The 922,746-nt window shown below is 62.5% G+C and carries 817 protein-coding genes, 5 tRNA genes, 3 rRNA genes, 2 other RNA genes, 2 pseudogenes and 1 riboswitch (2 of these 830 running past the window's edge); of the genes and pseudogenes, 345 read left to right on the top strand and 484 right to left on the bottom strand.

Features of this window, described 5'->3' with window-relative positions; translation table 11 throughout:
• From R5R73_RS08755 to R5R73_RS08735, 5 genes are all read right to left on the bottom strand, one after another.
• Positions 1-440, bottom strand: partial view of a GntP family permease gene (locus R5R73_RS08755; protein ID WP_071230422.1) — the beginning only. The gene continues 961 nt to the left of window position 1, outside the view; the window shows 440 of its 1,401 coding nt (coding positions 1-440); the start codon lies at positions 438-440; the stop codon falls past the left edge of the window.
• Positions 441-659: 219 nt separating this feature from the next.
• Positions 660-1,661 (bottom strand): L-arabinose ABC transporter permease AraH, encoded by a 1,002-nt coding sequence (araH, locus tag R5R73_RS08750; protein WP_322529446.1) that lies wholly within the window; start codon positions 1,659-1,661, stop codon positions 660-662.
• A gap of 140 nt (positions 1,662-1,801) precedes the next feature.
• Positions 1,802-3,295, bottom strand: coding sequence for an L-arabinose ABC transporter ATP-binding protein AraG (gene araG / locus R5R73_RS08745; protein WP_322529445.1), 1,494 nt, complete (start codon positions 3,293-3,295; stop codon positions 1,802-1,804).
• Positions 3,296-3,340: 45 nt separating this feature from the next.
• Positions 3,341-4,333 (bottom strand): arabinose ABC transporter substrate-binding protein, encoded by a 993-nt coding sequence (locus R5R73_RS08740; RefSeq protein ID WP_110633170.1) that lies wholly within the window; start codon positions 4,331-4,333, stop codon positions 3,341-3,343.
• 297 nt (positions 4,334-4,630) lie between these two features.
• Entirely contained in the window at positions 4,631-5,872 is a 1,242-nt protein-coding gene (locus tag R5R73_RS08735) for an aldose epimerase family protein (RefSeq protein ID WP_110633173.1), read from the bottom strand.
• 173 nt (positions 5,873-6,045) lie between these two features.
• Here R5R73_RS08735 and R5R73_RS08730 point away from each other — a divergent pair, with 173 nt between their 5' ends.
• On the top strand, positions 6,046-7,047 hold the full coding sequence (locus R5R73_RS08730) for a LysR substrate-binding domain-containing protein (protein ID WP_110633176.1): 1,002 nt from the start codon (positions 6,046-6,048) through the stop codon (positions 7,045-7,047).
• Positions 7,048-7,072: 25 nt separating this feature from the next.
• Here R5R73_RS08730 and hda read toward each other — a convergent pair whose 3' ends face one another.
• Both hda and R5R73_RS08720 read right to left on the bottom strand, forming a co-directional pair.
• Positions 7,073-7,774 carry a DnaA regulatory inactivator Hda gene (hda, locus tag R5R73_RS08725; protein WP_110633180.1) on the bottom strand — a complete coding sequence of 234 codons (702 nt, stop codon included), beginning with the start codon at positions 7,772-7,774 and terminating at the stop codon, positions 7,073-7,075.
• The gene (locus R5R73_RS08720) at positions 7,771-8,868 is read right to left on the bottom strand and encodes an AI-2E family transporter (protein WP_071230415.1); all 1,098 of its coding nucleotides are present in this window, start codon (positions 8,866-8,868) and stop codon (positions 7,771-7,773) included. The genes hda and R5R73_RS08720 overlap by 4 nt, the downstream gene beginning before the upstream one ends.
• 104 nt (positions 8,869-8,972) lie before the next feature.
• Between R5R73_RS08720 and purM the strand changes: the two genes are divergently transcribed.
• From purM to R5R73_RS08705, 3 genes are all read left to right on the top strand, one after another.
• A complete protein-coding gene (purM, locus tag R5R73_RS08715; RefSeq protein WP_110633183.1) occupies positions 8,973-10,067 on the top strand; it encodes a phosphoribosylformylglycinamidine cyclo-ligase in 1,095 nt (364 codons plus the stop codon).
• Positions 10,064-10,816, top strand: coding sequence for a phosphoribosylglycinamide formyltransferase (purN, locus tag R5R73_RS08710; RefSeq protein ID WP_110633185.1), 753 nt, complete (start codon positions 10,064-10,066; stop codon positions 10,814-10,816). The genes purM and purN overlap by 4 nt, the downstream gene beginning before the upstream one ends.
• Positions 10,817-11,003: 187 nt before the next feature.
• Complete coding sequence (locus R5R73_RS08705; RefSeq protein WP_110633188.1) at positions 11,004-12,089, top strand: aldo/keto reductase; 1,086 nt, start codon at positions 11,004-11,006, stop codon at positions 12,087-12,089.
• A 282-nt stretch (positions 12,090-12,371) separates the two neighbouring features.
• Here R5R73_RS08705 and dcd read toward each other — a convergent pair whose 3' ends face one another.
• The 6 genes from dcd to R5R73_RS08675 form a co-directional block, all read right to left on the bottom strand.
• The gene (gene dcd / locus R5R73_RS08700; RefSeq protein WP_087718745.1) at positions 12,372-12,938 is read right to left on the bottom strand and encodes a dCTP deaminase; all 567 of its coding nucleotides are present in this window, start codon (positions 12,936-12,938) and stop codon (positions 12,372-12,374) included.
• Positions 12,939-13,210: 272 nt separating this feature from the next.
• Positions 13,211-14,011, bottom strand: a complete 801-nt coding sequence (gene apbC, locus R5R73_RS08695) for an iron-sulfur cluster carrier protein ApbC (protein ID WP_167400657.1) — start codon at positions 14,009-14,011, stop codon at positions 13,211-13,213.
• 188 nt (positions 14,012-14,199) lie between these two features.
• The gene (locus R5R73_RS08690; RefSeq protein ID WP_110633194.1) at positions 14,200-14,661 is read right to left on the bottom strand and encodes a TerB family tellurite resistance protein; all 462 of its coding nucleotides are present in this window, start codon (positions 14,659-14,661) and stop codon (positions 14,200-14,202) included.
• A gap of 223 nt (positions 14,662-14,884) precedes the next feature.
• Positions 14,885-15,400, bottom strand: coding sequence for an S-ribosylhomocysteine lyase (luxS, locus tag R5R73_RS08685; protein ID WP_110633196.1), 516 nt, complete (start codon positions 15,398-15,400; stop codon positions 14,885-14,887).
• A 61-nt stretch (positions 15,401-15,461) separates the two neighbouring features.
• On the bottom strand, positions 15,462-16,190 hold the full coding sequence (locus tag R5R73_RS08680; RefSeq protein WP_322529444.1) for a glutathione S-transferase: 729 nt from the start codon (positions 16,188-16,190) through the stop codon (positions 15,462-15,464).
• Positions 16,191-16,433: 243 nt separating this feature from the next.
• Positions 16,434-16,703 (bottom strand): hypothetical protein, encoded by a 270-nt coding sequence (locus R5R73_RS08675; protein WP_071230435.1) that lies wholly within the window; start codon positions 16,701-16,703, stop codon positions 16,434-16,436.
• 179 nt (positions 16,704-16,882) lie between these two features.
• Between R5R73_RS08675 and thiI the strand changes: the two genes are divergently transcribed.
• Complete coding sequence (thiI, locus tag R5R73_RS08670) at positions 16,883-18,391, top strand: tRNA uracil 4-sulfurtransferase ThiI (RefSeq protein WP_322529443.1); 1,509 nt, start codon at positions 16,883-16,885, stop codon at positions 18,389-18,391.
• Positions 18,392-18,422: 31 nt separating this feature from the next.
• On the opposite strand, the gene R5R73_RS08665 is transcribed toward thiI, so the two are convergent.
• The 3 genes from R5R73_RS08665 to R5R73_RS08655 all read right to left on the bottom strand — a co-directional run bounded on the left by R5R73_RS08665 (position 18,423) and on the right by R5R73_RS08655 (position 22,201).
• Complete coding sequence (locus R5R73_RS08665) at positions 18,423-20,807, bottom strand: DNA polymerase II (RefSeq protein WP_322529442.1); 2,385 nt, start codon at positions 20,805-20,807, stop codon at positions 18,423-18,425.
• Positions 20,808-20,847: 40 nt separating this feature from the next.
• Positions 20,848-21,777, bottom strand: coding sequence for an AEC family transporter (locus tag R5R73_RS08660; RefSeq protein WP_322529441.1), 930 nt, complete (start codon positions 21,775-21,777; stop codon positions 20,848-20,850).
• 109 nt (positions 21,778-21,886) lie between these two features.
• Positions 21,887-22,201: a DUF2845 domain-containing protein gene (locus R5R73_RS08655; protein ID WP_110633210.1), complete on the bottom strand. Its 315-nt coding sequence runs from the start codon at positions 22,199-22,201 to the stop codon at positions 21,887-21,889.
• A 211-nt stretch (positions 22,202-22,412) separates the two neighbouring features.
• On the opposite strand from R5R73_RS08655, the gene metG reads away from it, so the two are divergent.
• From metG to nth, 4 genes are all read left to right on the top strand, one after another.
• Positions 22,413-24,482, top strand: a complete 2,070-nt coding sequence (metG, locus tag R5R73_RS08650) for a methionine--tRNA ligase (RefSeq protein WP_322529440.1) — start codon at positions 22,413-22,415, stop codon at positions 24,480-24,482.
• Between the two features lie 239 nt (positions 24,483-24,721).
• Positions 24,722-26,326 (top strand): diguanylate cyclase domain-containing protein, encoded by a 1,605-nt coding sequence (locus R5R73_RS08645; RefSeq protein ID WP_110633217.1) that lies wholly within the window; start codon positions 24,722-24,724, stop codon positions 26,324-26,326.
• Between the two features lie 54 nt (positions 26,327-26,380).
• The gene (locus tag R5R73_RS08640; RefSeq protein ID WP_322529439.1) at positions 26,381-27,388 is read left to right on the top strand and encodes an RnfABCDGE type electron transport complex subunit B; all 1,008 of its coding nucleotides are present in this window, start codon (positions 26,381-26,383) and stop codon (positions 27,386-27,388) included.
• Positions 27,385-28,023 carry an endonuclease III gene (nth, locus tag R5R73_RS08635; protein ID WP_322529438.1) on the top strand — a complete coding sequence of 213 codons (639 nt, stop codon included), beginning with the start codon at positions 27,385-27,387 and terminating at the stop codon, positions 28,021-28,023. Before R5R73_RS08640 ends, nth begins: the two co-directional genes overlap by 4 nt.
• A 59-nt stretch (positions 28,024-28,082) precedes the next feature.
• On the opposite strand, the gene R5R73_RS08630 is transcribed toward nth, so the two are convergent.
• The 4 genes from R5R73_RS08630 to R5R73_RS08615 form a co-directional block, all read right to left on the bottom strand.
• Entirely contained in the window at positions 28,083-28,607 is a 525-nt protein-coding gene (locus tag R5R73_RS08630; protein WP_322529437.1) for a DUF1161 domain-containing protein, read from the bottom strand.
• 112 nt (positions 28,608-28,719) lie between these two features.
• Positions 28,720-29,382 carry a glutathione S-transferase gene (locus tag R5R73_RS08625; RefSeq protein WP_322529436.1) on the bottom strand — a complete coding sequence of 221 codons (663 nt, stop codon included), beginning with the start codon at positions 29,380-29,382 and terminating at the stop codon, positions 28,720-28,722.
• 151 nt (positions 29,383-29,533) lie between these two features.
• Positions 29,534-29,839, bottom strand: a complete 306-nt coding sequence (locus R5R73_RS08620) for an HlyU family transcriptional regulator (RefSeq protein WP_110633236.1) — start codon at positions 29,837-29,839, stop codon at positions 29,534-29,536.
• A gap of 120 nt (positions 29,840-29,959) precedes the next feature.
• Positions 29,960-31,180 (bottom strand): argininosuccinate synthase, encoded by a 1,221-nt coding sequence (locus R5R73_RS08615; protein WP_087718731.1) that lies wholly within the window; start codon positions 31,178-31,180, stop codon positions 29,960-29,962.
• 291 nt (positions 31,181-31,471) lie between these two features.
• Between R5R73_RS08615 and rnt the strand changes: the two genes are divergently transcribed.
• On the top strand, positions 31,472-32,137 hold the full coding sequence (gene rnt / locus R5R73_RS08610; RefSeq protein WP_322529435.1) for a ribonuclease T: 666 nt from the start codon (positions 31,472-31,474) through the stop codon (positions 32,135-32,137).
• 63 nt (positions 32,138-32,200) lie between these two features.
• On the opposite strand, the gene grxD is transcribed toward rnt, so the two are convergent.
• On the bottom strand, positions 32,201-32,545 hold the full coding sequence (gene grxD, locus R5R73_RS08605; protein ID WP_087718729.1) for a Grx4 family monothiol glutaredoxin: 345 nt from the start codon (positions 32,543-32,545) through the stop codon (positions 32,201-32,203).
• A gap of 411 nt (positions 32,546-32,956) precedes the next feature.
• Between grxD and argF the strand changes: the two genes are divergently transcribed.
• On the top strand, positions 32,957-33,874 hold the full coding sequence (gene argF / locus R5R73_RS08600) for an ornithine carbamoyltransferase (protein WP_087718728.1): 918 nt from the start codon (positions 32,957-32,959) through the stop codon (positions 33,872-33,874).
• Between the two features lie 65 nt (positions 33,875-33,939).
• Here argF and R5R73_RS08595 read toward each other — a convergent pair whose 3' ends face one another.
• The 3 genes from R5R73_RS08595 to R5R73_RS08585 all read right to left on the bottom strand — a co-directional run bounded on the left by R5R73_RS08595 (position 33,940) and on the right by R5R73_RS08585 (position 37,095).
• Positions 33,940-34,566 carry a TVP38/TMEM64 family protein gene (locus tag R5R73_RS08595; protein ID WP_322529434.1) on the bottom strand — a complete coding sequence of 209 codons (627 nt, stop codon included), beginning with the start codon at positions 34,564-34,566 and terminating at the stop codon, positions 33,940-33,942.
• Between the two features lie 139 nt (positions 34,567-34,705).
• On the bottom strand, positions 34,706-36,202 hold the full coding sequence (gene trpE, locus R5R73_RS08590) for an anthranilate synthase component I (protein ID WP_110633432.1): 1,497 nt from the start codon (positions 36,200-36,202) through the stop codon (positions 34,706-34,708).
• Between the two features lie 227 nt (positions 36,203-36,429).
• Complete coding sequence (locus R5R73_RS08585) at positions 36,430-37,095, bottom strand: phosphoglycolate phosphatase (protein WP_322529433.1); 666 nt, start codon at positions 37,093-37,095, stop codon at positions 36,430-36,432.
• A 349-nt stretch (positions 37,096-37,444) separates the two neighbouring features.
• Here R5R73_RS08585 and R5R73_RS08580 point away from each other — a divergent pair, with 349 nt between their 5' ends.
• Positions 37,445-38,743: an NAD(P)/FAD-dependent oxidoreductase gene (locus tag R5R73_RS08580; protein WP_071230391.1), complete on the top strand. Its 1,299-nt coding sequence runs from the start codon at positions 37,445-37,447 to the stop codon at positions 38,741-38,743.
• A gap of 101 nt (positions 38,744-38,844) precedes the next feature.
• Positions 38,845-40,500: a dihydroxyacetone kinase subunit DhaK gene (locus R5R73_RS08575; protein WP_322529432.1), complete on the top strand. Its 1,656-nt coding sequence runs from the start codon at positions 38,845-38,847 to the stop codon at positions 40,498-40,500.
• A 375-nt stretch (positions 40,501-40,875) separates the two neighbouring features.
• Here the strand turns inward: R5R73_RS08575 and R5R73_RS08570 are convergent, their stop codons facing one another.
• From R5R73_RS08570 to rpe, 5 genes are all read right to left on the bottom strand, one after another.
• Positions 40,876-43,284 (bottom strand): ATP-dependent DNA helicase, encoded by a 2,409-nt coding sequence (locus R5R73_RS08570; RefSeq protein WP_322529431.1) that lies wholly within the window; start codon positions 43,282-43,284, stop codon positions 40,876-40,878.
• Positions 43,281-45,020 carry a VRR-NUC domain-containing protein gene (locus R5R73_RS08565; RefSeq protein WP_322529430.1) on the bottom strand — a complete coding sequence of 580 codons (1,740 nt, stop codon included), beginning with the start codon at positions 45,018-45,020 and terminating at the stop codon, positions 43,281-43,283. The genes R5R73_RS08570 and R5R73_RS08565 overlap by 4 nt, the downstream gene beginning before the upstream one ends.
• Before the next feature lie 85 nt (positions 45,021-45,105).
• Complete coding sequence (locus R5R73_RS08560) at positions 45,106-45,852, bottom strand: ParA family protein (protein ID WP_303854315.1); 747 nt, start codon at positions 45,850-45,852, stop codon at positions 45,106-45,108.
• Positions 45,853-45,894: 42 nt separating this feature from the next.
• Complete coding sequence (locus R5R73_RS08555) at positions 45,895-46,236, bottom strand: GIY-YIG nuclease family protein (protein ID WP_303854313.1); 342 nt, start codon at positions 46,234-46,236, stop codon at positions 45,895-45,897.
• Positions 46,237-46,242: 6 nt separating this feature from the next.
• On the bottom strand, positions 46,243-46,929 hold the full coding sequence (gene rpe, locus R5R73_RS08550; protein ID WP_087718720.1) for a ribulose-phosphate 3-epimerase: 687 nt from the start codon (positions 46,927-46,929) through the stop codon (positions 46,243-46,245).
• A gap of 233 nt (positions 46,930-47,162) precedes the next feature.
• Here rpe and ggt point away from each other — a divergent pair, with 233 nt between their 5' ends.
• The 7 genes from ggt (at position 47,163) to R5R73_RS08515 (ending at position 54,876) form a co-directional block, all read left to right on the top strand.
• A complete protein-coding gene (gene ggt, locus R5R73_RS08545) occupies positions 47,163-48,902 on the top strand; it encodes a gamma-glutamyltransferase (protein ID WP_416221235.1) in 1,740 nt (579 codons plus the stop codon).
• A gap of 80 nt (positions 48,903-48,982) precedes the next feature.
• The gene (locus R5R73_RS08540) at positions 48,983-50,194 is read left to right on the top strand and encodes an MFS transporter (protein WP_322529428.1); all 1,212 of its coding nucleotides are present in this window, start codon (positions 48,983-48,985) and stop codon (positions 50,192-50,194) included.
• A gap of 163 nt (positions 50,195-50,357) precedes the next feature.
• The gene (cysP, locus tag R5R73_RS08535) at positions 50,358-51,386 is read left to right on the top strand and encodes a thiosulfate ABC transporter substrate-binding protein CysP (RefSeq protein WP_322529427.1); all 1,029 of its coding nucleotides are present in this window, start codon (positions 50,358-50,360) and stop codon (positions 51,384-51,386) included.
• On the top strand, positions 51,383-52,237 hold the full coding sequence (gene cysT / locus R5R73_RS08530) for a sulfate/thiosulfate ABC transporter permease CysT (protein ID WP_071230382.1): 855 nt from the start codon (positions 51,383-51,385) through the stop codon (positions 52,235-52,237). The genes cysP and cysT overlap by 4 nt, the downstream gene beginning before the upstream one ends.
• Positions 52,237-53,064 (top strand): sulfate ABC transporter permease subunit CysW, encoded by an 828-nt coding sequence (cysW, locus tag R5R73_RS08525; protein WP_035411899.1) that lies wholly within the window; start codon positions 52,237-52,239, stop codon positions 53,062-53,064. Before cysT ends, cysW begins: the two co-directional genes overlap by 1 nt.
• On the top strand, positions 53,061-54,176 hold the full coding sequence (locus R5R73_RS08520; protein WP_322529426.1) for a sulfate/molybdate ABC transporter ATP-binding protein: 1,116 nt from the start codon (positions 53,061-53,063) through the stop codon (positions 54,174-54,176). The genes cysW and R5R73_RS08520 overlap by 4 nt, the downstream gene beginning before the upstream one ends.
• Before the next feature lie 106 nt (positions 54,177-54,282).
• Complete coding sequence (locus tag R5R73_RS08515; RefSeq protein WP_071230379.1) at positions 54,283-54,876, top strand: YajG family lipoprotein; 594 nt, start codon at positions 54,283-54,285, stop codon at positions 54,874-54,876.
• A gap of 150 nt (positions 54,877-55,026) precedes the next feature.
• Here the strand turns inward: R5R73_RS08515 and R5R73_RS08510 are convergent, their stop codons facing one another.
• The 4 genes from R5R73_RS08510 to R5R73_RS08495 are packed head-to-tail and all read right to left on the bottom strand — an operon-like array spanning position 55,027 to position 56,910.
• On the bottom strand, positions 55,027-55,659 hold the full coding sequence (locus R5R73_RS08510) for a thiopurine S-methyltransferase (RefSeq protein WP_071230378.1): 633 nt from the start codon (positions 55,657-55,659) through the stop codon (positions 55,027-55,029).
• A gap of 19 nt (positions 55,660-55,678) precedes the next feature.
• Positions 55,679-56,296 (bottom strand): TIGR04211 family SH3 domain-containing protein, encoded by a 618-nt coding sequence (locus tag R5R73_RS08505; RefSeq protein ID WP_071230377.1) that lies wholly within the window; start codon positions 56,294-56,296, stop codon positions 55,679-55,681.
• Between the two features lie 49 nt (positions 56,297-56,345).
• Positions 56,346-56,522: a hypothetical protein gene (locus R5R73_RS08500; protein ID WP_157957044.1), complete on the bottom strand. Its 177-nt coding sequence runs from the start codon at positions 56,520-56,522 to the stop codon at positions 56,346-56,348.
• A gap of 58 nt (positions 56,523-56,580) precedes the next feature.
• Positions 56,581-56,910, bottom strand: a complete 330-nt coding sequence (locus R5R73_RS08495) for a DUF1820 family protein (protein ID WP_071230376.1) — start codon at positions 56,908-56,910, stop codon at positions 56,581-56,583.
• 276 nt (positions 56,911-57,186) lie between these two features.
• Between R5R73_RS08495 and miaB the strand changes: the two genes are divergently transcribed.
• The 8 genes from miaB to R5R73_RS08455 all read left to right on the top strand — a co-directional run bounded on the left by miaB (position 57,187) and on the right by R5R73_RS08455 (position 67,083).
• Positions 57,187-58,536: a tRNA (N6-isopentenyl adenosine(37)-C2)-methylthiotransferase MiaB gene (miaB, locus tag R5R73_RS08490; protein ID WP_071230375.1), complete on the top strand. Its 1,350-nt coding sequence runs from the start codon at positions 57,187-57,189 to the stop codon at positions 58,534-58,536.
• A gap of 291 nt (positions 58,537-58,827) precedes the next feature.
• Positions 58,828-59,832, top strand: a complete 1,005-nt coding sequence (locus tag R5R73_RS08485) for a PhoH family protein (protein ID WP_083387181.1) — start codon at positions 58,828-58,830, stop codon at positions 59,830-59,832.
• Complete coding sequence (gene ybeY / locus R5R73_RS08480) at positions 59,829-60,314, top strand: rRNA maturation RNase YbeY (RefSeq protein ID WP_087718711.1); 486 nt, start codon at positions 59,829-59,831, stop codon at positions 60,312-60,314. Before R5R73_RS08485 ends, ybeY begins: the two co-directional genes overlap by 4 nt.
• Positions 60,315-60,617: 303 nt before the next feature.
• Entirely contained in the window at positions 60,618-61,511 is an 894-nt protein-coding gene (locus R5R73_RS08475; protein WP_071230372.1) for an HlyC/CorC family transporter, read from the top strand.
• An 89-nt stretch (positions 61,512-61,600) separates the two neighbouring features.
• Positions 61,601-63,088, top strand: a complete 1,488-nt coding sequence (gene lnt, locus R5R73_RS08470) for an apolipoprotein N-acyltransferase (RefSeq protein WP_071230371.1) — start codon at positions 61,601-61,603, stop codon at positions 63,086-63,088.
• Between the two features lie 291 nt (positions 63,089-63,379).
• Entirely contained in the window at positions 63,380-64,747 is a 1,368-nt protein-coding gene (locus R5R73_RS08465; RefSeq protein ID WP_322529425.1) for a VOC family protein, read from the top strand.
• Between the two features lie 37 nt (positions 64,748-64,784).
• Positions 64,785-65,594: an SDR family oxidoreductase gene (locus R5R73_RS08460; protein ID WP_322529424.1), complete on the top strand. Its 810-nt coding sequence runs from the start codon at positions 64,785-64,787 to the stop codon at positions 65,592-65,594.
• 115 nt (positions 65,595-65,709) lie between these two features.
• A complete protein-coding gene (locus tag R5R73_RS08455; RefSeq protein WP_322529423.1) occupies positions 65,710-67,083 on the top strand; it encodes an MFS transporter in 1,374 nt (457 codons plus the stop codon).
• 46 nt (positions 67,084-67,129) lie between these two features.
• Here the strand turns inward: R5R73_RS08455 and R5R73_RS08450 are convergent, their stop codons facing one another.
• A complete protein-coding gene (locus R5R73_RS08450; protein ID WP_139284232.1) occupies positions 67,130-68,494 on the bottom strand; it encodes an alpha/beta hydrolase family protein in 1,365 nt (454 codons plus the stop codon).
• A gap of 82 nt (positions 68,495-68,576) precedes the next feature.
• The gene (locus R5R73_RS08445; RefSeq protein ID WP_071230367.1) at positions 68,577-69,119 is read right to left on the bottom strand and encodes a zinc ribbon-containing protein; all 543 of its coding nucleotides are present in this window, start codon (positions 69,117-69,119) and stop codon (positions 68,577-68,579) included.
• 321 nt (positions 69,120-69,440) lie between these two features.
• On the opposite strand from R5R73_RS08445, the gene leuS reads away from it, so the two are divergent.
• From leuS to R5R73_RS08425, 4 genes are all read left to right on the top strand, one after another.
• Positions 69,441-72,011, top strand: a complete 2,571-nt coding sequence (gene leuS / locus R5R73_RS08440) for a leucine--tRNA ligase (protein WP_322529422.1) — start codon at positions 69,441-69,443, stop codon at positions 72,009-72,011.
• 111 nt (positions 72,012-72,122) lie between these two features.
• Positions 72,123-72,611 (top strand): LPS assembly lipoprotein LptE, encoded by a 489-nt coding sequence (gene lptE, locus R5R73_RS08435; RefSeq protein WP_071230365.1) that lies wholly within the window; start codon positions 72,123-72,125, stop codon positions 72,609-72,611.
• On the top strand, positions 72,608-73,666 hold the full coding sequence (gene holA / locus R5R73_RS08430; RefSeq protein WP_071230364.1) for a DNA polymerase III subunit delta: 1,059 nt from the start codon (positions 72,608-72,610) through the stop codon (positions 73,664-73,666). The genes lptE and holA overlap by 4 nt, the downstream gene beginning before the upstream one ends.
• 164 nt (positions 73,667-73,830) lie before the next feature.
• Positions 73,831-75,012: a multidrug effflux MFS transporter gene (locus R5R73_RS08425; RefSeq protein ID WP_071230363.1), complete on the top strand. Its 1,182-nt coding sequence runs from the start codon at positions 73,831-73,833 to the stop codon at positions 75,010-75,012.
• A 111-nt stretch (positions 75,013-75,123) separates the two neighbouring features.
• On the opposite strand, the gene R5R73_RS08420 is transcribed toward R5R73_RS08425, so the two are convergent.
• Positions 75,124-82,590 carry a carbohydrate-binding protein gene (locus R5R73_RS08420; protein WP_322529421.1) on the bottom strand — a complete coding sequence of 2,489 codons (7,467 nt, stop codon included), beginning with the start codon at positions 82,588-82,590 and terminating at the stop codon, positions 75,124-75,126.
• Positions 82,591-83,268: 678 nt separating this feature from the next.
• Between R5R73_RS08420 and R5R73_RS08415 the strand changes: the two genes are divergently transcribed.
• The 6 genes from R5R73_RS08415 (at position 83,269) to R5R73_RS08390 (ending at position 91,708) form a co-directional block, all read left to right on the top strand.
• A complete protein-coding gene (locus tag R5R73_RS08415) occupies positions 83,269-85,053 on the top strand; it encodes a type I secretion system permease/ATPase (protein ID WP_322529420.1) in 1,785 nt (594 codons plus the stop codon).
• A complete protein-coding gene (locus R5R73_RS08410; protein ID WP_139284231.1) occupies positions 85,050-86,387 on the top strand; it encodes an HlyD family type I secretion periplasmic adaptor subunit in 1,338 nt (445 codons plus the stop codon). Before R5R73_RS08415 ends, R5R73_RS08410 begins: the two co-directional genes overlap by 4 nt.
• On the top strand, positions 86,387-87,787 hold the full coding sequence (locus tag R5R73_RS08405) for a TolC family protein (RefSeq protein WP_071230359.1): 1,401 nt from the start codon (positions 86,387-86,389) through the stop codon (positions 87,785-87,787). Before R5R73_RS08410 ends, R5R73_RS08405 begins: the two co-directional genes overlap by 1 nt.
• A 191-nt stretch (positions 87,788-87,978) precedes the next feature.
• On the top strand, positions 87,979-88,365 hold the full coding sequence (locus R5R73_RS08400; RefSeq protein ID WP_110633311.1) for an MAPEG family protein: 387 nt from the start codon (positions 87,979-87,981) through the stop codon (positions 88,363-88,365).
• Positions 88,366-88,522: 157 nt separating this feature from the next.
• Entirely contained in the window at positions 88,523-90,682 is a 2,160-nt protein-coding gene (locus R5R73_RS08395) for a putative bifunctional diguanylate cyclase/phosphodiesterase (protein ID WP_322529419.1), read from the top strand.
• Between the two features lie 141 nt (positions 90,683-90,823).
• Positions 90,824-91,708 (top strand): LD-carboxypeptidase, encoded by an 885-nt coding sequence (locus tag R5R73_RS08390; RefSeq protein WP_322529418.1) that lies wholly within the window; start codon positions 90,824-90,826, stop codon positions 91,706-91,708.
• A gap of 139 nt (positions 91,709-91,847) precedes the next feature.
• Here R5R73_RS08390 and fadA read toward each other — a convergent pair whose 3' ends face one another.
• Both fadA and fadB read right to left on the bottom strand, forming a co-directional pair.
• A complete protein-coding gene (gene fadA / locus R5R73_RS08385; RefSeq protein WP_322529417.1) occupies positions 91,848-93,023 on the bottom strand; it encodes an acetyl-CoA C-acyltransferase FadA in 1,176 nt (391 codons plus the stop codon).
• Between the two features lie 26 nt (positions 93,024-93,049).
• Entirely contained in the window at positions 93,050-95,215 is a 2,166-nt protein-coding gene (gene fadB / locus R5R73_RS08380; RefSeq protein ID WP_322529416.1) for a fatty acid oxidation complex subunit alpha FadB, read from the bottom strand.
• A gap of 313 nt (positions 95,216-95,528) precedes the next feature.
• Between fadB and R5R73_RS08375 the strand changes: the two genes are divergently transcribed.
• Together R5R73_RS08375 and slyA are read left to right on the top strand one after the other, a co-directional pair.
• Positions 95,529-96,659, top strand: coding sequence for a DUF5924 family protein (locus tag R5R73_RS08375; RefSeq protein WP_322529415.1), 1,131 nt, complete (start codon positions 95,529-95,531; stop codon positions 96,657-96,659).
• Positions 96,660-96,736: 77 nt separating this feature from the next.
• Positions 96,737-97,189 carry a transcriptional regulator SlyA gene (slyA, locus tag R5R73_RS08370; RefSeq protein ID WP_322529414.1) on the top strand — a complete coding sequence of 151 codons (453 nt, stop codon included), beginning with the start codon at positions 96,737-96,739 and terminating at the stop codon, positions 97,187-97,189.
• A gap of 106 nt (positions 97,190-97,295) precedes the next feature.
• On the opposite strand, the gene R5R73_RS08365 is transcribed toward slyA, so the two are convergent.
• Positions 97,296-97,817, bottom strand: a complete 522-nt coding sequence (locus R5R73_RS08365) for a hypothetical protein (protein ID WP_322529413.1) — start codon at positions 97,815-97,817, stop codon at positions 97,296-97,298.
• A 236-nt stretch (positions 97,818-98,053) separates the two neighbouring features.
• Here R5R73_RS08365 and R5R73_RS08360 point away from each other — a divergent pair, with 236 nt between their 5' ends.
• Complete coding sequence (locus R5R73_RS08360) at positions 98,054-98,509, top strand: universal stress protein (RefSeq protein ID WP_071230430.1); 456 nt, start codon at positions 98,054-98,056, stop codon at positions 98,507-98,509.
• Positions 98,510-98,589: 80 nt separating this feature from the next.
• Here R5R73_RS08360 and R5R73_RS08355 read toward each other — a convergent pair whose 3' ends face one another.
• Positions 98,590-100,515 carry an ATP-binding cassette domain-containing protein gene (locus R5R73_RS08355; RefSeq protein ID WP_322529412.1) on the bottom strand — a complete coding sequence of 642 codons (1,926 nt, stop codon included), beginning with the start codon at positions 100,513-100,515 and terminating at the stop codon, positions 98,590-98,592.
• Between the two features lie 243 nt (positions 100,516-100,758).
• On the opposite strand from R5R73_RS08355, the gene R5R73_RS08350 reads away from it, so the two are divergent.
• Together R5R73_RS08350 and R5R73_RS08345 are read left to right on the top strand one after the other, a co-directional pair.
• Positions 100,759-101,634, top strand: coding sequence for a TatD family hydrolase (locus R5R73_RS08350; RefSeq protein ID WP_322529411.1), 876 nt, complete (start codon positions 100,759-100,761; stop codon positions 101,632-101,634).
• Entirely contained in the window at positions 101,631-102,113 is a 483-nt protein-coding gene (locus tag R5R73_RS08345; protein ID WP_071230348.1) for a hypothetical protein, read from the top strand. Before R5R73_RS08350 ends, R5R73_RS08345 begins: the two co-directional genes overlap by 4 nt.
• Here R5R73_RS08345 and R5R73_RS08340 read toward each other — a convergent pair.
• Positions 102,070-102,663, bottom strand: coding sequence for an elongation factor P hydroxylase (locus R5R73_RS08340; protein ID WP_322529410.1), 594 nt, complete (start codon positions 102,661-102,663; stop codon positions 102,070-102,072). The genes R5R73_RS08345 and R5R73_RS08340 overlap by 44 nt on opposite strands.
• Before the next feature lie 112 nt (positions 102,664-102,775).
• Here R5R73_RS08340 and R5R73_RS08335 point away from each other — a divergent pair, with 112 nt between their 5' ends.
• Positions 102,776-104,200, top strand: coding sequence for an MATE family efflux transporter (locus R5R73_RS08335; protein ID WP_322529409.1), 1,425 nt, complete (start codon positions 102,776-102,778; stop codon positions 104,198-104,200).
• Between the two features lie 105 nt (positions 104,201-104,305).
• Complete coding sequence (locus tag R5R73_RS08330) at positions 104,306-105,001, top strand: hypothetical protein (RefSeq protein ID WP_110633326.1); 696 nt, start codon at positions 104,306-104,308, stop codon at positions 104,999-105,001.
• Between the two features lie 41 nt (positions 105,002-105,042).
• On the opposite strand, the gene tusA is transcribed toward R5R73_RS08330, so the two are convergent.
• The 11 genes from tusA to R5R73_RS08275 all read right to left on the bottom strand — a co-directional run bounded on the left by tusA (position 105,043) and on the right by R5R73_RS08275 (position 116,733).
• Positions 105,043-105,285: a sulfurtransferase TusA gene (tusA, locus tag R5R73_RS08325; protein WP_110633329.1), complete on the bottom strand. Its 243-nt coding sequence runs from the start codon at positions 105,283-105,285 to the stop codon at positions 105,043-105,045.
• 18 nt (positions 105,286-105,303) lie between these two features.
• Positions 105,304-106,386, bottom strand: coding sequence for a 23S rRNA (cytidine(2498)-2'-O)-methyltransferase RlmM (gene rlmM / locus R5R73_RS08320; protein ID WP_322529575.1), 1,083 nt, complete (start codon positions 106,384-106,386; stop codon positions 105,304-105,306).
• 102 nt (positions 106,387-106,488) lie between these two features.
• Positions 106,489-106,603 (bottom strand): 5S ribosomal RNA (rrf, locus tag R5R73_RS08315).
• Between the two features lie 186 nt (positions 106,604-106,789).
• Positions 106,790-109,681: ribosomal RNA gene (locus R5R73_RS08310) — 23S ribosomal RNA — on the bottom strand.
• Between the two features lie 255 nt (positions 109,682-109,936).
• A tRNA-Ala gene (locus R5R73_RS08305) sits at positions 109,937-110,012 on the bottom strand.
• Between the two features lie 138 nt (positions 110,013-110,150).
• Positions 110,151-110,227: transfer RNA gene (locus tag R5R73_RS08300), tRNA-Ile, on the bottom strand.
• A gap of 67 nt (positions 110,228-110,294) precedes the next feature.
• Positions 110,295-111,835 (bottom strand): 16S ribosomal RNA (locus R5R73_RS08295).
• Together the 16S, 23S and 5S rRNA genes with 2 tRNA genes alongside form the textbook arrangement of a ribosomal RNA operon.
• Positions 111,836-112,400: 565 nt before the next feature.
• On the bottom strand, positions 112,401-113,885 hold the full coding sequence (prpD, locus tag R5R73_RS08290) for a 2-methylcitrate dehydratase (RefSeq protein ID WP_322529408.1): 1,485 nt from the start codon (positions 113,883-113,885) through the stop codon (positions 112,401-112,403).
• Between the two features lie 50 nt (positions 113,886-113,935).
• On the bottom strand, positions 113,936-115,060 hold the full coding sequence (prpC, locus tag R5R73_RS08285) for a 2-methylcitrate synthase (protein ID WP_322529407.1): 1,125 nt from the start codon (positions 115,058-115,060) through the stop codon (positions 113,936-113,938).
• 36 nt (positions 115,061-115,096) lie between these two features.
• Positions 115,097-115,981 (bottom strand): methylisocitrate lyase, encoded by an 885-nt coding sequence (gene prpB / locus R5R73_RS08280; protein WP_322529406.1) that lies wholly within the window; start codon positions 115,979-115,981, stop codon positions 115,097-115,099.
• Entirely contained in the window at positions 115,978-116,733 is a 756-nt protein-coding gene (locus tag R5R73_RS08275) for a GntR family transcriptional regulator (RefSeq protein WP_322529405.1), read from the bottom strand. The genes prpB and R5R73_RS08275 overlap by 4 nt, the downstream gene beginning before the upstream one ends.
• Before the next feature lie 321 nt (positions 116,734-117,054).
• On the opposite strand from R5R73_RS08275, the gene pabB reads away from it, so the two are divergent.
• The 4 genes from pabB (at position 117,055) to R5R73_RS08255 (ending at position 121,179) form a co-directional block, all read left to right on the top strand.
• Positions 117,055-118,455, top strand: a complete 1,401-nt coding sequence (gene pabB, locus R5R73_RS08270) for an aminodeoxychorismate synthase component I (protein ID WP_322529404.1) — start codon at positions 117,055-117,057, stop codon at positions 118,453-118,455.
• Between the two features lie 79 nt (positions 118,456-118,534).
• Positions 118,535-119,614 (top strand): iron ABC transporter permease, encoded by a 1,080-nt coding sequence (locus R5R73_RS08265; RefSeq protein WP_322529403.1) that lies wholly within the window; start codon positions 118,535-118,537, stop codon positions 119,612-119,614.
• Entirely contained in the window at positions 119,611-120,393 is a 783-nt protein-coding gene (locus tag R5R73_RS08260) for an ABC transporter ATP-binding protein (RefSeq protein ID WP_322529402.1), read from the top strand. Before R5R73_RS08265 ends, R5R73_RS08260 begins: the two co-directional genes overlap by 4 nt.
• Before the next feature lie 165 nt (positions 120,394-120,558).
• Positions 120,559-121,179: a phosphoadenosine phosphosulfate reductase family protein gene (locus R5R73_RS08255; RefSeq protein ID WP_071231617.1), complete on the top strand. Its 621-nt coding sequence runs from the start codon at positions 120,559-120,561 to the stop codon at positions 121,177-121,179.
• A gap of 130 nt (positions 121,180-121,309) precedes the next feature.
• Here R5R73_RS08255 and cysB read toward each other — a convergent pair whose 3' ends face one another.
• Complete coding sequence (gene cysB / locus R5R73_RS08250) at positions 121,310-122,278, bottom strand: HTH-type transcriptional regulator CysB (RefSeq protein ID WP_071231618.1); 969 nt, start codon at positions 122,276-122,278, stop codon at positions 121,310-121,312.
• A gap of 241 nt (positions 122,279-122,519) precedes the next feature.
• Here cysB and trxA point away from each other — a divergent pair, with 241 nt between their 5' ends.
• A complete protein-coding gene (gene trxA / locus R5R73_RS08245; RefSeq protein ID WP_071231619.1) occupies positions 122,520-122,843 on the top strand; it encodes a thioredoxin in 324 nt (107 codons plus the stop codon).
• 197 nt (positions 122,844-123,040) lie between these two features.
• Here trxA and R5R73_RS08240 read toward each other — a convergent pair whose 3' ends face one another.
• From R5R73_RS08240 to R5R73_RS08175, 14 genes are all read right to left on the bottom strand, one after another.
• Positions 123,041-124,147 carry an AI-2E family transporter gene (locus tag R5R73_RS08240; RefSeq protein ID WP_322529401.1) on the bottom strand — a complete coding sequence of 369 codons (1,107 nt, stop codon included), beginning with the start codon at positions 124,145-124,147 and terminating at the stop codon, positions 123,041-123,043.
• 179 nt (positions 124,148-124,326) lie between these two features.
• Positions 124,327-125,151 carry a phosphate ABC transporter ATP-binding protein PstB gene (gene pstB, locus R5R73_RS08235; RefSeq protein WP_083387314.1) on the bottom strand — a complete coding sequence of 275 codons (825 nt, stop codon included), beginning with the start codon at positions 125,149-125,151 and terminating at the stop codon, positions 124,327-124,329.
• A 20-nt stretch (positions 125,152-125,171) separates the two neighbouring features.
• Entirely contained in the window at positions 125,172-126,023 is an 852-nt protein-coding gene (gene pstA, locus R5R73_RS08230) for a phosphate ABC transporter permease PstA (protein WP_110635055.1), read from the bottom strand.
• 16 nt (positions 126,024-126,039) lie between these two features.
• A complete protein-coding gene (gene pstC, locus R5R73_RS08225) occupies positions 126,040-126,978 on the bottom strand; it encodes a phosphate ABC transporter permease subunit PstC (RefSeq protein ID WP_071231640.1) in 939 nt (312 codons plus the stop codon).
• 106 nt (positions 126,979-127,084) lie between these two features.
• Complete coding sequence (gene pstS / locus R5R73_RS08220) at positions 127,085-128,128, bottom strand: phosphate ABC transporter substrate-binding protein PstS (protein WP_322529400.1); 1,044 nt, start codon at positions 128,126-128,128, stop codon at positions 127,085-127,087.
• 319 nt (positions 128,129-128,447) lie between these two features.
• Positions 128,448-129,662, bottom strand: a complete 1,215-nt coding sequence (locus R5R73_RS08215; RefSeq protein ID WP_110635061.1) for a Bcr/CflA family multidrug efflux MFS transporter — start codon at positions 129,660-129,662, stop codon at positions 128,448-128,450.
• A 251-nt stretch (positions 129,663-129,913) separates the two neighbouring features.
• Positions 129,914-130,420 carry an STAS domain-containing protein gene (locus R5R73_RS08210; protein ID WP_071231623.1) on the bottom strand — a complete coding sequence of 169 codons (507 nt, stop codon included), beginning with the start codon at positions 130,418-130,420 and terminating at the stop codon, positions 129,914-129,916.
• On the bottom strand, positions 130,413-131,552 hold the full coding sequence (locus R5R73_RS08205) for a PP2C family protein-serine/threonine phosphatase (protein WP_416221234.1): 1,140 nt from the start codon (positions 131,550-131,552) through the stop codon (positions 130,413-130,415). The genes R5R73_RS08210 and R5R73_RS08205 overlap by 8 nt, the downstream gene beginning before the upstream one ends.
• A 16-nt stretch (positions 131,553-131,568) precedes the next feature.
• A complete protein-coding gene (locus R5R73_RS08200) occupies positions 131,569-132,315 on the bottom strand; it encodes a VacJ family lipoprotein (protein ID WP_071231624.1) in 747 nt (248 codons plus the stop codon).
• Entirely contained in the window at positions 132,315-133,445 is a 1,131-nt protein-coding gene (locus R5R73_RS08195; protein ID WP_110635064.1) for a beta-ketoacyl-ACP synthase III, read from the bottom strand. Before R5R73_RS08195 ends, R5R73_RS08200 begins: the two co-directional genes overlap by 1 nt.
• An 82-nt stretch (positions 133,446-133,527) precedes the next feature.
• On the bottom strand, positions 133,528-137,568 hold the full coding sequence (gene hrpA / locus R5R73_RS08190) for an ATP-dependent RNA helicase HrpA (protein WP_416221225.1): 4,041 nt from the start codon (positions 137,566-137,568) through the stop codon (positions 133,528-133,530).
• 88 nt (positions 137,569-137,656) lie between these two features.
• Positions 137,657-139,393 (bottom strand): AMP-binding protein, encoded by a 1,737-nt coding sequence (locus R5R73_RS08185; protein WP_322529398.1) that lies wholly within the window; start codon positions 139,391-139,393, stop codon positions 137,657-137,659.
• A 127-nt stretch (positions 139,394-139,520) separates the two neighbouring features.
• Positions 139,521-141,317: a VWA domain-containing protein gene (locus R5R73_RS08180; protein WP_322529397.1), complete on the bottom strand. Its 1,797-nt coding sequence runs from the start codon at positions 141,315-141,317 to the stop codon at positions 139,521-139,523.
• 61 nt (positions 141,318-141,378) lie between these two features.
• Positions 141,379-141,837 (bottom strand): hypothetical protein, encoded by a 459-nt coding sequence (locus R5R73_RS08175; protein WP_322529396.1) that lies wholly within the window; start codon positions 141,835-141,837, stop codon positions 141,379-141,381.
• Between the two features lie 242 nt (positions 141,838-142,079).
• Between R5R73_RS08175 and R5R73_RS08170 the strand changes: the two genes are divergently transcribed.
• Positions 142,080-144,146 (top strand): S9 family peptidase, encoded by a 2,067-nt coding sequence (locus R5R73_RS08170; RefSeq protein WP_322529395.1) that lies wholly within the window; start codon positions 142,080-142,082, stop codon positions 144,144-144,146.
• 67 nt (positions 144,147-144,213) lie between these two features.
• Here R5R73_RS08170 and R5R73_RS08165 read toward each other — a convergent pair whose 3' ends face one another.
• The 10 genes from R5R73_RS08165 to R5R73_RS08120 all read right to left on the bottom strand — a co-directional run bounded on the left by R5R73_RS08165 (position 144,214) and on the right by R5R73_RS08120 (position 153,065).
• Positions 144,214-144,669 (bottom strand): YcgN family cysteine cluster protein, encoded by a 456-nt coding sequence (locus R5R73_RS08165; RefSeq protein WP_071231642.1) that lies wholly within the window; start codon positions 144,667-144,669, stop codon positions 144,214-144,216.
• A 66-nt stretch (positions 144,670-144,735) separates the two neighbouring features.
• Entirely contained in the window at positions 144,736-145,026 is a 291-nt protein-coding gene (locus tag R5R73_RS08160) for a YcgL domain-containing protein (RefSeq protein WP_071231631.1), read from the bottom strand.
• Positions 145,026-146,150: a ribonuclease D gene (locus tag R5R73_RS08155; RefSeq protein ID WP_322529394.1), complete on the bottom strand. Its 1,125-nt coding sequence runs from the start codon at positions 146,148-146,150 to the stop codon at positions 145,026-145,028. Before R5R73_RS08155 ends, R5R73_RS08160 begins: the two co-directional genes overlap by 1 nt.
• An 80-nt stretch (positions 146,151-146,230) precedes the next feature.
• Positions 146,231-146,836: a recombination mediator RecR gene (gene recR / locus R5R73_RS08150; protein WP_322529393.1), complete on the bottom strand. Its 606-nt coding sequence runs from the start codon at positions 146,834-146,836 to the stop codon at positions 146,231-146,233.
• On the bottom strand, positions 146,836-147,162 hold the full coding sequence (locus R5R73_RS08145) for a YbaB/EbfC family nucleoid-associated protein (RefSeq protein WP_071231634.1): 327 nt from the start codon (positions 147,160-147,162) through the stop codon (positions 146,836-146,838). The genes recR and R5R73_RS08145 overlap by 1 nt, the downstream gene beginning before the upstream one ends.
• Positions 147,163-147,233: 71 nt before the next feature.
• Positions 147,234-149,540 (bottom strand): DNA polymerase III subunit gamma/tau, encoded by a 2,307-nt coding sequence (gene dnaX / locus R5R73_RS08140; protein WP_322529392.1) that lies wholly within the window; start codon positions 149,538-149,540, stop codon positions 147,234-147,236.
• A gap of 213 nt (positions 149,541-149,753) precedes the next feature.
• Positions 149,754-149,850, bottom strand: an RNA gene (ffs, locus tag R5R73_RS08135) — signal recognition particle sRNA small type.
• Positions 149,851-150,118: 268 nt separating this feature from the next.
• Entirely contained in the window at positions 150,119-151,636 is a 1,518-nt protein-coding gene (locus R5R73_RS08130; protein WP_110635088.1) for a tripartite tricarboxylate transporter permease, read from the bottom strand.
• Positions 151,636-152,082, bottom strand: a complete 447-nt coding sequence (locus R5R73_RS08125) for a tripartite tricarboxylate transporter TctB family protein (protein ID WP_110635091.1) — start codon at positions 152,080-152,082, stop codon at positions 151,636-151,638. The genes R5R73_RS08130 and R5R73_RS08125 overlap by 1 nt, the downstream gene beginning before the upstream one ends.
• Positions 152,079-153,065: a Bug family tripartite tricarboxylate transporter substrate binding protein gene (locus R5R73_RS08120; protein ID WP_110635094.1), complete on the bottom strand. Its 987-nt coding sequence runs from the start codon at positions 153,063-153,065 to the stop codon at positions 152,079-152,081. Before R5R73_RS08120 ends, R5R73_RS08125 begins: the two co-directional genes overlap by 4 nt.
• A 330-nt stretch (positions 153,066-153,395) precedes the next feature.
• Between R5R73_RS08120 and R5R73_RS08115 the strand changes: the two genes are divergently transcribed.
• Genes R5R73_RS08115 through R5R73_RS08100 form a run of 4 tightly spaced genes read left to right on the top strand, consistent with a single transcriptional unit; the run spans position 153,396 to position 157,384 of the window.
• On the top strand, positions 153,396-154,067 hold the full coding sequence (locus tag R5R73_RS08115; protein WP_322529391.1) for a response regulator transcription factor: 672 nt from the start codon (positions 153,396-153,398) through the stop codon (positions 154,065-154,067).
• A complete protein-coding gene (locus R5R73_RS08110; protein WP_322529390.1) occupies positions 154,064-155,458 on the top strand; it encodes a sensor histidine kinase in 1,395 nt (464 codons plus the stop codon). Before R5R73_RS08115 ends, R5R73_RS08110 begins: the two co-directional genes overlap by 4 nt.
• Positions 155,425-156,597, top strand: a complete 1,173-nt coding sequence (locus R5R73_RS08105; protein WP_276232382.1) for an ABC transporter substrate-binding protein — start codon at positions 155,425-155,427, stop codon at positions 156,595-156,597. Before R5R73_RS08110 ends, R5R73_RS08105 begins: the two co-directional genes overlap by 34 nt.
• Before the next feature lie 37 nt (positions 156,598-156,634).
• The gene (locus R5R73_RS08100) at positions 156,635-157,384 is read left to right on the top strand and encodes a TlyA family RNA methyltransferase (RefSeq protein ID WP_110635099.1); all 750 of its coding nucleotides are present in this window, start codon (positions 156,635-156,637) and stop codon (positions 157,382-157,384) included.
• Between the two features lie 28 nt (positions 157,385-157,412).
• Here R5R73_RS08100 and mscK read toward each other — a convergent pair whose 3' ends face one another.
• The gene (mscK, locus tag R5R73_RS08095; protein WP_322529389.1) at positions 157,413-160,967 is read right to left on the bottom strand and encodes a mechanosensitive channel MscK; all 3,555 of its coding nucleotides are present in this window, start codon (positions 160,965-160,967) and stop codon (positions 157,413-157,415) included.
• A 333-nt stretch (positions 160,968-161,300) separates the two neighbouring features.
• Between mscK and R5R73_RS08090 the strand changes: the two genes are divergently transcribed.
• The 4 genes from R5R73_RS08090 to R5R73_RS08075 are packed head-to-tail and all read left to right on the top strand — an operon-like array spanning position 161,301 to position 163,298.
• The gene (locus R5R73_RS08090) at positions 161,301-162,224 is read left to right on the top strand and encodes a phospholipase A (RefSeq protein ID WP_322529388.1); all 924 of its coding nucleotides are present in this window, start codon (positions 161,301-161,303) and stop codon (positions 162,222-162,224) included.
• A 60-nt stretch (positions 162,225-162,284) separates the two neighbouring features.
• Positions 162,285-162,626 (top strand): DUF883 family protein, encoded by a 342-nt coding sequence (locus R5R73_RS08085; protein ID WP_110635108.1) that lies wholly within the window; start codon positions 162,285-162,287, stop codon positions 162,624-162,626.
• The gene (locus R5R73_RS08080) at positions 162,626-163,006 is read left to right on the top strand and encodes a phage holin family protein (RefSeq protein WP_087717877.1); all 381 of its coding nucleotides are present in this window, start codon (positions 162,626-162,628) and stop codon (positions 163,004-163,006) included. The genes R5R73_RS08085 and R5R73_RS08080 overlap by 1 nt, the downstream gene beginning before the upstream one ends.
• Positions 162,999-163,298 (top strand): YqjK-like family protein, encoded by a 300-nt coding sequence (locus tag R5R73_RS08075; protein WP_071232829.1) that lies wholly within the window; start codon positions 162,999-163,001, stop codon positions 163,296-163,298. Before R5R73_RS08080 ends, R5R73_RS08075 begins: the two co-directional genes overlap by 8 nt.
• Before the next feature lie 69 nt (positions 163,299-163,367).
• Here the strand turns inward: R5R73_RS08075 and R5R73_RS08070 are convergent, their stop codons facing one another.
• Entirely contained in the window at positions 163,368-164,549 is a 1,182-nt protein-coding gene (locus tag R5R73_RS08070; protein ID WP_322529387.1) for an NAD(P)/FAD-dependent oxidoreductase, read from the bottom strand.
• A 168-nt stretch (positions 164,550-164,717) separates the two neighbouring features.
• Between R5R73_RS08070 and R5R73_RS08065 the strand changes: the two genes are divergently transcribed.
• From R5R73_RS08065 to R5R73_RS08050, 4 genes are all read left to right on the top strand, one after another.
• Positions 164,718-165,917: an efflux RND transporter periplasmic adaptor subunit gene (locus R5R73_RS08065; RefSeq protein ID WP_322529386.1), complete on the top strand. Its 1,200-nt coding sequence runs from the start codon at positions 164,718-164,720 to the stop codon at positions 165,915-165,917.
• The gene (locus R5R73_RS08060; RefSeq protein WP_322529385.1) at positions 165,917-169,048 is read left to right on the top strand and encodes an efflux RND transporter permease subunit; all 3,132 of its coding nucleotides are present in this window, start codon (positions 165,917-165,919) and stop codon (positions 169,046-169,048) included. The genes R5R73_RS08065 and R5R73_RS08060 overlap by 1 nt, the downstream gene beginning before the upstream one ends.
• 126 nt (positions 169,049-169,174) lie before the next feature.
• Entirely contained in the window at positions 169,175-169,525 is a 351-nt protein-coding gene (locus R5R73_RS08055) for a DUF883 family protein (RefSeq protein ID WP_139284355.1), read from the top strand.
• Between the two features lie 67 nt (positions 169,526-169,592).
• Positions 169,593-169,829 carry a DUF883 family protein gene (locus tag R5R73_RS08050; protein WP_071232833.1) on the top strand — a complete coding sequence of 79 codons (237 nt, stop codon included), beginning with the start codon at positions 169,593-169,595 and terminating at the stop codon, positions 169,827-169,829.
• Positions 169,830-169,978: 149 nt separating this feature from the next.
• Here the strand turns inward: R5R73_RS08050 and R5R73_RS08045 are convergent, their stop codons facing one another.
• The 3 genes from R5R73_RS08045 to R5R73_RS08035 are packed head-to-tail and all read right to left on the bottom strand — an operon-like array spanning position 169,979 to position 170,836.
• On the bottom strand, positions 169,979-170,164 hold the full coding sequence (locus R5R73_RS08045; protein WP_110635117.1) for a tautomerase family protein: 186 nt from the start codon (positions 170,162-170,164) through the stop codon (positions 169,979-169,981).
• Positions 170,165-170,175: 11 nt separating this feature from the next.
• A complete protein-coding gene (locus R5R73_RS08040; RefSeq protein ID WP_167400672.1) occupies positions 170,176-170,592 on the bottom strand; it encodes a hypothetical protein in 417 nt (138 codons plus the stop codon).
• Positions 170,552-170,836: a succinate dehydrogenase assembly factor 2 gene (locus tag R5R73_RS08035; RefSeq protein ID WP_071232836.1), complete on the bottom strand. Its 285-nt coding sequence runs from the start codon at positions 170,834-170,836 to the stop codon at positions 170,552-170,554. The genes R5R73_RS08040 and R5R73_RS08035 overlap by 41 nt, the downstream gene beginning before the upstream one ends.
• A gap of 193 nt (positions 170,837-171,029) precedes the next feature.
• Here R5R73_RS08035 and R5R73_RS08030 point away from each other — a divergent pair.
• The 3 genes and pseudogenes from R5R73_RS08030 to lapB form a co-directional block, all read left to right on the top strand.
• Positions 171,030-171,341 (top strand): annotated as a pseudogene (locus R5R73_RS08030) (integration host factor subunit beta); the annotation flags it as partial.
• Positions 171,342-171,437: 96 nt separating this feature from the next.
• On the top strand, positions 171,438-171,743 hold the full coding sequence (locus R5R73_RS08025; RefSeq protein WP_071232838.1) for a LapA family protein: 306 nt from the start codon (positions 171,438-171,440) through the stop codon (positions 171,741-171,743).
• Positions 171,744-172,931 carry a lipopolysaccharide assembly protein LapB gene (lapB, locus tag R5R73_RS08020; protein WP_110635126.1) on the top strand — a complete coding sequence of 396 codons (1,188 nt, stop codon included), beginning with the start codon at positions 171,744-171,746 and terminating at the stop codon, positions 172,929-172,931. It abuts the gene before it with no gap.
• A gap of 5 nt (positions 172,932-172,936) precedes the next feature.
• Here lapB and pyrF read toward each other — a convergent pair whose 3' ends face one another.
• Positions 172,937-173,641: an orotidine-5'-phosphate decarboxylase gene (gene pyrF / locus R5R73_RS08015; protein WP_322529384.1), complete on the bottom strand. Its 705-nt coding sequence runs from the start codon at positions 173,639-173,641 to the stop codon at positions 172,937-172,939.
• A gap of 230 nt (positions 173,642-173,871) precedes the next feature.
• On the opposite strand from pyrF, the gene R5R73_RS08010 reads away from it, so the two are divergent.
• The 5 genes from R5R73_RS08010 (at position 173,872) to R5R73_RS07990 (ending at position 177,824) form a co-directional block, all read left to right on the top strand.
• Positions 173,872-174,135 carry a ComEA family DNA-binding protein gene (locus tag R5R73_RS08010; RefSeq protein ID WP_322529383.1) on the top strand — a complete coding sequence of 88 codons (264 nt, stop codon included), beginning with the start codon at positions 173,872-173,874 and terminating at the stop codon, positions 174,133-174,135.
• A 99-nt stretch (positions 174,136-174,234) separates the two neighbouring features.
• The gene (locus R5R73_RS08005) at positions 174,235-174,717 is read left to right on the top strand and encodes an FxsA family protein (protein ID WP_322529382.1); all 483 of its coding nucleotides are present in this window, start codon (positions 174,235-174,237) and stop codon (positions 174,715-174,717) included.
• Positions 174,718-174,921: 204 nt separating this feature from the next.
• Positions 174,922-175,215, top strand: a complete 294-nt coding sequence (locus R5R73_RS08000; protein WP_071232843.1) for a co-chaperone GroES — start codon at positions 174,922-174,924, stop codon at positions 175,213-175,215.
• A 59-nt stretch (positions 175,216-175,274) separates the two neighbouring features.
• Positions 175,275-176,915: a chaperonin GroEL gene (gene groL / locus R5R73_RS07995; protein WP_071232844.1), complete on the top strand. Its 1,641-nt coding sequence runs from the start codon at positions 175,275-175,277 to the stop codon at positions 176,913-176,915.
• A gap of 180 nt (positions 176,916-177,095) precedes the next feature.
• Positions 177,096-177,824, top strand: a complete 729-nt coding sequence (locus R5R73_RS07990) for an RNA methyltransferase (RefSeq protein ID WP_322529381.1) — start codon at positions 177,096-177,098, stop codon at positions 177,822-177,824.
• 100 nt (positions 177,825-177,924) lie between these two features.
• Here R5R73_RS07990 and rpsA read toward each other — a convergent pair whose 3' ends face one another.
• The 7 genes from rpsA to R5R73_RS07955 form a co-directional block, all read right to left on the bottom strand.
• Positions 177,925-179,601 (bottom strand): 30S ribosomal protein S1, encoded by a 1,677-nt coding sequence (gene rpsA / locus R5R73_RS07985; protein WP_071232846.1) that lies wholly within the window; start codon positions 179,599-179,601, stop codon positions 177,925-177,927.
• Positions 179,602-179,825: 224 nt separating this feature from the next.
• Positions 179,826-180,506 carry a (d)CMP kinase gene (gene cmk, locus R5R73_RS07980; protein ID WP_322529380.1) on the bottom strand — a complete coding sequence of 227 codons (681 nt, stop codon included), beginning with the start codon at positions 180,504-180,506 and terminating at the stop codon, positions 179,826-179,828.
• On the bottom strand, positions 180,503-182,683 hold the full coding sequence (locus R5R73_RS07975) for a bifunctional prephenate dehydrogenase/3-phosphoshikimate 1-carboxyvinyltransferase (protein ID WP_416221233.1): 2,181 nt from the start codon (positions 182,681-182,683) through the stop codon (positions 180,503-180,505). The genes cmk and R5R73_RS07975 overlap by 4 nt, the downstream gene beginning before the upstream one ends.
• Before the next feature lie 58 nt (positions 182,684-182,741).
• Positions 182,742-183,842, bottom strand: a complete 1,101-nt coding sequence (gene pheA / locus R5R73_RS07970; protein WP_322529378.1) for a prephenate dehydratase — start codon at positions 183,840-183,842, stop codon at positions 182,742-182,744.
• 34 nt (positions 183,843-183,876) lie between these two features.
• The gene (gene serC, locus R5R73_RS07965) at positions 183,877-184,959 is read right to left on the bottom strand and encodes a 3-phosphoserine/phosphohydroxythreonine transaminase (RefSeq protein ID WP_071232850.1); all 1,083 of its coding nucleotides are present in this window, start codon (positions 184,957-184,959) and stop codon (positions 183,877-183,879) included.
• Positions 184,960-185,048: 89 nt separating this feature from the next.
• Positions 185,049-187,766, bottom strand: a complete 2,718-nt coding sequence (gene gyrA / locus R5R73_RS07960; RefSeq protein WP_322529377.1) for a DNA gyrase subunit A — start codon at positions 187,764-187,766, stop codon at positions 185,049-185,051.
• Positions 187,767-187,927: 161 nt separating this feature from the next.
• Positions 187,928-188,359: an acyl-CoA thioesterase gene (locus R5R73_RS07955; RefSeq protein WP_087717894.1), complete on the bottom strand. Its 432-nt coding sequence runs from the start codon at positions 188,357-188,359 to the stop codon at positions 187,928-187,930.
• Positions 188,360-188,604: 245 nt separating this feature from the next.
• On the opposite strand from R5R73_RS07955, the gene R5R73_RS07950 reads away from it, so the two are divergent.
• From R5R73_RS07950 to R5R73_RS07940, 3 genes are all read left to right on the top strand, one after another.
• Positions 188,605-189,531, top strand: a complete 927-nt coding sequence (locus tag R5R73_RS07950; RefSeq protein WP_322529376.1) for a recombination-associated protein RdgC — start codon at positions 188,605-188,607, stop codon at positions 189,529-189,531.
• Positions 189,528-190,787, top strand: coding sequence for a 1-acyl-sn-glycerol-3-phosphate acyltransferase (locus tag R5R73_RS07945; protein WP_322529375.1), 1,260 nt, complete (start codon positions 189,528-189,530; stop codon positions 190,785-190,787). The genes R5R73_RS07950 and R5R73_RS07945 overlap by 4 nt, the downstream gene beginning before the upstream one ends.
• A gap of 292 nt (positions 190,788-191,079) precedes the next feature.
• Positions 191,080-191,859 carry an RIO1 family regulatory kinase/ATPase gene (locus R5R73_RS07940; RefSeq protein ID WP_322529374.1) on the top strand — a complete coding sequence of 260 codons (780 nt, stop codon included), beginning with the start codon at positions 191,080-191,082 and terminating at the stop codon, positions 191,857-191,859.
• 61 nt (positions 191,860-191,920) lie between these two features.
• Here the strand turns inward: R5R73_RS07940 and R5R73_RS07935 are convergent, their stop codons facing one another.
• The gene (locus tag R5R73_RS07935) at positions 191,921-193,372 is read right to left on the bottom strand and encodes a TrkH family potassium uptake protein (protein ID WP_322529373.1); all 1,452 of its coding nucleotides are present in this window, start codon (positions 193,370-193,372) and stop codon (positions 191,921-191,923) included.
• A gap of 381 nt (positions 193,373-193,753) precedes the next feature.
• Between R5R73_RS07935 and R5R73_RS07930 the strand changes: the two genes are divergently transcribed.
• Entirely contained in the window at positions 193,754-194,038 is a 285-nt protein-coding gene (locus R5R73_RS07930; RefSeq protein ID WP_322529372.1) for a hypothetical protein, read from the top strand.
• A gap of 120 nt (positions 194,039-194,158) precedes the next feature.
• Here R5R73_RS07930 and R5R73_RS07925 read toward each other — a convergent pair whose 3' ends face one another.
• Positions 194,159-194,686 carry a pilin gene (locus R5R73_RS07925; protein ID WP_322529371.1) on the bottom strand — a complete coding sequence of 176 codons (528 nt, stop codon included), beginning with the start codon at positions 194,684-194,686 and terminating at the stop codon, positions 194,159-194,161.
• 454 nt (positions 194,687-195,140) lie between these two features.
• Between R5R73_RS07925 and pilB the strand changes: the two genes are divergently transcribed.
• The 5 genes from pilB (at position 195,141) to yacG (ending at position 200,304) form a co-directional block, all read left to right on the top strand.
• Positions 195,141-196,868, top strand: coding sequence for a type IV-A pilus assembly ATPase PilB (gene pilB, locus R5R73_RS07920; RefSeq protein ID WP_322529370.1), 1,728 nt, complete (start codon positions 195,141-195,143; stop codon positions 196,866-196,868).
• A 115-nt stretch (positions 196,869-196,983) separates the two neighbouring features.
• Positions 196,984-198,237, top strand: coding sequence for a type II secretion system F family protein (locus R5R73_RS07915; protein WP_071232856.1), 1,254 nt, complete (start codon positions 196,984-196,986; stop codon positions 198,235-198,237).
• Positions 198,238-198,470: 233 nt separating this feature from the next.
• Positions 198,471-199,331 (top strand): A24 family peptidase, encoded by an 861-nt coding sequence (locus tag R5R73_RS07910; protein ID WP_322529369.1) that lies wholly within the window; start codon positions 198,471-198,473, stop codon positions 199,329-199,331.
• Positions 199,328-199,981: a dephospho-CoA kinase gene (coaE, locus tag R5R73_RS07905; protein WP_322529368.1), complete on the top strand. Its 654-nt coding sequence runs from the start codon at positions 199,328-199,330 to the stop codon at positions 199,979-199,981. Before R5R73_RS07910 ends, coaE begins: the two co-directional genes overlap by 4 nt.
• A gap of 44 nt (positions 199,982-200,025) precedes the next feature.
• Positions 200,026-200,304, top strand: a complete 279-nt coding sequence (gene yacG / locus R5R73_RS07900; protein ID WP_322529367.1) for a DNA gyrase inhibitor YacG — start codon at positions 200,026-200,028, stop codon at positions 200,302-200,304.
• A gap of 235 nt (positions 200,305-200,539) precedes the next feature.
• Here yacG and R5R73_RS07895 read toward each other — a convergent pair whose 3' ends face one another.
• The 4 genes from R5R73_RS07895 to R5R73_RS07880 all read right to left on the bottom strand — a co-directional run bounded on the left by R5R73_RS07895 (position 200,540) and on the right by R5R73_RS07880 (position 206,033).
• Complete coding sequence (locus tag R5R73_RS07895; RefSeq protein WP_071232858.1) at positions 200,540-201,493, bottom strand: Nudix family hydrolase; 954 nt, start codon at positions 201,491-201,493, stop codon at positions 200,540-200,542.
• 97 nt (positions 201,494-201,590) lie between these two features.
• Positions 201,591-202,799: a bifunctional glutamate N-acetyltransferase/amino-acid acetyltransferase ArgJ gene (argJ, locus tag R5R73_RS07890; RefSeq protein ID WP_322529366.1), complete on the bottom strand. Its 1,209-nt coding sequence runs from the start codon at positions 202,797-202,799 to the stop codon at positions 201,591-201,593.
• Positions 202,800-202,847: 48 nt separating this feature from the next.
• Positions 202,848-205,589 carry a preprotein translocase subunit SecA gene (secA, locus tag R5R73_RS07885; RefSeq protein WP_322529365.1) on the bottom strand — a complete coding sequence of 914 codons (2,742 nt, stop codon included), beginning with the start codon at positions 205,587-205,589 and terminating at the stop codon, positions 202,848-202,850.
• Between the two features lie 99 nt (positions 205,590-205,688).
• Positions 205,689-206,033 (bottom strand): hypothetical protein, encoded by a 345-nt coding sequence (locus tag R5R73_RS07880; protein ID WP_322529364.1) that lies wholly within the window; start codon positions 206,031-206,033, stop codon positions 205,689-205,691.
• A gap of 62 nt (positions 206,034-206,095) precedes the next feature.
• On the opposite strand from R5R73_RS07880, the gene R5R73_RS07875 reads away from it, so the two are divergent.
• Complete coding sequence (locus R5R73_RS07875; protein ID WP_322529363.1) at positions 206,096-206,668, top strand: DUF721 domain-containing protein; 573 nt, start codon at positions 206,096-206,098, stop codon at positions 206,666-206,668.
• A 177-nt stretch (positions 206,669-206,845) separates the two neighbouring features.
• On the opposite strand, the gene lpxC is transcribed toward R5R73_RS07875, so the two are convergent.
• The 16 genes from lpxC to rsmI all read right to left on the bottom strand — a co-directional run bounded on the left by lpxC (position 206,846) and on the right by rsmI (position 225,211).
• Positions 206,846-207,757, bottom strand: coding sequence for a UDP-3-O-acyl-N-acetylglucosamine deacetylase (lpxC, locus tag R5R73_RS07870; RefSeq protein ID WP_071232863.1), 912 nt, complete (start codon positions 207,755-207,757; stop codon positions 206,846-206,848).
• 114 nt (positions 207,758-207,871) lie between these two features.
• On the bottom strand, positions 207,872-209,041 hold the full coding sequence (gene ftsZ, locus R5R73_RS07865) for a cell division protein FtsZ (protein ID WP_071232864.1): 1,170 nt from the start codon (positions 209,039-209,041) through the stop codon (positions 207,872-207,874).
• 32 nt (positions 209,042-209,073) lie between these two features.
• Complete coding sequence (ftsA, locus tag R5R73_RS07860; RefSeq protein ID WP_071232865.1) at positions 209,074-210,345, bottom strand: cell division protein FtsA; 1,272 nt, start codon at positions 210,343-210,345, stop codon at positions 209,074-209,076.
• A gap of 359 nt (positions 210,346-210,704) precedes the next feature.
• The gene (locus tag R5R73_RS07855) at positions 210,705-211,424 is read right to left on the bottom strand and encodes a cell division protein FtsQ/DivIB (protein WP_322529362.1); all 720 of its coding nucleotides are present in this window, start codon (positions 211,422-211,424) and stop codon (positions 210,705-210,707) included.
• Between the two features lie 91 nt (positions 211,425-211,515).
• A complete protein-coding gene (gene murC, locus R5R73_RS07850) occupies positions 211,516-212,925 on the bottom strand; it encodes a UDP-N-acetylmuramate--L-alanine ligase (RefSeq protein ID WP_244179927.1) in 1,410 nt (469 codons plus the stop codon).
• A gap of 34 nt (positions 212,926-212,959) precedes the next feature.
• Positions 212,960-214,045, bottom strand: a complete 1,086-nt coding sequence (murG, locus tag R5R73_RS07845) for an undecaprenyldiphospho-muramoylpentapeptide beta-N-acetylglucosaminyltransferase (protein WP_322529361.1) — start codon at positions 214,043-214,045, stop codon at positions 212,960-212,962.
• Entirely contained in the window at positions 214,042-215,256 is a 1,215-nt protein-coding gene (gene ftsW / locus R5R73_RS07840; RefSeq protein WP_256961044.1) for a putative lipid II flippase FtsW, read from the bottom strand. Before ftsW ends, murG begins: the two co-directional genes overlap by 4 nt.
• Complete coding sequence (gene murD, locus R5R73_RS07835; protein ID WP_322529573.1) at positions 215,250-216,632, bottom strand: UDP-N-acetylmuramoyl-L-alanine--D-glutamate ligase; 1,383 nt, start codon at positions 216,630-216,632, stop codon at positions 215,250-215,252. Before murD ends, ftsW begins: the two co-directional genes overlap by 7 nt.
• Positions 216,633-216,666: 34 nt before the next feature.
• On the bottom strand, positions 216,667-217,749 hold the full coding sequence (gene mraY / locus R5R73_RS07830; protein WP_322529360.1) for a phospho-N-acetylmuramoyl-pentapeptide-transferase: 1,083 nt from the start codon (positions 217,747-217,749) through the stop codon (positions 216,667-216,669).
• 9 nt (positions 217,750-217,758) lie between these two features.
• Entirely contained in the window at positions 217,759-219,174 is a 1,416-nt protein-coding gene (locus R5R73_RS07825) for a UDP-N-acetylmuramoyl-tripeptide--D-alanyl-D-alanine ligase (RefSeq protein ID WP_322529359.1), read from the bottom strand.
• Positions 219,171-220,703, bottom strand: a complete 1,533-nt coding sequence (locus R5R73_RS07820) for a UDP-N-acetylmuramoyl-L-alanyl-D-glutamate--2,6-diaminopimelate ligase (protein WP_322529358.1) — start codon at positions 220,701-220,703, stop codon at positions 219,171-219,173. The genes R5R73_RS07825 and R5R73_RS07820 overlap by 4 nt, the downstream gene beginning before the upstream one ends.
• Positions 220,700-222,430, bottom strand: a complete 1,731-nt coding sequence (locus tag R5R73_RS07815; RefSeq protein WP_322529357.1) for a penicillin-binding protein 2 — start codon at positions 222,428-222,430, stop codon at positions 220,700-220,702. The genes R5R73_RS07820 and R5R73_RS07815 overlap by 4 nt, the downstream gene beginning before the upstream one ends.
• Positions 222,427-222,759, bottom strand: coding sequence for a cell division protein FtsL (gene ftsL / locus R5R73_RS07810; RefSeq protein ID WP_322529356.1), 333 nt, complete (start codon positions 222,757-222,759; stop codon positions 222,427-222,429). Before ftsL ends, R5R73_RS07815 begins: the two co-directional genes overlap by 4 nt.
• Before the next feature lie 8 nt (positions 222,760-222,767).
• On the bottom strand, positions 222,768-223,769 hold the full coding sequence (rsmH, locus tag R5R73_RS07805) for a 16S rRNA (cytosine(1402)-N(4))-methyltransferase RsmH (protein WP_276232411.1): 1,002 nt from the start codon (positions 223,767-223,769) through the stop codon (positions 222,768-222,770).
• 31 nt (positions 223,770-223,800) lie between these two features.
• Positions 223,801-224,151: RNase P RNA component class A (gene rnpB, locus R5R73_RS07800), an RNA gene on the bottom strand.
• Positions 224,152-224,356: 205 nt separating this feature from the next.
• Positions 224,357-225,211, bottom strand: coding sequence for a 16S rRNA (cytidine(1402)-2'-O)-methyltransferase (rsmI, locus tag R5R73_RS07795; protein ID WP_322529355.1), 855 nt, complete (start codon positions 225,209-225,211; stop codon positions 224,357-224,359).
• A gap of 241 nt (positions 225,212-225,452) precedes the next feature.
• Here rsmI and R5R73_RS07790 point away from each other — a divergent pair, with 241 nt between their 5' ends.
• Genes R5R73_RS07790 through R5R73_RS07775 form a run of 4 tightly spaced genes read left to right on the top strand, consistent with a single transcriptional unit; the run spans position 225,453 to position 228,897 of the window.
• Positions 225,453-227,333, top strand: a complete 1,881-nt coding sequence (locus R5R73_RS07790; protein WP_322529354.1) for a penicillin-binding protein activator — start codon at positions 225,453-225,455, stop codon at positions 227,331-227,333.
• A complete protein-coding gene (locus tag R5R73_RS07785; protein ID WP_322529353.1) occupies positions 227,317-227,721 on the top strand; it encodes a YraN family protein in 405 nt (134 codons plus the stop codon). The genes R5R73_RS07790 and R5R73_RS07785 overlap by 17 nt, the downstream gene beginning before the upstream one ends.
• A gap of 22 nt (positions 227,722-227,743) precedes the next feature.
• On the top strand, positions 227,744-228,337 hold the full coding sequence (locus R5R73_RS07780; protein ID WP_071232878.1) for a phosphoheptose isomerase: 594 nt from the start codon (positions 227,744-227,746) through the stop codon (positions 228,335-228,337).
• A 5-nt stretch (positions 228,338-228,342) separates the two neighbouring features.
• Positions 228,343-228,897: a BON domain-containing protein gene (locus R5R73_RS07775; protein WP_071232879.1), complete on the top strand. Its 555-nt coding sequence runs from the start codon at positions 228,343-228,345 to the stop codon at positions 228,895-228,897.
• 124 nt (positions 228,898-229,021) lie between these two features.
• On the opposite strand, the gene R5R73_RS07770 is transcribed toward R5R73_RS07775, so the two are convergent.
• The 5 genes from R5R73_RS07770 to zapE form a co-directional block, all read right to left on the bottom strand.
• Positions 229,022-229,522, bottom strand: coding sequence for a ClpXP protease specificity-enhancing factor (locus R5R73_RS07770; protein WP_071232880.1), 501 nt, complete (start codon positions 229,520-229,522; stop codon positions 229,022-229,024).
• 35 nt (positions 229,523-229,557) lie between these two features.
• Positions 229,558-230,184 carry a glutathione S-transferase N-terminal domain-containing protein gene (locus tag R5R73_RS07765; RefSeq protein WP_071232881.1) on the bottom strand — a complete coding sequence of 209 codons (627 nt, stop codon included), beginning with the start codon at positions 230,182-230,184 and terminating at the stop codon, positions 229,558-229,560.
• 191 nt (positions 230,185-230,375) lie between these two features.
• Positions 230,376-230,765: a 30S ribosomal protein S9 gene (rpsI, locus tag R5R73_RS07760; protein ID WP_071232882.1), complete on the bottom strand. Its 390-nt coding sequence runs from the start codon at positions 230,763-230,765 to the stop codon at positions 230,376-230,378.
• An 11-nt stretch (positions 230,766-230,776) separates the two neighbouring features.
• On the bottom strand, positions 230,777-231,205 hold the full coding sequence (gene rplM, locus R5R73_RS07755; RefSeq protein WP_071232883.1) for a 50S ribosomal protein L13: 429 nt from the start codon (positions 231,203-231,205) through the stop codon (positions 230,777-230,779).
• Between the two features lie 353 nt (positions 231,206-231,558).
• Complete coding sequence (gene zapE / locus R5R73_RS07750; RefSeq protein WP_322529352.1) at positions 231,559-232,740, bottom strand: cell division protein ZapE; 1,182 nt, start codon at positions 232,738-232,740, stop codon at positions 231,559-231,561.
• Positions 232,741-232,926: 186 nt separating this feature from the next.
• Here zapE and R5R73_RS07745 point away from each other — a divergent pair, with 186 nt between their 5' ends.
• Positions 232,927-233,379 carry a YhcB family protein gene (locus tag R5R73_RS07745; protein WP_322529351.1) on the top strand — a complete coding sequence of 151 codons (453 nt, stop codon included), beginning with the start codon at positions 232,927-232,929 and terminating at the stop codon, positions 233,377-233,379.
• A 112-nt stretch (positions 233,380-233,491) separates the two neighbouring features.
• Here R5R73_RS07745 and R5R73_RS07740 read toward each other — a convergent pair whose 3' ends face one another.
• Entirely contained in the window at positions 233,492-234,250 is a 759-nt protein-coding gene (locus R5R73_RS07740) for a Nif3-like dinuclear metal center hexameric protein (RefSeq protein ID WP_322529350.1), read from the bottom strand.
• A gap of 283 nt (positions 234,251-234,533) precedes the next feature.
• On the opposite strand from R5R73_RS07740, the gene R5R73_RS07735 reads away from it, so the two are divergent.
• A complete protein-coding gene (locus R5R73_RS07735; RefSeq protein ID WP_322529349.1) occupies positions 234,534-235,850 on the top strand; it encodes a Do family serine endopeptidase in 1,317 nt (438 codons plus the stop codon).
• A gap of 71 nt (positions 235,851-235,921) precedes the next feature.
• On the opposite strand, the gene hisD is transcribed toward R5R73_RS07735, so the two are convergent.
• The 9 genes from hisD to R5R73_RS07690 form a co-directional block, all read right to left on the bottom strand.
• On the bottom strand, positions 235,922-237,232 hold the full coding sequence (gene hisD, locus R5R73_RS07730; protein ID WP_322529348.1) for a histidinol dehydrogenase: 1,311 nt from the start codon (positions 237,230-237,232) through the stop codon (positions 235,922-235,924).
• 75 nt (positions 237,233-237,307) lie between these two features.
• The gene (hisG, locus tag R5R73_RS07725) at positions 237,308-237,955 is read right to left on the bottom strand and encodes an ATP phosphoribosyltransferase (protein WP_087717929.1); all 648 of its coding nucleotides are present in this window, start codon (positions 237,953-237,955) and stop codon (positions 237,308-237,310) included.
• A gap of 286 nt (positions 237,956-238,241) precedes the next feature.
• Positions 238,242-239,504 carry a UDP-N-acetylglucosamine 1-carboxyvinyltransferase gene (murA, locus tag R5R73_RS07720; protein ID WP_071232889.1) on the bottom strand — a complete coding sequence of 421 codons (1,263 nt, stop codon included), beginning with the start codon at positions 239,502-239,504 and terminating at the stop codon, positions 238,242-238,244.
• A 57-nt stretch (positions 239,505-239,561) separates the two neighbouring features.
• Complete coding sequence (locus R5R73_RS07715; protein ID WP_110635225.1) at positions 239,562-239,816, bottom strand: BolA family protein; 255 nt, start codon at positions 239,814-239,816, stop codon at positions 239,562-239,564.
• Positions 239,817-239,961: 145 nt separating this feature from the next.
• On the bottom strand, positions 239,962-240,324 hold the full coding sequence (locus tag R5R73_RS07710) for an STAS domain-containing protein (RefSeq protein ID WP_071232891.1): 363 nt from the start codon (positions 240,322-240,324) through the stop codon (positions 239,962-239,964).
• A complete protein-coding gene (locus R5R73_RS07705; protein ID WP_416221232.1) occupies positions 240,321-241,013 on the bottom strand; it encodes an MlaC/ttg2D family ABC transporter substrate-binding protein in 693 nt (230 codons plus the stop codon). Before R5R73_RS07705 ends, R5R73_RS07710 begins: the two co-directional genes overlap by 4 nt.
• A 26-nt stretch (positions 241,014-241,039) precedes the next feature.
• Complete coding sequence (mlaD, locus tag R5R73_RS07700) at positions 241,040-241,501, bottom strand: outer membrane lipid asymmetry maintenance protein MlaD (RefSeq protein WP_087717932.1); 462 nt, start codon at positions 241,499-241,501, stop codon at positions 241,040-241,042.
• Positions 241,498-242,280: a lipid asymmetry maintenance ABC transporter permease subunit MlaE gene (mlaE, locus tag R5R73_RS07695; protein WP_322529347.1), complete on the bottom strand. Its 783-nt coding sequence runs from the start codon at positions 242,278-242,280 to the stop codon at positions 241,498-241,500. The genes mlaD and mlaE overlap by 4 nt, the downstream gene beginning before the upstream one ends.
• Positions 242,277-243,092, bottom strand: coding sequence for an ATP-binding cassette domain-containing protein (locus R5R73_RS07690; RefSeq protein ID WP_071232894.1), 816 nt, complete (start codon positions 243,090-243,092; stop codon positions 242,277-242,279). The genes mlaE and R5R73_RS07690 overlap by 4 nt, the downstream gene beginning before the upstream one ends.
• A 224-nt stretch (positions 243,093-243,316) precedes the next feature.
• On the opposite strand from R5R73_RS07690, the gene R5R73_RS07685 reads away from it, so the two are divergent.
• The 11 genes from R5R73_RS07685 (at position 243,317) to R5R73_RS07635 (ending at position 252,157) form a co-directional block, all read left to right on the top strand.
• Entirely contained in the window at positions 243,317-244,327 is a 1,011-nt protein-coding gene (locus tag R5R73_RS07685; RefSeq protein WP_322529346.1) for a KpsF/GutQ family sugar-phosphate isomerase, read from the top strand.
• Between the two features lie 183 nt (positions 244,328-244,510).
• On the top strand, positions 244,511-245,137 hold the full coding sequence (lptC, locus tag R5R73_RS07680) for an LPS export ABC transporter periplasmic protein LptC (protein WP_322529345.1): 627 nt from the start codon (positions 244,511-244,513) through the stop codon (positions 245,135-245,137).
• On the top strand, positions 245,134-245,676 hold the full coding sequence (lptA, locus tag R5R73_RS07675; RefSeq protein ID WP_322529344.1) for a lipopolysaccharide transport periplasmic protein LptA: 543 nt from the start codon (positions 245,134-245,136) through the stop codon (positions 245,674-245,676). Before lptC ends, lptA begins: the two co-directional genes overlap by 4 nt.
• A 100-nt stretch (positions 245,677-245,776) precedes the next feature.
• The gene (gene lptB, locus R5R73_RS07670) at positions 245,777-246,502 is read left to right on the top strand and encodes an LPS export ABC transporter ATP-binding protein (RefSeq protein ID WP_322529343.1); all 726 of its coding nucleotides are present in this window, start codon (positions 245,777-245,779) and stop codon (positions 246,500-246,502) included.
• A 149-nt stretch (positions 246,503-246,651) separates the two neighbouring features.
• Entirely contained in the window at positions 246,652-248,085 is a 1,434-nt protein-coding gene (locus tag R5R73_RS07665; protein ID WP_322529342.1) for an RNA polymerase factor sigma-54, read from the top strand.
• A 131-nt stretch (positions 248,086-248,216) separates the two neighbouring features.
• Positions 248,217-248,525: a ribosome hibernation-promoting factor, HPF/YfiA family gene (gene hpf / locus R5R73_RS07660; protein ID WP_071232900.1), complete on the top strand. Its 309-nt coding sequence runs from the start codon at positions 248,217-248,219 to the stop codon at positions 248,523-248,525.
• 9 nt (positions 248,526-248,534) lie between these two features.
• Positions 248,535-249,017, top strand: coding sequence for a PTS IIA-like nitrogen regulatory protein PtsN (ptsN, locus tag R5R73_RS07655; protein WP_322529572.1), 483 nt, complete (start codon positions 248,535-248,537; stop codon positions 249,015-249,017).
• Positions 249,018-249,019: 2 nt separating this feature from the next.
• Entirely contained in the window at positions 249,020-249,976 is a 957-nt protein-coding gene (gene rapZ, locus R5R73_RS07650; RefSeq protein WP_322529341.1) for an RNase adapter RapZ, read from the top strand.
• Positions 249,963-250,232: an HPr family phosphocarrier protein gene (locus R5R73_RS07645; RefSeq protein ID WP_322529340.1), complete on the top strand. Its 270-nt coding sequence runs from the start codon at positions 249,963-249,965 to the stop codon at positions 250,230-250,232. The genes rapZ and R5R73_RS07645 overlap by 14 nt, the downstream gene beginning before the upstream one ends.
• 109 nt (positions 250,233-250,341) lie before the next feature.
• Positions 250,342-251,697, top strand: a complete 1,356-nt coding sequence (gene mgtE / locus R5R73_RS07640; RefSeq protein WP_322529339.1) for a magnesium transporter — start codon at positions 250,342-250,344, stop codon at positions 251,695-251,697.
• A 70-nt stretch (positions 251,698-251,767) separates the two neighbouring features.
• Positions 251,768-252,157, top strand: a complete 390-nt coding sequence (locus R5R73_RS07635) for an acyl-CoA thioesterase (protein WP_322529338.1) — start codon at positions 251,768-251,770, stop codon at positions 252,155-252,157.
• A gap of 204 nt (positions 252,158-252,361) precedes the next feature.
• Here R5R73_RS07635 and pmbA read toward each other — a convergent pair whose 3' ends face one another.
• Positions 252,362-253,702, bottom strand: coding sequence for a metalloprotease PmbA (pmbA, locus tag R5R73_RS07630; RefSeq protein ID WP_322529337.1), 1,341 nt, complete (start codon positions 253,700-253,702; stop codon positions 252,362-252,364).
• A gap of 125 nt (positions 253,703-253,827) precedes the next feature.
• On the opposite strand from pmbA, the gene yjgA reads away from it, so the two are divergent.
• Complete coding sequence (yjgA, locus tag R5R73_RS07625; RefSeq protein WP_322529336.1) at positions 253,828-254,343, top strand: ribosome biogenesis factor YjgA; 516 nt, start codon at positions 253,828-253,830, stop codon at positions 254,341-254,343.
• A gap of 63 nt (positions 254,344-254,406) precedes the next feature.
• On the opposite strand, the gene tldD is transcribed toward yjgA, so the two are convergent.
• The 7 genes from tldD to R5R73_RS07590 form a co-directional block, all read right to left on the bottom strand.
• On the bottom strand, positions 254,407-255,861 hold the full coding sequence (gene tldD / locus R5R73_RS07620; protein WP_322529335.1) for a metalloprotease TldD: 1,455 nt from the start codon (positions 255,859-255,861) through the stop codon (positions 254,407-254,409).
• Between the two features lie 11 nt (positions 255,862-255,872).
• Positions 255,873-259,892 carry a YhdP family protein gene (locus tag R5R73_RS07615; protein WP_322529334.1) on the bottom strand — a complete coding sequence of 1,340 codons (4,020 nt, stop codon included), beginning with the start codon at positions 259,890-259,892 and terminating at the stop codon, positions 255,873-255,875.
• Positions 259,893-259,920: 28 nt separating this feature from the next.
• Positions 259,921-261,384: a ribonuclease G gene (gene rng, locus R5R73_RS07610; protein WP_322529333.1), complete on the bottom strand. Its 1,464-nt coding sequence runs from the start codon at positions 261,382-261,384 to the stop codon at positions 259,921-259,923.
• Between the two features lie 256 nt (positions 261,385-261,640).
• Complete coding sequence (locus R5R73_RS07605) at positions 261,641-262,243, bottom strand: Maf family protein (protein ID WP_322529332.1); 603 nt, start codon at positions 262,241-262,243, stop codon at positions 261,641-261,643.
• Positions 262,244-262,431: 188 nt separating this feature from the next.
• A complete protein-coding gene (gene mreD / locus R5R73_RS07600) occupies positions 262,432-262,911 on the bottom strand; it encodes a rod shape-determining protein MreD (RefSeq protein WP_071232910.1) in 480 nt (159 codons plus the stop codon).
• Between the two features lie 2 nt (positions 262,912-262,913).
• On the bottom strand, positions 262,914-263,834 hold the full coding sequence (gene mreC / locus R5R73_RS07595; protein ID WP_244179943.1) for a rod shape-determining protein MreC: 921 nt from the start codon (positions 263,832-263,834) through the stop codon (positions 262,914-262,916).
• A 107-nt stretch (positions 263,835-263,941) separates the two neighbouring features.
• Positions 263,942-264,979 (bottom strand): rod shape-determining protein, encoded by a 1,038-nt coding sequence (locus R5R73_RS07590; protein ID WP_071232911.1) that lies wholly within the window; start codon positions 264,977-264,979, stop codon positions 263,942-263,944.
• A gap of 270 nt (positions 264,980-265,249) precedes the next feature.
• Here R5R73_RS07590 and gatC point away from each other — a divergent pair, with 270 nt between their 5' ends.
• The 13 genes from gatC to R5R73_RS07525 all read left to right on the top strand — a co-directional run bounded on the left by gatC (position 265,250) and on the right by R5R73_RS07525 (position 282,885).
• Complete coding sequence (gene gatC / locus R5R73_RS07585; RefSeq protein ID WP_071232912.1) at positions 265,250-265,540, top strand: Asp-tRNA(Asn)/Glu-tRNA(Gln) amidotransferase subunit GatC; 291 nt, start codon at positions 265,250-265,252, stop codon at positions 265,538-265,540.
• Between the two features lie 186 nt (positions 265,541-265,726).
• The gene (gene gatA, locus R5R73_RS07580; RefSeq protein WP_322529331.1) at positions 265,727-267,184 is read left to right on the top strand and encodes an Asp-tRNA(Asn)/Glu-tRNA(Gln) amidotransferase subunit GatA; all 1,458 of its coding nucleotides are present in this window, start codon (positions 265,727-265,729) and stop codon (positions 267,182-267,184) included.
• The gene (gene gatB / locus R5R73_RS07575) at positions 267,184-268,635 is read left to right on the top strand and encodes an Asp-tRNA(Asn)/Glu-tRNA(Gln) amidotransferase subunit GatB (RefSeq protein ID WP_322529330.1); all 1,452 of its coding nucleotides are present in this window, start codon (positions 267,184-267,186) and stop codon (positions 268,633-268,635) included. The genes gatA and gatB overlap by 1 nt, the downstream gene beginning before the upstream one ends.
• Positions 268,636-269,072: 437 nt before the next feature.
• Positions 269,073-271,613 carry an EAL domain-containing protein gene (locus R5R73_RS07570; RefSeq protein WP_322529329.1) on the top strand — a complete coding sequence of 847 codons (2,541 nt, stop codon included), beginning with the start codon at positions 269,073-269,075 and terminating at the stop codon, positions 271,611-271,613.
• A gap of 131 nt (positions 271,614-271,744) precedes the next feature.
• The gene (locus R5R73_RS07565; RefSeq protein ID WP_322529328.1) at positions 271,745-273,715 is read left to right on the top strand and encodes a diguanylate cyclase; all 1,971 of its coding nucleotides are present in this window, start codon (positions 271,745-271,747) and stop codon (positions 273,713-273,715) included.
• Positions 273,716-273,890: 175 nt separating this feature from the next.
• On the top strand, positions 273,891-274,757 hold the full coding sequence (locus R5R73_RS07560; protein WP_247643312.1) for an FAS1-like dehydratase domain-containing protein: 867 nt from the start codon (positions 273,891-273,893) through the stop codon (positions 274,755-274,757).
• Positions 274,754-275,923 (top strand): acyl-CoA dehydrogenase family protein, encoded by a 1,170-nt coding sequence (locus R5R73_RS07555; protein ID WP_110635871.1) that lies wholly within the window; start codon positions 274,754-274,756, stop codon positions 275,921-275,923. The genes R5R73_RS07560 and R5R73_RS07555 overlap by 4 nt, the downstream gene beginning before the upstream one ends.
• A 24-nt stretch (positions 275,924-275,947) precedes the next feature.
• Positions 275,948-277,297, top strand: coding sequence for an MmgE/PrpD family protein (locus R5R73_RS07550; protein ID WP_322529327.1), 1,350 nt, complete (start codon positions 275,948-275,950; stop codon positions 277,295-277,297).
• Positions 277,298-277,346: 49 nt separating this feature from the next.
• The gene (locus R5R73_RS07545; protein WP_322529326.1) at positions 277,347-278,546 is read left to right on the top strand and encodes a CaiB/BaiF CoA-transferase family protein; all 1,200 of its coding nucleotides are present in this window, start codon (positions 277,347-277,349) and stop codon (positions 278,544-278,546) included.
• A 70-nt stretch (positions 278,547-278,616) separates the two neighbouring features.
• Positions 278,617-279,441, top strand: a complete 825-nt coding sequence (locus R5R73_RS07540) for a CoA ester lyase (RefSeq protein ID WP_322529325.1) — start codon at positions 278,617-278,619, stop codon at positions 279,439-279,441.
• A 478-nt stretch (positions 279,442-279,919) separates the two neighbouring features.
• Complete coding sequence (locus tag R5R73_RS07535) at positions 279,920-280,951, top strand: TRAP transporter substrate-binding protein (RefSeq protein WP_071232920.1); 1,032 nt, start codon at positions 279,920-279,922, stop codon at positions 280,949-280,951.
• Between the two features lie 12 nt (positions 280,952-280,963).
• A complete protein-coding gene (locus tag R5R73_RS07530; RefSeq protein WP_071232921.1) occupies positions 280,964-281,605 on the top strand; it encodes a TRAP transporter small permease in 642 nt (213 codons plus the stop codon).
• Positions 281,602-282,885, top strand: a complete 1,284-nt coding sequence (locus tag R5R73_RS07525; RefSeq protein ID WP_071232922.1) for a TRAP transporter large permease — start codon at positions 281,602-281,604, stop codon at positions 282,883-282,885. Before R5R73_RS07530 ends, R5R73_RS07525 begins: the two co-directional genes overlap by 4 nt.
• Positions 282,886-283,004: 119 nt before the next feature.
• Here the strand turns inward: R5R73_RS07525 and R5R73_RS07520 are convergent, their stop codons facing one another.
• On the bottom strand, positions 283,005-284,723 hold the full coding sequence (locus R5R73_RS07520) for a bifunctional protein-serine/threonine kinase/phosphatase (protein WP_110635860.1): 1,719 nt from the start codon (positions 284,721-284,723) through the stop codon (positions 283,005-283,007).
• 201 nt (positions 284,724-284,924) lie between these two features.
• Here R5R73_RS07520 and ppa point away from each other — a divergent pair, with 201 nt between their 5' ends.
• Positions 284,925-285,455, top strand: coding sequence for an inorganic diphosphatase (gene ppa, locus R5R73_RS07515; protein WP_071232924.1), 531 nt, complete (start codon positions 284,925-284,927; stop codon positions 285,453-285,455).
• Positions 285,456-285,582: 127 nt separating this feature from the next.
• Here the strand turns inward: ppa and R5R73_RS07510 are convergent, their stop codons facing one another.
• Entirely contained in the window at positions 285,583-286,623 is a 1,041-nt protein-coding gene (locus R5R73_RS07510; RefSeq protein WP_322529324.1) for a DUF2333 family protein, read from the bottom strand.
• Between the two features lie 339 nt (positions 286,624-286,962).
• On the opposite strand from R5R73_RS07510, the gene dsbD reads away from it, so the two are divergent.
• The 8 genes from dsbD (at position 286,963) to purH (ending at position 296,046) form a co-directional block, all read left to right on the top strand.
• Entirely contained in the window at positions 286,963-289,029 is a 2,067-nt protein-coding gene (gene dsbD / locus R5R73_RS07505) for a protein-disulfide reductase DsbD (protein ID WP_322529323.1), read from the top strand.
• 245 nt (positions 289,030-289,274) lie between these two features.
• Positions 289,275-289,718 (top strand): type II 3-dehydroquinate dehydratase, encoded by a 444-nt coding sequence (gene aroQ / locus R5R73_RS07500; RefSeq protein ID WP_322529322.1) that lies wholly within the window; start codon positions 289,275-289,277, stop codon positions 289,716-289,718.
• Between the two features lie 91 nt (positions 289,719-289,809).
• The gene (gene accB / locus R5R73_RS07495; RefSeq protein ID WP_071232928.1) at positions 289,810-290,277 is read left to right on the top strand and encodes an acetyl-CoA carboxylase biotin carboxyl carrier protein; all 468 of its coding nucleotides are present in this window, start codon (positions 289,810-289,812) and stop codon (positions 290,275-290,277) included.
• 35 nt (positions 290,278-290,312) lie between these two features.
• Positions 290,313-291,656, top strand: coding sequence for an acetyl-CoA carboxylase biotin carboxylase subunit (gene accC, locus R5R73_RS07490; RefSeq protein WP_071232929.1), 1,344 nt, complete (start codon positions 290,313-290,315; stop codon positions 291,654-291,656).
• Positions 291,657-291,803: 147 nt separating this feature from the next.
• Entirely contained in the window at positions 291,804-292,703 is a 900-nt protein-coding gene (gene prmA / locus R5R73_RS07485) for a 50S ribosomal protein L11 methyltransferase (RefSeq protein ID WP_322529321.1), read from the top strand.
• A 192-nt stretch (positions 292,704-292,895) separates the two neighbouring features.
• Positions 292,896-293,930 (top strand): tRNA dihydrouridine synthase DusB, encoded by a 1,035-nt coding sequence (dusB, locus tag R5R73_RS07480; protein ID WP_322529320.1) that lies wholly within the window; start codon positions 292,896-292,898, stop codon positions 293,928-293,930.
• 59 nt (positions 293,931-293,989) lie between these two features.
• Positions 293,990-294,235, top strand: a complete 246-nt coding sequence (fis, locus tag R5R73_RS07475) for a DNA-binding transcriptional regulator Fis (protein WP_071232932.1) — start codon at positions 293,990-293,992, stop codon at positions 294,233-294,235.
• A gap of 179 nt (positions 294,236-294,414) precedes the next feature.
• A complete protein-coding gene (gene purH, locus R5R73_RS07470; RefSeq protein ID WP_322529319.1) occupies positions 294,415-296,046 on the top strand; it encodes a bifunctional phosphoribosylaminoimidazolecarboxamide formyltransferase/IMP cyclohydrolase in 1,632 nt (543 codons plus the stop codon).
• Positions 296,047-296,349: 303 nt separating this feature from the next.
• Here the strand turns inward: purH and R5R73_RS07465 are convergent, their stop codons facing one another.
• The 5 genes from R5R73_RS07465 to R5R73_RS07445 form a co-directional block, all read right to left on the bottom strand.
• Positions 296,350-297,849, bottom strand: a complete 1,500-nt coding sequence (locus R5R73_RS07465) for an NAD-dependent succinate-semialdehyde dehydrogenase (protein WP_071232934.1) — start codon at positions 297,847-297,849, stop codon at positions 296,350-296,352.
• 255 nt (positions 297,850-298,104) lie between these two features.
• Complete coding sequence (locus R5R73_RS07460) at positions 298,105-298,554, bottom strand: hypothetical protein (RefSeq protein WP_071232935.1); 450 nt, start codon at positions 298,552-298,554, stop codon at positions 298,105-298,107.
• 93 nt (positions 298,555-298,647) lie between these two features.
• Positions 298,648-299,205 carry a GTP cyclohydrolase I FolE gene (folE, locus tag R5R73_RS07455; protein WP_071232936.1) on the bottom strand — a complete coding sequence of 186 codons (558 nt, stop codon included), beginning with the start codon at positions 299,203-299,205 and terminating at the stop codon, positions 298,648-298,650.
• 252 nt (positions 299,206-299,457) lie between these two features.
• Entirely contained in the window at positions 299,458-300,444 is a 987-nt protein-coding gene (locus R5R73_RS07450) for a serine/threonine protein kinase (RefSeq protein WP_322529318.1), read from the bottom strand.
• A gap of 41 nt (positions 300,445-300,485) precedes the next feature.
• Positions 300,486-301,241 carry a ComF family protein gene (locus R5R73_RS07445; RefSeq protein WP_322529317.1) on the bottom strand — a complete coding sequence of 252 codons (756 nt, stop codon included), beginning with the start codon at positions 301,239-301,241 and terminating at the stop codon, positions 300,486-300,488.
• A gap of 239 nt (positions 301,242-301,480) precedes the next feature.
• On the opposite strand from R5R73_RS07445, the gene R5R73_RS07440 reads away from it, so the two are divergent.
• Positions 301,481-302,101, top strand: coding sequence for a hypothetical protein (locus R5R73_RS07440; protein ID WP_322529316.1), 621 nt, complete (start codon positions 301,481-301,483; stop codon positions 302,099-302,101).
• A 694-nt stretch (positions 302,102-302,795) separates the two neighbouring features.
• Here R5R73_RS07440 and R5R73_RS07435 read toward each other — a convergent pair.
• The 20 genes from R5R73_RS07435 to R5R73_RS07340 all read right to left on the bottom strand — a co-directional run bounded on the left by R5R73_RS07435 (position 302,796) and on the right by R5R73_RS07340 (position 316,779).
• Positions 302,796-304,166 (bottom strand): phage terminase large subunit, encoded by a 1,371-nt coding sequence (locus tag R5R73_RS07435; protein ID WP_322529315.1) that lies wholly within the window; start codon positions 304,164-304,166, stop codon positions 302,796-302,798.
• Entirely contained in the window at positions 304,153-304,575 is a 423-nt protein-coding gene (locus tag R5R73_RS07430; RefSeq protein ID WP_322529314.1) for a hypothetical protein, read from the bottom strand. The genes R5R73_RS07435 and R5R73_RS07430 overlap by 14 nt, the downstream gene beginning before the upstream one ends.
• A gap of 39 nt (positions 304,576-304,614) precedes the next feature.
• Entirely contained in the window at positions 304,615-305,610 is a 996-nt protein-coding gene (locus tag R5R73_RS07425) for a hypothetical protein (RefSeq protein ID WP_322529313.1), read from the bottom strand.
• A gap of 172 nt (positions 305,611-305,782) precedes the next feature.
• Positions 305,783-306,337: a hypothetical protein gene (locus tag R5R73_RS07420; protein ID WP_322529312.1), complete on the bottom strand. Its 555-nt coding sequence runs from the start codon at positions 306,335-306,337 to the stop codon at positions 305,783-305,785.
• Positions 306,330-306,710 carry a hypothetical protein gene (locus tag R5R73_RS07415; RefSeq protein ID WP_322529311.1) on the bottom strand — a complete coding sequence of 127 codons (381 nt, stop codon included), beginning with the start codon at positions 306,708-306,710 and terminating at the stop codon, positions 306,330-306,332. Before R5R73_RS07415 ends, R5R73_RS07420 begins: the two co-directional genes overlap by 8 nt.
• On the bottom strand, positions 306,710-307,555 hold the full coding sequence (locus tag R5R73_RS07410; protein ID WP_322529571.1) for a DUF3987 domain-containing protein: 846 nt from the start codon (positions 307,553-307,555) through the stop codon (positions 306,710-306,712). Before R5R73_RS07410 ends, R5R73_RS07415 begins: the two co-directional genes overlap by 1 nt.
• A gap of 65 nt (positions 307,556-307,620) precedes the next feature.
• Positions 307,621-308,394: an IS21-like element helper ATPase IstB gene (istB, locus tag R5R73_RS07405; RefSeq protein ID WP_322527534.1), complete on the bottom strand. Its 774-nt coding sequence runs from the start codon at positions 308,392-308,394 to the stop codon at positions 307,621-307,623.
• Positions 308,387-309,910: an IS21 family transposase gene (gene istA, locus R5R73_RS07400; RefSeq protein ID WP_416221188.1), complete on the bottom strand. Its 1,524-nt coding sequence runs from the start codon at positions 309,908-309,910 to the stop codon at positions 308,387-308,389. The genes istB (R5R73_RS07405) and istA (R5R73_RS07400) overlap by 8 nt, the downstream gene beginning before the upstream one ends.
• Before the next feature lie 89 nt (positions 309,911-309,999).
• Positions 310,000-310,746 (bottom strand): DUF3987 domain-containing protein, encoded by a 747-nt coding sequence (locus R5R73_RS07395; protein WP_322529310.1) that lies wholly within the window; start codon positions 310,744-310,746, stop codon positions 310,000-310,002.
• On the bottom strand, positions 310,736-311,287 hold the full coding sequence (locus tag R5R73_RS07390) for a hypothetical protein (protein WP_322529309.1): 552 nt from the start codon (positions 311,285-311,287) through the stop codon (positions 310,736-310,738). Before R5R73_RS07390 ends, R5R73_RS07395 begins: the two co-directional genes overlap by 11 nt.
• The gene (locus R5R73_RS07385) at positions 311,280-311,537 is read right to left on the bottom strand and encodes a hypothetical protein (protein ID WP_322529308.1); all 258 of its coding nucleotides are present in this window, start codon (positions 311,535-311,537) and stop codon (positions 311,280-311,282) included. The genes R5R73_RS07390 and R5R73_RS07385 overlap by 8 nt, the downstream gene beginning before the upstream one ends.
• Positions 311,534-311,821 carry a hypothetical protein gene (locus R5R73_RS07380; RefSeq protein ID WP_071230968.1) on the bottom strand — a complete coding sequence of 96 codons (288 nt, stop codon included), beginning with the start codon at positions 311,819-311,821 and terminating at the stop codon, positions 311,534-311,536. Before R5R73_RS07380 ends, R5R73_RS07385 begins: the two co-directional genes overlap by 4 nt.
• Positions 311,818-312,267, bottom strand: a complete 450-nt coding sequence (locus R5R73_RS07375) for a hypothetical protein (RefSeq protein ID WP_322529307.1) — start codon at positions 312,265-312,267, stop codon at positions 311,818-311,820. Before R5R73_RS07375 ends, R5R73_RS07380 begins: the two co-directional genes overlap by 4 nt.
• Positions 312,264-312,488, bottom strand: a complete 225-nt coding sequence (locus R5R73_RS07370; protein ID WP_322529306.1) for a hypothetical protein — start codon at positions 312,486-312,488, stop codon at positions 312,264-312,266. Before R5R73_RS07370 ends, R5R73_RS07375 begins: the two co-directional genes overlap by 4 nt.
• Positions 312,489-312,584: 96 nt before the next feature.
• A complete protein-coding gene (locus R5R73_RS07365; RefSeq protein ID WP_322529305.1) occupies positions 312,585-313,133 on the bottom strand; it encodes a hypothetical protein in 549 nt (182 codons plus the stop codon).
• On the bottom strand, positions 313,130-314,422 hold the full coding sequence (locus R5R73_RS07360; protein ID WP_322529304.1) for a tyrosine-type recombinase/integrase: 1,293 nt from the start codon (positions 314,420-314,422) through the stop codon (positions 313,130-313,132). Before R5R73_RS07360 ends, R5R73_RS07365 begins: the two co-directional genes overlap by 4 nt.
• Before the next feature lie 188 nt (positions 314,423-314,610).
• Positions 314,611-314,695: transfer RNA gene (locus R5R73_RS07355), tRNA-Leu, on the bottom strand.
• Positions 314,696-314,946: 251 nt separating this feature from the next.
• Positions 314,947-315,378, bottom strand: a complete 432-nt coding sequence (locus R5R73_RS07350; RefSeq protein ID WP_071232939.1) for an OsmC family protein — start codon at positions 315,376-315,378, stop codon at positions 314,947-314,949.
• Positions 315,379-315,516: 138 nt separating this feature from the next.
• Positions 315,517-316,020, bottom strand: a complete 504-nt coding sequence (gene tpx, locus R5R73_RS07345) for a thiol peroxidase (RefSeq protein WP_322529303.1) — start codon at positions 316,018-316,020, stop codon at positions 315,517-315,519.
• 150 nt (positions 316,021-316,170) lie between these two features.
• Positions 316,171-316,779 carry a DUF1415 domain-containing protein gene (locus R5R73_RS07340; protein ID WP_322529302.1) on the bottom strand — a complete coding sequence of 203 codons (609 nt, stop codon included), beginning with the start codon at positions 316,777-316,779 and terminating at the stop codon, positions 316,171-316,173.
• A 188-nt stretch (positions 316,780-316,967) separates the two neighbouring features.
• On the opposite strand from R5R73_RS07340, the gene R5R73_RS07335 reads away from it, so the two are divergent.
• Positions 316,968-317,885 (top strand): aldo/keto reductase, encoded by a 918-nt coding sequence (locus tag R5R73_RS07335; protein WP_110635660.1) that lies wholly within the window; start codon positions 316,968-316,970, stop codon positions 317,883-317,885.
• Between the two features lie 67 nt (positions 317,886-317,952).
• The gene (locus R5R73_RS07330; RefSeq protein ID WP_322529301.1) at positions 317,953-319,041 is read left to right on the top strand and encodes an alpha/beta hydrolase; all 1,089 of its coding nucleotides are present in this window, start codon (positions 317,953-317,955) and stop codon (positions 319,039-319,041) included.
• 32 nt (positions 319,042-319,073) lie between these two features.
• Here R5R73_RS07330 and nfi read toward each other — a convergent pair whose 3' ends face one another.
• Positions 319,074-319,805: a deoxyribonuclease V gene (gene nfi, locus R5R73_RS07325; protein WP_322529300.1), complete on the bottom strand. Its 732-nt coding sequence runs from the start codon at positions 319,803-319,805 to the stop codon at positions 319,074-319,076.
• Positions 319,806-320,013: 208 nt separating this feature from the next.
• Here nfi and R5R73_RS07320 point away from each other — a divergent pair, with 208 nt between their 5' ends.
• On the top strand, positions 320,014-321,279 hold the full coding sequence (locus R5R73_RS07320; protein WP_322529299.1) for an exonuclease SbcCD subunit D C-terminal domain-containing protein: 1,266 nt from the start codon (positions 320,014-320,016) through the stop codon (positions 321,277-321,279).
• Positions 321,276-324,620, top strand: a complete 3,345-nt coding sequence (locus tag R5R73_RS07315; RefSeq protein ID WP_322529298.1) for an AAA family ATPase — start codon at positions 321,276-321,278, stop codon at positions 324,618-324,620. Before R5R73_RS07320 ends, R5R73_RS07315 begins: the two co-directional genes overlap by 4 nt.
• Before the next feature lie 27 nt (positions 324,621-324,647).
• Here the strand turns inward: R5R73_RS07315 and R5R73_RS07310 are convergent, their stop codons facing one another.
• Positions 324,648-325,838, bottom strand: coding sequence for an ROK family transcriptional regulator (locus tag R5R73_RS07310; RefSeq protein WP_322529297.1), 1,191 nt, complete (start codon positions 325,836-325,838; stop codon positions 324,648-324,650).
• A gap of 190 nt (positions 325,839-326,028) precedes the next feature.
• On the opposite strand from R5R73_RS07310, the gene R5R73_RS07305 reads away from it, so the two are divergent.
• The 4 genes from R5R73_RS07305 (at position 326,029) to R5R73_RS07290 (ending at position 331,314) form a co-directional block, all read left to right on the top strand.
• Positions 326,029-326,763 (top strand): SDR family NAD(P)-dependent oxidoreductase, encoded by a 735-nt coding sequence (locus R5R73_RS07305; protein WP_110635672.1) that lies wholly within the window; start codon positions 326,029-326,031, stop codon positions 326,761-326,763.
• A 48-nt stretch (positions 326,764-326,811) separates the two neighbouring features.
• Positions 326,812-328,218, top strand: a complete 1,407-nt coding sequence (locus R5R73_RS07300) for a sugar porter family MFS transporter (protein WP_071232947.1) — start codon at positions 326,812-326,814, stop codon at positions 328,216-328,218.
• An 85-nt stretch (positions 328,219-328,303) separates the two neighbouring features.
• A complete protein-coding gene (locus tag R5R73_RS07295) occupies positions 328,304-329,692 on the top strand; it encodes an MFS transporter (protein WP_322529296.1) in 1,389 nt (462 codons plus the stop codon).
• 23 nt (positions 329,693-329,715) lie between these two features.
• On the top strand, positions 329,716-331,314 hold the full coding sequence (locus R5R73_RS07290; RefSeq protein ID WP_322529295.1) for a glycoside hydrolase family 43 protein: 1,599 nt from the start codon (positions 329,716-329,718) through the stop codon (positions 331,312-331,314).
• Positions 331,315-331,377: 63 nt separating this feature from the next.
• Here R5R73_RS07290 and wrbA read toward each other — a convergent pair whose 3' ends face one another.
• Entirely contained in the window at positions 331,378-331,983 is a 606-nt protein-coding gene (wrbA, locus tag R5R73_RS07285; RefSeq protein WP_322529294.1) for an NAD(P)H:quinone oxidoreductase, read from the bottom strand.
• A 399-nt stretch (positions 331,984-332,382) separates the two neighbouring features.
• Between wrbA and argE the strand changes: the two genes are divergently transcribed.
• Both argE and R5R73_RS07275 read left to right on the top strand, forming a co-directional pair.
• A complete protein-coding gene (argE, locus tag R5R73_RS07280) occupies positions 332,383-333,543 on the top strand; it encodes an acetylornithine deacetylase (protein ID WP_322529293.1) in 1,161 nt (386 codons plus the stop codon).
• Positions 333,544-333,584: 41 nt separating this feature from the next.
• A complete protein-coding gene (locus R5R73_RS07275; RefSeq protein ID WP_322529292.1) occupies positions 333,585-333,977 on the top strand; it encodes a gamma-glutamylcyclotransferase family protein in 393 nt (130 codons plus the stop codon).
• Positions 333,978-333,989: 12 nt separating this feature from the next.
• Here R5R73_RS07275 and R5R73_RS07270 read toward each other — a convergent pair whose 3' ends face one another.
• Positions 333,990-334,745: a FadR/GntR family transcriptional regulator gene (locus R5R73_RS07270; protein ID WP_303854490.1), complete on the bottom strand. Its 756-nt coding sequence runs from the start codon at positions 334,743-334,745 to the stop codon at positions 333,990-333,992.
• 222 nt (positions 334,746-334,967) lie between these two features.
• On the opposite strand from R5R73_RS07270, the gene R5R73_RS07265 reads away from it, so the two are divergent.
• The 5 genes from R5R73_RS07265 (at position 334,968) to R5R73_RS07245 (ending at position 340,699) form a co-directional block, all read left to right on the top strand.
• Positions 334,968-335,708, top strand: a complete 741-nt coding sequence (locus R5R73_RS07265) for an SDR family oxidoreductase (protein WP_087718032.1) — start codon at positions 334,968-334,970, stop codon at positions 335,706-335,708.
• Between the two features lie 182 nt (positions 335,709-335,890).
• A complete protein-coding gene (locus R5R73_RS07260) occupies positions 335,891-336,733 on the top strand; it encodes a fumarylacetoacetate hydrolase family protein (protein ID WP_322529291.1) in 843 nt (280 codons plus the stop codon).
• A gap of 119 nt (positions 336,734-336,852) precedes the next feature.
• The gene (locus R5R73_RS07255; RefSeq protein ID WP_303854487.1) at positions 336,853-337,908 is read left to right on the top strand and encodes a zinc-binding alcohol dehydrogenase family protein; all 1,056 of its coding nucleotides are present in this window, start codon (positions 336,853-336,855) and stop codon (positions 337,906-337,908) included.
• Positions 337,905-339,557 (top strand): altronate dehydratase family protein, encoded by a 1,653-nt coding sequence (locus tag R5R73_RS07250; protein ID WP_322529290.1) that lies wholly within the window; start codon positions 337,905-337,907, stop codon positions 339,555-339,557. The genes R5R73_RS07255 and R5R73_RS07250 overlap by 4 nt, the downstream gene beginning before the upstream one ends.
• Positions 339,554-340,699: a mannitol dehydrogenase gene (locus R5R73_RS07245; protein WP_322529289.1), complete on the top strand. Its 1,146-nt coding sequence runs from the start codon at positions 339,554-339,556 to the stop codon at positions 340,697-340,699. Before R5R73_RS07250 ends, R5R73_RS07245 begins: the two co-directional genes overlap by 4 nt.
• An 894-nt stretch (positions 340,700-341,593) precedes the next feature.
• Here the strand turns inward: R5R73_RS07245 and R5R73_RS07240 are convergent.
• Positions 341,594-341,998: a GNAT family N-acetyltransferase gene (locus R5R73_RS07240; protein ID WP_322529288.1), complete on the bottom strand. Its 405-nt coding sequence runs from the start codon at positions 341,996-341,998 to the stop codon at positions 341,594-341,596.
• 44 nt (positions 341,999-342,042) lie between these two features.
• A complete protein-coding gene (locus R5R73_RS07235) occupies positions 342,043-342,336 on the bottom strand; it encodes a DUF1778 domain-containing protein (protein WP_322529287.1) in 294 nt (97 codons plus the stop codon).
• A 267-nt stretch (positions 342,337-342,603) separates the two neighbouring features.
• Between R5R73_RS07235 and R5R73_RS07230 the strand changes: the two genes are divergently transcribed.
• The 5 genes from R5R73_RS07230 to R5R73_RS07210 all read left to right on the top strand — a co-directional run bounded on the left by R5R73_RS07230 (position 342,604) and on the right by R5R73_RS07210 (position 347,434).
• Positions 342,604-343,599, top strand: coding sequence for a C4-dicarboxylate TRAP transporter substrate-binding protein (locus tag R5R73_RS07230; protein WP_322529286.1), 996 nt, complete (start codon positions 342,604-342,606; stop codon positions 343,597-343,599).
• A gap of 196 nt (positions 343,600-343,795) precedes the next feature.
• A complete protein-coding gene (locus R5R73_RS07225) occupies positions 343,796-344,332 on the top strand; it encodes a TRAP transporter small permease (RefSeq protein WP_110635706.1) in 537 nt (178 codons plus the stop codon).
• A gap of 5 nt (positions 344,333-344,337) precedes the next feature.
• The gene (locus R5R73_RS07220; RefSeq protein WP_322529285.1) at positions 344,338-345,621 is read left to right on the top strand and encodes a TRAP transporter large permease; all 1,284 of its coding nucleotides are present in this window, start codon (positions 344,338-344,340) and stop codon (positions 345,619-345,621) included.
• 160 nt (positions 345,622-345,781) lie between these two features.
• The gene (locus R5R73_RS07215; protein ID WP_071230334.1) at positions 345,782-346,549 is read left to right on the top strand and encodes a FadR/GntR family transcriptional regulator; all 768 of its coding nucleotides are present in this window, start codon (positions 345,782-345,784) and stop codon (positions 346,547-346,549) included.
• 96 nt (positions 346,550-346,645) lie between these two features.
• A complete protein-coding gene (locus R5R73_RS07210; protein WP_322529284.1) occupies positions 346,646-347,434 on the top strand; it encodes an SDR family oxidoreductase in 789 nt (262 codons plus the stop codon).
• A gap of 39 nt (positions 347,435-347,473) precedes the next feature.
• Here R5R73_RS07210 and R5R73_RS07205 read toward each other — a convergent pair.
• Together R5R73_RS07205 and aceE (R5R73_RS07200) are read right to left on the bottom strand one after the other, a co-directional pair.
• Positions 347,474-348,883 (bottom strand): annotated as a pseudogene (locus R5R73_RS07205) (dihydrolipoyllysine-residue acetyltransferase); the annotation flags it as partial.
• A 64-nt stretch (positions 348,884-348,947) separates the two neighbouring features.
• Complete coding sequence (gene aceE, locus R5R73_RS07200) at positions 348,948-351,638, bottom strand: pyruvate dehydrogenase (acetyl-transferring), homodimeric type (protein WP_322529283.1); 2,691 nt, start codon at positions 351,636-351,638, stop codon at positions 348,948-348,950.
• Positions 351,639-351,773: 135 nt separating this feature from the next.
• Between aceE (R5R73_RS07200) and R5R73_RS07195 the strand changes: the two genes are divergently transcribed.
• Positions 351,774-352,685, top strand: coding sequence for a LysR family transcriptional regulator (locus tag R5R73_RS07195; RefSeq protein ID WP_322529282.1), 912 nt, complete (start codon positions 351,774-351,776; stop codon positions 352,683-352,685).
• Positions 352,686-352,819: 134 nt separating this feature from the next.
• On the opposite strand, the gene R5R73_RS07190 is transcribed toward R5R73_RS07195, so the two are convergent.
• Positions 352,820-354,619 carry an IlvD/Edd family dehydratase gene (locus tag R5R73_RS07190; RefSeq protein WP_110635719.1) on the bottom strand — a complete coding sequence of 600 codons (1,800 nt, stop codon included), beginning with the start codon at positions 354,617-354,619 and terminating at the stop codon, positions 352,820-352,822.
• 108 nt (positions 354,620-354,727) lie between these two features.
• Positions 354,728-355,738 (bottom strand): AraD1 family protein, encoded by a 1,011-nt coding sequence (araD1, locus tag R5R73_RS07185; RefSeq protein ID WP_110635722.1) that lies wholly within the window; start codon positions 355,736-355,738, stop codon positions 354,728-354,730.
• A 559-nt stretch (positions 355,739-356,297) separates the two neighbouring features.
• Between araD1 and R5R73_RS07180 the strand changes: the two genes are divergently transcribed.
• From R5R73_RS07180 to R5R73_RS07160, 5 genes are read left to right on the top strand one after another with little or no spacing between them, the layout of a single operon-like run.
• Complete coding sequence (locus R5R73_RS07180; protein WP_110635725.1) at positions 356,298-357,275, top strand: tripartite tricarboxylate transporter substrate binding protein; 978 nt, start codon at positions 356,298-356,300, stop codon at positions 357,273-357,275.
• 28 nt (positions 357,276-357,303) lie between these two features.
• Entirely contained in the window at positions 357,304-357,786 is a 483-nt protein-coding gene (locus tag R5R73_RS07175; protein WP_110635727.1) for a tripartite tricarboxylate transporter TctB family protein, read from the top strand.
• A 6-nt stretch (positions 357,787-357,792) separates the two neighbouring features.
• A complete protein-coding gene (locus tag R5R73_RS07170; protein WP_071230328.1) occupies positions 357,793-359,310 on the top strand; it encodes a tripartite tricarboxylate transporter permease in 1,518 nt (505 codons plus the stop codon).
• Entirely contained in the window at positions 359,307-360,362 is a 1,056-nt protein-coding gene (locus R5R73_RS07165) for an Ldh family oxidoreductase (RefSeq protein WP_110635731.1), read from the top strand. Before R5R73_RS07170 ends, R5R73_RS07165 begins: the two co-directional genes overlap by 4 nt.
• 42 nt (positions 360,363-360,404) lie before the next feature.
• Positions 360,405-361,589, top strand: coding sequence for a fumarylacetoacetate hydrolase family protein (locus tag R5R73_RS07160; protein WP_276232494.1), 1,185 nt, complete (start codon positions 360,405-360,407; stop codon positions 361,587-361,589).
• A 76-nt stretch (positions 361,590-361,665) separates the two neighbouring features.
• Here R5R73_RS07160 and R5R73_RS07155 read toward each other — a convergent pair whose 3' ends face one another.
• Entirely contained in the window at positions 361,666-362,595 is a 930-nt protein-coding gene (locus tag R5R73_RS07155) for a LysR substrate-binding domain-containing protein (RefSeq protein WP_322529281.1), read from the bottom strand.
• Between the two features lie 271 nt (positions 362,596-362,866).
• On the opposite strand from R5R73_RS07155, the gene R5R73_RS07150 reads away from it, so the two are divergent.
• The 6 genes from R5R73_RS07150 (at position 362,867) to R5R73_RS07125 (ending at position 369,678) form a co-directional block, all read left to right on the top strand.
• On the top strand, positions 362,867-364,165 hold the full coding sequence (locus tag R5R73_RS07150; protein WP_276232495.1) for an L-fuconate dehydratase: 1,299 nt from the start codon (positions 362,867-362,869) through the stop codon (positions 364,163-364,165).
• A gap of 117 nt (positions 364,166-364,282) precedes the next feature.
• Positions 364,283-365,383: a TRAP transporter substrate-binding protein gene (locus R5R73_RS07145; protein ID WP_071230323.1), complete on the top strand. Its 1,101-nt coding sequence runs from the start codon at positions 364,283-364,285 to the stop codon at positions 365,381-365,383.
• Positions 365,384-365,447: 64 nt separating this feature from the next.
• Entirely contained in the window at positions 365,448-365,951 is a 504-nt protein-coding gene (locus R5R73_RS07140) for a TRAP transporter small permease (protein ID WP_071230322.1), read from the top strand.
• Positions 365,948-367,204 (top strand): TRAP transporter large permease, encoded by a 1,257-nt coding sequence (locus tag R5R73_RS07135; protein WP_139284229.1) that lies wholly within the window; start codon positions 365,948-365,950, stop codon positions 367,202-367,204. Before R5R73_RS07140 ends, R5R73_RS07135 begins: the two co-directional genes overlap by 4 nt.
• A 71-nt stretch (positions 367,205-367,275) precedes the next feature.
• Positions 367,276-368,703 (top strand): FAD-binding oxidoreductase, encoded by a 1,428-nt coding sequence (locus R5R73_RS07130; protein ID WP_322529280.1) that lies wholly within the window; start codon positions 367,276-367,278, stop codon positions 368,701-368,703.
• 48 nt (positions 368,704-368,751) lie between these two features.
• Positions 368,752-369,678, top strand: a complete 927-nt coding sequence (locus R5R73_RS07125; RefSeq protein WP_322529279.1) for an NAD(P)-dependent oxidoreductase — start codon at positions 368,752-368,754, stop codon at positions 369,676-369,678.
• Positions 369,679-369,713: 35 nt separating this feature from the next.
• On the opposite strand, the gene R5R73_RS07120 is transcribed toward R5R73_RS07125, so the two are convergent.
• Together R5R73_RS07120 and R5R73_RS07115 are read right to left on the bottom strand one after the other, a co-directional pair.
• Positions 369,714-370,694: a GntR family transcriptional regulator gene (locus R5R73_RS07120; RefSeq protein ID WP_322529278.1), complete on the bottom strand. Its 981-nt coding sequence runs from the start codon at positions 370,692-370,694 to the stop codon at positions 369,714-369,716.
• A gap of 277 nt (positions 370,695-370,971) precedes the next feature.
• A complete protein-coding gene (locus tag R5R73_RS07115; protein ID WP_322529277.1) occupies positions 370,972-372,687 on the bottom strand; it encodes a DEAD/DEAH box helicase in 1,716 nt (571 codons plus the stop codon).
• A gap of 485 nt (positions 372,688-373,172) precedes the next feature.
• Between R5R73_RS07115 and R5R73_RS07110 the strand changes: the two genes are divergently transcribed.
• Complete coding sequence (locus R5R73_RS07110; RefSeq protein WP_110635753.1) at positions 373,173-373,640, top strand: YaiI/YqxD family protein; 468 nt, start codon at positions 373,173-373,175, stop codon at positions 373,638-373,640.
• A 40-nt stretch (positions 373,641-373,680) separates the two neighbouring features.
• On the opposite strand, the gene R5R73_RS07105 is transcribed toward R5R73_RS07110, so the two are convergent.
• Together R5R73_RS07105 and R5R73_RS07100 are read right to left on the bottom strand one after the other, a co-directional pair.
• On the bottom strand, positions 373,681-374,685 hold the full coding sequence (locus R5R73_RS07105; RefSeq protein WP_322529276.1) for a glutathione S-transferase family protein: 1,005 nt from the start codon (positions 374,683-374,685) through the stop codon (positions 373,681-373,683).
• 111 nt (positions 374,686-374,796) lie between these two features.
• A complete protein-coding gene (locus R5R73_RS07100) occupies positions 374,797-375,735 on the bottom strand; it encodes a LysR family transcriptional regulator (RefSeq protein ID WP_322529570.1) in 939 nt (312 codons plus the stop codon).
• Between the two features lie 518 nt (positions 375,736-376,253).
• Here R5R73_RS07100 and R5R73_RS07095 point away from each other — a divergent pair.
• Together R5R73_RS07095 and R5R73_RS07090 are read left to right on the top strand one after the other, a co-directional pair.
• Entirely contained in the window at positions 376,254-377,849 is a 1,596-nt protein-coding gene (locus tag R5R73_RS07095; protein ID WP_322529275.1) for a peptidoglycan DD-metalloendopeptidase family protein, read from the top strand.
• 326 nt (positions 377,850-378,175) lie between these two features.
• Positions 378,176-379,591 (top strand): PhoH family protein, encoded by a 1,416-nt coding sequence (locus tag R5R73_RS07090; protein WP_087718064.1) that lies wholly within the window; start codon positions 378,176-378,178, stop codon positions 379,589-379,591.
• Between the two features lie 79 nt (positions 379,592-379,670).
• On the opposite strand, the gene R5R73_RS07085 is transcribed toward R5R73_RS07090, so the two are convergent.
• The 3 genes from R5R73_RS07085 to R5R73_RS07075 all read right to left on the bottom strand — a co-directional run bounded on the left by R5R73_RS07085 (position 379,671) and on the right by R5R73_RS07075 (position 381,340).
• Positions 379,671-379,910 (bottom strand): hypothetical protein, encoded by a 240-nt coding sequence (locus R5R73_RS07085; RefSeq protein WP_087718065.1) that lies wholly within the window; start codon positions 379,908-379,910, stop codon positions 379,671-379,673.
• 122 nt (positions 379,911-380,032) lie between these two features.
• Positions 380,033-380,662 (bottom strand): DUF938 domain-containing protein, encoded by a 630-nt coding sequence (locus R5R73_RS07080; RefSeq protein ID WP_322529274.1) that lies wholly within the window; start codon positions 380,660-380,662, stop codon positions 380,033-380,035.
• Between the two features lie 12 nt (positions 380,663-380,674).
• Positions 380,675-381,340 (bottom strand): alpha/beta hydrolase, encoded by a 666-nt coding sequence (locus tag R5R73_RS07075; RefSeq protein WP_322529273.1) that lies wholly within the window; start codon positions 381,338-381,340, stop codon positions 380,675-380,677.
• 207 nt (positions 381,341-381,547) lie between these two features.
• Here R5R73_RS07075 and R5R73_RS07070 point away from each other — a divergent pair, with 207 nt between their 5' ends.
• A complete protein-coding gene (locus tag R5R73_RS07070; RefSeq protein WP_322529272.1) occupies positions 381,548-383,224 on the top strand; it encodes an alkaline phosphatase in 1,677 nt (558 codons plus the stop codon).
• On the opposite strand, the gene R5R73_RS07065 is transcribed toward R5R73_RS07070, so the two are convergent.
• The 5 genes from R5R73_RS07065 to R5R73_RS07045 all read right to left on the bottom strand — a co-directional run bounded on the left by R5R73_RS07065 (position 383,181) and on the right by R5R73_RS07045 (position 388,837).
• On the bottom strand, positions 383,181-384,182 hold the full coding sequence (locus R5R73_RS07065; protein ID WP_276232506.1) for a TerC family protein: 1,002 nt from the start codon (positions 384,180-384,182) through the stop codon (positions 383,181-383,183). The genes R5R73_RS07070 and R5R73_RS07065 overlap by 44 nt on opposite strands.
• Positions 384,183-384,430: 248 nt before the next feature.
• Positions 384,431-384,739: a hypothetical protein gene (locus tag R5R73_RS07060; protein WP_322529271.1), complete on the bottom strand. Its 309-nt coding sequence runs from the start codon at positions 384,737-384,739 to the stop codon at positions 384,431-384,433.
• Between the two features lie 218 nt (positions 384,740-384,957).
• On the bottom strand, positions 384,958-386,253 hold the full coding sequence (locus tag R5R73_RS07055) for a glycerate kinase (RefSeq protein ID WP_322529270.1): 1,296 nt from the start codon (positions 386,251-386,253) through the stop codon (positions 384,958-384,960).
• A 153-nt stretch (positions 386,254-386,406) separates the two neighbouring features.
• A complete protein-coding gene (locus R5R73_RS07050) occupies positions 386,407-387,678 on the bottom strand; it encodes an SLC13 family permease (RefSeq protein ID WP_322529269.1) in 1,272 nt (423 codons plus the stop codon).
• 73 nt (positions 387,679-387,751) lie between these two features.
• A complete protein-coding gene (locus R5R73_RS07045) occupies positions 387,752-388,837 on the bottom strand; it encodes a tartrate dehydrogenase (RefSeq protein WP_322529268.1) in 1,086 nt (361 codons plus the stop codon).
• Between the two features lie 116 nt (positions 388,838-388,953).
• Between R5R73_RS07045 and R5R73_RS07040 the strand changes: the two genes are divergently transcribed.
• Positions 388,954-389,847 (top strand): LysR substrate-binding domain-containing protein, encoded by an 894-nt coding sequence (locus tag R5R73_RS07040; RefSeq protein ID WP_322529267.1) that lies wholly within the window; start codon positions 388,954-388,956, stop codon positions 389,845-389,847.
• 139 nt (positions 389,848-389,986) lie between these two features.
• Here the strand turns inward: R5R73_RS07040 and R5R73_RS07035 are convergent, their stop codons facing one another.
• The 3 genes from R5R73_RS07035 to R5R73_RS07025 all read right to left on the bottom strand — a co-directional run bounded on the left by R5R73_RS07035 (position 389,987) and on the right by R5R73_RS07025 (position 393,464).
• On the bottom strand, positions 389,987-390,577 hold the full coding sequence (locus tag R5R73_RS07035; RefSeq protein ID WP_322529266.1) for a DNA-3-methyladenine glycosylase I: 591 nt from the start codon (positions 390,575-390,577) through the stop codon (positions 389,987-389,989).
• Between the two features lie 188 nt (positions 390,578-390,765).
• Positions 390,766-391,959: a formaldehyde dehydrogenase, glutathione-independent gene (gene fdhA, locus R5R73_RS07030; protein WP_322529265.1), complete on the bottom strand. Its 1,194-nt coding sequence runs from the start codon at positions 391,957-391,959 to the stop codon at positions 390,766-390,768.
• Between the two features lie 404 nt (positions 391,960-392,363).
• Positions 392,364-393,464 (bottom strand): FAD-binding oxidoreductase, encoded by a 1,101-nt coding sequence (locus R5R73_RS07025; RefSeq protein ID WP_416221224.1) that lies wholly within the window; start codon positions 393,462-393,464, stop codon positions 392,364-392,366.
• 429 nt (positions 393,465-393,893) lie between these two features.
• Between R5R73_RS07025 and R5R73_RS07020 the strand changes: the two genes are divergently transcribed.
• Positions 393,894-395,183: an aromatic ring-hydroxylating oxygenase subunit alpha gene (locus R5R73_RS07020; protein WP_110635777.1), complete on the top strand. Its 1,290-nt coding sequence runs from the start codon at positions 393,894-393,896 to the stop codon at positions 395,181-395,183.
• Between the two features lie 126 nt (positions 395,184-395,309).
• On the opposite strand, the gene R5R73_RS07015 is transcribed toward R5R73_RS07020, so the two are convergent.
• Complete coding sequence (locus tag R5R73_RS07015) at positions 395,310-397,361, bottom strand: TonB-dependent siderophore receptor (protein ID WP_110635780.1); 2,052 nt, start codon at positions 397,359-397,361, stop codon at positions 395,310-395,312.
• Positions 397,362-397,601: 240 nt separating this feature from the next.
• On the opposite strand from R5R73_RS07015, the gene R5R73_RS07010 reads away from it, so the two are divergent.
• Together R5R73_RS07010 and fhuB are read left to right on the top strand one after the other, a co-directional pair.
• Positions 397,602-398,528, top strand: a complete 927-nt coding sequence (locus R5R73_RS07010; protein ID WP_322529264.1) for an ABC transporter substrate-binding protein — start codon at positions 397,602-397,604, stop codon at positions 398,526-398,528.
• Positions 398,525-400,522 carry a Fe(3+)-hydroxamate ABC transporter permease FhuB gene (fhuB, locus tag R5R73_RS07005; RefSeq protein ID WP_322529263.1) on the top strand — a complete coding sequence of 666 codons (1,998 nt, stop codon included), beginning with the start codon at positions 398,525-398,527 and terminating at the stop codon, positions 400,520-400,522. Before R5R73_RS07010 ends, fhuB begins: the two co-directional genes overlap by 4 nt.
• Positions 400,523-400,602: 80 nt before the next feature.
• Here fhuB and R5R73_RS07000 read toward each other — a convergent pair whose 3' ends face one another.
• From R5R73_RS07000 to R5R73_RS06965, 8 genes are all read right to left on the bottom strand, one after another.
• Complete coding sequence (locus R5R73_RS07000) at positions 400,603-401,403, bottom strand: sugar phosphate isomerase/epimerase family protein (RefSeq protein WP_322529262.1); 801 nt, start codon at positions 401,401-401,403, stop codon at positions 400,603-400,605.
• Positions 401,404-401,488: 85 nt separating this feature from the next.
• Entirely contained in the window at positions 401,489-401,734 is a 246-nt protein-coding gene (locus R5R73_RS06995; protein ID WP_071230300.1) for a hypothetical protein, read from the bottom strand.
• A 105-nt stretch (positions 401,735-401,839) separates the two neighbouring features.
• The gene (locus R5R73_RS06990; protein WP_322529261.1) at positions 401,840-402,667 is read right to left on the bottom strand and encodes an electron transfer flavoprotein subunit beta; all 828 of its coding nucleotides are present in this window, start codon (positions 402,665-402,667) and stop codon (positions 401,840-401,842) included.
• A complete protein-coding gene (locus tag R5R73_RS06985) occupies positions 402,654-403,937 on the bottom strand; it encodes an electron transfer flavoprotein subunit alpha/FixB family protein (RefSeq protein WP_322529260.1) in 1,284 nt (427 codons plus the stop codon). Before R5R73_RS06985 ends, R5R73_RS06990 begins: the two co-directional genes overlap by 14 nt.
• Entirely contained in the window at positions 403,934-405,949 is a 2,016-nt protein-coding gene (locus tag R5R73_RS06980) for a (Fe-S)-binding protein (RefSeq protein WP_322529259.1), read from the bottom strand. Before R5R73_RS06980 ends, R5R73_RS06985 begins: the two co-directional genes overlap by 4 nt.
• 206 nt (positions 405,950-406,155) lie before the next feature.
• Positions 406,156-408,213 carry a dimethylglycine demethylation protein DgcA gene (dgcA, locus tag R5R73_RS06975; RefSeq protein ID WP_322529258.1) on the bottom strand — a complete coding sequence of 686 codons (2,058 nt, stop codon included), beginning with the start codon at positions 408,211-408,213 and terminating at the stop codon, positions 406,156-406,158.
• Positions 408,214-408,321: 108 nt separating this feature from the next.
• Entirely contained in the window at positions 408,322-408,852 is a 531-nt protein-coding gene (locus R5R73_RS06970; protein ID WP_322529257.1) for a DUF5943 domain-containing protein, read from the bottom strand.
• Between the two features lie 200 nt (positions 408,853-409,052).
• Positions 409,053-410,030, bottom strand: coding sequence for a dipeptidase (locus R5R73_RS06965; RefSeq protein ID WP_071230294.1), 978 nt, complete (start codon positions 410,028-410,030; stop codon positions 409,053-409,055).
• A 271-nt stretch (positions 410,031-410,301) separates the two neighbouring features.
• Here R5R73_RS06965 and R5R73_RS06960 point away from each other — a divergent pair, with 271 nt between their 5' ends.
• The 3 genes from R5R73_RS06960 to R5R73_RS06950 are packed head-to-tail and all read left to right on the top strand — an operon-like array spanning position 410,302 to position 411,924.
• Positions 410,302-410,835 (top strand): helix-turn-helix domain-containing protein, encoded by a 534-nt coding sequence (locus R5R73_RS06960; protein ID WP_303856542.1) that lies wholly within the window; start codon positions 410,302-410,304, stop codon positions 410,833-410,835.
• Complete coding sequence (locus R5R73_RS06955; protein WP_322529256.1) at positions 410,828-411,580, top strand: AzlC family ABC transporter permease; 753 nt, start codon at positions 410,828-410,830, stop codon at positions 411,578-411,580. The genes R5R73_RS06960 and R5R73_RS06955 overlap by 8 nt, the downstream gene beginning before the upstream one ends.
• Positions 411,577-411,924 carry an AzlD domain-containing protein gene (locus tag R5R73_RS06950; RefSeq protein WP_110637026.1) on the top strand — a complete coding sequence of 116 codons (348 nt, stop codon included), beginning with the start codon at positions 411,577-411,579 and terminating at the stop codon, positions 411,922-411,924. Before R5R73_RS06955 ends, R5R73_RS06950 begins: the two co-directional genes overlap by 4 nt.
• Before the next feature lie 114 nt (positions 411,925-412,038).
• Here the strand turns inward: R5R73_RS06950 and R5R73_RS06945 are convergent, their stop codons facing one another.
• The 5 genes from R5R73_RS06945 to R5R73_RS06925 all read right to left on the bottom strand — a co-directional run bounded on the left by R5R73_RS06945 (position 412,039) and on the right by R5R73_RS06925 (position 419,408).
• Positions 412,039-414,567 carry an EAL domain-containing protein gene (locus R5R73_RS06945; RefSeq protein ID WP_322529255.1) on the bottom strand — a complete coding sequence of 843 codons (2,529 nt, stop codon included), beginning with the start codon at positions 414,565-414,567 and terminating at the stop codon, positions 412,039-412,041.
• 183 nt (positions 414,568-414,750) lie between these two features.
• Positions 414,751-415,401 (bottom strand): OmpA/MotB family protein, encoded by a 651-nt coding sequence (locus R5R73_RS06940; protein ID WP_071230290.1) that lies wholly within the window; start codon positions 415,399-415,401, stop codon positions 414,751-414,753.
• Between the two features lie 4 nt (positions 415,402-415,405).
• A complete protein-coding gene (locus R5R73_RS06935) occupies positions 415,406-416,215 on the bottom strand; it encodes a motility protein A (protein WP_110637030.1) in 810 nt (269 codons plus the stop codon).
• Between the two features lie 512 nt (positions 416,216-416,727).
• Entirely contained in the window at positions 416,728-417,849 is a 1,122-nt protein-coding gene (locus R5R73_RS06930; RefSeq protein ID WP_276232520.1) for a GlxA family transcriptional regulator, read from the bottom strand.
• 287 nt (positions 417,850-418,136) lie between these two features.
• Positions 418,137-419,408 carry a DUF2254 domain-containing protein gene (locus tag R5R73_RS06925; RefSeq protein WP_322529254.1) on the bottom strand — a complete coding sequence of 424 codons (1,272 nt, stop codon included), beginning with the start codon at positions 419,406-419,408 and terminating at the stop codon, positions 418,137-418,139.
• Between the two features lie 151 nt (positions 419,409-419,559).
• Here R5R73_RS06925 and R5R73_RS06920 point away from each other — a divergent pair, with 151 nt between their 5' ends.
• The 3 genes from R5R73_RS06920 to R5R73_RS06910 all read left to right on the top strand — a co-directional run bounded on the left by R5R73_RS06920 (position 419,560) and on the right by R5R73_RS06910 (position 424,287).
• Positions 419,560-420,570, top strand: a complete 1,011-nt coding sequence (locus R5R73_RS06920) for a DNA topoisomerase IB (RefSeq protein ID WP_322529253.1) — start codon at positions 419,560-419,562, stop codon at positions 420,568-420,570.
• Positions 420,571-420,693: 123 nt separating this feature from the next.
• Positions 420,694-421,767, top strand: coding sequence for a lactonase family protein (locus R5R73_RS06915; RefSeq protein ID WP_322529252.1), 1,074 nt, complete (start codon positions 420,694-420,696; stop codon positions 421,765-421,767).
• Between the two features lie 282 nt (positions 421,768-422,049).
• Entirely contained in the window at positions 422,050-424,287 is a 2,238-nt protein-coding gene (locus R5R73_RS06910) for an NADP-dependent isocitrate dehydrogenase (protein ID WP_322529251.1), read from the top strand.
• A 171-nt stretch (positions 424,288-424,458) separates the two neighbouring features.
• On the opposite strand, the gene R5R73_RS06905 is transcribed toward R5R73_RS06910, so the two are convergent.
• The gene (locus tag R5R73_RS06905; protein WP_322529250.1) at positions 424,459-425,931 is read right to left on the bottom strand and encodes a carbon starvation protein A; all 1,473 of its coding nucleotides are present in this window, start codon (positions 425,929-425,931) and stop codon (positions 424,459-424,461) included.
• Between the two features lie 330 nt (positions 425,932-426,261).
• Here R5R73_RS06905 and R5R73_RS06900 point away from each other — a divergent pair, with 330 nt between their 5' ends.
• The 4 genes from R5R73_RS06900 to R5R73_RS06885 all read left to right on the top strand — a co-directional run bounded on the left by R5R73_RS06900 (position 426,262) and on the right by R5R73_RS06885 (position 429,278).
• Positions 426,262-426,990 carry a murein L,D-transpeptidase catalytic domain family protein gene (locus R5R73_RS06900; protein WP_322529249.1) on the top strand — a complete coding sequence of 243 codons (729 nt, stop codon included), beginning with the start codon at positions 426,262-426,264 and terminating at the stop codon, positions 426,988-426,990.
• Between the two features lie 113 nt (positions 426,991-427,103).
• Positions 427,104-428,216 (top strand): L,D-transpeptidase, encoded by a 1,113-nt coding sequence (locus R5R73_RS06895; RefSeq protein WP_322529248.1) that lies wholly within the window; start codon positions 427,104-427,106, stop codon positions 428,214-428,216.
• A gap of 180 nt (positions 428,217-428,396) precedes the next feature.
• A complete protein-coding gene (locus R5R73_RS06890; RefSeq protein ID WP_071230280.1) occupies positions 428,397-428,900 on the top strand; it encodes a universal stress protein in 504 nt (167 codons plus the stop codon).
• Positions 428,901-429,008: 108 nt separating this feature from the next.
• Positions 429,009-429,278 (top strand): DksA/TraR family C4-type zinc finger protein, encoded by a 270-nt coding sequence (locus R5R73_RS06885; RefSeq protein ID WP_071230279.1) that lies wholly within the window; start codon positions 429,009-429,011, stop codon positions 429,276-429,278.
• Positions 429,279-429,356: 78 nt separating this feature from the next.
• Here R5R73_RS06885 and R5R73_RS06880 read toward each other — a convergent pair whose 3' ends face one another.
• On the bottom strand, positions 429,357-430,073 hold the full coding sequence (locus R5R73_RS06880) for a cation diffusion facilitator family transporter (protein ID WP_322529247.1): 717 nt from the start codon (positions 430,071-430,073) through the stop codon (positions 429,357-429,359).
• Between the two features lie 45 nt (positions 430,074-430,118).
• On the opposite strand from R5R73_RS06880, the gene R5R73_RS06875 reads away from it, so the two are divergent.
• Both R5R73_RS06875 and R5R73_RS06870 read left to right on the top strand, forming a co-directional pair.
• The gene (locus R5R73_RS06875; RefSeq protein ID WP_071230277.1) at positions 430,119-430,550 is read left to right on the top strand and encodes a MerR family transcriptional regulator; all 432 of its coding nucleotides are present in this window, start codon (positions 430,119-430,121) and stop codon (positions 430,548-430,550) included.
• A 13-nt stretch (positions 430,551-430,563) separates the two neighbouring features.
• Positions 430,564-431,505, top strand: a complete 942-nt coding sequence (locus tag R5R73_RS06870; RefSeq protein WP_071230276.1) for a LysR family transcriptional regulator — start codon at positions 430,564-430,566, stop codon at positions 431,503-431,505.
• A gap of 57 nt (positions 431,506-431,562) precedes the next feature.
• Here the strand turns inward: R5R73_RS06870 and nspC are convergent, their stop codons facing one another.
• The 4 genes from nspC to R5R73_RS06850 form a co-directional block, all read right to left on the bottom strand.
• The gene (gene nspC, locus R5R73_RS06865) at positions 431,563-432,732 is read right to left on the bottom strand and encodes a carboxynorspermidine decarboxylase (RefSeq protein ID WP_322529246.1); all 1,170 of its coding nucleotides are present in this window, start codon (positions 432,730-432,732) and stop codon (positions 431,563-431,565) included.
• Between the two features lie 7 nt (positions 432,733-432,739).
• On the bottom strand, positions 432,740-433,939 hold the full coding sequence (locus R5R73_RS06860; protein WP_322529245.1) for a saccharopine dehydrogenase family protein: 1,200 nt from the start codon (positions 433,937-433,939) through the stop codon (positions 432,740-432,742).
• 287 nt (positions 433,940-434,226) lie between these two features.
• On the bottom strand, positions 434,227-434,547 hold the full coding sequence (locus R5R73_RS06855) for a YnfA family protein (RefSeq protein WP_416221223.1): 321 nt from the start codon (positions 434,545-434,547) through the stop codon (positions 434,227-434,229).
• A 210-nt stretch (positions 434,548-434,757) separates the two neighbouring features.
• Positions 434,758-435,009 carry a CsbD family protein gene (locus R5R73_RS06850; protein WP_071230273.1) on the bottom strand — a complete coding sequence of 84 codons (252 nt, stop codon included), beginning with the start codon at positions 435,007-435,009 and terminating at the stop codon, positions 434,758-434,760.
• Between the two features lie 233 nt (positions 435,010-435,242).
• On the opposite strand from R5R73_RS06850, the gene R5R73_RS06845 reads away from it, so the two are divergent.
• Entirely contained in the window at positions 435,243-436,214 is a 972-nt protein-coding gene (locus tag R5R73_RS06845; RefSeq protein WP_083387177.1) for a DMT family transporter, read from the top strand.
• On the opposite strand, the gene R5R73_RS06840 is transcribed toward R5R73_RS06845, so the two are convergent.
• The 9 genes from R5R73_RS06840 to fabV form a co-directional block, all read right to left on the bottom strand.
• Positions 436,156-436,935: a class I SAM-dependent methyltransferase gene (locus R5R73_RS06840; protein ID WP_276232530.1), complete on the bottom strand. Its 780-nt coding sequence runs from the start codon at positions 436,933-436,935 to the stop codon at positions 436,156-436,158. The genes R5R73_RS06845 and R5R73_RS06840 overlap by 59 nt on opposite strands.
• The gene (locus R5R73_RS06835; protein ID WP_322529244.1) at positions 436,923-437,720 is read right to left on the bottom strand and encodes an undecaprenyl-diphosphate phosphatase; all 798 of its coding nucleotides are present in this window, start codon (positions 437,718-437,720) and stop codon (positions 436,923-436,925) included. The genes R5R73_RS06840 and R5R73_RS06835 overlap by 13 nt, the downstream gene beginning before the upstream one ends.
• A gap of 51 nt (positions 437,721-437,771) precedes the next feature.
• Positions 437,772-438,461 (bottom strand): tRNA (adenosine(37)-N6)-threonylcarbamoyltransferase complex dimerization subunit type 1 TsaB, encoded by a 690-nt coding sequence (gene tsaB, locus R5R73_RS06830; RefSeq protein ID WP_071230269.1) that lies wholly within the window; start codon positions 438,459-438,461, stop codon positions 437,772-437,774.
• Positions 438,462-438,577: 116 nt separating this feature from the next.
• On the bottom strand, positions 438,578-439,234 hold the full coding sequence (gene adk / locus R5R73_RS06825) for an adenylate kinase (protein WP_071230268.1): 657 nt from the start codon (positions 439,232-439,234) through the stop codon (positions 438,578-438,580).
• Positions 439,235-439,524: 290 nt separating this feature from the next.
• Positions 439,525-441,636: a dihydrolipoyllysine-residue acetyltransferase gene (aceF, locus tag R5R73_RS06820; RefSeq protein WP_322529243.1), complete on the bottom strand. Its 2,112-nt coding sequence runs from the start codon at positions 441,634-441,636 to the stop codon at positions 439,525-439,527.
• A gap of 127 nt (positions 441,637-441,763) precedes the next feature.
• A complete protein-coding gene (gene aceE / locus R5R73_RS06815) occupies positions 441,764-444,454 on the bottom strand; it encodes a pyruvate dehydrogenase (acetyl-transferring), homodimeric type (protein ID WP_322529242.1) in 2,691 nt (896 codons plus the stop codon).
• Between the two features lie 374 nt (positions 444,455-444,828).
• Complete coding sequence (locus tag R5R73_RS06810) at positions 444,829-445,479, bottom strand: N-acetylmuramoyl-L-alanine amidase (RefSeq protein WP_322529241.1); 651 nt, start codon at positions 445,477-445,479, stop codon at positions 444,829-444,831.
• Positions 445,476-446,462, bottom strand: coding sequence for a GlxA family transcriptional regulator (locus R5R73_RS06805; RefSeq protein ID WP_322529240.1), 987 nt, complete (start codon positions 446,460-446,462; stop codon positions 445,476-445,478). The genes R5R73_RS06810 and R5R73_RS06805 overlap by 4 nt, the downstream gene beginning before the upstream one ends.
• A 44-nt stretch (positions 446,463-446,506) precedes the next feature.
• Positions 446,507-447,706: an enoyl-ACP reductase FabV gene (gene fabV / locus R5R73_RS06800; protein ID WP_322529239.1), complete on the bottom strand. Its 1,200-nt coding sequence runs from the start codon at positions 447,704-447,706 to the stop codon at positions 446,507-446,509.
• Positions 447,707-447,980: 274 nt separating this feature from the next.
• Here fabV and R5R73_RS06795 point away from each other — a divergent pair, with 274 nt between their 5' ends.
• Positions 447,981-448,385 carry a hypothetical protein gene (locus tag R5R73_RS06795; RefSeq protein WP_071230261.1) on the top strand — a complete coding sequence of 135 codons (405 nt, stop codon included), beginning with the start codon at positions 447,981-447,983 and terminating at the stop codon, positions 448,383-448,385.
• 22 nt (positions 448,386-448,407) lie between these two features.
• Here R5R73_RS06795 and R5R73_RS06790 read toward each other — a convergent pair whose 3' ends face one another.
• Positions 448,408-448,902, bottom strand: coding sequence for a glutathione peroxidase (locus R5R73_RS06790; protein WP_071230260.1), 495 nt, complete (start codon positions 448,900-448,902; stop codon positions 448,408-448,410).
• Between the two features lie 173 nt (positions 448,903-449,075).
• A complete protein-coding gene (locus tag R5R73_RS06785) occupies positions 449,076-449,582 on the bottom strand; it encodes an NUDIX hydrolase (protein WP_071230337.1) in 507 nt (168 codons plus the stop codon).
• Between the two features lie 225 nt (positions 449,583-449,807).
• Here R5R73_RS06785 and R5R73_RS06780 point away from each other — a divergent pair, with 225 nt between their 5' ends.
• Positions 449,808-451,472, top strand: coding sequence for an acyl-CoA dehydrogenase family protein (locus R5R73_RS06780; protein WP_322529238.1), 1,665 nt, complete (start codon positions 449,808-449,810; stop codon positions 451,470-451,472).
• 46 nt (positions 451,473-451,518) lie between these two features.
• Here the strand turns inward: R5R73_RS06780 and R5R73_RS06775 are convergent, their stop codons facing one another.
• Positions 451,519-452,127: a LysE family translocator gene (locus R5R73_RS06775; RefSeq protein WP_071230258.1), complete on the bottom strand. Its 609-nt coding sequence runs from the start codon at positions 452,125-452,127 to the stop codon at positions 451,519-451,521.
• Positions 452,128-452,307: 180 nt separating this feature from the next.
• On the opposite strand from R5R73_RS06775, the gene R5R73_RS06770 reads away from it, so the two are divergent.
• Complete coding sequence (locus R5R73_RS06770; RefSeq protein WP_071230257.1) at positions 452,308-452,631, top strand: DUF883 family protein; 324 nt, start codon at positions 452,308-452,310, stop codon at positions 452,629-452,631.
• Positions 452,632-452,788: 157 nt separating this feature from the next.
• Positions 452,789-453,199 (top strand): carboxymuconolactone decarboxylase family protein, encoded by a 411-nt coding sequence (locus tag R5R73_RS06765; RefSeq protein ID WP_110636670.1) that lies wholly within the window; start codon positions 452,789-452,791, stop codon positions 453,197-453,199.
• A 193-nt stretch (positions 453,200-453,392) separates the two neighbouring features.
• Here the strand turns inward: R5R73_RS06765 and R5R73_RS06760 are convergent, their stop codons facing one another.
• Both R5R73_RS06760 and R5R73_RS06755 read right to left on the bottom strand, forming a co-directional pair.
• A complete protein-coding gene (locus R5R73_RS06760; protein WP_322529237.1) occupies positions 453,393-454,121 on the bottom strand; it encodes a Crp/Fnr family transcriptional regulator in 729 nt (242 codons plus the stop codon).
• Positions 454,122-454,537: 416 nt separating this feature from the next.
• Positions 454,538-455,152: a hypothetical protein gene (locus R5R73_RS06755; protein WP_276232543.1), complete on the bottom strand. Its 615-nt coding sequence runs from the start codon at positions 455,150-455,152 to the stop codon at positions 454,538-454,540.
• A 686-nt stretch (positions 455,153-455,838) separates the two neighbouring features.
• On the opposite strand from R5R73_RS06755, the gene R5R73_RS19285 reads away from it, so the two are divergent.
• From R5R73_RS19285 to R5R73_RS06700, 10 genes are all read left to right on the top strand, one after another.
• Positions 455,839-456,192 (top strand): general stress protein, encoded by a 354-nt coding sequence (locus tag R5R73_RS19285; RefSeq protein WP_110636679.1) that lies wholly within the window; start codon positions 455,839-455,841, stop codon positions 456,190-456,192.
• A 328-nt stretch (positions 456,193-456,520) separates the two neighbouring features.
• Positions 456,521-457,351, top strand: coding sequence for a Crp/Fnr family transcriptional regulator (locus tag R5R73_RS06740; RefSeq protein ID WP_276232544.1), 831 nt, complete (start codon positions 456,521-456,523; stop codon positions 457,349-457,351).
• Positions 457,352-457,484: 133 nt separating this feature from the next.
• Positions 457,485-458,753: a cytochrome P450 gene (locus R5R73_RS06735; protein WP_322529236.1), complete on the top strand. Its 1,269-nt coding sequence runs from the start codon at positions 457,485-457,487 to the stop codon at positions 458,751-458,753.
• A 157-nt stretch (positions 458,754-458,910) separates the two neighbouring features.
• Positions 458,911-459,393 (top strand): hypothetical protein, encoded by a 483-nt coding sequence (locus R5R73_RS06730; protein WP_322529235.1) that lies wholly within the window; start codon positions 458,911-458,913, stop codon positions 459,391-459,393.
• Positions 459,394-459,685: 292 nt separating this feature from the next.
• Entirely contained in the window at positions 459,686-462,652 is a 2,967-nt protein-coding gene (gene fdhF / locus R5R73_RS06725; protein ID WP_322529234.1) for a formate dehydrogenase subunit alpha, read from the top strand.
• Positions 462,652-463,143: a DUF1641 domain-containing protein gene (locus tag R5R73_RS06720; RefSeq protein WP_322529233.1), complete on the top strand. Its 492-nt coding sequence runs from the start codon at positions 462,652-462,654 to the stop codon at positions 463,141-463,143. Before fdhF ends, R5R73_RS06720 begins: the two co-directional genes overlap by 1 nt.
• Before the next feature lie 36 nt (positions 463,144-463,179).
• Positions 463,180-464,532, top strand: coding sequence for a cytochrome ubiquinol oxidase subunit I (locus R5R73_RS06715; RefSeq protein WP_110636697.1), 1,353 nt, complete (start codon positions 463,180-463,182; stop codon positions 464,530-464,532).
• Positions 464,532-465,485, top strand: coding sequence for a cytochrome d ubiquinol oxidase subunit II (locus tag R5R73_RS06710; protein ID WP_322529232.1), 954 nt, complete (start codon positions 464,532-464,534; stop codon positions 465,483-465,485). The genes R5R73_RS06715 and R5R73_RS06710 overlap by 1 nt, the downstream gene beginning before the upstream one ends.
• Before the next feature lie 299 nt (positions 465,486-465,784).
• The gene (locus R5R73_RS06705) at positions 465,785-466,099 is read left to right on the top strand and encodes a hypothetical protein (protein ID WP_110636702.1); all 315 of its coding nucleotides are present in this window, start codon (positions 465,785-465,787) and stop codon (positions 466,097-466,099) included.
• 125 nt (positions 466,100-466,224) lie between these two features.
• Positions 466,225-467,055, top strand: a complete 831-nt coding sequence (locus R5R73_RS06700) for an MBL fold metallo-hydrolase (protein ID WP_322529231.1) — start codon at positions 466,225-466,227, stop codon at positions 467,053-467,055.
• Between the two features lie 20 nt (positions 467,056-467,075).
• Here R5R73_RS06700 and R5R73_RS06695 read toward each other — a convergent pair whose 3' ends face one another.
• Complete coding sequence (locus R5R73_RS06695) at positions 467,076-467,579, bottom strand: universal stress protein (protein ID WP_322529230.1); 504 nt, start codon at positions 467,577-467,579, stop codon at positions 467,076-467,078.
• Between the two features lie 314 nt (positions 467,580-467,893).
• Between R5R73_RS06695 and greB the strand changes: the two genes are divergently transcribed.
• On the top strand, positions 467,894-468,433 hold the full coding sequence (greB, locus tag R5R73_RS06690; RefSeq protein WP_322529229.1) for a transcription elongation factor GreB: 540 nt from the start codon (positions 467,894-467,896) through the stop codon (positions 468,431-468,433).
• 123 nt (positions 468,434-468,556) lie between these two features.
• A complete protein-coding gene (locus tag R5R73_RS06685) occupies positions 468,557-469,798 on the top strand; it encodes an EAL and HDOD domain-containing protein (RefSeq protein WP_322529228.1) in 1,242 nt (413 codons plus the stop codon).
• Here the strand turns inward: R5R73_RS06685 and R5R73_RS06680 are convergent.
• Both R5R73_RS06680 and R5R73_RS06675 read right to left on the bottom strand, forming a co-directional pair.
• Positions 469,782-470,789, bottom strand: a complete 1,008-nt coding sequence (locus R5R73_RS06680) for a methyltransferase (protein ID WP_322529227.1) — start codon at positions 470,787-470,789, stop codon at positions 469,782-469,784. The genes R5R73_RS06685 and R5R73_RS06680 overlap by 17 nt on opposite strands.
• On the bottom strand, positions 470,789-471,637 hold the full coding sequence (locus R5R73_RS06675; RefSeq protein WP_322529226.1) for a methyltransferase domain-containing protein: 849 nt from the start codon (positions 471,635-471,637) through the stop codon (positions 470,789-470,791). The genes R5R73_RS06680 and R5R73_RS06675 overlap by 1 nt, the downstream gene beginning before the upstream one ends.
• A gap of 184 nt (positions 471,638-471,821) precedes the next feature.
• On the opposite strand from R5R73_RS06675, the gene R5R73_RS06670 reads away from it, so the two are divergent.
• From R5R73_RS06670 to R5R73_RS06660, 3 genes are all read left to right on the top strand, one after another.
• Positions 471,822-471,898: transfer RNA gene (locus R5R73_RS06670), tRNA-Arg, on the top strand.
• 624 nt (positions 471,899-472,522) lie between these two features.
• Positions 472,523-473,959: an IS1182 family transposase gene (locus tag R5R73_RS06665; protein WP_322529225.1), complete on the top strand. Its 1,437-nt coding sequence runs from the start codon at positions 472,523-472,525 to the stop codon at positions 473,957-473,959.
• A gap of 414 nt (positions 473,960-474,373) precedes the next feature.
• Positions 474,374-475,735, top strand: coding sequence for a KAP family P-loop NTPase fold protein (locus R5R73_RS06660; protein ID WP_322529224.1), 1,362 nt, complete (start codon positions 474,374-474,376; stop codon positions 475,733-475,735).
• A 116-nt stretch (positions 475,736-475,851) separates the two neighbouring features.
• Here the strand turns inward: R5R73_RS06660 and R5R73_RS06655 are convergent, their stop codons facing one another.
• Positions 475,852-476,304 carry a GNAT family N-acetyltransferase gene (locus tag R5R73_RS06655; protein WP_110631200.1) on the bottom strand — a complete coding sequence of 151 codons (453 nt, stop codon included), beginning with the start codon at positions 476,302-476,304 and terminating at the stop codon, positions 475,852-475,854.
• A gap of 456 nt (positions 476,305-476,760) precedes the next feature.
• Between R5R73_RS06655 and R5R73_RS06650 the strand changes: the two genes are divergently transcribed.
• The 3 genes from R5R73_RS06650 to R5R73_RS06640 all read left to right on the top strand — a co-directional run bounded on the left by R5R73_RS06650 (position 476,761) and on the right by R5R73_RS06640 (position 479,442).
• Complete coding sequence (locus R5R73_RS06650; protein WP_322529223.1) at positions 476,761-476,997, top strand: hypothetical protein; 237 nt, start codon at positions 476,761-476,763, stop codon at positions 476,995-476,997.
• A gap of 263 nt (positions 476,998-477,260) precedes the next feature.
• Positions 477,261-478,397, top strand: coding sequence for an MFS transporter (locus R5R73_RS06645; RefSeq protein ID WP_322529222.1), 1,137 nt, complete (start codon positions 477,261-477,263; stop codon positions 478,395-478,397).
• A gap of 58 nt (positions 478,398-478,455) precedes the next feature.
• Positions 478,456-479,442, top strand: a complete 987-nt coding sequence (locus R5R73_RS06640; RefSeq protein ID WP_322529221.1) for an MDR family oxidoreductase — start codon at positions 478,456-478,458, stop codon at positions 479,440-479,442.
• Between the two features lie 36 nt (positions 479,443-479,478).
• Here the strand turns inward: R5R73_RS06640 and R5R73_RS06635 are convergent, their stop codons facing one another.
• Positions 479,479-479,913, bottom strand: coding sequence for an Rrf2 family transcriptional regulator (locus R5R73_RS06635; protein WP_322529220.1), 435 nt, complete (start codon positions 479,911-479,913; stop codon positions 479,479-479,481).
• Between the two features lie 80 nt (positions 479,914-479,993).
• Between R5R73_RS06635 and hmpA the strand changes: the two genes are divergently transcribed.
• Positions 479,994-481,214: an NO-inducible flavohemoprotein gene (gene hmpA, locus R5R73_RS06630; protein WP_322529219.1), complete on the top strand. Its 1,221-nt coding sequence runs from the start codon at positions 479,994-479,996 to the stop codon at positions 481,212-481,214.
• A gap of 40 nt (positions 481,215-481,254) precedes the next feature.
• Positions 481,255-482,325: a nitronate monooxygenase gene (locus R5R73_RS06625; protein WP_322529218.1), complete on the top strand. Its 1,071-nt coding sequence runs from the start codon at positions 481,255-481,257 to the stop codon at positions 482,323-482,325.
• A gap of 37 nt (positions 482,326-482,362) precedes the next feature.
• Here the strand turns inward: R5R73_RS06625 and R5R73_RS06620 are convergent, their stop codons facing one another.
• The 12 genes from R5R73_RS06620 to R5R73_RS19280 all read right to left on the bottom strand — a co-directional run bounded on the left by R5R73_RS06620 (position 482,363) and on the right by R5R73_RS19280 (position 499,406).
• On the bottom strand, positions 482,363-483,001 hold the full coding sequence (locus R5R73_RS06620) for a hypothetical protein (RefSeq protein WP_083387395.1): 639 nt from the start codon (positions 482,999-483,001) through the stop codon (positions 482,363-482,365).
• A gap of 434 nt (positions 483,002-483,435) precedes the next feature.
• Complete coding sequence (locus tag R5R73_RS06615; protein ID WP_322529217.1) at positions 483,436-484,128, bottom strand: DUF1003 domain-containing protein; 693 nt, start codon at positions 484,126-484,128, stop codon at positions 483,436-483,438.
• 556 nt (positions 484,129-484,684) lie between these two features.
• On the bottom strand, positions 484,685-486,688 hold the full coding sequence (locus R5R73_RS06610; RefSeq protein ID WP_322529216.1) for a nuclease-related domain-containing DEAD/DEAH box helicase: 2,004 nt from the start codon (positions 486,686-486,688) through the stop codon (positions 484,685-484,687).
• 132 nt (positions 486,689-486,820) lie between these two features.
• Positions 486,821-489,727, bottom strand: coding sequence for a helicase-related protein (locus R5R73_RS06605; RefSeq protein ID WP_322529215.1), 2,907 nt, complete (start codon positions 489,725-489,727; stop codon positions 486,821-486,823).
• Positions 489,724-491,367: a hypothetical protein gene (locus tag R5R73_RS06600; protein WP_322529214.1), complete on the bottom strand. Its 1,644-nt coding sequence runs from the start codon at positions 491,365-491,367 to the stop codon at positions 489,724-489,726. The genes R5R73_RS06605 and R5R73_RS06600 overlap by 4 nt, the downstream gene beginning before the upstream one ends.
• 55 nt (positions 491,368-491,422) lie before the next feature.
• Positions 491,423-492,196, bottom strand: coding sequence for an IS21-like element helper ATPase IstB (gene istB / locus R5R73_RS06595; protein ID WP_322527534.1), 774 nt, complete (start codon positions 492,194-492,196; stop codon positions 491,423-491,425).
• Entirely contained in the window at positions 492,189-493,712 is a 1,524-nt protein-coding gene (istA, locus tag R5R73_RS06590) for an IS21 family transposase (RefSeq protein ID WP_416221188.1), read from the bottom strand. The genes istB (R5R73_RS06595) and istA (R5R73_RS06590) overlap by 8 nt, the downstream gene beginning before the upstream one ends.
• A gap of 36 nt (positions 493,713-493,748) precedes the next feature.
• On the bottom strand, positions 493,749-494,570 hold the full coding sequence (locus tag R5R73_RS06585; RefSeq protein ID WP_322529213.1) for a hypothetical protein: 822 nt from the start codon (positions 494,568-494,570) through the stop codon (positions 493,749-493,751).
• Positions 494,571-494,662: 92 nt separating this feature from the next.
• Positions 494,663-497,869 carry a type I restriction endonuclease subunit R gene (locus R5R73_RS06580; RefSeq protein WP_322529212.1) on the bottom strand — a complete coding sequence of 1,069 codons (3,207 nt, stop codon included), beginning with the start codon at positions 497,867-497,869 and terminating at the stop codon, positions 494,663-494,665.
• 586 nt (positions 497,870-498,455) lie between these two features.
• Positions 498,456-498,977, bottom strand: a complete 522-nt coding sequence (locus R5R73_RS06575; protein WP_322529211.1) for an SOS response-associated peptidase — start codon at positions 498,975-498,977, stop codon at positions 498,456-498,458.
• Positions 498,950-499,102 (bottom strand): hypothetical protein, encoded by a 153-nt coding sequence (locus R5R73_RS06570; RefSeq protein ID WP_322529210.1) that lies wholly within the window; start codon positions 499,100-499,102, stop codon positions 498,950-498,952. Before R5R73_RS06570 ends, R5R73_RS06575 begins: the two co-directional genes overlap by 28 nt.
• Before the next feature lie 55 nt (positions 499,103-499,157).
• Positions 499,158-499,406 carry an HNH endonuclease gene (locus R5R73_RS19280; RefSeq protein WP_416221222.1) on the bottom strand — a complete coding sequence of 83 codons (249 nt, stop codon included), beginning with the start codon at positions 499,404-499,406 and terminating at the stop codon, positions 499,158-499,160.
• 356 nt (positions 499,407-499,762) lie between these two features.
• On the opposite strand from R5R73_RS19280, the gene R5R73_RS06565 reads away from it, so the two are divergent.
• Positions 499,763-500,215, top strand: a complete 453-nt coding sequence (locus R5R73_RS06565) for a hypothetical protein (protein WP_045995284.1) — start codon at positions 499,763-499,765, stop codon at positions 500,213-500,215.
• Positions 500,216-500,346: 131 nt separating this feature from the next.
• On the opposite strand, the gene R5R73_RS06560 is transcribed toward R5R73_RS06565, so the two are convergent.
• The 8 genes from R5R73_RS06560 to R5R73_RS06525 all read right to left on the bottom strand — a co-directional run bounded on the left by R5R73_RS06560 (position 500,347) and on the right by R5R73_RS06525 (position 507,830).
• Positions 500,347-501,090 carry a hypothetical protein gene (locus R5R73_RS06560; RefSeq protein WP_322529209.1) on the bottom strand — a complete coding sequence of 248 codons (744 nt, stop codon included), beginning with the start codon at positions 501,088-501,090 and terminating at the stop codon, positions 500,347-500,349.
• A gap of 18 nt (positions 501,091-501,108) precedes the next feature.
• Positions 501,109-502,041: a GIY-YIG nuclease family protein gene (locus tag R5R73_RS06555; protein ID WP_322529208.1), complete on the bottom strand. Its 933-nt coding sequence runs from the start codon at positions 502,039-502,041 to the stop codon at positions 501,109-501,111.
• Complete coding sequence (locus R5R73_RS06550) at positions 502,038-503,378, bottom strand: restriction endonuclease subunit S (protein WP_322529207.1); 1,341 nt, start codon at positions 503,376-503,378, stop codon at positions 502,038-502,040. Before R5R73_RS06550 ends, R5R73_RS06555 begins: the two co-directional genes overlap by 4 nt.
• Positions 503,375-505,363, bottom strand: a complete 1,989-nt coding sequence (locus R5R73_RS06545; RefSeq protein WP_322529206.1) for a class I SAM-dependent DNA methyltransferase — start codon at positions 505,361-505,363, stop codon at positions 503,375-503,377. The genes R5R73_RS06550 and R5R73_RS06545 overlap by 4 nt, the downstream gene beginning before the upstream one ends.
• Before the next feature lie 108 nt (positions 505,364-505,471).
• Complete coding sequence (locus R5R73_RS06540; RefSeq protein ID WP_322529205.1) at positions 505,472-505,819, bottom strand: plasmid mobilization protein; 348 nt, start codon at positions 505,817-505,819, stop codon at positions 505,472-505,474.
• Positions 505,820-506,322: 503 nt separating this feature from the next.
• Positions 506,323-506,808, bottom strand: coding sequence for a hypothetical protein (locus tag R5R73_RS06535; protein WP_071232638.1), 486 nt, complete (start codon positions 506,806-506,808; stop codon positions 506,323-506,325).
• Between the two features lie 10 nt (positions 506,809-506,818).
• Positions 506,819-507,595, bottom strand: coding sequence for a helix-turn-helix domain-containing protein (locus tag R5R73_RS06530; protein WP_071232637.1), 777 nt, complete (start codon positions 507,593-507,595; stop codon positions 506,819-506,821).
• Between the two features lie 4 nt (positions 507,596-507,599).
• Positions 507,600-507,830: a plasmid-related protein gene (locus tag R5R73_RS06525; protein ID WP_071232636.1), complete on the bottom strand. Its 231-nt coding sequence runs from the start codon at positions 507,828-507,830 to the stop codon at positions 507,600-507,602.
• Positions 507,831-507,953: 123 nt separating this feature from the next.
• Here R5R73_RS06525 and R5R73_RS06520 point away from each other — a divergent pair, with 123 nt between their 5' ends.
• The gene (locus R5R73_RS06520; RefSeq protein WP_322529204.1) at positions 507,954-508,856 is read left to right on the top strand and encodes a hypothetical protein; all 903 of its coding nucleotides are present in this window, start codon (positions 507,954-507,956) and stop codon (positions 508,854-508,856) included.
• Between the two features lie 37 nt (positions 508,857-508,893).
• Here the strand turns inward: R5R73_RS06520 and R5R73_RS06515 are convergent, their stop codons facing one another.
• From R5R73_RS06515 to R5R73_RS06505, 3 genes are all read right to left on the bottom strand, one after another.
• Positions 508,894-509,223, bottom strand: coding sequence for a hypothetical protein (locus R5R73_RS06515; protein WP_071232634.1), 330 nt, complete (start codon positions 509,221-509,223; stop codon positions 508,894-508,896).
• Between the two features lie 71 nt (positions 509,224-509,294).
• Positions 509,295-510,356 (bottom strand): tyrosine-type recombinase/integrase, encoded by a 1,062-nt coding sequence (locus R5R73_RS06510; RefSeq protein ID WP_071232633.1) that lies wholly within the window; start codon positions 510,354-510,356, stop codon positions 509,295-509,297.
• A gap of 97 nt (positions 510,357-510,453) precedes the next feature.
• Positions 510,454-510,530, bottom strand: a tRNA-Ile gene (locus R5R73_RS06505).
• Positions 510,531-510,613: 83 nt separating this feature from the next.
• Between R5R73_RS06505 and R5R73_RS06500 the strand changes: the two genes are divergently transcribed.
• From R5R73_RS06500 to R5R73_RS06465, 8 genes are all read left to right on the top strand, one after another.
• The gene (locus tag R5R73_RS06500; protein ID WP_276232208.1) at positions 510,614-511,222 is read left to right on the top strand and encodes a hypothetical protein; all 609 of its coding nucleotides are present in this window, start codon (positions 510,614-510,616) and stop codon (positions 511,220-511,222) included.
• A 3-nt stretch (positions 511,223-511,225) separates the two neighbouring features.
• The gene (locus tag R5R73_RS06495) at positions 511,226-511,972 is read left to right on the top strand and encodes a 4'-phosphopantetheinyl transferase family protein (protein ID WP_276232209.1); all 747 of its coding nucleotides are present in this window, start codon (positions 511,226-511,228) and stop codon (positions 511,970-511,972) included.
• Positions 511,973-512,047: 75 nt separating this feature from the next.
• A complete protein-coding gene (gene lpxO / locus R5R73_RS06490; protein WP_208625300.1) occupies positions 512,048-512,944 on the top strand; it encodes a lipid A hydroxylase LpxO in 897 nt (298 codons plus the stop codon).
• A gap of 252 nt (positions 512,945-513,196) precedes the next feature.
• Positions 513,197-515,314, top strand: coding sequence for a TonB-dependent siderophore receptor (locus R5R73_RS06485; RefSeq protein WP_322529203.1), 2,118 nt, complete (start codon positions 513,197-513,199; stop codon positions 515,312-515,314).
• A 206-nt stretch (positions 515,315-515,520) separates the two neighbouring features.
• Positions 515,521-517,104 carry an aspartate aminotransferase family protein gene (locus tag R5R73_RS06480; RefSeq protein WP_322529202.1) on the top strand — a complete coding sequence of 528 codons (1,584 nt, stop codon included), beginning with the start codon at positions 515,521-515,523 and terminating at the stop codon, positions 517,102-517,104.
• On the top strand, positions 517,098-518,459 hold the full coding sequence (locus tag R5R73_RS06475) for a lysine N(6)-hydroxylase/L-ornithine N(5)-oxygenase family protein (protein WP_322529201.1): 1,362 nt from the start codon (positions 517,098-517,100) through the stop codon (positions 518,457-518,459). Before R5R73_RS06480 ends, R5R73_RS06475 begins: the two co-directional genes overlap by 7 nt.
• A gap of 69 nt (positions 518,460-518,528) precedes the next feature.
• On the top strand, positions 518,529-521,042 hold the full coding sequence (locus R5R73_RS06470; protein WP_322529200.1) for a GNAT family N-acetyltransferase: 2,514 nt from the start codon (positions 518,529-518,531) through the stop codon (positions 521,040-521,042).
• 126 nt (positions 521,043-521,168) lie between these two features.
• Positions 521,169-521,696 (top strand): sigma-70 family RNA polymerase sigma factor, encoded by a 528-nt coding sequence (locus tag R5R73_RS06465; protein WP_322529199.1) that lies wholly within the window; start codon positions 521,169-521,171, stop codon positions 521,694-521,696.
• Positions 521,697-521,760: 64 nt separating this feature from the next.
• On the opposite strand, the gene R5R73_RS06460 is transcribed toward R5R73_RS06465, so the two are convergent.
• A complete protein-coding gene (locus R5R73_RS06460; protein WP_322529198.1) occupies positions 521,761-523,023 on the bottom strand; it encodes a hypothetical protein in 1,263 nt (420 codons plus the stop codon).
• 170 nt (positions 523,024-523,193) lie between these two features.
• Between R5R73_RS06460 and R5R73_RS06455 the strand changes: the two genes are divergently transcribed.
• The 13 genes from R5R73_RS06455 (at position 523,194) to R5R73_RS06395 (ending at position 542,831) form a co-directional block, all read left to right on the top strand.
• Positions 523,194-523,961, top strand: coding sequence for an ATP-binding cassette domain-containing protein (locus R5R73_RS06455; protein WP_071232625.1), 768 nt, complete (start codon positions 523,194-523,196; stop codon positions 523,959-523,961).
• Between the two features lie 169 nt (positions 523,962-524,130).
• Positions 524,131-525,882, top strand: a complete 1,752-nt coding sequence (locus tag R5R73_RS06450; RefSeq protein ID WP_322529197.1) for an MFS transporter — start codon at positions 524,131-524,133, stop codon at positions 525,880-525,882.
• Positions 525,879-527,969: a RecQ family ATP-dependent DNA helicase gene (locus R5R73_RS06445; protein ID WP_322529196.1), complete on the top strand. Its 2,091-nt coding sequence runs from the start codon at positions 525,879-525,881 to the stop codon at positions 527,967-527,969. Before R5R73_RS06450 ends, R5R73_RS06445 begins: the two co-directional genes overlap by 4 nt.
• Positions 527,970-528,107: 138 nt before the next feature.
• Positions 528,108-529,178, top strand: coding sequence for a GlxA family transcriptional regulator (locus R5R73_RS06440; RefSeq protein ID WP_322529195.1), 1,071 nt, complete (start codon positions 528,108-528,110; stop codon positions 529,176-529,178).
• Positions 529,179-529,497: 319 nt separating this feature from the next.
• Positions 529,498-530,748 (top strand): sarcosine oxidase subunit beta family protein, encoded by a 1,251-nt coding sequence (locus R5R73_RS06435; RefSeq protein ID WP_110631306.1) that lies wholly within the window; start codon positions 529,498-529,500, stop codon positions 530,746-530,748.
• Positions 530,749-530,938: 190 nt separating this feature from the next.
• Positions 530,939-531,331: a sarcosine oxidase subunit delta gene (locus R5R73_RS06430; protein ID WP_071232620.1), complete on the top strand. Its 393-nt coding sequence runs from the start codon at positions 530,939-530,941 to the stop codon at positions 531,329-531,331.
• Positions 531,328-534,384, top strand: coding sequence for a sarcosine oxidase subunit alpha family protein (locus tag R5R73_RS06425; protein ID WP_322529194.1), 3,057 nt, complete (start codon positions 531,328-531,330; stop codon positions 534,382-534,384). The genes R5R73_RS06430 and R5R73_RS06425 overlap by 4 nt, the downstream gene beginning before the upstream one ends.
• Positions 534,377-535,015, top strand: coding sequence for a sarcosine oxidase subunit gamma (locus R5R73_RS06420; protein WP_322529193.1), 639 nt, complete (start codon positions 534,377-534,379; stop codon positions 535,013-535,015). Before R5R73_RS06425 ends, R5R73_RS06420 begins: the two co-directional genes overlap by 8 nt.
• Positions 535,016-535,083: 68 nt before the next feature.
• Entirely contained in the window at positions 535,084-535,959 is an 876-nt protein-coding gene (gene purU / locus R5R73_RS06415) for a formyltetrahydrofolate deformylase (protein ID WP_276232223.1), read from the top strand.
• A gap of 127 nt (positions 535,960-536,086) precedes the next feature.
• A complete protein-coding gene (locus tag R5R73_RS06410; protein ID WP_322529192.1) occupies positions 536,087-537,346 on the top strand; it encodes a putative DNA modification/repair radical SAM protein in 1,260 nt (419 codons plus the stop codon).
• Positions 537,347-537,388: 42 nt separating this feature from the next.
• The gene (locus tag R5R73_RS06405) at positions 537,389-538,333 is read left to right on the top strand and encodes a TIGR03915 family putative DNA repair protein (protein WP_322529191.1); all 945 of its coding nucleotides are present in this window, start codon (positions 537,389-537,391) and stop codon (positions 538,331-538,333) included.
• A gap of 277 nt (positions 538,334-538,610) precedes the next feature.
• Positions 538,611-541,271, top strand: coding sequence for a cellulose binding domain-containing protein (locus R5R73_RS06400; RefSeq protein ID WP_322529190.1), 2,661 nt, complete (start codon positions 538,611-538,613; stop codon positions 541,269-541,271).
• Positions 541,272-541,442: 171 nt separating this feature from the next.
• On the top strand, positions 541,443-542,831 hold the full coding sequence (locus R5R73_RS06395; protein WP_322529189.1) for an alginate biosynthesis protein: 1,389 nt from the start codon (positions 541,443-541,445) through the stop codon (positions 542,829-542,831).
• A 25-nt stretch (positions 542,832-542,856) separates the two neighbouring features.
• Here R5R73_RS06395 and R5R73_RS06390 read toward each other — a convergent pair whose 3' ends face one another.
• Together R5R73_RS06390 and R5R73_RS06385 are read right to left on the bottom strand one after the other, a co-directional pair.
• Complete coding sequence (locus tag R5R73_RS06390) at positions 542,857-544,533, bottom strand: multidrug ABC transporter permease/ATP-binding protein (RefSeq protein WP_322529188.1); 1,677 nt, start codon at positions 544,531-544,533, stop codon at positions 542,857-542,859.
• Between the two features lie 248 nt (positions 544,534-544,781).
• Complete coding sequence (locus tag R5R73_RS06385; protein ID WP_322529187.1) at positions 544,782-545,693, bottom strand: LysR family transcriptional regulator; 912 nt, start codon at positions 545,691-545,693, stop codon at positions 544,782-544,784.
• 177 nt (positions 545,694-545,870) lie between these two features.
• Here R5R73_RS06385 and R5R73_RS06380 point away from each other — a divergent pair, with 177 nt between their 5' ends.
• From R5R73_RS06380 to R5R73_RS06370, 3 genes are all read left to right on the top strand, one after another.
• Complete coding sequence (locus R5R73_RS06380; RefSeq protein ID WP_322529186.1) at positions 545,871-546,890, top strand: zinc-dependent alcohol dehydrogenase family protein; 1,020 nt, start codon at positions 545,871-545,873, stop codon at positions 546,888-546,890.
• 136 nt (positions 546,891-547,026) lie between these two features.
• Positions 547,027-547,902 carry an AEC family transporter gene (locus R5R73_RS06375; RefSeq protein ID WP_087719266.1) on the top strand — a complete coding sequence of 292 codons (876 nt, stop codon included), beginning with the start codon at positions 547,027-547,029 and terminating at the stop codon, positions 547,900-547,902.
• Positions 547,903-548,067: 165 nt separating this feature from the next.
• A complete protein-coding gene (locus R5R73_RS06370) occupies positions 548,068-548,601 on the top strand; it encodes a PRC-barrel domain containing protein (protein WP_322529185.1) in 534 nt (177 codons plus the stop codon).
• Positions 548,602-548,719: 118 nt separating this feature from the next.
• On the opposite strand, the gene R5R73_RS06365 is transcribed toward R5R73_RS06370, so the two are convergent.
• From R5R73_RS06365 to R5R73_RS06355, 3 genes are all read right to left on the bottom strand, one after another.
• Positions 548,720-549,109, bottom strand: coding sequence for a DUF4168 domain-containing protein (locus R5R73_RS06365; protein ID WP_087719264.1), 390 nt, complete (start codon positions 549,107-549,109; stop codon positions 548,720-548,722).
• Between the two features lie 141 nt (positions 549,110-549,250).
• Positions 549,251-550,546 (bottom strand): pyridoxal phosphate-dependent aminotransferase, encoded by a 1,296-nt coding sequence (locus tag R5R73_RS06360; protein ID WP_322529184.1) that lies wholly within the window; start codon positions 550,544-550,546, stop codon positions 549,251-549,253.
• Positions 550,547-550,595: 49 nt separating this feature from the next.
• Positions 550,596-551,513, bottom strand: a complete 918-nt coding sequence (locus tag R5R73_RS06355) for a MurR/RpiR family transcriptional regulator (protein WP_071232605.1) — start codon at positions 551,511-551,513, stop codon at positions 550,596-550,598.
• 204 nt (positions 551,514-551,717) lie between these two features.
• On the opposite strand from R5R73_RS06355, the gene R5R73_RS06350 reads away from it, so the two are divergent.
• Positions 551,718-552,191, top strand: coding sequence for a DUF4174 domain-containing protein (locus R5R73_RS06350; RefSeq protein ID WP_322529183.1), 474 nt, complete (start codon positions 551,718-551,720; stop codon positions 552,189-552,191).
• 33 nt (positions 552,192-552,224) lie between these two features.
• Here R5R73_RS06350 and R5R73_RS06345 read toward each other — a convergent pair whose 3' ends face one another.
• The 3 genes from R5R73_RS06345 to R5R73_RS06335 are packed head-to-tail and all read right to left on the bottom strand — an operon-like array spanning position 552,225 to position 554,721.
• Entirely contained in the window at positions 552,225-553,229 is a 1,005-nt protein-coding gene (locus tag R5R73_RS06345; protein ID WP_322529182.1) for a biotin-dependent carboxyltransferase family protein, read from the bottom strand.
• On the bottom strand, positions 553,229-553,960 hold the full coding sequence (locus tag R5R73_RS06340) for an allophanate hydrolase subunit 1 (protein WP_322529181.1): 732 nt from the start codon (positions 553,958-553,960) through the stop codon (positions 553,229-553,231). Before R5R73_RS06340 ends, R5R73_RS06345 begins: the two co-directional genes overlap by 1 nt.
• Positions 553,961-553,968: 8 nt before the next feature.
• A complete protein-coding gene (locus tag R5R73_RS06335; protein ID WP_322529180.1) occupies positions 553,969-554,721 on the bottom strand; it encodes a 5-oxoprolinase subunit PxpA in 753 nt (250 codons plus the stop codon).
• Positions 554,722-555,049: 328 nt separating this feature from the next.
• On the opposite strand from R5R73_RS06335, the gene R5R73_RS06330 reads away from it, so the two are divergent.
• The 4 genes from R5R73_RS06330 (at position 555,050) to R5R73_RS06315 (ending at position 559,130) form a co-directional block, all read left to right on the top strand.
• Positions 555,050-555,994: a LysR family transcriptional regulator gene (locus R5R73_RS06330; RefSeq protein ID WP_322529179.1), complete on the top strand. Its 945-nt coding sequence runs from the start codon at positions 555,050-555,052 to the stop codon at positions 555,992-555,994.
• 112 nt (positions 555,995-556,106) lie between these two features.
• Positions 556,107-557,105 (top strand): TRAP transporter substrate-binding protein, encoded by a 999-nt coding sequence (locus R5R73_RS06325; protein ID WP_322529178.1) that lies wholly within the window; start codon positions 556,107-556,109, stop codon positions 557,103-557,105.
• 84 nt (positions 557,106-557,189) lie between these two features.
• Entirely contained in the window at positions 557,190-557,771 is a 582-nt protein-coding gene (locus tag R5R73_RS06320) for a TRAP transporter small permease (protein ID WP_322529569.1), read from the top strand.
• Positions 557,772-557,828: 57 nt separating this feature from the next.
• Complete coding sequence (locus R5R73_RS06315; protein ID WP_322529177.1) at positions 557,829-559,130, top strand: TRAP transporter large permease subunit; 1,302 nt, start codon at positions 557,829-557,831, stop codon at positions 559,128-559,130.
• Positions 559,131-559,363: 233 nt separating this feature from the next.
• Here the strand turns inward: R5R73_RS06315 and R5R73_RS06310 are convergent, their stop codons facing one another.
• From R5R73_RS06310 to R5R73_RS06295, 4 genes are all read right to left on the bottom strand, one after another.
• Positions 559,364-560,293 carry a Gfo/Idh/MocA family oxidoreductase gene (locus R5R73_RS06310; protein WP_322529176.1) on the bottom strand — a complete coding sequence of 310 codons (930 nt, stop codon included), beginning with the start codon at positions 560,291-560,293 and terminating at the stop codon, positions 559,364-559,366.
• A 76-nt stretch (positions 560,294-560,369) separates the two neighbouring features.
• Positions 560,370-561,929 carry a sodium:solute symporter family transporter gene (locus tag R5R73_RS06305; protein ID WP_322529175.1) on the bottom strand — a complete coding sequence of 520 codons (1,560 nt, stop codon included), beginning with the start codon at positions 561,927-561,929 and terminating at the stop codon, positions 560,370-560,372.
• 265 nt (positions 561,930-562,194) lie between these two features.
• A complete protein-coding gene (locus tag R5R73_RS06300; protein WP_322529174.1) occupies positions 562,195-565,173 on the bottom strand; it encodes an FAD-binding and (Fe-S)-binding domain-containing protein in 2,979 nt (992 codons plus the stop codon).
• A 93-nt stretch (positions 565,174-565,266) separates the two neighbouring features.
• Positions 565,267-566,538, bottom strand: a complete 1,272-nt coding sequence (locus R5R73_RS06295; protein WP_322529173.1) for a pyridoxal-phosphate-dependent aminotransferase family protein — start codon at positions 566,536-566,538, stop codon at positions 565,267-565,269.
• Between the two features lie 219 nt (positions 566,539-566,757).
• On the opposite strand from R5R73_RS06295, the gene R5R73_RS06290 reads away from it, so the two are divergent.
• Positions 566,758-567,456, top strand: coding sequence for a GntR family transcriptional regulator (locus R5R73_RS06290; RefSeq protein WP_276232235.1), 699 nt, complete (start codon positions 566,758-566,760; stop codon positions 567,454-567,456).
• 10 nt (positions 567,457-567,466) lie between these two features.
• Here the strand turns inward: R5R73_RS06290 and mtgA are convergent, their stop codons facing one another.
• Positions 567,467-568,174 carry a monofunctional biosynthetic peptidoglycan transglycosylase gene (gene mtgA, locus R5R73_RS06285; RefSeq protein ID WP_276232236.1) on the bottom strand — a complete coding sequence of 236 codons (708 nt, stop codon included), beginning with the start codon at positions 568,172-568,174 and terminating at the stop codon, positions 567,467-567,469.
• Positions 568,175-568,314: 140 nt separating this feature from the next.
• Here mtgA and R5R73_RS06280 point away from each other — a divergent pair, with 140 nt between their 5' ends.
• Positions 568,315-569,139 carry an alpha/beta hydrolase fold domain-containing protein gene (locus tag R5R73_RS06280; protein WP_322529172.1) on the top strand — a complete coding sequence of 275 codons (825 nt, stop codon included), beginning with the start codon at positions 568,315-568,317 and terminating at the stop codon, positions 569,137-569,139.
• A gap of 48 nt (positions 569,140-569,187) precedes the next feature.
• Here R5R73_RS06280 and R5R73_RS06275 read toward each other — a convergent pair whose 3' ends face one another.
• From R5R73_RS06275 to R5R73_RS06265, 3 genes are all read right to left on the bottom strand, one after another.
• Positions 569,188-570,129 carry an ABC transporter substrate-binding protein gene (locus R5R73_RS06275; RefSeq protein ID WP_322529171.1) on the bottom strand — a complete coding sequence of 314 codons (942 nt, stop codon included), beginning with the start codon at positions 570,127-570,129 and terminating at the stop codon, positions 569,188-569,190.
• A gap of 226 nt (positions 570,130-570,355) precedes the next feature.
• Positions 570,356-571,213: an S-formylglutathione hydrolase gene (gene fghA, locus R5R73_RS06270; RefSeq protein WP_322529170.1), complete on the bottom strand. Its 858-nt coding sequence runs from the start codon at positions 571,211-571,213 to the stop codon at positions 570,356-570,358.
• 150 nt (positions 571,214-571,363) lie between these two features.
• The gene (locus R5R73_RS06265) at positions 571,364-572,473 is read right to left on the bottom strand and encodes an S-(hydroxymethyl)glutathione dehydrogenase/class III alcohol dehydrogenase (RefSeq protein WP_322529169.1); all 1,110 of its coding nucleotides are present in this window, start codon (positions 572,471-572,473) and stop codon (positions 571,364-571,366) included.
• A gap of 182 nt (positions 572,474-572,655) precedes the next feature.
• On the opposite strand from R5R73_RS06265, the gene R5R73_RS06260 reads away from it, so the two are divergent.
• Positions 572,656-573,639, top strand: a complete 984-nt coding sequence (locus R5R73_RS06260; protein WP_322529168.1) for a LysR family transcriptional regulator — start codon at positions 572,656-572,658, stop codon at positions 573,637-573,639.
• 45 nt (positions 573,640-573,684) lie between these two features.
• On the opposite strand, the gene R5R73_RS06255 is transcribed toward R5R73_RS06260, so the two are convergent.
• Both R5R73_RS06255 and R5R73_RS06250 read right to left on the bottom strand, forming a co-directional pair.
• Positions 573,685-574,419, bottom strand: a complete 735-nt coding sequence (locus tag R5R73_RS06255; RefSeq protein ID WP_322529167.1) for a Crp/Fnr family transcriptional regulator — start codon at positions 574,417-574,419, stop codon at positions 573,685-573,687.
• Between the two features lie 151 nt (positions 574,420-574,570).
• Positions 574,571-575,950: an L-serine ammonia-lyase gene (locus R5R73_RS06250; protein WP_322529166.1), complete on the bottom strand. Its 1,380-nt coding sequence runs from the start codon at positions 575,948-575,950 to the stop codon at positions 574,571-574,573.
• Positions 575,951-576,091: 141 nt separating this feature from the next.
• Here R5R73_RS06250 and R5R73_RS06245 point away from each other — a divergent pair, with 141 nt between their 5' ends.
• Entirely contained in the window at positions 576,092-577,039 is a 948-nt protein-coding gene (locus R5R73_RS06245; protein ID WP_322529165.1) for a LysR substrate-binding domain-containing protein, read from the top strand.
• Between the two features lie 39 nt (positions 577,040-577,078).
• Here the strand turns inward: R5R73_RS06245 and R5R73_RS06240 are convergent, their stop codons facing one another.
• From R5R73_RS06240 to R5R73_RS06215, 6 genes are all read right to left on the bottom strand, one after another.
• The gene (locus R5R73_RS06240; RefSeq protein ID WP_322529164.1) at positions 577,079-578,266 is read right to left on the bottom strand and encodes a CoA transferase; all 1,188 of its coding nucleotides are present in this window, start codon (positions 578,264-578,266) and stop codon (positions 577,079-577,081) included.
• 391 nt (positions 578,267-578,657) lie between these two features.
• The gene (locus tag R5R73_RS06235) at positions 578,658-579,446 is read right to left on the bottom strand and encodes an enoyl-CoA hydratase/isomerase family protein (protein WP_322529163.1); all 789 of its coding nucleotides are present in this window, start codon (positions 579,444-579,446) and stop codon (positions 578,658-578,660) included.
• Positions 579,447-579,488: 42 nt separating this feature from the next.
• Positions 579,489-580,775, bottom strand: a complete 1,287-nt coding sequence (locus tag R5R73_RS06230; RefSeq protein WP_322529162.1) for a TRAP transporter large permease — start codon at positions 580,773-580,775, stop codon at positions 579,489-579,491.
• A complete protein-coding gene (locus tag R5R73_RS06225; protein ID WP_322529161.1) occupies positions 580,772-581,335 on the bottom strand; it encodes a TRAP transporter small permease in 564 nt (187 codons plus the stop codon). The genes R5R73_RS06230 and R5R73_RS06225 overlap by 4 nt, the downstream gene beginning before the upstream one ends.
• A 60-nt stretch (positions 581,336-581,395) precedes the next feature.
• Positions 581,396-582,376 carry a TRAP transporter substrate-binding protein gene (locus R5R73_RS06220; RefSeq protein WP_322529160.1) on the bottom strand — a complete coding sequence of 327 codons (981 nt, stop codon included), beginning with the start codon at positions 582,374-582,376 and terminating at the stop codon, positions 581,396-581,398.
• A gap of 433 nt (positions 582,377-582,809) precedes the next feature.
• The gene (locus tag R5R73_RS06215) at positions 582,810-583,493 is read right to left on the bottom strand and encodes a GntR family transcriptional regulator (protein ID WP_322529159.1); all 684 of its coding nucleotides are present in this window, start codon (positions 583,491-583,493) and stop codon (positions 582,810-582,812) included.
• A 100-nt stretch (positions 583,494-583,593) separates the two neighbouring features.
• On the opposite strand from R5R73_RS06215, the gene R5R73_RS06210 reads away from it, so the two are divergent.
• Both R5R73_RS06210 and R5R73_RS06205 read left to right on the top strand, forming a co-directional pair.
• Positions 583,594-584,058: a GlcG/HbpS family heme-binding protein gene (locus R5R73_RS06210; RefSeq protein WP_322529158.1), complete on the top strand. Its 465-nt coding sequence runs from the start codon at positions 583,594-583,596 to the stop codon at positions 584,056-584,058.
• A 92-nt stretch (positions 584,059-584,150) separates the two neighbouring features.
• On the top strand, positions 584,151-584,789 hold the full coding sequence (locus tag R5R73_RS06205) for a hypothetical protein (protein WP_322529157.1): 639 nt from the start codon (positions 584,151-584,153) through the stop codon (positions 584,787-584,789).
• Positions 584,790-585,005: 216 nt separating this feature from the next.
• Here the strand turns inward: R5R73_RS06205 and R5R73_RS06200 are convergent, their stop codons facing one another.
• From R5R73_RS06200 to R5R73_RS06190, 3 genes are all read right to left on the bottom strand, one after another.
• Complete coding sequence (locus tag R5R73_RS06200; protein WP_322529156.1) at positions 585,006-585,671, bottom strand: response regulator transcription factor; 666 nt, start codon at positions 585,669-585,671, stop codon at positions 585,006-585,008.
• 387 nt (positions 585,672-586,058) lie between these two features.
• The gene (gene acs / locus R5R73_RS06195; protein ID WP_322529155.1) at positions 586,059-588,011 is read right to left on the bottom strand and encodes an acetate--CoA ligase; all 1,953 of its coding nucleotides are present in this window, start codon (positions 588,009-588,011) and stop codon (positions 586,059-586,061) included.
• A gap of 329 nt (positions 588,012-588,340) precedes the next feature.
• Complete coding sequence (locus tag R5R73_RS06190; RefSeq protein WP_322529154.1) at positions 588,341-588,919, bottom strand: SprT-like domain-containing protein; 579 nt, start codon at positions 588,917-588,919, stop codon at positions 588,341-588,343.
• A gap of 159 nt (positions 588,920-589,078) precedes the next feature.
• On the opposite strand from R5R73_RS06190, the gene R5R73_RS06185 reads away from it, so the two are divergent.
• The gene (locus R5R73_RS06185) at positions 589,079-589,756 is read left to right on the top strand and encodes a YecA family protein (RefSeq protein WP_322529153.1); all 678 of its coding nucleotides are present in this window, start codon (positions 589,079-589,081) and stop codon (positions 589,754-589,756) included.
• Between the two features lie 83 nt (positions 589,757-589,839).
• On the opposite strand, the gene R5R73_RS06180 is transcribed toward R5R73_RS06185, so the two are convergent.
• Positions 589,840-590,967: a phosphatidylserine/phosphatidylglycerophosphate/cardiolipin synthase family protein gene (locus R5R73_RS06180; RefSeq protein WP_322529568.1), complete on the bottom strand. Its 1,128-nt coding sequence runs from the start codon at positions 590,965-590,967 to the stop codon at positions 589,840-589,842.
• 175 nt (positions 590,968-591,142) lie between these two features.
• Here R5R73_RS06180 and plsB point away from each other — a divergent pair, with 175 nt between their 5' ends.
• On the top strand, positions 591,143-593,563 hold the full coding sequence (plsB, locus tag R5R73_RS06175; RefSeq protein ID WP_322529152.1) for a glycerol-3-phosphate 1-O-acyltransferase PlsB: 2,421 nt from the start codon (positions 591,143-591,145) through the stop codon (positions 593,561-593,563).
• A 26-nt stretch (positions 593,564-593,589) separates the two neighbouring features.
• On the opposite strand, the gene R5R73_RS06170 is transcribed toward plsB, so the two are convergent.
• The 10 genes from R5R73_RS06170 to R5R73_RS06125 all read right to left on the bottom strand — a co-directional run bounded on the left by R5R73_RS06170 (position 593,590) and on the right by R5R73_RS06125 (position 603,748).
• Positions 593,590-594,390: an ABC transporter permease gene (locus R5R73_RS06170; protein WP_322529151.1), complete on the bottom strand. Its 801-nt coding sequence runs from the start codon at positions 594,388-594,390 to the stop codon at positions 593,590-593,592.
• Positions 594,391-594,402: 12 nt separating this feature from the next.
• Positions 594,403-595,290 carry an ABC transporter permease gene (locus tag R5R73_RS06165; protein ID WP_276232251.1) on the bottom strand — a complete coding sequence of 296 codons (888 nt, stop codon included), beginning with the start codon at positions 595,288-595,290 and terminating at the stop codon, positions 594,403-594,405.
• A complete protein-coding gene (locus R5R73_RS06160; protein WP_322529150.1) occupies positions 595,271-596,407 on the bottom strand; it encodes an ABC transporter ATP-binding protein in 1,137 nt (378 codons plus the stop codon). Before R5R73_RS06160 ends, R5R73_RS06165 begins: the two co-directional genes overlap by 20 nt.
• A 95-nt stretch (positions 596,408-596,502) precedes the next feature.
• Positions 596,503-597,615, bottom strand: coding sequence for an extracellular solute-binding protein (locus R5R73_RS06155; RefSeq protein WP_322529149.1), 1,113 nt, complete (start codon positions 597,613-597,615; stop codon positions 596,503-596,505).
• A 397-nt stretch (positions 597,616-598,012) separates the two neighbouring features.
• Positions 598,013-599,191, bottom strand: coding sequence for a porin (locus R5R73_RS06150; protein ID WP_322529148.1), 1,179 nt, complete (start codon positions 599,189-599,191; stop codon positions 598,013-598,015).
• A 426-nt stretch (positions 599,192-599,617) separates the two neighbouring features.
• A complete protein-coding gene (locus R5R73_RS06145) occupies positions 599,618-600,541 on the bottom strand; it encodes a ProQ/FINO family protein (RefSeq protein WP_322529147.1) in 924 nt (307 codons plus the stop codon).
• Positions 600,542-600,663: 122 nt separating this feature from the next.
• The gene (locus R5R73_RS06140; protein WP_110631435.1) at positions 600,664-601,206 is read right to left on the bottom strand and encodes a dihydrofolate reductase; all 543 of its coding nucleotides are present in this window, start codon (positions 601,204-601,206) and stop codon (positions 600,664-600,666) included.
• A complete protein-coding gene (locus tag R5R73_RS06135) occupies positions 601,203-601,997 on the bottom strand; it encodes a thymidylate synthase (RefSeq protein ID WP_276232255.1) in 795 nt (264 codons plus the stop codon). Before R5R73_RS06135 ends, R5R73_RS06140 begins: the two co-directional genes overlap by 4 nt.
• Positions 601,998-602,110: 113 nt before the next feature.
• Positions 602,111-602,917 (bottom strand): prolipoprotein diacylglyceryl transferase, encoded by an 807-nt coding sequence (gene lgt / locus R5R73_RS06130; RefSeq protein WP_087719224.1) that lies wholly within the window; start codon positions 602,915-602,917, stop codon positions 602,111-602,113.
• Positions 602,918-602,956: 39 nt separating this feature from the next.
• On the bottom strand, positions 602,957-603,748 hold the full coding sequence (locus R5R73_RS06125) for a sulfite exporter TauE/SafE family protein (RefSeq protein ID WP_322529146.1): 792 nt from the start codon (positions 603,746-603,748) through the stop codon (positions 602,957-602,959).
• Positions 603,749-604,015: 267 nt separating this feature from the next.
• Between R5R73_RS06125 and R5R73_RS06120 the strand changes: the two genes are divergently transcribed.
• On the top strand, positions 604,016-604,789 hold the full coding sequence (locus R5R73_RS06120) for an NRDE family protein (RefSeq protein ID WP_322529145.1): 774 nt from the start codon (positions 604,016-604,018) through the stop codon (positions 604,787-604,789).
• Here R5R73_RS06120 and ptsP read toward each other — a convergent pair.
• Positions 604,780-607,041 carry a phosphoenolpyruvate--protein phosphotransferase gene (gene ptsP, locus R5R73_RS06115; protein WP_322529144.1) on the bottom strand — a complete coding sequence of 754 codons (2,262 nt, stop codon included), beginning with the start codon at positions 607,039-607,041 and terminating at the stop codon, positions 604,780-604,782. The two genes, R5R73_RS06120 and ptsP, sit on opposite strands and share 10 nt — an antisense overlap.
• 153 nt (positions 607,042-607,194) lie before the next feature.
• Positions 607,195-607,695 carry an RNA pyrophosphohydrolase gene (locus R5R73_RS06110; RefSeq protein ID WP_087719308.1) on the bottom strand — a complete coding sequence of 167 codons (501 nt, stop codon included), beginning with the start codon at positions 607,693-607,695 and terminating at the stop codon, positions 607,195-607,197.
• A 293-nt stretch (positions 607,696-607,988) separates the two neighbouring features.
• Between R5R73_RS06110 and R5R73_RS06105 the strand changes: the two genes are divergently transcribed.
• On the top strand, positions 607,989-608,645 hold the full coding sequence (locus tag R5R73_RS06105; protein ID WP_322529143.1) for an HAD family hydrolase: 657 nt from the start codon (positions 607,989-607,991) through the stop codon (positions 608,643-608,645).
• Between the two features lie 190 nt (positions 608,646-608,835).
• Here R5R73_RS06105 and rsd read toward each other — a convergent pair whose 3' ends face one another.
• From rsd to R5R73_RS06065, 8 genes are all read right to left on the bottom strand, one after another.
• Positions 608,836-609,348, bottom strand: a complete 513-nt coding sequence (gene rsd, locus R5R73_RS06100) for a sigma D regulator (protein ID WP_322529142.1) — start codon at positions 609,346-609,348, stop codon at positions 608,836-608,838.
• Positions 609,349-609,414: 66 nt separating this feature from the next.
• The gene (locus R5R73_RS06095; protein ID WP_303854585.1) at positions 609,415-609,969 is read right to left on the bottom strand and encodes a disulfide bond formation protein B; all 555 of its coding nucleotides are present in this window, start codon (positions 609,967-609,969) and stop codon (positions 609,415-609,417) included.
• Positions 609,970-610,087: 118 nt separating this feature from the next.
• Positions 610,088-611,656: a glutamate--cysteine ligase gene (gene gshA / locus R5R73_RS06090; protein ID WP_322529567.1), complete on the bottom strand. Its 1,569-nt coding sequence runs from the start codon at positions 611,654-611,656 to the stop codon at positions 610,088-610,090.
• 213 nt (positions 611,657-611,869) lie between these two features.
• Positions 611,870-614,254, bottom strand: a complete 2,385-nt coding sequence (locus R5R73_RS06085) for a Tex family protein (protein ID WP_322529141.1) — start codon at positions 614,252-614,254, stop codon at positions 611,870-611,872.
• Positions 614,255-614,466: 212 nt separating this feature from the next.
• Entirely contained in the window at positions 614,467-616,050 is a 1,584-nt protein-coding gene (locus R5R73_RS06080; protein ID WP_322529140.1) for a phosphoenolpyruvate carboxykinase, read from the bottom strand.
• 186 nt (positions 616,051-616,236) lie between these two features.
• The gene (hslO, locus tag R5R73_RS06075) at positions 616,237-617,109 is read right to left on the bottom strand and encodes an Hsp33 family molecular chaperone HslO (RefSeq protein WP_276232261.1); all 873 of its coding nucleotides are present in this window, start codon (positions 617,107-617,109) and stop codon (positions 616,237-616,239) included.
• Positions 617,110-617,209: 100 nt separating this feature from the next.
• A complete protein-coding gene (locus R5R73_RS06070) occupies positions 617,210-617,602 on the bottom strand; it encodes an RNA-binding S4 domain-containing protein (protein WP_087719216.1) in 393 nt (130 codons plus the stop codon).
• A gap of 209 nt (positions 617,603-617,811) precedes the next feature.
• A complete protein-coding gene (locus tag R5R73_RS06065) occupies positions 617,812-618,471 on the bottom strand; it encodes an HAD-IA family hydrolase (RefSeq protein ID WP_322529139.1) in 660 nt (219 codons plus the stop codon).
• 141 nt (positions 618,472-618,612) lie between these two features.
• Here R5R73_RS06065 and nudE point away from each other — a divergent pair, with 141 nt between their 5' ends.
• Entirely contained in the window at positions 618,613-619,206 is a 594-nt protein-coding gene (gene nudE, locus R5R73_RS06060) for an ADP compounds hydrolase NudE (RefSeq protein WP_322529138.1), read from the top strand.
• Between the two features lie 141 nt (positions 619,207-619,347).
• Here nudE and R5R73_RS06055 read toward each other — a convergent pair whose 3' ends face one another.
• Complete coding sequence (locus R5R73_RS06055; protein WP_322529137.1) at positions 619,348-619,713, bottom strand: hypothetical protein; 366 nt, start codon at positions 619,711-619,713, stop codon at positions 619,348-619,350.
• A gap of 108 nt (positions 619,714-619,821) precedes the next feature.
• Positions 619,822-620,772 carry a LysR family transcriptional regulator gene (locus R5R73_RS06050; RefSeq protein ID WP_322529136.1) on the bottom strand — a complete coding sequence of 317 codons (951 nt, stop codon included), beginning with the start codon at positions 620,770-620,772 and terminating at the stop codon, positions 619,822-619,824.
• Between the two features lie 210 nt (positions 620,773-620,982).
• Here R5R73_RS06050 and R5R73_RS06045 point away from each other — a divergent pair, with 210 nt between their 5' ends.
• Positions 620,983-622,596, top strand: a complete 1,614-nt coding sequence (locus R5R73_RS06045) for an altronate dehydratase family protein (RefSeq protein WP_322529135.1) — start codon at positions 620,983-620,985, stop codon at positions 622,594-622,596.
• A 93-nt stretch (positions 622,597-622,689) separates the two neighbouring features.
• On the opposite strand, the gene R5R73_RS06040 is transcribed toward R5R73_RS06045, so the two are convergent.
• Together R5R73_RS06040 and R5R73_RS06035 are read right to left on the bottom strand one after the other, a co-directional pair.
• A complete protein-coding gene (locus R5R73_RS06040) occupies positions 622,690-623,739 on the bottom strand; it encodes an oxidoreductase (protein ID WP_322529134.1) in 1,050 nt (349 codons plus the stop codon).
• Between the two features lie 182 nt (positions 623,740-623,921).
• On the bottom strand, positions 623,922-625,181 hold the full coding sequence (locus R5R73_RS06035) for an acyltransferase family protein (RefSeq protein WP_110631472.1): 1,260 nt from the start codon (positions 625,179-625,181) through the stop codon (positions 623,922-623,924).
• Positions 625,182-625,637: 456 nt separating this feature from the next.
• Here R5R73_RS06035 and R5R73_RS06030 point away from each other — a divergent pair, with 456 nt between their 5' ends.
• Both R5R73_RS06030 and R5R73_RS06025 read left to right on the top strand, forming a co-directional pair.
• Positions 625,638-626,405 carry an SDR family NAD(P)-dependent oxidoreductase gene (locus R5R73_RS06030; RefSeq protein WP_322529133.1) on the top strand — a complete coding sequence of 256 codons (768 nt, stop codon included), beginning with the start codon at positions 625,638-625,640 and terminating at the stop codon, positions 626,403-626,405.
• A 180-nt stretch (positions 626,406-626,585) separates the two neighbouring features.
• Complete coding sequence (locus tag R5R73_RS06025) at positions 626,586-627,509, top strand: DMT family transporter (protein WP_322529132.1); 924 nt, start codon at positions 626,586-626,588, stop codon at positions 627,507-627,509.
• A 47-nt stretch (positions 627,510-627,556) separates the two neighbouring features.
• Here R5R73_RS06025 and R5R73_RS06020 read toward each other — a convergent pair whose 3' ends face one another.
• From R5R73_RS06020 to nrdR, 11 genes are all read right to left on the bottom strand, one after another.
• Positions 627,557-628,174, bottom strand: a complete 618-nt coding sequence (locus tag R5R73_RS06020; protein WP_322529131.1) for a LysE family translocator — start codon at positions 628,172-628,174, stop codon at positions 627,557-627,559.
• Between the two features lie 103 nt (positions 628,175-628,277).
• Positions 628,278-628,487, bottom strand: a complete 210-nt coding sequence (locus R5R73_RS06015) for a hypothetical protein (RefSeq protein WP_322529130.1) — start codon at positions 628,485-628,487, stop codon at positions 628,278-628,280.
• Between the two features lie 237 nt (positions 628,488-628,724).
• Entirely contained in the window at positions 628,725-631,196 is a 2,472-nt protein-coding gene (gene lon / locus R5R73_RS06010) for an endopeptidase La (protein WP_322529129.1), read from the bottom strand.
• 142 nt (positions 631,197-631,338) lie between these two features.
• Complete coding sequence (locus tag R5R73_RS06005; protein WP_322529128.1) at positions 631,339-632,664, bottom strand: DUF945 family protein; 1,326 nt, start codon at positions 632,662-632,664, stop codon at positions 631,339-631,341.
• A 264-nt stretch (positions 632,665-632,928) separates the two neighbouring features.
• Positions 632,929-633,402, bottom strand: coding sequence for a phosphatidylglycerophosphatase A (locus R5R73_RS06000; protein ID WP_322529127.1), 474 nt, complete (start codon positions 633,400-633,402; stop codon positions 632,929-632,931).
• Complete coding sequence (gene thiL / locus R5R73_RS05995) at positions 633,399-634,370, bottom strand: thiamine-phosphate kinase (RefSeq protein WP_322529126.1); 972 nt, start codon at positions 634,368-634,370, stop codon at positions 633,399-633,401. Before thiL ends, R5R73_RS06000 begins: the two co-directional genes overlap by 4 nt.
• Position 634,371: 1 nt before the next feature.
• A complete protein-coding gene (gene nusB / locus R5R73_RS05990) occupies positions 634,372-634,872 on the bottom strand; it encodes a transcription antitermination factor NusB (protein ID WP_071232542.1) in 501 nt (166 codons plus the stop codon).
• Positions 634,869-635,351 (bottom strand): 6,7-dimethyl-8-ribityllumazine synthase, encoded by a 483-nt coding sequence (gene ribE, locus R5R73_RS05985; protein ID WP_071232541.1) that lies wholly within the window; start codon positions 635,349-635,351, stop codon positions 634,869-634,871. The genes nusB and ribE overlap by 4 nt, the downstream gene beginning before the upstream one ends.
• Positions 635,352-635,538: 187 nt before the next feature.
• On the bottom strand, positions 635,539-636,672 hold the full coding sequence (ribBA, locus tag R5R73_RS05980; protein ID WP_087719201.1) for a bifunctional 3,4-dihydroxy-2-butanone-4-phosphate synthase/GTP cyclohydrolase II: 1,134 nt from the start codon (positions 636,670-636,672) through the stop codon (positions 635,539-635,541).
• Between the two features lie 157 nt (positions 636,673-636,829).
• A complete protein-coding gene (gene ribD / locus R5R73_RS05975; protein WP_256961237.1) occupies positions 636,830-637,954 on the bottom strand; it encodes a bifunctional diaminohydroxyphosphoribosylaminopyrimidine deaminase/5-amino-6-(5-phosphoribosylamino)uracil reductase RibD in 1,125 nt (374 codons plus the stop codon).
• Positions 637,955-638,121: 167 nt separating this feature from the next.
• A complete protein-coding gene (gene nrdR / locus R5R73_RS05970; protein WP_087719199.1) occupies positions 638,122-638,610 on the bottom strand; it encodes a transcriptional regulator NrdR in 489 nt (162 codons plus the stop codon).
• Positions 638,611-638,852: 242 nt separating this feature from the next.
• Between nrdR and R5R73_RS05965 the strand changes: the two genes are divergently transcribed.
• A complete protein-coding gene (locus R5R73_RS05965) occupies positions 638,853-640,718 on the top strand; it encodes a sugar phosphorylase (RefSeq protein ID WP_322529125.1) in 1,866 nt (621 codons plus the stop codon).
• 111 nt (positions 640,719-640,829) lie between these two features.
• Here the strand turns inward: R5R73_RS05965 and R5R73_RS05960 are convergent, their stop codons facing one another.
• From R5R73_RS05960 to R5R73_RS05765, 40 genes are all read right to left on the bottom strand, one after another.
• Positions 640,830-642,050 carry a glycosyl transferase gene (locus R5R73_RS05960; protein ID WP_322529124.1) on the bottom strand — a complete coding sequence of 407 codons (1,221 nt, stop codon included), beginning with the start codon at positions 642,048-642,050 and terminating at the stop codon, positions 640,830-640,832.
• Between the two features lie 63 nt (positions 642,051-642,113).
• Entirely contained in the window at positions 642,114-642,983 is an 870-nt protein-coding gene (locus tag R5R73_RS05955) for an HAD-IIB family hydrolase (RefSeq protein ID WP_087719197.1), read from the bottom strand.
• Between the two features lie 204 nt (positions 642,984-643,187).
• Complete coding sequence (locus R5R73_RS05950; RefSeq protein ID WP_322529123.1) at positions 643,188-644,168, bottom strand: 2-dehydro-3-deoxygalactonokinase; 981 nt, start codon at positions 644,166-644,168, stop codon at positions 643,188-643,190.
• Positions 644,165-644,851 carry a 2-dehydro-3-deoxy-6-phosphogalactonate aldolase gene (locus R5R73_RS05945; RefSeq protein ID WP_322529122.1) on the bottom strand — a complete coding sequence of 229 codons (687 nt, stop codon included), beginning with the start codon at positions 644,849-644,851 and terminating at the stop codon, positions 644,165-644,167. Before R5R73_RS05945 ends, R5R73_RS05950 begins: the two co-directional genes overlap by 4 nt.
• Positions 644,852-645,128: 277 nt before the next feature.
• Positions 645,129-646,277 (bottom strand): galactonate dehydratase, encoded by a 1,149-nt coding sequence (gene dgoD, locus R5R73_RS05940; protein ID WP_087719194.1) that lies wholly within the window; start codon positions 646,275-646,277, stop codon positions 645,129-645,131.
• A 166-nt stretch (positions 646,278-646,443) separates the two neighbouring features.
• Positions 646,444-647,748, bottom strand: a complete 1,305-nt coding sequence (locus R5R73_RS05935) for a TRAP transporter large permease subunit (protein WP_322529121.1) — start codon at positions 647,746-647,748, stop codon at positions 646,444-646,446.
• Complete coding sequence (locus tag R5R73_RS05930; protein WP_071232534.1) at positions 647,748-648,383, bottom strand: TRAP transporter small permease subunit; 636 nt, start codon at positions 648,381-648,383, stop codon at positions 647,748-647,750. The genes R5R73_RS05935 and R5R73_RS05930 overlap by 1 nt, the downstream gene beginning before the upstream one ends.
• A gap of 78 nt (positions 648,384-648,461) precedes the next feature.
• Positions 648,462-649,481 carry a TRAP transporter substrate-binding protein gene (locus R5R73_RS05925; protein WP_322529120.1) on the bottom strand — a complete coding sequence of 340 codons (1,020 nt, stop codon included), beginning with the start codon at positions 649,479-649,481 and terminating at the stop codon, positions 648,462-648,464.
• A 22-nt stretch (positions 649,482-649,503) separates the two neighbouring features.
• Positions 649,504-650,283 (bottom strand): FadR/GntR family transcriptional regulator, encoded by a 780-nt coding sequence (locus tag R5R73_RS05920; protein WP_322529119.1) that lies wholly within the window; start codon positions 650,281-650,283, stop codon positions 649,504-649,506.
• 185 nt (positions 650,284-650,468) lie between these two features.
• Positions 650,469-651,137 carry an RES family NAD+ phosphorylase gene (locus tag R5R73_RS05915; protein WP_303855754.1) on the bottom strand — a complete coding sequence of 223 codons (669 nt, stop codon included), beginning with the start codon at positions 651,135-651,137 and terminating at the stop codon, positions 650,469-650,471.
• Positions 651,130-651,801: a hypothetical protein gene (locus R5R73_RS05910; RefSeq protein WP_087720971.1), complete on the bottom strand. Its 672-nt coding sequence runs from the start codon at positions 651,799-651,801 to the stop codon at positions 651,130-651,132. The genes R5R73_RS05915 and R5R73_RS05910 overlap by 8 nt, the downstream gene beginning before the upstream one ends.
• A 192-nt stretch (positions 651,802-651,993) precedes the next feature.
• The gene (locus R5R73_RS05905) at positions 651,994-653,271 is read right to left on the bottom strand and encodes an O-antigen ligase (protein ID WP_322529118.1); all 1,278 of its coding nucleotides are present in this window, start codon (positions 653,269-653,271) and stop codon (positions 651,994-651,996) included.
• A 267-nt stretch (positions 653,272-653,538) separates the two neighbouring features.
• Positions 653,539-654,927 (bottom strand): undecaprenyl-phosphate glucose phosphotransferase, encoded by a 1,389-nt coding sequence (locus tag R5R73_RS05900; protein WP_322529117.1) that lies wholly within the window; start codon positions 654,925-654,927, stop codon positions 653,539-653,541.
• A gap of 459 nt (positions 654,928-655,386) precedes the next feature.
• Positions 655,387-656,286, bottom strand: a complete 900-nt coding sequence (gene rfbD, locus R5R73_RS05895) for a dTDP-4-dehydrorhamnose reductase (RefSeq protein WP_322529116.1) — start codon at positions 656,284-656,286, stop codon at positions 655,387-655,389.
• Between the two features lie 13 nt (positions 656,287-656,299).
• Positions 656,300-656,845: a dTDP-4-dehydrorhamnose 3,5-epimerase gene (gene rfbC, locus R5R73_RS05890; RefSeq protein ID WP_322529115.1), complete on the bottom strand. Its 546-nt coding sequence runs from the start codon at positions 656,843-656,845 to the stop codon at positions 656,300-656,302.
• Positions 656,842-657,729, bottom strand: a complete 888-nt coding sequence (gene rfbA / locus R5R73_RS05885) for a glucose-1-phosphate thymidylyltransferase RfbA (protein WP_322529114.1) — start codon at positions 657,727-657,729, stop codon at positions 656,842-656,844. The genes rfbC and rfbA overlap by 4 nt, the downstream gene beginning before the upstream one ends.
• Positions 657,730-657,746: 17 nt before the next feature.
• The gene (rfbB, locus tag R5R73_RS05880) at positions 657,747-658,820 is read right to left on the bottom strand and encodes a dTDP-glucose 4,6-dehydratase (protein ID WP_322529113.1); all 1,074 of its coding nucleotides are present in this window, start codon (positions 658,818-658,820) and stop codon (positions 657,747-657,749) included.
• Between the two features lie 303 nt (positions 658,821-659,123).
• The gene (locus R5R73_RS05875) at positions 659,124-661,073 is read right to left on the bottom strand and encodes a hypothetical protein (protein WP_322529112.1); all 1,950 of its coding nucleotides are present in this window, start codon (positions 661,071-661,073) and stop codon (positions 659,124-659,126) included.
• Between the two features lie 207 nt (positions 661,074-661,280).
• Complete coding sequence (locus R5R73_RS05870) at positions 661,281-662,069, bottom strand: SapC family protein (protein ID WP_322529111.1); 789 nt, start codon at positions 662,067-662,069, stop codon at positions 661,281-661,283.
• A 174-nt stretch (positions 662,070-662,243) separates the two neighbouring features.
• Complete coding sequence (locus tag R5R73_RS05865; RefSeq protein ID WP_322529110.1) at positions 662,244-663,278, bottom strand: hypothetical protein; 1,035 nt, start codon at positions 663,276-663,278, stop codon at positions 662,244-662,246.
• A 295-nt stretch (positions 663,279-663,573) separates the two neighbouring features.
• A complete protein-coding gene (locus tag R5R73_RS05860) occupies positions 663,574-666,297 on the bottom strand; it encodes an Ig-like domain-containing protein (RefSeq protein ID WP_322529109.1) in 2,724 nt (907 codons plus the stop codon).
• Complete coding sequence (locus tag R5R73_RS05855; RefSeq protein ID WP_322529108.1) at positions 666,267-667,856, bottom strand: class I SAM-dependent methyltransferase; 1,590 nt, start codon at positions 667,854-667,856, stop codon at positions 666,267-666,269. The genes R5R73_RS05860 and R5R73_RS05855 overlap by 31 nt, the downstream gene beginning before the upstream one ends.
• A 29-nt stretch (positions 667,857-667,885) precedes the next feature.
• Positions 667,886-668,830 (bottom strand): hypothetical protein, encoded by a 945-nt coding sequence (locus R5R73_RS05850; protein ID WP_322529107.1) that lies wholly within the window; start codon positions 668,828-668,830, stop codon positions 667,886-667,888.
• A gap of 256 nt (positions 668,831-669,086) precedes the next feature.
• On the bottom strand, positions 669,087-669,305 hold the full coding sequence (locus tag R5R73_RS05845; RefSeq protein WP_322529106.1) for a DUF6447 family protein: 219 nt from the start codon (positions 669,303-669,305) through the stop codon (positions 669,087-669,089).
• An 82-nt stretch (positions 669,306-669,387) separates the two neighbouring features.
• Positions 669,388-669,969: a hypothetical protein gene (locus R5R73_RS05840; RefSeq protein ID WP_322529105.1), complete on the bottom strand. Its 582-nt coding sequence runs from the start codon at positions 669,967-669,969 to the stop codon at positions 669,388-669,390.
• A gap of 163 nt (positions 669,970-670,132) precedes the next feature.
• On the bottom strand, positions 670,133-670,645 hold the full coding sequence (locus R5R73_RS05835; protein WP_322529104.1) for an opioid growth factor receptor-related protein: 513 nt from the start codon (positions 670,643-670,645) through the stop codon (positions 670,133-670,135).
• A gap of 50 nt (positions 670,646-670,695) precedes the next feature.
• Positions 670,696-670,914, bottom strand: coding sequence for a DUF6447 family protein (locus R5R73_RS05830; RefSeq protein ID WP_322529103.1), 219 nt, complete (start codon positions 670,912-670,914; stop codon positions 670,696-670,698).
• A gap of 48 nt (positions 670,915-670,962) precedes the next feature.
• Positions 670,963-671,754, bottom strand: coding sequence for a SapC family protein (locus R5R73_RS05825; RefSeq protein ID WP_322529102.1), 792 nt, complete (start codon positions 671,752-671,754; stop codon positions 670,963-670,965).
• A gap of 90 nt (positions 671,755-671,844) precedes the next feature.
• A complete protein-coding gene (locus tag R5R73_RS05820; protein WP_322529101.1) occupies positions 671,845-672,876 on the bottom strand; it encodes a phospholipase D family protein in 1,032 nt (343 codons plus the stop codon).
• Between the two features lie 268 nt (positions 672,877-673,144).
• The gene (locus R5R73_RS05815) at positions 673,145-673,657 is read right to left on the bottom strand and encodes a hypothetical protein (protein ID WP_322529100.1); all 513 of its coding nucleotides are present in this window, start codon (positions 673,655-673,657) and stop codon (positions 673,145-673,147) included.
• A 386-nt stretch (positions 673,658-674,043) separates the two neighbouring features.
• Positions 674,044-674,259, bottom strand: a complete 216-nt coding sequence (locus R5R73_RS05810; RefSeq protein ID WP_322529099.1) for a hypothetical protein — start codon at positions 674,257-674,259, stop codon at positions 674,044-674,046.
• 141 nt (positions 674,260-674,400) lie between these two features.
• Entirely contained in the window at positions 674,401-674,637 is a 237-nt protein-coding gene (locus tag R5R73_RS05805) for a DUF6447 family protein (RefSeq protein ID WP_322529098.1), read from the bottom strand.
• A 165-nt stretch (positions 674,638-674,802) separates the two neighbouring features.
• Positions 674,803-675,591, bottom strand: coding sequence for a SapC family protein (locus R5R73_RS05800; RefSeq protein WP_322529097.1), 789 nt, complete (start codon positions 675,589-675,591; stop codon positions 674,803-674,805).
• 135 nt (positions 675,592-675,726) lie between these two features.
• Complete coding sequence (locus R5R73_RS05795; protein WP_087720924.1) at positions 675,727-675,927, bottom strand: hypothetical protein; 201 nt, start codon at positions 675,925-675,927, stop codon at positions 675,727-675,729.
• Positions 675,928-675,972: 45 nt separating this feature from the next.
• Positions 675,973-676,860, bottom strand: a complete 888-nt coding sequence (locus R5R73_RS05790; RefSeq protein ID WP_322529096.1) for an Rpn family recombination-promoting nuclease/putative transposase — start codon at positions 676,858-676,860, stop codon at positions 675,973-675,975.
• A 36-nt stretch (positions 676,861-676,896) separates the two neighbouring features.
• Entirely contained in the window at positions 676,897-677,190 is a 294-nt protein-coding gene (locus R5R73_RS05785; RefSeq protein ID WP_087720926.1) for a type II toxin-antitoxin system PemK/MazF family toxin, read from the bottom strand.
• The gene (locus R5R73_RS05780; protein WP_087720928.1) at positions 677,187-677,420 is read right to left on the bottom strand and encodes a DUF2281 domain-containing protein; all 234 of its coding nucleotides are present in this window, start codon (positions 677,418-677,420) and stop codon (positions 677,187-677,189) included. The genes R5R73_RS05785 and R5R73_RS05780 overlap by 4 nt, the downstream gene beginning before the upstream one ends.
• Positions 677,421-677,569: 149 nt before the next feature.
• Positions 677,570-678,655 (bottom strand): transposase, encoded by a 1,086-nt coding sequence (locus tag R5R73_RS05775; RefSeq protein WP_322529095.1) that lies wholly within the window; start codon positions 678,653-678,655, stop codon positions 677,570-677,572.
• 251 nt (positions 678,656-678,906) lie between these two features.
• Entirely contained in the window at positions 678,907-679,479 is a 573-nt protein-coding gene (locus tag R5R73_RS05770) for a PIN domain-containing protein (protein WP_416221221.1), read from the bottom strand.
• Positions 679,479-679,934 carry an excisionase family DNA-binding protein gene (locus tag R5R73_RS05765; protein WP_087721080.1) on the bottom strand — a complete coding sequence of 152 codons (456 nt, stop codon included), beginning with the start codon at positions 679,932-679,934 and terminating at the stop codon, positions 679,479-679,481. The genes R5R73_RS05770 and R5R73_RS05765 overlap by 1 nt, the downstream gene beginning before the upstream one ends.
• A 229-nt stretch (positions 679,935-680,163) precedes the next feature.
• On the opposite strand from R5R73_RS05765, the gene R5R73_RS05760 reads away from it, so the two are divergent.
• Positions 680,164-680,760: a hypothetical protein gene (locus R5R73_RS05760; RefSeq protein WP_087721079.1), complete on the top strand. Its 597-nt coding sequence runs from the start codon at positions 680,164-680,166 to the stop codon at positions 680,758-680,760.
• A 34-nt stretch (positions 680,761-680,794) separates the two neighbouring features.
• Here R5R73_RS05760 and R5R73_RS05755 read toward each other — a convergent pair whose 3' ends face one another.
• From R5R73_RS05755 to R5R73_RS05660, 20 genes are all read right to left on the bottom strand, one after another.
• Entirely contained in the window at positions 680,795-681,532 is a 738-nt protein-coding gene (locus R5R73_RS05755; protein WP_087721078.1) for a hypothetical protein, read from the bottom strand.
• An 832-nt stretch (positions 681,533-682,364) separates the two neighbouring features.
• The gene (locus R5R73_RS05750; protein ID WP_322529094.1) at positions 682,365-686,828 is read right to left on the bottom strand and encodes a hypothetical protein; all 4,464 of its coding nucleotides are present in this window, start codon (positions 686,826-686,828) and stop codon (positions 682,365-682,367) included.
• Between the two features lie 395 nt (positions 686,829-687,223).
• A complete protein-coding gene (locus R5R73_RS05745; RefSeq protein ID WP_322529093.1) occupies positions 687,224-690,112 on the bottom strand; it encodes a bluetail domain-containing putative surface protein in 2,889 nt (962 codons plus the stop codon).
• Between the two features lie 767 nt (positions 690,113-690,879).
• Positions 690,880-691,896: a UDP-glucose 4-epimerase GalE gene (gene galE, locus R5R73_RS05740; RefSeq protein WP_322529092.1), complete on the bottom strand. Its 1,017-nt coding sequence runs from the start codon at positions 691,894-691,896 to the stop codon at positions 690,880-690,882.
• A gap of 31 nt (positions 691,897-691,927) precedes the next feature.
• Positions 691,928-693,319, bottom strand: a complete 1,392-nt coding sequence (locus R5R73_RS05735; RefSeq protein WP_322529091.1) for an undecaprenyl-phosphate glucose phosphotransferase — start codon at positions 693,317-693,319, stop codon at positions 691,928-691,930.
• A gap of 49 nt (positions 693,320-693,368) precedes the next feature.
• On the bottom strand, positions 693,369-694,295 hold the full coding sequence (locus R5R73_RS05730) for a glycosyltransferase (protein WP_322529090.1): 927 nt from the start codon (positions 694,293-694,295) through the stop codon (positions 693,369-693,371).
• On the bottom strand, positions 694,292-695,158 hold the full coding sequence (locus tag R5R73_RS05725) for a glycosyltransferase family 2 protein (protein ID WP_322529089.1): 867 nt from the start codon (positions 695,156-695,158) through the stop codon (positions 694,292-694,294). The genes R5R73_RS05730 and R5R73_RS05725 overlap by 4 nt, the downstream gene beginning before the upstream one ends.
• 133 nt (positions 695,159-695,291) lie before the next feature.
• On the bottom strand, positions 695,292-696,461 hold the full coding sequence (locus tag R5R73_RS05720; RefSeq protein WP_322529088.1) for an O-antigen ligase family protein: 1,170 nt from the start codon (positions 696,459-696,461) through the stop codon (positions 695,292-695,294).
• A 153-nt stretch (positions 696,462-696,614) separates the two neighbouring features.
• Complete coding sequence (locus tag R5R73_RS05715; RefSeq protein ID WP_322529087.1) at positions 696,615-697,928, bottom strand: lipopolysaccharide biosynthesis protein; 1,314 nt, start codon at positions 697,926-697,928, stop codon at positions 696,615-696,617.
• 140 nt (positions 697,929-698,068) lie between these two features.
• Entirely contained in the window at positions 698,069-698,878 is an 810-nt protein-coding gene (locus R5R73_RS05710) for a Wzz/FepE/Etk N-terminal domain-containing protein (RefSeq protein ID WP_322529086.1), read from the bottom strand.
• Positions 698,879-699,052: 174 nt separating this feature from the next.
• On the bottom strand, positions 699,053-700,573 hold the full coding sequence (locus R5R73_RS05705) for a TolC family outer membrane protein (protein ID WP_322529085.1): 1,521 nt from the start codon (positions 700,571-700,573) through the stop codon (positions 699,053-699,055).
• A 2-nt stretch (positions 700,574-700,575) separates the two neighbouring features.
• Positions 700,576-701,943: an HlyD family type I secretion periplasmic adaptor subunit gene (locus R5R73_RS05700; protein ID WP_322529084.1), complete on the bottom strand. Its 1,368-nt coding sequence runs from the start codon at positions 701,941-701,943 to the stop codon at positions 700,576-700,578.
• 1 nt (position 701,944) lies between these two features.
• On the bottom strand, positions 701,945-703,765 hold the full coding sequence (locus tag R5R73_RS05695) for a type I secretion system permease/ATPase (RefSeq protein ID WP_322529083.1): 1,821 nt from the start codon (positions 703,763-703,765) through the stop codon (positions 701,945-701,947).
• Between the two features lie 286 nt (positions 703,766-704,051).
• Complete coding sequence (locus R5R73_RS05690) at positions 704,052-704,528, bottom strand: hypothetical protein (RefSeq protein ID WP_087717798.1); 477 nt, start codon at positions 704,526-704,528, stop codon at positions 704,052-704,054.
• A complete protein-coding gene (locus tag R5R73_RS05685) occupies positions 704,525-704,824 on the bottom strand; it encodes a nucleotidyltransferase domain-containing protein (protein ID WP_087717797.1) in 300 nt (99 codons plus the stop codon). The genes R5R73_RS05690 and R5R73_RS05685 overlap by 4 nt, the downstream gene beginning before the upstream one ends.
• Before the next feature lie 110 nt (positions 704,825-704,934).
• On the bottom strand, positions 704,935-705,252 hold the full coding sequence (locus R5R73_RS05680; protein ID WP_256961026.1) for a nucleotidyltransferase family protein: 318 nt from the start codon (positions 705,250-705,252) through the stop codon (positions 704,935-704,937).
• A complete protein-coding gene (locus R5R73_RS05675; protein WP_303856240.1) occupies positions 705,252-705,650 on the bottom strand; it encodes a nucleotidyltransferase substrate binding protein in 399 nt (132 codons plus the stop codon). Before R5R73_RS05675 ends, R5R73_RS05680 begins: the two co-directional genes overlap by 1 nt.
• A 106-nt stretch (positions 705,651-705,756) precedes the next feature.
• Complete coding sequence (gene glyA / locus R5R73_RS05670; RefSeq protein ID WP_322529082.1) at positions 705,757-707,019, bottom strand: serine hydroxymethyltransferase; 1,263 nt, start codon at positions 707,017-707,019, stop codon at positions 705,757-705,759.
• 273 nt (positions 707,020-707,292) lie between these two features.
• Complete coding sequence (locus R5R73_RS05665) at positions 707,293-709,830, bottom strand: ABC transporter permease (protein WP_322529081.1); 2,538 nt, start codon at positions 709,828-709,830, stop codon at positions 707,293-707,295.
• Positions 709,827-710,549, bottom strand: coding sequence for an ABC transporter ATP-binding protein (locus R5R73_RS05660; RefSeq protein WP_322529080.1), 723 nt, complete (start codon positions 710,547-710,549; stop codon positions 709,827-709,829). Before R5R73_RS05660 ends, R5R73_RS05665 begins: the two co-directional genes overlap by 4 nt.
• Positions 710,550-710,580: 31 nt before the next feature.
• On the opposite strand from R5R73_RS05660, the gene R5R73_RS05655 reads away from it, so the two are divergent.
• Both R5R73_RS05655 and R5R73_RS05650 read left to right on the top strand, forming a co-directional pair.
• Positions 710,581-711,240, top strand: a complete 660-nt coding sequence (locus R5R73_RS05655; RefSeq protein WP_416221220.1) for an arylesterase — start codon at positions 710,581-710,583, stop codon at positions 711,238-711,240.
• A 145-nt stretch (positions 711,241-711,385) separates the two neighbouring features.
• Positions 711,386-712,357 (top strand): zinc transporter ZntB, encoded by a 972-nt coding sequence (locus R5R73_RS05650; RefSeq protein ID WP_322529079.1) that lies wholly within the window; start codon positions 711,386-711,388, stop codon positions 712,355-712,357.
• Positions 712,358-712,634: 277 nt separating this feature from the next.
• Here the strand turns inward: R5R73_RS05650 and R5R73_RS05645 are convergent, their stop codons facing one another.
• Positions 712,635-712,907, bottom strand: a complete 273-nt coding sequence (locus R5R73_RS05645) for a SelT/SelW/SelH family protein (RefSeq protein ID WP_071231590.1) — start codon at positions 712,905-712,907, stop codon at positions 712,635-712,637.
• Between the two features lie 212 nt (positions 712,908-713,119).
• Between R5R73_RS05645 and R5R73_RS05640 the strand changes: the two genes are divergently transcribed.
• The 4 genes from R5R73_RS05640 to ettA all read left to right on the top strand — a co-directional run bounded on the left by R5R73_RS05640 (position 713,120) and on the right by ettA (position 717,161).
• Entirely contained in the window at positions 713,120-714,448 is a 1,329-nt protein-coding gene (locus R5R73_RS05640; RefSeq protein ID WP_322529078.1) for an MFS transporter, read from the top strand.
• A gap of 84 nt (positions 714,449-714,532) precedes the next feature.
• Positions 714,533-714,979: a PAS domain-containing protein gene (locus R5R73_RS05635; RefSeq protein WP_244179798.1), complete on the top strand. Its 447-nt coding sequence runs from the start codon at positions 714,533-714,535 to the stop codon at positions 714,977-714,979.
• 140 nt (positions 714,980-715,119) lie between these two features.
• On the top strand, positions 715,120-715,314 hold the full coding sequence (locus R5R73_RS05630) for a PA3496 family putative envelope integrity protein (protein WP_071231588.1): 195 nt from the start codon (positions 715,120-715,122) through the stop codon (positions 715,312-715,314).
• Positions 715,315-715,499: 185 nt separating this feature from the next.
• On the top strand, positions 715,500-717,161 hold the full coding sequence (gene ettA / locus R5R73_RS05625) for an energy-dependent translational throttle protein EttA (RefSeq protein WP_110631561.1): 1,662 nt from the start codon (positions 715,500-715,502) through the stop codon (positions 717,159-717,161).
• A 192-nt stretch (positions 717,162-717,353) separates the two neighbouring features.
• Here the strand turns inward: ettA and R5R73_RS05620 are convergent, their stop codons facing one another.
• From R5R73_RS05620 to ftsB, 13 genes are all read right to left on the bottom strand, one after another.
• Complete coding sequence (locus R5R73_RS05620) at positions 717,354-717,512, bottom strand: DUF1328 domain-containing protein (RefSeq protein WP_071231586.1); 159 nt, start codon at positions 717,510-717,512, stop codon at positions 717,354-717,356.
• Positions 717,513-717,655: 143 nt separating this feature from the next.
• Complete coding sequence (lpxL, locus tag R5R73_RS05615; protein WP_322529077.1) at positions 717,656-718,570, bottom strand: LpxL/LpxP family Kdo(2)-lipid IV(A) lauroyl/palmitoleoyl acyltransferase; 915 nt, start codon at positions 718,568-718,570, stop codon at positions 717,656-717,658.
• A gap of 71 nt (positions 718,571-718,641) precedes the next feature.
• Complete coding sequence (alr, locus tag R5R73_RS05610; protein WP_322529076.1) at positions 718,642-719,730, bottom strand: alanine racemase; 1,089 nt, start codon at positions 719,728-719,730, stop codon at positions 718,642-718,644.
• A gap of 183 nt (positions 719,731-719,913) precedes the next feature.
• Entirely contained in the window at positions 719,914-721,389 is a 1,476-nt protein-coding gene (locus tag R5R73_RS05605) for a TolC family outer membrane protein (protein ID WP_071231583.1), read from the bottom strand.
• A 313-nt stretch (positions 721,390-721,702) separates the two neighbouring features.
• Complete coding sequence (gene rpoS / locus R5R73_RS05600) at positions 721,703-722,677, bottom strand: RNA polymerase sigma factor RpoS (RefSeq protein ID WP_087717785.1); 975 nt, start codon at positions 722,675-722,677, stop codon at positions 721,703-721,705.
• A 251-nt stretch (positions 722,678-722,928) separates the two neighbouring features.
• The gene (locus tag R5R73_RS05595) at positions 722,929-724,089 is read right to left on the bottom strand and encodes a peptidoglycan DD-metalloendopeptidase family protein (RefSeq protein ID WP_322529075.1); all 1,161 of its coding nucleotides are present in this window, start codon (positions 724,087-724,089) and stop codon (positions 722,929-722,931) included.
• 56 nt (positions 724,090-724,145) lie between these two features.
• Entirely contained in the window at positions 724,146-725,066 is a 921-nt protein-coding gene (locus R5R73_RS05590) for a DUF368 domain-containing protein (protein WP_247643221.1), read from the bottom strand.
• Positions 725,063-725,698 carry a protein-L-isoaspartate(D-aspartate) O-methyltransferase gene (locus tag R5R73_RS05585; protein ID WP_244179800.1) on the bottom strand — a complete coding sequence of 212 codons (636 nt, stop codon included), beginning with the start codon at positions 725,696-725,698 and terminating at the stop codon, positions 725,063-725,065. The genes R5R73_RS05590 and R5R73_RS05585 overlap by 4 nt, the downstream gene beginning before the upstream one ends.
• Before the next feature lie 19 nt (positions 725,699-725,717).
• Positions 725,718-726,470, bottom strand: coding sequence for a 5'/3'-nucleotidase SurE (gene surE, locus R5R73_RS05580; protein WP_071230602.1), 753 nt, complete (start codon positions 726,468-726,470; stop codon positions 725,718-725,720).
• A 37-nt stretch (positions 726,471-726,507) separates the two neighbouring features.
• Entirely contained in the window at positions 726,508-727,569 is a 1,062-nt protein-coding gene (truD, locus tag R5R73_RS05575; protein ID WP_322529074.1) for a tRNA pseudouridine(13) synthase TruD, read from the bottom strand.
• Positions 727,566-728,051 (bottom strand): 2-C-methyl-D-erythritol 2,4-cyclodiphosphate synthase, encoded by a 486-nt coding sequence (gene ispF / locus R5R73_RS05570; RefSeq protein ID WP_071230600.1) that lies wholly within the window; start codon positions 728,049-728,051, stop codon positions 727,566-727,568. Before ispF ends, truD begins: the two co-directional genes overlap by 4 nt.
• On the bottom strand, positions 728,048-728,842 hold the full coding sequence (gene ispD / locus R5R73_RS05565) for a 2-C-methyl-D-erythritol 4-phosphate cytidylyltransferase (RefSeq protein WP_322529073.1): 795 nt from the start codon (positions 728,840-728,842) through the stop codon (positions 728,048-728,050). The genes ispF and ispD overlap by 4 nt, the downstream gene beginning before the upstream one ends.
• Complete coding sequence (ftsB, locus tag R5R73_RS05560) at positions 728,839-729,162, bottom strand: cell division protein FtsB (protein ID WP_071230598.1); 324 nt, start codon at positions 729,160-729,162, stop codon at positions 728,839-728,841. Before ftsB ends, ispD begins: the two co-directional genes overlap by 4 nt.
• 163 nt (positions 729,163-729,325) lie before the next feature.
• Here ftsB and R5R73_RS05555 point away from each other — a divergent pair, with 163 nt between their 5' ends.
• The gene (locus tag R5R73_RS05555) at positions 729,326-729,649 is read left to right on the top strand and encodes a YqfO family protein (protein WP_322529072.1); all 324 of its coding nucleotides are present in this window, start codon (positions 729,326-729,328) and stop codon (positions 729,647-729,649) included.
• Positions 729,650-729,778: 129 nt separating this feature from the next.
• Here R5R73_RS05555 and R5R73_RS05550 read toward each other — a convergent pair whose 3' ends face one another.
• The gene (locus tag R5R73_RS05550; RefSeq protein WP_071230597.1) at positions 729,779-730,336 is read right to left on the bottom strand and encodes an NUDIX hydrolase; all 558 of its coding nucleotides are present in this window, start codon (positions 730,334-730,336) and stop codon (positions 729,779-729,781) included.
• A gap of 112 nt (positions 730,337-730,448) precedes the next feature.
• On the opposite strand from R5R73_RS05550, the gene R5R73_RS05545 reads away from it, so the two are divergent.
• Both R5R73_RS05545 and R5R73_RS05540 read left to right on the top strand, forming a co-directional pair.
• Positions 730,449-731,105 (top strand): CoA pyrophosphatase, encoded by a 657-nt coding sequence (locus tag R5R73_RS05545; protein WP_322529071.1) that lies wholly within the window; start codon positions 730,449-730,451, stop codon positions 731,103-731,105.
• A gap of 7 nt (positions 731,106-731,112) precedes the next feature.
• On the top strand, positions 731,113-731,778 hold the full coding sequence (locus tag R5R73_RS05540) for a 2OG-Fe(II) oxygenase (protein WP_110631589.1): 666 nt from the start codon (positions 731,113-731,115) through the stop codon (positions 731,776-731,778).
• Positions 731,779-731,793: 15 nt separating this feature from the next.
• On the opposite strand, the gene R5R73_RS05535 is transcribed toward R5R73_RS05540, so the two are convergent.
• Positions 731,794-733,179, bottom strand: a complete 1,386-nt coding sequence (locus R5R73_RS05535) for an MFS transporter (RefSeq protein ID WP_071230594.1) — start codon at positions 733,177-733,179, stop codon at positions 731,794-731,796.
• A gap of 487 nt (positions 733,180-733,666) precedes the next feature.
• Here R5R73_RS05535 and R5R73_RS05530 point away from each other — a divergent pair, with 487 nt between their 5' ends.
• On the top strand, positions 733,667-734,950 hold the full coding sequence (locus R5R73_RS05530; protein WP_322529070.1) for an MFS transporter: 1,284 nt from the start codon (positions 733,667-733,669) through the stop codon (positions 734,948-734,950).
• Between the two features lie 12 nt (positions 734,951-734,962).
• On the opposite strand, the gene R5R73_RS05525 is transcribed toward R5R73_RS05530, so the two are convergent.
• Positions 734,963-735,865 (bottom strand): LysR family transcriptional regulator, encoded by a 903-nt coding sequence (locus tag R5R73_RS05525; protein ID WP_322529069.1) that lies wholly within the window; start codon positions 735,863-735,865, stop codon positions 734,963-734,965.
• 229 nt (positions 735,866-736,094) lie between these two features.
• On the opposite strand from R5R73_RS05525, the gene R5R73_RS05520 reads away from it, so the two are divergent.
• From R5R73_RS05520 to R5R73_RS05495, 6 genes are all read left to right on the top strand, one after another.
• Positions 736,095-737,630, top strand: coding sequence for an AbgT family transporter (locus tag R5R73_RS05520; protein WP_322529068.1), 1,536 nt, complete (start codon positions 736,095-736,097; stop codon positions 737,628-737,630).
• 57 nt (positions 737,631-737,687) lie between these two features.
• A complete protein-coding gene (locus tag R5R73_RS05515; RefSeq protein WP_322529067.1) occupies positions 737,688-739,034 on the top strand; it encodes an amidohydrolase in 1,347 nt (448 codons plus the stop codon).
• A gap of 14 nt (positions 739,035-739,048) precedes the next feature.
• The gene (locus tag R5R73_RS05510) at positions 739,049-740,524 is read left to right on the top strand and encodes a M20 family metallopeptidase (protein ID WP_322529066.1); all 1,476 of its coding nucleotides are present in this window, start codon (positions 739,049-739,051) and stop codon (positions 740,522-740,524) included.
• 303 nt (positions 740,525-740,827) lie between these two features.
• Positions 740,828-742,120, top strand: a complete 1,293-nt coding sequence (locus R5R73_RS05505; protein WP_322529065.1) for a 3-dehydroquinate synthase — start codon at positions 740,828-740,830, stop codon at positions 742,118-742,120.
• On the top strand, positions 742,107-743,291 hold the full coding sequence (eboE, locus tag R5R73_RS05500; protein ID WP_322529064.1) for a metabolite traffic protein EboE: 1,185 nt from the start codon (positions 742,107-742,109) through the stop codon (positions 743,289-743,291). The genes R5R73_RS05505 and eboE overlap by 14 nt, the downstream gene beginning before the upstream one ends.
• Positions 743,201-744,205 carry a UbiA family prenyltransferase gene (locus R5R73_RS05495; protein WP_322529063.1) on the top strand — a complete coding sequence of 335 codons (1,005 nt, stop codon included), beginning with the start codon at positions 743,201-743,203 and terminating at the stop codon, positions 744,203-744,205. The genes eboE and R5R73_RS05495 overlap by 91 nt, the downstream gene beginning before the upstream one ends.
• 125 nt (positions 744,206-744,330) lie before the next feature.
• On the opposite strand, the gene R5R73_RS05490 is transcribed toward R5R73_RS05495, so the two are convergent.
• Positions 744,331-745,767 carry an alkaline phosphatase family protein gene (locus R5R73_RS05490; protein WP_322529062.1) on the bottom strand — a complete coding sequence of 479 codons (1,437 nt, stop codon included), beginning with the start codon at positions 745,765-745,767 and terminating at the stop codon, positions 744,331-744,333.
• A gap of 324 nt (positions 745,768-746,091) precedes the next feature.
• On the opposite strand from R5R73_RS05490, the gene R5R73_RS05485 reads away from it, so the two are divergent.
• The 4 genes from R5R73_RS05485 to R5R73_RS05470 all read left to right on the top strand — a co-directional run bounded on the left by R5R73_RS05485 (position 746,092) and on the right by R5R73_RS05470 (position 749,370).
• Positions 746,092-746,958, top strand: coding sequence for an EboA domain-containing protein (locus tag R5R73_RS05485; protein WP_322529061.1), 867 nt, complete (start codon positions 746,092-746,094; stop codon positions 746,956-746,958).
• A gap of 1 nt (position 746,959) precedes the next feature.
• A complete protein-coding gene (locus tag R5R73_RS05480; protein WP_071230585.1) occupies positions 746,960-747,895 on the top strand; it encodes a TatD family hydrolase in 936 nt (311 codons plus the stop codon).
• Between the two features lie 105 nt (positions 747,896-748,000).
• On the top strand, positions 748,001-748,378 hold the full coding sequence (locus R5R73_RS05475; protein ID WP_071230584.1) for a DUF4870 family protein: 378 nt from the start codon (positions 748,001-748,003) through the stop codon (positions 748,376-748,378).
• A 68-nt stretch (positions 748,379-748,446) separates the two neighbouring features.
• Positions 748,447-749,370 (top strand): lipid A biosynthesis acyltransferase, encoded by a 924-nt coding sequence (locus R5R73_RS05470; RefSeq protein ID WP_322529060.1) that lies wholly within the window; start codon positions 748,447-748,449, stop codon positions 749,368-749,370.
• 53 nt (positions 749,371-749,423) lie between these two features.
• Here the strand turns inward: R5R73_RS05470 and R5R73_RS05465 are convergent, their stop codons facing one another.
• Together R5R73_RS05465 and R5R73_RS05460 are read right to left on the bottom strand one after the other, a co-directional pair.
• Positions 749,424-750,296, bottom strand: coding sequence for a pirin family protein (locus R5R73_RS05465; protein WP_322529059.1), 873 nt, complete (start codon positions 750,294-750,296; stop codon positions 749,424-749,426).
• A 94-nt stretch (positions 750,297-750,390) separates the two neighbouring features.
• On the bottom strand, positions 750,391-751,119 hold the full coding sequence (locus tag R5R73_RS05460) for an SDR family NAD(P)-dependent oxidoreductase (protein WP_110631613.1): 729 nt from the start codon (positions 751,117-751,119) through the stop codon (positions 750,391-750,393).
• Between the two features lie 135 nt (positions 751,120-751,254).
• Here R5R73_RS05460 and R5R73_RS05455 point away from each other — a divergent pair, with 135 nt between their 5' ends.
• The gene (locus R5R73_RS05455; protein WP_110631616.1) at positions 751,255-752,175 is read left to right on the top strand and encodes a LysR family transcriptional regulator; all 921 of its coding nucleotides are present in this window, start codon (positions 751,255-751,257) and stop codon (positions 752,173-752,175) included.
• A gap of 14 nt (positions 752,176-752,189) precedes the next feature.
• Here R5R73_RS05455 and R5R73_RS05450 read toward each other — a convergent pair whose 3' ends face one another.
• Positions 752,190-753,068 carry a LysR family transcriptional regulator gene (locus R5R73_RS05450; protein WP_276232313.1) on the bottom strand — a complete coding sequence of 293 codons (879 nt, stop codon included), beginning with the start codon at positions 753,066-753,068 and terminating at the stop codon, positions 752,190-752,192.
• A gap of 140 nt (positions 753,069-753,208) precedes the next feature.
• On the opposite strand from R5R73_RS05450, the gene R5R73_RS05445 reads away from it, so the two are divergent.
• Positions 753,209-753,634 carry a VOC family protein gene (locus R5R73_RS05445; protein WP_071230580.1) on the top strand — a complete coding sequence of 142 codons (426 nt, stop codon included), beginning with the start codon at positions 753,209-753,211 and terminating at the stop codon, positions 753,632-753,634.
• Positions 753,635-753,772: 138 nt separating this feature from the next.
• Here R5R73_RS05445 and R5R73_RS05440 read toward each other — a convergent pair whose 3' ends face one another.
• Entirely contained in the window at positions 753,773-755,044 is a 1,272-nt protein-coding gene (locus tag R5R73_RS05440) for an MFS transporter (RefSeq protein WP_322529058.1), read from the bottom strand.
• 145 nt (positions 755,045-755,189) lie between these two features.
• Between R5R73_RS05440 and R5R73_RS05435 the strand changes: the two genes are divergently transcribed.
• The 3 genes from R5R73_RS05435 to R5R73_RS05425 all read left to right on the top strand — a co-directional run bounded on the left by R5R73_RS05435 (position 755,190) and on the right by R5R73_RS05425 (position 759,776).
• A complete protein-coding gene (locus tag R5R73_RS05435) occupies positions 755,190-756,080 on the top strand; it encodes a LysR family transcriptional regulator (RefSeq protein WP_322529057.1) in 891 nt (296 codons plus the stop codon).
• Positions 756,081-756,183: 103 nt separating this feature from the next.
• A riboswitch (TPP riboswitch) is annotated at positions 756,184-756,314 on the top strand.
• A gap of 113 nt (positions 756,315-756,427) precedes the next feature.
• Positions 756,428-758,308, top strand: a complete 1,881-nt coding sequence (gene thiC, locus R5R73_RS05430) for a phosphomethylpyrimidine synthase ThiC (protein WP_322529056.1) — start codon at positions 756,428-756,430, stop codon at positions 758,306-758,308.
• 202 nt (positions 758,309-758,510) lie between these two features.
• The gene (locus tag R5R73_RS05425) at positions 758,511-759,776 is read left to right on the top strand and encodes a dicarboxylate/amino acid:cation symporter (RefSeq protein WP_071230571.1); all 1,266 of its coding nucleotides are present in this window, start codon (positions 758,511-758,513) and stop codon (positions 759,774-759,776) included.
• Positions 759,777-759,913: 137 nt separating this feature from the next.
• Here R5R73_RS05425 and R5R73_RS05420 read toward each other — a convergent pair whose 3' ends face one another.
• From R5R73_RS05420 to R5R73_RS05410, 3 genes are all read right to left on the bottom strand, one after another.
• Positions 759,914-760,102 (bottom strand): CsbD family protein, encoded by a 189-nt coding sequence (locus tag R5R73_RS05420; protein WP_071230570.1) that lies wholly within the window; start codon positions 760,100-760,102, stop codon positions 759,914-759,916.
• A 271-nt stretch (positions 760,103-760,373) separates the two neighbouring features.
• Positions 760,374-760,652, bottom strand: coding sequence for a peptidylprolyl isomerase (locus R5R73_RS05415; RefSeq protein ID WP_276232317.1), 279 nt, complete (start codon positions 760,650-760,652; stop codon positions 760,374-760,376).
• Between the two features lie 163 nt (positions 760,653-760,815).
• Entirely contained in the window at positions 760,816-761,127 is a 312-nt protein-coding gene (locus tag R5R73_RS05410) for a glutaredoxin family protein (protein ID WP_083387209.1), read from the bottom strand.
• Positions 761,128-761,298: 171 nt separating this feature from the next.
• Between R5R73_RS05410 and R5R73_RS05405 the strand changes: the two genes are divergently transcribed.
• On the top strand, positions 761,299-762,534 hold the full coding sequence (locus R5R73_RS05405; protein ID WP_322529055.1) for a pyridoxal phosphate-dependent aminotransferase: 1,236 nt from the start codon (positions 761,299-761,301) through the stop codon (positions 762,532-762,534).
• Positions 762,535-762,607: 73 nt separating this feature from the next.
• Here the strand turns inward: R5R73_RS05405 and R5R73_RS05400 are convergent, their stop codons facing one another.
• The 3 genes from R5R73_RS05400 to R5R73_RS05390 form a co-directional block, all read right to left on the bottom strand.
• On the bottom strand, positions 762,608-763,600 hold the full coding sequence (locus R5R73_RS05400) for an adenosine deaminase (protein WP_322529054.1): 993 nt from the start codon (positions 763,598-763,600) through the stop codon (positions 762,608-762,610).
• Positions 763,601-763,700: 100 nt separating this feature from the next.
• The gene (locus R5R73_RS05395) at positions 763,701-764,333 is read right to left on the bottom strand and encodes a LysE family translocator (protein ID WP_322529053.1); all 633 of its coding nucleotides are present in this window, start codon (positions 764,331-764,333) and stop codon (positions 763,701-763,703) included.
• A gap of 170 nt (positions 764,334-764,503) precedes the next feature.
• Entirely contained in the window at positions 764,504-765,394 is an 891-nt protein-coding gene (locus tag R5R73_RS05390; protein WP_322529052.1) for a LysR substrate-binding domain-containing protein, read from the bottom strand.
• Between the two features lie 136 nt (positions 765,395-765,530).
• Between R5R73_RS05390 and putP the strand changes: the two genes are divergently transcribed.
• Genes putP through R5R73_RS05375 form a run of 3 tightly spaced genes read left to right on the top strand, consistent with a single transcriptional unit; the run spans position 765,531 to position 768,556 of the window.
• Complete coding sequence (gene putP, locus R5R73_RS05385; RefSeq protein ID WP_322529051.1) at positions 765,531-767,060, top strand: sodium/proline symporter PutP; 1,530 nt, start codon at positions 765,531-765,533, stop codon at positions 767,058-767,060.
• Positions 767,053-767,922: an urea carboxylase-associated family protein gene (locus R5R73_RS05380; RefSeq protein WP_322529050.1), complete on the top strand. Its 870-nt coding sequence runs from the start codon at positions 767,053-767,055 to the stop codon at positions 767,920-767,922. The genes putP and R5R73_RS05380 overlap by 8 nt, the downstream gene beginning before the upstream one ends.
• 28 nt (positions 767,923-767,950) lie before the next feature.
• Positions 767,951-768,556 carry a SagB/ThcOx family dehydrogenase gene (locus R5R73_RS05375; RefSeq protein WP_322529564.1) on the top strand — a complete coding sequence of 202 codons (606 nt, stop codon included), beginning with the start codon at positions 767,951-767,953 and terminating at the stop codon, positions 768,554-768,556.
• A gap of 4 nt (positions 768,557-768,560) precedes the next feature.
• On the opposite strand, the gene R5R73_RS05370 is transcribed toward R5R73_RS05375, so the two are convergent.
• From R5R73_RS05370 to R5R73_RS05350, 5 genes are all read right to left on the bottom strand, one after another.
• Positions 768,561-769,280: a haloacid dehalogenase type II gene (locus tag R5R73_RS05370; protein ID WP_322529049.1), complete on the bottom strand. Its 720-nt coding sequence runs from the start codon at positions 769,278-769,280 to the stop codon at positions 768,561-768,563.
• Between the two features lie 60 nt (positions 769,281-769,340).
• Positions 769,341-770,927, bottom strand: a complete 1,587-nt coding sequence (locus R5R73_RS05365; RefSeq protein WP_322529048.1) for a PucR family transcriptional regulator — start codon at positions 770,925-770,927, stop codon at positions 769,341-769,343.
• The gene (locus R5R73_RS05360; RefSeq protein ID WP_322529047.1) at positions 770,927-772,450 is read right to left on the bottom strand and encodes an NAD-dependent succinate-semialdehyde dehydrogenase; all 1,524 of its coding nucleotides are present in this window, start codon (positions 772,448-772,450) and stop codon (positions 770,927-770,929) included. The genes R5R73_RS05365 and R5R73_RS05360 overlap by 1 nt, the downstream gene beginning before the upstream one ends.
• Before the next feature lie 120 nt (positions 772,451-772,570).
• On the bottom strand, positions 772,571-773,347 hold the full coding sequence (locus tag R5R73_RS05355; protein ID WP_322529046.1) for a DeoR/GlpR family DNA-binding transcription regulator: 777 nt from the start codon (positions 773,345-773,347) through the stop codon (positions 772,571-772,573).
• 115 nt (positions 773,348-773,462) lie between these two features.
• Positions 773,463-774,371: a nucleoside-specific channel-forming protein Tsx gene (locus R5R73_RS05350; RefSeq protein WP_322529045.1), complete on the bottom strand. Its 909-nt coding sequence runs from the start codon at positions 774,369-774,371 to the stop codon at positions 773,463-773,465.
• 459 nt (positions 774,372-774,830) lie between these two features.
• On the opposite strand from R5R73_RS05350, the gene R5R73_RS05345 reads away from it, so the two are divergent.
• The 8 genes from R5R73_RS05345 (at position 774,831) to R5R73_RS05310 (ending at position 782,733) form a co-directional block, all read left to right on the top strand.
• Complete coding sequence (locus tag R5R73_RS05345; RefSeq protein ID WP_071230611.1) at positions 774,831-776,102, top strand: NupC/NupG family nucleoside CNT transporter; 1,272 nt, start codon at positions 774,831-774,833, stop codon at positions 776,100-776,102.
• A gap of 163 nt (positions 776,103-776,265) precedes the next feature.
• Positions 776,266-777,042, top strand: a complete 777-nt coding sequence (gene deoC, locus R5R73_RS05340; protein ID WP_071230562.1) for a deoxyribose-phosphate aldolase — start codon at positions 776,266-776,268, stop codon at positions 777,040-777,042.
• Between the two features lie 64 nt (positions 777,043-777,106).
• Positions 777,107-778,489, top strand: coding sequence for a thymidine phosphorylase (locus R5R73_RS05335; RefSeq protein WP_322529044.1), 1,383 nt, complete (start codon positions 777,107-777,109; stop codon positions 778,487-778,489).
• Between the two features lie 47 nt (positions 778,490-778,536).
• Positions 778,537-779,793 (top strand): phosphopentomutase, encoded by a 1,257-nt coding sequence (locus tag R5R73_RS05330; protein ID WP_071230560.1) that lies wholly within the window; start codon positions 778,537-778,539, stop codon positions 779,791-779,793.
• Between the two features lies 1 nt (position 779,794).
• The gene (deoD, locus tag R5R73_RS05325; protein WP_322529043.1) at positions 779,795-780,523 is read left to right on the top strand and encodes a purine-nucleoside phosphorylase; all 729 of its coding nucleotides are present in this window, start codon (positions 779,795-779,797) and stop codon (positions 780,521-780,523) included.
• A complete protein-coding gene (locus R5R73_RS05320) occupies positions 780,520-780,966 on the top strand; it encodes a cytidine deaminase (protein WP_071230558.1) in 447 nt (148 codons plus the stop codon). The genes deoD and R5R73_RS05320 overlap by 4 nt, the downstream gene beginning before the upstream one ends.
• Positions 780,967-781,129: 163 nt before the next feature.
• Complete coding sequence (locus tag R5R73_RS05315) at positions 781,130-782,227, top strand: J domain-containing protein (protein ID WP_322529042.1); 1,098 nt, start codon at positions 781,130-781,132, stop codon at positions 782,225-782,227.
• Positions 782,228-782,325: 98 nt separating this feature from the next.
• On the top strand, positions 782,326-782,733 hold the full coding sequence (locus R5R73_RS05310; protein WP_276232333.1) for a hypothetical protein: 408 nt from the start codon (positions 782,326-782,328) through the stop codon (positions 782,731-782,733).
• A 52-nt stretch (positions 782,734-782,785) separates the two neighbouring features.
• Here R5R73_RS05310 and R5R73_RS05305 read toward each other — a convergent pair whose 3' ends face one another.
• Positions 782,786-782,992, bottom strand: coding sequence for a DUF3820 family protein (locus R5R73_RS05305; protein WP_087717737.1), 207 nt, complete (start codon positions 782,990-782,992; stop codon positions 782,786-782,788).
• A gap of 207 nt (positions 782,993-783,199) precedes the next feature.
• On the opposite strand from R5R73_RS05305, the gene R5R73_RS05300 reads away from it, so the two are divergent.
• The 3 genes from R5R73_RS05300 to R5R73_RS05290 all read left to right on the top strand — a co-directional run bounded on the left by R5R73_RS05300 (position 783,200) and on the right by R5R73_RS05290 (position 787,790).
• Positions 783,200-784,768 (top strand): BCCT family transporter, encoded by a 1,569-nt coding sequence (locus tag R5R73_RS05300; RefSeq protein WP_322529041.1) that lies wholly within the window; start codon positions 783,200-783,202, stop codon positions 784,766-784,768.
• Positions 784,765-786,801, top strand: a complete 2,037-nt coding sequence (locus R5R73_RS05295; RefSeq protein WP_322529040.1) for a CocE/NonD family hydrolase — start codon at positions 784,765-784,767, stop codon at positions 786,799-786,801. Before R5R73_RS05300 ends, R5R73_RS05295 begins: the two co-directional genes overlap by 4 nt.
• Before the next feature lie 83 nt (positions 786,802-786,884).
• On the top strand, positions 786,885-787,790 hold the full coding sequence (locus R5R73_RS05290; protein ID WP_071230610.1) for a LysR substrate-binding domain-containing protein: 906 nt from the start codon (positions 786,885-786,887) through the stop codon (positions 787,788-787,790).
• An 81-nt stretch (positions 787,791-787,871) separates the two neighbouring features.
• On the opposite strand, the gene R5R73_RS05285 is transcribed toward R5R73_RS05290, so the two are convergent.
• A complete protein-coding gene (locus tag R5R73_RS05285) occupies positions 787,872-790,100 on the bottom strand; it encodes a mechanosensitive ion channel domain-containing protein (RefSeq protein ID WP_322529039.1) in 2,229 nt (742 codons plus the stop codon).
• A gap of 224 nt (positions 790,101-790,324) precedes the next feature.
• On the opposite strand from R5R73_RS05285, the gene R5R73_RS05280 reads away from it, so the two are divergent.
• Entirely contained in the window at positions 790,325-791,089 is a 765-nt protein-coding gene (locus R5R73_RS05280) for a 3-oxoacyl-ACP reductase family protein (RefSeq protein ID WP_322529038.1), read from the top strand.
• Between the two features lie 174 nt (positions 791,090-791,263).
• Positions 791,264-792,820, top strand: coding sequence for an alpha,alpha-trehalase TreF (gene treF, locus R5R73_RS05275; RefSeq protein WP_071230550.1), 1,557 nt, complete (start codon positions 791,264-791,266; stop codon positions 792,818-792,820).
• On the opposite strand, the gene glgB is transcribed toward treF, so the two are convergent.
• The 12 genes from glgB to R5R73_RS05215 form a co-directional block, all read right to left on the bottom strand.
• Positions 792,791-795,028 (bottom strand): 1,4-alpha-glucan branching protein GlgB, encoded by a 2,238-nt coding sequence (glgB, locus tag R5R73_RS05270; protein ID WP_322529037.1) that lies wholly within the window; start codon positions 795,026-795,028, stop codon positions 792,791-792,793. The genes treF and glgB overlap by 30 nt on opposite strands.
• Positions 795,025-798,393, bottom strand: a complete 3,369-nt coding sequence (gene treS, locus R5R73_RS05265) for a maltose alpha-D-glucosyltransferase (RefSeq protein ID WP_322529036.1) — start codon at positions 798,391-798,393, stop codon at positions 795,025-795,027. Before treS ends, glgB begins: the two co-directional genes overlap by 4 nt.
• Positions 798,394-798,414: 21 nt before the next feature.
• Entirely contained in the window at positions 798,415-800,442 is a 2,028-nt protein-coding gene (locus tag R5R73_RS05260) for an alpha-1,4-glucan--maltose-1-phosphate maltosyltransferase (protein ID WP_322529035.1), read from the bottom strand.
• Between the two features lie 229 nt (positions 800,443-800,671).
• Complete coding sequence (glgX, locus tag R5R73_RS05255; protein ID WP_208625305.1) at positions 800,672-802,858, bottom strand: glycogen debranching protein GlgX; 2,187 nt, start codon at positions 802,856-802,858, stop codon at positions 800,672-800,674.
• A gap of 56 nt (positions 802,859-802,914) precedes the next feature.
• Positions 802,915-803,379 carry a DUF2934 domain-containing protein gene (locus tag R5R73_RS05250; protein WP_276232344.1) on the bottom strand — a complete coding sequence of 155 codons (465 nt, stop codon included), beginning with the start codon at positions 803,377-803,379 and terminating at the stop codon, positions 802,915-802,917.
• A gap of 108 nt (positions 803,380-803,487) precedes the next feature.
• Positions 803,488-806,223, bottom strand: coding sequence for a malto-oligosyltrehalose synthase (treY, locus tag R5R73_RS05245; protein WP_322529034.1), 2,736 nt, complete (start codon positions 806,221-806,223; stop codon positions 803,488-803,490).
• On the bottom strand, positions 806,220-808,355 hold the full coding sequence (gene malQ, locus R5R73_RS05240) for a 4-alpha-glucanotransferase (RefSeq protein ID WP_322529033.1): 2,136 nt from the start codon (positions 808,353-808,355) through the stop codon (positions 806,220-806,222). The genes treY and malQ overlap by 4 nt, the downstream gene beginning before the upstream one ends.
• Positions 808,352-810,262, bottom strand: a complete 1,911-nt coding sequence (gene treZ, locus R5R73_RS05235; RefSeq protein ID WP_322529032.1) for a malto-oligosyltrehalose trehalohydrolase — start codon at positions 810,260-810,262, stop codon at positions 808,352-808,354. Before treZ ends, malQ begins: the two co-directional genes overlap by 4 nt.
• The gene (locus tag R5R73_RS05230; protein WP_322529031.1) at positions 810,259-811,608 is read right to left on the bottom strand and encodes an alpha amylase C-terminal domain-containing protein; all 1,350 of its coding nucleotides are present in this window, start codon (positions 811,606-811,608) and stop codon (positions 810,259-810,261) included. The genes treZ and R5R73_RS05230 overlap by 4 nt, the downstream gene beginning before the upstream one ends.
• Positions 811,605-813,227, bottom strand: a complete 1,623-nt coding sequence (glgA, locus tag R5R73_RS05225) for a glycogen synthase GlgA (RefSeq protein WP_416221219.1) — start codon at positions 813,225-813,227, stop codon at positions 811,605-811,607. Before glgA ends, R5R73_RS05230 begins: the two co-directional genes overlap by 4 nt.
• Positions 813,228-813,585: 358 nt before the next feature.
• A complete protein-coding gene (locus tag R5R73_RS05220; RefSeq protein ID WP_322529030.1) occupies positions 813,586-816,774 on the bottom strand; it encodes a multidrug efflux RND transporter permease subunit in 3,189 nt (1,062 codons plus the stop codon).
• Entirely contained in the window at positions 816,774-818,063 is a 1,290-nt protein-coding gene (locus R5R73_RS05215; protein WP_244179807.1) for an efflux RND transporter periplasmic adaptor subunit, read from the bottom strand. Before R5R73_RS05215 ends, R5R73_RS05220 begins: the two co-directional genes overlap by 1 nt.
• A 175-nt stretch (positions 818,064-818,238) precedes the next feature.
• Here R5R73_RS05215 and R5R73_RS05210 point away from each other — a divergent pair, with 175 nt between their 5' ends.
• Positions 818,239-818,898 carry a TetR family transcriptional regulator gene (locus R5R73_RS05210; protein ID WP_276232350.1) on the top strand — a complete coding sequence of 220 codons (660 nt, stop codon included), beginning with the start codon at positions 818,239-818,241 and terminating at the stop codon, positions 818,896-818,898.
• 208 nt (positions 818,899-819,106) lie between these two features.
• On the top strand, positions 819,107-820,063 hold the full coding sequence (locus R5R73_RS05205; RefSeq protein ID WP_322529029.1) for an SMP-30/gluconolactonase/LRE family protein: 957 nt from the start codon (positions 819,107-819,109) through the stop codon (positions 820,061-820,063).
• Between the two features lie 13 nt (positions 820,064-820,076).
• On the opposite strand, the gene R5R73_RS05200 is transcribed toward R5R73_RS05205, so the two are convergent.
• The 3 genes from R5R73_RS05200 to R5R73_RS05190 all read right to left on the bottom strand — a co-directional run bounded on the left by R5R73_RS05200 (position 820,077) and on the right by R5R73_RS05190 (position 824,009).
• Positions 820,077-820,862 (bottom strand): fructosamine kinase family protein, encoded by a 786-nt coding sequence (locus R5R73_RS05200; protein ID WP_276232378.1) that lies wholly within the window; start codon positions 820,860-820,862, stop codon positions 820,077-820,079.
• Between the two features lie 37 nt (positions 820,863-820,899).
• On the bottom strand, positions 820,900-822,762 hold the full coding sequence (locus tag R5R73_RS05195; RefSeq protein ID WP_322529028.1) for a monovalent cation:proton antiporter-2 (CPA2) family protein: 1,863 nt from the start codon (positions 822,760-822,762) through the stop codon (positions 820,900-820,902).
• Positions 822,763-822,866: 104 nt separating this feature from the next.
• Complete coding sequence (locus tag R5R73_RS05190; protein WP_322529027.1) at positions 822,867-824,009, bottom strand: GNAT family N-acetyltransferase; 1,143 nt, start codon at positions 824,007-824,009, stop codon at positions 822,867-822,869.
• A 224-nt stretch (positions 824,010-824,233) separates the two neighbouring features.
• Between R5R73_RS05190 and R5R73_RS05185 the strand changes: the two genes are divergently transcribed.
• Together R5R73_RS05185 and pncB are read left to right on the top strand one after the other, a co-directional pair.
• On the top strand, positions 824,234-824,527 hold the full coding sequence (locus tag R5R73_RS05185; protein WP_322529026.1) for a DUF4190 domain-containing protein: 294 nt from the start codon (positions 824,234-824,236) through the stop codon (positions 824,525-824,527).
• A gap of 71 nt (positions 824,528-824,598) precedes the next feature.
• Positions 824,599-825,774 carry a nicotinate phosphoribosyltransferase gene (gene pncB / locus R5R73_RS05180; protein WP_322529025.1) on the top strand — a complete coding sequence of 392 codons (1,176 nt, stop codon included), beginning with the start codon at positions 824,599-824,601 and terminating at the stop codon, positions 825,772-825,774.
• A gap of 163 nt (positions 825,775-825,937) precedes the next feature.
• Here the strand turns inward: pncB and R5R73_RS05175 are convergent, their stop codons facing one another.
• The 4 genes from R5R73_RS05175 to gap all read right to left on the bottom strand — a co-directional run bounded on the left by R5R73_RS05175 (position 825,938) and on the right by gap (position 829,922).
• A complete protein-coding gene (locus R5R73_RS05175) occupies positions 825,938-826,744 on the bottom strand; it encodes a dienelactone hydrolase family protein (RefSeq protein WP_322529024.1) in 807 nt (268 codons plus the stop codon).
• A 65-nt stretch (positions 826,745-826,809) separates the two neighbouring features.
• Positions 826,810-828,135, bottom strand: a complete 1,326-nt coding sequence (locus tag R5R73_RS05170; protein ID WP_322529023.1) for a diguanylate cyclase — start codon at positions 828,133-828,135, stop codon at positions 826,810-826,812.
• Positions 828,136-828,199: 64 nt separating this feature from the next.
• On the bottom strand, positions 828,200-828,517 hold the full coding sequence (locus R5R73_RS05165; protein WP_110631691.1) for a hypothetical protein: 318 nt from the start codon (positions 828,515-828,517) through the stop codon (positions 828,200-828,202).
• Between the two features lie 403 nt (positions 828,518-828,920).
• Positions 828,921-829,922, bottom strand: coding sequence for a type I glyceraldehyde-3-phosphate dehydrogenase (gene gap, locus R5R73_RS05160; RefSeq protein ID WP_322529022.1), 1,002 nt, complete (start codon positions 829,920-829,922; stop codon positions 828,921-828,923).
• 262 nt (positions 829,923-830,184) lie between these two features.
• Between gap and edd the strand changes: the two genes are divergently transcribed.
• The 9 genes from edd (at position 830,185) to R5R73_RS05115 (ending at position 839,112) form a co-directional block, all read left to right on the top strand.
• Entirely contained in the window at positions 830,185-832,035 is a 1,851-nt protein-coding gene (gene edd / locus R5R73_RS05155) for a phosphogluconate dehydratase (protein WP_110631697.1), read from the top strand.
• A complete protein-coding gene (gene glk / locus R5R73_RS05150; RefSeq protein WP_322529021.1) occupies positions 832,032-832,991 on the top strand; it encodes a glucokinase in 960 nt (319 codons plus the stop codon). The genes edd and glk overlap by 4 nt, the downstream gene beginning before the upstream one ends.
• Positions 832,988-833,899: a D-hexose-6-phosphate mutarotase gene (locus R5R73_RS05145; protein WP_276232357.1), complete on the top strand. Its 912-nt coding sequence runs from the start codon at positions 832,988-832,990 to the stop codon at positions 833,897-833,899. The genes glk and R5R73_RS05145 overlap by 4 nt, the downstream gene beginning before the upstream one ends.
• Positions 833,896-834,771, top strand: a complete 876-nt coding sequence (locus R5R73_RS05140) for an aldo/keto reductase (protein WP_276232358.1) — start codon at positions 833,896-833,898, stop codon at positions 834,769-834,771. The genes R5R73_RS05145 and R5R73_RS05140 overlap by 4 nt, the downstream gene beginning before the upstream one ends.
• 110 nt (positions 834,772-834,881) lie before the next feature.
• A complete protein-coding gene (locus R5R73_RS05135) occupies positions 834,882-835,850 on the top strand; it encodes a carbohydrate kinase (protein ID WP_322529020.1) in 969 nt (322 codons plus the stop codon).
• Between the two features lie 243 nt (positions 835,851-836,093).
• The gene (locus R5R73_RS05130) at positions 836,094-836,795 is read left to right on the top strand and encodes a CoA transferase subunit A (protein ID WP_322529019.1); all 702 of its coding nucleotides are present in this window, start codon (positions 836,094-836,096) and stop codon (positions 836,793-836,795) included.
• Between the two features lies 1 nt (position 836,796).
• Positions 836,797-837,444 (top strand): CoA transferase subunit B, encoded by a 648-nt coding sequence (locus R5R73_RS05125; RefSeq protein ID WP_322529018.1) that lies wholly within the window; start codon positions 836,797-836,799, stop codon positions 837,442-837,444.
• A gap of 22 nt (positions 837,445-837,466) precedes the next feature.
• Positions 837,467-838,639: an acetyl-CoA C-acetyltransferase gene (locus R5R73_RS05120; RefSeq protein ID WP_322529562.1), complete on the top strand. Its 1,173-nt coding sequence runs from the start codon at positions 837,467-837,469 to the stop codon at positions 838,637-838,639.
• Positions 838,640-838,824: 185 nt separating this feature from the next.
• Complete coding sequence (locus tag R5R73_RS05115) at positions 838,825-839,112, top strand: DUF4235 domain-containing protein (RefSeq protein ID WP_322529017.1); 288 nt, start codon at positions 838,825-838,827, stop codon at positions 839,110-839,112.
• 91 nt (positions 839,113-839,203) lie between these two features.
• On the opposite strand, the gene R5R73_RS05110 is transcribed toward R5R73_RS05115, so the two are convergent.
• From R5R73_RS05110 to zwf, 3 genes are all read right to left on the bottom strand, one after another.
• Positions 839,204-839,866: a bifunctional 4-hydroxy-2-oxoglutarate aldolase/2-dehydro-3-deoxy-phosphogluconate aldolase gene (locus R5R73_RS05110; protein WP_322529561.1), complete on the bottom strand. Its 663-nt coding sequence runs from the start codon at positions 839,864-839,866 to the stop codon at positions 839,204-839,206.
• Positions 839,867-839,948: 82 nt separating this feature from the next.
• Complete coding sequence (gene pgl / locus R5R73_RS05105) at positions 839,949-840,623, bottom strand: 6-phosphogluconolactonase (protein WP_322529016.1); 675 nt, start codon at positions 840,621-840,623, stop codon at positions 839,949-839,951.
• Positions 840,610-842,094, bottom strand: coding sequence for a glucose-6-phosphate dehydrogenase (gene zwf, locus R5R73_RS05100; protein WP_322529015.1), 1,485 nt, complete (start codon positions 842,092-842,094; stop codon positions 840,610-840,612). Before zwf ends, pgl begins: the two co-directional genes overlap by 14 nt.
• Positions 842,095-842,332: 238 nt before the next feature.
• Here zwf and hexR point away from each other — a divergent pair, with 238 nt between their 5' ends.
• The 17 genes from hexR to fabG all read left to right on the top strand — a co-directional run bounded on the left by hexR (position 842,333) and on the right by fabG (position 859,223).
• The gene (gene hexR / locus R5R73_RS05095; protein ID WP_071231885.1) at positions 842,333-843,193 is read left to right on the top strand and encodes a transcriptional regulator HexR; all 861 of its coding nucleotides are present in this window, start codon (positions 842,333-842,335) and stop codon (positions 843,191-843,193) included.
• Positions 843,194-843,325: 132 nt separating this feature from the next.
• Positions 843,326-844,180: a putative selenate ABC transporter substrate-binding protein gene (locus R5R73_RS05090; protein ID WP_071231884.1), complete on the top strand. Its 855-nt coding sequence runs from the start codon at positions 843,326-843,328 to the stop codon at positions 844,178-844,180.
• Between the two features lie 5 nt (positions 844,181-844,185).
• Positions 844,186-844,884, top strand: coding sequence for an ATP-binding cassette domain-containing protein (locus R5R73_RS05085; protein ID WP_322529014.1), 699 nt, complete (start codon positions 844,186-844,188; stop codon positions 844,882-844,884).
• Positions 844,881-846,377, top strand: a complete 1,497-nt coding sequence (locus R5R73_RS05080; protein ID WP_322529013.1) for an ABC transporter permease — start codon at positions 844,881-844,883, stop codon at positions 846,375-846,377. Before R5R73_RS05085 ends, R5R73_RS05080 begins: the two co-directional genes overlap by 4 nt.
• A 249-nt stretch (positions 846,378-846,626) precedes the next feature.
• Positions 846,627-847,316, top strand: a complete 690-nt coding sequence (locus R5R73_RS05075; RefSeq protein ID WP_322529012.1) for a beta-ketoacyl synthase chain length factor — start codon at positions 846,627-846,629, stop codon at positions 847,314-847,316.
• 149 nt (positions 847,317-847,465) lie between these two features.
• Positions 847,466-847,732 (top strand): phosphopantetheine-binding protein, encoded by a 267-nt coding sequence (locus R5R73_RS05070; protein WP_071231880.1) that lies wholly within the window; start codon positions 847,466-847,468, stop codon positions 847,730-847,732.
• 16 nt (positions 847,733-847,748) lie between these two features.
• The gene (locus tag R5R73_RS05065) at positions 847,749-848,375 is read left to right on the top strand and encodes a hypothetical protein (RefSeq protein WP_322529011.1); all 627 of its coding nucleotides are present in this window, start codon (positions 847,749-847,751) and stop codon (positions 848,373-848,375) included.
• A complete protein-coding gene (locus tag R5R73_RS05060) occupies positions 848,362-850,110 on the top strand; it encodes an AMP-binding protein (RefSeq protein WP_322529010.1) in 1,749 nt (582 codons plus the stop codon). The genes R5R73_RS05065 and R5R73_RS05060 overlap by 14 nt, the downstream gene beginning before the upstream one ends.
• A 3-nt stretch (positions 850,111-850,113) precedes the next feature.
• Entirely contained in the window at positions 850,114-850,869 is a 756-nt protein-coding gene (locus R5R73_RS05055; protein ID WP_322529009.1) for a glycosyltransferase family 2 protein, read from the top strand.
• On the top strand, positions 850,866-851,855 hold the full coding sequence (locus R5R73_RS05050; RefSeq protein ID WP_071231877.1) for a glycosyl transferase: 990 nt from the start codon (positions 850,866-850,868) through the stop codon (positions 851,853-851,855). Before R5R73_RS05055 ends, R5R73_RS05050 begins: the two co-directional genes overlap by 4 nt.
• 41 nt (positions 851,856-851,896) lie before the next feature.
• Positions 851,897-852,451 carry an outer membrane lipoprotein carrier protein LolA gene (locus R5R73_RS05045; protein ID WP_071231876.1) on the top strand — a complete coding sequence of 185 codons (555 nt, stop codon included), beginning with the start codon at positions 851,897-851,899 and terminating at the stop codon, positions 852,449-852,451.
• Positions 852,448-854,778: a hypothetical protein gene (locus R5R73_RS05040; RefSeq protein ID WP_322529008.1), complete on the top strand. Its 2,331-nt coding sequence runs from the start codon at positions 852,448-852,450 to the stop codon at positions 854,776-854,778. The genes R5R73_RS05045 and R5R73_RS05040 overlap by 4 nt, the downstream gene beginning before the upstream one ends.
• Positions 854,771-856,069, top strand: coding sequence for an NAD(P)/FAD-dependent oxidoreductase (locus tag R5R73_RS05035; protein WP_322529007.1), 1,299 nt, complete (start codon positions 854,771-854,773; stop codon positions 856,067-856,069). The genes R5R73_RS05040 and R5R73_RS05035 overlap by 8 nt, the downstream gene beginning before the upstream one ends.
• Positions 856,066-856,653, top strand: a complete 588-nt coding sequence (locus R5R73_RS05030) for a DUF3261 domain-containing protein (RefSeq protein WP_322529005.1) — start codon at positions 856,066-856,068, stop codon at positions 856,651-856,653. Before R5R73_RS05035 ends, R5R73_RS05030 begins: the two co-directional genes overlap by 4 nt.
• 19 nt (positions 856,654-856,672) lie before the next feature.
• Positions 856,673-857,854, top strand: coding sequence for a beta-ketoacyl-ACP synthase (locus R5R73_RS05025; RefSeq protein ID WP_322529004.1), 1,182 nt, complete (start codon positions 856,673-856,675; stop codon positions 857,852-857,854).
• A 50-nt stretch (positions 857,855-857,904) separates the two neighbouring features.
• On the top strand, positions 857,905-858,444 hold the full coding sequence (locus tag R5R73_RS05020) for a hypothetical protein (RefSeq protein ID WP_322529003.1): 540 nt from the start codon (positions 857,905-857,907) through the stop codon (positions 858,442-858,444).
• Positions 858,445-858,485: 41 nt separating this feature from the next.
• Positions 858,486-859,223 carry a 3-oxoacyl-ACP reductase FabG gene (gene fabG, locus R5R73_RS05015; RefSeq protein WP_322529002.1) on the top strand — a complete coding sequence of 246 codons (738 nt, stop codon included), beginning with the start codon at positions 858,486-858,488 and terminating at the stop codon, positions 859,221-859,223.
• 133 nt (positions 859,224-859,356) lie between these two features.
• Here the strand turns inward: fabG and R5R73_RS05010 are convergent, their stop codons facing one another.
• Both R5R73_RS05010 and R5R73_RS05005 read right to left on the bottom strand, forming a co-directional pair.
• Positions 859,357-859,545 (bottom strand): hypothetical protein, encoded by a 189-nt coding sequence (locus R5R73_RS05010; RefSeq protein WP_071231869.1) that lies wholly within the window; start codon positions 859,543-859,545, stop codon positions 859,357-859,359.
• Positions 859,546-859,992: 447 nt separating this feature from the next.
• Complete coding sequence (locus R5R73_RS05005) at positions 859,993-861,132, bottom strand: helix-hairpin-helix domain-containing protein (protein ID WP_322529001.1); 1,140 nt, start codon at positions 861,130-861,132, stop codon at positions 859,993-859,995.
• 142 nt (positions 861,133-861,274) lie between these two features.
• Here R5R73_RS05005 and R5R73_RS05000 point away from each other — a divergent pair, with 142 nt between their 5' ends.
• The 3 genes from R5R73_RS05000 to R5R73_RS04990 are packed head-to-tail and all read left to right on the top strand — an operon-like array spanning position 861,275 to position 863,237.
• On the top strand, positions 861,275-861,523 hold the full coding sequence (locus tag R5R73_RS05000; protein WP_322529000.1) for a DUF1654 domain-containing protein: 249 nt from the start codon (positions 861,275-861,277) through the stop codon (positions 861,521-861,523).
• Entirely contained in the window at positions 861,520-861,966 is a 447-nt protein-coding gene (locus R5R73_RS04995) for a translesion error-prone DNA polymerase V autoproteolytic subunit (RefSeq protein WP_322528999.1), read from the top strand. The genes R5R73_RS05000 and R5R73_RS04995 overlap by 4 nt, the downstream gene beginning before the upstream one ends.
• Complete coding sequence (locus tag R5R73_RS04990) at positions 861,963-863,237, top strand: Y-family DNA polymerase (RefSeq protein ID WP_322528998.1); 1,275 nt, start codon at positions 861,963-861,965, stop codon at positions 863,235-863,237. Before R5R73_RS04995 ends, R5R73_RS04990 begins: the two co-directional genes overlap by 4 nt.
• 139 nt (positions 863,238-863,376) lie before the next feature.
• Here the strand turns inward: R5R73_RS04990 and R5R73_RS04985 are convergent, their stop codons facing one another.
• Entirely contained in the window at positions 863,377-864,039 is a 663-nt protein-coding gene (locus R5R73_RS04985; protein ID WP_322528997.1) for an SOS response-associated peptidase, read from the bottom strand.
• Between the two features lie 92 nt (positions 864,040-864,131).
• Between R5R73_RS04985 and R5R73_RS04980 the strand changes: the two genes are divergently transcribed.
• The gene (locus tag R5R73_RS04980; RefSeq protein ID WP_322528996.1) at positions 864,132-864,617 is read left to right on the top strand and encodes a hypothetical protein; all 486 of its coding nucleotides are present in this window, start codon (positions 864,132-864,134) and stop codon (positions 864,615-864,617) included.
• A gap of 484 nt (positions 864,618-865,101) precedes the next feature.
• Here the strand turns inward: R5R73_RS04980 and R5R73_RS04975 are convergent, their stop codons facing one another.
• The 29 genes from R5R73_RS04975 to R5R73_RS04835 form a co-directional block, all read right to left on the bottom strand.
• A complete protein-coding gene (locus R5R73_RS04975; RefSeq protein ID WP_322528995.1) occupies positions 865,102-865,695 on the bottom strand; it encodes a hypothetical protein in 594 nt (197 codons plus the stop codon).
• The gene (locus R5R73_RS04970) at positions 865,692-867,980 is read right to left on the bottom strand and encodes a hypothetical protein (protein WP_322528994.1); all 2,289 of its coding nucleotides are present in this window, start codon (positions 867,978-867,980) and stop codon (positions 865,692-865,694) included. Before R5R73_RS04970 ends, R5R73_RS04975 begins: the two co-directional genes overlap by 4 nt.
• A 3-nt stretch (positions 867,981-867,983) precedes the next feature.
• Positions 867,984-868,787, bottom strand: a complete 804-nt coding sequence (locus R5R73_RS04965; protein WP_322528993.1) for a hypothetical protein — start codon at positions 868,785-868,787, stop codon at positions 867,984-867,986.
• Positions 868,788-868,795: 8 nt separating this feature from the next.
• Complete coding sequence (locus tag R5R73_RS04960; protein WP_322528992.1) at positions 868,796-870,163, bottom strand: hypothetical protein; 1,368 nt, start codon at positions 870,161-870,163, stop codon at positions 868,796-868,798.
• Positions 870,160-874,881, bottom strand: coding sequence for a hypothetical protein (locus tag R5R73_RS04955; protein ID WP_322528991.1), 4,722 nt, complete (start codon positions 874,879-874,881; stop codon positions 870,160-870,162). The genes R5R73_RS04960 and R5R73_RS04955 overlap by 4 nt, the downstream gene beginning before the upstream one ends.
• A gap of 437 nt (positions 874,882-875,318) precedes the next feature.
• Positions 875,319-875,720, bottom strand: coding sequence for a hypothetical protein (locus tag R5R73_RS04950; RefSeq protein WP_322528990.1), 402 nt, complete (start codon positions 875,718-875,720; stop codon positions 875,319-875,321).
• Positions 875,721-875,793: 73 nt separating this feature from the next.
• Positions 875,794-876,099, bottom strand: coding sequence for a DUF1799 domain-containing protein (locus R5R73_RS04945; RefSeq protein WP_322529560.1), 306 nt, complete (start codon positions 876,097-876,099; stop codon positions 875,794-875,796).
• A 32-nt stretch (positions 876,100-876,131) separates the two neighbouring features.
• On the bottom strand, positions 876,132-876,479 hold the full coding sequence (locus tag R5R73_RS04940; RefSeq protein ID WP_322528989.1) for a hypothetical protein: 348 nt from the start codon (positions 876,477-876,479) through the stop codon (positions 876,132-876,134).
• 79 nt (positions 876,480-876,558) lie between these two features.
• Positions 876,559-877,512, bottom strand: a complete 954-nt coding sequence (locus R5R73_RS04935) for a phage tail tube protein (protein ID WP_322528988.1) — start codon at positions 877,510-877,512, stop codon at positions 876,559-876,561.
• Positions 877,502-877,681, bottom strand: a complete 180-nt coding sequence (locus R5R73_RS04930) for a hypothetical protein (protein ID WP_322528987.1) — start codon at positions 877,679-877,681, stop codon at positions 877,502-877,504. Before R5R73_RS04930 ends, R5R73_RS04935 begins: the two co-directional genes overlap by 11 nt.
• A 9-nt stretch (positions 877,682-877,690) precedes the next feature.
• Positions 877,691-878,422 carry a hypothetical protein gene (locus R5R73_RS04925; protein ID WP_322528986.1) on the bottom strand — a complete coding sequence of 244 codons (732 nt, stop codon included), beginning with the start codon at positions 878,420-878,422 and terminating at the stop codon, positions 877,691-877,693.
• Positions 878,419-878,967 carry a hypothetical protein gene (locus tag R5R73_RS04920; RefSeq protein WP_322528985.1) on the bottom strand — a complete coding sequence of 183 codons (549 nt, stop codon included), beginning with the start codon at positions 878,965-878,967 and terminating at the stop codon, positions 878,419-878,421. The genes R5R73_RS04925 and R5R73_RS04920 overlap by 4 nt, the downstream gene beginning before the upstream one ends.
• Positions 878,954-879,292, bottom strand: coding sequence for a phage head closure protein (locus R5R73_RS04915; RefSeq protein ID WP_322528984.1), 339 nt, complete (start codon positions 879,290-879,292; stop codon positions 878,954-878,956). The genes R5R73_RS04920 and R5R73_RS04915 overlap by 14 nt, the downstream gene beginning before the upstream one ends.
• A gap of 3 nt (positions 879,293-879,295) precedes the next feature.
• Positions 879,296-879,838 carry a head-tail connector protein gene (locus R5R73_RS04910; RefSeq protein WP_322528983.1) on the bottom strand — a complete coding sequence of 181 codons (543 nt, stop codon included), beginning with the start codon at positions 879,836-879,838 and terminating at the stop codon, positions 879,296-879,298.
• A 54-nt stretch (positions 879,839-879,892) separates the two neighbouring features.
• The gene (locus R5R73_RS04905; protein WP_322528982.1) at positions 879,893-880,189 is read right to left on the bottom strand and encodes a hypothetical protein; all 297 of its coding nucleotides are present in this window, start codon (positions 880,187-880,189) and stop codon (positions 879,893-879,895) included.
• Between the two features lie 75 nt (positions 880,190-880,264).
• On the bottom strand, positions 880,265-881,560 hold the full coding sequence (locus R5R73_RS04900) for a phage major capsid protein (protein WP_322528981.1): 1,296 nt from the start codon (positions 881,558-881,560) through the stop codon (positions 880,265-880,267).
• A gap of 74 nt (positions 881,561-881,634) precedes the next feature.
• The gene (locus R5R73_RS04895; RefSeq protein ID WP_322528980.1) at positions 881,635-882,561 is read right to left on the bottom strand and encodes a S49 family peptidase; all 927 of its coding nucleotides are present in this window, start codon (positions 882,559-882,561) and stop codon (positions 881,635-881,637) included.
• On the bottom strand, positions 882,549-883,820 hold the full coding sequence (locus tag R5R73_RS04890) for a phage portal protein (protein ID WP_322528979.1): 1,272 nt from the start codon (positions 883,818-883,820) through the stop codon (positions 882,549-882,551). Before R5R73_RS04890 ends, R5R73_RS04895 begins: the two co-directional genes overlap by 13 nt.
• Positions 883,820-884,005, bottom strand: coding sequence for a hypothetical protein (locus R5R73_RS04885; protein WP_322528978.1), 186 nt, complete (start codon positions 884,003-884,005; stop codon positions 883,820-883,822). The genes R5R73_RS04890 and R5R73_RS04885 overlap by 1 nt, the downstream gene beginning before the upstream one ends.
• Positions 883,999-885,714: a terminase large subunit gene (locus tag R5R73_RS04880; RefSeq protein WP_322528977.1), complete on the bottom strand. Its 1,716-nt coding sequence runs from the start codon at positions 885,712-885,714 to the stop codon at positions 883,999-884,001. The genes R5R73_RS04885 and R5R73_RS04880 overlap by 7 nt, the downstream gene beginning before the upstream one ends.
• Before the next feature lie 6 nt (positions 885,715-885,720).
• Positions 885,721-886,194, bottom strand: coding sequence for a phage terminase small subunit P27 family (locus tag R5R73_RS04875; protein WP_322528976.1), 474 nt, complete (start codon positions 886,192-886,194; stop codon positions 885,721-885,723).
• Between the two features lie 147 nt (positions 886,195-886,341).
• Positions 886,342-886,707 carry an HNH endonuclease signature motif containing protein gene (locus R5R73_RS04870; protein ID WP_322528975.1) on the bottom strand — a complete coding sequence of 122 codons (366 nt, stop codon included), beginning with the start codon at positions 886,705-886,707 and terminating at the stop codon, positions 886,342-886,344.
• Positions 886,708-887,047: 340 nt separating this feature from the next.
• The gene (locus R5R73_RS04865; RefSeq protein ID WP_322528974.1) at positions 887,048-887,206 is read right to left on the bottom strand and encodes a hypothetical protein; all 159 of its coding nucleotides are present in this window, start codon (positions 887,204-887,206) and stop codon (positions 887,048-887,050) included.
• Positions 887,207-887,213: 7 nt separating this feature from the next.
• Positions 887,214-887,525, bottom strand: coding sequence for a hypothetical protein (locus R5R73_RS04860; protein ID WP_322528973.1), 312 nt, complete (start codon positions 887,523-887,525; stop codon positions 887,214-887,216).
• A complete protein-coding gene (locus R5R73_RS04855) occupies positions 887,522-887,749 on the bottom strand; it encodes a hypothetical protein (protein ID WP_322528972.1) in 228 nt (75 codons plus the stop codon). The genes R5R73_RS04860 and R5R73_RS04855 overlap by 4 nt, the downstream gene beginning before the upstream one ends.
• Entirely contained in the window at positions 887,749-888,111 is a 363-nt protein-coding gene (locus R5R73_RS04850) for a hypothetical protein (RefSeq protein WP_322528971.1), read from the bottom strand. The genes R5R73_RS04855 and R5R73_RS04850 overlap by 1 nt, the downstream gene beginning before the upstream one ends.
• Positions 888,108-888,440, bottom strand: a complete 333-nt coding sequence (locus R5R73_RS04845; protein ID WP_322528970.1) for a phage holin family protein — start codon at positions 888,438-888,440, stop codon at positions 888,108-888,110. Before R5R73_RS04845 ends, R5R73_RS04850 begins: the two co-directional genes overlap by 4 nt.
• 25 nt (positions 888,441-888,465) lie before the next feature.
• Positions 888,466-888,741, bottom strand: a complete 276-nt coding sequence (locus R5R73_RS04840; protein ID WP_322528969.1) for a hypothetical protein — start codon at positions 888,739-888,741, stop codon at positions 888,466-888,468.
• The gene (locus R5R73_RS04835) at positions 888,738-889,334 is read right to left on the bottom strand and encodes a hypothetical protein (RefSeq protein ID WP_322528968.1); all 597 of its coding nucleotides are present in this window, start codon (positions 889,332-889,334) and stop codon (positions 888,738-888,740) included. The genes R5R73_RS04840 and R5R73_RS04835 overlap by 4 nt, the downstream gene beginning before the upstream one ends.
• Before the next feature lie 81 nt (positions 889,335-889,415).
• On the opposite strand from R5R73_RS04835, the gene R5R73_RS04830 reads away from it, so the two are divergent.
• Complete coding sequence (locus R5R73_RS04830; RefSeq protein ID WP_322528967.1) at positions 889,416-889,619, top strand: hypothetical protein; 204 nt, start codon at positions 889,416-889,418, stop codon at positions 889,617-889,619.
• A gap of 172 nt (positions 889,620-889,791) precedes the next feature.
• On the opposite strand, the gene R5R73_RS04825 is transcribed toward R5R73_RS04830, so the two are convergent.
• From R5R73_RS04825 to R5R73_RS04775, 11 genes are read right to left on the bottom strand one after another with little or no spacing between them, the layout of a single operon-like run.
• On the bottom strand, positions 889,792-890,499 hold the full coding sequence (locus R5R73_RS04825) for a hypothetical protein (RefSeq protein WP_322528966.1): 708 nt from the start codon (positions 890,497-890,499) through the stop codon (positions 889,792-889,794).
• Positions 890,500-890,517: 18 nt separating this feature from the next.
• Entirely contained in the window at positions 890,518-890,721 is a 204-nt protein-coding gene (locus R5R73_RS04820; RefSeq protein WP_322528965.1) for a hypothetical protein, read from the bottom strand.
• 29 nt (positions 890,722-890,750) lie between these two features.
• The gene (locus tag R5R73_RS04815) at positions 890,751-891,248 is read right to left on the bottom strand and encodes a VRR-NUC domain-containing protein (protein ID WP_322528964.1); all 498 of its coding nucleotides are present in this window, start codon (positions 891,246-891,248) and stop codon (positions 890,751-890,753) included.
• The gene (locus R5R73_RS04810; RefSeq protein WP_322528963.1) at positions 891,248-891,532 is read right to left on the bottom strand and encodes a hypothetical protein; all 285 of its coding nucleotides are present in this window, start codon (positions 891,530-891,532) and stop codon (positions 891,248-891,250) included. Before R5R73_RS04810 ends, R5R73_RS04815 begins: the two co-directional genes overlap by 1 nt.
• Positions 891,529-891,681 carry a hypothetical protein gene (locus R5R73_RS04805; RefSeq protein WP_322528962.1) on the bottom strand — a complete coding sequence of 51 codons (153 nt, stop codon included), beginning with the start codon at positions 891,679-891,681 and terminating at the stop codon, positions 891,529-891,531. Before R5R73_RS04805 ends, R5R73_RS04810 begins: the two co-directional genes overlap by 4 nt.
• On the bottom strand, positions 891,678-892,025 hold the full coding sequence (locus R5R73_RS04800) for a chromosome partitioning protein ParB (RefSeq protein WP_322528961.1): 348 nt from the start codon (positions 892,023-892,025) through the stop codon (positions 891,678-891,680). Before R5R73_RS04800 ends, R5R73_RS04805 begins: the two co-directional genes overlap by 4 nt.
• A complete protein-coding gene (locus R5R73_RS04795; RefSeq protein ID WP_322528960.1) occupies positions 892,022-892,261 on the bottom strand; it encodes a hypothetical protein in 240 nt (79 codons plus the stop codon). Before R5R73_RS04795 ends, R5R73_RS04800 begins: the two co-directional genes overlap by 4 nt.
• Complete coding sequence (locus R5R73_RS04790) at positions 892,258-893,058, bottom strand: Rha family transcriptional regulator (RefSeq protein WP_322528959.1); 801 nt, start codon at positions 893,056-893,058, stop codon at positions 892,258-892,260. The genes R5R73_RS04795 and R5R73_RS04790 overlap by 4 nt, the downstream gene beginning before the upstream one ends.
• A complete protein-coding gene (locus tag R5R73_RS04785; RefSeq protein WP_322528958.1) occupies positions 893,058-893,687 on the bottom strand; it encodes a replication protein P in 630 nt (209 codons plus the stop codon). The genes R5R73_RS04790 and R5R73_RS04785 overlap by 1 nt, the downstream gene beginning before the upstream one ends.
• 7 nt (positions 893,688-893,694) lie before the next feature.
• On the bottom strand, positions 893,695-894,576 hold the full coding sequence (locus tag R5R73_RS04780) for a DnaT-like ssDNA-binding domain-containing protein (RefSeq protein WP_322528957.1): 882 nt from the start codon (positions 894,574-894,576) through the stop codon (positions 893,695-893,697).
• Positions 894,573-894,905: a hypothetical protein gene (locus tag R5R73_RS04775; RefSeq protein WP_322528956.1), complete on the bottom strand. Its 333-nt coding sequence runs from the start codon at positions 894,903-894,905 to the stop codon at positions 894,573-894,575. The genes R5R73_RS04780 and R5R73_RS04775 overlap by 4 nt, the downstream gene beginning before the upstream one ends.
• A 119-nt stretch (positions 894,906-895,024) precedes the next feature.
• Here R5R73_RS04775 and R5R73_RS04770 point away from each other — a divergent pair, with 119 nt between their 5' ends.
• Positions 895,025-895,312 carry a hypothetical protein gene (locus R5R73_RS04770; RefSeq protein ID WP_322528955.1) on the top strand — a complete coding sequence of 96 codons (288 nt, stop codon included), beginning with the start codon at positions 895,025-895,027 and terminating at the stop codon, positions 895,310-895,312.
• Positions 895,313-895,446: 134 nt separating this feature from the next.
• On the opposite strand, the gene R5R73_RS04765 is transcribed toward R5R73_RS04770, so the two are convergent.
• Complete coding sequence (locus R5R73_RS04765) at positions 895,447-895,740, bottom strand: hypothetical protein (RefSeq protein ID WP_322528954.1); 294 nt, start codon at positions 895,738-895,740, stop codon at positions 895,447-895,449.
• Between R5R73_RS04765 and R5R73_RS04760 the strand changes: the two genes are divergently transcribed.
• The 3 genes from R5R73_RS04760 to R5R73_RS04750 are packed head-to-tail and all read left to right on the top strand — an operon-like array spanning position 895,739 to position 898,106.
• Positions 895,739-896,335 (top strand): hypothetical protein, encoded by a 597-nt coding sequence (locus R5R73_RS04760; protein WP_322528953.1) that lies wholly within the window; start codon positions 895,739-895,741, stop codon positions 896,333-896,335. The two genes, R5R73_RS04765 and R5R73_RS04760, sit on opposite strands and share 2 nt — an antisense overlap.
• Positions 896,336-896,352: 17 nt before the next feature.
• A complete protein-coding gene (locus tag R5R73_RS04755) occupies positions 896,353-897,231 on the top strand; it encodes a hypothetical protein (protein WP_322528952.1) in 879 nt (292 codons plus the stop codon).
• On the top strand, positions 897,228-898,106 hold the full coding sequence (locus tag R5R73_RS04750) for a hypothetical protein (RefSeq protein WP_322528951.1): 879 nt from the start codon (positions 897,228-897,230) through the stop codon (positions 898,104-898,106). Before R5R73_RS04755 ends, R5R73_RS04750 begins: the two co-directional genes overlap by 4 nt.
• A 54-nt stretch (positions 898,107-898,160) precedes the next feature.
• Here the strand turns inward: R5R73_RS04750 and R5R73_RS19275 are convergent, their stop codons facing one another.
• Together R5R73_RS19275 and R5R73_RS04745 are read right to left on the bottom strand one after the other, a co-directional pair.
• Positions 898,161-898,445 (bottom strand): type II toxin-antitoxin system HicA family toxin, encoded by a 285-nt coding sequence (locus R5R73_RS19275; protein WP_416221218.1) that lies wholly within the window; start codon positions 898,443-898,445, stop codon positions 898,161-898,163.
• A gap of 12 nt (positions 898,446-898,457) precedes the next feature.
• Positions 898,458-898,808, bottom strand: a complete 351-nt coding sequence (locus tag R5R73_RS04745) for a hypothetical protein (RefSeq protein WP_322528950.1) — start codon at positions 898,806-898,808, stop codon at positions 898,458-898,460.
• Positions 898,809-899,161: 353 nt separating this feature from the next.
• Here R5R73_RS04745 and R5R73_RS04740 point away from each other — a divergent pair, with 353 nt between their 5' ends.
• From R5R73_RS04740 to fdxA, 17 genes are all read left to right on the top strand, one after another.
• Positions 899,162-899,581 carry a helix-turn-helix transcriptional regulator gene (locus R5R73_RS04740; protein ID WP_322528949.1) on the top strand — a complete coding sequence of 140 codons (420 nt, stop codon included), beginning with the start codon at positions 899,162-899,164 and terminating at the stop codon, positions 899,579-899,581.
• Entirely contained in the window at positions 899,578-899,880 is a 303-nt protein-coding gene (locus R5R73_RS04735; RefSeq protein ID WP_322528948.1) for a hypothetical protein, read from the top strand. Before R5R73_RS04740 ends, R5R73_RS04735 begins: the two co-directional genes overlap by 4 nt.
• Positions 899,868-900,152 (top strand): hypothetical protein, encoded by a 285-nt coding sequence (locus R5R73_RS04730; protein WP_322528947.1) that lies wholly within the window; start codon positions 899,868-899,870, stop codon positions 900,150-900,152. The genes R5R73_RS04735 and R5R73_RS04730 overlap by 13 nt, the downstream gene beginning before the upstream one ends.
• Before the next feature lie 16 nt (positions 900,153-900,168).
• Entirely contained in the window at positions 900,169-900,354 is a 186-nt protein-coding gene (locus R5R73_RS04725) for a hypothetical protein (RefSeq protein ID WP_322528946.1), read from the top strand.
• A gap of 346 nt (positions 900,355-900,700) precedes the next feature.
• Positions 900,701-901,138: a hypothetical protein gene (locus R5R73_RS04720; RefSeq protein WP_322528945.1), complete on the top strand. Its 438-nt coding sequence runs from the start codon at positions 900,701-900,703 to the stop codon at positions 901,136-901,138.
• Between the two features lie 459 nt (positions 901,139-901,597).
• Positions 901,598-901,909 carry a hypothetical protein gene (locus R5R73_RS04715; protein ID WP_322528944.1) on the top strand — a complete coding sequence of 104 codons (312 nt, stop codon included), beginning with the start codon at positions 901,598-901,600 and terminating at the stop codon, positions 901,907-901,909.
• A 375-nt stretch (positions 901,910-902,284) separates the two neighbouring features.
• Positions 902,285-903,283: a recombination-associated protein RdgC gene (rdgC, locus tag R5R73_RS04710; protein ID WP_322528943.1), complete on the top strand. Its 999-nt coding sequence runs from the start codon at positions 902,285-902,287 to the stop codon at positions 903,281-903,283.
• Positions 903,280-903,519 carry a glutaredoxin domain-containing protein gene (locus R5R73_RS04705; RefSeq protein ID WP_322528942.1) on the top strand — a complete coding sequence of 80 codons (240 nt, stop codon included), beginning with the start codon at positions 903,280-903,282 and terminating at the stop codon, positions 903,517-903,519. The genes rdgC and R5R73_RS04705 overlap by 4 nt, the downstream gene beginning before the upstream one ends.
• A complete protein-coding gene (locus R5R73_RS04700) occupies positions 903,516-903,812 on the top strand; it encodes a hypothetical protein (protein ID WP_322528941.1) in 297 nt (98 codons plus the stop codon). Before R5R73_RS04705 ends, R5R73_RS04700 begins: the two co-directional genes overlap by 4 nt.
• Positions 903,809-904,345 carry a hypothetical protein gene (locus R5R73_RS04695; RefSeq protein ID WP_322528940.1) on the top strand — a complete coding sequence of 179 codons (537 nt, stop codon included), beginning with the start codon at positions 903,809-903,811 and terminating at the stop codon, positions 904,343-904,345. The genes R5R73_RS04700 and R5R73_RS04695 overlap by 4 nt, the downstream gene beginning before the upstream one ends.
• Before the next feature lie 44 nt (positions 904,346-904,389).
• Positions 904,390-905,508: a DNA cytosine methyltransferase gene (locus R5R73_RS19270; protein WP_416221217.1), complete on the top strand. Its 1,119-nt coding sequence runs from the start codon at positions 904,390-904,392 to the stop codon at positions 905,506-905,508.
• Positions 905,509-905,757: 249 nt separating this feature from the next.
• Positions 905,758-905,931, top strand: coding sequence for a hypothetical protein (locus R5R73_RS04690; protein WP_322528939.1), 174 nt, complete (start codon positions 905,758-905,760; stop codon positions 905,929-905,931).
• Positions 905,924-906,274 carry a hypothetical protein gene (locus tag R5R73_RS04685; RefSeq protein ID WP_322528938.1) on the top strand — a complete coding sequence of 117 codons (351 nt, stop codon included), beginning with the start codon at positions 905,924-905,926 and terminating at the stop codon, positions 906,272-906,274. The genes R5R73_RS04690 and R5R73_RS04685 overlap by 8 nt, the downstream gene beginning before the upstream one ends.
• Position 906,275: 1 nt before the next feature.
• A complete protein-coding gene (gene xisR, locus R5R73_RS04680; protein WP_035475634.1) occupies positions 906,276-906,470 on the top strand; it encodes an excisionase family protein in 195 nt (64 codons plus the stop codon).
• The gene (locus R5R73_RS04675; protein ID WP_322528937.1) at positions 906,440-907,735 is read left to right on the top strand and encodes a site-specific integrase; all 1,296 of its coding nucleotides are present in this window, start codon (positions 906,440-906,442) and stop codon (positions 907,733-907,735) included. Before xisR ends, R5R73_RS04675 begins: the two co-directional genes overlap by 31 nt.
• Before the next feature lie 11 nt (positions 907,736-907,746).
• A complete protein-coding gene (gene mutS / locus R5R73_RS04670; RefSeq protein WP_322528936.1) occupies positions 907,747-910,329 on the top strand; it encodes a DNA mismatch repair protein MutS in 2,583 nt (860 codons plus the stop codon).
• A 253-nt stretch (positions 910,330-910,582) separates the two neighbouring features.
• Positions 910,583-910,906, top strand: coding sequence for a ferredoxin FdxA (fdxA, locus tag R5R73_RS04665; RefSeq protein WP_322528935.1), 324 nt, complete (start codon positions 910,583-910,585; stop codon positions 910,904-910,906).
• A gap of 395 nt (positions 910,907-911,301) precedes the next feature.
• Here fdxA and eno read toward each other — a convergent pair whose 3' ends face one another.
• From eno to R5R73_RS04645, 4 genes are all read right to left on the bottom strand, one after another.
• Positions 911,302-912,594, bottom strand: a complete 1,293-nt coding sequence (eno, locus tag R5R73_RS04660; RefSeq protein ID WP_110631715.1) for a phosphopyruvate hydratase — start codon at positions 912,592-912,594, stop codon at positions 911,302-911,304.
• Positions 912,595-912,780: 186 nt separating this feature from the next.
• Entirely contained in the window at positions 912,781-914,439 is a 1,659-nt protein-coding gene (locus R5R73_RS04655; protein WP_071231865.1) for a CTP synthase, read from the bottom strand.
• Positions 914,440-914,578: 139 nt separating this feature from the next.
• Positions 914,579-915,304: a gamma-glutamylcyclotransferase gene (locus R5R73_RS04650; protein ID WP_157957020.1), complete on the bottom strand. Its 726-nt coding sequence runs from the start codon at positions 915,302-915,304 to the stop codon at positions 914,579-914,581.
• 134 nt (positions 915,305-915,438) lie between these two features.
• A complete protein-coding gene (locus tag R5R73_RS04645) occupies positions 915,439-916,746 on the bottom strand; it encodes a solute carrier family 23 protein (RefSeq protein WP_071231863.1) in 1,308 nt (435 codons plus the stop codon).
• A gap of 277 nt (positions 916,747-917,023) precedes the next feature.
• Here R5R73_RS04645 and R5R73_RS04640 point away from each other — a divergent pair, with 277 nt between their 5' ends.
• Positions 917,024-918,220 (top strand): NAD(P)/FAD-dependent oxidoreductase, encoded by a 1,197-nt coding sequence (locus R5R73_RS04640; RefSeq protein ID WP_322528934.1) that lies wholly within the window; start codon positions 917,024-917,026, stop codon positions 918,218-918,220.
• A gap of 110 nt (positions 918,221-918,330) precedes the next feature.
• On the opposite strand, the gene R5R73_RS04635 is transcribed toward R5R73_RS04640, so the two are convergent.
• The 3 genes from R5R73_RS04635 to gltB form a co-directional block, all read right to left on the bottom strand.
• On the bottom strand, positions 918,331-918,570 hold the full coding sequence (locus R5R73_RS04635) for a hypothetical protein (RefSeq protein WP_322528933.1): 240 nt from the start codon (positions 918,568-918,570) through the stop codon (positions 918,331-918,333).
• A gap of 137 nt (positions 918,571-918,707) precedes the next feature.
• Entirely contained in the window at positions 918,708-920,138 is a 1,431-nt protein-coding gene (locus tag R5R73_RS04630; protein ID WP_071231860.1) for an FAD-dependent oxidoreductase, read from the bottom strand.
• Positions 920,139-920,236: 98 nt separating this feature from the next.
• Positions 920,237-922,746, bottom strand: partial view of a glutamate synthase large subunit gene (gene gltB / locus R5R73_RS04625; RefSeq protein ID WP_322528932.1) — the 3' portion only. It continues 1,942 nt past the right edge of the window; only the last 2,510 of its 4,452 coding nucleotides appear in the window; its start codon lies beyond the right edge, outside the window; it ends in the stop codon at positions 920,237-920,239.

The raw sequence follows: 922,746 nt of genomic DNA, 5'->3' as shown, positions 1-922,746 counted from the left end.
TTGAGCTCACGAGCGACCGAATAGATGACCGGCAGCATGACCACGAAGGCCGCATCCAGAAAGATCGGAAAGCCGAACAGCAGGCAGGCGATCGACAGACCCAACGGCGCCCGCTTGCTGCCGAACAGACTAATCAGCGTGTCGGCCAGCACTCGCGCCCCGCCGGAAACCGCAACCAGCCGCCCCAGTACCGCCCCGAAACCGATCAGCAGCGCCACATTGCCCAGCGTCTTGCCGAAGCCGCCCAGCAATGTGGGAAGCAAATCGGCCACCGTAATGCCGGTCGCCAGTGCCGTACCGATACTGACGATGACCAGCGCAAAAAAGGGATGCAGACGCACCCGAATGATCAAAACCAACAGAATGGCGATAGCTGCGACGGCGACCCCCATCAGCCCTAATGTGGATAGGCCGGCGGCCGCTTGTGTCGTGTCTTGCATGGCGTTCTCCTGACGACTGTCACGGCTTCGATTGGACATGTCCGCCGTGGGTACGGCCACAGTAGTGCCAAGCATCAATAACCATGAAATGCCAAAAATCGGCAAAACCAATATCAATATGGTTATTAGATGGGCCGCATCATGCGTAAGAACACGTGATCGTCATACAAGCTCGTGGTTTCGACGCGACCAAAGTTGCAGGTTGCGTGCCGGGACTCATCAGCCAACGGCGCGGCGGGTCTGTTTCCAGCGGTCGAACATGACCGCGAGCAGCAGGATCGCGCCGCGTACCAGGTACTGATAGAACGTCGGTACGTTGAGCAGCCCCATCGCATTCTGTACGCACCCCATGATGAGTACACCGACCAGCACGCCGGTGATCGAGGCCACGCCGCCGGAAAGCGAGACACCACCCAATACGCAGGCCGAGATGACGGCGAGCTCGAGCCCTTGAGACGTGTTGGGATCGCCCAGCCCCATACGAGAAGTCAGCAGCACCCCGGCGATGCCGGCAACCAGACCCTGGAGCGCGAATACCATGATCTTCAAGCGGCGAACATTGACCCCGGCCAGACTGGCGGCCTCGGAATTGCCCCCCGTCGCCAGCGTATTACGGCCAAAGGCGGTCATGTTGAGTACGACACCGAACACCAGGAAGCAGACGATCATCGTCCATACCGGCAATGTCAGACCGAGGAACGAGGCGCTGCCAAGATCGAAGAAGCCGGGTACGGTGATCATGACGGCATCGCCGCCGGACGTGATATAGGCCAGGCCTCGTACGAACTCCATCGCGGCCAACGTCGCGATCAGCGAGTTGATGCCGAAGCGGGCGACCACGAAACCGTTGAAAGCCCCGACCGCTGCGCCGGCTGCGATTCCCACCAGCACGCCGATCACCGCGCTGCCAGTAGTCGAAGTCACCATCGCCGCGACCACACCGGAAAAGGCCACGATCGATGCCACCGACAGATCCACCTCGCCCAGCGCCAGCACCATCATCATGGTGGTGGCGATCGTGCCGATCAGGGTCACCGACAGCAGCAGCCCGACGATGTTACGGCCGGTCAGGAAATCCGGCACCAGCACGGAGAGGCCGATGAAGAGCAGGATGAAAACCGCAATCAGACCGGACGTGTCGAGTAGCGTCCGTAGCGGCTTGGGCAGCCCACGGCGTGTCTCGCGTGGTAGTGCCGCCGATGTGGCAACTTTGTCATTCATGTTCCTGAACCCTCTTGAGATTCATTTGCTTCTATAAAACGGAGCTTCTATAAAACGGATGCAACCTCAAAACGATGACGACCATAAACCGATGCCAACCGGCGCGGGATCGATTCATCGAGTAGCGATGAGGACCGATCTCAGGCCGGCAGCGCCAATCCCAGCAGTCGCTCGGGCGTCGCCTCGTCTCGTTCGACGACATCGGTCAGTAACCCTTCCCGCATGACGCCGATGCGGTCGCAGATCGAACTGACTTCCGCCAGATCGCTGGAAATGACCAGGATCCCCTTGCCCTGCTCGGCGAGGTCGTACAGCAGCGAATAGATGTCCCGACGCGCCCCGACATCGATGCCGCGAGTGGGCTCGTCCATCACGAAAAGATCGATCTCTTCGGCCAGCCAGCGCGCCAGAATCACCTTCTGCTGGTTGCCGCCGGAAAGATTGGCGATGGGCGTCTTGGGCCCAGGCGTCCGGATACGCAGTTGGCGAATGTAGTCCTGGGTGTTTCGGGTCTCGCGTTGCGGGTTGCGAAAGCCGCCCCAGCGCTTGAAGAAACGGCGACAGCTGATGTTGAGATTGTCCGATACGCTCGCCACCGGGAAGATACCCTGCGACTTGCGATCCTCCGGACACATGGCGATACCGGCACGGATTGCGGCCTGCGGCGAACCGAATCGCTGCAACTTGCCATCGAAGAAAACCCGGCCGGCGGTGGCACGCTCCACGCCGCAGACCAGCCGCATCAATTCGCTCCGTCCTGCCCCGACCAGCCCGAACAGCCCGAGCACTTCGCCGCGCCGAATCTCGAGGCTGACCGGCGCCCGGACGCCACGGCCCTCGATACCCTCGAGACGCATCAGCACATCGCCCGATTGGCGTGGCCGGTAGCCGTAGACATCCTCGATCTCGCGCCCCACCATCTCGCTGACCAGCGTATCGTGATCGAGTCCTTCCAGCGTGTCGTGAGTACGAATGTGGCGGCCATCGCGGAACACGGTCACCGCATCGCATATTTCGAACACCTCTTCCATGCGATGGGTCACGTAAAGCACCACGCGGCCTTCGTCGCGCAGTCGCGAGACGATTCGCTTCAGATGGCGAATTTCCTGCACCGAGAGCGAGCTGGTCGGCTCGTCGAAGGCAATGATGCGCGCGTCCCGCAGCAGTGCTCGCCCGATTTCGATCATCTGCTGCTGACCGATCGAGAGATCCCGAACCTTGGTCGAGGGGTGGATGTCCCCCTCCCCTAGTTCTTCCAGAATCGTCATCGCCCGCTCGCGCAGCCGACGCCGGTCGAGAAAGCCGTGCTTGACCGGCAATTGCCCCAACAGAAGGTTCTCGGCAACCGAGAGATTGGGCGACAGGGTCAGTTCCTGATAGATGATCGCGATGCCACGCCGTAGCGCTTCACGCGCATTAGCGAAAACGATCGGCTCGCCTCCGATCCAGAGCTGACCACCGGTGACGCGGTTGACGCCGCTCAGTACCTTGAGCAGCGTGGATTTGCCTGCACCGTTCTCGCCCATCAACGCGTGGACTTCGCCGCCGCGCGCCGAGAAACTGACGCCGTCCAGCGCGCGAACCCCGGGAAACTCGACGGTGATGCCATCGACACGCAGGTAAGCATCCGCCATACCGTTCTCCTCAGCGGTATATGATTCGACTATCGACGCACCGGCTTACAGTCCCAGATCGTCGCGAACCTGCTCCCAATTGTCGCGCGTCATCAGCGTTCCGGTGGTTTCGGTATTGGCCGGCGGCTGCTTGTCCTCGGCGATCCAGGTATAGAGATTGTCTGCGCTCTGGCGCCCATGCATGGTCGAACTCACGGCAATGGTGCCGTAGAAACCGGTCGGCTTCTCGCGCGAGAATTCGGCGAACGCCGCACCCGAGCCATTGATGCCGACGCCGATGACCTGATCCGGCGACAGGCCGTACTGCTCACTCGCGCGAACGCCGCCCAGCACGCTCTCTTCGTTGAGCGCGTAGATCACCCAATGCTCGAAATTGCCATTTTTCGACAGCACGGGAGACGCCGCGGCGAAGGCGCTGCTGGTATCGGTATTCTGCTGCGGCGCGTCGAAGATGTTGTCCTCGACGAAACCGGCGTCCAGCAACGCGTCCGTCGCGCCATCGGTGCGCTCCTTGGCGGTCGGCAGTTCATTGTTGCTGATGCGCAATGCCGCGACATCCTGCGGATCCCAGCCCCGCGCCTTCATCTCCTTGGCAATCGTCTCGCCGACCTGCTGACCGATCTTGTAGCCCGACATGCCCAGATGCGGCACGGACGCCATCGGCTTGCCGTCCGGACCCAGGAACTGATCATCGACGGTCACCACCTTCATGCCGTACTGCTCGGCGCGGTTGGCGATCGCCGGCCCCAGCCGAACGTCCGGCGGACAGATCACGAAACCCTGGGCGCCCTGTGAATTGAGGTTATCGATGGCGCTGAGCACCTGCTGGCCGTCTTCGCCCGACAGCCGGACGACTTCGAATCCCTTTTGCTCGCCCAGGGCGGTGGCCGCATCCTGCTCATTGATGAACCAGGCCTGCTCGGGTTTCTTGACGATGAAACCGATCTTGACGTCATCCTGGGCATAGAGCGGTGCAGCGCCAATGCCAAGGGCAGAGACACTCAGCACGAGCAGTGACGACTTCACAAAGCGAATCATTGACGACCTCCAGGCCTCGTGGACCATTAGGTTTATTATTGGCAAGCACATGCCATGACACGGCTGAAACGACATTAAACAGTCGTCCAATAACCGGCTAATAACGAGCCTCGCTCAAAGCGATACTTAATTTGCTATCAGCAAATCATGAGAGCTACCGGGATGCGGGGTCGACGACCTCACAGTGGCTTTTCGTGCCGACTAAAGTCGTTTTACGACTTTGGTGACGAGAAGCCCCCATCCTCCACGAAAAAGCCGCCATGACGGCGGCTTCGAAGAGTCGGGCCTTGACGGCAATCAGCCTGAGGTAACGCCCGGCATCTGCTGAATCGTCGAGAAACGATAGACGGTCTGGGAATGGTACGTTTCACCGGGCTTGAGAATCGTCGAAGGGAAATTCGGCTGATTGGGGGAATTGGGGAAATGCTGCGTCTCCAGTGCCAGACCGGAACGATGGGTGTACGGGCGACCGCTTTTGCCGACGAGACTGCCATCGAGGAAATTCCCCGAATAGAACTGCAGTCCCGGCTCCGTGGTGGCGACCTCGAGCACTCTGCCGCTGTGCGGCTCGATGACCTTCGCCGCCAGCGTCGGTCGATCGGCCTGTCCCGGATTCCTGCTCAGCACGAAGTTGTGATCGTAGCCCTTGGCATAGGCCAGTTGAGTGTTCTTCTGCCCCATGCGTGCGCCGATGGCGGTCGGCTGGCGGAAATCGAACGGCGTACCGCTGACGTCGGCGATCTCTCCCGTCGGAATCAGGGTCTCGCCGACGGGCGTGTAGGCGCTCGCGTTGATCATCAGTTGGTGATCGAGGACGCTGCCGCTCCCCTCGCCCTGGAGATTGAAGTAGCTGTGCTGGGTCAGATTGACCGGCGTCGCACGCGTCGTTTCCGCACGGTAGTCGATGGCCAGTTCATTGTCATGGGTCAGCGTATAGCTGACTCGCGTCGACAGACGGCCGGGGAATCCCTGTTCGCCATCCGGGCTGGTATAGGTCAGGACCAGGCCTCGCCCCTGGGAAGATGAAAAGGGTTCGGCATGCCACAAGCGCTGATTGAACCCGACATCGCCGCCATGCAGGGTATTGGGACCGTCGTTGGTGGGCAGACGATAGGTTTCGCCATCCAGCGTAAAGCGGCCATTGGCAATACGATTGCCATAGCGACCAATCAAGGCACCAAAGTAGGGGTTGGCCTGACGATAGGTCTCGGAGAGATAATCATCGAGCGAATCGAAGCCCAGCACGATATCGTCCATCCGCCCGGTCATATCGGGCGTCTTCAACGATACGATGATGCCGCCGTAGTTGATGACCCGCATCTCGATGCCGTTGTCGTTGGTGATTCGATAGCAGTCGACCTCGCGGCCATCCGGCAACCGACCGAAGGCCGATCTCTCGATGCCCGGTGGCAAGGCGCTGGAGGATGGCGAATTCGCCGGCATCGTCTGCGCCTGGGCTTGCAAGAAGGCCTGCCCGATCATCAATCCGAACAGACCGACGCCGAGACACCGAGAAAGAGAAAGGACATGGCGTGTCATCACAAGCTCCTGGTTTCATTTTCAGTTTTCTGGTTATCGTTCTTGCTGCTCGGACCGGCCTGCCGCCGCCGATGACGATCGTTTAAACCCTAGACCCACGATCCCTATCTGACTATGCGAGAACGCCACAACGTGACTTATAAAAACGTCGAATATACGTCCGAGACCGTTTCATGAAAGCACATTCCACCGACCCGTTGCCGCCGGACTGGTTCCTTCGTGTCAGGCTCAAGTTCCGCCATTTGCAGCTGTTCGTGGCACTAGACGACCACCGCAACCTGCATCGTGCGGCGGCAAGGCTGGGAATGAGCCAACCGGCGGCTTCCAAGCTGCTGGGGGATCTCGAGCATCTGCTTGGCGTCTCGCTTTTCGAGCGGCACTCCCGTGGCGTGACGCCCAACTGGTACGGGGAAAGCCTGATCCGCCATGCCCGCGGCATGTTGACATCGTTGACGCAAGCGAGCGATGAAATCAATGCACTCAAGGAAGGTAACGCGGGAACGGTATCGATCGGTACGGTGCTCGCGCCTGCCGTCACGTTGCTGGCCAGCGCGGTCGAGCGCGTGCACCGTGACAGTCCCCATCTCGAGGTCAACATCGATGTCGGTGTCAGTCGCAATCTGGTGCCGAGACTGCGCGACGGTGAGTTCGATTTCGCCATTGCCCGCATTCCCAGCGGAATGCCGGCCGGCGATTTCGTATTCGAGGAAATCGGCGAAGAAGCGCTGTGCTTCGTCTGCCGTGCCGGGCATCCGCTCGCGAAAGACGCTTTCGACCTGATCCCGATGCTGGACTATCCGTGGGTATTGCAGCCACCGGGGGCGCTGATGCGCCAGCGCGTCGAGCACCTTTTCCTGCATCACAAGGTGGCGCCACCCCAGCGCATCATCAATACGCCGGATATTTACATGGCGCTGGCCATGGTCGATAAATCGGACTCGATCACGGTCACGACACGCGAGGTCGCGGATCTGCTCTGCACCCAGCCACGCTTCGCGATTCTGCCGTCTACCGATGCGCTCAGCGTGCAGCCTTTCGGCCTGATCAGCCTGCGCGAACGGCGCATGTCGCCCGGCGCCGCCAAGTTGATGAGCACGCTGCATCAGATGATCCGCGAACGTCGGGCGCACGAACCGAGCACGACGCTGGCTCACTACAGTGATGTCACGCTCTGAGCCGGTGTCGGCTATCTAAGCTGGCTCACCACTCCAGCGCCTGCTTGACGAAGGGGATGGTCAACTTGCGCTTGGCCGACAGCGAGGCGCGATCGAGCCGCGACAGGATCTCGAACAGCGGGTCCAGCTGGCGCGGGCCGCGATGGAGGATATAACGCCCCACTTCTGCCGGCAGCTCCATCCCACGCACCTGCGCACGCAGTTGCAGGGCCGCCAGCCGCTGGGTGTCGTTCAGCGGCTGGGCGTGAAACACCATGCCCCAGTTCAGGCGGGAAGCGAGATCCGGCAGCTTGACCTCAAGCTGGCGCGGCGAGCGGTCGGCGGCGATCACCAGCCGCTTGCCGGCATCGCGAAGGCGGTTGAAGCCATGGAACAGCGCCTCCTCCCAACGTCTTCGCCCGACCACCAGCTGCAGGTCGTCGATCGCCAGCAGATCGAGGCGTTCCGGCTCCTCGAGAATATCCGGCGGAAAATGCCCCAGCGCATCCAGAGGCAGATAGAGTGCCCGCTTGCCTCGGGCATCGGCGTTATGGCACGCCGCCTGCAATAGATGGCTACAGCCCACGCCCTCGCCACCCCAGAGATAGAGGAAAGATTCCCCGCTATCGTCGAGCTGCTTCATGAGATGCGCCACCAGTGATGCGTTGTCGCCCGGCAGATAGTTGGCGAAAGTGGCATCATCGCGTAGCCCGACGCCGAGCGGCAGTTGGGACGGCCCCGGACTCATGTCGATCCATCTCCTTGGCTCTGGTCTTGGGAAAGCGCGCCGCTGCGCGAACGATTGTAGAGCTGGCTGCCACGATAGCGATGGTAGGCGTAGCGGAGCAATACCATGACGACGGCGGCCACCGGCAGCGCCAGCAGAATGCCGGTGAACCCGAACAGTTGGCCGCCGGCGAGTACCGCGAAGATCACGGCCACCGGATGCAGCCCGATCTTGTCACCCAGCAAAAGAGGCTGGAGGACGGTGCTTTCGGCGATCTGGCCAATACCGAACACGACCAGCACGCCGACCAGCGGCAGCCAGGTATCGAACTGGAAGAAGGCCACTACCGCGGCCGTCACGATGCCTACGATCACGCCGAGATACGGCACGATGCTGGCGAGCCCCGCCATCACCCCGATCAGCAGCCCGAAGTGCAGCCCGATCACGCTCAGGCCGACCGCGTAGATCACGCCCAGGCTCAGCATCACCAGCAGTTGCCCTCGCAGGAACGCCGACAGCACCTCGTCGCACTCGGTGGTCAACGAGGTCACGCGGGGCTCGATGTGCCGGGGCAGCATGTCGCGGATATATCCCTTGATTCGGTCCCAGTCGAGCAGCAGGTAGAACGTCACCACCGGGATCAGCGCGATGTTGCCGATCCACACCGCAAAGGCGAGGCCGGAGCGAGACGCCTGGGCGAGAAACGCCGCCGCGAAGGTGCCGGTCTCGCGCCAGTTGGCCATCAGCGCATCGCGCAGCTGATCGAAGTCGGCAGTAAAGTCGATTCCCGTCAACGACTGGATCTCCGGCAGAACCGTTGCCTGCACCCAATTGAAGATGCTGGGCAGCGCCTCGATCAGTTGCGCGATCTGACGTCCCAGCACGGGAACCAGCACCAGGACGCCGCCGACGATGATGACGCCCAGCAGCAGGAACACCACGCTGACGGCAAGGCGCCGCGACAATCCGCGCGCTTCGAGCCAGTCGGTCACCGGGTCGCCCAGGTAGGCGAGGATCATGCTGACGAAGAACGGCATCAGGATCGGTTCCAGCAGGATCAGCAGCCAGACCGCCAGCGCTGCCCCGATCGCGCCCCAGATTTGCAGTTTTGTCATCGCGCTCTCGTCGTCCTTCGACTGCCCCCTCAATGAAGGCAATGCTACAATGCGCCCCGCTGAACATCATCCTTATTCCTTGGCTCCGCGAGAAAGGTCCTCCTATGACGCGCTCCTCTTCCGATACCCCGAACGCGCCCCGTTCGCCCGGCTCCCAGTCTCTGACCTACCGAGACGCCGGTGTCGACATCGACGCGGGCAACGCGCTGGTCGAGAGAATCAAGGGCGTCGCCAAGCGCACCTCGCGACCGGAAGTCATGGGCGGGCTCGGCGGTTTCGGCGCGCTGTGTGAAATTCCCAGCGGCTACCGCCAGCCGGTGCTGGTCTCCGGCACCGACGGCGTCGGCACCAAGCTGCGCCTGGCCATGGACCTGGGGCGTCACGACACCATCGGCATCGATCTCGTCGCGATGTGCGTCAATGACCTGGTCGTTGCCGGCGCCGAGCCGCTGCAGTTTCTCGACTACTACGCTACCGGCAAGCTGGATGTCGATATCGCCGCCGACGTGGTCACCGGCATCGGCGAAGGCTGCAGCCAGGCGGGTTGCGCGCTGGTCGGCGGCGAAACCGCGGAAATGCCCGGCATGTACGAGGGCAGCGACTACGACCTGGCCGGCTTCTGCGTCGGCGTGGTCGAAAAATCCGAGATCCTCGACGGCAGCAAGGTCGGTGAAGGCGACGTGCTGCTGGGCCTCGCCTCTTCCGGCCCGCACTCCAACGGCTACTCGCTGATCCGCAAGATCCTGGAAGTCGGCGGCGGCAAGCTCGACGACACGCTGGAAGGCAAGCCGCTGGCCGACCTGCTGATGGCACCGACCCGTATCTACGTCAAGTCGCTGCTGTCGCTGATTCGCTCCAGCAGCGTCGACGTTCACGCGCTGTCCCACATCACTGGCGGCGGCCTGCTCGAGAACGTGCCGCGAGTGCTGCCGGAACATCTGGCCGCGCGGATCGACGTCAGCCGCTGGCAGCGTCCCGCCGTGTTCGACTGGCTCAAGCAGCAGGGCAACGTGGAAGAGCGTGAAATGTATCGTGTGCTCAATTGCGGCATCGGCATGGTCGTGGTGGTTCCCGCGGATCAGTCCGACCAGGCCATCGCCCATCTCGAGACCGCCGGCGAAACCGTCCATCGTCTGGGCGAGATCGTCGGCCGTGATGCCGATGCAGAAGCCGTGCAACTGGAGAACCTGCCGGCATGAGCGGTGACTATCCTTCACAGCAGCACGACACGCTGAACGACTTCGAAGTGGCCGCGGCCGAAAAGCCGCGGGTCGTGGTACTGATCTCCGGCAATGGCAGCAACCTGCAGGCCCTGCTGGATGCCCAGGAGCACGACGAACTGGGCGGCGGCGAGATTGTCGCCGTGGTCTCCAACAAGGCCGATGCCTATGGACTCAAGCGCGCCCGGGACGCCGGCGTCGATGCCGTCGCCCTGCCCCACCGCGAGTATGATTCCCGCGAAGCCTTCGACGCCGCGCTGATCAAGGTCATCGACCGCCACGAGCCCCACCTGGTGGTGCTCGCCGGCTTCATGCGCATTCTGACGCCCGCTTTCGTCGACCGCTATCGCGGTCGCATGCTCAACATTCATCCGTCACTGCTGCCCGCCTATCAGGGGCTGGACACGCACCGGCGCGCACTGGCCGACGGTGTCTCCGAGCACGGCGTCAGCGTGCATTTCGTCACCGAGGAGCTCGATGGCGGGCCGGTGGTGATCCAGGCCGTGGTCAACGTCGAACCGGATCAGGATGTCGACGCGTTGATTGAAAAGGTCCATGCCCGCGAGCACCTGATCTATCCCATCGCGGTGCGCTGGTTCCTCGAAGGCCGCGTCAAATTGTCGCCCGATGGCAAGGTGACACTGGACAACGTGCCGCTGCCCCCGACGGGTCTGCGCATGTCCCATGCCGACGCCGCCGAAGAGCTGGACGACGACCTCGACGACTGATTACCGACACGCCCGCTCTCCCCTCGTCGGTGCTCCCAGCGCCGACGATCTTCCTGCCGCGGACACTACCCGCGCTTGCCCAACCGCCAATCTTTGCCAGACTGACTTCATGCTTTCGTTCGGCACCTCGTGCCGGATGAATCGTTTCAGTCGATGAACGTTTCAGCACGCAAGGAGGAAAAGCGATATGGATTATCGTCCGCTAGGCAATTCAGGATTGATGGTATCGACGCTGACGCTGGGCACGGTGCCCTTCGGTGGCGCCAACGGTTTCGAGAAGGCCGCGAGCGTCGATGTCAAGGGTGCCAAGAAGCTGCTCGATATCGCCTTCGATGCCGGCGTCAACCTGGTCGATACCGCCGATCTCTACTCGCTCGGGCTGGCCGAGGAAATTACCGGCAAGGCGCTGGGCAGCAAGCGCGACGACATCATCCTCGCCACCAAGGGCCGAAGCCCGCTGGGCGACGACCCCAACGCTACCGGCGCCTCGCGCTACCACCTGATTCGCGCCGTCGAGGCCAGTCTCAAGCGGCTTGGCACCGATCACATCGACCTCTACCAGTTGCACAACTGGGATGGCGTCACCCCCATCGAGGAGACGCTCGAGGCGATGCATCATCTGGTCGCCAGCGGCAAGGTGCGCTACTGGGGGACGTCCAACTACACCGGCTGGCAGATGATGAAGACGCTCGGCAAGGCCGAGACGCACGGCATGGTCAAGCCGATCAGCCAGCAGATCTACTACACGCCGGAGTCCCGCGAGGCGGAGTACGAGCTGATGCCGCTGGCGCTCGATCAGAACGTCGGCTCGCTGATCTGGGGGCCGCTGGGCGAAGGCTTCCTGACCGGCAAGGTCCGCCGGGGCCAGAAGACGCCGCCGGATACCCGTCAGGGCAACGGATGGCCGGAGCCCTATATCCACGACATGGAACGGGCCTACGACATCATCGAGGCGCTGGCCGCCATCGGCGAAGCCCATGGCTGCTCCATACCCCGTGTCTGCCTGGCATGGCTGAAGGATCGCCCCGGGGTCACGTCACTGATCGTCGGCGCCCGCACCGAAGAACACCTGCGCGACAACCTCGCCGCCGCCGATCTGACGCTATCCCCGGAAGAGCATCGCCGCCTGGAGAAACTGACTCGCCCGGCACCGCTCTACCCGTACTGGCATCGCGTGGTTTCCGGCATGGATCGCCTGGACCCGGCAGAAAAGCCGTTTCTGGATGGCTTCAGCGACACGATCAAGAACCGCAACGACGACCGCTCGGCCTGAGCGTCGAAGCGTAACGCAAGACGGGGCGCCATCAGGCGCCCCGTCTTGTATCAACCGCGTCGCTATCAGAATCTGTTTACGATCTCGCGAGCTAGAGCCACGATTTTTGATAATTCGGGGCGAAAAACGCTTTAGGGCGCGGAGTTCACATGGGGCTAAATGAGCATTCCGAAAGTGTTTGACTCGCTTTGCTCGCCCTATGGGCCAGCCTCCGGCTGTTATCTCCGCTGCGCTCCGGCGCAACAATGTTTGGCCGACGCGCAGCAGATCGTAGACGGGTTCTCAGGTGCGCGGCAGCGTGACCCCACGTTGCCCCATATACTTGCCGCCCCGGTCCTTGTAGGAAACGTCGCAGACCTCGTCGGATTCCAGGAACAGCATCTGCGCCACGCCTTCGTTGGCGTAGATACGCGCCGGCAGGTTGGTGGTGTTGGAAAATTCCAGCGTCACGTGACCTTCCCACTCCGGCTCCAGCGGCGTCACGTTGACGATGATGCCGCACCGCGCGTAGGTCGACTTGCCCAGGCAGATCGTCAGCACGCTGCGGGGGATCCGGAAATACTCCACCGTGCGCGCCAGGGCAAACGAGTTGGGCGGGATCACGCAGGCATCGCCCTTGACGTCGACGAAGCTCTTTTCGTCGAACGCCTTGGGATCGACCACCGCCGAGTGAATATTGGTGAACACCTTGAACTCGTCGGCGCAACGCACATCGTAGCCGTAGCTGGACGTCCCGTAGGAAATGACGCGCTGGTTGTTCACGTGACGGACCTGATCGGCCTCGAAGGGCTCGATCATGCCTTCCTGCTCCGCCATACGGCGAATCCACTTGTCGGATTTAATGCTCATGCAGGCGTCCTTGAGACTGAGACTGACGTCGTCGCGACGTCATCTATTCGTTGGGCCGAGGAAAAACGGGAGCGATCTGATCGGGGCGACATGATAGCGGCCCGATTTCATTAAGGAAAAGAAAAAAGGAAAAGGAGACGACGCACCAGAAGCAACCCGCGCAGGAAGGCCGCTCGCCCTAGCCCTGCGCGGTTGTGTACGAAAGCCCTTGCTAATCGAAAACCCTTGCTAATCGCAAGCCCTTGCCAATTGAAAACCCTTGCCGATCGAGATCAGTCGCTGAACGAGATCGTCGGGCCACCGGTATCCTGCCCAGCGACGCCACTGGCGACATCACGCGCCATCTGGCGGAACGTGGCAGCCACCTCGCCCTCCGGATCGGCAACCACGCTCGGCTTGCCGCCATCGGCCTGCTCGCGGATCGACAGTTGCAACGGCAGCTGACCCAGCAACCGCGTCTCGTACTGCTCGGCGATACGCTCGCCGCCGCCGGCACCGAAGATCGGTTCGCTATGGCCACAGTTGGAGCAGATGTGCAGGCTCATGTTTTCCACCACGCCCAGCACCGGCACGTTCACCTTGCGAAACATCTCGATGCCCTTGCGCGCATCCAGCAGCGCGATGTCCTGCGGCGTGGTGACGATCACCGCACCGTCGACCGGCACCTTCTGCGCCAGCGTCAACTGGATGTCGCCGGTGCCCGGCGGCATGTCGATGAACAGGAAATCGAGATCATTCCACAGCGTCTGGTTGAGCAGCTGCTGGAAGGCGCCGGAGACCATCGGGCCTCGCCATACCATTGGCTGGTTGATATCGACCATGAATGCCATCGACATCGCCTGGATGCCGTGCGCCATCACCGGCTTCATGTTCTTTTCGTCGACTACCTCGGGGCGGGTGCTCTCCGGCAACCCCAGCATCCGCGCCTGGCTCGGGCCATAGATATCGGCGTCGAGCAGGCCGACACGATACCCTTCCGCCGCCATCGCCAACGCCAGATTGGCAGTGACGGTGGACTTGCCGACGCCGCCCTTGCCGGAGGCGACCGCCACGATATGTTTGATGCCCTCGATCACGAACTACTCCTTGCAACGTTCAAAGCATGACTTCCGCCAGTATAACGAGCCCGGCGCCCTATACCCTAGCGTTGTGGTGGGAAATAGCGGCCGAACCCGACCAAACGAGACGAGACGGGACAACATTACCAGCGGAAAACGCTCATCACGGTTCGAATCGATACAGGGGACGACGGCCAGGCCGGTCAATCGCGCTCGAACTCGTTCTGCACCGTCAGCTTGGTGCGAATGAAGTCGCTATGGGTCACGTAGAGCAGGTCCGCCAGCCGCCGGATACGATGCTCCTCGAGGGCGGCGAGTTCATGGTCAGCGTAGGCCAGACGCCACATCGCCGCGATCAGCTCGACACGCTGATCGTAGCTGTAGCGTTCGTTGAGCAGGGAAACGTACTGGAAATGATCCACGGCCTGTTCGACCTGCGTCTGCGCCTGCTGGATCAACTCATCGGCGGCGGCCTCGTCCATCGAGAACCGGGCCATCAAGATCCGGCGCAACGTGGCCAATTCCTGAGGATCGACCTCATAATCGGCACGCAGCACCTCGCTGAACAGCGCCGCGACCGCCAGTTGTGGTGTCACGGCATCACGACCGTCGGATTCCGGCACGGCCAGAACGCGCTGAAAGAATTGTTGAACAGTATCGAGCATGGCTCACTCCCCTGCGTTGAACGGCGATAAACGGTGATGAAACAAGGCGTTTCGCGCGGCTTCGGGCGCGTGTTGACCGACATTTTGACACCGAGAGCCCGAAAGGTTCGAAAGCCCACCGGATTCGATCGACGCGCCTCGCCGAACGAAAAAACCCGCAACCGAAGTTGCGGGTCTGGCGCATTAAAGAACGCGCTGCGTGGCATCACGATGATGCCGGTCGTCATGCACCGTGGGCGGCGAGGAACTCTTCGGTCAGCTTGAGCTCGCTGTTGGAGTTGACGCCGATCCCGCGGGTGGTGACGTTGCGGGCGATCTGCTGCGCTTCGTCGAGCGAGTGCATTTCCGCCGTTCCGCACTGGTAGATGTTGAGTTCGGGAATCGACTTCTGATCCGTCAGCGCCAGTACGTCTTCCATCGCCGCTTTCCAGGCGGTCCCCACGGTCTGCTCGTCGACATGGCCGATCAGGCTCATGTAGAAGCCTGTGCGGCAACCCATCGGCGAGATATCGATGATCTCGACGCCGTCGCCGTTGAGGTGCTGACGCATGAAGCCGGCGAACAGGTGCTCGAGCGTGTGAATACCGCGCTCGGACAGGATCTCTTCGTTGGGAACGCAGAAGCGCAGATCGTAGACGGTGATGTTGTCGCCGCCCGGTGTCTTCATCTGCTTGGCGACACGCACCGCCGGTGCATTCATCTTGGTGTGGTCGACCATGAAACTATCGAGTAATGGCATGCTTGCCTCCTTGGTTGGCGTGTCCGGTCAGATGCCTACTTTAGCACGCTAACCGGCGCTGTCAGGTGTCCAGTTCCGGATAGTGGCGGAATATGCCGCTCTCGTTGAAATCGAGCCGCCGATCCGAGGTCAGATAAGCCGCCAGTTTCGGCCGTTGACTCACGCGGTCGGCCAGCGCCGTCACCTCCGGCACTTCCGGCTCCAGCCGCTCCATCGAGCGGGGAAAGGCGTAGCGCAGCCCGGTGACGACCTGAAATAGCGACAGGTCCACGTAGCTGTGTGCCGTACCGACCAGATAGGGCTCGTTGCCGGCGTTGGCCGACAGTACTCGCTCGAAGTAGTAGAGAAACTTGGGCAATCGCTCCTGGACGAAAACGACACTGCGTCGCTTGGCTTCCTCCTGCTGATCCTCGTAGTAGAGCGACGCGCCGATCGGGTGATGGGTATCATGAATCTCGGCGACGAAGTCCGTCAGCGTCAGCTGCAAGCCATTGGCCCAGTGGCGGCTGGCCTCGCCCTCCGGCACCAACCCCAGCCGAGGGCCGAGGAACTGCAGGATATTGGCGACATGGGACACCACGATTTCGCCCGCTTTCAATACCGGCGGCGCGAAATGCGGGCGCCCCAGCTCCCCGCCGTGAATGAACTCGCTGACGGCACCCGCGCCACCGCCATCAGCGGCGGACTGCTTGCCCACGTCGACATAATCCGCGCCGGCGTCTTCCAGCGCCAGCCGCACGAATTCGCCGCGACCGGGAATCCCGGGCCAATAGTAGAGCTCGTAGGTCATCCTTTTCCCTCCCGTTCAGGCGCTGTTGGCTGACAGCCTTCCAAAGCGCTGCGGAATTCCTGTTCAAGACATGGAGCCGGATCGCCGTGAGACAACCCCGAGACAGCGGCAACTGGATCGACCCGACGATCGAATGCGCTCCTCAGCATAGGACAAAAAACGGGCCCGAACCTTGTCTCGGTTCGGGCCCGCCGGGTGGATCACGATGCTTCGCCGGTCAGCGACAGAGCATCGACGAAAAATCTAGCGACACGCCACGGCCTGGCGCAGCGTGCTTTTCACCCACAGACGCTGGCCGTCGGGGGTTTTGCCCTGATCGTTCCACTGCTGCGTGGTCTGGACGCAGAACGAGCCGAGATCCTCGATCGCCGGCGCGGCAGCATCCGGCCGCTCGCCGCCGATTCTCAGGATATCGGTATTGTTCGACTGGTAATTGGGCGCAAAGGTATTGGAAGCGCAGCCGGCCATCGCCACGACCAATCCGGACGCCATCAACATACGGCGCAATGCCATCTTGAGTGATTCCTCGAAGAGCGCCTGACGCCGCTCACGGACGTGGTCGGGCCTCGGCGCGAACACCGGCACGATTGCCGGCAGCGGCTTAATAGCACCCCCGAATCCGGCCTGTCAATTGGCGGGCGCTCGCCAGTGTTGTTACCCTACGCCGCCCTCGAGCCGACCGACTCTCTATCATGCGTTATCGCGTCAAGCTGTTCCCGGAAATCACCGTCAAATCCCGCCCGGTGCGCCGGGAAATGGTGAGATATCTGCGTACCAACATTCGCAATACGCTCGCTTCCATCGCCCCGGGCGTGCGGGTACGAGACGAGTGGGATGCGTTGGAAATCCGCCCGCGCCAACCTCTCGACGACACCGCGCGGGAGACCTTCGAAGCCCGCCTTCGAGGCGTGGCCGGCATCCACGAGATCCAGGTCGTCGAAACCCACGACTGGTCTTCCTTCGAGGATACTGCCGCCAGACTGGTCCCGCTGTGGCGAGAGACGCTGGCGAATCGCCGCTTTCGCGTCAGCGTCAAGCGCCGGGGGCAACATGATTTCCGCTCGGAGACCCTCGAACGCTTCCTTGGCGCCGCGCTGCTCGAGGCGGTGCCCACAGCGCGGGTCGATCTCAAGCAGCCGGAACACGACGTGCGCCTCGAGCTTCACGACGCGCGTCTGACGCTGGTCACGCGACGATTATCCGGCCTGGGCGGATACCCGATGGGCACTCAGGGCCAGGCGCTGGCCTTGACCTCGGGCGGCTACGACTCGCCAGTCGCGGCCTGGCAGATGATGCGAAGAGGATTGAAGACTCACTTTCTGTACTTCGATCTCGGCGGACCGGATCAGGAGCGTGTGGTACGTCAGGTCGTGGATCGCTTGTGGCGGGGTTACGGTGCCTCTCACCGCGTCGACTTCATCAGCATGCCGTTCGTCGAAGTGATGAACGCCATCCAGCGCACTGCGCCGGCCGCTCTGGCCGGCGTGGTCCTCAAGCGGATGATGGTCCGCGCTGCCAACCGGATCGCCCAACGCCACCGTCTACCGGCCCTGATTACCGGGGACGCGCTGGCCCAGGTCTCCAGCCAGAGCCTGACCAATCTCGGCCTGATCGACGCTGCCAGCGAGCGACCGATCCTGCGACCGCTGATCGCCAGCGACAAGCAGACGATCATCGAACAGGCGCGCCACATCGGCACCGCCGAACTGGCCGAGGGCCTCCCGGAAGTGTGCGGGACGATCTCACGCAAGCCCAACACGCAGCCCAAGCCGGAGCGAATACTCGACGCCGAGGCCGGGTTCGATCAAAGCGTACTGGACGATGCCATTGCTAGATCGAGCGTCGTGCGCAGTGACCAATTGCTGAACGAAGACGTGCCAGGCAGAGAGGACGCGGTGGCGACCGCTTCGCCGTCGGCCACGGCCAGCCGTGACCTGAGACATGACCCGAGCCGTGACAGGGTCAGGGTGATCGACATCCGCCACCCTGACGAGCGCGACCTCGACCCGCTGATTCTGCCCGAGGGCCAACCGCTGGCCATCCCCTACTTCGAGCTGGGCGGACGCGTCGCGACACTGCCGGACGACTGCCACTATCTGCTCTACTGTGCCCAGGGCACCATGAGCCGGATGCAGGCCGCTCACCTGACCGATCGGGGCTACGACAACGTCGGCGTCTATTTCCCCGACCTCCCCGACTGAGGCGAGATGCCAAAAGAGATCGTTGGGTCGTTCAGAACAGCCCCAACTGCTGATCGGTGAGTCTGGCGAAGTCATCCCCCACGAACGGCAGTATGCCGTCGGCGACCGGCGCCAGCTGACGGCTGACATAGTGGTGATAGTCTATCGCCGAGCGACGGGCTTCGAGTGGCTCCGGCCCGGAGACGGTGATCACGTAGCGGATCCAGCCGCCGTTCTGGTACTGCTGCGGCCGGCCCAGTTGGCGATTGAGCTCGTCGGCCATACGCGCGGCACGCACATGCGGCGGCACGTTGCGCTGGTAATCGTCGAGCTTGCGCCGCAGACGCTTGCGGTAAATCAGCGCGTCGTCGTGTTCGCCGGCCATCGTCTGGTGGACGATCCCGCGCACATAGTCACGGTACGGCTCCCCCGTGAAGATGCGCCGGTAGAGCTCGCGCTGGAACTGCTGCGCCAATGGCGACCAGTCGGCCCGTACGGACTCCAACCCCTTGAATACCAGCCGTTCGCTGCCGTCCTCGCCTCGCACCAGCCCCGCATAGCGCTTCTTGCTGCCCTCCTCCGCGCCGCGAATGGTCGGCATCAGGAAGCGGGCGAAGTGCGTTTCGAACTGCAGTTCCAGCGCGCTTTCCAGATCGAACGTCTCGCGCAGATGCCGACGCCACCAGTCATTGACGAGTGTCACCAGCCGCTGCCCGATCTCATTCGCTGCCTCGGCCTCGTGCGCCCCGCCCAACCACACGAACGTCGAATCGGTATCACCATAGATAACGGTATAACTTTCAGCTTCGATCAATTCTCGGGTACGACGCATGATCTCGTGCCCGCGCATGGTGATCGACGAGGCCAGGCGAGGATCGAAAAAGCGACAACCTCGCGAGCCGAGCACGCCGTAGAAGGCGTTCATGATGATCTTCAGCGCTTGGGCCAGTGGCGCGTTGCCTTCCCGCTTGGCGGCTTCGCGGCCCTCCCAGACCTGCCCGACGACCGCCGGCAATGCATGAGCCGTGCGAGAGAACCTCGCTCCCAGGAAACCCGGCACGGCGTGCGCGTCATCCGGCTGACGCAACCCTTCTATCAGACCCACCGGATCGATCAGGAACGAACGGATGATCGACGGATACAGGCTCTTGAAATCGAGTACCAGCACCGAATCATAGAGCCCCGGGCGGGAATCCATCACATAGCCGCCGGGGCTGTCCCCGCCGTCGCGACTGCCCAGCGTCGGGGCGACGAACCCGAGCCGATGCATGCGCGGCAGATAGAGATGGGAGAAGGCCGCCACCGAGCCGCCGCTGCGATCCGCGGCCAGGCCCGTCACGCTCGCCCGCTCGAGCAGGAAATCCATGATCCGGGCATGTTCGAAGATCCGCGTGACCAGCTCGCAATCCTTCAGGTTGTAGCGCGCCAGCGCCGGCTTGTCTTCGGCAAACATGCGGTTGATGTCCGCCATGCGCTGGTAGGGGTTGTCGATCGCCTTGCCCTCGCCGAGCAGCGTCTGCGCCACGTTTTCCAGACTGAACGACGAGAAGCTCCAGGTCGCGGAGCGCAGCGCCTCGATGCCATCGATGGCCAGTCGCCCGGGAATGGTGACGAAATGGTGGTTGGACGATGTGCCGGAACCGCGGCCCTGGGCACGCCACTCTATCGCCGCACCGCCTCGGCCCAGCGTCAGCGGTACGTTCAAGCGCTCGGCGTGACGCTGCAACTGACGCAGATCGAACTGGATCACGCTCCAGCCGATGATCGCATCCGGGTCGAAACGAGCGAACCAGGCGTTGAGCGCCTGCAGCAGCTCGGCGCGGGAGTCACAGTAGACGAGTTCGAAGTCTCGCTCGCGATCCGCCTTGCCGCCCTCTCCCGCCGGCGGCCCCAGCATGTAGACGATCCGCTGACCGCAGCCGTGCAGACCGATCGAATAGAGATCGCCCCGTTCGCTGGTCTCGATATCCAGCGAGCAGAGCTTCAGCGTCGGGCGGTAGTCGGGCGCCGGCTTCAGCTGAGCGTCCAGGATCGTGCCATCGTCTCCCTCGCGACCGCTGGCAGTGACCGGCGCGGTAATGAAACGCTCCATCAGATAGCGCTCCGGTGGCCGGACATCGGCCTCGAACACATCGATACCCGCCTCGCCCAGCCGTCGCTCCAGGTTCATCAGTTGCCTGTGAGACTGGCAATAGAGCCCGAGAACCGGGCGCTGATCGAAGTCTTTCAGCTCCAGCTCGCGCAGTTCGACGTCACGCTCCTGGCGCAACGCCCGTTCGGCCGCCGCGCGCTGTTCGACGGGAATGAAAGCGACCGATGTCTGCGGCGGCAGACGCACCAGCCGTGGCCCGGCATCGGTAGCCAGCCACAGCGATATTTCGGTACCGGCCGGCGTATCCCGCCAGTGCCGCGTCAGAATGAAGCCCTGCTGTTCCACGACATTCCCTTGCACAGTCGTCGTCACCGATAGCCCGCGTTCAGAAAGAGAGCACCCAGGGCAGCACCACACCAAGATAGAGGGGTATCAGCACCGGGGCGGCCAGCGTAGTGATCAGCACCGCAATGGCACCTTTCTCCGGCCGAATGTCCAGCTCCATGGCGATGACCACCACGTTGGCGGCCATGGGTACCGCACCGATGAGCAGAAACGCGAGCGCCAGCGAGTCGGAAATCCCCACGCTCGCGCGCAGCCCCACCACCATCAGCAGCGTGGCCAACGGCCAGACGAGAAAGCGCACCAGTACGCAGGCGGCCACGAAACGGCCATCGAAGGCCCTCCACGTGACGCGCCCCAGCGTCATGCCGATGATCATCATCCCCAGCACCGTGAAGCAGTACTTGAAGTAATCGAGCCCGTCCACGGCCACATCCGGAATATGCAAGCCGAGAGCGCTGACCAGCATGCCGGCCAGAAAGGCGTAGATCAGCGGCAGCTTCGCCAGCCTGACGAGACTTTCCTTGACCGAGAAACGGCCACGGGCACTGACATAGAAGCCGACCGTGAACTCGTAGAGCGAGACTCCCAGCATGCAGAAGAGATAGAGGGTGACGCCTTCCGGCGGCAGCAGCACCAGGGCGATCGGAAAGCCGAAATAGCCGGTGTTGCCCGTGCCTGCCGAGAATGCAAGCAGCGCCCGCTCCTGGTCCCCGAAGAAGCGTGCAGCCAGGGCATTGACGGCCAGGCAGAGCAGCGCCGCCAGCAGCACCACGCTCCCCGTCAACACGAGTTTGTCGGGGGTCGGATGCCCTTGGGTGAGACCGTTGAAGAAGGTCAGCGGGGAAATGATGTAGACGAGCAATGTCGCGATCGGCCGTGGATCGACCTTGAGATGCCGCGATGCGACCCAGCCCAGAGCCACGAAGAACAGCAGCATCCACAGTGACTGCGAAAGATCGACATCGGCCATCTCGGGCTCCTAAAGCGACAGGCTGTAGTGATTCGGCCGCTAACTGTAACACCCGATTACGGTTCTAGCCGGTATTCTACGAACGCCGACAATTTGACTTCCGTACCTATCAGGGAAATATCTCGGTATCTTCGTCGACCAGCTTTCCTGCCACGAAACGCAGACGATAGCGAGCCCCATGGACACTCTTGTAAATCCAACGCTCGACCGTGACGGCGCCCTCGATGAGATGACCACCGCGCCGCTGCGGTAGTTCGACCACTCGAGAGTCGGGTGGGCCGCATTTTCTTAGCACCTGCTCAGGTGAATCGCCATTGGCGGTGAGCCCATTTTCGCAACGCATTGCATTGACGGGGTTTGCGACACTCACAAGAAGCAGCGCCCCTATCAATACTCTATGGCTTCTTCGAGCCAACATGCGCATTTCAGGACCTCCCCTAGATAAAATACCCGTACCGATGATGCGCTTATCCTGGCTTACGCCGACGCATCAGCGCGAATCCAGCCCAGCGATGCTACAATCGTCGACCAAGTTTCATCGTCGACCCAGTGTCGAACGTTTTCAGCCTATCCATCCCGTGGGGCCATCGATACCAGGCCGCCTCGGGTTCCGTTACGGGAATGTTCCAGTCGCCATGTCGAACAACGCCTCGCTCTCGCGCCAGATCCTCGTCACCAGCGCTCTGCCTTATGCCAACGGCTCGATCCACCTGGGCCATCTGCTGGAGTATATCCAGACCGATATCTGGGTGCGCTTCCAGAAAAGTCGCGGCCACGAATGTCATTACGTCTGCGCGGACGACGCTCACGGCACCGCGATCATGCTGCGCGCCGAGCAGGAAGGTATTACGTCCGAGCAGTTGATCAGCAAGGTCAGCGAAGAGCATCAGGCGGATTTCGCCCGTTTCGGCGTCGCGTTCGACAATTACCACTCGACCCATTCGGAAGAGAACCGAATCCACAGCGAGCGCATCTACACCGCGCTGCGCAATGCCGGCCACATCAGCACCCGCGACATCGAGCAGATGTACGATCCGGTCAAAGGGCTGTTCCTGGCCGACCGCTTCATCAAGGGTACCTGCCCCAAGTGCGGCAGCGAGGATCAGTACGGCGACAATTGCGAAGCGTGTGGCGCGACCTACACGCCGGCGGAACTGATCAACCCGGTCTCGGCGATCAGCGGCGCCACGCCGGAAGTGCGGACCTCGACCCACTACTTCTTCAAACTGCCCGATTTCGAAGACTTCCTGAAACAGTGGACACGCTCGGGCCGCGTGCAGCCGCAGATCGCCAACAAGCTGCAGGAGTGGTTCGAGGCCGGTCTCAACGAGTGGGACATCTCCCGCGATGCGCCCTACTTCGGCTTCGAGATTCCCGACGCGCCGGGCAAGTACTTCTATGTCTGGCTGGACGCGCCGATCGGCTATCTGGCGAGCTTCCAGAACCTCTGCGACCGCGAAGGCCTCGATTTCGACAGCTACTGGAAAGCCGACTCCACCGCCGAGGTCTACCACTTCATCGGCAAGGACATCGTCTACTTCCACGCGCTGTTCTGGCCGGCGATGCTCGAAGGCGCCAACATGCGCACGCCGACCGGCGTCAACTGCCACGGCTTCGTCACTGTCAACGGCGCCAAGATGTCCAAGTCCCGCGGCACCTTCATCAAGGCGCAGACCTACGCCGAGTATCTCAATCCGGAGTATCTGCGCTACTACTTCGCCGCCAAGCTGACCTCGCGCGTCGACGATCTCGATCTCAACCTCGAGGACTTCGCCGCCCGCGTGAATTCGGACCTGGTCGGCAAGGTGGTCAACATCGCCAGCCGCTGCGCCGGCTTCATCAAGAAGCTCGCCGATGGACAGCTCTCCGCTACCTGCGCCGAGCCGGAGCTGATTGCGAAATTCATCTACGCCGGTGACGAGATCGCGGCCGACTTCGAGGCTCGCGAGTTCGGCCGCGCCATGCGCAAGGTGATGGAACTCGCCGACGAGGCCAACACCTACATCGCCGACAAGGCGCCGTGGGTGCTGGCGAAGGAAGGCGGTCGCGAGCAGGAAGTGATCGACATCTGCTCGGTGGGCATCAACCTGTTCCGCACTCTGATGATCTATCTGCAGCCGGTGGTGCCGGCCATGGCCGAGCAGGCGCGTGTCTTCCTGCAGGTCGACAGCCTCGACTGGGAGAGCCGCCAGCACGTGCTGGAAGGCCATGTCATCGGCAAGTTCAAGCCGCTGATGACCCGTGTCGAGAGCGACCGGATCGAGTCGATGATCGAGGCCTCGAAGGAAGTGCTCGAGGAAGAGAAGAAACTGACCGGCAAGGCGTCCTCCAACGCCGCCGATGACGACCGGAACACGCCACTGGTCGATGATCCCATCAGTGACGAGATCAACTTCGACGATTTCATCAAGGTCGATCTGCGGATCGCCCGGATCGACCAGGCCGAGTACGTCGAGGGTTCCAACAAGCTGCTCAAGCTGACGCTCGATCTCGGCGGCGAGACGCGCACTGTCTTTTCCGGTATCCGCAAGGCCTACGCCCCCGAGGCACTCGAGGGCCGTCTCACCGTCATGGTTGCCAATCTCGCACCGCGCAAGATGCGTTTCGGCGTATCGGAAGGCATGGTGCTGGCTGCCGGCGACGAAGACGGTATTTATCTGCTCTCTCCCGACAGCGGCGCCAAGCCGGGCCAGCGTGTGACCTGACCCCGAAAATCGGGACTCTTACCAACGCGCGGCCAGGCCGCGCGTTTTTTGTTTGGACAGATAAATCGCCCCGAAATACTGCCGGGGTATTTATTCAGGCGAGGAGCAAGTCAAAACTCACAGGAACTTTTATTTATCTGTTCAAGACAATACAAGGAGAAGCCGATATTAAGAAAGATTAGCTTTCCCATCCTTGGCGCCAGTTCCATAACCGGCGTGCTGAACAGGTCATCTACATTATGAGATCAGCCTTCTTCTCGCTGCGCGGTCGCTTTCTGATCAGCCTCATGGCTCTGCTGATCGCCGCGGTGCTGGCACTCGTCGTCATCGGCAGTCTCATCGTGTATCCCAGCATGATTCGGGAAGAACGCGAGCAGTCGATCAACGAGCTCGACAGGCTCGAACATACAATCGGACGGGAAATACAGACCTTGCTGTTGAGTGCCAAGGATTGGGCAACGTGGGACGACACTTATGCCTTCATCCAGGGAAACGACAACGGTTACGCGGCCTCCAACTTCAGCCGCAACATGTTCGAGGATCTCGATTATCAATTCATGCTGTTCTTCGACCGGCAAGCCAATCTTCACTGGGTCGCCGGCATCGACCCGGCCAGCGATCGATACGGCTCCTGTCCCGGCCAAAGCGGCGACTGCGCCTGGGCAAAACCCTATGCCGACAAGCTGAGGCCACTGCTCGGACCGACAAATCAGCCCGCCAGCACGCATCTGGAGCGCCAGGGGAAACGGCTGTATTACGCGGCCATTCATCCTATTTTCCGCACGGACGAGAGTGGCCCGATGCAGGGCTGGCTCGTCCAGATCCAGTTTCTCGATGACAAATGGCAGGCGCAAATGGCGGCGCAAACGGGTCGGGAAGTCGATGTCCAGCCCCTATCGCCCTCCGAGGTGCCAACCGAACTGCAAATCACCCCAACCGGGGATGGGCGCATCCACGTCGCGAAAACGCTATCGCTCAACCCTCGAGACGCGCCCACCCTGCTGAGCACCTATTTGCCGCGAGATGCCTTTCTGGAGCGCATGGCTACCGTGCGTTACGCGCAGTGGTGGACGGCCGGCCTGTTACTGACGGTGATCGTCCTGGTGCTGTTGCTGCTCGAGGTGGTGGTACTGCACCCGCTCCGCCAGCTCGCGACCTTTACCCAACGGGCCAAGCAGGATTCCATACAGGCCGAACTGCCGGAACGGCTTCTGCATCGCCAGGATGAAATCGGCGCGCTGTCGCGTGAATTCCTGCACCTGATCCAGCATCAGCGGCATCGGACGACCCAACTGCTCAACCTGTCACAGACGGACCATTTGACAGGGCTGGCCAATCGACGATTGTTCGATGAACGACTGAATGACCTGATGGACGCGTCGCAGCCGCCCGTGCCGGTCGCCGGCATCCTGCTCGATATCGACTACTTCAAGAACTACAACGATTTCTACGGTCATCCGGCAGGCGACCTTTGCCTGACCCGCCTGGCCAAGTGTCTCCAGCAAACCGTGCAGCAGTTGGCGATCGATCGGTCGCTTCTTGCCCGCGTCGGCGGCGAAGAGTTCGCCGTCATTCTGCCGGGCACCTCGGCCAGCCGCGTCGAGCAGCTTGCTGGCGCCCTGTGCAGAGCGGTCGCGCAGATGAAACTGCCGAACCACAAGGCCCGTCTGGGCATTGTCACGGTCAGCGTGGGCGCGGCGATCTGCGCCATCGACGAGCTCTCTCCGACGACACTGATGGCACGATGCGATGCCGCGCTCTACCGCGCCAAACAGCGAGGCCGCAACCGGATCGAATGCGATCTCGGAAAGGCTTCTCGAAGCCATGCGGAGGAGCGTTTATAATGCCGGCCTCTTTGAACCGGGAGCCACCGCTTGTCCCGACGTTTCGGAAACAACATGGCCACCACGATTACCGCCGAACGCATCGATGCCGAATTGCCGCAGACCCAGTGCGGCAAGTGTGGCCATGATGGCTGCCGCCCCTACGCAGAAGCAATCGTCGAGGGCGAGGCGATCAATCGCTGCCCGCCCGGCGGCGAGACCACCCGCGATCGGCTGGCGAAGCTGACCGGCCAACCACCCCTCGAACTGATCGAGCCCGCGCAGACCCCGCTACTCGCCGTCATCCGCGAAGCCGAATGCATCGGCTGCACCAAGTGCATCCAGGTCTGTCCCGTCGACGCCATACTCGGCGCCGCCAAACAGATGCACACGGTGATCGAATCCGAGTGCACCGGCTGCGAGCTCTGCGTTGCGCCCTGTCCGGTCGACTGTATCGATCTCGTCGAGCACCCGCAGTGGGCCGGGGCCGAAAGCGAGATCGAGCAGCAGCGTTATCTCGACTGGCGCGCCGAGAACGGCCGCCAACGCTTCGAGACGCGCAAGCGCCGGCTGGCAGTCAAGGCCGAAGAGAAGCGCCGCAAGCGGGAGCGCCGTGCCGCCGCGGCGCGCGCACCGGCCGAAGCCCCGACCGAAGCGCAATCGCAGCCCGCGGCGATCGACGTCACGGCACTGAAAGCACAGAGAGCGACGCTCACGGCTCGCCGGAAGCGCCTGCAGCGGCAGTCGGACAAGGCCGACGAAGCCCAGCGCCCGGCCCTCCTCGAGCGTCTGGCCGGATTCGACGACCAGCTCGCTGCCATCGATCGCCAGCTCGAGCCGACGTCATCGTCTCGCGAGAGCACCGTTCCCGCTCATCGGCATATTGCAGTGGCAGCGGCAGAACAGGCGATGCGCAAGGCGCGCCAGGAACTCGCCCATTTCCAGCGTCAAAATGATCAGGCCGGCGTCGCGCAGGCGCAGGACAAGATTCATGAGGCGGAGCGGCTTCTTTCCCTTGCCAACCAATCCCCGGCCACTTCGCCTGCCGACAGCGCTGGCGACGATCACGGAACGACGTCATGAACGCCACCAAGCGAGAACAGATTTTTGCCCGCCTCAAGGCCAACAATCCGAATCCGACCACCGAACTGAACTGGTCGACGCCTTTCGAGCTGCTGGCAGCGGTATTACTGTCGGCGCAGGCGACGGATGTGGGCGTCAACAAGGCGACGGCGAAGTTGTTTCCGGTGGCGAATACGCCGCAGGCGATCATCGATCTCGGTATCGACGGGCTGAAAGATCACATCAAGACCATCGGCCTCTACAACACCAAGGCCGAGAACCTGATGAAGACCTGCCATATCCTGGTCGAGCAGTACGACGGGGATATTCCACGCACGCGGGTAGGGCTGGAAGCCCTCCCCGGCGTCGGCCGCAAGACCGCCAACGTCATTCTAAACACGGCGTTCGGCGAGCTGACCATGGCGGTCGATACGCATATCTTTCGCGTCGCCAACCGGACGCGGATCGCCAAGGGCAAGAACGTGCTGGAAGTCGAACAGAAGCTGATGCGCTTCGTGCCTCGCGACTATCTGAAGGACGCCCATCACTGGCTGATTCTGCACGGGCGCTACACCTGCCTGGCACGCAAGCCGCGTTGCGGAAGCTGCGTGATCGAGGATCTCTGTGAATACCCTGACAAGATCGATATCGCCTGACAGGGATTCGATCAGACGATAACGATCGGGCACTCAGGAAGCAGGAAGTCAGCAGGCGATCAGGGGCTGGATTCGGGCTCTTGCGCGGTCTCTTCATCCACCCGTTCCCGCGTCGGCACCGCCTCTTCACCGCTGGATTCCGGCGCGGCGGGCGCGGTTGCCGGCAAATGACTGCCGTCGCTCCCGTCAGCGCTGTTTGATGCATTGGCATGGCCGGATGCCGATGTCTTCTCTTGCGGTGTCTCGGCATGCATTTCCGTCGCGCCGTCGCGGCTGTAGACGACTTTACGTGTGCCACCGTCACAGCTTCCCACGACTTCGGCACCGGCAAAGCGTTCGCCTTCCTTGACGATATCGTTTTCCACCTGGGCGTTATCGACGATCTCGAGCAGAAAATGCCGTGCACCATTATCCCGGATCGTCTGATCGATCTGCGCCTTCAGACGCTCGCAGGCCAGGCGAGTCTCCGGCTGCTCATCGAACCGAGAATCCCCCGGCTGAGTCTGCGCCCAGGCCAGAGACGATGCCAGACCGACACTACCCAAACCCGCCACCACAGCCATTTTCCAGCGACAGACATGCATAGAAACTCCTCAACCCATTGCGTCGCGAGATTGGCGAGCCATCTTGCCAATTCTCGCGCGAGCGATACCAAGCCACGCGTGACCCGCCTCGATAAACCGCTACCGAGACACCTCACAACCGGAACTCCCCTCCCTTCTCGATCGCGCGCCGATAGGCCGGGCGATCGCGCATATTCTGTAGCACTTTCCGAATGTTGGGATAATGCGACAAATCGGCACGGCTTTCCGCGGCCAGTAGCGGAAAGCTCATCTGAATGTCCGCCGCGCTGAAGTCGTTCCCCGCGAACCAGGCAGTCTGTCGCAGTTCACTTTCCCAGTAATCGAGATGCAGACGAAGCTGCGGATCGAGAAATTTTCGATGAACCCCATCGGCTAGCAACTTGCCGACCGGACGAAGGATGGCGGGCACCGGCGGCTTCCCGAGTCTCGAGAACACCAGCCTCATCACCAGCAGCGGCATTGCCGAGCCTTCGGCATAGTGAAGCCAATGGATATAGCGCAGATGCTCTGGTGTCCCCGCATCCGGGACCAGGGCTTCGCCATCGTAGCGAGCGACGAGATATTCGATGATCGCGCCGGACTCCGCCACCGTATGGGCATCGTCGGTGATCACCGGCGACTTGCCCAACGGATGGACCTCCTTCAGCGCAGCGGGCGCCAACAGAGTCTCGGGATCCCGGCGATACGTTCGAATTTCATACTCGATTCCCAGCTCTTCGAGCAACCAGAGAATTCGCTGCGAGCGGGAGTTTTCGAGATGATGCACGGTGATCATGAACGGACTTCCTTGCCGACGATTCGAGCGCTTCCAATCCTCCCCCGCCTTTTGATCCGGGGTCCACTAACCATAGGAAGTTATCGTTGACATCGCCATGCGCAAAAGCGGCGCCGTGATGGCGCCGCCGTCGAGAACGTTTCGATCGCTCTCAATGCTGCTGGTCGAACATTTCGTCGCCGACATCGTCGATGTAGCGCTGACTCTTGGCGATCGTCAGTTCGACACAGGCGTCCTCGCCGGGCACCACATCGGAACGCTCGAAGCGACGCTCCCGTGTTTCCCCGCCATCGACAGGCTTACGAATCCAGCCGCTGACCCGATGCTGCCCCCCGGCATCCTGAGGATCGGGGACGATCAGGAACCCCTTGTACTCGACCGGTTCCCGCTCTTTCTTCGGCGCAGCGGGCTTGGCATCACCGCCGCCCAGCAATCCGGAAAACAACTTCTTCAGCATGCGTTCCTCCTGCGGCCGCGCTCTTACAGAGGATGGCTCTTGTAGAGTATGACTCTTATAGAGATAACTCATAAAGAACAGCTATAGAGATAACTCATAAAGAACAGCGGCCGCTGATGCTCAGTTGGCGGAGCGACCCTTGCCCGCCGCAATGCGCAGGCGCAGTGCGTTGAGCTTGATGAAGCCTTCGGCATCTTTCTGGTCGTAGGCGCCGGCGTCATCTTCGAACGTGGCGATCGACTCGTCGAACAGCGACTGCTCGGATTGACGACCCACGACTACGGCGCTGCCCTTGTAGAGCTTCATGCGCACGACACCGTTGACGAACGTCTGCGTCTCGTCGATCGCGGCCTGCAGCATGCGACGCTCCGGGCTCCACCAGTAGCCGTTGTAGATGGTCTTGGCGTACTTCGGCATCAGCTCGTCTTTCAGGTGTGCCGCTTCGCGATCCAGCGTGATCGACTCGATTGCCCGATGAGCGCGCAGCATGATGGTGCCTCCCGGCGTCTCGTAGCAGCCGCGGGACTTCATGCCCACGTAGCGGTTCTCGACGATGTCGAGGCGGCCGATGCCGTTGTCGCCGCCCAGCTTGTTGAGCTTGGCCAAGACTTCGTGAGGCTTGAGGGATTCGCCATCGATCGCGACGATATCGCCCTTCTCGTAGGTGAGCTCGATGTAGGTCGGCTCGTCCGGCGCGGCCTCCGGAGACACGCTCCAGCGCCACATGTCCTCTTCGGCTTCGGCCCACGGATCCTCGAGAATGCCGCCCTCGTAGGAGATGTGCAGCAGGTTGGCATCCATCGAGTACGGCGACTTCTTCTTGCTCTTGGAGAAGTCGACCGGAATGTCGTTCTCCTCGCAGTAGGCCATCAGCTTCTCGCGGGAGTTGAGATCCCACTCCCGCCAAGGGGCGATGACCTTGACGCCCGGCTTCAGCGCGTAGGCGCCCAGTTCGAAGCGAACCTGATCGTTGCCCTTGCCGGTGGCACCGTGGGAAATGGCGTCGGCGCCGGTTTCGTTGGCGATCTCGATCAGGCGCTTGGCGATCAACGGCCGGGCAATGGACGTACCCAGCAGATACTCGCCCTCGTAGATCGTGTTGGCGCGAAACATCGGGTAGACGTAGTCACGCACGAACTCTTCTCGCAGGTCCTCGATGTAGATCTCCTTGACCCCGAGTGCCTGCGCCTTGGCTCGCGCCGGTTCGACCTCTTCGCCCTGGCCGATATCGGCGGTGAAGGTAACCACTTCGCAAGCATAGGTTTCCTGCAGCCACTTCACGATCACGGAAGTGTCAAGGCCGCCGGAATAGGCGAGGACGACCTTCTTGACATCGGACATGCGACAGCTCCTTAGCAAAATTGCCTTGATGGACAAGGTTTCGTTGGCATACGGCGGTCTTCGACCGGGCACAGTCTATGACCAAACATAAAGTGGATTATAACGCCCCGGGCCGGCGGGTAACACCGAGCGGCGGGACGCCAATGGCCGAAACTGCTAGACTCTACGCGGTTGCCAGCCCAGAGCGATACACGATCACGATGCGGTGCGCCGCGCGTATCCGCTCCTGTCGAGCCGGCGACATTCATCACGAGTTCATCATCCTTGCATCAAGGGAACGGGAGTCATTGCATGTCGGACGCCAGCACGAGGGAGCTGATGGCGCAGCGTTTTCGCGGGTATCTCCCGGTGGTGGTAGATATCGAGACCGGCGGATTCAATTCGGCCACGGACGCCCTACTGGAAATCGCCGCCGTGCCGCTGACGATGGACGAACAGGGTAATCTGCTGCCGCTCGATACGATCGCCTTCCACGTCGAGCCCTTCGAAGGCGCCAACATCGAACAGTCGGCCCTGGACTTTACCGGCATCGACCCATCCAGCGCCTTCCGCAAGCAGATCGCGGTGAGCGAGCGCGAAGCCCTGGATGGCATCTTCAAGCCGATTCGCAAGACCATCAAGTCCCATGACTGCACGCGCGCGATCCTGGTCGGTCACAATGCCTCCTTCGACCAGGGCTTCCTCAACGCCGCCATCAATCGCTGCAACATCAAGCGCAACCCCTTCCACCCGTTTTCCAGTTTCGACACCGCCACGCTCTCAGCACTGGCGTATGGGCAGACCGTGCTGGCGCGGGCTTGCCAGGCCGCCGGGATCGACTTCGACAACTCCTCGGCGCACTCGGCGAGCTACGACACCGAACGCACGGCCGAGCTCTTCTGCGCCATTATCAACCGCTTCAAGGATCTCGGTGGCTGGAACCTCGCCATGAAGGAGCAGGGACTCGACGACCTCTGAACGCCGGAACGAAAAACGCCCCGTCTATGACGAGGCGTTTCATTGACGATGCTGCAATCCGGCTCAGCTGTCGCTGGAAGTCTCGGCCGCCTTGGCTGCAGCCGCCTTGACCATGGGCTCCAGCTCACCATTCTGATACATCTCGACGATGATATCGCAGCCGCCGACCAGCTCGCCTTCGATCCATAGCTGGGGGAAGGTCGGCCAGCTGGCGTACTTCGGCAGCTCGGCGCGAATGTCCGGGTTATCCAGAATATTGACGAATGCAAACTTCTCGCCGCAGGCCATCAGCGCCTGAACCGCTTGCGCCGAGAAACCGCACTGCGGCAACTGGGGCGATCCTTTCATGTAGAGCAGAATGGCGTTGTCACTGATCTGCTGCTTGATCGCTTCGATGGTATCGCTCATGAGACGTCCTATAGCGGGAAGAGAAGACCGATGTCGACTCTTCGCGTGTACGCGAGTGTGAATGACCGTGCCTCCATTCTACTGATGACACCGGCTGAAAACACCCCCGTTGCCTTGTGAAGCTGCTCTCATGCCGTTGCGCCGCCCGCGGGGGCTGGTTAGGATGATTGGCTTTCGCACGGATCGGCCACGACGGTAGCAAACGCATAACGGGCCGATCACGGCGCCGTCTCGCCAGACGCCTTCGCAGGCGTTTGGGACGCGGCGCTTTTTTCGTTGTTTTCCGAGTCGACCGCGTGGATAGCTTGCGATTGCGGCCGACGATCTCGATTTCGCCGTGCGGCGCGCCTGGATATTGCCGCATGCCTTGAAGCCCACGTCTCAACGTCAAGCCACGACAGGAACTCGCTCATGAGCGCACGCCATTTTCTGACCCTGCTGGATCTCTCCGCCGACGAGCTCGACTACCTGATCCAGCGCGGTATCACGATCAAGAACCGTCTGAAGACGAACGGCCCGACCTATACGCCGTTCAGCAATCGCACGCTGGCGATGATCTTCGAGAAATCTTCGACGCGAACACGTGTATCGTTCGAGACCGCGATGGCGCAGTTCGGCGGCCATGCGCTGTTTCTGTCATCGCGAGATACCCAGCTCGGGCGCGGCGAGCCGATCGGCGACACGGCCCGGGTGCTGTCGGAAATGGTCGATGCAGTAATGATCCGGACCTTCTCCCACGCCGGCCTCGAGGAGTTCGCCGCTGCCAGCTCGGTACCGGTGATCAACGCCCTGACCGACGACTACCACCCCTGCCAGCTGCTGGCCGACGTGATGACCTGGACCGAGTGCCGCGGGCCGGTCAAGGGCAAGACCGCCGTGTGGGTGGGTGACGGCAACAACATGTGCCATTCGTGGATCAACGCCGCGCGCCAGTTCGATTTCCAGCTGCGCATCTGCTGCCCCGCGGGTTACGAGCCGCGTCAGGACATTCTCGACGCCGCTGGCGAGCACGCCGTCATCGTACGCGACCCGGCCGAGGCGGTCCGCGGTGCCGATCTGGTGACCACGGACGTCTGGGCTTCGATGGGGCAGGAGGAAGAGCAGGCCAAGCGGGAACGGGATTTCGCCGGCTTCCAGGTCACCGAAGCGCTGCTGGATCAGGCCTCGGACGAGGCGATCTTCCTGCATTGCCTGCCGGCGCATCGTGGCGAGGAGATCAGCACGACGCTGCTCGACGATCCCCGCGCCGTGGTCTGGCAGGAAGCCGGCAACCGGCTCCACGCTCAGAAGGCACTGATCGAATTCCTGCTGCTGGGCCAGGTCGACTGACGATTGCCGGGCGAAGCGCAATGGGCCGCGATCCGAGACAGGTTCGCGGCCTTTTTCGTTCCGTCCTACTCGAACCGCCTTTCGAGACACGGCTTCCCATGTGACCGACGCCGCGCCCGGCGGCCTAGCCCGATGTTCACTGCCGTGACGATGAGCGCCAGTAGCCCGGCCGCGACCATTGCCTGACCGATATCCCCCGTCAGCGCGGACTGCCCCAGCACCACGAAGGCCACGCCGTAAGGGCCGGTGGTCAACAAGGCGACGCCCAGGTAGATCGACAGCGGGACGCCGGCAATCCCCAGTGCGTAATGCTTGAGAAACATCGGCACGCCGGGAACGAGCTTGATCAGAAACGTGACGCGCCAGGCATCCTGGCGCGCATCGTCCAGCCCTGCCAGCGCCGGAAAACGTCGTTCGATGGAGGCGCGGAGAACCGGCCGCAGTTGGCCGCTGGCGATCGCGTAGCAGAGCAGCAGGTTGAGCAGCGTTGCCACCGCCGAGAACAACAGCCCGCCCGGCACGCCGAAGCGCAACCCGGCAAGAATGTAGAAAGGCGTCATCGGGATTCCCAGCGCCGGCAAGCCCGCCATGGCGATCAACAGCGCCAGTGGATGCAGCGTCTCGAGCGCTTCCCGCGGAACGCCGCCCCAGCCAACCAGACCCGCAACGAGCAACGCCAGGGTGAGGAACACGACCCACCGCCGTCGCAGGCGAGCGCGCCTTGGCAGTGGGATAGGGTCGGCATGAAATCGATCGGGGGCAGCGTGTCGCATGCCCCCGATCTAAACCGATCATCGTGACCGGGTGATGACAGCCCGGCCGAACCGATGCCTACTCCAGGTTATCGAGCCCTTTTTCGGCCATGGCGACGGCGCGGAACAGTGCCCGGCGCTTGTTGAGCGTCTCGTGCCATTCGTCGTCGGGGTCCGAATCGGCGACGATGCCGCCGCCGGCCTGCACGTGGAGCTCGCCATCCTTCAGCACCGCCGTGCGAATCGCGATCGCCATGTCCATGTTGCCGTGCCAGGAGAGATACCCGACCGCACCGGAATAGACGCCGCGCTTGACCGGTTCGAGTTCGTCGATGATCTCCAGCGCCCGGATCTTGGGTGCCCCGGAGAGCGTCCCCGCCGGGAAAGTAGCGCGCAGCACATCCATCGCCGACATGCCCTCGCGCAGCTTGCCGGTCACATTGGAGACGATATGCATGACGTGGGAATAGCGCTCGATCGCCATCTTGTCGGTGAGCTCGACGGTACCGACCTGGCTGATGCGACCGATGTCGTTGCGCCCCAGGTCGATGAGCATCAGATGCTCGGCGATCTCCTTGGGATCGGCCAGCAGCTCGTCCTCCAGCGCCTTGTCCTGCTCCGGCGTCGCGCCACGCGGTCGCGTGCCAGCGATCGGCCGCACGGTCACCTCGCCGCCCTCCAGCCGGGTCAGAATCTCCGGAGAGGAGCCGATCACGTGATGGTCCTCGAGATTGAGGAAGAACATGTAGGGAGACGGGTTGAGACTTCGCAGCGCACGATAGAGATCCAGCGGCGGCGCCTGATACGGGATCGACATGCGCTGGGAAGGCACGCACTGCATGACATCCCCCGATAGCACGTACTCCTTGATCTTGGCGACCGCGTCCTTGTAGCCCTGCTCACTGAAGCTGGCATGAAAGTCGTCTTCGGCGACATCCGCCCGCCCGGTTCCCGGACTCAGCGTATTGAAAGTCGCGCTGCGCAGCTTCAGTTCCAGCGTCTCGAGCCGCTCGACGGCGTTATCGTAGGCGTGCGGCGTTTCCGGATCGGCGTGGGTCCACAGCTGCAGGCGGCCGGAGAGGTTGTCGAAGACGACCAGATCGTCGCACACCATCAGCAGGATGTCCGGCACGCCGATGGGATCGGGTTTCTCGGCGGCCAGCGCGGTACGCAGCTTGGGCTCGATATAGCGGATGGTGTCGTAGCCGAAGTAGCCTACGAGACCGCCATCGAAGCGCGGCTGGTCGTCGAGATCCGGCACCTTGAATCGAGACTGGAACCGCTCGATCCACGCCAGCGGGTCTTCGACTTCGCTGGCGCCCTGCTGCTCCCCATCGACAATATGGCGCACGGTGAAGCCGCGCACTTCGATGCGTTCCCGGCTTGGCAGGCCAATGATCGAATAGCGGCCCCACTTCTCTCCGCCTTGTACCGACTCGAGCAAAAAGGTCCAGGGCGCGTCAGCGAGCTTGAGGTAGGTGGAAAGCGGCGTATCCAGATCGGCCAGCACCTCGCGGGTGACCGGAATACGGTTGTAGCCGGCTTGCGCCAGCTCGGCAAAGCGATCGGGGGTCATCATGGGACCGGGCTCCAGCAGTGAAAATCAGCAATCGTGAGAGCGGCTGCGTCGGTAACGACTGATAATCACCATCGCCATCGCTTGACCGGGCGCATCGAGACGCAGGGGCTGAAAAGGCGTTGGGTATCCGGTCGCATGTCAAAGCTCGGTCGAAAGGGGTAACGGGAAACGGGGAAGCTGCCTGAAACCGGCGCCATAACCGCCCTGGCGCCGTCCCGGAAACCCTAAACGAGTTCCCCCAGCGATTCAACCACGCCATCCGGTTCGCTCGAGGCCACCGGCTCGCCGTGATTGTATCCGTAGGGAACGGCCAGCGTGCGGAAGCCGGCGCGCTTTCCGGCTTCCACGTCATGCCGCGAATCCCCCACCATCAGGCACCGCGAGGGATCGATGTCGTAACGCGCCGCCAGATGCAGCAGCGGCGCCGGATGAGGCTTCTTCTCCGACAGCGAGTCGCCACCCAGCGTCGCGCGGAAATAGTGGCGCAGTTCCAGCGCTTCGAGAATCGGATCGATGAATGCCGCCGGCTTGTTGGTGATCAGTGTCAGAATGATCGAGCGGCTTTCCAGCGCGTCGAGCGCCTCCCGGACGCCGGGATACACGCGGGTCCGCTCGCAGGGTGCGGCATGGTAATGACGCAGGAAGTTTTCGTGAGCCGCTTCCAGCAGCGCCGCTTCGGGCATTCGCTCGAGGACGCTCTCCAGCGCCCGCTCGACCAGCTTGCGGGAACCGTTCCCGACCCAGTCGCGAACCTTCGCTTCGCCCACCGCCACCATGCCCAGCTCGATGAGCATGGCGTCCACCGCTGCCGCGAGGTCGGGGACGGAGTCGATCAATGTGCCATCGAGATCGAAAGCCACCAGACGAATGTCCTGGAGCAAAGCGTGCATGTGTGCGTCCTTGTCTGTAGCGCCGGAGCGTCGGGATGACGGTCTTTAGCTTACCCAAAAGCCGGTAAGTTTACGCAACCCGCGGATGCCAAGCGCCAGTGATCGGCGTATCCTTGACCCCATCTTTCGTCGAATCGACGGGTACCGACTTCCGTGAATGCGCAGTTCCACAGCCCGATATCGTCACCGCTCGGCTATTGCTGCGTCTGTTTCATGTCGTTCATGTCGGCCACTGGCCAGGCGATCGTTCAGGACCCTGCCTTGCCGTACCGTGACTCGCTTCGACGCCCCCGATTTTCCCCGCTTCCTTTTCACCATTTCCCTTCTGATTCTCACATTGGAGTTTCCCATGACCACACCACGCATCGTCGTGGTCGGTGGCGGCGCGGGCGGACTCGAGCTGGCAACCCGACTGGGTCGCAAGCTCGGCAAGCGTCAGCGTGCCGACATCGTCCTCGTGGACCGCAACCCGACCCACATCTGGAAACCGCTGCTGCACGAGATCGCCACCGGCACCCTCGACTCCGGGCTCGATGAGGTCTCCTATCAGGGGCACTCGAAGAGCCACGGCTACCGATTTCAGCGCGGCACCCTGAGCGCCATCGACCGCGACAACCGGACCATTACCCTCGAGCCGATCCACGACCAGGACGATGCGGTCGTGCTGCCCGCGCGCCAGATCGAGTACGACTACCTGGTGCTTTCCGTCGGCAGCGTCTCCAACGACTTCGGCACCCCCGGCGTCGCCAGACACTGCCACTTCATCGACAGCCCGCAGCAGGCGGAGAGCTTCCGGCGCAACATGCTCAATACCTTCCTGCGCTATAGCGACCCGGAGCGCCGAACGCATCCCAAGCTGACCGTCGGCCTGGTCGGGGCGGGCGCAACCGGCGTCGAACTGGCCGCCGAACTCTTCGGCGCGTCACGCATGCTGCACAGCTACGGCTTCACGGCCATGGACAGCGGCAAGCTCGAGGTGCACCTGATCGAGGCCGCGCCGCGCATTCTGCCAGCCCTGCCCGAGCGCATCAGCCGCGCCGTGCACGGCGAGCTCGAACGGCTCGGCGTCAAGATCCATGTCGATACGCGCGTGACAGAAGCCAACGCCAACGGCTTCATCACCGCGGACGGCGAACCGCTGGAGACGGATCTGAGCGTCTGGGCGGCGGGCATCCGGGCGCCCGAATTCCTGTCGGAACTGGGACTGGCCACCGAGCGCAACCATCAGGTCAAGGTCAACCAGACACTGCAGAGCCTGGACGATGAGCGCATCTTCGCGTTCGGCGACTGCGCTTCCTGTCCCCAGCCCGACGACAAGCGTGTTCCCCCCCGCGCTCAGGCCGCGCATCAGCAGGCGACGCACTGCTACCACAACCTGCGTGCAGCCATGGATGGCAAACCGCTGAAGCCTTTCGTCTATCACGATCGAGGCTCGCTGATCTCGCTGGCGCACTTCGAGGCGGTCGGCAGCCTCATGCGCGGCGCGTCGGCGCGAAGCCTGTTCATCGAGGGCAGGCTGGCCAAGCTGTTCTACGCTTCTCTCTACCGTATGCATCAGATGGCCATTCACGGCATTTTCAAGACCGGCATGACCGTCGTCGTCGACGGCCTCAACCGCTACCTGCGGCCGAAGATGAAGCTGCACTGAGCAACAGCTGCACTGAACGCTGTGACCGCGAAGTTCCAGCAAGCGTGAAGCGCCATCAAATACGATAGCCAGCGAATTCGAAACGTCAGCGGAGAGATCACATGGAACGTTTCTACAATGCCCCCGGCGATGTCGTCGACGAGATTCTGCGGACGACGGCGGCGACCGCCCCGCTGCGCATCGCCGAACCGGACAGCGGCCTGCGCATCCTGATCCGCCGGGACTGGGACAGAACGGAACAGGGACGCCGCCAGGTCGCGGTGCTCTCCGGCGGCGGCGCCGGCCATGAACCGGCCCACGCCGGTTATATCGGCGAAGGCATGTTGACCGGCGCCATCTCCGGCAGCCTGTTCGCGTCGCCCAGCGTCGAAGCGGTGCTGGCGGCAATCCGTGAAGTCTGCGGCGACGCCGGCTGCCTGCTGGTGGTCAAGAACTACACCGGCGACCGCCTCAATTTCGGCCTTGCCGCCGAGCGTGCCCGCAGCGAGGGCCTGAATGTCGCCATGGTGATCGTCGCCGACGATATCGCCATCGAGAACGCGCCGCAGCCGCGCGGCATCGCCGGCACCGTGCTGGTCCACAAGCTGGCCGGCTACCTGGCGAGCCAGGAGACACCCCTCGATGCCATCCGCGAACGTGCCGAGGCGCTGTGTCGGCGCATGGGATCACTGGGCATGGCGCTGAGCGCAGCGGCACAGCCGGGCCAGCCCGCCGCCAACCGCTCGCCGGAACTGGGCCTGGGCATTCATAACGAGACCGGCACGAGGCAGGTCGACCCGAAGAGTGCCGACGAGGCGATGAGCCTGGTTCTGGATCCCCTGCGCAACGCGCTGTCCGACCGCAAGCTCACCGGCCCCTGGATCGCGATGCTCAACGATCTGGGCAGCTGCTCCACCCAGGAAATGGGTGTGCTGGCCGCCAGCCTGCTGCGCCAGTTGGGCGTCGAGCAGGTCGCGCACCTGATTGGCCCGGCGCCGCTGATGACCTCACTGGACATGCACGGCTTTTCGCTCACTCTGCTGCCGGCGGATGACGACACCGTCACAGCGTTGTCGGCACCGACGACGGCACCAGGCTGGCCCGGACTGCGCGCCACGCAGAGGCCTCCGCACTTCTCGCCGGACACCCGCCAGGATCACGAAGCGCTGGCCGACGACGCGCCGCAGGACGCCGACACCGTCGCGACGCTCGAGCGGATCATCGATACCCTGCGCCAGGCACGTGAAGAACTCGATGCTCTGGATGCCAGGAGCGGCGATGGCGACGCCGGCGCCAGCATGCAAAGCGGCGCTGATTCGATCGCCAGAGCGCTCGAAGCCAAACGCCTGAACACCGCCGCCCTACCGCTACTGTTCGCGGGCATCGGCCAGTTGCTCTCAAGGGACATGGGCGGCTCCAGCGGCGTGCTGCTGTCTATCCTGTTCACCGCAGCCGCCGGCTCGCTGGATCGCCGCGGCAAACTCGACGAGGCGCTGGCCGCCGGCGTGGAGAAAATGCAGGCCTACGGCGGTGCCAGGCCCGGCGACCGCACCATGCTCGATGCACTGATCCCGGCCATCGAATCGTTGCAGCGCGGCGAGTCGCTCACCCAGGCCGCGCAGGCCGCTCGCGACGGCGCCCAGGCCACCGCCAGCCTGACCCGAGCCAACGCCGGCCGCTCCGCCTATGTGCCGGAAAGCGCACTCAAGGGTGTCGTCGACCCCGGTGCCGAGGCCGTGGCAAGAGTGTTCGAGGCACTAAGCCATTCGGCCTCGTAGATCGCAGGACGGCGCTACTGAAAAAGCCTACGCCATGTCCACTTGAATCGACCACCTCGACGCCTCCGGGGCCGCGCTGAAAGACGAGGGGCAAGCCGGGTCTTGTGACATGGATGTCACAAGAGGCGCGCCCGGACAGGGATGTCCTTGCGCGCCGACCCGAAGCGCAGGCCATCGTCTTTCAGGGTTTCGCGGACCAGCGGCGTCAATCAAGAGGGGGAGCGCGAGGGGGCGAGCGTTAAGCCCCCTCGCAACCAGGAGCGGAACGGTCGTCGGTGCTCGAACAGTCGTAAGCTGAAAAAGCCGGAATGTGGCACTTTGCCAAATAGGGCCAAATAGGGAGGCAGCCCTTCGGCTCCTCTCCACTTTTCAGACCTAGTCTTTGATCGGCTTGGGCCACCAATCCGGCAGCAATGCCTGCGATTCGCGCCGCGCGAATCGATCGTCCAGCAGGTGGATGACGCCTTCATCGGTGCCGGATCGGATCACCCGGCCCGCTGCCTGCACTACCTTCTGCATGCCGGGAAAGAAGTAGGCGTAATCGTAGCCGTGGCCGTAAAGCGCCTGCAGCCGCGCTCGCATCTGCTCGTTGACCGGGTTGACCTGGGGCAATCCCAGTGTTGCGACGAAGGCGCCGATCAGGCGATCGCCGGGTAGATCGATACCCTCGCCGAAAATGCCGCCCAGCACGGCAAACCCCACCCCCTCCCCGTTCGCCTCGAACCGGCGCAGGAACGTCTCGCGGGCGTCATCGTCCATGCGCGATGCCTGACGCCAGATCGGAATCTCGGGGTGACGCTCGGCCAGCCGGTCGGCGACCTGCTCCAGATAGGCGAAGCTGGAAAAGAACGCCAGGTAGTTACCGCGGCATGCTCGGAACTGAGCGGCGATGCGATCCGCCAACGGTGTCAGCGATGCCTCGCGATCGGCATACCGCGTCGACAGCCGCGCAGCGATGCGAACCTCGAGCTGTGAGTCCCGAAACGGCGAGGCCAGCGACATCCAGGGCGCATCGTCGGGCACGCCCAGCAGATCACGGTAGTAGGCTTCCGGCGCCAGCGTGGCGGAAAACAGCGTACCGCCCTGCGCGGCGACAAAGCGCGGCGTCAAGAACGGCGCGGGCACCACGTTGCGCAGCGTCACCCGGGCGCCAGCCTGGCGCTGCCGCCCCCGCGGCGCCTGCGGCGACACATCGCAGATCGAGTGATCGCCGAAGACATCGGCGACCCGACAGAAGTGCTGGGCATCAAAAGCAAAGCGCTGCAGCTCGCTATCGAGCGCGATCGGCTGTTCGCTCTGATACTCGACCACCTGTGAAACGGCCTGCTGTAGCGCGCCGATCAGCTTGCCCGGCAGTGTCTCCAGAACCCGGTAGTCCGATTCGCTGTCGTCCGCCAGCGCGCGCCACGCGGACGCCACCCGCGAGAATGGCCGCTTGAGCGGAGCAGGCAGGGTTGGCTTCAGGCGCCGGAACGCCGCATGATCGAGCGTCGCGCTGTACATGCCGCGCCCGCGTTCGACCAGGTTGTGGGCCTCGTCGACGAGCAGACCGACCCGCCATTGCTGCTGCTGGCTCAGCGCGTAAAGCATGGCGTGGAAATCGAACCAGTAGTTGACGTCGCCGATGACGACATCGGCCCAGCGCGCCATTTCCTGGCCCAGATAGTAAGGGCAGATTTCGTGGGCAAGCGCGGTCTCCCGCAGGGCGGCGCGATCGAGCCAGCCGCGTTCGACCGCCGCCTTGCGCGCGGCGGGCAGGCGATCGTAGAAACCCGCCGCCAGCGGGCAGGATTCGCCGTGACACGCCTTGTCGGGATGCTCGCAACTCTTGTCACGGGACGTGAGCGTCAGCACGCGCAGCGGGACGGCCTGGACTTCACTCAATCGGCTATCGCCCGACCTGGAATCGTTCGGCTCGGCATCGCCCGACCCGATATCGCCCGACCCGATATCGCCCGACCCGATATCGTCCGGCTCGAGGTGTTCCGGCTCCGGGATCTCGCGGTGCCGCTGCCCGGCGCCCAGGGTGCGCAGCGCGTCGAGGGCCAGCCGCTGGCCGGTATTACGCGCCGTCAGGAAGAAGATCTTGTCCAGCGGCTCGCCCGGCATTGCCTTGAGCATCGGAAACAGCGTGCCTAGCGTCTTGCCGATGCCGGTAGGCGCCTGCAGCATCAGCCAGCGCCGGGTATGAATCGCCTTGTAGACGGATTCCGCCAGCGGCCGCTGACCCTCGCGAAACCCGGCATAAGGAAACCGCAGCGCCTGCAATGCGCGATCGCGCCGCCGCCGATGGGCCAGCTCCTGCTGCGCCCAGGCCAGAAACGCCTGGCAATGAGCGTCGAACTCGGCGCGCAGCGCCTCGGCCGAACAGCGCTCGCTCAATGGCGTTTCGCGCTGGCTGACGATATCGAAATAGACGAGCGTCACCGTCAACTGATCCAGCCCGCGTTCGGCGCACAGCAGGTGGCCGTACACCTTGGCCTGCGCCCAGTGCAGCGCCCGCTGGTTGGCCGGCTGGCGGGAAAGATCGCCGCGATGGGTCTTTATCTCTTCCAGCCGATTGGCGTCTGGATCGTAGCCATCGGCGCGGCCGCGCACCTCGAGGTGGCGATAGGCGCCATTCAAGGCGATCTCGCGTTCGTAGCGCTCGCCCCGCCGCTCTCCGACGAGTTGATGGCCGGCGATACCCTCCTGTGCCGAAGGCGATGGCGTGAAGCGCAGATCGAGATCGCCGCGTTTGGCCGCGAATTCACACAGCGCACGGACAGCGATCCGATAGCTCAAGAAAGCGCTCCTGCCGTGGTGTCAGCGTCGCCCGTGTCTACCGTTTCGTCGTCGCAGGACTCCCAGGTGACGTAGCAGACACTGATCGGCATGTCGTGACGGGCGCAGAACTGAAGCCAGCGTTTCTGGTTGTCCTGCAGGCGGTCGCCAGGCCCCTTTACTTCGATCATGCGATAAGCCGGCTCGGTGGAGCCTCGCGGCCCTTGCAAAGCATCATCGCCTTCCGGCCAGAACTGGATCAGATCCGGCATCCCGGCCCGATTGGCGCGAACATCGTCGAGCAGACGCTCGAACCAGAGCCGGAGATGGCGCGCCGGAATGCAGTGCAGCGCCAGTTCCAGCGCCCGCTCATCCAGCGCTTCCCAGAACACGAACGGTGACTGGATGCCCCACTTGTCGCGGTAGCGACGACGGATGATCTCGCCATGGTCACCTCGCTCGAGCGCAGCCAGGCATGCCTCGATGAGGTCGCGTCGACGGGTCCAAAAATCCGCCTCGAACAGATCCACCGGCCCGCTATGGAACGGATGGAAGAACGCGCCGGGCAGCGGCGCGAAGATCGCATCCCAGCACAGCAGGCCGAACAGCCCGTTGACGAGCACGTTCTCGACATAGCAGACCGGCGCCTCGGCGCGGGAGAGGTGCCGGGCCACCGCCAGTTCGACGCTGGCCGAACGCGGCAGCACCAGATCGACACGCGGTGGTTCCGGTGCCTTCGTCCGCCTGCCTGAAGCCAGTCCCAGTTTGCGCCGCAGCCGCGGTATCACCCGCTCCAGCGCCTGGCTCTCCGCGGCATTGGTGGGCGCGGCTTCCGCCCGTTCGGCCAGCGCCAGCGCATCCGCTGTCGCCTGCTGCGCCTCGAGCACGCGAATCCGTCGCAGCCGCGCTTCCGGTGCCGAGCAATCCCGATAGAGCTCCAGCGCCCGGCCGAGTTCGCCCTGGCGTTCGAGACGGTAGGCGAGCTTGTAGATCAACCGGCCTCTGCGACGCTCCAGCCAGTCGTTGTCGAACGCCACGCGAGGCACGTCGGGCAACAGCGATTCCAGCGACTCGTCGGCCTCGAAGCGCTCCCGGCAGCGGTGCAGATGATGGTAGGCCTCCAGCTCCTCGCGGCGCGAGAAGGCACGGGAAGCCGCGTCCAGTTCGACGCGCTCGAAGCGATAGACACCGAGTTCCGAGAGCACGAATTCGGACCAGTGCTGACGCAGGTTGCCGAAGAACATCAGCCGGAAGCGTTCGCACATCGCGTCGACGGTCAGCCGATAGTGACGATCCCCGAGCGTCGGCAACCACTCGGCCAGCGGGCGGGGCTCGGGCGACGCCGCCTGCAACGCTGACAGCCAGACACCCTTGCCCGCGCTCCTGCCGACGCCGAGTGCCAACAGCCCGCCGCCCATGTCGACGCCGATCTCCGCTCGGGTCGCCAGCGAAAACAGCGCTTCCAGCGACAGCGGTACATCTTCCTCGACCCAGCCGCACTCGATCAGCGATCCGGCAGCTTCGACGCTATCGCCGATCTCGGCGTAGACCAGGCGGCTGGCACGGAAATCGACGCCCTTGCGCATGACCATCCGCACCAGCAACGCCTGGGAAGGCTCCGGCACGCGCTCGAAGTCGGCGATGAAGGCGCTTTCGTCGGGACTCAGCAGGTCCGCGTAGCGGGACGTCAGCCAGTCGAGCACTCGGCGGAAGTTGGCGAGGTAGTAGAGCGGGTCTTCGAGCGTCGGCAGCGCCATGGCGTCCCCAGCGTAGGACTCAAAAATACTGGGTAAGTATACAGATGACGCAACGGCGTTCGAAGCCCCGTAACGGGTCGAGGCACTACTCGCCCAGTTCGGCCTTGAGCTCCTGCCACAGACGGCGGTAGGCGTGGGTCGCCCGGCTGCGGGGCGCCAGGTCCGCCAGCGGTTGATTTTCGAGACTCATTCGCTCGACGTCGCTGGAATAGGGAATCCAGCTGTGCAGCGTGCGTCCCATCGCTTCCGGGGGTGATTCGATCCACTCCCGGTGCAGACGACGCCGTCGATCCACCAGATTGAAAAAGGGGCAGATACGCTCTCTCTGGCGCTTCTTGAGATCGAGATGCGCCAGCATGCGCGAGAATGCCTGTATCGACAGCGGGCTGGGAATGGTCGGCACCAGGATGCGATCGGCGGCGCGGATCAGCTGTTCGGCCAGCGTGGAAAGCCCCGGCGGGCAGTCCAGAATCATCAGCGCGTACTCTTCGCTGAACGGCGCGATCAGACGCTTGAGATGCTTGTCGCCCTCCGCCTTGTCTTCCAGGATGCGATCGAGTTCGCGCAGGCGCATGTCCGCCGGCAGCAGATCGAAACGCTCCCACGGCGTGTGCTGAACCTGCTCTCCCAGCGGCGACTTGCCCGACAGCAGCTTGCCGACCTTGCGGCTCAAGCCGTTCTCCCCTCCCAGTATCCAGGTCGAGGCGCCCTGCGCATCGAGATCCCACAGCAGCACCGGCAAACCATCGCGATTGGCTTCGCGGGCCAGGTTGACGGCCGCCGAGCTCTTGCCGACGCCGCCTTTGAGATTGTGCAGTGCCACCACTTTCATGATCGAAGTGTTCCCGTTCGATATCGAATGATGCCCGAGATTCTACGGTCCCGCGGGCTCCCGAGAGATGACAATCTGGTGACAAAACGATGACGGCCGCTGCCGTTCGATCCAGCGCCGCTTGGCGTCGGCGCTCAGCCGCTTGATCGCCGCTTCGAGCTTGAGCGCGTCGCCGTGACTACCGACCGCCTGGGCGTGCCGCAAGGTCAACGGCCCCTTGCCACGCAGCGCCCGCGCACCTCGGCCGCGGGAGTGTTGCTCGAATCGCCGGGCCACATCGGTGGTAATGCCGGTGTAGAGCGCGCCTCTGGCGGTCTCGATGAGATAGAGATACCACTGGCGCGGCTCGCTATCGTCCGCTACCGCCTCGTTTTTCGACGACACGCCGGCTCAGTTTCCGGCAAGCGCCGAGCGCATTTTGCCGATCACGCTGTCGTAGCGATGGGGGTCGTCGAGGCTGCGCGCCTTGAAGATGGCCGAGCCGGCGACGAAGGTATCCGCCCCCGCTTCGGCGATCTCGGCGATGTTGTCCGGGCCGACGCCGCCGTCGACCTCCAGCCGAATCGGTAACCCGCTGGCGTCGATGCGCCGGCGCGCCTCGCGGAGCTTGTCCAGCGCCGCCGGAATGAAGGACTGGCCGCCAAAGCCGGGGTTGACGCTCATGATCAGGATCATGTCGACCTTGTCCATGACGTAGTCCAGGTAGGAAAGCGGCGTCGCCGGATTGAAGACGAGCCCGGCCTTGCAGCCATGGCTGCGAATGAGCTGCAGCGAGCGGTCGACATGCTCCGAAGCTTCCGGATGGAACGTCACGTAGCTGGCGCCGGCATCGATGAAATCGCCGATCAGGCGATCCACCGGCTTGACCATCAGGTGGCAGTCGATCGGCGCGGTGATGCCGTGCTTGCGCAGCGCCTCGCACACCATCGGCCCCATCGTCAGGTTGGGCACGTAATGGTTGTCCATGACATCGAAATGGATGATGTCGGCCCCCGACGCCAGCACGTCCTCGACCTCCTGTCCCAGACAGGCGAAGTTGGCGGAGAGAATGGAAGGTGCGATCTTGAAGTCATGCATGAAAGGATCCTTATGCAGGCTGGCCGTTGGCGCTCATTCTAGCGCACGCATCGCCACCTTTGGCCGATCCGGACGCAAAACCGCCTCGCCGGCATGGCCGGCGAGGCACTGAGCATCGACTGTTTCTATACTGCTCTAGGTCTTGGCTGAATCGACCTTGGTCACATGGCATGATTCGGCCGTATCACAACAACACTCATTGGGGACACGTCATGCCTCGCTTCCACCCTTTCATGCTGCCTGCTCGCCGAGCAGTGGCCTTGTCTCTCGTCTGCCTGACAACTGTGTTATCAACTCTCGTCCCGACACCGACGCATGCCCAGTCGGCGATCCTCGAAGGGGAGCGATTCCACCCCCAGCTCGGCGAGCACGGCATGGTGGCAACCAGCCATTACCTGGCCTCGCAAATCGCCCACGATGTCCTGGCCGATGGCGGCAATGCCGTCGATGCCGCCGTGACCGCCGGCTTCGCGCTGGCAGTGACCCAGCCCCGCTCGGGCAACATCGGCGGTGGCGGCTTCATGCTGATTTCGGACGAGAAGAGCAATGAGGTCATCGCCATCGACTACCGCGAAAAGGCCCCGGCGGCAGCCTACGAGACCATGTTCCAGAACGAACAGGGTGAGGCCGTCTCCGAGCTTTCCCGCTACACCCACAACGCGTCCGGCGTGCCCGGCACCGTGGCCGGCCTGGCATTGGCGCTGGATAAGTACGGCACCATGAGTCTCGCCGAGGCGCTGGCGCCCGCGATCAAGCTGGCGGATGAAGGCTTCATCATTCCGCCGCGATTCGCCGAAGGTCTCGAACAGTCCCAGCAGCGGCTCAAGCAGTGGGATTCGACGCGCAAGGTGTTCTACAAACCGGACGGCTCCCTGTATCGCGCCGGCGAGCGATTCCGCCAACCCGACCTGGCCGCGACGCTCGAGCGCATCGCCAAGAACGGCCCGCGGGAGTTCTACGAAGGCAAGACGGCGCGACTGATCACGGCCGAGATGCAGAACCATGGTGGCCTGATGACGACAGAGGATCTGGCTGGCTACCAGCCGACGATTCGCGAGCCGGTACATGGCACCTACCGCGGCTACGACGTCTACGCCATGAGTCCGCCCTCTTCCGGCGGCGCGCATATCGTGCAGATGCTCAACATTCTCGAGGGCTACGACATTCATGCCATGGGCTTCAATTCGGCACGCACGATCCACGTCATGAGCGAAGCGATGAAACGCGCCTACGCCGATCGCGCCGAGTATCTCGGTGACACCGACTTCGTCGACGTGCCGCTCGCCGGCATCACCTCGAAGGCCTATGCCGAGGAACTACGAGCGCAGATCGATCTCGACCGCGCCACGCCCAGCAGCGAGATCGCCGCCGGCAACCCGCTGCCGTACGAGTCCAACGAGACCACTCACTTCTCGATCGCCGACGACAGCGGCCTGGCGGTCTCCAATACCTATACCATCAACTTCAGCTACGGCTCGGGCATCGTCGTCGACGGCGCCGGCTTTTTGCTCAACAACGAGATGGATGACTTCTCGGCCAAGCCGGGCACGCCCAATGCCTACGGCCTGATCGGCGGTGAAGCCAACAGGATCGAACCCGAGAAGCGCATGCTCTCCTCGATGACCCCGACCATCGTCAAGAAGGATGGCAGGAACTTCCTCGTGACCGGGAGCCCCGGCGGCTCGCGCATCATCACCACCACGCTGCAGGTGGTGATGGACGTTATCGATCACGGCATGAACATCCAGAGTGCCGTCAGCGCGCCGCGCATTCACGATCAGTGGCTGCCGGACGAGATCCGCATCGAGGATGGCATCAGCCCGGACACGATCGCCCTCCTCGAGGCGATGGGACACACCGTCAGCCAGCAGGAGGCGATGGGCGCGGCGCAGTCGATCCTGATCGAGGACGATGGCACCTTCACCGGCGGCGCCGATCCGCGGCGTTCGACCTCCTCGGCGATGGGTCTATGAGCCGGTATCTGCGATCCGAAGGCGACCGACATGCCGTCGCCCACCGACGGTGACCCAGGCTGATTCGTGCGGGGAGACCGATGCCGATTGTCATCATTGCCATCGCCGAGTGGTTCGGCACCGCGCTGTGGTTCACGCCCAACGCCGTCATCGGCGATCTCCAGCGGACGTGGGGACTCGCCACCGGCGATCTGGGCTGGCTCACCGGTGCGGTGCAGTTCGGATTCCTGCTGGGAACGCTCGGCCTTGGTCTCAGCGGCCTTGCCGATCGCACTCGAGCCAGCCGACTGTTCGCCCTGGCATGCCTGGTCGGTGCGCTTTCCAACGCCCTGCTGCCTTATGCCGGTGGCCTTTGGCCAGCGATCGGGTTGCGCCTGGTCACCGGGCTGTCGCTGGCCGGTATCTACCCCATCGGCATGAAACTGATGGTGGGCTGGGCGCCTGGGCGCGCCGGACTGGGGCTGGCATGGCTCGTCGGGATGCTGGTGCTGGGCACCGCGATGCCCCACCTGCTGGCCGGCCTCGGCTGGAGTGGGGGCGGACTCATAGGTCAGAGCGGCGGCGGCTCGGCGAGAGAAAGCGGCGACTGGCGGCTGACGCTATGGATCGCATCACTGCTCGCCCTGCTGGCCGGCGTCTCCATATGGCGGCTGGGCGACGCCCCTTCCCTTGCTCGGGCTTCCACTCCGACGCCATCACGTCTGGCCGGGCTGGCGGCCTTTCGCATCGCCGATTTTCGCCGTGCTGCCGGCGCCTACTTCGGCCATATGTGGGAGCTCTATACGCTCTGGACACTGATCCCGTTGCTGCTGATCGGGGATAACCCCTCGCTCTCTCCCCAGGCGCTATCGATGCTGTCGTTCGCCCTGATCGCGGTCGGCGCTCCCGGCTGCTGGCTCGGCGGCTGGCTGAGTCAGCATCTGGGCAGTCGCCGGGTCGCGATCCTGGGGCTGGCCGGCTCGGCGATAGGCTGCCTGCTCTATCCTTGGCTCGCTCCGCACCTCGGTTTCGCTGCGCTGGTGGCGTATCTGGCAGCGTGGAGCCTGCTCGCGGTGATCGATTCACCGCAGTTTTCCGCGCTCTCCGCCAGCGCTTGCCCCGCCGCGCTGGTCGGCAGTGCCCTGACGCTGCAGAACGCGATCGGGTTCGCGATCTCCGCGGTCTCGATCGGTCTGCTGGTGCCATGGCTACCCGCCCTCGAGGCAACGATCGCCTGGTGGCTACTCCCCGGCCCGCTGCTGGGGCTGCTTGCTCTCCGCCGACTCGGCAGGCCTGCTCGCGTCGAACCGTAGGCACAGCGTCTGCCGCGCCTGAGCACCCTGAGCTCAAGAACATCTGGGCTTATAGAGTTACCGAGCAAATTAATAATTAAACGTTCTATAGAAACGAATTGTCATTCCATTCTGATTTATTTAGCCTTGCCGCCATTACCAATAAATCCTAGGGGACTGACTCATGACCTGGTTTTCCAAGCCTCGCTCGCTGTTCACCGCATCCGCCGTCGGGTTGGCGTTGACTTTCGGCGCCCTGTCGCCCGCGCAGGCTCAGGAAGAACCGCGTGAGCTGCTCAACTCCTCCTATGACATCGCTCGCGAACTGTTCGCCGCGGTGAATCCGAAGTTCATCGACTGGTGGCAGGCCCAGCACGACGAAACCGTCAGCGTGAAGCAGTCCCATGGCGGCTCCTCGACGCAGGCTCGTTCGATCATGCAGGGGCTGCGTGCCGACGTGGTGACCTTCAACCAAGTGACCGACGTCAACGTGCTGGCAGACGCCGGCCTGGTCGCCGAGGATTGGCAGGATCGCTACCCGAACCAGGCGTCGCCCTACTACTCCACGACCGCCTTCCTGGTGCGCAAGGGCAACCCCAAGCAGATCGAGAACTGGGATGACCTGGCGCGGGACGATGTCTCTCTCGTCTTCCCCAATCCCAAGACTTCGGGTAACGGCCGCTACACCTATCTCGCCGCCTGGGCCTATGCCGACCAGGCCTTCGATGGCGATCAGGACAAGATCGAAGATTACATGAGCACGTTCCTCGGCAACGTCGAGGTGTTCGACACCGGCGGCCGCGGCGCGACGACGACATTCGTCGAGCGCGGTATCGGCGACGTGCTGATCACCTTCGAGTCCGAGGTCAACAACATCCGTAACGAATACGGCAAGGACGACTACGAAGTGGTAGTACCACCGGTCAGCATCCTGGCCGAGTTCCCGGTGGCCGTGGTCGACGAATACGCCGAGCGCAACGGCAACGAAGACCTGGCCAAGGGCTACCTGGACTACCTCTACACCGAGGAAGCGCAGCGCCTGCTGGCCGGGTTCAACTACCGCGTCAACGACGAGAAGGTGGCCGAGGAGTTCAGCGACCAGTTCCCGAAAACCGAACTGCTGCGCGTCGAAGACGTCTTTGGCGGCTGGCCCGAGGCGATGGAAACGCATTTCTCGAGCGGCGGTGAACTGGATCAGCTTCAGCGCCGATGATCGCACACGCTCTGACCTGGCGCCGCGAACGCCGAGTGCTGCCCGGCTTCGGCCTCTCGCTCGGCATCTCGCTGACCTTCGTCTCGCTGATTCTGCTGCTGCCCCTGACCAGTCTGGTGGGGCAGCTCTCGCAGTTGAGCTGGTCGCAGTACTGGTTTTTGATCACGGATCCGCGCCTGCTGGCGAGCTACGGCGTGACGCTCTTCGGCGCCGCGGTGGCGGCTATCTTCAACGCCGCGTTCGGGCTGCTGATGGCGTGGGTGCTGGTGCGCTACGAGTTCCCCGGCAAGCGCCTGGTCGATGCGCTGATGGACCTGCCGTTCGCGCTGCCGACGGCGGTGGCGGGGATCACGCTGGCGACGCTCTACTCCAGTAACGGCTGGATCGGACGACTGCTGGAGCCGCTGGGCATTTCGATCTCCTACACCTGGATCGGGATCGCCCTGGCGATGGCCTTTACCAGCATCCCGTTCGTGGTTCGCACCGTGCAGCCGGTACTGGAAGATCTCCCCGCCGAAGTGGACGAAGCCGCGATGACGCTCGGCGCCAGCGATAGCCTCGCGTTCCGCCGGGTGATCCTGCCCTACCTGTGGCCGGCGCTGGTCACCGGTACCGGGCTCGCCTTCGTGCGTTCGCTCGGCGAGTTCGGCGCCGTGATCTTCATTGCCGGCGGCAAGCCCTACGAAACCGAGATCACCTCGCTGATGATCTTCGTCAAGCTGCAGGAGTACGACTACGCCGGTGCCTCGGCGGTCGCTTCGATCGTTCTCGCCACCTCGCTTGCCCTGCTGCTGGCGATCAATCTGTGGCAAGGCCGCTTCATCAAACGACTGCACGGAGGGCGCGGCTGATGATACGGATCGGTGACGCACCGCGTGTCCGCCGTCTGCTGATCGGGGCCGCCCTGGTGCTGACGGCGCTGTTCCTGCTGCTGCCGCTGGTGGCGATCTTCGCCCAGGCGTTAATGAGCGGCATCGATGTCTACTGGCAGAACCTGAGCGACGACTACACGCTTGCCGCCATCGGCCTGACGCTGCTGGTCGCCGTGATAACCGTGCCGGTCAATCTGGTCTTCGGGGTGTTTCTGGCCTGGCTGGTGACGCGCTTCGATTTCCCCGGCCGGCGCCTGCTGCAGACGCTGATCGATATTCCGTTTGCCGTCTCGCCGGTGGTCGCCGGCCTGGTCTACCTGCTGCTCTACGGGCGAAACGGCTGGCTCGGCGGCTGGCTCGATGCTCACGATATCCAGATCATGTTCGCCTGGCCGGGCATCGTGCTGGTCACGCTGTTCGTCACCTGCCCGTTCGTCGCCCGCGAGCTGATTCCGCTGATGCAGGCGCAAGGCTCCCGCGAGGAAGAAGCAGCCGTGACGCTGGGCGCTTCCGGCTGGACGATTTTCCGGCGCGTGACGCTGCCGAACATTCGTCATGCCCTGCTCTACGGCGTGATCCTGACCAACGCCCGCGCGGTCGGCGAGTTCGGCGCGGTCTCGGTGGTCGCCGGGGCGATTCGCGGCGAAACCAATACCCTGCCGCTGCAGGTCGAACAGCTCTATCAGGACTACAACACCGTGGGTGCCTTCACCAGTGCATCGCTGCTGGCACTGCTGGCGCTGCTGACGCTGGCCGCCAAGGCCGCACTCGAATGGCGCGCTGCGCGCCGGGAGACCGCGACATGAGTATCCGCATCTCGCAGATCGAAAAGACCTATGGTTACCAGGGACATGGTTCCAAGGGCCATGGCCGGACCCGCGCCCTCGAACCCATCGATCTCGATATCCACGATGGCGAACTGATCGGCCTGCTCGGCCCCTCCGGCTCCGGCAAGACCACGCTGTTGCGTATCGTGGCCGGGCTGGAACAGGCCGACAGCGGCTCGATCCACTTCGGCGATCGTGACGTGACTCGGGTTCACGTGCGCGACCGGCGCATCGGGTTCGTGTTCCAGCACTACGCGCTGTTTCGCCACATGAGCGTGTTCGACAACGTCGCTTTCGGGCTGACTGCCATGCCGCGCTCGCAGCGGCCGTCGAGCGGCGAGATTCGTTCGCGGGTGATGCAGTTGCTCGAAATGGTCCGGCTGCAGGATTTCGCCGAGCGTTTCCCGGCCCAGCTCTCCGGCGGGCAACAGCAGCGCGTATCGCTGGCGCGGGCGCTGGCGTTGAAGCCCGACGTGCTGCTGCTCGACGAGCCGTTCGGCGCGCTGGATGCCAAGGTACGCCAGGAGCTGCGCCGCTGGCTGCGCCATCTCCACGAGGAGCTTCACTTCACCAGCCTGTTCGTGACCCACGACCAGGAAGAGGCGCTGGAACTGTCGGATCGGGTGGTGGTGATGAGCAACGGCCGGATCGAACAGATCGCAACGCCGGATACGCTCTATCGCCAACCCGCCAATCGCTTCGTGTTCGAGTTCCTCGGTGACGTCAACCGGATCGAGGGCGATATCGAGAAGGAAGTCCTCACCTGCGGCAACGCGCGGGTGGCGGTGCCCGGCATCGAGAATGGTCGCCAGGAACTGCTGCTGCGACCCCATGAGGTCCGCCTGGACGAGCAGCCCAGCACCCGCGCGCACTTGCCGGTCAGCGTCACGGCCGTCGTGCCGGTAGGCGCCGAAGTTCGCCTCGAGCTGGAAGCGGACTGGCTGGGCGAACCGTGGCTGGCCACGATCAGCCATGCGGATTTCGAACGCCTGGCGATCACCCGTGGCAAACGGCTCTTCGCCCAGCCCAGCCGTCTGCATCGCTTCGATACCTCACGACCACAGACACTAGCACCGCTGTCGGCCTCATGAGGCGGCAGCCGGGTCAAGGCCTTAGGGGTCTTCGTCGCATTCCGGAAACTCGCGACCGACGTCTATAATGGTCGCGCCGTTTCCACGACTCGAGAGGTTCACTGTTATGCGTCAATGGTTTGCGTTCAAAGGCCTGGCCGTACTGCTATTGCTCGGCCTGCTGGCGGCCTGTGCCCAGAGCCCCCAGATTCTGTCCGTGAGTCCCAAGGTCAGCGGCGGTTTTCCGCATACCGGCAACGGCCAGTCGGTCTCGCTGGAAGTGGTCGACGGACGCGACAGCAGCGTCATCGGCACGCGCTCGGGCAGCCCGTCGGCAACGTCGACGATTACCGTCGAGGCCAACGATGTCATTCCCAAGATCCGTGTCCAGGCGGAAAACGCCCTGCGCAGCATGGGGTTCAACCCGACCAGCAGCAACGCCGGCGGCCCTTCGCTGACCCTGACACTGACCGATCTGGCCTACGCCCGCGGTACCGCTGAGCAGCCGCTGCTGGACGCCTCCCAGCTCCAGGCGATCATCCAGGCGGAAGTGGTCAATGGCGGCAACACCTATACCGGTCGCTACACCGCCAAGCGCTCCCAGAGCTACGCCGTGAAGCCGGACTGGGATACCAACAACCGCATGGTGAGCGAACTGTTGGGTAACGCCCTGGACCGCACCTTCCGCGATCAGCAACTGGCCAACCTGCTGGCCCGCTGATCTCTCCCGGAAGTCTCCACCGAACGCGAAGAACCGCCTGCCACGTCACCGTGGCAGGCGGTTCTCTCGTTCCGGGCTTCAGGATAGCGGTTTTGGGTAGCTTGGGGCGACGCCGCACGGGCCCACGACCGGACGACACCTCGGTAGCCACTAGAGCGGCGGGCCCCGCCTCACCAACTGCCACACGCTTTCGGTCAGGCCATCTCTGGCCTCCGATACCTCGCACAGCGTCAGCTCGAAATTGGGGGCCATCAGCGCCCTGACTTCCTCGTGCGGAACGCTGAACGGCGGGCCGCGCTCCGGGTCGTCATGGGTCAGGGTGACCAGCAGGCCGCGCTTGCCCGGCAACAGCAGTTGCGCCAGATGGTGAGCGTAGCGCTGGCGCGTCGCCGGTGGCAGCGCAATGAGGGCGGCACGATCGTAGAAGCCCGCCAGCTCGGCCGCTTCATCCACCTGAAAGTGGAAGAAGTCGCCACACCACAGCTCGACGCTCCCCTGCCGCGTGCACTCGAACCCGGATCGGCGGTAGCGAAGCGCGGGCTGATCGCCTTCCGCCACGAACTGCTCGATCGCCAGGGGCGACAGCTCGACTCCCAGTACCGGATTACCGCGCTGGACCAGCCAGCGCATGTCCCGACTCTTGCCGCACAACGGCACCAGGATCTTGGCGCCGGCGTCCAGCCCGAGTCGCGGCCAGTGCCTTTCCAGCGCCGGGTGCGGCATCTCGCGATGAAACCCGATGCGTCCTTCCTGCCAGCGCTGCAACCAATCCGCGGCGGTCATCACGACTCCTCAGGCAGGCTCAGAACCAGCGGTCGCGCTTGCGCCGGCGGCGCGGCAGATGCGGCACGATCAGGCCGACGATCAGCCCCGCGCCGGCCACCCCGCCGCCATACATGAAGTAGCGCATCAGCAGATCTTCTTCCTGGGTATCCAGACGCGCCTGCATCTCGCGCATCTTGCTCTCCGCCTGAGAATAGGCCTGATTGAGCTGATTATTGGTGGCCTGCAGCTCGTCGACCTGCGCCTGACGGCCTTCCAGTTCGTTACGCATGTCGGCCACCCGCTGATTCCACTCGTCATCGATGCCATCGAGCCGCGTGGTCAGTTCGTCCACCTTCTTCTGGAGCGCCGGCAGTTGCTGCTGGGCGCTGGGTTGGTCCTGGATGAACTGGGACTGGACCCATACCTCGTCGCCGTCGGGGCCGCGCACCTGCGTATAGTCGCCCTGGGTCTGCAGCACGGTAACGGGATCACCACTGGTGAGCGTTCCCACGATGCGGTAGCCGTCGGTGGGGCCACTGCGCACGAACGTAGTCAATGAATCACTGACCCAGTGGCCATCCTGAGCCACGGCGGAGGCGGAAAACAGGGCCGCGCCCAAGGCGCAACCCATGACTGCATTTCGAATTTTCAACATATCGTCGTGATCTTAAATGGCTAGTCGGTAACGGTTGGGCATTTCGTGCTCATGTGACGATGAACTGGGCGACGATGAGACCGCGCATCGCTTCCTGCGAGGGCGGTGATTCAATCATCCACACTTTCTGTGGATAACCATTTGGACAACCTGCGCAGCGATCATGCCATTCACCGGCTGCTTCGGCATTGACGACAAATTGGTGAAAATCTGACCAATCCGTCATTTTCTAACCTCGTTCCACCCATCGGCCGGTCGGTATCGGCCACTCTAACCGGCTCGTTTCAGCCATCGTCCCGCGGTGGCCAGGCCATCGGCCGCGGGAACTCGGTGACATTGCCCTCGGCCTTCACGGCCTTGGCTACGCCGCCGCGCTCGACTTCGTCGATCCGCACGATGGCGCTGTAGGGAATATAACTGCGATTGACCCCATCGAACGTGCGCCGAAGCTTCTCCGCACCGGGGTCGACGACCACCTTGGTCTGATCCTCGAACACAAAGGCCTCGACTTCGATGAACCCCCACAGGTCGCTTTGAAAGATCTCTCTGGCGTAGAGTTCCCAAACTTCACCTTGGTTGTGGAACACGACCCGATAGATCGGCTTGCTGGGCATAAATGAACGGCTCTCTCGATATCATTGCCACGCAGCCGGTTCGTCCTGTCCGCGAACGCGGCATCATGGCGTCTCAAATAGGCGCAAGGGTACCACAGCCATGGCGCCGTGCGAGCGGCACGGGTTGGCTGTATGGCCTCATCCCCCGTATAATGCCGCGTTCTCGAGAAGGCCTGAACGGCGCGCACACTGGCTGGGCGCCGTCTTTCCTGTCTCTCCTCTTCAGTTTTTCCACGGGGCATCGGTGACGCGCGCATGGCCGCAGCAACGCAACCTATGACGAAGAAGCTCTTCATCAAGACTCACGGCTGTCAGATGAACGAGTACGACTCCGCCCGTATCGCGGATCTGCTCGGCGAATCTCATCGTCTGGAAATGACCGATGACGAAAGTGAAGCCGACGTCATTCTGCTCAACACCTGTTCGATTCGCGAAAAGGCGCAGGAAAAGGTCTTCCACCAGCTCGGTCGCTGGAAGAAGCTGAAAGCCGCGAACCCGGATCTGGTCATCGGTGTCGGCGGCTGCGTCGCCAGCCAGGAAGGCGAGAACATTCGCAAGCGCGCGCCTCATGTCGACATGGTATTCGGCCCGCAGACGCTGCATCGGCTTCCCACCATGCTGGATGCCCGCAGCAAGAGCGCGACACCGATCCAGACCGTGGACGTGACCTTTCCCGAGATCGAGAAGTTCGATCATCTGCCCAAGCCGAAATCCGACGGCGCGACCGCGTTCGTCTCGGTGATGGAAGGCTGCTCCAAGTACTGCACCTTCTGTGTCGTGCCCTACACTCGCGGCGAAGAGGTATCGCGCCCCTTCGAGTCGGTAATGGAAGAAGTCGTTCACCTGGCCGAACAGGGCGTGCGCGAAATCAACCTGCTGGGCCAGAACGTCAACGCGTATCGCGGCCTGGACGAGAGCGGCGACGAAATCGATCTGGCGGAACTGATCGCCTGCGTGGCGGCGGTGGACGGCGTCGATCGCATTCGCTTCACCACTTCGCACCCGGTCGAGTTCACCGACAGCCTGATCGAGGCCTACGGCGAGATTCCGGAGCTGGTCAGCCACCTGCACCTGCCGGTGCAGTCGGGCTCGGATCGCATTCTTGCTGCCATGAAGCGCGGCCACGGCCGGGACATGTACATCGACAAGCTCGAGCGCATCCGGGCGCTGCGTCCGGACATCAGTTTCTCCTCGGACTTCATCATCGGCTTCCCCGGCGAGACCGACGAGGACTTCGAAGACACCATGGACCTGATCCATCGCATCGGCTTCGATGCCTCGTTCAGCTTCATCTATTCCAAGCGTCCCGGCACGCCGGCATCCAGCCTGCCGGACGACACTCCCGTGGAGACGAAAAAGCAGCGCCTGGCGATCCTGCAGGATCGGCTCAACCAGCAGACGCAGCAGATCAGTCGCCGCATGGTGGGGAACCGGGAGCGGATTCTGGTCACCGGCTTCTCGCCCAAGGATCCGGGGCAGCTTTCCGGGCGTACCGAAAACAACCGTGTCGTCAATTTCCGGGCCGAAGATCCGACGTCGCTGATCGGCTATTTCGTCGACGTCACCATCACCGAAGCCCTGCCCAATTCACTGCGTGGCGAGCTGGTATCCGCCGACCGCTATTGAGTTAGCGCCAATCGCCCTCATCTAGCCTGACGCAAGGCGAGGCGCTCCGTGCCTCGCCTTGCTCCGCCAGACTGATTCGCGTTCGATACGCGGGAGAGCCTGTCGGAACCAGGTGCAGGTTAATCCCGGTCATTGCCTCGACAGGAAGCGGCGCAGTAAGCTGGCGATAAGTTTTCAAGTTGCACCTTTTTCCAAGCCAACTTTTTCAAACCAACGGATCTCTTTGCGTTGACCCAAGACCAACAGTCTGACAGCCGCGTCGTGTCACTGACACTCGAACCCAACGATCCCATGCGCCTGGCCAATCTCTGCGGCCAGCGCGACGAACACCTGAAGCTGGTCGAGGCCCGCCTCGGCGTGACGCTGCGCAATCGCGGCAACGTCTTCCAGCTTGCGGGCCCGGATGCCAGCGTCAAGGCAGCGGCCAACGTGCTCGAACACCTCTACCGCGAGACCGAAGCCGACGAGCTGACGCCGGATACAGTGCATCTCTATCTTCAGGAGTCCGGCGTCGAGGCGCTGGAAGAGGAAACCGGCGACATCGAAGCCGGCGGCCTGCTCATCCGGACGCCGCGAACGCTGATCAAGCCCCGCGGCTTCAACCAGCAGGGTTATGTCGCCAGCATCCGCCGCCACGACATCAATTTCGGTATCGGCCCGGCGGGCACCGGCAAGACCTATCTGGCGGTCGCGGCGGCGGTCGAGGCGCTCAATCGTCAGGAAGTCAGACGCATCCTGCTGGTACGTCCGGCCGTCGAGGCCGGCGAGAAGCTCGGCTTCCTGCCGGGCGATCTGGCGCAGAAGATCGATCCTTACCTGCGCCCACTCTACGACGCGCTCTACGAGATGCTGGGCTTCGAGCACGTCAACAAGCTGATCGAACGCCAGATCATCGAGATCGCCCCGCTGGCCTACATGCGCGGGCGGACGCTCAACAATGCCTTCATCATTCTCGACGAGAGCCAGAACACCACGCGCGAGCAGATGAAGATGTTCCTGACCCGTATCGGCTTCGGCTCGACGGCGGTGATCACCGGCGATGCGACCCAGGTCGACCTGCCCCGTGGCTCGAGCTCCGGCCTGATTCACGTGCTCGAAGTGCTGCGCGACACGGCCGGCATCGGGATTACCCAGTTCGCCCCCAAGGACGTCGTTCGCCATCCGCTGGTGCAGCGCATCATCGAAGCCTACGACATCCACGAGGCAACCGAGGAAGCGGCCCAGCGCCAGCGCCGGGAAGACCGTCGTCAGGCACGCCTCGACGCGGAATCCCAGCGGGATCAAGGCGAATCATGAGTCCCGAGATCGACCGTCAGATTGCCGTCGGCACCGAGGCCGAAGCCGCCCTTCCGACACAGGCGGAGCTGGAAGCCTGGGTCGGTGCCGTGCTCGACCAGGAAGGCGATGGCCGCCACGAGTTGACGATCCGCTTCGTCGAACGGGACGAGAGCCAGCAGCTCAATCGCGACTATCGCGGCAAGGACAAGCCGACCAACGTGCTCTCCTTTCCCTTCGAGACGCCACCCGGAATCGAGCTTCCCTTGCTTGGCGATCTGGTGATCTGCCACGACATCGTGGTGCGCGAAGCGCAGGAACAGCACAAGTCGACCCAGGCGCACTACGCCCATCTGGTAATACACGGTTGCTTGCATTTGCTCGGCCATGACCATATAGATGATCAGGAAGCCGAGCAGATGGAAGCGCTGGAAAGAACGCTGCTCACCCAGTTTGGCATCACGGACCCCTATCGTGTCATCGATCCGGAACCCGATGTCTAGACGCCGACCCACGACGCTAACATTCATCGCCATGCCGACACCGACGAGACCTTCCTGCCCTGCCTGGAACGAGGGCCGGGAAGGATCAAGCGAGACCCCGAGCTTGACGGCCGAACAGCCTGACGAGCCTCCGCCTAGCCGCTCCCGGATTGCGGACGGCCCCCTTCGGACATCGACCATCGATTCAACACACGCTGTTATCGAGCCCCCGTCTAGTGCGGTGCGGCCACGCGCGCGGGCGTCATGCCGGCGCGCCATCGTTTTCCCCTTCCGTGCGTCATCCGAGGACAAGAGACCACAGTCATGAGCGAAGACCGATCGAGTAGCCAGAACAGTCGATCCTGGCTGGATAAACTCATCAGTACCTTCTCTAGCGATTTCGATGAACCCAGCTCCCGCGAAGAGCTGCTCACCTTTCTGCGCGAGGCCGGCCCTAGGCTGAACCTCGATCAGGATGCGCTGACCATCATCGAAGGTGCCTTCCAGATCAGCGACCAGCAGGTGCGCGAGGTAATGATTCCGCGCTCTCAGGTCACCGCGATCAACGTGACGCAGCGCCCGGAAGATTGCCTGCCGATCATCCTGGAAACCGCACACTCCCGTTACCCGGTCATCGACGACAACCTCGATGACGTCATCGGCATTCTGCTGGTCAAGGATCTGCTGCCGCTGCTGAAGGGCAATCCCCAGGAGCGCGAGGCGTTCGAGCTGCGCGATGTGCTGCGCCCGGCGATGTTCGTTCCCGAGTCCAAACGCCTCAACAGCCTGCTCAAGGAGTTCCGCGACACCCACAATCACATGGCGATCGTGGTCGACGAGTACGGCGGCACAGCCGGTATCGTCACCATCGAGGACATCCTCGAGCAGATCGTCGGCGATATCGAGGACGAGCATGACACCGACGAGGAAGAGGACATTCGCGACATGGGCGACGGCACCTATGCCGTCCGCGCGCTGACGCCGATCGAGGACTTCAACGAGCATTTCGACACGGCCTTCTCCGACGACGAGTTCGATACCGTCGGCGGCTTGATCATGCAGCGCTTTGGCCACCTGCCCGGTCGCAACGAACATACCGATCTCGGCGAGTGGCGATTCACCGTCCTCAATGCCGATAATCGACGCATCCGCCTGCTGCAGGCCAGGCCGGTGCCGGCCGAGGTCGAAAGCGACTCCCCGCGCCGTATCGAAAGCTGATCGATTCCGCCCTTCGGCTTGCAGGCACTTGACGCATTCGATCGGCAACTTTGATATAAGGGGCACTTTTCGCAAGGAGTGCCCCCGACATGCCGCAAGCCAAGCCGTTGATTTCCGCCCGTCGACCCTGGCCGGGCTATCTCGCTGCGCTGGTCGCCGGCGGGTTCTCCACGCTCACCTTCGCCCCCTTCCACCTCTGGTGGCTGGGTCCGGTCGCCGTGGCCCTGATGTATCTCGATCACCACCGCCTGAGCGTGGGTCAGGCCGCCCTGCGCGGCTGGCTGTTCGGCGTCGGGCTGTTCGGGACCGGCACCTCCTGGGTCTACGTCTCGATCCACGACTACGGCTATACCGGCGTGCCGCTGGCGCTGTTTCTGACCGCGCTGTTCGTCGCCACGCTGGCGCTGTTCCACGCGTTCATCTTCGGTCTCTACCGGCGGTTCACCTCGCCCCGGCTGGCCTTCCTCAGCTTTGCCGGGGTCTGGGTACTGGGCGAAGCCTTTCGTAGCTGGGCGTTCACCGGCTTCCCGTGGCTGTTGCTGGGCAGCGCCCATGTCGATTCGCCGCTGGCGCCCTGGGCGCCGATCGGTGGCGTCTATCTGCTGTCGCTGATCGTCGCACTCAGCGGCACGCTACTGGTCGAGTTCTGCCGTCGGCGCTGGTGGGCGGTCGCGCCCGTCGCCCTGCTGTGGCTGGTGCCGCTGGCCCTGCCCACCCACTGGACGTCGCAGGCCGCCGATCCGCTGCGGGTCGCGCTGCTGCAGGGCAACCTGCCCCAGCTTTCCAAGTGGAGCGCCGAGGGCCAGCGCAACGCCGTCAACACCTACACCCGCATGACGCGCCAGCAACCCGACGATGTCGACATCATCGTGTGGCCGGAAACGGCACTGCCCATGTTCGAGCAGCAGGCGCGCCCGTTCATGGCTCGACTGCAGTCGACACTTCCCCCGGAGACGTCGCTGCTGACCGGCATCGTTCAGCGCGACGAGGCCGGGCGTTACTACAACGCCATCACGGGGGTGGGAGATGTCCGCGGCGAGTACCGCAAGAGCCATCTGGTGCCGTTCGGCGAATTCCTGCCGCTGGATTTCCTGCTGCGCGGCATCATCGACTTCTTCAATCTGCCGATGTCCGACTTCGCTGCCGGCGCCGATTCCCAGCCGCCGATCCTCACTCATCGCGTCGCCATCGGCAGCGCCATCTGCTACGAGATCGTCTATCCCGACCTGGTCGCGGAGCGCGCGCGCGATGCCAACGTGCTGCTGACGGTCTCCAACGATACCTGGTTCGGTCGCTCGATCGGCCCCCTTCAGCATTTGCAGATGGCCCAACTGCGCGCGCTGGAGAACGGCCGCTACGTCATCCGGGCCACCAGCAACGGGGTGACCGCGATCATCGACGACCAGGGCCAGTTGCGGGAGCAGGCGCCGCAGTTCGAAACTGCCAGCGTGGTCGGCGATGTCGTCCCGATGACCGGGCTGACACCGTTCACGCGCACCGGTAGTTGGCCGACCTGGATATTGTCGTTGCTGTTGCTGGCCCCGGCACTGGTGTGGAAAGCCCGCCAGCCGACGTAGGAAGATAGAACGCAGAAAGATACATCGACGGCACCGCCACTCTGTCAGGATTCGCCTTCGAATCCAGCGAGGATGACGGCGCCGTTTCCGGAACGATCCCGTCCTCCAACACATCTCGATCCACCCTCTTCTCTCTTCTCTCTTCTCTCTTCTCTCTTCTCTCTTCCCACCTCCGCTTTTTCAATATGCGACGCCGGTTTATCGATTGGTTCCCGCTCGCAGGAAGACACTTGCCTCGCGAGTGACGATAGCGTTGGATGGAAGTCTTCATTTCCAGTCATCGAGTTCGCCATGACACTGTCCCTGGTCTCTCCCGACGATATCCGCAGCGCCTTCTCGCAAGCCATGTCCGACATGTACCGCCAGGAAGTGCCGCAATACGGCGATCTACTGGAACTGGTCGCCAACATCAACCGCGAGACGCTGACAGCGGACCCGGCACTGGCCGCCCGGCTCGATGCTCAGAACGAAACGTCGCGCCTGGATGTCGAACGCCACGGGGCGATTCGCGTCGGCACCGCCGAGGAGCTGTCGACGCTGAGGCGGGTCTTCGCGTTGATGGGCATGTTCCCGGTGAGCTATTACGACCTGTCGGAAGCGGGCGTGCCGGTTCACTCCACCGCCTTCCGCCCCATCGACGAGGATTCGCTCCGGCGCAATCCTTTCCGCGTCTTCACGTCGCTGTTGCGCCTGGAGCTGATCGAGAACGACGACCTGCGCCGCCAGGCCGCCTCGATCCTTGCCGAACGCGACATCTTCACGCCGGCGGCCCGCGAGCTGATCGAACTCGGCGAGCGCCAGGGCGGCTTCGACCGCGACCAGGCCGAGCGCTTCGTGACCGAGATCCTCGAAACCTTCCGCTGGCACCGCGACGCGACCGTCGATCACGAGACTTACCAGGCGCTGCACGACGCCCATCGCCTGATCGCCGACGTGGTCTGCTTTCGCGGCCCGCATATCAATCATCTCACCCCGCGCACGCTGGATATCGATGCCGCCCAGGCTGCCATGCCCGACTACGGAATCACGCCCAAGGCCGTCATCGAAGGCCCACCCAAGCGCGAGTGGCCCATTCTGCTACGCCAGACCAGCTTCAAGGCACTGGAAGAGCCGGTGCGCTTCGCCGGCAGCGATGGCGGCACCCATACCGCTCGCTTTGGCGAAATCGAGCAGCGCGGCATGGCGCTGACGCCCAAGGGGCGCGCACTGTACGATGAATTGCTGGCCAAGTCCCGCCAGGCGCCGCCCGCCGCCGACAATCTCGCCCACCAGCGCCAATTGCGCGAGTACTTCACGGCATTCCCGGATGACCTGGACGCGCTGCAGCGTGACGCGCTGGCCTACTTCCATTACGCGATCAGCGAGAGCGGCCGCCAACGCCTGGCCGACGGCGAGCCAGCCCCGGCCTCGCTGGACGAGGCCCTGGCAGCAGACTGGATCGACGCCACGCCGATCACCTACGAGGATTTTCTGCCGGTCAGCGCCGCCGGCATCTTCCAGTCGAATCTCGGCGATGCCCGACACCAGGCGTATGCCAATGAATCCAATCAGGGCGCCTTCGAGCTCGCCCTCGGCCGGCCGGTTCACGACGAGTTCGAACTCTACGGCCGGTTGCAGGAGGACTCTCTGGCTCGCGTGCGGCAGCAGTTGGGTATCTAGACACGGAGTTCGAGCCCCAATCGCGCCGCAAGCAGATATGCCCGGGCGCCAGAGTATTTCAGAGAGGGGAAGTGGAATGCCGCAAACGGAGCGACAAGACAACGACAAGACGACCCCCATCGTCATTGTTACCGGCGGTTCTCGCGGCATCGGCGCCAGCCTGGTCGAGCGCCTGCATCGCGAGGGCTTTGGCGTGCTCTTCACCCACGCCCAATCCCCACAGGAAGCGGAAACCCTGGAGCAAACTTTCTCTGATGACGGCCCGGTGGTTCGCGGCTTGCAGTGCGACGTTGCGAACCCCGACGCATCAACGTGTATCTTCGATGCGGCCGAAGCGCTCGGCGATCCCGTGGCACTGGTCAACAACGCGGGAATCACGGGCGGCCTGGGACCTCTGGCCGAACTCGGAGACAACGAACTGGACCGGGTCATCGCGGTCAATCTCGCGGCGCCAGCCAGGCTATGCCGTGAGGCAGCGCGACGCTGGCAGAATCACGCCAGCCGCAAATCCATCGTCAACATATCGTCGGTCGCCGCCCGGACAGGATCGCCCAACGAGTATGTCGTCTACGCGGCAACCAAGGCGGGTCTGGAAGCACTCACACGGGGCCTGGCCAAAGAGCTGGCGGGAGCGAACATTCTCGTCAATGCGGTTTCGCCCGGTACGACCGATACCACGCTTCATGCCCGCTCGGGTGAGCCAGGCCGGGCCAAGCGCATCGCCGAGAAGATACCGCTCGGCCGCGCCGGTCAACCCGACGAAATCGCCAACGCCATCGCATGGCTGCTTTCGACGGAGACGAGCTATATCACGGGCTCGGTGATCGAGGTAACCGGCGGGCTCTAGAATCGGACAGGCATGAAGGTCGTATGGACACATGCTCTTGTCGTGGAGAGTGAATCGCGTTTCGGTCAGTCAGCCTAGGCTGAAGTTCCTTCTTCAGCCGTGTGAGGCTCGGACAGTGCATTCATCCAATAACAATGATCATGACATCTCATCCGCTTCGACCGACGTCGATCTCTCCACGCTACGCAAGGTAATCGCGGCTTCGGCAATCGGCAATTTCGTCGAGTGGTTCGATTTTGCCGTCTACGGCTTTCTGGCCGTGGTCATATCGCAGCATTTCTTCCCGCCGGGGGACGATTCCCTGGCGCTACTGCAGACATTCGCCGTATTCGCGGTCTCGTTCGCCCTGCGCCCGCTGGGCGGCATCTTCTTCGGCATGCTCGGTGACAGGATCGGACGCAAGCGCATTCTGGCGGTGACCGTACTGCTGATGGCCGGAGCCACGACGCTGATCGGCATCCTGCCGACCTATGCAAGCGTTGGCCTGTTCGCCCCGCTGGCACTGGCGCTGGCTCGCTGCGTTCAAGGCTTCTCCGCCGGCGGTGAGTATGCCGGTGCCTGCGCCTTCGTGATGGAACACGCGCCCACCCATCGCAAGGCGCGCTACGGCAGTTTCGTCCCGGTTTCGACCTTTCTGGCCTTCGCTACGGCCGCGGCATTGACCTTCGTCATCAGTGCCCTGCTGTCAGAGGAAGCTCTGAATGCCTGGGGCTGGCGCGTACCGTTTCTGATCGCCGCACCACTGGGACTGGTCGGGCTCTACATGCGTTTGCGTCTGGACGAATCTCCCGCCTTCCAGGCCCTGAAAGCGCAACACGCCGTTCCGCAGGCACCATTGAAGGAAACCGTGCGCACGCATGGCGCGACCATCGTCAGCCTGAGCGCGTTCATCTCGGTCACGGCGCTATCGTTCTACATGTTCACCACCTACTTCACGACCTACATGCAGGTTGTCGGGAGCGCCTCGCGGACCACCGCCCTTCTGGCCAGCCTCGGCGCGCTGATCTTCGCGGCGGCGTTGTGTCCGTTCGTCGGCCGTTATGCCGACCGTGTCGGACGGCGCCGAACGATACTGACGGCGGGGATCTGTCTGATCGCTGCCGTATTTCCCGCCTATACGCTGGCCGGCAGCGGAGAATGGTGGGCATCGCTGATCGGCGCGATGCTGATGGCGATGGGCGCGGTGATCTGCGGCGTAGTCACGGCGGTCCTGCTGTCGGAGCAGTTCCCGACACGCGTGCGCTACACCGCCTCGGCGCTCTGCTACAACGTCTCCTACACGATCTTCGGCGGCACGGCACCGCTGGTCGCGACGTGGTTGATCGAGCGTACCGGCAACAACCTGTCGCCGGCGATCTACCTGATCGCGATCACGCTGCTGGCGATGTGGGGTGGTCTGCGCCTGCCGGAATCCGCCCATCGTGCCTTGAACGCCGACGAATCCGAATGGCAGCGCGCGCCGAAATCCGCCGCCCAGCCGGCTCTCTGATACATCGGCAAGCCGCTCATGGCTGGCTGATCCATCGACAAGCCGCTCATGGCTGGCGGGCATAGACTCTGGCCCGCCAGTCGGCGACTTCGTAATCCGTGTCGAAATGGCAACCGCCATCGTAGACAGCGGCTTCCCGCGTTTCGCAGTACTGGGCAACCGCCTCCGGTGTAGGCTTGTGACCGCGCTCGACCCAGCGGTCGAGGGATTCCAGCGCAGCGGCATATTGCGGCGTGGAAAGCTTGCTGTGTCGAGCTTCGTCGGTATAGATCTGGACCAGCGAGTCGGCCGTGCCGCTATCCTGGCGTGCGCGCCGGTATAGCCATTCGTTCTCGACGAAGATGATCGGGTCGTCGATGGCGTGCATGGTCACGGTGGGGATGTCGGTATTCCCGCTCAGCCCCGCATCCGCGCCAAGCTTCTCGACCGCCCGGGCATCCTCGTCGAAGCGGGAGATCCCCTTGTTGAGCGCCTCGTCGTTGCTCGAGCCCCGGTAGCGTACGTTGCGGTTGGAGAACGGACTCGCGCCGCCGAGACGCTGCTCGACCATGTCCTGAAACAGAAACGTCGACCAGCGCATGTGCGCCTTCAGCGTGCCGGGAGGAATCCGCACGACATCGACGATATTGTTCAGCGTCTGTTGCTGGATGAGCGTGCGCTGTTCCGCCGGCAGGCCGGCGCCGGTACAGGCGTCGACCCGGGCATTGAGTTCCTCCGGCGTCATCTCGGCGCCTTTGGGCAACCCTTCCCAGAGCGGGTACTGCGTTTCGTCAGGATACGGGTGGTTGGCGCAGTAGTACTGGTAGACGGCGCGGAGATCGGCGCGAAACTGATAGGCCTGTGTACCGCCCCCGAGCACGCCGCTGGTGAGCAGCGCCCCATCGTAGCGATGGTGGCCATTGTCGTCCGTTCCGTAGAGCTCCATCGCCTTGGCGGCCACGTTACCGCCCCAGGACTGCCCGTGCAGGTAGATGCGTTCGGGCTGGCCGAAGCGCTCGACGAACAGCCGTCGCAGATAGTCGGTGTCTTCGGCCGCCATGCGTACACCATATCCGCCACGCCGATAACTGGAGCCTGCCCAGGCGTAACCCTCGCGAACCATGACGTCATACTGACGCAGGTCGATATCGAGAGGATCGTCGGGTTGCGGGGCATTGGGGCGCGGCCCGCCATGACTGTGCAGAACCAGTTTGTGATTCCAGTCGTCGGGAATCGCGATCCAGTAGTAGGCGCCGTGAGTATCCTGGCCGGTGAAACATCCGGTGGCGGTCGGCAGCCAGTCGGGACAATCGGCCTGGGTCATTGAATCGGCATCCAGGGAAAGCTCGTCGGCCTGTAGCGGATGGCAATATCCCGCCAGCAGGCCGATGACCAGCAATCCTTGCCGCCAGGTGGGAGTTGGCTTCGGCACGCTTGGGCCCTCGTCGGTTTTGGCACGGAATGCCGTTACGACTGACCTCGCTGCCAAATGTTCCTCAGGCGGCGATGCCCGCTTACGCTTGGGAATCGGAGGACGGCACGCCGGAATCGCGCTGGAAGTAGCGATGCCCGCAAGCGTGACAGGCGTCCAGACGGGCCACCTGATCGAGCATCACGCCAGCCCCGCAGTGAACACAGCTCATGCGCCCGGGCAGGGCCACTTCCCCGGCGGTATAGTCGGCCCGGGCCGCTTCGAGATCGTCATCGAAGCGTTCGCGGTCGATGGTGGTGCGATCGGCGATCGAGAACAGCGCTTCGCTGACTCGTCGCGAGAGCACGTCGAGATCGATCCCCAGCCAGGTCGCGACGCCTTCGCCGCCCTTGGCCAGAAACTGACGAAAATCGCGCATGTCCCGCTCGACCCAGGCTCGCAGCAGCGCCACCTCGTCCTTGGTGAACTCCTCGAATTCGGCCTCGAATGCCACCGCCTCGTCGAGTTCCTGCTGAAAACTCTCCCAGGAGAGCTCCCCGCCGCCGTCCTTCAATCGGGTCAGAATGCGCTCGTACGCTTCGCTGAGACGGGAACGCGCCTCGGGTCGTGACTGTTGCTCATCCATGGCTATTCCCCTTGTCGTTACTGATCGAGTCGTTACTGATCGAGTCGTTGCCGATCGAGTTGCTGCTGGTCGATTTGCCAGGCTTTCATTGCCCGGCCCTTCCCGACGAACCCTGCGCACCGTGCCTTGTCTGTCAGGCGCCCTATTCGCCCAAAATCCACCCCGCCAGCGCCAGGCTCTTACTTGCGACGATGGGTCTGGGGTATGCTTGTGGGCCTGAAAAATCAAGCCGGCCCCGCGCTTTTCGTCTGTGATGAGTATAGCTTTTTGCGGGGACTCTGGCGCTCCCATACGCTGAACGCAAGGTGCCTGACCAAACCGATGGACGCACAGTACAACCCGCAAGCGATTGAAAACGCCGCCCAGCAATACTGGAACCAGCACCAGAGCTTCAAGGCCGTCGAGGATGCGACGCGCGAGAAGTTCTACTGCCTGTCGATGTTCCCCTATCCCAGCGGCAAGCTGCATATGGGCCATGTGCGCAACTACACCATCGGTGACGTGGTCACGCGTTTCCAGCGCATGCAGGGCAAGAACGTGCTGCAGCCGATGGGCTGGGACGCCTTCGGGATGCCGGCCGAGAACGCCGCCATCAAGAATCGGGTGGCGCCCGGCAAGTGGACCTACGAGAACATCGACTACATGCGCGGCCAGCTCAAGGCGCTAGGGTTCGCCTACGACTGGAATCGTGAATTCGCCACCTGCGATGTCGATTACTACCGCTGGGAGCAGTGGTTCTTCGCCAAGCTGGTCGAGAAAGGCGTCGTCTACAAGAAGATGTCGACTGTCAACTGGGACCCTGTCGACCAGACCGTGCTCGCCAACGAACAGGTCATCGATGGCCGCGGCTGGCGTTCCGGCGCGCGGGTCGAGCGCAAGGAGATCCCGCTGTGGTTCCTCAAGATCACCGACTACGCCGATGAGCTGCTGGCCGATCTCGACAAGGTCGAGTGGCCCGAGCAGGTCAAGACCATGCAGCGCAACTGGATCGGCAAATCCCGCGGCGTCGAGCTGAGTTTCGACGTCAAGGATCATGCCGAGCGCCTCGACGTCTACACCACGCGCCCGGATACCCTGTTCGGGGTCACCTACGTCGCGGTAGCAGCCGGTCATCCGCTGGCCAAGCAGGCCGCCGATCAGGATCCGGCCATGGCCGAATTTCTGATCGAATGCCAGCAAGGCGGCAACTCCGAAGCCGAGCTGGCGACCATGGAGAAACGCGGCCGCGACACTGGCTATCGCGCCATTCATCCGCTGACCGGGCGGGAAGTGCCGATCTTCGTCGCCAACTTCGTGCTGATGGAGTACGGCACCGGCGCCGTGATGGCCGTACCTGCCCACGATCAGCGCGACTGGGAGTTCGCCACCAAGTACGAACTGCCGATCCAGCCCGTGATCGCCGATGCCGAAGGCAACGCGCCGGATCTCTCCGGCGGCGCCTACGTCGAGCACGGCAAGCTGATTCACCCCGGCGAATTCAATGGCCTCGAGTTCGAAGCCGCGTTCGATGCGATCGCCGCCAGGCTCGAATCCCAGGGTCGCGGCAAGATCAAGATCAACTATCGTCTGCGCGACTGGGGTGTCGCTCGTCAGCGCTACTGGGGCGCGCCGATCCCGATCAAGTATGGCCCGGAAGGCCAGACCGTTCCGCTCACCGACGATGAACTGCCGGTCGCCCTGCCGCAGGAAGTCGAGGTCGACGCCTCGGGTTCACCGCTCAAGAAGATGCCGGCGTTCTATGACCTGGGCGACGGCTGGACCCGTGAAACCGATACCTTCGACACCTTCATGGAGTCCTCCTGGTATTACGCCCGGTTCTGCTGTGCCGACAACCCGGAGGCGATGCTCGACGATCGCGCCAACTACTGGCTGCCGGTCGATCTCTATATCGGCGGTATCGAGCACGCCATTCTGCACCTGCTCTACGCCCGCTTCTTCCACAAGCTGATGCGTGACGAAGGCCTGGTGAACGGCGACGAACCGTTCCAGCGCCTGCTCACCCAGGGCATGGTCATCGCCGAGACCTTCTATCGCGAAACGGAAAACGGCGGCAAGGAGTGGTTTAACCCGGCCGACGTGGAAGTCGAGCGCGACGACAAGGGGCGCCCGACCAGTGCCAAACTGATCAGCGACGGGCAGCCGGTCGAGATGGGCGGCATCGAGAAAATGTCCAAGTCGAAGAACAACGGCGTCGACCCGCAGGCGATGATCGACCGCTTCGGTGCGGATACCGTGCGTCTGTTCATGATGTTCGCCGCGCCGCCGGAACAATCCCTGGAATGGTCGGACTCCGGTGTCGAGGGCTCGCATCGCTTCCTCAAGCGGTTGTGGAAGCTGGTCGCCGATCATGTTGCGGCGGGAACGCCGGCGTCGCTCGACGTGAACGCGCTCGACGATACGCAAAAGGATCTGCGCCGCAAGACACACGAGACCATTGCCAAGGCCGGAGACGATATCGGGCGTCGTACCACCTTCAATACCGCTATCGCCGCGGTGATGGAGCTGACCAACGCGCTGGGCCGTTTCGACGATACCTCGCCGCAGGGTCTCGCCGTCAGTCGCGAAGCCATCGAAGCCTGCGTCCTGCTGCTGGCGCCGATCACCCCGCACGCCTGCCATGCGCTGTGGCAGGCACTGGGCCATCAGGAGCCGGTCATCGACGCGGCCTGGCCGACGGTGGACAAAGACGCACTGGTCAAGGCCAGCATCGAGATGGTGGTGCAGGTCAACGGCAAGCTGCGTGCCCGCCTGGACGTGCCCGCAGAGGCCGACAAGGCCGCGGTAGAGTCCCTCGCCCTGGCGGAGGAGAACGTGCAGCGCCATATCGAAGGCAAGAGCGTGCGCAAGGTCATCGTCGTTCCCGGCAAGCTGGTCAATATCGTCGCCAACTGAGCCGTTGCCATCTGAAACGTTGCCACCTGGAACCTTGCCAAGCGGCAACGTTCGATATCGGACCCATCCGGCACTGCGAAAGCGGTGCCGTCATGTAAAAAGGAGCTTTTCATGATGCGTCGCACCGTTCTGGCCGGCCTGATGGCCGTGTCATTGACTGCCTTGGCCGGCTGCGGCTTCCAGCTCCGTGGCCTGAATCAGCCGACCCTGGCTATCCCGGAGCTGAATCTCAACGCCAACGTCTCGCCGTTCAGCGAGGAGGTTCGTCGCGCGCTGGAGAATGCCGGCACCCGTATCAGCGAAACGGCGGACATCCGCGTCAATCTCGGCGACGAGCGGATCAGCGAGAATCGGCTGACGCGTTCCGATTCCGGCAGCCGCGAAACCGAAGTCACGCTGACGGCCCCGTTCTCCGTGCAGCGCGACTCGGACGATGCCTATCTGCTGAATCAGCAACAGCTGGAAGCGTCGACGACGGTACTGCTGTCGACGGACGACATCTATTCCGGTGAAGAAGTGCGCACGGAGGCCATCCGGCAGTTGCGTCGAGACGCGGCGACCCAACTGATCGATCGACTGGATGCGCTCGAGACGCCATGAAGGTATTTCCCGACAAGCTGGAAGACGCGCTCAAGAAACGTCTGCCGCCGGTGGTGATGGTGGCAGGCGACGAGCCGCTGATTCATCTCGAGGCTTGCGATGCCGTGCGTCGGGTTGCCCGCGAGCGTGGCATCGAGGAGCGCGAGGTCATGCATGTGGAGTCCGGCTTTCAGTGGACTCAACTGCTGGAATCGGCGTCCAGCCTGTCGCTGTTCGCGTCGAGCAAGCTGATCGAAGTCCGGCTGGGCGGGCAATCGCCCGGCCAGGATGGCGGCAAGGCTCTCGAGGCTTATGCCGAACAGGCCGGCGACAGCGACAACGTGCTGCTGCTGTCCAGCCAGCGCCTGGACCGCAAGGCGCAGTCGAGCAAATGGTTCAAGACGCTGGACAAGCTGGGCGTGTTCGTCCCGGTGTGGCCAGTGGATCACCAGCGCCTGGGCTTCTGGATGCGTGACCGGGCCAATCGCTATGGCTTCACCATGGACATGGACGCGGCCCGACTTCTCGGCGAGCGCACCGAGGGCAACCTGCTGGCAGCCGACCAGGAGCTGCAGAAACTGGCGCTGCTGATGCCGCCCAACGCCCGCCTCGATGTCAGCGCCATCGCCAACGGGGTCGAAAGTAGTGCGCGTTACGATGTCTTCACGCTCACGGATGCCTGCCTGAAAGGCGACCGTGATCGAGTCGCGCGGATCGTGCGCGGCTTGCGTCAGGAAGGTGTCGAAGCGCCGGTCATTCTGTGGGCACTGACCCGCGAGCTGCGTACGCTGCTGTCGATCTTCCAGCATCTCGACCAGGGTCAGAGTCTGGAACACGCCTGCAAGGCGCAGCGGCCGATGATTCCGGAAAAGCGCCGTCCCGGTTATCAGCAGGCACTCAAGCGACTCCCCCAGCGTCGTCTGCACAAGCTGCTGCTGTTCGCACAGCGCATCGATCTGGCCATCAAGGGTGCCGTCGCCCTGCCGGTGTGGGATTGCCTGCAGGATCTCGCCCTCACGCTGGCCGGCGGTCGCGGTTTGCTGGCGGAAATGCCTTACGCCTACCGTACCGCTTGACGTCTTTTACCGGACGTCTTTTACCGGACGTCTTTGCCGGCGTCTCTGCCGGCGTCTCTGCCGGCCTTCTCAGCCAGCGTGAAACGAAGCCGAATTTGACCTCCCCACGGCACATCCATATAGTTGACTATCTCAACTATCCGGCAATGTACGTCACAGGCTCCATGTCCCGCCCTTACTCCTTTGCCTTGCCGCTCGTGTTAGCCATCACCATGGCGCTCGGGCCGTTGTCGATCGATGCCTACCTCCCCGCTTTCCCGGCCATGGCCGATGCGATGGGGGTCGGCATTGGTGACGTGTCGAGGAGCCTCTCGGTCTATATCTTCGGTCTCGCCATCGGGCAACTGGTCGGTGGTCCGCTATCGGATCGCGTGGGGCGATCCCGCGTCATGTATGCGGGGCTGGCTATTTTCATCGCGGCCGCCCTGGGCATCACCCAGGTCGATGACCTGAACCTGCTGCTGATGCTGCGTGGCCTGCAGGCCTTCGGTGCTGGCTGGATCATGGTGCTGGTGCCGGCGCTGGTGCGAGACCAGGTCAGGGGGCGCGAAGCGGCCAAACTGTTCAGCATGATCGGGCTGATCATGGTGGTAGCTCCCGGTGTCGCGCCCAGCATCGGCAGCGCCCTACTGGCGCTTGGCGACTGGCACGCGATTTTCTGGTTCCTCGCCATCTACGCGCTCGGCGTGATTCCGTTGCAGGCTCGCGTGGTGCTGCGCCACGCCAGGCCCACCGCCAAGGCCCATCATGAAGACTCGCTGCTGACCCGTTACCGTTTCGTTCTGGCGACCCGGGCCGCGCTTCCTTTCATTGCCCTGCAGGCCTTTGCCTTCTCGGTCATGATGCTGTTCATCACTCACGCATCCTTCATCTATCAGGCCCATTTCGGTCAGTCGGAGAGCGCCTTCTCGCTGATGTTCGGCGCCAATATCCTGGTCATGCTGCTGGTCAACCTGACCAACCGCGCCGTTCTCCACCGGTTCACGTCGCGACAGATTCTGATTACCTGCCTATGCGTGCAGTTCACCGGTGTCCTGCTGCTATCACTGATGACCTGGCTGGAGGTTTCCGTCTGGCTGTTCCTGCCGGCCATGATGTTGACCATTGGCGCCCAGGGCGCCGTCGTGCCCAACAACCAGGCCTGCTTCATGGAATACTTCGAGCGCCATGGCGGCACTGCGGCCTCTCTGCTCGGTGCCTGCCAGTTCGGGGTTGCCGGCACGCTGAGTGCGCTATCGACCCTGCTGCCGGAAACGTTGGGCTGGGTCATCGCCTCGATGTTTCTCTGCTCGCTCGTCTGCATGGGTGTCATCGTCGGCGCACTGCGTCCACACCGGGCCCGCTGAACCGACCTGAACAGTCGTGAGCGTCACGCCTGCGGCAGACGTAAAAAAGCCGGGCGACGCCGCCCGGCTTAACGATGGACAAGCTGAAGGGATGTTTAGGCGGAAGGAAACCTAGGCGACGCTGGCGGTGTCCGGGTTATCGTCGACCCCGGCCACGGCAACCTCGTCACTGTCCACGAAGAGATCCTCGAAGGCTTGCATCAGGCTGGTGCTCTCGTCGCTCGAGGCGATCATCGAGAACATCGATGCCATGGGCGTCGCCGTCGCACTGGCTTCCGGTGTCAGCGTAAAGGACTGCAGGTTCATCGCCCCGCCGTTGAACGTCAGCCGCAGCGTCTGCTCGCCCGCCGCCAGATCGAGTTCGATACCCTCGTTGACCTGGTAGTTGTTCCAGCCACCGGTATTGGTGACGGATTGCGGTGCAGCGCTGGTGTAGGTGGCACCATCCTGCTCGACGCTGGCCGTGACGGTGCGACCGTTGGACATCGTGGCAGCGGCGAACGACAGCTGATAGGTGCCTGCCTGGGCGACGTCGATGGTGTATTCCACCCATTCGCCGTTGGCGATCGAGCCGATCGAGTTGCCGTTGTCGCGCAGATCGACGCCTTCGTTCCTCGTGTTGACGCCCAGCTGTTCCTCGCTACTGTCATGGTAGGCGACTTCCGCCCCACCCTCGTCATAGAGCCCGGCATTCAGCGTCAGGCCATCGTCCACCGCCCAGGGCGTGCTGGAAGCGTTGAATGCCGATTGAGCGGCAGGTGCCAGACTGAAGGACTCCAGATTCTGCGAGCCGCCGTTGAAGGTCAGCCGAAGGGTCTGCGTCCCCGCCTCCAGTGCTACGTGCTGGCTGTCGGTTGCCTCGAAGGTGTTCCAGCCGCCGGTGTAATCGACGCCGATGGTCACGACTTCGTAGACCCCGGCGCCGTTGTCGAACGTGGCCGTGATCGAGCGGGCGCTACCCGTCTGCGCACCTAGCGCGGACAGGAATGAGAGATCGTAGACGCCGGCCTGATCGACCTCCAGCGTATATTCGACCCACTCCCCGTTCTCGATCCAGCCGATGGCGTCGCCATTGCCGCGAATGTCCACTCCGCCCTCGCGGAAGTTGGTACCTAGCTGGGTTTCGCTGGAGTCCTCGTAGGTCAGATAGGGCGCACCCTCGTCGAACAGCGCCGCATCCAGCGTCAGGCCGCTCTGATCGACCTCCCAGGGCGTCGCGGTCTCGTTGAAAGGCGTTCGTGCCGCGGGTTGAATCCCTTCGATCAGATAAACGTTGTCGTTGTAGTCGGAATTGCCGCCGTTATAGTCCATCAGCGCAAAATAGGTGTTCGCGATCGCGTTTCCGTCGGCGTCAAAAGCCTGGACCATGCGGAAATAGTAACCGGTCTCGATTCCCGGGTCGGCGTTGGAGGACTGGTTATTGAGAGACGGGTCGGTCGACACGCTTGCCGCCGAAAAACCGAAGATATCGTCGCCCAGCCAGGCATCCGGTACCTGCGCGCGACTGATGGTCGTGGTCGCGAAACCGCCGTTGGCGAGGAGCGGCAGGAAAGACTGATTATAGGGCGAGTCATGATGAACCAGACTTCTGGCATCGTTCTTGTCGCCGGGCTCGTGCATGGCAAGTAACGCGCCTCCCGGACCGTGCAAGCCCGCCAGCTGCGTGACCTTGGCCGTTTCGGCGCCGTCGGCAACCTGCCAGTAACGCGAGAGAACTTCGCCCTCCAGCGCGGCTTCGTAGCGTCCGCCAGTATCCACCTCCGACAGGCCGCCGCCCTCCAGCGTGGAGAGCCCGTCGACATGATTACCGAAGCCAAAGACCTGCCAGATTTCGTTGAGATTGGGCTCCCAGCCGCCCTCGTCGCGCGCCTGCCAGAAGCCGGCCAGCTGAATTTCGGTGACGGGGTGATCCACGTCGTCGGATTGAATCGTCAACGTGCCCTCGAACACCCCGTCATCGGCGTTACCGGCCGGGGGGGTATAGGCATCCCGGTTGAACAGGACGCCGACCTCGATGGAGGCGCCGGAGGCCAATCTCAAATCGTCCAGCAAGTGGGCGTCGGCCAACATGAATGGACCGCTGACCGCCACGCTACCTACCGCCAATTCCCCGGTGCCGTTGTTGGTGATGACGACCGAACCGCTGTCCTTGTACTCCCGAGGTCCGTTCTCAGGATGGGTGGCTTCATTGTTTTCCAGATAATTGAAAGCGATGCGGTCGCTGAAGTAGGCCGGATCGGTACTGACAACGCTGATGTTGCCGTCGGAGACGACCGTGACGGGCTCGTCCGACACTTCCAGCGAGTCGATATCGGGCCCGACACCATTGGGCGCGGTGACCGTGACGGTGTTACTGCCCGCCGCCAGCGTCACTTCCACCGTCTGGTAGACCCAGTCGCTCACCGTCTGGCTCTGGGCAGGGAAGTTGACCGTCGGATAACTGACCCCGTTGATCGTCAGCGCCATGGGGCGGTCGGCCTTGCCACTGGTCAACGAGTAGCGGAATGCGATTTCATAGACACCGCTCTGATCGACGTCCACATCCCAGGTAAGGCTCTGGTCGCCGCTGCCGACGAAATCGACGAAGCCTTCGCCCGAGGCGTCACGATCGGTCTGAGAGGAAGGAATGACGACGGCGCCACCCTCGATGACCGCAGCCTCTGCTTCGTAGACGGCATAACCCGGCGTCGTGTCCTCGACCAGTACCTGCAACTGATCGATATTCGGCCCCGTGTTGCTGGTCGACTGCAGTCGGATCGTATTGGCGCCGGCGATCAGCTCGGCCGGAATATCCAGTGTCTGCCACGTATTCCATGCGGCATTGCCACTGACACCGACCGGCGGCGCGAAACCATAGACGCCGATGCTGACATCGTTGACGAAGACTTCCAGCGGCCGGTTGGCCGTGCCCCCGTTGGCGTAGCGAATCCGAAGTACGGCATCGCCAGCGTCGGTCGCACTCATGTCGACGTTGAAAGTGATGAAATCCGCTGTGGTCGCGCCAAAGTCGGCGTAGCCGCCGATCACACCATCGCTGTCGTTGGTGTTGCCGTCGAGCCCGTAGGCGCCGGGACGCACGCCGTACTCCGATCCGACATCGGTGGGCTCGGGGTTGTCGCCGTCTCGGATCACGATCTGAGCGCCGGCCCCGGAAGCGATGATCGCCTGGGACTCGTCTTCGGCCTGGATAGTGGCAATAGTAGTCAAGTCGGCATCTCCTTCTCCGGGGTCAATGATATCGCCAGGCACCGGATCCAGCCGGACGACCTGGCTCTCGCCCGTGCTGCGATTGAGCGTTATCAGATAGAGCTGGCCGGTCAGCGGATTCTCGATGATATCCAGGGGATCGACATAGGAGATGACATTACCGTCGACGTCACGCAGCACGTTATCGTTCGAGACGTTGCCCTCCTCGTCCAGCGTGATCCAACGGATATCGTCACCGCCGGAGTACTCGACGAACAGCAGGCTGCCGTCCAGCGTCGCGCCGAAAACGTTGCTGGTATATTCGATGGCGCCGTTGGGTGAACGGTTGGTACCCAGGGAATACACATCGTCGATCGCGTAATTGCTGTCGGGGTTGGTACCTACCGCGTACTCGTCGGTCTCGTTGGTATCCTCGCCGGCGGTCGGATTCCCGCCGTTGAGGATATATTCGTCGTGCATCGGGTTGGGGTGGCCGTAGTAGCCCCCTTCCTCGACCTTGAATAGCCAGTCGTCCTCGATGCCCACGTTGATCAGCCCTTCGTTGTAGGCCGTCGAAGGATCGTCCGGCGTGACACCTCCGGCAGCCGAGCCGTTGGTGGGCGCGTACAGGCTGCCGTTGGAGTGCCATACCAGATCATAGGCGTTGCGAATGCCGGTGGCGTAGACCTTGAGGACGGCATCGGCCGCAAATGGATCGTAGTATTCGATCAATACGTTGCCGTCGGCATCCTGCATCGTCGCGGTGCCATCTTCCGCGAAGACCAGGTACTGGCCGCCACCCATGTCGATGGGGCCGTTCTTGAGGTCGCCGTCATCGTCTTCGTAGCGAGTGTTGGAACCATCGGTCGGCAACGGTTCGGTCGAGACATCGAAGCCCCCCGCCGGCGCATCCCGATACGGATCGATTTCGAGTACCGCGGCGTTCAGCAGTCGCTCGGGACGGTTACCCCAGGCACTGTCGTCTCCACCCATCGCGGTGTTGGCCCCCTGCGAGACATACAGCAGATAAGGCGGCACGTCAGGGTTGGTCTCGGCGTCGTATTCGGGGTTGGCGTGGAACACCAGGCTGTTGGTGACATGGTCGCCGTTGGAACGCGGCAGCCCCGTGATATAGGTTTCCGCCAACCCGGAGAACGTGGCGTCGCTATCGTCGATCGTGACCTTGCTGACGCGTCCGCTGAATTCGGGTACGCCGTTGTCACGCCCGGTCAGCGGAACCGGATAGTTGTCGGTCACCCATAGCACGTGGGGGTCGGTCGGATCGAAAGCGAGCCCCATGATGCCCCGAGCGCCCTCCTCGCTCTGGAAGTAGTCCAGCGCCAGCGTCTGCTCGTTGGACAGCGCCCCGGTGACCGGATCGACATCGAAGCGCTTGATCTCGCCGTTCATGGTCGAGACGTAGATCTTGCTGTAGTCCGGCGACATGGTGATGGAAGTAAACAGGTACGCTCCATCTTCGGCACCGTTCAGCTCCACCGTCGTGTCGAAGGCCACTTCGCTGTCCTGGACTTCCGGTTCGGCGCCGGTCACGAAGGTAGTGGTGAATTTCTGAAACTCGCGGGTGGGCGCGCTGGGATCGTCGTTGTCGCCGCGGTCCTGGAAGCCGTCGATCACCAAGGTGTAGCTGGTGTACTCATCCAGCTCGCCCACCGGCGATATGGTCAGCGAATCGAACCCGCCGGTGGTATTGATGTTGAACGCGACCTCTTCACCGGTAACGGTGTTGAAGAGCTTGACCGAGCCGTCGTTGAGACTCTCCAGCAACGCACCGCCGCGGCCATCGACCACGGAGATACCGATGAAGATATCGGACGTGGGATCGATACCCACCGGTAGCGTACCGTCGTCCGACTGGAGATGGACCTCCACCTGCTGCTCGCCGACGCCGGCCACGGCCCGCGGATCGGTGAAATAGGCGTAATCTGCAGGCGCCTCGCGGTCATCGTTGGGCGTCAGGTCCGGCAGCGACTGGATCTCGATGTACTGGATTTCGGTGTTGGCGCTGTCGACACCGATCGAGTCGAGCGTCAGTCGGCCGTCGGTCACCTGGACGATTCGCGTCACCAGTGTCGAACGGTAGCCATCGCTGTCATCGGCCGGATTGCCGTCCGCCGGGAAGTCGTCCGGTCGCGCCGAGACAAACGGCGTATTGAAAGCCTCCCCTTCAGCATTGATGACGTTGACACTGTCATACGCGCCGCCGCTGTCGCCGATGGAGATCGTGACTTCGTAATAGCCATCCTCCAGCTCGATTTCCCAGCCGGCGCTTTGACTATAGCCCGGCTTGTCGAAGCCGGCATAGGTCGCCTGCAACGGATCGACATCGGGCAACGCACTGCTGCGGTCACCGAGCGCGTTGGCATCCTGGCCGGCGATCGCCATCGGCGTCGTGCCGTTGGCGGTGCCGTCGGCGATCGAACCCTCCGTCACCCATCCATACTGGTAAGTCTGGCCATCCACCTGCAGCGACTGCTGCCCGAACGCCAGTCCGGTATCGGCAACATAGCCATCCGGCGTGGTCGCGCCGTTCGGCTGGAAGTTGATCTTGACCTCGAAGCGATCACCGGGCTCGACGACGGGATCGCCGCCGTCGTCAGGCAGCGTGTGGATCGACAGGCTGTCAATGTTGGGGCCGATATTGCCGATGTTGGCGAGCCGAACCACGTTGTCGCCGGCACCGAGCTCGATCTCGACGGTGGTTTCCGTCCAGTTCTCCCAGCCCGCGCTGCTCACCCCTGTTGATGGGAAATCGATCGTGCCCTGCGTATCACCGTCTACCGAAAGCGCCATCGGGCGATCGTTCGTGCCGCTGGCGGCGTAGCGAATCGTCAGCAGGTAGGTTCCCGCTTCCGCGACATTGACCGTGAAAGCTCCCGCATCCCCGGTCTGGGATCCCATATCCAGATATCCCGTACCGCTGAAATCGCCCCACAAACCATCAGCGCCGCCACCGCTCGGCTCCGGGTTGCTGGCATCGCGAACCACGGTATCGGCGGCGGAGGAGCCGTCGTCGATCGCCAGCGCTTCCCCCTCGATCGAGAATACCAGCGTGGGATCCGCCGGCAATGCCTCGACATAATCGAAGGTGATCTGGTCGATATTGGGACCGTTGGGTACGCCGCCCTGCGCCGTCGACGGCAGAGTCAACGTCAAGCTGTTGTCGTTTTCGGAGAGCGGTACCGAAACGCTGATCTCGCTCCAGTTGGTCCAGGATCCGGTCGGCGGAAACGAAACCAGGGTGGGCTCCGCGCCGTTGACGGAGAGCAGCAGCGGGCGATCGCCGGTCCCGCCATTGACGTAGCGAATCGTCGCGGTATAGACCCCGGTCTCCTCGGGAGAGACCTGGAAGGTGACCGCATCGCCGGCATCCGTGCCGAAATCGACGTAGCCACCGTCGATCGCGCCCGCGCGGACGACGCCCTGCGCGTCGGGATGTTCGCTGTCGACGACTCGCGTCAGGCCAGCGCTGCTCGTCGCCCCGCTGTCGGCGATGGAAACCAGCGCTGAGTCTTCGGCCTGAATGACCAGCGGCGCCGGCACGTCATCCACAGCGATCGCGGTCAGCGTCAGGCTGTCGATGTTCGGGCCGCCTCCCACGATATTCTCCAGCCGGATGACATTGGTGCCGCTGTCGAGCGTCAGGGTCAGTGTCGCGTGCTGCCAGGTCTCCCACCCCGCCGTCCCGGTACCGGTCGAGGGAAATGTCAGGGTGCCCTGATCGTTGCCATCGACCAGTACGGCCATCGGGCGGGAGGCGCCACTCGCGCTGCTGCCGGCATATCGCACATCGAGCTGATAGGTGCCGGCGGCTGCGACATCCACCTCGAAATAGGCCGCGTCCCCGATCTGCCCCCCCATGTCCACGTACCCGGTACCGCTCGATCCGTTCCACAAGCCATCGCTACCCGCGGCGGCGCTGGTCTCCGGGTTATCGGCATCGCGAACGACCGTATCGGCAGCCGAGCTACCGTCATCGGTCGTCAGTGATTCTCCCTGGAGAGTGAAGACATCGCCCGACCAGCCTTCGACGTTGACGACTTCGATATCGACCGACTGCTCGCTACCCGTCAACAGCTGACCGTTTGCATTCAGCGCATCCAGCATCAGATTGGTCAGACCTCGATCCAGATCCGCGGACAAGGTGAACCGATAAGGGCTTTCCGAAGCCACCTGCTCGCTCGGGTTGCCCGCGGAGTCGGTTACCGTCAGGGTGACAGCGGCAACGTCGCTGGCGGAAAAGCCGCTGCTGTCGATGGGCGCGACTTCCAGCCAGTAGTCCTCACCAAGAAAGTCACGAGTGATGGCAGCGCCCTGCGTCAATGTCTCGACGGTGTCCCCGGTCTGAGCATCGATGATGGATAGCGTGAACATGAATAGAGCCCCTACGCGTTATATGGTGGTTATGAAACGAGCGAGAATGACCGTCGCCCGTTCGGCGCTAACCGACACGATGCCGAGCTCCCGAGCATTGACTGACGGAAGTTCCCTATCGCTGATCGTTTATGGGCCGAAAGACTCGGACTGACTCATGACTAAAGTCTTATCGATGGAGTCTTACCGATGGCAACCTAGCGCTTCTCACTGCCAGCGCAAAGTTGAAACTTCTAAAACCATCAAAACGAGTTTAACGAGAAGCGCATGGAATGTAGCACTCGAACGCCTCACTTCCAACGCATAATCATTGATTTAGCTTCTTTCTCGCCCCCTTATAAAAAGCGCGTTTACATAAAATTTCAAGGATGATAAATATCAAACTCAAGTACCAAAAATCGGTCTGGCATTTCAGTACAAATTCGTAACCTTATCACCATGAAATCCTTTGTTTTTATTCGCACGACTTTTGCCACATATCGAATCAATCGCGACAAAAACACAACAAATCATTGATTTAAAAAGGTTAAAACAACAACCCAAGAACCATACTCCTCTCTCGACCAGGAATCCGCCCTTAAAACCCCGCTTGTAAACTTGTTCACAATTTACGCATCCTGATGGGAACAGCGATGCATCAACGCCACTTTCCACAACAACCTCAGAAGAGAAAATGCTGTGGCAAACCCCCAGGACAAAACCGACCTGCAACAGGCTATATCGGCCAGTCGTCAGGCTTTCCTGTTTATCTTGTTGTTCAGCCTGTTCATCAACTTGCTCATGCTGGCGCCGTCGATTTACATGTTGCAGGTATACGACCGTGTAATCACCACCCGTAGCCCTGAAACCTTGCTCATGCTGACGCTGGTAGTGGTGTTCCTGTTTGTCGTGATGGGCGCCCTGGATCTGGTGCGTTCGCGCATTCTGGTTCGCGTCGGCAACCGACTCGACATGCAGATCAACGAACGGCTCTACCAGGCCACGTTCAAGCGTGCGCTGCTGGTGCCAGGCAGGCCGTCGGCCCAGCCATTCAATGATCTGACCACGCTACGTCAGTTTCTCAGCGGCAATGGGTTGTTCGCCTTCTTCGATGCGCCCTGGATTCCGGTCTACATCGCCATATTGACGCTGTTCCATCCCTGGTTCGGGATCTTCGCCGCCGTCGCCGCCAGCGTGCTGCTGGCGCTGGCATGGATCAACGAAAAGAGCACCCAGTCGCTGCTGAGCGAAGCCAACCGGGAGCACATCCAGTCCCAGGACCTGGCCCAGAGCAACCTGCGCAATGCCGAAGTGCTCCAGGCCATGGGGATGCTGCCGAATCTGCTCGCCCGCTGGCGAGGAAAGCATCACGACTATTTGCTGCATCAATCCCATGCCAGCGATCGGGCCGGTACCCTCAGCAACGTGTCGAAAACCCTGCGAATCCTGTTCCAGTCGTTGATCCTGGGGCTGGGTGCCTTTCTGGTCATCGAAGGTAGCCTGACCGGCGGCATGATGATCGCCGGCTCCATCCTGATGGGCCGCGCACTGGCGCCGATCGACCAGATGATCGGCGGCTGGAAGGGTTTCATCGCCGCACGTACCGCGCACGGACGGCTCAACGCCCTGCTGTCGGCGGTACCTGCCGAGCCTCAGCGCATGCCTCTGCCGCCGCCGACCGGGCGCCTGGCACTCGAATCGGTGACCGCGGGCCCTCCCGGCGAAAGCCGGCCGACCCTGTGGGAACTCGACCTGCTGTGCAATCCCGGCGAGCACATCGCTATCGTCGGCCCCAGTGCCGCGGGCAAATCGACGCTCGCTCGCGTCATGCTGGGCGTCTGGCCGGTGCAAAGTGGCTGTGTCCGGATAGGGGGCACCGATATCGGCCAGTGGCCGCGGGAACGGCTGGGGCCTTTCATCGGCTATCTGCCTCAGGATGTCGAGTTGTTCGACGGCAGCATCAGCGAAAATATCGCCCGTTTCGGTGATCTGGACCCGGCGCGGGTCATCGAGGCCGCCCAGAAGGCGGGCGTGCACGACATCATTCTGCGGCAACCCTCGGGTTACGACACCCAGATCAGCGGGGCCGGCGGCATCCTTTCCGGCGGGCAGCGCCAGCGACTCGGCCTGGCCCGGGCGCTTTACGGCAACCCGGTCCTGGTGGTGCTCGACGAGCCGGACGCCAATCTCGATGCCAGCGGCGAACGCGCGCTGCTGCACTGCCTGCGCCAGCTCAAGACTCAAGGCACCACGGTGTTCATCATCAGCCATTCATCGACCATCCTCGAGCATGTCGACCGTGTCCTGACACTGCAGGAAGGACGTATGGTGTCCTGCGCTCCCGCCCGCCAGCCTGCGCCGAAGATGGCGCAATCCTCGCGGGAGAGCGGCACACCCGTTCACTCCATCCGGATGCGTGCCCGCGGCAAGCCGGACGACTCGCGATCATCTCTTCCTCTCCCCCCGGAACCGCCGACGTCATGACGATTTCATCTGCCGCGCCGATAGCGCTCGGGGCTCCTGCCCCTCAGTTGCCCACCAGCGATCGCACCAGCCGACGCTGGGGTCTGGCCATTCTGGTATTCGCCCTGGGCGGTTTCGTGCTCTGGTCGGTCACGGCCGATCTCGCGGTCGCGGTGGTGGCGCCGGGATCGGTGGCCGTCGAGACCTCGACCAAGAAGGTTCAACACTTCGAGGGCGGCATCGTCAAACGCATCCTGGTCGAGGATGGCGATCAGGTCAGTGCCGGAGATTCGCTGATCGTGCTCGACGACACCCAGCCGCTGGCCAAGCTCTCGATTGCCGAGTCGGAATACCGTATTGCCCTGGCGAGCGAGGTCCGCCTGCTGGCCGAGCAGAGCGACCGCGACACGCTGACGTTTCCCGATATCCTGCTCGATGACGTGTCGGCGCGGGTGCAGGCCGTGGTCGACGTGCAGCAGCGTCTGTTCCAGGTCCGCCGGCAGTCGTTGAAGGACGCGCTGTCCGCACTGGACGAGAAGGCTCGCCAGATGCAGGAGCAGATCGCCGGTCTCGAGCGGTTGCAGCAGGTCAATCGGTCCAAGATCAACTCGCTTTCCGGAGAAGCCGGCGACTATCGCACGCTGTTCAAGGAGGGGCTTGGAGACAACCAGCGCCTGCGCGAGCTCGAACGCCAGGTGCTCGAGTATCAGGGGGAAAACGCCCAGCATAGCGCGGAAGTGGCGCAGCTACGTTCGCAGATCAGCGAGAACGGGTTCCAGAAGGAAATTCGTCGACAGGAGTATCACCAGGAAGTCGGCGAACATCTCAAGGATGTCCAGTCCCAGGTGACGGACGCCGAGGAGCGGGTCACCGCGCTGCGCGATCAGGTTCAGCGTACCGCTATCGTCGCGCCGGTCTCGGGAACCGTCGTCGGCCTCCAGGTCCACACCCAGGGCGCCGTCATTCGCTCCGGCGATACGGTGATGGAAATCGTCCCGGCCAACGAAGCCTTTATCGTCGAAGCGCGAATCCCGGATCGCGACATCGACAATGTCCACATCGGACAACCTGCCGAGATCCGCTTCAGTGCCTTCAACCAGCGGCTATCCAATGTGATCGAAGGTGAAGTCGCCCACGTTTCAGCAGACAGTTTCGAAGACGAGGCAACACGCAACCATTACTACAAGGCCCGCATCCGCGTCACCGACGTGGGTCATTCCGAAATGACTTCGTCGATGCAGCTGCTGGCCGGCATGCCTGCCGAAGTCATGCTGAAGACCGGCGACCGCACCTTTGCCAGCTACATGTTCAAACCGTTCAGCGACATGCTGGCACGCGCGATGCGAGAAGAGTGATGCCATCCATTCGTCAATGGGCGTTGACCGGTTGTCTGGCGACGCTGATCGCCACGGCGCATGCCCAGCCACTCAAGATCGAAGCACCGCTACCGTCCCTTCCACAACTGGTCGCCCTGGCGCTGACCTACGACAGCGGCTTGCAGAGCCAGCGCCTGGATAGCCAATCGATGGCGCAGGAAGTGCCGATGGCGCAGGCAGGGTTGCGCCCCCGGCTCGATGCCACCGCTGCCTATCGCTACACGGACGCCGACAATATCTACACCGACAATCCCGATGACTATCCGGACGAGGTCTATGACGATCGCGTTTCCGGCAGGACGCGGGACACCAGTTGGGAACTGCGGCTGACACAGCCGCTGTTCAGCCTCGAGCGCTGGCGCCGGGTCGGCAAGGCTCGTGCGCAGATGGATGCGGCGGCGCTGCAGGTGGCCGTCGCCGAGCGTGACCTCGCGGTCAAGGTGGTGGAAACCTATCTCGATGCCTACCAGGCCTCGCGCAAGCTGGGCTTGCTGATCGCGCAGCGCGAGTCGCTGGTCTTGCAGCAGCGCCAGGCCCAGCGCGCCTACGACCTGGGTATCGGCGATCGTATCAACCTGCTGGAGTCCCAGTCGCGGCTGGATCAGGCGGTCGCCGACCAGACATCGGCGGAAAACGACCTGACCAACGCTCTGAGCGACCTCGAAAGGCTGACCGGCGTTGCGCTTCCCTTTGATCCGGTACTGGTCGATACGCCGGAGAATCTGAACATCTCACCGGAATCTCGCCCGCTGGAGAGCTGGCTGGCATTGAGCCGAAATAATGTGCAGGTGCGCCTGGCCGCCGAGCGCCAGCGCGTCGCCGACAGGGATACCGACGTGCGACGCGCGTCACGCTATCCCGAACTCAACCTGGTGGTCGGCTACAGCGATGTCGACAGTAGCGATGCCTTGAGAACCAGCAACGATCTTTCGGCCAGCGTGGAAATGAACCTGCCGATCTACCAGGGTGGCTATACCACCGCCAGTATCCGCCAGGGAGAGCTGACGGCACGAGCCAGCGCGGCCAGCACGGAGAACGAACGCCGACTGGCCCAGCAGGAGGTTCGCAAGCGCCTGCTCAGCATGCAGGGCGACCTGCGCCAGCTGGAGGCCCTGCAGCGCTCGGTGGAATCCGGCAGTCTGTTCCTGCAGGCGGCGATTCGCGGCGAATCTCTCGGCCTGAGAGACTTGGTAGATGTCCTCGACGCCCGCTCCTCGCTCTATGATCTGCGCATTCGCTTCATCGAAACGCTCTGCCTCTATCTCGAGGATCGCACCTATTTGCAGGCCACTACCGATCAACTCGACACATCGACACTGGCGGAGGTGGCAAGCATTCTGGAGCGTGTAGAACGGGCAGCGCCGAGCGACGATGTCTGAACCGGACCAGGTTGGGAAAAGAAATATCGGACAATGCTCCGATGACTAGGCGGTCGAAGCGCCAATATTTTCAGGTCCCGATCGACCGTATTCGACAACCGTACGATCGACGAACGATCTGCTATCTTGACTAAAAATCGCCGGATAAGGCGTTCGGCGGGATCGACCGAGAGAGCGCAAGAGGGAATGCAATGAGCCTGCCACTATGGTGCCTGCTGATAACCGCGCTATTGCCCTTCTGGCTGGCATTCTGGGGCAGCAGCGTCAGGCGCCGGGAATTCGGTCACCTGGATAATCATCATCCACGCCAGCAATATGCGCAGATGACAGGTAAAGGCGCGCGTCTCTGGGCAGCGCAGAGCAACGCCTGGGAGGCGCTGGCGCTGTTCACCGCGGGTATCGTTGCCATGCAGACCTCGGGTGGCGGCAGGCTTGCGGATATCGCCTGCGTCGTCTTCGTGCTGGCTCGGATCGGCCATGGTCTCTGTTACGCCCTGGATCTGGCGACACTGAGGTCTTCTCTTTTCGTCGTCAGCTTTCTGGCCGTACTGTCACTCTTCATGACGGCTCTGCTATAGGCTACATGGCATCAAGGTGCGATCTTTCGAAAAGAGCGCCACGGCAAGGACCCATAGCGTTCAGGACCATCAAGTTTTAGCGAAATGAGCCGATAGAGTTCGAATCACCTTCCATGATTCGCTTTTTGCCATTCGAGTGCGATCGAGATCCCGTCCCATGTCCACCGACAATGAATTCCAACGCGGTTCGCCACAAGACACCGACGATAGCCTCGGAGAAGATAGTCTCGGAGAAGACAGCCTCGGAGAATCAGTGCTGCCTGCCCTGCCTTTCGAAAACGCGATGGCCGGTGATCTCGACACACACCAGCAATGGGCGCTGGAAGCCATGGCCGCAGCCCGGACCTCCTACTGGCGATGGTCTGCCCCCGAACACAGCTTTCTCTGCGGCACGATAGCCGAACGAAGCGATAGCGACCTTCTGCGTCTTGACTGGTGGACGCTATTGAAGACGATGCCGTCGGCCGAGCGTCGGCGTCTGATCACCCTATGGCGGCGAATGAACGACGGTCAGCAGGACCGCGTCGACGTGCTGATACAACCCGACGCCACCAAGCCATCGATCTGGTGGCGCATCCGCGGCGCGATCACCTCGCGCGACGATGACGCCTCCCCTCTCGCGGCAACCGGCACCTGGGAAGTCCTCGACGATCCGCGTGACCAGCGACCTCATGGCAGCGTCCGGGCGCATGCGTTCGCCGCCTCGCGCGATTCGATGCTGGTCGTCGACAATCGCTGGCGCATTCTGGAAATCAACGACGCGTTCACCGCGCTCGGGGGGTTACCACCGAGCGCGATACTCGGCCGCGCACTGCAGCAGTACATAGATGCCGATGTGCTGCGCTCCGACCCGGCGACGGTCGCGCGTAACGATCGCATCCAGCACTACGAAGGACTCTTCCATGTCGAAGGGGCAGCACCCGTTCCCGTGGAATTGACCCTCAGCCACTTTACGCTGGACGAAACTGGCGAGACTCACTATATCGCCGCGCTACGGGACATCTCGGCACGCAAGCGCTCCGAGCGGGAGCTGGAGCATCTCGCCAGGATCGACACGCTGACTCAACTGCCCAATCGTGCGACGCTGCAGCAGACGCTGAACGGGCGGCTGCTCAGGCTCCTGCCTGGACACGGGCTCGCGGTCCTCTTCATCGATCTGGATGGTTTCAAGCACATCAACGACTCGCTGGGGCACCAGTCGGGCGACATCCTGCTGAAAATCATCGTCAAGCGGCTACGCGCCACGGTGCGTAGCAAGGATCTGGTCGCGCGCTGGGGCGGCGACGAATTCGTCGTGGTCATCGAGGTGGGCAGCGACACGGAACTCGCCGACAGGATCGCCCAACGCCTGCTCGAAGCGCTGTCCCACCCCATGGTGATCGGCGGGCATCAGATCAGCGTCACCGCCAGTATCGGCATCGTTCACGCACCGCAGAACGGGCGCGACGGAGAGACTCTGCTCAAGCATGCCGATGTCGCCATGTATGCGGCGAAGAACCGGGGCAAGAACGCCATCGTCGTCTATCACGAGCAGCTGAAGCATCACAGCCTGGAACAGATGTCGATGCTCGCCCACCTGCGGGAAGCCATCGCCAAGGACGCTCTCGACTTCGTGGTCCAGCCCAAGTTCGACGGCAACAATCGAATGATCGGCGCCGAACTGCTCGCGCGCTGGATGACCGAAGAACATGGCGAAGTCCCCCCTGCCGTCTTCGTACCACTTACCGAAAACAACGGAATGGCGTCGGCACTGGGCAACCTGGCCATCGACCGCGCCGCCCAATATGCCGCCCGCCTGGCCGCCACGGGTAATCCGTTACCGGTATCGGTGAACATCTCCGCACTGCATGTCATGGACGATAAGCTGGCGAATACGCTGCGCAGTGCCTGCCATCGTCATCACATCACGGCCGACCAGATCGAACTGGAAGTGACGGAGTCCGTGTTCATGGAAGACACGCGGATACCGGAAGCTCGGATCGAACATCTCAGAAGTCAGGGCTTCCGTGTCGCGATGGATGACTTTGGCGCCGGCTACTCATCGCTGGGCTATCTCAAGCGACTGCCCTTCGACACCATCAAGATCGATCGCTGTTTCATGCACGGCCTGGAGGCGGACCGGCGTTCACGCGACCTGCTGGCAGGCATCGTCGAACTGTGCAACCTGCTCGGCATGGAAACCGTTGCCGAAGGCGTCGAGACCGAAGAACAGTGGCAACTGCTGCAGACGTTGGGCGTCAAGCAGTACCAGGGATTCTACTTGGGCCGCCCCATGGCGATGGAACAATTGTTGGAGCGGCTGAAGAGAGATACCTGATGGCGTCTTCAAATAAAGCATTTCTAACAGTCACATGGCGTCAGACCGGGGAAAGAAATCAGCTGGTAGCATCGGGCGCCGTGCTGGCGTAACGTGCAAAACGTCATCATTCACTCGCCCGACTTCGTGAAGCCGTTACCCATGTCTCCGACTTTCAGCCTGATCGCTCCTGCCTCCTTCACCCGACCCGATGTGCTGGAACAAGCCGCCCGGGCCTTGCAGCCGTTCGGTATCGCCGTTCGCTTTCCCGATCGGCTACAGGATCAACGGCGCTATCTGGCCGGGAGCGTCGAGCATCGCCTTCAGACGCTCTACGATGCCTACGCCGATCCCGACACCGATGCCGTCTGGGCCGTTCGCGGCGGCTATGGCTGCGCCCACCTGGCGACCGAAATCGACTGGAACCGGCTCTCTCGCAAGCCGTTGATCGGTTATTCCGATCTCAGCGTGCTGCTGGATCAGTGCCATCGCCACGGCTTGCCGGCCATCCATGGCCCGGTGATGAAAGAGGGCGTAAAACTCGCCAGCGATGACGCCGACCTTCGCGCCGCGAGCCATCGCGATTTCGGTGCCCTGCTCGGGCTGCTCGAGGGCCGGTCGCCGGAGAGCGTGGCGTTGACGCCTGTTTCGGCCGCTTCGGCGGCGGCGATCGAAGGGCCGCTCGTCGGCGGCAATCTCGCGACCCTGGCCAGCGTTGCCGGCACCTCGCTGGCGTTTCGCGCGCCACCCGGGGCGATTGTGATTCTGGAAGACGTTGGCGAGCCCTACTACCGGCTCGAGCGCGATCTGTGGCAACTGGTCCATTCCGGTGCGCTGGACGCCGCCGCCGCCGTCTGCATCGGCACTTTCGAGAATTGCGCCCCCTACGGGGATCTCGAGATCGAGACGCTGTTCGAGACCTGGCTGGCGCCCCGTGGCCTGCCGCTCTACGCAGGGCTTCCTGTCGGCCACGGGCGCGACAACCTGCCTTGGCGCTACGGGTCGAAGGCGCGTATCGCCAGCGATCGGCTGCATTTCCTCGACTGAGCTTGTCACCAGGACCCGGTTACGTTCACTCGAATCCACGAAAAACGCCGCCTCGCATGGACGAGGCGGCGATCGTCGATTGGCTACCGGTTTCGATTGGCTACCGGCTACGACTGGCATCCTGCACGTGGATTCGCACCTACACGCGCTCGAACACTGTAGCGATGCCCTGCCCCATGCCGATACACATCGTCGCCAGGCCCATCGCGGTGTCCTGTTGACGCATGACGTTGAGCAAGGTGGTGCAGATACGCGCCCCGGAACAGCCCAGCGGATGGCCGAGCGCGATGGCGCCACCATGCAGGTTGACCGCCTCGTCCAGCCGATCGAGCAGTTCGAGATCCTTCAGCACCGGGATCGACTGTGCCGCGAAGGCTTCGTTGAGCTCGACTGTCTGGATGTCCCCGATCTTGAGACCGGCGGTTGCCAGCGCCTTCTGCGTCGCCGGAACCGGGCCATACCCCATGATCGAGGCATCACAGCCGGCCACGCCGGTCGAGACGACTTTCGCCAGAGGCTCCAGTCCCAGAGATTTCGCCCGCTCGTAGCTCATCACCATCAGCGCCGAAGCGCCAACGGAGAGCGCCGACGAGGTCGCCGCGGTCACCGTGCCGTTCTTGGGATCGAACACCGGCTTGAGCGATGCCATCTGTTCGAGACTGGCGTCTTCGCGTACCACCTCGTCGTGCTTGATCAGACTGCGGTAGCCCTGCTGATCGTGTCCCTCGATCGGCACGATCTCGTTGTCGAAATAGCCTTGACGGTTGGCCTCGCTGGCGCGTCGATGAGAACGCAGCCCGAACTGGTCCTGCTGTTCGCGAGTCACCCCGTGCATCTTGCCCAGCAGTTCCGCCGTCAAGCCCATCATCATCGCCGCCTTGGCAGTGCTCTTGCTGACCGCCGGATTGACATCGATGCCGTGATCCATCGGCACGTGCTCCATGTGCTCGACCCCGCCGATGAGGTAGCAGTCGCCCATGTCGGCGCGAATGTTGGCCACCGCGATATGCAGCGCGCTCATCGACGATCCGCACAGGCGATTGATAGTCTGCGCCGGCACCGAACGCGGGATGCCGGTCAAAATGGCGGCATTGCGCGCGATGTTCATCGACTGTTCCAGGGTCTGGTTGACGCAACCCCAGAGGATGTCGTCGACGCAGGCAGGGTCGAGCTTCGTGTTGCGAGTGAACAGCGCCTGCATCACGGCAGCGGAGAGATTCTCGGCGCGGACGTGACGAAAGGCGCCGTTCTTGACCTTGGCCATGGGTGAGCGTACGGCATCGACCACCACGGCATCTCTTGCTTTCAAACTCATGACTGTGACTCCGGTTGGTGGTGGGCTCAGCGGTCGCTGGCGTCAGGGTAAAAGCGCTCGCCGTTGGCGGCCATTTCCTCGAGTCGCGCCGTCGGCGCATACAGCGCGCCCAGTTCGCCGGCGAGCCGTTTCGCTACCGCCACGAACTCGGCCACGCCCATGGCATCGATGTAACGCAGCGCACCACCGCGGAACGGCGGGAAGCCGATGCCGTAGATCAGCGCCATGTCGGCCTCGGCCGGCGACCCGACGATGCCGTCCTCGAGACAGCGCACCGTCTCCATGCACAGCGGCACCATCATTCGCGCAATGATCTCGTCGTCGGACAGTTCCCGCGTTTCACGAACGACCCCGGCGACCAGCCGGTGAGCCTCGTCGTCATGGGTTTTCTTCGGCTTGCCCTTCTTGTCTTCCTCGTAGACGTAGAAGCCCTTGCCGTTCTTCTGGCCGAGCCGCTGATTGTCCAGCATCACTTGAATCGCGGACTTGCCATTGTGGGCCATACGATCGGGGAAGCCTTCGGCCATTACCTCGCTGGCATGCACGGCGGTATCGATGCCGACGACATCGAGCAGATAGGCGGGCCCCATCGGCCAACCGAAGCGCTCCATCACCTTGTCTGCACGCTCGAAGTCGACGCCATGCTCGACCAGGCCGCTGAAGCCACCGAAGTAGGGAAACAGGACGCGATTGACCAGGAATCCCGGGCAGTCGTTGACGACGATCGGCGTCTTGCCCATCTGGCGGGCGTAGGCCACTGTCGCGGCGACCGCGGCGTCGGAGGTCTTGGCACCACGAATGACTTCGACCAGCGGCATCCGGTGCACCGGGTTGAAGAAGTGCATGCCGCAGAAGTTCTCGGGCCGCTTGAGATTGGCCGCCAGCCGGTCGATGGAGATGGTCGAGGTGTTGGATGCCAGGATGGTGTCGTCCGCGATCTGGGCCTCTACTTCGGCAAGTACCGCTTCCTTGATCCGGGGATTCTCGACCACGGCTTCGACCACGAGATCGACCGCACCGAAATCGCCGTAGGAGAGCGTCGGACGAATGTTGCTCAGCACTTCGGCCATTCGCGTCTGGCTGAGCTTGCCGCGCTCGAGCTGCTTGGTCAGCAGTTTGCGGGCTTCCTTCAGGCCGAGTTCGATCGCCTCGGTCTTGATGTCCTTCATCAGGATCGGCGTGCCCTTGTAGGCGCTCTGGTAGGCGATGCCGCCGCCCATGATGCCCGCCCCGAGCACCGCAGTCTGCTCGACCGCCTTGGCATCCTTCTCGTACTGCTTGGCCTTTTTCTTGACGGCCTGGTCGTTCATGAACAGACCGACCAGGTTGTAGCAGACATCGGTCTTGGCCAGCTTGGCGAAGGCTTGCGCTTCGATCGCCTGGGCACGTTCGCGCTCTTCGCCTGCGCCCTTCTGTATGACACGAATCGCCTCGATCGGCGCCGGGTAATGCGGACCGGCCTTCCCGGCCACGTAACCCTTTGCGGTCTCGAACGCCATCATCTGCTCGACCGCATTGAGCTTCAGCGGCGAGCTCTTTTCGGTCCGGCGGGCACGATAATCGAAATCCCCGGCATTGGCCTTGTCGATCATGTCCCGGGCCGCCGCCAGCAACTGGGACTGCGGTACAACGGCGTCGACGGCGCCCACCTTGAAAGCCGTGGCGGCATCGTTCTGCGAGCCGCCGGCAATCCACTCGATGGCATTGTCGGCACCGATCAGTCGCGGCAACCGGACACAACCGCCCCACCCCGGCACGATGCCCAGTTTGGTTTCGGGCAGCCCGATCTGTGCCGTTTCCGCCATGACGCGGAAATCGGTGGTCAATCCGAGTTCGCAGCCACCGCCCAGCGCCAGACCGTTGAGCGCGGTGACGGTCGGGAACGGCAGATCCTCGATGCGATTGAACAGCGCATGAATCCGCGTGTTCATGTCGACCAGGAACGCTTCGTCCTTGGCGAACATGGCATGAAATTCGGTGATATCGGCACCGACGATAAACACGTCCTTGGCGCTGGCAATGACGAGCCCCATGAGCCCGGCCTCACTTTCCAGCGCCTCGACGGCTTGCGACAACTCACCGATGACCGAAGATGAAAGCTTGTTGATCGCCTCATCCTTGAGATCGAACGTCAGGAGCGCGAGATCGCCGTCCTGACGCTCGACCCGGATGGCATCGCCTTGATAGAGCATGAGAAATCTCCGTGCCATGGCTGCGAAAGCGCCCCGTGCTGGCATCTACGAGGCGAATCATACGACTGTTTGAATACCGGGAGCTTGAGGCGCGCGAGTGGGCTCGTCAAGCTCAACCAAAGTCTCGGCCTGCCGCACCGGCTCTCATCCCAGCGTAGACTACCGGCGGCCCGGCTCTGTCTGCTGGCATCTTCGCGCAAAGTGATGCCTCACCCGCTAGAATGTCCCCCGCCTGCCTGTCGGCCTCTCCTCGTTTCGGGAAACAGACAGGTTGGCGCCTTGACAATCACTCGCAGGAGCCTGGCCCGTGGCCATGAAAGACCCCACGATACCTTCGACAGCGGCTCGTCTGGAACCGCTTGTCGCTCGTTTACGCCGCTATCACTGGGTCTGGCCACCTATCGCTTTCGTACTGGGTTTGCTGGGGTTTTTCCTGGTCGATCGGCAACAGTGGCTGGGGGCCGTGCTTGCCCTGGGGCTGGTGCTGACCTGGGCCCTGTTGATCGTCGAAGGTATTGCCAGCAAATGGCTGTCGCGACGAGGACGCAATGCCGCACTGCCCCGCGCGGCGGCGACGTTCATCGCACAGATGGTGCATCAGGAGACACTGTTCTTCTGTCTACCGTTCTTTCTCGCCACGACGATCTGGACCAGCGGCCAGGCCGTATTCACCGGACTCCTGATCGTCTGCTCGATTCTCGCCATTCTGGACCCTCTGTATTTCGGCTTGTCCAACCGTCATCGCTGGCTCTACTTCCTGCTCCATGCGCTGTGCGTGTTCGTGGTGATGCTGGTCACGCTGCCCATCATGCTGAGCCTGACCACGGGAGAGAGCCTGATACTGTCGATTCTGGCGATGATGTTCTTCAGCCTGCCTAGCGTCATGGGCCTGCTCAAACCCGGCGGCGTCGTCCGCTGGCTCGCCATGGCGGGGCTGCTGATCGTTCTGGGTGGCATTGCCTGGACAGGACGGACCTGGATACCGCCAGCGACGCTGTGGCTGTCCGGCAGCGCCCTCTCTCCCGGATTCGACACGGCAGCCCGCGAGCCCAGCGGCAGCATGACGCTGACGCCGCAGGCACTGCGCTCGCGCGGCCTCTATGTCTACACGGCGATACGAGCCCCCCGCGGGCTGCGCGAGAAGGTCTATCACGTCTGGCGTCATGAGGGCGATGTCGTCGAACGCATCGCGCTGGTCATTCACGGCGGGCGCGACCAGGGCTATCGAGCCTGGACCCACAAGCAGAATTTCTCCGCTGACCTGAAAGGCCGCTGGCAAGTGGACGTGGTCACGCAGACCGGCCAGCGCATCGGTAGCGTACGGTTCACGGTGGCCGAAGGTGACGAAGCCTCGACGGCCGATGGTAACATCCAGCGCCCGTTGGGCATCCCCGGCTGGAACATCCGCCATGCCTTGGGAAGCCACGATGAGCAAGCCGACTAATCGCCAATCATTGTGGCTTGCATTATCCTGTGGCGCTTTGGAGAATGTTAGGACGTTCACGATTCAGGTAATCCGCTATGGCACAGCATATCGGCTTTAAACTGGCACGCCTGCCACGACTCTGGCGCGCCGTCATCGATGAACGCTTGGCGCCACTGGGCTTGACCCAGACACGCTGGGTGACGCTTTGGAATCTGCGCAACATGGGTGGAGGTCAGGCCCAATGCGATCTGGCGCGAGCCATCGGCGTGGAAGCGCCCTCGCTGGTGCGCACGCTGGACCAGCTGGCCGAGCAGAATCTGATCGAGCGCCGCCCTTGCGCCGAAGATCGCCGTACCAAGCGCCTTCATCTGACGGAAGAGGCAACACCGCTACTGGAAAAGATCGAGGAGATCGTCACCGAGGTACGCGATGAAATGCTCGGCGGGTTCACGCCGGAAGAGATCGATGCTTTCGAAAGCATGCTGGATCGCATCGAGAAAAACGGGTTGGAACTACAGCGCCAGTCCGAGCAGGCCAAGTCCAACTGAGGCGGGAGCAGGCACCGGCCTGAACACTCCGCCACGATCACGACCAAACGCACCGCGCCGCAAGCGGTGCGCCACTCAAGCAATGCATCACTCAAGCGATGAACCACTACCGAGGCTTGTTCGGCACCTCGACGTTTCTGCCGCTGCCAGCCAGGGTATCCCGCATTGCCAGCCAGCTCGTCCACTCCTGCGGAAACCGTTCGAAGTTCATCGCCTCCTGCCACCAGATGCACATCGTATGCTGGCCGGATTCGACGATCAGGGCGTCCGTCGGCAATCCGTCCAGCCACTGCTTGAGCGCCCGCAGACGCTCGGCATCCAGCGATGGCAGCGGCGCCTGGCGCCAGCGCCACTGATCCGTTGCCGCTTCCAGTGCTTCGCTGGCGACATCGTTACGAATCAGTGTGAAATCGCTGCCCGGCTTCGTTCCCGGGTATCGCAGCCGATAACCGGTCAGCGCCACGTTCGGCATCGCCAGTGGCGCCTTGGTAAAGTTCAACTCCCCGCCGTTGGCCTTGACGTGCCGACGCATTTGCCCGCGGTTGGACTCGCCTCGGCTCGGCCGCAGCCACACCATCGGTGACAGAATCAGCAGCACGGCAACCAACAGAAACCCCAGCACCGCCATGACGTTTTCACTCCTGTTTCGACCGACACTTTCGCGACCCCGTTCCGCCTGATTACGACCAAGGGATGAGGCGCCACCGTGCACTCTACCGGTTACATCACGTTGCGTCGCGAAAGCGCATGGTTGATGATCGCCTGCGGCGCCTGACCGCAGGCCATTATCGAAAATTGCGTTGTGCCGCTCATGAGGCGCGCTTACAGTTATCCATGTTCATTCGCCGAACGGGGGGTTACCCGATGAGCAACGAATACCATCACGTGCTGGTTGCCGTGGATCTGACCAAGGATTCGCATAAAGTCCTGGAACGCGCGATTCCCATCGCACGCCGGAACCAAGCCAAGCTCTCGATCATCCACACGCTGGAACCCCTGGGATTCGCCTACGGCGGCGATATCCCGATGGATCTGACGAGCATCCAGGATCAGCTCGACGAACACGCCACGCAGCGACTGGCCGATATCTCCGATCCTTACGACATTCCTCGTGAAGACCAGCATATCGTGGTCGGCATGCCGGATACCGAAATTCAGCGCTTTGCCAAGGAGCACGATGTGGACCTGATCGTCGTGGGCTCCCATGGTCGCCACGGCTTCGCGCTGTTGCTGGGGTCGACATCGACCGGCGTTCTGCATGGCGCAGAGTGTGACGTTTTGGCGGTTCGCGTCGGCAAGGATGGCGAAACGGAAGAGTAATGGCGACCGGTCTCGTCTCCCGCTGAATCATGCGCCTTGCCCGCGATGGGCAAGGCGCATCCTGCCGCCGCGAGCGGCGACTAGTCCTCTCCTTCCGCCATCGCCTCCAGCTCCATCCAGCGCTCCATTGCCCGATCCAGCTCGGCCTGGGTTGCCGAAAGCGCCTCGATGGCCGCAGTGACGGTCTCGCTGTCCTGCTGGTAGAAGTCCGGCTCGCCCATCTGGGCCTCGAACGTCGCGATCTTGCCCTCCAGCGATTCGATCGTTGCCGGTAACGAGTCCAGCTCCCGCTGCAGCTTGTAGGAGAGCTTCTGGCGCCGCTTGTCGCTTTCGCTCTTCGTCGATTGCGTGGATGCCGCCTGCCGCTCGGCCAGCTTTTCCTGCGCCTTGCGTGCCTCGGCCAACTCCCACGGTGCCGGCGGTAGCCGCCCGCCCTGTCGGACCCAGTCGGTATACCCGCCCACGTAGCTGCGCACGATGCCATCGCCCTCGAACGCCAGCACGTCGGTGACCACGTTGTCCATGAACGCGCGGTCATGCGAGACCAGCAGCAGCGTGCCTTCGAAGTCGAGCAAAAGCTCTTCCAGCAGCTCCAGGGTTTCCACGTCAAGATCGTTGGTCGGCTCGTCCAGCACCAACACGTTGGCAGGCTGGGTGAAGAGCTTGGCCAGCAGCAGACGGTTGGACTCGCCGCCGGACAGCGCCTTGACCGGTTGTCGTGCGCGCTCCGGTGTGAACAGGAAGTCCTGCAGGTAGCTGATGACGTGCTTGTCCTTGCCCGCGACCGTCACCTTGTCGCTGCCCTGAGCAACGTTGTCGTAGACGCTCTTGTCCAGCTCGAGCCCCGCGCGCAGCTGGTCGAAATAGGCGACCGACAGGTTGGTGCCCATGCGCACGCTGCCTTCGCTGGGCTCGAGCTCGCCCAGCAGAATCTTGAGCAGCGTGGTCTTGCCGGCGCCGTTGCGCCCGATCAGACCAATGCGATCGCCGCGCTGAATCTCCAGCGACAGGTCGCGAATGATGCAGGCCTCCGCGTAGTAGTGCGTCACCCCCTGCAGCTCGACGACGCGCTTGCCGCTGCGTTCGCCGCTATCCACCTGGAACGATGCCTTGCCCTGGCGCTCGCGCCGCTGGGAGCGTTCGTTGCGCATCTTTTCCAGCGCCCGGACCCGGCCTTCGTTGCGGGTTCGGCGCGCCTTGATGCCCTGGCGAATCCAGGTTTCTTCCTGCGCCAGTTTCTTGTCGAACTCGGCACGTTCGCGCGCCTCGACTTCCAGCTCGTGCGTCTTTTGTGCCTGGTAGGTGGCGTAATCGCCGGGATAACGACCCAGGCGACCACGATCGAGCTCCAGAATCGTGGTCGCCAGCTTCGAAAGAAAGGCGCGGTCGTGGGTAATGAACAGGACGGCGCCGTCGAATGCCAGAAGCTGCTCTTCGAGCCAGGTAATGGTATCGATGTCGAGATGGTTGGTCGGCTCGTCGAGCAGCAGCAGATCGGGCCCGGCCACCATGGCGCGCGCCAGTGCCACCCGCCGGCGCCAGCCACCCGAGAGGCCGCTCATCATGGCGTCGGCCGGCAGCCCCAGTCGGGTCAGCACGGTGTCGATACGCTGATGGAAAGACCAGCCGTCCTGGGCTTCCAGACGCGTCTGCAGCGTCTCCAGCCGTCGCATGTCCGGCTCGGCCATCGCCACGAGACGGTGATACTCGGCCAGCAAGTCTCCGGTTTCGGGCAGCCCCTGGGCGACGACTTCGAAGATCGTCGCCTCGTCGGCGTCCGGCAGCGCCTGTTCGAGAACGCCGATCTTGAGACCCGGCGCGCGCCAGATATGGCCATCGTCGGCCTGATTATCGCCCGCGATCAGTTTCAGCAGCGTCGACTTGCCGGTGCCGTTACGCCCGACCAGCGCGATGCGCTCTCCCTTCTCGATGACCAGGTCGGCGCCATCGAGCAGCGTATGGTGCCCGTAGGCGAGTTGCAGTTGTTCAAGGCGTAGCAGAGCCACGTAGGACCTCGCGATCGTGAAACTTCGAAATGGTGACGGTCATGTCTTGCCGAGCGTGTCTTGCCGAACGTGCTTCTGAAGAAACGTGTCGTCTGGCTGGCATTGTACCTTGCTCGACCAAACTCGCCGAAATGGATTGGCCCACGCTTCGCCGTTGGCGTCCGGCGCTTTACAATGCCCGTCGATACCTGCATCGACTGACATTTCATCGACTCATCATTCACTGACCAAGAGGAGTGCCGCGTGAGCGACACGTCCCCGCATGAATCCGCGAACGGCGGTTCTCCGCTGCCGGAAGCGTTACGCATCACTTCCCCGGTGCCACTGGTCGATATCGGGGCCAACCTGACGCACGAAAGCTTCGACCGAGATCTCGAGGCCACGCTGACTCGGGCGACCGAGGCCAATGTCACGACGCTCGTGATCACTGGCGCCGATCTCGAGGGCGCTACCCAGGCAGCAAAGCTGGCAACCCGTTTCGCGGGTCTCCATGCCACGGCGGGGCTGCATCCTCATCATGCTGCCGATTGGACCTCCGAGCTGGAACAGGCGATGCGCGAGCTCCATCGCCAGAAAACCGTGGTCGCCGTGGGCGAATGCGGTCTCGATTTCCATCGCAATTTTTCATCGCATACGGATCAGGAACGCGCACTGGAAGCGCAACTGGCCCTGGCGGCGGAGACGGGGTTACCCGTGTTTCTCCATGAACGTGACGCCGGCCGCCGGATGCTGGAAATGCTGCGGGAATGGCGAGACCGGCTCAGCGACGCCATCGTCCACTGCTTCACCGGCGACAGGGAGACACTCCACGGCTATCTCGATCTCGATCTGCACATCGGGCAGACCGGCTGGCTGAGCGACGAGCGTCGGGGCCATCATCTTCGCGAATTCGTCGCCGATATTCCCGACGACCGCCTGATGGTGGAAACCGATTGCCCTTACCTGCTGCCCCGCAATCTGCCGGCAAAGATAAAAGGACGCCGCCACGAGCCGGCTCTGCTACCTTGGATAGTGAGAGAGCTGGCTCACTGGCGCGGCACGACCGAGGCCGAGCTGGCACGACAGACCACGCTGACGGCCAAGCGTTTCTTTCGGATCGAGGAGGTCGCTGGCGAATGACGAACTATCCCGGATTCATCGCTGTCGAGACAGGTGGCGACAACTCGCTGCCACTGGCCATCGCCTGGGCACTGCCCAACGGCCAGGTCAAGAATACCCTGATCCAGCCTGACGACGAATGGCTGGAAGACGAACTACTGTCGCTCGGCGGCTATGATCTCGACGAACTCCGCCACCTGGGCATCAGTCCTCTCGACGTCCTCAGGGAGCTGGAGAACGATCATTTCAGCGAGACGCTCTATACCGCTGGCGTTCAGGATGACGAAGCGGCGCTATCGATGATGTTCGATGACTTCGGCGTCGATCCCTTCGTCGAGCTGGCGCCCGCCTCGATGCTCTACCCCGACCTCGAGCCCGGCGAATGGGCCCGCGCCCGCAACGAGCTCTTCGGGGAAATGGGTCTTGAGCCGTTGCGTCCGGAGCACGAGGTACAGGTCATGCTCTACCTGCATCAGCGGCTGATCCAGCGGGACGAGTAGTATCGTTCGCGTCGAGCCGTCGCCGCCCGGCGGCGACGGCTTCCGGGATCCCGCCCGTTCCTGCATAAAAGATACCGAGCGTGTCGATCAAGGCCTGGGCGCGTAGCGGCATGCCTTCACTAAGATAACGGGCTGCTCGCGCAGAGACTTTCCTGCTGAAAGCCTGTCGATCGACCTCGACGCCATCGAGATTGTCGACGCTGACCTGGAATGGTTTTCCGCACGCTTCGCTGAACAGCAACTCCAATGCCTGGGGCGCGACCTCCACCCGCTCGAAATCTTTCTGCTGGCGGGCGTCGCGTCCATCCGGTTCATACCAGTAGCCATAGTCCTCGAGCTGGCGACGCTTCTCGCCGGCGATACACCAGTGGCTGATTTCATGCAGCGCGCTGGCAAAGAAACCATGAGCGAACACGATCCGATGATGATCGTGCCGGGCATCCGCAGGCAGGTAAATGGGTTCATCCTCTCCGCGAACCAGCCGCGTGCGATAGCGGTCGGCGAATACGCCGTCGAACAGATGAATCAGATCGTCGATGTCATGAATCATGAACGCCTCCAGAACTGCGCCGGAGTATACGTAAGTTCACCTCGGTCGCCGAGCGCTGGCGATCGACTCCTGCTAGAATCGCCGCCCTGCCCGTTCGGTCAAGGAGCGCTTCGTGTCGTCGACCGCCCATCGTTTTTATCGCTGTCGAAAAGAGACTGCGAGCCTGGTACGCCTGGGCCTGCCGATCTGTGGCGCGCAGCTGGCACAGGCCGGCATGAGTGCATCGGATGTGATCATGTCGGGGCGGGCCAGTGCCACCGACCTGGCAGCCGTCTCGGTGGGCGCGAGTCTGTGGGTGCCCTTGATGCTGTTGATGACCGGGACGTTAATGGGCGTCACTCCGATCGTCGCCCATCGCGCAGGCGCGGAACGTTTCGACCAGGTGCGCGGGAAGGTTCACCAGGCGCTTTGGGTAGCCTTGGTACTCGGATGTTTCAGCGCGCTGATCATGACCTTCGGCGGCAAAGCCATCTTCCAATTGATGGAAATACCCACCGATGTCGCCAGCCTGGCGATCGAATACCTGAAAGCGGTGGCTTTCGGTATCCCGGCCGTGGCGCTCTATCAGGCGCTGCGCGCCTTCTCCGACGGCATGCACCATACTCGTCCGGCATTGTGGATGAGCCTTCTCGGGCTGGCCGTGAATATTCCCGGCAACTTCGTGTTGATCTACGGCGGCCCCGGCCTGACCGAGCTGCTGGGCGACGACATTCCGCTCTTTCTACAGCAACTGCCTGCTCTGGGCGCGTTCGGCTGCGGTATCGCGACAGCCATCTCCATGTGGGCCATGTGCCTGGGCATGATCTGGTATACGGCACGAAGCCGTGCCTACGCACCAGTGACGCTCTGGGTATCTCCGACTCTGCCATGCTGGAGAGACATCGCCGAACTCCTGTATATCGGCCTGCCGATTGGTCTGGCGATTTTTTTCGAGGTCACCCTGTTCACCGTGATCACGCTACTGGTCGCCTATCTCGGCGAGATCACGGTAGCCGCGCACCAGATCGCCCTCAATGTGACGTCGATTCTGTTCATGCTGCCGCTGTCGCTGAGCATGGCGTTGACCGTCAGGGTCAGTAACCGACTGGGCGCCGGCAACAATGCAGAAGCCCGCTTCGTTGCCTGGAACGGTATTGGTGTCGGCTTTGCTCTGGCGCTGTTCAACAGTCTGCTGATCTGGTTGCTGGCGGCGCCTGTGGTATCGCTCTATACCGCCAATCCCGAAGTGCGGACCTTGGCCATGTCGCTGATCCTGCTGGCCATGATGTTCCAGATTTCGGATTCGCTTCAGGTCAATCTGGCTGGCGCCTTGCGCGGGTACAAGGATACTCGGGTGGTCATGGGCATCACGCTGTTTTCCTACTGGTTCGTCGGCCTGGGTTGCGGCCACCTACTGGGTCGAGGGCTGGAGGGTGCGTTCGATTCGCTGGGGGTCTATGGTTACTGGATCGGCCTCAATGCCGGGCTGACCTCGGCAGCGCTGCTGCTGGCCTGGCGACTATGGCGCGTCAGCCGACGTCAACGGATGGAAACCTGAAATAATCCCCATCGTGTTTAACCCGGGGCTTAACAGGCCCTTCATGGCTATGCTAATACTGGCACCATGCCTCAAGCCGAGACATTGCCGACCAGGAGGGTAGCCATGGGTGTCCCACTTTCCCCTCGATCTGCGCAGATCATTGATCTGGAAACCATGAGGCATCGGCTGAGAGCCAGGAAGCGGTTGGTCCGGTTGTCGCCCGAGCTCGATGGTCTGGAAATGCTTTACTACCTCGCCTCAGACCCCGATACGCTGTACGGGATGCCGCTGCTGGCATGGGGCCTGCGTGAAGACGACGAAGTCGTCGGCCTGATACCTTGGATGGAGTCGTTGGCGTCGTGCCATGAACTGGATGATCCCGAGTATGGTCACTTCGTTGGCTACCGGGATCCCGAGACTCACGAGATATTTCACGACGCGCCCGAACACAAGATCGTCGAGTTGGCGCACGCGGCAGCCTACTTCGATTACGAAGAGACACCGGAAGTCTCTCTGACTCAGCAACTTCCGGAAACCCAGGGTACCCATGCGCTATGCATGGACGAAGACGGCAAACCTTGGCAGCTCAAGCAGATTTTTGGATGGCATCTCTACAGCGATGGAACCGTCGATGCGATGCTGGTCGATGAGGGCCAGGCGACATCGCTTCCCGTGCTGATGGGTGATGAGTGTCTCTACCCGGGCAAGAGCCGTCATCAGACGCTCTATTTTTTTCAGCGCAATATCGCCAATCGCATTCGAAACGAAGATCCGGACACGCTGGAAGCGTTGGCCTTGATGGTCATGCCGGACAACTGATCGGCCCGGCTTGAAGTGTATCGATCGAACGAACCGCTATTTCATCCCAGCAGAATGCGATAGCGGTACTCTCCTTCGACCTCGGATTGCTCGATAAGCTCGTGCCCCAGAAAGCTGCAGAATTTGGGGATATCGCGGGTCGTGGCGGGGTCGGTAGCGATGACATCGAGAATGTCGCCCGCCGACATGTCACGTACCTTGTTATGCATCAGCATGATCGGCTCCGGACAGTAGAGCCCGCTCGTATCCAGCGTTTCACTTCGCATCGATTCAGCGTTACTCATGGCTCCCTCGCGCAATCATCATCGCTCTCCTTTCAGCCGAACGTGAACGGTGACCTCTTCACGATCATGATACAGATGGCGACAGGCGATATCAGCTTCTATGCCCTCCGTCTTCAGCTTTACCTCAAGCCGTGTCAGGCAGCGCTGAACCTCTTCCCAGCGCTTTTTCATCGGCAGTTTCAGGTTGAATATCGCCTCGCGACACCAACGCTTGATCAGCCATCGTTCGACCATGTCGATGACGCGCATCGGCTTGTCGACGATATCGCAGACCAGCCAATCGAGCCGGTACGGGGGCTCCCACACGAATCCGTCTTCACGCAGATGCTCGACCTGCCCCGTGGCCATCAGACCAGGCGCCATGGGCCCGTTATCGATGGCATAGACGAACATGCCTCGACGAACCAGCTGGTACGTCCAGCCACCCGGCGCCGCGCCGAGATCCACGGCCTGCATGCCTTCATGCAGGCGTGACTCCCAGGCCTCTTTCGGCACGAAGGTATGCCAGGCCTCCTCGAGCTTCAGCGTCGAACGACTCGGGGCATCCGCCGGATGACGAAGACGCAGGACGCCCCCCGGATGTTCACTGCGATTGCCGGGGAAGCTCATCCCTATCTGCACGGCGTCGCCTGCCAGCCAGAACAGATGCAGTCGACGCCCACCAGCTTTCCGCCGCAAACCGCCACCTCGCTTCATAGCGCTTTCCAGAGGGCGACTCAAGGATTTGGCCAAACGTGACAGGCTCTTGCCTTCATTGGTATCAGGCGTCTCGTGCCAGATGGACTCGAAATTCCAGCCGCTTTCCTTGATCAGCTCCACGACGGGCGAGATCCGGTCATCGCGGGAGAGTGACAACGGCTCGAAAGCAACCAGTGACTGCCTGGCGAATACCAAAGACATCAACGGCAACTCACGATGGATACCGTTGGCTGGCCGGGAATCGTGACTCTGCCAACGAACGAAACCGCTGTTGCTTTCGACCGCCACGACCTGCCCCGGCTCATCGAGTTCGTGTGCACGGGCTGTGATTTCAGCCGCCAGGTCGGGCTCGAAACCGGCCCGACAATACAGCAGCCATTCGTTGGGCACTCGATTCACAATCGCCTCGCTAAGCTGGTACTCGTTTCAAAAATCTGGTGATCGTTTCAAAAAAGTCTGGCATAAAAAAACCCCAGCCTTGTTGGGCTGGGGTTTGGGATAGATGCCTGACGATGACCTACTCTCACATGGGGAGACCCCACACTACCATCGGCGCTGAGCGGTTTCACTACTGAGTTCGGCATGGATCAGGTGGTTCCCACTCGCTATGGTCGTCAGGCAAAACTGACGTCGGGATGCGTGGCGTGACTGCAATTTGCCCTCATCCCGACCGATTCGGATCATGCTGACCAAGACACGTCTCGCCTGTCTGCTCTTCAAGACAGGGCGTATCCAGTCTGTCGGTGATCATCACCGATCGCACGCGGTACGCATCGTACCGGTGCCGTAAACCCCTTGGGGTTATATGGTCAAGCCTCACGGGGCATTAGTACACGTTAGCTCAACGCCTTGCAGCGCTTCCACACCGTGCCTATCAACCAGCTAGTCTTGCTGGACCCTTTAGGAGACTCTAGGTCTCGGGGAGATCTCATCTTGAAGAAGGCTTCCCGCTTAGATGCTTTCAGCGGTTATCCCGTCCGCACATAGCTACCCGGCGATGCCACTGGCGTGACAACCGGAACACCAGAGGTGCGTCCACTCCGGTCCTCTCGTACTAGGAGCAGCACTTCTCAAATCTCCAACGCCCACGGCAGATAGGGACCGAACTGTCTCACGACGTTCTAAACCCAGCTCGCGTACCACTTTAAATGGCGAACAGCCATACCCTTGGGACCGACTTCAGCCCCAGGATGTGATGAGCCGACATCGAGGTGCCAAACACCGCCGTCGATGTGAACTCTTGGGCGGTATCAGCCTGTTATCCCCGGAGTACCTTTTATCCGTTGAGCGATGGCCCTTCCATACAGAACCACCGGATCACTAGAACCTACTTTCGTACCTGCTCGACGTGTCTGTCTCGCAGTTAAGCACCCTTATGCTCTTGCACTCAATGCACGATTTCCAACCGTGCTGAGGGTACCTTCGTGCTCCTCCGTTACGCTTTCGGAGGAGACCGCCCCAGTCAAACTACCCACCACACACTGTCCTCACACCGGATCACGGTGCCAAGTTAGAACGCCAATGATGCCAGGCTGGTATTTCAAGGTTGGCTCCACCCGAACTGGCGTCCGGGTTTCCAAGCCTCCCAGCTATCCTACACAAGCAACATCAGCGTCCAGTGTGAAGCTATAGTAAAGGTTCACGGGGTCTTTCCGTCTAGCCGCGGGTACACAGCATCTTCACTGCGATTTCAATTTCACTGAGTCTCGGGTGGAGACAGCGTGGCCATCATTACGCCATTCGTGCAGGTCGGAACTTACCCGACAAGGAATTTCGCTACCTTAGGACCGTTATAGTTACGGCCGCCGTTTACCGGGGCTTCGATCAAGAGCTTCGCCCGAGGGCTAACACCATCAATTAACCTTCCGGCACCGGGCAGGCGTCACACCCTATACGTCCGCTTACGCGTTAGCAGAGTGCTGTGTTTTTAATAAACAGTTGCAGCCACCTGGTATCTTCGACCGGTTCGAGCTCGGGACGCGAGGTCCTTCACCCTAAGCCGGCGCACCTTCTCCCGAAGTTACGGTGCCATTTTGCCTAGTTCCTTCACCCGAGTTCTCTCAAGCGCCTTGGGATTCTCACCCTGACCACCTGTGTCGGTTTGGGGTACGGTCGCATGTGATCTGAAGCTTAGAGGCTTTTCCTGGAAGCGTGGCATCGATGACTTCCGGACCGTAGTCCGTTCGTCTCGTCTCTCGGCCTTGAGGACCCGGATTTGCCTAAGTCCTCAGCCTACTGACTTTCACCAGGACAACCAACGCCTGGCTCACCTAGCCTTCTTCGTCCCCCCATCGCAATCACATCCGGTACGGGAATATTAACCCGTTTCCCATCGACTACGCCTTTCGGCCTCGCCTTAGGGGCCGACTCACTCTGCTCTGATTAGCATAGAACAGAAAACCTTGGTCTTCCGGCGGGGGAGTTTTTCACTCCCCTTGTCGTTACTCATGTCAGCATTCGCACTCGTGATATCTCCAGCATGCTTCTCAACACACCTTCACAGACTTACACGACGCTCCTCTACCGCTCATCCAGAGGATGAACCCGTAGCTTCGGCATCTGGTTTGAGCCCCGTTACATCTTCCGCGCAGGCCGACTCGACTAGTGAGCTATTACGCTTTCTTTAAAGGATGGCTGCTTCTAAGCCAACCTCCTAGCTGTCTATGCCTTCCCACATCGTTTCCCACTTAACCAGAATTTGGGGGCCTTAGCTGACGGTCTGGGTTGTTTCCCTTTTCACGACGGACGTTAGCACCCGCCGTGTGTCTCCCACGCTCTACTCACCGGTATTCGGAGTTTGCCTCGGGTTGGTAACCCGGGATGGGCCCCTAGCCGAAACAGTGCTCTACCCCCGGCGGTAATACGTGAGGCGCTACCTAAATAGCTTTCGAGGAGAACCAGCTATCTCCGAGCTTGATTAGCCTTTCACTCCGATCCACAGCTCATCCCAGCATTTTTCAACATACTTGGGTTCGGGCCTCCAGTTGATGTTACTCAACCTTCACCCTGGCCATGGATAGATCGCCCGGTTTCGGGTCTATATCCAGCGACTGGTCGCCCAGTTAAGACTCGATTTCTCTACGCCTCCCCTATACGGTTAAGCTCGCCACTGAATATAAGTCGCTGACCCATTATACAAAAGGTACGCGGTCACAGAACGAGTCTGCTCCCACTGCTTGTACGCACACGGTTTCAGGATCTATTTCACTCCCCTCTCCGGGGTTCTTTTCGCCTTTCCCTCACGGTACTGGTTCACTATCGGTCAGCCAGGAGTATTTAGCCTTGGAGGATGGTCCCCCCATGTTCAGTCAGGGTTTCACGTGCCCCGACCTACTCGATTTCACACATTCAGGTTTTCGACTACGGGGCTATCACCCACTATGGCCGGCCTTTCCAGGCGCGTTCGTCTAACCAGTCACATGCTTAAGGGCTACTCCCCGTTCGCTCGCCGCTACTGGGGGAATCTCGGTTGATTTCTTTTCCTCGGGGTACTTAGATGTTTCAGTTCTCCCGGTTCGCTTCCCAACACCTATGGATTCAGTGTGGGATATCCAGCTTGTGCTGGATGGGTTTCCCCATTCGGAAATGTCCGGGTCGCAGGTTGTTTGCCACCTCACCGAACCTTATCGCAGGCTACAACGTCCTTCATCGCCTCTGGCTGCCAAGGCATCCACCGTGTGCGCTTAATCGCTTGACCATATAACCCGAAGGAGTCTGGTCAGTGATTAATCATTCGACAATTGCCGGATACGCTTGAGACGTATCTCGTTTCGCTCTTCTCTAGAGAGAAGAACTGTCAGCATGATCCAAATTGTTAAAGAGCGTTTAGAGCGATAAGCTCTAAGCTGTAAGCTTGCTGTCACGAGTGTTTCATCGTCACGTCAAGCGTATAGCTTAAAACTTATGGTCAGACTGTCGGGTTGTGCTTGTCTCTCGAGTTGCCGCGAGAGAATGGTGGAGCCTAGCGGGATCGAACCGCTGACCTCCTGCGTGCAAGGCAGGCGCTCTCCCAGCTGAGCTAAGGCCCCGGATAGACAGATCGTAAAAAGAACCAAGAAGACTTTCTCTTTTATTTGATCTGTTTAATTTTATTCAGATCGAGGCATTTCGGGGCGACGCATAGCCTGCTATGCGAGTCACGAAATAACGTGGAACTGGATAAAATTTGGTGGGTCTGGGCAGACTCGAACTGCCGACCTCACCCTTATCAGGGGTGCGCTCTAACCAACTGAGCTACAGACCCAAACAGTCTTGCTCTGGCCGATCAGGTAATTGATTGTGAGCGCTTGAACCACGCTAAGCTAATCGTTTAAGGAGGTGATCCAGCCGCAGGTTCCCCTACGGCTACCTTGTTACGACTTCACCCCAGTCATGAACCACACCGTGGTGATCGCTCTCCCGAAGGTTAAGCTAACCACTTCTGGTGCAGTCCACTCCCATGGTGTGACGGGCGGTGTGTACAAGGCCCGGGAACGTATTCACCGTGACATTCTGATTCACGATTACTAGCGATTCCGACTTCACGGAGTCGAGTTGCAGACTCCGATCCGGACTGAGGCCGGCTTTCTGGGATTCGCTCCACCTCGCGGTCTCGCAACCCTTTGTACCGGCCATTGTAGCACGTGTGTAGCCCTACCCGTAAGGGCCATGATGACTTGACGTCGTCCCCACCTTCCTCCGGTTTGTCACCGGCAGTCTCCTTAGAGTTCCCGACTTTACTCGCTGGCAAATAAGGACAAGGGTTGCGCTCGTTACGGGACTTAACCCAACATTTCACAACACGAGCTGACGACAGCCATGCAGCACCTGTCTCAGAGTTCCCGAAGGCACGAAGGCATCTCTGCCAACTTCTCTGGATGTCAAGGGTAGGTAAGGTTCTTCGCGTTGCATCGAATTAAACCACATGCTCCACCGCTTGTGCGGGCCCCCGTCAATTCATTTGAGTTTTAACCTTGCGGCCGTACTCCCCAGGCGGTCGACTTATCGCGTTAACTGCGCCACTAAGTCCTTAAAGGTCCCAACGGCTAGTCGACATCGTTTACGGCGTGGACTACCAGGGTATCTAATCCTGTTTGCTACCCACGCTTTCGCACCTCAGTGTCAGTGTCAGGCCAGAAGGCCGCCTTCGCCACTGGTATTCCTCCCGATCTCTACGCATTTCACCGCTACACCGGGAATTCTACCTTCCTCTCCTGCACTCTAGCCTGGCCGTTCCGGATGCCGTTCCCAGGTTGAGCCCGGGGCTTTCACAACCGGCGTGCCAAGCCACCTACGCGCGCTTTACGCCCAGTAATTCCGATTAACGCTCGCACCCTCCGTATTACCGCGGCTGCTGGCACGGAGTTAGCCGGTGCTTCTTCTGCGAGTGATGTCCTTCCTCTGGGGTATTAACCCAGAGGCTTTCTTCCTCGCTGAAAGTGCTTTACAACCCGAAAGCCTTCTTCACACACGCGGCATGGCTGGATCAGGCTTTCGCCCATTGTCCAATATTCCCCACTGCTGCCTCCCGTAGGAGTCTGGGCCGTGTCTCAGTCCCAGTGTGGCTGATCATCCTCTCAGACCAGCTACGGATCGTCGCCTTGGTAAGCCGTTACCTTACCAACTAGCTAATCCGACATAGGCTCATCCGATAGCGCGAAGTCCGAAGATCCTCCGCTTTCTCCCGTAGGACGTATGCGGTATTAGCGTGGGTTTCCCCACGTTATCCCCCACTACCGGGCAGATTCCTATGCATTACTCACCCGTCCGCCGCTCGCCACCAGGGAGCAAGCTCCCCGTGCTGCCGCTCGACTTGCATGTGTTAGGCCTGCCGCCAGCGTTCAATCTGAGCCATGATCAAACTCTTCAGTTTAAAGTCTGATAGTCCTTACTTCTCTCGCTCCGAAAAACGAGTAGAAAAGCGGACCAAACTTGGTTCAAGGTCAAACGAATCTTGACGAGTCGCTTGCCTCGATATGTCGTGACTGGCTGTCACGCGAGAACAAGCGCCCACATCAATTACCTGATCGATTGTTAAAGAGCGTCCCTACTCGAAGCGCTTTGCTTCTGCCGTCGGCCCCAAGTGCTTGTCAGCGCTTGTTTTCTTGGCCGCCGTAAGGAGTGGCGTATTTTAAGGATCTTGGCGGCGATGTCAACATCTTTTTTCGTTGAATCCCGCTGGCTCCGGTCAAGCTGGGTGGAGCCGATCCTTCGAAGAACTGGGAAGCGATCTTACCGGCTTCACCGCCTTGCGTCAACCGATTTCTTCAATCAAATCAAACGCTTGGCTTTCTTCTCCGCTGCCTCCGAAACCCTGTCTCGGCGTCAGCGGATGCGTACTTTACGGACCAGCGGCCCGCTTGGCAACCCCTGAATGAAGAAAAAGTTGGCAACGTGAGCCAGCCGTCATCAAACGGTCATCTCGAGGCCTTCTTTCGTCAGATGGTCCAGTGTTCCAGGAAAGTATCGACCGGCATCGATTCGAGCCGCGCGACATCTTCATACAAGGCGAGTATCCGCTCGCAACGTTGTGCAGGAAAGCGCGTTGCCAGGTTACGGCGGAACTTCTCTTTCAACAGGGGAATCCCCTCCTCTCGTCGACGTCGATGCCCCAAGGGATATTCCACCGCCACCCGGTCAGTGTGCGTTCCGTCATTGAAGAAGACCTGAATGGCGTTAGCGATGGAGCGCTTGTCCGCCTGGTGGTATTCAAGGCTGTATCGTTCGTCTTCCACGATCTCCATCTTGTCACGCAGGAGGTCGATGACGGGGTGCGCCCGATGGAAGTCGTCCTCGTAGTGCTCGGCGGTCAAATCACCGAACGCCAGCGGCACGGCGACCATATACTGCAGGCAGTGATCCCGGTCGGCAGGGTTGGCGAGCTCCCCCACTTTGGAGATGATGCGGATGGCAGATTCATGCGTGGTCACCACGATCCGTTCGATCTCGTCCAGGCGATCGCGCACCAAGGGATGCAGCGCGACGGCTGCTTCGGCCGCGGTCTGGGCATGAAACTCCGCCGGGAAACTGATCTTGAACAGGACGTTCTCCATCACGTAAGTCCCGTAGGGCTGAGATACACGAAAAGCGCGCTCGGCCTCGGGCTTGATCGCCTGATCCTTGTTGGTCTTGCTGAACAGGACATCGTAGAACCCCCACTGCGGCGCGGAAAGCACGCCCGGGATGCCCATTTCGCCCCGCATCGCCATATCGGCCAGCCTGACCGCCCGGGACGTTGCATCCCCTGCCGCCCAGCTCTTGCGAGATCCGGCGTTAGGTGCGTGACGGTAAGTGCGCAGACTCTGCCCGTCGACGAAAGCGTGCGATAGCGCCGAGAGCAGCTGCTCGCGGTTGGCGCCCATCAGCTTGGCGACCACAGCCGTCGATGCCACCTTGACCAGCACGACGTGATCCAGACCTACACGATTGAACGAGTTCTCCAGCGCCAGCACGCCTTGTATCTCGTGGGCCATGACCATGGCATCGAGTACATCGCGAAGGGTCAGCGGTTGTTCGCCCTTTGCCAGGCGCTGCTGGGAAAGATGATCGGCCACTGCCAGAATGCCGCCGAGATTATCGGAGGGATGCCCCCACTCCGCCGCCAGCCAGGTATCGTTATAATCCAGCCAGCGGATGATGCAGCCGATATCCCAGGCCGCCTTCACGGGATCGAGTCGAAACTGCGTGCCGGGTACCCGAGCCCCATGGGGAACGATCGTACCGTCTACCAGCGGGCCCAAATGTTTGGTGCATTCCGGAAAACGCAGTGCCAACAGCCCGCATCCCAGCGTATCCATCAGGCAGTGCCGCGCGGTATCCAGCGCTTCCCGACTTTCGATGCGATAGTCGAGCACGTAATCCGCAATCGCCTGAAGCTCCGGATCGTAATCGGGGCGCTGGTTGAAATCGACGTTGGCACTCATGGCATTTCCTTTGATTTGTGACTTGTCCGGCTCGATGTTCGAAGCCGATATTATTGACGCTGCTCGATCGGCACCCAGTCGCGTTTTTCCGGTCCGACATAATCGGCACTGGGGCGGATGATACGGTTGTTGGCGCGCTGCTCGAAGACGTGTGCGCACCATCCCGTCAAACGGGAGCAAACGAAGATCGGCGTGAACAACTTGGTGGGAATGCCCATGAAGTGATAGGCGCTGGCGTGATAGAAATCGGCATTGGGGAAGAGCTTCTTCTCTCTCCACATGACTTCATCGACACGCTGCGACACCGCATAGAGGTGATTGTCGCCCACGTCATCCGCCAGTTGTCTGGCCCATCCCTTGATGATCGCGTTACGAGGATCGGACTCGCGATAGATCGCATGGCCGAAGCCCATGATCTTGTCCTTGCGCTCGAGCATTTCGAGAATATGGCGCTCCGCCTCGTCCGGCGTCGACCAGCGGCTGATCATTTCCATCGCCGCTTCATTGGCACCGCCATGCAATGGTCCGCGTAGCGAGCCGATCGCCCCGGTAACGCAGCTGTGCAGATCCGACAGTGTCGACGCACACACCCGCGCCGTGAAGGTCGAGGCGTTAAACTCGTGCTCGGCATAGAGAATCAGCGAGACGTTCATCACCTTGGCGTGCAACTCGGAGGCCGGCTTGCCGTGAAGCAGATGCAGGAAGTGACCACCCACGGAGTCGTCGTCGGTTTCGGTCTCGATGCGCTCGCCGTAATGTGAATATCGATACCAGTAATTGAGAATCGACGGCATGACCGCCAGCAGCCGGTCCGCGTGGCGCTGTTGATCTTCCATGCGCTGCTCGGTTTCCAGATTGCCCAGCATGGAAGTCCCCGTGCGCAGTACATCCATCGGATGCGCATCGGACGGGACCTGCTCCAATACCTTCTTCAGCGCCTCCGGCAGCGAACGGGAACGCTGGAGCAGCGCAACGTAGTCATCCAATTGACGCTGACTGGGCAGCTCCCCCTTGAGCAGAAGATAGGCAACCTCTTCGAAACGCGCCTTCTCCGCCAATGTCTGGATGTCGTAGCCGCGATAGGTGAGTCCCGAGCCGCTCTTGCCCACCGTGCAGAGTTCGGTCGAGCCGGCACTCTGCCCGCGCAGGCCGGTGCTCTGGAGTTTTTCCACCATGATGATCTCCTCCAATAATCTTTTCCTGGCTGCGACTCAGTCGCCCCCTTTCTCGAAGAGCATATCGAGCTTGCGTTCGAAGGCGTGATAGTCGAGAAAGTCGTAGAGTTCTTCTCGTGTCTGCATCAGATCGACCACATCCCGCTGATGCCCTTTGGCGTGAATATCCCGATACACCTTGAGTGCCGCGGCATTCATCGCACGGAAAGCCGAGAGCGGATAAAGCACCATGCGACAGCCGACCTCGGCGAGTTCCTGCTGGGTAAATAGCGGCGTAGCCCCGAATTCGGTGATGTTGGCGAGAATGGGTGCCTCGACGCCCTCGCAGAACGCCCGATAGTCATCCAGGGTATGCACCGCCTCGGCAAAGATCGCATCGGCGCCCGCCTCGATACAGGCGTTGGCCCGCTCGATCGCCGCAGCCAAGCCCTCCTTCTGGAAGGCATCGGTGCGCGCGATGAGATAGAAATCCGCATCGCGGCGGGCATCGGATGCCGCCTTGATACGATCGACCATCTCCGACTGGGAAACGATCTCCTTGTTGGGCCGATGGCCGCAGCGTTTCTGAGCCACCTGATCCTCGAGGTGAACCGCGGCAACACCGGCGCGTTCCATCTCCTTGATCGTGCGGGCGATATTGAAAGCTCCGCCCCAGCCGGTATCGATATCCACCAGCAACGGCAGATCGCAGGCTCCGGTAATACGGCGGGCGTCTTCCACCACATCGTTGAGCGTGGTCATGCCCAGATCCGGCAGCCCGTAGGAGGCGTTGGCCACCCCGCCACCGGACAGATAAAGGGCATGATGCCCGACTGCCTTTGCCATCATCGCGCTATAGGCATTGATGGCGCCGACGATGGGTAACGGACGGTGGCTATCGAGCGCGTCACGAAAGCGGGCGCCGGGGCTTGGTTGAGTCATGATTCGATCCTCGGGATTGCGGGAGAGCCGGAAGAGTCGGACGCCTCCTCTCCCAGCGTACGGGCATAATGTGCAGCGACATTCTCGCGAGAGGCGCTGACATGGCGGCGCATCAGCAGCTCGGCCAGCTCGGCATCGCCCGCTTCGATCGCATCGACGATACGATGATGCTCGACGAACGCTCGCTGCGGCCGGGAACCCTTGGCGCTGAATTGGGTACGATAGAGCCGCACCAGGTAATAGAGGTCGTCGCACAGCAAGGTCATCAGCATGCGATTGTGGCTGCCCTGCACGATGCGATAATGAAAGTCGAGATCGCCCTCGCGCTGGTAATAAGCCTCTCCGCTGGACAAGTCTTCCTGACGTTCGTGAAAAGCCAGCAACTCTCGCAGCCCGGCAATTTCCTCGGCGGTCATCGACTTCGCGGCCAGTCGCGCCGCCATGCTTTCCAGCGCCTCGCGAACATCGAACAGTTCCAGCAGCTCGTCCATCGACAGCTTGACGACCCGGGCGCCGACATGAGGCACGCGCTCGATCAGGCGATAGGTTTCCAATCGGCGCATGGCTTCCCGCAACGGCCCCCGGGAGATACCGTAATGCGACGAGAGGTCCGGCTCCGTGATGCGCGTGCCGGGCGGCAGCTCGCCACGAACGATGGCACGCTGAAGCTGGTGGAAAACGCGCTCGGCCAGGGTACGAACTACTGGGAGTTCGGTGTCGGCATCGTGCGCATCGGAAGTTGGTTGAAACATTAAGTTGTTAACAATCCAAGGGCGAAGACCCTATCATAGGCGCCCCGTTTTCCCGGGGCAATGAAAAAAACATCGCAGATATCGCACTTTAGTCGAAAATCACAAACTTCTTTTTGCATCATTGTCGACAATAAGTTCCCGAGAGCGACCAGACACCGGCAGATACGCCTCCACTCCCGGCGCCGTTCACGTTCGCCTACGAGAGCGCAAAGACCTCGCTCATCATCACGACTCCCGATAAACTTGCGCCAGGCAATCGTTGCCTGCATGACAAGGCTTTCGATGCCGTGTCGTTGTTTCATTCGTCAGGAAAAGGTGTTCATGGCTGACGCGCGACCGTGGCTCGAGATAGCCGACCTTCCCTATACCTCCGATCCCACGTCGCTCTTCGAACGATTGCAGCAGCGCCCCGGTGCCGTATTACTGGACAGCGGCCGTCCGAGCGCCCCGGGTGGACGCTTCGACATTCTCAGCAGCGATCCGCTGGCGATGCTGACCATCGAAGACGGCCACCCTCGCTGCGAGCCGTCGATACCACTGCCCGCCGCCCCCTTTGCAGCGCAACAGGCCTTGCTGGAGCACGCCGAGACCGAACTGCTGCCGAGACTGTCGAATTCTGTCGCAGCGCGGGCCAGCGCCCTTCCGTTTCTCGGCGGTCTGCTCGGCTACTGGGGCTATTCGCTGGTCAAGCCTCACGATGCGACGGACGACGCTGCCCGCCGAGACGCCCGGCGACCGGAGCCCGGGCTGCCCGAGGCCAGGCTCGGGCTCTACGACTGGGCGCTGGTTCAGGATCACCATGCCCGGCGCACGTTTGTTGTAGCCACGGCCGAACGTCGCCAGCAGGTCATGGCCTGGCTGGACGAGCCTGCAACCTCGACGCGGCCCGACTTCACCCTGACCAGCCCCTTCGTGGCCGACCTGGATCGCGCCGGCTATGCACAGCGCTTTCAACGGGTCATGGACTACCTTCACGCGGGAGACTGCTACCAGATCAATCTGGCCCAGCGCTTTACCGCCCATTTTCAGGGGAGCACCTGGCAGGCGTACCAACGTCTTCGTCAGGCCACCCCGACGCCCTACGGCGCTTATCTCGCGTGGGAGGACCAGGCCATCCTGTCGCTGTCGCCGGAACGCTTCATCGGTATCGCCGATGGACGGGTCGAAACCCGCCCGATCAAAGGGACTCGCCCCCGCGGCTCGACGCCCGAGGACGACCAGCGCCTGGCGGCAGAGCTACGACAGAGCGCCAAGGATCGCGCAGAGAACGTCATGATCGTCGATCTGCTCCGCAACGACCTCGGTCGTGTCTGCCGGCCCGGCAGCGTCACGGTTCCCCAGCTCTGCGGACTGGAGAGCTATGCCAATGTCCATCATCTGGTCAGTATCGTGCATGGGGAACTCGCAGTCGGCGCGAAGCCGCTGGATCTGCTGGCTTCCGCTTTTCCCGGCGGCTCGATCACCGGCGCCCCCAAGCATCGCGCCATGCAGATCATCGACGAGCTGGAGCCCTCCCAACGTAGCGTCTACTGTGGGAGCCTCGGCTATCTCGATCGTCGCGGCCGTCTCGACACCTCGATCGCGATCCGTACCGTCATCGCCGATGGCGACACGCTGCATATCTGGGGCGGCGGTGGGCTGGTCGCGGATTCCGACGAAGAGGCCGAGTATCAGGAAACGCTGGCCAAGATCGCACGATTGATGCAGGCGTTAGCGGGTTGAAGCCGTCGCGAGCCCGATTTCTGATAGCCTCTCCTTGGCTGACGCTGCCCGACCCCACCTCCAGACATCGATTCTTGCCTTGAAAGCCACCACTCGCTTGTCTCACACCGCGAAGCCGGAATCCACGGCAGTCCGCTACCTGGCCCGCCAGCGGCGTCAGCGGAGGTTGATCGCCCTGGCCGCCCTGGCGGTCCTGATTTCGCTCCTGGTCGATGTCGCTACTGGCCCCGGGGCCTATGCCCTTCCCGACGTGCTGAAAGCGTTGGTGGCACCGTCGGAGGTGTCCCGCATTCTCGAGATCGTGGTGTGGGAGATTCGGCTACCGGTCGCCTTGATGGCTATCATCGTCGGCGCCAGTCTCGCCGTCGCTGGTGCGGAGATGCAGACTCTGCTCGACAATCCGCTCGCCGACCCGTTCACGCTCGGCATCTCTTCGGCGGCCAGCTTCGGCGCCGCGCTGGCCATCGTGCTCGACTTCGGCCTCCTGCCGGTGGCCGGCACGCTGCTGCTGACCGGTAACGCCTTCCTGCTGGCCATGTTCGCCTCCCTGGCGATATGGGCCTTGAGTCGACTACGCGGCGTCAGCATCCAGACGATGGTGCTGATGGGCATCGCGATCATGTTCTTCTTCAACGCGCTGCTGGGAATCCTGCAGTACGTCGCTTCCGCCGAGTCGCTGCAGCAGCTGATGTTCTGGTCGCTGGGCAGCCTGGACAAGGCCAGCTGGGGAAAGCTCGGGCTCGCCGGCCTGGCATTGCTGGTCACGATACCCATCTTCGTCAGGGCACGGTCGCGACTGACCGCCCTGCGACTGGGAGACGTTCAGGCCAAAGCGATGGGTATCGATGTCGGCAGACTTCGGCTGCGCATGCTGCTGTGCTGCGCACTGCTGTCGGCGACGGCCGTCGCCTTCGTGGGAACCATCGGCTTCATCGGCCTGGTCGGTCCGCACATCGCGCGCCTCCTGGTAGGCGAGGACCAGCGCGTGTTCCTGCCGATGTCCGCGCTGACCGGCGCCCTGATTCTGTCGTTGACCTCGATCCTGTCGAAGACCCTGATTCCCGGCATCCTGCTGCCGATCGGCATCCTGACGGCCCTGATCGGCCTGCCGTTCTTCGTCTCGCTGATCCTGCGTTCGCGCCGGGAGCCATGGCGATGACTCTCACCATCGATCATCTCGACTGTTCGCTGGGGAAGCGTCGAATACTGCACGATCTCTCCGGCCTGAGCGCAAGACCGGGCGAGATCACGGCATTGATCGGCCCCAACGGCTCGGGCAAATCGACGCTGCTCAAGGCGATCGCCGGCATCGAAGCGGCCAGCGGTCGCATCCGGCTGGGCGAACGGCAACTCGATGCGCTATCTCTCGAGCAGCGCAGCCAATGCCTCTACTATCTTCTCCAAGATACCAGCACCCAGGCGGCGCTGAGTGTCTTCGAAGCCGTCCTGCTCGCTCGTCGCACGCAGGTTGCCGAGCCCGCCGCCACCGCGCTGTCGGCGGTCGAACGAGCCCTGACATCGCTGGAACTCGACCCCTTGGCCGAACGCGAGCTGGTCACGCTTTCCGGCGGCCAGCGCCAGCGAGTCGCTATCGCGCAAGCGATCGTGCGGAGGCCGAGGCTGCTGATGCTCGATGAACCGACCAGCGCGCTGGACCTGCACCATCAACTGCAGGTGCTCGACTATCTCAGGCGTCTGGCGCGCCGCGAAGAGATCGTCATCGTTCTCGCGATTCACGACCTCAACCTGGCCGCCCGCTTCGCCGATCATCTGTGGGTCGTGAAGGAAGGTCGACACATTGTCAGCGGCATGCCAGAGCAAGTGCTGACCCCCGAGCGCCTGCGAGACATCTATGCTATCGAAGCCCATGTGGAATGGCCGATCGAGGCCCCGCCTCGTGTCATCCCGCTATCGGCCCTGCACCGGCTGGGTGACTAATAATCAGAAAATTGGTTTCTAATGCCAACTAGATAATCTGGTTATATATCCATCTAACCAAACGGTATTGGTCGATGCCTGGCCGCCCTTGCTAGAGTGACAGCTATTCCACGCCCCGTCGGATTTTGCCCACCTTGCGGCGTGACCACCCTGAAGGAGTCAGCCATGGCGTTCGACCTCGATGCCCTGAACCGTGAAATCGGCCACGATCCGCTGGCCATTACCGAATTCGCACTAAGCCTGGATCAGAAGGCGATCTGCACCACCAACTTCCGTCCGTTCGAGGCCGTGATACTGCACCTGGTCACTCGTGTGCGCCCCGATATTCCCGTCGTGTGGATGGATAGCGGCTACAACACGCCGGAGACCTATCGCTTCGCCGAGGAACTGACCAGGCAACTCGACCTCAACCTGACCATCTACCACCCGCTTCGCTCACGGGCCCATCGCGAGGCAGTGGAAGGCCCGACACCGCAGATCGACGACCCGCGTCACGCGGCGTTCACCGAAGAGGTCAAGCTCGAACCGTTCCGCCGCGCCCTGGCCGAGACGGCGCCGGATGTCTGGTTCACGGCACTGCGGGCAGAAGACACCGCGGAGCGCTCGCGCATGCAGCCCCTGTCCCGCAATGCCGATGGGCTGTTGAAAGTGGCTCCGGTACTGCACTGGACCGCCAAGCAGATGTATCAATACCTGCAGCAGCACGACCTGCCCAACAACTTCGACTACTTCGATCCGACCAAGGTGGAAGAAAAGCGCGAGTGCGGTCTGCATTTGCAACATTGACCGGCAACGCGTCTCGCTCGGTCCGCACCCTATAACGCATGAGCCCCGCCAGTGGCGGGGCTCATGCGTTGAGAAAAAGATCGTCTGCTGGAAACGATCCCGACAGGAACCGGCCTCTACGACACGGTTTCTACAGCACCGGCAGCTGAATTCCCTCGAACAGCTCGGCCTCGTGCCGCGGCCCCGCCGCCAGCGCCGCCTCGACGGTTTCTCGATCGAGGTGTGGTGCCATGCGCTTGACGAAGTCATACATGTAGGTACGCATGAAGGTGCCGCGACGTATGCCGATCTTGGTGGTGGAACTCTCGAACAGATGCGACGCATCCACGGCGATCAGGTCGCTGTCGGCAACGGGGTCGACGGCCATGTGCGCAACGATGCCAATCCCCAGTCCCAGGCGCACGTAGGTCTTGATCACATCGGAGTCGGCCGCCGTAAGCACGACATTGGGCGTCAGGTCCCGGGACTTGAACGCATCATCGAGCTGCGAACGACCGGTAAAGCCAAAAACGTAGGTGACCAGAGGATGTTCGGCGACGCGTTCGAGCGTCAGCTCGCCGGTGGCCAGCGGGTGCCCCTTGGGTACGAGCACGCAACGATTCCAGCGGTAGCACGGTAGCAGTACCAGATCGTTGAACAGCTCCAGCGACTCGGTGCAGATCGCGAAATCCGCGGACCCTTCACTGACCATCTGCGCGATCTGCTTCGGCGTCCCCTGCTGCATGTGAAGAGCGACATCCGGATACTTCTGGCGAAACTCGCTGATTACGCCAGGCAGCACGTACCGTGCCTGGGTGTGCGTGGTGGCAATCGCCAGGTTACCGCGGCGTTCGTCGCTATGTTCCTGCGCGACGTGCTTGATATCCTCGACCGTTCGCAGCACCTTGCCGGCCAATTCGACGATCGCCTCCCCGGCGGGTGTCACGCGAGTCAGATGCTTGCCGCTGCGCGCGAAAATCTCCACCCCGAGTTCGTCTTCCAGCAGCCGAATCTGCTTGGAGATACCGGGTTGCGACGTGAACAGGCTTTGGGCCGTCGCCGATACATTGAGCTGATGCCGTGTCACTTCCCATACATAGCGCAACTGCTGAAGCTTCATAAGCGACCTCGTGGCTTCCCGACTCACCAAAAATGGCATAAGAAACGATTTAAAGATTACTTTACGCAATAAGTGGCAGCACGTGAAGGCCAAAACACGCTATTCCGGATATGAAAAAATGACCTTTAATAACTTGGCGCTATCGTTTCGATAAGCCAGGATATTTGCCAGCATCCCATGCAAGGGCTAACATCGACGCCATAAGCTCGGTAAGAGCCCAATGTCTACAGGAGTTAACGTCATGTCCAACAACGTCGATGTCACCACGGCCAATTTCGAACAGGAAGTGCTGAATTCGGACAAGCCCGTTCTGCTCAAGTTCTGGGCGCCCTGGTGCGGTCCCTGCAAGATGATGGCGCCCGTCGTCGACGAAGTCGCCGATGAAAAGGCCGAGGATATCAAGGTCGTCAGCGTCAACGTCGATGACGCCCCGGAGATCGCCTCCGAGCACGGGGTGCGCGGGGTTCCCACGGTGATGCTGTTCAAATCCGGCGCCAAGGTCGCTTCGCTGGTCGGCGCGCAGTCCAAGTCCCAGCTGACGCAGTTCCTCGAACAGAACGGCTGATACCGGCAGACCGCCGACAGATAGTCTCGGTTTCGCCATATTCTCAAGGCCGCACTCTCGTGAGTGCGGCTTTTTCATGGCCGCCATTCCGGTCGCCGGGTAACCGAACGGCAGTTGGAACCTCGAGAGGCCAAGCCAGCCTGCTCTCGAACTGGGTCCGGCCGGTCGAATCTTCGGTGTCTGACACTACCTGATCGCTACTCGATTTCTTCCTCCAGCTCATCCAGCGCTTCCTGAGCCTTGCGCTGACGCCGCCGTCTACGCTCCGAGGGGCTCAACATCTTGGCGATCCAGCGCGTCTCGGGATGGCTGTCCAGCGCGATCTTGAGCGTCATCGTCAGCGGTACCGACAGCAGCATGCCGACCGGCCCCAGAACCCACCCCCAGACCACCAGGGAAAGAAACGCGACCAGCGTCGATAGTCCCATCGTTCGGCCCATGACGCGGGGTTCGACGATGTTGCCAAGAATGAAGTTGATGGTGAGATAGGTACCCGACAGGATCAGCGCCTTCACTACCCCGCCGTCCGGCATCGCGAGTGTCAGCAGGACCGGCGGCACCGCGGCCAGCACCGAGCCGATATTGGGAATGTAATTGAGAATGAAAGCCAGTGCCCCCCAGAGCAGCGCGAACTTCACCCCGACGAGCCACGCCGAAATCGTGACCAGCACCCCCGTGATTAGGCTGATCACGGTCTTTACCGCCATGTAGCGCTTGAGGTTGTAGCTGAACTCGGTGAACCGCTCCAGACTCGGCCCCGGATTGGTCAGTGCCCTGGCCACCTTCTGGCGAAAATCCAGCGTCTCGAACAGCATGAAGTTGACCATCAGCAGAATGACCAGGCTCTGGGACAAGACCAGGCCCAGACCGCTGAGGAAGCCGGAAACCCAGCTCTGGTCGTCGGAGTCGTCGACCATGTTGGAGAGTTGCTGCGGCGAGACGGAAAGCCCCTGGTTGGCCAGCCACTCCAGCAGGGTCAAATAGTGCCCCTGGAGCTGCTTCTGCGTTTCCGGCCAGCTCTCCATGAACATCGCGAAGCTGTTGGCCAGCAAGGTGCCGAACAGCGCCAGCAAACCGCCCAATATCAGTAGCGTGATCAATACGGCCGCAAAGGAATTGACCCCTCGTCGATAGAGCCAGTGGACCGGCGAGGCGCAGATCACGGCGACGAACAGCGACAGCAGTATCGGGATGATGAGACTTTCCGCGGCGCGTATCCCGGCGATGATGATCGTCAGCGACGCCAGCGTCAGCATCAGATTGAAGGGAACGTTCCGAAACGTGGGTTCCTGCCCGGACGACATAGTGATAATCCTAGTGACACATCCTGTGAATCGAGACAGTAGCACGATCCTCGCGCGGGTTCGTTGCCACGATGCAAAGTGTCGGAAATATCCTCTTTATCCTGACGCTGAATGCAGACACGCCCGAGCCAGAGCCCGGGCGTGTCTGCCAACCTTGATCGATAGGTGATCCTCGGCGATCAGCCATAACGGCCGGTGATGTAGTCCTCCGTCCGCGATTCCTTCGGCTGGGTGAAGATCTTGGTCGTGTCGTCACACTCGATCAAACTGCCCAGATACATGAAGGCGGTGATATCCGAGATGCGGGCTGCCTGTTGCATGTTGTGCGTCACGATGACGATCGTGTAGTCCTTCTTGAGCTCGTTGATCAGGTCTTCGATATATCCGGTCGAGATAGGGTCCAGCGCCGACGTCGGCTCGTCCAGCAGGATCACCTCCGGCTTCACCGCGATGGTGCGGGCAATGCAAAGTCGCTGCTGCTGCCCGCCGGAAAGCGCCTGACCGCTCTGCTTGAGCTTGTCCTTGACCTCGTTCCAGAGCGCCGCCTTGCGCAGCGCCCACTCTACCCGTTCTTCGAGCTCGCGGGCCGAGAGCTTCTCGTAGAGACGAATCCCGAAGGCGACGTTGTCGAAGACCGACATCGGGAACGGCGTCGGTTTCTGAAAGACCATCCCGACCCGCGAGCGCAGCAGGTTGAGATCGACGCCCGAATCGTAGATGTCGTGATCGTCGAGCAGGATCTGGCCCTCGGTCCGGATCCCCTCGTAAAGATCATGGATGCGGTTGAAACAGCGAATCAACGTCGACTTGCCGCACCCCGAGGGGCCGATGAAGGCCGTGACCTGGCGCTCGGGAATTTCCATGGAGACGTTCTTGAGCGCCTGGAACTTGCCGTAATAGAGGCTCAGATCGTCCACCCGCAGCTTGGTAGCAACCTGGGGAGCAGGCGTCGCATCGACGGGATCGGCGTCGCGTTTCTGCTTGAGAGAAATATCGGCTGTCATGGCAGTCTCGCAGCTGGAAATCAGGAACGCTGGCGCGAGAAATAGCGCGCCGCAATGTTCAGAATCAGGATGGCAGCGGTCAGGATCAATGCGCCGCCCCAGGCCAGTGCAACCAGATCGGGAATGAAGGCATTGATCGTCATGTTCTGGTAGATGGTCATCGGCAGGTTAGCCATCTCGCTACCCAGGTCGAAGAAATTCCATTGATTGGAATTCAGCGATGTAAACAGCAGCGGTGCCGTCTCGCCACTGATACGGGCGAAGCCCAACAGGATACCGGTCAGGATGCCTGCGCGAGCGCCGCTGTAGCAGACACGGACGATGATCCACCAGCGATGGGCGCCCAGCGCAGCGGCGGCTTCCCGCAGCGAATTGGGGATCAGACGCAGCATGTCCTCGGTGGAGCGAATCACTACCGGCACGATGATGACGGTCAATGCCAGCACCCCTGCCCAGGCGGAGAAGTTACCCATCGGCACGACGACCACCGCGTAGATGAACAGGCCGATGATGATCGACGGTGCCGACAGGAGGATATCGTTGATGAAGCGAATCACCTTCGCCATCACCCCCTTGCCGCTGTACTCCGCCAGCCAGGTACCCGCCGCGACGCCGATGACAGTACCGATCAGGGTCGCGGCGCAGGTCATGATGAACGTGCCCCAGATCGCATTGCCCAGGCCGCCGCCGGTCATCCGCGTACGCTCGACGAAGGTCGACGGCGAGATCGCACCGATGCCCTTGGTCACCAGCGTGAAGAGGATCGCGAACAGAAAGACGAACCCGATCACGGTGGCCAGCTGACAGAGCAGCATCACCAGCTGGTTGAGCCGCTTGCGGCGGCGGTAAAGCGGCGTTTGACTGATATTCATGGCTCTCTCCTGCCGCTTACGCGTGGCGACCGGTACTGTTGCGCAGCAGATAGCGCGCGAAAGCCAGTACCGCAAAGGTGATCAGGAACAGAATCAGGCCGAGCGCCAGCAGCGCCGAGCGCTGAGTGCCGTCCGACTCGGAGAACTGGTTGGCGATCAATGCCGCGATCGACGTGCCCTGCCCGGTCAAGGTGGTATTCAGGAACAGGTTGTTGCCGATCACGAAGGTCACCGCCATGGTCTCGCCCAGCGCACGCCCCAGACCGAGAACGACACCGCCGACCAGACCGCCTTTCACCGACGGCAGAATCACGCGCCGCGTCACTTCCCAGGTCGTGCAGCCCAGCCCGTAGGCGGACTCGCGCATGACCGCGGGCACGGTGTTGATCACGTCTCGGCTTACCGCCGTGATGAAGGGAATGATCATCACCGCCAGAATGATGCCCGCCGTCGTCAGGCCGGTACCGGCGGGAAAGACAGAGGGGAACCAGGTGCGCAGCAACGGTGCCAGCACCTCCATGCCCCACATGCCGTAAATGATCGAAGGGATACCGGCCAGCAGCTCGATCAATGTACTTAGCGGCTGACGCAGGAACCCGGGGCATCGCTCGGTCAGAAAGATAGCGATGCCGAAAGAAACCGGCACGGCAATGACGATCGCGATGAACGACGTCAACAGCGTCCCGTAGATTGCCGGCAGCGCGCCAAAGACCTCGACGTTGGCCGCCCAGCGGTTTTCCGTAAAAAAGTCCAGACCGTAACGCTGGATCGCCGGCCAACTGGACAACATCAACGACGCGATGATCGCACCAAGCAGCAGCAGCACGGCAAAAGCGAACGCGAACAGCGTGCGCTCGAACCATACATCGATGCGCGCCTTGCGTCGTAGCCGCTTGCGGGCAGCATCGCTGAGATGTCCCAGGCCGCTGGCTTGAATCGCGTTGGAGGTGGCCATCTTCATTCCTCATCGACTTGCCAACATGCCGCCAACCGGCGGCATTCGATACAGCGCCGCGACGGAGGCGGTATCCCGCTCACCGTCGCGGCATGTCATGCAGGGATCACTGGTTCCAGACAGCGCCGCCATCCGGACCCTGGATTTCGCTCCATCTGTCGCGAACCATCTCGGCGACGTTCTCCGGCATCGGCACGTAGTCCAGTTCCTGAGCCATCTCGCTGCCGTTGCTGTAGGCCCAGTCGAAGAATTCCAGTGCTTGACGCGCAGCGTCGGCGTCCTGGACTTCCTTGTGCATCAGGATGAAAGACGCACCGGTGATCGGCCAGCTTTCGTCACCCGGCTGGTTGGTCAGCACCAGATACATGCCCGGCGCGGCCTTCCAGTCGGCGTTGGCGGCAGCAGCCATGAACGACTCCATGCTCGGCGCAACGACTTTGCCGGCCTGGTTCTTCAGGTGTACCAGACTCAGGTCGTTCTGGGCCGCGTAAGCGAACTCGACATAACCGATCGCGCCATTGGTGTTGGCGATCTGGCTGGCGACACCAGCGTTCGCCTTGGCGCCGACACCAGCCGGCCACGCGACGGACTTGCCCTCACCCACGGTGTTGGCGAAATCTTCGCTGACCTGGGACAGGTAATGCGTGAACAGGAAGTTGGTGCCCGAGCCTTCCGCACGGTAGACCGGCGTGATCTGAGTATCCGGCAGATCCATGTTCGGGTTCAGCTTGGCGATCGCCTCGTCGTCCCAGCTGGTGATCTTGCCCTGGTAGATGTCGGCCAGCGTCGGGCCGTCCAGGTTGAGCGAACCCCCTTCGATACCTTCGACGTGGAATGCCGCGACTACGCCGCCCATGACCATAGGCCACTGCATCAGACCGTTCTTGTCGAGCTCTTCCTTGGTCATCGGTGCATCGCTGGCGCCGAAGGTGACCGTCTTGGCGACGATCTGCTGAATGCCGCCGCCGGAACCGATCGCCTGATAGTTGAGGCCGATGCCGGATTCATCCTGGTAGGCGTCCGCCCACTGCGAATAGACCGGGTACGGGAAGGTTGCGCCAGCGCCGGTAATGGCTTCCTGGGCCTGAACACCAGCGGCACCCAGAACCAGCGATCCGGAAATGAGCGTTGCGAAGACGTGTTTAAGCATAGCGATATCCTGTTTCCACCTTGAATGCGTGAGCGATAACGACGTTGCGAAGGTTGCCAACACTCTCAGCACACACCGTACTTCAGTGTCGTGACAGTTTTATGACACCGATGTAGCAACTATCGCGAAGGTTTCGAGGTCGTGCCCGCCCTTTTATGAAAAAACCATCGAACGATTGCCTGAAGTCTTCAGGATCGTCGATGGTTCTTTGACGGAGCATTACCGTGACAACCTTCGCGCCACCACAGTGGCAAGGTTTGATGACAACAGGATGACAAACGTCAAATCGAGTAACGATCTCGCCGTTTAGGGTAACGGCTCAGGATGTCATCTCGTCAGACACGACACGGCGCTTGAGCGCGCGGCCAGCCAGCACGCGAACGGCGATGTTGCCCAGTAGCGTGGCGCCCAGCATCGTCAGTACCGTCGGCCAGGCGCTGGCCAGTTCGAAGGCCCCCACCAGCGCCCCCGAGACGGCGCCGCAAGTAAACTGCAGACAGCCCTGTAACGCGGTCGCCGTCGCGCTCATGCGCGGGAAATGATCCAGCATCGACGACATCGCGTTGGGACTGATCAGCCCCTGCATGCCCACGAACACCACCATCAGCGGCGCCACGGTGAAGATGGAGTCCAGTCCTGTCGCCACCATGGCGACCAGCAGTAACCCCGCCGTGAGCTGGACCCCCAGCCCCAGGAGCAGGTTCTGCTGCGGCGTGCGCGTCTTCAGCAGCCGGATATTGAGCCGGCTGGACGACGCCATGATCAAAATGTTGGCGCCGAAGACGAAAGGATAGAGCGTGGTCGAAAGCCCGTAGTGCTCCATGTAGAGATAAGGAGAACCCGTGATGAACGCGAACATGCCGGCAAACGACATCGACACCGCACCGATATACCCCATCGCCTCGCGATGCCGAAGCACGCTGACGTAATTGCCGAGGATCTGGCGTGCCGAAGGCGCCTGCGGATCGCGTCCATGGGTCTCGGGAAGATAACGACCCAAAAGCCACAACACGAACGCGGCATAGACGGCGAGAAACAGGAAAATCAGCCACCAGTCCGCCAGGTGCAACAGCGCGCTACCGATGGCGGGTGCCACCAGCGGTGCCATCATCAGGATCATCACCATGGTGGACATCACCTTGGCTGCCTCGCGGCCACTGAACCGGTCGCGCACGATCGCCGCAGAGTTCACCACGCATGCTCCGCCGCCCAGCGCCTGCACGAACCGCCACCCCCACAGCGTCGCCAGCGAGCCCACCTGGGTCAGCGCCAGGCTGGCGATGAAGAAGACGCCCAGACCCAGCATCAACACCGGCTTGCGGCCAAATCGATCCGAGAGCGGCCCACAAATCAGCTGGCCCAGGGCAAAGCCGAGCAGAAAGACGCTGAGAGATAGTTCCGTGTGATGCACGCTGGCACCAATCGAAGCGGCCAGTGACGGCATCGCCGGCAGGTAGGCATCGATCGCCAGCGGCGCCAGTGCGGTATTGGCCGCGACCAAAAACGCCAGACGGCGTGCGCTCAAAGTCGTCACACTCTCTCCTTAATATTCCGGTGCCTCACTCCGATTTTCCTGCCGGAGACAAACTGGAAGGAACCCATGGAAAATCACGCAAAAAACGCCTTGCCAAAGCGGCAAGGCGCGAAGGTTCGAAACCCGATAGTCACAACATAACACTCGAAACAAGATCCTGAAGCGACCGCCGAAGGCTGTCCGGATCCGACTCGTGGCTAGTGCTTCTGCTACCGGCGTGGCAACTCGTCACGCTAGGAGCCCGATCGCGATCAGCCGCGCGATGGCGCGTTGGTGCGCTGTGACTCGAGCAGCTCGACGAACGGTTGAAACTCGTGCCGATTGTGCTCGCTCATGCGCATGAGAATGCGGTGGGCCTCGAGGATTCGCCGCTGGATGTCGTTTTCATCCGCCTCGACATGGGGCAGCTCGTCCAGTTCCGATGGCTCGGTCAGCGGAGCTTCCAGCAGCGTGAAATAACGCGCGAACCCCATCACGTCCAGCATGCGTCGCACGTCCGGATGTTCGGCGATGATCGTGGGTGGATCATCCAGCCGCCCCTGTACGGCCATTGCCACCTTGGCCAGAAAACCCAGCGCGGTCGAATCGACGTTGGTCGCCTCGCGCAGGTCGACCATCACCGCACGCAGCCCCGGCAGTTCCGCCAGGCGCTGGGCCTCGGCATCCAGGGTGGCACACAGCGTCAGCCGCACGTCACCGCACAGCTTGAGCACAAATACGCCCGACTCGAAGGCCGCCTTGATTCGCCCTTCAATCATGGTCGAAACCACTCAGTGTCATCATGCTGAGATCATCCGGCAGAGGATCCCCCAACGCCAACCCTTCCCTCAGATCGTCGACGCTGGTGCAGTGTGTCGTGCGGCGTTCGAGTTCCTTGAGCCGCGCGTCCAGTGAACCCGCCGGCAAACACTCGAGAATGCCGTCGGAGCAGAACCAGAGTCGAAACGACTCCGGCAAAGGACAACCATAGATGGGGTACTCGACATCGGGAAACAACCCCACGGGTGGCCCCTCGCCTCCCAGATAAGCGCTACGCCCCTCGGCCTGGAGGATCGGCATCGGCAACTGGGCGCCGAGCGCATAGTGCAGAAAACGACGCTCGTGGTCCAGTACCCCGGCAAAGACCGTCGCATGCTTGCCGATTCCGGTCTCGAGCAACTCGCGATTGAGCTCGCCCAACCATCGGGACGGAAACGCCTCCGGCAACAATGTGCGCCATTGGGCCAGCCAGCGGTTGCAAAGATACCGCAGAAGCACGGTAACGAACGCCGACGAGGAGCCGTGCCCGGCGACGTCGGCAAAGTAGAAGAAGCTGTAGCGGTCGTCGCAGCGCTGAAAGTCCAGAAAATCGCCCGACAGGTACAACGACGGCGCGAACCAGTAGTCACAGCGCACGCCGAGATGCGTAACGCCCTGGGGCGGCAGCAACTTGCGCTGCACATGGCCTCCCGCACGCTGATCGTCCCTCAGCATGGCGAGATGCTTCTCGAGACGTTCGTTGAGCGCCTCGAGCTCTGCCCGACTCTGGTTATGATCGCGCGACAGCCGATCCAGTTCCAGGGCTCGCTCGACCAGACGCCGCAGAATATCGGCATGCTTCAGCGGCTCGACCAGATAGTCGATCAGGCCTGCATCGAGCGCCTTGTGCAGATCACCATCGCGACGACTCTCGCTGATCACGATGGTCGGACGCCCGACGGCAAGCTGTTCCCAGCCCTCGTGGGAGACGGCCCGCACATGCGCGACCACCAGATCGCAGTGCGCCGGCAAGGTCGAGACCGAGACGGCCACTCGCACCTCGACGTCGAGGCGAGAAAGCTCCTCGGCCAGCCGCCCGCGATCCGGCCCGGGCAGATCGATCAGCCCGATCACGGGCAACTCGTCCGACAGCGTATTGGACACGGGTCTACTCGGCGAAGTCGTCTTCACTATATTCGAAATCGTCACCGAAACCGCCGCTGGCGAACGGATCCTCCCCCGCCGCGCCGTTGGTGACCTCGAACTGCCGACGCTGGAGATAAGCGTCGCGAATGAAGCTGTAGCGGTCCCCCTGAATCAACGCCTCCTGGTCGAGCAGGCTGGCACGCAGATCCACGTAGCGCAGGAAGGTCAGGCCGTAACGCCATTTATCCTCTTCCACATAGGTGACCGGATAGGTGTACATATCGACCGGCAGGCCGCTGGTATCGCGAACGGTGCTCGGCCCCAGGATCGGCAGTACCAGGTAGGGGCCGGAATCGACACCCCAGACACCCAGCGTCTGGCCAAAGTCTTCCTCGTTCTCGTCCAGGCCCATTCGCGTGGCCGGGTCGAGAACGCCGCCGACGCCCAGAATGGTATTGACCAGGAAACGGCCGGACGCCACGCCAGCATTGCTCCATTGCCACTGGAGAATACTGTTGAAGACGGTACGGATCTCGCCCAGGTTGGAGAAGAAGTTACCGACACCATCCTGAACCGGATCCGGCGTGACGGTGTCGTAACCCTGGGCGATCGGTTTCAGCGCATAGCGGTCGAGCGTGTCGTTGAACTGATAGACGCCCCGGTTGAAGCCTTCCCAAGGGTCCTGAGGATTGGAATCCTGCCCCGTCGAGGCGCAGCCGCTCAACGCTGCAGCGACACAGACGCCGCCCAGCCAATGGATCGATTTCATTAACACGCATTCCCTTTACGCAGTATCACACTGCCCGCACTGTAGCCCGCACCGAAGGAACACACCACCCCCACGTCGCCCTCCTGCAGATCGTCTCGATGCAGGTGGAAAGCGATGATCGATCCTGCCGAGCTGGTATTGGCGTAGCGGTCGAGAATCACCGGCGCTTCCGTCTCCGAGGCTTCCCGCCCCAGCACTCGCTGCGCGATCAGGTCATTCATATGACGATTGGCCTGATGAAGCCACAGTTTCTTGACCGAATCTCCCGTCAGCGACTGACTCTCCAGATGATCGAGAATCAGCGAGGCGACCATCGGGCAGACCTCCTTGAACACTTTGCGCCCTTCCTGGACGAAAAGCTTGTCCAATGTCTGCGCAGATTCATCGGCGAGACGATTGAGAAACCCGAAATTATTGCGGATGGCATTGGAGAACTGGGTCACCAGACGCGTGCCGAGTACCGTGAAATGCTCGCGATCCTGAGCGAGATGGTCCGCCTCCAGCACGATGGCGGTACAGGCATCGCCGAAGATGAAGTGACTGTCGCGGTCGCGGAAGTTGAGATGCGCCGAACAGATCTCGGGATTGACCACCAGCACCCGCTCCAGGCTGCCCGCACGAATCGCATTGGTCGCCATATCGATGGCGAACGTCGCGCTGGAGCACGCCACGTTCATGTCGAACGCATAGCCTCCGGCGCCCAGCGCGGCCTGAAGCTCGACCGCAACCGCCGGATAGGGTCGCTGGAGGTTGGAACAGGCGACGATGACCAGATCGAGCTGCTCGGCGCGGATACCGGCCGTGTCCAGCGCCTGGCGCGCGGCAGCCACTCCCATCTCGGCCTGGACCGAAAGCGTGTCGTTGGGCCGCTCGGGAATCCGCGGCCGCATCCGTTCAGGGTCCAGGATACCGCTGGCTTCCATCACGTAGCGGCTCTCGATACCCGACGCCTTGAGGATGAATGCCTCATTCGAGTGTGCCAGCGGCTCGCGTTCGCCGCGGGCAATCGCCTCCGCCTGTCGTGCATTCTCCGAGTCGACCCAGGCATTGAAGCTGGCGACCAGTTCGGCGTTATCGATCGAATCCGGCGGCGTGAACAGGCCCGTCGCGGTAATCACGGCTTGCGTCATCGGCTACTACCTCCCGCGGCTCAGGCCGCTTCAGATCATTACGCGCATCCATGTGTAGCAGATGCAATAAGGCGACCGTCGGTCACACGGTCTGCCCGGTCATTTCCTGCCAGCGCCGCGTCAGGCGCTTCTCCGATACGCTTTCCAGCGTGCCCAACTGCTGGGCAAATAGCGAGACTCGCCACTCCTGAAGCCACCAGCCGAACTCGACCAGATCGGCGTCGACGATGCCGTCGCGATGGGTCTGCTGCTTTCGCGCGTCGACCCGCGCCTCCCAGGCCTGTACCTGCTGCATCGACAGCTGGTCCCGGCGCAGGTCCCGAGGTGCCTTCTCGAGCCGGATTTCCGCTGCCTGCATGTAGCGCGGGTAATGCTTCAGCCAGGCACCGGCGTCGCGCACGAAGCCGGGATAGACGAGCCGCTGCATCTGGGCCTTGAGATCACTGTAGGTCAGAGCCAGCGCCAGCGTGACATTGCCCTTGAGCGCCTTGGTCACTGCCAGGTGCCCCTGCAACGCCTTGTGCAGGTCTTCCAGCAGCGACTCGGCATACGCGACCAGCTCGCCACGCCAGCTTTCGAGACGGGCATCGAACGCCTCGCGGGACCGCGGCAGCGGATCGGCGGCCACGGTCTGCGCCAGGCAGGCGTCGATCACATCGCGCGCCAGCTGCTCCTGACTGCCGACCTTGGCGAACAGCAGCGCGCACTGCTTGAGCTTCGGCAGCTCCCGCTGGATATAGCGCACCGTATCGGGAAGCCGACGGCGGGCCAGTTGCACCAGTCCGTCGCGATGCGCCGTCGCCGCCCGCTCGGCATGATCGAACCAGGCGACAGTCAGGTCGTCACCGTCAGCCACCAGCGCCGGATAGACTTCCACCTGAATGCCGGCCTGACGGGTCGTGCGAGAATCCGGCAGGGCCGCTTCCGGAAGATCGTCGAGACGTTCGACGCTTTCCCGTGGCGTTTCCGCCAGCGCCCTGGCACCCGCCGCTGCCGCCTCGCCGAAGCGCTTCTGCAGGGCGTACAGGTCGCGCCCTTCTCCCAGCACCTTGCCGTGGTGATCGACCACGCGAAGATTCATGAGCAGATGCGGATCGAGCTGATCGAGACGCCAGGCAGACGCCTCCAGGCGCGTGCCGGTCTTGATTCGCAGGAACTCTCCCAGCGCCTCCTCGACCGGGCGCTCGTCCGGCGTCAAGGTCGCCAGCGCAGCGTCGACCCAGTCCGGAATCGGCACGACCTGTCGGCGCATCGCCTTGGGCAGCGCCTTGAGCAGCGCGATGCACTTCTCGCGCAGCAGACCCGGCACCAGCCAGCTCAAGCGACCTTGCGGCAACTGGGCGAGCATCACGGCGGGCACGGTCAGGGTGACACCGTCATCGCTGGCACCCGGGGCGAAGTGATAGCTCAGCGGGTAGCGAACGCCGTTGAACACGAGTTCGTCCGGGTACTGCTCGACGCTGACGTCGTCGGCCTCCCGCGCCATCAACGATGCCTTGTCCAGCTTGAGAATATCCGGCGCGTCCCGCTCGGCCTGCTTGCGCCAGTTCTCGAAGCTGCGCCCACCGGCGACGTCCGCCGGGACCCGCTCGTCATAGAAGGCGAACAGCGTCTCTTCGTCGATCAGGATGTCCCGCTTGCGTGCCCGATCCTCGAGCTCCTCGACCTCGGCGACCATCGCCCGGTTGTGCGCGAAGAACGCGGCCCTGGTCTGATAATCTCCCTCCACCAGCGCGCGCCGCAGAAAGATCTCGCGCGCTTCTTCCGGCGCCACCTTGGCGTAATCCACGCGGCGACCGGTCACGATCGGCAAGCCGAAGAGCGTGACCTGCTCCAGCGCCACCACCTGGGCCCGCTTGCGCTCCCAGTGCGGTTCGCTATAGCTGCGCTTGATCAGATGGGCCGCCTGCGGTTCGATCCACTCCGGCTTGATTCTGGCCACGTCACGGGCATAGAGGCGGCTGGTCTCCACCATTTCGCCGGCCATGACCCACTTGGGCGGCTTGCGCGAAAGTCCCGATGCCGGATGAATCAGGAAGCGCCGGTTCCTGGCGCCAAGGAATTCGCGGCTTTCCGGCTGCAACTGCCCCAGGTTGGAGAGCAACCCGGACAGCAGAGCCTGATGCAGACGTTGCGTATCGATCCGGGGCAGCTTGGCGGCCTCCGCCGATACCGAGTCGCCGGAGCCGCTGTCGGCCGGCCGTGACGGCTCGTCGTCATCGGGTTGCACGGCGCTTGTCAGCTCGAGCTTCATCTCGCGGGTCAACTGACGCAACTGGCGATAGGTATCGTGCCATTCGCGCAGCCGCAGATAATTCAGATACTGTTCGCGGCACCAGCGTCGCAGCTGGTTGCTCGACAGCGTCTCGCGCATGACATCGAAGCCATGCCACAGGTTGAGCCAGGCGACGAAGTCGGAGTTGGGGTCTTCCCACTGCTTGTGGCGCTGATCGGCGGCCTGGCGCTTTTCCGCCGGCCGCTCGCGGGGGTCCTGCGTCGCCAGCGCACTGACCACGATCAGCACTTCGCGCAGGCACTGGAAACGTTCCCCCGCCAGCACCATCCGCGCCAGCCGCGGATCGATCGGCAACCGCGACAGCTGCCGCCCCAGGCCGGTGATTCGCTCGGCGTCATCCACCGCTCCCAGTTCGAACAGCAGCCGATAGCCATCCTTGACGAAACGGGCATCCGGCGCATCGACGAACGGGAAGTCGAACACGTCGCCCAGCTTGAGCGACAACATCGACAGGATCACCGAGGCCAGGTTGGTGCGCTGAATCTCGGGCTCGGTGAACTCGGGGCGGGAAAGGAAATCCTCTTCGCTGTAGAGCCGAATGCAGACCCCTTCGGCGACACGCCCGCAGCGCCCCTTGCGCTGATTGGCGCTGGCCTGGCTGACCGGTTCGATCGGCAGGCGCTGGACCTTGGCCCGCGCGCTGTAGCGGCTCATGCGGACCAGGCCGGGATCGATCACGTAGCGTATCCCGGGCACGGTCAGCGAAGTCTCGGCGACGTTGGTGGAAAGCACGATCCGCCGGCCGGCGTGCGACTGGAACACCCGGTTCTGTTCGGCGTTGGAGAGTCGCGCATACAGCGGCAGGATCTCGGTGCTCTTGAGATCGGCGCGCCGCAGCACGTCGGCAGTTTCACGAATGTCCCGTTCGCCGGGCAGAAAGATGAGGATATCGCGCGGGCCGCTGTACCAGCGCTTTTCGCGTTCGATGCGCTCAACTTCTTCGACCGCGGCCAGGATCCCCTCCTGCAGCGTCAGGTCCTCTTCCTCCCGGGATTCGCGTACCAACGGCCGATAATGCACCTCCACCGGATACGCCCGCCCGGACACTTCCACCACCGGTGCCGGCTGGGTCTTGCCGTCGCGCTCGATGGCGAAATGCCGCGACAGACGCTCGACGTCGATGGTCGCCGACGTGATGATCACCTTGAGATCGGGCCGGCGGGCCGTCAGCCGCTTGAGATAGCCCAGCAGGAAGTCGATGTTGAGGCTGCGCTCGTGAGCTTCATCGATGATGATCGCCTCGTAGCGCATGAGATCGGGGTCATGCTGTGTCTCGGCCAGCAGAATGCCGTCGGTCATCAGCTTGACCAGGGTGTCGTCGCTGCTCTGATCGGTGAAGCGCACCTGATAGCCGACCTGCTGGCCCAGCGGCACCTCGAGTTCCTCGGCCAGGCGCGAAGCCACCGAGCGCGCCGCCAGCCGGCGTGGCTGGGTATGACCGATCATGCCCCGACGCCCCAGGCCCAGTTCCAGGCAGAGCTTGGGTAACTGCGTAGTCTTGCCGGAGCCGGTCTCGCCGGCCACGACCACGACCTGATGCTCGCGCAGCGCTTCGAGAATCGTCTCGCGCCTGGCAGCCACCGGCAGCGATTCCGGGTAGTCCAGCGTCACCGGCTGGCTCCGGCGACGCGCGAGCACCTCGCTGGAGGCGGCCAGCCGCGACTCGATCTCCTTCAGCGACCGGTCGATCGGCTTGCCGTCACGGGCACGCCGAGCCAGACGCCGGAGCCGCTGGCGCTGCTCGTGGGCGTCACGCAGCAGACAGCCATCCAGGCGAGTTTCCAGATCATTCAGGGCTTGCAGCGAGGGGGAAGCGATAGCGCTCAAAGAGATCCTCTACGTCGGCGAGATAACGACAGAAACGGGCCGCCACCAAAGGCGATGGCGAACCCGTCATTATAGCGCCGTCGGCGGATCAACTCACGTCCGAGGAGGATCGGCGTTCCGTCGGTGGCGTATCGCCGGCCTGCCGGGACGGCGCGGATTCGCTGCCCGCCGACTCGTCGCGCAGCTCCCGACGCAGCACCTTGCCCACGTTGCTCTTGGGCAGCTCGTCACGCAGCTCCACGAACTTGGGCACCTTGTAGCCGGTCAGTTCCTGTTTGCACCACTGGCGTAATGCCTGCGGGTCGAGACTGTCGTTGCGCGCCACCACGAACAGCTTGATGGCTTCTCCGGTCTCCTCGTCGGGGACCCCCACCGCCGCGGCCTCGACGACATCGGGATGGCCCGCGACGACCTCCTCGATCTCGTTGGGATAGACGTTGAATCCGGAGACCAGAATCATGTCCTTCTTGCGATCGACGATCTTGACGTAGCCGTCGTCGAGTATCACCGCCATGTCGCCCGTACGCAGCCAGCCGTCGGCATCCAGCGTTCTGGCCGTGTCTTCCGGGCGGTTCCAGTAGCCCTTCATGACCTGCGGACCCTTGACGCAAAGCTCGCCGCGCTCGCCAAGCGGCAATGCCCGCCCATCATCATCGATGACCTTGATCGAGGTGCCGGGTACCGGCTTGCCGATGGTGCCGATCTGCGTCGCCTCGGGCGGATTGACCAGCGCGATGGGCGAGGTTTCGGTCAGGCCATAACCTTCGACGATGCCATTACCGGTGGTCTGCTCCCAGCGCTGTGCCACCGTATGGGTCAACGCCATACCGCCGGAAATCGTCATCTTGAGGCCGGAAAAATCGAGCGCCTTGAAGTCGTCGCGCTGACAGAGCGCATTGAACAAGGTATTGAGCCCCACGAATACCGTGAAAGGCGTCCTGGACAGCGTCTTGACGAATCCGGGGAGATCACGAGGATTGGGGATCAGGACGTTGTGCTGCCCGGTGACCATGGCGAACAGGCAATTCACCGTGAAGGTGTAGATGTGATAGCAAGGCAGCGGCGCGATGATCGTCTCCTCCCCCTCGACCAGCGCCTTGCCGACCACCTGCTTGGTCTGCAGCATGTTGGCGATCAGGTTGCGGTGGGTCAGCATCGCGCCCTTGGCGACACCGGTGGTGCCGCCGGTGTACTGCAACGCGGCCACGTCGTCGCCGCGGCTGGCGACCACCTTCACCTGATGGCCGCTGCCAACGGAGAGCGTATGCCGGAAACCGATCGAACCCGGAAGCGAATAGGCAGGCACCAGCTTTTTGACGTACCGCACCACGCCATTGATCAGCGACCTCTTCGGCCAGGGATGGAGATCCGCCATCTCGGTCACGTAGACATGGCGGATATCGGTCTGATCGACCACCTTCTCCAGCTTGTGGGCCATGTTGGCCAGCACCACCACTGCCTTGACACCGGCATCACGAAACTGATGACGCATCTCGCGCTCGGTGTAGAGGGGGTTGGTATTGACGACCACCAGCCCGGCACGTAGCGCACCGAACACCGCCACCGGGAACTGCAGCACGTTGGGCAGCTGGATCGCGATCCGGTCGCCGGGCTCCAGGTCGGTTTCCTGCTGCAGCCAGGCGGCGAAGTCGCCGGAAAGCCGATCGACGTCACGGTAGCTCAAGGTGTGACCCAGGCAACTGAAGGCCGGATGGTCGACGAATCGGCGGCACGCCTCGGCGATGATGTCGTTGATCGACTCGAACGCCTCCATGCCCTCCAGCGGCGCTCCCGTTTCGATGCACGGGCTGACGCTGTCGCTCATAGGATCTCCTTGATTCGTGTCGGTTACTCGACCTTATAACAGGATCGGACCAGCGAGGCGCTGCCACCAAGGTTGTAAGGGAACCGCAAACCGTCGTCCGGGCAATATCACCGCACGCTGGCTCGGTCTAGACCGAGGGTTCCTCGCGCCGCGCCAGGCGTCGCCGTTTCGCCGCTCGCCGCCAGCGTAGCAGCATCCACAGCAGCAAAAGCGCCGCAACGACGATCCACGTCACCGGGCGCTGAGCGTAGGTTTCCACGTACGGCCTGGCCAGCCGCCACCCCTGCTGGGCTTTGTCGACGGCGATATCGGCCATCTGCGAAGGGGTCAATCCATCGCCGAAGTCGTTACCGTCATCGGCATCTGCACTATCTTCCTGCTGGCGCGACTCGCTGACGATGCCCTGCTCGAGTTCGGCACCGCTCAAGCCCACCGCGGCGTCGGGATTGAGACGCACCACCGGGAGATCGAGATGCAACGTGCGGCCATCCAGCTGCGCCTCGGCGGTGATCCTGACCGGCAACGACTCGTTGGGATCCGTCTGCGGCACGGCGATCGTCCATTCCCGATCGCCGGTCTGGCGTATGTCGAGCGAACGACCGGTGAGGCTTGCGCTCAGCCGGGTATTATCGACGTTGAGATCCGGGTGATTGGCACGCACCACGATCCGGGAGCCATCCTCGCTCAGCACCGCGCTCAGGGCAGCGACCACGTTCACCGGCTGCACCTGCTGGCGGATCATGCGCTCGCTGCGCGCCGTGATGGTCAGGCGTGCGTTGCCCAACTGATCGGCGCCCGGCAGCTCGCCACGGAAGTGATCCTCGGACGAGGCCAGCGCCGTCTCGGCGAGCGTCGCGCCGTCGAGATCGCGCAATTCGGCGCGCACGCTCAGCCCCGCCGGGCGCTCGTCGGCGGTCAGCGTCCGGCCTTCCGAAGCCAGCCAGACATCCAGCGGTGTCGAAAATCCCTGATAGAGCGTCGCCGGCAGCGGCTCGCTGCGCAGCACCGTATCGGCGTGGATACCGATACGACTGTCAGCACCGATATTGCCTTCGATCTGCCACTCGCCCGGGGCGGGGTCGGGCACGGTGATCAGGTCGTAGCGGTCGCTGCTCAGCCACTCCACGGAACCCGGGTGGTCATCGCGGGAATAACGCTGCCCGTCGGGGCCGATCAGAACCGGCGAGTCGACGCCCGGCGCGTGGAACAGCAAGGCATTGAACTCGTCGATATCGTCATCGACGCGAAAGCGCTGTCGATCGTCGATGGGCACCTGATCGCCCGGCAGGATGCGGTCGAGAACATCCAGGAAGGCCCGTAGCAGCTCTTCAGGCGTCTCGGCCACGGCCGCCAGCCCACCGGTGGTCTGCGCGACCTGCTCGAGCAGCGGCAGGTCGACATTGTTGGAGAGCGCGATGGGATGCACGACGACCCCGCGCGCGGCGAGGTCCGGCGCCAGTTCATCGATGATGCGCTGGCGTGAAGCGCTGTCACGCTGCGCCTTGTCGCTGCCGGAAGCCGGCAGATCGACCATGCCGTCGGTCAACAGGATCAGATGCCGATTGCCGCTGTCCGGCGTCGCACTCGCCGTCTGCCGCAGCGCGCGCTCGATGTCCGTGAACTGCTGATAGTCGGTCAACTGCGAAGCCATGCTTCCGGCCTGCTCCCGCCAGGCATCGACGACTTCGCCACTCGGCAGCGGGTTGGCGACGGTGGTCCCGAAGGTCCAGATCGATCCTCGTGCACTGGGAGGCAGCAAGGTCGCGGCGAAACTCAGTGCATTGGCGCGCAGGTTGCCGGGGTCGTTCTGTTTCATGCTGCCGGACACGTCGATGACCATCCGCACGTCCGGCGCTGTCTGCGCCAGCGCCCAGCCAGGAGAGATCCCCGCCGCCAATATCAGAATCAACAACAACGCACGCATTTTTCGCTTCCTTTCGAAATACACGTCAGAACGAGATCACTTCACCCGAAAAAACTTCGGATCAGTTGACTACCGGCTCGCGACGGGTCCGCTCTTTCGCTCGCGGCGCCGGCCCCGCCTGCGGCGTATTCCGCTTTCCTCCTCGCGGCCCGTCGTCAGCATCGTCTCCGCCGCGGCGGCGAGCCAACAATCGCCACGCTACCAGACCCAACGCCGCCCCTATCGCGATACCTGCAAGCAATAGCGGCATTGCGCCGGCGACCTGGCCGCCATCGTGCTGGAGTACGCCCACCGCCATGACCACGATGGCCGGTGCCAGGCCGGAATAGGTCTCTCCCGGTTCCAGCAACGGCAGCGAGAATGGCGCCACCATCCACAGCCCACCGGCGACGACGCCCACCAATACGAGACGCGGCAGTAGCGGCAGCAGTCGCACGCCCAGATAGCCAGTGATCAGAACGACCAGAGACAGCACGCCATAACTCAGCCAGAGTTGCGGCAGGGAATCGGAAAACAGCATGGTAATGACTCTCGATTCATACGATTTGGGACATGGTACACTTCAAGTCGGTAAAGCACAGCCGCACCGCTATCCGACGTGACATGCGGCTCCCCCGCCGCACGGCCTTCCTGGCGTGACAGACGGCAATCGGCCCACTGCATTGTCGAAGCGCGATTGTCGGAAGTATCCTTTTTCGACGTTGACGCACCCTTTTTCGATGTCATTGAAACAGCCTGCCCGAAAGGACCTTTCCTCGACCCATGCCCCGCTCGCAGACGACACAAACACCGCCCGTCGCTCACTTTCGCCGTAGCGACGATCCCGACTGGCACTGGCTGGAATCCCGCGATGATCCGCAGGTCAAGGCATTCCTGCGCGCGGCCAATCGTGAAAGCGATGCTTTCTTTGCTCCGCTGAAAGCGCTGGAAGATGCCCTCTACGACGGGCACCTGGCGCGCCGGGAACTCAAGGTCACCGGTTTGCCGACGACGCTCGAACGATTCCGCTACTGGAGCGAAACGGCCGCCGATGCCGACTATCCTTTGTGGTGGCGCCAGGCCAGGGACGGCGATACCGCGCCCGAGCTGCTGCTGGACCTGGAAGCTCGTTCCCAGGCCCACGACTTTCTCGAACTGGGCGACATGGCGATCTCGTCGGACGAACAGTGGCTGGCCTGGACCGAAGACGCCAGTGGCAACGAGTATTTCGATCTCTACCTGAAGCGGCTGCCGGACGGCGAACCGCAACGGCTACGCAGGCGCATCGGGCCGGATCTGGTGTGGGCGGAGGATAACCGGACGTTGCTGTTCACGCGTTACGATGCCACGCAGCGCCCCGCCAGCGTGTGGCTTCTGCGGCCAGAGGACGATCACTGCCAGAAGATTTTCGAGGAAGCGGATGTCGAGTTCTGGGTGGGGCTGGGCAAGACACGCTCCCGCCAGTGGCTGGTACTGGAGACCGCCTCGAAAGACACCTCGGAGTGCCATCTGATCCCGGCGACAGCGCCCCGGACCGCGCCGGCATGCGTCCGGCCGCGGGAGACCGGCGTCGAGTACACGCTGGAACATCGCGACGACGTCTTTTACGTGCTGCACAACCGCGACGGCTCGCATTTCCGCCTGGATACGGCCCCCGTCTCGCAACCCGATTCATGGACACCGCTGGTCCCGCACCGTGAGGACGTCACACTCGAGGGCGTCGATGCCTTTTCCTGGGGTGTGGTCGTCACCGAGCGGGATCATCACGAAGCCCAGGTCTACCTGCGCGTCATCGAGCGAAGCGAAGCCGATCCGGCCAGGAGCGCTGCCGGAGCCGGCGAGCTACCGGGTAGCCGGCTTCCCCTTCCCGAAGCCCCCTGCAGCCTGGCGCTCGGCGACACGCCGGATTTCCATACCCGCAAGCTGCTTCTGCGCGAAGAGTCGTTCACCCTGCCGGTGCGCTGGGTCGAGCACGACCTCGACAGCGGGGAACAGCGTGTACTCAAGACACAGCCGCTGTATGGCGACCTGCAGCCCGACGACCTGGTCTGTCGACGACTGTGGGCCGAAGGCCACGACGGCGAGCGCATTCCCGTTTCCGTCGTGGCCCGAGCCGACAGGCTCGGCCAGGTCCCGATGCCGACACTGCTCTACGGCTACGGCGCGTACGGCGAAGTGCTCGACCCCTGGTTCTCGATTGCTCGCCTGGAACTGCTCTCTCGTGGCGTCGCATTCGCCGTCGCCCACGTGCGCGGCGGCGGCGATCGGGGCGAACCCTGGTATCTGGCGGGCAAGCTGGAGCACAAGGAAAACAGTTTCAGGGACTTTCTCGCGGCGCGTCAGGCACTGGTCGCCGAAGGAATTGCCGACCCCGAACGCATCGCGGCCTATGGCGCCAGCGCTGGCGGCCTGCTGGTCGGCGCCAGCCTCAACCTTGAGCCGGAGGCGTTTTGCGCGGCGGTACTGGACGTGCCTTTCGTCGACGTGCTGCGGACCATGGAAAATCCGGACCTGCCCCTCACCACGGCGGAGTACACGGAGTGGGGGAATCCGGACGAACCGGCCGTACGGCGACGCATCCGCGATTATTCGCCGCTGGACAACCTGACCGCACAGCCCTACCCCAGCGTCCTGCTGCAGGGCAGCTGGCACGATTCGCGGGTGCCCTACTGGGAGCCGGCCAAGCTCTACGCACGCATGACGGAACTCGGCAGCGCACGTGGCCCGGTCCTTCTGCGTACCGACATGGCCGCCGGTCACGGTGGCGCGTCAGGGCGATTCAAGGCATGGCGAGACAACGCTCGCCAGGACGCCTTCATCCTGTGGGCACTGGGACGAGACGCCGTCTGACGCGTGCGGAGGGCACACCGGAGGACGCCGGCGGGAGGAGTGACATCCTCCCGATCCGGCTGAGGGTTCAACGTTGCTCGTCGAGAGGGATGATGTCGATGATGTGCTCTTCATAGTCGGCATCATCGACCTCGGTTTCGCTGACGGCGAAATGGCGAACGCTCATCTTGCGCTCGTGCATGCGGCGGTCGCTGCCGCTGCGTAACGGATGCCAGCTGGCCAGTTTGCGCCCCTCGGCGAGACGCCGGTAGGCACAGCTGTGCGGCAGCCAGTGAAACTGGTCCAGGTTCTCCAGACTCAACTGGGTACACTCGGGGACCCGCTCGAAACGATGCGCATAGTCGCTGCAGCGGCAACTGCCGATGTCCAGCAGCCGGCAGGCCACGTTGAGAGTGGCGACGTCTCCCGTATCGGCGTCTTCCATCTTGACCAGACAGCACTTGCCACAGCCGTCGCACAACGCCTCCCACTCCTGCTGGGTCAGCTCCTCCAGGGGGAACCGCTCCCAGAATCGCTCACGCATACGACTCTCCTCGCCATGGCTGGCTCACGGCTACTTCGGAAGAATGGGGTTCACGGTCGACCAGGATCATTCATCCCGCCGGGTGAACAGATCCAGCATCTCGGGATCCTTGGGCGGCGGCATCTGCAGATAGAACCCCTGCTCCCGAATCGCCGCCATGACCTTGACCACATCGACCCGCGCCAGCGGCCGCTCGGGCCGCAGCAACAGCGTCATCACCGGAATCGGTCGACCGAATTGCTCGTGCAGCGCCTGGGGCACCGGCGCCATGCCGCGCGCCTTGTCGAGATAGAGATACATTTCATCCCGTCGCGAGCTTTTGACGATCTCGCAGATGAGCCTGGCGGTATCGTTCATCACGCGGCTTCCTGCTCGGCAAGCGCCTGCTGCCAGCCGGCCGATAGCTGCTGTCCGCGCCATCCGGTCGGCAACGGCAAATCCATCTGTCTGAGATGCGCGGTGACCACCGCCTCCATTTCCGCCCGGTTGGAGAGCCGTTCGGGTGCCAGCCCCAATGCTTCGGCACGGGTCTGCACGACCTGCTTCAGCGCCTTGAAGCGGCACTTGAAGGCAGGAGACGTCGGCACCGGCAGCGGCTCGCAGAGTTCGGACGCCTCCCGGTGCCGTGCCGTCTTGACCAGCCCCAGCATCGCGTCCCCTTCCCGCTTGACGAGACTCGGTGTCACGCCATCGACGGCGGCCAGTTCATACCGGTTGCTTGGCATGGCCTCGGCGATCGCGTAGAGCACGCTATCCTTGGCCAGCCAGCCCCGCGGCACATCCCGACGCCGCACTTCGGTTTCGCGCCAGGCGGTCAGTTCCCGATACGCTTCGACCTGCCGGGGCTGCAGGCGCCACAGCTGGCGATGGCGGGTGTACCACTGCTCGCCGGCGGCAGCATTGCGGCCCTGGCTCAACGCCTCGCATTCTTCCTCGAACCAGCGCTCGCGTCCCAGCGTCACCAACGCCTGGCGCTGCTGCTCCCAGATCACCGGAAGATAGACGACATCGAGAGCGGCATAATCGAGCTGCGCCGATGTGAGCGGGCGCTCGAGCCAGTTGGAACGCGTCTCCTCCTTGGGCAGATCGACGCCGCAACGCTGCGCGACCAGGCGTCGATAGCCCATGGCCGGGTCAGCGCCAAGGAAGGATTCGGCGATCTGCGTATCGACCAGCGGAGCCACCGTCACTCCTGCCCATAGTGCCAGCACGTCGAGATCCTCGCTGCAGGCGTGGATCAGTTTCGGCGGGCCGGCGCTCAGCAGCTGCCGCAAATCGTCGCTTGCCGTGATCGCCTGAGGATCGATCAGATAGACGATTTCCCCGGCCGTCAGCTGGATCAGCGCCGGCACGGGAAAAAAGCTCGACTCCCGGAAGAACTCGGTATCCAGGGCGACGAGATCCGCCGTGGTCAACGCCTCGCAAGCGGCCTGCAATCCTTCCGGGGTGTCGACCCAACACAGCGAATAGTCAAAACTCATTCAGTTCCCTCTCGGCCAGTCACATGGCCGGCGTTACGAAAAATCGGAGCGAAGACTCGGCGGGCAAGCCACCGATGCCCTTACTCGTAGGAAAACGGCTGGCGCCCCTGGAACGCCCGGCTGAGCGTGCCGCCATCGACATACTCCAGCTCGCCGCCCATCGGAACGCCATAGGCCAGCCGGGAGAGCTTGGCCTCCCGCCCGACCAGGTGCTCGGCGATGTAATGCGCGGTGGCCTCCCCCTCCACGGTCGGGTTGGTCGCCAGGATGATCTCGCTGACCGTCTCTCGGGAGAGCCGAGACTCCAGCTGGTCCAGGCCGATATCGTCGGGGCCGATGCCGTCGAGCGGCGACAGATGACCATGCAGCACGAAATACTGGCCGCGAAATCCGCCCGCCTGCTCGATCGCCAGCATGTCGGCCGGCGACTCGACCACGCACAGCAGGGCCGAGTCGCGCCGGGGGTCCTGGCAGACGCCGCACAGCGCCTCTTCAGTCAGCGTACGGCATCGCTCGCAGTACCCGACCTGCTCGATCGCCTGGACCAGCGCTTCCGAGAGCCGCCGTCCGCCCTCGCGATCACGCTCCAGCAGATGAAGCGCCATCCGCTGTGCGGTCTTCGGCCCGACCCCCGGCAGCACGCGCAGGCTGTCCAGTAACTGCTCGACAAGCGGTGAAAAGCTCATCAGAACGGCATCTTCATCCCGGGCGGCAGATTGAGTCCGGAAGAGACTTCTTCCATGCGCGCCTTCGACTGGGTCTCGACCTTGCGTGACGCGTCGTTGACGGCAGCCGCCAGCAGGTCTTCCAGCAGTTCCTTGTCTTCCTGCATCACGGAAGGATCGATCTCGACGCGGCTGACGTCATGGCGGCCATTCATGGTCACCTTGATCATGCCGGCGCCAGCTTCGCCCAACACTTCCATCTGGGCGATCTCTTCCTGAGCCTGCTGCATCTTTTCCTGCATTTCCTGGGCCTGCTTCATCAGATTGCCCATGCCACCCTTGAACATGACGAACTCCTTCGAGATTGGGAATACTTTGCGAAATCAAGAATTTGCGAAACCATGATGCCCGGTCGGGATCACACGCGATCGGCGGTTACGCTCCCTTCCATCAGCCGAGCGCCGAAACGCGCTTCCAGCTCCTGGATATGCGGGTCGACACGCAAGGCTTCAACGGCGCGTGCGTGACGCTCGCGTGCCTCGCGGTCACGCTTGGCCTTGGCCGTCTCGCGGCTGCCGTCCAGTTCGGCAACGCTGATCTCGAGCCGACGCGTGTAACCGAGGCCAGCCAACGCCTTGGTGATGCGCTCGATATGCAGATCGGAGAGCATGGCCGACTGTCCAGGGTCCAGCGTCACCCTCAGCGCGCTGCCATCGTCATGCTCGATGACGCAGTGAGCCGCGAGATTGCGCGTGAGACCGCCAATATCGAGCTGATCGAAGCGCTCCAGCCATAGCGCGTGCGTGAGCTGACCGGCATCCGCCGGCGAGTCCTGTGTCGCCGCCGGGTTGTCGGTCTCGGCCATCGGCGCCTCGGCCATCGCCGGCACCGCATCCGCTTCGACGGCGGCTGCCGATCCGTCAGCCGGCGCATGATCCGTGTCGGCTGGAGCAATGTCACCTTGAACACCGACACCTTGAACACCGTCATCCTGAACAACGTCGCTTTGAACACCGTCACTTTGAAAGTCTGGCCGGGCCGGTTGCGATGCCCGCTCGGCCGGAGCGGAGGTCGGCGCCGTATCGGCCGCGAAGCCGGCGGTCGGCGAGTCGCCGAGTTCGGGTGCCGAGGCCCCTTCTGCTTCGACCGCCCAGGCGTAGGCCTCGTCGCTGAAACCGGCCTGATCGTCGAAACGGCTGGCGTCCTCGAAACCGCTGGCATCACCGGTAGCCGCGCTACCCGACTCGGCCGCGACGGCGACTCTCTCGTCCGGCCTCGCGCTCGGCTCCGGCGACGCCGCTTCCGGGACGATATCAACCGCGGGAGCTTTAGCTTGGGATGCCTCGGTCTCGGTAGCCCAAGGCGGGCGGTCCTCTTCGAAATCGGAGGGCGCGGGCGGCTCGGCCGGGGAAGACGAAGGGGGATCGGCAGGTTCCGCGAACTGAGCCTGATGCTCGACCGGCGCCGACGATGCCGCAGCGGTTGTCTCCGGCGCGGTCACCGGCGCAGGAGCGATGCTGGCAGCCTGCGGCGCCTCCGCCGTCGATGTGGCCGGCGTCCGATGCACGTCGCTCGGCGACCCGCCGCCTTGCTGGGCACCTTTGCGCAAGGGCAGGTCAGTCTGCGGTGGCGTCGGTACACCCTGGGGCCGGAAAGCCAGCATGCGCAGCAGCGTCATCTCGACCGCCGCGCGGGTATCCGGTGCGTTATCGATATCGCCTCGGCCCTGCAGCGCGATCTGGTAGTAGAGCTGCACGTCTTCCGCGGTGAAGCGTCCGGCCAGCGCCAGCAGCTCGTCACGATCGCCATGGCCGTTGTCCAGTGCGCCGGGAACCATCTGGGCGATCGCCAGGCGATGCATCAGCCCGGATAGCTCGTCGAGCACGCCGGCGAAATCCGGCCCCTGCTCCGCCAGGGCAGCCACTTCGGCCAGCAGCCGCTCGGCATCGACGTCCGCCAGTGCCTCGGCCAGCGCAATCAGATGCGCATGATCCAGCGTGCCAAGCATGGCGGCCACGTCTTCCCGGCGCACTTCGCCCTGTCCGAAAGCGATGGCCTGGTCGGTCAGACTCATGGCATCCCGCATCGAGCCGTCGGCGGCCTTGCCGAGCAGCCATAGCGCCTGCGGATCGAAGGCCACCTGCTCGGCTTCGAGAACCCGGGTCAGATGCTCGACCACCCGCTCCGGCGGCATGTTCTTGAGCGTGAACTGCAGGCAGCGCGACAGCACCGTCACCGGCAGCTTCTGCGGATCGGTGGTCGCCAGCAGAAACTTGACGTGCGGCGGCGGCTCTTCCAGCGTCTTGAGCAGCGCGTTGAAACTGTGCGTCGACAGCATGTGCACCTCGTCGATGAGGTACACCTTGTAGCGCCCCTGGGTCGGCGCGTACTGGACGTTGTCCAGCAGTTCGCGAGTGTCTTCCACCTTGGTGCGTGAGGCCGCATCGACCTCGATCAGATCGACGAAGCGGCCGCTATCGATATCGCGGCAGGTCTCGCACTGGCCACAAGGCTGGGAGCCCACGCCCTGCTCGCAATTGAGGCACTTGGCGAGAATTCGCGCCAGCGTCGTCTTGCCGACACCGCGAGTCCCGGTAAACAGATAGGCGTGGTGTAGTCGCCCCTGGTCGAGCGCGTTGACCAGCGCACGGCTGACATGCTCCTGGCCGACCAGTTCGTGGAAGGTACGCGGGCGCCATTTACGGGCCAGAACCTGGTAACTCATGCGGCGCGATACTCCTCGCAGATAGGCTCGCGGCTGGACGTGATCGTCAGCAATCGGCACGCCACGATCGAAACATCGTAGCCAGCGTCGATAATCCTGAAATGATCGGGCTATTCTAGCAGGGTCGAGAGAAAACTGACGAGGCGGGAGGCAGCGACTTAGTCGCCGAATTCAGGGCGGGCCAAATTGAGCAGGACCAGAAATGGAGGCGGCCCCTACCAGCCACATCCCGGCACACGCGGCCACCACTACCGTTGCTCCCTTCCGGGCCTGGCGGGGTTTGCGGTTTAGCGTTGCGGGAGGACCGGTAAGGGCCACCATAGCTCGATTCATCGATGACACGATGAAATCTAAGTCCGACAAAGCCTGTACCATCAAGACGTTGCCGAGCGAGCGGCACTATAACAGCGTCATCGCTTTGCGGCAACCGGGAAGGCTTCTAGAGTGCTTCGAAAAGAAAGCACTTCGACATGAGAGCACCTCGAAAAGAATGGCGGCGAACCTCTGCGCCATTCGCCGAGAACGAAAAAGCCCCGCCGTTTCCAACGAGCGGGGCATGGAACAGGTCAACTTTCGGCTCAGCCGACCTTTTCCTTGGCCGCCTGCATGCGGCGACGCAGAATCGGCCCCACGACCACCGGCAGCAGCAGACCGATGATGGCCACCAGCCACAGCCCGATCGACAGGCCGCTGCTCCACAGGATCGACCAGTCGCCGTCGGAGATCTGCATCGCGTGACGCAGGTTCTTCTCCATTTCCGGCCCCAGCAGCAGGCCGAGAATGACCGGCACCAGCGGTATCTCCAGCTTGCGCAGAATGTAGCCGGCAACGCCGAAGGCGATCATGAAGTAGAGATCGAAGGTCGAGTGGCTGATCGAGTAGATGCCGACCACCGCGACCATGGTCACGATCGGCAGCAGATACATCGGCGGCACCGACAGGATCTTCACGAACACGCCGACCAGCGGAATGTTGAGCAACAGCAGCATGAAGTTGCCTACCAGCAGTGCGGCGATGACGCCCCATACCAGGTCGGCATTCTGCGTGAACATCAGTGGCCCCGGCGTGATGTTGAGCGACACCAGCATCGCCAACAGTACTGCCGTGGTCCCGCTGCCCGGTACGCCAAGCGTCAACATCGGCACCAGCGCGCCGCTGGAGGCGCCGTTGTTGCCGGACTCGGGCGCGGCCACGCCGCGCGGGTCGCCTTCACCGAAGTAACCCTTCTTGCCGAGAATCTTTTTCTCCAGGGTGTAGGAGATGAAGCTGCCCAGCGATGCGCCCGCCCCCGGCAGCACGCCCGCGATGAAACCGAGCACACCGCCTCTCAACGTCGTCGGAAAGATCGACGTGATGTCCCGCCATTTCAACTTGAGCGGGTTGACCTTGATCATCTCGCGGCCGGCGCCGGCCTTCTCTTCGATGAAGAACAGAAGCTCGGATACCGCGAACAGACCGACGATGGCGATGATGAAGTCGACGCCTTCGTAGAGTTCCAGCACCCCGAAGGTGTAGCGCTGGGTGCCGGTGGAGAGATCGATCCCGACCGTGGCGATGATCAGCCCGATCGCCGCGGCCATCAGCGTCTTCATCGGATTCTTGCCGGTGATGCCGCCCAGGGTGGCGAAGGCGAGCACGAACAGCGCGAAATACTCGGCCGGGCCGAAGGTCAGGGCGAACCGGGCCAGCAACGGCGCCAGCAGGATCAGGCCGATGGTGGCGATCAGGCTGCCCATGAAGGAGGCGATCGCCGAGATCGCCAGCGCTTCGGCGGCCTTGCCCTGGCGGGCCATCGGGTAGCCGTCGAGACAGGTCATCATCGCCGGCTCGTCACCGGGGATGTTGAGCAGGATCGACGAGATACGCCCGCCGTACATCGCCCCGGCGTAGACCGCCGTGAGCATGATCAGCGCGGTTTCCGGCTTGAGGCCGAGGGTGAAGGCCAGCGGGATCAGGATCGCCACGCCGTTGGCCGGGCCCAGACCGGGCAGCGCGCCGATCAGCGTGCCGATGAAACACCCCATCAGGGCGAACAACAGGTTCTCGGGCTGCAGCGCCACGCCGAAGCCGAGGGAAAGATAGTGCAACGTTTCCATCAGTTCATCTCCAGCAGGCCAAGCGGCAGCGGTAATTCCAGTCCATAGGTGAACAGTACGAACACCACCACACCGCTAATCAGCCCGGTGAGATACGCCTTGATCGGACGCGCGCCCATGCGCCAGCACAGCGTGCCGACCGCCAGCGTGGTCGAAACGATGAAACCCAGCGGCTCGAGCAGCAGCGCGTAGACGATCAGTGTCACCACGGCGATACCGAGTTCGACGAAGGTGCGCGAGGCGGGCCAGTGATTGTCGGGGTCGGGTTTGACGATCATGTAGAGACTGCAGATCGCCAGAATGACGGCCAGCAGCTTGGGAAAGGTCTCCGGACCCACGGCTTCCGATCCCCCGAAGGGGACCGGAAACTGGGTGGCGCCGTAGTAGTAGGCCACGGCGATCACCAGCATGACCAGGCCGAAGACGCGGTCGTTGAACTTGCTCATTGAATCAGCCCGATTTCCTTGGACAGCGACTGGATATCGTTGATCTGCTGCTTGACGAAGGCTTCGAATTCACTGGAATCCGGGTGGAACGGCATCAGACCGTTGCTTTTCATGACCTTCTTCCACTGATCGCTGGCATAGAGCTTGTCGACGGCATCGACCCAGTACTGCTTGGCGTCTTCGTCGATGTCGGCCGGCATGTAGAAACCACGCCAGTTGGGGCCGACCGCATCGATGCCCTGCTCTTTCGCGGTAGGAATATTGGACAGATCGCCCGGGAGACGCTCGTCGGAGAGCACCGCCAGCACACGAAGGTCGCCGGACTCGAGGAAGCCCTGGGTTTCGGTGATGTCGCCGGTAAATGCATCGACGTGGCCGCCGATGACTTGAGTCATCGCTTCGCCGCCATTGTTGTAGGAGAGATACGGAATGCGTGGCAGATTCTCGACACCGGCGGCCTTGGCGGCGATCAGCACCTTGAGGTGATCCCAGCCGCCATTGGCGCTACCCCCGGCGAACTTGACCGAACGCGGATCTTCCTTCATCGCGTCCATCAGCGAGTTGAGGTCGTGATACGGCGAATCCTTGGATACCGCGATCACGCCATAATCCGCTCCTACGGCACCGATCCAGTTGACCATGTCGACATTCATGCCCGGAAACTGGCCTTGTGCCAGACGGGTCGTGGTCGCCGTCGAGGCCGCCACCAGCAGCTGGTCGTCACCCTTGCGCTTGCTGACGGTGTGGGCGAACGCGACACCGCCACCGGCGCCTGCCATATTGATGGTCTGAACGCTGGCCGGTACGAGCTCCAGCTCCTCGAGCACGTTACCCACGCTGCGGCAGGTGAAATCCCAGCCGCCACCCGGATCTGACGGTGCGATACATTCGACCTTGCCAGCAGGCTCGAAGGCCATGGCGCCACTGGCGGTCAGGGCCAGCGCTGCAGCGGCCACCCAACGGATCGTCTTGCTTGCAAACATGATTATTCTCCTCGCTGATAGAGCGGAGTTATCCCTAACGCTGACGCCAACCTTACAGTTTCGTAAGGTAGAACTTTGTTTCCATGGGCGGAAATTAGGGTGAAGTCATGTAACGGTCAACGGCGCGAACGCAAAAGCCGACTAAAGTTCAATGCCCCGATATTCAATTCGTTTACAATCGCCCGCCAACGCGCGATGGACGATGCCATCGCTGGTTCATCGCACGAAGAACGGTGAAGGAAAGTGGATTCCTCGAGCGCCGGCGTATCCGATAAACGCGCATAGACGCTCACCGGGGTATTCTGTCTCTTTCACCTGCAGGAGTTTTCCATGCCCCTGAAGTTGCTGCTGATAGAGGACGATCCTCTGCTCGCCAGCACCCTGACCGAAACATTGACCGTCGAGAATCAGCGCGTCGAACAGATTGCCGATGGCGGCGAAGCTCTGGACCGCCTTTCCTTCGAGCATGACTACGACCTGATCCTGCTCGATCTCAACCTGCCGAATCGCAGCGGCCTCGAGGTACTGGAGGCGCTACGCTCACGTGATCGACAAACGCCGGTCCTGATCCTCACTGCCAGGGCAGCGATCGAGGATCGGGTCAAGGGACTCGATCTCGGCGCCGACGACTACCTCGCCAAACCTTTTGCGCTCGACGAGCTGGAAGCCCGGGTTCGCGCGCTGCTGCGCCGTCGTCAGAATGATCCGAGCGAACCGCTGATGCTCGGCTCGCTGAGCTTCGACCGCCAGCGCCAGCATTTCACGTTGAACGACACCGCCTTGTCGCTGCCACCGCGGGAGCACCGCCTGCTGGCGTGCCTGATCCACTACGCCGGCGAGCCGGTGGACAAGGCACGTCTGCTCGACGAGGCCTTTGCCGGCGAAGCGGTCGGCGACAATGCCATCGAAGTCTATGTACATCGGCTGCGTCGCCGGCTCGCGGCGGCCGACGTCAGACTGCGCACGGTACGGGGTATCGGCTATCTGCTGGAGGTCGAGTGACGCCGTTGCGACGCTGGCGCCTGTCACATCTGAGTCTTTACCGACGCCTGATGGTCTGGCTGCTCTGCCCGCTGGCGCTGCTGGTCGCCGTCATGCTGCTGCAGGCCTGGCTGGCCTCCCGCGAGGCGGCCGATCGCGCCTTCGACCGGCTGCTGGACGCGGCATCGCTCTCCATTGCCGAGCAGGTTCGCTGGCAGCAGAGTCGGCTGTGGATGGACCTGCCCCCCTCGGCGCTGGAGATGCTTGCCACCGATGCCGAAGAGCGAGTGTTCTATGCGCTCTACGACGCCCATGGGCACTTCGTCACCGGTAACCGATCGCTCCCCACGCTGCCCGCCGAGAACGGCAGCCAGATGAGCTACGGAGACGTGACGTCCCGGGGCATGCCGCTGCGGCTCGGGGTGCTGCGCGCTCGCCTCGAGGGCTGGGATCGAAGCGATCGCTTCGAGGTCAGGGTGGCGCAGACACGCGAAGGCCGGCGGGCGCTGGCCAACCAGCTGTTTCTGGCGAGCCTCGTCAATATCGTGATCATCGCCGGCCTGGCCGTGGTGGTCGTCCTGCTCTCGGCCCGCTTCGCGCTGGAACCGCTGACCCGCCTGCGCCGTGCCATCCGCCAGCGCAATCCTCGAACACTCGCACCGCTCGAACTGCCGCTGCCCCGCGAACTGGCCGAGCTGCGCCAGACACTGAACGAACTGCTGGCACGCATGCGCCGCGTTCGCGCCAACCAGGAGCGCTTCATCGGTGACGCCTCCCATCAGTTGAAAACGCCGCTGGCCGGTCTCTCGACCCGCGCGGAGCTGGCCCTGCGACAATCGGATCCGGCAACCTGGCGCGAGGCGCTTGCCACCATGCACGGCACCGCCACCAAGACCGCGCGACTGGCCGGCCAGCTGCTGTCGCTGACCCGGCTCAACAACCCTGAAGCGACGCCGGCCAAGCAAGCCGTCGACCTCACCGCGTTGGCCCGGCGCTGCGTGCGGGAGGCGTTTTCCCGCCACCATCGCCGCGGGGTCGACCTCGGCGTGGAGGCGCCGGAGCATGCGGTGATGGCCTCCGCCAACGACTGGCAACTGGAAGAGGCGCTGAACAACCTGATCGAAAACGCCTCGCTCTATGGCGCCAGCCAGGTCACCGTGCAGGTCACCGATACACCGCCACGGCTGGCGGTCATCGATGACGGCCCGGGCATTCCCGAGTCCCAGCGCCTGCTGATGCTGCGCCCTTTCCACCGCGGCCAGGAAACCGGCGACGGTAGCGGCCTCGGGCTGGCCATCGTCGACAGCATTGCGCGCGCCCACGACATCCGCCTGAGTCTGCAAGCCGTCCATCCCGACCACCCCGAGCGTCCCGGCCTATGTATCGCCCTGACCTTTTCATCCGACGCCTGACGACGGCGCCACACCGTATCCGGTATCTCGCCGGCGTCTTGCTGACGCTCACGCTACTGGTGGCGGCCTCTGCGCAGGCAAGGACACTACATTTCACCGCTGATGCCGAGTCGTCCCAGCCACTGACCATTTATGGCGTCGTCGATCCGCCGCAAGTGTATCCGCTACTCGCGGACTTTCATCGACGGAACCCGGATATCGCGATCACCTATCACAACCTGGAGACACTGGCGCTACATGCGCGGGTACTTCAGGAACGTGACGCGCCACGCGCCGACGTGATCATGTCGCCCGCCATGCCCTGGCAATACCAGCTCGCCAACGAAGGGCTCTCGACCCCCGTCGACTCTCCCGCCGCTGAGGCCTGGCCGAGCTGGGCACGCTGGCGTCAGGAGCTGTTCGGCTTCACGTTCGAACCCATCGTCATGGTCTATCGGCGCGATCTCGCCACCCGCATGCCCCCGCCGGAAAGCCACGCCGAACTCCTGAGCCTGCTGCGCCAGCGATCCGCTGAACTGAGTCACCGCGTAGTCACCTACGATCCGCGCTTCAGCGGCGCCGGCTATACCTACGCCATCGAGGATGCCAGGATTTCTGCCCGCTACTGGGATCTGGTCGAGGCACTCGGGCAAGCGCACAGCGAGCTGGAGACCACGACGGCAGCGATGCTCGAGGGGCTCAGCGAGGGGCGCTACTGGATCGGCTACAATCTGATCGGCTCCTACGTCCAGGATTACGTGGCCGAACATCCCGAGCTGGCCATGGTCGTGCCCAAGGATTACGCGCTGGTGCTGCAACGTCTGGTCATGATGTCTCGCAACGCGCCGCATCCCGTCGCCGCGCAGCGCTTCATCGATTATCTCCTGAGCGCACCGGCCCAGCGCCTTCTCGCCACGCAGACGACGCTGGGCGCCGTGCACCCGGCGATCGACGGACTCGGCACCGCAGCGGACCTGCGCAAGCGACTGGGAGAGGCGATCCGCCCCGTGCAGATCGGCCCCGGACTGCTGGCGACGCTGGATACGCTCAAGCGTCAGACGCTGCTGGAACAATGGCAACAGGCCTTCAAGAACCACTCGACCCACGCCGACGGGCCGCTGGCCGACCCCTCTCCGCTCCCCCGAGCACCGCAAAAATGAGCACCGCAAAAATGAGCACCGCCGAAATGAGCACGCCATGAAACGACTCGATCAACTCGTCACCGCCCACGTGCGTTCGCGCACCCGGGCGCAACGCCTGATTCGCCAAGGCTTCGTCAGCATCAACGCCGGGGGGAAATGGCAGGTCGCGACCAAGCCCGGCGAGAAACTCCCGGAGACGACGGCACTGCGTATCGCCGAAGCGCCGGAAGAGCGCTACGTCTCGCGAGCCGGCCTCAAGCTGGAAGCGCTGCTGGAGACGCTGGACCGGCGCCTCGACGGCCTCACCGTGCTCGACATTGGCCAGTCCACCGGCGGTTTCACCGACTGCGCGTTACGCTACGGCGCGACAAAGGTCATCGGCATCGAGGTGGGACACGATCAACTCGATGCCTCCCTGCGTGACGACGACAGCGTCATCTGCCTAGAAGGCACCAACGCCCGCCAGTTGCCCACGACGCAGTTGGAGGCCCTGGCGCCCGACGGCATCGACGCCGTGGTGATGGACGTCTCGTTCATTTCGCAGACGCTGATATTGCCGGAGGTTGCCCGCGTCCTGCGCCCGGGTGGCGAGCTCTACTCGCTGGTCAAGCCGCAGTTCGAGGTCGGCCCCGGCAAGGTCGACTCGCGGGGTATCGTCCGCGATGCCAGCCTCTACGCGGCGGTCGCCGACACGCTGCACCGGGCCTGCGATTCCCACGGCCTGGCAATCGACCATTGGCAGGAAAGCCCGATCCAGGGTGGCGACGGCAACCGCGAGTTTCTGCTCCACGCACTGCGCCGTTGAACGGCGCGCTATTTCCGAGGCGGTGCGATCAACGGCCGCCGTCCCCTCCTCCATCGCCGCCGCCATCGTGTCCGGCGCCACCGACTTCTCCATCGCCCAGGTGACCATCGTCACCACTGCGAGACTGGCGTGAACTCCGGGGTGCCGCTGGCGGCCGGGGGGGCGAATCAGGCTCCGAACCCAGCGCCGCCTCGTTTCCGCTGGCGCTCTGGACCTTCGCCACCTGGCCGTTGTCGCCATGCAGCCAGACGTCCATCTGGTTGAAAGCCACGCGAATGCCATGTTCCTTGAACAACTGATCCAGCCGGCGGTTGATCTCGTCACTGGCGTAGAGCCGATCCAGCAGATCGTTGACGAAGATCCGCAGCTCGAAGTTGAACGATGTCGGCCCGTAGCTGAGACAGAACACCTGCGGCTCGGGATCCCGCAATACCCGGCGGTTCTCGTCCGCGGCCTGTCGCATCAGCCGGTGCACCTCGTCGAGATCCGAGCCGTGGGCCACACCGTAGGTCAGTACCACTCGAGTCACGTTGTCCGATAGCGACCAGTTGATCAGTTGATCGGTGACGAAGGTCTTGTTGGGAATGATGATCTCCTTGCGGTCGAAATCGGTCACCGTGGTCGCCCGGATGCGGATACGGCTGACCGAACCGTGGAGCTGGCCGAGCGTGATGGTGTCGCCGATTCGCATCGGGCGCTCGAACAGAATGATCAGGCCCGAGATGAAATTGGCGAAGATCTCCTGCAGGCCGAAGCCCAGCCCCACGCCCAGCGCCGCCACCAGCCATTGCAGTTTGTCCCAGGAGACCCCGAGCGTGCCGAGCGAGACCACCACGCCGGTGCCGATGATGGTGTAGGAGAGCAGCGAGGAGATCGCGTAGGCACTGCCCTGTTTGAGCGTCAGACGCGACAGGACCATGACCTCCAGCAGGCCGGGCAGGTTGCGCGCCAGCATCATGGTCAGCGCCACCATGACCAGCGCCACGATGACATCCGCCACCGTGATCGGATCCAAAGTCATCGCCTCGCCCTGCCCCCGCTCGATTTCCCACACGCTGACATGATCGAGATAGGAGAAGACCTCGAGCAGATCCGACCAGATCAGGTAGAAGGCGAAGGTAAAACCGATGAACAGGATCAGCTTGGAGAGTCGCAGCGACTGCTGGTTGACCTGCTCCATGTCCAGCGGCGGCTCCTCGACCACCTCGAGCCCGCCCTCGGCCCCTTCCTGGATCTGGGCCCGCCGACGTGCCACCGCCCGGCGATAGGCCAGGCGGCGCTGTGCCACCGCCAGTCCGCGGACCACCGTGGCCTCGACCAGGATCCACAATCCGAAGAGATAGAGCGAATTGATGAACCGACCGATCAACCGCAGCGCCGCGTACTCGTAGCCCAGTACGACCAGCCCGGCCAGCACCAGCGGCACCAGCGCCAATGCCAGCCCCAGCAGCAATCGGAACAGCTTGAGACCGAAATAGGGCACATGCGCGAGGATCAGCCGCACCAGGATGACGCTCATCGCCAGCAGGCCGGCCAGCAGCAACAGCAGGAACAGCGGCCGACTGGATAGCTCGGCCTGGCTGCCGGGCGAGGTGACGCTGATGAGAATGACGGGAATGAGCGAAATTCCCAGCCAGAACAGCAGCCGGCGCAGCCGGGCCACGTAGCCGGCCGACCAGTGAAAATGGCGCGTCGCCACCCCGTCCGACACCAGCAGTCGACGAGTCCAGCCAATGACGCCCCATGCCAGGGCGAGCTGCAATAGCGACTCACCCACACGCTCGGCGAACGCATCGCTGCCCAGTCTCAGCAGCCCGCCGATCACGGCCAGCAGCATCGGGCCATGGGCGGCCAGCAACGCGTTGTAGAGAATCGCGCGCGGGGTATGCATCTGGGTGTCGCGCTTGAGACGACCGATCTGCTCATGAAGATTGAGCAGCCGGACCTTGATTCGACGCCTCGACATCAGCAGCACGCCGGCCAGAATCAGCACCGGCACGACCGCCAGCGCATGGATATCCGGCACCTGCCAGAAACTCGCCAGTGCCTCTGGCCAGGCGTCTCCGCCCACCTGGGTGGCGAGAAGACCGGGCGCATCCTGCCACCAGCTCAGTGTCAGCGGGCGCGAACTGGCGACCCAGAACAGCTGCTCCTCGATGACGCCACGAAGAGACGTGGTGAGCTCGGCCAGTTGCTCCTGATTGAGCTGCAGATCGATCGCCACCGTCAACAAATTGCCGTATTCACGATCGAGCTGTTCGAGAATGTCGCTTCGCGACTGGAACAGCTTCACCAGCGAATCAATCAACGCTGGCGTCACATCGATGTCGGTATCGGCCAGACTCTTCTCGGCCAACGCCCTCGGTTGACGAAGGGCATCGCGCTGCTCGACCAGATCGAACTGGCTCAGCCGCGTTTCGGCGATCTCCTCCTGCAGGCCGCCCAATTCGTCGACGTCCGGAAGGGCTCGGCGCTGCTCGTTGAGGATGCGCGACAGCAGCGGGCTGCCGCGGATGGCGTCGATCTGTTCGTTGAGCGTGCGCTTGATCTGGCGCACACGATCGAGCTGCGAGCGAGTATCGATGGCCCGTCGGATCAGGTCGTTGGTGCGGTCGGTGACCTCGAGCAGTTGGTCGCTGAGCTCGCGATTGGTCGCCTGGATATCACGCAGCACCGGGTGCGCAGCGATCGCTGCCCGATCTTCCTCGCCGATATCGGCGACGGCTTTCTCCGATTCGGCACGCCGCTGCCGGTCGAGCGCCGCCCGCAATGCATTCAGGCGGGCTTCTTCGATGGCAACCTGGCGCTGGAGCAAGTCGCGGCGCTGGGCATCGAGCTCGCGAAGCTGCGTGTTGTTGGCCAGTTCCCGGCGATGATACTCGGCTTGCAGCTCGGCCAGCGCGAGTTCCAGTCGATAGCGTGCCTGGGCCGGATCGAAGGTCTGGGTTTCGTCACTATCAGGCGTCTGAAGCTGTGTTCGTGCCTGTTCGGCATCTGCCATCGCCTTGGCGATGGCAGATTGCGCTCGTTCCGGCCGCGTCTCCGCGCTGATCAGCCGCGCGTTGACCGACGCCAATTGACCTTGCAAGGTTTCGAGCCGATCCAGGGCATCGGACGTTCTCTGGCTCAACGTTTCCACCGTGAGCCCATCGAGGGTATCGGCTGCCGGGGCCTCGCTATCGCTCAGTGCGGAAAGCTGGCGCTCGAGTTCGCGAATTCGCCGGGGTGCCTGCTGCGCCGAGCTCTCGAGCGTCTTCAGCTCCTTGCGCAGTGCTTCCAGCGAATCCAGCGTCTGCACCGCGACTCGCAGATCCTCCATCGCCGCCTGCTGCTGTTCATCAGGCGCCTCGATCTGCTCGAGCTTCTGCTGTTCGGCAGCGAGCGTGTCGCGCGTCGGCAGGCTTTCCTGCTGTTGCGCCAGGGCGACAGCGCTTGTCATCAGTATGCACAATGCCAGCGCGAGGAACGTGATACGCTGAGCCACTTTTTTTACGATCGAAACGGCTTTGACGACCGAAACGGCTTTGACGACCGAAACGGCTTTGACGACAGAGACAGCAGGCGCAGGCGCTCGGGCGGTCATTATCAGAGCGTTGGCCCTCGTGGGGTTTAACGATCTCCGAGCAAGAGGCTCTGGTTGACTGACATACTCGCTCCCGGCCGGATAATCCGACATGCCCTCTCCTCGCCAACTCCGTTCATGCGGCCACCGTCGCTCTCGCGCGGTACGATTCGTATCGAAGTCGGAGTTTAACGCCAGGACGAGCGGATTCCGAGGCGTCCGTTAAGCGTGCCTGCCGAGTTTGACTTAGGCCGGCGACATGCTAGAAATCGTCACTACTCGACTACACGAAGCCTGATCGTCATCGACCTGATCGCGCTTCTATCCACTGGATTATCTTGACAGGACAGTCTTATGACGCCCATTCGTTCGCTGCGCCATACCAGTCTTCTACTAGCGGGGGTGCTGGTCACCCCGTTGGCGACTGCGCAGGCACCGGACAGCGATGGCGACCCGGTTCAACAAGCGAACGAGCAAGCGGAAGTGCGCCGTAACCTCGAAGCGGAAACCGCCGAGAACCCGCTCGCGATCACGACCTATCGCCGCAACTACTTCCTGCCGTGGACTTACAACACCAACCCGGACGAGGCCGATTTCCGTCAGATCACCTCCGAGGGCGAGGTCGACAATTCGGAAATCAAGTTCCAGTTGAGCTTCAAGATCAAGCTGCTCGACGACATGTTCGGAGACAACGGCGACCTCTATTTCGCCTATACCCAGCGCAGCTGGTGGCAAGCCTACAACTCCGAGGCATCGGCCCCCTTTCGCGAGACCAATTATGAACCCGAGGGTTTCGTGAGCTTCGATAACCGATGGACCGTGCTGGGCTGGACCAACACCATCAACCGGGTCGGCTTCGCGCATCAGTCCAATGGTCGTTCGGATCCGCTGTCACGCAGCTGGAATCGAATCTATGCCGAATCGATATTTCAGCGTGGCAACTGGGCGTTCAGTGTCGCCCCTCACTGGCGCATTCCTGAAAACGACGAGGATGACGACAACCCCGATCTGGAAAACTATATCGGCTATGGTGACCTGACCTTGGTCCGCGCCTTCGGCGACCAGGAAGTTTCGTTGATGGTTCGCGGCAACCCCGGCAAGGCCCACTATGGCGGTCAGCTCGACTACTCCTTTCCGCTGTTCGGCAAGGTTCGCGGCTTCCTGCAGTACTATCAGGGCTACGGCGAAAGCTTGATCGACTACGACCACGACGTGCAGCGTTTCGGCCTCGGCTTCAGCATCAATACCTTTTTGGCCGGCATCCCTGGCACTCGTTGATCCCTGCAGATAGCCTGTCTATGCTGATCCACGTTAATTGACTGTCAAAGGAAGACGACCATGACCATGCAATCCATCGGCGGCAACGGCCCCGAGCGCGAACGCGAAGCTTCTACCGAGCAACTCAAGGAAGATCTGCGCAACCTGTCGCAAACCGTCGAAGAGCTGATCCATGCCACGGCGGACGACTCGCGCAGCAACATCTCCGAAATGCGTGAACGCGCCCAGCAGCGCCTGCAGGAGACGCGCGGACGTCTCGAAGCCCGTGGCGAGAAGCTTTATGCCAGCGCCAAGGGCCAGATGGACGCCACCGATCAGTACGTGCACGAGAATCCCTGGACGAGCATCGGCATCGGCGCCGCCGCTGGTGTCGTTCTGGGGCTGCTGCTGGGGCGTCGTTGATGGCGGGTCCGGCTGAAAACGTCATCACCGCCGCTCGGCGGCTGATCGCCAACCTCATCGCCAGTGGCGAGACGCGCCTGCGTCTCGCCGTTGTCGAATGGGAAGCCGAACGCGACCGAATGTTGACCCTGCTGCTGCTGGCGGGCGCTGGCCTGATCATGCTCTCCTTCGCCATCGGCATGCTGCTTCTGCTGGTCGTGGTGGTGTACTGGGAGGATAACCGCTTGCAGGCCATCGGGATCTGCTCGGCGGTGCTTTTCGTCATCGCGGGCGCGCTGATTCTCTCGGCCAAGCGAGTGGCCAAACAACGTAAGTTGATGGCCGCGACCTTGCATCATCTCGAACGCGATCGAGAGGCACTGGGGCCTTCCCATGACTGAACGGACTCGGCAGCAGCAGATCGACGACCTCGAGGACGAGATTCTCCAGCAACGCCTCGACATGACGTCCGCCATGCGTGAATGGCGCGACGCCACGGCGCCGATCGACCATGCCTGGGAAAAGATCGTGAGCTGGAAGGTGCCGCTGATGGCGATCGGCAGTCTGGTGGCCATGCGCAGCGCGCGCAAGCCACGTTCGACGGGTCGACTGTTCCGTCGCGCCCTGACCGGACTGCTGATGTACAACCGCGGCAAGGCACTCTACCGAGCGTCTCGCGGGCGCAACCGCTAAGCGACGCCATACTCGCTCTTCAGCCTCAGAAGCGGCCACTATGACCTAGTGGCCGCTTTTTCGTTCAGCCTAGAGCGACTGACCACAGGCGACGCCGGACGCCCAGGCCCACTGGAAGTTGAAGCCGCCCAACTGGCCCGTCACGTCCAGCACCTCGCCAATGAAGTAGAGTTGAGGCAACGCATTGACCGCGAATGTCTTCGACGAAATCGCATCGGTATCGACGCCGCCCATGGTGACTTCCGCCGTCCGCCATCCCTCCGTGCCTGCCGGCTTGAACTGCCATGCCCCGAGCCCCTGCGCAATCGTCTGAATATCGCAATTGGAGAGCTCGGCCATCGGCCGATCCTTCCATCCCTGCCACTGGAGCAAGGCCTGCGATAGCCGCTTGGGCAATACCTCTCCCAGCCAGGTTCCCAGATGCCGGCGAGGCGCTTCCTGGCGCAGCTTGCGCAGGGTCTCCTCGACAGGAATCGATGGCAGCCAGTCGATCTCGACCGCTATTCCCGGCCGCCAGTGGCTCGACGCCTGAAGCATCGCCGGCCCCGACAGGCCACGATGGGTAAAGAGCAGCGGCTCCTGGTACTGACCATCTCCACATCTGGCCGCCACCGGACAGGAAAGGCCGGCTAGCGCCGCCAGCGATGTCTTCCACTGCGACGTCACGGTGAAGGGTACCAGTGCCGCTCGCGTCTCGGTCACCTCGAGCCCGAACTGACGAGCCAGATCGTAGCCCAGACCGCTGGCTCCCAGCGTCGGGATCGACAGGCCGCCAGTGGCAACGACCACGGCCCCCGCCTCTACCCTGGCGCCATCGATCTCCAGTTGCATACCGTCGCCGAGACGCTCGATGTGTTTCACGGCAGTGGAAAGAGAAACCTCCACGTCCGCCCACTCGCACTCGGTCAACAGCATGGCGACGACATCCTTGGCCGAATGGGCACAGAACAGTTGCCCGGGCGCCTTCTCGACATACTCGATACCATGCCGCTCGATCAGCTCGACGAAATGGTGTGGCGTGTAGCGCTTCAGGGCCGAGATCGGAAAGTGCGGATTGCCCGAGAAGAAATTCGCCGGCGTGGTCGCGAGGTTGGTGAAATTGCAGCGTCCGCCACCCGACATCAGGATCTTCTTGCCGGCCTTATTGGCATGATCGACGACGCGCACCCGAAGGCCGCGATAGCCCGCCGTGAGCGCGCACATCAAGCCGGCCGCGCCAGCGCCGATAATGACGACGTCGTAGGTTTTCATGTCCACCGACCTTGCCTTGCTGGTTGGGCGGGCATTCTAACAGAGCCATTTTGCGGCACGCCCTTTTCATTCGGCAGGGGTTAAGGTACTAACGGGTAACAGGACTTCACGACGCATCGATCCTTCCGTCATTTACACATCGTAACGCAGCGCAGACATCAGCCCACTATGACAATGATATCGGTGACCCGCTCGACGCCCGCTCTTTTCCGCAGACGCCTTCCGTCACCGTCGACACTGTCGAGCCTGGCAACCGCTGCCGCGCTACTGTTCGGCTCGATCCATACCGGCTCGGTATTCGCTCAGACGCAGAGTGATGCACCAATCGCAGTGATCGGCGCCACCGTCGACACCTCGATCTGGCAAGACCCGGTCGAAGCTCTGGGCACCTTGAAGGCGGACGAGAGCGTTACCCTTTCCTCGACGCTCACCGGCACCGTCAGTGCCATCAACTTCGAGGACGGCGACAGCGTCGAGGCCCGTCAGTGGCTGGTCCAGCTCGACGACGAACAGGCCCAGGCCGAACTTCGGGCCGCCCAGGCGCTGCTCGATCAGCGCCGGAGCGCCCTCGACCGCGCCCAACAGCTTCAGGATCGCAATTTGGGCGTACGTGCCACGCTCGAGGACAATGCCGCGCTGGTCAGGCAGAGCGAAGCGGAAATCGATGCCATTCGCGCCCGGCTTGCCGATCATCGGTTACGCGCGCCCTTCGCAGGCACCGTCGGGCTGCGCGACGTCAGCGTCGGTGCGCTGGTGACCCCCGGCGCCGAGCTGGTCACGCTGGACAAGCTCGATACCATGAAGCTCGATTTCACCGTACCGGCAACGCTGCTCTCGGTGCTGCATCCTGGGCTCACGCTCAGCGCCACGACACCGAGCTATCCCGACGCCACGTTCCGTGCCGAGGTCGCCACCCTCGGCACCCGAATCGACCCCGTCTCCCGAAGCCTGGTGGTGCGCGCCAATCTGGACAATCCCGACGGGCGCCTGCTGCCGGGCATGCTGATGGAAGTGCGATTGAACCAGCCCGCCCGCGAGGCGCTGACGATCCCGGAGAGCGCGCTGGTGCCCGATGGGGAACGCCAGACCGTCTGGTTGATCGAACCCGGCCAGCCCGCCAGCGTCACGCGTCGGGAAGTCGCCATCGGCGAACGCCGCCAGGGTGAGGTCGAGATCATCGATGGTCTCGAGAGCGGCCAGCGTATCGTGACGCATGGCACCCTCAAGGTACGCGAAGGCGACCCCGTCGAACTGATCGCCGAGGACGTCAGCGACGGTGACATCAAAGAAGTCCTCGAGCGTCAGCGCCGCGCCACCGAATCGCAGATCAACGAATCGCAGGTCAACGAATCGCGAGCCAGGAACTGATGCGGATTTCCGACCTATCGATCCGTCGTCCGGTCTTCGCGACCGTCGTTTCGCTGCTGCTGATCGCCTTCGGCCTGCTGGCCATGGAGCGCCTGCCCCTGCAGGAGTATCCGGCCATCGACCCGCCCATCGTCAGCATCGAGACCAACTACCCCGGCGCCTCCGCCAACGTCGTCGAGACGCGCATCACCCAACTGCTCGAAGACCGCATCGCCGGTATCGAAGGTATCGTCTCGATCGAATCCAGTAGTGCCGACGGCGAATCGGAGATCGACGTCGAGTTCTCGCTGGATCGTGATATCGACGGCGCCGCCAACGACATTCGCGACCGGATCTCGTCGGTAGCCGACAACCTGCCCGACCAGGCCGAGCCACCGGAAATCGAGAAGAGCGACAGCAGCGACGACGTCATCATCTGGCTGTCGCTTTCCGGAGAGGGCTACACCATCCCGGAGCTGACCGACTACGCCAACCGCTATCTCGTCGACCGCTTCTCGACCCAGAACGGGGTGGCCCGGGTGCGGCTCAGCGGCGGCAAGGAGTACGCGATGCGCGTCTGGCTGGATCGCAACGCCTTGGCCGCGCGCCAGCTGACCGTCGACGATGTGGCCGATGCGCTGGAGAGCGAGAACGTCGAACTGCCCGCCGGCTTCCTCGAATCCCGCGATCGACAGTTCACCCTGAGAATCCCGCGCAGCTTCACCACCGCCGCCGACTTCCAGAATCTGGTCGTCGCCCGCGGCAACGACGGTTATCTGGTACGACTGGCTGACGTGGCGCGCGTCGAGGTCGGTTCGGTAGAGGAGCGTTCGCTGTACCGAGGCAACGAGGTCCCGATGGTGGGCCTCGGCATGATCAAGCAGTCGACCGCCAGCGTGCTGGAAGTGGCCAACGGTGCCAAGGCGGAGATGGCCCGGCTGCAACCCACGCTACCCGACGGCATGCAGCTGTCGCTCAATTTCGACTCGTCGGTGTTCGTTTCCGGCGCGCTGCATGAGGTCGTATCGACGCTGTTCATCGCCATGGGGCTGGTCGTGGTGGTGATCTTCGTCTTTCTCGGCAACATACGCACGACCCTGGTGCCCGCAGTAACGGTACCGATCTCGCTGATCGGTACTTTCATCTTTCTGGCGCTGTTCGGGTTCACCCTGAACTTGCTCACGCTGCTGGCGCTGGTGCTGGCGATCGGGCTCGTGGTCGATGATGCGATCGTGGTCATCGAGAACGTTCACCGGCGCATGGTGATCCACGGCGAGACGCCTCTGGTCGCTGCTTTCCGGGGCACCCGCCAGATCGGCTTCGCCGTCATCGCCACCACCCTGGTGTTGATCACCGTCTTCATCCCGTTGAGCCTGCTCCAGGGCGATATCGGCCGCCTGTTTTCGGAGTTCGCCCTGACGCTTGCCGCGTCGGTCGGCCTCTCCTGTCTGGTGGCGCTGTCGCTGGCACCGATGCTGTGCTCGAAACTGCTCAGCCCGCGCATGCACGAGAGTCGTATCAGCCATGGCGTGCACTGGCTGCTGGACCGTTCGCAGACGATCTACCGACAGGCACTGCTATGGGCGCTGCGTTGGCGCTGGATCGTGGTCGGACTGTTCGCCCTGGTGCTGGCACTCACCGCCTGGCTGTTTCAACAGCTGCCCAACGAATATACGCCCCAGGAAGATCGCGGCGCCTTTTTCGTGCTGATCGAAGGGCCGCCCGGCGCGACCTTTCACTACATGCAGGATTACTACGACGAGATCGAGGCCCGCCTGATGACGCTGGTCGACGCCGGCGACATCAATCAGGTGTCGGTTCGCGGTCCCCGCGGCTTCGGCAATGTCGAGAACTTCAACGATGGCATGGCCGTCGTTACGCTCAATGATTGGGGCGATCGACGATCGGCCTGGGATATCCTCGCCGACGTCCGCAGCCGGCTGTCGGATCTGCCCGGCGTCACTGCCACGCCGGTGATGCGCCAGGGCTTTGGCGGCCGGGTCGAGAAGCCGATCCAGTTCGTCATCGGTGGCAGCACCTACGAACAGCTGGCCGACTGGCGCGATCGGCTGCTGACCCGCATTCGAAGCGACGACAGCAGCGGCCTCGAGGCGGTGGACAGCGACTACAAGGAAACCCAGCCACAGCTGCGCATCCAGATCGACTACAACCGTGCCGCCGCGCTGGGCGTTACCGTGAGCACCATCGGCAATACCCTGGAGACACTGTTCGGAGGCCGTAACGTCACCACCTATGTCGACGGCGGCGAAGAGTACGACGTCATCCTCGAAGGCGAACGTGACAATCAGCGCGCCCCAAGCTCGCTGGACAACGTGCAGGTACGTTCGGCGGTCAGTGACGAGCTGATTCCGCTGGCAAGCCTGGTGTCGGTGTCGGAATTTGCCGGTGCCAGCGAGCTCAACCGCTTCAACCGAATGCGCGCGATCACGCTCGAGGCCAATCTCCAGGAAGGGGTCGCGATCGGCGACGCGCTGGCCTACCTGCAGGATATCGCGGAAGAAGAGCTGCCCAGCGAAGCGGTCATCGACTACAAGGGGCCCTCCCGGGATTACCAGGAAGCCAGCGGTGCGACGACCTTCCTGCTCATCCTGGGCATCGTCGTGGTCTTCCTGGTGCTGGCTGCCCAGTTCGAAAGCTTCGTGCACCCGCTGGTCATCATGCTCACGGTACCGATGGCCATCAGCGGCGCCTTGCTGGGCCTATGGGCCAGCGGGCAGTCTCTCAATATCTACAGTCAGGTGGGGCTGGTCATGCTGGTCGGTCTGGCCGCCAAGAACGGCATCCTGATCGTCGAATTCGCCAACCAGTTGCGCGACGAAGGTCAGGCTTTCTCCGACGCGCTGGTCGAGGCTTCCGTGACTCGTCTCAGGCCGATCCTGATGACGACCGTCACCACCATGGCCGGCGCCGTTCCCCTGATTCTGGCCTTCGGGCCTGGCGCCGAATCGCGCATCGTCATTGGTACCGTCATCTTCTGTGGCGTTGCCGCCGCGACCCTGCTGACGCTATTCATCGTACCGGTGGCCTACGACATGCTAGCGCGGCGTACCGGTTCACCCGGCGACGTCAGCCGGCGTCTCGAACGCGAAATACACGGCCACGAGACACGAGACCAAGAAATCAGTCGATGAGGTTTGGCTACCACACGAGCCTAGCAAGGAACGGAATTGCAACTACACTAAGGCAACCATGCTGCTGCAATGGTGCCATTGCGTGAGCCAGTCGGAAGGCTATTCCATCGAACCGGAGGGATGAACATGAGCCTGTTCCATCGTGACGACAAGGACACCGGGACTAGCCGAATCGATGAAGACATGGCAGTCGCCGCCGAGCGCGCACCGCATTTGGGAGATGATCCGATCCGGGAGGAACCTGCATTGGCATCCGAAGAAGAACCGCTTGAAGAAAGCATCGACGAACCGTCACCCTACGCCACGGCTTATCTGACACGTGACAGCTGGGCAAGCCGCTCACGTCGTCGACTGAACGATCAGATCAGCGATACTTGCGAGAGTTGCGACGAATTCGTACAACATAAGCCTTGGCAGAGTGTCGGTATCGCCGCGCTGGGCGGCGTGCTGATGACCCTGCTGTTGAGTCGGCGCTGACAGCCGTTTTCCACCTGATCGGTCACGTGCACCGATCCACACATTGACGAATGGTTAAGGACGATCCATGAGCCGTAATTACCGTGAAGACACGCGCCATTACTACCGGGATGCCAAGCGCCGCGGCCGCAAGAGCCTCGATCGGGCCCGGCATCGCGCCGACGATATCAGCCATGAGCTGGTAGAAAACGCAGAAGAGGCGTGGCGCGAAACTGACGATTACGTTCATCGCAACGCTTGGAGCAGCATGGGTGTTGCCGCCCTTGCCGGGTTCGCCATCGGCTTCCTGGCCGGTCGCCGCTAGGCGTTCCCATCGCCGGCCCCACAGCGATTGGAAGCCGAGTGCCGGCTGAATGAAACGGCCCCGCGATGCAGTTCATGCATCACGGGGCCGTTTCTGATTCGGTAGTCGATACCGCATGCCTGGTAGTCGCAGGATCGCGATCCTCAGGCTCAGGCTTGATCCACACCCAGACGACCGCCTCTCGCCCAATCTTCCTGCTCGGTTTCCTGAAAAAATATCTGCACCGACTCGGGCGCTTGTCCGTATGCCTGCACGAACGCATCGGTGATGCGCTCGGCAAGCTCGCGCTTCTGCTCGACGCTACGGGGAAATTGCTGGATCGTCACAATGGGCATGAAAGATACCTTCAGGATGAGAAATCGGCACGTTCGACCTGTTCGGCCAAGGTTTCGCGCAAATGACGTAACGAATCCACGTCGCTGCTGTCAGGCCAGAGCCACACTCGTCGCCCGGAAAGATCGATAGCGGAGAGCAGCGGACCCAGCCGAATCAGGCGACACGTCTTCGTTTGCCAGGTACGGGCGTCGATCGAGCTTTCCCAGACCGGTCGTTCCCGTTCGTATGTACAGCGCAGGTACAGCCTTTCTGGCGTCTCGAGATAGTGCCGATACCCCGCTGCAATGGCCACCACCGCGATGATGGCAGCCACCCGCCAATCGATCCACCAGCTCGCATAGAGCGCCACTCCTCCTGCCAGCAGGAGTTGAAAACCCAGTGATAGCCTAGAGCGCCTGATGACGACTGCGGTCAGTGGTTTCGGCATGTTCGACGATCATCTGGACGAGGCGACGCATCTCCGGGTCCTGCGGCCATTCGCGACGCATCAGCCAGACAAAGAGATCCTGGTCCTCCTGGGCCAGCAGCTCACGATAGAGCTCCTTGTCCCCAGGGGGCAGTTCGTCATAGCAGGCCTCGAGAAACGGCATCAGAAGCAGGTCCAGCTCCCACATGCCGCGTCGGGAATGCCAGTAAAGCCGTCGACGCGTGACATCTTCGTTGTCTGACATGGACTATCCTCGATCCCGTGTACTGAATGAATGTGTCGCGCTGCATTATACCCAAGGGAATCCCCCACCACTATTCGGGAACGCGCGGTGACCGGCTAATGCGTTGTTTTCTCGAAAGTTGCGAAGTATGCTGAGACGACAATAACAGACGTCGGACGCCCATTGTGCGGTCTCCCACCGCCAGGCCGAGGCCTTACGGAGAATGTCGATGACCAAGTCTGAATTGATCGAGCAGATTGCCGCCCGCCGGTCGGAACTGTCGGCGAAGGAGGTCGAAGCCGCGGTGCGTGTCATCCTTGACGACATCACCAACGCCCTGGCAGAGGGCGGGCGCGTCGAAATTCGCGGATTCGGCAGTTTTTCCCTGCATTTTCGCGAGCCCCGCACCGGACGCAACCCAAAGACCGGCGACCCCGTCGATCTCGACGGAAAGTACGTCCCGCATTTCAAACCGGGAAAGGAACTACGCGAACAGGTCAATGCCAGCCGCGCGCTCGGCTATTGATCTTCCCAGTCACTGCAGCCGGCGCAGAGTCGGCGGCTGCCACCGCAATATGTAACGACGGCATGAGCCGTCGGCGGTGCGTCACCAGGAAAACCTATGCGCTGGCTCAAAGGCGTCATTCTCGCCATCATCTTGATCGTCGTGTTGCTGCTGGGCATTCTTTTTGCCGTCAATAACCAGCAGCCGCTGCCTCTGGATCTGATCTGGGTACAGCTGCCCCCGGCTTCGCTGTCGTTGTGGCTTCTGGTCGCTCTCGCCTGCGGCGTCATCCTCGGCATGCTCGCCATGACCGGCATGTATCTGCGGCTGCGAACCCTACTGACCCGGGCGCAACGTCATAATCAGCAACAACGCAAGGAACTCGATCGTCTCCGGACGCAGGAGTTCAAGGAAAGCCCCTGAATGAGCGATGTTCTGCTACTGGCGTTGCTGGTGGCAGCCATCGCCATCGGCTGGTTTCTGGGGCGATGGGAGTCCGGCCGGTTCCGGTCTCGTCCACAGCCGCCGCGCGGTTCGTTGCCGAGGGACTACTTCGTCGGCCTGAACTACCTGCTCAACGAGCAGCCCGATCGCGCGATAGAGACTTTTACGCAGGCCCTGGAAGTCAATAGCGACACGGTCGAAACGCACATCGCGCTAGGCAACCTCTACCGCTCACGGGGAGAAGCCGATCGGGCGGTGCGCATCCATCAGAATCTTCTCGCCCGCCCTGCCCTGACGCCCTCTCAGAGCGGGCAGGTACAGCTCGAACTCTCCCGCGACTTTCTCAATCTCGGCCTGCTGGACAGGGCGGAACGGCTGTTGCTGGCCCTGCAGAAAAGCCATGTCGACGACTCGCAGAAGCTCGCCGCCAAACGCCTGCTGGTCGATCTGTTCGAGCGAGAAAAGGAGTGGGCACAAGCTCTGGAGACCGCCCAGCCACAGCTGGTGCGCCAGGATGCCGATATCCGTCGAGCCGCCGCGCACTGGCATTGCGAACTGGCGAGCCAGCATCGCAACAACAGCAGCCCATCCTTGGCACGCAAGGCGTTGAAGCAGGCTCTGGGTATCGATGACCGCTGCGTTCGGGCCAACTGGATGCTGGGCCAGCTCGAATGGGACATCGGCCAGTATCGTGATGCAGCGCGGTTCTGGCAGCGCGTCCCCGAACAGGACGCCAGCTTCACCGCCATCGTGCTTGAGCCGTTGCGAGATGCGTATCGCCTGCTCGACGACGACAACGGCTGGTGGCAGTTTCTGGAAAGGCAATTGCAGCACAATCCGCAGACCACGGTAGTCATGATGGCGGCGGACACACTGAGACAACGACAAGGCGCCGATATCGCCTGCGCCTTCGTCAGCGATCAATTGCGCGAGCATCCCAGCCTGCGCGGGATCGACTATCTGATGGATCTCTATCTCGACGACAGCGATCCTGCAGAGCGCGATCGCCTGGAGCTGCTCAAGCAACACACCCGCCAGTTGCTGAGCATCCGGCCTCGCCACCGCTGCCAACGCTGTGGTTTCGGTACCGAACAATTGCATTGGCAGTGCCCTCGCTGCCGCAGTTGGGGCACCACCAAGCCGGTCGCCGGTCTGGAAGGCGAATGATCACGCTACTGCCAAGAGAGTGAACGCTCGATCTCCGTCAGCGCCGACATCGGGTCTGCTGCCTGAGTGATCGCCCGACCAATGACCAGATGCGTACTGCCGGCAGCCATCGCGGCCTCCGGCGTCATTACGCGTCGCTGATCCCCCTGCTCGGCCGTCGCGGGACGGATCCCCGGCGTCACCTTGAAAAAGGCCTCGCCACAGAGTTCCGTCAGCCTCGCGCTTTCACGTGCCGAGCAGACGACGCCATCCAGCCCGCTCTCCTGTGTCAGTCTGGCCAGCCGTTCGACCTGGGCCAGCGCGTCGCCCGATACGCCTATCTCCTGCAGCTCGTCGTCCGACATGCTGGTCAGCACGGTGACCGCGATGAGATGAGTTTTCAGCCCTCGCTGCGCCAGCCGCTCGGCACTCGCCTCCATCATTCTACGGCCACCGGAGGCATGGACATTGACCATCCATACCCCCAGATCCGCCGCCGCCTCGACGGCACCGGCCACAGTATTGGGAATATCGTGAAACTTGAGATCGAGAAAGACCTCGAATCCCCGTTGATGCATGGCCTCGACGGCCGCCGGCCCCGCTCGAGTAAATAGCTCCTTGCCGATCTTGACGCGGCAACGGGCCGGGTCGAGCGCATCGACCAAGGGCAACGCCTGCGACAGGTCGGAATAGTCGAGCGCAATGATGAGCGGCGAGTTCGGGGAAGGCATGAATCGTCTCCGGCATTCGAGTTCGAGCGGAGTATACCGAATGGAAGGCATCTGCGGGGGCAGAAGCGAACCGAAGCGCCGCCTGGCGCCGGCATGTAGCCATTGTCTTACGACAATCTGCGATATTTACCCATTAATTCCTTGGAACAGCCGTCGATACACAGAATGAAGACCGGCCAGGAGCATGACCGGCCTTCATCCACCTTCCTGTTCCGATCAAGGAAATCGATATGAAGACTTTGATTCACGCAGCACTCTTCTCGCTTCTCAGCTTCAGCGCCCTCCCCGCACTGGCGCAGGACACCCCGATCAATATCAACGAAGCGTCGGCAGAAGAACTGGCTACCCTCCCCGGCATCGGCGAAGTCAAGGCACAAGCCATCGTCGATGACCGGGAGGCCAACGGCGATTACAAGAGCCTCGAGGACCTGACTCGCGTCGACGGCATCGGTGAGGCAACCGTCAGCAACCTGGCCGAAGAAGCGACGCTGTAATCGTCTCCGGGGTCGCCGACGGCCCCGGAACGTCAATACTTGTAATCCTGTCGATCGTCTCCATCTTGGCTGAACAGGCAGCGTCACGACGGAGACACCATGCCCCTGCTATTCCTACTGGCGCTTTTCGCTATTGCGGATTTCGCCTTGCTGTTCACCCTTGGCGCCAAGATCGGTCTGCTGGCAAGTCTGGCGTGGATCATCGTGAGTGCCGCCTTCGGTATTCATCTCATTCGCCGCGAGAGCCTGCTTACGCTTCAGAGAGCTCGTGAGCGCATGGCCGCGGGCCAGATTCCCTCTGACGAACTGATGGCCGGCGCCTCGTTCCTGCTCGCCGGCATCCTGTTGATAGCGCCCGGTTTTCTTTCGGACATCGTGGGCCTACTATGCCTGCTCCCCGGCAGCAGCCAGTTGATGCGCCGGTGGTCCGGGCGCGGCACGCGACATGCTGGCGGGAGCGGACGGGACACTCCCGGCGACTGGGACGTCGGTCGGCGCAGATCCGAGAGCGCTTCCCACGATGACCAAGCTCGACACGGGAACACGCCGATCGAAGGGGAGTATCTGGGCAAGGATCGCTGATCCGATCGTCTGCCACACAGACGACACCAGGCGAGAAAATTTTTGGCTCGCCCCTTGAAACCGACCGGCAAGGCCCAATCAAGGCAACAGCGATAGCTTTAGGCCATCAGGCCCATTAACCGGAAGGCTAAGCCTTCACCCCTTGAGCCTCGCTCATGTGGGAACGTGCATTTGCAACATGCAACCATCAGGAGAACGTGAGCAATGAAAATCCGTCCCTTGCACGATCGCGTCATCGTACGTCGCAAAGAAGAAGAGCAGAAAACTGCTGGCGGCATCGTGCTTCCGGGCAGTGCCCAGGAAAAGCCGACCCGCGGTGAGGTCCTGGCCGTGGGTAACGGTCGCATCCTCGAAAGCGGCGAAGTCCGCGCACTGGACGTCAAGGTTGGCGATACCGTGATTTTCAAGGAAGGTTTCGGCGTCGAGAAGCAGAAGGTCGACGGTGAAGAAGTCCTGATCATGAGCGAAAGCGACATTCTGGCCGTCGTCGAAGGCTAATCGTCGCATCGCTCGACGCTTCATTACGATTTCACGTATTACATTAGGAAGATCGAACAATGGCAGCTAAACAAGTCAAGTTCTCTGATGATGCTCGCAAGCGCATGGCGCGTGGCGTCAACGTTCTCGCTGATGCCGTCAAGGCCACGCTGGGCCCGAAAGGCCGCAATGTCGTCCTGGAAAAATCCTTCGGCTCACCGACCGTGACCAAGGACGGCGTTTCTGTCGCCAAGGAAATCGAACTGAAGGACAAGTTCGAAAACATGGGCGCACAGATGGTCAAGGAAGTCGCTTCCAAGACCTCCGACGCTGCCGGTGATGGCACCACCACCGCAACCGTCCTGGCACAGGCCATCGTCAACGAAGGCCTGAAGGGCGTTGCTGCCGGCATGAACCCGATGGATCTGAAGCGCGGCATCGACAAGGCTGTCGTCGAGGCCGTCAAGCACATCCAGTCGCTCTCCGTACCGTGCACCGACTCCAAGGCTATCGCTCAGGTCGGCACGATCTCCGCCAACGGTGATGCTCGCATCGGCGAGATCATCGCGGAAGCAATGGAAAAAGTCGGCAAGGAAGGCGTCATCACCGTCGACGAAGGTCGCGGCTTCGAAGACGAGCTGGAAGTCGTCGAAGGCATGCAGTTCGATCGCGGCTACCTGTCTCCCTACTTCGTGACCAACCAGGACACGATGGCGGTCGAGCTCGAAGATCCGTACCTGCTGCTGGTCGACAAGAAGGTTTCCAACATTCGCGAGCTGCTGCCGGTTCTGGAAGCCGTCGCGAAGGCAGGCAAGCCGCTGGCCATCATCGCTGAAGATATCGAAGGCGAAGCGCTGGCAACACTGGTCGTCAACAACATGCGCGGCATCGTCAAGGTCGCTGCGGCCAAGGCGCCCGGCTTCGGCGATCGTCGCAAGGCCATGCTGCAGGACATCGCCATCCTGACCGGTGGCACCGTGATTTCCGAAGAAGTCGGTCTGAGCCTCGAGCAGGCCAACCTCGACCACCTGGGCAGCGCCAAGCGCATCACCATGTCCAAGGAAAACACCACCATCATCGATGGTGCTGGCGTCGAGTCCGACATCGAAGCCCGTGTCGCCCAGATTCGTGCCCAGATCGAAGAAACCTCTTCCGATTACGATCGCGAAAAGCTGCAAGAGCGTGTTGCCAAGCTGGCAGGCGGCGTTGCGGTCATCCGCGTGGGTGCGGCGACCGAATTCGAGATGAAAGAGAAGAAGGCTCGCGTCGAAGACGCGCTGCACTCGACTCGCGCCGCTGTCGAAGAAGGTGTCGTGCCTGGTGGCGGTACCGCCATGGTTCGCGTCCTGACGCTGATCCAGGGCCTGACCGGCGACAACGAAGACCAGACTCATGGTATCGCCATTGCACTGCGCGCCATGGAAGCGCCGCTGCGCCAGATCGTGACCAACGCTGGCGAAGAAGCTTCTGTCGTCGTCAACCGCGTCAAGGATGGCGAAGGCAACTTCGGCTATAACGCGCAGACTGGCGAATACGGCGACCTGTTCGAAATGGGCGTTCTCGATCCGGCCAAGGTCACGCGTACCGCACTGCAGTCCGCAGCTTCCGTTGCCGGCCTGATGATCACCACCGAAGCCATGGTGGCCGAAGATCCGGAAGATGCACCGGCAGGCGGCGCACCGGACATGGGCGGTATGGGTGGCATGGGCGGTATGATGTAAATCATCGCCCCGCCATCACCTGATTTTTCAGACTATCGAAAGGTTCAGGTATCATGGAAAGCCCCGCCATTGGCGGGGCTTTTTTGTTTTCGAGCCAAGCGTCAAGCGTTCGGGGTTATGTCGTTACGCCTTGGTCATCGCGCCTTGCCTTATTCTTTTGCCTGCAGGAGTTTTTCGCGCATGCTGAATCGCATTCGCATCGTTCTCGTCCAGACTTATCATCCTGGCAATATCGGTGCCAGCGCGCGCGCCATGAAGACCATGGGTTTGAGCGATCTGGTACTGGTCGCACCACGCCAGTTTCCCGATGAGGAGGCCACTCGCCTCGCTGCTGGCGCCACCGACCTCCTCGACGACTGTCGTGTCGTCGATTCTCTCTCCGAGGCCATCGGCGATTGCGTTCAGGTAATCGGCGCCAGCGCCCGCCTACGCAGCCTGCCACTGCCTTGCTATCACGCCCCGGATCGAATGGCCGCCGAACTCTGGCAGCGACTGCCGGAAGGGCCGGTTGCCATCGTTTTCGGCCGGGAGCGCTACGGACTGACCAACGAGGAAATCAGCCACTGCACCCACCAGTTGAACATTCCTGCCAACCCGGACTATGGCGTGCTCAATCTCTCCCAGGCTGTGCAGATCGTCGCCTACGAAACGTTCCGACAGTCTCGAACCGAGGAAGCAGCCCAGCAACCCCCCAGAGCCAATGGCCCCTACCCGACGGTGGAACAGCTGGAATACTTCTACGATCACCTTCATCGCGCCCTGGATAGCGCCGGATTTCTGACGCAGCCTCACGCCAAGACCGAAGCGCATCTACGCGCCCTGTTCGCTCGCGCCGAACCCAGCCGCAAGGAGCTATCGATTCTCCGCGGGGTACTCAATGCCCTGGAGAGCCGCAACCCATCCGAATGAAGCCCGGCGACAAAGGTCCTCGGCTCGCGCACAAAAAGCGCCCATAAAAAAACAGCGCCCGGAGGCGCTGTTTTTCATGGGAGAGAACGGATTCGGAGAATCAATCCTGACCCATCTGCTGCTTGATCAGATCACCGATGGTAGTCGGGCCGTTCGGCTCGGCTTCCTGATCCCGCTTGCCGCCAGTGCTGCGACGCGGCTCGACCTGATCCTTCGCCTTGATGGACAGGTTGATGACGCGGCTCTTGCGATCGACATTGACGATCTTGGCTTCGACGCTGTCGCCTTCGTTCAGCACGTTGCGAGCGTCTTCGACGCGGTCAGCGCTGATCTCGGAAGCCTTGAGCACGGCCACGACGTCAGTCGCCAGCTCGACATGAGCTTCCTTGGCGTCGACTTCGACGATACGGCCCGTGACGATGGAGCCCTTGTCGTTGACGGCCAAGAACTCGGAGACCGGATCGGACTCGAGCTGCTTGATGCCCAGCGAGATGCGCTCGCGCTCCGGATCGATCGAGAGGATGACTGCTTCCGCTTCGTCGCCCTTCTTGAACTGGCGAACGGCTTCTTCGCCGGTCTCGCTCCAGGAGATGTCGGAGAGGTGAACCAGGCCGTCGATGCCGCCTTCCAGACCGATGAAGATACCGAAGTCGGTGATCGACTTGATGGTACCGGCAACGCGGTCGCCCTTGTTGTAACGAGCGCTGAAGTCTTCCCACGGGTTGGTGGTGCACTGCTTGATACCCAGGGAAATACGGCGACGCTCTTCGTCGATGTCCAGAACCATGACTTCGACTTCGTCACCGACCTGAACCACCTTGGACGGATGGATGTTCTTGTTGGTCCAGTCCATTTCGGAAACGTGAACCAGACCTTCGACACCCTCTTCCAGCTCGGCAAAGCAGCCGTAGTCGGTCAGATTGGTGACGCGGGCGTTGACTTTCATGCCTTCCGGATAGCGGTCGACGATATTGACCCACGGATCTTCGCCCAGCTGCTTCAGACCCAGCGATACGCGGTTGCGCTCGCGGTCGAACTTCAGCACCTTGACATTGATCTCGTCGCCAACGGCCACGATTTCGCTCGGATGCTTGATACGCTTCCAGGCCATGTCGGTGATGTGCAACAGGCCGTCAACGCCACCGAGATCCACGAACGCGCCGTAGTCGGTCAGGTTCTTGACGATACCGTTGATCTGCTGGCCTTCCTGCAGGGTGGCGAGCAGCGCTTCACGCTCGGCACTGTTCTCGGCTTCGAGAACGGCACGGCGGGAAACGACGACGTTGTTGCGCTTCGGATCGAGCTTGATGACCTTGAAGTCCAGCTCTTTGTGCTCCAGGTGCGCGGTATCGCGGACCGGACGCACATCGACCAGCGAGCCCGGCAGGAAGGCACGGATGGAGGCGACATCGACGGTGAAACCGCCTTTGACCTTACCGTTGATCACGCCCTTGACGATCTCGTCCTTCTCGAAGGCCGCTTCCAGTTCCTTCCACGCTTCGGCACGCTTGGCCTTCTCGCGTGACAGGCGGGTCTCGCCGAAGCCATCTTCCACGGCTTCCAGCGCGACCTTGACTTCATCACCGATCGCGATGGTCATCTCGCCATTGTCGTCGCGGAACTGCGCGACGGGGATCTGTCCTTCGGACTTCAACCCGGCGTTGACGGTGATCCAGTCGCCTTCGATGTCAACCACGGTTGCCATGACGATGGCACCGGGTTCCATGTTGATGTCCTGGAGAGACTGTTCAAACAACTCAGCAAAGCTTTCGCTCATGTGATTCCTACGTGATCAACGTTGATGACGGTCATACCGTCTTCCTCCGTACCACCAGCGAGCACGGGCCTTATCGACATATCCCTGGGGATGTTGGCGCTGGTTCGACCTGCAACGACTTGTCAGTCGGATCATTGCACGTCATGACATCTTGCCAGGGTCCCCGGTAGCGGAAGTGCGTCGTCGGCTTTTGCCACGAACCGGCAGTCAGACCAGGAAAGGCGCTAGACCAGGTTTCGTTCGGCGAGCAGCGTCTCGATACGCTCCACGACTTCCGGTATATCCAGCTGCGTCGTGTCCAGCTCTACCGCATCTGCGGCGGGCTTGAGCGGGGCCACGGCGCGCTGCATATCACGCGCATCGCGCGCTTTGATTTCTTCCAAAAGGGTCGAGAGTCTAGCATCTTCACCCGCCTGCTGCAATTGCAGCAGGCGCCGCCTGGCACGCTCTTCGGCGGAGGCAGTGAGATAGATCTTGAGCGGCGCATCGGGAAAGACCACCGTCCCCATATCGCGGCCATCGGCCACCAGGCCCGGTGCCTGATGAAAATCGCGCTGACGCTGCAGCAACGCATCACGCACCGGTGGTAGCGCCGCGACCTGGGAAGCGGCGTTGCCGACTCCCTCGCTGCGAATCGCCGTGGTCACGTCGTCGCCTTCCAGCAGGATCTGCATCGCGCCATTCTCGACCGCGAACACTACATCGAGATTCTGGGCCTGCTCGGAGAGCGCCTGCGCATCATCGACAGCGATCCCATGGCGCAATGCCGACAGCGCCGTCAAACGATAGAGCGCCCCGCTGTCCAGTAGATGCCATCCCATGTGCTCGGCGATCATCCGGCTGATCGTGCCCTTCCCGGCACCCCCCGGACCGTCGATGGTCAGAACCGGTGCCAGATGGGTCATGTCGATGCCTCCGTCAGTTCCAGCCCCACCTTGTTGGCCAGCGCGACGAAACCCGGGAAGGATGTCGCTACGTTGGCACAGTCGTCGATCACTACCGGCTCGCTGGCGCGCAAGGCGGCGACGGTGAAAGCCATGGCAATACGGTGATCGCCCAGGCTATCCACCTGTCCGCCACCGTAGCTGGCACCATCGCCAGCCCGGCCGACGACATCGATGCCGTCTTCGTAGACCGTCGTCTCGACGCCGAGAATGGTAAGTCCATCGGCCATCGCCTGGATCCGGTCGGACTCCTTGACGCGAAGCTCTTCGGCGCCGCGCAGCCGCGTCGTGCCCTCGGCATTGGCTGCGGCGACGAACAGCGCCGGAAATTCGTCGATCGCCAGCGGCACCTGATCGACGGGAATATCGATACCCTTCAGCGGTGCATAGCGGATATGCAGGTCGGCGACCGGCTCGCCACCGACCTCGCGCGGATTCTCCAGCCGCAGATCGGCACCCATCGCCTTGAGAATGTTGATGACGCCGATACGCGTCGGATTGACCCCGACATGCTCGAGCACGAGATCCGACCCTGGCGTGATGGCCGCCGCCACCAGGAAGAAAGTGGCGGAAGAGATGTCCGACGGCACATCGATGGGCGCACTGGTCAGTTCGCCTCCACCCTGCAGCGTCGCCAGATCGCCGTCGCGGACGACCTTGTAGCCGAAGCCGTTGAGCATGCGTTCGGTATGGTCACGCGTCGGCGCCGGCTCGCGCACGCGCGTTTCACCTTCGGCATAGAGACCCGCCAGCAGCAGGCAGGATTTGACCTGGGCGCTGGCCATCGGCATGTCGTAGTGAATGCCTTTCAATGGCTGACCGCCATGGATCTTCAACGGCGGGCGGCCACCTTCGGCGGTATCGATCTTCGCGCCCATCAAGCGCAGCGGATCGGCCACCCGCGCCATCGGCCGCTTGGTCAACGAGGCATCGCCGGTCAGCTCGGTATCGAAGGTCTGGCCCGCCAGCAGACCGGCAAACAGACGCATGGCAGTGCCCGAATTGCCCACGTAGATCGGCCCCGCCGGCTTTTTCAGTCCGTGCAGGCCCACGCCATGGATCGTCACTCTGCCCTGGTGCGGGCCCTCGATGGCGACCCCCATGTCACGGAAGGCTTGCAGCGTTGCCAGGCTATCCTCGCCCTCGAGAAAGCCCTTGACCTCGGTGACACCACTGGCCAGTGCGCCGAGCATGATCGAGCGGTGAGAGATAGACTTGTCGCCGGGAACGCGAATCCGGCCACTGACCGAACCGCCGGGCGACACCCGGTACTGAACCTGTCGTGCTTCCATGGTCTGATAACTCGTCTGATTCAACAGCGTTTCAAAATAGTGTCTGGCGTGACTGGCACGGTCGAACGTACCCAGCATGGCGTCGCTGTCGCCCTGCTCTATCGCCGTTCGCAGCCGGGCGAGACCGGCTTCGAAATCATCCAGCGCCGCCAGCAACGCGCCGCGATTGGCAGTGAAGATATCGCGCCACATGACCGGGTCACTGCCGGCGATTCGGGTAAAGTCGCGAAACCCGCCGGCGGCATAGCGAAAGATCTCCAGACGTTCGTCCTGCCGTGCCAGCGTATCGACCAGCGAAAACGCCAGCAGGTGCGGCAGGTGGCTGGTCCTCGCCAGAACCTGATCGTGGCGATCCACCGGCATTTCCAGCACGTCGGCTCCGCAGCGTTGCCATAGCGCACGCACCGCAGCGACAGCGGCCGGTGCCGTGTCAGCCTCCGGGGTCAGGATGACCTTGTGATGACGATAGAGCGCCGGATTGGCCGCAGCCACGCCACTTTTCTCGGAGCCGGCGATGGGATGGCCAGGAACGAAATTGGTCGGCAGATGGCCGAAGGCTTCCCGTGCGGCATCGCAGACGCGACGCTTGGTACTGCCGACATCGGTCAGGATCTGCTCGTCGATCAACGGCGACAGCTGCGCGAAGACCTGTTTCATGGCCAGCACCGGCACCGCCAGCACGATGATGTCGCTCCGAGCGACCAGCGGCGCCAGTTCGCCACCGCCCTCGTCGATCACGCCCAGCTCGAGTCCGGTCGCGATCTCGTCCCGATCCCGGTCACAAGCCAGGATGCGCCCGGCATAGCCGTTGGCCTTGAGCGCCGCGGCCAGCGAACCGCCGATCATGCCCAGCCCCACGATCAGCAGCGTCGCTTCTCCTGCTGGCGTATCTCCGGCCCGCACCTTACAGCACACCTACCGGGTAGGAGCCCAGCACTTTCATGTCCTGGGCACAGTTGCGCACTTCATCCAGCACACGGGCGATCTCGGGCTGGTCGACATGTCCCTTGAAGTCGATGAAGAACACGTAGTTCCAGGCCCCGGTACGGGACGGACGCGTTTCCAGCCGCGTCATGTCGACACGGTGGCGATGGAACGGCTCGAGCAGATCGTGCAGCGCGCCCGGCTCGTTGCGCATGGCGACCACGATGGAAGTCTTGTCGGTGCCGGACGGCGGGACCGACTCATTGCCGATGATCAAAAACCGCGTGGAGTTGTCCGGCCGATCCTCGATCTTCTCGGCGACGTGGTCGAGCCCGTAGAGCTGGGCGGCCATATCGCTCGCGATGGCGGCGCTGTGCCATTCGGTCTTGACCAGCCGCGCGGCCTCCGCGTTGGAGGATACCGCCACACGCTCGGCGTGCGGATAGTGCGCGTCCAGCCACTTGCGGCACTGGGCGAAGGATTGCGGATGCGAGTAGATCCGGGAGATCTTGTCCTGGCGCGTGACGCTCGACATCAGCAGGTGATGATGGATACGCAGCACCACCTCGCCGCTGATATGCAGGCCGGAGTCCATGAACGAATCCAGCGTGTTGTTGACCACGCCCTCGGTGGAGTTCTCCACCGGCACCACGCCGTAGTTGACCGCGCCCGCCTCGACCTCGCGGAACACTTCGTCGATCGCGGCCATCGGCAGGCTGATCGCACTGTGCCCGAAATGCTTGAGCGCTGCCTGCTGGGTAAAGGTCCCCTCCGGGCCGAGATAAGCCACCTTGATCGGCTTTTCCAGCGCCAGACAGGCCGACATGATCTCGCGGAACAGGCGCGCCATTTCCTCGCTGTGCAGCGGCCCGGGGTTGTTTTCCATCACCCGGCGCAGAACCTGGGCCTCGCGTTCCGGGCGATAGAACACGGCGTTCGGATCATCCGCCGTCTTGACGTGGGCGACCTGCTGGGCGCAATCGGCGCGCTCGCTGATCAGCCGCAGCAGTTCGCTGTCGATGGTGTCGATACGTTGCCGCAGGGCTGCAAGGTCCAGCGGCGAATTCGAGGAGTCACTCATGACCATATCCTGAAGGAGGTGGGTGACGCCCCGCTTAACCGCGGCGGCGCTCGAAATCCCGCATGAACGTGGTCAGCGCCTGCACGTCGGCTTCGCTGACCGCATTGTAGAGGCTCGCACGCATGCCGCCGACGCTGCGGTGCCCCTTGAGGTTCAGCAACCCTTCCGACTCGGCCTCGCTGAGAAAGACCGAATTCAGCGACTCGTCCGCCAGCGTGAACGGCACGTTCATGATCGAGCGGTTGGTCGGGTCGATCGGGTTGGCATAGAAGTCGCTGTCATCGATCGTCGAATAGAGCGCCTCGCATTTGCGACGGTTGATCGCCTCCATCTCGGCCAGGCCACCGATATCCTGCTTGAGCCACTGAAATACCAGGCCGGCCAGATACCAGGCGTAGGTGGGCGGCGTATTGATCATCGAGTCGTTGTCGGCGTAAACCTTCCACCCCAGCAGCGACGGCGTCTGCGGCAGAGCGCGCTCGAGCAGGTCGTCGCGAACGATGACCACGGTGATACCGGCAGGGCCGATGTTCTTCTGCGCCCCGGCATAGATGACGCCATAGCGACTCACGTCCAGCGGCGCCGACAGGATCGACGACGACATGTCGCACACCAGCGGTACGGAGACTTCCGGCGTGTAATCGTACGCCAGTCCGCCGATGGTCTCGTTATGGCAGTAGTGCAGATAGGCGGCATCGTTCGAGAGCGCAATCTCGTCGGGGCGCGGCACATGCACATAGCCGTTGCCGCGTGTCGACCCGGCGATATGGGAGGCGGCGAGATGATCCGCTTCCTTGATCGCCTTGGTCGACCAGATGCCGGTATCCAGATAGTTGGGCGTACCGCCCTGCCCCAGCAGATTGAGCGGCACGCAGGCGAACTGCATGGTGGCGCCGCCCTGCATGAACAGCACGCGGTAGTTGTCAGGAATCGCCAGCAGATCGCGCAGGTCCTGCTCGGCCTGAGCGGCGATTGCTTCGAACGTCGGGCTGCGATGGCTCATTTCCATCACCGACAGCCCCTGGCCCCGGTAGTCGAGCAACTCTTCGCGAGCGCGTTCCAGAACGGCGGTCGGCATCGCCGCCGGGCCAGCACAGAAATTATGCAGACGTGTCATCGTCAAGGTTTCCCGATTCAAAGCCTAAAAGCCACTTACAAGAGCCACGGCTCACAAACACGCCCCGGCTGTTGCCGGGGCGCCACTGCCTACTCGCGTCCTTCGCCGGACTCGGCATCATCCTCGCCAGTGTCGACGGGCGGCGTCTCTTCCGCCAGATCGACAGCGGCCCCGCCTTCCGCCATCTCTTCCTCGCTCGGCTCGTCCACACGAACCGTCTTGACCAGACGCTCGTCGTCGCCGGTGCGAATCAGGGTGACGCCCTGGGTGTTACGCGAACTGACCGAGACTTCGGCCACGCGAGTACGCACCAGCGTGCCACGATCGGTGATCAGCATCATTTCATCGCTACTGCGAACCTGCATCGCCGCGACCAGCGAGCCATTGCGCGCGGTGGTCTGCATCGCGATCACGCCCTGGCCGCCACGCCCGCGAATCGGGAACTCCTCGAGTCGGGTGCGCTTGCCGTAGCCATTTTCCGACGCCGTCAGAATATAGATCTGCTCGTCGCCGCCTTTGCTGGCGCCATCATTCCCGGCATCGGCCTCGCTGTCGGCGTCGGCATCCGCATCGATGGTCTGACTCTGCGGAATGATCAGACTGATCACCTCGGCACCATCCAGCAGACGCATGCCGCGCACGCCGCGGGCCGTTCGGCCCATCGCGCGGACGTTACCTTCCTCGAAGCGGATCGCCTTGCCGTTGGACGACAACAGCATGACGTGATCCGAGCCGGAAGTGATGGCGGCGCCAATCAGGCGATCGCCTTCATCGATATCGATGGCAATCAGACCCACACTGCGCGGCCGCGAGAACTGGTCCAGCGACGTGCGCTTGACCGTGCCGCTGGCGGTGGCAAAGAAGATATAGCTGTCCGGATTGTATTCACGCACCGGCAGGATCGCGCTGATCGACTCGCCGGCATCCAGCGGCAGCAGGTTGACCAGCGGCTTGCCACGCGATCCGCGGCTGGCATTGGGCATTTCGTAGGTCTTGAGCCAGTACACCTTGCCGCGACTGGAGAACAGCAGCATGGTGTCGTGCGTCGAGGCCACCACCAGATGCTCGATGACGTCTTCGTCCTTCATGCTGGTGGCCGACTTGCCGCGTCCGCCGCGCTTCTGTGCCTGATAATCGGAGATCGGCTGCGTCTTGGCATAACCGCCGCGGGACAGCGTGACCACCATGTCTTCCTCGGCGATCAGATCTTCCATGGACAGGTCGAGACGGCTGGTCTGAATCTCGGTCCGGCGCGCGTCACCGTACTGGTCGCGGATCGCCTCCAGCTCCTCGCGGATCACCTCGAGCAGGCGATCCGGCGACGCCAGGATGTGATTGAGTTCAGCGATGCGCTCGAGAATGCTCAGGTACTCGTCGAGCAGCTTCTCCGTTTCCAGACCGGTGAGGCGATGCAGACGCAGTTCGAGGATCGCCTGGGCCTGTGCCGGAGAGAGCCGATACATGGCACTGTCGTCACTCAGGCCATAGCCCTCTTCGAGATCTTCCGGCTTGCAGGAAGTCGCGCCGGCGCGCTCGAGCATGCCGGTGACCTGCCCCGGCTGCCAGTCGCGGGCAAGCAGTTTTTCCTTCGCTTCGGCGGCGTTCGGCGAGGCCTTGATCAGTTCGATCACCTCGTCGATATTGGAGATCGCGACCGTCAGGCCTTCGAGCAGATGCCCGCGCTCACGAGCCTTGCGGAGTTCGAACAGCGTGCGGCGAGTAACGACTTCGCGCCGGTGCCGGACAAAGGCCTCGAGCAGTTGCTTGAGGTTCAGTGTCTTGGGCTGGCCGTCGTCGAGGGCGACGATATTGATCCCGAACACGTTCTCGAGCTGCGTGTGCGCGAACAGGTTGTTGACGACGACATCGCCGGATTCGCCACGCTTGATCTCGATCACCACGCGCAGCCCTTCCTTGTCGGACTCGTCGCGCAGCTCGGCGATACCCTCGATCCGCTTCTCCTTGACCAGCTCGGCGATCTTCTCGATCAGCCGCGCCTTGTTGACCTGGTAGGGAAGCTCGGTGATGACGATGTGGTCACGACCGCTCTTCTTGTCGAACTCGACGGTATGCTTGGCGCGCACGTAGATGCGCCCGCGGCCGGTACGGTAGGCTTCGAGAATGCCGGCGCGACCGTTGATGATGCCGGCAGTGGGGAAGTCGGGCCCGGGGATGTACTCCATCAGGTCATCGACCGTCAGCGTGTAATCCTCGATCAGCGCCAGGCAACCGTTGATCACCTCCACCATGTTGTGCGGCGGAATGTTGGTCGCCATGCCCACGGCGATACCGGAGGCACCGTTGATCAGCAGGTTCGGCACCTTGGTCGGCAGCACTTCGGGGATTCGCTCGGTGCCGTCGTAGTTGTCGACCCAGTCGACGGTATCCTTCTCGAGATCGGCGAGCAGTTCATGCGACAGGCGTGCCATGCGAACTTCGGTGTAACGCATTGCCGCCGCGTTATCGCCGTCGATGGACCCGAAGTTGCCCTGACCATCGATCAATACATGGCGCATCGAGAAGTGCTGCGCCATGCGCACGATGGTGTCGTAGACCGCGCTGTCGCCGTGGGGATGATATTTACCGATGACATCGCCGACCACGCGCGCCGACTTCTTGTATGGCTTGTTCCAGTCATTGCCGAGTTCGTGCATCGCGTAGAGCACGCGACGGTGGACCGGCTTCAAGCCATCGCGGACATCGGGTAGCGCGCGCCCGATGATGACGCTCATCGCATAGTCCAGATAGGACTGCTTGAGTTCGTCCTCGATGTTGACTGGCAGAATCTCTCTGGCGATATCACCCATGGGTCGTCAAATCCTTTGCACCGCTGCCACGCCCGGAGTCCGGCCGTGGCAGCGTTAATAAAGCCCTGGCTAGGCGGCCAAGTGGCTCAGCCACACAATCACGGGATCATACCATTTCAGGGACTTCAAAGGCAGGCGTTGACGCGCTTTGACCCGGTTTTCTACTTCGTTTCAGCCACATCGACGACCAAGGGTCCCAATCGCTCCGCCCATTCCCCTTCCATCGGGATCACCTGACCGCTTTGCTGGTCCAGCAACACGAAGGTCAGCTTAGCCGATGCGACCAGCTCACCGCTGCCGACATGGGTAATGCGATGACCGACCACCCCGCTGCGCCCGCCAAGCCGGGTCAGGCAGGTCTCGACCTCGAGGTCGTCGTTCATGACGGCCGCGCGCCGGTAATCGATATTGAGATTGACCGCGACCAGCGCCACGCCTCTTGCCAAGCCTTCGGCAAACTCCGGGTGCGCGTCGACATAGGCCCAGCGCCCTTCTTCCAGAAACTCCAGATAGCGGGCGTGATTGACGTGGCCGTAGCCATCGAGATGAAAGCCGCGAACGCGCACGGCAGTCACGGTAGTGCGTGAATCCATGGAATCTCTCCTGTTGGTGCAAAGTCTCGTCGTAGCTCGTAGCTCGTAGCTCGTAGCTCGTAGCTCGTAGCTCGTAGCTCGTAGCTCGTAGCTCGTAGCTCGTAGCTCGTAGCTCGTAGCTCGTAGCTCGTAGCTCGAAAACATACGCCCGTTTGAAACAGACGCGCAAATATCGACGCGCAACCTTGGTGGTAACACCTGGGCCGTTTCGCCATAATATGCCTCCTTTCAAACGGATCGGGCGCATGTGGTTCAAGCATTGTCATCTGTATCGCTGCCATGACACCGAGGTTCTCTCCGTCGAGGATCTGGAAACCGCGCTGGCAGAATTTGCGTTTCGCCCCGTCTCCCCGCGTGAAGCACGCCGGGTTGGCTGGAGCGCACCGGCCGGCCGCCGCAGTGAACAACGCGTACACGAAGTTCAGGGGCATCGACTGCTGTCGATGCTGCGCCAGGAGCGTCTGCTGCCGGCCGCGGTCGTCAATGACGAAGTCAACGAGCGTAGCGAGGCACGCGAGCAGGCCGAAGGGCAGCCACTCTCGCGCCGGGAGCGCCAACTGCTCAAGGAGCAGGTGATGGAGGAACTGCTGCCGCAGGCCTTCACCCGGACGCAGCGCGTCGAACTGTGGTGGGACACCCGCAAGCAGCTGATCGGCATCAACGCCTCCAGCCGCAAGCGTGCCGAAGAGGTCCTGGATCTGCTGCGTCAGACGCTCGGCTCGTTGAAGGTGACACCGCTGGCGACGAAAACGCCGCCCTCTCGCGGCATGACCCAGTGGTTGAGCGACCCCGCCAGCCGCCCCGCCAGCCTGCTGCTCGGCGATCAGGTCGAGCTGCGTGCCGCCGAGGACGACGGCGTGCTGCGCGCGCGCCAGGTCGACCTCGACAGCGAAGAGATCCAGTCGCTGCTCGAAAACGGGCGCCAGGCGAGCCAGCTCAGCCTGGGCAGCGAAGGTCAGCTCCGCGTGATGCTGCATGACGACCTGGCGCTCAAGTCGCTGCAGTTCGACGACGCCCTGCTGGACGAAGCCAGCCAGAGCGACGACGGCGACGACCCGATCGTCAGCCTCGAGACCGATTTCGCCCTGATGTCCCAGACCTTGGCCACCTTCGTCACCCAACTGATCGAATGGCTGGGTGGCGAAGCCGACCCGGCAGCCCCGACACCATGACGCTCCGTTTCGATATCGACAAAGGCGCAGCCCCCTCCCAGGGCACCGCGACCGGCAATTCGCATGGCAATCCGCACAGCGCCGAAGCGGCGATCGATCTCGATCGCTTTGCCGACATTCGCCCCTATCACGATGAAGAGGTAGCGGCGGTACTGGCCCGGCTGGCACATGACAGCGAACTGCTGGATGCGATCACCCGCTACCGCCTGCCGCGGCTGTCGCGCTTCGCCCCGCCGCTGGCACGCAAGCTGGCCAGCTTCCGGATCCAGCGCGAGGTCCGCAACGTCTCGACGGTACGCGACTTCCAGTTGCGCATTGCCGACTACATGGCGCACATGATCGGCAGCACCACCCGAGGGTTCGAAGTCGAAGGTCTGGATCGGCTGTCACCGGACCAGGCCTATCTGTTCATCGGCAACCACCGCGATATCGCCCTCGACCCGGCCTTCGTCAACTACGCGCTCTATACGGCAGGGCATGACACCGTTCGTATCGCCATTGGCGACAACCTGCTGCAGAAGCCGTTCGTGACCGACCTGATGCGGCTCAACAAGAGCTTCATCGTGCCGCGCTCGGTCAAGGGCAAAAGGGCGATGCTGGCAGCGTATCAGTCGCTCTCCGGTTATATCCGTCACTCGATCACCGACGACAATCACTCGGTCTGGCTGGCCCAGCGGGAAGGCCGGGCCAAGGATGGCGTCGACCGCACCGACAGCGCCATCGTCAAGATGCTGTCCATGGCACGGCGTCTGGAAGAGGGCGACAGCGATATCGGCGCCGCCGTGCGCGAGCTCAAGATCGTGCCGGTCTCGATCAGCTACGAGTACGACCCCTGCGCCATCAACAAGGCCCGCGAGCTGCATGCCAAGGAGACCGACGGCGCCTACAAGAAGGTGGAGTTCGAGGATATCCTCTCCATCGTCGCCGGGATTACGGGCGACAAGGGGCGCGTCAAGCTGGTATTCGGCACGCCGCTCTCGGCGGATTTCGACAACGCCGATGACGTTGCCGCAGAGATCGACCGCCAGGTGCTGGAAAACTACCCGATCTTCCCCAGCCATCGGCTCGCGCTGGCCGAAACCGGCCTGGCACCGGATCTGGTCGACCTTTCCGGCGTGACAGCGGGCGATCGCGAGCGGTTCCAGGCGCAGCTATCCCAGGTGCCGGACGAACTCCGTCACTGGTGGCTGATGCAGTACGCCAATCCCATTCTGAACCGCGCCGGCCGAGCCCACGGTCGGGAAGCCCAGTCCTGATCCCCGCATACCGTTGACCCAACCGCCATCGCTCCTTGCAATGGCGGTTTTCCTGATGCCTCGCCCCTTCTCCGCACCCGCTACCCAGCCTTCCTTTTCTATCGAATCGAATCGAATCGAACCAAATCGAACCGAACCAAACCAAACCGAGCCGAACCCGACTCGGCCAAAAATAGCTTCCCTACCCTGACTTTATCGCTGTCCGTCGATCCCGTACTGGCGTGATCGCAGCAAGTTTCTTAAAATGAGCTTAAACTTAGTCAGCTAATTAGTATCTTTATCGTTTCCAGCCATGAATTCTCCTCTCGATTCCGCCACCACTTCCCCGGCCGAGGCCAGAACGCTCGATGCCGATGCCGTTCTCTCAGGCACCCAAACGCCATATCCAGCACCGGAAACGCCAACACCGTCAGCAGACCCATTTCCAACGATCCTGACGCCACCGCTGATCACGCCAAGGACACTGCAACGTGGCGAAGGTCTGCTCAAGGCCGATGTCGTCCTCAAGACCCATGCGGGCCAGCCCGTGATCTGCAAGGACTACGGCCGCTACGCCGGCAGCTGGCTGGCAGTTCCCGCACGCCTGCTGCTGGGCCACGAGGCACGCATTCTGGAACGCCTGCACCACTGGCCTCATGCGCCCAAGGTGGTCGGTCAGGTCGGCAAGCTCGCGTTATTGCTGGAGTACGTGCCCGGCGAGATGCTGAGCGAAGCGGCAGATCCCACGAGCCCGATCTACTTCGCCCAGTTGATGACCGTGCTGACCTCCCTGCACCGCAGCTCGATCGTGCATAACGACATACGAGGTTCCAACATCATCGTGAGCCGGGGTCGCGTGGTGCTGATCGATTTTGCCTCGGCGATCTATCTGCCCGGCGGGCGACTGCTGCGCTTTCTGCTCCGCCCTCTGCGACGCAGCGATCTCGCCAGCGGGCTCAAGCTCAAGGTCCGCCTGACCGGTGAAGCCCTCACGCCGGCGGAGGCTCGCCTGCGTCGCAAACCGGCCTGGATAAGAGGCCTCCAGCACGCCTGGAAGCGCCACCTGCTACCCCGGCTCAAGCGCCATTCGTAAAGCCAGCGCCGCGATGAAGCCCGGTGAACTCACGCTGCGTTGATACTCGACGCTCTCCTGCCTACTTGCGCCAGAAGAACGGCATCAGCAGCACCAGCACGGTGAGGATTTCCAGACGCCCCATCAGCATGCCCAGGCAAAGCAACCATTTGGCGGCAGCCGGCAGGCTGGCGAAATTGCCGGCCGGGCCAATGGTATTGCCCAATCCCGGGCCGACGTTGTTAAGCGCCGTGGCCGCGCCGGTGATCGCCGTGACCATGTCCAGCCCCAGCGCCGCCAGTGCCAGGGAAAGCACCGCTACGGTGAGAAAGAAGAAGAACGAAAAGGCGATGACCGCGCGCACCACCTCGTCGTTGAGCCGTCGGCCGTTGTAGCGCTGGGCGAACACGCCGCTCGGATGGACCAGATAGCGCAGCTGATTGACCAGCAGCAGGCCGCCGATCTGGAAGCGGAAGATCTTCATGCCACCGCTGGTCGAACCGCTACAACCGCCAATGAAAGTGATGAAGAAGAACGTGGTGACCGCCAGCGGCCCCCATAGCGAATAGTCCTCGCTGGCGTAGCCGGTGGTGGTCACCACCGAAATCACATTGAAAGCGACTGCCGTCAGCGCCTCGAAGGGCGCTTCGGAAAACGCCAGGACCCGATAGGTCGTCAGCGCCACGATCACGACGACCAGCAACCCGACCAGCCCTCGCACCTGCTGGTCCTGCCACAGCGCGCCACGACTATCGCGCAGCAGCCGGATGTAGAGCACGAACGGCAATGCTCCGGCCAGCATGAACGCACAGCCCAGCCACAGGATCAGCGGCTGGTCACGATAGATACCGAACGAGGCGTCATAGTTGGCAAAGCCGCCAGTGGAGACCGAACTCATCGCATGGACGATGGCATCCAGCGTGCCCATGCCCGCCAGCCGGTAGCTCAGGATCGCTGCCAGCGTGAAGCCGAGATAGATGAACGTCGAGGCCTTGGCGATACCCCCAGCCCGAGGCAGCACCTTGTCCGACCAGTCCGAAGACTCGGTCTGGAACAGCCGCATGCCGCCGACCTTCAGAAACGGCAGGATCGCGATCGCCATCACGATGATGCCGATACCGCCCAGCCACTGCATCAGCCCGCGCCACAGCTTGAGCCCGTCGGACAGATTCTCGATGCCGACGAGCACGGTGGAACCCGTCGTGGTGATCGCCGACACCGACTCGAACACCGCATCGGTGAACGACAGCTGCGGCGCTCCCAGCACCAGCGGCAGGCTGGCGAAGGCGCTGATCACCGCCCAGCTCGACGTGGTCAGGATGAACATGTGACGCGTCTTCAGCTCCACCGGCGTGCGCCAGGTCCACATCAGCAGCGATAGCGACACCACCAGCGCGAGCGCCATCGACTCGAGAAACGCCCACAGGTCCGGATCGCTCTCGAGCCCCAGCAGCACCACCGGTGGCACCATGAACAGCGACAGCACGATCAACAGCAGCGCCAGAATCTTGAAAATTGGCTTGGCGTCTTGCAAGACTTCCTCCCGGTCTCCGTCACGCGAGTTCGACTGACGCTATCCGTCCGCACCGCAGCCGAGTCCAACCCTATTGCATCCCCTATTGTCATTCGGCCGACGACATCCCCCGCCGAACGAATCGGAGCGATGATAGGCCATCCCGCCGTGCAAGACACGACTCGGCCTGCATTTCGCATCCGCGGTTCCCGCCCGGCCCATGAACCATGGTTCATCGACCGCACCGACTCTGGCCGCGCAGCGAGATATGCTATGGTGGCGCCATCGCAACGCAGGCGCGCCGGCCCGTCGTTGAATGCCATTGACGAACGTTCAGCTCGACGACGAGCCGGCGCCGAGACAGGCCGAATATTACAAGCTAGTCACTGGAGGAAAGCCCCCATGAGTTCCGCCTCGGAAATGCAGAAGACCCGCGTCATTCAGGAGCTTCGCGCCTTTATCAAGAAACTGCTGCAGGAGCCCGGCATTCTCGAGAGCTCGCTGGCCATCGCCAAGCGCCACTCCGACGGCAGCAACGACGCCCAGGCCTGGGCGACCATCGCCAACGAGATTTCGGATACCACCAGCGTGCATATTCCGGAAGACCCAGCCGAGCATTCGGATGCGGATCGGCTGTTTCTGGAGGTGTTGCGGGAGGTCGTGGGGGAAGAGAAGGCGTTGTACTGAAGCCGTAAGCTTTAAGCAGGAAGCTGTAAGACGGAAGAGAGAAGAAGACAGAGGGAAGAAGGAAGAAACGAAAGGGCCGGCGAATGCCGGCCCATACAAAGGTATCGATTTAAGCGTGAGTTATGGTGTATCCGCCGTCTTTTCACAGCTTGAGGGCAGATATTCTGCCGCAACTCCCGTACCAGCTGGAGACACACATTTCCAGGCACTGATTGGTGTACCGTCTGTAAAGCCTGTGCTGGTCATTTCAGTTTCAGCAGCACCATCGGTGTAGGGAACGAAGGTAATTTGGTCTTCGCCATCTGCTAGCTGGCCAATGTTCTGGGCTGTAATAGTGATCATACCGTTTTCATCGGTAGCGACCGACTGGACGTACTGAGATACAGGTTCATCTTCGGAGCCTTGCTCGCAACGAAAATCGCCACCACTGGGCTCCGTGCTCCTCCCTACCATTGCGGCTTCGCTGATCGCAGTCTTACAACTTGTAGCAGCCAGAATGACTTCGGACATCTTGGCTCTGGCGGTGTAGTTCTGATACTGCGGAATCGCTACTGCGGCGAGGATGCCGATGATCGCGACGACGATCATGAGTTCGATCAGGGTGAAGCCGCCCTGCCGGTGTGAAACGGGTTTGTGTTGCTGTTGCATCGTGGTTCCCTGCCTTGCCGATATTGAAGCCGTTGTTGAGCCGGTTGGCGTGATGGTTTCCATCGTGCCGCCGGTCGTTTCTCTCTTTATGCTCATGCTATCGTTACGCTCACGCTATCTTACGTTCACGCTATCGTTACGTTCGTTCTATCTTGCATTTCTTTCGCTTGCTTTTCGCTTGCTCCTGAGCGCTACGTCGGGTGGTCGGGCGGTGTCGAAGCCTGTCGAACCCTGCCGAACCGCTCGCAAGCTCGCGCCTGCGAGGATACACAAATTTACCATAGACGACATTCGACTGCGTTATCGGCAGATTGCCAAGAATACTTAAAGAAAAAAAGGCGTCAGCCGATAACGGATTCGTCGATCGAACCATTCGTGCCGGTGAACGCGGGGCTCCACGGGGCCGCTCCCCCGCCATCCGTTCGCCAGCCAGCTAGCCGGGGCTCTCATCTCCATGTCGGACGTCACCACATCGCGTACGCAAAGCAGTCTTGCCCAGCGCTTCATCGAACACGGCCTGATCAGTGCGGAGGCGTGCGAGCAGGCGATCCGCGACGCGGCGGACAGGCAGCTGACGCTGCTGGAGCTGGTGGTCCGGGAAGGCAGGGTCGATGCCCGCGAAGCCGGCGAGCTGGCAGCGCGCGAGTACGGCCTGCCGTTCATGGATCTGGAGCACGTCGACTGGGACAAGCTGCCGATCATCGAGCCGGTGGCGGACAAGGTCATCCGCCGCTTTCAGGTGCTGCCGCTGGCCCGCGACGATCGCCGCCTCACCGTGGCGATCGCCTTCCCGGTCACGCTGGCACAGCTGGACGAGCTGCAGTTCACCACCGGGCTTGCGATCGAGGGCGTTCTGGTGCCGTTCGATCAACTGGAGCAGGCGCTGGCCAAGCGTTACCAGCGCCACGAAACCTCCGGCATGCTGGAAGCGCTGGGGGAAGCCAGCGAGGCGCTGACGCTGGATACCAGCGCGGCCGACCTGGCCAGCGAAGCGGCCGCGCTCGACCAGATCGGGGAAGACGACGAGCCCGTGGTGCGCTTCGTCAACAAGATCCTGCACGACGCGATCCAGCGCGGCGCCTCCGATATCCACTTCGAGCCCTACGAGTCGAGCTACCGGATTCGCTTTCGCATCGACGGGTTGCTGCTCGAGATCGCGCGACCGCCGCTGAGCTTGCGCACCCGCCTCGCCGCCCGGCTCAAGGTCATGGCGCGACTGGATATTTCGGAGCGCCGCCTGCCCCAGGACGGCTCGATGAAGATTCGGCTCGATAGTGAGCGTGCCATCGATTTCCGCGTCAACACGCTGCCCACCGTGTTCGGCGAGAAAATCGTCCTGCGACTGCTGGATGCCCGAACGGCCAGCTTCGGCATCGATGCGCTGGGCTTCACCCCGGAGCAGCGTCAACTGTTCGAGGCCGCGCTGGCCGAGCCCCAGGGAATGATTCTGGCCACCGGCCCCACCGGTAGCGGCAAGACGGTAACGCTCTATACCGGCATCAATCTGCTCAATACCGAGGAGCGCAATATCTCGACCGCGGAAGATCCGGTGGAACTCAAGGTGCCCGGCGTCAACCAGGTCAACGTGCAGCCACGCATCGGCCTCGACTTCGCCAGCGCGCTGCGCGCCTTTCTGCGCCAGGATCCGGACGTGGTGATGGTCGGCGAAATCCGGGATCTGGAAACGGCCGAAATCGCGGTCAAGGCAGCCCAGACCGGCCACCTGGTGCTATCGACGCTGCATACCAACTCCGCCGCCGAAACCCTGACGCGCCTGCGCAACATGGGCGTTGCCAGCTTCAATATCGCCAGTTCGGTATCGCTGATCATTGCCCAGCGGCTGGCGCGTATGCTCTGCCCGCGCTGCAAGGCGCCGGCGGAGATTCCCGAGGACGTGTTGCGCCACGAAGGCGTCTCGCCGGAGAGACTGGCAAGCGCCACTCTCTACCGCGCCGTGGGCTGCGATCGGTGCACGCTGGGCTACAAGGGGCGCATCGGGATCTACGAGGTGGTGCCGGTGGACGATGCCATGAGCCGGCTGATCATGGCCGACAGTCACGCGCTGGAGCTGGCCCGCGCGGCACGCGATGCCGGCTTCCCGGGGCTGCGCCAGAGCGGTATCGACAAGGTACTTCAAGGCGTGACCAGCCTCGAGGAGATCAACCGCGTGACGATCGACTGACGGCGACCCACTCGTTTCGCCCGGACTCTGGCACAATCCGTGGTTCGCGGTTCGGGCCAATCTTCGATCTCACTCACGCTCGGCGCCTCGTCGAGTCATTGTCAGGAAAGCGATCATGGCGACCAGCCGGAAGTCAGCCAAGTCACTGAAGTCATCCAAGCCGCCTCGTCGGGTAGTCATGCACCGCTGGCAGTGGCGCGGCAAGAACCTGCGTGGCGAAGTCGTCTCCGGGGAACTCGTCGCCAGCGAGATCGACGAGGTGCGCAAGGAGCTGACCCGCCAGAAGATCATCGTCAAGCGCATCACGCGCAAGACCGGCATCTTCGGCCTGGGCCGGGTCAAGTCTCGGGACATCACCCTGTTCTCGCGTCAGCTGGCCACCATGCTCCGGGCCGGCGTTCCGCTGCTGCAGGGCTGCAAGGTCGTCGCCGAGACGCTCAAGAACCCTGCCATGCGCAACCTGGTCGAGACACTGGCCAATGACATCAGCGCTGGCTCCAGCTTCTCGGAAGCGCTGGCCAGGCACCCAGCGCGGTTCGACCGCATGTTCGTCAACATGGTCGCGGCCGGCGAACAGGCCGGTGCGCTGGACAAGATGCTCGAGCGCGTCGCCAGCTACCGCGAGAAGGTCGACACCCTGAAGGGGCGCGTCAAGAAAGCGCTCTACTATCCCACAGCGGTGGTTCTGGTCGGGATCGGCGTCACCGCCCTGCTGCTGGTCAAGGTCGTGCCCCAGTTCGAGAGCCTGTTTCAGGGATTCGGCGCGGAATTGCCGGTCTTCACCCAGTTCACCGTGAATCTGTCCCAGTTGACCCAAGCCTACTGGTGGCAGGCCGTGCTGGCGCTCGTGGTGATGATCCTCGGCGTGCGCCAGGCCATGAAGCGCTCGCCGGCATTTGCCTATCGTGCCCATCAGCTGGCGCTCAAGCTGCCGGTGATCGGCAATATCATCGACAAGGGCTCGATCGCCCGCTTCTCGCGCACGCTCGCGACCACGTTCAACGCCGGCATTCCGCTGGTCGAGGCGCTCGATACCGCCGCCGGCGCCACCGGCAACCAGGTTCATCAGCGCGCCATTGCCGAGATTCGCGAAGACGTCGCCACGGGGCAGCAGCTCAACTTCGCCATGCGTCGCACCAAGGTCTTCCCGATAATGGCCGTGCAGATGGTCAGCATCGGCGAGGAAGCCGGCGAACTGGACACAATGCTGGACAAGGTGGCGGAGTTCTACGAGGAAGAAGTCGATAATCAGGTCGACACGCTGACCTCTCTGCTGGAGCCGTTCATTCTGGTGGTGCTCGGCACCATGGTCGGTGGATTGGTGGTGTCGATGTATCTACCAATCTTCCAGATGGGTTCCGCTATATAGGTATGAACGGGCTGCGCTCGGCCAGGCGTTGTTGAAAGCGCGCTCGCGATCCTCATTGATACCCGGTCAACTCCGGTCGCCCGCGCGCTTTCGCCTAGCCTGACCTTCGCTCGCCACGTTCCTAAGCGTTTGCCTAACTTATCGAACGAAATGTGACGCCCAAGGGCGGCCCTGTATGTTTGGGTGCGTTACCCTTGGCGCTATCCGTCTATCTAGTTTTCGTGGAGCTTCCGTTGTCCGATCTTCTCCCTTTGCTTGTCTGGCCGCTGGCGTTCCTGTTCGGCGCGGCCCTGGGCAGTTTCTTGAACGTCGTTATCGTGCGGCTGCCGGTAATGCTGATGCAGCGCTGGCGGGCCGAGGCGCTGGAAGCGCTGGAGCAGCCGGTGGAAGCCGGCCCTGCCTACAATCTGGCGACGCCACGTTCGCACTGCCCCGGCTGCGGGCACTTCATCGCCTGGCATGACAATCTGCCGCTGGTCGGCTGGCTCAAGCGTCGCGGCCGCTGTGCCGCATGCGGTACGGCGATCAGTGTCCAGTATCCGCTGATCGAGCTGGTTTCGGCATTGCTGACGGTGGCGATCATGGCGCTGCATGGCGTGAGCTGGCAAAGCCTGTGGCTGGTCGGCGCCTGCCTCTGCCTGCTGGCACTGGCAGTGATCGACTGGCGAACCCAGCTGCTGCCGGATGCGCTGACCCTGCCGCTACTCTGGGCCGGCCTGCTCTATCAGTGGCTGTTCGCGCCATTGATGCTGGAAAGCGCCGTGCTGGGCGCCGTCGCCGGGTATCTGTCACTGTGGTCGGTCTACTGGCTCTTCAAGCTGGCGACCGGCAAGGAAGGCATGGGCTACGGGGATTTCAAGCTGATGGCGGCACTCGGCGCCTGGCTCGGCTGGCAGAGCCTGCCGCTGCTGCTGTTGCTCTCGGCGGGCGTGGGCGCCGTGGCCGGCCTGATACTGATCGCCCTGCGCCAGCAGGATCGCAACCAGGCAATGCCCTTCGGCCCCTATATCGCCCTGGCCGGATGGATCGCCCTGCTGATCGGCGCCCCGCTGTTGGCCGGCTATCAGGCGCTGTTACTGGGAGGCTGGGGATGAACAAGAGCGGCACACGCACCGAGAACAGAAACGAAAGCGAGCGCGGCACCCTGGTCGTGGGTGTCACCGGAGGGATCGGCTCGGGCAAGAGCGCAGTGGCGGATGCATTCGGTGCCCTGGGTATCGGCTGGGTCGATGCCGATCACGTGGCGCGGGAAGTCGTGATGCCCGGCGAGCCGGCGCTGGCGGCCATTGTCGGGCGCTACGGCCCGGCGATACTCGACGGCAACGGGGCACTCGACCGACGCGCGCTCCGGGCGCGGATCTTCGACGATGAAACCGAACGCCGGTGGCTGGAACGAGAGACGCACCCGCGTATTCGCCAACGGCTGCTGATGCACTTGGCGCGACTGCGCAACGCCGACGCCCCCTACTGTCTGCTGGTCTCACCGCTGTTGATCGAGTCGGGGCAGCTCGAGCTGGTCGATCGCGTTCTGGTGGTCGATGTTCCGCCGGAGATCCAGATTCAGCGCACCCTCGCGCGGGACGGGGTCGATCGGCGTCAGGTGGAATCGATACTGGCGGCCCAGCTTCCCCGGGAACGTCGCCTTGCAGCCGCCGACGACGTCATCGACAATAGTCGCGACCGACAACACCTACTCGACCAGGTTGCCCGGCTGGACGCCCGGTATCGCCAACGGGTCTTCTGACCCTCGCGCCTGATGCAACGATCACCGACACGATACCCCTCGCCATGACTCGACGTAACGACCCGAACCGTTCTCCGGACGCCAGTGCCGACAGCGGTGCCGGCCAGGATGCGAACAAACCCGGCTTGACCGTGCCCTGCCCCCAGTGCCGAAAATCCGTTGCCTGGACACCCGAGAACCCCTACCGCCCCTTCTGCTCGAAGCGCTGCAAGCTGCTGGACCTGGGTGCCTGGGCCGACGGCTCCCACCGTATTGCCGGCGAGCCCCACATGGACGAAACCGAACTCGATGAACTGATCGACCGGCTCGAGCGCGGCGAATAGCGCCTGCGAGCCGCGAGCCGCGAGCCGCGAGCCGCGAGCCGCGAGCCGCGAAAGTCAGCATGTGCTTGTAGCGAAGAAAAGGGCCAGCGACGTCAGTCGCTGGCCCTTTCCGTAGCTCGTAGCTCGTAGCTCGTAGCTCGTAGCTCGTAGCTCGTAGCTCGTAGCTCGTAGCTCGTAGCTCGTAGCTCGTAGCCCGTAGCCCGTAGCCCGTAGCCCGTAGCCCGTAGCCCGTAGCTCAGGAATCGTCGCGCCAGAAATCCCGGATCGAGGCGATGCCCTGCGCGCCGACACCACGCGCCTGATTGGCGTGATGGCGGGTCATGCCACCCAGCGCGAAGACCGGCATCGCGGCCGTTTCCACCATCTGCTGGAAATCGTGCCAGCCGATGGTCACCGCGTCCGGATGCGACGGGGTCGGCGCCAGCGGCGACAGCGTGACGAAATCACAATCGATCTGGCCGGCCTGAGCAAGCTGCTCATCACCGTGAGTCGACGCTCCCAGCCACTTGTCGGCGGGAATCGGCCGGTGCTTGAGCGCCATGAGCCGCGCGCTGGTCAGATGGATGCCGTCGGCATCGACGCGCTGCAGCCACTCGGGGTCCGCATTGAGCAGCAGCTTGGCGCCATAGCGTCGGCACAGCGCCAGGGTCTTCTCCGCCCGCGCCTGGTAGGCGGCGTCATCCAGCTCCTTGGCACGCAACTGTACCAGGCGGACGCCGTCCTCCTTCAACGCCCGCTCGAGCCGCGCCAGGAAAACGTCGTCGTCCGCGGCCTCGGCAGTGATCAGATACTCCTGGGGCAGCGCTACCGCACGCAGAATCGGCATATTGGCTGCCGGGAACGGGTAATTGGGCAGATCGTCGACCTCGACCCAACGTACCGGCTGGCCTTCCCGACCGTACGGATCGCCGTCGTATTCCCGCACCTGCCAGACGTCCAGCAGAATGTGCTTGTCGGCATATTCGTGATGAACGCGGATCAGCGGCTGAGCGCGCACGATCTGGATACCGAGCTCCTCGTTCAGCTCCCGCTTGAGCGCCTCGAGCCCGGTTTCGTAGGGCGCCAGCTTGCCCCCCGGGAATTCCCACAGACCGCCCTGGTCGACCGTCGCCGGGCGTCTGGCGATCAGCACTCGTCCGTCGCCGCGAATGACGGCGGCTGCCGCTACGTGGACCCGTCTTTTGATCATCTTGCTAAGTCTCTCGTACCACTGCAGTGTTTACCCTTGACGCGCGAGGTCGAGATAGCACGCGACGTCTGGATAGCGTTCAACATGTGAATGTCGCTCAACTACGGTAATCCGCGTTGATCGATACATAATCGTGGGACAGATCCGATGTCCAGACCGTGGCGTTGGCGTCGCCACGATCAAGCTGAATGCGGATGACGATCTCTTCCTGCGCCATCACCCGGGCGCCAGCCTCTTCCGTGTAGCTCTCGGCGCGCCCGCCGTGCTCGACCAGGCGCACGTTGCCAAGATCGATGACGATGCGCTCGACATCGAGCTCGTCGACCGGTGCGCGACCCACGGCGGCCAGAATGCGGCCCCAGTTGGCATCGCTGGCGTAGAGCGCCGTCTTGACCAGCGGCGAATGGGCCACCGTGAACGCCACCGCCCGCGCTTCGTCGACACTCATCGCCTGTTCGACCTGCAGCGTGACGAACTTGGTCGCGCCCTCGCCATCGCGAATGATCGCCTGGGCCAGGTCGGTCAGCACCGTCGTCAGCGCCGCGCGAAACCGCTGCTCGTCCTCGGCCGACTCGACCTTCGGCCCGCGTCCGGTGGCGATCAGGGTGCAGGCGTCGTTGGTGGATGTGTCGGAATCGACGGTGATGGCATTGAACGACACCCGCACGGCGTCGCGTAGCCACTGCTGAAGCCGGGTGGCGTCGATCGCCGCATCACAGGCGACGAAGCCGAGCATGGTCGCCATGTTGGGCTGGATCATGCCCGAGCCCTTGCTGATGCCGTTGATAGTGACGGTTCCGCCGCTCAGTTCGACCTGCGTCGAGGCGCCCTTGATTCGGGTATCGGTGGTCAGGATGCCCTCGGCGGCGAGCGCCCAGCCGGCTTCGCTCAGCGACTCCAGCGCTGCCGGCAGGCCGGCGGCAATGCGCTCTACCGGCAATGGCTCGCCGATCACGCCGGTCGAGAACGGCAGCACCTGATGCGCATCGACGCCGGCGAGATCCGCCAGCGAGTTGCAGCAGCTCTCGGCATCCTGACGGCCACGAGCGCCGGTACCGGCATTGGCGTTACCGGTATTGATCAACAGATACCGGGGCGCCGTGTGCTGCAGATGATCCCGAGCGACATGCACCGGGGCGGCGCAGAAGGCGTTGCGGGTGAACGTCGCCGCGACCGTGGCGCCTTCCGGCACTTCGATCACCACCAGATCACGCCGATCGGGCTTCTTGATCCCAGCCATCGCCGTGCCGAGACGCACGCCGTCAATGGCCGGCATCTCCGGAAATACTGACTTACCTACCGCCATCTCGATTCTCCTTGGCGGACTCGAGCCCGGCCCGAGTCCGACGCCAACTCAACTCAGCGTGCCGTGGCACTGCTTGTATTTCTTGCCGGAACCGCAGGGGCACGGGTCGTTGCGCCCGACCTTGGGCCCTTCACGCCGTACCGGCTGAGTCTGGTCTTCACCGGACTCCGGGGCGGGCTCCTCTCCTTCGGCGGTCTGCTGCGCGGCGGCCACGGCATCTTCATGGACCGATTGACTGGCAGCCTTCTCGCGCTCCAGCGCCTCGCGACGCTGGCGCTCCAGGTCTTCGATCTCTTCCTGGCGACGCACCTGAACGTGGCTCAGGATACGCGTGACGTCGTGCTTGATGTTGTAAAGCAGCGACTGGAACAGCTCGAAGGCTTCGCGCTTGTACTCCTGCTTCGGGTTCTTCTGCGCATAACCCCGCAGGTGAATGCCGCGACGCAGATGATCCATCGACTGCAGATGTTCCTTCCAGCGAGTATCCAGCACCTGGAGCATCACCTGCTTCTCGAAACGACGCATCATGTCGGCGCCGATCGCCTCGACCTTGGCCACATACTGCCCACGATGCTGGTCCAGCAGACGCTGACGCAGCACTTCCTCATTGAAGTTGTCGTCTTCTTCCGCCCACTGCACGAGCGGCAGATCGAGATTGAACTCCTGCTTGAGCTGATCCTGAAGCCCGGCCAGTTCCCACTGTTCCGGCAGGCTCTGCGGCGGCACGTAGTCGGAAATCGTCTGCTCTAGAACCTCGTCGCGAATGCTGGCGATATTATCGGAGATCTCGTCTGCCGCGAGAATATCGTCGCGCTGTTCGTAGATGACCCGACGTTGGTCGTTGGAGACGTCGTCGTACTCCAGCAACTGCTTGCGAATGTCGAAGTTGCGCCCTTCGACCTTCTTCTGCGCCCGCTCGACTGCATTCGAGACCATCTTGTGCTCGATCGCTTCACCCTCTTCGAGGCCCAGCGCGCCCATCAGACGCTGGACGCGATCCGAACCGAACAGCCGCATCAGGCTGTCTTCCAGCGACAGAAAGAAGCGCGTCGAGCCGGGATCGCCCTGACGCCCCGCGCGACCACGCAGCTGGTTGTCGATACGGCGAGACTCGTGACGCTCGGAGCCGATCACGTGCAGACCGCCGGACTCGAGCACCGCGTCATGGCGCTGTTGCCATTCGGCCTTGATGGCCGCGATCTGCTCCTCGCTCGCACTCTCGAGCTTGGCGGCCTCGGCCTCCCAGTTGCCGCCGAGCACGATGTCGGTACCACGGCCAGCCATATTGGTCGCGAGCGTCACGGCACCGGGGCGGCCAGCCTGAGCGATGATCTCGGCCTCGCTGTCGTGCTGCTTGGCGTTGAGCACGTTATGCGGAATGTTCTTCGCCTGCATCAGCCTGGAGAGATATTCCGAAGTCTCGATCGATGCGGTACCGACCAGCACCGGGCGGTTGGCCTCGCGCTGGGTGTTGACGTCCTCGATGATCGCGTTGAATTTCTCCTCGGCGCTGAGGTAGACCAGGTCGTTCAGGTCCTGCCGCGCCAGTGGCCGATTGGTCGGAATGACCAGCACGTCGAGTCCGTAGATGTGGTTGAACTCGAAGGCCTCGGTGTCGGCGGTACCGGTCATCCCCGCCAGCTTCTCGTAGAGACGGAAGTAGTTCTGGAAGGTAGTGGAAGCCAGCGTCTGGCTCTCGCGCTGGATTGGCACGCCTTCCTTGGCCTCGACTGCCTGGTGCAGGCCCTCCGACCAGCGCCGCCCCGGCATGGTACGGCCGGTGTGTTCGTCGACGATGACGACATTGCCGTCGGAGACGATGTAATCGACGTCACGGTGATAAAGACAGCGGGCACGCAGTGCGGAATGGATATGCTGCAACAGGCCCAGGTTCTGGACCGCGTAGAGCGAATCTTCCGACTTCAGCAGCCCGGCTTCACGCATCAGCTGCTCGACCTGCTGGTGCCCTTCTTCCGTCAGTTCGACCTGCTTCTGCTTCTCGTCGATCAGGAAGTCGCCGGTGGACGGATCTTCTTCGTCGGTGCACTGAGTGAGCTGCTTCGAGAGCGTGTGAATCGTCCGATAGAGCTCGACGTTCTCTTCGACGGGACCGGAAATGATCAGCGGTGTACGCGCCTCATCGATCAGGATCGAATCGACCTCATCGATGATCGCGTAGTGCAGCGGCCGCTGGACCTTGTCCTGCAGCGAGAACGCCATGTTGTCGCGCAGATAGTCGAAGCCGTACTCGTTGTTGGTGCCGTAGGTGATGTCGCAGGCGTACGCCTGGCGCTTCGCTTCGTTGGGCTGCCCGGAAGCGATGACACCGACACTCAGACCGAGAAATTCATAGAGCGGGCGCATCCAGTTGGCGTCGCGGCTGGCCAGATAGTCGTTGACCGTGACGACATGCACCCCCTTGCCGGGTAACGCATTGAAGTACACCGCGAGGGTGCCGACCAGGGTCTTGCCCTCGCCGGTCTTCATCTCCGCGATCCGGCCGTCGTGCAGCGCCATGCCGCCGACCATCTGGACGTCGAAGTGACGCATGCCCAGGACGCGCTTGCTCGCCTCGCGAACCGTGGCGAAAGCCTCCGGCAGCAGCGCATCGAGCTTCTCGCCATCGGCCAGACGCTGACGAAACTCGACCGTCTTGGCCTGGAGCGCTGCATCGTCCAGCGCCTCGAAACTGGCTTCCAGGTCGTTGATCGCCGCCACCTGCTTGCGCATGCGCTTGACGTCGCGGTCGTTCTTGGAGCCGACCAATTTGTGTAGCAATCCGTTCAACATGATCCGTTTCCTGCCTGACTCTGTTCCTGCGTAGTACCAAGGCGAAGATGCGACAAAAAGCCGGCATCGACCACCGATAAACTGAGCTTCTGACGATGATCAGGCAGGAACGGGAGGACCACGACGGGAAATGACATCCAGCGCGGCACTGGCGGCGATAAGAGGCGGGGAATAACCCGGCGACTGGATAAAGGCAGCTGCCCTTTGCGGGTATACGGGACGCTTGGCAGCGACTCGAGCGACGCGTCGGGACTCGGCACGAATGGCCTCCGGGGCCATCAGGTAGACCTGGGTGAGCCGCTCGGCCAGCCGCATGGCTTCGGCATGTATCAGGCCCGCAGGCAGCAGGCAACCGACCAGCACACTGGCCAGCCACCAATGGGCTCGCTGCCGGGGGCGCCATACGGCACCGCGCGGACCGGACTGCGCTTTGGCCGAAGTCATGCTGTCGACGAACTCCGCGTCGTGTTAGGTTTAGCGGGTCTATCCCCACTGCGTGCAAGCCGATGAGTATAAAGGCTAAGCGTTTGCGAGCCCAGCCCGTTTCCCGACTCCTGGAACAACCCGGCGGATTGGGTGACGTCATGCGCATGGCAACGCTGATCGAACGTGCCCAGAATCACCTGAGACGCCAGCTGCCGCCGGACGTTGCCGAGCATCTCTATGTCGGCGGCTATCGCAACGGCGTGTTGACGCTGATCACCGACCGTGCCGCCTGGTTGACCTGGCTGCGCTACGAACAGCCGCGCCTGCTCGAATTGCTGCATCAATTGCCGGGATTCGAGGCAGTCATGAAATTCTCGTTGAAGGTACGCCCGATCCGGCCGGTCAAGGCGATTCCGCGGCAGACACGGCACCTGTCACCGGCAGGCGCCGAGGCGCTCGCCCATTGTGCGGAAGGTCTGGAGGACTCACCGCTCAAGCGTTCGCTGAATCGGCTGGCTTCCCATGCCAATGCCGCCGTGGAGCCCGGCAACGATTTCTCTAACGGCAGCTCCTCCAACGACAATTCCTCTAAGGACGATTCCTCTAGCGACGCCCCCTTCAGCGACGCCTCTTCCAGCGACGATCCCGCCTGACGGCAACGCCAATCCAGCCTCGACGACGCGAGCATTGCCCGACTGGCTAATGCGGCTACCGGCGTCGATCAGACACAAAAACGCCGATCCTGGGATCGGCGTTTTCTCTATTTGGGCTCTGGCAATATCAGGTCGACATCATCAGATCGTCACGACGGCACTCGGTGCCGGTTCGCGTCAGGCCATTGCGGGCGCTGCATAGGAGATCGGTGCAGCCTGGGTCGCTTTTTCGAAGGTCACGATTTCGTATGCCTCCGGATGAGCGAGCAGCTCGCGGCAAAGCTGGTTGTTGAGGCCATGACCAGATTTGTAGCCTTTGAACTCGCCGATCAAGCTGTGACCCAACTGATACAGGTCGCCGATGGCGTCCAGCATCTTGTGCTTGACGAACTCATCGTCGTAGCGCAAGCCGTCCTGATTCACGATGCGATAATCGTCGACGACGATGGCGTTATCGAGGCTGCCGCCCAGTGCCAGGTTCTGCGACCGCAGAAACTCCAGATCGCGCATGAAACCGAAGGTGCGAGCACGCGACACTTCCTTGACGAAGGAAGTGGTCGAGAAATCGACGCTGGCTGTCTGCTTCTGCTGCTCGAAGACGGGGTGATCGAAATCGATCGCGAAGCTGACCTTGAAGCCGTCGTGCGGCAGAAACGTCGCCTGCTTGCCGTCATCGTTGACGGTGACTTCGCGCTTGATGCGAATGAACTGCTTCGGCGCGGCCTGCTCGGCGATACCAGCAGACTGGATCAGAAACACGAACGGGCCTGCGCTGCCATCCATGATCGGCACTTCGGCCGCACTCAGCTCGACGTAGGCGTTATCGATTCCCAAACCGGCAAATGCCGACATCAGATGCTCGACCGTGGCGACCTTGACGCCATCCTTGGACAGCGCCGTACACAGATTGGTATCGGTCACGCTTTCTGCGTGCGCCGGAATATGTACCGCCGGATCGAGATCAGTACGCACGAACACGATACCCGTGTTGGGCATTGCGGGTCGCAGCGTCAGATACACTTTCTCCCCGGAGTGGAGGCCCACGCCTGTCGCGCGGATCGTGTTCTGCAACGTTCGTTGTTTGATCATGGGCATCGACCTGACAGTCAAATGGTTTGGAAACGGTGTTCACTATAACACCAAACCACCGCTTCACCAACCTTATCGACGTTACAGAATGATGACGGGCAGTTTAGATCGCTATCAATCCGCCTGACGACGCAGGAACGCCGGAATGTCCAGATAGTCATCCATGTCGGACGTCTTGCGCTTTTCCTGCTGCGACTTCTTGGCCGCCGCTTCCTGCTCGGCGCGTGCCGCCTGCTGGCGCATGACCGCCGGCTGCTGAAGCTTGCGATAATCTGTCGTTTCCGGGCGGGAAGCCACCGATTCACGCGGGATCGCCTTCTCTTTCTGCGCATCCAGCCCTGCGGCAACCACTGTCACCCTCAACTCGTCGGACATTTCCATGTCGATGGAAGTGCCGACCACGATGGTCGCATCCTGGGAGGCGAACTCCTGAACCGTGGCGCCGACATCGTTGAACTCGCCGATGGACAGATCCGGCCCCGCCGTGATGTTGACCAGGATACCGCGTGCACCGTGCAGGTCGATGTCTTCGAGCAACGGGCTGCGAATGGCCTTCTCGGCGGCTTCGCGGGCACGGTTTTCGCCAGTCGCGGCGCCGGTGCCCATCATCGCCATGCCCATTTCCGACATCACCGTGCGCACGTCGGCAAAGTCGACGTTGATGATGCCCGGGCTGGTGATCAGCTCGGCGATACCCTGAACGGCACCCAACAGGACGTCATTGGCGGCACTGAACGCCGTCAGCAGGCTGGCATTCTTGCCCAGTACGGACAGCAGTTTCTCGTTGGGGATGGTGATCAGGGAGTCGACGTACTCGGACAGCTCCTTCATGCCCTCTTCCGCCGCGCGCATGCGCTTCGGCCCCTCGAACGGGAAAGGACGTGTCACGACAGCAACGGTCAGAATACCCAGTTCCTTGGCGACCTGAGCGACGACAGGCGCCCCGCCCGTGCCGGTGCCGCCGCCCATGCCGGCGGTGATGAAAACCATGTCCGCACCTTGGAGCATGTCCGCGATGCGATCGCGATCTTCCATCGCCGCCTGACGTCCGACATCCGGATTCGCCCCCGCCCCCAATCCCTTGGTGATCTCGCCACCCAGTTGAAGAACGGTCTTGGCCGCTACACGCTTGAGCGCCTGGGCATCGGTGTTGGCGCAGATGAACTCGACGCCTTCGATGTTACTCTCGACCATGTGGTTGACGGCATTACCGCCGCCGCCGCCGACACCGATGACCTTGATGACTGCACTACTAGAAGGTGCATTATCTACTAGTTCGAACATTGCCCCGTCTCCAAGACCGCGCTTGCGGCCTGTCAGAAATTTCCTTTAAACCAGCCTTTGAGTCGCTCCAGCGCCGAAACCTCTTCCCTGGTCCCGCGCCGGGGAAGTGAGTCTTCCCGTTGAGGCTGGGCTGATACTGCGCGAGAGTGCTTGGCGTCTTTCATACCGTAGAGTAGCAAACCTACCCCGGTCGAATAAATCGGGTTGCGTACTACGTCCGCCAAGCCGCGGACATTGTACGGACAAGCGATACGGACCGGCATGTGAAATATTTCCTCTGCCAGTTCGACGACCCCCTCCATCCGGGACGTGCCCCCCGTCAACACGATCCCTGCTGCCACCAGGTCCTCATAGCCGCTGCGACGCAATTCTTCGCGCACCAGCGTGAAGAGCTCCTCGTAGCGGGGCTCGACGACTTCCGCCAGCGCCTGGCGGGAGAGATCCCGTGCCGGTCGGTCTCCGACGCTGGGAACCTTGATCATCTCGTCGCTGCTCGCCAGCTGGGTCAGCGCGCAGGCATACTTGACCTTGATCTCTTCGGCGTACTGAGTCGGGGTGCGCAGCGCCATGGCGATATCATTGGTCACCTGATCGCCGGCAATGGGGATCACCGCAGTATGGCGAATGGCGCCTTCGGTGAAGACCGCGATGTCCGTCGTACCGCCGCCGATGTCGACCATGCAGACACCAAGTTCACGCTCGTCTTCGGTCAGCACCGCGTGGCTGGAGGCCAGTTGCTCGAGGATGATGTCGTCGACTTCCAGGCCACAGCGTCGCACGCACTTTTCGATGTTCTGAACGGCATTCATCGCCGCCGTCACCAGATGCACGCGGGCCTCGAGACGCACCCCGGACATGCCCAGAGGCTCGCGGATGCCCTCCTGGGTGTCGATCGCGAACTCCTGGGGAATGACGTGAAGCACCCGCTGGCCTTCGGAAATGGCCCGGGCACGGGCAGAGTCGATGACGCGGTCAATGTCTGCAGGCGCGACTTCGCGCTCCTTGATCGCCACGACACCATCGGAATTCATGGAGCTGATATGGCTACCGGCGATACCGACGTACACAGAGTGGATATCGCAGCCTGCCATCAGTTCGGCTTCTTCAACGGCGCGCTGAATCGACTGAACGGTTGATTCGATATTGATCACGACACCCTTCTTCATGCCACGAGAAGGATGCGAACCAATCCCGGCAATTTCCAACCCGCCATCATCAGTGGGCTGCCCCACGATGGCGACCACCTTGGATGTTCCGATATCCAGCCCGACCACCATATTGGAAGCGTTGGATTGTCCTGCCATAGGTCGGGGTCGCTCCTCAAACTTCACCGATAAACCGGATAGAAATGGGCCAATAAAGAGTCGGGCTTATTATAGGAACAAGACGACCTTTTTCACCAGCCCATCGCGAAAACAAAAGCCACAGTAAGCCCTTTTTCATTAAAAAGGAAATAAGGAAGAAGCCTTACCGCTATTTAAGTCGCGCCGACATGGCGGAATACATAGGCTGACATGGCGGAACACATAGATAGCCGAGGCCAAGAATGGCGTCCGGCGTATAAATGCCGGTCGCCGCCGGGCCTGCTTCCTTGCCGATGAGGAAAGCCGAGAGGCCGTCAACTGCGGGGCTCGATTGAGATTAGCTGCCAATGATTTCCAGGCTAATCACTGGGGACCGTAGCCGTTTCACCATGCCTTGCCACCGAAACGCCATTGGGATAACGAAGATCTATGTAGCGAATCTGCGACGCCTCTCTACCCAACTGTCGCTTCCATGCGGCAATAAAACGAGCCAATCTCGCATCCAGATCTGCACGCCCGAGAATGATCCAAACGCCATCATTGATTTGAAAGCGCCAGGCACCGCGTGGTTCCAGTCTCAATTGCGTGATGGAAACCCCCAGGCCCGATAGCGCGCGACGCAGTGAGTCATAGTAACCGAGCACTTCCCGCCCCGACCCGGCGGGACCGCCAAGATCGGGCAGGCGACGACCGAAATCGCTCACCGGCCCAGGCGAAAAAGGCTGTCCCCGCGTATTGAGCAGGAGTTCATCGTTCCAGCGCGCAACCGGATCCTGTTCGTAAAGCACGAACCGCAAGGTATTGGGCCATTCCCGTGAAACGGTGACCTCGCGCAGCCATCCGATCTCGCGCGCTTCGTCACGCAGCTCGGACAACGACAGGGAAAGCCAGGTATGACCGCGCACCAGCGGCGCCAACTCCTTCTGCAGGTAGCTCGCACTCACATAATTCAAGTCGCCACTGATCGACACGCGAGCGATGGGCTTGTCCAGCCACAACCACAGCGCTCTGCCGCCGGCGCCGATGAGCACCACGATCATGAGCACGCCGAGCAGCGTTCCCCGCGCACTGGAATTCATGACGCCCGCCCCACCCTCGAGCTGCCATGAAGCCGCTCGACGGCTCCGAACCTCTTCGCCAGACGCGTACCTTTGGACAGGATCGCCACACTCAAAGGACCACCTCGTCGAGTCTCAGCGCACTGTGTGCCAGCGCCTGCGCAATGCCGCCGATATCGCCGGCGCCCTGAGTGATCAGGATGTCCCCGGGGCGCAGCACCCGCGCGAGAATATCCGGCAGGGCCGATTTTTTCTCGATGAACAGCGGGTCGACCTGGCCGCGCTGGCGAATCGACCCTGCCAGCATCTTGCCTTCGGCACCCGGAATCGGCGCTTCCCCAGCGCTATACACGTCGAGCAGCAATAGCGTATCGACCCCGGAAAGCACCCGGACGAAATCTTCATAAAGGTCGCGAGTGCGGGTATAGCGGTGCGGCTGATAGACCATCACCAGACGTCGTTGCGGCCAGCCGGCACGCACCGCACGGATGACCATCTCCACCTCCCGCGGATGATGGCCGTAGTCGTCGACCAGCATCACCTCGCCACCCTGCGGAAGCGGGTAGTGGCCATGGACCTGGAACCGTCGGCCAACCCCTCCGAACGATGCCAGCCCCTTGACGATATCGTCGTCGCTGACACCGGCATCGGTAGCGACGGCAATCGCGGCGAGAGCGTTCAAGGCGTTATGGGTGCCGGGCATGGCCAGCGTGATGGCTAGCGGCTCGAATCCCTCGGGTCGTTCGGCGACGAACCGGATGACGCCGGCCGTCTGCTGGAAATCCCGCACACGAAAATCGGCCTCTTCACTGAAGCCGTAGGTCACGAACTGGCGCTGAACCTGGGGCAGCAATTCACGCACGTGATCGTCGTCGAGGCACAGCACGGCGCGACCGTAGAACGGCAGATTGTGCAGGAACTCGATGAAGGTCGTCTTCAATCGCGTGAAGTCGCCATCGTAGGTCGCCATGTGGTCGGCGTCGATATTGGTGACGATCGCCGTCATCGGCTGCAGGTGCAGAAAGGACGCATCCGATTCATCGGCCTCGGCAACCAGAAAGTCGCCGGATCCCAACCGCGCATTGGTACCTGCGCTGGTCAGCTTGCCGCCGATCACGAAGGTGGGATCGAGTCCCGCCTCGGCGAACAGCGTCGACAGCAGGCTCGTGGTCGTGGTCTTGCCGTGGGTGCCGGCGACCGCGATGCCGTGACGAAAGCGCATCAACTCGGCCAGCATTTCGGCGCGCCGCACCACCGGCACGCGACGCTCGCGCGCCCACTGGATTTCCGGATTGGTCGGATCCACCGCCGTCGATACCACGATGACATCGGCCCCTTCGGCATTGACCGCCGCATGGCCGATGGCCACCCGAATGCCGCACTCGCGCAGATGATGAGTAACGGTCGACTCGCGCAGGTCACTGCCGCTGACCTCGTAGCCTTCGTTGACCAGGACCTCGGCGATGCCGCACATGCCAGCGCCGCCGATCCCGACGAAATGAATGCCTCGAATACGTCGCATGCCGAGATGCGAGCGCACGGGACGCGTCTGAATGCTATCGCTCAAAACCGATCTCCATGCAGCCGTCGACAAGACGTTCGACGGCATCGAGGTGAGCCACCCGGCGTGCCTGGCTCGCCATACGCGCCAGCACGTCCGGCTGCAAAAGTGACTCGAGCGCCGCCTGCAAACGTTCAGGGGTGAGCTCGGCCTGCTGTATCAATTGCGCGCCGCCGGCCTCGACCAGATGACGCGCATTATGTGTCTGATGGTCATCCACCGCGTGGGGGAAAGGCACCAGCAAGGAAGGCTTGGCTGCCGCCGAGAGCTCGGCAATGGTGAGCGCGCCGGCCCGGCACACGATGATATCTGCCCAGTCGTAGGCGGCAGCCATGTCATCGATGAAAGCGCTGACCTCCGCCTCGACACCCGCCGAGCGATAGCCTTCCCGCGTGACCTCGTCCTTGTCGCGGCCGGCCTGATGGCGAACCTGCGGACGGCTCGAGGCGTCCAGCGCCGACAGCGCGACCGGCAGCTTCTGATTGAGCGACTGCGCGCCCAGCGACCCCCCGAGCACCAGCAAGCGCAGGGCGCGATCGTTCATCTGCTCCGCCGTTCTAGGATGCTCGCCCAGTGCGGCGATATCCGCACGCACCGGATTGCCGACCACCTCGGCCTTTCCGTCGGGGAAAGCACCGGGGAACGCGGCGTAGACTCTGGTCGCCAGACGCGCCAGCGACCGATTGGTCAAACCGGCAATGGCGTTCTGCTCATGAACGATTAGCGGCTTGCCGGCCAGGCGTGCCGCCAGCCCGCCGGGACCGCTGGCAAACCCGCCCAGACCGACCACCAGTTGTGGGTCGAAGCGCCGGATCACCTGACTCGACTGCCGGATGGCTCGCGTCAGTCGCCACGGGATCGACAGCCAGCCAGCCAGCCCATTGCCCCGCAGGCCGGACACGTCGATTCGGTTCAGCGCGATGCCGGCCTCGGGAACGAGGCGGTTTTCGATTCCCCTCGGACTCCCCAGCCACTCCACCGCCACGCCGCGCTCGATCAGCGCCTTGGCCAGCGATAGCGCCGGGACGACATGCCCGCCCGTACCGCCAGCCATGATCAGTACACGTTTCAGTTCGCTCATAAAGTCGGTTCCACCGCTTCGCTCGTGGGCTTGGCCTCGCCGCTTTCCTTCGCGGGCTTCGGCCGCCGCTGCAGTCGCCTGATCTCCACATCGACGCGGAACAGAATCGCCATCATGATCCCGCTGATGATGAGACTCGAGCCGCCGTAACTCAGAAGGGGTAGCGTCAACCCCTTGGTCGGCAGCATGCCGGAACTGACCGAGATGTTGATGAATGCCTGCGCACCAATGACGAGCGCGATGCCGTAGCAGAGGTAGGCCGCGAACGGAATGCCGGCAAGCTCCGCCTTGCGCCCGATGCGAAAGGCACGGAACACCAGCAGCGCGAACAGCAGGATCACGCCCACAGCACCGAACAGCCCCAGCTCCTCGGCCAGCACGGCGAACACGAAGTCGGTATGCGCCTCGGGCAGATAGAACAGCTTCTGGACACTGTTACCCAGCCCCAGGCCGAACCAGTGGCCGCGACCGAAGGCGATCAGCGCCTGGGTCAGCTGGTAACCGGTGTTGTACTGGTCCGCCCAGGGGTTGGCGAAACTGGTGATACGCTGCAGGCGATAGGGTTCCGCCACCGCCAGCATGACCGCGCCCGACCCGACGACGACCAGGATCAGCAGGAACCGCCACAGCGGCGCCCCCGACAGCAGCAGCATCCCCATGACGCAGCCGGTCAACACCACGACGGCACCGTAGTCGGGTTCGAGGATCAGCAGAAAGCCGATCAGCGCCATCACCGCCAGCGGGCGCATGAAGGCGCCCCAGCTTCGGCGCACCTCGGGCAGGTAACGCTCCAGATAGCCTGCGATGTAGACGATCAGGCACAGCTTGGCGACTTCCGAGGCCTGGATATTGATGATGCCGAGCGGAATCCAGCGCCGGCTACCGTTGATCTCGCGACCGACGACCAGGACCACGAACAGTAGCAGCAACGCCACGATCAACATCATCGGACCTTTCTGACGCCACCAGTCCAATGGCAAACGCACGGCAAACAGCCCCACCCCGATCGATGCGAGCACGAAAATGCCATGTCGGATGCTGAAGTAGTAAGGGTTGCCGGTCAGGCTTGCAGCGATTTCGGTGGAAGCGGAAGTCACCATCACCCAGCCGATCAACATCAACGAAAGCGTCGCCAGCAGCAGCCAGCCATCGAACGCCTGATGCCGCGTGGTCAGTCGCTCCTGCGAGGTCTTCAACATCGCCTTCAGCATGCGGCTTCCTGCCCTGGTTCGAGCGGTCCTTGATCAAGAAAGGCGCGGAACGCCTCGCCACGCGCCAGATAATTGGGAAATTGATCGAGACTGGCGCAGGCCGGCGACAGCAGCACGCAGTCTCCTGCCTCGGCAATCGAGGCCGCCCGCTGCATGGCTTCGACCAGGGTATCGACGCGATGGGTCGCCACCTGTGGCGTCAATGCCGCCACCAGCTGCGGTGCATCCTGGCCGAAGACGATCGCCTCTCGGGCGTGTCGAGCCAGCGGCGCGGCCAGCGGCGTGAAATCCGCCCCCTTGCCGACGCCGCCCCCCAGCCAGATCAGCTTTCCGGCCAAGGTCTCGCCCAGACCGGCGATGGCCGCCAGCGTCGCGCCCACGTTAGTGCCTTTGGAATCGTTGATCCAGCGAACGCCGCCGCGCTCGGCAACTATCTCGCCGCGATGCGGCAGCCCGGCAAAGTACCCCAGTACCTGACGCATGACCGCCAGCGGCAGCCCGATAACATGCCCGATCGCCATCGCGGCCAGTGCATTGGCCTGATTGTGACGCCCCGCCAGCCGCAGCTCGCTGACCGGCATCAACGGCCGCTCGCCGTGGCACAACCACTCGCCCGACTCGAGAGGCGATATGCCCCACATCCCGTCCGCGGGGGCCTTCGTCGTGAAGCGCTCGCAGGGTATCGACGCATCCTCCGGCCAGGTCGCCTCGTCTTCGGCATTGACCAAGACGTGCCTGGCCTTGTCGAAGATTCGCGACTTGGCTTGCCGGTAGCCGGCCATGTCGCCATGCCGATCAAGGTGATCGACGGACAGGTTGAGAAAGGCGGCGCACACCGCGCCCAGCCCCTCGAGCGTCTCCAGCTGGAAACTCGACAGCTCCAGCACGAACAGTTCGGCATCGGGTTGATCGATCAGCAGATCGAGCGCAGCGTCGCCCAAGTTGCCTCCCACGGCGACCCGCCTGCCAGCCTGCCGCGCCATGTCGCCGACCAGCGTAGTCACCGTGGACTTGGCGTTCGACCCGGTAATGGCGACTATCGGCGCCTTGCAGTGGCGTGCGAACAGCGCGATCTCGCCGATGACGCGATCCCTCACCGCGGCCAGCCCGGACTTCTGCAGATCCACGCCGGGACTGACGACGATCTCGGCGAACGCCTGCAGATCCAGCGCCTCGAGACCGCCCAGATGGATCTCGACCGTCGGGAACGCCTTGCGGAAGGCCTCGATCCCCGGCGGAGCGGTGCGGGTATCGGCCACCACGAAGCGCTCCCCCCGGTGCTGCAGAAAGCGGGCGATCGCGCGGCCGGAAATCCCCAGCCCGACGACCAGCCACGGAGCCCCGTCTCGACGATGAGGCTCCTGTGGACGATGCATTGAAGGGGTGGAATGCACGGAATCGCTCATGGCATCAACGCAGCTTCAAGGTCGCCAGGCCCAGCAGGACCAGCATGACGGTAACGATCCAGAAGCGCACGATCACTCTCGGCTCCGGCCAGCCCTTGAGCTCGAAGTGGTGATGCAGGGGCGCCATGCGGAAGATGCGACGCCCGGTCAGCTTGTAGGAGCCGACCTGGAGAATGACGGACACCGTTTCCATGACGAAGACGCCGCCCATGATGAACAGCACAATCTCCTGGCGAACGATGACCGCGACGATACCCAGCGCCGCGCCGAGCGCTAGTGCCCCCACGTCCCCCATGAAGACCTGAGCGGGATAGGTATTGAACCAGAGGAATCCGAGCCCCGCGCCGGCGATGGTGCCGCAGAATACCGCCAGTTCGCCGGCGCCCGGCACCTCGGGAATATGCAGGTACTCGGCGAAAACGGCGTTGCCGCTGGCATAGGCGAAGACCGCCAGCCCCATGGCGACGAGCACAGTCGGCATGATCGCCAGGCCATCGAGGCCGTCCGTAAGATTGACCGCGTTGGAGCTGCCGACGATGACCAGATAGCTCAGCACGATGTAGAACAGGCCCAGCGGAATCACCACGTCCTTGAACAGCGGCACGATCAGGCTGGTCTCGACCGGGCTCGCCGCGGTGAAATAGAGAACCAGCGAGGCACCGAGGCCGATCACCGACTGCCAGAAATATTTCCAGCGCGCCGGCAGCCCGCGAGGATTCTTTTCCACTACCTTGCGGAAGTCGTCGACCCAGCCGATGGCGCCGAACCCCAGCGTGACGGCCAGCACCACCCAGACGTAGTGATTGGTCAGGTCGCCCCAGAGCAGCGTGCTGACGGCGATGGAGATCAGGATCATGGCACCGCCCATGGTCGGCGTACCCGCCTTGGACAGGTGCGACTGGGGGCCGTCGTCGCGCACGGCCTGGCCGATCTGGCGCTCAACCAGACGACGAATCATCTGCGGCCCCATCCACAGGCTCAGAAACAGCGCGGTCAGCGTTCCCAGGATCATGCGCAGGGTCAGATACCCGAATACGTTGAAAGCACTTTGGAAATGGGTCAACAGTTCAGCCAGAAAAAGCAGCATGAGTCGGATTCACCTTGAGGCATCATCACGCAGTGCGGCGACGAGTCGTTCCATGCCGGCGCTGCGCGATCCCTTGACCAGCACGCTGGCCCGGGAAGGAAGCTGATCCTGGGCAAAGCGCTCGAGCGCTGCCCAGTCATCGAAATGATGGCCTTCGTCACCGAAGGCCTCGGATGCGGCACGCGCGGGTTCACCATACGTGCCCAGAAAATCGAGTCCGAGGTCGCGGGCCGAACGGCCGACCTCGGCGTGCAGGCGCTCGCTATCTTCGCCCAGTTCCCCCATCGCGCCGAGGAAACACCAGCGCGGCGACGGCAGCGACGACAACGCCTCCAGCGCCGCTCGCATCGCGCCGGGGTTGGCATTGTAGGTATCGTCGATCACGCAACTGCCGCGAATGCCGTCGACCACCTGCATTCGACCCGCCATGCTGCGGCAGGCTTCGAGCCCGGCCGCGATCTCCGCCGCGCCGAAACCCAGCGCATGCGTGGCCGACGCCGCCGCCAGCGCATTGCGTACGTTGTGCCGGCCCATCAGCGACAGCCCGACGCGTACCGACGCCTCGCCCGGCAGGCAAAGCGTGAAAGCATAACGCCCGGCCGGGTCGCAGACCAGATCACGAGCCGTGACACTGGCGCCAGCCTCGATACCGTAGTCCTTGATACCGTAGTCCCTGATACCGTAGTCCTCGAGACCGTAGTCGACGACCCGGGCGCGCCCGGCCAGCGCCCGCCACACGGGAAAATAGGCTTCGTCCCGATCGAGAACGGCGCAACCGTCGCTGGAGAGACCCGCCAGGATTTCCCCCTTGGCCTGGGCAATCTGTCCCATGCCGCCGAACTCGCCGACATGCGCGCCCGTGACGTTGGTGATGATCGCCACCTGCGGCTTGGCCAGCGCCGTGGTCCAGGCGATTTCCCCCAGATGGTTGGCGCCCAGTTCGATCGCCGCATAGCGATGCTCGGCGGCAAGCTCGAGCAGCGTCAACGGTGCGCCGATGTCATTGTTCAGATTGCCGCGCGTGGCCAGCGTCAGCGCCCGCCGGCCCAGTATCGAGGCCAGCATCTCCTTGACCGTGGTCTTGCCGCTGTTGCCGGTGACCGCGATCAGCTGTCCGTCCCAGTCGAGCCGATGCGCGCGAGCCAGCAGACCCAGCGCCAGACGCGTGTCGGGCACGACGATCTGTGCCAGCGAATCGGATACCGGATGGTCGACGACGGCGCCGACCGCCCCTTTTTCCCGCGCCTGAGCCAGAAACTCATGGGCATCGAACCGCTCCCCCCGCAGCGCGACCAGCAGATCGCCGGGGCGGAGCGCTCGCGTATCGGTGACGATTCGCGAGACCGCAGCATCTGCTCCTTCGCAAGGCGCATCGACGAAAGGCGCACCGAGCCGCACGGCGATGGTGCTCAACACCTCGCTCATGCGGTTTTCCCCTTTACCTGGCATAGCGCCGTCGCGATGTCGATATCGCTGAACGGGTGGCGCACGCCGTCGATCTCCTGATAATCCTCGTGACCCTTGCCGGCAATCAGCACGATGTCGTCGGCGCCGGCAGCGTCGATGACCCGCTCGATCGCCTGCCGCCGCCCATCGATAGACCAGGCCGCCGCTTGCGCCGAAGGTGACAGGCCGGCCACGATCTGGTTACGAATGCGGCTCGGATCTTCGCTGCGCGGGTTGTCGTCGGTGACGACGATTCGATCGGCGAGCGTTTCGGCCACGGCGGCCATCAACGGACGCTTGCCGCTGTCGCGATCGCCGCCACAGCCGAACACACACCAGAGCTTGCCGCCTTCCCGGCTCGGCAGATGTGCGCGCAGTGCCGAGAGCGCATTCTCCAGTGCATCGGGGGTATGGGCGTAATCGACCACCACGACAGGCCCGCCGGCATCGGCCACTCTCGGCAGCCGCTGCATGCGCCCTGGCACCGGCTGGAGCCGGGACGCGGCTTGCCACAGCGAATCCAGCGAGTAGCCCAACCCGTAGAGCGTGGCGATCGCCGACAGCGCATTGTCGAGGTTGAAACGTCCCATCAGCGGCAATTCGAGAACGCCCTCGTTCTCCGGTGTCGCGACGATGGCGCGCAATCCGCCGGGCAGCGCCTCGCAATCGACGACCCGCAAGGTCGTCGCCTCGTTGCTACCGGTGGCCAATACCCGGACGCCTTCCGGCAACCCCGCCAGCATCAGTCGTGCGAGCGGGTCGTCGCCATTGACGACCGCCAGCTTCAGCCCGTCGCGCTTGAACAGCCTGGCTTTCGCCGCCGCGTAAGCCGCCATGCTGCCGTGATAATCGAGATGATCGCGGCTCAGGTTGGTGAAGACCGCGGTATCGATTCGGGTATCGCCCAGCCGCTCCTGCGCCAGTGCATGCGACGACACCTCCATCGCCACGATTTCGATGCCCTCGCTCGCCAGTTCGCCGAGCATCTGTTGCAGCGCCAGCGGCCCCGGCGTGGTCTGCAGTGCGGAACGTACCGCGCCGGGCCGGCCATAACCCAGCGTACCGATGACCCCGGCCGGCGTACCGAGCGCCTCCAGCAACGCGGCGATATAGTGAGTCACCGAACTCTTGCCGTTGGTCCCGGTAACGCCAATCACCGTCAACGATGCCGGTACGTCGAACAGTCGGCGGCCCAGCGCCGCCAGCTGCCGCGTCAAACCCGGCAGTGCAAGGACTCGTTCGTCGTCCGACCATTGCGGATCGAGCCCATCGGCCTCGCACAGCACGCCCGCGACACCGGCTCCAAGCACATCGGCGATGAATTGTCGCCCGTCCGCGCTGACGCCCGGCACCGCCAGGAACAGATCGCCCCCCTGCAGTTGCCGACTGTCCAGGCACAGCGTCGAATCGACCGAGGCGGGAAGCCAGGAAGTCAACCGCTCGGGGCGAGCGATCTCGGGCCAGAGCGAGGCCAGCGCGTCGGCGAGTCTTGCGGTATCGATCTTCATGGGTTGGACTCCTGTTCCGTCGCGCTGGATGGCGCATCGGGAGGCACGTCGAGCAGCCGCAAGGCGTTACCGACGACACGACTGAACACAGGGGCAGCGACCAGGCCACCGTAGTAGTCACCCTTCTTGGGATTGTCGATCATCACCACCGTGACGATACGCGGATTGGAAGCCGGGGCAATACCGGCAAAAAGCCCGCGATACTCGACTTCCTGATAGCCCGTGCTGGTTACCTTGCGCACCGTGCCGGTCTTGCCGGCAATCTGGTAGCCCGGCACCATCGCCAGATGTCCACCCGCGTTGGGCTGGACGATCTTTTCCATCATCGCCAGCAACTCATGGGCGATACGCGGCGACATCACCTGCTCGCTATCCGGGTCGCCATTGAGTTTGAGCAGCGACGGAGACAACCGCTTGCCATCGTTGGCGATGGCCGTATACGCGCTCGCCAGTTGCAGCGGAGTCACGGCGACGCCGTAGCCGTAAGCCATGGCCGCCTGGGCGCTACGCGGCAGATTGATCATGGAGGGCAGGCTGCCGCTGTTTTCACCGGGGAAGCCGGTCCCGGGCGACTGCCCCAGGCCCAGTTCGCGATAGCGATTCCAGATGGCATCCTGGGGCAGCGACAACGCGATGTGAGACATGCCGATATTCGATGAGTGCAGCAGGATTCCCGCCGGCGTCAGCTTGCCGTAGTTGCGGAAGTCCCGGATAGTGTAGCCATCCACCACCATCCAGCCCGGCGAGGTGTCGATGATGCTCTCCGGCGAAAATTGATCGGAAGCCAGGGCTGCCGACATGGCCAGCGGCTTCATCACCGAACCGGGCTCGATGGCGTCGGTAATCGCCTGGTTGCGCAATCCGCGCACATCGACATCACTGCGGTTGTTGGGGTTGTAGGATGGCAAGTTCGCCATCGCCAGCACTTCACCGGTCCGCGCATCCAGCATGACCAGCGAACCACCGTCGGCGTCGTTCTTGCGAACCCCCGCTGCCAGTTCGCGATAAGCCATGTACTGCAGGCGCAGATCGATCGACAGCGAGAGATCACCGCCCGGCTTGGCTTCCTCGATCAGATGCAGATCCCGAACCAGCCGCCCTTTGCGGTCCTTGAGCACACGTCGCTTGCCGGGCTGGCCGGTGAGATAGCGGTTGTAGGCGAGCTCGAGCCCTTCCTGCCCCTTGTCGTCGACATTGGTCACGCCGACGAGCTGTGCCGCCACTTCTCCCGCCGGATAGTAGCGCTTGTATTCGTCGCGGGCGTAGACGCCGGGCATCTGCAGATCGAGAACCGGCTTGGCCGCGGCCGGCGTGAGCTGGCGCCGCAGATACATGAATTCATGATCCGAGTAACGCGAGATGCGATCGGCCAGTTGGCCGGGATCCACCTTGAGCGCCTTCGCCAGCAGCGTCTGCTGGATAGGATCCTGGGGCAGTTCCTGCGGATTGGCCCAGAGCGTGATGACCGGCGTCGAAATCGCCAAGGGGTCGCCGTTGCGATCGCTGATCATTCCGCGATGCGCCCCGATGGACTCGACGCGCAGCGTGCGGGCATCGCCCTGGTTCTGGAGGAAACTGCGGTCGATTACCTGGAGATAGACGACGCGGCCCACGAGGGCGGATAGCGCCACCAGGATGATGAACAACATGAACCAGTAGCGCCCCGCCCCCAGCGGGGCGTCCGCTCGGCGTCGCCTGTCCGTGGCAGCGCGTCTTGTCGCACTCATGGATGAATCACCTTCACTTCATCGACACTCGGTACGCGCATGTTCAAACGCTTGCTGGCCAGCGACTCGATACGTGCCGGTGACGACCAGGTACTCTCCTCGAGCAGCAGGCGCCCCCACTCCGTCTGCAGGGAATCCCGCTGATTCTCCAGCTTTTGCAGCCGTGCATACTGCACCCGGGTCAAATGAGACGTGCTGATGATGGCCAGCGCCGTTACCAGCACCGCGATGGTCACGATGCCGAGCAGTATGCCGCGGAACCCCGGACGGCGGGCGAACGGCCAGTCACCGGTCTCCAACAGGCTGCGTCGTCGTCCTTGAACGGCCATGTTGCTCCTTATCTCGACTTCTCGACGGCAGGCCCCAGCTTCTCGGCGATGCGCATGACCGCACTGCGCGCACGGGGGTTCGCATCGACCTCGCTGTCGCTGGCACGCATTGCCTTGCCTACCGGCTTGAGCCGCTTGTCGAGTTGATCCTCGCGAATGGGCATGCCACGGGGCAAATGCGTATCCCCGCGAGACTGATCGCGAATGAAACGCTTGACCAGCCGATCTTCCAGCGAATGAAAACTGATCACCACCAGCCGACCTCCAGGCGCCAGCGCATCCAGCGCGACGGCCAGGGCGCGTTCCAGCTGGCCCAGTTCGTCATTGAGATGGATGCGAATGGCCTGGAAGACGCGAGTTGCAGGGTGCTTGCCCTTTTCCCAGGCAGGATGCGCCGCCTTGACGATCTCGGCGAGCTGATGGGTCCGTTCGATCGGGGCCTCGCGACGCGCCGCGACGATGGCCCGCGCGATTCGCTTGGCGAAGCGCTCTTCCCCGTAGGTCTTGAAGACACGCGCCATCTCCTGATCGTCGGTGCGCGCGATCCATTCGGCAGCGCCAATGCCCGAGGTCGGGTCCATGCGCATGTCCAGCGGGCCATCCCGCAGGAAGCTGAAGCCGCGCTCGGGGTCGTCCAACTGGGGAGAAGAAACACCGACATCGAGAAGAATGCCGCTCAAACGGCCATGGACACCGCACGCCTCGGCATGACGGTCCAGTTCGCCAAACACGCCGCGACATACCGTCAGCCGCGGGTCGTCGATCTCGGCGGCAACCGCCAGCGCGGCAGGATCGCGGTCGATCGCGATCAGGCGCCCACTCTCGTCGAGACGGGAGAGAATCGCTCGAGAGTGGCCACCACGGCCGAAAGTGCCATCGAGATAGACACCGGTGGGGGACTGCACCAACGCATCCACGGCTCCGTCGAGCAGCACGCTGGTATGGCGAAAATCGGCGCGATTCGCCGCACCGCCTTGGGGTGCTTCTGGAGCGTTGTCGCGGTGCTGCATGAAGATCTCGGTATCGAACGGCGGAAATCGAAGAGGGAGCCGGCCGATAAGCCGGGTTCTGTCTAAGACAGTCATTCATCTAGGAAACGCGTCGCCACGTTTCTCAAGCAACCTACCCGGATCCAGCGCGGGCCGCGCCAAAGGATCCCTATTTGGTCTTGCTCCAGGTGGGGTTTACCGTGCCACGCACTGTTACCAGGCGCGCGGTGCGCTCTTACCGCACCCTTTCACCCTTACCGGCAGCGAATCGCTGCTTAGGCGGTCTACTCTCTGCTGCACTAGCCGTCGGCTTGCGCCGCCCAGGCGTTACCTGGCACCTTGCCCTATGGAGCCCGGACTTTCCTCCCCCGGCAATGCCGGCGGCGACTGTCTGGCCGACTCCCAAGCGCGCAAGAATAGCAGCCCCCCGTGACCCTCTCAAGACAGCATTGCCGCGTTGAGCGAAAGCCGTTGCCATCGGCACGAAAACGTCGCGTAATGCCGACACTTGCAGCCCATGACAAGGGCTAAAGACATCTTTACAAGAGATCTTTACAAGAGATCTTCAAAAGAGACCTTCACAACATCCAGGAATCCCGGGTATCGACCTAGACGTCAGACTTCAATTCTAGTGCCATCTGATACCAGTGCTTGCGACGCCCGCCCAGAAGGCGCACGACGACCGCCGCCGCGTTCTTGACCGCTACCCCTTCGGCCAGCATCGCGCGGAGCAGCGCTTCGCCCTCGGCATCATCGGCAGCTTCCTCCCGGGGCGGCGCGCCGGCCAGCATGACCACGAACTCTCCCCTCGCCTGATCGGGATCTTCGTCCATGATGCTCAGCAGTTCGGCCGCGGAACCGTCGAGCAGTGTCTCGAAGGTCTTGGTCAGCTCCCGTGCCAGCACCACCTGGCGCTCGCCGACCACGGCGGCGAGATCCGCCAGCAGATCGCGAATCCGGTGCGGCGATTCGTAGAACACCCGCGTTTCTTCCCGCGATGCGCCCGCCTCCAGTTGCTTCCGCCGCGGACCGGACTTGGCCGGCAGAAATCCCTCGAAGGTGAAGCGATCCGTCGGCAATCCGGCGGCGCTCAGCGCCGCGATCAGTGCGCAAGGGCCCGGGATCGGTACCACACGGCACCCGGCCCGACGCAGCTCTCGCACCAAGACGAATCCCGGATCGGAGATCAATGGCGTTCCGGCATCGCTGACCAGCGCCAGTTGCGCCCCATCGGCCAGCCGTCGACGAAGCTGCTCGACCCGTGCCGCCTCATTGTGTTCGTGCAACGAGACCAGCGGCCGCTCGATACCCAGATGCCGAAGCAGACGCTGCGTATGCCGCGTATCCTCGGCCGCGATCGCATCGACCTCCGAGAGAACCCGGCCCGCCCGGGCGCTCAGGTCCTCAAGATTCCCAATCGGCGTAGCGACCACGTACAATACGCCTTCCTTTGTCTCGCTCATTCGGTACCATCCGGATTGACATGCATTCACATCGACGACCGCCACTGGCAGACTCGATGCTCAGTTTCGGCAAGGAAGCCTCCGCAAGGCCGCGATGGACGACCACAGGCCATCGATCGATAGACGCCTTCAGCGGAACGGGTAAGGGTCAATGCTTCGGGCTACGATTTATCGATAGTGGCTTCATCGATGACGGGTGTCCCGGGCGCAAGACCTCTCAACAAGTAAAGGGAAAGACACTATGCATAACGCGCTGCGGCGACTCCTCCTGCCACTGGTGGCAACTCTGACGCTGGCAGGCTGTGCAGGCCAGAGCATGATGCAGGACATCAGCGGCCCGAGCGCCCAGGAGCTACTCCAGCAGGCCAATGCCCAGAGCGGACAACAGGCTGCCGCTTCCCGCCTCGAGGCGGCGGATATCCTAGCACGCCAGGGCGACACGGCGCAGGCACTCCAGATCGCCAGCCAGATCGACAGCACCCAGCTCGACAGCACCCAGCGAATCCGCTGGGCCATGGTGCTGTCCGACAGCGCGCTAGCCGAGGAAGATGGTCAGAGCGTGATTCGCGCCACCGATATTCTCGATAGCACGAGCGAGCTCTCGACCGGTGATCGGCAGACGTTGCGCTATCGCCGCGGTCTTGCCCTGAGCATGATCGGCGAACCGGAGGCGGCGGCCCGCCTGCTGATCGGCCTGCAGCGCGACAACGCTCCTTACGAGCTGAACGACGACATCTGGAAGCCGCTGTCGGGTCTCAGCCCCACCGCGCTGGATGCCCTGGCTGCGACGGATAGCGACCCGGTCACTCAGGGCTGGGTGGATCTTGCCCGCCTTTACCGTACCAGCAGCGGTGATATCTCCAACCTGTTCGATCGTCTGGATCAGTGGCGTAGCCGCTATCCGAACCACCCGGCCAATCGACGACTGCCGCAGGATCTGTCGGCGTTACGCCAGCTCGAAGGCAATGAAGTCGACCAGATCGCCGTATTCCTGCCCGACAGCGGCCCGCTGGCCAATATCGCTTCGGCCATCCGCCAGGGCCTCGAAGCCCGCGCCAGCGATGCCGAAAGTCAGGGAGAACGCACCCCTCGACTGACCTTCATCGACTCCAGCCAGCAGAATCTCGATGCCCTCTATGCCCAGGCGACGATGAGCGGCGCCCAGGCGGTGATCGGCCCGCTCGACAAGGACAAGGTCAGCGAGCTGGAAACCCACGGTAGCGTGCCTCTGCCCACGCTCGCGCTGAACTATGGACAGCATGCGCACAACCAGGCGACCAACCTGTTCCAGTACGGCCTGTCAGCGGAAGACGAGGCACGCCAGGTCGCCCATCGCGCGTATCTCGACGGCCACCGCCGGGCCGGCATCATGGTGCCGGATAACGAGTGGGGCTCGCGCATTCTGGCCGCGTTCCGCAACGCGTGGGAGACCGAAGGGGGCAACGTCGATTCGGTGGTCAGTTACGATCCGTCGGGATCCGTTGCCACGGCGGTGCGCAATCTGCTCGACAGCGACCCCTCGAGCATGGACATGCTGTTCCTGCTCGCACTGCCCAGCTACGCCCGCCAGGTACCACCGACACTGGAGTTCTATTACGCTGGCGATCTACCTGTCTACGCCACCTCTCACCTCTATGAGGGCACGCCACAGCCGCGCGCCGATCATGACCTGAACGGCGTGCAGTTCCTGGACATTCCGTGGATGATTCCGGACGCGGCCGTCGGCGGTGTCGACGCCCTGCCTTTCGTTTCCACCTTCCGCCGACTATCGCAGCAAGACAGCGACCCCGGCTTGCTCAAGCTCAACGCCATGGGTGTCGACGCCTATGAGCTCGCCCGCCGCCTGCCGCTGATCCAGGCATTACCGAACACGCAGATCTTCGGCGCCACCGGTACGTTGCAGGCGCGCGACGACGGCCGCATCCAGCGCACCCTGCCCTGGGCGCTGTTCCAGTCCGGCACGCCACAACCGCTATTGATGGCACCGGTAGCCGCACCAGCCAGCTCACCCTCGGATCCCGGCGGCGACGCTGGCAGCGTATCGCAGCAAGCGCCACGAAACGCATCCGGCAGCGATCTCAACGGATTCACACTGGACACCGACGATGCCAGCGCCAACTGATCGGCCGACGCCCGCGAACCGGGCGGCGCCCGTCAGCCGGCGTCAACTCGGGCAGCAGATCGAGCAGGCTGCTGCCCGCTGGCTCGCGACACAGGGTTTGACGCTGGTTGCCAGCAACCAGCACGCCAAGGGTGGCGAAATCGATCTGGTGATGCGCGACGGCGAGCATCTCGTGTTCGTGGAGGTACGTCACCGCCAGCGCAGCGACTACGGCAGCCCGCTCGAGACGATCACGCCAGCCAAGCAGCGGCGCATCATCAAGGCCGCGCGTTTTTATCTTCATGCGCAACAGCTATCATGCCCCTGCCGCTTCGACGTCGTGGGCGTGACCGGAAGCCCTCCCCTGCTCGAATTCGACTGGATTCGCTCCGCCTTCGACGCATATTGACCCAGGCCCTAATAGGCAGCCCATGGATTTTCAGACACGCATACTCGACCTGTTCAACGCCAGCATCGACACCAAGACCTACGCCAGTGAAGTCTTGCCGCCTTTCATCGAAGTCGCCAGCCAGATGATGGTTCAGTGTCTGGTCAGCGAAGGCAAGATTCTGGCCTGCGGAAATGGGGGAAGCGCTGGCGACAGCCAGCACTTCTCCTCCGAGCTGCTCAACCGCTTCGAGCGTGAGCGCCCGAGCCTGCCGGCACTGGCCCTGACGACCGACACCTCGACCCTGACCTCGATCGCCAACGATTACAGCTATAATGATGTTTTCTCGAAGCAGATCCGGGCGCTGGGCCAGCCAGGTGACATCCTGCTGGCGATTTCGACCAGTGGCAATTCGGCCAACGTGGTCCAGGCCATCCAGGCAGCGCACGATCGGGAAATGAGCGTCGTTGCCCTGACGGGGCGCGACGGTGGAGACATGGCCTCGCTACTGGGCCAGGAAGATTGCGAAATTCGCGTCCCGGCAACCTCCACCGCACGAATCCAGGAAGTTCATCTCTTGGTCATTCACTGCTTGTGTGATCTGATCGACCAACAGCTATTTGGCAGCAACGAGTGAGACCCATGAAGAAGACACTGATCGCTTCCTCCTGTCTGATCGGCCTGCTGACGCTTGGCGGATGCGCCACCGGAAGCCAGCCAGAGAACTATGCCGAGCGTACGCCTGGCGCCAAGGTCGAAGACAGCAGCATCCAGAGCAAGATCTTCGACGCCCTCAATGCCGCGGACGCTCGTTACGGCGACGCCCACGTCAATGTCGATAGCTACAACAGCAATGTTCTGCTGACCGGGCAGGTGCCCAGCGACGAGCTCAAGCAGCGCGCCACGGAAATCGCCCGTAACGTGCGCAGCGTTCGGCAGGTCCATAACGAGCTGATGGTATCGGCCAACACACCGGTCAGTCAGCGCATGACCGACACCTGGATCACCGGGCGCATCAAGGCCAACCTGGTCGCCAACGAGGACCTGGACGCCAACCTGATTCGCGTCATTACCGAAAATGGCACGGTCTACCTGATGGGGCTCGTCACGCAACAGCAAGCCAGCCAGGCAACCGCCGCCGCCTCCGGCGTGGGCGGCGTCCAGCGCATCGTCAAGGTATTCGAATACCTCAACTAATCATTCGGCGGGTCTCGACCCGTGACAAAAAAGCCGCTGCCGAATTCGATTCGGCAGCGGCTTTTTGTGATCCCGGTCCGTCACTGGCATGAAAACAGGCACAGCGACAACCGCAAACGGCAGCTTACTTGACGATACGCAACGACGGCTTGCCCTTCTCCGGCCGGCTTGGCGCTTCGCCACCGCTCTCCTCGTCGGCAGATTCGGATGGCTTCGAAGAGGTGCTGTCCGAACGGTTCTCGACGCTTTCCAGCGACGGACGCCCCTCGTCTTCCCTCTCCGCTTCCTCTTCTCCATCCGAGAAGCTCGGCATGACCGGCTCCTGGCCGAAGACCATACCCACACCATTTTCGCGAGCGTAGATAGCGATCAAGGCATCCATCGGCACGACGACCTGCATCGGCTGACCGCTGAAGCGCGCCCCGAAAGTGACCGCCGCATTGTCGATCATCAAATCGCGCACGGCCGCCGGTGCGATGTTCAGCACGATCTGACCATTCTGCACGAATTGTTGCGGCACCTTGACGTTGGGCTTCCCGGCATCGACCACGATATACGGTGTTTGCTCGTTATCCAGCAACCACTCATAAAGAGCTCTTGCCAGATAGGGACGGCTAGTCAGCATGTCATCTCCTTCAGGCAGCTTACGACAGGCGCCGTTCAGCTACGCATCTCACGTTCGGATTCGGATAGCGCCACCTTGAAAGCATCACGCGCGAAGACCCGCTCCATGTAGCTCATCAACGGAGCGACCTGCTTTTCCGGCAACTCGACGCCCAGTGCCGGCAGACGCCACAGGATCGGTGCGATGCAGCAATCCACCAGGGTGAACTCTTCGCTCATGAAAAACGGCATGTCTTCGAAGATGGGCGAGATCCCGGTCAGGCTTTCACGCAATTCCTTGCGCGCCTTTTCGGCGTCCTTCTTGGAACCTTGCTGGATCTGCTCTACCAGCGGACACCATTCACGCTCGATGCGATGCATCCACAGACGGCTCTGCGCACGCGCCACCGGGTAGACCGGCAACAGCGGCGGATGCGGGAAACGCTCATCGAGATATTCCATCATGACCTTGGACTCGTAGAGCACCAGATCACGATCCAGCAGCGTAGGCACGCTGTTGTAGGGATTCAGATCCGCCAGTTCAGCGTTATGCTCGTCGGCCGAGACGTCCAGGATATCGACAGCCACGCCCTTTTCCGCCAGCACGATTCTGACGCGATGGCTGAAATGATCCTCACTACCGGAGTAAAAGATCATCGACGATCGCTTGGCCACTACACCCATGAGACTTTCCTCGCATTAATTCAACGACCATGATACCACGACGGGCAACCCGGCCGGGCGCCTCGCCGACCACAGGAAGCTCGAATGCATACGTGTCACGTGCCAATAGCCACGCACCAATAACCACGTACCAACAGCAAAACGCCCGACTGAATAAGTCGGGCGTTGAGCGCAGAGGCGATCCTGCAGGATCAGCGCTTGGAGAACTGCGGACGACGACGTGCCTTGCGCAGACCCACTTTCTTACGCTCGACTTCACGAGCATCGCGGGTCACGTAGCCAGCCGCACGCAGCGGACGACGCAGCTCTTCGTTGTATTCCATCAGCGCACGCGTGATGCCGTGACGAATCGCGCCGGCCTGAGCGGAACCACCACCACCCTTGACCGTGACGTAGACGTCAAACTGGCCGGTAGTCTCGGTCAGCTCCAGCGGCTGACGCACGACCATCTGCGCGGTGACGCGGCCGAAGAACTCGCCCAGCTCGCGATCATTGATGGTGATCTTGCCGGTGCCCGGCTTGAGAAACACACGAGCGGTAGAAGTCTTGCGACGCCCGGTGCCGTAATACTGTTGTGCCATGACGGTTACCCTCAGATGTTCAGTTCTTGCGGCTGCTGCGCGGCGTGCGGATGCTCGGTACCGGCATACACCTTGAGCTTGGCGTGCATGGCACGACCCAGCGGACCTTTGGGCAGCATGCCCTTGACGGCGCCTTCGATGATTCGCTCCGGCGCATGGTCGATCAGCTTCTCGAACGACATGGTACGCAGACCGCCCGGGTAACCAGTGTGACGGTAGTAGTTCTTGGCTTGCGCCTTGTTACCGGTCACATGCACCTTCTCGGCGTTGATGACGACAATGTAATCGCCGGTATCGACGTGCGGGGTGTATTCCGGCTTGTGTTTGCCACGCAGGCGGCGAGCGATTTCTGTCGCCAGACGACCGAGCGTCTTGCCCGATGCATCAACGACATACCAATCGCGCTGCACGGTATGCGGCTTGGCACTGAACGTCTTCATGAGTGTTTCACCAAATAAGCGTATTTGGGCGTCGAAGCGGATGCTTCTCGGCCATCCCTATTTTTCTTGGGTTGCTCGTCCACCGAAGGCTGCAGAGCAGCTTCCATTCGGACGGCAACGGATCGAAGAGCGCGCATTGTACACGAGCCCTCTGGGCGGCGAAAGAGGTAGACGAGCCTGTCTCGCGCCACCCCGTCATGCCCTGCCTTCAGAGGGTGTTTACAAATTCGGCGAGCGAAGACAAGACAAGGCGAAATCGGCCGAAAAAGCGGAGTTTACAAGGGCTAAATGAGTATTTTGAGACCGATTTCAACGCCGTATTGTCGAGCGCAGGCATTTTGTAAACATCTCTCTCAGGGCTTGTGCGCCAGCGCCAGATAGTCCCGCGACTGCATTTCCTGAAGGCGCGACAGCGTACGCTCGAATTCGAAACTGAGGTTGCCCCCCGTGTAGAGCGACTCGACCTCGGTCTCCGCGGAGAGCAGCAGCTTGACCGCGCGATCGTAGAATTCATCGACCATGCTGATGAAGCGCCGCGCCTGATCGTCGTTGCTCCCGCCCATGCACGGCACATCCGACACCAGCACGGTATGAAACTCCCGCGACAGCTCGATGTAATCGTTCTGGCTGCGCGGTCCGTCGCAGAGCATCTTGAAATCGAACCAGATGACGCCCTCATGGCGACGGCGCGCTTTCAGCTCGCGATGGTTGACCGTCAGCGTCTCATCGCGCTGCCCCTCGCTGCCGGCCACCGAGCGGAAGCTCTTCGCCAGCTGCTTTTCGGCATCGGCATCGAGCGGGGAATGGAATATCTCGACCTGCTCGAGCGCCCGCAGGCGATAGTCCACGCCGGAATCGACATTGACCACCTCGCAGTGGCGCTTGAGCAGATCGATTGCCGGAAGAAACCGGCTCCGCTGCAGGCCGTCCTTGTAGAGATCGTCAGGCACGATGTTCGAAGTCGCCACCAGCACGACGCCCTGCGCGAACAGCGCCTCCATGAGATTGCCCAGGATCATCGCATCGGTGATGTCCTTGACGTAGAACTCGTCGAAGCAGATCACGCGCGCCTCTCCGGCGAACTTGGCCGCGATCCGGGTCAGCGGGTTCTTTTCACCCTTGTGCACCTCGAGCTCGCGATGCACGCGCTGCATGAACCGGTTGAAGTGCGTGCGCATCTTGCGATCGAACGGCAACGATTCATAGAACACATCGACCAGGTAGGTCTTGCCGCGGCCGACACCACCCCAGAAGTAGAGCCCCATCACCTGCGGCTTCTCGGGTGCCTGGGGCTCCGATGCCTTGCGCTTGCCGAACAGCCCCGCCACCTTCGAAAGCTTCGACTCCCCGGAGACAGCGGCGGACGGCCTGGGAGCCGGGGCCCGCTGGAGATCGTCATACAGACGCTGCAGATGTTCGACGGCATTCTCCTGCGCGGCGTCGTAGCTGAAGTCATCACGCTCCAGATCGGCGCGGTAGCGTGACATCGGCGTCATGGCGTTCGAATTTGACGTCGCAGACTGGGGAGAACTCATGGCGGTATCGTGGCCTCGGTCGAAACAGGTGGCGGCATTATAACCTCCGACGAAAGTCTTGACAGTGGCAGTCAGACAAGGAAGGTTTGACCCGGTAGCCGAGCGAGTCGATATAATGACCCCGCACCGACCTTAAGAACGGTCTATGAGAAAGGTCGTGCCCGGCACGACGACGAGGAGCGCATTGTGAACGAAAGCAATATCGACTGGATTCTGGCAATCGCCTGCTTCCTGGCGGGCATCGGTATCGGCGCCCTTTGTTACCATCTGCTGAACGCCAACGTGGCCCGCAATCAGAAAGTGCGCCAACGCTTGGCCGAGACCGAACTGGAACTCAATCAGGTCAAGGATGCCTTGAACGATCATTTTGCCAAGGTGGCCGATCTGGCTTCCAGCATTCAGCGCCAGAGCCACGATCTCGAGCAGCATCTGATCCATGGCGCGGACAAACTGGTCGATGACCTCAAGCTGAAACGCCGGCTGCACGGCGCTCAGGAAGAAAGCGAAGACGTCGATGCGCCGCAGGTTCCGCGCGACTATGCCGACGGCAAGGGCGGTACGCTAGCCGAGGATTATGGCGTTCGTCAGCGCAAGACGGCCGAGCAGCAGGACAGCGCTCCCCAACCGCCTCGCTATTGACCTCCTTCACCCCGTCGGCAGTCGAAACCGACTCCCGACGGGCCGCCCCATCTATCCTTCATTTTATATTCTTCCCCTCCTATCCTTCCCCCTTCACGCCGGCCTTCTCCCTTCACGCGGGATTGTCGATATCCACGAAACGGTGCTCGATATCGAAGCGGCCTTTCAACCACTCGCCCAAAGCCTGGATTCCGTCTCGTTCGGTGGCATGATGCCCCGCCGCAAGGTAGGTAATACCCATTTCGCGCGCCATGTGCGTGGTACGTTCGGAAACCTCGCCGGAAATGAAAACGTCCGCTCCCGCCTCGGCCGCCAGTGGCAGCATGTCCTGCGCACCGCCGGTACACCAGGCCACGTTTCGGATGGTACCGGAATGCCCTTCGATCAATAGAGGCGTGCGGCCCAGCGCCTGTTCGATGCGAGCCGCAAGCGCCCGGCTATCCAGTTCGGTGTCGGGCTTACCCATCCACAGCAGCCCCTGCCCGAGCTCGCCATCGAGACAGCGTTCCACCTCGAAGCCCAACCGCCGCCCCAGGCAGGCGTTATTGCCCAGCGTGAGGTGTGCATCCAGCGGTAGATGATAAGCCAGCAGGTTGAGATCGTTGCTCAATAAGGTGGCGAAACGGCGGCGCTTCATCCCCGTCACGCTGACCGACTCGTTCTTCCAGAAATACCCGTGGTGCACCAGTACGGCATCGGCTCCCCACGCGACGGCCTCGTCCAACAGCGCCTGGCAGGCCGTCACTCCGGTCAGAACCCGACCGATCGACTCCCGTCCCTCTACCTGCAACCCATTGACCGTGTAATCCTTGAACGCGTCGGTACGCAGCTCCGTATCGATAGCCGCCTGTAGCGTCTGCCGCGAAATCATACTGTCTCCCAGCGGAAAGCCTTGGTGAATGTTACACTTATGTCACTTGTCGCCATGGCCTCGTCCACGTTGCGAGATGTCATGACGGACGTCGTTTCTCTCTCGTCTCCTCTCGATCGACGAGCCTGATGTGATTGCGTATCCGATCGCTTGCCGCAGTCGACGAGGCTTCGATAAACCGCCTTGCGGCATCATCAAGTCACGAGGATGACATACCGACTCGATGACGCGGCAATACGGATTTAACGAGACCACCCGGGTTTTCAGTCTAAGGACTCAGCACATGCGCCGCCACCTAGCCGCCTATCTGTGGCCCGCCCTTTGCGGCATTCTGCTTGCCGTCGTCTTGCTCTACGCGTTTCCATCACTGCTGGGACGAGACACACCCGACGAGACCTCCCGGCCAACTGGCATCGCCACCACGACCGGCTCGCAGAACGCCGACCGGCCGCCACCCGATGTCGTCGACGCGCCGGCACTGGATCGTCACGAAGGCCCGGTCAGCTACGCCAGGGCCGTCAATCGCGCCGCCCCCGCGGTCGTCAACGTCTACTCGTCGCGCGTCGTCGACACCAACCAACACCCATTGATGTCGGACCCCTTCTTCCGCCAGTTCTATGGCAAGAACATGCCGCAGCGCCAGCGCATGCTGTCGAGCCTCGGCTCCGGCGTGGTAGTCAGCGAAGAAGGCTACATCCTGACCAACAACCACGTCATCAACGACGCCGACCAGATCCAGGTCGCGCTGCGAGACGGGCGCGAAGCCATTGCTCGGGTCATCGGGACCGATCCGGACAGCGACCTGGCCGTACTCAAGATCGACATGGAAAACCTGCCGGTCATTCAACTGAGCAACTCTGAAGACATCGCCATCGGTGACGTCACGCTGGCCATCGGCAATCCTTTTGGCGTCGGCCAGACCGTGACCATGGGCATCATCAGCGCCACCGGGCGCGATCACCTCGGCCTGAGCCGTTATGAAGATTTCATCCAGACCGACGCCGCCATCAACCCGGGCAATTCCGGCGGCGCGCTGGTGGATGCCAACGGCTCCCTGATCGGTATCAACACGGCGATCTTTTCCCGCTCCGGCGGCTCGCAGGGCATCGGCTTCGCGATTCCGGCCAATCTGGCGCGCAGCATCCTCGACGACATCGTGACCCACGGTCGCGTCATCCGCGGCTGGCTGGGCATCGACGCACAGCAGATGACCCCGGACCTCGCCGCCTCGTTCGGCCTCAAGACGCTGAGCGGCGTCATCATCGCCAATGTGGTGCCCGGCGGCCCCGGGGACGAGGCGGGACTACGCCCCGGCGACATCCTGCTGGCGATCGATGGCAAACCGATTCTCGACCCGAGGGAGACCCAGGTCGATATCGCCGAAATCCCGCCTGGCACTCAGCTCCCGCTGACCATCGTCCGGGGCGGCGAAAAGCGAGAGGTCACCCTGACCGTCGGCGAGCGTCCGCAACCCGTCGAACCCGGCAGCAACGCCGCCCAAAAAGCCAGCGCGCCCGCGGACGCCGACGACTCGGCTTCTGATGCGCCCGGTGCAAACACGGAAGGGCACGACGCCGACACGGAAAGCACCTCTCCATAGCGTCATAGGCCAGAAACGACATCGCCGCCCCGGCAAGGGGCGGCGATCGAACAGATCCGAACGGTGACTGCTCAGCGCTTCAGGCGATTCTCCGCCGAGCGCGCATGAGCCGTCAGCGACTCCCCTCGCGCCAGCACGGAGGCGGTCCGGCCCAGCGTATCGGCCCCGTCCGGGGAGCACTGAATCAGTGAAGATCGCTTCTGGAAATCGTAGACACCCAGTGGCGACGAGAAGCGTGCCGTGCCGGAGGTCGGCAGTACGTGATTGGGGCCGGCGCAGTAGTCGCCGAGCACTTCCGCGGTGTAGCGCCCCATGAAGATGGCGCCGGCATGGCGCACCTTCGCTGCCATCTCCTGCGGCGCCTCCACGGAAAGCTCCAGGTGCTCGGGAGCGATCCGGTTGATCAGCTCGACCGCCTGTTCGGGGCCGTCGCATAGCACCAGCGCACCGCGCCGCGCCAGCGATTCACGGATGATCGCCTCGCGCTCCATGGTCGGCAGCAGCCGCTCTATGGACGCCTGAACTGCTTCGAGATGTTCGGCATCCCAGGTGACGAGAATCACCTGCGCGTCTTCATCATGTTCGGCCTGGGAAAACAGGTCCATAGCCAGCCAGTCGGGATCGGTCCCGCCATCGGAAACGACCAGGATCTCGGAGGGACCGGCGATCATGTCGATGCCTACCTGCCCGAATACCGCGCGCTTGGCCGTCGCCACATAGATATTGCCCGGCCCGACGATCTTGTCGACCCGAGGAACGCTCCGAGTGCCATGAGCCAGCGCCGCCACGGCCTGGGCACCGCCCAGCGTGAATACCCGGTCGACCCCGGCAAGATGCGCCGCAGCCAGCACCAGTTCGTTGACGATGCCATCCGGCGTCGGCACGACCATGATGATTTCGCGCACACCGGCCACGTGCGCCGGCACGGCATTCATCAGTACCGACGAGGGATAGGCGGCCTTGCCGCCGGGTACGTAGATACCGACCCGATCGAGCGGCGTCACCTTCTGGCCCAGCACGGTGCCATCCGGCTCGCTGTACTGCCAGGATTCCGGCTTCTGGCGCTCGTGATAGAGCCGGATGCGCTCGGCGGCATGCCGCAGCGCCTCGCGCTGTTCCGCCGGCACGCCCTCGAATGCCGCCTCGAGACGTGCCGGGCCGATCACCAGCTCGGCCATGTCGGTAGCGGACAGACGGTCGAAGCGGTTGGTGTACTCGATCACGGCGTCGTCACCGCGCTGGCGAACGGCGGCGATGATCTCGGCGACCCGCTCCCCGACCTCATGGTCGGAGACACCTTCCCAGGCCAGCAGTGAATCGAGACGCGTATCGAAATCGGTATCCCGCGTGGTGAGGCGGGCAATGGTAGTCGTTTGGCTCATCTTTGCATTCTCTCTACGTTCGGCCGATCGCCGTCCACCGACCGGCACGCCATTCACGCTTGACGGATCGGTGTCTCAGGCGGCTGGAAGACGCGTTGCCACGGCTTGACGCAGGCGCTCGATCAGCGGCCTCAGCCGCTCGTGCTTCATCGTCATCGACGCCTTGTTGACCACCAGTCGCGTGCTGATGTTCTCGATCAGCTCACGCGGTTCCATGCCGTTGGCCCGCAGGGTATTGCCGGTATCCACGATATCGACGATTTCGTCCGCCAGGTTCATCAGCGGCGCCAGTTCCATCGCCCCGTAGAGCTTGATCACCTCGGCCTGGATGCCCTGCTCCGCGTAATAGCGGCGCGCCACATTGACGAACTTGGTCGCGACTCGCCGCTTGGCATGCGCCGGTTGCGCACCCACGATGCCCGCCGTCATCAAGCGGCAGCGTGAAATCCCCAAATCGAGCGGCTCGTAGAGCCCCTCGGCACCATGCTCCAGCAGAACGTCCTTGCCGGCGACGCCAAGATCGGCCGCGCCCAGCTGCACGTAGGTCGGCACATCCACCGCGCGGATAACCACCAGCTTGACGTCCGGCAGATTGGTATCGAACAGCAGCTTGCGGCTCTTGCCGAAATCGTCCGCCGGCGTGATGCCCGCATCCGCCAGCAGCGGCAGGGTCTCTTCGAGGATACGGCCCTTGGACAGGGCCAGAATCAGTTGGTTGCTCATGTTCTCTCTTGCCGTCGCCTAGGGTCTGTTGTCATTTCAGCGCGAACCGCGTTGCTGCGCCAAATGGTGCCAGGCCAGGCGCGGGATGCAGAGAAGGGTGGTTCCCTTTTCCAATCCCGCAAACGCCGCATGGCACCATTAGCCGCACAACCCGAAGGGCCGGGCCAGTTTTTGCACGGCGCTGCGTTATTCGTCGCTCATTGGGAACGACCAAATCACACTCCTCACGCCTTGCCCCGAACAAAAGCTGGCTCCGGCACGGCCGTGCATGAAACGGCAACAGACCCTAACCCGGCACGCGACGAATGCGCGCGCCCAGTAGCTGCAATTTCTCTTCGATGCACTCGTAGCCGCGGTCGATGTGATAGATCCGGTCTACCATCGTCTCACCCTGAGCCACCATCGCCGCGATGACCAGGCTTGCCGAAGCCCGCAGATCGGTCGCCATCACCGGCGCGCCGGACAGCTTTTCGACACCGGTCACGACCGCCGTGTTGCCCTCGAGAGCGATATGCGCCCCCATGCGATTGAGCTCCTGCACGTGCATGAAGCGGTTTTCGAAGATCGTCTCGACCACCGTGCCGGTCCCTTCGGCCACCGCATTCAGCGCCACGAACTGCGCCTGCATGTCGGTGGGGAAAGCCGGATAGGGCGCGGTACGAAGGTTGACGGCCTTGGGCCGGCGCCCGCCCATGTCGAGCTCGATCCAGTCCTCGCCGGTGGTGATGGTCGCCCCGGCTTCCTCGAGCTTGGCTAGCACCGCCTCCATGATGTCCGCGCGGGTCTTGCGCACGCGAACCCGCCCACCGGTCGCGGCGGCGGCGACGAGAAACGTCCCCGTCTCGATACGGTCCGGCATCACATCATAGTGGCAGCCGTGGAGGCGCTCGACACCTTCGATGGTGATGGTATCGGTGCCCTGCCCACGGATATTGGCGCCCATGGCGATCAGGCACTCGGCCAGATCGACCACTTCCGGCTCGCGCGCGGCATTTTCGAGGATCGTCGTGCCCTCGGCCAGCGTGGCCGCCATCAGCAGATTCTCGGTGCCGGTTACGGTCACGGTATCGAAGAAGATCGTGGCACCCTTGAGCCGGCCATCGACGCGGGCGCGGATGTAGCCCCCCTCGACGGTAATGTCGGCCCCCATCGCCTCGAGCCCCCGGATATGCAGGTCGACCGGCCGCGAGCCGATGGCGCAGCCCCCCGGCAGCGACACGTCGGCGGTACCGAAATGCGCCAGCAGCGGACCGAGCACCAGAATCGAAGCGCGCATCTTCTTGACCAATTCATAGGGTGCGTGGCAATCGCGCACCTGCGAACCGTCGATCTGGATGCTCATTTTCTCGCCCATGACCGGCTCGATGCCCATTCGGCCGAGCAGTTCGAGCGTCGTGGTGATGTCCTGAAGGTGCGGCAGGTTGCCGATGGTAACGGGCTCGTCGGCAAGTAGCGTCGAGGCCAGAATCGGCAGCGCGGAATTCTTCGCTCCGCTGGCCCAGACCTCGCCATCGAGCGGCCCATTACCGGTGATGATCAGCTTGTCCATGAAGGTTCGCTATAGAATCGAATAGAGATGACCGGCCCGAGAGGCCCAGAAGGAAGATCAGACGCCGGGATTCTCGGGCGCCGTTTCCCACTGGGCAGGCGTATACGTCTTGATGCTGATGGCATGCAGCGCGCCGGAGGCGATCTCGTCGGCCAGGGCACCGTAGATCAGTTGCTGGCGCTTGACCGGGCTCATGCCCTCGAAAACCTCGCCCACGGCGATGACCTGAAAGTTGCAGCCTTCGCCCTGGATATGAAATTCACAGCCATCGATCTGACTTTCGAGACGGCTTTTGACATCGCTGGGTTGCATGACGATCGGGCTCCCTTGTGGCTGCTGCGCCGGATGCGCAGGGAAAGCGCCACATGGTAGCGGAAAGCGCCCCGTCTTGGCGATCTTGGCGGCGTGCAAAAACGCCGCAAGCCACCGTTTCACTCAAGGACTGCGGATCGTGTATCTAACGCGGAGTCTGCATCGGTTCGACGCAGGTCGTCTCGACGGCCGGCAGCAGCGGCGCCAGTTCCGTGATATCCATCAGCCGTTTCAAGGCCGATGACAGCGCCACCCGCTGCAGGCTCAGCGAGTGACGCTGCACGCTACGCACCCACACCAGCAGCACGCTGAGTACCGCGCTGCTGGGGATCTGCACGCCGGTCAGGTCGAAGGAGACCTTGGCGTTTTCCGGCTGATCCGCCAGCCAGTGGCGCCCCGCCTGGGCCAGCGGGCCAGCGCTGTCGAAGTCCGCCTCGCCGCGAATCGTCAGCACGTTGCCGTCGACGACTTCCAGCGTGGCGTCCTCGCGTTCGAGCAGCAGACTCACGCGTCGCCGCCCTTTTCAAGCTCGTCGGTACCGACTTCCGGCGCCCAGTTGTTGATCACGGTCTCGATGTCACGATTGTTGTCACGCATCGACTGATCGAACTGGTTACGGAACGTCAGGCCGAGGTTGATGCCATTGACGATCACGTTGATCACCTTCCACTGGCCATCGTTCTGGCGCAGCGTGAAATTGACCGGGAAGGTTTCACCACTGGTGGAAACCACCTCCATGGGGACCGATGCCTGATCCTCGTAGCGTCCGGCGTTCTCGCTCTCCTTCACCCGGAGCGTCTGGTAGTCGAACGTCACCAGCCCCTTGGCATAGGTGTCGATCAATGTCTTGCGGAAGACGTTGACGAACCGAGACCGCTGCTCCGGCGTGGCACCACGGAAATAGCGCCCCATGACGCTGGCGCCGATGTAACGGAAATCGGCCACTTCCGCCATGTTGGTATCGACGAGCTTGGCGAGCTCACCATCGTGCTGAGCATAGTAGTCCTTCTTGCCCTCCAGCTCGGACATCAGCGAATCGACACTCTGCTGAATCACCTGGGTCGGTGATTGCTGGGCCTGGGCCACCGGCGCGACGCTCGCCAGACACATCGCAACGAGGGCAACACCCGCCATCCAGGCCCTGCTCAGGCCTGAGACGCGCTTCGGCGCCGCCGAGTCATACCGCGCAAAACTCATTTTCATCATCGACTCCTCGTCTGAAATCAATTGGCCATGTTCGACACGAACTGCTGGATGAGTTCCTCCAGCACCAGCGCCTGCTGGGTGTCGTGGATGACATCACCGTCATGCAGCATCTCCGGCGCCCCGCCCACGGTCAGGCCGATGTACTGCTCGCCCAGCAGGCCGGAGGTCAGAATGGCCGCAGTGGTGTCATTGGAAAGCTTGCCTTCGTATTCCGAATCCAGCTCCATGGTGACCTTGGCATCGAACCACTTGGGGTCGAGCTGGATATTGGTCACCTTGCCGACGCGCACACCGGACATGGTGACCTTGGATTGCGGCCGCAACCCGCCAATGTTGGCGAAATTGGCCGTCAGCGTGAAGGTGTCGTTGGGCACGCCAACGCCCAGACCGCTGACCCTGAGCCCGAGGAACACCAGCCCCAGAATGCCTGCCAGCATGAAAATGCCGACGCCCAGTTCCAACAAGTTGTTGCGCTTCATCCGAGGTCTCCAAACATCAGCGCGGTGAGCACGAAATCGAGGCCCAATACCGCCAGCGAGGCGTATACCACCGTGCGGGTGGTCGCGCGCGAAATACCTTCCGAGGTGGGAATCAGGTCATAGCCCTGGAAGACCGCGATCCAGGTCACGACCAGCCCGAACACCAAGCTCTTGATCATGCCGTTGAGCACATCGTCGACGAAGTCGACGCTGTCCTGCATGTTGCTCCAGTAGGAGCCCTCGTAGACGCCGAGCCAGTCGACGCCGACCAGATACCCGCCCCAGATGCCGACCACGGCGAACATCACCGTCAGAATGGGCAACGAGACGAAACCGGCCCAGAGTCGAGGCGCCACGATGCGACGCAGCGGATCGACGCCGATCATCTCCATGCTGGTGAGCTGCTCGGTGGCTTTCATCAGGCCGATTTCGGCGGTAAGCGCCGATCCCGCACGGCCGGCGAACAGCAGCGCGGCGACCACGGGAGCCAGCTCACGAACCAACGACAACGCCACCATCTGCCCCAGCGCCTCGTCGGCGCCAAAGCCGACCAGGATGGTAAAGCCCTGTAGCGCCAGCACCATGCCGATGAACAGCCCCGACACCAGCACGATCGCCCCCGACATCACGCCGACGAAGTGCATCTGGCGGACCCACAGATGAAAGCCCTCGCGAGACGGCAGACAGACGATCGACTGGACCAGGAACAGCCCGGCCCGGCCGATCGAACTCACGACATCGAGCGTCGCCCGTCCGAGCGCATGGATACGTCGCATCATGAGAACTGCCCCGCCGGCGCCAGGATGTCGTCGAAGAAATCCGGTGCCGGGTAATGGAACGGCACCGGGCCGTCGGGTTCGCCGTGCACGAACTGTTTCACATGGGCGTCATCATTGACGTCCAGCGTCTGCGGAGTGCCGTGCGCCATGACCTTGCCATCGGCGATGATGTAGACGTAGTCCGCGATCGACAGCGTCTCCTTGATGTCATGGGAGACCATCACGGCGGTCAGCCCAAGCGCCTGGTTGACCTTCTTGATCAACTGCACCAATACCCCCATCGAAATCGGATCCTGGCCGACGAAAGGTTCGTCGTAGAGCACCAGATCCGGATCCAGCGCCACCGCACGAGCCAGCGCCACCCGTCGAGCCATGCCGCCGGAAAGTTCGGATGGCATCAGATGGCGTGCGCCACGCAACCCGACCGCCTGAAGCTTCATCAGCACGATGTCACGCACCATGGCGTTCGGCAGTTCGGTATGTACACGCAGCGGAAACGCGACGTTCTCGAACACGTCAAGGTCCGAAAACAGTGCGCCGCTCTGAAACAGCATGCCCATGCGACGGCGCAGCTTGAAAAGCGAACGCCGCGATAGCTGGTGTACGTCCTGGCCGTCGATCAGAACCTGCCCCCGGTCCGGCACCAGCTGACCGCCGATCAACTTCAGCAACGTCGTCTTGCCGGTTCCGCTGGGCCCCATGATGGCGGTTATCTTGCCGAGCGGAATCTGCAAGTCGACACCACGGAAGATATCCGTGTTACCGCGGGAAAAATGCAGATCCTTGACCTCGACCATAATCGGATCATCCATGCAGCATCCACCAATCCAATGAGATCAATTATCGAACATTGTATCCTAACCTTGACGGTAGCGACCAGCCATCACTGAGCAGTCGTTACACCTGCTATCCTGCAAAGGGACGAATCGCCGGACGATCGAAGGTATACTCTTGCGTATCGCGCCGCGCCGAAATCGCCCTGCGCCCACTATATATATCCATGACCGATATTCATTCCACGACCGATATTCATGCCATGACCGATCCCCGAGTCGCTTCCGCCGTGTCCCAGAGTGAACCCGCCATGCTGGATTTCCGCGCCAGCGCCAGACGCACGCTGACACTGGAACAGCAGGCCATTGGTGAACTCGTCGAGAAACTCGACGACTGTTTCGACGCTGCCTGCAGGCTGCTGCTCGACTGCCGCGGCCGCCTCATCGTGACCGGCATGGGGAAGTCCGGCCATGTCGCCCGCAAGATGGCAGCCACCCTGGCCAGCACCGGCTCGCCGGCGTTTTACGTACACCCCGGCGAGGCCAGCCACGGCGACCTCGGCATGATCACCGGCGATGACGTGGTCATCGCCCTGTCCAATTCGGGCGAAACTCAGGAAATCACCGGCCTGCTCCCGCTGTTCAAGCGCCTCGGCGCGCCGCTGGTCAGCCTGACCGGCCGGCCGGCATCCACTCTGGCGCGGTACAGCAATGTACACATCGATGTCGGCGTCTCCCGCGAAGCCTGTCCGCACGACCTCGCGCCGACCTCTTCCACCACCGCCGCACTGGCGATGAGCGACGCGCTGGCGCTGGCGCTGCTCGAGGCGCGCGGTTTCAGCGCCGACGACTTCGCACTGTCGCATCCGGGCGGCACGCTCGGCAAACGCCTGCTGCTTCGCGTCGCCGACCTCATGCACGAAGGCAGCCGGCTCCCCAGCGTCCCCATCGGCAGCCCGTTGCGAGAGGCGCTGCTGGAGATGACGCTCAAGGGCATGGGGTTCACCTGCGTCGTCGATGAACACGGTCTGCTGGTCGGTGTCTATACCGACGGCGATCTGCGCCGAACGCTCGATCAGCGCGGCGATTTCACCCTGCTTCGTGTCGATGACGTCATGACTCGGGGTGGCAAGACGGCAACGCCCGATATGCTGGCCGCGGAAGCGGTACGGATCATGGAGGACAACCGAATCACCGCACTGGCCGTGATCGAAGATGGCGTTCCCGTGGGGGCGCTGCACATGCACGACCTGCTGAGAAGCGGAGTCATCTGATTCGTCGTCGAACATCCGATTCATCGTCGAAGTTGTACCCTGATGGCATCGTCTCAATGAAATGGCCATGTCGTTTCCAACACCGGAATCCAGCACCGGAATAACGATGCGGCTCGAGCCGCCAGAGCCCATATTCATCAACGCCAGTTCGATCAAGGCTTTCGTTCAAGACAAGGAGCAACCGTGGCCAAGACAGCCGGATTTCAGTCACCCTGGTGGAGACGCCTCGGCCTGTTGGCACTACTGCTGATTCTGGGTGGCGGGCTGACCTATCTGGATCAGCGTGGAGAAAACCAGCAGGAGTCCGCAACCAGCAACATGACTGGCGAGCCCGACTACTACCTCGAAGAGGCCAGCATGACGCGCTTCGATGCTCAGGGGCGCGCCTATCAACGCCTGGATACGCCGCGGCTGGCACACACGCCCGCCGACGATGTCATTCGTACCGAGACACCCCACGGCTACCTCATCGACGACGAGCAGCGCCAGTGGCAGGTGACCAGCGACACGGGGGTAATGGATCGCAGCGGCGAGCAGTTGACCCTGGAGGGCAATGCGCGCCTGATACAACCGGAGCAGGCGTGGAGCCTGGAAACGCAGACACTGCATTACGATAATCGCGAAGCCCATGCCTGGAGTGACACGCCCGCCGTGTTGCGTCAGCATGACCAGCGCATGCGTGGTGATCGCTTCGATGCCTGGATCAACGAAGACCGTATGCGCCTGACCGACAACGTGCGGGGGCACCTGCCACAGCAACCCCAATCACAGCAATCCCAGTCACAGCAATCTGAGGATCAAGGATCATGAGGCGAGAACTCGGCCAACTCCTGGTGCTTACCGCGCTGGGCTTCACCAGCCTTCCGACCATGGCACTGGAAAGCGATGCCAGCGCGCCGATCGAGATCGCCGCCGATCAGTTCGAGCTCGACGACCGCCAGGGCACTGCCGTCTACACCGGCAATGTCGACATGCAACAAGGCAGCATGAAACTGAAGGCCGCACGCGTGGACATCCAGCGAGCCGACGACGGCCAGGTCAGCCAGGTCACAGCCAAGGGCGGCGGTGGCGAGCGCGCCTATCTCGAACAGCGGCCGGCCCCCGACGAAGCGATCGTCAAGGGCTGGGGCGATACCGTCATCTATCATGCCGCCGAGCGCCGCGTGGAACTGGTCGGCAACGCCGAACTGCATCAGGCCGGCGACACCTTCGATGGCGCCTACGTCGAATACTATCTCGACTCGCGCCGCGTCCAGGCTCGTTCCAGCCAGGACGGCGACGGCAGTGGCGACGGTCGCGTTCGCATGACACTTACGCCGCGCAACGCTTCCGAACAGTCGTCCCAATAGTCATTCCAGTCATGATTCCAGAGAAGATTCGGGCTCTGCTCCCGACCACGCTCACCGGGCCTGAATCGCTCTGCGCCGCGTCGCCACAAGGATCGCATCCATGAAAACGCTAACGGCCGCCAATCTGGCCAAGAGCTACAAGGGACGTCGCGTCGTCCACGATTTCAGTCTGACCCTGCGCCAGGGCAGCATCGTCGGCCTGCTCGGCCCCAACGGCGCAGGCAAGACCACCTCCTTCTACATGATCGTCGGCCTGGTCAAGTCCGATGCCGGCAGCGTTCATATCGATGACCACGACCTCAGCCGTGCACCGATGCATGACCGGGCGCGAGCCGGGATCGGTTATCTGCCGCAGGAAGCCTCGATCTTTCGCAAACTGAGTGTCGCCGACAACATCATGGCCATTCTCGAGACGCGCAAGGATCTGGACCGAGCCGGACGACGCGAACAGCTCGAGCGGCTGCTCGCCGATTTTCACGTCGACCATATTCGCGACAACCTCGGCATGAGCCTGTCCGGCGGCGAACGCCGGCGCGTCGAGATCGCACGCGCGCTGGCCACGGAGCCGGCCTTCGTCCTGCTCGACGAACCCTTCGCCGGCGTCGACCCGATCTCGGTCGGCGATATCAAGAGCATCATCCGCCAGCTCCGCGATCGGGAGATCGGCGTTCTCATCACCGATCACAACGTGCGCGAAACGCTGGACATCTGCGACAACGCCTACATCGTCGGCGACGGACAGATCATCGCCGAGGGCCGCCCGGATGCCATCCTCGACAACCAGCGAGTTCGCGACGTCTATCTTGGTCACGAATTCCGGTTATAATCCGACTTCCCGCCCTATCCTGTTTCTTTCCGGCGGCCAGCCTTGCCTGAGCCGCCTTGGATGGCATGTTTCTTGCATAAATCGTTGCATGTCGTCAGATCAATCAGTAACGTGGCTATTCCCTCGTTGATTATGACGTCCGTTTCGCCATGTCCATGAAGCCTTCGCTGCAACTCAGAGTCGGCACGCAGTTGACCATGACGCCTCAGCTTCAGCAGGCGATTCAACTGCTGCAGCTGTCGACGCTCGACCTGTGCCAGGAGATTCAACAAGCGCTCGAATCCAACCCGATGCTGGAGCTGGAAGAGCAGTACTCGGAGCAGGAGACCTCGGAAGCGCCGGAAGACGACTGGCCCAGCGACATTCCCGAAGAGCTGGCGCTCGACAGCGACTGGAGCGACACCTACCAGGACGCCACCGCTGGATCGCTGGGCAGCAGCAGTGGCAGCGAAGAGGCGCCGGATTTCGACCGCAACGCCGCTGCCACCAGCCTGCACGACCATCTTTTGTGGCAGATGGCGATGGGCGATTTCGACGACCGCGAGCGCGAGCTGGGCGAATGTCTGATCGACGCGATCAATGACGATGGCTACTTCACCGGCTCTCTCGACGAACTGGCCCTCAGCCTCCGCACCCAGCGCGACGATCGCGTGACCACGGCGGACCTCGAACACATGCTGATGCGCCTGCAGCAGTTCGACCCCACCGGCGTCGGCGCCCGCGACCTGCGCGAATGCCTGCTGCTCCAGCTCGGTACGCTGGACACGGAAACCCCGCTGCTGCCACAAGCCAAACGCCTGGTGCGCCAGTTTCTCGAGGCCCTGGCCGGCAACGATCGGCGACTGCTCAAACGCCGACTGCGGCTCGAGGACGACGAACTCGACAGCGTCATCGCGATGATCCGCACGCTCGAACCACGCCCTGGGCAACGCTTCGATACCAGCCGCGACGACTACGTGATTCCCGACCTCGTCGCCACGCCCTCCCCCGACGGCTGGCGCATCGAGCTCAACGCCGAGGCGCTGCCACGTCTGCGCATCCAGCCTGACTACGCGGCCCTGATCAAGCGCGCCGACAAGAGTGACGACAACACCTTCCTGCGCCAGCATCTGCAAGAGGCCCGCTGGCTGCTCAAGAGCCTTTCGAGCCGCAACGACACGCTGCTGCGTGTTGGCCGGGAGATCATGTCGCGCCAGGTCGATTTCCTCGAGCGCGGCGAAGAGGCCATGAAGCCGCTGATACTGGCCGACATCGCCGGCAGCGTCGACATGCACGAGTCGACGATTTCCCGTGTCACGACCCAGAAGTACATCCACACGCCTCGCGGCGTGTTCGAGCTCAAGTACTTCTTCTCGAGCCAGGTCGGCGGTCATCGCGGGGAAGGCGACAGCTATTCGAGCACGGCGATTCGCGCCCGGATCAAGAAGTTCATTGGCGAAGAGCCCCCCAGAAAGCCGCTCTCGGACAGCAAATTGGTCGAATTGCTCGCCCAGTCCGATATCTGCGTTGCCAGACGCACCGTGGCCAAATATCGGGAGGCCATGGGCATTCCCTCGTCCAGTGAACGCAAGCGCCTTTCCTGACGTCCCGACTGTACGGCGAGGCAAAATCGATCCAGGGCTCGCCAAACCGGACGATATCGATCACGATGCCTTTGCAGTGACCTGAAAAGGGTTACAATCAAAAGTGCCATCTGCCGCAACAGGAGTGTGTCATGCAAGTGAACGTTACCGGCCATCATGTCGAGCTGACCGATGCCCTCCGGGACTATGTCGGAGAAAAACTCGTTCGTTTGGAGCGTCACTACGACAATATCACCAATGTTCAGGTCACCCTGAGTGTCGAGAAGGAGCGCCAACAGGCAGCCTGTACCCTGCATGCCGCAGGCGGCGATCTGCACGCCGAAGCCAGCGATACCGACATGTATGCCGCCATCGATTCACTGGCCGACAAACTCGACCGTCAACTGGTCAAACACAAAGAGAAGGCACAAGCCCGCGCCCAAGGCGCCGGCGCCCGTTAACGCCTGATGATGACACTGGAAAGCATTCTGCCCCCCGAACGTACCCTTTACGGGGTCACGGGGGGCAGCAAAAAACGTCTGCTGGAATTCTTCAGCACCTTCATTGCCCAAAACACACCCAGCCTGGACAGCCAGGAAGTCTTCAGCCGCCTGATCGGCCGTGAGCGTCTCGGCAGCACGGGGATCGGCAACGGCGTTGCCATCCCCCATGCACGCAGCCCTCACTGCAAGGGGCCGATCGCGGGGTTCATGCGCCTGAAGGACGCCATCGACTTCGACGCGATCGATGGCGAGCCGGTGGATCTGGTATTCGTGCTGCTGGTACCGGAGGAAGCGGATGACACCCATCTTTCGCTACTGGCCGAGGTCGCCAGCATCATGAATCAGAGCAGCGTCAGGCAACAGCTGCGCCAGGCAAGCACGCAGCAGGCGCTGCACGACGCTCTGATCGATGCCATTCGTCATTACCGTCCCAGCGATAACGGCTACTAGAGATGCAACTCGTCATCATCAGTGGTCGCTCCGGTTCGGGAAAATCGATCGCCCTGCAGGCGCTGGAAGATCTGGGCTACTATGCCATCGACAACCTCCCGGCCAACCTGCTGGCGCCACTGATCGACGAACTGCGCAGCGCCCCGCCCACGCGCCCCAACGTGGCGGTCAGTATCGATGCGCGCAATCTGCCGGAAGCGCTCGAGCGGTTCCCGGTGCTGTTGAACGCAGTCCGTGAACGCGGGATCGACACGCAGGTCGTCTATCTCACCGCCGACGCCAAGATTCTGCTGGAACGCTACTCGGCGACCCGTCGGCGCCACCCGTTGACCCGCGGCAACGACATGACCCTAGCCGAGGCGATCGATCATGAGCAGGACTATCTTGCACCGATTCGCCGCATGTCCGATCTGGTGATCGATACCCAGGGGCTCTCGGTCCACGAGCTGCGTGCACGGATCGGAGAACAGGTTGCCAGGCACACCGGCGGCCGTTTGACGTTGACCTTCGAATCCTTCGGCTTCAAACGCGGCGTGCCGCTGGACGCCGACATGGTATTCGACGCGCGCTGCCTGCCCAATCCGTTCTGGGACCCTGGATTGCGCGCCTATGACGGCCGCGACACACAGATCGTCGAGTTTCTGGAATCCTATCCCGACGTCCACGCCATGGCCGGCGACATCCATGCCTGGCTGGATCGCTGGCTGCCGGCCTACCTGGCCAGTCACCGCAGCTATCTGACGGTGGCGATCGGTTGCACCGGCGGCCAGCACCGTTCGGTCTACCTGATCGAGCGCCTGGCGCGTCACTTCCACCATGAATCCGCCGACATCCGACTTCGCCATCGCGAACTCGGTATCCATACCGCCCTCTCGCAGGATGCCACACCACGAGAGCCGGCGCCGCAGGATGCACCATCAAAAGACGCAGGATCATTCAAGCGCGATGCCGACACGTGAACTTCGCCTGACCAATCGTCGCGGGCTGCATGCCCGTGCCGCCACCAAACTGGTCCAATGCTGCCAACCCTTCGCCGTCCGTGTGGCGATTCACCACCGTGAGCGTCAGGCCGATGCCGCCAATATCATGTCTCTACTCATGCTTGCCGCGCCTTGCGGCACCGAGTTGATCGTGACCACCGAAGGCGACGATGCCGACGCCGCCATGGACGCCATCGTCGAGCTTTTCGAGGCGCGTTTCCACGAAGACGAGTAGCGCCCGCTCCTTCCACAGCGTTCGTGAACAGCGTTTTCCATCCTCGTCATTTTGCTCGACGATGGTAGAATGCTCATCCCCGCCAGTCGTTCAAGGATGACCGTTCAGGATGAGCAACAATCCCGAAAAGCTGCAGCCACGGCTGGCCAAGCTCAACGAAGCTCTCGAAAGCGGTGCGCTGGATCAGGCACGGCGCATGCTCAATCGCGGCCTGGCGCCGGTGGATGTCGCCCATCTGCTCGAGTCCAGCCCGCCCAAGGAGCGCGAGATTCTCTGGGGCCTGCTGGACCCCGAGCTGCATGGTGACGTGCTGCAGTATCTGGGCGATGACGTCCAGATCGAATTCCTCAACCGCATGGATGCCGAGCAACTGCTGACGGCGACCGAGGGTCTCGATGTCGACGACCTCGCCGACCTGCTGCAGCAGCTACCCAATACCGTCATCCAGGAAGTCCTCCAGTCGATGGAGGCGCAGGAACGCCAGCGGGTCGAAGCGGTCCTCTCCTACCCGGAGGACACCGCCGGCGGCCTGATGAACCCGGACGCGATCACCATTCGTCCGGATATCACGCTGGATGTGGTCCTGCGCTACCTGCGCCGCCACGAGCGCCTGCCCGATGCCACCGACACCCTGCTGGTCGTCACGCGTCGTGACGAGCTGATCGGTATCCTGTCACTCAACCGCCTGCTGGTCTCGGATGTCTCGGTGCTGGTGCGCGAAGTCATGGAAACCGACTTCCACGCCATTCAGGCGACTGCCTCGGACAGTGACGTGGCGACGCTGTTCCAGAAACATGATCTGATTTCGGCGCCAGTCATCGGCATTGATGGCAAACTGCTCGGCCGTATCACCATCGACGACGTGGTCGACGTCATCCGCGAGGATGCCGAGCACCAGGTCATGAGCATGGCCGGTCTCGACGAGGACGAAGACACCTTCGCCCCGGCGCTGCGAACGAGCCGTCGCCGGGCGTTCTGGCTCGGTATCAATCTGATCGCGGCAACGATCGTCTCCATCGCCATCGGGTTCTTCGAGGACACCATTCAGCAGATCGCGGCCCTCGCGGTGCTGATGCCGATCGTCTCCAGCATGGGCGGCATCGCCGGCTCGCAGACGCTGACCGTGTTGATTCGCGGCATCGCGCTGGGTCACGTCTCCGGCGCCAACGTGCGCTGGCTATTGATCCGCGAACTGCTCGTCGGCATGACCAACGGCCTGATCTGGGCCGTGGTCGTCGGCACCATGTCAGTCTTCCGCTTCGACGACATCCGGCTGGGGCAGATCATCGCCATGGCGATGGTCATCAATCTGACCGTCGCCACGATGGCCGGCACCCTGATCCCGGTACTGCTCAAGAAGTTCAAGATCGACCCGGCGCTGTCCGGCGGCGTGCTGCTGACGACCATTACCGACGTGGTCGGCTTCGTCGCCTTCCTGGGTCTGGCGACCGCCTTTTACCTGTAACGACCCGGCAGGCCCGACCATCGAACCCAGGCGGGCCACGACGCCGGATGATGCCAACGAGGAGCAGCGGATGAACTTTCATACCCGTAAATGGATCAAGCCCGAGGACCTCAATCCCAACGGTTCACTGTTCGGTGGAAGCCTGCTGCGCTGGATCGACGAAGAAGCCGCGATCTACGCCATCATCCAGTTGGGGAACGCCCAGGTCGTGACGAAGTACATCTCCGAGATCAACTTCGTCTCCAGTGCCCGCCAGGGCGACATCATCGAGCTCGGCATCACGGCCACGCACTTCGGCACGACCTCGATCACGCTGGAATGCCACGTGCGCAACAAGATCACCCGCAAGAGCATCCTGACGATCGACAGAATGGTCTTCGTGAATCTCGGCGAAGATGGCATCCCCGCGCCGCACGGCCGCACCGAGATCACCTATATCAAGGACCGCTTCGAGGGCTGAAGCCGCGAGCCGCGAGCCGCGAGCCGCAAGCCGCGAGCCGCGAGCCGCGAGCCGCGAGCCGCGAGCCGCGAGCCGCGAAACCAGAATGCGGTTCCTGTCAGGAAAAACAAAACGTCAGCGACACCGTCGCTGACGTTTCTCGTAGCTCGTAGCTGCTGTTTAGCGCCCCGAAGCCGGCGCAGTCGTAGCCCGTAGCTCCAGCGTCTACTGCCCCGCGATGGTCATCGAGTCGAGCAGCCAACTACCGGTCTGGATGCTGCCGCGGCGGTCGATGTCGTCACCCACGCCCTGCAGGCCGGCGAACATATCGCGCAGGTTGCCCGCCACCGTGAACTCCTCCACCGGATGAGAAATTTTGCCATTCTCGATCCAGAAGCCCGCCGCGCCTCGCGAGTAGTCCCCGGTCACCGGGTTGAGCCCCTGGCCCATCATTTCGGTCACCATGATGCCCGTTCCCATCTGCTGCATCAGGTCCTCCAGCGAGGTCGTCGGCGCCTGGATGCGCACGTTACGCGCGCCGCCGGCGTTGCCGGTGGTCTCCAGCCCCAGCCGGCGAGCGCTGTAGGCGGCCAGCATGTAGCTCGCCAGCCTGCCGCGATCGATGAAGATATTGTCGCGCGTGGCCACGCCGTCGCCATCGAACGCGGCACTCGACATGCCACCGATCTCGCGCGGATGTTCGCCCAGCGAGAACCACTCGGGAAACAGCGTCTCGCCCAACTGGTCGCAGAGGAACGAGGACTCGCGATAGAGCGCGCCGCCGGCAATGCTGTTGAGCAGATTGCCGACCAATCCGCGAGCCATGTCCGGCGCCAGCAGCACCGGCAAACGGCCGGTCTTCGGACGCTGGCCGCCCAGCCGGCGCAGCGTGCGCTCGGCGGCGCTGATGCCCACCGACTCCGGGCTCGCCAGATCGCTGGCCCGGCGCGCCGTGGTGAAATCATGATCGCGCTGCATGCCGTCGCCACTGCCCCCGATCAGCAAACACGAGAGCGAGTGCCGCGTGCCGCGCTTGCTGCCCAGAAAGCCGTGACTGTTGGCATAGACCGTGACCACCTCGGAAGAGGACAGGCTCGCTCCCTCCGAGTTGGTGATACCCGGCTGCTCGCGGCCGGCCGTTTCGCAGCGCAACGCCAGCTCGATCGCTTCGTCCGTGCTCAACGCCCAGGGATGATGCAGATCCAGATCCGGCAGATTGGTCGCCATCAGTTCGGCGTCCGCCAGCCCCGAGGCCGGGTCCTCGCCGGTGTATCGCGCGATCGAAATGGCCTTCTCGACCGCGGCACGAATGGAGGCATCACCCGCATCCGACGAGGAGGCGTTGCCCTTGCGGTTGCCCACGTACACCGTGACCGCAATTCCTTGATCGCGGGAGAGCTCCACGGTCTCGGTCTCGCCGAGCCGCACGCTCACGCCCAGCCCCTGGTCGACGCTGGCACCCACCTCGCAGGCGTCCGCTCCCAGACGTTTGGCGAGCTCCAGCGCCATGCCGGCGCGCTCCTCGAGACGCGACTGCTGCGCCTCGGCATTGAAAGCTTGACTCATCTCGGACTCCTGATTCATGAAACTCGGATCATGGACATTCGGGCCTGCGCATGATGCACCCATGCGTTGGCGCGGGGGTTCACGCTGATATACTGCAGCCTTCATTCGTCGCTTGGGGTAACAACATGGGCAAGGGTTCGGACAACGACATCGCTTTCGAGGACGACGCGCCTCCCAGCAAGAGCCAGCTCAAACGCGAAATGCAGGAGCTGCAGGCCCTGGGCGAGCGCATCATCGCGCTGGACCCGGCCGTGCGCGCTCGACTGCCGCTCTCCGACGACATGCGTGACGCTGTCGAGGAAACCGGGCGCATCCGTTCCCACGAAGGCCGCCGTCGCCACATGCAGTACGTCGGCAAGGTCATGCGCAAGGAAGATCGCGAAGCGATCCGGGCCGCCTTCGAGGAGATCGACCAGGAGCATACCCAGCGCAACGCGGCTTTCCACCGGCTCGAGCAGCTCCGCGATCGCCTGATCGACGATGACGCCGCACTGGAGCCGTTCATCGAAGCGCACCCCCAGGTCGACCGCCAGGCACTGCGCCAGCTGATTCGCAACGCTCGTAGCGAGAAGCAGCGCGGCAAACCGCCCGCCAGCTCGCGCAAGCTGTTCCAGCTGATTCGCGATACCGTCGGGCTCTGAGCGCCAGCCGCGACGCCCCGGCCTCGGCAAACAGTCGAGTTACGCATCCTCTGCACTCGTGGCCTAGGATGCCGTACCACCGACCGTGATCTCGTCCAGCTTCAGCGTCGGCTGACCGACGCCGACCGGCACCCCCTGCCCCTCTTTTCCGCAGACCCCGATGCCGCTATCCAGCGCCATGTCGTTGCCGATCATCGAGACACGCGACATGGCCTCGGGACCATTGCCGATCAGGGTGGCGCCCTTGACCGGCGCCGTGATCCTGCCGTCCTCGATCAGATACGCCTCGGAGGCGGAAAACACGAACTTGCCGGACGTGATATCGACCTGGCCGCCGCCGAAGCTGACCGCATAGATGCCGCGCTTGACGCTCTTGACGATCTCTTCCGGATCGTCCTGGCCCGCCAGCATGTAGGTGTTGGTCATGCGCGGCATGGTGACGTGGGCGTAGGATTCCCGACGCGCGTTGCCGGTCGGCTTCATGCCCATCAGCCGGGCGTTGAGCTTGTCCTGCATGTAGCCGGTGAGAATGCCATCCTCGATCAGCGGCGTGTACTGGCCCGGCGTGCCCTCGTCGTCGATGCTGAGCGACCCGCGACAGTCGGTGAGCGTGGCATCGTCCACCACCGTGACACCCTTGGCGGCGACTCGTTCGCCCAGGCGACCGGAAAAGGAGGAGCTGCCCTTGCGGTTGAAGTCGCCCTCGAGCCCGTGACCCACCGCTTCATGCAGCAGGATACCGGGCCAGCCATTGGCCAGCACCACCGGCATCTGGCCCGCCGGCGCAGCCACCGCATCCAGATTGACCAGTGCCTGGCGGACCGCTTCGCGAGCGTACTTGTCGGCCACGTTCTCGTCGCGCAATCGCTCCATGGAATAACGGCCGCCACCGCCGGCACTGCCCCGTTCACGCTTGCCGTCCTTCGCCACGATCACGTTGACATTGAAGCGCACCAGCGGACGGATATCGGCCGCCAGCGTGCCGTCGCTGGCGCATACCAGCACTACCTCGTGAACACCGGTCAACGATGCGCTGACCTGCGTCACGCTGGGGTCCGCCGCCCGCGCCACGCGATCCGCCTGCTTGAGCATGGCGATCTTGTCCTCGGCGCTCAACCCGCTCAACGGGTCGATGCCCTGATAGCGAGAGGCCGCCGCGGCGACCTGAATCGACTTCGGGGCGTGCCGCTGGCCGCTGCGGGCGATACCGGAAGCCGTGCGTCCGGTATCCAGCAGGGCGTCCTGGCTGATCTGGCTGGAGTAGGCGAATCCGGTCTTCTCGCCGGAGAGCGAACGCACGCCGACGCCGCCATCGATGCTGTAGCTGGCGTCCTTGACCTCCCCATCCTCCAGCACCCACATCTCGTGCCAGGTGCGCTGGAAAAAGAGATCGGCGTAATCGATGCCGACGCCCATAGCGTGGCCGAGGCCGACATTCAACGATTCCACGTCCAGCCCACCCGGGGTCAACAACAGCGTCGACGCCTGCTTCAGGGCATCATCACTCGTTTGTCTCATCGGACTCAGTGTCATTGGGCACTTTCCAGGTTGATGTTCGGCGAGGACCAGGGGCCCTCGATGCGATAGTAAATCTGCGTTGCCCGATCCAGCCAGCGGCCGAACAGCTGGTCGAACACGAACAGGCCGACGCCGACCTGCGGCGCACCGGCCATGACCGCGACGAGCGGCAGATTCTGGCTCACGGGAACAGTGATCCCGAGGCGCTGATCCAGCGTCTGGCGATTGAGATCGACGCTGCCGGCCAGCGTGAACCGGGTCGCGGTGCCATCGATCACGATCGGCCCTTCGGTTTGCAGACGACCGTTGTACAGGGTAGCGCTGCCATTGAGGCTATTGAAAGAGGTCCCGCCGCTGGTGACGTCGGAGAAATCCAGCTGCAGACGCCGCAGGATATTGTCGAGATTGAAAAGCCCCACCAGCTTGGCCCCGGACGAATGGATCTGACGCAGCCGCCCGTTGCTCATCGTGGCCTGAACCCGTCCCGTCGATAACGGCAGGGCAAATTGCCAGGGCGCACCCGGCCAGGATAGCTGGAGATCGACCTTGGCGCTTTCACTGGTGATCGGCACCTGCTGATTCAGCACACGGAACACGCTCCCGACATCGCCACCGCTGGCCTGTAGCCGGGCCCGGCTCAGGCTCGCGCTCCCGGCGGCTTCCCAGTCGAGCGACCCCGACAGATCCAGTTCGCCCAGAGAAAGCGTCAATGGATCGACGGTCAGCCGTTGCTCGTCGGCCTGCCAGGTCGCTTCCAACGGCCCGAATCGCTGCCCCTGGCGCTCGAACTCCGCGACGCGCACGTGGCCCGCTGGCGCCTTGGCAAGCTCCGCAGGCAGCGCAATCGGATGAGGCGCGACTTCGATCTCGCCCATCAGGTTCGATGCCTGGCCTTGATTTTCCGTTTTCCTGGGCGTCAGCGCATCGAGATTGAGCCGCTGCAGATCGACGTCGATCGGCATTGCCGCCTCCGGCTGCCAGCTTGCCTCTCCAGCGGCAATGCCGCCATCGAGCGACAGCCGCCAGCCATCGGAAAGCGGCGCGGCGTCGACCTGCAAGCCCCCGAGACAGCGGCCTTTTACCAGAATGCATGGCGTCGACAACGCCACCCGCTTGAGCCCGCCGCCATCGTTCACAGGCTGGGCGTCCGGGTTTTCGACGTCGTCTTCGAGCGTGGTCTCGAGGCGGTTTTCCGGCGCCGAATCCGCATCGGTAGCCCCCAGTTGGGTCAACGCCTGAATCCACCGCTGCGTATCCACGCGATCCGGTCGCCACAGCACATACCAGCCCGGCTCACTGGGCCAGGCCGCCTGTTTGCCCGGCCATCCTTCCAGCCATACCTGCCCCTGGGCCTGATCCCCGATCGTGCGCCAGCGCGCACGCCCCCAACTCCCCAGCGTCACGCTGCCGGTACCTGCGGAAATATCGGCATCGATCGCCAACGGCTCCCTGGCCTTGGACACCTTGCCGAATGGCGGCGGCAAGGTTATTGCCAGCCCCTGCAGCTCGCTACGCAGCGTCAGGCTGACACCGTCCCTGGAATCGCCCTGGTTCTTGGAATCACTTTGATCCGTGGAACCGCCCTGGTCCTCGAAGTCCACACTGGCCTGATAAGGGAAGGAACCGCTCAGCAGGCCATCGACCCGGGACAGACCGGCCCAGTCGAGCAGCCCGCTCCCCCGCACCTGCCCCTCGAACGCGATACCGCTGGGGCCATTCTGATAGCCACCGATGTTGAAGTGAGCCTGGGTCGGCCCATCGAAAGCACGGGCGCTCAGATCCCCCGTGACGTAGTCTTCGCCTTTTTCACGACGATAACGCAAGGCGCCGCCGATATCGGCCAGCGTCAGTTGCAGTTCGGGAAAGGTCAGCCTCTTTGCGTCGACCTGCCCCTGGATGTCGACCGTCATGTCGGTCTCGGCATCGCTCTCGTCGGACATCGGCATGGCCACATGAAGCCTGGCATCGACCGCGCCCTCGCTCTGCCAGAGCCCGAAAGTGTCGCTCATCGTTTCCAGCGGTGCGTGAGCCAGAAAATCCAGCACGCCGCCGGTACTGCCACTGACATCGCCGTCGACCGTCAGTTGCCTGTCGATCAGTTTGACCGCGGCGTCACGAGTCGTCAGACCATGGCTGGTGGCATGTTCGATATCGGCATCGAGATTCATGTCCTCCATCTGCAGGTGGCCGTAGACCCGCTCCAGCGCCGGCCAATCCGGCGCGTACTGTAGCCGCCCGTCGGCGACGTCCAGCGACAGGGTGAAGTAGTCGTCCGGGTTGACGAACATCTTCCCTTCCGGCGCCTCCTTGTCGCTCAAGGTGACCGATAGCCCCAGCTTCCCCTGCTTGACGATGCCGCCGATATCGCCGCCGAACCACTCGTGAAGCTGTTCGTCGTCGATCACCCGCGTCGGCAGCCACGACAGCACTCGCGAGTTTCGCGCATCGGCATTGGCAAAGGCGAGATCGAGGAGGAAGGTGCCGGGCTTGTCCTGGGCATCGTAGAGCGTCAGGCCGAATCGCCCCTCGGCACTGGCACCACGCCACCCCGCCTCGAGATTCTGGCCGCTGATGACGGCGCCCTGCCGGGTCAATTCGAAGTCGACCTGACCGCTGGCGTAGGAAAGGTCCAACGGATCGGCATAGACGATGGGGATCGAGAATTTCGTCGATTCGTCTCCGGTAAAGGAGACCGTGCCGCCACGCCCGCGATAGGTGACCCACGCATCGATGGGGCCGCCACCGGGGATTTCGTTCCAGGCCGTTACCGAAGCCCCTTCGAGGGCACTCTGCGCGTACCATTCTCCGTGATCCTGCCCCACTTCGAGGCCGGCGACGTGACCGCGCGGGTCGAGCTGGATCAAGGTCTGGGAAAGCTCGAACGGCAGCGGCAGATAGCGCAGGTAATCCGTCACGCCCGCCAGCTCGAAGGGCGCGCTGCGCAGCCGCCAGCCGGTATCGGTGGATCGCGCCTGCAGCTGCTGCGGCCAGTCGATCGCCGCCAGCCCAGCGTGAGATAGCCGCAGGCCATCCAGCCAGGCCTGCCAGTGGCCGTTTGCCCCTCTCTGCAGCCCGGCATCGAAGCCTAGCCGTGTCAGCGTCTCGGAGATTTCATTGCTGGTATCGACCACTCGGAGGGATGGAATATCCACGGATAGACGACCGTCGTGCAATCCGCCGTCACGCCATGCGCCCGTCACGAATGCCTGCCCGTCGATCTCGCCCAGCGCCCTGGGCCGGCCCGCACTCGACACCGCCAGCGCCGGCGATAGCGCAGCCAGATCGAGCGTTCCGACAAAGCGCGCCTCGGGATGACTGGCGCCGCCGGGCTTATCCGCGCCAGCGCCCTTGGCCTGGTCGCCGTTCTCGATCGTCAGATGTAGCTGTCCGGCGTCTGCGTCGTTGGCGGTCAGCGTGGCCTGAATCGACGCCTGACTGCCTCGACTGGCCAGCGTCAGTCGCGACACCGTCACCCGCGCTTGCTTGCGCTCTCCATCCTGCTCGCGCTGTCCATGCAGCACCAGCGTGACATCCTCGAAGGTCGCCTGCTGGCGCATCAGCGTGCGCAACCAGCCATCGACGCCGAGTGAAGACGAAGATTTCGAATCGTCGGAACCACCGAACCAGCGACTGCCTGCGCCATCCGGCCACGCCCACTGGCCATCGGCGGTCTGGTAGAGATGCAGCGTCATGCCATCGATCTCGCCATCCCGAATCACCGGCGCGCCCAGCTGCCAGCTCGCCAGTGTCTCGAGACGACCTGCCGCATGGTCGATACTGAACAGTGGCCGGCCGCTTTCGCTCGTCAGGCGGAAATCGTCGACTGCCAGGCGGGGATTCCAGTGGTGAACTGCCAGCGACAGTCGGCCGAGTTTGGCCTGGGCATCGAGCTGATGTTCCAGCGTCGAGGCCAGCCAGGGGCTCAGCCTGTCGATCTGCCACGCCGCCAGTCGAACGCCGGTCGAGAGCACGGCGACGACGATGGCAACGAGGGCGGCCAGCGTCAGCAGCCAGCGCCACGTCAGTCGCAAACGAGTGATCCACGGAGGGCTCATCGGCTCACATCAGTACGATGTCGTACTGTTCCTGGGAGTAGTGTGCCTCGACCTGAAAACGGATGGTCTTGCCGATGAAGGACTCGAGATCGGCCACGGCGGCGGACTCCTCGTCCAGCAGGCGGTCGACCACCGACTGCGACGCCAGCACCATGTAGGTTTCCGGCGAATAGGCACGCTCTTCGCGCAGAATCTCGCGGAAGATTTCGTAACAGACCGTCTCCGGTGTCTTCAGCGAGCCACGCCCCAGACAGGTCGGGCACGGCTCGCACAGCGTCTGTTCGAGGCTCTCTCGGGTGCGCTTGCGGGTCAGTTGCACCAGGCCCAGCTCGGTGACGCCGGTCAGCTTGTTCTTGGCGTGATCCCGCTCCAGCGACTTCTCGAGCACGCGCAGCACCTGGCGCTGATGCTCGAGCTCTTCCATGTCGATGAAATCGATGATGATGATGCCGCCGAGATTGCGCAGTCGCAGCTGGCGGGCAATCGCGGTGGCCGCTTCGAGGTTGGTCTTGAAGATGGTCTCTTCGAGATTGCGATGGCCGACATAGCCGCCGGTGTTGACGTCGATGGTGGTCATCGCCTCGGTCTGGTCGATGACCAGATAGCCGCCGGACTTGAGCTGCACCTTGCGCCCCAGCGCCTTCTGGATCTCGTCCTCGACGCTGTAGAGATCGAAGATCGGCCGCTCGCCGGGATAGTACTCGATGCGCGACTCCATCGTCGGCATGAACTCCCGGGCGAACTCCTTGAGCTTGAAGTAGTTCTCGCGGGAGTCGATGCGCACTTTCTCGATCTGGTCCCGCATCACGTCGCGCAGGGTGCGAATGAACAGCGGCAGGTCGTCGTAGATCGGCGTTGCGACCGGCGCCGAGGTGCGGCGCTCGGCGATCTTCTGCCACAGGCGCTGCAGAAAGACCATGTCGGCGAACAGCTCCTCCTGGCCGACGCCTTCGGCGGCGGTGCGAATGATGAAGCCGCCGCAGCCTTCGTCCGGCAGCTCGGCCTTGCCGCTCTCGACCAGCGCCTTCAATCGCTCGCGCTCGGTATCGTCCTCGATGCGTTGCGACACGCCGACATGAGGCGAATCCGGCATGTAGACGAGATAGCGGGAAGGAATGGAGAGATGGGTCGTCAGCCGCGCGCCCTTGGAACCGATGGGGTCCTTGGTGACCTGGACCACCAGCGGCTGCCCCGCGTAAAGCAGATGACTGATCGAGGCCGGTTCTTCATGGGGCGCATCGGGCGGCAGCACTTCGTTGACGTGGATGAACGCCGCGCGCTCGAGCCCGATATCGATGAAGGCGGCCTGCATGCCCGGCAACACGCGCACGACCTTGCCCTTGTAGATGTTGCCGACGATACCGCGGCGCCGGCTGCGTTCGATGAAGGCTTCCTGCAGCACGCCGTTTTCCACCACGGCAACCCGCGTCTCCATCGGAGTCAGATTGATCAGTACTTCACCGCTCATGCGGACATCCTTGTCAGAACCTGCCTACGATCTGCTGCGCGTCGGCCAGACATTGTTGAGTCGGAGCTTCGCGGAGACAACAGCCGGAGGCTGGCCCGTAGGGCGAGCGAAGCGAGTCAGACACTTTCGGAATGCTCATTTAACCCCATGTAAACTCCGCCTCCTAAAGTGTTTTCGCCCGAATTATCCAAAATCGAGACTCTAGCTCGCGAGATCGTCAACGGATTCTCGCGAGTTGTTGGGGCCGTGCTCGGGATTATGACACAGCCCCGACACCATCCCACAAGGCGATGCCCTGAGCGCGCAGGAGTCCCGCCGTCTCGTAAAGCGGCAGCCCGACGACCGCCGAATAGCTTCCTTCCAGACGCTCGACGAAGATTGCGGCGCGGCCCTGTATCGCGTAACCGCCGGCCTTGTCCGCCGGCTCTCCCGTCGCCCAGTAGGCGGCCATTTCCGCCTCGTCGATGCGGCGCATGGACACCCGAGTGGCAACGAGACAGTCACGCATACCGTGGGCGCCGATCACTGCCACGGCCGAGAGCACGCGATGGGTCCGCCCGGACAGCGCCGCCAGCATCTCGCGGGCGTGCGTCTCGTCGTTCGGCTTGCCGAAGATGGCGTTGTCGCAGACCACCACAGTGTCCGCGCCCAGCGTCGGCAACGAACTGCCGACGTGGCCCGCCTCGGCCTTCTCGCGGGCCAGCCGGGAAACGAAATCCTCGGGCGACTCGCCCTCGCGGCGCGACTCGTCGATATCCGTGGGCGCCACCTCCACCGCCACACCGATCGATGAGAGCAGCTCGCGCCGGCGCGGCGAGGCCGATGCCAGGCGCAGCATGGGAATAGCGGTAGAAAGCATCCGAAGGCTCCAGGTGAAGACAGACCGAGGAAACGCTGTATCAATCGTCGAGCAGGATGAAGTGGACGGCACTCCATCGCAAAACGCCCGGAGCGCAGCAACCGGAGCCTAGGGGATATAGGTGAGAATTCCGGTCGGGCTGGCGCTCCAGCATCGCTTCGCCTGCGCAGACATTTAGGCAGTGTTTTCTAACCGATCCCCAGCCGGCGCCGCACCACCTGCATCATGGTGAAGAGCCACGGCCACAGCAGCCCGCCGATCAGTGCCGGCAGCAGGAATTCCAGGCTGACGGAGATCGGCCCGAAGATCGTGCGCAGCCACTGCTCCACCAGCTGCGCGATACCCAGGAGGATGAACACCAGCACCGCCTGCTGCCAGATCGAGTAGACCCGGAAGCGCTGATAGAGCAGCAAGAAGAGATAGGCCAACAGCGAGAGCACCAGCGCATTCTGCCCCAGCGGCGCGCCCTCGATCAGGTCGAGCATCAGGCCCAGCACGAACCCATGCAGCACGCCGACCCGCTGCGGCGTGGCGACACACCAGTAGGCCAGCAACACGCCCAGCCAGTCCGGACGCCATACCAGCCAGGCATCCGGCAGCGGCATCACCTGCAGGCAAAGCGCCAGCAGCAGCGTGAACCAGACGAAGAGATAACCGAACGGGCCCATGTTCACTCCTGCTCCGTCGACTGCAGCATCAGCGCTGCGGTCAACGCCTCTTCACTGATACGGTTGGCGTCGGGATGCGCCGGATCCCCCGGCCAGACCACCTGCCGCGCCATACGCTCCGGTCCGTCCAGCTTCACCTCGGGTCGCTCGGGGGGAAACAGCAGCAGGAAATAGCGCGATCGCTCCGGCTGGGCAATCGGCTCGGCCGACACCTCCATGAATGCCTGGCTCGACTCGCGCTTGACTTCATCCACCCGGGCCACCGGATATCCCTGCGGGAAACGCCCTCCCAGGCCGGAGGTCACCAGCAGGTCGCCTTCGCGGATGTCCGCCGTGGCCGGCACGCTGGGGATATTGAGCGTATCGAGTTGACCGGTGCCCTGGGCGATGAAGCGCAGACCGTTACGATTGATCTCCACCGGCACGGCGTGGTTGGCGTCGGCCACCATCAGCACGCGGCTGGTATAGGCGGATACCGACACTACCTGACCGATCAGCCCCGAGGCATCCATCACCGGCTGGCCGATGTAGACACTGTCGCGGCGACCGCGATTGATCACCATCTGCTGGGTGAACGGATCGGAGTCCAGCGACAAAAGCTCGGCGGTGATATAGGGCACGTCGGCAGGATTGGGCGCGTTCAGCAGCTCGCGCAGATGGATGTTCTCGGCGGTCAGGCTCGCCATGCGCTGCACGCGGTTGGAGAGCGTCAGCAACTGCTCGCGCAGCCGCCCGTTCTCGTCGATCAGCGCCTGCTGATCGGAGATCGCCATGGCGCTCCAGCGCACACCCTCGCTCGGCAGCGCCACCAGCCACTGAATGGGCGCCACGACCGTGGTCAAATGAGAACGTGCCGTCTCCACCGCACTGAAGCGATGTTCGGCAAACATCAGCCCGAATGCCAGTACCGCACACAACAGCATGCGGTACGTCGGTATCGGGCCGTAGGAAAACAGCGGTTTGATAGGCCTCACCCCCATCTACCGAGGACGGATGGCGCCACCGGTGGCGTCATCCGTCGCGGCTGGCCTCAATCGCTGGAGAGCAGTTCGAAGGTATGCTGATCGATCATCTCGAGCGCCTTGCCGCCACCGCGTGCCACGCAGGTCAGCGGATCCTCGGCGATGATGACCGGCAGGCCGGTTTCCTCGGCGATCAGCTTGTCGATGTCCCGCAACAGGGCCCCGCCACCGGTCAGCACCAGGCCACGTTCGGCGATATCCGAGGCAAGCTCCGGCGGCGACTGCTCCAGCGCACTCTTGACCGCGGTCACGATGGACGCCAGCGGCTCCTGCAGCGCATCGAGAATCTCGTGGGAGTTGAGCGTGAAGCTGCGCGGAATGCCCTCGGCCAAATTGCGGCCGCGCACATCGATCTCGCGCAGCTCGCCACCGGGATAGGCACACCCGACCTCTTCCTTGATCCGCTCCGCCGTGGCTTCACCGATCAGGCTGCCGTAGTGACGGCGCACGTAGGAAGTAATTGCCTCGTCGAAGCGGTCGCCACCCACACGCACGGATTCGGAATAGACCACCCCGTTGAGCGAAATGATCGCGATCTCGGTCGTGCCACCACCGATATCGACGACCATCGATCCCTGGGCTTCCTCGACTGGCAGACCGGCACCGATCGCGGCAGCCATCGGCTCCTCGATCAGATAGACATCGCGCGCCCCGGCGCCCTCGGCGGACTCCTTGATCGCGCGGCGCTCGACCTGCGTCGACATGCAGGGAACGCACACCAGCACGCGCGGGCTGGGAGTCAGGAAGGTGCTCTGGTGAACCTTGCGTATGAAGTGCTGCAGCATCTGCTCGGTAACGGTGAAGTCAGCAATCACGCCATCCTTCATCGGACGGATGGCGGTAATGTTACCGGGCGTGCGCCCCAGCATCCGCTTGGCGTCGAGACCGACGGCCGCAACACTGCGCATGTTGCCGGATTGGCGAATCGCCACAACGGAGGGTTCGTCCAGGACGATACCGCGACCGCGGACGTAAATCAGCGTGTTGGCGGTTCCCAGATCGATCGACAGATCGCTCGAGAACAGCCCCCGTAAACGTTTAAACATGGAAACTTTTACCTAGTCCAGACCGGAACCCTGTGCGGACGCAAACGGTATCACCGTGGGGGTAAAGCAGCAAGCGCGAGCCTGCCAGAGGGGGCGCGAATATGATAATGTCTCCTCCATTTCTTGACGTGGCGAACAGGAAGTCGCGAACCTTCGCGACCTTTTTTGCGACGAACGCTCAGAGACGAATCGTTCCGGAGACGCAACCGCCGCCGATGCGGCGTCTCCGACACCAACGACGCGATGTCCCAACGAGAGGACCTTCACTACATGGCAATCGAACACGCAGACGTGTTGCGCGCAGCGCACCTGGCACGCCTGGGCCTCAACAGCGACGCCGAAGCTGCCGGCTATGTCGACGATCTGACCCGGATCCTGGAAATGGTCGACCGCCTGCAGGCCGTGGACACCGACGGCGTAGCCCCTTTGTCTCACCCGCTCGACGCCACTCAGCGTCTGCGACCGGACGAAGTCACCGAGACCAACCAGCGCGAAGCCTTCCAGGCCTGTGCGCCGGAAACGGCCGATGGCCTCTATCTGGTACCGCGCGTCGTCGAATAAGTTCGACGCTGTGAACAGCCGAATAAGTTCGACGCCGTGAATAGCCGAATGCGTTCGACGTCATGAACCGACAAACGAGCTCGACGCCGATGGCGAGACGACCAGGTTCGGCGCCACTTCTTCGATGGGCCGGCACCGTTTGTCACCCATTCTGCGTAGCGATTTGATTCAGGGAACTGCGACCCCATGCACCATATGACGCTCACGGAGCTCGCCAAAGGGCTCAAGGCCGGCGACTTTTCCAGTCGAGAGCTGACCACCAGCCTGCTCGACCGCATCGAGCGGCTGGATGGCGACATCAACAGCTTCATCACCGTCACTCGTGACCAGGCGCTGAGCGCCGCCGATGCCGCCGACCAGGCCCGCGCCAAGGGCGATTCACGGCCGCTCGCCGGTCTGCCCCTGGCGATCAAGGACATCTTCTGCACCCAGGGCATCCGCACCAGTTGCGGTTCGAAGATGCTCGACAACTTCCAGGCGCCCTACAACGCCACCGTCGTCGAGAAGCTCGAGGCCGCCGGCATGATCAGCCTCGGCAAGACCAACATGGACGAGTTCGCCATGGGCTCGTCGAACGAATCGAGCTTCTACGGCCCGGTGAAGAACCCGTGGGACCGTACCGCCGTGCCGGGCGGCTCGTCCGGTGGCAGCGCCGCCGCCATCGCCGCCGGATTCGCCCCCGCCGCGCTGGGCACCGACACCGGCGGTTCGATTCGCCAGCCCGCCGCTTTCTGCGGCATTACCGGCCTCAAGCCGACCTACGGCCGTGTCTCCCGCTACGGCATGATCGCGTTCGCCTCGAGCCTCGACCAGGGCGGCCCGATGGCCCGGAGCGCGGAGGACTGTGCCCTCCTGCTGGGTGCCATCGCCGGGCATGACCTGCGCGACTCCACCAGCGTCGCCCGCGTGGTGCCGGACTATCTCGCCGAACTGGACGCCCCGCTGGACGGCCTCAAGATCGGCCTGCCCAAGGAGTATTTCGGCAACGGGCTCGATACCGAGGTCGAAAGCGCCATCCGCGAGGCGATTCGCGTCTACGAATCCCTGGGCGCCAAGGTGTGCGAGGTGAGCCTGCCGCACACGCATCTGGCCGTTCCGGCCTACTACGTCATCGCCCCGGCGGAAGCCTCCTCCAACCTCTCGCGCTACGACGGCGTGCGCTTCGGCCATCGCTGCGAGAACCCGGCCGACCTCGAGGATCTCTACAAGCGTACCCGCGCCGAAGGCTTCGGTGACGAGGTCAAGCGCCGCATCCTGATCGGCACCCACACCCTGTCCGAGGGCTTCTTCGACGCGTACTACCGCAAGGCGCAGCAGGTTCGCCGCCTGATCCGGCAGGACTTCCTCGATGCTTTCGAAGAGGTCGACGTCCTGATGGGGCCGGCCGCACCGACGACGGCGTTCGACCTGGGCGCCAAGAAAGACCCGGTCTCGATGTACCTGCAGGACATCTATACCATCGCCATCAACCTGGCCGGCATTCCGGGCATCAGCGTGCCGGCCGGGTTCGCTGGCAAACGCCCAATCGGCCTGCAGATCCTCGGCCAGCATTTCGCCGAAAGCCAACTGCTCAACGTGGCGCACCAGTTCCAGCAGGCGACGGACTGGCACCGTCGGCACCCGACCGATCAGGAGACAACCTAATGCAGTGGGAAACCGTCATCGGGTTGGAAGTCCACGTCCAGCTCGCCACCCAATCCAAGATCTTCTCCGGCGCCTCGACCGCCTTTGGCGCCGAGCCCAACACCCAGGCCTGCGCCATCGATCTGGGCCTGCCGGGCGTGCTGCCGGTATTGAATGAAGGCGCCGTGGCGATGGCCGTCCAGTTCGGCCTGGCGATCAATGCCGAGATCCCCGAGACCTCGCTGTTCGAGCGCAAGAACTACTTCTACCCCGACCTGCCCAAGGGCTACCAGACCAGCCAGATGGCCCAACCCATCGTCGGCAAGGGCGAAGTGGAAATCGTGCTGGATGACGATGTCCGCAAGCGCATTCGCATCCATCACGCCCATCTGGAGGAGGACGCCGGCAAATCTCTGCATGAAGACTTTCATGGCATGAGTGGCATCGACTTGAACCGCGCCGGCACGCCGCTTCTCGAGATCGTCTCCGAGCCGGACATGCGCTCGGCCAAAGAAGCGGTGGCCTACATCCGTGCGATTCATGCCATCGTCACCTATCTCGGCATTTCCGACGGCAACATGGCCGAAGGCTCGATGCGCTGCGACGTCAACGTCTCGGTCCGACCCAAGGGTCAGGAGACCCTCGGCACCCGCGCCGAGATCAAGAACGTCAACTCCTTCCGCTTCGTCGAGCGCGCGATCGAATTCGAGGTCGAGCGCCAGATCGAGCTGATCGAGGACGGCGGCAAGGTCGTTCAGGAAACCCGGCTCTACGACCCTGACCAGGACGAAACCCGCAGCATGCGGACCAAGGAGGAAGCCAATGACTACCGTTACTTCCCCTGCCCCGACCTGCTGCCGGTGATGCTCGACGAAGCCTACATCGAGCACCAGCGCTCGACGCTGCCGGAGCTGCCCACCGAGAAACGCAACCGTTTCGAAACCAGCCTGGGGCTTTCCACCTACGATGCCGACGTACTGTCATCGACGCGCCCGATGGCCGAATACTTCGAAGCCGTACTGGCCGTCTGCGGCGATGCCAAGCAGGCCGCCAACTGGGTCCAGGGCGAACTTTCCGGGCATCTCAACCGCGAAAATATCGACATCAGCAACAGCCCGGTGACGCCGGAACAGCTCGGCGGCCTGATCAGCCGCGTGCTCGACGACACCATCAACGGCAAGGCTGCCAAGCAGGTCTTCGCGGCATTGTGGAACAACGAAGGCGCGAGCGCCGACGAGATCATCGACGCCCGCGGCCTCAAGCAGGTCACGGATACCGGGGCCATCGAAGCGATGATCGATCAGGTGATCGCCGACAGCCCGGTCCAGGTCGCCCAGTACCGCGAAGCCGACCCGGAAAAGCGCGGCAAGATGATCGGCTACTTCGTCGGTCAGGTGATGAAAGCCTCTCGCGGTACCGCCAATCCGCAACAGGTCAATGGCCTGCTCAAGCAGAAACTCGACGACGCCTGAGCACTTCGATTGAACGACCCGAAGAAGCAAAGCCCATGGCACAAGCGCCATGGGCTTTTGCCGCCGACTTCGACTCACACCCAACCTCTCCTTTGGCCTTATCTCCAAGCTTCGCTATTGAAACTTTACGATACCAAATGTTGACTTATGTTACAGTCATGAGAGTGTTCCCGAAAAAGTATGAGAGGAAGAAGCCAGATAGATGAGCAAAGGCATGCACAATGTCCGCTTTTCCTTGAACATGCCCCGCTCCTCTACTGGTATTGTTTCCGACTAGTATCTTTTCCCCGCCTGGTATCGTTCCCGGCGAGATCCATATGCTTCTCAGCCTCGGCAAGTGCCGGCGCAAACCTCCTTGCCAGCCAACAATGACCAGACCATGCGAGGGAGGCAGTTTGAACCGTGTAAACAAAATAATGAACGCCAGCTTCACGCTCATGGAAACACAGCAGAATATCCACGACATGATCGCCAATCAGGCACCTTTGGAAAGCGTGTTGGAAACCCTTGCCAACTGGGTAGGCGATCTACTGCCGGGGTCAGTGGTCGCTTTCATGAGCTTTGATTCCGAACAACAAACGCTCAGCCTACTGCCGAATTCCCGATTTTCCAGTCGCTATTCAGAACGATTGCAAAACGTTCCCGTCGGTCTCGATCAGGCCTCCTTCGGCGCGGCAGCTGCTCGTCGTCAGGTCGTGATCACGGCGGATATTCAGGCCGACCCTTGCTGGCGGGCCTGGTCCGAAGAAGCGACCACTGAGGGCCTCAAGGCCTGCTGGTCGAGTCCGCTGATCACGTCACAAGGCGAGTTACTGGGGACTTTCGAGACGTACTATCGTGGCTACATGCCCGCCAACGAGACCTCGCAGAAACGCTTGCGGCAAGCGGCAGCACTGGTCACGCTGGCGTTCCTCCGCGACCGTGATACTCATCAGCATCGCACCCTGGCCGAGTGGCATCGCTCCTTGTTCGACAACCATCCGGATGGTGTCTACGAATTCGATCTGAAGGGGCGCTTCCAGCAGGGGAACGCCGCGCTGGAGCAGATCACCGGCTACCCGGTGGACGAGATGATCGGCCGCCACTTCGATGACTTCATCGCCACGGATTACCGAGAGCTGACCCAAGCGGCCTTCGATGCCGCCCGGAGTGGCGAATCCCGCCAGTATGAGACGATCGGCATCCACGCCAGTGGACGCACCTATCCTTTGGAGGTCATCAACTTTCCGGTCACCGTCGATGGGGAGATCGTGGGCGTCTACGGGATTTGCCACGACATCACCCGTCGCAAACGCCGGGAAGCCGACCTCAGACTCCTGCAACGCGGCATCGAGGCCAGCCCCGTCGGCATGGTGATGGTCGATGCGATCCAGACGGAAAGACCCATCGTTTATGCCAATGACGCCTTCTGTCATCTGACGGGTTACTCGCACGATCAGGTTCTCGGCAGGAACTGCCGCTTCCTGCAAGGGGAGCGAACCGATCCGGCGGCTGTCGAGACCATCCGCAAGGCTTTGCAGGCAAACACCGAAGTACAGGTCACCCTGCTCAACTATCGACAGGACGGTTCGACGTTCTGGAACCGCCTCACCGTTAGCCCCGTCACCGACGAACGGGGGCAGTGCACCCATTTCATCGGCACTCAGGAAGACATTACCCAGCATCGGGATCAGGAAGCGCAAATTGCCTATCAGGCGACCCACGATTTGCTCACCGGCTTGCCCAACAGAGCCTCATTGGACGCGCGCCTGGAACGGGAATACCGCAAAAGCCTCAAGCGCCAGAGCCCGTTGACCGTGATGTATCTCGATCTGGATGGTTTCAAGACCGTCAACGACGGCCTGGGGCATCCCGTCGGCAATCGCATGCTCGTCGCCGTCGCGGAACGGCTCCGCCAGTATGTGGCCGCCGGCGACATGCTGGCCCGTGTCGGTGGTGACGAATTCATTTTTCTGCTGCCGCACCTGCCTCACCATGACGCTGCGGCCGAGGCTGCGAAGAACATTCTCGAAGCTTTCGAGTCTCCCTTCGATATCGATGGAAAGATGCTGCATATCAGTACCAGCATCGGGCTCGCCTGTCGTGGCGCAGACACTCGGCGCGCGCAGGAACTGTTGCAATATGCCGACCTGGCCATGGAGGGCGCGAAACGCCAGGGGCGCAATACCTGGCAGTGGTATCAAGGTGGTGGCAACGAGAGCACGGGCGAGTATGTATTGATGCGCCACGATATCCAGATGGCGCTGCGTGAAGGTCAGTTCGAGCTTTTCTATCAGCCGGTCGTCGAGGCGACTACTGGCAGAATTCGCAGCGTCGAAGCCTTGATCCGCTGGCACCACCCGCTGCATGGGATGATATCTCCCGGCGTCTTCATTCCGGTGGCCGAACAGACCGGACAGATCATCGATATCGGTCGCTGGGTATTGCGTGAGGCCTGCCAGACGCTAGCCGACAGTCAAGCGCGAGGAGACCGAGTCGTTCCGGTTGCGGTCAACATATCGTCACTGCAGTTTCACCGCGACGGCTTTCTCGACGAGGTCAAACGCGTGCTCGACGAAACCGGATTGCCACCGAATCTGCTCGAGCTGGAAATGACCGAAAGTATTCTGCTGCAGAATGCCGAGAAGGTCATTGACCTGGTCACAGCGTTGCGCGCGATGGGCATCTCCATTGCCATCGACGATTTCGGTACTGGCTTTTCCAGCCTGAGCTACCTCCGTGATCTACCGATCCACAAGATCAAACTGGATCGCGCCTTCATCGAAGACATCCTGACATCCTCCCATAATGCCGCCATCGTCGAGGGCACCATCACCATGGCGCACCACATGGCATTGACGGTAGTAGCTGAAGGCATCGAGCAATCCACGCAGCAGAAAGACCTTTGCCAGCGTCGCTGCGATTATCTTCAGGGCTTCTTTTTCGCCAGGCCCATGCCCTGGAAGGAGTTACAGAGACTGCCCGATACGCTCCCCTGAACGGAAGAAACGACAAGACAACGATTGTCGATCGGGCGGCCGGACGGCCCTCGATCTGACTCGCGCCGGGTGCAGTGGCGTCATCGACTGCCGAGGCCAATAGCCCTCGTGGCATTTCGAGAGATCCATCCGTGAAAGTGAATGCGCTTTGCTCACGACTCATGCTAGCTATCGTCGTCCCCGTGATGTTGATCACGGCGTTTCTTTATCCGCTATCCTACGCCTATCTGGAGGCACGTATCGACGGAAGTCGAGTCGGTGCCCAGGCCATGCTGGAGAGCGGGCGAGAGGCTCTGCAAAGGCGGCTGAACGAATGTTTCGACGACATCGTGGCAACTTCCAGGATGCCATTGCTCAAATATTATCTCGATAGCGTCCAGACCAGGCAGTCGCCTTTCCCCTCCACGGCCCAGCAACTGACTGCCGAGCGGCTCGCATTGCTGTTCGACACCCTGCTTACGCATTCGGGGCGATACACCACGCTGATGCTGCTGAATACGCGCGGGCAGGAACTTCTTCATGTCAAGTATGGGAAGCGTCAGGACAAGCTTTCGACCGGCCGTTCTTACGCCGATTCGGTCTATTTCCAAGAAGCCATGCAACTGGCGCCTGGCGAGCTCTACATCTCCCCTCCCACCCGCCAGCCCAGCTATGAAAACGCGAATGACAGCGTGGTTCCGATCATCAGTATCGCCACGCCCGTCTTCGATAACGAGGGCCGACGCAAAGGGGTTTTGCTGTCTAGCGTCGACTGGCAATCCTTGACCACCGACATGCGACACGCGATGTCCATCGACAGCACGGCGCAGCCCATTCTCATCGATGGTCAAGGCAATTGGCTTCTTGCCAAAGCTTTTGGAACGACGACATTCGGCAGGAACTTCAAAGTAAAGTTTCCTGAACAATGGGAGTCGCTTTCGCAACAAGATCACGGCCAGGTAGAGATGGACGACCGTCTCCTGCTTTTCCAGACCATCGATATTCGGACTCGACAATACCGCAGTCTGGCCAGCGGGATTTACAGCACCCCATCCTACTATCCCTGGCAGCTAGGTATCCTGGTTTCCAAGCCTCGCCTGACCACCCTGTTCGATCAGGACGTACCCGTTCTGCTCATTTTCATGCTCTACGCCCTGGCCATTCTGCCAGGCATCGTCTGGGCCATCAGCAGCCATCGGCAGCAATTACTGAAGCGAGAAGCCCAGCAGTATGCCAAGGAAGTTCGCAATCTCTATGACTATGCGCCTTGCGGGTATCATTCGTTGAATGCGGAGGGGCGTGTCGTCCAGATGAACCGTACGGAACTCGAATGGCTGGGATACCGGGCCGAGGAAGTGATCGATCGGCTCGACTATAGCCATTTCATTACGCCTGAAACACGAGAGGCCTTCGAGGAAGCCTTTCAAGGCGTTCTGGGTCCCGACCAGGAAGGCTCGGCGGAATGTGCGCTGCGGACCCGAGCAGGTACCACCATTCCAGTGATCATTCAGGCCACGGCCTACAGAACCTCACGCGGCTTTGTGCATTCACGCGCCACGGTATTCGATCTCACCGAACGCAAGCAACTGGAGGAAACTCTGGCCCGCCAGGCCATGACCGATCCCCTCACCGGTCTCGGCAACCGTCGCTATCTGCAGGATCAAGCCGTCCAGGAGATTGCCCGGGCAGAGCGAAGCGGTGAACCGCTCGCGCTGATCGCGATAGATCTGGATCATTTCAAGCATATCAACGACACCTACGGCCACGATGTGGGTGACCGGGTGCTGCAAGCCTTTGCCGAGACGGGCCGTCAACTGCTGCGCGATGGCGACGTACTCTGCCGGATGGGCGGCGAAGAGTTTGCCGTACTGCTGGTCGATACCTCCCAGTCACAAGCGATACATATTGCCGAAAGGTTACGTCTGACCCTGGAAAACTCACCAGTGGAAGTCGATCCAGAGGTAACTGGAAATGGTTGGCTGCACTATACGGCGTCGCTGGGAGTGACGGCCATCCTGGTCGGCGAAACCTCTCTGAAGCCAGCCATCAAGCGTGCCGACCTGGGGCTTTATGCGGCTAAAGAGCAGGGACGCAACCGCGTACACTGGCAACCGGCTCAGTAACTCCCGGCAGAAGCCGGATCACGGACTCGACGATGCCTCTCGGCGGCGCACGGGCATGGAATACATCGAAAGTCGTATTCAGCAAAACCAAAGCCCCCTGCCACGAAAGACAGATATCCCGAGGAATCGAGTCCGGCCATGCTAGCGACACCTTACGAGACTGGTGGATCGCCTTATGCCCGACAGCATGACCGACAACACGCTCGAACGCTGGATCGGCAACCGGGAACAGAGCACGGATCATCTCGACAGTGCGCTGGTCGCCCGCGTCGCCGCCACCTTCGGCAAGCCCTGCCCGGCCCCGGGCGAACCCTTGCCGCCGCTGTGGCACTGGGCCTTCTTCCAGAACCCGCTCCCTGGCGATCAGTTGGGCGGCGACGGCCATCCGACCCGCGGCGGCTTTCTGCCCCCGGCAGACGACCGCAACCGCATGTGGGCCGGCGGACGCCTCGAGTTCCTGACGCCGCTGAAAGCGGGCATCGAAGCCGAGCGTGTCTCCACGGTGACCGATATCCAGGAAAAACATGGCCGCACCGGCTCGCTGCTGTTCGTGACCGTGCAGCACGATTATCGTCAGGCCGGCGAGCTCGCCATCCGCGAAGAACAGGACATCGTCTACCGTCAGCCGGCCCCGCCCAAGCTGTCGCTCGACGAGCCGATGCCGGACGCGGACTGGTCTCAGACCATCGAGCCCGATCCGGTTCTGCTGTTCCGCTACTCGGCGGTCACCTTCAACGGCCACCGGATTCATTACGACTGGCCCTACGTCACCGAAACCGAGGGGTATCCGGGCCTCGTGGTGCATGGGCCGCTGATCGCCACGCTCCAGTTGCAAGCCTTCTGCGAGGCCAACCCCCAAGCTCGCCCTAAGCGCATGCAGTATCGCGGACTGCGCCCGCTGATCGCCAACAAGCCGTTTCAGACCACCGGACGGATAACCGGTGTCGGCCGTGCCGAGTTGACGGCCGGCAACGAAGACGGACCGGCCCATCGCGCCACGGTTGAATTCAATAACACTGAAGATCAGGAGTCTCGATCATGAGTCTCGACCTTATCGACCACGAGGCGCTGGAAGCGATCCGCGACGGCGTGCGCAGCCTGTGCCAGCAGTACGATGGCGAATACTGGCGTCAGATCGACGAAGTCCAGGGCTTCCCCGAGAAGTTCGTGACCGAACTGACCGAAGCCGGCTGGCTCGGTGCGATGATCCCCGAGGCGTTCGGCGGCTCCGGCCTGGGGCTGACCGAGGCCAGCGTGATCCTCGAAGAGGTCAACCGCTGCGGCGGCAACGCCGGCTTCGTGCACGGCCAGATGTACAACATGGCGACGCTGCTCAAGCACGGCAGCGAGGCCCAGAAGAGTGCGATACTGCCCAAACTCGCCAGCGGCGAGCTCCGCCTGCAGTCGATGGGCGTTACCGAGCCCACCACCGGCACCGACACCACCAAGATCAAGACCACGGCGGTGAAGCGCGGCGACAAGTACGTGATCAACGGCCAGAAGGTGTGGATCTCGCGCATCCAGCATTCGGACCTGATGATTCTGCTCGCCCGCACCACGCCGCTGGCCGAGGTCAAGCGCAAGTCGGAAGGGATGTCGATCTTCCTGGTCGACCTGCACCAGGCGATCGGCAACGGCATGACGGTCCAGCCGATCGCCAACATGGTCGGCCACGAGACCAACGAGCTGTTCTTCGACAATCTCGAGCTGCCGGCAGATAGCCTGATCGGCGAGGAAGGCAAGGGCTTCCGCTACATCCTCGATGGTCTCAACGCCGAGCGAACCTTGATCGCCGCCGAGTGCATCGGCGATGGCCGCTGGTTCATCGACAAGGCCAGCCGCTACGCCAACGAGCGCATCGTCTTCGACCGGCCGATCGGCAAGAACCAGGGCGTGCAGTTCCCCATCGCCGAGGCGCATATCGAGGTGGAAGCCGCCGACCTGATGCGCTGGCGCGCCTGCCAGGAGTTCGATGCCGGTCTGCCGGCCGGGGCCAGCGCCAACATGGCCAAGTACCTGGCAGCCAAGGCGTCCTGGGAAGCCGCCAACGTCTGCCTGCAGACCCACGGCGGGTTCGGCTTCGCCACCGAGTACGACGTCGAGCGCAAGTTCCGCGAGACCCGGCTCTATCAGGTCGCGCCGATCTCCACCAACCTGATTCTCTCCTACGTGGCCGAGCATCTGCTCGATCTGCCACGTTCGTTCTGACGCCGTAACCGCGAGGGAATGACCATGGATGCTACCCGAACCCTGGCCGCGTTTCTGGCCGAACTCCGCTACGAGCAACTGCCCGGCCATGTCGTCGAACGCTGCCAGGCGCTCTACCTCGACTGGCTGGGCTCGGCCCTGGCGGGCAAGGATCACGCGCCGATCCCGCTGTTCGAGCGCTACAGCCAGATCATGGGCCCGAGCGACGGCGGCAGCCAGCAGCTGACCGACCGCCGCATGACGTCGCCCCACTTTGCTGCCTTCGTCAATGCCGCCGCCTCGCATGTGGTCGAGCAGGACGACCTGCACAATAGCTCTGTACTCCACCCCGCCACCGTGGTGTTCCCCGCCGCGCTGGCGACTGCCCAGGATCTGGGCTGTAGTGGCCAGGACCTGATCACTGCCGCCGTCGCCGGTTACGAAGCGGGGATTCGGGTCGGCGAGTTTCTCGGCCGCTCCCACTACCGCATCTTCCATACCACCGGCACCGCCGGCACCCTGGCAGCCGCCGTGGCCGCGGGCAAGCTGATGGAACTCGATACCGACGGCTTCGTGAACCTGCTTGGCAGCGCCGGCACCCAGGCCGCCGGGCTGTGGGAATTCCTGCGCGACGCCGCCGACTCCAAGCAGCTCCACACTGCCAAGGCCGCGTCCGACGGCCTGCTCGCCGCCTACATGACCCACAGCGGCCTGACGGGCGCCCGGCATGTTCTCGAAGGCCCCCAAGGCATGGCTGCCGGCATGTCCACCGATGCCGATCTCGACCGGCTGACGGATCGGCTCGGCGAACGCTGGGCGCTGGTCGAGACCTCGTTCAAGTTTCATGCCTCCTGCCGACACACCCACCCGGCAGCGGACGCCTTGCTGGCCCTGATGCAGCGAGAAGCCCTGGCTCATGACGATATCGAAACCGTCACGGCCAGAGTGCATCAGGCCGCGATCGACGTACTCGGCCCCGTGACCGACCCTCGCACCATTCACCAGGCCAAGTTCTCGATGGGTAGCGTGCTGGGGCTGATCGCCGTCCACGGCGATGCCAGCCTGGCCAGCTTCCGCGACCATGCGCTGCAGGACGAGGCCGTAGCCGACTTCCGCCGGCGGGTGTCGATGGTGCTGAACCCTGAGGTGGATGCGGCCTACCCGCGCCGCTGGCTGGGCCGGATCGACGTCACGACCCGCGACGGCCGCCAGTTGAGCGCAGCGATCGACGAACCCAAGGGCGACCCGGGCAACACCCTGAGCCGGGACGAACTGGAGGCCAAGTTCCGCCGTCTCGTGACGTTCTCGGGCGCGGCCAGTGACGATGAAACCGCCAAACTGATCGCCCATGCCTGGAACCTGCCGGCGCTCGACCGTCTCGAGCCGCTGCTGTGACCCGGCTCCTTACCCCTATCGAATTTCCGCTTTCCGGACAGGATCTGCCATGACTGCTCATCCCCCTCGTCCATTGGACGGCATCACCGTGGTCAGCCTCGAGCACGCCATAGCCGCGCCTTTCTGCACACGGCAACTCGCCGATCAGGGCGCTAGAGTCATCAAGATCGAGCGCCCCGGCGTCGGCGACTTCGCCCGCGGCTACGACGAGCGCGTCCACGGTCTCTCCTCGCACTTCGTCTGGACCAACCGGTCGAAGGAGAGCCTGACGCTCAACCTCAAGCACGACGCTGCCGAACCGATTCTCTCCGATTTGCTCGCGGAAGCCGACGTGCTGGTGCAGAACCTGGCGCCGGGCGCCGCCGCCCGCATGGGGCTCGACTTCGACACGCTGCATGCGCAGTTTCCGCGCCTGATCGTGTGCGATATCTCCGGTTACGGCGAGGGCGGCCCCTACGAGACGAAGAAAGCCTACGACCTGCTGATCCAGAGCGAAGCGGGCTTTCTCTCCGTCACTGGCGGCCCGGGGCCGGACGAAATGGCCAAGGCGGGCTGTTCGGTCGCCGACATCGCCGCCGGCATGTACGCCTACAGCAACATCCTCTCGGCATTGCTGCTGCGCGGGCGTACCGGAGAAGGCTCTCACATCGACGTCTCGATGCTGGAGAGCCTGGTCGAATGGATGGGCTACCCAATGTACTACGCCTTCGACGGCGCAACCCCGCCGCCTCGTGCCGGCGCGTCCCACTCGACGATCTATCCCTACGGCCCCTTCCCCACCGGCGACGGCGGCACGGTCATGCTCGGTCTGCAGAACGAGCGCGAATGGCAGCTGTTCTGCGAGAAGGTACTGGAGCAACCGGCGCTGGCCCGGGACGAGCGCTTCGATGCCAACTTCAAGCGCTCCGAGAATCGTGCCGCGCTGCGCGCGCTGATCGACGAAGTCTTTGCCGAACTCAGCGCAGAGCAGGTGATCGAGCGTCTCGAAAGCGCTCAGATCGCCAACGCCCACGTCAACGACATGGCGGGCGTGTGGCAGCATCCGCAGCTGGCGGCGCGGGATCGCTGGCGTAGCGTGATGACGCCCGGCGGAGAGGTGCCGGCAGCGCTGCCGCCCGGACGCAACGCGGCATACGAGCCGCGCATGGATGCCGTCCCCGCGCTCGGCCAGCATAGCGAGGCCATTCTCAAGCAACTGGGCTATGCCGACGAGGACGTGGACAAGCTGCGCCAGGCCGGTACGATCTGAGCGGACCGACGGGTTATCCCTCTATAGCCTTCGCCTTCGTCCTCATCCGCTCACACAAGGAAATGCGCCCATGACCTCGACCACCCTGCCCCGCTCGGCACTGTTCGTGCCGGCCAATCGTCCCGAACGCATCCCCAAGGCGCTCGACAGCGGCGCCGACATCGTCATCGTCGACCTGGAAGATGCCGTCGCCCCCGAAGCCAAGCCGGAAGCGCGACGCGCGCTGGAAGCCTTCCTCGACCAGGCGCCGGAAAAGGCCGTCTGGGTGCGCATCAATGCCGCCGATACCGCCGATTTCGACGCGGATCTGGCGCTGTGCCGGGATCGGCCCGGCATCGCCGGCCTCGTCGTGCCCAAGGCGGAGACGACCGAGGCACTCGCCCAGGCTGGCACCCTGGGATTGGCGCTGATGCCACTGATCGAAAGCGCCAGGGGCTTGCAGGCACTGCCCGAGCTCGCCCGCTCTCCCGGCGTCGTGCAGTTGAGCTTCGGCGCGCTGGACCTCGGCCTGGATCTGGGGATCGAGCCGGGTAGCGAAGGCGGCGACTGGATCTTGAATCAGGCCCGCTATCAACTGTTGTTGCAATCGCGCCTGGCCGGGCTCGCGGCACCGATCGAAACCGTACACCCCGAATTTCGCGACATGGCCGTCGTCGAACGCGCTGCCGGGCTGGCCGTCGAGATGGGTTTCAGCGGCATGCTCTGCATTCATCCGCGTCAGGTCGCGATGGTCAACGATGCTTTCCAGCCCACCGTCGACCAGTTGGCCTGGGCGACACGCGTGCTCGAAGCTGCCGAACGCGACGCTGGCGCAGGCCAGATCGACGGCCAGATGATCGATGCGCCGGTCATGGCCCGTGCCCGCCGGCTCATCGCCACCGCGAAACGGGACTGAACCCGGATTTTGCCGGAAGTCGGGAGGAGTATTTCCGTTCGACTTCCGGCTCTTCGAACGTCCGGCTCTCCACGCAACGGGGACGACGGTCAATTTCCGTCACGAGACGTTTTTCCACCAGCGCAACCTGCCGGAATATTTTCGATTCCCCTCGGCTCATCAACCCCGCATTTAGATCGACGACAATACCGGCGACGCCGCCTTTTCGATATTCCATAATCAATGTTAGTAATTGAATTTAATGGATTTTTAATTCTCAACGCGACGCAAAAATGATCACATCACCCTATCTTATATCGACTTTTTAAACTTTTTAAACCAGAAAACGATGTCATCTCCCCTGATTTTCAGCGCCTCGACTCCCGCCAAAGGTTGAATATACGAATCCATGTAATTCTCCGCATACTCCGCATGGCATCGCCAATAAGGTGTCTTCAAAGACGCCAAGACGACAGAACAAACTCAGGAGTGAAATGCCATGTCTCTCATCAATCCAAAAACCGTGGCTGGCGCGATCGGGGTTGCCATCCTGATGGGTGGCGTTGCTAGCGCTCAGGCGCAGGATCCCATCGTCATCAAGTTCTCCCACGTCGTGGCCGAGAACACGCCCAAGGGCCAGGGCGCGAAGATGTTCGCCGAGGAAGTGAAAGAGAAGCTCGGCGACCGCGTGAAGGTCGAGGTCTATCCCAACTCGTCGCTCTACGGCGATGGCAAGGAGATGGAAGCCCTGCTGCTCGGCGACGTGCAGATGCTGGCGCCTTCACTCGCCAAGTTCGAGCAGTACAGCCCCAGCCTGCAGCTCTATGATCTGCCGTTTTTGTTCGACGACATCAATGCCGTCGACCGTTTCCAGCAGTCCGACGAGGGCCAGGGCCTGCTCGATTCGATGCAGGACCGCAACATTCAGGGCCTGGCCTATTGGCACAACGGCATGAAGCAGCTTTCCGCCAACAAGCCGTTGCGTGAACCCGGTGACGCCCGCGGTCTCAAGTTCCGCGTGCAGGCCTCCGACGTGCTCGACGAACAGTTCAAGGAACTCCGTGCCGTCCCCCGCAAGATGAGCTTCGGCGAGGTCTATCAGGCGTTGCAGACCGGCGTGGTCAATGGTCAGGAGAATACCTGGTCGAACATCTACAGCCAGAAGATGCACGAAGTGCAGCCTTACATCACCGAGTCGAACCACGGGATCATCGACTACATGGTGATCACCAACGCCGACTTCTGGAACGGGCTGCCGGACGACGTTCGCACCCAGTTGGAAGAGATCCTGGCCGATGTCTCGCAGAAGGTGAACCAGCAGGCTTACGATCTCAACCAGGACGCCAAGCAGTCCATCGTCGATGCCGGCACCAGTGAGATCATCCAGCTGACCCCCGAACAGCGTAAAGAGTGGCGCGACGCGGTTCGTCCGGTGTGGGAGAAGTTTCAGGATGATATCGGCGAAGACCTGATCAAGGCTGCCGATAGCGCCAACCAGTCCGACGCCACCTCGTCTGAAAACAGCCAGTAATCGAGCCGAACCATGACACGTTTCCTGCGTGCCTGGGCGCATCTGGAGGAGGGCCTGGTGGCCTTCCTCCTCGCCCTCATGACCCTGGTGACCTTCAGCTACGTGATGGTCAACAACCTCTATACCGTCTTCTACGATGCGGCGGACCTGTTCCCGTTCGCGGAAACGCCGCTCTTCGCGATCGGTGATTTCATCATCGATCTGGCCCAGGAGATGACCTGGAGCATCGCCCTGACCAAGGCCTGCTTCGCCTGGCTGATCTTCCTGGGCATTGCCTATATCGTGCGCATCGGTGCCAACATCGGGGTCGACCTGCTCGTCCGGCTGCTGCCGGAGCGTCTGCGACGCGCCGTGGGCATCCTGACATGCCTGATCTGCATCGCCTACACCGCCCTGTTCGCCGTCTCCAGCTACACCTGGGTACAGGCACTGATGCGCGCGCGGATCGGGGCCGAGGATCTCGACCAGTACGGCGTGCTGCAATGGCATATCACGATCATCGTGCCGATCGGCTTCACGCTGGTTCTTATCCGCCTGATCGAGGTGCTGGTGCGCATGCTGCGCGGCAAGCAGATCACCATGGAATTGAGCAACGAGTCCACGGACGCCCTGAAGCTCAAGGAAGAAGCCAGCACTGAGGAGAAGTCGGCATGACCATCGCCTTTCTGTTCGTGGTGCTTTTCGGCCTACTCTTCCTCAACGTGCCGATCGCATTCTCGCTGGGCATTGCCAGTTCGTTGACGATCCTGCTGTTCAGCCAGGATTCCCTGAGCTCGCTGGCGATCAAGCTGTTCGAGACCTCCGAGCACTATACGCTGCTGGCGATTCCGTTCTTCATTCTCGCCGGCGCCTTCATGACCAGCGGTGGCGTGGCAAGAAGGCTCATCAATTTCGCCAACGCCTGCGTCGGGCATATTCGCGGCGGCCTGGCGATCGCTTCGGTACTCTCCTGCGTCATGTTCGCGGCGCTCTCCGGCTCCTCCCCGGCGACGGTCGCGGCAGTGGGCTCGGTGGTCATCGCCGGGATGGCGCGGTCCGGCTACACCAAGGATTTCGCCACCGGCATCGTCTGCAACGCGGGGACGCTGGGCATCCTGATCCCGCCGTCGATCGTGATGGTGGTCTATGCCACGGTCACCGAAAGCTCCGTCGGCAAGATCTTCGTCGCGGGTATCGTGCCCGGGCTGCTGCTGGGCCTGATTCTGATGGTGGCGATCTATATCGTCGCCCGCGTCAAGAAGATGCCGGCCCTGCCCCGCCCCTCGATCGGTGAATTTCTCTCCACGGCCCGCAAGGCCAGTTGGGGGCTGTTGACCATCGTGATCGTGCTCGGCGGTATCTACGGCGGCTTCTTCACGCCCACCGAGGCTGCGGCGGTAGCCGCCGTCTACGCCGGCTTCGTGGCCCTGTTCGTCTATCGGGACATCACCTTCAAGCAGTGCCCGGGCGTGCTGCTCGACGCCGCCAAGTTGTCGGTGGTGCTGATGTTCATCATCGCCAACGCGATGCTGTTCGCCCATGTGCTGACCACGGAGCAGATCCCACAGACGATCACGGCATGGGTCGTGGATCAGGGCTTCTCGCCGATCACCTTCCTGCTGGTAGTCAATATCGTGCTGCTGGTAGCAGGATCGTTCATGGAGCCGTCGGCGATCATTCTGATCCTGGCGCCGATCCTGTTCCCGGTGGCGGCACAACTGGGCATCGATCCGATCCATTTCGGCATCATCATGGTGGTCAACATGGAGATCGGCCTGGTGACGCCGCCGGTGGGTCTGAACCTGTTCGTGGCTTCCGCCGTTACCGGCATGCCGCTGACGCGCACGATCCGGGCGGCTTCTCCCTGGCTGTTCCTGCTGCTCGGCTTCCTGCTGCTGGTCACCTACGTGCCATTCCTGTCGCTGGGCCTGCCCAACTGGCTGGGCATGCCGTAGGGCGAACCGGTCTGAAGCCACACGCAACCCGGCAAAAACGCGGAGGGCGCCATCACGGCGCCCTCTTCGTTGGTGATGCCATCACCCGGCCCGGTCAGCCGAGCGCACGGGTTACATCGCTACTTGAACCACCAGGAAAGAATCAGCAACAGCAGCAGTACGGTGGCGATCGCCTGCCACACGTTCGCTGGTTCCCGCCATGGCGGGCGCCGGCTTTCGTCGTCGCCCTTGGGGGTCGCCCGCAGATGATAGGCGAGCTCCGTGAGCCGCCGGAATCGCAGCGCGCGCAGCGGATCGAGCGAGCGCCGCAGCGCGTCGTCGAGATTGGTGCTGATCGCCGGATTGCTCAATTGGGCGCGACGGTAGGTCATCTGCTCCAGATCGGTATGACTGCGCAGATGGTTAGGCAGCAGGGTGTACGGCAGATGCCCGGTGAGCATCCAGTAGACGGTGGATGCCAGCGAATACTGGTCGCTACGACGACCGACCTCGGTATCCAGCGCGTACTCCGGCGCACTGTGCTCGGTCAGGCCGACCTGACGTGCAAGCTGGCGTGCCTCGCCCTGGGCGTCGCCCTCGCGCTTGTGGCAGGCGCCGAAATCGGTCAGCACCAGATTGCCGTGTCGGTCGATGAGAATGTTGTTCGGGTGGATATGCTGATGCAGCACATCGTGACGATGCAGCGCCTGTACCGCCTTGACCAGCTGCCGCGCGATGTCGAGCCGCTGGTCGAGACTGGCCTGCGGGTGCCTTCTCAGCCATTCCGTCAGCGTTTCGCCGTCGACGTAGCTCATCAGATAGTAGAGATAGCGGCGCGTTCTCGCCGGCTCCATCACCTTGACCACGAACGGCGAGTTGACGCGCTCGACGACCCACTGCTGCAGACCGAAGTGTTCAAGATAGACGTTACGGGTCGAAAGCTCCGGACTCGGCGCCTTCATCACCATGTCGCGTCCGCTGCGCACATCCCGCACATGATAGAGACGCGCCTTGGCGGTGCGCGACAGGACCTCGACGACTTCCAGGCCATCGAGACGCTCCCCCTTGGCCAGTTCCGGCGGCACCGGCAGGTGATGAAAGACGCGGGGCTGCTCGTTCGGCTCGTCGTCGGAGAGGCGATCGACCCTCACCAACTGGAAGCAGAACTGGTTGGCGTTGTAGCCCCGCTCGATGGCGCGCTGGTTGGCGGCTTTGGCCAGCCGCTCGCAGGCGGCGTCGAGATCGCTGACATCGCCGCGGATCAGCTGCACGTACTCCGAGGGCACCAGCGTGCCGCGGACGGCCTGGGTCATGAACAGGAACAGATCCCCCTGCTTGAGGGGAAAGGTGGAATAGTCGATATCGACATGACCATCCATCCCCAGCGCCCGCGAGGGGTAGCGATAGCCGCCTAGATCGGTGACGTGGTCGCGGGTCAGTTGTTCGAACTCCGCCCCGCGGATTCGATAGACCAGGGTATCGCCCATGTGGAAGAGATGCGCATCGTGCTGATGAAAGATCATCGCCGACAGCGAGCAGATGTAGCTGCCGCCTTCGATATAGCCGCTCTGGCTGTGGCACCAGCTGTTCAGTGCCCGCAGCACGCGAGTGGCCGAGGTCTTGATGTCCCAGTGATCCGGCGTCGAGTAGTAGTCGGCCAGAAAGCCCCTCACGCTGAGATCGCCGGCCTGCTTGGCGATCGAGTTGCGCCAGGTGGAATCACTGATCAGCGCGCACCCCCCCTTGGAGAACAACTGCTCGCCCTGAGGGATCTGCACCGACATCGAGCTGCGATGACGGTGCAGGTCCGGCGCGACGAAGGCCTGGCCGTAGGTCAGTGACAGCGAACTCTTGGACAACGGCTTTCTCCCAATGGATCGACGAACGGCGAGTGATCGGGCAACCTCGAATCGACGACCGAAGCGGCACGACACCTCGGCATCGGCTAACCTGCATGGACGGAGGTCAATGCCCAGGTTGGTAATCGGCCTAGCCAGTTCGTATAATTCCCCCGATTTTCGCCCGCTGGTGTTCAACCTGCAAACCGCAAGGACTCAACGATGAGTTTCGACAAGATTCCCGCCGGAAAGGATCTCCCCAACGACGTGTACGTGGCGATCGAGATTCCCGCCAACCACGCGCCGATCAAATATGAAATCGACAAGGACATGGACGCGCTGGTGGTCGACCGCTTCATGGCCACGCCGATGTTCTACCCGGCCAACTACGGCTTCATTCCGAACACCCTGGCCGATGATGGCGACCCGCTCGACGCGCTTGTCGTCACCCCCTATCCGGTCCAGCCCGGCAGCGTGATCCGCGCCCGTCCGGTCGGCGTGCTGAACATGTCCGACGAGGCCGGCGAAGATGCCAAGCTGGTCTGCGTGCCCCACGAGAAGCTGAGCGCGCTCTACAACGATGTCCACGAAGTCACCGATTTGCCCGAGCTGCTGCGCCAGCAGATCGCTCACTTCTTCGAGAACTACAAGGATCTCGAGAAAGGCAAGTGGGTCAAGATCGACTCTTGGGACGGCGCCGACGCCGCCCGCAAGGCCATCGAAAAGGCCGTCGCCGCCTACGAGAACGAGTAAGCGCCGCGACCGTTCGTCGAGCCTCGGCTTTTGCTCGAGGCTCTGATGAAACGATGAAAAACGCCGCCCCGGCATCGAAACCGGGGCGGCGTTTTGCGTTACGGCTCATAGGCCGTTCAGGTCAGGCTCAAAGTTGATTGCGGATCTTCTCGGCCAACTGAGACGCCCGCACCGTGTAGTTGGCCATCATCAGCGAGTGGTTGGCGAACAGCCCGAATCCGGAGCCGTTGAGAATGACCGGGCTCCAGACCCGCGCCTGGGAGCTTTCCAGCTCCGCCACCAGTTGATCGAAATCGGCGCCGACGCCGCTGCTCTCGATGACATCGGCGTAATCGATCCTGGCAGCCTGCATCAGCTGCGCCAGCGCCCAGGTGGTGCCGCGAGCCTCGAAGAACACATTGTCGATTCGCAGCCACGGCGTGCTGTCGTCCTGCTCATCGCCATTCGGCGACTGGCCGACGTTGGCAGCCAGTTGCCGGGTCTGGGTTTCCAGGCGCTGCTGAACCTGTGCCAGCCAGTCGGAGAGCGCCGAAGCATCGAGCGAAGCAGGTGCGTCAGTCGAAGCGGCAGCGTCCTGATTGGGCGCCCCAGGGCCGGCAGCGTTCTCCACGGCGGTGAAGGCTTCGCCGAGGTTGTTGCGCGCCGCGCGCAATACGGTTTCGGAGGCCGGCCAGCGCCAGCTTTCCAGATCGCCGGAGAGCGATTCGTTGGCCTGCGTCAGCGGCGCATCGCCCACGCTCAGCGATTCGCCCAGCAGGGCCACCGCATCGCGAACCTGCCGGGTCACACCGGCTTCCCAGTTGGGCATGTTGTCGAGCCACAACCCGGGCGGCATCACATCGTTGCGCAGGTAGCCGCCGGGCTTGTCGAGCAGCGTATCGAGAATCGAGATGTTGCTGGCAAGAAGCGCCTCGCCTGGCGCGGTGGCCGGCGGCGATTGGGCGTCATTGCCGCCGGTATCCACGCTCTGCGGGAAGCCGCGCTGCATCTGGACCGCCTGCCTGGGATCTGTCGGTGACGGGGTCCAGCTCCACCAGATGCCGAGGACGATGCAGACCAGCAGATAGATGACGACCAGTGCCACCAGCGGCTTCCAGATCCAGCCGTACTGGGGCGTTTCGAGAACCTCGGTGCGCGATAGCGGCGCCTTCTTGCGAAACAGGGCCATGGACGATCCTTGTGATTGCTGAGAGTGAAAACCGGTTGTGACGATCAGTTGTAAAAACCGGCGCAGAGAGCCAGCGTCAACGGAAACAGGGTTGGGATAGGATTGACTCTATCCTATCATGCTCCCCGTCACACGCAGCCCGTCTTTCGCTGCATATCGGCCTACTGCGCTGTCGCCGCGGCACTTTTCTCGCCCCATGCGATCAAAGCGTCATTCGCCTTTCGCGACTACGAACGTGACAGGTACGCACGAACGAGCAACAAGGCGGGCGGCATGCTCGGATTCACCATGAGCGGGCACGCCAGGTCTGCGCTTTCATCGCTGTCAGGAATTCATGTTTTGACGTCACGCTTTTACGGATGCCTCCTGGTGCTCGGCTACTGCCTGTTGGCAGCCCTTGCCCAGGCACAGGACTCTCCCGCTTCCTCGAATCAGGCCGCCTTTTCCGCTCGCGGCGGCAACGAGTTCCTGCCGGTCGATCAGGCCTTTCATGCCTACGCCTGGCATGACGACGAACGGGTCTACGTCGGCATCCGCAACCAGCCCGGCTACTATCTCTATCGTCATCGCTTCGGCCTGGAAAGTCGCCAACCCGGAATCGCGCTGGGATCGTTCAGGATCCCGCCCGGCCAGTTCAAGCACGATCAATATCTGGGCGATGTCCATGTCTTCTACGATCAGGTCGAGATCAGCGCGCCGCTGGCCGGCGGTGACGACCTCGCCTCCCAGGCTCCGATACCGATCACGCTCTCCTTCCAGGGGTGTGCCGATGCGGGGCTCTGTTATCCCCCCGAGCACTGGTCGCTGACCGCCAAGGCCGGGCCGCCGCCCGCCGCCTATCGCGATGCCAGCCGTGACGCCAAGGCCTCGCCGATCCTATCGCCGGCATCCGGTCCCGAGGCCACCCGCGATCCTTTCTCCGCATCGCCCGGGGACGAACCGCTCTCGAATTCGGCCATCGCTCCCGAAGTGTCTATCCCCGACAGGTCTATCTCCGGCACGTCTATCCCCGACACGTCCAGACCAACGGCGGCTCTGTCTCCCGCTTCAGCCAGCGAGAGCAACGCGCTGCCGGTCGCCACCGCCGATGGCCAATTTCAATCCCTGCTCCGCGAAGGCCTCGGGGCGAGCACGCTGGGGCTTTTCTTCCTCGCGGGGCTAGGGCTGACCTTCACCCCCTGCGTGCTGCCCATGCTGCCGATCCTGACCTCCATCATCGTGGGCCAGAACGCGCGTCGCGGGCGGGCGCTGCTACTATCGGCGAGCTATGTGATCGGCATGGTCTCGACGTTCACGCTGCTCGGCACGCTGATGGGCGTCTTCGGCGCCTCGCTCAATCTCCAGGCGCGGCTGCAATCCGGCTGGATACTGGTCCCCTTCGCGCTGCTTTTCGTGCTCTTCGCGATGGCGATGTTCGGCGCGTTCGACCTGCGGCTTCCCAACGGGATCAGCCAGCGGGTCGATACCTGGCAAGGCCGAATGCAGCGCAGCGGCCCGCTCGGCCTGGCCGCGGCCGGCGCCCTGTCGGTGCTGGTGGTGTCACCCTGCGTTTCCGCACCGCTGGCCGGCGCGCTGGTCTTCATCTCCTCCACCGGCGACGCCCTGGGCGGCGCACTGGCGCTGCTCGCGCTGGGTGCCGGCATGGGGGTGCCGCTGATTCTCGTCGGGACTTTCGGCGGGCAGTGGCTGCCCCGCGCCGGCGCCTGGATGAAAGGCATCAAGGCGTTGTTCGGCGTGATGCTGCTGGGCGTCGCGATCTGGCTGGTCGAGCGCCTGCTGCCGGCACCGGCGGTCTTGCTGCTGTGGGGAGCGCTGACGCTGGGTTGCGCGCTGGCCCTGGGCGCGCTGGATAGACAGATCGGCGGTGGCTGGCCGCGGGTGCGCCAGGCGGCCGGCTGGGTACTGCTGGTGTGGGGCGTGGCGATGGTCTGGGGCGCGGCCCAGGGTAGTGGCGATCCACTGCGCCCCTTGCCGGGATCGAACGCCGAGGCGTCTTCGGAAACGTCGAACCTGGCCTTCCGGACCGTCAATCGCCTCGACCAGCTCGAGTCGGCACTGGCCTCGGCGCGTGCCAGCGGGCGGCCGATCATGGTCGATGTCAGCGCCGAATGGTGCATCTCGTGCAAAGTGATGGAGCAGACGGTCTTCCCCGCGCCGGCCGTGGCCGAACGCCTGGCGGATTTCACATTGATCCGCGCCGACGTGACCCAGGACACCACCGCAAGCCGTGAGCTGCTCGATCACTACCAGCTGTTCGGGCCACCGGCGCTGCTGTTTTTCGCCGACGGCACGGAGCTTCGACGGGCCCGCATCCAGGGAGAAGTCGACGCCGAAGCGCTGACTCGCCATCTGGATGCGGTGAAGCGGCTGGCACATGACCGCTCTTCAGTGGCGTCCGGTTGCTAGTTCTTGGCTTTCAATTCTTAGTTTTCAGTTCTTAGTTCGCGGCTCCTGGTTCATGGTTCCGCGCCGTTAACCCTCGGCAATGGAAACCAGGTATTAACGAACATCGTTCGATGGTGAGGGTGGACACTCTCAGCATTTTTCGGCAAACTTCGACACCAACGAAAACGGTGCGCCGAGACGGCATCTTGCAGCAAAGTGACGCGATCTCGACAATCCATGAAAGGGTTAACAGCGCAAGGACAGTCATGGCTAGACTCCTGGTTCTCAACGGTCCCAACCTGAATCTGCTCGGCACACGCGAGCCGGCGGTCTACGGCACGACCACCCTGGAGGACATCCGGATTCGCTTGACCGAGCGCGCACTGAGCGCCAGCCATCAACTGGATTGGCTACAGTCCAACGCCGAGCACGAACTGGTCGAGCGGGTGCACCGCGCGAAGCAGGAGAACATCGATTTCATCCTGCTCAACCCGGCCGCCTTCACCCATACCAGCGTGGCCCTGCGCGACGCACTGACCGGCGTCGCCATTCCGTTCATCGAACTGCACCTTTCCAACGTGCACGCGCGCGAACCGTTTCGTTCACACTCCTATTTCTCCGACGTCGCCCGTGGCGTCATCGCGGGCTTCGGCGCCGACAGCTACGTGCTGGCGCTGGACGCCGCGCTTGCACAGCTGGATCGAGACTGATCCTTTTTCGCCAGCAGACGTTTAGCGACACTTCGCGTCGCACGCTACTGTCATATCCAACTATCGCATTCAACCAAACCGAGACATCGCCATGGATATACGCAAGGTCAAGAAGCTCATCGAACTCCTGGAAGAGTCCAACATCAGCGAAATCGAGATCCAGGAAGGCGAAGAGTCCGTGCGCATCAGCCGCCACCCTAACGGTTTCGGCGCCATGCAGCAGCCAATGGTCATGCAACAGCAGCAGCCGATGGCACCTTCCGCACCAGCGGCACCGAGCGCGCCGGTTGCCGAAGCCGGCGACGCGGCACCGGCCCAGCCTGCCGGTCACGCAGTGACCTCGCCCATGGTCGGCACCTTCTACCGCTCCCCGGCGCCCGGCGCCAAGGCGTTCGTCGAAGTCGGCCAGAGCGTCAAGAAAGGCGATACCGTGTGTATCGTCGAAGCGATGAAGATGATGAACCAGATCGAAGCCGACAAGGATGGCGTGATCGAAGCAATCCTGGTCGAGGATGGCGAGCCGGTCGAATTCGACCAGCCGATGATCATCATCAACTGATCATCTTCAACTAGGGCCACACGAGCGAAACCATCATGTTGGACAAGGTACTCATCGCCAACCGCGGCGAGATCGCCCTTCGCATCCTGCGCGCCTGCAAGGAGCTGGGGATCAAGACCGTGGCGGTTCATTCCAAGGCCGACCGGGAGCTGATGCACGTGCGCCTGGCAGACGAAGCCGTCTGTATCGGCCCCGCTTCCTCGGCGCAATCCTACTTGAACATCCCGGCCCTGATCAGCGCGGCCGAGGTGACGGACTCCAGCGCCATCCACCCCGGCTACGGCTTTCTCGCCGAGAATGCCAACTTCGCCGAACAGGTGGAGCGCTCCGGATTCACCTTCGTCGGACCACGCGCCGAGACCATCCGGCTGATGGGCGACAAGGTCAGTGCGATCAACGCCATGAAGGCGGCGGGCGTGCCGACGGTGCCGGGTTCCGACGGTCCGCTGCCGGACGACGATGCCGAGATCCGTCGTATCGCCGGCCGTATCGGCTATCCGGTGATCATCAAGGCGGCAGCCGGTGGCGGCGGCCGCGGCATGCGCGTGGTGCGCAACGACGATGAAGTCGCCAAGGCGGCCAGCGTGACGCGCTCCGAAGCCGCAGCGGCTTTCGGCGACGGCACCGTCTACATGGAGAAGTTCCTCGAGAACCCGCGCCACGTGGAAGTCCAGGTGCTGGCCGACGGTCAGGGCAACGCGATCCACCTCTACGATCGCGACTGCTCGCTGCAGCGCCGCCACCAGAAGGTGCTCGAGGAAGCCCCGGCGCCACATCTCGACCCGGAAGCGCGCGCCAAGGTGCTGAAGGCCTGTACCGACGCCTGCATCGAGATCAACTACCGTGGCGCCGGGACCTTCGAATTCCTGTACGAAGACGGCGAATTCTTCTTCATCGAGATGAACACGCGCGTCCAGGTCGAACACCCCGTGACCGAAATGGTCACCGGCGTCGATATCGTCAAGGAACAGCTGCGTATCGCCTGCGGTCAGCCGTTGTCGATCCGCCAGGAAGATGTCGAGCTGCGCGGCCACGCCTTCGAATGTCGCATCAACGCCGAAGATTCCCGCACCTTCATGCCCTCTCCCGGCAAGATCAACCTCTACCACCCGCCGGGCGGTCTCGGGGTGCGCATGGATTCCCACATCTACACTGGCTACAGCGTGCCGCCGCATTACGACTCCCTGATCGGCAAGCTGATCACCTGGGGGGCGGATCGCGAGATAGCCCTGGTGCGGATGCGCAATGCGCTGGACGAGCTGCTGGTCGAGGGCATCAAGACCAATATCGATCTGCAGAAGGATCTGGTACGTGACAGCGCCTTCCAGCGTGGCGGCGTCAATATCCACTATCTTGAAAAGAAGCTCGGGCTGAGTTGATTTCCGGGCATTGACGACGGGGCGGCCTATCCTTCGAAGGCCGCCCCGTTTTCGTCCTGATCTTCACTCGAGTCTCAGGCTCTGCCTGAAACCGGCGAGCCCGGCTCATGCAGACAGAGCACAAACTTCATTCCGGGAGAGCTGTCCATGGCGTGGCTACAACTCAAGGCATCCATCGCCCCCGAGCAGGCCGAATGGCTGGAAGAGCTGCTGCTTGCCGAGGGCGCCAGCGCGATCACCCTGCAGGATGCCCACGACGAGCCGGTATTCGAACCCGACCGTGGCACGACCCCGCTGTGGTCGGAAACCGTCCTCACGGGGCTTTACGACGATCTCAACGAGGTCGAGGCGATGATCGAACGCGTTCGGCGCGCCTGGGCCGAGCAGTTGCCCGACGACCCGGCGCCGCAGATCGAGTACGAGCTGCTGGCCGATCGCGACTGGGAGCGCGAATGGATGGACGGCTTCGAACCGCTGCGCATGGGTCAGCGCCTGTGGATCGTGCCGAGCTGGCACGAGGCGCCCGATCCCGACGCGGTCAACCTGCTGCTCGATCCCGGCCTCGCCTTCGGCACTGGCACCCACCCCACAACCGCACTCTGCCTCGGCTGGCTGGATGCACAGGATCTCGCCGGACGGCAGGTGCTCGACTACGGCTGCGGCTCCGGCATTCTCGCCATCGCCGCGCTCAAGCTGGGAGCCGATACCGCCGTCGGGGTCGATATCGACCCGCAGGCATTGCAGGCGAGCCGCGACAACGCCGAGCGCAACCAGATCGACGAGGCGAGCCTGATCCTCGACTACCCGGAAAAGATCGGCCGGGGCGAGTTCGAGGTCGTCGTCGCCAACATCCTGGCGGGGCCGCTGATCGAGATGGCTCCGACGATCGCCGCCCGGGTCCGCCCCGCCGGCCAGCTGGCGCTGTCGGGCATCCTCGCCGCCCAGGCAGAATCGGTGCTGGACGCCTATCGCGCCCAAGGCATCCTCATGGACGAGCCGCAGGAAAAAGAGGGCTGGGTTCTGCTGATCGGGCGTCGGCCGGGCTGAGGTTTTGTAACGGCGCTCCTCGTCCCGGCCTTTCGCTGCGAAGGCATTCATGCTGCGCTGCCCATGCCTGAAAGTGCTTCATGCGCCACGCCTGCGCGCTACGGCTTAGGTCTCGAGTCGACAAACAGCGCTTCAACAACGTCAGGGTGATCGGTATCATAGCCTCCCCGTTTTGCCTGAGCCTCTGTAACGATGCGTGATTTGGTGTCACCGCAGACCGATCGCCCGTTACCCCGCATCGGCCATCACACGCTACCCAACCGCGTGATTCTGGCCCCCATGGCCGGGGTAACCGATCGTCCTTTCCGACAGCTTTGCCGCGAGCTGGGCGCTGGCCTGGTGGTGTCGGAGATGGTGACGTCCGATAGTCGGCTGTGGCATACCCGCAAGTCGCGCCAGCGCATGATCCATCGCGGCGAGCCGGGGCCGCGTTCGGTACAGATCGCCGGCGGCGACCCGCAGATGCTCGCCGAAGCCGCACGGCTCAACGCCGAGGCCGGCGCCGAGATCGTGGACATCAACATGGGCTGCCCGGCCAAGAAGGTCTGCAACAAGGCGGCGGGCTCTGCCCTGCTGCGGGACGAGAAGCTGGTCGCGGACATTCTCGAGGCCGTGGTAGCGGCAGTCGACATTCCGGTCACGCTGAAGATTCGCACCGGCTGGTGCGCCGAGAGCCGCAACGGGAAACGTGTCGCCAGGCTTGCCGAGGACGCCGGCATCGCCGCGCTGGCCGTGCATGGCCGGACCCGCGAGCAGCGTTACACCGGGACGGCCGAATACGACACCATCGCGGCGATCAAGCAGCAGGTGTCGATACCGGTCTTTGCTAACGGGGACATCACGACGCCGCAACGCGCCGCCGAAGTACTGGCCTACACCGGCGCCGATGCGGTGATGATCGGTCGCGGTGCCCAGGGCAACCCGTGGCTGTTCAGAGAGATCGAGCATTACCTGCGTACCGGCCGCGAACATGCGCCGCCCAGCGCGGAAGAGATCGCCACTACCATGCAACGTCACCTGCGCGCGCTGCACGAGCATTACGGCGACTATCTCGGCGTCAGAGTCGCCCGCAAGCATGTCGGCTGGTATCTCGCCGCGCGTGACCCCGGCCGCGAACACCGTGCCCGTTTCAATCGTCTCGAGCAGGCAACGCAACAATTCGAGTTTCTCCATGAACTCTTTCGCGGTGACGCCGCCGCGATCGGTAACGGAACCCACGCAGCATGAATAGCCGGCAGCCTTTAGCCCTCGATGGTGAATCCCCATCCGAGGTCGACCCTCTTCAGATGCCCGATGCGCTGTCTCACACGACGTTGAGAGAGTGCGTCGAGCGCGTCATGGAGCGCTACTTTTCGCACCTCGAGGGAGAATCCGTCTCGAATCTCTACACCATGGTACTGGCGGAAGTCGAAGCGCCCCTGCTCGAGGTCGTGATGCGCAACGTGGAAGGCAACCAGACCCGCGCTGCCGAACTGCTCGGTCTCAACCGTGGCACGCTGCGCAAGAAGCTCAAGCAGTACGATTTGATCTAACGGTGCGGTTCGATCCACCATTGTGACCCAGCCGGCACGATCCGAAACAACGACACGACCGTACGACCTGACCCGAATCTCCTTCGCTTCGCTCCAGCGGAGCCTATCTGGACGGGCGATGCCCTGGGCGCCAGCCGTCTCATCGTCAACCGTCTCGCCGTAAAAAAGAGTGGACTGGCATGTCTCAAAATTCTGCTTCTACTGCCCCCCGGGCCATCCGTCGCGCACTGCTCAGCGTGTCCGACAAGACCGGCGTCGTCGACTTCGCCCGTGAGCTGGCGGCTCGCGGCGTCGAGCTGCTCTCGACCGGCGGCACCTACCGCCTGCTCCAGGAAAACGACATCGCCGTGACCGAGGTCTCGGCCCACACCGGTTTCCCGGAGATCATGGATGGCCGGGTCAAGACGCTGCACCCGAAGATTCACGGCGGGATCCTCGGCCGGCGCGGGCAGGACGACGCCGTCATGGCGGAACACGGCATCGATCCCATCGACATGGTCGTGGTCAATCTCTACCCGTTCGAGCAGACCGTCGCCAAGCCGGACTGCACGCTGGAGGACGCGGTCGAGAATATCGATATCGGCGGCCCGACGATGGTTCGCGCCTGCGCCAAGAACCACGAGCACACCACGATCGTGGTCAGCACCGACGACTATTCCCGCGTCCTGAAGGACATGGCCAGCCATGAGGGCGGCGTCAGCCACAAGACCCGCTTCGACCTGGCAATCAAGGCGTTCGAGCATACCGCCGCCTACGATGCCGCCATCGCCAACTACTTCGGCCAGCGCGTGGGTAACGGCGAGCCCGATTTCCCGCGCACCCTGTCGCTGCAGTTCACCAAGAAGCAAGGCATGCGCTACGGCGAGAACCCGCACCAGAAAGCCGCGTTTTACATTGAATCGGGCACGGTCGAGTCAGGCACGGTCGAACCCGGCCAGCAGGAAGCCAGCATTGCCACCGCCGAACAGCTTCAGGGCAAGGCGCTCTCCTTCAACAACGTCGCCGATACCGATGCGGCGCTGGAGTGCGTCAAGTCCTTCACCAAGCCGGCCTGCGTGATCGTCAAGCATGCCAACCCCTGCGGCGTCGCCGTGGTGCCGGAAGCCGACGGCGGCATCCGCAAGGCCTACGATCTCGCCTTCGCGACCGACAGCGAATCCGCCTTCGGTGGCATCATCGCCTTCAACCGTGAGCTGGACGGCGATACCGCCAGCGCGATCGTCGCGCGCCAGTTCGTCGAGGTCATCATCGCACCGCGCATCTCGGCGGAAGCCCGCGAAGCCGTCGCCAGCAAGACCAACGTGCGCCTGCTGGAGTGCGGTGAGCTGCCCGCGAAGAGCGCCGAAGGCTGGGACTACAAGCGCGTCAACGGCGGCCTGCTGGTACAGAGCCGCGATACCGGCATGATCGCCGCCGAGGATCTCAAGGTGGTCACCCAGCGGGCGCCGACCGAGCAGGAGCTGCACGACCTCGTCTTCGCCTGGAAGGTCGCCAAGTTCGTGAAGTCCAACGCTATCGTCTACGCCAGGAACCGCCAGACCGTCGGCGTCGGCGCCGGCCAGATGAGCCGCGTCAACTCCGCCCGCATCGCCGGTATCAAGGCCGAACATGCCGGCCTGCAGGTCGAAGGCTCCGTCATGGCATCGGACGCCTTCTTCCCCTTCCGCGATGGCCTGGACAACGCCGCCGCCGCCGGCATCACCGCCGTGATCCAGCCGGGCGGCTCGATGCGCGACGAGGAAGTGATCGCCGCCGCCAACGAAGCGGGCATCGCAATGGTATTTACCGGCATGCGCCACTTCCGACACTGAGCCGCGAGCCGCGAGCCGCGAGCCGCGAGCCGCGAGCCGCGAAGAACAGTGTGACTGTTGAACGAAGAACGCCAGCGACATTGTCGCTGGCGTTCTTCATTCGAAGCTCGAAGCTCGAAGCTCGAAGCTCGAAGCTCGAAGCTCGAAGCTCGAAGCTCGAAGCTCGAAGCTCGAAGCTCGAAGCTCGAAGCTCGAAGCTCGAAGCTCGAAGCTCGAAGCTCGAAGCTCGAAGCTCGAAGCTCGAAGCTCGAAGCTCGAAGCTCGAAGCTCGAAGCTCGAAGCTCGAAGCTCGAAGCTCGAAGCTCAGTCTGGCTCTTTCCCCAGATCGATGCAGAGGTATTTGGTCTCGAGATACTCATCGAGGCCGTACTTGGAGCCTTCGCGGCCGAGGCCGGAGGCCTTGACGCCGCCGAACGGGGCGCTGGCGTTGGAGATCAGGCCGGTGTTGATGCCGACCATGCCGTACTCGAGCGCTTCGGCGACGCGCCAGACACGCCCCAGATCCTTCGAGTAGAAGTAGGAGGCCAGCCCGAACTGGGTGTCGTTGGCCATGCGCACGGCTTCCTCTTCCGTCTCGAAAGGGAATACCGCGGCCAGGGGACCGAAGGTCTCTTCGCTGGCGACCTTCATCTCCGGCGTGGCGTGGCTGACCAGCGTCGGAGAGAAGAAACGCCCGCCCAGAGAATGCTCGTGGCCGCCGAGCAGCAGCTGCGCGCCCTTGTCGGTGGCGTCCTTGATATGATCTGTCACCTTGGCCACGGCGTCGTCATCGATCAGCGGGCCGATGTTGACGCCCTCCTCGAATCCTTCCCCGACCTTGAGCTCGCTGTTCATCGCGGCCGCCAGCTTCTCGCTGAACGCATTGATCACGCTCGACTGGACCAGGAAGCGGTTGGTGCAGACGCAGGTCTGTCCGGCATTGCGGAACTTGGAGGCGATCGCCCCTTCGACCGCGGCGTCCAGGTCGGCATCCTCGAACACCAGGAACGGCGCGTTGCCGCCCAGTTCTAGCGAAATCTTCTGGATATGCTGCGCAGCGCCGGCCATCAACGAACTGCCGACTTCGGTCGAGCCAGTGAAGGTGACCTTGCGTACCACCGGGGAGTCCGTCATCGCCTTGGCGATCTCGCTGGCCTTGCCCGGCACCACGTTGAACACGCCACGCGGGACACCGGCCTGCTCTGCCAGTGCGGCCAGCGCGGTCGCGGAGAACGGCGTCTGGCTGGCCGGCTTGATCACGATGGTGCAGCCCGCCGCCAGCGCAGCCGCGGCCTTGCGCGTGATCATCGACGAGGGGAAATTCCACGGCGTGATGGCGCCGACGACGCCCACCGGCTGCTTGGTGACCACGATGCGCTGCTGGTTGCTGGCCGCGGGGATGGTGTCGCCATAGATGCGCCGCGCTTCCTCGGCAAACCAGCGCATGAAACTGGCGGCATAGACGATCTCGCCCGCCGCTTCCTTGACCGGCTTGCCCTGCTCGGCGGTCATGATCGCCGCCAGCTCATCCTTGTTCTCGAGCATCAGCTCGTACCACTTCATCAGGATGTCGGCCCGCTCCAGCGCGGTGTGGTTGCGCCACGCCGGCAATGCGGCCTCGGCAGCGTCGATGGCACGCTCGGTCTCGGCGCGACCCAGTCGCGGCATGTGCCCCAGGATCTCGCCCGTGGCGGGGTTATCGACATCGATCTGCTCGCCGCTGTCGGCGGCAACCCAGTTACCGTCGATATAGGCAAAAGGTCTGAACAGCGCGCTCTCTTTGACAGACTCGGCTTTGACGGACTGTGCTTTGTCGGATTGCATGACTCACTCCTTCCTTGATGTGCTTGCCGATCGCGGGCATTCGGCCCACGCAGGCCGGCCGTTGCCGTGGTGCGACGAGCAATGAAATCGTTCATGACGACGGCGTGTGACAGTGATGCCAGTGTCACGACTCCTGCGTCAAGGATGGCGCGTTAGCGTCACCTGTGCCAGTCACGATCGGTCACGCCGAGAGTCATTCATAACCGGACCGATTCCATGGCAGCACCACCGCGATGCCATTCGAGGCCAGGGCGATTACAGCTGTGACCAGAGCGTCACGCCGACGGCAATCGCGATCGCTGCGCCGCTCAGCCAGTAGCCTTTGAATTGCTGGGGCTGGCGATGCACGTGACGCAATCCCAGCCAGGCCAGCACGATCGCCACGACTTCCACCACCGGCGCGTAACGCCCGGCGCTCAGCCCAACGACCGACACCACGAACGCCGCCAGCGCCCAGTGGGAAAGTCGTTTGCGCCGCGTCTTGCCGTCGATGCCGCGAGTGCTGCTGGCGCGGCGCTGCGCCTCGGGGCGATTGAAGACCTGGATCGCCTGTCCGTCACGAAGTTCGAAGCGAACCGGGGTGCCGGCGCTGGGCAGGCCGCGGCCACGCCACTGTGCGAAATCGAACGGATAGCGCTTGCCGTCGCTCCCCTCCACCTCGCCGGTCTGGGCTTCGTCGTCGAAATGAAAAAGGCGACCATCCATGCAGCTATCCTTGTGGCTCTCTTTAACGGCTGACTTTACCGACTGGCTTTACCGACTGGCTTTTGACGAATGCGACGATTGACGGCGCTTCTATCAGCGACCGTTGACCAGCATCAGGAACTCCTGACGCGTCGTCTGGTTCTTGCGGAAACTTCCCAGCATCACCGACGTGGTCATGCTGGAATTCTGCTTTTCGACACCGCGCATCATCATGCACATATGCTGCGCCTCGATCACCACGCCAACGCCGAGGGCTCCCGTGACCTGCATGATCGCCTCGGCGATTTCACGGGTCAGGTTTTCCTGGATCTGCAGCCGGCGGGCATACATATCGACGATCCGTGCGAACTTTGATAGCCCCAGCACCTTGCCCTGGGGCAGATAGGCAATGTGGCACTTGCCGATGAACGGCAGCACGTGGTGCTCGCACATCGAGTACATCTCGATGTCCTTGATCAGCACCATTTCATCGGTATCGGAAGCGAAGACCGCGCCGTTGACCAGCGTCTCCAGCGACTGGCTGTAGCCTTGGGTCAGGAACTGCATGGCCTTGGCGGCACGCATCGGGGTATCGCGCAGGCCCTCGCGCTGGGGATCTTCCCCCAGCTTCTCGAGAATCCCGTGGAAGTGGCCTGCCAGTTGCTCTGTCATGTTGCTGCCTTGTCTATCGGTATCGTCATCGAATGCTCGCGGCCGCGATCACATTCGGCCCCAATCGTGTCAGCCGATTCTAGCGAAACTCCGGCGGCACCACTATCTCGTCGACCCAGGCAATTTCGCCGGTACAGACAATCTCGCCGGTACAGACAATCTCGCCGACACAGGCAATCTCGTCGATATGGACAATTCGCGTTGCGACTCGTCACGGGGTCGAGTCGCACGCTTCGACAGGACGCCAGCCGATCAGGCCAGCCAGCGCGGCGAGTCGAGGGCCACGCGCTGCTGCTCGAGATGGCGGATATGCTGGTCCCAGTAGCCGCTCTCGGCGACGTAGGGGAAGGCTCGGGGAAACGCCGGATCTTCCCAGCGCGCCGTCACCCAGGCACTGTGACGAATCAGCCGCAAGGTTCGCAGGGCCTCGATCCATTCGAGCTGGCGACGGTCGAATTCGCGGGTCATCTCGTAGCCTTCGATGATTTCGGACAGCTGCATCTGCCACTCTTCGGGAGATTGCGCGGTCAGCAGCATCCACAGATCCTGTACCGCAGGCGCCATCAGGCAGTCATCGAAGTCGACCAGAGAGAACTGCTCGTCACGCCCCAGCATGTTGCCGAGATGACAGTCGCCGTGAACGCGTTGCATCGCGCTGTCCGGCCAGGCGTGATCCGCCAGCAGCGGCAAGAGCGAATCGATCACGCGGTCGTAGGTCTTGCGCTGGCGAGCATCGAGCCAGCTCGCCGCGAGGACTCGACTGCGACTCTCCTCGATCATGGTATTCGGATCGAGCCGCAGCCGATAACGAAAAGGCTGGCGAGCCCCAACCTCATGGACCCGGCCGATCAGTTCGCCGAGAGCAAAGAGGTGCGCCGGGTCTTCGAGCTCCGGGGCCTGACCGACGACATGCGCGAACAGGGCAAAGCGGAAACCCTCGAAGTGATGCAGCGTCCGGCCCGTATCGTCTGCCCAGGGCGCCCCCACCGAAATCGACTCCGCCGCGAGCGCCTGTAGAAATTCGTGCTCTTCGAGAATCTGCTCGTCGCTCCAGCGCTCCGGGCGATAGAACTTCACGACCCAGCGACGGCGGTCGTCGTCGGTCAACGAATAGACTCGATTCTCGTAGCTGTTGAGCGCGAACGGCTCGCCGGGCAACCAGAAGCCGAGAGACTCGACGGCCTCGACGACCCGCTGCGGCGTCAATGTCTCGAACGGATGCAGGGAAACGGCGCTCATACGGACCTCGACTGACGGCGGAGTTGCATGCGCGCATGCTATCAGATTCGTGCCGAGGGCGTACGCGCGAAGGCCAGCACCGTGACCCGCCGCGCCCCGGCTTCCCGGCAGGCGATTGCCAGCGACTCCAGCGTCGCGCCGGTAGTCATCACGTCATCGACGACCATGACCGCCGGCGGTAACGGCTGGGCCACGGTGAACGCATGCTTCACATTGCGCTGCCGAGAGAGGCGGTCCAGGCCGCGCTGGGATGGCGTCTCGCGCCGTCGTTCGGCCTCGATCACCGGCATTTTCAACCGCGCGGCCAGACGCTTCGCCAGCCACGCCGTGTGGTCGAATCCCCGCTCCCGAGTCCGCTCGTGCTGCCCGGGCACGCCGATCACCGCCTCGCCGACATCAGGCGATCGGCTCAGGGTGGCAAGCATGAGCTGGACCAGCACCTCGCCCGCCCTCGCATCCGCCGAGAACTTGTAGCGCTGTATCAGACGGGCCACCCGCGACTCGTAGCGCAGCGGCACCCACGCGGCCTGCTGCGCGGGCGGATGCTTCAAGCATCGTCCACACCGGCGCGGCACTGAAGACGGAGAGGAGAGCATCGGCAGCGGTTCGGCACAGAGAGCGCAAGCGCTCCGATTCCAGGGCATATCCGCGAAGCACTCGGCGCACCAGGGCGAACCGCCAGCGACAGCCGTATGGCAAAAGGCACAGTAGCCCGGCAGCGCCCGCTTCAACTGGGCGTTGATCCAGTCCACCAACCTGCGAGCCATTGGCCGCACCACTTCCAGACGCCGCATCATCGATTGCTCTCTCGACCGCTTCGCTGTTGATCCTTTCAATGATGATGTCGACCGCGGCGGCGAAAACTGAAGCGCCGGCGCTTGGCCTCGTCCGTGTCCTGTTACACAAACTGAGTTATATCGCCCGCCATCGTTCTCGCCTACATTGTCGTCTTTTCGAGTCGAACAGGCAGGAGCCGATCACGACCATGGAGTGGTTGTCAGAACACAGTAAAGCGATTAGCGCCATCACGAGCATATTGACGCTCTTCGTATGGTTTTTCTACGCCCAGATTCTCTACCGGAACTTCGCCCGAACACGGCGCCCCCGCATCATCATCAACCGGGGTCACGGCAACGACCTGACCTCGCTTTGCCTGATCAGCAACATGAGCTCCGAGCCGATCTTTCTGGAACATATCATCGTGACCTTGCACACCAGCAAGGGATCGTTGACCAATGACATGATCGACTGCGAGGCCGACCATCAGCAGGACGGGCCCGATACCGAGGGCTCGTCGGAAGCGGAACACGAAGAGCGTAGGCAGGGCATGCAGTCCAGCCAGGGTCCCATGCTCTCCGGGAGCTACAGTCACGTCGGGACTTTCGAGGCCATTCTGAAGCGGTTGTGCAGCGTCCACGGTGTGGCGCTCGAGCGCAACCGCCCGACGGATGATACCGTCTTTCATTTTCTCGATATCCGCGTCGTCGCCATCTACGGCAGTGAAGATCATCCGATCGGTGCGGAGCGCCGCTTCCGCCTGCACATGAAAGAGGGCGATGCCTGCACTCTGGTTCCGGTATCGCTGGCTACCAAACGCTACGCCAATCGGCTGCAGCGATGGCGCGTCCGCCAATGGATACGCCATCTCGACGAGTGATCGCTCGTTGAGCAAGAAAAGTATATTGGGCAAGAAGGTACAGTGAGCAAGAAAGTATGGCGAGGCAGACCGCCGCTGGATTCACGAGCGCTCATGGCGTCCTGCGACGCAGGATTATATACCGAACTTTCGATATACATATCGATGTACAGCGCGAGAGCGTATGAAGTAGGTTGATCGGGTTAAATCAAGGAGAGAAAGCCGCATGGGTACTGGCTTTTCGGGAACGGTGTGACTTCAGGGGAGCATCAGAAAACTTGCTTGGTGCGATGGGGAGACACGCACCGTTTAGTTAAATCAAACACTTACGACCAATATCAGCGGTCGGCATACAAATAGGCATACAAGCTGCCTTCTGCTAGCAGGCTAACGGCTACTTTTCGACCACTTTTTTAGCTCAGGGCAAACGCACGAAAGCGCCTATCAGAACTCCATTCCTAATAGCCTTTTCCTAACGGTGTGCGCCGTTGGCGTAGCCCCCGTCGCGACGATCTTCGCATCGGTAATCAGCGCAATTTTGCGCCCGTTGGCGTCATGCAGATTTGCACAGCGGTAAAGGTGGGAATTCCCATATTAAGGCGTGGTCAGAACGGCCACACCTTGGAGTGCCTGCCACCGCCACAATGTCGAAGTGACGCGCAGGCTGTCGGGGTTTTCTTGAAGTGGGGCACTCGCCGACTAATCCCCATCGCTGCTATCGGAAGCCAGCGACCACTACACTTCCTGCTTTGATCGGCTCACGTCTCAGACAGCCATATCGCACCGCGTCGGCAGCGTGGTCCGGGCCGGTACTCTCCAGGTCTTCGACGCGCTTCTGGTCACGGGCGAGATAAGGCACGGTGTCCCAGAAATACTTGCAGTGCCGGGCGATATACAGCCCAGGGCGATCAGGTTTCCCCGCTTCGGCGAGTAGGCGGCGCATGATGTTCCAGCCGGTCAGGCGATCCGCCTTGCGTGCTGGCTCGAAGGTCACTCCCTCCTTTCGGAACTCGTCGGCAATGCTGCCAGCCCCGGAGCCGGTACGGGCGAAGATGGCATCATCAGCCACACCCTTTGGCTTCACGTCCCATTCAAGGCACCACTTCCTGATCTCGTCAGCCAGAACGGGAACGGTCCAGCCTAGCCCCGCGTTCAGGTTCTCCCGCCGGTTGGTCGCCAGCTCATCCACCAGGACAATCGAATCTCTCGCGTAGTGCTGACCATCCGGCCCGATGCCACCAGGTGACACGGCACAGATGTAGGTCACTGACGGGGCGCTGGAGCCGAAGTCGTGGCAGAGATAGACGATCCAGTCTTCGGGGATGTGATCCCACGGGGCAGTGGCGTTGCGGTTCTCGTCGATGACGTTGGCGAAGTACGCGCCACGGTTTACCGCCCAATCGCCATCAACCCACGCTCGCAATAGCTCGGGATCGTCCGGGCACGCGCTCTGGAGTTGGTCACGATACTGCGCGGTGTCGATGAATTGATTGCCGATGAAGGTCGAGGGCGCGTAGATCCACTGGCGTTTCGACTTGCCTTCATAAAACGGCTTCCACGGCTTCTCCTGAAAGACGTAGCGCTTCGCCAGCCAATGATGCCCAGGGCCGCCGGGGTTGGCTGCCACCACGACTCTGACCGGCATATCGGCGGGGCCGCGTAGGTTGGATCGCATGATGTCCAGCAGGTCGGGCAACGGATACTGTCCGGCTTCATCCACCATCAGCAGGGTGAAGGATCGGCCCTGATACTTCGTGTAATCGGCGTGACTCTCAAGCTGGCCCAGCTCCATATAGCCGTTGTTGGGGAAGCGCCAAACGTGCTCCCCGGCGTTGTAGCGTGCGCCCGTGCCGTAGACCATGCCGAACAGCTCGCGGGTAATCAGCTCGAAGTCGGCCAGCCCCTTGTACGTTCGGCGAAGATAGAGAATCCGGGCGCGGTCGCCGTACATTTCAACGTGACGCATCGCCAGCAGGGCCAGCGTGTAGGACTTGCCGCCACCACGGCCACCACCCAGGAACACGTCATATTCCTCGGGCAGCGCCAGCACCTTTTGTTGGAAGCCGTTTAACTCAATCGTCTCCACGATCCACCTCCCCGTTAACCACCTTGGTGAAGTCCTCGACGGACTGCGGCCCCGGTAGGTTGAAGGTCACTGACACACGGTTAGCCAGGTCGCCTTGATCGCCTTCGCGATAGCCGTGGCGGCATTTCAGCAGGAAGATTGACGCGGTGACGTTACCGGCCCTTGCCTGCTCCATCAGTGCGCCGTGCAGCTCGCCATGCTCACGCTCGCGGCCTTCATCCAGTGCCTTTTGAATCTCGGGGTAGTTCTCACGCCAGGCGCGGAACAGATCGGCGGAAATGTTCAGCCCGTGGGCGATGCCCTTGATCGAGACGCCGTTCTTCGACATCTCCAGAACCTTATCGGCAGTGTGCTTCGGGGGTTTCTTCTGTGAAGCGGTACACTTCACGCGGTCGGGTTTACCAGCCATGACAGTCTCCAAATGGCCCCCGAAGGGGCCTTATCCGATTCAAGCGATCTTGGCTTTCAGGAACGCCAGATTGACGGCCTTACGCTCGGCGGTGCGCAGCCAGTGCGACGGATCGGCCAGTTCGGCCAGGGTCGGAGACTCGTCGGCGATGTCGCCTTCGGCCCAGCTAAAGCCAGCCGGATGAATCGCGACGTTCAGGCGGGAATGCAGGATTTGTTGACCGCCACCACGACCGGCGGACGGGATGTCCTCGGTTTGCGTGCCTTCGGCGATAACCGGTTCGGCCAGGCCATAGCCCACGGCACCAGCACCGAACAGAACGGACGTAAACTCCCCGGCTTCGGTGTCAGCGGGTAGGCCATCATCCACGATGGTCGCCAGTCCCCGGAAGGTGGCGATGGTGCCGCCTTGAGAATCGGGGATGAACTCGATCAAGTCATTCTTGAGTGCTTGGCGGTAGATGGCGGAGTGCATTGCGATCCCGGTCAGGTTGCTCAGCGAGTCGCCAAGCGTGCCGGTGGCGTCGATGACAGCCTCGGCACCAAACACGGCAGCCGCGCCCGTCGCGCCGGTAATGTCCAGCACCATGTCCCCATCGTTGTTGGCGGTATTTCCCGCCATAACGCCATTGAGAGACGCGATAAGGCGTCGCTGCATCTGACGGTTCCAGTACGCGCTAACGCGGCTCTGAATGCGCTGTAGGGCGTTATCCCCGGCAATCTCGGAAGCCAGATTCATCGCAGACCATGACTTGTGCAGGAACGACTTGCGGACAATCTGCTTGCCGCTACCGATCTTGCTTGGCGTGGAATGAATTTCGGGATCGTCGTTAACGATGTCCGCTTCATCGTCGCCCAGGTCGAGCCAGAACGGGACGTTGAAAGCGTGAGCGCCAGCACGAAGCTGTCGGGCAATCTCGGGGTTATTCACCGCGACACCGGATTGGAACAGTGCCGTCTTCTGCATCGTCTCTTGCAGAATGTAATCGGTGAAAATTTGCGGTTCGATAATGTCGGTTAGGCGTGTAACGGCCATGATGAATCACCTTGATAATAAGGATTGAGTGATTCTCACGGACCACAGGTCTCGGGAGGGTTCGCCACAGGCGATCAAGTCCCAGCTTGTGCGGCTGGTGCGCATCTCCCACAGGGAGGAAGGGTAACGAAAGGCAGCCCCACAAGGGCCGCCAGTCGATACAGAAATTATATCACCGCATGCCTAATTGTGGGCGATTGAGCGTCTTTTCTTGCGGCTTATTGTCATTGTCCGGTGGGCGCGGTGCGCTTCGATAAGTGCTGCCCGTTGCACCGCTTCCCGTGGGCTTCGGCATGAAGTAACGAATATCTTCCAAGCCCCTTTCATGAATCAGGTCATGCAGGTTATCGAAAGTCAGTTCTCGCGGGTGATGTTCTTCGCCATGCTGGCCCACCTTGACGGCTTTCAGCGTGGGATTGCCGTCCTTGTCGTTGATGTAGAACTTCCCATCCTCGCCACGGGCAATATCGAAGTGCTCCGAAAATGTCTGGCGTAGGGCGCTGGCAGCCGGGCAGACGCTCTTGAAGAACTCGTTTACCGGCTTCTCGAACGTCAGTTGATGGATTTGGTCGGCAAGCTCGCCTTTCTCGGCCTCCAGTTTTTCGACCTGCTCCTTTAATCCCTCAGATTCACGGGATTTCTTGGCGCGTTTCAGCTCGTCCAGCAGCTCGGCGTTCTTGGCTTTCAGGGCGTCGATTTCGGTTTGCAGTGCTTCGATGTCAGACATGTTCGTCACCTTTGAGTAGTTTGGTAATGATGATATTGGCCGCTCGGCGACCGGCGTTTTCCTGCTTCACCGCACTTTGCTCAGCATCGTGGCCCCGTCTCCAGGTTTCGGCGTAACGCTCTGCCAGCCGTTGCTGTAGACGCGGATGGAGTCGGAACAGCCCACGGGAGACGTGGGCCTTGTCTTCGGGCAGCAGCGGGCAGCGTTCGGTGATCCACTCGACCCAATCGGTTGTCGTAACGGGAGCGCCGTCTTCGTTTTTTTCGGAGAAAGCGTCCCCTGCCACCCCCTCTAAACCCCCTAAAGGGCTTTTGGGTGGTTTACGGGGGGTGTCTACCTCGGCATTTCTGACTTTTTCGAGCCAACGCCCCATTACGCTTCCTCCTTCGCCGGGACGTAATCGGGATGCCACCAATAGTCGATCCTTGGTCGTCCAGTCGTTGGACGTTCCACTTCTGTCAGGTAGCCGTGCTCCACCAGCACGTCGATGGAGTCTTGAACCGCCGGAGTGGTATCCAATCCTTGCCAGCCGCGCTGCTGTACCTGCTTGGTCTTGAACGGGCTGGGTAGCTTGGCTCGACGCTTGAGAATCAGCTTCGCGCCTTCGATGCCGCTATTGGTCGCAGCGCTGTACAAGCGTTCGGCATGGCCTCGAAGATAGTCGGCCCATTCCAGCGCTCTCGCCGTCGAACCAACACTAACGCTGCCCTGCTCACCGTCGATAACCGCGAACAGTAGCGCCAGGCTGCCGACCGTTTTCGGCATCTTGAGCAAGTGTTCAGCCATCAGTGGTGAAAGTGTGCCGGAGCGGCATTCGAGGTTGATTTCTGTCATCCACTCCACGAACAGCGATTGCGCCTCGGGCGTGAAGCGCCAGGCGGGCGGATTGCCGTTCTCGTCTGTCCCGAAGTCGATACCGTGAAGGCGGTAGAACACTTGGGCGAAGCGCTCCTTGGCCTTGGGATTGGGAGCGCGGTCGATCCACTTCCAATCCCGTACCGGGTCTGGCCAGACGGCAAGCTGGAAGCGCTGGATCAGACCATCGTTAACGGCACCGCGTGCGCCTCGAATGATCGGGGACAGCTTCGTTGGCTGAATACCGCCAAGGATGTTGAGAGCGCATCGCTCGATCGACACCGTGCCGCGTCCAATGCGGTCGTAGGTGAATCGGGAGTCGCCGTTGTATGCCTCCAGGTAGAAGGCCCGGTCGCTGCTTATGCGACGTCAACTACTTTGGCCGCTTGGCGACAATTAAAATGGCCGGTTGGGTGGGGTAGTTGTCGTCAGTCCGACGACCCAGCTTTTCCTCCTTGTAATTGTCGTTGATAAGCACGCTTACGGTAGCTCTCCCCGCTCAGCTCCATCAGCGTGGCGTGGTGCACCAACCGGTCGATGGCGGCCACGGCCATCATGCTGTCGGGGAAGATACTGTCCCAGGCGCTGAACGGCTGGTTGGCGGTGATGATCAGGCTGGCCGACTCGTAGCGATGGGCGATCAGCTCGAACAGCACTGACGTCTCGGCCTCGCTGCGTTGGACGTAGCCGATATCGTCGATCACCAGCACGGCGTACTTGTCGAGCTTGATCAGGGCGTCGCTCAGGCGCAGTGCCTGCTTGGCAGCCTGGAGCTCCTGGACCAGGCTTGAGGCGGTGGCGTAGCGCACCCGGTAACCCTGGTCGACCAGCGTATGCCCGAGCCCGGCCGCCACGTGGCTCTTGCCGACGCCGGAGGGCCCAAACAGCAGCAGGTTGTGAGCCTGGTCGACCCACTGCGTGTCGCCGGCCAAGGCGCTCAGTTGCTGGCGCTGCTCGGCCGCGATGGCGTCGAACTCGAAGGACTCCAGCGTCTTGCCCACCGGCAGCCGGGCCTCCTTGAGGTGCCGGGCCAGCCGGCGTCGCTCACGCTCGGCCAGCTCGTGCTCGCATAGGGCGGCCAGTGTTTGTGGCAGGCTCCAGTTTTCGGCTCGGGCGCGGGTTTCCAGCTGGGGCCAGCAGGCGGCCATGGTGGGCAGGCGGAGCTGTCGCAGTAGCAGCGGCAGCGTCTGGGCATCAGGCATGGCAGCACACCTCTGTGGTCGGCACGCTGGGCACCAGATGGTTGTAGCTGGCGATGTCATGCTGAGTCACCTGGGGGAAAACCAGCGTGGCGCTCGGCGTGGCGGCGAAGCGGGCCTGGAGCTCGGCCAGCGTCGGGCTCTTCCCGCGCGCCAGGGCGCCCAGCCAGTAACTGGCGATCGCCTCGGCCTGGTCCTGCTCGGCGGCCAACGCCAGAGCGCCAACGATGCGCTTGCAGGCCTCGGCGACCGGCAAGGCGGCGGTCAGCCGGGCGTACAGCTCGCGCCACTCCGCACTCGGCAACAGGTCGTCGCGGAACGTCAGCCCCGCCAGCGCCCGGGGCTTGCGGACCAGCCAGCCGATCACATGGCGGTAATCGATGACCCGCAACCGGCCGCTTTCCGGCGTGGCATGCAGCCGCCTCAGCGTCAGCAATGCTTGCTGTGCGTGATGCAGCACCAAGCGATCATCGTAAAGGTGCACCCGCAGGTTCTCGCCGATCAGCCGGGACGGCACCGAGTAGAGCACCTTGCGCACCTGGATGGTGCTGGAGGTAGTGACGCGCACCGTCACCTCGCTGTAGTCGGTACCGGGCCGGCTGGGCAGTGGCTGCAGCGCGCCACGCTCGACGGTGATCCGGGCCGCGTTGCGGCGGTTGATCGCGGTGGTCACCTCATCGAGGAAGGCCTGGTAGTCATCGAGGCTAGCGAAGTCCTGGGAGCCGCGCAGCGTCAGGCGCTGTTGCAGGCGCCGCTTGAAGTGGCCATGTGGCGACTCGATGCTGGCGTTTTCATGGCCGCGCCCTGGGTTATTACGGGTGGCCGTCATGCCGTAGTGAGCGCACAGGGCAGCATAACGCTCGGTGAGGTCGGCTTCCGCCTCCCGGCCGAGGTTGCGGAAGGCCGCCGACAAGCTGTCGGTGCGGTGCTCCGCGGGGACACCGCCAAGCCGCTCCAGCGCACGGGTCAGGCCTTCAGCCAGCGCCGGGTAGCTCTCGCCACCGAGCACCACCCGGACATAACACCAGCCGCTGTAGGCCAGGCGGAAGTGGTAGAGCCGGTGATCAAGCAGCTCCCCTGCCACGGTAATGACAATCCCCTTGAGCTCGGTGAAGTCGGAGAGGCCGCGCAGCCCGGGGCCATGGGTTTGCGGGAACATTACCTCTTTCTCCGGGCCGTGCGCGGCTCGCCAGCCCTTGACCCGGCGCTGCAGGGTTCGCAGCAGGCTGTCCGGGTACTGGCCGGGGTGCTGCTCCTGCAACCACTCCAGCAGGGTCAGTGCCTGCAAGCCCGGGGCGGCGGCCAGCTGGGGGACGAGCGTGGTCTCCCACACATCGGCGAAGGGGTCGGGCCGGGTTCGCCAGTGCCGTGATGCCGGCGGCTCGGAGGACTCGGCCCGGCGTTCGAGGCGGCGAGCGGTTCTGACGGAGAGGCCGGCCTTGGCGGCGGCGACCTCCTGGGTCTGGCCTTGTTGACGTTGCGACATATAGAGCGTGACCTGTTGGCTGGTGACCGCCATACCGGCTCCCTGGTGGGTCGGGACAAGCGGTCAAGCTTAGGGCAACCGGTCACAGTAGTTGTCGTCGGCCGGCCAGAGTAATTGTCGCTCTATACGCTGCTATTGTCCTCTTGCTGTAGGCGGGCCAAGAATCCAGCCAGCTCGTCGCGCAGTACCGTAAGATGGCTCTCGCTCTGGTTCATCAGCTCGCCAGCTTTCTCGACTGTTGCATCGTTGATAACCAACCTTTCGGCGGGCTTGGGTGCCTTGGGTTCGACCGCTTCGGCCAGAGCGGCTTTCGCGCCGTCCATGTCGCCCTTGTTGGCTCGATCCTTGGCTTTCTTCTTCGACGCCGCCTTTGCTACGTCGAACAGCTCCATCTCGGCCATGTGGTCAGCCAGGGCTTTCTCATGCTCGCGTCTGGCGTCTGCCTCGATGGCGTCGATGGCAAAGCGCATTGCCTTGATGGCTGGCGTCTTCATCGCGGAAGGATCGCCCACCAGGGCAGCCCACAGCACAATGACAATCTCCCAGTCGTCATGCTGCTTGGGCCGCATTCGCACCTTGTGTCCGACCAGCCCCGACAGCAGCGTCAGGGCCGCGACCGCACAGTATTCCGGTGGGCACTGGATACGCCGTGAAACGTCCAGCACATAGTCGCGTAGCTCGTCGGGGAGCATGTCAGGCTCGAAACGCTGGACCGGCGGCAGGCTAGTGGGCAGTGGCCGTGGCTTTTCGGTGGTGATAGGGGCTTGCTGATCGTCGGCTTCCGGTTCCTCGAAAGGGTTATCAAACTGCGCCTTGATCGCCGCGCTTCCCTCGGCCTGAAATACGTCGGACCAATCCTTATGCCGCATGAGACACCTCCCCCGGCACAATCCAGCGCCGTCCGGTCGCCTTGGCGGCTCGAATGCCAGCCTCGTCGGCATCAGCCGCGACCAGCAGTTCAACGTGAGGGGCGCAGGTGAACAGGCAGTCAGCTAGCGCCTTGAGCCCAGGTTCTCCGACACCGCACGCGACCGGCCAGCCAGTGGCTTCGTTGATCCTGAAACCGTCAGCCAGGCCAGCACAGACGATCAGCGTTCCTCGAAGGCGCAGCACGTCAGGCCCCGTTCGGAAACCAAAAGGCGTGAAGGTGGCACGGACAGTCGAGCCATAGGCGGTCTTCTTGGTGCCGTCCGGCCAGATACGTTCCCAGCCGCGATGATCGCCAGCCGCGTCCAGTAGCTCCCGGAACAACACTTCACCGCGCATCTGAATGCGGGCAGACGTGGCCGCTCGTAGAGACGCCAGCGGAATCGCTTTGCGGAGCAAATAGAGCGAGATATACTCATTGGGCACAGAATTGATAGGCGCTCGCTCTCCATTGGGGACGGGCGCTTTTCTTTGTTCAGCCATTCGCCACCTCCCGCCGTTCCATTAGCAGACGATAGCGTTGCACGCCACGATTGAGGGCTAGCGTTCGCGTCCCGGCGTGCTGCCGGATAATCAGGCAGGCGTCACGATCCCAGACAACGGCATCCCAGCCAGTGCCAGCAGGCTCCAGCGCGATAGCGTCGTCACGGTCGACTAGATAAAGCGCTTCCTCAGCGCTCGGCGCTTCGACGTTGATGGCTTGGCGCTGGGCGTGGATGTGGACTTCGATCATTCATCCTCCCCGGCCTTCGGCTCGCTTGTGACGTGAGCGTGATTGCACAGCGCGGTTAGCACGGCCAGTTGTGTCTCCACGCCAGCCAGCATCGCGGACAGGACGTGATCGGATGGGCGGTCTTCGCAGGCTTCGCCCAGCAGCACCTCGACGGCAGTGATAGCGCCTTGGACGTGATTGATCGTTGCCGTCATCGCGTCGATATTGACGCCAGGCATTAGGTCAGGACGCACGGCAACGGCTTCGGCGGGAAGGTAGGCTTCGATTTTGGTTGGCGTAGTCATTGCGCCACCTCCTGAAGCTGGGCTTCGAGAGCGCGGGCACGATCCATATGGTGGGAGTAGCGCTTGAGCCGGACGGCGGCGCTGGAATCTGAGAAAAGCGCAGCCTTTGCCATCGCTCGATGGGCTAAAGCGCGGGATTTGGACGGTTTTCGGGCGGGGTACAGGCGGATTGCCATTGGTGTGACTCCTATTTGGTCGGAGTCGCCCAGCTCGCTGTCAATCGAGGGGTGGGCGACGGTACGCAGGTTGACAGACCGGCCAAATAGGAAACCGGCAGCCCGAAGGCTCCCACGCACCGCCGCCATAACTGACGGGCACAAAAACGGCGCCGTCGAGATGGTGGCGCCTATGCGCCTATTTGGTTTCAGGCTGTCAAACCCGGTCACGGATTTTGCCGCGACGGTCGAAGCATATCCCGGCACTGGTAGGCATTGCAAGGTCATCATGCGGCACCTCGCTGGCTCATCTTGGTTTCAAGCCACGACTTCACTTCGCCGACGATGTAGTAGGCGCAGCTCTGCCGGGATTCGCCGAACTTGATCGGGCGGGGAAAGCTGGGGTCGTTCTTGCGCAGTTTTTCCAGTCCAGCGCGGGACATATCGAGCGAGCGATAGAGCGACGGCTGGGAGATTAATTGCTGGTCGGTGGGGAGTGATTCTATATGCATTTAAGCGCCTCCTGTGGATGACGCTTAAACGGTAAATCTGGCTCGGCGTTGTTAGAACATCGTATGCATGCAGGGGCTGTCCTCTACGCGCACCGGCTAAGCATTGCGTAGCGCTTTTCTGGCAGTGCTAAACGACTTGAAACCAATATCCTCCCATTCTTGTTCGGCGCATATATCCTTAGATGTATATTTTCCAGTCGCCCATATTGATCGGATTTTATCCCGGAGGTCTCGACTTCCTCCTGGCTTGCTGTGTCTTATGTCAGCGGCATGTCGTCCCATTTGGCTTGCCAGCTTTTTACCGATGTCATCTATCAGTTGCTCGTCTGATTGGCTTGTAGCGCTGCGAAGAAGTGAAGCCTGTTCGCCCAACACATAGGCAGTGACAATAGTTCTCCTGATGCTGTGGGCTATTTCCTCAGACAAACCGCTCTCTTCCTTCGCCCAATCAGCCTGCATCGTTGTTGCGGCCAGGTTCAAAACTCTAAGCGCGAACTCCTGAAGCTGCTTATCATCATTGTTTTCTTTGATTATGGCTTCTGATTGCAATATTACAGAGCCGAGAAGTTCACCTGCATTCTCTTGCGGCTCTTCGCAGTATTCATCTCTTGCCCATCGATATGGATCAAATTCAGTCTTCTTCATGCCCGCCTCACCAGTTCCACGATGTTTTCGCCCAGGACGTTAACGCGGCTGTCGAACTCGGCCTGTATCTGCTTCGTCATGCCCGCCTGTAGCGCGTCGAGATAGTCGGCATACCACTGAGTCATGATCCGGCGCGGGGCGAGATATTGGGCCTTGTCGTAGGTCGCCTCCTCGCCTTTTTTGACGTGGGCCAGGTGGCGTTCCGACCAGACCGTATTCCAGCCGTGTTCGGATACCAGCGTCTTGAAGGTGTGGCGGCTGCCGTGGCCGGTCATCCGTCCCTTGTAGCCGATCAGGGCAAAGCACTTATTGATCGAGTTATCGGAGAGAACGGGATTCTTCGGGCCGTTGCTGGGGAATACCCACTTGCCGCGTCCGGTCGTGCGCTTCAATTCGCGCAGCAGGTCTACTACTTGAGTCGGCAGCGGTGCCAGGTGGGGAAGGTGCATCTTCATCTTCTCGCCGGGGATCGACCACAGGGCGTTATCAAGATCGATCTCTGACCACTCGGCTTGCCTGACCATGCCAGGACGGGAGGCGGTGTAGACGGTCATCCATGCAGCGGTGGCGACCAGGGTACGGCTGGGGGCGGTTCTGAGAGCGCGTAGGAAGTCCGGCAGCTCTGACTCGTATAGGTGGGCCAGTTGCTTCTCTTTCGGCGCTTGAGCGGCCACACGATGCATCTCAGCAGCGGGGTTGCTGAAACACCAGCCCTTGGCGACGGCCATGCCGAATATCTCACGCAGCCAGCCACGTACCTTCTCGGCAGTGTTGAAGGCTCCACGCTTCTCGATAGTTTCTTGTATGCCCACGCAATCGGGATGACTGAGCGAGCCAATCGGGCGATCCCCGATAACAGGGAGAATGTCGCGATCCAGTGCCAGGCGCATACCCTTGAGCGTCTGAGCGCGGCGGCCATTGTCTGCCTTGTGCTGATACCAGTATTCGGCGGCACGCTTGAAGGTATTGGCCTTGGCGGCGTCGGTCGCCTCCAGGTCGGCACGGCGTTTCTTCACCGGGTCGATGCCATCGCGGATCAAGTCTTGTACCCGGCTGGCCTCCTTTCTGGCTCTCGCGCCTGACAGGTCGGTGTAGCTGCCCAGGCCGTACCAGCTCCATTTGCCGGTGTCCGGTGACTTGTAGCGCAGCTCCCACGACTTCGAGCCGCTGGGCTTTACGCGGAAGTAAAGGCCGTTACCGTCCAGCTCCCGGTAAACCTTGGCCTCTGGTTCCAGGGTAGCCAGCACGGTGTCAGCCAGGGGGCGACGCTTGATCTCGGATCGCTTCATTCGTGTATGCCCAGTGTATGCCTAAGTTCGTAATCATAGGCGGCATACAAGGAGGCATACAAGGAAAAGTACGTTATACACACGCGCACCAATGCCTATGAGTGCATCGAATCAGGCTAGAAAGCGCGTGGTTATGGGCTTTGTGGGGTGATACGTAGGTACTGGGAGGGATATGAAAATATGCTTGTTGGTGCGGATGGGGAGACTCGAACTCCCACACCTTTCGGCACTAGAACCTAAATCTAGCGTGTCTACCAATTCCACCACATCCGCAATTCGATAGGCGCGCTCATTGTACTGGCGGCTTCATCGATGTCAATCGTTGCTCGATCGAACCGTGGCGGCCAAGCCCCGGAAATACGAAAGGCGGGCCTCTCGGCCCGCCTTCGAATCACCGCTTGAACCTGGACTTCCTGTCCTGTTGCTACTGCCTGCGTGTTACTGCCTGCGTTGCGTCATCCTGACGATACGCGATTCATCATGATGCCGGCCTCGCGAGCCGGCTTTTCGCTATCGCCCGATGCTCAACTTTCCAGTTTGGCATCCAGCGAAATCTTGGCCTTTAGAAGCTTGGAAATCGGGCAGCCTTCCTTGGCCTTCTGGGCGGCGCTATCAAACGTCGCCTGGTCGGCACCCGGAATCTTGGCGACGGTCTTGAGCTGGACTTCGGTAATGGTGAAGCCGCTGTCGTCCTGCTCCATGATCACGGTGGCATCGGTCTTGATGCTGTCCGGCTCGATGCCCTCTTCGCCCAGCATCATGGACAGCGCCATCGAGAAGCAGCTGGCATGAGCGGAAGCGATCAGCTCCTCCGGGTTGGTGCCGGGCTGACCCTCGAAGCGGGTATTGAAGCCGTATGGGCTCTCCTTGAGTGCGCCGCTCTCGGTGGAGACGACACCCTTGCCTTTCTTCAGGCTGCCTTTCCATTCGGCAGATCCGGATTTCTTGATCGTCATCGTCAACTCCTTCTGGTTTGCTATGACGTTTCGACGTCATCGGCCATCGCGGTGGATGGGATGGGGATCAGTGTAGACCACCTGCGCCAGACGTCATCCGCCCCGACTCACCGACTCCCGCCTGAAGCGGGGAATTCGCTACGCCTTGAGCGCCTCGAGCGCCGCGTCGTAATTCGGCTCGTTCTTGATCTCGCTGACCAGCTCGGCATGCACGACCTTGTCCTGCTCGTCGATCACGATGACGGCCCGGGCACAGAGCCCCGCCATCACGCCGCTCTGCAAGGCGACACCGTAGCGCTCCCGGAACTCCGGATGGCGGAAGCAGGAGAGCGTGATCACCCGATCCAGCCCTTCGGCGCCGCAGAAACGGCTCTGCGCGAACGGCAGATCCGCCGACACGATCAGCACCGCCGTGTTGTCGAGCCCGCTGCCATATTCGTTGAACTTGCGCGTGGACATCGCACAGGTTCTGGTGTCGACGCTGGGAATGATGTTGAGCACTTTGCGGCGGCCGGCAAAATCCGACAGCGACACGTCTTCCAGCTCGCCATTGGTCAGGGTAAAGGCAGGCGCCGTCTCGCCGACGACCGGAAAGTCGCCTCCCACCTCGACGGGTACGCCGCCTCGCGTCACGCTCTGCATGGTTGTCTCTCCGCTAAAGAACGATTCAAACCAAAGGAATGATCAAACAAAAAGAACGATCCAAACAAAAGAAACGACTCAAAGGGCGAAGCGATTGCAAGGATCGCAGCGCGACGTATCCGATGACACGTGCACCACGACCAGCATAGCCTATTCCTGTGCTGCGCCACCCGCCCGCGCCAGGACGCGTCGCGATGCCGCCAGCGCCTCGGAACCCGGCGCTCGCAGCGTTTCCATGTTGCGCTCCGGGATCGACTCGGGATCGGGATAGCTCGCCAGCGCCCGCTCGAGCTCGGCCTCCCGCAGAAGATGCAGCATCGGGTAGGGCGAACGATTGGTCGCATTGGCCGGGTCGGACGCCTCGACGCCGTCGAAGACGTAATCCGGGTGGAAGCTGGCCAACTGATAGATGCCGGTGTATTCGAGATCCTCCAGCAGCCGCTCGGCCAGCTCGAGCCAATCCAGATAGTCGTCGAAATCCTCCATGCCGGCCGGCGCGATCAGCAGCGTGGTGGCGATCCCGGGCTCGGCATCCAGGCTACGGCATTCCGCCACCAGTTCGTGGAGCAGCCCCTCGAGGTCGGTAGCGTCGGCCACCGCGTAGCGAATAGCGTCCCGCCGCGACTCGCGGCCGGCAAAGGGGCAGATGTCGTGGGCGACGACGAAGGATTCCAGCCAGGCCCGCGTGAGGCCGATAAAGGAAGGGTCGATGACGGAACTCCTGAGATTAGTGACGTGAACCGAATGAGGCGATCGCACCCGTCGAAGAACGACTCACATGAAATCAATCGACGTCTCGCGGGCACCCGGCGATATTAATCGATTGTCGGGATAGACGGTTGCCGAGATAGACGGTCTCCGAACCATAGGGTGACCGACAAAGCCATTTGCGAAACCCACGAGTGGCAGCCAGCATAACAGTAACGCCTTAACGAACAGGGGGTTCCATGCCAAGTACGCCATCGCGCCCAAGTACGCCACCGTGCATCGTGCTGCCAGAGAGCCAGGCAGCACCCTCGATATTCCTTCCGGCCATCGGCCAGGGGACCTGGTACATGGGAGAAAACCAGGTGCCGCGCCGGCAGGAAGTCGCGGCGCTGCGCCACGGGCTGGATCTGGGGCTGAAGGTCATCGATACCGCCGAGATGTACGGCGACGGCGGCGCCGAAGAGGTCGTCGGAGAAGCGATCCACGGGCGGCGCGACGACGCCTTCATCGTCTCCAAGGTCTACCCCTGGAACGCCGGCCGGGAGAGCACCATCGCGGCCTGCGAGCGCAGCCTCGAACGGCTGGGCATCGACACGATCGATCTCTATCTGCTGCACTGGCCCGGTAACATTCCCCTCGAGGAGACGTTCGAGGCGTTCGAACGGCTGCGTGACCAGGGCAAGATCCGGCGCTTCGGGGTTTCCAACTTCGATGCCGGCAACCTCAGAGCCATGGACTCGCTGCCTGCCGCCGCCGACTGCGCCACCAATCAGGTGCTCTATCACCTCGGCTCCCGCGGTATCGAGGTCGACATCATTCCGTGGATGCAGGATCACCACATTCCGGTGATGGCGTACTGCCCGTTGGCCCAGGGCGGGCGGCTGCGATCCAAGCTGCTCTCGTCGTCCGTGGTCAACGACATCGCCGACAAGCATGGCGCCAGCGCCGCCCAGATACTGCTGGCCTGGGTGATTCGCCCCACCAGCGTCAATCAGGACGGAACGCGAGGCGTCATCGCGATTCCCAAGGCATCGAGCCTGGCCCACGTCGAGGCCAATGCCGCGGCGCTGGGGATCGAGCTCGACAGCGACGACCTCACCCAGCTCGACAACGCCTTTCCCGCCCCGAAGGAGCCGGTATCGCTGGATATCGTTTGAACTATCGGCGAGACCGTCGTCTAAAAATGGTGTCTTCGCCCATTCCCCTCCCCATCAGGAGTTCTGCATGACAGCGACGTCCGCGATCTCGTTCTCACCGCACCGCCATTGGCTGCCGGCCCTGGGTCTCGCCCTGGGCGCCACGATGGTTGGCGTCCCCGCCAGCGCCGAGGCCCAGCAAGCCGAGCCCTCGAAGCAGAACAGTGAAGCCACGTCAGGTTACGGCGCCGAACTGAAGGGCTTCGATTACCCCTATCCGGTGGAGCGTTTCCGCTTCACCTCGCAACGTCAGCAGTTGCAGATGGCGTATCTGGACGTCCCGGCCAGGGAGCCCAATGGCCATACCGCCGTTCTGCTTCATGGCAAGAATTTCTGCGCCGCGACCTGGGAGGATTCCGTCGAGCGCTTAAATGATGCTGGCTACCGCGTGATTGCACCGGACCAGATCGGCTTCTGCAAGTCGAGCAAGCCCGAGTCCTATCAGTTCAGCTTTCACCAGCTCGCGACCAACACCCACGCTCTGCTCGAAAGCCTCGATCTCGACGACGTCACGGTGATGGGCCACTCCATGGGCGGCATGCTGGCAAGCCGCTACGCGCTGATGTACCCCGAGCAGACCGAAAAGCTGGTGCTGGTCAACCCGATCGGACTCGAAGACTGGAAGGCCAAGGGTGTGCCGTACCAGCCGATCGACGAAGCCTACGCCAGCGAACAGCAGAAGGATGCCGAGGCGATCCGCCAGTATCAGCAGTCGACCTACTACGTCGGCGAGTGGGAGCCGCGCTATGACCGCTGGGTCGATATGCTGGCGGGCATGTACGCTGGCGATGGCGGCGATCTCGTCGCCTGGAACCAGGCTCTCACCTCGGACATGGTCTTCACCCAGCCGGTGATTCACGAATTCGACGAGATTCAGGTGCCGACGCTGCTGCTGATCGGCGAGAAGGACAACACGGCGATCGGCAAGGGGCTTGCCTCCGATGCCGTCAAGAAGACGCTGGGCCACTACGACGTGCTGGGCGAACGCGCCGCCGAACGCATCCCCGATGCCGAACTGGTCGAATTCCCCGAACTGGGCCACTCGCCCCATATCCAGCAGCCCAAGCGGTTCCACGAGGCGCTGTTCGACGGCCTGAAGCGCCTCGACGAATCCTGAGCACGACGGGTGCCCTCATAACAAGCCGGACGCTACAGCGGTAGCTGGCCGCTGGTCGCTACCGAACCGCGCCGGGATGCCAGCCGATCCGCCAGCCGGGTCGGCTCCGGCAGCTTGGTCCTGCCCAGGCAGCGCACCACCCAGTCGACGGCGCCATCGAGGGACATACGATGCCCCGGCGACACGAACAGCGGTTTCACCCCCTCCCGCGAACGCAGCACCGCGCCGATGGTGACGCGGCCACGCTCGTCGAGGGCAACGTCGTTCGGGTCCTCTTCGCGCCGACGGTCGGTCAACGGCGTCCATGCGCCCTTCTCCAAGGGCACGTCGCCAAACTGACCGCATAGCCGGCTCTTGCCCACGCCGATGGTGGGCAGATCGAGCCAGAGCCCCAGATGCGAGGCGATGCCCAGACGGCGCGGATGCGCGATGCCCTGTCCATCGACCATGATCAGATCCGGGCGCTGTGACAACTGCTCGAACGCCCCCAGCGCCGCTGGAATCTCGCGAAACGACAACAGCCCCGGCACGTAGGGCATACGCGTCGGCTCGCGATGCACTACCTGCTCGATCAAGGTGAGCGACGGCCATTCGAGCAGCACCAGCGCCGCCCGCGTGGTCTCCCCGCCATCCTCGAAGCCGATATCCATGCCGGCGATCAGGCCGACCTCTCCCAACGCCTCCTCGCGGACGATCCGTGGTGCCAGCTGCTTCTGCAAGGCGATCGCCGCCTCGGGCGTGAGATTCCATTCATGTAGCGCCATCCTGCGCCTCCCGCCATCCAGGTTGAGGACATCAGCCTAGGGCCTGTTGCCGTTTCATGCACGGCCGCGCCGCTCTCCGACCTAGACTCATCTTTCAATCCCGATTCGCCCTTCAAGTCCGATTCGGCCTTCAACGGGCGCGACGTCGCGTTACACTTGGCGACGCTTTTGCCGCTTCACTCTCTCAGACGCAACAGGGCGCCGCGCCGTGAAACTACTCCACACCGCCGACTGGCACCTGGGCCAGTCCTTCCATGGCCAGGAACGCCATGTCGAACATCGCGCCTTTCTCGACTGGCTGCTGGCGACACTCGTCGAGCGCCAGCCCGACGCGCTGCTGATCGCCGGCGACATTTTCGATGTGGTCAATCCCTCGCTACGCGCCCAGGAACTGCTCTACGACTTCGTCGTTGCCGCCCATGCTGCGCTGCCGGCGCTGGAGATCGTGATGATCGCCGGCAACCACGACAGCGGCTCGCGCATCGAGCTGCCCGCACCGCTGATGAAGAGCCTCAGAACGCACGCCCTGGGGCGAGTGCACTGGCTCGATGACGGCCGGCTCGACAGCGACCACCTGCTGGTGCCGCTGCACGATGCCGACGGCGCGCTCAAGGCGTGGTGTCTGGCGCTGCCCTTTCTGCGCCCCGCGGAAGTGACCGGCGGCGAGATCGACGACTACCGCGAGGGCATCGCGCGGGTGCATGGCGAACTGATCGAGGCCGCCGAGGCACGCCGCCAGCCGGGCCAGGCGCTGGTGGCGATGAGCCACGCCCACCTTCAGGGCGCCGCCGTCTCCGAGGCGAGCGAGCGTCCCATCGTCATCGGCGGCGAGGAGTCGGTTTCGGCGACACTGTTCCCCGAATCGATCGCCTACGTCGCGCTGGGCCACCTGCATCGCCCCCAGCAGGTCGGTGAACCGCGCATCCGCTACAGCGGCTCGCCCCTGCCGCTCGATTTCAGCGAGAGTCACTATCCGCATCAAGTGATCGAGTTCACTCTCGACGGCGAAGCGCTGGGCGGGATCGAGACGCTGCCGATCCCGCGTCACGTCGCGCTGCAACGCGTGGGGCCGGGCAGTCTCGAGGAGGTCGAACATGCGCTGGAGGCGCTGAAGACGAACGCCGAGCTCCCCGATGCCACGATGCCCCGCGAACGCTGGCCGTGGCTGGAGATCCGGATCGATCTCGACGCGCCCCGCCCCGACCTGCGTGCGCGAATCGAAGCCGCCCTGGATGGCAAGCCGCTGCGCCTGCTGCGCATTCACAGCCGCTATCCCAATGCCAGCTCGCAGGATGATGCGGACGCCAGCGTCGATCTCGACAGCCTGACCCCGCAGGAGGTCTTCGGCCGCACCTGGCAGGCGCGCTACGGCGATGCACCGCCGGAAGACGTGATGACGGACTTTGCCAGCCTCCTGCAGCAGGTTCAGGACGCGGAAAGCCAACAGGAGAACGATGGGGAAAACAAGGCATGAAGATTCTCGCCATTCGCCTGGAAAACCTCGCCTCGCTGGCCGGACTCCACGAGATCGATTTCACCGCCTCGCCACTGGCCGATCAGGGCTTGTTCGCCATCACCGGCCCCACCGGCGCCGGCAAGAGCACCCTGCTCGACGCGCTCTGCCTGGCGCTCTACGGCAGCACGCCGCGCCTGCGTCAGGCGCCCCGCCGGGACTCCCAGATCGCCGATGTCAACGACGACACGCTGACCACCGCCGATGCACGCACCCTGCTGCGGCGGGGCTGCGCCAGCGGCTTCGCCGAGGTGGACTTCGTCGGCCGCGATGGCCGTCGCTACCGGGCGCGCTGGTCGGCGCGCCGTGCCCGCAACAAGATCGACGGCAGCCTGCAGAAGACCGAGCAGTTTCTCACCGATCTGGACGCCAACCAGTTGCTCACCGCCCAGACCCGGGAGTTCGAAAAGCTGCTGCCCGAGCGGCTAGGGCTCAAGTTCGATCAATTCACCCGGGCCGTGCTGCTGGCCCAGAGCGAATTCGCCGCCTTTCTCAAGGCCGACGACAACGAACGCAGCGAACTGCTCGAGCGCCTGACCGATACCCAGCACTATTCCGAGATCTCGAAGGCCGCGTATCAAAGGGTGCGTGAGGCCAAAGCGACCCTCGAGGCCATCGAAACCCGGCTCGCCGATGCCCTGCCGGTGGACGCCGACACCCGTACCACTTACGAGCAGCAGGCCCAGGCCGAGGAGCAGGCGCTGGCCGAGTTGCAGGCCGAGCTGTCGCGCCACCAGGCCCAAGGCATCGAGCTCGAACGCGATGCTCAACTTCTTCAGGCGTGGCAGCAGGCGGAAGCCGGCTGGCGTCAGGCCGAACACGCATGGCAGCAGAACCAGGCCGAGCGTCGCCAGCTCGCCCAGCTCGACGAGCTGGCCCCGTGGCGGGAACGGGCCCGGCGACGCCAAACGCTGGAGCGTACGTTGGTCGCCAATCGCCAGACCCTGGCGGAGCAGCGCCGCCTGTCCGAGGATGGCGATCGCGAGCGCGAAGCCCTGGAGCCCCGGCTGGCCGCGGCGCGGCAGGCCCACGAGCAAGCCCGGCAGGACGAAAGGGAAGCCCAGCCGCTGCTGGACGAAGCGCGCCGGCTGGCCGCCGATCTCGAATACCAGCGGCAGCAGCTCATCCAGCAGCAGCAGGAACACCGCCAGCTCGCCGACGCCGCACTGACCGACGACCAGCGCCACGAAGAACTGACACGGACACGCCAGCCGCTCGAGGCGCGTCTCGATGAACAGCGAGCCGTGTTGGCGCGCTTGCTGGAAGCCACCGACGAGCCCGACGAACAGGCACACGAACACTCAGGCGCAGCCCGGAGCGCAGACCGGAATGCCCACGAGCTGCGCTCGAGCCTGAACCATCGGCGCGACCTGGCCCAACATGAGCTGCAAACGCTGCAAAGCCTGCAACAGGATTGGCGCGAAGGCGAACGCCTGCATCGCGAGCAGACCGCGACACGCCAGCAGCTCGATGCCGAACGCCACCGGCTGAAGACGCTGGAAACCGAAGGCAGACAGGCCGCGGAACGGCTCAAGGCCGCCGAGTCCGAAGACGAGACGATCCGTGATCAGATCGAAGCGGCAAGAGCAGCCCGGAGCGAGAACGTCGAACAGCTGCGCCAATACCTGCGGGAAGACGAGCCCTGCCCGGTCTGTGGGGGAACGGATCATCCCTTCCGGCACGCACCGCCAGCGCACCCCGGCGTCGCCATGATCGAGGCGATCGAGCGCCAGGAGCGGCAACGGCTCGAAGGCCAGCGCCAGCAGGTCGAGCGTGCCCAGCAAACCTACCATCAGTGCAGCGCCGACTATCGTGCCTGTCGCCAGGGCATGCAGGAAAGAGAGCGCCAGCTCGAGACGCTGTCCCGACAGCTCGATCAGGCCCGCGCGGCGATCGATGCCCACGACGACGCCCCGGCGCTTCGCCGGAGCGAGTCGGCCGACGGCTGGTTCGAGACCCGGCGGGAACGGCTGAATCGGCAATGGCAGGAGGCCAGCGACCGTCTCGCCGCGCTCGACGACGCGGAGCGCCTGCTGCAGCCGCTGGAAGCCGACTGGCAACGGCTGTCGCTCGAGCTGGGCAAGCTGGAAGAGCGCCGCACCCTGAATCGCCAACGCTTGCAGGCGCTCGAGGCGTTGTTACCTTCACGTCAGCAGCAGGTGGAAGATACCGGCAGTCGGTTGGCGGCCCGGCTCGGCAGTCACGAATCCGTTCCGGCCTGGCAGGCAGCGCTGGAACGGCAGTGCCGGCAGGCGGAAGCGACCCTCGAGGAGCATCAGGCGCGCTGGCAGACGCTGGCCCAGACCCACGCGCAGCTGAGCCAAAAGCTGGTGGATCTCGAACAGCGCCAGCAAGACGCCCAGGCCGAGTTCGACGAACTCGACGGCGCCTGGCAGGCCTGGCGCCGCGAACGCCCTGCCCTCGACGACGAGACGGTCGAGGCGCTGCTGGCCGTCAGCGAAGCGGATCATCGCCGGCGGCGGGAGGCCCTGACCAGACTGGAGCGCGACCTCGCCGCCGCGACCGTCAAGCAGGAGGAGCGCCGACAGGCGCTGCACGATCAGCGTCGCCGGTTACTGCCGGCATCGGACGAGAAGGACCTGCTCGACGAGGCCAACAGCCGCGAGCTGGCGGGGCAATTGGCCCGCCAGCGCGAGACGCTGCAGGCGCTGGAACGGCAGCGCGACGAGCGTCAGGAGAGTCGCGATGCGGCCCAGCACCGGCTTCGCGAGGACGACCGCCGCCGCCAGGCCCAGCGCGAAGGCGCCCAGGCGCGCGAGGCGGCACAGCACGAGCTCAATCGCTGGCGGCTGATCGGCGACCTGATCGGCAGCGCGGACGGCAAGCAGTTCCGGCGCATCGCCCAGGCCTACAATCTCGATCACCTGTTGACCCACGCCAACCAGCACCTGCGGGCGCTGACGCCCCGCTACCGGCTAACACGCGGTGGCAGCGAGCTCGGCATTCTGGTGATCGATGGCGACATGGCCGACGAACGCCGCTCGGTGCATTCGCTCTCCGGCGGCGAAACGTTCCTGGTTTCGCTCGCGCTCGCCCTGGGTCTGGCTTCGATGGCATCGCACCAGCTGGCGATCGAATCGCTGTTCATCGACGAAGGCTTCGGCAGTCTCGATCCGGAGTCGCTGGCGCTGGCGATGGATGCCCTCGACGGCCTGCAGGCACAAGGGCGCCGGGTCGGAGTGATCTCCCACGTCCAGGAAATGCACGAGCGAATTCCGCTACAGATACGGGTCGAACCCAGCGGCAACGGCGCCAGCCGAGTGACGATCCGGCACTGCTGAGCAATCCGCCTGCCGGACCATCGACGTCTACACCTCGATCGCCGCCCGGGCCATGACCTGGGCGGCGGCGCCTCTGGCCGCAGTGAACGTGCTGTCTTCGATGATCTTGATCGGAACGGATTGGGAATTCCTGAGCAGATCGTTCTGATGGTCGTGGAAGTAGGCCAGGGCCGGCTCTATCAGACGCGCTTCCAGCCGCATCAAAGAGCCCCCCAGAATCAGCATCGAGGGATTGAGCGTGTGGTGCAGATTGAGCATCAAGAGCCCCAGCGCTTCTCCCGCACGCTGGATCAGGGTTTGAACGGCTTCCTCGTCGGCCCGGGCCTGTACCGCCGCGCTGAGGCTGGCCTCCGGCTCGACGTTCAGTGCCTCGCGCAGCGCCCACCCGCTTACCAGCGTTTCCGCACAGCCGCGATTGCCGCAATGGCAAAACGCGCCGCCAGGCTGGATCACGGTATGTCCGATCTCGCCTACCAACCCTTGATACCCCCTCGGCACCACGGGAAAATGTTCACCGCTGACCACGCCGCAGCCGATACCGATGTCGGCGCTGATGTAGGCGATCGACTCGGGCGGCACGCCGTCGAAGAAGTAGAACTCGCCGAACGCAGCAGCATTGGCCTCGTTGTCCAGCAGCCATACGCCACCCGGCAGATCCGGCTGTTCTCGCAGTAACGCCAGAAAATCGACGTCTTCCCACCCCAGGTTGGGCGCCAGTCTGAGAATGGGGGCGCTGGGAGACACAGGGCCGGGCACGGAGACGCCGAGTCCGAGGCAGGAGCGCCCTGCCAGGGCGGGATCCTGACGGAGCTGCACCAGCAGCTGTGCAAGGCGCGTTGCCGTGGCCTCGGGCGTGGTGGGAGAAACTTCCTGGTGAAGGCTCGCCAGGATCTCTCCCACCAGATTGCAGGCAACCAGCCGCAGGCCCTTGACCCCGACCTCGGCGCCCAGCATGTAGTGACGATCGCCATCCAGATAGAGCGCTCGCCCCGGGCGCCCGCCACCACGTGCATGCAGCTCACCCTCGCGCAGCCAGCCACCTTCGGACAACGCCTGTACCACGCTGCCGACGGTGGCCTTGGTCAGACCGGTCTGGAGGGCGATATCCGCCCGCGACAACCCTGGACTGCGTCTCACGGTGCTGAGAATGGTGCTGCGATTGAGACTCTTCAGGTAGTTGAGATCGCCAGCGACTTGCGGCGTGAAGGAGTTCGGCATGGGCGAGGCGGCAACGTCGAGTAATGGCTGATTGAGACGACTATACCAAAGCCCGACGAGTTCGGCCGAAAAGCGTCTGCCATGGCGGGACCTAAGTCTTAACACTAATGGTCAATGGCAGCCGTTCTCGCAAACGCGCATGCTCCTTCACAACTTAGTTAACAGTTTTTACTAATCAGCAGGAGCCATCATGCCAACAGCCATCTACCCCTGTCTCGAGACCAAGCGCGTCGTCATCACCGGCGGCGGCTCCGGGATCGGAGAGGGTCTGGTACGCGCCTTTGCCGAGCAGGGCGCAGAAGTCCATTTCCTCGACATTCTCGAAGAGGCCAAGGCCCTGGCCGAAGCGCTGGGTGACAACGTGCATTTCCACCATTGCGACCTTACCGACGCCGACGCCCTGATCGGCACGCTCAACGCCATCGGCGAGGTCGACATACTGGTCAACAATGCCGCCAACGACGATCGCCACCGCCTCGAGGACGTCACCCCCGAGTATTGGGACAACCGCATGGCGGTCAATTTGCGCCATCTGGTGCTGGCCGCCCGTGAAGTCGCCCCGGCGATGCGCCGTCGTGGCCAGGGCGTGATCGTCAATCTCGGCTCGATCAGCTGGCACCTCGGCCAACCCGGCATGGTGCTTTACGAGACCGCCAAGGCCGGCATCGAAGGCCTGACGCGCGCGCTGGCCAGCGAACTGGGCAGCGACGGGATCCGTGTCAACTGCGTGATCCCCGGCAACGTCAAGACCGCGCGTCAATCGCGCTGGTATACCCCCGAAGACGAGGCACAGATCGTCGCCGAGCAGAAGCTCAAGGTACGCATCCACCCCCACCACGTCGCTGCCACGGTGCTGTTCCTCGCCTCGGACGCGGCAGCAGCCTGTACCGCTCATAACTACTGGGTCGACGCCGGCTGGCTCTGATCGCGAGCCGCTCCAGGACCTTCATCGACACGCCACCGGAGTTCAACAATGCCAATATCAAGTGCTTCACAACACCCCATCGTGGTTCTGCTCATCTGCTGCGTGGCCGCCATCGGCGGCTTTCTGTTCGGCTTCGATAGCGGGGTCATCAACGGCACCGTCGACGGCCTCCAGCAGGCTTTCCAGTCGGAGAGCGTCGGCACCGGCTTCAACGTCGCCTCGATGTTGCTCGGCTGCGCCGTCGGCGCCTTCTTCGCCGGGCGCCTGGCGGACAAATTCGGTCGCCGCACACTGCTGCTGGTCGCCGCCGTCTTCTTCATCGTCAGTGCCTGGGGCTCCGGCATTGCCGATGGATCGCTCGAATTCGTGATCTATCGGATCCTGGGCGGCCTGGCGGTGGGTGCAGCCAGTGTCATGTCACCGGCCTATATCAGCGAGATTGCCCCTTCTCATCTGCGCGGCCGACTGGCGACGATTCAGCAGGTGGCGATCATCGGCGGCCTGTTCTTCTCGTTTCTCAACAACTACATCCTCGCCAACGTCGCGGGTGGCTCCACGGCGCCATTGTGGTTCGGCTTCGAAGCCTGGCGCTGCATGTTCTGGATGGAGCTGATCCCCGCCGGGATATTCCTCATCGCGCTGCTGTTCATCCCCGAAAGCCCGCGCTTCCTGGTCAGTGCCGGTCATGACGACAAGGCGGAACGGGTTCTGCGCCTGGTCTACGACGAAGCCGGCACCCGCAAGCGCCTGGAAGACATCCGCACGTCGCTGTCCAACCGTCACAAGCCGCGCCTGTCGGATCTGATCAACCCCGCTACCGGCAAGTTGCTGAAACTGGTCTGGATCGGCATCGGTCTGGCCGTGTTCCAGCAGTTGGTCGGGATCAACGTGGTGTTCTACTACGGCGCCGTGCTGTGGCAGGCGGTCGGTTTCTCCGAAAGCGATGCGTTGATGATCAACGTCATCAGCGGTGCCGTCAGCATCGCGGCCTGCCTGGTCACGATCGGCCTGATCGACCGCATCGGTCGCAAACCGCTGCTGTGGGCCGGTTCCGTCGGGATGACGATCACCCTGGCGATCCTGGTCTACGCGTTCTCCACCGCCGACATCGTCAATGGCAGCCTGGCGCTCTCCTCCGGTAACGGCGTTCTCGCCCTGCTCGCGGCCAACGTCTACGTCTTCTGCTTCAACGTGTCCTGGGGGCCGGTGATGTGGGTCATGCTAGGCGAGATGTTCCCCAACCAGGTACGCGGCTCGGGCCTGGCCGTCGCCGGCTTGTTCCAGTGGGTCGCCAACTTTGCCATCACCATGACCTTCCCGATCATGCTGGCATCGATCGGCCTTACTGGGGCTTACGGTTTCTACGCGATCTGCGCCCTGCTGTCGGTCATCTTCGTTGCCCGCTTCGTACGAGAAACCAACGGTCAGGAACTCGAGGAGATGGTTTACGAGTAAGGCGACAATTCACGGATAGAGGATGGTCGTCGCGGTCCCGCCGAGAGCAGCGGCCGCAGCGGCCATCGCAGCTAGCGAGGTGACAATGGCGAGCGACACAAGCGCGATAGAGATAGCCCCACGGCCGGAACGCGATCCCGCTGCCGCCGTCCCGCTGATGGAGCGGATCGGCTACGGCTGCGGGGATCTGGCCAGCAATTTCATCTGGCAGGCGATGAGCATTTTCATCGTCTACTACTACACCGACGTGATCGGCGTCGCCGCCGGGATCATCGGCTCGATCATGCTGTTTTCGCGGGTGTTCGATGGCGTCTCGGACATCGCCATGGGCTACGTGATCGACAAGACCACCTCGCGACACGGCAAGGCCCGGCCCTGGCTGCTGTGGCTGGCGGTTCCGTTCGCGGTCTCGGCGGTGCTGCTGTTTGCGGTGCCCGATGTCTCGCCGTTCTGGCAGACGGTCTACATCGCGGTGACCTACAACTTGGTATGCCTGGTCTATACCGGCCTCAACGTGCCCTACGGCACGCTCAACTCGCTAATCACCCAGGACCAGTATCAGCGCTCGCTGCTCAACGTCTTTCGCATGAGCCTGGCGCTGGTCGGCGTGCTTCTCGTCAGCAACCTGACGCTGCCGGTCGCCACGCTGTTCGGCGGCGGCCAGGGAGGATGGATCGTCACGTTCGCGATCTTCGGCGCCATCGGCACGGGGCTGTTCCTGTTCACCTTCAAAAGCACCCGCGAACGCGTCCAGCCGGCCGACGAGAAACGGCGCCAGGCGCCGGTTCCCCTGAAGCAGAGCTTGCGTACCCTCGGCAAGAATCGCTACTGGGCGCTGGCCACGCTGTTCATCCTGATCACCTACGTCTTCAACGCGCTCAATTCCGGGGCCGTCGTCTACTACGCCCAGTACCTGCTCGACGATACCTGGCTGGTAGGCGTCATCACCACCGCCTACATCGCCTTCATTCTGGCAGGAATGGCATTCGTAGCGCCGATTACCAAGCGCTACGGCAAGCGCAACGCGATCATCGTCGGCGAGCTGATCACCCTGGTCGGCTACGGCGTCATGCTGATCGACCTCGGCAACGTCTACCTGATCGTCGCCGGCACCATCATTCGCGGTCTCGGCAAGGCACCGATCAACGGCAGCATGTTCGCGCTGCTCGGCGACACCATCGAGTACGGGGAGTGGAAGACCGGGATCCGCAACGAAGGCATGGTCTATAGCGGCGGCAGCATGGGCATCAAGATCGGCAGCGGGCTGGGCACGGCACTGCTGGGATGGATACTCGCATTCGGCGGCTATGTCGGCGGTGGCGGCGAACAGAGCGACACGGCGCTGTTCGCGATCCAAGCGCTGTTCGTCTATCTGCCGATGAGCCTTTGCGTGCTGATGATCGTGCTGATGCTGTTCTACGACCTCGACAAGCGCTATCCGGCCATCGTCGCCGACCTCGCCGCCAAACAATGAAACCCGTCGCGACAGGAGATCGCATGTCCATCATTGCCAACCCTATCCTACCCGGATTTCACCCGGACCCGTCGATTCTCCGGGTCAACGACGACTACTACATCGCCACCTCGACCTTCGAATGGTTTCCTGGCGTAGCGTTCCATCACTCGCGGGACCTGATCCAGTGGCGCCAGTTGCCGTCGCCTCTCAACCGGAGCTCGCAGCTGGACATGATCGGAGACATCGATTCCGGCGGCGTGTGGGCGCCGTGCCTGAGCTACGCGCATGGCCGATTCCACCTGATCTACACCGACGTCAAGAGTCGCCGTGGGGCGTTCAAGGATACCCACAACTACCTTGTCAGCGCCGAACGGATCGAGGGTCCCTGGTCGGAACCGGTTCACCTCAACAGTAGCGGCTTCGACCCCTCGCTGTTCCACGACGATGACGGCAGCAGTTGGCTGCTCAACATGATCTGGGATTTCCGCAAGGGCCGTAACGCCTTCGCCGGTATCGCCCTGCAGCGCTACGACATCGAACGCCAGCGACTCACCGGGCCCGTGCACAACATCTTTCGGGGCACGCCCCTGGGCGTGACCGAAGCCCCACATCTCTATCGACGAAACGGCTACTATTACCTGGTCACCGCCGAGGGCGGCACCGGTTACGGTCATGCCATGACCGTGGCCCGCTCGCGCCAGTTGACGGGGCCTTACGAGGTCGATCCGACCAACCCTGTTCTCACCTCGAATCCGGATGCGGCCGATCAGCTGCAGAAGGCCGGTCACGGCAGCCTGGTGGAAACCTCCGGGGGTGAGTGGTACTGCGCCCACCTCTGTGCCCGCCCTGTCGTCGCCGGGCGCTGCATGCTGGGGCGCGAAACCGCCCTGCAACGTTGCGCCTGGACCGAGGACGACTGGCTCCGCATCGAAGGCGGTCCCTATCCCAGCCACCGGGTGGCCGGCCCGGATCTGGACTGGCAGGCCCCCCTCGCCGAGCCGGATCGCGATACGTTCGAGAGCCCTTGCCTCCACCGCTACTGGCAGAGTCTACGCAGGCCGTTCGACGACACCTGGCTGTCGCTGACCGAGCGCCCGGGCTGCCTGCGGCTCAAGGGGGGCGAGTCGATGCAGTCGACCCACCGACAGAGCCTGCTGGCCAGGCGCCTGACCCATCTCGAGGTGGAGGTGGAGACGCGGCTATCCTTCCACCCCAACCATTTCCAGCAGATGGCGGGGCTGATCCTCTACTACGACACCAAGGATTACATCTACCTGAGGGTGACCCGGGACGAGACGTTGGGCCGTTGCCTAGGCATCATCGTCTCGCGCCACGGCGTCTATGACGAGCCGCTGACCAGTGATTTCCCCTTGGTGGATGGCGACGTGCGCCTGATGGCTCGTCTGGAGCGCGAATGGCTCCGCTTCTTCTATGCGCAGGGTGTTCCGGATCGAGATGGTGATGGTATCGACTGGCAGCCGATCGGCGATCCGCTCGACATCTCCCATCTCTGCGACGACGATCCGGACTACATCCGCTTCACCGGTACCTTCGTCGGCCTCTGCGCCCAGGATCTCTCCGGGGCCGGGCTCGCGGCGGACTTTCACGAGTTCGACTATCGCCCAGAACAAAGCCGCTGACCTCCATGAGATCAGCGGCTTTTGGGTGCCGGTCCGGCCGCGAAGAGCCGTGGCCGACCGGCCTCAGCCAGCCAACTTCGACGCCAGCTCGGCCACATGCTTGCCCTGGAAGCGGGCGATCGCCAGTTCGTTCTCGCTCGGGGTACGGCTGCCATCGGCGTTGGCCAGCGTGGTCGCGCCGTAGGGCGTGCCACCGGTGATCTCGTTCATGTTGGAGAGCTCGGGGCAGCTGTAGGGCACGCCCACGATGACCATGCCGTGGTGAAGCAGCGTGGTGTGGATCGAGGTCAGCGTGGTTTCCTGCCCGCCGTGCTGTGTCGCGGTGGAGGCAAAGGCGCTGCCGATCTTGCCGATCAGCTTGCCCTGCGCCCACGGGCCACCGGTCATGTCCCAGAAGTTGCGCATCTGGGAAGCCATGTTGCCGAAACGGGTCGGCGTGCCGACGATGATCGCATCGTAGTCGGCCAGCACATCGGGACCCTCGATCAGCGGCGCCTCCTGATCGGTCTTGTAGCCGGACTTGATCGCCACCTCCTCCGGCACCAGTTCGGGCACTCGGCGAAGATCGACCTGGGTACCGTCGACGCTTTCGGCGCCTTCGGCGACCGCCTTGGCCATGGTCTCGATATGGCCGTAGCTCGAGTAATACAACACCAGCACTTTGCTCATGGGAACACTCCTTGAGGAACAGAGGTTTCGCGACGAAACGCTCTCCAGGCTAAGCCTCTGTCTGAAAAATCGGCGAGCGATGGCCAGACAAGGCGAAAATCGGCGAAAAAGCGGAGTTTACACGGGGGTAAATGAGCATTTTGAGTCGATTTTTAACGCCGTATGGGTGAGCGCAGGCATTTTTAGACAGAGCGTAGCCCGGGCGACCAGCCAACGCCATCGGAGCGACGCTGCGTTTTTTGATGCCGAAAGGCCGAAAAGATCGAACGCTTTGCGAATGCGCAATCGCCGTGCCATCCGGTCTACCCCGGGCCGGCATTTGTTGCGGTAGCGGGCTAGCCGCTATTCTGTGCGCTCACTCACCCAACCGTGGTCCACGCAGGTGGATCGGAGCAAGCCATGAAGACTTTCCGCGATCTCCTGGCCAACCTGGTCGGCTTCGATACCGTCTCCCGCCATTCGAATCTCGCGCTGATCGATTTCGTCGAGCACTATCTTGCCTCTCATCGGGTGCCGGCCCAGCGCATCACCAACGCCGATGGCAGCAAGGCCAACCTGCTCGCCCGCATCGGCCCGGCGGTCGAAGGCGGCGTGGTGCTTTCCGGTCATACCGACGTGGTGCCGGTCGACGGCCAGCCGTGGAGCAGCGATCCGTTCACGCTGACCGACAAGCAGGATGGCCGACTCTACGGCCGTGGGAGCTGCGACATGAAAGGCTTCCTCGCCTGCGCCCTGGCCCGGGTGCCCGAGTGGCAGACGCTCGACCTGAAGCGACCGATCTATCTGGCTTTCTCCTATGACGAGGAGATCGGCTGCCTCGGCGCGCCGGCGATGATCGAGCGCCTGATGGCGGATGAGCCTCTGCCCGGCGCGGTGATCATCGGTGAACCCACCTCGATGCAGCCGGTGGTCGCGCAGAAAGGCATCACCACGATGCGCACCACGGTAACCGGCCGGGAGTCGCACTCCAGCCAGATCAACCAGGGCGTATCGGCGATTCACGTCGCGGCCAAACTGGTGACGCGGATCGAGGCGATCATGGAGGAGCTGGTCGACGACGGCGCGCTGGAAAAGGTCTTCAACGTGCAGCACTCGAGCCTGCACGTGGGCCTGATCGAGGGCGGCACCGCGATCAACATCATGGCCCGCCACTGCCAGTTCGACTGGGAAATTCGTCACCTGCCCAGCGACGGATTCGAGGCGGTCTTCGCCCGCTTCGATCGCTACGCCAGGGCACTGGAAGCCGAGCTTCAGCAGCGGGTGCCGGATGTTCGTATCGTCACCGAACAGCTCGTCGACACGGTGCCGGCGCTGGCCGATCGCGACAACGCCCCCACCATCGAGCTCTGCCGCGAGCTGCTCGACGACCCGACCGTCGATACCGGCGGCGTTGCCTACGCCACCGAAGGCGGCCAGTTCCAGCGCGCCGGCCTGCCGACCATCGTCTGCGGCCCGGGCAGCATCGAACAGGCCCACCAGCCGGACGAGTACATCGACATCAGCCAGCTCGAAGCCGGCGACCGCTTCATGCAACGACTGGGCAAGCGAATGGCGCGTTGAGCACCGTCGCTACTCTATTCCTTTAGCTACCGGGACGAATCATGCATACCCCTGTTCTCGCCGTTCGCCGCACTGCCCTGGTCGCGGTCTATGGCACCTTGAAGCGCAGATTGCGCAACCATCACTGGCTCGACGGCGCCGAGTTCGTTGGCACCGATATCCTCACCAGCGTCACGCTCTATGATATCGGCCCCTATCCGGGCGCCAGGGCCGAGCCGTCGCGAGGCGTGGAGATCGAAGTCTTCCGCGTCGATGCGGCTGGTCTGAAAAGGCTGGATTGCCTGGAGGATTACCGGGTAAGACGGCCGAAGTCCGGCACTTACGATCGCGCCGTGCATGACACCGCCTTCGGCCCCGCCTGGGTCTATCTCTACAACCGGGACGTGACCGGCTGCCCGGTGATTCGCCAGGGAGGCTGGCCGGCCGTGGCGTGAGGCCACGCTTGCTCAGGCGTCGAAGAACACCCGCAGCACGTGATCCATGTGCACTTCCATCGCTCTGCGCGCCGCATCGGGGTCATGGCTTTCGATCGCCGCTAGAATGCGCTCGTGATCGTCCTGTGACTGGCGCGGCATGTCGGTTTCCATGAACAGCTCCTGAAGACGTCGGAACATCTTGCCGTACTGGTGGCCAAGCAGGTGCTTGATGGTCATGGCGTAGGCGGCGTTGCCCGAGGCCTCGGCAATACGAATGTGCAGCAGCCGGTCGCCGGCCTGGTTTCTTCCACCGTGGCGATTGTCCTCGACATTGCGCGCGTAGGCGGCACGCATCGCGGCGAGATCGTCGTCGCTGGCATTGATCGCCGCCAACGCCGCCGTTTCCGGTTCCAGGTAACGGCGTGCCTGCAGCAATGAGAACGGCGGGATCTCCTGATCCAGATCGAGCTCGATCTCGCTGGCGAACTCCGGGTCGAGCCCCCACTCCTCCTGGCGCCGGGCCGCGCTCATCACCGAGCTGCCCACCTCGTCGTCGCGCGCCAGCACCAGCACGCCATGGCCGACACGAACCTCCACCTGGCCCACCACCTCCAGCGCGATCAGCGCTTCGCGCACCGACGCCCGGCTGACTCCCAGCTGCTGCGCCAGGTCCCGTTCCGGCGGTAACAGCGAACCGGGGGGAAACTCCCCCTGACGGATCAGCACCAGCAACTGGTCGGCAATCTGGCGATAGAGCCGCTGTGCACGAATGGTCTGGATCGGCATCTATCGATCTCCCGGTTTCATGAGCAAGACGAATTAGACATTGGTCGCAATTTCCAACGTTTTTACCGGCTTGGCCGAGGCTATTAGACGTTTGGCGATTTGCGGGCCGTTTCCACAAAGGATAATACTCGGACCAAAGGTCAGGCCTTTAGACATTAGAACCAACCCTGCCCTAGGAAGCAAAAAACTCGGAATCCAAACCGCCTTCAGGAGCCATCGGCCATGCGACTCGCCAACAAGACCGCGTTGATTACCGCCGCCGGCCAGGGTATCGGCCGAGCCACCGTCGAGCGATTTCTGGCCGAAGGTGCCCAGGTCATCGCCACCGACATCGATGCGGCCAAGCTGGAGGGGCTGGCGGGGGCTCAGTGCCATGCGCTCGATGTCACCGACGCGGAAGCCGTGCGGAGTCTGATCGAGTCGCTGCCGCCGCTGGACGTACTGTTCAATTGCGCCGGCACGGTGCCGAGCGGTTCGATCCTCGAATGCGAAGATGCCCAATGGGCCTTCGCCCAGCGGCTCAATGTGGACTCGATGTTCTACACCATTCGCGCTGCGCTGCCGGCAATGCTCGACAATGGCGGCGGCAGCATCATCAACATGTCGTCGCTGGCCTCCAGCGTGAAAGGCGTGGTCAACCGCTTTGCCTACGGCACCACCAAGGCTGCCGTCGTCGGGCTGACCAAATCCGTCGCCGCCGACTACATGACCCGCGGCATCCGCTGCAACGCGATCTGCCCAGGCACGGTCGACTCCCCCTCCCTGCGCGAACGGGTCGCCGAGCAGGCGCGCCAGCAGGGCCGCACCACCGACGAGGTCTTCGCCGAATTCATCGCCCGCCAGCCCATGGGCCGCCTGGGCAAGGTGGAGGAGATCGCGGCACTGGCGACGCATCTGGCCAGCGACGAATCCTCGTTCATCACCGGTACGGTGCAGTTGATCGACGGGGGCTGGTCGAATTGATGAGGGCACCTACAAACTACTGCGCTAGCCCATGCGGCGTTGGAATCCAGCTAAAACTGCTCATTTACAGACTCGTAAACTGCGCATTTTCGCTGGATTCCGCCTTGCCTGGCCTTCGCTCGCAACGTTTGTAGATACCCTCATTACGAATCATCCCATTTTTTACGTATAAGGAACTCCGCATGAAACTGCTACGCCACGGCCCCAAGGGTCAGGAAAAGCCCGGTATCGTCGATGCCAACGGCACCGTTCGCGACCTGTCCGGCAAGATCGATGACATCGCCGGTGACGTGCTCTCCGATGCGGGTCTGGCGCAACTGGCCCAGCTCGATCTCGCCAGCCTGCCGGAAGTCGCCGCGGGTACGCGCCTCGGCCCCTGCGTCGGCCGCGTCGGCAAGTTCATCTGCATCGGGCTCAACTACTCCGACCACGCCGCGGAAACCGGCGCCGAGGTGCCCGCCGAGCCGGTGATCTTCAACAAGTGGACCAGCGCCATCTGTGGCCCCAACGACGACGTGGAGATCCCCCGCGGCTCGGAGAAGACCGACTGGGAAGTCGAGCTCGGCGTGATCATCGGCAAGGGCGGGCGCTATATCGACGAAGCGGACGCCATGAACCATGTCGCCGGCTTCTGCGTGGTCAACGACGTCTCCGAACGCGAATACCAGCTCGAACGCTGCGGCACCTGGGACAAGGGCAAGGGATGCGACACCTTCGGCCCGCTCGGCCCGTGGCTCGTCACCCGCGACGAGATCGCCGATCCGCAGAATCTTTCGATGTGGCTCGAAGTCGACGGCAAGCGCTATCAGGACGGCTCGACCCAGACCATGGTGTTCCAGGTGCCGCATCTGGTCGCCTACCTCAGCCGCTTCATGAGCCTGCAGCCGGGCGACGTGATCTCCACCGGTACACCGCCGGGCGTCGGCATGGGCCAGAACCCCAAGGTCTTCCTCAAACCGGGCCAGACCATGCGTCTGGGGATCGAAGGGCTCGGCGAGCAGCAGCAGCGCTGCGTCGAGAGCTGATGGACTAGAACTGGACGCCCCCCTCCGCCGGTCATGCCGGAGGGGGCGGTGGGCCAATATTGGCCTGACCATTGGGCCTATAGGTCAACTTTAAGATCGCCATTCTTGGGAGCGCATACATGCAAGTCGTCGTCTGTTCGAACCCGAACGAGATGGCCGTCATCGACCGGCCGGTGCCCGATTGTGCGCCTGGCGAGGCCTTGGTAGCGATCCGCCGTGTCGGCATCTGCGGTACCGACATCCACGCCTTCGGCGGCAACCAGCCCTATTTCGTCTATCCCCGCGTGCTGGGCCACGAGCTCAGTGGCGAGGTGGTTTCCGCCGCCGACGGTGTCGATTCCGGCCTCGTCGGCCAGGCGGTCTACGTCATTCCCTATCTGCACTGCGGCGAGTGTCGGGCGTGTCGCCAGGGGCGCACCAACTGCTGTCAGCGTCTCGAAGTCGTTGGTGTGCATCGCGATGGCGGCATGGCGGAATATCTGAACGTGCCCGCCTCGCACTTGATTCCGGTGCCGTCGCTGTCGCCGAAACAGCTGGCCCTGGTCGAGTGCCAGGCGATCGGCGCCCATGCCATCCGGCGTGGCCAGGTCGAGAAAGACGAACTGGTCGTGGTGGTGGGCGCCGGGCCGATCGGCATCGGCGTGCTGCAGGTCGCCAGGAGTCGCGGCGCGCGGGTGGCAATGATCGATACCAATCGCGATCGCTTGGCCTTGTGTCGCGATGAACTCGGCGCGGACGCCGTCTGGCATGCCGTCGAAGACGACGTGATCGCGGAGATCGAAGCGATGAACGACGGCGCCCTGGCCGATGTCGTGTTCGATGCCACCGGCAACCCGAAGGCGATGAATCGCGGCTTCGATTTCGCCGGGCACGGCGGGCGCTACGTGCTGGTCAGCGTGGTCAAGGCCGACATCACCTTCAACGACCCGGACTTCCACAAGAAGGAACTGACGCTGCTGGGCAGCCGCAATGCCACACGGGAAGACTTTGAAACCGTCACTCGCCTGATGGCCAGCGGCGACCTTCTCACCGAACCGTTGATCACCCATCGGGGGCGACTCGAGGACCTGCCGACGTTGATGCCGCAGTGGTGCGCGCCCGGCAGTGGCGTGATCAAGGCAATGGTGACGCTCGAAAGCGCGGGCCACGACAGCACAGCGGAGCATCAAGCATGAATGACACCATCGGCACCGACAGCCCGGCTCGTATCACCCTGCGCATTCATCCACACGACAACGTGGCGGTGGCGCTGACCGACCTGCCCGCCGGTCGTCAGGTCGTCATCGACGACCACGCCGTCACGCTCGCCGACAACATCCGCCACAAGCACAAGTTCACGCTCGCGGCGCTGTCGCCGGGCGATATCGTCACCATGTACGGCGTGACCGTGGGCAAGGCAACGCGCGACATTCCCGAGGGCGGCGTGATCACCGTGGACAACGTCGCCCACGCCACGGAAAGCGACGAGGTCCGCCCCGGCAGCAAGTCGTGGACGCCGCCGGACGTGACGCGCTTCCAGGGCATGACCTTCGACGGTTTCCATCGCCCGGATGGTGGCGTCGGCACGGCCAACGTGTGGCTGGTGATTCCGCTGGTGTTCTGCGAGAACCGCAACATCGAGGTGCTGCGCCAGTGTGTCGCCGATGCGCTGGGCGATGACCCTTATCGTGACTACAAGCGCATGGCGCGCCAAATGCTGAGCGGCCAGAGCGACACGCCGGAGAGCGCCGATTCGTTCGACGCCACCGCGCCCAGACGTTTCCCCAACGTCGACGGCGTGCGCTTTCTGACCCATACCCTGGGCTGCGGCGGCACCGACGACGATGCCGAAGCGCTGTGCCAGTTGCTGGCCGGCTATATCTGCCATCCCAACGTGGCCGGCGCGACGGTACTGAGTCTCGGCTGTCAGAAGGCGCAGATTCAGATGCTCAAGGCGGCGGTGGCCAAACGCGATCCGCAACGGTTGCGCACGGTGGACTATTTCGACCAGCAGTCCTCACCCAGCGAAGAGGCGCTGATTCGCAACGCCCTACAGTCGATCTTCGACGGTCTGGCAGCCGCCGACCGAATCCCGCGCCAACCGGCGCCGCTGGCCAAGCTCACGCTCGGCGTCGAGTGTGGCGGCTCCGACGGCTTTTCCGGCATCTCCGCCAACCCGCTGGTCGGCGCCGTGGTTGATCGCCTGGTCGCCCTCGGCGGCAGCGGCATTCTCAGCGAGTTTCCGGAACTGTGCGGGGTCGAGCACGAACTGGTCGCCCGCTGTACCGACGCCGCGGTCGCCGAACGTTTCCGCGATCTGATGCAGGCCTACCAGCGCCATGCCGCCGCGGTGGGGGCCGATTTCGCCATGAACCCGTCTCCGGGCAACATTCGCGACGGTTTGATCACCGATGCGATGAAATCCGCCGGTGCGGCCAAGAAAGGCGGCGACGGGCCGGTAGTCGACGTGCTCGATTACACCGAGCCGCACCGTCGCCCCGGTCTCAGCCTGCTCTGCTCGCCGGGCAACGACGTCGAATCGACCACCGCGCTGGCCGGCTCCGGCGCCAACCTGATCGTGTTCACCACCGGTCTCGGCACGCCCACCGGCAACCCGGTGACGCCAGTGCTCAAGATCGCCAGCAATAGCGAGCTGGCGACCCGCATGCGCGACATCATCGATTTTGACGCCGGTCCCATCGTGCGCGGCGAACGCGGCATCGACGAGCTGGCCGAGGAGCTGCTGGCGCTGTGCATCGAGGTCGCGTCGGGACGCCATCGCTCGCATGCCCAGCGTCTCTCACAGCACGACTTCATTCCCTGGAAGCGCGGGGTATCGCTATGAGCGCTTCGACACGGCTTTCGACGAGCGCATTCGATTACCGCGACGCCGGTATCGTCCAGTTCGGCACCGGACGCTTCCTGCTCGCCCATGTCGACGCGCTGGTGTCCGAATCGCTGGAGAAGGGAGACAGCGACGAGCGCATTCTGGTGGTACAGAGTTCGACCCGCGAGGAAGGCAAGCGCAAGGCGCGCCTGCTCGCCGAGCAGCGCCGCTATCCCGTGCGGATTCGTGGCCGGCGCGACGGCGAAACGATCGATCGCGAGCAGACCGTCGACAGCGTCGCCGGCTGCCTGATCGCCGCCGAACAGTGGGACGCGCTCAAGCGACACGTGGTCGAGCACGCCCGCATCATCGTCTCCAACACCGCCGACAACGGCTACGACATCGGTGACGACTCGAGTCTCGCGACAGTGCCGACGAGCTTTCCCGGCAAGCTGACCCACCTGCTGCGGGCTCGCTTCGAAGCCGGTAACGATGGCCTGACGATCCTGCCCTGCGAGCTGATCGAGCAGAACGCCCGGCAGTTGAAGTCGCTGGTGACGACAATGGCCCGCCGCGACGGCGGGGCGACGGCCGATAACGCGGCGTTTCTCGACTGGCTGGACAACCGCTGCGTATGGGCCGACACGCTGGTCGACCGCATCGTCTCGGCGCCGCTCGAACCGCTCGGTGCCATCGCCGAACCGTACGCGCTCTGGGCCATTGTCCGCCAGCCGGGCATGGCGATCCCCTGCGTGCATCCGGATGTCGAGATCGTCGACGATCTGACCCCGCAGGCGATATGCAAGCTGCACATTCTCAACCTGGCCCATACCTATCTGGTCGACCGATGGCAGCAAGCCGGTCGCCCGGTCGAGTTCGTGCGCGAGGCGATGGAGTGCGCCGCGCTGGTCGATCCGCTGCGCGCCACCCTTGAAGAGGAGGTCTTGCCGACGCTCGCCGCCGAACTGCCCATGAACCAGTTGGAGCCGTATCTGGCGGTGACGATGGAGCGGTTCGCCAACCCCTTCCTCGATCATCGCCTCGACGATATTGCCCAGCATCACGCCGCCAAACTGCAGCGACGCCTGCAGCCGGTGGTGGAGAAGGCACGCCATCAAGGGCGTGCCACACCCAGGCTCGACGAAGCGTTGAGCCGATGATCCCAGCAAGAAGTCCACAACACGACAACACTGGAGTACACCACAACGGGCCGCACCAGCGGCCCGTTTCTTTTTCGTCGGCGGAATCAATCAGGTTACTGACCTGGCTGTTATCCGAAGGGCTTCGATAACGGTATATCTGGTGGCTCACTAATAGGATAGAGCGCGCCGAAGTTCTTAATGGTCAACGTGCCCGTTTCAGGGTCCGGCGAGCTGTCGCGCCGATTCGCGAAAAACAACCAGCAATCCATGAATATTCGCTGTAACGTTGCCGAATCGAAGTCGTGACGGAAAGATGATGAAGATCGCAACGAAAAACGCCCACCATAGTGGTGGGCGTTTTGGCAACGAATCGCGGCAACGATTCATTGCGGTCTGAAGATCACTTCGAGATGCCAAATCATGATCGTTCAGACGGAGTAGGAATGTCAATTTTGAGAGATTACTAAATTGTAACGACAAAATAGGGCGGCCTCTTCCTCTCTTGACAAGACGGGAGGCCGGCTACCGTCGGGGCTCCAGCGGAGGGCAAATTTATCCACAGGATATGCGGGCAAAAATGCCACATCTATGCTTGGAAAATCAGTTGACTACCACTTATAGTGTTTTTCATTGGCCTTGCTAAGAGGGCGGCAACCCTCTACCGGCAATAGCAAGATCACTCACCATGAGTGTCTGAAGATCGCTTCGAGATGTGATCTACACCTTCACACAATGCCGGAGTGAGGGGAAGGGCGCTCCAACCACGGGAGCGAATGCTTATGACAGTCACCGACTTGTCGTTGGCCTTCGGGGTCGCTGGCTTTGCCTGCACCCTGATTTCGTATTATCTCGGCATCATGTAATAAAAACCCCGGGCTCAGGCCCGGGGTTTTCGTTTTACTCCCTCGCACTTCACAGCTTTGTCATAAGAGTCATGGGAGTGACCGTCGATTCTACAAAGCCATGCTTGCTATAGAACGCTGCCGCCACATCGTCAATCGCATGCACCAGTAATGCGCGAGCGCCGATCTCTTGCGAAGCGATGGTTGAGCGCTCCAGGGCATCCTTCAAAAGCCCCTTCCCAATTCCTAGCCCCTTGTAGCGGGAATCCACTGCCAACCTACCAAGCAGGGTCACAGGAATTGGGTCAGGCATCCCTCGGGACACATTTCCTGGGGCGTCAGCTCGTCCTACCGCACCGCTGGATAGCGTGTAATACGCCACCACGCGCAAACTATCGCGTTCGCACACTACGTAGGTGATTGAAGCCTTTGACTTCATGTTCTTCAGCGCCTTGGATCTCAGAAAATCATCCAATGACGCCTCGTCACATGAAAACCCCTCTAGCTCGTGTTCCTCGGTCAGTCTGGTTGGTCGTCCCAAGGCGACCGGCTGTTTTTTAGCTCTGTGATACATTTGTTGTCTCCGGCTGTGCTATTCACTGCCTGCTCGAAGACGTCGAAGCTTTCAGCATCGAGAAAAAACAAACGTCTATCCAGTAACACTTCCTCGGCCCTGCGAAGTGCCGCATCGATGACGAAACTTGTCCGATCCCCGCCTAGTTCCGCGACTGCCATATCGATCAGGTTTCGTTTTCTGCTCTCAACGCGCATGTTGAGAGGCAACATTTTTTCACGCGCCTGAATTTGGCTCATGATTCAGTCTGTCCACCCTGTTAATTAATTTTACGTATAGACGCTCCTTAGCTCGGTTTAACCGAAATACTCACTGTGATTATCGAAATGTTTCATATCAGACTCCTAGAGATTGAGAGCAGCCACCTGGTTTGTGTGTCTTCTTTTATGTTGCGTCGATAAGCAGTTGACGCTGCTTCCGACGACATCATCCTAGCACACTGTATAGCCAGCGTCTACACGCTGTGTAGACACTGGCTATACTGAATGCATTTTTTGGGTACGCCCATGATGACTCATCGATTCTTCCGCTTCACCGCTTCACTCACCCTGGCCGGCCTGAGCACGCTCGCGCTCACGGGCATGGCCCAGGCCGCGACCGAAATCCGCGTCGCCTACGGCAATCAGCCCGGCGAGCCGGTCGATGTCGCGGTCAAGGAATGGGCGAAAAGCGTCGAGAAAGCCAGCGACGGCGAACTGACGCTGAAGGCGTTCCCCGCCAGCCAGCTCGGCGGCGAGACCGAGGTGATGGAACAGGCGCGCTTCGGCTCGCCGCTGATCACCATCACCGCCTACTCGAACTTCATGAGCTCGGTACCGGACCTCGCCGTCCTCGACGCGCCCTACCTGGCCGACGATTTCGACAGCAAGCTCAAGGTCTTCGACTCCGAATGGTTCGCCGAACAGGAGCAGAAGGTCGAGGAATCCGGCTATCACATCGTGATTCCCAACAGCGTCTACGGGGTGCGTCATTTGCTCTCCCGGGAAGCGGTCGCGACGCCGGAAGATCTGGCCGGGGTCAAGGTGCGGGTACAGAACTCGCCGATGTACGTCGCCGCGATCGAAGCAATGGGCGCGGTGCCGACGCCGATGTCGCTGGGCGATGTCTATCCGGCGCTGGCCCAGGGTTTGGTCGACGGTGTCGAGAACCCGCTGCCAGTGCTGTATGGCGGCAAGTTCTACGAGGTAGTGAAGAACCTCAACCTCACCGCCCACATGCATACGGTCGCGCCGTTCGTCACCGGTGAAGCGTTCTGGCAACAGTTGAGCCCGGAAGATCAGAAGATCCTCACCGAGACCGGCCAGGAGATGGCCAAGAACCTGCGCAGCCTGGTCGAGAAGGAGACCGAAAAATCGCTCCAGCAGTTGAAGGATGCCGGCGTCCAGGTGCACGAGGTGGATACCGCCCCGTTCCGCGAGCGTGCCCAGCAGGAAGTCCCGGCGGCGTTCCCGCAGTGGAGCGAGGGGCTGTACCAGCAGGTCAGCGACATCATCAACGGCTGACAAAATCGCCGGGAGCGATTTTGGACGTCGCATAGCGACGGCCCGAAGGGCGACCGCCAAGGATGGCGGTCGCAATCTCGATGCCTGCGCGGACTCGGCGTCCCCAACGAATCGCGGCGTTGCGCGGGGCTATCGATATACCGCTGCTCAATGCCGCGACTTGGGCCGTCGCTCACGCTCTAGGAGTTGAATATCCATGCAAACGTTCTTCAAGGCGCTCGACCGTCTGATGCGGCTCGATGAGGTGATCGCCAGCCTGGCGCTGTTCGGGCTTTTCGTGGTCGCCATCGCCAACGTCTTCATGCGTTATCTGTTCTCGTCGCCGCTGGCCTGGAGCGAGGAGATCCTGCAGCTGTTGATGGTGTGGGCGACGTTCCTCGGCGCCAGCGCATTGGTACGGCGCAACGAGCACGTGCTGATCGGTCTGCTCAATGACAGGTTGCCGGCAGCCGTTGCGCACTGGAACACGCGCATTTTCAACATCGGCATCGTCATGCTTTGCGCGGTGGCGATGCTGTTCTGGGGGCTGGAACTGCTGCCCTTCTCGCGTTTCCGCAGCACGCCGATGCTGCAGATCCCCTACTACTGGATTCACGTATCGATCCCCATCAGCGCGGTGCTGATGCTCTATCACAGTCTGGTGCGCCTGATCACCAATGACCGATTGATTGCCGACGAACGGGAACTGGCTCCGCCGGAAGCCACCCGCGACGCCGTTACCGCCAAGGAGTGATATCGATGGCCGTTGGAATCGCGCTCGCCGCGCTCTTCATCCTGTTCTGCCTGGGCACGCCGGTAGCCTTCGCGCTGTTTGCGTCGAGCCTGACCTACTTCCTGGTCGGCGCCGACCAGCCCATGGTAATGCTGATCCAGCGTCTCGCCGGCGGGCTGGAATCGATCTCGCTGCTGGCCATTCCTTTCTTCATCATGGCCGGGGTGTTCATGAACCACTCCGGTATCACCGAACGGCTGCTGACGCTGGCCGAGCTGATGACACGCCGCCTGCATGGCGGGCTGGCCCAGGCCAACGTGCTGCTGAGTACCTTCATGGGCGGTTTGTCCGGCTCCAACATCGCTGATGCCGCCATGAACGCCAAACTGCTGGTACCGAGCATGACGGCTGCCGGCTACCCCAAGCCGTTCTCGAGCGCGATCACGGCTTCGTCGTCGCTGATCACCTCGACCATCCCGCCGGGGATCGCGCTGATCGTCTACGGCTACGTCAACAACGTCTCGATCGGTCGGCTGTTCCTCGCCGGCGTCGTTCCCGGCGTGCTGATGGCGGTCGCCATGATGGTGCTGGTGTCGATCCAGTGTCGTCGCCTCGGTTATCAGAAGCCGCGCCGCGAACGCGTATCGCGCCACGAATGGATCAGCGTGACCCGCGCCGGGATCATCGCCCTGCTGCTGCCGGTGGTCGTCATCGGCGGCATCCGTGTCGGCATCTTTACGCCCACCGAAGCGGGCGCGATGGCGGTGCTCTACGCGCTGATCGTCGGGCTGTTCGTGTATCGGCAGATGGGGCTCGGCAGCGTTGCGCTGGCGACGCGGGAGTCGCTGATGGCGTCGGTCAACGTGCTGTTCATCATTGCGATCGCCTCGGGCTTCGCGCGTGTGCTGACCTGGGAGCAGATTCCACAGCAGATCGCACTGTTGCTCTCCTCGGGCGTCGGCAGCGCGGTGGCGTTTTTGCTGATCGCCAATGCCCTGCTGCTGATCCTCGGCATGTTCCTGGAAGGCAACGCGATTCTGATCGTGCTTTCGCCATTGCTGGCTCCCGTGGCGGCCCAGTTCGGCATCGACCCGGTGCACTTCGGTATCGTCTTCATCCTCAACGCCTCGATCGGCACCATCACGCCACCCCTGGGCACGGTGATGTTCACGACCTGCAGCATCACCGGCGTCTCGATCGGCGCCTTCATCCGCGCGATCACGCCCTACTGGCTATTGCTGGTCGCCCTGTTGCTGGTGGTGACCTTCGTGCCGGCGATCTCGCTGACGTTGCCCAACTGGGTTTTCTGACCCGGGAGCGTGCCCTGAACGCAAGCCGCCGAGTACGACCATGGCCGTATGTCGGCCTTTCCCGGTCGCGCGTTCGGCGGCCGGACAGGTAAGATGAAGTCGAAATAGCCAATGTTGACCATACGGCTCAACCCACTTCGAAGGCCGGGATTCGACTGACGTGAAGGACACCTCGACAACGCGTTCCCCACGCCGGCCCAGCGTCGCTGAGGCGCTGGTCAGGGAGATCTTCGCCGGCCATTACCAGCCCGGCGAATTCGTGCCCAAGGAGATCGACCTCTGCGAGCAGTTCGCGCTCAACCGCTCGGCGGTGCGCAGCGATCTGCGCCAGCTGGTCGATGCCGGCATCATCGAGCGTATCTCCGGTTACGGCTCCCGCGTTCGGGATTATGCCGAGTGGAACATTCTCGACCCGCAGGTCACCGAATGGATGGTGCGTTTCGCCACGCCCAATCCGGGTATCCAGCGCGAGATTCTGACGTTCCGGCTCGACGTCGAGCCCTACGTGGCGATGACGGCGGCCAAGCGCGCCACGGCGAGGGATCTCGTGGCGATCGAAGAAGCCTTCGAAGGCATGGGCCGTGACTTCCACAACCCCGAATCGGCCAACCGCGGGAGGCTTCACAGCGACCACGACGTCGCCTTCCACGTAGCCATCTTCAAGGCGACCCACAACATCGTCTGGAAGCAGCTATCGCACATCCTGAAGCCCTCGATTCATCTACTGGTGGAGACCTCCAACGTCAGCGCCAGCGATCCCGAGCAGAGCCTGGAGCGCCATCGGCACCTGATGGAGTGCATTCGAACCCGGCAGCCCCGCGAGGCCTTCTTCGCCTCGGTGGCGGTTTTGCAAGGAACGGCCGACGCACTGGGGATGGAGATGCCGGAGACCTTGCTGGGCGAAGTGCCGGCAGCCGTGGAGCGCTGAGCGCCGCGCCGCGCATGCCGGCAGCGCGATACCCAAGGAGCGCGGAAACTCGCATGCCTGCGATGCCCGCCTCGATCTCGTCAGAGGAGAACCAACATGGATTTCGGTATCAACGGCCGCTGGGCCATCGTCTGCGCCGCCAGCCAGGGACTGGGCAAGGGTTGCGCCGTTGCTCTGGCCAGGGAAGGGGTCAATCTGGTCATCAACTCGCGCCGGCAGGAGACGCTGGACGCCGTCGCCGAGGGGCTGCGCGCACTCGATCCGGCGATCGAAGTGCGTACGGTTGCCGGTGACATCGGCGATCCGGCCATCCGGGAGGCGGTGCTAAGCGCGCCGCCCCAGGTCGATATCCTGGTCAACAACAACGGTGGCCCGCCTCCCGGCGATTTCCGAGACTGGGAGCGGGACGACTGGATCGCGGCGCTGGACGCCAACATGCTGGCGCCCATTGCGTTGATTCAGGCCTGCGTCGATGGCATGGCCGAGCGCGGCTTCGGCCGGATCGTCAATATCACCTCGTCGGCGGTGAAAGCCCCGATCGACGTGCTCGGGCTCTCCAACGGTGCCCGCAGCGGCCTGACCGGATTCGTCGCCGGCACCGCTCGCCAGTCGAGACTGGCCAGCCGCAACGTCACCATCAACAACCTGATGCCGGGCGCCTTCGACACCCAGCGGCTGAGGGATGGTATCGACAAGGCCGCCAGCAAGAGCGGCCGCACGCATGACGAGGTCGCCCAGGCGCGTCTGGAAGCCATACCCGCCGGCCGCTTCGGCAACCCCGAAGAGTTCGGCGAAGTCTGCGCCTTTCTCTGCAGCCGCCAGGCCGCCTACATGACCGGCCAGAACATCCTGCTCGACGGCGGCGCCTACCCAGGGACATTTTGAGAGTTCGGACCGATGTCGGGCCGAACGCTCGCGAGCGAATCAGACGAGCATGCGACGAATGTCGGTCAGCACCTGCACCAGATAGGCGGTGAAGCGCGCCGCATCAGCTCCGTTGACCGCACGGTGATCGTAGGACAACGACAACGGCATCATCAGCCGCGGCGCAAATTCGGCGCCATCCCATACCGGCTTCGTCTGCGCCTTGGAAACGCCGAGGATGGCGACTTCCGGGGCGTTGACGATGGGCGTGAAGACAGTCCCGCCGATGGAGCCCAGGCTGGAGATGGTGAAGCAGCCGCCCTGCATCTCCTCGCGCTTGAGCTTTTTCGACTGCGCCTTGCCGGCCAGTTCGACCGATTCCTTGGCCAGCTCGATCAGCGATTTCTGACCGGCGTTGCGAATCACCGGCACCATCAGGCCGTCCGGCGTATCCACGGCGATGCCGATGTGCACGTAGTGCTTCTGCACCAGCGTTTCGCCGTCGCTCTTCAGGCTGGCGTTGAACTGCGGGAATTTCTGCAAAGCGTAGGCACAGGCCTTGATCATGAACGGCAGCGGCGTGAGCTTGGCGCCCTGCTGCTGCGCCTCGTCCTTCATCGCCTTGCGGAAGGCTTCGAGCTCGGTGATGTCCGCCTCGTCGAACTGGGTGACGTGCGGCACGTTGAGCCAGCTGCGATGTAGGTTGGTCGCCCCGGTCTTCATGAGATGGCCCATCGGCTTCTCTTCGATCTCGCCGAACTGGCTGAAATCGATGTCCGGCACGGCCGGAATCCCCGCGCCGCCACTCGGCTCGGCGCTGCTTCCGGCACCGCTGGCACGCTGCTGGAGGGCGTTCTTGACGTATCCCTGCACGTCTTCTTTCAGCACGCGACGCTTGGGCCCGGTAGGCGTCACCTGGGCCAGGTCGACGCCCAATTCGCGGGCCAACATGCGCACGGCCGGACCGGCGTGCACGTGCGCCCCCGCGGTCTTTGCCTCGCCTTGCTTGTGGCGTGCCTCGGGGCTCGGCTCGCCCATGGGCGGCGCCGCGCGCTTGACATCGGCATTGGCCGGCGCCGACTGAGACACACTTACCTTTTGTGAACCGGTCTCAAACATCCTCGTGTCCGAAGAAGGTGTAGCAGGCCTCTGAGCTTCCTCGTTCCCTTCGGGGCTGCTGGCTGTATCTTCCGCTGACGTTTCGTGGGCGTCGCCACCTTCACCGCCATCCTCGTCCGCAATCTCCATCGTGCCGATCAAGTCGCCTTCGGAGACGCTATCGCCTTCCTTGACCGAGATCTCGACCACCTTGCCCTTGTAGGGGCTGGGCACGTCCATGGAGGCCTTGTCGGATTCCAGCGTGATCAGCGTGTCTTCCGCCTCGATCTCGGCGCCTTCGCTGATCGCCAATTCGATCACCGGCACGTCCTCGCTGCCGCCGATATCGGGTACCCGTATCATTTCCTTACGCACTGTAGCGCTCCTCGTCCTTTAATCCGCTTTTACTTCACGTGGGCTCATACTCGGGTGCGCTTCAGTGATCGAGCGGGTTAGGCGCGGCAGGATCGATGCCGTACTGTGTCATCGCTTCGGACACGGCGTGCGGCGCTATCTCGCCACGTTCGGACAAGGCCCAAAGCGTCATCGTCACCACATGATAGCGGTCCACTTCGAAGAAACGGCGCAGCGCCTCGCGTGTGTCGGAACGTCCAAAACCATCGGTGCCCAGCACATGAAAGTCACTTGGTACCCAGGTGCGGATCTGATCGGCATACAGACGAATGGAATCGGTGGCCGCAACGACAGGACCTTGGCGATCAGCCAACTGGCGCTTCACCCAAGGCTCCTCGTGGTCCTCACCCGGAGCCAGGAAACGCTGCCGATCATAGTCGAGCGCCTCGCGACGAAGCTCGTTGAAGCTGGTGACGCTCCACACATCGGCGATCACTCCATGTGAATCGCGCAGTATCTCGGCCGCCGCCTCGACCTCGCGGAGAATCGTGCCGCTACCCAGTAGCTGAACCCGAGGCTTGCCGTCGTCAGTCTCTCCCGGATGCAACAGGTACATGCCGCGCACGATGCCCTCCTCACAGTCTTCGGGCATGGCCGGGTGCGGGTAGTTCTCGTTCATCACCGTCAGATAGAAGAAGACATCCTTTCCTCGCTCGTACATCTCCTGCAAGCCATGGCGCACGATGACCGCGACTTCATGCGCGTAGGTAGGATCGTAAGTACGGCAGTTGGGAATGACCGAAGCGAACAAGTGACTATGGCCATCCTGATGCTGCAGTCCCTCGCCGTTGATCGTGGTCCGCCCCGCCGTACCGCCCACCATGAAGCCCCGGCACATCATGTCGCCAGCAGCCCAGGCGAGATCGCCGATGCGCTGGAAACCGAACATGGCGTAAAAGACATAGAAGGGAATCAGCATCGTGCCGTGATTGGCGTGCGAGGTCGCCGCCGCGATCCACGACGACATGGCACCGGATTCCGTGATGCCCTCCTCAAGGATCTGACCAGCCTGGTCCTCGCGGTAGAACATGATCTGTCCGGCATCGGCCGGCTCGTATTTCTGGCCTTCCGGCGCATAGATGCCAAGCTGGCGAAACATGCCCTCCATACCGAAGGTCCGCGCCTCATCGGGCACGATCGGCACAATGCGCTCGCGTAGTGGCTTGTACTTGGTCAAGCCACTCAACACACGCACGAAGGCCATGGTGGTCGAGACCTCGCGCTCTCCGGTGCCCTTCAGTTGAGCAGCGAATGGCTTGTCCTCAAGCGCGGGAATCGACAGCGTCTCGTGAGCAGTCCGGCGCGCGGGCTGAAAACCATGTAGACGCTCGCGACACCCGTGTAGATAACGCATCTCGGGCGAGTCCAACGCCGGGCGGTAATAAGGCATGCCGCCGTCCTGCAATTGCTCATCGGTAATCGGCACCTGAAAACGATCGCGAAGCTGCTTCAGTCCCTCAGCCGTCATGGTCTTGATATTGTGGGCTTCCATATCGGCCTCACCGTGTTCGCTGCCCATGCCATAACCCTTCACGGTATGCGCCAGGATCACCGTGGGTCGGCCATTGTCAGCGTCCATGGCGGCACGATAAGCGGCATGAACCTTCACCGGATCGTGTCCACCCCGGATAAGCCCTTGAATCTCTTCGTCCGATAGGGAAGCGACTTGCTCCGCTAGCGCCTCATATTTACCGAAGAAGTGCTCGCGCGTGTAAGCCCCGCCCTGCGCCTTGAAGTTCTGGTATTCGCCATCGACGGCTTCATCCATGCGCCGCTGCAAAAGACCACTATGATCTTCATTCAGCAAGCGATCCCAGGTACTCCCCCAGACCACCTTGAACACATTCCAGCCGGCCCCCCGGAAGGTCCGCTCCAGCTCGCTCATTACGCTACCGTTACCGCGCACGGGCCCATCGAGACGCTGTAAATTGCAATTGATCACGAAAATCAGGTTATCCAGCCGCTCCCGGCTCGCTACGTTGAGCGCGCCCAACGTTTCCGGCTCGTCGCATTCGCCATCGCCGAGAAATGCCCAGACCTTGCGTTGCTGAAGAGGCTGCAGCCCTCGGTTGTCCATGTACTTCATCAGGCGCGCCTGATAGATCGCCTGAATCGGACCGAGACCCATCGAAACGGTCGAAAACTGCCAGTAGTCAGGCATCAGATAAGGATGCGGATAGGACGACAGACCACCCCCACCGACTTCCTGTCGGAAACGATCCAGTTGAGCCTCGCTCAACCGTCCTTCGAGAAAGGAGCGCGCATAGATTCCCGGCGTGATGTGACCCTGAAAATAGACCAGATCACCGGCGAAGTCCTCGGACGCTGCTCGGAAGAAGTGATTGAAGCCGACCTCGTAGAGTGTGCTGCTCGACATGTAGCTAGCCAAATGCCCGCCAAGACTTTTGTCCTTGGCGTTGGCACGCACCACCATGGCCACGCTGTTCCAGCGTACCGCCGAGCGAATTTTGCGCTCGAGCAACAGATCTCCAGGATAGTCCGGCTCCTCGTCGGGAGAGAGAGTGTTTCGGTGATGCGTCGCGAAACTGCCCTCGAACGATACACCGCTTTCGCCAGCGGCTTCGAGCAGGCGATGAATCATGAAACGCGTCCGCTCTTCTCCCTCGTACTGCGTCAACGAAGAGAGGGCATCCAGCCACTCGCGTGTTTCAATGGGATCCGGATCGACGATGCTGCTGACAGCGTCGCTCATAGTGTCGAGCCTCTTCAAAGGAAACGATCAATGGTTACGTGCAAGAGGCCGGCCGCCGACTTACCAAGTACATTAATGCCGAGCGCTAGAACTGACAACGCGACAGAACTGGAAACACTTTCCCGGATTTGAGCCATGAATCTCGATTACCTCAAAGTCTTCACCGCTATCGCCAAGCAAGGTTCTATCCTGGCGGCCTCCAAGGCGATGGGCATCCCAAAGTCGACGGTCGCGCGACAATTGCGTCAGTTGGAAAAGCAGTTATCTCGCCAACTGGTTCTGAGAAACACGCGGCATCTGCGGCTGACCGACGAAGGTCAACGTCTGTACCAGAAGGTCAAGGGTCTCATCGGCGACCTGGAGGAAGTCGAGCACGACATGAAGGGGCGTCTTGGAAAGTTGAGCGGGAAGATTACCGTTGCCATTCCCTCCGAGTTCGGCGTGAAATGGCTCAATGAAAGTATCGCCACTTTTGCGGCCAATCACCCGGACATCGCCATTGACTGCATCACCAGCATGGCGCCACTCGACCCTGTCAGGAGGGACGTGGACGTCTCGATCTGTTACCACCGTGGCAAGCTGTCCGATAGCGGCATGGTGGTGCGTCCGTTGGTCAGCATGCGCAGCGCCGTGGTCGCTGCACCTTCGATCATTGCCAACTATGGCCGGCCCGCTTCGGTGCATGAACTCAGCCAGTTACCCTGTATCTCGACATTGACGGCGCTACAGGCGAATCCCTGGCATTTCATCGATGCAGAAGGTCGAACCATCGCCCTGGATGTACCGACCCGCTATCGCGTTGACAGTAGCTTGATGCTCATCGCCGGTGCGCGCGCCGGGATCGGATTCGCGATCATTCCCTATGAATTTTGCACGGAAAGTATCGAGTCAGGTGATCTCATCGAATTGGCGCTCGACCTTAATCCGGCACCATTGGAAATCGTCGCGATCCACCCGGACCGGAAAAGTATTTCACAACGCACGCGCGCTTTTCTCGACGTCGTGGAGCAGCAGCTGTCAACGCTCGGCAAGCGCTCGCTACGCTAGGCAGACGCATGTCTGCTCCCGTCAGGCTCGGAGCTTCCAACATCTTTGTCGGGCGGGCAGACGCATAAAGACACGCTTGGCCGGCGCAGCGCCGGCCAAGCTATGCAGTCTATGATCCGAAGATCAATAGCTGATCAATGATTATCCCGCGGCAGATCCCAGGCTATGGCGCGATATTTGGTCGCCGGCGCGAGTGTCATCCCACGATCGAGCTGTTCGACCATCGAGCGCTGAATCTCCTGCCACGGCGTCTGATGATCGCGATAGGGATAGCCGCCGCTGGCTTCGAGCCTGGCGCGTCGCGCTGCCAGCTCCTCGGCGTCGATCAGCAGATTGGCTTCGCCGCGGTTGAGATCGATGCGGATCCGGTCGCCGGTCTCCAGCAGCGCCAGGCCGCCGTTGGTCGCCGCTTCCGGCGAGGCGTTGAGAATCGAGGGCGAACCGGAGGTTCCCGACTGGCGTCCGTCGCCCAGGCACGGGAGCGATTCGATGCCCTGCTTGATCAGCGCTTCCGGCGGCTGCATGTTGACGACCTCGGCGCCACCGGGATGCCCCACCGGACCGGCGCCGCGCATCACCAGGATGGTGTTCTCGTCGATCCCAAGTGCCGGGTCGTCGATGCGCGCGTGGTAATCCTCCGAGCCGTCGAAGACCGCGACCTTGCCTTCGAACGCTTCCGGATCCTCCGGATTGGAGAGATAGCGGCGCCGGAAATCTTCCGAGATGACGCTGGTCTTCATCAGTGCGGAATCGAACAGATTGCCCTTGAGGTTGAGGAAACCTGCCGATTCGACCAGCGGGTTGGCGTAGCGCAGGATGACGTCTTCGTCCTGTGTTTCCTGGCCGAAGCAGTTGGCATGCAGCGTCTGGCCATTGACGGTCAGCGCGTCACCGTGAAGCCGACCGGCCGCCAGCAGTTCGTGCACCACCGCCGGCACACCGCCGGCACGGTAGAACTCCTCGCCGAGATAGGCGCCGGCCGGCATCACGTTGGCCAGCAACGGTACGTCGTGACCCAGCCGCTGCCAGTCGTCGTTGGTCAGCTCGATTCCCGCGTGACGGGCGATCGCATTGATATGGACCGGCGCGTTGCTCGAGCCGCCCAGCGCCGAACAGACGACGATGGCGTTCTCGAACGCTTCACGCGTCAGGATGTCGCTCGGACGCAGATCTTCCCACACCATCTCGACGATGCGCGCCCCGGTAGCGTAGGCGACCATCGGTCGCTCCTTGTAGGGCGCGGGAATCATCGCCGAGCCGGGCAGGCTCATGCCCAGCGCCTCGGCCATCGAATTCATGGTCGATGCCGTGCCCATGGTGTTGCAGTGACCCACCGAGGGTGCGGAATCGGCGATTCGGGCCAGAAATTCTGGGTAGTCGATCTCGCCAGTGGCGAGACGCTTGCGCAGCTCCCACACGATGGTGCCGGAACCGACACGATCCTTGCCGCGCCAGCCGTTGAGCATCGGCCCGCCGGAGAGCACGATCGCCGGGATATCCGCCGTGGCGGCGGCCATCAGACAGGCCGGCGTGGTCTTGTCGCAGCCGGTGGTCAGCAGCACGCCGTCGAGCGGATAGCCGTGAAGCACCTCGACCAGGCCGAGATAGGCGAGATTGCGATCCAGCGCGGCGGTGGGCCGGCGTACGTTCTCGTGAATCGGATGCAGCGGAAACTCGAACGGGACGCCGCCCGCCGCGCGGATGCCTGCCTTGACCCGCTCCACCAGCTGGATGTGATGGCGGTTGCACGGCGTGAGGTCGGAGCCGGACTGGGCGATACCGATGATCGGCTTGCCGGAAGAGAGCTCTTCCAGGGTGATGCCGTAGTTCATGTAACGCTCGAGACACAGCGCCGTGGTGCCGGCGTGGTCAGGGTTATCGAACCACCAGCGCGAACGGAGTTGATCGGGGGTACGGCGGGGACGTTCGGTCATGATCGAGGCTCTCACAAACTTGTCACTGACTTGGCCGACGGGCCAGCGGCGTAAACGATCGCTGGCCCGGTCGGTACTGAAGCATCGGTGCGTTGGGTTGGCGGACGCTCAGAGCGCTTTCGCGGCTGCATAGCCGAAATCTTGCTCGCTCCCGAGCGTGTTGCGCAGCGGCCGTCCCAGGGCCGGCAGGTCGATCTCGTAGCGATCGCCGGGTTCGACCACGATCTTGTCGGCGAAGCTCAGCGTCGCCGTGCCGAAGAAATGGACATGCACGTCGCCGGGACGGCGGAAGTTGCGATACTTGAAGTGATGGTGCTCGAGGTTCGCCAGACTGTGGGCCATGTTGCCCTCGCCGGTCAGAAACGGCTTTTCCCATAGCGTGCGACCGTCACGCACGATGCGGCTGGTGCCTTCCAGGTTTTCCGGCAGTTCGCCGATGAAGAGCTCCGGGCCGAAGCTGCAGGCGCGCAGCTTGGAGTGCGCCAGCCACAGGTAGTTGAAGCGCTCGGTGACATGATCCGAGAATTCGTTGCCGATGGCGTAACCGACGCGCCAGGGCGTGCCGTCCTGGCCGACGACATAAAGCCCGGCCAGCTCCGGCTCCTCGCCGGCATCCTGGGCGAACGCCGGGGATGGAATGTCGGTTTCCGGCGCCACCACGCAGTCGCCATCCCCCTTGTAGAACCATTCCGGCTGCGGCCCGACTTCTCCCGCCTTCGGCTTGCCGGCCTCGATGCCCATGCGGAACATGCGCATGGAGTCAGTGAGCTCACTTTCGTCGACCCCGCCTTCAGACGGGGACATAGCGGCAGCGTGCATCGCCGAACGGGTATCGGCGCTGCCGAGATGCGTCAGCCCCGTCCCCGTGACCAGGCAATGCGCCGGATCCGGATGCGTCAAAGGCGGCAGCAGGCGTCGCTCGGCAACGATCTGCGCGTAGTCGAGACGCTGCTCGATCAGCGCCGATTCGACTACCGAGGTCAGCGTCTTGCCCTCGTCGATGGCGCGTCTGGCCAGACCATAGACGCCCGCGTCGGCGTCGACGACCTGGACCTCCCGTTCATCGACGACCATCGCCACGGTCAGTTGATCGTCGTTCAGGCACTGTATCAGGCGCATCGTACTCTCCTCTCCATCGCTAATCGGTCATTGCCACCACGACGTCTCGACCACCCTGGCGGGACGTCTCGAGTTCATCATCCTGTCCGTCTCGATCGCAAACGTCCACGACCCTTCGCGCGCAATGCGACAAAGCGTGCCGGGTGCCTCCGCTGGGCAAACGGATGCCGCCACCCCGACCTGACCCGACGCCTCGCGACACAACGACCACCGTTTATCACCTGACGCCTATGTTGAACATATGAAAAATAAGTACAACATAGACTTTCGGAGCAAATACCTCCGAAGCGAACCGGCGTAATCTGGCGGCGAGGGTCATCGTTCGACACGAAGGCTTTCTCAACGATCTGCCTGACGACATTGATTGGCCAGAATAAAACCGCCTTCATCCGATCCGTTTTCAGCATGTCGCATCACCAGAAAGGCATGGTCAGGGTTTCGCCGTTATACCAATGTCTAGTCAATACGCATATTGCACTCAATGGTCATAAACCATAGCTTCATTGAGCGAAATGCAGGCTCATAACCGCACAAAAAATCCCCCGCCAAGGAACACGCCATGAAGACGTCAATAACCAGAAGTCATCTCGCAGGATTGCTGGGATTGTCATTGTTGCTGCCGCTGCCGGCAATGGCCGACTATCCCGAGAAGCCGATTACGTTGATCGTTCCCTGGGCGGCCGGCGGGGGCACCGACGCGACCGCTCGAACCATCGCTGCCGCGCTGGAAGAGGAGCTTGGCCAGACAGTCAACGTGGTCAATCGGACCGGCGGGAGTGGCGTGGTCGGACACACCGCCATGGCCATGGCCAAGCCGGATGGCTATACGCTCGGCCTGATTACCGGCGAGATCAACATGATGCACTGGCAGGGGCTGACGCAGCTCACCTACCAGGACTACACGCCGATCGCCCAGATCAACTACGACTACGCCGGCATCCAGGTGGCCGCCGACGGCCCGTTCGACTCGGTCGAATCGCTGGTCGAGCAGGTCAAGAGCGAGCCCGCTCGAACCTATACCGCTTCCGGTACCGGGCAGGGTGGCGTCTGGCACCTGGCCTTCGCCGGCTTCCTGCTGGATCAGGGAATGGAGGCCGATCGCGTCTCGTGGATACCCAGCCAGGGCTCGGCCCCGGCGATGACCGAGATGGCGGCCGGCAGCATCGATATCGTCCCGAGCTCGGTGCCCGAGGGGCGCTCGATGATCGAGGCCGGCAAGGCCAAAAGCCTGGCGATCATGGCGCCGGAGCGGCTCGACAGCTTCCCCGACGTCCCGACCCTGAAGGAAGCGATCGGCAGCGACTACGCCATCGGTGAATGGCGCGGTATCGCCGGTCCCAAGGGGATGGATCCGGCCGTCGTCGAGACCCTCGAGAAAGCGGTCGAAGCCGCCTACAACAGCGACACCTACCAGAACTTCATGGCCAAGCAGGGCTTCGGCACCGAATGGCGGGGCGCGGACGATTTCGGCAAGCTCATGGCCGAACAGGACGAGCGCTTCGGCAAGATCGTCGAACAGGTAGGCCTGGCCAAGTGATCCGACGACCCGAACGGGAGACGACCTCATGAGAGATTTCCTGCTCGGACTGGCGTTCATGATCGGCGGCGGCGTGGTCATTGCCGTCGCCCAGACCTATCCGACCATGCCGGCGCTGCAGTTCGGCCCGTCGCTGTTCCCCTCGCTGATCGGCGGGGGAATGGTGATCGGCGGACTGGTGCTGGCACTGACTCGGGTGGGCCAGCTCAAAAACGCGTTCGCCGGTCCCCGCTCCCAAGTGGCGAGCTACGATTACCGCGGCCTGCTGATCTCGCTGCTGCCCTGCGCGCTGGTCGTGTTCTATATCCTGGCCAGCGAATTTCTGGGCGCGGCGCTGTGCATGGCGGCGAGCATGCTGGTGCTGATGCTGATACGGGGCGCCAGGCTGTGGCTATCGCTGCTCGTGTCGATCATCGTTGCCGCGGCAATCTATGTGCTGTTCTCGCGCTACCTGTTGATCCCGCTACCGGAAGGTACGCTGTTTTCCCAAACCCTCACATTCGCCTGGTGACTGCCCATGGACGATTTCCTGCAAGGCCTGGCAATGGTATTCAACCTGCAGACGATGCTGGTCATCGTCGCGGCGGCCGTTTTCGGGCTCTTCGTCGGGGCCATTCCCGGCTTGACCGCTACCATGGCGGTGGCGCTGCTGGTGCCGATCACGTTCTACATGGATGCCACCCCGGCCATCGCCGCGATCGTGGCGACCTCGGCAATGGCGATCTTCGCCGGCGATATCCCCGGCACCTATCTCAACATTCCCGGCACGCCGGCATCGGCGGCCTACGTCGGTGAATCCTATCGACTCGCGCAGAAGGGACGCGCCCGCGAAACGCTGGGCACCAACCTGGTCTGTTCGGTCATTGGCGGGCTGTTCGGCACGATGGTGCTGGTGTTCGTGTCACCCTCGCTGGCCGAAATGGCGCTCAATTTCAGTTCCTTCGAATACTTCTGGCTGGCGCTGCTGGGCTTGAGCAGCTCGATCTTCATCGCCATCGGATCCCGGGTCAAAGCCTTCCTGTCGCTGACGGTGGGCCTGCTGCTGTCGACCGTGGGGCTGGACATGATGAGCGGTGCGCCCCGCTTCACCTTCGGCGTTCCCGACCTGATGGCCGGGATCAACTTCATCCCTGTGATGATCGGCATGTTCGCGCTGAACGAGATCATGATGTTCTACGGCTCGCGGGTCGAGGAACGCCATGTCCCGGTGACAGCGAAGGACAGCGTGTTCCTCAAGGCGCCGGGGCACATCAAGACCTACTGGCGTAACGTGCTGCGTGGCAGCTCCCTGGGTACGCTGATCGGCGCGCTCCCCGGTGCCGGAGCGGACATCGCCGCCTGGATCGCCTACGCCCTCGGCAAGAGCCGCTCCAGGGAAAAGGAGAAATACGGCACGGGCCATATTGAGGGTATCGTCGACGCCAGTTCCGCCAACAACTCCGGCATCAGCGGCGCCTGGGTCCCGGCGCTGGTATTCGGTATCCCCGGCGATACCATTACCGCCATCGTCATCGGCGTGCTCTACATGAAGGGCATGAACCCCGGCCCGACGATCTTCATGAATGGTGGCGGCCAGGTCTATGCCCTGTTCACGGTGTTCTTCGTCGCCAACCTGATCATGCTGCCGATCGGCTATCTCGCCATCCGCGCGTCGAAGGTGTTCATTTTGACACCGCGCAAGATCCTGATGCCGGTGATCCTGAGCTTCTGCATCGTCGGCGCCTTCGCCATCAACAACTCGATCACCGATATCTGGATCATGCTGATCATTGGGCTGGTGGCCTTCGTGCTCGCCCGCAACGACTTCCCGATGGCCCCCGCCATTCTCGGACTGGTGCTCGGCAGTACCCTGGAGAACAGCTTCATGAGCTCGATGCTGAAATCCAACGGCGATCTGCTGGCCTTCTTCGAGCGGCCGATCAGCGCCGCGCTGGGCGCGATGGTCATCCTGATCTGGCTGTTGCCTTCACTGATCCGCCTGTTCCGCCGCTGGCGTAGCACGCCACAACCCAGTCACAAGCCGAGGTCCTCATGACCCGATATGATGCTGCCGCCCTGCATTCGACGCTGGTTACCCTGTTCGAGGAAAATGGCGCGAGCCCGGAGGTGGCGCAAACCACCGCACGCATTCTGGTCGAGGGGGACCTGCTCGGCCACCACACCCACGGGGTGAAGCTGGCCAACGGCTATCTCAAGGATCTCAAGGCGGGCCATGCCTGCGGCGATCACGAGCGGCTCGAGATCCAGCAGAACAGTCCGGTCGCGGCGCTGTTCGACGGCCATTACCTGCTGGGGCCGTACCTCGTCCAGCGTGCGCTGGACCACTGTTGCGAGGCTGCAAAAACGTTCGGCATCGGCATGGTCAGCCTCAAGCGCTCGCATCACATCGCCTGCCTGGCGGCGTATCTGCAACCGCTGGTCGAGGCCAACCTGGTGCCGCTGATCCTGACTTCGGACCCGGCGGTCGCCTCCGTCGCCCCTTATGGCGGGCTGGATCGGGTCTACACACCCAATCCGCTGGCGATCGGCATCCCGGGGCGCGAGCAGCCGATGCTGATCGACGTCAGCATGTCGACCATCACCAACGGCACCGTAGGCAAGACGCACGCTGCCGGCGGCAAGCTCGATCATCCGGCGATTCTGACCGGCCACGGCGAGATCAGCGACGACCCGGAGGACTACTTCGCCTCGCCGGCAGGAAGCATTCTGCCGCTGGGCGAACTCGCCTTCGGTCACAAGGGCTTCGCACTGGGACTGATGGTCGAGGCGCTGACCTCCGCCCTTTCCGGCTTCGGCCGCAAGGATGCCCCCGAGGGCTGGGGCGCTTCGGTGATGGTGATGGTGATCGATCCGGCCCGCTTCGGCGGCACCGAGTCGTTTCTCGACGAGACCGACCATGTCGCCAGACGCTGCCTCGACAGCCGACCGCGCGACCCCGCCAGGCCGGTGCGTCTGCCCGGCCAGTCTGGCCTGGCCCGGCGCCGGGACTATCTCGACAACGGCATCCCGTTGCCGACGGATGTCGTCGATGCCATGCGCAACGCCGTGGCAGACTCATCCCTGGCCGGCAAGACAGCCTTCGGCTAACAAGCACACATCCCTTTCGACTCGACAGGAGCTCTGTTTTTCATGACCCAACCCAATGATCCCGGCCGCCTTCAAGACAACTGTCTTCCCGAAGATGCCGATCAGGCACTGCTGGTAGGACGCGTCTGGCTGACCAGCGATGATGGCCGCGCCGGCCCGGCGCTGGTGGCCCTGCGCGGCGACGTGCTGGTCGATCTTTCCGAGCATGTCTCGACCATGGCCGACCTGCTGGAGCGCGACGATGCCGCCTGGGTCGCTCGCGAAGCGCCGGGCAACAGCGTCGGCACGCTGACAGACGTGCTTGCCAACAGCCACGGGGACGCGCCGCGTGCGCCCTACCTGCTGGCCCCCTGTGACGTGCAGGCGATCAAGGCGTGCGGCGTGACCTTTGCGGTCAGTCTGCTGGAACGGGTGATCGAGGAGCAGGCGGGCGGCGATCTCAAGCGCGCTGCCGAACTGCGTCAGGAGATTCAATCCCTGATCGGTGGCGATCTGTCGCGGATCAAGCCGGGCTCGGAAGAGGCGATGGCGCTCAAGGCGGAACTCCAGGCGCGTGGCGGCTGGTCGCAGTACATGGAAGTGGGTATCGGCCCCGACGCCGAGGTGTTCTCCAAGGCGCAGCCGCTGTCTGCGGTCGGCCACGGCGCCCGCGTCGGGCTGCATCCCGCCTCCGAGTGGAACAACCCGGAGCCGGAGATCGTGCTGGCCGTGGACGCCCAGGGGAAAGTGCGTGGCGCCACGCTGGGCAACGACGTCAATCTGCGCGATGTCGAGGGTCGCAGCGCCCTGCTGCTGGGCAAGGCCAAGGACAACAACGCCTCCTGTTCGATCGGGCCGTTCATCCGGCTGTTCGACGACCACTTCGGCATCGATGACGTGCGCAATGCCCAGGTATCGCTGCGCATCGAGGGCGCGGACGACGACTTCCTGCTGGAAGGACAGAGCGACATGCGCGAGATCAGCCGCGATCCGCTGGATCTGGTGGCGCAGACCTACGGCGCCCATCATCAGTACCCGGATGGCTTCATGCTGTTTCTCGGGACCATGTTCTCGCCGATTCAGGACCGTGACGGCGAAGGCCAGGGCTTCACCCATCATATCGGCGACCGGGTGACCATCTCGACACCAAGGCTGGGCACGCTGAGCAACGTCGTCGATCGCAGCGACCGCCTGCCGCCCTGGACATTCGGCATCCGCGCGCTGCTGGCGCACCTCGGTCAACGCTGACGCCGGTTCGGCGTGAGTCCGAAGCCATCGCTTCTGCTTCTGCTGCCGACGCCGCCCTGGCGTCGGCAGTGGAAATTCAGGGTTCGTCGCGCATCAACAGCGTATCGATGAACTCGCCGACCACATCGGATATCTCCTCTCCCTTGCGGGTCAACACGCCGTAGTAGCCCAGCGGTTCACCGATCACCAGCGGGAGCGCGGTGAACTTGCCCGCCGAAACGGCCGTCTTGAGCACCGATGTCGGCAACAGGGCGATGGCATCCGACGAGCTGACCAGTTGCAGCGTGGTCTGCGTCGAGGTGGTTTCCACCACATTGCGCGGCGTCGCGACTCCGGCTTCGGCCAGCGCCACCTCGAACAATCCTCGCATCGGGCTGCTCATGGGATGCAGCACCCAGGGCCAGCGCACGACCTCGCCCAGGCCGGGCGGACGCTCGCACAGCGGATGCCCCGCCCTCACCACGATCGAAACCGGCTCCGCCTGTAGCGGCAGGAAGTCGAACAGGTGATGCTGGGCGTGTTCCGTCACGCGTCCGATGACGACATCCAGCTGTTTGTATTCCAGGTCCGCCAGCAACCGATCGCTGGAATTCTCGAAAAGGCTGACCGCCAGCTGCGGTCGTCGAGACTTGATCGTGGTGATTGCCTTGGGCAACAGCAGCGGTGCCGCGCCGGGTACCGAGCCAATGACCAGCTTGCCGTGCCCCCCTTCACGCAGCGATATCAGATCGTCTATCAGACGATCGGTGTCGTTGAGGATCGTCCGGGCGTAACGCACCAGTAGCCGCCCGGCATCGGTGATTTCCATGCTGCGAGGCTGGCGATAGAACAGCGTCATGCCGAAAAACGTCTCGATGTCCTTGAGCATCTTGCTGGCGGCCGGTTGGCTCATGTTCATATGGCGAGACGTGGCGTGAAGATTGCGACTTTCGTCCAGCGTGACAAGCAGCGCGAGATGCTTGATACGCAGCCAACCCTTGACGTGATTACGACTATCGTTGGACATCATTCCGATCCGGATAAGCCTTTGGTCAAAGACAATAACCCCCGGTTATCGAGGTTGCAAAAAAAAAGATTGGTCAGCGCCAGCGAGCGCCAATTAGTCTGACGATACATTCCAAAAAGACAGCCAGATTTCATGATTAACTTCCTGAAATAACCGCGCCAATCACGGGCAATCCTACGACTAAAGATATCGAATTGGCGTCCAGTATTTTTCGAAGTATTTCATGGAAACCGTGACAACCTTCATCCATAAGGCAAGGAATCTCGTCAGCATGCCCACGATTCAACGGGTCGAAGTTCAGGACATTCGCTTCCCGACCTCCCGCGAGCTGGACGGGTCGGATGCCATGAATGCCGCGCCGGATTACTCGGCCACCTATGTCATCCTGCATACCGACGCCGACGACGGCATTACCGGCCATGGCCTGACCTTCACCATTGGCCGGGGCAACGAGATCTGCGTCAAGGCAGTGGAATCTCTCGCCTCCCGCCTGGAGGGGCGCTCGCTTTCGGATATCACCGCCGACATGGGCGCCTACTGGCGCGAGCTGACCAGCGGCGACAGTCAGCTGCGCTGGCTGGGGCCGGAAAAGGGCGTCATTCATCTGGCCTGCTCGGCGATGATCAACGCGATCTGGGATCTGTGGGCGAAGCATGAAGGCAAGCCGGTGTGGAAGCTGCTCGCCGACATGACCCCGGAAGCGCTGGTGCGGTGTCTCGACTTCCGCTTCGTTACCGATGCACTGACTCCGGAAGAGGCGATCGGCCTGCTCAAGCGTAGCGAGGCCGGCAAGGCCGAACGCGAAGCCGCGCTACGCGAGCATGGCTATCCGGGCTATACCACCTCGGCTGGCTGGCTCGGCTACTCGGAAGAGAAGATGCGCCAGCTCTGCCGCGATGCCATCGCCGATGGCTGGGACCACTTCAAGCAGAAGGTCGGCGGCGACATCGAGGAGGATCGAAGACGCGCCCGCATCCTGCGCGAAGAGATCGGCGAAGCGCGTCTGATGATGATGGATGCCAACCAGATGTGGGACGTCGACGAGGCGATCGCCAACATGCGCCGGCTGGCGGAGTTTCGTCCTCACTGGATCGAGGAGCCGACCAGCCCCGACGACGTGCTGGGTCATGCCGAAATCCGCCACCGCCTGGCACCGATCGGCGTCGCCACTGGCGAGCATTGCCACAACCGGGTGATGTTCAAGCAGCTGTTCCAGGCCGATGCGATCGATTTCTGCCAGCTCGACGCTGCTCGGCTGGGAGGCCTCAACGAAGTGATCGTGGTGCTGCTGATGGCCGCGAAGTACGACATTCCCGTCTGTCCCCATGGCGGCGGCGTGGGCCTGTGCGAATACACCCAGCACATCTCGATGTTCGACTACATCGCGGTTTCCGGCTCGCTGGAAGGCCGTTTACTCGAATACGTCGATCATCTCCACGAACATTTCGTCGACCCGGTACAAATCCGCCGCGGGCATTACCTGGTGCCGGATGCCCCCGGCTACGGCGTCACCATGAAGGCGGACTCCCTCGCCGCTCATCGATATCCCGATGGCAGCGCCTGGCAATGACGGCGCCGCCGACCCGAGCATTCGGACGCCGCCGAGACCCGCGGCGCCGCACTGCACGTCACTCACGCCATGCACGCCAATTGCGCTATTCACTTCACTAACGTTCTGGAGCTGAAGATGACAACAATCACATCATCGCCTTCCGCCACGCGATCCCGTCGCGCCCGTTCTCCGTTGACCTCGCTGATGGTGGCAACCGTCCTGAGCCTGACCAGCCTGTCGGCCGTCGCCGCCACCGAAATGCCCCCGATTCCGGAGGTCAAGGGCGATGTCGTCAAAGGGGACGGCAACGACTACAGCCTCAAGTTCAATATCGGCCTGACCCAGTCCAGTGCCCAGTATCGCGGTCTGGAATACTTCAAGAAGATCGTCGAGCAGCGTAGTGACGGTCATATCGAGGTGCAGACCTTCCACAGCGCCCAGCTCGGCGACGATCTCCAGTCGGTCAGCGCGCTTCAGGCCGGCACGCTGGAAATGACGGCGCCTTCCACCTCGCCGATGGTGAGCATGTTCCCGCAGTTTGCCGTATTCGACCTGCCGTTCCTGTTCCCGACGCCGGAAATCGCCGACAAGGTGCTCGACGGCGAGATCGGCCAGCAGATGCTGGAGGACGCCTCGACCAAAGGCCTCGTGGCCATCGGCTGGGCCGAGAATGGCTATCGCCAGTTGACCAACAGCAAGCAGCCGGTGGCCTCCCCCTCGGATCTGGATGGCCTCAAGGTTCGCACCATGCAGAACCCGATCCACCTGGACATCTGGCGCACGCTGGGTGCCAATCCGACACCGATGTCTTTCGCCGAGCTGTTCACTGCACTGGAGCAGGGTGTCGTCGACGGTCAGGAAAACCCGTGGATCACCATCGAATCGTCGAAATTCAATGAGGTACAGCCGTACGCCACCGAAACGAATCACGTCTACACGCCTTTCATCACGCTGGTTTCCGAGCGTTTCTGGGACCGTCTGCCGGAGAGCTATCAGCAACTGCTGCGTGAGGCCGCCAAGCAGATGGGCGACTACGAGCGTCATGTCAGCCGCGTCATGAATGACCAGATCAAGCAGGAACTGAAAGACGAAGGCATGCAGATCACCGAGCTGACGCCGGAACAGATCGCGACCTTCCAGGAGGATCTGGCGCCGGTCTACGACGAGTGGCGGGACAAGATTGGCGGCGATCTGATCGACCGTATCCGCGCCGAGTCCCAGGCTCAGTCGAAGTAAGTGCCGATTCGCCGCAGGCGTCACGGACGCCTGCGGCTAGCCCTGCGTGATCATGGAGGTCATGATGAATGCCGACTCCCCCGCCACCCGGGGTCTCCTGGGCTGGCTCCGCCAAACGCTGGAAATCGCTGCCGGGCTGCTCGTGCTCGGTGTGGTCTTCTGCGTCACGGCCAACGTCTTTGGACGCTTCGTCCTCAACTATTCCTACACCTGGGCCGAGGAACTCTCCCGGGTGCTGTTCATCTGGCTGGTGCTGCTGGGCGCAGGCGTAGGCAGTCTCGGCAACGAGCATGTGGCGGTCACCTTCTTCCGCGACAAGGCGCCTGGCGGACTACGCAAGGCTGCCGCTCTGTTGAGCATTGCCATCGTCTACATCGTCTGCATCTGCATTCTGCTGGGGTTCAAGGAAGTGATCTCGGGCTACACCAGCGCCACGCCGATGCTGGGCATTCCCCAGACCTTCCTTTATAGCGCCATGCCAGTGATGGCGATCCTGACGATGATCGCCAACACCATTGCCTTGGTCGAATTGATCAGAGGCGCCCCGTTCCGGAGCAAGACATCATGATTCTATGGAGCATTCTGATCGGGCTGGCGATCTGCATCGTCATCGGCATGCCGATCTCGTTCGGTCTCGCGGCCATCAGCCTGTTCATCTTCTTCGAATCCGGCTATGCGCTGTCGCCGATCGTGTCGCAGGCCGTCAACGGGCTGGACTCCTTTCCTCTTCTGGCGATTCCCTTGTTCATTCTGGTCGGGGAAGTGATGAGCGCGGGCGGTATCGCCACTCGACTGGTCCGTCTCGCCAGCGCCCTGGTCGGTTTCGTCGCCGGTGGCCTCGGCCAGGTGGCAGTGCTCACGTCAATGTTCTTCGGCGGCATCAGCGGCTCCGCCGTGGCCGATGCCTCCGCCGTCGGCAGCATGATGATCGAGCCGATGAAGCAGCATCGCTACAGTGCGCCAATGGCAACGGCCATCGTGGTTGCCGCTTCGGTAGTGGGCATCATCATTCCGCCGTCGATCCCGATGATCCTGTTTGGCGTGGTCACCAACACCTCGATTTCACAGCTGTTCATGGCGGGGATCGTGCCCGGCATCCTGATCACGCTGGGGCTGGCGGCCACTACCTACGTACAATCGCGCAAGAACGGGCGCGGCCAGCCGTTCTCGGTGCCTGAGCTGTTCGCGGCATTGAAGGAGGCCCTGCTGGCGCTGCTGTTGCCGGTCATCATCGTCGGGGGCATTCTCTCCGGCGTGTTCACACCGACCGAGAGCGCGGCGATCGCCCTGGTCTACGCCTTCGTGGTGTCGTTCTTCATCTATCGCAGCCTGACATTGAAGCGCTTCTTCGAGCTTTGCATCGCCACCGGCAAGCTCACCGGCGTCGTGATGCTGCTGCTGGCGTTCGCCAGCGTGCTGGCCTGGCTGCTGACCGCCAACATGATTCCGCAGCAACTGGTGGTCAGCCTGTCGGCCATCACCGAGAACCAGTTCCTGCTGCTGCTGATTCTGACCGGATTCCTGCTGGTGGTCGGCTTCTTCATGGACCTGACCCCGGCGATGGTCATTCTGGCCCCGCTAATGACGCCGGTGGTGGTCAAGCTGGGGGTCGATCCGGTCTATTTCGGCGTGCTGATGTCGTTCGTGCTGGGGATCGGCCTGATCACGCCACCGGTGGGAACGGTGCTCTATGTCGGCTGCGGCGTGGGCAAGGTCGGCATGGAGAGCCTGGTGAAGAGCCTGCTGCCCTTCTATTTCACGCTGATCGCGCTGCTGGCGCTGTTCCTGCTCTTCCCCCAGATCGTGCTGTGGTATCGCTGAGGCCAGGTGATTTCGATGATGCTGAATGATTTCGACGATGTCCCCTTCGATGATCTCTGGAGAGGTGGTTCATGACCCCGCAGGCTGCACTGCTCGACGATCTGGCTACCCTACTGGGCAAGGGCGGGCTGCTGACCGAGGCCGACGACATGGAGCGCTATCGCGTCGACTGGCCAGGCCATCATGGCGCCGAGCCGCTGGCCGTCGCCCGCCCTTCGACGACGCGCCAGGTGGCCAATGTGGTCGGCTACTGCCATCGCCACGACATCCCGCTGGTGCCACAGGGCGGCCACAGTGGGCTGGTCGGCGGCGCACTGCCGGATGCGGATCATCCGGAGCTGGTCGTCAGCCTCGAGCGCATGGCAGCGATTCGCCATGTCGATCCCATCAACTTCACCATGAGCGTCGATGGCGGCTGCATTCTGCAATCGGTCAAGGATGCCGCCGAGGCGGCCGACTGTGACTTTCCGCTCTCGCTGGGAGCTCAGGGCAGTTGCCAGATCGGCGGCAATGTCTCGACCAACGCCGGCGGCCTCAATGTGCTGCGCTACGGCATGATGCGGCAGCTGGTGCTGGGGCTGGAGGTCGTGCTGCCGGACGGGCGTATCTACAACGGCATGAAGGCGCTGCACAAGAACAACACCGGCTACGATCTGAAGCAGCTGTTCATCGGCGCCGAGGGCACGCTCGGCATCGTTACCGGTGCAGTCCTCAAGCTGTTTCCCCGCCCTCAGGTCAGCCGCACGGCGCTACTGGCGTGTCCGAACGTGGACGCGGTGCTGGAGCTCTACGCGCTGGCGAGACGCAGTTGCTGCGATCTGCTGACCGCGTTCGAACTGGTGCCGCGCACCTGTCTCGAACTGGCGATGGAGGCAGCCCCCGATCTGCGCGATCCGCTCGATGCCCCGGCACCGGTCTATGTGCTGATGGAGGTCGCCGCCAGCGGGCCGCTGGACCTCGATGCCATGATCGAGACGCTCTTCGAACGCGGATTCGAAGCGGGCGCCCTCACCGATGGCGTGCTCGCCGCCAGTGAAACCCAGGCCCGCAATCTCTGGCACATTCGCGAGGCGATGCTGGAGGGGCAGCGCAATCGCGGCGAGCACCTGCGCACGGATGTCTCGATACCCATCTCCTCGCTGAGCGCCTTCCATCAGCGCGCTTCCGAGGAGATCCAGTCGCTATGTCCGCAGGCGACGATCATCGCCTACGGCCATATCGGCGATGGCAACCTGCATTTCAACATTCTGCCGCCGCCCGGGCTGGGGGCCGACGAGCGTTCGACGCTGCTGCACGAGCTGGAGGAGCGGCTATTCGAGATCGTCGACGACTTCGACGGCAGCATCAGCGCCGAGCACGGTATTGGCCGCTTCAAGCAGAGCGCCTTCATGGAGATGCTGTCGGAGCCGGAATACGACATCATGCGGGGACTCAAGCATCTGCTGGACCCCCGCGGCCTGATGTCGCCCGGTCGCATTCTTCCCCGCCCCGCCGAATGACGCGCCGGGTTCGGATCCGGCGCTCGATCCCGTTCAGGAAGCTTTGTCATGCCCCATTCCCACACACGTTCGGACCGTCACGCCCACCCCGTTAGCCGGAGCGTTGCCGTCATCGGCACCGGCATCATGGGCGCGCCCATGGCCAGCCGTCTGGCGGCGGCGGGCCATCGCGTACGCGCCTGGAATCGCTCGCCGGACAAACTGGTTCCGTTGCAGCGCGCCGGCGTGGAAGCGGCCGGTTCTCCGGTGGCCGCCGCCCGCGACGCCGATGTCGTCATCGTCATGCTGAGCGCCGGGCCGGTCTGTGACGAGATTCTGCTGGGCGAGGATGGCGTCATCGCCAAGATGTCGCCCGACAGCAGCCTGATCGTGATGAGCTCGATTCCCGCGGATACCGCCCGGCACCAGGCGGAGATCGCGAACCGCCACGGCGTCGGCTACCTGGACGCCCCGGTCTCCGGCGGCGAGCGCGGCGCCATCGATGGCACGCTGGCGATCATGGCCGGCGGCGAGGCGGACGTGTTCGAACGCTGCCGGGCCTTGCTGGCGAACCTCGGCCGCCCGACCCATGTCGGCCCTGCCGGGAGCGGCCAGCTTGCCAAGCTCGCCAATCAGATGATCGTCGCGAACACGATCGCCACGGTGGCGGAAGCGCTGCTGCTGGTGGAACGTGGCGGCGCCGATCCCGCACAGGTGCGTGAGGCGCTGATGGGCGGCTTCGCGGATTCGACGATCCTCAAGATGCACGGCCAGCGCATGCTCGAACGAGATTTTGCCCCCGGCGGTCCTGCCAAGTGGCAATACAAGGATACCCAGACGGCGATGGCAGAGATGACCCGCCTGGGACTGGACCTTCCGGTCAGCATCCAGGCCGATGCGCTGTTCGGCGACATGCTGGGCCACGGCGATGGCGAACTGGACCACAGCGCGCTGATCCGGGAACTCCGCCGTCGTAATGGCATGGCCGTCGACTGACATTGGCGGGCGCCCGCCCGCTTGTGGGCTTCGGCTCAGCGCTGGCTGAGCCAGCGCAGATAGCCCGGTGCCTCCAGCTCGCCGGAATGGCGGAAGTTGGCCAGGCGCTCCTGGACCAGCGACTCCGAGGCCTCGAGATGTTGATGCAATGCCGAGCCGGCCAGCGCGGGGCGGCGTGACTGCATGGCTTCGAATACCTGTCGATGCGCGGCAAAGAATGGATCGCCCGGTGGCAATTCGATCTCTCCGCCCAGCAAGTGCTTGCTGATCAGCAGGATTGGCCGCGTGCGCTGCAGCATGATCAGGATCTCGGCATTGCCGCCATGCTCCAGGGCCTCGTGATGCAGATCGTTTTCCAGCGCATCGAGCTGACTGGCCTGAACCTCGGGATATCGGGTCTGCGCCTGATCCAACCTGTCGAGATAGCGGCGGATCGCGGCGTCGGGAATCCGGTCGCAGGCGCGGGCGATCATGAACGGCTCCAGCTGTCGTCGGGCATCGTAGAGCTGATGCAGCCGTTCGTCGTCCAGCGGCACCACGTTCCAGCTGCTGTACTTGATCTTCTCGACCACTCCCAGCGACTGCAGTTGCAGCAGGATGCGATACGTCGTGGCACGGCTCACGTCCAGCGACTTGGCCAGTTGCAGCTCGTTGAGCTCGAGACGCCCTTTCATCGAGCAGAGCACGATATCGTGTTCGACCTTTTCCGCCAGAGCGCGCCAGGAGTCCGTGCGCTTGACCGAAGCCCGCCCGCCTGCCGCACGAAAATCGGCGGCGGTCAGCGAGCGGCGCACGATCGTGTGCGGATCGCGTCCCACCAGAAACCCCCGCCCCTCGAAGCGGCTGATGGTACCCTCCTGATGTAAACGCCCCAGAGTCTGGCGCACCGGGGAGCGGCTCATGCCGAAGATTTCAGCGATGTTGCCTTCGAGCAGTACCAACCCCGGCTCCAGGTGTCCGCTCGCCATGCTGCGCAGCAGCGCATCGTATAACTGGTCCTTGAGTGTCTTGGCCATCGACTCATTTCCGCGACGTAACAGGATCGAATCGGGACATGCCACGATTCAGCGATAACGAGTATTGCATACAAAGTTCGTCACTGACTGCCCGACATAGGGACTATGCCCTCGACTGGCTTGTTTACTTGGTTCGTTTACCTGGCTTGTTTTACCTGCAGGGCGACCGATCAGCGATGTGCTGACGACAGGCAAAATAAAACGCCGCCCACTTTATGTGGGCGGCGTCTCGATACTACCAGGGCTGGGCCCCGCTAACGGATCAGTCGTCGGCAGTTCAAGCGCGAGAGCGTCGAACCGGCGCATCGCCATCGCTGCGACGACGCGGTGCACGCTCGGGCGCGCCCTGATCTTCAGAGATCTCCAGCGGACGGCCGCCGACGCGGGCCCGTGACATCTTGGCCAGAATCGAGGATGGCAGACCACTCGGCAGCTCGACCACGGAGAAGGCGTTACGGATATCGATACGACCGATGCGGCCCCCTTCGATGCCACCTTCATTGGCCAGAGCACCGACCAGTTGGCCCGGCTTGACGCCATCCTTGTGGCCTACCGAGACGCGGTAGCGAGTCATGCCTTCACGCGGCGTGCTTTCGCGGCGGCGCGGCGCGCGTTCACGACCGCTATCGCGACCGCCATCACGGCCATTGTCGCGGCGCGACGGCGAGCTGGTGATACGTCCGATCGGCGCTTCACCGGCTCGCGCCAGCGTGGCCAATGCCGCCGCCAGATCGATCGGGTCATGACCCTCCTCGACCAGCTTCTCGATCAGCGCACGCTGATGATCGGCACCGGCTTCGAGCATCTCGCGCAGACGCGCACTGAAGCGGTCGTCGCGGTGGGCACGAATGGCCGCTTCGTCGGGCAGCGGCATCTCGGTCATGGCCTGACCGGTCGCCTGCTCGACCCAGCGCACCTTGCGGGTTTCACGACCGCCGGCAAAGGTGATGGCGACACCGTCACGACCGGCACGGCCGGTACGACCGATGCGGTGAATATAGGCTTCGGAGTCCTGCGGGAGGTCATAGTTGACAACGTGCGTGATACGCGGCACGTCGAGACCACGAGCCGCGACGTCGGTCGCGACCAGCACGTCGACCTTGCCACGCTTGAGACGGGTCACGGTGCGCTCACGCAGGCTCTGGTCGAGATCGCCCGAGAGACCGGCGGCGTTGACGCCACGAGCGGTGAGCTGCTCCACCAGCGTGGTACAGGCAGCACGCGTACGCACGAACACGATAGCCGCGTCGACCGTTTCGACTTCGAGGATACGCGCCAGTGCTTCCAGCTTGCTGGGGCCTTCGACACGCACCACGCGCTGTTCGATGTTCTCGCCGGTGCTGACCTTGGATTCGATGGTCACCTTGACCGGATCGACCAGGTAGCGGTTGACGATACGCTCGATCTCGCTCGGCAGCGTAGCCGAGAAGAACACCCGCTGGGCATCTTTCGGCGTGTCCGATACCACACGCTTGACGTCGTCGATGAAGCCCATGCGCAGCATTTCGTCGGCTTCGTCGAGAACCAGCGCCGAAAGGCCATCGAGCTTGAGACTGCCACGATCCAGATGATCGATGATTCGACCGGGCGTTCCCACGACGACCTGCGCCCCCCGCTTCAGCGCGGTCAACTGCTCACGATAATCCTGACCGCCACAAAGGGTGGCGATTTCCAGCCCTTTCAGGTTCTGGCCATACTTGGAGAAAGACACGGCGACCTGCTGCGCCAGTTCCCGCGTCGGAGCCAGCACCAGAACTTGCGGTTCACGCCGACCGAGGTCGAGCCGGCTCAGCAACGGCAGCGCGAACGCTGCAGTCTTGCCGGTGCCGGTTTGCGCCTGGCCCAGCATGTCGCGACCTTCCAGCAGCGCAGGGATCGTCTGCGTCTGGATCGGTGAAGGAGTTTCATAGCCCAGGGTTTCGAGGGCAGTCAGTACTTCCGGCAATAGCGCCAGATCGCCAAAGCTAGGCGAAACAGTAACAGTCGAGGTCATTTCACACCTTGGAGTGGCCGGTAGGCACCGGCGAAAATGTCATGGCATCGGTGGCGTGATCACCACGGAATGCCGGTCGCACCTGGCATTGCGCTTGTCGCCCCGCGGATGACGGGAGCGATAGCATATGTGGCGACCTTGATGCGCCCGGTTGCTTGAAACATCAACCGATCTAGGCGCTCCATCGTTGCATCCGGACGCGAAAAACGGCTTGGCCGCGCGTCATGTACGAGATACGTCCGGTGCTGGGCATCGATTCACAAGTCGATGGCGTCGATTACAGACATATCGGCAGGATGGTGGGGTCAACACATGCGAGGAAGCGCTACTATACCATCGGCGTAGGCGTTTCGCCACCCGAACGTAAAAATCCTACAGAAAGGGTCGCCAACGGAACCTCGAATGAAGCTCTGAGCCGAACGCCGTAGACTGAACGCCCTTTGATGTTTTCTATCTCCAACACGAACACGCCGAGCCTTCCCGCCATGCCGACACCCAAGCCCACCCTGTGGATCGATGCCGACGCCTGCCCCCGCGTCGCTCGCGACATCATCATTCGGGCCGCCGAACGCACCCGCACCCAGACCTGGATGGTCGCCAATCATGCGCTGCCGTTACCGCCCTCGGCCTGGGTCAAATCGCGAATGGTGGCCCACGGATTCGATGCCGCGGACAACGCGATCGTCGAGGCTGTCGCGACCGGCGACCTGGTCATCACCAGCGATCTGCCGCTGGCGCAGGAAGTGATCGAACGTGGCGCCGAGGTCATGACCACCCGCGGCGAAAGCCTGAATATCGACAACGTCAAGGCGCGAGTGCAGATGCGGGACTTCATGGAGACGCTGCGCGCCAGCGGCGAACATACCCAGGGGCCCAACGCCTATACCGATGGTGATCGCCGGGAGTTCGCCAACGCGCTGGATCGCTGGCTGCAACGCCATGCCCGTGGCTGACACGGCCACTGCCAGCGCGTAGTAGGTCGTGAACCGGCTCTCATTCGGCGCCGCGAATTCCCTGTCCGGACAGTCGCCCACGGTCATGCGGCGCATCCAGTGTCAGCGATGGCCCCAGCGGAACGATCCGGGTCGGATTGATCGTCGGGTGACTGTAATAGTAGTGGCGCTTGATGTGGTCGAAGTCCACCGTCTCCGCGATGCCCGGCCATTGATATAGCTCGCGCAGATAATTCGACAGGTTCGGAAAGTCGGCGATGCGCTGGCGATTGCACTTGAAGTGCCCATGGTAGACCGCATCGAAGCGTACCAGCGTCGTGAACAGCCGGATATCGGCCTCGGTCAACCACTCTCCCGCCAGATACCGCTGGCTCTCGAGCCGCGCTTCCAGACGGTCGAGACAGTCGAACAGCGCCACGAAATGCTTCTCGTATACCGCCTGCTCGGTTGCGAAGCCGGTCTTGTAGACGCCGTTGTTGACGTTGTCGTAGACGTCCGCATTGACCTCGTCGATGACGTCACGCAGGTCGTCGGGATAGAAATCCAGACGGTTGCCGGTCAATTCATCGAATGCCGAGTTGAGCATCCGCAGGATCTCTGCCGATTCGTTGTTGACGATGCGCCGCTGTTGCCGGTCCCACAGCGCAGGCACCGTCACCCGGCCGGTGTAGCGAGGGTCGGTCAAGGTATAGAGCTGGTGATGGTAGTCGACGTGGTTGACCTCATCGCCGCTCGATCCCTCGTCCACGCGATAGCTCCAGCCCTGGTCGAGCATCAACGGGCTGGTATGGGAGACGCCGATCTCCGCCTCCAACCCCTTGAGCTTGCGCATGATCAGCGTGCGGTGGGCCCACGGACAGGCCAGCGATACGTAGAGATGATAGCGTCCCCTTTCCGCCGCAAGCCCTGGCTGCCCTTGCGGCCCCGGCGCGCCGGCAGGCGTGATCCAGTCACGCAGCTTGGCGGACTCGCGCACGAATTCGCCGCCGTGGCTCTTGGTGTCATACCACTGGTCTCGCCATTCTCCGTCGACAAGCAATCCCATGAGTCTCTCCTGTCAATGCCAGTGCGCGCCGTTCGGTGACGCGTGCCGTTAGATGCCGAATGGCTGACAGGATAGACCTCTTCGGTCAGAGATCGAGCGTAATAACTCGGCTCATTCGTTCGGCTGCATCGATGCATTCGAGTTCTGCGGCCGGGCATCCTGTGGGCAGGTAGCGACTACGCTGGCCATCAGCGCCTCGGCCAGGGCACGCGTCGCCGGACCGGCGCCATCGATGTCACGATGCACGAGCTGCAGCGATACCCGGCGCACGCCACCTGCGCGCAACGGCAGCGCCTTCAGTCGCCCCTGGTCCAGCGCCGCGCGAATCCGCGTTTCCGGCACCCAGGCAAAGCCCAGCCCCCGCTCCAACATGTCGATCGACGTCGATAGATGCCCCAGGGTCCAGCGCTGTTCCGCCTTTAACCACCCGGCGTCGAGCCGTTGACGAATCGCCGAATCGCGCACCACCAGTTGACGATGTCGTTCCAGGTCGCGCAGATCCAGCTCCCGCTGCAATTGATGTAGCGGATGGTGCGGATGAGCAACCGCGATAAAAGGAACATCGACGATCGGCTCCCCCAGGAATCCCTGCGCGCTCACCCCGGATATGATCAGGTCCGCTCGACCCTCGTATAACATTTCGACAGCACCGTTGAGCACGGTTTCATGCAATTGAACGCGCACGTGGGGAAACGCTTCCGAAAATTGCGTCAACGCCTCGGCCAGAGCATCCCCTGGAAAGACCTGATCCACGGCCAGCGTGACTTCTGCTTCTAGCCCACCGGCCAGACGCTCCGCCACGTCCTCCAACGACGCCGCGTTTTCGATGAGTTGACGCGCTCGACGCAGCAATAGACTCCCTGCCTCGGTGAGCACGACCTGACGCCCCCTGGGCTCGAAAAGCACCACGCCCAGCTGCTCCTCGATCTTGTGGATCGCGTGATTGAGCGTCGACGGGCTTCGATGAATCACTTCGGCAGCCTTGGCAAATCCACCGTTATCGGCTACCGCCGCCAGCATTTGCCACTGCAGCAACGTCACTTTCGGCACAATACTCTCCCGTTGGCTTCGAACCTTCATGCGCAGAAGAATCCCATGAAAGCCCGGCTTTTCTTCGATTCGATATTCTGCGGTCAGGTTAAGCGTCAGCGCCATGACCATGACTGACCTGCTGTTACGATGCCGAAAAAAATACCTGACCATGGCAATCTTCTGGAACAATAAAAGTCCTACAAAACTTTTACGGGCGAAGATTCTGCTGGAAAACAGCGCTTTATTGTGCACCATAGTGGTGCGCAATCATGCACCACTGCGTTACATGTACTTACGCTCGGCCACCCTCGCCCCATACTTTCAGCTGATGCCTTTTCTTCGCCGAAGCCCCGCGAGCCGTGGCCTCGTACACTGTATTTAAATACAGACTAGGCAATTAACACCAGCTTGGGGTATGGTTCCCCGGCCTTTATTTAAATTTGTCATCCTTTTTCATCCGGACCCATACCCTCATGTTGCGAATTTTCCATTCGCTACCTCGCACGCATAAAGTGTTATTGCTTCCGGTTGCCACCATGGTCACCGTGCTGGGTACGCAAAAGATCATTGGTGTTTTCGGCGATACCGAAGACGCCCAGACACAGATTCCCGTTGCGGCGACAACCACAATTTCTCAGTCGATCGTCAATTCAGCCGTCTCGAGTGAAGCGGCTATTAGCTCGCTTACGCTGGATGATTTATCGAAAGACATCCCGCTGGCTCAGCTCAAGCCACTGGAAGTGATGCGTGTCAATTTCATCTCCGAAGCGCATGCCGATGATGACTCGCAGGCCCAGGCCTTTTCGCCTATTGCCAAATCGGTGAAATCCGACGCGAAATCACTGGCAATGCATGTGCCGACGGGAGACTCACAGCCGGCACCCAACGATGACAGCATTGGTGGCACTTCTTACGAAGACTGGACATTCGATAACTCCCAGGATTCCTCCGACGATACAGAGCTAGGTGACGAAATCGCGTCTCGTGAAACCTATGTGCCGGAGTGGCAGAGCTATACCATCCAGAGCGGCGACTCCTTCGCACTCACTGCCGAAAGAACGCTGGGTCTGGCTTATAGTGACGTGATGCAGATTCTCAACACCGTGCCGGACAAGAAAGTGCTGACGCGCTGGCGAGTCGGCCACAGCTTCGATTACAAGCTCGACGAGAACGGTCAGTTGCTGGCACTTCGGGTCATGAAAAATCCTCGAGAGGGTTATCTTCTCAAGCGCGGCGATGAAACGGCAGAGTTCGCCTACTCCCCGGTAGAGAAAGCGGGAGAAGCCACTCAGCGCATGTTCAGCGGCACCGTCAGCGGCTCGTTCGCCTTGTCGGCACAGTCGACAGGCCTATCCAACGCAGAAGTGTCCAAGCTCACCAACATTCTCTCCAAGAAGCTCGATTTCCGCCGCGATACGCGCGCCGGCGATCAATTCCGGGTGTTGGTGGAGTCCGAGATGATCGACGGTCAATCCATGGACTCCAAGATCCTGGCCGCCGAATACGAAGGCCAGCGCATGGATCTGACGGTGCTTCGCAATAGCGCCGATGACCATTTCTATACCCCGGACGGCAACAGCCTCGACCCGGCGTTCAATCGCTATCCCTTTCAAGGTGACTACCGCATCAGTTCGCCGTTCAACCTGCGACGTCTTCATCCTGTCACGGGTCGGATCAGCCCTCACAAGGGCACCGATTTTGCCATGCGCACTGGCACGCCGGTTGACGCACCCGCCGACGGCGTCGTCGAACGCGTAGTCGATCATCCGCTCGCCGGGCGTTATATCGTCATCCGCCAAGACAACGGTTATACGACTCGCTTCCTGCATCTGAGCAAACCTCTCGTCAAACCCGGCGAGCGCGTCAAGATGGGTGAAAAGATCGCCTTGTCGGGGAGCACTGGGCGCGTTACCGGACCCCACCTTCACTACGAAGTCATGGTCAACAACCGTCAGGTCGATCCCATGCGCGTGAAGCTGCCGGAATCCCAGAGCCTGCGTGGCGATGCCCTCGCCGCCTTCAAGCGCGAATCGGAAAACCTGCTGGCCAAGCTGGATCAGCGGGATGACAACGAACCGGCTATCGCGCAGGTGGAAGTCAAGAAAGGCGACGACGCCGACGACAATACCTGAGATCACGGATCGCCCGTTCATCGAGCCCTGCTTCGGCAGGGCTTTTTCGTTTCTGCCGTCTGGCTCTCCCTCGTCAGCGCAGGGATAGGTACCGGCCATCAGAAGATCACGCGACCGGTTTTTGCTGCCGATGTGAAAAAAGGGGGTAGCGCTTTCGGCGTCGTGGGGTCATTCTGGTAACGACTTCATCCGTCAGAGAGGTAAAGCCGACACAGTCTTTACGTTCCAACGATAGTGGCACTGACGGAGTGAGTCGGGCGACATCGAGCTGTCACCGCACTCTGTCAGGGTCGAGAAGCCTTGAACTCACAGGAGTGCTTTTGCCGATGGTGCGAATCGACAAGAAAGCGAACAGGCTCTACGTACTGGACACCAATGTCCTGATCCACGACCCAACAGCCCTCTACCACTTCGAAGAGCATGACGTCGTCATCCCGATGACGGTGCTCGAGGAGCTCGACAAACACAAGAACGGCATGCGCGAGATCGCGCGCACGGCCCGACAGATCAGCCGTACCCTATCCGACCTCACCGCTCACGTTACCCCACGGGAGATCCAGCAAGGCATCCCCATTCCTCGCGTGACCGGCGGCCCTGCCGGCCGCCTGCGTTTCCTCTGCTACCGAGACCTGGCGCCGCTGGAGACGCTGGAAAACTCCCCGGACAACCGCATCCTCGCCGAAACCTGCCGGCTCCGCGATGAACGGCCGGATGCCTCGGTCATCCTGGTGACCAAGGACATCAACCTGCGAGTCAAGGCCACGGCACTCAACGTGCCGGTCGAAGACTATCTCAATGACAAGGCGTTCGATGACCTCGACGCGATGATCGAAGGCGCAAAGGTCTACGCCGACGCAGGCCGCGACGGTCGCAGTCTGTGGGAGTCGCTGGACGTCGAAGTCATGGTCGAGCGCGCCGACGGCCACACCTTCTATCATCTGGAAGGCCGCATTCCCGAGGACTGGCACGTGGGAATGCTCGTTTCCGACAGCGACAACGGCGCGGAATTCGAAGCGATCGTGCGCAGCCATGGACCCAGCAAGGCGACGCTGCAACTGCTGACGAACTACCGGCATCATGGCGGCGTCTGGGGCGTGCATGCACACGACAGCCGCCAGAACTTCGCCCTCAACCTGTTGATGGATCCCTCCATCGATTTCCTCACCCTCGCTGGCAGCGCGGGCACCGGCAAGACCTTCATGACCCTGGCGGCTGCGCTGCAGCAAACGCTGGACGGCAAGCAGTTCGAACGTATCGTCTTCACGCGGGCACCCATTCCGATGGGAGAGGACATCGGCTTCCTGCCAGGCACCGAGGAAGAGAAGATGTCGCCGTGGATGGGCGCCTTCCACGACAACATGGACAACCTGCTACGTGACGAGCGTGAGGGCTCGTCCAGCTGGAACGATGGCGCGACGCGCCAGTTGATCGGCTCTCGCGTGCAGATCCGCTCACCCACCTTCATGCGTGGACGCACGCTGAACGACACTTTCCTGATCATCGACGAGGCTCAGAACTTCACGCCCAAGCAGCTCAAATCCCTGATCACGCGTGCCGGGCGCAATACCAAGATCGTCTGCCTGGGCAACGTCGGCCAGATCGATACACCCTATCTCACCGCCAACACCTGCGGAATGGCCGCAGTGGTGGAACGCTTCCGCGACTGGCCCCATGCCGGTCACATCACCCTGAAAAGCGTCGAGCGCTCGAGACTTGCCCTGGCGGCGGAAGAGCTGCTCTAGATCCATTCCCATCGAAACCCAGACGCAAACGCCCCGGCTTGGCCGGGGCGTTTGCGTTCGACACTCACCGCATCGCGCTTCAATAGTCTTCTTCGGAAGGCTTCTTGTTGTTCATGACGTCTTCGATCAACTGCTCGGATTCGCTGCGCGGTGTCTCTGCCATGATCCGCTCGGCCTCTTCCCAGGAGCAGACCTCGGCATTGCAGGAGGTGCAATAGACCTGATCATCCGCGGATTTGGCCTGGGAAACCTTCATCATGTGGTTGCCACAATTGGGGCAGCCCTTGGGCATGCGAAACTCATCGGAAAAGTCTGACATGGCGTCACTCCTTGTCGGCCACTGAATGTCTGTGTTGAGTGTAGTCGAGTTGCGGGTGCCTGCGGCGATATCTTCCTGACGCGTCAGGAAATCGAAGCGAGCTCAGCACCGCAGACGACGCATCAGCGCCGCCAGACGATACAAAGATTGTTGGCCGGCAATTCATGGGTCGCCTCGCACCTCAGCCCATTGTCGCCGGCCAAGGCCTCGACCGCTTCGAGATCACGAACGCCCCACCGTGAATCTCGCGAGCGCAGGTCTGCATCGAACGCGGCATTGCTGGGCGCAGTGTGCTCGCCGTAGCGCCGGAAAGGCCCGTAGACCACCAGCACGCCACCCGCCGGAAGTCGCCGGCCAGCCTCGGCAAACAGCGCTTCGCTCGCATCCCAGGGCGAAATGTGCAACAGATTGATGCAGACGATCGCGACAAGATCCGGCAGCACCGGCCACTGCTCGGTGACATCGAGACAGACAGGCGCCGCCAGATTGCCCAGCGCCTCGGCTTCGCGCCAGGCCGCGATCGATGCCAGCGCCGTCTCGTTGGGATCCGTCGGCTGCCAGCAGAGTGGCGCCAGATGGCGGGCAAAGTGGACCGCGTGCTCGCCGCTGCCGCTGGCGATTTCCAGCACCCGCCCCGTCTGAGGCAACGCTGATCGCAACACGGCCAGGATCGGCTCCCGGTTGCGCCGGGCCGAGGGGCTGGACAGGCGCCGATCGGCTCCCTCGCGCTCGAGGCTATCCATGCTGTTCATGGCGAACTCCGATCATCCCAGCGTCGCGGTCAACCAGGCCGCGATGTCCTGTGCCTGCTCCGGGCAGAGACTATGCCCCATTTCGTAGGTCCGGTAATTGACCGGATACCCCAGCGCCTCGACCTTTTCCGCGCCTTCCCGACCCAGCGATTCCGGGACGACCGGATCGGCCGAGCCATGATGGACTTCGATGGGAAGGCGACGATTGGCCTCTGCCAGTTCGATGCTGTCGGCCGTGGCGAAGTAAGTCGACAGCGCCAGCAGGCCCGCCAGTGGCTTCGGATAGGAGAGCGCCGCCTCGTAAGCCACCGCCCCGCCCTGGGAAAAGCCGGCGATCACGATGCGACGGCTGTCGATGCCGGCGGCGATCTGTTCGCCGATCAACCCGTGGACCCGCCTGGCCGATGCCCGCAGCTGCTCGACATCGACCCGCCGCCCCAGATTCATCTCGAGAATGTCGTACCACGCCGGCATCGTCATGCCGCCGTTGACGGTGACCGGCAGTTGCGGCGCGTGGGGCAGCACGAAGCGAACGGCCAGGGAATCGGGTAACCCCAGCGCCGGTATCAGCGGCTCGAAATCATGACCGTCCGCCCCCAACCCGTGAAGCAGAATGACGCAGGCATCGGCTTGTCGCCCGTTCGTCGGTTCAATGATCAGTTCTTGCGCAGATGCCATATTGGATCGTCCTCGTCGCCCCGGTTTGGATTCAAGATTCTCACTGCCCAGTTTAACGTGCCATCCAAAAGCTTGTCCGCTGCGTAGTTCGAGGAGTAGCTCGATGCGTAGTTCAATGAGTAGCTCGATGAACTGGCCACAGCGCCTCATCCCACCCTGACGGACCGATGCTATGCTGAATCGCCGGACCCGACTCAAGGACGAGCCATGATGTCTTTTCTCGACCGGGCGCCTCGCTGGCGCCTGGTGCTGGCCCTGCTGTTACTCAACGGCTTGCTGCTGACGCCGGAACTGCCCTGGGCCGGGTTCCCGCCAAGGCACTGGATCGCACTCGAAGCGCCGCTGGTCGTCGGGCTGTTGGCACTGTTGCCGCCAGCGCCCTGGCGGCGCTGGATCGCCGGCCTGATTGCCCTTCTGGCGCTGGTCATCGTGCTCGGTGCCGCCGGCGACGCCTTGACCCAGACCATGCAGGGCCGGTCGCTGAACCTCTATACCGACATCAAGCTGATCCCCATTCTGATCGAACTGGTCGTGACCAATCTTGGCCTGCCGCTGGCGATCGCCGGACTGCTGGTCATTGGCCTGGCTCTGCTTGCCCTTGGCCTCGTGCTGACGAAACTGCTGCAGGGCTTTCATGGCCGCAACACGTCGCGCGGATTCGCGCTGCTGCTGATCCTTCTGGGGGGTGCGGGTCTGGCCCGCATCGACGCCATGAACCGCGACGAGACGACGGGACTCACGGCCAGGATCGGCCACCCTGCCGTCAGCTTCGTGACCTTCGAATGGCAGCGTGCACAGGAAACCCGTCAGGCAATGGCAGCATTCGGACGCCAGCTATACGAAGACGACCACGCCTACGCCAGGCCCGATGGCCAACCACTGCCGGGGCTGGCCGATACCGACGTCATCCTGGGCTTCATCGAATCCTATGGCGTCGCCGCCATCGAGCGCGCACCGTTCGAGGCCGAAATCAGGCCACGCCTCAGCAAGGTCGAGAGCCAGCTTGCCGATGCAGGCCTGTCGGTCGTCACCGGGCGCGTCACCGCCGCCACGCTGGGCGGGCAGTCCTGGCTCAATCACGCCACCTTTACCAGCGGCCTGCCGGTCACGTCCCAGTTGCGCTTCGAGCTGATGATCAACAGCCCCCATTCGACCCTGATCGACGATTTCCAGGCCACCGGCCACGACGCCGTCGCCCTCATGCCGGGCATCACCCGGGAGTGGCCGGAAGGCGGTCTCTACGGTTACGACGACATCCACACCTCGGACAGCATGGGCTATCGCGGGCCTGCGATGGGCTGGGCGAGCATGCCGGACCAGTTCACCTGGCAGCGGGTCGAGGACTACGTCCTGTCACGCCACGACGGCCCGACCTTCACCGAATTGGCCACGCTCTCGAGCCACGCCCCGTGGTCGCCGGTGATCGATGTGATCGATGACTGGACGTCGATCGGCGACGGCCGGGTTTTCGATCGGTGGGAAGGTGCGGGCGAGGATTACGCCACGCTGTGGCAGGACACGGCGGCGATGCGCCGAAACTACGCCCCGGCGATCGACTATGCGCTACAGGCCGCCAGCGGCTTTGCCCGCCGCTACCTGGGCCAGGACAGCAGCGGGAACCGCACGCTGCTGATGGTGCTCGGCGATCACCAGGCTGCACCGGCGATCATTGGCGACAATCCCGGCCGGGACGTGCCGCTGCATGTCATCAGCGACGATCCGACGTTGCTCCGAGGGTTCATCGACAACGGTTTCCGGCCCGGCATGTTCCCGCCCGGGCCGGATGCCGCGATTCCCATGGAGGGGATGCGCGGCCTGCTGCACCGGCTCTACGGCAACCTTACTCCTGATGAGACGGCGCCGACTTCAGGTTACGGCTCTTGATCAGACTGGCCACGGTGGTGATGACCAGGGTGCCGAGGATGATCGTCATCGACAGCCAGATCGGGATCTCCGGCACCAGGTGCAGCGGCTGACCACCGTTGATGAACGGCAGGCTGTTGGTGTGCATCGCCTCAATGATCAGCTTGACGCCGATGAAGGCCAGAATGAACGACAGCCCCAGGCTGAGATAGACCAGACGCGTCAATAGACCGCCGAGCAGGAAGTACAGCTGAAGCAGCCCCAGCAAGGCGAACGCGTTGGTCGTGAAGACGATATAGGGCTCCTTGGTCAGCCCGTAGATCGCGGGAATCGAATCCAGCGCGAACAGCACGTCGGTCATTCCCAGTGCCACCACCACCATGAACAGTGGTGTCACCAGACGCTTGCCGTTCTTGACCGTCAGTAGGCGATCACTGTCGAACTCATCGGTGGCCGGCAGGCGCTTCTGAATCCAGCGCACGATGGCATTGGGTTCGTACTCCTCGTTCTCGTCATGGCCGCCCGTGCCCTCTCGCACCAGCTGGATCGCGGTGTAGAGCAGAAACAGTCCGAACAGATAGAACACCCAGCTGAACTGCGCGATGGCCGCAGCGCCGACGGCGATGAAGATGCCACGCAGGATCAGCGCAATCACGATGCCTATCAGCAGCGCCTTCTGCTGATAGGCGCGCGGCACCGCGAACTTGGCCATGATGATCAGGAAAACGAAGAGATTATCGACCGACAGGCTCTTCTCGGTGATGAAACCCGCGAAATACTCGGCACCGTGCTGCGCGCCCCAGACCCACCACAGACCGCCACCAAAAACCGCTGCCAAGGCGATAAAGAAGACCGACCACCAGGCCGCTTCCTTGAAGGAGGGATCGTGGGGCTTACGCACATGGGCGTAGAAATCGAAGATGAATAGTGCGGCAATGCCGGCGACAGTCGCCAGCCAGACCCAGACGGGTACGTGCATAGAGAAACCTCCGGTAGACGGTGAACGTCACCGAAAGTCTCTCCCGTCACTCTGATTGCCCCTGTCCGAGTCAGGACATGGCTGACAGAGCGACCGATAGCGCCGGGGCATGTGGCCCGTGCTGACGACGCTATCGTCAGGGAGGATCGACGATCCTGCCCGTGGGATACTCCCCTTCCGTGCTGAGCGCATTGTGTCTTGAAGCCGGCAATGGCACAAGACCTGCCGACAAGTCAGACGACGGGCGGTCAATGCTGCCCGCCAGTGCTCTCCGCTGGTGGGGTTGCTTTCTCTTCCTGCCGAGTGCCCTTCATGAGCTGTTCCCGGGCGGAGGGCGAACCGGAATCGCCAGCGTCGACATCATCGCTGGTCTGATCATCTTCGCTGCTCATTTCGTATTGCGACGTCGCTCCCTGATTCTGACCCTCGATCGTGTCCGCCTGCATGTCGGGATCTTGGCCCTCGGCGCTCTGGCTGTCCTTGTCATCCGACTGTGCCATGGCGCCGGTGGAGAGAAGCGCAATGGCAACAAGAGAAACGAACTGGGAAACGCGCATGATATGACTCCTTCCAGATGTGGTCTGCCTTCCAGGGCAACGTCGCTGCCATCGGCAGCACCGGAAAGCCCCGGCTTCCTGACACCTAGCTGGTATAGAAGCCATTACTTCGCACGGCAAACACATTGACCGGCAGGCTTTAACCTGTCAAAACGACCATGCATCCATGAGAAGCGCGGGGCTTCAGCAGCGACGCTGTCAATGGTATGGCTCCGCAACTACCGAGGCTCGATCAATATGGCACGGAAATCATTGACGTTGGTCCTCGTGGGGCCAGTAACGATCAGATCATCCAGAGCGGCAAAGAACGTGTAGGCATCATTGTTTTCCATAGCCTCTGGAATGGAAAGCCGAGATTCTCGCACGCGCTGCCAGCACTGTGGGGAGAAGACAGCCCCAGCGTTATCTTCCGACCCGTCGATCCCATCCGTGTCGATGGCCAACGCATGTATCCCTGGTGCCCCCTCCAGCGCCTCGAACAATCCCAGAAGGTACTCAACGTTGCGTCCGCCACGGCCATTACCCTTGACAGTAACACTGGTTTCGCCACCGGATAGCAACAACAAAGGTCGGGATATCGCTTTCTGGCAGTTGCGCGCCAGCAGACCTTGAGTTCTTCCCAGTTCGCGCGCCTCCCCTTCCAGATCATCACCCAAGACTTTGACTTCCATCCCGGCTTCCTCAGCTTTCCGGCGCCCAGCTTGCAGTGCATCGGCTGCTCTAGCGAGGACGAATGTCTCGTCACGGTGAAATCCGATATCACTGCCGCGAGGTGATCCAGCGGCGGCGATCAGGTGATGACGCACGGCGTAAGGAATATCGATTTTGCGTGCTTCGAGAATTGACAACGCATCAGCCGGCGTGGAGTCATCGGGTAACGTCGGGCCCGATGCGACGAGACTAGGCTCATCGCCGGGAACATCGGAAATCAGATAGGTAACCACCCGCGCCGGATGAGCCACCGCTGCCAAGCGTCCGCCTTTGATGGCCGAAAGATGTCGACGCACGGTGTTGATCTCCCGAATGGGGGCGCCGCTTCTGAGTAGCGTCTTGTTGATTTGCTGCTTCTGGCGCAACGTCAATTCGCCACCAGGCAGCGACATCAGTGACGATCCTCCACCGGAAATCAGAGCGATAACCAGATCGTTCTGATTTAAACCCTGGACCGCCTTTAGCATTTGCTTAGCCGCCCGCTCACCGAGATCATCCGGCATGGGATGTGATGCCTCAAGAACCTCGATATATCGACACGGTTCGGCGTGACCATGACGCGTCACGACCAGTCCTGAAAGCGGTGAATCCGGGTGTTGGGCTAGCCAGGCGTCTTCCAGAGATTTCGCCATCGCCGCGGCCGCCTTTCCCGCACCGACCACCAAAGTTCTTCCCGGTGGAGCCTCGGGAAGCTGGTTCGAAAACAAATGCATGGGATGAACCGCAGCAATCGCATGTTTGACAAGGCCCACGAGCCAATCGCGAGTTGCCATCTGCGTAGTGAGGCAGGAAAAGTCATTCATGATTCTTTCTCGTGAAAAGGCGATGGCCGTATCGGGTATGGGCAAATGTGGAAGTCTGCTGAGTTCTTCAGGACAGCCAGGCGGCGAGAGAAGTCATACCGACAGCGGTGACGCTTCTCTCGCCATTGTCATGCATCGTCAAGGCTTCAGCTATCAGGGGAAGAACGGCCAGATCATCGGCAGCAAAGTGACACAGACGAGGTAGCCAACCACTACCAGAGGCAGACCCGCCTTGACGTAATCGTTGAAGCGATAGCCGCCGACCCCCAACACCATCGTATTAGCAGGCATGCCCAGGGGCGTCGCGAAAGCGCAAGATCCGCCGATGCAGATGGCCATCAGTACAGCGCTAGGGTCGGCGCCGATGCCAACGGCTATGGCACCCCCTATCGGAGCGAGCAATGCTGTCGTCGCCGTGTTGGACATGAATTGCGAAAGTCCCGCCGAAATTACAAATAGAACGCTGAGCAGAAGTCTCGGAGAAGGCGCCTCGCCGAGGAAATCCATCACACCTTCCGCCAGCATGCTACCCAAGCCAGTCTTCTGCATCGCGGTCGCCATGGGCAGCATCCCGGCGAAGAGGAAGATGACACGGGAGTCGATGGCATCCAACGCTCTTCGTTCCGACATGACGCCGGTCAGTACCAGAACAATGGCACCTACGACGCCGATGATATGCATATCGAAGCCGATGGTATCTTCGAATATCATCGCCAGAATCGTCGTGACGAGTACGAACAGGGCCAGATATTGCTTCCAGGCAGGCGCTTCCTTGGGTTGCTCGTTGTAAAGATCAACGCCACCTTCCATATCGCGGTCTGGAAGCAGCTTGTAGCCGATGGTCAGGAAGTAGACCATTGCCACGAGCATCATCGGCAGCCCGATCATGGCGAATGAAAAGAAACCAAAGGAGGCATTACCCTGAGTCATGTTTTCGAGAGTGCTGTCGACGATCAAATTGCCTGGCGCACCGATCAACGAGAGGTTTCCGCCCATCGCGGATGCAAAGGCCAGCGGCATGAGCAGTTTGGACCGACGAATCCCGGAACGGCTGGCAATACCAATGACCGCGGGTATCAGCACGGCAGCTGTTCCGGTATTAGACAGAAAGCCGGACAAGATAGCCGTCACCAACATAATGGCCAAGAGAAGTTGACGTTCCGTTTTGGCAAAATGCGTGACGATACCGCCTATTCGATTGGCCATTCCCGTCTCGAAAAGCGCGCCGCCCACAACGAACATCGCGCAGAAAAGAATCACGTTGCTATTGATGAAACCAGCAAATGCTTCTGACGGGCTCAATACCTTTGTCAGTACCAGGCTGATCAAGACCATCATGGCCGTGAGAGCGAGCGGAATTCGCTCTGAGACAAAAAGAACTATCGCTATGAGCAGGATAATTAGTGTAATAATTGGCGCACTCATCTTCCTTATCCTTATGATGGTGAGAAGACGAAGACAGGATGGGCTCGAGCCCATCCTGTCCTAGCGAATCCGATCAGCTGACCGCTTTGGCTTGACTCGCTTTTTCACGAATCGAGTCGCAAACGGCATTCGTGATCTCTTGCGTCGTGGCCGTTCCACCAAGATCCGGCGCTTGCAGTCCTGAGCCAATGACCTCCTCGATGGCCGCCATCAGGCGTTCCGCAAGCGTATTCTCGCCAAGGTGCTCAAGCATCATTACCGCTGTCCAGAACGCCCCGATGGGGTTAGCAATACCTTTACCGGTGATATCGAAAGCAGAGCCGTGGATCGGTTCGAACATCGAAGGAAACTGACCCGACGGATTGAGATTGGCGGTGGGAGCAATACCGAGACTTCCGCTCAGCGCCGCGGCGAGGTCAGAAATAATGTCGGCATGCAGGTTGGTCGCGACGATGACATCGAGTTTTTCGGGCTTCAGCACCATCGTGGTGGTAATCGCGTCCACGAGCTCCCGATTGATCTCCACCTCTGGATAGTCCTTGGCGACTTCGAAGAAAATCTCATCCCAAAGCACCATGCCATGGCGCTGAGCATTAGACTTTGTGACCAGCGTCAGCTTGCGACGCGGACGAGACATCGCCATATCGAAAGCGAAGCGATGGATACGCTCTATGCCCTTGCGAGTAAATAGCGAGACCTCGGTGCCGACCTCTTCAGGCAACCCCTGGTGAACACGGCCACCATTACCGGAATACTCGCCTTCACTGTTCTCGCGAATAATCACCCAGTCGATCTTTTCCGAGTTTTGCAGACGGCTTTTAACTCCAGGAAGCACTCGGGCAGGACGCACATTGGCATACTGATCGAAGCCTTGGCAGATCTTGAGACGCAGATCCCAAAGAGAGATATGGTCAGGCACCTTTTCACTACCTACCGCGCCAAAGTAAATAGCATCAAAGGTCTTTAGCTCCTCTATTCCACCATCCGGTATATATTGACCTTTCTCCAGATAACGCTGGGAGCTCCAGTCAAAATCCTTAAACTCGAACTCGACTTCTGGATAACTTTCCACCAGAGTTTCCATGACTTTTTTGCCGGCCTCGATCACTTCCAAACCGATGCCGTCGCCAGGAATCACTGCTACACGATGCTTTTTCATGATGAGATCCAAAGTTGCTATAGAAATGGGTTAACCGACGCCTGTTACCCTATTCAGCGTGCAACGAGTGACGCAATGAACTAGGATTTCAAACACCTTGAACCATAGGGTTTAAAATGAGCACGCTAAGCGACCTGGATTTTTTCATCACTCTGTGCCGTTCAGGAAGCATATCGAACACAGCACGCGAGCTGGACATTTCACCCGCGGCAGTCAGCAAACGACTTTCGAATCTTGAAAAAAGGACTAAAATACAGTTATTTAACAGAAGCACAAGATCAATGAACCTTACGACCGAGGGACAGATCTATCGAGATTATGCCGAGCAGGCGCTATCCTATATTCGGGAAATGGAAGAGCGTCTATCACAACGAGGAGGAGAAGTCAGAGGTCTACTGAAGATCAATGCTCCACTAGGATTTGGACGAAAGTATATGACTACGGTCATTTCCGAATTCCTGCAGAATTATCCTAAAGTCGAAGCAAAATTGCATCTTTCCGATCATCCTGTGAATCTCGCTGAACAGTCATACGATATCGGCATTCGGTTCGGGGAACTTCCCGATTCGAGCCTTCACGCCAAGAAAATTGCAACGCATCGTCGGGTAGTTTGCGCCTCCCCTCAGTATGTCGAACGATATGGAGAACCGCGGGCGCCAGATGAACTAATGGCACACAACTGTATTACGCTGCAGCAAAATAACGATTCCTGGAGCGTGTGGAAATTCTATAAAAACGAGAAAAGCTACAGCGTGAGGGTATCAGGAAGACTCTCGGCAAACGATGGCGAAAGCGTAACGAGATGGGCTCTTGAGGGTCAGGGAATCACGATACGCGCTGAATGGGACGTGGGAGGCTATTTACTGGATGGTAGCCTGATTCCATTACTGACCGACTATGAACTTCCGAATGCCGACATCCATGTCGTCTACCAACATTACAATACGCTGCCATCAAGAATTCGAGCTTTCGTGGAATATCTGAATGACTTCATGGGTCGACGGTTCTAGAAATAATCATCACTGTTTTTCAGTTCTGATCTCTCATCACACATCTTGCTCACTGGCGGCGGCCGGTAAACAAGATGAGAGGCAATTCATTTTTAGTCCTGATTTATCTTGACTCAACCTCTGACCAACGCCATTCGAGCTAGCCCATCGCTGCCACAAGCTCGCGCCGATGGCACTCATCGGCGTGATCGTTGACCATGCCGACGGCCTGCATCCAGGCATAGACGATCACCGGCCCGACGAACTTGAAACCGCGCTTCTTGAGCGCCTTGGATATCTCCAGGGAAAGCGGCGTCTGGGTGGGAACGGGGCCGTCGTTTTCAAAAGAGCGCTGGATGGGCTTGCCGCCGACCATGCCCCAGAGAAATTCGGAGAAGTCTTCGCCGTTGTCGCGCATGGCGAGATAGGCACGGGCATTGCCGATGGTCGCTTCGATCTTGGCACGCGAACGAATGATGCCGGCGTTGCCCATCAGTCGCTCGACATCGTTGTCGTCGAAGCGGGCGACCCGCTCGGGGTCGAAGCCCTCGAAAGCTTCCCGGAAGGCATCGCGCTTCTTGAGAATGGTCAGCCAGGAAAGGCCGGCCTGAAAGCCGTCGAGCATCAGCTTTTCCCACAGCGCGCGGCTGTCGTACTCGGGAACGCCCCACTCCTCGTCGTGGTACTCGGCATTCAGCGGATGGGTCTGCGCCCAGGCACAGCGCGGCAGGTCAGGGATCGGTTCACTCATCATCGGCTCTCGCGGGATTGTTTTCGCAGGGTCGTAGTGGGGCCGATTCTGCAGCCTATCGCTGGCGCAGCCAAACGAAAAAGAGCCGGCGATGCCCCAAGGCATCACCGGCTCGTAGCTCGTAGCTCGTAGCTCGTGGCTCGTGGCTCGTGGCTCGTGGCTCGTGGCTCGTGGCTCGTGGCTCGGGACTAGCGAAGCGTCCCGTGCGGATCGATCACGAATTTCTTGGCCGCGCCCCCATCGAAGGCGGCATAGCCTTGCGGCGCTTCGTCCAACGAAATGGTCTGGACGTTCACGGCACGGCCGATCTGCACCTTGTCGTGAAGGATCGCCTGCATCAATTGGCGCTGGTAGCGCATTGCCGGTGTCTGCCCGGTGTGAAACGACATCGCCTTGGCCCAGCCGAGGCCGAACTTCATCGAAAGATTGCCTTGCTTCGCGTCCTCGCTCTCCGCGCCGGGATCCTCGGTCACGTAGAGCCCCGGAATCCCGACCCGGCCACCGGCCTGGGTAATCTCCATGGCGGCATTGAGCACCGTCGCCGGCTGTTCATGCGCATGGTTATGGCCGTGGCAGTTGGCCTCGAAGCCCACCGCATCCACCGCGGCGTCGACTTCGGGAACGCCCAGCACGGACTCGATCAGCTCGGACATGCTGGCGTCCTGCTTGAGATCGAGCCCGACACAACCGAAGCTTCGCGCCTGCTCGAGGCGCTTGTCGTTCATGTCACCGACGATCACGCACGCGGCACCCAGCAGTTGGGCGGAAACCGCGGCAGCCAGCCCGACCGGACCTGCACCGGCGATATAGACTGTCGATCCCGGCTGGACGCCGGCAGTGACGCAACCATGGAAACCGGTGGGAAAGATATCCGAAAGCATGGTGAGATCGAGGATCTTCTCCATCGCCTGCTCCCGGTCGGGGAAGACCAGCAGCTGGAAATCGGCATAAGGCACCATCACGTATTCGGCCTGGCCGCCGACCCAGCCGCCCATATCGACATAGCCGTAGGCGCCACCGGCGCGGTCACCGTTGACGTTGAGACAGATGTGAGTATCGCCACGCTTGCAGTTGCGGCAGCGGCCGCAAGCGACGTTGAACGGGACCGAAACGATGTCGCCGACCTTGATGAATTCGACGTCGCGACCGCATTCGATCACCTCGCCAGTGATTTCGTGACCCAGCACCATGCCCTCGGGCGCCGTGGTTCGACCACGCACCATGTGCTGGTCGCTGCCGCAGATGTTGGTCGTCACGACCTTGAGGATGACGCCGTGATGGCATTGGCGGCTACCGAGGGCCAGCTCGGGGAAGGGAATACTTTCGACGGCGACCTTGCCGGCGCCGCGAAAGACGACGCCGCGATTGGCGGGTGAAGACATGGCGTAAACTCCTGTGACTGATCTTTGGATGCCCTCTCGATGGCCGCTCGAATCATGGTCTCTCTCATCACGGTCTTTCGAGGAAGGCATGCCGTAGCCAGCGTAAGAGCGCTCGTCGCTCCGAGGCTTTCTCGTTGCGCCATCGGGTGACGCAACGACGACAGTGCCAGCATCCAATAGTCGAAATCGCGAGCGGAAAAAACCGCATTGCCCCCGCGGAAAGCTCGCAATTTCTTCTAGCCCGTAGCCCGTAGCCCGTAGCCCGTAGACCGCAGCCCGCAGCCCGTAGCCCGTAGCCCGTAGCCCGTAGCCCGCAGCCCGTAGCCCGTAGCCCGTAGCCCGTAGCCAACGATTTGCTCTTCTTTCAGCTTGGAGCTTATGGCTTACCGCGCCGGCACAACGGGTCAAAAATCGATCACGACCTTGCCTCTCGGCTTCGAGCAACAGGAGAGAATGAAACCTTCGGCTTCGTCTTCCTCGGTGATGCCGCCGTTGTGCTCCATCTCGACCTCGCCTTCCAGCTTCATCACGCGGCAGGTGCCGCAGATGCCCATGCCGCAGGCCTTGGGAATATGCAGGCCGAGCTTGGCCGCCGCCGAGTGGATCGTGTCGTTCTCGCTGACGCGGATACTCTTGCCGCTGCCGGTGAACTCCACCGGCATCAGCGTCGCCGTATCGACCTCTTCGGCGTCGGCTTCGGCCTGCTCAGCCAGTTCCAGCACGTCCTCCTGGACGCTCAGCGGCGTCGCGCCGAAGGACTCCTGGTGGTAGCGCGACATGTCGAAGCCGTCTTCCAGCAGCACCTGACGCACCGCCTTCATGAAAGGTGTCGGTCCGCAGCAGAATACCTCCCGCTCGAGATAGTCCGGCGCCATCAACGTCAGCATCTGCCGCGTCAGGTAGCCCCGGAATCCGGACCAGGCCTGGCTGAGCTCGTCGCTGCGCTCGCAGACGATATGCAGGCGGAACTCCGGCAGGCGCGAGAACATGTGCACCAGTTCACGGTGATAGATGATGTCGTTGGGCGCCTGAGCGCAATGGATGAACTCCAGGTCGACGGCGGCATTGGTATCGAAGAACCAGCGCGTCATCGACATCAACGGCGTGATCCCGACCCCTCCCGATAGCATCAACACTTTCTCCGCCGGGTGATCGATGACGTTGAAATCACCGACTGGCCCGTGAACGACCATCGGGTCGCCGACCTTGAGATTGTCATGGAGCCAGTTCGAAACCTGGCCACCCGGCAGGCGCTTGACCGTGATCGAGAAGCTGTAGGGTATCGAGGGTGAACTGGAAATCGTGTAGGAGCGCATCACCGGCTGCCCGGCGATCTCCAGTTCCAGCGTGACGAACTGCCCCGGCTTGAAGAAGAACATCACCGGCTGGTCGGCCATGAAACAGAACGTCCGCACGTTCCAGGTTTCCTGAATGACCTTGACGCACCGCACCTGATGGCGGCCGTTGGTCCAGGTTTGCGTATTGACCGGATTGAAGAATTGCATCGTCACCGCGCTCGATCGGAGGAAGATGGCGCTGGCGAGACGACATCGGCCCGCACCGCCGCTTCCGGTGAATTATCCTCATGAGCGGATTCTGCGCACGCCGAGGCCGGCCGACTTGCCCATCAGCGACACAGGCATGCCAACCAACCCCAGCCGCCACCAAAACCTCGATGCAGAAACGAAAACTTACCTATCGTGACGCCCACGCAGTGCCATCGGCACTCCGGTATCGACCGGTGATGCCGCAGTGAGCATTTGTACCTGCCGGTCGGCCTGACATCGACGAATGTCGCGGGTGGACAATCTCATGGCCGACACCTAAGCGACACTTCGCCCAAAGGATGAATCATCGCCGCCACCTGCCATTCATGTCGTTCCCGCCGCGACATACGGAAACGACCCATATCTGTCATTGATGAGGATGCGACCATGTCACCACTTCCACGCGATAGCCTGGAGGATTCTCTCGCCAGTACACGTCAGGCCGTGGCCGACATGCTGGACCAGCGTGCCCCTGCCTTCTCGCTGCCGCAGCCGTTCTACAACGACCCGCGCCTGTTCGCACTGGACATGCAGAACGTGTTCGAGAAACAGTGGCTGTTCGCCGGCATGAGCTGCGAGATTCCCGCCAAGGGCAACTTCTTCAAGGTGGAGATCGGCAGCAACTCCGTCATCGTGGTGCGCGGCGCCGAGAATCGCATCCACGCTTTTCACAATGTCTGCCGCCATCGCGGCTCGCGGCTCTGCCTGAAGGACAAGGGCAAGGTCGCCAAGCTGGTCTGCCCCTACCATCAGTGGACCTACGAACTCGACGGCCGGCTGCTGTTCGCCGGCAGCGACATGGGCACCGATTTCGACATGAGCGCCTACGGTCTCAAACCGGTGGCGGTGAAGAGCGCGGGCGGATTCGTGTTCATCAACCTGAGCGACGACCCGGAACCGATCGACGATTTTCTCGTCTCGCTGGAACACTACCTCTCGCCCTACGAGATGGATAACGTCAAGGTCGCGGTGGAGTCCAACATCGTCGAGCGCGCCAACTGGAAGCTGGTGATCGAGAACAACCGCGAGTGCTACCACTGCAACGGCGCGCACCCGGAACTGCTCAACTCATTGATCGAATTCGACGACACCGACGATCCGCGCTCCACCGGCGAATATCGCGATCTGGTCGCCCGCAAGCAGGCCGACTGGACCGCCTGCGAAGTACCTTGGCAACTGGCGCGCTTCGGCAAGCGCAACCGCCTCACCCGCACGCCATTGATCGACGGCGTCGTCTCGATGACCCTGGATGGCAAACCCGGCTGCAACAAACTGATGGGGCGTATTCCCAACGCGGACATGGGTTCGCTGCGCATCCTGCATCTGCCCAATTCGTGGAACCATTTCATGGGCGATCACGCCGTGGTCTTCCGCGTATTGCCGTTGGGCCCGCAGGAGACACTGGTCACCACCAAATGGCTGGTTCACAAGGATGCCGTCGAAGGGGTCGACTATGACCCCGAGCGCCTGCGCCAGGTCTGGGATGCCACCAACGACCAGGACCGGCGTCTTGCCGAGGAAAACCAGCTCGGCATCAATTCGCTGGCGTATCAGCCGGGACCTTATTCGAAGACCTACGAATTCGGCGTGATCGACTTCATCGACTGGTACAGCGAAACGTTAAGGGCCAATCTCGGCGTCGAGACACCGAGCCACCTGCAGGTCGCTTCGCAATAGTTCTATCTCGTCCAGTCCGGGACCCACCGACGGACTCACCAACGAAAAAGGCGCCCCGTCCGGGGCGCCTGAGATTGGCGACAAAGCCGGCGTTGGGCCGGGCTCTCGTTCGGTGCGGAAACTGTATTACCAACGATATTTCAGACTGCCGATAACGCTGCGGGACTCACCGTAGTAGCACCAGTAGTCACAGCCGCTGACATAATCTTCATCCGTCAGATTGGTCACGTTGACCTGAGCGGTCCAGTGGGAATCGATATCGTAGCTCGCCATCGCGTCATACAGCGTGTAGGCCGCCACTTTCGTGTCGCTGTATTGAGGCGAGTCCACGCTGGTGCCGACATAGCGCACCCCGGCACCCAGATCCACCCCCTTCAACGCACCCTGTGCAAAGTCGTAATCCAGCCATAGCGATGCCTGATGGCGCGGAATCAGTCCGGCACGAAGCTCTTTCTGGGTATCGCTGACATCCAACGTCACATCGGTATAAGTATAGGCCGCAGTAACCTGAAGATTGTCGGTGACGTAGCCCACGCCCTCCAGTTCGAAACCGCGCGAGTGACGTTCCCCGCCCTGGTTGCTGGAAGCCCCTCCACTGGGATAGAGCGTGTCGCTCTCCTTGAGATCGAACACGGCCGCGGTGACATAGCCGTCCAGCCAATTGGGCGCGTACTTGAGCCCTAGCTCCCACTGTTTACCCTCGCTAGGCTGGTAGGCATCACCGTTCAGGTCATTGCCGATATTGGGCGTGAATGACTCGCTGTAGCTTAGATACGGCGACAGCCCGTAGTCGCCCAGATACATGACCCCGCCGGTGTAGGACATCTGGGTATCGTCATAACTCTGGTCTTCGCCGCCGTCCTGCTTGTTGGTCACGTCGACGCTATCGTGCCGTGCCCCGGCGAGCAGAATCCAGCGATCGTAGAGGCGCAACTGATCCTGCACATAGACGCCGATCTGCTCCTTGCCCTGATCGTAGTAGGTCGGATCGCCGGGTTCACCGACACCGCTATTGTGAGGGTCGAAGATATCGATGGTGTCGTAGGCGAAGTTGTCGCGACTGAGATAGTCGGCGTCCAGATGCTGATAATCCAAGCCCACCAACAACGTGTTTTCGGTGTTATCCGTATACCAGCTACCGATCATGCGGTTGTCGATGGTAAAGGCGTCGTAGCTACCGTCGCGATAGGTCAGGCCACGCTGCGCGGTACGATCATCGAGCATATACGAGGGGTAAGCGGTTCGCAGAAACAGGTCCAGGGAAGCGAGACGTGCGTTCTGCTGGAATTCCCAGGTATCGTTGAAAGTGTGCTCGAGCTCATAGCCAACCGCGATCTGCTCATGCTCGAGACGATCGTTGTCGTTGTCACCGAGGTCCGTATCCCGATCCACCTTGCCAAAAGGCGTATCATTGACGGAGCCGTAAGGCAGATAGAATACGTTGGCGGGCGTGCCGTGATCGCGCTGATAGCTGGCCAGCAGCGTCAGCGTGGTGTCATCGGAGAGATCCACCGCCAGGCTCGGAGCAAAATAGACCCGCTCGTTATCGGTGCCATCGAGTTCACCGTCCTGATCTCGAAACAGACCGACAAAACGGTAGCGCACATCACCGCTGTCGGTGACCGGACCGGACGTATCGATGCCGACCTGGCGATGCCCTTTGTTACCGCCCTGGATCTCGAACAACCCTTGCGTCTCTTCCGTCGGCCGCTTGCTGACGGCGTTGACGATACCGCCGGGAGGCGCCTCACCATAGAGAATCGAGGCCGGCCCCTTCAGAAAATCGACCCGTTCGAGGCCGAACGGCTCGGTCTTCCACCACAGGTAGCCAGCCTCGCGGAACAGACGCAAGCCATCCTGATAGGTCGAATCCTCGCCCGAGAATCCCCGAAAAAAGAACCAGTCCGCCTTGGCGTCGTTACCATAGGGCGAAGACAGTGCGCCGGAACGATAACGCAGCACCTGGTCATATCTGTTGACCGATCGTTTCTCCAGTTCCGAGTCGCTGACGACGGAGGTCGCGCGTGGCGTTTCCAGCAGCGGCGTATCGACCTTGAGCGCTGTCCCGGTAACGACCACCGTATCGTTGTTGACTGTCGACTCCTGCGCGAGAGCATTTCCGGCGTAGATCAACAGCAACGAACCGCCGACGGCGGCAAAGGTGTTCCCTGATTTCATCGGATCGAGTGCCCGTTCATGACGTGGTGGAAGCCGGCGGCGTCCGACCGGCGATTATTCTCGCATATCATTGTAAATAACAATCATTACTATGTGTATCAGCAATTCGCTTTCGCTCACTTTCCTCGATTGATAACGATTGTCATTCGATCTACCATCACCGCCCAACGCCGCTTCCAGCGCCCTCTCGAGTTAGCGGGCGTCTGCGTCATCGTTTCCCGTTGCCAGGAACCCGTCATCTTGTCGCGTGCCCGTCCTATCCCTGCTCTCCTTGCACTCGCCATGACCGTGCTGCTGGGGTTGGCTACCGCGCTTGCGAGCACGCCAGCGAATGCCGGTTCGCCGCCATTGCGGATCGCCGCCGCCAACTGGACGGTCGCGGAAACGCTGATTGCGCTTGGCGTCGTGCCCTATGCCGTTTCCGATATCCCCAATTACAACGCCTGGGTCAAGGCACCCCCGATTCCTGATTCGACGTTGGATATCGGTCTGCGCAACGAGCCCAATCTCGAACTGCTGGCCCAGGATCCGCCCGATCTGCTGCTGACCAGCGCGCTGTTCTCCCGCGACAATGCCCGTCTCGAACGGCTGATGCCGGTCAGGATGATCGACAACTTCTATACCGACGCGCCGTTTTACGAAGCGACGCTGGCCATGACCCGCAAAATCGCGCAGCTGACCGATCGCGAGCCGCAGGCGGAGGCGTTGATCGCCGAAACCGATCAGGTGCTGGAAGAGACGGCCCGGGCATTGCAGGGCTTCAAGGCGCCGCTCTATATCGTCCAGTTCAGCGACGCGCAGCACGTGCGTGTCTTCGGCCACGGCAACATGGTGGGCACGCTCTTTTCCCGCACCGATCTGACCAACGCCTGGACGGGCCCCACCAATGCCTGGGGTTATGCCAGCATCCCGATCGACCTCCTGGCCGAGCGACCCGATGCACGGATCGTCGTCATCGAACCGTATCCACGCGGTGTCGGCGAGGCACTGAAAGACAATCGGATCTGGCAGCATCTGCCGGCGGTGCGTGAAGGTCGCGTGAGCTTCATCGAGCCCATCTGGCCCTACGGCGGGTTGATCTCTCTGCAGCGGCTCGCCCGCTCGCTGGTCGCCGTCAGCGACAGGATCCCGCCCGCGGACCCGGCAACCGAGGAAGGCGCGCCATGACGCTTCGTGCCCGCTCGCCGGCCTGGTTCGCCCTGGCCCTGTTGCTGTTGGCGGTGTGCCTGGGGGCCGCCACCTTGCAGACTCAGTTTGCCGACCTCTCGGGACACTGGTGGCAGGCGATCCTCTCTCCGGACGATGACCAGATCCGGCAGATCGTGATGCACTATACCTTCGCCCCGAGGCTACTGGTCGCGCTGCTGGGCGGTGCCGCCCTGGCGCTGGCGGGCTGCCTGATGCAGCAGGTACTGCGCAACCCGCTGGCTTCCCCGGCAACCCTGGGGGTCACCAGCGGCGCGCAGTTGGCGCTGGTCATCGCCACGCTATGGGCGCCGAGCTGGATGCTGGCCGGACGCGAATGGATCGCGCTACTGGGCGGCATCGCGGCAACGCTGCTGGTCTTCGCGCTCTCCTGGAAGCGACGGCTGGCGCCGATGGTGGTGGTGCTGTCCGGCATGGTGGTCAGCCTCTACTTCAGCGCCATCAACAGTGCGCTGCTGCTTTTCCATCAGGAGAGCCTGTCGGGGCTATTCATCTGGGGAGCGGGGGCGCTCGCTCAGGACAACTGGCACGACACGCAGTTTTTGCTTCTGCGCCTGTTTATCGTGGTGCTGCTGGCACTTCTGCTGCTGCGCCCGCTGTCGCTGCTCGATCTGGAAGAGGATGGTGCCCGGAGCCTGGGCATCTCGCTACGCAAGCTACGCTTCGCCGGCCTGGGGCTGGGCATCTTCATCACGGCCTGCGTGGTCAGCGCGATCGGGCTGATTGGCTTCATCGGTCTGGCCTCGCCGGCTATCGCGCGATTGTCCGGCGCCCGCACGCTGCCCCAGCGACTCGTCTGGTCGATGATCCTGGGCGCTCTCCTGCTTGCGGTGACGGATCTCGCCGTACAGCAGCTCGCGCCGTTCACCGCCTCCCTGCTGCCGACGGGCGCAATGACTGCGGCCCTCGGCGCTCCGCTGCTGCTCTGGCTTCTGCCACGCCTCAAAGTCGGCGGATCCCGGCCGACACCCAGCACGGGCCTGACGCTGCCGCGCCTTGCGCATCCTCGCCATCGCCTGTGGGTGCTGGGCGCAATGACACTCATCGCCTGCGCACTGGCCCTCGTCGTCGGCTTCATGCTCGACAGCCACTCGAAATATCTCAGCCTGGCCGGTATCGACGACCTGGCGCTGATCGTCGACTGGCGGTTGCCTCGTGTCGCCACCGCCGCAGCGGCCGGGCTGATGCTGGCCGTCGCCGGCACGCTGCTGCAGCGGATGACCGGCAACCCCATGGCCAGCCCGGAAGTGCTGGGCATCAGCGCCGGCGTGGCGATCGGCGTCATCGCGCTAATGCTGTTGCCTCTGGGCATCGCCCCGCTCAGCGGGTCCGTGATGGGATTCAGCGGCGCGACCGTGGCCCTGCTGGTCCTGATCGTCTGCAACCGTCGCAGTGGCTTCGCGCCGGAAAGGCTGCTGCTGACCGGGATCGCCATTTCGTCGCTGCTGGATGCCATGCGCGCCATCGTGCTGGCCAGTGAAGATCCGCGTGCGCAGCAGCTGCTCTCCTGGCTGGGCGGCTCGACCTACTACGCCAGCCTTACCTCCAGCGCCTGGATCTTGGTCATCGCGATCATGCTGTTCGCGCTGGCGCTGCCGTTGCAGCGCTGGCTCACGTTGCTGCCGCTGGGCGCCCCCACCGCCAGGGCGCTGGGCATGGACGTGGACCGGAGCCGCCTGGTGCTGCTCGCGCTGGTGGCCTTGCTGACGGTCGCGGCGACGCTGGTGATCGGCCCGCTCTCGTTCATCGGGCTCATGGCCCCGCACATGGCACGCCTGATGGGCTTCCATGGCGCCCGCCACCAACTGCTCGGTGCCGGACTACTGGGGATGCTGGTAATGGTGACCGCCGACTGGCTGGGCAGGAACCTGTTCTTCCCCTACCAATTGCCGGCGGGATTGATCGCCGCGCTGATCGGCGGCGTCTACTTCATGTGGGGTTTGCGGAGGCTCTGAGAGCTGTTCACGGGGAACGCTTTGGATTTGGAAGGGCAGCGTCGGCCGCGAGCATTTGTCGCCGACGCAAGAGGTACGGACTAGGCCGCGTAGCTGCGCCAGATCTCCAGCGAGCGGGAGAGTTCATCTTCCAGAATACGGCGATTGCCATCGCTTGCCACTGGCGAACCCGGATCATGCATCGGCGGCAAGCACTCCATGATTACCGGCCCCTCGAACCCGATCCGCTCCAGCGCCTCGAATTGCGCCGTAAAGTTCACCATCCCGCTACCGATGCCGCCGCGCGTCGAGTCCGAGACGTGATAGATCGATAACGTATCACGGCTCGATTCGATCGCGGCGACGGGATCGGACTCCTCCAGATTCATATGATAACTATCGAGAATCAGCCCCAGTTCGGGACGATCGATGGCCCGCACCAGACGATTACCCTCTTCCGCCGTATGAATCATTGGTACCTCCTGGCGGTTGGCGACTTCGTAGACGAGCTGGATCTGCCGCTCGCTAGCGTAGCCAGCCAGTTCCCGACACGCTTCGACCAGCGCATCGAAGGGCGTCGGATGCCCCTGGACCCAAAACGAGAGGATCGGCAACGTGACAATGGGCGCTCCCAGTTCGGCGGCGCGGTCGATCACCTGACGATAGGCATCGATGCCCTGCGCGACATCCGGCGCCTCGCCCGCCTGCGGCCCGATTCGCTGAGCTTCCACCGCCAACAGGGCCACTCCACGCCGATCGAGCGCTTCTCGGATCGCAGCCGGCGTATCGCGCTCCCACAGTTCGTTGATCTGGACACCGTCGAAGCCCAGTTCGACCACCTTGTCCAGCAGCAGATCCAGATCGTCGATACCTAGCGTCCAAGTGCAGATGCCAATTGCCATGCGTTCTATCCTCTATCGCGTTGCTCGATCTTTCAGCATAGGCAAGGGTCGGCGATACCGGAAATCGGCAGCTATCGCGGTGCGCTCAGGCGCCGTTGAACGCGGGCAAGAGATGGCGCTCTATCGCCTCCCGGACCGACGGCAACATCACGTCGGTGTGCTGCATCAGGTCGCGAATGGCCGGCTCCAGCCCTTCGACACCCCTGGCACGATGGCAACCCGCCGCCAGCCGGGCACAGGTCTCGGGGCATGCCTCTTCAGGGATACGCACGCCCAGCGAGGTCAGCCGCTGACGAAAATCTTCCCCATCGATAAGATCGACGATCATCATGTCTCGTCTCCCGTTCGGTCGTTGATTCACCTCTCGCGCTGGCAAAGGAGCGATCATGTCGTCCACTGGCCAGCTGCCCTCGTCGAGAATGCCGAAGCTGCTCGATTACGACATCTCATCGTTCAGTATCTTCTCTTCACGCAGATAGGCAATTAGCCTATCGGCCGCCTGTTCGGGGGTCAGATCGGTCAGCACCTGGCCACCGGCGGCCGATGACTTGGCCGCCGCGGCCCGGAAGCGATCCCGCGCATTGCCGGACTTGACGACCTTGAGCCGCTTGGGGCGGGCTCGTGCCGGCTGCCATTGCCATTCGCCGCTGGCCGAATCCTCTTCGGCGGTCAGCCCGTCGACCACATGAATGCGGCCCCGTCTTGCCGGGCCGAAAGCGCTCTGGCGCGGAGGGGGCGCCAGAGCATCGACAGTGATCAAGCAAGGCAGCGACACCTCCAGTCGGCGGCGTTGCCCCTGCGGCAGCACCTGCAGCAGAGTGACGCGATCCGCGCCGACCCTTTCGATCGTGGCGGCGCCGGATACGATCGTCCATCCCAGCCGTTCGGCGAGCAGATAGGGCAGCAACCCGGAGCCCTCGCCACATTCGGCGCGCTGCCCGGCAAGCACCAGCCGACAGCCGCTGTTCGCCAGCCATGTCGCCAGCAACGGCACGGCATCGTCGGCGGTCGTCATCGGTAGCAGCGCCAGCTCTCCCTGGGCGGCGGAATCGTCCAGTCCATGATACATACCCAGATAGTCGCGCAGCGCAGGCTCCTCGGCGTTGCCTGCGTGGACGAGTTGCAGGCGCGCCCCGGCCAGCGTCAAGCCCATCTCGACGGCTCGCGCATCCTCCCGGGCGCGTCCCGGCCGCCCGGAAACCGGATGATGTCCGCTGGAGACCAGCGCCACGACCGGGCATGCGGCAGCGTCAGGCGGCGTCATGATAGCGCTCTCCACGAGATTCGGTGGTGACATCGGCCATCGGCTTCCCCAACCGTGCGCACACTGCCGCCAGCACGGCATCGCCATCGGCGATGAGCGCCAGATCGGCACGCTTGACCATATCGCAACCCGGATCGCGGTTGATCGCGACGACCCGCTGGCATTTGGCGATGCCCTGAAGATGCTGGACCGCGCCGGAGATCCCCACCGCGATGTAGCAACTGGCGGAGACGAACGTTCCCGTCGCCCCGACCTGCCGGGTGCGGGGCATGTTGCCGTCGTCGACGGCCACCCGCGAGGCGCCCTCGCTGGCCCCCAGCACCTCGGCGGCGTGATGGAAGCCCACCCAATCGCCGATACCACGACCGGCGGAGAGAATGAACGGCGCCTGGGCCAGCGGAATCTGCTGCGGATCCACCGCGACCCGGCCGAGATCGACGACTCCGACCGCGGTCATGTCCGAGGTCATGGAGCCGGCCGCGTCGATCGATATTGGCCGCGCCTCGTGCCGTGTCTCGCTGACCGGCTCGGCGCACTCGGGCAGCGCCAGCAGAATAAGCGGGAGTTCGCGCTGGATATCCTGCCGCCCTCCCGCCCGCGACAGGCCAAGACCCTTGGAGATCTGCCACACCCGCGTCGCCGCTCGCGCGTTGGCGCCATGACTGGAAGAGCGGGAAAGCCGCGCCGCCAGACGTCGACCAAGATCGCCGCCACCGGGGAAGCTATCCGCGAACAGCCAATGCCGTGGCGTCATTGCCGTCTCCACGCTCAGCAGCGCCGCGAGACGTGATTCCGGATCGTAACAGTCACCTTCGACCCATGCCGACAGGTCGATCCAGCGGTCGGCGCCGGCCTCTTCCAGCCCCGCCACCGCGCCCTGGAATGTGACCGCCGTGACAGCGAGCGACTGCCCATCGGCCAACTGCCTGGCCAGACCCAACAGATCCCGATCATGATCGCTCAGTCGTCCTTCCGGGCACTCCGGCACCACCATGACGAAGCCGGCCGGATCGTCGATCACCACCATGCGGCGCGAAGGCCCGCTCTCGATTGGCGATGATGTCGGCGGCTGCGCCTCGACGACGGCACCGCTGCGGTCGATTCGCCTGATGCCGTTGGGGCCGACGGCGCCGATCGCATGTGGATCGATTCGTGTCACGCCATTGGGGCCGGTCCAGCGCCAGGCCGGATGCATGAACTCCTGATAGCGCGGGTGGAGCCGATTGCGCCGGATCCGTTCGGCGTGGGGGTCGATGCGTCTGACATTCATGCCGGTTCCTCCTCGCGACTCGGGCTCGAGACAGCGACACTCGCTTCGGGCTCGGCCGATGCCGGCGTCACCAGCGCATCGGCCACCAGCTCGGCCAGATCCTTGATTTGCGGCCGCGGCTCGACCACGCCTTCCAGCATCGCGGTGCATTGCGGGCAGGCGACGGCAACCGTAGTGGCCCCCGTTGCACGCGCGTCCTCCATGCGCATGTCGGGAATGCGCGCGCGACCTGGGAGATCGGCGGGCACGTCGGAAAGCGCCGCCCCGCCACCGCCGCCGCAGCAGCGCGAGCGGAACCCGGAACGTTCCATCTCGGCCACGTCGAGCCCCAGCGCCGACAATATCTGGCGCGGCGCGGCGAACTCGCCGTTGTAGCGCCCCAGATAGCAGGGATCGTGGTAAGTGATCGTTTCACGTCGTTCGGGCGTTGCGACATTCAACCGGCCGGCATCGAACAGCTCGGCGATGAACGTCGAGTGATGCAGAACCCGGTAGTCGCCGCCGAAGGCAGGATACTCGCGACCCAGGACGTGCAAACTGTGCGGGTCCGCCGTGACGATGCGCTGAAAGCGGTAGCGCGAGAGCGTGGCGATATTGCGCTCAGCGAGACGCTGGAAGGTCGCCTCGTCGCCCAGCCGTCGGGCGACGTCGCCGCTGTCGCGCTCTTCATTGCCGAGCACGGCGAAGTCGACGTCACCGGCGCGCAGAATCTTCACCAATGCACGCAGCGTGCGCTGATTGCGCATGTCGAAAGCGCCATCGCCCAGCCACAGCAGCACGTCGACGCCCTCGGGACGATCCTGAATACGCGGAATCTCCAGATCCGCCGCCCAGTCGAGACGCGAGGCGTTGTCCAGTCCGCCGGGGTTGTCGGTGGCGATCAAATTGTCGATCGCCACCGCGCCTTTTTCCGGCGTTTCGCCTCGCTCCAGGGTGAGGAAGCGGCGCATGTCGACAATGGCGTCGACATGCTCGATCAGCATCGGGCACTCCTCGACGCAGGCTCGACACGTCGTACAGGCCCACAGCGTTTCTGCCTCGACAAGCTGCGGCACGATGGCCTGTTCCGGCGCCCCCTGGTGTTTGCCCACCTCGATCCCCGGATATGGAGATCCGGCATAGTGCGCATCAGAGCCACCGGCCATGCCGACGACCATGTCCTGAATCAGCTTCTTGGGGTTGAGCGGCTGCCCCGCCGCGAATGCCGGACAGACCGCCTGACAGCGCCCGCACTGCACGCAGGCATCGAAGCCCAGCAGTTGATTCCACTGGAAATCCGCCGGCTTTTCCACGCCCAGCTTCGACGCGGTCAGGTCGAGCGGGAACAGCGCCGTCGACCGGCTGCCGCGATGGACATCGTGCGTCTTTTCCAAGGTCGCGCCGGGATGCTGATCATCGAAGCGCTCGGGGCGACGATGGAACGCCAGGTGCATCGAGCCGGCGAAGGCGTGCTTCATCGGTCCGCCCCAGCCCATGCCGACGATCATCTCGAGCATGCCCCACGCAACCAGAGCGATTAGGAGTACGGCCAACAGCCCGCCGCCTAGCATGGTCGGCGCCACGCCGACGAGCGGTAGACTGACCAGAAGCATGCCCAGCGAATAGGCCAGCAGACTTTTCGACAGCCGCTGCCACGGACCCCGAGACAGCTTCCGCGGTGGGTTCAAACGCCGCCGATTGACCGCCAGCGCACCTATGAACATGACCGCGCTCGCTGCTAGCAGCAGCCCACCGAGAATCGGATTGCGCCAGCCGAAGCCATGGACGACGATTGCCAGCACCATCGCCGCGACGAAGCCTCCGGCCGTCGCCACGTGGGTGTGCGCCATCGCCTTGTCGCGAGCGACAATGTGGTGCAGATCATTCAGGTAGCGCTTCGGCACACGCAGCATGTTCCGCCACACGACCGATGTCCGCTGGCCCTGGCGCCACAGGCGGATGCGACGCGCCGCACCGATAGCACCCACGATCAGCGCCGCGAAGATCAGAATAGGGAGTAGCGTCTGCAGCATGTTCTGCTCCTCGTTTGGACGCCTCTACAGAAGCCGTAAGCCGTAAGCCGTAAGCCGTAAGCCGTAAGCCGTAAGCCGTAAGCCGTAAGCCGTAAGCCGTAAGCCGTAAGCCAGGAACAACTGCTTTCATCTGCACAATCAAGGGTTTCGCTTTTGATTTTTCTTACAGCTTGAAGCTGATGGCTTACAGCTCTTCCGCTCGTGGCTCACAGATCCTTCAGTAATCGCAACGCATCATAGATCGCCGCGTACGTATTCCTCGGCGCCACGCAGTCCCCCAGCCGGAACAGCGCGAATTCGCCACTTTCGGAAAGCGTCGGCTGTGGCTGAATGGCGTAGAGCGCTTCGAGATCGATCTGGCCGCGATTGCGCGAACGCTCCTTGAGCGCGTAGTAGAGCGATTCGTCTGGACGCACGCCGTTTTCGACGATCACCTGGTCGACTACCCGCTCCTCGTGCTCGCCGGTGTATTCGTTCTCCAGCAGAGCCACCAGCTTGTCGCCTTCGCGGTAGACCTTTTGCAAAGCCAGGTCGCCGGTCATCACCACGGCGTTCTGGTAGAGACTGCGGTAGTAGGTCGGGAAGGTGGTGCCACCGATCGCCACGCCGGGCTTGGTGTCGTCGGTGACGATCTCCACCGTGGCGCCCTGACTGGCACAGTAATCCGCCGTCGACATGCCGCTGAATTCGCACATGGTGTCGTAGATCAGCACGTTCTTGCCCGGCTCGACCTTGCCTGAAAGGATGTCCCAGCTGCTGACCACCAGCCCTTCCTCCGCGCCCCATTCGGAGACTTGCTCCAGGAACGGGTGGCCGCCGTTGGCGAGGACCACCACGTCCGGCTGCCGATCGCGGATCATCGAATCATCGGCGCGTGTTTCCAACTGGATATCGACGCCGAGCCGTGCAAGCTCCATTTCGTACCAGCGGGTGATGCCGGCGATCTGGTCGCGCTGTGGTGCCTTCGCCGCCAGCGTGATCTGCCCGCCCAGTTGAGGCTGGGCCTCGAACAACGTGACGTCGTGACCACGTTCGGCAGCGACCCGTGCCGCTTCCATGCCGCCGGGGCCGCCACCGACGACGACGACACGGCGGAGAGGTCCGGTGGTCTTCTCGATGATGTGCGGCAGCCCCATGTACTCCCGCGAGGTCGCCGCATTCTGGATGCAGAGCACATCGAGCCCCTGGTACTGACGATCAATGCAGTAGTTGGCGCCGACGCACTGACGAATCCGGTCGACGTTGCCGGCCTTGACCTTGGCGATCAGGTGAGGGTCGGCGATATGGGCGCGGGTCATGCCGACCAGATCCACATAGCCGCCCTCGAGCACCCGTTCGGCCTGGGTCGGGTCCTTGATGTTCTGGGCGTGGATCACCGGGACCGAGACCACTTCCTTGATCCCCGCCGCCAGATGCAGGAATGGCTCCGGCGGGTAGGACATGTTGGGGATCACGTTGGCCAGCGTGTCGTGAGTGTCGCAGCCGGAACCGACGACGCCGAAGAAATCGACCATGCCGGTGGCGTCGTAGTAGGCGGCGATCTGCTTCATGTCGTCCTGGGAGAGGCCGTCCGGGTGGAACTCGTCGCCGCAGATGCGCATACCGACGCAAAAATCCTCGCCGACCTCGGCGCGCACCGCCTTGAGTACTTCCATGCCGAAGCGCATGCGGTTCTCGAAGCTGCCGCCCCACTGGTCGGTGCGCTTGTTGACGCGCGGGCTCCAGAACTGATCGATCAGATGCTGGTGGACAGCGGAGAGTTCGCAGCCGTCGAGACCGCCCTCCTTGACGCGCCGCGCGCCCTGAGCGAAATCCGAGATCACCCGCCAGATTTCCTCTTCCTCGATGGTCTTGCAGGTGGCGCGGTGAACCGGCTCGCGGATACCGGAAGGCGACATCAAGGTCGACCAGTGGTGGCCGTCCCAGCGGGAGCGGCGTCCCATATGGGTGATCTGGATCATGATCTTGCCGCCGTGCTTGTGCACCGCATCGGCGAGATTCTGAAAATGCGGAATGATGCGATCGGTCGAGACGTTGACCGAACTCCACCACTGCTGGGGGCTATCGATGGAAACCGGCGAGGAGCCGCCGCAGATGGCGAGCCCCACGCCGCCCTTCGACTTCTCTTCATAGTATTTGACGTAACGCTCGGTGGTCATGCCGCCGTCGGTGGCGTAGACCTCGGCGTGTGCGGTACTGACCACGCGATTGCGAATGGTCAGCTTGCCGATCTGTATCGGCTTGAACAATGCCTCGTATGCCATCGCAATCACCTCACATGGACCGACTCGAAAGCTGGCTTCTCACCGGCTTTCCAAGTCGATCTCGTTACTCACGAATTTACTGAACTATTTATCGCCTTCACGTCTTTTCTAGAGAGACGTGACCTCGAAATAGCCCACGTCATGGCCTTCTTCAGCCCCGCTCTGCGTCTGCTCCGCGCGGGTACGAATATCGCTGCCGCGGGCCTCGAGAATCTGGTCCATGGCGCCGGCGAACCAGCCGGTGAACATGTACTCTTCGCGCTTGCCGGTCTTGCCGAGCTGGTAGACAAAACAGGAGTGCTCCAGACGTATCTTGGCGGTGCCCGCGTCGAGATCGATCTCTTCGGTGACGAATTTTCCCCAGCCACGCTGGGACAGGCGATTCATGTAGTGCTCGAACACCGCCACGCCCTCGATACCGTGAAGCTCCGCTTCCTTCTCGCACCAGTACCAGGCCGACTTGTAGCCGGCGTCGTAGAGAATCTTCGCGTACGCCTCGACGCCCAGTGCCTGCTCGACGGCAGTGTGGTTGTTGATGAAGAAGTGCCGTGGCACGTAGAGCATCGGCAGCGCATCGGTAGTCCAGACACCGGTCTCGCTATCGACATAGATCGGCAGTTCGGGGGCCATTGCAGTCATCTCGTTTACCTCGGAAATTGTTCTTTGAGCTTCGGGCTTCGAGCTTCGAGCTTCGAGCTTCGAGCTTCGAGCTTCGAGCAAGAAATCGTCGGCTTCGGACGCTAAAACAGAAGGTGCGAGCAAGATCTTTGGGCTTTCGCGTTATCGAGCACCAAACTCAAAAACTCACTAACCTGCTCGCGGCTCGAAGCTCGTCGCTGCTACTCGCCCCAGACATCCTTCAAGACTCGAACCCAGTTCTCCCCCATGATCTTCCGCACCACCGGCTCGGAAAGGCCGTGATCCAGCAGCGCCTGGGTCAGGTTGGGGAACTCGCCGATGGTGCGGATGCCTTTGGGATTGATGATCTCGCCGAAGCGGGTCAGACGGCGGGCGTAGCCCTTGTCGTGAGTCAGCCACTCGAAGAAGGCTTCGTCCTGGCCCTGGGTGAAGTCGGTGCCGATGCCGATCGCGTCTTCGCCGACGATGTTCATGATGTAGACGATCGCTTCGACGTAGTCCTCGACCGTGGCATTGACACCAGCGCGCAGGAACGGGGTGAACATGGTGACACCGACGAAACCGCCGTGATCGGCGATGAATTTGAGTTCATCGTCGCGCTTGTTGCGCGGATGTTCCTTGAGTCCGGTAGGCAGGCAGTGGGAGTAGCAGACCGGTTTTTTCGATTCCAGTATGACCTCTTCCGAAGTCTTGGAACCGACGTGGGAGAGATCGCACATCATGCCGACCCGATTCATTTCGGCGATCACCTCGCGGCCGTAGCCGGAAAGCCCGCCGTCGCGTTCGTAGCAGCCGGTGCCGACCAGATTCTGGGTGTTGTAGCAGAGCTGGGTAATGCCGACGCCGAGCTTCTTGAATATCTCGATGTAACCCAGCTTGTCCTCGAAGGCGTAAGCATTCTGGAAGCCGAGAATGATGCCGGTCTTGCCCTCCTCCTTGGCACGCGTGATGTCACGTGTGGTCATCACCGGGCGCACCAGCTCGGCGTTGTCGCGCATCAGTTGATTCACGCTGACGATGTTATCGACGGTGGATTCGAAATCCTCCCACACCGAAACCGTGCAGTTGGCGGCGGTGAGACCGCCCTTGCGCATATCCTCGAACAGCGCTCGATCCCATTTGGCGATGATCAGACCGTCGATGATGATGGCATCGTCGTGCAGGGATGACGTCGACATGCGGTACTCCTCCTCGGTTGCGCGCCCTCGGTGTTGGCATTGTGAAGAGACTTCTCGGTGAAGCCTCAAAGGCGACTGTTCCGCGCAGCATATCCCCCCACCCAACCGCTCCGCCGACCGAAAGCGAATCCGAGTGTTCCAATAGCGTCACCGAAAAATGTCTCTGAGCGACAGCGACCATGGCGAGCGATATCGCGTAAAGGCAATTGACAGCCGGGCGTTCGATATATAGAACGTTCCATATATCGAACAATTGTAAAAGGCATGCATCGTGGATGAGATATCGCTCAAGACGCTGGGTCGCCATCTGCAGACGCTGCGTCAGTCCAACGGACTGTCGTTGACGCAGCTGGCCACCCAAGCCGGTATCGCCAAGTCGAATCTGTCACGCCTCGAACAGGGAGACGGTAACCCGACAATCGATACGCTATGGCGGTTGGCGCGGGAACTTGCCGTGCCATTCGGCACCTTGGTGGCTCCCATGGCCACCGCCATGGATGACAACGGCATCACGCTGCGCCTGATCGAGCAGAGCCAAGGCGATCCTGCCGTCGACGCCTACCTGATGCGCTGTGCGCCCGATACGTTGCGCCGCGCCGAATCGCACGCCAGGGGCACACGCGAAACCATCCAGGTGATCGGGGGCAGACTCGAGGCAGGCCCAGCGGGAGAGACAAAGCCTCTCGCCGCCGGCGATATTTTTACTTTCAGCGCCGATCAACCCCATGACTATCGCACCAGCGACATGGCCGCGACGCTGCTGGTGACCATCGTGTATGCCAGAGAGGCCGAAACGAATGCCTGAGACCGGAGCAACACGTCAATCCAGTGGCTGGCCGATAGGCGTTAGCGAGGCGATTCCGCTGCTGGGCGGTTATATCCCGGTGGCGATCTCGTTTGGCCTAATTTCCGCACAGGCCGGATTCAGCACCGCGGAAACGCTGGCGATCTCGGCGCTGATCTATGCCGGCGCCTCGCAGTTCCTGTTCGTCGGCATGATTGCCAGCGGCTCTCCGCTGTGGCTGACCGTGGCGATGACCCTGCTGATCAATGTGCGTCACGTCGTCTACGCGCCCAACATCGCACCCTGGCTACCCAAGAGCCGCTGGTGGCCGTGGCTGATGCATGGACTGACCGATCAGATCTTCGCCCTCGCCCATAGCCGGCTGCCGCAGTTGTCGGAATCCCAGCGTGTCGGCTGGTTCTTCGGTGCCGCGATGCTGGCCTGGCTCAGTTGGATCGCCGGCTCTCTGCTGGGCGCGGTCGCCGGAGAGTGGCTTACCAGCCGCTGGCCGTTGCTCGGCGAGGTCATGCCTTTCGCGCTCCCGGCACTGTTTCTGGTGTTGATCGTGCCGCGATTCACCTCGCGCCGCTGGGCTGCCGCATTGAGTGTCAGCGTCGCCGCGGCGCTCGTCTGCACGCTGGTCGGGTTGACCAATATCGGCATCCCGCTGGCCGCCGCCTGCGGTGCGCTCTGTTTCTACATGGTCCGTCTGCCGGAAACGCTCGGAACGGACAAGGGAACGACTAAAGAAAGGCGTCCATCATGAGCCTCGAACTCTGGATCGGCATGCTCATTGCCGCAGTCGGTACCTATCTGATCCGGCTGCTGCCGCTGCTCTGGATGCAACGGCGACTGACGCGCAGCGGCGAGAATGGCCCCGTCGATGCCCTACCCAAATGGCTGGTGATCCTGGGGCCGATGATGATCGCCGCGGTACTCGGCGTATCGCTGGTGCCACGTACGGCGGATGCCGCCGGTTGGCTGGCGACCCTCATCGGCTTGGGAGTGACACTGGCGATCTGGTGGCGAACCCGCTCGCTCGGCTGGCCGGTGATGGGTGGTGTACTGACTTTCGGGGTGGTGGTGATTGTGGCGCGCTCACTAATGTGAACCACCCCCTCAGGGGCTGTTGCCGTTTCATGCCTCAGGGGCTGTTGCCCGTTTCATGCAAGGACGCGCCGGTGGTCACGGCGCGCCACGATCGCCGATATCGTGATGCGACACCTATGGCGAGACATCGTCGGCAGGAAGGCGATCCAGCCATTCGCCGGCGGCAGCCACATCCAGCGGCCGCGACAGCCAGTAGCCCTGAACGATCTTGCAGCCCTGCGCGCGCAGGAAATCGGCCTGGGCATCGGTTTCCGCCCCTTCAGCGATCACGTCTAGCCCCAGCGCGTTGGCCATGGCGAGGATCGCGCCGATGAGTTCGCCGTCTTCGTAGCTGTCAGGTAGCTCCCGGACGAAGCTTGCATCGATCTTGAGTGCACTGACTGGCAATCGGCGCAGATAGGACAGTGACGAATAGCCGGTGCCGAAATCATCGATCAGCAGGCGAATGCCGCGATCCCGCAGACGCTGCAACATCCGATGTGTCGTCTCGGCATTCGGCAGCAAGGCGCTCTCGGTCAGTTCCAGCTCGATCAGTTCGGGCGACAGCGCATAACGCTCCAGACACTTTTCGACGTCATCGACGAAGCGGCGATCGCTGAGCTGCAGCGCCGAGACGTTGACCGCTACCGGCACGCGCGGCAAATGCCGCCAGGCGTGCAACTGGGCGCAGACCCGCTCCAATACCCAGCGGCCGATACGATCGATCATGCCGAGCTTCTCGGCCAGCGGAATGAACTGCTGCGGTGACACGACGCCCAGTTCAGGGTCGTTCCAGCGCAGCAGCGCTTCGAAGCCGACCAGGCGCTTGTCTTCCAGCGCCGCCTGGGGCTGATAGACCACCTCCAGCGCATCGTTGTCGAGCGCCCGGCGCAGGCTCTGTTCCAGCGTCAGTGCCTGATGGTCTTTCTGGCCCATATGCGATTGGTAGAAGCACCACTGGTTGCGGCCCGCTTCCTTGGCGCGATACATCGCGGTATCGGCGTATTTGAGCAGCATTTCGCCGTTCTGGCCGTCTTCGGGGTAGACGCTGATGCCGATACTGGTCGACACGTTGAGCAGATGGCCAAGCACTTCGAACGGACGACCGATGCTCTCGATCAACCTTGCCGACAGCGATTCGAGCCCGTCGAGACTTTCCACCTCATGGATCAATATGGTGAATTCGTCGCCGCCGAGTCGTGCCACCGACTCACCCTCGCCGACCGTGGCCTGGAGGCGCCTGGCGATGGTGGACAGCACCTGATCCCCGGCGTGATGCCCCAGGGTATCGTTGATGCGCTTGAACAGATCGAGATCGAGAAACATCACCGCCATGCGATGGCCGTGGCGATGGGCGTTGGCGCGCGCCTGCTCGAGACGATCCAGAAACAGCCGCCGATTGGCCAGACCGGTCAGGTCGTCGAAATAGGCCAGCCGGTGAATCTGCGCCTCCCGGCGCTTGCGGTCGGAAATATCGCTGAATATGGCAGCAAACTGCAGAATCTGGCCCTCATCGTCTCGAATCGCAGTGATAGTGAGCCACTCGGGATAGATGTCGCCGTTCTTGCGCCGGTTCCAGATCTCGCCCTGCCAATAGTCCTGCTCCAGCAGGGTACTCCACATGTTGCGGTAGAATTCCGGTGTCTGGCGCCCGGAACTCAGCATGCTGGGGCGATTGCCGACAGCCTCCTCGGCGCTGTAGCCGGTCAGTACGGTGAAACTGGGATTGACCGACTGGATGACACCATGGGCATCGGTCATCATGATGCCATCCATCGAGGCGTTGATGACCCGCTGAGCGAGGCGAAGATGCTCAGAGGAGGCACGCAGCGCATGATCGCGCACCTTCAGTGTCTCCTTGAGTTGCAGCACGACTTCGTATTCGAGACCGGCCATGATGTCGCCGAACGACAACAGCCCGCACAGCTCACCCTGTTCATCGAGCACACCGAGATGGCGAAAGGCCTTCTTTCGCAAAAGCTCCACGGCATGCATCAGCGCCATGCTTCGCGGTCTGGTCAGCAGGGTCGGATTCCCGGCCTCGCCCAGGCAACAGCCCAGACGTCTTTCGGCCAGCAGCGTCACCATGTCACGCTCGGTGAAAATACCCAGCGCGCCGTTACCGTAGTCGATCACCGTCGCGTCGACGTTCGCCTCGCGCATTCGCGCGATGGCGGCATCCAGAGGCAGCGACGCCGCCAGTACCAGCGGCGGATGGATGACGATCGAGCCGATGTCGCGCATCGTCAGGTAATGCTCGACGCGCTGGCCGAGCACGATATCCGACTGGGTGACGATGCCCAGCGGATGCCCCTCGTCATCTTCTACCAGCAGGCGGCGAAGGCACCGCCGCTTCATCAGCAGGGCGGCTTCGTCGAGGCCGGCACCGTGGGCGATACGTACCACCGGGCTGCTCATCGATTGCGCGATCGGCGCGTCGAGCAGGTCGGGATCGGAAAAGTCGAGACGGCGGACGTCGCCTTCGCTCCAGATGCCGCAGATATCATCGTCCTGCGTCACCAATACACAGCTCGCCCTGGCGGCATGCATGCGCTGAATGGCATCGCCAAGGGTTGCCGATACGTCACAGGTCAGCAGCCCGCCACTGGCCAGTTCCGCGATGCTGGGTTCATGGGCCATCTCTTCTGGGGAATGTCTCGTCACGCTATAACCATGCTTAATGATCAAATGAGCAATCGCTCCGGAAACCTCGCCCATCGAGGCGAGGGAAGCGCCTGTTGCTGGTCATTGCCATCGTTCTATCGATATCGTTCTATCGCCACCGTCTATCGATATTGTCCTATCGTCATTTTTCTATCGCTGCCTTGGCCGAGTCATGCCCGGAGATCATGGCGACGTCGATGCGGTCAGCAGAATATCGACCCGGCGATTGGAGGCTCGCCCCGCCGCCGTCGCGTTACTGGCCGCCGGACGCGTATCGCCGTAACCGATCGCACGCAGGCGCGAGGCATCGACGCCCTGCCCCACCAGGTAACGCACCACAGCGATCGCCCGCGCTGCCGACAGATCCCAGTTGGAAGGGAATTGCGGCGTCGCAATCGGCACGTCGTCGGTATGCCCTTCGACGGAAATCTCGCCGTCGAACGCCTTCAGCTCGCCGATCAGGCTGGCGATCGTCGTTCGGCCCTGGTCGATCAGCGTCGCCCGCCCGCTAGGAAAGAGCAGGTTGTCATCGATGCGCAGGGTAACGCCCCGCTGTCCCTGAATGACGTGAACGCCGGGAATATCGAGATTGGCAAGGCGAGGGTTCAATCCCTCGTGTTGTGGCTGAATACCGGTGCCCGCACTCGCCGCCGAGGCGGCAACCTCGGTTGCCGTAACGTCCTCTCCCTGCCCCCTGGGAATAATCGCCAGCAGCAGGACAAACAGGGTCAGCAGCAGCGTCAGCACGTCCAGATAGCTGGTCAGCCAGCCCTCTTCCTCTCCTCCGGCCGTGCTCGGTGGCGCCAGCAGCTGCTGCATTGCACGGTTCTGCATGAGGCTACTCCTCCTGTGCCGAGACGGGGCGCGGCTTCACGTTGCGATCGCTCAGCTCGTCGTGGTAGTTGGCAATGAAGGAGTTGAGAGTCTCTTCGATGAATGACGGTAGGCGGCGCTTGCTCATCAGCGAGATCCCCTCCAGCACCATGTTCATGGTGATCAACCGCTCTTCCGTGCGGCGTTCGAGCTTCACCGCGATCGGCTTGAACACCAGGTTGGCCATCAGAATGCCGTAGAAGGTCGTCAACAGGGCCACGGCCATGCGCGGGCCAATGATGTCGAGCTGCCCGGCGTCGACCACTTCCAGCATGTTCACCAGCCCGACCAGGGTCCCGATCATGCCGAACGCCGGCGCATACGTTGCCATGGTGCGAAAGATCTGCGCATCCGCCTGCTCTCGCGCCTTGAGCCGGGTGATACGCCATTGCAGCACGTCGAATATCTCATCCTCCCGGGTATTGGCGATGAGCAGTTGAATACCCGAGCGGAGGAACGGGTTGCGCACGTACTCGAGCTGGTTTTCGACCCCGCGCACGTTGCCCTGGGTCCACAGCCTGGAAAGACTGACGAGTTCATCGATATCGGCACGCACATGGGTGTCTTCACGCTTGAATACCACGCCGACCAGACGCACCACCCGCAAGACCTCCTTCAGCGGATAGCTGATGAAGGTGGCCGCGAAAGTGCCGGTGATCACCAGCGCCAGCCCCGGCAAATTGATGAAGCTTTCGGGCGATTCGGCAGTGAAGAACAGGACGCAGATCAGCAGCAAGATGCTGGCGAAAATGCCTATCAGCGTCGAGGGATTCATCAATGGCTCCTTTGCGGTCGTTGAACGTCAGTGGCAGGCTTCCCGTCACCGGGAACGACATCGGGCCGATGCGCGGACGGCAATTGGCTACCGGGCGCCTGGTTTGGCGGAATCCTGGGGCATGGGTCGACTCGATCCCTTCCTCGTGGAAACGGCCAAAACCAGGAAAATTACATTCATTAATATATCTTGACCATTTTTTTCATACTACGCTGGATCACGTTTTTTGCCCGCGTCGAATCGTCGCTGGCCAGTCTGGGACGTCCGCGCCATGACCGGCCAGGAAAGGTAGGAAAGGTTAGAAGCAGAAACGCGCGCCTGATGTCGCGGTCAAGAAAGAAGGTGTGGAAACAGGCGGAAATACGGGAGCGAGAGGATACCGGCCACACCACAGATCGAGTGACGCAAGTCAGCAGAAGGCCGGTGGGGAGAAAGCGCGGCCGCATCCGACACGGCCGGCAAGACTCTCCCGACGGATGCGCCGTTCGTGCCGCAGAGCTGCAGGAAGCCCGTCACCCCAGCGCTACGCTGGCGTAGGTTGGCTCCCCCCGGGCATGACTTAACGCAACCGTCGCGCTACTGGACTGCATCAGTGGGTCGTTATCCATCAGCGGCATCACGGCAGGTTCGAGGCGACGAATCTTCAACGTCTCGCCGCGATCCTCTCGCGGCGGCGTACCGAAGAATTCCCGGTAGCACTTCGAGAAATGCGGCGTGGAGACGAAGCCGCAGGCGGAGGCGATCTCGATGATCGGCAGCGGCGTCTGCTTGAGCAGCTGCCGGGCTCGCGTCAGCCGCAGTTTGAGATAATAGCGCGAGGGCGAGCAGTGCAGGTGGCGTTGGAACAGCCGTTCCAGCTGGCGCCGGGAGACATCGACATAGCTTGCCAGTTCGTCGAGTTCGATCGGCTCCTCGATATTGGCTTCCATCAACGCCACGATCTCGAGAAGTTTCGGCTGCGTGGTGCCCAGCACATGCTTGAGCGGCACCCGCTGCTGATCCTCCTCGCCACGAACCCGCTCGTAGATGAACATTTCGGAGATGGCCGCCGACAGCTCCCGGCCATGGTCGCGCCCGATCATGTTGAGCATCATGTCCAGCGGCGCAGTGCCGCCGGAAGCCGTGAAGCGATCGCGATCGATCGAGAACAGCCGCGTGCTCCAGGCCGTGCGCGGGTATGCTTCCTGGATCGCGGCCAGGCACTCCCAATGGATGCTGGCGTCATAACCGTTCAACAGACCGGCCTGGGCCAGGGCCCAGCTGCCGGTACACACCGAGCCGACCCGGCGCAGCTGGCGCTGGCGGCCCTGCAGCCAGGTCAGCAGCGCCGGCGTCACCGAGCGCTGCGGCGCAACACCACCGCAGACCACCAGCCAGTCGAGCCTCAGCGGTGAGTGAGCGCTGGCATCCGGCGTCACCTGCATACCGTCGCTCGCCCGCACGGGTGCCCCGTCCATGGTCATCACGTACCAGCGGTACAGTTCGCGACCAGCGAGCTGATTGGCCATGCGCAACGGCTCGATGGCCGATGCCAGCGAGATCAGGGTGAAATCTTCCAGCAGCAGGAAGCCAAGTGTCTGGGGCTCCGGCACAGCACCTTTGGGGGCGGCGCCTCGAGAGGGATGGGTTGCCATTTCACGTCTCCTCCAAGGATGTATCGGTGGTTATTGTTATTGCGGTTCCCTGGCGCCTGTCAGTCTCGGTACGTGGCGAGGCACGCGGTGGCGAGCGACCACGACGAAGACCTCGAGCGGCTTTTCTGAAGCCTTTTCGGTCTCGCTTCGACTGTAAGCCCTGTGAAGTCGGGACGCATGCGTTTTTATCTCTCCGCGACAGACACAACGCTATTAGACAGTTCGATGTCGTTTTCAGAACAGATTGACGCCTTCGCGCCCTTGAAATGCCGGACGATATATCCTGCTTACCGGTCAGGCCCGAGCGCCGATACAGCCGATGCCTCGATTTCTCTGACGCGCTGCCGATCCTCCTCGAGCACAAGCCCCTGATCGAATCGCTTGATCACCAGCGTCATGTGTTCGCGGGCAATACGCTTGATGTGGTCGTCGCCCACCGCGGCCAGGGCTTTCAGCGCCTTCTGCAGACGAATGCCGATCTCGACCGTACTGGCACCATCGCGAGCGATGGGAGTGAAAAAGTCGTCGAACAGATCCGCGCTATCGAGCGCCTCGACGTAAACATGACGCACTGGCCGAGGCTTCTCTTCGATGCTGCCGGCGGCGTGCTGCAGCCAGGGGGTGAACACTCTCACCCCGCAGCCGATGACATCGATCGCCGTGCCGGGATCGTTGATTCCCGGTGAGAGCGCGCGGGAAGCCACCTCCGACAGCACGATAAGGCCAAACCGCGGATCCTGCTCGAAGCGTCGCGCCGGCCCGACGGTGAAGGCGCTCGTGATCTTCTCGGCACGCTCGTCGCCCAGCTTTGGCGTCAAGGCCAGCACCGCCTGGGTATCGACGAAGGTGCCCGGCAGCGCCTGGACATAGATCGACTCCGCCGCATCCTCCGCCAGCGAATCGAGCAGCGGCATATCGATGTGCTGGATGTAACCCACCTTGCCCGCCCGCACCGGCACCAGATCCGGTGGCAGGGTCGCCGGCATCGCCTGGCCGCCCAGATAAGGGTTTTCCATGCGCCTCTCGAACGCGCCACGGGCAGCGTTTTCTATCTTGCCGATGGTGTCGCGGACCCGCCCCAGGCGGGTGAGATAGCCGGCCCACTTAATGAGCTGATAGACCACCAGCACGATGACCACGAGAGTGGCAGCGAACAGGAGCGTACGGCCATCTTCGTCGTAGATGCCGGCCGCCAGCGCGACGATGCCGACCAGGCTGAACAGAAAGGCGCCGATGAAGGTCGCCAGGGTGTTCTGCGTGACCCGATCCTCGATCAGCAAAAGCGTCGCCCGCGGGCTGACATTGCTGGTCGCCGAACCGTAGGAAGTGACCATGGCGCTCAACGAGAAGGTCGTCACCGCCAGCATGCTCGAGGCAATGATATTGAGGATGCTGTCCACCGCACTCGACCCGACGCTGACCACCGCAGGTACCTCCAGCCAGGGCGTGGCGATCCAGGCGATCAAAGCCGTGACGACACCCGCGAGCGAATAGAGTGATGCGCGATACCACAGCGAACGATGCATCCGCTGCCACATCCATTGAAATCGCCCTGTCATCTCGCCTCCTGTACACGAACCGAATCACGTCAAGTCTACTTCAAACGGGGCAATGGCGACCCTTTTGCCGAGGCTGGTCTATTCTGATCTCGAACCTGTTCCGCCACTGACGGCGAACGACATCGACCGGTTTCGGCAAAAGGAGCTTGCCATGACCACGACCTCCCCTCGGCGGGCGACCCGTCATCGCTGCGGCAAGGGCTTCACCTATCGCCTGCAGAACGGCAAGACGATGACCGACAAGGCCTGGCGCGACTGGATCGGCTCGCTGGCGATTCCACCGGCCTGGCGTGACGTCGAGATCGTGCTCGACAAGCGCCACCACATCCATGCCACCGGTCGCGACGCGGCCGGTCGCAAGCAGTACATCTACAATGCCGAATGGCGCGAGAAGCGCGAAGTGCTCAAGTTCGATCGGATGATCGAATTCGCGCAGCGTCTCACGCCCATGCGCCGTACGACCGGCCAGCACCTCGCGCTCGACGGCATGCCGCGGGAGAAAGTGCTCGCCTGCATGGTGCGACTGATAGATGGCGCCTATTTTCGCCCCGGCAGCGAGCGCTATCGCGAGGAGAACCACTCCTACGGCCTGACCACCATGCGCTCGAAACACCTGACCATCGACGGTGACGAGCTGATCTTCGACTATAAGGGCAAGAGCGGGCAGCAGCAGCACCGCGTGGTGGAAGACGAGCGTCTGGCGAAGATCGTCGCCGAGCTCGACGACATTCCCGGCTACGAGATCTTCAAGTACTTCGACGACGACGGGCACAAAGTCCGGGTCGACAGTCATGATCTCAACGACTACATCCATGAGGTCATGGGCGAACGCTTCAGTGCCAAGGATTTTCGTACCTGGGCCGGCACCTCGATCGCTGCGTTGGCGCTGGAGGAGGTCGGCCCGGGCGAGAACGACAAGGCCAGCCAGAAGAACGTTCGCCAAGCCGTCGAGCGGGTCGCCAGGACGCTGGGCAACACGCCGAGCATCGCCAAGGCGAGCTACATCGATCCACGTGTCGTGGAGTGCTATCTCGACGGACGCACGCTGGATCATTTCCGCAAGCTGGTGGAAACCGAACTGGAAAAGGACGACGAGCTGACCGGGCCGGACGAGCGCGCGATCCTCAATCTGCTGCAGAGCCGGCTCGAGGCGAAGCGCTGACGGCAACGGCGACGGCAACGGCAACGGCGGGCACGACTTATCGGCAATCGACGCCGGCACGTCGGCGATGCTAAAAGGAAGGTTTGTCCATCAAGCTCTGTTCATAAAGATAAGGAAAGCGCCATGAACCCAGCCGAACCTGCTATCGATACCGTCGTCTACGCCGCCAATGCAGGCGACGGCACCATCGGCAGCTATCGCCTGGATCGCCAGACCGAACGGCTGATCCCGCTGGCCACGACAGAAGCGGCCGAAAACGTCATGCCGTTGGCCATCAGCCCCGACAAGCAGACGCTCTATGCCGCCATCCGCAGCGATCCGCTGCGCGTGCTGAGCTATCGCATCGAAGCGGGCACCGGCGCATTGACCCCGCTCGGCAGCGGCGCGCTCTATGGCAGCATGGCCTATATCGCGACCGATCGCTCCGGACGTTACCTGCTGGCAGCCTCCTACGGCGGCAATCTGGTCAGCGTCAGCCCCATCGATGACAACGGTGTCGCCGGCGATGCCATGCAGACATTGGAGACCGGCAGCCGCGCCCATGCGATCCTGGCCACGCCGGACAATCGCCATGTCTTCGCCACCAACCTGGGCGACGACCGGCTGGCCCAGTTCCATTTCGCCGATGGCGCCCTCGTCCCCAATGACCCGCCCGCGGCCAGGACGGCCGATGGCACCGGCCCGCGTCATTTCGTGTTCTCGCCCAGCGGTCGGTTCGTCTATGTCCTGGGGGAATTCAGCGCTACCGTCACGACTTTCGAACTCGACGCGCAGAACGGAACCCTGACGCAGATCGCCGTCTGCGAAGGGCTCCCCGAAGGAATGAACCTGGCGCCGGGCATGCCTCAGGAAGAGATCCCCGCCGGCGACGAGACGCCTCGCATCTGGGCGGCCGACCTGCACATCACCCCGGACGGCCGTCACCTGTACCTTTCCGAGCGCACCAGCAGCACGCTGAGCACGCTGCGGGCCAACCCGGATTCCGGCGAGCTGCATTTCGTCGGCAACCAGCCCACCGTCAAGCAGCCTCGCGGCTTCGAGATCGACCCCAACGGCCGCTATCTGGTGGCTGCCGGGGAATTGAGCGATCACCTGGCGCTCTACCGCATCGAGCCGACCAGCGGCGAACTGGTTCATGTCAGCGACGCGCCGACCGGCAACAAGACCAACTGGGTGGAAATCGTCTCCTTCCCCTGAACGGAACGCGCCGCGCAGCGCCGCGTGAATGCGTTGGTCACGTGGCGCTGGTATACTCTGGCGCGACCGCAGGTTGTCGACAACTTTCGATCGTCGATGCCGCGACCGAGTTCAGATCGCGATGGCAGCCTTCACCAGGGTCTCGAAGGCCGCCATCGTGGTGCATCGCGCTCCACGGATCGAATCGTCCTACCGGTCCGCACAGGTGGCGCGACGCGCATTCGCGTTTCCGTAAGCGCTCGACACTTCGTGCCATTGCCAAAGAGAGGTTAACGAATAGACATGTCCAATACGCCGAAGATCATCTACACCCTGACTGACGAAGCGCCTGCCCTGGCCACCTACTCTCTGCTGCCGATCATCGAAGCCTTCACCGGTACTGCCGGCATCACAGTCGAGACTCGTGATATTTCCCTGGCCGCGCGGGTGCTCGCGCAGTTCCCGAACCTGCTCAGCGACGAGCAGCGCGTCAGCGACGATCTGGCCGAGCTCGGCCAGCTGGCCACCACGCCGGAAGCCAACATCATCAAGCTGCCCAACATCAGCGCCTCCGGCCCCCAGCTCAAGGCCACGATCAAGGAACTGCAGAGCCAGGGCTATCCGCTGCCGGACTACCCGGACGAGCCGAAGAACGACGAAGAGAAAGCGATCAAGGCCAGCTACGACAAGGCCAAGGGCAGCGCGGTCAACCCGGTGCTGCGTGAAGGCAACTCCGACCGTCGCGCGCCGAAATCGGTCAAGAACTATGCCCGCAAGTACCCGCACCGCATGGGCGAGTGGAGCAGCGAGTCGCAGTCTCACGTCGCCCACATGAACGAAGGCGACTTCTACGGTAGCGAGCAGTCCGCCGTGATCGCCAAGGCCGGCAAGCTCAAGATCGAGCTGCAACAGAAAGACGGCACCCATATCACGCTGAAAGAAGGCCTCGCCGTCAAGGAAAGCGAAGTCGTCGATGCTGCATGCATGAGCAGCCGCCGCCTGCGCAATTTCATCGACAGTGAAATCAAGGACGCCAAGAAGCGCAACGTGCTGTTCTCGCTGCATCTGAAGGCGACCATGATGAAGGTCTCCGATCCGATCATGTTCGGCATCGTGGTCGAAGAGTTCTACAAGGACGTGCTCGAGAAGCACGCCGACGCGCTCAAGCTCGCGGGCTTCAATCCCAACAGCGGTATCGGCGATCTCTACAGCGCCATCGAGTCGCTGCCGAGCGAGCAAAGCGATCCGATCAAGAGCGACATCGAAGCGCTTTACAAAGAGCGCCCGCCGATGGCGATGGTCAACTCCCACAAGGGCATCACCAACCTGCACGTGCCCTCTGATGTGATCATCGACGCTTCCATGCCGGCGATGATTCGCGACTCCGGCAAGATGTGGGGCGCCGACGACCAGCTGCATGACGCTAAGGCAGTGATCCCGGACCGTTGCTACGCCACGATCTACCAGACGGTGATCGAGGACTGCAGGAAGAACGGCGCCTTCGACCCGACCACCATGGGTAGCGTCCCCAACGTCGGCCTGATGGCACAGAAGGCCGAAGAGTACGGTTCCCACGACAAGACGTTCCAGATCCCGGCAGACGGCACCGTCGTCGTCATCGACGAAAACGGCCAGACGCTGTTCAGCCATGACGTCGAAGCCGGCGACATCTGGCGCATGTGCCAGACCAAGGACGCGCCGATCAAGGACTGGGTCAAGCTGGCCGTCAGCCGTGCCCGCGAAAGCGGCGCACCGGCGATCTTCTGGCTCGACGCCAACCGCGCCCATGATGCCAAGCTGATCGAGAAGGTCGAGACCTACCTCAAGGATCACGATACCAGCGGCCTGGACATCCGCATCCTGGCGCCGGTCGAGGCCATGAAGGTCTCGCTGGAGCGTATCCGCAAGGGCGAGGACACCATCTCGGTGACCGGCAACGTGCTGCGCGACTACCTGACCGACCTGTTCCCGATCATGGAACTCGGCACCAGCGCCAAGATGCTCTCCATCGTGCCGCTGATGAACGGCGGCGGCCTGTTCGAGACCGGTGCCGGCGGCTCCGCGCCCAAGCACGTCCAGCAGTTCCTGGAAGAGAACCACCTGCGCTGGGACTCGCTGGGTGAATTCCTGGCGCTGGCGGCCTCGCTCGAGCATCTCGGCAGCACCTTCGACAACGCTCGCGCCAAGATCCTGTCAGCCACGCTGGACCGCGCCAACGGCGAATTCCTCGACAGCGACAAGTCGCCCAAGCGCAAGGTCGGCGAGCTCGACAACCGCGGCAGCCACTTCTACCTGGCGCTCTACTGGGCGAAGGAACTGGCCGCGCAGACCGAGGACAGCGAGCTGAAGTCGCTGTTCGAAGAGATCGCCAGGACGCTCGGCGACAACGAGAAGACGATCGTCGACGAGCTCAATGCCGTGCAAGGCAAGCCGGTGGACATCAAGGGCTACTTCCACCCCAACGGCGAACTGGTCAGCGAAGCCATGCGTCCCAGCAAGACGCTCAACGCCGCGCTGAACAAGCTCTACCAGGCGTCGTGATCGACTGACCGGCTCGGTGTTGCCGAGCCGGTCATCGGCTCATCCTGCTTCGGCAGTACGAGACCAAGCAGTACGAGACCAAGCAGTACGAGACCAAAAAGAAACGGGCCCGTGCCAATCAATGGCACGGGCCCGTTTGCTTCAGCCAGTCTGCTGAGACGGCCTGTCGAATCAGTTGGCCGCCAGCGCTTCGGCCGGCTTGCCATCCTTGAAGGTCGGCACTTCCGGTTCGTCGATAGCGAAGAGGCCACCGCTCAGGCGGCGTACGCGCTTCATGAACAGCGCGATGCAGATCAACGTACCGATGGCAGCCACGACGTAACTCATCTGCAGCGACAGGCCGAAACCGATCGGTGCATAGGCGAGATAGGTAAAGGTCGCCATGGTCATGAACGTCGCCGGAATCGACGTGATCAGATGCGGTTTACGCGCCAGCACCAGGTACATGGTCGCAACCCACAGCGCGATGACGGCCGTGGTCTGGTTGGCCCAGGAGAAGTAGCGCCATAGCAGCGTGAAGTCCATGTGCGTCAACCCGTAGGAGACCACGAACAGCGGTGCAGCGATGAGCAGACGCTTCACCAGCGGACGCTGATCGATCTTCAGATAGTCGGCGATGATCATGCGCGCACTACGAAATGCCGTGTCGCCGGAGGTGATCGGCAGCACGATGACGCCGAGAACCGCCAGCGTACCGCCAATGGCGCCCAGCATGGTGGTGGAAACTTCGCTGACCACTGCCGCCGGGCCGCCAGCCGCCAGCACGTCCGACAGCGACTGATCGCCGTGGAACAGACTCATGGCGGCTGCCGCCCAGATCATCGCGATGACGCCTTCGGTGATCATCATGCCGTAGAAGATCTTGCGGCCATTGCCTTCGTTCTCGGTCGTCCGCGAAATGATCGGCGTCTGGGTAGCGTGGAAGCCCGACAGCGCCCCGCAGGAGATGGTCAGAAACAGCAGCGGGAAGATCGGAGCGCCCTGCGGATGCATGTTCTGGAACGACAGCTCGGGGATCGGCGCGCCAGTGAAGATCATGCCGAGACCGATGCCCAGCGCGCTGAACAGCAGCAGCGCACCGAAGTAGGGATAGATGCGCCCGATGATCTTGTCGATCGGCAGCAGCGTTGCCAGCAGATAGTAGGCGAAGATCACCATGGTGATCAGCGTGATCGACAGCGGCGTCATGTTGGCCAGCAGTGCCGCAGGAGACGTCACGAACACGGTGCCCACCAGCAGCAGCAGCAGGATGGCGAAGCCGTTGACGACGTGCTTCATGACCTTGCCCAGGAACTTGCCGGCCAATTGCGGCAGATGCGCGCCATGATTGCGGATCGAGATCATGCCCGTCAGATAGTCGTGCACCGCGCCGGCGAAGATACAGCCGATCACGATCCAGAAGAACGCCACCGGCCCGTAGAGAGCGCCGAGAATAGGACCGAAAATCGGGCCCACACCAGCAATGTTGAGCAGTTGAATCAACGAGTTGCGCGTCGTGTTCATCGGCACGTAGTCGATGTTGTCGCGCATGGTGAACGCAGGCGTGCGGCGCTTGCGGTCGGTCACGAACACGCGTTCCACGAATTTTCCATACGTGAAGTAGCCCACTATCAATAGCAGGATCGATGCAATGAATGTGATCATCTAGGGTCCCTGGAGCAGAAAGAACGCCTTGTGGGCATCCGGCAGGTGCTTTTATCGGTACGTTTGGCGGACCGATAACGGTCGCGGCTTGGTTATCCGCGCCAATTTACGAAGAAGGCTAAGTAATGACATCTAGACTTTAGTGGCATAACCCCACCTCGCAGTGCTTGCCTGGCTTCGCATCGTCCCGCATGCTGAAGACCCTCCAGCGGCGCGGTTCGTCCTGCTTCGATGATCAATCTCTCTTTTTCGCTACCCCTGCCGACCTCGGTATCCCGCTCACTGGCTTCGGTATCCCGCTCGGTTGCCTTGTCCTTCCTGGTAGGCGGCATGGCGTCGATTCTGGCCGCAACTGCCGTCGCGGCGACACCACCAGCCTCATCCGACCTTCTGGCTCGTGCCGGCACGGTGTCTCGGCTCACCGCGACATCGCTCGAGCGTCTCGCTCCGGATGCGGACCCGGATGTCATCGCCCTCGGGCTTGCGACCATGCAGTGCGCGCAGCGCCACGGCGTGGGCGAACAGGCACAGCGCCTCGCGGTCATCGATTACAGCCGTTCTTCGCTGACACCGCGTCTGTGGGTTTTCGACCTGAAGCACGACAAGCTTTTATACCGTGAAGTCGTGGCGCACGGCCAAGGCTCGGGCGGCGATATTCCGGACCGATTCTCCAATGAGGAAGGCTCGCATGCCTCGAGCCTGGGGTTGTTCGTCACTCGCCAGACCTATGAAGGCAAGAACGGCTACTCGCTGCGTCTGGACGGACTGGAACCCGGCTTCAACGATGCCGCCATGAGTCGCGCCATCGTGATACATGGCGCCGATTACGTCGATCCTGAAAGCGGCGAACGCCAGGGCCGGCTGGGGCGAAGTTGGGGCTGTCCTGCCCTGCGCCCGGATGTCGCTGGTGACGTCATCGATGTTCTCAAGGAAGGCCAGTTCGTCTTCTCCTATTACCCCGAGCGGGAGTGGCTGATGCATTCGGCACTGGCGCAGTGCGCTCAGGCCCGTATCGACGATCGCGAAAGTCCTGACGACACTTTCCTCAGCTCGCGTTGACCCGATTCGCGCCAGCGGATTGCCAGACCGGCTAGCGCGTACGACATTGATAATGCGTACGACTCGAGAACACGCACGAGATCGAGAAAGAGAAGACCGTTGGGGGAGCCAGCATGTCGCGTCTTGGAACCATACTGCTACTGACCGCCGCCCTGCTGGTCTCGTCAACGAGCTTCGCGGTGCCCTTCTGGGGCGAGAAGCAGTCCAGCCCCGTCGACATACCGGTAGACCACCTCGCGCCGGGCGCCTGGATCTGGGGCGGCGACGACAAGCGCGGCGGACCGCTGGCCGTCATCGTCAGCCTGACCGAACAGCGCGCCTATGTTTACCGCAACGGCATTCTGATCGGTGCGACCACGATCAGCAGTGGTCGCGAAGGCTACGAAACGCCGACCGGCGTCTTTACCGTGCTGCAGAAAGACAAGGACCACCGCTCCAATCTCTACGGCAACGCGCCGATGCCTTATCAGCAACGCCTGACCTGGGACGGCGTGGCGCTACATGCCGGTGGCCTGCCGGGTTATCCCGAGTCTCACGGCTGTATTCATCTGCCGAGCGAATTCGCACGCCTGCTGTTCGATGCTTCCAATATCGGCATGACCGTTGTCGTGGCACAGGAGGGCCAGGCGCCCGTCTCCGTCGTTCATCCGGGCCCGTTGAGCCCCATCGATGCCGACACCGGTGCCGATATCGATATGCCGATGCTGGCCAGTGGAAGCAGCTGGCGCTGGGTCATGGATCCGCCCACCCAAGGCCCGGTCTCCATGGTATTGAGCCGCAGCGACCGCATGATCGTGGTCTATCGCAATGGCGTCGAGATCGGACGCTCGCGCGTCGAGCTTGGCCGCCCCGACATCATGACGGGTACCCGTGCCTATATCGTCGAGGGGCATTTCCAGCCCCCGAGCCCGCAGCAGAGCCTTCAAGAGAATGAAGCATATCTGCGTAAGCTACCCCTGCCGACGTGGATTGCGATTGGCGTACCGGGCTACGAAGCTGAAGCCGGCCAGGCGGTGCCGGCCGACATCGTCAATCAGGTGATCGTGCCGGAGGGTTTCAAACGGAAGGTGCTGCCCCTGCTGGAACCGGGCACCGTGCTGGTCGCCACCGACGCTCATCTCACCGCCGAAAGCAGTGGCGAGTCACTGCGCGTCATCGACAGCGTCGGCCCTCGCAGTTGGCTGGACGATGTCGCAACGCAGCGTCATGTCGGCACGGGCCGCTAGGGGCTTCGAGGCCGGTCAAGACGCGTCATGTCGTGCGACATTTATTCACTATGACATTCCTCGTGGATGGCATATGTTGATAGTCGCAAAGCAAGTCGGCGAGCCGCCGCGCGTCGACGATAAGAGACCAGGCGGTACCCGAGCGCTTTCGCTCGACGCTTTCACGACGGTGAGGTGCCCATGTTCAAGTCGCTGCTGGTCCCTATCGATGGTTCCGAGGATTCCCACATCGCGCTCAACGTCGCCTGCCAGTTGGCGGCACCGGTACAGGGGAAGCTGTACCTGTTGAACGTTCGCGATCCCTACCCACAGCTGCACGACGCCGAATTGTTGAGTGTCGAAGCGGCGATCAAGGCTGCCTCGGTAGAGACTGCCAACCGGGAAGGCCGCGCCATTCTCGATGCCGCGCTGGATACCCTCCCCTCCTTCCCCGGCTATAACGGCGAGTTCGATCTCCTCGTCAAGCAGGGGTCGCCAGCGCGCGTTATCGTTTCCGAAGCCGAACGGCTGGGCGTCGATGCCATCGTGATGGGCAGCCGTGGCGTAGGACAGTTCAAAGGCCTGATGATCGGCAGCGTATCGCACAAGGTGACGCACGTTGCCAAGTGTCGCGTCATCTGTGTACATGAGACGCCGCACCAGCATGCCACTCGGGCGACCCATGAGTTCGTCGATGTCGACTGACCCCCGGCGCTACGCGCAGGTATCATGGCGACCTTGCGAAACATGACCCTCTGGCGCCATGGTCGATGAGACCAGAGCGTGCCGACAGGATTCAAAAGGAGAGCATTCATGGCTAGCGGCTGGGCGAAAGATGGCGCAGTGCAGGAGCAGATCGACAGCACCGTCGAAGACGGCATTCAGGAAGCCCGCCAACGACTGCAAAACCACGGCCCCAGCCTGGCGATCTGTGAAGCGTGCGAGGCGCCAATCCCGGAGGCTCGACGTCAGGCGGTACCTGGCGTTCGGCTGTGCATCGCCTGTCAGGCTGAAGCGGACCGCCACCAGACCCATCGCACCAATTACAATCGTCGCGGTAGCAAAGACAGCCAGCTACGTTGACCGCTCCCCGATGGATCGCCGCCTGCACGATTGCCGAAAAAGCTTGCCGGCTCACGCTGGGCAATAAGCCAATATCTGTCAGCGGCAGCACGATGACTGCTGACAGGTATCGCGCTTTGCGACTGATTCGCTCCCCTCACCTTCTGCCTTGACCGCACGAGGCCCGGAAGCACGCCACTCTCGTGATGCCTCGCCAAGCACCCGCCACGCGGAATGCAAAAACAGTCCGGCAATGATCAGGCCGACCACCACGTCCGACCAGCGCGTCTGGGTTGCACCGACCAGCACCGCTGCAATGATCACGCCCGTGTTGGCGATCAGATCGTTGCGCGAGCAAAGCCAGGTCGAACGCATGTTGATATAGTCGCTGCGAAAGCGATAGAGCATCAAAAAGCAGATGCTGTTCGCCATCAGTGCAATCACCCCGACGACTCCCATCGCCTCTGCCGTGGGTGCGGCGCCCGCTACGCTCTTGTAGATGGCCTCGCCGATCACGGCGACACCGAATATCAGCATGAAGCCGCCCTTCACCAGGCTGGCCGCCGCTCTCTCCCGGTCGCTGCGATGCAGCGTGTACAGCGTCAGCGCGTAGACGGTGGTATCGCCGAACATATCGAGCGAATCCCCCAGCAAGGCCGTCGAGCCGATGACCCAGCCGGCGATGAACTCGAACAGAAACATGAGCCCGTTGATCGCCAGTACGGCGTAAAGCACCTTTGCCTGACGCTCACGCAACAGGGCCAGTTCACTGGATTTGTTTTCGCAGCAGGCATCCATCATTACACTCCCATTCATCACTCTTGATAGGATCGGGGTTATAGTCGCTATAGAGTCAAGCCGATGAATCATGCCTGTGCTACCCCGCCCGAGCCCTACACGATCGGCCAGCTTGCCAGGCTGACCGGTGTGAAAGCGGTCACCATCCGTTACTACGAGAAGGCGGATCTGCTGCCCGCCGCCACGCGTACGGCGTCGGGCTATCGGCTCTATTCGTCGGTCGAACGGGACCGTTTGCGCTTCATCAGGCGCTGTCGTCACCTGGGGCTGGGTCTCGACGACGTCAAAGCGCTGCTGCGTCTCTCGGATGAACGCGAGGCTCCCTGCCACCAGGTGGATGCCATCATCCATCAGCAGCGCGAGCATGTCCGCGACCGCATTCGGGATCTCCAGGCGCTGGAGCAGGAGCTGGATCGTCTGGAAGGAGCCTGTCGGGCCGAGACCATCGGCGAGTGCAAGATCATCGAGTCGCTGTCGCGACCTACCGAGCGCTGAAGGAACCCGCCCCATGCATTTCGATCTTGCTGACCTGCGCATCTTCGTTCATGTCGCCGAAGAGAACAGCCTGACGGCAGGCGCCCAGCGCGCGCATCTCTCGACGGCGGCGGTCAGTGGCCGAATCAAGTCACTCGAGGCGCAACTGGAGAGTCGGCTGTTCTACCGCAGCAGCCAAGGGGTCGAACTGACGCCCGCCGGCGAGCGATTGCTGCAACATGCGCGCCTCATCCTGCGCCAGGTCGAGCGCGTCAAGAGCGAATTTTCCGGCTACGCCAGCGATGCCGTCGGCCATCTGCGGATATTCGCCAACACGACGGCCGTCATCGAGTTCATGCCAGAGGTGCTCGCCGATTTCCTCGCGTCACGCCCCGGTATCACCGTGGACCTGCAGGAGCGCCTGACCAACGACATCATTCGCGGCGTTCTCGACGGCACCGCCGACATGGGTATTCTCGGCATCATGGTCGGTGTCGACGTGCCCTCGCGGCTGAAGACCCTGCCGTTCAGCCGGGACAGGCTGGTACTGGCGACCCCGCTCGACCACCCCCTGGCCGAGCGAGAGGAAATCACCTACGAAGACGCCCTGGACTACCCGCATGTCACGCTGCATGAAGGCAGCACGCTCTTCCACTACCTGGAAAGCAAGGCGCTGGAGTTCGGCAAGCCGCTGCCGGTCAGGATTCAGGTGTTCGGTTTCGAATCGGCGTGCCGCATGATCGAGGCCGGCGTCGGCGTCGGGATTCTCCCGGAATCCTGTGCCTTGCGCTATCGGGACCACATGCGACTGAGCGTGCGCCACTTGAGTGACGCCTGGGCGTACCGGGAACGCAGCGTGCTGATCCGCGAAGATCATGTTCTACCCAGCTTTGGCCAGGAGCTGCTGGATATCATCACACAGTACCAGTCATCTCCGCCGCTCGCGGCGGCGCAACACGCGCCCGTCCAGCCATGAAAAAACGCCCCGCATTTCAGGTGCGAGGCGTCGGTACGGCGTGCCGTTCGTTCGAGATCAACTCAGCCGCTGCATGTAGTCCACGTAGCCGAAGGTCTTGACCGTGCGAATCTCCCGGCTCTTTTCGTCGATCCGGCAGATCGACGGTAACCGGATACCGTTGAACGTCGTGGTCTTGACCATGGTGTAGTGCGCCATGTCGGTGAAGACCAAGCGATCGCCAATCTCGAGCGGCGCATCGAACGCGTAATCGCCGATCACGTCGCCGGCCAGGCAGGTCGTGCCGCCCAGGCGATAGGTGTGGGCCTTCTCGCCAGGTTTGGCGGCACCGATGATTTCCGGCCGATACGGCATCTCCAGCACGTCGGGCATATGCGCCGTCGCCGAGGTGTCCAGAATCGCGATGGGGCCGTCGTTCTCGACGATATCCAGCACGGTGCAGACGAGATAACCCGTGTTGAGGGCGATCGCTTCACCCGGCTCGAGATAGACCTCCAGATGCGGATAGCGCGACCGGAACTCGCGAATCACCCGTACCAGCCGCTCGACATCGTAGTCGGCACGCGTGATGTGGTGGCCGCCGCCGAAGTTTACCCAGCGAAGTCCGCCCAGATACTGCCCGAACCTGGCCTCGAACGCCGCCAGCGTCTCTTCCAGCGCATCGCTGTTCTGCTCGCACAGGGCGTGAAAATGCAGCCCCTCCAGCCCGACGAGATCTTCCGGGGAGAGATCCGCCGCCCGCGTGCCCAGACGCGAGCCCGCAGCACAGGGATCGTAGAGCGCGACCTCGCCGGTGGAGTGCTCGGGATTGACGCGCAGCCCGCACGATACCTTGCGCGGCGCCGCTTGCACGGTTTCGCGGAAATGGCGCCACTGACGCGGCGAATTGAAGCTGAGATGATCGGCGTAACGCAGCACCACGTCCATTTCCGGCGCGGTAAACGCCGGAGAATAGACATGCACCTCGCCGCCGAACGTCTCGGCGCCGAGGCGGGCCTCGTCCTGCCCACTGGCGGTGGTCCCGACCAGATACTGGCTGACCAGCGGGAAGGTGTTCCACATGGCGAACCCCTTCAGCGCCAGCAGGATCCTGGCGCCACTGTCGGCCTGCACCCGGCCCAGCAGCTCCAGATTGCGGCGCAGCAAGGCGTCGTCGACCACGTAGGCCGGTGACGGGCAAGCGCTGATGTCGAAGGGATAGCCTTCGGCCTTGGAAATGTCAGTCATCTCGTGCTCAGGCCAGCGGGTCTTGGTCGGGGTCGAGCTCGACCATCTGCCACGGCAGCCCCATCTCGCCGATGCGCTCCATGAACGGGTCGGGGTCGAGCTGTTCGACGTTGAACACGCCCTCGCCTTTCCAGATGCCTTGCAGCATCAGCATCGCGCCCGTCACCGCCGGCACGCCGGTGGTGTAGGAGATCGCCTGGGATTTGACTTCCTCGTAGCACTTCTCGTGATCGCAGATATTGTAGATGTACACCTTGCGACGCTTGCCATCCTTGATGCCGTCGAGGATGACGCCGATGTTGGTCTTGCCCTTGGTGCGCGGGCCGAGCGAGGCCGGATCCGGCAGTACCTGCTTGAGGAATTGCAGCGGAGAGATCTCGACGCCATCGACCTTGATCGGTTCGATGCTGGTCATGCCGACGTTCTCGAGCACCTTCAGATGCGTGATGTACTTCTCGGAAAAGGTCATCCAGAACCGAATGCGTTCCAGTCCCTTGATGTTCTGGGACAGCGATTCGAGCTCTTCGTGATAGAGCAGATACATGTCCTTCTCGCCGATGCCGTCGAAGTCGAACTTGCGCTTCTCGGCCAGCGGCGCGGTCTCGATCCATTCGCCTTTTTCCCAGTAACGGCCATTCGCGGTGATCTCGCGAATGTTGATCTCCGGGTTGAAGTTGGTCGCGAACGGATAGCCATGATCGCCACCGTTGGCATCCAGAATGTCGATGCGATGGATCTCGTCGAACAGGTTCTTCTGACCATAGGCGCAGTAGATGTTGGTCATGCCCGGATCGAAGCCGCAGCCCAGCGTGGCCATCGCGCCCGCCTTGGCATAGCGATCCTGGAACGCCCACTGCTCCTTGTATTCGAACTTGGCCTCGTCCGGATGCTCGTAGTTGGCGGTATCCAGATACGGCACGCCAGTCTCCAGGCAGGCTTCCATGATGGTCAGGTCCTGATACGGCAGGGCCACATGGATCAGAATGTCCGGCTTGAACGACTCGATCAGCGCGACCAGGGCTTCGACGCTGTCGGCATCGACCTGGGCGGTCTGGATCGGACGCGGCAACTGCTCGGCGATCGCCTTGCACTTGGCTTCGTTGCGGCTGGCAAGACAGATCTCGCTGAACACCTCGGGATGCTGTGCACACTTATGGGTCACGACACCACCGACGCCGCCGGCACCAACAATCAGGACTTTGCTCATGAATTCCTTCCAGATCGGGAAAAGTCAACAGTGATAAGGTCTTATCGGTAGTGGTCAAGGGCTTGTCAAATAAGTGGGCAACTCTTCAGCGCACCCCGACCCGATGCCACCCCGGTCTTGGTCCCCCGCCCGATCCACGGGGGACCGTCGAGAGGCCGCAGATAATGACCTCGTCAGAGACTGGCCTCAAGACTTTTTCGCGTCAAATGTCAGCGGATTTTAGTGGCGGCTCGTGACCACCGTATTGAACGCCAACGTCGGGGCAATGCCATGCCTCCCGGCGCCTCTCAACCACGCGGCCCGAACAGTATGACACCTGCGCCGACCAGACAGATCGTCGCACCGGCCACGTCCCACCGATCGGGCATGCGCTGTTCGACAACCCATAGCCACAATAGCGACGTGAGTATATAGACGCCGCCATAGGCGGCATAAGCGCGGCCGGCGTAGTCGCTATCCACCAGGGTCAAGAGCCAGGCGAACAGCATCAGGCTCATGACGCCGGGAACCATCCACAGGGGCGATCGATCCAGCCGCCACCATGCCCAGAAAGCGAAACAGCCGGCGATTTCTGCCGCTGCCGCGGCGAGATAAATGAGTGGGGTCAACACAGCGAACGGCCTATGTGGTAACGAGCAAGACACTTTCCAGTCTCATTCACGATCCTGCAAGCTCCGTTGGCTGGTGTACCGATAGCGAAAAGCTCGCGCGTCGTTGCCCGTTTCAAGCGACGAGTGCGGCCGATGAACTCAAACGGCGACCCCGGCCTGGTGCCGGGGTCGAAAGCCATCTGTTGGCAAACCATTCGGGGGCAGGTCTCAACGTCGACCGAGAAGAATCCCCAGAAAGACGCCCACGCCGCCAGCAATCGCCAACGCGCTGATCGGGTTCTTGACGGTAGCTTCACGGACTTCGTCGAGCTTCTCGCCGTAATTGGCCTGCAACTTCCCCGCAGTCTGGCGTGCCTTGCCCTCGTGACGCAGGTCGTCATCTTCGGTGAAGCTGCCGACAGCTTCCTGAGCATGGCCCTTGAGCTCTTCGGTGCGTCCTTTCACTTGATCTTCGTACATCTCGGCTCCTTGATCACGGTTATTGCAGCGGATTCGTTCCGCTGATCCTTGAGCATAGTTGTCTTGCGGGATCTCGACAAAATTCTCCGATCGGCAATGAACCGTTCTCCGACCGCGTCGTGTCGGCAAACCCGATTACGCACCCATTGCCAGACACCAATGCCGAAAACGACCAGACAGCGACGGACGACCCGGTTACGCTAGCCGCGATCACGTTCGGAGACCCTTTCGACATGCCATTATCATCGCTTGGCCGCCTGCTGCTGCTATCCGCTCTATGGGGCGCCAGCTTTCTGTTCATGCGTATCGCAACGCCAGCACTAGGGGCGTTCCCGACCGCCTTCTTTCGGGTGTTTCTGGGGACACTGGGACTGGTGATGATCTTGGTGCTCCTGCGCACGAGCTGGCGCTTCGACGGCAAGTTCAAGGCAACGCTGGCGATCGGCATGATCAATTCCGGCATCCCGTTTGGCATGTTCTGCATTGCGGCGCAGTATCTGCCCGCCGGCTATTCAGCGATGCTCAACGCCTCGACACCGTTGATGGGTGTCGTTATCGGCGCCATCCATTTTCATGAACCACTGACACGAGATCGACTGATCGGGGTTGCGGCGGGAATGCTTGGCGTCGGTGTGCTGGTGGGCACCGGCCCGGTGGCGATCAGCGGTGGACTGGTGATCGGCGCTGGGGCCTGCCTGGTGGCGGCCGGCTGCTACGGACTCAGCGGGTTCCTGGTGAAAGGCTGGATCGCGCAGCGAGGCGGCCTCGACTCCCGCCTGATCGCCCTGGGATCGCAGCTTGGTGCCACACTGCTGCTGAGCCCTTTCATGGTCGCGCAGTTATGGCTGGACGACAGTACACGCCTCTGGTCGTCGGCCAACGTCTGGTGGGCCGTCGTGGCGCTGGGCCTTGCCTGTACCTCTTTGGCCTACCTGCTCTACTTCCGGCTCGTCGAAGCGCTGGGGCCGATCAAGCCGCTGACGGTCACCATGCTGGTGCCGATGTTCGGGGTATTGTGGGGCACGCTCTTTCTCGGCGAGCAGGTCACCTGGGCCCATGCTGTCGGCGGTCTGTTCATCGGGATCGCGCTCTGGCTGATCCTGTTCAAGCGTCATCGGAGCCAGCCGGACTCGCCCGAGCCGGGCCTCAAGATTTCAGTGAACGATGCACATAGAGGTCATAGCGACTCGTCTTCCCCTCGATGACGTGCTGCGGCGGCGGCCCCTCGATGGGAGGCGCCTTGCGGGGGCGCTTGACCACCACGCGATGCGTGGCGACATCCAGCGCCGCTTCCAGCAAGCGCGGAGCGTCGTCGTCATCCCCGGCCAGTTCGCGAAAGACGCGCATCTCTTTCTTGACCAGCGCCGACTTCTCGCGATGCGGAAACATCGGATCGAGATGCACGACCTGGGGAGCGTGCGGCCAGTCGCGCACCGCCTCCGCCAGCGCCATTGCGCTATCGGCGTGCCGTAGCGAAAGACGCCCGGCGATCTCGGCGACTTCCTCGTCAGCCTTTGCCTGCGTCAATGCGGCATCCAGCAGGGCGTGAACCGCCGCCACGCGCTCGATCATCAAAACCTCGGCTCCCAGGGATGCCAGCACGAAAGCGTCCCGCCCAAGGCCGGCGGTGGCATCGACGATCCGGGGCACCACGCCCTTGCCGAAACCACAGGCCTTGGCGACGAGCTGGCCGCGACCGCCACCGAAGCGGCGGCGATGGGCGGCTGCACCGGAGACGAAATCCGCGCGTATCGGATGGCCATAGCGCTTGGGGTCGCCAGCGATCTCCAGGCCATGCTCGGCGCGCTGCAAGGCCAGCCCGCTCTCCGGCGCCGACGGCGCCCAGGGCAGCCCATAGCGTTCGGCCAGGTCGGTCAGCGACTCGCCAACCACGACCAACGGCACGTTGCCGCTCACGTCGCCCATACGAACAGCGCGCCCCCGAGCAACAGGCGGTAGATCACGAACGGCATCATGCCGATCCTGTCCAGCGCGGCCAGGAAAAGCTTGATGCAGACCCAGGCGGCCACGAACGACAATGCCACGCCGAGCAGAATTTCATGCCATTGGGTTGGCGTACCGGACTGTACCAGTTCGAGCCCCTTGAGCGACCCGGCCGCCAGAATCAGCGGGATCGAGAGAAGGAACGAGAAACGCGCCGCGTCCTGACGTGTGAAACCGAGCATCAGCGCGGCAGTCATGGTGATGCCCGAACGCGAAGTGCCGGGAATCAGAGCGATGGCCTGAGCCAGTCCGATCAGCAGCGCGGTCTTGAGCGTCATCTTCTCGATCGGTCGTACCCGGCTGCCGCGCTTGTCGGCAATCCCCAGCAGCACGCCGAAAACGATCGTCGTCGTGGCGATGACCAGCACCGATCGCCCTGCGCTCTCGACCCAATCCTCGATCAGCAGACCGATGATCACCGCCGGAACGGTTGCGACGATGACCGCCCATCCCAGACGGCTTTCGGGCGTCTGCCCACGCTCGCCGAACTGGGTGAACCAGGCGTGGAGGATACGCCAGATCTCCTGACGAAAAGCGAACAGCACGGCGCCCAGAGAACCGATATGGACGGCGACATCGAAGGCCAGCCCCTGATCGGACCAGCCAAACAGCTGAGACGGTAAAATGAGATGAGCGGAGGAGGAAATGGGCAAAAATTCCGTCAAGCCCTGGATGATGGCAAGCACTGCCAGTTGAAAAGCATCCATTATCTTTCGATATCCTTGTACGAAGAGGCCATTCAAATGGGCCTCGAACTGTCACGCCTTACGCCACGCGACCTCATCGCGCAGATAGACGGGAATGACCTCGTGAGGCGCACTGCCTCGCGCGCCACGCTCCCATGACGTGGCAGCCAGACGAACGAGATCCTCCGCCGCCGGTAGTTCGTCGGGGAGGGTTTGCGCCAGTGCAGCCTGTACATCGACAGGGATGCCGGACAAAAGTTGCCAACCGCTGCCTATCCCCAACCACTCGATGGCATGGTCGGTCTTGGGCAGCCGCAGCTGCGAAGGCGGCATGACTCGCTCCTCGAGGGCAACGGTCAGAACGCCATCGAGGCAGTGATAAGCGCCCACATAGATCTCGTCCATGCGGGCGTCGAGTGCCGCGATCACATGACGGGCGTGCCATTTGCGATGGGCCGCCAGCGCCAGCGCCTCCAGGGTCGAGATGCCCATCAGCGGCAGGTCGGCACCGTAGGCGAGCCCCTGAGCGATGCCGGCAGCAATCCGCAGGCCAGTGAACGAGCCCGGCCCCTGCCCATACGCAATAGCGTCGAGCTGACCGAGCGACACCCCCGCTTCCGCTAGCACCTCGTCGACCATCGGCAACAACAGGCGCGTATGCTCGCGCGGGGCGATTTCGAAACGCTGAACGATGAGCTGGTCCCGAATCAGCGCACAGGAACAGGCAGTGGAAGAGGCGTCCAGCGCCAGTAACGTCGGCATCGGCTTCTCGGAGAGTGGCAGCAAAAAGAAGTCGGCGAGTATATCGCCATCAGGAGATCAAAACGATCGCTCCGCCAGAAGGCGGAGCGAAAGACAGACGATCATGCGTTCGTCTCTCAGGATTCCAGTGCGGCAAGCACCTGATCGCGAATCTCGTCGACGCTGCCGACACCCGCGATGCGATGATAGGCCGGCGCGGCTTCGGCATCCTTCGCCGCCCACTCCTGGTAATAGCCGATCAGCGGTTCGGTCTGATCGTGATAGACGGAGAGACGATGACGCACGGTCTTCTCGCTGTCGTCGTCGCGCTGGATCAGCGGTTCGCCGGTCACGTCATCCTTGCCCTCTTCCTGGGGCGGCTTGTAGTCGACGTGATAGACACGGCCGGAGTCGGGATGAACGCGACGCCCGGAGAGACGATTGACGATCTCCTCGTCGTCGACGGCGATTTCCACCACATGGTCTAGCTTGATGCCGGCATCCTTCATCGCATCCGCCTGCGGCAGGGTGCGCGGGAAGCCGTCGAACAGAAAACCGTTGGCACAGTCGGGCTGCGCAATGCGTTCCTTGACCAAGGCGATGATCAGATCGTCCGACACCAGGCCACCGCTGTTCATCGTCTCCTTGACCTTGAGCCCCAGCTCGCTGCCTTCCTTCACCGCGGCGCGCAGCATGTCGCCGGTGGAAATCTGCGGGATATGGAAATGCTCGCAGATGAACTGGGCTTGGGTACCCTTGCCAGCGCCAGGGGCGCCCAAGAGGATCAAACGCATTGATACAGCTCCTTGAAATGAAGAATGGTATCGATTTTCAGACCGGCAGCGGCGTTAAAGGCGCAACGCAGACGACACTGTCAATGGCTCAAGACGATACCTGCCGATCGGTTGGCGCACAAGACTCGCTTGGCCTAACACACTGTCGATACGGCGGTATGACAGAGTGCATCGACGACTTCCACCCTATCGATGTTCGCGCCGCAATCCACGAAAAATGCCAATGGCCCACGAAAAACGCCAACGGCCCCCGAAGGAGCCGTTGGCGTTCGATAAATCCGCTCGCTGAATCAGACCAGCATACGGCGGATATCGGACAGCACCTGCGCCAGGAAGGCGGTAAAGCGTGCCGCATCGGCACCGTTGACCGCACGGTGATCGTAGGAAAGCGACAGCGGCAGCATCAGCCGCGGCGCGAACTCGCTGCCATTCCAGACCGGCTTCATCGACGACTTGGAGACACCCAGAATCGCCACTTCAGGCGTGTTGACGATCGGCGTGAAGGCCGTGCCCCCGATCGAGCCCAGGCTCGAGATGGTGAAGCTGGCACCGCTCATCTCTTCGCGAGACAGCTTCTTGTTCTGGGCCTTCTTCGCCAGCTCGACCGACTCCTTGGCCAGTTCGATCAGCGACTTCTTGTCGGCATCGCGAATCACCGGCACCATCAGGCCATCTGGCGTGTCGACCGCTACACCGATGTGCACGTAATGCTTGACAATCAGCTTGTCGCCGTCCGGATGCAGGCTCGAGTTGAACTGCGGGAACTTGCGCAGCGCATAGGCACACGCCTTGATCATGAACGGCAGCGGCGTCAGCTTGGCACCCTGAGACTCCGCCTCGGCCTTCATCGACTTGCGGAAAGCCTCGAGCTCGGTGATGTCCGCTTCGTCGAACTGCGTGACGTGCGGCACATTGAGCCAGCTGCGATGCAGGTTGTTGGCACCTGCCTTCATCAGACGACTCATCGGCTTCTCTTCGATCTCGCCGAACTGGCTGAAATCGATCGCCGGCACCTGCGGAATGCCCGCCCCACCGGTGGCCGCTGCAGGCGCAGCACCGCCGCCGCTCTTGCGCTGCTTCATCACCTGCTTGACGAAGCCATCGACATCATCCTTCAGGATGCGGCCCTTGGGACCGGAGCCCTGGACCTCGCTGAGTTCGACACCCAGCTCGCGAGCGAGTTTGCGCACGGCTGGCCCAGCGTGAACGTGAGCGCCTTCGGTCTTGTCGTCACCATGCTTGTGACGGGCTTCCGGGCTCGGTTCACCGCTGACGTCCTTCTGCGGCTTGGCGTCGGACTGCTTGCCGGCGTCGGATTTGGCCGGGGCCGGCTTCGATTCACCGCCCTTCTTGGCACCGCTTTCGGCCGGCTTCTTCGCCGGCTTCTTGGCGCCCGCCCCCGGAGCGCCGGCCACCTCGACATAGCCGATCAGGTCGCCTTCCGAGACACTGTCGCCTTCCTTGACCGACACTTCGACGACCTTGCCCTTGTAAGGGCTCGGCACGTCCATGGAGGCCTTGTCGGACTCCAGCGTGATCAAGGTGTCTTCTTCGTTGATCTCGTCGCCTTCGCTGATCGCGACCTCGATGATCTCGACGCCTTCGCTGCCACCGATGTCAGGGACGCGAATTTCCTTGCGGCCACCTTCGTCACCGCCTTCTTCTTCGCCCTGATCTTCGGCGTCCTGTTCCGCGCTGCCCTGTTCCTCGGCACCGTCGGTGCTATCGGATTCCTCTGCCGAGGCAGTTTCGTCGGCGTCGTCTTCATCGTCGCCTTCGCCGGCGATTTCCATGGTGCCGATCAGGTCGCCCTCGGAGACGCTATCGTCTTCCTTGACCGACAGCGAAACGATCTTGCCGCTGTAGGGGCTCGGCACGTCCATGGAGGCCTTGTCGGACTCCAGCGTGATCAAGGTGTCTTCTTCGCTGATCTCGTCGCCTTCGCTGACGGCGACTTCGATGATCTCGACACCTTCGCTGCCACCGATGTCCGGCACCTTGATCTCGACGGTACGCTTGCCGCCGCCGGAAGACTTTTTCGACTTTCCGTTCGGCTTTTCCGATTTCTCGGCTTCGCCGCTGGCAGCGTCGGTTTCGGCTTCTTCGGCACTCTTGCCGGAGGACGCTTCTTCAGCGTCGTCCTGACCGGCGTCGTCACCCTCACCTTCCGCTTCGAGCTCAAGGATGTCGTCGCCCTCTGAGACGGTGTCGCCTTCCTTGACCAGAATCTTGACGACCTTGCCACCTTTCGGCGCAGGGACATCCATGCTGGCCTTGTCGGATTCCAGCGTGATCATGGTGTCTTCGGCGGAGATGACATCGCCGACGCTCACCGCAATCTCGATGATTTCGACATCGTCGCTGCCGCCGATGTCGGGAACTTTGATGATTTCGCTACTCAAGGTCGCGCTCCTTTATCATCTGTCGACCTGCCCGGGGGCAGGTCGACTCACTCAGGCAATCTGGCTACCGCCCCGCAGGGCGGCAGCGCCTTGACGTGACACTCCGGTCCAAACCAACCGCAGGGGCTCAAGACAACAGAGGGCTGGGCTTGGCGGGGTCAATGCCGTACTTCTTCATGGCATCGTTGACGACCTTGACGTCGATTTCGCCGCGTTTGGCCAGCGCACGCAGTGCCTGAATCGTCACGTAGTAGCGGTCGACTTCGAAGAAGCGACGCAGCTGCTCACGGGTATCCGACCGGCCGAAACCATCGGTTCCAAGGACATGGAAGTCGCTCGGCACCCAGGCGCGGATCTGATCGGCGTAGAGCTTCATGTAGTCGGTCGATGCGATGACCGGCCCTTCGACACCGTCGAGCTGCTGAACGACCCACGGCTTCTCGCGCTTCTCATCGTAGTCGAGGAATTGCTGGCGATCGTATTCCAGCGCTTCGCGACGCAGTTCGTTGAAGCTGGTAACGCTCCAGACATCGGCAACCACGCCGTGGTCTTCCGCCAGCAGCTCGGCCGCCGCTTCGACTTCGCGCAGGATCGTGCCGCTGCCCATGAGCTGAACCCGCGGCGCCTTCTTCTTGCCGGCGTTCTCGCCCGACTTGAGCAGATACATGCCGCGAACGATGCCCTCTTCGCTACCTTCCGGCATCTGCGGGTGCGAGTAGTTTTCGTTCATCACGGTCAGGTAGTAGAAGCAGTTTTCCTTGTCCTGGAACATCCGCTTCAGACCATCCTGCAGAATGACCGCCAGCTCGTGACCGTAGCACGGATCGTAAGCGCGGCAGGTCGGCACGGTGGACATCAGGATATGGCTGTGGCCATCCTGGTGCTGCAGACCTTCACCATTGATGGTGGTACGGCCAGCGGTACCGCCGACCATGAAGCCACGCGCCTGAAGATCACCCGCAGCCCAGACCAGGTCGCCGACGCGCTGATAACCGAACATCGAGTAGTAGACGTAGAACGGAATCAGCGGCAGATGGTGGTTGGCATAAGACGTGGCCGCCGCAACCCAGGCGGACATGGAACCGGCCTCGGTGATGCCTTCCTCGAGGATCTGACCTTTCCGGTCCTCGCGGTAGTACATGATCTGACCGGCATCCATCGGCTCGTACTTCTGCCCTTCCGCGGCATAGATACCGAGCTGACGGAACATGCCTTCCATCCCGAACGTACGCGCTTCGTCCGGAATGATCGGCACCACGCGGGAGCCAAGCTGCTTGTGCTTGACCAGGCCGTTGAGCACGCGCACGAAGGACATCGTGGTCGAGACTTCGCGGTCGCCGGTGCCCTTGAGCTGCGTCGCGAACATCTTGTCGTCGAGGCCGGGAATTTCCATCGCCTCGAAGTCGTTTCTGCGCGCCGGCAGGAAACCGCCGAGCTTCTCGCGCTGGAGATGCAGATACTTCATCTCCGGGCTGTCGTCTTCGGGCTTGTAGTAGGGAATGTCGCCGCTTTCGATCTGCTGGTCGGAAACCGGGATGCCGAAGCGATCACGGAACGCCTTCAGTGCATCGACGTCCATCGACTTGATCTGGTGGGCTTCCATGTCGGCTTCGCCGTGGCCGCCGCCCATGCCGTAACCCTTGACGGTATGCGCCAGGATGACCGTCGGCCGCCCGTTGGCGTTGTTGACCGCTTCATGGTAGGCCGCGTAGACCTTCTGCGGATCGTGACCACCGCGATTGAGACGGAAGATCTCCTCGTCGGAATAGCCCTTGACCATCTCGGCGGTCTCTTCGTACTTGCCGAAGAAGTTGTCGCGGGTGTACTTGCCGCCCTGCGCCTTGTAGTTCTGGTATTCGCCGTCGACCGCCTCGTCCATGCGCTTCTGCAGCATGCCCTTGGTGTCCTGCTCGAATAGCGGATCCCACTGGCCACCCCAGACGACCTTGATCACGTTCCAGCCGGCACCGCGGAAAACGCCCTCGAGCTCGTCGATCACGCGGGAGTTGCCGCGTACCGGGCCGTCGAGGCGCTGCAGGTTGCAGTTGATGACGAAGATCAGGTTGTCGAGCTTCTCGCGGCTTGCCAGGTGCAGCGCGCCCAGGGATTCCGGCTCGTCGCACTCGCCGTCACCCAGGAAAGCCCAGACCTTGCGGTCCTTCATGTCTTCCAGCTCACGCGAATGCAGATACTTCATCACGTGGGCCTGATAGATCGACTGGATCGGCCCCAGACCCATGGAAACGGTCGGGAACTGCCAGTAATCCGGCATCAGATAGGGGTGCGGATAGGACGGCAGCGAATTACCGTCGACTTCCTGACGGAAGTTGTCCATCTGCTCCTGAGTCAGGCGACCTTCCAGGAACGAACGCGCGTAGATGCCCGGCGTCACGTGCCCCTGGATGTAAAGGAGATCACCCTTGTGGTCGCCGTTGTCGGCACGGAAGAAGTGATTGAAACCGACTTCATAAAGCGTGGCACTGGACTGGTAGCTGGCGATGTGGCCGCCCAGCCCCTTGTGCTTCTTGTTGGCCCGCAGGACCTGCACCATGGCGTTCCAGCGAATCGCCGAGCGGATCTTGCGCTCGATGAACATATCGCCGGGAATCTTGGCTTCACGATGCACGGGAATGGTGTTGCGGTGCGGCGTGGTACCGGAAAACGGCGGTGAAGAGCCATCACGACGCAGGCGGTCCGCCAACCGACTCAGAATGTATTGAGCGCGCTCTTCGCCCTCATGCTCGACGACCGAAGCCAGGGAATCCAACCACTCCGTGGTTTCGACCGGATCGAGATCTTCTCGTGTCTCCAGACTCATAGACAACTCTCCGAATGGGAAAAGGTTTGCCATTCGCCCGGCCGGGGCGGATAGCCGCAGCGGGGCTTGGGAATATGCGCTCTTCGGTGCCGGCACGGCTCTTTTGGGGCCGTTTTCCGAGATTTATTGGCTGTAATGGAATTACAGCAGGCGTGCGTGACGCGAGAAATCAGGCGAAGAAGATACCGCAAACGCTCGCATCTGCCAATTCGCGGACACATCGATTGTGCTAGGGACGGCGCGTAAATGCCGCAACTTCAGCAACTTGAAGGTCAATCTCGCAGAAGAAAGCGAGTACCGTTCCTGTAGCCAAATTACCAACATCAGGATCGCAGGCAATCCATGCGCACGATACCCCCACAAAAGCATAGCATTCAAACGATCTCCGTCAGACAACGCCGCAGATAAGCCCAGTCGAACGCGGGGCCGGGATCGGTCTTGCGCAGCGGCGCAATGTGCGCGTGGCTGGTAATCCGCGCGCTCGAGATTGCGGGGTAGCGCTGCATCAGCGCGCCCAGAACACCTGACAACGCGCGGTACTGCGCCTCCCGATAGGGCCTCTCGTCGGTGCCTTCGAGTTCGATGCCGACAGTGAAGTCATTGAGCCCTTCGCGCAGCTGCCCCTGGTGCTGGATGAGAGGCTGACGCTGGATGAAAGGCTGTCCCTGGCGCGGCAGCCTTTCATCCAGCCAGCGCGACTTGCCGGCATGCCAGGCACGACGGTCGAACGCCACGAACTGGACACACTCGCCATCGCGCCGAATCAGTAGATGCGCCGAGACCCGCAACGAGGCGATCGCGGCGAAGGCCGGATGCGCATCCAGGTCCAGCGTATTGGTGAACAACCGTTCGATGGCGTCGCCGCCAAACTCGCCCGGCGGCAGACTGATGCCGTGCAGCACTACGGCCGATATCTCGCCCGCCGGCCGGTCATTGGCGTTGGGTGATATCACCCGGCGAGCGGAACCCAGCCAATGGCTATCAATCACGGCGTTGCCGCCGCCCCCGACACCTTGATACTTCATGATTCCCCTCCGGCCTGTCCCAGCCGCTCATCGCGCGGGCTGATGCCGAAATGATGGCGATAGGCGGTGGAAAAATGCGCCCCCGACGAGAACCCGTGAGCCAGCGCGATTTCCCCCACCGCCTGGTCGCTTTCGCGGAGCAGCCGGCGCGCCTGTTGCAGGCGCAGGTTCAGATAGTAACGGCTGGGCACGGCCTGCAGGTGCTTCTTGAACAACCGCTCCAGCTGGCGGCGGGACAGGCCCAGGTGCGCCGAAAGCTCATGCGTGGTCAGTGGCTCCTCGATATTGGCTTCCATCAGCGCCACGGCATCGAGGAGGCTCTGCGGCGCGTGCCCCAGTCGCGAGCGCAGCGGCAACTGCTGCGGCTCGTCGGCCATGCGAATCCGCTCGCAGACGAAATGCTCGGAGATCCGCTGCGCCAGACCGGCCCCCTGCTGCTGCCCGATCAGCGTCATCAGCATGTCCATCGCCGCGGTACCGCCGCCACAGGTGAGGCGGTCACGGTCGATCTCGAACAGCTGATGCGAGACATGAATCGTCGGAAACGCCCGCATGAACGCATCGGCACTGGCATAGGGGATCGAGGCCCGATAGCCATCCAGCACGCCGGCCCTGGCCAGCCAGTGCGTGCCGCCGGCAATACCGCCCAGCGTCACGCCTCGGCTCGCCAGGCGATGCAGCCAGTGGATCAGCGACTCGCCCTCCTCTTCCGCCGTTACTACGCCGCTCGGCGTGGGCGCGCAGACGAACAGCATGTCGAGATGGCGTGCATCGCTACCGGCCACGCTCTCCGGCGAGAGCGCCAGTTCTGCCACGCTCTTCACCGGCCGGCCGTCGAGCCCGAACGTGGTGGCGGTATAGAGCCGCCGCTCCGCCAGCGTGTTGGCGACGATCAGCGGCTCCATGGCGCAGGCCTGCGCCAGCAGGGAGAACCCCGGCAGCATGACGAACCCCACCTGGCGCGGGGTGCCCTGTGCATTCATGACCGACTCATGACCGATGTTTCATGCGGTGAGGTCGCGCGCGATCAAACCTGGACGACGTCGAATTTCACCAGCGGATCGACCTCGGCGTCATAATCCACGTCGTCACGCTCGAAGCCGAACAGCTTGAGGAATTCGTGCTTGTAGCCGGCGTAATCGGTCAACGCGAACAGGTTGTCGCTGGTCACCTGCGGCCACAGATCCTTGCAGGCCTGCTGGATATCGTCGCGCAGTTCCCAGTCGTCCAGGCGCAGACGCCCGGCTTCGTCCACTTCCGGCTCGCCATCGGCGTAAAGGCGCTCGGCGAACAGGCGGTTGAGCTGGTCGATGGTGCCCTCGTGAATGCCCTGCTCCTTCATCACCTTGTAGACCATCGAGATATACAGCGGCATGACCGGGATCGCGGCGCTGGCCTGCGTCACCACGGACTTGAGCACGGCCACGTTGGCACCGCCGCCGGTCGCCTTGAGGCGCTGGTCGATTTCGCCGGCGGCGCGATCGAGATCTTCCTTCGCCTTGCCCAGCGCACCGTGCCAGTAGATCGGCCAGGTGATATCGGTGCCGATATAGCTGAACGCCACGGACTTGGCACCCGGCGCCAGTACGCCCGCCTTGTCCAGCGCATCCATCCACAGCTCCCAGTCCTGGCCGCCCATGACTTCGATGGTATCGGCCACTTCCTGCTCGGTCGCCGGCTCGACGGAAGCCTCGGTGATGGTGTCCTTGTTGGTATCGATGGCGGTCGCCGTGTAGGTCTCGCCGATCGGCTTGAGACTGGAGCGCTTGACTTCGCCGCTGTCCGGCAGCTTGCGCACCGGCGATGCCAGCGAATAGACCACCAGATCGATCTGTCCCATGTCTTCACGGATCAGCTCGATCGCCTTGTCGCGGACTTCATGGGAAAACGCATCGCCATTGATCGACTTGCTGTAGAGCCCCTCGGCCTTGGCGAACTTGTCGAACGCCGCCGAGTTGTACCAGCCGGCAGTGCCGGGCTTGGTCTCGGTCGCGGGCTTTTCGAAGAATACGCCCAGCGTATCGGCGCCGTAGCCGAAAGCCGCCGTAATACGCGCCGCCAGCCCGTAGCCGCTGGATGCGCCGATGACCAGCACGTTGCGAGGGCCAGCTTTGCCATCGCTCAGGTTGGCGCGGGTGGTCTCGATCTGTTCGAGTACGTTGCGCTCGCAGCCGAGCGGATGCGTCGTGGTACAGATGAAACCGCGAACCTTGGGCTTGATGATCACGTCTAACCTCGTCTTCTACTGCGAAACGGAAAGCCCGGCGAGTCTTGCCGGGAAATGGCATGGGTCGAATTCTAGCAGGTCGAATGCTATCCGGGCGCATTCTAACAGGGTGGTAAAAAAGGGGGACGAACTCGCTTGGCCAGCTATGATCCAGTTCGCAGCGCGCCGTTATTCGACAACCAGCGCCCAAGCTTGTCTCACCGCTGCGGGTATTCGAAGATAACCACCGGCAAGCCGAGCCAGCCCAGAGAGTCCAGAAAGCAGAGAAAGCCCCATGCACCACGAGCAAGAAATCGAAGACCTGGTCCTCCGGCGCGGCGCGCTGTGGCTGGCGCTGTCGCCGCTATGGCTCGAGCGCGAGCCGCGCGAGTCCGAATACGCCCGCATGATCCGCGAGATCGAAGCCAGCGCGCTGACGCTGCAACAGCTGGAGTGGGTCTATCGGCTGGAAATGTCGCCGGTCATGGCGCGCAATCAGCTCTCCATGGCGGGCGAATGGCGCGCGTTCGACGAAACGGCGCTGCTGACGCGGCTGGTTCGCCACAACCGCAAGCTCGGCGGCTGGCGCAAGGCCCTATGGTCGCTGTTCTCGGGATTGACCACGATGATGAGCCGGCCGCGCTTCAATGAACTGGCGATCCGGGTCATGGTGGCCCGAGGCGAACGCCCGCCCGGCTAGCGATACCCAAGGGTACGCCGACTCAAGCCGAGAACGGCGTTTCCAGCGCGTCCTCGATGGCATGACGCAGCGATCGCGGTGCGGCGCGCGGCCCGAAGCGACGGATGACCTGCCCGTCACGCCCCACCAGAAACTTGGTGAAATTCCACTTGATCGGCGTACTTCCCAGCACGCCGGGGGCGTGACGTCGCAAATGCACGAACAGCGGATGTGCCTCGCGCCCGTTGACCTTGATCTTTTCCATCATCGGAAACGTGACCGCGTAGCGCTGTTCGCAGAACGTGGCGAACATGGCCGAGGATTCCGGCGACTGGCGTCCGAACTGGTTGCAGGGAAACGCCAGTACGGTGAACCCCTGGTCGCGATATTGCCGATAGAGCTTTTCCAACCCCTCCATCTGGGGCGTGAACCCGCAGCGGCTGGCAACGTTGACGACCAGCAGCACCTGGCCGCGCAGCGCGCGCAGATTGAAGGGTTCGCCGGCGTGTGTCCGGCAATCTTGCGTATATAACGACATCGATGAGTCGACCCGAGAAACGCTAGTGTCAAATCGTTGGGACCGAAGCGCGAGCGCAAGGCATCGCGCTTTCTCTGCACATCCCTCTGAACACGGTGGCTGATCAGAAAGCCGGTCCGGCCAAGGATTCAGGAAGCCGGTCCGGCCAAAAGAGTGCCACGCCAGCCGCGACTTCACCAGTGATCGAGCGAGACGGCCTTCGACAATGCCACCCGCGTGTCCGGCGTCGCCTTTTCCAGCGCCAGCGCCTCCGGGATCGGCAACCAGCGCACGGCGGCGACCTCCTCCGGCTGCAGGCGAAGCGGCCCGTCGTAATTAACCCAGTAGAGGCTGCCGTAGAGATTCAGCCCGGCCTCCTGGAACATGAATTCGCCACCGGACATCAGCTTGACGCCGCGAATGCCGAGTTCCTCGAACAGCTCCCGCCGCGCCGCCGGCCGGGACGCCTCGCCCGCCCCCACCACGCCGCCCGCGGCCAGGTCGAACCAGCCCGGATGCGTCTCCTTGATCGATGTTCGCTCCTGCACGCAGATTTCGCCTTTTCCATTGCGCACGATGATGTATGTCGCCCGATGCCAGCAGTTCAACCGCCGCATCGTGGCTCGCGAGACGCTGCCGCAGGGCCGGTTGCGCGGATCGACGAGCTGGACCTGCTCGTCCGCGATGATCCGCTTATTCATGGAAAGCGGGCTCATGGAAAACGGGCTCATTGAACACGGACTCGTTGAAAACGGGCTCATGGAAAACCTGCCTGTAGAAGAGCGGAACCGCAGCGTATCACGGGTGGCTTCGACCCGGTCCACTGGCGGTACGAGTGGCGCCGTCGGCATGCCGCATTGGTCGAAGGAAGCCCACGGCGCCGAATGTCCGGTTTATGCTCGAGTCAGCCCACTCGGAGAATTCACATGGCCGACTATGCACCCCGCACCGAACTGACCACGCACCGGGTCGAGAATCAGCCAGCCCCCGAGCCCGAACGCGACCTGTGGCGAGACGATCGCCCATTGCGCGAGGCGGTGTCGCACTTCGCACCGGACTGGGTGAGCGAGCGTCTGGCCCCGCTGGGCCAGCGCCTGGGCTCGGCAGAAGTCGAACGCTGGGGCGAGCAGGCCAACCGATTCCCGCCCCAGTTGCACGCCTTCGACCGTCATGGGCGGCGCCTGGACGAGGTCGACTACCACCCTGGCTATCACGCACTGATGGCGCTCGCGATTGGCGAGGGCTGGCACGCCGTCGCCTGGGAGCGCGAGCATGACGGCGGGCACCAGGCGCATGTCGCCGCGCTCTATCTGTTGACCCAGGCCGAACCCGGCTTCTGCTGCCCGATCACCATGACCCACGCCGCCATGCCCGTGCTGCGCCATCTGCGCGACGGCGAGGCATGGCGGACCCGGCTGCTGGGCCGAGCGTACGAACCGGCGGCCCTCCCCGCCTGGCACAAGACGACCAACACCTTCGGCATGGCCATGACCGAAAAGCAGGGTGGCAGCGACGTGCGCCGCAACAGCACGCGGGCGCGGCCGGTGTCGTCGCCCGGCCCCGGCGAATGGTATCGGCTCGAGGGGCACAAGTGGTTCTGCAGCGCGCCAATGTCGGACGCCTTCCTGACCCTGGCCCAGACCAACGATGGGCTCTCCTGCTTTCTGGCGCCGCGATTCACGCCGGAGGGCCAGCGCAACGCCATCGAGATTCAGCGGCTCAAGGACAAATGCGGCAATCGCGCCAACGCCTCGGCGGAGATCGAATACGTCGGCGCCTGGGCACAGCTCGTCGGCGAGCCCGGTCGCGGCGTGCCGGCCATCCTGGAAATGGTGCAGCAGACGCGGCTCGATGCCGCCACCGCACCGGCAGGCATGATGCGTCAGGCAGTGAGAGAAGTCTGGAACCACGTGCAGAAGCGACAGGTCTTCGATCGCCGGCTGGCCGACCAGCCCTTGATGCAGCGCGTCGTCGCCGACCTGGAGATCGAAACCGAGGCCAGCCTGCTGCTGGCGATGCGAGGCGCCCGTGCCATGGACCGCGCCGCGGGCGACGAGCATGAAGCCGCCCTGGCACGCCTGCTCCCCGCGCTGGCCAAGTTCTGGCATAACAAGCGCGGCCCCGCGTTCATGGCCGAGGCGATGGAATGTCTCGGCGGCATCGGTTACGTCGAGGAAACGCCGCTGGCGCGGCTCTATCGCGAAGCCCCGGTCAACTCGATCTGGGAAGGTTCCGGCAACGTCATCTGCCTGGACGTGCTGAGAATCCTGGAACGGCACCCGGCCAGCATCGAAGCGTTGCAACGGGAACTCAACCTGGCCCGGGGCCACCATTCCACCTTCGATGCCGCCGTCGACTCGCTCGGCGACCGACTGACGGCCAGCGCCGAACGGCTGCAGGCCGAGGCGCGCTGGCTAGCGCAAAGCATGGCGCAGACGCTGCAGGCCGCCCTGCTGATTCGTCATGCCCCTCATGCCATCGCCGACACCTTCTGCACCACGAGGCTTGCCAGCGCGTCGCCGATTTTCGGAGTACTGCCGGCCAACGCTCCCGTGCCCGCGATCCTCGAGCGTCTGAAGGAAAGTGTCTGAATGAAAAGGAAAGCGTCTGAATGAAGTGAGCCGCCCGGACGCAGACTCAGCCCAGAGCCACACGAGCCGCCAACCCCAGCAGGACGATGCCCGTCAGGCGGTGTATCCACGCCGCGTGTCGCTGCAGCCACGGCAGCACGCGGGAGTGGGATAGCAACAGCGCCACCAGCACGTACCAGCCGCCGTCCACCAGCGTGGCGGTGGCCACGATCAGCCAGCGCCCGGCCATACTCAGATCGGCGCTGACGAACTGACTCAACAGTGCGACGAAGAACACGATCAGCTTGGGATTGCCCAGCGCCACCAGCAGGCCATCGCGCATGGCGCGGCGCCAGTCGCTCGCCCGCTCGGCAACGTTGAAGCCGCCGTTACCGCTGGCCCGGAGAGCCTGAATGCCCATCCAGGCCAGATAGAGCGCGCCGCCCCAGGTCACCAGCCGATACAGCCAGGGCTGGTGAACGATGACCGCCGCCAGCCCCAGCACGGTCAACCCCGCGTAGAGACCGACCCCCAACGCATGGGTGACACCGGCGATCACGCCACACCAGCGGCCGCCACCGACCGTGTTCTGCATGACCATGGCCAGGCTGGGACCCGGCGACATGGCACCCAGAGCGCAAACCGCCAAGAGAGACAACCAGAGTTGCAACGACACGTCGACTTCCTGTTTCCGCCATTGAAATCCGCGCATCGACTATACCTGACGCTTGCCGCCCGGCCGACTCCGCGAGGCACCGACCAACGAGCGATCGCAGGATTTCCGGCGGCACGGGCACTTTACAGCGTCTACGCTGTCATACGCACTCAGGCCCATAATCCATCAGGGAGGTGAAACATGAGCCTATTCAAGCGTGAAGACCGTGAAGCCCGTACCGATCGCATTCGTGCCGATCTGGACGATATCGGCGATCAGGCCCAGGCACTGGGACGTGACCTGCGAGATGACACACAAGACGCGATCGAAGAGGCACGACTGCAGAGCGAAGCGCAATATGCTCGCATGGCGGACCAGGCCCGCCAGCGCAATCGCCGGGTCAAGCGTTCCGCCAATCAGTCGGTCAATGAGTGCGACCGTTACGTGCGTGAACATCCGTGGTCCAGTATCGGGGCAGCCACGCTGGCTGGCGCCGTGATCGGCTTGTTGATCGGCCGCCGCTAGCCTGTCCGACGCCCCGCCATGCGGGGCGTTCTGCTTCCTGGTCATGCCTAAACCATAGTTTCAATCTTTAACTGCTATTAAACATTCCAATCAAGGCTGTGGAAACTTGAGAACGATAGTCGTTTAATCGCATGACACCTGAATTCAGGAGACCGAGATGAACGCTAACAAGTGGCAAACGATCGATGTCAAAAACATCGATAAATCAGCGAGATCACTGCACGCCTGCTCACTGGATCCGTCCATTCGCTGCCTGGCGGAATTGCGCGCTTCGCAGATCAACGGTTGCTTGAGCTGCACTCATTTCCGTCGCGAGCAGGCCGAAGCGCTGGGTATCTCCCCCAGCAAGCTGCAGGCGCTGGCCGCTTGGGCAGAGTCCGACGAGTTCAATGAGCGCGAAAAAGCCGCACTGGCCTGGTGTGAGTCCTTCACCCACTTTCGTCCCGCCAATCCGGCCACGCGCAAACTGGCGCTGAATGCGTTCTCCCCGCGGGAACTGGCGGATCTGACCATGGCGATCGAAATGACCAGCGCACTGAGCCGCGCCACGCGCCGCGCAGCGGTCTAGCAGGACTCGACGCCAAGCTTCATCTCGGCTCGCTCTCGTCACCACGGGAGCGAGTTTTGGCGTTTGGTTTTTGGCATTCGCTTCCGGACGCCAATGCCGCATTTCTACCTCTCTACCTGCTTTACCTTTACCTCTGCCCCTCGCCCCCCCGCACATCGCCCTTGAAGCCGAATCCTGAGATAAAAAGGATCGATCAGGCAGTGTGAGCGATGCGATCCTGCAGACATCCCACCACACCGCCTTCGCTCGCCAACGCGGGCCTATCGAGCACCGTCACCCAGCCTCGGGCAAGCTTGATCACCCCTTCCTGTCGGAACGCCGTCAACGTCCGGCTGACATGAACCGGCGAAAGACCAAGTGCATCGGCAAGCTGCTGTTGGGACAACGGCAAGCGAAAGCTCTCGCTCGAATCGTCATCGTTATACTGCAGGCGACAGAATATCTTGAGCAGCAAATAGGCAACGCGTTGGCGAGCACTGCGACGCGAGAGATGCACCAGCCGCTCGCTCAGCACGGCCTGCCGATAGGAACAGACTGCGAAGCAGACCGACATGAGGCTCGATGATTCGCGAAACAGACTCAGCAGCTGGCGGTTGGCGACCGTGCGGATCTCGCCGTCTTCCAGCATGGCGACGCTGGAGAGCCGATACCTGAACGAGAATTCATGTAACCCGATGATGTCGCCGGGCAGGAATATCTCGAGGATGTGCCGCGTGCCATCCTCCATGTAGCGAAACGAATAAGCCCACCCTCGTCGCAATGCGCAGAAATCACGCACAAGGTCGCCCTCGTGCCAAATCACCTGTCCCTTGGTGGCATCAATCGCCGTACCTTCCAGTGCGTCGAGCTGGCGACGGTCATTTTCAGAAAGTGTTGCGTAGCGACTGAAATGGTGGGCAATACAGCCTTCCTGCTGACCCATTCACTCGTGCCTTCTTAAATTTTTCAAGCATGACAGCATGTTAGCGAAAGGAGGTATATAACACCGGTTAGATAGGCAGGGTAAATCCGGCAATGGGATTGTTCGAGGCGTCAATTGAGAGGCTTTCTTCAGCGCTGTTCGGCAATCTTTCAGTACTATCTAACAATGATTCAGTACTACCCGAAACGATTCAGCACTACCGAAAGCGCTGCGGGACTACCGAAAGCGCTACAGTACCATTCAAGAGTGAATAGTACGTGGGGGCATGTCTTTGAAGCGGGATACCTTTTGGTATATTAATCAATCAATAACAATTCAGGAATCGGGTCGCAAAAAAACGTCGCTCATCGACTGCCGCAGCCTATGTACGAAAGCCGACGAGCGGTGGTCAGGCCCACCGAGTATCGAAAAGACCGCTACCCCACCGTGCGATTCAAGGTGCCAATCAGATAGAGATCATGCAGGTAGGCGTCGAGCCGGGAAATGCCGTGCGTCATGGCGATCACGGCGTAGATGAGCGACATCAGCACCCATTCGCTGTTCATCCAGGCCAGTGACGGCACCGGAACCTGATAGGCAATCGTGTAGAGGCTGAGCCCGCCGAAGAACATCACCACCAGGCAATTGATCAGCACCAGCGACAACAGCACCGGGCGGCTATCGCTGGCGGGCGGGCTGGTCTGCCAGGAGAGCGGATGGCGCACGCGAACCCGGCCGTTGGAGACGATCCGGCGCTGGCGGCGCAGCAACGCCGCCAGGTACTGCGATGCATCGGGGCGGGAAGCCGCAGAAAGTGCGAGGCGCTTGTCGAAGCGCGCGCCGAACTGCCGGCCCACGAGATCCAGAAACCCCTCGGACTCCCCCGTTGTCGCATACTGCTCTGCCTGTCGCGACAGCTGACCAAGCGGGCTGTCGCCATGCGTACGGCGCTCGTCATCCTCGAAATTCTGAGCGTAGTAGATGTCGTAGACCTGATAGACGGAAATAGCGACCCCCAAGAAAATCAGCAGGTACATCAATGCACTCAGCATGCTCGTCTACTCTCCCCAGCCTTCCCGTCGAGATCGCCATCATAGCAAGCCGACCTCAGAACAAGCCATGCACATCAAGTGCGGCAATGGGTCACTGTGATCGTCACCTGTCAGGCAGGCATCGACGCGACACCTGCGATGCTCCTCCGAGCCTCGTTCGGCTTCAGTTGATCTCGATGAGGCCGTCGCTTGCCAGCAGATGACGATAACGTTGCATGCCCTACGCGAAAGCGCGTGTCCGTTCGTGAAGCATCCATGCGAAGACCCTGCAGCCAAGGCGGTGTCTTTCCCGCGAGTGGACGATCGAAATTCTGAACGTGGAGCCGTGCAGGTTGCGATGCCTTTGCCGATCGGATTCGACACAGGCCCCCACCTCCTTCCTTTATGCTACCTCCATGGTTTTTCTCCATGTTCATGATGGTTAAATATCGTCCTGTTTTTCACTCGCGCAACAATTAACCTGGATTATCTTTTAAATGGCCTGCGCAATCCTGTTCCTTAAACAATCACTTGCACTTAATTAAACCGAGCATGACCATCGGTAAATAAAGAAACATCGTTTCCTAATCACACTTAATAACATTTTAAAACCTGATTAGCTCGACCATTAATCAGATTCCACTATCTTGATTACTGACGGCGATACGCCATCATTTGTACCGAACCTAAGGAAAGGGAGAGTTGAAATGACTAACCGTAATCCCGGCAATTTTCAGAATGATCGCGAAAAGGCTTCGGAAGCTGGTCATAAAGGCGGCCAGAAAAGCTCAGGCAACTTCAAGAACGATCCCGACAAGGCCGCAGAAGCTGGCCATAAGGGTGGTCAGGAGAGTTCCGGCAACTTCAAGAACGATCCTGAAAGGGCCGCGGAAGCTGGTCACAAGGGCGGTCAGGAGAGTTCCGGCAACTTCAAGAACGATCCTGAAAGGGCTGCGGAAGCAGGCCACAAGGGCGGTCAGGAGAGTTCCGGCAACTTCAAGAACGATCCGAAGAAGGCCTCCGAGGCTGGCCACAAGGGTGGCAAAAGCCAAGGCCATTGAGCTTGGCCGAAGCGCAAAAAGGCAGCGCTTCAGGGCGCTGCCTTGAAACAGGATGCTTTCGATGGCCTGAAAGGCACGGCACGGTCTTCTGAACAGCCTGATGAAGAATAAGGTTATGAATTCTTTATCCTATTCTTCCCATGTGGCGGATAGTGAAGTTCTGTCGACTATATCGCCAAGATGCAAAGGCAAGCGACGATCAGCCGTGTCGTCGTTTCGCATGGGGACGCCATTGAGCAGATCAACGATGCCAAAACGATTCCCGAAGAAAGACTTAAAGCCAATCCTGCCGGATTATCTGACAGAACATTTGCCGAGGTAAATCACTATGTCTTCGCTAGCCGAAGTTACTGGCCGAACATCCAAGCTTTCCCGACGAGTCTCGGCGAACTCTCATCTGTGGCATGACTATTCACTCTATTTCGAAATTTTCTCTCATCATGCACCGCTGTCGATCAGCAATCGTGAAACATTGGCCGAGCTACAGCAGGCACCTCGCCGCTTCAAAAAGGGAAGCGTCGTCAAGAACCACAGCCTGAACGCCAAATATCTGCTGGCAATTCAAGATGGTTGGGCGTGTTCCTGCCGCGTCACAGAAGAGGGCAAACGCCAGATCATCGATCTCTATCTGCCAGGTGACATCGTTGGCCTGCGTGATTATCACACCGGCGGTCGTTTCGACGAGGTCACCATGCTGACCGACGGTCTGGTCATTCCGATGCACAAGTCCCAGCTCGATCAGGCGATGCAGAAGGATCACAGTCTGGTGAATGCGATGCTTGCCGCTACCATGCATCAGTGCAACATCATGGCAGATCGACTCAATAATCTGATCAGTCATGATGCAACGACACGACTCGCCTATTTCATTCTCGAGCTGCATGCACGTCTCAATTTTTCTCGCTCCGAAATGAGGGACCTGACCATTCCTTTGTCCCAGCAGGTCATCGGTGATCTGCTGGGTATGACCAACGTACATGTGTGCCGCTGTCTGAGCCAGCTCGAAGCCAAAGGCCTATTAACCCGGGACAAAGACTCACGCAACATTCGCCTTCTCGATTACCCGGCGCTACTGGCATTAGCCGGTTTCAATACGGCCTATCTGCATAGTTGCAGTCGCGCCAGGCAACGTGCCGCCACGGCATCCAAATCGCACTGACGCGATAGCCGATTTCGCTGATTGCCGCCTTGACGGCGTTGGATAACGAGCGTCCACGGTTCAGCAAGAGCGAACCGTGGATTGCCGTTCTTGCAACGCTCCTTAGCCAAGATATCTCGATCGGGATGCATGAATGAGCCGTTACCAGGAAGCTCCCCGGGCAAACCGGGACTGTACGCTCGCGTTGATACAGGAAGGGTACGGCTATATCGGATCGCAGTGTGATCGACTGGGCAGCGATGTATTCCGTTCCCGACTGATGTTGCAGAAAACCCTGTTCCTGCGGGGCGAGGAAGCCGCCCGGCTGTTCTACGACCAGAATCGATTGACCCGAGAGCAGGCGGCCCCCAAACGGATGCAGAAGACGCTGTTTGGCGTTGGCGGCGTTCAGGGGCTCGAAGGCGAATCCCATCGGCGGCGCAAGGCCATGTTCCTCGCCTTCATGTCCCAGGCGAGAATCGACGACCTGCTCCATCTCGTCGAACAGACCTGGCAGGCGAAAATGCCGCATTGGCAATCCGGTGCGTCTCTCGTATTGCTCGACGAGTTCCACCGGATTCTCTGTCGCGCCGCCTGCGACTGGTGCGGTATCGCGTTGAAAGAGAAGCATGTGGCGGGATTGACGCAAAGCCTCGTGCTGATGATAGAGGGAGGAGGCAGCGTCGGCCCCAGGCACTGGAAAGCCCGTCGCGCCCGCCACCAGACCGAAAATACCTTGATGTCGATGATCGACGACTATCGGCGCCGCCCCGAATCGGCGGATTCCGCCCTTCCTCTGCCTGCCTTTGCCGATTTCCGGGACGAGACCGGCGCACGTCTTCCCAGCCGGATCGTGGCCGTCGAGCTTCTCAACCTGATCCGCCCGATCGTGGCCGTCGCGCGCTACATGGTCTTCACCGTGCTGGCGATGCACGAGCATCCCGACAGTCTCGGGAAACTGAAGCAGACTTCAGGAAGCAGCCTCTATCGCCGTGGTTTCATCGAGGAGGTTCGGCGCTACTATCCCTTCTTCCCCTTCCTCATCGCGCGGGTCAGGCAGGATTTCGTCTGGCGCGACTACCGTTTCCATCGCGGCTGGCAAGTCGTGCTGGATCTCTATGGCACCAATCACGATCCCAGCCGCTGGGACGACCCCGATCGCTTCCTGCCGGAGCGCTTCGAAGAGGAAGACGAAGATTGCCATCGTTTTGCCACGATCCCGCAAGGCGGCGGCGAGCATGCGACCGGCCATCGTTGCCCCGGAGAGTGGATCACGCTGGCGCTGATCGACCTGACCATCGACAAGTTCGCGCACCAACTCAGCTATCGCATCCCGGACCAGGACCTGTCGATAGCCCTGACTCGCATGCCCGCCAGGCCAAGCAGTGGCCTCGTCATTGATCAGGTCGGTCGCCTTGACTGACGATACTCACCAACCGCTGGCGCCCTTGCGCATACACGTCGCGTCGAGCCCCCTTTAGCGCCCATTAAAAAAACTAATCCATGTTATGGGTAACGTCATAATTTGAAACTATCATTTACAGGTTGCCAATTAAATCAACCTCTTTTGATAGATTTCCATGAAATATGCCATCCAAGTATCAAAAGACAATGCTGGTTATATCGCGCTATGCCGAGAATTTCCCAAGTTCGTTGCCACCTCTAAAAATCTCGAAGACCTGTCTCAGCTCACCGTTAAAAACCTGAGCGCAATCATCAGGGATTGTCTCGCCAATGCAGAATACGTTCCGCACAGCATGGAGGCGGATGAGGCAAGGCATGTCTGGTACCCACCCATCGGCATTCGTTTCAAGGTAGCTATCTCGAACGGCCTCATCGAGAAAGGCTGGTCACGGGATGACTTCGCCGGTGCCATGGGGTTGACGCTTTCGAGCATGAACAATTTCTTCGACAGCGAAATCAGTACGCGCCTGACCACCCTCGATAAAGCCTTCCGTGTTCTCGGCCTCTATCCGCATCTGGATATCATCGAATCGCCAGGCGATCTGTTCCTGGATTATCGCGAGTCCGACGCTGCCAACCGGACCCAATCGCCGTCTTAACCCAGATCAACGTTCGGTTCGTTCGCACCCTAGCCTATCGGTGAATCCTGACTAGGCTGAGCGTAGCCAAGGAAGCACTGAATCAATGCCTGCGGGCAAGTGGCCGGGGTGTGGATGCCGGGGCGCCGGTTCGGTTGGAACCCACGCCTGCCCGCGACGGGCACCGGTTACTGCGCTCCCGTGCGTCTTGCGTTTTACCCGTACCTCTCGCGCTTTACGCCGCCCGCTCATCGATTCAGCGCCTCCTCATCCTACAAAAGTGCGTAAACGACCGTGACCGGGTGGACGAGCAATGGCGCAGTGCAAGCTATATGTCAACGACGAGCCGCTGACCGGAGAGTCGGGCGTCTCTCTCGTCGATTTTCTCGAGCAAAACGACATCGACATTCCCCATGTCTGTTACCTGAAGACGCTGGGTCCCATTCAGACTTGCGATACCTGTTGGGTGGAGATCGACGGTGAACTCAAGCGAAGTTGCGCCGTGAAAAGCGAAGCGGGCATGACGATTCACACCGACTCTTCGAAGGCAAGAGCCGCCCGAGAAGAGGGGATGGATCGCCTGCTGTCGAAGCACGAACTCTATTGCACGGTATGCGAGAACAACAACGGCGACTGCACCTTGCATAACACGGTCGCCGACATGGGAATCGACATCCAGCGCTACGACTACCAGCGCAAACCCTACCAAAAAGACACTTCCAGCCCGTTCTACACCTACGATCCCGATCAGTGCATTCTCTGCGGTCGCTGTGTCGAAGCGTGTCAGAACATCGAGGTCAACGAGACGCTGTCGATCGATTACAGCATGGAGAACCCGCGGGTGCTGTGGGATGGCGGCGAGCTGATCGACGAATCGAGCTGCGTCCACTGCGGCCACTGCGTCACCGTCTGCCCGTGTAACGCCCTGCTGGAAAACAGCATGCACGAGAACACCGGCCCGTTCACGTTCATGCCCAAGTCGCTCAAGCGCTCGATGATCGATCTGACCAAGCAGGTCGAGAAGACCACCGGTGCCCAGCTGATCACCGGCGTTTCGGTCATGGACATGGAATGGCGCCAGCCGGAGATCAAGCGCACCAAGACCGTCTGCACCTATTGCGGCGTGGGCTGCTCCTTCGAGATGTGGACACGGGATCGTCACATTCTCAAGATCCAGCCGGTGGAGGATGCCCCGGTCAACGGCATCTCGACCTGCATCAAGGGCAAGTTCGCCTGGGACTTCGTCAATTCGGACCGGCGCCTGAAGAAGCCGTTGATCCGCGAGAACGGCGCCTTCCGCGAAGCGAGCTGGGAAGAGGCGTTGAACCTGGTGGCACGCCGTCTGCTCGAGGTGCGCGATACCTACGGCTCGGACAGCATCGGCATCATCGGCTCCAGCAAGGCCAGCAACGAAGAAGCCTACCTGGCGCAAAAGCTGGCCCGGCAGATCATCGGCACCAACAACATCGACAATTCCTCGCGCTACTGTCAGAGCCCCGCCTCCACCGGCCTCAAACGCACCACGGGCTACGGCGCGGATGCCGGCCGGGTCGAGGACCTGCAGCTGGCCGATGTGGTGATCATGGTGGGCAGCAACACTGCCGAGAGTCACCCGGTCATCGCCTCGCGCCTGAAGTCGGCGCACAAGCAGGGCAATCAGAAGCATATCGTCGTCGATACCCGTAAACACGAGATGGCAGAGCGGGCCGACCGCTTCCTGCAGCCGCGCGCCGGGACCGATCTCGCCTGGGTCCTGGCGATCACCCGCTATCAGTTCGATCACGGCTACGCCGATCTCGACTTTCTGGAACGGCGCGTCTCCGGCGTGGACGAATTCCGTCGTTCGCTCGAACCCTATACGCTCGAATTCGCCGCCGAGGTCACCGGGCTCTCGCTGGAGACGCTGACCGAACTGGCGGAAACCGTCGGCCGCGCCGAACGGCTCTGCATCGTCTGGGCGATGGGTATCACCCAGCACGTCCACGGTACGGACACCAGCTCGGCCTTCGCCAACCTGCTGCTGACCACCGGCAACTATGGCCGTCCGGGCACCGGCGGCTACCCCATGCGCGGCCACAACAACGTGCAGGGCGCGAGCGACTTCGGCTGCCTGCGCAACACCTACCCCGGCTACGACTCGGTCACCGACGACGCGGTGCGCGAGCGCTGGGCCAAGGGCTGGGGCGTCGACAAGGAGACGCTCCCCGGCGAGGTGGGCGAAGGCAACTTCCTGATGGTGCAGGCGGCCGACAAGGGCGAGCTCAAGGCGATGTACGTGATGGGCGAGGAGACGGCCTTCTCGGACGCCGATACCAACAACGTCCACGAGGCCTTCAGCAAGCTCGATTTTCTCGTCGTCCAGGACATGTTCGTCAGCCGCACGGCGCAGTTCGCCGATGTGGTGCTGCCCGCCTGCCCCAGCGTCGAAAAGGAAGGCACCTTCGTCAACACCGAGCGCCGGATCCAGCGCTTCTACGAAGTGATGCCACCCCTGGGAGAGAGCCGCCCCGACTGGCAGATACTGACCGAACTGGCCAACCGGATGGGCTATGACTGGGATTACAGCCACCCTTCCGACATCATGGCCGAGTGCGCATCCATCTCGCCGCTCTTTGCCGGTGTCACCTATGAACGTCTGGCCGGCTGGAACTCCCTGCTGTGGCCGGTCGACGCCGATGGCACCGACTCTCCCTACCTTTTCCGCGACTCCTTCCCGCAGGATGACGGCAAGGCCAAGCTCTACGTGGTGGAGTGGCGGCCGCCGGCGGAATCCAACGACGACGACTACCCGTTCATGCTCGACAACGGCCGCCTGCTGGAGCACTTCCAGAGCATGAACCAGAGCGGCCAGACGGTTGGCACCCTGGAGCAGGTGCCCGAATGGTTCGTCGAGGTCGGCGAGGACACGGCCCGCGAGATGGATCTCGAAGACGGTAGCTGGGTCCGCGTCTCGTCCCGACGCGGCAGCCTGGAGGTGAAGGTCTGCGTCACCGATCGGGTAAGCGGCCATACGCTGTTCATGCCGATTCACCAGGGCAAGCCGGGCCTGAATCTGCTGACGGGCGAACATCACGACCCCGATGTCGACACGCCGGCCTACAAGGAAACCGCGGTCAGGCTGGAACCGCTGCCCCGAAAGAAAGGCGAACCGCCCCTCCCCCGCAACAACTTTCGCTACGGCCACCGCACGCCGATCGACGGCGTCCCGGTCGAGGTCAAGTGGATGCAGGAGGACTATCGTCAGCCACCGCAACACCAATCGCATCCGGAGAAGAGCTGATGGCAGAACGTATCAACTACACGCCACCGCCCAACGGCGATCTCGATCCCAGTGCCCAGCAGGAGTGGGAACGCCTGCTCGAAGGTCTTCACGAGCATGGCTTCCTGCGCTTTGCCAACGATCTCGTCCGCAGCAATACCCAGCTGGCACAGATACTCACTAACGCGCTCAGCCGCGAGGGGTCGCTGAATGCCATTCAGAACCTCTCTTCACTGCTGATCGCGCTTTCCAGCATTCCGCCCGGGCAGTTCCACAAGACGGTCTACGCCGCGCGGGATGCGTTCGTCGCCATGGAGACGGAGATTCGCTCGGAGCGCGACCACGACAAGGCGCCCGGCTTCAGTGGCGCCTTCCGCCTGCTCAAGGACGAGGAACTGTGGCAGGCGCTGACGCCATTGATCGGCGGGTTGAAGACGTTCACTGCGGGCCTTGACCGTGATGTCGAACGGCCGGTTTCCGATCGCACGGGCAAACCCAGCGACTTTCAATAGGCGACCGATGCGCCGTTCCTGAAAGGGTAACCAGCCATGTTCCCGTTGGACACGCTCGATCTCGCTCGCCTGCAGTTCGCCAGTACCCTGCTGTTTCACATCATCTTTCTGGCACTGAGCATCGGCTTGTCCACCTATCTCGCCTTTCTGCGCTGCATGGCGGCGTGGAAAGGCGATGCCATCTACATGGCGCTGTACCGCTATTGGCTGCCCCACTTCACCGCCAACTACGGCGCCGGTGTGGTATCCGGTGTGGTCATGGCCTTCGAACTGGGCCTCAACTGGCAGGGGTTCACTCGCGCCGCCGGCGGTATCAACGGGGTGCTGCTGAGCTACGAAGTGGTGACGGCGTTCTTCCTGGAAGCGACGTTCTTCGGCCTGATGATCTTCGGCGAAGGCAAGATCGGCACGCGCATGCACTGCTTCTCGGCGATCATGGTGGCGGTTGGCGCCTATCTCTCCTCGTTCTGGATTCTGGCTTCCAACAGCTGGATGCAGACACCGGCCGGCTTCCTGCACGAGGCCGGCACCTACGTGCCCGTCGACTGGCTGGCCGTCGTCTTCAACCCCTCGTCTCTCTACCGGCTCGTCCACATGTCGCTGGCCGCGATGATCGCCACGGCATTCGTCGTCGCCAGCATCGCAGCCTGGCACCTTCTCAAGGACCGCACCGACCCCGTCTCTCGCAAGATGCTGTCGATGGCGTTATGGATGCTGACCTTCGTGGTGCCGCTGCAGATCGCGGCGGGCGATCTCCACGGGCTGAACACGCTCGAGAACCAGCCGGTCAAGGTGGCAGCCATGGAAGCCTACTGGGAACACAAGCCCGAGCAAGGCGGCATGCCGATGGTGGTTGCCGCCTGGCCGGACAGCGCCAGCGAAAGCAACCGCTTCGCGCTGGAGATCCCCCGACTCAGCAGCCTCTATCTCACCCATAGCCTGACCGAAAAGATCCAGCCGCTGACGGCCTGGCCCGAGACGGAACGCCCCAACGTCCCGCTGGTCTTCTGGTCCTTCCGGCTCATGGTCTATACCGGCTTCGCCATGCTCGGCATCGTCGCGGTGTCGCTCTATCTCCGCCATCGGCGGTCGCTTTTCGATACCCGCTGGTTCCTGCGGGCGATGACCCTGACCCTGCCGATGGGTCTCATCGCCATCGAGGCCGGCTGGATCACCACCGAAGCCGGCCGCCAGCCCTGGATCATCTACGGCGAAATGACGACACGGGAAGCCGTGACCCCCTATGGCACCTGGCAGCTCATCGCCAGTCTGGCCGTGCTGTGGACGATCTACACGCTGGTCTCCGTGGCGGGGACCTACCTGTTCTTCAAGCTCACCCGGCGTTCACCGCGCGCCATGCTGGCTAAAGACGACAACGGGGTCTCCTGATGGATACGCTGGCAACGGTACTCTACATCCTGATCGCCCTGGCGCTTTCCATCTATTTCCTGCTGGATGGCTACACGCTGGGCGTGGGTCTGAACATGCCCTTTCTCCGCCACAAGCAGACGCGGGAACACGCCATCCATTCCGTCACCCCGTTCTGGGATGCCAACCAGACCTGGCTAGTCTTCGCGGTTTCGGCACTGTACGGCGCCTTTCCGGCGCTCTATTCGACGATACTGCCAGCCTTCTACATCGAGATCGTCGTGCTGCTGATGCTGCTGTTCGTGCGCGGCATCGTGTTCGAATTCTATGAAAAATTCTCCCACCCCGAACGCTTTCACGCGCTGCTGTTCGTGGCTGCCCTGACCGCCGCCTTTCTCCAGGGCGCCATCGCCACGCAGATTCTCATGGGCCAGGGGCTCTCGGACGAACCCAGCCATGGTGACATCTGGCAGTATGAAAGCGCCCTTGGCGGCGCCGTGTTCATCCTGGGCTATGCCGTGCTGGGCAGTGCCTGGCTGCGCATGACGCTCCCCCGGGCCAGCACCGACTCGCAGTCGATCTTTCGGCTGATATTGGGCATCGTGGCGTTTCTCGTGCTCGTTCTCTGGATCGTCACCTGCCTGATCGAGCAACCGCTGCTCGCCTCTCGGGTAGGCGAACGAGGCGGGGTCATCGCCGGCTTCGCCGCCACCGGCATCGTGGGCGCCGTACTCGCCAGACACCTTGTCAATACCCGTACAGCGGCCTTTCTATGGGCCGCGTGCATATTGATGATGCTGACGGCTATCGTCTATGTCTGTATCTACCCCGACCTTCTGATTGGCAGCCCGGCGGATGAAGGTGCGATCGCCCCGCATGCCAGCCTGCTGTTTCTTCTCGTCGGGCTCGCGATAGCCCTGCCGCTGATCGTGACTTATACCCTGTACAGCTACCGCTCTCTCTTGAAGCCTTGAGACATTTATCGAAGCCGTAATCCATGGCTTTTCAGGCTTTGTACGAAAAGTCGGCGAGCGATCATCAGCCAAGGCAACACTCAGCGGCATCAGTCGCGGACACTGACTCACCGACATGGGCCGATTCTTTTTATCTGGCACGCCACAGACCGGATACCCGCCAAGAAACCCGAACGACATTGATGCCGGTTAATCCCGCCTTCCGCGTTGGGATTAAACTGGAAAACAAGATGATCAGGCTTGATTCAGATGGTGATCGAGCCTGGTTCAGGAAATGCCTTCCGCTCAGGAGAAACGCGATGAGTCGTGAAACAGATAACGCCGAGGGCTCTGCCAAAGAGCGCCAGCAGGCCAAAAAGGCGATGGACAAGGATACCCCGGATGCCGCCGAAAGCCGGCAAGCGTCGGGCTCGCATCACGAGGAGCCGAAACCCTATCGTCCGGATGAAAACGTCGACAACCAGAAGTCCGCCAAGTCACGACACACGCCAGCCCACAACGACACGGTAAAGGAGACGCCCGTTCCCGGCGCCCAGCTCGCCAAGGAGAAGAAGGCCCACAAGTCCAATATCAACGACAAGGCCGACAAAGCCGACCCCAAGGCAAGCGGCTAGCGAACCGTTGGGCGCTCCTTATCCAGACAAGCCACATCGAGCCAAGCCACAACGAGCCAAGCCACAACGAGTCAAGCCACAACGAGCCGAATCGAGCCATTCCGTCGTCCAGCACGAGATAACTCATGAACGAAGAAACCCGTCAGAATCTTGCCCTGGGCCTGATCTCCGTCCGCGACAATCAAAGTTCGCCGGTAGCACCCGGTGTGACACAACTGACGCTCAAGTTCGTCAACGTCTGCTTCGTGGCGGAGCCGAGCCAGGATCGCTGGGTGCTGGTCGACGCCGCCCTCCCCAGGCAGGAGGGAAAAATCATCGCCTGGGCCAAGCGGCTCTTCGGCGATCGGCCGCCCGCGGCGATCATTCTGACGCATGGCCACTTCGACCATATCGGCTCGGCGCTGGCGCTCAGTCGCCACTGGCAGGTGCCACTGTATGCGCATCCGCTGGAGTTCCCGTATCTGACCGGCTCGCAACCTTACCCGCCGGCGGACGCCTCGGCGGGAGGCGGCGCCATCTCGCGCCTTTCCCCGCTGTTTTCGCGAGGCCCTTACCATTTCAACGAGATCCTCTCTCCGTTACCGGAAGACGGCTCGGTTCCCGGGCTGGATTCGTGGCGCTGGCTGGCGACACCGGGCCATTCGCCGGGGCATGTTTCGCTATTCAGGCAGGAAGACAGGACATTGATCGCGGGAGATGCCTTCGTGACCGTACAGCAGGAATCGCTCGGTCAGGTCATCCTGCAACGGACCAGACTGAGCGGGCCACCGCGTTACTTCACGCAGGACTGGGGGCAGGCTTTCGAGTCCATCAAGCTTCTCGCGAAGCTGACACCGGCGATGGCGACGACGGGGCATGGCCCGCCGGTCGGCGGCGCCCTTCTGACCAACGGGCTAGAGCACATTCTCGGCCATTTTCATGAAGATCACATGCCGAAGCATACCTTCATGCACTAGCCTGCCGAACCGGTACCGCGTCATGGGTTCCGGTTCCGCGAACCAGATGCGTCAGATGAGCCAGGTGAATCAGGCGAGTACTCGAGAACCACCTGCTCCTCTTCATCCACGACCATCAATCTACAGGACGTCGACTTCTTGACCTTGCCGATCATCCCTTCCCATTTCGGAGAGGATTTCGACGTTCCCATGATGATCGTATCGACTTTCAGCCGGCGGGCTTCTTCAGCGATCGTTTCGGATAGCTTCCCGTCCTTTATCAGGAAATTCACCGCCGCCATCGGCTCGTTCAAACGATTCCAGCGCTCTTCCAGAAATGCTTCGGCACGCGCGATATCTTCTTTATCCAATGCATGCGTGGCAGCGCCTGTCGCAGCGCCCAGGACGTCTCCCGTCTCTTTGGGTTCGACGACATGCAGCAGGTAAAGTCGCGTATGATCATGTTGGGCGATGCCTCTAGCCCTGCGCAAGGCCGCCATGGATGCCGACTTCTTTCCTAGGGGGATGAGGATCGAATTCTGCATTGTCGCCTCTCTTTGTCATTTCGATATTGAGTATAGCGACCGGCCTACCCGCCTCTTTAATGCGGATTAACCGCGCAAAATCCTTTCTCTCTTTTCGTTACGCTTCGATACATGCATAACGCCATCCGCGACGGCGACTACCGGTCGTCAGCGTTTTGCTACCGCCGGCTACCGTTTGCTATCGCCCGCCGTCAATTCACTGGCAACCATTGCCAACGCTCCGGCCGCATGGCGTTGGCTGCGAGTATCGTCGTGGTGATAATCGGCGGATTCGCGTTACGCTAGCCGGATCTTCAGGCATCGAGAGACGTGATATGCAAGGGCGAAACATGACCCGCTGGCGCGACCCCAAGAAAGACCCGCGTCAGGAAAAGAAAAGCAACCTGATCACCCCGCAGGGATTCGACCGGCTGCAGGGCATTCACGACCATCTGTCCCGTGTCAAACGGCCCCAGCTATCGGCGAAAGTCGGTGAAGCCGCCGCCCTGGGCGACCGTAGCGAAAACGCGGATTACACCTACAACAAGAAGGAACTCAATCGCGTCATCGCGCGGATTCGTTACCTGCGCAAGCGCCTGGACGAGCTGCAGGTCGTCGACCGCTTGCCGGCCGATACCGGCAAGGTCTACTTCGGCGCCTACGTGACGCTGGAAGACGACGAGGGCGAAGAACTGTCGGTGCGCCTGGTCGGCCACGACGAGACCGATACCGACAAGCACTGGATCAGCATCGATGCCCCTCTCGCTCGGGCATTGCTGGGCAAGGGGCTCGATGACGATATCGTGGTCGCCGCCCCGGGTGGCGAAACCCACTATATCGTCACCGACATCGCCTATTCGGATCCCGACCACTGAAAAGAGAAGACGCTGAAAACGCGCCGGTAACTCAACAAATCCGCGAAGCGGTCGATAGAGGAACAAAGGGCCGACCAACCTGGCCCGACAGATCAAGATGACCGGGATCCATCAAGGAAAGCCATGCCGAACGCCTCCGACTCTCAAGCTGCCTCGGTGTTGTTCGCACGGCAGCCGATCTTCGACACCTCGCTCGAGATCGTCGCCTTCGAACTGCTGTATCGCCCGACCGATGGCGGGCCGATGCCGATGCCATTCGACGGCAACCGGGCGACCAGCACGGTCCTGCTGAACGCCTTCACCCAGGGCGATCTGGAGACGGTCAGCCAGGGGAAGCCGTTGTTCGTCAACTTCACCGCGGCGACACTGCTCGATGACCTCCCCTTCGACCCCGCCTGTCTGGTCATCGAGCTACTCGAGGACATCCCGTTCGACGACACCATCCGTGACCGGCTGGCGCTGCTACGCCAACAAGGCTTCAGGATCGCCCTGGATGACTACGCCGAAGGGGATATCGAGCACCCCTGCCTGCCTCTGGTGGATATCGTCAAGCTCGAGTACCCGCACTACTGCGACGATGCTTTCGTGCGTATCGTGCAGCAACTGCGCCAACGCTACCCGCATCTCAAGATACTGGCCGAAAAGCTGGAGACGGCAACCGAGCTCAGCTGTTGCCAGCGCGCCGGTTGCGACCTGTTTCAAGGCTACTTTCTTGCCCGGCCCCAGCTCGTTCACGGCAAAACCGTGGTCGCCGACCGCATCGCCATACTCGAGCTCATCGCCACGCTCAGCAAGCCGGACGTGAGCGCGGACGATATCTTCGCCGCCATCGAGCGAGATCCCGTGCTTGGCGTGCGACTGCTCAGGCTGGTCAACAACACCAAGCAGCGCGAGGTCGAGATCACCTCCCTGGAACAGGCCGTTGCCCTGGTCGGCCCGCAGCGCATCCGCAGCCTGGCGACGCTGCTGGCACTCTCCGAGGTGGAAGACAAGCCGGCGTCACTGCCGCAATCGGCGCTGGCGCGCGCCTGCCTGTGCCGGGAACTCGCGGCGAGCAACCCGGCGCTGGCCGAGAAAGCCTTCATCTCGGGGCTGTTTTCCTATCTGGAAGCCTTCTTCGACCGTCCGCTGGTGGAGCTTCTCGAGTCGCTGCCGCTGCACGCCTCGATCACCACGGCGCTGCTGACCCGCGCCGGCCCGGTGGGCGCGCTGCTGGAGACCGCCATCCGGCTGGAAAGCGAATCCTGGGAGGAGATCCCCTGGCCCCGGCTGGAGCTGATCGGCATTCAGGTCGAAGACGTCCGGGCCGCCAATCGACGCGCCCGCCAGGCCGTCCGCGAGCTGCAGGCTAACGCCGCGCCTTGATGGCGCGATAGACCCGAAAGCGCCGGTTGTCGGCCAGGATCTCGAAGCTGCCGAATGCGGCCTCGAGCCAGTCCGGATACGGCAGAAACGCGTTGGCGACCAGCGTCAGGCTGCCGCCGTCGACCAGATGCGCCGGCGCCTCGCGAATCAACCGCTCGGCGGGGCCATAATCGACCGCACGCTGCTGATGGAACGGCGGGTTGCTGACGATGGCCTCGAAGGTGCCTTCCAGCTGGCGATAGACATCGCTCTGGAGGACCGTTCCGGTCAACTGATTGGCCGCCAGTGTGCGGCGCGTCGCCTCGACCGCGAACTCGTTGATGTCCACCGCCGTGACCTCGCAGCCCTGCCGTGCCAGCCACGCCGCCAGAATGCCGTCGCCACAGCCCACATCCAGCGCGCGAAGCGGTGCATTGCCGCGCGCCGGCAGCGGTGACTGCTGCAATGCCTCCATCAACAGCCGCGTGCCCTCGTCGAGCTTGCCATGGCCGAAGACGCCGGGATGGGTCTCAAGCGTCAGCCCCTCTGCCGTGAACGTCTGCCAGGCGGCATCCGGATCGCGAACGGGCTCGACCGTGCGGGTGGCAAACAGCGTGCAGCGACGCGCCGTATCCAGCTTGCGGCACGCCTGCTGAAAGCCTTCCAGTATCTTCGGCACCCGCTTGATGCCGCCCTGGTTCTCGCCGACGACCTGCAGCGGCGTGCCGACCGGCAAGGCGGCATTCAGTGCCGCCAGCCACCATTCACCCAGGGCATGGCTCTTGGGCCAGAACAGCACTGCGCCCGGCACCTCGGCCGGCGGCGCGCTCAGGGCGCCGTAGGCCGGTCGCCCGGCCTGACGCCAGGCGTCGCAGACATCCAGCTCCGCGCTCCAGACGCTGCCCTCGCCGGACTCGAGCCAGCCATCGCGGGGCGGCGCCACCCACAGCCAGCCGCGATAGTCCGCGTCCTGGCGGGCAAGCAGTTGACACGCCGGGGGTTGCGTCGACATCAGTACGTCTCCTCTGGGCCCGCGCTGTCGGCGTGCCGAATCATGTAGTGAAGGTAGCGCCCCAAGCGCCAGTGGGGCTCGACCTGGCAGTAGCGCTTCTCCAGCTCGATGATCGTCGCGAGCCGTTCTTCGCTCGGCGAGCGTTCCCGCAGATAGTCGTGAAAGATCCGGATACCGGCGACGCTTTCGATCACCAGCCCCTCTTCCCGGCACCAGCGTTCGATATCGGCATGCGTCAGCGGCGAGATCGGTGTCAACCGCTGGCGCTGGCCGGTACCCGAAAGCCGATCCTCCAGCGCCTTGTCGAGGTTGCCCTTGACCACGTTGGAAAAACGCAGCGCATCGCGGTTGAACACCATCAGCGACAGGCGACCGCCCGGCGCCAGCAGGGATTTCAGCGTGGCAACCGCCAAACGCGGCTGGGCCAGCCACTCCAGCACCGCGTGACACACGATCAGCGGCCACGGCCCCGGCGCCAGCTCCGGCAACGCCTGGATCGGCGCTTTCAGCGCCCGGATGGGCAACTTGCCGAATTCGGCACGCGCACGCGCCAGCATCTCCGCGGAAGGCTCCGCCAGCGTGACAGGATGCCCCCGCTCGGCCAGCCACACGCTCATCTGGCCGAGGCCGCCGCCCACATCCAGCGCGGGCGCACTGTCCTGCGGCAAAGAGTGCGACAGCACCTGATCGAGCACGGCCAGGCGGATCTGGCCGCGCGCCGTGGCGTAGAGACTACTGGCGAACTTGTCGGCCAGGCCGTCGAAGATCCGGTCCTGCCCCACGGGGATATCGTTGCCGTGTCGCGGGCTCGCGGCGGGCAGCTCGGAAGCGTCATCAGAACTAGGCATGAGAACACGGCATGAGATAGGAATGGCTCGAATCGGAAAGGCGGCATTGTACCAACGCCAACGCAGAGCGTCCCGACGCAATGGCTCCAGCGGGTTTATCTCGGCGAATCCGGCGCTTATACTATGCGCCGCTCGAGACACATGCTTCGCTCGACGAAACAGCGGTAGTGCTGTCCTGCCTTCCGCCCCCATAGCTCAGCTGGATAGAGCGGTCCCCTCCTAAGGGACAGGTCTCAGGTTCGAATCCTGATGGGGGCACCAAATCTTCTTCCTCGACACTCCCCGGAACGCCACCAAGCGCCTAAATCATGGCGTTACGCCCATTTCCGGCTCCCGTAATTCCCGATTCTTCCCCCTCGAATCCGGTGCGAATGGCATGCTCAGGGGAATACTCCTGTTCGATTTTCCCCTCGTATGACACCACGCCACCAGCCCTATGAAAGACCGAAACCACCAAGCCTAACCCCACAAGCAATCGCCCGCCCACCAGCCGGACGCGCCATGCGCTGTTCATGGCCGAAGCGCACGAGCATCGTTCAAGCCTGGCCTTCACATGCCGATAGGAAAAGAAAGGCTCGGGTTTCCTTGCGCCCCGCCTGCGCGCTAGAGGGGCTACTTTTATGCAGCGCTACAGAGTGCGCTGAGCCGCGTCGTTGTTGGGCTGCGGGCGGTTTCTTAGCCCCGAAAAATCATGCGAATGTTGCATTTTGCAGCCTCTCCAACGAAAAACGGGAGGCGACGGATAGAGAAATGAAACGAAGTGCGCCAGAGATTGATACAAAAGGTATTCCTAATAGAGCTTGAGAAAGCTGACGGGTTCCGACCGAGGCTGTGTGAAAACACCCCGACCGTTATACTTTGCCAAGGCCCGCTGAGGAAATGGCGATGAAGCGATTCGTGGTAGGAGAAGCCCGAGATCAAAGTACGTTGTTCCCCGCGCTTTTGGACGACTTCATCGCAGACGATAACCCGGTCCGTGCTATTGAGGCGTTCGTGGAGGGCCTCGATCTCCGAGGGCTTGGTTTCAAGGGCGTCGATCCGCATGCGACAGGAAGGCCCGCCTATCACCCCGCTGTACTCCTGAAGCTTTATATCTACGGCTACCTCAATCGTATCCAGTCGAGTCGCCGCCTGGAGCGCGAGACGCAGCGTAATGTCGAGATGATGTGGCTGACGGAGCGCCTGACACCGGATTTCAAGACGGTCGCAGACTTCCGAAAGGATAACGGCGAGGCCATCCGCCGTGTCTGTCGAGAGTTCATCGTGCTTTGCCGGCGGCTGGATCTGTTCTCACAAGCCATCGTGGCCATCGATGGCAGCAAGTTCAAAGCCGTCAACAACCGCAACCGAAATTTCACGGCGACCAAGATGAAACGTCGCCTTGAGCAGATCGAAGAAAGCTTCAACCGGTACCTTGGTCAGCTTGATGCAGCCGACCGAGATGAGCCTGCTCTGGCCGAGGCCAAGACAGCGCACCTGAAGGAAAAAATCACGAAACTCCGGGAAGAAACTGCACGATTACAAGCAGTTGAGGAAGAGAGGCTGAAGTCTCCCGATAAGCAAGTATCTTTGACGGATCCGGATGCCAGAGCGATGGCCACCAGTGGCAGAGGTACCGGAAATGTGGGTTACAACGTACAGACGGCGGTCGATAGCCAGCACCATTTGATTGTGGCACATGAGGTGACCAACGTTGGGCATGACCGGGGGCAGCTCTCTAATATGGCCAAGCAAGCGCGAGAGGCCACTGGCATCAAGGAGCTGAAGGTCGTGGCTGACAGAGGCTACTTCAAGGGCGAGGAGATTCTGGCCTGTCACAAGGAAGGGATCACTACCTATCTCCCCAAGCCGCTGACATCGCCAAGCCAGGCAAAGGGCTTTTTCCCAAGAGACGCATTTCGGTATCTCCCTGGAAGCAATGAATATTCGTGTCCCGCTGGACAGCGGCTGACATGGCGGTATGAAACGATAGATAAAGGGTTGAAGCTGCATGCTTACTGGAGTTCGGCATGTGCAACCTGCGCCATGAAGGAAAAATGCACGACTGGCAAGCAACGACGGATCAAGCGTTGGGAGCACGAAGATGTGCTTGAATCTGCGCAGTCACGTCTCGATTGGAATCCAGAGATGATGCGCCTGAGGCGACAAACAGTGGAGCATCCGTTTGGGACACTAAAGGCGTGGATGGGGGCGACACACTTCACGACGAAGCGGCTCAGAAATGTGAGCACGGAAATGAGTCTTCATGTGTTGGCGTACAACCTGAAGCGTGTCATAAAGATCTTGGGAGTCAATGGGTTGATGAAGGCTACGAGGGCCTAACAGCCCTTTTCTCATATTTTCAAGGAGCCATAAGGGCGAGATGAATGCTTTCTGATGGTTTCATGATTTCCATATCTCACAACAGCATCAGCCGGCAATCATCCAAGCAATGGCTTGTGTGGACTCAATAGGAAGCTGAGGGGGAAGGTTCTTGAGTCAGACCAGATTTTTTATGTTTTCACACGGCCAGGACCCAAAGTGGCCCCACTAGTAAAGGCAGATAGCACGTTCTTCGGTTGTTATATAGCATGTACAATGATTAGCACTTATTGACAAGTTATCGTTAGCATAAAGGTGCTTAACAAGATTAGGGTGTAGGTAAGCGTACAGGATAAGATTGTTGAACGTGCATGCGCGTTCAAAGAGAAATATCGAACAAGCAGTCTAACACCTGTTATGCGCAAAGGAGTAAAAATGAACATCGTTACACCTCCGATTATCGTAGGAGAAAATGAGGCATTCGAACAAGATGCCCTTGGGCGAAGCAATTTTGGTCAATCGCTATTGAATCTAGTTTCTCAGTCAAGCGATGAACTTGTTATCTCTCTCGATGGAAAGTGGGGTGAAGGAAAGACTACGTTTGTAAAAATGTGGCAGGGAATGCTTAACCAGGCGGAGGTGCCCAATATTTATATTGATGCTTTTGCAAACGATTATATAGATGATGCATTTATTGCTGTTGCTAGTGCAATTACAAAATATATTGAAGAGAATTCCGTAAACCCGGATGATGAGAAGTCAAGGGAATTCCGTGAAAAAGCAAAGCTCGTTGGGGTTCAATTATTATCTTGGACTGCTAAGGTCGGAATTAAAGCAGCCACATTGGGTGCAATAAAAGATAGTGACATAGAAGAATTAAAAGATATTAAATCCGATATAGCTAAAGGATTATCCACAGTCGTAGGTGACTTTGTCGGTGAAAGGCTAGCATCACACAAGCAAGATGTAGAGCGGTTTCAATCATTTAAAAAATTGCTATCGGAAATACCAAGTCTTCTTAGCCCCGAAGGTGATAAGCCTTTCGTAATAGTTATCGATGAGCTGGATCGTTGTAAACCTACTTACGCCGTAGAACTAATCGAAAAAGTTAAGCATCTGTTTTCTGTAAAGAACGTAGTATTTGTGCTCGTCATGCATAGAGAGCAGCTTGAAGAAGCCGTCAAGTGTGTTTACGGAGAAAACATAGATGCGCACACTTATCTTCAGAAATTCATTAATATAGAAACTACGATTCCCAAGAAAATTGGTGACCGTCACGATAACGACATCAATCAGTACAATAGAAGGCTTTTCGATTTACATGAAATAGAGACGTGGGGAGATGGTCGCAATCTAGTGGATTGCTTGGAAGTGCTCGCGATGCACTTTAATTTGTCATTGCGTCAACTTGAGCGGGTCTACACAAATTTGGCTGTTTTTTACGCATCTTCATCAGAAAATCAACTTAGACTTGTTCCAGTGATTTCTTTTCTGGCAGTTATAAAGGTAGTTAACCCAACCGTTTACGAGGCTCTTTTACATCAAAAAATAACCTACGAAGAGCTTTGCCAAAAGACTGGGCTATCTGACCATGACCAAGAAGATAGTAGTTTGAGAAAGCTGCAGTTTTTAGCGATGTGGCTTAAGTTCTCGCTTATAACGGATAAGCAGTTTGAACAACTGGATGAAAATGATCGAATAAGAAGCTTCGGCCAATCATTGTGGCAGTACAATGTAGAACGAGAGCGACTAATGCCTATATTTATACAAAAATTAAACATGTTTACTGTTGCATAGAAATGTATAACAAGCGCATGTTGTCGGACTGGTTTTCCACTGCGCTTCAAACTAGCCGCAAATGCGAGCGTTAATCAACCCTGACTAAACGTTCGCTCATAACCGAATGCTGTCACTTACAGATCACCCGCCGCGGATCGGGCTTTGATGAACTTCATCAAGCCGCGATCCTGCTTCTCAACGGGAAGCCAGCCGGCACGCTCGTAAAACGCATAGGCTCGACTGCCGATCTCGGTTTCCAGCCAGATCTCGTCGAATTTGGCGAATAAGTGGCATTCGGCTCTCTCGAGAAGTAAGCGGCCCGCACCTCGCCCTTCATGGTCGGCGCGGACGAATAGCCCAAATACGCACCCGGTCTCGTCGCGAACCATCGAAAAGCCCACGGGTACTTGATCAATCTCCGCAACCCAAAGACAAGGGCCCTGGGCGAGCATGGCGGCAATGGCTCCAGGCGTGATGCCCATCTCGGTGAGTTGCTCGTGCGAAAGGTGGTTCTCCGCCACGCTGGTACGGATGGCGAAGATCTCATCGATATCAGCGTTACGAGCTTCTCTTACTTGAATTGGCATATGTCGATACCTTGGCAGCAACGGCTTGCCACTGATGAAAAGCCGGCGAGCAGCTATTTTGAATCACCTAATGCCTAACGGCGAGCTCACTTGGCGGCTTGCGGTCATAGACTGCGGGCCAGCAACATGAATGCGATACCCAAGGCTGTGACTCGGTGAGGCCCGACATTCAACTCAACCACACGGCAATTGCACGACCTGTACAACTTCGCACCTCATCGCCCTACCCCAGCCGAGCCTTCTCCACGTTGATATGGCGCTTCAAGGCTTGACGTCATCCTGACAACGACTTGTACTCGAAAACTTCCTTGTACAAGTTTTGGTGACGTGCCATTATCTTTCTGTCGGCAAGGATCGCCGGCACGGGGTGAGGCACCAGCCGCCTGACCCTACGGTATATGCCCTACATAGATCGATCAGGATGATCGGTTGGTAACAAGCCAAGGAAGGCTATTCATGAAACACGACATTTCCTGCCCGCGATGCGGTTGTTCCGAGGCGATTTCCAGTGACGGCGATCAGGACTGGGACGAGATCACCTGCCTCGCGTGCGACGAGTTCATTGGCACCCGGGATTATCTCAGCGGGTTTCACTCCCGGCACTATCGGTTGCATGCCTTGAGTCTTTCGCTGGGCATGATGATCCAGATGACGCATGAGGGAGGTCTTTTGTCCCCGACGAAGGCGGCCTGATACCCGATCGATCGACAGACGAGTCGCAGCCGCGGCCACGATGAACGTCGGGTTCGATGTCATCCGCCGCTTTCTGCTCTATTCGCCCGCCTACATCCGGTTCGAGTTGTTCTAGTGGTCTGTTCCCTGTGTGCCGCTCTCCTCGAGCGGCTTTTTTTGGTTCGGCTGTTTTTGGTTCGATGAGCCGAGCGGCGCTTTCCGTTCGGACGCTACAATGATGTCTCCCTGAATTGTGTCGAGTGGCCCACAAGTGGAGTTCGTTCATGCCTAGCGCCCGTAAAACCTGGCTCGCCGTGGCGGCCGCCTTCGTGCTGAATGGCGGGCTCTTCGGCGCGTGGGCCTCGCGAATCCCCAGTGTCGTCCAGCAGAACGCCATCGATGGCGGCCAGTTGGGGCTGCTGCTGTTGCTGCTGGCGCTGGGCGCCATCGTCTCCTTCCCGCTGGCCGGGCGCGCGTCGGACGCGTTCGGTGCCGCGCGCACGACGCTCTCCATTGCGGCCTTCTATGCGCTGGCGCTGATCCTGATCGCGCTGGCGCCCAACCTGTGGCTGCTGGCCCCGGCGCTCTTTCTGTTCGGTGGCGCCCACGGTTCCATGGATGTCGCCATGAACAGCTGGGCCGGCGAGGCCGAGCGCTACATCGGCCGGCGGGTGATGTCGTCGCTTCACGCGATGTGGAGTTTGGGCGCCGGCCTGGGTGCCGCCGCCGGCTACCTGGCCGTCAAGCTCGACCTGAGCCTGATCGTCCATTTCACGACCTTTGCCGTCCTGCTCTACGCCGTCACCAGCCGGTTCGCCCATATCGGCTGGCAGTCCGAAACCCGCCCCCGAGCGCCCGGCGGCAGCCTGTTCCCGCTGCCCAAGGGGCCGCTGCTGTGGGTGGGGATCATCGCCATGTGCGCGTCGATCGGTGAAGGCGCCATGGCGGACTGGAGCGCGCTCTTCCTGGTCTCCGTCACTGCCGCCAGCGAGGCCCAGGCCGCGCTCGGCTATACCGTCTTCTCGATGGCGATGGTGATCATGCGGCTCATCGGCGACCGCGTGATATCGATCCTCGGCCCGACGAAGGCGGCGCGCCTTGCCGGTTCCTCGGCGCTGGCCGGCGTGTTGCTGGCCGTGCTGTTTGCCAACCTGTACACGGCGTTGGCGGGGTTCGTGCTGCTCGGCGTGGGCTACGCGCTGATCATGCCGCTGGCGATCACCCGCGCCGCCAACGACCCGCAGACGCCGCCGGGCGTGGCGATCGCCAGCGTTGCCACGCTGGGTTACGGCGCCATGCTGTTCGGCCCGCCGGCGATCGGATTCACCGCCCACTTCATCACCCTGCACTATGCTTTTTGCCTATTGGGGATCCTGGCGTTCTTCATCATCCTGTGCGCCCCGGCGCTGGATCGGCGGTAATCACCTCTCGTCACCGTTCGCCCTTCCCTGATGCCCGATCTCATTCGAGGAGAGAGCCATGTTCAACGCCATACTGGTCAACCAGCAGGAAGACAACTCATCCGAGGCGGTGCTGTCTCGACTGGAAACGGATGATCTCCCGCCGGGCGATGTGCTCGTCCGGGTGGCATGGAGCACGCTCAACTACAAGGACGCTCTGGCGATCACCGGCAAAGGGGCGGTGATTCGGCAATTCCCGATGGTGCCCGGCATTGATCTGGCCGGCACGGTAGAGCAGAGCGACAACCCGGACTGGCAACCGGGCGACCGCGTGCTGATCAACGGTTGGGGTATCGGTGAAGCCCACTGGGGCGGGCTGGCGCAGATGGCACGGGTACGATCCGAGTGGCTGACCGCCCTGCCCGATGGGCTCGACCTGCGCCAGACCATGGCGATCGGCACCGCGGGCTATACCGCCATGCTCAGCCTCATCGCGCTGGAGCGGCACGGACTCACGCCGGACAGCGGCGACGTGCTGGTCACCGGCGCCAGCGGCGGCGTGGGGAGTTTCGCCGTCATGCTGCTGGCGCGGCGGGGCTATCGCGTCATCGCCGCGACGGGGCGCGTCGAGGAGCGGGAGTATCTGGAACGTCTGGGTGCCGCCGAGATTCTGCCGCGTGCCGAGCTGGACAAGCCGGGCCGCCCGCTCGAAAAGGCGCGCTGGGCTGGCGTCATCGATTCGGTCGGCAGCCATACCCTCGCCAACGCCTGCGCGCAGACTCAGGTCGACGGGCTGGTAGCAGCCTGCGGGCTGGCCCAGGGCATGGATTTCCCGGCCACCGTGGCGCCGTTCATTCTGCGAGGCGTGTCGCTGCTCGGCATCAACAGTGTCTTCCGGCCCCATGCGGAACGGGCCGTGGCGTGGTCCCGCCTGGCGACGGAGCTAGACCTTGACCGGCTCGAACAGACCACCACCGAAATCGGCCTGTCGGAGGCGATTGCCGCGGCAGGCGATCTGCTCTCAGGCCACGTTCGCGGCCGGCTGGTGGTGGATGTCAATCGGTAGGCGGCCGCGCTCGCCGTTGTGTCACGGGCGTGCGGCTCAGCCGGGGCTGCTCAACAGCACCCGCAACTCCTGACGATTCTCGACGAGATCGGCCAGCACGTAGCCGTCCAGCACGGCCAGAAGCGCCTGCTGGGCTTTCCATAGCACGCCCTTCAACCGGCAGCCTGGCTCGATCGGGCAGGTGGAGTTTGGCCCGAAGCACTCCAGCAACTCCAGGTTCTCGGTCTGTCTCACCAGCGCGCCGATGTTGATCTCCTCGGCGGGCAACTGAAGTCGCAGACCGCCGCCCCGCCCGCGCAGGCTCACCACGTAACCCAGTTGCACCAGCGTCTGGGCGACCTTGGCCAGATGGTGCGCGGAAATGCCGTAATGCGTCGCGGCCGACTGTACCGTGGCCGGCATCTCTTCGCTTCTCACCGCCAGATAGATCAGCAGTCTCAGGGCGTAATCGGTGTGTGTCGTCAGTTTCATCAGCGCTTGACAGTCATAATTTGGTAAATGATACTCTTATTTAAAGAGGTATCCTAAATACTCATTAAAAAGGAAACAGCATGCCCACTCCCGCCCAGATCGATGTCATCAAGCAGACCGTTCCGGTGCTCCAGCAGCACGGCGAGACACTGACCCGCCACTTCTATGCCCGAATGTTCGAGCATAACCCGGAGGTCAAGCGTTACTTCAATCCCGCGCATCAGCGCTCCGGCGGCCAACAGCGCGCCCTGGCCGGTGCCATTCTGGCCTACGCCCAGCACATCGAAGACCCTTCGGCGCTGGCTAGCGCCATCGAAGTGATCGCCCAGAAGCACACTTCATTGACGATCCAGCCGGAGCACTACCCGATCGTCGGCGAGAACCTGCTGGCCTCGATCCAGGAAGTGCTGGGCGATGCGGCCACCGATGACATTCTCGATGCCTGGGCCGCCGCCTACGGCGAACTGGCGCAGGTCTTCATCGATCGCGAGCAGGCCATCTATGCCCAGCAGCGCGAACAGCAGGGCTGGGCGGGCTTCAAGCCATTCACGGTCGTGCGACGCCAGATCGAGAGCGACAACATCGTCTCCCTGTATCTTGCGCCGGCAGACGGCAGCACACCGCCCGCTCACCTGCCGGGGCAGTATGTCTCGATCCGCCTGCAGGACGCCGACGGCAACACCGCCATGCGCAACTATAGCCTTTCCAACGCGCCGGGAGCGTCCGCCTATCGAATCAGCGTCAAGCGCGAGCTCGGTGACAACGACGTGCCGGACGGCGATGTCTCTAACCGCATTCACGACGGGCTGGCCAAGGGCGACCGTATCGAGCTTTCCCCGCCCTGCGGTGCGTTTACGCTCGAGCTGCCGGCCCCGGCGGAAAAGCCGCTGGTCTTCATTGCCGGTGGCGTCGGCATCACGCCGCTGATCTCCATGGCCCATGCCGCGCTGAACGCCTCCGCCTCGCGACCGGTGACCTTCGTCCAGGCCGCACGCCACGGCGGGCTGCGCGCCTTCACGAGCGAGCTGGAAGCGCTGGCAAGGGATTACCCGAACTTCGAGCTGCACACCTGCTTCAGCGAGCCCCGGGAAGCGGATCTCAACGACGATAATCGGGTGAAAGGCGGCGAGCTGGAAGCGGACGATCTGGAGCGTTGGGTCGGCGGCTGGAACGCGACCTATTACTTCTGCGGCCCGCTGCCCATGATGCAAAGTGTCGACCAGATGCTGGAAGCGAAGGGTGTGGCAGCCGATGATCGGCGTTACGAGTGCTTCGGCCCCTTGCAGCCGCTGAAGGCCTGACAGGCTACGCCCGGTCACCGCAACGACGGAGGTAACAGACATGTCTAGCGGATTGCTCGTCGAGCTCGGTCTGGAGATTCCGATTCTGCAGGCACCCATGGCAGGCGTTTCGACGCCGGCCATGGCGGCGGCGGTCTCCAATGCGGGAGGCTTGGGCGCCCTCGGGCTCGGCGCTTCGACACCCGAGGCAGCGCACCGGGCCATTCTGGAAACGCAGGCGCTGACCTCTCGGCCGTTCAACGTCAACTTCTTCTGCCATGCATCTGCGGTGCGTGACGGCACGCGGGAACGACGATGGATCGAACGGGCCCGCCCGCTGTTCGAAAGCTTCGACGCCACACCGCCGGAAACGCTGGAAGAGATCTACGCGCCCTTTCAGACCAGCGACGCGATGCTCGAGGTGCTGCTGGCAACCCGCCCAGCCGTGGTCAGCTTCCATTTCGGCCTGCCCAGGCCGGCGCAGATCGAAGCGCTGCGCCAGGCGGGATGCCGGCTGATTGCTACCGCGACATCGCTTGCCGAGGCGCGCCAGATCGCGGCCAGCGGGCTCGATGCCGTCGTCGCCCAGGGCTGGGCGGCGGGCGGCCATCGTGGTGTGTTCGATCCCTCGGCGCCGGATGAACAGCGATCGACCCAGGCGCTGACCCGCGAGATCGTTCGCGAGATTCCGCTGCCGGTCATCGCCGCCGGCGGGCTGATGGATGGCGCCGACGTTCAGCAGGCGCAGACCTGGGGCGCGGCAGCGGCCCAACTGGGCACGGCGTTCATCGGTTGCCCGGAAAGCGCCGCCGACGAGGCCTACCGGGCTCGGCTGGCATCCCGCGCCGGCACCGTGATGACCCGCGCCATCTCCGGCCGTCCGGCGCGCTGTCTCGTCAATCGCTTCACCGCCTGGGCCGAGAGCGCTGCGGCGGGCGACATTCCGCCCTACCCCTGCGCCTACGATCTCGGCAAGGCACTGAATGCCGCCGCCAGGGCCAGAGGCGAAAGCGGCTTCGGGGCACAATGGGCCGGCACCGGCGCGAGCCGAGCGACCGACCTCGGCGCAGGCGAGCTGATCCAACGACTGGAGGCGCAAAGACAGGCCGCGAGCCGCCACGACCGCGCCTGAACACGCCCCCTGAATACGCCGCTGATGAAGACAAAGCTTAGCCGTTCTGCTCTCGCATCCACCGGCGAACCACGCGCCGTTTCGGTCTCGACGCGTACCGGCGAGTATCGAGACGGGTCGGCACCAGAACTTCCCCTTCCGAGCTCATCGTCAGCGCGAACGTTCGGGAAGCCCCGACGGGGGAGTCCTCACTGCCGTAGACGGCGATGACACGCAGCTCTATCGCCTGCAGCGTACGGCCATCGGTCGTCCGGAAATCCTCGGAAGGAAGGCCATGGAAACGCAGAACACGATCGATGATGTCGCGGAAGGAACCGATGTGGTTGTAACTGCCGGAGAGCATCGGCCCTTGCCGCGTGGTCTCGACCAGCCGAGAGACTTCGCCCTCCTTGGCCGTCGATTCCTCGAAATCGATCAGATCCCGGGAAATCGCACCCTGATCGGTGTGCAGGATCGCGATGATATGTTCGATGAAAATCGGCTCGGGGCTCATGTTGCTGATGACGCAACGCGCCTGCAGCGTGCGGCCGAAGCCGCGATTGATGATGATCTTGGGCTGGCGTTGCCGCTTGAAGTTGAGGTACAGCAACTGGGCATAGAAGAGCCATACCAGCAGCGTGCATAGACTGGTCAGCGCCGTGATGGCGGAGCTGTTCTGGGAAATCCAATCCATCATTCTTTGCTCACTGCCAACGGTCACGGACCCGAGGAACATAGATCCGAATCAACGCAAAGCGCAACAAAGAAAGGGAGTCGGTTGGCCGACTCCCCAAACGTTGCTCGTCCTTGCCAATTCACCACGGCATCCTGCCGTGCATCCCTGTGTCGCTGCATCCTGCAGCGTTCGTCCCTGTCAAAACGCCGTCCTAGCGCTGACACCTACTGTGAACCTCATCGCCATCAGTTGAATTGATATGAATCAAGTATAATCGCCATATTTGTTTCAAAATGTTTCTATAAAAATAAAGTTGTCGCACAACAGCGTCACTCGAGCGCATTCGCCCGTTCAACCAATAACACCTGCCACTTCCATTGATCGACAACATAATTGTAAGCTATTGAAAAATAAAGACTTTTAAAACAAAGGCAAATATAAAAGACTTATCAGTTCTATTTACTCTGCTCTTCCAGCAATTCAATCTGGATCTGCTGGAGTTCAATTAACTTGTCCCACTGTTGAGCCATCTGGTGGTCGATCTTCTCGTGAAGTTGCCGGATCTCAAGCTCGGCCTTGAGATTGACGCGATAGTCGTTTTCGCTTCGTAACCGATCCTTGGTTTCCTGCCGGCGCTGGCTCATCATGATCACCGGGGCCTGGACCGCAGCCAGGCTGGAAAGTACGAGATTGAGCAGGATAAAGGGGTAAGGATCAAAGGGCCTGGCCAGTACCCCGCCCACATTGACGATGACCCACACCAGCAGCACGGCCGAAAACGTCAGGATGAAGGCCCAGGAACCGCCAAACAGCGCCACCCGGTCCGCCATGCGCTCACCGAACGTCGCGGACCTGTCCAGCAAGTCCTCCGGGTTTTTCGAGATGAGCTGCCTGTTATTGAGACTCTCGATGACCTGGCGCTCCAGCTTGCCCAGTTCACCGCGTTCCTGCTCCAGCATTCTCTCGACGTAGAGATGACGAAACCTGGCGAGATCCTCGCGGCAGATCATCCTGCCCTCTTCCCAGCCTGGCGCCGCACTGGCGATCAACGCAGACACACCCGGCCGCACGGCAATCCAGGGCTTGAGACTCCCCGCCTCGAACCGATGCTGGCAAACGTGGCATATCCCCCTATGCGTATCGTCCATTGCCATTCCCACCTGAATCACGACCGGAAACATCGAGACAGATTAAACGGCATTATCAGTCGGAGAGGAATGGTATTCAGCCGGTGGGGAGAAATGGCGGGCGATGCCATGACGAGGCGAAAATGGCTAAGCGCCCAGTTGAGGAGCCGTGCAGCGACTGACGTCAGGTATTCGGATCAGATAAAGGAGGAGCAATTAAGTCACAACGGGATTATGAGTTCGCTTTTAAATCAATATGTTACTGATATTCAAGGAAAAGCAACCGTAATCGAGCGTAAGGTACAGTTCTTTGGAATCAGTAGCTTAGCGAAAGCTGAGGATAGCACACGAAGCTGGTGTGTGTACCGGTGGTGTACCGCTTTGGGACCACCACTCTCTCGAGCAGCATGCCTCAGGGGGAACGAAAGACTGCTCATCTCAAAGGCATGCTTACCACTTACGGCCAGAAGAAGCCATTGAGTTTTGCTGATATTTAACCGGCACTGGCTTTAATTAATTATGAGCATTCACGTTTCACCGAAACCATTACAGTTGCTTCGTGTGCATGTCGTTAGTTTTAATTCGGAGTAACTCCTATGGTGCCTGTTGGTGGACTTTCAGTGTGATCGATTTCTAGCCTGCCGAGGTGTTTGCTAAAGAAATCAAAGTAAGGGCTATCTTTTTCCAGCAGAACCATCAAATTCTCTTTCGCGCGCGTAAGCCCGGTAAAAACCATTTCTGGACTGTCATTCTTATTGACAATCAGAAATATAAAAGGAGACTCAAACCCCTTGAAGCTATGCGTGGAGCTGAGCTTCATAACCCCACTATTAAGATTGAACCCCATCTTCTTCGCGCCACTGATTTTATCATAGCTTTTAGAATATTTTGGATGCACAGTCACTTCATGTAAAGGGAAAGAGCAAAGAGTTCTCTCCTTATGTGATTCTGAAGTGCGCAGAACGTGATCAAGACTCCTAAGAATCTCTTCCTGCGATGAGATAATGGAAATATCGTTTGGATGAATATTGTTATCTTTGGCAATCAGGATGATTTTTTCAGCGAGTTTATCCGGATTTTTTTGGTCATAAACCCCGTAGGCTTGAACTCCAACGCTGGCTAGACTTAATTGAAAAGATTCATCGACGTCTACTTCGTAGTTCTGAAACAGAAAGTTTTTTTGAAAAGATTCAACCAAGGGGATAATAGGAGAATCTGCCGCATAACGAAAACTTTTGGTGAGTTTCTCCCATCTTCCAAAACCTTCAACGACCTTTGAGCGCCGTTCTTGATCAAGGTCCCGCTTGTAGATATTCTGCTTTTCGTCACCGAAAAGAATCATTTCTCCGTTTTCCTCAAGAAAGTAGGAGCGAATGATTTTTATCCATTCTGGTTTGTAATCCTGAATCTCGTCAATCAAGATCGTTTCATACTTGGTCTTAATTTCTTTATTTTGAAAGACACTCATATTGCTATAGTAGGTATCTTCAAAATAATGATCACGCTGCAGGGCGATTTTTCGTGCTACCTCCCGGCTCGGGCCGTCGTAGTGAAGTTGTTCGGGTAGTTCAACAGGGATTCCAGAATTGTTAAGCGCAATGGTGATGAAGCGGTGATAGTTACTGATATCAAAGGCGGTCCAGGGGAAGTCTTCTCTAACGTCGCTGATCCTGTCATGGATGTAGCTGCGTAGCGTGATATTGAAGGTCAGTATCAGCACTTTTCCACCATGCCGCTTGTGGGCGTTGACGGCTCTACCTGCAAGAACTACGGTTTTGCCTGACCCAGCAAGGCCGCATATCTTGGCACGAGCGTTGGGGGAACTTTGAATCAATCGGACTTGCTTGTCGGTGTAGCTTGGCGGTTTGCCTTCCGAAGCGTAATGGTACGGTGGATTGAGCAGCCGCTTGAATTCGTTATAGACGGATTCATCAAAGACGCTTTTCTTTTCCGTAATAGGAAATCTAATTTTTTTGAGATTTTCCTTATATATAGACAATGACATGTCCCTTTCAAATTTGCGTTTCGCGTAGATGATTCCTTCACGCCTTCTCTCGTAGCGGTCGTAGCTTATTTGTTTTTCCTTAAAATTATTCTCATTCTCGAGTGACTCGCCACGAAGCCTATCCAGATGGGGCTGATACAGCAGCTCTATCGCTGACTTACTTCCGTGATGAAAATAAACGAAGGTCTTAACCATCTTGAAGAAGGCTTTATTCTTAAGGCTTTTTTCCAGCAGACCGTTGACATGGATATCAAAGAAATTTTTCTTGTAGGAAAAAACTTGAGCGAAAGGAGATTTTACCTGTTGCTGCCTTGATGGAAGGTTGACCGCCCATTTGTTTTTCTCGTCAACACTGTAAAGATCCAAGCTCCAGTCTTTGACCTCTATTATGATGATCCCTGCCTTGGGAGAAATTAGTACTATGTCAGGCCGATCCCCATTGAAGCAAGGCTGAAAATACACCTCAACCTCATCATCAAAATGGGTCGCTATAAATTCCAATAGAAAGATTTCACCTTCAGTCGGCTTCTGTTTTGCAGCTTTGGCTACTTCTAGGTTCGGAATGAGGATCGCCATAAGTTCTGACTCGCCCTGTTATTCTTCTGGTTCTAGTATAGATTATATCGCACGCTTACGATCAAATTAAAAAAGAAAGTGCGCTCAGAAATCCGACACTGCTTAAATGAAAAAACATTACCTAATTAAGCCCTAAATATCGCCCCCCGTGTGATTAACATGAGAATCAGCTGAGGTCTCCTCATCCGTACTAGCCCACAAAATTGAAATGGGGTCAATGCGCTCAGGTATCAGTCCCGACCCCATGTTCCTTCCCACCCGCTGGGCACAGTGGTTATGAAGCCCAAGGAAACTCTGCCGCGCAATCTCCTTATCATAGGCGGGAGGTGGCACATCTTCGGAATCTTGTAAAAGCCATTCCTGCACTTCCACCGGATTAAGTCGGATCTCACCCGCGGCATCAAGAAATAAAGAGAACTCTTCGCTCATACGTCGTCCTGCCTCGTTCTGCCAACGCAGAATAGCTGCAAAGATGACGCTCTGCCTTGGCTTTACTTTCAAGCCAGTAGAGGCGAACTTCCCGCCAAAATCGATGCTCGTCGCAATATCAATCAACGCTCTAAAGAACTCGCTATTATAGTTAATTAGTTCGATATCCTCACGCTGTCGAGAAAGCTCCCGATCAAAAGTGATGGAGTGAATAGCGCGTGTGAGGTTGAATTTTTCTTTAAGGTGGATTGGGAATCGCAGCCTCCAAGCAGATCCCTTCAAGTAGGCAGTATCCAGCTCGATCTCTAGGATCCGGCACATGCCAGAGATGAACGACTTAAGGTGCTCTTCAGTCACCACGATTTGCTCGTTGAATGTCGCGGCATTGAAACTGGCAGCATGCTCGAACAGGTCACGCTGTAGGCTAGCTGCCTCCCTCGCGCGCTCGAGTGCGTCGTCGATCCTCTGCTGGGTACGGCGAATATCCTGCTGTTGTGACTTCTCAATGATCTCCTCGAGATTAGCCATATCGGCCATTTCACCTAAGATGTCATCTTTCAGGTTCTCATTGAACTCATCGCCTTGGACATGAGCCATGTCCGTCACGACCTGGTTGAGCCGGTCGTACATCATGGCGATGATGTCCTCATCTAGTGTTCCCTTGGAATTAATATTCAGGACTACGACACGCTTTCTCTGTCCGTAACGGTAAAGGCGTCCTATGCGTTGCACTAAACGCATGGGGTTCCAAGGAAGGTCGTAGTTGATCATTATGTGGCATTGTCGGTGTAAATTAAGGCCTTCTCCACCCGCCTCAGTCGAGACTAGGAACTGCCCGGCCGACTCGAACTCCTCGATGGCTGCCATTCGCTCATCAAGTGACATGCTCCCATTGATCAAGTGTACCGTAGCTGCTCCGAAACGCTCCGCAAGTGCTTTGGCTAAATAACTCTGAGTAGTTCTGTACTCAGTGAAGATGAGCACCCTTTCTTCTGCGGATTTCACCAAGGTTGAGTGGATAATAGTCTGCATAAAGCTCTGTAGTTTCAGGTCATTCTCGTTCAGAGCCTGAGCCCGTCTAATGAGGTCCTCTAAGTGCTCCTTTTCTCCGGAAAAGAACTCTTCCTCTCCTTCTGAAATTAGTCTTACTGTTGTCTCCTCAGACTCACCTTGGTACCTGTGATCCTCATAAGGATCGGTGTCATTACCTTCCTGTTCTTCGAGCTCGCTCTCGAGACGTTCCAGCCGGTTTATCAATGATTGGTGAATCGCAGCAACGCTCGAAGCCGCCAGCTTCCTATAGACGGTCATGACGAAACCGATCGCATTTCCGGTGCGCCCCAAGCTGGCACCGGCACGATAGCCTTTCTTCAGGTAGCTCTGTAGAGATTTATCGAACTCACGCGATTCCTCACTAGTTGGGACCTCGACAGCATGAGTGGTCTTGCCCTGGAAGATAAAATTGCCTTCCTTGTCGGTAACGTCCGCCTTGTAGTTTCGGATCACCATCTCGCCCAGCAGGCCGGGATTGAGGTCAATAAGTTGAAGTTCCTCTCGCAATTCTGGCCGCAGTAATTCGAGCAATGCCGTGAACTTGTCTTGCATGCCTTGATGTGGAGTAGCTGTCAGAAGAACCAAGCTCTCTATCTTCTCACGACGGCGTAGCTCTTTGACGAGGTCGAAACGTTCGGAAGCATCTAACTTTAATCCATACTGTCTACGTGACAGCCGATGTGCCTCGTCGACCAAAACTAGATCCCATGGTTCAGCATGTATCAACATCTCAAGATGATGCTCTTGCTTCAATTGGTCCATCGAACCTATAACATAGTCATGGGAGTGATCCTGCCAGTGACTCGCCTTCCTTATCGTAAAGTCCCGCCCATAGATCTTGAAATCATGAAGGTCGAAGCGACTCGACAGCTCTTCCTGCCACTGCGTGGTAAGACCAGAGGGCGTGATGATCAGGACTCGCCTTGCTTCCTTCCGCTGTCGAAGAGCATAGATCAACATACCAGCTTCGATAGTCTTTCCGAGTCCTACATCGTCGGCCACTAGCCAATTATAGTTGCCGGAATTAAGGATGTGGTGGACCAAGTGTATCTGGTGGGGGAGCGGGTCAATATCCAGATTGGAAAGTGCACCCGTATTCTGCTGCCAGTGCTGGAAGAGGTGGGCCAATATGCGCAGACGCGCACGCTCGGAAGTGCAGCTGGCGTCGAGCTGGCCAGTCAGAAATCTCTGCTTGACGCTTGGTACCAAAGAGAGGACATACCATGGCAGCCATCGCCTGACCTGCTGCTCCGGAAACTCAACTAGATGGAGGTCCATTCCTGCGACATGATTGGACTGTACAATCATCCCCTCGCCGAATCGCCTAGCTTCCCGTGATCCTGCGGCACTTACATGCATTCCTGCCTTAAACCCGGATCGAAGCCGGCTGACCGACATCCAAGTGGTCTCCTTCCTCCCCGACCAAGCCAACTGGGCTTTGGCCTCATTCTGAATAGTGTCGCTACGAATAACTCGTGCAGCGCTCTCCTCCCCGGAAGGCAACGGACATAGCACCCTACAGCCCGCGACCGGCAGGTGGCGTTCAGGAATAGTCATTTCATTACCAGAAGGTAGTTGCTAATTTCAATTTGGTTGAGGCCCAGTATTTGAGCGGCCTCTTCCTTGCTGTAACCCTTCAGAAACAACTCTTGTAGTGACGATACTACTTCTTCAGCCGAGCGTGACAATGCTCCTGCATTGCTGGGTTCCAAACACAACGATTCCTCGGTATCACTCTTTTCTCTATTCAGCCTCTCTGACGATCTGCTAGGGCTTTTCGTTTTTTCCTTGCTACTGTTCTTGTTGCTTCCCTTCCCGTTCTTGCGCTTCTCATCGGCACTCTTTGACTTTATTTCGGGATTGAAGTTGGGGTCTCGGTAGCGCAGGTCAAACCACGTTTTTGCTTCTTGCGGGTAATCCATTATAGACGCTATACCGAAGTACATCAGCTGTCTGCGAAGGTTCTCATGCATCGGATCCATTGGAACCCAGCCAAGCACATCCTCATGCTCTAAACCATCTGGCTCCCATTTGAGCTGCATGTGCACCGGGATTTCAGGATCGGCCCGATAGGTCACATAGTTGAGGTATTTGCTGAAGGACTTAAAATTCTTCCTCAATCCATCATCCCCATACCATTCATCGAAGAGGTCCTCGATGAACCTCTCGACTTCTTCTATTTGGGGGATTCCACCCATTGAGGTACCAAGCATTCCAATGATACGCAGACATTGCGCCCAGCTGAGCACTCTATAAGTAGAGTCGGAATCACCGTTGCGGTAAAACGCAATCCAGAGCATCCGATTCTGTGACCAGAAGGCCTTCAGTTGGATAGCCAACTGGAACTCCTCAGGCACCATACCGTCATCCGCATGGCGCTGCAGGTGGGTGAGGATCGCACCATAGCCTCGTGTGTTGAGCACCTCGGCGAGCGCGTGCAGATAGCCATCGTCCCAATGGTTCTTTCTGATGAACTCGGCCGCTCGCTGGCATGCCCTGAGGTACTGGCTGATACGTTCAGTCTTATCCTGATCCGCCCCCTCATCCGGGAGTACCTCATCCAGCAACTCCTGGTCGGTCAGGTCATCATCGAATTCATGACCTTCATCCTCGGTGAAGCCTTCGAACTCCTCTAACGACTCTGCACCCAGTGCAAAGTCCCCTAAAGGCTCATGGTCATAGACGTCATCATCAAATAAAGCAGTTAAACTGTAATCGTCCTGATCGTCATAGAGGTAATCCGACGGCTCCTGACCGTACTCCTCCTCAGCGTCTTCCTGCTGAAGGTTAGGCTGTTGGAACCGGCTGGTCTCAGATAAGAATCGAGGGGCTACGGAGGACTGCTCGGCCGTCACAGGCCCAAGTGAAGCATTGAGTCTGTTCTCCGAGACTACCAGGCCACCTTCGCCCTCCTCCAGGTTCCTTGTCATTGAGGGCTCCGGATCTTCCTCAGAAGGTACCGGTAAATGGACCTGACCCCAAACAGCAGCAGAGGCTTCATCTGAACAGGAAGCCTCCGTGGTATTCTCGTCGCGCATGACCGATGTGGATGCATCCTGGTGGGCCGGCTGGCTGTCAGAATCGGTGCGGAGTGTTATCAGCGCGCTCTCAGTTGTGATCAAGCCAGGCTCACCTATTGAGATGCAAGTATCTTGCTTGATCTGTGCATTCACTTCTTCAACAGTATGCGACGTCAACTACTTTGGCCGCTTGGCGACAATTAAAATGGCCGGTTGGGTGGGGTAGTTGTCGTCAGTCCGACGACCCAGCTTTTCCTCCTTGTAATTGTCGTTGATAAGCACGCTTACGGTAGCTCTCCCCGCTCAGCTCCATCAGCGTGGCGTGGTGCACCAACCGGTCGATGGCGGCCACGGCCATCATGCTGTCGGGGAAGATACTGTCCCAGGCGCTGAACGGCTGGTTGGCGGTGATGATCAGGCTGGCCGACTCGTAGCGATGGGCGATCAGCTCGAACAGCACTGACGTCTCGGCCTCGCTGCGTTGGACGTAGCCGATATCGTCGATCACCAGCACGGCGTACTTGTCGAGCTTGATCAGGGCGTCGCTCAGGCGCAGTGCCTGCTTGGCAGCCTGGAGCTCCTGGACCAGGCTTGAGGCGGTGGCGTAGCGCACCCGGTAACCCTGGTCGACCAGCGTATGCCCGAGCCCGGCCGCCACGTGGCTCTTGCCGACGCCGGAGGGCCCAAACAGCAGCAGGTTGTGAGCCTGGTCGACCCACTGCGTGTCGCCGGCCAAGGCGCTCAGTTGCTGGCGCTGCTCGGCCGCGATGGCGTCGAACTCGAAGGACTCCAGCGTCTTGCCCACCGGCAGCCGGGCCTCCTTGAGGTGCCGGGCCAGCCGGCGTCGCTCACGCTCGGCCAGCTCGTGCTCGCATAGGGCGGCCAGTGTTTGTGGCAGGCTCCAGTTTTCGGCTCGGGCGCGGGTTTCCAGCTGGGGCCAGCAGGCGGCCATGGTGGGCAGGCGGAGCTGTCGCAGTAGCAGCGGCAGCGTCTGGGCATCAGGCATGGCAGCACACCTCTGTGGTCGGCACGCTGGGCACCAGATGGTTGTAGCTGGCGATGTCATGCTGAGTCACCTGGGGGAAAACCAGCGTGGCGCTCGGCGTGGCGGCGAAGCGGGCCTGGAGCTCGGCCAGCGTCGGGCTCTTCCCGCGCGCCAGGGCGCCCAGCCAGTAACTGGCGATCGCCTCGGCCTGGTCCTGCTCGGCGGCCAACGCCAGAGCGCCAACGATGCGCTTGCAGGCCTCGGCGACCGGCAAGGCGGCGGTCAGCCGGGCGTACAGCTCGCGCCACTCCGCACTCGGCAACAGGTCGTCGCGGAACGTCAGCCCCGCCAGCGCCCGGGGCTTGCGGACCAGCCAGCCGATCACATGGCGGTAATCGATGACCCGCAACCGGCCGCTTTCCGGCGTGGCATGCAGCCGCCTCAGCGTCAGCAATGCTTGCTGTGCGTGATGCAGCACCAAGCGATCATCGTAAAGGTGCACCCGCAGGTTCTCGCCGATCAGCCGGGACGGCACCGAGTAGAGCACCTTGCGCACCTGGATGGTGCTGGAGGTAGTGACGCGCACCGTCACCTCGCTGTAGTCGGTACCGGGCCGGCTGGGCAGTGGCTGCAGCGCGCCACGCTCGACGGTGATCCGGGCCGCGTTGCGGCGGTTGATCGCGGTGGTCACCTCATCGAGGAAGGCCTGGTAGTCATCGAGGCTAGCGAAGTCCTGGGAGCCGCGCAGCGTCAGGCGCTGTTGCAGGCGCCGCTTGAAGTGGCCATGTGGCGACTCGATGCTGGCGTTTTCATGGCCGCGCCCTGGGTTATTACGGGTGGCCGTCATGCCGTAGTGAGCGCACAGGGCAGCATAACGCTCGGTGAGGTCGGCTTCCGCCTCCCGGCCGAGGTTGCGGAAGGCCGCCGACAAGCTGTCGGTGCGGTGCTCCGCGGGGACACCGCCAAGCCGCTCCAGCGCACGGGTCAGGCCTTCAGCCAGCGCCGGGTAGCTCTCGCCACCGAGCACCACCCGGACATAACACCAGCCGCTGTAGGCCAGGCGGAAGTGGTAGAGCCGGTGATCAAGCAGCTCCCCTGCCACGGTAATGACAATCCCCTTGAGCTCGGTGAAGTCGGAGAGGCCGCGCAGCCCGGGGCCATGGGTTTGCGGGAACATTACCTCTTTCTCCGGGCCGTGCGCGGCTCGCCAGCCCTTGACCCGGCGCTGCAGGGTTCGCAGCAGGCTGTCCGGGTACTGGCCGGGGTGCTGCTCCTGCAACCACTCCAGCAGGGTCAGTGCCTGCAAGCCCGGGGCGGCGGCCAGCTGGGGGACGAGCGTGGTCTCCCACACATCGGCGAAGGGGTCGGGCCGGGTTCGCCAGTGCCGTGATGCCGGCGGCTCGGAGGACTCGGCCCGGCGTTCGAGGCGGCGAGCGGTTCTGACGGAGAGGCCGGCCTTGGCGGCGGCGACCTCCTGGGTCTGGCCTTGTTGACGTTGCGACATATAGAGCGTGACCTGTTGGCTGGTGACCGCCATACCGGCTCCCTGGTGGGTCGGGACAAGCGGTCAAGCTTAGGGCAACCGGTCACAGTAGTTGTCGTCGGCCGGCCAGAGTAATTGTCGCTCTATATCAACAGGCAACGTTGCATCACCTGTGGTGCCACAGGGATCTTGCGTTGTCCGAGGAGGCAGGCAGTGGCCCGTCTCGGCATCCTTATTGGAAAGGAATACCTTATGGCCTATGTGCGCCGATCCATGGGGAGAGGATCTTGCGCGGCTCGTTTTGAGCGACAGGCGTTGTCTCCTGCGGCCAAGACCTCCTCTATCGGACTGTGACGGAGGTTCACCGAGCGCAAGCCCTGATACTTTATCGGAGGATGGAGGCGGCTCCCTCGAATCAGGGATCGAACGGTCAGTGGGGGCATCTATCTCTTCATATAACCAGACTTCGTCATGGAGGGTCTCGAACCGGCGCTGTTCTTCTTCGTAGAAGTCCTTCTCCGCTTCATGATCATGGGGAGAAAGCGATCGCTCGGCATGCTCCCCCGGAGTCAGTGTCTCGCCCGCCGTTGCAGACATCCCGAACGGTTCATCAGTAGCTGACAAGGCCTCCCCCATGTCAGGTTTCTGCTCGGGAAAAGCTGATCTTGGTACCTCCGAATGATGAGGCTCAGCGACGCCCTCCTCGTAGATCCATGTGTCGTCTGAGAGAGTTTCCATGGACTGTAGCTCCTCTTCATGGAATTTCTCCTCGGACTCATGACCTTCGGAAGTAAGTTCCGAGTTTCTACTTCTGCCGGACGCATAGTCTTCCATAGCCTCCACCGGCTCTGACCGTAGATCCTCTTCTTTACCGCTTCTCAGAACTCTCTTGAACAGATCACGCAACCCCATCACATGCCTCATGGACCATCTTCGTACGGGAAGCACTCTCATTTTTCGGACCACTACAGATAGCAACCCTTATCACCTGCAAGGTCGATAGGTTACTTCCCTGGTTGCACATTACATGCGCTCCTTCCTGCCAGTAGTTTCAGGATCAACAGCGCGAACTGTCTGCCCGTCTCTTCATCCTCCAGCAGCGGCATGCTGAGCTTCTCGTGGTCGCTGAGGGCATCGAGCACGGCGTCGGTGACCTTCCTCGGGAAGAGGCCGTGCATCACCTGGTCTTCGCTGTGATTGCGGACCTGGGCCATCACCGCTTCGTCGCGCTCGATACGGTCGGCGATGCCGTTGGCGAAGTGCAGCTTGTCGTCGTCGCTGACCTCGGCGCCGTAGAGATCGTTGAGCCGGTCGATGATCTCGGCCAGACGCTGCTTCTCGGGGTCGTGGGGCTTGCCTGAGCCCACTTCGCTGACCGGGGTGAGGCCATATTCGCCCTCGGCTTCTTCCAGGCGCAGGCGCTTCTCCTCGCGCTTGGTGAGGCGGTAGTGGGTCAGTTCCAGCTCGCTGACGTCGATGCTTTCCTCCTCCAGCAGCCGGTCGGTGCGCAGCAGCGGATGGAGGTGACGGGCGAAGACGCATAGCTGTTCCAGCTCGGGGTCGTCGAAGGTGACGATCTGGCTGAGGAATTCGTAGGTGCGCACGAAGCTCTGCAGGTTCTTGCGGAACAGGTCGAGCTCGTCGCGGGTGGTGCCAGCGTCCTTCAGTTCCTGCTCGGCACGCTTCAGGCCCTTGTCATCGCCGTTCTGCTCGGCGACCTGGCGAGCTTCCTTCCAGACCTGGAGCTGCTCCAGAGCCAGCTGGTAGCGCTGCTTGACGCGATCCTGAGCGGGGCGGCAGTGATAGCTGAGGCTCGACGCCGGCGCCTTGGGGTCGAAGAAAGCCTTGGCGAAGGCCTCTACTTCAGGCCAGTGGTAGATACCGCTGGCATCCAGACCGTTCTGCAAGTCGTACACCACTTGCGGGTCGGAGACGCCGGCCAGCTCGGCCTTGCGGTAGTAGGGAGCGAAGGCGTCAAGGATCTCCTGCTCGTCGTTGTAGAAGTCGAGGATAAAGGTCTGCTTGCCGGGGAACAGTCGGTTGAGCCGCGAGAGGGTCTGTACGCAGTCCACGTCACGCAGCTTCTTGTCGACGTACATGGCGCAAAGCTTGGGCTGGTCGAAGCCGGTCTGGAACTTGTTGGCGGCGATCATCACGTTGTAGTCGTCGGTGTCGAACGCCTCGGCCAGGTCGCGCCCCTTGAGCCCGGGGTTGAGCAGCTGGCTGGTCTCGGTGACCTCCTCGGGGATCTCCTCATCGGGCGGCACGCTGCCGGAGAAGGCCACCATAGGGTGAACGTCACCGTAGCCCTGCTTCTCGACGTACCGACGCATGGCCAGTTGGTAGCGCACCGCCTCCTGACGACTAGCGGTGACTACCATGGCCTTGGCCTGGCCGTCGAGAAGATGGCGCACGTTGTCACGGTAATGCTCGACGATCACTTCCACGCGCTGGGCGATGTTGTATGGATGCAGTCGCACCCACTTGGCCAGGGTGCGCGAGGCCTTCTTGGAGTCCACCTCCTGGTCTTGCCCCTCGGGATGGGCGAGCTTCCAGGCGGTGCTGTAGGTGACGTAGTTGCGCAGCACGTCGAGAATAAAGCCCTCCTCGATTGCCTGACGCATGGAGTAGAGGTGGAACGGCTCGGGCTTGTTGTCGGCGCCAGCCGGCAGGCAGGGATCCGGCGGACGACCGAACAGCTCCAAGGTCTTGGCCTTGGGCGTGGCGGTAAAGGCGTAGTAGCTGATCCGCTCGCTGGGGCGCCGGGAGGCCACGGCGGCATCCAGCATGGCCTCCGCACTGATCTCGTCGTCATCGCCCTCTGAGACCTCTCCAGCGGCGGCCAGCAACGCCTTGAGCTTGCTGGCCGAGCTGCCGGTCTGCGAGGAGTGGGCCTCGTCGGCGATCACTGCATAGTGGCCCTCGGCGAGCTGGGGGCGCTTGTCCAGGGCGTCGAACAGCGCCGGGAAGGTCTGGATGGTGACGATGATGATGCGGGTGTTACTGGCTAGGGCCTCGGCGAGCAGCTCCGACTTGCTCTGGTTACCGATGTCGCGGGTGATGGGCCGCACCACGCCGTGGGCGTGCTCGAACTGGTAGATGGTCTCCTGGAGCTGGCTGTCGAGCACCGTGCGGTCGGTTACCACAATCACCGAGTTGAACAGCTTGGTGCCATCCTCAGCGTAGAGGTTGGCCAACTGGTGGGCACACCAGGCGATGGAGTTGGACTTGCCGGAGCCGGCGCTGTGCTGCACCAGGTAACGGCAACCCGGCCCCTCGGCCAGGGTGGCCTGTACTAGGCGGTTGACCACCTCCCACTGGTGATATCGAGGGAAGATCAGCGTCTCCTTGGTCTGGCGGCGGCCGTAGAAGTCTTCGCTGGTCTTCTTCTCTAGGTGCAGGAAGCGCCCCAGCACCTTCAGCCAGGCATCCGGTGCGAACACCTCTTCCCACAGGTAGTCAGTGGCGTAGCTCTGCTCGTCCGACGCGGGTGGATTACCGGCGCCGCCCTCTTCCGTGCCACGGTTGAAGGGCAGGAAGAAGGTATCCTTGCCGGCCAGCTTGGTAGTCATGGCCACTTCGGCCTGGCTCACCGCAAAGTGTACCAGGGCACCACGCTTGAAGGTGAGCAGAGGCTCGGGTTTACGGGTGACGGGATCCTTGATCGGTCGGTCGTGGCGGTACTGCCGCTTGGCGTTCTCCACCGTCTGCTTGAACTGGCTTTTCAGCTCCAGGGTGGCGGTGGGGATGCCATTGACGAACAACACCAGGTCGAGTCGGGGATTGTAGCTCTCGCCGCCTTTGCCCTTCTCGCGGGCATGGGGCGAATAGGAAACTTCGGGTACCACGCGCAATCGGTTGGCGCGGTAGCGGGCCAGCGAATCGGGGTTCATGCCGTGGTCGGGCTGGAAGCTGCATAGGCCGAACTTCACCCCAGGCACCTTGAAGCCATGACGCAGCACTTCCAGCGTGCCGGACTTGTCCAGCTCTCGAACGACCTTCTGAATGAAGACCTGCTCGGGCGCTTGAGGGTTGGCCTTGCAAAACTTTTCCCAGCGCTCCGACCAGGCTTCCCGCACATAACCCAGCAAATCCTCCGTGTAGAGGGCCGTGGTACGGTCGTAGCCGCTGGCCGTGCCTGCCTTCCAGCCGCCAGACACCATGGACTCGATGATGTCCTGCTGGAAGCGGGACTCCCTGCTGTCCGCCATATTATCCCCTGCGCTTGGCGTAATTTTTTGAAACAGCCTAACGGTTTAGGGAAATAAGGAGAAGTCTACTTAGGAGAATGCTTTTTCCACAGGGGGCGGACACGCCAGTCGTCAGGGAAGCCCATTTCGGCGAAATTGATAGCGTGGTGATCGATGAGCCCGATCAGCCAATCACAACAATGGTGAAACTGAGGCTCTTACTGCCACCGCACAGCCTAGAAAAAAGTAACCCCCCAAGGTGCGCTTCCGTGAGAGGCGTGGAGGGTGTTGTCGAATTAGGAAAACACTGCATAAATGCCTGCGCAGGCGAATCGCTGCGTTGCGCGGTGCTCGAAGACTCGCCTAACCCCATGTTATGTCTCGCCTTCTGCGCTCCGTGCGCCTTGCGCTTCATCCTGCTCGTCGATTTATTCAGTATTTCCTTAGATGATAGCTGGACACAGCGACCGAGGCGAGTCGCCAGTCCCAGACCGATGGACATCTCCGACTGGTTTAGTTCTTTCTCTAAAAGTGGTCTTTCCGGGCGATACCAAGCGCATTTCTAAACTGCACCTAGTCACCAGGCACCAGAACAGCACTGAATGCTTCAGCCCACCGCTTCGATCAGGTCCGGATCATCCTCCACCGGCTTGTTGACCCATGGACTCACCGGCCGGTGCGTCAGCCGGTCGTGAGGTAGATGGTGGACCCGGCGGCTGACCGTCTCACGGTCGGTCAGCCCTGTATCGAGCCAGGGCACCAGACTCTGCTGATCCGGGTTCAGCGGCATGCGCGGGTGTATCGCCTTGGCAACGCCGTGGGCGGGCTCGGTGAGGATGGCACAGCCGGGCTTGCCATCCGGCCGGTCCGTCCAGATGCTGGCGAACCACAACGGCTCGCCGTCTTGGCGAGCCAGGTAATGGGGTGGCTTCCGTCCCTCCTCAGTCAGCCACTCGTACCAGCCGTTGGCTGGCACCAGGCAGCGGTGATGGGCGAAGGCGACGCGGAAGTCGGGCGAGGTAGCGATCTTCTCGACGGTGGCGTTGATAGGTTGCGGGGCCTTGCCGTCAGGCCGATAGCCCCACCAGAGGGCATCCAGGCTCAGCTGGCCGCTGTGTAATGCCGGCATACTGCCGACATCCAGGTGCCCGGGGCGACGTTGTAGCGAGGCGTCAGCTCGACCTCTGCCAGCGGCAGCTTGAGAAAGCGTGCCAGGCTGGGGAAGTCGCGATAGAGAGCGAAGCGGCCGCACATGGTTTTCCATATTCGAGCAAGTTAATTAAAAAGCCGTTGCATTGAGCACAGTCACCTAACCTACTTGGCGCTTAACAAATGTCCTAAAGTGCTGGCTCAATAGATACTTTGAAGCTTTAACTCGCCCTTTTGTAACCCGCAACCCTTCGAGCCCTCCATAGTGACGATCTTTTTTTATGACGTCGCTGAGCCTTACTACGCTGGCCTCAGGGTCGATGCTTAGCAAGAATTTATCAAACAGGCGGTGAATATCCACTCGCAAGCACAGCGAATTATCGGGTATCCGGAATATGTGGTTGATCAACTGTCGCTCCCGAGGTCGCGTTGCAGGCGCTGCTTAGTCGATGATATTGACGGTATGCCAGCGCAAGCTGACCAGGTCCGCGACATGCCGAATCGGCAGCAACGCCACCAGGTGCTCCACCCACTGACGCAGTGTGAGTGGTAACCGGAGAGCGCCCCGGTAACTAGTCGATGTGCTCTCGTGTCGGGCCACAGGCGGAGCGGGTTTGCATTCATGGCAACGGCGGTGCCCGGAGGCTGGCGTTTTGACAAATGTCTACGTTCTCGGATTTACCGCCATTTCTGTCCTGCCCTCGCCCCCAAGCCCCTCCCGTGGCACGCTTATATGCGAACAACTCATAGTCACCAGGAGGCCTCATGAAACCTTTTTCCATCCTGCTGATCCGGGTACTGGGCCTTTATCTCTTTCTCAGCACCTTGTTTTCGGTGATGCCGGTGCTGCTGGGCTCGAATGCCAGCGAGCTCTGGTCCGGTGAGCTGCTGCCGGTGTTTCTGGCAACGACTGCCGTGCCAATGGTCGGTGGTGTGCTGCTCTGGTGCTTCGCTGGCCGCCTAGCGGAAAGGCTACATGGCGAAATCGAGGCGGGTGCCCGCGTCGGGGAAGATGGCCTGGTGCGCGCCGGCACCTTCCTGATCGGGGTGTACCTCCTGGTCCGGCATTTCGCCATTGTGGTGGGCAGCTACGCTTCGGAAGGGATGATTGCCTACGAGTCCCTAATCGTGGCTGTGCTCAGTCTCTGCATGCTGCTCGGCACGCGGCTGCTGGGCACCCTGTACTCAAGGCTGAAGACCCTTGGCCTAGAAAAGTAGGTTTTCCGCAGATTGGCGCGAAATGGCTGAGTGGGAGATGTCACGCTCTACAAGAAAGCCATCGGTTACGGACTGCTGGACTTCGCAGAAGAGCTCAACTACGGGATCGAACTATCAACCATTAAATCCGGTTACCCGACTTTTATATCTTCAAAAAAAGCATCTAAATCAGCCTCAGCTGGAAGGTCATCTTTTATTTTCTCTATCTCGGGGTGGCTCATCACCCCCTGCCAAGTACTGACAGCTACGACGCCGGACTTTTCTCTTAATAATGCAAGAGCCTGGCAAGCTGCTTCAACACTCGAGAAGCTGTTGGGCCTATTCTTCCAGGCCGCCTTAAGATCAACATCATCTAGCTCTAAAACCTGAGCTCTTGTCAAAGCGTTTTTTTCAATTATCCTGGCATAGCTTTGCTCGGACTCATCAGATAAAAACGGAGCCTTTAACGTAATAACTTCATCTCTGTTTATATAAGCTTGCCAACCTTTATAGCTTTCCACTACCCCGGCTGAAGCCTCAACAATAGCAAGAGCTTCCGCAGCAGCTTCTTTGGATCCACATAGCTGCTCCCTGTGTTTCCAAACCTCATCAACCTGCTCAACCGACATGTCGTCTAGATCCTCTGGCTCAAAAACCCAAAGAAAATGGACCTCATCATCGGGAGATGGCTCTGAACCTCGCTTAGCTTCAACATTTACAGCCAAATTATCATTGTCACTTACATCATCATGGATATTTTCAGCCGCCTGCCAGGCCACTCTTTTGTCTCGTGTCGTGGCCCCAATTCTATTCTGATGATCCTCAATTCTTCTCCTAATTTCTCCTAGTCGACCCGCTTCCTCTTTTCTTTTTTTGTTTCTTACTTTTTTCGACATGCCATCTCCTCAACATCACTATTCCAGAGCGGCCTCTGCCGCTGCACTCACCTGCCGGTCCTGCCACTCGCCGTAGGTCAGGCCGCTGTCTTCCGCCTTCCAGGAGGTCCGGCCATTGGCACTTCGGCCCGAGACCACCGCCGCGGCGGCGCTGGGGCTGCTGAAGCTCTGGTCCTCGCTGAACACTCGGGTGCCATCACTGCCTTCCACCAGCACCCCGTCCTCGCAGAGCTGGTTGTAGAGGCTCTGATAGCCGCGCTCGGTGCCGATCCAGCTGCCGCGAGCCAAGGAGCCCTTGAAGACGTAGAACTCGCCGTCGATCTCCTGCCCGGTGGCGCGGATGCCATGGCGTGGCACTTCCAAGGTGAAGCGGGGTGATGCCTCGGGCTCGGCAGCCGGGGCTGATTCCGGCACCCGCGAGGGGCGGGAGGTCTCGCGCAGGAAGTCGAAACCCAGCACCGGCAGCACGGTGCGGATCTGTTCCATGAAGAACGCCATATCGGCGCGGTCCGACTCGGGCAGGTTGATGTACTCATGGGCGGTGCCGTTGATCAGCTTGCAGCGGCCGACCTGACCAGCGTTCTGGATCAGCAGGCTTTCCAGGTACTTCACGTGGGCCTTAGTGAGGTTCTGGTCCTTGCTGGTGACAAGGCAGACCTTTTCCCAGAAGTCCTTGCCGCCCTTCTCCTCCGGGCGGTTGTGCTGCTTGAGGCGGGTGCCGACGTCGTCGCTCTCGCCGATATAAACCAGCGGGCGCAGGGTGTTGTCGGGGTCCGGGCCAACCAGGAAGTAGATTCCGGTGCGGCTGCACTCCGGGCGCTGAACCAGCTCGCTGAGCTTGCTGCGGGGTCCGGTGAGCACATGCCCGGTCCAGTTCATGATCTCGGCGGTCAGCAGGCCGTTAGGCGTGCCGTCCACCAGAAAGAGCCGGATGCTGCGTCCTTGCGTCATACCGCCTCCGCTTGTGTGGCTTCGGGGACCGATGAACCCACCGGCGGATGCCAGCCCCGCACGTCGATCTTGCCGGTGACGGCGGCGGAGATCAGGGCGGAGCGGCGCTCTTGGAGGAGCTTCACCCCTGATTCAGAAGTAGCCACCAGCTCATCAATACTGCCCAACCTTTTCTTGAGATAACTTACTATCTCTTCTTGCTCTTCGATGGGGGGGACTGGGAAGCGCTCTGGACCAATGTGTTTATTGTTGATCTGAGGGACAGTCGAAACATCAGCGAGCTCATCTAGCTTCCTCAACTTTAGCGCATAGGCAAAATACCAAGCGCTATAGCGCCCCTCAATCTCCCAGCCCATCAAGTTTGGGTCAATCAGAGCCTGACGACTAACAATATTAACTTTGTTGAGAAATATTGCAGCACCGCGCTTTGGGAAAACCACATAGTGGCTGCAGGCTCGATATAAACGTGAAATAGCTGGATCTACATACCAGTCCCAGCCGGCAACTTCCAAACTGTCAGCTGATAAAGACCCAACCTTAAGATAGGGAACATCTCCCTCGCCAGAAACCATGTCTTCAGGGACATTATCTGATCCAAAAAGGCGACCTATATATGAAGCCTTCATCACCTCCCAATGCACCGGCACTTCCCCCAGCCACTCCACCCCGGAGTCCTTCATGGGCACGTTGGGATCCAGCCCCTTGGTGACGGCATGAGAGATCACCGCCTGGCGCTTCTCCTTGAGCAGTTCGATCAGACGCTGTTGTTCCTCCACCAAGGCGTCGATGCGGGCGGTTTCGTGGTCGAGAAAATCCGATAGTTGGGCTTGCTCGTCAGCTCCTGGCAATGGGACCTTAATGTTTTTCAAGTCATCCCAGCCAATGGCCGAGCGATGTGCCAAAATTCCTTGGCCGAAGGACTGTGCCAGCTTCTGGAACTCTTTATTCTCAAATATCCTTAGCGCATAACGTGGAAGAACCTTCTCCTCTACAGGCCGCAGGACAATATAAACAGGGCTGCACACACCCTTGAGCCCAGAAAGACCATACGAACCAATGCCATAATTCATGCTATTGATGACCAAGTCACCAATATCTACTCTTTTGCATTTTGAAAGATCGTCGGGCTTTTTATTCCCGACGTCACCTTTTTCTGCATATGGGATAACACCCACATTAGCAATTAGCGACAGATAATTTTCTTCACCACCACTAGCATTCTTTGCAGTCCGTTCTTCAACGAAGGCTCTTACTGGTGCCACCTCCCAATGCGCCGGCACCTTCCCCAGCCACTCGACGCCGGAATCCTTGTACTCGGGATACTTCGGAAACGTCATGCCGATAACTCCTCGATCATCTGCTTGATTCGGTCGGTGCAGGCCTTGAGATCAGCGTCGATCTCCTCCAGCGGGCGCGGTGGAGTGAACTGGTAGAAGTGCCGGTTGAAGGGGATCTCGAAGCCGACGATGCCGATGCGGCCATCCAGCGGGTCGCGCTTCTCCTCGTCGATCCAGGCATCGGGCATATGGGGCTTCACCTCGCGCTTGAAGTAGTCGAACACCGACTCGTCCAGCGGCACGTTCTCGTTATCGCGCAGGCCGGTGTCGGGCTCGGGGTTGCCCTTCTTGTCGAGGCAGATATCCGCCTCGGGGTCACGTTCGGAGAGGGCATTTAGGATCGCCTTCTGCAGCGGGGCGCCGACCTTCATGCCCTCCGGCAGATGTTGCTTGAGCGCGGCCTTCAGCGCCTTGGTAAAGGCCTCACGGTTGGTGAAGCGCTGCTCCGGGTCCAGGGTGGCGCAGGCGGCCTTGATCGCCTCGCGCTCGGCCTCAGCGAGCTTCTGAATGGCTTTCTCGTCATCGAGCAGGGCCAGGCGCTCGGGGCTGGCCTGGAAGTTGAGGCGCAGCGGGCGCTCCACCGTGATGCGCCGGTAGCCGAAGGCCTCCACCGGGAAGAGCTTGCTCTCCTCGCTCTCCTGGTTGGCGCCGTAGAGACGCACGATCTCCTCGATATCGCGGTCGGCAACGAACTGGCGCTTGCTGCCCAATGACTTGCGCATCTTGCTGGCCCGGCCGGTGGCGTTGATCAGCTGCACCTGGCCGCGGCGCTCGGCGGGCTTGTGGTTGGAGAGTATCCACACATAGGTGGCGATGCCGGTGTTGTAGAACATGTCGGTGGGCAGGCCGACGATTGCCTCCACCAGGTCGTGCTGCAGCAGGTAGCGGCGGATCTCGGACTCGCCACTGCCGGCGCCCCCGGTAAACAGCGGCGAGCCGTTGAGGATGATGCCGATACGCGAGCCACCCTCCTGGCGGGCGCGCATCTTGCTCACCAGATGCATCAGAAACAGCAGCGAGCCATCGGAGACCCGCGGCAGGCCGGGGCCGAAGCGGCCCTCATACCCTTTCTGGTTGTGCTCGTCGGTGATCGCCTTCTGCACCTTCTTCCACTCCACCCCGAACGGCGGGTTGGAGAGCATGAAGTCGAAGTGCTCACCGGCCAGCTGGTCGTCGGAGAGGGTGTTGCCGAGCTTGATCTGCTCCACCGCCTGGCCCTTGATCAGCATGTCGGCCTTGCAGATGGCGTAGGACTCTGGGTTGAGCTCCTGGCCATGCAGCGAGACGGTCACGTCCCGGCTGACCTGCTGGATGTATTCGTCGCTCTCGGAGAGGAAGCCGCCGGTGCCCGCGGTGGGGTCGTAGACGGTGACGATGCCGTGGGGGCGCAGCTTCTGCTCCTGACCGGTGAGCACCAGGGAGGTGGTCAGGTGGACGATATCGCGCGGGGTGAAGTGCTCCCCCGCCGTCTCGTTGGAGCTCTCGGCGAACTTGCGAATCAGCTCCTCGAACACCAGGCCCATGCCGTAGTTGGTGAGCCGCTGGGGGCTCATGTCGATGGCGGCGAAGCGCTGCACCACCTGGTAGAGCAGGTTGCTGGCCGAAAGCTGCTGGACGAAGCCCTCGAACTCGAAGTGCTCGAAGATCTCCCGGGCGTCCTGGCTGAACGACTGCACATAGCTCATCAGGTCGTCGGCGGTCTGGGTGTCGGAGAGCGTGCCCAGGGTCAGCGGCGAGGCGTTAAAGAAGGGCTGGTCAGCGGCGCGCAGCAGGAGCTTCTCGCGTACCGCCTCGGGCTTGGCCTGGTGGGCATGGGCGGCGTCGAGCACGGCGGCCTTGGTGGGCTCCAGCACGCACTCCAGGCGCCGCAGCAGGGTGAAGGGCAGGATGATGCGGCCGTACTGGGACTGCTTAAAATCGCCGCGCAGCAGATCCGCCACGGACCAAATAAAGGCCGCCAATTGAGAGTGACTTTCCGTTTTCACGATGCTTCCCCGCGTTCTTGGTACCGATGGTGATGGATGCGGCCCATCATACACAGTGAAGCGAAGGGAGGGGAAAGGAAGCGTACAAGCCTTCCTTCCCTCGCGATATCAAATTGCTCCAACCTTCTCTCTTATTTCATTCCTTAAATCATTCAACCCATTCAGAAGGCTAGACACCTCTACCATCTTGTCTTCATGACCGACGAAATCCTCCTCATTTGACAGCAGCATTTTTAACAAGCCGCCAAGCCTGCCTAAATCACCATTGAGCTGCATCAGATCGCCCACCGCCTTATGATCAATCATCGACTTGGGTGTGTAACCCACCCCCAAGTTCCGCAGGAACGATGATGCACTGTGATTACACCCTTTGGCGTTATCTTCGATTTGTTCTTTCTCGCGCTTATCCACCCATACTTTGATGCACTGCTTTCTTATGCGTGTCTGACTTCCCATCGTCGTCTCCATCGTTGATCTACCCTCCAGCGGCGGAAGCCGCTCAGCCTCGCAGAGCAGGACAGCGTAGAGCCCGAGGGGCGAGTAAGCGCATCGCATTGTTGGCTAGCCGCTTGCGGCGTAGGCCTACAATGCACATCCTGCCATTGGCCCATCACACATTTTGCTTCACTCTGCTTCATTTCAGGCCCAGATCCCGCAAATGAACTAGAATGAGACAAAATGAAATAAAATCTCTCAAAATGAAGTAAAATGCAGCATCGCTTCGCTATGAGTCGCCACACAGCTGCTGCTTCGCAGCTTTTTGAACGCCAAATGAGATGACTAGCCGACCTCAACTCGCCTCAAAAGCCTCCTGAGACGATTTCAAGCCCTACCCTATGCCTACCCCTTCCTACTTCTATATCTCTCCTCACAGCCGCTTACAGGGCACGCAGTGGCATTGACACACGCACAGGCAGCCCTAGCTGGTGGATAGCGCCCCGGCCCTGGCCGTTGGCGACTCAGCCCTCTTGGCCACTTTCACGCCGCCAGAACTCTTTCATCACTGAGTCTCCATCTTTGACAAGCGTATGAACCTCATAGGGACTGAAGGTGGCAAGCTCTACAACCAGCAGACTGTCAAACTGGAGTTCCCTGTCCAAAGCTCTAAGACGCTGCAACTCGAATGGCCACTCGTCACCGTTATATATACCAAGAAGTAATCGACGAAGGTGGTGAGACTGCCCGCTATGCCCTTGAGCAACATTGATCAACTTTAAAAGTGCTGGGATGCCATGATCGACCAACTTGTCTTCATAGCTAGTCCCACCGCTAATCACCTCACCCATCACTTCATCAGGATTATCAAGCGGCGGATGACCACGCCCTTTCTTTAGCAGATGATCGCCAAGATAGCAATGCGCACCTTCAAGCCATTTTTCGCCAAGCTCAGGAGCGTCATCGGCATCTTTCCACTCTTTCCCTTTATGCGGCTTACGATACTTCATATGTCACCTATTAATCTCCAGATACTAGCTGTTCTTTGACTTTCAAAAATCCCTGCCTTCCTTCCAAAGACTCTATTCGACTCATCCTCAAATTTTCGCCTTTGAAGTTCACCACTTCAAAACACGCGTAATGTTTCTCAAACTCCCCCTTGCGATATTTTCGCAAAAGGCCTTCAAACCACCGCACAGGTGAACCACTAATCGCTCCCGCCCGTAACGCACCACTCAATTCATCAATCAGCAAAACGGCATCTTCCCCGGATACCTCTTCCAGTAAGCGAGCCACCAGGGCCCTCTCACCGCTCCTAAGCGATTCTGGAGTCTCAGGGTAGAGCTTTGCTCCAGGTAGCTGCTGCCCTGCTTCACCACCACACTTATCCACAGGCCTGCTGCCAACTTCCTTTTTTACTTCCTCTGTTAGTTCTAGGGGTGACACAGCTATGTCACCCCCGGGGGTGACACCCGTGTCACCCTCCCCCTGACATTCTGTCACCCCTAGGGGTGACAAATTGTCAGGGGCTTTATCCACAGAGAGGCGATAAGTGTTCGACGTTTGTCTACCGCGCCTTTCGTAACCTGGCCTTATTTCCATAACACCCTGATTAACCATCGTTTTTATGGCTCTCCTTACGGTCCTTGTCGAAGAACCGCTCTTACGTGCAATCGTTGACACGCTGGGCCAACAAACGCCGTCGTCATCGGCATGCCATGCAAGGACCACAAGGATCATCTTGGTGGCCGGTGCCAAAGTGACCTCCATGGCCCACTCAAGAGCGCGGTAACTCATGGCTTCACTCGGCTGAGGCGATGTACTCAGCAATTTGCGGAGTGCGGAAATACACCCTGCGACCAATTCTGACTCGGGCTTTCTTGATCTCGTAGGCATAGTCATGCGACTGATTTATCGCGATTCGGAGACCATCCGGACTCCGGTGCAACAGCTCAGCCAACTGCCCCAAGCTGATAAGGGGGCCATATTTGTCGAGTAGAGAACGTTCGATAGCAACCTTGGTATCTTCCATCGTTCAGCATCCATTGATTACGTTGGTTTGCGTAATCTAGCCCCAAAATGCTTGAAAGAAAGGAACAGCATATGTAAATTTGGTTGACATCGGTAAAAAAACGTCGTCTGTAGGGCAGGCTGTATGGACCTAGAAGAAATCAAGCCAGTCGAAGGCTGTTCAGAGGAGCTCAAGGTAGCTCTCCAGGGATTTCGTGACAATGTCACGGAGTCATACACCACTGGATCCAGACGCTGGTCTATTTGGTCACTTCTCGGTGATCACTTTGACCAGCCATTGGAGCTATTGCTGAACACCAATGGAGCAGAAAATTTCTTCCAGGGGGAACGATTCTCGGCGTTCTGCAAAAGAACCAGCTTCGACGAGGCAGATTTATATCTATCTTCAATATTCAAGAAATATAATGCTCGCCTGCGGGCCGCTGACATCGACATCCTTAGAAGCGTAATCTCATTCTGCGATGACCGGCGGCCTATGAAGATATCTTCTTATTACTTCTCTAAGACAAGGTCACCATATTATAGAAAGGGTGGCAGACCACCCTTTTGTGAGCTTTGCTGGAAAAGAAGCCAAGCTCACCAGGAACTCCACGATGGTGAGAAATTCAGTCTTAAAACCGAGAGGTTCTGCGCAGATCATGATCCACGAAACCCTGACTCAATGTACAGGACCGATCACAACAACAGGAAAGCCTTCTATGACAACCTACGCACCATCACCAGGACAGGCTACTACTACAACATAACAGACTTTGAGCAGCGCCAACATTCACGGTGGGTCGCCTACAGGATGACCAAGCTTCACATACGAGACAAGGACATTGCTGTAATGGACTTGCTTATGGATGGCTTCTCGCAATCAGAGATAGCCCGGAAGCTAGGTGCTTCCAGGCAGAACATCTCAAAGATAAAGATGAAAACCGAAGGGTTCATTGAATACTGGAGGGAGATTAGAACTTCCAGCTACCCCATTGATCCAGAGGACCTGGCTGTGTGGGAAAACTTCGATCAAGCCGACCCAGACTAGCCATTATTACTATAGAAATTTCCATCAACAGCAGGCTCTACCCTAGCCCACCAGTATCATAGCCACACTCCTTGATCGCCGGGACCATTAATTCAGCTTGCTCAGAAAATCCAGCCGCTTTCAGCTTCCCGGCAATTTCATGCCACTTGAGATAGAGACTCTTCGTCACTTCCAAAAGCTCATCGTCATCAGATAGCTTTTCATTTATCTCATCGATGATCATTTCCAGAATCTCTTCCGGATCAAAGTCAAGACCAAACTTCTCATCCGCTTCTCTAAGCAGAGCCTGCTTGTCAGAATACGGGGCCAATTTATAGGCGTTGTAGATCTTTCCATAATCCAGTTTCTTGATTTTCAAAAACGGCATCACCGTCTCTCCTCTCGCTCAAAACGTGCTGAAAGTTAGATATTTGTCTGATTTTCGCAGGTAGTCGCGCCTTACCCTTCCGCAAGCCTGTCCAGCTTCGATACCAGGTCCTCGGCCCGAAGGTGGGTATAGCGCCTCAGCATCTGCATCGACTTGTGCCCACTTATCGCCGCCACTTCCTGGTCGGACAGACCGGCCTCCACCAGCCGGCTGACGGCCTCATGGCGTAGATCATGAAAGCGAAAGTCATCGAGCCCGGCCTTCTTCTTCGCCTGGTTCCAGAGCTTGGTGTAGGCGTAGGGGCCCCGCTTGCCATCCTTTCCAGGCTCGCCAAAGAACACCAGGTCACAGTCAAGCGGGCGCACTGGGTTGTTCAGCGCTTGCTTGAACACCTCGGTGGCGGCCTGGGTCAGTGGCACCAGGCGAGCTTCGTTGTTCTTGGTGTCGGTGAGTCGCACCACGCGGCGTTTCACGTCGACCTGGGCGCGAGTGAGGGTCAGGATCTCTGAGGAGCGCATGCCCGTCTCCAGGGCGATTCTGGCGATCCAGGCCAACATGGGATTGCTGTGTTGCCGTAGCACGGCGAACAGGCGCTTCTCCTCGTCGGCGCTCAGGCGCCGGTCGCGCCCTTCTCCAGGGCTGGGTTTGCGGATATTTTGGACGGGGTTGTAGGTCAGGCCCAGACCCCATTCCTGGATGGCCACGGTGTAGAGATGGCCGAGCAAGGCGAGCTCCAGGCGCACGGTATTGGCGCTGATAGGCTGGCCACGATGGCCGATGCTGTTCAGGCGGGTGTCGCGATAGTTGGCGATCAGTTCCGGCGTCAGGGCTGCGAGGGAATACTTACCCAAGTGCTCGATCAGCGTGTTGGCCTTGTGGCGTTCGCTTTTCTGGGTGCTGGGCTTCTTTGTGGGGGTAACGTCGGCCAGGTAGCGCTTGAGCGCGGCTTCGAGCGTCATGCGCTCCGAGGCACTGCGCTGGATATAGACACCACGCACCATCTCGTCTTCGGTGCGGCGTGCCCAGTCCTGGGCGTCTCGCTTGGTGCGGAAGGTCTTGGCGGTGGTGGGCCAGCCGGTCTTGCGGATGACGGCTTTCCAGCTACCGGCAGGGGTCTTGACGATGGTGGCCATGAAAGTCTCCAGGGGGCTGAAGGATCGGCACTGTACCGAAACTGTACCCTTGGACTATGGGACTCACCAGAGATAATTCGTAAGCTGCTGATTTCATTGGTGGGCCCAGCTGGACTCGAACCAGCGACCAAGGGATTATGAGTCCCCTGCTCTAACCAACTGAGCTATAGGCCCTGAAACGCGGGAGCCGTATGATAACCAAAGCGGCCGGCACAGGCCAGCCGCTGTTGAAGGTTTGCACGTCCAGGGAGGACACGATGTCATCGAAAACGATCATCCGCCGTATCATGGGTGTCGGTCTGGCTGCCGGTTTGACGGCGTTCCACGGCGTGGCGCTGGCGGCCTGGCAGCTCGATCCCGAACAGTCCCAGGTCACGGCAACGGTGACCGAAATCACCAGCGGCGGCGAGTCGATTCCCCATGAGCACTCGCTGCGCCGCATGGAAGGCCAGATCGGCGCGGACGGCACGCTGCAACTGCCGATTCGCCTCAACCAGACCGACGTGCTCGATACCCTTGGCGAGCTGCCGCCGTGGATGTCCTCGCTCACCAGCACGACGCTGGTCACGGTCGTCACTCGCCTGCCGCCGGAACGCATCAACTCGCTGGCGGTCGGTCAGTCGACGGTCGAGATACTCACGCTGAGCACGGAATCCAACGGCGAGCAGCGCCAGGAGAAGCTGCCGGTGCGCTTCACCCGGGAGGCGGCCGATGTGGTGCGCGCGCGCAATGCCGAGCCGGTCTCGCTCGATGGCAAGGAACTGATGAAGAACCAGACCGTGCGTTCGATCCTGTCGCTGATCGGGTATCAGCAGATCGGCGACGAGGTGCCGGTCGAACTGAATGCCGTGCTGGTCGACCGTTGAGCGATGCCTGACACCGTCACCCCGTTCGAGACGCTACCCGCCGGCTGCCACTCGCCACGGAGCGAGTGGCCCTGGCGGCTCGCGCTGCCGGAGGCCCGGTTCAGCGCGCTGTGCTTCGAACCCCAAACGCTTTGCGACACGAATCTGGGCGCCTGGGAGCTCGCCTTGCCGGATCGCCTGACGACAGCGGCAGCCAAGCGCCGGGCGGAGTTCCTGGGTGGCCGCCTCACCGCTCGGCGCGCGCTTGCCGCGCTGACCGGGTCGCCCTCGACACCAGCGCAGGACGCCGAACAGCTCCCCGTCTGGCCGGCCGGCACCGTCGGCTCGATCACGCACAGCCGAGGCCTGGCAGCGGCGGTGGTCGCCAATCGGGCAGCCTATCAGGGGGTCGGGCTGGACGCCGAGGTCGTGACGAGTGGCGAACGCGCCCGGCGGCTGGCGGGGCAGATTCTGGTGGCCTCGGAGCTGGCCTGGCTGGACCGGCTGCCCGCCGAGCGGCAGGGAGAGTTCCTTACCCTGGTGTTCTCGCTCAAGGAGAGCCTGTTCAAGGCGCTCTATCCGCTGGTGGGGCAGCGCTTCTACTTCCCCCATGCCCGCCTGATCGAATGGAACGCCGAGGCGGGCGCGGCGTCGATCGAACTGCTCAAGACGCTATCGCCGCAGTGGCCAGCCGGTGCGCGTCTATCCGGGCAGATCGCGAAAATCGATGATTATTTGTTGACGTTGATCGCCATATCTCCACAATCATGAGCATGCGAACTTCTCCGGGCCTCGTGCGGTCTCTGGAAGAGACGTTATCGGCCAACTCATGGATGCCCAGCCAAAATGATCAAATGGATTCTCATACTGCTGTTCGTGGCCAGTGTGCTGTATACGCACTATCGCGGCCGTGTACGCCACAAGCCGCTGCGTCAGTTGTCCGACCACTCCACGTTCATGTCGCCGATCAATGCATTGATGACGCTCTTCGGCCGCGACAAGGATCAGCCCTATCACGATCTGGCGAATTATCCCGAGCTCGAACGACTGACGAGCAACTGGGAGACGATTCGCGACGAAGCGATGGCGCTGCAGGACCATATCAAGGCCTCTTCACGCTATGACGATGCCGGCTTCAACTCCTTCTTCCGTCGCGGCTGGAAGCGCTTCTACCTGAAGTGGTACGGCGAAAGCCACGCCTCGGCCGAACAGCTCTGCCCGCAGACGACGCAGTTGCTGGCGGGCATCCCCAACGTGAAGGCAGCGATGTTCGCCGAGCTGCCGGCCGGCAGCCACCTGACGCTGCATCGCGATCCTTACGCCGGCTCGCTTCGCTACCATCTGGGCCTGATCACGCCCAACGACGACCGCTGCTACATCGACGTCGACGGCGAAAAGTACAGCTGGCGCGACGGCGAGGCGGTGATGTTCGACGAGACCTATCTGCATCGTGCCGAGAACGGCTCGGAACAGAACCGCATCATTCTGTTCTGTGATATCGAGCGGCCGATGAAGTACGGCTGGGCGCGCAGCCTCAACCACTTCTTCGGCCGCACGGTGATGGCTGCCGCCAGCTCGCCCAATGATGACAACGACCGTACCGGCGGCCTGAATCGCGCCTTCAAGTACATCTACGCCGTACGCCGGCAGGGCAAGGCGTTAAAGAAGCGCAACAAGACGCTCTACTACGCCATCAAGTGGGCGCTATTTGCCATCGTGATCATCGCCATCATCGCCTGGTGAGATCATCCAAAGGGGTTGCGGGCCAGCGAATTGCTGGTCCGCTTCCCTCTTCCCTCTTCCCTCTTCCCTCTTCCCTCTTCCCTCTTCCCTCTTCGCCAGATCCTCGGCCCCCATCCGCCGCGTTTTATAGCGCCTGAATCGGGTTATTGTAAATAATTGTCATTTCGGTTCAGAAACGAGCCTCCCCTGCGTCTTCTCATGAGCCATATCTGTGGATAAGAACGATTTTCATTCAAGGGGAGCTTGTCGTTCATGCATCATGTTCTGCGTTATCCGGTCAGCGCACTGGCCTGCGCTTGCCTGTCGTTTCCAGTCTGGGCCCAGCAGACGGTAACGACCTCGACACCCACGACGAGCAGCGATTCCGCGTCGCTCGACACGGTCACGGTGACCGGCCAGTCCGCCGCCACCAAGACCGAAACGCCGTTTTTGGAAACGCCTCAATCCATCTCTACGATTACTCAGAACGAAATCACCGAGCAGGGCTCGCGGACGGTGGAAGAAGCGGCACGCTACACCGCCGGCGTCTTCACCAACCAATATGGCGCCACGTCCACCCGCTACGACGCCTTGGTGCTGCGCGGCTTTACTTCCGGCAGCATCGACAACACCTATCTCGACGGCCTGAAACTGCTTAACGACGAGGGCACCTACAGCATTCTGCAGGTTGACCCGTACTTTCTGGAAAGCATGCAGGTCGTCAAGGGGCCGTCCTCGGTACTCTACGGCCGCGCTTCGCCTGGCGGCCTGGTCGCTCTGACCAGCAAACGCCCGCTGTTCAGACCATATCACCAGATCCAGATTGGCGGTGGTACCCAGGGCTACCGGTCGACCGGCTTCGACTTCAGCGACCAATTGGGTGACTCCGGTCGCGTCGCCTATCGCCTGGTAGGAAAGGCTACAGGCTCGGATTCCCAGTTCGACCGCATCCAGCAGGAGCGTTATACGCTGGCGCCATCGCTGACCATCGACATGACCGACGATACCTCGCTGACACTGATGGCCTATCTGCAGCGGGAGCCGGAAGGCGGTTACTACGGTGGAGTTCCCGCTGACGGCGCGCTTCACGATCACGCCGGACGCCGAATTTCCAATTCCTTCTACGATGGCGAGCCGGACTACGAAGAGTTCAACCGACGCCAGACCATGGTGGGGTACGAGCTGACCCACCGCTTCAACGATGTCTGGTCGGGGCGGCAGAATTTTCGCTACGTGAATGCGGCTACCGATTATGGCCAGGTCTACTTCAGCCAGTGGCTCGATGACCGCGAATTCAGTCGCGCCTACTTCGGCGCTGACGAGAAGCTCGATGCCTACACCGTCGACAACCAGGTACAGGCTGACTTCTCGACCGGTGCGCTCGACCATACCGTGCTGATGGGCCTCGACTACCAGCATCGTCAGGTCAAATCCGACCAGTCCTACGGCTCGTTCCCGGCACTCGACGCTTTCGACCCGAGCTATGGCGCCGACGGCACGATCTCCCCGTACGCAGACGTCAATCGCAAGCTGGAGCAGACTGGTGTCTATCTGCAAGATCAGATAGCGCTGGATCGCTGGCGCTTCACCCTCGGCGGGCGGCAGGACTGGGTCGACATCGATAACGAGGACACGCTCAACGGCACCCGCAACACCGGCGATGATACCCAGTTCAGCGGCCGTGCCGGTGTGCTCTACCTGTTAGACAACGGTCTGGCGCCCTATCTCAGCTACTCGGAGTCATTCAATCCCAACAGCAATACGGACGTGAACGGCGACTTGCTGGAACCGACCGAGGGCAAGCAGTACGAGGTCGGTTTGAAGTATCAACCGCCCGGCACCGATAACCAGTACAGCATCGCCCTGTTCCATATCGAGCAGAAGAATGTCGCGACCTACGATCAGCAACTCGCCGCTTATCGTGCATCCCGTGAAGTCCGCTCCCGTGGCGTGGAGCTCGAGGCAAGGCAGCAGGTGACGGACCAGTTTCGGATACAGGCGAGCTACACCTATACCGATGTCGAGTACGAGAAATCCGACGATGACACGCAAGGCAACACCGCCAACGCAGTTCCCGAGCAGATGGCTTCCGTATGGGGGCACTACGACTTCACCTCTGGTCCATTGCAAGGGCTAGATGTGGGCGCTGGCGTGCGTTACACCGGCGAGAGCTACGTTGACGAGGCCAACACCGACAAGGTGCCGGACTACACCCTTGTCGATGCTGCTCTTCACTATGACTTGGGGGAACTTGGCCTGAACGGTGCCGAAGCCCGTCTCAACGTCAACAACCTGCTCGACAAGGATTACGTTGCCGCTTGCTATAGCGCCGCTCGCTGTTACTTCGGTGCAGAGCGCAGCGCAGTGGCGACCATCAGCTACCAGTTCTGACGGGGCATTTCGCAGCCGCCAACCCGGCCGCGTGATCCAAGTGGGACACAGGGACGTGCCCGTCTCATCGCGAATCACCCGAAGCGCATTTCACCCGACGCAGTCATACAGCGCACGCCATCTGTGCGCAGGGGTGCCTTTGTCCGAAATTCGGCTCGAGAAGCCTCGGAAAGGCGCTACACGACAGGCAATCAGGAGGATCTGTCATGCGACATGACACGGAATTCGTCACGCCCATTCCTTTGCATCGGCCCCGGTCGCCAGGCCGGCCAGATTCGGTCGATCTGTTCAACGACTGGTCGCTGGATGCCTATCGCAGCGGCATGCAGCGCTGCGTGGATCTGGTGCGCCGCACGCTGACCCAAGCGCAAGGCCCCTGCAGCGGCATCGAGCCCCACGAACTGCAGCCCGCGTTCGAGACGATCGATCTCGACCGGCCGCTCGGCGATCTCGATGCCAGCCTCGAGGAGGTCCAGCGGCTCTATCTCGATCACGCCGTGCATTTCCATCACCCGCGCTACGTCGCGCATCTCAACTGCCCCATCACGCTGCCGTCGATCCTGGCCGAGGCGATCGCCACGCCGCTCAACACCGCAGTGGAAACCTGGGACCAGAGCGCCGGCGCGACCCTGATCGAGCAGAAGCTGATCGACTGGACCGCGGCACGCATCGGGCTTGGCGACGACGCCGACGGGGTGTTCACCAGCGGCGGCACCCAGTCCAACCTGATGGCACTGGCCATCGCCCGCGATAGCGCCTGCGAAGCGATGCCTGGCCACGGTGGCAATCGCCATCATGGCCTCCCCCCAAACTACCGGGACCTGCGCATTCTCACCTCGGAAGTCAGCCACTTCAGCGTGCAGAAGGCCGCCGCGCTGCTGGGGCTGGGCTACGACGCCGTGATCGCGGTGCCGTGCGACGCAGACAAGCGCATGGATCCCGATGCGCTCGAGGCCGCGCTGAAGGCGTGCGACGAGGCAGGACGAATCCCGTTCGCGATCGTCGCTACCGCAGGCACCACCGACTTCGGCAGCATCGACCCGATTCCCGCCATTGCCGAGCGCTGCCGCCAGCGCGGCATCTGGCTGCATGTCGATGCGGCCTACGGCGGCGGGCTACTGCTCTCCTCGCGCCATCGCCACTGGCTCGCCGGCATCGAGCAGGCGGACTCGGTCGGCATCGACTACCACAAGACCTTCTTCCAGCCGGTGAGCTGCAGCGCCTGCCTGGTGCGCGATCGCCGCCAGCTGCGCCATGTCACCTACCACGCCGACTATCTCAACCCCCGCGACCAGGCCGAAGGCGGCACGCCGGATCTGGTCAACAAGAGCCTGCAGACGACCCGGCGCTTCGACGCGCTGAAGCTGTGGATGAGCCTGCGCACGCTGGGCGCCGATCACCTGGGCGACTGTCTCGACGACGTGATCGAACTGACCCGTCAAACCTGCCGCGTGCTTCGAGCGCGTGATGATTTCGACGTGCTGATGGCTCCGGCGCTGAGCACGCTGGTGTTTCGCTATCGCCCGACGGCGCTGGAAGAGGATGCCCGGATCGAGGCGATCAACCGCCGGATTCGCCGGACGCTGTCGCGACGTGGCGAGGCGGTCATCGCCGCCACCCGGGTCGACGGGCGCTTCTATCTCAAGTTCACCCTGCTCAATCCCATGACCCGCCTCGAGGATCTGACCGCCCTGATCTCGGAGATCGCCGATGTCGGCGCGTCCTTGATGTCGCCCCAGGTATCGCCCGCTGCCCGCCCGTCAATCGTTCGGAGAAAGACCTCATGCTGAGCCGCATCCATGACTTCATCGCCATCGGTCTGGGGCCGTTCAATCTCGGCCTCGCCTGCCTGACCGACCCCATCGACGATCTCGACGGCCTGTTTCTCGAGCGTCGTTCGAGCTTCGACTGGCACCCCGGACTGCTGCTCGAGGACGCCACCTTGCAGACACCCTTCATGGCCGATCTGGTCACGCTGGCCGACCCGACCAGTCGCTTCAGTTTTCTCAATTATCTGAAAGCCCAGGGGCGGCTCTACAACTTCTACATCCGCGAGAACTTCTTCCTGCTGCGCAACGAATACAACCAGTACTGCCAGTGGGTCACCACGCAGCTCGAGTCGCTGCGCTTCGATCACGACGTCCAGCGCATCACCTATGACGACGACGAACGTTGCTATCACATTCACTGCCGAGACACCCGTGCGGGCGATCTCGACGACGATGCCGGCCATGACTTCGACGACCGTGGCAATCGCATCTATCGCGCCCGGCGGCTGGTACTGGGTACCGGCAGCGAGCCGATGATTCCGGCGTGCTGCCAGCCGGTGGCCGAGCGCGTGGTGCACTCCTCGCGCTATCTCGAGCACAAGGCGGCGCTACAAGCGAAGTCAGCGATCACTATCGTCGGCAGCGGCCAGAGCGCAGCGGAAATCTATCTCGACCTGCTCGACGAGATCGACGCCCACGGCTACACCCTGAGCTGGGTCACCCGCTCGCCGCGCTTCTTCCCGCTGGAGTACGGCAAGCTGACCCTCGAGATGACCTCGCCGGACTACATCGACTACTTCCACGCCCTGCCCGAGTCGACCCGTGACGAGCTGATGCGCCAGCAGAAAGGGCTCTACAAGGGCATCGATCTCGACCTGATCAACACCATCTACGACCGCCTCTATACCAAGAGCCTGCAGGGCAAGGTGGATACCCACCTGCTCACCTGCGCCGAGCTGGAAAGCTGCCATTTCGATGCCGCCCATCGCCGCTTCGACCTGACCTTCACCCAGACCGAGCAGAACCGACGTTTCCAGCACCGGACGGCGGGGCTGATTCTCGCCACCGGCTACGCGGCGCACAGGCCGGACTTCCTGGCGCCGATCGAGCACCGCATCCGGCGGGACGATGCGGGCCGCTACGCGGTCAGCCGTTACTACGGCATCGGCACCGACGGCGACATCTTCGTCCAGAACGCCGAGCTGCATACCCACGGGCTGGTCGCGCCGGATCTCGGCATGGCGTGCTACCGCAACGCCTGCATCATCCGCGAACTGGCCGGGCGCGAGGTCTATCCGATCGAGCGCGGATTCACCTTCCAGGACTTCGGCGCGCCCGATGACCGCGTGTTCCAGCCGCAGCGGGCCACGGCGTGAGGGCTACCGAATGCCCCGATTCGCCATTCCCGATTTCCGATTTCCGACTTTCCGTCAGGAGAGAGACTCATGAACTTACCGCAAACTCGACTGGCCAACGCCGAGACAGCCACCGCGACACACACCACATCTGCCAGCAGCCTCTATTCGCCCGACCTGAGATTTCATCGCGACTGGCCGGGCATCGGCACCCTCTCCCTGCGCCCGCTCGATCTCGACCGGGACATCGACACCGTGTTCGACTGGGTCAACCGCGATAGTGCCCGCTTCTGGGGCATGAACGGCGATAGCCGAGATCAGGTCACGGCTTTCTACCGCGACATGGCGCAGAGCGACAGCGCCCAGGCCTTTCTCGGCCTCCACGATGGCCAGCCGGCGTTTCTGGTCGAATGCTACGACCCGCGCCACGATCCGGTCGGCGAGCACTACCCGGTTCAGCCCGGCGACCGTGGCATGCACTTTCTAGTCGCGCCGAGAAACCCGGCGACATCGCCGATTCACGGCTTCAGTCAGGCCGTGATCGATACCGTCGTGGCGTTCCTGTTCAGCGACCCGGCAACGCAGCGGATCGTCGTCGAGCCGGACGTCACCAATGCCAAAATCCATCCGCTCAACCGTCGCGCCGGGTTCGTCTACGAAGGCGAGATCCAACTGGCAGAGAAGACCGCCCGGCTGGGGTTCTGCACCCGCGAGCGATTCGAGTCGCTGCACGCCTCGCAGCGCCCCAACACCGCAATGGACGAAGCGGTCGACCATCTCCGCCCCGACCGCTGGCAGCGCGCCAATCGCGACCTGCTGGGCAAGGCGATCAGCGAGTTCGCCCATGAACGCCTGCTGGCGCCGTTAGCGGAATCCCTGCCCGAGGCCGATGGCTGGGCCGATTATCGGCTCACCACCGATAGCGACAGCATCGTCTATCGTTTCCGCGCCCGCCGGATGGCGCTGGATCACTGGTGGATCGACAAGGGAACGCTTGCCAAGACCCGCGAAGGCGATCCGCAAGCGCTGGACGTGGCGCAATTTCTACTGGAATGCCGCGCGCGGCTGAACATCGATCCCGACAATCTGCCCACCTATCTGGAAGAGATCGCCAGCACTCTGGCCGGCATGGCCTACAAGCTTGGCCGAGACGTGCCGCCGGCCGGTGAACTCGCACTGGCCGATTTCCAGATCGTGGAGACGACGATGAGCGAAGGCCACCCCTGCTTCGTCGCCAACAGCGGGCGGATCGGTTTCGACGTCGAGGACTATCACCGCTACGCCCCGGAAGCCGGCGCCGCGATTCGCCCCGTCTGGCTGGCGGCAGTGCGTCACTGCACGACCTACAGCGCCATCGACGGGCTCGACTTCGAATCCCTCATCGAAGACGAGCTGGACACCTCGGTACGGGAGCGTTTCGTGGCTCGGCTGCGTGCGCTCGGCCTCGACCCCGACGACTACGTCTTCATGCCGGTTCACCCGTGGCAATGGCGACACAAACTGGCGATCACCTTTGCCGGCGAAGTGGCCGAGCAGCGCCTGGTGCTGCTCGGCGAGGCGGACGACGATTACCGCGCCCAGCAGTCGATCCGCACCTGGTTCAACGTCTCGCGGCCCCGGCGGCGTTACGTCAAGTTCGCGCTGTCGATTCTCAACATGGGCTTCATGCGCGGGCTGTCGCCCCACTACATGCGCGGCACGCCGGCCATCAATGCCTGGGTCGAGAACCTGGTCGCAAGCGACCCGGAACTGCAGGCACGGGGCTTCAGCGTACTGCGTGAAGTCGCTACGCTGGGCTATCACCACGCCGGTTTCGAGGCCGCTACCGACAAGCAGAGCCCGTATCAGAAGATGCTGGCGTGCCTGTGGCGGGAGAGCCCCTATACCCGCATCGCGCCCCATCGGCGGCTGACGACCATGGCTGCGCTGCTGCACCGGGACGCCAATGGCGATGCGCTGCTGCCGGCACTGATCGACGCCTCCGGCATCGGCGCACGCAACTGGATCGAGCGCTACCTGGCGGCCTACATGACGCCGCTGCTGCACTGCTTCTTCGCTCACGATCTGGTGTTCATGCCTCACGGCGAGAACCTGATTCTGCAACTCGAGAACCATGTGCCGGTCGGCGCGATCCTCAAGGATATCGGCGAGGAGACCGGCATCTTCGACAACGGCCAGTCGCTGCCGGAAGCCGCCCGGCGCATCGCGGTGGAGGTGCCCGAGGAGTTGAAGATCCTGTCGATCTTCACCGACCTGTTCGACTGCTTCTTCCGCTTCCTGGCCGAGATTCTGGTGGCTTCGAACCAGCTCGAGGAGAACGAGTTCTGGCAACTGGTGGCGGCGTGCGTGATCGATTACCAGCAACGACACCCGGCGTTCGCCGACAAGTTCGAACGCTTCGATCTGTTCGCGCCGGAATTCACGCTCTCCTGCCTCAACCGGCTGCAGCTGCGTAACAACCGCCAGATGATCGATCTCGCCGATCCGTCGAAGAACCTGCAGTTCGCCGGCACGCTGACCAACCCCATCGCCGCCTATCACCCGGTGTCTGAACGGCGGAACGGCGCCGGGGACGAGCGCGACGCACCGACCGTGTCGGCATGAGGTAGCCGACGCCCCCGATCCATCGCCGGGCGCACGTCGAGGTGCCCGGCCTCGAACAATTGCTAATGATTCTCATTTTTGCCATGATCGCGTCACTTCTGTCGTTCTGCCCCCAGGGCCGCCATCATGCGCGAAGCACTGTTCGAGTCTCTCTATCGCCAGCACCATCGCGAGCTGCTGGGCTTTCTCCGCCGCCAGCTCGAATCCGGAGAGCAGGCCGCCGATCTCTGTCACGAGGTCTACCTGCGCCTGCTCAACACCGCTTCGGAAAACGGGCTCGAGAACCCGCGCGCCTATCTCTTCCGCATCGCCCGCAATCTGCTGATCGATCATCGCCGACGACAGGCGCCCGAACTGATCGCCATCGACACGCTGGAACCGGTACTGGTCTGCCCACGCGCTTGCCCGGAAGCCGAAGCCTGTCAGCAGCAGTGTGTCCGTCAGCTCACGCAGACGTTGGCCGGCTTGCCGGAACGGCTACGCCAGGCACTGATCTGGTATCGCATGGAGGGCATGACCCAGCGCGAAATCGGCCAGCGTCTGGGGGTTTCCGAACGCATGGCGGGGCGCTACATCGCCCAGGCCCTGACGCGCTGCCAGGAGGAGCTGGATAGCCTGGAATTGGATAGCCTGGAATGGGCAGCGCGGCACTAGCCTCGAGAACCGGCGACGCTGGGATACCAACTCATGCCTATCGCATGGAGACAGGCGTCGTCATTCATAACGTGGGATCCGTTCTGGCGTCATTTGGCGATCGAGCACTCAGTGTGCCATCGCTCCACGACCGCCGCCTTTTCGCCAACCAGCGCGGCGTTCTCGAGCTCGCCTTCAGCAACGGCACCAACAGCCATAACAGCGGCGCCAGCAGCCAGCGATAGACGAACCGCGCAACGATCAGCAATGGCAGCAGCGCCAGTGTCCAGATCAGGAACTGCCCCAACCACACCGGCCAGCCCAGCCACCGGCCGATATTGGCCCCCAGCGCGCTGACGAGGCTGGGATGCCGCAGGACGACATAAACCGTACCGGTGATCGCCGCGACCTTGGCCGCTCTCGATAGATTGACGAAGCGCCCGCCCCCGGCCAGCACGCCACGCGCCGCCGCCCGCGCACCCTGTCCTTCGACGGCGGTACCGGCACGGACCGCGCGGCCGGCCCGCAGCACCTTGATCGCACTGGTCATCACCAGCAGGTCAACGCCGGCCCAACCCATGTCGGCAACGCCGATCGGCTCGCCGCGGCGCCACTGGCTTTCCAGATCGCGCAGGCCGCTGGTGAAGAAATCGCCGATATCGCTCACCACCCGCTCGCTCTGTAGCCACTGCACCTCGCCGTCAGAATCGACGACGAACTGGGCGAGAAAACCATGGCCCTCTTCTTCCAGAATTGCGATCGCGATCTGCCCGCGCCGTGCCGACGTCAGGGTGTCGGCTGATGAGGAGCGAGTTTCAGATGAAGGGGAGCGGGCTTCGAGCGAAGCAGTGTCGGATTCCATCTTTTGGGTGGCGTCCTCGCTGCCAGCATCGCGGTCGTTCGATGTCTCATTTTCATCCCCCCACCAGCGCTCCAGCTGTTCGCTCGCCTGCCGGTAGCGCGTACCCAGCCAGTGCTGGGCGCGCAGCATGGCGATATCGTGATCGCGGTAGTAACTCACCGGCAGCACCGCATCCGCGCCGAAACGCACCAGCACGCGCTGGAACGCGGGATCGAGGCCGTAATCGAGCAGCGCTTCACGAGCCAGATCGCCGTGATTGCGGATCGCCAGCCAGGCAGCGGCCCAGAGCGCCGGCTCGCCGGCGTAGCTCAGAAAGAGCGCGTTGATCTCCGGCGACTCCTCGGCCAGCGCCGGCGCCAGCGACGGCAGTGCCCGCTGCGCTTCCAGGCGCACCATGCGAGGCTCGAACGGCTCGTGCGAGGCAACGGCGGTCAGCACGCCCCCGGCGACGAGCGCGAACAGCACAATCGATAACCACACTTTCATGGGGTCGGGCTCCTTATCATGGGTTCGCGCTCCAGAGACAGGGATATTCGTCCGGCCAGGGACGCTGCCAATCGATAAACGACGACAAGTGTCTTTGATAAGCGTTCGTATTTGAATTAGGATTGCATTCCACCCTGTGACCCACCACTCGCTGCGAGGTTGCCCCGTCCATGTTCGAAGTCCAATCGGCGAGCTTCGAGATCGCGGGCAAGACGTTGCTCTCCCCTATCGATTTCACCTTCGGTGAAGGCCGGATCTACGGTCTGATCGGGCACAACGGTTCCGGCAAGTCGACGCTGCTCAAGCTGCTCGCGCAGCAGCAGCCGGTCAGTCACGGTAACATCCGGCTAGATGGCCGCCCGCTGTCGCAGTGGAAACCGCGAGAGTTCGCCCGCCAGGTCGCCTATCTGCCGCAGCATCTTCCCAGCGCCGAAAACCTCACCTGCCGCGAGCTGATCGGTTTCGGCCGCTACCCGTGGCATGGCCTGCTGGGGCGCCTCAATCGCCATGATCATCAGCAGATCGAGCGCGCCATCGCCCTGACCCATACCGAAGCCTTCGCCGACCGTCTGGTCGACACGCTCTCCGGCGGCGAGCGCCAGCGCGTGTGGCTGGCCATGCTGCTGGCCCAGGGTAGTCGCTATCTGCTGCTCGACGAGCCGCTGGCGGCGCTGGATATCGCCCATCAGGTCGAAGTGCTGGCGCTGGTGCGCAAGCTCTGTCGCGAACTGGGCCTCGGCGTGATCATCGTGCTCCACGACGTCAACATGGCCGCACGCTACTGCGATCATCTGGTCGCGCTGCATAGCGGCAAGCTTCTCGCCGAAGGCGAGCCCGCCAGCATGATGAACGATACCAATCTGGAAGCCATCTACGGCATCCCGATGCGGGTGATGAATCACCCCGCCGATGCCTGCCCCATCGCGGTGCTGCAGTAGGCCATTTTCCCGGCCTCCTGTCTCGTGATCGGCGAGCGTCGTCTGCCGCCTCATGACGTATCGGCATCTCCTCTGCCGGAGCACCATAGCGCTGGACCCGCACGGCTGAACCAAGGATGCTAATCTTCAGGCTTTGCCTTCCGATTCGCCCCTTGTCTGCGAGCTCGCCATGCTGCAACCCGTTTCCCGCCAGAGCGATCTGACACTAGAACCCGAACAGACGCCGCCACGCCCGGCGGATGTCAGCACCTTCGCCCCACTGGGAGTCCCGGCGTTCCGAATGATCTGGATCGCCAACCTGTTCGCCAATCTCGGCGTGTGGGCGCAGTCGGTGGCGGCGGCGTGGGTGGTGACGTCGAACGACGGCGGCGCGGTGGCGGTGGCGATGATCCAGGTCGCGGCGGCGCTGCCGCTGGTGCTGATGTCGATCGTCACCGGGGTGATCGCCGACAACTACGATCGCCGCAAGGTGATGCTGCTCGGGCTGGGCATCGAAGTGCTCGGCGGGCTGTTCATCACGCTGATCGCCTTCATGAACCTGCTCTCCCCGACGCTGCTGATCGTCTCGATTCTGTGCGTTTCCATCGGCGGGGCGATTACCACCCCGGCGTGGCAGGCGGCGGTCAACGAACAGGTACCGCGCAACCTGGTCTCGAGCGCCGTGCTGCTCAACAGCGTCAACTACAACGCCGCCCGCGCCATCGGTCCGGCCATCGGCGGGCTGCTGCTGGCCGCGGTGGGGCCGGCGTGGATCTTCCTGCTCAACGTGCTCTGCTTCTGCGGGCTGATCGCCGCGCTGTGGCGCTGGAAGCGTGCGGTGCTTCCCAAGTCTCTGCCCCCGGAACGCATCTGGGAAGGCGTCAAGGCGGCGCTGCATTTCGTGCAGTACTCCAGCGTCACGCGGCTGGTGATGATGCGCTCGTTCATCTTCGGCATCTCCGCCAGCGCACTCTGGGCGCTGCTGCCGCTGCTGGCCCATCAGCACCCCAGCGGCAGCGCCTCGCTCTACGGCTACATGCTCGGCGGCCTCGGCATCGGCGCGATCGCCGGCAGCACGCTGGTCAACCAGGCCCGCCAGCGAGTCGGCAGCAGCCGCTTGATCAGCTTCTCCGCGATGTTGCTGGGCCTGGTGATGCTGGCGCTCGGCGGGCTCGATACGCTGTGGGTGCTGTTTCCGGCGCTCATCGTCGGCGGCAGCTGCTGGATCGCGGCCGTGGCTTCCTACAACTCCTCGGTGCAGATACTGGTGCCGGACTGGGTCAAGGCCCGCGCCCTGGCGCTGTATCAGACCGCGCTCTACGCCGGCCTGACGCTGGGTTCGCTGCTGTGGGGGCAACTGGCCGACGGCCTAGGCGTACAGATGGCGCTGATGCTGGCCGGCGCGCTGCTGATCGTCTCGGCGTTGCTGCTGCTCCCTTCCAGGCTGCCGGACCTGGACGCCAACGATCTGGTCGAGGCGCCGGAAGCGCACACCCATAGGCCGGACTTCGAATTCAATCCGGCACGGGGCTCGGTCATGGTGACGGTCGAATACCGCATCGACAGCGAGCATCTGCGCGAATTCGCCCGCGCCGTGCGGCCACTGAGAAAGCTGCGGCTGCGCAACGGTGCCAAGCGCTGGTCGCTCTACCGCGACGTCGTCGACCGCGATCTATGGCAGGAGGTGTTCCTCGTGCCCAACTGGCTGCAGCATCTGCGTATGCTGGACCGGTTGACGCTGGCGGACCGCGCCATCATCGACCGGGTCACGGCACTGCACAGCGGCCCGGAGGCCCCGCGCCTGCGCCACGGCGTCAGCTATCGTTCCTCGCGGTATGACCAGCCGGCGTTGACGCCGAACCAGACCGAACCGACCACCGACGAGTCGGCCGAGGACCATTCGCTGGATACGACCGCGCCGTGGCCCCAGGAGAGAACATGACTCAGGCGAACATCGAAAGCGCCCGCAAGACCCTGTTCGACGTATTCGGCTTCCCGGCGTTCCGCGGTGGCCAGGAAGCGGTCGTCGAGCGCGTCATCGCCGGCCGCTCGACGGCAGCGATCTTCGCCACCGGTGCCGGCAAGTCGCTCTGCTACCAACTGCCGGCGCTCCACCTGCCCCATCTCACGCTGGTGGTGTCTCCGCTGCTGGCGCTGATGCAGGACCAGCTGGCGTTTCTCCAGCGCCACGGCGTGGCGGCCGCGAGCCTCGATTCGACCCAGGACCGCGCCACTGCCCGCGACATCATGGACCGTGCCCGCCGCGGCGAGCTGAAGATCCTGATGGTGTCGGTGGAACGGCTCAAGAACGAGCGCTTTCGCCATTTCCTGCGCCAGGTCGCGATCTCGCTGCTGGTGATCGACGAAGCCCACTGCATCTCCGAGTGGGGACACAATTTTCGCCCGGACTACCTGAAGCTGCCGGATTACCAGCGCGAGTTCGGCATCCCTCAGGCGCTGCTGCTGACCGCCACCGCGACGCCCGCCGTGATCGACGACATGCGCGCCAAGTTCGCCATCGCCTTGGATGACGTCGTCACCACCGGTTTCTATCGCGACAACCTCGAGCTGCTGGTGCAGCCGGTAGAGAGCGAGCGCCGGCTGCCGGCGCTGGTCGACTGGCTGGCGCCGCAACGCTCGTCACGACAGTCGCCAGGACATCAGCCGGCATCACAGGCGCCCACCATCGTCTACGTCACCCTGCAGCAGACCGCCGAGTCGGTCGCCGCGGCGCTGGCGAATCAGGGCTTCACGGTGCGCGCCTATCACGCCGGCCTAGACAGCGAGACGCGGGACGAGATCCAGCAGGGCTTCATGCGCGGCGAGATTCCCTGCATCGTCGCCACCATCGCCTTCGGCATGGGGATCGACAAGGGCAACATCCGCAACGTGATCCACTACGACCTGCCCAAGTCGATAGAGAACTACAGCCAGGAGATCGGCCGTGCCGGTCGCGACGGCGAGCCGTCACGCTGCCTGATGCTGGCCGGTCGCGACGGCCTGCGCGTGCTGGAGAACTTCGTCTACGGCGACACGCCGGAACGCGAGGGCATACGTCACGTGCTGGCCGAGATCGCCGAGGCCGGCCACCAGCCGCAGCGTCAGTGGCCGGTGCTGCTCAACACGCTCTCCCGCGACAGCAATATCCGTCTGTTGCCGCTGAAGACATTGCTGGTGCGTCTCGAGATGCACGGCGTGATCGCGCCCCGCTTCGCCTATCTGGCCGAATACCGGCTGCGCTATCTGGAGGAGCCCGGCGACCTGATCGCACGCTTTCAGGGGGAACGCGCCGACTTCGTGCGCCTGCTGGTCGACAACATCGCCATCGCCAAGACCTGGGGTACGGTGGATTTCGAGCGTCTCTACCGCGCCGGCGTGGACGCGGGGATCGATACCTCACGCTCGCGCGTCATCACCGCGCTGGAGTACTTCCAGGACAAGGGCTGGGTGGTGCTGGAAGGCAAGCGCATGACCGATGTCTACGAGGTATGCCAACCCGCGTTCGACATCGACGCCCTGACCGATCGTCTGCTGGCGGAAAGCCAGTCCCGCGAGCAGATCGAGATCGAACGTCTGCAGGCGATGCTGGCGCTGTTCGAATCGGATACCTGCCTGACCCGACGACTCGCCGCTTACTTCGGCGACGCGCATTTCGAGCAAGATGGTGCACCAATGGGCAGCGGCCAGCCGGTTCAGGCCGCCCGGGGCTGCGGCCAGCCTGTTCAAGCCGCCCAGGGCTGCGGCCACTGCTCGGTCTGCCACGGCCACGTCGCTCGCCTGCCGAGCGCGGCGGCGCTGCCTGAATTGACCGATGCCGACTTCGAACGATACGCCCGGCCGCTGATCGAGCGGCATCGCGAGCAGATCGGCACGGTGCCGGGCGCGCAACGCATCGCGCACTTTCTGTGCGGGCTCGCCATGCCGGTCTTCACGCCGCTCAAGGCACGGCAGCTGCCCGGCTTTGGCGTCTTCGAGCAGCGCCCCTATCCCGAGATCAAGGCGTGGGCCAATGCCTGCGCGAGACATTGATGCGAGACATTGACCGATGGTGAATGGCAACGAGGCCCATCGAGCACTGCTCCTGGGATTGCGGAAGCGACGTATCAGCGTGCGTTATGACAAACTGGTTTGATGCCTCGGCCTCGACCATGCCCTGAGACTTACGATATGGCTCCAGATTTCTCCTCTCCAGACGAGCCGCTTTCGGTCGGGTTCGTGCTGCTGCAGCGCTTCACCATCCTGCCGTTCTCGGCCTTCGTCGATTGCCTGCGGCTGTCCGCCGACGACGGCGACCGCAGTCAGCAGATCCGTTGTCGCTGGCAGTTCATGAGCAGTGGCGGGCAGGACGTCGTGTCCAGCAGCGGCGCCACGATCACCGGCTGCGGGCCGCTGACGGCCCCCGAGCGCTTCGATTACATCGTGGTCATCGGCGGCGTGCTCGGCGCGGCCGAAGAGGAGGATCAGCAGGCGCTGGATTATCTGCGCCTGGCCGCACAATGCGACGTTCCTCTCGTCGGTGTCTGTACCGGGGTCTTCTCCCTGATCAAGGCAGGGTTGATGGATGGCCGTCGATGCTGCATCAGCTGGTATCACCATGCCGATCTCGTGCAACGCTACCCGGATATCGAGCCGGTGGCCGACCAGCTCTTCCTGGATGACGGCAATCGATTGACCTGTGCCGGCGGCGTGGCCTCCGCCGACCTGGCCGCGTACCTGGTGGAGCGACACCTGGGGCGGCTATGGGCGAAGAAGAGCCTGCATATCATGCTGATCGACGAGCCGCGGCCCGGGCAACATCCCCAACCTCAGCCCGTGGTCTTCAGCCGGGTTTCCGATCCGCTGGTGCGCCGGGCCATCTCGATCTTCGAGCAGCATCTGGGCGAGGTCGTCACGATCGAGCGGCTGGCGAAGCGCCTGCATACTTCGCGGCGCAACATCGAGCGCCATTTCCGGGAACAGTTCGGGGTCGGGCCGCAGAAATTCGCCCGCGACCTGCGTCTGCATTACGGATGCTGGATGCTGAACTACACCAAGCACAGCATCACGGATATCGGCGAGCGCTGCGGCTTTGCCGACACGGCCCACTTCTCGCGTCACTTTCGCGAGGTGTTCGGCATTCCTCCTTCGGAGGTCAGGCGGCTTTCCGAGGATCAGCGCGCCAGGCTCGTGGACCCGTTCTTTCTCCATGTCGGCCAGAGCTCCCGAGCGCTCGAGATCGCCACGCCTGCTCAGCGCTGAAGGCGTCTATCCGCTCGCGCTCCGTGTCGGCACCGCCCCGTTCTACCCAGCCCGACTGTCGGAAACGTTAGCGTCGTCAATATCGTTCTCGGGATAGGCCCGGCCTCTCCCGGCTGGCCAGCAGCGCACGGCTGCCACGCCACAGCGCGGTTTTACGCTCGAACCTGGCTTCCCCTCCATTCAATTATCCTGTCGCAAACGTTCAAGCGCCTTTCGATCTGCCTGGCGGATCATGAGCGCAAGCTTCCAACGATCTGATTTCAACGGTTTCCAACGCTGCGGCGAGCCTGCCCGGGCGGCGCCCCTCCAGGAGAAAAGCATGCAACGCTATTCCGGATTCGGTCTGGTCAAGCACGCGCTGAACCATCACGAAAACTGGCAGCGCCAGTGGCGCAACCCCACGCCGAAGAAGCAGTACGACATCGTCATCGTCGGCGGTGGCGGCCACGGCCTGGCTACCGCCTACTATCTGGCCAAGGTCCACAACATCACCAATGTCGCGGTGATCGAGAAAGGCTGGCTGGGTGGCGGCAACACCGCTCGCAACACCACGATCGTGCGCTCCAACTACCTGTGGGACGAAGCGGCGGCGCTGTTCGAACACTCCATGAAGCTGTGGGAAGGACTCTCCCAGGACATCAACTACAACGTGATGTTCTCGCAGCGGGGCGTGCTCAACCTCGGCCACACGCTGCAGGACATGCGCGACATCCAGCGTCGCGTCAACGCCAACCGCCTGAACGGGATCGATGGCGAAGTCCTCGATGCCAAGGGGGTCCAGGAGATCGTGCCGATCCTCGACTGCTCGAGCCGGGCCCGCTATCCGGTCCTCGGCGCTTCCTGGCAGCCGCGCGGCGGCGTGGCCCGTCACGATGCCGTGGCCTGGGGCTACGCGCGGGCGGCGGACGCACTCGGCGTGGACTTGCTGCAGAACACCGAAGTCACCGGTTTCAAGATCCGTGATGGCCGCGTCTATGGCGTTCACACCAATCGCGGCGACATCGAAGCGAAGACGGTGGGCTGCGTCGCCGCCGGGAACTCCGGCGTGCTCGCCAAAATGGCTGGCTTCAAGCTCCCGCTCGAGTCGCACCCGTTGCAAGCGCTGGTCTCCGAGCCGCTGAAGCCGGTGCTGGATACGGTGGTCATGTCCAACCACGTGCATGGCTACATCAGCCAGTCGGACAAGGGCGATCTGGTCATTGGCGCCGGCATCGACGGCTACGTGGGTTATGGCCAGCGCGGCAGCTACCCGACCGTCGAGCATACCCTGCAGGCGATCGTCGAGATGTTCCCGATCTTCTCCCGCGTGCGCATGAACCGCCAATGGGGCGGCATCGTCGACACCTGCCCCGACGCCAGTCCGATCCTCTCGGCCACGCCGGTCAAGGGCATGTTCTTCAACTGCGGCTGGGGCACCGGTGGCTTCAAGGCTACGCCGGGCTCCGGCCATGTCTTCGCGGCGACGCTGGCCAAGGGCGAAGCGCATCCGCTGGCCGCACCGTTCTCGATCGACCGCTTCCACACCGGCGCCCTGGTGGACGAACACGGCGCCGCTGGCGTCGCCCACTAAGGAAGCGCTGAATAAATCGGCGAGCAGGATGAAGTGGGCGGCATTCCGTCGCAAGGCGCACGGAGCGCAGCAACCGGAGCCTATGGGGTATAGGTGAGGATTCCGACCGGGCTGGCGCTCCAGCACCGCGTAACGCAGCGATTCGCCTGCGCAGACATTTATGCAGTGTTTCCCTAAGGAGGACTCTTGCATGTTCCATATCTACTGTCCCTACTGCGAAGAGCATCGCGAAGAGGAAGAGTTCCATCCGCGTGGCCAGGCCCACCTGCAGCGCCCCGCCGATCCGGAGAACTGTTCCGATAAGGAATGGGGCGACTACCTGTTCTTCCGCGACAACCCCCGCGGCATTCACCACGAGCTGTGGGTGCATTCCGTCGGCTGCCGCAAGTTCTTCAACATCACGCGGCATACCGCGAACTACGAGATCCTCGAAACCTACAAGATGGGCGAGCGCCCTTCGATCACTGCCGAAACGCTGGCCGCCGACGAGCGCCAGTCCGGCGTTCAGGCCGCGTCCGGCGGCTGGCAGACGGTCGGCGCGCGCCCCGAAGACGAAGCGTTGAACACGGAGGCACGGGCATGACGCAGATCCATCGATCCAACCGCGGCGGTCGTATCGATCGCTCCCGCGAACTCTCCTTCACGTTCAACGGCAAGCGCTACACGGGCTACGCCGGCGATACCCTGGCCTCCGCCCTGCTGGCCAACGGCGTGGATATCGTCAACCGCAGCTTCAAGTATTCACGGCCGCGCGGCATCGTCGCCGCGGGCCCTGAAGAACCCAATGCCGTCGTGCAGCTGGGCGCCAGCGAAGCGGCTCAGGTACCCAACGTCCGCGCCACCCAGCAGGCGCTCTACGAAGGGCTGGTGGCGCGCAGCACCAACGGCTGGCCGAACGTGCAGCGCGACATGATGGGGATGATCGGCAAGTTGGGCGGCAGCTTCATGCCGCCGGGGTTCTACTACAAGACCTTCATGGCGCCGGCCTCGATGTGGATGACCTACGAGAAGTACATCCGCAAGGGCGCCGGTCTGGGGCGTAGCCCGCTCGAGTCCGATCCGGACATCTACGACCACATCAACCAGCATTGCGACGTGCTGATCATCGGCGGCGGTGCCGCCGGTCTGGCAGCGGCCCGCATCGCTGCCGACAGCGGCGCCCGCGTCATGCTCTGCGACGAACAGGAGGAGCTGGGAGGTTCGCTGCTGGATAGCCGCGAGACGCTCGACGGCCTGCCGACGCCGGAATGGGTATCGCAAGTGGTCACCGAGCTGGCGGGAAGAGAGAACGTCGAGCTGCTGCCCCGAACGACCGCCAACGGCTATCACGACCACAACTTCGTCACGCTCCACGAGCGTCGCACCGAACATCTCTCGGATACCGCGCCCGCCGTGAACCACCGTCCGCAGGCGCGCTCCCGCCTGCATCGCGTACGTGCCCGCCACGTCATTCTGGCAACGGGCACCCACGAGCGCCCGCTGGTCTACGGCAACAACGATGTCCCCGGCAACCTGGTTGCCGGCGCGGTCTCTACCTATATCCGCCGTTTTGGTGTGGTGCCGGGCCACAAGCTGGTGCTGTCGGTCAGCAACGATCACGCCTATCGTACGGCACTGGACTGGCACGAGTCCGGCCGTGAAGTGGTGGCGATCGTCGATGCCCGCGCCACTTCTCAGGGTGAACTGGCTGAACAGGCCCGCGCCCTGGGGATCCGGATCATCAACCAGAGCGCCGTCATCGAAGCCAAGGGCAGCGATCGCGTCACGGCGGCTCGCATCGCCAGGGTCGATCTGGATGCGTTCTGCGTTCTCGGTCACGAAGAGACGTTGAGCTGCGACACCATCGCCAGCTCCGGCGGCTACAGTCCCGTCATCCATCTCTCCTCCCATACCGGAACCCGGCCCGTATGGCGTGACGACGTGCTGGGCTTCGTGCCCGGCGACGTCAAGGGCATGACATCGGTGGGTGGCGTTCACGGTGTCTTCGCCCTGAAGGCGGTGCTCGAGCATGCCACCGAAGGGACTCGCCGCGCGCTGGAGGCCATCGGGTTCGACGGTGCCTCGTCCGCACCCAGGCTGCCTGACGTCGCCGAACGGCGCGAGGCCCCGGCCTGCGCGCTCTTCCAGGTGCCACACGTGAAGTCGGCCATGCGAGCCCCCAAGCAGTTCGTCGATCTCCAGAACGACGTCACTGCCGCGGGTATCGAGCTGGCCACGCGCGAAGGGTTCGAATCGATCGAGCACGTCAAGCGCTACACCGCGCTGGGCTTCGGCACCGATCAGGGCAAACTCGGCAACATCAACGGCATGGCGATTGCCGCACGCTGCCTGAAGCGTTCGATCCCGGAAGTCGGCACCACCGTCTTCCGACCCAATTACACGCCGGTGACCTTCGGCGCCATCGTCGGCCGCCACTGCCGGGAGCTGTTCGACCCTGAGCGCTACACCGCCCTGCACGCCTGGCATGTCGAGCATGGCGCGGAATTCGAGGATGTCGGCCAGTGGAAGCGCCCTTGGTACTTTCCACAAGTACGCGCCGGAGCCGTCAGCGGCGAACGCGAGAGCATGGCAGAAGCGGTGGCCCGCGAGTGTCTGGCGGTGCGCGAGAAAGTCGGCATCCTCGATGCTTCTACGCTCGGCAAGATCGATATCCAGGGGCCGGATGCGCGGGAATTCCTGGGCCGGGTGTACACCAACAAGTGGGCCAAGCTGGCACCTGGCCGCGTGCGTTATGGCCTGATGTGCAAAGACGACGGCATGTTGATGGACGACGGCACCACCAGCTGCCTGGCCGAGAATCACTTCCTGATGACCACCACCACCGGTGGCGCCGCCGGCGTGATGGAGTGGCTGGAGCTGTGGCATCAGACCGAATGGCCGGAGCTCGAGGTCTACTTCACCTCGGTGACCGACCACTGGGCGACCATGACCGTCACCGGGCCACAAGCGCGCAAGCTGATGTCGGAGGTGACCGACATCGATCTGTCCCCGGATCAGTTCAAGTTCATGGACTGGCGCGAGGGCAACGTTGCCGGCATTCCGGCTCGCGTATTCCGGATATCCTTCACCGGCGAACTGGCCTACGAGATCAACGTCCAGGCCAACTATGCGATGCCGGTCTGGAAGGCCCTGTTCGAGAAAGGCGACAAGTACGGGCTGACCCCCTACGGCACCGAGACCATGCACGTGCTGCGCGCCGAGAAAGGCCTGATCATCGTCGGCCAGGACACCGACGGTTCGGTCACGCCCGAGGATCTGGGCATGCAGTGGGCGGTGGGCTACGACAAGCCGTTCTCCTGGATCGGCAAACGCGCCTTGACCCGCCCTGACACGGCGCGAACCGACCGCAAGCAGTTCGTGGGGCTCAAGCCCAGGGATCCCAAGGTCGTGCTGGAGGAAGGCGCGCAGATCGTCTTCGATCCCGAGCAGAGCATTCCGATGACGATGGTCGGCCACGTCACCTCCAGCTACTACAGCCCCAACCTCGGTCACGGGTTTGCCCTCGCCGTCATCAAGGGCGGCCGCGATCGCCTGGGGCAGACGGTCTATCTGCCGATGAAGGATGGCGTCGTGCACGAAGCGGAAATCGTCAGCCCGGTCTTTATCGATCCCAAAGGAGAACGTCAGAATGTCTGAGATTCGTGAATTCGACTGCCGGCCGAACGATCAGACCGGTGCAGAGTCGCCCCTCGCCTGGTCGTTTCAGCGCGGTCCGGCGCCCGCCGCGGACGCGCAGGCCGGGGTGACGCTTCGGGAATCCGCCTTCATGGGCCATCTGATCCTGCGGGGCGGCGCCATCGTCCTGGATGAGGCCGTGCGCGAGGTGCTGGGCATCAACCTGCCGGCGCGGCCCAACACCCTGACCGTGGATGCCAAGGGCGAGCGTTCGATCCAGTGGCTATCGCCGGACGAGTGGCTGATTCTGGTTCCCGGCGGCGAAGAGTTCGTGCTGGAGAAGGCGCTTCGCCATGCCCTGGGGCAAGCACACTTCAGCCTCGTCAATGTCAGTGGCGGTCAGACCGTCATCACCTTGCGCGGCCCCAAGGCACGCGAGACGTTGAAGAAGTCGACGCCCTACGACGTTCACCCGTCGGCGTTCCCGGTCGGCAAGGGCGTTACCACGATCTTCGCCAAGACCTCCCTTATCTTGCGCCAACCCCAGGCGGACTGCTGGGAGCTCATCGTGCGCCGCAGTTTTGCCGACTACGTCTACCGATGGCTTCTCGATGCCGCCGCGGAATTCGGTGTGACGGTCGAGCGTCGATGAGACAGAAGGCCGATGTGCAATCGGCCTTCCTATACCCAGGAGCCCCGTCAGTGGAGAACAATAAAGCGATGAACAACAAATCGACGAACAACAACTGGATCCTCACCGCCCAGTGCCCCAGCCGCCTGGGCACCATCGATGTCGTGACGCGCTTTCTCAAAGAGTCACGCTGCTATGTCAATGAAATCAGCTCATTCAATGACGCGCCAGCCGAACGCTTCTTCATCCGCGTGGCCTTCCAGCCGGACAGGACGCTAACGTTCGACAAGGACCGCTTTGCGGAATCCTTTGCGGCGAGAGCGCAGGAGTTCGACATGACGTTCGAGCTCAGCTCCAGTGCCGAGCGAATGAAGACCGTCATCCTCGTTTCCAAGGCGGATCACTGCCTCAACGATCTGCTCTATCGCTATCGGACCGGCCAACTGGCGCTCGACGTCAAGGCCATCGTGTCCAACCACCCGGACCTGGAACCGCTCGCCAGGTGGCACAACATTCCGTACCACTACCTGCCGGTCACCCCCGAGACCAAAGCGACACAGGAAGCGCAGATTCGAGCGGTGATCGATGACATGGACGCTGACCTGATCGTTCTCGCCCGATACATGCAGGTGCTTTCACCGCAGCTCTGTGACGCCCTGAATGGGCGCGCCATCAATATCCATCACTCGCTTCTCCCCGGATTCAAAGGCGCCCGCCCCTATCACCAGGCGTATGAAAAAGGGGTAAAGCTGGTCGGCGCCACGGCGCACTATATCAATAACGATCTCGACGAAGGCCCGATCATCGCCCAGGGTGTCGAATCGGTGGATCACGCCTACTTTCCGGAAGATCTGGTCAACAAGGGCCGGGACATCGAGTGTCTTACGCTGGCTCGCGCGATTCAGTACCACACCGAAAGACGCGTTTTCCTCCATGCCCAAAAGACCGTCATTCTCAGCAAGTGACAGCACTCGTCATGGAAGATGACTGAAAGACGATCGGTGCCTCTGAATTCGATACTTCTTGTCCCTGTGCCATAACTCGAATACTGTACACAAATACAGTATTCGAGACGGATCACAGAGTCGCCGCATGGAACTGATCGACAAGCTTTCCATCCTCGCCGATGCCGCCAAGTATGACGCTTCCTGCGCCAGCAGCGGCGCACCCAAGCGCTCGTCACGGGGCAAGGCGGGGCTCGGGTCGTCATCCGGCATGGGGATCTGTCACAGTTTTACCCCGGACGGGCGCTGCGTCTCGCTGCTCAAGGTGCTGCTGACCAACTTCTGCCTGTTCGATTGCCAGTACTGTGTCAATCGACGCTCGAGCAACGTGCCGCGGGCGCGCTTCACGCCGGAAGAAGTCGTCCGATTGACGCTATCGTTCTACCGCCGCAACACCATCAGCGGGCTTTTCCTGAGCTCCGGCATCATTCGCTCCAGCGACTACACCATGGAGCAGCTGATTCGCGTGGCCAGGCTGCTGCGCGAAACGCACCAGTTTCGCGGCTATATCCATCTCAAGGCGATTCCGGAAGCGGATCCCAGACTGCTCGAGGAGGCCGGACGCTACGCCGACCGGCTAAGCGCCAACATCGAGCTGCCGACGCTGACCAGCCTGAAGACGCTGGCCCCGGAAAAGGAGCTCGGCACCATCCACGCCGCGATGGGCCACATTCGCCAGGGAATCGACGCCACCAACGACGACATCGCGCGAGATGCCAGGCACCTGCCGCGCAGCGCCAATCCGAAGCGCATGGCGCCGCGCTACGCGCCTGGCGGCCAGAGCACGCAGATGATCGTCGGCGCGGATGCCACCGACGACCGCACGATCCTCCAGTCCGCCCAGCATCTCTACCGGAATTTCCGTCTCAAGCGCGTCTATTACTCGGCGTTCAGCCCGATTCCCGAACGCCCTGCCGGGCTGCCCCAGGCTGCGCCGCCGCTGCTGCGGGAACATCGGCTGTATCAGGCCGACTTTCTGATCCGCAGCTACGGCTTTCAGGCCGAGGAGCTGCTGAACGCACCGGGCAATCTGGATCTGGAGATCGATCCCAAACTGGCCTGGGCGCTGGCCCATCGCAATGACTTCCCGGTGGATCTCAACCGAGCCGAACCGGCCATGATCGCCCGCATTCCCGGCATCGGTTTGCGCAGCGTACAGCGGCTGGTCGATCTGCGACGGTTGCGGCGCATTCGCTATCAGGACCTGGTGGCGCTGCGCTGCCGGCTGGACACCCTGCGGCCCTTCGTGGTGACGCAGGACTACCGCCCCACCGATGCCGATCGAGACAGCACCCGGCTGCGACAGCACCTGACCGCGCCGCAGCCGACCCAGATGGCGTTGTGGTAGCACCGAATAGAATATTGGAGATAGCACGAAGGAGATCTCGTCATGCATGGTGTCTCAACGCCCCCGGCGTCATGCGTTGCCTGGGCCGACGATTTCGATGAATGGCGGCAGCAGGCGCGCCAGTTGCTCCAGGCTGGCATCCCGCCGTCCCGCGTGACCTGGCACGATGGCGAGGCGCGCCACGACGACCTGTTCGCTTCACCGGCGGTATCCGAACTACCGCCTGGCCCGGGGGACATCTCGACACCGATAAGCATCGGTCGCGACCAGTTGGCGCTGCTTCGCAACGCTGACCGCTATCGCCCCCGCGGGAGCGAACAGCCACGCTGGCCGTTGCTGTATCGGGTTCTGTGGCGAGTGGTTCAGGGCGATGTGACGGCGATGCATCCCGCCGATGAGGATGGCCGCGTGCTGCACCAGCGCTGGCATGCGATCAAGCGGGAAGCGCATCACATGCACGCCTTCCTGCGGTTTCATCGCTGCGACGACGCGCATGGTGAACGCTATGTCGCCTGGTTCGAGCCCGCGCACGACGTCCTCGACCTAGGCGCGGAGCACTTTGCCGATCGCATGGGCGGCTCGCGCTGGATCATCGCCACGCCGGAAGGTGGCGTCAGCTGGGATGGCACGACCCTCGACTACCGCGTCCCCTGCCCCGGGAACTGGACCCATGAAGCACGGGCGGCCGCCAATCGTTCCAATGCCGACGAAGAACATGCTCTCTGGCGGACCTATTTCGTCAGCACGTTCAACCCGGCGCGCCTCAACCACAAGGTGATGACCCAGCACATGCCACAGCGCTTCTGGCGTCATCTCAGCGAAGGCGACCTGATCCCGGCAATGGAAGCAAAGGCGCGCCACGGCGGCCAGCGCCTGGCGCAGGAGACGAGCGTAGGTCAGCGCCAGGGGAAGACGCTGAGTGTAAAGCTGCCCGCCGACGCCACCCGCCTCCCTGGCCATCAACGAGATGACACGCCAACCGATTGATATGGCGAAATGCCACCTCAATTAGCGCTTTCTTATTCAATCCATTTCTCGAACTTGCCGCATATTGGCGGCGTTTCGCTGGTCGATAGCGACCCGCTGGGCGCTGTTTCCTGTCGCCATCCTGCCATGGGATAGCGGCGGGCCAGCGGTGAGCGTTCGCTCGCCTCGAAACGATGACCGCAGCCATGGAGGCTCGGTCCCACCCTCCGCAACGATGGATGTTACGGCTACGTCATCGCAGGACGCATCGACACGACACTCGTCATGAGATGCCTACATGAATGCCTCCTTCTTGATCGATTACCGCCTGTCCAGCGAATGGAACGGGGGTTTTACGCTCGAAATCTATCTGACCTACCAGGGTTGGGAACCGCTCGATGGCTACCAGCTCGATTTCGGCCTCGATGCCGAGCTGAATACGCTCTGGGGCGCCGACCGCTACGAGACGACGCAAACCGGTTACCGGATCGAGGACGACGGCCAGCTCGTTCCCGGCGAGACGGTACGCATCAAGCTAAAGGCACTGGGCGACGACACGGTGATGCCCCTATCCCCTTCGGTAAACGGCGTGGCCGCCTCGCTGACCGAAGGCGCCCGGCTGCTGACCGAAGCGCTTACGCCGCCCGATCTGCTGGGTGACGACTATTCGTTCGTCGACAACGCCATCACGGTGGATGACGGCATCGACGCCGCCACGCTCAATGCGCTCATCGCCGCCGCGCCGGAAGGCGCCACGATCCATCTCGCGGCCGGGCGCTACCTGTTCGACGAATCGCTTGTCATCGAACGCTCCGATATCACTCTGACGGGCGCCGGTTCGGACGACACCACCCTGGTATTTACCCGGCAGGCGCTGGAAAGCGATACGAAAAATGCCATCCGCATCAGCGGAGACGAGGGCGAAACCGTCGCCAGACTCGCCAGTGATGTTCAGCAGGGCGATCCCCGACTCACCCTGAGCGAAGGACACGGCCTCGCGGTCGGCGACACGATCCGGCTGGCCCAATCGAATGACGTCGCGTTCCTCGACGCCATCGGCGACAGCGAATGGCGGGAGATGGATTCACCGCTGCGCACCAGCATGGCCCAGATCGTGGCGGTCGACGGCAACGAGATCGTGCTGGATCGCGGCGTACATTTCGACCTCGACGCCGGGGTGACGGAAGTCGACAGGATCGAACCGCTGACGGACGTTCGGCTCGAAGGGCTGACCGTGGCATTTACCCTGGGCGAGGCCGACAGCAGCAACTTCAGCAATACGCTGCCGGCGCTATCCCGCTATCACGCGGTGGAGTTCAACGCCACGGTGGGCGCGGCAATGAAGGATGTCGCCGTCGTCGATGGCCCCTCGGTCGCGTTCGAATTCAGCCGCTCGCTGGATCTCGATGTGCAGGAGATCACGGCCAGTGGCAGCTTCAACAAGGGCAGTGACGGCAACGGCTACGCCTACGAGCTGCGGGAGAGCTACGACGGTCAGTTCAGCGGCCTGGAGGATAGCGGCATGCGCCACGGCGTGCTGTTCGCCTCCTGGTACTCCTCGGTCGGCAACGAGATACGCGTCACCTCGACCGACCGCGACATCAACTTCCACGGCGGCCGCGATCACGGCAACAGCGTCCACGTCGAACAGTCGATTCGCGATGCCGGCAACGACAAGATGTCGACGACGGTCTGGATCAACGAAGGCGAGACCTTCGGCGCGCCGACGGATGCGGATGCCAACCTCGTCACCTTCGACTACGTCATCGGCTCGCGCCGCGACGATGCCATCCACGCCAGCGACGACGGCGCCTACCTCGATGGCGCTCTGGGCAACGACACCCTGATCGGCGGCAGCGGCGACGACATTCTCGGCGGCGGTGGCGGATGGGGAAGCAACCGGCTCGAGGGCGGCACGGGAGACGACACCGCGCTCTTCACCGGCGAGCTGTCTGACTACGACATCGAGCGTCTCGCCAGCGGCGAATGGTACGTCGCCGGTAACGGAACGCGAGACACGCTCGCCGATATCGAACGCGCCCTGTTCGCCGACGGACAGCTGCTGGATCTGGCGACCGGCGCGGTCAGCCAGGTCGATGCAAGGGCCGATGTCGCTCCCGAGGCGTACTGGGCCAGCCGGGAAATCCTCGATATCACGGATACCGCGGCTACCAGCTCTCTTCACGCCTCGTTCGACGTCGTCAGCCGCTGGTCCAGCGGGTACGTCATGGGTGTCACGATCACCAACGACGGCGACGCGGCCGTGGAGGTCGATAATGTTGCGCTGAACCTGGCGAGCGATGTGCATGCGTTCTATGGCGCCAGCCTCGCCTCGCGGCAGGGCGACGACTACCGGGTCGACGTCACCAGCCGGTCGCTCGAAGCCGGCGAGTCCATGCGCTTCTCGTTCAAGGCCTACGCGGATACCAGCGATATTCCCCGGGACATTCTTCTGAATGGAGAGCCGGTCACGATCGACGAGGGATCGTTACCGGATGGCAGCCGTCTCGCCAGCGCGCTCGTCGATACCGATCGCACCGTCACGGCTTCCGGTGACGAAACGCTGACCGGCGGCAGCGGCAACGACACCCTGATCGGCAGTGCCGGAGACAACGTGCTAATGGGCAGCCTGGGCGCCGATCGGCTCGAGGGCGGCGGCGGCCAGGATCGGTTCGTGTGGCAGGCGGCGACGGAATCGACGCCGCTGTCGATCGATGAAATCGTCGATTTCGGCGACGACGATCTGATCGACCTCTCCTCGCTGGACGCCGACATCACCCAGGCGGGCCGCCAGGCGTTCCAGTGGCTGGGGGCGGAAAGCTTTACCGGCGACGCCGGCCAGCTTCGCTACGCCGACGACCAGCTGCAGGGCGACATCAACGGCGACGGGCTCTCCGATCTGGTCATCGGTGTGCAGAACCTGAACCCGATGGATAGCGGATTCCTGATCCTGAGCTAAGCATCCACTTTCCTTTACTGCTTGATGATGGCGGCGCCGCATTCCTCTTTAATGCGGCGTCGATCTTTCTCACCATAAGAAACCAAAGCGCTACAGAGCGTATCCCTATCGTGCCCTGGAACTGCGTAGGATTCCGTCGCCAATTGATCCAGATCAACAAAAGGGAGCCACATGATTCGTGTCGATAACGAGGTGACCGCCGAGGAACTCGAGCAGATCATCAATGAAGAGGCCAATCGCGACGAAACGGTCAAACTTGAGGCTGGTGAATATCACTTCGACCATGCCCTGACCATTACCCGTTCAGACGTCTCTCTGGTCGGCGAAGGCAGCGACGATACACGACTGACCTTTACCGACGACGCGCTGGAGGACAACGACGACAATGCCATTCTGGTCAGCGGCGAGAAGGCAGACACGATCGGCAAGATCGAATCCGACGTCGACGAAGGCGAGGACGTGCTCAAGCTCGACGATGCCGACTCGCTGACGGCGGGCGACACGATCCGCATCGCGCAGGACAACGACACCGAGTATCTCAACGAGATCGACGATCATGACTGGCGCGAACTGGACTCGCCGCTGCGAACGAGCATGGCGAAAGTGACCGACGTCGATGGCGACTACGTCACGCTGGACCGCGGCGTTCATTTCGACTTCGATCATCACGAGGCCGAGGTCACCCGAATCGACAGCGCCGATGATGTCTCGCTGCGCGGATTTTCGGTCGGCTTCGAACTGGGCGAGCCCGATGACGACGAGTTCAGCAACGAACTCGACGACCTCACCGGCTATCACGCCATCGAATATGCCGACACTACCGACGGCGAGCTCGACGATGTCGCCGTGATCGACGGCCCTTCGACCGCCTTCGAGTTCTCCCGCTCGCTGGACATGGATGCCGACTCCCTGACCGCCGAAGGCAGCTTCAACAAGGGGTCCGGCGGCAACGGCTATGCCTTCGAACTGCGCGAGAGCTACGACGGCACCTTCGACGATCTCAGCGATAGCGGGATGCGTCACGGCCTGCTGTTCGCCTCCTGGCACTCCTCGGTGGGCAACGATGTCGAAGTTACCCGAACCGATCGCGACATCAATTTCCACGGCGGTCGCGATCATGACAATCGCGTTCATGTCCAGCATTCGGTCCGCGACCCGGACAACGACAAGATCTCCTCCACATTGTGGGTCAACGAAGGCGAATCCTTCGGTGCCCCCACCGACATGTCCACCAACGAGGTCACCTTCGACGATGTCGTCGGCTCGCGTCGAGACGATATCGTGCACGGCAGCGACGACGGGGTGACGCTCTTCGGCGGTACGGGCAGCGATACCCTGTTCGGCGGCGATGGCGATGACATCCTCGCCCCCGGCAGCGGCTGGGGAGAAGACTGGCTCGATGGTGGCGATGGTCATGACATCGCCCGGATGGAGGGCGACCGCGACGACTATGCCGTCGACCGGCACGACGATCGGGTAATCGTCGACGGCAACGGCATCGAGGCAACGCTGGTGGGCATCCAGGAGCTCGTCTTCGACGACGGCGGCCTGTCGCTGTAGTCAGGCCGCCCCGCCGCTCATGCCGTCAAGGCGTGTCGATCCTGGCCACGGCGTCACGACTGGCTAGCTCGCGCTCGTCGCCGGTCAATTCGCGCAGCTGACCGTCACGCATCTCCAGCAGCCGGTCGGCGTGGGCGAAATAGTGATCGTCGTGGCTGATCGCGAAGACCGTGATGCCGAGTTCGCGGAAACGTGGCATCAGCTCGCGATAGAAAGCGCGGCGGAACTGCGGATCCTGGTCCGCGGCCCACTCGTCCAGCAGCAGGATCTGACGCTGCTCGGCCAGCGCCATCAGCAGCGCCAGGCGCTTGCGCTGCCCCTGGGAGAGTTCGGTATCGAGGATTCGGCCGTCCTCGAGCTGCAGCTTGCGCGCGAGCTGCAGCGTCTGCAGCCAGTTGTCCAGCAGTGCGGGATCGGCGCTGCCGCCATGCGGCCCCATTAGCCGATCGAACTGGTGAAAATCGGTGTAGACCGCGGAGAAACGCTGCCGGTAGCGATGCCACCCCGCCTCGTCGATGGCTTCGTCGTCGATACGGATCTCGCCCGAGTGCGGGCGGTAGAGCCCGGTCAGGAGCTTGGCCAGCGTCGACTTGCCGCTGCCGTTGCCGCCGATCAGGTAGACCTGCTCGCCACGCTCCAGGCGCAGATTGAGCGGGCCTATTTCGAAACCCACGCGCGCAAAGCCCTCGCGGCCGGTCTTGGCCGGATAGCGATAGGTGATGTCGCGCAGCTCCAGCGACTGCCACTCGCTGTGCGTCTCGACCAGATCGAAATCGGCACGGTACTCGGCCAGCTCCAGCTCGCGCAGCCTGTCGAAGGAGACCTGAGCGGTGATCAGCGTCGGCGTCGCGCCGACGGCCTGGATCAGCGGCGAGCGCAGAAACAGCAGGGTCAGCGAGAACGTCGCCGCCACGGCGGTGTTCGACCAGCCCAGACCGTTGGCCAGGAAGAACACCAGGCCGATGGCTCCCAGCATCATGATGTTGGTCCAGTTGCCCGCGCTCAGGTGGTAGGTGTCGGCGCGAATGATGTGATCGCGATAGGTGCGGGCATTGTCACCGTAGATCTCTTCCAGCAGGTGCCGGGCGCGGTCGCGGTTGAGCGCCAGCTCCTTGCGCCCGTGAATGATCGTCTCGTAGTCCTGGTAGAGCCGGCTGTCGGTGGTGCGGGTAATGTGAATGTGGTGATAGACCTTCGATACCAGCCACCAGCCGACCAGCATGGTCACGGCAATCCAGATCGCCGTGATCAGCAGCAGCGGCGGCGAGAGCCAGAACAGGTAGGCGACGGAAGCCAGCGTAATGACGACGCCCTGCACCAGTTCCGGCAGCCGGACGAAGGCGATGGTCACGTTGCGGATGTCGCTGGAAAGGCACGACAGCAGATGCGCGCTGCCGAGCTGCTCGAGACGTTCGATGTCGGTATCGAGAATGCGCTTGATCAGGCGGCCGCGTAACCGGTAGACGAAATGGTGGCCCAGCGTCGTCAGTGCCAGCTGCGATCCCAGCGTGACTGCCAGAAGCAGCACTACCAGCCCGATGAAAGGCAGCAACGCGGTCATCGCGGTGCCGTCGGTGACGATCAGGTAGTGGTTGATGAAGGCGATGACGCCGATCCCCAGCGCCGCGCTCAGCAGGCTGAGCAGCATGACGCCGATGAACGGCCAGCGATAGTGACGAAAGACGACGCGCAGTAGTTCCATTCGGATTCCGTAGCCGGCGATTGGGCTCGATCGGGAGGCCTGCACGCATCAGCGACGGCGGCGTTTCATCGCAACGCGGGCCGAGCCGACGAGTCGAGGCGTCGAACGAGGCGCGCGGCGCCGAGATCTCCTCGGCTGACCGCAGGCGCGAATGATTCTGATCTTCACTGATGAAGTCAAGCCGCGTCAGGTCGGCAGATCCCCGGAAGTGCCATGGCTGGCGTGTGATGGGCCGTTTCGCACGCCGGTCACGTTTCGTCGTCGGAGAACATCATCTGAATTCGCGAGCGCAGCCAACGCTCGGCAGGGTCGTTGTCGTAGACGCTCTGCCACACCATGCTCAACGGCGACGGCGCACGCTCCAGCGGCATCTCGTCCACCCGCAACCCGCCCTGTGCCGCCAGCACGTCCGCGGCGTAATCCGGCACGGTGGCTATCATGTCGGTATCCCGCAACAGCGATGCCAGACTGTTGAACTGCGGGACGGCCAGCACGATGCGACGCTTGCGCCCTTTCTCGGCGAGCAGGTCGTCGACATAGCCATTCAGATCGCCATCGAACGACACCAGCGCATGCGGCCGTTCGCAGTAGTCGTCGAGGGTCAGTGCCCCCGGGCGACTATCCGCCCGCAATACCTTGGCGCGGCTGTGGCGCAGGATCTTCTGCTTCGCATTGGCCGGCAGCTCCCGCGCATAGCCGGCGGCAACGGTCACTTCGCCGGTATTGAGCAACTGCGGCATCAGATGGAAATCGGCCCGCCGGACCACCAGCACGATGCCCGGCGCTTCGGTCCGCAGCCGCTTGAGCAGCGCCGGCAGCAGGGCGAATTCGATGTCGTCGCTCAGCCCGATTCGAAACACCGCCTCGCTGGTCTCGGGGTCGAAGTCGCTGGTACGACTGAGCACGTTGGAGATGGCATCGAGGGCGGGCTGCAGCTGTTCGTAGATCTGCTCGGCACGAGCGGTCGGCACCATCTGGCGACCGGTTCGCACCAGTAGCGGATCGTTGAAGACATCCCTGAGCCTGGCCAGGGAGGCGCTGGTGGCCGGCTGGCCCAGAAACAGTCGCTCCGCGGCCCGCGAGACGCTGCGTTCCTGCATCAGGGTCTCGAACACGACCAGCAGCTTGAAATCCACCCCGCGCAGGTCACTACGATTCATGCCTCTCCTCCCTTCGACGGCTGGCGGCCCCCGCTCGTTGCTCCCGGAGCCCGCCGACGACCGCCATCGCGGGCTCTGTATCGATCAGCGTTATAACCACTATCGATCCTCGAGCATAGTGTTTGCCTGTCATCGCCGATAGAGTCGGGGCAAGCTCTCGAACCATTGAGGTGCACGATGTCACGTGCGATACAGTTTCAACGTTTCGGCGACGCCGACGTTCTGGAAATCATCGAGCGCGCCGACCCGCACCCCGCAGCCGGGGAACTTCTGATCGAAACCGAGGCGCTCGGTCTCAACTGGTACGACATCCTGTGGCGGCGCAACATGGCGCCCACGGAGGCCAGGCTGCCGGCCGGCACGGGTAGCGAAATGGCCGGCAGGGTCATCGCCGTCGGCCCGGGCGTGACCGCCTTCTCGCCGGGAGACCGCGTCGCCTCGATTCCCGCGTTCGATCCCAACCAGTATACGGCACACGCCGAACGCGTGCTGTTGCCGGCCGAGGCGCTCATTGCCTACCCGGATTGCCTGACCCCGGCCGAAGCCAGCGTTCACTACGTTCCGTCGCTGATCAGCTGGCTGGGATTTTGCGAGGTCGCCGATCTCAAACCCGGCGAAACGGTGCTGATCACTGGCGCCTGTCATATCGGCGGCCCCTACGCCGTCCAGATCGCCCATGCGCTGGGCGCCCGGGTCATCACAGCGACACCGCACGAGTCGGCGATCGACTATCTCAAGTCTCTGGGCGCCGACGCGGTGATTCACACGGAAACCCAGGATCTTGTTACCCGGATCAACAAGCTGACCGATCACCATGGCGTCGATGTGGTGCTGGATGCGTTGGGCGGCCCCCAGATGAACCTGCTGGGCGACGTCATGGCACCCCGCGGGCGCCTGGTGCTCTACGGCTTGTTGGGAGGCAACCAGACCACGTTCCCGGCTCAGGCCGCCTTCCGCAAGAACATCCAGTTCCATGTGCACTGCCTCTCCAACTTCAGCGGCAAGCCGGAGCTGGGCATCCCCCAGAACCGGGAAGCACTGGATCGAGCCATTGCCGAGGTCGAGCGGATGACCCGGGCCGGCAAGATCAAGCCGCAGATCGACTACCGCTTCTCGTTCGAGGAGATGGTCGAGGCACATCGCTATCTGGAAACCTGCGCCAACCACCATGGACGCATCGTGGTCGAAATGGCCTGATCGGCAGGGACACGTGCCGGTGATCGGCAAACGCGCATTGCCAGTCGCCTGATGGATTGACGACAATACGTGCTTCCACTTTTGTCGCTCTCTCTCTCACCGCCCTCAGTCAGGCTAAAGGGCTCAAGGATATTCGATGCTTGCTCAACTGTTCGCGGTCATGGCACCAGTTCTGGTTGGAGCAAGCATCGGGTTCGGCTGGATTCGCCTGGGGTTGAGCTATCCCACCGAGTTCGTCACCAAGCTGGTGTTCAACATCGGTACGCCGGCACTGGTCCTGGCCTCCCTCGCCAATGCCGAGGTCGACCCTCACACCTTCGGGCGCACCCTCGCCACGACTTTCGTGGTGCTCGCCGGCATGGCGGTAGCGAGTTTCGGCGTCGCCAGGCTGCTGGGCAAACCCTGGCAGGTGATCATCTCACCGATGATGTATCCCAATGCCGGCAACATGGGTTTGCCGGTTTCGCTTTACGCCTTCGGCAAGGAAGGATTCACCTTCGCCATGACGGCCTGGGTCGCCAATGCGCTGATCCAGTTCACCGTCGGCATGATGATGGCGACGCGCGGCAACCCCTGGAAGATGCTGGTCCGCAATCCCACGCTGTACAGCATCGCCATCTCGCTGGTGCTGCTGCTGTCCGGCGTCCATCTGCCGGCGTGGCTCGGCAATACCGTCCACCTTCTTTCCGGCCTGACCATCCCGCTGATGCTGATCACCCTGGGCGTCTCGCTGGCCAGCATCCAGGCCCGCAGCTTGTCTTCGGGATTTCTGTTCACGCTGTGCCGCGTGCCCATCGCGCTGGCCCTCTCTTTCGGCATCGCTGCCTGGTTCGGCCTGCCACCGGTGGCCGCCAGCGCCGTGGCGCTCCAGATGAGCATGCCGGTCGCCGTCTACAACTATCTGTTCGCGCAACGTTCCCGTCGCGAGCCGGAGTACGTCGCCAGCCTGGTGTTCTGCTCCACCGTGCTGGCCTTCGTGTACCTGCCGCTGGAACTGGCCTTCATGCTGTAGCGCCTCCCTGGCTTGCAAAAGCACAGTGAGCAACTACATTACAAAGTGTAATCTTTTAAAAATTAATGGATTACAGAGAGTTGCATGCATAGATAGTCACGTGCATAGATAGCTGCATGCACAGAAAGCTGCACGCCCAAGAAGCCGCAAGGCAAGGAGACACAGATGCAAAACCTGTCATGGAAGCAGACACTCGGCGTGGCCACGCTGGCAGCCGGCAGCGTGATGATGTCCCAGGCCGCCCTGGCGCAGGACAATACGGGCCCGCAAGGCCTCTATTCCGCCGATGAACTGATGGATGCAGACGTCTTCCTGTCCAGCCAACCGAATGAAGACATTGGCGACGTCGACGACATCCTGCTGGGCGAAGACATGAGCATCCAGGCCCTGGTCGTCGAAGCCGGTGGCGTACTCGACATGGGCGACAAGGACTTCGTGGTCCAGAAAGGCGACTTCACGGTCGAAACCAACAACGACGATAACCTCGACAACATCGAGTATCGCGTCGTTCTCGACATGGACGAAAGTGCGCTGAAGCAGCAGCCCGAATACGATAACGACTGGTGGCAACAGGCCAAGACGCAGGCTGCCGACGCCTGGGAAAACACCAAGCAAGGGGCTTCCAGTGCCTGGGAAGACACCAAGGCTGCCACCTCCGACCTTCTTGACGACGCCAGCGACGCGATCGACAACAACTGATCGCATCACGCTCCCCTGGAGCGTCGAACCGCTAGATGACTAGCACAAAAAAACCGCCGACTCGATGTCGGCGGTTTTTTCATGTGCGGGCCTGACAGGCCGCTGCACCCTGATACGATTACTGCTGCGGCTGCTGGACCATGCCCTTGACGCGCTGCATCAGCTGCGGGTCCTGCTGGATGGCCTGGCCGATGGAGTTGAACTGCTCGACACTCATGCCGCTGTCCTGAACCGCCTGCACCATTTCGTCATTGGCCTGCTGACGAATCTCCTGTTGCTCGCTTTCGTCGGAGGCGTTCTGCAGCTGCTCGGTGTAATCCTGAGAGATCATCGCGATGTTCTGAGAGGCATCGGCGAACTGCTGCAACTGATCATCGGAAAAGTTCTGGGCAGGTGCCTGTGTCTGCGAACCGCTGCCGGCTGCGTTCTGGTCCTGCGCCATGGCTGGTACGCTGGCGAGACCGGTCGTCATCATTGCTGCCGCGAGAAATGCAGTGATCCTTTGCATGAATACCTCCAAGTACGATTTTATGCATGTGCTGTCATGGGATGCCACGCAGGGCGGAGAGTTCCGCCCGGAAGTGTTTCTACAGGAAATTTAATGTTTCCTTAAGAAACTTGAGCGCAGTTACCCTTCCAGCTCGCCTCCTCATGGTAACCATTCGACGATAGCCTGAATACCGTCGCGAACCTTGCTCAGCGCCGGTAATGCCAGGGGATCGTCATGGCGCTGCGGTTGATGCGCCAGCAGCGTCTCGCCATCGAAATCCACATAGGCCAGACGCACCGTGAGCTGGGCGGGATCGCAACCGAACGCACTGCCCGGCAGCAACGCCACGCCGGTCTCAGCCAGCAGCCGTGCGGTCAGCTCGGCACTGGTGGTGATGCCCCGCCGGGCCAGCCCTTCGCGATGCGCCTCGAAATCGGGAAACAGGTAGAAGCCGCCGTCGGGAAGATGAGTGCGAATGCCCGCCGCCTGCAGTCGAGTCGCACACCAGTGGCCGATCAGGCCCAGCCAGGCCCGCTGGCGATCGAGGTATTCGGTCAATTCGGGCGTGACCCGATAGGCGACACAGGCAGCCTCCTGAACCGGGCTGGCAACGCTCGACCAGGTCTCCGAGGCGATGCCCAGCAGGCGCGAGAAAATCTCGTTTCCCAGCGCTTCGGGCACGTGCATCACCCCCAGCCGCCACCCGCCCGCGCCACACCACTTCGACAGGCCGCTGGTTGTCACCGTGCCCTCGGGGTAGTCGAGCGCGAAGGCGCGATGAGATCCATCATGATCCAGTGGCCCGTAGATCTCGTCGGCCAGCACGATCACGCCATGGCGGCGCGCCACCTCGGCCAGCGCCTGCTGGCTGTCGGCCTCGGGCGATAACCCGGTGGGATTGCCGGGTGCATTGAGTATCAGCAATCGGGGGCGGCTGCCGCCTTCACGGCAATGCGCCTCGAGCTGTTCGGGCGTGATCTGCCAGCGCGTTTCGAAACTCGCCGCCAGCTTGACTGCGGTCTGCCCTGCCAGACGCGCCTGCGGCGCATAGGAAACCCAGGCCGGCGCAGGGATCAGGATTTCCGCCGCCGGCAGCGCCTTGATCAAGGCGAACAGCAGCAATTTGCTGCCGGGGCCGATCAACACCCGTTCGGCTTTCCAATCGGTCCCATCCAGCTCGCGGTGGAAGGCTGCGACCTGCTCGCGCAACGCCGGCAGCCCCTGAACCGGCAGATAGGCCTTGCTGGCGGCGTGTTCGGCCAAGGCCTCCACGGCCGGCCCATAGACCGGGAACGGCGACTGGCCGAAGCCGAACTTGACGATCCGCTCGCCCTTCGACTCGCGCAATCGCGACTGTTCGTTGATCAACAGCGTGTCGGAGGCCGGCGTGGCATTGGCGTCGGCGTGATAGTCGCGATTCAGCAGCTCGGCTGCGAGCCCCGATGAAACGTTCATGACGGGATTTCTCCTGGGTGGCGCGGGTCAAAAGAGTCGGCGAGGCGGATCACTCGATCTGCCAGCGGGCGATCAAGGCTTCACGACGGCGGATCGACGCCACGGCATCGCCGCCCATCTCGTGGGCCATGTGGGACAACAGCATTTCGATCACCACGAACAGGCTGCTCATGGGATTGAAGAAGAAAGGCCCCTCGGCGGAGGCGAGCAGTGTCATCTCGGTCATCGTGGCCAGCCGGGCGGAACCGTGATTGGTCAGTGCCAGCAGCTGCGCCCCCTGTTCCAGCGCCTGCTGACAATAATCGACGCTGATCCGGGTCTCCGGCCGATAACTGACACCCACCACCAGATCCCCCTCCCCCAGCTCTCGTACCGCCTCGAGATTGAGGCCGCCCAGCGAATCGATCAGACGGACGTCGCTGCGCAGGTAGCCCAGATAATAAGAAAGATAATGCGCCCCCGCGAAGCAGGCGCGCTGACCGACCACATGCACGCGACGCGCCTCGATCAGCGCTCGCGCCGCCTGCTCCAGCTTTGCGTCATCGAGCCCTTCGGCCGTTCGCGAGAGATTGCCCATCTCCTCCTGCCACAAGGTCTGCTGCTGAACCGGGTGATCCCCCTCGCTCGGCACCTGACCGAGATCGAGCAGACGTTCGGCGCGGGTGGAATAGAACGCCCCGTTGGTGGCATCGGCACGGAACAGCGCCTGGAAGGCCTTGAAGCCGGTCAGCCCCAGCGCGTGCGCCAGGCGAGTCAGACTGGAGGCATTGACGCCATGCTGCCGGGCCAGTGCCGAAATGCTCAGCGTCGCCGCCGGTTCCGGGGCTGCGAGCAACTGCTCCAGCAGCTTGAGGCCGCCCGGAGTCAACCTTGGCGCCTGAGCTTCTCCTCGGCGCGCGGCAATCGAGAGCGCCTGCAGGGCAGCTATCGATGTGGGGGGCGTGTCGAAACCATCGTGATCGGCCATGACCAGTCCCTCTTTTCCAGTTTTGTGAGGTTATACCTTTGCCCAGATATCGGCAAATATATTTTCAAAACAGGAAATATATTTGCCGAGCTGGGTTCCGATTCAACGCGATGACGATTCCGATGCAACGCGATGACTCAGCCCGCTGCCTTACACGGGTCACAAGCTATAGAGTACGCGTAAACGACACGCCTGGAGACGCTCATGAAACGATGGTTAATGGCCGGTGCGCTGATGGCAGGCGCCTTTCTCGTGACGAGCGCCGTGTTCGCGGCGGACGACGCCGCCCGCCCGGACGGCGGAAAGAACCCAGCCAACCCGCTGATCACCGACAAATGGAACTTTCGACCGTTGGTCGTGGTGACACCGGACGCGGGGCAGCCGGCCTATCGGCACCTGCGGCAACAGCTCGAAGAGACACGGGGAGCGTTCACCGACCGTGACATGCTGCTTTACACGGTCGAAGGAGACAGCGGCACGCGCCACGGCCAGCCGATGACGCCCTATGAAACTCGGGCGCTGCTGGAGGCACTGGGCGTCAGCCCCGATCAGGGCGTGACGACGATCCTGATCGGCAAGGATGGCGGCAAGAAGGTTCAGCTTCGAGGCGACGTCGACCTGGAGGAGATCTACGCCACCATCGACCGGATGCCGATGCGCCGGGCGGCCGAAAAGTGATCGGCCACCCGGTGCATGGATGAGCGCTGGCGGCTAGCGCCAGCGCGCAAGCTGGCGCAGATAGCGCGTTCGTGCCTGATGCGGGGTGACCGGGGAGAGTCTGATCGTCGTGCCGGGGGCGCACTGCCCCAGCCGCGCGCAAGCGATAGGCGACAACGCACCGAGACGCGGATAGCCGCCAATGGTCTGGCGATCGTTCAGCAGGATGATCGGCTGTCCGTCCGGCGGCACCTGGACGGCGCCGAGCGGAATGCCTTCCGACACCATCCCGCCCGCCTGGCAGCGCAGCACCGGGCCAGTCAGTCGCACGCCCATGCGATCGGCACGGCTATCCACCTGCCAAGGCTGATTGAAGGCGGCAAACAGGCTGGCGCCGTCGAAGTGGGCGATCTGTGCCCCGGTGACCAGCTCGAGCACGGCCTCGTCTGTCGGCATGGCCGATAAGGACGGCAGCTCCCGCACCGGCTCGCCCCTCTGCGGCGTCGACGATGCCGCGACCAGACGGTCTCCAACCTGGATCGCACTGCCCCGGCCATCGAGACCGCCCAGCTGTTCGCGAGCCACCGTCGACAGGCTGCCCATGAAGGGCACCGCGTCGATCCCGCCCGGCAACGCCAGATAGGCGCGTAGCCCGGCCCTCGGCTGATCGAACGCGAGAACCTGACCCTGTTCGAGCGTGAAGCTGCCGTTGGCCGCCAGCGGCTCGCCGTCCCGCGTCGCGCCGAGATCGGCACCGGCGATGGCCAGTCGCAGCGTCCGTTCCGCCTTGAGCGCGAGCCCGCCGATGGTAATCTCGATACCGGCGGCGTCCGGCGCGTTGCCCAGAAGCCAGTTGGCCCATCCCAGCGAAATCCAGTCCAGCGCCCCACCCTGGGTCACGCCAAGATGGCGACAACCGAAGCGTCCCGCGTCCTGCACCAGGGCCAGCGGCCCCGTACGCTCGACGACGAGTGACGCCTGCGTGGGTTGCGTCGGGTTTGGCGTTCCGTTTCGTGCAGTAGTTGTCGTAACCTTCTGCGTGGTCGTCCGCGTCGCCATCAGCGCTCCTCCAGCGGCGTGGTATCGCCGCCCTGTTCGATAAAGGCTTCGCGACTGATCGGCTCGAAGCGCACTCGGTCACCGGGCCGGAAGAGGCTGATTTCGTCGCGATCGCGGTCGAACAGCTTGACGGCGGTACGGCCGAGAATGTTCCACCCGCCCGGCGAACGCATGGAGTAGATGGCAGTCTGGCGCTCGGCGATTCCCACGCTGCCTGCAGCCACTTTCTGGCGCGGCGTCTTCAACCGCGGCGTGGCCAGCGCCTCCTCGATCATGCCCATGAACGCATAACCGGGAGAGAACCCCAGCGCGAAGGCGCAGTAGTCGCGGCTGGTATGGCGTCGCACGATCTCGTCGGTATCCACGCCCAGGCGCTCGGCGATCCTCGGGAGTTCAGGACCGACGCTGTCGTCGTACCAGACCGGGATACGATGCTCCCGCCCGGCCTCGGTCGAAGCCGGCTGCAAGCCGTGCAGGGCCTGCTGGACCCGCCTTCTGGCCTCGATGTGGGACAGCTGCTCGATGTCGTAATGCACCAGCAGCGTGGTGTAGGACGGTACCAGATCGATCAGCGCCCCGCCGAGGCCTTCGCGCAAGGCGTTGTCGGCGGCCAGGATCCACGGCATGTGCGCCTCGTCGATGGCGTCGAACAGCCTGACGATCAGCGCATCCATACCCACCGTTTCCATTCGAAAAGAGGGCGAAAGAGCGGGGGAAGGCGATTGGCTCATGCGTCGGCTCATGCTTCAACCAGCTGCTGGAAGGCTTCACGGATGGCTTTGACCGCTGCGACCGATTCGGCATTGTCGCCATGAACGCACAGGGTATCCGCCGGCAGATGCAGCTTGCTGCCATCGCTTGCCGTCAGCGGCTCGCCTTTGGCCAGCGCCACGGCCTGATCGACGATGGCGCCGCGGTCGTGATGCACGGCCCCCGGCAGGCGTCGCGACACCAGATGCCCCTTGGCGTCATAGGCTCGGTCGGCGAAGGTCTCGAACCATAGCGTCACGCCCATTTCCGCCGCGAGTGCGCGTACCGGCTCGGGATTGGCGGTCGACATCACCAGCAGCGGCAGCTCGCGATCGTAACGGACGACGGCCTGCATCGCCGCGCGCAGCAGATCCAGGTCCGCAGCCATGTCGTTGTAGAGCGCGCCGTGCGGCTTGACGTAACTGACCCGGGTGCCTTCGGCGCGGCAGAAGGCTTCCAGCGCTCCGATCTGGTAGAGCATCAGGTTCTCGACTTCCTGCGCCGAGCAGGCCATCGAACGGCGGCCGAACCCCACCAGATCGGGATAGCCCGGATGCGCGCCGATCCTCACGCCGTTGACCACCGCCATCGCCACGGTCTTGCGCATCACGTCAGGATCGGAGGCGTGAAAGCCGCAGGCGATATTGGCGCAGTCGACGAAGGGCATCGCCTGATCGTCGAGGCCCAGCGCCCAGTTGCCGAAACTTTCACCCATGTCGCAGTTGAGCAGGGGCACGCGCATCGCTTCACCTCGTGTCGTTGTTGTCAGAGCGTATCGTCGTTGTCAGAACGTGTCGTCGTTGTCAGAACGTATCTTTGTTGCAGGAACGTACCGTCGATATAGGCACGCTGCCGGCGGGCAGCCTCATGGCACTTTAAGAAACCGCTGGCGAAAGGGTCCAATCGTTTTTCGCGATGCGCAGTATCGGCGCAATCTTTCATTCCGCCCGTATGGCGCGTGCCGGTGCCCCTTGAGAGTTGACGTCGACGCCGGCGCGCCGAAGAATCAGCCCTCCTCGAATGCACCGCACGGGAAGGCACAGGGCCCGAATCTACCGAGAGAATCTGCCATGTTCGATTTCAAGGAGCTCGAAGCCTTCGTCTGGGTCGTCAGGCTAGGCTCGTTTCGCAAGGTAGCAGCGCGCCTGCATCTGACCCAGCCTTCGATCTCTGATCGCATCACTCGTCTGGAAACCGCGGTCGGCGAGTCGTTGCTCGATCGCGGCGCGCGCCCGGTACAGCCGACACTGCGCGGCCGGGAGTTCTACGTCCACGCCGAACGCCTGCTGAACAACCGCGAAGAGGCGCTGCAGCTGTTCCAGAATCAGGAGGATTTCTCCGGCACGCTGCGGCTAGGCGTGATCGAGACCATCGCCCACAGCTGGTTCAGCACGTTCCTGACCCAGCTGGCCGAGCGGCATCCACAGCTGACCATCGAGCTGACCGTCGATATTTCGCCGTTTCTGCACCAGCGCCTGGCGGACAACGACCTCGACATGATCTTCGCCATGGATGGCGTCGCGCCGGGGCTATCGGTGACGCAACTGCCGCTGACCACCTACGAAATGGGGCTGTTCGTGGCGCCGCAGCACGCCGAGCACCTGCACCATGGCGGCACACGCGCCATGTCCCGCCTCCCGTTCGTCTCGTTCAGCAAACTGGCCCGCCCTTACAGCGAGCTCGTGACCTACCTGGCCGAGCTGGGCATCGACGACCCCAAGATCCACTGCGCCTCGACGCTGATGACCATCGCCCGCATGAGCATCGATGGCGTCGGCATCGGTTCGCTGCCCGTCTCCACCGTGTCGGATGCCTGCCAGCGCGGCGAACTGTTGCGACTGGAGCTAACCGTGCCGTTGCCCGCGATGGTCTACAACGCGATCTGGCGCACCAGCAGCTATCCGAGCTTCTGCCGTGGTGTCACCCAGCTCGCTCAGGACTGTGCCGCCCGCTACGCTCGCGACCATGCCGATGACGAGCCCCAGGGCAAAGTGAAAGTCTGGCCTGATAGTTAGAATAAGAATTAACGATTTGACGCCATCGCCGGCCAACTTGAAGAATGCAGATGTTCAATGTCTTGCACCTTTTGAATACCAACCTCTATCAATAACAACTCGAGGCCTGTCGATGCGCACACCCACTCTCTCTCTGTTGACGATTGCCATGGCCGGTTCACTGGCCACTGCGACGCCGGCTCTCGCCGCCCAGTGGAATCTCGCCTCTCCTTACGGAGACGCCAGCTTCCACACCCAGAACACCAAGCAGTTCGCCGAGGACGTCACCGAAGCGACCGACGGCGAGTTGACCATTACGGTCCATAGCGGCGGATCGCTGATCAGCCACGCCGAGATCAAGCCCTCCGTGCGCCGCGGCACCGTCCAGGCAGGCGAGATTTTCCTCTCCACGCTTTCCAACGAGTCGCCGATCTACGAAGTCGACACCCTTCCCGGCCTGGCCGGCAGCTACGCCGACGCCTACGACCTATGGCAGGCCTCCAAGCCGATCATCACCGAGCTCTTCGCCAAGGAAGGATTGATGCCGCTGTACGCCGTGCCGTGGCCGGCACAGGGTATCTATACCGACTTCGAGCTGACCGATGCCGCCCAGTTCGATGGCCTGCGAGTTCGCGCGCCGAACATCAATACCCAGCGTTTCGTCGAGAACTTGGGCGGCATTCCGACCCAGACCGAGGAAGCCGACATTCCCACCGCGTTCAGCACCGGCCGTGTCGACGCCATGATCACTTCCGTCTCTACCGGTAAATCGATGTCCGCGTGGGATTACGTGTCCAACTACAGCGATGCCAATCTGTGGCTGCCGAAGAACATCATCTTCGTCAACAAGCGCGCGTTCGACCGCCTCGATGACGCCACGCAGAAGGCCGTTCTCGACGCCGCGGCCAAGGCAGAGCAGCGCGGCTGGCAGTTGAGCAAGGAAGACAGTGCGCAGAGCGCCGAGACGCTCGAGTCCCGCGGCGTTACCGTGAGTGAGCCCAATACCGAGCTCAAGCAGCAGTTGCAGGCTGCCGGCCAGCAGCTGTTCGAGGACTGGCAGTCGCGTGCCGGCGACCAGGCCAAGCAACTGGTCGAGCGCTATCGCGAGCGTCAGGCCCAGCAGGGCCAGTAACACCGGCTCTTTGCGCCTTTTCAGGTTCATCAGGCCCATCGATGATGGGCCTTACTGGCTACTCGCAACCCGTGAGCTTCCGTGATGACGTTCAAACTCGATCCGCTCTACCGGCTGGGCGCCTGGGGCGCCGCAGCGTGCATGCTGGCGATCTGCGGCATGGTCACGTTTCAGGTGCTGCTGCGCTGTCTCGACGCGTTCCTGGTGCTGGTCGGCGCCAGCCGCCTCGGCTACGAGATCAGCGGTGTATCGGAAATCGCCTCCTATCTTCTGGTCGGCGCCACCTTCCTGAGTCTTGCCTACACCTTCACCCATTACGCCCACATTCGCGTCACGCTGGTCATCGACCGGCTGCCGGCGGCAGCCAGAGCCTGGTGCGAAGTGGCATGCCTGACGATCGCGCTGGCGCTCGGCGCGCTGCTCGGTTGGGAGGTGATCGGCCTGGTTCAGGAGAGCCTCGATTACGGTGACGTCTCCTCAGGGCTGATGGCGATCCCGCTATGGATACCCCAGACCGTCCTGATGATCGGCCTGGCCCTGCTGTGCCTGGCACTGCTGGAAGCCCTGCTGACCACACTTCGACAAGCGGTGACGGCGCCCTCGCGCTATGTGGCCCCCGGCGACAACGACGGCTTTGGCGACAGTGACAACTTCGGTGGTGAATGACCCCGCCGCTCGCTAACAACGTCTTTAACGAGACAACCTGAACCGAGGTACCGACTCGTGCTCACGCTCAGTCTTGCAACGCTTTTCACTCTGGCGATTCTGCTCGGCGGCGGCGTGTGGATCGCCTTCGCCCTGCTCGGCACCGGCTGGATCGCGCTGACCGGCTTCTCGAGCTTCGAGGTCGGCCCCATTCTCGCCTCCGACTTCTGGGGTGCCAGCTACGGCTGGGATCTGACCGCCCTGCCGATGTTCGTGTGGATGGGCGAGATCCTGTTCCGCTCCGGACTTGCCGACAACATGTTCCGTGCGCTGTCGCCCTGGCTCAACCGCCTTCCCGGGCGGCTGTTGCACTCCAATATCATCGGCAGCGGCCTGTTCGCTGCCGTCTGCGGCTCCTCCGCGGCCACCTGCGCCACCGTCGGCAAGATGACGCTGCCGGAACTCGAACGCCGCGGCTACAGCGAGACGCAGGCGATCGGCACGCTGGCCAGTGCCTCCACGCTGGGCCTCTTGATCCCGCCCTCGATCATGATGATCGTCTACGGCGTGGTCACCGAGCAGTCGATCTCGCGTCTGTTCATGGCGGGTATCGGCCCCGGCCTCCTGCTGCTGGCGCTGTTCATGATCTATCTGGTGATCTGGTCGCTGACCGCCGGCAAGCATGGCGGCGCGGGTCATGCGGAAGCCCCGATGCCCTTTCTCGACAAGGTCAGAAACAGCTGGCGCCTGATCCCGCTGCTGGTGCTGATTGGCGGCATTCTCGGCAGTATCTATGGCGGCGTCGCCTCTCCCACCGAAGCCGCCGCCGTGGGCGTGGTGCTGTCGATGCTGATCGCGCGCTGGAACGGCCATTTCGACAAGTCGATCTTTCTGGAATCAATGTTTGCCGGGCTGCGGACGTCATGCATGATCGCGTTCATCATCGCCGGCGCCTCGTTCCTGTCGTCGGCCATGAGCTTCACCCAACTGCCGACCCAGCTTGCCAGCACCATTGCAGCGATGGGACTGTCACCCAACGTGCTGCTGGTCATGTTGACCCTGTTCCTGCTGGTACTGGGCTGCTTCCTCGACGGGATCTCGCTGATTCTGCTGGTGACCTCGATCATCATGCCGCTGATCAACGCCGCCGGTATCGACCCGATCTGGTTCGGCATCTACCTGGTGATCGTGGTCGAGATCTCCCAGATCACGCCACCGGTCGGCTTCAACCTGTTCGTGATCCAGGGACTCACCGGCAAGAACATCTTCACCATCGCCAAGGCTACGCTGCCGTTCTTCCTGCTGATGCTGTTCGCCATCGTGCTGATGCGGGCGTTCCCGGAGATTGTGTTTTATCTGCCACAGGCGATGAACGGCTGAAGCCGCGAGCCGCGAGCCGCGAGCCGCGAGCCGCGAGCCGCGAGCCGCGAAAGTCAGCATGTGCTCGTAGCTCGTAGCTCGTCGCCCGTAGCCCGTAGCCCGTAGCTCGTAGCTCGTAGCTCGTAGCTCGTAGCTCGTAGCTCGTAGCTCGTAGCTCGTAGCTCGTAGCTCGTCGCTCGTCGCTCGTCGCTCGTAGCCCGTAGCCCGTAGCCCGTAGCCCGTAGCCCGTCAGACTACTCGACGAAATCCTCCACCGTATGCCGATACCCCAGCATCAGCGAGTCGGCGACGTGGCGGAACGGGCTGATATCGACGTCCGAGCGGCCCTCCGCAATCAGCGCGGCAAAGCGTTCATAGAGCCCGGCGTACTCCGCATCCGGGCCTTCTTCCAGCAGTTCTCCATCGATCAGCAATCGTCTGCCGCCCGCTTCCAGCGTCAATCGACCGGCGTCGGTATCGACGTGGATCTCCCAGGTCGGCGGGGTGCCCTGCTGGCGAAAATCGAACTCGGCGTGGATCGGCACGTTTTCGCCGTCGACGAAATCCAGCGAGGCGGCAATCGGCGTCTGGCAGTTGCCGGGCACCTGCAACTGGGCGTCGACCAGGTGAAACGGAGTCGGCAGGATCGCGGTGGCGATCGACAGTGCGTTGATGCCGGGATCGAACACGCCCATGCCGCCGGGCTGCCAGATCCACGCCTGCCCGGGATGCCAGACCCGCACGTCCTCCTTCCACTCGATATCGACGCGGCGAATCTGACGCTCTGACAGCCAGCGCTTCGCTCCCGCCACGCCGTGGGCATGGCGGGAGTGCCAGGACGCGAACAGCGTCACGCCATGGCGCTCCGCGTCCTCGCGCAGTGTCTCGATTTCGGCCAGCGTCGCCGCGGGCGGCTTTTCCAGCATCACGTGCTTGCCGTGAGCCATCGCCAGGCGCGCCTGGGCGGTACGTACACCGGCAGGAGTGCAGAGCGAAACCGCGTCGATCTCCGGGCCCTGGTCGAGCAGCGCTTCGAGGCTTTCGAAATTCGCTACATCGGGCACGGATGCGTTAGGGCTGGCGACGGCCGTCAGTCGGAAACGGGCGTCGCCTTGGATTGCGGGATGATGCTGATCGCGGGCGATCTTGCCGTAGCCCACGATCGCGAGACGAAGGTTGTCCATGGCAGGTCCTTATGGAAAACAGCCCAGGGGTCAAAAAGCCGCTTTCCAAGGGAAAAACGGCCCTGGCAATGCTCGCTCAGCGCAGCAGATAGACGATGACAGCGGTGAGCACCGAGACGATGGCGATGCCGATCATGACATCGCGGGGAACCCGCTCCAATCCCTCCTTGGCGATGACAGCGATCCGCGCATCCTTCTCGGCGGGACGATCATGGCGACCCAGGCGCGTCATCCAGAACCAGGTGAACAGCGCCGTCGCCGCGAACAGGATACCGCCGATGATGGTGAAGTGGATCGGCAGCACGCCGGTTTCCACCAGCACGAACAGCACCGCACTCAGCGCGTGCCCGCTGGCCAGACCGCGCAACGCCGCCGACGCCCCCAGCGACTTGACCCACAGCCCCATCAGGAAGGTCGCCACCAGCGGCGAGGCGACGAAGGCGAACACCTGCTGCAGATAGGCCCAGAGTCCGGAAAAGTACTGGATCATCGGCCCCCAGAGCGCGGCGATGGCGGCAAGGATGAAGGTACAGACTCGGCCCCATTTGGCCAGCTGGGCATCGCTGAGATCCGGCCTGGCCGGCTTGATGAAATCGAGCGTCAACAACGTCGCCGATGAGTTGAGCGTCGAGGAGAGCGTCGACATCAGCGCCGCGATCAGCCCCGCCAGGATCAGACCCGTCAGGCCGGTGGGCGTGAACTCCTGAACCATCTTCGGATAGACCTGATCGGGATGTTCCAGACCCGGCAGCAGCGGCACCACCATGGCGCCGGGGATGGTCATGATGAAGATCGGCAGCAGCTTCAAGGCCGCTGCGAACACCGAAGCGCGCCCTGCCGCCTGGATGTCCCGCGCGCCCAGCAGACGCTGAACGACGTACTGGTTCATGGACCAGTAGTAGAAGCCGACGATCGGCACCCCGGTGAGCAGCCCCAGCCACGGCACGCTGGGATCGTCCAGCGGGCGGATCAGCGACAGCTTCTCCGGGCTCACCGCCTCCTTGACGTTCGCCCAGCTGTGGTCGAAATGACCGAAGATGATCCAGGTCATCGCCGCCGAACCGCCGATCAGCACGCACGCCTGCATGACGTCGGTGTAGACCACCGCACGCAGCCCGCCGAAGGCCGTATAGATGCTGGTGAACAGCGCCAGCAGCGCACAGACTTCCCAGAGGTTGGTACCGGGAATGAAGGTGGTGACGATCAACCCGCCAGCGTAGAGAGTCCCGGCGGTATCGAGGATGATCGACAAAAACAGCGTGATGACCGAAAGGTACTTGCGCAGCCGCGAGTCGAAGCGCCGCTCCATCAGCTCCGGCATGGTGGTGACCCTGGCCCGCATCAGCACCGGCAGCACGAAGATCGCCGTGAACATCAGCACCACGCCCGCCATCCACTCGTAGTTGGCCGCCGAGATGCCGTGCTGATAGGCCGCGCCGGGCAAGCCGATCAGCGTATCCGAGGAGATATTGGAGGCAAACAGTGAAAAGCCGATCGCCATCGGGCCCAGGGTCCGCCCGGCCAGGAACAGCTCTTCCGGGGTGGTCTTCCCTCGGGCGGTCTTGTAACCGATGAAGGTGACGATCAGAAAATAGGCCGCGATGACCGCAAAATCCCAGAATTGAAGATCTTCCATGAGCGCGTTCGCTTTTGATCTGTGGTTGTTTTGGCGAGCGATGGCGGCGCGATGACACCAATGGCCATCCGTCGCGATGACGCCCGTTCAGGCGTTCACGATGTAAAGGTTAGTCAGCACACGGTCGAAATTCCATTTCCGGACAGCGGGTTGCATGACTCGAGAATGCAAAAGGCGCCCGCCGCATGGTCGACGAGCGCCTTGGCATAGCCAGATCACCGGGGATGACTTGCCCTGTAAGTCATACGAAAAACACGACCAATGTCTAATGCGGATTACTGGGTAAAGAAGCCTCCAGCACTCTTGCCACGTGCAGCGCTTCTCGTCCGGCGCCATCGAGGATCTGGTGTCGGCAACTGGTGCCGTCGGCCACGATCCAGGCGTCCTCCCCGGCCTCGCGAACCGCCGGCAGCAGCGAAAGCTCCGCCATCTTCATGGACGCATCGGCATGCTCCGCTTCGTAGCCGAAGCTCCCCGCCATCCCGCAGCAGGAGGAAACGATCGCCTCGACCTCGAGCTCGGGAATCCAGTTCAGAACGGTCATCACCGGCGTGAAGGCATCGAAGGCTTTCTGATGGCAGTGACCATGAACCTTGGCCCGCGACACGGCGAGCGGCGCCAGATCCAGCGCCAGCCGTCCGACCAGCTTCTCTGTCACCAGGAACTCCTCGAACAGCATGGCGGCCTCCGCCAGCCGAGTGGCTTCCTCGCCAAAACCATAATGAAGGAATTCGTCACGCAGCGTGAGCAGGCAAGAGGGCTCCAGCCCGACGATCTTCACGCCCCGTGCCACGAACGGCATCAGCGCATCCAGCGTGCGACGCGCTTCCTGCCGGGCGCGGTCGACACGCCCGGCGGCCAGGTAGGTCCTGCCGCAGCAGAGCGGCCGCTCCCCTTCGCGAACGTTGAAATGCACGCGGTAGCCGGCGGCTTCCAGCACCCGCCGCGCCGCGCCGGCGTTATCGGCTTCGAAATAGTTGTTGAAGGTATCGACGAACAGCACCACCTCGCCGACGGGAGATTGGCCAGCACGAGATGAGTCCGTCGTCACGCGTCGCGCTGATCGCAGGTAGTCCCCGCCGAAGACCGGCAATGAGCGCGCTTCGGCAAACCCCAGCCAGCGCTTGGCCCGCCCACCCAGCCATGTCACACGCTCCAGCCGAGAGGCAACACTGCCGACATGACGCATCCAGGGCGCGTAGCGCGGCAGCTCGGACACCAGCCGGTCTCGCCATCCCAGCCCCCGCTCCCTGGCCCGTGCGGCACGCGCCTCGATCTTGAACTTGGCCATGTCGACGCCGGTCGGGCAGTCGCGCTTGCAGCCCTTGCAGGAGACGCACAGGTCCAGCGTCTCGGCGACTTCGTCGCTGGCCAGCCCTTGGTCGCCGATCTTTCCCGACAGCACCAATCGCAGGGTATTGGCGCGGCCCCGTGTCAGGTGGCGCTCGTCGCGACTGATCCGATAGCTCGGGCACATGGTGCCGGCGTCGAACTTGCGGCAGTGGCCGTTGTTGTTGCACATCTCCACGGCCTTGGCGAGACCGTGCGCCGGATCGCCGCCACTGCCGGGTTCACCCAGCTCGCCGCTCAGCGGGTCGCGGGTCACGTTCCAGGCCGACCAGTCCAGTTCGGTCGACACCGGAATGATCTGATGATCGGCGGGAAATCGGAACAGCCGGGCATCGTCCATCCTCGGCGTATCGACGATCTTGTTGGGGTTGAAGCGGTTGTCCGGGTCGAACAGCCGCTTGATCTCGCCAAAGGCGGCGTTGAGCCCGGCACCGAACTGCCACGCCACCCACTCGCCGCGACAGATGCCGTCGCCATGTTCTCCCGAGTAGGCCCCCTTGTAGCGGCGGACCAGTTCCGATGCCTCCTCGGCGATGGCGCGCATCTTGGCGGCACCGCCACGGCGCATGTCGAGAATCGGCCGCACGTGCAGCGTGCCGACGCTGGCATGCGCGTACCAGGTGCCCTCGGTGCCGTGGCGATGGAAGACGTCGGTCAGCTGCTCGGTATATTCCGCCAGATGCTCCAGCGGCACGGCGCAATCCTCGATGAACGACACCGGTTTGCCGTCGCCTTTCATGCTCATCATGATGTTGAGACCGGCCTTGCGCACGTTCCACAGTGCCGACTGTTCGGCGCCGGTTTCCAGCCCGACGACGCTGTCCGGCAGGCCCAGGTCGCCCATCAGGGTCTTGAGCGCTTCCAGCTGGCGCAGCTGCGAGTCGCGATCCTCGCCGGCGAACTCCACCAGCAGCAGCGCATCCGGGCGTCCGATCAACGACTTCTCCACCGTCGGCCGGAATGCCGGGTTCTCCAGTGCCAGTTCGATCATGGTGCGGTCGACCAGCTCCACCGCGGCGGGGCCCAGCTTGACGATATGCTGGGTCATGTCCATCGCCTGGTAGAAGGTCGGGAAATTGACCACCCCGAGCACCTTGTGCACCGGCAACGGCGACAGTTTCAGCTTGAGTTTGCGGGTGAAGGCCAGCGTCCCTTCCGAGCCGATCAGCAGGTGGGCGAAGTTGGCCCGGCCTGCGGCATCGTAGGGAATCGGGTTGCGGCAGTCGAACAGATCCAGGTTGTAGCCGCCGACCCGGCGCAGCACCTGCGGGTAGTGCTCGCGGATCGCCGCCGCCTCGCGTCGGGCGATGGCCGATACTTCATCCGCCAGCGGTGCCAGAGCCGAGCCGGGCGCGATCTCGTCGAACCAGCCGAAATTCACCGTGTGCCCGTCCGCCAGCGTTGCCTCGAGCCCCAGCACGTTGTGGACCATGTTGCCGTAGCGGATCGAGCGCGAGCCGCAGGAGTTGTTGCCGGCCATGCCGCCGAGCGTGCACTGCGCCGAGGTGGAGACGTCCACCGGGAACCAGAGTCCATGGGGCTTGAGCCAGGCGTTGAGATGGTCAAGCACCACGCCGGGCTCGACCGTGACGGTGCGCGCCTCGACGTCGAGTTCGCCGATGCCGATCAGCCAGCGGCTGGTGTCGACCACCAGCGCCTCGTTGACCGTCTGCCCGCACTGGCTGGTGCCGCCACCACGCGGCAGCACCGGGGCGCCGACATCCCGCGCGATATCCAGTGCCAGCGCCAGATCCTCCTGATCTTTCGGCACGACGACGCCCAGCGGCATGATCTGATAGATCGAAGCGTCGGTGGCATAGCGTCCTCTGGACCCGGCATCGAACGCCACTTGGCCTTTCAGTTCACGACGCAGCCGACTCTCGAATTCGCTCATGGCGGCGGCTCTGGGCTGTATCGTTTTCCGTTGCAGCGCCTCCTTTTGCCTTCCAACAGGGCTTTTCGGCATCACGCTCATGGCGATCTCCTCTCAGGCGCGAACGGCACCAGCCTGTGGCTGGGCCGTCGATTCACCAGTCGCTGGCTTGCGGGCCGCGGGCGTGCCGGGGGCCGGGTTGTCGGCGAAGAAGTCCAGCGCGGCCTGTACGCCGCTGCCGAACAGTTCGACCCCGCAGAGCTTGAGCCCCGCTTCGCAACCGCCGAGGGTGGCGATCAGCGTCAGATCGTTGCAGTCGCCGAGATGACCGATCCGGAACATCCGCCCCTTGGCTTTGCCGAGCCCTGTTCCCAGCGACAGGTCGAAACGCTCGTAGATGGTGCGGCGCACCTCGTCGGCATCGATCCCTTCCGGCGTGACCACCCCCGTCAATACCGGCGAATAGAGCGCCGGCTCCTGGCACTGGATCTCCAGCCCCCAGGCGTTGACCGCACGACGGACGCCTTCGGCCCAGCGTTCGTGTCGGGCGAAAACCTGCTCCAGCCCCTCTTCCAGCAGCATGTCCAGCGCTTCGTTCAGACCGTAGAGCAGGTTGGTGTTCGGCGTGTAGGGCCAGTAGCCATTGGCATTGGCGGTGAGAATCTCGTCCCAGGCCCAGAAGCTCTTGGGCATCGTCGAGCGCTGGCTGGTCTCGATCGCCTTGGGCGACAGCGCGTTGAAACTGATCCCGGGCGGCAGCATCAATCCTTTCTGCGAGCCGGAAACGGTGACGTCGACACCCCACTCGTCGTGGCGATAGTCAGCACTCGCCAACCCCGAGATAGTATCGACCAGCAGCAGTGCCGGGTGGCCGGCGGCATCGATGGCCCGGCGCACGGCGGCGATATCGCTGGTGACACCAGTGGACGTTTCGTTGTGTACCACGCACACGGCTTTGATCCGGTGTTCGTCATCCTGACGCAATCGCTCCTCGATGAGCTGCGGCTGCACGCCGTATCGCCAGCTCTGCGATGCCGGTAGCGCGAGAAATTCCGGCTCGAGCCCGAGTCGAAGCGCCATCTGCTTCCACAGTGTGGCGAAGTGCCCGGTCTCGAACATCAATACCGAGTCGCCGGGACTCAAGGTATTGGAAAGCGCCGCCTCCCATGCGCCCGTCCCCGAGGCCGGGTAGATGATGACCGGATGTTCGGTCTTGAAGATCTTCTTGATCTTGCCCAGTACCTCGAGCCCCAGCTCGCCGAATTCCGGGCCTCGGTGATCGATGGTGGGCAGACTCATCGCCCGCAGGATGCGATCCGGTACGGGGGAAGGCCCTGGGATCTGCAGAAAATGGCGGCCAGAAGGATGTTGATCGAGCTTGAGCATGGCGGCATCTCCAGGAGTGAAGCGGAAAGCCGCCCCACATGGTTTTTTGCATTCATTACGCAATATGCCGAATAATCGCTTGCCGACAAACCTCGACATAAGTCGCAAGCCGTCGCGACACGGTATTGCATCGCTCCCCACCGATGCGACTCGATGGAGCAGTAGCCAGCGCCGAACGCTTGCGATAGAAAGAAGGAAAGACCTAACTGGGTTCAATGCATGCAAACGACCGATGACACCATACTCGATACCACGGCACGGCCGCTGCGTATCCAGCGCGCCGCCCTGCACGACAAGATCGTGGAACGTCTCCACGACCTGATTACCGAAGGTGGCCTCGAGCCCGGCGAGCGCATCAACGAACGTGAACTGGCGGATCGGCTGGCGGTCTCGCGCACGCCCTTGCGGGAGGCGCTGCGCGTGCTCGCCGCCGAAAAGCTAGTGACGATATCCCCTAACTACGGCACTTTCGTGACCCGCATGACGCGTCAGGAAATTCGCGACACCTTCGAGCTGATGAGCGCGCTGGAGCGCTTTTCCGGGGAACTGGCGTGTCTCCGTGTCACCAAGGAAGAGCTGGCCGAAATTCGGGCAGCCCACGAGGCGATGCTGGGCCACTGGCAGCGCCAGGACCTACCGGCTTACTACCACGCCAACCAGCGCATTCACGACCTGATCAATCGCGCGGCGCGCAACGATGCCCTGCGCCAGACCTATCTTTCGCTCAATCGGCGCCTTCACCCGCTGCGGCTCTCGTCCAACCGGACGGAAGCCAAGTGGCGCAAGGCAGTGGAGGAACATCGCGAGATGATGGCCGCGCTGGACGCTCGCGACGGAACGCGCCTCGGCACGCTGATGGAGCGTCACCTGCTGGAAAAGCGAGACGCCGTGCTGGCCGACTGGAAGGACACGGAATAGCGCGACCGAATCACTCCAGCCGTCGCAGAAAGGCGGTACCGCCGAGGTTGCGCATCTGGCGCTGGATCCAGGCGGCACGCTGCTGAACGTAAGCGGAAGGCTGGGAAGCGCTCCAGCCGCGCGGGTTGGGCAGAATCGCGGCGAGGTGGCTGGCCTGGGAGACGCTGAGGTTGGCCGCGGAGGTGCCGAAATAGTGCTGCGCCGCGGCCTCCAGCCCGAACACGCCGGTATCCCATTCGGCAATGTTGAGATAGACCTCCAGAATGCGCTGCTTGGGCCACAGCGCTTCGAGCAGCAGCGTGAACCACGCCTCGAGTCCCTTGCGGATCCAGCTGCGCCCCGTCCACAGGAAGAGGTTGCGGGCCGTCTGCTGGGTCAGCGTGCTGGCGCCACGAAGATCGCCGCCGTCCGACCAGTTGGCGAGCGAGCGCTTGATCTGCGCCACATCGAAGCCCCAGTGGTCCGGGAAGCGTTGGTCCTCTCCCGCCATCACCGCCACCTTGGCGTTGTCGGAAAGCCGGGACCACGGCTCCCACTGCTGCTCGATGGTCAGGTTATCGCCCTGGAACCAGGAGCTTACCTTGCGCTCCGCCATCACCATGGAGCCGAACACCGGCACGAAGCGGAACACCAGCACGAACAATACCGACAGCCCGACGAAAGCCGCGATGGCGATCAATGAATAGCGGAGGAACGTGCGCGGCCAACCTGAGGGCATGAGCGAGAGCTCTTGGTCGAAAGAGTATGAGCCTAGTATAACAAGGGCTTGCCGGCATGGGTCCGGTAAGCACAAGACTACTAAGCGCAAGACTACGGTCATAGACAAACACGCTCGCACACCATAACGGAGGAAGCGACATGACCATCGAAGACTTCATCCGCGAGTTCACGCCTGCCGACGATGGCACCGGTTCGTCGCTGCCGGCGCAACGCCGGGCGTATGAGGCGCTGCATGCGCGGCGGCGCATGGCCGATCCGGCCGGCATGCAGATCTCCGACGAAGGCATCGGCGGGGTCGATGTGCGCCGCTTCCGCCCTGCCGGCTGCGTCGAAGGCAATGTCGTCTACCTGCACGGCGGCGGATGGAGCCTGGGCTCGATCGACAGCCATCACGGCATTACCGCGAACCTGGCCGAACGCCTGCGGCGGGAGGTGATCAGCGTCGATTACCGGCTGCTGCCGGAGGCCACCTACGCCGAAGCGCTGGCCGACTGCCGTGCGGTCGTCGAGGCCGTTGGCCCGGTGGCGGTGATCGGCGACAGCGCCGGCGGCAGGTTGGCGATCGATGTCGCCCACACCAGCGAATGGAAAGGGTTGCTCGGATTGATCTACCCGGTCGTGGGTACGCCCACCGTCGAGACGCTGGGGGAAGACAGGCCGCTGCTGTCGCGAGCGGACATTCTGTCGCTGTGGCAGATGGCGGCGCCTGACGCGCCCGATGTCGACGCCGCCGTACCTCCGGCCAAGGTCATCGAGGCACTGGCCGTGGAGCGCGATCCGCTGACGCGACCGCTTGAGCAGGCGATCGAATCCTGGCGCCGGAATGGCGCTTCGGTCGGCTATCGTTGCGCGCCGGACATGGTACACGCCGCCCTGCACGGACATGGCGATCTGCCGGAAATGCAAACCGCCTGGCAGGACTTCTGCCAGGCGGTCGAAAAGCGACTCAGCGCCGATTCATAGAAGGTGCCAGTCGTAGAAGATGCCAATCACAGAGGGTGCCAGAGGCGTTCAGCTACCCAGCTGCGCCTTGACCGCGTCGATGGCCGGCTCGCCATCCCTGGTGGTGACGCCATCCAGCCACTGGGCAACGGTATCGTAGTGATCGCGAATCCACTCGCTGGCAACCTCGTCGGCCGGGCGCTCCTCGTGACTGTACTCGTAGACCCAGTCGTTCTGAGCTTCGATATCGACCTGATACTGGGAAAGGAAGCGATAGAGGTTGGCATCCTTCGATTTCAGATCGGCTGGCACCACGGTCCACACCGTGCTGAGAATATCCGCCGTGCCGCTATCGTCGGAATCCTCCAGATAGTAGAGGTCATAGCTGACATTCATCCAGTGCGGTTCCCAGCCGACGAACGTGACCCACTGCTTGTCGCTGATCTTCTGATCGGCATAGGCCAGCATTGCCGAGGTCGAACTTTCCCGCAGTTGCCAGTCGCCCAGTCCGGCCGCGTCTTCGTCGATCGCGGCCAGGATCGCATCGTTGATGCCGGTGCCCGCTTCGATCCCCTGAATCTCGCCGTTGAAGCGATCCTTGTAGCGGTCGAGATCGGCGACGCTATTCACGCCCGCTTCGTGAACGTACTCCGGCACCACTAGCCCGGAATTGGCGTTGCTGATGTTCTTGGCCACCTTGTCGACCTTGTCGTCGGCCACCAGCGGCTCGATCATCTCCTCCTCGATCGGATACCAGCCGCCCAGATAGACATCCAGGTCCTCGTTGGCCAGACCGTTGAGAATCACTCCGACGGCCAGCTCGCTTTGCTGCGTCTGGTAACCCATCGCCTCGAGGATCTGCGAGGCGACTTCGGACTTCACCGTCACGCCCGGCCACGGCGGCACGCCGAAGCGCACGGTATCGAGATCGGCTTGCGCCGATCCGGCAGCCAGCAGCGTCAGCGGCAGTGCGGCAGCCACGACCCGGCGTTTCAAGTTCGAATGACCCATGAAGCGTCTCCTTGAAGTTGTTATCGAATAGAACTCCTCTACTACTCTGCCGATTCAGGAGACAAGAAATTGACCAGAAGCGACGCAAAATACGCACCAATCGTCATCGAAAGCCGACAGACGTCGGTCATAGCCCCCGCCGCGCTCGAAGCGCAAAGACAAGAAAGCCCGCCTGAGCGTCGGTCAGGCGGGCCAAGATTCGATCGATATCGCGATTGACGCCTCGTCACCGCTTGGCGTAGAGCCGCTCGGCGTGATAACGCAGGTGGTCGTCGATGAAGCTGGCGATGAAGAAATAGCTGTGGTCATAGCCGGGATGCCGGCGCAGCGTCAGCGGATGGTCGTGCTCCTCGCAGACCGCCTCCAGCCGCTCGGGCTTGAGCTGCTCCTCGAGGAAATTATCTGCCTCGCCCTGATCGATGAACAGCGGCTGACGCGACGATCCCTTGGCAACGAGCTCGCAGGTATCGTACTGCGTGCGCAGGCCGATATCGTCGCCCAGATAGTTCTCGAATGCCTTCTGGCCCCACGGCACCTGGCTCGGATTGACGATCGGCGCGAATGCCGACACCGCCGCATAACGGCCCGGCTGGCGCAGCGCCAGTACCAGCGCACCATGGCCGCCCATGGAGTGACCGCTGATCGATTCGCGGCCATTGACCGGGAAGTGCAGCCGCACCACCGAGGGCAGCTCTTCGGTGACGTAATCGTACATCCGGTAGTGCTTCGACCACGGTTCCCGCTTCGCGTTGAGATAGAAGCCGGCGCCGGAGCCGAAATCGTAGCTGTCGTGCTCGCCAGGCAGGTCCAGGCCGCGCGGGCTGGTATCCGGACACACGATCGCGATACCGAGTTCGGCGGCCATCTTCTGCGCGCCCGCCTTCTGCATGAAGTTCTCGTCGTTGCAGGTCAGGCCCGACAGCCACCACATCAGCGGCACCCGGCCCTCTTCGGCCTGCGGCGGCAGATAGATCGCGAAAATCATGTCGCAATCCAGCGCCCGCGAGTAATGCTTGTAGCGCTTGACCCAGCCACCGAAGCTCTTGGTGGCCGAGACGAGCTCCAACTGTTCGCTCATCGACATGATGCTCTCCTTGGCTTTCTATCCATGCACCCCGATACCGGCGCCTACTCTCCATGCGCCCCGGAACCGGCGCCTATTCTCCATGCGCCCCAAAACCGGGCTCTTGCGCTTTTGATCTGCGCTCGTAGTCCGTGGCTCGTGGCTCGTGGCTCAAAAATGCAGAACGGTACGGATGCTCTTGCCCGCATGCAGCAGATCGAAGGCTTCGTTGATCTGATCGAACGGCATGTCGTGGGTCACGAACTCGTCGATCTTGATCTCGCCGTCCATGTAGCGCTGGACGTAACCCGGCAGCTCGGTACGGCCCTTGACGCCACCGAAGGCAGAGCCCTTCCAGACGCGGCCGGTCACCAGCTGGAACGGGCGCGTGGAGATCTCCTCGCCGGCGCCGGCGACCCCGATGATGATCGATTCGCCCCAGCCCTTGTGGCAGCACTCCAGCGCCGAACGCATCACGTTGACGTTACCGATGCACTCGAACGAATAGTCGACGCCACCGTCGGTGAGATCGACGATCACCTGCTGGATCGGATCGCTGTAATCCTTGGGATTGACGAATTCGGTCGCCCCGAACTGGCGCGCCAGCTCGAACTTGTCCGGATTGACGTCGATCGCGATGATGCGCGAGGCCTTGGCCATCTGCGCGCCCTGGATTACCGCCAGGCCGATGGCGCCCAGCCCGAACACGGCAACGGTCGCGCCCGGCTCGACCTTGGCGGTGTTGAGAACGGCGCCGATCCCGGTAGTGACACCGCAGCCCAGCAGACAGATCTTGTCCAGCGGGGCTTCCTTCGACACCTTGGCCAGCGAGACTTCCGGCAGCACGGTGTACTCGGAGAAGGTCGACGTGCCCATGTAATGGTGCAGCGAGGTGCCATTCTTGGAGAAACGCGTGGTGCCATCCGGCATCAGGCCCTTGCCCTGGGTCGCGCGGACGGCGCCGCACAGGTTGGTCTTGCCGGAGAGACAGAACTTGCACTTGCCGCACTCGGCGGTATAGAGCGGGATGACGTGATCGCCGGGCTTCAGGCCGGTGACGCCCTCGCCCACCTCTTCGACGATACCGGCGCCTTCATGGCCCAGCACCGACGGGAACAGACCTTCGGGATCCTTGCCGGAAAGCGTATAGGCATCGGTGTGACAGACGCTGGTGGCAACGATGCGGACCATGACTTCGCCCGCCTTGGGGCCCTGCACGTCTATCTCTTCCAGCGAGAGCGGCTTGCCTGCTTCCCAGGCGACTGCGGCACGCGATTTCATCGGGCTATCTCCCTTTGCGCTTGAATGCTTGATTCGAGGGGTCGCACGTCGTTCGACTGATGACATGACGACAGGTTTTGAGTCAGTCTAGGCGTTCGCCGCCAGGCAATAAACCTGGCATTCGGCACATGATTATTGCCATGTGACAACAATCGGTCTCGTAACCATCGGAAGGAGTCGCCATGTCGCGCTGGGAGGGTATCGAGGCTTTCGTCGCCGTGGTGCGTCTGGGTACGTTCTCTCGCGCCGCCCAGTCGTTGAAGGTGTCCAATTCCCACGTCAGCCGGCTGGTCGGTCAGCTGGAGCAGTCGTTGGGAACGCCACTACTCTATCGGACGACCCGCCAGATTCGGCTGACCGATGGCGGTGCGATCTACTACGAGCACTGCCGGTCGCTGCTCGATGGCTTCGCCGAGGCCGAGGCCGCGCTCAACGAGCTGCAGTCCCAGCCCCAGGGAAGACTCGCCATCAGCTGTGCGACCACCTTCGGCGAGCGCTACATCGCGCCGCTGGTCAACGATTTCCACTGTCGCTATCCGCAACTCGATGTACGCCTGCACTTCACCAACCGTACCGTCGAGCTGATCGACGAAGGCTTCGATGTCGCCATCCGCATGGGCGTGCTCAAGGATTCGAGCCTGCTGGCCAGACGGCTCTGCCAGCGCCGCGAGTACGTCGTCGGCGCGCCCGACTACTTCCAGCGACGGCCGACACCGCACAGCCTTTCCGAGCTCGCCCACCACAACTGTCTGGTCGGATCGCGGGATAGCTGGCTGTTCCGGGTCGACGGCCAACGCCGCGAGATCCGAGTGTCGGGGAATTGGCGCGGCAATTCCGGGCCGGCGCTGCTGGATGCGGCCTGCAAGGGGGTCGGGCTGGCTCAGTTGCCGGATTACTACGTCGAGACGGCGATCAAGCAAGGCAGGCTGACGGCCGTGCTCGATCGCTACCAGTTTACCGATACCGCGGTCTGGGCGGTTTACCCACGCCACCGCCAGCTCTCTTCCAAGATTCGTTTGCTGGTCGATTTCCTGTCAGCGAGGCTGCCCGAGGCGATTGCCGGAGACGACCACGGCTCGCCGATACCGGACGTCACGGCCGCTGAGACGCCCTCATCAGAGACGCCAGTGACGCCATCGTCCAAGACGTCAGAGGCCCAGCGCTAGAGAATGAGATCAGGGGTAAAGCAGGTCGGTGGCAGGCAAGGTAAATCAATGGTTGAAGAAGTGATCGATGCCATCGTTGAGATAGGCGTCGCCGAATTCTGCCTCCCGTGCCAGCGCCTCGGGATCGGGCAGCTCGATACGCTGGCGCGAGCGCAGCAACAGCCCTTCCTCGCGGAAGGCGGTCAGCGTCCGGCTCACGTGCACCGACGACAGCCCCAGCGCATCGCCGAGATGCTGCTGGGACAGCGGCAGACGAATGCTGTTGCCCTGGCGTGCCTTGGTGCGGTCCAGGCGCACGTACATCTCGTAGATCAGATGAGCCAGACGCTGACGCGCGCTGCGTCGGGCGAGGTTGACGAGACGCTCGGTCAACAGAGCCTGCTGATGAGACGAGATGGCAAAGAAGATGGTCGACAGCATCAGCGATTCGCGGAAGACGTTGATCAGACGCCGATGGGGAAAATGGCACACGACGCCATCCTCGAGCATGGCGACGCCGGTCAGGCGCTCCTTGAAGGCAAATTCCCGCAGCCCGATGATATCGCCGGGCAGATAGATCTCGAGAATCTGTCGGGAGCCATCTTCCATGTAGCGAAAAGAGTAGGCCCATCCCTTGCTGAGCGTACAGAACTCGCGCGCCGGATCCCCCTCCTGCCACAAAATCTCGTCGGCCTTGACCTCGGTCGGGCTCTGCTCGAGCTCGACCAGCAACGCTTCATCGTTTTTGGAAAGCTCACCGTAATGCTTGAAATGACGGACGATACAACTGTCTTGGCTCATTACCCTTGCCCTTGTTCATGCTTTTAGCGATCGCCAGATTACGGAAATCGATATTGGCATAGCCAGCCAGGATTGTCGTTATCCCGCGTCAGGGATCACGATCCAAGCACAAGACTTGAGACACTTCTGTCATTTTCAAGATTGAAAATACTCAACACTCGATGATGTTCACCGCCAGTCCGCCGCGGGACGTCTCTTTGTATTTGTCCTGCATGTCGCGCCCGGTTTCGCGCATGGTTCGAATGACCTTGTCGAGAGAGACGAAATGCTCGCCGTCGCCACAGAGCGCCATCTGCGCGGCGTTGATGGCCTTGACTGCCGCAATCGCGTTGCGTTCGATACAGGGTACCTGGACCAGCCCGGCGATGGGATCGCAGGTCAGCCCCAGGTTGTGTTCGAGCCCGATTTCGGCGGCGTTCTCGACCTGGGCCGGGGTGCCTCCCATCAACTCCGCCAGTCCGGCGGCGGCCATCGCGCAGGCCGAGCCGACCTCGCCTTGACAGCCCACTTCCGCACCGGAGATCGAGGCGTTGGTCTTGCACAGAATGCCGATCGCGCCGGCGGTCAGAAGGAAACGCACGACGTCCCGCTCGCAGGCATCCGGCTGGAATTTCATGTAGTAGTGCAGTACGGCGGGCACGATCCCCGCGGCCCCGTTAGTCGGCGCGGTAACCATCCGGCGGCCGGCGGCGTTCTCCTCGTTGACCGCCAGTGCGAACAGGTTGACCCAGTCCATCGCCGAGAAGGTACTGGCGATCAGGCTCTTCTCGTTGTCCAGCGCCATCAGCCGCCGATGCAGCGCCGGGGCGCGACGCCTCACGTTCAGTCCGCCGGGCAACACGCCCTGCTGATCCAGCCCGCTATCGACACATGCCTTCATCGCCAGCCAGATCTGCCAGAGCCCGTCGCGAATGTCCGACTCGCTGCGCCAGACCTGCTCGTTGGCCAGCATCACGTCACTGATGGAAAGCCCCTCACGACGGCAAATATCGAGCAGCTCGACGGCATTCTTGAACGGGTATGGCACCTTCACCGTGGAGGTGACGGCATCGCTCTGCGCCGCCTGCTCGGCATCGACGACGAAGCCGCCGCCGACTGAGTAATAGGTGTTGTCGTAGATGACTCCGTGATCGTCGGAGGCGACCAGACGCAAGGCGTTGGTATGGTAATCGAGAATCTCGTCGCACCATTCGATGTCCCGCGCCGGATCGAATGCCACCGCGTGCACGCCTGCCAGCTTCAGCTCTCCGTCCCGCGCCATTGCCGCCAGCTTGAGCGCCAGGTCGTCGGGATCGACGGTCAACGGGCGCTCTCCCATGAGGCCCCCCATCACCGCGCTATCCGTGTTGTGCCCCTTGCCGGTGGCCGATAGCGAGCCGTAGAGCGTGACCGACACCCTTGCCACTGCGTGCAGCAGCTCGCGGTCGTGCAGGGCCGCGACGAAATCATGGGCAGCCTGCATCGGTCCGACCGTATGCGAACTGGAAGGCCCGATGCCAATCTTGAACAGATCGAACACGCTGAATGTCATGTGGCTACCTCTGATGTCGCTCGGGCGCCAGAATCCGTCGTTCCTGGAACTGGCGCATGATGTAGTTTGACTTCAGTCTGGCCGCCGGTTAAACCGGAAACAATCGATAAAAACTGCCAATACCTATAGCCTGGCTAAACCATGATCCAGTCACTCAATGCTCAGACCCATGCCTGGCTGAAAGTCTTCGCCGTCAGCGCCCGCCTCCTGTCGTTCACCCGGGCAGCAGAGGAGCTTCATGTCACCACCGGCGCGGTCAGCCAGCAGATCAAGCAGCTGGAAGAGCGGCTCGGGTTTCGTCTGTTCAGGCGTCTGCCGCGCCAGCTGGCGTTGACGGAAGAAGGGGAACGGCTGGCCCGGGTCGTCGCCCAGGCTTACGATGCCGTCGGGCTGGAGGTCGATCGCCTGCGCGGTGGGGTCATGAGCGGCGTGCTCAGGCTACGCTGCCTGCCGTCGTTTCTGGCCAAGTGGCTGATGCCGAGACTGCCGCGGCTGCAGGCCCGCTTCCCCGATATCGAGCTGCACGTCACGGCGGAAGACAGCAATCTTTCGTTGCTTGACGGCGGCTACGATCTGGCCATCGATCTCAACGACGGCCACTATCCGGGCCTCCAGACCACGCCGTTGATCGACGAGAAGATCTTCGCCGTCTGCTCGCCGCAACTGCTCAGGCGGCGCCCGCCGCTCACCACCCCCGAGGCGCTGGGCTACTATCCGCTGCTGCACGACGTCACGGCCTGGCGAGGCAGTCACGATTATGCGGAGTGGGAGCACTATCTGCGGGCGATTGGCGGTGAACAGGTCAACGTACGCCGAGGCTACACGTTCAACCGCAACCAGCTGACGGTGGAGGCGGCGATCGCCGGCATGGGCGTGGCGATCGCGCGCCGGACGCTGATCGGCGACGAGTTGGACAGCGGACGCCTGATCGCGCCGTTCGCCGGCTCGGTGGCGACCGGCAAGCGTTACGGCCTGGTCTATCAGCAAGGGGCGCTGGACGACCGCCGCGTACGAGCGGTTCACGACTGGCTGGAGGAGGAAGCGCGGCGATCCGTGGAGACCGCCTCGCTTGTAGACTCCGCAGAATGAGTCAGGCTTCGAGCCACACCCAGGCTTTTCTGAAAGCGTCTAGCGCACGACCCCGCGCTCGCGCAGCGCCGCCAGACGCTCTCCCTCGACGCCCAGCGTCGCCAGTACCTCGTCGGTATGCTGGGCGAAGACCGGCGCCGGCCGGCGAATTTGAGACGGCGTCTGGGATAGCTTGCTGGCGAAGCCGATGGTCTGCATGCGCCCGATCACCGGGTGGTCCAGCTCCTGCACCATGCCCCGCTCCCGGTAGTGCGGATCGTCCATCGCCTGGGCGAAGTCGTTGATCGGCCCGGCCGGCACGCCGGCTTCATCGCACAGCGCCAGCCAGTGCTGGCGGTCTGCCGTGCACATCAACTCTTCCAGCAGCGCCTCCAGCGCATCGACGTTCTTTCCCCGGTCGCTATTGGTGATGAATCGGGGATCGGCGGTCAGGTCAGGCCGTTGCAGTACGTCGTTGCAGAACCGCTCCCAGGTGCGCTGGTTGGCGCATCCCAGCATCATGTAGCCGTCGCGAACCTTGACCGCCTGGTAAGGCGCGGAGACCCGGTGCCGCCATCCGGTCGGCTGCGGAACGCGCCCCTCGGCAAAATAGGCCGCCGCTTCCCAGGTGAACCAGGGCAGGCCGCACTCGGCGATCGCCACATCCACCAGTTGCCCTTCTCCCGTCTTCTGCTTGTGAATGTAGGCCGCCAGTATCGAGTAGATCGCGGTGATCCCGGCGCCGATATCGTAGACCGCCACGCCGGTCTTCAACGGCCGCCGGCCAGGCTCGCCGGTCATCGACATCAAGCCGGTCATGCCCTGGGCGACCAGATCGAACCCGCCCTTGCGTCGATACGGCCCCGTCTGGCCGTAGCCGGAAATCGAGCAGTAGACCAGGCCGGGATTGATGCCCTTGAGCGTCTCGTAGTCGATCTTCAACGACTGGGTAACGCCGGGCCGATAGTTCTCGACCACCACATCCGCTTCCCGCGCCAGCTCATGGAAGAGCGCCAGCCCGTCGGGCTCCTTGAGATTGAGCGAGATGCTGCGCTTGTTGCGGTTGATCTGCGCGAAGCAGGTGGATTCGTCGTTGACGTACGGCCCCATCTGACGACTGTCGTCGCCGCCCTGGGTCTTCTCGACCTTGATCACGTCTGCACCCATGTCTCCCAGCACCATGGTGCAGTATGGCCCGGCCATGATCTGCGAGATATCAAGTACCTTCATGCCTTCCAGCGGTAACATGGCGATTCTCCTTGCCAGTCTTCGAAACGGCGAATAGAGCGATTGATCGACGCACGCCCCGCCGTGAACTCGACAGCGAGTCCACGCCAGTCACCGATGGGAGCGAGGCGGCGCCGGTTGGCGGCTAGGGTCTGTTGACGTTTCATGCACGGCCGCGCCGGAGCCAGTTTTTGTGCGAGGCAAGGCGTGAGGAGCGTAGTTTGGTCATTCCAAATGAACGACGAATAACGCAGCACCGTGCAAAAACTGGCCCGGCCCTTCGGGTTGCGCGCCAAATGGCGCCATGCGGCGTTGCGGGATTGGAAAAGGGAACCACCCTTCTCTGCATCCCGCGCCTGGCCTGGCGCCATTTGGCGCAGCAACGCGGTTCGCGCTGAAACGTCAACAGACCCTAGCGGCCCTGCCAGGTATACGGGGTCTTGTCGACGAATCGCCTGACGGCGCCCCTGAAATCTTCGCTGGTGTAGCACAGCGCGATCAGGTCATCGGCAGCATCATGGCCGGGGCGGCGCCGATCCAGAATCCGATTGATGCAGGCCTTGGTCGCACGCATCGTCAACGGCGCATGCCCGGCCAGCTTCTCGGCCAGCTTCGCCGCTGTCTCGTCGAGGGCTTCGCTGTCGACGATCTCGTCGATCAGGCCGACGGACAGCGCCTCCTCCGCCCCGATCATCTTCGCCAGCATCAGCACGCGCTTGGTGCGCGCGATCCCGATCAGATCGACCAGCCGCGCGACATTGGTGATCGACATGCAGTTACCCAGCGTCCTGGCGATGGGGATGCCGAACTTGAAATTGGCGTTGGCGTATCGGAAGTCGCAGGCCATCGCGATGGCAGCGCCCCCACCGACGCAGTAGCCGTCGATCAGCGCGACCGTCGGCGTCTCCAGTCGCTCGATCCCGCCGATCACGGCATCGATCCGGCGTTCATAGTCGATGCCGTCGCCGCGCTCGCGGAAATCGACGAACTGCTTGATATCGGTGCCCGCGACGAACGCTTCGCCGCCCTCGCCGCGAAAGGCGATCAGCGCGACCGTTTCATCCTCGTCGAATTGCTGGCAGGCCCGGATCATGGACTCGTACATGTGCCAGGTCATGGCATTGCGAGCCTCGGGGCGATTGAAGCGGATCCAGCCGATAGCGCCACGCTGGTAGCAGCGAATTTCGTCATCCTGGGTCATGGTGTCGGTTCTCCTGGGTCGATGCCTGGCCGGTTTCCGGTATCAGGTGCCGTAGATCAGATTCACGAGCAGTAGCGCGAAGTCGGGCACGTAGGTGTTGAACAGCAGCACGACGAAAAGCACCCCCAGGAACCAGAGATTGGTTCGCGTCGTACGCCAGATATCCGCCTTGGCGATCGAGCACGAGGCGATCAACACGCTCGCCACGGGCGGCGTCTGCTGGCCGATGGCCAGGTTGAGCGTGACGATCAGGCCGAAATGTAGAGGATCGATCCCCACACTGATGATCAACGGCAGCACGATCGGCACCACCAGGATGATTGCCGCCGCCGAGTGCAGGAACACCCCCAGGATCAGGAAGATGACATTGAGCAGCGCCAGAATGACGTACTTGTTGTCGGTCAGCCCGCTGATCGAACTGGCCAGTTGCTGCGGCAATTGGGACTCGGTGAGATAAAGCCCCACCAGCGCGGAGCTGGCGACCAGCAGCATCACCACCGCGGTCTGGATGCCGGCATCCAGGCAGGATTTCCACAGCGTCTTGAGCGAGAACTCGCGGTAGATCACGGCGCTGATGAAGATCGCGACCACGACGGCCAGCGCCGCGCCTTCGGTGGCGGTGACGATCCCGCCGAAGATACCGCCGAGAATGATCACCGGAATCATCAGCGCCCAGATCGCCTCCTTGAACGACTTCCAGACCCGGCTGGCCTGGAAACGCCCTTCGGACGGAAAGTTGTGCTTGCGCGCCAGGAAGTAGCAGACCACGGCCAGGCCCATGGCGCCCAGTAGCCCCGGGAAGATACCGGCGACGAACATCTTCACCACCGACTCTCCCGACATGACCGCGTACAGGATCATCGGGATCGACGGCGGCAGGATGATCGCCAGGCTGGCAGCGGACGAGGAGATCGCCGCAGCGAACTCCTTGGAGTAGCCGCGATTCTTCATCGCCGGAATTAGCAGGCTGCCCAGCGCAGAGACGCCCGCTACGGCAGAGCCGGAAATCTCGGCGAAGAAGATCGAGGAGCCGATGGTCACCATCGCCAGGCCGCCCTTGACGAAGCCGACCAGCGAAGCGGCGAAGTCGATCAAACGCCGCGAGATACTCGAGGCGTTCATGATCGCCCCGGCCAGAATGAACAGCGGAATCGCGATCAGCGGGAAATTGGTTGCGCCCTCGAACATCGTCAGGCCTATATTGGGCAGCGCATAGACACCGTAGCTGGAGTAGACAGCAACGGCACCGACCAGGCCCAGCGCGATGGCGATCGGCACGTTGAGTACGATCAACAACAGCAGTCCTACGAACATCAGTGCCAGAATCATCGTGTCGCACTCCCTGCATCAGACTGACTTGCCATGTTCGAGCCGAGACCTACCTCCTCGAGCTCATGGTCGACGAAGCCGTCTCCCCTCGCCTGCCGAATCACCTCCGGCAATCGCAGGAGCTCGGCGATGATGAACAGCACCGAGGCGATCGGCAGCGCCGATTGCGTAAATTGCAGCGAGACGGTGGTCAAGCTGATCATGGTGGACCCCGCAAGAATCTGGACGACTTGCCAGCCGGTCACCATCAGCAGAATGAAGAACGCGATCGTCACGGCCTCGCCCAGCAGCGCGATCGGCAGACGCACGCTCGGCGGAAACGCATTGACGATACTGGGACAGGCGATGTGCGCACCCTTGGCGGCAGCCAGGGAGGCACCGTAGTAGGTCAGCCAGGCCAGGCTGATCGAGGCCGCTTCGTCGTACCAGGTAAAGGGCGACCCCACCAGGCGCGAGAGAAAGCCGACGATGACGATCCCCGCCAGCACCAGCATATTGACGACCACGATGACCTCGAGCAGTCGGCTGAAGCCATCGCGCAGCGTATTCAGAGTTTTCACAGGCGGCTCCTTCGTCCACGGCCCGGCCGCGCCCTGACTCGGCACGACCGGACGCGCGGGTTAACTGGCGGGTTGCAGTTCACGCACCTTGTCGAGCATCTCCTGGCCACCGTCGACGTCTTTGATGAACTTGTCGTAGACCGGCTGGGAGGCATCGATGAAAGCCTGACGATCGACCTTGTTGATCTGCAGACCGGCGTCACGCATCTTGACCAGCGTCTCCTCGTCGAGCTTCGCGCCCTGCTCCAGCGCGTAGGACTCCATCTCCATGGCCGTCTGCTGAAGCACCTCGCGCACGTGCTCGGGCAGTCGGTTCCAGCTCATGCCTGCCGTCACGAAGGCCGGGGTGTAGATGTGATCCGACAGCGAGAGATATTCCTGCACCTCCTGCAGACGCGAGGCGTAGGTCTGGACCAGCGGGTTCTCCTGGCCGTCCATCGCGCCGGTCTGCAGCGCGACGAACACCTCGGAAAGCGCCATGGGCGATGGGTTCGCGCCGTAGCTCTTGAACATCTCCACGCGCCAGACCCCTTTCGGCACTCGCAGCTTGATGCCGGAGAGATCGGCTGGCGTATTGATCGGATGGACATTGTTGGTGATCTGGCGGAAGCCGTTCTCCCACACGCCGATGATGTGGTAACCGCGGCTTGCAGCGACGGGATAGAGCTGGGGCCTCACGACTTCGTCGCGCACCTTGGCCATATGGTCACGATCCGCGATCAGATAAGGCATTTCGAACAGCGCGAACTGGGGCGCGACGCTACTCATGACGGTCGAAGGCAGCGCCAGATCGACCGTGCCCAGCTTGAGTTTTTTCAGCAGCTCCGAGTCGCCGCCCAACTGGCTCGAGCCATAGACGACTACCTTGGCTTCACCCGCCAGCTTTTCGTTGGCGCGTTTGGCGAATTCCTGGGACACATCGGCGAACAGCGAACCCGGCTCACCGACATGGGCGAATTTGATCTGCACTTCCTGGGCACTGGCGTGGTTGATACCGGCCATCAGCGCTAGTGCCAACAATCCTGCTTTGAAACTTTTCATCACTGGCGTCCTTCCGTCTTTTTATAGTGGCTCGCCTGAACGATGGATCGGAGACGGTCAACGAGGCTCCCGCGACGCCCCCGGTCGATACCCCGCAGTGCGAGCACCTTGGAGATCCTGCCAGCGAATTATGAATTCATAATTCATTATTGCCCAACCCGACATTTGTCTATTGACGGAAAGTTGAACCGGGAAAACCCCGCATCACTCAGGACGGCATAGCAGGAGGCAAAAAACAGGGGGAATTCCGAGCGGAAGGCGGAAGGCGGGAGGCGGGAGGCGGGAGGCGGAAGGCGGAAGGCGGAAGGCGGAAGGCGGAAGGCGGAAGGCGGAAGGCGGAAGGCGGAAGGCGGAAGGCGGAAGGCGGAAGGCGGGATGCAACCCCCTTCCGCCACCAAATCAAAAGGATGCCGTTCTTGTCCCAGTACGGCCCTTACGAGCTACGGCTCCGGGCGACGCCCGGATCATCATCCATCACGCCGCTCGCGGCCGCCACGACCAGCTTATGGCGCAGATGCTCTCGCAGGATGCTACCGAGCCGCTCTCCGTCCCGGGCCAGCAGGCATTCGATCATGGCTTCATGATCGGCCACGGCCTGGTCCCAGCACTCATCGATCATGCTGGAATAGCGCACCCGCTGGATACGGTGATTCAAGCTGCTATGGGTCTCCCGCAGCACCTCGTTGCGGGCTGCCAGCATGATGGCATCGTGAATGCGGTGATTGAGCTCGAAGTAAGGCCGAATCTCCTTGCGCTTGTAGTGCGCCATCATCTGGTAATGCAGCGCCTGAATGTCGGCCACTTCCTCTTCGGTAATGTAGCGACACGCCAATTCGCCGGACAACCCTTCCAGCGCGCCCATCACGCTGTAGGTTTCCTCCAGCATCTGGCGCGTCAATCGCACGACACGCGCCCCCCGATTGGGCAGGAGTTCGACCATGCCCTCGGACGCCAGTACCTTGAGCGCTTCCCGAAGCGGCGTCCGGGAGACACCGAACTGCTCGCATAGCTGCTTTTCCGGGATCCGGGTGCCGGGAAGCAGGGTTCCATCGTTGATCATGTCCCGGATGCGGGCGGCTGCCTCGCCGTACAGGGTGTTTTGCTGAATCTTGTTCATGGAGCACTCATAACGGGTTCGATGTTGCCATTCTCCCAATGGCGCATGGATGACGCCACCAGAAATGAATTATGAATACAAAAAAGGAGTGGAGGTCACCATGGCTCGCAACGTCTATCTCACCCACCAGACATTGTCGCTGAAGCAAGCCCGCACCATCATCGAGGCCGCCATGGCCTATGCGGTAGCGCAGGCGATGAATCCCATCACCGTGACGGTCATGGATACCAGCGGATATCCGATAAGCTGCGACAGAGCCGATGGCTGCGCCACTTTACGGTTGGCCGTCTCGCATGGCAAAGCCAAGGCTGCCTTGGGCTACGGCCTGTCCAGCGGCACGATCGGTGAGCGGAATCAGGCACGGCCGGCATTCCTGTCGGCAGTCGCCTCGGCGTCCCAGGGCGAATTCATCCCCGTGGCCGGCGGCGTGCTGATTCTCGACGAGCAGGAGCTGGTCATCGGCGCCGTCGGTGTCAGCGGTGACAGTTCCGACAACGATGAGCGAGCTGCAATTGCCGGCATCGAAGCGGCCAGCCTGAAGGCAGGTCTTGCACCGAAAAATTAAGAAAATCTTAAATTATTTACGAAACAGCGTTTCTTAAGAAGATTAAGGCTGATATTCTTAGTCGGCTATCAATAGCTGTGCAGGAATTCATCATGCCTACTCTCCCCTTTCGCGCAGTCGTCTTGCGGGCCGGCATCTACGTCCTGATCCTGGCCGGGCTCATGCAGATAGTGATGATGGTGGACGCCAGACATGCGGGCGCCCCCGATTTCAGCGAGACTTCGCTGACGGAACTCACCCAGGCTGCGCTGCTGCTGCTTTGTACGGTTCTGATGCTGGTCATTCGTCTGCGTTACAGAGTCCTGCGCAGCGTCAGCCTGCTGATGGCCGCATTTTTCGCGATATCCTTCGTGCGGGAGAACGACCAATGGCTGGATGCCTACGTCTTCGACGGCGCCTGGCAATGCCTGGCGGTACTCCTGGCACTACCGACCCTGACGCTGGTGATACGCGCACGGCGCGGCTTTCTCGAAGAGTTCTCGCTGATTGCCAACAGCCTGGGATTCGGACTGTTCGCGGGCGGATTTCTGACGACCTATGTGTTCTCGCGCCTCTACGGGCGTAGTGAATTGTGGCAAGCCCTGATGGGCGAACACTACCTGCGCATCATCAAGGACGCCGCGGAAGAGATCACGGAACTGGCCGGTTACAGTCTGCTGCTTTTTGCCAGCGTGGAACTGCTGCTTCTGGCCAGGCGGCTTCGCGACAACCGGCGTTCGCCCCCCGCTTGAGTTCCGGCCGGCCTTTCGGGTCGGTCACGTTCACCAAGGCAGTCAATTCACGCCAAAGCCCGTTTTGAAAGCCCGTTTCGAAAGCCCGCGTCAGGGCATTTCCTGAACGAGAAAGCCGCCCATGCTTCGTCGAGCATGGGCGGCTTTCGTTGATGGCTTTCGACCGGCTTTCGCTATCCGGATCGAAGGCGCCTTGAGTCGTCGGGTAGTTGCCGGTTAGTTGTCGGTCACCTTGGGCGGTTCGATTTCCAGTTTCTGTGCGGCAATGACCGCCTGGGTACGGGAGTGAACCCCCAGCTTGCGCAGGATCGCGGTCACGTGGGCCTTGATGGTGGCTTCCGATACGTTGAGCTCGTAGGCGATCTGCTTGTTGAGCAGCCCTTCCGTCAACATGTTGAGCACGCGAAACTGCTGGGGCGTCAGCGAAGCGATCGCCTCCGCGAAGCGCGCATCCTCCTCGCTGCCCTCGCCCATGGCATTCGCCAGTTCGGGGGGCAGCCACACTTCGCCTTTGAGCACTTCTCCAATCGCTTCGGCGATGATGTCGAGAGAAGCGGACTTGGGAATGAAACCCGAAGCGCCATAATCGATGGCACGGCGGACCACATCCACCTCTTCGCTGCCGGACACCACCGTCACCGGAATGTCCGGCATCTGTCCGCGCAGCTGGATCAGCCCCGAAAAGCCGTGGGCGCCAGGCATGTGTAGATCGAGCAGGATCAAATCGGCATCGGGATGTCGAGTGACGACCTCCGTCGTCGCCTCCATGGTGTCCGCCTCGACGATTTCTGCTTGCGGCGACACCTGTCGCAATGCCTGATTGAGCGCCGCCCGGAAGAGTGGGTGGTCATCGGCAACGATGAATTTCTGGGCAAAAGCCATTGATTCTCCTCCGGCGCTGTCGAGATATGTGGCGAGATAGTCGGTCCACTATCGCCACCTAGACAAAGATGGTTCAACTATTGATTAACGGCATGTTACCCCATGCACTCGTGGAATCCCAAGTATCAAATCATCGGGAAAAAAATCCCCGAACAGCCAATGGGAGATACGCCACGAATACATAAAAAAAGTTCGATCGTCCCGGAAAGCTGGCGTGCTTCCCTCCCTTTGGAGTGGCACGAAAAGTACCGGGAGGAAAGCCTCTTTCACGACGATCGAACGACAATCATCAGTCGATATGAGTAGCGGTCACTCAAATTAACTAGTTATATAGCCGTCACCATGATGGTTGACCCAAGAGCCCATTTCAAAATTCGAAATGACGAATCAGGAGCGCACATGGCGATTTTCGATCAGATCCTCCACGACGCCAGGATCGGCGAGTGTAGAGGTATCGCCTAGCCCATCGCACTCGTTGGCAGCAATCTTGCGCAGGATGCGACGCATGATCTTGCCGGAACGGGTTTTCGGGAGCCCCGGCGCCCATTGGATCACATCGGGCGTGGCGATCGGGCCGATATCCTTGCGCACCCACTGTTTGAGTTCCTGCTTCAACTCCTCGCTGGGTTCGACGTCATCGTTGAGCGTGACATAGACATAAATCCCCTGGCCCTTTACATCGTGCGGATAGCCGACGACAGCCGCTTCGGCCACGGATTGATGAGCGACCAGGGACGACTCGATTTCCGCCGTTCCCATCCGGTGTCCGGAAACGTTCAGCACGTCATCGATACGCCCGGTGATCCAGTAATCGCCGTCGGCATCGCGACGACAGCCATCTCCGGTGAAGTAGACCCCTTCGTAGGTGGAAAAGTAGGTCTGAACGAAGCGCTCGTGATTGTTCCAGATCGAGCGCGCCTGCCCGGGCCAGGAGTCGAGGATGACCAGATTCCCCTCGATCGCGCCTTCCAGTCGCTTGCCGTCGTTGTCGAGCAGCGCCGGCTGAACGCCAAAGAACGGCTTGGTGGCACAACCCGGCTTGAGGTCGGTGGCGCCAGGGAGCGGCGTGATCATGTGCCCGCCGGTTTCCGTCTGCCACCAGGTATCCACGATCGGGCAGCGGGAATTGCCGACGACACGGTAGAACCAGTCCCACGCCTCCGGGTTGATCGGCTCCCCCACCGAGCCGAGGATGCGCAACGAGCTGCGGGTGCTGTCGTCCATGATGTGTTCGCCATGCGCCATCAGCGAGCGGATGGCCGTCGGCGAGGTATAGAGAATCGAGACATTGTGCTTGTCGACGACCTGCCCCATGCGGCCATGGTTCGGGTAGGTCGGCACGCCTTCGAACATCAGCGTGGTGGCGCCGTTGGCCAGCGGCCCGTAGACGATATAGCTGTGCCCGGTAATCCAGCCCACATCGGCGGCACACCAGTAGACTTCGCCATCGTGATAATCGAAAACCAGGCGATGGGTCAGCGCAGCATAGAGCAGATAGCCGCCGGAGGTGTGCTTCAATCCTTTCGGTGTCCCGGTCGATCCGGAGGTATACAGAATGAACAGCGGGTCTTCGGCATTCATCGTCTCGGCAGGGCAGTCGGTGGACTGCGGGTCGACGACCTCATCGAACCAGCGATCCCGGCCTTCATGCCACTCGATGTCGCCACCGGTGCGCTTGACCACCAGCACGGACTCGACCACGTCGGTCCCCTCTCGGGTCAGTGCCGCATCGACGTTGTCCTTGAGCGGTATCTGCTTGCCACCGCGTACCGACTCGTCGGCAGTGATGACGACACGGGATCGGGAATCGACGATGCGCCCCGCCAGGGCATCCGGCGAAAAGCCGCCAAACACTACCGAATGCACCGCGCCGATGCGGGCGCACGCGAGCATTGCCATGGCCGCCTCCGGCACCATCGGCATGTAGAGCGTGACCGTGTCGCCCTTGCCGACCCCCAGGGACTTGAGGCCGTTGGCGAGCTGCGAGACGCGCTGATGCAGCTCGCGGTAGGTGATGGTCTTGTGATCGGCGGGATCGTCGCCTTCCCAGATGATGGCCGGCTGATCACCTCGGGTTTCCAGATGGCGATCCAGGCAGTTGTGGGCGACGTTGAGTTCGCCATCCTCGAACCAGCGGATATCGACATTGTTCGAAGCGAACGAAGTGTTCTTGATGGTAGCCGGTTTCCTGCTCCAGCTCAGGCTTTCGGCCTGCTCGCGCCAGAAGCCTTCGGGATCTTCGACAGACTGGCGATAGAGCGTCTCGTAACGATCGCGATCGATCCAGGCATCGGCTGCCAAGCGCTTATCGACAGGATATACGCGCTGCTGTTCGCTCATGCTCCAGTCTCCCTGTTGATGACTGTGTTCGTATCCGTCGACGGTGAAAGCCCAACTGGCTCAATGCGATAGACCATCGACGATCGAGTGGGCCAGCATATAACGGCGGCACCGGCCACCCCCTATTAGACCTTCGTATCAATCAGTTTCGCTCGCCTGTCGCGATCGTGCCAATCACGCTCGGTTCGACGGCGGCAAGGTCGCCAGAGACTGAGGCCCGTCGACACTTCACGCACGGCCGCGGCTCGCGCTGAAACGTCGCCAGCCTTGGTAGAGGTTCGAATGGGAAAAGAGAAATAGAGAAAAGAGACTTCGATGGAATCTATCAGCTATCCCGGCGTCTCCCGGTAGGCAAAGGTCAGCGTCGTTCGACAGCGACGACAGCGATAGCTCACGCCCTTCTTCGAAGCCTGGGAGTGGCGTCGCCCGGTGAAGCGATGCAGGGTCTCGCAACGGCAGCGATAGAGATAAGGCGCCGGGCTGGCACGGGCGACATCGAAGCGATGCGTGACGGCCGGCTTCAGACCATAGAGCTTTCGCATGACCGTCTGCCACTCGCGCCCATGGGGTCGGGCTTTCGGCCCTTCCTCCAGATGAAAGACCAGCCAGTGTGCCATCTCGTGGGGCACGATCTCGTCCATGAAAGCCTGCCGGTTCTCGTGCAGCAGCGTTCGGTTGAAGCGCAGTCCGCCACGCTGGTAATGCGCCTGCCCGGCGCTCCGGCCCCGCAGATCGAACCAGATACTGGGCCTGGGTAGCGCCGGGTGTATTTCACGCGCGAGCCGCCAGGCGGCATCGGCCCGCAGCAAAAGAAGGCTTTCCAGCGACGCCTCGTCGAGCGCCTCCAGCGCCTGGGCGTCACTTTCGCCGAGGGCGGGGGAAACGGGGGAAGAACGCAGATCGATCATGGGATGATAGAATGCCGATGATACGAACGGGCGTCCAGCCCGCCGATCCTTGCCATGGATTCCCGTTGGTCACACGTTCGTATCGGCCGCACGTTCGTATCGATTACAGGTTCGTATCGGCCACATATTCATTATCTTCGCCTTGATCCGGAGCGCCCCATGCCTGAACTCTCGTCTGAACGACCGGACGATGCCGTCGAGAGCCAACCGCCGCTGGATGACGGCGCGCTGGCGCGCCTCGACGACTACCTGAACGCCGAACGCCTCGGCGAAGAGGCGCCGGATGTCATCAGCGCCCACGGCTACCTGGTGGCGCTTGCCGTCTCGCCTCGGGATATCGCTCCCGAGCAGTGGATCGCCGAGCTTTTCGAGGGGGAGCCCCCTTTCGACGATACCGCCGAGCGCGACGAGATTCTCGGCCTGCTGGAAGCGCTCAAGGCCAATGCTGCCAGCATTCTGGAGCGCGGCCACTGGGTCGAATTGCCTTTCGATGCCGAGCTGGATGAAGCGGGAGAGATGGCCGCCGCCATCGAGGACTGGTGCGCCGGATTCATGCAAGGCGTCTTTCTCGACGAGGCGGCCTGGTTCTCCCAGGACGAATCGCACGTGGCCGCCCTGCTGCTGCCGTTCATGGCGCTGTCCGGCCTGTTCGACGACGAGCCGGAGATCGCGGAGATGGCCACCGAAGATGCACAGTTTGCCGCCCTGGCGGGCCAGCTTCCGGAGTTGACGCTGGATCTCTACCTGCATTTCCGGGTACCGCCGGAGCCGCCCAAGGGCAAAGGAAAGAGCACCGCCAGAACATCCGGTGGGCGCAAGCGTGGCCGCAAGCGCTAGGGTCTATTGCCGTTTCATGCACGGCCGCGCCGAAACGGCAACAGACCCTAGGCGACGATCCGAATCAGCGCCGGATCCCGCCGCTACTTGAGCCGTGTCACCCAGGCGTTGAGCGTGCCGAACAGCCACTCTCTCGCCCGCTGCCCCCACGAGCGCCGGGCCCAGCTTTCGGCATCGATATGCTCGCTGGCGGCGAAGTTGCGCTCGAAGAGCTGGGCGACTTCGGCCGCGAATTCGGCATCGTCGACTTCCTGGTTGGCTTCCAGATTCCACTGCAGGCTCCAGTGATCGAAGTTGCACGACCCCAGCGACACCCAATCGTCGACGACGCTGAACTTGGCATGAATGAAATTGGGCTGGAATTCGTAGATTCTGACCCCTGCCTTGAGCAGCCGGCGATAAAACCGCTGCCCGGCGTAGCGCACGCCGGGGTGGTCATGGTGCCCGCCACCGGCCAGCAGCAGGCGCACGTCGATGCCGCGGCGAGCGGCGCGAGCCAACGCCCGCCGCAGGCTGAGCGTCGGCACGAAGTAGGGCGTGCACAGCCAGAGTCTGCGGCGAGCCGTGCCGATGCGCCCCTGCAGCGAGAGACGAATCGCCTGATAGCGATGCCCCCGCCCCCAGATGGCCCGACCTCTCATGCCATCGGCAAAGGGCGCCGGCACCGATGACCCGTGAAGCGACCGCGTCAGACGCCTTCGTGTCCCATCCCCGCGCGTCAGCGGCGAGTCCCAGACCTGGGCGAACAGCTGCATCCAGTCCTCGACCACCGGCCCCTGAATACGCACCGCGACCTCGTACCAGGCATCGACGAACTCGTCGACAATGCCGAAGCCGCCGGTAAAGGCCGTGACGCCATCGACGATGACGAGCTTGCGATGATCGCGCATCAGATTGCCGCCCAGCCGCGTCACCGCCAGCGGATTGAAGAACCGCAGCTCGACGCCGCCATCTCGCAGTCGCTGCCGATCGCCATGCGACAGCCCCATGCTGCCGACGCCATCGAGCATCAGCTTGACCTCGACCCCACGCGCCGCCGCCGACGTCAGCGCATCGATGAAACGCTCGGCCAGCGAGCCCGACTCCATCAGATAGAGTTCGATCCACAAATAGCGCCGGGCGCCTTCGATGGCCTCTCTCATGGCAGGCCAGAATCGCTTTCCCTCCGGCAACAGCTCGAAACGGTTGCCGTCTTTCCATGTCGCTTGCATCAACTACCTGCCTCCTTGGTCGCTCCCGATTGACGCACGTTTACGGTCCCGAGGAAAGCGATCGTCCCGGGTCATCGCTGTCGGCTGGGCTTGTCGCTATACTCGGGAATTTGCAGGGAAATTGCCTCGATGCCAGCGCTCCTGGGGCTGCAATGACTATGGGACACCAACGACCGTGATTGAACTTCAACGACTGTGGCACCGTCTGGCCAGTCGCGTGCTCGATCGCTGGCTGGCCTTTCGCCTGGTCGAGCCGGAGCCCTTTCGGCTCGCTTCCGCGCTGCCGACATTCTATGTCATCGCTCGCCCCTCGATGACCGACGAACTCGCCGTCGAACGCCTGAGCCGCGATCTCCACCTTCCCGACGCCGACGCATGGCATCCCTTCGGCCACGGCGGGCTACCGGCCTGCTTCGCCCTGCCGCGCCTTCGAGGCCGCCGCGGCAGGATCCGAGGCCAGCATTCGGCACATCTGCAGCAGCTGCTGGATGCGCTCGAGGCCGATCCCACGCTGGACGCACAACTGGTGCCGGTCAGCGTGTTCTGGAGCCGCGCCCCGGGCAAGGACTTCGGCTTCTGGAAGATGCTGGCCGCGGACGACTGGGCCTGGAGCGGGCGCCTGCGCCGGCTGCTCTCGGTGATCGTCAACGGCCGCCATCTGGAGGCGCACTTCGGCGAGCCGATCCGGCTGCGGCCGCTGATCGACGATCCCGCCGTCACCTTGACCCAGCGCAAGGTCGCCCGGGTGTTGCGCGTTCACTTCCGCCGCATTCGCGCCCGGGTACTGGGGCCGGACATCTCGCATCATCGCACACTGGTACGGGGCGTGGTCGACAGCCAGCCAGTCCGTCAGGCCGTGCTCGAGGCGGCCGAGGCCAATCGCAGCACACCGGCACGCGAGCGCCGGCGCGCCGAGCGTTACGCCCGCGAAATCGCTTCCAACATGTCCTACCCGGTGCTGCGCTTCTTCTATGAAATGCTCAAACGGCTGTGGAACCGTCTCTACGACGGCGTCGATGTTCACGGGCTGGACGCGGTCAAGGCGATCGCCGGCGAGCGCACGCTGATCTACGTCCCCTGCCATCGCAGCCACATCGACTACCTGCTGCTCTCCTACGTGCTCTACCGGGAAGGTCTGATGCCGCCGCACATCGCCGCGGGACGCAATCTCGACATGCCAGTGATCGGCGCCCTGATGCGGCGCGGCGGCGCATTTTTCATGCGCCGCAGCTTCAAGGACAACCGCCTCTACGCCACCGTCTTCAACGAGTATCTGCACCGGCTGATCGCGAGAGGCCATCCGGTGGAGTACTTCATCGAAGGCGGGCGCTCGCGGACCGGGCGGATGCTCTCGCCCCGCCCCGGCATGCTGGCGATGACGCTGCGATCGTTCGCGCGGGACGCGATCCGGGATGTCGCCTTCGTGCCGGTCTACGTCGGCTACGAAAGCGTACTGGAGAGCAGCAGCTATCTTCGCGAGCTCCGCGGCGGCGGCAAGAAGAAGGAGTCTCCGCTCGACCTGCTGCGCGTGCTCAAGCATCTCCGCGAGCCTCACGGCCGTGTCACCGTCAGCGTGGGGGAGCCGCTATCGCTGGCCAGCTTCCTGAACGAAACGGCGCCGGACTGGCAAGTCGAGCCCGCTTCGACACGCCCGGCATGGCTGAATCACGCCGTTCCGCGGCTGGGCGAAACGCTGGCGCGCCGGATCAACGACGCCGCCAGCCTGAATGCCGTCTCGCTGGTAGCGATGACGCTGTTGGCAACGCCGCATCACACCATCGAATCCGACCTGCTGGCACACCACATCGGCCTGCTGGTCAGGCTCCAGAAGACTCTGCCCGGCAGCCAGCGCTGCCGGCTGCCGACGGGCGAACCGGCCGAATGGATCGATCATGCCGTGAATCTGGGCTTCGTCACGCGCCAGCCCCAGACACTCGGCGAGCTGATCACCGCACGCCCGGAGCAGGCGACGTTGCTGACCTGGTATCGCAACAACGTGCTCCATCTGTTCATGCATCTCGGGCTGGTGGCATTCGCCTTCCGCAACAACGCCGCCTTCTCGCTCGACGATCTCGACGCGCTGCTGACACCGGCCTGGCCGCTGCTGGCGCAGGAGCTCTATTTCGCGCCGCCGGACGATCCACGACAGCGCCTGGCGGATACCCTTGCCGTATTGACGGAAGAAGGCCTGCTGCAAGCTACCGACAACGGCTGGCGCCGGCAGCCCGGGCATCTCGAATCCAGCGAGCATCTGCGACTGCTGGGGCAACCGGTGCAGCCCACGCTGGAGCGCGCCTATCTGCTGCTGGCGTCGCTGCTGCGCTATTCCAGCGGCGAACTGACCCGGGAAGTGCTGGAAGAACATAGCCGTCAACTGGCCGAACGCTTGACACTACTGGCTGGGCTCAACGCCCCGGAGTTCTTCGACAAGCGGCTGTTCAGCGGATTGCTGGACACGCTCGAACAGCAAGGCTGGCTACGCGTCGAGAATGAGCATCTCTTTTACGAAGAATCGCTGGCACGCCTGCAGCGGCGCAGCCGGGCGCTGTTCGACCCGGAGCTGCGCCACCGCCTGGTGCGGTTGACGCGCCAGTAGGCCTCGCTTTCTCCTCCGACGGCCTGTCAGACCAGGCGCCGCGCGGCCTCGCGACGGCGCTTGAGCTCGTAGATCACCGCCATCCCCACCGTGAAGAGGATCATCAGCAGCGCCAGCGCATTCACTGCCGGCGTCAGCCCCGTACGGACCTTGGAGGCAATGTAGATCGTCAGCGTCGTGTCGTAGCCGGCAACGAACAGTGTGGTGTTGTAGTTCTCCAGCGATTGCAGGAACGCCAGCACCGCCGCCGACAGAATGGCCGGCTTGAGATACGGCAGCAGGATCCGGCGGAACATCTGCCACTGGCTGGCGCCGAGATCCAGGGCCGCGCGTTCCAGCGTGCGATCGAAGCGCTGGAGCCGAGCCGCCACCATCAGCATGACGTAGGCGGCGATAAAGGCGCTCTGGGCGATGATGGTCAGCCCGATGCCGCCGTTCACGCCCCAGTTCCGCCAGAAGATCAGTGTCGAGATGCCGATGATCACGCCCGGCGTCAACAGCGGCGACAGGATCAGCGCGTAGATGATGGATTTGCCGCGCCCCTCGACCGTGGTCAGGAACAGCGCGCTCGCCACGCCGATAGGCAGCGCCAGGCACAGCACGCCGACGGCCACCAGCAGGCTGTTGACCAGCGAGCTCCACATCCCGCCATCGGCCCACAGCGCCGAAAACCACTGCAGGGTGGTGCCGGTCCAGGGCGTGACGGTCGGGAAGCGGCTTTCGTTGAACGTCGCCGCCGCCATGATCATCAGCGGCAGGAACAGATAGACGAAGAAAACCAGCAGATAGGCCTTGAGCGCCCAGGAGAAGAATCGCGATGAACTCATGAAGCGCTTTTCCTATTTGGCAATGTCGCCGAGCCCGACCTTGAAAATCCGCATGATGACGGTGACGAAGACGATACACAGCACCAGCAGCAGGAAGGCGTAGGCGGCTCCCTGATTCCAGTCCCCGCCTTCGAAGAACCAGTTGTAGATGATCTGCGTGAACCAGCGGCTGCCCGGCGAGCCCAGCAGCGCCGGCACCGCATAACTGCCGGCCGCCAGCATGAACGTCATGATGCAGCCCGTGGCGATGCCCGGCTTGGCATGGGGAATCACGATGCGCCGATGGGTGCGGCCCCAGCCTGCGCCCAGATCCCGCGCGGCCCGAATCTGGTTGGAATCCAGGCTTTCGATGGCGTTATAGAGGGGAAAGACCATGAACAGGATGTAGGCATAGACCATGCCCACCAGCACGCCGATATCGCCATTCAGAAAGCGGATCGGTCGATCGATCAGGCCCAGCGCGAACAGCAGCTCGTTGAGCGGACCGCGAAAGGCGAAGATGATGTACCAGGCAAACGTCCGGAGTATCTCGTTGATCCAGAAAGGGATGATCAAAAGCAGCAGGCACAGCGCCGCCTGACCTGGCGTCGCGACCTTGGCCAGATAATAGGCCAGCGGGTAGCTGACGATCAGCGTCAGCACGGTGACGAGAACACTCGACCAGATCGTCTTGAAGAAGATCGCGAGGTGGATGTCGTTGTTGAAGAAGGTGACATAGTTGGTCAACGACCAGACATCCTTCTCGCCGCCGCGTTCGGCCGGCAGCAGCGAGGGATGGAACGAGTAGTCGATCATCTGCCATTGCGGCAGCAGCACCATCACGATCAGCCAGATTCCCAGCAACGCGACGATGGCCATGGTCAGCGGAACGCCAAAACGATTACGCAATTGCTGCCACATCGATGGCCTCCTCGCTCGGCTGACCGGCCTCGGCCCCCGCCAGCACCACGGCCTGATTCGGAGAATAGTCCAGCCGGCAAACGCTACCGACGGCAAACTGGCCTTCGAGAGACTCACCTGCCGCTGCATGCGGCACGTGGGCTCGGATCGTCGGCCCGTGCTCCAGCGCGATCTCCAGCGTCAGCCATGCGCCCTCGAAGTGCTCGGTCCGGATCACCCCGCTGAGCGGCAGGCGCCGGTCATCGGCTGGCCCCACGCGCCACTGCTCCGGTCGGACATAGAGCGTCGCCTCGTCTCCCGGCTCGAGCGGGTCCGTGGAATGACCTGCCAACGGTGCCGGCAGCCCGACATCCAGCGTCACCATTCCCGCCTCCCGGGACACGACACGGCCCGGGAACCGGTTGTTCTCGCCCACGAAATTCGCCACGAAGTCGGTCTTAGGCTGGCGATACAGCGTCATCGGATCGGCGACCTGCTGGATGCGCCCTTCCGACATCACGGCGACCCGATCGGACATGGTCAACGCCTCGCCCTGATCGTGCGTGATGTAGATGAAGGTGATACCGGTCTTGCGCTGAATCGCCTTGAGCTCGGTACGCATATGCTGGCGCAGCTTGAGATCCAGCGCCGACAGCGGCTCGTCCAGCAGCAACACCCGGGGCTCGACGGCCAGAGCGCGAGCGATCGCGATCCGCTGCTTCTGGCCACCGGATAGATCGGCGACCGGCTTGTCACCACTGCCGACCAACGCCACCAGTTCGAGCAGTTCATCCGCTCGCCGGCGACGCGCCTGACGGTCGATGCCCCGCACTTCCAGACCAAACTCGATGTTCTGGTAAACGCTCATCAGCGGAAAGAGCGCCAGATTCTGGAAGATCATCGCCGTCGGACGGCGGTTGACCGGCACCCGGGTCATATCCGTGCCACCGATAGCGACGCTGCCCTCGCTGGGGGTAAGAAACCCGCTGATCATGTTCAGCAAGGTAGTCTTGCCGCAGCCGGAAGGACCGAGAAAGCTGAAGAACTCGCCCGACTCGATCTCCAGCGAAGTCGGCTGAATCGCCGTAAAATCGCCAAATCGCATGGCGACCTGGCGCAAGGATACGCGACCGTCCATGAAGTCCTCTTGGAGTGATATCGTTACTGGAAATCCATGGCATCTCGGCAATTCCCCGTGTCGTCTCACACGGGGAATCGTGGCAAGAGAAAGGCTTACGCCGACAGGTAGCGATCCTGATACTCGTTACGCAACGCGACGTACCACGGGTCCTGCACCGGCCACCACCAGAGGTTGTCCAGGTCCTGCTGAGTGTAGGAGTCCTTGAAGAACTGGCGGGTCGCCTCGGGCAGCAACTCCTCGGCGCCGACGGCGGTGGAGTTGTAGCCGGTCGACTTGACGAACATCGCTCCCGCTTCCGGGGTGTAGTACCAGTTGATCAACTCGTAGACCGCGTCGACATTCTGCGCATTCTGGGGTATCACGAACCCTTCCATCCACGCCATCGCACCTTCCTTCGGCGCGCCATACGCGATGGGCTCGCCTTCGGTCTGCAGGCGGAAGGCGGTGCTGTCCCACGTCTGGCCGACCAGCGCACCGTTGGTACGGAAGGCGCCCTGCGCTTCATTCTCGGTCGACCAGAACTGGATCACCATGTCCTTGTGCTTGAGCGCTTCGGCCAGGATGACGTCGAAGTTGGCGCGCATCGCCTCTTCGGTCTTGAACGAATCGAGCAACGGCCGAGGCAGTTTGCCCTGCCCTTCCAGCCACAGGCCGATGCCGACCAGTGCGGAGTGCGCCCGCACGGTCACCCCGGGGCCGATTTCCGGGTTCCACAGATCGCCATAGCTCAATTGGGACCGGTCGATATCCGTATAACGGGTGTTGTAGGCGATAGCCTCGGTGCCCCAGTCCGACGGTGCAAAATAGCGCTTGCCGTCGACCATGCCGCCGACTTCCGAGCCCTTCATCGCGGTATCCAGGCAGCCATCCCAGCGAATACGCGACGTATCCAGCGGCTGGATCAACTGGTAATCCAGGTAGCCAGGCACACGATCCACGGTCGGCATGATCACATCGAAGCCGGAACCATCGGTGGCCCGCAGAGAATTCATCAGCTCGTCATTGGTGCCGTAGGGCGTGAAGGTCGCCTTGATGCCGGTCTTGGCGGTGAAATCCGCGAGCATTTCGTCGGTGAAATAACCCGCCCAGGCGTAAATGCGCAGCGTCTGATTCTGGGCAAAAGCGCGATTGATATAGAAAGGTACCGAAGCGGCGGCACCGGCAGCCGCAGCCCCCTGCAAGAAACGACGACGGGAAAGGGTCATCGAAAGGTCTCCTGTTGTTTGTCGACCCGCCGCCCGGATTGACGAAGACACCGGCTAGCGGAAAACGTTGTTATACGACAGACCTGTTACGACAGCGTGACGCTTCATATTGGCATTTCGTGGTTATTGAACGCCCGCTCAAAAAGAGATTACCAGCCTGTCATGGAAAAGACATCTAGACGAAGGCGAGCCGCGAGCCGCGAGCCGCGAGCCGCGAGCCGCGAGCCGCGAGCCGCGAGCCGCGAGCCGCGAGCCGAAAAAAATGCGCGCCGCTTGCCGATAAGGCAAGCGGCGCTCGAAGCTCGAAGCCATATAAAATCCACGTACGAAAAAGCCGGCCCTGAGGCCGGCTTCGTTCGATAGAGTGGCTCAAGCAGCCACTCGAATCGGATTCAGCTTAGAAGCTGTAGACAGCACCGAAGGAGACAGCGTCGCCCAGGTCGTCTTCACGATCAAAACTGGCATACTCGACGAAGGTGTACATAGCCGGAGAAAGGTTGTATGTAGCACCGACCATGTATTCGTTGAACGAATCATCACCGTCGTAATCGCCAGACTGGGTCACGTTGTGGCCGCCATCAGCGTTGGTGTACGCCATCGGGTTGGTGACTGCCGCAACTTCCTGGTCGGCGTCGACGTACTGGTAAGCACCGTACACGTCACCGAAGCCGTAGCCGTAGCGAGCACCCAAGGCATAACGATCGATGTTGCCATCTTCGCCCATGTAGTCGAGCTTGGTACGCTCGGCTTTTGCAGCCACCACCAGCGTGCCGATGGCGTACTGAGCGCCCAGGCCGTAGGCGTCAGCCTTGATGTCGTCGCCACCGGTGGTGGACTCGAGCTCATAATTGTTCAGATCGTCGTAGATAGCCGCGACAGAGAAACCGCCAACGGCGTACTTCAGACCGCCGAACAGGGAGGCATTGGAGCCTTTGTTCTCGTAACCGTCTATATCGTTGCCATGCCCACCGTACTCGCCTTCCGCATCACCCTTGTACTGGGTGCCGACGACGAACTGCAGACCACCCATCGACGGAGACAGATACTGAACCTTGTCACCTTCGCGGTCGGCATTGGCGTCTACGCCGAAGTCATCACCGTAGAGACGACCCAGGTCGGAAGAGGAGTCGGTAACGTCCACAAACTCGACGTTGGAGATCGGATCCTGAATCCAGTCGTCGATGATCGGATCCCAGGAACCGACACGCAAGTCACCGAAGTTGCCTTTCAGGCCCAAATAAGCCTGGTCACCATTATTGATGCCGCCGCTGATTTTCTCTTCGTCGGCGTTGTGCTCGAACTCGGCCTTGAAGTAGCCGGTCAGGCCCGGGTTGATGATGTGCTGACCGGAGAAACCGATGGTCGAGCCGTTGTCGAGCATCTGATCTTCGCTATCAACACCACCATTACCACCATTAGCGTCGCCGTCGAAGGTTTCCTGATCAGCATAGGCGATCTGGATGTTGCCGTAGATGTCGAGCTGCGTGCCGTCCTGGTTGTAGACAGTCGCTGCCTGGGCAGCGGCGGAGGCGCCCAGGGCACCAGCAATAGCAGTCGCTAAGAGCGTCTTTTTCATCGCGATAGGTTCCTTAACTAGCTTACTGTTCGATCGTGTCTGCAGATGCAGTCGGCTTCGGCACCTTCAACCAGCTTCGTCACGCGAACGAATGACGGCTGCGGAACTTGGAAGCCTTGTTATTGTCCAATGCTCGCCCGGAAACCATATACCGGACGTTGGAGGAACGCAACAAGAAAAAAACACTGTTTTCGTTCCCTGCGTGAACTCCCGTTTTCCCTTCCACGCCACGCAATGGTCGAGGATACCGGGGCTCGCAGCCTAGCCTTGGGCGATGACAATCCCATGACACTCCGTGGTCAGGCAAGTGCAAGCGGTAGAACATCGTACGATTCGCCGCCATATCAAGACTAAAGTTCAACAGCTCATCATGACGCTGCCTGCCCGGCGCCGCCCTCGTCTCGGTTCACTCTTGCGGGTCCCGGTTCACTCCTGCGGGCGTTGCCCGTGCTTGGCCAGTAGCGCCCCGATCTTTCGATCCAGCTTTTCCGACCGCTGCTGCGTTTCACGCGCTTTCTGCTTCTTCTGCAAGGCTTCCAACTGTCGCTTGGCGTGCTTGGCCTCGTCAGCCGTAACGAGTTCGCAGTCCTCCCCCGCCATGTCGACGCGCCGCGCCCCCTCTCGCACCGATTTCAGATAGCGCGGCAAATGCACGTAGCAAGCCAGGGCGCGACGAACCAGCTTCTCCGGCCAGGGCTCCACCTCGCACAGGTCGAGATGAATGCCGGTTTTCAGCGGCCGTGTGTGGCCCTTGAAGAACGTCCTGGGATAACGCTTGTACCACTGGGCAAGCAACGCATGTGGGGAAGGCGCTTCGTGTTCGGCACCGAACGCCAGCGAATTCTGCGGCTGCTCGGGACGTGTCTCGACCGGCGCCGAGTCATTCGATGAGGTGGGCGAATGTGCGTCGGGCGAGAGCGAGGCGGCCTCTTCAGCCGGTGGATCGGCGCGGGTGGCCTCTGCGGCTTCCGCGACCTGCCCCCCTTCTTGCTGCACTGTCTCGGAGGGTGAACTATTAAGTGACGGCGCCGAAGTCAGGCGCTGCAGCGGAGAGACCGGCTGCCCCGAATTCGAGCGGGCAGCTGCCTCGCCCTCTTTCGGCCGGGGTCGCCGGAATGCCAGGTTCCCCAGTCCGCGTGCGCGGGTTCCGCCGTCCGGGTCTTCGTTATGATCCTGTCCCTTGACCACCATCGGATCCAGTTCCGCCAGAGCGAGCAACCGCTCCTTGAGCGCCCGGTTCTCGGCCTCCAGGGCGCGGCACCGCTCTTTCTCGGCTTCCAAAGCGGCCTGACCCGCTTCGACCTGGTGCTCGATGGCAGCCAGGAGCGCCTGTGTTCGATCCGTCAACACGGCACAACTCCTCTCAAGTCCTCTCAATCCACATCGGGACACGCCGTCGCTCATCCTGACGACAGGCACTCCATCCCGCTCGGGCGCATGTTTTTTCTTGGGCGCATGGCCTCTTTGGCGACTCAGCCAGAGCCAGGCGTGCGGCGATATTGGACGAAAGCATAATCCGGCCGATCCGGCTGCGACACCATGGGAATGCGTTCCACCTCCTCCCACTGATCACGCTCGAAGTCGGGGAAGAAGGCGTCGCCCTCCACCTCGACATCCACCTCGGTGAGGTGGAGCCTGTCGGCAACCGCCAGCGCCTGCCGATAGATCTCGCCTCCGCCCATCACCATGATCTCGTCCGCGCCATCGATCAACGCTTGATGATCGGCGAGTTGCAGCGCCTCGTCCAGCGAGTGACACACCCGAATTCCCTCGCGCTGGTAGTGAGAATCGCGCGTTATCACGATATTGAGCCGCCCCGGCAGCGCGCGGCCGATCGATTCGAACGTCTTGCGTCCCATCACCAGCGGCTTGCCCAGCGTGAGGGACTTGAAGCGCTTCAGGTCTTCGGGCAAATGCCACGGCAAACGGTTGTTCACGCCGATGACGCGATTGCGCGACATTGCCGCGATCATCGCCACCGGCGTTTCCAGCTTCAGTGATTTCACATCGTTCATACGGCGATCGGGGCCTTGATGGATGGGTGAGACTCGTAGCCCTCGATCGCGATGTCCTCGAAGCGGAATTCGAACAGGTCGTCGATCGCCGGGTTGAGCTTCAACCTCGGCGGCGGCAACGGCTCGCGGGACAGTTGCAACCGGGCCTGATCGAGATGATTGAGATAGAGGTGGGCATCCCCCAGCGTATGCACGAATTCGCCGGGCTTCAGCCCGCAGACCTGAGCGACCATGTGGGTCAGCAGCGCATAGCTGGCGATGTTGAACGGCACGCCCAGAAAGATATCCGCGCTGCGCTGATAGAGCTGGCAGGATAGCTCACCGTTGGCGACATAGAACTGGAACAGCGCGTGACAGGGCGGCAAGGCCATCTCGTCGACCAGGGCAGGGTTCCAGGCCGAGACGATGTGACGGCGGGAGTCCGGATTATGGCGTATCTGCTCGACCACCCTGGCGATCTGATCGATATGCTCGCCATCGGGCGCGGGCCAGCTGCGCCACTGGTAACCGTAGACAGGCCCCAGGTCACCGTTGGCATCCGCCCACTCGTCCCAGATGGTGACGTTGTGTTCATGCAGGTAGGCGATATTGGTATCGCCTCGCAGGAACCAGAGCAGCTCATGGATGATCGAGCGCAAGTGGAGCTTCTTGGTGGTCACCAGCGGGAAGCCCTCGCGCAGATCGAAGCGCATCTGATGACCGAACACGCTAAGCGTACCGACACCGGTGCGATCGGCTTTTTCAACGCCGCTGTCGAGCACGCGCTGCATCAAGTCGAGATAGGGCCGCATGGGCACGCTCCTTTACGGTGACAGGCCCACCGCGAGAGATGAGCCTGTCGAAACACTTTATCAAATTCGAAACGGTTGAAAATCGGAGCATTCGCTCACTCGGCGCGCCCCGCTCAGCGGGCAGTTCGATCCTCGCGCGCGTCGTCGACACCATTGTGCCGCGACCAGACGATCAGTGCGATACCGGCAAGAATCATCGGCAACGACAGCAATTGCCCCATGGTCAGCCAATCGAAGGCGATGAAGCCCAGTTGCGGGTCCGGACGACGAAAGAATTCGGACAGGAAGCGAAACGCGCCGTAGCAGATCAGGAAGAGCCCCGAGACGAAGCCGCGCCGACGCGGCGTTAGCGAGACGATCCAGAGCACCCCGAACAGCACGACACCTTCGAGAAAGAACTGGTACAACGAAGAGGGATGACGCCCCTGCCCGCCCATGCCCGGGAAGACCAGCGCCCAGGGGACGTCGGTCACGCGGCCTGGCAGTTCATGATTGATGAAGTTGCCGATACGCCCGGCACCCAGCCCGATCGGCACCAGCGGCGCGATGAAATCCGTCAGCTGGAAAAACGCCAGGCCGTGCTTGCGCGCGAACAGCAGCGCTGCCACCAGCACCCCCAGCAGGCCGCCATGGAAGCTCATGCCACCGTCCCAGACCTGGAATATCCACAGCGGATTTTCCAGCAGGCGGTCCAGGCCGTAGAACAAGGCATAGCCGATACGACCGCCGAGAACGACCCCCAGCGCCCCGTAGAACAGCATGTCGCCGATATCGTCCGGCTTGAGTCCCAGGCGGTCGGCGCGTCGACGCCCCAACCACCAGGCCCCCACGAAGCCGATGACGTACATCAGCCCGTACCAGTGCACCTTGAGCGGGCCCAACGAAATGGCCACCGGGTCGATCTCGGGGTAAGCCAGCATGCTTTCTCCTCGGCTACGGGATAGTCCAGATCGTCGAGGTTAGCCGATCATCAGCTTGACCCCCACCACGATCAGCAGGAGGGCAAAGATACGTCGCAGCGTCCTGGCAGGCAATGCATGAGCGACTTTGACCCCGACCCGGGCCATCGGCACGCTGGTCACCATCAGGCCGAGAAAGGCCGGCCACATCACGTAGCCCGTCGCCCCCGCGGGTAGCGTCATCTCGCCCCAGCCCACGACAACGTTGGTCACGGTGCCGATCAGCGCGATCGGCAGGCCGATCGCCGAGGAGGTGCCCACCGCTTCCGTCATGCGGCTGGTGAAGCGCGACAGCCAGGGCACCGACATGACGCCACCGCCGACGCCGAACAGGGTCGAGACGCCGCCGATCACCGTCCCGGCCAGCGTCATCGGCCAGCGGCGCGGCACCTGCCCCTGGGTCGCCGGCGGGCGCGTCAGCAGCATCTTCAGTGCCATCAGCACCGCGAAAACGCCAAAAAGGTGTGTCAGCGCATGTCCAGGCAACGCCGACGCCAGCAGCACGCCTAGAATACCGCCGACGACGAGCCCCGGGATCATCAACCGCAGCCAGTCCTGGCGTACGCTACCCCGGCGCCAATGGCCCCAGGCCGAGGACGCGCCGGTCACGACGATCGTCGCCAGCGACGTACCGACCGCCAGATGCGCGACTACGGCGGGATCGAAACCCTGCGCCAGAAAGGTGAAGACCAGCGCGGGAACGATGACGATGCCGCCACCGATACCGAACACGCCCGCCATCAGACCGGCAGCGGCGCCGACCAGCAGATAGATCGCAATGGCGGTCAGCATTCGATGTCCCCCATCCATGCGATAGCATCATCGACTGGGGAAAGCGAAGCATCTACCGCCGGCGCGGCAATGGCAGGGGGGATGAAGACTGGCATGAAGCGGTCCTGTAGAGAGCGAGGCATCGGAAGCAGGATATCGGGTGGCTAGACGTCGCACGAGCGTCGTGGGCGGATCGCTAGCGCGCTTATGTTACGCTGCTGCCAGGGCCGTGTCATGGCAGCGGCCTCCCCGTCCGGATTGCCCCTTCACCCATCAGGAAACCGCCACATGTGCTTGATCGTGTTCGATTGGCAGCCCCAGGCCGCGATGAAATTACGCCTCGCGGCCAATCGCGACGAGTTTCATGCCAGGCCGGCCGAGGCCCTGCATCGATGGCCGGATGCCGAACTGACCGGCGGTCGTGACCTGGTGGGCGGCGGTACTTGGCTCGCGGCGACGCACTCCCGCGTGGCCGCACTGACCAACGTACGAGACGGCCTGGCACCGATGCTCCCCGAGGCCCCCAGTCGCGGCCAGCTCGTCCGCCAGGCGCTGGAAACCGATGATTTGACGAAGTGGCTGAACAGCCTGGCCGAAGGCGGCGCTGAACCCTACGCCGGCTTCAACCTGCTCGTCATGTCGAACGATCGACTCTGGACGTTTCATCACAGCCGTCACGGGACTCGCTGGCAACTCGTGGCGCCCGGCCTGCACGGGCTTTCCAACGCCACGCTGGATACGCCCTGGCCCAAGCTCGTTCGCGCCCGCGACGCCTTGCAACGATCGCTGAACGCCCCGGACTGGCGAGTCGGGATGTGGTCGGCCATGCGTGACGTGCGCCCGGCGCCGGACGACGAACTGCCGGACACCGGCATCGGCCAAGAACGCGAGCGGTTTCTGTCGCCGCCGTTCATCGAGGGGCAGGCGTACGGGACGCGGGCGACGACCCTGGTCACGGTCACCGCCGAAGATACGACACTGGAAGAGCGGCGATTCGGCCCCGCCGGCGAGCCGATGGGCAAGATGACACGCTTGGCAGCGAGCGCGCCGGATCAGTCCTGAGGCGGCAGCAGGTGCCCTATCTGCCAGTCCGTCATTCGCTGTCGCAGGTGCGCCCTGACCACTGCCGTGGTGGGCAGAGAGAGCGTCTCCGCCACCAGCGACCGGGCATCCCCGATACTGACGCGCCGGATCGCCGCCCGCACCCGTGGCAGGCTGGGCGCGTTCATCGACAGCGCATCGAAGCCCATGCCCATCAGCAGCAGCGCGCCGGAGGGATCGCCCGCCAGCTCGCCGCAGACCGAAGCCGGAACCCCGAGCCGCTGGCTCTCCTCCGCGAGCCGTGCCAGCGCGTTGAGCACCGCCGGATGACAGGCATCGTAGAGACTGGCGACACGCGCATTGTTGCGATCGACCGCCAGCAGGTACTGGGTCAGGTCGTTGCTTCCCACCGAGAAGAAGTCGACGCGCTCGGCCAGCGCCGAAAGCTGGTAGAGCGTCGCCGGCACCTCGATCATCACGCCCACCTTGGGCGATGCCACCTCGATGCCGTCCTCGGCGAGCTCCTGCCGGGCACGCGCCAGCAGGCGCAGCGCGGTATCGACCTCGTCCACGCTGGTGATCATCGGCAACAGGATACGCAGGTTGTCCAGCTCGCGGGAGGCCATCAGCATGGCCCGCATCTGGACCATCAGCACTTCGGGATGATCGAGGGTAACGCGAATCCCCCGCCAGCCGAGGAACGGGTTGGCTTCATTGATGGGGAAGTACGGCAGGTCCTTGTCACCACCGATGTCGAGCGTACGCATCACCACCGGCAGGGGCGCGAAGCTGGAAAGCTGCTCGTGATAGAGCCTTGTCTGCTCCTGCTCGCTGGGGAAGCGCTCGTTCATCATGAACGGTACTTCCGTCCGGTAGAGCCCGACACCGCTGACACGCGGCTTGAGCTGCGCCACCGCATCGACCGCCAACCCAGTATTGACCATCAGCGGCATCTGGTGGCCGTCGGATGTTTCGCTGGGCAGATGCTGTTCGTGCTCCAGCACTTCCGCCAACGCCCGTTCCTCCTTGATCAAGCGCTCGTAGCGCTTGGCCAGCTGAGGCTCGGGGCGCACGAACAACCGCCCCCGGTGGCCGTCGAGAATCGCCTTGGCCCCGTTGATTCGGGGCAGCGGAAGATCGACCATGCCCAGCACCGTCGGGATGCCCATGGCCCGCGCCAGGATCGCGACATGCGAGTTGCTGGAACCCCGGATCGACACCAGCGCGGCCAGACGCCCTCTGGGTAGTTCGCCCAGCGTTGCCGCACTGATCTCGTCACCCACCAGGATGGTATTGTCCGGGTACGTCGAAGGCGTCATTTCGTTGCCTTCCTGGAGGTGCGCCAGCACTCGGCGGCCCAGATCGCGAATATCCGTCGCCCGCTCGCGAAGATAGCCGTCGTCGACGCGCTCCAGGTATTGGGTATGGCGGCGCACCACATCGGCAAGCGCCCCCGGTGCCCACTGCCCTTCGCGAATCCGCTTTTCGACCTCGTTGCCCAGCGCGGCATCGCCCAGCATCTGCTGGTAGACATCGAAAAGCGCCAGTTCCTGGGTGGAGATACGGCTGGCAAGACGCGCGCCCGCCTTGCGAATATCCTCGCGAACGTGGGCGAGCGCCGCATGCAGGCGCACCACCTCGGCATCCGGATCGGTGGGTATCAGATCGGGAACGCTGTCCAGGTCCGCCGGCGGCGCGATCACCACGATCTCGCCGATCGCCATCCCCGGCGATGCCGCCACGCCGGAAAACATCGCCTGCCCGTCAGGCTCCGTGGGGCGGTTGAGCGTGCCCGACACCAGCGCGTGGGCCAGCACACCGGCCAGCTGCGCCGCCATAGTGACCAGAAAGGCCTCGTCACCTTCGTCGAAGCGGCGTTTTTCCTGCTGCTGAACCACCAGCACCCCCAGCATTCGGCGCTGGTGGATGATGGGCACGCCAAGGAAGCTCGAAAAGCGTTCCTCCCCAGTCTCGGCAAAATACCGAAACTGCGGATGACCCGGCGCATCCTCGAGATTCAGCGGCTCCTCCCGCTGGCCGACCAGGCCGACCAGGCCCTCGCCCAGACGCAACGTCACGATACCCACGGCCTGGGTACGCAAACCGATGGTGTCCATCAGCACCAGACGATCGCGCTCGCGGTCGAAAAGATAGATGGAACAGACATCGGTGCGCATCGCCTTGCGGATGCGGCGCACCATGGTGGCCAGCGCGGCATCCAGGCTACGGGCGCCGTTGACTTCCTGAACGATGCGGCGAAGGGTATCGAGCATGAGCCTTTTTCTTGTGGGCGAGGTGATCCTCGTCGTGGCATCGGGACGGGCATTGCCAGCTACCCCCCTGATACGAGCTTCGAAAGCAGGCGCCTCGAAAGCCGGTATCAGGGGCACGCTGGGCGCCCCATGAATTCTGTTGGCGGCCTTGCCCTAAAGCCTGGCCATTTCCTCCAGTGACAGTCGATGAAACTCAGGCGCCAGCTCCCGTAGCGCGCGCCGGTAAACCTCGCGCTTGAACGAGACGACCTGGCCCAGAGGATACCAGTAACTTACCCATCGCCAGCCATCGAATTCCGGTTTGGGCGTGCTATCGACACAAACCCGACTGTCGTGACAGCGAATTTTCAGTAAAAACCACTTCTGTTTCTGGCCAATACAGATTGGTTTCGAGTGCGTTCGGACCATGCGTCGGGGGAGACGGTAACGCAGCCATCCTCGCGTACAAGCCACCACATCGACATCCCTCGAGGTCAACCCGATCTCCTCCTCGAGTTCCCGGAAGAGTGCCTGATGCGGTGTTTCGCAAGCCTTGATACCTCCCTGCGGAAATTGCCACGCTTCCTGACCCGCCCGACGCGCCCAAAGCAGCTGGCCGTCACAGTTGGCAATGATGATGCCAACGTTCGGCCGAAAGCCATCGGCGTCTATCACAGCGTTCACCTTAGCTCAATCGTCGTTGACATCATTCTTCCACAAAGCGAGAAAGGGCATCAATACGCCTTAAGCCAACCTGCCATAAAACCTTGAAAAGAAGGCATCTTATCCTGTCACCGTTGGTGACGAAGACACGATCGACCGGAGCCGACACCCGAGCGCGACCGGCGTGGGCAAATCCACGGGAGTTTGCGATACTGCCGAGCGCTCGGGCTCATGCCTCCGAGCGACAAGATTCCTGATCCACAACTTGATCCACAAAACATGCGGTACGCAAACGGGAGCCAACCTTGAGCCTGGCCATCTTCGATCTCGACAACACCCTGCTGAGCTGTGACAGCGACCATGCCTGGGGCGAATTTCTGGTGGAGCAAGGCGCCGTGGATGGCGACGCCTATAGTCGCGCCAACGATCAATATCTACGGGACTATCAAGCCGGTCAGCTGGACATCATGGCGTATCTGTCGATGGCGCTGAAACCGCTGAGCGAGCATAGCGAAGAGCAACTCAACGCCTGGCATCAACAGTTCATGGCCTGCAAGATCGAGCCCCACATTCTGCCCCAGGGCGAAGAGTTGCTGGCCTGGCATCGTCAGCGCGGGGATTTTCTGCTGATCGTCACCGCCACCAACCGCTTCATCACGGGCCCTATCGCCCAGCGTCTGGGGGTCGACGATCTCATCGCCATCGAGCCAGAGCGCGAGAACGGGCGCTATACCGGCCGCGTCGAAGGGGTTCCCAGCTACCGCGAAGGCAAGGTCACGCGGATCCGGCAATGGCTGGAAGACCAACCCGCCCTGACGCTGGACGACGCCTGGTTCTACAGCGATTCGATCAATGATCGCTACCTGCTCGAGGAAGTGGCCACGCCCGTGGCGGTCGATCCGGACGACGAGCTCAGAGCACTGGCCAACGAGCGAAACTGGCGCGTGCTTTCGCTGAGATAGCCATCGGCGCCACCCGAGTGGGTGATTCGGCGGACTGAGCCGGTGGTTCGGCGGAAAGGCGAGGCAAGGAACGGAAGGACATAGACCGAGAAGCCCCGGCCAAGGCCGGGGCTTACTGTTAGACCGGGGTTTACTGTTAGACCGAAGTTTACTGTTCGATAGCGGCAAGACGATCGACTTGGGGCGGAGGTCAATCCGTCCGTACGGATTGGTCATCCGGCACCCGGGCCACGTCGACAGGCGCATGCGCCGCATGCAGACGACCGATCAACTGATCCTCGAGATCGAATCGCTCCGTCATGCTTCCACCGAGCTTCTCCAGCCAGCCGGGAAGACGGTCGGTGTAGCGCTGACAACGCGACGGCGTGGCGTATTCGTTATCGAAATCGAGCACCAGCTGCGTCGAGGCATCGACCCGCGCCAGCAGCTTGTCGGCTACCGCCAGCGCCTCGCGATCCTCGAAGGCTTTAGCCTCTTCTCGCAACTGCGGGTAGATCTCGAAATGCCCGGCGCTGATGTAATCCATCAAGGCTTCACTGAAGGTATCGATGCGCGTCTTGGACACCGCCGAGAGGTCGGCATCGCAGAATTCACGCAGATCGACCAGCGTCACGAGCATGTCATAGCGCTGTTCCAGCCATCGATCGATCAGTGCATGAACGCCACCCCAGCGCTCCTGAGCGGTTTTGCAATCTTCCAGCATGATCAGCCTCTCCCTCGTCGCCTCTCTCCCTCATCGCGTGTTTTCCAGGAGACATGGCATCCTATTTCAGGACGCCTGCCCCGCCGGCTCGCGAACCGTCTTACCACTGTAGCGCACTCGAGATACGATCATCATCACCGGAATGATGCCCAGGACGACGAATCCGGCCAATGTCCACTGCGGCAACGTCACGCCCCACAGGGCCCCTTCGACCGCCGCGCACTCGCCGGAACCATGCAGCACCCGGGCCATGACGTCCCATAGCGGCAACATGTCCATCATGTAGTCAAGGCCAGGCCCGCAGCTGGGCACGCTATCCGGCGGCAAGGTCTGCAGCCAGACATGCCGTCCTGCCACACCGATCCCGCCCAGCACGGCGAGCAGAGAGAGCCCCGCATAGACGAAGCCACCGCGTCGTCTGGGGTTATGGATCGCGCCGATCAGGAAGACGATACCCGCGGATATCACGGCGACGCGCTGAAAGATGCACAGCGGGCAGGGCTCGAGACCGACGCCATACTGCAGGTAAAGGGCGACGGCCATCATGAAGCAGCACATCAACAGGCCCAGCACGCACCACTGGCGAACGCTTGCCTGCGCTATCCAACGCTTGATTTGCATGTTCCTTCCCACTGCATGCCGGAACGCAATGGCACCGGCGGTTTTCTAACCTCGACGACAGTCGGTTCCGAGGACCTTCGTCGAACGCCATGATTTCATGATTTACGGGTTCACTGACTCATGCGGCAGAACGAGGTTCCCTCGCCCGCTGGAAATAATCGGCGATGAACTGCGCGAAGGAAACCTGATCCTCGGCCTCGATGTCGTGCTGCTGCTGATGCGAGGTTTCGACCAGCTGGGAAAACAGCTCGGCGCGGGATTCATCCATCGGCGTCGAGCGCCAGTGCTCGCCTTGCGCCTTGGCGAGATCGGCAATCAGATCCGCCCACTCGCCCCCGTGTGCCTGCATGGCGCGCAACATCTGCGCCGAGGGCGTCAGTTCCGGATCGTCCAGCCGCGGGGCGATGGCGTTGATCGCGGCGACATGGAGATCATCACCCTCGATGGCATCCAGCAGCTCGGCGACCTGGCGCATGCCATCGATGATCTCGTGCCCACGCGTGCGCAGAGGCACGCGACGGTCGCCGATCTGCAGTTCCAGGTCCGGGTCGCGCCCCCGCTCCACCACCAGGCGGCGGTTGTCGTCCAGGCGGTCGCACTCCTCGTCCGGAATCCAGGGGCTCTCGGAGAGCAGGCACCAGAGCAGGAAGGTATCCAGGAAGCGCATCTGCGGCTCGTCGATCCCCAGCGGCAGAAACGGGTTCAGATCGAGGCAGCGCACCTCGATATACTCGACGCCACGCGCTTCCAGGGCCTGGGTCGGCGTCTCGTCGTGCCGTGCCACTCGCTTGGGGCGAATGTCGCTGTAATATTCGTTCTCGATCTGCAGGATGTTAGCGTTCAACTGGCGCCAGTCGCCGTCGACCTCGACGCCGATCCGGCGATAGTCCGGCCATTCGGCGGAAATGGCATGGCGCAGCGTACCCACGTAGTTGGAAAGCGAGTTGAAACAGATCTTCAACTGCTCCTGTACCTTGTTCTGGTAGCCGAGATCCGACATGCGCAGGCTGGTCGCGTAGGACGCATAGAGCGTTCTCTCGCCCAGCGGCTGGAGCTTGTCGCTGCGATCGTCGCCACCCTCGCCCAGGAAGCTCCGGTCCAGCGCCGGCGAGGCGCCGAACAGATAGAGCAACAGCCAGCTGTTGCGCCGGAAGTTGCGGATCAGATCGAAGTAGCGGGTCGAACGGTAGCCCTGCAACGACTCGTCCTGGCGGCCTTCCAGCTTCTGCAGCATCGGCCAGATATCGTCCGGCAGCGACACGTTGTAGTGGATACCGGCGATCGACTGCATGATGCGACCGTAGCGCGCATCCAGCCCCTTGCGATAGACATGCTTCATGGTGCCGATGTTGGAGGTGCCGTAGTCGGCGATCGGAATGCTGTCGTTGCCCTGGAGTCGAGCCGGCATGCTGGCCGGCCAGATCCACTCGCCGTCGAGCTGGCGATAGGTGAAACGCACCAGGTCGCCCAGAAACGAGAGCGCATCGGCAGGACGGCAATAGACCGGGGTGATGTACTCGAGCAGTGCCTCGGAGTAATCGGTCGTGATATGCGGGTGGGTCAGCTTGGAGCCGAGCCCATGCGGATGAGCGGTCTGGACGATGGAACCCTCCGCATCGACTCGCAGACCTTCCTTTTCGATGCCCCGCCGTAGACGACCAAGCAATCCCTTCTGGGCCGGCGCCATCAAGTGGCCGACGTTCGTGGCGAGTTGATCAGACACGCTCAACACCTTATCTCGTTGGAGGAGCGCCGCTCCCCCGTTTGTCCGTGCGTTGACGATGCCGAAAGGAGATCGCTCCCGTTTCGGTCCGCCTCGAGCAAAACCTCATTATGGAGCCGGCGATAGCGCTTTCAAGGCTAACGACTTTTTACTTGACCACCAGCGCCTGCCGAAGCCTCAATGCGAACCGCGTCGCTGCGCCTTGAGCAGCGCCTCCGCCATCGCACCGCCGGGCTGCGCGGATTGACGATCGCCGCCGCCCTGACGAGACTGCCGCCCTCGCCCTGCGTCACCACGGCGAGACTTGCCGCCACCGGCGCGACGCTCTCCCGGAGACGTCTTCTCGCTGGCCGTGTCACCGAGTCGCATCGTCAAGCCGATGCGCTGGCGCGCCACGTCGACCTCCATCACCTTGACCTTGACGATGTCGCCGGCCTTCACCACCTGACGCGGATCGTCGACGAACTTGTCGGCCAGCGCGGAAATATGCACCAGCCCATCCTGATGCACGCCGATATCAACGAACGCCCCGAAGTGGGTCACGTTGGTGACGACCCCTTCCAGCAGCATGTCGGGTTCGAGATCGCTGATCTTCTCGACGCCCTCGCGGAACGTCGCCGCCTTGAATTCGGGCCGCGGATCGCGGCCTGGCTTGTCGAGTTCCGCCAGGATATCGATCACCGTCGGCACCCCGAACGCGTCATCGACTGCTAGTGCATCTTGCAGATAATCCGAAGGCTTGAGCGACTTGAGATAGCGGCTGTCGCCGATCAGGCCGCCCAGCTCCCGGCCGTTGCGCTCGGCGATGCGCGCCACCAGCGGATAGGCTTCCGGGTGCACGGCGCTGGCATCGAGCGGATTGTCTCCGCCCATGATGCGCAGGAACCCGGCGCACTGCTCGAAGGTCTTGGGCCCCAGCCGGTCGACGCTCAGCAGCTCCTGACGAGTGCGAAACGGCCCTTCGCGATCGCGCCGCGCGACGATGTTGTCGGCGAGCATCTTGCTCAGCCCGGACACTCGCGACAGCAGCGCGCTGGAGGCGGTATTGAGATCCACGCCCACGGCATTGACGCAATCTTCGATCACCGCCTCGAGACTGCGGGACAGATTGACCTGGGAAACATCGTGCTGATACTGGCCGACCCCGATCGACTTGGGATCGATCTTGACCAGCTCGGCCTGCGGATCCTGCAGGCGCCGGGCAATCGAGACCGCGCCACGAATCGAGACATCGAGATCGGGGAACTCCCGTGCCGCCAGCTCCGACGCGGAATAGACCGAGGCGCCGGCCTCGCTGACCATGACCTTGGCAACCTGGCGCGGCGCCACGCGCTTGACCAGCTCGGCGGCGAGCTTGTCGGTCTCGCGGCTGGCCGTGCCGTTGCCGATCGCGACCAGCGACACCTCATGGCGCTCGACCAGATCGGCCAGCGTCGCCAGCGCCTCGTCCCAGCGCTTCTGCGGCGCATGCGGGTAGATGACCGCCTGCTCGAGGAAGCGGCCGGTGGCATCGACCACGGCGACCTTGCATCCGGTGCGCTGACCGGGGTCGAGCCCCAGCGTGGTGCGCGGTCCGGCCGGCGCCGCCAGCAGCAGGTCCTTGAGGTTGGCGGCGAATACATCGATCGCCTCCTGCTCGGCCCGCTCCCGCAGCCGTCCCATCAATTCGGTTTCGAGGTGGGTGTAGAGCTTGACGCGCCAGCTCCAGCGAACCACCTCCTTCAACCAGCGCGAAGCGGGCTGCTCGGCGCCGAGATCGATGCCGACGTGGCGCGCGATCGCCACTTCGGCGGGATGAATCGGCGCCTCGTCTTCTCCCGCCATCGTCAGCGAGAGCGACAGCACGCCCTCCTTGCGTCCGCGGAACATCGCCAGCGCCCGATGCGACGGTGTCCTGGCGAGGTTTTCGTCATGCTCGAAGTAGTCGGAGAACTTGGCGCCTTCCGTCTCCTTGCCCTTGACCACCCGGGCGCGAAGCTGCCCCTCTTCCCACAATCGCTCGCGCAGCCGGCCGACCAGTTCGGCCTCTTCGCTGAAGCGCTCCATCAGGATCTGCTTGGCCCCGTCCAGCGCGCTCCTGGCATCCTCGATGCCATGGCTCTCGCCGGTGGCACTATCGATGAACGCCGCCGCTTCACCGTCCGGATCGAGGCCGGGATCGGCCAGCAGCCGGTCCGCCAGCGGTTCCAGCCCCGCCTCCCGGGCGATCTGCGCCTTGGTCCGACGCTTCTTGCGATAGGGCAGATAGAGATCTTCCAGCCGCTGCTTGGTGGTGGCTGCCTCGAGCTCGGCGCGCAGCGCATCGGTCATCTGCCCCTGCTCGTCGATCGCCTGCAGGATCGCCTCGCGACGCTCTTCCATTTCGCGCAGATAGCGCAAGCGCTCTTCGAGTGCGCGCAGCTGGCCATCGTCGAGACCGCCGGTGACCTCCTTGCGGTAACGGGAGATGAACGGGACAGTGGCACCGCCATCCAGCAGTTCGACGGCGGCATTGACCTGATTGGAGCGAACGCCGAGCTCATCGGCGATCAACGCAATGATTGCGGTTTGAGTCTTGGACATGAAAACCATCACGATAGGTAGGATCGCGCCACGTTAGCACACCGGCGCGGGAGGCTCACACTCCGGCGGTATCGAAGTCGCACAAACCAGACGGGGATGGCCGATGGCCATCCCCGTCAGATACCGCACGACTCGCGGCAGGCAGCTCGACGAACCCGTCTCGGACAGGCGCCGGCGTGTCTACAGGCGCCAGAGTATCGTATCTACAGACGTCAGAGCGTCTGCGGGCCGGCCGCGACGATCGCGGCATCGACATCGTCGAACTTGGTGAAATTGGCGATGAACTTGGTCACCAGCGCATTCATCTGTTCGCGATAGGCCTCCTGGTCGCTCCAGGCATCACGCGGGTCGAGCAGCTTGGCATCGACCCCGTCCACCGCCAGCGGCACGTCGAGATTGAGCCCTTCGATATGCCGGGTCTCGATGTCCTTCAGGTCGCCTTCCTGGATGGCGCGAATGATGGCGCGCGTCGTCGGAATGCTGAAGCGGCTGCCGCCCTGGCCGTAGGCCCCGCCACTCCAGCCGGTATTGACCAGGTAGACACGAGACTCGAAGGCCTCGATGCGCTTGATCAGCAGGTCGGCATATTCATGCGCCGGGCGCGGGAAGAACGGTGCGCCGAAGCAGGTCGAGAACGTCGCCTCGAGGCCGCTGGTGGAGCCCATCTCGGTCGAACCGACCTTGGCCGTGTAGCCGGACAGGAAGTGATAGGCCGCCGCTTCCTTGGAGAGCAGCGAGACCGGCGGCAGCACGCCGCTCATGTCGCAAGTCAGGAAGATGATCGCGCTCGGCTCGCCGGCGCGGTTTTCCTCGACGCGCTTCTCGACGAACTCCAGCGGATAACCGGCGCGTCCGTTCTGGGTGAGGCTGTCATCGGTATAGTCGGGCACCCGATCCCCTGTCAGCACCACGTTTTCCAGCACGGTGCCGAAACGGATGGCGTCCCAGATGATCGGCTCGTTCTTGCGCGACAGATCGATGGTCTTGGCATAGCAGCCACCTTCGAAGTTGAAGACGGTGCCTTCACCCCAGCCATGCTCGTCGTCGCCGATGAGATAGCGCTCCGGATCCGCCGATAACGTCGTCTTGCCGGTGCCGGACAGCCCGAAGAACAGCGTGGTTTCCCCGTCCTCGCCGACGTTGGCGCTGCAGTGCATCGGCAGCACGTCCTTCTCCGGCAACAGGAAGTTCTGCACCGAGAACATCGCCTTCTTCATCTCGCCCGCGTAACGCATGCCGGCCAGCAGCACCCGGCGGCGCGCGAAATTGATCATCACCGTGCTTTCGGAACGCGTGCCGTCACGCTGAGGATCGCAGACGAAGTCGGGGGCGCTCAGCACCGTCCACTCGCTCTTGTCCTTGGGGTTCCAGTTCTCCGGGCGCACGAAAAGGTTGCGCCCGTAGAGGTTGTGCCAGGCCTGCTGCGTGATGACACGAATCGGCAGGTAGTACTCCGGATCGGCGCCGACATGCAGCTCGGAGACGAAGGTATCGCCGCCCGCCAGGTAATCCTCGACCCGCTCCCACAGTGCATCGAACACGCCCGGCCCGATCGGGCGGTTGACCTGCCCCCAGTCGATCAGATCCGAGGTGGAGGGCTCGTCGACGATGAAGCGGTCCAGGGTGGACCGGCCAGTGCGCTCCCCCGTCTCCACCACCAATGCACCATTGGCGGCCAGCACGCCTTCTCCTCTTGCGAGGGCATATTCGACCAGCTCGGCCGTGGTCAAATTGGAGTGCGCTTTCGCGGGGCGGGAATCGCCGGCAGCCTGGAACGAGGCTTGAGAGGTGGTCATTATCCGGTCCTGGGCGCTGAGGCCTCTGTTTTCGTGTCGTTTCACAGCGTTGAAGGCCCGCCGCTGCGACGCCTGGCGGGCGAAAAAGGATCGTCATTATGGCAAAAAGCGCCCGGCGCGCAAACGCCGGGCGCCCGGGGCCGATTCCGCTCTGATCAAGGCGCCTGACGTTGCCGAGCGCCCAGCTCAGTGCAGCGTCGGCGATGGCGCCTGGGGCGAGTCGATGATCGCCTCGATTTCTGCCGCACTAAAATGGTACCGGGTATGACAAAAATGGCACTGCGTATCGATCGCCTTCTGCTCGTCCAGAATGCTGCGCAGCTCATCGGCCCCGAAAGTATGCAAGGCGTTGGCGATGCGCTCCCGCGAGCAGGTGCAGCCGAACGCCAGCGCCTTGGGCGTAAAGACCCGCGTGGTCTCTTCATGGAAGAGCCGGTACAGCACGTCCTGGGCCGGCAGCGCCAGCATCTCGTCGTCGGTGATGGTGGACGCGAGGTGGACGACACGCTCCCAGGCATCGGGATCCTTGTTGGAAGCGTCGTCCGGCAGCTGCTGCAACAGCAGGCCGGCACTGCGCTGGCCGTCGGCGCTCAGCCACAGGCGCGTCGCCAACTGCTCCGACTGCGCGAAGTAGGCCTCCAGGCAACTCGCCAGATGGTCGTGCTCCAGCGCCACGATGCCCTGATAGCGGTTGCCCTCGGCGGGATCGAGGGTGATGACGATCTGGCCGTCGCCGACCAGCTGTCGCAGCGTGGCGTTGTCGGCGAATACCTGGCTCTCGTCATAGCGGGCGATGGCCCGCAGCTGGCCGCCCGGGTTGGACTCGGCCATCAGCACGTCGACGCCCTGCTTGCCCCGGATCTCCAGGCTGACCGTGCCATCGAGCTTGACCGTCTCGGTCAGCAGGGCCACGGCGCTCAACAGCTCTCCCAGCTGGTAGCGGATCGGCTCGGGGTAGTCCTGGCGCTCGAGCACTTCCCGGTAGGCGGACTCCAGTTGCACGATCTCGCCACGCACGTTGGTATCGTCGAATAGAAAACGCTGGATTTCATCGTTCATGAATCATGATCTCGTCGGACGCCGGACGAATCGCAGAGGATTGCCCGGCAATGGCAGATAGGGGTTGGCAGGCAGTTCACGGCGCCAGCGCGCCAGACGTTCAGTCGTCGGTGTGCTGACGCTGGAAGCGGTGGATATCGCGGCGCTGGCGCTTGTCCGGTCGCTTGATCGGCGGCTGCATCACCTGATTGGCCAGCTTTCGCTGATGCGCTTCCCGCGCGCGACGGTCGATGCTGTCGGGGGTTTCGGCATAGAGTTGCTGCGCCTCGGGCGCGCCGCGGCGCTGGTCGGACAGCGCCAGGACCTCGACGGTCGCGTTGTCCCAGCCTTGCGGCACCTCGATCAGCGCCCCGACCTCGACATTCCTGCTGGTCTTGACGCGATTGCCGTTGTAGCGGACCTTGCCGCCCTCGATCGCTTTCTTGGCCAGCTGACGCGTCTTGAAGAATCGCGCCGCCCACAGCCATTTATCGATACGTACTGTTTCACTCATGGTCTATCACCTCGACTCGCCTGGCAGCCGGTCGGGCTTGACCGATCGTCGCGAGAAAAACGGATTTTGAGTCAAGTTCATCGATCGGATAAGGCGAATAGCTCGCTATTTAACGCATCCGATCGAATAAATTGGCCAAAAGGCCGGAATTCGCAGCAGATCAGCGTTAAGTCCGACAGGCTGCTAGATGGGGGTCGCTGGTCATCGCTTCAAGCCGGCGTTTCGGGCAGCAGTGACGCGAAGCGATCGACGACGGTGAATGCCGGATGCGAACGACCGGGCTTGCGGCTGTCGGGCTGATGGATGCCCAGCAGGTAACGAATGCCGTAATCCCGGGCGCACGCCAGCACGTCGGTATTGTCATCGACGAACAGGCTGCGTGCGGGGTCGAACGGATGCAAGGCCTGCATCGCGTCCCAGAACGCTGGCTGCTCCTTGGGCGCCCCCACGTCCGCGGAAGAGACGATACGGTCGACATAGCGGTCCAGGCCCGTCAACGGCAGCTTGAGCCCGAGACTCTCGCGGTCGGCGTTGGTCGCCAGCACGACGTCCACCGGCGCGGCCTTGAGCCACTCCATGAATGCCAGCGCGTCGGCGCGCCAGCCGATCAGGTGCGCAACCTCGCGTTTGAGCGCGACGATATCCAGCGACAGTTCGCGACTCCAGTGCGCCAGGCTGTACCAGTCCAGCGTTCCGCGGGCGTCGAGGATCCGCGTTTCCAGGGCAGTGCGATGCGAGTCGTCGAGACGATGCAGCTCGACGTAGCGACGCGGCAGGTGCTCCAGCCAGAAATGGCTATCGAAGTGAAGATCGAGCAACGTACCGTCCATATCCAGAAAAACGGTATCGATGGCATTCCAGTCGATCATTGGGCGATACCTCGGCAATCGGACGGAAAGGGAGTCCCGTTGGTGTCGTCTTCTTCGCCTAGGCGAAGAATGGACATTTCCCACACGGGCAGGCGTCGATTATTGTAACCAGTGCAACCCGCCCGATGCACGGAGGCCCCCATGGCGCCGACAGACTCTTCCCCGCCCCTCTTGACCAAGCCGACGATTCTCGAGCGGCGCCATATGGCCCAGAGCGAACTGTTTGCGATCGAATCGCTCGATCTGCGCTTCGCCAATGGCGAGCAGCGAACATTCGAGCGTTTGAAGGGCAAGGGGCGCGGTGCGGTGATGCTGGTGGCGATGCCGGACCCGGATCATGTACTGCTGATTCGCGAGTACGCCGCCGGCTTCGATGAATACATACTGACCCTGCCCAAGGGGCTGGTCGATCCGGGCGAAGACATCATCACGGCCGCCAATCGGGAACTCATGGAAGAGTGCGGCTTCGGCGCCAACCGCATCGAGCCGCTGGTGGAGCTGTCGCTGGCGCCCAACTACATGAATCACCGCATGCAAGTGATGCTGGCCAGCGACCTGTACGAAAAGCGCCTGGAGGGAGACGAACCCGAACCGCTGATCGTCGAGACGCACGCCATCGACGATATCATCGGACTATTGGCCCGCGACGATTTTCACGAAGGCCGCGCCATCGCAGCACTCTTCATCGCGCGAGAGAAGCTGCGCAGCGAGCGCGAGTCCGATAGCTGGTGGTGAAGACATCGCCGCAGCCGCGGGCGATCCCTCTCTCCCGCCTCTCGACACATGACAAGAAAACGACCCCCGCCCCGCTGAGCGGGACGAGGGTCGAACAGTAATACTAGTTTCGAACGCTTCTATCGCGAAGCGAACAGACGATCACTCGGGATCCACATCCTGGGCAGAGTCGACGCCATGATTACCTTCCATATCGTCCTTCATCGGGCCACGGGCTGCGGATTCATCCTGTGCAGAGCCACCTTGGGCCTTCAGGCTGCCCGGCTGGGTGTTGGCAGAGCCCGTCTGGGCATTGTTCTGGTCCGGGATACTGTTCTCGGACGGTAGCGACCCATGGGTTTCGCCCGACATGCTCCCACCTTGAGCCTTGGTAGGAGCGGATCCACCGGACTGAGTATTGGCCGAACCCGTCTCCGGGCTGACGCTTGGTGCCTGCTCCTGAGCAAAAGCACCCGCGGTGGGCAGAGCGATCAGCGTAGCGAAAATGGCTGCGTTAAGCTTTTTCATGTGAATCCTCCATAATTCATCCTGGCTCGCAACACGATCCCGGCAACCGTTGCCAATGCTGCCCGTGTCACGAGAGCTTGCCTGAGCAATCTATACAAAACCTAGACACTAATCCGGGACTTGGCAAATTTCGACGCCCCCTTCTCCTTCATTGTCATAACATTCGACAAAGCGTCGGGCTGCCGGCGACAGTTCCCTATCACGCCGCCAGAGCAGCTCGAAAGCGGGATTGCGCGTTTTGAAAAGATAGTTCACCCGCGCCACGTGACCCCGCGCCACCTGCTCCCGCGCGATACGTTCCGGCAACAGCGCGAGCGCCCCATCGTCCCGTTCCAGCATGGCCAGGATGGCGTAGGTCGACGAGATCTCGATCGACTGTACCGGCTGCGAGAGGCCCGCCGCGACGAACTCCTGCTCCAGCATCCTCGGCATGCTGACGGGATAGACGATCCATGCCTGCCTGGCCAGGGCGATGAAATCGGGCGCTTCGACCTTCACCAGCGGGTGCGCAAGATTGGCGACCACCCAGAGCGGTTCGGGAAAATGCCCGTGGCAATGGTAATCGCCCGGACGCCGCCCGAAGTTGGAACGACACAGGGCGACATCGATCCGCCCCTGATCGAGCAGGCGCAGCAACCCCTCGCTGGTATCCTCGATCACCTGCAACGACAGCGAAGGCTGCTCGGCGCGCACCTTGACGACAGCCTCGACGATCGCCGCGATGGCGCCCATCGTTCCCCCCACCGCCAGATGCCCGCCGAAGCCCTGCTGGATACCGATCATCTCCTCGCGCAGATGCGCCACATCGGTCTGGATCAGCCTCGCGTAGCGCACCACGCAGCGTCCCAGATCGTTGGCTTCCAATCCCCGTGCGCTGCGCAGGAACAATGGCGCGCCCAGCGTCGACTCGATCTCGTTCAGCGCCCGTGTCGCGCCGGGCTGGGAAATCGCCACCTGCTCGGCGGCCTTGTGAATGGAGCCGCACTCGTCGAGCGCCATCAGCAGGCGCAGCTGGCGCAAGCGCAGACGCGACATCAGAGTTTCCAGCGTCGGGGGCATCGACGACTCCTCTCGCTTGCGACGCGATCAAGAATTGAGACTTTGGGCGAATGCACGATCGTTATCACTCGATCAGCAACTCTCAGTGGTGGGGCGCACCGTGACCGGATAGGGTGTGGCTACAGGAATCATAATAAATAACTGATTAGAAAGGCTTTGAGCCGAAGCCGCATAGACCAAAGTGGCACAAGCCGCCCGAGGAGCCAACTCATGGCACTGATCGAACACACCACCGAGGCCCCCGCCTCGATCATCCGCCTGCACGAACGCGACGATGTCGTCATCGCACGCACGCCATTGCCCAAGGGTACCGAAGTCCTGCCGAACGTCATCCTGACAGATGCCGTGCCTGCCGCCCACAAGATCGCCATTCGCGCCCTGGACAGCGGGGACATGATTCGCCGCTACGGTCAGATCATCGGCCGCGCCACCCGCCCCATCGCGCCCGGCGATCATGTCCACGTCCATAACCTCAGCATCGGCGACCTGGAAGGCGCCGGTCAGGAACAGGGCTATGTGGAGGGCTATTCGAAGGGCTATTCCAAGGGCTATTCCAAGGACTATGCCATCGGCAGCGAGGTCACGCCCGTCGAGCGGATCTCCCCTGCGGCCACCTTCATGGGGATTCAACGAGCGGATGGCCGTGTCGCCACGCGCAATTACATCGGCATTCTCACCTCGGTCAACTGCTCCGCCACGGTCGCTCACGCCATCGCCGACCATTTCCGGCGCGACGTTCATCCCGAGGCGATGGCGCCCTACCCCAACGTGGATGGCGTGGTCGCACTGACTCACGGCGTAGGCTGCGCGGTGGCCGCGGATGGCGAAGCGCTGGAGATGCTGCGGCGTACGCTCGCCGGCTACGCGCGCCACGTCAACTTCGCTGCCGTGCTGGTCATCGGCCTCGGCTGCGAAACCAATCAGATCGACGCGCTGATCGAGTCCCAGGGTCTGAAGCCCGGCCCCAGGCTGCATCCCTTCACTATCCAGCAGATCGGCGGCACCACCAAGGCGATCGCCGAGGGCATCCATCACATCAAGCAACTGCTGAATGAGGCCAACCAGGTCGAACGGACACCCTGCTCCGTCGAGCATCTGCGAGTCGCGCTGCAGTGCGGTGGCTCCGACGGCTACTCCGGCATCACCGCCAACCCTGCCCTGGGCGCCGCCGTGGACCGCTTGATCGCCAACGGCGGGAGCGCCGTACTGGCCGAGACGCCGGAAGTCTACGGCGCCGAACACCTGCTGACGCGCCGGGCGGTCACCCCCGCCGTCGCCCACAAGCTGATCGAGCGCATCCACTGGTGGGAGGAGTTCTGCCGGGTTCGCGGCGCTTCGCTCGACAACAACCCGTCTGCGGGCAACAAGGCCGGCGGCCTGACCACGATTCTCGAGAAGTCGCTGGGCGCGGTGGCCAAGGCCGGCACCACGCCGCTGGTCGAGGTTCTCGAATACGCCGAACCCATGCGCGAACGCGGCCTGGCCTTCATGGACTCCCCCGGCTTCGACCCGGTCTCGGTTACCGGCCAGGTCGCCAGCGGCTGCAATCTCATCGCCTTCACCACCGGCCGCGGCAGCGCCTTCGGCTGCGCGCCGGTCCCCTCCATGAAGCTTTCCACCAATAGCGCGCTGTGGCGCCATCAGGCGGACGACATGGATATCAACTGCGGCGCGCTGATCGACGGCGAGATCGATATGGAAACTCTCGGCGAGCAGATCTTCCAGCGCTTTTTGACGCTGGCCTCCGGCGAACGCAGCCGAAGCGAGCGTCACGGTTATGGGCAGCAGGAGTTCGTGCCCTGGCAGATCGGCGTCATTACCTGAGAGTCAGATCATCGACCGTCAAAAGTAAGCGACCCGAGCCAGCACCTGCTGGCTCGGGTCGTTTCGGATACGCCGCAACGGGTTCGACGTACGTCAGGCCAGGCTAACGAACTGCCCCGACTCGGCACTCTGGATGCCGGCCTCCAGCACCCGTATCACCTCCAGCGCGGCTTCCGCCGTCACGGGAAGCGGCGAGCCGTTGCGAATGGCATCACGCACGCCAGCGTAGTAGGCCAGATAGTTCCCGGGCAGGGTCGGCACCTCGTGCAGCTCCGGCTGAATGCCCTCACGCACCTGGCCGATCGTCATCATGCCGTGGCGCCAGTCCTCTCCCCAGTGCGGCGATGGCAAGCGGTCGCCGCGCTTGAGCATGTCCTCCTGCGGGTCGAGGCCATGCTTGACGTAGCTGGCCCGCGTGCCATGAACGGTGAAGCGAGCCCCGGGCGCCGACACCAGCGTGCCGCCATGCAGTATCACGCGACATTCCCGATAACGGAGGACGGCATGGAAGTAGTCGTCGACCTTTGCCCCCTCGCGCTGACAGGCCAGATCGAGCGAGATCGCCTCCGGCGTGCCGAACAGGACCAAGGCCTGGTCGAGCAGATGGGAGCCGAGATCGAACCAGGCGCCGGCGCCGGGCGCGGGATCCTCGCGCCAGCGCTGCGCGACATCCGGGCGGAAGCGATCGAAATGCGACTCGAAATGCACGATTCGGCCCAGCGACTGGCTGTCGATGAGATTACGCACGGTCAGGAAATCCGAGTCCCAGCGCCGGTTGTGAAATACCGACAACAAGCGCTTGGCCTTGGCGGCCTGATCGCACAGCTTGCGGGCTTCATCCAGCGTCACGGTGAACGGCTTGTCGACGACGACATGCTTGCCCGCGGCCAGCGCCTCGCTGACCAGCGAGTAGTGCGTCGCATTCGGCGTGGGAATGACGACCAGATCGATATCGTCGCGAGCGAACAGCGCCTGCGGCGTTGGTTCTACCGGCACGCTCGGCCAGTCGGCATGAACCTTGTCGGCGTCCCGGCTCGCCACGGCAACCAGTGAAAGCCCGTCCTGCGCGGTGATCAAAGGCGCGTGGAACCGTTTGCTGGCCATGCCATAGCCGACCAACCCCACACGGATGAGTCCCTTCATGCTGCGTCCCTTAGAGATGGATTCCTGATCGCTTCGCCGGCCGCACCGGCGAAACGCCCCTCCGTCTAGGATATCTCATGCGGGATCGCAATGATTCACCCCGAAAAAGGACCTTCCGGACGCAGAATTCAACGCTACTCATACCACCCGGCACGGTAGAGGCAGCGGCGCAAGGCCGAACCTCAAACCCTGACCGGCACCAGCGGTGACCGGCGCTGCTGCCACGCCGTGGGCAATCTCGCCTCCAGCCAATGGCGTATCGGCGCCACCACGAAGCGCTGCATCAGAAGCGCCAGGACGACGATCAGCGCCAGATGAAACGCCATCGTCCACAGCGGAATCGCGAACTTGAGCGCCAAGTTGCTGCTATCGGCGATCCAGCTTTCGTGCCATCGCTGCAGCAGCCAGCGCGTTCCTCTCGCCATCGGGCCGATCAGCGGCGTATGCAACGCGAAGATGCACAGTGCCGACTCTCCCAACCGCTGCGCCCAGGCCCGTATCGTCGCGCTGCTCGGCGCAGCGAATGCACAAACGCTGAGTAGCACCAGTGCCTGGAATGGCAGCAGCAAACCGTTGTGGGTCAAGTAATACAGATGCAGGCCATCCATCTTGAGCAACCAGACTCCGATCGGCACACCGCACAAACCGAGCGCCAGCAGCGGGTAGCGGAAGCGCTGGAACAGTGCGCTCACCGGTTCCGATTGCCAGGCCCGGTAGAGCAGAATGCCGGCCAGGAACTCCGGAAGCCGAAACAGCGGGTTGCGGTGGAGAATGCCCACCGTCACATAGTCGAACGAGCCTGCCAGCGTCGCCACGAGCGGCCCCAAGGCGTAGAGCCCCCAGACGCCCAGCAGCACCAGCCCCCAGCGCTGAACCCGCATCAGCCTCGGCGCCAGCCACGGGAAGCAGGCATAGAAGAAGAGTAACGCGGAGATTGACCAGGACGCGCCGTTCAGCCACAGGAAACGCGGCTCCCAGGCCTGCAGTAGCGTGAGCTGCAGTGCGATATGGCCCAACGCACTCGGCCAGGATAGACGCTCCGAAAATGCGGCTCGCGCTTCATCGCTCAGCGGGTAATAGGGGTGCGAGTTGAAGTAGACGTAAACCCCTTCCGGACGAATGGGGTACTGCAGCAACAACAGCCCGATCGACAGCAGCATCGTCAGTACATGAATCGGGTAGAGATTGCACAGCCGCTTGGCAACGAAGGCCGGGCCGTGCACCTTCATCTCCCCCGCATGGTCCAGCGCCACGTGGGCGAGCAGGAAGCCGGACAGCATGAAGAACGTGCTGGTGGCGAAGAAGCCCATGCCGACGAAACTTCTCACCATGTCGGGCATGTCGCTGTAGATGCCGCCGAAGTGATAGGCGACCATCCACAGCGCCATCAGGAAGCGAAGCCACTCCAGCCCGTAATATCGTTGCCGCTTGATCGTGGACATGACGCCATCTCCTTTCACATCGATCGCCGGATCGTGTCTGACGCCCCGAGCCACCCAATAAGATCCAAGAGGCAACCTGTACATGAGTGATATCGCGGCGAGCGGCGATGAAGCAGCCAGCCAGTCGAGTCGATAGCGAGGAATCAGCGGAAAAAGCGGTACCGGGGATCGGTCGAACCGCAGTCATCGGGGAGCGCCCCGCTATCGTCGCCAAAGCGTAACCAAACGGCAACGGAAATCATCAGACTGTGTCGTCAATCACGGGGTTTTACACAAAGCCTCGATCCTTGTCGCCAGAAGACGACAGGTTTCTCGCGACTCGACCTGACAACTTGCGGCAAAGATGCGCTAAGCTCTGTCTGAAAACGCGAACCGACCCGATCGTCGGCCAGGACATCATCTCTTTCTCTTCGCTCGGCGTCGGCGCTTCTCACCTATCTCGGACCAGGAGCCAGCATGAGTCACAATCCCCCCGTCGCTTTCATTACCGGTGCCACCTCAGGATTCGGGCGTGCCTGCGCCCATCGTTTTGCCGAGGCGGGCTGGGCCCTGGTGCTGACCGGTCGCCGGCAGGAACGTCTGGAAGCGGTCAAGCAGCAGTTGGAAGATCAGGTCCCGGTTCACATCGCCACGCTGGACGTGCGCGAGCGCGACGGCGTCGCCCAAGTGGTCGAGGAACTGCCGCCGGCGTTCAAGGCCGTCAAGGTGCTGGTGAACAATGCCGGGTTGGCCCTGGGTGCCGGCCCGGCCCAGGAAGCGAATCTGGACGATTGGCAAACCGTCATCGATACCAACATCACCGGGTTGGTCAACGTGACGCGTACGCTGCTGCCGACGCTGATCGAGGTCGGCCGCGGCGCCGCCATCATCAACATCAGTTCCACCGCCGCGCTATGGCCCTATCCGGGCAGCCACGTCTACGGCGCGTCCAAGGCGTTCGTCAATCAGTTCTCCTACAACCTGCGCTGCGATCTCAAGGGCACCGGCGTTCGCGTCACCGACATCGCGCCCGGAATGTCGGAAACCGAGTTCACGCTGGTACGGATGAAAGGCGACCAGAGCGCCCACGACAAGCTCTACGGCGGCGTGGAGCCGATCCAGCCGGAAGACGTCGCCGAACAAGTCTTTCTCGCCGCGACGCTGCCGCCGCACCTCAACATCAACCGGCTCGAGCTCATGCCCGTGTGCCAGTCGTGGGGCGGGCTCTCGGTAGACCGGGACTGACCGACGGCCGACGACAAACCGGCAAGCCCCGACGTCGCTGGCAATATCTCGCCGGTCGGGGCACTCTCGAAGACGGGTCACGCCTGCTACCGGGCGCCATCTCCACAACCACAGTCATTTCCAGAACCACAGCCATCTCACAATCACGGCTATCTTCATAATCACAACAATGAGATCGACATGTCTGACGTTTCTTCCGCCGCCGCGACGACCGAGCGCGAGCGGCCACCTCTGTGGTTGACCGCCGCCCCCGGCCTGTTCCTGCTGTTGTGGTCCCTGGGATTCCCGGTCGCGAAGATCGGCACCCAGCACGTGGACCCGTTGCTGTTTCTGGGTTTGCGATTCGTGCTCGTGCTGGCGATCATGCTGCCGATCTGGCTGTGGCTGCGCCCACCAATGCCGGCCCGGCCGAGCGCCTGGGGCCACCAGGCCGTGGTCGGGTTCCTGATCCAGACTGTCTACTTCGGCTGCTGCTACAGCGCCTTCGCCCTCGGCAGTTCCGCCGGCGTCGTGGCGCTGGTCGTCTCGCTGCAGCCGATCCTGGTCGCGCTCGCCGCCCCGGCGATGGTAGGGGAAACCATCGGCACGCGGCGCTGGCTCGGCTTCGGGCTGGGTTTCGTCGGCGCCGTGGTGGTGATTCTCGGTCGTTCGACGGTGGAAGGCGTCACGCTCAGCGGCCTGCTGCTGACCATCGCCGCCCTGCTCGGGATGAGCGGCGCAACACTCTACGAGAAGCGCTACGGCCAGCCGCTGCACCCGGTCAGCGCCAACCTGATCCAATACGTCACCGGGCTGGTCACGACACTGCCGCTGATCGTGCTGTTCGGCCACTTCACGCTCGACTGGGATGGCGCGCTCGTCGGGTCGCTGGCCTACCTGGTCATCGGCAATTCCCTGATCGCGATCTCGCTGCTGATGGCGATGATCCGGCGGGGCGAAGCTTCGCGGGTATCGGCACTCTTCTATCTGGTGCCGCCCTGCGCCGCGCTGTTCTCCTGGTGGCTGATCGACGAGCCCATGCCACCGATCTCTTGGCTGGGCATGGGCATCGCCGCCGCTGGTGTCGCCCTGGTCAGCCGCAAACCCCGCCACCGGCACGCGTGATTCCGGCGACGGCGACCATTCGGCGCCTGGCGATCAGCTCCTGGTAATCAACTCTTGGCGATCAGCAGCGCCCCGGCGCCGATCATCAGCGACCCGGCACCCCGATTGAGGCGCCGCTGGGCGCGGGAGGAACGAAAGATCCGCCGTGCCCGTGCCGCGCCGGCCGCGACCAGGCAGAGCCCGCCCATCAGGCCAACGACGGTCAGCGCTACCAATAGCGTCAGCGAAGAACCACCGAGCCGATCCAGATCGACGAAGGTCGGCAGGAACGCGATGTAGAACAGGATCACCTTGGGATTGGATGCGGAGATCAGAAAGCCCTGCATCATGCCGGCAAGCGACCCGCCGCTGGCGCCGGTCGCTGGCATCTCGTCATCCTGCGTCGGGCTCGTCCACAGCTTCCAGCCGAGATAGAACAGATAGAGCGCGCCCAGAACCCGGATCACGCCGAAGACTTCTCCCCAATGCTCGGCGAGGGTCGCCAGGCCGAAGGTGGCGAGCAGCAGGTAGAGCACGTCACTCAGCGTCATGCCCACCGTCAGCGAGAGGCAGCGGCGGAAGCCGGCATTCATGCCGGTGGCGATCAGGGCGAACACGCCCGGGCCGGGCGTGATGGCGAACAGGAAGATCGCCAGAAGATAGGTAACGGCACTTTCGAATGTCATGTGGGTTCACGGGTCCGAGGTCGACGAGCGTCGATTGTCCATCTCGAAAAAGCGGCAGCGCAAGTGCGCTGCCGCTCGGGATCGTTTCCGCGAACCGGAAGGCTCAGCAGTTGCCCTTCTTGGCCTGGCCCGGCGGGCAGAAATCGCCGTCGCCGTGCCCATGGCCGTGATCGCCATCGCCGATGACGACCGGCGGTTCCGGATCGATCCGCGCCGGGTGATAACTGCAGGCACTCAGCAGCACCATTGCCAGCAGTCCTACGACCGCCGCGATCCTGTAGCGCGACCGCTGTTTCTTCTCGTTCTGGGACACACCTTGCTCCTTGTTTTTCATGCAGGTCGATGCCATGCCGATCGTCACGCCGGCCTCGTCAGCCAGCGTAACACGAAGCTAGCCTCCAGCATCTCAGAGCCAGTTTATGATCTCGCGAGCTAGGATCAAACTAGGCGAAAACGACTGAGGAAACGGAGTTTACATAGGGGTAAATGAGTATTCCGAAGTCGTTTTCAACAACGTTTGGCCGACGCGCAGCAGATTGTAAACAGGCTCTCAGCGGCCGAACACGACCTTGGCCACATCCGGATAGATCCTGGCGAAATGCACGGTCATCCCCGTCTTGAGATAGTCGGGCAGCTCGTCATAGTCGCGTTTGTTGGCCTCCGGCAGGATCAGCTCGAAGATATCGCTGCGGCGCGCGGCGATCACCTTCTCGCGAATACCGCCCACTGGCAGCACCTGGCCAGTCAGCGTCAGTTCGCCGGTCATCGCCAGCGGGCGATCGATACTCTGGTTCCGGGCCAGCGACATCAGCGCCGTGGTCATGGTGACGCCAGCCGAAGGGCCGTCCTTCGGCGTTGCCCCTTCCGGCACGTGGAGGTGAACGAAGGCCTCGTTGAAGAAGTCCGCTTCGGCCCCGTACTCGCCCAGATGACCCAGCGTGTAGCTGTAGGCAATATTGGCGGACTCCTGCATCACCTCGCCCAGCTTGCCGGTGAGCTTGAAGCCGCGGGTTAACGCATGGACCTTGGTCGCCTCGATGGGCAAGGTGGCGCCGCCCATCGCCGTCCAGGCCAGGCCGGTGACCACGCCCACGCCCTTGAGCACCTTCTCCTTGCGGAACAGTGGCGCGCCGAGGAACTCCTCCAGGTTGTTGACCGAGACCTTGACCGTCTCCTGATTCTGCTCGAGCATTTTGACCGCCGCCTTGCGCACGATCCGGTGGAGCTGCTTCTCCAGCTGGCGCACGCCGGCTTCGCGGGCATAGCCTTCGATCACCTGCCTGAGCGCAGCGTCGGTCAGGTTGATGCGCTTCTTGGGAATACGGTCGCGCTCCAGCAGCTTCGGCCACAGGTGATGCTTGGCGATCGCCATCTTCTCTTCGGCGATATAGCCCGAAAGCCGGATCTGCTCCATGCGGTCGAGCAGCGGCCCGGGAATGGTATCGAGCTGGTTGGCCGTGCACACGAACAGCACCTTGGAGAGATCCAGGCGCACGTCGAGGTAATGATCGAGAAAGTCGACGTTCTGCTCCGGGTCCAGCACTTCGAGCAGCGCCGAGGCGGGATCGCCCTGGAACGACTGCCCCATCTTGTCGATCTCGTCGAGCATGATCACCGGGTTCTCGACCTCGACCTCCTTGAGCGCCTGCACCAGCTTACCCGGCATGGCACCGATGTAGGTGCGGCGGTGCCCCTTGATTTCGGCTTCATCGCGCATGCCGCCCACCGAGAAGCGGTAGAACTTGCGCCCCAGGGCATCGGCGATCGAGCGCCCGACCGAGGTCTTGCCCACGCCCGGCGGCCCGACGAGCAGCACGATCGAACCACCGACATCGCCCTTGAACGATCCTTCGGCCAGGAACTCGATGATCCGTTCCTTGACGTCGGTGAGGCCGTCGTGATCACGGTCCAGCACGCCACGGGCGCGCTTGAGATCGAGCTGGTCCTCCGAGGTGATGCCCCAGGGCAGCGAGGTCAGCCAGTCGAGATAGTTGCGCGTGGTGCCGTACTCCGGCGAGCCGGTTTCCAGCACCGACAGTTTGCCCAGCTCGTCGTCGATACGCTCCTGAACCCGCTCCGGCACCTGCAGGTTCTCGAGCCGATCACGGAAGGTATCGACATCGCTCTCGCGGTCGTCCTTGGAGATGCCCAGCTCTTTCTGGATCACCTTGAGCTGCTCGCGCAGGAAGAACTCGCGCTGGCGCTCCTGCATCTGCGAGTTGACCTGCTCGCTGATCTGGTTCTGCAGCTGCGCGACCTCGATCTCCTTGCGCAGCAGCGGCAGTACCTTCTGCATGCGATCCATGATCGGCAGCGTCTCGAGCACGCTCTGCAGCTCGCGACCCTTGGCCGAAGTAATGGCCGCGGCGAAGTCGGTCAGCGGACCCGGCTCGTGGGGGCTGAAGCGGTTGAGATAGCTCTTCAGTTCCTCGCCATAGAGCGGATTGATCGGCAGCAGCTCCTTGATGCCGTTGATGAGCGACATCGCATAGGCGCGGGCTTCCTCGGCCTCGGCATCGACCGGCTCGCGGGGATAGGAGACCTCGACCAGATACGGCGGCGTCTTCGACAGCCAGCGCTGGATGCGGAAGCGGCGCATGCCCTGGGCGATGAACTGGATCTGCTGCTCTTCGTTCTGGGCGCGGTGAACCTTCACCGCCGTACCGATCTCGGGGAAGCTGCCCGGGTTGAGTTCCTCGACCCCGACATCGCCGACGAACGCCACCCCCACCATGTGATGCGGCGTATTGGCGACCCGCTTCATGGTCTCTTCCCAGCGCTGGCGCTGAATGATCAGCGGCTGCACCTGGGCCGGGAAGAACGGACGATTGTGAATGGGGAGAAGGTAAATCCGCTCCGGCAGATAATCGCCGGAGGGAACGACGGCGCCGCTGGCCGAGTGGGACGACGTGTGATCGTGGCCGGACGAATCCTGGCTGGTCTCGGATGAGTTCTGACTGGTCTCGGATAAGTTCTGAATAGTCTCGAAAGTGTCCGTGGAATCCCGATTATGATCGCTCATTATTCACCCTGAGTCTGTGGCCAGTCCTGGCCGAATGACCTAGGGATGCGGGCGCCGGGGCGGGAGTTCAAGTCGATGAAGGGAGATTGGTTCAGAAAACCGTGCCAGGCGCGAGAGCCTGGCACGGCCGGACCTTCGGATATCAGCCCGGATCGACCAGCAGCGGCACCAGCGGTATCTGCTGGCCATTGATGTCGAGCACGCCATCCGTCAGTTCGAGCTGCAGAGGGTCGCTGGTCAACGGCAGGCCCAGGAACATCATCAGTATCGCCGGCGCGCCCTCCAGGCTCAGCCGCCCTTCCAGCCGCCGAACGATCTCGCGCTGAAGCGCATCGGCCGCCATCGTATCGAGATCCCAGCCTTCGATGCCCGCGCCGTCGACGCCGAGCTCGCCACTGCCGCGCATCTTCATGCCCAGCACCGCACTATTGGCGGTCAGGCTATCCAGCGAAAGATGCGGCGAACCTGCCAGCAGCGCCTGGATCGACGATCGAAGCGGCTGCAGCGCCGTCTGGAGCCTGGCGTCGTCCTCGCTATCGATGGCGGCCTGAATGTCGGCCAGATGCTCGTCCAGCGCTGCCACCAGCGACCGATAGGCGTCCCCATCGACATGATCCAGCGTCAGCGCGACGCCACCGTCGAAGATCGACTGGTCCTGCACCCGGGTCTCGCCCACGTTCGCTTGCAGCTGCATCACCAGTTGCTCGGCGCCGAGATTGGCTTCCACGGCGTAGCGGACATCCCTGGAGACCACGCTCGGGCTGTCAGCGGGTGTGACCGTGGTCGTCGGAACGGTCAGCGACATCGCCTGGTGGAAGGCCTGGTCGTTGCCCTCGAATGTGCCGGACAGCGTGGTCCCTTCGATCAGGATATCGGTCTGGTCATCGGCCATTCGCAGCCGCGGCGCGTCTCCCTGAACGGTGACCTTGCCATCGACCTGCTCGAGATCGAGCGACAGCCCGGCGAAATCCAGCTGCATGTCGCGGGCCGCGGTGATCTCTCCAGCCGCGTCCTGCGTCGGCACGCTGACGGTCTGCGAGAAGCCCGGCAGCATGAAGTGCGCTTCCAGCTTCTGCTCGCGGGTCAGGAAACGCCCGGTCCAGGTCATCGGGCCGGGGCTTGCGAGCACATCGCCGAACAGCGTCTCGCCACCGCTGCCCCGCACCTGCGCTTCACCGTTCAGCGTCGTCTCGAGCAGGCCGTGCCCCGCCTGGTAAGGCACCTCGACGACGACCGGGTCGGCATTCCGGGCCACCGCCACGTAACGCGCTTCGATGCGGCCGCTGGAATGGAACCAGCCACTGTCGACATCATCGCGCGTGACCTGCCAATCGGGGCCGGCATCGAGCCGCGTGACCAGCTTTTCGATCTCGCTATCGAAGCGCTGGCTCGAATAAGCCTGGGCTCCCAGATAGCCAGCCCCGACCAACACGATCACGACCGCTCCCGCGATCATCCATTTACGCATGCGTTACTCCTGAGAGCGAAATTGGGAGGCTGACGGATCCACGGTTATCGCCGCTCGTGGCTCGTGGCTCGTGGCTCGTGGCTCGTGGCTCGTGGCTCGTGGCTCGTGGCTCGTGGCTCGTGGCTCGTGGCTCGTGGCTCGTGGCTCGTGGCTCGTGGCTCGTGGCTCGTGGCTCGTGGCTCGTGGCTCGTGGCTCGTGGCTCGTGGCTCGTGGCTCGTGGCTCGTGGCTCGTGGCTCGTGGCTCGTGGCTCGTGGCTCGTGGCTCAATGCAGCCAGAACCATAGGTGCATCGTGCTCCAGGCGTACACCCCGGCGAGGATATCGTCGAACATGATGCCGATGCCCCCGGCGACACGGCGGTCGACCCAGCGAATCGGCCAGGGCTTGAGGATGTCGAAGACGCGGAATACCACGAAGCCCCACAGCGCGGCCTCCCAGGAGAACGGCACTGCCGCCATGGTCAGCCAGTAGCCGACGAATTCGTCCCAGACGATCCCGGAATGGTCGTGGACGCCGAGATCGCGGGAGGTCGTCTCGCAGAGCCAGATGCCGACCAGCGTCGCCACGCCCATCAATCCCATGTAGATCGTGAGCGGCAATCCCGACAGCAGCCAGTAGAACGGGATCGCGGCCAGGGTACCGAAGGTTCCCGGCGCAAACGGCACGGCGCCGCTGCCCAGCCCGAACGCCAGGAAATGCGTCGGCCGACGCCATACACTCGTGGGCGCCCGGTTCATGAGGCGGTCTCCGGAAAGTGGTCCCACCCGCTGCGCTCGAGGTAGCGCGGAGGAATGCCCTGAATGCCTTCGCCCTCGATGATCCGCCCGATCGGCGTCAGCGGCAGATGTAGCGGAGCCAGGCGGCGCTGGGCTTCGGCAAGATCCGACTCCGCCAGCGTCACCAGCAGTTCATAGTCGTCACCGCCGTTGAGTACCCGCCCCCGGATCTCGTCCAGTTCGAGCGTCGCGCGCAGCGGTGTCGCCAGCGGCAACGACTCGAGATCGAGACGCGCCCCCACGCCGGAGGCCACCAGTACGTGCTGCAGATCCGCCAGCAGGCCATCGGAAACATCGATCGCGCTACTCGCCAGCCCTCTCAGCGCTTCTCCCGCCGCCAGGCGCGGTTCGGGGCGCAGATAGGCCTCGAGCAATGGATGTCCCGCCTCGCGCTCGCCACGCTGCCAGCGCGCGAGCCCGGCAACGGCCCGGCCGGGATAACCGGTCACCGCGACCAGATCTCCCGCCCGCGCCCCGCTGCGCCGCAACGCCTGGCCGGCCGGCAGCTCGCCATGCACCGTCACCCCGATCGTCAGCGCACCGCGGGTCACGTCGCCGCCGATCAGTTCGCAGCCGCTGCGGGCGGCCAGTTCACGGAAGCCCTCGGCGAACGCCTCGAGCCACTCGGGGTCGGCCGCCGGCAGCGTCAGCGCCATGCAGCACCAGCGCGCCCTGGCCCCCATCGCCGCGAGATCGCTCAAGGCGACGGCCAGCGCACGGTGGCCAATGGCCGCCGCCGGCGCGTCATGGGGGAAATGGACATCGACCACCGACGTATCGACACTGATCGCGAGCTGATGCCCCGAGGTGGGCGCAAGCACCGCACAGTCGTCACCGTTGCCGACGACGACATCGCTCCGCTCGGCCGCCGCCGGGCGCGACAGATAGCGAGCGATCAGCTCGAATTCGCTCAACGAAGCGCGAGTCATGTCAACGACGGCGAGCAGCGACCTCGGCGCCCCGCAGCCGCGAGGCGAGCTTGTCGAGGATGCCGTTGACGTATTTATGACCATCGGTCGCGCCGAATATCTTGGCCAGCTCGACCCCCTCGTTGATGACGGCACGATAGGGCACTTCGGGCCGGCGCGACAATTCGTAGGTCCCGAGACGCAGGATCGCCAGCTCGATGCGATCCAGGTCTTCCAGGCGCCGGTCGAGCAGCGGCGCAATGGTGGCGTCCAGCTCGGCGCGATGGTTGGCCGTGTTGTGCAGCAGATCATGGAACAGCGCCTTGTCGGCGATCTCCATCACCTTGTGCCAGTTTTCGTGATCCTCGAGATCGTCATCGGCGATCTGCGAGCGGAACTCGGCCTCGACGGCAGTGACCGACTTGCCGGTCATCTGCCACTGGTAGAGCCCCTGGACCGCCAACTCGCGGGCGGCGCGACGCGACTCCTGAGCCGGCGTCGGCTGTCGTGACGGTGAACTCATGCCTCGCCTCCCAGTCGCTTGAACAGCGATACCATTTCCATGGCCGCCATGGCCGCCTCGGTGCCCTTGTTGCCCGCCTTGGTGCCGGCGCGCTCGATGGCCTGATCGATCGAATTGACCGTCAGCACCCCGTTGGCGATGGGGGTCGAGAACTCCAGCTGCAGGCTGCTCAGCGAGGAATTGCAGTTGCCCGCCACGTATTCGAAGTGCGGCGTACCACCACGAATGACCGCGCCCAGCGCGACGACCGCATCGGGTCGAGATACCTGCAGCACGCGCTTGACCGCCAACGGCAGCTCCCAGGCGCCGGGGACATGAATCAGTTCGATGTTCTCTTCACTGACGCCGTGGCGCATCAGGCTATCGATGGCGCCTTCCACGAGGCTATCGACGACATGATGATTGAAACGGCCCACGACGATGGCATAACGGCCATCGACATCGGTGAACTGACCTTCCAGTTGAGCGATCGGTTGCATTATCGGGTTCCGGATACACTGCGCCAGAGTCGTCACGAATACGAATCTGGACGCGAAAAAAACAGTCTGATTGGCCGGCGCCAGAACCTAGGGCCTAGCGCGCGAAGCCGGCCATCTTATCATGGCCGCACGGCCTTACCATGCTCGCGACGGTTCCGGCTCGCGGCAGTTAGGGCTCGAATCCCGTTCAGGCGTCGCCGCTGACCAGCTCGACCACTTCCAGATCGAAACCGGAGAGGGCCGAGAAACGCCACGGCGAACTCAGCAGACGCATCTTGCCGACGCCGAGCTGGCGCAGGATCTGCGCCCCGGTGCCGATCGACAGAAAATTCCCCGATCCGTCGGCGGCACTGGAACGCGGCGCCGGGCGATGCCCCAGCAGGACATCGAGCTGCTGCCTGAAATCCCCCTGGGGGCGCGCCTCGTCGAGCAGCACGAAGACGCCCGCCTCCGCCCGACCGATCTCGGCCAGCGCGGTGTGAGCCGTCCAGTGGCTGTCCGCACGACACAGCGCGAGCAGGTCACGCAGCGTGTCGCCGCCATGCACGCGCACCGTCGTCGGCGTGGCGTGTTCGGGCTCGCCCTTCACCAGCGCCAGATGGTGCCGATCCTGAATGGTGTCGTGGAAGACATGCAGGGTCATGTCGCCGAACGCGGTCTGCACCGGCGTCTGCTCGACCGCCTCGACGGTACGCTCGTTGAGCATGCGATAGTGGATCAAATCGGCGATGGTACCGATCTTGATGTCATGCTCGGCGGCGAAGCGTTCGAGCTCCGGCCGGCGCGCCATGCTGCCGTCCTCGTTCATGATCTCGCAGATCACGCCGGTGGCCTCGAAGCCGGCCATGGCGGCCAGGTCGCAGGCCGCCTCGGTGTGACCGGCGCGACGCAGGACGCCACCCGGCTCCGCCATCAGCGGGAAGATATGACCGGGCTGGACGATATCCTCCGGCCGCGCGCCCCGCGCCGCCGCGGCACGCACGGTGAGCGCGCGATCCGCCGCGGAGATCCCCGTGGTGACGCCGGTGGCCGCCTCGATCGAGACGGTGAACTTGGTGCCGTAGCCGGAGCCGTTGTCGCTGACCATCAGCGGCAGCTTCAGCTGCTGGCAGCGCGCCTTCGACATCGGCTGGCAGATCAGGCCGCGAGCGTGACGCGCCATGAAATTGATATGGTCGGCCTCGACGCACTCGGCCGCCATGATGATGTCGCCTTCGTTCTCGCGGTCCTCGTCATCCATGAGGATGACCATCCTGCCTTGCCGAATCTCTTCGACCAGGACCTCGATACTGGCCAGCTGGTTCGATTGCGTTGTCGTCATTGCTGATTCATCCACGGAAACCGCCATCTGCTGAAACCACCGTCCAACGAGGCCAGAGAGGCTCGATGCGGCACAGCCTACCTGTCGCGAGACACGGACGCTACTGTCGGATGACGGCGACACGTCCCTGCCCTTTCACTGTGCGCGGCCTGCCCGCTCACCTCACCCCGCCTTGATCGGACGCCCTGACAGGTCGTGCCGAAATATGCCAATCCTCGCCCACCGCGCGGATGTCGTCGATCTCCAGCCGCCGCTGCTGGCTCATCGACATCAGCCCCGGCAGGGCGAAGAGCGGCCGCGCCTCGCTGCCCAGCAGCGTCGGCGCCATGAACAGTTCGAGCCGGTCGACGCAGTCCGCCTCCAGCAAGGCTCCGGCCAGGGTGGCGCCGGTTTCGACGAGCACCTCGTTGCATGCTTCCCGCGTGGCCAGATAGCGCAGCACGCCCGCGAACTCGACGCGCCCCTCGGCATTGGCCGGCATCAAGACCACCTCGGCGCCGGCCGCTTCGAGCTTGCGCCGTCGCTCGGTCATCTCCGGCTGGATCGTGAAGACCAGCGTCCGCCCTGGCTCGCTCAGGCAGGCCGCCGCCAGCGGCAGCCGCAGCTGGCTATCGAGAATCACCCGCAACGGCTGGCGCCGCGCAATCGCCTCGGCATCATCCAGCCCCAGTTGCCCGGCACGCACCGTCAGCCGGGAGTCGTCGAAGATGATCGACTCCACCCCGGACAGCACCGCGCTGGACGCGGCGCGCAGACGCTGCACCTGCTGCCGCGCGGCCGGCCCGGTGATCCACTGGGATTCGCCGTTGGCCATTGCCGTGCGGCCGTCGAGGCTCATCGCCATCTTCAGCGTGACCCGCGGCAGCCCGTCACGCATGCGGCGAATGAAGCCGGGGTTGAGTCGTCGCGCGTCCTCCTCGAGCAGCCCGACCTCGACCTCGATGCCCGCTTCGCGCAGCATCGCGAAGCCTCGCCCGGAGACCTGCGGGTTGGGATCCTCCATCGCCGCGACCACCTTCGCCACGCCAGCATCGATCAACGCCTGGCTGCAAGGGCCGGTGCGCCCGGTATGCGAGCAGGGCTCGAGGGTGACGTACGCCGTCGCGCCACGGGCCACCTCGCCGGCCATGCGCAGCGCGTTGACCTCGGCATGCGCCTCGCCGGCGCGCGCGTGAAACCCTTCCCCGACGATGCGGCCCTCCTTGACCAGCACGCAGCCGACTCGCGGATTGGGATCACAGGTATATTGTCCGTGCCAGGCAAGCTGAATCGCCCGCGCCATCCAGGCCGCCGGCGTCGTAGGCTCGGCGCGGGAGGCGTCCGGGGACAGGGACAGAGGCTCGGAACGGGACAGAGGTTCGGAATGGGACAGAGATTCGGAATGGGAAAAGGACATGGCGGCTCGCTCGAAAAGACGGGGAGTCTGACAACGACAACAAGGGCGCCGGCTCAGCGAGGGTCGCCGTTGTCCTCCGAAGACACTGTCGGCTCCTGGGAAAGCCGATCGATCTCGGCACGAAACTCGTCGAGATCCTGAAAACGGCGATAGACCGAGGCAAAACGAATGTAGGCCACATGATCGAGACGCTGTAGGGCTTCCATCACCTCTTCCCCCACGGCACGCGCTTCGACTTCTCGATCGCCGCGTGCCCGCAGCCGCTGGCGAATTCGCTCGACAGCCGCCTCGAAGGACTCCACGCTGACCGGACGCTTCTCCAGTGCCAGCGCCATGCCGGCACGCATCTTCTGCTCGTCGAAGCTTTCCCGGGAGCCGTCGGACTTGACCACCCGCGGCATCACCAGTTCGGCGGTCTCGTAGGTCGTGAAGCGCTCCCCGCAACCGGCACACTGACGGCGACGACGCACTTGATCGCCCTCGGCCACCAGGCGGGAGTCGGTCACCTTGGTATCGTGCGCACCACAAAAAGGGCAATGCATCGTCGGGTCTACCTGTCAGCGTGGGCGAATCCGGGAACCGCCACTATTGTTGAGTGAACGAGCAAAAGCGGTTGAATGAACCAGAGAGTGTAACGTTTTGGGCAACATAGCGGAAACGCGCCGAAAAACGGCAGCGGTTTTCATGTTGGCCCGTCTTCTGCAAGGATATCGTGACAGTCCGCCACAACAACACCTTGATACGCACGTTGCGTACGCCAACCGCTGAAATCAGGAACCCCGCCATGCCCAGCCGTGCCGCGAACTACCCCGCGCTTTCCGAAGAAGCTTTCATCGAACGTGCCAGCGCGCGCCTGGAAGAGGTATACGGCCCCCGTCGCGACGAAATCATGCGCCGCCTGATGACGTTGCTGATGCACCAGCGCAGTGCACTGGATACGCTGCCAAGGCCGACATGGAGCGAGCGCGACCAGATTCTGATCACTTACGGCGATACCATCATCGACGGCGAGCGGCCGCCGCTGGAAGTGCTGGACGACTTTCTCGCCACGCGCCTCAACGGCACGTTCAGCGGCCTGCACATCCTGCCGTTCTTTCCCTGGAGCAGCGACGACGGCTTCTCGGTGATCCACTATCGCGAAGTGAACCCCAGCCTCGGCGACTGGCAGGATATCCGTCGGCTGGCGTCTCGGGTCGACCTGATGGTCGATCTGGTCATCAACCATGTCTCCCGCGACTCGCTGTGGTTCACCGACTATCTCTCCGGCACGCAGCCGGGGCGCGACTATTTCATCGAGATGGACCCGAACACGGATCTCTCCATGGTCACGCGGCCGCGCAACTCGCCATTGTTGGTACCGGTCTCGACGCGACGGGGCACCCGCTACCTGTGGGCGACCTTCTCCGAGGACCAGATCGATCTCAACTTCGCCAATCCGGACGTGCTGCTCGAGTTCGTCGGCATCCTGCTCTATTACGTCCAGCAGGGCGCGCGCATCATCCGTCTCGACGCGGTCACGTACCTGTGGAAGCAGGTCGGCACCAACTGCGTCCACCTGCCCCAGACCCACGCCATCGTGCGGCTGCTGCGGGCGATTCTGGATTTCATGGCGCCGGGCACGCTGCTGATCACCGAGACCAACGTGCCGCACCACGAAAACATGAGCTACTTTGGTCTTGAAAGGCTGGGTCTCGAACGGCCGGGTCCCGAACGGCCGGGTCTCGAACGACAGGGCCTCGAACGACAGGGCCTCGAACGACAGGGCCTCGACCGCCTCGAAGACAAGCGTTCGATGCCCGACGAAGCGCACATGATCTACCAGTTCACGCTGCCGCCCCTGCTCGTGCATACCCTGACCAGCGGCGACGCCACGACCCTGAGCGACTGGGCGCGGAGCCTGCCGACGCTGCCGCCGGGCTGCACCTACTTCAACTTCACCGCCAGCCACGACGGCATCGGGGTCAGAGCGCTCGAGGGGCTGCTGCCGCAGCACGAGCTGGACATCATGCTCGAACTGATGCACCGCTTCGGCGGCTACGTCAGCATGAAGACCAACCCGGACGGCAGCGACTCGCCCTACGAGATCAACATCACCTATTACGACGCCATGAAGGGCACCCGCCGAGGCGCCGATGCCTGGCAAGTCGAACGCTTCCTGTGCAGCCAGAACCTGATGCTGGCGCTGCAAGGCATTCCCGGGGTCTATATTCACAGCCTGACCGCGACGCTCAACGACCACGGCGGCGTCGAACGCAGCGGCAAGCTGCGTTCGATCAATCGCCGCCGCTGGCCCAAGGAGGAACTGGACGAGCTCATCGACAGCCGCAGCACGCCGACCCGCGAGGCGTTCACCTCGCTCAAGCGGCGGCTCAATATCCGTGCCAACGAGCCCTGCTTTCATCCCGAAGCCACCCAGCGCGTGCTCGATACCCCGCCCGGCATCTTTGCCATCGAGCGCGGTCCGCTGGCCAACGGGCGGCGCCTGCTGGCGATCTACAACATCAGCGACAAGCGCCAGCCGCTGGAGATCGCCGAGCTCTGCGAGGGCGAATGGTACGACGTGCTCAAGGATGGCAAGCGCTGGAACCCGCATCCGGAAGAACGCGATATCCTGCGCCCCTACCGCAGCCTGTGGCTGGTGCAGCCCTGACGCGTATCGGGGCGCGGTCGTGAAGGAAACGGCAACAGACCCGACGCGGGCGGTGAATCGAAACGATGGCACCGCCCGCCCGGGCTGCCGTTCGGTCGGCGGCAGCGGCGCCTACACGTCGCCGCTGTTATCCAACTCCACCGCCTCGTAGAGCCGGTCCTGCAGGTCGGGAATGGCGGCCTGCACCCGGTTCCAGCTGGGGATGAACGGCTTGTCGCGGGGTGATTCGAAGAACGCAGCGCCGGCCTGCATGATGTTGTCGGCGAACAGCTCCACCGCTGCCTCCTCGCTGTGGCGGTCGAGCTTGAGCCCGTTCATCGCCGCGTCGTGATCGTAGGCCTCGATCAGATCCAGCGCCACGCGATAGTAGGTCGCCTTGACGGTGCGGAAGCTCTCGACGCTCATCTCCACGCCGAGTGTCGCCAGCTTGCGGTACATCGCCTTGGCGATATCCATGCTCATGCGGTTCAGACCACCCGACGGATCGTCTTCCGACACCGGCTGATGCTTGTGATCGTAGGCATCGGCGATATCGACCTGGCACAGCCGCTTGGTCGAGAAGTTGCGATGCACCTCGGAAAGCACGCCGATTTCCAGCCCCCAGTCGCTGGGAATGCGAATGCCATCGAGCACGTCGGCCCGCATCGAGAACTCACCGGAGATCGGATAACGGAAGCTGTCGAGATAGTCCAGGTAAGGCAGCGGCCCGTAGATCATCTTGAACGCCCGGATTAGCGGCGTGACCATCAACCGCGCCACGCGGCCGTTGAGCTTGCCGGAAGCAATCCGCGAGTAGTAACCCTTGCAGAACTCGTAGTGAAAACGCGGATTGGCCACCGGATAGATCAACCGGGCCAGCAGCCCGCGATCGTAGGTCACGATATCGCAGTCATGCAGCGCAACCGACTCGGCCTTGCCGGACGCGCGCACATAACCGGAGCAGTACCAGACGTTACAGCCTTTACCCGGCTCCTGGGGGGCCAGATTCTCCTGGGCCAGCTCCTGATGCAGGGCCTGAAGACGCGGGCCATCGTTCCACAGGATGCGGTGGTGCTGCGGCAGGCGGGAAAAGAACTCGCGTGCCTTCAGAAACTGCTCGCGATCGGCGCGATCCAGCCCGATGACGATCTCGCTGAGATAAGGCACCTTGCACAGCTCGTCGACGATATGCGAAAGCGCCGGCCCTTCCAGCTCCGAATACAGCGACGGCAGGATCAACCCCATCGGCCGGCTGCGCGAGAACTGCTTGAGATCGGTTTCCAGTGCCTCCACCGAGCGGCGGGTGAGGTTGTGGAAATTGGTAACGATACCGTTCTGATAGAAATCACTCATGAGACACCCTCATCCTGTTGTCGGCTGGCGTCAGTCCTTGACGCCGGTTATCGGGATTATCCATCAATCGTCGGGATCGTTGTCGGCCCACCCCAGCTCCCGGGTTAGCCAATGAGAGACACCTTCCGACCAGCCCGTTGGCCCCTGGGCCTTGGTCCGATAGATCTGCGAGCCTTCCAGCGGCATCGGTTGGCCGTGACTGGCGGCGATGACGACCGCCATGTCGGTGGCTGCCAGCAGCGCCAGATCGTTGGGGCCATCCCCCAGACCGATCGTCCGCGGGCGATAGCCGCGCAACGCCTCGAAGCGCGCCACCAGCCAGTCCGACGCCTGCCCCTTGTCGACCGCGCCCATCACGTGCCAGAAGCGCCCGCCGCGGGTCAGGCGCAGGCCGTCGACACGCAGTGTCTCGTGCAATGCCTGCAGTTTGGCGTCGTCGTCTTCCCACACCAGCGGCTCGCTGCCTTCTCGCGTCATCGCCTGTTCGGCGCCGGCGGCGCTGAGCCCGGTCAGCGCCTGCACCTCGGCCAGATCCATCTCGCCCATGCGCCGAAAATTCAGGCCGTGGCGTTCACGGACCACGTCCAGGCGCCGTCGGATATAGTCGACGTCCATGCTCGGCGTCTTGACCACCAGGCCATCCGGCGAGGCAGGATCGCGATCCAGCCGCGCGTGCTGCCAGGAAGGCGGGAGCCCGATGACGGCACCGTTCTCGGCGATGAAAGGCGTATGTTCGAGCCCCAGCTCCTGGCGTAGCGCCAACAGTTCGGCGCGCGTCTTGCTGGTGGTGGGAATGACCGGAATCGCCTGCTGCTCCAGGCGCGAGAGCCAGGCCGAGGCCGGCTGCCAGTCGTAGGTGTCGTGATCCAGCAGCGACCCATCGAGATCGGTAAACACCAGCAGGGGCGGTTTGTTCAGGGCCGGCTGTGTCATGGCATCACCCGCATCGCTTCACCTCGTCATGTCGTACGCGATCGGCTGCTTGTCAGCAGACGTATAGGTGAAGGTAGCACGGATCATGCCAAACACGACGGCCCGGGATATTCGTGAATATCCCGGGCCGTCGTCATCGCTTTCGTGGTGCCGGAACGCGCAGCTATGCACCATCGCGGTGCGCTGTCGCGTACGGGCGCGCCGTTATCGTCCGGCGTGGCGTGCAGCCACTGCCATGACCCCGGCCAGCGTGGCCCGGTCGCTGTCGACTGCCTCGACACGGATGCCGGCCGCTTCCAGCGCGAGGGTATAGCTCTCGCGCAGCGAATCGGCGCCGACCAGCCGTACGGTATCGAGCCCGGGGCGAGCCTGTCGCATGGCGTGTACCTCTTCCCCGATCAGCACGCCGGAGAGGAAGCTGCCCACCTGCCCCGCTTCGAGCCCGGCATAGAGATGCCGGCTGCGCGCCTCGAACAGCGCATGCATCACGCCGCCGGGACAACCCGCCCGGGAAACGCCCAGCCGGAACGCCGACTCGTCGAACGGCGCCTCGTCGCGGGCCGGCTCCCCCGGCAAGGTATGGAAGCGCACGGCATGGTAGAGCTCGCCGGTCATCACCGTGGTGAACTCGGTCATCCGGCCGCCGTCGAGCCGCGCCCACTTGCTGTGGGTGCCCGGCAGGCAGCAGTCCCCGCTGTCGATACCCGCAAGCGCCAGCGCGCCGAACGCCTGGACCTCTTCGCCGCGCATCACGTCGACGTGCTCTGGCGTCACCTGCTTGACGCCCGGCACGATCCAGACATTATCGAGCCCGGGCGCGGCGACCACGTTGTCCGCCAGGTCGGCGGCCGTGGCCGGCAGTTCCAGTTGCGGCGCCTCGAACCAGCCCCGCGCCGAACCCACCATCCCGGCCAGATAGATCGGGACTGTTTCAGCGCCCGAAGCCGCGCCCTCAGCGCCCGAAGCCGCACCTTCAGCGCCCGAAGCCGCGCCGCCGCCCTGCCGCCAGTCGTCGGTCTGCGAGGCGCAGTAATGCGGAAACTCGCTCTGGCTCAGCGCGCGCAGGCCGGAGGCCGAACGCCGGCTGTCCAGCACCTCGCCGCTGGCCGTATCGACCAGAAACGCCCGGAAATTGCTGGTGCCCCAGTCGATGACGATCAGACGATCAGGGATCTCGCCGCTCATGCATCGGCCTCGCGTTCCTGCTGCTCGGCATAGTGGGCAACCTCGCTCAGCCGCTGCCACTCTTCGACCAGTTCAGCCGCAATCCGTCCCACCTCGTCGGCGCTGCGCCCCGGCTTGTAGAGATTGCTGCCGAAGCCGAAGCCGGCCACGCCATGGGCATGCCACTCGCTCATGTTGCTCTTGTCGATACCGCCGACCGCCAGCACCGGCAAGCCCTTGGGCAGGATCGCGTTGATGGACTTGAAATAGCCCGTCCCCAGATCCGCCGCCGGGAACAGCTTGAGCGCCGTCGCCCCCGCCTTCGCCGCCGCCAGCGCCTCGCTCGGCGTCATGCAGCCGATCATCGGCGCCAGGCCGTGCTCGACGCCGGCCCGGATCACCGCCGGGTCGGTGTTGGGCGTGATCAGCAGCGGCGCCTCGAGCGATGCCAGCCGCTCGGCATGAACCGGATCCAGCACCGTGCCGGCGCCGATCACCACGTCGTCCGGGCAGCGCTTGGCCACGGCAGCGATGCTGTCCCACGCCCGCGGCGAATTGAGCGGAATCTCGATCAGCTTGAAGCCCGACGCCACCAGCGCATCGAACACCGCATCGATCTCCTCCGGCGTGATCCCGCGCAGAATGGCGACCAGCGGCCGCTCGCGCAGCGCCGATTCCAGGGCGAACTTGCGTGTCTCGTTCATTTCTCTCTCCTCGTTTCGGCCGGTCTAAATCGCATGATCGAGCGTAGCCCATAACACTGAACGCTCTGGCGCCAGCCAAGCCGCGCATTTCTGGGTGCTCTGCGTCGGCGAGCGAAGACGGCTGAGCGCCAAGTACGGTGCGCTCGAGAGCCAGCCGAGCGAGCTGAAGCGCAAGGCGCCCGGCGCACAGAACCCGGAGCATATGGGGTATATGTGAGGAGTTCGCGCACCGGGCAACACTGCGACTCACTCGCGCAGGCGGCTATCGAGCGTGCCGTTACCATTCCGCGATCGAACCATCCTCATGCGTCCACACCGGATTCCTCCAGCGATGGCCGACCTTGGAACGCTCCTCGACGAAGGCCTCGTCGATCTCGACGCCCAGCCCCGGCCCCTGCGGGATCGAGCAGTAACCGTCCTCGATCGCCAGGGCATTCTTGTCCACCAGGTAATCGAGCACGTCGTTGTCCCGATTGTAGTGGATGCCCATGCTCTGCTCCTGGATGAAGGCGTTGTGATTGACCGCATCCACGTGCAGCGAGGCGGCCAGGGTCAACGGCCCCAGCGGGCAGTGCGGCGCCAGCGCCACGTCGAAGCAGGAGGCCAGCGTGGCGATCTTCATCCCTTCGCTGATCCCGCCGCAGTGAGAAAGATCGGGCTGGACGATGTCCACCATGCCCTCGACGAGCAGGTCGCGGAACTGGTAGCGGGTGTGCAGCCGCTCCCCCGTGGCGATGGGATACCCCAGGCCGCCGGCGATATGCTTGAGACTCGGCAGGTGTTCCGGCAGCACCGGCTCTTCAACGAACATCGGATGATACGGCTCCAGCTCGCGCAGCAATGCCTTGGCCATGGGCCGATGCACGCGGCCGTGGAAATCGATGCCGATGCCCACGTCCGGCCCTACCGCATCACGTGCCTCGGCGACACGGGCCACGGCTTCGTCCACCTTGGCGTGGGAATCGACGATCGCCATCTCGGCGGTGCCGTTCATCTTGAAGGCGGTGAAGCCCTTGTCGACCAGCGCCTTGGCGCCGGCGCCGACATCGCTCGGCTTGTCGCCGCCCGTCCAGGCGTACATGCGCATCTTGTCGCGACAGGCGCCACCCAGCAGCTGGTGGACCGGCACACCCAGATCGCGCCCCTTGAGATCCCACAGCGCCTGGTCGATGCCGGCGATGGCGCTCATCAGAATCGGGCCGCCACGGTAGAAACCGGCGCGGTACATAATGTTCCACAGATGCTCGATGCGGCGCGGATCCTGTCCGATCAGATAATCGGACAGCTCATGCACCGCCGCCTCAACGGTAGCGGCACGCCCCTCGACCACGGGCTCGCCCCAGCCGTAACAGCCCTCGTCGGTCTCGATCTTGAGAAACAGCCAGCGCGGCGGCACCTGCCAGGTCTTGAGTTGCGTAATTTTCATGGGTCACCCTGTCTATCCAATCGGCGCGACAATGCGCCGACTCATGAATCCTTCGACTCATACGAGTTCGAAACGTTGACACGCTCGGCGTTGCCCCGAGCGTACTCCCGATCCGCCAGCGTCGCGAGCGTAGCCCGGCCACTGGCCGGGCTCATTCGGCGACGTCTCACACCAGCCACAGCGCCAGATCCGGCCATGCCAGCAGCAGCGCCAGCACGCAGAGCTGAATGGCGATGAACGGCAGCAGGGAAACGAAGATATCCTTCAGGCTGATCGAGGGTGGCGCCACACCCTTGAGGTAGAACGCAGCCGGCCCGAACGGTGGCGTCAGGAACGACACCTGCATGTTCACCGCGAACAGAATGCCGAACCAAATCGGGTCGTAGCCAAGCTGCGTCACGATCGGCACGAAGATCGGCAGCGTCAGCATCGCGACGCCTATCCAGTCGAGGAACATCCCCAACACCAGCAGGATCAGCATCATCACCAGCATGATCACGATCGGCGCGACATCCAGCCCCATGATCATCTGCGAGATGAAGCGATTGCCGCCCATCAGGTTGTAGACCCCCACCAGCGCAGCAGCCCCGATGCCGATCCAGATGATCATGCCGCAGGTGCTCAGGGTCTGGTTCAGGCTGGCATGCAGCGTCTTGATCGAGAACTCGCCACGCAGGATGATCGCCACGAACACGCCGAAGACCCCCATGGCCGCCGCTTCGGTGACCGAGGCGACACCGCCGTAGATCGTGCCCAGCACCAGAAACGCGATCAGTCCGGGCACCAGGATCGCCTTGAGCGCCTGCCCTTTGGTCTTGATCTCGTTGTTCTCCCGCTCCTCCGCGGTCAGCGGCGGTCCCAGCTTCGGGTTCTTCAGGCACCGCAGCAGCACGTAGAGAATGTAGCTGCCCATCAGCACCAGCGCCGGGGTGATGGCTGCAGTGAACAGATCCGCGATCGACTGGCTGGCGATCAGGCCGTAGATGATCAGCACGATCGACGGCGGCATCATCGTGCCCAGCGAGCCGCCGGCACAGACCACACCGATGGAAAGATGCTTGTCGTAGCCCAGGCGCAGCATCTGCGGCAGCGCCAGAATCCCCAGCAGCACGATCTCGCCGCCGATGATCCCCGACAGCGCCGCGAGGAAGAACGCCACGACCACGGTCTGGATCGCCACGCCGCCAGGCAGACGCCCGGCAAAGACCCGCATGGCATTGAACAGATCCCTGGCGATGCCGGATCGATCCAACAGCGACGCCATCAGCACGAACATGGGCACCGCGACCAGCGAATACTCGGTAATGAAGCTGTAGACACGACTGGTGACCAGCGGCAGCGCCATCGGCCCGAACCAGCCGAACGTGAAGCACAGCGCCACCAGGCCGGTAATGAACGCCAGCGGCAGACCGGTAACCAGCAGCGCAAAGATGGCCCCGACCAGCAGCCAGGTTCCCGTTGCGATATCCATCAGACGTTCTCCCCGCGGTCATGATTCGCCGCCGGGCGTCGCCCGGTCACGCTCTGGTAGAGATGCCACAGCGCCTGCAGCGTCATCAGCACCAGCGCCGCCAGAATCACCGTCTTCACCAGTGCCGGGAACGGCGGGTTCCACGAGGTTCCCGAACGCTCCAGACGCCAGTCCCCCATGGGGCCATGGGTCGCCGTCCAGCTCATGGTGAAGGCGGCATAGCTCATGCCGAGACAAAAGCCCAGCGTGACCAGATCATTGAAGACATCCAGGGCGCGCTTCAGGCGCGGGCCGGCGATGTCGTAGAGCACGCGAACGCGAATGTGGCGATTGCTCGCCATCGCGACGGGACCACCGACCGCAAAGGTCAGCGCCACCAGCATCACTACGGATTCATGCACCCAGGAGGTCGGCGAATCGAAGCCGTAACGCATGATCACCTCGAACACGCTGATCGCCATGGCGATGAAGACCAGCCAGGCGGCATAACGGCCGCCACGACGCACCCAGCGGTCCAGCGGCGTACGGATCTCGTCGTTGCTTTCCTCTTCCGGAACCTGGTTCTGAATCGGTTCCGGCGGCCCTTCCTGCACCGGCATCGTGACCTCGTCCGTATTACGGGTCGGTTGTGTCATCGTGGGTTTTCCTCGAACGCCAGTCGAACATCGCCGCGCCGGGTCGACCCGGCGCGGCGATGACGGATGCCGGCGTTGTTACATCAGGTTGTTGTCTTGCAGGTAGCCCACGACCGAGTCGTAGAATTCCTGGGTGATGTCGTTGCGGCCGGCCCAGTTCTGCCACTCTTCCTGGGCGATGCGACGGAACTTGGCACGCTCTTCGTTGGACATGTCGACGAGGTGGATATCGGGATCCTCGCGCGCTTCACGTACGGCCTCGAGATCCAGCGTCTTCAGCTTGGCGACCATCTCGTAGGCCATCTGATCGACGGAGACTTCCAGAATCGACTTGAGGTCGTCCGACAGGCCATCCCAGATCTGCTTGTTGAGCGAGACGGAGACCATCGGCAGCGAGTGGAAGCCCGGATAGTTGGGATAGTTGGCGAACTCGTACAGACCCTGGGCGTAGTTGGTCGCGAAGACCGTGTAGTCCGCCGCGTCGATCACCCCTTTTTCCAGCGAGGTGTACACCTCGGAGCCCGGCAGGTTGACCGGCGTCGCCCCCGCCTTCTCGAAGATGTTGTAGACCATGCCTTCCGGCGCGCGCACCTTGAGGCCCTTCAGGTCTTCGACCTTCTCGATCGGACGCGAGCTCGGGAAGGACTCCAGCCCGGTCGCCGCGGCACCGATCAGGTGAACGCCATAGGGCTCGACCAGTTCGTTGTAGATCTGCTCGCCGCCGTGATACTTCATGTAGTCGAGGAACTGGTACGGATCGCTCCAGGCACCAACCAGGTTGCCGATCATGCCGAAGGCCGGATCCTGGCCCGAGAAGTAGCTGGGATCGGTCAGGTGCCCCTGCAGAATGCCGGAACTCACCGCCTGCAAAGTCTGGTTGGCCTGCACCACGGCATTGACCGGCAGGATCTCGATGGCGATACGCCCGTTCGACATCTTCTCGACGTTCTCGGCCCACTCCTTCTTGATCTCGAACTGCGGCTCGCCGGCGGTCTCGGACGTCTGAAAGGTCCATTCATAGTCGGCAGCCTGGGCATTGAGCGCGAACGCGCCAAGCGCAGCGATGGCCAACCCTTGAAGTGGCATGCGTAAAGTCATTGTGAGTCTCCAGTAGCGTTTGTTATCGCTCGAATGTCGTTGGGGACAGCGTGATCGAAGGCGATCGTTGCAAGATGTCCTCCATTCCCAGATCCCGGCCGGTACGTTCCAGCACCGAGAGCGCCGCCTGCTCGGCGGCTTCCGGCTGACGCAGGCGAATCGCCTCCATCATCCGGAAATGGCGCGCCATGCTGTCGTTGAGTTCATCGGCACTGTGATTGGAGCGCTCGACGATCAGGGCGATGGCGGGTCTGAGCACGTGACTGATCTGTGCCCAGATAAGATTGTGGGAGGCCGCGAAGATCGCTTCGTGGAAGGCCACGTCGTAGTCGTCGTGGCTCTGGCCCTGCCAGCGCAGATCGGCCTGTTCGAGGGCACGAATCATGCCTTCGTAGGCGGTCTCGATGGCGAGCAGATCCGAAGCCGTGGCATGGGTCGCGGCCAGGCCGGCCACGAAAGGCTCGACGGCCACGCGAAAGGCGAAGACTTCCCGCTGCAGCCGCGGGTTGGGCTGGGCGTAGCGCGCCATCCAGGCGCTGACCTGAGGATCGAGCAGATGCCAAGCCGAAAGCTCGCGCACCCGTGTGCCCTGCCCGGAAACCCGCACCAGCAAGCCGACGTTGACCAGCTTCTGCAGTGCGCTGCGCACGGTACTTCGGCTGACACCGAAGCGCTCGCAGAGGTCGATCTCCCGCGGGATCGTCTCGCCGATCGCGTAATGGCCGCTGAAAACGGCCTCGGCGAGGGCTTCGGCGATGTCCGGTCGCTGACTACGACTCGTAGCGGCCGTGGCATGACTCATGGGATCCCGCGCTTCCTTGTAGGACTAGGTACAGGTTATGTCCGACATAGGATCAACCAAACGCCGTCGACTTGCCTTTAGACTTTGGTCGGCAAACAAGCCGCCAAACAAAAAGGGTATATGCGGCTGAGAACTTTATTTCACCATCAACCCAGCGGGGCGGCCTCGGCCGCTCTGCTGGTTTTTTATGGCACAACATTCACGCCTATTCGGTCAGCAAGCATCAGCACGGACGGGAACAATCTGCGATCAGTGAGATCAAGAGGCTCCTCTACCTGGCGGATTGCCTCTGGCGCCACGCGGTCCCCGAACAGAATCAGAGCCCGATCGGTATCGTCTTGGCGCGAGACCCAGAACAATCCCTGAACATCGGGATGCTGAGCATGAATCGCGCGAGCCCATTCCCTAGTGGCCGGATACTGATCTGCTTCCGTGTCAATGAGTTCGTTCCGCTTTATACCCATGGCACGTAGAGACTTGCTGGTCAGATCCGCCAGCACCAACCGTTGCGTGACTTCTATGCGCGAGCACTGACGCTTCAGGAGTCGAGATCGGGGAAACGACTTGGGACCAGGGGTAAAGGGTACGTCGTGAAACACTGTCTCCATTGCTGCCCCATCGAAGGTATAGGCCGCGTAAAGGGTAGGAATCACGTCTCCGTTGTCATCGAGCAGCGGACTGAAGCGAGCACTGCCCCGTAAGCTGGGGTTGAAGGCAGTACCGGCATATTCAGCTTTATGCACCCGATGCAGGACTACCCCCGGCTTGATCGTCACCGTGTGAAGCAGAATCTTCTCCGGAGGCTTGGGTGTCGACAAAGCACCGGACGCGACCGACGTTTCGCGTCTAGCCATGCTCAACACCGACCCGTTCCTGGTCGGCCGCTGCGAGCACGCGCTCTGGATCGGTATCCAACACATCCTGTGGCCTCTGCCCGCCGAGATAGCTGTTGACGGAGGAGAACCAATAGGCCAGCCCCCAACCATCCTTGCTATTGCCAAACAGCTCGAGGATCGGTTTCAGCCCTTTCAGGGGCCGGTACCCGTTCGTCTTGTCCAGAGCGTAGGCAGGGAAGAGATCGACATTACGATGCTGGATAGCAAAGATCCTATGCTGCCGTTTCCACTTGCTCGTCTGGGCGCTCGGGTTGTCGGATGCCAGCCCTGCCATCTGGCCAATTTCGCGGGCTGTGAGCCAGCTCGTGCTTTCCAAAGCTGCCTTCCGGGCACGCCCCTCCATTTCGGCCTCGAGGAGGGCGGTCTTGTCCAGACTGACGAACTCCACATAGGAATCGATCACTCTGGACATGGCTTGGCGTTTGCGTTGGTGCAGCTTGCGTTCAAAATCAATGGTCACGTGACGGACCAGCTCGGTCAGCACGGTGGCTTGCTCATCATCCCCGCTGTCTCGGAACAAGGCGATGACATCAGTTTCCAGTGGGCGGCCCAGCCTTGCCTGGATCTCTTTAGCCGAGCCGATCAGCACATAACCTTCGTTTTCAAGGATGTTTTCTTTCATGACACCCTCCTTTTTTGAGGGTAATGGAAGTAAGCACCAATGCAAGATAACATACTTTACCACCATGCGGGGACAGCGTCAGTCAGGCGCTGCGCGCCAGGCCTGGCGCACAACAACAAAAAGGGCCGGTCATCGAGACCGACCCTTCCAGTAAACAGTGAAATATTCCACTCGCGGCACGTCAGGTTGCTGTCAGCGCTCCCGCGGTTGCATGCCCGAGGCCAGATGAGCCTCGCGGTGCCTCAATAGCCCCCATAGCAGGACCAGCCAGAACGGGTACACCATCACCCCGCTGTTATGGGCCAGAAAGACCTGCGACAGCCCGAAATCCATGTAGGTCACCGGCAACAGTATTCCGGCTATGGCAATGGACTTGAGTGCAAGATCATCGCTCGACAACCGCTTGCCGAAGAGCCGCATCGGCACGAGGTAGAGCGCCAGCAAGGCCAGCAGCCCAAAGATACCCCGTTTCAGCCAGGCATCCAGGTACTCGTTATGAACGTGGCCCCAGTTCTTGATGACGGGATCAGCCCGCCCTTCGGCGACCAACCGATCCCGCGCCTGTTCGTAGCCCCGATCCCCCCAGCCGAAGATGGGCTTCTCGGGGATCAGCTCCACCGCGGCATGCCACATGGCGAAACGCGCCCCCAGGGAAGTATGCGTATTTCCCTCTTCGAGATACTGCTGAACGTTGGAAAACGCGGCGTTGACGCGGCTTTGCACCCCGAATTGCGGCACGGCATACACGGTTACCCCGATAGCGACTACCAGCACACTCAGGCCGACCAGCCAGCGCCGAGCAAAATAGCGGGCATAGCCGCGATAAAGCACCCATAACACGAAGGGGAAGCCTACCCAGCCACCCCGGCTGCCGGACATCAGGGACCCCATTACCCCCATGAGCGCGCCCAGCGCTAGAAGAGGCACCCAATACCTGGCATTGCGCTGCGTGAAGGCCCAGCCGAGGCCGGCCAGGCACAGCACGCCAAACAACATGTTGAGGTCGCCATACTGAATGACATGGGTATAGCCACCCGCCCGCGCCACACCTTCGATGAGCTTCTGCCACACCGCCCAACCGCCCGAAGCGATAGCCCCTATCGCAATACCGGACCACATGACCGACAGCCGCGGCGGATAGGCGACGAGCCAAAACAGCACCGGCACCGCCAACAGGAAGCGACTGGACTTATCCAGACCGCTCGAGCCCTGTCCATCGACCAGCGCCCGGGACGCAGCGACCACGAAATACGCCAGTAGAATGGCGATGATCGCTTTGTCCTGACGGTTCAGTTCGAACCCGGGCCGCAAGACCAGCAATACCGGCGATGCCAGCAACAGCAAGGCCGGCCCCAGCGAATAGCCGGTAGGCACGACCAGGGCAATGGCGCCCATCAGAAACACGGCGATATGGGTGTAGGCCGAAGCCACGGCGCCTACCCCTTTATGACGATCCAATACGTTGACCACGAGACTCTTCCGCTAACCAGAAACAACAAGCCGATAATGCCGGGCGGGAGTATACGGGCCGGGCGCCCCGATATCGAACAGCTACCTCTCGTTAGGGTCTGTCTGAAAAGTCAGCGAGCGATGCTCAGGCTGGATTCAGAGCGGCAATGCCTTTCCAGAGCCAAAGCAGCAATGTACTTCACATCCCCGAGCATCAGCAGCGCCAAATGTGGCAAATCACCTTGCCCCGTGCCGGTAACGGGCGAAAAGCCTTATCTCAAAGCACTGTCACAAGGCGTTCGGATGACAAAACCCCTTGATAATAGTCAACGCAATGATTCTCAGGTCGAGCCACAAGGACCAGTTATCGATATACCACAAGTCATGTTCGACACGACGCTCCATCTTGTCGACATCCTCCGTCCCTCCGCGAAGGCCATTGACCTGCGCCCAGCCAGTGATCCCCGGCTTCACCTTGTGGCGCTTCATGTAGGACTCGACGACGTCCTTGTAATACTCGTTGTGCGCCAGCGCATGGGGCCGCGGCCCGACGATCGACATGCGACCCTGCAATACGTTGTAGAACTGCGGCAGCTCGTCCAGCGATGTCCGCCGGAGAAAGGCGCCGAACCGGGTTACGCGAGGATCGCCCTGCCTGGCCTGGGTCACGACGCCATCGGCCTCCGTATGGACTTCCATCCAACGGAACTTGTAGACCTTGAAGCGACGGCCGTTGCTGCCCATGCGGTACTGCTTGAACAGCACCGGCCCCGGCGATTGCGTCTTGAGAACCACCGCGATAATGGCGCAGACAGGCAGCGACAAGAGCAGGAACAAGCTGCCCAGTACCAGATCCTCTACCCGTTTCAGGAAGCGCGACGTCTCCCCCATGGACGTCACGCTCAGATCGAGCGCGAAGTGCCCCGCCACCTCGCTGATGCGGTGATTGAGAAGCCGCATGTCCTGAAACTCGGGAATGAAGCGCACCTCCGCCGTCTGATGACGCAGCGCATGCATGATCTCGCGCACCGCGCCGCCCATTTCCAGCGGCAGACCGAGCCATACCTCACGAGCGCCGGAATCCTCTACCCGACGGGCAAGACAGTTCAGGAAAGCCGGATTCGGCGCCTCCTTCAAGCGCTGCACGCCGGAAATCGCGAAGCCCTCCCCCGGCGTCTTGCGCATGCTTCTGGCCACCTTGAGCAGGTTCGGGGCAGGCCCCACGAGAAAGACCCCCCGAAGGTTCTTGCCCGATAACCTCGCGCTTTTGAGCAGCAGCATCACGAGTACACGAAAGCCGGCCGCCAGCCCCAGCGAGAAAAGCAGTGTCATCCCCAGCCACAAGCGCGAATAGCGAACCGAGGCTTCGGCCAGGTAGATGATCGACGTCGCCATCAACGCAACGATGCCCCAAACGACCACCAGCCGAAACAGAATGTTGGAGAGCCGGGTGGTGCGCCAACGCACATAAGCGCCAGCGATGAAGTTGGCCATCACGACGAAGATGGCCATGATCATCATGGCCAGCAGAAAGCGATCATGTACAGCCAGCGTACCGAACCGGATACAGTGGGCCAGAAAGCCCGACAACAGCACAGCACCGGCATCGATCAGGGGTACGAATATCTGAGCCGGGTATCGCTCGGTAATACTTCTCTGTTGTCTCGAAACGCTCATCGGTTGGCCGGGTAACTCAAGAACGGAAAGATTTCAGCATATCTGTAACGATACAATGTGCTGCCAGGCGGCGTGACACTCAGGCCAGGCAACCGTATCCATACTATTTTTTGGCTAAACGGGAACGGAAAACTTTTGGCTAAACGGGAACAAAAACATGGCGTAACAGCCTGTTCATTGACCTGCCCAGCAATTCCATCGTATCGCTGGCCATGCTTCATCATCCTGTTCTGCCGTGTCGGCTCGTGAATTATCCACATCGGCGGATCGCTGGCTTCAACGAATCGCGTGCCGCTGCCGCCGAGTCGCAAGCTGAGAAGGTTCGCACACCGGCCCATTCCAGCACGATCTCCGCCAGCTCTTCCGGGTGCTCATTAGCTCACCTGCTGTCTGATGGCACCAACCAGAACCGCCGTATCGCCGAAGATGCCAATGATCCCGACCAAAAGCCGCCCGAGCCTACTGTTGACCATCTTTCATATACAGGAGACAACTTCTCAGCGCATCACGCCAGTCAGGCATGGAAAGACCGAAAGCCTGCTCCAGACGCGCAAGATCCATGCGCGAATTCTTCGGTCGTGGCGCTTTCTGTGGATAATCGGCCGAAGGAATCGGCGCGACGCGAGGCATCTCCGCACGGTCGATCAATTGCAGCGCCAGGGCCTCCTCGAATACCGCCTCAGCGAAGCCATGCCAGCTCGTTGCACCAGAGGCAGTCAGGTGATAGACACCCGCCAGCGAAGGCGACCACTGCTCACGTTGCCATGCGTACAGCGCCAGCGCAGTCACATCGGCAATGGTCGCTGCCCATGTCGGCGCCCCGATCTGATCGTCGATGACACTCAAGTCATCCCGTTCACGCCCCAGACGCAGCATGGTCCTGACGAAATTACTGCCATGCGACGCATAGACCCAACTGGTACGAAAGATCAGCGCCCTGGCACCGACACGAGCTATCGCCTGCTCACCGGCCAGCTTGCTCTTGCCATAAACCGAAAGGGGGCCGGTCGCATCATCCTCCTGAAAGGGCTTATCGCCCTGCCCCGAGTAAACGTAGTCCGTCGAGTAATGCACCAGCGACACGTTCCGCTCGGCACAAGCCCTGGCAAGCTCCTCGACCGCATCCGCGTTGACCCGGTAGGCCGACTGCGGCTCGTCCTCGGCGCGATCGACAGCGGTATAAGCGGCAGCATTGATGACAACATCCGGCTCATGCCGAGCGATCGCCTCGGCCACCTCGCCCGCGACGGCCAGATCGCACTGCTGACGCGACAATGCCGCGCCACGCCCCAACGCCTGCAAGGACCGGCTCAATTCCCGACCAACCTGCCCGGAGCTTCCTAGAATCAACCACTTCATGATGCCCCCGGTGTCATTCGAATACGTCCGCGTCGCGGAACGAACTGCCTTTGAGATCCTTGTCGGACAAGGAAAGCGCCTCGAGTTGCGGCCACTCGATGCCCAGATCGGGATCATCGTAGCGGATGCTACGCTCGGACTCAGGATGGTAGTAATCCGTGGTCTTGTAGAGGAAGTCCGCGCTATCCGACAGCACCACGAAACCATGCCCGAAGCCTTCCGGTACCCAAAGCTGGCGATTGTTGTCGGCCGACAGCTCCACACCGACCCAGCGGCCGAAGTTCGGCGAGCTGCGTCGCAGGTCGACGGCAACGTCGAATACGCGGCCATGCGTTACCCGTACCAGCTTGCCCTGTGGCTGCTCCAACTGATAATGCAGGCCGCGAAGCACGCCGCAGCGCGAACGGGAATGGTTATCCTGGACGAACGTACGACGGCAACCGGTCGCCTCCTCGAAAGCGCGCTGATTGAAGCTTTCCATGAAAAAGCCGCGCTCGTCACCGAACACTTTCGGCTCGAGTATCCAGACCTCGGGCAACTGTGTCTCGGTCACCTTCATTTGTGCGTCCTCTTCTCGCGAACCAGACGCTGCAGATATTGACCATAGCCGCTCTTGGCCAGAGGGGCAGCTAGCGCCACCAGCTGTTCATCATCGATAAAGCCGCGCCGCCAGGCGACCTCTTCCGGGCAGCATGCCTTCAAGCCCTGACGGTGCTCGATGGTGGCGATGAAATTGGACGCCTCGTTCAATGAATCGTGCGTTCCCGTATCCAGCCAGGCGAAGCCACGGCCCATGATCTCGACATTGAGATCGCCCCGCTCCAGATAGGCGCGATTGATATCGGTGATCTCCAGCTCGCCGCGATGGGAAGGTTCCAGCTTCTCGGCCATCTCGACCACATCGCCATCGTAAAAATAGAGACCGGTGACCGCATAGTTCGACTTCGGCACGGCGGGCTTTTCCTCGAGCGAAGTGGCTCGACCGTCGCCATCGAAATCCACGACGCCATAGCGCTCCGGGTCGTGTACATGGTAGGCAAAAACGCTGGCGCCGCTATCCCGCGACATGGCGCTGTCGAGCAGCGGCTGCAGATCATGCCCATAGAAGACATTGTCGCCGAGAATCAGACAACTAGGCGCGCCATTCAGAAATTCCTTGCCGATGATGAAGGCCTGGGCCAGCCCATCCGGCGATGGCTGCACGGCGTACTCCACCGAAATGCCCCACTGGCTGCCGTCGCCCAGCAACTGCTCGAAACGCGGCGTATCCTGAGGCGTGGAAATCACCAGGATCTCGTCGATACCCGCAAGCATCAGAGTCGCTAACGGATAATAGATCATCGGTTTGTCGTAGACCGGCAACAATTGCTTGGACACCGCCATGGTAACCGGATGCAAGCGCGTGCCGGACCCACCGGCGAGGATAATACCTTTACGTTTCATGACACTCGATCCTTGTCTTATTCGTGCTTTCCATACTGCTTCGCGGTCCAGTCACGATAGGCACCGCTGGTGACGCCCTCGATCCAGACATGGTTGTCCAGATACCACTGCACCGTCTTGCGCAAGCCACTTTCGAAGGTCTCGCGGGGGCGCCAGCCCAACTCACGCTCGACCTTGCCCGCATCGATGGCATAGCGCACATCGTGCCCCGGGCGGTCCTTCACGTAGGTGATCAGGTCCGCATAGCGCGTCACTCCCTCGGGGTGCTGCGGTGCCAGCTCTTCCAGTAACGCGCAGATTCGCTCGACCACCTCGAGATTGCGATGTTCGTTGTGGCCGCCAATATTGTAGGTTTCCCCCACCCGGCCCGACTCGATCACCGTGACCAGCGCCCGAGCATGATCCTCGACATACAGCCAGTCGCGTACCTGACTCCCGTCACCGTAGACCGGCAACGGCTTGCCAGCGCGGGCGTTGAGGATCATCAGTGGAATCAGCTTCTCGGGAAAGTGATATGGCCCATAGTTGTTCGAACAGTTGGTGACGAGCACCGGCAGCCCGAAGGTACGATGCCACGCCCGCACCAGATGGTCCGACCCGGCCTTGCTGGCCGAATAGGGCGAACTCGGCGCATAAGGCGTCTGCTCGGTAAACAGTCCATCCGGCCCCTCAAGATCACCGTAGACCTCGTCGGTGGAGACATGGTGGAATCGAAAGCCCTCGCGACGCGTACCGGAAAGGCCTTCGAAATACGCGCGGGCGGCTTCGAGCAGTACACCCGTGCCCACCAGATTGGTCTGGATGAAGTCCGCCGGCCCGTGGATGGAACGGTCGACATGGGATTCAGCCGCCAGATGCATGACCGCATCGGGCTGGTGACGTTCGAACACGCCCCGCAACGCATCGGCATCACAAATATCCACCTGCTCGAACGCGTAGCGGTCGCTCTGTGTCGCATCACTCAGCGATGCCAGATTGCCTGCGTAGGTCAGCTTGTCGACATTGACTACCGCATGAGCGGTATCTCGAATCAAATGACGAATGACCGCCGAGCCAATGAAGCCAGCGCCTCCGGTTACCAGAATTTTCATTACCGCACTCGATGACAGGGAAACCGGCATAGTCTACGGAGTCCCTCGCTCGGGGAAAAGCAGGGCTACAGGTTTCCCCGGAGGGTACGATCAAAAAGGATGGAGACAAGAGAGAAAAACAGAAGAAATATCAGCAAGAAAGAAACCGCCAAAGCAGCGATGCCAGCCGTTACGCTAAACCAGCGTAGCTGGGCCACGCGTCATCTGCGCTATTGAAGAAAGCATGGGCCATATAGAAAAAACCCGGAGCCGAAGCTCCGGGTTTCTGTCTATCATGCGTTTAACATTGTCGCAGAGCCAGACTCAGGCCAGCGCATTGGTTTCAGTGATTTCGCCCTGAACACCAGTCAGCTCGACAGCGAAATCGTTATAAGACACGCCTACTTCACCCTGTGGGTCAATGACATTGCCCTTGTCATCCACGCTCTGAGTTTCCGTATCGGCATAAACATATGAATTGCCATTCATTTCAAAGGCGACATAGCCGTTAGCCGTTGCCGCCGACTCCGTGGCTGCCATGTCGAAAGCCTCGTCGATAGAGCTGGCAGCGCCGACATTTATGCTGTTCAGCTCATTCAGCGGGCCGATATCCAGCGTATCTTTCGCCGCATCAAAGCCGGTGATGCTGTCCATATTGCCGTGGATCGACCCATCAGCAATATCAAGAGCATCTTTACCACTGCCCAACGACACGCTTTCCTTGACGTAATCGGCGCCAGCGTAAATCAAGCCACCCGTCAGGTCGGAAGCATCGATTTCATGAAAGGCACGCCCCGAATCGCTATAAGCGATTTTACCGCTGCCAGATAGCGTCAACGTATCGCCTTCAAGCGACGAGCCTTGCGCAGTCAGCGCCAGTAGATCCAGCGCATCGGCATTCTCATCAGCCGTAAAGTCGGCCACGACATTCACGTCACCGCCCGCATCACGGAGAATTAATGGCGAATCAGCCTCGCTTGTCCCTCCTGCAGTGGCCGTAACGACCTGATCTGCCCCCAGATGAGAGAGGCTAGCCCCCGATGCAACAGTGAAGTTTTCCACCCCATCGAAGGAGTCGGCAGCAACTTCTACATACGAATCGAAGTTGACCGTCTCGAAGCCGCTGACATCGGTAGTAACCGTGTCACCAGGCTCCGGCATGGTCATGCTGCCGGTAACGGTCAGCGTATCGTCGCCTGCCCCGCCATTGATGACCGGCGCCGCAGCGTCGATCCCGCTGATATCATCGATAGCCAAGCTATCAGCGCCGCCACCAGCCGTTATGCTGGTTGCATTAGAGAGTACGCCGTCATCTCCGACGACAAGGCTGCCAGCCAAGCCAGAGGCATCGACGGAAACGCTCCCGCCCTGAGCCATCGTCCCGATAGTGGCTCCTGTCAGGGTCAGATCACCAGTTCCAGTCATGACCAGATCCGTCAGCCCAGCCGCGGCAGAACCGCCCAGTTCCAGGTTCGACGCACTGGCAGTGTTAACGTCGAGTGATGTCAGGCTACCGGTAGGATTGCCCTGTCCATCGTTTTCTCCGTAGACGATGACATCGGCACCATCCAGTTCTATCTGGCCGGAGCTCATCTGATTGAGATTGAGTGCCAAGGAAGCATTGTCGACCAACAGGCGCTTATCGCCCAAACCTTCCAGGTTAATGGTTTCACCGGCAAATTCAGAACCCGAGAAACGAATGCCCTGATAAGCCGACAGGTCGTCAGCCGTATAGGACGTCATCAGGTTGCCATCGCCATCCGTCTGGGCGCTGGCGTCGAGAATTCGATCATCGCCGGAGTTCTCGCCATCACCGGCACTCTCTCCGATGACCTCTGAAACAGGGGTGCCATCTTCGAGGGTGGCGCCCGGACGTTCTTCGTACTGGCCGTACAACACCCAATGTTCGTAGCCGCTTTGCAGCGCGCCGTTCTCGACGCCAGACGCCACGTCAGCGTTAGCCTTTAGATAAGCCTGTTCATTGAACTCATCCGCAATGATCTGATAGTCATCACTCGGCGCCCGGCCTTCAGCGGCGCCATACTCCAGAAAGTGTTCAAGCGGCGTGATAACGCCCTGTTCCGTGGCTTCGGCAACATCGGGATTAGCTGACAGGTACGCCTGCGTATCGAACACCGCATTCGGGTTGCGGCCTTCGGCAGCACCATAGTTCAACCAATGATATTCGGCGCTCGGTATGGCTCCACTCTGCACTGCCTGCGCGACATCCGGGTTGTTACGCAGGTAATATTCCTGGTTGAAAGAAAGCTGCATGATTCCTCCTTGATGGGTCCTGCTCCTGAACGTCAGTAGCCAGCCTCACCTGGTCGGCGGTTCGACTGGTAACACGCCACCGTAGTTGACGCATGGCTTCTTCGCCAGGCACAGGCTTCATACACCTGGCTCCTGACCGCTCAGTGGCCATCTTTCACATTTCAGGCTCTCCTATTGGTGCGCCGCAGGTTGAATCAGCGAGTTCGATCAATCACCGAAATCGAAGCTCAGATCATCATCCTCACCGAACAGGCTATCGAGATTGCCATTCGGCGACTGAGCCGGCTGTTGGCGAGCATGGAATTTTTCCCGCTCGATCAGTTGATGAAGCTGATTGAGCGAGAAGAGCTGCGCATAGGCCAGCGCCAGCGCACCGTGCTTGCGCAGGTCAGCAAACGCAGTCGGCTCCAACGCATTCAGCGCCTTCTCATTGATGCGAAACAATCCTTGCACCTGAAGCGGCGTCTGGTCTTCTCCCCGGCCAATCTGCAAGGGCCAGGGTTCTATCAGCCCCAACTCGCCCAAAGTCTGGCAGGCCCTAATGGTGAGCTGACGATTGCTTTCGCACTGCTGCAAAAAATCCAGTGTCTGTTGCACACGCTGGCTCAGACTGCCTTCATCATCGAACAGAGCCTCACTCACGCTATCATTTGGTTCTTCCTGGATATGATCGTGATCGATACATAACACTTGCTGATTATCTTCAGCATTGGCCAGCGTGAATGGGTAGCCACGTAGTCCAGCCGGCACGTAGTCGGCCATCCAACGGCCATCCGGGTGTAAATAGCGATTTGGCCCGCTCAAACCCAACAACGCCACAGGCTGGAATTGATCCCCCTGTTGAACGAACCCCAGGGGGTAATGGGGCAACAGTTTACCCAGCTCGGCAAGCAAGATCGGCGTCACCTGCCGGTCGGCAGCAAAGGCATAGCCCTGGCGCGGTAGAAAGTGGCTATCGGTGTGTCGCGTTCGCGATAGCGCGATCCACTCAGTCATGCAGACTCCTCGAAATTGTTCACGTCATGGATAGACAGGCTTTGCGACGGTATCGCCGACAAGGACCATTGCCAAGTCGCCGGATAAAAGAAACCCCTGACCGGAGCCAGGGGCCTGAGCGGCTTCCGCTCTTGTGTTCGAATCGCCATGGAAGACTTCCACGGATCCGCGACATCAGCCCAGCTCGCGCCCTTCGGCCTGACCATACTGAAGCCAATGCTCCAGCGGATTGATGCCTGCCGCCTCGACATCCGGATTGGCCGTCAGGTAGGCATCGGTATCGAACTCGGCGGAAGGGTCGCGCCCTTCTTTCCAACCATACTGCAGATAATGCGCCACCGGATTCAGGTCAGCTCTGGCGACATCCTGATTCTGACTCAGATACCAGTCGACATCGAAATAGGCGTCAGGGTCACGCCCTTCATTGACGCCATAATCCATGAAATGTTCGAGCGGATCGATATCAGCCGCCGCCACATCCGGGTTCCTTTCAAGATATCCATCGGTATCGAACCAGGCGTTGGGGTCACGGCCCTCTTTCCAGCCAAAGCGGGCATAATGATCATCCGGATCCATACCACTCGCCGCGACATCCGCGTTATGGCTGAGGTAGAAGGCATCATCCAGCCCCTCGGCCTCGGTAACCGTTGCCGGGGCACTGGAAAGGACCGAATCACGCCCTTCGACACTGGCCAGGAATGCCTGGAGATCATCGGACGAAGTGCCACCGGGCAAAATGCCCCCTTTGGCGACCTGCTCGGCCGTTACATCCCCCAGGAAATTGGGGCTGGAGGCAACGGCACTCTGGATCTGCGCCAGCGAAAAAGTCCCGTCGCCTAGCTGAAACGACTCGATCTGATGCTTGGCATCCTGCCAGTCGGCGATCGCCACCTGCTGGCCGGTCAGCGTATTCTGCGCAACGAGATGGCGCCCCTCGACGGTCGCCGCATAGGTGTAGTCGCTATACAACCCGATACCCTCGGCCACTACCGTATCGAACCCGCCGCTATCGATAACCGTGATGGCGGAACCGCTGCCGGCGACATAGGTATCATTGCCTGCGCCCCCGGTCAGAAAGTTGTATTCGCTATAGGCATCTGAACGAAGCGTATCGTTGCCCCTCAAGCCATAGGCAATCTGGTAACCGTTGGAACGCACAGTGTCGTCGCCATTGGTCGCAATGTTTTCAGGATAGGAAAGCGTCGCCATGAAAGCTCCTGCCAAGTACGTTTACTTGCATCAGCAAGCAGCCTAATTACCCGTACGCCACCCCGCAAGGAAGCGCGTCGTGTCGGCCAGGACGACCTGTCGTCCCACGAGCCATTTCGGCTCGTGTTCGAGACATTAGCGGCGCCTGGCGAGAGTGGCGTTCTCGCCCCTCGGCCGCCCTGGCGTTCTGATATTCCGATGTTCTGATGTCTGGCGTCCTGACGACGACAGAACGCCATGCCAGCCTGAGTCAGAACGGTACACTGCGGTTACCGACGATCGATTCGCATGCCCTTCACACCCACAGGCCATCATCAGCGGCGACGATCACCCGACCCTCCCCCTCGCCGTAGGCCAGGTAATGTGTCAGCGGATCGATTTCCGACGCCGCGACATCCGGGTTGGCCGCCAGATAAGCCGCCGTGTCGAACCAGGCCGAGGGCAACCGGCCTTCGTCGCTACCGTAGGCCAGGTAGTGCGCATAGGCGCTGTCGAACACCCCCTCGGCGAGCGCCGCGTCCACGTCCGGGTTCTGGGCAAGATACCAGGCGCTGTCGAATAGCGCGTCAGGGTCACGTTCTTCGGCCATGCCATACTGGAGATAATGCCCATAGCCGCTGACGAAATCACCGCGTGCTACCGCCGCCGCTACGTCAGGGTTCTGATCCAGATAGAAGGCCTCGTCGAAGCCGGTGATTCCGGTAGCCTCACGCCCCTCGGCGGTACCATACTGCCGATAATGGGATTGACCATCGGCGAAATCGCCCTGCGCCACCGCCGCGGCCACATCGGGGCTGCGTGCCAGATAACCCACTTCGTCGAAGCCCGAGACGTAGGCACTATCAGGTGCCTCGGTCAGCATGACCCGGTCATCGAAGCGCAGCAGTTCGACACTCTTCAGCGTGTCGTTGCCCAGCACGCCGGCTGCGACCACCAGACTGCCGTCATCGGCATGATGGAGCGTGGCATCCCCGGCATTCAGCGTGAATCGCGCGACATCGACGCCGCTTCCGCCATCGAGGCTGTCATCGCCTTCGCCACCAAACAACCGGTCGTAACCCGCCTCGCCATAAATCAGGTCATCGCCGCCATGGGAGCCCACCACATCGCGCCCGCCACCAGCATGCAGTTCGTCGTCATCGGCACCGAGCACGATGGTCTGCACGGCATCGTCGGCGATGACCACGTTGGCACCGTCGCCGCCGCTGAGCGTGGTCGCACCGATGATGCTGGCGAAGTCGATGTTGTCGAGCTGCAGATGGTTGCCGCTGGGCAGCGCACTGGTGTCGATGACGAACGCTTCCTGGTGGTTGCTGCCCGAGGAACCGTCATTGGCGATGCCGGTGATCCGGATGGGCGTGCTTGCCGAGGCGTTGCCGCTGTCACCCAGTACCAGCGTGCGAATATCGAGCAGCGTGCCGTCGGGGCGATTGGTAAGCCACTGGCTGGCCACGCCGGTCTGGTCGCTCAGGTTGGTGGGCTGCTTGGCATCGATACTGCCGATCAGGTCGGCCAGCGCCTGCTGCGTATCGATGGCGCTGCGCGCCCCCTGGTTGACCAGGCTGACACCGCCCGGCAGCGTCGCCGTCACCTCGTTGGCATTGCCGGTGTTCTCGACCAGCTTGGCGGTGCCCGTGTCACGGCCGGTATTGGTAATCGTCTCGCTCACCGAAGGGTTGCCGGAGGGGGTACTCGGCTGCGGATCGGAGGGAGTGACCGTGATCGGACCGGGAGCCGGATTGGGTGGCGAGGGCGGCGTCTCGTTGACATCGGCCACCGTCACCGCCAGCGCTAGCGGTGTCGCGCTGCCGTGGCCATCATCCGCTGTGACCGCGACGTCATAAACGTTATCGCCGTTACTATCCCCTGGTAGTTCGTAGTTCGGTGCACGCTTGAAACTCAGCGCCCCACTGCTGACATCCAGCGTGAACAGCGCCTGATCGGCACCGCCAGAAAGCGAATAGGTCAGCGTATCGCCGTCGGCATCAGTGGCAGCCAGCGTGGCCACCGCCCTGGCGTTCTCCACCACACTCAACGACGGGGAAGTGCTGAATACCGGGGCGTCGTTGGTATCGGTCACGCTAATCGCCAGCGCCTGTGCACTGCTGCTCAGCTTACCGTCGCTGGCCGTGAGGGTGACGTCATACACGTTGTCGCCGCCGGCATCCGTCGGCGCCTCATAGTCCGGCACATCCTTGAAATTCAACGCGCCGCTGTTGGTATCGAGATTGAACAGCGCCGCATCGGTGCCGCCCAGCGTATAGGTCAGCGTATCGCTATCAGGATCACTACCCGAGGCGGTATAGACCGTGCCGGTGACGTTTTCGGCCACGCTCGCCTTGGTATCACTGCCCAGCGTCGGCGCCTCGTTGACATCGGTGACGGTCACCGCCAACGTTTGAGAGGTTTGATCCATTCCATCACTAGCCGTGACATCCACCTCATATATACCGTCATGATCGGCATCGGCAGGCAGTTCGTGGTTTGGCGCGCTCTGGAAGCTCAGCGCCCCGCTGTTGGCATCCAGCGTGAACAGTGCCGCATCGGCACCGCCAGAAAGCGAATAGCTCAGCGTACCGCCGTCGGCATCAGAGGCAGCCAATGTAGCTACCGCTGTGGTGTTCTCGGCTACGCTCGCCTTGGTCGACGTGGTAAACACCGGTGCGTCGTTGGCATTGGTCACGCTAATCGCCAGCGCCTGTGCGCTGCTGCTCAGCTTACCATCGCTGGCCGTAAGGGTGACGTCATACACGTTGTCGCCGCCCGCATCCGCCGGTGCCTCATAGTCCGGCGCACTCTTGAAACTCAACGCACCACTCTTGGTATCGAGGGTGAACAACGCCGCATCGGTGCCGCTCAGCGTATAGGTCAACGGATTGTTTTCCGGGTCGCTGCCCGAGGCGGTATAGACCGTGCCGGTGGTGTTTTCGGCCACGCTCGCCTTGGTATCGCTGCCCAGCGTTGGCGCCTCGTTGATATCGGTGACGCTCACCGACAGCGTTTGAGAGGTTTGATCCATTCCATCACTAGCCGTGACATCCACCTCATATATACCGTCATGATCGGCAGCGGCAGACGGTTATCCATGAAACGCCGGGCCTGTTCGATGAGGGCGTTGCGGTTTTCCGTCTCCGTTGCCAGCGGCTGGCCGTCGCGCATCAGGCGCTGGCCCTGGGCAATGAGCACACGCCAGGCCACCTCTGCCCACGCTTCGGGCTGGGTCAGACCGGTACGGCGGGCATCGAGAAAGCATTGTTCGACCGGGGCGACGCTCACCCCGCCCCCGGTGACCGGGCTGGCCAGATACCCCACCTCGCTACCCAGCGCCGCCTGGCTGCATAGATGCTCGTTGAGCCGCGCACATTGTGGGCGCACGCGGTCGGCCACTTCCGGTGCCTGCGCCGGCGCGACCGCGCCCTTGCCGACCAACACCCTCAACGCTTCGCGCAGCTGGTTGAACGTCACCCCCGCCTTGTGTACTTCCGCTTCCAGCTCAGCGATCGTCCGCGACCGCTGACCGTCAAGCGCCGCCAGCACCGGCTGGTAGATCTGCGGCTGCAATGCCGCCGAGCCGTGCGCCCCTTTCACTTCCAACGTCACGTCCGCCGCGGGCTGCAGCAGCACGACATGCTCACGACGCAGATGCGCAGCCACTTCCAGTGCATTGAGCCGGCGAGCACCTTTCAGCCAGTAATCACGGCGGAAGCGCTGATTGACCATCACGTCACGGGTGGCGGCCTGCAACAGCGGATGACCGATCTCCTCGAGCAGGGCCTGCTGTGACGAACTGAGCTGCAACGCGGCGATGTCATCGAGAGGCTGTGCCGACCCGGCAAGGCTCAGGCGCGCGTCGCCCAGCCAGTCGCCCATCTGCGTCACGCTCATCGGCGTCCAGTCGCGGTTGAGAAATTCATGGGCCAGATAGCGGCGATCCTGCGTCTTGAGCTGCGCCAGTGCCTGCTGAAGTTGCGGATGGGCACGGGCGAAAGCCGGATCGCTCTGCCACAGCCGCTCCACAAAGGCGAACGCCTCGTCCCACTGCGCTGCCGACCCGACGGCAGGCGCGCCCAGCACATCGGCATGCGCCCTGATCAGCTCGCGCACCGGCAGCATCGCCGCCCAGCCCGGCAAGGTGTTGTAGCTGACATACACCGCACCGCCGGGGTTGAGACGGCGGCGGATGAAGTCGACCAGCGTGCGCCGGTTGGCATCGCCAACCCAGCTCCAGATACCATGCAGCGCGATGTAATCGAACATCGGCAGGTCATCGCGGGCGCAGAAGGTGGCGAAGTCCTCGTCGGCCAAATGGACATCGGCGCCGCTGGCCGCCGCCATTTCACCGGCACGCACGACCTGGGCGGCATTGAAGTCGGTACCCTGCCAGGCCACCGGCGAAGCGGCGGCATGCAGGTTGACGCTCACGCCCTGACCGAAGCCCAGCTCGCAGGCATGCTCGATGACCGGCGGCTTCAACCCCCCATTGAGCAGCGCCAGACGCAGGCGCAACGGGTTTAGCTCGGCGTAATAGCCGTGGGTATATTCCTGGTCGGTCACATAGCCTGTTTCCGGCGATGCCATGGCAACTCTCCTGCGATTGGTGTCATCCATCATTGTGGGCAAGAACGCCCTGCGGCCTCGCCCCCCTCACTCGCCACGACCGTGAAACGCGCCAGTTCGCCATTGACCTGCAAGACGGCTTTCACGGCCGTATCGCGCCGCAGCGCATCTTCCGCCACGCCCTGCTCCCGATACGTCTGGCACATCGACAGCGCAGCCGCCCGCCCAGCTTCGGGATGAGCCGCCAATGCGACGGGCAGCGCGCAGGGCTGTGAAGCGAGACGTTGACGGAGAAGACCGAACAGGCTGGCATTCTTCGGCGCCTCCGCCAGCACGGTTTCAGCGGGGTGGAAGGCGCCGGCCAGCGTGAGCGCGATCATGTAGTTGGACGCCGCCTGCAACTGCACGAACCCGGCCGCCGTCACGGTGATTAGAGGAAAGAATGGCGCCAGTTCGGGAAGCAGATGATTGGGATAGACCCGCGCCTGCCAGTAGCGAGCCGCCACAAGGGCAAAGTGGCGATAATCGGCAACCGGCACGAGACGTGACGCCGCAAACGGCAGCACCTCGACCGGCGGCTTGGCCGGATCGACGGTATCGTTGGCCACGTCGACATAGAGCGTGCCGACGAGAAAGGCGTTCTGAAAATACTCGCCGCGCAGATCGCCCCAGACCTGCCGGACACTGCCACCGTGCTGCATGAACGCGGCCAGCGCCCGGTAGCCCTGCACCGCCTCGCCGTCGAGTGTCGTTGGGTCGCGCTGCTGCAACTGGCGCTGCACCGCCTGGGAAATTTCCAGGCACTGGCCCAGCGGATACGGCTTGCCCTGCTTGAACGGCCTGGCCTGGCGCAGTGCCGGGTCGAGTTCGGCACGCAACGCCAGAAACAGCGACTCCAGCGCCGCCAATGCGGGCGATAGAAAGCGGGCGGTCAGCGCCTGTTCGCGCGGCTCATCGGGAATGCGGGGCTCGTTGGGGAGCAAGGGTCTGGACACGCGGACGTGCCTCCGGTTGACGAAATCGAACGTCAGCGCGCCCCAGGCTTCGGACGGCTCATCATCGTTATCGGCGGCCGGACGATTCGCTTGATGCTATGTGAGGAATTGCAGAAATAAGCGGGAATTGCAGGAATAAGCGGGAATTGCAGGAATACGTGGGAAAGGCAGGAACCCGGCGAGCGGCGGGCATCGATTCATCGACTCACCCCGGCCATCGCCGGGGTGAGCCACTGTCAGGCAAGGCCATAGAGGCTCAATGCGCCTGCTTGGGCAGCTCGGCAGAGAGCGCGCGTGCATACGCGGTGCGTGCCGTCTGGGCAATCGCCAGCTGCTGTTGCAGGCGGGCGATCTCCTGGTCGGTCACGCGCAGGTTGGTGACCTGGGCGCGCGCATTCTCGGAAAGGTCCGCCAGATTGTATTCGGTGCCGTCGATGGTCAGGGTCTGGCCTGCCTGGGTGTCGGTATCCGCCATGAGTATGTCCTTGATTGGCTTGAAGTGTGAACCCGCTAGGGTACGGGATCGGGCGTCAAAATCGAACACCAGATCGTCATTGTCACTTCCGTTCCGGATCCAAGGCATCCAGCCGGCTCTGCAGCTGTTCTACCCGCTGCTGGGATTGCGCGAAACCTGCCGCTGCCGTGTTCATGAACCGAAGCATCTTCTGAAGCAGCTGCTCCATCGAGACATCGTCATCCACTTTCTCCAGCTCACGGGCGAAGAACTCCCTGACCGACGGCTGCAGGGTATCTTCCAGTTCGTCGACCTCGGCTTCCAGCAGCTCCTTGGGTATGTGAGCCTCGCCTGCCGCCTCGGCCAGTTCCAGCTGTAACGCTTCCAGCTCTTCCTGTTTGCGCTGCCTGGCGACCTTCGCCTGGTGCCTGAGAACCTGCTTGACGTATTCGCCACCCCAGCCACTCAGCGTTTTCATCCGAGTATTACCGTAAGGCCACTCCAGCGAGAAGATGCCCACGTCGACAGGTTCCCCGAAGACACTCAGCTTCCACTGATTGAAGGTCATATCGCCATCGGCCGGCGGCAGTTTGCCCGGCAGGCTTTCCAGCACCTCGGGTTCTGCGTCGATCAGGATTCCGTATTTTTTCAGCACCCGGACACGCGGGTCATTCCAGTAAGCCATTCTCTCTCCGTATCGTTGAATGCATTTGCAAAGGTGATGAGCCAAGCCCAGCCAAACCGTGAAACGGCAGGCCATGCCCGGATATTCGGGTGCCGGGCTCAGCCTTTCTACGTTTCAATACCTGTGCCTCAATGCCTGTGCCTCAATACCTACGCCTCAATACCTACGCCTCAATGGCCGCTCGCCAGTAACCTACCGACTGCGCCGACACGAAGCCCTGCTGCGTACCGATCTCGATCACAGCGGCCTGAAAGGCGCGGGCCAGTTCCGGTTGATGGCACAAATGCAGGCTGCGGATCATGCGCGAGATCCGCAGGTGATTGTGCCCGCCCCGCTTCAGCCAGATATGTTCCCTGGGGTTGAGGTGGGGCAAGGCCACGATGCCATCCGGTTCCCGCGCCAGGCCGAAGAAATCCAGCATCACGTCGAGCGACCGGCGCTGACGCGCCTTCAGTTCGTCAGACTCCGCAAAGGCGGCCTGCGCTTCAGCGTCCAGCAGCGGCGCGAAGCCGTTGAAGCGGCCGGCTTCGGGAATCGGAAACAGCCATTGAATGGTGTCGTGGGTGTGTTCCAGCCAGAAGTGGGAAAGCGACCAGATATCCTCGATATTGCGACCCTTGTGATCGGGACATTGCCCCAGAGTGAATGCAATCAAGCGACGCCCATTCTCGCTCATGGGGCTTTCCTTGTGTTGTAGCCGCAGGGCAATGACCTAAAGCGCCAGGCTCAGTGCGCCTTTTTGGGCAGCTCGGCAGAGAGCGCGCGTGCATACGCGGTGCGTGCCGTCTGGGCAATCGCCAGCTGCTGTTGCAGGCGGGCGATCTCCTGATCCGTCACGCGCAGATTGGTGACCTGGGCGCGCGCATTCTCGGAAAGGTCCGCCAGGTTGTAGTCGGTGCCGTCGATGGTCACGGTCTGGCTTGCCTGGGTGTCGGTATCCGCCATGGGTATGTCCTTGATTGGATTGAAGTGTGAACCCGTTAGGGTACGGGATCAGTCGCCGAAATCGAAGGTCAGTTCCTCGTCGTCACCAAAGAACTGGTCGAGATTTTCGCTGGTTTGCTGCTGAGCGTGGTGCTTGTCGTGAAACTTCGCCCGCTCGGCCAGTTGCGAAAGCTGGCTCATCGAAAACAGCTGGGCGTAGGCCAACGCCATCGGGCCGCCGCGCAGCGTGGCGTAAGTATCGGCATCGAGGGCATTGAGCGCTTTCTCGTTGACGCGGTACAGGCCGTTGACCTTGAGCGGCTCCTGCCCTTCCCCGCGTTCGATCTTGAGCGGCCACGGCTCGATCACGCCGGTATCGCCCAGCACCCCGGCGGCAGCCTGGGTCAGCTGACGGTTCTTCTCGCACTCCTGCAGGAAGCCCAGGGTCTGTTGTACACGCTGTTCAAGCTGGCCTTGCTCATCGAACAGCGGTTCGCCCTGTTCGCCTTCCAGCAGATGATCCTGAGCAATGCACAGCACCTGCTGCTGATCTTCGGTATTGGCAAGGGTGAACGGGTAGCCGCGCAGGCTGGCCGGTACGTAGTTGCCCAGCCAGCGCCCATCCGGGTGAACATAGAGGTTGTGCTGACCATTCAGGCCCAGCAACGCCACCGGCTGGTAACTTTGATAAGCGCTCTCGCCCTGCTGGATGAAGCCCAGCGCATAATGCGGCAGCAGCTTGCCCAGTTCGGCGAGAAGGATCGTGGCGACCGGCTGTTCGGCAGCGAAACGATAGCCCTGACGCGGCTGGTAATGATACTCGGCGTGCTGCGTACGAGATATCGCGACCCACTCGGGCATGCCGACCTCCTGATCGAATCTGATAAACGGTGATGGTAACAAGTGCCGTTGCGTGACAGTATCCGGACCAAGCGATCCAGCGCAGGCCGTTCAGTCACTCACTGCCTCATCGCGATAGGCTTGCTGCAGGTCAGCCAAGAAGCGCTGATTGTCTTCCCTGGCATCCTTGAAACGCCATGGCTCACGGGCTTCGGACCACAACAGCGCCGGATAATCGCCACTAACCAGCAGCTGCTTAATAAGCCTTTTTGCTCGCTCATCGAGCTCAAACGGCGGCGTTACCGCCTTGCTATCGCTCAGTGTGACGGCCAACTGTGTATAGGGCGCTTCACTGGCATCCGCGGCCTCGGAAATCAACCGATCGACACGCAACCAATAAGGACTACTACGCTGATCCGGCGTACCGTCACCCTTGGCCGCCCACAGTATCAGCCAATCCCCAGCTTTTACGTCGTCCCTCTCGACCAAGCTTGCGTAGTCCTCGAAATAATCCTGCGGTTGATGGTGGCCGATTTCGGGGAGTTGCTGACGAATACTCGTCTCATTCAAGGAGATATCCACTTTGGCGTCGAACCAGGCCATCTGCACACGCTCGACGCCGGGTTTCCAATCCAGGATCGTGCCAGCCGGCCGGTCACCGTCCTCATTCGGGAGGACGCCGTGACGACGCGCACGCTGCCATGTCTCCACCAGCTCGCTGACCATGGCACGCTGCTTGTCCGGACTTGTCACCGCCCCGGCCTTGAGTGTTTCGAACACGGCCTGCGCCTGTTGCACAGAATCCGGATCTTGCAGATGCACACCCGCCTCGCGCAGCCCCCCCGAAAAGCCGTTGCGGCTCAGGTTGGCGCTACCGATCAGGCAGGAATCGTTGCCAATAAACAACTTGGCATGCAGGTCGGGCTGGAAGTACACCGCGATACCATGCCGATCGGCTGCATCGAGGAGGTCATCCAGCGCATAGGGGAAAGAACCCAATGTCGGTGACACGACGATCTCTTCCAATGCAGTGACATCCAGGTAATCGGACCAACCGTATCCCAGGTAGGCGACAGCCACATGGGTGGGCCGGATGTCCGCCAGTGTAGCGCGAAGCTGCGCGGGCTCGGTCATCAACATCATTGCAGTTCTTTGCAGAGAAAAGTATCTCCACTTTACATGAACGACAACTCAACTTCACATAGACGATGCACCAAACGCCACAAGACCCGGTGCTTCACCGCCCCGAATCACTCCCCAAAATCGAAGGTCAGTTCTTCGCCATCACCGTCGAAAAAATGGTCCAGATTCTCGCTGAGCCGTTGCTGCGCCTGGTACTCGTCGTGAAATTTGGCGCGTTTCTTCAACGTTACAAGATCAAAACCCCTGCTTCAGCCATATCGATGAACAATCATATCAAAAGACAGCGTTCGTATTCCCGCGCGGAGAAAAATAATATCTGCTCTGCTTTACCAGAATCCGTCTTCTCTATTGACAAGTCATTCTGTGAACGCGAAATCATCTCGTCAACAACACTAAAATCAGGCCAGGGTATACCAGGTGCCATAGCAATGACTTTCTCCACATAATCTCTTATCTCCTCGCTTCTTTGTCCCATTTGCTGATGAAAAGCTATTCGATGGGCGGCATCTCCATAATCTGCGCACTTTTGCACGACCGATTCGCTTTTATCTCCGCCTGATCTTTCAAGCACTATTTCCCGTAACAGCGCAGAAGCCAAGGTTAGCTGAGACGACCATTCCAGCTCAGGCTTTTTTACTTGGACCCAACTCAGTGCTTCAGAGACAAGTTCACGACTCACAACAGGGGTTCTACCCTCTCGACTGTCAGCCTCGCCAGCAAGTGCGATATTTGCCCACATCGCCGTTAAAAGCACCACTACCCAGAAAACAATACGATTCATATCCAGTTCCCATTCACAGAAAAGCCATCAGCAACACATCCACTCATGACACTCGCTCACACCAACCGGCCCTTTCCAACCAAGGAAGTAGAATTCCAGAATTAAATCCATACGCTATCCTGGAAGACAGAGGGCGCGCTCACGACTCGTGCGCAATCCGAACTTTTACAGCATTCTTTATATGGATCGTGTCACGTACCGGCTAAAAAGGAAATAAACCAGAAGCCGAAGTGACTCTGAACAACATATGAAGCGCCACTCAGGGAAAGCATCAAACATACCGCGCCTGTCAAAATTCCGGCCACCAGAAGCGCTGTCAATGGACTCCAGCATCCATTTAGCATCACCACTGACGTGTAGCACCTTGACCACCTACCGTAGTGCCTTTACCGCCTCAGCACGCGATCTTCCCAAGGTAACTGTTCATAACCTTCCAAACCAAAGACTGCTATAAACGAGAGAACGATCACTCCTATAATTATCCAAAGTAGTTTGTCATCGTGCTTTCTCTTGACATTCAGTTTCTCCAAAAGCCAATCCAAAAAGAACAAAATCGCTGCAAAAAAGGCCAAAAAAGCCATTAAAAACAGCACATTTTTCACATCCCACCTCCCAATAACATTCGATGAAGCCTGCTGTCATGGCAATATCTCCGGTGGACAGGTCTGTGAGATGCATCCAACCATGTAGCCATGGCATTTAGAGAGGCGCAGCCTTCCGGCAGAGGGCGATTCTACTATACGTCACCACTCGCCTGCTGCAGCCGGATCGATCATGCCAGGCTCAGTGCGCCTGCTTGGGCAGCTCAGCGCACGCGCATACGCGGTGTGCGCCGTCTGGGCAATCGCCAGCTGCTGCAGGCGAGCAATCTCCTGGTCGGTCACGCGCAGGTTCATCACCTGGTTGCGGGCATTCTCGGAAAGATCGGCAATCTGGTACTCGGTGCCATCGATGGTGATGGCCGTTGTATCATCTGCCACGGTCATAGCTCCTCAATGATTAAATTCGCGCTTTTCTTCTCCACAAACCTTGCATTGATAATTTGCAAGATCGCAGTCAACGCGTTGATCAATCCCCACCTTCTCCCATCTGTGGAAAAAGTGAAGTAAAAGTCTGATACGTCGCAACATCTTCATTTCTTCCGTTCAGCCAAAATCGAAGGTCAGTTCCTCGTCGTCACCAAAGAACTGGTCGAGATTTTCGCTGGTTTGCTGCTGAGCGTGGTGCTTGTCGTGAAACTTCGCCCGCTCGGCCAGTTGCGAAAGCTGGCTCATCGAAAACAGCTGGGCGTAGGCCAACGCCATCGGGCCGCCGCGCAGCGTGGCGTAAGTGTCGGCATCGAGGGCATTGAGCGCCTTCTCGTTGACGCGGTACAGGCCGTTGACCTTGAGCGGCTCCTGCCCTTCCCCACGCTCGACCTTGAGCGGCCACGGCTCGATCACGCCGGTATCGCCCAGCACCCCGGCGGCAGCCTGGGTCAGCTGGCGGTTCTTCTCGCACTCCTGCAGGAAGCCCAGGGTCTGTTGTACACGCTGTTCAAGCTGGCCTTGCTCATCGAACAGCGGTTCGCCCTGTTCGCCTTCCAGCAGATGATCCTGAGCAATGCACAGCACCTGCTGCTGATCTTCGGTATTGGCAAGGGTGAACGGGTAGCCGCGCAGGCTGGCCGGTACGTAGTTGCCCAGCCAGCGCCCATCCGGGTGAACATAGAGGTTGTGCTGACCATTCAGGCCCAGCAGCGCCACCGGCTGGTAACTTTGATAAGTGCTCTCGCCCTGCTGGACGAAACCCAGTGCATAATGCGGCAGCAGCTTGCCCAGTTCGGCCAGCAGGATCGAAGTGACCGGCTGTTCGGCGGCAAAACGATAACCCTGGCGCGGTTGGTAATGGCGATCGGCGTGTTGTGTGCGCGATACCGCGACCCATTCCGGCATGATGTCTCCTATCGACAGTTCTGGAATTCAAGAATATCGATCGATTGTACCAGCGCTTCTCCCCCTGAAGAGCCCCCGGATTATCGAACGCCTACACCGCACTCCGGCGCACGGTACGCCGGGGTCAGGTAACGGCTAAATAAGTGGGAGTCCTTCTTTTTTTGGCGCCTTGAGCCACTCGACCAGCGTGCCCAGCACGTCGAGCATGTCCTGCTCGTCGCGGTTGTGCTCCAGCCGAAAGAGCGCAGCGGCCACGTTGCGCAGGTCGAGGTTTATGCAGCGATTCCCCAAGCGCTCGCTATCATGGGCAGCGACGTCAGTGCTTGCCCTCGGCACGTAGCCGCGTCACATCCTCAACAGCAAGCCCAGCCGATCCGCCTTTCAGTGCGTGCCAGTGCCACCCCCGCGCAGTCCTTCCACGTCGGCCACCGTCAGCCCCGTGGCTTCCGCAATCTGTTCATCACTGAGCACGCCCAACGTGATCAGATTGCGGGCGGTTTTTTCGACACCCAACCGCTCGCCTTTGTTTAGACCCAACTTCTCACCCTCTTCCAACCCTTCCCGTTTGGCGTCGTTGAGCAGCGATACCTCATCCCGCAGTGCCCGTTCCCGCACAAATGCCAGCCGACGGGCTTCCTCATCGGCGCTGAGTTCGCGGATACGGCTCATCGCTTTCTTGACCGGTTCATGGGCAATATTGGCCATGGTGAGTTCCTCCTGCCAGTGCTTGAAGAAGGTGATCCAGGCGCACAAGGGGCCTTCCGGCAAGCCCAGCCGATCCGCCTTGTTGAGTTCGATCAGGTTCATCTGCAGGATGTTCCCCAACGAAATACTCGGCTGGCGTTCATCACGCATCTCGAACCGCCATATCGCCTGCTGACGCTCAGCATTCGTGGCGGTAAATAGATCGAAATCGAGCAGATGCAATCCGACCGTCGCCCGCAGTTCCTGATAGTCTTCGCCGGCGCTCAGCTGGCTGCCCAGCGTACGGGCCAGATAGAACAGGCCCCGCTTGTGCCAGGCCCCGTAGCGACGCACCTGTACCTCGACATTATAGCAGTGGCCTTCGCCATCACGGGCCAGCACGTCGAGGATGATGTATTTGCCGGTAAGCTCACTGGCTTCGATGTTGGGGTTCAACACCTCCACCGAGGCGATGTCGGGCAGATCCGGGCGCAGGTCGTTGATCAGATCCACCAACAGATCCGGAGCGTCGGCAAACAGCCGTTTGAAGACGTAATCGTTGGTAGGGTCGAGTAACTCACTCATGTGGAATGCCTTGTGGGCTGCTCTTGTGGAGGGGCTTCAGTCGCGAGGGTTTTTGCATGAGAGAATGTATTCTCCGTCCAGCACGGCAAGGCGAGAGAGTCGAAAGACGCTGGCCACCTTGAGACCAGAATCCGCAAACTCATCATCGTCTGGCCTCAGCATCCAGTCGAGAGCTTGCTCAGCCTGATGCAACCGGGAGGAAACCATACAGACAAGCCAGTCATCCTGGGCATGATCGAGCCGACGCAGCAAGAGTACCGGTCGCTTCTTGCTGTGTGTCAGATCGGTATAAGGGAACGGCATCAACGCAATCTGACCGGCATGCTTCATTGCCAGCGTTCCTTGAGATCGTCCTCGGAGTAGAGATCCGGTTCGTCTTCTAGCCCACGCATGGCTTGCTCGACGCTCATGGTACGAAACTGTTGCTCAGACCAGTCAGCCGGTTCGCCATGCTCAGCATCCCCGTAGCGCGCCTCCAGGAACGACACAAAATCAATCACCTCCTGCTGACGGAAGGCAGGAAGACGGCTGACCTTGGCTATGAGTTCTTCTAGCTGCATCGATTCTACCCCAATGGGAACCATCGTCATTATGCTCAGGATAGCACGGCAGCCACTGGCTTCCGCCTGCCCCGAGGCCTCCCCAACTTGCTCAATACTCAGTGAGGCTGCTTGCTGCGAGGTTCCACCGGTGGCTCACTTACCAGCTCTCACGCCGCCCGGCGCTCGAAGACCTCGCGTGCAGCACGCATCCCGCGCAGATGCCGGGCCTGGCGGGCCGCGCACCGAGCGGTCAGGCTCGCTGGCGTGCCCACCGCGCTGCCGAAGCGCTGCATGAGTGTACTGGAAGCGGCGATGAAGGCCTCCGGGTCGATGCCCAGCCGGTCGAGCAGCGTGGGGACGCGCTCGCCGATCTGCCCGCGCTTGTCCGGGCGCTGGCAGCGGCCGGTACTCTCGACCAGTTCGAGATACTCCTCGAAGGCGAAGGGAATGGCGTGGGAAAGCCGAGCGGTCGCGTCAAAGGGCATCAGCGGTTGGCAAGGCAGCGTCTCGCACCAGGCCGGCCCTTGGCCCACCGGCGTCTCCCGAGGTGAATCGCATGGCGGCCTATCGGGGCTGGCTGCCCTCGCCTTGCCGGTGTCACGCTCGTCACCTTCCGGCAGCTCGGCCATCCGCTCGGCCACCGAAGTGTAGGCAGACGTCTCGGGGGTTTCCGCCATCCCGGCGCGAATCGGGTTGAGATCGACATAGGCCATGGCGCTGAGGATCGCCGCCTCGTCGAGCAGTGCCTGGCTCTTGAAACGCCCTTCCCAGAAGCGCCCTTTCGCGCCGTCCTCGGCGTTGGCCTGGCGGGCGATGGCCTCGTTGAGCAGTCGCATGAACCAGGAGACATCGGCCAACCGCTCACGGTAGGTCGCGGCCAGCTCACTCACCGCCTTCCTTTCCACCGGCAGCATGTCGGCACCCGCACAATAGCGCTGCACCAATAACGGCCCGGTGAACAGTGCTGTCCAGCGCTTCAGCACCTCGTCGTCGCTCCAGCCCTCGGCCCGCTCGACGTCCACTCGCACCACCAGATGGTAGTGGTTGCTCATCACCGCATAGGCGGCCACATCGATGGCGAAGACCCCCGCCAGCTGATGCAGGCGATCGCTGATCCAGCCACGGCGATGCTCGTAGCTCTGCCCGCTCACGGCATCCGTGCCGCACAGGAAGGCGCGGCGCACGCAGCGGTTGACGAGGTGATACCAGGGGGTGGCATCGAGCGATACCAGGGCAGCGCGGGGACGGGTCATGGCGGGAACCCTCAGCAGGTTGGCGTTGCTCTCAGATTAGCGCACACCGGATATGTTATTAAATAAGTGGGTGTCCTTTTTTTTTATTGCTGACCATTGCTCAACGACCCCAGTCATGGCGTGAAGCCCGCTGTGATTCCCCGCAAGACGCTGAGCACTATCATGCCAATGCAGCTGCGATGGCATTGTCGTAAGCGGACATAGTAGGGACAGGAGAATTGTACCGAGGAAGATAACAGGGCGGGCCCCTGCTAGATCAACCAATGGAATTGGCGGAGGCGATTGACAGTGTCCGGCAAGCGCTGGTTGAGCAACACATCCAGATAGGCGTCAGGTTCGAAGGACGGATTCTTCAGACTGGCGCGGTGTAATCTGACGGCCTCAATGACACTACCCGCATCCAGCTCCAACAGGTCAACGAGGAACTCGTCGGGATGAATGGCGCGGATGTCATAATCTGCGAGGACGTCGTCCGGAAAATCCTTCAGATTGAAGGTGATAATGGCTTCGGCACCACACTGCAGGGCACACGCCAAGACATGACGGTCATTCGGGTCAGGCAGATCGATGCTTTCGATCAACGGCTCGAACCCTTCCACGACAGCCCCACGGACATGGCGATCCATTAACCGGCGCACGCGCTCCAGTTGCTCCCATGTCAGATCAGGGCGCTTCTCGAGCAGATTACGCATCCACTCATGATGAATCTGCTGTGACCAGCGCGCCCGATAGAGGTCTCTCATCGCCAGATACATCAACAAGCTGCGTAACGGCGCGGGATACATCACGCAGGCGTCATAAACGACCGTGAAGTGGGAACTCATCAGTACCCCAGATTGAGAGACTGGTCGAGAGCCGAGAGTTCGTCGAGGGCAGCCAGTCGCTCTTGATCGACACGCTGCTTGTACTGCATGACATCGGTGTATTTGACCTTGCGACGGTTGCCCGCCCGATGAAAGGGGATGTCCCCGTCGTTGAGCAGCTTGATAAACGTCGGTCGCGACATATTCAACAGATCAGCGCCTTCCTGTGTCGTCAGCTCCGCGTGGACCGGAATCAGGCTCACTGTATTGCCTTCACCGAGCTCCGTCAGGATGTCGACCAATAGCCGCAAGGCACTCACCGGCAGTTCTACCTGATGGCTTGTGCCATCACGATGGGTGAGTGTGACCTGTTGAGTGGCCGCTTTTGTCTCGACGTAAGCGGCCAGCTCACGACTGGAGAGCTTGGCGACGGCCGCTTCTTCGGCATTGGGTAGGGACTGAAGGACCGAGCCCATGGTTCACCTCTGGCGAGTCCGCCATTACGTTGCACACTATGGCAGCCATGATAGCCAATCGAGAAGCGCTCGACAATATTCGAAATATTCGAAACCACTCTCTCGGTCAGGTCCTGTCGCCATCCTCGCCTAGCTGTGATCTCTCACGTCATCGAGACCCAGCTACAGCTGTTGTGGTCAGCATGCGCTTGTCCCAGATGGAACCCGTGGACCTGCGAGTCGCGGGATCGTGCTGTTCGATGATCTCCCCGCGGCGGATCGCAGTTTGCAGGTGGCGGCCTATGAGTTGCTACTGGATCGTCGACTGGGTGATCTCTATCGCTTGCCCGATGGCTGGTTGGTGATGGACGTGGCGCCTCGCCCTGCCCTGTTATCGCCCAATAAATTGGGCTCCTACAATGACGGTGCCAATGTCGCCGGACCGGTCGATCGCCCAATGAATTGGGCGCCTGCAATGGCGATACCGACGTTTGCCAAACCTGCTAATCGCCCAATAAATAGGGCGCCTACAACGATATTGCCAACGGTGTTTGTAGGCGCCCCGCTCTGCTGGGCGATGGATATGGCGCATCAACCTGCCCCGTTATCGCCCAATAAATTGGGCTCCTACAACGATATTGCCAACGGTGTTTGTAGGAGCCCAGCTTGCTGGGCGATGGATGTGGCGCCCCAGCCCGCCCCGTTATCGCCCAATAAATTGGGCTCCTACAATAGCAATGCCGGCGCCGAAGAAACCGTCCGCCGGGAGCGATACAAACCAACGGTGTTTGTAGGCGCCCAGCTTGCTGGGCGATGGATGTGGTGCATCAACCTGCCGGGGCGATAAGTGCCGGTGCAACGCCCAACGGGATTTGACCGGGCTATCGATCCCGTGAGGCATACAGCGCCAGACTCAGCACCACCAGGCTCAGGGTGGTAATCACCTGGACAAAGGGAAGCCAGGCTCCAGGCCCTTGCGAAGCGCAGACGTACGCGCCCACATTGGTCAGGGTTCCGATGGAGAGCGACATGACGACCGCCCGCCCCATGACGAAGCCGGTTTCGGCCCAAGGCACCAACGACAGCAGCGCCCCATAGAACGCGGCGGCGTACAGGAAAATCTCCAGATAGCTGGTCATGGCCAGACGCAAACGGCCATGGCGATGAAGCGCCGATCGATCCGTATGGACGCGCGGATTGCGCAGCACATCCCGGGCAAAGGCCAGCGTGATCTCGATACTGCGGGACAGGAAACGCCAGCCGCACAGCGCCGCCCAGAACGTCGCCCACGGCGTGTCGAGGGGGACCAGCAGCAGGCTGCCCACGCAGAAGGCCAGGCTGAGCCACAAGTTGAGCCGATTGCAGCAGATGATGAAATACGCCCTCTCGACCTTCCCCATGCCTTGCTTGAACGTGGCGGCCGCCGCATAGCCACTCGAGACCAGCCACATCAGCATCGGCGTCAGTCGCACCGGTCGGCAGCCGGGCCACCTCTTTCGGCTCACACGGGAACTCGCCCAGGCGTGCAGGGCGATCTCGAGGCCGGTGTAAAGCCCCCAGGCGATGAGCCACGCTCGCCAATCCGAAGCGAGCATGACGATGCTGTCTTGTTGGATCAATGTCTCCTCCTGGCAATTCGCCGCGTTTCAAAATAAAAACCCCCAGCCGCGCCGGTACTCGTAGCACTGGCCGCTGACGGCATCGGTGCCGCACAGGAAGGCGCGCCGCACGCAACGGTTGACCAGGTGATACCAAGGGTGGCGTCGAGCGACACCAGGGCGGCGCGGGGACGGGTCATGGCGAAAGGCCTCAGCGAGTCGGCGTTATTTTTATATTAGCTTATGCAAATACACTGTTAAATAAGTGGGTGTCCTTTATTTTTCACTGTTAAATAAGTGGGTGTCCTTTATTTTTCACAGAGAAAAGAGCCTCTTGATTACAGAGAAGAGAGCCCCTTGATTACAGAGAAGAGAGCCCCTTGATTAAAAAGTAACCGCCCTTGTATGCAGCGAAGACATTCAGGGCTTGCAAGACGAGCTACCACTGGCATCAGCCCAGCTCTCGACCTGCGGCAGCGCCGTCCTGCTATATTTCAGACCATGACCAACCCCTTCTTTTTTCATGTCTCAATATGCCCCGAGCGAACCCGTCTCTGCCCGGCTCGATGGCGCGTGCGTCATGCCGACGAAAACTCCTACACGATTGACTGACATGTTTTGTCAGCCATTTCTTACACGATAATCATTAAATGGATTCGATATGTATGGCGAATGACGGACACATGGCCGGGGCATTCCATAGGCGTTCTGTGGGAACCCCTGCCGATGGCGATACGATGCGTGGCTGTTGCGTGATTAGTTATGGACATAAAAAACCCCCGCCGAGGCGGGGGTTATATCTAACAACTCAGGAATGACTATCAGAGGATAGCAATCCTTCAGTTGGTCAAGGTTAGGCAGTAGCAGTAGCCACGTCGTTGTGGTCGAAATCTGCCAAATTAACACCTACCAGTTGGACGACAGCGTCTGCAATATTATCACCCGTGGTCTCCGCAAAGACATAAAGGTCGCTACCAACCTGCTGGGCATTGACCGCTACGTCGGTAGCTGCGTCGTCCGCAAACACAGTGTTCGCAGCATCAAGGGCAGCCTGGAAACCACCGACAGCGCTTGATCCCTCGGTAACATTGGCACCCACAGTTTCACCAACTTTGAAGTTGAGTTGATCTGCTCCGGTGCCAAAGTCCGTCACGATATCGGCACCTGCTGCCGTCACATCGTTTGTGGCAATCACGAAGGTGTCGTTGCCTTCTCCACCGGTCATCGTATCGGCGCCTTCACGGCCGTAGATGACATCGTTGCCAGCGCCGCCGGTGATGGTGTCGTTGCCGTCACCACCAAACAGCGTATCGTTACCTGAACCGCCGGTGATGATAGTCGATTCAGCCGGTGAGTCTTCGGTGCCGTTGGCGACCAGATAAAGATTACCCGTCGCCGCAGAACCGTCAACCGTGATACCTGTCGGCAGGTCAATGAGGGTCAGGTCTGCCGAGCCATTGATGGTCACTGTATCCAGGGTGGCGGACAAACCTGAGGGGTTGCCACCTTTATCTTCATTGAAGGTACGGATGGAGTTGGCCTCATCGCCAGAACCATCAGAGGTAATATCCAGCGTAGTAATACCGGCCGATGCAGGTACCACCTCGCCATCATCGTTTTCACCCAGCGCCGTGACGGTCAGCAGGTTGAGGTTGGCGTTATTCAGTGTGATATGTTGAGTTTCAGGTGCAGCAGCATCATCGCGGTAACGCACCACGAAGTTGCTGGAGCTATCCCAAGTACCAGCCAATGGTTCGAATTCACTGTTAACACCGACGGCTTTCAAATCAACCGGCGCTTGAACATCGATCACCGAAAGATCGGAAGTCGAGCCATCGTTGATGATGGTCCCGACACCCGTAGCGTTGGTCATCATCAGGCCGGCGCCGGCAGTGTTTGAGGTCAGGCTGATGTTTTCCACCCCGTTCAGTGTCGGCGCATAGGTGGGGAACGCAACTGCCTGATCCAGCGTGGCTTCCAACTTATCCGCACCAGTGCCGCCGTTAAGGGTCAGCTTATTGGTGACTTCAGCGGAGCTACCGACGGCAAAGGTTTCATCATTGTCGCCCATGCCAATGCTGTATTTCGCACCATCCCCAAACTTAGCACTCAACTGGTCTGTGTTTGAGTCCGTACCAGTCAGCTCCTTGTACTCAGCAATGGTCAACTGGTTAGTGGTACCGATGACAGTCCGAGAATCGGCTCCTGAGAGAACATCATTGTCGGTCGCATCACTCGAATCATTTACAGCCAACAGATTCGCAGCCGTATCTTCAATGCTGTAGTCATCACCCAGCGCATCACCACGGCCCACAGCCTGCGCCACAGTCAGGACGTTGGTAACAAGATCACCATCATCACTCGTGTTGCCGCTGTCGTCGACCGTGACCGTATTCAGCGTATCGACCTTGTCGCTTGCCTGAAGCGCCGTCGTCAAACCCTTCACGGCATCATCACTGGCAACCGACTGGGCGATCTGCAAGCCAATAGTCAGCGCATTGGAAGCAGAGTCTGAATTGGCACTATCTTCAACTTTCAGGGTGGTCAGTGCCTGCTGAACCTGCTGCGCTTCCTCGGCAGAGTTGACAGCGATATCGACCCGCGAGTTGGCAGAACCAATGTCCAGCGTCTTGAGCGCAGCGAACTGCGAGGCGGTCATCGTGATGCCGGAGGCGATATCGACTTTCGTACCGGTAAAGTCAGTAACCTTGCTGATATCCAGCGTGCCGTGGCGTACCGTGACGCTATCGTAGCCGGCCAGTGAGCTGCCAGCGGACAACGTCATCACATCACTGGTATCACCGCTGGCAAAGTCGACTTCCAGCGCTTCACCACCAGTGATGTTGTAGTCAGCGGTGAAATTATCTGCGCTGCTATCACCGGCGATGCTCAGCGTGACGCTGTCGTCACCAATACCCAGGTCGCCGTTGAGGTCGACGTTCTTCAGGTCGCTGTTGGTGAGGTTCAGGGTGTAAGCGTCTGCAGCCAGCCCGCCATTCAGCGTAGCGGTGACGTCGTTGCCGCTGGCATTGATGTTCACGCCAGTGTTACCAGACAGCTCGGCGCCGTTGAGCGTGACGCTGTCGGCGACAGAGATATCACCGCTGTAGGTCACACCGTTCAGTACGTTGCTGACGTCGATAGTCACGTCGTTGCCGGTGACGGCATTCAGCGTCACGCTACCGGCGACATTGGCGAGGTCGAGGTCGACATCGCCGCTGCCAGCGTTGACGGCGCCGTTCAGGGTCACGTCGCCCTGCACGTCGGCGGCGTTGACGTCGATATCGGTGCCGTTGGTGGTGATGGTGCCCAGCGTCAGGCCGTCATTGAGCCCTTCGGCGTTGACGGTGATGCCGTATTGGTCATTGTTGGCATTGCCCAGCGCGCCGAGGTTGGCGGAGCCGTTACCGGAAAGTTCGACGGCGTTGATCGCGCCCAAATCGCTGATGCGGAAGATACCGTCGGTATCGACGGTCAGGCTTTCCAGCGCGCCCAGTGCCGAGAGGCTCATGTCGAGATCGCTGGCAGCGGTGACGTTGAGGTCGACCAGCTTCTGTGCGTTCAGCGTCACATTAGAGCTGGCGTTGTCAGCGCTGTTAGTGACGTTGAACACCGCACCGGTGGCGCTGCCGGCATCAATGGTGTTGTTGATTTCACCGGCGACGGCGACTTCCAGCGACTGGGCCTTCTGCGCGGTGATGTTGCCCTGATAGTCGACGTATTCGCCCACGGTGAGGTCGACGGCGCTGGACTGGGTCAACTTGAGACCAGTGGTGTTGGTGTCAGGGGTATCGGCATCGGCGCTGTCGGAGGCGCTGACGGTGACGACAGACACACCGGCGTTATCAGCGGTGATGGTGCCCTTGTTACTGTTGGCGCCAGAGAGGTCGAAGGCCATGTCCTGCGTGCCCAGACCGGCCAGGGTGGCGGTGTCGCTGAAGTCGCTGCCGGCGGCGACGGTTTCCAGGCCGCTGGTATCGCGAGCGGAGAAGGTCAGCGTGCCGCTATTCAGATCGCCCAGAGCCAAGGTCTGCACGTTGCTCATCTGGTACTGCACGGTGCCGGAACCGGAAAGCGCCAGGGTGTTGGCGCCGTCGCCGCCGTCGATCACGGCGTTGGTCGCCAGATCGCCGGTGGCGGCGGTGATGGTGTCGTCACCGGCGCCGGTCTGGACGGCGGTCACGGCTGCGGCATTGCCCAGATCAACCTTGACCGCGCCTTCGTTGGCGGAGGCGTCGAAGGTCTTGGTCGCTGCAGCGACGCTGGTGTCGAGCGTGCCGGTGCCGGAGGCGGTGATGGCCTTGGCGTTGACGCCGCTCAAGTCGAGGACGTTGTCGCCAGCGGTGGTCAGGTTGAGCGACTCGATGCCATCAGCGTTGACGGCGACGTCCTGACGCTCAATCTTGGTGGTATCCGCGTCCTCGACGGTGCCGACGTTGCTGACGGAAAGATCCAGCGCGTCGGCGCTGCCATCGGTGGCCTTGTCGGCGTAGTCGACGGTCAGGTCAGCGGTGCGGTCGGCGATGGCGACGGCGGCGGTGGCATCGGCCACATCCACCAGGTTGATGTTGCCGTTCAGGGTGTACTGCTCGACCCCTTCCACGCCGCTGGCGTCAAAGTTGCGGCCGATGCTGCCTTCGTTGCTCAGGTTGACGGTTTCGACGCCGGTCATGCCGCCGTCGCCGCTGAAGCCGGCAAAGCTGGTTTGCAGGTCGACGTTGAGGGTGTCGCTGCCTTCACCGCCGTCAATGCTGTCGCCAGCGTCCAGCGTGCGCGCGGAAGAGAGCGCGGAAACCACGCCGTTGAAGGTGTCGTTGCCGGCGGTGCCGGTGACGGACTCGACGCCCTTGGCGAGATCGGTGGTTTCGCCAGCGGCGGGATCGGTAATGCCGGTAACCGGCGTGCCGCCGTTGTAGGTGGCTTCACGAGTGTCTTCGAACTGGCCGTATTCGACCCAGTGCTCGTAGGCGCTGGCGAAGGCACCGCTCTGCACGGCCGCCGCCACGTCCGGGTTGGCTGCCAGGTAGGCGTCGCTGTCGAAGCCGGCAGCGATCGGCTGGTAGGCGGCGTTGGGTGCGCGGCCTTCGGCGGCGCCGTACTGGAGGAAGTGATCCAGCGGGTTCATGCCGCTGGCGGCCACGTCCGGGTTTGCGGCGAGGTATTCTGCGGTATTGAAGATGGCGTTGGGGTTACGGCCTTCGGCAGCGCCGTACTGTTCCCAATGGGCCTGGGCATTGGCGAAGGCGCCAGCGTTCACCGCCGCGGCGACGTCGGCGTACTGCGCCAGATAATATTCTGCATCGAACTGAAGAGACATTGCGGTAGTTCCCTTGCGTCGGAAAAGGGGGATGATCAATCAATTATTCACTGAGGCGCGGGGGTATGCCGGCCCCCGCCGACGTCGGTCACTTTTCGCTTCGAAACCCGATCGATCAGGTCAAGTTACAAAAATGCCAACTACAGCAAATGTAACAGATCGTCTCATTCAAATACGATAGATAAGAGGAAATTACTCAGTCTTTTTGACCGATTGACGGCTCGTCATGAAAGGGACACAGCGCGGGGTACGATTGACGATTATTCAACGATTTAGCGGAAAAGGTGGGGCGTGAAATATGACGTTACATAAAAAAACCCCCGACCAAAGTCGGGGGTTTCTTTGAGCGGGCTCATGCAACCGAGCCCTGACTCACCATCGTTAGATGGGGTTGGTTAGGCAGCAGTCAGACCCAAGGTATTTACATCGTCAACGCCAGTAACGCCGGTCAGTTGGACCAGGACGTCGCCGTCACCGAAGCCGGCAGTAGCATCGGTTACCGCCACATAGGTGCTTCCGTCGAATTCGAAGACGTTGTGGGAGACAGAGGTTCCAGCGAAGGCAGCTGTCTCTACGGCATCGAAATCATCGCCAGCCAGCGCAGCGGCCAAGCCAGTTGCGGAGGAACCACTATCGGCTGCAATGATGCCGAAATTGCCGGATACAGACAGCGTATCGTTATCAGTTCCATCGACCGTAAAGTCAGTGATAGTCGCCTTGATAGAACCAGCAACAGCGCTACCCACAGTGAAGGTATCGCCACCCAGATCACCGGTCAGGGTGAACTCGGCGTTTTCACCACCAGTGGTGTTATCCACGGTGATTTCGTCACCCTGAATACCACCGGTCACCGTGGCGCTTTCAGTTGCATCTACGGAGACGAAGTTCTGGCCCAGGCCGGAACCGGTCACGGTTGCAGTGTCGGCGTCGATGATGACTGCATTACCAGCACCAGTCACACCCAGATCACCCAGCGCCCCAGCGGCGTCAACGGTCACGTCGGAAGCCGTCAGGTCGCCGAGGTCAGCGGCGCCAGTGATGCCGTCAACGTTGACGTTGATGGAGCCTTCGCTGGCAACTGTAGCGCTGGTCAGATTGACGCTACCCAGCACGTCAGCGGCGTTGACTTCGATGGACTGGCCATCGCCGACGTTGATAGCACCGATGGTCAGCGCGTCGGTCGTAGTGCTGTCGACCGTAACATCCGTCAGACCGGACGCATTGACGGTAACACCGTATTCCAGTTCTTCATCGCCGAGGTCGGCCAGCGTTACCTGACCGGTACCGGAGAGGTTGACCTGGTTGACGGCATCGAAGCCGTTGGTTGCAACAGTAGACGCATCAAACTCGCCAGCGGTATCAACAGTCAGCGCTTCAACGCTGGAGACGTCGGAGTCAGATGTCAGTTCGAAGCCAGCGCCCGCAGTGACGTTCAGGTCGGTCAGGCTACCAGCCACCAGCTGGACGGTAGAGTCCTCTTCACCCGTGTTGAACACGGCGGAAGTGGCCTTGCCGAGGTTCAGCTCAGCAGCACCTGTCAGTGCGCCGTCGATCTGTGCTTCGATCGAGGTAGCGTTGCCGGCGTTGATAGTGCCGCTGTACGTAGTGGCTTCCGCAACGTTGAGCTGAACCGCATTGGTCTTGCTCAGGTTGAGGTTAGCGCTGCTGTTGCTGGTTTCGTCTTCTTCTGCGTCTGCATCAGCAACGACGTTGACGGTAGAAGCACCGGTCTGGTCGGCAGTGATGGTCGGCGTTTTAGCAGTACCTACAACGCCCGCCAGATCGAAGCTCAGGTCGGTCGCGCCCAGGCCAGCGAAGGTGGCAGCACCAGTCTGCGTGGCGGAAGACTCGATGGTCTCGATGCCGCTGACGTTCTTGGCGGAGAAGGTCAGATCGCCGCCGGTCAGGCTCAGCGTCTCGATACCGGCCATGGCGTACTGGACGGTGCCAGTGGAAGACAGGTTCAGACGGTCATCGCCTTCGCCGCCGTCGATGCTGGCGTTGACGCGCAGGGCGTCGGCTGTGATGGTGTCGTCGCCGGCACCGGTAGAGACGGATGCCAGGCTGGCGGAACCGACAGACACGGTGTCGTCGCCTGCACCAGTAGTGACGGATTCGAGGCTGGTAGCTGCAGTCAGAGCAGCTTCGACATTGCCTTCGACGGCGGAAGCGTCAAACGTTTCCAGCGCAGTGCCGGTGGCGTCTACATCCAGGTTGCCGCTGCCGGTGGCAGTGATGGCGGTGGCGTCAACGTTGGCCAGGCCAACGACGTTGTCACCAGTCACGTCCAGCGCCAGGCTTTCGACGGCGTCGGTATTGTCTGAGGCGTCCTTGACCGTTACGGCTACAGCTTCGCGCTCGTCGGTGTCGGTCGTTTCGGAATCATCGACGGTGCCGACGTTTTCCAGAGACAGGCTCAGCGCGTCGTCGTCGCCTTCGACGGCTTCGTCGGTGTAGCCGATGCTGACGGCACCGCTGGCCTTGTCGGCAAGCGCGATGGCGGCATCAGTGCTTTCCAGGCCGGCCAGGGTCACGCCGCCGGTCAGGTTGTACTGCTCGACGCCTTCGACACCGGTGGCGTTGAAGGTACGGCCGATGGTGCCTTCGTTGCTCAGGTTGACGGTTTCGACGTTGGTCAGGCCGCCGTCGCCAGAGAAGCCGGCGAAGGTGCTCTGCAGGTCGACGTTCAGGGTGTCGTTGCCTTCACCGCCGTCGATCGCGTCGCCGGCATCCAGCGTGCGCGCAGAAGAAAGCGCGGAAGCAACGCCGTTGAAGGTGTCGTCGCCAGCGGTGCCGGTGATTTCTTCAGCGCCCTTGGTCAGGTCGGATGTTTCGCCAGAGGCCGGATCGGTGATCTCGGTGACCGGCGTGCCGCCGTTGTAGGTGGCTTCGCGGGTGTCTTCGAACTGGCCGTAGAGAACCCAGTGCTCGTAGGCGCTGTCGATGGCACCGCTTTCGATGGCTGCGGCGACGTCGGTGTTGGCGGCCAGGTAGGCGTCCGTATCGAAGCCGTCGGCGATCGGCTGGTAGGCGTCGCTCGGCGCGCGGCCTTCAGCGGCACCGTACTGCAGGAAGTGAGTCAGCGGGTTCATGCCGCTGGCAGCCACGTCCGGGTTTGCAGCCAGGTATTCTTCGGTGTTGAAGACGGCGTTGGGGTTACGGCCTTCTTCGGCGCCGTACTGTTCCCAATGCGCTTCGGCGCTCTCGATGGTGCCTGCGTCGACGGCCGCCTTAACGTCCGGATATTGCTCCAGGTAGTAACTGGAATCGAATGAAAGTGGCATGTATTGCTTCCTCAAATGGTGAATATATTCACTGATCAGTTGGGTAACCGACGCTCGTGAACGAAGCGCCCGTCACCCGCAGAGCGGTTAGCCATGGCCGCTCTCGAAAAGAACCGTCCTACCGAGCCTGAATGGGCTCAAACATGACGCGGCGACACAGTCCCTTTGGAGAGCAGCCGACGTTCACCGGCTCGGAGGGGCATGTGCCGGCAGCGCCGGTAACCGTTCATCAGGGTGGGTTGCATTCCGTAATCCCCTTATTGCATGCAGTTCGGCGAGGTTCTTCGTGAAAATGGGCAATCGGCTGACTCGCTCGTGGCAAATTTGGCGCTCTTTCCGCTTTTGGTGTTCTTTCGGTTCTTGCTTCGTCTTCGGTTCTTGTTTCGTCACGTATCTCACGCGATGACTAGGCAGGAACATAATACTTTATTGTAACGCAAATCAACCCGTCGGATGACTTCCGTCACGTTACTACCTTAGCTGCACATGGCGCCACTGGCTAAGCGTCATTGCGTTTCCGCCGCTTTTTATCCTTGGGAATCATGGGGTTATTCGCGGTACGCGAATCCTGTAGTTAAGACAAAACTAATGTTTGAATACTAAAGTAGAAGATACTTATTGAAAAAGGCGATTACGTTAAGCAAGTACTTACTAACTTCGTAAGTAGCGCCAAACAAGCATTGGGGGAGCCTGAACTCCCCTTTTGGCGGGCTGGAGAAAAATTTGCAAAAAAAGTCGGTGCCGCCAGCGTTAGAAAATGTAAGTACTTACTTTCCGTAACCCCGTGGATTGTCGTTCTGCCAGCGCCAGGTGTCGGCCAGCATGGCCTCGAGGGGGCGTTCGGCGTGCCAGCCGAGTTCTCGGCGGGCCTTTTCCGGGTTGGCCCAGAAGGCGGCCAGGTCACCGGCACGGCGCGGGGCAAAACGGTAGGCAACGGGTACGCCGGTGACCTGCATGAAAGTATCGACGAGTTCGAGCACGCTATGGCCGCGCCCGGTGCCGAGATTGTAGGCGTGGCAGCCCGGCGCGCTATCGAGCTTTTCGAGCGCCTTGAGGTGACCGAGCGCAAGATCGACGACGTGCAGGTAGTCGCGCACGCAGGTGCCATCCGGCGTGGGGTAGTCGTTGCCGAAGATGGCAAGGGTGTCGCGGCGCCCTGCGGCAACCTGGGCGACGTAGGGCATCAGGTTGTTCGGCGGGCCGAGGGGGTCTTCACCGATCAGGCCGGAGGGATGGGCGCCGATGGGGTTGAAGTAGCGCAGCAGCGAGATCGCCCAGCGGGCGTCGGCCTGGCAGAGGTCTTCGAGCACTCTTTCCACCATGGCCTTGGTGGCGCCGTAGGGGTTGGCGGTCTCGCCGCGGGGCAGCCCTTCGTGGTAGGGCACGGGGGCGTCTTCGCCGTAGACGGTGGCGGAGGAGCTGAAGACGAGACGGTACACGCCGGCTTCGGCCATGGCGTGGCATAGCGCGAGGGTGCCGGCGACATTGGCCTGATAGTACGCCAGCGGGCGGGTGACGCTCTCCCCGACTGCCTTGAGCCCGGCAAAGTGGATCACGGCGTCGATGGCGTGTTCCTGGAACAGTCTGGACAGCATCGCGGTGTCGCGGATGTCGCCTTCGATCACGCTGAACGGTTTGCCGGTGATGCGGCGGACACGATCCAGGGCGGCCGGGTGGCTGTTGATGAAGCTGTCGAGCGCGACGACCCGGTGGCCGTGGTTCAGCAGTTCGACCAGGGTGTGGGTGCCGATATAGCCGGCGGCGCCGGTCACGAGTATGTCCATGGGTTCGCTCGCGGGTGTTGTAAACGCCCTCTCAGTAGGCGTGCTGGTTGACGAAGCCCTTGAAGATCGTCAGGAAGACGATCTTCAGGTCGAGCCAGACCGACCAGTTTTCGATATACCAGAGGTCGCATTCGATACGCTTGGCGAGGTCGGTGTCGCCCCGCCAGCCGTTGATCTGCGCCCATCCGGTGATGCCGGCCTTGACCATGTGCTTTTGCATGTAGCCGGGGATCTCGTGCTTGAAGCGTTCGACGAACAGGGTGCGCTCCGGCCGTGGCCCGACGATGGACATGTCGCCCTTGAGAACGTTGATGAACTGGGGCAGCTCGTCGAGGCTGGTCTTGCGGATGAAGGCACCGAAGCGGGTGACCTGCTTGTCGCGCGCGCCACCCCATTGCACGCCGTTTTTTTCAGAATCAACGGGCATGGAGCGGAACTTGAGCATCATGAAGGGGCGGCCGTTGAGCCCGACCCGCTCCTGCCGGTAGAAGATCGGCCCTGGCGATGACAGCCTGACGCCGAGGGCGACGACAAGCAGAATGGGGCTGATGCAGAGCAGGATGATGGAGGAAAGCACGGCGTCTTCGGCACGCTTGAGCAGGCGGGCGCCCCCGGAGATGGGCGAGCAGCTCAAATCGAGCAGGAACAGGTCGGCGACGTTGGAAACGTTATGGTTGATGAGGCGGAAGTCGCCCATGTCGGGCATGTAGCGCACGTTGCCGGTGGAGAGGCTGAGCGAGGCCTGGATGTCTCTGACGGCTTCGCCCCGTGCCAGGGGCAGGCAGATCCAGACTTCCTTTTCTTCGTGCTCCAGCGGTTCGCCGATACGGTATGGTTCGTGCGGGATGGCTTCGAGTTCGCGGTCGCGGTCGCGGTCGGCGTCGATCACGAGCACGCGGCGGACGTCGAACCCCGCTTCAGGATGGCGCTTGAGATGGGCAACGGCGGTGGCGCAGGAGTGGGCATCGCCGACCAGCAGGACGCTGCGCCGGTTGCGACCGCTCATGCGCAGGCGGTTGAGCAGCGGGTAGACGGCGGCACGCGTAAGGATCGACAGCGCGCAGGCGCCCAGGATCCAGAAGGTGACCCAGAGCCGGGAGAAGCTGGCGCCGGACTTGGAGAGGAACATGATCAATGCCAGCCCTGCCCCGACCAGAAAGTATCCGGCGATCAGCCGCAGGACGAGCAGCGCTCTGACGCGGCCGCGCCAGGAGGTGTAGACGCCGAGATTGGGCATGATCAGCAGGATCAGCAGCGCGCCGAGCGGTAGCGCCCAGAGGTAGCGCTCCGGCATGTCGAGATGGCCGAAGCGCCCCATGTAGGAGAGCCAGCCGGCGATGAAGACTGCGCCTACGTCGACGAGCCTGACCAGCGTTGTCGTGTAGGCATCGAACCCCTGTAGGTGCCGCGTTTGATGTCTCATGCGTGAAACTCCGTTGACGCTCGATGGACAGTGCGGGGGTGCGAGAGGGTCAGCATGTCCAGTATCCCTTGTGCATGCTGAGGGTGCTGCGTAGCCGGGCAGGCAGGCGGGCGTGCTGTTTGCCAAGCTTGTAACCGGCGAGTTTCATGGCGGTGGCGGTCAGCGCGGCGGGCCACCAGGCGGCCCTGGCTATGCCGAGATAGCGCAGTTCGGAGCGGACGAAACGCAGCCCTTCCCCGCCGGCGCCGCCGAGATCGCGTTGAATCCAGGGCTCGCTGGCGTGAAAGACGCCGATATCGAAGTAGCGCTTGAACTCTTCCCATGCGGTGTAGTTGTGCGAGTGGTGGCAACAGGCGTCTCCGGCGTAGGCGATCTTCCAGCCCTGCTGCAGCATGCGGGCGGCCACGTACATGTCTTCGGCGAGGATGACGTTGCTGGGAAAGCCGCCCGCCTGCGAGAGTGCGCCGGCACGGTAGGCGGAAAACGAGTTGGACATGAAGGCGGTCTTGAGGCCCAGTTGCGGTACGTCTTCGAGCCCCTTGGTCTGGCTCTGGGCCGGGTAGTTGAAATGGCGCGCGTGCGTGGCCAGCGGGTTGGCATCGCGATGCGGCAACTGGCGGCCGCAGACGGCGCCGACCCGGGGGTCGTCGAAGTGCGCGAGCAGCCGCTCGATGGCGGCGGGCGATTCCAGGTAGGCATCCTGGGTGAGGTAGATATAGACCTCGTAACCGGGGCGCTCTTCGATGGCGCGCTGACGCGTGCCGCCGTGATTGAATTCGCGCTGCGGGATGATGCGGTGGTCGATGCCTTGCGCGGCGAGATAGTCTGCGGTGCCGTCGCTCGACGAGGAGTCGATCACGTAGAGGTTGGCATCAGCGGGCAGACTGGCAACGAGGCGCTTGAGGTCACCGAGCCCGTTGTAACTGGGGACGACGATGAGTGCTCGATCGATTCCAACTGGGCCTTGCGCCGTCATTGCATCTTGCCTTTTTTGCCGCGAACGCCGTCGATGAGCGCCTTGAAGAAGTAGCGCAGATACTGCCGGCGACCGGGAACGACCAACAGTATGATGCCCTGGTGAACGAAGGTGAATACGACTTCGCGCAGGGCGAGCAATTTGGGAACGTGGGGCATGCCGAGCAGCAGCAGCGCGTTACGTACCCGGTAGTAGCGCCGGTAGGCGCCGTGAACCGGTACGCGGACGATCCGCAGGTTGATGGAGTCGTCACCGATGGAGTGCAGCATGCGTGCCTGTGGCAGCACTTCGATGGGGACACCGCGGGAACGGGCGCGCAGGCACCATTCCGTATCGACATGATCGATGAACAGGGCTTCTTCCATCAGCCCGACCGCGTCGAAGGCGGCGCGGTTGGCGGCGCTGCCGGAGGAGATGATGATGTCCACCGGCGCGGGTGCGCCCCAGGTGGATGGACGAACCTTGGTGCGAAGCCCCCAGCGGTCGACACGAATCGCGGGATATTCGAATCCTCGCTTTTCGTCGAAGAAGACGGGGGCGACGATTCGTGGCTCGGGGGTGTCTATCGCTTGCAGCAGGGTCGTCAGCAGTTCAGGCTGGATACGGCTGTCCTGGTCGAAGAAGACGATGGCGTCGCTGCCCTCTTCCAGTGCGCGGCGTATGCCGATGTTCTGTGCCGCGGCGATGCCGAGGTTTTCATTCAATGCAATGACCTCGATCCCCTCGCCAAGCTCGAGTTCGGCGGCTGGCTCCGAGTTGTCCACGACAATGACACCGAGGCCGTTGTCATGCAGCACACCGGTCATTTCCAGAAGTCGAGTCGTGTCGGGCTGATAGGCCACGATCACCGAATGAGCTTTCAAATCCACACTCCTTGGTTATCTGATGCGCTCCTCTTGCGCACGAGCTTCCAGTAGCTCTGGTTCTGGAAGCAATACTTCCCTCTACCGGGGCGGTCCCGGCTCTTGAGGCGGCTTTTGAGAATGGGCGTAGATTCTACGCAAAGCGAGCGTGCTTTGCAGGCTCGGTGGATTTCTTCACATGACGTTGCGCTGCGTTACATCGATCGCCCCGGGCACCATGACCGTAGTCATGACAACCGTCATAACAATAGAGGTAATAGATCAATGCATACGCCACGACCATGTTGGAACTGAACAGGTAGGGGTTGAACAGGGACGAGGCGAGAAACAGCCCCAGATAAAGCGTGACGAGATAGCGGCGTCTAAACGCCAGCCGCAGGATGAGATAGCTGACATAGCAGGCAAAGACGGCAAACCCCAGCATGCCGAACTTGGGCAATAGTGACAGGATCTGCTGTTCGTAGGAGAACGGCGCCACCGGTGAACGGATCATGTCTTCCGTATAGGCGCCCAGCCCATGACCGAATATGGGAGCACGCGCAAAATACTCCATCAGGGCGGAGGCTTGCTCGACACGGATTTCGTCGGATGAGGCGTTTTGCGCCGAGAAGAAGCGGATCTCGACGAACTGCCATAATTCCTTGAAGAAAAGAACGACGAAAGCCAGGGCGAGCAATCCCAGCATCAGCTTGAATAGCTGGCCTTTTTTATCGACCCAGAGAAACGCGAGCAGGCAGACGGCAAAGCAGGCCATGTTGTAGCGGGAAAAGCCGATAACGACGATCCACAGCGCCAGCAGGACGAGGATCCTGTCGTACGAGGTGATTGCGCCTCTGGGGCGAAGCGCTGCAATGGCGAGCGGCAGCATGGCGGCAATCAGGTCGTTCTGCATGTAGATGCGGATCAGCCCGTGGGGCAGCGGCATGGTCAGGAAGCTCGCCCCGGTGATGCTCTGGTAGGTGGTGGCGAAGCCTTCCATGAAGGCTTCGTAACCGGGCGAGGCGAGATAAAAGAGCAGGATGATCAGTTTGAGAATGCCCAGCGCCAGCACCGAGAGTTGGTACATGTTCAGAATGCCGAGCGTGCCCAGCCCCCGCCGATACACGACATGGGCGATCAGCATGCCGAGGACGATAGCCCCGAGCGCCAGCACCAGTTCACCGATGGCATAGGCTCTGAAATCAGCGAGGCCGTAGATCGCGTAAATCAGCAGGAAGCCGCCGACCCCCAGCAGGTGGGTAAGCAACGTTGCCGAGAGGCGCTTCGCGCTCAGCACGAAGTAGCCAAGCACCAGCAGCAGCAACAGGTATTTGATGGGAATACCGGCCAGCGACCCGGATGGCAGGGTCGCGATCGCTACGACGCTGGCCATGAACAGTCCGTTGGCCAGTACGGGTAACGTGTAGTTGTGTAATCTGAACAGCCTCATGGTGCGCGTCCTGGCTTCACTCGATGGTTAACGGCCATGCCATGCGGGATATACCCAGAAACCCAGGCGGTGCCTGACGAAAAAGAGCGCTACGACATTCTGCAATACGAGCACCAGTGCCAGGGAGAGCGCGGCGCCCATGGCGCCCAGTAACGGTATGCTGACGACGAAGGCAAGAATGCCGAGCCCGGTGCTGCTCAGCGCGATGTTTCGCATGAGCGCTTCATGGCCTGTCATGTTCAACAGGAAGCCGACCGCGGCGGTACTGACGTTGACGCTTTGGGCAATGGCCAGAATACGAAGGTAGGGAGCCGCGGCGGTAAAATCCGGCCCGAACAGAGACAGCAGCAGCTCGGGCACGACCAGGCAGACAAACAGCAAGGGGGCGCAAAGCACGGCGCCCAACAGCGAGCTTTGACGTGCCAGCGCCACGAGGGCTTTCTGCTCTCCCTGGTGATAAAGCGCGGAAAATCGCGGCGGAAAGATGGCGGCTATGATCATCAGGATAAAGCCAATCAAAAGCGCTGAGCGCTCGGCGGTCTTGAATAGCCCAAGGTCGTGACTGTCGAGAAGCAGTGCGGCGATGACCACGGCCAGCACATTCTGCATGAATTCGGCCAGGCTCATGACGAAGAAGGCGCGCGAGGAGACCATGAATCCTCGGGTATCAGCGGGTCTGGCGCTCTGGTCGCGCCACTCCCCTCGGGCTCGCTGATGGCGATAGAGGGTAACGATGCCTTGCAACAATACGATCCAGGTAGCCAACGCGAGAGCGGCGCCCGACTGCCCCACTTCCCCCGTCAGGCCGAGGGCGGCATGCGCGATGAGCAGCAATGCGGCGATGAGGGAAATATATCCGCTTTCCAGGAAGCAGGCCGAGGCCGGGCGGTGCATGCCTTTCATGTAACCCGACAGCAGATAGTTGAGGGTGAAGGCCGGGACCGCCCATGCGAGATATCCCAATACCCGGCTCAGTTCGGGCATGTCGAACCACTGGGATATCAGGCCACGCGAAAGGCCGATCAGCAGCGCTACGCCCAGGGCTACCGTGAAGGCGTACTTTCCTGCCCATACGAGATAGCCCAGCGCCTGGGGGCTACGGTGATCCTGGCCTACATAACGCATCAGTGCGTTATCCATGCCGAAGCGGGTGAGAATGCCGGCGCCAAAGAGAAAACTCTGCGCCAATGCGAATACGCCGACACCTTCGGCGCCATAGAGACGCCCAAGCGTTACCCCGAGCAGCAGCGAGCCCATCGCTGCGATACCCCGCACGAAGGACGTGCGCAGAAATGCCGCGCCCAACTCGGTACCCAGTATCCGCCGAAACTTAGCGATCATGGTCCCTGCTCTCGTTCATTGCGCGTTCCGGCGCAGATACGTTCATTGCCAGCCAGGATCAACGGCCATTGTTTATCTGCCCCATGAGCCAGCGGGCCTGCGAGTTGCCAGCCTGCGGGTCCATGAGGCGAAATGGAAGGTTACGGTTGCTGCCGTTCAGTCTGCAGGGATCGACGTACAGCGCTCATGAACGCCATCAGCAGCGCGAGCATGCCCCCCAGAATGAAACCGACGACGCCGCCCAGGATGATAATCGGTACCGTACCCAAGGATGTGGTTTTCAGTCCACGCTGTGCGACTTGCACCACGTTCCCGTCGATGAGCATCGCCAGTTCCCGCTCTGCTTCGGCCAGCAGCGTGGCATACCTGAAGGTGGCGTCACCCTCTTCGGCCGATGTCGCGTCGGAAAGCGTCTGGCGCAGGGTTTCGATTTGCGACTGTAGAGACTGCCGGCGGCGCTGAAGGCGCTCTTGCTGGCTGGCGAGCATCCTTTCCGCAATGCCCTGATGCAGGCGCTTGACCAGATTCTGCTCGTCCGTGACGGCCTCCGAGGTGAGCATGACGGTGTCCGTACCGGAGCCGTCGATGTCGATGTCGATCTTCAGCTCCTGGCCCGGGGGCAGCGTGGCGTTGACGACATCGACCAGGTAGGCGTTCTTGGCGCGGCTGGCTACCGTTTCGGGAGGTTCGACGTTGCCGCGGGGATTGTTTTCCGTCGGCGCCTGCTCGGCCACGCTGTACAGCGTGGTATAGACGTACTGCCTGGGCAGCAGGAAGGCGAGTGCTACCGCAACGATCACGGCAATGAGGGTGACCAGCACGACGGTTTTCCAGCGTGTCAGCAGGATGCCGGCCAGGTCGACAATCGAGATTTCGTCGTTCGGGGTGCGCGCGCCAGAGAAACCTTCTTCCCTGTGGGTTGGCAGCTCGGAGTTGCTTGATTGGTTCATCATTCCTTTCCTGATAACGAGCCAGCCGATGGCTCATTGGGTTCCGTTGGCTATATGTTCACGCGCTCTGAACCTGACTGGCAAGAAGCTTCGGGTAACCGGATACGGCAGTCGGCGACGCCTGCACGACGCCGACCGCCACGAGCCAATGATCAAGGGCGACGAATGCGCGGTTCAGCCAGTCACCCGCGACAACAGCGCCATGGTATCGACCAGATCCTGGGTGCCGAGATCGCCGACGGCCGCCTGCAGGTTGAGCCGGTCGAGCAGGTACTGGCGCACCACTTCGACGAACTGGATACGCAGGTCATAAAGATCGGCGCGCGCATCGAGTACGTCGACCAGATCGCGCAGCCCGAGCTGCTCGCCCTTCTCGGCCGCCTGCAGGAACAGGTTGCTGGATTCGATGGAGCGCTTGAGCGCTTCGATCTGGCGTTCGTCGCCGCGCAGGCCACGCAAACGCTGGCGAACCTCCTGGCGTGCCAGATTGAGGGCATTGGTGTAGCTGGCCTTGGCGGCCTGTTGGCTCAGTTCGCCCTGCCTGACACTGGCGCTGGTGTAGCCACCTTCATAGATGGGCACGCTCAGGCGCAGGTTGGCGGAGGCGTCCTTGCTTTCGCGAAAGGGATCGTTGGAATCGCGATCGGAGTAGCCCAGGCTCAGGTCGAGCTCGGGGTAGTGGCCGGCGCGTCGCACGTCGGCTTCCGCGTCGGCGACCTTCATCTGCTGCTTGCCGAGAGCGACTTCGACGTTGTCGATGGTGCGCGCGAGCCAGGGGTCGGCGTCATTCCAGCCACCCGGCAGCGTCAGCTGGCCGAGATCGCCGAGCGTGGCGCCGCTGAACCGGGGCAGCTCGCCGGTCAGGCGTTCCAGCAGGCTCAAGGCGTTGTCGAGTTCGTTCTGGGCGCTCACGGTGTCGGCGACCGCCTGGTCGAGCCGCGATTGCGCCTCGAGCAGGTCGATACGGTTGCCGACGCCCAGGTCGTAGGCGCGGCTGGCCTGTTTGACCTGTAGATTCAGCGACTCCTGCTTGGAGTCGAGCAGGCCGAGCTTGCGCGAGGCGAGAAAGGCATCGAGATACGCCTCGGCAACCTGTAGCGCCAGATCGCGCTCGCCAACAGCCACTTTCAACTCGGCGGCATCGCTCTGCGCTTCGGCCTTGCCGACCTTGCGCCAGCGTTCGAGGCTGAACAGCGACTGCGACAGCTGTACCTGCCATGTCTGATCGCGGGTCGTGCCCTGATAGCGCGCTTCGTAGTCGTCGTTGCCGCCAAGCTCGTTGTCGGGGTTATAGGACGGGTTGTCGGTGTAGTAGTTGTCCGACTCCTGATAAACGTAGCCGGCGGAGGCCTGAATCTGCGGCTTGAGCGCGGCCTGCGCCATGGGCACGTCCTGTGCAGCGGCTTCGGCCTCGAAGCGCTGGCTGGTGAGATCGGCGTCGTTCTGCAATGCCAGGGCGAACAACCGCGGCAGCGACGGCAGAGCGGCGTCCTCGTCGACCACGGGCGCAGCTTCGTTGCTCGCGACCGTCTGGCCGTTCAGCGCCGGCAGGCTGGCGTCGACTTCGTCCATCATCGAGGTCTGGGCAGCGGCCAGCGGCGAGAACAGCTGCGCTGCCAGCGCTAGACCAGGCAGCGCTAGACCAGGCAACAACAGACCAGGCAGCATCGTCCATAGCTTACGGTCCTGACCCATGCTCACTCCTCCCGCATGGCGCGTGCCAGCATGTCGGTGATGGGCTTGGTCATGTAGCTGGCGAAAGTGCGTTCGCCGGTCCGAATCATCACCTCGGCGGGCATGCCGGCGAGCAGTTGCATGTTCTCGGTCATCTCGCGCTTGCCGTCTTCGGTCACCTTGACCCGCGCCTTGTAGTACTTGGCGCCGGTGGCTTCGTCCTCGAACGAGTCGGCGCTGACGTTGGTCACTTCACCGTCGATGACGTTGGACAGTCGCTGGTTGAACGCGCTGAACCGGATTTCGGCGTACTGGCCGGGGTAGATGTTGTCGATGTCGCGGTCGGGAACGCGCGCTTCGACGATGAAGTCATCACCGGAGGGCACGATCTCCATGATCGGCTCGCCCGGCTTGATGACGGCGCCGACGGTATGCACTTTCAGCCCGACGACGGTGCCGGATACCGGCGCGGTCACGGTGGTTCGCTTGACCTGATCGCTGAGCGCGGTGATGCGTTCTTCGGCATCGGCGATATTGCCCTGGGCTTCCCGCAGCTGCTCGCCGACCTCTTTCTGGAACTCCTGCAACTTGACCTGCTTCTGAACCTTGTTCTCGCTGATCTGGGACTTGAGTTCGGCGATCCTGGATCGGCTCTGGGCGATATCGCCCTTGAACTGCAGAGCCTGACGCTCCAGCTCGCGCAGGCGCTGGTTGTCGCCCAGACCTTCCTTGAACAGGGAGCGATAGTCCTGGGCTTCTTGCTGCAACGAGTTCATGCGCTCCTGATTGACGTTGATCACGTCCTGCAGGCCATCGATCTGCTCGCGCATCTGGGCCATCTGTTCGTCGAGCGCGCTGAGGGCGCCTTCGAGCGCCCCGCGACGTGCCTGGAACAGCGCCCGCTGGACGGCCAACACTTCCTTGACCCGCTGGGCGTCGCTCTCGAGCAGTTCATCGGGAAAGGTCAGCGTGTCGGCGTCCTTCTGCTCGGCGAGCAGGCGAATTTCGGCAGCACGGTTGATCAGGTACTGGGAGCGCGAAATCGCGAGCTGCGAGCGTGCCTGGGTGTTGTCGATCACCAGCAGGGTGTCGCCGGCCTCGACGTGGTCGCCATCGTCGACGTTGATCTCGTCGACGATGCCGCCCTCGAGATGCTGAATGGTCTTCTTGAACGATTCGACCGAGACCGCACCGGGGGCCACCACCGACACCGCCAGATCGGCACTGGCCGCCCAGCCACCGAAGCCGCCGAAGGCGATCAGCAGGATCACCAGCCCGAGGCGAAGATAGCCCTTGCCGCTGGTGGGCAAGGGGCTGGCCGGTGCCGATTCGTCGGGCGTCGATTGCTTGGGCGGGGTAATGTCGATACTGCGGGAATTATCGCCTGCCATGCTACTCATGCCCCCGAGATTGCGGCTTGTCGGAATTGCTAGAATTGCCGGAATTGTCGGCGTTGCCAGAATGGTTCGCGCCCGAAACGGCGGTCAGCCGGCCGGCATTCGACCGCCCCAGAGCGCTGCGGCCTTTCTGCGCCGGGGTCTTGGCGAACTGGGCCAGCACCTGATCGCGCGGGCCGAACATGCTGACCTGCCCGTCCTTGAGTACCAGCAGCTTGTCGACGTGCTTGAGTACGCTATTGCGATGGCTGATCACGAACAGCGTGACGCCTTCGGCCTTGAGCTGCTTGATCGATTCGCCCAGCGCCCGCTCGCCGCTGTCGTCGAGGTTCGAGTTGGGCTCGTCTAGCACCACCAGCACTGGATCGCCATAGAGCGCACGCGCCAGCCCGACGCGCTGGCGCTGGCCGCCGGACAGTGCGCCGCTGGAAGCGCTGATATAGGTGTCGTAGCCGTTGGGTAGCTGCAGGATCATCTCGTGCACGCCGGCCTTTCTGGCAGCGGCGACGACCTTCTCGGGATCGACCTCGCCGAAGCGGGCGATGTTCTCGCTGATGGTGCCGTCGAACAGTTCGATATCCTGCGGCAGATAGCCGATATAGGGGCCAAGCTCGTCACGGTTCCACTTGGCGATCTCGGCGCCGTCGAGACGCACCGTGCCGACCTGCGACGGCCAGATACCCAGCAGCACCCGCGCCAGAGTGGACTTGCCGGCGGCGCTCGGGCCGATGATGCCGATGTGCTCGCCCTTGTCGACGTTGAAGTTAATGCCGCGAATCGTCGCCATGCGTACGCCCGGGGGCGCGGCAGCAACGGTCTCGATGGCGATCTCGCCACGCGGGGCGGGCAATGACATGCGACGCTGCTCTTCGGGGATCTGCTCGAGCAGCTCGTTGAGGCGATGATAGGCGCTGCGCGAGCTGACGAAGCCCTTCCAGCTGCCGATCATCTGGTCGATCGGCGCCAGTGCCCGGCCCATCAGGATGGAGCCGGCGATCATCATGCCCGGCGTCATTTCGCCTTCGAGTACCAGCAGCGCACCGAGACCGAGAATCAGCGACTGGAACAGCATGCGCAGCACCTTGGACGCGTTGGTCAACGCCCCGGCACGGTCGCTGGCCTGCGACTGCTTGGAGAGAAATTCATGATGCTTGCCGGCCCAGCGCCCCATGATGCCGGGCAGCATGCCCATGGCGTGCAGCACTTCGGAGTTGCGCAGGTTGGAGTTGGCGAGATCCTGGGCCTTGATGTGGTCGCTGTTGGCTTCGGCCAGCAGCGACTTGGTGGCCTTCTCGTTGGCGATCGCCAGCGTCAGCAGAATGATACCCGCTACGGTGGCGAAAACGCCCAGCCACGGGTGGAAGAGATAGAGCACGGCCAGGTAGATCGGCACCCAGGGCGCATCGAAGAAGGCGAACAGGCCGTTGCCGGTGAGAAACTGGCGCAGGTTGGTCAGATCGCTCAGCGGCTGAGCCGTCTGCTTGCCCTGAGTCAGCACGCTGCGCCGGAACATGGCGCTGTAGAGGCGCTGGTTGACCAGCTGGTCCAGCCGGTTGCCGACGCGAATCAGAATCCGCGAGCGCACCAGCTCCAGCCCACCCATGACGATGAACAGGAAGACGACGACCAGGGTCAGCATGAACAGGGTTTCTTCACTGCGGGAACTGATTACGCGGTCGTAGACCTGCAACATGTACAAGGGGGGAACCAGCATCAACAGGTTGATGAACATGCTGAAGAACCCCACCGAGAAGAATGACCCGCGACACACCTTGAGGGCGCGTTGCAGATCGGTGGCTTCTTTCTGGGTGGCCATGCAATCGCTCGCTATAAGGACGATAAAACGGAGGATGTAAGGTCAGTAGGCGTCCAGGCCAATGCTGACAGGGCGCAAAGGATACCAGATTCTCATCCGCATCATGAGGGCGGCATCGTGAGAGGGAATCATGAGAGGTCATAGAATAGATCGAGGCGTCGCAAGCGACGCCTCGATTAGCTGGTCCGGAATACGGCTATTCGATCGATCGACCGATTGACCCGTTCGCAGGCGGTGATTTGAGCGGGTTGTGGGTCGCTTCAGGAGCGGCCCGGATTTTCACGGCCTATTCCAGCAGGTTCCTCTGCTCGGCATCAGTGAGCATGGCGAGGGCAAACGCCACAAGCGTTTCCTCATAGCCATGAGCCGTATTGATCGCGTCGGCCAGAACCTGAGGAGACTCGATATATTCATGGATCATTTGATTGCGTGTCTGACGAATCTCGAGCCATTTGTCGGCAGAATCGAGTACGCCAAGTTTCTCGGCGCGGTCCAGGTTATCGGCCACGGCGCCCGTTCTTTCGCCCAAGGCACGTAGCCAGAGCGGAAGCAGCTTGTCTCCGGTCGTATCCTGAAGCCGGCAAAAGCGGCTGGTATAGGCTTCCAGTTTTTCTGCCAATGCTTCGTCTTCACCCAGCATGGCGGCACGCTTCTCGGTAAACGGCGAGACGAATACGCTACCCGATGAGTAGCGAAGATGGTGAATCTCACGCTCGACCACGCGTTTCAGGAAGCGCAGCCGCTCCGAAAGGTTGTCGTTCATACAAAAACTCCCTGTTCTCGCGCCAGCCTGTGTATCGCCTGCTCGCTGAGGTTCGGCGCGCTCAGAAGCACGTCTACCTTGCGCCCGTACATGGCGCGTGTGATGCGTACGCTTAGCCGGGCAGCAAGCTGTGCGGGATGCTTCACTGGCTCGTCGAGCTCGATGAACAAGTCGATGTCGCCACCACGAGCGGCATCGTCCAGCCGTGAGCCGAATAGCTTTACGGAGACGCCAGGGCCAAGCTCGTCAGTGACGATATTCTGGATGGTCTGGCGTTGGGTATCTGTCAGGCGCATGGTGTTCATCCATCCCGGCAAGGCGTTCTGTCAGGTCGAGCTGCGACGTTGCTCATAGCCAATTTGACGCCATATATTCGAAGAGATCGCCGGTCAGGCAGGCGGAGTGCTCAGCCAGGGCTACGCGGCGAGTGGCTCTCATCGAACCTCTGCCCTACCCGTATTATATGGTCGCGTAGCGCTTCGTTATCGATATCGCGATAGCGCACGATATCGAACAGGTAGGGAGTGTTGAGCTCGTCCAGGCGATTCATGAGCGCGGACAAGTCATCATCGGAGATATCGCCGTACAGTGCCAGATCGATATCGGAGCCGGGGCGGAACGTGCCTTTGGCTCTCGATCCATAGATGACGACCTTTTCTATACCGGGACATTCAGCCAAGACCCGGCGAATGGCCTCTATCGCACTTTCTGGCAAGCCAAACATCAGCGATACCGCTCCATTGTCTCCCGAAACTGTTTCAGAGCCGGGTAATAACGCTCGACGATGTTCCTGAACTCTGTCTCCAGAATGCTGTGGCGGTACGCATGCACCGTATGATTACGGGTTTCTATCATATCCATCCATACCTGCCCGTCTTCCAGCAGGCCGATATTGAAGGCATGACGGGCCGCGCTGCGTGATCCGGTCACGTTCTGGATACCTTCATGCTCCAGGTAGTCCTTCATGACCTTCCAGGCCAGCTCGTGAGTGAACTCGAAGCGCTGGATAACGCCTTCCTTGATGATATCCAATGTCGTGTCGCCGTAAGCTTCAACAGCTTGTTCCAGCTGAGAAAGCGCATTGACATAGTTGGAAAATCGCTGCTGCCAACGGATCTCCATCGCCTTCCCCTTCTATCGTTTACTGCACGTGTCGTTTACTGCACGTGTCGTTTACTAACACGTATCATTTACCGCAGCGCGCCGTTGGCGCGCTGCGGGACACCACTCAGCGATAGACCGGCAGGCGCGAGCAGACGGCTTCGACCTTGGCCTTGACTGCGGCTTCCGCCTGGCTGGAGTCGCCCTGCTGCATGGCGTCGAGGATGTCGCAGATCCAGCCGGCCAGGTCGCGGCATTCGGTTTCGCCGAAGCCACGCGTGGTCACCGCCGGGGTGCCGATACGCAGGCCGGAGGTGACGAACGGGCTCTGCGGATCGCCGGGGACGGCGTTCTTGTTGACGGTGATGTGGGCGCGGCCGAGTGCGGCATCGGCGTCCTTGCCGGTCAGGCCCTGCTTGACCAGCGACAGCAGGAACAGGTGGTCTTCGGTGCCGCCGGAGACGACTTCGAAGCCGCGCTCGATGAACACGCCGGCCATCGCCTGGGCATTCTTGATCACCTGCTGCTGGTAGGTCTTGAACTCGGGGTCCATCGCTTCCTTGAAGCAGACCGCCTTGGCCGCGATGACGTGCATCAGCGGGCCGCCCTGGCCACCGGGGAAGACGGCGGACTGCAGCTTCTTCTCGATGTCGACGTCGTTCTCGGCGGAGAGGATCAGGCCACCGCGCGGGCCGCGCAGCGTCTTGTGGGTGGTGGTGGTGACCACGTGCGCGTGCGGCAGCGGGCTCGGATAGAGACCGGCCGCGACCAGCCCGGCGATGTGCGCCATGTCGACCAGCAGAAACGCGCCCACTTCATCGGCGATCTGGCGGAATTTCGACCAGTCGATGATCTGCGAGTAGGCGGAGAAGCCGGCGATGATCATCTTCGGCTGATGCTCGCGCGCCAGCCTGGCGACTTCTTCGTAGTCGATCCGGCCGCTCTCGTCGATGCCGTACTGAATTGCGTTGTAGTGCTTGCCGGAGAAGCTCGGCTTGGCACCGTGGGTCAGGTGGCCGCCGGCGTCCAGGCTCATGCCGAGGACGGTGTCGCCGGGCTTGACCAGCGCCTGGAAGACCGCGCCGTTGGCCTGGGAGCCGGAGTGCGGCTGCACGTTGGCGTAGGTCGCGCCGAACAGTTCCTTGGCGTAGTCGATCGCCAGTTGCTCGACCACGTCGACATGCTCGCAGCCGCCGTAGTAGCGCTTGCCGGGATAGCCTTCCGCGTACTTGTTGGTCAGCTGCGTGCCCTGGGCCTGCATCACGCGCGGGCTGGCATAGTTCTCGGAAGCGATCAGTTCGATGTGGGCTTCCTGGCGCGCGTCTTCCTTTTGCATCGCGTCCCAGAGGGCGTCATCGAATCCGGCAATCTGCATCTCTCGGTTGAACATCGACGGGTATCCTCGGCTCGGGGATGGTTCGACTGCCACCGGCACTCGTCCGGCATCCGGTGGCTCGATCTCAAATGATGGGCGGCAATGATACCCCAGCGTTAAGGGCCTTTCCCATGAAAGTCCGTCATGCGCTGGACCATAATTTCTCACGTTGGCTTTAGCGTCGGTAAAACGTGCGCATTAGCGGCATCCGGCGTTTCAGGCGCGTCAGCCCGATGTCTCCCGAACGATTCGTGAACACCGAGCCTTCTTCGAGACGCCGCTTTGGCTTCAGGTTTCTCCCAGCAGCCGCAGGCTGGCCATTGGCGCTTGCCGGCGGCTGCTGCGGGAAAGCAGGTAGCCGATGCCGCCCACGATTGCCGCGCCCAATAGCGGCATGATGCCCCACATCAGCCAGTGCATTCTGGGCGCCAGCCCCAGCCAGCCGTAGATGCCGAGGGCGGAAGCCTCGGCCAGTGCCGCGCCCAGCAGCCCGCTGGCGAAACCGAGCAGCGCGAACTCTGCCCACTGCATGCGCGCCAGGGTGCGATTGCCGGCGCCGAATACCCGCAGCAGCGCGCCTTCGTGGGCCCGTGCCGGGCGGCTGGCGGTGAGCGCCGCGTAGAGCACGCTGATGCCGGCCAGCAGCACGAAGCCCAGCACGAACTCGATGGCCCGCGTCACCTGGCCGAGAATGACGCGCACCTGCTCCAGCAGCGCCTCGACGTTGATCACCGAGACCCCCGGATACCGCTGCACCATCTCGCCCAGCATCTCGTCGCCGGCATCGGGCAAGTGGAACGAGGTGATGTAGCTGTGACCGAAGCCGTCCAGGGCGCCGGGCGGGAAGATGATGAAGAAGTTGGGCTGGAAGCTCTCCCAGTCGAGATGGCGCAGGCTGGTGACCCGGCCAGTCACGCTGTCGCTGCCGATGGTGAAGGTCAGTTCGTCGCCGAGCGAAAGGCCGAGCCGGCCCGCCAGCTCCTCTTCGACCGATATTGGCACCGAGCCGTCATTCGCGGCCGTGGCGTCTGTGTCTGAGTTTGCGTCTGCATCGAACCACGACCCTTCGGTGATCCGGTTGCCTTCGGGCAGCGTCGCCCGCCAGGTGAGGTTGAGATCCCGCCGCAGCGCGCCGTCGGTCCGGTGTTCCTCCGGCACCTGCTGTTGCGGGGGTTCGCCGTCGATGGCGGTCAGCCGCCCCCGCACCATGGGATAAAGGCCGCTGGTGGTGTCGGCGGCGCTGTCGATCAGCGATTCGACGCCGTCGCGCTCCTGCGGCTGGATATTGATCGCGAAGTAGTTGGGCGTATCCGCCGGCAGCTGGGCCTGCCAGGTCGTCAGCAGGTCGCCGCGCACCAGCGCGATGATCGCCATCGCCGCGAAGGTGACCGAGAACGCCAGCAACTGGCCCAGGCTGGCGGTGCGTCGTCTCGCCAGCTGGCGACCACCGAGCTGCCACGCCCTGCCCTGCTGACTGCGTTGCGGCAGCCGCGCCAACACCGCGAGCAGCAGGTTCAACATCAGCTGGCCGATGCCCCACAGCACGACCAGCGCCACCAGACCGCCGAGCAGAATGCCCACCGACAGCAGCGGGTCGCCGGAGTAGAGCCAGAGCAGCGCGCCGAAGACCAGGCTGGCGACGACCACCACCACCCAGCCAGATGCCGGAATCGGATCGAGCTCCCGGCGCAGCACCTTGAGCGCGCTGACCCGCTTGAGCCGCAGCAGGGTCGGGCCGGCGAAGCCGACCAGCACCGCCAGCGCGGTGAGTACGCCCATCAGCCACGGCATGCCGCCGGGCGGGGGCAGTTCCAGCGGCAGGAAACGTGTCAGCAGTGCCAGCAGCGCGGCCTGCCCGGCAAGCCCCAGCAGCGCCCCGACCGCTGCCGCGACCAGCCCCAGCCACGCCAGTTGCCAGGCGAAGAGCTGGCCCAGCTGGCGTTGGGACGCGCCGAAACAGCGCAGCAGCGCGGCCGTGTCCAGATGGCGGTCGACATAGCGTCGCGTGGCCATGGCGACCGCGACACCGGCGAGCAGCACCGCCGCCAGCCCGGCGAGGCTGAGGTATTTCTGCGCCCGATCCAGCGACCGCCCCAGGCTGGGCCGGTCCACGCGCACGTCGCGAATCTCGACACCCGCGTCGCGCAGCGCATCGAGCCGGCTTTCGAGACCGTCGATCGCCGCCGGCGGCCCGGCGGCCAGTATCTCGTACTCGATCCGCGAGCCGGGCCGGACCAGCCCGGTCGCCTCGAGATCCTGCAGGTTGAGCATGATGCGCGGCGCCAGGCCAGAGAATCCGCCCTGCTGATCGGGTTCGCGCTCGACCAGTCCAGTGACGGTCAGCGAGAGCGAGCCGACCTGCACCGTGTCGCCGATGCCGGCATCCAGCAATTGCGCCAGGCGCGGCGCGATCCAGGCGCTCCCCGGCGGCGGGCCGTGCGCCAGCCCTTCGATACCATTGCCCCGGTCGACGCGAACCTGCCCGTAGAGCGGGTAATGATCGTCCACCACCTTGAGCCCCGCCGGCTGGAAGGCATCCGCCTGGCTGACCATCGATACCAGGTCGACCTGATCGCTCAATTCGAGCCCGGCCTGGCGCAGCGTCTGGCGGAGTTCGTCGTCGAAGGCCTGGCCCTGCTCCAGCACCAGATCCCCGCCAAGCAGCTGGCCCGCCTGGCGGGTCAGCCCGCGGTCGAGCCGGTCGAGGAAGAAGCCGATCATGGTGGTTGCGGCTACGGCCAGCGCCAGCGCCACGAACAGGGCCCGCACGTCGGAAGCGCGCAGATCGCGCCGGAGCCCCTTGAGCGATAGTGCGATCAGGTTCATGCATCGACCTCTTGCCGCTGCCGTTCGAGCGCCTGCAACCTGCCGCCTTCGAGCTGCAGGCAGCGATCGCATCGTCTGGCGAGGGCCATGTCGTGCGTCACCAGGATCAAAGTCGTGCCGGACTCTCGGTTGAGCTCGAACAGCAGATCGATGATACGCTTGCCGGTTGCCTCGTCGAGGTTGCCGGTCGGCTCGTCGGCGAAGACGAGGTCAGGGTCGGTCACGAAGGCACGCGCCACCGCCACCCGCTGCTGCTCGCCACCGGAAAGCTGCTTCGGCAGGTGGTCGAGGCGCGCGCCCAGGCCAACGCGCTCCAGGCATTGACGACTTTTGGCCGCTATGTCTTGCCGTGGCGACAGTTCCAACGGCAACATAACGTTTTCCATGGCGGTAAGAGTGGGTAATAACTGGAAGTTCTGAAAAACGAAGCCGACGCGCCCCGCACGCAGTGCCGCCCGCCCGTCTTCGTCGAGAGCGCTCAGGGATTGGCCGAACATTTCGAGCTCTCCCGAGCTGGGCGAATCGAGCCCTGCGAGCAGGCCGAGCAGCGTCGACTTGCCGGCACCGGAACTTCCCACGATGGCGACACTCTCACCGCGTTCGACATCCAGCGCCAGCGATTCGAGGATGACGAGCTCCCGTTCCCCGCTCGTCACCCGTTTACCGAGTTGGTTGGCGTATAAAATTCGCTTTTGCTGATTGTCCGAGGAGTGAGACATGGTGCCTGGTTTCCCTGTGCCTGGTATTGAGATGCCTATCGTCAAGATGCCTTTCGCCAGGATGGCAAGGCGCTGTGCAGGTGCCGCGCTATTGTTGTGTCTTGCCGTGCTGTCGCTGACGCCCGGCGCGGCGCGTGCCGATACCATTCTGGTCATGGGCGACAGCCTGAGCGCGGCCTACGGGATCGACCCGCAGGCGGGCTGGGTCAATCTCCTGAAACAGCGGCTCGGCGATGAGCACGAGGTCGTCAACGCCAGCATCAGCGGCGAGACGACATCCGGCGGCTCGGCACGGCTACCCGACATTCTGGGACAATACCATCCCGATATCGTTCTGCTGGAGCTCGGTGGCAACGATGGCCTGCGCGGGCTCTCCCCCCAGCAGATGCAGGTCAATCTGGCCAAGATGATCGAGCGTAGCCAGGAGAAAGGCGCCGAGGTCCTGTTGCTCGGTATCGAGGTCCCTCCCAACTATGGTCCCGCCTATACCCAGGCCTTCCGTGAAGTCTTCGCGCAGTTGGCCAGCGAGCACGACGTGCCGTTGCTGCCGTTTCTGCTCGAGGGCGTCGACCTCGACGGCATGCTCCAGAGTGATGGCATCCACCCCACTGCCGAGGCACAGCCGATCATCCTCGAGAACGTCTGGTCGCAACTGGAACCAATGCTCTCCTCCTCGGACGAGGATGAGTGATCCTCTTCGCGTCGAGTCTGTTGTCCGTCGGACTGGATCTGCGCCAGCCCTCATGCCCGCCGATTTCGCCGGCATGCTATCGTTAACGTCTTGAAAAGACTCGCGGCATGGCGAGCCGAGACACGCTTCGACGAGGAGTTTGACGATGGAGGCAGAAACGGCGCTGGTCGCCGCCTACGAACTGGACGGAAAAGGCGGCGGCACCCTGCTCAGCGTTCGCCAGTTGCGCGAGGCCTGGGCCGATCCCCAGCGTCCGCTGTGGATGCATCTCGACTTTCGGCATGAAGACGTTCGCACCTACCTCGTGGATATCGCCGGGCTCGACGAGGCACCGGTCGAGGCGCTGCTGGAAGAAGATACTCGCCCCCGCGTCGCCAAGTTTCGCAATGGCGCCGTCAGCACGCTGCGCGGTATCAACCTCAACCCGGGGGCCGCGCCGGAAGATCTCATTTCACTGCGCATCTGGATTGCGCCCAACCGCCTGATTACCTTGCGCCGCCGGCCGCTGAAATCGGTCGGTGACGTGCGTGAACGCATCGACAACGGTGACGGCGCGCTTTCGGTCCCGGACCTGCTGGCGTGGCTGACGGAGACCCTGGTGGACAGGGTCGGCGATGTCGCCCATGAACTCGACGACCGCCTAGGCGAACTTGAGGAGGATCAGTTGAGCGATCGCGAGATCGAGCCGGACGACCTTTCCCGGCTGCGGCGTTCGCTGATCACCTTGCGGCGTTTCATGGGCCCGCAGCGGGACTGCCTGGATCAGATCGCTCACGGGCCGGACTGGTTCGACGAGGACACCAAGGTATCGATCCGCGAGAGTGCCAACCAGCTTTCACGCTACGTGGAAGACTTCCACGCCATGCAGGAGCGCGCGCTGATCCTGCAGGAACAACTCTTCAGCGAACACAACGAGCGCCTGAACCAGCGGATGTACATGCTGGCGATCGTCACCACCGTGTTCCTGCCGCTGAGTTTCCTGACCGGCCTGCTGGGCATCAACGTCGGCGGCATCCCCGGCGCCGAAAGCCCCTACGGTTTCCTGATCTTCCTCACCATTACCGTCCTGGTCGGCGGCGGGGTGATGTGGTTGCTCAAGCGTAAGCGTTGGTGGTGAGACGAGCTGCGAGCTGCGAGCTGCGAGCTGCGAGCTGCGAGCTGCGAGCTGCGAGCTGCGAGCTGCAGGAGAATACCGCAAGCCAGGCTACCGGCAACCGACCGAAGCCCGAAGCCCGAAGCCCGAAGCCCGAAGCCCGAAGCCCGAAGCCCGAAGCCCGAAGCCCGAAGCCCGAAGCCCGAAGCCCGAAGACAGGATGCGATTATCGCTATTGCCGTAGGGGGTCGGCTTTGCTTTTTCTTCCCGCTTCCAGGCGCGTAGCGCCGCTCTTCCAGCTTCAAGCTCTATCCGTATGCCCCAGATCCCGTTCGGGGTCGAGACGGTCGCGAACGCGCCGCTTCAGTTCCTTGATATCGGGAAAGCCGCCGTCGCGTTTGCGCTCCCACAGCGTCTCTTCGTCGTAGAGCACTTCGAAGTGTCCGCCGTGGCTGGGCGCCAGAGCTACCTGCTCGAGATCTTCGCCGAAGGTCTGCAGCAGTTCCTGGGCATACCAGCCCGCACGCAGCAACCACTGGCATTGGGTACAATAATGAATACGAACCTTGGCCATCTCTCTGTTCTCCCGAGCCGGTGGCACGAATCTGCCGCACTCATGCCGACAGCGTTGAAAACGCCCATGATGCGCTCGGCCGGACGGCTCGCTCAAGCAGAGAGAGGGAAACGTCGTGTCGGCAGCGTCGCGTTCGGCGCCCAGGGTTCCTCGTAGACTGCCTGTCGCCAATAGCTTGTCACTGGGATAACAGAAAACAGGGAACGTTTTGCATGTCAGCCAATGAAGCCAGCCTCACTCGCCTCTTCGAACGCGTCACCGGTGATGAAGACAGCCGCATGTGTCGCGACATCTCCGACGAGGCGTGTCAGGAACAACCCGGCAACTTCTTCCGTCATCTCGTCGCCGCACTCGGCAACAAGCTCGCCGACGAACTCTCCAACGCTCGCCTGATCCTGCCGTGGCTGATGGGCGCGATCGGCGCACCGGTGTGGATGGTCGGTCTGCTGGTACCCATCCGCGAGGCAGGCGCCCTGCTGCCGCAACTGCTGATCGCCGGCTACATCCGGCTGCGCCCGATCCGCAAATGGGTCTGGGTCACCGGCGGCATCGTCCAGGCGATCGGCGCCCTGCTGCTGGCACTGCTGGCGCTTTTCGGTCACGGCAGCTGGGGCGGCGCGCTGGTACTGGTCGCGCTGACCGGGCTGTCGCTCGGCCGTGGGCTATCGTCGGTTTCCACCAAGGATGTGCTGGGCAAGACCATTGCCAAGCAGCGCCGGGGCACGCTGATGGGGTGGAGTGCCAGCGTTGCGGGGGCGCTCACCCTGCTCATCGGCGCCGCCATGGTCGTCATGGGGGATCAGCCCGGCACCTGGGCGCTGGCCATCCTGTTGTTCGCCGCCGCGCTGGGCTGGGGCCTGAACGCGCTCTGCGCCGCCGCGATACGTGAAGCGCCGGGAGCCACCGAAGGCGGTGCCAACGCCTGGGACAGCGTCAAGCAGGGTGTTTCGCTGATGCGCCGCGATCGTCGCTTTTTGCATTTCAATCTCTCGCGGGCGCTGCTGCTGTCCAGCGCGCTCGCCCTGCCCTACCTCGCCCTGCTAGGCCAGCAGAACAGCGGCACGGATCTGGCCAGTCTCGGCATCCTGATCGTGACCTCCGGTGCGGCCAGCATGATCGCCGGCCCGATCTGGGGGCGTCTGGCCGATCGCTCCAGCCGGCGGGTAATGCGCAACAGCGCCATCGGCGCCGCGGTGTGCTGCCTGGCGGGCGCTGCCTGCGTATGGCTGCCGGACGCGGCGCGCGAAAGCGTGTGGCCCTACGCCCTGATCTACGGCCTGCTGATGATCGCCCATGCAGGGATACGCCTGGGCCGCAAGACCTACGTCGTCGATCTGTCGGACAGCAATACCCGCGCGCTCTACGTCGCGTTTTCCAATACCTTCACCGGCGTCCTGATGCTCGTCGTCGGGCTGTTGCTCGGGGGCCTGGCGCAATGGCTAGGCAGTGCAGGCCTTCTGCTGGTGCTTGCGGCACTGGCCGTGGCGGCTGCGCTCAGCTCCCATGCCCTGGTGGAAGTCGAGGACCCTGACGCATCGTGAAGCGTTGTAATCCCGAAACACCGTGGCATGATGTTCGATCGTGTCGACCCTACAATCCGTCGAATGCCCAGTCTGGAGGCAAGGATGGCCAGTACCAGTAAGCAACCGCCCATGATCAGCCCGGCGCTACTCGAACGTATCGTCAACGCCTCGGATGACGGCATCGTGGTGGCTGAACAGGAAGGCGACGAGAACATTCTGATCTACGCCAATCAGGGCTTCGAACGCCTGACGGGCTACAGCGTCGACGAGATTCTCTATCGCGACTGCCGCTTTCTGCAGAATGGCGATCGCGACCAGCCGGCCATCGACCGGGTGCGCACCGCCCTGCGCGAAGGCAAGCCGTGCCGCGAAGTGCTGCGCAACTATCGCAAGGACGGCAGCCAGTTCTGGAACGAGCTCTCGATCACGCCGGTCTACGACGAGGAAGACAGGCTCACCTATTTCGTCGGCGTGCAGAAGGATGTCACCAGTCTGATCGAGACTCTGCAGGAACTCGAGGCGCTGAAAGCCGAGCGCGATCCGGCCTGAAACCTCAGCAGAAACCTGAACTTATCGCCGCCTTGCGCGGCGATAGTTTTTTTTAACCAAGAAAATCTTGTACCCGGCGGCATTCGACGATATATAGCCCGGAGCGTCACTGAGATGCGATTTCACGGGAGGGCTAAAACATGAGCCGTGAGGATTACGTCGAGGATCAGGATTTTTCCGAAGCCATCAACGACGAGCAGTTCGAACGTCCACGCAGCAGCAAGGCGGATACGCTGCGTGCCAGGCGTCAGGTCGAGGCATTGCTGGAAGAGCGTCGTCTGAAACGTGCCATCGAAGATGACTGGTACAACGATTTCGGCGACGAAGAAGAGTAGGCCGACAGCGGCTTTCCGCATTACCCCCGACGGGCGCCTCCAGGCGCCCGTTCGCATTGTCGGCACGACTCGTTTACCCTGCCTGTCAGACGCTGGGCCCCGTTGACGGGCGCTGCAGCGATGACTGCCTGTTTTTATCCACTGCGAATTACTTTCTATCCACTGCGAATTACTATCGGATTTCCATGGCGCAATACGTTTACACCATGAACCGGGTGGGCAAGATCGTCCCCCCGAAGCGCGAGATCCTGAAAGACATCTCGCTCTCCTTCTTCCCCGGCGCCAAGATCGGCGTGCTCGGTCTCAACGGCTCGGGAAAATCGACGCTGCTGCGCATCATGGCCGGCGTCGACACCGAATATAACGGCGAAGCCCGGCCGATGCCGGGCATCAACATCGGCTACCTGCCGCAGGAGCCCGAGCTCGACGACAGCAAGAACGTCCGCGAGACGGTCGAGGAAGCCCTCGGCGAGGTCAAGCAGGCCCAGGCGGAACTGGAAGCCGTCTATGCGGCCTATGCCGAGCCGGATGCCGACTTCGATGCGCTGGCCGCGCAACAGGCGCGTCTGGAGAACATCATCGAAGCCGCCGATGCGCACAACATCGAGCGCAAGCTGGAAGTCGCCGCCGAAGCGCTGCGCCTGCCGCCGTGGGAAGCCAGCGTCGGGCATCTTTCCGGGGGCGAGCGTCGCCGCGTGGCGCTCTGCCGCCTGCTGCTCTCCAGCCCGGACATGCTGCTGCTTGACGAGCCGACCAACCACCTGGATGCCGAATCCGTGGCCTGGCTCGAGCGCTTCCTGCACGACTACCCGGGCACCGTCGTCGCCATTACCCACGACCGCTACTTCCTCGACAATGTCGCCGGCTGGATCCTGGAACTCGACCGCGGCCACGGTATTCCGTTCGAGGGCAACTACTCCCAGTGGCTCGAGTCCAAGGAGCAGCGTCTCGCCCAGGAAGCCAAGCAGGAAGCGGGACGCCAGCGCGCGATCAAGCAGGAGCTGGAGTGGGTTCGCCAGAATGCCAAGGGCCGACAGGCCAAGAGCAAGGCGCGTCTCAACCGCTTCGAGGAGTTGCAGTCCGGCGACTACCAGAAGCGCAACGAGACCAACGAGATCTACATTCCGCCCGGGCCGCGGCTGGGTGACAAGGTCATCGAGTTCCACGATGTCAGCAAGCGCTTCGACGAGAAGATGCTGTTCGACAACCTCTCCTTCCAGATACCGACCGGTGCGATCGTCGGGATCGTCGGCGGCAACGGGGCCGGCAAGTCGACCCTGTTCAAGCTGATCGCCGGCAACGAGCAGCCGGACAGCGGCGAGGTGGTGCTGGGCGATACGGTGGACGTGGCCTACGTCGAACAGCTGCGCGACCATTTCGACAATTCCCAGACCGTGTGGGAAGCCGTCTCCGGCGGCCAGGACATCCTCAACATCAATGGCTACGAGGTCTCTTCACGCGCCTACGTCGGCCGGTTCAACTTCAAGGGAACCGACCAGCAGAAGCGCCTGAGCGAACTTTCGGGCGGGGAGCGCGGACGCCTGCAGTTGGCCCAGACGCTGAAGCAGGCCGCCAACGTGCTGCTGCTCGACGAACCGTCCAACGATCTCGACATCGAGACGCTGCGAGCGCTGGAAGAGGCCTTGCTGGCCTTCCCCGGCTGCGCGCTGGTCATCTCGCACGACCGCTGGTTCCTGGACCGCATCGCTACGCATATCCTGGCGTACGAGGGTGATTCCAACGTCGTCTTCTTCGAGGGTAACTACACCGAGTATGAAGCGGACTACCACAAGCGGGTCGGCAACGACACGCCAAAGCGCATGAAGTACAAGCGTATCGACGCCTGATTTCATTCGCGTTCATGCCTCAAGATCAAATACCCCGCCATCAAGGCGGGGTATTTGTTAGAGACCATGTCTGCTAGAGACCATGTCTGTTAGAGACTGTGGCTATTAGAGACTATGGCCGTTAGTCGCCAAAATCGTGAGCAACCAAGGTCGTCAGCGGCAACGTCGATTGGCGACCGGTCCTGTCAGACTTCAACGACCTCGTCCGCGAATCAGCGAGACGACGAACAGGATCAGAAAGATCACGAACAAGACCTTGGCGATCGTCGCTGCGGCGCCGGCGATACCGCCAAAACCCAGAACCCCGGCGATGATAGCGACGATGAGAAAAATCACGGCATAACTAAGCATGGCAACTCTTCCTGTGCTGACCCGTTGGACTTGCTGGCGCCGGTAATATCGACCGCCTGCCAAGCCACCCTCTCGTTCCGTGAGGGCTAACTAAGCCTTGTCGTTCATTGCGTTTTCGTCAAGTTTCGCGCTTGCCTGCCCGTTCAATAAAAGGACGCTTCACCCGGCGGACGGGTCTTGAAACGCCGGTGCAGCCACAAATACTGCTCGGGGTGACGGCGGATCGCCTGCTCGATGAAGGCATTCACCTGTGCGGCATCGGCGACATCGTCACCACTCGGGAAGTTCTCCAGCGGCGGCAGGTACTCGAGCGTGTAGGTCCGGTCGTCGGGATTGCGGTGGAACATGAGCGGCATGACGGGAGCGCCGGTCATTCTGGCGATCTTGGCCGTCAGCTTGATCGAGGCAGCAGGAATGCCGAAGAATGGCGCGAAGACGCTCACCTCGCGGCCGAAATCCTGATCCGGGGAATACCACACGGCATGGCCCGACTTGATCCGGCGAACGACGCCACGCAGGTCATGACGGTCGATGGCCGCGCCGAAGATGCCACGCCGGGCGCGGGTCATGAAGTCCTCGAACACCGGGTTGTCGTGAGGCCGGTAGACCACATCGGCGGGGAAGAACAGCGAATGCAGCGCGCCGCCGAGATCCAGCGTCGAGAAATGGATGCCGATGATCAACGCGCCCTTCCCCTGCGCCATGGCCTGCTCCATGTGCTCGGTGCCCTTGAAGGTCACGCGGTGGCGCAGATGCTCCGGGTCGCGGCACCAGCCGGTTGCGGTTTCGAGAATGCCGATCCCGTTGGCGATGAAAGTCTTCCTGACCAGCTCCGCGCGCTGCCGATCGTCCAGTTCGGGAAAGCACAGCGCCAGGTTGGTATCGGTGATATAGCGCCGCCGTTTGGCCAGCTTCCAGGTCAACAATCCGATGCCTCGACCCAGCGCCAGCTTGAGGCGCCAGGGCAGCAGCGCTCCCGCTCGCATCAGGCCGATGCCGAGCCAGGCCCCCCAGTAACGGGGATGCGCGTGATTGGCGGGATAGGTTTTCTTGGCCATGTTCCTTCCGATTCTCTATGAGTGCCGGGCTATGAATGCCGAATAGTGTAGCGAAATGAAGCGAACGGCCTCTACGCGCCTTCGTGATAACGTCGCGGCACCCTCGGCAGCAGCCCGGTCAGCAACGTATAGCCGATGGTATTGCAGTGGCCCGCGACCTCGTCGACGCTCAGCCCTCGGCCCCACAGCACCACCTCGCTGCCGATGCCGGCGTCGGGCAGGTGGCTGATGTCCACCGTCAACATGTCCATCGAGACGCGCCCCACCAGCGGGCAGCGCTGCCCATCGACCAGTATCGGCGTGCCGTCGGCAGCGTGGCGATCGTAGCCGTCGCCGTAGCCGGCAGCGACCACGCCGATTCGGGAAGGGCGAGAGGTGTGCCAGCGCGCGCCATAGCCGACCGGCTCCCCGCCGGACAATGACTGCACGGCGATCAGACGCGAGCGCAGCGTCATTACCGGCTTCAGCGAGACGCCCGGTGGCAGTTCGCCTTCCAGCGGATTGCTGCCGTAGAGCATGACACCGGGGCGATTCCATTGTCCGTGCGTCCGGGGCCTGGTCAGCGTGGCCGGCGAGTTGGCAATACAGACCGGCGCTTCGAGACGCTGGCGGACGGACTCGATCGTTCGCTGCTGGCGCTCGAACTGTGACGTATCGGCCTGATCGGCACTGGCGAAGTGGCTGATCAGATGGATATCCCGAACTCGATGAGAAGCCGCCTTCAATCGCGCCCAGCGGTCGGCGAACGACTCGGGATCGTAACCCAGCCGATGCATGCCGGAATCCAGCTTGAGCCAGACCGTCAACGGTTGTGCGGCGGGATGGTTCAGGACGGCGTCCAGTTGCCAGTCGCTGTGTACGACCTGCCACAGCTGCAAGGCCTCGACGCGGGCCAGTTCTTCGACCTCGAAGATGCCTTCCAGCAGCAGTATCGGCCGCTGGATGCCCGCTTCACGCAGGCTCTCGGCTTCTTCCAGCGAGGCGACCGCAAACGCTGGCGCCGCGCTCTCGAGCGCCTGGGCGCACGCCACGGCACCGTGACCATAGGCATTGGCCTTGATCACCGCCATGGAACGGCTTCCGGGTGCCAGTTCGCTGGCAATGGCGTAGTTGTGGCGCAGCGCGTCGAGATCGATATCGGCGATGAGAGGCCGGGCCATGAAACTTCCTTCGAAACGGGCAGAGGAAAACCGGCGGCTGCCACCGGTCGATCGTGGTCATTTTACCCTGCCTGACAGCCTTCGCGGCATCGGGAGACGATAAAGGCTGCCTCCGGAAACGACGACGCCGCTGCTGGGGCAGCGGCGTCGAGGCGACTTCCTGCGGACGCGATCAGAGCCGTATCAGGACGCCGGCGGCGGCGTGGGCCGCGCACCGATATCCTCGACGGAGGACGAGACGCCGGCATCGTCGACCTCCGTCAGCGATACGGGATTGCTGTCGCGCAGCCAGCGGTTGGTCGCACGGATCACGTCGAGATTCAGCACGCCGGTCTGCTGGCGCAGTTGCAGCAGGTCGGTGACGTAGGTGTAACGGGCGTCGGCGTAGTTGGAGATGGATTCGTAGAGCGACTGCTCGGCATCCAGCACGTCGACGATGTTTCGCGTCCCCACCTCGTATCCGGCTCGTGTCGCTTCCAGGGCACTGCGACTGGAGACGATGGCTTCACGCTGCGCCTCGACCGATTCCACGTCGTTGCTGACCTGGGCAAACAGGGAACGCACCTGCTGCATGGTGTAGCGACGCTGGTCCTCGAAGTCGTACTGGGTCGCTTCCAGCGTGTAGGTGTTCTCGCGTACCGCGGCGCTGGTCGAACCACCGGTGTAGATGGGCAGGTTGGCCTGCACGCCGATCTGCAGGTCTTCGTTATGGCCGCGAAGCTCGTCGCGGTCGTTGTTCGAGTAGGAGTAATCCGCGAACGCGTCCAGCGTCGGCAGGTGGCCGGCCTCGGCGATATCGACGCCGGATTTCGCCAGCTCGACCGCAGCCTGGGCGTATTGAATGGACGGGCTGCTGGACAGCGCCAGCTCGACCCAGTCGTCGCGACTGGCTGGTACGGGAGGCTGGATCGGCAGCTCGTCATCGAGCCCTTCGATGCTGTCGTACTGCTGCCCCGTCAGGCGCTCGAGCGTCTCGAAACTCACCTGCAGGTCGCTCTTGGCAGCGATACGCTGCGCACGTGCCGAGTCGAAGGCAGCCTTGGCCTCGTTGACATCGGTGATCGCCACCAGGCCGACGTTGAACTGCTCTCTGGACTGCTCGAGCTGCCGCCCGATCGCCTTTTCCTGGGCCTGGCGTGCTTCCAGCACTTCCTTGGCGCGCAGAATCTCGAAATAGGCCTCGGAGACATCGTAGAGCAGCTGCTGCTGGTCGATTTCCAGCTGCAGCGCCTGCTGGCCGACCTGCTTCTTGCTCTGCTGGTACTCGTACCAGTTGGTGGCATCGAACAGCGCCTGGGTAACGCTGACACCGATGCTGCTGCCGTTGTAATCCTCGCCGCTGGATGATGAGCCGGTACCGGCGGCGGCCTGGCTACCGCTCGAACCAGCGTAGCTTTGACTCTCCAGCGAGTCATAGCGATACAGACTCCCGGTGGCGCTGGCCTGCGGCAGCAGATCGCCGCGTTCCACATCCTGACCCGCTTCGGTGCTCTTGAACGTCGAACGCGATGAATTCAACGTTGCCGAATGCTCTAGCGCGTCCTGAGTGATGGTCAAGAGATCTGCCGCGTGAACCGAGGGGGCGAACGCTGCCACGACCAGCAGCGAAATGGCATGTCGCAGGGGAGAGCGCGACGGCAACGAGATGAGAGGCGACATCGAGAAATATCCTATCGTTGAGCACTGGTGACGATACGAATCCGGCTGTGCGAGTCCATGCAAGCATGCACCACAAGCCACGGATGTCGTCGGCATCGCCCAGAAACCCAATCATGGCTGTTTTTCTGGCGGACTCGAGACGCCAACGACCGTCGACGTCATCCGGGACCACACAACAAACGACCGAGGCGCCAGCAACACAGCTGACGCCTCGGCTTGAGGTTTACATACAATGCCGCATGTATGCGACCGGATCAATAGCATGGCCGGTCTTCACCGGCATTTGCGCATTCGTCATGTTCCCGGAACCGGCCTATTCGAAGATCGAATCCATCGACAGGCCCTGCTTTTCCAGCATCCGGCGCAGCTTCTTGAGCGCCTCGACCTGGATCTGGCGCACGCGCTCGCGCGTCAGGCCGATCTCTTCGCCGACCTCCTCGAGCGTGGCGGCCTCGTGTCCGCGCAGGCCAAAGCGGCGCAGAACGACTTCGCGCTGCTTGTCGCTCAGCTCGACCAGCCATTCGTCGACGTGCTGCTTGACGTCGTCGTCGACCAGGTTGGATTCCGGGCCGACCTCGTTCTCGTCCGCCAGCGTGTCGATCAGGGGCTTGTCGCTCTCGGCACCCATCGGATAGTCGACCGAGGAGACGCGTTCGTTGAGTCCCAGCATGCGTTTGACGGTGCTCACCGGCTTGTCGAGGAACTCGGCGATCTCTTCCGCGGTGGCCTCGTGGTCGAGCTTCTGGGTCAGCTCGCGAGCCGCGCGCAGGTAGATGTTGAGTTCCTTGACAACGTGGATCGGCAGGCGAATCGTGCGCGTCTGGTTCATCAACGCCCGCTCGATGGTCTGGCGAATCCACCAGGTGGCGTAGGTCGAGAAACGGAAACCGCGCTCCGGATCGAACTTCTCGACCGCACGAATCAGGCCCAGGTTGCCTTCCTCGATCAGATCGAGCAGCGACAGTCCGCGGTTGAGATAACGTCGGGCGATCTTGACCACCAGGCGCAGGTTGGACTCGATCATGCGCTGACGCCCCGCCGGATCGCCCTTCTGCGCAAGGCGGCCGTAATGCACTTCTTCTTCGGGCGTCAGTAGCGGTGAAAAACCGATTTCGTTGAGATAGATCTGTGTCGCATCGAGACTGTGGTGGTAGGAGTTTTCTTCACGGCTCAACGCTTTCTCGAAAGCGCTTTCATCATCCTTGCGACCCGTGTCGTCGCTATCGACTTCTGCGGTATCGACACCGTCGAGCTCGACATCCTGAATTTCCCGTTCAAGCATGCTCATGTCCACTACCCCCAATCTTGGCTACCTGAGTACCTCGCCATGGCAATCCCGCTCCATGGCGATCGCATGTTCCTTGCCGTTTCGAACTTCCCTAGGGGCCGTTGGATCCGCGCCTCGCCAATCATCTTTTCGAACACCGTCCTCGACGCCGCCTTCCGGGAGGGCTACGTTGAATGCGGATGTACGAATGCGGTCACTGACGTTGGATCCAGAAAGCCCTGTCACAGCGGTCTTGGGCGCCGATCCGAAGATCAGCGCGCAGGCAGGTATTGCAGTGGGTCTTGAGGTTGTCCGTTCACGCGAACTTCGAAATGTAGCTCGACTTGGTCAGCATCCGTCTGCCCCATGGTAGCTATCGTCTCTCCGGCCTCAACGACGTCGTTTTCCTTCACCTTCAACGAGTCGTTGTGTGCGTAAGCGCTCAAGAAGCGATCGTTGTGCTTGAGGATGATGAGGTTGCCATATCCCCGCACGCCATCGCCGGCATACACCACAATCCCTGGTCCGGCTGCTTTGACAGGTTGCCCCTTTTGACCGGCAATATCAATGCCGGGAGTGATGTTCGAATCATCGTCGAACCTGCCAACCACCTGGCCGCTGGCCGGCCACTGCCACGGCACGTTCTCGACCGGTTTGTAGGTCCGGTCCGAACGGTCCGGCGCCCCGCTGGGCTCGCCGGCCACTTCCGTGCCCGCATCGTTGCCGGATGCTGCCTGCGTGCCGCCTGAACTCATGGAAGCAGAAGAGGATGACGATCCCGTGTCAGCGGGTTTCGCAGCGGAACCGGCGTTGCCGGTCTGCCCGGAGCGCGTATCGGTACTGGCCACCGAGGCGCCCTGCGACGATCCCTTGCCAGCGACGTCCTGTTTGCCGTTCTGCGCCGTGACGGGGCCCGGCGCAGAAGACGAGGCATTGCTGCCGGCGGCTTGCCCGCCCTGCGGCGAAGCACTTTGCGCATTGCCCGAACCGGCATTGCCGGCGTCGGTCGTGGCGCCACTTCCTTCCGCGGGCAGCAGCCAGGATGGGTTGTCGACCTGTCCCGTCGCGGATTGAGACGAGCCAGCGCCGCTACCTGAACCGAGCCCCGTTGCGACCACACCGCGGCTGGCCACAGCCTGGCCGCCGCTGACACTGGCACCCGGCTTCAGCCGCAGCTGCTGTCCCGGCTCCAGGCGGTAGGGCGGCGAAATGCCATTGAGCTGGGCCAGATCGCGAAAATCGACCCGATTCTGCCAGGCGATGCCGTAGATCGTGTCACCGTTCTTGACCGTGTAGGTCGAACTCGGCTCGCTATTGCGGCTGATGGAGAGGTCCTGCACCTGCGGCCGGCCGCTCGAGGACGTGCAGGCGCTCAGCCCGACGGCGACAACGGGGAGAAGCCCCAGTAACAGTGCAGTTCGACGCTTGCTCATAGAAAAATTCCTTTTTTCGTGACGGAAAGCGGGCAGAAGGAAATCGAGGCGTCATGTCATGACGATGTCTTCCTGCGCTCTCCCAGGCACATTACCACCACGATGCCGATGATGATCAACACGGCCGCCAGCAGCCACTGGGACGGTTGCCCGGTTACCGCAGCGTAATCCGCAGGCATCAAGTAGTGATAAGCCAGCGCCACCTGCTGGTCATCGGCGCCCAGGCGGTAGCTTGCAATCTGCCTCCAGGGCCAGAGTTGCGGCAGCGAACCCAGGATGAAACCGACGATCGCCATCAGCGTGATCGCATGATAGTGGCGCAGCAGCCAGGACAGCAGGCGGGAAAAGGTGAACAGCCCCAGCAGACAGCCGGCGCCGAAGATGGCGATCAGCCCGACATCGAAATTCTTGATGCCGCTCATCACGGTGCCATAAAGCCCCATCACCAGCAGCAGAAAGCTGCCCGACACGCCCGGCAACAGCATCGCGCTGATGGCGATCGCGCCGGCCACGAACAGGGTGCCATCGCCCGCCCGGCTCATGTCCGGCAGCAGGCTCGGCAAGAGCGCCGCGATCGAGAGCCCAGCCAATACTGGAAGCAGGTAGCGCCAGCGCCAATGACCGACCTGTCGCATGACTGCCCAAGCCGATGCCAGCACCAGGCCGAAGAAGAACGCATTGAGCAGCAGCTCGTGATGCGTCATCAACCAGGTCACCAGATGCGCGATCGTCACCAGGCTGATGCCGATGCCCAGTACCAGCGGCACCAGAAAGCGCAGATTGAGATAGACGGCCAGCCCGGCGAGCCCCTGTCGGCGCCAGACGCCGAGCGCACCGGGGCCGAAGCGCTTGATGGTCTCGATCAGTTCCTCGTAGATCCCCACGACCAGGGCGATGGTGCCGCCCGAGACGCCCGGCACGGCATCCGCCGCTCCCATGCCCATGCCTTTCAATACGGTTTTTGCAATGCGCTTCAACGAATGACTCCCTCAAGCAACGGTACGAAACGCACCTCTTCGAGACGCTGGTGATCGAACGCCTGTCCACGCCGACGCACCCGGGTCAGCCACTGGCGCCCTTCGCGGTCTTCCAGCGGCGCGATCAGTACACCGCCATCCCGCAACTGGGACAGCAGTGGCTGGGGAAGCTCGCTGGCGCACGCCGTCAGCAGAACGACATCGAACGGCGCCGCCTGCGGCCAGCCCATGGCGCCATCGGCGTGGCGCAGATGGACGTTATGCGCACCCAGCCGCGCCAGGCGCTGCTGGGCGCGGGACTGCAGCGCCGCAATACGCTCCACGCTCCAGACGCTCTTGACCAGGCGCGACAGGATCAGCGTCTGGTAGCCGGAGCCGGTGCCGATCTCCAGCACCCGTTGCGGCTCGGCCAGCGCGACCAGCTCGCTCATCCGGGCCACAATCCAGGGTTGGGACAGCGTCTGCCCCAACCCCAGGGGAAGCGAGGTGTCTTCGTAAGCGCGATGGGCCAGGGCTTCATCGAGGAACAGGTGACGCGGCTCCGTCGCCATCACCTCCAGCACCTGCGCATGACGAATCCCGCCGGCCGATAGACGTTCGACCATGCGATTGCGGGTTCGTTGCGACGTCATGCCGACACCGCTCAATTCTTCAGGCGTGTGACAGACCATCCAGCCAGCCCTGTACGTCGTTCAGCGTTTCATGACGGGTCAGATCGGTTTGCAGCGGCGTGATCGAGACGAAGCCCGCCTCGATCGCCGCAAAATCGGTATCGGGTGCGTCGTCGGCGTTTTCCGAAACCGCCGCGATCCAGTAGCGGTCGCGCCCGCGCGGATCCTTCATGTGGATCGGCCGCGATGCCGGACCGCGATACCCCAGCCGGGTCACCCGGAATCCGCGAATCTCGCTCCACGGCAGGTCCGGCACGTTAACGTTGAGCAGGCTGCGCGGCGGCAGCGACAGGTTTTCCGCGGCCCCGACCAGACTGGCGGCCACCCGTCCGGCGGTCTCGAAATGGCGCTGCCCGCAGAGCGAAATGGCCAGCGCCGCCATGCCCAGGTTGCGCCCTTCCATGGCCGCGGCGACGGTGCCCGAGTACAGCACGTCGTCCCCCAGATTGGCGCCATGGTTGATCCCGGAGATCACCAGATCGGGCCTTTCCTCCCAGACCCCGTTGACGCCGAGATAGACGCAGTCCGCCGGCGTGCCGTCGACGCTGTAGAACCCGTTGTCCAGCGCGGTCAACGCCAGTGGCCGCGTCAGTGTCAGCGAGTTGCTGGCGCCGCTCATGTCTCGATCCGGCGCCACGACTCTCAGCCGGGCATGGTTTTCCAGCGCGCCGGCCAGGGCTCTCAATCCCGGAGCATGAACACCGTCGTCATTGGACAACAACAGTCTGCGCATCTTCTTTCCTCCTGGATGATGATCGATACCGGCGGCGTCAGATCAGCGTGGGGTGTCGAAACAGTTCACGAAGCACCGAAGTGGCGAAGGCGCCTCGCGGCAAGGTGAAGGAGAGCCGAACCGCCTCTTCTTCCCTTTCCCACTCGGCCTCCCCAAGCCGCAGCCGCAGTGGCCGCCGGTCGTGCCGCGCCCCGGCCTGGACCAGGTCGTCGCTCAGCTCGGCATGGCCGGTGGCGATGGCCGTTTCCCGCTCGGCCACCTCGCCTTCGCTCTCCAGCCGGCCGACGCCCCACAGCGGCCCGGTGGGGTGCAAGTCGCCGGCCTCGGCGCGGGCCAGCAGGTCTTCGCCGACCTGCGCGCTGGCGAAGCGGCTCGCGGTGCCGTTCAGATTCAGCACGTCGCCGGGCTGCGGGACACACCAGGTGCCGTCGGCAACACGCGCCGACAGCACCTGGTTGAAAAGATAGCTGCGAGCGGTGGAGAGCAGTAACCCCTGGGGATCCTGGCGCTTGCGCCAGCCCCGAGCCAGCAGTTGCCGAGCGCGCTGCAGGTTGCGCCCCGCCGGGCCGAAGCGCTGCGGGCCGAAATAGTTGGGCACACCCTCGGCCACCAGGCGGTCCCAGCGCGCGCGGGTCTCCGCCGCGTCGATGGCCTCGCCCCGGATTCTCAGATGGAAGCGGTTGGCGCGGTGTACGCCCCGTTTCAGCTTGCGCGGATGCCGCGCCGCCTCGAGACAGCGGACGCCGCGTTCGGCCAAACCTGCGTCCCACTCCGCAGGCGGCTCGCGACCGGGCAGCGCCAGCGAGAACCACTGCCGTGTCACCGCGTCGCGATCCTTGAGCCCGCTGAAGCCCACGTCCCGTACCGGGATATCGACCGCGCGGGCAAGCAGGCGAGCCAGATCCGGCGTGGTCATCCCGCGCTTCTCCAGCCACAGCCACCAGTGCTCGCCGTGGCCCTCCGGGGCGAAATCGAACTGCTCCTCGACCTGGAAGTCTTCAGGGCGCTGGCGATACTCGCCGGTGGCAGCCGGCACGCCCGCGACATAGCGCCAGTTCGGCGGCCAGGCGTCGGCCGAAGACATCGAGGGTTCGCTCATCGAGCGTCCGCGACCAGCAGTACCACCGCTTCCGCGGCGATGCCTTCACCGCGCCCGGTAAATCCGAGCCGCTCGGTGGTCGTCGCCTTGACGTTGACCGCGCCCAGCTCGACGTCCACGTCGGCGGCGATCGTCTCGCGCATGAGCGGGATCGACTCGGCCATGCGCGGCGCCTGGGCCATCAGCGTGGCATCGAGATTGCCGATCCGATAGCCGGCCTCGCGCACCAGCGCGACGACGTGGCGCAGCAGCGCTCGGCTGTCGGCGCCCTTCCAGGCCGGATCGGTATCCGGAAAGTGCCGTCCGATGTCGCCCAGCGCGCAGGCGCCCAGCAGCGCATCGCTGATCGCGTGCAGCAGCACGTCGCCATCGGAGTGGGCGACGAAGCCGCGGTCGAACGGCAGGCGAACCCCGCCGATCATCAGATGATCGCCCTCGCCAAAGCGATGCACGTCGAACCCGTGACCGATCCTGAAACTCATGCTTCCACTCCTTTTTGTCCGCTGACGGCTCCTTGCCCGCTGACGGCTCCTTGCCCGCTGACGGCTCCTTGCCCGCTGACGGTCGGCGCCGATCCCGACGCGGCTTCCGACTGCACGGCGAGTATGCGCGCCGCCATGGCCAGATCCTCGGGATGCGTGATCTTGAGGTTGTCGCGGCTGCCGGCGACCAGTCGCGGCGCCAGCCCCATGGCTTCGATCGCCGAGGCTTCGTCGGTCACCGTCATGCCGGTGGCCAGAGCCGCATCGAGCGCCTGGCGCAGCAGATCGAAGCGGAACACCTGCGGTGTCAGCGCGTGCCAGAGGCCGTCCCGCGGTTCGGTGTGGCTGATTCGTCCGCGCTCATCGGCGCGCTTCATGGTGTCGGCCGCCGGGGTCGCCAGCAGCGCGCCGATCGCCTCGTCCTCGAGCGCTTCCCGCAGTGCCTGCAGATCCTCGAGCCGCACGCAGGGCCGGGCGGCGTCATGCACCAGTACCCAGTCGTCGTCCGCCGCCTGTTCCACCAGCGTCGCGAGGGCGCGGCCCACCGTATCGGCGCGCTGGTCACCGCCGCCGACACGCTGCCAGTCTTCGAAAGGAACGTCGCGGGGGTCGAAGTATTCGTCGTCGGGATCGAGACACAGCCGCAGCGCGGCTTCGGGGAAGGCCTGATGCAGACGTTCGAGCGTGCGCGCCAGCACGCTCTTGCCCTGCAGCGTCAGATACTGCTTGGGACGGTCGGCCTGCATGCGCTGGCCGCGACCGGCGGCGGGCACGATCAACCACAAGGTCATGGCTGTGCGCCCCCCGTGCTGGCGGCGGGGCCGTTGCCGGGATCGTCGACACCGGTCACCCAGAAGAACTGTTCGTCCTGGCGGACCATGCCGATATCGCTACGCGCCCGCTCCTCGATGGCATCGAGCCCGTTCTTGAGGTCGACGACTTCGGCGGCGAGACGGTCGTTGCGCGCCTCGAGCCTGTCGGTGGTGCCTTCCAGGGCATCGGCGCGCGCCTGGATATCGTTGAATTCCCGGATGCCGCCCTCGCCGAACCACAGCCGGTACTGCATCAGCCCCAGCATGACAACCAATACCACAATGACCCATTTCCACATCGCCAAGGCTTCCGATCGGCTCGATTCATTTCGGACAGTTCATTCCCGGCAGGGCCCGGCCCTCGGCAAAGGGCGCAGCAGGCCGCTGTCGGAGCGCGGCTCATTATGCCATCATCGCCGGATGCGGCCCACCGCCACGACCGAATCCGGAGCCGACGACCTCATGTACAAACTGGCCTTCTTCGTTCCCGAATCCCACCTGGAGTGCGTCAAGGACGCGGTGTTCGCCAGCGGCGCCGGGCGCATCGGCGATTACGAGGCGTGCTGTTTCCAGATCCGTGGCGTGGGCCAGTTCCGGCCGCTCCCCGGCGCCCAGCCTCATATCGGTGACGTCGGTGCGCTGGAAAGCGTCGAGGAGTATCGGGTCGAACTGGTCTGCGAGGATCAGCGGATACGCGCGGCGATCAAGGCGCTGATCGACGCGCATCCCTATGAAGAACCGGCCTACGATGTCTGGCCGCTGAGCGATCCGGATTCCCTGCCCTAAATTTGACAAGATCGGTCCGAGACAGGATCGCCATCTCGCGGCCCGAGGGCGCGCTCAGAACCCGTTCACGATCTCGCGAGCCAGGATCAAACCAGGCGAAAATGGGTGTAGCAGATTGTGAACAGGTTCTCAGGCGGAGCCGAGGTAACGCTCCCTCTCCTCCTTGCCGATCTGGCTGAGGTGCAGCTCGAAGGTGCCCCGACGCCGATCATCGAAGAAGTGGCGCAGCGTGCGCTCGATAGTGGGGAAAGCCAGCTCGTCCCAGGGAATCTGCGTTTCCTCGAACAGCTCGACCTCGAGACTCTCCGGCCCGGCGGCGAAATCGCCGTTGAGATCGCCGCGGAAGATCATGTACACCTGATTGATGTGCGGCAGGCTAATCAGGGTATAAAGTGTCGGATCGTCGACGACGGCGCGGGCCTCTTCTCGCGTTTCCCGCAGCGCCGCCTGCTCCACGGTTTCCGCGTTCTCCATGAACCCCGCCGGCAGCGTCCAGAAGCCCTTGCGCGGCGCGATGGCGCGACGGCACAGCAGGATGCGCTCCCCGGCTACCGGCAGCGTGCCGGCCACGATGCGCGGATTCTGGTAATGGATGGTATGGCAGGCATCGCACAGGAACCGGGGGCGGTCGTCGCCGTCCGGAATCGCGAAACGCACGGTATGGCCGCAATGGCTACAGTAGTTCATAGAGTCTCGGGTTTATAACGCCTCGCGTGTCGGAGGGTTTCGAGTTCGCAGGAGCCGCCAGGCACCGTCGATCGGCACGTTGGTCAGTCCAGGGTCTGTTGAGTCAAATCGCATGTTAGAGAAAGTCCGTGAACGCCTGCAAGCACATCGCCCGCGTCGGTTGGACGGCGCCTACCCTCAGGCGGCCGTGCTTCTCCCCATCGTCGCGCGCCCCGAGCCAACGCTGCTGTTCACCCAGCGCACCGCGCATCTGACCCAGCACGCCGGCCAAGTCGCCTTCCCGGGCGGCAAGCGGGAGCCGGAAGACCGGGATCTGCTCGCCACGGCACTGCGGGAAACCCACGAGGAGATAGCCCTCCAGCCTGGACAGGTCGATGTCATCGGGCGTCTGAGCGACGTGATCTCGCTCCATGGCCTGCGCGTGACGCCTTTCGTCGGTCTGGTCGAGCCAGACCTGCCGCTGAAGGCGGAGCCGGGTGAAATCGCTTCGATCTTCGAGGTTCCCCTGCGCCACTTCATCGATGACCATCGTAGCCATACTGATGTCATTCCGGTCGACGACCAGCCCTGGTACGTACCCAGCTATCTTTTCGAGGACCGCATGATCTGGGGGTTGTCGGCCATGATGCTGGTGGAGTTGCTGGCCGTGGGTTTCGAAAGCGATATCGCGCTGGACCGCAAACCCACGCAAGGGGAGTTGCGCTACCATCCACAGCGCCGACGCCAGACCGCATCACGGTCCGGCCAGCCTGGCAAGATTCTCGAGTGAGAGCTTCATGACACCCAACGACGCCCATCACGCCTTCTGGGACAGCGCCCAGCTCCCCGCCTTGATCGACGGACTGGTGGAACGCGGCTGGTACGTCGGCGAGCGGTTTCTGGCCGCGGAGCTATGCCGGGAACTGCTGGAGGAACTGCAGCTGTTGCATCGGCAGGCGGCGCTTCAGGAAGCGGCCATCGGCCGTGGGGACGAGCGCATGCTGCGGCGCGACATTCGCGGCGACGCCATTCACTGGCTGGATCGGGAAAGCCTGGCGCAGCGACGCTACCTGGCGCTGATGGGCGAACTCCAGCAGCAGATCAACCTCGCGCTCTATGCCGGATTGTTCGAGTTCGAGGCCCACTTTGCCCACTATCCGCCGGGCGCCTTCTACCGCAAGCACTACGACAGCTTTCGCGGCCGGGCCAACCGCGTCATTTCGACCGTGCTCTATCTCAATCCGGACTGGCCGGCCGACGGCGGTGGCGAAATGGCGCTCTATGACGAACACGAGCCCGAGCGCGAGGTCGCCCGCGTACACCCGGAGGCCGGCACCTTCGCCTGCTTTCTCTCCGACCGCATCCCTCATGAGGTGCTGCCGACTCGACAGCCACGCGTCAGCATCGCCGGCTGGTTCCGCCGCAATGCCTCGCTGGGCGGCGTGATCGATCCGGCCCGCTAGTCGGGTCGCCGACGTCTAACGGCTGATGACACTTTCTCGGCTTTTCGCCGTGGCAGTCGCCGGGTCGTCTTCCACGTCGTCGTCTCTATCGCCACCCATGTCATCGGGAAGCGCCGTTTCCACGTCCGGCACCAGCTGCGACAGGTCTTCCTGGTGTTCGTGCTCGATCGCGCCCTGCACCAGTTCGTCGGTCACGCTGAGTTCGGCGCCCACCACCGACTGCTGCGGGTTGGAGGTGAACGGCGCCACCGGGATCGGCGCCGGGCGCCGGCTCCGACGCCAGACGAAGAATGCCACCAGCACCACACCAAGCCCGGCCAGCGCCATGAACAATCCCGCGTTGCCGGTATGCGTCATCAGTGGCGTGATTAGCGGCGGGCTTAGGGTCGCCCCCAACGCATTGATCAGCAGCAGCCCCTGGCTCATGCGGACCAGCGCGCCGGCCGGTGCGCGGTCGGCGGCATGGCTCACCGCCACCGGATAGAGCGCGAACACACCGCCGCCCACCAGAAACAGCACCGCCGCCAGCAGGCCGGGCAGATCCGGCAGCAGCATCACCCCGCCACACAGCACCGCCAGCACGACACCGATCAGAATCAGTACGATCTGGCGGTCATGCCGATCGGACCAGCGCCCGATGGGATACTGCAGCAACATGCCGCCAAGAATCACGATCGCCATCATCTCGCCGATCTGCTGCACTTCGAAGCCATTGCGCTGCAGATAGAGCGGCAGCAGGCTGTAGATGGCCGAGACCGCCAGCCCTGAGCCGAAACAGCCCATCACGCCGGTTGGCGTGACGGTGATCAGCCGCCAGGGCGACAGCGGCTCGGCATGCTCGATCAGCGGCGACACCCGCGGGATCATGCCCAGCGGCAGCACCGACAGCGACGCCAGCATGGCGATGATCATGAATGGCTGACTGGCGCCGGCATGGTCCGCCACGCCCAGCAGCAGTTGCCCGATCACCCCGGCGCCGTAAAGCGCGATCATGTAGAGCGCCAGCAGCCGGCCACGAACCCGCGTGTCGGCCGCGGTCAGCAACCAGCTTTCGATGACCAGATAGACACCCAGCGTCGCCCACCCGCCGATCAGGCGCAGCGTGAACCACAGCTCGGCGTTGAGCCATAGCCCCTGCAGCAGCACGGTTACCGCGACCAGCGATGCGAAGCAGGCGTAGGCGCGAATGTGGCCGATTCTCAGCAACAGCCGATCGTTCAACAGCGCACCGATCGCCAGACCGATGTAGTACGCGGCGGACACCCAGCCGATGGTGGTGACGGATTCACCGGCGGCGTCCAGACGCAGGGTAATCAACGATGCCAGGAAGCCATTGCCGATACCCAGGATGAAAAGACCGAGTAGCGGTGCCAGCGCCATGGAAAGCAACTGCCGAGACATAAGGCCACGAACCTCGAAAATGCACTTCGAACAAGGCCGGTGCGCAGCAGGCGCGGAGCCGGCGATTCCCAATGGATAGACTAGAACAGGATAAGACGCTCGCGTTGTGACGCCTCTCTCCGGATAACGGTTCGATACCTCGAAGGCGCGCCAGACACGAGGTCGAGAGCGAGCGAACTATACGCTCGCCCTCGCTCCAAAAGAAGTCGAAAAAACGTCGATGAATACCTCTATTGCGCCACTTTGGGGCAACCGCCCGCTCGGTCATTACCCGGCGTTATCCAAAGCCCTCGTTTGACAAACCGGAACCGCTATCAAGGCGTGTCTGTCCTGAAGAGCGCCTGTCGCGAGAAGATGACTGTCGCGAAACAAGGGGGCCATGCCATCCACCAGCGGCTTTTTGCCACAGGACGGCGTATGCTTGGACTATTCTAGCCATTAGCGTGCTAATTCGCGCCCCGCTCCCCTGCCTCACGACCAGGTCACCATGCCCGCAGACACCACCGACAGTCCCGACAGCCCCGTTTATCGCCAGCCCGGTTTCGCCCCCTTTCTCGCCTCGCGCGTCTGTGCGGTCTTCGCCATGCAGATCCAGGCGATCGTGGTGGCATGGCAGGTCTACGACATTACCCACGACCCGCTGACGCTGGGCTATGTCGGCCTGGCCCAGTTCCTGCCCATGGTGGTGCTGTTGCTGCCGGCCGGCGATGTCGTCGACCGTTTCGACCGCAAGCGAATCCTGCAACTCAGCTGGGCCGCCCAGGCACTCTGCAGTGGATTGCTGATTCTGCTATCGCTGAAACAACCCGACTCCGCGGTGCCGTTCTACGCGGTGCTGGTGCTGTTCGGCGCAGCCCGGGCCTTCACCGGGCCGACGCTGCAGAGCCTGCTGCCGCAGATCGTGCCGCGCGATCAACTGGGCAAGGCGATCGCCCTCAACTCCTCGATCATGAAGATCGGCGTGATCGGCGGCCCCATGCTCGGCGGCCTGCTGTACGCCTTCGGCCCGACGCTGACCTACAGCGTCAATCTGGGCTGCTTCCTCGTCGCCCAACTGGCGCTGGCCGGCGTGCCGGTGCGCTATGCCTTCGAGCGCATCCAGACCGACGATACCGCCTGGCAGCGCTTTACCGCCGGCATCCATTACATCCGCAACAAGCCGGTAATCCTCGGCGTCATCTCGCTGGACCTGTTCGCCGTACTGTTCGGCGGCATCGTTGCGCTGCTGCCGGTCTACGCCCATGAAATTCTGCATGTCGGCCCGGAAGGACTCGGCGCCCTGCGCAGCGCCATCGCCATCGGCGCCTTTCTGATGGGGCTCTATCTCGGCGTGCGCGCCATCAAGCGCCATGCCGGCATGATCATGTTCGCCGCCGTCGCCGTGTTCGGCCTCGCCAACCTGGTCTTCGCGCTCTCCCACTGGTTCTGGCTCTCGTTCGGCGCCCTGCTGATCGCGGGCGCCGCCGACATGATCAGCGTCTACGTCCGCCTGACGCTCTTGCAGCTGGCGACGCCGGACGAGATGCGCGGCCGGGTCAACGCCGTCAACATGCTGTTCATCGGCGCCTCCAATGAACTCGGGGAGTTCGAATCCGGCGTCACCGCGTCGTGGTTCGGCACCGTGCCGGCCGCGGTCATCGGTTCCGTCGGTACGCTGGCGATCGTCGGTCTGTGGATGTGGAGCTTCCCTGTCCTGCGGCGCGCCGACCGCCTCGATGGCGTCGAAGAGGAACCGGTGGAGAGCCCCACGGCGGCCCGCAAGGCGAGCTGATTCGCGAACGGCTCAAGCGCCCCGGCTCTCGAACTCGAACAGCCGCGCCAGCTGCGAGGCCACCGGCGTCAGCGGCACGCCACGGCGTTTGATCATGTGGAAGGTCGCCATCGGTAGCGAATCGTCCAGCGTCAGCTCCACCAGTTCACCCATGCCGTGCTGGGCAGTCATTTCGCTGGCAAAGGCGCCGACCATGTCACTGTGCTGGATCAGATTGAGCGAAGTGGTAAAGGAGTCGCACACCACGCTGACCTGATCACGCGAAAATCCGTGGCGTTCCAGCGTGTCGGCCAGATCGGCGTAGTAGCCGCTGCGCGCGGTGGGCAATACCCAGTCGCAGTCGATCAGTTCGCTGAGTCGCCGCGCCCCGCTCTTTGGATGATCGCGGCGCATGACCACCACGAACGGTTTCGAGAACAGTGGCAACGCCTCCAGGTCGTTGTCGAGCACGCCGCTGGAAACGGTGTTGATCGAAAAATCCAGCTCACCGTCGCGCAGCCCCGCCACCATCGACGACAACTGGCCCTCGATCACGCGCAACTTCACGTTGGGCAGTTCCCGCCGGAAGCGGCCGACCACCTGAGGCAGCAGCGTGCGTGCTACCGTCGCCGAGGCTCCCATCACGATCTGGCCGCGCAGCATGCCGTTCAGCTGTTCGACGTTCTCGCGCGCCCGGCGCAGTTCTTCGAGAATCAGATGAGCGTGCTGTTCGAAGGCGCGCCCGGACTCGGTCAGCGTCACCCCGTGGGAGGTCCGCAGCAGCAGTGCGGCCCCCAGACCCTCTTCCAGTTCCCGAATCGCCTTGGTCAACCCTGGCTGGGAAAGCCCCAGTTCACGCGCCGCCGCGCGAATGCTGCCGCGACGCGACACCTCGACGAAAGCGCGAATCTGATGGAGCTTGATCGGATACTGCATGACAACGGACTCCGATGTTCATGATCACCGCAGGTTATCACCAAAAAGTAATCGACATCTTTTGCAGATCTCGAGCCGGTTCTACTGTGTTTTCGGGTCGCAGACAGCGACCCCGCTCGATGCCCAGGTGCCATAACACAACCGACCGCCGGCTCCGAGCAACGCCATAGCGCGACATGACATCCGATCGGCCCAACCGATCCAACAACAATCGATTCAGGAGTGTCCCATGGAAGCGACCGCCTCCCGCGACGCCGCGCGCCCGCGGCTGTCGATCCGGTTGCTGAACGCTATCGAGCGTTTCGGCAATCGCCTCCCCGACCCGTTCATGATCTTCGTGATTCTCGCCCTGGTCGTGCTGATCGCCTCGGCACTGTTCGCCGCTGCGGGTGCCACCGTCGAACACCCCGGCAGCGGGGAAGTGGAAGCGATCCGCAGCCTGGTCTCCGGCGAGGGTATCCGGTTCATTCTTGACTCTATGCTCGACAACTTCACCGGCTTCGCCCCGCTCGGACTGGTGCTGTCGATGATGCTCGGCATTGGTCTGGCCGAGAAACTGGGCCTGCTGGAAACCCTGATCCGTCATACGATCCTGTCGGCGCCGAAGCGCCTGGTGACCTATACCGTCGCGTTCACCGGCATCATGATGAACGTCGCCTCCGACGCCTCGCTGATCCTGCTGCCACCGCTGGCCGCCATGGTCTATCACTCGCTGGGACGCCATCCGATCGCGGGTCTGGCGCTCGGTTTTGCCAGCGCCGGGGCGGGTTTCACCGCCAATCTGCTGATCGTCGGCACCGATGCCCTGCTTTCCGGGATCTCGACCGAAGCGGCACGCATCGTCAGCAGCGACATCACCGTGACCCCGGTGGACAACTGGTACTTCAACTGCGTCTCCGTGTTCGTGCTCACCATCGTGGCCGCCGTCGTCACCGAACGCGTCATCGAACCGCGCCTCGGCACCTATCAGGGCGATGTCGACAAGGTCGAAAACAACGAGCCGGAAAACGCCGGTCGCGGTCTGCGCAATACCGGCATCGCCGCACTGGTCTACGTCGCCGCCATCGCCACGCTGCTGTTCTGGCCGAACTCGCCGCTGCGCGGTGCGGATGGCAGCCTGATTCCATCACCGTTCCTCAGCGGCATCATCCCCATCATTCTGTTCTTCTTCATCACCGTCAGCGTGACCTGGGGGATCACCGTGGGCCGCATCAAGCGCTCCCGCGACATCTCCGAGAACATGGCCGAAGCGATGCGCGACCTGGGCAGCTATATCGTGCTGATCTTCGCCGCCTCGCAGTTCATCGCCTGGTTCAACTGGTCGCACATCGGCACCTGGATCGCGGTCAACGGCGCCGACCTGCTGACGGCCATGGACTTCACCGGATTCCCGGTCATTCTCTGCTATATCGTCTTCACCGCCTGCATGAACCTGCTGATCTTCAGCGGCTCTGCCAAATGGGCACTGGAAGCGCCGGTGTTCGTGCCGATGTTCATGCAGCTCGGCTATCACCCCGCGTTCGTGCAGGTCGCCTACCGCATCGCCGATTCGTCGACCAATATCATTTCGCCGCTCAACCCGTACATGATCGTGGTGCTCACCTTCATCCGGAAATACGACAAGGACGCCGGCCTCGGCACGCTGATGTCACTGATGCTGCCCTACACCCTGGCGTTCCTGAGTATCTGGATCCTGCTGCTGACCGCGTTCTATCTGCTGGGACTGCCTTACGGCCCGGGCATCACGACCTATCTGCCGTCCTGACGAAGGCCCGAACGTGAAAAGACGCAAGACGACAACGAACAGACGGAGAACTTCACCATGAGCACCGTTACCACGCCCGATCTGGAAACCGCGGTCGCAGCCCTGTTGCCGCAGTTGAAGACCTGGCGACGCGATTTCCACCGCCACGCCGAATCGGGCTGGATCGAATTCCGCACCGCCTCGATCGTCGCCGAAGAGTTGGAGCGGCTCGGCTATCGGGTCAGCGTCGGTCGTGACGTGATCGACGCCGACAGCCGCATGGGCGTTCCCGAGCCCGAAGTGCTGGCCCGGGCGCTCGACCGCGCCCGCGACCAGGGCGCCATCGAACGCTGGCTGCCGGCACTCGCCGGCGGTTACACGGGCGTCGTGGCCGAGCTGGATACCGGTCGCCCGGGGCCGACATTCGCCTACCGCGTCGACCTGGACGCGCTCGATCTCGACGAGTCCCGCGACGACGACCACCGCCCCGTCCGCGAGGGATTCGCCTCCTGCAACGATGGCATGATGCACGCCTGCGGCCACGACGGTCACACCACCATCGGTCTCGGCCTGGCACGTCTGTTCGTCGAGCTGAAATCGCAGTTGAGCGGCCGTATCAAGCTGATCTTCCAGCCCGCCGAAGAGGGCGTGCGCGGCGCCAGGTCGATGGTCGAAGCCGGCGTGCTCGACGACGCCGATATCTTCATCGCCACCCATATCGGCACCGGCGTGGCCAAGGGGACCGTCGTCTGCGGTCACAACGGCTATCTCGCCACCACTAAGCTCGACGCCACCTTTACCGGCGTGCCCGCCCATGCCGGCGCCAACCCGGAGGCCGGCAACAATGCGCTGCTGGCCGCCGCCCAGGCGGCACTCGGCCTGCATGCGATTCCGCGTCACAGTGCCGGCGCCTCGCGCATCAATGTCGGCGTGCTAAACGCCGGCAGCGGCCGCAACGTGGTGCCGGCTACCGCGACGCTCAAGCTCGAGACCCGTGGCGAGACCAGCGAGATCAACGACGAGATGCAGCGTCGGGCGCTGGACGTGCTGCGCGGCGCGGCAGCGATGCAGGGAGTGAAGATGACCTACTCCCTCGCGGGCGAGGCGCGCAACTGCGAGCCGAGCCCCGAACTGGTCGATTTCATACAGGAACGGATTGCCGACCTTCCCGGCATCGACAGCGTGATTCCCGTCGAGAATCGCCCTTCCGGCTCCGAGGATGCCACCACCATGATGCAGCGCGTGCGCGAGCGTGGCGGCCTGGCCACCTACATGGTGTTCGGCACCGACCTCGCCGCTGGCCATCATCATCAGCGCTTCGATTTCGACGAGGACGTGCTTCCGCTGGCCATTCGCACCCTGGCGCATCTGGCACTGCAGGCAGACGACGCTGCACTACGCCGCCGACGTACCGAGACGCTTTGAGGAGAGAGAACCCCATGGACGCAACTGCTACCGACACCACGACCCAGCGACTCGATGCCTTGATCGAAGGCAAGCGCGATCGCTTCATCGACTACGCCAACCAGGTATGGGAATACGCCGAGACGCGTTTCGAGGAGGGTCGCTCGGCGTCGACACTGAGCGAAGCGCTGGAAGCCGAAGGGTTTCAGGTCGAACGAGGCATCGCTGGCATCGATACGGCCTTCGTCGCCAGCTACGGCAGCGGCAAGCCGGTCATCGCGCTGCTCGGCGAGTATGACGCCTTGGCCGGACTCAGCCAGCGCGGTGAAGCGAGCGATGCGGAACCGCTGATCCCCGGCGGCAATGGTCATGGCTGCGGGCATAACCTGCTCGGCGTCGCCGCGCTCGCTGGCGCTGTCGGCATGCGCGACTATCTGGAAGAACGCCGGTCGCAACAGGGTCTGTCCGGCACGATCCGCTTCTATGGCTGTCCCGGCGAGGAAGGCGGCTCCGGCAAGACCTTCATGGTGCGCGAAGGCGTCTTCGACGATGTCGATGCCGCCCTCACCTGGCATCCGCAAGCGTTCAACGCCATCTTCTCGACCCCGACGCTGGCCAATATCCAGGCCTACTTCCGCTTCAAGGGCACCTCCGCCCACGCCGCCAACTCGCCGCATCTCGGTCGCAGTGCGCTGGATGCGGTGGAACTGATGAACGTCGGCGCCAACTATCTGCGCGAGCATGTGGTGCCGGACGCCCGCTTCCACTACTCGATCACCCGCACCGGCGGCGCTTCGCCGAACGTGGTTCAGGCCGAGGCGGAGGTGCTTTACCTGATGCGCGCGCGACGCATGGCGGATGTCCAGTCGATTTTCGAGCGTATTCAGAAGATCGCCGAGGGCGCGGCGCTGATGACCGGAACCGAGGTCGAGATGGTGTTCGACAAGGCATGCTCCGGATATCGTCCGAACCGCACGCTGGAAAGCGTGATGCAGGCCCGGTTCGAGGCGTTCGGCCCGCCGCGCCACGATGCGGAAGAAAAGGCCTACGCCGAACGAATCAAGGCGACCGTCAGCGAGGACGACCTGCGCACGACCTACGCCAACATCGTCAGCGCCGGCGGAGAGGCCGCCGAAGCGTACGTCGACGGGCTCGCCGACAAGGCGCTGGTCGAGGATCTCGCGCCGTACAGCGCCAGCGAAGCACTGATGTACGGCTCCACCGATGTCGGTGACGTGAGCTGGGTGGTGCCGACGGCCCAGTGCTACGTCAACTGCTTCGCGCTGGGCACGCCACTGCACACCTGGCAGGTAGTCGCGCAGGGACGCAGTTCGCTGGGCCACAAGGGCATGCTGCAGGCGGCCAAGGTGATGGCCGGCACCGCCGTCGCGCTACTGGAAAATCCCGCCATCCTGGCCCGGGCGCGCGAGGAATTGAACGCCGCCACACGCCGGGAACCCTATCGCTGCCCGATTCCCGCCGATGTCACTCCGTCGCCGCTGAAAGGGTGATCGCGAGAAAAACCGACGCGCGAGATCGCCGTTAAACCCCAGGCGGCGCAAGGAGTTAGCGCCGCCTTTTTTTCACCATCGCAGACGCTGTGATCTATCACGGCGGACGTTTTGATGAGTACCGACACGCCCAAAAACCCCATACGCTGCTAATACTTCGTAGCAGAAGAACCATTCTTGTCGCCTGCCCCACGAAACCCCGAAGCTAACCCCGTAAAACCCAGGCCAAGGCCAAGCGCGACCGCCCCCTAATGAAGCGGTCCGCCTTTTTGTTTTCGGACCCCTTACGCAGGCGATAACTTCATGAACCGGCCCGCTTTATCGTTTTCGATCGATGGCAATGTCGCTATCGACCCTCCGCCTTTCGCGATGCAGCCGAAGCCAGTACGGCAACTCGACACCTCGCAAATCTCTTCATCGTCGGAAGTCCATTGGCAGCGATTTTCCGTCGCTTACGATTATCCCATCGCGTTTACCCGAGAGATCTTTTCTCCCGACAACCCTCTGCTGGCCGACGCCATCTCGCGCAAGGAACCGCGCAAGACTCATCGTTGCCTGATCTACGTCGACGCCGGCATCGCCGCTACCTGGCCGGATCTGACAACACGGATCAACGCCTACTTCGCCGCCCATGCCAGCCGCATGACCCTGCTCGCAGCGCCGATCACCGTACCCGGCGGGGAAGCGATCAAGGCCGACCTCGAGACGGTCAACGGCGTGCTGGAAGACATCCGGCACTACGGCGTCGATCGCCACGCCTATGTCATCGTCATCGGCGGCGGTGCGGTGCTGGATGCGCTCGGTCTCGCGGCCGCCATGGGGCATCGCGGCGTGCGCCTGATCCGGCTACCGACCACCGTGCTGTCCCAGAACGACAGCGGCGTCGGGGTCAAGAACGCCGTCAATTTCCAGGGTTGCAAGAACTTCATCGGCACCTTCGCCCCGCCGTGGGCCGTGCTCAACGACTTCGACTTCCTGTGCACGCTTTCGCGCCGCGACCGGCTCGCCGGCATTGCCGAGGCGATCAAGGTGGCGCTGATCCGCGATGGCGCCTTCTTCGACTGGCTGGAGGCCAACGCCGATTCGCTGGCCGAGTTCGATCCACGCACCGAGGAGATCATGATCCGCCGCAGCGCCGAGCTGCACATGCAGCAGATCGCTCGCGGTGGCGATCCGTTCGAACAGGGTTCGTCGCGCCCGCTGGACTACGGCCACTGGTCGGCACACAAGCTCGAGGCGCTGACTCACCACGGCATCAGCCACGGTGAAGCCGTCGCCATCGGTATCGCGCTCGATGCCCGCTATTCCGTGCTCAAGGGGCTGCTGCCCGCCGGCGCCGAATGGCGCGTGGTGTGGCTGTTGAAGCGCCTGGGTCTGCCGGTCTTCCATGCCCAGTTGCTGGAGATCGGTGACGATGGCCAGCCTGCCATCCTGGCGGGCCTCAGGGAGTTCCAGGAACATCTCGGCGGCGAACTGACGATCACGCTGCTGGCCGGCCTGGGCCGTGGACACGATGTTCACAGGATCGACGACACCATGATGACAGCCGCGATCGACTGGCTGCGCGAAGAGGCGAACCGCCATGCAGCTGCCTGACGATCTGGGTCAACTGACCTACTGTCTCAACATCCACCCGACCCAGACCTGGGAAGCGGTGCGCGGCGCCCTGCTCGGGCCGGTCAAGCGCGTGCGGGATGCCCTCTCTCCCGACGCGACCTTCGGCGTGGGGCTGCGCCTTTCCGCCCAGGCGCTGGAGGAGCTTCGCGCCCCCGATGCCCGCGCCGAACTCAAGGAGATCCTGGCGCGGGAGAACTATCGCGTGGTGACCATGAACGGCTTCCCGTTCGGCCCCTTCCACGGCATTCCGGTCAAGCAGAACGTCTACCAGCCCGACTGGAAACAGCGGGCTCGGCTGGACTACACCTGCTGGCTGGCCGACCTGCTGGCGGAACTCGGCGTCGCCGGCGATACCGTGAGCCTGAGCACCGTCCCCGGCACCTACAAGCCGCTGGCCGAGGGCGCCGAGGCCCAGATGGCGGACAATCTGCTCAAGGCCGTCTCCCACTGCGTCGAGCTCGAGCGCCGGAGCCAGGTCACCATCGCCATCGCCCTGGAACCCGAGCCCCACTGCTTCCTGGAAACCATCGAGGAAACCTTGGCGTTCTTCCGCGACTGGCTCTATTCCGATGCTGCCGCCGGCCGATTGAGCGAGCTCAGCGGGCTGTCGAGCGACGAGGCGAAACAGGCGCTGCCGCGGCATCTGGGCGTCTGCTACGACGTCTGCCATGCGGCGGTGGAATTCGAGGACCCGGCCGCCAGCATCGAAGCCCTGCGCACGGCCGGCATTCCCATCCACAAGCTGCAGCTGAGCGCGGCGCTGCGGATCCCGAAATTCGACGCCGCGAAGCGAGAGGCGCTGGCGCCGTTCTGCGAACGCACCTATCTGCATCAGGTCGTGGTCGCCAGCGAAAGCGGACTGGTGCGATACGCGGACCTGCCCGAGGCGCTGGCTGACGAGGCCCGCATCGACGGCGAGGAGTGGCGGATTCATTACCACGTGCCGATCTTCGTGGAGGCGATCCCGCCGTTCGAGACCACGCAGTCGTTTCTCGCCGACATTCTCGCCCTTCATCGTCAGCAACCGATTTCGCAGCATCTGGAAGTGGAGACCTACACATGGCAGGTATTACCGGAGACTCTACGCACCGAGAGCGTGGAGAAGGCGGTGGCGCGGGAGCTGACCTGGGTCAAGCAGCAGCTGATCTGAGACCGGCCGGTGCGATAACAGCGGACTCGACGACACTGCGTTCGAAAACCAGCGTCTGGCTGGAGCTAGGGCGGGTTTCCAATCTCCCCACGGTCTGGAGCAACGTGCTGGCCGGCGCCGTGCTGGCCGGCGCAAGCGCCGGCGCGCTCTGGCAGTCCACCACCGCCCTGCCGTTGTTGCTGGCTCTGACGCTGTTCTATCTCGGCGGCATGTATCTCAATGACGCCTGCGATGCCGAGATCGATGCCCGCGAGCGCGCCGATCGCCCAATCCCGCGAGGGGACGTCGACCGCCTGACCGTCGCACTGCTGGGAGCCGGGATGCTCGCGCTGGGGAGCCTGCTGCTGTTCATGAGCCATCTCTCCGCCGGGCTGACAGGGCTGGCGCTGATCGCCGCGATCCTGAGCTATGACTGGTGGCACAAGCGCATCGGCTGGAGCCCGCTGCTGATGGGGGCGTGCCGTCTGCTGACCTACCTGACCGCGGCGCTGGTCGTCACCAATACGCTCAACGACATGGTGGTCTGGGGGGCGATCGGCCTTGCCTGCCATGTCATCGGCCTGACCTACGCCGCTCGCCAGGAGGCCTACGACCGGCTGGGCGCGGCCTGGCCGCTCGGTGTGCTGGCCGTGCCGGTCGTGTTCATGCTGGCCGCCATGCTGACCGGCCCCGAACCCTCGCTGCTTGCCCTGGCGCTGTGGCTGGGCTATCTGGCCTGGGGAGCGCGCTGCCTGATGTGGCTGTTCCGCCGGGCGCCGGGAGACGTGCCTCGCGCCGTCGTGGGTCTGATCGCCGCCATTTCGCTCTATGACGCCACGCTGATGGCGGCCATGGGCGCGACCGCCATGGCATGGCTGGGAGTGCTGGCCTTCGCTGCGACGCTGGCGCTGCAACGGGTGACTTCCGGGACCTGAGGTCGGGCGCGGTCGGCGTCACTATTCCGAAGTGAACAAGGCCGGGCAGACATCTCCGCGATGTCTGCCCGGCCTTTCTGTCATGCGTCATTCCACGTCAGGATTCGGCGTGGCGTACACTCGTCTCAGGCGCTGGTGACATCGGTAGCGGTCTGGCGTGACGCCATGTCGATCTCGTCGCCCTCGAACACATGCGCCAGTACCAGCGCCTTGAAGTCCGTCGCGTCGACCGCGCCGTCGGGCAGTAGGCCCGCTTCCGACGAGATCACCAGCGGCCCCATGGCGGGATCGTCGGTCAACCGGCCGTGGGCGCCCTTGACCAGCGCCGTGTCCTTGAGCGAGATGACATCCAGCAACTGGCGCATGCCCAGCTTGCGCTTGACCAGGCGCCACCCGGCCGACAGCTTGGGCGATTTCAGCGCCGGGTCGAAGAACAGCTCCACCGGGTCATATCCCGGCTTGCGATGAATGTCGACGGTGCGCGCATAATCCGGCGCGCGGGCATCGTCCAGCCAGTAGTAGTAGCTGAACCAGCGATCCGGCTCGGCAATCGCCACCAGTTCTCCCGAGTTGGGGTGATCGAGGCCGTGCTCGCGCTTCTCGCGATCGCCCCAGACCGCTTCCACCCCCTTCAGCCCTTCGAGCACTGCCCGGACCTTCGGAATCTCTTCCGGATCGCGGACGTAGACGTGCGCCACCTGATGATCGGCCACCGCGAAGGCCCGCGACGCGCCGGCATCGAGCTGTTCGCACGCCTTCTCCCGGCGCACCGCGACCAGACCCGCCCTGCGCAGGGCGCGATTGATGTGGATGGCGTCGCGTACCGGCGTGATCCCGTACTCGGATACGACGATGACCCGCCGCCCTTCACGCTCGGCCGCATCGATCAGCTCGCCGCACAGGGCATCGACGTCGCGGAGATCGCGCTGCAGTTCGGGGTGTGACAGATCCGGCCCCAGCCGCTGGAGGTTGTAGTCCAGATGCGGCAGGTAGGTCAGCGTCAGCGTCGGATCGCGGGTTTCCATGACATGGCGCGTGGCATCGCTGATCCAGCGACTCGAGGAGATGTCCGCCATCGGCCCCCAGAAGGTGAACAGCGGAAACGTGCCCAAGCGCTCGTCGAGTTCGTCGTGCAGCGCCGGCGGATAGGTGTAATGGTCGGGCAGCTTGCGACCGTCGGCGGGATACATCGGCCGGGGTGTCGCGCTCCAGTCCGCCGTCGAATACATGTTGTACCACCAGAACATCTTGGCGCAGGTAAAGTCGGGATTCTTCCGCTTGCCGGCTTCCCAGATCTTCTCCCCCGCCACCAGCCGATTGGACTGGCGCCAGAACCACACTTCGGACAGATCGCGAAAATACCAGCCGTTGGCCACGGCGCCATGCCCGCTTGGCGGCAGGCCGGTCATCAGCGTCGCCTGAACGCTGCAGGTCACCGCAGGTGTCACGGTATTGAGCGGCCTCGATCCGCCACGCTCGGCGAGACGTTTAAGGGCCGGCGTATGCTTGCCGACCAGTTGGGGGGTCAGCCCCACCACCAGAATGACGAGAGTCTTATTCATGATTTCTGCCTGCCGATTCAGCCATGGATACCAACCGTCACGAGACGATCGAAACGATATGTAAAGGCTGCATATCAGCTGGGAAGGCGCCAGACAATCGACACGAGTTCCGACACGCCATTTTGAGGCGTTATCAGGAAAAAAGCGGTGGTATTTCCGACTCTAAGGATCATAAATACCGATTTTAAAGGACCAGAAAACCCACGCCAAAAAAGGAAATCATCTTCGAATGACGGGCCTTCAATTGGCCAGATAATTGAGCTTGGGGATTGTTTTATCCAGCCGATAGAGTAACGCCAACGACAATCGTATCGGGACGCTTACATGACCGTTACATGCTTCGAACTTCTCCGCGACTGGATCTGCCGCCAGGCGCCCGATCAGGCCGATTGGCTGGATGACCGCTATGCCGCGTTCAGCCGGGGCGCCAACGAGCAGGATCTCCATCTCTTCCTCGGCCTGGCGCCGCGACGACTGGGCAGACAGGACCTGATGCTGTCGCCAGCGGATCTGGCGCTGGCGAACCAGGCCTATCCTGGCTGGAACCCTGCGGGCTGGAGCCTCGACGGCGCGGCCCGCGTCGCCGCCCTGCTCGCGTTCGAGGGTCCGCGCCCGTTCGCCGCCATGTTCCAGGATCTGGTCAGAACCGCCGATGCCCGCGAACTGGTCACGCTGTATCGGGGTCTGGCGCTCTATCCCCAGCCGGAATCACTCGAATTCGAAGTGGGCGAAGGGCTGCGCTCCAACATGCGGGCGGTGTTCGAGTCCATCGTTCATTACAACCCTTATCCGCGCGATCACTTCGACGAACATCGATGGAACCACATGGTGCTCAAGGCGCTGTTCATCGGCAGCGGGCTGGGCGCCATCGTCGGCCTCGACGAACGCTCCAATGCCGAACTGGCGAGAATCCTGCTCGACTACGCCCAGGAGCGCTGGGCGGCCGGGCGTCCGGTCAGCCCGGAGCTGTGGCGCTGCGTCGGCCCGTTCGCGGAGCGAGTTTCGGCCTACGCGGCCCTGCAGCGCGCGCTGGCGGGCACCCCGACGGAACGCGGCGCCGCCACCCTGGCGTTGATCGCCGCCGATACCCCCGCCGCCCGAGATCTGCTGTCGACGGCACCGGACACCGCCGCGCTGGCGGCAGACGGCCGCCTCGACTGGAACCACCTTACCCTCCAAGAGGCCGCCTGAGATGTTCATCGATCCCCACGCCCACATGGTGTCCCGTACCACAGACGACTACGAGGCCATGGCCGCGGCCGGCATCGTGGCGCTGGTCGAACCGGCCTTCTGGGTCGGCCAGCCGCGCACCTTCGTCGGCACGTATGTGGACTATCTCTCGTCGCTGGTCGGCTGGGAGCGCTTCCGCGCCGGGCAGTTCGGCATTCGCCATTACTGCACCATCGGCCTCAACTCCAAGGAGGCCAATAACGAAGCGCTGGCGGAAGGTGTCATGGAGTGGCTGCCGCGCTTTGCCATGAAGGAAGGCGTCGTCGCCATCGGCGAAATCGGCTACGACGAGCAGACACCGCTGGAAGACAAGTATTTCCGTGCCCAGTTGACGCTGGCCAGAGAGCTCGGGCTGCCGGTGATGGTGCACACGCCGCATCGCGACAAGAAGCGCGGCACCTCGCGCTCGATGGACGTGTGCGAAGAGATGGGGCTGGATCCTTCCTGGGTGGTGATCGACCACAACAACGAGGAGACGGTTCGCGAAACGCTGGACCGGGGCTACTGGGCCGGCTTTTCGATCTACCCGTCGACCAAGATGGGCAACGCGCGCATGGTCGAACTGCTCAGGCAGTACGGCGGCGACCGCATCATCGTCGACAGCGCCTGCGACTGGGGGATTTCCGACTGCCTGGGCGTGCCCAAGACCGCACGGCTGGCGCTCGAATCCGGCATCGCCGAATCCGTGGTGCGCCAGGTCACCTACGAAAACGCGCTCACCGTCTACGGCAAGAGCGGCCAGATGCAGGCCTCCGACTGGCTGAATCCACCGCCCATCGACCAGCGCACCCTGTTCGAGGGCAATTCGATCCTGCGTGGCGGCCGCGATCCCCTGGTCGAAACGCCGGCCCGGCATCGATGCGACAGCCTGCACGGCGACGATCTGCTGATCGAGTAGCGCCCGCGACCTCGAGCCACCTCCGCCAGTTCCAACCGGACTGGCACCCGACGCCTCTCGACGGCAAAATGCGGGCAACTACCGCATGCCGTCGAGAGGAATCTCATGTCTTCGCCGACCGATAACGTTGTCGCCGAGTCGAACCCCGAAGCGAGGCGACCGGACACCACGCTGGCCATGATCGTCTACGCCCTGCTTCTCGGCGTCTTCGTGACCGGCATTACGCCGGTGATCGGCGTGATCATCGCCTACGTCTATCGCGGCAACGGCCCGCGCTGGCTGGACGAGCACTATCGCTACCATATCCGCACTTTCTGGATCGGGCTGCTCTACGCCTGCATCAGTTGGGTACTGGCCTTCGTGCTGGTCGGTTTCGTGCTGATGGCGCTGCAGGCCGTGTGGCTGATCGTGCGCTGCGTCATCGGATTCAAGGCATTGCAGGAACGTCGCGCGCCGGACAAGGTCGATAGCTGGCTGTGGTAAAGCCCGGGTGTGAAGGCTGGGTGGTGAAGCCCGGATGACAAAGACGCCAACCAAAAAAAGAGAAACGCATGATCGAAGGTCTGCAAGCCCGCGCCATTCATGGACTGTGGCGCCTGCTGTCCCACTGGCGGCTGAAGACGATATGGTCACTGGCGGGGGTCGCCAGCCGGCTGCTCTACGCCATCTCCCGCCGTGAGCGCCACGTCAGCCGGCGCAATCTCGAAGTCGCCTACCCGCAGGACAGCAGCACCCAGCGGCGTGAACGGGTGCGTGAAAGCCTGCGCCACTCCGCGGCCACCATGCTGGAGCTCGGCTTTGCCTGGATCGCCAGGCCGGAACGCGTCGAGGCCGCCATTGTCGAGGTTCACGGCCGCGAGCTGCTGGACGACGCGCGGGCCGAGAATCGCGGCGTGATCGTGCTGGCGCCGCATTTCGGCAACTGGGAAGTGCTCAACTTCTGGCTATCCAGCCACTTCCCGTTCACCGCCATGTACGAGCCGCCCAAGATTGCCGATCTCGACCCCGTCATCCGTCACGGTCGCGAACGCATGGGGGCGGAGCTGGTGCCGACCAATCCACGAGGCGTCGCCGCCCTGCTCAAGGCGCTCAAGCGGGCCGAAGCCGTCGGCATCCTGCCCGATCAGGAGCCCAGCTGGGGCAGCGGGGTCTTCGCCGACTTCTTCGGCCGCCCGGCCTACACCGCCACGCTGCTGCCCAAGCTGGTCGCCCGTACCCAGGCTCGTGTCGTCACCGGCGTCGCCAAGCGCCTGCCCGACGGTCGCGGCTTCGCGATTCATTTCCTAGCCGCCGACGAACGGGTCTACGACACCGAAGAAGCCACCTCGGCCGCCGGCGTCAATGCCTGTGTCGAATCCGCCATTGCCCTCGACCCGGTCCAGTACCAGTGGGAATACAAACGCTGGAAGAAGACCGAGCAGGAGCAGCAGAAAGTCCCTGGGTATCGCCAGCAGCGCCTGTACAGCAAGCGCTGATCGTCGTCGAAGGACCGGCGTCGCTGGAAAGCCCTTCGTCGACGAAAACCGCGTTACTGCGCCAATCCGCCGAAGCGCCCGGCCTGGTAATCGTCGATCGCCTCGACGATCTCCTCGCGGGTATTCATCACGAACGGGCCGTGGGAGACCACCGGCTCGTCGATCACCTCGGCATGGCCGAACAGCAGCCGGGCATCGCCGGAAGCGTCGATCTCGACGCCATCCTCTTCACGGTCCAGCTCGACCAGATGCCGTGGTTCGACCGGCTCGTCGCCCACGGTGACCTCGCCGTCGACGACATAAAGGAACACCTGCCGCCCGGCCACGACCGGCAGCTGCTCGCTCGCGCCGGCCGGGAGCGCCAGGGTCGACATGAACACGTTCGTCTGGCTCTCGATCGGCCCGACCGACTTCCCGCTCTCGAACTGGCCGGCGATCAACTTGAGCTCGCCGCCGCCGGGTAGCGGCACTGTCGGGATCGAATCGGCCTGCAGCCCGACATAGCGCGGCTCGCTCATCTTGAGGCTGGCCGGCAGATTGATCCACAGCTGCAGGATCTCCAGCGGCCCGCCGTCGCGCAGAAACTCGGGCGGCGAGACCTCGGCATGGACGATGCCGCTGCCCGCCGTCATCCATTGCACGCCACCGGCATGAATGACGCTCTGATGCTCGGCGCTGTCGGCATGCGCCAGCGAGCCCTCGAGAATGAAGGTGACGGTTTCGAAGCCCCGATGCGGATGCGGCCCGAACGGCAGCCCGCGATTGTTGGCGGGGTAGACCTGCGGCCCGTGATGGTTGAGGAACAGGAACGGATCGAGCTGGTCGAGCCCCGGACCCGGCAGTGGCCGGCGGGTGGTGAGATCGCCGATATCGTCGCGGATGGCCGGGTGCTGGGCGATGACGCCGCGTGGCGTGAAGGCAGACATAAGAGGCTCCTGAATAGAATCAGCAAGAAGTCTAGGTCACACCTACCGCAAAAAAAGCGAATGATTTACGTCCAATCATTGCATGGAGTCGTTTTCACCACGGCACGGTCTCGCCGAAGCGGTCGAGATACTCGATGCCCGGCCGGCTTCTCTTCTCCAGCAGGACATCGACGATCGGCGGCACCGCCTCTTCCATCGTATAGGGCGCGTCATCTCCACCCAGGTCGGTACGAATCCAGCCCGGCGCCATCACCAGTACTGCCCGCCCGGTAGCGGCGTGACGCGCCGCGAAGCTGCGCATGAACATGTTGAGCGCTGCCTTGCTGCCCCGGTAGAGCTCACGCATGCCGTTCTCGTTGTTGGCGATGCTGCCCTGCCCGGAAGACATTACTCCGATTAGTCCTACCGCCGGCACCAGGCCCTCCAAACGCTCGATCACGCGCATCGGACTGAGCGCGTTGGTGATCATGACCTGGGTGAATTCCTCGGTGGAGATGGTGCCGGTGGCCTGATCGGGATCCCGGTTGGTGGTCCCGGCGTTGACGAAAAGCAGATCGATCGCGCGTCCCTTCAAGCGCTCTTGCAACGCTTCGATCTGATCCGGTGCCGTGATGTCGAGGGTTTCGATCTCGACCCGGCCAGGGTTGCCGTCCGCCAGGGTGTGCAACGGCGTCTGCTCGGCGCCAGCGCGAACCGTACCGATGACGTCCCACTCGGTCTCCGGCGTCGTGCCTCGCGTCAGCAGCTCCGCGGCGATGGCGTGACCCAGCCCCCGCGAGGCGCCCACGATCAGGGAGGTCAGGCGATTGGCAGATGTCGTCATGGGAAGTGACCTCATGGATGTCGGGTTCATCTCCAAGGATGGAGGTCGGCGTGACAATGCACCAGACGCACAGAATGCACATAATCATTGCACCAAACGCTAGTCCAGAAGCAGGGTCTCGGTTACCGTGAGTCGATGAACGATATCGATTTGAACCTCCTCATCGCGCTGGATGTGCTGCTGGAAGAGGGCAGCGTGACGGCGGCCGCGAAGCGCTTGAATCTGAGCGCGTCGGCGATGAGCCGCACGCTCAAGCGTCTGCGCGAGGCGACGGGAGATCCGCTGCTGGTGCGGGCGGGGCGCGGGCTGGTACCTACCCCCCACGCCTCCTCACTGCGCGATCGCGTTCATGAACTGGCGCGGGAGTCGCGGTCGGTCCTGCGTCCACGCCCACACGACCTCGATCTCTCGACGCTGGAGCGGACGTTCACCCTGCGCACCAACGCGTCGTTCGTCGAGCGCTTTTCGGTGCCGCTGGTGAATGCCATTGCGGAAGCCGCGCCGAGGGTGTGCCTGCGCTTCGTGCCCAAGCCGACCAAAGCGATAGAGCCCCTGCGTGACGGGCAGCTCGACCTCGAGATCGGGGTCATCGAGACCACCGCGCCGGAGCTGCTGACACGGGGGCTATTTCAAGACCGCTTCGTCGGCGTGGCAGGCGAGGGACACCCGTTGCTCAATGGCACCATCACGCCGGAACGCATTGCCGCGTGCCGGCACGTGATGGCGTCTCCCAGCGGCGAATTCACTGGACCGATGGAAAACGCGTTGAGCGCACTCAGCCTCGACCGGGAATTCGGCGTCATCGTGCCGGGCTTCTCGGATGCCCTGCGGATCGCTCGCCACACCGATCGGATCACGCTGGTACCGCACTCCTGCCTGATGCCGGTGCGACGGCATGAAGATCACAAGCCCCTGGTGGCGTTCGAGCTCCCCACACCGATCGATCCGTTCACGATCTCGGCGCTGTGGCATCCGCGGCTGGGTGCCGACCCGGCTCATCGCTGGTTCCGGGAACTCGTGATCTCGACCTGCCGCGCGGCCTATCTGGAACGTTGATTTCCCGGCATCGATCATCCGACCTCCCCGGTGCCGGTTGCCGCCAACGCCTCCTCGATCAGCGCCACCAGCGGCGACTGGGCCGGCGAAAGCCGGGACACCATGATCAGCTCGCGATGAAAGCGCTGCTCGCCCAGCGATATCACGCGTACCGGCAACGGCTGCTGGCGCCGCCACAGCCCGGTCAGCGGAATCAGCGCGACGCCCAGGCCGCACTCCACCATGCGGGCGATGGCGTCGATCTCGTCGAGCTCCAGCCGGATCGCGGGGCGCAACCGCTGCCTTTCGAGAAAGCGCACCACCTGACGACCGCCGAAAGAGCCCCGGTCGTAGAGCACCAGCGGGTGGCTTTCGAGCAGCGATTCCACCGTGCCGCCTTCGACATCGGGCGGTGCGATCAGCACGAACGGTTCGCGAGCGATGACGCGGGAATAGAGATCGCCGGGGAGCGCGAACGGCGGGCGGACGATCAGCGCCATGTCCAGGTCGCCCTTGTCGACCTGATCGAGCAGCGCCAGCGAGACACCGGGGACCACGCGGGTCATCACGCCCGGCGCCTCGCGGGTCAGCGCCTGCAGTACCTCGGGCAAGGCCCCGCTCTGCAGGCTGGCGATCGCGCCGAGATGCCACTCGCCGGTCAGGCCGTCCGCCCCGGAGTGCCGGATCCGCTCGGCCAGCGCCAGCATCTCGTTGGCCTGCGGCAGCAGCCGGCGTCCGGCCGCGTTGAGTCTGACGGCACGCCCGGTGCGCTCGAACAGCGGCTCGCCGATATCGGCTTCGAGATTGCGGATCTGGGCACTCACTGCGGACTGGGTCAGCCCGACGGCGCTGCCGGCGGCGGAGAAGGTGCCGTGACGGACGACGGCGAGAAAGGTACGAAGTTCTCTCAGCATGGCGAATCGCGGCGGGAAGAATCCAGATTATTTGATGGCAGACAGCAATATTATGCGCTTTTCATCAAATTTATTCGCCGTCAGAATGCAGTCACTGTCATCACCGATCCATTCCATCCAAGACAATCAGGAGCTCTTCCATGGCGCTGTCCCCTTTCCACCTCGCCATTCCGGTCCACGACCTGCCCGCGGCCCGCAAGTTCTACGGCGAGACCTTCGGCCTCAGCGAAGGCCGCTCCAGCGAGCAGTGGGTGGATTTCGACTTCTACGGCCACCAGCTGGTGATCCACGAGCATCCCATGACGCCGTCGCAGGAGTCGGCTCATACCAACCCCGTCGACGGCCATGACGTGCCGGTACCGCACTTCGGCATCGTGCTGAGCTGGCCGGAATGGGAAGCGCTGGCAGAGCGCCTGAAAGGCTTCGGCACCGACTTCGTGATCGAGCCCTACATTCGCTTCAAGGGCCAGCCGGGCGAGCAGGCAACCATGTTCCTGCTGGACCCATGCGGCAACGCGCTGGAGTTCAAGGCGTTCAAGGACATGAGCCAGCTGTTCGCCAAGTAATTCCTCTGGCAACGCCCCGACGATGACGAGGCCGCCGACTCCGAACTGACTTTCGGAATCGGCGGCCTCGTCGTTTTCGCGTCGTTTGCATTCCCGGAGCGCTGCCTCTCGAGCGCTGCCTCTCGAGTGACGCCGGCGTCAGGCCGTCTCCAGTCGTCTCAGAGAGAGCCCACCGATCGCCAGCGCCGCCAGCAGCAGCACCGCGATGAACAGCGCAACGCCGTTCCAGCCGCCCCAGTACCAGAACGCCCCGCCCAGAGTGCCGGCGACGCTGGAGCCGAGATAGTAGCTGAACAGATAGAGCGAAGACGCCTGCCCCTTGGCCTGCCTGGCGCGTTGGCCGACCCAGCCGCTGGCCAGCGAGTGGGCCGCGAAGAAGCCGAAGGTGAACACCAGCATGCCGATCAGGATCAGGCTGATGGGCTCGAACAGCGTGATCGCAAGCCCAACCAGCATCATCGCGATGAACAGCCAGAAGATCCGCGGACGCCCGAGCTTGTCGGCCAGGGAACCGGCCCAGGCCGAGCTGTAGGTACCGGAAAGATAGGCAACCGACAGAACACCGACCAGCGCCTGGCTGACATGATAGGGTTCCGCCAGCAGCCGAAAGGCGATGTAGTTGTAAAGCGTGACGAAGCCGCCCATGAGCAGGAAAGCCTCGAGGAACAGAAGCGGCAGCCCGCGATCCTTGAACTGCACAGTGAAGCCGGAAACCACGTTGCGCCAGTTGAGCGCCCGCGGCGTGAAATGCCTCGACGGCGGCAGCCAGCGCATGAACAGCAGCGCCGCGACCAGGGCAACCACACCGATCGTCGCGATCACGATGCGCCATGGCATCCAGTCCACCATGACGCCGCTGATCAGGCGCCCGCTCATGCCGCCGATGGAACTGCCGCTGATGTAGAGCCCCATCGACAAGCCGATATAACGGGGGTGGATCTCCTCGTTGAGATAGGTCATCGCCACCGCGCACAACCCGGAGAGCGACAGCCCCGCCAGCCCCCGCATGACCAATACTCCCGTCCAGCTCGGCATCGCCGCGGCAATCAGGGTACAGACCGCCGCCGCCAATAGCGCCACCGACATCACCGACTTGCGCCCCACCGCGTCCGAGATCGGCCCGGTGATCAGCAGGCCGATCGCCAGCATGCCGGTGGCGACCGACAGCGACAGGCTGCTGGTGGCGGCGTCGATGCCGAAGGCGTCCGACAGGATCGGTAGCAGCGGTTGGACGCAGTAGAGCAGCACGAAGGTCGAGAAGGCACCGAGGAACAGTGCCAGCATGGTCGGCCGATAGCCGCGCTGACCGCGTTCGATGAAACCGCTTTCGGCGGCTTCCGCCTCGCGCGCCAGCCGATGATTGGCGGCCTGGGTGGAATTGTGGATGTCGGATGAGGTATGGCGGGACAACCCGATTCTCCCGAAGACGATGGCTGGCGCCGGAGTGCCATGGTCGGCCCGTTGCGCCGAGTTGATTTAGATCTTGGTAGGTTACGCCGCCACCATTAAGCTTTCTAATATATTATTCGATGCTTTTGAGAGGTTTCGCGACTCAATGGAACTGCGCTATCTGCGCTACTTCGTCGCCGTGGCCGAAGAGCTGCATTTCAGCCGCGCGGCCGCGCGGCTGGGAATCTCGCAGCCGCCGCTGAGCCAGCAGATCCAGGCGCTGGAGCGCGAGCTGGGCACACGCCTGCTGACACGGACCAACCGCCGCGTCGAGCTGACCGAAGCCGGCCTGGTCTTCCTCGACGAGGCGCGCGACATCCTGGCACGAACCGAACGCGCCACACGGCTGGTTTCCCGGCTCGGGCGTGGCGAGGCCGGCCAGCTGCGCATCGGCTTCACCACCTCGGTGCCCTTGAGCCCAACACTGCCGCGCACGCTGATGCGTTACCGCCAGCGCTATCCCGATGTCGAGCTGCGCATGCACGAGCTCAACAGCCAGCGCCAGGTCGCCCCGCTGCTCGAGGGCGACCTGGATATCGGCATCATGCGCCCCGCCACCCTGCCGGATGGCCTCGACGCCTTCACCCTGATTCGCGAACCGCTGATGGCCGTGGTCAACGAGCAGGGGCCGCTCGGTGGCAGCGCGCTACCGCTGACGCTCGAAGCCTTGGCGGCTCACCCCTTCGTCTATTTCTCGCCTGCCGCCGGCACCGGCCTGCTCGATCAGTTCAATGCCCTGTTCGCCAAGCGCGGCCTGACGCCCCGACTGGTGCAGGAGGTCGGCGGGCCGAACACCATTATCAGCCTCGTCGCGGGCGGCATGGGCGTGTCGGTTCTTCCTGCCTCGTTCCAGCACATCCGGATCGACAATGTCCGCTATCGCCCGCTGAGCGATGCCGACGCCGTGTCCGAAGTCTGGCTGACTCACGCCCGCCACCACCTGACGCCCCAGGCCCGATCGTTCATCGATCTGGTCCAGCGCCCCGTCGACCCATGACGCCTTCCCTCCTCGCAGGCCCGGCCATGACCGCCGCCCTCACATAACCGGCTTGACCTCGCTCGCCCCTCGTCACAGACTGCCCGTGGCGATGCACGATATCGCCAGCTTGACGGGGTGCCGGTGGAACCGGCTGAGATCGCCCTGCGCCGGGATTCATTCGAGGGCGCCAAGGCGGATCCCGACGAACCTGATCCGGCTAGTACCGGCGTAGGGATCAAGCGGAAACCGTGGCGTGGGAGAAGACTCGCCCGTGCCGGTTTCCCCCTCCTGCGCTGTGCGCCGGCCTGACCCCGATAGCCTTGGCAAGTACGCCTGGCAAGTCATGCCACGGAGCACAACCGAACATGAAATCCCCACAGTTTCTCTCCGAAACCGCTCGCGTCGATAGCGCCGCCATTGCGCCGCTACCGGCCTCGACCAAGATTCATGTCGAAGGTTCGCGTCCGGATATCCGCGTGCCGATGCGCGAAATCTCGCTCTCGCCCACGCAGACCCGAAGCGGACTCGAACCCAACGCGCCGCTCACCGTCTACGACACCTCCGGCCCCTACACCGACCCGGCTGCCGACATCGATATCCGCCGTGGCCTGCCGGAACTGCGCCGCCAATGGATCGACGAGCGCGGCGACACCGAATGGCTCGACGGCCCCAGCTCGACCTACGGCCGCGTTCGTGCCGAGGATCTGCGTCTGTCGACGCTGCGCTTCGAGCTGAAGCGCACGCCGAGGCGGGCCAGGGAAGGACGCAACGTCACCCAGCTTCACTACGCCCGCCGAGGCATCATCACGCCAGAGATGGAGTTCATCGCCATCCGCGAGAACCAGCGCCGGCGGCTGGCCCGCACCCTCGATACCGATCCCATGCTGGATCATCAGCACCGGGGCGAGTCCTTCGGTGCCGAGCTGCCCGACGAGATCACGCCGGAGTTCGTGCGTGACGAAGTCGCCCGCGGCCGCGCGATCATTCCCGCCAACATCAACCACCCGGAATCCGAGCCGATGATCATCGGCCGCAACTTCCTGGTGAAGATTAACGGCAACCTGGGCAACTCGGCGGTGACCTCCTCGATCGAGGAAGAGGTCGACAAGATGACCTGGGGCATCCGCTGGGGCGCGGACACGATCATGGATCTCTCCACCGGCCAGAACATCCACGAGACGCGGGAGTGGATCATTCGCAACTCGCCGGTGCCGATCGGCACGGTGCCGATCTACCAGGCGCTGGAGAAGGTCGACGGCGTGGCCGAGAACCTGACCTGGGAGATCTTCCGCGACACCCTGATCGAACAGGCCGAACAGGGCGTGGACTACTTCACCATCCATGCCGGCGTGCGTCTGCATCACGTGCCGATGACGGCCCGGCGCGTCACCGGCATCGTCTCCCGCGGCGGCTCGATCATGGCCAAGTGGTGCCTGTACCACCACCGGGAGAGCTTCCTCTACACCCACTTCGAGGAGATCTGCGAGATCATGAAGGCCTACGACGTCTCGTTCTCGCTGGGCGACGGCCTGCGCCCGGGTTCGATTGCGGACGCCAACGACGAGGCCCAGTTCGCCGAACTGGAAACCCTGGGCGAGCTGACCCGGATCGCCTGGAAACACGATGTCCAGGTGATGATCGAAGGCCCCGGCCACGTGCCGATGCAACTGATCAAGGAGAACATGGACAAGCAGCTCGAGTGCTGCGACGAAGCACCCTTCTACACGCTCGGCCCGCTGACCACCGATATCGCCCCGGGCTACGATCACATCACCTCCGGCATCGGCGCGGCGCAGATCGGCTGGTACGGCTGCGCGATGCTCTGCTACGTCACGCCCAAGGAGCACCTGGGCCTGCCCAACAAGGATGACGTCAAGACCGGCATCATCACCTACAAGATCGCCGCCCACGCCGCCGACCTCGCCAAGGGGCATCCCGGCGCGCAACGTCGCGACAACGCGCTGTCGAAAGCCCGCTTCGAATTTCGCTGGGAGGATCAGTTCAATCTCGGTCTCGACCCGGACACCGCCCGCGCCTATCACGACGAGACGCTGCCCAAGGACTCGGCCAAGGTGGCGCACTTCTGCTCGATGTGCGGGCCGAAGTTCTGCTCGATGAAGATCACCCAGGAAGTGCGCGAACGCTTCGGCGACGATGCCGAAGCGCGCCATGAACGCGACGCCGGCATGGCGGAACAGGCAGAACGCTTCAAGCGCGAAGGGAGCGAACTCTACCGGGAGGTGTAACGCGAGGGAACGCCGGCGGCGAAAGCCGCCGTCGCATTGTCGCAAGATGCGGATGGTATTGTCGCAAGCATGCCGATGGGAAAGCGCATCGATCCGGTGCTTCTAATACCATCGGATGAATCATCTAGAGATTGCCCACCGACTCGGTAGAATGCGCGGTCTTTCACTTATTGGCCATTAACAACGCAGCCGGAGCCGTCTCATGTCAGAAAGATCTTCACCGCAATCCTCCGCCCGGCCAAATCTGTGGCGACGCATTCCCCTGTGGCAAAAAATCATCGCGGGCCTGGCATTAGGGATCCTGGCAGGCGCACTAATGGGCGAGCAGGCCAGCATGTTCAAGCCGCTCGGCGATATCTTCATCAACGGCATCAAGATGCTGATCGTGCCGCTGGTGTTCTCGACCCTGGTCGTCGGTATTACCGGCATGCGCGATCCGCAGAAGATGGGGCGGGTCGGCGCGCGAACGATCGGGCTCTATCTGGTGACGACCGCTTTTGCCATCGTCATCGGTCTGGTCGCGGCGACGATCTTCCAGCCCGGCGTCGGTGCGGATGCGTCGATGAGCGCGGCGCAGCAGGCGGGCGAAGCGCCGTCGCTGGTGGATATCGTGGTCGGCCTGGTGCCTTCGAACCCGCTGCAGGCGATGATCGAAGGCAATATCCTGCAGATCATCGTCTTCGCCATCGGCCTGGGCATCTCGCTGATGCTGATCGGCGAAAAGGGCGAACCCGTCGTGCGCGTGTTCGAAAGCTTCGCCGAAGCGATGTACAAGCTGACCGCTATCGTCATGGCGTTCGCGCCGTTCGGCGTATTCGGCTTGATGGCCAACGTCTCGGGGCAGTATGGGCTGGACGTGCTGCTGCCGTTGGCGAAGGTCATCGGCGTGGTCTATCTCGCCTGTATCGTGCACGTGCTGGTCGTCTACACCGGGCTCTTGAGCCTGATCGGTCGCCTCAACCCGATGCGCTACCTGCAGGGCATCCTCGACGCGCTGGTGGTCTCGTTCTCGTCGGCCTCCTCTTCCGGCACGCTACCCGTTTCGATTCGCTGCGCGCAAAAGAATCTCGGCGTATCGGAAGGCGTGTCGAGCTTCGTGCTGCCGGTGGGCGCCACCATCAACATGGACGGTACCGCCATCTATCAGGGCGTGGCGGCGCTGTTCGTCGCCCAGTTGGTCGGTGCCGACCTTTCGATGATGGACTACGGGATGATCGTGCTGACCGGCACGCTGGCCTCGATCGGCACGGCGGGCGTGCCCGGCGCCGGGCTGATCATGCTGTCGATCGTGCTGGCGCAGATCGGCCTGCCGCTGGAGGCGATCGGCGTCGTTGCCGGCGTGGACAGGATCCTCGATATGGCGCGCACCAGCGTCAACGTCGCCGGCGACCTGATGGTGACGACACTGGTCGCCAAGAGCGAGAAGGAACTGGATCTGGACGTCTACAATCGGCCCGGTAAAGCCTGACGGATCATATCCTCGCGCCTCTCGCCCAAACGATAGCGGCCCCGCATAGTGTAATGAACCGTGCGGGGCCGCTGCGTGAAGAGTCTCGAGTGGGATACGGGTGTCGAAGACTCGATGTTTCCGGGATTCAGTGATAACTAGTGGCGTGGTTTGGTGGCGTCCTTCAAGTTGCCTTTAGCGGACTTGGCATCCCCCTTGGCCTGCTGAGTCTTGCCTTTACCTTCGAGTTCGCGATCCTTGGTCATCTTGCCGGCGGCCTCCTTGACCTTGCCGGCTGCCTTGTCGACCTTGCCTTCCGTCTTGTCCGACTTTGAATGCGTCGTCATCGCTGCTACCTCGCTTTGCGTGGATATCCTTATCCGCTCGCCGTCATTCGGTTACCGAACGCTTCGGCAACGGCGGGCGTGTCTTCAGAATAGTTCGCCTCGGAAAAGCCGAAACGGAAGATTGGTAACGAATTGTTCGTGAAAAACGGAGGGACAGCTGCCTGCCGGGATGATCGTCAGGGAGTCGAGGGGAACGGATAAAAGAGAGAACGGCGGATCGACGAGAGCCGCCCGGAGGTGGGCGGCCCGAGGGGAGATCAAGTGCGGAAGATCAAGTGCGCGAGGTCACTTCCAGCAGGTGATAGCCGAACTGGGTCTTCACCGGCCCGTGAACTTCGTTCAATGCGCCATTGAACACGACTTCGTCGAATTCCTTGACCATCTGGCCGCGGCCGAACGTGCCCAGCTCGCCGCCCTGACGCCCGGAGGGGCAGGTGGAGTGCTGACGGGCCACTTCGGCGAAGTCGCTGCCGGCTTCGATCTGCTGCTTGAGTTCGAGACACTTCTGTTCGCTGTCGACGAGAATGTGGCGGGCGCTGGCCTGTGCCATGAGATCACTCCTGAATCTTGCTCGTTGGGAAAGCGGGCATTCTACGAAACCCCGCCGCTCGCCGTCACCGACAATCGACACCGTCAGCCGTTTTCAGCCAGCAAGACGATTCGAACGGCAGCGCTGGCGGGCATGGCTTGAGCATGGCCGGCATCCGCCAGAATCAGCCGAATCGCCGCTCCAGGTAGCGGTTGATATCGGCGGACTCGTACATCCACTCCACGGCGCCGTCCTCTGTCTCGATACGCAGGCACGGCACCATGGTGCGGCCACCGCCCGCCATCAGATCCTGGCGATGCTGGGGATCGCGCTGGATGTCTCGCAGCTCGATGGGCAACGCCAGCCGCTCGATTTGGCTGCGCACGCGCTGGCAGAACGGGCAGCTCATGAAGTGGTAGAGCGCGAGACGCTGGCAGGCGCGGTCGACTTCGGCCTGATGCTCCGCGGAGCGAACGATGGGAGTCGCTGAAAACATGCGTTTGAGTCTCCTGATAATCGGGGTCATGTGGACTCGCTACAGAGGAAAGCGCGCCACGATTCCCGCAGCGCCGGTCATGGTCTTCAGTGTGTCAGAGGAACGATTGGCCCGCCAACGAGCGAGCGTTATATGATCAGGAAACCTTCTTCCCCAACCAGCGAGCTCATCATGTCCGACGTCATCCCTTCCAGCCTGCGCCGCTACTGCTCTTCTCGCGTTCAGGAAATGCCCGACAACCAGATCGTCGCGGTGGCGGATCTCGCCCGTCACGACGCCTCGGTCGTGCGGCTCTGGATTGGCGAAGGCGATCTGCCGACGCCTGACTACATCAAGCAGGCGGCGATGGATGCACTGGAAGGAGACGATACCCGCTACAGCTACTCCCAGGGCTTGCCCGAGCTTCGCCAGGCGCTCTCCGACTACCACCGCCGGCACTGGCAGGTCGACGTCGCCGCCGACCGGTTCTGCGTCTCCATCGGCGGCATGAACGCCGTCACCATGGCGATGCAGGCAATCCTCGACGAAGGCAGCGAGGTGATCATGCCGACGCCGGCCTGGCCCAACGCCAGGCAGATGATCGAAATCGTCGGCGGGGTCAACGTACCGGTCGCCTTCGATTTCCACCCGGACGGCAGCATCGAGCTCGACCTGGAAAAGCTGTTCGCGGCGGTGACCGATCGCACCCGCGCCATCTTCATCAACTCGCCCTCCAACCCGACCGGCTGGCGCATGCCGCTCGAGGATATGACGCGGCTGCGGGACTTCTGCCGGGACAAGGGGCTGTGGATCGTGGCCGACGAGGTCTACAACCATTTTGTTTACGATAAAGGGGTCGACGACAGCAAGGGGCCGGCCGCCTCCTTCCTGCAGATCTGCGAACCACAAGACCGGCTGCTGGTGACCAACACCTTCTCCAAGAACTGGTGCATGACCGGTTGGCGCGCGGGCTGGGTCACATTCCCGCAGGGCATGGATCAGCTGTTCGCCCGTCTTTGCCAATACAACACCACCGGCGTGGCGCCGTTCGTTCAGCGGGCCTGCATCGCGGCGCTCGAGCAGGGCGACGACTTCATCGCTCATCAGGTCAAACGCTGCCAGGCCTCGCGGGACATTCTGGTCGAGGGGCTGACCGCGCTGGACAACGTGACCGTGTTCTCGCCGCAAGGCACCTTCTACCTCTTCTTCAAGGTGCATGGTCTGGACGGCTCGAGCCTGGACACGGCCAAACGTATCCTGCGGGAGGCCAAGGTCGGCGTGGCGCCGGGCAGCGCCTTCGGCCCCGAGGGTGAGGATTATCTGCGAATCTGCTTCGCCATCGACCCGGAGCTCGCCAGGGAAGCGCTCGATCGGCTGGCGCCCTTCCTTTCGGCGCTGGCTGACGCACCGCAAGGCGCTACCGTCTAGTCGGTACGCTGAACGACACTGCCCGGCCTGATCGACCGGGCAGTCATGAGGCGGGCTGTGGATTGGCAGCCGATCAACAGTCCACCAGGCGCTTTTGCAACTCGCTGCGGCGAGATTCCGGCATGAACGCGACGTCGATCGCATTGCCCGCCAGCTGCTTGAACATCGCCTGATCCCAGTCGAACGCCTCGAGACAGGCGAGGTAATTGTCCAGCACGCCGCCACCGAAGTAGGCCGGGTCGTCGGAGTTGAGCGTCACTTTGAGACCCTGCTCGATGATCTGCGGCAACGGATGGTCGGTCATCTGCTCCACCACTTTCAGCCGTACGTTGGAAAGCGGACAGACCGTCAGCGGAATCTGCGACGCCCGCAGCCGTTCGACGAGGGCGGCATCCTGCAGGCAGGCGACGCCATGATCGACCCGGCAGATATCGAGCACGTCCAGCGCCTCGCTGATGTAGGCCGCCGGCCCCTCCTCGCCCGCGTGCGCGACGCGCGGAATGCCCAGCGCCCTGGCGCGTTCGAACACCGCCGCGAACTTGGCCGGCGGGTTGCCCATCTCCGCGCTGTCGAGACCCACGGCGTCGATCAGCTCGTAGTAGGGTGCCGCCTTCTCCAGCACGTCCATTGCTTCGCTCGCGTCACGATCCCGCAGGAAGCTCATGATCAACGCCGTGGTCATGCCCCAGCGGCGCTCCGCGTCTCGCATGGCGCGGCGCAGCCCCTCGAACGGTGTCGCCAGCTCGACGCCACGGCTCAGGTGCGCTTGCGGATCGAACGACAGCTCGACATGCACCACGCCCTCTGCCTGCGCGCGTTCGAAGTACGCCATCGCCAGGTCATGGAAATCCTGCTCGGTGCGCAGCACCCGCATTCCCTGGTAGTAGAGATCCAGAAACGACTGCAGATCGCTGAAATCGTAGGCGGCACGCACCTCGTCCACCGTCGCGTAGGGCAGCGACACGTTGTTGCGCGCCGCCAGCGCAAACATCAGCTCCGGCTCCAGCGAACCCTCGATATGTAGATGCAGTTCGACCTTGGGTAATTCACGCAGCCAAGTCTTCACGAGCGCTCCTCGCCAGTTGTATGGATGCGTTTCAGGATGCCGAAAAGCACGCGTGGTGGAAAGCGTCCGGCGAGCGTAGTCGTCTGTCGGCGTTCCCGACTCACACCCGCGTCGTCAACACCTTGATCCCCAACGCCACCATCGCCAGGCCCAGCACCCGGTCGATCCAGTGGCTGAAGCGCTTGAACGCGCGGTGGATCGGGGGCGTGGAGAGCAGCAGCGCCACCGCCGAGAACCACCCCAGCTGGATCAGCATGATCCAGGCGCCGTAGATGGCGATCTGGTAGAGCGGCATCGACGGCGACAACACGATGGTGAACAGCGAGACGAAGTAGATCGGCGCCTTGGGATTGAGCGCGTTGCAGAGAAATCCCATGCCGACGGTGCGCAGCGCCGAGCGAGGCGGTGCCACCTTCGGCGTCACCGCCGCCGTGTCGGTCGATGCCGGGCGCGAGCGCAATCCCGAAATCCCCAGATAGAGCAGATACGCGCCGCCGATCAGCTTGATCGCCCACAACGCCTCGGCGGAGTTGGCGATCACCGCCGCCAGCCCGAACGCGGAGTAGACGATGTGAATCGACAGCCCCAGCGCGATACCCAGGCTGCACAGGAGGCCGATGCGCTTGCCGTGATTCAGCGTCTGCTGGGTGACCAGCACGAAGTCCGGTCCCGGCGAGGCGGCCGCCAGCAGATGCACGAAAGTGATGACGATCAGGCCGTGTAGCATTTCCATGACGATTCCTGAGATGCTGGGGAGGAAGACGATTGAGCGATGTCCGAACATGATCGAATATTTTCGCCATCAAGCCTACTGCAACTTGTGGTCGAACCATCGGATGCAACCAACCACCGGGAGAAACATTGTAAACACAGCAGCCACGTCGCCCTCACTTGGCTCTTAACTTACTTCTCGGCATTCGCTTCTTCCTGCAACCATTCGCAGAATGCAACAACCGAACCCTCCGGCGAGGGGTGGTGAAACAAGTCATAGGTACGGTTCTCATTGGCAGGTGTATTGAAAAGCTTCACCAGGGTGCCCTCGGTTAGCTCCGTCTCGATCAGCCGTGTGGGACACAGAGCGATACCTTGTCCCGCAATGGCGGCGGCTCCCATCAGATTGAAGTCTTGGTATAGCGTTCCCTCGCTCAAAGTACTCGGATGTAGTCCATGTTTCTTGAACCATTCTCGCCAAGGTCTATAGGACTCATCGTGCAGCAGCTCCAACTGCAAAAGGTGGGCTGGTGTGCTGTAGCGGTGAGGGCTGAGACCATCAAGATAGAGAGGACTAGCAACAGGCCAGGTAGCACCAGAAAATAATGGCAGGCATGGGGCTTCGCGGAGAGATCTATCGTCCTGCCAAGTAATCATTACGTCGATTTCCGGAGGCGGCAGCTCTCCCCGCATGGTGCCTGCATATTGGAAATTGAGGCTGATATGTGGATAGCGCTTACGGAAACGGTTCAGTCGGGGTATTAGCCAGCGTATTGCCACTGAAGGCAGGCAACTGATGCGTAACTGCTCCGGTCCCTCCACTTGCTTTACCGCTGAGACAGCGGCATCGATACGTGAAAACCCTTCCAGCAATTCTCCCGCCAATTTGCGGCCTGTAGCGGTCAGGCGCACGCCGCGCCCATGGCGCTGCAATAGGGACACTTCTAGTGAAATCTCGAGTCGTCGCAGTTGATGACTGACAGCAGACTGGGTGATATGCAGGGCCTCGGCTGCTGCCCGTAGACTACCGGTACGTGCAACGACCTCGAATGCCTTAAGGGCGGATAGGGTAGGTTCGGCCATATGTGAATATATATCATGCCTTCTGAGAAAATTTATCAATTTTATTGATTATTTATCATGCATAGACTGGCTCTGCCAAGCATAGCGTCGTGGCTCCGGCCATGCCCAAGAACAACATGCATGTCAAGGGTGTTCCATGAGTACATCGGTAGTGATTTCCTTCGCCATATACCTGGTATTAATGCTGGGTATCGGAATCTACTTCTATCTTTCGACACGTGATCTTTCCGACTACATTTTGGGTGGGCGCAACCTGCCCGCCGGAGTAGCGGCTTTGAGCGCAGGAGCGTCGGACCTGAGCGGTTGGGCCTTGATGGGGCTTCCGGGAGCGATTTTCTCCGGAGGGCTGTCACAGGCCTGGATGGCGGTATGGACGCTGGTCGGCGTATATTTAAACTGGTCATTGATTGCCGCACGCTTGCGAGTCTTCACCGAGGCGGCGGGCAATGCCTTGACGGTGCCTGACTACTTCGAGGCGCGTTTTGTCGACCGCCAGAGAATTCTACGCACGGTATCATCCATCGTGATGCTGGTGTTCTTCACCTTCTATGTCTCTGCCGGCCTAGTCGGCGGTGCAGTGCTGTTCGAAAGTCTGTTCCATGTCGATTACCTGGTCGCCTTGTGGGTTGGAGCCGCTGTCATCGTTTCCTACACCTTCCTTGGTGGCTTTCTAGCCGCGTCCTGGACTGACCTGGTCCAAGGACTAATGATGGCAGCCGCTTTGCTGGTAGTAGCGATCATGACTCTACTGGCGCTCATCAACGGTGGCAGCTTCGCGGAAAGCAGCAGTGCCGCGGATATCGCCCCCCTGAGTGGCCTGATGGAAGGTATGACTGTCGTCGGCATGTTATCGCTCTCCGGCTGGGCCATTGGCTATTGTGGCCAGCCACATGTCGTGGTGCGCTTTATGGCTTTGCGACGCCGCGAGGATGTCAAGATCTCGCGGCGTATCGCCATGATCTGGTCAACCATCACCATGGGTTCAGCGGTGGCAGTTGGTGCGTTGGGTTATTACTGGTTCAACGGTGGGCTGGAGAACAGTGAGCGTGTCTTCATTCTGCTCTCCAACGTCATGCTCAATCCATGGGTAGCGGGATTTGTGCTGGCCGGGGTTCTGGCAGCCATCATGAGTACCGTCGACTCCCAGTTACTCGTCTGCTCCAGCACTCTGGCGGAAGACATTTACCGTGGCTTCCTGAGACCTGCGGCTAGCCAACGTGAACTGATATGGCTAAGCCGCCTGAGTGTGCTTGCCGTCGCGCTACTGGCAACCGCCATGGCGAATGACCCCGATAGCAGCATTCTAGATCTGGTGTCCTACGCTTGGGGAGGCTTCGGGGCTGCATTCGGTCCGGTGATCCTGCTATCCCTGTTCTGGCGCAACATGAGCCGCAATGGCGCTGTTGCAGGCCTGGTGGTCGGTGCGCTGACAGTCGCCATTTGGAAGCCATTAAGCGGCGGACCAGCTGGCATTTTCGATATGTTCGAAGTGGTGCCGGGGTTCCTGTCGTCCCTGCTAGCGGTGGTAGTCGTCAGCCTGTTGAGTGATAACCGCAGGGAGCGTGAGTGTTTCGATGGATTAATGAGCGTATGGCAACGTGACACGGATACGAACGAGTCAAGCGCCCAGCCTGCGACTCAGTTGAAAGGAGAAAATCATGAGTAATGTATCTGCCGCCTACCAGGCCAAACCAGGTTCCATCCTCGATGTGGATAAAAGCTTCTACGATCGCCTGACCCAGGCACATGGCAAACGGGAACTGGTAGCTTCCCACACGGTGCCACTACGTGATGGGCTGGCCTGGACAGTGCCGGCTGGACATGTGTTTCGGGTCATGGTCATTGAAGGTTCCCAGGTAGGCGACTTCAATATGTGGAATCTGCACAACCCGCGCGAGCGCATGTGGGCATCGCGTACCCGCCAGCTACAGAGGGCACATGTCAGCACCTACGACCGATTGTGGTCGACATTGCCTTACCTGCGACCGATGGCGACCATCATCGATGATACCCTGGCCGATTATGGCGCCGATACGGAAAGCGGGCGTGTCCATGACCTCTTGGGCACACGCTGTGATCCTTACGTCAACAACCTATTGACAGGCGAGGACTTCGATTTCCATTGTCATTCTAATCTGGTGAGAGCGGTGGAACCGTGGGGACTGACCGAGTTCGACGTGCACGATGTACTCAATATCTTCCAATGCACTGGACTGAATGATGAAGATCAATACTTCATGAAGGCCAGTCCAGCACGCAAAGGCGACTATCTGGAATTCTTCGCCGAAATCGATCTGCTGTGCGCGATGTCCTGCTGCCCCGGCGGCGATCTTTCCATGGATCTATGGGGGCCTGATGCACGTGATCCACTCGAGACCTGCAACCCTTTGGGCGTTGAGGTGTTTGCCGTGGACGAATCACGTCTTGCCGGTTGGCGTTCACCGCAACCTGCGCAATATCGTGGACGTCATGGTCGACGGCCTCCAGAAGCCAACTGGGCAGAACTCAAGAAACAACGCTTTGGCTAATTATTGCCTTTGACAACCAAGGACCGCCATTAGCCGAGATAGAATTAGCGCACTGGAACAACTGCTGAAACAACGTCGGAGTTGCCGACGATTCGATGATCATCCGCTCTCCGTCGGCAACTTGGAGCGTCTGCTGTTTGCGGCCCAAGGCAGCACCCATTCCGATGGCAAGCGTACCGCTCCGTCGGCGCACGCGTTATATCCCCTGAAAACGTTCGTCATCGCCCGACGAATCGAAGGGCTCGAACCCGGCTTGTATGAAACCGGGGCTATCTACGAAGCGACCTGGCAACGCCTGCATGGCATTCGTTCGGGCACGCTGTTGTCGGCGTCTCTGGCAGACGATACCTGGCTGGAAGACTCCCCCGCCGTGATCGTCGTCGCCGCCGACCGCCAAATCGCCATCGATCATTTCGCCGACCAGCAGCCGGATGGTCTACGTGGCGTACGCTATATCGACTTCGAAGCCGGCGCCGTGATCCAGAATCTCCATCTATCGGCCACCGAGCAGGAACTCGGTAGCGTCGTGGTCATGGGCTACGACGATGACATCATGCAGACCGCTCTCCGACTTCCTACGCCATTCCGATCCATTGCGCTGTTCTGCGTCGGGCACCCCGCTGCGCGCCGATGAACGCTTATCTCGTCAACGCCCGGTGCGCCTCGGCCAACTCCGCCATGCTGTTGAAGCGGAAGTCGACCGTGGGCATGTCGCCGGGGTTCATCGTCGCGCCGAAGCCTTGCTTGTCGTGGCGGCGATAGATCCAGCAGTTGGCGAGGCCGTGACGGTTGGCGGGCTGGTGATCGTGGAACATGCTCTCGGCGGTGTGCAGGATCTGCGACTTGTCGATGCCGCGCTCGCCGAGCTTCTCCAGCATGTAGTCGAAATTGCGCGGCGACGGCTTGTAGGAGCCGATATCCTCGGCGGTGTAGACCGCGTCGAACTCGACGCCGAGCTTGCGCTGGCTGTAGGCGAAGCTTTCGTTGTCGACGTTGGAGAGCACCACCAGCTTGTAGTGCTGCTTGAGGTAGGCCAGCGCCTCGGCGGTATCGGCGAAGGCCGGCCACTGCTTGACGAAGTCGCCGTAGGCCAGGCATTCGTCGTGCGTCACCGTCACGCCCCACTCCTCCGCCAGACGCTTGTAGACCACCGCCAGCAGCAGCCGGTACTGCAGATGCGGGGTGTAGCGCTGCTGGGTGGACTCGTGCCGGGCGTGCGCCTCGAGAATCTGGTCGCGGCTCAGGCCCAGTTCGGTACGCTGCAGCAGCGGCTGCAGCCCGGCCACCATGCCGCTCTCCCAGTCGATCAGGGTGCCGTAGACATCGAAGGTCAGGGTAGTGAAATCCGTCAGTTGCATGGTCGTCTCTCTGATTGAATGTCGGGTACGTTCGTGAAAGCGTATCGAGATGATCGGTCGTCAATCGGCATCGCCATTGAGCAGCCGCATCGCCACCTGCAGCTGCAGTCGGATATCGGCGTCGTTCAGGTTCATGCCCAGTGCCGTTTCCAACCGCTCGATGCGATAGCGCAAGGTACTGATATGAATGTCGAGCGCCCGCGCGGTCTGCGCCAGCTGGAAGCCGCTTGCGGCCAGCGCCGAGAGCGTCTCGAAGGCGTTGTGACGACGTGCCCCTTCGCCCAGCGCTTGCGAGATGCGCGCCAGAAACAGTTGCCGCGCTTCGCTGTCGCCTTCCAGCAAGCGGGTGAACAGCAGCGTCTCGAAATCCCGCCGTTCGCCGGCCTTGAGCGAAGGCAGCAGCCGCGCCACGTCGCCCGCTCCCCGGGCGATGGCTGCCGCCCCTCTCGCCTCGCGGCTGATCGCCAGGGCGGCCTCGCCGTCGCTCAACTCGCGCCATAGCGCCTCGGTCGAGATATCGGCGCGAACCAGGAACAACAGCTGGTTGAGGGAGACGGAGATCAACCGTGGCAGGCCGAGCGCTTCGAGACGATCGCCCAGCCGGCGCTCCCAGCGCTCCCGCCGCAGCAGCCCCTCGCGGGTCAGCGGCACCGGTTCGTTGAGCAGGATCGCGCAGACGTGATACGCGCCATGGGGCTCCCACCCCTGCAACGACGCCCGCTCCAGCGCTGCCGGCGTGGCTTCGAAGCGTCCTTCGAGCAGCGAGTCGACGAAGGCGTAGCCCAGCCGGGTCTCCTGCGCCTGCAGCGCCCGCTGGTGCGACAGATGTAGCGCGGAGATCAGCGCCGCCTGCTCCGCCGCCCGGCGTTCGAGCTCGCTGACATGAGAGACCGTTTCATCGATCCACAGCGTGGCCGCCGGCGCCTCCCGAATTCGTACCGGGCAGGCCAGCATCCGGCACCCGGCCTCCTCGCCGAAGGAGCGAGCCGTGGCCTCGGCCAGAAACTGGGCCTCGGTCAGCATGGTCGGCGTGGGCAGGCGCATCGTCTCAAGCTCGGCGCTGCCGCCCAGCCATTCGCCGTCCAGCCCGGTGAAGAACACATCCCGCTCGAGCAGCAGGCTCAAGGCCGTGGCGATATCGCCCAAGCTACGCGCCGTCAACGCCGAGCGGGTGAGATCGCGGTGAATGCGTTCCGCCCGTGCGATCAACTGGCCCTGCCGCGCGATCAGCCAGGCGTGCACCTCCTCGGTGATCTGGCTGAACGGAACGTCCCAGGGAATCTCCAGCAGCGGGAAGTCGAGCGATGCCGCCACGCGACGGCTGGTTTCAGGGAAAGCGGTAAGAAACCGCGGTACCGCCAGCGCCACGCCGGCCAAGCCCTTGTCGACCAGCGCCTCGATCAGGGCGCGCTCGGCCTCCGGCTCGTCGGGCCAGTGATAGCCGGTGGTCAGCAGCAGCTGGCCTTCGCGCACCCAGGCGATGATGTCGGGATGATCCACCATGTGCACCCAACGCAGCGGCCGGCCCAGCGAACGCTCGCCGGCCACCACGCGGGCCTGGCGCAGGTTGGTCTCGCGCAGCGCGGTGGCGAGATCGAGCTCGGCCGGCAGCCGCGCTGCGGCGGCGTCCTCATCCCCCATCGCCATCAGCCGCCCAGTCGCGTCGAGACGAACTTGAGGTCGAGATATTCGTCGATGCCGTAGCGGCCGCCCTCGCGGCCGAGGCCGCTGTCCTTGACGCCGCCGAACGGCGCCTGCGGTACGGACGGCGCGCCATCGTTGACCCCGACGATGCCGTAGTCCAGCGCCTCGGAGACGCGTGCCGCGCGCCCGAGATTGCGGGTCCAGAGATAGGCGGCGAGCCCGAACGGCGTGGCGTTGGCCGCCGCGATCGCCTCTTCTTCGCTGTCGAAGGCGATCAATGGCGCGACCGGGCCGAAGGTCTCTTCCTGCATGATCCGCATGTCGTCGGTGACATCCGCCAGCACCGTCGGCGCAACGAAGAAGCCGTCGACATCGCGCGCGGCGGTCAGGCGCCTGGCGCCCTTGGACAGCGCATCGTCGATGTGGGATTGCGCCTTGTCGCGCCCGGCCTGGCTGACCAGCGGGCCGATCTGGGTCGACTCGTCTTCCGGCTGCCCGACGCGCAGCTCGTCCACCGCGGCGGTCAGGCGCGCGGAGAAGGTTTCGAGAATGCCGCGCTGCACGTAGATGCGGTTGGCGCAGACGCAGGTCTGGCCGCCATTGCGAAACTTGCTTGCCATCACTTCGGCCACGGCGGCGTCGATGTCGGCATCGTCGAAGACCAGAAACGGGGCATGGCCGCCCAGCTCCAGCGACATCCGCTTCATGGTGGCGGCGGATTTGGCGTAGAGGTGCTTGCCGACCGGCGTGCTGCCGGTGAAGGTCACCTTGCGGATGCGACGATCCTCCATCAGCTCGTCGCTGACCGCGGCCGGACGCTCCGCGGTAATCACCTGGAAGACCTCCGCCGGCCCGCCAGCCTGCTGCCACAGCCGGGCCAGCATGAGCGCCGTGATCGGCGTCTGTTCCGCCGGCTTGACGATCACCGAGCAGCCGGCCGCCAGCCCCGGCGCCACCTTGCGGGTGATCATCGCCGCCGGGAAGTTCCACGGCGTGATCGCGAGCACCGGACCGACCGGCTGACGCAGCACGGCAAGTCGCTTGTCCGGATGCTGGGCAGGCAGGATGTCGCCGTCGATGCGCTTGGCCTGCTCGGCGTACCACTCCAGAAAGCTGGCGGCGTAGTCGACTTCGCCCCGCGCCTCGCGGATCGGCTTGCCCATCTCCCGCGCCATGGTCACGGCAAGGACTTCCTTCGCCTCCAGCATCGCCTGGTGCCACGCCTTGAGCAGCGCCGCACGCTCGAATGCGGTGGTCTTGCGCCAGGATTCGAAACCGCGCTGGGCGTTGTCGGCGGCCAGTTTCGCCTGCTCGACGCCGCAATCGGCGACCTCGGCGATCACCTCGCCGGTGGCGGGAGAACGCAGCGCGTAGCGGCCTGCCCCATCGGCATCGAAGCCGACGATGGCCGCGGGATAGTAGGCAGCGTCAGCGGGGGCTTCGAGCGACGCGAGTTGGCTTTGGGGAGACGGCGCGGGTTGATTCTGGAGAGGCGTTGAAGAGGAAGACGTTGATGGAGAGGACATCGGTTCGGTCACCTGTGCGGAAAGTAGGAAGTCCAGCCATCCTAACCGCCGGACGAGCCGAATACCTCCTGCTCATGACAGGATAAAAATGCGACAAAAGCCTACGAAAGGCAGGAACCGTCACACCACTTCGACTTTCGCGGCGTCGCTTTCCTTCATCCGATCCCGCCACGCCCGGCCCGGATCGCCGCTGGTCAGTAGTGTGTCGAAGTCGGCAAGGTCGGCGAAGAACGCCGCGCGCATGACATCGAGCTTGCTCTCGTCGGCGACCAGGATGCGTCGTTCCGCGTGTTCGATGGCGGCCTGCTTGGGCGCCACCTCGTGAAAATGGAAGCAGCTCGCCCCTTTCTCGGCATGTACGCCGGCGGCGGAAATGAGCGCCTTGTTGATGCCCAGCCGGCGAATCGCGGTGGTGACATCCTGCCCGCCGAAGGAGTCCGAAGAGGCGTAGTAGAGCCCGCCGAGCACCACGAGCCGCATGTTGGGCATATCGCGCTGGCTGAAGGCGTTGGCGACGTTGAGCGCGTAGGTGACGATGGTGACGTTCATCTCCCGCGGCAGCAGCGTGCAGAACGGCATCAGCGTGGTGCCGCAGTCGACGAACACGGTATCGCCGTCCTCGATCCTCGACGCGACCGCCTCGCACAGGCGCTGCTTGGCCTTCGCGTACTGATCCCTCTGCGCATCGAGATTGTAGGCGGCGGCAAACTGGGGGTTGTCGGCCATGACCAGATGGCCGCCGAAGGAGACGATCGCGCCGTTGCTGGCGGCAATGTCCCGTCGCACCGTCATCTCGGAGACGTCGCACAGCGCCGCCGCCTCGGCCAACGGCAAGGTGCCGTTGCGCCTGATCGCTTCACGAAGTCTCTCGAGCCGTACGGCGCTGCGGCCATTCATGACATTCTCCCGATCCTGCCTTCTGAGGGTCAGATCTTATCCCCGATCTCTACTTGAAACGCAACGCAACGAGGAGCCCGAAGGCTCCTCGTCGATGACATCCATCGCTGTCGCGTCAGAACTGCCAGCCGACACCGAAATAGTAGCCCCAGCCGGTGGAGCGCAGTTCGAAACTGTCGCCATGGCTGTTGGGAAACGGCGCCATCTCGCCGTCGTTCCACTGTCCGCCGTTATGGAAGTAACGCGCCACCGCCATGAAGCGCAGGTGCGTGAACTGGTACAACAGCACGTTGGTCGCCACGGTCGACTCGTTGGTACGCGTCGGGTCGTTATCGCCCAGATCCGAACCGAAGTCGTGGTTGGTGAACCCGACGTAGACCAGCGACGCGCCATTATCGAAGCTACCCAGCGGATAGGAGTAGTTCAGCTGTGCGCGGTAACCGTCCCAGGAATTCTCGTTCGCGGCGCCATAGTTCTCCCACTGGCGGCGCTTGTAGAAATTGAACGAGAGCCCCAGCGGCGAGCCGGTTTCGATATCGGTTCCCAGACCGGCGTAGAGCGTGTTCTGGCGGTTCTCGGTGTTGTGGCCCCAGTCGAAGATATAGTCGAAGGCGACGAACCACTCCTTGAACGGGCCGAAGCTCAGATCCTGGCCGGTCATGTCGTCGATCGACAGGCGCGGTTCCAGCTCCATGAAAACCGGCGAGCCCTTGTCGAAGATACCGCTGTCCGCGGCGTTACCGGTGCCGAAGAACTTGGGAAAATCGATATAGCCGTAGAGATCCAGCGGCCCCTTGCGACCGAAGAATTCGTATTCCAGATAGATATCGTCGACCTGCTGCGGGCCGAAGCGAATGTTCTTGCTGCCGATGACCGTGACGTTCTGGTGATACCAGTCGGAGAGATAGGGTCCGTCGGCCGTCTGGCCTTCCGACATCGGCCCTTCGTCCGGCGTTTCCTGTTCGATGACCGGCGCATCGCCCTGATCGTCCGCAGCCCAGACCGGCGCGGCCGCCAGTGTCATCGATCCCAATCCCAACGAGACCGACAGCGCCAGAAGACGAGATCCCTTGCCTGCCCACCGTTCAGCCGATGCCGGCTGTGCGAGTCCTTCTACCATGCCATCCCCCACTTTGTTGTTATGGCGTTTTGATGCTGATTTTGTGACTATTTTCTCGTCTGGCCTGTGATCGAGGCGGTTAGAGAGAAAGCGAACGCATGACCCGAACATCGCCAGATCGAGCCGAAAGCACTATATATGGGCCTCTGCCTCGCCTGAAACTACTCTATGAGCTTGTGAGGATAAAAACAATAAGTGACGAGCAAAACCAAAAAATGTTAAAAACCTCTCAAGAAAAGGCATTGACCAATGCGTGAGCGAGCGGCATGAAACGGTCGGCATGACATCGTGTCCGTTTCATTGGCTCCGGCACGTCCTGGCATGCATTTTCGACTCATCAAGGCCAACACCAAGGACAACAACATGACACTCCTCATGGGTCTGGTCGGCGTCATCGTGCTGCTGCTGATCGCGCTGATCTTTTCGAGCAACCGCAAGGCAATCAGCCTGCGCACCGTCATCGGCGCCTTCGCCATTCAGGCCGGCATCGGCGCTTTCGTGCTCTATGTACCGTTCGGCCAGGCCGTGCTGGGCTCCGTTTCCAGCGCCGTCAGCCAGGTCATCAACTACGCCAACGACGGTATCGGCTTCCTGTTCGGCAACCTCGCCGACCCGGCCAACGTCGGCTTCGTCTTCGCCGTCAAGGTCCTGCCGATCATCATCTTCTTCTCGTCGCTGACGGCCGTGCTCTACTACCTGGGCATCATGCAGTGGGTCGTGCGGATCCTGGGTGGCGCGTTGCAGAAAGTGCTGGGCACCTCGCGCACCGAATCGCTCTCCGCTACCGCCAACATCTTCGTCGGCCAGACCGAGGCACCGCTGGTGGTGAGACCGTTCCTGGCCAGCATGACCAAGTCCGAGCTGTTCGCCGTCATGTGTGGCGGGCTCGCCTCCGTTGCCGGTTCCGTGCTCGCCGGTTACGCCGAACTCGGCATCCCGATGGAGTATCTGATCGCCGCGTCCTTCATGGCGGCCCCGGGCGGCCTGCTGTTCGCCAAGATCCTGATGCCGGAAACCGAGAAACCCGACGACCGCACCGAGCAGGCCAAGGAGATCCTGGAAGCCGAGGACAAGCCGGCCAACGTACTCGACGCGGCCGCTGCCGGCGCGTCATCCGGTTTGATGCTGGCCGCCAACGTGGGCGCCATGCTGCTTGCCTTCATCGGCCTGATCGCAATGATCGACGGCATCCTGGGCGGCATCGGCGGCTGGTTCGGCATGGACTCGCTGAGTCTGTCGATGATCCTCGGCTGGCTGTTCTCGCCGCTGGCGTTCGTGCTCGGCATCCCCTGGAACGAGGCGATGCTGGCCGGCTCGTTCATCGGCCAGAAGCTGGTGGTCAACGAATTCGTGGCCTACATCAATCTGGCCCCGTACATCAGCGGCGACACCATCGTGGAGTCGACCGGGCAGGCAATGTCCGCCCACACCGCCGCGATCCTGTCGTTCGCGCTGTGCGGGTTCGCCAACCTGTCCTCGATCGCGATCCTGCTCGGCGGTCTTGGCACGCTGGCGCCCAGCCGCCGCCCAGAGATCGCCCGCTACGGTCTCAAGGCCGTACTCGCCGGCACGCTATCCAATCTGATGTCCGCCACCCTGGCGGGGATCTTCCTCTCGCTGGCCGGCACCGCCTGACCCAGAACTGCTTTGGACAGAATCGCTCTGGACAGGACCGCTCTGGACAGGATCGTCATGAAAATCCGGCAGACTCGCGGAAGTACTGCCGGATCCTTGCGCGAGCCAGAACACGGAAACGGCAGGAGGCCGTCGTGACCACGCCGAACATGGAGACAAGAAGATGAACAGCCTCAAGCACGCCGCCAGCCAGGCGCTGGCCATGATGGACCTCACCTCGCTCAACGACGGCGATGACGACGCCGCCATCCGGGCGCTGTGCCGCCGCACCGATACGCCGTACGGCGCCCCGGCCGCGGTCTGCATCTACCCCGCCTTCATCGAGACGGCGAACCGTGAACTGGTCGACATGGGCATGCGTGAACGCGTGCGGATCGCCACCGTCACCAACTTCCCGGACGGCTGCGTCAACGTCGAGCGCGCCTCCCGCGAAACCCGCGCAGCCGTAGCGGCCGGCGCCGACGAAGTCGACGTGGTCTTTCCCTACAAGGCCTTGATCGGCGGTGACGCCGATGCCGGCCGGGCGCTGGTGACGGCTTGCCGTGAGGCCTGCGGCGATTGCCTGCTCAAGGTGATTCTGGAAACCGGCGAACTCAAGGATCCTGCGCTGATCCGCCAGGCCGCGGATATCGCCCTCGCCTGCGGCGCGGACTTCCTCAAGACCTCCACCGGCAAGGTGCCGGTCAACGCAACGCTCGAGGCCGCCGAGATTCTGCTGACCGCCATTCGCGACAGCGGTCGCGACGTGGGTTTCAAGGCGGCCGGCGGCATTCGCTCCGCCGAGGATGCCAAGGCCTATCTGGACCTGGCCGCCGGTATCATGGGCGAGGCCTGGCTCACGCCGTCTCACTTCCGCTTCGGCGCTTCGGGGTTGCTGGATGCGCTGCTCGCCACGCTCTCCGATGACGACAGCCGACCGACGACTACCAGCGGTTACTGATCGACAGTAGTTATTGATCAGCCGCGGTTACCGAGAAACCCGCCCATCACTGCGGACCCATATCATGCTGACCCAGGAAATCATTCGTCGTAAACGCGATGGTCAGACGCTCAATCGCCAGATGCTCGATCTGGTCATGCGGGGCATCGCCGACGGCAGTATCGGCGATGCGCAGATCGGCGCCTTCGCCATGGCCGTCTATCTCAACGGCATGAACCGGGACGAGGCCGTCGCATTGACGGAGTCGATTCGGGATTCCGGCCAGGTCATGCGCTGGGACGATCTCGATCTTGCCGGCCCGGTACTCGACAAGCACTCCACCGGCGGCGTCGGCGATCTGGTGTCGCTGGTGCTGGGGCCGTGGGTCGCCGCCTGCGGCGGTCACGTGCCGATGGTCTCCGGGCGCGGCCTGGGCCACACCGGTGGCACGCTGGACAAGCTCGAGTCGATCCCCGGCTACGACGTCACCCCCAGCGACGAGACCTTCCGCCGCCTGGTGAAAGACGTCGGCGTCGCGATCATCGGCCAGACCGGATCGCTGGCGCCGGCCGACAAGCGCCTCTATGGCGTGCGCGACGTCACTGCCACGGTGGAGTCGATCCCGCTGATCGTCGCCTCGATCCTGGGCAAGAAGCTGGCCTGCGGCCTCGAGACGCTGGTGATGGACGTCAAGGTCGGCAGTGGCGCCTTCATGCCCACCGAGGAAGCCTCCCGCGAACTCGCCGAGGCGATCGTCGCCATCGGCTGCGGCGCGGGTACCAAGACCAGCGTGCTTCTGACCGACATGAACCAGCCGCTGGCCGACTGCGCCGGCAATTCGCTGGAAGTCTTCGAGGCGCTGCGGCTATTGCGTGGCGACGGACGCAATGAAGGGCGTGGCGACGGACGCAATGAAGAGCGTGGCGAAGGCAGGGATAGTCGCCTCTACCGGGTCACCCGACCGCTGGCGGCGGAGATGCTGCTTCAATCCGGCATCGCCAGCGATGCCGAAGACGCCGAAGCCCGCCTCGACCGCGCGCTCGATTCCGGCGAGGCGCTGGAGCGCTTCTCGCGCATGGTCCACGGGCTCGGCGGCCCCGCCGATCTGGCGGAACGCCCCGAAGACCACCTCGCCACCGCGCCGATCACCATCGATCTCGACGCCGACCGGGCGGGATGCATCAGCGCCATCGACACGCGTTCGCTCGGTCTCGGCGTGGTCGAACTGGGCGGCGGCCGGCGCAACGCGGGCGATGCCATCGATCATCGGGTCGGCCTGTCGCACATCGCAGCGCTCGGCCAGCGAGTCGAACCGGGCCAGCCATTGCTGCGCATCCACGCCGCCGACCGGGCCGATGCCGAATCCGTCACCCAGCGTCTGCGTGCCGCCTTCACCTTGAGCGAGACGGACGACGTCGCCATCCCGCCGCTGGTCCATGCCACCCTGCGCGAAGGCCAGTCGGCATGACCGAGACGAGAGACGGACAAGAACGCGACATGCACGGGAGAAACGACATGAAACGCGCCATTTTGCTGGTTCTCGATTCCTTCGGCATCGGCAACGCGCCGGACGCCGCCGACTATGGCGATGCCAGCTCGAGCGATGCCGGCTCGGACACGCTCGGCCATATCGCCCGCTATCGCGCCGATGCCGGCCGCCCGCTCCAACTACCCAACCTGGCTCGTCTCGGGCTCTATCACGCCCACCACCTGAGCACCGGCGACTGGGCGACAGGCGTCGACGTTCCCGAGGTCGTCGAAGGGGCTTACGCCTGCGCCAGCGAGATCTCCTCCGGCAAGGACACGCCCTCCGGCCACTGGGAGATCGCCGGCGTCCCGGCGCTGTTCGAATGGGGCTACTTCCACGAACGCGAGAACAGCTTTCCATCCGACCTGCTGGAAGCATTGATCGAGCGCGCCGACCTGCCCGGCGTGCTCGGCAACTGCCAGGCGTCAGGCATGCCGATCCTCGAAGCGCTGGGCGAGGCGCATATCAAGAGCGGCAAGCCGATCGTCTACACCTCGGCGGACTCGGTCTTCCAGATCGCCGCCCACGAGACCCATTTCGGCCTCGACCGCCTCTATCGGCTCTGCGAGATCGCCCGCGAACTGCTGATGCCCTACAACATCGGCCGTGTCATCGCCCGCCCCTTCGTTGGCGAGACCCCCGAGACCTTCGAACGTACCGGCAACCGCCGCGACTATGCCATCGAGCCGCCGACGCCCACCGTGTTGCAGAAGCTGCATGACGACGGCGGCAAGGTGCTCGGCGTGGGCAAGATCGGCGACATCTACGCCCACTGTGGCATCTCGAAAGTGATCAAGGCCCACGGTCACGATGCCCTGTTCGACGCCACGCTATCTGCCATCGACGAGGCCGCCGAGCGTTCAGTGGCGAATAAACAGACACTGGTAATGACCAACTTCGTCGACTTCGACACCCTCTACGGTCACCGCCGCGACCCGGAAGGCTACGCCAGTGCGCTGGAAGCGTTCGACCGCCGCCTGCCGGAGATCATCGCGAAGCTGGAACCCGGCGACCTGTTGATCCTGACCGCCGACCACGGCAACGACCCGACCTGGAGCGGCACCGATCACACCCGCGAGCAGGTGCCCGTTCTGATCGCCGGCGACGTGCTGGCGCCCGGCAGCTACGGCCGCCGCGAGACCTATGCCGACATTGGCCAGACGCTGGCCGAGTATCTCGGCCTGTCGCCGATGGAATACGGACGGTCCCTGCTGAAAGACACCCCCGACAACGGAGACCCGTGAGATGCCCACTCCCCATATCGAAGCCCAGCCGGGCGACTTCGCCGATACCGTACTGATGCCCGGCGATCCGCTGCGTGCCCAGTTCATCGCCGAGACGTTTCTCGAAGATGCCCGGTGCGTCAATCGCGTGCGCAACATGCTCGGCTTCACCGGCACCTACCGGGGGCGCAAGATCTCGGTGATGGGCAGCGGCATGGGGATTCCGTCGCTGTCGATCTACGCCAAGGAGCTGATCACCGAGTACGGCGTCGAGCGGCTGGTGCGGGTCGGTTCCTGCGGCGCGGTACGCGACGACGTCGCGGTCAACGACATCGTCATCGGCATGGGAGCGTGCACCGATTCCGGCGTCAACCGGGCGCGATTCAACGGCCACGACTTCGCCGCCATCGCCGATTTCGACCTGACCCGTCATGCCGTCGAGGCGGCGCGTGAACGCGGTACGAAGGTCAAGGTCGGCAATCTTTTCTCCGCCGATCTGTTCTACACCCCGGACATCGAATTCTTCCAGAGCATGAAGCGCCACGGCATTCTCGGCGTCGAGATGGAAGCCGCCGGCCTGTACGGCGTTGCCGCCGAATTCGGTGCCCGCGCGCTGACGGTCTGCACCGTTTCCGACCATATTCTCAAGGGGGAAGCGCTCGACTCCCAGGCCCGGCAGACCGGCTTTTCCGAGATGATGGAGATCACACTGGAAGGTCTGTTGCGCGACGACGAGGAAGCGAAACGATGAGCAAGACGACGAACGATATCCGGGTTCCCGACGAGATCCGCCAGACGGCACTGAACGTCCGCGATCACGCCTACGTGCCCTACTCCGACCATCCCGTCGGCGCCGTGCTGATCAGCGAGAGCGGCAAGACCTACGCCGGCTGCAACGTCGAAAGCGCCAACTACAAGGGACTCTGCGCCGAGGCCAGCGCCATTGCCGGCCTGGTCTCCAGCGGGGAACGACAGATCCGCACGATCTACGTCATCGGCCCCGGCGAACATCTCTGTACGCCCTGCGGCGACTGCCGCCAGCGAATCCGCGAATTCGCCACGCCGGAAACCGAAATCATCGTGCTCGACGGCGAAGGCGCTCCGCTCAAGCACTACACCATGGACGAACTGCTGCCCGACTCCTTCGGCCCGGAGAACCTGAACAGGACCTCGGGCATGGCGACAACGCGTTGACGCCCGCTAGCCCGGGAAGCAGCAGCAGGCAGAAGAAGCGATAAGAGAAGGCGCAGAAGCAGACGCGAAGAAGGAAAAGCGCAACGGTGACGACTCGTCATCGAGTTTGGGTATACTCGGGTCCAACAAATGACAACAACCCTTTCTCCGCCTGGATTCGTCGATGGCCCCCGCGCGCTTTTCCGCTTTCGAGCTCCTGCTGCTGAAAAGTCGTTATCCGCCCGATACTGCATCCCTGTTGCTGCTGACGTGGGTATACGTCAACAAGCGCGTCGTGCTTGCCGAGGACCAGCGTTATCTCGAAGCGCTGGCCAACGGCTTTCGTCACTCCCATGATCTGGAAACGCTGCTGACGATCGCCCGGACCGATCTGACGGCCATCCAGCTGGCGGCCGAAGTCGTGCTGCGCGAACACGTCGATGAGCAGTCGCACCCCTTTCTGCGCCGTGCGATCGGCCTCGCCACCAGCGAGGGCGAACCGAGCCTGCGAAATCATCACATCCTGCGCTTTCTCGCCGATCTTTCCGGCGCGACGCCGGGCGATTTCGCCCGTCTGTTTCGCGAGGTGACGGGGCGTCCGCTGAAGGCACCGGACGACCCCAGCCGCCTGGCTTATTGGCATCGGGAGGACAATCCCGAAGCGGCGGCGGATCAGGAGACAAACAGAGCCGACAGGGACATAAGCGAAGCCGACGGAAACAACGATGGCAAAGCCGCCGCCGAGCTCGCGCCGAAGATTCGTTGCTGGCGACGCTGGTGGCTACGCTCCAGCGCGGCCCGGGCGCAGCGGCGACAGCTGCGCCAGGAACGAATCCGCCTGCGTCGCCAGGCCAAGAGCCGACATCAGGCGGAAGCGCGTCAAGCGCAGGAACGTCAACGACAAGCGCGCGAGGAAGAGACCAGGCGCCAGGAGCAGGAGCGCGAGGCCGAAAGCCGGCGCCGGGAACAGGCGGAGCGGGAGGAGGCCTACCGGCGGGAACGATGGCGCCAGCAGCAACAAGAACAGAAACAACAGGAACAGAAACAACAGCAGCAGACCGCAGGAGCGGCGCGACCCCATTATCGGATCCGCCTGGCGCTACAAGTGCTGGAACTCGACGAGAACGCGTCGCCCACCGAGATCAAGCGAGCCTATCGTCGCCTGGCGCAGCGCCATCATCCCGATCGCTTTCATGGCCAGAGCGAGCTGCGCATCTCGCTGGCCTCGCAGCGCTTCCAGCGCATCAAGAACGCCTACGACTATCTGATGACGACCCTTTAACGATGACGCTCCAACGACGACTCCCTGACGACGCTCCAACGACGACTCCCTGACGACGCTCCAACGACGATTCCCTGACGAGGACGGTCCAACACGATATGCGAGATCTCTATCGCCGCCTCGGCGTCAGCAAGGACGCCCCTGCCGATACCATCATTCGCGCCGCGCAGCGCTGCAACAACCGTACCCTGAAAGCGGATGCGCTGAGCGCGCTGGGAGAGGCGACACATCGGGAAGCCTACGACGACCTCCATGACCTGCTGGGCGATCTCGGCAGGCTGCGGGCGGGCCTGGGCATGACCCATGCGCCCCACTGGCAGGGAGACGCCGCCAACGATTTTTCCGTCTTGCCGCAACGCATCGTGGTTCGCCATGAACTGCTGGCGCGGCAGCTGGAAATGGCGCTGGGAAATCACCAGACACGCTGGCGCCGCCGGGGCTGGCTCGTTCTGGCCGTCGTGGTCGGGTTGATTACCGCGCATGTCGCCGGACGCTGGATGAGCTAGCGACCGGCCGACGGTACCTGGCTGTGCGGGCACACGTCCTGCCCCGGGCTCTTCAGCGCAACGGCTCGAGTAGCGGGCTCAAGCCGTTGTGATCGATCTCCTGCATCAGCGCCAGCAGGCGCCCGATCTCGCCATCGGGAAAGCCTTCGCGGGCGAACCAGTTGAGATAGGGGCCGGGGAGATCGGCGATCAACCACCCTTCGTACTTGCCGAACGGCATCTTGCGGGTGACCAGCTTCTTGAGGTCTTCAGGCTCCATCTCGCCTCCTCTCGTGGCATTGCGCGCCATTCTACACGGATGGCGCCAGCGCCGAGCCATGCGGCCAATCATGTCAGCCCAGCCATGCACTGGACGCATACCCTCATTCCCAGAAGCCGTTTGCCCAAGCAGGTACGAAGGACGTTAGGTTATACCGCCATGAGCGCTGCGCATCGGCGCCTACGATAACGATAACGGGAGACGGGAATGCAAACTTCACTCCGGCCGCTGGTATTCTGGCCGACCTTTCTGATACTGCTGGCCGCGGTGATCGCCAGCTATGTCGATCTGGATGCGTTTCTGGCCACTGCCAGCGCGCTCAACGACGCCGTTCTGACCAACTTTTCATGGCTATTCAGCCTGGGCAGCCTCTACCTGCTGATCATGGCCGTCGTCGTCTATTTTTCGCCGGTCGGGCGCATTCGTATCGGCGGCCGGGATGCCACGCCGTTACTCTCCCGCCTGCGCTGGTTCTCGATCACGCTGTGTACCACCCTGGCCGTGGGCGTGCTGTTCTGGACCACCGCCGAGCCGCTCTACCACTTCATGGGCCCGCCCGAGTCCGCCGGGCTCGAAGCCGGGTCCGGCGATGCCATGCTGTTCGCGATGTCGACCATGTTCCTGCACTGGTCGTTCACGCCCTACGCGATCTACGCCGTCCCGGCGCTGATCTTCGCGCTGGCCTTCTATAACCTGCGCCTGCGCTTCTCGATCTCGAGCATGCTGGAGCCGATCTTCGGCCCCAGGGTAAAGCGCTTCGGCGGTCTGATCGACGCCATCTCGCTTTATGCGCTGGTGGCCGGCATGGCCTCGTCGCTGGGGACCGGCGCACTGACCCTGGCCGGCGGCGCGGGTCAATATCTCGGCGGCGAGACCAGCCCGCTGCGACTCGGCGTGATCATCGCCATCATCGTGGTGACCTTCGTGCTGTCCGCCGCCAGCGGCCTGCATAAGGGGATCGCCCGGCTGTCGTCGCTGAACGCCATTCTGCTCGCGATTCTCGGCGTGTTCATGTTCATCGTCGGGCCGACGGTGTTCTGCCTGGCGCTGGGCGTCGAATCGTTCGGTGTCTATCTCGACAACTTCTTCACCAAAAGCCTGTTCACCGGTGCTGCTGGGAACGATCCGTGGCCGCAGTGGTGGTCGATCTTCTACTGGGCGGTCTGGTTCGCCTGGGCGCCGGTGGCGGCGCTATTCCTGGGCAAGATCTCGCGGGGTTACACCGTGCGCGAGTTCCTGCGCGTCAATCTGCTCTACCCGGCGCTGTTCGCCAGCGTGTGGATACTGATCTTCTCCGGTACCGCGCTCTACTTTCAGGCTCACGCCGACACTACCGGCGCCGATCTCTATGCCGTACTCAACGATCGCGGCGTCGAAAACGTGCTCTACGAGCTGTTCCGCCAGTTGCCGTTCTCCGAGGTGTGGATTCCGCTGCTGCTGTTCATCGCCTACATCTCCTACGTCACCGCGGCGGATTCGCAGACCGACGCCATCGGCAACCTCTGCACTCGCGGCCTGACGGCGGACTCCGATCTCAATGCCGGCGTGCCGATGAAGGTGATCTGGGGCGTGATCGTCGGCATGGTCTCCTGGGTGATGGTCAGCTTCGTCGGCATCGACGGTATCAAGATGCTCTCCAACCTGGGCGGGTTGCCCGCCATGCTGATCGTGCTGCTGGCCACCGGCTCGCTGTGGGTCTGGCTCAAGCATCCCGAACGGCTGGATGCCGTGCCGACACGCTCAACTTCCTCCCGCGCAGCCAAGGATGACGCATGAAGATCAAACAGGACTTTCCGCACCGCGTGCGTGAAATCGAGAACCAATGGATCGTGCTGACCGACGGCACCCGCCTGGCCGCCAGAATCTGGTTACCCGAGAATGCCGAAGCGACTCCGGTGCCGGCGATCCTCGAATACCTGCCCTACCGCAAGCGGGATGGCACGGCAGTGCGCGACGAGCTGACCCATCCCTATTTTGCCGGTCACGGCTACGCCTGCGTGCGCGTCGACATGCGCGGCAACGGTGAATCCGACGGACTGATGCTCGACGAGTACGCCCCGCAGGAGCAGGCCGACGCGCTGGAAGTGATCGACTGGATCGCCAGCCAGCCCTGGTGCAACGGCAAGCTCGGCATGATGGGCATCTCCTGGGGCGGCTTCAACGGCCTGCAGGTGGCGGCGCTGCGCCCCGAACCGCTCAAGGCGATCATCACGCTGTGCTCCACCGACGACCGCTACGCCGACGACATCCACTACAAGGGCGGCAACATGCTGCTCGAGAATCTCGGCTGGGCGGCGACCATGCTGAGCTTTTCCGCCGCCGTGCCCGACCCGGCGCTGGTGGGCGAACGCTGGCGCGAGATGTGGAAGCACCGGCTCGACAACATGCCGCTGCTGGCGGAAACCTGGCTCGAGCATCAGCATCGCGACGACTATTGGCGTCATGGTTCGATCTGCGAGAGCTACGAAGATATCGAGGCTGCGGTCTACATGATCAGCGGCTGGGGGGATTCGTACATCAATACGATCCCGCGGATGATGGAGAATCTCTCCTGCCCGAAAAAGGCGCTGCTGGGGCCGTGGATGCACAAGTACCCGCACTTCGCGATTCCCGATCCCGCCATCGGCTTCCTGCAGGAGGCGCTGCGCTGGTGGGACTACTGGCTCAAGGACATCGACACCGGAATCATGGACGAGCCCGAGTGCACCTTCTACCTGCAGGATGGCGTGCCGCCGGCGCCCAGGTATCTGGAGCGCCCCGGCCGGTGGGTTCACACCCATGGCTGGCCCGCGCCGGCGGATGAGGTCGAAGAGTGGTCGCTTGCGCTAGGCGACACCGGTCTGACGCCGAACGGCCGATTGAGCCAGGACCGCGCGATCGCCTCCCCGCTCACCGCCGGCTCGCTGCAGGGAGAATACATTCCGCTGTGGTTCGGCGCGGACTTCCCGCCCGATCAGCGCCGCGACGACGGCCTGGCGCTGACCTTCGACTCCGAGCCCTATCTCTACGGTCTCGATATCCTCGGCCAGCCCACACTCACCGCCACGCTGACGAGTGCCGAGGATTGCGGCCAGTTGCACGTGCGCCTGTGCGACGTGGCGCCGAGCGGCGAGAGCGCGCTGATCAGCTACGCCACGCTCAACCTCAACTTGCGAGACGATCCGAGCGCGATCACCCCGCCGGTACCGGGCGAGCCCATGGAGGTACGCGTGGCGCTGGATCTGATCGGCTACCGCCTGCCCGAGGGGCATCGCCTGCGCGTGGCGCTCTCCAGTGCCAGCTTTCCGCTGGTGTGGTCGCCGAAGAAACGCGCCGACCTCATCCTCAAGGCCGGCACGCCGACGCTGTCGCTGCCGATCTGCAAGGCGGAATACGTACCCATGCCGTTCGAGCCGCCGGAGAGCGCCACGCCCTGCAGGGTCGACACTCTGCGTGCCGGTCAGCCCAAGCGCACCATCAGCGAGGATGTCGGCAGCGGCGAGGTCACGGTGACCGTCGAGGACGACATGGGCGATATCCGCTTCGCCGATCACGGCCTGCGCGTCGAGCAGAAGGCGAAAGAGGTTTACGTAAGCCATCCGGTGGACGCCACGCGGACCCGTGCCGATATCGAGTGGGTCTACCGCGCCAGCCGCGACGAAGGCCATGGCGATAAAGAAGCGCAGTTCGCGGTGGAAGTGACCAGTCGCTATCACCTGCACTGCGACGAACAGACGTTCTATCTCAGCGCCGAGCAGATCGCCCACGAGGGCGAGACGCTGGTCAGCGAGAAGTCCTGGACGCGGGAGATTCCGCGGGCGGCGATCTGACGGTGAAAGGCCCCGCGGAGGCCGGTATCGGAGCCTCCCGTGTTATGCTCCGGAGCCGTGATCCCATGGCTCCGGATGCCTGCATGCCCTCGCGTGATCCCCTCCCGCCACTCTCCTGCCTTCGCGCTTTCGAAGCGGCCGCGCGCCATGGCAGCTTCACCCAGGCCGGCAGCGAACTGCACCTGACCCAGAGCGCCGTCAGCCGGCAGATCAAGCGCCTGGAGAGCGACCTCGGCAGACCGCTCTTCGAGCGCCACTACGACGGGCTGCGTTTGACCCCGGCGGGTGAACACTACTTTCGCGTCGTTCAGCGGCTGCTGCGTGATCTGCGTGACGAAACGGCCCGCCTGCGCCGGCGTGGCGACGATCGCCAGCTGACCCTGGCGTCCAGCCCGACCATCGCCTCGATCTGGCTGGCGCGTCAGTTGCCCGACTTCCAGCGCGCCCATCCCGATATCGAAATTCGCATCCTGACCGTCGAGGACCCGCACCGGCTGGATCTGGCGGAGTTCGACCTCGGTATCTACTACCACGTGCACAACGAGGTGGACCCGCCCGGGGTTTACGCCGATGCCATCTTCGAGCAGGAGAGCGTCGCCGCCGTCTGCAGCCCGGTCTATCTGGAACGCCATGGACAGATCCTGGACCCGGCGGCGCTGCTCACCCGGCACACGCTGATGGTGGTCGAGGATCACTATCACGACTGGCTGACCTGGGAGCTCTGGTTCCGGGAACTCGGCCTGGCGTGGCAGCCGCCCGTTCACACGCTGCGGGCCAACAGCTTCCAGTTGTTGATGAACGCGACACTGGCGGGCCAAGGCATCACGCTGGGCTGGATGCGGCTGCTGGCGGCCGAGCTGGATCAGGGAACCCTGGTCCAGGCACTGCCGCAAACCTTGCCCAGCCGCGGCCGCCTCTCTCTCTTCACGCCCGAACACCGGCACCTGACCGAACCGATGCGCGCCTTCCGGGAGTGGGTGCTGCGCTAGCCCGCCGTACGGCCAATCGCTATGAACGGCTGCCGGACTGTCTGTCTTGAACTATCTGCCTCGGGCTGTCTGGCCCACCGGTCATTGCGGATCCGGCGCGCCCGGTGCCGTCACCGATTCTCGCGGCCCGGTGCTGCCGGCAGCCACCGGCGCCTGTTCCATCACCACGCTCATTCGCGGCATGGCCAGGTCGATGCCCTGCTCGTCGAAGCGCTGCTTGAGACGCAAATTGAAGGCACGCGCCACGTCCCACTGCATGATCGGCGCCGTACGCATGCGAACCCGCAGGATGGCCGCGCCGGCATCGAAGCTCTCGATCCCCTGGACCTCCAGCGCGGACCAGATGTAGTGGCGCATCATCGGGTCGTTGCGCAGGTCCTCGGCGATCCCGCGCACGATCTCGATCGCCTCGTCGATCTTCATGTGATGGGCGATACGGATTCGCATCAACGCGATACCGAATTCCCGGGAGTAGTTCTGAATTCCCTGGATCTGGCTGAACGGAATGATATGCACGATACCGTCCAGGTCGCGCAATTTGACGGTACGGATACTCAGCGCCTCGACCGTACCCATGTGCGATCCCAGGTTGACGAAGTCGTCGATCGCCAGGGAGTCCTCGATGAGGATGAACAGCCCGGTAATGAGATCCTGGACCAGCGTCTGGGCGCCGAAACCGACTGCCAGACCGATGACACCGGCACCCGCCAGCAGCGGCGTCACGTTCACGCCCAGGTTCGCCAGTGCAATGATGAAAGCGATCACCGCGATGGTCACGAAGACGGTGTTGCGCAACAGCGGCGTGATGGTCTGGGCGCGGGCACTGGCATTGGCCCGACGACCATGGCGGCGGCTGCTGCGCAACAGCGCGTGCTTGATCGCGGTATCGGCCAGAATCCACACCAGCCACGCCACCAGGAACGTCATCCCCAGGCCGAAGACGCCCTTGGCGATCTGCTGGCCGATACCCGCCGAGCCGCCTACGGCCCAGAGCGACGAACCCCAGACCCGCATCGCCAGTTCGGCGAAGATTACCCAGCTCACCAGGTGGGCCAGCGTGAAACCGAAGCGCACCAGCCGTGACGCATACTCCGATGAGGATTTCTCCCGGGCGTTCTCGCCGCGCCGATGAATCAGCCCGGTGACGACCAGCGTCGCGATCATGAGACCCGCGGTCACGATCGCCCGGAAGAACGCGCTGCGCGAATCCTCAGCGGACAGGATCATCGCGATCAGCGAGACTCCCACCATGATCAGAATCGGGATGTGCCAGATCCGGCTGAACGCACGGATCAGTTCCGTCGTCGCACGACGTTCCTGACGCTGCGAGTAGGGTCGGTTGCGAATCAGATGCCGGATGGGGCGCCGGAACACCATGACGAAGATGCCCAGCAGCAGGGCGGCGCAGACATTGGCAACCAGCGCAACGAGCGCCGTCAGCCCTTCGCCCAGTGGCACTACCAGCGCCTCGGCATGCGCGGCATCGCCCAGCGCGACCAGCGCGCCAAGCGCGAACAACCAGCGGGCGCCACGCTGGCGCAATATGCGCAGCGCCGTGTGTCGATGGCCGTTGCCGAACAGCGAGAAGACGATTTCACAGACCGAAGAGAAGACCGCCCCGCAAAGCGTGGCGTAGGCCGCGACCATGGCCAGAGCGATACCCACCGATGCGGATTCGACCTGATGGACGGTCGTCAGCGCGACGGCGAAGCCGATGGCCAATGGCACCACGCGCCGGATGATGTGGCGGATCAGCATCCAGGTCGTCGGATCCTCGGGCAAGTGCCAGGGCAACCCAAACTGACGCACCGCCCAGCGCCACAGCATGGCGATCAGCAACGTCACGCCGACCCACAATCCCGTCACCCATAGCAGGTCCAGCAGGATGCCCTGCAACCGCCGAGGATCGTCGAGCAGCCCCGACACATCCTCGCCCGCCTGGCTGGCCCGCGCCGACCAGTACCGAATCGGATTGTCGAGCCCGTCCGTCTCCAGCGATGAAAACGATTGCGCCAGTGCGCCCAATAGCCCGGCCGAACCGCTCGCTTGTTCGGTATCCGCCGCGGTGACGTCGCGCAATTGCTTGAGATGGTCAAGCAAGGCCTGGCGCTGGTCGCTGTTTTCGAGTGTGGCGATGATCTGATCGAGGGAAGTGCGCAGCTCTTGCGGAGACGGCGCCGATGCCGCACTCGGCTCGCTGCTCTGACCGCCGCCCACCAGTGATGTCAAGGACTGCGCCGATGCCGGTAGGCTGATCATCAACGTCAGGGCCAGCACCCACATCCATCCCAACTGTCTCAATCCGCTCACGGTGACTCCTGTCTGCATGCCTATCGAGCCTTCGATGGCTTGTCGTCGGACATCATGCTATCCAAGGGGAGTCACGACAACGCCAAACCGATTTTGGTCCTGACCTCGATGCTGCTCTATCTTCAACAGACGCGTCTGACAGAAGCCATCTCTGGGTGTTATCTGAAACGTCGGCGCGTCTCGATCAAAATGTCACGCAAGGATTCCTACGCAAGGAGAGCAACATGCGCCTTTCAGGCAAGGTGGCCCTGGTCACCGGCAGCACCCAGGGCATCGGCCGTGCCGTCGCCGAACGACTCGCCCAGGCCGGCGCCGATGTAGTCGTCAGCGGCAGCCGCCCTTCCGAGCGCGCCGAGGAAACCGCAGCGCGCGTTCGCGCCCACGGCCGAAGAGCCGCGATCGTCACCGGTGACATCGGCGATGTCGAGACCAACCGGCGCCTGATCGATGAGAGCGTCGAGGCCATGGGCCGGCTGGATATCCTGGTCAACAACGCCGGCCTGGAGATCGACTCCCCTTTTCTGGACGTCGACGAGGCTGACTATGACAAGGTCATGCAGACCAATCTGAAAGGCGTCTTCTTCACGACCCAGGCCTTCGTTCGCCATCTGCGTGACGAGGGCCGCGGCGGCCGCGTGATCAACATGAGTTCAGTGCATGAGGATCTGCCGTTTCCAGGCTTTACCAGCTATTGCATGAGCAAGGGCGGCATGCGCATGCTGACCCGCAACCTGGCCGTCGAGCTGGCGCCGCTCGGGATCACGGTCAACAGCGTGGCGCCCGGCGCGATCAAGACACCGATCAATTCGGCACTCGACGAAGATCCGGAGAAGCTGCGCCATCTGCTTGGCAACATTCCGCTCAACCGGCTGGGCCGACCCGAAGACGTGGCCGGCGTGGTCGAATTCCTGGCCTCGGACGACGCCGACTACATGACTGGGGCATCGCTGCCGGTAGATGGTGGCCTGCTATGGCAATATGAGGAATGATGGTGTCGCTGTTTTGCCATCGGTAATGTTTTTGGCATCGTCAATGCTTTTGCCATCATCAATGCTTTTGCCATCGTTAATGCTTTTGACATCGCCCATGTTTCGCGATCGACAAGGCTTTGTCAGAGATAATATTTTCGCCACCGACAATGTGTTCGTCACACAGGAAAAGGCATGCTCGACAGTATTCAGGTGAAGTTCGAAGACGCTGAATCCATAGACGAAGCGGCGGTCACGCCTTATGACCGTTACGGGGAGTTGTTCGAAGCGGTCGCTCTTGCCCATATCTTTCATGATTCCAAGACGTTTGCCGACTGCATCCCGCAGCTGCCACCCGCGCAGATCATGGAGGCCTACGAGCAGCAGCGAAACCGGCCAGGATTCGATCTGAGAGCCTTCGTGGCCGATCACTTCTACAGTGACATGCTCCCCGGCAAGGGCTACGAGTCCCGCCCCGAGCACGACCTGGTCACGCATATCGATAGCCTCTGGCCCATCCTCACCCGCAATTCCCGCCAGCACCCGCGCTGGTCGTCGCTGCTCGAACTGTGCCATGACTATGTCGTCCCCGGTGGACGCTTCCGCGAGTACTACTACTGGGATTCCTACTTCACCATGCTGGGCCTGGCTGCCAGCGGTGAAAATCACCTGATGTGCGCCGTCACCGATAACTGTGCCGACCTGATCTCGCGCTACGGCCACATGCCCAACGGCAACCGCAGTTACTACCTGAGCCGTTCCCAGCCGCCGCTGTTCTCGATGATGGTCGAGCTGACCGAACGTCAGGGCTTGCGGAACGCCGTCGACTACTTGCCTCAACTGGAGCGGGAGTATGCCTTCTGGATGAATGGCGAAGAGAGGCTGTCGCCCGGAGAGTCTCACCGACGCTGCGTCCGTCTAGACGAGGCGGCCTGGCTGAATCGCCACTGGGACGACCGCGCCACGCCGCGGGAGGAGTCTTACCGCGAGGACTACGAGTTGGCCCAAGGCTCGGATCGCCCAGCGGAGCAGCTCTATCGCAATCTCCGCGCCGGCGCGGAAACTGGTTGGGACTTCAGCGGTCGCTGGCTGGACGACGTGCAGAATCTCGGCTCGATCCGCACGACTCACTTCGTCACGCCGGAGCTCAATGCCCTGCTGTTTCACCTCGAGCAGACACTGGAACGTCTCCATGCCATCGTTGGCGACCATCGCAAGGCGGGAAACTTTCGACGTCGAGCCCTTCGCCGGCGGGCCGCCATGGATGAGTATCTATGGAGCGATTCGCGAGGCGCCTACTATGACTACGATTTCACGCGCGGCCGCAGTAGCGTTCACCTGACGGCCGCCTGCGTCGTCCCTCTGTTCGTCGGCGCAGCCTCCGAAGCACAGGCAGAGCGGGTTGCCAATATCGTCGCCAACCGCCTCATGGCGCCAGGCGGACTCGCCACCACGGAGATCACCGATAGTCACCAGCAGTGGGACCATCCCAACGGCTGGGCACCGCTACAGTGGATGGCGACCGAAGGGCTGCGGCGCTACGGATTCACCGAACTCGCCGACGACATCGCCGACCGCTGGCTGGCCCTGGTCGAGGATCTCTATCGCCGCGAACACAAGCTGGTCGAAAAGTACGTGCTCTACCCGGGCGCGGATTTCGCTACCGGCGGCGAATATCCGCTGCAGGACGGCTTTGCCTGGACCAACGGCGTAACCCGGGCGTTACTCGCCCGACGCGCCGGGCACGAGTAACACCACCCCCAGCGGCGGTAGCGTCAGCGAAATACTGGCCGTCTGCCCGTGCAGCGGCGCATCGAGGGCCTGGATCTGCCCCATGTTGCCCAGGTTGGATCCGCCATAGCACTGCGCGTCGCTATTGAATATCTCCTCCCAGGCGCCCATGACCGGCACGCCGAGCCGATAATCGTGGCGCGGCACCGGGGTCATGTTGGCCACCACCAGCAGCGGCTCGCCGATCAGGTTCCAGCGCAGCCAGGCGAATACGCTGTTGGTGCTGTCGTCGCCCACCACCCAGGCGAAGCCCTCCGGCTCGCTGTCGCGCTGATGCAGCGGCGTCTTCTCCTGATAGAGCCGGTTGAGATCGCCGATCAGGCGCTGGATGCCGGCATGGTGAGACTCGCCGAGCAGCGACCAGTCGAGCTCGCGGTCGTGATTCCATTCGCGCCACTGACCGAACTCGCAGCCCATGAACAAGAGCTTCTTGCCGGGCTGGGTCCACATGATCGACAGGTAGGCGCGCACGTTGGCGAACCGCTGCCATTCGTCGCCCGGCATCTTGTTGATCAGCGACCCCTTGCCGTGCACCACCTCGTCATGCGAGATCGGCAGCACGTACTTTTCGGAGAACGCGTAGACCATCGGGAAGGTCAGTTCGTGATGGGCATACGAGCGATAGACCGGATCCTTGGCAATGTACTCCAGGGTGTCGTGCATCCAGCCCATGTTCCATTTGTAGGCAAAGCCCAGGCCGCCATCACGGGTCGGCTGGGTCACGCCCGGCCAGGCGGTGGATTCCTCGGCGATCACCACCGCGCCAGGCACCTCCTCCGCGACCACGTCGTTCAAATGGCGCAGGAATTCGATCGCCTCGAGATTCTCCTGGCCGCCGTATTGATTGGGAATCCACTCGCCCTCGTTGCGCGAGTAGTTGCGATACAGCATCGAGGCCACGGCATCGACGCGAAGCGCATCGATGTGGAAATGGCGCAGCCAGTACAGTGCCGAGGCCAGCATGAAGCCGTGCACCTCGCGCCGCCCCAGGTTGTAGATGTAGGTGTTCCAGTCCTGGTGGAAGCCCTCGAAAGGATGCTCGTACTCGTAGAGTGCCGTGCCATCGAAGCGCGCCAGACCATGCGGGTCGGTAGGAAAGTGCGCCGGCACCCAGTCGAGGATCACCCCAAGGCCAGCCTGGTGGCAGGCGTCCACGAAGTAGGCGAAATCCTCGGGCTTGCCGAAACGCCCGCTGGGTGCGAACTGGCTCAGTGGCTGGTAGCCCCAGGAGCCGCCGAAAGGATGCTCCATGATCGGCAGCAATTCGACGTGGGTGAACCCCATCCCGAGCACGTAGGGGATCAGGTGTTCGGTCAGGTCGCGCCAGCTATAGGTGACGCCGTCGTGCCCGCCATGCTTGCGCCACGAGGCGGCATGCACTTCATAGACGGAGATCGGCCGGTCGGGCGCCTGATGATCGCCGCGATGGGCGATCCACTCGGCATCGTGCCAGGTGAACGGCGTGGTATCGGCGACCACCGAGGAGGTGTGCGGCGGCGTCTCGGTGGCCAGCGCCACCGGGTCGGCCTTGAGCGCGAGGGTGCCGTGGGCATCGAGAATCTCGTATTTGTAGGCTTCGCCCGGCCCCAGGCGGGGAATGAACAGCTCCCAGACCCCGGCGGGATGACGCAGGCGCATCACATGCCGCCGGCCATCCCAGCCATTGAAGTTGCCCACCACCGAGACACGCCGGGCATTGGGCGCCCAGACGGCGAAGCGCACCCCGGACACGCCATCGATTTCCATCGGCTGGGCGCCCAGGCAGTGCCCCAGGTTACGGTGATTGCCCTCGCCGATCAGGTAAAGATCCATCTCGCCGAGCAGCAGGTCGAACGAGTACGGATCCTCGGTTTCCTGCTCGCCGCCTGGCCAGCGGATGCGCAGTTTATACGGCGCGACATGCGGCAACCTGCCGGCAAACAGCCCGGGCTTCTGGATGCCGGTCAGGCTGCAACGACGCTCGCCGGTGTCACGGTCGAGCACATCCACACCCAACGCACCGGGCAGGTAGACCCGCAGCAGGCAGGTTTCCTCACTCTCCTCGCCACAGGCATGCACGCCGAGCATGGAAAACGGGTTGCCGTGGCTACCCCGAACCAGCGCCTCGGCATCATCGGCGGACAACCAGAGGGCGTCGTCCTTGACGGTAGTGACGTTCAGATCAGTCATTGTGACTCTCTCTTGGACAGTTGTTCGCTCGTGGACAATTGGTCGACGATGGCTGCCAGGCCGCGTAGCGGCACGCCCAGCCAGGCGGGGCGATTGGCAGCTTCGTAGGCGATCTCGTAGACCGTCTTTTCCAGCACGAACAGTTCCAGTGCGGCGTCAGCGCCTTCCGGGGAGGTCCAGCGGTGGGCGATATCGGCGGTACTCCGCCAATAGGCCTCGAGGAAGGCACGACGACTGGCAATCAGGTAGCGCTCGGCGACATCGTGAGTCACCTCGCTGACACTCTCGTCGCTCGACTTGCCGACAGCGGCTTCGTCCATCTTGGCGCCAGCATAGTCGAAGGAGCGCAGCATGCCGGCGACGTCGCGCAAAGGGCAGTCCTTGGCGCGTCGTTCTTCCAGCGAGCGGGCGGGTTCACCTTCGAAGTCGATGATGTAGGCATCGTCGTGGGCCACCAGCACCTGACCGAGGTGCAGATCGCCATGGATACGCGTGAGCAGACTCCCCCTGGCGCGCTGCGCCAGCGGCTCGACGGCGGACATCAGCGCATCGCGCTCGGCCAGCACCCGATCGGCCAGTGCCTGGTCGGCTTCACTGGCATCGCCCTTGTGGCGCGCCAGCAGGTCGAGCGCCTTCTCGATCTGCTCGCGAACTCGCTGCGTCCAGGCGGTCACATGCGTTTCATCAGCCAGTTCCGGTGCGAAGTCGGGATTATCGCTCGGCGACGCCAGCACCCGATGCAGCTCGCCCAGGCGCTGGCCCAGGGTCGTGGCGAATCCCTCGAGTTCGTCGAAGGCACTGTAGCCACTCTCTTCGGTACTGGACTCGCTATCCTCGCCCGCCTCTCGAATCGCCCGCTCGAGCGCGTTGCGTGTCCATGACCAGGCATCGCCCTGGTTGGCGACGAAGCCCTGCACCAGCATCAGGGTCTGGGCTTCGCCAGCGGCGTTGCGGCGCGCCACCTCGCCATACAATGGCGGCACGTTCTCGAAACCCTGTTCGCTCAGGTAGCGACCGAACTCGGCCTCGGGATGCACGCCGGGCTCCAGACGCCGGAACAGCTTGAGTACCACCTGGTGGCCGATGATCACCGAGCTGTTGGACTGCTCGACGTTGTTGTGGGCGACATCGACATCCTCGGGCAGTTCCAGCTCGTCAAGCGCCGGCGTCGGCACGAAGCGGATCTCGCCGTCGGCGCAAGGCAGGCTCGCCCCGCTACGCAGCAGGTCGAGAATGCGCAGCGCGAAGGCATCCAGCCCGAGCGCATCGGTCAACAGGCCGACATCGCGCCCGCGACGCACCCGCGCCAAGGCGAGCTGCTGAGCCACGGCACCGCTGCGATCGTCCTCGCCGAGAAAGCCCAGCGGCAGCAGATAGCGATCGCTACCCTGCGAGTGCTGAACCTCGATCTCGCTGAGCAGCATGGAGTGCCGAGTATCCTCGATGCGCACGGCATAAAGGATGTGTACCCGGTCGATCCGCGACTGCTTGGCGGCAAACCAGCGCCGCTTGGGCAGGTACTTGGGCAGCGCTTCGTGCTCGAGCATGCCGCGCGACGGGGCGTCGAGGATCTCTTCCAGATGACGCTTGACGATCAGCGTGACGTAATCCGGCATCGCCTCGGGCGCCGGCACGTGCCAGGCGGGCATCGCCGTCTCGGGCGCCAGCAGGAACCAGTAGAAGCCGTAGGGCGGCAATGTCAGCAGATACGACAGCTTGCCGATCGGCGGGAAGGCGCTGCCACCGACCATCTCCACCGGCACCTGGCCGGCAAATGACGACAGGTCGAGCTCCACCGCCTGAGCGTTGCGTGCCACGTTGGCGACGCACAACAACACTTCGCTCTCGCCATTGTCGAGCACCAGCTCGCGCAGGTAGGCGAGGATATGCCGGTTGGCCGGATAGAGCGGCTGCATGGTGCCGCGGCTGAATACACGATGCTGACTGCGCACCGCCAGCAGGCGTCGCATGCTGTTGAGCAGCGAGTGCGGATCGCGGGTCTGGGCTTCGACGTTGACCGACTGGAAGCCGTACAACGGATCCATGACCGACGGTAGCACCAGCTTGGCCGGATCGGCCCGCGAGAAGCCGCCATTGCGATCCATCGACCACTGCATCGGCGTGCGCACACCATCACGATCGCCCAGATAGATGTTGTCGCCCATGCCGATCTCGTCGCCGTAATAGAGTACCGGCGTGCCCGGCATCGACAGCAGCAGGCTGTTGAGCAGTTCGATCCGCCGGCGATCGCGTTCGAGCAGCGGCGCCAGGCGCCGGCGGATGCCTAAGTTGATGCGCGCGCGGCGATCGGCGGCGTAGTGATTCCAGAGATAGTCGCGCTCCTTGTCGGTGACCATCTCGAGGGTCAGCTCGTCATGGTTGCGCAGGAAGATCGCCCACTGACAATTGGGGGGAATCTCCGGCGTCTGACGCAGGATGTCGGTGATCGGAAAGCGATCCTCCTGGGCCAATGCCATGTACATGCGCGGCATCAGCGGGAAATGGAACGCCATGTGACATTCGTCGCCCTCGCCGCTCTCGTTGCCGCCAAAGTAGGGCCGCGTGTCCTCGGGCCACTGGTTGGCCTCGGCCAGCAGCATGCGATCGGGGTAGCGCTCGTCGATCACCGCCCGGATCTTCTTGAGCACCTCGTGCGTCTCGGGCAGGTTCTCGTTGTTGGTGCCTTCGCGCTCGACCAGATAGGGAATCGCATCCAGGCGCAGGCCGTCGACTCCCATGTCCAGCCAGTACGCCATCACCTTGAGAACTTCGTCGAGCACCTGCGGATTGTCGAAGTTCAAATCCGGCTGATGGGAATAGAAACGGTGCCAGAAGTAGGCACCCGCCACCGGGTCCCAGGTCCAGTTGGACGATTCGGTATCGAGAAAGATGATCCGCGTGCCGGGATATTTCTGATCGCTGTCCGACCACACGTAGAAGTCGCGCTCCGGCGAGCCCGGCGGCGCGCGGCGGGCGCGCTGGAACCACTCGTGCTGATCCGAGGTGTGGTTGATGACCAGTTCGGTAATCACTCGCAGGCCGCGCTTGTGCGCCTGTTCGATGAAACGCTGGGCATCCTCGAGCGTGCCGTAGTCGGGGCTGACGCCGGTGTACTCGGCAATGTCATAGCCGTCATCGCGGCGCGGCGATGGGTAGAACGGCAGGATCCAGATGGCATTCACGCCCAGGCTGACGATGTAGTCCAGCTTGTCGATCAGCCCCTGGAAGTCGCCGATTCCGTCATCGTTGGCATCGAAGAACGACTTGACGTGTACCTGGTAGATGACGGCGTCCTTGTACCATAGCGGATCCTCGAGAAAATCGATGGTCTCGACGGCATGCGACTCGCTGCTGGCATCCATCATGGTGCCTTCCTCCTTGGCTGATCAGCGCACCGGATGGATGCGCCAGATGGCGAATGGCAAGTGCCATGGCTCCAGCCGCATCGACTGCCACTTGCCCTGCCATGTCCAGCGATGACCGGACATCAAGTCTTCCACGTGCAGGGCCGCATCGTCGGGAAGCGCGAACTCCCACAGCGGCAGCTCGAAGGCCCCTTCCTGGGCTTCGAACGGGTCCAGATTGATCATCACCAGAATGAAATTGCCCAGATCGTCGGTGCGCTTGCCGAAGTAGAGCAGGCGCTCGTTGTATGCCGGATAGAAGGCAACCCCGAGATGGGTCTGCAGCGCCGGGTTCTCGCGGCGAATACGATTGAGCTGGGCGATCTCGTAGCTGATGTTGCCGGGCGCGGTATAGTGGCGCGGCTTGATCTGGTACTTCTCCGAATCGAGATACTCCTCCTTGCCCGGCACCGGCTCGCCCTCGCACAGCTCGAAGCCGGAATACATGCCCCACAGCCCGGAGCCCATGGTGGCCAGTGCGGCGCGGATCAGAAACCCGGGACGGCCGGAAGACTGCAGGAAGTAGGGGTTGATGTCCGGCGTGTTGACGAAGAAGTTGGGCCGGTAGCACTCGCGCATCGGCGATTCGTTGAGCTCGGTCAGGTAGTCGGTCAGTTCGGCCTTGGTATTGCGCCAGGTGAAGTAGGTGTAGCTCATGTTGAAGCCGATCTTGCCCAGGCGCTTCATCATCGCCGGCCGCGTGAACGCCTCGGCGAGGAACAGCACCCCCGGGTCGCGCGCGCGGATGTCGGCGATCAGCCACTCCCAGAACGGCAGCGGCTTGGTGTGGGGGTTATCGACGCGGAAGATCTTCACCCCTTCGTCCACCCAGCCCTGCACCACGTCGCGCAGTGCCAACCACAGCGAGGGCACCGCGTCCTCGGCATAAAAGTCGACGTTGACGATGTCCTGGTATTTCTTGGGCGGATTCTCGGCGTAACGGATCGAGCCATCCGGCCGCCACGAGAACCAGCCGGGATGCTCCTGGAGCCAGGGGTGATCCGGCGAGCACTGGATAGCGAAATCCAGCGCGATCTCCAGGCCGTGCTCGGCAGCGGCCTGGACCAGGGCGCGAAAATCCTCGCGCGTGCCGAGTTCGGGATGGATCGCCTCGTGGCCGCCCTCCTGGCTTCCGATGGCATAGGGGCTGCCGGGATCGTCCGGGCCGGCCTGGAGGGTGTTGTTGCGGCCCTTGCGGTGGGCGCGGCCCACCGGATGTATGGGCGGGAAATAGAGCACGTCGAAGCCCATGTCGCGAATCATCGGCAAGCGCTTGTGGACATCGCCGAAAGTACCGTGACGGTTGGGGTCGTCGGTTTCCGAACGCGGGAACAGCTCGTACCAGCTGGCGAACTGGGCCCCCCGGCGTTCCACCTCGAGCGGGTAGACCGAGTTGCTGCGCGTCAGGTGCGGCCGGGCATCGGCGGCATGCATCCACTGGGCGGTCCGCGTGTCGAGCATGATGCCGACCCGCTCGCCGTCGCTGTCACAGGCCTGGAAACGTTCATGAATGTTTTCCAGTGCTTCGCGCGCCTCGCCTTCCATCCGCTCGGCAGCGGCCACCAGCAGACGCCGCCCTTCCTCGAGTTCGAGCCCGACCGGAACGCCGGCCTGATGCTTCTTGAACAGCTCGTCGCGGTAGGTGCCGAACACATCCCACCACGCCTCGATCACGAAGGTATGCCGACCGACCCGCGTGGGGGTGAAGGCCGCTTCCCAGAGATCCTTGCCCAGCGGACGCATGAGGTGCATCGGTTCGCGGCGGTGCTGGCCCTGGTCATCGCACCAGTTCACGGCAGCGGCCAGCACATCGTGACCGTCGGCGAAGATCACCGCGGAGACGGTCACGGGTTGACCGGCGATCGCCTTGGCTGCGAAACGCCCTTGTTCCAGTGAGGGCTGCACGGCCTCGATGGCGATACGCGGTGAGTGCGCTGCCACATGGGCGCTTTCGTCTCCCGACGATGATGACGCATCCGGCGTCTGATACGGCGATGAGCGCGTAACCATTGGCGCCTCCTTCCATCCTTGGGGTGGAGTTGCTGTTCCGGCATTGCCGTCCCGGACGGCAATGTCGCGCTATATCACTGCTTTCATTACTGCTCTCGTGGACGAATGATCCGGCCCTGTCGCAAAGCCCTGTCATGACAGGCGCCGGAGTGAAAAGCATCATCTATCCATGATGTGCGAGAGCCACTGTCAGCCACAGGCAACCTGCTGCCTCGCAGGCTCCAGATGATCAGCAATACGGAGCCTCCGCTTCGATGAGTTCGAAAAGCGAAAGACTTCGGGCCTTGACTTGATAATCGCTCTGCATCGGGCAACGTACGTTGGCAGCGCCCGGATCGAAGGTCTCGACACGTCTGCGCCATTCGCTACCACCAGGCACGTCCGGCAGTACGAAGTCGATATCCTGATCTCCGGCATTGAGCGCAAGAAAAACCGTTACGTCGGAGCCATAACGACAGATACCAGTGGGCTGCGCGTGACCATTGAGGACCACCCCAATCGCCTTGACTTCTCCATCGTGCCAATGCTCCACGCCCATCTCTTCAGCTGCCGGCGTGAGCCAGGTGACATCCTTGATGCCCAGATTCTCGTTCAGCTCGCCGGTCATGAAGCGCCCGCGCTCCAGAATCGGGTATTGGCGACGCAGACGAATCACATAGCGGGTGAAAGCCAGCAGTTCGCGGCCTTCGTCGGAAAGATCCCAATCGATCCAGCCGATCTCGCCATCCTGGCAATAGGCATTGTTATTGCCGCCTTGCGTACGGCCGAATTCATCGCCGGCCAACAGCATCGGCGTGCCTTGTGAAAGCATCAGCGTCGCCAGCAGGTTACGCATCTGACGCATGCGTAACTCCCGGATCTGGGGATCGTCGGTCTCTCCCTCGGCCCCGTGATTCCAGGAGACGTTGTCGTCGTGACCGTCCTGATTGTCCTCGCCGTTGGCCTCGTTATGCTTGTCGTTGTAGCTGACCAGATCCCGCAGCGTGAAACCGTCGTGGGCAGTAACGAAGTTGATCGACGAAAAGGCCTTGCGCCCTCTGTGATTGAACAGGTCGGCCGAGGCCGTCAGACGATTGGCGAAGGCCGGCAGCTTGCCTTCGTCACCGCGCCAGAACCCGCGCATGTCATCGCGGAACCGGTCGTTCCACTCCGCCCATCCGGGCGGGAACTTGCCGACCTGGTAACCGCCGGGCCCGCAGTCCCAGGGTTCGGCGATCAGCTTGCACTGCGACAGCAGCGGATCCTGTCGGCAGGAATCGAGGAAGCCGCCGCCTTCGTCGAAACCTTCGGCCTCGCGTCCCAGGATCGTCGCCAGATCGAAACGGAAACCGTCGACACGCATCTCGTCCGCCCAGTAGCGCAGGGAGTCGTTGACCATCTGCAGAATCCGCGGATGCGACAGATTCAGCGTATTGCCGGTACCGGTATCGTTGATATAGAAGCGCGGCTCTTCCGGCATCAGGCGGTAATAGGAGGCATTGTCGATTCCTCTGAAGGATAACGTCGGCCCCATCTCGTTGCCTTCCGCCGTGTGGTTGTAGACCACGTCGAGCAGGACTTCGATACCCGCAGCGTGAAAACGCGCCACCATCTGCTTGAACTCGCTGATCGACTCGCTGGCCATGTAGTTCGGATGGGGGGCGAAGAATGCGAGCGTGTTATAGCCCCAGTAGTTGTGCAGTCCCTTTTCCTGCAGATGACGATCATCGGCGAAGGCGTGGATCGGCATCAGCTCCAGCGAGGAGATGCCAAGATCGCTGAGATAATCGATCACCTTGGGCACGGCGAGGCCGGAAAACGTGCCGCGCAGTGCTTCCGGCACATCCGGGTGACGCATGGTGTAGCCGCGCACGTGCGTCTCGTAGATGACGGTATCGCTCCACGGCACGCGGATTTCGCCGGAGCGCCCCCAGGTAAAGGCTGGATCGATGACCCGGCAGCGGGGCATGAACGGGGCGCTGTCACGCTCGTCGAAGCTGAGATCGCCGTCCTCATGGCCGATGGTGTAGCCATAGAGTGCATCGTCCCAGACCAACTCACCCACCAGCTGCTTGGCATAGGGGTCGATCAGCAGCTTGTTGGGATTGAAACGATGCCCCGCTTCCGGATCATAGGGACCATGAACCCGATAACCATAGAGTTGGCCGGGGTGAGCGTCCGGCAGATAACCGTGCCAGACCTCGTCGGTATACTCCGGCAAAACGACCCGCTCCACTTCTTCCTTTCCGGTTTCATCGAACAGGCAAAGTTCGACTCGCGTCGCATTCGCCGAAAACAGTGCAAAATTGACCCCGAGCCCATCCCAGGTTGCCCCCAACGGATAGGGCAAGCCTTCTCGAATCCGCGAGCGCGACAAGCTCGCTTCCTGGACGATATGACCCATTGCCGCTTCACGGCCCAATCCCATGTCACTCATGTCCTGCTCTCCCAATGAGCCAAATCGACCTTGCCGCCTGTGTTCCAGACGAGAAATCATTCACTCTTGCCACGGGGCTTCCGTGGTTTGGGTGCTGGCTTGACCTTGTCGCTCTCGGCGCTCGAGGCTTTCGTGGCACGCTTGCGTGGGGCCGGTTTATCGCTTCCCGCTCCGCCGCTCGCCGCCTTGCTCCGCGAGGCAGACTTGGCGCGTCCCGGCTGCGTCGTCACCTCGACACCCGTGTCCTCTTCCTTGCGGGCTTCCGTTTCCGGATCGTCCAGTGGCAGCCGCATCTCGTCGATGCCGAGTTCGTCGGGCTCGGCCGGCGGCTCCTCACCTTCCAACAGGGAAGGTTCATCGGACGCGGTGCGCCATTCGTGCTCTTCCTCGCGCGCGTTTTCGGCCTCGACGATTCGCTCGGCCATTTCCCAATGGCGCGCTTCCTGATCCTCAGGGCGGCCTTCCGACTCCCAAATGCGATAAGCCAGCATCCGTACACGTTGTTCGCGACTGGTCATCATGACGCCCTCCTTTCTCTTTTCGTTGCGTGGCGGGGTCATCCCTGCCCCGCCAAATTCATGCAAGACCGGCGCCGGCTGGACCGACGCCTCACTTTCAAAGTAGCGGGTTCAGGATGTCCATACCCAAGCCCCGCAAGGGAAATCCGACAAATGTTGATGTAGCGACAACTCGGACGACGACGCTACCGGTGCCGACGTCAGCCAGGGGTCTCCGCTCCCCGTCAGTCCCAGCGTCTCGAGAGACAGCGCCGTATCCGACCACTGCAGTTCCCGTTGCGCCGATGACGGCGACAGCACCCTCGACAGGCGCGGCACGACGACTATCAGAGTCAGGGTCGGCGTCCGGCGGGCGAAGGCAATGACGTAATCCGCGTAGGCGCCGCCGGCCTCCAATGGCAGGTACTCTCCTTCGCTGAAGAGGCGCGGATGCTCCCGCCTCAGATTCAGCAGCCGCTGCACGACCGCCTGCTTGACGATACCGTCCCGCCAATGCTTCCAGGCCGAGTCCGGCGTCTCGGCGCTCCCCAATGCCTCACGGCGCGCAGCCATGTCCACCGGGCGGCGGTTGTCAGGATCGACCAGCGACTGGTCCCAGAACTCGGTGCCCTGGTAGAGATCCGGTATGCCCGGCGAACACAGCCGCAACACCGTCTGCGCCAGGCCGTTGATCGCCCCGGGCAGGTCCAGCAGCGCTGCCGCCTCGGCCAGTTCCCGCGTCAGATCGCCACCGCTCAGCGCACAGCGCACGGCATCTTCGCCCGCCTGCTCATAGGTTTCGTCGGGTGCCAGCCAGTGGCTCGCGAGCTTGGCCTCGCGCATCGCCTTCTGCTGCCAGGCGACGATTCGGTCGGCGAAGTCGTTCAGCGCCTGGCGGTTCCGGTCGGCGAACTCGGCGTCAGGCTCCAGCTTCAGTTCCAGGGGCCAGGCCGCCAGCAACAGCTGGAGCATCATCAGGCGATCCCCGCCGCTGGGCGTCTCGCCGCTATCGTAGAGGCGCTGGTCGCCTGCCCAGGCCCGCATCCTCGGTACCAGCACGTCGCTCATTTCGCTCATCGCCGCCAGCCGGGCGCGGACGTCTTCGCCACGCTTGTGATCATGCGTCGCGGTGGTCAGCAACGTACGGGGAAAGCTCGCCAGGCGCTCCCGGTTCGCCTCGTGCAGACGTTTCGGTGCATAGGCAAAATGCGCCCCTTCGCAGCCGACGTCGTTGCGGGACAGCAACACCGCCGAGCGATAACCCGCGGTGTCCTCGACCGCCTTCGCCGCCAGCGGCGATGTCAGCTGCTGAAAACCGGTCACCGCTTTCAGGCGCAGCGTACGCTCGGGTTCGTCGAAAGCGCCGGGCGCTTCGCCTCCCAGCCAGTCATCGAGCAGCGGGAGCCAGGCCGCATCGGCTGCCGACAGCTGCGATCGGGCCATCTGCATGGCATGGTCGAAGTCTTCGGCGTCGGCATCGGGCCGACCATCCTGATCGGCGTAGCTGCGATAGACGGGATAGCCGACCGCAAGCGCTCCCAGCACACGGCGGATCGCCGGCGACGTGAACTCCCGTGTCTCGGGTCTGAGCCGGGCCAGAGCGTCGACCGTCCGAATGCATCTTTCGAACTCGGCGGTCAGGGCGCCGTCGAGCATTTCCCGACGAGCTGTCTGCACCTCGGCAGCGAAATCGTCCGTACGTCCGCTGACCTCTCGCCACAGGCGAGTCAGCGACTCGCGTCCTGCCGGATCGTGCTGGATGCCGGAAACCAGATCGAGAAATTCGTACCCCGTGGTGCCATCCACGTCCCAATCCGTATGCAGACGCTCGCCATGCCCCAGGATCTTTTCTACATAGATGGGACGTCGATCCTCGTAGCGTTCGCCATTGAGGGCGCGACGGCGTCCAGCGATCGCTTCGAGACGCGCGCGCAGGCGCAGTGCGTAACCGCGGGGATCGGCCAGGCCATCGATATGATCGATGCGCAGCCCGTCGATCCAGCCGCGCTCGACCAGCGAGAGCATGTAGGCATGAGACAGATCGAAAACACTCTCGTCCTCGACCCGCACGCCGACCAGTTCGGTGATATCGAAGAATCGACGCCAGTTGAGCGCGTCGTTGGCGGTGCGCCAATAGGCCAGCCGATAGGCCTGACGCTCCAGCAGCGCGTGCAGTTGCGCCCTGCCCTCCTCGGTTGCGGGGTCATGACGGGCGAGAGTGGCCGCGATGAGCGGATCGTTGGCCCAGCGCTCTGGGTGGCTGGTTTCCGGTGACCGGAATCGTTCGGGTGTCGGGCCGTCTCGATCAGCATCGGCGTCGGCCGATGCCAATAGCGCAGCGGTATGGGCCGGGTCCAGCGGAAACCGGTGCTCATGGTAGATGACGAAAAAGGCCGCTCTGTGCGCGTCCCATTCCAGCGTCAGCTCACCGTTTTCCAATACCTGCGTGTAACGGTCGCCGAGAAACGGCAACAACAGCTTGCCGTCGGCGCCGGACTGTTCCCAGTCGATGTCGAAGAAGCGGGCGTATTCACTGGTACGGCCATGCGCCAGTACGTCCTGCCACCAGGGGTTTTCGGAGCCCACCGCCAGATGATTGGGCACGATGTCGGCCAGGATACCCATGTCCGCCGCGTGCAGCGCTTCGACCAGCCGGGCCAGCCCTGCCTCGCCACCCAGCTCCGAGTCCACCCGGGTCGGGTCGATACCGTCATACCCATGGGCCGATTCGGCTCGCGAGGCAAGAAAGGGCGAAAGATAGAAGTGGCTGATGCCCAGCGCAGCGTAGTAGTCGACCTGCCGAAGGGCATCGTCGAAGGTGAAGTCGGCATGCAGCTGCAACCTGACAGTGGCGCGAAGCGGTCTCATGTTCGGCGCCCCCGGCGTATGCCATCGATGCGTGACAGGCGCTGCTGCACCACCGGATCCTTCAACGCCTGGGGCGCGGGTACCGGTAGCCGTCGTCGCCAGTTGGGATGCTCGTCGAAGGTCCCGGGCAGGTTGGCCTGCTCTTTCAATCCCAGCAGATCCTCCAGCGGAAACAGTGCCAGCGGCGTCGAGGTCTTTGCCACATGCACCAGTACGGCATCGATGACATCCTCGACGTCCACGCTGTCGCTGGCGATACCGTCATCGCTGGCGACACCGTCGAGTTCGCAGACGCTGACCAGGCGGCGTCGATCCTGACGCCGCTGCTCGCTGAGTTCGGCGGGATCCTCGTCCGCTTTCAGCAGCCCCAGCTGGTTCCGCCAGCGCAGATCATTTTCCAGCCACCAGCCTGCTACCGTGGGCAGATCGTGGGTGCTGGTGGTAGCCATGGTGGTCTGGCGCCACGCCTCGGCCGGCAGGAACGCCTCGCCCTCTCGCTCGAACCACATCACGCTCATGCCCAGCACGCCCCGCGCCGCCAGCCGATCCCGCAGCCCCGCTTCGACGGTCCCCAGATCCTCGCCGATGACGATGGCCCGATGCCGCCAGGACTCCAGCGATACCAGTCGCAGCAGATCGTCCAGCGGGTAGCGCAGATAGGCCCCCTGCTGGGCCGTTTCTCCTTCCGGAACCAACCATAGCCGCGAAAGCCCCAGAATATGGTCGATCCGCAAACCGCCGGCATGGGCCAGACTGGCTCGCAGCATAGCCAGGAATCCTCGATAGCCGGAATCGACCAGCCCCTGAGGGGAGAACGCTGCCACGCCCCAGTTCTGGCCGTGCGCATTGAAGTCGTCCGGCGGCGAGCCCACGCTGAGCCCCGGAAACAGCTCTTCCGGATCGCTCCAGGCCTGGCTGCCGGTGGGATCGGCGCCCACGGCCAGATCGGCGATCAGGCCGACCGCCATTCCAGCCTGACGCGCGTTGTTCTGCACGCGATCGAGCCCGGCCGCCACCAGCCACTGCAGGAAGACTGCAAACGTGATCGCTTCCCGGTGCTGTTCGGCGAACGCTTCCACCGCTGCCCCGCGGGGATCCCGCCATGCCTCGGGCCACTGTCGCCAGTCGGCATGCTCGGCATGCGCCTGAAGCACTTCGAAAAGGCAATGACGTTCGAGGCTTCCGCCGCCATCGCGACGGAAGGCGACCAGTTGCGAGCGCCAGGCGAGCGCGCTCTCGTCACGCTGCACGTGCAGGAACAGCCGTTCCAGCATCGACAGTTTGAGGCGCGCGCTAGTCGGCCAGTTGATCAACTCGAGACTGGCCTGCTGCGCCATCGCCTCGCTGAAAGGCGCCTGCGCCCGCGCCAGGGTCTCCGCATCGAAGACACACTCCGGCGAGGCATGCCAGACGTTGTAGAACAGCCGGCTGGAGGGCGAGTAGGGGCTGAATCGTTCGGGATGCGCGGCAAACGACGCATGCAGCGGGCTGATGGCAACCGCATCGGCACCGGCGCGCGCCACCACCGCGCAGAGGTCGTCCAGCGCCTGCAGGTCGCCGATACCGGCATCGCCCTCGCGCCGCAGCCCGTAGAGTTGTACCGCTACGCCCCAGTAGCTCGGTTGGGCATGACGATGCTCCCGGGCGATATCGTCCAGGGTAAAGCAGCGCGGCGGCGCCACCGCCAGAATCCGGGATACGCTGTCGTCGCCCCGCTCCGTCAGGAAACAGAGATGGTGATAGCCCGTCTCCTGAATCGCGGGCAGACAACCGTTATCGTCGAGATGGCCGTCCATCGTCTCGCCGCTCTCGAGCCGGATAGCGAAGGCGCACCCACCGCTATCGGCGACGGGTATCTGGGTGAGCTGGCCCTGATCGGCGATCAGCATCGGCGGCAGTTGCTCGAACGCGGCGGGCCATCGTCGCGCCTGCCAACGGGCCAGGCTGGCGGCGACCTCCTCAGCGTCACCCGCCGGCCAGCCAAGGCGGGCCAGCATCGTGCGCTGGCGATCTTCGGACAGCGTCTGGGGCTGGTTGTCGCTACCGTCCCATTCGCACAGCAAGCCGACCGATTCTGCCAGTTGGCGCAACCGGGCGCCGGCGTCGTGACCGGGTTCCTGGGCAGTACTCATGCGATTGGTTCTCCTGAAATGCCATCCATTGGCTGGAGCCAGACGACGCTCGTCAGTGCCGGCAACTGGCCGCCTTCGACGAGATCGACTGCCCCGTCTCGCGAACAGGCCAGCGGTTTCCCCGGCGGGATCACGGATACCGGCTGCGAGGCGAGGTTGATGGCAACGGTCAGTACCTGGCCGTTGCCTAGCCGCCACTGTCCCTGGACGGCCTTGTCGCCGAGCACGCGCGACCCGGCGGTGCTGCATCCTTTCAGCCCGGGAACGATGTGGCGATGGCGTAACTCCAGCCAGTGGCGAAAACGCGTCTGGTAACGATGCTGTGCCGGCGTGCTCGCCTCATCGAGATGGGACGCTTCGAACGTGGCCAAGGCATTGGGATCGGGAATGCGCTCGCGCTGCGCCGGGTCCTCGAAAGCGCTGAACTCGGCGAATTCGCGGCGACGGCCTTCCCGTACCGCATCCGCCAGGGCGTCGCGATGGTCGGTAAAAAACAGAAAGGGTTGTGTCGAGCCCCACTCGTCGCCCATGAACAGCAGCGGAATGGCGGGAGAGAGCAGCAGCATCAGCGTTGCCGCATCGAGCGCGTCCGGCTCGGCCAGCCGGGATAGACGCTCCCCCAGTGCGCGGTTGCCGATCTGGTCGTGATTCTGCAGAAAGTCGATGAACGACGTCGGCGGCAGATGCCCGCTGGGCTCGCCGCGCGCCTCGCCCTTGCGTGAAGGCTGGCCCTGATAGATGAATCCTTCGCCCAGCGCGGTCGCCAGCTTTTCCGTGGTGTGCTCGGCGAAGTCGGCGTAGTACCCCTCGCGCTCGCCGGTCAATAGGACATGCATCGTGTTGTGCCAGTCGTCGGCCCACTGCGCGTCGAACAGCGTCGGGTCCAGCAGGCTGGCCTGGTTATGCTCGTTTTCCAGCATCAGGTGGCAGTGACGAGTCGAACCGACCCGCTCGCGCAAGGTCTGCCCCAGCTCGACCAGAAAATCCCGCTCGCTGATGGCGTGGACGGCATCGAACCGCAGCCCGTCGAAACGATACTCGAGCAGCCACATCAGGGCGTTATCGATGAAGAAGCGGCGCACTTGCGGACGACGGAAATCGATGGCATCGCCCCAGGGCGTCTGCAGGTCATCGCGAAAGAACGCCTTGGCGTAGTGCGCCAGGAAATTGCCATCCGGGCCGAAGTGGTTGTAGACCACATCGAGGAAGATCATCAGCCCGTGCCCGTGGACATCGTCGATCAGCGCCTTGAGCGCCTCCGGCGTACCATAATAGGCCGCCACGGCGTAGGGCTGGACGCCGTCGTACCCCCAGTTGCGCTCCCCCGGACATTCGGCGAGCGGCATCAGTTCGATGGCGGTCACGCCCAGTTCCACCAGTTCGGGTAGCCGTCGGCGCAATCCGTCGATTCCGCCGCAGGCGCCCAGATGAACCTCATAGATGACCGTCTCTTCCCATGGCCGGCCTGTCCATTCGTCGTGGCGCCATGTGTAGCGATTCGGGTCGACCACGCAGGTCAGCCCGTCGACGCCACCGCGTAGCGCTTTCGAGGCGGGGTCGGGCACGGGCATGCCGTCATCGTCACCCTCGACGAACACGCGATAGCGATAGGCGGCCTGCGGCGGGTAGTCGAGCTCGAGTTCGAAATCCCCCTCCGCCATCGGGTTCATCGGCTGCGGCGCCATGCCTTCGCACTCCAGATCCACCCGCTGCGCGCTGGGTGCCCACAGGCGAAAGCGAACGCGCCCCTCGGCGGTCAGTGATGCGCCGTAGAACGGCGTCCAGGCCGCCTCATTCATTTCCATGACCTCGGATGACGTGGCACCAGATGACGTGGAACCAAATGATGTGGCATCGGATGACGTGGCGGCCATACTCGAGTCGCTGGAACCGGAAGACGCGCTCATGGGGTTTCCTCGATCCAGTTTTCGTGACGCAGGAACAGCGCGGCCATCGGCGGTACCGTCACGGTCAACGACTGGGCGTGACCATGGCTAGGAATCGGCTTCGTCGTCGCGCCGCGACTATTGCCTACATTGCTACCGCCGTAGAAGACGCTGTCGCTGTTGAAGATTTCCCGCCACCAGCCGGCGCTGGGAACACCCAACCGGTAGTGGTAGTGGACGGAGGCCTGGAAGTTGCAGAGGCAGATCATGCTGGCATGGCCGCTTTCGGTGTGACGGGCGAAAACGATCACGCAGTTATCGCTATCGTCGTCGACCAGCCATTCGAAACCGAGCTGACCGTCGTGGCGGATCTGCATTGCCGGCTCGTTGACGTAAAGCCGGTTGAGATCGGCCATCATGCGCAATATGCCCGCGTGACGGCTTTCGAACAGTAGCGGCCAGTGCATGGCGGCTTCCCGAGGCTCGGACAATGCCTGACCCAGTTCGACGCCCATGGCCACCTGCTTGTCGCCGGGCAGCGCCCACATCAATGCCAGGCTGGCTCGATACGCTGCGAAACGCTGCCAGTCGTCGCCATGAATGGACTGTCGCCACTGACCGAACGTCGATGCTTCATCCGGCATCTGTTCCAGCAGCCCCCGATCGGTTTCGTGTGGCGTCAATGCCTCGATCCAATCGGCATGCCAGCGGGAGCGCTCGGCCGGGGCAAGCGCTAGATAGTGAGCGCTCGCGACCTGCCAGCGTGGCCGCCGATGCAATGTCAGCAACAGTTCGGTGGTCTCGCTCTGAAACAGGTGGCAGCCGCTGGCACGGGAAGTGCCATCGACTTCCTCGAAGCCGTCGATATGACAGCGTTGGCACCAGGCGAGAAACGCGGATTCAGGCGTTGGCGAGGCCGTCGGATACCGGACCATGACACCTACGCCGGCGACATGGCAGGTTTCGACGAACTGGCAGACCACGGCTTCGGGCTGGGCGATGAGCGCCTCGTCGAGCACGACATGGGTAAACCCCAGATCGGCGACGTAAGGCACCAGCTCCTGCGCCAGATGGTTCCAGTTCAGGGGCGGCGGGAATCGAGAGACATACCAGTCCGAGGCGTCGAGGCGGTAGAGCGCCAGCGGCATATCGCCACCGTGGCGTCCGACCCTGGCCCGCATCCAGTCGCCGTCGTCCCAGGGCCACGTCGCCTGGCTCGCGCTGCCACCCGACGAGACCGTGGAGAAAGACGAAGACAATGCCAGCGTCCAGGCCGCTTCGGCCAGGTTCCTGCGCTGAAGCTTGAAGCTCCGTGGCCATGAAGGCGACATCTTGCCGGGCGTGCGATTGTCGGCAGTAGTCATCATGGGCTTGTCACGACGTCTTCGGTTCGCACTATCGCCTCCGTCAACAGGTCGGCATAGAGTCGCCGATAGGGAATCACGGCCTGGCGCCAATGCAGGCGCCCCGCCATCGCCGCTCGCCGCATGGCGTAGAACAGATCGGTCGCACGGAACAGGTCGAACGCACGCAGCACGGTGGCGCGATAGGTTTCCAGGCTCATGTCGTCGAACAGCAGGCCATTGATGCCATCCTGGATCGTATCCGCCAGGCCGCCGGTGCGATGCGCGATCGGCAACGAACCGAAGCGTTGCGCGTAAAGCTGGCTCAGGCCACAGGGCTCGAAACGTGACGGCATCAGCAGGAAGTCGCTGCCGGCATAGATCTGCCGCGCCTCGCCCTCGTCGAAGCCGATATTGACCCCGACCTGGCCGGGATAGAGCGCGGCCATCTCGACCAGCGCCTGCTCGATGGCGTACTCGCCGCGCCCGATCACCACCAGTTGCCCGCCGGCTCGCACGATGGCGTCGGCGACCTGAATGGTCAGATCGAGCCCTTTCTGCGCCACCAGCCGGGAAACCACCGCAAACAGTGGGCCACTGCTCGGATCCAGACCGAACATCCGGCGCACGCGCTGCGTATTGGCACGCTTGCCATGCCAGTCGTTGATGCCGAAGTTGGGCGCCAGGTGAGGGTCCGTGCGCGGATCCCAATGGTCATCGATGCCGTTGAGCAGACCGCTGAGTCGCCCCTCCAGCGCACGTTTCTTGAGCAAGCCCTCCAGCCCGCAGCCGAGGGGAGCCGTGGTGATCTCGTCAGCGTAATTGCTGCTGACTGTCGTCACATGGGAAGCGTAGGAGAGTCCCGCCTTCATGAAGGAGAGCTGGCCGTGAAACTCCACCCCATCGATATGAAACGCGGATGCCGGGATACCGAGCGCCGGGAGCCGTTCGGCGGAAAAGATGCCCTGATAGGCGAGATTGTGGATGGTATAGATCGAGGGTACGTAACGCTTGCCGAGCCAGCGGACATAACCCGCCGTCAATCCGGTCGCCCAGTCGTTGAGATGCAGGAGCTCCACCTGCCAATCGAGCAGGGTCGGATCATTGACGATCTCGGCGGCCGCCATTGCCAATCGCGCAAAGCGGATATCGTTGTCGGCCCAGCCTACGCCCAGTTCGTCCCCGTAGGCGTTACCGACACGATCATAGAGTTCAGGACACAGCACGACATAAACGACCAGGCCATCCTCGCAGATAAGACGGCCGATCTCGCAGGCAGGCAAGTCATGGCTGGCGGGAAGACTGGCCAAACGCACGATCTGTCGTCCGGCCGACAGCAATTGCCGATAGCCCGGCATCAGAATGCGCACGTCGTACTGGGGTTTCAGCGCACGAGGCAAGGCGGCGGATACATCTCCCAGCCCGCCAGCCTTGATGAAATCGGCAATTTCGGTGGTCACGAACAGCACGCGCCGATTGCGCCTGGGCGGAGCGGGAAGTGGCCGCGACAACGCCCCATTCGACAGTGACCCGCTCCCCGCTATTCGCGAGACTTGACTCGATACCGGCGAAACGCAACGGGAATCACCCGAGATTCTCGCGGCCGTCCGGCTGTTCTTTCCATGAACTGCGGCCTGCGTCATGTTCAGCCTCCCTGAACATCGATCCACCAGTCGACATTAACCAGCTTGGACCCTCATCCTGCGCTGAGGTGGCTAACCCGACCATAACCGACGTTAATCAACGGGTTCGACGACAACGGCAACTGTCAGCCGAAGTCTTGAGCGGATGATTCACGAGCGGATGGCAGTCGTCTGACGGTATTGACTCCCTCGTCACCGCCCCTTCAGCCTGATTAAAGATATATGCCACCGGCCGGAAAGCGTCAAAGCCTGTTTTGAGGCCTCACCGCAGCCGATGAAGGGCAGCCAACAAAAAAGGCAACCCCCAAGGGGGGTTGCCTTCAAAGGACCGAATTATTGGTCATTTTGACGCAGTCGATTATCGACTGTTGCGCGCCTCCGGTTGACCGTCGTGACGCCGTTCGCCATTGCCAAATTTCGCCTGTAACCCATGGGTGACTTTCATGATCAACACATAGGTTGCCGGCACGAAAATCGTCGCCAGCAGCGTGATGGAGATCATCCCACCGACCACCGGCGTACCGATCTGGTTACGGCTTGCCGCACTGGCACCGGATGCCAATGCCAGCGGCAGGGTCCCGCCGATGAATGCCAGTGACGTCATCACGATCGGACGGAAGCGCTGGCGTGCCGCCACCTTGGCCGCATCGACTACAGATAGCCCCGCGTGCTTGCGCTGCTGTTCGGCGAACTCGACGATCAGGATGGCGTTCTTTGCCGCCAATCCGACGACTACCAGCAAGCCCACCTGCAGGTAGACACTGGTGCTCAAGCCAGCCAGGTAGACCGCCAGGATGGCACCGACGAAGGCGAACGGCACCGCCGACACCACCGCCAAGGGCAAAGTCCAGCTCTCGTACTGCGCTGCCAGGATCAGGAACATCATGACCACGCCAAACGACAACGCCAACGTTGCCGCGGTGCCCACATTGACCTGCTGATAGGCCTCGCCGCTCCAACCCATTCCGTAATCGGAGCCCAGCGTACTGGAGACGACTTCCTGCATCGCCTGTACCGCTTGCCCGGAGCTGTAGCCAGGCGCCGGACCACCGGAGAACTGAGCCGCCGAATAGGTGTTGTAGCGCTGCAGCACCGTTGGCGCCTTGTCGCGGGTGAGCGTCACCAGCTCGGATAGTGGAATGCGTTGACCGTCGCCACCGCGCACGTAGACCTTGTTCAAATCATCCGGGTTGCGACGGAAATCATCCTCGGACTGCAGATAGACCTGGAAGTTACGTCCCGAACTCGTGAAATAGTTGACGAAAGAACTACCGAACGTACTCGCCATGGTGGTGTTCAGGTCAGCGATATCGACACCCAGACTACGCGCCTTCTCGGTATCGACGTCCGCCCGGTAGGATGGCACGTTGGTATCGAGTGACGAGAAGACACCTGCAAGTTCCGGCCGTTCGGCCGCTGCCTGCATGACCTTGCCGGCCGCCTCCGCCAACTGCTGCGAGGTATCGCCGCCGTAGGACTGAAGAAAACCAGTGAATCCGCCGGTCGGCGACAGCCCCTGAATCGGCGGCAGGTTGAAGGCAACCGTCTTGCCTCCCGGAATCTGGCCGCCGATCTGCATGATCTTCTGGGTCAACTGATCGACGGTGATATCGCGCTCTTGCCACGGCTTCATGGTAATGAAGACCGTACCCTTGGCGGTATTCGGCGAACTCGACAGAATATCGAAGCCCGGAATGCCGGTAACGTAATTGATCCCCGGCACCTCATCACGAAGCCGCTGGCTAAGCTCCTGCACGTAGGCATCCGTACGCGCCACCGACGACCCTGCCGGCAAGTTGACGGCGGCCAGGGCGACCCCCTGGTCCTCGGAAGGCAGCAGCGCCGCCGGCAACTGGGCAAAGATCATCCAGGAAGCGACGCCGGCAACCGCCAGGCCCACCACCACCAGCCACAACTGATGGATGATGAAGTTGGTGATCGCCATGAAGAAATCGGTGATCTTGTCGAATATCTTGTTGAACCAGTCGAACGGCTTGCGGATGGCACGCACGAACCCGGACTGCTTCATGCGATCCTGATGCTTGAGGAAGATCGCGCTCATGGCCGGCGTGAACGACAGAGCCACGATCGCCGAGATCGCCACCGAGATCGCAATGGTGATCGCGAACTGCTGGTACATCTGACCCGTCAGACCGCTCATGAAGCCTACCGGCACGAACACCGCCGACATGATGAACGCCGTCGCGATGACAGCGCCAGAGACCTCTTTCATTGCCTCGAGCGCGGCACTGAGCGGCGTCGCCTCCTCGTCCTCTTCCATGATGCGTTCGACGTTCTCGATGACCACGATCGCATCATCCACCACGATACCGATCGCCAATATCATGCCGAATAGCGAGAGCAGGTTGATCGAGAAATCGAGCAGATACATGCCGGCAAACGTGCCCACCACCGAAATCGGCACCACCGACATCGCCACCAGCGTCGAGCGCCAGCTCTGCAGGAACAGGAACACGATCACCGCAACGAGAAGCAGCGCCTCGATGAAGGTGCGCTCCACCGATTCGATGGAAGCGTCGATGAACAGCGTGGTGTCGTAGGGGATATCGTAATCCAACCCCGGCGGGAAGCGCGTCTTGAGATCCGCCATCGAGGTCTTGACTTCCTTGGCCACGTCCAGCGCGTTGGCACCCGGCTGCAGATAGATGGCGATCGGCGCAATCGGCTTGTTGTTGACGTAGGCCTGGATGCCGTAACTGTTCTTGCCCAGTTCGATCCGCGCCACGTCGCTCAGCCGCAGCGAGGAGCCATCCGGATTCGTCCGCAGCACGATTTCGCGGAACTGGTCGACGTTTTCGTAACGACCTTGAGTGGTGATGGTGTAGGTGTAGGGCGTCGGATTGGCCTGCGGCTCGGCGCCGAGCTTGCCGCCCGCGACGACAGCGTTCTGAGCCTGTATGGCCGAAGAAACCTCGGCCGGCGTCAGATCGTACTGCGCCAGCTTGTCCGGATTGAGCCAGACGCGCATGGCGAATTCCTGACTCCCCAATACCTCCGCCTGCCCTACGCCGGGAAGCCGTGACAGCTCGTCGGTGACGTTGATGTTGGCGTAGTTGGTCAGGTAGAGCGAGTCGTAGGCGTCCGAGTCCGAGGTGAGTCCAACAAACAGCAGGATGCTCGAGGAGCGTTGTTCAACGGTAACGCCCTGTGATTGCACTTCGCTCGGCAACTGCGACAGCGCCCTCTGGACCCGGTTGTTGACGTTGATCGTCGCCGTCTGAGGGTCGGTGCCGATGTTGAAATAGACACTCATCGACATCTGACCGCTGTCGGAACTCGACGAGGTCAGGTAGATCATGTCCTCGGTGCCGTTGATCTCCTGGGCGATGACGGAGGCCACCGTGTCGGAAACGGTCTGCGCGCTGGCGCCGGGATAGGTGGCCGACACGCTGATCGTCGGCGGTACCACCGGCGGATACTGTTCGATCGGCAAGGTGCGCATCGCCATCAAGCCGATCAGCGTAATGATGACCGAGACGACGGTGGCGAATATCGGCCGCCTGATGAAAACGCTGGAAAAATTCATCAGTTGGCTCCGTTCTGTCCGCCGTTCGCCTCTTGCGCATCACGCTGGGCGCCCGCGACGCCTTCACCACCTTTTGCGTCGGGCTCCTGGGAGGGATTCTCACCGGCGTTGTTCTGCGGCTTGGGCACCTTGCCGCTGAACGGCTGTGCATCGATCTGATCGCCGGCGGAGATGCTGCCGATTGCCGACACGACGACCCGGTCTCCGGGGTTCAGCCCCTCGGTGATGATCTGCCAGTCGCCGGCGATCTCGCCCAGCGACACGAATCGCGTCTCGGTCTTGCCTTCGTCGTCGAGCACGAAAACCTGCGGCCCCTTGAGCCCTTCGGTCACGGCGATCGACGGCACGGCGTAGACGTCGTAACGCATCATGTTGGGCAGCGTCACGCGCACGAACTGGCCCGGCAGGAAGATTTGATCGTCGTTCTGAAATACGGCTTCGGCCTGTACCGTGCTGGTGGATTCATCCACTCGCGAACCCAGAAAGTCCAGCCGGCCCCGGAGCTGAAGCGCATCACGGGAAGCGCTTTCCGTACCGGGCGCGGTCAGCACGGCCACGTTGGCCTGATCGGCATCCCCCTGCTGGCGTTGCTGACGCAGCGCAAAGGCGTCATCGGCTGGCAGCGAAAAGCGTACCTCGATCGGATCCAGCGGCGTAATGGTCGCCAGCTCCTGAGGCGGCTGTACCAGATTGCCGACGTTGATCTCGCTGAGGCTGATCATGCCGCTGACCGGCGCATTGACCTCGGTATAGCTGAGATCGATCTGGGCACTGTCCAGCGCTGCCTGAGCCTGAGCCTGGGCCGCCTGAGCCGTGCGCAGATCGGCCTGGGCCTGATCACGCTGCTGCTGACTGATGGAGTTCTGGTTGTACAGGCGCTGATAGCGTTCGGCATCACGCTGGGCACGATAGACTTCCGCCTTGGCGCTCTGCACGTCCGCCTGGCGCTGCTTGACGGTCGCTTCATAAGGCGCCTGCTCGATGGTGAAGAGCTCGTCGCCCTTCTCGACCATGCTGCCCTCGCGGTAGTGACGCGCCTCGAGGATGCCTTCGACACGACCCATCACGGTCACTTCACGATTACTGCGAATCTGGGCCGGGTATTCCTTGGAAAGCGAGACATCATGCGCCTCGACCTCCATGACCTCGGCCTTGGTGGGCGGCTTCTGCTGCTGGTTTCCACCTTGCTGAGCACTTTGCTGATCATCGCCGCCACAGCCGGCCAAGGCCAATGACAGCAACAACGCCCCACCGAAGCCGAGGGTGCAATTCATGAGATTAGGGCGCATGAGTCTCCGTCCTGGAAGAAAGGATGCCTAGGGTAATCCAGCGAGCTTACAGGCATACATACATGAATGTAAACTTGCAGAAAATTGGTTATGCTCTTGTCGCGGCAGTTTTAATCACAACATAAGAAACGCCGGTCCGATGTCACGCCCCCACTCACCTTTCGACGACACCATCATGCCCAAACGCACCAAGGCCGAAGCCGAGGCAACCCGCGAGGCGTTACTGGACGCTGCCGAGGTCATTTTTCTCAAACGCGGCGTGTCACGAACCTCGCTCGAGCAGATAGCCCGGCAAGCCGGCATGACGCGCGGCGCGGTCTATTGGCATTTCAAGAACAAGTCCGATCTGTTCCACGCCATGCTCGATCGCGTCAAGATGCCACTGCGCCAGTTACTCGATGATGTCGAGGATCCCGACCAGCCCAACGCGCCGCTGGAAAGCCTGCGCCTTGCCACGCTTCATGCTATCGAGCGACTACAGGGTCCGCGCTCGCGCCGCGTGCACACCATTTTGCTGCACTGCAGCGAGTCCGCCAGCGATGTCGATATTCTCGCGCTGCAGGATCAACTGGCGTGCGACTGCTATGAAACGATGGTCGAACGCTTCGAAGAAGCGCGTGATACGGGAACCCTGATCGATAACGTCGAACCGGAAATTGCCTCTCGCATGCTGATGTCGATGATTTTGGGCCTCCTGCATGACTGGCTGCGTGACCCTGAGCGCTATGATATCGGCGATGTCGGCCCGCGCATGCTCGACACCTTCTTCGAACGCATTTCTCTTCCCTCGGTGACGTCGTCTTCACCCGGCAAGCCTGCCGCACGAACGAAATGACACGGCCAGGCCGGACCCACATGCCATGATCGGCGTCCGGTCTCCTCCTATCGTCGCAAAGACACGATTGGCTTGACACTCGACACTGGACGTTTTTCGAGATCGAAGCTTTTCAAGACAAGAGCTTTTTTCAAGATAAGAACTTTTCCAAGACAAGAGCTTTCCCAAGATAAGAGCTTTTCCCAAGACCAAGAGAAGAATGCCTATCATGCCCCACCCCGACTGGCTCGTTATCGAGGACGAACGTTTCTCTTCCCTGGTGCTGCCCAACGGCCAGCTCGACTCTCTCTGGCGAGGAGGCCGCTGGTGCGAGGGGCCGGCCTATTTCGCTGCCGGGCGCTATCTGCTGTGGTCGGACATCCCCAACGACCGCATCATGCGCTACGACGAGAATGACGGTCATGTTTCCATCTTTCGTCAATCTTCCGCTTTCAGCAACGGCCAGACACTGGACCGGGAAGGCCGCCTCGTTACCTGCGAGCACGGTAGCCGTAGCGTCACCCGTACCGAACACAACGGCCGTATCATTACGCTGGCCGATACCTACGAGGGCAGCCGACTCAATTCCCCCAACGATGTCACCGTCAGGTCGGACGGCTCGATCTGGTTCACCGATCCCAGCTACGGCATCGACAGCGATTACGAAGGGGGGCTGAGAACTTCCGAGATGGGTTGCCACGTCTATTGCCTGACCGTCGATGGCCAACTGCATCGCGTTGCCGAGGATTTCGAAAAGCCCAACGGCCTGGCGTTCTCCCCCGACGAAGCCTGGCTCTACGTGTCGGATACCGGTGCGACCCACCGAGCCGATGGCCCCCGGCATATTCGTCGCTTTCGGGTCGAGGAGAGTCACCGCCTCGTCGGCGGCGAGATTTTCGCGGTCTCGGACTGCGGGCTGTTCGATGGCTTTCGCCTGGATGTCGCCGGCAACCTCTGGACGAGCGCCGGGGACGGTGTCCACTGCTACGCGCCGGATGGCAAACGCCTTGGTCGCATTCTGATTCCGGAAACCGTAGCCAACGTCTGCTTTGGTGGCGTCAGTCGCAACCGGCTCTATATCTGCGCTACCACGTCGCTCTATGCAGTCACGCTCAATACACGTGGCCACCATGTCATCGGTGAAGCGATTGCGCCTTCGGAGATTCGCACAGCGAGCCGAACCTGAGCAGAATCCGCTTCTATCCGGCCAGTATGCGATCCACCGCGCGCGAGACGCCACCGAGATAGCCCCGGCCAAACAGAGAGAGATGGTTGAGCAGCGGGTAGAGCTGAAACAGCGCCTCGCGCCGCTCCCAGTCGGCGGGACGATCGCCATCCCAGTAGGCTTCGAAGAAGGCATCGCCCGGCCCGCCGAACAGCGTCAGCATGGCGATATCCACCTCGGGATAATGCCGGTAGACCGCCGGATCGATGATGGCCGGTCCGGCGGGCGTGAACAGCACGTTGCCCGACCATAGATCGCCGTGCACCAGGCAGGGCGGCGTATCGGGCAGCCAGCTTTCGAGCGACTCGGCGACACGTTCGATACGCTCGGCGAGACCGGCATCCAGCAACCCCTGCTCGCGACACAGCCTCGTTAGCGGCAGCAGGCGCCGCTCGCGCTGGAAGACACGGCCGTCCGCCAGCGGTGCGTTGGGCTGAGGCGTCGCGCCGCAGGCATTGTCCCGCGGCCAGCCGTGTCCGGCCTCCGAATCTCGAGAATCGCGGTGCATCTGGCGCAGCCCTTCACCCAACGCTGCGCCGTCGCGTCGCCCCGTGGCATCCAGGGCTTCCATCACCAGCAGGTCGTCATCCTCGGCAATGACCGTCGGTACAACGAGCAGACGACAAACGCTGGCCAGCGCCCGCAGTCCATCGGCCTCTCCGGCGACGCGCGCCGCCGAATCCTGCTTGACGATGCAGGGCCTCGCCCCCTCGATTCGCCACAGCCCGGCGCCGCTGTCACCGCCGGAAAGCGGCGTCATGCCGGCGTCGAGTTCCAGCCTGGTATCGGCCGACAGCTCAAGCGCCGCGAGCCGGCGTTTCAGTCTCTGCAACGGTGTCTGCGTCATCGCGCATCTCCTCACGATCGCCGGTATCGGTATCCTCTTCGCGTCTGCCGGTTCGCCCCCGGTTGAGCTCCTGCTGGAACAGGGATTGCAACTCGGCCATGGCCGCCTTCTCGGTCGCCATCAATTGCTCGGTATCGTTGCGATGCGCATAGGTATCCTTGAGCAACTGGTTGTCGAAATCGCGGAAGGTGCGCACCGCATTGATGGCGTTGGCGCTGGGATACCCCAATCCCTTGAGGACCTCGACGCTCATCTCCATGCTCGAGGCGAACGTTTCACGGACCACGCCATCGACGCCGATCTCCATCAACTGCCAAGCGTGATGGCGATTGCGCGCCCGCGCATAGACGGTGAGATGCGGAAAATGCGTCTTTGCCAGCCTCGCGATGGTCAGCGCGGTGTTCTCGCCATCCACCGCGATCACGAGCAGGCGCGCCTTGTCGATGCCCGCCGCGCGCAGCAGATCGAGCCGGGTCGCATCGGCATAGAAGATGCGCGAACCGAAACGGCGAATGAACTCGACTTGAGCGATATTGGGGTCCAGCGCCGTGAAATTGATCCCCTGCATTTTCAGCATACGCCCGACCATCTGCCCGAAGCGGCCAAGGCCGGCAATGATCACCGGCGGAGTATCGTCGCCGAAGTCGGTATCGAACGGCCGGCTCTCCTTGAGACGGTCGCCCGCTTTCTCCCCCAGTTGATACAAAAACGGCGTGGCCGCCATGCTCAGCGTGACCGCCGCGATACACAGGCTGGCGATGCGCTGATCGATGACGCCGGCAGCCACCGCCGCCGTCAACAGCACGAAGTCGAACTCGCCGCCCTGGGAGATGATCGTCGCCAGACGAGGGATCTCCGGGCGGGGCAATCGCGCCAACAGGCCGACGATCACCAGTACCACGGACTTGGCCAGCATCATGGCAATGGCCAGACCCAGCACCAGCCAGACGTTGTCCAGCACGAGAACGAGATTGACCGACATGCCGACGGCAATGAAGAAGAGCCCCAGCAGAAGCCCCTTGAACGGCTCGATATTGGCTTCCAGCTCGTGCCGGTACGGGGTGTCCGCCAGCATGACACCCCCCAGGAAGGCGCCCAGCGCCATCGACAGCCCCGCCCACTCCATGACCAGCGCCATGGCCAGCACCAGGAACAGCGCCGCGGCGGTGAATATCTCGTGCACGTCGCTACGCGCGATCAGCGCCAGCACGCGGGGGAATACCAGGCGACCAAAGGCGATGGCGGCGATCACCACGCCAATGCTGCGAGCGATGAGCCAGCCGTCGCCGGGCGCGGCGTCGGCACGCCCGGCCAGAAACGGCAGCAGCGCCAGCAGCGGTATCACCGCCAGATCCTGAAACAGCAGAATGGAGAACGCGCTCTGACCGTGCGGCGTCGCCAGTTGACGGCGTTCGTTGAGCACCTGCAGCGCAAAGGCGGTCGATGACAGCGCCAGCGTGAGCCCGAGGAAGATGGCGATACTTGGCGGCAGATCCAGCAGGAGCCCGACCGGCATCAAAAGCGCTGCGCAGCCCGCCATCTGCAGCGTTCCCAGACCCAGTAGACGCTTGCGCATCGACCAAAGACGACGCGGCTCCAGCTCCAGACCGATGATGAACAACAGCATGACCACACCGAACTCGGAGAAATGCAGCACCGATTCGGGCTCGGAGATGAAGCCGCTGATCGACGGGCCCGCGAGCAGACCGATGCAGAGGTAGCCCAGGATCGACCCCAGACCCAGACGCTGAAACAGGGGAACCGCAAGGATGGCTGCGCCCAGCAGCACAGCCGCTTCAGTGAGAAAGCCCATCGAATATCTGTCCTCGTCGCGGCAAGACCCGCCGCCTAATTTAACCTGGGTTCAGCATATCACTCACGTCGGCACGACAGCAGCACGCGTCTGGCGTCTCGCGCTCAAGGCAGCAGCTCCTTGAACGGCAGTCGAGACCGGCACTGCTCGAAATAGGCATGGACGTAGGCCCGCTCCTCGCGGCAGAAATCCTCGACGGCATCCCGAAACCCCGGATGATCGAGATAGTGCAGCGAGCGGCTGATGACCGGCGCGAAACCTCGGGTCAGCTTGTGCTCCCCTTGCGTTCCCGGATCGAAGCGGGACAAGCCCTGTGCCAGGCAGTGCTCGATCCCCTGGTAGTAGCAGGTTTCGAAATGCAGAAAGTCCGCCTCGACTTCGCTGCCCCAGTAGCGGCCGTAGAGCGTGTCACTTCCCTGCAGGCAGAGCGCAGCTGCCACGGCCCGCCCTTCCACGCTGGCGCGGATCAGCAGCAGCGTATCGCCCAGGTCGTCGCGCAGCCGGGTGAAGAACTCGAGCGACAGATAGGGACGCTGGCCCCGTTCCAGGTATGTCATGCAGTAGCAGCGATAGAACTGCGCCAGCGCCTCGTCGTCGATCCGCGCCCCCGTCAGCCGCTCGAACACGAAGCCCTGCTCCACCAGCTTGCGACGCTCCCGACGGATCTCCTTGCGCTTGCGCGAGCTCATCCGCGCCAGAAAGCCGTCGAAATTGCCGAATCCGTCGTCGCGCCAGGCAAACTGCACGGCCTGACGCTCCATCAGCGGCGCATCGAACGCTGCCTGCCAGTCGTCCACCTCGCCGCTGTCGGCAAACAGCAGATGCCAGCTCTGCAGGCCGGTATCGCGGATCACCGGCGCCAGCGCCGCGATCACCGCCCGCCGATCCACATCGTCCACCACGGCCAGCCGCGGCCCCGAGGCGGGCGTGAACGGAATCGCCGACAGCGACTTGGGATAGTAATCGCCGCCGGCGCGCTCCCAGGCATCCGCCCAGGACCAGTCGAATACGTACTCACCACGCGAGTGATACTTGGCGTAGCGCGGCAGGACCGCCACCGGCCGGCCGTCGTCGAAGACCATCAGGTGATCCGGCTCCCAGCCGGTATCGGTATCGGCACAACCGCAGGCTTCCAGCGCCGCCAGAAATTCGTGGCGCAGAAACGGATAACGGTCACCGACCACATCGTTCCAGAGCGACGCACGGGTAGCCGCGAGGCTACCGATATTCTCGACCCGCAATGCCATCCGATCTCCCCCGTTGCTTTTCCGGTCTTTCGTCGCTCGTCGCTCGTCGCTCGTCGCTCGTCGCTCGTCGCTCGTCGCTCGTCGCTCGTCGCTCGTCGCTCGTCGCTCGTCGCTCGTCGCTCGTCGCTCGTCGCTCGTCGCTCAGTCTATGTTGAAAACTTCGAGAGCCGCGGGCAAGCGTGCGATACTCTGGCAACAGCCAAGACGAGAGCTACTTCAAGCCGATGACATCCGTCCCGACGCCTCCCGGCCCGCCAACGCCAGCGCCCATCAACATCATGGCGCTGGCAGCCTTTGCGCTTAGCGTGCTAGGCACGTTCGTGCCGCCAGCAGCACTGGGCGGCGTGGTCTGCGGTCATCTGGCCCGGCGTCAGATTCGCCAGCGGCAGGAATCCGGCGATGGCTGGGCGCTCGCCGGGTTGATACTGGGCTACCTGTTGATTCTGCTTTCGCTGGCCGGACTTTTGCTGTTCGGCGGCTTCGTCGCGACAATGTTCGGTATCATGGCTTTCCTGTAGCCGATCTCATTGAAGAAACGCTCGCTGGCGCTAACGGCCGCGGATTGTGTTCATGCTGATGACGAGTTTTCATGCTGACTTCGCTTATCGATAACGACTTTTACAAGATCACGATGCAGAACGCCGTGATCAAGCGCTTTCCCTATGCGCAGGCCCGCTACGCCTTCATCAATCGCGGCGAGCATGCGTTTCCCGAAGGATTCGGCGACGCCCTGCGCCGCGAAGTCGATGCCATGGCCAGCCTCGTGCTTACCGACGCGGAAAAGCGCTATCTCGAGGTCACCTGCCCCTATCTCGACCCGACCTACCTGGACTTTCTGGCCGGCTTTCGCTTCAACCCGGCCGAGGTCATCATCGAGCAGAGCGGCAGCGAACTCTCGGTCGCTATCGAGGGGCTGTGGTATCGCACCATCCTGTGGGAAGTCCCGCTGATGGCGCTGATCAGCGAGCTCTGGTATCGCCTGCGTGGTGTCGAGCGCGATGACGATGAAACGGTCGAGGCTCGCACCCGAGCCAAGATCGAACAGTATCAGCGGTTGGGCCTGAAGATCGCCGAATTCGGCACCCGGCGGCGGTTTTCCTTCGACGTTCATGACCGGGTGGTCGGCGCGCTTCGTCATCACGGCGGCGATGCCTTCAGCGGCAGCAGCAACGTATTGCTGGCCATGCGCCACGGCGTCAAGCCCATCGGCACCCACGCCCACGAATGGTTCATGTTTCACGGCGCCCGTTTCGGCTTCAAGATGGCCAACAGCCTGGCGCTGGAGCACTGGGTCGATGTCTATCGGGGCGACCTTGGCATCGCCCTGACCGACACGTTCACTTCCCGCGCCTTCTTCGAGAGCTTCGACAAGAAGTTCGCCAAGCTCTTCGATGGAGTCAGACACGACAGCGCGGACCCCATCGACTTCGCGGCCTCGACCATCGCGCATTACGAGAAACTGGGGATCGACCCGCGCAGCAAGACGATCATCTTCTCCGACGCGCTGACACCCGAGAAGGTCGAGCGGATCCAGTCGTTCTGCCAAGGCCGCGTCGGCATGGCGTTCGGCATCGGCACCAACTTCACCAATGACGTGGGCGTCGAGCCGATGAACATGGTGATCAAGATGGTCGAGGCGAGACCGGAAGGCCAGCACTGGCTGCCCGTGGTCAAGCTTTCCGACGTGCCCGACAAGCACACCGGTGACCCGGAAATGATTGCCCTCGCCAAGCGCGTGCTCGCCCTCAGTCGCCCCAACGAATAGATTGCAGCTCGCCAACGAAAAAGCCACGAACGCGGTCGTTCGTGGCTTTCTGCTGTCTGGCTCGTAGCTCGTAGCTCGTAGCTCGTAGCTCGTAGCTCGTAGCTCGTAGCTCGTAGCTCGTAGCTCGTAGCTCGTAGCTCGTAGCTCGTAGCTCGTATTCAGTCTACTGATTCAGCGCCTTGTCCAGCGTCAGCAACGCAGCCTGCCAGGAGGCAGCATCCGCCGCCGCGTCGTAGCCGAGCGGAAGTTCGTTCTCCGCGGCCAGCCTGTCGGCATCCGGATTGGTGAAAGCGTGCTTGGCACCGGGATACTGCACCACGCGAACGTCCGCGCCATCTTCCGTCAATGCCGTCGCCATGCTGTCGAGCGCCTCGGGGTCGACCAGCGAATCGTCCTGGCCGTTGTAGATGCGCACCAGGCCGTCGAACGGCTGCGGGTTGGTGACGACCTGAGTCGGACTGCCATGGAAGCTGATCGCCGCTTCCAACGGCATGCCCGCCAATGCCATGTTCATCACCACGCCACCACCGAAGCAGTAGCCGATCGCTGCCATGCGATCCTCGCGCACCGCGGGGTGTTCACGCAGCGCCGCCATCGCCGCTTCCAGCCGTGCCCGGGCGGAGGGCCAGTCCTGCATGACCTGGCTGGAGAACGCCTTGGCATCCTGGGGGTGCTGGGCCACCTTGCCGTCGCCATACATGTCTACCGCCAGCGCCACGAAGCCCAGCGCCGCCAGCTGATCGGCCTTGTGCTTGATGTAGTCGTTGAGCCCCCACCATTCATGGACCAGCAGTACGCCGGGGCGAGGCTCGTCATCGCTGGCGTTGTAGGCAAGATAGCCCTGGTAGGTCTGGCCGCCCGTGGCATATTCGAAAGTCTCGCCCTGAACGTGCGGGCCCTCGACTTCGTCGGCCAACGCCGGTAGACACATCAGGCTGAGCAGCGAGGCCAGCAGTAATCGTCCCATCATCGTTCTCCTTCTTTTGACTGGCTTGGCGCAGGTTCGACTGGCGCAACGTCGACTGGCACAGCGGCTCATGGCGCCTGCTGAACGCGATCCCGCCCGCGCTGCTTGGCATTCTGCATTCCCGCCTCGGCACGCGCCAGCATGGCTTCCGCAGTCTCGTCACTGCGCCGTTCGGCGACCCCAAGACTAACCGAGAACGACAGCCAATGACCATGAAACTCCACCCGGGTCGAGGCCAGACGTCCGCGCAGCTTATCGGCAATGGCGGCCGTTTCCTGCAGCGACTTGCCGCTCATCAGCAGCGCGAAGGAATCGTCGCCCAGTCGACCGAAGCTGAACCGCTCTCTCAACGTCGCCCGACACATTTCGCCGATGCAACTGAGCACGAGATCGCCGCCCTCGCGCCCCCAGTCGCGATTGATGTCACTGAAATGGTCGACATCGAACACGATCAGCGTGAATCTGGCGCCGACGTCTCCGCTGGCGAACGCATGTCGCATCAGGCCCATGAAAGGCACCCGATTGAGCGCCGAGGTCAGTTCGTCGGTAGCGGTGTACGCGTTCCACTGCAGCGACTGTTGGCGGCGCTGGGTGATATCCCTCGCGATGGCAACCCAGCCCGGCATGACCGGGGGCTCCAGCGTCTGCCCCAACGGCAGCGGATAAGGCGAAAAATGGATCTCGAACCAGCGATATCCCCCATCTCGGTGCCTCAGCCGCAGCTCCACCATGGGCGAACTCGCCTCGGCGGCCCCTTCGATCAACAGGCGCCTGACCCGGGAGCCATCTTCGGGCGCCATCAGGGCGAAGAGAGACGTCGACAGCAGCGACGCTGCGCTGACACCGAGCGCGCCTTGGGTGTTGCCCGCCGCGTAATGACACTCCAGATCCTCGTCGAGCGCCATGATCACGTCGCCGCTGTGGTCGAGCAGGGATTGCCGGGACAAGCCGGCTTCATCCGCGGGGGCGGCAGGATTCGCGGGAACGGCAGGCGGGCGCGGCTGCAGGAAGCCGACGAGTGTCACGACCTCGCCGTCCGCGTCACGCTGAATATGGAGACTGTCGTCGACTTGACACTCGGAGCCGTCTCGCCTTTCGATGGCATAGGACAACCGCACCGAGAGCTCGCCCTCGTTCAGAGCCTGCTGCAGTCGTTCGAGCAGCGGCCGGCGCTCGGATTCGGGGATCTGCGCCAGCCATAGCTCGGGTCGGGCCAGATAGTCCGTGGCCGGACGATGGCCCAGCGCGCCGATGGAATCGGCGACGAAACGCAGCTCGCCCAACCACCAGGCCGAGTCGGTGACGTAGACCGTACCCGGCAAGGATTGCAACCACTGTCGGGCTTCCGCGCCCAAAGCTCCATCGTCATGCACGAAGGCATCCCGTGAATCCATGCACTCCGGCCTCGTCTAGCCGCAGTGCTGTTTCCAAGCGGCTGGGTGGTGAAACGAGATCGCGTCAGCGAAAGCCGACACGACGCTGAGCGACTGCGGGCGAAGAGGATGTCTCGTCAGATGAAGTTCGCACCTCATCGTGCCCACTGGCTCGATGATCGCGCCCCTTCGACTGAGCACGGCAGCAGGCATCCGTCAGCTGGCGCAGCTCGTCGCGAGTCAGCTCGAAACGCTGCACGCCTGCCCGCTCCCGCCAGATCACGAAGATCACTGGCACGGCACGCGACTGGTCGACACCCACGATCTTCCCGAGCCGCTTTTCTTCAGGATCGCGAATGGTCTCGCCAATCAGGCGATGTGCGTTGATGATGTTGTCCTGCATGACGCCGCCAACCTCAATGCATGGTGGAAAGATAGAGCCTGTGCAGACTTACACTAGAGGGTCAGCCTGACAAGTCCAAGCCCACCACCGCAATTGTCCAGCATACAGTGTTGTATCGACAACGGATTGGATGACTTGAATGCAAAACTGGCGTTACTTCGAGCGTATGCGACTCGGCGGCCTGCCGCTTTCTAGCCGAGCGGGACACGTCGTGAGGGTGCACCGGAGGGAGAAAATACCAAAAACACCAAAAAGGAAGGGCGGCAGACAAAGAGGGGCGGCAGACGCTCTGCCACCCCTCGATCCTGCTTCATCGTTTTCGGCTATCGCCTTTGACTGTCGCTTGCGACTCGCTTTCGAGCCACTCTTGCCAGGCGTTCAGCCAGCGAAACCGATATTCACCTCAGCTGGCGGCCTGCATGGCCAGTGCCGTATCCAGCATGCGGTTTGAGAAGCCCCACTCGTTGTCGTACCAGGCCATGACCTTGACCAGGCGACCGTTCACACGCGTGTGGTTGGCATCGAAAGTCGATGAATTGGGGTCGTGATTGAAATCGATCGACACCAGCGGCTGCGAGTTCACTGCCAGTACCGGCGACTTGGCCGCTGCCTTCTCGACGATCTCGTTGATCTCTTCCTTGCTCGTCTCGCGACCGGCGGTGAAGACCAGGTCCACCAGCGACACGTTGATGACCGGCACTCGCACCGCGAGCCCGTCGAGCTTGCCGTTCAGTTCGGGCAGCACCAGCCCTACCGCCGCGGCGGCACCGGTCTTGGTCGGGATCATCGACTGCGTGGCACTGCGCGCGCGATATGGATCCTTGTGGTAGACGTCGGACAGGTTCTGGTCGTTGGTGTAGGCATGCACCGTGGTCATCAGGCCGTTCTCGATACCCACGCTCTCCTGCAGCGCCTGGGCTACCGGCGCCAGGCAGTTGGTGGTGCAGGAAGCGTTGGAAACCACCCGATGCTCCGCCTTCAGCGTCCCTTCGTTGACACCGAACACGATCGTCGCGTCTGCGTCGCCGCTGGGTGCGGAAATCAATACCCGTTCCGCACCGGCATCGATGTGCTTGGCTGCGGCCTCGCGCTTGGTGAACAGCCCGGTGCACTCCATCACCAGGTCGACGTTCAGCGATTTCCAGGGCAACTGCGACGGATCACGCTCCGAAAGGATGCGAATGCTATCTCCGTCTACGCTCAGGGTATCGCTGTCGTGAGTGACCTCGAAGCCGAAATGCCCGTGCACGCTGTCGTGACGCAGCAGGTGTGCGTTGAGCGCCGGGTCGCCCAGATCGTTGATGGCGACGATTTCGATCCGGTCGCGATAACCGTTTTCGTACATGGCACGAAGTACGTTACGGCCGATACGGCCGAATCCGTTGATGGCGACACGCAATGTCATGGTGCTCTCCTCCTGATGACGTAACTCGAACGTTTGGGAAATGTGGCACGGTCGCGCCTGATCACGCAGTCGTGTGTGGCGCAATCGAACGGCGACGCTCGATCACCGCGAAACTGCCAATAGTCTAGAACACCAGTCTAGAACATCGGCGCATGAAAAAATATTACCCCGAAAGACTAATACAAAAGGCTCATTCGCGAACAAATGCCATAATTTTTGGTAAGTTTACCAAATAACCATGACAGCTCGATGAGGCAACCCCATGACGCTCAACTCTACCGTCGACCGCGTAACCCGACGTATCGAGGCTCGATCGGCCGATCGCCGCCGCCTTTATGAAGAACGCATGGAGCAACAGCATCGTCGCGGCGTCCACCGCGCCGAACTCTCCTGCGGCAACCTGGCCCATGGCTTCGCCGCCTGCAATGCCGGCGACAAGAACAGCCTGAAGCTGATGAACAGCGCCAACGTCGGCATCGTCTCTTCCTATAACGACATGCTCTCCGCTCATCAGCCGCTCGAGCACTTCCCGGAGCTGATCAAGGAAGCCGCTCGCGGCATGGGCGGCACCGCGCAGTTCGCCGGCGGCGTGCCGGCCATGTGCGACGGTGTGACCCAGGGCCAGCCCGGCATGGAGCTGTCGCTGTTCTCTCGCGACGTGATCGCCATGTCGACGGCCGTGGCGATGTCGCACAACATGTTCGACGGTGCACTGTATCTTGGCGTGTGTGACAAGATCGTGCCGGGTCTGTTCATCGGTGCCGCGCGCTTCGGCCACCTGCCGGCGGTGTTCGTTCCTGCCGGACCGATGCCGAGCGGGTTGCCCAACGCCGAGAAGTCCCGGATCCGCCAGCTCTATGCCGAAGGCAAGGTTGGCCGCGATGCGCTGCTGGAAGCCGAATCGGACTCCTACCACAGCCCGGGCACCTGCACCTTCTACGGCACCGCCAACTCCAACCAGCTGATGCTCGAGATGATGGGCCTGCACATGCCGGGCACCTCGTTCGTCAATCCGAACACGCCGCTGCGCGACGCGATCACCCGATTCAGCACCGAGCAGGTGATCCGCAACAGTGACCAGGGCGGCAGCTATCACCCGTTCTACAAGCAGATCGATGCCCATGCCATCGTCAACGCCATGATCGGGCTGCTCTCTTCCGGTGGATCGACCAACCACACGCTGCATCTGGTGGCGATGGCCGCCGCCGTCGGCCTGACCATCACCTGGGACGACTTCGCCGAGCTGTCGACAGTGATTCCCGGGCTGACCCGGATCTACCCCAACGGCCAGGCGGACGTGAACCACTTCCACGCCGCCGGCGGCGTCAGCTTCCTGGTCCGCGAGCTGCTGTCCGCGGGTCTAATGCATGCCGATGTCCGCACCGCTTTCGGCACCGACATGACCGCCTACACCCAGGAGCCGTTCCTGGAAGACGACAAGCTGATCTGGCGAGAAGGCACCCGGCAGAGCCTCGACGAAGACGTGCTGCGGCCGGTAACGCGCCCGTTCTCCCCCACCGGCGGGCTGGCTGTGCTGGACGGCAACCTGGGACGCGGGGTGATCAAGGTTTCCGCCGTCAAACCGGAGTTCCGCCGGGTCGAGGCGCCGGTGCGGATCTTCGACGACCAGAGCCAGGTCAAGGCCGCGTTCGAGAGCGGCGAGCTGGATCGCGACGTCATCGTCGTCGTGCGCTTCCAGGGGCCGCGCGCCAACGGCATGCCGGAACTGCACCAGTTGACGCCGTTTCTCGGCGTGCTGCAGGATCGCGGATACAAGGTCGCGCTGGTCACCGACGGGCGAATGTCCGGCGCCTCTGGTAAGGTACCGGCGGCCATCCACATCACTCCGGAAGCCGTCGATGCCGGCCCGATCGCCTATCTGCGCGACGGCGACACGGTGCTGCTCGACCCGGATAACGGCGTGCTCGAGGCCCTGGTGGATGCCGAAACCTGGGCGCAACGCGAACCGGCGACCTGCGACCTGAACCACTATCATCATGGAATGGGCCGCGAACTGTTCGCCGGGTTCCGCCAGTTGGTCGGCGGTGCCGAGGAAGGCGCGGCCACCTTTGGCGGTTTCGATGCCGCCGACTTGCCCGGAGGGCACCAATGACGATTCCCGCCCTGATCGGCGACATAGGCGGAACCAACGCACGTTTTGCGCTGGTGGTGCCCGGCAGCGTCGAGCTGCAATCGATCGAGACGCTCCCCTGCGCGCGCTATGGCGGGCTGGTCGAGGCCATCCAGGCCTACTTGAAACAGGTCGGCGCAGAGACGCCCGACGAGGCGTGCCTGGCCTTCGCCTGCCCGGTGCACGAAGACTGGGTCAAGATGACCAACAACGACTGGGCGTTCTCCAAGAAGGCCGTCGCCGAGGAACTCGGCCTGTCGAACTTCAAGGTCATCAACGACTTCACCGCCCAGGCCCTCGGCATTCCTCACATCGACGACAAGGAACTGGTCAAGATCGGTGAAGGCGAGGCCGAACCTCGACGCCCGCGCCTGGTGATCGGCCCGGGAACCGGGCTCGGCGTCGCCGGACTGGTCCCCAGTCGGCGCGCCTGGATTCCGCTGACGACCGAAGGCGGCCACGCCACCTTTGCCCCTACCGATCAGCGCGAATACCAGCTTCTCGACCATTTCCGAGCCCGTTATGGCCGGGTCTCGATCGAACGCCTGCTGTGCGGCCAGGGCCTGCTCGATCTCTATCTCGCCCATGCGGCACTGCTCAATGTCACCGCCCACTACAACACCCCGGCGGAGATTACCGGGGCCGCCCGGGCGGGCGATCGCGTTGCCCGCGAGACCTTGATGCGCTTTCTCAAGATCCTCGGCAGCGTGGCCGGCGACGCCGCGCTGACCCTCGGCGCGCTGGGCGGGGTCTATCTCTGCGGCGGTATCACGCCACGTCTGATCGAGTGGCTGCCGCGCAGCGATTTCCGTCGCGCCTTTGCCGACAAGGGCCGGCTGAGCGCCTACAATGCGGGAATTCCCACCTGGGTGGTGACGGCGCCGTGGACCGGCCTTCTGGGTGCGGCGGAAGCCCTGCACAACGAGGAGGTGACATGATTCCCGATACGCTGCGGCAGTTGATCGACGCGACGAACGGTCAGCGGGAAGCCGAATGGGAAGGTCGGCGCGTGCTGCTGATCAATGCCGACTGGGGCGAGCTGGCGATTTCGTTGCAGGGCGCTCAGGTTCTGCACTTTTTACCTTTCGCCCCCGAAGCCGGGCAAGGCGTCCGACCGGCATCCGGCACGGAGGATGGCTGGCTCTGGGTCACCCCGACGCCGCAGCCGATGCCCGGTGCCATTCGCGGCGGGATCCCGCTGTGCTGGCCGTGGTTCGCCGACGAGTCGCCGGACGGCAAGGGCCCGATGCATGGCCCCGCCCGCACAGCGCAATGGCGCATCGATGCCGTCGACGAGAGCGTGACCGGCGGCGGGGTCGAGATTCACCTCTCCCCCGAAGAGCGGCTGCACGATCAGCTCGTTCCCAATGCCGTGGTTCACGCCAACGCCCAGCGCCTGAGCGTCGAACTGATGACTCGCCACGCCGGCACCACCCCGGTCAAGCTGACCGGCGCGCTGCACACCTATTTTGCCGTCGCCGATACGCACCGGTGCCGTATCGAAGGGCTGGCCGGCGCCCGCTATCTGGACAAGCTCGAACACTTTGCCGAGCATCATCAGCAGGGGGAACTGGGCATTCGTGGCGCGCTGGACCGTATCTACCAGTCGAACCGCCCTGTCGTTCTCGACGATGGCCAACGACGTCTGCGGATCAGCAAGCAGGGCAGCGACTCCACCGTCGTCTGGCACCCGGGCAACGGCCTGCCGGGAGATACCCCCGCCGCCGTCGGCCAGCGCTTTCTGTGCATCGAAGCGGCCTGCACCCGGGTCGATCCCGTCTGGCTGGTGCCGGATGGCCAGCATCTGCTCGCCACCACGATCAGCCGAGAGGAAACCCCGGCGTGAGCGAAGATCTCTACTTCGATGCCCCGTTCATTCTGGGCATGATGCGGCTGCACGAAAGGCCCGACTTCAACGAGCCAGAGAAGCTCGCCGACTGGCTGGAAGCGCGCGTCGATCAGGGCCTGCACTGGTTCGATCACGCCGACATCTACGGCAACCACAAGTGCGAGCAGTTGTTCGGCGAGGCGCTGTCGCATCGCCCGGCGCTCAAGTCCCGGGTTCGAGTGGTGACCAAAGGCGATATCGTCCTGCCGCATCGCGACATCTCTCCGTTCGGAGTCAAGCATTACGACACGTCCGAGCGCTATCTTACCCAGGTCATCGACAGTTCACTCTCCCGCCTCGGCGTCGACCGGCTCGATCATTTCCTGCTGCACCGCCCCGACCCACTGATGGATGCCGAAGCCACGGCCCGAGCACTGGATGACGCCATCGCTGCCGGCAAGGTCGGCGCCGTAGGCGTTTCCAACTTCCTGCCCGAACAGTGGCGGCGCCTGCAAGCCGCGATGCATCACCGGCTCGGCGCTCACCAGCTCGAGCTTTCGCTGGCCCATCCCGACGCGCTGTTCGATGGTTTCTACGACGCCGTCCTGGCCGACGGACTGGCACCGATGGCCTGGTCGCCGCTGGGCGGCGGCTCGGTGTTCGAAGACGTTCTCGGCACGGCGCTTTCGCGACTGGCCGACCAGCTCAACTCGACCACGGCCGGCTTGGCACTGGCCTGGCTGCGGCGCCTTCCCGGCCAGCCGATTCCAGTGATCGGAACGTTGAATGAAAGACGTATCGACAATTTGCTGCTGAGCAGTAATCTCGAACTCGATCGCCCGACGTGGTTTGCGCTGCTCGAGGAAGCCCGCAGTTACCGCGTGCCGTGATGACGTTCGGTGCGGCATTCTGTTTGAGATCAGTTTCGATGAAATCAGCTTCGATGAGATCAAGCACGCCGCACCTCGATTTTCGTTCGACATAGAGAGCCGGTTGACCCATGACTCCCATCATCGCCTTCGGCGAAGCCCTCGTCGACATGCTGTCCAGCCGTCTGGGTGACGACAGCGGCCCCGAGACCTTTACGCCCTACGCCGGCGGCGCGCCCGCCAATGCTGCCGTGGCCTGCGCCCGCCAGGGTGTCCCCAGCCTCTTTCTCGGCATGATCGGTGATGACCGTTTCGGCGACTTCCTGATCGACGAACTGACCCGCTACGGCGTCGACACCCAATACGTGGTGCGCACCCGCGAGGCTCGCACGGCACTGGCTTTCGTTTCCCGCGACAGCCACGGCGAGCGCCAGTTCGACTTCTACCGTCCGCCCGCCGCGGATCTGCTCTACCGTCGCGAGCACCTGCCGCCGGGCATCTTCACCGAGCCCGCGCTGGTCCATCTTTGCAGCAACAGCCTGACCGATGCCGCCATTGCCCGCACCACGCTGGATCTCGCCAGCATTGCGCGGCGCGGCGGCTGTCTGATCAGCGTCGATGCCAACCTGCGCGCGATGCTGTGGCCCCAGGGCAAGATCGATGTGCCCCTGGTCGAACAGCTGCTCGAACGCGCTCATGTCATCAAGCTCTCCACCGAAGAGCTCGACATCCTGCGCGGTGATCGCAGCGCCGAGGAATGGATCAGCGCCAGGCTGTCCAAGGGCACCCGACTGATCGTGATCACCGACGGCCCGGGGCCGGTGAGCGCGCACCAGGCCGATCGCCAACTGCAGGCGATTCCGCCCAGCGTTCAGGCAGTGGATACCACTGCGGCCGGCGACGCCTTCATCGGCGGCCTGCTGGCCTCCCTGGCGCGAGACGACGTGACCTGCGAGACACTCGCCGACTGGCTGGCCGACGAAACCCGGCTGACCGAGGCGCTGACGTTCGCCTGTCGCTGCGGTGCCTTCGCGGCCACTCGTGCCGGCGCCTTCGTCTCGCTGCCGGGCACCGAGGATCTCGACGACCTGTCCCGCTAGGCCGCCATCCACCTTTCATCGAGACAACCATCGAGACAACCAGCGCCGCCTTCCTGGCGGCGCTGCTACTATCGTCTAACCTGCCCACGTCGCTCTCGCTCGGGTGGTAATGTCTTCCTCCATCGATCGCTTGAGATAGCGCGTGTCCGCACGTTCATTGCCAATCTGAACAAAGCGAACGTTGCGGCACAGCGGCTTCGAAGCGATCTTTTGCACGACTTCCGTTTCACAGGACGAGGACTCATGGACAAAGTGTTTGGCAGCGCCGCTGAAGCGCTGGAAGGTCTCATCGAAGACGGCATGACTCTCGCCGTTGGCGGCTTCGGCCTGTGCGGCATCCCCGAATCGCTGATCGTCGCCCTGCGTGACACCGGCAAGAAGGATCTGACGGTCGCCAGCAACAATGCCGGCGTCGACGGCTTCGGCCTCGGGCTGCTGCTCGAGTCGCGTCAGATCAGGAAGATGCTCTCTTCCTATGTCGGCGAGAACAAGGAGTTCGAGCGCCAGTACCTTTCCGGCGAACTGGAGCTCGAATTCTGCCCGCAGGGCACGCTGGCCGAGCGCCTGCGCGCGGGCGGTGCCGGCATCGCTGCCTTCTTTACCAAGACCGGCTACGGCACCAGGATCGCCGAAGGCAAGGAGGTGCGCGAATTCGATGGCGAGCACTACGTGATGGAGCGCGGCCTGCCGGTCGATGTGGCGCTCATCAAGGCCCAGGTCGCCGACAAGGCGGGCAATCTGCGCTTCAACAAGACCGCGCGCAACTTCAACCCGCTGGCCGCGATGGCCGGCAAGGTCTGCATCGCCGAGGTCGAAGAGATCGTCGAGACGGGCGCCATCGATCCCGACGATATCCATCTGCCGGGGATCTTCGTGCATCGCATCGTCCATAATCCGACACCGGAAAAACGCATCGAGAAACGCACGCTCAGGGAGGTGAACTGAGATGGCCTGGACCAAGGAACAGATGGCAGAGCGCGCCGCCGGCGAATTGCGTGACGGCTTCTACGTCAACCTCGGCATCGGTCAGCCGACATTGGTAGCGAACTATATTCCCGAGGGCATGGACGTCTGGCTACAGTCGGAGAACGGCCTGCTCGGCATCGGCCCCTTCCCGACCGAAGAGACCGTCGACCCCGATCTGATCAACGCCGGCAAACAGACCGTCACCGCCCTGCCGGGCAGCAGTTACTTCGACAATGCCGAATCCTTCGCCATGATTCGCGGCGGCCATATCAACCTGGCGATTCTGGGCGCGATGCAGGTCTCCGAGAAAGGCGACCTCGCCAACTGGATGATCCCGGGCAAGATGGTCAAGGGCATGGGCGGCGCGATGGATCTGGTCGCTGGCGTGCAGCGCGTGGTGGTGCTGATGAGCCACACGGCCAAGGGCGAGCACAAGATCCTGAGCGAATGCACGCTGCCGCTGACCGGGGTCGGCGTGGTCGATCGGATCATTACCGACCTGGGCGTGATGGATATCACCGAGGAAGGGCTGGCCCTGGTCGAGCTGGCACCCGGTGTCACCCTCGAGGAAATTTTCGCAGCCACGGGCTGCAAGCTGATCGACAAACGGGAGACTTCCCATGCCTGACGTTTCCGGACCGACCACGCCCATGCGCGACGTAGTGATCGTCGCCGCCACGCGCACGCCGATCGGGACATTCCAGGGCGGCCTTTCCAGCGTCCCAGCGGTAACGCTGGGCGCGACCGTCATTCGACGCGTTCTGGAAGGCATCGACCCGACCGGCGTCGACGAGGTGATCATGGGGCACGTGCTGCGCGCCGGCCTGGGCCAGAACACCGCGCGCCAGGCCGCGATCGAAGCCGGCGTGCCGGATAGCGTGCCGGCGATGACCATCGACAAGGTCTGCGGCTCCGGGCTGAAAGCGGTGCACCTGGCGGTCCAGGCGATCCGCTGCGGCGATGCCGAGACCATCGTCGCCGGCGGCATGGAGAGCATGAGCCTGGCACCCTACGTACTGCCCAAGGCCCGCACCGGCCTGCGCATGGGTCACGCCGAGCTGCTCGACAGCATGATCCACGATGGCTTGTGGGACGCCTTCAACGACTATCACATGGGCATCACGGCGGAGAACGTGGCCGAGCGCTGGGGCATCTCCCGCGAAGAGCAGGATGCCTATGCCGCCGAATCCCAGCGGCGTGCCTCGCAGGCTCGCGAAGCCGGACGCTTCGATGCCGAGATCACGCCGGTGAGCGTGCCTCAGCGGCGCGGCGACCCCATCATGATCGAACGCGACGAACAGCCCCGCGACGGCGTTACCGCCGAATCGCTGGGCAAGCTCAAGCCGGCGTTCTCCAAAACCGGCAGCGTCACCGCCGGCAACGCCTCTTCGCTCAACGACGGTGCCGCCGCCCTGCTCATCATGAGCGCCGAACGGGCCAGGACCCTTGGGCTACCCGTGCTGGCGACGATCCGTGCCTACGCCAACGCCGCCGTCGACCCAGCGACCATGGGCATCGGCCCGGTACCGGCGACCCGACGCTGTCTGGAACGTGCCGGCTGGACGATCGACGAGCTGGACCTGGTCGAAGCCAACGAGGCCTTTGCCGCCCAGACACTGGCGGTGGCCAAGGATCTCGGCTGGGACGGCAGCAAGGTCAACGTCAACGGCGGCGCCATCGCGCTGGGTCACCCGATCGGCGCTTCCGGCGCTCGCATTCTGGTCACGCTGCTGCACGAGATGCAGCGCCGCGACGTCCACAAGGGACTGGCGACGCTATGCATCGGCGGCGGCCAGGGCGTGGCGACGGCGATCGAACGGTAGACGCCAGAACGTCAGGCGGCAGAACGCCGTCGTGCCTGCCGAAGCCGTGATCCTCCGTGTCCATGATCCCAAACCGTAAGCCCTGGCCGTCGAATTCGCCCGGTGTGCGCCTCGGGCATTCGACTGGTGAGTCTTCGAAGGATCGACCAGACTATCGGGACAATCTATCCAGGAAGGAGAATTTCGTGAAGCCTCAGACACTGTGGACCATCGTTGGCACGAGCACGGCGGTTCTATCCGGCGTGGTGGCTCGTCAAAGCCTCAAACAGACCTTTCGCAAGGGCGTTTTCGAGCCACCGATCAATCCCGACGAGGATGATGTCGAATGGCGTCAGGCGCTGCTCTGGGGTGCGGCCTCCGGCATGGCAGTAGGAATGGCGCGCATCGTTGGCTGGAAACTGGCATCGGCCGGCATGCGGCGTACTCGCCGCTCGCGCCGCGGCCAGCGTCTTCTGGCGCGCCTCGAGGACTGATACCCCATCGCTAATCCCGGTCGACCCGGTCGATCACCAGGGAGCGCGGCCCGAGCGCCCGAGCCCGGAAGACCGGGCGCTCGATGCCGGTTCAGCGCGGATAGCGCTGCGTGGCTTCCCGTGTCAGTTCGGTAATACCCGCCCAATCTTCGTTATCGATGAGCGACTTTGGCGCCATCCAGGAACCACCGACGCACATCACGTTGGGTAGCGCCAGATAGTCTGCGGCGTTGTCCACGGTGACCCCGCCAGTCGGGCAGAACAGCGCTTCCGGCAGCGGACCGCCGAAGGACTTCAGCGCCTTGGCACCGCCATTCGCTTCCGCCGGGAAGAACTTGAAACGGCGATAGCCATACTCCCAGCCGGTCACGACTTCGGAGACGGTGGCCACGCCCGGCAGCAGCGGTACATCGCTGCCGGCGCCATACTCGAACAGGGCCGGCGTCGTGCCGGGCGTGACGACGAAATCGACGCCGATCTCCTCGCAGACCCGGTACTGATCGATGCCCAGCACGGTGCCCGCGCCGATGATCGCATCCGGCAGCGCCTGCTTGATCTGCTTGATGGCCTCGACCGCGCAATCGGTACGCAACGTGATTTCGAGGACATTCAGACCGCCCTCGACCAGCGCCTTGGCCAGCGGTACGGCATGTTCGAGACGCTCGATGACGAGAACGGGGATGATGGCGCCGGAGCGGCAGATTTCGTCCAGACGCTCGATGTGTGAAGCGGGCAAACGTTGAGCGGATGACATAGGTTGAGCGGATGACATAGAGAGGAGACTCCTTTGAAGAATATCGGCACTCGCTCGGTCGGCGGGCAGGTGCCGGCAGGCGCTAAGGCGCCCAGTAGAGGGTAAGCGGACAGGCCAGGAAGGCACGGATCGGCAGTTCGCGGACGTCATCCCCGCTGAGCGCCTGGGCCAGCACCGCTTTCTTGGCGTCGCCGACCAGATGCAGCGCGTGACGGCGGGCATCGTGAAGCCGGGCCGCGCTCAGGGTGATGCGAGGCTGGGGGACGCTGGGCGCCCGCACGGCCACGACGCTGTCGTCCGTGCTCAACGCCAGCGAGAGCTCGCCGCTGTCCGGAAACAGCGATGCGGTGTGACCGTCGTTGCCCATGCCGAGCACGACCAGACTGGCCGGCCACGGCAGCGTCGCCAGACGGGCGGCGACCGTCGCCGCGCCCTGCTCCGGCGTGGGGTCGGAGGTGGTCAGCGAGTGAAAGGTCGCCGCGGCGGCCGGCCCTGTCAGCAGCGTTTCCCGGACCAGGCGCGCATTGCTGTCGGCGTGCTCCTCGGGCACCCAGCGCTCGTCGGCGAGGGTGACATCGACCCGCGACCACGCCACCGGCTGCTCGGCCAGCCGCCGGAAGAACGGCAGCGGGGTCGAACCGCCGGAGACGACCAGCAGCGCGCGCGGCTGGCTGGCCAGATCCGCCGTCAATGCCTGGGCGGCAGCGACAGCCAGCTGCGCACCGATCTGCTCGCGAGCGCTGTCAGTAGTCTTCATACCAGGAGCGACCGTCCTGCGTGATCATCGCGATGGAGGCGACCGGCCCCCAGGATCCCGCCGGATAGCGACGCGGCGGAATATCACGCTTTTCCCAGCCAGCGATGAGGTGATCGACCCACTTCCAGGCGTACTCGACTTCGTCGCGACGCACGAACAGATACTGCTGGCCTTTCATGACTTCCAGCAGCAGGCGCTCGTAGGCGTCCGGAATCCGCTCCTTGGGGAAGGCGTGGTTGAAATCCAGATGCAGCGGGCCGGGGCGCAGGCGCATGCCCTTGTCGAGGCCGCCGTCCTTGGTCAGCACCTGCAGCGCGATCCCCTCTTCCGGCTGCAGCCGGATCACCAGCTTGTTGGCAGCGAGGTTGCGCTGGTCGGGATCGAAGATGTAGTGCGGCTGCTGGCGGAAGTGAATCACGATCTGCGACAGCTTCTCCGGCATGCGCTTACCGGTACGCAGGTAGAACGGCACGCCGGCCCAGCGCCAGTTGGCCACTTCGAGACGCATGGCGACGAAGGTCTCGGTTGTGCTGGAGGTGTTGGCGTCCTCTTCGTCGAGATACCCCGGGACGCTCTCGCCGTCTATGGTGCCGGCGACGTACTGCCCGCGAACCACGTGGCGATTGAGGTCCTCGCCTTCCAGCGGCTTGAGCGCCTTGAGCACCTTCACCTTCTCGTCGCGAATGGCATCCGCGTCCAGGTTGGCCGGCGGATCCATGGCGAGCATGGTCAGCAGCTGCAGCAGATGGTTCTGGACCATGTCGCGCAGTTGGCCGGCCTTGTCGAAGTAGCCCCAGCGCCCTTCGATACCGACCTGCTCGGCCACTGTGATCTCGACGTGGGAGATCTGGCTCTGGTTCCACTGGTTGCCGAACATCGGGTTGGCGAAACGCAGTGCGATCAGGTTCTGGACCGTTTCCTTGCCCAGATAGTGATCCATGCGATAGATGCGAGATTCGGGGAAGACGGCACCGATGGCGTCGTTGATCTCATGCGAGGACTCGAGGTCATAACCGATCGGTTTCTCGACCACCACCCGCGATTCGCCATCCAGGCTGCCGCTCTGCTCGAGATTGGCGCAGATCGCCCCGTAGATGCTGGCGGGCACGGCAAGGTAGATGGTCAGCGGACACAGGGGATCCGGACTCTGGGCGTGCCAGTCCCGAATCTTCTCGTAGCCGTCGATGGTGTCGAAATCGAGCTGCGCGTACTCGAGCCGGGCCAGGAAGCGGTCGAGACACTTCTGCTCCAGCTCCTTGGGCTTGATGCGCTTCTTGAGCGTCCCGAGTACGGTGCTGCGGAAACTGTCGATGTCATGCTCGCGACGTGCCAGCCCCAGAATTCGGGTATCGGTGCCCAGCAGGCCATCGCGATCCAGATGATAGAGTGCCGGGTAAAGTTTGCGCAGCGCCAAGTCGCCAAGCGCGCCGAACAGAGCCAAGTCCACGTTGGGCGTTGCCTCTCGAGTCATTGCCTCCCTCCGCCAGTGTCGTTAATTTACGAATAAAATACGCCATCCAGGCGTCATTTGACATTCGACTTCGTCATTAAATTACCGCCTCCTACCAGTATACCGCGCCGCAGGGCCACGAGGGCGTAACCTGGCGATCACGGCCTATCACCGCTTGGCGCTGTTGCCGGCAGACGCTAGGATGCAGGGCCTGTGATGATTCACCTGTCATTCCGCCGCAAGGAGATGCCCCGCAACCATGGCAATGCACGATCTCATCGCCCGCATTCGTTCGCGGGTCGACGACCTCAATCGCTCGGAACGCAAGGTCGCCGACGTCATCCTGCAGGACCCCAACGCGGCAATTGGCATGAGCATAGCCACTCTGGCACAGGCTGCCACGGTGAGCGAACCCACGGTCAACCGCTTCTGTCGCAATTTCGAAACCAAAGGCTATCCGGACTTCAAGATCCAGCTGGCCCAGAGTCTGGCAGGCGGAACGCCCTACGTCAGCCGCAGCGTGGAGAGCGACGACGATGCGGCAGCCTATACCGACAAGATCATCGGCGCGACCATCGCCGCACTGGACGAGGCTCGCCGCGAGATCGACCCGAAGCGGATCGAGCGCGTCGTCGATCATCTCTCCCAGGCCCGCCAGATCAGCTTCTTCGCCCTCGGCGCCTCGGCGCCGGCGGCCTTCGATGCGCAGAACAAGTTCTTCCGCTTCAACCTGCCGGTGGCCGCCTACAACGACGTGCTGATGCAGCGCATGATCGCGGCGGCGTCCCATACCGGCGACGTCATCGTGGTGATTTCCTATACCGGCCGCACCCGTGAACTGGTGGAAGTCGCCAAGGTGGCCCGCGACAGCGGTGCACTGGTCATCGGCATCACTCGCGATGGGTCGCCGCTGGCGGAAGTCTGCACCGACATCCTGCCGGTCGACCTGCCGGAAGACACGGAAGTCTACATGCCGATGAGCTCGCGGATGATCCACATGGCGTTGATCGACGTGCTCGCGACAGGCGTCACGCTGCGCCGAGGCGAGTCGTTCCTGCCTCATCTCAAGAAGATCAAGGAGAGCCTGCGGCCGACCAAATTCCCGCCGAAGGATAAGTGACGACAGTCTCTCGGCCTTCGAGTCACCGGGCAGCCAGACGTCCATCAACGTGGATAACCACACGCGGCTTAATGCCGATGCGCTCATGCGGTTATCATGGCCGCCTTCTGAAATCATCGAGGCCCGTTTCCCATGCGCTGGATGTTTGCCCTGGTTCTGTCGATCGGCTGTTCGCTCGCCCATGCCGACGAGACTTTCCGCTTCACGGCCATCCCCGATGAGGACCAGTCTCGCCTGGTCGAACGCTTCTCCAAGGTTGCCGATTACCTCTCGGATCGGCTCGGCGTCGATGTCGAATACGTTCCCGTCACGTCCTATGGCGCCGCGGTCACCGCCTTCCGCAACGACCAGGTACAGCTTGCCTGGTTCGGCGGCCTCTCCGGCGTCCAGGCCCGCCAACTGGTGCCCGGCTCGCAAGCCATCGCCCAGGGCAAGGAAGATGCCGAGTTCGTGAGCTACTTCATCGCCAATACCGCGACCGGCATCGAGCCGCAGCAGGAAGCGCTGCCCGAATCCGTGGCCGGCCACTCGTTCACGTTCGGCGCCAAGACCTCGACGTCCGGTCGTCTGATGCCGGAGCACTTCATTCGCCAGCGTTTCGACGAGGCTCCCGAGCAGGTCTTCTCCCGCGTGGGCTTCTCCGGTGATCACACGCGCACCATCGCGCTGGTGGAATCCGGCACCTACGATGTCGGCGCGGTGAACTTCACCGTCTGGCAGGCTGCCGTCGAGGATGGGCGCGTCGATACCGACAAGGTCGAAGTGATCTGGGAATCGCCGACCTATCCGGACTATCAGTGGACGCTGCGCGGCGACGCCGACGAGCGTTACGGCAAAGGCTTCACGCAGAAGGTGCAGCAGGCACTGGTCGACATGACCGATCCGGCACTGCTGGAGAGCTTTCCGCGCTCGGGCTTCATTCCGGCCAGCAACGATGACTACGGCCCGATCGAGTCGGTCGGGAAGTCCATCGGCCTGCTGCGCTGAGACCCATGCCGCTACTGACTTTCGATAGCGCCGACCTGGGCTACGGGACGCAGGTGGTGCTGCCGGCGTTGACGCTCTCCCTGGAAGCCGGCGAGCGCGTGGCGCTACTGGGTCAGAGCGGCGCCGGCAAGTCGACGCTGCTTGCCGAGATTCGTCGCCGGCTGGGCAATACCGCCGCCTGGTGCCCGCAGGGACACGGGCTGGTGCCACTGCTCTCGGTCTATCACAACATCTATATGGGGCAGCTCGAACGGCACGCCGCGCTGAGCAACCTCTTCAACCTCCTCAAGCCTCGTCGCCAGGCGTGGCAGACCATCGAAGCCTTGGCTGACGAGCTGGGCCTCGATGGATTGCTGCGTCGCCCCGTGGCGCAGCTTTCCGGCGGTCAGCGCCAGCGGGTCGCGATCGCCAGAGCGTTCTACCAGCAGCGCGAAGTCTTCCTTGGCGACGAACCGCTGGCCAGCGTCGATCCTCATCAGGCGCTGCGACTGCTGGAGCATATCCAGACTCGCCATGCCTCCAGCGTCATAGCCCTGCACCAGCATCGGCTGGCGCTGGCGCATTTCGATCGGGTCATCGGCCTGCGTGACGGTCGGATAGTCCTGGATGCCCCAGCGCGAGAGCTGACGCTCGCCCAACTGGACGCGCTTTATCCGGATGCGAGGAAATCGAGTCGCGAGACCGAGGCAGATGCCACGACATGAGCGCGCCTCCCGGACTGCTGCAAGGCAATAGCCCCGGCCTGACACTTGCCCGCCGCTCGCTGGCGCTGATTCTGCTGTGCCTGCTGCTGCTCCCCTTCGCCGACCTGCGTATCGTCGCCGTCGATCCGTGGGGGGAAGTGTGGCGAATGGCGCAAGGTTTCGTCCGGCCCGACTTCGTCGCGCTGGAAAGCCCGCTTCGAGCGATCGCTCTGACCGTCAGCGTCGCGCTATGGGGAACTCTCATCGGCGCCGTGCTCGGCTTCCCGCTGGCGCTGATCTTTCATCGCTCGCGGCTCGTGCGCGCCTTCTGCGCCTTCGTGCGCGCCATCCATGAGCTGTTCTGGGCGCTGCTGTTCCTGCAGGTCTTCGGCCTCTCCGCGGTCACCGCGCTCGCCGCGCTGGCGATCCCCTACGCCGGGATCTTTGCCAAGGTCTACGCAGAGATTCTGGAACTCACGCCGAAAGCCCCGACGGAGGCGCTGCCTGCCGGCACCGACCGGCTGTCCCGCTTTCTCTATGCCGAGCTGCCGCTGGTCTGGGAACGGCTTGCCAGCTACACCCGCTACCGTTTCGAATGCGCCATGCGGGCCAGCGTGCTGCTCGGCTTCGTGGGGCTGCCGACGCTCGGCTTCTATCTCGAGAGTGCCTTCCGAGAGGGGCGTTTCGGCGAAGCCGGAGCGCTGCTGTGGCTCTTCTATGCCCTCGTCGCCACGCTGCCGTGGTGGGGGCATCGCCGGCTGTTGTTACCGCTGCTGATCGGCGCGCTGTTCTTTCTGGGGCCGTGGCCCGATGTCGATAGCGATCTGCTGTGGCGCTTCGTCAGCCATGATCTGTGGCCGGCACCGCTACTCGACGGGAACCTGGCCGGTCTGGGGTCGTGGCTGTCCAGCCTGCCGGACCTGCTGCCGGCCATCGGCAATACGCTACTGTTGGCATTGATGGGCACCGTCGGCAGCCTGGTACTGGCGCTGCTGTTGTGGCCGCTGGCCAGCTTTCACTTCGGCCACCCATGGCAGCGCTTCGGCGGCCGGCTGCTGCTGGTCGTATTGCGCTCGACGCCGGAACTGATGCTCGCCTTCATCTTCCTGCTGATGCTGGGGCCTTCGATGCTGCCGGCCTGGCTCGCCCTGGCCCTGCATAACGGCGCGCTGATCGCCTTTCTGGTCGCACGCCACGCCGACGGCCTGACGATCGGCATGGCGGATCTGCCGGCCTCTGGACGCTACGCCTACGAACTGCTGCCGCGCCTTTACCCCAACCTGCTGGCACTGCTCTGCTATCGCGCGGAAGTCATCATGCGCGAAACCGCCCTGCTCGGCATGCTGGGTGTCGCCACGCTGGGCTTCTACATCGACTCCAGCTTCCAGTACCTGATGTTCGATCAGGCCTTCTTTCTGCTGCTGGTCACCGCCGGCCTCAACATCGCCATCGACACCATCTCCCGCCGTTTCCGGCCTCGCGACGTCCCGCTCGACGATCCCTGTAGTCGCTAGGGGCCGGTTTGTGGGCCAACGCCCGTCGATATTTGATCTGTATCAAGTTCAACCGAGTGAACCGAGGGTAGGCTTATTCAGGCCCAAGGGATCGTCCTCCCGGGGTGCGTCGAACCCCGGTTCGGCGCTCTGATGCCCTCCGCCCATGGCGCCACCCTCCTTCAGAATGCATAAAGCTTGCACCGCGCTGACCTTATTTTCCGTTATGATGCGTAAAGTTGCAGCAATACGGATCGTTGAAACGACGCCATGACGGACCTTTACCTACAGGATTGGCGAGCCTGGACACCTCACCGCGAAGCCGACGGGGAATCCCGGCTCGACACGCGTGACAAGCCTGCCGGCAAGGCCATTCCCTCGATGTTGCGGCGCCGTCTCAACCTGCTCGGACGCGCGGTTTGCGACATGCTCTCGGACCTCGATCCCAGTGCAGACGCCATCGTGCTTCACGCCTCTCGTCATGGCGACGGCGAGCGCACGCTGGAGATGCTGTACGGTTTGACTGAAGGCGAGCCGCTGTCGCCGGCGCGTTTCGGTCTGTCGGTACACAATGCCACCGCCGGCGTCTACTCGATCGCCAGCGGCAATCGACGCAGCCAGCAGGCGATCGCGGCCAGCGGCGGCGAGTGGGCCGCCTTGATCGTCGAGGCGCGCGGCTATCTCGCCGACGGCCATTCGAGCGTAGTGGTCGTCTTCAGTGACCAGCCCGTTCCTCGACGCTTCGCCGCCTACGCGCCGGAATCCTGCTTGGCAGCCGTTGCCCTTCGAATCGGCCAGGCCCCGGCCCCCGATGCACGACGACTCTCGGAAACCTCGGTCACGGTGGAGACGCCGACCTTGCAGCCACTCGACATCATCGACTGGCTGATGGACAAGCGTGCGACTGTGGCGTGTCCCATGAGCCGCCGTGGTTGGCAACTCGCCAGCGTTCGGCCATGATCCGCTGCCCATGACATGACGTTTACCGCATGACATTTCCCGAGGCCGAAACGACAGGCCTGCACGCCGGACGCCACCGGCAACGCGCCCGATGCGGGATCGAGCGCCCGCAACTGATAATGAACGAGTGACAAGGACGACCAAGACCGATGGCAACGACAGCGCTGGAACACGAACTCAAAGAGATGATCATCGAGACCCTGGAACTGGAGGATGTCACGCCGGATGACATCGACCCCGACGAGCCGCTGTTCGTCGAAGGGCTGGGGCTCGACTCCATCGATGCGCTGGAACTGGGGCTCGCGCTGCAGAAGCGCTATGGCATCACGCTGGAGTCCGAAGCGGAATCGTCGCGCCAGCATTTCGCCAACCTGCGAAGCCTGGCGGCACTGGTCGAATCGCGTCGCCAGAAATGAACCCGGCGGCGTCCTCTTGATTCCGTCAGCGCCTGCCCAGGGCCGCAACCGCCTCCTGTGGGCCGCAGCGGGTCTCGTTGGCCTGCTCTGGCCGCTGGTGGTGCATTATCTGCTGCCGCACTACGGTGCCTGGCCCTTGCTGATCGCGCTCGCCGCCATCGCCTGGTGGCGCCTGCCGCCGGCACAGCGCCGCTGGGGCTGGGGCCTGCTGCCGCTGCTCCTGCTGTTGATGATGACCGACAGTGCCGAGCTGGGGCTTCGCCTGTGGCCGGTGGTGGTGAACCTCGCCCTGCTGCTGCTCTTCTCCCACGGACTGCGTCACCCGCCAACGCTGATCGAGCGATTCGCCCGTCGCCAGGAACCGGATCTGCCGCCTCATGCCGTACGCTATACCCGCCGAGTCACTCAGGCCTGGTGCGTGTTCTTCGTGCTCAACGGCAGCGTGGCGCTGATCACCGCGATCCATGCCGATCTCGACGTCTGGGCCTGGTACAACGGCGGCATCGTCTACGCGCTGATGCTTGCGATGTTCCTGGGCGAATGGTGCATCCGCCAGCGCGTCAAGCGCCGGGCCGCAGCGCATGACGAGAGGATGCATGACGCAGCAGGACACGACGAAAAGAGGCCGCATGACGTTTCGTGAATTGAGCGCGCGCCCGTGGCGCCATCGCCCTCTTTCGGAGCCCTTCGCCTGGCTACCGCCGGAGGGCAATACGCCCGCGCGCTGGTTCAGCGTCGGCGAGTGGCACGGACGGATCGGCGCCTGGCAGCAACAGCTGCTCGACACGCCCAACGACAACGACAGCTGGCGACTCTACGAGCCGGATCCGATCGAATTCGGCGCCGCCTTGATCGCGATCTGGGAGCGCGGCGACCGCGTCGTCCTGCCGGCGGACAACCAGCCGGAAACGCTATCGGGCCTGCGCGACGCGGGCGTCGTTCTGGGATCGAGCGAGCAGGCGCCCGAACAGACCCCGTCGGCAAGGCTCCCGAGCCGACCGCCTCGGTGGTCCTCCGAACCGCTGCCCGCCGTCGCCGTTTCGCTCTATACCTCCGGCTCCAGCGGCGATCCGCAGCGGATCGACAAGCGTTTCGACCAGCTGGATGCCGAACTCGCCACCCAGGCATCGCTCTGGCCCCTGCGCGGCCAACTGGTCGTCAGCCAGGTCAGCCACCAGCATATCTACGGACTACTGTTCTCGATCCTGCGTCCGCTCTGCGAGGCCAGCCCCTTCTCGGCGCAGCCTTGCCGCTACCCGGAGACCCTGTATACCTGGCTGCGGTGTTGTAAGACGGAAGGCCGCCGGATCGTTCTCGTCAGCGCCCCACCGGCACTGTCGCGGCTACCGGAAGCGCTCGACTGGCAGCCGGAGCGCGCCGTCCTGGAGACCATATACAGCTCCGGCGCGCCGTTATCGAAGGGTGCCAGTGACCAGGTCTTCGAGTGGCTCGGCAAGCCGGTTCACGAGATCTACGGCAGCTCCGAGACCGGCGGCATCGCCTGGCGCGTTCAGCAGCGCGGTTCGGCGTGGACCGCCCTGCCCGGCGTCGAGGTGCGTCATGACGAGGAGAGCCGCCTGTGGCTGCGCTCTTCCCATCTGGAGACGTCGAACCAGTGGCAGCGCCAGGCCGACCTGATCGCGCTGACCGACGACGGGTTCGAGCTGCTGGGCCGGGCCGACCGCATCGTCAAGATCGGCGGCAAGCGACTCTCGCTGACGGCCATGGATTGCGCCCTCGCCACGCTGCCCGGCGTCGAACGGGCGACCACCTGGACACTGCAGCGGCGCGACCTGCGGCTGGCCGCGGTCATCCAGCTGTCACCCGACGCGATGCCACATGACCACCGACAGCGTCGCGAAACGGTGAAACGGCTGCGCAGGGCACTCGCCGCGCGCTTCGAGACCCCGGCGCTGCCCCGCTACTGGCGCTTCGTCGATCACTGGCCCACCAACACCCAGGGCAAGCTGAGCGCGGAGATTCGTCAGCGGCTGTTTCAGGATCTGGAAGACCGACGCGCACCGCGCTGGCTGGGCGAGCGCCCGCACGAGAGCGGCTGGCGCATCACGCTGGAAGTGCCCGAGCACTGCATCTATGTCGACGGTCACTTCGACGGCCAGCCCGTCCTCCCCGGCATCGCGCTGGTACACTGGGCGATGCAGCAGGCGCGCCGACTGTTCGCCATTGACGCCGATTTCAGCGGCCTCGAGCGGCTGAGATTCCCGCAGCCGCTGCTGCCCGGCGACCGCTTCGAGATGACGCTCGAGCATCGCCAGGACGACGCCGGGGCGAGCCTGCGCCTCGAGTGCGACAGCCAGCGCGGCAAGCACGTCAGCGGCCGCATCGCGCTAACGGCCCAGCAAGAGCTGAAGAGGTAGTCGATGTCGAGTGAAGATACCGCCCGCATCGCGGTGCTGGTCCCCGTCTACAACCACGCCGAAGCCATCGGCCAGACGCTGGCGCGGCTCGAGCTGCTGGACCTGCCGATCATCCTGATCGACGACGGTAGCGACGCCCACTGTGCCGGCGTGCTGGACGATCTCGCCCGCGATCCACAGGTGGACCTGGTCAGGCTGCCCGTCAATCGCGGCAAGGGCGCCGCCATCCGCGCAGGGCTGGCGCGAGCCGCCGAGCGCGGGCTCACCCACGTGCTCCAGGTGGACGCGGATGGCCAGCACGAGGCCAGCGACCTGCCGCCTTTCGTCGAAGGGCTTCGCGCCGACGATGAAATTCTGCTGCTCGGCTATCCGCGGTTCGACGCCAGCGTCCCCAGGCACCGTTTCTATTCCCGCTACATCACCCACTCGCTGGTGTGGCTGGCGACGCTGTCGTTCGACCTCCGCGATACCATGTGTGGGGTCAAGCTCTATCCGGTTGCCGCCGTCAATCGCCTGATCGCCGAACATCCCTGCGGGGACCGCATGGAGTTCGACAGCGAGCTGCCGGTGCGCTGGCACTGGCAGGGCGGGCGCGTCGGCAATCTGCCGGTACGGGTGCACTATCCGATCGATGGCGTCTCCCACTTCAAGCTGTGGCGAGACAACGTGCTGCTGGCCCGCATGCATCTGCGTCTGGTGCTCGGCATGCTCGGACGTCTTCCCATCCTCTTGCGACGCCGCCAGGAAACGCCTTCATGACACCGATCAGCAGCAATCCCAATCACTGGTCGAGAATTCGCGAAACCGGCACCGCCGGCGGCATTCGCGCCATGGTCTGGATCCGGCGCAAGCTGGGCCGGCTACCGTTCCAGATCATGCTGCTATTGGTGATCGTCTACTACTACATCGCCCACGGTCTGCACCGACGCGCTTCTCATACCTACCTGACCAGGCTGTGGCGGCATCTTCACGGTCAGCCCCCCAGCCATCTGACCTGGCTGAGCCTGCGCCACTTCCGCAGCTTCGGCCAGAGCCTGATGGACAAGATCGACGCCTGGAGCGGCATCCCGCCGGCGCTCAGCTTCGAGGGCGACACTCGAGAGCGCTTTCGCCAAGCGGTCGCCGGCGGACGCGGGGGCATCATGCTCGTCTCCCATGTCGGCAACATGGAGATCTGCACCGCCATGAGCGACATGCAGGACGATTTCCGCGCGACGCTGCTGATGCACACCCGTAACGCGCAGCAGTTCGACGAAGTCCTCGCTCGCTCGACCCACCGCGAGAATCCGCCGGAGATCATCGAGGTCAGCGAGATCACCCCGACGACGGCGATGAAGCTGGGCCGCCGGATCGCGGAAGGTGGTTTCGTGGTCATCGCCGCCGACCGCGTGCCGATCAGCGACAGCGGCCGCGCCCGTACCCTGCCCTTTCTGGGCCACCCGGCACGATTCCCGGAGGGGCCGTTCTGGCTGGCCAGCCTGCTGCGCTGTCCGGTCTACACCATCGGCTGCTTTCGCGAGGCCAAGGGCTACCGCGTCGATTTCGACCACTTCGACGATACCAGCGAACTGAGCCGCCGGGATCGGGCAGCCTGGATCGACAGCGCCATGCAGCATTATGTCGACTGGTTGACACGGCAATGCGAGAAGACGCCGCTGCAGTGGTTCAACTTCTTTCCCTTCTGGCTGGATTGCGACGACGCCCACCCGGACGCCGGCTCCGAGGACGGGCGACCCGCCGGCTGACCCTCGCCACTCGAGACCTGAAACCCCACAAGGACTTCCGCATGCCGCTTCGCCGATGGTTGATCACGCTTCTGCTTCTACTGGCGCCATTGAGCGCCCAGGCCTTCGATCTGGACGACCTGCAACGCCAGCTCGCCGCCACCCCGGCATTGGCAGGCAGTTTCGAACAGCAGCGCGAACTGGCGGATCTCGATAGCTCTCTCACCAGCCGGGGCACGTTCCTCTTCGAGCGCGGCAAGCGCGTCGTCTGGCAGCTCGAAACCCCGGTCGAGGAGCGCATCGAGCTCACCCCGGAAGCGATCACCAACGGCAGCGGCGAAAGTGCGCCCCCCGGCGGCGAACAGGTGGCCCAGCTGTTCCTGCAACTGCTGGAAGGGGACTGGCAGGCGCTGGAGTCGCGCTTCACGCTGGCGCTCTCCGGCGATCAGGATGCCTGGCAGGTCGCGCTGACCCCGAAAGAAGCGGCGCTGCGTGAACGTATCGCCGGAATCACCCTGCAGGGTGATCGCACCATCGACCGTCTCGACATGCGCACGCCGAACGGCGACCGGCTCGAGGTTCGTCTGTTCGACCAGCACCCGCTGAACGGTTCATGACCCGCGCAGGCTATCGCCGGCTCGGCTGGCTCTGGTTCGCGGTCCTGGCGCTCTGCACCATCTGGCTCGGATGGATGCTGCGCCACGGATTGCCCGCCGATACCGACCTCACCGCGCTGCTGCCCGCCGATCGGCAGGCGCCGCTGATCGAGCAGGCGGACCGCGAACTGGGACGCGGCTTCGAGAATCGCTTCTTGCTGCTGCTCGGCGACGACGAGCGCGTCACGACGACCCGGGCATTGGGGCAGGCGTTGCAGACGCTGGTCGACGACGGCCAGCTTGCGGCCATCGACTGGCGCGAGCTGGATCTGGCCGATGCCGATCCCCACGACTGGATGGGCCGGTGGCGCTATCGTCTGCTGACACCGGAATGGCAGGAAACCATCGATCGCGGCGACGCCGGCACGCTGGTGGAGCCGGCGCTGCGCCGGCTGTTCTCGCCGACGGCACGCCCGGACCCCGTCGCCGACCCTTTCGGCCTGCTGGATACCTGGCTTGCACGCCTGCCCGGCAGCCCCATCGGGGCCGCCGATGGCCTGCTGACGCTGGATCGCGACGGCCGACAGTGGAGCGTGCTGATCGGCGAACTCGAGGGCTCGCCCTACGACCAGCCGATGCAGAACGCTCTGCACGCGACGCTCGAGCAGTTCCAGCAGCAGCATCCCGACGCCGAGCTGCTGCGCTCCGGCCTGGTGTTCCACGCCGCCGCCGGCGCGCGCCAGGCGAAGCACGAGATGTCCACCATCGGCGCGGCCTCCCTGCTCGGGGTGCTGCTGATCATCGGGTTCGTCTTTCGTTCGCCCCGGGTGCTGCTGCAACTGATGGTGCCACTGCTGGCCGGCTCGCTGTTCGCACTGACATTGACCCTGGGTTTCTTCGGCCGCCTGCACCTGCTGACGCTAGCCTTCGGCGCCAGCCTGATCGGTATCGCCATCGATTATGTGCTGCACCTGCAGTGCGATCGCGCCATTGCCGGTGAAGGATTCCGCCTGCGCAGGCTGCTGCCGAGTCTCGCGCTGGGCCTGATCTCGAGCGTCATCGCCTACGTGGCGCAGGCGCTGACACCGATGCCGGGATTGCGCCAGATGGCCGCCTTCGCCGCCTTCGGCCTTGTCGGTGCCTGGCTGACGGTCGTGCTGTGGCTGCCTCGCTTCACGCTTCATGCCAGCCCGTTCACCGCACGTCTGGCGACACGCTGGTGGCGGCTGTGCCAACCTCGCTGGCGGTTGCCGCCCTGGCTCGCCCTGATCGGCGCCGTCGTGCTGGTCGTCATCTGCGCCGTCCGCCTGACCAGCGACGACAGCCTGGAGCTGCTCAACCCCTCGCCGGCGGCGCTGATGCAGGACGAGCAGCGGGTACAGCAACTGCTCGATCGCGATACCGGCAGCCGTTACTTCCTGGTTCAGGCCGAGGATACCCAAACGCTGCTGGCCCGGCTCGACTCGCTCGACACCGCGCTCGATCGCGCCATTGCCGACGGGCTCGAAATCGACTATCAATCGCTGGCCGACGCGGTGCCGACGGCAGCGCAGCAGCGGGCCAACCTGGCAAGGGTGCGCTCCCTCTATGGCGAGCCATTAGACGATCTGATCCGGCGCGCCGGATTACCGGCCGAGGTGGCCGAGAAAGCCAGGGCGCGGCTCGACACCTCTGCCCCGCTGACCGTGTCCGACTGGCTGGACACGCCGCTGGGGCAGTACCAGCAGCGGCTATGGCTGGGCGAGACACCGGAGGGCGGCGTCGCCGCGATGGTGGTCGTCTCCGGGGCCAGAGACGCCGAGACCGGGCGCACCCTGCAGGCAGTGGCCGAGGCCGTGGGCGGCCCGCAAGCCAGGGTCGAATATGTCGATCGGGTCGACCGGATCGGCGCCTTGCTCGGCGAGCTGCGCCGCCATACCGCGCTCTGGGTCGTGCTGGCGATGGCGTTGATGACGCTGGCGCTGGTGTGGCGGTATCGGCGCCGCGCGTGGCGCGTGATCGTGCCACCCTTCGGTGCCACCCTGATCGTACTGGCGGCCTTCGCCCTTGGCGGCGTCCCGCTCAATATCTTCAACCAGTTGGGCCTGCTGCTGGTCTTGGGGATCGGGCTGGATGCCGGTATCTTCAACGTGGAGCACGCCAGACAGCCATCCGCCTGGCTCGCGATCACGCTGTCGACCCTGACCAGTCTGCTGGCGTTCGGCATGCTCGCCTTCAGTGCCACGCCGGCGCTGCACTATCTGGGTCTGACCTGCCTGATCGGGCTGGCCAGCGTGTGGGTTCTGGTTCCCTGGGTAAGACCTGTCGATACAGACCGGATCCATCAACAGGAGAACGAACATGGCTGAAGTCGATCACGATGTCATCGTCATCGGTGCCGGGCCGGCCGGGGCCGCCGCCGCCGCACGCCTGGCAGCCTTCGGCCGACGCGTGCTGGTGGTCGAGCGCAGCCACTTTCCCCGCTTTTCCATCGGCGAAAGCCTGCTGCCGCAGTGCATGAGTCATCTCGAGGAGGCCGGTCTGCTGGAGAGCGTCCTGGCCGCCGATTACCAGCCCAAAAATGGCGCCGCGTTCACCCGCAACGGCCTGGAGACGGCAATCGACTTCCGCGAGAAGTTCACCCCGGGCTGGGGCACCACGTTCCAGGTCGAACGCGCCGACTTCGATCATCGGTTGATCGATGGCGCCTGCGACCAGGGTGCAGAGGTCGAATTCGGCGTTACCGTCACCGCGTTCCGGGCCGACGACGACCGCCCGCAGGTCGACGTGGTCGATGAATCCGGCAACGCCCGCACGCTGACCGCCCGGTTCGTGCTCGACGCCAGCGGCTATGGCCGTGTGCTGGCCCGGCTCGAGCATCTCGAGCGCGACGCGCGTCAGGATCCCCGCACGGCGCTGTTTACCCACGTCGAGGCCTGCCCTGCGGATTCGAGCCACGATCGCGAAAAGATCCTGATCGGCGTGCATCCCGACGATGCCGGCATCTGGTACTGGCTGATCCCGTTCCGGCACCAGCGTGCCTCGGTAGGTGTGGTCGGCGAGACCGAGCGCCTCGAAGCTTACGGCGCCACTCCGGCGGCACGATGGCAAGCGCTGATCGACGCCGAACCCCGTTTCCGCCAGCTCCTCGAAGGCGCCCGGCCCACGCGTCCGGTGGGCGAGCTCAGCGGCTATTCCGCCGACGTGACACGTCTGCACGGCCCCGGCCATGCGCTGCTGGGCAATGCCGGCGAATTCCTGGACCCGGTGTTCTCGTCCGGCGTGACCATCGCCCTGCGATCGGCCAGCCTGGCAGCGCCGCTGGTCGACCGCCAACTGGCCGGCGATGCGATCGACTGGCATGCCGAGTTCGAGGTGCCGCTGCGCGAGGGTATCGAGACGTTTCGCGCCTTCGTCGATGCCTGGTACGACGGCCGCCTGCAGACGATCATCTTCCATGCCGACGCGCCGAGCGACATCAAGAGCCGCATCAGTGCCATCCTGGCAGGATACGCGTGGGACCGAAGCAATCCGTTCGTCAGCGCATCGCGTCGTCATATCGACACGCTCGCGGCCATCTGCGAAAGGCAGGCGGAGTCTTCGACGACACAGACCGAGACCCCACGGCCGCCCGCCCGGGCGACGGAGAACAGACCATGAAGCGCAGCCTGCGACCGCTAGGGCTACTCTGTCTGGCGATGGTCCTGAGCGCCTGCAGCCTGACGCCGCCGGTGTCGCCGACGCCGCCCCTGGCCGCCGCGACCACCGCCGACACCTTGAAGAGTCGATTGACGTTCCAGCCTGACGAGGGCGAACCCCGTACGCTGATCGCCTTCATCCGCATCGATCCCGACCGACTGCGAGCCGTGCTGGTCACGCCCTACGGCCAGCGCGTGACGACGCTGGTCCGCGATGCCGACGGCGCGCGATTCGAGGCCGGCGACGCCCCGGGCGAATCGCCGCTGCCGATCCCGCCAGCGTGGCTGGCATCGCGCCTGGAGTGGAGCCTGTGGCCGCTCGACACCTTGCGTGACGCCTTCGACGGAAGCGCCTGGCAGGTCGTCGACGACTCGGCGCATCGCGACATTCTCTATCGCGGCGAGCTGGCCGCCCGCATCACCCCGGTGCCGGACCGCGAACACGCCAGGACGCTGACCCTGGACGATCGCCAGGGCGACTATCGACTGACGATCGACCCGATGCGGGCGCGCGATGATGGAGAAGCGCCAATGGAGAAGAACTAATGCAGAAGAACGCTGACTCATGAGTGCTGTCTTTCCCTGTCGCCTGTCCCGCCCCGGCGTCGTCTGCTCGCTGGGTGACGATCTGGATGCGATCGCTCGCGCGCTCTTCGCTGGCGAGCGCGGCCTGACGACCAGCGATGCCTTCACGCCGGGCCGCCCCCTGCCCCTGGGCCGGGTCGTCGGCGAACTGCCGGACGTCACCGGCTGGCCGAAGAATCACCGCAGCCGCAACAATCGCTTGCTGGCGCTGGCGCTGGAACGGCTAGAGGCGGAAATCGAACCGCTGCTGACCCGGGTGCCCAGCGATCGGATCGGCGTGGTGATCGGCACCAGCACTTCCGGCATCGGCGAAACCGAGCTGGCGCTGGCCGCCAGCGGCCGTGAAAGGCCGCTGCCAGAGGACTTCGCCTACGCCCGCCAGGAACTGGGCGCGCCGGCACGTTTCATTGCCGAGCGGCTGGGCATCGCCGGGCCCTGCTATTCCCTCTCCACCGCTTGCAGTTCCAGCGCCCGGGCGCTGGCCAGCGCCAGGCGTCTGCTCAAGAGCGGCCAGTGCGACGCGGTGATCGCCGGCGGCGCGGATAGCCTTTGCCGCCTCACGGTCAACGGCTTCGCCAGCCTGGAAGCCGTCAGCGACGCGCCCTGCCTGCCTTTTTCCCGCCATCGCGACGGGATCAATCTCGGCGAGGCGGCGGCGCTGTTCGTGGTTACCCCGGAGGCCGGCGGCATCCAGCTTGCCGGCGTCGGCGAGAGTGTCGATGCGCACCACATCTCGGCTCCGCGTCCCGACGGCAGCGGCGCCGCCGAAGCCATGCGCCAGGCAATGGCGATGGCCGGACGCGATCCGGCGGAGATCGACTATCTCAACCTCCACGGCACCGGCACACCGCTCAACGACAGCATGGAGGCCGCGGCCGTCGCGACGCTGTTCGCCACGCCCCCGGCTTGCAGCTCGACCAAGGCGCTGACCGGTCATACCCTGGGCGCGGCCGGTGCACTTGAGGCGGCGTTCTGCTGGCTGGCTCTGGATCGCGGCCATCTGCCGATACACGTCTTCGACGATGACTACGACCCGGACATTCCGGCCCTGCCATTGGTGACGCAAAACGCCACACCGGCTCGTCCGCTGCGTCATGCCCTGAGCAACAGCTTTGCCTTCGGTGGCAACAACGCCAGTCTGCTGCTGTCCCGGGCCGATTGAAGCGCCGGCTTGCCCGGAAAGAGTAACGCAAGAACGACGACGGAATTCCCTTGACTGCATCCGATACGCCTTCGCTCCCCTGCCCCGTCGCGCCGCTGGTCCCCCACGCCAGAGGGATGTGCCTGCTGACGCAACTGGACGAGGTCCGCGAAGAGGGGGCGACTGCCGAAACCGTGACCCGGCGCGACGATCTGTTCGCCGAGCCCGACGGCATCCCGGCGTGGGTCGGTGTCGAGTGGCTGGCTCAGGCCGTCGCCGCCTGGGCCGGTTTCCGGGCCGCCGCATCGGGCGAGGCACCGGCCCCGGGTCTGTTGCTGGGCGCCAAACGCTATCGTGCGCGCGTGCCGGTCTTCGATTTCGACCAGCGGATCCGTGTCACCGTCACCATCGACTTCATCGCCGACAATGGCGTCACCCAGATCAGTGGCGCCCTGCATACCATCGACAAGCATGCCATAGAAAAGCATGCCATCGAAAAGTACGACATCGGAAAGCACGCCACGGCGGTGCCGGACGATGCCGAGCCGCTGGCTCGCGGCAGCCTGACGCTCTATCGCCCCGCCGCGATGCCGGCACTGAACGGCGCCTGACGCCCTGACTTCACCATTCGCAGCTCTGCGCTCGAGGCCCCATGGAAGAACGACATCCCGAGACGATTCTGGTCACCGGCGCCAATCGCGGCATCGGCGAAGCGATCGCCAGACGCCTGGCCCGCGACGGTCACGATCTGGTACTGCACTGCCGGCGCCCCGGCAACGACATCGACGCGGTCAGGGCCGCAGTGGAAGCCGAAGGACGCCAGGCGCGCATCGTCCACTTCGACGTCGCCGAGCGGGAAACCGTCAAGGCGGTGCTGGAGGCGGACATCGCCGAGCACGGCTGCTACTACGGCGTGATCTGCAACGCCGGCATCACCGCGGACAAGCCCTTTCCCGCGCTGACGGGCGAGGACTGGGACAGCGTGCTGCGAACCAATCTGGACGGTTTCTACAACGTCCTGCATCCGCTGGTCATGCCGATGATCCAGCGGCGCCGGCCCGGACGTATCGTCGCGCTCTCGTCGATGTCCGGATTGATAGGCAATCGCGGCCAGGTCAACTACAGCGCGGCCAAGGCTGGGATCGTTGGCGCCAGCAAGGCGCTGGCCGTCGAGCTGGCCAAGCGCCGCATCACGGTCAACTGCGTCGCGCCAGGGTGGATCGAGACGCGCATGACCGATGAGCTGCCCCGCGACGAGATCCGCAAGCTGATTCCCATGCAGCGCACCGGGACCGCCGAGGAAGTCGCCGGCACCGTGAGCTTTCTCTGCTCGGCGGATGCCGCCTACATCACGCGTCAGGTGATCGCGGTGAACGGCGGCATGTATTGATCGCTCGTTCCAGCACCGAGCTGAACGGTTCATGCTTCCGGCAAGGTGTTCGTCCGGCCGCCCGGCAACGAGCCGGCTCGAAACAAGTGGCTGATCGAGTCCCGCCGATCCAGTCCCATCATAGCAGCGGGCATCACTCCGGCTCGCGGGGCTCCCGGACGGGCGGTGTCATCACTGCCGGTTGACGAGCCGCCAGCTCGGCGACGGCGATCTCCAGCAGAACCACGGCCAGCTCACTGACATTGACGTTACGTTTGCTGGCCTCGGTCGCCAGTAGTCGATAGGTGGAATCGCTGAGGTGGTTGAGCACCAACCGGGCCATATGGGAGTCCTCGAGTGCCGGTTTCTGACACTGTAACGAGTTATCGACAGGTACTCAGGCTGAAATCACTAGACCTGAGGCATGATCCCCTCTAAGGCAGGCCGGCCGTCGACCCCGCGCCGTGCTGGACCCGGCCACGGCGTGGTAACCTTGCCCTTCACCGTACGACCCGGCATTTCGATGCCCCTCTGTGCCCCAAGAATCGACGGAGCTTCCGAGACACCATGCAGGACGTGGCCTCCAGCAAGAGCACTCAGCATACGCCGATGATGCTGTGCGCTGTAGATTTATCCAGCGCCGAAACTGCTTGAGCCGCGCCATATCTGGCCTCAGCCCTCCCCGCTTATCACTACCGACAGCGCCAAATCGGCATAGTTTGGCGCTCGGTTTGCCCCATTTTTGCCCCATAGACCTGCCCCCTTCTAAGGGGGAGGTCCCAGGTTCGAATCACATCCCACACACCAACCCACTAGCCGCGATCTCGTGCGCCCGTGACGCGCCGATACCGCTGATCCTGGTCAGCTCTTCAACACTCGCCCAGGGGCGGCCGTCGATGATGTCTTGCGCTCGAGCCGGGCCGACGTTGGGTAACCGGTCGAGCTCAGCCGGCGTGGCGGTATCTAGGTCGATGCAGCTGGCCTCGGCCGACTGGCCGCCCTCACCCGCTATCTGGTTCACGCCTCGGAATTGCTGCTGGGCATCGTCTGTCGTCAGGTAGATCGGGGCGTGGTCCGAGACGATGTCGCGTGCGGAGCCATGATCGATGCCCAGCATCTCGGGGAAGCGGACGATGCCGATACCGGAGACGTTGAGTTCGGCAGGGTCATACCAGAAGTTGTCGTAGAGGCTGGCGTACTGGCCGTCCGTCTCACTCAACGTGGTGGCGCCGCGGGTAATGGCCGGCTGAGCTCCGGTGTCGCGTAGCGGCTGCCAAGCGGAATCGCTGGGCGGCAAGTTGAAGTCGCCAGCGATGACCCGTGCGCTATCCGGATAGACTTCGCGCATCCACTCCCAGATGCTTGCCAGCTCGCGGATCTCCGGCGTGCGATCGGCGCGGTTGTCGCCGTAGACGATATGCACTGCGGCCATGGCGATCTTGTCGCCCGTCTCCTTGTCGCGGAACTCCGCCAGGTAGGGCTCCCGCGCGAACAGGTCACCGGGATCCAGATAGACCACGGCGCCCTGGGTGTACTCGACGGCGCTGTCTCGCCAGAGATAAGCGTAGCTCTCGCGGTATGAGCTGCGCCCCACTGTATGCGACGCCATCGAACTCCACTCTTCGCCCGTCTGCCGCTCCAGCTCCTGCTCGAGCTGCGCGACGGCGCTCTCATCCATGACTTCCTGCAGCGCCCAGAGATCCGCGCCCTTCGCGATATCGGCGACGGCGTCGATCCGCTTGCCATTGTTCCAGCCGAGGTGTTTGAGGTTCCAGCTGCCGATCGTGATGTCAGCAAAAGCAGGTGCTGGAAAAGCGAGACAGGCAATAAGGCAGGCAATCTTCGTCTTGCAGGGCATGCAGTCTTCCGGTTTCAGAATGGCTTCGCGGGCGCAATCTACCGGCCATTCATCCAGAAGTCTCGCATCCATGCGAATTTTTCATGCCATCTAACTCCTTGCCCCGTCTCGGATTGTTCCGATTCCGGCTGTTGCCTGCGGATCCTCCATCTTGCCCATCGCACGACTTGCTAGATACTGTATGCGCGTACAGTATTATTAGGGAGCCGCTGTCATGTCCGCACAATTCAAAGCCGCCTCGTCATACCAGAGGCTCAGTCGCCGCATCCAACAACAGGTAGCACGTGCGCGTGATCGCGAGCAGTACACCGTCACGATCTATCGCTTCGATGACGACGATCCCGCCGCCTGGGATCGGCTGCTCACCGAGTTCGAGGAGCTGGACACCGTATCGGTCTCACGAACCGGCGTCGCCGAGGCGATCATCGACTGGAACGCGACGGGAGCGGAGGCAGCATCATGACGATTCCCGTCGAGTTCTTGGGCGGCGTCGATGAGCGGGCCCAGCCTGTCATGATCCCACTCGCCGCCGGCGAGGCCCGAGCCGGTTTTCCCTCGCCCGCCGATGACTACATCGAGGCCGAGCTCGATCTGATAGCGCACATCGTGCAGCACCCCAGTGCGACGTTCTATGTTCGCGCCGCGGGCGATTCGATGGAGCGCTACGGGATATTCAGTGGCGACATCCTGGTCGTGGATCGGTCGCTAGAGCCAGTCGATGGCGACACCGTGGTTATCGCGGTAGATGGCGAGATCACTTGCAAGCGCCTGGGGAAAATCGGCCAGCGCCCCTATCTGCTGGCCGGCAACGAAGCCTACCGGCCGATTCCGCTGGCGAATGCTGAGTGTCATGTCTGGGGTGTGGTCACGCACAACATCCATTCGCACCGAGGCGGCCGGGGATGATCGGGCTCGTCGACTGCAACAACTTCTACGCCAGCTGCGAGCGCGTCTTCCGCCCGGACTGGGAAGGCCGGCCAGTCGCGGTGCTGTCGAACAACGACGGCTGCGTGATCGCCAGATCGAACGAAGCCAAAGAGCTTGTCGAGATGGGAGCACCGATGTTCCAGATTCCGCCCGACATTCGCCGGCAGCTGATTCTGGTCTCGAGCAACTACACGCTTTACGGCGACATGAGCCGGCGCGTCACTGCCACGCTGCGAGAGTTCACGCCGGACGTTGAGATCTACTCGATCGACGAATCGTTCCTCGGCTTCGATGGGTTCGCGCTCGACGGGCTGATCGACCACTGCATAGAGATGCGTCGTGTCGTGCGGCGGAACACCGGCATTCCGGTGAGCGTTGGCTTATCGACATCCCGAACACTGGCCAAGCTCGCGAACAAGCGAGCGAAGAAAGGCGCCGGGAGAGACGGCGTGTGTCTGATGCAGCCGGATAGCGAAGAGACACGCGCGGTGCTCGAGGATCTGCCCGTCACGGATCTCTGGGGTGTGTCCGGGCGGCTGGGCCAGCGGCTGGCGCAGCTCGGCATCGTCAATGCCTGGCAACTGCGCACTGCTGATCCCAAGCGAATCCGCGCGCGGTTCAGCGTCGTTCAAGAGCGGCTGGTCTACGAGCTGCGCGGCATCGACTGCATTGACACCGATGACTACGGCGAGCCCAAGAAGAACATCATGACAAGCCGGTCGTTTGGCCGGCTGACATCTGACCCGTACGAAGTCCGGCAGGCGATCCGCGCGCACGCCGCCCGCGGTTCCGAGAAGCTGCGGAAGCAGGGCAGCGTGGCCCGGGCGATCCAGGTTCACCTGAAGACGAACAAGCATCGCGAAGATCTCGCCCAGTATCACCCTGCCCTGGTCGTGCAGCTACCGCATCCATCGAACGACACGCGTGTAATCGTCGGCGCCGCTCAAGTAGCCCTCAAGCGCATCTGGCGCGATGGGTATCGGTACATGAAAGCCGGCGTGATGATGCTGGATCTCGTAGACCAGGCTACCCAGCAGCACGATATCTTCGATTCCCCGAAGAGCGCCGCCGAACGTGAGCGATCGGCGAAGGCCTCGGCTGTCATGGATGAGCTGAATCGGCGGATGGGACGCGGCACGGTGCGGCTGGGCGGAACAAAAGGCAAAGCAGCGTGGAAGCTGAAAGCGAATCTATTGACGCAGCGATACACCACCCGGTGGGATGAGCTGCCGATCGCACGCCTGAGATGAAAAACCCGGCCGCGAGGGCCGGGTGTATTCCCGATCAAAGGAAATCACGCACGGACTTTTCGCGCGTGACATAGAAATTATCGGCCGCGAATCGATGCCGTTGAGTAAGAATTTGCTGACACTTCACGTCAGCGATCGGCTACAGCGGATTGATGAGCTGCGCGTTACGATCATCACCAGGCTTGTTGACTGCGGTACTGACCGGCCAATGTCGGATCAGGCCGGCGTCGATATGCCGAGTGACGCCACGGATGGCGTCGCGCTCGGTGAGGTGCGGATCCAGCCACGGTTCGAGCGAGTCATCATCAAGCGCCAGCGGCATTCGATCGTGAACATCTTTCGCACTCCCCCGCGCCGGTTCAGTAATGATCGCCACCCCGGGAGCCAGGTCATCCCCCCGGTCGGTCCAGATGCCTGCCAGGTATAGCGTCTGCTTATCGGAACGTGTCAGGTAGTGCGGCTGCTTTGGTGTCTCGGTTTTGACCCACTCGTACCAGCCATCGGCGGGAATGAGACATCGGTGATGCTTGAACGCCGACGCGAAGTAGCGTGACGTGGCGACGGTCTCGGCTTTCGCATTGATCGGCTGCGGGGCTTTAGCATCGGCCCAGGCCGGCCGATATCCCCACCAGAGCTGCTCGATCGTTACCGGCGCATCTTCGTCGGCACGACGCGCAACGCTGATCAACGTGCCCGGCGGCACGTTGTAGCGGCGCTCGACGTTGCCGAAGAGGTCAGGCTGGGCCACGGCCTCGGCCAACACCGAGAAATCCATGCTGTAGAAAGCGAATCGTCCACACATAATGTGCCTCTAGAGATTCGATAAATTACTATAGATGAATCGATGGAAATGACAAACATTGCAATAGCCCATGCTCAAAGCGGAGTCTCAATATGGAATGGATGGCGACTGCCCTGACTGGCTTACCAAATACTATACTTGGCTCACTGCTAACCATCAGCGCAGGCATTTTAATATGGAACAAGCAACTACAATGGAAATATAAGCATGAGCAAACAGTCTACCTATGCACGCTGATTAGCAAACTAGAAGCAGAGTTTGGAAAAATATTGAATCTTGCCGCGGTTCATCAAGTCAACTTGACCTACCCACCAATTGAAAACAACGTATACAAAATAATAGATTTATGTCATGAGCTGAGGGCGCTCTCTCACTCACTCAGGTTTATTGGGAAAAGGCATGCAGCTGATTTAGCCTTTGAGGCATACGATCTAGCCAGTAGTGAAAGTCAGAATTTGGCGCTAACCTTGCATGTATTTAGTGACAATGTCGAAGCGGTGCATGAGCAAATTTATTCGACTTGCACGACATCAAAAAAGGGTCTTATGGAAAAACTATCTCAACTAAACAAAGACTGACAACCTCTCCGCTTTGCATTTTCTCAACTCTTCGACGAAAAACAATCAGTAAACTAAAAACAGGAGACTGCAACATGAAGTGCCCTTGGCATCGAGTAGAGAAAAAGCTACTCCGTAGTAAAGAGATGACGCAAGACAGAGGAAGACATATCAAACCGATTAACGATCACTACTGCTCACATCGACACAGCCCGAAGCCAAGGAAAAGTATTGGTGCTCTGTCATGCGGAGGGGATCTAGAGGCATGCCCTTTGACTAAAGAACAACTCAGGGACGACCGCAAATTCGAGTGGAATAAGAACAGCGCGAACTGACGCAGATGCTTGGCGAGTAACACCCCGCCCCAGAACGAAAAAACCCGGCCGCTGGGGCCGGGTGAATCTACTTAGACTTTGACCCGAGCAGCACTCGAGCGCTGTCAGTATAGCGCCTGCCGCCCGGGCGGCTGAATGCGAGTATGCCGCCGCGTTGCGTAAGCGATCGGCTATAGATCGCCGGGCGTCAAACCCTCCCACGTCACCGCCTGCACCGCTTCCACCGTCTCGGCCGCTACGATCAGATTCTCGCCTCGTTGCCGGCGACCCATCAGATCCAGCGCTTGAGAGTACAGCGCGACTTTCGCCCGCACTTTTTCGACCAGCTCGTCTAGCGTTTCCGTGCCGTCAGTGCCATTGCGACCTGCAAGGATGCGGTTTAGCTTCGGCGTGGCCGGTGCATCACCGACGCGGCCGGCATCGACCCACGTCTGGTATGCGTCGGCCTCGACCTCTTGCGCGGTCCACGATTGGATCTCGGTGATCGGGTAGGTTTTCACCAGCGGGGCGACGGCGGCGTTGTAAGCAGCATTGAGCCGTTCCAACGCTTGCTCCCGAGCCTTTTCCATTGCACGGATGTGGTCGGATTCCGGCACGCTCTCGATCAATACCCACACATGCCCGCGCAGCTGCGCCATCTGGCCATCAGGCACGACGGGCGGTTCTCGGGTCGTCCAGTTGCGGGGGCGGCCTTCGCCTTTTTCCAGTGTTCGAGACCTGCCCGTCCAGATGCTGTTATCGCCGAGTTCGTAGATCGTGGTCATTGGGCCTTTATCCTCCATTCGAGCAGGTTGTTGTCAGAGGGTTGGTTGGGGATTTTGAACTCTGTCTGACTTACTGAACCTAACAGCACAGTCAGATATGGAGAACTTTCGTGTGCAACAGCGAGGTAGGAATCATCAGGACTAAACGTCGCACCGTGGCCGTAACCAACGTTACGTAGCGAAGGGGTTCCAGAAACCATGGACCAATCTAGCGTATTGTACACGTTAAGATATGGCGAATAACCAGTGCATGTAGCAAGGTAAGTGCCGTCATTGGTATACGCAAGCCCTCTGACTATCCCCGAGTAACCTGATCCAGGTAGTGTCGGTGTACCAGAAACTACAGACCAGTTGCTTGTATCAATTATTGTCAGATACGGAGAGTTATCAGAGCCAGCAGCTAAATATGATCCATCAGGACTGAATGCAACGGCATAACCATACCTTGGGAGGGCTGGAGTTCCGGAAACAACAGACCAGTTGCTTGTATCAATTACTGTTAGTCCAGGGGAATTAGCATGCCCCGCTGCTAGATAAGCGCCGTCCGGACTGAATGCAAGAGCATGGCCGTTATTCGGCAGTGTTGGAGTTCCGGAAACAACAGACCAATCCGACGTGTTTATTACTGTCAGACATGGTGACTCATAGTGCCCCGCCGCTAGATAAGCACCGTCTGGGCTGAATGCGACAGAGTAGCCGGTATTCGGCAGTGTTGGGGTGCCACTTACGACTGTCCAATCCGATGTATTAATCACTGTCAGATATGGTGAGCTGCCGTGTACAACAGCGAGGTAGCCCCCGTCTGGGCTGAAAGCAACGCCGTTTCCTATATCTGGCAGTGTTGGGGTGCCACTTACGACTGTCCAATCCGATGTATTAATCACTGTCAGATATGGTGAGCTGCCGTGTACAACAGCGAGGTGTCCGCCATCCGGGCTGAAGGCAACATTTCTACCTCCATCTGGTAGCACTGGTGTGCCTGATACAACATTGCTGTAACCTTCTTTCAGCGCCGGGAAAAGCGCCGCCAAATCAGGGTAATCTGCAATCTGATAGATCAGCCCGTCCATGCGCAGGGTGTCGCCCAGCGGCAGCTCCTTGGCCGTCAGCAGTGCCTGGCCGATCTCGACGCCGCCGGCTTCGTCGAGGGCGGTTTGCAACCCTTGCACATCGCCGATCTGATGCTGGTGAGACGACGGCGGATACGTCGCCGGCTTGTCCGTGACCTCGGTAAACGCCGGCCAGCGGGTGGCCATCGCTGGCTTGCTGGTGACATCCCCCCAGTCGTGCTGGTGAGACGACGGCGGATACGTCGCCGGCTTGTCCGTTACCTCGGTAAATGTCGGCCAGCGCGTTGCAGTCTCAGGTTTGCCGCTAATATCCGACCAGCCCACCCCTTCGATCGTGGCGTAGGCGTTGACCCACTCTGTCCCCGTCCAGTAGCGCATTCCTTCATCACCGGCCGCGGTGCTGAGATACAGCGCGCCGACGAGCAGCGGGTCACCGTCGTTGTCGGTCGCGGGGGCGGTCTCGTGCGGGCCGAGGTATCGGCGCAAGAAGTCGGCCAGGGCATCGGCGGCACTGCCGGCGCTGGTGCCGGCCGACTGCGCCGAGCCGGCGGCATCCTGCTTGTATCCGAGGACCGTCTGCTTGTCCTGAGCCACGGCCTGGCGATCTTGTCCCGTGGCAGTGCGGTCCTCGCCGGTTTGCTGACGGTCGAGCCCTGTCTGCTGACGATCCTCGCCGGTCTGTTGCCGGTCGGCAGCGGTGGCCAGCGCGTCCTGCCCGGTCGCTTCGCGATCGGCAGTGGTTGTCAGCACGTCCTGACCCGTTTGCTGACGATCGAGCCCGGTCTGCTGCCGGTCCTCGCCGGTCTGTTGCCGGTCGGCGGCGGTGGCCAGCGCGTCCTGACCCGTTTGCTGGCGATCGAGCCCTGTCGCTTCGCGGTCGGCGGCCACGGCCTGGCGATCCTGCCCTGTCGCTTCACGATCGGCGGTGGTTGTCAGCACGTCCTGACCCGTTTGCTGGCGATCGAGCCCGGTCTGCTGCCGATCGGCGGCGGTGGCCAGCGCGTCCTGCCCGGTCTGCTCAGCCTTCTGGGTCGCGGTTTCGGCAGCGCCGATAGCATCGCCCCGGGCAGTGTCCAGCTCCTGCGCCAGCGCGTTGAGCTGCGGCACCGCGCGCTGGAGAGACGCCTGATTCTCGTTGAATTTGTCGACGAACGGCTTTCGGTCGCCGTACTGAATTGGATCGAAAACGATCTCGTCTACCTGGGTTACAGCCATGGGTCAGACCTCTACGAACGTCGGTTTTGATTGATAGTTGCTGAGCCGGTTGTGCGTGTCGCCCCAGCCGCCCTTGAGACGAGCGAGAAACGCGCCGGTGAGTCGATCGGGACCGGCCCGGTTGGGGTAGCAGTCGACGAACACGTCGCCGACGATGCCGCGCTGGGCGAGTTCGATCAGGAGTCGGGAGCGATCCTCGGGGGTGAGGTTGTCGAGCGATACCGTCAGCTCACGCCAGGGTTGGCCACCGCCGATGGTGCGCAGCGTGCGTCCGGCGCTGCGCTGTTGCTGGCCGGGGTCGACCCAGTTGAGATCCACGCCCCAGCTCGGGCCGTATTCGCTCACGAAGCCGAGCCCCGCGACAATCCGCTGAACCTCTATCGCGCCGTCGGCGTTGTCCGGGTCGTCGATCGTCAGCTCGTAGCCGGTGCAGGGGATCGTCGGAACGTCGATGATCGTCAGCGGCTGCGATAGCTGGTCGTTATACGACGCCCCGAACGGATCGATGCCCGCCCGCCACACACCGGCCGGGACGTACTCGGCGGTGCTGATATCGTCGACCGTCGCAACGACATCCCCGTCGACCAGCACCCGGAGCGTCACGGTCGCGGCGCCGCTGAGGTTGTGTCCGATCAGCACCACGGCATCCAGAAACTGCAACTCTGGCAGGGTGGCACCAACCGTCTGTGGCGCGAGATCCGCGCTACGCCAGAGATATTCCCGCTCGTTGCGCTGCGTGTTGTCGATCGCGCACTCCGGCGCGGCGCTCGTCACGGTGAGCGCGGCCCGGTCGTGCACGTTATCCATGATCAATCTCACAGCCAGATCTCCAACTGGGCCAGGCCCTCAGCGGTCGAGCGGTTGACGGCGATGATCCGCCCCACCCGGCCCAATAGCGGTGGCTCGTTGATAGTGATGGTTTGATGCAGCTGTAGATCGATGCGGTAGCTGTCGACGCGGTAGACGTCGCGCCGCTCGGCGTAGAGTGCGAGCAGCCGGTCACGCTCCGCTGCTGCCTCGGCGGCGATCTGCAGCAGACTCTCTCGCGTCACCGGCTCGGCGCGGGGATAGCCAGTCAATGCCTGCTCGGCGACGCTCTCATTCCAGTCGCGCTGTAGCCGGGCTTCTGTCTCCGGTGCGTTGACCATGATGTCGCCGGCGACTGTGCGCAGGGTTGCGTCGTTGCGCTGCCAGCGAAACGTCAGTTTGGGCCAAGGGGCCTCAGTACGGTCTAGCGCTAACGTACCGTCGACGATGTCATCACGGGTCAGTGTGACGTCCGGTGTCGCGCTTGGCTCTCGCAGCACTCGCGCGGTGAGCCGACCCAGGGCATCGAGATACCAGTGCGCGCCGAGTCCCTCGCATAACCGATCGAGGATGTCGCGGCCACTGGTCTCGCCGTTGCTGTAGTAGCCCACCGTGACGTCGGGTAGATCCACGGTGCCGACAGTCAGCCCGTAGTGATCGGCAATCCACTGGATCATCGCCGCCGGGGTGTCGTGCTGCTCATGGCCACCAGCGGTTATATCACTCGATGTCCCAGGGTTATTGCTCAGCGTAAATCCGCCGTTATCCAGGTCTGGCGTATACGGCTCCTCATAGCCCAACTGACGTGGAGTAACCCCCAGAAGGGGCAGGTAGCTGATCCGGTAGTGCAGCGTCGTCGACTCGTCCCGAAATGCTGGCACGTTGTAGCACTGCCCCAGCAGCAGCGGCACGGGGCCGCCATCGTACGGGAGTTGGCCGGTGTCGATCGGCTGTTCGAGCACGCTGGACGCATCGACCACACCCAGCACGATCTCGCCACGCTCGGCGCTCTGGATACCGTCGTTGATCGCGCTGGCGATCTGCCGAAAATCACCCCGCGGCCAGTCCGGTGCGCCGAGGTATAGACGCACCGGGTGGCCGTCCCAGCGGTAATCACGCCAGTGTGTGATCTCCCCGTCGTCTATGAGACGGATGTCACCGAACGTGATAGCGCCATCGATTCTGGTCTCGATACCCACCGCCTCGATGAGTAACCCGGCGTAACGCGGCCGTGCCAGCCTCTCGCTGGCCGGGGCGAGATAGCCCCGGTCGGAGACCTGCTCGACGCCGTCGGCGTGCTCCAGTTCAGCCACCGTCACGCGCACGGCATTGGGCGATGACAGCCAGCGCTGCCACTGTGCATCGGTCAGACTCATGCAGTGCTCCGTGATTTCCGTGGGCGGGAGTTACGCGCCGCCGCTTCGCTGGCCCGGGCGGTACGCTCCGACGGCGCAATGACGGCGCCGGTGTTGTCCGCGACCGCGCCGGTAGCGGCGATGAGCGCGTCGACCTGGGTGCGCAGCCGGGCGTTATCGTCCGAGAGCCGATAGACAGCGCGGATCAGCTCGTCGATTTCCTGCCCTCCGCCGGGCTGTAAACCGCTGCCGAAGGCGGGCGGGATAATCGCCGGGGGCAGCGATTGCGAGGTTTCCAGCGCCTGCATTCCGGCGCGCACGGTGTCCGCGACGTCCCGAGTCAGCACCATCTCGCCCGAGTGCAGCTCGGCGCGGTAGCCGTCCCACGGCACGCTATCGAGCCCGCGCGCGTGAGAGCCATCCGACGGCCACTCTCGACCTTCGAACCGGCCGTACTTGAGATAGTGGCCATACGCGTTGACGATCTCGCCGCGGTCGATAGCCGCTTGAACGTCCGGGTTTTCCTGCAAGTACTGCTCGGACTGCTGGGCGAATGTCAGTTGTTCGCCGCTGCTCGAGCCGCCCCCGCTGTCTGGCGTCTGGCCAACGAGATCCGCCCCTTCCGGCAGTATCGATGCGAGCTGACTCGCCAGCCCTTCCGGCAGGAAATCAATCAAATCGGCCAGGTTGTCGATGCCGATCAGCGTGTCGATTTGCGTCTGCAACTGCGAGAGCAGCGTATCCTCGGCGCGCTGCTGAGCGCGTAGCGCCTGCTGCTGGATCGACTCGATCGAACCCAGCGAATCGATCGACTCGCCGTACTGGTCTTCGAGCGATGAGATCGCGTCCTGCACCTCGCCATAGGCCATAGCGTACTGCGACGACGACTGCCCGAACGCGGCCGCCGTCGCGTCCAGATACGCCTGCTTCGCACTATCGAACGCATCAATCGATGTCGGGTCGGTCTCGGCAGTGATTTGCGCCTGTGCGAACTGCCGCTGGGCCTCCTGATAACGCTCTAGCGGGTCGAGAATCGACTGATCCCCCAGCGCCATCCGGTCGGATATCTGCGCCAGCGACTCGAGCGCGCGCCGCTCATCTTCAAGCTGCTGCTGACGGGTGCTCGCGAGATCGTCAGCTGCTTGCATCGCTGCGCTGTAGCGACTGACGATACCGTCGATATCGTCAACGGCGCCGACATCGATCAGGTTTTGACTGAGTGATGCAGACGCGAGATTGAGCTCGTTCGCGATATCGGCGAGCACGTCTTCCAGCGTTGCACCGGCGACGCCGACTTTGGCAGCCCAGGCAGACACGACATTGTCGGTCGGCGTGTTGCCGGTAATGTCTTGATACTGCTGGACGATCGCGTCGCGGGTCTCGCCCAGCGCTGACGTATACTGCGATAGCGCCGGCGTCAGCTGATACAGCGCGACAAGCTGTTCTTGCCCCGCCGCCGTCATCAGGTCGATGCCGTCGGCTAGCTCGCGAACACCAGCCGCGGTTTGCGGCAACGTGTCGATGCCGACAGACGCCAGGCTTTCGGTCAGGCTTTCACGCATGTCAGCGAGCTTCTGCTCGTCGGTCATCCATGTGTCGTAGAACTGCTGAGACAGCGCGGCGAGCGGGTCGACCCCGCCGGCAAGCTCAGCAATCCGATTGCCGGCTTCGATGGCGCCATCGGCCAGAGCATCGAACTGCAGGTTCAGCGACTCGGCTGCATCAGCTAGCAGCGAGTTGGCCGCGATCGACGTCTGGATATCCGACAGCGCTTGCTCGATCTCGACGCTTGTATCGTTTGCGACGCCGATCGCGTAGTCGCGAATGTTGCCTGATAGTTCGTCGATCACGTTGCCGAGTTGCAGCGCTTGCGCCAACTGCGGCGCAAGCGTCTCGGCATTTTCGGCAGTGATATCCCCGACGCGGTTGATCAGCGCGTCGCCCACATCGCTCGAGCTATCGAGTAGCGACTGCTCGATGACATCAAAACGATCTTCGAGGATGTCGCCGAGCGGGTCGTTTTTGACGGACGAGTAGAAGCCGTCCAGATCTTCCGTCACGTTGTCGATCTGGTCGGCAGACGCGCCGCTGGCCACGATGTTGTCGAGCGTTGCGACAGCATCGAGAAAGTCGATCATCTCGTCGGGTTCGAACTTCTCCTTTTTGGTGAACCCGAACGACCCGAAAGCACTCTCGCGACCCCGGCCGAGGTCGCCGTCAGCGTAGTAGCCGCTGGAGTAGTACGGCGTCCCGCCTGCGCCGAAATCCCGATCCGGCGTCTCGGCGTAGTTGACGAAACCGGCTTTGTAGTCGCGTGAGCTACCGAAGGCAGAGTCGAGCATGCCGCCGAGTGCCGAACCCGCGAACGCGCCGATCGGGCCGCCGAAGTAGGTGCCGATTGCGCCGCCGATCGTTGAACCCCAGCTGGAGTTCGCTTCTTTGCCGAACAGGCTAGATCCCAGCTCGGTACCGACTCGGCTACCGACGTAAGAGGAGCCCATCGAGGCGAGGCCGTTGACGCCGGTGAAGTTGGACGTGGACCCGCCGAAATAGCTGGTGCCGTTGCTCGCGACATTCATTCCGGATGTGGCGCTACCCGCGAAGCCGCCGCTGTACGACGTCGGCGCACCCATCCAGTTGATCGAGCCAAAGCCGTCGACGATGCCGTTATAGACGTTCTGGCCGATGCTGGATAGATCGCCCAGACCACCCATCGAGCCGACCCCACCAGACGCGCCCTGACCACTCCCCTGCCCGGTGATCATCGCGGAGATGTTCATCGTCAGCGGCTTGGTGATCAGCTGGTGCGCGACCTCGGCAATGGTATCGAGGACGATATCCTCGAACTGATCCATCGCGTTGCCGGTGCCATCGAGAAAGCCGCGCCACATTTCCACGCCGGCATCATCGATACGCTCCAGACTGCGGACGGCCAGGGCGCTACTGGCGTCGAATGCATCACCGACCTGCGCCGCGGCCTGCTCGCCGGTGAATCCATAGACCTCGGCGGCATCGCCGGCGTTGCGGTAACTGTCATCCAGCCGCCGGATCGACTCGTCGAGCCAGGCGTTCGTCTTGTTCTCTTCCAGCGCGTAGCGGATGAGCGTGGCTTTGTCTTCGGCGTAATCGCGCTGGCTTTTCTGCAGCGGGTAGAGCGTGTCGAGCAGGGACTGATAGCTGTTATCGAGATCCTCGTTCGCTTCGGCGGTTTCGCTCGCAGCACCGCCCAGGTCGCTGACCGTGCTGACGGTTTCGACGCCCTGCTCACGCAGCAGTTGCAGCCGCTCGCGCAGCTGGTCGGATGCCTCACCGTTGGCGGCAAGCTGCTCTTCCGCTTCGCGTAGCGCCTCGTACGCCTCGCGGCGTGCGTCCGCATCCTCGCCCATGACCATTGAGTTACGGAACGGGCCAGGATCGTTGGATGTGGCGTTGATCTCTTCAAGCTGCTGGCGCGCAGCGTCGGCCTGCTGCTCGAGCTGCACCATCTGGGCCGTCAGATTGACGAGCTGACCTTCGACCGCCGCTTCGCTGTTGAGATTGATCGCGTTGGTCAGGTCGTTGACGCGCAGGGTCGCACGCTGCGCCGGCGCCAGCATCGCGTCGAGTTCTTCGTGATAGGTGAACAGCGCGCCAGCGGCGAGTATCGCCACGCCAGCGGGGCCGCCTACCAGCGCCAGCGCGCCGTTCATTGCACGTGCTGCTGCGGATGTCGCGGCGATCCGCGCCTGGGTGACGACGAGCGCTTGATTCAACCGACCGGCACCGCCCAACGCAATCGTCATCCCCTCGGCGATCTGGCTACCGGCAGACAGACCGTTCTTTCCAACGGTCAGCAAGCCGGGGCCGAGACGACGGGCCAGGTAGACCGTCGCCAGCGTACCCGCAACCGTGGCAACGTCTTCCAGAATTTCCTCGGCCCCGCCCGCCTGCTGGATCAGGGTCGTCAGGTCGCCGGTCACATCGGCGAGGCCAGGACCGAGATCTGCGATCAGGGTGTTGCTCAGCCCGGTGGCGACGCCCTGCAATTGATCCATCGCCTGCGCTGCCTCGACGGCCCGCTGGGTATCGATTTCCGACATCGCCACGCCAATGGCGTCGGCCTCGGCTGCGGCCTGGCGCAATCCGCGCGCGTTGTCGACCAGCAGCGGTTGCAGACGCACCATGTCATCGGCGAGAGATTCGAAGTAGAACGTACGCTGGCTCGGATCCTCGAGCTGATTCACCGCCTCGGCGATCTTGAGAATCTGCTGATCCGGAGAAAGGCTTTGCAGCTCCCGGATGTTCAGGTTCAGATTCTTGAATAGATCAGCCGCTTCACCGCCGCCCGTCGCGGCGAAATCGCCGACCTTGTCGCTGACATCCTTGAAAATGTCGCCCATCTTGTCGGCTTCGAGCCCGACCTGCTGGCCGGCATACTGCCACTGCTGCAGCGTCTGCGTGTTGACGCTGAGAGAGCGCGCCAGCGAGTCGACCTGCCGGATCATCTGCGCCTGGCCGGCAAGGTTGCTTACAGCGAAGGCACCGGCCAGCGCTGCACCCACGCCGCTGGCCGTGTTCTTCAAGAACTCCAGCTCACGGCTGGTCGAGTCGACATCCTTGGCAAACTGACGCGAGCGCTTGCCGCTATCGTCGAAACGGCGGTTCAGCTTGGTCAGCTGCTCGTCGGTCGCCTGAATCGCCCGGATACCACCCTTGGCGTCACCCTCGATGATCAGCGCTGTGCGGTACTGTTTTGCCATGACGACCTCGAATGACAGGCACAAAAAAACCCGCCGAAGCGGGCTTTGATCAATTAACGGATTATTGACAGGTATCGGGTGGTAGCTGCTCGATCGAACGCATACCGTCAGAGACCGAGTCGTAGACGGCGACACATGCCCCAACGGGAACCGCGTTGTAGGCATTGACCAGCTGAGGATCACCCCCAGCCGGGCGAACTATGTAGCTGTATGCCGAAACGTCTCCGATGTCGGATTCGGATAGACCGGCAAAAGCGCTGGCCACAATACCGCCGGCAAGAAACCCCCAGCCAGCCCGGGACCAGTTACTCTCACTGCCATTACCTGTATATGGCTGTACGTGGGACACGACTCCCACCAGGCGATTCGATGGATCCGAAACGGGGTAGCTTTGCCGTTCAAGTCCGCCACAACCAGCGACAGCTACTGCTGCGAGGCTAACGAGCATCCAGCGCATGATCGATACCATCAAAGACAGCCTGTGCGAATTCATCCTCATCCGTTCCGCCTAGTTGATACTTCGCCCGCTTTTCGGAGATCACTGATACACGACTGTTCGGATCAAGGTCCATGACGTTAACGCGCCCAACCTCTCCCCAGCTGAAACCTGCAATTGGCTTCGAAAAAAGAATCGTATAGACGTCACCTGAATCCTGAGTCGACGTCACGTCGACATTCAGTCCCTGCACGCTCTCCAAGGCCAGTCGCTTCGTCTGTTCATAGGGGGCGTGGTAATCCTTCGATACGCCAGCGGTGAGAGGTGCCTGCATGACATCGGATGAAGTGGCGCAGCCAGTGAGCGCTGCCAACGCCATGCCTGCCATTATCATTTTCAACATGTTGTTCCCTTGCGTGTAGTTAGAGTTGGCCAGTCAACTTTATCGATTGACCATGCCGACTTCCACCGCGCGGTCACCGCGCATTCATCGCCCCCAGCGCGCCGGCCTCGATCTTTTGCAGTTGGGCTAGGCGCTCGTCCTGCTCGTCGTAATCGAGCCGGGCGAGACGGGGGTGGCCATAGACGGCGGCATAGTCGAGCCCCTGATAGATGACGCCGCCCATGCCGACGGCGACACGCCACTGGGTCTGCACGGCGAGGAACAGCTCCAGGGCCGGCCAGTGCTCGGGCCAGACGCCGTAATGCTCTGGCTCTGCGTCCGTGGGCGCGTAGTCGTCGAGCCCCCACGCAGCGGCATCCTGTGCGCGATCATCCTGGATGCCGCCGCCTGCCCAGTAACGGCCGGCCTCTCTCAGTTTTTTGCGGCGGCCTCGCCCCGGCCTGCTTGTGCCTGGAACCAGCTGAGCACCAGCGGGCGGCGGACGTAGGGAATGTCCATCAGCTGCGCGACCAGCTCCGTGCTGAACGACACCGGGTTGCCGTCGGCGTCGGTCACGTCCTCGAGGCCGAGCAGATCCTGCTCGACGAGTTGGTCATCGGTGAGGGGATTTTCCTTGTCCCGCTGAGCCTGCACGATCTCCTGTGTCTTGCTGACCGAGTTCAGGCGCCAGCGGGCGCGGATGGTGCTGGGCTCCTTGGCGCCGGGAACCTCGATAGTGACGGGGACGACGATGTCGGTGATGGATTGAATCTGGAACATGGAGTGTCCTTGCGTTAGTCGGAAAAAACAGCGCCGCCCGAAGGCGGCGCGGTGAATCGCTGGTCGCGGCGGTGCCGGATCAGGTGAACTTGATGGAGACGTCGTCGTCCTCGGCGGCACTCGGCAGGAACCGAAGCCCCAGGTCGTAGTGCATGATGCCCTGGTTGTCGGTGGGCGAGATCGTGCTGAGCTGCACGTTCTGCCCGCTGATGGCGACGATGTTTCCCGCCGTCTTGCCGTGGGTGAGCACCACCGGCACCAGGGTCTGGCCCGCATGGCTTTCGACCTTCTCGAAGTAGTTCACGGTCGCGAGATCCGGGGCTTCGATGTTGGTCGAGCCGGAGACCTGGCGATCGGTGATCTCGACGCCCTCGTAGTTGATCAGGTTGCGGTACGGGTATTCGACGCCAAAGTCCATCGAGAACGACAGCATCCGCGCCGGGTTGCCGTCGATCGTGAACGCGCTGTTCTGCTTGTTGACCGGCACTTCTTTCGCCTGCAGGCCACGGGTAGCCCCGCTGGCGTCGCCGGCCGCCTCGGGCCGCTGGTAGAGACCGCGCAGCTGGAACTGCAGGTAAGGCAGACCCTGGCTGTCGCTGGTGATCGATGCGGTGGCGCGAACCCCGGTGATGTGCTGCTGCTGGGTTTCTTCGATCCACCACATTTCGAGCGATTCGAACGACTCGCTGACCGGGGCATAGGTCACGCTCTCGCTACCGACATCCGCCACGATCTCTTCGGAGAAGCCGCACACACGCAGCAGCGGGCCATAGCCCGGGGGCTCGCCAACGGTGCCGGAACCAGCCAGCGGCACGCGGACCGTGCGCTCGACGTACGGGCCGGTATTGACCTGCTCGAACGCGCCGAGGCCATCGCGCATCCGCTCGCGATCGACGGTGTTACCGGCGTACGGGTTGCCGCCTTCCATCATGACCACTTCGAGCAGCGTGGCCCCGGTCATGTCTGCGCTACCCTCGCCGTAGGTGGTTTCCATCTTGATCACGGCCAGGCGCTTTCGCCATTTAATCGGCATCGCCGCTCTCCTTCACGTTGCTGGATTTCGCCGGCGCCGCCTGGGCGGCTGGCTCGTTGGCCTTGGCGGGTGACTTGGCCTTGGGCTTGGGATCGGTCGCGGGCCTGGTGTACGCCACGCGCTTGCGTTTGCCGTCGCGGATCTCGTAACGGCCGCCTTGGTTGGGCATGGGGGTCTCCTATGTGGACTGAATCAGGCGCTGGTATCCGTAGAGCTCGCGCCAATAGACATGCCGGCCGGAAATCGCCGTGGGCTGGCCGGCCAGATACACCAGGGGCGACACGCCGTCGTCGCCGGTGTCCATGCCCAGCAGGACATCGCCAACAGCGCGGCGCTGGGCGTCGATGTCGTCCTGGTCAGCGACGATGACTACGGCAATCTGTTCGGTGACGGTCTGACGTACCGCCCAGGCGTCGAGGTCGTTGTCGGTGGACGTGGCGCCCACAACATGGACGAAGGCTGCCGGTATGGCCGGGGCCGTCATGGCCAGTGCGGCGGCCTGCAACTCGAAGTGGGCGCGATATTGGAGCGGCTCCGGCTCGTAGTCGGTGGCGGCGTCAGTGATCGACCAACTGACGGTGCCGCGGTAAGCAGCGACGCGGTCGATCAGGCTATCGGTCATGGTGCGCAGCGGGTCGAACTGCGGCGACCGCAGGCTCAGGACGTAAGTGTCGACGCGGCCCAGCCGGTAGCCGTCGACATCGATCTCGTTCCAGCCGACGAGCTGGTAGACGCCGTTGGTGGCCGGGGCCTGCTCGGGCAGGTTGAGCGGCCATAGGTTGCTGTCGACGACGGGGTCGACGAGCGAGACCAGTCCCGGGACGGTGTCAGTGCGCGCCGGCTCAGCGTCGCTCGAGCGCGCGGCAGTAAAGCCAGCGCCCTGCAGCTGGGTAATAATGGCGTCAATCATTGGCCTACCCCTTTGCGCCTCAAGTAATTGTTCAACCCCTGATAAAACAGGCTCTCGAAGGTGGAGCTATTGCGCTCGAGAGAGTTGGCCATGAACGGCTGAGGCTTCTGACCCGGGTGGAAATAGGAGTAAGTGGCGTTATGCCATTTCACCCCCCGCCCCAAAAGGTTGCGGCGGACGGTACGTGTGCCGGGGTCAACACCAAACTCGACCAGTTGCCCGACTCCCTCCTGACTGCGTCCATTCACCTTCCTGATCGGCCCGACGCGCAGGGCCACGGTTGACTGTGCCAAGCCAAGCCGGGCGCGAGCAGACTTCGACAAGGATCGTCGAGCCAGTGACGCCTTGAGTTGGCCGGTGACCTTGCCCGGATCCTTGCTTTGCTGAACGGGGACTAACTCTCCCATCGTGGCAAGGATTGGCTTCGTGGCTCGGTTGAGCCCTGCCCGGACTGCGCGAAACTGGAGTTCTGCCTCGAGGTCTGCCAAGGCCTCTCTGGCCCCATCAAAGGCTTCCTCTCGAATCTTGATTTCAAACCCATTCATGGCATCTGATCTCCAGCTCGCGACGACGCCCGTCCTTGTCCATGGGCCGACCGTCAACGCGATAGATTCGACCCTCATGCACCAGTCGCAGTGTCTCGCCGGTGGCGTTGGCGATGTCCTGCCGCCAGCGCAAACGAACGGTGTGCGTAGTGTCGCTGTTGGCCTTGTCGGCCTCGAACGTCATGCGGGTGCTGAGTGGCTTCACCTCGGCCCAGCGTGACTGGGCTTCCGGAATCCACTCTGTGGGCGTGGCGCCTGAGTCGGATCTCTGCCCTTCTCGATACCATTCGAGGGTGATTCGGTGTCGTAGTTGGCCGGCTCTCATAGGTCACCCCACTGCATGTCGGCGACATTCGAAGAGCAGCATCTCGACGCCCATGGGAACTTCGGACGACGAGCCATTCACGACGACGCTTTCGCGGTTCTCGTACCAGTGCCCAATCAGCAGCAGCAGCGCGATCTTGATGTCCTCGGGCGTCTGCTCGTAGCCGACGGTCGCGGTAATCGTGACGCTCTCTGGCTCTGCGATCGTGGCTGGCCAGCGGTCGCCCCATCGGGGGTACAGCCGGTGAGGGTCGCCGCGGGTATCAAGACGCAGTGCCTGCTCGTCCAGCGACTGGCTGTCTCCGGTTGGCGTGACGTAGTCGAGCGCGTCGATGGTCTGCACGGGATGCCAGGGCAGCTCGATGGCGTGGTCCAGCGGCGGGAAGCCATCGAGCACCACCGTCTCGGATCGTGGCCGGATGGCGGTCTGGGTATGCGCCTCGGCGTAGCGGTAGGCCGCGGCAATGAGCTGTTCGAGCAGCGCATCCTCGCCGGTATCGTCGGCGTCGATTCGGCGCTGGGTTTTGACCTCGGCCAACGTCAGCATCGCGTGATCTCGAATTCGTGAAGGGGGCCGGCGACGATCGCCGCCGGCATGGTGTTACTTGGTGGTCTTCTGAGTGCTGGTCTTGCCGCCTTGCTCGGCAGACTTGACGTCCTGGCCGTCCGGGTTCTGGCCATTGGTGGCGTTCGGGCCGGCACCCTCGGCCGTATCGGTCGGCGTGCCGGCATCGCTGGGTGTGGCGGCCTGCTTCGGCGCGTCCTTGGTGAAGACGGCGATCTTGCGCTCGACCAAGGATTTGGCGCGGTCGGCATCGAAGCCGGCACGGTCGCCCTTGGTGTAGCGATTCCACGGCTTGATGAATGTGACCGAGGTAGGTTTGGGTTGCTGGGCCATGTCGGGCTCCTAGGAGTAGAAAGACGGAGGCGGACGCGGGCCATCGAGCGGCCCGCGTGGGAAATACCTGAGGCGTTACCAGTTGACCTGGGTGCCGAGGATCAGGCCTTCGTTGTGACGGAAGCCGATGTCATGCTCGCCAACCACTCGGATCAGCGACTGGTTGCGGGCGAATGCCGAGACCAGGTTGCCGGCGGCATCCTTGTAGGTGGCTTCGCGGCTGAAATCGATCGTCATGCCACCGGACTCACCGATGACGACGTCGTTCCAGTCGGCGAAGTAGATCTCGGTTTCGTTACTAGTACCGGCACCGGAGGTGTCGAGGTTCGACGGGATGGTGGTCGTATGCCGGATCGGGTAGCCCTTCAGCTGACCCTGCGCCATTTCCGGATAAACCTTGTTGCCGTTGCCATCACGCAGGCCGAACAGCTTCATGTAGGTGCGCGGGCACAGCCCCCAGCCGGGCTGGATCAGCAGGCTATCGCTGTTCATCAGCGCGAGGATCATGCTGTCCAGGTACTCGTCGATGGCGGTGAGTGTGGCGGTACCGGACCATTCCACCGTGCGGCCGGCGTCACGCGCGGTCGGGGCGAAGCCCTTCGGCGTGTCGGAGCTGCCATCATCACGCAGGAACGCCTTGTCCTCGCGCACCGCCATGGAGTTCAGCATGTCATTGAGGAACATCTGCTCGACCTGGAACCCGGCGCGGCCGATGAGCTGGTTGGAGATCGGCACCAGCGTGATCATCGTTTTGGCCGAGAGCTGCACGTCGTCCAGCGCGGCTTCGGTCGCCAGCACGTCCGAGCCCTCGCCGACATAGCCGGATGTGGCGCCGGAGGCCATGCGCGGAATCGACAGGTTGCCGTTGGGCAGCGGCAGCGTCTGGGCGCCGAGCGAACGCACGATGGTCTTCGGGCGCAACAGCTCGATGATCTCGTCGTGCAGGTTCTGCGGTACCAGCGCGCCGCCGGACCCGGCGCTGGTCTCGATTGCCATCGCGACGTCGCTATCACCGATCTCGTCGCGGGCGAACTTGGCGGCATCCGCCACGTTGCCCTTGGATGCGGCAATGGACATGGCCATGCGCGCAGCTTTGGCGCCCTGATACTGCTTGAGCTCCGGCTTGGTCTGGACGGCTGGCGCCTGCTGCATGGGTGATTTCACCGGCGCGGCGGCGGCGGCATTCATCCGCTCGATCTTTTCCAGCCGATCGATCTGCTGGGTCAGGTTGTCGAACTGCGTCGAGAGCTGGTCGAATTCCTCGAGCTGCTCGGCGGTCAGCTCGCCAGCTTCGTTTTCCGCGGCGGCGAGCGCTTGCACCTTGGCATTGACGTCGGCGCGTTGGCGGCGGAGTTCTTCGATCTTGGACATGACGTTCCTCGTGGTTTCGTCGGGGCAAAGAAAAGGCGACCTTTTGGCCGCCTGGGTACCGCTCCGCCGCGTGGCTAGAGCGTGTTCTGGAGATTCATGGCGCCGGCGCGCGCGGAGACGCGAGCGCGGCGAGGGGCGTTCTGGCCGCTGTAGCGAGCGGCAATGCTGTCGAGCGCTTCCTGGGCCGGGGCGATTTCGTCGATCAGCCCCACCGCCAGCGCATCCTCGCCGGAGTAAATCCGCGCCTCGGTACCGGTGACGGCGGCTTGGTCGAGCCCACGGTAGGCGGCAACCGATTCGGTGAAGGTCGAGTAGGCGCTATCGAGGCGCCGGTCGATCTCGGCGATGGCCTGATCGGTGATCGGCTCGTGGGGTGAGCAGTCGTTCTTGTGAGAGCCGCGGAAGAAGGTGTTGAACTTGATCCCGAACTCTTCCTCGGCCTTGCTGACCTCGTAGGTCTCAATGATGACGCCGATCGAACCGACCATGCCGGTCGGGCTGCAGACAATGCGGGAGCACGCGGCCGCGAGGAAGTAGCACGCCGAGAAGGCGGCGAAGTTGACCAGCGCGGTAATCGGCTTGGTCGCGGTGCTCGCGTTGATGAAGTCGGCCAGCTCCTTGCATCCCATCGCCGAGCCGCCGCCGGACTGCATGTCGAGCACAATCTCTTCGACGAGCTCATGACGCAGAGCGGCGTTGATCTGGGTCCGCAGCTTCTCGTAGCTCAGCACCTCCTGGCAGAGCGCGTCGATCTGCCCGGCACGCGCGGTGAGGATGCCGTGAACCGGGATGATCGCCAGCCGTCCGACGACTCGTAGCCCCTGCATTTCCCGCGAGTCCGGATCGCCACCAGCATCGAGGCGTTCCGGTAGGTCATTGATGCGACCAAGCAGCCGCGGCTCGAGCACCGACCGGACGGACTGCACCAGATCGGGCGTGGCATAGAGTGGCGTGTTGAACGCCAGCGAGGCGAGATGCGGGTAGTTGATCAGGTGCGACATAGGATTCCCTCGATGTCCTGCATTTGCTCGGGCGTGGCGTTCAGCGAGCGCTGCGTTTGTTGGGAGTCGTTCATGTTGAGCGGCGTGAGATAGCGGTCGCCGCCGGCGATAGGCGGCATGTTCTCGAGTCGACGAACGTCGTTGACCGATAGCCAGCCCCACTGGCGCGCAATGGCATAGGATTCGTAGCGCGACTTCTGATCGCCGCGCAGCAGGCCCGACACGTTGAACTCGATGTAAAGATCCCGACGCTCTGACGGCAACAGCAGGTCGCGGCGCATCGCCGCCTCCCACCGCTTCAGCCAGGGCAGTAGCGTGTAGATCACGTAGCCGAGCGACATCGATTCGATGCCCGATCCCCAGGAGGTCGACTTGTCGTTGAGCTGCACCATGTGAAGCGGAATCTTGTAGAGGCGGCAGATTTCCTCGACCGAGAAGCGCCGGCTCTCCAGGAGCTGGGCTTTCTCGTTATCCATGGAGAGCTGCTTGTAGCTCATCCCTTCCTGCAGCAGCGCGACCGAGAAGGCGTTGCGCAGCCCACCGTGGCGCTCGGTGAACTTGTCGAGCAGGCGGTCGACCGCGGCCTGATCCTTGATCGCGCCCGAGTCTTTCGGCCGCTCGATGACACCTGACATGGTGGCGCCACGCTCGAATACCGCGGCGGCGTGCTCTTCGGTGGACATGGCCAGGCCGATAGAATCGGCATTGCTGGCGATCGGCGAGATGCCGAGATAACCATCGGTGGAGAACGATTTGACGTGGTGCATCTGGCGCATCGACACCACCTCGTTGATGTCGACGAGGTGGTAATACGGCAGGCCGTCGCTGCCTTTCAGCACCTGCACTTTCTTCGAGTTGATCGGAATCAGCTCGACGGGGTAGCCGGCCCCGTCGCGCTCGATCAGCGAGTAGTGGTTGCCCTCCAGACCAAGCGCCCCCTGCCCCTGCTCGAAGTACTCGAACGACGAGTCTTTCTGGTTGGGCTGGCTGTGCAGCAAGTCGTAGACCGGGTGACCGGTCGCCCGCTCGCGCCCGCCATCCGGTGTTCGACGGTAGAGCTCGCAGGGTAGCTGGGCGACGGACTCCGCCAACAGCGTGACGCAGGCGCGCAGTGCGCCGACGCGTAGGGCGTTGGCGCTGGTGACGCCGGCGCCGGCCGATGTGCGGGTGCGGCTCATGCCGCTGATCCAACTCGTCCAGTCGCTGGACGCTTTTTGCGGGCGCTGTCGTGCGCTCTGGAACATGCCGGGCAGGAACATCAGGCGCCCTCCTCGGCCGGTTCGGTACCGCGGCGAGCAGCGGTACGGGCCGCCAGCGCCGACCAACTCAAGCAGAGCGTCCCGGCAACGATAAAACCGGCCGGGGGCGAGAGCAGCCAGGCGCCGAACGACACCAGCACGGCACCGACGAGGCCGATCAGGAAAATCAAAATGGTTGTCAGCATGTCACGTCCGAGGTGTCGTAGATGGATTCGTCGGGCTCGTCGTTTTCGGTGAGCACCGCCCGGCCCAGCGCCATGAGGATCGCTATGGGTCCGTCGATCTTGTTCTCCGGCTTTTCCTTCCGGGGGTAGATGTTGTCCTTGGCGTCGGCCTTCGCGACGACGTTCGAGGCCATCCAGGTCAGCACCGGATCGCAGCTGTGGCGCCACCGCCCACCGGTGATCGCGGCTTCCATCTCGCGCATCGCGGGGCTCATGTTCTGCACCGTGTTGCGGTACTCGACGATGTCGGCGCCATCGTTCATGAGCTGGTGCGCGAGCTGCGTTGCCCGCCAGGGGTCGTAGGCGATCTCGTTAATCTGGAAGCGGCCGGCGAGATCCTTGATGTCTTCGCGAATGACATCGAAGTCGAGTTCCTCGCCATCGGTGATGATGAGGTCGCCGGAGTTGACCCAGCTCTCGTAAGCGGCGCGGTTGTTGCTGGCGCGCTCGATGGCACCCTCTGGCAGGTAGCTGCGAACGAACGCCGTCCAGCGTGTCTTCATCCGCCCGTTCTTGTCCTCAACCTCGTCGCGGAACAGAAGCGCGATCGCGGCGATATCGGTCTTGCTCGCCAGGTCGACGCCCAGCCAGCATTCCTGGCCCTCGAAGTCGTCGAGGGTCAGGCTGTCATCGCCAGCGGCGTGCCAGTCGGCCATGTTGAGCCATGCCGTGGGGGCGCTGACCCAGATATCGAGGTGCTTGGTCAGAAACGAGTTCTGACGACTCGGATAACGGATGGCATCGCGCTGGGCTTTGAGTAGGAACTCTTCGGAGACCGATACGCCGAAGTTCGGGTTGGCTTTTCGCAGTACCGCCGGATCCTGCCAGTCGTCACCCTGATCGACCGTGTAGATGATCCCGAAGAGCTCGTCGTTGGGCAGCGCTCCGTCGAGCATCTGCTGCACCTGGCGGCGCTTGTCGTAGCATGGGCCGGCTGTGTTGAACCCCGCCGTGGTGATGATGAACATCAGCGGCTGGTCCCGGGCCCCCATGCCTGTCGACATGGTGTCGTAGAGGTTCGGCGTCTGGTGCTCGTGGAACTCATCGACCAGGGCGCAGCTCGGTGACGAGCCGTCGCCAGGATCACCGATCAGCGGTTCGAGGCGGCTGCCGTCTTCCGGAATCGAGATGTTCTTGGCCATGATCTCGATGCCGGCCGCACTGACCAGAAGCGGGGAGTTCTTCAGCATCAGGCGCGCCGGCCGGAATACTTCCCACGCCTGTTTCTCGGTGGTGGCGCCACAGTAGACCTCGGCGCCGTATTCACCATCCGCGCAGAGCATGTAGTTGGCAACGCCCGCGGCGATCACCGACTTGCCGTTCTTCCTGCCGACTTCGACATAGGCTTCGGTGAATCGCCGCAGCCCGCTCTTCTTCCGCAGCCAGCCGTAGATGACGCAGAACACGAACTTCTGCCACGGCTCCAGCTCGACCAGCTTTCGTTCTCGAGCCCAACGGCCTTTCGTGTGGGGCAGCAGTTGGATGAAGACACACACCGTTTCGGCTGCGTCTTTATCGAAGCGGTACCGAAATGCTCGCCCCTTTGATGCCTTCAGGTCATCGAGATGACGCTGGCACGCCTGACGGACCTCCTTGCAGGCCGGAATACGACCAGCCACAACGTCCCGAGCGTACTTGTTCGCGGCATTGACGTTGGGATAGCTGGCCATGTGTCGTCATCGCTTTTTGCCCACCAAGGCTTTGAAGGGGTTGGCAGCATCCTTGGCACCCGGCACCGCCAGTCGCGCTCGGCTTGCCGGATCCAGTCCGAGCGCACTGCCGAACGTGTTCATTTGCTTGAGCGATTCATTCGCCACAGTGCAGGCCGGATTCTTCACGACACCACCCATGGGGCTCTCGACCGTGAGGCCGTGCTGGGCGATGTCCTGCTCAGCCAGTCGCCACCGGTTGTAGGCGGCGCAGTAAGCCTCGAGGTTGGCGAGATCCGAATCGGTCAGGATCTTGGAGCTCACCAACCAGGGACCGACGCGCTCCCACATCTCGATGCCGATCGGGGCCAGCCATTCGGGTGGCAGCGGCACTTCGGTCAACGCTTCCGCTTCGGGCTCATCGTGGTTGATCGCTCGCTTGCCGGCGTTGCCCTGAACCGCCTTGAGGTGGCTCGGCTTGGGCTTGCGACCTCTTGTCATTTGATAGCTCCTCGCGCAGAACCTGATTTTTCAATTTCGCGGGTATAAAAATTGAACGGAGGCGGCGGTGTCCGGGGGCGAAAGGCTCCAGAGTTTCGACCTCCCCCTCCCCTCGGGCCAGATCGCGCACCGCTTTGGTGCATACCGTCATTCGCGGGCGTTGCGCGCCGCCTGAGCCTCACGAGCTGTCTTCGCTTTGTGGCATGGGTAGCAAATGGCCTCGAGATTGGCGTCGGCATCAGTGCCGCCGGCCTCGAGGTTGATGATGTGATCCACCTCGGTCGCTGGCGTTACGCGACCTGCTCTCAAGCATGGCTGGCACAACCCCTTGTCACGCTCGAGGATGCGATCGCGCTTCCTGCGCCATGGTCGGCCGCCGCGACCGCTCTTCCCTTTGCGCCGCTGCGTCCATCCTGTGGCCTGGTCGGCATGTTTTTCGCAGTAGCCGTGACGCTCGGTCGTGGTGTTTCGACAAGCGGGAGAGCGGCAGGGGCGCGGAGGATGGCGAGGCATTACGCATTCTCATGAGCGGGTTAGACTTTTGGCGCGAAACAATCCAGAACTCAACATTACGTTTCTACAACAGATGTACACTTACCTGTGACCGATGAGGCTGTCGGTCTGTCTCAGCCACTCGCGAGGTATTACCTATGGCGACAAACCCTCCAACTGGTGATGGTCATCGCAATGGTGCAGTAAAAGGGCGCTCTCAGACTCAAGCGCCGAATGGCAACTGGACCAAGCGTGATACATCAACTGGCCAATTCATGGATCAGAAGACCAGCAGCAAGACGCCGTTCAAAGGCGTCAGAAAAGAGAAGTAAGGTGTGCCGGGCTGTTCCAGCAGCCCGGCTTAATTTGCTTGACCACACAGCTCCTCAAGCATCCCGCGCATCTCGAACGCCCAGTCGGTCATCCGACGCTCGCGATCGGCCAGCGCCCAGTACGTCTCGTCGTCGAGCTCCACCATGCTGGCCGACTCAATCACCGGCAGCACCGGAATAGACGGCACAGTGCATTCAGGGGTGATGTTCGTAGTCGGTGCTGTCGTGCAACCGGGGATCGCCGAAGAGCTCAGGGCGAACACCAGCGCGGCGCTGGGCCATCTGTTCACGTTCGACCTCCCGTGCCTGTGCCTGATCAGCGCGCTGGCGCTCATCGATTCGTCGTTCGACCGCCCGCGCTGCCTCGACGCCCTTGGTCCTTGCCTTGGCCTTGTCGAGCTCGTCCCGGGCCGCGTCTCGCTGCCCACGCATGAGCAAGACAAGTGAAGCGAGAGTGCCCATGACCACGGCTACGCCGGCGACCAACCAGCCATAGAACCGGTTCATTGCAGACGGCTCCGGATGTAGTCGTCGATCGCCTTCTGGGGTATCAGACGAGCCACCACGCCAGCCAGGCCGACAACAGTGGCCAGCACGGTGAAGGCCCACTCGGGAAGCAGATTCTGCCAGTGCGATAGCACCGGCTGCAGCGCATAGATCAGGGCGGCAATGATGCCCAGGCGCACCGACCACAGCTTGTGCGCCTTCCGTGCTTCCGGTACTAGCTTCATCACTTCCGCTCCGTTCTCAGCAGCAGCTCACCGGTGAACCCGTCATCGGTAGCCATGTTCGTAGTGGCCTGGCAGGCAGCCAGCCGCGTATCGGCCACGCCCAATTGGTAACGCAGGTCTCCCACCTTCTCGCGTGCGATGTTGCGTTGAGCCTCAAACCCGCCGGCCTTTTCCTGCTCCTCGATCAGCGCGTACCAGAGGCCATAGCCCACGGCCTGCTGACTGGCCTGAGTCGCGTCCAGGCGATGGTAGGCGCTGCTAACCTGCATCTGAGACGACACCGCCCAGGCAAAGCAGACAGCCGCCACCAGCAGATGCGACCGGCTATCCCGGCTCAACCCACGGAACCAGCGGATGATCATTTGCGCCTCAATGCCGACGTGACGTCAGCGATGTTGTCCAGCAGCCGATCGACACGCTTCTCGAAGCCATGCACGCCGATATAGCCCAGGAACGCGGCAAAGAATCGCCCGGTGTCGGGCTCGTATCCCCAATGCTGAATGAACGGGAGCGACGTCCAGGCGAGGAAGCCGACCATCAGCGTTTCGATCCAGCGCTTCGGCTTGCGCAGCCCGCCAGATGTCAGCACTCGCAATGACGACATGAAGATCGCGCAGAGGGCCGCAGACTGGGCAGGCTCTCGGGCGAACGCGGAAACGGTCAGCCAGAGCTCAGTGATTTGGTCCGGCATCTCGATCCCCGGTGTTGTCGCGCGGCTACCCTCGTTTGTGCGAAGCCCGGTGAATCAGTATCCAGGCGGGGATCATCGACAGGTTGAGCAGGAACCGGCCAATGGCTGTTCTGTCACTCAGCGCGATGTCTACCGCCATATCGGCGCCACGGAACGCCAGCAGGCCGCCGGCGGTCGCGATTACCAGGTGGATGGCGAAACGGGTCCAGCCGTCATCGACGCGGTTGAGCGCGATCAGACACTGGATGATGAGACCGGCAGCGATCAGGAAATTGGCCGCTGCCATCAGGGAACCGATCATGCCGCCTCCTCTGCATGCCAGACGTCGCGTGAATTCGCCGCCAGTTGCCCCTCGATCAACATGGCCTGCACACGCTGGGCAGCTTCATCCTTCGTGATGCGGCCATCGGTATTGGCATCGAGCCCAGCGTTCTGTCGATACGCCGTGGTGCCGTCGGTGAACATCACCGCACCGCCGGGGCGTGAGACATAGGCCGGCATCAGGATCGCTAGGTACATATCCGGGAGCGTGTTGATGCGGGCGTGATAGGGGCGGAAATACGCCTCAACATAATCGAGCTGCTCGACCGCCGTCATCGCCGCCAGCCGCTCGATCGTGGTGCCGAGGCCGGTGGCGGTACGGGGCATGAACTGAATCAGACCGGTGGCACCCGACCCGGCCAGGTTCTTTTGAGCGGGATCGAACGTCCGTCCGGTCTCGAATGCCATACAGGCCATCAGCCAGTTGACGTGATCGAGGCCCCAGCCGAAGCCGGCCGCCAGCGCGAACAGTCGATCGATGAACGCATCGGACACATGAGCCCCCCACGCCAGACGAACGCGCAGCGGGTATCTGCCGCCGCCGATTAGTGCGACGTCGCGAAGAAACTGCATGGAGCGCTCCTACGGGGATGGCTTCACGCGTTACCGGCGTTAACATACGTTCAGCTCGGCAGCACGCAACAAGGTGAAATCATGATCGACGCCCGAACGAACCATAATCCGGATAAAGCCAGGGAACTCATCGAGGCAGCCATCCTCAGCTGCAACCCGCCAACTCAAATAGAGCTAGCGGCGCGCATGGGGATTACTCGACAGCACCTTTTCCACATGTCTCGCGGCAGCCGAGTAATGGCGTACGAGTTCCAGGTCATGCTCGAGGGGATCATTGCTGAATAGGTTGCCACCCATGCCCCTGGGAAACGTGGGGGAGCACGCGCGAGCGAGGCACAGGCGGCAAACGGGGGTTAGAAACGACAGCGCCCCGAACGGTCGTAACCGATCGGGGCGCAGAAATCACAAGCTTAGCTGAACTCTACCGCCTCTCCCCCTCTTTTACAACATATAGTGTTCAGGCAGCTAGCTTTGCCTGCTCACCGACTACATACAGTAGTTTGGCCCGAGCTTTCTCTGCGGTGCGCTCCAAAGCCTTCTTCGTCGCGAAGACTTCCTGAGCGAACCACGCCTGCCAGCTTTTCATTCGCTCCTTCTGGCGCTTCGGGTCGTAGATCGGCGAGAGCGACCAACTGGCGACGCGACATGCCGACCACTGGTTAACGCTGTACCCGGCGAACACTGACCACCCCAGCCGCTGCAGCACGATCAGCTGGGCGTCTCGAACCTCCGCCAGCGTCAGCCCCCGGTGCCCCTGTTTGATCGCTTCCAGCCTTCCCCGGTCGCCCCCGGGGATAGCTTGGCGCTGTTCTGGGATCGCATAACCCGCCAGCAGCAACGCCATTCTCTGGCGCTCATTGACGTGGCCCAGCAGCGCCTTTGCCATGTGCCGCCATCGGCAGGCATACCGGAACCGCTCGGCGGCTTCCCCAACGTGATCGACCCGGCCCGTCACCCCGCCGCGGCCCTCTCCCATGTTCGCGATCGTGCTGACGTTGTGATGGCCCAGATTGAGGTGCCGGTAATCCAGGCGCCATTCGATCTCGACTTCGATCAGCTCATCCAGGCAGCGCCGCAACGCCCGCTCTCGCAACTCGCTCCCTTCCGGCTCGCGCCGAATCAACACCAGCAATTGATTGATCCCCAGCAGCTCCAGTTGCCGCATTGCTCCCCCTATCGGGGTCTACTTCTGCTCGCGCAACTCCTGATGGATCTCCATGACCCGCTTCGGCGTTACGCCCGGCAGTTTCGACCACTGCTCCATTATCTGTTGTCGCTCAGTAGCGCTCACGTCGAGAGTCATACGAGCGACCATCCGCGCCTGACATTCCAGCGTCCAGTCGCCGTCGCTCATGCCCTCGGGTTTGACGCCATATTCGATAGCCATGACCACCTCCAGTATTCGAGGAGGTCAGCTTACCACTCGCTGCCGGCGGCGATTTCAATTCGACGACCCGCGATCTCGGTCGCCGGGCCTGCCATATACTCCCGGATCACCGCCTGGGCCTGCTCGATCCCCAGCGCCAGCTTCGCGCAGTAACCCGCGCTGGCCATTCGCTCAAGCCATTCCCGTTGCGACGCCGCCAGCTGAGCGTTACGCGGAGGCGTTGCTTTGAATTCGAGGTACAGCCCGTGATAGCCACCGCGCGGGAGCGCGATAACCAGGTCGCTGACGCCGGCGCGGACGCCCTGGCGTTTAAGCTTCTTCGCCTCCAGCACATGCCGGCTGCCACCGTTGGGTACCGCGTAAACATGCTCATAGGCCGGGCCGACCGCCGTGGCCCGGTGGTGTTCGCCCAGCAGCCACAAGATCAGACGTGCCTGCTCCTGCCCTTCCCAATCGACCGGATCCTTGCGGGGTTGCCCATTGGCCTTGAGAGCTCGCCGGCGGCGAGGCTTCGTATTGAGTGCCATCACCGCCCCCTCGCCTGTCTTCTCTCCCACGCCTGATAGTCGGACACGATGCGGTCGAGCATCTGCCGGGCTTCATGATTCGTATCGAGCTCACGGCGGCTACGGATGCCGCAGGCCTGGCGGATCGCGTCGGCTGCGTCTTGCTCGTCGTGCGTGCCATCCGGCAGCTGCTCGAGCGTGAGCTCGTGCCGCTTCCGCTTCCGTGCGTCCAGGTACAGCCGGAATCTCGGGTTGGTACCCAGCAATGCCGCTCTTCGCGCCTGGGTGCTGCTCTGTCTCGTCATTGCCTTGCCTCCCGTCGGCTGCGGCACAGCGCGCAGATGTTGGAGCCGGGGTCGAACGACATCACGCTCTTGCCCTGGCCACACAGGCCGCAGTAGCGACGAGCGGGCCGGCGGTTGCTCGGCCGGCTGTATCGGTGGGACCGGTTCATAAAGTGGGCTCCAATGGCAGCAACTCCTTGACCACTTCGCCGGTCTCGACGAAATAGTGATCGCTGTCTGTCAGGTTGTTGATCAGGAAAGCTTGCTGCTCAGCGGGGCCAAGCCGATTGAGGTGGCGCGCGTATTTACCGCCAGCTGGCTTGAATGTTGGCTCGACGCCCGCCAGCCGAGCAGCGGCAAGATTGTGGTGACCGTCGACGATCATTCGGTATCGACGTCCCCGCAGCTCGCACTCATGGATGCGCACACGGAATACCCGGAACGTCGCCGCTTTGTGGGCGACCTTGCCGCGATCCAGATAACGCTGACTGCTAATCAGAGGTGCATCCGTCATGCCGCCACCTCGCGCCATTCGATGCCCAGCTTCTTGAGCTCGTCGCGACACTTATTCCTGAACTCCCTAGCGGCCTCTACAGCCGCGCCGCGAGTTTCATAACGCAGGCCACCCACCATCCGCCCACGCAGCGTGGGGAAATATCCCGGTGCAGATGGGTACAGGTACCGCATACCGTCGGCGCGCGGTGCAGTGGCAAGGTCTTTGAGTCGGGCGATTCGGTCTTCCTCTTTCACGCCGCTTCCTCCCCGAGCACCTGGCTAACGCTCTCCGGCCACTTGAGCTGCTGCACCGGGGTGCCGTCGCCGTGGCGCTTGCCGGTATCCAGCATCCGGCCGCCAGCCTTACGCCCGGCATCGGTGAGCCGCCAGATCGTCTTGCCCTTGCCGTCGCGGTCCCGCCATTGGTAGCCGAGATCGCTCAGTAACAGATTGACCGCCTTGCCGCTCATGCCGAACGGCGTGCCCAGTTCGGTCACCGTCATGTACCGCTCGTTGACCGGGCTCAGCAGATGCGTGGCACCCAGCTCCGCCAGCAGATCGACGCCGGTGCGCTTCTGCACGGCCTGATTGACCGAGAACATCCGCATGTTGTCGTCGAAGCCGAAAGCCCGGGCGGCGGCGTCCAGGGCTCCGGCAATCGCCGAGGCGCGGGAGATGGCCGTCATATCCGGACCGCTTGCCATGTCCATGCCGCTGACGATGGGCTTGCCCTGGATCTGGTCACGCATCTCGTAGAAGGTGCGCACCAACCGCTTCTTGAACGCCCGCACGATGTCGGTGTTTCGCATGAACGTCAGCAGCAGCGTTGCCTGGGGTTCATTAAGGCTGGCGACCTCACGGCGCTGGGTACCGCCGGCGGTCACAAAGGGTTGGATTTCAAATCCGACCCTTCCAAAGTCCTCGAGGTCGTCCAGATGCTCGCGCACCAGGCGAATCACCGAAGCGTGGTCACGCTCGACGCCCTCGGCAATCGCCGCTGTAGTGGTCAGCAACTCGCCGGAATCCCCGGCAATCACGATATCCATCATCATCACGCTCTCCCCGTAGCGGCTTTCAACATCGCCAGCCCCTGGCCAGCGCTCATCCGATGCGGCAGGCCAGCGGCCTCGGCCTGCTGCTGGGCCAGCTCGCGACTGGCACGCTCCGCCAGCTCGGCACGGTTTCGAGTCGCATCGTTCTCGATCAGCCCTCGGGACTGCAGCGGCTGGCCGGCCATCACTCGATTGACCAGGGCGCCGTACTCCCGCTCGAACCGTCTTTCCAGCCGGATTCGGACTGACTGCGCCGTCGCGCTGTGGATATCTCGCCAGCCCACCGTCTGCCCTGCCATTTGCACGGCCTCGTGGCTCCAGCGCCACTCGCCCGGGGCGTGGCAGTGCGCACAGACTTCACGCCATGCCGCATCGACGGTCGGGAGCCCGACGTCTTCCGGCCGTGGCTCGCACAGCCCAGCGAATGCCACCGGCTGCGGCGGCCATGCCTCGTCGCCAGACTTCGCCGCATCGCGCACTTGCTGACGCAGCCGGGCCAGCCCCAGCTCAATATGTCGAGCGCCCAGGTGACTCAGTTCCGCCAGCCATGAGCCGTCATCGTAGATGCCCCACTGATGCGAGAACTTCGAACCGAACAGGTGCCCCATAGCGTCGAACAGCGAGTCCATGTCCTGCTCAGTGACCGGAGCGCCATTCGCCGTCGAAGCACTGCCCGCCGGCTGGCTGTTCGCGTTGCTGGCGATCTCGCTCGCGCGCCTCGGCAGCTGTGAGACGGCGCGTGGGAGTACGTTGGCGGCCGTTTGCATGGGCACCTCCGGTCGGTTTCGGGTGGGATTGGCTCAAATCACGGCGGATCCAGTCGACGAGCTTCTGCGTCCACGACATCGAGCCATGGCGGCGATTCGGAAAATCGGCGTGATGGGCGGTGAAGTTCGCCAGCTGGGCGGCTGGCAGTTGGGTATCGGATCGCAGACCGGCACGGAGACACGCCGCGGCGAACTGCTCGGGATCGGGTTGCCAGTCGAGCGTCATCGGGAACTGACGAGCACCGCCGGTCAGCGGCTGGCCGTCGTCAGCCAGTTGCGAATAATCGAACAACTCGTCCGGGCCCGCGGTGTGTGTATTGGGGTTACCCTCAACTGAACCCCTCAACCCTGAACCCCTCTCTTCACGGTTTTCCGAATACCCCTCTTCGGGATCTCGAATAGGGTTCTCCCCGTTTTCCGAATACCCCCCTTCGGAATCTCGACTACCCCCCTCCGGTTTCTCGAAGGGGGTCGCCATGAAGATGCGGCGCTCGATAATCTGTTTGCCGTTGCGGATCTGCTCGATACGAACCCAGCCCTTCTTGGCCAGAGAACTGATGATCTCGGAGACACGGTTGGGGGAAAGCTGGAAGAATTCCGCCAGCTTCTTGTTCGACTTGTAGCAACCGCGCGTCGGGCTCTGGAGGCTATCGATCTCCACCAGCATGACCTTCTCCTGCATGGAGAGATCACGGTTCAGCCACACGTCAGCGGGAATCCAGACGCCACGGAAGGCACGCTCATCGCTCATACCCTCACCTGCCCCATGGCTTCCGCGTCATGCCGCTGAATGAACTCGGTACCGAGCGCGATCGCGTAGTAGCGATCCCGCTCCTGACGGTTCCATGCCTTGGCTTTCTCGACGCGTGCCGCCGCGTCCTTGTCGAACGGCTCGGTCAGCTCCAGCAGCGCCAAATAGGCGGCATGGTGACGTGCGCCGGCCGTGGCGATCTGGATGCGACGGGCATTCTCGTCCCCGGGCTCGCCGGAGAGCTTCGCCTGGATCGTCGCTTGTTTTCTGGTCTCGTCGAGCAGATCGTCGCGAGACCACTTCGAGTAATCCGGAATTGAAATCGTCATGTCGTGCTCCCCAGAGAAATAGCCGTGACCGGCCGCTTGCCGATGCGTGAGCAATAGAGGGCCATGCCGCCAGCGGTTACAGTGGGAGTTCTCACACAACCAACTGAAGGACTGACGACATGGCCGAAAACAGAGATGAAGCGCGTCAGCGCTACCAACTTGAGAAGAAGATCTATGAAACCGAGGCCGACCAGCGCTATGTCTTGGCGCGGTTTGGCGATCACATTGCCAAGAGGGAGGATTACCGATCGAGCGACCTGCGCGGCATATACGCTCTTCGGTTCTACCTCATGCAGAAGCATCACTGGACTCCCGCAATGGTGCTGGCGATGAGCGATGACCACATCCGCTTTGCTTTGATTGAAGAACGTGAAGGCTGGACCGTGCCTCCAGAAGCTCGGCCTTAGAATCATCACCTTCCCGGCGCGCCTGCTCAGCATCGAGGCTCAGCCGGCGTGCCTTGAGCTCATGCATCTCAGCGTCGATTTCGTGGAAATCTTTCATCTCGCACCCCCTACCCCTGTATGGAAATCCACCACCGTCACGCGGAAGTGACAGCGCCCTCTGTTGGCGTAACCTGTGGTTCAGACGCAGCGGGGCCGGCGTTCTCCAGCAGCCACTCAGCCGTGAACGCGCCATCACTGGCGGCGGCCATCCGCTTGGCGTGCTGGGTTTCCCCGGTGTATTCGGTGCGCGGCAGGCGGCCGCGATGGAGCCACTTGCGAACAGCGGGTGGCGTGACCTGGCAGATGCGAGCGCAGCTCGTCACCCCGCCAACTTTTTCAACCGCGATGCGAACAGCACTCATGGAAACTGCCTCTTCAGTTAGGGCCATGACGACCTCCAAATACGAACCAATGGTTGATATTAAAACGCAACTGAAAGTTCGTGCAAGGTCAACGCATAATGAACCGATGGTTACCAATGAAGATTTGCGCGCCGCGTTCGCCGAAAGGCTCAAAAAAGCAATCCTGGAATCGGGACGTCCGCTCCGAGGTGCTCCCGTGCGCATGCATGAAGTGACGGGGTTGTCGGCGAACGCGACGACGAAGTGGTTGAAGGGCGAGAGCTTGCCCACCCAAGCAAATCTTCAGGCCCTTTGCAGGTGGCTTAATGTCAGTGAGGAATGGCTACTTCTTGGCAAGGGCAAGGGGGTAAGCGGTTCAGACAGCTATGCCCCTGCCGATAAACCCCAGGCAGCGGGCGTTGCCGAACAGGCGCGAAACCTGGCGAGGATCGCCAGTCCCCGATCCGCCAGCGCACTGCAACTCATAGAACAGGCCGCCATCGAGGGCCGGTTGTCGGAATCCGACCTCGTGCTGCTCGAGCAGATCGCCATCAGGCTGGCGCAAAGATCGGCCGATGAGGCTACAACGAACAAGCCTCCCTACGCAGAGCTGAAACAAAAGCTTCGGGAGAAAGACAGCTAGATGACGCTGGGAACCTCATGATTCACCTCTTATCTGGCAGCACCATGGGCGCGGAGCTGCCAACACCGACCCGCAAGGGCATCAATCCGTTGTTCAGAGCACGGATCACCGTAGACGGCGAAAGCCGGCAATGCTTCATCAAGCCGCAGCCGGACAAGCTGGCCGTCGACACCTCATCACCCATTAACAGGGAAGTCATCAACGAGGTTGTCGGTTACCTACTGGCCAGAGCGTGCGGTTTCCGAGTACCTGATCACGCCGGCGTCATTCTGCTGGAACGACACCAGATACCCGCGGCGGTGCTGAATCACGTCGACAGCATCTCCCCCACGCCACAGCATGACGCCTTTGTCTGCTGGTTCAGTGAAGATACCGGTCATAAGGACCTGGTGGCTCTTCACTCTGCGAGCGTCGCAAACGGTGAACTGGAAGAGCGCCTACACGCCCGAATCGCCCAAGATCTTGTGAGCCGCAAGGAGCTACCGGCACTCATCTCGTTCGACGAGTGGACGTTGAACAGCGATCGCAACGCTGGCAATGTCCTCGGCTCCGCCAGCACCTACATCACGCCCATCGATCATGGTCGGATCTTCTGCAGCCCCATCTGGAAACACAATGAGCTGAAAGCGATGTGCCGCTGGGTTATCGAAAATCAGATGATCCATTGGGCGAACCGCGGCAAGCCAGGATGGTCGCAGGACAAGCGCAACATGAGCGCCAGGTTGGTCGCCTACCAAAAATTCGTTGAAGCGTTTACCCAGACCGGTCACAGTACCGTACGTGATACACTCACTGATCTTTCAGTGGATGGTGACGAGATCGAGAGCATTCTCGATTGTCTTTACGCGCGCCTCGATGAAGACCACGCGCGCTTTGCCATAGGCCTGGTCGCATGAGTTTCGCTGCACACTTACGAGAACGGCTTGGAGACGCACAGACGCCTCCCGTATCCGGGACATGGCGCCCGATCAGCCTGTGCCTCGATGATGTGTCTGGCGAGTTTCTCAACGTCGGCATCGCATTTCAGCATCAAGCAGGTATCGAAGTGCGCATGCTGGATACCTTCCATCGCCTGCAGTGCCTCTACGACAAGCGGATCGAGAGAAATCAACTTCAGCATCTGCTGATGGATATCGAAGAAACACTGATTCGTCACCCCGATGACCGCTTGCCAGACTCGCTGGCCGATACGATACGCTTGGGCCAGCCCGCCTTCGCGCAAGGTGAAAATCCCGAAGCCATCATCGACGCCTTCTTTCATGACATCGTCACGCTCGCGCGGCCTAGGCCCGGCGCTGAGAGTGACCGCTTCCGCTACCGCTCGACGCCGAAGATCCGCGCGGAGGTGCTCGATGGGCTATACGAACGAATGGGAATTCTGGCCGACAAGGTGATCCAGCTGAAACCGAGTCAGATCCCCCTCCGCAATGGGCGACAGATCGAGGTCGATGTTCCGCTGATGTCGAAAGGCGCCGCTGGGACGATCGCCTCTGCCTGGTACAAGAACCCAATGGTGGTCGAGAACACGATACTCCGAGCGGAATCCGATCTAATGCACGTCGCGAGCAACACCGGCCGCCGCCCGATTCTTTCGATACTGCTGCCCAGCTCCGATAGCGGGCTGACGCACAAGGAGCGCGAGCGGGTCGAGCGTGCCGCCGATCGCAAGCTCGGAAGAATGGAATTCGCAGGCTGCAAGATCATCCGCGACGACCACCCGGCAGGCTTGATCGAACAGACATATGATGTCTGGTGGCGAGAGGCCGCGTGACTCGCACCGCTAACGAAGAAGCCCGCCAGATGGCGGGCTTCTCGGTTCATGGCCTTAATCAAACGCCGGATCGTACTTGCGTCTGACTTTCTCACAGTGCCGGATATCGTCCAGGCACTTCATGAACTCTCGCCTGGAGAGCCCAGCTTGGGAGCGCATACTTTTCAGAAGATCCCGAGCAAAAGGCTCATGGTGACCATCGACGGTCACGAGCCGACGCTCACCATTGAAGTTCCTGTGCTCCCAATGTTCATGGCTCGCGTTCGTGCGGACGTGGGAGAACCCCAGTTTTTTGAGAATTTTGACGAACTCGCGCTTCGTAACTGGCCGCTCTCGCATCGGGCCCTCGGATCAGGCGGGAGCGTTCAGCGGAGAAGGACGATTCTCCTCCCACGCTTTACCCACGGCACGGAAAGAGGCGCGAATCTGCCCAAGGGCATGAGCCACGTGCCACTTGGCGCGGATCGACAGCGGTGAGCGCCGCTTAAGCAGCGCCATAGCGGAATCCATATCGCCCTCGCGCGCAATTTCACTCACGGCCATGAAGTGGCTGCGAATCATTTCGTCAAGCTTGGCTTTGGCCTCTTCAGACGAACGCGCCTGAGCGGCGAGATTGAGATCGATGCAGTGCGCGACGAACAGCCCCTGTTCAGTCTGCACCATACAACGCAGATGAATTTCCCGAGCGGTACGCTGAGTCATGTTTTTCCTGCCCTGGCAGCGGATGGCGCGGTCGATGTCGCCGAGCCTTAATTTCTTCTCATACCGAAGCTAAGTGTGATAGGCGCTTCGTGTTTGCAAAAGATACCGGAAGTTTCTTTCGTTAGCTAATTGCGAAAGTCTATTGAGTCAGTGTTCAAAGCCATCATAGCAAAACATCACGCAACCCCTTCATCGGCAGCTTTTCGAAAAACTTCACCCTCTTGACACCGAACCCGCCCACCGTGGCGGGTTTTTTTGGATCCACCAAAAATTACCAACCAAAGGTTGTTGACTTAATAACAACCATTGGTTCATATTTGATCCATCGAATCACAACCGATGGATCAGATGAAATGAACCAGGTCATGCAGGACCACCAGACAATCGAGGCATTCGGCTACCGCTGCCGAGTCGGCCGCCAGGCCGAGGGCTTCCCCACCGTCAAGCAGGCGCATGTCATCGCCGGCATCGCCGCTGGCATGACTCAGAAAGAGATCGCCAAGCTGCGTGGTGTTTCCCCCGCCACCGTCAAAAGCACCGCCGAAACCCTCTACTTCTGGCTGCGCGCACAGCGCGCCACCGACGCCGTTGCCAAGGCGATGCGCCGCGGCTGGATCGCCCCGCTACTGCTGGCGCTCACCGTCAGCGCGATCTCCCCAGACGTCCACCTGCAGCGCCCCCGCCCCCGTTCCGGTGGTACGCGCTACAGCATCAGCCTGACGAAACTCTCGCGCCGCCAGGAGGCGTTCGAACTCGGAGGGCTCTCCGCATGATCGACGCCACCACCTTCTGCTACCCGGCGCGCCAGGTATCGGCCGCCTACGACGAGCACATCTGCACCGACGGCACGCCGGACGCCGACACCGAATACCTGGCGCGTGAGCGCGAGAACGGCACGCCGAGCAGCGGTTACCGCCCTGCTTTCTACGTGCCCAGCAAGAACCACCTGGTGGTGATTATCGACCGCTGCTACGGCCGCGAAGGAAACGCCAAGGCGTGGATGGCCGACCAGATCCGGATCATCGCCATCGCCCGCAAGCGCCAGAAGGAGAGCACGACATGCGCCAAATGATCACCAGCCCGCTCGCCGGCGTCGTCAGCCTGTCGGTCACCGCTGTCGTCCTCGTCATCGCCTCGGTGAGTCTGACCGGCCCCAGCGATTACGAGGTTCAGCTGATGCAGCAGGACCGCTACTGCGAAAGCGTCGCGACCTGGAACGCCGAAGCCGCCCGCGGCGTCGCCCCGGAACGCCGCTACGGCCACCCGGACTACGACGGCATCGCCGACACCGCCTGCGCCCCGGTGCTCTCCCAGGTCAACGGCAGCGCGATCGCCAGCAACTGACAGCGAGGTGAAGGGAATGGACGACACCGAATCTATCGACGCGACTCGCTACGCCCTGGCCAAGCAATCCACGGCGATCGGCGATATCCAGACCAGCTACGGCCTTCTGATGCTGACCGAAACCGAGGCCGTAGAGGTTCGCGCCTTCGTTTCTCAACTACTCGCTCAACGCTTGGAACGCCTGGAAAGCGCCAGCAACTGAACGACGCGCCGCCAGCGGATGGCGGCCTGTATCCGAGAGCGCCTACCGGGCGCTGCCTGATGCAGTAGCTCTTTAACAACTCGGACCCCACGCAGTGCCAGCGGTGCGTAATCCGCTGGCCATCGGAGTGGGCTTTGGCTGGCTTAGGCCTAGCGAGGAAATGGGTCGCGCTTGTCGCATAACGCGAAGGCGCACGCCAGGTTCGATTCCTGGGTTCTTGTGACTGCAGGGTCAAAGTCCACTCCGATGCGGTGAATGCCCAGGCTGATGGGCGACGAAGTACGACTGCAGTGGCATGCAGTGGCCGTTCGCGGGGCGGTAAAGCCGAGACGCCCGGGGAATATGAATGTCCCGCAAGCCGGAGATCAGCACCGGCCACCGCATCACCCAGCAGCACCAAATGAATAAAGATAGGAGCAAGCAAATGAGCACACGTAGCTCAATTACAGCACTCACGTCGGATGGCACCTACAAGTCGATTTATTGCCATTTTGACGGCTACCCATCTAACAATGGGCGGCTGCTGATGGACAACTACGTCGAACAAGAATTGATCGACGAAATGGTCGAGTTGGGCGATATGTCTAGCTTGGGAGGGCATCCTGACGATTCGATTTATTACGGCAGGGATCGCGGAGAAGGTGATGAAACCAAGCCGCGTTGCGGAAAAACACCTAAAGAAGCTCTCGGGAAAAACGGTCAAGAATATAACTACCTTTGGGACGGGGATTCATGGTCCTGTAACGGGCAACCCATTGCCGAAGCAGTGGCGGAAGACGAGTAATTCAGCGTCCCGGTACGCCGGGGCGCATCCCAGAAACCATTCGCAGAGTGGTTTGCGGGATTCAAAGTTCAGCAGCTGGGCTGACAACCTACTGTCGTAAACACTGCTTACCCCAATGAGTCAGCTAACGAGGGGCGGGAGTCATGCCCGTAATGAAGTCCGCGTGATGCCAGGACGAGACCATGACTGCGCGGTGCCTTGGTTGAGACTGAGGCATACGAGCCATCACCGCCGCGCCAGCAGGGCGACATCTGCTGGCCATCGGAGAGAGTCCTGGCCCGGTTTGCGCCGTGTCGTTTCCCGCCCTGGCGCGGCCCGGTTCGAACCGGGGTATTTGCCCAGGGCTCTCTCCGATGCTGCGGCATCAGGTGGTTCCCTGCGTATTCGCCCGGCCCAGCGCCGGGCGCCTTTTTGCTCACTCAGCCGTCAAGGAATCCTTGACAACTCACGGAGGCACCCATGCACCGCTCACCCCACGTGATCGAGCGAGACATCGAGGCGCAGCGCCGCATGATCGCCGATGCACAGCAACGACTCACCGCGCTCCAGCATGAGCTCAACACCGCCCGGGCGCTCGAACTGGCCCAGCGTCGCCAGCAGGGCCGCATCGCCGACGTGCTGGATCGGATGGCATCCGGCGAGCACATCGTCACCACGCCCCGCGCCTGGTGGATCCGAGACGGACAACTAATCGAACAGGCCAGCGGCGACGACCTTGAAGCGCTGCTCGCGCTGACGCGGCACGGTGCGATCGAGACAACCTACCGCTAATCACTGTCCGCCAGCACAACAGCGAGCATCCGACACGGGTCGGGCGCTGGCCTTTGTGCTGCCCGCTATCCGGAGACAGCCATGCCGATCTACCTGCCCACTCGACGCCATTGCCGGTGCCGCGTCTGCGGAGCTCGGCAGACAAAACCCAGGCACCCAGACGAATACTTGCGCGGTCCGCTATGCATCCGATGCGGCCGCCGGAACACGCTTCGTATCGACAAGTGGGCCGACGCGAAGCCGTGGCGAAAAGATACCTGCCGCTGCGACGGCTACCACTTCCCGCATCGGCGCGGCTCGCTCTGGTGCTACCACAACCCAGCTTACCCGGTAGACGAAGACCGGAGGCTGTTTGCCTGACCAGGAGACGAAACCATGCACTTGAAGAATTCCGCCATTTATCGCGCGACCCTTCCTGCCGCCGCCGAGCTTGCAGCAAGCCTCGAGGAACGCCTGCCCTATCGCCCACTGAACGAGACGGAATACACCAGGCTGTCATTCGTCCCGAACGCCAGGACCGGCGAGTTGGTCACGCCATTTCCGAACGGCTATTCGATTACGCTGCGTGTCGACGAGAAGGTCATTCCTGCGAAGGTCCGGCAGGCGCGGGTCGACGAGGAACTGGAGGCCTTCGAGAAGCACAGCGGGCGATACCCGGATCCCGAGGAGAAGGCTGGTATTCGCGAGCGAGTATTCCAGGAGCTTTGCAAGGGCGCCCTCGTCGATCACCACACAGTCAACGCGTATTACCACCCCGAGAGCGAATTGCTCTTTGTGGACGCTGCCTCGAACAAGGATGCCGATCGCGTCATGCGCGCCTTGGTGCTGGCGTGCGACACGGTCAAGACGCAGACGATCCACATCAACAGCCTGACCAAAGGGCTGACGGCTAAGTTGCAGGATCACATCGAGAACGGCAGCTACGAGTATCGCCCCTTCGGCGAACTCGGCATCGACGACACGGTGAGGATGGCGCACGCGACCGGCGGCGAAGGTACGGAGCGTGTCACCTACCAGTCCGTCGACGTCGGCAGCAACCGCGAGATTCTCTACCAACTGCACCGCGGCTTTGAGGTCGAGCATCTCGGCCTGGTCTACCGCTCGGTGTACTTCCGCCTGACCAAGGACTTCAAGCTCAAGTCAATCAGTTGGGACATCCTCATCGAACTCGACGATGACGCCCCTGAGGACGACCCGGCTCACGCTTGGCGGGTCAACGCGATGGTGGGCGTCTCCCTCCTGGTCGAGATCGTCAACGAACTCTGCGCCTTGGTCGACTTCGAGTTGCCTGCCCTGCCCGAAGACGAAGCCGAGGACAGCGAGAAGGATGGTGGCGAGGACGATCCGGGCGCACCGACGGAGCCAGCGCAATGAACATCACCGTCTACACCGGGGCGTCCTGCCCCGGCTGTGCCGCCACCGAGCGCGCACTCACGAAAGCCGGAATTTCATACGTCACGAAGACGCCCACTGAATCAGACATCGAGTGGTTCCGAGCTCTCGGCCACCGGTCCTATCCGGTCGTGATCGTGAAGACCGGCGAAACGGTACTGGATCAGTGGCACGGGTTCCGTCCGGACAAGATCAACGCGCTGGGGAGATCGTCGTGAGCACCGCCATCATCATCACCCACCCGATCACCAAGGAGCCGACGTCACTGCCGGCGTTATCCAGGGAATACGGCATCGCACCCGACACGCTCCGCTATCGCTATTACGACATGGGCAAGCGCGGCCCGGATCTGATCGCCCCGCCCACTGGCGAACACCACAGGCGGACGCGAGCTATCAACCGCGCCGATCGCGCCCGGCGGTTTCAGCGGGAACTCAACGAGTGGCTGGCCTCTCCGGCGGGACGGCTATCCACCCACCTGTTCAGGGATTTTCGACGAGGTGCTGCATGAACACCATCTGGAACATCATCGCGTGGATCGTCAGCCGCCAGCGCATAGCCGACTGGCTCATCGCCCGCAGCCAGCGAACGCCCTACTTCGACATCGTCAAAGAGGGGCAGACCTATATGCACCGCTGGTGGCTGTTCAATCCCTACGGTTACGAGAGCCGCCAACCACGGCATCGGTGGTGCCCGATCTCGATTCGAGTGCATCACATCGTGAAGCCGGACGAGGACTGCCACCTGCACGACCACCCATGGAATGCCCGAACGATTATCCTGCGCGGCGGCTATCTCGAGGAGATCCCGCCAGCGAAGGGGCCACATCCCAACGGCGGCTTCCGGCCCGGTCAGCGCGTCGGTCGATTCCGCAAAAAGGGCGACACCAACCCGATCGGATTCGGGGAGTTTCACCGCATCATCCATGTTGCCGAAGGCGGCGCCTATACCCTGTTCATCTCCGGCCGTAACCGCGGCGATTGGGGGTTTCAGGTGGATGGCGAGAAGGTGCCGTGGCGGGAGTATCGGGAGCTGGACAAGTGAACGAATGAGACTCCGCCAGCCACACACAATGACATGAGGTTTCTATGCCACGCGCCTACTACAACGAGATCGACCCCTTCGCCGCGCAGTGGCTGCGAAACCTCATCGAGGCCGGCCACATCGCGCCCGGCTACGTAGACGAGAGAGATATTCGAGATGTCTATCCCAGCGACCTCGAGGGTTACACGCAGTGCCACTTCTTTGCAGGCGTCGGAGTCTGGTCACTCGCCCTTCGCCGTGCCGGCTGGCCAGACGACCGACCTGTTTGGACCGGTTCCTGTCCCTGCCAACCTTTCAGCGCGGCAGGCCACCGATCTGGGATGCTTGACGAGCGGCACCTATGGCCAGCGTTCCACCACCTCATCGAGCAGCGACGCCCTCCAGTCGTCTTTGGCGAGCAGGTTGCGAGCAAGGACGGACTCGGTTGGCTCGACCTTGTGCAAGCTGACCTGGAAGGAACGGGTTACGCCGTCGGGGCGGCGGATCTGTGCGCTGCGGGCGTCGGTGCGCCGCACTGGCGACAGCGACTCTGGTTTGTCGCGGAAAGGCTGGCCGACGCCGGGAGCATCAGTGATCGATCACAAGCCGACCCCGCCAATCATAGGCAATCGGAAACCCACAGACGCTCAGATCGGGTTAGCGGACGTGGCGTACCACTTAGCAGGCTGGCCGACGCCGACAGTCGGGAACAGCAAGGGTTCTCAGTCGTTCGACGGTTTGAGTGCGACAGGCAAGACGCCGGACGGGCGCAAGGTCGCGGTAGCGCTGCCTCATGTAGCACGGCTAGCAGGGTGGCAAACACCGACGACGATCGACAGCCGTCGGGGCGATTACCAATACGACCAGGGCGACAGGACGAAGCCTCGGCCATCGAATCAGGGAATGGCGAGGCTGGCAGGCCCGGCCCGACTAACGGCTTCTGGCGAGATGCTGACTGGATCTTCTGCCGGGATGGAAAGTGGCGGCCAGTTGAACCCGGCACATTCCCGCTGGCTCATGGGGCTCCCGCCCGAGTGGGACGACTGCGCGCCTACGGAAACGCGATCAACGCGGAAGCGGCGGTGACGTTCATCGAAGCCTATCTCGACGCGTTTGAAATGATGACAAGGAGAAAAGCGAATGGCCCGATTCGCCGAAAACACCACGGTCTCGAGCGAGCGTAGCCGCGCCGACGCGGCCCCCCAATTCGCATGAAGCTCGGCAAACACGACCTGCCCTCACCCCAAAAGCGCAGGAAGCGAAACCCCAACAGCCTGCGAGCCATCGCTAAACGCCATGGAATGGCACTGGGCACGCTAAAGAATCGCGTCCACCTACTGAGGAAGGACGGGCATACCAGGGACGAGGCAATACGGATCGCAATCGAAACCCCTATCGGGCCGCGCGGACGGCCGAGAAAAGGAGAGTGAATCATGATGGTCCACGTCGCCGAAGACGAGCTGAAACGACTCAGGGAAACGCAAGCGCTGGCCCAGGCATTCGCCAACGCCAAGGGCCGCCACAACTCGCAGATCGCGATGTGCCGCCTACTCGAGCATTTCGGAAAGCCCGCGGTCTGGCCAGCCACCGAGGGCACCGATGGCTAAGTCCAAGCCCCTCCACTGGCAAGAGCCGGAGACGATCAACTGCCCGCAGTGCAACGGATCCGGCGAGTGGCGCGGCATGTTCGGCTCGGGTCCGTGCGCCATGTGCGACGGCACCGGCCTGGTCGGCGAGGACGGCGAGCCACTACCTCGCGAGGATCTGCTCGCGATGATGCGCCGCCAGCGCGATCGGATCGCCAGCAAGCTCGAGGAGGCCCGAGAGCATTACCGCCAGCTACTGCATACCCCAGGGGTCCGAGAAGCGCTCGCCGCCGAGTATGAACGAAAGCAAGAGCGGCAGCGTGACGAAGACATGGCGCAGCGAAAGCGCCTGAGAGGAGGTTGAGATGGCCAGGAATCGATGGGTTCTCAAGAACCGAGTGGTTGAGCTCTTCGGCTACAGCGAGGACGCCGTGGAGCACAAGCGCAAGGACGGCATCTGGGCGGAGGGTCGCATCTGGCGCAAGGCGCCGGACGGTAGGATTTTTTTCAATGTCGAGGAGATTGATCGGTGGGTAGAAAGCCGTCCCCTAAGCGCTTGAGTCCCGCCATTGCCGAGCTTCTCGCGAATACATCCGGTGTCGAGCTGCATGGCCCCAGTCTGCGCATCTGGTTCATGTGGCGGAACAAGCGTTGGCGGGAAACGCTCGGGCTCGAGCCGACCAAGTCGAACATCAAACACGCCATCGGCCTCCGGGCGTCGATCAAACACTCGATCAAGATCGGCACCTTCAACTATGCCGACTGGTTTCCGGAGTCCGATAACGCCAAGGGTATGGCGAAGTCGAACCGGAACCTGCGAGTCGATGAGGCGGCCGAGCGCTACATGAAGCTCAAGAGTATCGATATCACCGATGAGACCGCCAGCCGGTACCAGACCGCCATCGACATGGTCGTAGAAGTGCTTGGCGCCAGCGTGCTGACGACGACGTTGATGCCCGAGGATATCCAGCTGATGCGCGGGGAGTTCGCCGCGACCCGACAGGTATCGACCGCCAATCACTACCTGGCCGTGGCCGCCGGCTGGCTGGCCTGGTGCCACCAGAACGAGTACACCGCCAGCGACCTATCGCCGGCCTGCGAGCGCATCAAGGCCGAGGACGTCGATCCGGATCCGTTCACTCACGATGAATTCGCCGCGCTCATCGGCGACGGCTGCCTGCACCTGCAGGATCGTGCAGCCGTGACGCTGGCCATCTATACCGGCCTGCGCCCGGGCGAGCTCTGCGGGTTAGCGAGAGAGGATGTCGACATCGCCCAGGGATGCCTCACCGTTCGCCGATCGGTCCAGAAGCATCGTATGTTCAAGGTTCCCAAGACGAAGACCAGTCGCGACCGTGTCATCTGGCTGCTGCCGCCAGCGCTGGAGGCCTGCAAAGCGCTGATGGAGATGACCGCGGGCATTGCACCGCTGGAGATCGTCGTCGCGCTCAACCGCCACCAGAACCGGCAGGAGACCGTGGCCCCTCTGCTGTCCCCGACGATCCAGGCACGGCAGGAGAACATCCACCCGTTCTTCAACCCCCACAGCTGGAACAAGAAGATTCACGCGATCATGCGCCGTGCCGGGGTGCGCCGCCGCCGGCCGTACCAGACTCGCCACACCTTCGCGTGCTGGTCGCTCACTGCCCATGGTAACCTCGCATTCATCGCGAAGCAGATGGGGCACAAGGACTACTCGATGCTGGTGAAGGTCTACGCGAAATGGATCGACACCGAGAGCCAGTCCGAGGCGGAACGCATCTGGATCGAGATGCAGAAACGCGGCGCTTTTGCCCCATTGATGCCCCACAGAAAAACGGAGTAACCCTGAAAGCCATGCAGGACGCGGCCTCCAGCAAGAATACTCAGCATACGCCGATGATGGCGCAGTACCTCAAGATCAAGCGCGAGCATCCTGACGTACTGCTCTTCTACCGGATGGGCGATTTCTACGAGCTGTTCTTCGATGATGCCAAGCGGGCATCGCGGCTGCTCGACATCACGCTGACGGCGCGCGGCCAGTCGGCGGGCAAGCCCATCCCCATGGCCGGCATTCCTTACCACAGTGCCGAGTCCTACCTGGCCCGGCTGGTGAAGTCCGGCGAATCGGTGGCGATCTGCGAGCAGATCGGCGATCCCGCTACCTCCAAGGGGCCGGTCGAGCGTCGCGTCGTGCGTATCGTCACGCCGGGCACGCTGCACGACGAGGCGCTGCTGGATGCCGGGCGCGACAACCTGCTGGTGGCTCTGCACCAGACGGGCAACTGCTGGGGGCTTGCCTGGCTCGAACTCTCCAGCGGCCGCTTCAGCGTGCTCGAGGTCGAAGGCGAAGCCGACATGCTGGCCGAGATCCATCGCCTGCAGCCCGCCGAACTGCTCGCCGCCGAGAGCCTGGACCTGCCGCCCTCGCTGGCCGCCCGAACCGGCCTGCGCCGCCAGCACGACTGGCACTTCGATCTGGAGACCGCCCACCGGCTGCTGTGCGACCAGTTCGAGGTCGCCGATCTGCGGGGATTCGGTTGCACGCATCTCGAGACCGCACTGATCGCGGCCGGCGTGCTGATCGACTACGCACGGGATACCCAGCGGTCGCGCCTGCCCCATGTCACCGCGCTGGGCGTCGAGAGCCGCGACGAATCCGTAGTGATCGATGCCGCCAGCCGGCGCAATCTCGAGATCGACATCAACCTCGGCGGCACCGGCGACAACACCCTGGCCAGCGTACTCGACACCACCGTCACGCCGATGGGCTCGCGGCTGCTCAAGCGCTGGCTCAACCGCCCGCTGCGGGATCGCGCCCAGATCGGCGGGCGCCAGGCCGCCGTGCAACTGCTGCTGGACAATGACCAGTACCTGCTGATTCGCGAGCCACTCAACGAGGTCGGCGACGTCGAGCGCATCCTGGCCCGCGTGGCGCTGCGCAGCGCCCGGCCGAGAGATCTGGCCCGCCTGCGCGATGCGCTCAACGTGCTGCCGGCGCTCCAGGGCGACCTGCAGCGCATCGAAGGCGAAAGCGCACTGGACGATCTCGCCCGTCATATTCATCCCTATCCCGAGCTCGCCGAGACGCTCACCCAGGCGCTGATCGACAACCCGCCGGTGGTGATCCGGGACGGCGGCGTCATCCGCGAGGGTTTCGATGCTGAACTCGACGAGTATCGCGGCCTGGCCGAGCACGCCGGCGATTATCTGGTCCAGCTCGAAGTCCGTGAGCGCGAACGTGCCGGCCTGCCGGGTCTCAAGGTCGGCTACAACCGGGTCCACGGCTACTACATCGAGATCCCCCGCGCTCAGGCGCGCGAGGTGCCGGCGGACTACATTCGTCGCCAGACGCTGAAGAATGCCGAGCGTTTCATCATCCCCGAGCTCAAGGAGTTCGAGGACAAGGCGCTCTCCGCCAAGTCCCGCGCGCTGGCACGGGAAAAGCTGCTCTACGAGAGCCTGATCGACACCCTCAATGCCGATCTCGACGCGCTGCAGGCCACCGGCCGGTCGCTGGCGGCGCTGGACGTTCTCTGCGCCTTCGCCGAGCGTGCACAGACCCTCGAATTCGTGCGCCCGCAACTAATGGAAACCCCCGGCTTCAACATCGTCGGCGGCCGCCATCCGGTGGTCGAGCAGGTCAGCCAGCATCCGTTCGTGCCCAACGACCTGCGTCTCGACGAGGATCGCCGCATGCTGGTGATCACCGGCCCCAACATGGGCGGCAAGTCGACCTACATGCGTCAGGCGGCGCTGATCGCCCTGCTCGCCCATACCGGCAGCTTCGTGCCGGCGGACAGCGCCGAGATCGGCCCGGTGGACCGAATCTTCACCCGTATCGGTTCCAGCGACGATCTGGCCGGCGGGCGCTCTACCTTCATGGTGGAGATGACCGAGACCGCCAGCATTCTCCACAACGCCACCTCGGAAAGTCTGGTGCTGATGGACGAGATCGGCCGTGGCACCAGCACTTTCGATGGCCTCTCGCTGGCGTGGGCCAGCGCCGAACACCTGGCGGCCCAGCGCGCCTTCACGCTGTTCGCGACCCACTACTTCGAGATGACCGCGCTGGCCGAACAACAGGAGACGGTCGCCAACGTCCATCTGACGGCCGCCGAGCACAAGGATGGCATCGTCTTCATGCACCGGGTCGAGGACGGCCCCGCCAGCCAGAGCTACGGCCTGCAGGTCGCCCAGCTCGCCGGCGTGCCCCAGACCGTGATCGCCCGCGCCCGCGACAAGCTGGCCAGTCTCGAGCAGCCCGCGGCCATGCCGGTCGCCACCGACGCCCGCACGCAGCCCGCCGGGCCGCAGCAGGCGGATCTGTTTGCCGCGACGCCGCACCCGGTACTGGAAGCGCTGGAGTCGCTGGACGTCGACTCGCTGACGCCGCGGGCCGCGCTGGACCTGCTTTATGCCTGGCGCGAGCAGTGCTGAATGGCCTGGCGGCTATAACGCCATTCCTCGATGTTCCACGCCGCGGCTTGCCGGAGCTGGCGCCGCCCGCCTAAAATATGGCGCCATTCGAACAGCACGCGGCGGCACCGTGGAAACGGTGATTTCAAGAACGTCTTCATATCCGCCAATGCCGCGACAAAGAGCTGTGACCAAGAGCCATGACCAAAAGCCATGAAAAGGGTTGTGACAAAAGAAGCCACATGACCGGGCCGTCAATCAGGAGAGATCACCCATGACGTTCGTCGTCACCGAGAACTGCATCAAGTGCAAATACACCGACTGCGTCGAAGTCTGCCCGGTGGATTGTTTCTACGAAGGACCCAACTTCCTCGTCATTCACCCCGACGAGTGCATCGATTGCGCACTGTGCGAGCCGGAGTGCCCCGCCGAAGCGATCTTCTCGGAAGACGAGCTGCCTGACGGCCAGCAGCAGTTCATCGAGCTCAATGCTGAACTCGCCGAGGTATGGCCGAACATCGCCGAGCAGAAGGACCCGCCGAAAGATGCCAAGGAGTGGGATGGCAAGCCGAACAAGATCGAGCTGCTCGAACGCTGATTTGCTATTGCGCTTGGCCATACTGTGTTGAAATCAATCTCAAAGGGCTCATTTACAACTCGTAAACTCCGCTTTTTAGATTGATTTCGCCTTGTCTGGCCTGCGCTCATTACGCAAATCGGACGCTCGCTGCCTAAGAACACAAGAAGGCCGCTCGATGAGCGGCCTTCTTGCGTTTACAAACCAAAGTCTTCGCTACGAGTTTCAGCAAGCTACTTTTAGATCGCCATCGATGTCGCTCGACTGACTTGAAGCGAAAACCGTCCTTGGGAAGGTTGAATAAATAGCCGAACGGAGTAAAGCACAAGGCGCACGGCGCACAGGAACCGGAGCCTATGGGTTATAGGTGAGGATTCCGCGCACCGTGCAACGTAGTGATTTGCCCGTGCAGGCATTTATTGGCCCTTGATCGCCTTTAGGCCCGGATAGGCGGCCTTGTCACCCAACTCCTGCTCGATCACCAGCAGGCGGTTGTACTTGGCGACGCGATCGGAGCGGCACAGCGAGCCGGTCTTGATCTGGCCGGCGGCGGTGCCCACGGCGAGATCGGCGATGGTGGTGTCTTCGGTTTCGCCGCTACGGTGGGAGATGACCGCGGTGAAGCCGGCATCCTGCGCCATCTTGATCGCATCCAGCGTCTCGGAAAGCGAACCGATCTGGTTGAACTTGATCAGGATCGAGTTGCCGATCTTCTCGTCGATACCGCGCTTCAGGATCCTGGTGTTGGTGACGAACAGATCGTCGCCGACCAGTTGGATCTTGTCGCCAAGCTTGTCGGTCAGCGCTTTCCAGCCATCCCAGTCCGACTCGTCCATGCCATCTTCGATGGAAACGATCGGATACTGGTCGCAGAGATCGGCCAGATAGTCGGTGAAGCCTGCGGCGTCGTACTGCTTGCCTTCACCGGCGAGATCGTAGGTGCCGTCCTTGAAGAATTCGCTGGAGGCGCAGTCGAGCGCCAGCGTGACGTCCTTGCCCAGGGTGTAGCCCGCGTCGCTGACCGCCTGCTTGATGACTGCCAGCGCTTCGGCGTTGGAGGAGAGGTTCGGCGCGAAACCGCCCTCGTCGCCGACCGAGGTGGAAAGCCCTTTGGCAGAGAGCACCTTCTTCAGCGAATGGAAGATCTCGGCGCCCGTGCGCAGCGCTTCGCGGAAGTTCGGCGCGCCCACCGGCTGGATCATGAATTCCTGAATGTCGACGTTGTTGTCGGCATGTTCGCCGCCGTTGAGGATGTTCATCATCGGCACCGGCATGGTGTACTGGCCCGGCTGGCCGTAGAGCTCGGCGATGTGGGCGTAGAGCGGCACGCCTTTCTCAGTCGCCGCTGCCTTGGCCGCGGCCAGCGATACGGCGAGAATCGCGTTGGCGCCAAGGCTTGCCTTGTTGTCGGTGCCATCCAACGCCAGCATGGCGTCGTCGAGAGCGCGCTGATCGCTGGCGTCCATGCCCAGAAGGCGCTCGCGGATCTTGCCGTTGACGGCCTCGACGGCCTTCAACACGCCCTTGCCCAGATAGCGCGACTTGTCCCCGTCACGCAGTTCCAGCGCTTCGCGAGAGCCGGTGGAAGCACCGCTGGGCGCACAGGCGCTGCCCGTGATGCCGCCGCTCAGCGTGACCTGTGCCTGGACGGTGGGGTTGCCGCGGGAATCGAGTACTTCGAGGGCGCGGATATCAACGATCTCAGCCATGTTACGTCGTCCTGTCGGTTGAAAAATCAATGATCGAGGGTGAAGCGCCCGGCTCTTGCGCGGACTCCGGGCGCGATGATTCGGTCATGGTAGCAGTTCTGGAGCTTATCCAGCGTTGGCGGGTCAGGTCCAGCGTCTCCAACGATGGCGGGGGATGAATCGCTTCATCCCCCGCCGGTCATTCGATCACTCCTGATGCGCCATGCCATGCTGGCGCTGGCGTTGCGCCTTGTGCTCCAGCGCCGCATTGACGAAGCCGGTGAACAGCGGATGGCCGTCGCGGGGCGTGGAGGTGAACTCGGGGTGGAACTGGCACGCCAGGAACCAGGGGTGGTCCGGCAGCTCGATCATCTCGACCAGCGACTGATCGCCGCTCTTGCCCGAGACGATCAGGCCCGCGGCTTCGAGCTGTTCGACGAACTGCTCGTTGACCTCGAAGCGATGGCGGTGACGTTCGGTGATCGTGTCCAGACCGTACACCTCGTGCGCCCTGGAACCGGGCTTGAGTCGGCATTCCTGCCCGCCGAGACGCATGGTGCCGCCCAGATCGGAGGCCTCGTCGCGCAACTCGATCTGCCCTTCCGGGTTGATCCATTCGGTAATCAGGCCGACCACCGGATGCTGGGTATCGCGGGTGAACTCGGTGGAGTTGGCGTCTTCCCAACCCGCCACGTGGCGCGCGAACTCGATCACCGCGACCTGCATGCCGAGGCAGATGCCGAGATAGGGAACGTCGTTCTCGCGCGCGAAGCGGGCGGCCTGGATCTTGCCTTCCACGCCGCGCTCGCCGAAGCCGCCCGGCACCAGGATGGCATCCTTGCCGGCCAGACGCTCGGTGCCGTGACGTTCGATCAATTCGGAATCGATGTACTCGACGTTGACCTTCACCCGCGTCTGGATGCCGGCATGGATCAGCGCCTCGTTGAGCGACTTGTAGGCGTCGAGCAGCTCCATGTACTTGCCGACCATGGCGATGTTGATCGTCTTGAGCGGATTGAGCTTGGCGTCGAGGACGTGGATCCACTCGGCCAGGTCCGCCTGCGGCGCCTCGAGGCGGAACTTGTCGCAGACGATATCGTCGAGACCCTGCTCATGCAGCATCAGCGGAATGCGATAGATGGTATCGGCATCCTGCAGCGGGATGACCGCACGCTCTTCGACGTTGGTGAACAGCGCGATCTTGCGCCGCTCGCTCTCCTCGAGCTCGACTTCGCTGCGGCAGATCAGGATATCGGGCTGGATACCGATCGAGCGCAGCTCCTTGACGCTGTGCTGGGTCGGCTTGGTCTTGGTCTCGCCGGCGGTCTTGATGTAGGGCACCAGCGTCAGGTGCATGAACAGCGCGCGGTTGGCACCCACTTCGCTGCGCAGCTGACGGATGGATTCCAGGAACGGCAGCGATTCGATGTCGCCGACGGTGCCGCCGATCTCCACCAGCGCCACGTCGTAACCTTCTCCCCCCTTAATCACACGATGCTTGATCTCGTCGGTGATGTGCGGAATCACCTGCACCGTACCGCCGAGATAGTCGCCACGGCGCTCCTTGCGCAGCACGTGCTCGTAGACCCGGCCGGTGGTGAAGTTGTTGCTCTGGGTCATCTTGGTACGGATGAAGCGCTCGTAGTGGCCCAGGTCGAGATCGGTTTCCGCGCCATCCTCGGTGACGAATACCTCGCCATGCTGGAACGGACTCATGGTGCCCGGATCGACATTGATGTACGGGTCCAGCTTGAGGATGGTGACCTTGAGGCCGCGGGCCTCGAGGATCGCAGCCAGCGAAGCGGAGGCAATACCCTTGCCCAGGGAGGACACAACGCCGCCGGTCACGAAGATATATCGTGTCATGGAAAACCTGTCGAATCGTGGTCGTAAAGCTCGTGAGAAAAGACCCGGGGGAGAAAGTCGGGCCAGGATGGGACGTCAGATTACCAGACTCGATCGAAAGGCTCAATTTTGGATCGCGTGCCGCGCCGACATCCGGACGTCAGCTCGCCACCGCGCGCTGCAACGACTCCAGGCGACGATCCCGGATTCCCAGCGCATGCAGGTCGCCCACCGTGTTGTCGAGATACTCGCGACACGACCCCAGCACGCCGCGGCCGGTCCGTAGCAGATGCACTACCGTCTCGTCGGGCTGGCGACCGATATAGCGGTCGTGATGCGGGTTGATCACGAAGGCGATGCCCCAGATCGGGCCGACGTCCGTCTTCAGCTTGATCCAGCGCGGGCGGTAGGCGCCGGTCAGCATCTCGCGCCGCCACACCAGCGTCAGCTCGCGTTCGAGATTGTCACCGGGAACCCGCAGCGCGACTCCACGGCAGGAGCCGCCCGGCGCCAGCGCCAGCATCAGTCCGGGCGTATCGGGCGTGCCACGGCCGTGGTCGAGCTTGAGGCAGAAATCGCGATGGTAACCGTAGAGGCGGCAGGTATGGCGTTCGTCGACCTCCACGCAAGGGTTCCAGATCAACGAGCCGTAGGCGAACAGGTAGACACCGTCGCGACACTGCACGCCGGGCGGCGCCGAGGCCAGCACCTGATGGATCGAGCTTTGCAGCTCTTCGTGGCTCTTCAAGGCCACGTCGGGGTAGACGGCTTCGAAGTGGCGACGAATCAGATCCTGCTCCAGCACCTCGCGGGTCATGGCGATCGACTTTCCGGCGGAAGTCTCTTCTTCATCGACACTGATAGCGCTGGGCTGCGGCTCACTCATTGGGACTCTAATCTCGGGCGCGATCGATACGATCATGGAAAACAAGGGTGATGGCATCGACGTGGCGATGCCATCACCCCAGACTAACGTCCAACGGGCGCAAAGCGAAGCGCTAGTTGGACGAGATGCAAACGTCAGATCGCGCGACCCCGCCCGCCTCCGGTGCCGTGACGCAGGACGAGATGCAGGAGGATCGCGCCAAACGTCGCCGTACCGATTCCGTCGAGCGTGAAGCCGCCGAAATCGATCGAGAAGTTGCCCGCGCCCAGCACCAGGGTGACCGCCGCGACGATCAGATTGGTATTTTCCCCCAGGTCGACCTGGTTCTGGACCCAGATGCGGGCGCCCGCAACCGCGATCAGGCCGAACACCACGATCGAAGCGCCGGCAAGCACCGGGCCGGGGATCGTCTGGATCAGCGCGCCAAAGCGCGGCGAGAACCCGAGCAGAATGGCAAATCCCGCCGCCGCGACGAAGATCAATGTCGAGTAGACCCGCGTCACCGCCATCACGCCGATGTTCTCGGCATAGGTCGTCACGCCGGTGCCGCCGGACGCCCCGGAGACCATCGTCGCCAGTCCGTCACCCAGGAAGGCCCGGCCGATATAGGGATCGAGATCGCGCCCGGTCATCGCTCCCACCGCCTTGATGTGGCCCAGGTTTTCCGCCACCAGGATGATCGCGACCGGGGCGATCAGCACCATGGCGTGCGGGCTGAACGTCGGGGCGGTGAACGCGGGCATCCCGAACCAGGCGGCCTCTTCGATGATCGAAAAATCGATCGGCGTGCCCCAGCCCAGGCCGTTGGTGACCAGCGCATAGATCGCGTAGGCGGCAACCAGCCCGACCAGGATCAGCAGCCGCTGCAGCATGCCGCGAGTCAGCACCGCCGCCAGGCCGATGCAGAGGATGGTCACCAGCGCCATCGCGGCATCGAAGTTGGAGCCGGCCACGCTGGAAACGGCTACCGGAGCCAGGTTGAGACCGATGGTCATGACGATGGCGCCGGTCACGACCGGCGGCAGCAGGAACTCGATCCAGCGCGTGCCCATGGCCATCACGATCAGGCCGATGACCGCATAGATCGCGCCGCAGGCGATGATGCCGCCCAGCGCCAGCCCGATCGACGGATTGCCGCCGCTCCCGCCGTAACCGGTGGCGGCAATCACCACCCCGATGAAGGCGAAACTCGACCCCAGGTAGCTGGGAACCCGCCCGCCGACGATCACGAAGAACAGCAGCGTACCGATCCCCGACATCAGGATCGCCAGGTTGGGATCGAACCCCATCAGCAGCGGCGCCAGCACGGTGGAACCGAACATGGCGACGGCGTGTTGCACGCCCATCAACAGCGTCTGCGCGGGTGGCAGCGTCTCGTCGGGTGCGACCAGATCTTGGCGAGCGGCATCGACGCGGCGCCAGCGGGGGAACCAGGATGACATCGAACTTGTTCTCCAGGGAAACGACCGGTCGACGCCGGCGATTTCCGAATGCGTGAAAGCGATTGTTGTATGTACGAGCGGCGGATAACCGACCCGATGCGCATTCTACCTTCAGCGATGGCGGGATGCCTCCCGACCTCGCGTTTTTGGCACAGTGCCTCACGACTGAACTACGCTGACACCATCGACCCCAAGGATCGAACAGGAATACCGAGCGAGCGACGCCACTTTGAACGGTGGTGTCTCGTCTAAACTCAAGGCATGCCAGGGAGTGGATATGCAACGCTACGACTACCTGATCGTCGGCGCCGGCATGGTCGCCGCCAATGCCGTTCAAGGCATCAGAGAGAAGGACACCCAAGGCACGATCGGCATCCTGGGCGCCGAGCCCAACGGCCCGGTCACGCGGCCAGCGCTAACGAAAAAGCTCTGGACCGACCCCGAATTCGGTTACGACAAGATCTGGATGCAGCCGGAGCAGGACGACGGCACCACGCTGCATACCCGCACTCGCGTCACGGCCATCGATCGCGGCCAGAAAACGGTGACGACGGATGACGGCGACACCATCGGCTACGGCAAACTGCTGCTGGCGACTGGCGGCGCACCGATGACGATCGATCTGCCGGCGAGCGATCGCGTTCGCTATTTCCGCACGGTCGAGGATTACGACTGCCTGAGAAGGCTTGCCGGCAAGGGGCTGCACATTGCCGTCATCGGCGGCAGCTATATCGGTACGGAACTGGCCGCGGCACTGATCCAGAATGGATGCCGGGTGACCCTGATACATCCCCATGAGGTACTGGGAAGCCAGATGTTCCCGCCCAGCCTCGCCAACCGTTTCCACCAGACCTATCTCGACAAGGGCGTCGAGCTATTGAATGGCCGCAAGGTCAGCGGCGGGCGCGAGGCCGACGGCAAGGTCACGCTCGAACTCGACGATGGCAACGGCCTGGAGGTGGACGCGGCGGTCTTCGGGCTGGGAGTCAAGCCGCGAGTCGAGCTTGCAGCACAGGCAGGGCTGGAGGTCGAGGACGGCATGGTCGTGGTCAATGCGCGCCTCGAGACCAGCGATGACGCCATCTTCGCCGCCGGCGATATCGTGACCTACCCGGACCACATTCTCGGCCGCTGGCACGCCGAGCACGTCGACAACGCCAACCAGATGGGCGCGACGGTCGGCCGGATCATGGCCGGCAGCGACGAGACCTACGATTACACGCCCTACTTCTATTCGAACGTGTTCGACTTCGCCTGGAAAGCCGTGGGCAAGCTCGACAGTTCGCTGACAACCGTCGAGGACGTGGAAGACGACAAAGGCGTCTATTACTATCTCGACAATGAGAGTGAGAACGTCGTCGGCGTACTGCTGCTCAACCTGGAAGCCGACAGGCTCGACGAGGCTCGCGAGGTATTGGCGGACAAGTCACCGCAGCGCCCCGATACCCTGATGGGCCGCATCGCCCGGTCGTGATCGGGGCCCTGCATGACATTCATGCGAATGCCTTCAACGAAAAAGCGCCCACGATGACGTTGGCGCTTTTGATCCGGCAATTCGGTAACCGGGCCTGGTGACCCTCGGCGTCAGTTGGACTCGGGCAGGCGGGAAACCAGAATATTGGAGCGGCGTTCGATCTCCTCGAGCATCCCGGCACACTCGTCGGACATCCCGCTGTCATGCAGCTTGGCGAGCGAGAACAGGGCCTTCAGCTGGCCACTGATCATGGTGGCCTGATAGCCGCCGTCCTGATCCAGCACATGGTCTTCCAGCGCTCGCAGCTGCGTGTTTGCCTGGTCGAGAATGTTGCGTTCAAGCCTGATCATGGTGTGACCTTCTGAAAATTGCAGTTCGTTTCGAGCGCGCCACTGTAAAGGCTCATCCGACTTTATACCACCGCTGAACGCAATCGGTAGCGCCGGGCGGCTCGTGCCGGCGCTACCGCCAGCACGAGCCGCAACCCTCACACCTCGAGATAACCGAGGATGCCTTCCGCCGCCTGACGCCCTTCGTAGACAGCCGTCACCACCAGGTCGGAGCCGCGCACCATGTCGCCACCGGCGAACACTTTTTCGTTGCTGGTCTGATAGGCGAAACGTTCCATCTGCGCCGGAATCTCTGGCGCCAGCACGCGGCCGCGCTCGTCCACCTCGATCTGGTGCGTGTCGAACCATTCGATCTCGCTGGGCTGGAAACCGAAGGCGATGACCACCGCATCGCAGGCCAGGATCTCTTCGGAGCCCGGCACCACTTCCGCGCTGCGCCGTCCTTTCTCGTCCGGCTCCCCCATGCGGGTGCGTACCAGCTTGACGCCCTCGACCTTGCCCTCGCCGACGATCGCCACCGGCTGGCGGTTGAACAGGAACTCGACGCCCTCTTCGCGCGCGTTGGCCACCTCGCGCTTGGAGCCCGGCATGTTCTCCTCGTCTCGACGATAGGCACAGGTCACGCTGGCCGCGCCCTGGCGAATCGAGGTGCGGTTGCAGTCCATCGCCGTATCGCCACCGCCCAGGACGACGACGCGCCTGCCGGCCATCGACACGTAGTCGGCCGGATCCTTCTCGAAGCCGAGGTGATGGTTGGCGTTGGCGATCAGGAAATCGAGCGCCTTGTAGACGCCTTCCGTCTCCTCGCCGGGAAAGCCGCCGACCATGTACTTGTAAGTGCCCATGCCGAGGAAGACCGCATCGAATTCGTCGTTGAGCTGTTCGAAGGTGATGTCCCGACCGATTTCGGTATTGAGCCGGAACTCGACCCCCATCTCCTCGAACACCGCGCGACGGCGTTCCATCACGTGCTTTTCGAGCTTGAACTCGGGAATGCCGAAAGTCAGCAGACCGCCGATCTCCGGGTAGCGATCGAACACCACCGGCTTGACCCCGTTGCGGATCAGGATATCGGCGCAGCCCAGTCCGGCCGGCCCGGCACCGACGATGGCGACGCGCTTGTCGGTCATGGTCACGCTGGACATGTCCGGACGCCAGCCCATGGCGAAGGCGGTATCGGTGATGTACTTCTCCACCGAGCCGATGGTGACGGCGCCGAAGCCGTCGTTCAGCGTGCAGTCGCCCTCGCACAGGCGATCCTGCGGGCAGACCCGGCCACACACTTCGGGCAGCGAGTTGGTGCGGTGCGACATCTCCGCCGCTTCGAGAATGTTCCCCTCGCTGACCAGCTTGAGCCAGTTGGGAATGTAGTTGTGAACCGGACACTTCCACTCACAGTACGGGTTGCCGCAATGCAGGCAGCGATGCGCCTGGCTGGCCGCCTCGCTGGGCTTGAACGGCTCGTAGATTTCGGCGAACTCCTTCGCCCGGCTGCGCGCATCCTTTTTCTGCGGATCGCGTCGCCCTACATCGATGAACTGAAAGTCGTTACTCAAACGGTTTGCCATGTCTTTTCTCCTCACTGGGCCGACGACGCTCTCGGATTGCAGCTGTAGCCCCTGCCCCGGTGGCTGACACCGGGGGCCGTTCGGGCTGTCGCCGCCTCTTATTCAGGCTGCCGCCTGGATTGGGCCAGCAAACCGTTGAGACTTGCGGCCTTGGGCTTCACCAGCCAGAAGTGGCGGATGAAGTCGGAGAAATCCTCAAGAATCGCTCGCCCGCGTGGCGAGTCCGTCTCTTCCACGTACTCGGTAATCACTTCGCGCAGGTGACGGCGGTAAGCCTCCATCGACTCGGTGTTGATCCGATGGATTTCCACCAGCTCGTGGTTGTAGCGGTCGACGAAACCGCGATCCTCGTCGAGCACATAGGCGAAACCGCCGGTCATGCCCGCACCGAAGTTGATCCCGGTCTTGCCCAGCACACAGACCAGGCCGCCGGTCATGTATTCGCAGCAGTGGTCGCCGGCCCCTTCGATCACCGCGTGGGTGCCGGAGTTGCGCACGCCGAAGCGCTCGCCGGCCATTCCCGCGGCGAACAGCTTGCCGTCGGTGGCACCGTACAGGCAGGTGTTGCCGATGATCGCCGTCTCGTGGCTCTGGAAGCGGCTGGTCTTGGGCGGCACGATCACCACCTTGCCGCCGTTCATGCCCTTGCCGACGTAGTCGTTGGCATCGCCTTCCAGATACAGGTTCAGCCCGCGCGCGTTCCATACCCCGAAGCTCTGACCCGCAACACCCTTGAAGCGGACCGTGATCGGTGCATCTTCCAGCCCCGCCTCGCCGTAGCGCTTGGCGATCTCGCCGGAAACCCGAGCCGCCACCGAGCGGTCGCAGTTGGTGATCGTGAACGAGAACTCGCCACCGGACTTCGACTCGATCGCCGGCAGCAACGCGTCGAACACTTCCTGGTTCTTGGCACCCGGATCATGCGGCACGTTGCGGCGGACCTCGCAGAACTGCGGCGCGTCCGCGGGTACGAAATCGTTGGCCAGTAGCGGGCTCAGGTCGAGCTTGCGCTGCGCCGCAGTCTCGCCTTCGAGCATTTCCAGCAGGTCGGTGCGCCCGATCAGGTCGGTGAGCTGGCGCACGCCGAGCAGCGCCATCAATTCACGCACTTCCTCGGCGATGAAGCGGAAGTAGTGCTTGACCATGTCGACCGTGCCACGGAAGTGCTCGTCGCGCAGCTCCTGATGCTGGGTCGCGACGCCGGTCGCACAGTTGTTGAGGTGGCAGATCTTCAGATACTTGCAGCCCAGTGCCACCATCGGCGCGGTGCCGAAGCCGAAGCTCTCGGCGCCAAGAATCGCCGCCTTGACCACGTCGAGCCCGGTCTTCAGGCCGCCATCGGTCTGCAGCCGGATCTTGTCGCGCAGGCCGTTGATGCGCAGCGCCTGGTGCACTTCCGGCAGGCCCAGCTCCCACGGGCTCCCGGCGTGGCGGATCGAGGTGATCGGGCTCGCCGCGGTGCCGCCGTCGTAGCCGGAGACGGTGATCAGGTCAGCGTAGGCCTTGGCCACCCCGGTGGCGATGGTGCCGATGCCCGGCTCGGAGACCAGCTTGACCGAGACCTGGGCGCTCGGGTTGACCTGCTTGAGATCGAAGATCAGCTGAGCCAGATCCTCGATCGAATAGATGTCGTGATGCGGCGGCGGCGAAATCAGCGTCACGCCCGGCACCGCATAGCGCAGCCGCGCGATCATGTCGTTGACCTTGCCACCCGGCAGCTGGCCGCCCTCGCCGGGCTTGGCGCCCTGGGCGACCTTGATCTGCAGCACTTCGGCGTTGACCAGATAGGCCGGCGTCACGCCGAAGCGCCCGGAGGCGATCTGCTTGATCTTCGACGAGCGGATGGTGCCGTAGCGGGCCGGATCCTCGCCGCCTTCGCCGGAGTTGGAGCGGCCGCCGGTTTCGTTCATCGCCTGCGCCAGCGCCTCGTGGGCTTCCGGCGACAGCGCGCCCAGCGACATGCCGGCGCTGTCGAAGCGCGGCAGCAGGTTTTCCACCGGCTCGACCTCGTCCAGCGGCAACGGCTCGGGAGCCGGCTTGAGCTTCAGCAGATCCCGGATCGTGGCCACCGGACGCTCGTTGACCAGCCGCGCGAAGGCTTTCCACTTGGCGTAGTCGCCCTGCTGGACCGCCTGCTGCAGCAGCATCACCACGTCGGGATTGTAGGCGTGGTATTCGTGCCCGTGGACGAACTTGACCAGGCCGCCCTGGCGGATGCCTTTACGGGGAATCCAGGCATCGCGGGCCGCCAGCGTCTGCTGCATCTGCAGCTCGCTGAAGCCGGTGCCCTCGATGCGCGACATCATGCCGTCGAAGCACATCTGCATGACTTCGGAACCCAGTCCGACGGCTTCGAACAGCTGCGAACCCCGGTAGGAAGAGATCTGCGAGATGCCCATCTTCGACAGAATCTTGTAAAGCCCCTTCTGCATCCCCTTGCGGTAGTTCTCGCGCGCGTCCGCCGGGTTGCCGACCAGCTCGCCGGTGCGGTGCATGTCCGCCATCACCTGGTAGGCGAGGTACGGATAGACCGCGGTGGCGCCGACCCCGAAGAATACCGCCATCTGGTGCGCGTCACGGGCGTAGCCGGTCTCGACCACGATATTGA

Origin of the sequence: Salinicola sp. LHM (genome assembly GCF_034479735.1) — a bacterium.
Lineage (GTDB): Bacteria > Pseudomonadota > Gammaproteobacteria > Pseudomonadales > Halomonadaceae > Salinicola > Salinicola salarius.
This window is presented reverse-complemented; position numbering and strand designations above follow the sequence as displayed.

Bases quoted from the DNA above. Each gene is read 5' to 3' on its own strand.
- R5R73_RS04845 (WP_322528970.1), bottom strand. From the start codon at position 888,440: ATGCCGGACCAAATCACTGAGCTCTGGCTGACCGTTTCCGCGTTCGCC.
- R5R73_RS05060 (WP_322529010.1), top strand. From the start codon at position 848,362: ATGACGTTTCGTGAATTGAGCGCGCGCCCGTGGCGCCATCGCCCTCTT.
- R5R73_RS04705 (WP_322528942.1), top strand. From the start codon at position 903,280: ATGAACATCACCGTCTACACCGGGGCGTCCTGCCCCGGCTGTGCCGCC.
- R5R73_RS05800 (WP_322529097.1), bottom strand. From the start codon at position 675,591: ATGCCGGAATGGGTCGCGGTATCGCGCACACAACACGCCGATCGCCAT.
- R5R73_RS05675 (WP_303856240.1), bottom strand. From the start codon at position 705,650: ATGGAGATCCGTTGGCAGCAGCGATTTTCCAACTATGTCAATGCGCTT.
- ftsZ (WP_071232864.1), bottom strand. From the start codon at position 209,041: ATGTTCGAACTAGTAGATAATGCACCTTCTAGTAGTGCAGTCATCAAG.
- cysW (WP_035411899.1), top strand. From the start codon at position 52,237: ATGATACGGATCGGTGACGCACCGCGTGTCCGCCGTCTGCTGATCGGG.
- murD (WP_322529573.1), bottom strand. From the start codon at position 216,632: ATGCATCGTCCACAGGAGCCTCATCGTCGAGACGGGGCTCCGTGGCTG.
- R5R73_RS07815 (WP_322529357.1), bottom strand. From the start codon at position 222,430: ATGAGTGCGACAAGACGCGCTGCCACGGACAGGCGACGCCGAGCGGAC.
- R5R73_RS07460 (WP_071232935.1), bottom strand. From the start codon at position 298,554: ATGGATGGTCGCCTTTTTCATTTCGACGACGAAGCCCAGACCGGCGAG.
- zwf (WP_322529015.1), bottom strand. From the start codon at position 842,094: ATGACTCGAGAGGCAACGCCCAACGTGGACTTGGCTCTGTTCGGCGCG.
- rpe (WP_087718720.1), bottom strand. From the start codon at position 46,929: ATGCATGACTTCAAGATCGCACCTTCCATTCTCTCCGCCAACTTCGCC.
- lnt (WP_071230371.1), top strand. From the start codon at position 61,601: ATGCCGCAAGCCAAGCCGTTGATTTCCGCCCGTCGACCCTGGCCGGGC.
- dgoD (WP_087719194.1), bottom strand. From the start codon at position 646,277: ATGAAAATTACGCAACTCAAGACCTGGCAGGTGCCGCCGCGCTGGCTG.
- R5R73_RS08210 (WP_071231623.1), bottom strand. From the start codon at position 130,420: ATGATTGAAGGGCGAATCAAGGCGGCCTTCGAGTCGGGCGTATTTGTG.
- pabB (WP_322529404.1), top strand. From the start codon at position 117,055: ATGGCTGACGCGCGACCGTGGCTCGAGATAGCCGACCTTCCCTATACC.
- treY (WP_322529034.1), bottom strand. From the start codon at position 806,223: ATGAGACCGCTTCGCGCCACTGTCAGGTTGCAGCTGCATGCCGACTTC.
- R5R73_RS07140 (WP_071230322.1), top strand. From the start codon at position 365,448: ATGAATGCCGACTCCCCCGCCACCCGGGGTCTCCTGGGCTGGCTCCGC.
- R5R73_RS06520 (WP_322529204.1), top strand. From the start codon at position 507,954: ATGGACCTAGAAGAAATCAAGCCAGTCGAAGGCTGTTCAGAGGAGCTC.
- R5R73_RS07370 (WP_322529306.1), bottom strand. From the start codon at position 312,488: ATGCATATAGAATCACTCCCCACCGACCAGCAATTAATCTCCCAGCCG.
- R5R73_RS07780 (WP_071232878.1), top strand. From the start codon at position 227,744: ATGGATTTTCAGACACGCATACTCGACCTGTTCAACGCCAGCATCGAC.
- R5R73_RS04770 (WP_322528955.1), top strand. From the start codon at position 895,025: ATGGCCGAAAACAGAGATGAAGCGCGTCAGCGCTACCAACTTGAGAAG.
- R5R73_RS06565 (WP_045995284.1), top strand. From the start codon at position 499,763: ATGAAACCTTTTTCCATCCTGCTGATCCGGGTACTGGGCCTTTATCTC.
- wrbA (WP_322529294.1), bottom strand. From the start codon at position 331,983: ATGAGCAAAGTGCTGGTGTTGTATTACTCGAGCTACGGCCATATCGAG.
- R5R73_RS07145 (WP_071230323.1), top strand. From the start codon at position 364,283: ATGACAACAATCACATCATCGCCTTCCGCCACGCGATCCCGTCGCGCC.
- tpx (WP_322529303.1), bottom strand. From the start codon at position 316,020: ATGCAGAGCGTGACGCGAGGCGGCGTACCCGTCGAGGTGGGAGGCGAC.
- R5R73_RS05185 (WP_322529026.1), top strand. From the start codon at position 824,234: ATGACATCCGTCCCGACGCCTCCCGGCCCGCCAACGCCAGCGCCCATC.
- R5R73_RS08165 (WP_071231642.1), bottom strand. From the start codon at position 144,669: ATGCGTGAGCGATTCTGGGAGCGGTTCCCCCTGGAGGAGCTGACCCAG.
- R5R73_RS06245 (WP_322529165.1), top strand. From the start codon at position 576,092: ATGATCCAGTCACTCAATGCTCAGACCCATGCCTGGCTGAAAGTCTTC.
- R5R73_RS06400 (WP_322529190.1), top strand. From the start codon at position 538,611: ATGAATGCCTCCTTCTTGATCGATTACCGCCTGTCCAGCGAATGGAAC.
- R5R73_RS04840 (WP_322528969.1), bottom strand. From the start codon at position 888,741: ATGATCGGTTCCCTGATGGCAGCGGCCAATTTCCTGATCGCTGCCGGT.
- R5R73_RS05490 (WP_322529062.1), bottom strand. From the start codon at position 745,767: ATGAATAAGACTCTCGTCATTCTGGTGGTGGGGCTGACCCCCCAACTG.
- R5R73_RS07015 (WP_110635780.1), bottom strand. From the start codon at position 397,361: ATGAAATCAGGGAACACCTTTGCCGCCGTCGGCGGTTCGTTGCTGTTG.
- R5R73_RS08420 (WP_322529421.1), bottom strand. From the start codon at position 82,590: ATGTTCACGCTATCCATCATCGATGCTCAGACCGGGGACACCGTCGAG.
- R5R73_RS04780 (WP_322528957.1), bottom strand. From the start codon at position 894,576: ATGAGCGATGAGCGTGCCTTCCGTGGCGTCTGGATTCCCGCTGACGTG.
- R5R73_RS08115 (WP_322529391.1), top strand. From the start codon at position 153,396: ATGCCCCTGAAGTTGCTGCTGATAGAGGACGATCCTCTGCTCGCCAGC.
- R5R73_RS08075 (WP_071232829.1), top strand. From the start codon at position 162,999: ATGACTGAACGGACTCGGCAGCAGCAGATCGACGACCTCGAGGACGAG.
- R5R73_RS06295 (WP_322529173.1), bottom strand. From the start codon at position 566,538: ATGCTCAAGCTCGATCAACATCCTTCTGGCCGCCATTTTCTGCAGATC.
- R5R73_RS05715 (WP_322529087.1), bottom strand. From the start codon at position 697,928: ATGATCGCTAAGTTTCGGCGGATACTGGGTACCGAGTTGGGCGCGGCA.
- R5R73_RS06845 (WP_083387177.1), top strand. From the start codon at position 435,243: ATGCCATTATCATCGCTTGGCCGCCTGCTGCTGCTATCCGCTCTATGG.
- R5R73_RS07550 (WP_322529327.1), top strand. From the start codon at position 275,948: ATGGATGCTACCCGAACCCTGGCCGCGTTTCTGGCCGAACTCCGCTAC.
- R5R73_RS04930 (WP_322528987.1), bottom strand. From the start codon at position 877,681: ATGCCCAACCAAGGCGGCCGTTACGAGATCCGCGACGGCAAACGCAAG.
- fdhA (WP_322529265.1), bottom strand. From the start codon at position 391,959: ATGTCTTCACCCGCCAATCGCGGCGTCGTCTTTCGCGGCGCCGGCAAG.
- rpoS (WP_087717785.1), bottom strand. From the start codon at position 722,677: ATGAGCATGCTTGAACGGGAAATTCAGGATGTCGAGCTCGACGGTGTC.
- ftsL (WP_322529356.1), bottom strand. From the start codon at position 222,759: ATGGCCGTTCAAGGACGACGACGCAGCCTGTTGGAGACCGGTGACTGG.
- R5R73_RS06705 (WP_110636702.1), top strand. From the start codon at position 465,785: ATGAGTCGTGAAACAGATAACGCCGAGGGCTCTGCCAAAGAGCGCCAG.
- hmpA (WP_322529219.1), top strand. From the start codon at position 479,994: ATGCCCACTCCCGCCCAGATCGATGTCATCAAGCAGACCGTTCCGGTG.
- R5R73_RS07350 (WP_071232939.1), bottom strand. From the start codon at position 315,378: ATGACGATCAAGAAATCCGGATCTGCCGAATGGAAAGGCAGCCTGAAG.
- R5R73_RS06335 (WP_322529180.1), bottom strand. From the start codon at position 554,721: ATGCGCGTGCCCCTGCTCAACTGCGACATGGGTGAAAGTTTCGGCAAC.
- R5R73_RS05135 (WP_322529020.1), top strand. From the start codon at position 834,882: ATGACTCCCATCATCGCCTTCGGCGAAGCCCTCGTCGACATGCTGTCC.
- R5R73_RS07120 (WP_322529278.1), bottom strand. From the start codon at position 370,694: ATGGCCAAGACACTCAAGGACCAGTTATACGATGCGCTGCTGCGCAGC.
- R5R73_RS07090 (WP_087718064.1), top strand. From the start codon at position 378,176: ATGGTGCGAATCGACAAGAAAGCGAACAGGCTCTACGTACTGGACACC.
- R5R73_RS08000 (WP_071232843.1), top strand. From the start codon at position 174,922: ATGAAAATCCGTCCCTTGCACGATCGCGTCATCGTACGTCGCAAAGAA.
- R5R73_RS04925 (WP_322528986.1), bottom strand. From the start codon at position 878,422: ATGATTGACGCCATTATTACCCAGCTGCAGGGCGCTGGCTTTACTGCC.
- yjgA (WP_322529336.1), top strand. From the start codon at position 253,828: ATGGGCAAGGGTTCGGACAACGACATCGCTTTCGAGGACGACGCGCCT.
- R5R73_RS04750 (WP_322528951.1), top strand. From the start codon at position 897,228: ATGAGTTTCGCTGCACACTTACGAGAACGGCTTGGAGACGCACAGACG.
- R5R73_RS06320 (WP_322529569.1), top strand. From the start codon at position 557,190: ATGACGTTCAAACTCGATCCGCTCTACCGGCTGGGCGCCTGGGGCGCC.
- R5R73_RS05520 (WP_322529068.1), top strand. From the start codon at position 736,095: ATGGAAGCGACCGCCTCCCGCGACGCCGCGCGCCCGCGGCTGTCGATC.
- fadB (WP_322529416.1), bottom strand. From the start codon at position 95,215: ATGCTCTATCAAGGCGATGCCATCCGGGTCGAGCGTCAGGACGGCGAT.
- R5R73_RS07530 (WP_071232921.1), top strand. From the start codon at position 280,964: ATGACACGTTTCCTGCGTGCCTGGGCGCATCTGGAGGAGGGCCTGGTG.
- R5R73_RS08460 (WP_322529424.1), top strand. From the start codon at position 64,785: ATGCCCGGGCGCCAGAGTATTTCAGAGAGGGGAAGTGGAATGCCGCAA.
- R5R73_RS08425 (WP_071230363.1), top strand. From the start codon at position 73,831: ATGTCCCGCCCTTACTCCTTTGCCTTGCCGCTCGTGTTAGCCATCACC.
- dnaX (WP_322529392.1), bottom strand. From the start codon at position 149,540: ATGAGTTACCAGGTTCTGGCCCGTAAATGGCGCCCGCGTACCTTCCAC.
- R5R73_RS06935 (WP_110637030.1), bottom strand. From the start codon at position 416,215: ATGAATCCCTCGACGCTGATAGGCATTTTCGCCAGCATCTTGCTGCTG.
- R5R73_RS06070 (WP_087719216.1), bottom strand. From the start codon at position 617,602: ATGAGTGAAACAGTACGTATCGATAAATGGCTGTGGGCGGCGCGATTC.
- R5R73_RS07590 (WP_071232911.1), bottom strand. From the start codon at position 264,979: ATGTTTAAACGTTTACGGGGGCTGTTCTCGAGCGATCTGTCGATCGAT.
- R5R73_RS06055 (WP_322529137.1), bottom strand. From the start codon at position 619,713: ATGAAAAAGCTTAACGCAGCCATTTTCGCTACGCTGATCGCTCTGCCC.
- R5R73_RS04690 (WP_322528939.1), top strand. From the start codon at position 905,758: ATGATGGTCCACGTCGCCGAAGACGAGCTGAAACGACTCAGGGAAACG.
- leuS (WP_322529422.1), top strand. From the start codon at position 69,441: ATGGACGCACAGTACAACCCGCAAGCGATTGAAAACGCCGCCCAGCAA.
- R5R73_RS05145 (WP_276232357.1), top strand. From the start codon at position 832,988: ATGATTCCCGATACGCTGCGGCAGTTGATCGACGCGACGAACGGTCAG.
- R5R73_RS05460 (WP_110631613.1), bottom strand. From the start codon at position 751,119: ATGACGACATCTGCCAATCGCCTGACCTCCCTGATCGTGGGCGCCTCG.
- R5R73_RS08040 (WP_167400672.1), bottom strand. From the start codon at position 170,592: ATGCCGAAACCACTGACCGCAGTCGTCATCAGGCGCTCTAGGCTATCA.
- R5R73_RS06155 (WP_322529149.1), bottom strand. From the start codon at position 597,615: ATGACCCTTTCCCGTCGTCGTTTCTTGCAGGGGGCTGCGGCTGCCGGT.
- R5R73_RS05950 (WP_322529123.1), bottom strand. From the start codon at position 644,168: ATGAGCGGCGAGATCCCTGATCGTCTGATCGTCATCGACTGGGGCACC.
- R5R73_RS07560 (WP_247643312.1), top strand. From the start codon at position 273,891: ATGCCCGACAGCATGACCGACAACACGCTCGAACGCTGGATCGGCAAC.
- R5R73_RS06380 (WP_322529186.1), top strand. From the start codon at position 545,871: ATGTCACGTGCGATACAGTTTCAACGTTTCGGCGACGCCGACGTTCTG.
- R5R73_RS04990 (WP_322528998.1), top strand. From the start codon at position 861,963: ATGATCGGGCTCGTCGACTGCAACAACTTCTACGCCAGCTGCGAGCGC.
- R5R73_RS05650 (WP_322529079.1), top strand. From the start codon at position 711,386: ATGGAGGCAGAAACGGCGCTGGTCGCCGCCTACGAACTGGACGGAAAA.
- R5R73_RS05200 (WP_276232378.1), bottom strand. From the start codon at position 820,862: ATGACGCCGCTTTCCGGCGGTGACAGCGGCGCCGGGCTGTGGCGAATC.
- luxS (WP_110633196.1), bottom strand. From the start codon at position 15,400: ATGCCATTACTCGATAGTTTCATGGTCGACCACACCAAGATGAATGCA.
- R5R73_RS07150 (WP_276232495.1), top strand. From the start codon at position 362,867: ATGCCCACGATTCAACGGGTCGAAGTTCAGGACATTCGCTTCCCGACC.
- R5R73_RS08365 (WP_322529413.1), bottom strand. From the start codon at position 97,817: ATGGCGGTGCTGGGGTTTCTGTTGGTTGCCGTGCTGCTGATTCTGTCA.
- R5R73_RS06125 (WP_322529146.1), bottom strand. From the start codon at position 603,748: ATGCTGACCGCCATTGCGATCTATCTGCTGGTCGGCGCCGCTGCCGGT.
- ftsB (WP_071230598.1), bottom strand. From the start codon at position 729,162: ATGTGGAAATGGGTCATTGTGGTATTGGTTGTCATGCTGGGGCTGATG.
- pheA (WP_322529378.1), bottom strand. From the start codon at position 183,842: ATGAGTGACTCCTCGAATTCGCCGCTGGACCTTGCAGCCCTGCGGCAA.
- R5R73_RS05040 (WP_322529008.1), top strand. From the start codon at position 852,448: ATGACCCGCGCAGGCTATCGCCGGCTCGGCTGGCTCTGGTTCGCGGTC.
- R5R73_RS19270 (WP_416221217.1), top strand. From the start codon at position 904,390: ATGCCACGCGCCTACTACAACGAGATCGACCCCTTCGCCGCGCAGTGG.
- R5R73_RS04735 (WP_322528948.1), top strand. From the start codon at position 899,578: ATGATCGACGCCACCACCTTCTGCTACCCGGCGCGCCAGGTATCGGCC.
- R5R73_RS07055 (WP_322529270.1), bottom strand. From the start codon at position 386,253: ATGAATGACTTTTCCTGCCTCACTACGCAGATGGCAACTCGCGATTGG.
- R5R73_RS07925 (WP_322529371.1), bottom strand. From the start codon at position 194,686: ATGCAACAGCAACACAAACCCGTTTCACACCGGCAGGGCGGCTTCACC.
- hda (WP_110633180.1), bottom strand. From the start codon at position 7,774: ATGAGTCCGGGGCCGTCCCAACTGCCGCTCGGCGTCGGGCTACGCGAT.
- R5R73_RS08400 (WP_110633311.1), top strand. From the start codon at position 87,979: ATGAGCCTGCCACTATGGTGCCTGCTGATAACCGCGCTATTGCCCTTC.
- R5R73_RS06460 (WP_322529198.1), bottom strand. From the start codon at position 523,023: ATGAAAGTGTGGTTATCGATTGTGCTGTTCGCGCTCGTCGCCGGGGGC.
- thiI (WP_322529443.1), top strand. From the start codon at position 16,883: ATGCGTTATCGCGTCAAGCTGTTCCCGGAAATCACCGTCAAATCCCGC.
- R5R73_RS06765 (WP_110636670.1), top strand. From the start codon at position 452,789: ATGAACGCTAACAAGTGGCAAACGATCGATGTCAAAAACATCGATAAA.
- lpxO (WP_208625300.1), top strand. From the start codon at position 512,048: ATGATCAAATGGATTCTCATACTGCTGTTCGTGGCCAGTGTGCTGTAT.
- ribBA (WP_087719201.1), bottom strand. From the start codon at position 636,672: ATGACGACAACGCAATCGAACCAGCTGGCCAGTATCGAGGTCCTGGTC.
- R5R73_RS06580 (WP_322529212.1), bottom strand. From the start codon at position 497,869: ATGGCGGACAGCAGGGAGTCCCGCTTCCAGCAGGACATCATCGAGTCC.
- R5R73_RS08405 (WP_071230359.1), top strand. From the start codon at position 86,387: ATGCCATCCATTCGTCAATGGGCGTTGACCGGTTGTCTGGCGACGCTG.
- R5R73_RS07525 (WP_071232922.1), top strand. From the start codon at position 281,602: ATGACCATCGCCTTTCTGTTCGTGGTGCTTTTCGGCCTACTCTTCCTC.
- R5R73_RS06920 (WP_322529253.1), top strand. From the start codon at position 419,560: ATGACCACGACCTCCCCTCGGCGGGCGACCCGTCATCGCTGCGGCAAG.
- R5R73_RS07605 (WP_322529332.1), bottom strand. From the start codon at position 262,243: ATGCTTTCTACCGCTATTCCCATGCTGCGCCTGGCATCGGCCTCGCCG.
- R5R73_RS06445 (WP_322529196.1), top strand. From the start codon at position 525,879: ATGACTCAGGCGAACATCGAAAGCGCCCGCAAGACCCTGTTCGACGTA.
- R5R73_RS05745 (WP_322529093.1), bottom strand. From the start codon at position 690,112: ATGCCACTTTCATTCGATTCCAGTTACTACCTGGAGCAATATCCGGAC.
- R5R73_RS06665 (WP_322529225.1), top strand. From the start codon at position 472,523: ATGAAGCGATTCGTGGTAGGAGAAGCCCGAGATCAAAGTACGTTGTTC.
- R5R73_RS05945 (WP_322529122.1), bottom strand. From the start codon at position 644,851: ATGAACGAGACACGCAAGTTCGCCCTGGAATCGGCGCTGCGCGAGCGG.
- R5R73_RS05395 (WP_322529053.1), bottom strand. From the start codon at position 764,333: ATGGAAATGCTACACGGCCTGATCGTCATCACTTTCGTGCATCTGCTG.
- R5R73_RS04715 (WP_322528944.1), top strand. From the start codon at position 901,598: ATGCACCGCTCACCCCACGTGATCGAGCGAGACATCGAGGCGCAGCGC.
- R5R73_RS06365 (WP_087719264.1), bottom strand. From the start codon at position 549,109: ATGCAAAGGATCACTGCATTTCTCGCGGCAGCAATGATGACGACCGGT.
- R5R73_RS07855 (WP_322529362.1), bottom strand. From the start codon at position 211,424: ATGAATTCCAGTGCGCGGGGAACGCTGCTCGGCGTGCTCATGATCGTG.
- R5R73_RS07570 (WP_322529329.1), top strand. From the start codon at position 269,073: ATGGAAACACAGCAGAATATCCACGACATGATCGCCAATCAGGCACCT.
- R5R73_RS05205 (WP_322529029.1), top strand. From the start codon at position 819,107: ATGCCCCACCCCGACTGGCTCGTTATCGAGGACGAACGTTTCTCTTCC.
- R5R73_RS07195 (WP_322529282.1), top strand. From the start codon at position 351,774: ATGAATCTCGATTACCTCAAAGTCTTCACCGCTATCGCCAAGCAAGGT.
- truD (WP_322529074.1), bottom strand. From the start codon at position 727,569: ATGAGCGAACCCTCGATGTCTTCGGCCGACGCCTGGCCGCCGAACTGG.
- R5R73_RS05295 (WP_322529040.1), top strand. From the start codon at position 784,765: ATGAAGATCAAACAGGACTTTCCGCACCGCGTGCGTGAAATCGAGAAC.
- R5R73_RS05110 (WP_322529561.1), bottom strand. From the start codon at position 839,866: ATGTCATCCGCTCAACGTTTGCCCGCTTCACACATCGAGCGTCTGGAC.
- murG (WP_322529361.1), bottom strand. From the start codon at position 214,045: ATGAGCGAACTGAAACGTGTACTGATCATGGCTGGCGGTACGGGCGGG.
- R5R73_RS06905 (WP_322529250.1), bottom strand. From the start codon at position 425,931: ATGATCACATTCATTGCATCGATCCTGCTATTGATAGTGGGCTACTTC.
- R5R73_RS04860 (WP_322528973.1), bottom strand. From the start codon at position 887,525: ATGAACCGGTTCTATGGCTGGTTGGTCGCCGGCGTAGCCGTGGTCATG.
- putP (WP_322529051.1), top strand. From the start codon at position 765,531: ATGAGTACATCGGTAGTGATTTCCTTCGCCATATACCTGGTATTAATG.
- fis (WP_071232932.1), top strand. From the start codon at position 293,990: ATGCCCGATGCGCTGTCTCACACGACGTTGAGAGAGTGCGTCGAGCGC.
- R5R73_RS08060 (WP_322529385.1), top strand. From the start codon at position 165,917: ATGCGGATTTCCGACCTATCGATCCGTCGTCCGGTCTTCGCGACCGTC.
- fadA (WP_322529417.1), bottom strand. From the start codon at position 93,023: ATGAGTTTGAAAGCAAGAGATGCCGTGGTGGTCGATGCCGTACGCTCA.
- purH (WP_322529319.1), top strand. From the start codon at position 294,415: ATGTCTCAAAATTCTGCTTCTACTGCCCCCCGGGCCATCCGTCGCGCA.
- murC (WP_244179927.1), bottom strand. From the start codon at position 212,925: ATGCGACGTATTCGAGGCATTCATTTCGTCGGGATCGGCGGCGCTGGC.
- R5R73_RS04650 (WP_157957020.1), bottom strand. From the start codon at position 915,304: ATGAGTGAGCCGCAGCCCAGCGCTATCAGTGTCGATGAAGAAGAGACT.
- R5R73_RS08260 (WP_322529402.1), top strand. From the start codon at position 119,611: ATGACTCTCACCATCGATCATCTCGACTGTTCGCTGGGGAAGCGTCGA.
- R5R73_RS07190 (WP_110635719.1), bottom strand. From the start codon at position 354,619: ATGACCGAACGTCCCCGCCGTACCCCCGATCAACTCCGTTCGCGCTGG.
- R5R73_RS06355 (WP_071232605.1), bottom strand. From the start codon at position 551,513: ATGGCCGATCACGATGGTTTCGACACGCCCCCCACATCGATAGCTGCC.
- R5R73_RS07540 (WP_322529325.1), top strand. From the start codon at position 278,617: ATGACCTCGACCACCCTGCCCCGCTCGGCACTGTTCGTGCCGGCCAAT.
- R5R73_RS06860 (WP_322529245.1), bottom strand. From the start codon at position 433,939: ATGAGCAAAGTCCTGATTGTTGGTGCCGGCGGCGTCGGTGGTGTCGTG.
- R5R73_RS07180 (WP_110635725.1), top strand. From the start codon at position 356,298: ATGAAGACGTCAATAACCAGAAGTCATCTCGCAGGATTGCTGGGATTG.
- R5R73_RS04940 (WP_322528989.1), bottom strand. From the start codon at position 876,479: ATGTTCCAGATTCAATCCATCACCGACATCGTCGTCCCCGTCACTATC.
- R5R73_RS05480 (WP_071230585.1), top strand. From the start codon at position 746,960: ATGTTCATCGATCCCCACGCCCACATGGTGTCCCGTACCACAGACGAC.
- R5R73_RS05870 (WP_322529111.1), bottom strand. From the start codon at position 662,069: ATGACTGAGTGGATCGCGCTATCGCGAACGCGACACACCGATAGCCAC.
- R5R73_RS05485 (WP_322529061.1), top strand. From the start codon at position 746,092: ATGACCGTTACATGCTTCGAACTTCTCCGCGACTGGATCTGCCGCCAG.
- R5R73_RS05540 (WP_110631589.1), top strand. From the start codon at position 731,113: ATGACACCCAACGACGCCCATCACGCCTTCTGGGACAGCGCCCAGCTC.
- R5R73_RS05495 (WP_322529063.1), top strand. From the start codon at position 743,201: ATGGCAGGTATTACCGGAGACTCTACGCACCGAGAGCGTGGAGAAGGC.
- R5R73_RS06995 (WP_071230300.1), bottom strand. From the start codon at position 401,734: ATGATGATCGTCGATCTTATCGATGGGGAAGATTTTCGTCAGCGGCTG.
- R5R73_RS04975 (WP_322528995.1), bottom strand. From the start codon at position 865,695: ATGACCACGATCTACGAACTCGGCGATAACAGCATCTGGACGGGCAGG.
- R5R73_RS06955 (WP_322529256.1), top strand. From the start codon at position 410,828: ATGCCTGAGACCGGAGCAACACGTCAATCCAGTGGCTGGCCGATAGGC.
- R5R73_RS06340 (WP_322529181.1), bottom strand. From the start codon at position 553,960: ATGAGCCAATCGCCTTCCCCCGCTCTTTCGCCCTCTTTTCGAATGGAA.
- lptB (WP_322529343.1), top strand. From the start codon at position 245,777: ATGAAAACGCTAACGGCCGCCAATCTGGCCAAGAGCTACAAGGGACGT.
- R5R73_RS05410 (WP_083387209.1), bottom strand. From the start codon at position 761,127: ATGTTTTCAGCGACTCCCATCGTTCGCTCCGCGGAGCATCAGGCCGAA.
- R5R73_RS06065 (WP_322529139.1), bottom strand. From the start codon at position 618,471: ATGATCGACTGGAATGCCATCGATACCGTTTTTCTGGATATGGACGGT.
- trpE (WP_110633432.1), bottom strand. From the start codon at position 36,202: ATGACCCCCGATCGCTTTGCCGAGCTGGCGCAAGCCGGCTACAACCGT.
- R5R73_RS04960 (WP_322528992.1), bottom strand. From the start codon at position 870,163: ATGAGTCTGACCGATGCACAGTGGCAGCGCTGGCTGTCATCGCCCAAT.
- R5R73_RS04790 (WP_322528959.1), bottom strand. From the start codon at position 893,058: ATGATGATGGATATCGTGATTGCCGGGGATTCCGGCGAGTTGCTGACC.
- R5R73_RS08465 (WP_322529425.1), top strand. From the start codon at position 63,380: ATGACACTGTCCCTGGTCTCTCCCGACGATATCCGCAGCGCCTTCTCG.
- R5R73_RS06020 (WP_322529131.1), bottom strand. From the start codon at position 628,174: ATGACATTCGAAAGTGCCGTTACCTATCTTCTGGCGATCTTCCTGTTC.
- R5R73_RS05260 (WP_322529035.1), bottom strand. From the start codon at position 800,442: ATGGTTACGCGCTCATCGCCGTATCAGACGCCGGATGCGTCATCATCG.
- gshA (WP_322529567.1), bottom strand. From the start codon at position 611,656: ATGGCGCCGGCCCAGAAGGGATTGCTTGGTCGTCTACGGCGGGGCATC.
- ybeY (WP_087718711.1), top strand. From the start codon at position 59,829: ATGAGTCCCGAGATCGACCGTCAGATTGCCGTCGGCACCGAGGCCGAA.
- R5R73_RS06560 (WP_322529209.1), bottom strand. From the start codon at position 501,090: ATGTCGAAAAAAGTAAGAAACAAAAAAAGAAAAGAGGAAGCGGGTCGA.
- R5R73_RS19275 (WP_416221218.1), bottom strand. From the start codon at position 898,445: ATGCGAGAGCGGCCAGTTACGAAGCGCGAGTTCGTCAAAATTCTCAAA.
- R5R73_RS05545 (WP_322529071.1), top strand. From the start codon at position 730,449: ATGTTAGAGAAAGTCCGTGAACGCCTGCAAGCACATCGCCCGCGTCGG.
- R5R73_RS06660 (WP_322529224.1), top strand. From the start codon at position 474,374: ATGAACATCGTTACACCTCCGATTATCGTAGGAGAAAATGAGGCATTC.
- R5R73_RS05130 (WP_322529019.1), top strand. From the start codon at position 836,094: ATGGACAAAGTGTTTGGCAGCGCCGCTGAAGCGCTGGAAGGTCTCATC.
- R5R73_RS04695 (WP_322528940.1), top strand. From the start codon at position 903,809: ATGAACACCATCTGGAACATCATCGCGTGGATCGTCAGCCGCCAGCGC.
- R5R73_RS06300 (WP_322529174.1), bottom strand. From the start codon at position 565,173: ATGAGCGAATTCGAGAGTCGGCTGCGTCGTGAACTGAAAGGCCAAGTG.
- rdgC (WP_322528943.1), top strand. From the start codon at position 902,285: ATGCACTTGAAGAATTCCGCCATTTATCGCGCGACCCTTCCTGCCGCC.
- R5R73_RS07430 (WP_322529314.1), bottom strand. From the start codon at position 304,575: ATGGCTGGTAAACCCGACCGCGTGAAGTGTACCGCTTCACAGAAGAAA.
- accB (WP_071232928.1), top strand. From the start codon at position 289,810: ATGGATATACGCAAGGTCAAGAAGCTCATCGAACTCCTGGAAGAGTCC.
- R5R73_RS07065 (WP_276232506.1), bottom strand. From the start codon at position 384,182: ATGCACGTACCCGTCTGGGTCTGGCTGGCGACTGTCGCCGGCATTGCC.
- R5R73_RS08240 (WP_322529401.1), bottom strand. From the start codon at position 124,147: ATGTCGTCCGGGCAGGAACCCACGTTTCGGAACGTTCCCTTCAATCTG.
- lpxL (WP_322529077.1), bottom strand. From the start codon at position 718,570: ATGGCCAAGAAAACCTATCCCGCCAATCACGCGCATCCCCGTTACTGG.
- R5R73_RS04805 (WP_322528962.1), bottom strand. From the start codon at position 891,681: ATGAACCGGTCCCACCGATACAGCCGGCCGAGCAACCGCCGGCCCGCT.
- R5R73_RS08680 (WP_322529444.1), bottom strand. From the start codon at position 16,190: ATGACCTACGAGCTCTACTATTGGCCCGGGATTCCCGGTCGCGGCGAA.
- R5R73_RS08155 (WP_322529394.1), bottom strand. From the start codon at position 146,150: ATGAGTTTTGACTATTCGCTGTGTTGGGTCGACACCCCGGAAGGATTG.
- R5R73_RS06005 (WP_322529128.1), bottom strand. From the start codon at position 632,664: ATGCGTAAATGGATGATCGCGGGAGCGGTCGTGATCGTGTTGGTCGGG.
- R5R73_RS07135 (WP_139284229.1), top strand. From the start codon at position 365,948: ATGATTCTATGGAGCATTCTGATCGGGCTGGCGATCTGCATCGTCATC.
- R5R73_RS07270 (WP_303854490.1), bottom strand. From the start codon at position 334,745: ATGCCGATCCAGACCATTCGTGCACAGCGGCTCTATCGCCAGATTGCC.
- R5R73_RS08730 (WP_110633176.1), top strand. From the start codon at position 6,046: ATGAAAGCACATTCCACCGACCCGTTGCCGCCGGACTGGTTCCTTCGT.
- istB (WP_322527534.1), bottom strand. From the start codon at position 492,196: ATGCCTGATGCCCAGACGCTGCCGCTGCTACTGCGACAGCTCCGCCTG.
- R5R73_RS06985 (WP_322529260.1), bottom strand. From the start codon at position 403,937: ATGAATGTCAGACGCATCGACCCCCACGCCGAACGGATCCGGCGCAAT.
- R5R73_RS07365 (WP_322529305.1), bottom strand. From the start codon at position 313,133: ATGAAGAAGACTGAATTTGATCCATATCGATGGGCAAGAGATGAATAC.
- R5R73_RS08630 (WP_322529437.1), bottom strand. From the start codon at position 28,607: ATGCATGTCTGTCGCTGGAAAATGGCTGTGGTGGCGGGTTTGGGTAGT.
- R5R73_RS06165 (WP_276232251.1), bottom strand. From the start codon at position 595,290: ATGTGGCAGCAATTGCGTAATCGTTTTGGCGTTCCGCTGACCATGGCC.
- R5R73_RS05865 (WP_322529110.1), bottom strand. From the start codon at position 663,278: ATGGCGACGCTTTCCTATCCTGAAAACATTGCGACCAATGGCGACGAC.
- R5R73_RS07360 (WP_322529304.1), bottom strand. From the start codon at position 314,422: ATGAAGCGATCCGAGATCAAGCGTCGCCCCCTGGCTGACACCGTGCTG.
- R5R73_RS07045 (WP_322529268.1), bottom strand. From the start codon at position 388,837: ATGAAAAAGCATCGTGTAGCAGTGATTCCTGGCGACGGCATCGGTTTG.
- R5R73_RS05005 (WP_322529001.1), bottom strand. From the start codon at position 861,132: ATGGATGCGAGACTTCTGGATGAATGGCCGGTAGATTGCGCCCGCGAA.
- lptE (WP_071230365.1), top strand. From the start codon at position 72,123: ATGATGCGTCGCACCGTTCTGGCCGGCCTGATGGCCGTGTCATTGACT.
- R5R73_RS06770 (WP_071230257.1), top strand. From the start codon at position 452,308: ATGAGCCTATTCAAGCGTGAAGACCGTGAAGCCCGTACCGATCGCATT.
- R5R73_RS07385 (WP_322529308.1), bottom strand. From the start codon at position 311,537: ATGATCGAAGTCCACATCCACGCCCAGCGCCAAGCCATCAACGTCGAA.
- R5R73_RS05690 (WP_087717798.1), bottom strand. From the start codon at position 704,528: ATGAACGACAACCTTTCGGAGCGGCTGCGCTTCCTGAAACGCGTGGTC.
- thiC (WP_322529056.1), top strand. From the start codon at position 756,428: ATGAAATCCCCACAGTTTCTCTCCGAAACCGCTCGCGTCGATAGCGCC.
- R5R73_RS08515 (WP_071230379.1), top strand. From the start codon at position 54,283: ATGCGTCAATGGTTTGCGTTCAAAGGCCTGGCCGTACTGCTATTGCTC.
- R5R73_RS08105 (WP_276232382.1), top strand. From the start codon at position 155,425: ATGTATCGCCCTGACCTTTTCATCCGACGCCTGACGACGGCGCCACAC.
- nfi (WP_322529300.1), bottom strand. From the start codon at position 319,805: ATGGCGCTACATGAATGGAATCTCACGCCCGAGGCGGCGATCGCCTTG.
- eboE (WP_322529064.1), top strand. From the start codon at position 742,107: ATGCAGCTGCCTGACGATCTGGGTCAACTGACCTACTGTCTCAACATC.
- ggt (WP_416221235.1), top strand. From the start codon at position 47,163: ATGCTGCCTGCTCGCCGAGCAGTGGCCTTGTCTCTCGTCTGCCTGACA.
- R5R73_RS06210 (WP_322529158.1), top strand. From the start codon at position 583,594: ATGGCTCGCAACGTCTATCTCACCCACCAGACATTGTCGCTGAAGCAA.
- aceE (WP_322529283.1), bottom strand. From the start codon at position 351,638: ATGAGCGACGCTGTCAGCAGCATCGTCGATCCGGATCCCATTGAAACA.
- R5R73_RS05840 (WP_322529105.1), bottom strand. From the start codon at position 669,969: ATGGCTTACTGGAATGACCCGCGTGTCCGGGTGCTGAAAAAATACGGA.
- R5R73_RS05310 (WP_276232333.1), top strand. From the start codon at position 782,326: ATGCGAGATCTCTATCGCCGCCTCGGCGTCAGCAAGGACGCCCCTGCC.
- R5R73_RS07740 (WP_322529350.1), bottom strand. From the start codon at position 234,250: ATGATTTCGCGGCAGACGCTACAGGCGGCTATCGATACGGAGCTGCGT.
- R5R73_RS07330 (WP_322529301.1), top strand. From the start codon at position 317,953: ATGACAGCGACGTCCGCGATCTCGTTCTCACCGCACCGCCATTGGCTG.
- R5R73_RS04630 (WP_071231860.1), bottom strand. From the start codon at position 920,138: ATGGCAAACCGTTTGAGTAACGACTTTCAGTTCATCGATGTAGGGCGA.
- R5R73_RS08375 (WP_322529415.1), top strand. From the start codon at position 95,529: ATGAAAGACCCCACGATACCTTCGACAGCGGCTCGTCTGGAACCGCTT.
- groL (WP_071232844.1), top strand. From the start codon at position 175,275: ATGGCAGCTAAACAAGTCAAGTTCTCTGATGATGCTCGCAAGCGCATG.
- R5R73_RS05350 (WP_322529045.1), bottom strand. From the start codon at position 774,371: ATGACACTGGCGGCCGCGCCGGTCTGGGCTGCGGACGATCAGGGCGAT.
- R5R73_RS05365 (WP_322529048.1), bottom strand. From the start codon at position 770,927: ATGGCGATGGGGGATGAGGACGCCGCCGCAGCGCGGCTGCCGGCCGAG.
- R5R73_RS07380 (WP_071230968.1), bottom strand. From the start codon at position 311,821: ATGACTACGCCAACCAAAATCGAAGCCTACCTTCCCGCCGAAGCCGTT.
- R5R73_RS05450 (WP_276232313.1), bottom strand. From the start codon at position 753,068: ATGCTGAGAGAACTTCGTACCTTTCTCGCCGTCGTCCGTCACGGCACC.
- prpD (WP_322529408.1), bottom strand. From the start codon at position 113,885: ATGAGTGCCAACGTCGATTTCAACCAGCGCCCCGATTACGATCCGGAG.
- R5R73_RS07975 (WP_416221233.1), bottom strand. From the start codon at position 182,683: ATGATCGGCGGTTCGCTGGCCGCGGCGCTCAAGGCCAACGGCTATGCC.
- R5R73_RS06515 (WP_071232634.1), bottom strand. From the start codon at position 509,223: ATGCCGTTTTTGAAAATCAAGAAACTGGATTATGGAAAGATCTACAAC.
- R5R73_RS05445 (WP_071230580.1), top strand. From the start codon at position 753,209: ATGGCGCTGTCCCCTTTCCACCTCGCCATTCCGGTCCACGACCTGCCC.
- R5R73_RS07930 (WP_322529372.1), top strand. From the start codon at position 193,754: ATGAGTTCCGCCTCGGAAATGCAGAAGACCCGCGTCATTCAGGAGCTT.
- nusB (WP_071232542.1), bottom strand. From the start codon at position 634,872: ATGAGTTCACCGTCACGACAGCCGACGCCGGCTCAGGAGTCGCGTCGC.
- R5R73_RS06160 (WP_322529150.1), bottom strand. From the start codon at position 596,407: ATGGACGGTCGCGTATCCTTGCGCCAGGTCGCCATGCGATTTGGCGAT.
- rapZ (WP_322529341.1), top strand. From the start codon at position 249,020: ATGCAACTCGTCATCATCAGTGGTCGCTCCGGTTCGGGAAAATCGATC.
- pilB (WP_322529370.1), top strand. From the start codon at position 195,141: ATGTCGGACGTCACCACATCGCGTACGCAAAGCAGTCTTGCCCAGCGC.
- fhuB (WP_322529263.1), top strand. From the start codon at position 398,525: ATGACGCTTCGTGCCCGCTCGCCGGCCTGGTTCGCCCTGGCCCTGTTG.
- R5R73_RS05955 (WP_087719197.1), bottom strand. From the start codon at position 642,983: ATGACACAGCCGGCCCTGAACAAACCGCCCCTGCTGGTGTTTACCGAT.
- R5R73_RS04655 (WP_071231865.1), bottom strand. From the start codon at position 914,439: ATGACACGATATATCTTCGTGACCGGCGGCGTTGTGTCCTCCCTGGGC.
- R5R73_RS04910 (WP_322528983.1), bottom strand. From the start codon at position 879,838: ATGCTGACGTTGGCCGAGGTCAAAACCCAGCGCCGAATCGACGCCGAC.
- R5R73_RS06875 (WP_071230277.1), top strand. From the start codon at position 430,119: ATGAATCATGCCTGTGCTACCCCGCCCGAGCCCTACACGATCGGCCAG.
- R5R73_RS07160 (WP_276232494.1), top strand. From the start codon at position 360,405: ATGACCCAACCCAATGATCCCGGCCGCCTTCAAGACAACTGTCTTCCC.
- mutS (WP_322528936.1), top strand. From the start codon at position 907,747: ATGCAGGACGCGGCCTCCAGCAAGAATACTCAGCATACGCCGATGATG.
- R5R73_RS08565 (WP_322529430.1), bottom strand. From the start codon at position 45,020: ATGGCGCTGCCGACGCTCGAAGACCCGCTCTACTACCTCGCCAACTTC.
- eno (WP_110631715.1), bottom strand. From the start codon at position 912,594: ATGGCTGAGATCGTTGATATCCGCGCCCTCGAAGTACTCGATTCCCGC.
- R5R73_RS05025 (WP_322529004.1), top strand. From the start codon at position 856,673: ATGAGTGCTGTCTTTCCCTGTCGCCTGTCCCGCCCCGGCGTCGTCTGC.
- R5R73_RS07880 (WP_322529364.1), bottom strand. From the start codon at position 206,033: ATGACTTCGGCCAAAGCGCAGTCCGGTCCGCGCGGTGCCGTATGGCGC.
- greB (WP_322529229.1), top strand. From the start codon at position 467,894: ATGCAAGGGCGAAACATGACCCGCTGGCGCGACCCCAAGAAAGACCCG.
- R5R73_RS05215 (WP_244179807.1), bottom strand. From the start codon at position 818,063: ATGCGCCCTAATCTCATGAATTGCACCCTCGGCTTCGGTGGGGCGTTG.
- pyrF (WP_322529384.1), bottom strand. From the start codon at position 173,641: ATGCCTTCCCCGAACTCGCCGCTCATCATTGCGCTCGACTATTCCGAC.
- ribE (WP_071232541.1), bottom strand. From the start codon at position 635,351: ATGCAACCGATCGCTCAACTGGAAGGTCAGTTCACCGATGTCGATGGC.
- R5R73_RS04850 (WP_322528971.1), bottom strand. From the start codon at position 888,111: ATGATCATCCGCTGGTTCCGTGGGTTGAGCCGGGATAGCCGGTCGCAT.
- rsd (WP_322529142.1), bottom strand. From the start codon at position 609,348: ATGCTGGAAGATTGCAAAACCGCTCAGGAGCGCTGGGGTGGCGTTCAT.
- R5R73_RS06740 (WP_276232544.1), top strand. From the start codon at position 456,521: ATGTCTTCGCTAGCCGAAGTTACTGGCCGAACATCCAAGCTTTCCCGA.
- R5R73_RS06555 (WP_322529208.1), bottom strand. From the start codon at position 502,041: ATGACGCAAGGACGCAGCATCCGGCTCTTTCTGGTGGACGGCACGCCT.
- R5R73_RS08345 (WP_071230348.1), top strand. From the start codon at position 101,631: ATGACGAACTATCCCGGATTCATCGCTGTCGAGACAGGTGGCGACAAC.
- R5R73_RS06575 (WP_322529211.1), bottom strand. From the start codon at position 498,977: ATGCCGGCATTACACAGCGGCCAGCTGAGCCTGGATGCCCTCTGGTGG.
- R5R73_RS05290 (WP_071230610.1), top strand. From the start codon at position 786,885: ATGCCCTCGCGTGATCCCCTCCCGCCACTCTCCTGCCTTCGCGCTTTC.
- R5R73_RS07075 (WP_322529273.1), bottom strand. From the start codon at position 381,340: ATGGCATCTGCGCAAGAACTGATCATTGAACCGACGAACGGGCGACAA.
- R5R73_RS06715 (WP_110636697.1), top strand. From the start codon at position 463,180: ATGTTCCCGTTGGACACGCTCGATCTCGCTCGCCTGCAGTTCGCCAGT.
- R5R73_RS06840 (WP_276232530.1), bottom strand. From the start codon at position 436,935: ATGGGCGACGTGAGCGGCAACGTGCCGTTGGTCGTGGTTGGCGAGTCG.
- rplM (WP_071232883.1), bottom strand. From the start codon at position 231,205: ATGAAGACGTTCAGTGCCAAGCCGCATACCGTGCAGCGCGATTGGTAT.
- R5R73_RS05010 (WP_071231869.1), bottom strand. From the start codon at position 859,545: ATGGCCCGGTTGGTGCTCAACCACCTCAGCGATTCCACCTATCGACTA.
- R5R73_RS07170 (WP_071230328.1), top strand. From the start codon at position 357,793: ATGGACGATTTCCTGCAAGGCCTGGCAATGGTATTCAACCTGCAGACG.
- mreC (WP_244179943.1), bottom strand. From the start codon at position 263,834: ATGCTGTTGTGTGCGGTACTGGCATTCGGGCTGATGTTTGCCGAACAT.
- R5R73_RS05530 (WP_322529070.1), top strand. From the start codon at position 733,667: ATGCCCGCAGACACCACCGACAGTCCCGACAGCCCCGTTTATCGCCAG.
- cysB (WP_071231618.1), bottom strand. From the start codon at position 122,278: ATGAAGCTTCAGCAGTTGCGCTATGTATGGGAAGTGACACGGCATCAG.
- R5R73_RS06405 (WP_322529191.1), top strand. From the start codon at position 537,389: ATGCATGGTGTCTCAACGCCCCCGGCGTCATGCGTTGCCTGGGCCGAC.
- R5R73_RS06970 (WP_322529257.1), bottom strand. From the start codon at position 408,852: ATGACTGCAATGGCCCCCGAACTGCCGATCTATGTCGATAGCGAGACC.
- R5R73_RS06980 (WP_322529259.1), bottom strand. From the start codon at position 405,949: ATGCTGCAGACGCTACTCCCTATTCTGATCTTCGCGGCGCTGATCGTG.
- recR (WP_322529393.1), bottom strand. From the start codon at position 146,836: ATGAGCTTTTCACCGCTTGTCGAGCAGTTACTGGACAGCCTGCGCGTG.
- R5R73_RS07790 (WP_322529354.1), top strand. From the start codon at position 225,453: ATGCATAACGCGCTGCGGCGACTCCTCCTGCCACTGGTGGCAACTCTG.
- R5R73_RS07295 (WP_322529296.1), top strand. From the start codon at position 328,304: ATGGCGAGCGACACAAGCGCGATAGAGATAGCCCCACGGCCGGAACGC.
- R5R73_RS06385 (WP_322529187.1), bottom strand. From the start codon at position 545,693: ATGAATCGTAGTGACCTGCGCGGGGTGGATTTCAAGCTGCTGGTCGTG.
- R5R73_RS07425 (WP_322529313.1), bottom strand. From the start codon at position 305,610: ATGGCCGTTACACGCCTAACCGACATTATCGAACCGCAAATTTTCACC.
- R5R73_RS05300 (WP_322529041.1), top strand. From the start codon at position 783,200: ATGCAAACTTCACTCCGGCCGCTGGTATTCTGGCCGACCTTTCTGATA.
- treZ (WP_322529032.1), bottom strand. From the start codon at position 810,262: ATGAGCGCGTCTTCCGGTTCCAGCGACTCGAGTATGGCCGCCACGTCA.
- R5R73_RS08055 (WP_139284355.1), top strand. From the start codon at position 169,175: ATGAGCCTGTTCCATCGTGACGACAAGGACACCGGGACTAGCCGAATC.
- R5R73_RS06440 (WP_322529195.1), top strand. From the start codon at position 528,108: ATGGCTCCAGATTTCTCCTCTCCAGACGAGCCGCTTTCGGTCGGGTTC.
- R5R73_RS05680 (WP_256961026.1), bottom strand. From the start codon at position 705,252: ATGTTTGGCTTGCCAGAAAGTGCGATAGAGGCCATTCGCCGGGTCTTG.
- argE (WP_322529293.1), top strand. From the start codon at position 332,383: ATGAAGACTTTCCGCGATCTCCTGGCCAACCTGGTCGGCTTCGATACC.
- R5R73_RS07125 (WP_322529279.1), top strand. From the start codon at position 368,752: ATGCCCCATTCCCACACACGTTCGGACCGTCACGCCCACCCCGTTAGC.
- R5R73_RS07545 (WP_322529326.1), top strand. From the start codon at position 277,347: ATGACTGCTCATCCCCCTCGTCCATTGGACGGCATCACCGTGGTCAGC.
- aceE (WP_322529242.1), bottom strand. From the start codon at position 444,454: ATGAGTCTGGAGACACGAGAAGATCTCGATCCGGTCGAAACCACGGAG.
- R5R73_RS04725 (WP_322528946.1), top strand. From the start codon at position 900,169: ATGGACGACACCGAATCTATCGACGCGACTCGCTACGCCCTGGCCAAG.
- R5R73_RS05770 (WP_416221221.1), bottom strand. From the start codon at position 679,479: ATGAGTTCCCACTTCACGGTCGTTTATGACGCCTGCGTGATGTATCCC.
- R5R73_RS05735 (WP_322529091.1), bottom strand. From the start codon at position 693,319: ATGAGACATCAAACGCGGCACCTACAGGGGTTCGATGCCTACACGACA.
- R5R73_RS04955 (WP_322528991.1), bottom strand. From the start codon at position 874,881: ATGGCAAAACAGTACCGCACAGCGCTGATCATCGAGGGTGACGCCAAG.
- R5R73_RS05470 (WP_322529060.1), top strand. From the start codon at position 748,447: ATGATCGAAGGTCTGCAAGCCCGCGCCATTCATGGACTGTGGCGCCTG.
- R5R73_RS06550 (WP_322529207.1), bottom strand. From the start codon at position 503,378: ATGACGTTTCCGAAGTATCCCGAGTACAAGGATTCCGGCGTCGAGTGG.
- R5R73_RS05730 (WP_322529090.1), bottom strand. From the start codon at position 694,295: ATGACGGCGCAAGGCCCAGTTGGAATCGATCGAGCACTCATCGTCGTC.
- R5R73_RS05665 (WP_322529081.1), bottom strand. From the start codon at position 709,830: ATGAACCTGATCGCACTATCGCTCAAGGGGCTCCGGCGCGATCTGCGC.
- R5R73_RS05635 (WP_244179798.1), top strand. From the start codon at position 714,533: ATGGCCAGTACCAGTAAGCAACCGCCCATGATCAGCCCGGCGCTACTC.
- R5R73_RS05090 (WP_071231884.1), top strand. From the start codon at position 843,326: ATGCGCTGGATGTTTGCCCTGGTTCTGTCGATCGGCTGTTCGCTCGCC.
- miaB (WP_071230375.1), top strand. From the start codon at position 57,187: ATGACGAAGAAGCTCTTCATCAAGACTCACGGCTGTCAGATGAACGAG.
- R5R73_RS06080 (WP_322529140.1), bottom strand. From the start codon at position 616,050: ATGACCACCTCTCAAGCCTCGTTCCAGGCTGCCGGCGATTCCCGCCCC.
- R5R73_RS06925 (WP_322529254.1), bottom strand. From the start codon at position 419,408: ATGACAGGGCGATTTCAATGGATGTGGCAGCGGATGCATCGTTCGCTG.
- R5R73_RS05335 (WP_322529044.1), top strand. From the start codon at position 777,107: ATGCTGACCCAGGAAATCATTCGTCGTAAACGCGATGGTCAGACGCTC.
- R5R73_RS06835 (WP_322529244.1), bottom strand. From the start codon at position 437,720: ATGGATGCTTTTCAACTGGCAGTGCTTGCCATCATCCAGGGCTTGACG.
- R5R73_RS04870 (WP_322528975.1), bottom strand. From the start codon at position 886,707: ATGCCTCGCCATCCTCCGCGCCCCTGCCGCTCTCCCGCTTGTCGAAAC.
- R5R73_RS06915 (WP_322529252.1), top strand. From the start codon at position 420,694: ATGAACCCAGCCGAACCTGCTATCGATACCGTCGTCTACGCCGCCAAT.
- gyrA (WP_322529377.1), bottom strand. From the start codon at position 187,766: ATGGGTGATATCGCCAGAGAGATTCTGCCAGTCAACATCGAGGACGAA.
- R5R73_RS07450 (WP_322529318.1), bottom strand. From the start codon at position 300,444: ATGAGCGCCGTTTCCCTGCATCCGTTCGAGACATTGACGCCGCAGCGG.
- R5R73_RS05305 (WP_087717737.1), bottom strand. From the start codon at position 782,992: ATGGAGCCTGAAGACCTCAAGAAGCTGGTCACCCGCAAGATGCCGTTC.
- R5R73_RS06390 (WP_322529188.1), bottom strand. From the start codon at position 544,533: ATGGAACTACTGCGCGTCGTCTTTCGTCACTATCGCTGGCCGTTCATC.
- R5R73_RS08505 (WP_071230377.1), bottom strand. From the start codon at position 56,296: ATGTTGAAAATTCGAAATGCAGTCATGGGTTGCGCCTTGGGCGCGGCC.
- dgcA (WP_322529258.1), bottom strand. From the start codon at position 408,213: ATGGCATACGAGGCATTGTTCAAGCCGATACAGATCGGCAAGCTGACC.
- glk (WP_322529021.1), top strand. From the start codon at position 832,032: ATGACGATTCCCGCCCTGATCGGCGACATAGGCGGAACCAACGCACGT.
- R5R73_RS05775 (WP_322529095.1), bottom strand. From the start codon at position 678,655: ATGACCCGTCCCCGCGCTGCCCTGGTATCGCTCGATGCCACCCCCTGG.
- R5R73_RS06850 (WP_071230273.1), bottom strand. From the start codon at position 435,009: ATGTACGAAGATCAAGTGAAAGGACGCACCGAAGAGCTCAAGGGCCAT.
- araH (WP_322529446.1), bottom strand. From the start codon at position 1,661: ATGAATGACAAAGTTGCCACATCGGCGGCACTACCACGCGAGACACGC.
- R5R73_RS05555 (WP_322529072.1), top strand. From the start codon at position 729,326: ATGTACAAACTGGCCTTCTTCGTTCCCGAATCCCACCTGGAGTGCGTC.
- R5R73_RS04835 (WP_322528968.1), bottom strand. From the start codon at position 889,334: ATGCAGTTTCTTCGCGACGTCGCACTAATCGGCGGCGGCAGATACCCG.
- R5R73_RS05620 (WP_071231586.1), bottom strand. From the start codon at position 717,512: ATGCTTAGTTATGCCGTGATTTTTCTCATCGTCGCTATCATCGCCGGG.
- R5R73_RS08120 (WP_110635094.1), bottom strand. From the start codon at position 153,065: ATGTTTGCAAGCAAGACGATCCGTTGGGTGGCCGCTGCAGCGCTGGCC.
- R5R73_RS05390 (WP_322529052.1), bottom strand. From the start codon at position 765,394: ATGGCCGAACCTACCCTATCCGCCCTTAAGGCATTCGAGGTCGTTGCA.
- lpxC (WP_071232863.1), bottom strand. From the start codon at position 207,757: ATGATCAAACAACGAACGTTGCAGAACACGATCCGCGCGACAGGCGTG.
- R5R73_RS06880 (WP_322529247.1), bottom strand. From the start codon at position 430,073: ATGAATGGGAGTGTAATGATGGATGCCTGCTGCGAAAACAAATCCAGT.
- R5R73_RS05965 (WP_322529125.1), top strand. From the start codon at position 638,853: ATGCCCAGCCGTGCCGCGAACTACCCCGCGCTTTCCGAAGAAGCTTTC.
- argJ (WP_322529366.1), bottom strand. From the start codon at position 202,799: ATGGCGGTAGGTAAGTCAGTATTTCCGGAGATGCCGGCCATTGACGGC.
- R5R73_RS06240 (WP_322529164.1), bottom strand. From the start codon at position 578,266: ATGTTACCGCTGGAAGGCATGAAGGTACTTGATATCTCGCAGATCATG.
- R5R73_RS06495 (WP_276232209.1), top strand. From the start codon at position 511,226: ATGCCTGACACCGTCACCCCGTTCGAGACGCTACCCGCCGGCTGCCAC.
- R5R73_RS06345 (WP_322529182.1), bottom strand. From the start codon at position 553,229: ATGGCGACGCGGACGACCACGCAGAAGGTTACGACAACTACTGCACGA.
- R5R73_RS07690 (WP_071232894.1), bottom strand. From the start codon at position 243,092: ATGGATGATCCGATTATGGTCGAGGTCAAGGATCTGCATTTTTCCCGC.
- R5R73_RS05250 (WP_276232344.1), bottom strand. From the start codon at position 803,379: ATGATGACCAGTCGCGAACAACGTGTACGGATGCTGGCTTATCGCATT.
- R5R73_RS06990 (WP_322529261.1), bottom strand. From the start codon at position 402,667: ATGACGCCGCCTGACGCTGCCGCATGCCCGGTCGTGGCGCTGGTCTCC.
- R5R73_RS08655 (WP_110633210.1), bottom strand. From the start codon at position 22,201: ATGCGCATGTTGGCTCGAAGAAGCCATAGAGTATTGATAGGGGCGCTG.
- folE (WP_071232936.1), bottom strand. From the start codon at position 299,205: ATGACAGAGCAACTGGCAGGCCACTTCCACGGGATTCTCGAGAAGCTG.
- pmbA (WP_322529337.1), bottom strand. From the start codon at position 253,702: ATGAGTCAAGCTTTCAATGCCGAGGCGCAGCAGTCGCGTCTCGAGGAG.
- rfbA (WP_322529114.1), bottom strand. From the start codon at position 657,729: ATGAAACGTAAAGGTATTATCCTCGCCGGTGGGTCCGGCACGCGCTTG.
- R5R73_RS05195 (WP_322529028.1), bottom strand. From the start codon at position 822,762: ATGGGCTTTCTCACTGAAGCGGCTGTGCTGCTGGGCGCAGCCATCCTT.
- R5R73_RS06120 (WP_322529145.1), top strand. From the start codon at position 604,016: ATGTGCTTGATCGTGTTCGATTGGCAGCCCCAGGCCGCGATGAAATTA.
- R5R73_RS08050 (WP_071232833.1), top strand. From the start codon at position 169,593: ATGAGCCGTAATTACCGTGAAGACACGCGCCATTACTACCGGGATGCC.
- R5R73_RS04825 (WP_322528966.1), bottom strand. From the start codon at position 890,499: ATGCGGCAACTGGAGCTGCTGGGGATCAATCAATTGCTGGTGTTGATT.
- R5R73_RS04970 (WP_322528994.1), bottom strand. From the start codon at position 867,980: ATGGCTGTAACCCAGGTAGACGAGATCGTTTTCGATCCAATTCAGTAC.
- R5R73_RS05875 (WP_322529112.1), bottom strand. From the start codon at position 661,073: ATGCAGCTTTCTTTCAACCAGGAATATTACCTGCGTAACAACCCGGAT.
- R5R73_RS08175 (WP_322529396.1), bottom strand. From the start codon at position 141,837: ATGCTGTTTTCCGATTCCCTGCCGCAACTCTGGCTGAGTTATGGCGTG.
- R5R73_RS04755 (WP_322528952.1), top strand. From the start codon at position 896,353: ATGATTCACCTCTTATCTGGCAGCACCATGGGCGCGGAGCTGCCAACA.
- ispD (WP_322529073.1), bottom strand. From the start codon at position 728,842: ATGACCTTGTGGTTGATCGTGCCCGCCGCCGGTCGCGGCCAGCGCATG.
- R5R73_RS08090 (WP_322529388.1), top strand. From the start codon at position 161,301: ATGACGCCCATTCGTTCGCTGCGCCATACCAGTCTTCTACTAGCGGGG.
- holA (WP_071230364.1), top strand. From the start codon at position 72,608: ATGAAGGTATTTCCCGACAAGCTGGAAGACGCGCTCAAGAAACGTCTG.
- R5R73_RS05550 (WP_071230597.1), bottom strand. From the start codon at position 730,336: ATGAACTACTGTAGCCATTGCGGCCATACCGTGCGTTTCGCGATTCCG.
- R5R73_RS06250 (WP_322529166.1), bottom strand. From the start codon at position 575,950: ATGACATTCAGCGTGTTCGATCTGTTCAAGATTGGCATCGGGCCTTCC.
- R5R73_RS06710 (WP_322529232.1), top strand. From the start codon at position 464,532: ATGGATACGCTGGCAACGGTACTCTACATCCTGATCGCCCTGGCGCTT.
- R5R73_RS04640 (WP_322528934.1), top strand. From the start codon at position 917,024: ATGCAACGCTACGACTACCTGATCGTCGGCGCCGGCATGGTCGCCGCC.
- pstC (WP_071231640.1), bottom strand. From the start codon at position 126,978: ATGGCCACCTCCAACGCGATTCAAGCCAGCGGCCTGGGACATCTCAGC.
- acs (WP_322529155.1), bottom strand. From the start codon at position 588,011: ATGAGCGAACAGCAGCGCGTATATCCTGTCGATAAGCGCTTGGCAGCC.
- R5R73_RS05165 (WP_110631691.1), bottom strand. From the start codon at position 828,517: ATGCAGGACAACATCATCAACGCACATCGCCTGATTGGCGAGACCATT.
- R5R73_RS08360 (WP_071230430.1), top strand. From the start codon at position 98,054: ATGAGCAACGAATACCATCACGTGCTGGTTGCCGTGGATCTGACCAAG.
- R5R73_RS05360 (WP_322529047.1), bottom strand. From the start codon at position 772,450: ATGTCCTCTCCATCAACGTCTTCCTCTTCAACGCCTCTCCAGAATCAA.
- R5R73_RS06570 (WP_322529210.1), bottom strand. From the start codon at position 499,102: ATGTGCGGCCGCTTCGCTCTCTATCGCGACTTCCCCAGCCTGGCACGC.
- R5R73_RS05045 (WP_071231876.1), top strand. From the start codon at position 851,897: ATGCCGCTTCGCCGATGGTTGATCACGCTTCTGCTTCTACTGGCGCCA.
- R5R73_RS08495 (WP_071230376.1), bottom strand. From the start codon at position 56,910: ATGCCCAGCAAGCCGATCTATCGGGTCGTGTTCCACAACCAAGGTGAA.
- R5R73_RS06885 (WP_071230279.1), top strand. From the start codon at position 429,009: ATGGCTAGCGGCTGGGCGAAAGATGGCGCAGTGCAGGAGCAGATCGAC.
- R5R73_RS05750 (WP_322529094.1), bottom strand. From the start codon at position 686,828: ATGTCTCTTCAGTTCGATGCAGAATATTATCTGGCGCAGTACGCCGAC.
- R5R73_RS06180 (WP_322529568.1), bottom strand. From the start codon at position 590,967: ATGCAAGCGACATGGAAAGACGGCAACCGTTTCGAGCTGTTGCCGGAG.
- R5R73_RS07070 (WP_322529272.1), top strand. From the start codon at position 381,548: ATGATGTCTTTTCTCGACCGGGCGCCTCGCTGGCGCCTGGTGCTGGCC.
- R5R73_RS08640 (WP_322529439.1), top strand. From the start codon at position 26,381: ATGGCCACCACGATTACCGCCGAACGCATCGATGCCGAATTGCCGCAG.
- pstB (WP_083387314.1), bottom strand. From the start codon at position 125,151: ATGACAGCCGATATTTCTCTCAAGCAGAAACGCGACGCCGATCCCGTC.
- R5R73_RS04810 (WP_322528963.1), bottom strand. From the start codon at position 891,532: ATGACGAGACAGAGCAGCACCCAGGCGCGAAGAGCGGCATTGCTGGGT.
- mlaD (WP_087717932.1), bottom strand. From the start codon at position 241,501: ATGAAGCGCAACAACTTGTTGGAACTGGGCGTCGGCATTTTCATGCTG.
- hisD (WP_322529348.1), bottom strand. From the start codon at position 237,232: ATGAGCCAAACGACTACCATTGCCCGCCTCACCACGCGGGATACCGAT.
- serC (WP_071232850.1), bottom strand. From the start codon at position 184,959: ATGACACGTCTGCATAATTTCTGTGCTGGCCCGGCGGCGATGCCGACC.
- R5R73_RS06650 (WP_322529223.1), top strand. From the start codon at position 476,761: ATGAAACACGACATTTCCTGCCCGCGATGCGGTTGTTCCGAGGCGATT.
- R5R73_RS07785 (WP_322529353.1), top strand. From the start codon at position 227,317: ATGCCAGCGCCAACTGATCGGCCGACGCCCGCGAACCGGGCGGCGCCC.
- R5R73_RS06200 (WP_322529156.1), bottom strand. From the start codon at position 585,671: ATGGCTTTTGCCCAGAAATTCATCGTTGCCGATGACCACCCACTCTTC.
- dcd (WP_087718745.1), bottom strand. From the start codon at position 12,938: ATGAGCATTAAATCCGACAAGTGGATTCGCCGTATGGCGGAGCAGGAA.
- R5R73_RS07130 (WP_322529280.1), top strand. From the start codon at position 367,276: ATGACCCCGCAGGCTGCACTGCTCGACGATCTGGCTACCCTACTGGGC.
- araD1 (WP_110635722.1), bottom strand. From the start codon at position 355,738: ATGCGCCTGATACAGTGCCTGAACGACGATCAACTGACCGTGGCGATG.
- R5R73_RS08185 (WP_322529398.1), bottom strand. From the start codon at position 139,393: ATGAGCGACAGCGTCAGCCCGTGCATCGAAACGGGAGCGCCGCTGGAG.
- R5R73_RS06605 (WP_322529215.1), bottom strand. From the start codon at position 489,727: ATGACTATTCCTGAACGCCACCTGCCGGTCGCGGGCTGTAGGGTGCTA.
- R5R73_RS05845 (WP_322529106.1), bottom strand. From the start codon at position 669,305: ATGGCGGATACCGACACCCAGGCAGGCCAGACCCTGACCATCGACGGC.
- R5R73_RS05330 (WP_071230560.1), top strand. From the start codon at position 778,537: ATGAAACGCGCCATTTTGCTGGTTCTCGATTCCTTCGGCATCGGCAAC.
- tusA (WP_110633329.1), bottom strand. From the start codon at position 105,285: ATGAGTAACGCTGAATCGATGCGAAGTGAAACGCTGGATACGAGCGGG.
- R5R73_RS06465 (WP_322529199.1), top strand. From the start codon at position 521,169: ATGCGCGAAGCACTGTTCGAGTCTCTCTATCGCCAGCACCATCGCGAG.
- R5R73_RS06615 (WP_322529217.1), bottom strand. From the start codon at position 484,128: ATGGACGATACGCATAGGGGGATATGCCACGTTTGCCAGCATCGGTTC.
- R5R73_RS07230 (WP_322529286.1), top strand. From the start codon at position 342,604: ATGATGACTCATCGATTCTTCCGCTTCACCGCTTCACTCACCCTGGCC.
- R5R73_RS05525 (WP_322529069.1), bottom strand. From the start codon at position 735,865: ATGCAGTATCCGATCAAGCTCCATCAGATTCGCGCTTTCGTCGAGGTG.
- R5R73_RS05925 (WP_322529120.1), bottom strand. From the start codon at position 649,481: ATGACTTTACGCATGCCACTTCAAGGGTTGGCCATCGCTGCGCTTGGC.
- glgA (WP_416221219.1), bottom strand. From the start codon at position 813,227: ATGACGCAGGCCGCAGTTCATGGAAAGAACAGCCGGACGGCCGCGAGA.
- R5R73_RS05000 (WP_322529000.1), top strand. From the start codon at position 861,275: ATGTCCGCACAATTCAAAGCCGCCTCGTCATACCAGAGGCTCAGTCGC.
- R5R73_RS06215 (WP_322529159.1), bottom strand. From the start codon at position 583,493: ATGAACAAGATTCAGCAAAACACCCTGTACGGCGAGGCAGCCGCCCGC.
- R5R73_RS07000 (WP_322529262.1), bottom strand. From the start codon at position 401,403: ATGGCAATTGGCATCTGCACTTGGACGCTAGGTATCGACGATCTGGAT.
- cysT (WP_071230382.1), top strand. From the start codon at position 51,383: ATGATCGCACACGCTCTGACCTGGCGCCGCGAACGCCGAGTGCTGCCC.
- R5R73_RS07155 (WP_322529281.1), bottom strand. From the start codon at position 362,595: ATGTCCAACGATAGTCGTAATCACGTCAAGGGTTGGCTGCGTATCAAG.
- R5R73_RS05765 (WP_087721080.1), bottom strand. From the start codon at position 679,934: ATGGGCTCGGTCCTTCAGTCCCTACCCAATGCCGAAGAAGCGGCCGTC.
- R5R73_RS06680 (WP_322529227.1), bottom strand. From the start codon at position 470,789: ATGTCGACGCAACCCCCGGCGTGTCAACTGCTTGCCCGCCAGGACGCG.
- R5R73_RS06170 (WP_322529151.1), bottom strand. From the start codon at position 594,390: ATGAGTTCATCGCGATTCTTCTCCTGGGCGCTCAAGGCCTATCTGCTG.
- grxD (WP_087718729.1), bottom strand. From the start codon at position 32,545: ATGAGCGATACCATCGAAGCGATCAAGCAGCAGATCAGTGACAACGCC.
- istA (WP_416221188.1), bottom strand. From the start codon at position 309,910: ATGGCGGTCACCAGCCAACAGGTCACGCTCTATATGTCGCAACGTCAA.
- R5R73_RS05315 (WP_322529042.1), top strand. From the start codon at position 781,130: ATGGCCCCCGCGCGCTTTTCCGCTTTCGAGCTCCTGCTGCTGAAAAGT.
- R5R73_RS05120 (WP_322529562.1), top strand. From the start codon at position 837,467: ATGCGCGACGTAGTGATCGTCGCCGCCACGCGCACGCCGATCGGGACA.
- hisG (WP_087717929.1), bottom strand. From the start codon at position 237,955: ATGAGCAACCAACTGATTCTGGCCCTGTCCAAGGGCCGTATCCTCGAA.
- R5R73_RS05355 (WP_322529046.1), bottom strand. From the start codon at position 773,347: ATGAATGGCCGCAGCGCCGTACGGCTCGAGAGACTTCGTGAAGCGATC.
- R5R73_RS08580 (WP_071230391.1), top strand. From the start codon at position 37,445: ATGACCACACCACGCATCGTCGTGGTCGGTGGCGGCGCGGGCGGACTC.
- R5R73_RS07375 (WP_322529307.1), bottom strand. From the start codon at position 312,267: ATGATGACCTTGCAATGCCTACCAGTGCCGGGATATGCTTCGACCGTC.
- R5R73_RS04995 (WP_322528999.1), top strand. From the start codon at position 861,520: ATGACGATTCCCGTCGAGTTCTTGGGCGGCGTCGATGAGCGGGCCCAG.
- R5R73_RS05370 (WP_322529049.1), bottom strand. From the start codon at position 769,280: ATGCAACTGACGGATTTCACTACCCTGACCTTCGATGTCTACGGCACC.
- R5R73_RS05515 (WP_322529067.1), top strand. From the start codon at position 737,688: ATGAGCACCGTTACCACGCCCGATCTGGAAACCGCGGTCGCAGCCCTG.
- aroQ (WP_322529322.1), top strand. From the start codon at position 289,275: ATGGCTAGACTCCTGGTTCTCAACGGTCCCAACCTGAATCTGCTCGGC.
- R5R73_RS05125 (WP_322529018.1), top strand. From the start codon at position 836,797: ATGGCCTGGACCAAGGAACAGATGGCAGAGCGCGCCGCCGGCGAATTG.
- R5R73_RS06895 (WP_322529248.1), top strand. From the start codon at position 427,104: ATGTCGCGTCTTGGAACCATACTGCTACTGACCGCCGCCCTGCTGGTC.
- R5R73_RS07110 (WP_110635753.1), top strand. From the start codon at position 373,173: ATGCCGACACCCAAGCCCACCCTGTGGATCGATGCCGACGCCTGCCCC.
- ftsA (WP_071232865.1), bottom strand. From the start codon at position 210,345: ATGGCAGGACAATCCAACGCTTCCAATATGGTGGTCGGGCTGGATATC.
- R5R73_RS06190 (WP_322529154.1), bottom strand. From the start codon at position 588,919: ATGATCGATCTGCGTTCTTCCCCCGTTTCCCCCGCCCTCGGCGAAAGT.
- R5R73_RS06525 (WP_071232636.1), bottom strand. From the start codon at position 507,830: ATGGAAGATACCAAGGTTGCTATCGAACGTTCTCTACTCGACAAATAT.
- lon (WP_322529129.1), bottom strand. From the start codon at position 631,196: ATGAGCGATCATAATCGGGATTCCACGGACACTTTCGAGACTATTCAG.
- R5R73_RS05465 (WP_322529059.1), bottom strand. From the start codon at position 750,296: ATGTCTGCCTTCACGCCACGCGGCGTCATCGCCCAGCACCCGGCCATC.
- R5R73_RS06810 (WP_322529241.1), bottom strand. From the start codon at position 445,479: ATGAAGTATCAAGGTGTCGGGGGCGGCGGCAACGCCGTGATTGATAGC.
- R5R73_RS04880 (WP_322528977.1), bottom strand. From the start codon at position 885,714: ATGGCCAGCTATCCCAACGTCAATGCCGCGAACAAGTACGCTCGGGAC.
- R5R73_RS06330 (WP_322529179.1), top strand. From the start codon at position 555,050: ATGTTCGATTTCAAGGAGCTCGAAGCCTTCGTCTGGGTCGTCAGGCTA.
- R5R73_RS08160 (WP_071231631.1), bottom strand. From the start codon at position 145,026: ATGAACGATACCGCCAGGCTCATCTGCGAGATCGTCAAAAGCTCGCGA.
- R5R73_RS07275 (WP_322529292.1), top strand. From the start codon at position 333,585: ATGCATACCCCTGTTCTCGCCGTTCGCCGCACTGCCCTGGTCGCGGTC.
- R5R73_RS06760 (WP_322529237.1), bottom strand. From the start codon at position 454,121: ATGGGTCAGCAGGAAGGCTGTATTGCCCACCATTTCAGTCGCTACGCA.
- R5R73_RS04885 (WP_322528978.1), bottom strand. From the start codon at position 884,005: ATGCTGACAACCATTTTGATTTTCCTGATCGGCCTCGTCGGTGCCGTG.
- R5R73_RS06795 (WP_071230261.1), top strand. From the start codon at position 447,981: ATGCACCACGAGCAAGAAATCGAAGACCTGGTCCTCCGGCGCGGCGCG.
- R5R73_RS08520 (WP_322529426.1), top strand. From the start codon at position 53,061: ATGAGTATCCGCATCTCGCAGATCGAAAAGACCTATGGTTACCAGGGA.
- R5R73_RS05510 (WP_322529066.1), top strand. From the start codon at position 739,049: ATGGACGCAACTGCTACCGACACCACGACCCAGCGACTCGATGCCTTG.
- R5R73_RS08735 (WP_110633173.1), bottom strand. From the start codon at position 5,872: ATGACACGCCATGTCCTTTCTCTTTCTCGGTGTCTCGGCGTCGGTCTG.
- R5R73_RS07825 (WP_322529359.1), bottom strand. From the start codon at position 219,174: ATGAGCGAGGTGTTGAGCACCATCGCCGTGCGGCTCGGTGCGCCTTTC.
- R5R73_RS07245 (WP_322529289.1), top strand. From the start codon at position 339,554: ATGAGCGCTTCGACACGGCTTTCGACGAGCGCATTCGATTACCGCGAC.
- R5R73_RS05930 (WP_071232534.1), bottom strand. From the start codon at position 648,383: ATGACACAACCGACCCGTAATACGGACGAGGTCACGATGCCGGTGCAG.
- R5R73_RS07255 (WP_303854487.1), top strand. From the start codon at position 336,853: ATGCAAGTCGTCGTCTGTTCGAACCCGAACGAGATGGCCGTCATCGAC.
- R5R73_RS06260 (WP_322529168.1), top strand. From the start codon at position 572,656: ATGTCGCGCTGGGAGGGTATCGAGGCTTTCGTCGCCGTGGTGCGTCTG.
- R5R73_RS08510 (WP_071230378.1), bottom strand. From the start codon at position 55,659: ATGACCGCCGCGGATTGGTTGCAGCGCTGGCAGGAAGGACGCATCGGG.
- hpf (WP_071232900.1), top strand. From the start codon at position 248,217: ATGCAAGTGAACGTTACCGGCCATCATGTCGAGCTGACCGATGCCCTC.
- R5R73_RS06870 (WP_071230276.1), top strand. From the start codon at position 430,564: ATGCATTTCGATCTTGCTGACCTGCGCATCTTCGTTCATGTCGCCGAA.
- ettA (WP_110631561.1), top strand. From the start codon at position 715,500: ATGGCGCAATACGTTTACACCATGAACCGGGTGGGCAAGATCGTCCCC.
- R5R73_RS07940 (WP_322529374.1), top strand. From the start codon at position 191,080: ATGAATTCTCCTCTCGATTCCGCCACCACTTCCCCGGCCGAGGCCAGA.
- R5R73_RS19285 (WP_110636679.1), top strand. From the start codon at position 455,839: ATGACTAACCGTAATCCCGGCAATTTTCAGAATGATCGCGAAAAGGCT.
- R5R73_RS06410 (WP_322529192.1), top strand. From the start codon at position 536,087: ATGGAACTGATCGACAAGCTTTCCATCCTCGCCGATGCCGCCAAGTAT.
- R5R73_RS07955 (WP_087717894.1), bottom strand. From the start codon at position 188,359: ATGGATTCACGCACTACCGTGACTGCCGTGCGCGTTCGCGGCTTTCAT.
- mreD (WP_071232910.1), bottom strand. From the start codon at position 262,911: ATGGGCCCGTTCGGTTATCTCTTCGTCTGGTTCACGCTGCTGCTGGCG.
- R5R73_RS06350 (WP_322529183.1), top strand. From the start codon at position 551,718: ATGAAACGATGGTTAATGGCCGGTGCGCTGATGGCAGGCGCCTTTCTC.
- ppa (WP_071232924.1), top strand. From the start codon at position 284,925: ATGAGTTTCGACAAGATTCCCGCCGGAAAGGATCTCCCCAACGACGTG.
- R5R73_RS08615 (WP_087718731.1), bottom strand. From the start codon at position 31,180: ATGTCCGATGTCAAGAAGGTCGTCCTCGCCTATTCCGGCGGCCTTGAC.
- R5R73_RS04920 (WP_322528985.1), bottom strand. From the start codon at position 878,967: ATGAATGGGTTTGAAATCAAGATTCGAGAGGAAGCCTTTGATGGGGCC.
- R5R73_RS08025 (WP_071232838.1), top strand. From the start codon at position 171,438: ATGCGCTGGCTCAAAGGCGTCATTCTCGCCATCATCTTGATCGTCGTG.
- R5R73_RS06890 (WP_071230280.1), top strand. From the start codon at position 428,397: ATGTTCAAGTCGCTGCTGGTCCCTATCGATGGTTCCGAGGATTCCCAC.
- R5R73_RS06310 (WP_322529176.1), bottom strand. From the start codon at position 560,293: ATGGACAACCTTCGTCTCGCGATCGTGGGCTACGGCAAGATCGCCCGC.
- trxA (WP_071231619.1), top strand. From the start codon at position 122,520: ATGTCCAACAACGTCGATGTCACCACGGCCAATTTCGAACAGGAAGTG.
- R5R73_RS05705 (WP_322529085.1), bottom strand. From the start codon at position 700,573: ATGGGTCAGGACCGTAAGCTATGGACGATGCTGCCTGGTCTGTTGTTG.
- R5R73_RS07235 (WP_322529287.1), bottom strand. From the start codon at position 342,336: ATGAGCCAAATTCAGGCGCGTGAAAAAATGTTGCCTCTCAACATGCGC.
- R5R73_RS06785 (WP_071230337.1), bottom strand. From the start codon at position 449,582: ATGAATAAGCGGATCATCGCGGACGAGCAGGTCCAGCTCGTCGATCCG.
- R5R73_RS04740 (WP_322528949.1), top strand. From the start codon at position 899,162: ATGAACCAGGTCATGCAGGACCACCAGACAATCGAGGCATTCGGCTAC.
- R5R73_RS04905 (WP_322528982.1), bottom strand. From the start codon at position 880,189: ATGGCCCAGCAACCCAAACCTACCTCGGTCACATTCATCAAGCCGTGG.
- R5R73_RS06910 (WP_322529251.1), top strand. From the start codon at position 422,050: ATGTCCAATACGCCGAAGATCATCTACACCCTGACTGACGAAGCGCCT.
- purU (WP_276232223.1), top strand. From the start codon at position 535,084: ATGAACAACAAATCGACGAACAACAACTGGATCCTCACCGCCCAGTGC.
- thiL (WP_322529126.1), bottom strand. From the start codon at position 634,370: ATGACTCGCGCTTCGTTGAGCGAATTCGAGCTGATCGCTCGCTATCTG.
- R5R73_RS07990 (WP_322529381.1), top strand. From the start codon at position 177,096: ATGCTGAATCGCATTCGCATCGTTCTCGTCCAGACTTATCATCCTGGC.
- R5R73_RS07895 (WP_071232858.1), bottom strand. From the start codon at position 201,493: ATGATCAAAAGACGGGTCCACGTAGCGGCAGCCGCCGTCATTCGCGGC.
- R5R73_RS07035 (WP_322529266.1), bottom strand. From the start codon at position 390,577: ATGAGTGAACCGATCCCTGACCTGCCGCGCTGTGCCTGGGCGCAGACC.
- R5R73_RS06805 (WP_322529240.1), bottom strand. From the start codon at position 446,462: ATGAATGCACAGGGCACCCCGCGCCAGGTGGGGTTCGTCATGCTGCCG.
- R5R73_RS06685 (WP_322529228.1), top strand. From the start codon at position 468,557: ATGCCGAACGCCTCCGACTCTCAAGCTGCCTCGGTGTTGTTCGCACGG.
- R5R73_RS05655 (WP_416221220.1), top strand. From the start codon at position 710,581: ATGCCTATCGTCAAGATGCCTTTCGCCAGGATGGCAAGGCGCTGTGCA.
- R5R73_RS07945 (WP_322529375.1), top strand. From the start codon at position 189,528: ATGACGCTCCGTTTCGATATCGACAAAGGCGCAGCCCCCTCCCAGGGC.
- R5R73_RS06230 (WP_322529162.1), bottom strand. From the start codon at position 580,775: ATGATTCTGGCACTGATGTTCGTAGGACTGCTGTTGTTGATCGTACTC.
- R5R73_RS07510 (WP_322529324.1), bottom strand. From the start codon at position 286,623: ATGGCCCTGTTTCGCAAGAAGGCGCCGCTATCGCGCACCGAGGTTCTC.
- R5R73_RS06500 (WP_276232208.1), top strand. From the start codon at position 510,614: ATGTCATCGAAAACGATCATCCGCCGTATCATGGGTGTCGGTCTGGCT.
- R5R73_RS08275 (WP_322529405.1), bottom strand. From the start codon at position 116,733: ATGTTTCAACCAACTTCCGATGCGCACGATGCCGACACCGAACTCCCA.
- R5R73_RS05815 (WP_322529100.1), bottom strand. From the start codon at position 673,657: ATGAATCGTATTGTTTTCTGGGTAGTGGTGCTTTTAACGGCGATGTGG.
- R5R73_RS06965 (WP_071230294.1), bottom strand. From the start codon at position 410,030: ATGTCGACGTCATCCCTGCACGACGATGCCATCATCATCGACGGTCTG.
- fdhF (WP_322529234.1), top strand. From the start codon at position 459,686: ATGGCGCAGTGCAAGCTATATGTCAACGACGAGCCGCTGACCGGAGAG.
- rpsI (WP_071232882.1), bottom strand. From the start codon at position 230,765: ATGGCACAACAGTATTACGGCACCGGGCGTCGCAAGACTTCTACCGCT.
- R5R73_RS07335 (WP_110635660.1), top strand. From the start codon at position 316,968: ATGCCAAGTACGCCATCGCGCCCAAGTACGCCACCGTGCATCGTGCTG.
- R5R73_RS05415 (WP_276232317.1), bottom strand. From the start codon at position 760,652: ATGGCACAGGCCAGCGCCCGCCACATTCTCGTCGACAGCGAACAGAAG.
- R5R73_RS06610 (WP_322529216.1), bottom strand. From the start codon at position 486,688: ATGGCGATCCTCATTCCGAACCTAGAAGTAGCCAAAGCTGCAAAACAG.
- R5R73_RS08500 (WP_157957044.1), bottom strand. From the start codon at position 56,522: ATGACGGATTGGTCAGATTTTCACCAATTTGTCGTCAATGCCGAAGCA.
- R5R73_RS06625 (WP_322529218.1), top strand. From the start codon at position 481,255: ATGTCTAGCGGATTGCTCGTCGAGCTCGGTCTGGAGATTCCGATTCTG.
- accC (WP_071232929.1), top strand. From the start codon at position 290,313: ATGTTGGACAAGGTACTCATCGCCAACCGCGGCGAGATCGCCCTTCGC.
- R5R73_RS08340 (WP_322529410.1), bottom strand. From the start codon at position 102,663: ATGATTCATGACATCGACGATCTGATTCATCTGTTCGACGGCGTATTC.
- mraY (WP_322529360.1), bottom strand. From the start codon at position 217,749: ATGCTGCTTTTTCTGGCTGAACTGTTGACCCATTTCCAAAGTGCTTTC.
- R5R73_RS08180 (WP_322529397.1), bottom strand. From the start codon at position 141,317: ATGCGTGCGTTGTTGTTGATTCTGATATTGGCGGCGGGGATCTCTCCT.
- R5R73_RS08585 (WP_322529433.1), bottom strand. From the start codon at position 37,095: ATGCACGCTTTGCTCCAGGACATTCGTCTGGTGGCTTTCGATCTCGAT.
- R5R73_RS05695 (WP_322529083.1), bottom strand. From the start codon at position 703,765: ATGGCCACCCAGAAAGAAGCCACCGATCTGCAACGCGCCCTCAAGGTG.
- lptA (WP_322529344.1), top strand. From the start codon at position 245,134: ATGAGGCGAGAACTCGGCCAACTCCTGGTGCTTACCGCGCTGGGCTTC.
- R5R73_RS07260 (WP_322529291.1), top strand. From the start codon at position 335,891: ATGAAACTGCTACGCCACGGCCCCAAGGGTCAGGAAAAGCCCGGTATC.
- R5R73_RS07685 (WP_322529346.1), top strand. From the start codon at position 243,317: ATGACCGATCCCCGAGTCGCTTCCGCCGTGTCCCAGAGTGAACCCGCC.
- R5R73_RS06950 (WP_110637026.1), top strand. From the start codon at position 411,577: ATGAGCCTCGAACTCTGGATCGGCATGCTCATTGCCGCAGTCGGTACC.
- fghA (WP_322529170.1), bottom strand. From the start codon at position 571,213: ATGTCGATGAGCGAACAGTTGGAGCTCGTCTCGGCCACCAAGAGCTTC.
- R5R73_RS06275 (WP_322529171.1), bottom strand. From the start codon at position 570,129: ATGGGTCATTCGAACTTGAAACGCCGGGTCGTGGCTGCCGCACTGCCG.
- pstS (WP_322529400.1), bottom strand. From the start codon at position 128,128: ATGCTTAAACACGTCTTCGCAACGCTCATTTCCGGATCGCTGGTTCTG.
- R5R73_RS05080 (WP_322529013.1), top strand. From the start codon at position 844,881: ATGAGCGCGCCTCCCGGACTGCTGCAAGGCAATAGCCCCGGCCTGACA.
- R5R73_RS07050 (WP_322529269.1), bottom strand. From the start codon at position 387,678: ATGAGTGCGCCAATTATTACACTAATTATCCTGCTCATAGCGATAGTT.
- R5R73_RS08690 (WP_110633194.1), bottom strand. From the start codon at position 14,661: ATGCTCGATACTGTTCAACAATTCTTTCAGCGCGTTCTGGCCGTGCCG.
- R5R73_RS06700 (WP_322529231.1), top strand. From the start codon at position 466,225: ATGAACGAAGAAACCCGTCAGAATCTTGCCCTGGGCCTGATCTCCGTC.
- R5R73_RS05860 (WP_322529109.1), bottom strand. From the start codon at position 666,297: ATGGATCAAACCTCTCAAACGCTGTCGGTGAGCGTCACCGATATCAAC.
- surE (WP_071230602.1), bottom strand. From the start codon at position 726,470: ATGCGCAGACTGTTGTTGTCCAATGACGACGGTGTTCATGCTCCGGGA.
- R5R73_RS07820 (WP_322529358.1), bottom strand. From the start codon at position 220,703: ATGAAGATCGATACCGCAAGACTCGCCGACGCGCTGGCCTCGCTCTGG.
- R5R73_RS07635 (WP_322529338.1), top strand. From the start codon at position 251,768: ATGAACTTTCATACCCGTAAATGGATCAAGCCCGAGGACCTCAATCCC.
- R5R73_RS08255 (WP_071231617.1), top strand. From the start codon at position 120,559: ATGGCGTTCGACCTCGATGCCCTGAACCGTGAAATCGGCCACGATCCG.
- R5R73_RS04875 (WP_322528976.1), bottom strand. From the start codon at position 886,194: ATGACAAGAGGTCGCAAGCCCAAGCCGAGCCACCTCAAGGCGGTTCAG.
- R5R73_RS05505 (WP_322529065.1), top strand. From the start codon at position 740,828: ATGAACCGGCCCGCTTTATCGTTTTCGATCGATGGCAATGTCGCTATC.
- prmA (WP_322529321.1), top strand. From the start codon at position 291,804: ATGGCGTGGCTACAACTCAAGGCATCCATCGCCCCCGAGCAGGCCGAA.
- R5R73_RS07395 (WP_322529310.1), bottom strand. From the start codon at position 310,746: ATGCGGCATAAGGATTGGTCCGACGTATTTCAGGCCGAGGGAAGCGCG.
- R5R73_RS06455 (WP_071232625.1), top strand. From the start codon at position 523,194: ATGTTCGAAGTCCAATCGGCGAGCTTCGAGATCGCGGGCAAGACGTTG.
- R5R73_RS05645 (WP_071231590.1), bottom strand. From the start codon at position 712,907: ATGGCCAAGGTTCGTATTCATTATTGTACCCAATGCCAGTGGTTGCTG.
- R5R73_RS07225 (WP_110635706.1), top strand. From the start codon at position 343,796: ATGCAAACGTTCTTCAAGGCGCTCGACCGTCTGATGCGGCTCGATGAG.
- R5R73_RS07770 (WP_071232880.1), bottom strand. From the start codon at position 229,522: ATGCTGACTAGCCGTCCCTATCTGGCAAGAGCTCTTTATGAGTGGTTG.
- R5R73_RS06265 (WP_322529169.1), bottom strand. From the start codon at position 572,473: ATGAAATCGCGTGCCGCAGTCGCCTGGGAAGCAGGCAAGCCGCTCTCG.
- R5R73_RS07040 (WP_322529267.1), top strand. From the start codon at position 388,954: ATGAGCACGCTAAGCGACCTGGATTTTTTCATCACTCTGTGCCGTTCA.
- R5R73_RS05405 (WP_322529055.1), top strand. From the start codon at position 761,299: ATGTCCGACGTCATCCCTTCCAGCCTGCGCCGCTACTGCTCTTCTCGC.
- R5R73_RS05535 (WP_071230594.1), bottom strand. From the start codon at position 733,179: ATGTCTCGGCAGTTGCTTTCCATGGCGCTGGCACCGCTACTCGGTCTT.
- R5R73_RS08080 (WP_087717877.1), top strand. From the start codon at position 162,626: ATGGCGGGTCCGGCTGAAAACGTCATCACCGCCGCTCGGCGGCTGATC.
- R5R73_RS08625 (WP_322529436.1), bottom strand. From the start codon at position 29,382: ATGATCACCGTGCATCATCTCGAAAACTCCCGCTCGCAGCGAATTCTC.
- R5R73_RS07390 (WP_322529309.1), bottom strand. From the start codon at position 311,287: ATGGCTGAACAAAGAAAAGCGCCCGTCCCCAATGGAGAGCGAGCGCCT.
- R5R73_RS06040 (WP_322529134.1), bottom strand. From the start codon at position 623,739: ATGAAGGGACTCATCCGTGTGGGGTTGGTCGGCTATGGCATGGCCAGC.
- R5R73_RS07175 (WP_110635727.1), top strand. From the start codon at position 357,304: ATGAGAGATTTCCTGCTCGGACTGGCGTTCATGATCGGCGGCGGCGTG.
- R5R73_RS07715 (WP_110635225.1), bottom strand. From the start codon at position 239,816: ATGCAACCCAGCGATGTCAAAAGCCGTCTCGAAAGTCAGATCGATGGC.
- R5R73_RS08125 (WP_110635091.1), bottom strand. From the start codon at position 152,082: ATGAGCAAGTTCAACGACCGCGTCTTCGGCCTGGTCATGCTGGTGATC.
- deoD (WP_322529043.1), top strand. From the start codon at position 779,795: ATGCCCACTCCCCATATCGAAGCCCAGCCGGGCGACTTCGCCGATACC.
- R5R73_RS05780 (WP_087720928.1), bottom strand. From the start codon at position 677,420: ATGCAGCTAGAAGAACTCATAGCCAAGGTCAGCCGTCTTCCTGCCTTC.
- istA (WP_416221188.1), bottom strand. From the start codon at position 493,712: ATGGCGGTCACCAGCCAACAGGTCACGCTCTATATGTCGCAACGTCAA.
- R5R73_RS05830 (WP_322529103.1), bottom strand. From the start codon at position 670,914: ATGGCGGATACCGACACCCAGGCAAGCCAGACCGTGACCATCGACGGC.
- R5R73_RS05030 (WP_322529005.1), top strand. From the start codon at position 856,066: ATGAAGCGCAGCCTGCGACCGCTAGGGCTACTCTGTCTGGCGATGGTC.
- R5R73_RS05820 (WP_322529101.1), bottom strand. From the start codon at position 672,876: ATGATGTTGATGACCGAGCCCGCGCAGCTTCGCGCTACACTGGCGGAC.
- xisR (WP_035475634.1), top strand. From the start codon at position 906,276: ATGGCCAGGAATCGATGGGTTCTCAAGAACCGAGTGGTTGAGCTCTTC.
- R5R73_RS05785 (WP_087720926.1), bottom strand. From the start codon at position 677,190: ATGAAGCATGCCGGTCAGATTGCGTTGATGCCGTTCCCTTATACCGAT.
- prpB (WP_322529406.1), bottom strand. From the start codon at position 115,981: ATGACTCAACCAAGCCCCGGCGCCCGCTTTCGTGACGCGCTCGATAGC.
- R5R73_RS05900 (WP_322529117.1), bottom strand. From the start codon at position 654,927: ATGAGCGTTTCGAGACAACAGAGAAGTATTACCGAGCGATACCCGGCT.
- R5R73_RS05835 (WP_322529104.1), bottom strand. From the start codon at position 670,645: ATGAGCGAGAATGGGCGTCGCTTGATTGCATTCACTCTGGGGCAATGT.
- R5R73_RS08045 (WP_110635117.1), bottom strand. From the start codon at position 170,164: ATGCCCATTGTGACGATCCAGCAATTTCCCCGTAGCGTCGAGCAGAAG.
- prpC (WP_322529407.1), bottom strand. From the start codon at position 115,060: ATGGTGGAAAAACTCCAGAGCACCGGCCTGCGCGGGCAGAGTGCCGGC.
- R5R73_RS07025 (WP_416221224.1), bottom strand. From the start codon at position 393,464: ATGCAATTCTTCAATCCGGTCAATACGCAAACCTGGACCAACGGCCGC.
- R5R73_RS06695 (WP_322529230.1), bottom strand. From the start codon at position 467,579: ATGCAGAATTCGATCCTCATCCCCCTAGGAAAGAAGTCGGCATCCATG.
- R5R73_RS07950 (WP_322529376.1), top strand. From the start codon at position 188,605: ATGTGGTTCAAGCATTGTCATCTGTATCGCTGCCATGACACCGAGGTT.
- purN (WP_110633185.1), top strand. From the start codon at position 10,064: ATGAGCGGTGACTATCCTTCACAGCAGCACGACACGCTGAACGACTTC.
- R5R73_RS06730 (WP_322529235.1), top strand. From the start codon at position 458,911: ATGAAATATGCCATCCAAGTATCAAAAGACAATGCTGGTTATATCGCG.
- R5R73_RS06000 (WP_322529127.1), bottom strand. From the start codon at position 633,402: ATGAACCGGGCGCCCACGAGTGTATGGCGTCGGCCGACGCATTTCCTG.
- nspC (WP_322529246.1), bottom strand. From the start codon at position 432,732: ATGACTGACATTTCCAAGGCCGAAGGCTATCCCTTCGACATCAGCGCT.
- R5R73_RS08070 (WP_322529387.1), bottom strand. From the start codon at position 164,549: ATGAAAACCTACGACGTCGTCATTATCGGCGCTGGCGCGGCCGGCTTG.
- slyA (WP_322529414.1), top strand. From the start codon at position 96,737: ATGGCACAGCATATCGGCTTTAAACTGGCACGCCTGCCACGACTCTGG.
- edd (WP_110631697.1), top strand. From the start codon at position 830,185: ATGACGCTCAACTCTACCGTCGACCGCGTAACCCGACGTATCGAGGCT.
- R5R73_RS05280 (WP_322529038.1), top strand. From the start codon at position 790,325: ATGCGCCTTTCAGGCAAGGTGGCCCTGGTCACCGGCAGCACCCAGGGC.
- R5R73_RS06045 (WP_322529135.1), top strand. From the start codon at position 620,983: ATGGCACTGATCGAACACACCACCGAGGCCCCCGCCTCGATCATCCGC.
- R5R73_RS05700 (WP_322529084.1), bottom strand. From the start codon at position 701,943: ATGGCAGGCGATAATTCCCGCAGTATCGACATTACCCCGCCCAAGCAA.
- R5R73_RS05435 (WP_322529057.1), top strand. From the start codon at position 755,190: ATGGAACTGCGCTATCTGCGCTACTTCGTCGCCGTGGCCGAAGAGCTG.
- R5R73_RS08740 (WP_110633170.1), bottom strand. From the start codon at position 4,333: ATGATTCGCTTTGTGAAGTCGTCACTGCTCGTGCTGAGTGTCTCTGCC.
- ribD (WP_256961237.1), bottom strand. From the start codon at position 637,954: ATGGCGCGGGCGATTCAGCTTGCCTGGCACGGACAATATACCTGTGAT.
- R5R73_RS05050 (WP_071231877.1), top strand. From the start codon at position 850,866: ATGACACCGATCAGCAGCAATCCCAATCACTGGTCGAGAATTCGCGAA.
- R5R73_RS05595 (WP_322529075.1), bottom strand. From the start codon at position 724,089: ATGAGCAAGCGTCGAACTGCACTGTTACTGGGGCTTCTCCCCGTTGTC.
- R5R73_RS06305 (WP_322529175.1), bottom strand. From the start codon at position 561,929: ATGGAAGATCTTCAATTCTGGGATTTTGCGGTCATCGCGGCCTATTTT.
- R5R73_RS08705 (WP_110633188.1), top strand. From the start codon at position 11,004: ATGGATTATCGTCCGCTAGGCAATTCAGGATTGATGGTATCGACGCTG.
- R5R73_RS05320 (WP_071230558.1), top strand. From the start codon at position 780,520: ATGAGCAAGACGACGAACGATATCCGGGTTCCCGACGAGATCCGCCAG.
- R5R73_RS05825 (WP_322529102.1), bottom strand. From the start codon at position 671,754: ATGCCCGAGTGGGTCGCGATATCTCGTACGCAGCACGCCGAGTATCAT.
- nudE (WP_322529138.1), top strand. From the start codon at position 618,613: ATGGCGCCGACAGACTCTTCCCCGCCCCTCTTGACCAAGCCGACGATT.
- R5R73_RS05070 (WP_071231880.1), top strand. From the start codon at position 847,466: ATGGCAACGACAGCGCTGGAACACGAACTCAAAGAGATGATCATCGAG.
- R5R73_RS07115 (WP_322529277.1), bottom strand. From the start codon at position 372,687: ATGACCTCGACTGTTACTGTTTCGCCTAGCTTTGGCGATCTGGCGCTA.
- R5R73_RS05230 (WP_322529031.1), bottom strand. From the start codon at position 811,608: ATGATGACTACTGCCGACAATCGCACGCCCGGCAAGATGTCGCCTTCA.
- R5R73_RS07080 (WP_322529274.1), bottom strand. From the start codon at position 380,662: ATGAACAGCATGGATAGCCTCGAGCGCGAGGGAGCCGATCGGCGCCTG.
- R5R73_RS07210 (WP_322529284.1), top strand. From the start codon at position 346,646: ATGGATTTCGGTATCAACGGCCGCTGGGCCATCGTCTGCGCCGCCAGC.
- R5R73_RS04980 (WP_322528996.1), top strand. From the start codon at position 864,132: ATGGAATGGATGGCGACTGCCCTGACTGGCTTACCAAATACTATACTT.
- R5R73_RS04745 (WP_322528950.1), bottom strand. From the start codon at position 898,808: ATGACTCAGCGTACCGCTCGGGAAATTCATCTGCGTTGTATGGTGCAG.
- ptsP (WP_322529144.1), bottom strand. From the start codon at position 607,041: ATGCTCGATACCCTTCGCCGCATCGTTCAGGAAGTCAACGGCGCCCGT.
- R5R73_RS08200 (WP_071231624.1), bottom strand. From the start codon at position 132,315: ATGAAATCGATCCATTGGCTGGGCGGCGTCTGTGTCGCTGCAGCGTTG.
- R5R73_RS05055 (WP_322529009.1), top strand. From the start codon at position 850,114: ATGTCGAGTGAAGATACCGCCCGCATCGCGGTGCTGGTCCCCGTCTAC.
- R5R73_RS06790 (WP_071230260.1), bottom strand. From the start codon at position 448,902: ATGTCGTTATATACGCAAGATTGCCGGACACACGCCGGCGAACCCTTC.
- araG (WP_322529445.1), bottom strand. From the start codon at position 3,295: ATGGCGGATGCTTACCTGCGTGTCGATGGCATCACCGTCGAGTTTCCC.
- R5R73_RS04720 (WP_322528945.1), top strand. From the start codon at position 900,701: ATGTCCCGCAAGCCGGAGATCAGCACCGGCCACCGCATCACCCAGCAG.
- R5R73_RS05685 (WP_087717797.1), bottom strand. From the start codon at position 704,824: ATGCGCCTGACAGATACCCAACGCCAGACCATCCAGAATATCGTCACT.
- R5R73_RS06780 (WP_322529238.1), top strand. From the start codon at position 449,808: ATGGCCGACTATGCACCCCGCACCGAACTGACCACGCACCGGGTCGAG.
- glyA (WP_322529082.1), bottom strand. From the start codon at position 707,019: ATGTTCAACCGAGAGATGCAGATTGCCGGATTCGATGACGCCCTCTGG.
- tsaB (WP_071230269.1), bottom strand. From the start codon at position 438,461: ATGCCGACGTTACTGGCGCTGGACGCCTCTTCCACTGCCTGTTCCTGT.
- fabG (WP_322529002.1), top strand. From the start codon at position 858,486: ATGGAAGAACGACATCCCGAGACGATTCTGGTCACCGGCGCCAATCGC.
- R5R73_RS04815 (WP_322528964.1), bottom strand. From the start codon at position 891,248: ATGGCACTCAATACGAAGCCTCGCCGCCGGCGAGCTCTCAAGGCCAAT.
- R5R73_RS06430 (WP_071232620.1), top strand. From the start codon at position 530,939: ATGTTCCATATCTACTGTCCCTACTGCGAAGAGCATCGCGAAGAGGAA.
- R5R73_RS06540 (WP_322529205.1), bottom strand. From the start codon at position 505,819: ATGGGAAGTCAGACACGCATAAGAAAGCAGTGCATCAAAGTATGGGTG.
- hslO (WP_276232261.1), bottom strand. From the start codon at position 617,109: ATGAACGATGAAATCCAGCGTTTTCTATTCGACGATACCAACGTGCGT.
- R5R73_RS06280 (WP_322529172.1), top strand. From the start codon at position 568,315: ATGACCATCGAAGACTTCATCCGCGAGTTCACGCCTGCCGACGATGGC.
- malQ (WP_322529033.1), bottom strand. From the start codon at position 808,355: ATGAGTACTGCCCAGGAACCCGGTCACGACGCCGGCGCCCGGTTGCGC.
- coaE (WP_322529368.1), top strand. From the start codon at position 199,328: ATGAACAAGAGCGGCACACGCACCGAGAACAGAAACGAAAGCGAGCGC.
- R5R73_RS05075 (WP_322529012.1), top strand. From the start codon at position 846,627: ATGACGGACCTTTACCTACAGGATTGGCGAGCCTGGACACCTCACCGC.
- R5R73_RS07535 (WP_071232920.1), top strand. From the start codon at position 279,920: ATGTCTCTCATCAATCCAAAAACCGTGGCTGGCGCGATCGGGGTTGCC.
- glgX (WP_208625305.1), bottom strand. From the start codon at position 802,858: ATGAGTGACATGGGATTGGGCCGTGAAGCGGCAATGGGTCATATCGTC.
- R5R73_RS06025 (WP_322529132.1), top strand. From the start codon at position 626,586: ATGTCTGACGTTTCTTCCGCCGCCGCGACGACCGAGCGCGAGCGGCCA.
- R5R73_RS08100 (WP_110635099.1), top strand. From the start codon at position 156,635: ATGAAACGACTCGATCAACTCGTCACCGCCCACGTGCGTTCGCGCACC.
- gatA (WP_322529331.1), top strand. From the start codon at position 265,727: ATGCACCATATGACGCTCACGGAGCTCGCCAAAGGGCTCAAGGCCGGC.
- R5R73_RS04635 (WP_322528933.1), bottom strand. From the start codon at position 918,570: ATGATCAGGCTTGAACGCAACATTCTCGACCAGGCAAACACGCAGCTG.
- R5R73_RS07665 (WP_322529342.1), top strand. From the start codon at position 246,652: ATGTCCATGAAGCCTTCGCTGCAACTCAGAGTCGGCACGCAGTTGACC.
- purM (WP_110633183.1), top strand. From the start codon at position 8,973: ATGACGCGCTCCTCTTCCGATACCCCGAACGCGCCCCGTTCGCCCGGC.
- R5R73_RS06095 (WP_303854585.1), bottom strand. From the start codon at position 609,969: ATGCAAATCAAGCGTTGGATAGCGCAGGCAAGCGTTCGCCAGTGGTGC.
- yacG (WP_322529367.1), top strand. From the start codon at position 200,026: ATGACTCGACGTAACGACCCGAACCGTTCTCCGGACGCCAGTGCCGAC.
- R5R73_RS06185 (WP_322529153.1), top strand. From the start codon at position 589,079: ATGCCTGAACTCTCGTCTGAACGACCGGACGATGCCGTCGAGAGCCAA.
- R5R73_RS06535 (WP_071232638.1), bottom strand. From the start codon at position 506,808: ATGAAGTATCGTAAGCCGCATAAAGGGAAAGAGTGGAAAGATGCCGAT.
- R5R73_RS08145 (WP_071231634.1), bottom strand. From the start codon at position 147,162: ATGTTCAAGGGTGGCATGGGCAATCTGATGAAGCAGGCCCAGGAAATG.
- R5R73_RS06205 (WP_322529157.1), top strand. From the start codon at position 584,151: ATGCCTACTCTCCCCTTTCGCGCAGTCGTCTTGCGGGCCGGCATCTAC.
- R5R73_RS04730 (WP_322528947.1), top strand. From the start codon at position 899,868: ATGCGCCAAATGATCACCAGCCCGCTCGCCGGCGTCGTCAGCCTGTCG.
- R5R73_RS07085 (WP_087718065.1), bottom strand. From the start codon at position 379,910: ATGTCAGACTTTTCCGATGAGTTTCGCATGCCCAAGGGCTGCCCCAAT.
- R5R73_RS07220 (WP_322529285.1), top strand. From the start codon at position 344,338: ATGGCCGTTGGAATCGCGCTCGCCGCGCTCTTCATCCTGTTCTGCCTG.
- pgl (WP_322529016.1), bottom strand. From the start codon at position 840,623: ATGAAGACTACTGACAGCGCTCGCGAGCAGATCGGTGCGCAGCTGGCT.
- R5R73_RS06485 (WP_322529203.1), top strand. From the start codon at position 513,197: ATGCATCATGTTCTGCGTTATCCGGTCAGCGCACTGGCCTGCGCTTGC.
- deoC (WP_071230562.1), top strand. From the start codon at position 776,266: ATGAACAGCCTCAAGCACGCCGCCAGCCAGGCGCTGGCCATGATGGAC.
- R5R73_RS06140 (WP_110631435.1), bottom strand. From the start codon at position 601,206: ATGAACGATGTGAAATCACTGAAGCTGGAAACGCCGGTGGCGATGATC.
- R5R73_RS07105 (WP_322529276.1), bottom strand. From the start codon at position 374,685: ATGGGATTGCTTGTCGACGGAGAATGGCGAGACCAGTGGTATGACACC.
- R5R73_RS06640 (WP_322529221.1), top strand. From the start codon at position 478,456: ATGTTCAACGCCATACTGGTCAACCAGCAGGAAGACAACTCATCCGAG.
- rfbC (WP_322529115.1), bottom strand. From the start codon at position 656,845: ATGAAGGTGACCGAGACACAGTTGCCCGAGGTCTGGATACTCGAGCCG.
- ispF (WP_071230600.1), bottom strand. From the start codon at position 728,051: ATGAGTTTCAGGATCGGTCACGGGTTCGACGTGCATCGCTTTGGCGAG.
- R5R73_RS08410 (WP_139284231.1), top strand. From the start codon at position 85,050: ATGACGATTTCATCTGCCGCGCCGATAGCGCTCGGGGCTCCTGCCCCT.
- R5R73_RS08085 (WP_110635108.1), top strand. From the start codon at position 162,285: ATGACCATGCAATCCATCGGCGGCAACGGCCCCGAGCGCGAACGCGAA.
- R5R73_RS08675 (WP_071230435.1), bottom strand. From the start codon at position 16,703: ATGGCATTGCGCCGTATGTTGATGGCGTCCGGATTGGTCGTGGCGATG.
- R5R73_RS05915 (WP_303855754.1), bottom strand. From the start codon at position 651,137: ATGGCTAGACGCGAAACGTCGGTCGCGTCCGGTGCTTTGTCGACACCC.
- R5R73_RS06085 (WP_322529141.1), bottom strand. From the start codon at position 614,254: ATGTCCAAGACTCAAACCGCAATCATTGCGTTGATCGCCGATGAGCTC.
- gatC (WP_071232912.1), top strand. From the start codon at position 265,250: ATGGCAATCGAACACGCAGACGTGTTGCGCGCAGCGCACCTGGCACGC.
- R5R73_RS06480 (WP_322529202.1), top strand. From the start codon at position 515,521: ATGCGACATGACACGGAATTCGTCACGCCCATTCCTTTGCATCGGCCC.
- rnt (WP_322529435.1), top strand. From the start codon at position 31,472: ATGTCGGACGCCAGCACGAGGGAGCTGATGGCGCAGCGTTTTCGCGGG.
- R5R73_RS06325 (WP_322529178.1), top strand. From the start codon at position 556,107: ATGCGCACACCCACTCTCTCTCTGTTGACGATTGCCATGGCCGGTTCA.
- mgtE (WP_322529339.1), top strand. From the start codon at position 250,342: ATGAGCAACAATCCCGAAAAGCTGCAGCCACGGCTGGCCAAGCTCAAC.
- R5R73_RS08005 (WP_322529382.1), top strand. From the start codon at position 174,235: ATGCCCCTGCTATTCCTACTGGCGCTTTTCGCTATTGCGGATTTCGCC.
- R5R73_RS06035 (WP_110631472.1), bottom strand. From the start codon at position 625,181: ATGTCCACGATCAAGCGGCAACGATATTACGGGCTGGAGTGGCTTCGC.
- treF (WP_071230550.1), top strand. From the start codon at position 791,264: ATGCTCGACAGTATTCAGGTGAAGTTCGAAGACGCTGAATCCATAGAC.
- R5R73_RS06360 (WP_322529184.1), bottom strand. From the start codon at position 550,546: ATGAACGTTTCATCGGGGCTCGCAGCCGAGCTGCTGAATCGCGACTAT.
- R5R73_RS04775 (WP_322528956.1), bottom strand. From the start codon at position 894,905: ATGACGATTTCAATTCCGGATTACTCGAAGTGGTCTCGCGACGATCTG.
- R5R73_RS07060 (WP_322529271.1), bottom strand. From the start codon at position 384,739: ATGCGCGTTTCCCAGTTCGTTTCTCTTGTTGCCATTGCGCTTCTCTCC.
- R5R73_RS08720 (WP_071230415.1), bottom strand. From the start codon at position 8,868: ATGACAAAACTGCAAATCTGGGGCGCGATCGGGGCAGCGCTGGCGGTC.
- R5R73_RS05035 (WP_322529007.1), top strand. From the start codon at position 854,771: ATGGCTGAAGTCGATCACGATGTCATCGTCATCGGTGCCGGGCCGGCC.
- R5R73_RS08395 (WP_322529419.1), top strand. From the start codon at position 88,523: ATGTCCACCGACAATGAATTCCAACGCGGTTCGCCACAAGACACCGAC.
- R5R73_RS06755 (WP_276232543.1), bottom strand. From the start codon at position 455,152: ATGCTGAGTGCATTGATGTACCTGCTGATTTTCTTGGGGGTCGCTATT.
- R5R73_RS06235 (WP_322529163.1), bottom strand. From the start codon at position 579,446: ATGACCCAGGATGACGAAATTCGCTGCTACCAGCGTGGCGCTATCGGC.
- R5R73_RS06435 (WP_110631306.1), top strand. From the start codon at position 529,498: ATGCAACGCTATTCCGGATTCGGTCTGGTCAAGCACGCGCTGAACCAT.
- R5R73_RS06675 (WP_322529226.1), bottom strand. From the start codon at position 471,637: ATGCCTAGTTCTGATGACGCTTCCGAGCTGCCCGCCGCGAGCCCGCGA.
- R5R73_RS07305 (WP_110635672.1), top strand. From the start codon at position 326,029: ATGCCAACAGCCATCTACCCCTGTCTCGAGACCAAGCGCGTCGTCATC.
- R5R73_RS07250 (WP_322529290.1), top strand. From the start codon at position 337,905: ATGAATGACACCATCGGCACCGACAGCCCGGCTCGTATCACCCTGCGC.
- rfbD (WP_322529116.1), bottom strand. From the start codon at position 656,286: ATGAAGTGGTTGATTCTAGGAAGCTCCGGGCAGGTTGGTCGGGAATTG.
- R5R73_RS06395 (WP_322529189.1), top strand. From the start codon at position 541,443: ATGATTCGTGTCGATAACGAGGTGACCGCCGAGGAACTCGAGCAGATC.
- R5R73_RS04985 (WP_322528997.1), bottom strand. From the start codon at position 864,039: ATGTGTGGACGATTCGCTTTCTACAGCATGGATTTCTCGGTGTTGGCC.
- nth (WP_322529438.1), top strand. From the start codon at position 27,385: ATGAACGCCACCAAGCGAGAACAGATTTTTGCCCGCCTCAAGGCCAAC.
- R5R73_RS05605 (WP_071231583.1), bottom strand. From the start codon at position 721,389: ATGTCGCCTCTCATCTCGTTGCCGTCGCGCTCTCCCCTGCGACATGCC.
- R5R73_RS05710 (WP_322529086.1), bottom strand. From the start codon at position 698,878: ATGAACCAATCAAGCAACTCCGAGCTGCCAACCCACAGGGAAGAAGGT.
- R5R73_RS07310 (WP_322529297.1), bottom strand. From the start codon at position 325,838: ATGCCGAACTCCTTCACGCCGCAAGTCGCTGGCGATCTCAACTACCTG.
- R5R73_RS04965 (WP_322528993.1), bottom strand. From the start codon at position 868,787: ATGGATAACGTGCACGACCGGGCCGCGCTCACCGTGACGAGCGCCGCG.
- pncB (WP_322529025.1), top strand. From the start codon at position 824,599: ATGCTGACTTCGCTTATCGATAACGACTTTTACAAGATCACGATGCAG.
- R5R73_RS06375 (WP_087719266.1), top strand. From the start codon at position 547,027: ATGCTTGCTCAACTGTTCGCGGTCATGGCACCAGTTCTGGTTGGAGCA.
- R5R73_RS06735 (WP_322529236.1), top strand. From the start codon at position 457,485: ATGAGCCGTTACCAGGAAGCTCCCCGGGCAAACCGGGACTGTACGCTC.
- tldD (WP_322529335.1), bottom strand. From the start codon at position 255,861: ATGAGACAAACGAGTGATGATGCCCTGAAGCAGGCGTCGACGCTGTTG.
- R5R73_RS07415 (WP_322529311.1), bottom strand. From the start codon at position 306,710: ATGGGGCGTTGGCTCGAAAAAGTCAGAAATGCCGAGGTAGACACCCCC.
- R5R73_RS08575 (WP_322529432.1), top strand. From the start codon at position 38,845: ATGGAACGTTTCTACAATGCCCCCGGCGATGTCGTCGACGAGATTCTG.
- R5R73_RS06720 (WP_322529233.1), top strand. From the start codon at position 462,652: ATGGCAGAACGTATCAACTACACGCCACCGCCCAACGGCGATCTCGAT.
- R5R73_RS05630 (WP_071231588.1), top strand. From the start codon at position 715,120: ATGAGCCGTGAGGATTACGTCGAGGATCAGGATTTTTCCGAAGCCATC.
- R5R73_RS08445 (WP_071230367.1), bottom strand. From the start codon at position 69,119: ATGGATGAGCAACAGTCACGACCCGAGGCGCGTTCCCGTCTCAGCGAA.
- R5R73_RS06290 (WP_276232235.1), top strand. From the start codon at position 566,758: ATGCAAACGACCGATGACACCATACTCGATACCACGGCACGGCCGCTG.
- R5R73_RS06475 (WP_322529201.1), top strand. From the start codon at position 517,098: ATGCTGAGCCGCATCCATGACTTCATCGCCATCGGTCTGGGGCCGTTC.
- R5R73_RS05425 (WP_071230571.1), top strand. From the start codon at position 758,511: ATGTCAGAAAGATCTTCACCGCAATCCTCCGCCCGGCCAAATCTGTGG.
- mscK (WP_322529389.1), bottom strand. From the start codon at position 160,967: ATGACCGCCCGAGCGCCTGCGCCTGCTGTCTCTGTCGTCAAAGCCGTT.
- R5R73_RS06510 (WP_071232633.1), bottom strand. From the start codon at position 510,356: ATGGCCACCATCGTCAAGACCCCTGCCGGTAGCTGGAAAGCCGTCATC.
- adk (WP_071230268.1), bottom strand. From the start codon at position 439,234: ATGCGTTTGATCCTCTTGGGCGCCCCTGGCGCTGGCAAGGGTACCCAA.
- R5R73_RS06620 (WP_083387395.1), bottom strand. From the start codon at position 483,001: ATGATGGATTGGATTTCCCAGAACAGCTCCGCCATCACGGCGCTGACC.
- R5R73_RS08170 (WP_322529395.1), top strand. From the start codon at position 142,080: ATGCCCCGCTCGCAGACGACACAAACACCGCCCGTCGCTCACTTTCGC.
- R5R73_RS07775 (WP_071232879.1), top strand. From the start codon at position 228,343: ATGAAGAAGACACTGATCGCTTCCTCCTGTCTGATCGGCCTGCTGACG.
- gatB (WP_322529330.1), top strand. From the start codon at position 267,184: ATGCAGTGGGAAACCGTCATCGGGTTGGAAGTCCACGTCCAGCTCGCC.
- rfbB (WP_322529113.1), bottom strand. From the start codon at position 658,820: ATGAAAATTCTGGTAACCGGAGGCGCTGGCTTCATTGGCTCGGCGGTC.
- murA (WP_071232889.1), bottom strand. From the start codon at position 239,504: ATGGACAAGCTGATCATCACCGGTAATGGGCCGCTCGATGGCGAGGTC.
- metG (WP_322529440.1), top strand. From the start codon at position 22,413: ATGTCGAACAACGCCTCGCTCTCGCGCCAGATCCTCGTCACCAGCGCT.
- R5R73_RS05420 (WP_071230570.1), bottom strand. From the start codon at position 760,102: ATGACGACGCATTCAAAGTCGGACAAGACGGAAGGCAAGGTCGACAAG.
- R5R73_RS05910 (WP_087720971.1), bottom strand. From the start codon at position 651,801: ATGAAAGAAAACATCCTTGAAAACGAAGGTTATGTGCTGATCGGCTCG.
- cysP (WP_322529427.1), top strand. From the start codon at position 50,358: ATGACCTGGTTTTCCAAGCCTCGCTCGCTGTTCACCGCATCCGCCGTC.
- R5R73_RS04890 (WP_322528979.1), bottom strand. From the start codon at position 883,820: ATGTTCCTGCCCGGCATGTTCCAGAGCGCACGACAGCGCCCGCAAAAA.
- R5R73_RS04915 (WP_322528984.1), bottom strand. From the start codon at position 879,292: ATGAGAGCCGGCCAACTACGACACCGAATCACCCTCGAATGGTATCGA.
- R5R73_RS04760 (WP_322528953.1), top strand. From the start codon at position 895,739: ATGACGACCTCCAAATACGAACCAATGGTTGATATTAAAACGCAACTG.
- R5R73_RS05175 (WP_322529024.1), bottom strand. From the start codon at position 826,744: ATGATGGGACGATTACTGCTGGCCTCGCTGCTCAGCCTGATGTGTCTA.
- dusB (WP_322529320.1), top strand. From the start codon at position 292,896: ATGCGTGATTTGGTGTCACCGCAGACCGATCGCCCGTTACCCCGCATC.
- R5R73_RS04685 (WP_322528938.1), top strand. From the start codon at position 905,924: ATGGCTAAGTCCAAGCCCCTCCACTGGCAAGAGCCGGAGACGATCAAC.
- R5R73_RS06900 (WP_322529249.1), top strand. From the start codon at position 426,262: ATGGCGTCGATTCTGGCCGCAACTGCCGTCGCGGCGACACCACCAGCC.
- R5R73_RS05455 (WP_110631616.1), top strand. From the start codon at position 751,255: ATGAACGATATCGATTTGAACCTCCTCATCGCGCTGGATGTGCTGCTG.
- R5R73_RS04895 (WP_322528980.1), bottom strand. From the start codon at position 882,561: ATGTCGCACCTGATCAACTACCCGCATCTCGCCTCGCTGGCGTTCAAC.
- R5R73_RS06135 (WP_276232255.1), bottom strand. From the start codon at position 601,997: ATGCGGCCCTATCTCGACTTGATGCAGCGCGTGCTCGACAGCGGCGTT.
- glgB (WP_322529037.1), bottom strand. From the start codon at position 795,028: ATGACTGATCTGAACGTCACTACCGTCAAGGACGACGCCCTCTGGTTG.
- R5R73_RS06585 (WP_322529213.1), bottom strand. From the start codon at position 494,570: ATGGGGTTGCGTGATCTGTTCAAGAGAGTTCTGAGAAGCGGTAAAGAA.
- mlaE (WP_322529347.1), bottom strand. From the start codon at position 242,280: ATGATGCGACGTATCCATGCGCTCGGACGGGCGACGCTCGATGTCGTG.
- pstA (WP_110635055.1), bottom strand. From the start codon at position 126,023: ATGAATATCAGTCAAACGCCGCTTTACCGCCGCCGCAAGCGGCTCAAC.
- R5R73_RS07315 (WP_322529298.1), top strand. From the start codon at position 321,276: ATGAAGATTCTCGCCATTCGCCTGGAAAACCTCGCCTCGCTGGCCGGA.
- R5R73_RS08330 (WP_110633326.1), top strand. From the start codon at position 104,306: ATGGGTGTCCCACTTTCCCCTCGATCTGCGCAGATCATTGATCTGGAA.
- R5R73_RS04855 (WP_322528972.1), bottom strand. From the start codon at position 887,749: ATGAAGCTAGTACCGGAAGCACGGAAGGCGCACAAGCTGTGGTCGGTG.
- R5R73_RS07095 (WP_322529275.1), top strand. From the start codon at position 376,254: ATGGTCACCGTGCTGGGTACGCAAAAGATCATTGGTGTTTTCGGCGAT.
- nrdR (WP_087719199.1), bottom strand. From the start codon at position 638,610: ATGCATTGCCCTTTTTGTGGTGCGCACGATACCAAGGTGACCGACTCC.
- R5R73_RS05660 (WP_322529080.1), bottom strand. From the start codon at position 710,549: ATGTCTCACTCCTCGGACAATCAGCAAAAGCGAATTTTATACGCCAAC.
- R5R73_RS08475 (WP_071230372.1), top strand. From the start codon at position 60,618: ATGAGCGAAGACCGATCGAGTAGCCAGAACAGTCGATCCTGGCTGGAT.
- R5R73_RS05345 (WP_071230611.1), top strand. From the start codon at position 774,831: ATGACACTCCTCATGGGTCTGGTCGGCGTCATCGTGCTGCTGCTGATC.
- R5R73_RS05220 (WP_322529030.1), bottom strand. From the start codon at position 816,774: ATGAATTTTTCCAGCGTTTTCATCAGGCGGCCGATATTCGCCACCGTC.
- R5R73_RS07465 (WP_071232934.1), bottom strand. From the start codon at position 297,849: ATGCAATCCGACAAAGCACAGTCCGTCAAAGCCGAGTCTGTCAAAGAG.
- R5R73_RS04820 (WP_322528965.1), bottom strand. From the start codon at position 890,721: ATGGCTATCGAATATGGCGTCAAACCCGAGGGCATGAGCGACGGCGAC.
- rsmI (WP_322529355.1), bottom strand. From the start codon at position 225,211: ATGAGCGAGACAAAGGAAGGCGTATTGTACGTGGTCGCTACGCCGATT.
- R5R73_RS05190 (WP_322529027.1), bottom strand. From the start codon at position 824,009: ATGGCATTGCGGGTCGAGAATATCGGTAGCCTCGCGGCTACCCGTGCG.
- R5R73_RS08660 (WP_322529441.1), bottom strand. From the start codon at position 21,777: ATGGCCGATGTCGATCTTTCGCAGTCACTGTGGATGCTGCTGTTCTTC.
- R5R73_RS06425 (WP_322529194.1), top strand. From the start codon at position 531,328: ATGACGCAGATCCATCGATCCAACCGCGGCGGTCGTATCGATCGCTCC.
- secA (WP_322529365.1), bottom strand. From the start codon at position 205,589: ATGTTGAACGGATTGCTACACAAATTGGTCGGCTCCAAGAACGACCGC.
- R5R73_RS04935 (WP_322528988.1), bottom strand. From the start codon at position 877,512: ATGCCGATTAAATGGCGAAAGCGCCTGGCCGTGATCAAGATGGAAACC.
- R5R73_RS05855 (WP_322529108.1), bottom strand. From the start codon at position 667,856: ATGGCATCGCCGGAAACAGGCTATGTGACCGACCAGGAATATACCCAC.
- R5R73_RS07915 (WP_071232856.1), top strand. From the start codon at position 196,984: ATGGCGACCAGCCGGAAGTCAGCCAAGTCACTGAAGTCATCCAAGCCG.
- galE (WP_322529092.1), bottom strand. From the start codon at position 691,896: ATGGACATACTCGTGACCGGCGCCGCCGGCTATATCGGCACCCACACC.
- R5R73_RS05585 (WP_244179800.1), bottom strand. From the start codon at position 725,698: ATGACGTCGCAACGAACCCGCAATCGCATGGTCGAACGTCTATCGGCC.
- R5R73_RS08065 (WP_322529386.1), top strand. From the start codon at position 164,718: ATGACAATGATATCGGTGACCCGCTCGACGCCCGCTCTTTTCCGCAGA.
- R5R73_RS04900 (WP_322528981.1), bottom strand. From the start codon at position 881,560: ATGTCCAAGATCGAAGAACTCCGCCGCCAACGCGCCGACGTCAATGCC.
- R5R73_RS05210 (WP_276232350.1), top strand. From the start codon at position 818,239: ATGCCCAAACGCACCAAGGCCGAAGCCGAGGCAACCCGCGAGGCGTTA.
- alr (WP_322529076.1), bottom strand. From the start codon at position 719,730: ATGGCCCGGCCTCTCATCGCCGATATCGATCTCGACGCGCTGCGCCAC.
- R5R73_RS06150 (WP_322529148.1), bottom strand. From the start codon at position 599,191: ATGAAAAAGACGCTCTTAGCGACTGCTATTGCTGGTGCCCTGGGCGCC.
- R5R73_RS05640 (WP_322529078.1), top strand. From the start codon at position 713,120: ATGTCAGCCAATGAAGCCAGCCTCACTCGCCTCTTCGAACGCGTCACC.
- hexR (WP_071231885.1), top strand. From the start codon at position 842,333: ATGGCAATGCACGATCTCATCGCCCGCATTCGTTCGCGGGTCGACGAC.
- R5R73_RS06050 (WP_322529136.1), bottom strand. From the start codon at position 620,772: ATGCCCCCGACGCTGGAAACTCTGATGTCGCGTCTGCGCTTGCGCCAG.
- R5R73_RS07290 (WP_322529295.1), top strand. From the start codon at position 329,716: ATGTCCATCATTGCCAACCCTATCCTACCCGGATTTCACCCGGACCCG.
- R5R73_RS06370 (WP_322529185.1), top strand. From the start codon at position 548,068: ATGCAAAACCTGTCATGGAAGCAGACACTCGGCGTGGCCACGCTGGCA.
- R5R73_RS05960 (WP_322529124.1), bottom strand. From the start codon at position 642,050: ATGAGTGATTTCTATCAGAACGGTATCGTTACCAATTTCCACAACCTC.
- ftsW (WP_256961044.1), bottom strand. From the start codon at position 215,256: ATGCTGAAGGCGATGTTGAAGACCTCGCAGGAGCGACTGACCACGCGG.
- R5R73_RS07265 (WP_087718032.1), top strand. From the start codon at position 334,968: ATGCGACTCGCCAACAAGACCGCGTTGATTACCGCCGCCGGCCAGGGT.
- R5R73_RS08645 (WP_110633217.1), top strand. From the start codon at position 24,722: ATGAGATCAGCCTTCTTCTCGCTGCGCGGTCGCTTTCTGATCAGCCTC.
- fdxA (WP_322528935.1), top strand. From the start codon at position 910,583: ATGACGTTCGTCGTCACCGAGAACTGCATCAAGTGCAAATACACCGAC.
- R5R73_RS07420 (WP_322529312.1), bottom strand. From the start codon at position 306,337: ATGTCTGACATCGAAGCACTGCAAACCGAAATCGACGCCCTGAAAGCC.
- R5R73_RS06450 (WP_322529197.1), top strand. From the start codon at position 524,131: ATGCTGCAACCCGTTTCCCGCCAGAGCGATCTGACACTAGAACCCGAA.
- R5R73_RS04800 (WP_322528961.1), bottom strand. From the start codon at position 892,025: ATGACGGATGCACCTCTGATTAGCAGTCAGCGTTATCTGGATCGCGGC.
- cmk (WP_322529380.1), bottom strand. From the start codon at position 180,506: ATGACCCATCTGGCACCGGTTCTGACCATCGACGGTCCGGGGGGTGCC.
- R5R73_RS05790 (WP_322529096.1), bottom strand. From the start codon at position 676,860: ATGAGTGAGTTACTCGACCCTACCAACGATTACGTCTTCAAACGGCTG.
- rng (WP_322529333.1), bottom strand. From the start codon at position 261,384: ATGAGCGGTGAAGTACTGATCAATCTGACTCCGATGGAGACGCGGGTT.
- R5R73_RS07645 (WP_322529340.1), top strand. From the start codon at position 249,963: ATGCCGACACGTGAACTTCGCCTGACCAATCGTCGCGGGCTGCATGCC.
- R5R73_RS07875 (WP_322529363.1), top strand. From the start codon at position 206,096: ATGAGTATAAAGGCTAAGCGTTTGCGAGCCCAGCCCGTTTCCCGACTC.
- rpsA (WP_071232846.1), bottom strand. From the start codon at position 179,601: ATGAGCGAAAGCTTTGCTGAGTTGTTTGAACAGTCTCTCCAGGACATC.
- R5R73_RS04765 (WP_322528954.1), bottom strand. From the start codon at position 895,740: ATGGCCCTAACTGAAGAGGCAGTTTCCATGAGTGCTGTTCGCATCGCG.
- R5R73_RS08130 (WP_110635088.1), bottom strand. From the start codon at position 151,636: ATGGAAACGTTGCACTATCTTTCCCTCGGCTTCGGCGTGGCGCTGCAG.
- R5R73_RS07445 (WP_322529317.1), bottom strand. From the start codon at position 301,241: ATGATGCGGCGTCTGGAAGTGGTGCGGCCAATGGCTCGCAGGTTGGTG.
- R5R73_RS08035 (WP_071232836.1), bottom strand. From the start codon at position 170,836: ATGTCAGACAACGAAGATGTCACGCGTCGACGGCTTTACTGGCATTCC.
- R5R73_RS07765 (WP_071232881.1), bottom strand. From the start codon at position 230,184: ATGGGTGTAGTGGCCAAGCGATCGTCGATGATCTTTTACTCCGGTAGT.
- istB (WP_322527534.1), bottom strand. From the start codon at position 308,394: ATGCCTGATGCCCAGACGCTGCCGCTGCTACTGCGACAGCTCCGCCTG.
- R5R73_RS06420 (WP_322529193.1), top strand. From the start codon at position 534,377: ATGTCTGAGATTCGTGAATTCGACTGCCGGCCGAACGATCAGACCGGT.
- mtgA (WP_276232236.1), bottom strand. From the start codon at position 568,174: ATGCCCTCAGGTTGGCCGCGCACGTTCCTCCGCTATTCATTGATCGCC.
- R5R73_RS07555 (WP_110635871.1), top strand. From the start codon at position 274,754: ATGAGTCTCGACCTTATCGACCACGAGGCGCTGGAAGCGATCCGCGAC.
- R5R73_RS06655 (WP_110631200.1), bottom strand. From the start codon at position 476,304: ATGCCAATTCAAGTAAGAGAAGCTCGTAACGCTGATATCGATGAGATC.
- R5R73_RS08390 (WP_322529418.1), top strand. From the start codon at position 90,824: ATGTCTCCGACTTTCAGCCTGATCGCTCCTGCCTCCTTCACCCGACCC.
- R5R73_RS07020 (WP_110635777.1), top strand. From the start codon at position 393,894: ATGTCACCACTTCCACGCGATAGCCTGGAGGATTCTCTCGCCAGTACA.
- R5R73_RS06635 (WP_322529220.1), bottom strand. From the start codon at position 479,913: ATGAAACTGACGACACACACCGATTACGCCCTGAGACTGCTGATCTAT.
- R5R73_RS05085 (WP_322529014.1), top strand. From the start codon at position 844,186: ATGCCGCTACTGACTTTCGATAGCGCCGACCTGGGCTACGGGACGCAG.
- gap (WP_322529022.1), bottom strand. From the start codon at position 829,922: ATGACATTGCGTGTCGCCATCAACGGATTCGGCCGTATCGGCCGTAAC.
- R5R73_RS06030 (WP_322529133.1), top strand. From the start codon at position 625,638: ATGAGTCACAATCCCCCCGTCGCTTTCATTACCGGTGCCACCTCAGGA.
- R5R73_RS04645 (WP_071231863.1), bottom strand. From the start codon at position 916,746: ATGTCATCCTGGTTCCCCCGCTGGCGCCGCGTCGATGCCGCTCGCCAA.
- R5R73_RS08540 (WP_322529428.1), top strand. From the start codon at position 48,983: ATGCCGATTGTCATCATTGCCATCGCCGAGTGGTTCGGCACCGCGCTG.
- zapE (WP_322529352.1), bottom strand. From the start codon at position 232,740: ATGAGTTCTCCCCAGTCTGCGACGTCAAATTCGAACGCCATGACGCCG.
- R5R73_RS08010 (WP_322529383.1), top strand. From the start codon at position 173,872: ATGAAGACTTTGATTCACGCAGCACTCTTCTCGCTTCTCAGCTTCAGC.
- R5R73_RS06940 (WP_071230290.1), bottom strand. From the start codon at position 415,401: ATGCAGAACCGTGCAATGCAGCAGCTGCTGGCGCCACCGAGCACGGCC.
- R5R73_RS04830 (WP_322528967.1), top strand. From the start codon at position 889,416: ATGATCGACGCCCGAACGAACCATAATCCGGATAAAGCCAGGGAACTC.
- R5R73_RS06930 (WP_276232520.1), bottom strand. From the start codon at position 417,849: ATGGCAACCCATCCCTCTCGAGGCGCCGCCCCCAAAGGTGCTGTGCCG.
- R5R73_RS07300 (WP_071232947.1), top strand. From the start codon at position 326,812: ATGCCAATATCAAGTGCTTCACAACACCCCATCGTGGTTCTGCTCATC.
- R5R73_RS06470 (WP_322529200.1), top strand. From the start codon at position 518,529: ATGAACTTACCGCAAACTCGACTGGCCAACGCCGAGACAGCCACCGCG.
- R5R73_RS06645 (WP_322529222.1), top strand. From the start codon at position 477,261: ATGCCTAGCGCCCGTAAAACCTGGCTCGCCGTGGCGGCCGCCTTCGTG.
- R5R73_RS07735 (WP_322529349.1), top strand. From the start codon at position 234,534: ATGCGCCGCCACCTAGCCGCCTATCTGTGGCCCGCCCTTTGCGGCATT.
- R5R73_RS05935 (WP_322529121.1), bottom strand. From the start codon at position 647,748: ATGGATATCGCAACGGGAACCTGGCTGCTGGTCGGGGCCATCTTTGCG.
- R5R73_RS05380 (WP_322529050.1), top strand. From the start codon at position 767,053: ATGAGTAATGTATCTGCCGCCTACCAGGCCAAACCAGGTTCCATCCTC.
- argF (WP_087718728.1), top strand. From the start codon at position 32,957: ATGAGCGCACGCCATTTTCTGACCCTGCTGGATCTCTCCGCCGACGAG.
- R5R73_RS08485 (WP_083387181.1), top strand. From the start codon at position 58,828: ATGCGCCTGGCCAATCTCTGCGGCCAGCGCGACGAACACCTGAAGCTG.
- lgt (WP_087719224.1), bottom strand. From the start codon at position 602,917: ATGCTGGCTTACCCCGAGATCGACCCGGTGGCCATTTCGTTGGGCCCG.
- ptsN (WP_322529572.1), top strand. From the start codon at position 248,535: ATGACACTGGAAAGCATTCTGCCCCCCGAACGTACCCTTTACGGGGTC.
- R5R73_RS08620 (WP_110633236.1), bottom strand. From the start codon at position 29,839: ATGCTGAAGAAGTTGTTTTCCGGATTGCTGGGCGGCGGTGATGCCAAG.
- rsmH (WP_276232411.1), bottom strand. From the start codon at position 223,769: ATGCAGCACCGCGACAACGCTCCAGAAGCACCCCAAGGCGGTGCGGCG.
- treS (WP_322529036.1), bottom strand. From the start codon at position 798,393: ATGATGGATGCCAGCAGCGAGTCGCATGCCGTCGAGACCATCGATTTT.
- R5R73_RS06220 (WP_322529160.1), bottom strand. From the start codon at position 582,376: ATGAAAAGTTTCAAAGCAGGATTGTTGGCACTAGCGCTGATGGCCGGT.
- R5R73_RS08560 (WP_303854315.1), bottom strand. From the start codon at position 45,852: ATGAAAGTGGTGGCACTGCACAATCTCAAAGGCGGCGTCGGCAAGAGC.
- R5R73_RS08195 (WP_110635064.1), bottom strand. From the start codon at position 133,445: ATGACGCAAGCCGTGATTACCGCGACGGGCCTGTTCACGCCGCCGGAT.
- R5R73_RS05475 (WP_071230584.1), top strand. From the start codon at position 748,001: ATGTCTTCGCCGACCGATAACGTTGTCGCCGAGTCGAACCCCGAAGCG.
- R5R73_RS04785 (WP_322528958.1), bottom strand. From the start codon at position 893,687: ATGGACTCGCTGTTCGACGCTATGGGGCACCTGTTCGGTTCGAAGTTC.
- R5R73_RS07705 (WP_416221232.1), bottom strand. From the start codon at position 241,013: ATGAGTTTTGCGCGGTATGACTCGGCGGCGCCGAAGCGCGTCTCAGGC.
- R5R73_RS05920 (WP_322529119.1), bottom strand. From the start codon at position 650,283: ATGAGTCATGCCACGGCCGCTACGAGTCGTAGTCAGCGACCGGACATC.
- R5R73_RS04950 (WP_322528990.1), bottom strand. From the start codon at position 875,720: ATGTTGAAAATGATAATGGCAGGCATGGCGTTGGCAGCGCTCACTGGC.
- R5R73_RS07165 (WP_110635731.1), top strand. From the start codon at position 359,307: ATGACCCGATATGATGCTGCCGCCCTGCATTCGACGCTGGTTACCCTG.
- R5R73_RS05170 (WP_322529023.1), bottom strand. From the start codon at position 828,135: ATGGATTCACGGGATGCCTTCGTGCATGACGATGGAGCTTTGGGCGCG.
- R5R73_RS06255 (WP_322529167.1), bottom strand. From the start codon at position 574,419: ATGAGCCAAGACAGTTGTATCGTCCGTCATTTCAAGCATTACGGTGAG.
- R5R73_RS06530 (WP_071232637.1), bottom strand. From the start codon at position 507,595: ATGAGTTACCGCGCTCTTGAGTGGGCCATGGAGGTCACTTTGGCACCG.
- lapB (WP_110635126.1), top strand. From the start codon at position 171,744: ATGAGCGATGTTCTGCTACTGGCGTTGCTGGTGGCAGCCATCGCCATC.